This is a genomic window from Paenibacillus sp. FSL L8-0638, assembly GCF_038593075.1.
In the GTDB taxonomy this organism is placed as follows: Bacteria; Bacillota; Bacilli; order Paenibacillales; family Paenibacillaceae; genus Paenibacillus; species Paenibacillus polymyxa_D.
Window position 1 is genome coordinate 4,384,392 of sequence record NZ_CP151960.1, and the last position, 750,609, is coordinate 5,135,000.

Consider the following 750,609-nt stretch of genomic DNA (forward strand, 5'->3'; position numbering starts at 1 on the left):
TGCCTCAATAACGCTCAGCTTGCTTTGCAGCGATTCATTTTCACGACTAAGGTCTTTAATTTGTTGCTGCAATGATTCGATACGCTTTGGTACCTCAGACAGCTTGGATTTTACAAGTCCAGCCGATACCTTCAACAGCTCTAATTGACCTTCCATATATTCAAAACCAAAACGTCCGGTCACCGCTTCAATACGACGTACACCTGATCCAATGCCGCTCTCGCTGACAAGCTTGAACAAGCCAATTTGCGAAGTATTGCTGACATGACAGCCACCGCATAGTTCAATGCTGTAATCGCCTACTTTAACGACCCGCACGATATCTCCATATTTTTCACCGAACAGCGCCATTGCTCCGAGAGCCTTGGCTTCATCAATCGGTTTCAGTTCAATATTAACGTCCAGTTGGCTCCAGATGGCACGGTTTACACGCAGTTCAATATCCGCCAGTTCTTCTGGTGTAATGCTTCCAAAATGGGAGAAATCAAAACGCAGACGCCCAGGCTCTACCAAAGAACCCGCCTGATTGACATGGTCACCCAGCACTTCTTTAAGCGCTTTGTGAAGCAAATGCGTAGCCGTATGGTTTTTCTCAATTTCTCCACGTGAAGCTTGATCAACTTCAGCTTTCACCGTATCGCCAACGTTCAGCTCACCAGCTTCTACAACAACCTGATGCACATGCTGACCTTGTGGCGCCTTAAACAATCCTTCGACCTTCGCGGTTACCGTACCTCCACGCAGCAAGCCTTGGTCACTGACTTGTCCTCCGCTTTCGGCATAGAAAGGAGTCACATCTAGCACGACCTGGCAAGACTGCCCTTCACTAACAGTGTCCACCAGTACATCTTCATATACAATCGCCACAATTTTAGACTCAGTTACGAGGTCATTATATCCAACAAATTCACTTTTAACCGCCAGATCGGACAAAGCTCCGCCCTGAATCTTCATGCTGGCGCTGTCCTGATGTGCATCACGGGCGCGTTTGCGTTGTTCCTGCATCGCTTCATCAAAGCCTTCACGGTCTACTTTCAAGCCCTGCTCGTCTGCATAATCCTCTGTGAGATCGAATGGGAACCCGTACGTATCATACAGTTTGAAGGCATCTGCTCCACTAATGACATTGCGACCTTCTGCCTTCGCCTGAGCACTGATATCGGACAAAATTGCCAATCCATCTGTCAGTGTTTCATGGAAGCGTTCCTCTTCCGTTTTGATCACTTTGATGATGAAATCACGCTTGTCCACTACCTCAGGGTAATACACACCCATGACATCCCCAACGGTTTCCACCAGCTCAAACATAAATGGACGGTTCATGCCCAGCATTTTGCCATAGCGCACAGCCCGGCGCAGCAAACGGCGGATCACGTAACCGCGTCCTTCATTAGAAGGCAGCACACCGTCACCAATTGCAAAAGCTACGGTGCGAACATGGTCAGCAATAACCTTAAGAGCCACATCACTGTCCACATTTTCGTTATATTTCACTCCTGCCATCGCCGCTGTTTTTTGAATTAGTGGCTGGAAGATATCCGTATCAAAGTTGGAATCCACATTTTGCAAAATGGATGCAAAACGCTCCAATCCAGCCCCTGTATCAATATTTTTGTTTGGAAGCGGCGTATAGCTACCGTCTTTGTTATGGTTGAATTGTGAGAATACGAGGTTCCACACTTCCAGATAACGCTCATTTTCTCCCCCCGGATACATTTCAGGGTCCGTCATGTCGCTACCGTAGGCTTCGCCACGATCATAAAAGATTTCCGTACAAGGTCCACAAGGACCTTCACCGATATCCCAAAAGTTATCTTCCAGTTTGATGATACGTTCGGCAGGAAGTCCAACTTTTTCGTTCCACAGCTTGTACGCTTCCTCATCCTCAGGATACACAGTTACAGCCAGACGTTCCGGATCAAAACCAATCCATTTTGGATCCGTCAGAAACTCCCATGCCCATGTAATGGCTTCTTCCTTAAAATAGTCACCAATGGAAAAGTTACCGAGCATTTCGAAAAAGGTGTGATGGCGGCGCGTTTTACCGACATTCTCAATATCGTTCGTCCGAATACATTTTTGCGAATTGGCGATACGTGGATTTTCTGGCTTCACACGTCCGTCAAAATAAGGCTTAAGCGGTGCCATACCCGCATTAATCCACAGCAGGGAAGGATCTTTATGTGGAACAAGCGGCGCGCTTGGTTCAATCACATGTCCCTTGCTTTCAAAAAACTCCAGCCATTTGGAGCGGATTTCACTAGCTTTCATATAAGTAGCCTCCTAATTATGGTGTCACTGGTTCCTGGCACAGGCCATAAAAAAACAGAAAAACGCCCCTGAACGGATCAGGGACGATTGTATCGCGGTACCACCCTGGTTAACGCCGTCCCCTCTGTACGAAATGCCCATGCGCAAGCTGCACACCAACATTTGCTTAACGGACGATCGATCGCCTTGTTTTCACTGGTAACGGGAGCATCCCGGCGGGTTCAGCCCGCACTTCGAAATGAGCTTTCCCTACTGGATAAACACATTTAAACATACTCAATTCAGTATATCCGTGTCATTTAGCCGTGTCAACGCGATTTCAGACAAGATACATACAGTGTATGGACAAAATCAGATCGTTTTCCGCTTCACGTAATAAGCAAAAAAATGCTGAAGTCCTACCTTTAATACCGCCATCACGGGAACCGCTAAAATCAAGCCGGTAATTCCCGCAATTTCACCACCCACTAGCAGAGCGAAAATAATAGCTATCGGATGCAGATGCAGCGTTCGTCCTACCACCTGGGGAGAAATGACATTGCTCTCCAACACCTGAATACAAGTGTTAACGACCACAACCAAAAGCACCATTTTGAAGGATATTGTAGAAGCCATGATTACTGCCGGAGCGGCTCCCAAAAAGGGGCCCAAATATGGAACGATGTTAAAAACCGCCACCACTCCTGCCAGCAACAGCGCATAAGGCATGCCAATCAGCATATATCCGAGATAAGCCAGCACGCCAATAATGACGCATACCATTAATTGTCCCCTGACATAGTTGCCAAGCGCCTGATCAATTTCCTTAAGTACCGTTACAATCGCCTTACGACGAGAACGTGGGAGGTAAGACACAATCGTCCGCTCGAACACATCAAAATCTTTCAAAATATAAAAAATGAGGAACGGTACAATGAATACATTGAACAGCATGTTGATCATCCCGCCGATGTTATCCATAAAGGTAGAAATTCCTGTTGCCATCCGATTCTCTAGTTGAAAAAACCATTGATTCATACCCGTTCGCACCCCTTGGGGCAAAATGCCGCTATCCATATTCGTCATTAATCCCTGTGCATGCATGGTCAGCTCAGGCAGATGCTCATTCAGCTCATCCAGTTGTTCAATGAACATCGGAATCAGGTTCATCAGAATCACAACGAGACTGGCCAAAAATACAGCATAGATGAGCAGCACAGCTACGCTTCGAGGCACCTTGCGACCGCCCAGCATACTGACAACAGGATTAAGTACATAGGAGATAATCATCGCTACCGCAAACGGAGCAATGATTGTTTTCAGAAATTCATACAAATGAAAAAACAAAGGTCGCAGCAGCCAGATAAAATATAGAATGACAAGTCCCAGCAGCGTCCATATTCCGTATCGGAACAGTCTACTTTTCGTTAATTGCTCCATTTCGTGCCTCCTTACCGGACTAGCCTCCTTTAAGTATATGCCTGTACCTCTGCTTTAATCCTTCCCCTGACTCTGGAGGCCTTACTTGGAAAAACTTTCTATAATGATTATGAAGAAAGAATGAAAACAATTGAAAATGATTAACAAATTCAAATCTATCTGACGATATAAGTACAAAGCACTATATTAAGCTTTCACATTCCTGAAACACCGGGGGGTCGTTACATGAACTTAAAAATCAAGCTTATTCTCCTTTTCACCTGCATTGTTATCGTTGCAGCCGGGCCTTTATCCGTTATTAGCATGACAAGTATCAAAAATCAGGCCAACCGTGACATACAAGAGCTTATGACCAGTAAAGCCACCGAAACCGTCAATCAGCTCGACGGATGGACCAGCGGCAATGCCAAAATTATCGAGACACTGGCTGCAGGTCTGGAATCCAGTGATATTTCATCAGATGCCAAAACCGTATCTCTGAAAGCAGCTTTTCAAAACTATAAAGATCAAAATATTTCCAACATCTACGCAGGCTTTGAAGATGGATCCTACTGGGATGGATCTGGCTGGTTTGAAGCTGGTTATGATCCTCGCGCTCGTCCGTGGTACAAGGATGCCAAAACCAAGGGAGAAATGTATTATTCCTCACCTTACACCGATGCAGGCAGCAATGACTTCACCATTTCTATTGCTAAACCTCTCAAAGATTCCAACGGCTCTATCACCGGGGTAGTCAGCGAGGATATTATGTTAAATGATATGACAAAAATCATTAAAGACATAAACCTGAACGGATTAGGCTACGCATTTCTGATTGACCAGAATGGAGTTGTGGTCGCACACCCAGACAGCAAGCTGGCCGGTAAAAACCTTAAGGATACGCCCGAGTTGGGTTCATCAACTGCGGCCCTGCTGAGCACAGCTTCGGGAAAAACAGACTATACCTATAATGGCAGTGACCGTCAGCTTTATTTTAAAAAGATGCCTAGCACTGGCTGGATTGTAGGGTTGTCCATTTCAAAAGATATTGCTTTTCAGGAGTATTACTCCACTCGTAATCAGTTGATTATTACCGTTGCTATCATCTTGGTCGTTGCTATGCTGCTGGCAATCTGGGCGGCAAACAACTTTATCAAGCCAATTCGGAAGCTTCAAGTGAACGTCAAACGTATAGCTGAAGGCGATATGACAGCTCGTGTGGATATTAAGGGTAAAGATGAAATTGCCAGCCTGGGTACAGATTTTAATATCATGTCTGATAATCTCTCTCACCTGTTGCGCAAGGTATCAGATACTGCAGGCGATGTCAGCTCAGCTTCCCATGATATGCATCAGCACGCTAAGGATACTGGAACCATCGCGTCACAAATCTCCAGCGCAGTTCAGGAACTTGCCCAAGGAGCGAGCGACCAAGCTGAAGCTGTATATTCCGGCTCTGAGAAGCTGACTCACATGACAGGCTCCATCGACCAGATTGGCGAAAGTGTCAAACGGACCCAAACTGCCGTATTCGAAACAGATTCTGCCGTGCTTGCAGGGTATGAAACAGCTGAACGTCAAGCGAAACTGGCCGCCGAGTCCAGACAAACGACGACTGCGGCAGGGGAAGCCGTAGATTCACTCGCGCTAAAAACTCAGGATATTGAGCGGCTGGCCGGGGCCATCCACGATATCGCAGCACAAACAAACCTGCTGGCCCTCAATGCATCTATCGAAGCAGCACGGGCCGGGGAACACGGACGAGGTTTTGCCGTCGTGGCGGGAGAAGTGAGAAAGCTGGCTGAGCAAGCGGGTAGTTCCAGTGACAGTATCATGAGTAAGCTGGAAGAAATTAAGATTGCAGGAGTACAAAGCGCGGAGGAAATGAAGAAGGCTCTTGCTGTAACTGTAGAACAGGAGCACGCTGCCATTGCAACGAGACAGGCGTTTGAGTCCATTCGTGGCGCTTCTCAGCATATGCTTGCCCAAATTGAGGACGTTACAGCCGCCGCAGATGATCTCCGTGTGAATGCCGGGCATATTTCCGACGTCATTTCCAGCGTTGTCGCTGTTTCTGAGCAAAGTGCAGCATCTACAGAGGAAGTGGCCTCCTCTGTGCAAGAACAAGGTCATGCCATGAATAATATTGCTGACCTTTCTGCCAAACTCGATTCTCATGCAGATCTTCTATTGGAAGAGGTCAAACGCTTTAAATTGTAGAACTAACCATCTTCACAATAACGGTATACAAAAGAGGGTGCCCTCAGCCATTATGGCCGTACGGGGCACCCTCTTCGTTGTTTTTTATCAAGCGTTATACAACCTACTAAGCCGTATGTAGATCACACCTCTTAGTAAGCAGCCTGTCCACTTTTGGTGTCCAGCTTAGGAAGAAGCGTGAATTTGCGGCAAGTCCTGTTGTGCCATCTCATCTCCAAAGAATAGGTCGTCCAGCGAACTGAGCGTTCCATCCTCTTCCACTTGGTAGACAGACATTTTTTCACCATTCACCTGAAGTTCGATAAAGCATCCCCAGCAATAAAATTGATGGGAGCCAATTTTGCCGATATCTTTGGAATTACAATTCGGACATCTCAATAAACTCACCCTATCCATTAACAGAATATATGGCTTTTTCCAGACGCTGCTCGCTTAATGGGGGAACCATAACAGCATTTTCCCCGATGGACATCTCTTCGGTGCAGGGCAGCCATTTCCGCCCCTCTATAATATCCGATACAAAACCATCGCTGATTTCCAAGCCTATTATGTTATTGCCCATTTCCTGGTCAAAATAAACATCCGAGATGTGCCCGAGCATAAGCCCTTCCTCTGTTAGCACGGATAGATCCTTCAGTTTACAAGGTCCAAGCAAGTACGTATGTTGTATATCATGGGCCTCCATTTTACGCACAGCCTGCTGATTGCGAATCATGATCGCATCCTCACCGTAAGCAACGATGTCATCCCAAGCAACCATTTTCACGTGAGAAGAAAAAAGTCCTTTTCCTTCCAACTCGATCCCTGAGATTCGCCAATCCGCTGTCACCATAAAGTCATGTATTTTACCAATCTGCTTCCCGTCCTCCACATCGAAAACGGCAAGTCCGATCATATCTTGAAGCTTCATATATAGGGTACCTCCTCATTCTGCAATCTGAACGAAGGTGCGGTCCTTTTCCTACATGCCTGTCAGACCTTGCTTCCGTTCATGCAATGAAATGGAAAACCGCCCCTCCCTTCTTATTAAAATGCGGAGAAATCCCTAGTACCTAGTACGCAGCCGCTTCCATATGGTTTCAATTTTCTTGGCCGTGTATTCCATTTCTTCCGTAGTATTACCCAAACCGAAGCTAAACCGAATCGCTGAATGTAAAACATCTTCCGGAAGATCCATCGCCTGCAATACATGCGATAGCTCTAAAGATCCGGAAGTACAGGCTGATCCGCTTGCGGCTGCGATTCCTTCCATGTCAAGGTTCATCAGCATGGTCTCTGTACCAATGGCCGGAAAGCTAACATTGAGGACATTAGGTAAAGAATGATCCGGGTCACCGTTAATCACAAAATTTTGGCTACCCAGAGTGTCTTCCAACCCTTTAAGCAACGTCTGACGAAGAACCGTATCGCGCGCCCCACGCTCCTCAATGGAAGCATTAGCAAGCGTTGCGGCTTTAGCCAGCCCCGCAATACCGGCGATATTTTCTGTTCCGGCACGGCGTTTCTTTTCCTGAAGTCCCCCATGCATTAGCGGCTGAAGGCGTGTACCTTGGCGGATATACAATGCACCAACCCCTTGCGGTCCGTTAATCTTATGACCAGACACACTCAGTAAGTCAATCGGGAGGTTCCGGCAGTCGATGGATATATGACCGAAAGCTTGAACCGCATCTACATGGAATACAACTCCATGTTCTCTCGCAATCTGCCCTACTTCTGAGATCGGCTGAATGACGCCCACCTCATTGTTGGCATACATCATGCTGATCAAAAAAGTATCTGGTCGAATGGCAGCCTCGATATCCGCAGGGTTCACGCGTCCAAAACCGTTGACTGGGACATAAGTTACCTCATACCCCGCTTTTTCCAGCTCATCACAAGCATGAAGCACTGCATGATGTTCAACCGCAGTTGTAATCATATGCCCGGAAGTACGGCCGTCTGCCGTAGCCGTCCCAAACAGGGCCAGATTATCACTTTCTGTTCCTCCGCTCGTAAAAATAATTTCTTCAGGCTTGCAGCCCAAAGAGGCCGCAACGGCATCCCGAGCAGCGCTGACGGTGCGCTTGGCATCGCGGCCAAAGGCATGAACGCTCGAAGCGTTGCCGAATTGGCCAGTCATGATGTCCATCATAGTCTGCGCAACCTCAGGATGCATAGGAGTCGATGCGGCATGATCCAGATAAATTCTGTTCATGTTATCCACCTCAAATGTAGAACATGTAATTATCCAATTCATCATGTTCTTGGTATGTGATCAAGTCCTTAAGTGTAGTAGAATCCAACACTTCAGCGATGCTGTCACGAATTCGCAGCCAAAGCTGACGTTTTGCCGGATCGTCTTCTTCCGTGAAATCGACCGGAGAAATCGGACCTTCCAGTACACGAATGATGTCTCCCGCTGTTACTCCTGCCGGTTCATTCGCCAAAATATAACCGCCGTAAGCACCACGGATACTTTTTACCAAACCTGCATTACGCAAAGGCGCAATGAGCTGTTCCAGATAATGCTCTGACAGCTGATTTTTTTCGGCAATACTTTTCAAAGAAGTTGGACCTTCGCCAAACCTGGCTGCAAGTTCCATCATAATGGTCAGGCCGTAACGGCCTTTCGTTGATATTTTCAATTGTGCCACCTCACTTATAGTAACAATTCCGTTAAACACGCGGAATAACTGGTGTTGTAAACCTCTCTATTCCGATCCTAACCCTCAGCTTATGTTAACATATTAGGGCAGGTAAAGGGAAACATTACGGTAACAATCTTAAAAAAAGTTGCTTTCGGGCGATTTGGAACAGCTTTAGCCCGTTTTATGTAGCTTTCTTCCATCGTTCGCCGTGTCGTTTGATCGTCCAAACATCGTATCTTATTATCGTTTATGTTACAATAGGTGGGTTCTACAACTATATTGAAAGAATTGGGTGATGACCATGGCTAAAGCCAATCATGAAACCCGTGTCGTCGTCGGGATGTCCGGTGGCGTCGACTCATCCGTTACTGCGCTGCTGCTGAAGGAGCAGGGCTATGACGTAATCGGCATCTTCATGAAAAACTGGGATGACACGGATGAATTTGGCCGTTGTACGGCTGAGGAGGATGCGGAGGATGTGCGCCGTGTCTGCGAACAGATCGACATTCCTTACTATACCGTCAATTTTGAAAAAGAATACTTCGATAAAGTATTCTCTTATTTTCTTGATGAATATAAAGCTGGACGCACACCCAACCCGGATGTCATGTGTAACCGTGAAATTAAATTCGGCGAGTTTCTAAATAAAGCGCTGGATTTGGGAGCAGATTATGTTGCTACTGGACATTATGCACGGGTTGTGGAAGAAGACGGCCACTTTACTTTGCTGCGAGGCGTGGATAGCAACAAGGATCAAACTTATTTCCTGAATGCGTTAAGCCAAAAGCAGCTATCCCGAACCATGTTCCCTATCGGTCATCTGCCGAAACCAGAAGTGCGTAAAATTGCGGAAGCTGCGGGACTGTATACGGCCAAGAAGAAAGACAGCACAGGCGTATGTTTTATCGGCGAGCGTAATTTCAAGGAGTTTCTGAGTGGATATCTACCTGCAAAAGGTGGAGACATGGTGGATATCGCTACTGGTGAAGTCAAAGGACGCCACGATGGTCTGATGTACTATACACTGGGTCAACGTCAAGGCTTGGGCATTGGCGGCTCAGGTTCAGGCGAACCGTGGTTCGTAGCGGATAAGGATCTGGAGAAGAATATTCTGTATGTGGTACAGGGTGATCGTCACCACAGCCTGTATTCTACCAGCCTGATTGCAACAGATGTGAACTGGATTGAAGGCGCAGATACTCGTCCGACCGGCGAATTCCGTTGCACAGCCAAGTTCCGTTATCGCCAACCTGATCAGCAAGTAACTTTACAATGGCTTGCGGATGGGACCGTGCATGTCATATTCGATGTACATCAAAAGGCCATTACGCCTGGACAAGCTGTTGTATTTTACGACGGGGAACGCTGTCTGGGTGGAGGAACCATTGATAAGGTTGAAAAACTTCAGCCTGAAACGGTTTAAATGAAGGCCATTTTGCATTGATATAGCAGGAATTAAAAAAGTCGTCTCTCCAGATTTGGAAGGGGCGACTTTTTTTATGAAAGTTTATTTTAGTTCATGGCTTGTAAAGAATTCATAATCTGCTCTTTATGATGTCTGTCATGCTGGACAAACATTTCTTGCAAAAAATTTCCCATGGTGTATGACCTATTAGGAAATTGACGGATAAACATTGATTCTGAAACCATCTTGAGCTTCACAATCATTCGCCTACGCTCTGCAATAGCTTCATTTAACAAATCATGTGGTTTCATATTTCTGCCGAATGCAACGGACGAATCGTTAAACGCTTGTACATCAGGATGTTCTTGGAGCGTAATTTGTTCCTCATTGATAATCTGTATGAGTGTCTTAGTGAAGCTTTTGTCCCACCCCATAATATGACTGATCATATCTTGTATTGACCATGTACCCACTATGGGTTTACGAAGTAGCTCATCTGAGTACGGAGATAAAGCTGTAAGAAATACAGTCCATTTTTCTAAATCTTCAGAAATCTCAGCTATCGTCGCCAATTGAATTCCTCCTTTAAGGTAAGGAACTTTTGATAACATCCTCATTTGGGTATATGATGTAGACAAGATCATACTTCAATTGAAAAGGAGCGTGCCTTTATGTCTGATTCATTAGGAATGCTGACACCAGGTAAAAAAGTTTCTTTGAAAGAATGGGACCCTAAGGATACAAATAATATCAAAAATAAAGAAGAAATCCGACAGGAAACAGATCAATTGAAGGAACGCTTCACGGAATTACAAAGCAAATTATTTACAGAGAAAAAACAATCCGTTTTGTTTATATTTCAAGGCATGGATTGCAGCGGCAAAGATGGCGTCATCAAACAGGTATTTTCTAATCTGAATCCGGCGGGGGTGACGGTCCACAGCTTCAAATCACCTACGGCTGAGGAATTAAGTCATGATTTCTTGTGGCGTGCTCATAGCGTTACCCCAGGACGTGGATATATTGCAGCATTTAACCGTTCTTATTATGAGGATGTGCTAATTACACGTGTTCACGGACAGATATCCGATAAGCAAGCCAAACGGAATATTAAGCATATCAAGCATTTTGAACAGTTGTTGCTGGATAATGGTGTAAAGGTGGTTAAAATCTTTTTACATATTTCAAAGCAATTTCAGTTAGAAAAGCTGATCGACCGAATTGAAAAGCCTCACAAAAACTGGAAACTTGATCCAAGTGATTTGCAGGAACGGAAATTTTGGAAGCAATATACCCAGTATTATGAGGATGTATTAGAGCTAAGCTCAACCAAACAAGCTCCTTGGTATGTCGTTCCTTCAGACAACCGTTGGTATAGGGATTATACTGTGCTGCGGATTGCCGTCCAAACGCTGGAGGAAATGAAGTTGTCTGATCCTGATCCAAGACCTGAACTCGAATCCCTTTTACCTGAATTGTACAAAGAACGAGATAAAAAATAGCTGTATAGGTACAGCACTAAGCTTCCAAAACCGTATCACGGCTGAGAATGCCTTGAGTCGGGATTGGAAGCTTTTTATTGCATTTTTACGTGTTAATTCAAAAATGTATAAAGCTTAACTGACTCTGTACCCGATAGCCGCAGCTACAACTCCTACCACGACAGAGGAAAGTACATACGTAGCCATGCGTCGGTATTCTTTGCGCTCCATCAGTTGAAGAGATTCATAGCCGAATGTGGAAAAGGTGGTGTAGCTGCCACAAAAACCTGTTCCTAACAGCATCCAGAGTGCAGGAGACAACTGGTGTTGCGTAAACTCACCATAGAGCCAGCCTAGCAGCAATGAACCGCTGACGTTAATGATCCACGTCCCCCACGGGAATACGGTACCCAACCTCTTTCCGGCCCACATACCAAGCCCGTATCTCGCCAGTGTACCCATAATCCCGCCTGCCGCCGCCCACCAGATCATAAGCGTTCCTCCTTCGGAGCAGCCTGCGTCATTTTTGTACCTAGACGGATACCTGTCCATGTCAAAAATAGCCCTCCGCCTACGCTTAGCAGGAGGTACAACACAGCCGTCAGCATACGATCGTGAACTGTGAGGCGTACAGCATCCACTGCAAAAGTGGAAAAGGTGGTAAAGCCCCCTGTAAAGCCTGTTCCGATGGCAAGTCGCAATCGCGGCTTGATCCGCCATGATCGCAAGGTTACCGTAAAGAACCAACCAAGAAACAGGCAGCCGATCCAATTAATTAGCAGCACACCAAGTGGAAAATCCGCACCCGCCGCAGGCAGCAGCGATTGCAGGCCATAACGGGTAGAGGTTCCAAGCGCTCCGCCCGCGGCAACGAATAACATGTCTTTCATTTTTTTATCCCCTTCTTCGCACTTGCACGATCATGGCGTAACGTGACGATATCGTACACACTCTGTATATTAAGTCGCACATATATTAAGACTGTGAATCCCGCCAGCGCTGGTTTTGCCTGATTTTTGACTCATTCCCCTGCTCAGTAGCCTGATAGAAGGTTTGGTCTGCTATCGCATCGGGCAAATATTGCTGCTTCACATAATGATTCGGATAATTATGTGGATATTGGTAGCCAACATGACCGAGCTTTTCCGAGCCTTTGTAGTGTGCGTCACGCAAATGGAGTGGCACCTCAGCCGATTTGATATCGTCCATAGCCGACATGGCCCGTGAAATCGCCGTATATACAGCATTCGATTTGGGGCTTTCCACAGCGAACAAAATAGCCTGTGCAATGTTCAGCTTGGCCTCGGGCCAGCCGTTATTGCGATAGGCTTCAAGCGCACTCACCGCTTGCACCATTGCCTGCGGGTTCGCCAGACCAATGTCCTCGCTGCTTGCCGCGATGAGGCGGCGGATAAAGGTCATCGGGTCCATACCGAGTTTTTCTACGGCGTACAGGAACCAGAACAGCGCGGCATCGCTGGAGCCGCGAATGCTTTTGTGGAAGGCCGACAACACATCATACTGCGTGGATTCATCTGCTTTGACAATCGGGCGGCGAATGGATTCCTCAGCGACTTCCAGTGTCACGTGAATCGTGCCGTCTGCCAGCGGAGGCGTTGTGAGCGCCGCCAGTTCCAGCGCGTTTAAAGCGCGGCGGATATCGCCGTTCGCCATGGAAGCGATGTGAGCCAGTGCAGCTTCATCGACCTGGAGCTGCATGTAGCCAAGCCCTTTGTCCGCATCGCTTAAGGCGCGGCGCATAGCAGCCAGCGAATGTTCCTGCGTTAGCGCTTCAAGCTGGAACAACGTAGAACGGCTCATTAAAGCGCCGTTGACGTAGTGAAAGGGATTTTCAGTCGTGGCGCCAATAAACACGATCGTGCCCTTTTCCACCGCAGGCAGCAGTGCATCCTGACGTGAACTGTTAAAACGATGTACCTCATCGAGAAACAGAATGGTTTTTTTGCCATACATCGATTTATTCGTCTGTGCAAGATCAATGACTTCTCTTACGTCTTTCACAGATGCTTCTACAGCATTCAGACGTACAAAATCGCCTTGCGTGTGTTGCGAGATGATATGTGCCAGCGTTGTTTTTCCGCATCCCGGTGGTCCGTACAACAAAATAGAAGAAACCTGATCTGCCTCTATGGCTCTTCGCAGCAACTTACCTGGACCCACAACATGCTCCTGTCCAATATATTCATCCAGTGAAGTCGGACGCAAGCGATCCGCAAGCAACCGATTGCTTGGCGTTGACTCTTGGGAATATGAAAATAAGTCCATTTCTTTCACTTCCTTATGATTTATGAACGAACACTTTCTTTTATCTTTGAAAACATACTATATTAGGTTCGCTCATAGGGTTGAAAAACATGAAAATTCAAGTCATCTATAATTCTGATACGGTGTAAACCGACTCTTATTCTACCATATCCGTTAACAAGTTGCAGATAGCATGGTCATGGCACAGCTGTAGGTCTTCAAGTCAGTCGCCCATAAAAAAGAAAGAACAGCCTTAGACGAAAGATGATTTCGTGGCTGTTCTTCGACTGGCATGATTTCATAATTTCCATCACTAAGATAAACAGTAAACAAAAAGGAATACAACAACTCAGGCGGTACTTTACAACGCTTTTTCTGTTTACTCCGTCTGTGCCTGTACGTAACTAGGAAGTGAGCCATCATGCAATAGCCACAACTCATGCAGCGCACGGGTACATCCTACATACAGCAGTTTGGCATCCCATGCCCGTTCTCCATAATGCTCATGGTCGGCATCCGCCACAATAACTGCATCGAACTCCAGACCTTTGGATAGGTACACAGGCAGTACCGACAAACCGCCTTCATATTGCTTTTTACCACCGTCAATCAAATTCACATCCATCCCCGCACTTGTGAAAACCTCATGCAGTTCCACAGCCTCTTTTAAGGTACGTGTCAGCACAGAAACAGTACGATACTCCCTGGAGGACAGTTCTTTTAGAGCGGTGAGCAAACTCTGCTCACGTACCGATGAGTCGTAAGATATAGTGCGCACCGGATCGCCACTACGAAATACTGGAACTGCCGTAATACCGCCGCGAACTCCCTGCTCCAAAATCGTGTTTGCAAATTCTATAATTTCCAAGGTTGATCTATAGCTCCGCGTAAGCGCAAAATACCCGGTATGTTCCGGTGCAAAAAGAGAACTCATTTCCTCCCATGCATGTACGCCACGGTATTCATGAATGCCCTGCGATAAATCGCCCAGTATAGTAAAGGAATGTCCTTTGACGAACAAATCCAGCAATGCGATATGAAAAGGTGAAAAATCCTGCGCTTCATCAATGACCACATGGTCAAAACGTTGAGATGATTCTACCTCATGAATCAGCACGTGGAGATACACTAACGCAGTCAGATCTTCTTCACGGATAATCTGTTTTCGCAGATCCGACTGTGTAGCCTTAAAAATAGCAGTCGGCAGAGAAGCCTTCATCTCCGCAGCCGTATCTGCGGGTAACCCTTTAGCTGCTTGAAAAAGCTGCTTGTAGAGCGTCAGTGCGTCGTATTGTGGCCATTTTTTAGCATATGCCTTTTCCCGTGCCCCTGCCTTTTTCTTCCGTTCCTTGAGTGCTGCCGCCGAAGGCGACTTTTTCAGCTCCATTTCAATCCAGCGGTGCACTCTTGCCAGCACACGCTCCTTCCGCTTCGCGAGCGGATAAGGCTTATACTCCTCATTAAACCAATTCAAAATCTCAGCTCGCGGCAGCATCGCTCCATCCCATGGTGAAAAATCCTCCTCGGGAACGGAAATGGGCTCCAGTCGTTCAACAAAAGCTTGAAGTAACTCCATAAAGTGAACTGAACCCTTGAATCTTCCCGGCGCCTCATCCATGGATTCCTCTCTCAGACTGCCACTCTCAAACCAATAAGATAATGTTTCGGCAGGATCAGCCAAAGGTAAATCCAAACCCAACAAGTCCAGCGCCCAGTCTGCAAATGTACTTTGCTGAATATCCCCGACCCCCAGCTCAGGAAGTACATCTGAAATATAGTCGAGAAACATATGGTTGGGTGCGAAAATGACCATTTTGTCCGCTGATACCTGATCCTTGTATTGATACAGCAAAAATGCGAGACGATGCAGCGCTACCGTCGTCTTGCCACTACCCGCTACCCCCTGAATAACGAGGGCTGTATTTTTAGCCGCGCGGATGATCTGATCCTGCTCCGCCTGAATGGTAGATACGATATCCCGTAAACGGTTATCCTTGTTTTCTCCCAAACGATAAACGAGAAACTCATCGGAAACTGCCGGCTCGTCGCTTTCACGATTATACGTATCGGCTACCCGTTCCAGGATTCTTTTCCGAATGACAACGTTGCGCTTCAGATAGACCAAACCCTCAATAGTTCCCTCAGGAGCTTCATAGGACGCGGTTTCTTCACCACCTGTAAACGAATAAAATAAGCTGGCAATCGGTGCACGCCAATCAATCACCAGCGGATACGCTGACGTTTCTTCACGCTCTACTCCAATTTTACCGATATAAAGCGGCTTCCGCTGCCCTCTGCCACGCTCGTCAAAATCCATACGCCCAAAATAAGGCTCCTGCGAGCTTTTGGCCAAAGCCTGACGTTTTTCCTCCCGTGCCGATTCCAGCACTTGCTCTGTAAAATCATGCCCAGTGTACACTGGCGTATTGCGAAGCCGTTCCAATCTCCGATCAATTTCCTCCATAGCAAGCGACAGCCTGTGCTGTTCTTCTTGATAGGCACTTTGAAACTCATTCTCCATTTCAGTTACCTCCTAAGAATATCAAGTCTCGATTTCTGCATCATCCACTTGCTCCGACACAAAAAAAGGAAAGTAAGCGTAACACATTTAACCATAAAAATCCAACCTTATTTCTAATCCCCCTATTTCCCTACTCTTTCACAAAAGTATGGAGCTTTTCGGCACCAGCGAAGCGGGTGATTTGAATCCGAAGAAGCGGAGCGTTCGCCTTTGCCTCTGAATTCCCCCCTGTTCTGAATACAATCAGAGGAATTCAGAGACAACAGCGATCGGAGGATCAAGTCACACGCGAAGCGGCCTCTAATACTCCATACTTCTCTCCCCCATCTCCACAAACTGCTTTTGAGCCAGCTCACGGTACACCTGATGGGACTCTAATAAATCTGTATGAGTTCCTGCACCGGTCACCTTGCCCTTGTCCAACACGATAATCTGGTCGGAGTGAACCACCGTAGACAAACGATGAGCAATGACAATCGTCGTGCGTCCTTCCATCAAGTTCGCTAGGGCCTTCTGTACCTCATGCTCAGAAGAGCTGTCCAGACTAGATGTAGCCTCATCCAGCATGAGGATGTCAGGGCTACGAAGAAGCGCACGCGCAATAGCGATCCGTTGACGCTGGCCTCCGGACAGCTTCATTCCCCGTTCTCCCACCTCAGTGTTGTAGCCCTGAGGTAGATCCATAATAAATGTATCCGCATACGCCATCGTAGCTGCTCGTCTCACTTCTTCCAAGTCAGCTTCGCGCCCCAAGCCATATGTAATGTTATCTCTGACCGTTCCGGTCATCATTGAGCTTTCCTGCGATACATAACCAATTTTGGAGCGCCAGGAGGAAAGTGTATATGACGATATCGGTTCGTCTCCATAACGAATTTCCCCTGTATCTGGCACATAAAAGCGCTCTAACAATGAAAATAAGGTGGATTTCCCACTCCCGCTCGGACCCACGAATGCTGTCGTCCGGTTAGCCGGAATGACCAAGTTTGCATTATGAAGAACCTCTTCACCTTCGGTATAGGAAAAGACAACATCACGAAGTATAATATCTCTGCTCTCTTTTGCCGCTTCCTGCTTCAACTCGAGCGGTTCCTCTTCATGATCTAAAATCGTCTGAATCCGTTCAGTAGCCCCAACCACCTTTTGCAGACGTGAATACAGAGTCGTGAATTGTGCCATCGGTGTGATCACCTGAAATAGCAGCAAAATAAATGCCACCAAATCCCCCGCGGTCAGCACACCCGATGCAACGCGAACACCACCAACCCCCAATATAATGACCAGTACTGCAGTCAACAAGAAGGTAGAAATTGGACCTACAAGGGCCAGGATACGTGACTCTTGCAAACCGAAGCGGAACATCCGGTAAATACGATCCTCACCAGCCTGAGCCTCTCTGCTTTCGGTTCCGTAGGCCTTCACCAGTCTGATTTCGCCGATAACCTGACTTAACACTGAGGTCAGATCTGCCATCTCATCCTGCTGTTTTTTGGAGATGCGGTACATTTTTCTGCCTACCGGAAATAAAATCAGAGCTGTTAGCGGAACAATAGCCATAATAATGAGCGTCATCACCCAATCCAGATAAAATAACAATGCAATACCACCAATAATTGCAATCACATTAGAAATCAAATTGACTAGATACTCCGTAATTAAGTTCATAATCAGGCTTGTATCATTGGTGACGCGACTCATCGTATCTCCTGACCGATTTCGATCAAAGTAAGGGATAGGTAGAGATAAGATTTTATGCCATAAGCGTTTGCGCAAATTAGCCACAATCTTATGCCCAGCATAGTTCAACATATAGATAGAAACTGCCGAAGCCACCGCTTGAATCACAAAAGCGCCAAGCAGACCAACAATGACCATACGGTTTAGTGAAGAAAAGGTCAAGCCATCAATCAACCCTTTAGTCATCATGGGTACGATTAAACCAGCCATGGTCTGAATCAGGGTCAGAATCAGGGCGATGATCAGAATGGCTTTGGGCGGATGCGCACTCGCAATCAATTTGATAAACCGCCCCATGCCAGCCTTATCCGGTCTTTTACCCGGCTTTTCCTTCATCCAGTCCTCCTGCTCTTCTTGGTGTATATGATGTTCTTTTTCCATATACCATCAACCTCGCTTCCTGTCTGACCATTCTTGTTCAAACAACAACACCCGCGCTCTGCGCGGGTATGAACAGTACAATCTATCTTCGAGTTTACTACACCAGAGAATGAAGCACAAAATTTGCCACAAACAGTACAGATATTATATATAATGCGATAGGTACTTCCTTGCCCCGTCCTGCTGCCAGCTTGGCTACGGGGTATGCAATAAAACCAAATGCCATTCCGTCCACAATACTATAAGTAAAGGGCATCATCACCATGATCAGAAATGCAGGAAACGCTTCAGTAAAATCACTGAAATCCATCTCTCGCACATTTTGCACCATTAGCCCCCCAATGATGATCAACACGGGTGCAATGGCACTATCAGGAATATAAGCCAACAGTGGAATAAAGAAAAACGTCGCCCCGAATAAAATAGCAGTTACCAGCGGTGTCATTCCCGAGCGTCCCCCTGCTGCAATACCAGCCGTCGATTCCGCAGCGGCTACCGCCGGACTGCTGCCCAAAATACCGGCAAAGATATTGGTTACAGCCAACACACGCAAGCTGTTTTTAAATAAATCCGGTCTACCAATCATGTTGGTTTGTGCAGTAATCATACCAATATTCTCGAATAGCACAATGAGTAGGAGCAAAAAGACAGCGATCCAGAAAGCTACCGAGACAATGCCTGAAAAGGAAAGCTCTCCAAACAATTGCCCATACTGTCGCACCGTTTCAGAGGTTCGTACCGTGCTTGTAGGCTCTACAGCTCCCAGTATATAAGCAAGCCCAGTTCCCGCCAAAATACTAATTAGTAAACCTCCCTGAACGTTACGCACAAACAATACAATAGCGAGCAGCAACGTTACACAAGCCGTAATTACCTTGGGATCATTAAAATGGCCAATAGCCACAAAAGTCGTCTGATGAGCAATCACGATGCCGCTTTTTTGCAATCCGATAAAGGTTAAAAACAAACCAATGCCTACCGTAATTCCGTGCTGCAAATTATGGGGAATCGCTTGGCTAATCAGCTTGTACAATGATGTAAAGGCCACAATGGCGAATATCACCCCTGTGACGGCAACTACCATCAACGCTTCCTGCCAGCTCAGCTTCATGGAATGTACCAGCGTGTAAGTGAAAAAAGCATTAATTCCCATCCCTGGTACAACGACCATTGGAGATTTCCCACCAAAAGCCATCAGTAGACAGCCGATCATCGATGTAAGCAGTGTCCCGAGCATCGCCCCTTGGAGGGGAATCCCGGCATCTGACAAAATAGTCGCATTAACCATAACAATGTATACCACGGAAAAATAAGAAATGGCCCCAGCGGCTAATTCCTTTTTCCAATGATGCTCGGGCTTGTAACCGAGACTTCTGGACCATAGTCCATCCTTCATACCAAAACCCTCCAGCAAGTTGTTCAATCTGTTTACAGTAAGCTGCACTTTTTCAAAACAAAAAAGAGCTGTAGCAACTGTGACACAAAGGATGTGATGCACAGAACTACAGGTCTTAAAGTGAATACATACTGCTGTAAATCTACGAATGCACTGCCATGCTATTTTTACAACTTACACACCAGCGTGTTCTAATAAATCCTTCACGGCTACACTAACCATGATCAGTCCTGCTACCGGAGGTACAAAGGCATTGCTTGCAGGCGGCTGCTTCGCTTTCCGGATTTCAGGTGCGTTGGCAGGTACAATTTTTTTTGTAATTTCTTCACGTGGCTTCTTTGGTTCCTCATCGGAGAATACAACCTTGACGCCTTTGGTAATGCCTTCCTTACGCAACTTGGTGCGGATGACACGGGCAATCGGGTCCATTCTGGTTTGGGAAATATCCGCTACTTGAAAACGACTTGGATCCATTTTATTCGCAGCGCCCATACTGGAGATCAGCGGAATCCCCCGTTTCAGGCATTCCTTAATCAAATGAATTTTGTAAATAATCGTATCTGAAGCATCCAGCACATAATCCAGTTCGTACTTAAATAACTCCTCATACGTTTCTTCCGTATAAAACATGTTCAGTGCAATCGCTTCACATTCAGGATTAATCAGCTTCACACGCTCTACCATCAGATCCGCCTTTTTTTGACCTACCGTTGTTGTCAACGCATGTATCTGGCGATTAATATTGGTGATATCTACAACATCTTTATCAATCAAAATGATACGTCCAACACCTGTGCGCGCCAGTGCTTCCACTGCAATCGAACCGACACCGCCGATACCCAGCACGGCCACCGTGCTATTTTTCATAACCTCTAGACCTTCAGTTCCGATAGCCAGTTCCGTTCGTGAAAATTGATGCAACAATATGGTATATCCTCCCTCACTGATTTAAACTCTATACTTGAACTCCAGCATACAAACCACGAACCCATTATCCATAAAAGGGTAACGGGTTCACGGCATTCTATAATCTATCCACAAGCCACTCGGTGCGCTTGCAAAGACAAACGTTCATCTTAAGCTTTAGGAGTAACAGGTTTCGGGGCAAGACGGATGTGAAGCTGTTCCAATTGAGCTTGATCCACTTCGCTTGGTGCATCCATAAGCAGGTCTGTCGCACTGGCTGTTTTCGGGAATGCAATGGTTTCACGCAGGTTTGTACGACCTGCAAGCAGCATCACAAGACGGTCAAAGCCGAAGGCAATGCCACCATGTGGAGGCGTACCATATTCAAATGCATCCAGCAAGTAACCGAATTTATCCTTCACTTCTTCAGGCGGCAGGTTGAGCGCTTTGAACATTTTCTCCTGAACTTCACGCTTGAAAATACGCATCGAGCCACCACCCACTTCGTAGCCGTTCAGCACGATATCGTAGGCCTGAGCACGAACTTGACCTGGATCTGTGTCCAAGAGGGCCAGGTCTTCTTCCTTCGGACGAGTGAACGGATGGTGCTCCGCTACATAACGTTTTTGTTCTTCGTCATAGCCAAGAAGCGGGAAGTCTACGACCCAAGCAAATTTAAATTTGTTATCGTCGATGAGGCCCAAATGACGGCCAATTTTCAGACGAAGCGCGCCCAATACATCAGCAACTACCTTTTTATTATCGGCAGAGAAGAGTAACAGATCGCCTTCTTCAGCTCCCGTACGTTCTTTCAAGGCTTCGATTTCTTCCGGTGTGAAAAATTTAACGATAGGCCCCTTGAATTCGCCTTCTTTCACCTGAATCCAAGCCAAGCCCTTTGCTCCATAACGCGCTGCAAAAGGACCTAGGTCATCAATGTCCTTACGGCTCCACGTGCCACATCCCTTGGCATTGAGAACTTTAACTTCCCCGCCCTTTTCAATTACGGAAGCAAATACTTTCACACCACTGGTTGCCACGATATCATTGACATTAATCAACTCCAGACCAAAACGTAGGTCAGGCTTGTCTGATCCGTATTTATCCATCGCTTCTGCATGTGTAATCCGTTGGAACGGTGTTTCCAGTTCTACCCCAACGGTTTCTTTGAACAATTTCACCATAAGACGCTCCATCATAGGCAGCAAATCATCCTGTTGCATGAAGGAGGTCTCAATGTCGACCTGCGTAAATTCAGGCTGACGGTCAGCACGCAAATCTTCATCACGGAAACAACGTGCAATTTGGTAGTAGCGCTCCACGCCACCCACCATCAGCAATTGCTTGTACAGTTGTGGAGATTGCGGCAAGGCGAAAAACTCACCTTCATGTACCCGGCTAGGTACCAGATAATCACGGGCGCCCTCTGGGGAACTTTTTGTCAAAATCGGTGTTTCCACCTCAATGAAATCCTCACCGTCCAGGAAATCACGGAATACTTTTGCTGCTTTGGAACGCAGCTTCAAGGTCTGATGCATTTCCGGACGACGCAAGTCCAGATAACGGTATTTCAAACGCAGTGACTCGTCTACTTCCACGCCATCTTCAATGAAGAACGGAGGTGTTTTGGATGCATTCAATACTTCGATTTCAGTGACACGCACTTCAATTTCACCTGTAGGCAGGTTCGGGTTAATCGTTTCTGCATCCCGTTTGACAATGGTACCAGTAACCTCAAGCACATACTCACTACGAACACGGTCCGCAATTTGCAGTGCGTCACCGGAATATGCCGGATTAAATACGATTTGTACAATTCCGCTACGGTCACGCAGGTCTATAAAAAGTACGCCCCCCAAATCACGACGGGTTTGTACCCAACCGTTCAATGTAACTGTTTCTCCGATATGCGCATGAGTCAATGCGCCGCATTGATGACTCCTTTTCATAATACACACTCCTGTTTATGTTTAGTAGTTAATGCTATATGACAGCCAGAGGGAGACTCCCCCTGACTGATGTTACACATCTTCTTTATCCTAGTTCTTCCACCAGCTGATCCAGCTTAACAGTGCGCTGCTCGCCCGTTTCCATGTTTTTCAGTGCAATTTCACCTTGAACCAGCTCATCTTCACCCAGAATCGCAGTATACCTTGCTTTAAAGCGATCGGCTGATTTCATCTGCGCCTTCATTTTACGACCCAGATAATCTCGTTCTGCGGAAAATCCAGCTTGACGCAATTTGAATAGTTGTTTGGTTACTTCCGTTTCTGCCGCCTCACCCAACGCCACCATATAGATATCTAACGGCTTGGATTCGTTCAGTTTGACACCTTGATGCTCCAAAATCAGCTGGATTCGCTCCAGTCCAATACCAAAACCAATCCCTGGCTGATCCGGTCCGCCCAGATCTCCAACCAATCCGTTGTAGCGGCCGCCTCCACCAATCGTGTCTATGGCACCAATTCCTTCAGCTTTGAATTCGAACGCTGTCAACGTATAATAATCCAGCCCCCGTACCAAGCGCGGGTTAACTGTATATTCCACACCCATGGCATCCAAATTTTGCTTCACTTTCTCAAAATGTGTGCGAGATTCCTCGTCCAAGCTATCCAAAATCGAAGGTGCACCTCCAAATTTGTCCTGGTCATCTTTGCTATCCAGCACTCGCAGCGGATTACGCTCAATGCGTGCTTGGCTCTCCTTGGTCAACGTATCCTTAATTGGCATCAAGAAGTCCACCAGATGCTGCCGATAAGCTGCGCGGCTGGCTGCATTACCGACGGAGTTAATCTCCACCTGTACTCCTTTCAGACCCAGTTCACGGCAGAATTGATACCCGAAAGCAATAACTTCTGCATCCAGTGCCGGATCGACCGCCCCAAATGCTTCAATTCCAAATTGGTGAAACTGGCGCTGACGCCCAGCCTGTGGACGCTCATAACGGAACATTGGACCGATATAATACAGCTTAGTTACATCCGGCTCCCCGTATAGTTTGTTCTCCACATAGGAGCGGACAACCCCTGCTGTTCCTTCCGGACGCAAAGTCATGCTGCGCTTCCCTTTATCCTCAAAAGTATACATTTCCTTTTCCACTACATCCGTCGTTTCACCCACACCTCGAACGAACAAATTCGTTTGTTCGAACATTGGTGTACGAATCTCTCGATAATTAAAGCGGCGGCTAATCTCACGGGCTTTTTCCTCGACCACTTGCCATTTTTCTACACTGCCCGGCAGCAAATCCTGTGTTCCCGTCGGTTTTTGAAAGGCCATTAACGTATCCCCCCATCGTTGTATTTCATATTGTGCTCTTTCTTCTTACTCCACTTTCAATATAAAACAAAAAATCCCTCGTCCTGTTAACATTAACAGGGACGAGGGATTGTCGTTTACAAATCACCCGTGGTACCACCCACATTCCGGAGTTTGTCCAGACAACCAGCATAAAATCACTCATTGCCCGTCAGCAGTATACTGACTCCGCTCATACGTATAACGCCCGTAACGCGCAGTACGGCTATTATGCAGGACCATCCACTGTCGGCACAATTACAATGTACTTTCAGTAGGGTTTCCTCAATTGTTCGCCGCCTGTTCTCGGGGAGGTCATTCATCCGTTCATCAAGGGAATTTTTACAGCCTGGAAATTCCTCTCTGCGCTTGTGGGTTCGGAGTACTTGGTCCCGTCATCAAATCATTTTTCATTATTTTATGATTTTAATGAACCGCTTCGACAAAGTCAAGACATTCTATAGCTTCTCTGCAACTTTGTATCATTGTCACACATGGACACGAAGAGTTTCAACAAATAAAAAAAGCAGTCCTAGGCTTTAAAGCCTAAGACTGCTTCTTTAAGTGTTTTATTCTAACTATACTTCTGTCTGCTCAGCGAAATTCCAGCAATTCTCAAGTCTATCTTCACGTTTTACAACCATGGAACGCCTTCTTAGTAGAGGGTGTAATGGTAAAGCTGCGGTTGTAGCAACATTGAACAAAGGCCCTTCAATTGCTGGGTGGACCGTCTCATGTGGAACCCAGTAACGTTCTTTGGTAAAAGGATAAGACGGCAGATGAAGGCGATGCGGCTTATCCTCCCCGTATAACCTGCTCCAATCAACATGTAAGCCTCCTACCCACAACTGGGCTATACCTTCCATATCACCTGAACCGATGTATGTCTCCAAAATAAAATCCAACTTGTCTGAATCATGAGTCCATACTCTCTCTGGCCCTGTCTCTTCTCCCTGAATAAATTGCTCCATCTTATGAAGCAGCTCATCCACAGAAGAAACAACAAATGAAAGCCGCACAGGCATGGACTCCCGCCCAACTTGTAGCGTGTAGGCCAGTTCCCTTAGTCTTTCATAGCTTGCTCCCCGCTCTGATGAGCTATGAATCTTGAGAAATTGGAGCAGATTATGCACGATCTGCTTAAGGTTTTCCTCTTTCTTGGCTGAAAGTGGAATAATAACCAATGTTTCTGTGCCTGAAAGTGAGCTTGTTCCCTTCGTTTCCGATGGTACATATTCTTCCAGAATAAGATGAGTATTACTTCCACTTGCCCCGAATGAGCTTATACCAGCCCGTCTAGGTAAAGAAGAGCATGCTCCGTTCATTTCGATTTCTGGTGCTACCCATGCTTCATTTTGTTGCTGAATTTGAAAAAATGAATTTTTAAAATCAATATAGGGGTTGATTTCCTTGGCATGCAATGAAGGAAATAGCTCCTTATATTTAAATTGAAGCAGAATCTTAGTTAGTCCTGCAATGCCCGAAGCAGCTTCTAAATGCCCGATATTCGATTTAATAGACCCTATCACACACTGTTGTTTGTTAAGCCCGCACTCACTAAAAGCCAATTCAAGGCCACGCATTTCTATCGGATCCCCTAATGAGGTCCCTGTGCCATGGGCTTCCACATAACCAATAGTTTGAGGATCAACCCCTGATTTCTTAATAGCGTTTGAAATGACTTCCGATTGGGCTACAGGATCCGGTACCGTAGCTCCCGAAGTTTTCCCAGCATGATTTACTGCAGAACCTTTAATGATTCCGTAGATGGAATAACCTTGCTTTTTTGCCTCGGCTAGACTGGTTAAAAGAATTGCTCCAACCCCTTCACCGGGAACGTATCCGTCTCCATCCTTGCCGAAGCTTCGGCATCTGCCGTCAGTCGAGAGAAACTGAGCTTGCTTCAAAAAAAGGTATTTGTGGGGATGAGTAACTAGGTTAACACCACCTGCAACAGCATAGTCACATTCTCCCTGTCTAATGCTCTCACATGCCAAGTGAATAGCAGTAAGAGAAGAAGAACACATTGAGTCTACAGCCATGGATGGCCCATGAAAATTCAGACAATACGAAACCATATTAGCTATTGATGAAGCTGCAATCCCAAATGCTAATGGCGTTCCACGCTGCGTCATCTCCGCACTAAACAGTTCATAGTTATTCCAAAATACCCCTGCAAATACCCCCACACTCTGATCACTGGTGGAGGGATATTGATGATGACTTTTATCAAGCGAGAACCCCGCGTCTTCACAAGCTTCCCAAGCTGTCTGCAAAAACATTCTTGCCTGGGGGTCCATCATTTCCGCTTGTGCAGCTGATATATTAAAAAATAACGGATCAAACTCATCGATTCTGCCCAGGAAGCCGCCGTGATTATAGATCTCTCTAACATCATAAGACAGTTTATTGTCCCGCCAACGCTCGGTAGGAACATTGGAAATACAATCCTTTCCCTCTTTTAAATTAAGATATAATTGCTCTATGTTATCTGCCATAGGATATTTGCCAGATAGCCCCACAATAGCAATGTCATCATGTTGACTTCGCTTTTTCTTAACACTTGATTCAGCTTCCTCTTCCTGATCCGCGTTCATTTCCGTTAACCTAATAGAGATACCTGGATTTATCGTTATATTAGATTTCATCTGCTCCTTGATTGCTTGAACATTGCCATAGAGAACCACTGTATGAGTGCTCCCATTTGCCAATACAGCATCCAGTATATGAAGCCCATTGGACGTAGGCAGTGCTTCGCTTCCTCCCGCTTTATACAGCAAATCCTGCATATCTTCACTGATCCGCATGCCGCCTTCAGACCACAATGGCCAATTCACCGTTATCGTTTGTCCACAGCGCTCTCCCCGTTCTACTCGACCCTGTCGTTCCCATGCAAATGCATCCATCCATCCATTTGCACTTGCATAATCGGCCTGTCCTAAATTTCCGGTAATAGCTGAAGCAGATGAAAAAATGACGAAGTATTCCAGCGCATCATGTTTTGTTGCCTGATCCAGATTCCAGATACCACTGACTTTGGGTCGAAACACCTCATGTGCTTCATCCATTTGTTTATTGATAATAAACTGATCTTTTACGACACCGGCAGCATGAACCACTCCCGTTACAAAACCCCAATGATCACGAATATTTGTCATTATCTTTTCTATAGCAGCCAGATCACCAACATCAGCCTGATAATACCGGACTTCTGCTCCCATTTGAACTAATGAGCGCATTTGCCTATTCTGTGGCTCAGTTAATCCGGATCTTCCAATCAATGCTATCTTAGCCTTACATCTAGCTAAATGATTGGCAACATGAAATCCTAATCCACCAAAACCACCAGTAATTACATATACACCTTGCTCTTTAAAGGGAGAAGCCATTTCCTGAAACTTTTTTTCATACAGTTTATTAACAAAACGTTCAGTAGAATCGGTTGGATACAAAACTGTCCGGGCACCATCTTCGAGATGATGGGCTTCCTGTATTAAAATATCCCTAATTTCCGCTGCCTGCCTTGTAGCCATATGTCTAATCATAATAATTTGACCATGAACTTTGTGATTTTCTAAAGAAGCTGTTTTCAGTAAACCCTCCAATGCATATACAGCTTTATGGTCTTTATCCACATCAGCAACAAGCTGAATCAGGATTTCGGAACTTCCTGATTTCTTAATGTGCGTCTGAATAAGATGAAAAACTTGTTCAAAACAATCCTCAAATTGCTGGATGGACTGTGTACTAACAGAATTAAGGTCTAATATTTTCCATGCATCGTTACTTTGCCGTTCGAACCAGGATAACAGCTTTTTGCTTCCGTTATACATGAGCGTGATATGGAGATATTCAGGATACTGCACTTGGGTTGCCGGTATCGATTCATGGCTCCAGAAACGTTCAAAGAGTAATGCTTGAGGCAAACTAGACTGTGGATCGACAGCAACTTGCGGTCCCTGGTCTGTATGCTCCTCCTTTTTCTCTATGAACGCAGTTCCGCTATGTTCAAATAAAAATTCAGTTAATGCTGTAATGTTAGGGTACTCAAACAAAAGTGTAGGGTATAATGCTCCGCTCACTTTCTCCTCTAAAACCTTTACCAGCTTCAACAATTCAATGGAATCCAATCCAAGCTCATAAAACCCTTGTTGTATTCCAATCTCACTGGCAGATACATGAAGAACCCTTGAAATTTCCTCTTGCAAATAACGTTCAATAGCAGTTTTAAGAGTACGTTCGTTCTGTACTGTGGGCGTATCATAATTGTCCTCGCTCCCCACATTTTCATTGAACGCTTGAGCATAATTTTCAAGTAAATATCCAGTCAGGCTGTCGATTGTGGAAAACTCAAATAGCAAAGTGGGATACATTATCGTGTCTACTCTTTCCTCCAATACTTTAACCAATCGGAGCAGTTCGATAGAATCCAATCCTAATTCGTAAAATCCTGCACACACTTCTATCGTATCTGCATCTACCTTGAGTACCTTGGCAATCTCTTGCCGCAGGAAATTCTCAATAGCGATTTTAGTAGTTAAAGAAGAGTATTCACTTTCTTCTATTCCCACATATTTATCTTTCGAAACAGGTTTTATTTGTTGAACAGATTGCGCTTTATCCTTCTCCTCAGGCAGAGAAACTACAGGTTCCATCAGTTTTTGAATCAGTTGGGCGTCTCGGATACGTTTAACTGAAAAATTGCGAAATTCAACAGCCACCTCACCTGTCTCACTATATACAGTGATATCTCGGGATATGAGATCTGGATTGATCAGTAGACCGTCTACAACTTCTCGTTCCTCTGTATACGTATAGATGGTGCTCGGAAGCCTTTGATAAATACAAAATCGTTCTATTGAAATAGGCATATAGGGCGAACCGTCCTGGTTCACCCAATGTTGCGTTCCATTTTTGGAAAAAGACATTCCTGCCATCGATGCCCCATCCAACAATGCAGCATGCGCATAAAAATAATCGGCATCATTTTTCGCTAGCTCACTTAGCTGGAGCTTCATTACTTCCTGATTGCCCCGTTGATAGACGTTTCCCAGTGTTTTCATAAACGTGAAATGCCGAATTTTACATCTGCGGGCCAATTCATACATCTCCTCCATGTCCCACTGCTCTGTGGCATCATCCGCGAAGGCGGCAATATCGGGGCATGGTTCTATGAAAATATGCTCTATTCTATACATCAAACAATTCATATTAATAACCTCAAATGTATCCACAGCTTCCTCATTCTTTACTTTTATACTGGTCACTTTCACCTCCCAATATCGTTCCTTTGGAATGAAAGCAACTAGAATCTGCTGGTCAAAATACTCGGATGTGATGATAGGCTGCATGAACAGGACATGACGTAATTCGATGGCCTGGGTTCCTAAATAGCAATCTGCCAGTCTATAGATCATATCCAGTAAAGCCACCCCGGGCAACGTGCGTATTTCATGCACTTGATGATCCCGTACAATTAAATTGTTATGAGTTAGCCGCTGTGCATAGGTTTTGGGAGTTGTTCCTTTACTCATTGCAGTTTCCCCTCCCTATAAATCTCAATGGGTTCAAAAAATCCCTGCTTCCATTCTTCCGCTTTCCGCGTGACCGGTTTTATGGACTCCGGAATATCCATTGGCTCTGGCCAATAGCGTCGGCGGTTAAAGCGAATCCCTTCATCATCTGAACTCAATACAGCCTGAAGTGCATGTGGAACACCCTCATTACTTACGATGATATGAGCATTATTCCCTCCAAGCCCAAATGAACTGATACCTGCACGTAAAATTCCCGCTATACCTGTCCACTTCGAATGGCGCTTTACAATATAAAACGGAGAGTCATCAAAATTAAACCGTGGGTTGGGATTGCTGCAATGCAGTGTTGCTGGCAGCTCTCCACTACTCATGGACAGTAAAACCTTGATGAAACTTGCTATCCCTGCTGCACTAATCAGGTGTCCAATATTACTTTTAACACTACCAATTCCGCAAAACTGTTTGTTACCTGTAAACTTTGAGAACACAGTTGTCAATGCTTTTAGTTCAATAGGATCACCGATAAGGGTACCCGTTCCATGGGCTTCCACATAGCTAATAGTCTCAGGATGAATATGGGCATCTGCAATCGCTTTTTCAATAAGTTCCTTCTGGGCCTCCGGGTTTGGAGTAGTGATACCCATGGTATTTCCATCATTATTGAGCGCTGATCCGTCAATGACACCATAGATTTTATTGTTATCCTTGATGGCTTGTTGCAGGCGCTTTAGAACGACTACGCCACATCCTTCGCCCACACCAATACCATTAGCATCGGCACTGAATGCCTTGGAGCGCCCTTCAGGAGATATGATATTAGCGGCTCCCAGAAGTTGGTATATGGTCCCATCCAATATAATGTCCACCCCTCCAGCCAGTGCAATCTCACTCTCACCGTTCAATACGCTTTTGGCCGCCACATGTATTGCGGTTAATGAGCTGGAACAAGCCGTATCTACTATCATATTAGGGCCTTTCAGATTATAGACATGAGCCAAATGGGCAGCAATAAAATTTTGACCAACACCGATAATGGTATCTTTATCGTTTTCTTTCAGCTTTTGATAATATTTATTGGTTCTCGCGCCCACAAATACACCCACTTGCTTATTCCATAAAGCTTCTTTCGTATATCCGGCATCTGCAATCGCACCCGCGCCACACTCCAGAATTTTACGCTGTAACGGATCAATTTGTATGGCAAGGGATGGAGGGATGTTAAAATAATCAGGATCAAAATCCTCAATTTGATCCATAAACCCACCCACACTCTCAATTGCTTTTCCGGCAAACGTTTGTCTAATATGCCCCACCCGTGAGATGGGGGCTTCACGTATACTATCCATACCATTCTTTAGATTAAGCCAAAATTCATATTTATTATGAGCATCCGGAAATTGACAATCAATTCCTATTACAGCTATTTTATCATTTTTATATAAATCGTTTTCTTCCCTGTCTAGGAACGCTATATTCTCTTCTAATAAGGGAGAAACGGGCTTCTGTTCACATTCTGTATTTGTTACTCCCTGTGCTTGACTTTCTATGTTAAAAAAAGTCTCAAGTATATCCGTGTGGTTCTCAGTTAGATAGGCTGTCAAACTTTTCATGGTTGGATACTCCAAAATTACGGACGGATCAAGTGAGACTTCCTTTAATTCATAGTCCATTCTGGTGATGACCTGAGCCAGCAAAATCGAATCCATTCCATATTGTTGAAATGGAGTATCCGGTTTGAATTCGGCTTTGTCAATTCTCAATTCTTTGGCAAAAAGTGAAACCAACCATGATTGTGTCTTTTCCGTAAGATCAATTTTATCCAGATATCCACTTCCTAGATTTTGCATGGGAGCCTGTACTGGCCCTCTCTCCTCTTTCACGAACTCTGTTACCGAGAGTCTCCGCTTCATTAACTGAGTAGGGTCCCATATAACCGGATTTACCCATGCAGGAAGAATGACTCGATAGCGGGAATCTGCCAGAAGGCTGTCCAACATATTCAATCCTTCTTCGTTGGACATACTGAGCAAACCTGCTTGTGTGTATGGTTTACTGGTGACCTCCCCCATCCCTACTTCCCTCCAGCTAGGCCACTGGATACTCATTATCGAACAAGGTCCTGTAACCGACTCAGCAAAATAATCCATATATGCATTGGCCATTGCGTAGTCGCTGATCCCTGCGCCAAGTGCTGGAATAATGGCAGACACTGAAGAAAATAGCACTAAGAAGCGCAGAGGCTCATTTCTGAAATTTTGATACATGACATTTAGACCCAGCACTTTGGGATTCAATACTTGTCCAATCACCTGTGGAGATTTTCTTATAAACGCCAGATTTTCCAAATCAGCCAGACCCGCACAATGAATGACGCCACCAATAGGACCCATAAAACGCTTGACGGTTTCCACCGTAATTCGCATGGCCTCCACGTCTGATAATTCAACCGATAGGACAAATACCTCTACTCCAAGGCGTTCGATACTTTGAATTGCACGTATCTTTGCAGCAGTTGCGCTATCCACAGCCTCAAGTGAATTCCATTGCTCCTTCGGCGGCAGTGGTTCCCTACCCGATAGCATCAGCTTCTTTACACCATAATGCTGTACAAAGTGACGCGCACAGAGTAGGCCTAGTCCTTTCGTTCCCCCTGTCACCCATAAAACATGATTTTCGGGGAATTTCCGTTCATGAACTGGATTGTGCTGTACATTGACTTCATTCAAAAACGCGCAATATCTCTGTCCATCGCGGTAAGACACTTCAGTATCCTCATTGTTGTCCATGTATTCGCAGGCAATTTGCTCTGCAAACAATCTATCAGCCATTCCAGATTGTCCATCCATATGACGTGAGCGGATATAGCTGTACTCGCTTTGCAGCATACGATACAAACCAACGTTCAAAGCTCCTGATAAATTGATTTTTTCATTCTGATAAGATTCCAAGTCTTTTGTAACACAAAGCAACATCAAATTGTTTCTATTCCCATACTCAATAAGCTTTTGCAGCCAGGAAATGTATTCAACTTCCGGCTCCTGAGCATAACCGCACCCAATCAGGTCAATACAGCCCGTATACTTATTCCACATGTGATCCTGCATCAACAGATCATCTTTAATTTCATCTCTACCTAATATTCGCACATCTGAAAAATAAGAAGCCAGACAGGCTGCAAGCTCTCCTGTATCATGAGTGGACAAGATTGCAACTGTACCAACGATATCACTTTTTCCGACAAGCGGACTTGCTGCCCATTGCTTCGTTGTATAAGACAATTTTCGAGTTTCTGATCTGTGATGATCGTCTATACTAGCTTTTCGCGAGTCTGGAGCAATGGTGGCCGCATCTGAGATAGTTTGTTTTTGGGGTACCCAAAATTTTTCCTTGCCAAAAGGATAGGTGGGTAATGAAACTCTAGAATATCCCCCATTTGCAAATAATTGATGGTAATTAAGCCCGTATCCTTGCACATACAATTCAGCTATAGTAGACAAATTTCTAGCGAAAAGAGTTTTATCATTTTCATTTATACATTTCGTAATACATTCATTTCCATGCTGTTTTAATTCCAGATCATCCCTATTCTCAGATCCATTCAGAGCGGAAACATACATATTCGCAGTTCTTCCCGTTTCCAGCCAGTTATCCAGTATATTAGCAAGCTCGCTCGTATGACTTACAATGCATGCCAGCCGATAATCAAGGTGTTTACGGCCCAGTAACAAGGTGTAACTCATATTACCTAAATCCGGCTCTTCCACCTTCTTGCAATAAGCGCTCAACTGATGGGCCTGCTGCTGCAACTGTTCTTCTGTTCGTGCAGACAGAACGATTAAATAACTGGAGACAGGTGCATAATGCCGATTCATTTCAGGAGCTTCTTCAATCACCATATGAGCATTGGTACCGCTGAATCCAAAAGAGCTTATGGCCGCGCAACGTTTTGTATTCCAAGGAACAGACCATTCCTTGAAACTTGTATTTACATAGAAGGGGCTATCGTCCATTTTAATATTCATGTTTCCATGTTGATAATGGAGGGAAGGAACCATTTGCCGATGCTGTAAAGAAAGTAATATTTTCAGCACTCCAGCTATACCAGAAGCATATTGGGTATGACCAAGATTCGATTTAATGGTACCTAACGCACAATAGCTCTTCTTATTGGTGTATCTAGTAAATGCCCGATTCAAGGCCTTATATTCTATAGGATCACCTAACTGTGTGCCTGTCCCATGCGCTTCAACCATTTGTATATTTTCTGGATGAATCCCAAAACGATCGAATACAGTTTGTTCCAAACGTTCCTGAGATTTCGCGCTTGGTGCCGTAATCCCATTAGTAAAACCATCCTGATTGACCGCAGTACCTTTAATGACACCGTATATGTGGTCACCATCGGCAATGGCCTCCTCTAAACGCTTCAGAACAACTACACCTGCTCCTTCGCCTGGCACAAATCCATCTGCTCTATCATCAAAAGCATGGCACCGTCCAGTTGGGGACAACATATTGGCACGATTAGAATACACATAAAAATTGGGAGTTGTCTGAATAAATATGCCGCCCGCCAAGGCCATGTCTATTTCTCTCGTCCAGAGCCCCTGACAGGCCATATGAATCGCTACCAGTGAACTGGAACAAGCCGTATCTACTGCAATCGCTGGTCCATGCAAATCTAGGTAGTAGGAGATTCTGGCAGGGAGAATAGAACTAGCGTTTCCCCAAAAAGCTTGGGCTGGAGGGTTATCGTCGAGCCATTCTGCATAATCGGAAGGACCACAACCTACATAAACGCCACAGTCCTTACCCTGTATCCCCGAACCCGCATATCCAGCATCCTCCAAGGCTTTCCAAGACTCTTCCAGAAAAATACGTTGCTGCGGGTCCATGTATGCAGCTTCCAGTCCTGTAATATTAAAAAATCTGGGATCAAATCGGTCAATATCTTCTATAAAACTACCATAGTTACAATACTCTTTCCCTTGATCGTAATACTGGGATAAATCCCACCGGGATACCTCCTGGATTAAGTCATTTCCATGAACCAAGTGATCCCACAATTCCTCAACCGATGCCGACTGGGCAAAGCGCCCGCTTATACCAATAATGGCGATATCATCTTTTTTATCTTGTATTGGAATTCCTTCAGAAGTCTTTTTATTTAAAATAGAGTCATTTCTGGCAAGTGGACGGGCATTGTCGGTTGCTTTTGTTGTTTTTTCGTTGGCAGATATTCCTTTTCGAGACAAGCCGTCAGTTTGAAACCGGTTGGTCCATGTCCGTGCAACTACATCCTGATGCTGCGACAAAATATAGGAGGACAATTGACGAATGGAACTATAATCAAATAAATCAGTAGTTTCCAATTCAATGCCAAGCGTATGGTTAATCGCTTGAATAAATTGGACTCCCGTAATAGAGTCAATACCGTAATCAGAAAAGGACTCCTCAGAATCTATCATATTAACTTCGACTTTAAGAGTAATGGACAAATGTTGAAGCAAAGTTTCTTTTACAAAATACTGCACATTCTGTTTTGAAGAAGGCGATATCCGAGAAGGGACTGCTGGTGAAAACACTTCCTTATACTGTGACAAGATGTATGCTGTAAGCAAATTAACCGAGCTGTAATCAAACAGATCAGTGCTTTCAAGTTCGATGTGCAATATGCGATTAATGCTCTGCACCAATTGTGTTCCCGTAATAGAATCGACACCGAAATCGGAGAACGAATCATCATGGTCAATTAGGTGAGCCATTACCTTTAAAGATTCTGATAATGTATGGACAATGCATTCTTTCACATATGTTTCGATGTCCATTCCATTCGATTTAAGATTGGTCTGTGTTGGGGCACCAGATGATGGTTGACTTGAAACCGACGTTCTTCCCCTGTCCCGCTTCGTACCTCGAGTGACCTGAACTATACCATCACTTTGCGCACTAATAATCTGCTGCCCAAGCTGGGTTTCTTCCGCTGCCAAAAAGCCAACATGGTGATACCCTTCGATTTCCAATAGTTTTTTCCACTGAGTTGGATATAAGCCTGGACATCCCTGAATACGTACGGCAGGATCTTCATACATCCACCATCCCTCCAACAAACCGAAGGTCAGATGAGTAAAGATGGATTTGTCTGAAATTTCATTTAAGAGAATCAGACCGTTATTAGAGATCAAGCTCTTAGCGTTGCGTAGGGTTCGCCGGATATTCCGGGTAGCATGCAATACGTTAGCCGCAATGACAATGTCATATTTCCCTACCTCAATCCCTTGCTCGGTTACGGCTTCTTCAATATTTAAAACCTCGAATTTCAGAAAAGGATTCTGTTCTCCATAAACTCGTTCCCCATGCTTTAGAAAAGCTTTGGAAATGTCTGTGTAACAATATTCCTCAACATATTGTTGGAATGGCTTTAGTTTATCGAGAACTATTGATGTTGTTCCTCCTGTTCCCGCACCAATTTCCAGAATACGTATTTTTGTTTCTCTATGTTGCTTTAGCCTATGTTCCAAGAAAGCAGTTACCTGATCCGAGAGCATTTCATTAAAATAATCAGCAACCTTGTTATGCTTGTAAATACCTTCGACAAGGTGCATGGAACCTTTGGGAAACATAATATCAGTTGCGGGAACTTTTCCGGTTAAGATTTCTGGTAGTGCTTTTAACGTAGCTTCAACCAGTAGAACCTGGGCTCTCAAATTAGCATCTTTAGTCCAATGCTGTTTGCTTTGTTCCCATTTCCCCCAAACTTCATGAATATCGGATACGGTAGAGACAACGGCCGGATTACGTGTAAAGATATCCAAACTTTCTTTCATCCATAATCTATATATCTCCTTTAATCCATAGCTTGCCCACAAACGATCATCTTCTGGATTTGCGTTCAGCAGCCCCATAGTACGCAACTGAGCCTGTAATATCTGAATTAAAAGTCTATCTACGGCTTTTATTTGTTCTCTGTAAATGTCGAATTGCTCACCATTCTTCATGGTTGTCCTCCTTGTTTTAATGAGTGCATACAATTTGCTTCTCCCAGTTCACTTCCTTGATTCCCAACGGATCTGTCGTTCGCATGACCCCCAACTGGTGCAGCTGTCCCGATACCAGTTGCTCCAATATTCGCATCCCCTCTTCCGTCCGTATGGATTGGATCCCTAGCCGCTCCATCTGCTTGCGGTATCGTTCTCCTGATACTACCCCAACCTGGCCCCAATACCCCCAGTTCACCACCTTCACCTCACACGACCACTCTACGGATAGCTGGTGCGCGAATGCATCCTTAAAGGTACAGCCTGACACATAGTTGCTTTGCCCCGCTGCCTTGGTGAATGCGTTAAAGGAAGAGAAGAACAATACAAAATCCAAGGTTTCTCCTTGAAATGCTCTCGCCAGGTGTACGCTCACATCTACCTTGGCCTGCAGCGATTTACAGAATTCCTCCTCCTCCATCTGTCCCAAACTCCGGTCTGACAGCACAATCGCTGAGTGCACCACACCATGGATATCTCCATACGCCTGACGCACTGTTCGGCACGCTTCTCCTAAGGCGGTCTCGTTCGACGCATCTGCTGCGATATACATCGGCTCAGGTCCGATCCCTGCTAACTGTTCCCGCTTAGCTCGGATGGCTTCATCCTCTGCCCGCCGCCCGATCCATACGATCTGCGCCTGATACGTACGGATCATATATTCACTCCAGACGGTTCCCAATCCCCCCGCTCCACCTATGACTACATACACGCCCCCATGGCGGTAGCGCGTTGGATAACCCGTTTCCATCGTCACAGGGACAAGTTCCTGGCGGTACCATTCTCCTTCCCGGTACACAAGCCCGTCTCCTTCTGCATTGGGCGGCAGGAACAGCAGCTCAGACCATGGCCACTCCACTCCCGCTTCCATATCCGCTAACCGAACCTTCCAATGGCTATATTCCTTGGCCATCGAACCGATAAAACCGTGTACACTCGCGTGGGTCGGATCGACCTCGTCGTACTTATTTACCGGTTGGGCCTGAACCGTAATCACCGTCCATTCCAACGTCCGATGTCCATACCCCAGCTGCAACATACTTTTGACGAGTCGGAATAACTGAATTACCCCATCTTCTTGGCCCTCAATAATCCGCTTCTCTTCTAGGGCCGGGATTTCCGCTTCCGGACCGATCCAGATCACATGGCGGATGCTTCCGCAATCCTCCAGTTTCCCCTGAATGTCCTCCACCGGCTCTCCGGCATGGAGAGCCACAACCTGCGCCTGCGGGTAGTATGCCATCACAGCTTCCCGTCGCTCCCGGCTCCCGCCAATCAAAACTATGTCGCTCTGAGCAGACCCGGAAGGGTCCGCTTCTTCCGTGATCCTACACGGCTCCCATACGGGCGCTACAATCACGTTCTCTGCTGCCACTTCTACTTCAGACGGTGCCAAAGGATACGTCAAAGGCTGCGTTAAAGAACGCGAACCTCCTCCCTGCAGCCGTGAGGTAAATCCGCGTAGACTTACGCATAGCCTGCCTGTGTCATCGTAGACATCCACACTCCGTTTTTGCACCCGCTCTTCCTGTACTCGCTCCCCTTCTTCGCTCATGTGTACCCACATCTGGCTTGTACACGGACCGTACACGGTCAGCTCCCGCAGGCTAAATGGCAGGGCTGGAGCGCCCGCTGTGTTTTCTTGCGGCCCCAGTAGGGTCAGCCCAATGGCTGCCTGCAACGCCCCATCCATCAAGCTGGGATGAAGCACGTAATCGTGGGCTGTTGCCGACACACCAGAAGGTAACGACACTCTCGCCCATACCTGGTCCGCTCCAGCCTGCACGCTTTCCAGCGAGCGCTGGCCTGCTCCATATTCAATCCCCATCGCCGCAAACGCTTCGTAACAGGCGGTAATCGGCACCTCTTGTGCACCCGCAGCCCGGTGCTCCGCCATCCGCTTCGCCATATCCTCCCGCACGCTTTCCACGTTTGTCACCACACGAGCAGTTCCTTGGCTGTACACCACATCTTCCATGGCTCCCGTTGATCCCTTGTAGATTTCATAACCAATGTCACCTTCCTCGCCCGCCATCAGACGGAGCCTTACCTCTACCGGCTGCTCTTCGACTGTGATCGGTTGCATCCAGGTCACTTGCTGTAATTGCAACGTAATCCACTCTCCCGGCTTCACCTCCAGCGCCTGCTCCACCGCTGTTCGTGCCATTTCCAGATAGGCTACCCCTGGCAGCATCTTACGTCCCTGCACTCTGTGATCCGTCAGGAAAAATTCCTCACCGCTAAAAGTGGAACTATACCGCTGCTCCGACAATACCGAAATATTCCGGTGCAGCAACGGATGCAATCGAGAATCCGTATCCTCCCGGCTTCGCCCGGCCGCTTCCTTCCCTTCCGCCTGCGGAACCCAGTACCGATCCCGCGCAAAGGGATATGTGGGTAGGCTGATACGGCGCGGCCGGTTCTCTCCGTATAGCGCCTGCCAGTTCATGCTCAACCCCTTAACCCATAAATCCAACAGCTTGGCATATTTCCCTTTATAAATCCACTGACGGATCGTCTCCTGCATATCCTCATCCGTCTCCAGGGCGGATATCGTTTCCTTATAGCGTTTGACATTTCCGCGAAACCATCTGCCAGCTTTCTGATGCTCCGCATATTCCCTCAGCTGTGCTGCTAAATCCGAGACGGATTCCACGATCAGTCCCAGTCGTTCTTCCATGGCTTCCCGTCCAACCTGTAGGGTATAGGCGATGGACTCCAACCTGTCGTCGCCGTAATCCCCCTGCTCCATCGCTTCAAGCAATTGAAGCACTTGCTCTTGCAACCGCTGCTCATCCTTACCTGACAGAACAATCATCACGGGTGTGCGTGGTGCAGCGCCGAAATGGTCCATACGGTTCTCCTGCGGAATGTATTCCTCCACCAGCACATGTGCATTCGCTCCTCCGGCTCCAAAGGATGAAATGCCTGCAATACGCGGAAAATCCTTTACCGTACCGTTCATTTCAATCTGAGGTCGTTTCCATTCTGCCAGTTCCTGCTGGAGTACGAAAGGAGTATCCTCAAATGGGATCTCCGGATTCTGCGTCTTTGAATGCAGCGTTGGAGCCAATTGACCATGCTTCATTTGCATCAATACTTTGGTTAAAGCCGCAATGCCTGCCGCGCTTTCACAATGTCCGATATTGGACTTAACAGAGCCAAGAGAACAAAATTGCTTGTCAAGGGTAGATTTTTCATAGGCCTGCTTCAAGCCTTCTATTTCAATGGGATCACCTAGGGCTGTTCCTGTACCATGCGCTTCCACATAACTAACGGACCTTGGATGAATTCCAGCACGCTCCAGTGCATCGGAAACAACTTGCGACTGTGCCGCGGGACTAGGCACCGTATAGCCGTTAGTTTTTCCTCCAGAGTTCAACATGCTTCCACGGATAATTCCATAAATATGATCACCGTCTGCTACTGCTCTACGGAGAGGCTTTAGAATGACGGCTCCTACACCTTCACCATCAACAAAACCATCTGCCTTATCACCAAAAGACTTGCATTGTTGGCCTTTACTTAACATATTCATGTCAGTTAATTTCAAGTAGTGGGCGGGATCTACAATCAAATTGACTCCACCTGCAATAGCACAATCGCTAGTTCCACTTCGCAAACTTTCTATCGCCAAATGAAGAGCTGTCAGCGAAGAAGAACAGGCCGTATCTACCGCTAGACTAGGCCCTCGGAAATCAAGAGTGTACGAGATTCGATTAGCGACAGACCAGTATGAAGCTCCTGTTGGATAATGTGCATTCATAACCCCGACAAACACTCCGACTCTTTGATGATCACCGAGAGAAGTAGGAGTATACCCTGCATCTTCAATTGTGGTATAAACAGTTTCCAAAAAAACGCGTTCCTGCGGATCCATTAATTCTGCTTCACGGGGGGATATACGAAAAAATAAAGGGTCGAATTTATCAGCATCTTCAATAAATCCACCCCATCTCGTATAAATTGATCCTTTCGTACCTTTCGCTCCCTTGAAATAATCCGCCCAATTCCATCGGTTCTGTGGAATCTCCTGAATACAATTTTTCCCTTTCTGAATATTGTTCCAAAAGTCATTAATATTTTTGGCTTGCGCATAACGTCCGGACAAACCAATTACAGCCACTTCACGGTCAAAATTAGAATTCTCATCTGGCTTAAAATCAAGCTCAGCAGGCAGATATCGATGATTTTGAAAAGCGTTGGCCCGTATTCGTACATTGGGGGAATTTAGGGTTGTATAATTCTGTATAGCCCGCTCCCCCTTCGGTTCCTCTTCAATTCCGACAAGTGTTATTAAATCTGCTTCTCTTGTACGGATAAAATAATCCACCAATTCATGGATCGTTGAGTGCTCAAAAAATAAAGTACTGCTTACATTTTTCATTATTTTTTTGAATTCACTCGTCAATTGAACCACAAGAATAGAATCCAGACCGTAATCGGCTAAAGGCTTCTCACTGTCCAACTGCTCTGGAGGAATTTTAAACACCTTGCCAATTAGCGTTTTAAAGAAGTGTTCACTTTTTTGACGAAACAGGCCTCCGTTCATTTGAGACATATGTGTCGCTACTGGCACCTGGTTCCATCGCTGACATGTGTAAGTCTCTGTCTCTTCGTGTTGCCCGCTCCTAAGCGATATATTTAGCTGCTTTTTTTGACGAATGACGCCATCACTTTCAGCCTGAATAATTTGTTGTCCCAATCGATGTTCCCCTGCCGCAGGAAAAGTTACTGAATGAAATCCTTCATGATGCAGCACTTTCTCCCACATTTCAGGATAAAGCCCCGGGCACCCCGGGATACGTACTGCCGTATCCTCATACATCCACCACCCTTCCAACAAACCAAAAGTCAAATGCGTAAATAGGGTATTAGCGGTAACCTCATTTAAAAGAAGCCATCCATTCCGAGACGTACAAGCTTTTACATTCCTTAATGTGTGTCTTATATTGTGAGTGGCGTGCAGCACATTAGTGGCGATAATCAAATCAAAACCACCTTCATCAATGTTCTGTGCGGCAACAGGCTCTTCAATATTCAAAAGCTTATACGTCATCGGTATTTTTCGTGAGTTGTATTTCTCCTGCGCATGGATGAGGAAAGCTCTAGATACGTCAGTGTAGCAATATTCTTCAATATATTCTTGAAAAGGTTCCAGTCTGCTTAACACCGCCTCGCTGGTCCCCCCGGTGCCCGCCCCGATTTCCAATATGCGAATACGTGCAGACAAGTTTCGATCGATACACCCCGTAACATATGCAACAACTTGATCGGACAAAATATCGTTAAAATAGTCGGCAACAGGATTGTTCTGGTAAACATTCTCCACCAGCTTCATAGATCCATTCGGAAACATAATATCGGTAGCAGGATAAGCCCCGCTCAGAATATCAGACAAATGAAACAACATCGGCTCTAACAGATGAATTCTGGATTGTAAGTCTGGATTGTACAAAATCCATTCCTTCTTTTTTTTGTCCCATTCTTCCACAAGTTCATCTAATGGCATAAAACTAGACTCCTCGTTTCTAGCCAGTATGGCTAAACTTTCGTTTAGCCACTTCATGTACATGCTGTTAATTTTCCCGTTCACACGTATCTCGTTGATTTCCAAATTACAATCCGGGTACACTCCTAATTGTTTTAGCTGGCTACCTAACCATTTCAGAAGGAATGTGTTCATCAAGTTCATCGACTCGCTAAATAAATCCAGACGCTTCGTTATTTTCATGACCATCTCTCCATCTGCTTATTTCCGCCAGACCATTAGGGGCATAGCGGACTTCACATATACCGTCCTTTCGCCGCGTTGCATTATCCATGGAATTTAAAAATCCGTGTGCACCATACCTACATTGTAATGAACTCACCCCAGTTCACTTCCTTGATTCCCAACGGATCTGTCGTTCGCATAACCCCTAACTGGTGCAGCTGTCCCGATACCAATTGTTCCAATATTCGCATGCCCTCTTCCGTCCGTATGGATTGGATTCCTAGTCGTTCCATCTGCTTGCGGTATCGTTCTCCTGATACCACACCGACCTGGCCCCAATACCCCCAGTTCACCACCTTCACCTCACACGACCACTCTACGGATAGCTGGTGCGCGAATGCATCCTTAAAGGTACAGCCTGACACATAGTTGCTTTGCCCCGCTGCCTTGGTGAATGCGTTAAAGGAAGAGAAGAACAATACAAAATCCAAGGTTTCTCCTTGAAATGCTCTCGCCAGGTGTACGCTCACATCTACCTTGGCCTGCAGCGATTTACAGAATTCCTCCTCCTCCATCTGTCCCAAACTCCGGTCTGACAGCACAATCGCTGAGTGCACCACACCATGGATATCTCCATACGCCTGACGCACTGTTCGGCACGCTTCTCCTAAGGCGGTCTCGTTCGACGCATCTGCTGCGATATACATCGGCTCAGGTCCGATCCCTGCTAACTGTTCCCGCTTAGCTCGGATGGCTTCATCCTCTGCCCGCCGCCCGATCCATACGATCTGCGCCTGATACGTACGGATCATATATTCACTCCAGACGGTTCCCAATCCCCCCGCTCCACCTATGACTACATACACGCCCCCATGGCGGTAGCGCGTTGGATAACCCGTTTCCATCGTCACAGGGACAAGTTCCTGGCGGTACCATTCTCCTTCCCGGTACACAAGCCCGTCTCCTTCTGCATTGGGCGGCAGGAACAGCAGCTCAGACCATGGCCACTCCACTCCCGCTTCCATATCCGCTAACCGAACCTTCCAATGGCTATATTCCTTGGCCATCGAACCGATAAAACCGTGTACACTCGCGTGGGTCGGATCGACCTCGTCGTACTTATTTACCGGTTGGGCCTGAACCGTAATCACCGTCCATTCCAACGTCCGATGTCCATACCCCAGCTGCAACATACTTTTGACGAGTCGGAATAACTGGATTACCCCATCTTCTTGGCCCTCAATAATCCGCTTCTCTTCTAGGGCCGGGATTTCCGCTTCCGGACCGATCCAGATCACATGGCGGATGCTTCCGCAATCCTCCAGTTTCCCCTGAATGTCCTCCACCGGCTCTCCGGCATGGAGAGCCACAACCTGCGCCTGCGGGTAGTATGCCATCACAGCTTCCCGTCGCTCCCGGCTCCCGCCAATCAAAACTATGTCGCTCTGAGCAGACCCGGAAGGGTCCGCTTCTTCCGTGATCCTACACGGCTCCCATACGGGCGCTACAATCACGTTCTCTGCTGCCACTTCTACTTCAGACGGTGCCAAAGGATACGTCAAAGGCTGCGTTAAAGAACGCGAACCTCCTCCCTGCAGCCGTGAGGTAAATCCGCGTAGACTTACGCATAGCCTGCCTGTGTCATCGTAGACATCCACACTCCGTTTTTGCACCCGCTCTTCCTGTACTCGCTCCCCTTCTTCGCTCATGTGTACCCACATCTGGCTTGTACACGGACCGTACACGGTCAGCTCCCGCAGGCTAAATGGCAGGGCTGGAGCGCCCGCTGTGTTTTCTTGCGGCCCCAGTAGGGTCAGCCCAATGGCTGCCTGCAACGCCCCATCCATCAAGCTGGGATGAAGCACGTAATCGTGGGCTGTTGCCGACACACCAGAAGGTAACGACACTCTCGCCCATACCTGGTCCGCTCCAGCCTGCACGCTTTCCAGCGAGCGCTGGCCTGCTCCATATTCAATCCCCATCGCCGCAAACGCTTCGTAACAGGCGGTAATCGGCACCTCTTGTGCACCCGCAGCCCGGTGCTCCGCCATCCGCTTCGCCATATCCTCCCGCACGCTTTCCACGTTTGTCACCACACGAGCAGTTCCTTGGCTGTACACCACATCTTCCATGGCTCCCGTTGATCCCTTGTAGATTTCATAACCAATGTCACCTTCCTCGCCCGCCATCAGACGGAGCCTTACCTCTACCGGCTGCTCTTCGACTGTGATCGGTTGCATCCAGGTCACTTGCTGTAATTGCAACGTAATCCACTCTCCCGGCTTCACCTCCAGCGCCTGCTCCACCGCTGTTCGTGCCATTTCCAGATAGGCTACCCCTGGCAGCATCTTACGTCCCTGCACTCTGTGATCCGTCAGGAAAAATTCCTCACCGCTAAAAGTGGAACTATACCGCTGCTCCGACAATACCGAAATATTCCGGTGCAGCAACGGATGCAATCGAGAATCCGTATCCTCCCGGCTTCGCCCGGCCGCTTCCTTCCCTTCCGCCTGCGGAACCCAGTACCGATCCCGCGCAAAGGGATATGTGGGTAGGCTGATACGGCGCGGCCGGTTCTCTCCGTATAGCGCCTGCCAGTTCATGCTCAACCCCTTAACCCATAAATCCAACAGCTTGGCATATTTCCCTTTATAAATCCACTGACGGATCGTCTCCTGCATATCCTCATCCGTCTCCAGGGCGGATATCGTTTCCTTATAGCGTTTGACATTTCCGCGAAACCATCTGCCAGCTTTCTGATGCTCCGCATATTCCCTCAGCTGTGCTGCTAAATCCGAGGCGGATTCCACGATCAGTCCCAGTCGTTCTTCCATGGCTTCCCGTCCAACCTGTAGGGTATAGGCGATGGACTCCAACCTGTCGTCGCCGTAATCCCCCTGCTCCATCGCTTCAAGCAATTGAAGCACTTGCTCTTGCAACCGCTGCTCATCCTTACCTGACAGAACAACCATTACGGGTGTGCGCGGTGTTGCTCCGAAATGCTCCTTACGGTTCTCCTGCGGAATATATTCCTCCACCAGCACATGTGCATTCGCTCCTCCAAAACCAAAGGAACTTATTCCTGCTCGTCTTGGCAGCTCCTTACCCTCATTATCCAACTGAGGCTCCCACTTACAGGTCTCCTGAACGATATAGAAGGGGCTTTCCTCCAGCTCAATATACGGATTCACGGTCTCTAAGTGCAGATTCTTCACAAGCGTTTGATTCTTCATTTGCAACACAACTTTAATTAAACCAACGATGCCAGCCGCCATCTCCAAATGTCCGATATTAGTTTTCACAGTTCCCAATCCGCAATAGCCGGATTTGTCACTACCGTTATGATCCCGATTCTTTAATTCCTGGAAGGCCTGCTTCAGTGCATTGATTTCAATAGGATCTCCTAGAGGCGTACCGCTACCGTGAGCTTCGATATAACCTACTGTATCAGGTCTGATCCCAGCCCTTTGGTACACAGATTTTAATAATTCTGCCTGTGACTTCGGATTAGGCGCGGTCAAAGAGTTGGCTCTTCCTCCATGATTTTCTCCCGTTGCTCTAATAACTGCATAGATATGGTCACCGTCCAGTTCAGCATCCTTCAATTTTTTGAGGAGTATCATACCAACTCCTTCACTTCTGACGTAACCATTCGCTTGGTCCGAAAAGGTCTTACATCTTCCATCCTTGCTGAGCATCCCCGCTTTATGGAAGCTCTTATAATCTTCCGGACTAAGCAGCGTATTAACGCCGCCTGCCACAGCCGTTTCGCAATCACCATTTCTGATCGCCTGAACTGCTCTGTGAACTGCAATCAAAGAACTGGAACAAGCAGTTTCAATAGGCTCACTAGGACCGTGAATATCAAGAAAGTAGCTCATCCTGTTCGGTCCCACGGAGGGCACCTTCCCTGTGGATGAATATCCCTCGACGACTGTACCAGACTTGGTAAGCAGCTCACTGTAGCCAGTTCTTCCTGTGCCTACAAACAATCCCATTCCGGTTCCTGATACTGCTTTAGCCGAATACCCAGCATCTTCTAAAACCTTCCAAACATAGGTCATTAGCAAACGCTGCTGAGGATCCATCAGTTCGGCTTCTCGAGGAGTAATCCCAAAGAACAGGGCATCAAATTCATCCACTCCACTTATAAAACCTCCCCACGGCACCTCCGAATTCACACCTGGATCACAGGTGCCCCATTCCTGGCGTTCACGAGGAATCTTAGTAATACAGTCTTTACCTTGGACAAGATTTTGCCATAACTCATCTACATTTTCGGCCATAGGGAAAATTCCACTTATTCCGATGATAGCCACTGGTTCCAGAACTGCATGTTCTTGTAGGACAGGAGCAACAAATCTGGGGTTCATACGTCTGGAATGAAGGCTTGCTGTTTCTTCCCATTTCCAAGCTCCTAAGTCATTTTTCGTTTCCGATGGTTCTGGCAATGCTTCTCCATACCCTAGTTGCTCTGGCGCCTGCCAATTGAAAAAGTCACGGTGTTCTAGTAACAGATACTTCGCAAATTCCCGAATTCCTGAATATTCAAAAAATAGAGCTGGCGTTATATCCAATTCGTAAGCCTGATTAAGACGATTAGCCAGTTGAGTTAATGAAATAGAGTCAAATCCATATTCTCCCCATTCAGCATCATCATCAATATCCTTAGCATTCACATCCAAAACATTGGATATTGCTTCCGCCAAAATCATAAGCACCTTATGCAGCAGTTTTTCCGTACTATCAGCAGCTGTCGAACGTGGTTGAATCGGCTTGGTCTTCGCTTTTTTTAAGGTAAGCAGTTTATCCCTCATTCGCGAAACCTGACCATATATGCCCATAACCTGTTTTCTCCCTGAAGACATGGCCTGATAAAAAATATCCAATCCGGTTTGAATGCTAATTGACTGCATGCCAGTATTTTGTAGCATGAACTTCTCGGTATCCGTATCCATACGCATACCTCCGTCCCTCCAAAGGGGCCAATCCATTACCAGAGTTTGTCCTTTTCGCTGACAAGAAGTCTCCAATCCGGACCGATATTCAGCGTAGCTGTCCATAAACAAATTGGCCATCGCATAATCAGATTGTCCAGCATTCCCCAAAATCCCGGCAGCAGATGAAAATAGAACAAAAAAGTCTAAATCAAACTCTTGGCTTTCTTCATCCAAATACAATGTGCCAGCAACCTTGGGAGCCATTACCTTCTTTACTTCTTCCGCCTGCTTGTTCAAAATGAAACTGTCGTAGATCGCACCTGCACTGTGGATAATACCATTTAAAGCCCCAAACTCCTCTTTAATGCTTTCCATCAACACACGGACTGATTGACGATCTGTAATATCTGTCCTTTTGTATAAAACTCTAGCCCCGGATGCTTCAAAATCAGTTAGTTTGGACTTCACAAGTTCATTCAGTGGAGATCTCCCAGCGAGAATCACAGTCGGACAGCGAGAGTTTCTTACCATTTCTTCGCAAAAAATAAGTCCCAATCCCCCTGCACCACCGGTAATCAGATATATTCCATTATCCTTCCAAGGCTTCATGGCCTCGGACTGTCTACTAATTTCCTCCCACTCCGAGACCCAACGTCTTTCCTCATGGTAACGAACATGCAGACCCGGTGAGCATTGAGCGTTTTCTGTAATCATTCTAATAAGTTGATCCGCCGTTTCAACTGTACTAACCTCCAGCATTTGTCCTATAATTTTGCTGCTTTCAATTTGCGCGGTTTTGAGCAAGCCTAATAGGCCAGTGAACATATAACGTTCTAGCGGATTGAAAGCTACAATCTGCACTAGCACCTGTCCATTGGCCTGATCTCGAATAATTTTTTGTACTTCTCCCAATGCCTGTAATGCATAATCCTGATATCTATCTACCGCATGTATGGCCTTGGAAAGCAGGGAGACACACACCACATCACGAAGTCCTTTTCGTATTGGTCCTATCCATCTTTCATCAGGTTCACAAAGCAAGACTACGTGCTTGATGCATTCCGTAGTTAGGACTGCCTGTTCAATGGTTTGCTGTTTCCATACAGGTGACAGCATTAATGTAGAAATATCGGGCTTATCCGTTACTTCTTCCTTTAAAATTCTTGAAGTAAGTCCATTCATTCGAATACAGATATTCCCCGCATCATCGCAGATATCGACATCCACTCTTAACAATGAGCTTCCTGCATCATATCCTTCACTGTAACGAATACACGCCCACATGGTAGAAGTGCAGGACTGTAAGATAAGAATTTCTTGTAAGGCAAACGGCAAAAGTGGATTGTTCCCTGTCTGTCGCTGACTAAGCAATCCGATGGTTGCCTGCAATGCTGAATCGACCACACCCGGATGCAGAACATATGCCTTCCCTGAACCACTCGTCACCAGTGGCAGACGCAGTTTCGCTAGAACCTGATCTGTCCCAGCATAGAGCACTTCAATTCCTCGATGTCCTTCACCGTAAGAATAACCCATTTTTTCAAAAGCTTCATAACAAGCTGCCCCCGTCATGCTAGTTTGATTACAGGCTGCTTGCAGACTTGAGATATCCAGTGTTTGTGTTTTGATGTTCGTGCATATTTCGATTCGGCCCTGGCTGTTTACAAAATTATCCGAACCATCCTCAGACTTTCTGTAGATGGTATAACCAATCTCTCCTCCATCCTCCATGTATAATCCGATATGTACTTCAACAGGCAGCGTATCAACCATCACCGGACTGGCCCATACCACATTTTTTAATTTGATGGTAAGTTGATCTGCTGAAGACATGTTTGTCGCCAACTCTGCGGCTTTTCTTGCCATTTCCAAATGTGCCACACCTGGCAGGACTTTATGTCCTCTGATCTGGTGATCAGTCAAAAAGAATTCCTCACCCGTAAATGTGGAGCTGTATCTTTGCTCAGTTAAATCTGATGTATTCCGGTGAAGCAACGGATGAATATAGGCCGATCCTGCCGCTGAGGAATATACGCTGTCCTTTATGTCAGTTCGGGACCGTTCGGATATCCAGTACCGTTCCTTGGCAAACGGATATACTGGAAGACTCATTCTTTTAGGAATGTCCGCTTCGTATATTTGAGTCCAATCGATATCTACTCCCTTTACCCAAAGATCCAGAAGTTTTGTGTACTTTTTCTTCTGAATCCATGCCGATACGGCTTTCTTCATATCCTCATCTGCTAATAGCAACATCACCGACTCTTTATTACGCTTGCTTCTCCCCCTATAAATATCCTTAAAATCTCCTTTTTTCTCATAAAACAACTTGAGTTTTTCTTCCAGTTCCTTGACAGAACCCACCATCAAACCCAAACGTTCCTCCATAGCCTCTCTACCTACTTGAAGGGTATAAGCCACGTTCCGTAAATGATCATCTTGAATTTGCCCTTCTTCTATAAAAGCCAGCAGCTGATGTACCTTTGCAAACAGCCTGTCTTCATTTTTTGCGGATAATACAACGATGGCTTTTTCACCTGAGTTCACATCAAATGAAGCTATGGATTCAACAGGTTCCGTAAATTCCTCCATAATTACATGTGCATTGGCCCCACCCGCTCCAAAAGAGGAGATGCCAGCGATTCTGGGATATTCCTTTCGCTCCCCATCCATCTCCACCACAGGACGGTTCCAATCCGATAATTGCCTTTGAACCACAAATGGAGTGTCTGAAAAAGGAATGTTGGGATTCAATTGTTTCACATGTAAAGTGGGTACAATTTTTCGATATTTCATTTGTAAAATTATTTTAGTCATGCCTGCCATACCAGCAGCCGCTTCCAAATGTCCAATATTACTTTTAACTGAGCCAATTGCACAAAATTGTGATTGCTTCGTAGATGCCCTAAACGCTTGCGTAAGTCCGGTAACTTCAATAGGATCTCCCATGAGAGTTCCAGTTCCATGAGCTTCGATATAACTGATGGCTCGAGCATCTATACCCGCTCTATCCATAGCAGTCCGAATAAGCTCTGCTTGAGCAGATGGATTAGGGACCGTATATCCATTCGTTTTACCGCCGTGATTTATACTTGTTCCACGGATACAGCCATAAATATGATCTTTATCTGCTGTCGCTCTGGACAACGGCTTTAATATAAATACGCCCACTCCCTCTCCGGGGACAAATCCGTTGGCATCCTGCCCGAAGCTTTTACATTTTCCATCCACCGACAGCATGTGCTGTCCGCATAGCTGTACATAGCTGGAAGGATGCAGGTATAGATTAACGGCTCCTGCAATGGCTACTTCACATTGACCATGACGAAGGTGCTCACAAGCTTCATGTATAGCTGTCAAAGATGATGAACACATTGTATCAATCGGCATGCTAGGTCCATTCAAATTCAACAAATAAGACACCCGATTCGCTAACGAACTGAATGATGTATGCGGAAACAAAGTCTCTCCCTGCCTCCACATATCTGGCCCATACAGATTAAATCCTGTTTTGGTAATTCCCGCAAATACACCCACTCTTCCTTGGTGACGTGTCTTCAGTTGCTCGCGTGTATAAGCTGCATCCTCCAGTGCTTCCCAACAAGCTTGTATAAACAAGCGCTCCTGTGGGTCCATGCTCATAGCTTCCCGAGGAGAGATATTAAAAAACAAAGGATCAAAATCAGCAAATCCTCGGACAAATCCCCCCCATTTGCTATAGCTTTTATTTTGAAGAATTGCTTCTTCACGATCCGGATGATAAAAAGAGTCCAGCTCCCATCGTTCCTCATCCAGTTCTGTTATACAGTCTTTTCCACTTACTAAATTGGACCAGAATTCTTGTAGATGATCTGCTTGAGGATAATGACCGCTTATACCGATAATGGCAATTGGATCCACCTCTTTTTCAGTTGACGACGGAATTTCAATTCGGGATTTTCGCTTAGCTCCATGACGCGGCACCAGAACCGGTCCTCTCTGCCGGACATCTTTTGCTGTTTTCAAAGATTCCTCTGGAGCTGCATATGAGGAAGTCAATCCTGTCCACAGTATACAAGCTTCCCGAAAATTAGAAATGAAATAAAGGGCTAATTCTTGTAAAGTCCTACACTCATAAAAGATAGTTTTTGAACATTCCCCGAAAATACGCTCCAGCTTCTGATTTAGCTGCAAGATGAGTATAGAATCAATTCCGTAACTTTCTAATGGTTCAAAGATATCAATACGTTCTTCATCCCATTTTATTTCCTCTGCAAGCAACGACTTGAGCTTAGACACTGTTTTTTCCATTAGCCGTTCATGGTCTACTTCCACTGGCTGTTTTATAATTGCAGCTGCAGACTGCCCATCAATCCCCCTTTTCAAATAATCACCTATTTTTAACCGATTCCCTTTGACCAACATTATTTGTTCCTGACCCAGACTGAATGCTTTATAGAAAGCTCGAATGCCTGTCTCGTTTGAAATGGGGGACATCCCCGTACGCTCTTCCAATATTTTGGCAATGGATTCATCAATCTGCATGCCGCCTTCTCTCCACAGTGGCCAGTTTATAGATTGCGTCCGACCATGCCGAGATCCAAGCTCCCGCAAATCATTCCGGTAGCCTGCATAGGCGTCCAGAAATGCATTTGCTGCAGCATAATCGACCTGACCGGGATTTCCAAGCGCACCAGCCACTGATGAAAACAATATAATAAAGTCCAATTGCATGCCTTTGGTTGCCTCGTCCAAACACAATAATCCTGACACTTTGGGCGCAAGGACAGCTCTAAACTCTTCTGAATTTTTATTGACAATGTAATGATCTTGAATGATCCCGGCACTATGAATAATACCGTTGACATGACCATACTCTCTCTCTATGGTATTTATGAATTCAACTACTCCCTCTTTGTCATTCAAATCCTGGTTTTTATAAATAACATGTGCCCCTAACTTCTGAAGCTCACATATCCACTTCTCCTTATGCTCATCCAGAGGAGAACGACCCATAAGAATGATAGTGGAAGATTGTGTATTCTCCGCAATCTCTCTGGCAAAAATCTTTCCTAACCCTCCAGTACCTCCTGTCACTAAATACAGACCACCATCTCGCCATGGTGTAGCCTGGTCCAACCAATCTTGGATACCTTCGTCCTCTAATATAAATTCCCAATGCATAACCTGCCTTTTCCCATTGATATAACGAATATGACTATCTGACGGACTATTCTTATTTTCTGCAAGTTTTTGAATCAAAAGGCCCTCGTCTTCATTCGTATCCACTTCAATCAGCTGCCCAGATAGTTTTGGATATTCAAGCTGCGCCGTTTTCAATATCCCGGCAAGCCCTGTAAAAAGCCTGCCTTCACCTTCACGGCTAACTATAATTTGAACAAGGATATCCTGATAAGTTCGGTCTTGAATTAACTGCTGGATAGTTTCAAATACCTGAACGGTGTAAGCCTGATACCGCTCTTCTACGGAAGTGTGTTCGGACTGTAGAGAAATACAAGTTGTTCCGTTAAGCTGAACATCTATGAGTTCACACATAGATGGATCCATCTCACAAAGCATGACAACATGCCGAAAATGTACTGACAGCGTTCTCTTCTCTGTGATAGCCTGTTCTTTCCATCTCGGCTCAAGCATCATTGTACTTGTCATGGCCAAAACCCTTTCTATAATTAATTCTTCCAAGAACATAATCAGAATCCGATCTGAATAGCAGGATATTCATTTGACACCGTTACCAGCCCCCTGATACGTATGCATACCTTCCCCTGCTCGTCACACATTTCTACATCCAGTGACGGTATACAATCCTCATTCCCCCTATTGGGAGCATATTGAAGCTTAGCCCACATATTGGATGTGCAGGAATGATAGATGTCAAGTTCTTTTATGGACACAGGATGATAGGATATGTCAGCATGGGAACGTTTATTTCCCATGTGAGTCTGCCATATCGCAGACAATTGGGTAATTGCATGAATCAAATTAGGATGAACCGCATATGACTGTATGGATTCAGACATATTGTGTGGTAATGACAGCCTTACTAGGATCATATCCGCACCTGCGTAAATATCCCCAATTTCCGGCAGGTGATCAACAGACAATAACAGCTGTTGATTGCAATCCATACGCGCGGCCTGTAAATCAACATAATTAAGGTCCATGCTATCTTTCAGACTGGCATAACCTTGACTATATATTTCCATTTCTTGCCCTTGCTTTCCGGCCTGATAAATCTCAAAGCTGATTTCATCGTGATCCTCGGCATAGAGTGCGATGGTTACTTGAATAGTTCCTGTTTGAATTAAAACGGGGCTTCCCCAAACAATATTTTCCAATCGAATATATTTATGCTCTTCCGCTTGGGTTCCGGTTGACCACTTTACTGCCGCTCTTGCCATTTCTACCAAGACCTCTGCAGGAACAATCTTATAGTCGGCCCCCTGTTCTTCCTTCACAAAAAATTCCTGCCCGGTAAAAGCTGTGCAAAACCGCTGCTCCGATAAGATAGAAGTATTTTCATGCAGTAATGGATGTAGACGGGATACACGCTCTTCTTTTGTGATTTCTTCTATTTTTGTGACTGGCACCCAATATCGTTGTTTTTCAAAAGGGTACGTAGGAAGCGATACTCGCTGCGGTCTGGTATGAGAATGCAACAATGTCCACTCAATATCCAGACCTTTCACCCATAACTGGGCAAGCTTTTCCAACTTCTTTTTGCTCAGGAGCAGGTTCATAAACGCAGCTCCCTCTTCTCCCTCTATCAAAACCTGCAAAGAGGAATTACTTAACTTTACATTTCCCGTGTGAACATTTTCTATATTGCTTTTCGCTTGAAGATACAGATCTAGTTTCCCCACCAACTCCCCGATACTTGACGCAACCACAGCTAGTCTTTCCTCCATAGCTTCTCTGCCGATCTGGAGCGTAAAAGCGATGTCACTCATATTGGCTTCAGGTTTTAATAAAAATGTACGAATTTCCTCAATATAGTGACAAAGTGTGTCTTTGTTCTTGGCTGAAAACAAGAAAATTTGTGGTTCATTTGGTTTACGACCATAGCTCTGTTTATATTCTTCTACAACCATATGGGCATTTACCCCACCAAAACCAAAGGAACTTACACCTGCACGTCGAGGAATATCATATCCTGTCTTTTCCCATTTTTTCGTGTTTTCTACAATGTAGAACGGACTATTTTCCAGTTTGATATATGGGTTTTGTTCCTTATAATGTAATGTTTTAAGTAGCTTTTTGTGCTTCAAGCAAAGTACAATTTTGATTAGACCTGCGATACCCGCTGCTGATTCCAAATGACCTATATTTGTTTTTACTGTACCTATCCCGCAATGGGTTTTATCCGTTGGTTGCCGTCCCCAAGCGGTATATAATTCATCAAAAGCTTTTTTCAGTCCGTTAATTTCAATTGGATCGCCCAAAGATGTTCCCGAACCATGTACTTCTATATAGCTCACAGTGGAAGGGTCCACTCTTGATTTCGTCCATGCATCTACGATTAAATCTGCCTGTGCATTTGGATTGGGTGCAGTAAGTGAATTGGCACGGCCTCCATGATTGACCGCTGTTCCTCTAATCACCGCATAAATATGATCACCATCCCGTCTGGCTTGTGAGAGGGGCTTTAGCATCACCGCTGCACTCCCTTCCCCCCGAACATATCCATTCGCTTTCTTGTCAAATGTCTTGCATCTTCCATCTTCAGACAACATTCCGGCTTTGGCCAAAGCAATATATAGATTGGGACTCGCCAATACGTTCACGCCACCAGCAATAGCAACTTCACATTCACCACTACGCAAGCTTTCCACAGCGCGGTGTATAGCAACCAAAGAGCTTGAACAAGCCGTATCAATGGGTTCGCTTGGGCCATGAAAATTCAGTAAATATGAAATACGATTGGTTAGAATGGAGTTAAACAGTCCTGTCGGTGTGTACGCCTGCATTTCTATCTTGTGCTCTTTTAACAAATCGTCATAATCAGAGCTTCCAGCACCAACAAAAATCCCCGTTCTGCTGCCGGACAATACAGAAGCTTTGTAACCTGCATCTTCAATTACTTTCCAAACGGTCTCTAAAAATATTCTCTGACGCGGGTCCATTAATTCTGCTTCGCGGGGGGAAATACCAAAGAAAAAGGCATCAAAAGCATCTATGTCTTTCATAAAACCGCCCCATCTAATATTCGTTTTCCCCATTTCCTTGGTCGGATCGCCATCATATTCCTCCCAATTCCATCGATCTGGCGGAATTTCGGTAATCAGATCTTTTTCTGCCTCCAGATTCAACCAAAATTCGTTAAGATTATCTGACTGAGGCATCTTGCAAGCAACACCAATAATAGCAATCGGTTCATTTGCGTTCTCAAAGGCTTGAGCAGGAATATTCGATGGAATATCCGCTGGTTCTACTACTGCTTCTTTCGCGGATTCATCCGAGTGGAATGAAGAAGTTGAAGAATTGACAGTATATAAAGAAGCCACTCGTTCTGTATAGTTATCTTTTAAATAAGAAACAAAAGAGCCCATATTCACAAATTCATAGAATACAGGCGGAGTCAACTCCAAGTGAAATTTTTGATTGACCCGATTAATAAAATCAGTGGTAGAAATGGAATCAAATCCGTATTCGCTGTAGTCTGTTTCCATTTCGATCATATCTTTATCAACGAATAGAATGTCCGAAGTAATCATTCGGATATCCTCGCACAAGCCACGGTAAATCATCTGTTCATCCGATTCAGAAAGTTGCCCCTTCGCCGAGAATTTCTCCTTAATACTAGAAGTGGAGTTAAACAATTTTATTTTTTTCGACGGATTCTCCTTTAAAACAATCATCTGATCTCCCGACATATGTAACGCATCTTCAAATGCTCTTATCCCTTCTTCAGTGGAGATGGGGAGAATTCCCATGGTATTCTCCATGAAAGCAAGGGTAGGGGCGTCTACTGTCATTCCACCTTCTTTCCAGAGTGGCCAATTTATCAATAAAGACTTTCCACTGCGTCCCTCCATCTGCAATATGCTTGTACGGTGATGAGCATAATAATCCATAAAGGCGTTTGCATATGCATAATCACACTGGCCTGCATTCCCTATGACCGACATAATGGAAGAGAACATTAGGAAAAAGTCCAGCTCTTCATGACGGGTCGCCTCATCCAGCCACACTGTTCCATACAGCTTAGCAGCCAGTACTTCCTCTATTTGATCAATAGACTTCCTCAAAATATACGCATCCCGCAGCACGCCTGCCGCGTGTATCACCCCATGAATATGACCAAATCTCTCTTTCGCCTTGGCAATCATTGCAATGCATTGTTCACGCAACGAAATATCTGCCTGCACATACAGAACACTTGCCCCACACCGTTCCCATTGCTTGATCTTTTGCTCATGTTCGGATGTGAGAGGCGAACGTCCTGCGATAACCAGACGAGCTTTGTACTTACTGGCCAAATATCCAGCGAAAATGGAGCCTAATCCTCCCAATCCTCCGGTAATCATGTAAGTACCTTTCTCCCTCAATGAAATGCTAGATGTACCTAATTCATTGATTAGTGACATATAACGTACAAACCGCTTTTGCTGCTGATAACGAATTTCAACCTCTTCATCATCCACAGAAAATTCACTTAACAATTGATCAAGAGATGCTTCAGCCGACTCACTAAGTTCTACAGTAGCATATATCAATGCAGGATTTTCTTTTCGAAGTGTTCTAGCAAATCCTGATACTGCCGCGTTCTGCGGCTGACCACTTCCTTGATAAACGTAAAGCAACTTACATCTCTTTGGCAAAGTCCCCCTCATTAATGCTTTACTGAGGTAGAACAAAGAATAGATTCCACGCTCAAGTTCGGTTTGCAATTCTTCTTTTTCCGATACAAACCGTTGGTCCGACCAAGCGTAAATAAGGGCTTCGGCGGTCTGCTGGTTTTGTTTTATGGTGCTGAACAACATCTCATAGTGCTTCGGATTCAAAGGGTCTATTTCATAGATATCACCTTGCACAGAGCGATAGGCATCCCCTGGCTGTACAAGTACAGCCTTGATGCCGCGTTTTTTCAAGCTATTCCAAAGGCCGGTATCTGTACCGAAAACGATGACCTGTTCGGGAACTCCTCCGTCGGAATTGGGAAGACATTCTCTCCACAATGGCTGATAGTATGTGGTTGCTCGTTCCGTCGATTTCAAGCTATCTCTGATTTTACGAATCTGCTCAAATCCTTTGTCTGAAGTCATCTTCCCTTCTTTGATCAAATGTAAAATCTCATCTATTGTGAATTGATCGTCTGACACCACGCATCCCCCATCTCCCTTTTGATGTCATCAATTTCCAGTTCACCTTTTTCAAGACTTTGCAGCAGTTGCTTAAGCTTCAAGTCCTCCAATTCGGAAGCATTGTTTACCAATACCTGCTCTTTTCGTCCATTGATCCGAAACGTATTCCGATCAAATGGGTACACTGGCAAGCCAATTTTATGATATGGCTTGTCTTGAAATAATCGGTACCAACGAATAGGTGCACCTTTCAACCACAGCTGAAAAACACCTTGGTAAAACTGCGTAACTGTATCGATTGTTGCTCCAAAATGTATGCCAGGGTCAGCGACCGTATGGTAGCTGTCTATATATACAACCTCCACATCCGCTTGTTGTGACAAATCATGATCTACATTTTCTATCCTGCTGATCCATTCGGGATTCATAGCTACTTTCATTTCATTCTGATAGTATTTTTTCATTAATGGATATTTACGTTCAGGATGAATTTTCATCAAATTATTGTTTATAATTTCAACTGCTCGTTCTACTGTATTGGTTTGTATCATTATTTGCACAAGCGTTTCCTTGGGCAAAATCCCCTCATCTAGTAAGTCCATTATCTCTTCCAATAGTGGTCCAATTATGAATTGTTGCTCTTCCAAATCCCACTTTCTATACAACTTTCTAAGGGAACTTGCAAACACAATCAAGAGTAAATCAGGGTTTACATCCCCAGTCTTTAAAAGCTGCTCATCACACAATATACCGACAATACTGCAGCTTGTCTCTTTTTGGATGACCGATTCCCAATCGTCAATGTACCCTTTAAAGGTGTACTGTACAGGGTATAGCAGCTTGGATTTTTGGATATATGTTTGAAGTCCATTATCATTTGGTGACTTGGATACTGAAGAACCTGACTGTTCTTTTACTCCGTGTTCTGTCAAACTGATTAGATCATGGATATATGCTTCATTACATTGTAATGGCACATAAATTTCACCTATAACTGGCTCCCGAATAGGAATAACAGGACAAGAAAACATTACGTCTTTTAGCTCGCATTTCCCCGTTTTTACAGCTAGTATATCCTCCAGTGTCAGAATGCCACTTATAGCCATCGCAACCCACCAGCCATCATTATGTCCAGTTACGACGGACGGAGTCAGCCCAAGAGATATAAATGAAAAGGCGTATGCATATCCTGTAATTAACTGGTATAGTGATTTTTCTAGCCCAATCCAGGACTCCTGAAAGAAACCACTGCTTATTTTCCTGCCTACATGCAAGCTTCTTAATGTCTTCATGGCGTCATCGATAACCTGCTTGAATAAACTACATTCTACATATAATGGCTCAATATCTGCATAACTTTCCCAAGAGAGATTACTAATGTTCAGTTCCCATGAGCATTTCGTCGCTTTCATTTGTGGCAAATAGTCAGCCAACAGTTTCTCTTTCAATTCTTCTTTATGGTGTACCAGTATGCCACAACGATACTGGAATGCCTCTCTGCCCATTAGCAATACACTGCTTATATCGCTTAAACTGTGAGCTTTAAAATCTTCAGTGGTAACGAATGTCCTCCATGCCTCTTGTAAATTTTCCAATGCCTGAGGAGTCTTTGCAGATAAAACAAAAAATTCACTTCTATTTGTATTGAATACCTCGTCCGTCTCGGCGCCCTGATACTCCTCAAGCAATACATGGCTATTAACACCACCAAAACCAAAAGAACTGACACTGGCACGCAATGGACCGCCTTCCTCAACGGATTCCCAAGATGATAAACCATTTGCAGGGATAAACGGAGAGTTAGCCCAATTCACGATCGGATTTAGAGTCTTAAGATGGAGGGTTTTGGGGATTTTTCTGTGCTTCATCATCATTAACACTTTGATTATACCTGCTAGCCCTGCAGCACTCTCCAAATGGCCGATATTGGTTTTGACAGATCCGATCTTGCAAAATTGCTTCTTATCTGTAAATTCTCGGAACGCCCGTGTCAAACCCTCCAGTTCTATCGGGTCTCCCAATGAAGTGCCTGTTCCATGAGCTTCCACATAATTGACCATTTCGGGACGCAAATCTGCATCTTGATATGCACCTTTGATGACATCTTGCTGTGCCTGTATACGTGGAGCTGTAATCGACTGACTTTTTCCGGAATGATTGACGTCCGAACCTTTGATAATGCCATAGATATGATTTTGGTCTTTAACCGCTTCATCCAAACGCTGTAGCAAAAGAACAGCTACCCCGTCCCCAGGTACATAACCATTAGCATGGAGATCAAAAGCCCTGCACATACCATCAGGGCTTAGCATACGAGATTTTGAAAAAGAGACATATTTCCATGGATGAAGATTTAGATTCACACAGGCAACCAACGCATAGTCGCATTTCCTAAGCCTTAGAGCTTGCTTCGCTTCATGTACTGCAACAAGTGAAGAAGCACAAGCAGCATTGATAGTTTGACTGGCTCCCTGAAAGTCAAACGTATAGGAAATGCGGTTGGATAATAGGCTTTCAAAGTTGCCTAAACATGCATAACTGTCCATTCCATGCTCTGTATCTATCATCTCTTGACGATAATCCGTTGTCATAACACCTGCATAGACGGCAGTTTGTTTATGTTGAAGTGTGGCTAAAGAGATACCCGAATCTTCAATACAATGCCAAGTTTCCTCTAGCATTAATCTTTGCTGAGGATCCATATGAATAGCTTCACGAGGAGATATCTTGAAAAATTGATGATCAAAGTCATAAACATGGTTCAATATACCGCACCACTTACTTATGCTTTGGCCAGACTTGTCCATATCCATTGCATAATAAGTCTTCACATCCCAGCGATCAGGAGGAAGTTCCCGAACAGAGTCTACACCTTCTTCGAGGTTATTCCAAAATTGGTTATAATCATAAGCATCTGGAAAACGGCATGACATACCTACCACCGCGATATCTGCCTTTTTGGATCTCATCCGCCTCACTCTTCCCGATTGAACTTTACTCATAAACTGCTCCATGAAACGCAATAAATCTACGATTCAGTATTTGGGCTGTTTCTGTCATGATCTTGATGCCAATGTCATCTACATGACGATGCTGCCAGCGTTCCCATTTTGTACCTTTAACCCACTGATTAAATGAGCCCAGTGCTGGACCGCATTGGATCTGATAATCGAGTCGATTGTCTGCTTCCCCACTGCAAGCTAAATACGACGAATAAGCAAAATACCACTTGAAAATTAAAGCCATTTTACGCTTGGGGTTTAGTTCCGCTTTTTCAATCTCCTGTTGTGGATAATGTCGTCTAACTTCCTCGTATACTTCATCAAAACTTCGCTTGAAATATTTTTCCTGAATTTGCTTCTGATCCTTATCACTAATCTCTTCCAATGAATTATATTGACGATATAGATCATAGAGCTTGTTAGCCCGTGCTGGAAAGAACACACCTTTTTTTAGAACTTGTACTTTGGCCCCTAATTCAAACATATCTCCTGCCGGAGCATAGGTCGTGTCCTGAATATTGATTTGTTCAAGCATATCTTTGGCATTATTGCTAGTACCTGCCTCCACAGTACATTGATTAATAGAACCGGTAACTATAAAATCGGCACCCAACATAAATGCAGCTGCTGCGGCTTCAGGAGTACCAATACCACCTGCTGCGCCGACCCTCACCTTTTTCTTGTATTCATACTTCTTCATCATATCGTCACGTAACCTCGTGATAGCAGGCATTAATACGTAGGCTACTCCGCCATCTGTATGTCCTCCCGAATCAGCTTCCAGACATAGATCATCCGCCATTGCAACCTGAGCCAGCCTTTTCGCTTGTTCTTGCGTAATTTGACCAGCCTGGATCATTTTCTCCACTAATAAAACAGGGGCCGGACTCAGAAAGTTTTCCGCAACCTCCGGTCTCGATACCTTAGCGAGAACGCGGTTGCGAATCTCTACCGTTCCGTCCGGTTTATCGTATAAACCATTAGCACGATAGCGGATTAGTGACTCTGTTATATTAATAAATGCTGAAACTTCTATTTTACGTATTTCATATTTGAGATAAAGTTCCGTAAGATCTCTTTCTCTATCAAGCTTGCCGGGTGTATGTAAAAAATTCATTCCGTAAGCTTGTCCTTCATCCAACTCCTGCTGAATATATTGAATATCAGATTCAATCTGAGGAATAGACAACCCTCCAGTTCCCAAAAAGCCCATCATACCTGCTTTGCCCATCTTAACTACCATCTCTTTGGATGAAATCCCTTTGAACATAGCTCCGGTCAGATAGGCATATCTGATGCCATAATCCTTTCTAAACTCCTCAGAGCCGAGAAACTCTGGTGTAATCCCAGACACTAGCGGATTAGTAGGTGTCCTAGTGTCATTGGTTAGCTGAATTTGTTCAGACTCTTTATAATTCCATTCTTCCCGAGATAACGTAATGGGAGCAGCTCCCTGTTTGATTTTTTGCGTCAAACTTGTCAAAACATGACCTGGGCCAATTTCTCTGATTTCCACATGATCCAACCCCAAGAGAATCTGCACGGTCTCACACCATTTTACGGAACTTGTCATTTGTCGAACCAGATTTGATTTTAATTCTGACTTAGTGTAGGGTCTGGCACTAAAATTCGATATAACTGGTATTTTTAAATTAGAAAATGCAAACCCATCTAAATAAGCAGCAAATTTATTCCCTGCTTCCTCCATATATCTGGAATGAAAGGCTCCGCTCACAGTAAGTGGGATATAAGTAATGGTAGAAGTCGCCTCAAAAATCAACTTTGCCCGCCCCATATCTTCTTCTAATCCAGAAATCACTACTTGTTGTGGAGAATTCAGATTAGCTATATCTATGCCGTCCAGTCTATTCTGTGTTAAAGTTTGTTGGATATTGTTCATATCCATTCCTATAATGGCTGCCATTTTGCCACCAGCGGCGAGACTCATTAATTCTCCTCTTTTTTTCACCAACTTCAAACCTGTGGCAAAATCGAAGGCACCTCCAGCAAATAATGCATTATACTCCCCCAGACTGTGCCCTGCTACAATTTCGGGAGAAACACCACTTACTTGCAACGTTTTTAGATACATAAGTGCATTAACTGTGTATAAAGCAGGCTGTGTAAATTGCGTTTGTTGCAACTGATTGTACGCATCCACTAAACACAATTCCTCTATGGAATAACCAAGAATGGCATTAGCCTGCCGTGTAAGCTCAGGAAATTCCTCAAATAATCCTTCACCCATTCCTTTACGCTGCGAGCCCTGTCCAGGGAAAACAAATGCTAACATACGCCATTCTCCTTTGAATCAGCATAACGCCGTATAATGTCATCCAATTGATTACAGTCTTTATGAAAGGGTGTCATTATAGACAAAGCTGTTTGTTTTTGATTATATATAGGCAGATTTTTCACAATATTTACCAAGGTACCCGAAGGCCCCATATCAATATAGATGCCTTCCTTTTGTTCGTGTGTTATAGAACTTACTGCCTCAGCGAATCGGATCGGTTTACGGGCAACCTTCCAAAAGTAATCTGGCTCCAGTCGTCCAATAATTTTACCGTATACGCTTGATCCATAAGGAATCACAGGTTTATGTAGGATCTGCTCCTGCACATAGCTCAGGTATGGCTTCTCCGCGGGATCAATACAGGACGAGTGAAACCCATGCGAAACCGCGAGCCGTAAGCAGACAACTTCCTTGCTCTTAAGCAATTGCTCTACACGATCAATATTTCGGGCACTACCTGATACAATAAAATGTGATTGATGATTTACAGCTGCAAGTTCACAAAGCTCACGCAACAACGGATCAGACGAATATATATTCAAATTGTGCAGAATGGCTAGCATTCCTCCTTCAGCACAGGTAGATTCAAGCAGCTCTGCTTGTCGAACGACCGCTTGAAGAGCCGTTTCCATGCTCCATACTCCTGCGGTTACCGTTGCTGCGTATTCTCCCAAGCTTGTTCCAATGACAGCATTCGGCTCAATTCCATGACTCAGAAATATCTTGGTGAGTGAGCATTCGACCATAAAAATCGCAATATGAGTGTATAACGTACGGTCAAAACGTTCTCCCACCCTACGGCCCGGGTCATAAATGATATCCAGTACTGACTCCCCGATAAGTCCGTATACCTGGTCATTTAATGTGTCCATACACACTCGAAACACATCATTATGTTTGTACAGCTGAATTCCCATGTGATAATACTGCGATCCCTGACCCGGATACATAAATACAACTGACTGATTCATACACAACACCACCTCCACTTGCAATGCATATGAAAAAAGTTATGTTCACCTTTTGATGAACATAACTTTACAAAACGGACTTTAGATTATCATAAAAGCTATAATTATTGTTTTCGCTCACATTCAATAATGCAGAATTGATCTGAAGTGGGAATAACACGTGTAATTTGTAAACCGGATCGATGTATCAACACCTCGAATTCCGACTGAGTTCTAACGCCTCCACCCGGAGTGACGGCCAGAAACAGTAAATCCCGAATTACCTCTTCTTTTGTCGGATGCTTATCATCAACAAGCATCTCTATAATAATTAATTTAGAGTCATTTAACATCGCTGAACGTATATTACTGAGTGCGGACAGAACGTGCTCATCATCCCAATCGTTTAACGCTTTGCTGATAATATAGAGATTTCCACCAGCCGGAATCGTTTCAAACATATCTCCACCAATTAACTCACAACGTCCTGTCATATCTACAGAATCTATATATTCCTTTGCTCGCTCGATCGTTGATGGCAAATCATATAAAACCCCGCGACTATTTACATTTTCCTCTAGAATACCAGCCAATATTTGTCCTAGACCACCCGCAACATCCACAATGACATCAAACTCGTCAAATGAATATGAATTCAGTATTGTTGGTAAACTTACTTTTGAATATACTTCCATCGCACGGTTGACCACTTGCTGCTGCTCAATATTTATTTTCCCAGCTTCAAACCATGCGGAATTGTCGAATGCAGGCCTTCCGGTCCGGATGCTGTATCCCAAATTCATCATAGGTTCAATAATAAAATCCCCTAGCAAATAATTTGCAATGGGCTCAATCGATTGAGGGGTTTCCCCTGGTTGCAATGTAGCTCCATACGCAGTTACCTCGTAATTTCCAGATGCATCAACCTTAAGAAGATCCATGGCGACTAATGCTCTTAACAATCTTCGTAAAGAAACTGAGTCTAGCTCCAAATGAGTCGCTAACTCGTCGTTCGTTTTTTTCCCTTGCTGTAAACCTTTAAACACACCCAACTCTGTTGCAGTCTTAATCACAAACGAGAAAAAGTAACTACCAATATACCCCATAACACTAGCCTGTGGCGGTATAGATTGCGGCTTAACCTCAACTTTGTTCACATTTGTTGTTTCCATAGCGATAACTCCTCTCTAGTATTCGCACTTCCAAACATAAAGTCAATTCCACTGTCTGCATGCAATGCAGTAGTATCAAAAACAGGAACGCTGACATCCTTTTGATTAATAAGCAACGGAATCTCTGTGCAGCCCAGTATGACTCCCTGAGCACCTTCAGAGATTAATTTAAGGATAATGCGTTGGAACTTTCTCTTAGCTTCCATGGTAAACAGGCCCAGCACCAATTCGCTGAAAATCACTTGATGTATATAATTGCGATCAGGCTGATCTGGAAGGATAACATCAATCCCTCTTTCTTCCAACTTGCGTTTATAAAATGTTTCTTTCATTGTAAAGTTGGTTCCGATAAGTCCAACCCGCTTAACGCCTGTTTCGGAAACTTTATTTGTAACTGCATCTGTTATATGAAGAAGAGGTATACGAATATGACGTTGTACTTCTTCCGCTACTTGATGAACCGAATTGCAACATATCAGCAGACAATCAGCCCCGGCTCTCTCAACTACGATTGCAGCATTGACTAATATTTCCGTAACATCCTGCATTCGATTAGCATTTACAAGAGACAAAACTTCCTCATTATTCAAGCTGTTTAGAATCAACTTGGCCGAATGAGTTTTTCCAAGCTGCTGATTAACACGCTCATTAATATACTTATAGTAAAATAACGTCGATTCATAGCTTAATCCACCGACTAACCCAATTGTTCTCATCTTCTGTTTCCTCCTTCAATGGTCTATCAGCTTCAACCACTGCACCTCCCTACCCTCGTGTCATATGTATATAAGAGTCGATAATTATCAGCTAAGGTAGCATTCGGTCTGTTGCTTCCCGATAGTTCCCCACTTAAATCCAAGACGGTCAAGTATGAGTTCTGTTCGGTCACATACACGTAAATAATTCAACCATTCAGTATTGCGGAGTAAAAAAAGATTGAGAATGACATTTATGACTTCTTTGCGAGTAGAAGGGTCATTAAACTTTTGAGTTATGATACGTATAAATAATTCATAGTCGACCAGTTCTATTTTTTCATTGATAGATTGTAGTTCTCTCCCCAACTGTCCCCAACTGATTCGATGAGGATTAAATACATGATGGTTTTGATTATGCAGAGCAGGCCGGTCGAATAGAGTAACAATAGCTTTGGCAGCTTGATCCACACCTGTCATATCCAATATTGGTTCATGCAAATCTGGAAACAGACCGATGTTATTCATTGCATTTACAAAAGAATAAAATGCGTTACTCTCCTTGTTAACCATAAACTTTCCTGTTTGAGTGTTATTATTAAGAGAATTTAAGCGATAAATTGTACAACTCAGTCCCCTATCTCTAGCGGTCCTCAACAGTGCTTCAGCTTCCATTTTACTTCTCAGAAAGTGATTATTAATATCCGCTCGAATAGGCCCTACCTCTTCAATATACTCGTCAAACAACTGAATATTACTTCCCGTACCGATGCTCATATTGGACGTAAAGTGGATGTCCTTGATATTCTTGAAAGCAGCAAAATGAAGTATGTGTCGAGTACCATCGATGTTCACTTTTTCAAATTCCGCTGCTGTGCCGTAATGTCTTGTCAGTGATGCCGTATGAATGATACAATCCACGTCCTCAGCCAATTTCTCATATTCTGTAGATTCCAATCCCAGATTCGATAGTGTTACATCACCGCAAACTACAGATACTCTTGCCCATCCTACTTCATGATGTCCTTCTAAAAAATAGTATTGAAATCTTTCTTGGAGATAGTCCTCTGATATTATTCGAGACTCTCCTCTTACTAGAAGGGTAATTCGGGCATTCGATCTGTTGAGAAGCTCCTGTAGAAGATGTGTACCCAAAAAACCTGTACCACCTGTCAATAGAATATGCTTGTAGGACTTTTGCAGCGTGAGATCTCGATCCCGCCAAGCCTCCACTTTTGCTAGGTATGTCCGTAGTGCCTCCTCTCTTGATCCGAGTGACGCAACCATATCCACATCCGTATGAACAGCTGAAGGCTTCATCACCTCAAGCAAATGATGAAAATACCCTGCATGTTCAACCACGTGAAGAGACAGTTGAGCGATAGTCGGATAATCAAATAAGTCGTTAATGGAGATAGTGTATCTGTCACTCAGCAGTGCAACCATTTTGACCCCGGACAAGGAAGTTCCTCCAATTTTAAAAAAATTATCATCAATTCCTATCCGTTCAACTTCAAGCAATTGCTGCCATACTTCAACTAAAGCTCTCTGGATATTATTCATGGGTGCCCGGTAAAGTGTAGCTCCAGACAACTTCAGTTGATCCATGCTTGCCAAAGCAGATTTATCAATTTTTCCATTTACCGTCAGAGGTAGAGCAGACACCTGAGCATAGCGCACCGGAACCATATATTCAGGTACCTTCAGCTTCAAAAAGTCGTATAGGACGTTGAAGCTCAATTTATGATCGCTAATCAAATAAGCGACCAGTTCCCCAACACCATTGGGTCCTGGATTGACAAGCACAACCGCCTCACGAATATCTGGGTGAGAGATTAAAGCGGTTTCAACATCACTGGTTTCAATGCGGTATCCTCTTATTTTGACCTGACTATCAATCCGTCCCAGATACTGAATCTCCCCAGTGGGCAACCAACGTGCCAGATCGCCTGTCTTGTACATTCTTTGTCCCTCATACAACAAGTCTTCAATGAATTTCTCCTCGGTCAACCTTGGATTGTTCACATAGCCCCGCGCCACCCCGGTTCCGGCTATTACCAATTCGCCAATTGCACCGATCAGTTGCAACCGATTCTTTTCATCTACAATGTAGCATCTATAATGATCCAATGGGCGACCAATCGTGACTTGGGAAGCCTGATTCAATACAGCTGATGTCGCCAAACACGTCGCTTCCGTTGGTCCATAGACATTCACAATATAAGCTTTGGTCATTTGTTGAATCTCACGTAAAAAACCTATCTTCAATTCTTGACCGCCAATAAGAAACATTTTGATACGTTGCAGTGCTTTCGCAGACTCCTTGTGAAGCATCATCAGTTGCAGTCGTGAAGGTGTAATCATCATGACATCGATATGATGTTCTTCTACCAAACGCCCCAACTCAGCAGAATCTATATGTTCTCGTTCATTGGCAATAACGACTTGAATTCCCTTGAAAAGACCATACAAGGCCTCGGATATAAATAAATCAAAGGCTATACTGGCAGCATTAAGAATAACTTGAGGGGAAACAGGAGCGATTACTTCATCGATAGCATGTAGGAATCGGACGACAGAATTATGCTCAATTTCAACTCCCTTGGGTTTCCCGGTTGATCCAGATGTAAAAATGATATAGGCCAGCGATCCACCTGAGCTGATCATTAATAAGGGCTCTACTGCCATGACACTAAGATCATCTGTATCTACGCAGAAAACTCTTTCCAGCAATTCACATTTTGGCTTAATTCCCCGTAAAGCTTGCTTGTTAGCAGCTGTTGTTAGTGCAATGCGTACATTCCCTTCCCGAAGAATATCTGTCACACGTTCCAATGGAACAGCCGGGTCAATAGGAACAAACACGCCACTTGCCTTCCAAATCGCTAACATGGCTATATATACATAAGGTGATCTATTCATGTATACGGCAACTGCTTCTTCTGGGAGCAGTTGATGGTTTTTTACGAGATCAAAAGCCAAACGATCAGCCTGATCGTTGAGCTTTTGATACGTCCATTCTTGATGTTCAAAAATTAAAGCGGTTTTCTCAGGCTGTGCTCGAACCTGCTCATTGAATAATTGTTGAAATGTGCAAGCAGTACCGGATTGCAATTCTTGCGGCTTGTTAAATTGATACAGTAACTGATGACGATTGCTCTCAGAAAGAAGTTTAATATCTTCCAGAATTGTTTGCGTATCTTTCAATATGCAGGCATAGTACAGAAACAATGCATCTGTTAGATGCTCTATCGTAGCGGCAGAAAACAATTGGGGAGAGTACTTAATTGTCAAAGATAATACTCCCTCAATCATATCAAAGTCAAAAATGATCTCCGAATGAATTTCATCTATGCTTTCCCTTGACTGAATGGGGTTAAATAACACAAGTGTTTTTATCTGCGGTCTGGTGTCATCCGAGTATACAATTCCAGCTCGCTGCGCTATAGCGTGGAACGATACATCCTGATGCCGGAATGCTTCTGTCATAGTTTCCTTCATTCCGTTGATCCAATCGCGGATCGTCATATCTGGGATAAGTTTGCTACGAAGCAAAACCCATGAGCTACCTGCCCGTTCACTTTCTTTCATTTTTAAAGCAGGTGTCCCCACAACTATATCCCGCAGGCCAGTATAGCGGGATAACAGATATTTTACGCCAGATACCAAAATCATAAAAACACCCAAATGAGAGTGACGGGTCATCTCAAATAATCCAGTCTGTACTTCGCCAGAAAATAGACGAGTATTCAAAACTTTATTCGTCTTCAACTCTTGTCCAGTATAGTCATGAGGGAAGCCAGTCATGTCCAATCTTTTATCCAAAGTACGACTCCAAAATTCCAAGCCAACTCGATCTGCAGGTTGGTTTATTCCTTCTTTAGATATAGTCTCCATTGTTTACCCTCCTACTTGCCGATCCCAGATCAGCCATCTAAAACAAGAATTCAACATCTTCCACTATATTCACATTTTTGTGAAGACAAGGGTGCTTACCGATTGGAATATTCGGTTGACAGATAAGCTGTGCCAAGATTTTCATGAATTCCTTCCCTAGTGTTTGCACGGTTTCTTGCTGGAACAACGAAGTGCTATACTCCCAGTTACATGAAATTCCCTCTACAGTCTCATGTACTTCCAAAGCAAGATCAACCAGAGAAACTCCGTTGTGATACGGATAATTGTATATATCATAAAACTCTGGACTTTTCAGAGAGGTGTACATGTTATGCAGAATAAATGCTACATCAAATAAAGGGTTACGGCTTCTATCTCTGTTCAGCTGTAGCATTGCCACCAAATCTTCAAATGGGTAGTCTTGATGCTCAAAACTTTGCAACGTATTTGTCCTAACCTGATTGATAAATTCATGGAACGTAATCTCTTTGCTGGAACAGTTACGCATGATTATGGTATGAACAAACATGCCAATTACAGGATCAACATCTCTATGAGGTCTTCCCTGTGATACAGAGCCGATGATAATGTCGTTTTGTCCAGTTTGTTTCTCTAACAGTAAATGATAGGCGGCAAGCAGCACAATATATATCGTTGAGTCTGTTTCCTTAGAAAAACGATATATGCTCTCTACTAACTCTGAATTCATTTGCAAACAGATTTGTGAACCTTGATAGGTTTTATGGGCTGGTCTTTCAAAATCTACAGGCAAATTCAATTGAGGGATTGGTGCAGCGCATTTGGATATCCAAAATTGTCGCATCTGTTCCTTCTCTGGAGAATGTTTTCGTTCATTTTGCCATACCACATAATCTCTAAATTGAACTGTAGGCGGCTCCAGCTCCTGATTTGATTTATAGAAGTGGATTAGCTCTTTGAAAAAAATCAATAGCGAAGTGCCATCAGAGATTAGATGATGGAAATCAAATACCAGCGCTTGTTTGCCATTTGTTAATTGAACTAGAGCTCCTCGTGCCAAAGGGGCCGTTCTCCAATTAAACGGGTTCGTGAATTTTTTCATCATCACTTTCAATTCGTCTTCCTCTAATATTGAAGGATACATTTCCATTTCTATTCTCGCATCATCATGAATAATTTGGATCGGCTCTCCATCCATAACATCAAATGACGTCCGTAACGCCTCATGTCTTCTCACAATTCGATCAATAGCTATTTGTAGTCTGTTAAAGTCCATATTTCCGTCCACAATAAGGGCCAAAGGCTTGTTATACATCGTAAAATCAGGATTATACTGCATCATTACAAATATCCTGCTTTGGTCTGACGATAATGGATAATATGGTTTAACAGGGTGCTTTTTTATAGTGCTGAATGAACCAGGTACCATCCCTTCTGTATTCCTCAACAATTCAGTCAGTTGTGCAACAGACGGGTTTTTAAGCACATCCACATCTTTTAGATCGGTATGCAATATAGCATTCAATTCATTCACAATCTTGATAGCTGTAATAGAATCTCCACCTAATTCATAAAAATTGTCCGCCAATTTAATGTGAGAGAAGCCAAGGTATTTTTTAAATAATTCTAATATGATTACCTCTCTTTTCTCCCTTTCAGTGCCAATACTTTTTATGACTGGCGCCGACGAATCTATCCAACAACGCAGCTTTGAAAATGGATATACAGGCAGGCTGATCTTTTGATAATCACTATTTTTGTATATTTCATCCCAAACGAACTCTGCCCCTTGTGCATACAACTGACCAAGCTCGTTCATCGCTTTTTCACGCTCTTCATTTTTTTTCAAATATGTTTCCCTTACTTTCTCAATAACAGGTTGATGATTGTCCAACTCACTATAATATACCGCTGGTACATCCATCAGTTCTAAACTTGTTGTACATAATGCCGTCAGTTTATCTAGCATTTCCTCTTTATTCGAAGCTATAATAGCCAATCGATATCCAAAGTGTTTGCGACCAGCATTTGCGGTATAGCATAAATCACCTAACCGATATCCTTCAGATTGAGTCATCCACTCTTTGTAACTGTTTATTAACTCTAGCAAACTCGATTCGCTCTGAGCCGAAAGAGCCAACATCTCCCAATCTTGGCCTTTTTCCTCTGAGGGTGTCTTCAAGAAATTTTCTAAAATGACATGACAGTTGGCCCCTCCTCTAGAAAAGGAACTGATCCCGCACCGCAAAACTTCTTTTTTTGTCGAGAATTGGATAACATCGCTATAACATTCAGCAGAGTCATCCGGAGTGATATTTGCATCTCCCCATTGCTTGTATGCTCCTGACGGCAGTTCCTTATATTTTAAGGCCATAACAGCTTGCAATAGCCCTGCCAGACCAGAAGCATGATACAACTGTCCTATAGAGGATTTTACAGATCCCAAGAAAAGCTGACTCTGTGTTCCTCTCAAATGTGAAAATGCAGACTGTATCCCCTCTCTTTCCCTGACATATTCCAAGTTATTTTCAATGTTATGTGTTTCTATAAATGAAATAGTTGAAGGATCGATACTTGCATTATTCCATGCTTGTACAAGCAAATCCTTATATGTACTGCTATCTCGTACTCGTCCATGATGATTCGTCGACGAGCCCTTTATAACAGCATGAATGTGATCTCCGTCCAGCATCGCCTTGTTTAAGGGCTTGATCAGGATTGCCATAACTCCTTCTCCATAATCTACTTGAGTATCGCCTGATTGTATTGGAAACAAATTAATGCGGGACGTCCCTATTAGTGCTTGTTCACACTCTCCCGCCCGTATCGATTGGCAAGCCTGATGTACTGCAACTAATGATGAAGCATCTGAAGCGTTGGTTACTACAGTGGGACCATGCCAATCCATGATATAAGCGATCCGACTAGGAATTAACGAAGATAAATTCTCCGTAACACATAGATCACCTAGGACAGGATTAACATCGGCGACCATCTGAGCATATGAATATTCCGGCAGATCACTTTCTCCGTAAAACACACCTGTTCTGGTTCCATACAATGAATCGCCACCGTACCCCGCATCTTCCAGCGTATGCCATACTACTTGCAACAACAAACGAAGAGAAGGGTCTATCACACATGCTTCTTCGAAAGAGATGGAAAAGAAAGGATAATCAAAATAATCAACGTTATACAAAAAGGCTTGGCGTGCAAATGAAATAGCTCTGTTTTCCTCTTTCCCCATGATCCAGTTTAAATAGGAATTCATATCCTGCTGTCGTTTTTCTGATAAATTATTGATAAACTCTTTCCCCTCTTTTTGATGATCCCAGAGCTGATCAATTGTAGCATCAGAGGCAAATATCCCAGATATCCCTATAATAGCGATATCATTTTGTTTTCTATGAGGATTTTCGGAACTCGACATGCACCTCAACATCTCCTTTTACTCAAAATATACGCTTCCTGATCAACCTATAAACATAATAAAAAGGATGCTTAGCATCCTCTGAATATGACCCTATATATTTAGAACTAATTAGAGAAGCCCTCTACATCAACTGTATTAATTTCGAAATGAACATAGCTTCGCCCACTCATCTATTTTTCAATAGACTACACACACAACTGCAATATGACCTCATCGCTACACCAATGTACCGAAGCATCAGTTGGCTTCACTCTGATTTTTTGGGGTAATGTTCATTTGGGCATTTTCCGATACTGAAACAATCTTAATTCCCACATCAATATATTTTTCTGCGCCATTCAGCCTCAAGATAATCCTCGCTCTTTTTTTCCGCGCATCAATCTTTTTTATTCTTTCTTCCTCACCCGTTAGCGGACCGTCACATACAACGGCCCTTGTATTTCTTAGATATAAAGACGAATATCCTATAATTTCATCTTTATCAATAAGTTGGAGAATAGGTCTCATTTCTTCGTCGTCAATTTTTGAGAACGAATAGGACTCAATTCTATCTTCCGGATTCACTCTTATTTCTTTAGACTCTATTTGATGATAACGATGGTTAAAATTATTTAGAAGTCGATAGCATTTAGGAAGCCGCCTAAGATCATTATAAGTTTTTGCATTCATCTCCGTATTTACAAATACATAACCTGGAAAAATCGTTCGACAAACTTCATAGATGTGACCCTGTCTTTTTTCTAACAGCCTACGTTTGGGAACTATCGCATACATTGACGACGGATTGTAGAATTTACGTATCATCGCTCGAACCACATTTTCTTGTCCGGTTTCGACATGCAGCACATACCAGCTCATAATCGCTGTCAATCCCTTCTCAGTAGAGACGCAGAAATATTTCAATTTTAAATATTATATTTATTCCCTTTTATAGTTATATTATGAAGTAGATATTATCAAAAGGAAAAACATTAATCAACAACTAATTTCATACAAATTTCGACACCTATCTATTTTTTATCCAATTAAATCATTTCCTGATATCATACGGTATCATGAATATATAACAGCTTTACACTAATATCATTTGTTGAATTTATGCATTTAATTTTACTATACATAAAAATTATACGAACAGGAAATGGTCCATCACTACCATGAAAAAATCATAAATTGATATAATCAGTATATTTTATGTATTGTGAACCCAAACAAGCTGCCTCCGACCAGATACCGAAGACAGCTTACCGCTTGTTTATTTAATATTATGAAATGAGATTTAAGGAGGCAAACAGAAGCCTCTTCTTAAACATAGGCTCAATTGTTTATAGTGGAAGGCCAGTCTCCAAGAGATTTAATGCTTCAGATAATAATTCAGAAAAATTTTCAGTTGGATTTTCCGCATAATGCAACATAACAGATATGTTAACACCTATGACGGCGCCTGCAAAAGTTCGAATCTGCAAGTCTCCAGGATCTCGTCCCACCCGTTTGGAAACCATCTCAGCAATCATATGCATTGTATCAGTCAAATTATTCAAGGTTGCAGCCCGGAGTTCCGGTACTGACATCACGAGTTGGTTACGCTCACGTGTAGTGGACATTTCGTCGCCGGACATGTCAGACATGGTTGCTAACATAGCATTACGCACAGCTTGAAGTGGAGTTAAATGAGCTGGCTGTTCTTCAAATGCAGATATAAGCAGGGGATCATAGTTATCTGTAACAATCACATCCTCCTTGCTCGAAAAATAGCGAAAAAAGGTGCTTGGTGAAATCTCCGCTGCTTCTGCAATCTGTTCCACAGTAGTTTCGTTATATCCCAGTTCGCTGAATAGGCGTAACGCATGCATTTGAATCGATGCAATGGTTTTTGCTTTTTTTCGCTCCCTCAGCCCAAGATTTTGCTGGTGTTCAAGTGACATTTGTTTCACTCCTCAATAGATTGCTCATTCAAGTTTCACTCCTCATCGAGCAATTTGCTTCAGCATATATTTTTGACCACATGCACACTATTGCCCGATTTTGCGTTTACACTCAGTTTATCATGATCCTTTGTACTTCACGATACCCAGGATTGTATTATTCCTGACTGTAAAGCAATACATCAAAACTTGAAACCACTCCAATATCAGCTTTTATAGGCGAATATGCGGCGTACAGAAGCTGATAGGTTGAATCAGGTTGGTTCTATTGAGAAATTCAAAAAATTTATCTCCTCACCTCGTTAGTACAATTCCCTGCCCACCATCAACAATAACCCTGTCGCCGGTTTTCATTCTTGTAGTAGCATTTCCACATCCTACAACAGCTGGAATGCCTAGCTCTCTGGCTACAATAGCAGCATGAGAGAGTGGTGCTCCTATATCTGTTACAATCGCAGCTGCTTTTGGAAAAAGTGGAGTCCAGCCTACATTCGTTGTCGAGGTCACCAGTATTTCACCAGGAAGGAGCTGGTGTCCATCCTCAGGATTTCTCAGTACACGTACAGTCCCCTCAATTCTACCTGCCGCTCCAGCAACTCCTTCAATGATTTCAGAATGGATAGAGCTATCTAATGGTATATATGGATCATAATAATCTACTCTGCGATTGGGATCCTCCATCCATTGTAAAGGTTCAAATCGCCCACGTATAATCGAGGGGAACGCAGGCAGTTGCTTATATTTTAAATAGTTCACTTTTCTGGTCGAGATTCTCTCCTCAATAACACTTCCTCCTGCAAGCCAGCCCAATATCTCATCTACATATAAAAAAAATACATCTTCTCCTATGCCAATCAACTCGCCTGCTTTCAGCGCGAAAGAGCGATTTAATCTGAAGACACGCGTCCATTCCGAACGAACAGCTTCCCTTAAATGCGGTCCTTCAGATATTTTTGCTATGACACGTTTCAACTTATTTATCTTGTATGGAAAACGCTGCTCCAATCTTCTCCAAACCACTTCATTTTGTTCACGTTGTTTATACAATAAATCGTCAACATTTATTCCAGATTTCTTTGTTTCTTGGATTTGCTTTTCCAGCCAACTCGGTTCTTCTCTTGGATCAGGTATCGATAGCTCAAACTCATGTGGGCCTCGATGCCCATATTCCAATAGATAATCCTCCTGACTCATTTCACCTTTCACGACTGAAGATATACCAACAACAGGTCCCAAGCTGGCCAAACCTGTACTTCCGCTCAGATTAGATAGAAGTACACTAGCATCATCACGTCCAAGCCATTTCTCCAACTTTTCCTTCAATCGAACAAAATTTTGCATCTTGCTACTAGGTCCTTCCAGTGCAATCCACATCGCTTCAATATTTTTAGGCCAAAGCTGCTCACGCCATAATGTAATCAATTCTTCCTTGGACTGGACATTGCCAATTAACTCTTCCGTTTGAGTGCACCAGGCCGCTGTTTCTTTTATGTGCTGTGGTAATAATTTCATCGCTTTTCGGGTCTGTTTAAAAGCATACAGCATCTTGGGGAGCATTATTTTAATAAGCTCTTTCCTAGAAAACGGATATATAGGAATTTGGATTTCATCTGGAATTTCCCCAAAAACATTGCTCATTTTTTTTAATATTGACTTTTTTTTCCATCCAAATGCAAAAAAAACGGACAATGGTACACTCACATTGGAGTATACTCTTCCACAGATATTACCAGACATTAAATAATGACCAGGAATCACATTATGTTCTTCGTCCAAAGCACGAATAATAGACCAGCTTAAGGGAGTAACAACATCTGAAATGGATTCACCTACATTAGTATTCGTCCAAAGAAAATCACCTGATAAAGAATCATTCCATTCAAATGTATCCATATTTCCAGGGCTTAAAGTAGTAACAGGTCGTGCTTGTAAAAAAAAGAGTTGGCCATTGGCAATGGCCCATTCAATATCCTGTGGTTCTCCCATCGCTTTTTCCAGACGGGAAGCATACCAATATAGCTTTTTGATATAAGGAAGTAATTCTTTTGGCCCTTTATATCGACCTGAGGGTTTAAATAAGGAGAAAACACGAGCATTTCCTTTACCAGATACCAGTTGCTCCCCTAACCCGAACACAAAATTTCCAGACATTACTGAACGATTGCCCGTAATAGGGTCTGCTGTAAAAAGAACACCCGAGATTTCAGAAGGAACCATGATTTGGACTACAATCGCCATTTGGTGTGCTTCTTCAAAACCCTTAACTGCACTGTATGCCCGCACCCTCTCACTGTATTGAGAATGGTGAACCACATACAAGGCTTTCAGAACGTCCTCGTTTGTTTGTACTTCTAAGACACTTTCAAACTCTCCTGCAAAAGAAGCTAATGCTGAATCCTCGCTCAAGGCTGAAGACCTTACTGCAAATGAGACATTAGGGTAATCCTTACGAAGCTTTTCCAAATACCTGATCATTTCTTTCCATGTCTTTTCCTTAAGTTTTTCCCCTTGAAAGGCCTGTGGAAAAACAATAAAACCATCAGGAATCGGATAACCAGCTTGAAGCATCCTAGCAAGCATCCCTCCTTTGCCTCCGGTCCATTTCCGCAGCTCAGGAGTTATCTCTGCAAACCATTCTATTTCATTACCCATTTTGACACTTCCTAACTTTTTCAGTTGTAATATTTCGGTCCCGTAATTGGAAGTGGGTATATTATTGATTAGGTTTTTATTATTTCGGGACTTAGTATCTTTTTACACTTTATACAAAAAGAAAGTCAATGTCAAATTAAATAATCTTTCATTTTTTTCTGTATCCTGTATCGTTAGCTTCATAGCAATTTACTGTACAAATAAGTCCTATAAAAAGAAAATAACCTGCGGAAACGGTCCGCAGGTTCAAAAGATATATCAAAAGGGGGTCATGCTGTTATTATAAACAACGAATATTAAGGAATGATGTTTTGAATATTACAATTGTATTACAGTCACTCTTTTGTAGTTAGATTCCTCAAGTATCGTCAATCTGGTATCGCGCGCTCAGCTTTAATCCAACTGCGATACATATCCACGATTGGAGCGTAGCTTATAAATGACCTCATCATAATCGGCATCATTCACCTTTGCTGATAATACATACCGCAATTCATCTTGATCACCGTTAATATACACATCTGTTGCACGGAGCAACCCTCCGTCATGATTCGTTGTTCCGCTCCGATCTTCATCCAGATCCCTTTGGGCTGAGCCAGAGTTAATCTGGTCATCCTTCGCATCTGGTAAAATATTCTCGCCATAAGCACCCGCCGCAGGGATTGCCGCACCCGCTGAGCCTCCTGTGCTCACAGAGCCAGTATTGTTATAAGGGACCAACGGAATTAAAACCCTCGTCTCCCGACCGAGCGTCTCATCCAGAGCACCTACTTCCAAATGTTCAGTTCTATAAGCCTGAAGCGAAGCTCTAGCGCCCTCAGCTTCATCTTCTGTGCGAAAATAAGCCTGAATCTGTTTAGCCATATCAAATCCTCCTCATTTGGGAATTGTACTGGCATAAATCTAGGAAGCATTCACGGAAATTACAATGCCTTTAACAACTCACGCACAAAAGCGGGCTCATCCTTAGGGGTCCGAGACGTAATAAAGTTACCGTCCACAACCGCCTCTCGATCCTCAAAATGAGCACCCGCATTAATCAAGTCATCTTTCAATGGAGGATAAGCTGTAATCGTCCGGCCTTGTAACAAATCGGCACTCGCCAAAATTTGTGGCCCGTGACAGATAGCGCCAATCGTTTTTTTGGACTCATTAATTTCAGTTACAAATTTCAGAACATTTGCATCCAAACGTAGATTTTCCGGAGATGATCCACCAGGAATAACAACTGCATCATAATCACTTGATTTCACATCTGCAATGGCTTTTTCAATGGTGTAGCTTGCTTTGCCTTGCTTACCGCTCACTTTCTCACCTTGTTTTAGCCCAATAATATCCGCCTCATGTCCAGCCTTTTTTAATTCATCATAAGGTACCTTCATTTCGGAATCTTAAAATTGGTCAGCCAATAAAAATGCAATTTTACTCATGAATGTTCAGATCTCCTTTCCGGTTACCCTCGATACAAGTTTAAAATTAAGTTTATTTTTCTACCACGATTTGTTATTACCCGCTTGATCTATTTTTATAACAATTCGCAGCGGCGGAAAAGAAAAAGGAGCCTTTCGGCTCCTCCACTAATTCAATGCTACATATTTTATTTTTGGCCACTTTATGCTACTTTCGGGTGGCACCTCATTAACGCTCCATTTAACCCAATGTTACCTGCGCGGCAAAGCGCCGCGTCCTGGCTTGTCGATGGCTGTTGCAACATGCTGTAATAACGTATCAGCATTACGAGTAAGGCTGATTGCCTCCTGCATACTACCGGGAAAAAGCAGCATAGTGCTTCGATGCCCGTCCATTTTTGGGGTTTGACGCATAGCTTCGTCTCTCCTGTCACCCTTAGGCTATCCGCCTGGCTAATCACCAATCGGGATGACATTATGGTCCCTCTGAACAGCTATTTTATTCTACTCAGATCACGCCATGAACGCATAGCTACGAACGTTCGCTATCCAAAATCAGTGTCACTGGGCCCCAGTTCGTCAATGAAATATCCATCATAGCCCCAAAAATTCCCGTTTCTACTTCCAGGCCCTTGGCTCGAAGCTGACTGTTGAAGAAATCATACAGCTTCTCCGCTTCCTCAGGTTTGGCCGCCCCCATAAAGTTAGGCCTTCTTCCTTTACGGCAGTCACCATACAACGTAAATTGAGAGACAGACAAAATGGCTCCACCGACATCCAGAACGCTGTCATTCATTTTGCCTTCAGCATCATCAAATATACGCAATCCCGCCGTTTTATCCGCCAAATAAACGGCATCGGCTGCTATATCTCCCTGACCAATACCAACCAGCAGCATTAATCCGGTTCCAATCTTGCCAACCACCTTTTGATTCACCGTTACCTGAGCGTCTTTACAGCGCTGAATAATGATCTTCATCGACTATCCGATATCTCCTTTAACCTTCCCTTTTAAAAGGTGCTCACAGCCGTACTACGGCTCTTTTAGCAGCCTATGGGTCTTTCTACCCAAGATGTGTTACAAAGGCTATAAACCTATCCGTACGCTTCATAAGGTTATTGCATAATCCGATGCACGGTGTATACATCCTTCACCCGTTTAATCCGTTCGACAACAGAATGTAAATGATCCGTGTTGCGAATGAGAATCGTGATGTGAATCATCACCATTTTATTTTTATCTGTACGACCTGTAACGGCCGAGAAGCTGGTTTTGTTCTCAGAAATGGCCTGAAGCACTTCATTCAGCAAACCGTTGCGATCATGGCCCGTAATCTCAATATCGACACTGTAATTGACTTCCGCTGCTTCTTCCCACTCTACTTCAATCACACGCGCCTGGTCTTCGCCCGTACCCGAAGGAATATTCGGGCAATCCGTCCGGTGAACGGATACGCCGCGTCCACGTGTTACATAGCCAATGATGTCATCTCCCGGTACGGGATTACAACATCGTGCAAAACGAACGAGTAAATTATCGACGCCTCTGACGCTGACACCGTTGGTCGGTGTTTTTTTCCGTTCGCCCTGCGGCTTGTACTCCTTGACCTCGGTCGTCAATTCGATCAACCGTGCCTCTTCTTGTTCCTTACGCAGCTTCTCTGTCAAACGTGTACAGACCTGCGCTGCGGTTATACCACCAAAACCAATCGCAGACAGCATATCTTCGGAATCGTTAAAAGAGAACTTCTGTGCCACTTCCTGAAGCTTGTCGTCGCTCATCCATACCGATGGCTCGATATCGCGTTTTCTTAGCTCACGTTCCAGATTTTCACGGCCTTTTTCAACATTCTCCTCACGCTTTTCTTTCTTGAACCATTGTTTGATTTTACTGCGCGCGTGAGAGGACTGAGCAATTTTGAGCCAGTCCTGACTAGGTCCATAAGAATGTTTGGACGTCATAATTTCGACAATATCCCCAGTTTTAAGCCGATAATCCAAAGGTACGATTCTTCCATTTACCTTAGAGCCAATCGTTCTATTGCCAACTTCGGTATGAATACGGAAAGCAAAGTCCAGCGGAACGGATCCGGCTGGCAACTCAATGACCTCTCCCTTAGGAGTAAACACAAACACAAGGTCTGAGAAAAAGTCCATTTTGAGCGATTCCACAAATTCCGACGCATCCTTCGCTTCATTTTGCAGCTCCAGGATTTCTCGAAAAAAGGTGATTTTATCCTCAAAGTTAGTGTTGTTTGCTCCGTTGCCTTCTTTATAGGCCCAATGGGCCGCAATCCCGAATTCAGCGGTACGGTGCATATCCACTGTGCGAATTTGCACCTCGGTAGGCTCCCCGTTAGGACCTACTACTGTCGTATGAAGGGACTGATACATATTGGCCTTAGGCATAGCGATATAATCCTTAAACCGCCCCGGCATCGGCTTCCACAACGTATGGATAATCCCCAGTGTGGCGTAACAGTCTTTAATGTTATCCACAATAATTCGAATCGCCAGCAAATCATATATTTCATTGAACTGCTTGTTCTTCGTCGTCATTTTTTTAAACACACTGTAAATATGTTTAGGGCGTCCGGACAGATCAGCCTGAATGCCCATCTCTTCCAGCTTTTCTCTGATACGCTGTATGACATTATCAATAAACTGCTCCCGCTCTGCCCGCTTCTTATGCATCAAATTAGCGATGCGATAATACTGCTGAGGATTCAGATAGCGCAGAGCAATATCTTCCATTTCCCACTTAATGGCTGAAATACCCAGTCGGTTTGCAACCGGACAGAAAATCTCTAACGTTTCATAAGCAATCCGACGCTGGCTTTCCTCTGACTGATATTTCAAGGTACGCATGTTGTGCAGACGATCTGCTAACTTAATGACAATGACACGAATGTCCTGTGCCATAGCAATAAACATTTTTCGATAATTTTCGTTCTGTTGTTCTTCCTTGGAACGGAACTGGATACGCTCCAGCTTCGTCAGACCATCGACAAGCATCGCACATGTATCGCCAAAATGCTCGCGAATCTGCGCCAAAGACACCGTCGTATCCTCCACAACGTCATGTAAAAGAGCGGCGATAATGGAGATGGTATCCATCTGCATATTAACGACGATATCAGCAACCGCAAGCGGATGCAAAATATAAGGTTCACCGGACTTACGAGTCTGGCCGGAATGGGCCTGTTCGGCAAAATCATAGGCGTCCCTGATGCGGATAAGATCTGCTTCTCTGGTATAGGCCCCGGCCTTTTTAAGTAATTGCTCTATCCCCATTCTGCTCTATTCCGTGTCCTTTCTATGCAAAATGGAACCCGCCGATCAATGTCGCGCAAAGGTTCCCTTTTAAAAGTGATTTCTTACAATTATGACGGTTAGCACGTCACACGTCAACTATTACAGGTTTGGCATTGTAGCATTATTCTGTCGCACATGGATAAGTAAAATGAGGATTGTTGACGAATTGAAACGAATTATATTGAAAAAATTACGAAAAGTAATTAATGTATATAAGAATAATTGAAAGTACTAAGGAGTGAACTGCGTTGCAACGCGAAATTCAAGTTAATGAAAAGCTTCCAGCAGGACCTGGGTTCCTACTCAGCGTACAGCATTTGTTTGCCATGTTTGGCAGTACCGTGCTGGTGCCGAATATTTTCGGCGTCGATCCCGGCATGATTTTGCTAATGAACGGTATTGGCACATTGTTGTACATATGGATCTGCCGTGGCAAAATTCCTGCCTATCTCGGCTCCAGCTTCGCTTTTATCGCTCCCGTCAGTCTTGTGCTTAAAAACAATCCCGGCGGCAACGGCTATGCTATGGCCCTCGGTGCTTTCATCATTACAGGTATTATTTTCTGCCTCGTCGCACTGGTGATCAAATATGCCGGAACCCGTTGGCTGGACGTCGTATTTCCTCCAGCTGTTATGGGCTCCATCGTAGCCTTAATCGGTCTGGAGCTGGTTCCGGTTGCAGCAGGCATGGCAGGCATTATCAATGCCGATCCTACTAAAGCTTGGACTCCAGATCCCAAAACGATTACTCTTTCGCTCGTTACACTCGGGGTTACTGTTCTGGGTGCGGTGTTGTTTCGTGGGTTTGCCAAAATCATTCATATTCTGATCGGTATCGTAGTGGGCTATGTGCTTGCTTATTTTATGGGCATGGTCAATACACAGGCCATCGCAGACGCTCCTTTTTTCGGACATCCTGCAATTACCACTCCAGTTTTTAATACCTCTGCTATGCTGACGATTCTTCCTGTTGCTCTGGTCGTCATCGTAGAGCATATTGGTCACTTACTTGTGACTAGCAACATTGTCGGGCGTGAGTTGTCCAAAGATCCTGGTCTCCACCGCTCTCTGCTGGGTAACGGTATTTCCACCGTCATTTCGGGTTTTGTCGGTTCTACGCCTAATACGACTTATGGTGAAAATATTGGTGTCATGGCATTAACTAAAGTGTACTCTGTATGGGTTATTGGCGGAGCGGCTATCATTGCCATCCTGCTGTCCTTTTCAGGCACGTTCTCAGCGATTGTTTCTAATATTCCAGCTCCAGTTATGGGTGGCGTATCCTTACTATTATTCGGTGTCATCGCTGCCTCCGGTCTAAGGATCTTCGTTGAGCAAAAGGTTGATTTCGCCAAGCCAACTAACATGCTGCTTGCGACCATCGTGCTTGTTGTCGGAATCAGTGGTACTACGCTCACTTGGGGCGCTGTGACCTTGAAAGGTATGGCATTGGCTACAATCATCGGCATCATCCTCAGCTTGTTCTTCAAGCTGATTGACGTGCTCGGCTGGTCCAACGATAAATCACAGGAACCTTTAACCGAGAAAACACCAGATTGATATCTGTTTTTAACTTTACCGCCGCTCCATGAGGTCACGGATCAACATGCTTGAGCTGTTAAGATAAGCGTGTAAGGATCCATCTCTCATGGTGTCGGCGTTTTTTTATGCACGGCCTTTTATCACCACTTTAGTTGCAATATCCACTTTAACCTTGATAAGGAACAAGCTGCATTTTTCATCGACATTTTTAATTTTTTTCATACCTATTTCCAACAAAGAAACAAAATAGTCCGATGGAGCAACTCTTTAGATAAAGAGATGTTCCATCGGACTATTTAGGCAATCCATACATAATTATTTCCCGGGAAACCCGGGTTTCGAAATACTTAATACGTAATCAGGGTGAATACATCTACGTCGGGCAGCTTCGCCCGACCGTTTAGATCAGACAGCTCGATAAGAAAAGCAGCCCCTGCCACATTGCCACCAAGCTGGCGTACCAAGTTCACGGATGTAGCAATAGTTCCACCTGTAGCAAGCAGGTCATCAGCAATCAAAACATTTTGGCCTGGCTCTATAGCATCCTTATGCATCGCCAGCGTATCTTTACCATACTCCAAACCGTATGCTTCCTCAATGGTTTCTCCAGGGAGCTTGCCACTTTTACGGATCGGAATAAAACCAACGCCAAGCGCATAAGCCAGAGGCGCACCGATAACGAATCCACGTGCTTCTGGACCTGCAATCAAATCAATTTTTAAATCCGATACCAATTCCTTCATATCGTTGATAGCCTTGCGGTACAGTTCACCATTTTTCATTAGGGTTGTAATGTCTTTAAAACTAATCCCTGGTTGTGGAAAATCGGAAATCACCCGAATATATTCTTTGTAGTCCAACTTAGTTCCTCCTACTGTAAACTTCAAATTAGTATAAGCATTTTACAAAATTGCAAAGCAGTATCTCAAGATGCACCCTTCATAAGCGACATGATCCAGCTCGTCATCTGGGTGGTGTCCGCATCCAGCAAATACCGCTCCATCTCAGCCATATTATATAATTCCTGATAGCGCGGAGAAGCTGTTAAATCCCGCTTGGGCGGATTGGACACAAAACGGAATTGACCATCTGTACGTGTCATAAACTCAAGCTCTTCGAAGATGTCCAGTACTTTGGATAACATGCGTACTGAACAGGAACACTGTCGGCTAAGAGCAGGCAGCATTGCCTTTTCATCAATAGGCTGTGTTCCCATTCGGGAAAGCACAACGTAGATACGCTTGAATAGCTCTCTGTCAGGACTTACGAGTCGACCGCCACGCTCACTGACCGAATGAAGGAGAAATACATTCTCTACATTCTCAAAGGTAGACCATAATGCCTGAAACTGATCCGGTGTATCCGGTGGCTCCAGTACGAATACCGACTTCACAGAGTGCTGTGCATCTCTTTGACCATCACTGGGAATAACGCTGCCGTCTTTATCGTATAACCATAAGGATTCAGCGTCCACGGAGCCCGATGGACGAAGCCTAGATGACGGGTGGATCAACACCGCAACGTCTTTCTTTCTTTCCTCTATGCGTGGATGAAAGATCTTCAGTCCCCGCTCTAATTCGGCAAAAGGGTCCGACACTCCACGATAATCAAAAATTTGCGGTGCCTGCACTCGAATGTCCTGCATCATGAGTTGGAGAGACTTTTTACCGTTCCATTCGTTAATTGACAATTCACCCAGCAGATCTATCTCCGTTTGTTGCTGTAAAAAATCAGCCAAATCGCCACGACGGAAGGCAATCGCGTCCAGCGATAAACCGTTCTGCTCCAGCAGGAGCTTCACATGATTTTTCTCACGTCCCATTTTACGAGCCTCGCGCAATTGCAGACCCTGTAATACGAATCGTGGAGATGGATTCCCCATACCAAAAGGCTGAAGCAACTCCAGTTCTTCAACCACTTGCAAAGATACCTCGTCCAAACGACAGACCATATCAGCCTCAGCTACAGGAATGAGATCGTCTGGTGTCAAAATGGAACCCGCATAGCGGTTCAGCTTCTCTTCAAACAATTCCAGATTGTCACGGGACAGCGTCATACCCGCAGCCGAAGGATGACCACCAAAATGCTCCATAAGCTCATGGCTGTCCGTAAGAGCACTGTAAATATCCAATGCAGGAATAGAACGGGCGGAACCTTTGCACATGCCTGTCTCAGCATCTATACCCAGAATAATGGTCGGTCGATAATAGCGATCCAATAGCTTGGATGCCACAATTCCGACAACGCCGACATTCCAGCCTTCACCAGCCAACACAATAACTGACGGTAGCTTGCCTCCATTCAGTTTGGATGCCAATTGTTGCTCGGCTTGCTCCACGATACGTTCAACCACCTGTTGACGCTCACGATTGAGCAGGTCCAGCGCATGCGCAAGTTGGTCTGCTTCTTCCTCTTTTTCTGTCGTTAGCAAAGAAACGGCTCGTCCTGCATGATCCAGGCGCCCGCTGGCATTAATCCGCGGAGCCAAGGCAAATGCGATGTTGACTGAAGTCACTGTAGATATATCTACGCCCGCTACATGGAGCAACGCACGAATCCCCGGAAATGCAGAGTTTCTCATGGATTGAATCCCTCTGCGTACCATCGTCCGATTTTCACCATGTAGTGGCATCAGATCGGCTACCGTGCCGATAGCGGCGATTTCAAACCATTCCTCTGGCACTTCACCCAACAGCGCCTGAGCGAGCTTCAGGGCAACACCAACACCTGCAAGACCTTTAAATGGGTATGGGCAACCGGGGAGCTTCGGATTAATCAAAGTATATGCCTCGGGAAGTACTGCAGGCGGCTCATGATGGTCCGTCACAATAACGTCTATCCCCAAGGAAGTTGCATAAGCAATTTGCTCTACTGCACTAATTCCCGTATCTACCGTAATGACCAGTGTAACTCCCTGCTGATGTGCCCAATCAAGGGCATGGTTATGCAGACCATATCCCTCGTTAGAACGATGGGGAATATAAATATCATAGGAAGCCTTTAGAAAACGCATGAGCTGAATCATCAATGATGTACTGGATACGCCGTCCGCATCATAATCTCCATAGATTAATATATGCTCGCCTCGTTCCAGAGCCTGACGAATTCTCGGCACAGCCTCTTCCATACCAAGAAGCAAAAAAGGGTCGTGTACATCGTCCACACTTCCGTACAAAAAGCGGTTTGCTTCCCCGGCGGTAGTGACGCCCCGGTTCACTAAAAGCCGGGACAACAATGGTGAAATCCCCAGTTCTTCTGTCAACAGCTGAGCCGCTTCCAGGTTAGCCTCTGGGGTCTTCCATCTGTACTGCGAATGAAGCAATCCTATTCACCTTTCTTTCATAGTCGTCCTGCCCTATTGAAGCAACGACGACACATCATTATCTGGCAGTTCATGATTGGATTTGTAAGGATATCCGGCTTGATAAGAAATGAACTGCATTTGTACATGGGTCACCTGTGGAAAACGGGCTAACAGTAGATTTTTGGCTCGATCGGCGATTTCCTGCGCTTCCTGTACCGTAATCCGCGGGTTCACACTTATCGTTACATCCACTGTTATGAAATGGCCTGTTTCCTGGGCATGTAAGTGCTCAACCGTTACAATACCATACACCCGTTGAATCGTCTCCATAAAGCGTCGGGAGTCTTCCTCCTGCAAGGGCTGTGCAGGAACCTGGTAAGCGGTATTTATTACCATCAAATATCCTTTGCGAAGCACCAGACAGGCTACCAGCAAAGCTGCGGTTGGATCAAGATATAATAATGCAGGCCATTCCATTGCTTCGCCAGTCATTGCACCGATCATGCCGATCAATGCAATCAACGATGCATACAGCGAGTAACGTTCATGGTTAGCGTACCGATCTGCTTCCGCTTTATGACCATGTTTAATCGAATAGCGATATTGAAACTGAAATAACGCCTCTCTCAACACCAACGCAATAAATACGGTAATTAATGCATACAGACCGGGAGCCTGCGGTTCCGAACTGCTTAATGAACGAACCGCCGAGATAGCTAGCTGAAGACCACTCATCAGCACTAAAATAGCCAGCACTACAGATATGACCGTCCTAACTTTTTCACCGTTCCGCAACCGTGCCAGCATTCCGTGCCCTGTAGCACCCTTGGAAAACAGAAGCTCCTGCAAACGGGAAGCACTATCCGCAGCCGTGTGCAGTGCATCCCCCAACAACGCCTTGCTGTTTGCCGCATAACCGACGGTTCCCTTTAGAACAGCCAGCGCGAGATTACCTACAATTCCGCTCAACGCCGCAGTTTCCAATGATCGGCTGCGTTCGCTATTCACAACGTTTCCCCCTCAATCCTGAACTAACCCTTTCCCAATAAAGCTCCATTCTAAAATAACCGAATTTCTCAAAACAAAAAACCATTCACATTTAAGTGTCCACTATTGTGCCTTACTCAAGGTAAATCTCAAAACCTTAGAAAACCGCGCCCAAGCAGACGCGGCTTTCTCTTTAATTTATACTACTGGTATTTGCGTAACTTAAGACTTTGCAGTTTTGACCGCGCCCCCGCCGGCTGTCGGAGACTTTTGTTTTCCTTTCAAAGCTACCCACAGCGGACTGGCAATGAAAATGGAGGAATAAGCACCAAACAACAAACCAATAACCATCGCAAGTGAGAACATACGGATCGATTCGCCGCCAAATATGAACAAACATAAGGAGGCAATAAATACCGTAAACACGGTTGCAAGTGAACGAGTCATTGTCTGCGCAATACTGTGATCAACTACCTGCTCTAAGTCGTCCCTAGACTTCTTCTTCGCAAATCGTAGATTTTCCCGTATACGGTCAAAAATAACGACAGTGTCATTAATGGAGAAACCGACAATCGTCAGAATTGCAGTAATAAAGGTCAAATCCACCTCAAGACGGAAAATCGAGAAAATACTGATGACGAGGAAGGCATCATGCAACAACGAAACAATTGCTGCAACGGCAAACCGCCATTCAAAACGGATTGAGATATAAATAGCGATAGCCACAGAAGCCAATAAAATCGCCCATAACGCATTTCGTTCTAGTTCTTGCGCCATTTCCGTATCCACTGTATTGACCTCAAAGGAGGCCTTCGGATCCAGCTCTTTATTAAAAGAAGTCTTAAAGTTATTCACTTGCTGATCCGTCAAAACCTGCGAGAAGCGAATACCGAAGCGTTCTTTACCCTGCGTATAATCGACCTCTTTGCCAATCTCCTGCTTGTTCAGCAAAGTCTGGATCTGTTCTTGTGTAACTACTTTAGTCAGATTGACATCCACATTGGAACCGGAACGGAAATCCACCCCGTAATTCAGACCAAATATCGATAAACTCAGAATACCAAGCAGTGTGATAATAATCGAGAACGTGTAAAACCACTTGCTCATCTTAATATATTTCAAGTTCCAATTAAAGCGCACTGATATCACTCTCCTTCACACCAAAATACTTGGCCTTCTTCACAACATCCGCTTTAACCAGCAGATTGAGTAAGAAGCGGGAGAAGAAGATATTCGTCAAAATACTGGTGACAATATCAACGATGAGCACCAAAGCGAATCCTCGAACGGAGCCTGTTCCCAGACCAAACATAACCGCTGCCGCTATAATTGTCGTAACATTGGCATCCATAACGGTACGGAACGAAGCCTTACTACCTGCAATGACAGAAGAACGAATCGTTTTGCCTGACTTGATTTCTTCTTTAATCCGTTCATACGTAATGATATTGGCATCTACCGCCATCCCGATCCCGAGCACGAAGGCTGCAATACCCGGAAGCGTAAGCACGAATCCACCCAAATAAAAGATGGCAAGCACCACCCAGGTATGAACGATGAGACAGAAACTGGCGACTAATCCCGGTACACGGAACATCGCAATCATAAATACCAGAATAATGATCGAGCCGATCAACCCAGCACGAATCGTCTGATCTAGTGACAATTGGCCCAGCGTAGCACCTACACTCTGAGAATATTTTTCCGTCAGTTTGAGCGGAAGGGCACCCAGATTAATCGTATCCGCCAGTTTATTCGCTTCATCACGAGTGTAACTACCTGTGATTGACGCGCTACCGTCCGTTAATTCCCCACGTACTGTAGGTGCAGACAGCAATTCCTGATCGAGGAAAATAGCCAATTCTTTATTCAGAAGTCGCTTTGTGATTTCTGCAAATTTAGCTTTATCCTTCACTTTGATACTAATCTCAGGTTGGTTCAGCTGATCATAGCCGACAACAGCGCCATTCTCCACAAAATCATTACCGCGGAGCTCAATTTTGCTGTATTGGCCTGGCTTTTTAGCATCCGCTGCCGTTGCACTGCGGAAGGTCAACTCGGCAGGCTTTTTCAGCATAGAGCGGACTTCTGCTTCATTAGAGACACCAGCAAGCCGCACACGAATACGGTTGGTACCCTCTGTTGTTACTTCCGGCTCAGTTGTACCAAGCGCGTTTATCCGTCTCTCCAGACTTTGAGCTGTTTGTATAAGAGACTGGCTGGTTACACTCTGCCCGGCTTCCAAAGGCTGGGCTTCATATAAAATTTCAAAGCCTCCCTTTAAATCGAGGCCTAATTTTAAACTGTTCAGTAGGCCCGGGCTTGTCCCGATCATAACACCAGTAGTTATGAGCACGACCACGATGAAACTTAGAATTCTCTTCATTCCGTCCCATGTTCCCCTTTCATTCTCAATATTCCTATTATAGCTACCCCTCAAAAAGCAGTCAATTTGAACGCAAAAAAAGACCCCTTTCTATTCGAAAGTGGAGCCCCGTAATGCGGACATCGTCAAATAGTTCATAAAGCTCGTCGCTTTAAGGGAAAGTATATCATTAACGAGCTTGTGCAGCGGAGGGATACCCTCCTTTTCATATTTATGGCTGACGCAATTCCACACGTCCTTACTTGTGACATGCTCATAGCCTACGAGAATCAACTCGTCCGCCTTACTTTGACAGAGCATCTCAATTGCGTCATCCCAATCCTGCTCATCCAGCTCTTCCATACCCACGATGGCCGTTCCTCCTCCCAGCGACTACCGGTTCCGCAGATCAGCAATTAGCGGGGTTATTGACTGCTTTGTAGAACATTTCTGTCCTGATCCTGGAAAACCCTTCTTTTCGTTGAAAATAGCCTTAAATCAACAATATATGCATTCATTTCGCTCGTCAATAGCAGAATTCACCACTCCCCCTCTTGTTACCTAAATCACTTTGTTTCTGAACGGAAAAGCTTGTCATGAACATGGACAGGTCCAGCATATCTTCTAAAGTAATGCATAGACGCAGAATTACATTTTGGGGAAGAGGGAGTTGCGATTGAAAAAGCAGACTTTCATCCATGGAGCAATCATTTTATTGGCAGCGGGAATTATTAACCGGATACTTGGTTTTATTCCCCGAATCGCACTCCCGCGTATCATCGGCCCCGAAGGAGTTGGCTTGTACCAACAGGGGTATCCCTTTTTTATCGTTCTGGTGACGCTTATTACAGGGGGGATCCCTCTTGCGGTAGCCAAGCTTGTAGCCGAAGCTGAAACGGCTGGACAGCCCGAAATGTCGCGGCGTATTTTGCACACCAGCCTGCGCTTCACCATTACACTCAGTCTGATCGCCATGGTGCTTTGTCTTGTGTTCGCGCCTTGGATCACAAGCCATCTTCTGACCGACAGCCGCGTGTATCATACATTCGTGAGCATGAGCCCAATGATTGTCATTGTAGCTGTTTCTTCAGCTTATAGGGGCTATTTTCAGGGAAAGCAAAATATGATTCCTTCCGCTAGTTCCTCGATTGCGGAGACCGTTATGCGCATTTTTTGTGTCATTTGGTTTGCTTACTTGTTACTTCCCCATGGGGTAGCCTACGCTGCTGCAGGTGCCATGCTCGGTGCTCTGGCGGGCGAATTCATTGGCATGATTGTGCTTCTTTGGCAATACGTGTGTAACCAGCGAAAAGATCGCATCCTTCAGCCGAATTCGCCTGGCCCTTCCTCTGAGGTTCATCCCGAGCAATCATCTGTTTTGTCACGTCTTATGTCTATATCCGTTCCCGTGACTGCTGGAAGGCTTGTCGGTTCCTTATCCTATTTGCTCGAATCTATCTTGTGCATGCGCAGTCTTGCCGTAGCAGGCATTGCAACTGGCGTGGCAACCGCACAATATGGAGCCATGCAGGGCATGGTCATTCCTGTGTTATTACTACCTGGGGTTCTGACCAGTTCATTAGCTGTTTCACTCGTTCCTTCGTTATCCGAAGCAGCGGCTAAGGGGCATATTATAGCCATTCACAAACGTCTACATCAATCGCTTCGGCTCGCTTTGGTTGCAGGAGCCCCATTTGCCGTGATCATGTATGTATTGGCAGAACCTCTGTGTCTGCTACTCTACAATAATGGCGATATTGCAGGAATGCTTAAGCTCATGGCACCTTTTGCTCTTTTTATGTACATTCAGGCCCCGCTTCAGGCAGCACTTCAAGCGTTAGACCGTCCTGGAAGTGCCTTATTAAATACCTTTATCGGAGCCGTTATCAAAATTGTGCTGATCGTCTGGCTTGCTTCCCAACCTCAGTACGGTATCTACGGAGCTGTCATCGCCATTTGTATTAACAGTGCCATTGTTACTCTCCTTCATGGCTTCAGTGTCAGCAGGCTACTTCGCTTCCGCGTACGTTTGCTCGATTTCTGGAAGACCGGGATAGGCATGATCATCATGGCAGCAGCAGTGTTATATACCTACAGACATTTAACGATGTTCGACCAAATGTGGCTCCAATTTATTTTTGCCGCAGGCTTGGGAATTATTCTGTACCTTTTCCTGATGACCTTGATCAAAATGATTGATTGGGACAACCTTACACGCATTCCAATCCTGAGAAGGTGGTTTAAAGCATAAGAAATCTAATCCGAAGATTTTCCATAGGCCGGTGGTGTAATGTACACATCACCTCTATGGTTAACCGAGCATAAAAAAACATCCTTAAAATCTTTGTGTCCCTTCGCTTGAATTTGATTTTTAAGCCAAAACCGGTTCATATCCATCCGTTCCAAATTTCGATCCAGCACCTTACCATCCATGATTAATGGAATAGGCAGTCCCTCATATCTAAACTTTCCACCGATTTGTGGAGAAGGATGGACTTTATTCACCTGTAGCTCTTTGTTTGCCAAATCTGTTCCGTTTAATTCCTGCTTCATTTTTTCGTGTTCCACTCCATCGTTATCATCCTTACCTATAACCGTTAGCTTACCTGTCGTTTCCAAAATAACATATTCAACTTCGTCCAGACTTTCTATATTTTGTTCACGAAGTTGTAACAGCAAGTCATCCAAATTGTAACGTTGTTTCACCATTTCGTCCTTGTTTAATTGTCCATTAGAGTACAATACACTGGGCCTACCATCAAATAGTAAGCGCAGTCGCCGACTTTTCAGGCTGAAATAGGAAATCCCAATTTGCAAAATTAACAGCACTCCTAAAGGAATCAATCCTTCGTAAAGTGGACGTTTTATGTCCTCCAGGCTGAATACAGCGATTTCCGCAATCATAATGGATATGACAAGATCGAAAACAGACAATTTGCCGATCTCCCTTTTACCCATCAAGCGCATCACTAAATATACAATAAAATACATGAGCAGCGTCCGAAAAATATGAGCAAAAATATCGTGACTCAATATGTTCGCCTCCTCCCCTGTACTTGCAATAAGACATGAGTCGTTCATTGTACACGTATTCTGACCGTTCCTCAAATGGCTCATTCAAAAAACAAAAGGCTAAATTATTGAAATAAAGAGAAAGACTGCTTGCGACTTGGTACTAAGCCGTGAGGCTTGGCCATAGAATGATAATAGTTCAAACCTTGGTACAGGAGGAATTATCAATGGAGCTCATTCGCCGCTGGTGTTCGTTTCGTCTGGCCCATCCTATTTTATCCGGCTTATTCTATGCTTTTGCATGGATGCTGCTTGGCGCATTGATTCTTTCACTACTCTTGTGGCTGACACAGATGCAGGAACAGGACTTATCATTGTATACGTACATCGTCCATGCATTCGCCATGCTATCTGGCGGCTTCGTCGCCGGTAAAAGATCCACAAACAAAGGCTGGTATCAAGGCGGTATTACAGGCATCCTGTATGGACTAATCGTTCTTCTGGTCGGTTTTCTGGCATTGGATGCGGGCATGAACGGCAAGGACCTGTTACACTTAGGTTTCGCGTTTGTCATAGGCGCAGGTGGTGGGATGTTTGGCATTAATCTCAACAAGTAATCACAATGTTTGTATCCATGTAATAAAACAACACAAAAAAACCGAGCCTCCTCAAAGGCTCGGTTTTTGCATAACGGTCACCAGCATTTTACGATTTGGAAACAACTTCCTCAGATGCCGTGTCTTTTGCAATCGCGTTGCTGATTGCACTGCGGTCAAAGGTCAGCTTCGTGACATCATTCACACGCAAAACTACTACATCATCCGTAATCTCCATAATTGTACCGTGAAGACCTCCGATTGTAATTACTTTATCTCCCTTTTTCAAAGCTTGAAGCATCGTTTGACGCTGCTTTTGTTTTTTCTGATTCGGGCGAATCAGCAAGAAATAGAAGATTACAAACATCAGAGCCAGTGGCCAGATCATTTGGAAAAGTCCGCCAGTTCCACCGGGTGCAGTAGCGGCTGTAGCAAAATGAAACATGTTAAATCCCCCTTTCGTATACTCTCCCTAAAACTTAAAAGCCTTTATCATTATCATGAAGACCGTACTGCTCAAAAAATTCATCTCGGAAATCAAGCAGCCTGTCATCCATAATCGCTTGTCTGACATTACGCATCAATTGTATTAAGAAATGCAAGTTATGATACGTTGTCAGTCGGAGCCCGAAGGTTTCATCCGCTTTAATCAAATGTCGCAAGTAAGCACGTGAATAATTGCGACAAGTATAACAATCACAAGCGGGATCGAGCGGGCCAAAATCACTTGCATATTGGGCATTGCGAACGACAAGACGACCTTGGCTGGTCATCGTTGTCCCGTTGCGAGCAATTCGCGTTGGAAGTACACAATCGAACATATCCACACCACGGATAGAGCCTTCAATCAAAGCATCAGGCGAACCCACGCCCATCAAATAACGTGGCTTGTTGGTAGGAAGCAGAGGAACCGTATAATCGAGCACTTCATACATCAAATGTTTCGGTTCACCTACGCTCAGTCCACCAATAGCATACCCCGGGAAATCCATGGAAGTCAAATCCGCAGCGCTTTGCTTGCGCAGATCTTCATGCATGCCTCCCTGAACAATGGCAAACAGACCTTGATCATGAGGACGCGCGTGTGCCTCTAGACAACGCTCAGCCCAACGGCTGGTGCGTTCCAGTGACTTTTTAACATACTCATATTCAGCCGGAAACGGCGGGCATTCATCGAAGGCCATCATAATATCTGAGCCAAGCGAGTTTTGAATTTCCATCGCCACTTCTGGTGAAAGAAACTTCTTATCTCCATTTAAATGAGAGCGAAAATGAACACCCTCCTCTGAAATTTTACGCATTTCACTTAAAGAAAACACCTGGAATCCGCCGCTGTCTGTTAAAATAGGACGATCCCAATTCATAAACTTGTGCAGTCCACCCGCTTCACGAATAATATCGTGGCCCGGACGAAGAAACAAATGGTACGTGTTACTCAAAATAATTTGAGCATCCATCGCTTTCAGTTCCTCAGGACTCATCGTTTTAACAGTCGCCTGAGTTCCCACAGGCATAAAGGTTGGTGTCTCAATAACTCCGTGAGGAGTGTGTACACGCCCGAGACGGGCTCCCGATTGCTTGCAGGTTTTGATATGTTCGTATCTTATTGCTGGTGCCATATTTTCTCTACCATCCTTAATTAATAAATGAACATTGCATCCCCGAAGCTGAAAAACCGATATTTTCGGTCAATCGCCTCCTGGTAAGCATGCATAATATTCTCCCTGCCCGCCAGTGCGCTGACCAGCATAACCAAGGTGGATTTGGGCAAATGAAAATTCGTAATCATCGCATCCACCACACGGAATTCATAGCCTGGATAAATAAAAATCTGTGTCCAGCCACTACTGGCCTCTAATACTCCATCACCAAATTTATTACCCACCGTCTCCAGCGTCCGGCAACTGGTCGTCCCCACCGCCACGACTCTTCCACCGCGCGCCTTGGTTTCATTGAGCACATCGGCTGTTTCCTGTGACAATGAATAGTATTCTTCATGCATTACATGCTCTTCAATCGTATCCACAGACATCGGTCTGAACGTCCCTAAGCCAACATGAAGTGTGATAAAGGCAACGGTAACGCCCTTCTTTTTAATCTGGTCCAGCAATTCTTCTGTAAAGTGCAGCCCTGCCGTTGGAGCCGCAGCCGAACCTTCATGCCGAGCATAAACGGTCTGATAGCGCTCACGGTCATCCAGTTGTTCCTTGATATACGGCGGAAGCGGCATTTGGCCCAATCGGTCCAATATCTCCTGGAAAATACCGTCATATGAAAATGTCAGTACCCTTCCGCCCATATCTCCTTCTTCCTCAATTACTGCTTTCAGCTCATCACCGAAAACGATAACAGCACCCTTTTTCAGCTTTTTACCGGGTTTCACCAATGCTTCCCATCGGTCCCCTTGCAGTTGCTTAAGCAACAAAACCTCAGCCTTAGCTCCCGTGTCTTCCTTGATGCCAAACAAGCGTGCAGGAATCACTCTCGTATCGTTTAATACCAACGTATCCCCTGGTTGGAGATACTGCACAATATCCGAAAACGTATGATGGCCCACTTCACCGTTATTTTTGTTTAACGTCAGTAATCTGGAAGCGCTCCGATCAAGCAAAGGCGTCTGTGCAATTAATGTTTCAGGCAGTTCAAAATCGTAGTCGTTTACGTTCATATATTGGTCAGTCCTTAACTATATCCACATTTTTATAATAGTGTTGCAAAATTTTCTTGTAATCATACCCCTGCTCGGCCAAACCATTGGCACCCCATTGGGATAAGCCCAAACCATGACCATTTCCTTTACCTGTAAAAATAAAGCTTTGTGTTTTGTCAATGACTCGTGCATGACGATCTTCATTCATGACGATCACCCCGTTACCACTTGAAGTACTGCTGCCAGATGCGGACAGGATTTGAGTGCCTTGTGTACCACTTACATGAGAAGTAGCCCCATCAGCGCCTAATACAGTATAACTTCCGGTACTCGCAATATCAAACAGTGTGCTCGGGAGTCCGCCCATTGCTGAGCGAAACATATCCGGATACTTCACTTTCAAAGGGGATCCGTTCGCTTCAACCTCCAACACTCGCCCTGATGGACCACGTTTGGTGACATCGAGGTGATTAATAGAGGAAGGCACTGTACCCGTTACTTTCCCTTGCAGGGATTTAGCAAGCTGAGCTGACGTAAAGGGCCCCCTCACCCATGCATAGTCTCCGGACTGAGGCACCTTTTCTAATACAATGATCTCTTCACCCGGCTGCGCCTTGGCTATTGGTGTAACCGTCGATTGAATTTGGGGAATAGAACGCACATTTGTATTTTCCGCAGTGACGGTGATTTTGTCTAACCCCGCTTCTGTGACACCCTCCAGTTCCTTAGCATTATCCTCACGAATATACCCTGTCTTGCCACTGGAGAGAAGTACATGATACCATTCCTGTGCTCCTTTTTGCGCCGAAGTATCCCCCGAGCTGTCTACGCTGGCAAAGGCTTCGCCACCACTGTTCCACACCTCGGAAGCATCTGCTGTCACACCGCCCGCATTAGATGAAAATACAGCTTCGACCACTTTGCCGCCACTTTTAATGACTTCACCAGCTGTTGCATCTACAGCCTCATTGACATTGGCATGTTCCGAGCTCTTACCGTTGTAAGCCTGGCTTAACGTGCCGTCTACCACATTGCCGATCTGAAACCGATTGCCTTGGGCAAGCGCGTAGCTACGAGCCGCTACCGCTTGAGCCTTGAGCGCTTCATCTGGCCATGAGGAATAGACCTCTGCTCCTACCACGGAATACAAATACTGCTCCAAAGGAACTTCGTTCACAAGCGCCAGCTGACCTGACGTCATGCCAATCTCCATCTCGCCGCGATATATACGCTGTGATCTTTCCATCACTTGTATTCCATCATTACCACCGCTGACAATTACCTTGCTATTATCAGAACCACTTAGCATGTAATGAGACATCACCTGCGAGCCAGTCGTGACTCCTGCTTCCTGTCTTATAATGAGGCCGGTTTGAGTAGCATTAACTTTAGACAGCGTGAGTCTCGGTTGCTTGCTCTCCAACTCAGTTTTCAAAGCCAACAGCTTGCTGTCATTACTTTCTTCTCCAACCCACACAGCATACTGACCTCTTGATTGAATCACAGTAAAAGCATCAAAGCCCGCCGCAGCAATTGTCGTTCGAACGAGATTAGCTTCCTGCTCGCTTCCGTAGCTTCCAGTGGACCAATGCTTGTTTCCCTTCACCTCGGCCTGCGCTCCGGTTGCCGAGGAAATCCGCTGTACAGCAGCCTGCGCAGACTGTTCACTAGCATATATTCCCGCGTACACTTGATACACAGAGCTACCATTTTTTGAACCGATAAAAACCGTAGGTTTATCATTAGTCTTTTGCAGGGCTTGCGCCGCTTTTATCGCCGCTGCTTCATTTCCTTCAAGTACCTTCACCCGATAGCTGTCTACACTAAAACGAGCTGTACTGTCTGGCAGTCCCATCCAAGTTTGAAAGCTGCCTCCACTGTTCTGTCCAACACTCAGACCTCCTGATGATTTCAAGGTTACAGCGGGGACTGTCGCTTTATATTTGCTACCTAGATCCGCAAAAATCACTACACGAATATCCTCTTGGGCGGCGGCAGCATGAACGCCCGAAGACCAAGGTATGCACACTGTAGCTAATACCATAATCGCTGCTGCTCGTTTGGCCCGGCCCATCCATGCACCGAAAATACTTTCTCGGTTAAATGCTTTTCCACTCATTTCTGGCTCCCCCAATCTAGCTGCCTAGCACTTATATTTGCGTAATTTATCGGGCTCTCGATCCTTGTCTGTCCCTTTAAATACATCGGCGGAATAAGCCAAAATGTAAACCCGCCAAAATCTTACTTATACTCTCATTTCCTCAGTCATCCATCAGCCGATATCGTATTCACCATACTTGCATGTAACCATGCAATGATTTTTTTTAAAAGTGCATCATGTTTCCTAATCACCGTGGATCCGTTGGCATGGGGATTCCAAGGTGGGCATATGCCGCCGGAGTCACTGTTCGTCCCCGAGGTGTTCTTTGTAAAAGACCAATTTGTAACAAATAGGGTTCATACACGTCCTCAATAGTCTGACTCTCTTCACCAATGGTTGCAGCAATTGTGTCCAATCCTACAGGTCCGCCCCGGAATGAATGAATCATGGCCTTAAGCATTTTATGATCAATTTCATCCAGCCCGAGAGGATCTATTTGAAGTCTCTTTAGCGCCTCTGCAGCCAACTCAGAATGAATAATTCCGTCTCCGGCAACCTGGGCAAAATCACGCACCCTTTTTAATAGTCGGTTGGCAATACGCGGTGTCCCCCGTGAACGCAATGCGATTTCCTCCGCCGCATCCCCGACAATTTCAATCTCCATAATATCCGCGTTCCTAGACACAATGTAAGCCAGCTCGTCTGTCGTATAAAACTCTAATCGACTAATAACACCAAACCGGTCACGCAATGGCGCAGAGAGCAGCCCAGCGCGCGTAGTGGCCCCTATAAGAGTAAAGGGTGGCAAATCCAGACGGACCGAGCGTGCACTCGGGCCTTTACCAATCATAATATCCAGCGCAAAATCCTCCATCGCCGGATACATGACTTCTTCCACCGTACGATGAAGGCGATGAATCTCATCAATGAACAAAACATCACCCTCTTGAAGATTGGTCAGCAATGCTGCCAAATCTCCCGGTCTTTCAATTGCAGGACCTGAAGTTGTACGCAGATTAACCCCCAACTCATTGGCGATAATGTTAGCAAGAGTTGTTTTACCCAACCCCGGCGGTCCGTACAACAGTACATGGTCCAACGCTTCTTTACGCATTTTGGCCGCTTCGATATATACTTTCAGATTTTCCTTAACCTGATTTTGCCCGATATATTCATTTAGATAACGGGGGCGAAGGCTTAGCTCCGCCGTCTGGTCTTCCATCATCAAATTGGCGGAAATAATCCGGTCATCCATATTCCATCGCTCCTCTTTTCACCAGACACTTGTTAACGGACATCCGCGTCCTATCCGGCAAACAACAGTTGCAAAGCCCGCTTCATCAAAATATCGGCAGATTCATCAGGTTTTGCATCTTTCTTCATTCTGCTCCATACCTTATCCAACTCAGTATCAGTATAACCGAGGGCCTTGAGCGCCTCACGGGCCTCGCCCCAATATGAACCTTCGCCTTCTTCTACGACAGGCTCAGCAAACAATCCAGTTGCCATCCCCAACGAGCCAATACCGTCCAGCTTGTCTTTCAAATCCAGAATCATACGTTGTGCCGTCTTTTTACCGATCCCCGGTAACTTGGTGAGAAATGTGATATTCTCCTGATAAATCGCCGTTACCACATGAGCAGGCGTACCGCCTCCTAAAATACCAAGCGCAACACGCGGTCCAATACCAGATACATCAATCAGTTTACGGAATAGCTGCTGCTCCTCACGGGTCGCAAAACCGAACAGTAAAATAGCATCTTCCCTTACATGATGGTGAATATAAATAACCACTGGACCTTCAGTTTTGGCGAACGCGTAAGGATTCGGACAAAATACCCGGTACCCTACACCCTGTACATCTAAAACGACATATTCATTTTCCAAATGGGCCACAGAACCACGCAAGAAATCTATCATTTTCGCAATACCTCATTTAATTTTGAATTTAGTCCATAGGAGTGCGCATGACAAATAGCCACCGCCAAAGCATCCGCTACATCGTCCGGTTTCGGCACAGTTTGAAGCTTTAGAAACATTCTAACCATTTCTTGTACCTGTTTCTTCTCAGCCTTACCATACCCTACAATAGCCTGCTTTACCTGCATCGGCGTGTATTCACCTATAGGCAAATTACGTTGTTTTGCAGCCAGTACCAGCACCCCACGTGCCTGACTTACAGACATAGCGGTTGTAACGTTGCGATTAAAAAAGAGCTTTTCCAGTGCTACTGCATCAGGCTTATATTTATCTATTAATTGCAACATGCCTTCATACACATGAAGCAGCCTTTCTTCTTCCGGTGTATGAGCCTCCGTCTGGATGCAGCCATACTGCACAGGCACCACTTTACTGCCAATCTTGTCTACAAACCCGAAGCCCACAATAGCAATACCCGGATCAATTCCTAGAAAACGCAAAAAAATCTCTCCTCTATCGCTCAATCATGGCGTAACTAACCAATAGTCACGTTATCCTGAATATACTCAAAAGCCAAATACCATATAAAGCGAACATATGTGTCGTTCTTTTCATTATAACAAAACTTTGTATCTAATAGAGGAAAAAATTTAAACATGAGTAAAAACATAAAAAGAGACGCTTCAAGCCTCACCTCATGGGCAAAGCCTAACGTCTCGCAGTTGTAATCAATAGTGCTGTTTTAATACCCTTTGTGTTCGCTCCACGGCAAAGTCACTAAAAGTGGAAATTACACTGTTATACTCATTTATATCCTGTACACGGATTCCCTGCTGAAGTTGTTTATACACCCCTTCTGGCAAGGCCGTCTCCATGGAACCCACATCCAATTGAAAAAAAGTGCGGATAACTTTTTCTCTTTTAGGCAGTCCTTCATACAATGTAAGCTGGCCGTCAGTGCTCAAACCCATGTATCCACGCTCTTTGCATGACTCTGACAAGTCTTCCACCCTGCGTTCCAGCCACACCTCTCCTTTGGTATTAAGTCGTCCCTTCCAATCGGGATGTTGCTTCAGTAAGGTCTCTAGCTGCTGTGAACTTAGCGTTCCCAAGGAAAGTGTTTCCGTACCACATACGTAGGTGGTTAACAGACGGGTCTTCCTGCTTATACCGGAAGCACGAATACTTTGTAATAGTTGCATATGTGAGGAGTGATCTTCAGTTGGACCCAGATGTGAAGCCTCCTCCATGCCCTCCTCTGCCATGACGGTAGTAGCGAGTGGCTGTGACAACATAGCCTGCATATAATTCGAAAACAGAATACCCAACCCTGCCAGCAAACAAGCCGCACCAAAAATGCTACAGGCCCACACTGTTCTTCTCCACTGTTTCCAGCGCCGTTTCATCTGTTTTTTCCAACTTAATCGCTTCACAGTAATCCCTTCCGTCCCACTTTTTGTGTTAGTGTGACCTGGCGATTACTGATTTATACAAAAAGATAATTAATATAACAAAAAAGCCGCTGCTTCCAGCGACTTTCCTTTTGAATCGGGATGACACGATTTGAACATGCGACCCCCTGGTCCCAAACCAGGTGCTCTACCAAGCTGAGCTACATCCCGAAATACATGCCGGTGAGAGGACTCGAACCTCCACGGTTTCCCTCACGATTTTGAGTCGCGCGCGTCTGCCAATTCCGCCACACCGGCTTATGAAGTTAATGGCGCGCCCTGAGAGATTCGAACTCCCGGCCTTTTGATTCGTAGTCAAACGCTCTATCCAGCTGAGCTAAGGGCGCAAATATGGAGCGGACGACGGGAATCGAACCCGCGACCCTCGCCTTGGCAAGGCGATGCTCTACCGCTGAGCCACGTCCGCAATATTATTATATCCATGACATATAAGTTCATGAATGGTGAGCCATGAAGGACTCGAACCTTCGACACCCTGATTAAAAGTCAGGTGCTCTACCAACTGAGCTAATGGCTCCCAACAGGGTAATATAACTTTGTAAAAATGGCGGAACTGACGGGATTCGAACCCGCGATCTCCTGCGTGACAGGCAGGCATGTTAGGCCTCTACACCACAGTTCCATAGCAGTTTACATTCAAAATATAATTGGTTGCGGGGGCAGGATTTGAACCTGCGACCTTCGGGTTATGAGCCCGACGAGCTACCGAACTGCTCCACCCCGCGATAATATTAGGGACTTCTATTTAAATAAATGGTGGAGGCTGAGGGGCTCGAACCCCCGACCCTCTGCTTGTAAGGCAGATGCTCTCCCAGCTGAGCTAAGCCTCCATACTACTTATGACCCGTAGGGGATTCGAACCCCTGTTACCTCCGTGAAAGGGAGGTGTCTTAACCCCTTGACCAACGGGCCATACAATAAAATAATTATGGCGGAGAGAGAGGGATTCGAACCCTCGAGACGCTTTTGGCGCCTACACGATTTCCAATCGTGCTCCTTCGGCCAACTCGGACACCTCTCCATATGGCTCCCCGAACAGGACTCGAACCTGTGACAACTCGATTAACAGTCGAGTGCTCTACCAACTGAGCTATCAGGGAATAACATTCATAAAGCTCTGCTTGGCGACGTCCTACTCTCCCAGGACCCTGCGGTCCAAGTACCATCGGCGCTGGAGGGCTTAACGGTCGTGTTCGGGATGGGTACGTGTGGAACCCCTCCGCTATCGCCACCAAACATGAATTTGCTATGCAAATTCTATCGTACGGTTATTCAGTTCATCACATATCGTGTGAATGAATAGCCATTCGCTTGTCGTATGTCTCTTGTACATACGTTCAAGGTTACACCCTGAAAACTGGATCCGAAACTCATTTGCGTTTTATTCTTAGGATAAGCCCTCGACCGATTAGTATTGGTCAGCTCCATGCATTACTGCACTTCCACCCCCAACCTATCTACCTCGTCGTCTTCAAGGGGTCTTACTAATTGGGAAATCTCATCTTGAGGGGGGCTTCACGCTTAGATGCTTTCAGCGCTTATCCCTTCCGTACATAGCTACCCAGCGGTGCTCCTGGCGGAACAACTGGTACACCAGCGGTACGTCCATCCCGGTCCTCTCGTACTAAGGACAGCTCCTCTCAAATTTCCTACGCCCACGACAGATAGGGACCGAACTGTCTCACGACGTTCTGAACCCAGCTCGCGTACCGCTTTAATGGGCGAACAGCCCAACCCTTGGGACCTACTTCAGCCCCAGGATGCGATGAGCCGACATCGAGGTGCCAAACCTCCCCGTCGATGTGGACTCTTGGGGGAGATAAGCCTGTTATCCCCAGGGTAGCTTTTATCCGTTGAGCGATGGCCCTTCCATGCGGTACCACCGGATCACTAAGCCCGACTTTCGTCCCTGCTCGACTTGTAGGTCTCGCAGTCAAGCTCCCTTCTGCCTTTGCACTCTTCGAATGATTTCCAACCATTCTGAGGGAACCTTGGGGCGCCTCCGTTACTCTTTAGGAGGCGACCGCCCCAGTCAAACTGCCCACCTGACACTGTCCTCGCACCGGATTACGGTACCAAGTTAGAACCTAGATACGATCAGGGTGGTATCCCAAGGATGCCTCCCTTCAAGCTGGCGCTCAAAGTTCTACGGCTCCCACCTATCCTGTACAGATCGTACCCAAATTCAATATCAAGCTGCAGTAAAGCTCCATGGGGTCTTTCCGTCTTGTCGCGGGTAACCTGCATCTTCACAGGTATTAAAATTTCACCGGATCTCTCGTTGAGACAGCGCCCAAGTCGTTACGCCATTCGTGCGGGTCAGAATTTACCTGACAAGGAATTTCGCTACCTTAGGACCGTTATAGTTACGGCCGCCGTTTACTGGGGCTTCGGTTCATAGCTTCGCCCGAAGGCTTACCACTCCCCTTAACCTTCCAGCACCGGGCAGGCGTCAGCCCGTATACTTCGCCTTGCGGCTTCGCACAGACCTGTGTTTTTGCTAAACAGTCGCTTGGGCCTTTTCACTGCGGCCCCCTCGGGCTATTCACCCTACCGAGGCACCCCTTCTCCCGAAGTTACGGGGTCATTTTGCCGAGTTCCTTAACGAGAGTTCTTCCGCGCGCCTTAGAATTCTCTTCTCGCCTACCTGTGTCGGTTTGCGGTACGGGCACCTTCTCCTGGCTAGAGGCTTTTCTTGGCAGTCTGAGATCATGACCTTCGCTACTATAATTTTCGCTCCCCATCACAGCCCAGCCTTAACAATGTGCGGATTTGCCTACACATCAGCCTCACTGCTTAGACGGACATCCATCCGTCCGCGTCACTACCCTACTGCGTCACCCCATCGCTCATAGCGGATTACGGTGGTACAGGAATTTCGACCTGTTGTCCTTCGACTACGCCTATCGGCCTCGCCTTAGGTCCCGACTTACCCTGAGCGGACGAACCTTCCTCAGGAACCCTTAGGCTTTCGGCGGATCTGATTCTCACAGATCTTTTCGTTACTCATACCGGCATTCTCACTTGAATGCAGTCCAGCGCTCCTTACGGTACACCTTCAACCCGCATTCAACGCTCCCCTACCCCTGATGCAATGCATCAAGCCATAGCTTCGGTGGTGTGTTTAGCCCCGTTACATTTTCGGCGCAGAGTCACTCGACCAGTGAGCTATTACGCACTCTTTCAATGGTGGCTGCTTCTAAGCCAACATCCTGGTTGTCTGTGCAACTCCACATCCTTTCCCACTTAACACACACTTGGGGACCTTAGCTGATGGTCTGGGCTGTTTCCCTTTCGACAATGGATCTTAGCACTCACTGTCTGACTCCCGGAACTAAATCTATGGCATTCGGAGTTTGACTGAGCTTGGTAACCCTTGCGGGCCCCGCACCCAATCAGTGCTCTACCTCCACGATTCTTCTTTCCGAGGCTAGCCCTAAAGCTATTTCGGGGAGAACCAGCTATCTCCGGGTTCGATTGGAATTTCTCCGCTACCCCCACCTCATCCCCGCATTTTTCAACATGCGTGGGTTCGGGCCTCCAGTGCGTGTTACCGCACCTTCACCCTGGACAGGGGTAGATCACCCGGTTTCGGGTCTACGTCCACGTACTCAAGTCGCCCTATTCAGACTCGCTTTCGCTGCGGCTTCAGCTCTTCACCTTAACCTTGCACGGGAACGTAACTCGCCGGTTCATTCTACAAAAGGCACGCCATCACCCATAAATAGGGCTCTGACTTCTTGTAAGCACACGGTTTCAGGATCTATTTCACTCCCCTTCCGGGGTGCTTTTCACCTTTCCCTCACGGTACTGCTTCACTATCGGTCGCCAGGGAGTATTTAGCCTTGGCAGATGGTCCTGCCGGATTCATACGGGGTTTCACGTGCCCCGCACTACTCGGGATCCGTCTCGGAGAGAACCAGTTTTGAACTACAGGGCTTTTACCTTCTCTGGCGGGCCTTTCCAGACCTCTTCATCTAACCGGTTCCTTTGTAACTCCATGTGAGACGTCCCACAACCCCAAGGAGCAAGCTCCTTGGTTTGGGCTAATCCGCGTTCGCTCGCCGCTACTGACGGAATCACTATTGTTTTCTCTTCCTCAGGGTACTTAGATGTTTCAGTTCCCCTGGTCTGCCTCTATTCTGCCTATGTATTCAGCAGAAAGTGACTGTCGATGAAGACAGCCGGGTTTCCCCATTCGGACATCCCCGGATCAAAGCTTGCTTACAGCTCCCCGAGGCTTTATCGTTGTTCGCCACGTCCTTCGTCGGCTCCTGGCGCCTAGGCATCCTCCGTGTGCTCTTTGTAGCTTAACCTAGACTTTTCTTTGATAAAAGAAAATGTCGATGTTCGATAAAGAATGATTTTTGCCAAAGGCAAAAGATCTTTCCTTACCTGCTACCTTTATTTCACTTGTTTACACAAGATCAGCTTAAAGGAATATTCTAAAACGCAATTTCGTTTCGGTATCCAGTTTTCAAGGTGCAATTCGCTTCTTCGAAGCGAAACCCGATGAATATTTCGGTTCTACACGGATGTGTGAATGAAGTATTCGTCGAAGCTTGAGAGTTTGAGCTCTCAAAACTGAGCAACGAGTGAGTAAGTTTAGGATATTCATTTCATTCACACGAACGTGATGAACCGAATTGAATATCCGGTCGCAGGTACATGTACCTGCTAATTTGAATGTTTCCATCGCAGGAAACGATTCTCCATAGAAAGGAGGTGATCCAGCCGCACCTTCCGATACGGCTACCTTGTTACGACTTCACCCCAATCATCTACCCCACCTTCGGCGGCTGGCTCCCTTGCGGGTTACCCCACCGACTTCGGGTGTTGTAAACTCTCGTGGTGTGACGGGCGGTGTGTACAAGACCCGGGAACGTATTCACCGCGGCATGCTGATCCGCGATTACTAGCAATTCCGACTTCATGTAGGCGAGTTGCAGCCTACAATCCGAACTGAGACCGGCTTTTCTAGGATTGGCTCCACCTCGCGGTTTCGCTTCCCGTTGTACCGGCCATTGTAGTACGTGTGTAGCCCAGGTCATAAGGGGCATGATGATTTGACGTCATCCCCACCTTCCTCCGGTTTGTCACCGGCAGTCTGCTTAGAGTGCCCAGCTTGACCTGCTGGCAACTAAGCATAAGGGTTGCGCTCGTTGCGGGACTTAACCCAACATCTCACGACACGAGCTGACGACAACCATGCACCACCTGTCTCCTCTGTCCCGAAGGAAAGGTCTATCTCTAGACCGGTCAGAGGGATGTCAAGACCTGGTAAGGTTCTTCGCGTTGCTTCGAATTAAACCACATACTCCACTGCTTGTGCGGGTCCCCGTCAATTCCTTTGAGTTTCAGTCTTGCGACCGTACTCCCCAGGCGGAATGCTTAATGTGTTAACTTCGGCACCAAGGGTATCGAAACCCCTAACACCTAGCATTCATCGTTTACGGCGTGGACTACCAGGGTATCTAATCCTGTTTGCTCCCCACGCTTTCGCGCCTCAGCGTCAGTTACAGCCCAGAGAGTCGCCTTCGCCACTGGTGTTCCTCCACATCTCTACGCATTTCACCGCTACACGTGGAATTCCACTCTCCTCTTCTGCACTCAAGCTCCCCAGTTTCCAGTGCGACCCGAAGTTGAGCCTCGGGATTAAACACCAGACTTAAAGAGCCGCCTGCGCGCGCTTTACGCCCAATAATTCCGGACAACGCTTGCCCCCTACGTATTACCGCGGCTGCTGGCACGTAGTTAGCCGGGGCTTTCTTCTCAGGTACCGTCACTCTTGTAGCAGTTACTCTACAAGACGTTCTTCCCTGGCAACAGAGCTTTACGATCCGAAAACCTTCATCACTCACGCGGCGTTGCTCCGTCAGGCTTTCGCCCATTGCGGAAGATTCCCTACTGCTGCCTCCCGTAGGAGTCTGGGCCGTGTCTCAGTCCCAGTGTGGCCGATCACCCTCTCAGGTCGGCTACGCATCGTCGCCTTGGTAGGCCTTTACCCCACCAACTAGCTAATGCGCCGCAGGCCCATCCACAAGTGACAGATTGCTCCGTCTTTCCTCCTTCGCCCATGCAGGAAAAGGATGTATCGGGTATTAGCTACCGTTTCCGGTAGTTATCCCTGTCTTGTGGGCAGGTTGCCTACGTGTTACTCACCCGTCCGCCGCTAGATTGTTTAGAAGCAAGCTTCTAAACAATCCCGCTCGACTTGCATGTATTAGGCACGCCGCCAGCGTTCGTCCTGAGCCAGGATCAAACTCTCCATTAAAGACCAGCCGAAGCTGGTTTACAGAAAGAGCGATAAGCTCATGTTGAAACTGACGAGATAAAAAAATATCTCTTGTTTGATTTTGCGAACAAAATCGTTTTACTCACTCGTTGTTCAGTTTTCAAAGATCAAACCTGCATCATATCTCACTTTGTTTCACCACCGCATCTCAGCGGCGACTTAAATAATATATCATGTTTTCCGCGTCTTTGCAACACTTTTTTTAAGAGAATTTTATAATCAACTCTGCTTTGTTTTCGTGTTGCTAACTATCTTGTAAAAGACAGCTATAAGAATATACCACATATATAAGCTTAGTAGCAACACCTTTTTTTAGAAATTATTTTCTCATCTTTAAAATCACTGCATTTAAATAAAGAGACCATTATTCCCTCAAGCAGAATAACAGTCTCTTTAACATTCATTTCTTTCTCTTAATGACTAATAAAGCCGGGGCACTACTAGGAGTCTCTCTTCTTTTACTTTTTACTTTTAGCCACGTCAGTCCCTAATCCATGGATTTTTACGCGAACGAGCACTATAGGATGAGGAACGAGTTTCTCCTCCAGTTGAATTACGGGATTTTTGCTTCTTATTAGTAGCATTTTTACTGGAAACCTTGACTTTGGACGTCTCTTCTTTAGATGTGATGCCAGAGCTGTCTTTTGATTTACCTTTACTCACGCTACGATCCTTTGTTTTAGAAGAAGAATCAATTTCATTTTGGGATGCTATAGTCAGATTGTTACCTACCTCCTGCGTTCCTGGAATTGCTGGTGCCGACTGGACGTTCTCTTCCCGGCATCCACAGTCTGGCATAAACATATAGGGTGTTGTATATCCCTCTAATGGATACATAGGTGCATTCCCATGCGCAAACGGATGATAAGGGGAATTCGCAGATTGTTGTCCTTGTAGTTGGCTATAGTCCGATACGTGTCCAGCCGCAGGCAAACCATATGGAGGTCCTCCCCATGCCTGGCTCCATTGGCTGCTCTGGACTGTACTCTCTGAATACTGCGGCGGATGCCCTTGGTGGATAAATGGAGGATAGACAGGATAGGATGCATTTTCAGACGCTTCATGGCTCGGATAATATCCGGGGGCGCAGCAATCTGAATAGGCAGGATAAGGTGTTGGATGGGCATTTATAATTGGTGTCTGCACAGGCCCCCAGCACCATGGATGCTCACAGTCATGATGATAGTCCTGATCAGAAACTACAGTAGGAGAGGCATATTCTGCTAAGGAGGTATTTATAGGCGCTTGAGGAGACCCAATCCCCGGATACCACGAGTTCGGCATTGCATTTATTTGTGGGCTATAATCAAATGTCGGCTGTTGTATCGACCACTCGGAATTTACCATCGGCTCCGATTTTGTGCAGCCGCAAAACTTTTCAGCTACAGGTTGCTTCACAACAGTTGTAGGAAGCTGTGGCTTAGATGCAATCGGTTGGGTAACCATAGGTTGCATTTGAGGTGGAGCAGGTGGTGTAACTATGGGCTGCATTTGAGGTGGAGCGGGATTTACGGGTGCCATAGGAACTTCAGGCAGTTTTAATTCAGGAAGCTTAGGAGGATTCACTGTTTCTTTCGGCTGTGTCATCTCCTCTTTAGGGCTAGGCATATTCTCCGGCTCAGGCTGTGTCAACTCTGCCTTGGGCTGGGTAAGTTCTTGCTTAGTGGGGGATTCAGATTTAGGTTGTGTCATCTCTTCTTTGACTGCGGTATTTTTTTTATTCTCAGTAAAATCAGAATTCTCTTCTTTGTAGTGTGGAATATTAACTGTTTCTCCAACCAGTAGTGCGTTCGGGTTTTTAAGCTGGGAATTGGCATCAATAATTAGCTTGAGCGGTACATTCCACGCCTTGGACAACTTCCACAATGAATCTCCTTGCTTAACCTTGTGTTGATATACCGTTGACGGCTGTGTTTCCATCGTGACAGGCTCTGTTGGAATTTTAATTTTCTCGCCGATACTCAACTGATTAGGGTCTGCCAATTGGGGATTGGCGGCAATAACTTTCTCCAGCGTCACATTATACTTCTGTGCCAGCAAGTACAGAGTGTCACCTTTTTTGACGATGTGTATTTTCACAGGTCACAAACCTCCTAGACTTTCGTTCGGGCGGGATAAACGCCCGGCTTCTGTTATTACATCCTATGCACCTCCCGGGCGAATGACCCCATACAAACAAAAAAATCCTTTTAACTGAATACTCTCGCGAGCAGTTCAATTAAAAGGATTCGGTTTTATTTTAGTCCTGCCACACTTTGTAGCCATCCTGATCCACGATCTTCCGGAACTCAGCCAGGAGCTCCAAAGTTACTGGGCCAGCAACGCCAGAGCCGATCGTACGACCATCCACTTCATAAGCTGCAATAACTTCTGCCGCAGTTCCTGTAAAAAACACCTCGTCCGCAACGTATACATCATGCAGTGTAAAAGGTTGTTCCTTAAGGGAGTACCCAAGCTTAGCACACAAATCGATAATAGCATTACGAGTGATCCCTTCAAGCGCCCCCAAATAGCAAGGAGGTGTATACAACACTCCGTTTTTGACAATGAAAATGTTGTCTGCAGAGCCTTCCGTCACATACCCTTGGGAATTGAGCATAATAGCCTCACCTACACCAGCATAGTTAGACTGGATCTTCACGAGGATATTGTTGAGATAGTTCAATGATTTAATCTTCGGATTCAAAGCATCCGGGATGTTGCGACGCTGAGAGACAGAAATTGTCTTCAGGCCAGTCAAGTAAGCTTCTTCCGGGTAAATGGCGAGCTGCTCCACGATAATGATGACACTCGCCTTCGCACAACGAAGAGGATCTAAACCTAGATTTCCTGCACCTCGGGATACAATCAGACGGATATATCCGTTACGCATTTCGTTAAGACGAATCGTTTCAGCCATTGCTTCCAACATTTCATCAGGAGACAACGGAATGTTTAACTGAATGGATTTCGCAGAATCATACAGACGCTCCAAGTGCTCCTTACATTTAAAAATATTCCCGTTATAGATACGAATGCCCTCAAATATACCGTCTCCGTACAAGAATCCATGATCATATACGGAAACCTTTGCGTTTTCCTTAGTCACATGCTGCCCATCCAGATAGATCCATTGTTCTGCCATTAAAACCACACCTCCGATTAATGTTCCTTTAAAATAGGTTCGATCGCTGCTTCAACATACTTGTAGCTTGGATAAGAGCCAAGAACACGTACATGGCACCCCAAAGCCTCGATCTCTGCAAAGGCTGCCGGAAGCAGCACGGAATGCAGAGATTCCAAAACTTCAATGTAAAAATAATAATTCCCCAATTGCTTTTTGGTCGGACGCGATTCAATACGGGACAGATTTAACCTGCGCCATGCAAATGCGGATAAAACCTGATGCAGCGCTCCCGGGAAATCCTGCGGCGGCGTGACCAAAATACTGGTTCGCTGACCTTCAGGCGTACCCGGGAGACTTATAGGTTGATGACCGATCAAGACAAAGCGGGTAAAGTTGTTATCGTGATCCGTCACTTTGCTGGCCAAAATATCCAATCCGTGTTTGGCAGCCGCAAGCTTGGTTCCGAGAGCGGTCCAGCCTTTACCGGGGTTATGTTTAACAATTTCGACGGCTTCTGCCGTACTTCCTGCACTCTCCAACTCGGCCTGAGGAGCGGAAGCCTGTATGAATTCTTTACACTGGGGAAGCGCCACAGGATGAGACATAATTTTGACCACTTTGCTCAAATCTAGCTTGTCCAAATCATTCGTAAATTCACTGCGATGACCAATAAGATTTTGAATTGAAGGATATACCCATTCCGCCTGCATTTGAATGTCTACTTCATGTACAAGCCAATCCATATGCAAACTTACAGAGCCATCAATCGTATTTTCAATGGGAATTACACTATAGTCTGCCTGACCCTTGTCTACTGCCTGAAATACGTCCGCGATATGTTTGTAAAAAAGGAATTCATGGGACGTATCTCCTAACAAATACTTAATCGCTTCATGAGAAACAGTCCCCTCAGGAAGAAGTGCAATTCGTTTCATATCGTAAGTTCCCCTTTAATCATATCCATAAAAGGGAGAGTATTCCCTTCTGTATATACTTTAACTCCTTCATTCTCAGGGCGCAATTTTAAAACAGAAGCAGTGATCCCCTCTTTGTTCATGGTATCCGTTAAATACTGCTCCAGCTCTGCTTTCCGATTTTCCCGCCGATCTGTCAATGCCAGCAACGTTGGTCCAGCCCCACTTAGAGCCACACCCAAAGCACCATAATGGTGCGCATCCTGCAAGATCTCTGTCATACCTGGCACAAGTGCCGCGCGGTAAGGCTGATGAAGCTGATCACGCATCGCTTCGGCGATTAAGTCGGTTCGCCCTGATGCCAATGCTGCTACCAGCATGGAAGCATGACTTATATTATATACAGCATCCTTCAATGATACTTGTGCGGGTAGAACCTCTCTGGCTTTCGACGTGGACAGCTGAAAATCTGGAATAACTACCATAACCTCCAGATTAGTATCCGGTTCAAGTCGTAAATGCCTAGCACGCTCACCGTCCCACATCGCTGTAATAATACCGCCAAACAGAGAAGCTCCAACATTATCCGGATGTTTTTCAATGGCGCTTGCCATATCGAACAATTTGGAATCCGGCAGAGGCGAGCCAATCAACGTATTAGCAGCGACCAAGGCGCCCACAATGGCAGAAGCACTGCTGCCCAAACCACGGGTAAGTGGAATATCCGAGTACATCGAAATATCGAGCTCAGGGACAGATGCATCTGCTTCCCGAAAAACCATTTGTGCTACCTTGTAAATCAGATTGGTTTTATCTTGGGGAACACCATTCATTTCATCTCCGTATAAATGAAAAGCCGTCTGTTCGGCCTCCTTCATTTCAATCCATGCATATAAGGACAATGCCATGCCCAATGTATCAAAGCCCGGACCCAAGTTGGCCGTACTCGCAGGCACACGCACTCTTGCTGTTTTTAAAACGGTCATACAGACAATTCCTCCTGCTTTTATTGACTATCCCTCTACTCGATATACGCTCTTGATGCGACGGATGACGTCCAAAGTTTCAAAATGCTCTAAAACCTTTTTCATACTTGCTTTACTGGCTAAATGAGTCACGATAATAATTTCAGCATCGGGATTAACCTCATTCGGTTGCTGCACAACAGATGCCAGACTGACATCAAATTCAGCAAATACTTGCGTAATCCGTGCCAACACCCCTGCTTTATCATCCACATGCAGAAGCACGAAATTTTTGAAATACACATCTTCGTCGTTACTAATTTTTTTAGGGTTGTAAGGAACGATGGCTTTAAGCCCATTGACACCAAGTTTGAGATTTTTCACTACAGCTACTAAATCAGCTACAACCGATGTTGCCGTTGGCATTTCACCTGCACCCGCACCATAAAACATGGTTTCACCCACTGCTTCACCATGCACATACACCGCGTTGAATACCCCGTTCACCGAAGCCAATGGATGCTGCTTGCGTACCATGGTCGGCTGAACGTTAATCGTAAATTCATCACCCTGACGCTCTGCAATGCCGAGCAATTTCATTTCATATCCTAGTTTTTTAGCAAAAGCAATATCTTCACTGGTTACCTTTGAAATGCCGCTGACACTTACATCCTTGAGCTCTACATTAGAGCGGAAACCCAGCGTGCCGAGAATTGCCATTTTACGGGCTGCATCCAGTCCTTCCACGTCTGAGGTCGGATCGGATTCAGCATACCCAAGCTCCTGCGCTTCCTTAAGAACTTCCTCGTACGAGGCCCCTTCCTGACTCATTTTTGTTAAAATAAAGTTTGTCGTACCGTTCACAATCCCCATAATGCGGGTAATACGGTCGGAGGAGAAACCTTCAATTAGTGTACGAATGATCGGGATACCGCCTGCCACACTAGCTTCATAAAAAATATCACACTGCTTTTCCTGCGCCTTTGCTAATACTTCAGAACCGTGCAAAGCCATTAAGTCCTTGTTAGCTGTTACGATGTGTTTACCCCGCTCCAGCGCTTCAAGAATGTACTCCTTCGTCTGATTAACGCCGCCCATGACTTCGATAATTACATCAATTTCAGGGTCCCGAATAACTTCCCATGGGTCCTCAGTAAGCTTGCTCGTCTCCACTTCAATGGAACGATATTTTTCTATGTTTTTTACAGCTATTTTTTCAATGATGATCGGTGAACCGACTTGTCTGCTCAAGTCTTCCTGATTGCCTTCTACGATTCGAACGACTCCCGTTCCTACCGTCCCCAAACCTAACAATCCTACTTTAACCGGTTTCATCCATTCCCCTCCTGAAAACTTTTATCTAATGAACTGTATTGCCTTAACCTTGCCCAATCAGGCGAACACGTTTGACTCCAGAAATATCTTCCAATCCCTCCAGTAGAACACCCAACTCTTCACTGAGTCTGGACATTTCTACCGAGATGACTACGTTGGCTCTGCCTTGCAGTGGAATACTTTGCTGGATCGTCAGCACATTGCCTCCGAAATCTGCTACTCTGCCAAGCACCCTGGACAACATTCCGGATTGATGCTCCAAATCAATAGAGATATTAACAATTCGCTCACGCTCCAGCTGGTTAACCAAATGTATGCCATCCTTATATTTATAAAAGGCGCTTCGGCTTAGCCCAACTTGCTCCACGGCATCATGCACGGTTTTAACATCTCCTGAAGCCAGCAGCAGTTTCACCTGTATGGTCTTAACAATAGCTTCAGGCAAAATATCTTCCCGTACCAAGTAATAGCGCTCTTTCAAGAACGTCCTCTCCTCAAAGACTTATGTTTTTGTATAGAGGACATTATATCGAAACTCATGAAAATCGGCAAGCAAACAATGCAAAAAACGGCTACTGCCTTCTATAGAGTTTCCTATAGTACAGTAACCGTTCAGGTTTTAGACCTTAATTTGAAATTTAGTAGTAGCTGCTGCCTTCAACAAATTCGAACTCGAAATCAGCAATGCGTACAGATGTACCATCTTTGGCACCACGCTTGCGTAACTCAGCATCCACACCCATGTGGCGTAACGTTCTTGCTAATTTCAAAATGGCATCATGCGAGTTCAATTGCATGCGCTTCATCATGCGCTCAATTTTAGGGCTCTGCACCACAAATGTGTCGTTTTCACGCACAATTGTAAAGCCCTCGTCTTCTGCTGTATCCAGCTTAAATACCTTACGTTCATTGACTTCTGCTACTTCCTCAACAACCGGCTCGTCCGGTATTTGATCCAGCAAATCAGCAGCCCGGTAGAGCAGTTCCTTCACACCTTGACGTGTCAGTGAGGAAATAGGCATGATTTCAAGATCAGGACGTATAGAAGCAATCTGCTCTTTGAAGTGAGCCAGGTTTTCTTCCGCTTCCGGCATATCCATTTTATTGGCCGCCACAATTTGCGGACGCTCAGCCAATGCTGCATTATATTGCTTCAATTCGTCATTAATTTTAGTCCAATCTTCAAACGGGTCACGTCCTTCGGAGCCCGCCATATCCACAACATGGATAATAATACGCGTCCGCTCAATGTGCCGTAGAAATTCATGTCCCAGCCCAATACCTTCATGAGCTCCTTCAATTAAACCAGGCAAATCCGCCATCACAAAGTTACGATGATCACCCACATCTACAACGCCCAAATTTGGAGTAATCGTTGTAAAGTGGTATGCCCCAATTTTCGGTTTCGCGGAAGATACAACCGACAACAAGGTAGACTTTCCTACACTAGGGAATCCGACCAAACCTACGTCGGCCATCACTTTTAACTCAAGCGTGATATAACGTTCTTGTCCCTCTGCGCCGTTCTCAGCCAACTCAGGCGCTGGATTACTCGGCGTAGCAAAACGGATGTTCCCGCGTCCTCCGCGTCCTCCTTTAGCTACGACGACTTGTTGACCATGACGTGTCATATCTGCTACTACTTCACCAGTATCATCATCTATGATGACCGTTCCCGGTGGTATACGTACGATCATGTGCTCCGCATTGGCTCCGTGTTGACTTTTGTTACGACCTTTCACTCCACGCTGGGCTTTAAAATGCCGTTGGTACCGAAAATCCATCAAGGTACGCAAACCCTCATCTACACGGAAAATTACATCTCCACCGTTCCCTCCGTCACCACCACCTGGGCCACCTTCAGGAACGTATTTCTCACGACGAAACGCAATTAATCCGTCTCCGCCGTCTCCGCCTTTAACAAAAATCTTCGCTTTATCTACAAACATGGTTACACCTTCCTTATGTCTGGCACTGCATCCGAATTTGAAACATTTCGCCCGTAGGGAGCTTCTCTGTTCGAATGCGTTCACTTCCGGGTACGGATCTGACCCGCTTAAGGATATTCAAATCCGCAGGTATGTCACTTCCTTCAAAACGGACGATAACATCATTCTGATCCATACCGAAATAAAGTGTCAATCTGCGCACTTCTCCCCAGGACGACCGGCCCCCGCCATATTGATACGCACGCACCGTTTCTATGACGGCCGAGGCAAGCGACTCGCCGTCTTCGGGAGACATGACAGCGTCTAACTTTAACTGCTCCTCAACCTGTACCGACAACTGTAAATTACCGGCGTTCACGCGAAAAGACTGTAAATAAAACACCAGTGAGGGAATACCCAACTTAGATATTTTACTGTCTTCCGCCACGCGCCCTTTTATTGTTTCCACATAAGCAACAGATTTATCATGCTTATTCATGCGAATATATCCATAAAGCACCTGCAAGTCATTCATCCAGTCATGCCGATGATGGTTAAGCATTGCAATCGCTGTACGCTCAAAAGAACGCAAAGCAGCTTTCCGCTCATACTCAACCTGTCTATTCGCATACCACATACCAAAGCATGCAGCAACTATAGACCATACTGCTAATAAGATAATCGTTAATACTTCGGGATAGAGCAGTGAAAAAACCAAAGGAATCAGAATGGAACCCAACGCCAGATAAGGCGCTCTTATCCGCTGGAACATGGCTTCTCTCCGTTCTGCGATAATTAAATGGATTATTAAAGAACCTTAATCCAGTATAGCACAGACTAACTTTCCAGTTCATTACCATCATGCAAAAAAGCCTCCGACAAAAGTGCCGGAGGCTTTTCAGCGTGTCTAAGCCGCTATTAAGCTTCTACAGTAGCTGCTACTGGAGCAACGTCGATTGGGTAGATGCTCACCTTTTTGCGATCACGGCCCCAACGTTCGAACTTCACAACGCCGTCCACTTTCGCGAACAGAGTGTCGTCCTTACCGATGCCCACGTTCGTGCCCGGGTGAATTTTCGTTCCACGTTGACGAACCAGGATGCTACCGCCGGTAACTGCTTGACCGTCAGCACGTTTCACTCCAAGACGTTTCGATTTACTGTCACGTCCGTTTTTTGTGGAACCTACACCTTTTTTCGATGCGAATAATTGAAGATCCAATGTCAATTTCAACATGATGTCTACCTCCTTCTTTGATTATTTTCTATTTGAATATACTTACCGTATGATTCAGCAATACTTGTCAGCATAATCACCATGGACTCCAACAACAGTTGAACCTGTGCGTTCGCATCATGATAACTTTCAGGAGAAAGATACGCGCTTAAAAAGCCGTTTTCCATTTCCGTTTCCATCTCAACGTCCGTAAGAGCTCCAATCGAATTGACAGTTCCTACTGTTACCGCCGAAACGCCAGCACATACGATATCCTCGCCAGATTTAGCGAAATTTGCATGTCCTTTAACGGAAAACCCCTGTATGCTGCCATCCTCCAGTCGTGTAATACGCACGATAATCACTTATCGCACCCTCTTACGCTTGGATTTTTTCAATCGTCACTTTCGTGTACGGTTGACGATGACCTTGCTTCACATGGTAGTTCTTTTTAGGTTTGTATTTGTATACGATGACCTTTTGACCTTGACCATGCTTCTCAACTTTAGCTGTTACAGAAGCTCCAGAAAGAAGCGGTGTACCTGCTGTCAAGCCATTGTCGCCGGACACTGCCAGAACACGATCGAACGTTACAGTTTCACCATCATTAGCTTCCAACTTCTCGATGAACAATACGTCGCCCTCTTGAACTTTGTATTGCTTACCACCTGTTTCGATAATTGCGTACATTTGCTTGCACCTCCTTATGTCTCAGACTCGCCTAATAGCAGGTGGCAGATTCCCTTAAGATACTGCACTTCAGTACCTGATTGGAGCGGTTACAGCATGTGCAGCCAATCTTACGCATCACACATACTAAATGATTGTAGCACAAGCTTTATACACATTCAACCTTTAGTTTTAAAATGATTTTGGATTACGCATCGCTCTACACGAGCGTCTTTTCCTCACGCACTTTTTTGCGGGTCATTTCCAGCAAACCTAACCGCGTCCAACCGACAACATAAGATTTGGTCCGATCCTTCTTCAATCTTGCTTCCAGCACAGAGGATACTTCCCGACGGTTCTCCTCTTGTTCCATGTCAATAAAATCAATGATGATGATACCACCAATATCACGAACACGTACCAGGCGAGCAATCTCTTCAGCTGCTTCAATGTTAGTCCGGGTCACCGTCTCTTCCAGATTACTGCCTCCCGTAAACTTTCCCGTATTCACATCAATGACGGTTAATGCCTCTGTATGATCAATGACGATGTATCCACCGCCCTGCAGCCATACCTTTCGCGCAAAATCGCGTTCCAGCTGCTCATGAATGCCATAAGCTTTAAAAATCGTTTCTTCTGCACCACGAAATATACTTACATGAGCTTTCGCAGGACCAATCTGTTGCAGCATGATTTCTGCATCCTTTGCTTGCTCTTCACTGTCAATAACCAGTTCATCCTGTTCAGGTGTAAACACATCCCGAATCAATCGCTGAACAATACTTAAATCCCGGTGTAATTCGCACGGAGCAGAATATTCACTAGCTTTACGCTGAATAGCCGTCCACTGCTTACGCAGTTGATTCAGATCATTTTCAATCGCCTCTATACTCATGTCCTCCGAAACGGTACGGATTATGAGTCCTTCCTCACTTGTGCGTAGCTGCTCTCCCATTGCTTTCAAACGGGTACGTTCGCCCTCACGTTCGATCTTCTTGGATACGGCTACATAATCAGCACGGGGCATATATACGATCCAGCGACCCGGAAGTGAAAAATGAGTGGTGACCCTGGCTCCTTTGCTACCAACTGCCTCTTTTAATACCTGTACTACAATTTCCTGCCCCACCTTTAACACTTCAGAAATGGATGGCTTTACCTCCGGCTGCTTGTCCAAATGAGCATGAAGTACGTCATCTACGTACAAAAAGGCATTCTTTCGCTGTCCAATGTCAACAAAGGCGGCTTGCATACCTGGTAGCACATTGACCACCCTCGCTTTGAAAAAAGAACCTAGAATCCCCCGTTTTCGCGGTAGTTCAGCCGCATATTCAACCAATCGTCCCTCTTCCAACAGCGCCATTTGGGTCATCTGCTGCTGGCATTGTACAATCATTTGCTTCATGGTTTTTCAACCTCTCTGGATACAGCCTCTTCCTTAACTCATAAAACATTATTTGGGCTTGGGTTCTCCACCATCTGGCGGGCGTGTCGCAAAATAAGAGCGAATAAGACGTTGCTCCGGCAGTACGGCTACAATTCGTCCCTGTTCATTCATAACATAAACCATATGATACCGATCTCTTCTGAAAAGACGCAAAATAGGCTCCAAATGTTTCATTGGCAGGGATACAATAGGTAAGGCAATACTTCCCTTAGCTATTTCGCGGTAAAAAAGCTCGTCCCTCCCCAGCAAAAACCGTATAAAACGGTAAGGAATATTCCGATAATCCACAATATTAGAATAAAGCAAAAAAATCCCTACCGCCAGCAGATTTAAATGCATAGGCCCATTTTGCCTTAACAACGGTGAAATACCATACATACAAAATAGCAGACTCGTTACGATACTGGCCCTAAAGGTCCACACTAATGTGCGGTGATAAGAAAAGGATAAGCTAATCATTGCCTGCAATATTTTCCCACCATCAAGTGGTAAAATGGGCAGCAAATTAAACAGTGCAATAACTGCATTCCCCTGAATTATATAATTTACATAATCATACTCCGGTCCACTCACATTTTTGAACCATAAAAGGATGATGATCATGATTCCGTTTTGCAGGGGCCCCGCTAGCGCAATGACAATCTCCTTCCACGCATTGAGCTTCCCCTGATCCTCAATGACCGCAACTCCTCCAAAGGGTAACATCTGTATGGAAAGCACCCGCGCGCCTAACAACGAAGCAGCTGTCGCATGACCTAGCTCATGAATAAACACCAATGTAAATAAAGTGATGATCTCGATAAAATGTCCCGTTATTATAGAGGTCAGCATAACCAATACAAACAGTGGATGTAGTGATAAGGTCACCCCTCGGACATTAATCAAGGGCTACCACTTCCGACGGGTCAATGTAGTGATCCCCTCTCTGAACTGCCAAAAATAAAGTTGCCGCCTCGCTGCCGCTGTGACTTGCTGGCAGTACACCGACCTCATCTCCCTCCTGAACCCAGTCGTTCACTTTTAAGGTAGAGCGGGAAAGCCTTCCGTAAGTTGCTGTGATACCGCCAGTGTGTCGAACTGTAACCGAAATCCCGCTTTTGGGATGATTTAATATGTCTAATACTCGTCCTGCATCTATACTTTTAACAGCGATTGCCCCGTTGTCAGTGACATTCGGCGTAATTTCTACCCCTTTCAGGCTCAGTACAAAAGGCTGTGTTATAGTGCCTTCGATCGGTGGAGAGCCCTTTCGATTTGCGGCTACCTTGTGCGTCTCATGCTCCTCGCCAAAAATCGGCAAAAAGGAAGGAGCTCCGTCAAAATAAGTTTCATACCATTGTCCGACGGCTGCAAAATCCATATCCTTATTCAAGGCATCCGCAATAAACATTCTCAAATTCACTGCATAGGGAATATCCCAACGAAACATTCCCCATACCATTCCAAATAACACCGTTGCTATGACTGATCTTCGCCAAAAGGAAGTCCAAAAAGACGGACCACGATTCGCCCCAAAAGATTGCTGCCAGTGTTGCCGCTCATTTTTCCACTCCGTTTCTGGGTCTCTGGGCGAGTTGGCACTGACTATAGACATCGACCTCATATCTTTATCCCCGTGCCTGTACTGATATATGCCAGAGGGATACGTCTCCGCTTTGCTTCCCGCGATTAGCTGCTGTATACGTTCTTCTCTGCGCTGCTTGATTCCGGAATTTTTATTCATCCTGTTCAGCCCCCTCAGCGAGGTATGTTTGATACATCTTATGAGGACGGGCTTCAACTTATGTTGTCCCGTTCGGGAATAAGTACCTAAAAATCAAAAAAAACCGGCGCTAACGCACCGGATTTGTTTTGTATTTATAATATTTATGTAGTGACCCTAAATTTTGTGAAGCCGTATTATAGGAATTAAAAAAGACAAACCAAAAACACTTAAATAAGATTATTACTTATTTAAGTGTCTAGTATTACAAATGAATACTACTACAGCTCCTACCTTAGAACCAATGGAAAATCACTTAGGAAGTGTGGAAGCAATTTACCAGCCATAACTTCCGGTTTTCCTCATCCACCCATACCAAAAAACTTCTTAAAACGTGTCATCACGCTTTTCTTCTGGTCTAGCTGCATGAGGGGCACTGTATCGCCCAAAATCCGTCTCGCAATGTTACGGTAAGCAATCGCGGCCTGTGAATCTGGATTCATAACGGTAGGCTCCCCTGTATTAGCTGCTTTAATTACCATTTCATCATCCGGCACAATCCCAATAAGGTCTATGCTAAGCACTTGTAAAATCCCGTCAATATCCAACATATCTCCGGATTTAACCATGCTATTGCGAATGCGGTTAACCACCAACTTGGGTGATATCACATGTGAGCTTTCCAGTAAACCAATTACCCGGTCTGCATCGCGTACGGCTGCATTTTCCGGAGTAGTCACAACAATAGCCTGATCCGCCCCAGCAATGGCATTTTTAAAGCCTTGTTCAATACCCGCAGGGCAATCGATCAATATATATTCAAAATCCTTTTTAAGCTCCAAAATAATATCCTTAACCTGCTCCGGCGTAACAGCACTCTTGTCCTTGGTTTGAGCGGCTGGCAGCATATACAGCTCCTCAAAACGCTTGTCCTTAACCAGTGCCTGATTTAAACGGCAACGACCTTCCGCTACATCAACAAGGTCGTAAATAATTCGGTTTTCCAGACCCATCACAACGTCTAGATTACGCAAACCGATATCCGTATCCACCAAACATACCTTTTTGCCGAGCAGTGCAAGCGCTGTTCCTATATTGGCTGACGTCGTCGTTTTGCCGACGCCGCCTTTTCCTGAAGTGACGACGATAGCCTCTCCCATGTGCTACACCCCTTTGAACACGTTAAAATCGCGGCCCAGACGCACAATATTGCTCATTTTATCTATTTGCATAGCGCCATCCTTGAGATACGCAAATTCCATACCGGATTCACGTGTCTCCCATTCGTCTGGTGGACGGCTGATCATTTCGGAAATTCGCAGCTGTGTCGGTGCAAAATAGGAAGCCGCTATAATCGCTTCACTATTTCCCTCCATCCCTGCATGCGCCATGCCTCGCAGAGCGCCGAGGACATAAATATCACCAGTACATGTTATAATTCCACCCGGGTTTACATCTCCCAAAAAGAGTAGGTTCCCATTGTGATGAAGCACTTGACCAGATCGGATAATCCCTGTCACCGTGTGAATAGGGGGCTTTCCCTGCACTTCCACAGGCAGTCCAGGTGTTTCTACAGACCTGATGAGCAGATTCCCCTTTTGCTTCAAAATCTCCAGAATACTTTCCTTCTGTTCCTCTGTCACTTCTCGGCTTCCCAGCTTAATATCCACATGAATGATCGGGCCTGTTAAAATATTTTGATGACTGTGCTCCAGCTTAAAACGCAGCTCACCCAGCAAATTCTCAAACTCGCATTGATCGTCCAGCAGGAATACCAGGCCATCTTTGATGCCTTTAATCGTGACATGATTCGATTTCACCGCCATTAGCCTGTCCCTCCTATCTCAATCATTTCGTCCCCGGGACGTCAAATCCCTGCTAACCCGGACAAAATGTGTGTAAAAAGACCTAGACAGCCTCTTCCTTTTTCACACGGGTACCCAAACGCTGCAACTGCTTGCGAACTGGGACATAAATGATGAGGGCGAACAGAAAATGGATAAATAAATCAGGAATTATATACTGAGCAAGTGCCCAATTGAAAGTCTGATGATTCAGCTGGAACAGCTGGTCAATGGCAAAAAGCATAGAATCCAAGAGGAAACTACCAATCAACACGGCTGCCATCATAATGGGCATCTGCGCACGTCGAGCTGTAAAAACAAGCCCCAATAAGTATGCAGACAACCCCATTGCAAAAGAATAAGGCCCAATGATAAACCCATAGAACACTACATCATGAATAAGTCCAAAAACAATACCTAGCACCAATGCTGTATGACGGCTGTAATACACAGACACAAACAAGATCACGACATACACAAAATTCGGAACCATTCTTGAATGCCAACTATCCGGAAGAAGCCATGGAAGAATCGTCCCTTCAGCTATAAACAGTACAAACAGCAGCAGTATTAGAACCTGACCGCGCATCTTCATTATTCCGGTACCTCAGGAGTGTAGAGGATGAGCAGTTCTTTCCAATCCACAAAGCTGGCTGCCGGTTTAATAATCGCTGTCCGTGTTTTGCCAAACTCCCCAACCTGAATCTTCTCTACCGTTCCAACCATTAGGTTTTTGCGGAATTTACCACCTGCGCCAGATGTAATAATCTGATCACCCTTTGCGATTGGATCTTTTTCCTCAATGCGAGTCATTTGAAATCTGTTCGTACCCGGATCATAGCTTTCAATCATACCAAACGATTGATTTTCCTTGCCCAAGACTGTCGCTGCAATAGCATAAGAATTCGGATTTTTAGGATCCAATGTAGTCAATAGGGTAACGGTGGACGTAAAATTCCCCGTTTGACTAATGACTCCTACAAATCCTTCAAGCGAACTGACTTCCTGACCAACCTTCGCTCCGTCCTTCTCACCAATATCGATCACAAGCGTTTTGGAATCATTGCTGACGCTGTTCACTTGAGCAACACGATAATCATAATTATTTTTCGCCTTTTGCGTTTGGGTGAACTTCAGTTCATTCTGCAGTCTGGCATTTGTTTCAACATAATTATGGGTCTGAATTTGGTCACGAGTCAGCTTTGCCACAGCAATTTTTAACCGTTCATTTTCTTCGTAGATACTGCGCATATTCCCGATATCTTCAAAGAAGCCCGCTATTGCAGAAGCGGGCCTGTAAAAGATACCTTGCACAAAGCCAATCGAATCTCTGGCGAACTTCTCGGGCCAGGTTAAGGAATTCCTCTGTCCAAGTGTAATCCCCATAAGGGCAATAAACAGAACGATTCCAATCAATAGAACAAATAGTCTTTTATTGCCAAACAGCTTAAACAGTTCCTACACCCCCGATTCAACGTTTGGAACGGACGGCAGAACTGCTGCGCGATTTGAACAAATGAATATTTTCCAACGCTCTGCCTGTACCGATTGCCACACAATCTAGAGGATTTTCTGCTACGATCACCGGCATTCCGGTTTCACCTGCCAACAGCTTGTCCAGGTTACGTAGAAGTGCTCCACCGCCAGTAAGTACAATACCTCTATCCATGATATCCGCTGCCAATTCGGGAGGGCATTTTTCCAGTGTTACTTTAACCGCATCCACGATTGCATTGACTGTATCCGATAATGCTTCACTAATTTCATCAGAAGTAATCGTGATTGTCTTCGGCAAACCTGTTACCAGATCACGTCCACGGATTTCCGAGGTTTCCACTTGCTCTAATGGCATAGCTGAACCCACTTCCATTTTCAGTTGCTCTGAAGTCCGTTCACCAATCATCAGATTGTATTGGCGCTTCACGTATTGGATGATGGACTCGTCCATTTCATCGCCAGCGACACGCACGGAGCGGCTTGTTACAATCCCACCCAGGGAAATGACTGCCACCTCGGTTGTACCTCCACCGATATCGACAACCATACTGCCTGTAGGCTCCCATACAGGAAGATCAGCGCCAATTGCTGCTGCAAACGGCTCTTCTATCGTATATGCCTCTCTTGCGCCTGCTTGCTTCGTCGCATCTTCAACAGCACGCTGCTCCACCGCAGTAATGCCCGAAGGCACACAAACCATCACGTTCGGATGGCGTGGAAACAAAGAGCGTTGGGCTTGCGCCTGACGGATAAAATATTTGATCATCGTTGCTGTCGTATCAAAATCAGCAATGACACCGTCCTTCATCGGACGAATCGCACGGATATTTCCCGGTGTGCGACCGATCATTTTTTTCGCAGATTCACCAACAGCCTCAATGGTTTTTGTATCTGTACGCAAAGCGACTACAGATGGTTCACGAACCACAATTCCTTTACCTCTTACGTATACAAGCGTGTTTGCCGTCCCCAAATCTATTCCCAAATCTTTTGTAAAGCCACCCAGCATGATGTAATCTCCTTTTCTCTTCCCTGAAATCTGTTATCCAATGTATAAGCGGTTTATTCAGGCCGGATTATCCGGTCGTGTTTAAATGTTTGATTTAAATATTATATTATATCAGACCTTGTTCCTTCAAACTTACAAAGGTCCCGTCCCCGATCACTATATGATCAAGCACGTCGATACCCACGATGTTGCCCGCTTCCATCAGGCGGCGAGTCAACTGGACATCTTCCGGGCTTGGCTTCGGATCACCGCTCGGATGGTTATGAGCGCAAATTATTGAAGCACTGCTGCATTTGATTGCTGCCCGAAATACTTCACGTGGATGCACGATGGCAGAATTCAGGCTACCCATAGATAGTGTTTCCTGAGCAATGACATGATTTTTAGTGTTAAGGAACAAGCATACAAAATGCTCTTTCTGCAAATAACGAAGCTGCTCAAACAACAGATCTGCCACATCCCGCGGGCAACTAATCACCGGGGTCTCCAAATGGCGAGACAAAGCTAATCGACGCCCCAGTTCGATACCCGCTTTTAGCTGTATCGCTTTAGCATCCCCAATGCCCTTAATCTGGGTCAACTCGTTCAAGCTCATATCCACCAGTTGACGCAAATTTCCTGCCTGCTGCAAAATACGCTGCGCTAAATGCACCGAAGACTCATTTTGCGTTCCTGTACGCAGCAATATTGCCAGCAATTCCGCGTTGCTTAAGGCATCCGCCCCATATGTCATCATGCGCTCTCTTGGTCGTTCTTCATGGGGGAGGTCGCGAAGCATCAGTATTGGCGACTCCAGCATATGTTTATCCCCTTTATGGACGCAACACATTCACTCCAAAATCGGACAGCATGTCCGACAGCAAGGAAAGCGGCAATCCTACGACGTTAAAATAACAACCCTGAATAGATTCCACCAGCGTAGCACCCATGCCTTGAATGCCATACGCTCCTGCCTTGTCAGACGGTTCACCAGTATTCACGTATGCCACAATTTGCTCTTGACTCAGAGGCTTCATTGTAACCTCCGTTTGGCGATGTCTGACAAGCACTTCGCCGGTTCCGGTATGTATGCAGGCTACCCCGGTGTACACGCGGTGTGTCCTTCCCTGCAATGCAGTCAGCATGCGAACTGCGTCCGCATGGTCGGCTGGCTTGCCCAATACCGAACCATCCAGCACGACAATGGTATCACTGCCAATCACCAGTCCGGCTTCCTTCGACTGAGTGACGGTGTTCACGACCGCTTGGGCTTTGCGTGCCGCAAGGGTCTCCACGATTTGCTGAGGCGTCCAGCTCTCAGGCGTGCTCTCATCCGCATGACTTGGCACCACCTCAAAGGGGAGTCTCAAAAATGCGAGCAATTCCTTCCTTCTTGGTGAAGTCGATGCCAAAATAATGCGGGGCGTAATTTTCCCGTCCATAAGGGAAGCTCCTTTTCATCAGTTAGAGCCTGCGGTACAGCCAGAACGCGGCAATGATGCCGATCAGACTAAGCAGGCTCAATTCAAAATTTATTGTTATGTTGTAGCTGATAATATCCAGGTCCGCTCTCGGCGACCAAGATATCCTAGTGGGGTGGGTCAGAAAAGAAAGGAATTTGATCGATTGAAGGGCTTTGGCAATCCATGCACCCAAGAGCCAACCGAGCAACAAAAACAGTATAAGCATTCCTACATTTTTTTTCATCCTGATCTTCCCTCGCCATTTTTTGACACCTTCATTATTATACGGTGATTTGTACTGCAATACAAACAGAAATCCGGCATGGGGAACTATTTCCAGTTCCTTGCCGGAAAATATGGTTAGCCTATTGTTTTATGAATTGGATAAATTCCCTCTCACGCAAAACATATTCCATCATGGAGGACTGAATCTCCCAAATGTGTTCCTTGGCAGTATTCTTATTATATTCCCCAAGTGCAGAGATCGCGCTGTTCATCGCCTTTTCAAGTGAGGTTGCGGAGGCAACCGCTTCCTTCGGAAGACCACTGGGAAGTACAGTGATATTTTGTGTCCACTGCTGATGCAGGTCGTTCAGCTCCTTCATGTCGGAGGCTGGCACCGTATTCGGACCTCCTTCTCCGAGCAAGTTTGAGGAAAGTCCGCTCAACTTACCCACCAATGAGCTACTTAACTGAAAAAAGCTAGTGAGTTTATCACCTTCGCCTCCGTAAGCCGCTTTTTCAAATCCAGGCAATTCAAGCTCACGAACATACAATTCGACTCCTTGTGTTTTCAACTGATTGCTGAGCAACTTGGCTTGCTCCCTATCCGGTGATATTCCTGCATATACCCGGTTTTGGTCCTCGGTATCCCCTCCTGCTGCAATACCTGCCTTTAATAGTTCTTCTTTTGCTTGTAAGGCCCGTTCTGGGGTGCTGAAAACCCCATATTGCAACAAATAGTAGGTTTGAGGTGGTACCTGAGCCTCTATGACAGTGACAGGGACAGAATTCTCTTTTGCAGATATTGCATCCACACCAACAGATTCTTTAAAGACCGGTACAGCCTCCTCTACTGAAGGATCTGATCCCGGAACCATGCCTCCTCCGTTAAACAGTAACAACATAATATATCCAAACATGCCTCCGGTCACCAGTGCGCTGGCTACAGAGCCAACCAGTTTCCATCTAGAAGGGTGGGGCGGACGTCTTCTGTACTCTTGACCAGAATGATAAGCTTCCTCATCCTCTTCCAGGCTATCCGGTAGAACTTCCGCATCTGACCAGGAAGCCGCCGAACGACCAAAGGGGTCATCCCATCCCTCTTGTACTCTTAAAGTCGGAGCAAAGCGCCGACTTGAAATGCGTTTATTCAGATCCTCAGGCTCATTGAGCTCTGCTTCTTGCGTAGTTTCAGTATTTTTCTTCATTCCTCTAATCCGTTCCGTTTCTTTTTGCGGGTTATCAGCTTGATGAAGCTTATCTTTTTGATATAACTCCTTATCTCTAATCGTTTCACGCTGTTCGTTCGTAATCGATTCGTTTTTGTACGGAAGCACCTGTAGCTTATCCTCCCGGCTTGTCTCCGGCAACTGTTGGTCGAACCGGAATGTCATCTTGGTCTTGTTCATGGATGCACTCCCTCCTTGTCCCATACTTCCTCATAGTCTGTTGTATGAGTCAAGCTAAGAATATATGCCCCAGCATTACAAAAAAAGGTATCCCGAACACAGTCGTGTTCGGAATACCTTTGAATAAATGTAATTCATTGGCGTAACAGCTCATTATATACGTATTACACTTGCTGTCCGCGAAGATGGCGCGCTAACGCGTCACCTGCTTTCCAGATATCTCCCGCTCCCATCGTCAGCACAAGATCACCCGGCTGTAATCGATCTTTCAACTCCTCGATCACAGCTTCTTTGGTCGGCAAATAGATTGCATTAGCATTGCTGTTTTGGACGATTAAATCCACGAGCTTGGAAGAATGCACGCCTTCAATCTGTTTTTCTCCCGCTGGTGAGTAAATATCGGTAATGATGACTTCACTAGCCTCGCTAAACGCGCGGCTGAACGCATCGAGCAGGAAAAAGGTGCGGCTATAGCGTTGCGGCTGGAATACAGCAATAATACGCTTGCCCGTCGCTCTCGCTGCGCTAATCGTAGCCTCAATCTCTGTTGGGTGATGCGCATAGTCATCAATAATCAGTATGTCATTGCTTTCACCTAGTACTTGAAACCGACGCTTCGCTCCGTGAAATTCCACAATTGTAGCAGCGATTTGATCGAATGGAATCCCTGCTTCCAAACATGAAATTACAGTCGCCATCGCATTATACATGTTATGTTTACCCGGCACTGATAGTTCGATTGTTCCGAGTGCTGTTCCCTTACGGCTCATAGTGAAGCTTAATCGACGGTCACCTAATTGGATATCTGTCGCCATATAATCCGCTTCATGCTCCACTCCATAAGTAATGACCCGAGTCTGGAGTTGAGGCAGCATTTCCCGGATGTTCTGATCATCTGCGCATACAATAGCCGCTCCATCCGGTCGAATTTGACTCAAAAACTGTACATAAGCACTTTTCAGACGATTAAAGTCGCCATCGTAATTTTCCAAATGATCTGCTTCAATATTGGTTACGATGCCTTGCCAAGGATGATATTGCAGGAAAGAACCATCACTCTCATCCGCCTCAGCAACGACAAACTCGCTTTTACCTGCTTTGGCATTCGTCCCCAAATTCGTGATTTCGCCGCCAATAATATACGTTGGATCAACGTTACATCTCTCCATAACCAGAGCGATCATGGAAGAGGTTGTCGTTTTACCGTGCGCACCCGCAACAGCTATTCCCTTACGTTCGTTAAGCAAGCGAGCCAGCATCTGCGAACGGTGCAGAGTTGGAATATTCAATTCCTCCGCTGCCACCCGCTCCACATTGTCACGTGACAATGCTGTTGAATAGACGACGATATCCGCGCCTGCAATATGCTCAGGCGTGTGTCCAATATATATTTTTGCACCTTTTGCCGCCAGTTTTTCTGTCAGCTCCTGTGATGCCACATCTGAGCCAGTCACGGTATAACCCATCTCCAGCATGACCCGAGCAATCGCACTCATCCCGTAGCCGCCGATACCGATAAAATGAACATGTTCCGAAGTAATCAACAAATTTCACCAACCTTTTTCCGAATCGGTTTGATACATAAGGGTAGCCCGTACATCCGCAATAAGGTACAGCGTGCCGGACACCACCCCCAGATCTTCCGCTTCCGTATGTGATTGAAACAGGCCAAGAGCCTTTTTCCAGTCACCTTCTACAATTATTTTTAAATCCGTTTTGGCATAAGACGGCCGCAGCTTCTCCACGAGATGAGCCAATTCAGCGGCATTCATTTTGCGCCGAAAATCGGGCTCGGTCAGGATAAGCGTATCCACTAGTGGCAGTATATGCTGCAAGTATGCTTCATGATGCTTGTTTGACAGCATCCCCATCATTAAAACCAATTTTTTGTACGAATACACTTGAGGAAGACTCTTGGCCAGCGTCTGTGCTCCTTCTGGATTATGAGCCCCGTCAAGAACAATTCTCGGTGATGTACTGACTTGTTCGAGACGCCCTGCCCAGGCAGTTTGCCTAAAGCCCTCCAGCAGTTCTGCATCATCCAACACAAAAGCCATATACTGACGTAGGACCTCAAGTGCCATCATAGCTCCTGCCGCATTAGAACATTGGTGCTCGCCTAACAACGTGATGTCAATTTCCATATGTCGGAAGGGCCCCGCGAATGAAAAGGTTTGAGCTGTTTCATCTCCGTTTAGCCGTTCATACGTAAATTGTTCTCCTGCCAGGTACAAGGTAGCTCCTTGCTTTGTCGCCGTTTCACGTATGACCTGAATAGCCTCGGGTTGGGAAACACAACTGACGACAGGTACACCCGGTTTGATGATACCGGCTTTTTCCCTTGCAATCTGTTCGAGCGTATCTCCCAAAATATCCGTATGGTCATAGCCGACATTTGTAATAACCGAGAGGATTGGATTCACGATATTAGTTACATCCATCCTTCCCCCGAGACCTGTCTCCCATACCACAACATCTGGGAAAGATACCGTAGCATAGTATAAAATAGCCAACGCTGTCGATACCTCAAACATTGTAGGTGATCCCAATTCACTATCTGCGATTTCTTTCACCAACGGATACAAGCGATTGGCAAGCAAAACCAGCGTTTCATCGGGAATATCGGTCCCATTGAATTGAAAGCGGTTCGTAAATCGGGTGATGTACGGAGACGTAAAAGTCCCGACATCGTACCCACATTTCAGTAGCACAGAGGTCAGAAAGGCACAAGTCGAGCCTTTACCGTTGGTTCCCGCAATATGCACAAATTTCAGATGTCGTTGCGGATCACCCAATTTACTCATTAGTTGTTCAATTCGTTCCAGTCCAGGTCTGATACCAAACGGAATCAAGCCGTTAATCCATTCCACTGCCTCATCATAGCTTTGTAAAGGAGCCGTATCTCCGCCCCTGATCGTATCTGACATCCTCTTCACCTTCAGGTCATTTTATTGTGAGTGAAATTATCCCTTGAGTTCTTCAATACGTGCGATAACTTTAGCGCGCTTATCTGAGTAATCGGCTTGCTTGGCCTTCTCTTCCTCGATGACTTTAGCTGGTGCCTTCGCCACAAAGCCTTGGTTAGATAACTTTTTCTCCACGCGCTCCACTTCACTGTTCAAATGCTGAAGTTCTTTTTCCAGTCTGCTGATTTCCTGGGCAATATCAAGCAGTCCGGCCAGCGGCAGGTACAGCTCTGCGCCGCTAACTATAGATGTCATCGCTTTATCTGGAACGGTGAACTCTAATCCCGCGTCGAATTCAGACGTATTACAGAATCTACGCACATATTCCCCATTGCGGTTAATGATATCGAGAACGGCTTGATCGCCGGGTTTTATGAGCAACTCAATTTTTTTACTCATCGGCACATTGACTTCAGCACGGATATTGCGCACAGCGCGAATTACGTCGATCAGCAAATTCATTTCTGCAACTGCATCCTTATCCTCAAAAGCCGGATCATAAACAGGCCAAGCGGCCAGTGTAATCGTTTCTCCCTCATGTGGAAGATGCTGCCATATTTCCTCAGAGATAAACGGCATGAACGGATGAATCATGCGCAGCGTCCGGTCCAATACATATGCAAGTACGGACTGCGTTTTCTTTTTCGCATCTGCGTTGTCGCCATATAGGGAAAGCTTCGCAAACTCAATGTACCAGTCGCACAAATCATCCCAAATAAAGTTATACAGAAGGCGGCCTGTCTCGCCAAATTCATAAGCATCTATTAGACGCGTGATGTCGCGTGAAGTTTCGTTTAGACGATGCAGAATCCAACGATCAGCGGTGCTCAGGTCACCAATAATGTCTATATCTGCCGAAGTGACGCCTTCCAGATTCATCAGCGCAAAGCGTGACGCATTCCAGATTTTATTGGCAAAGTTGCGGGCCTGCTCCACCCGCTCCCAGCGGAAACGAAGGTCTTGCCCAGGCGTGCTACTGGTGGAAATCATATAACGCATGGCATCGGTACCATATTGGTCAATCACGTCGAGCGGATCAACACCGTTGCCGAGGGATTTGGACATTTTTCTACCGTCCGCATCACGAACCAACCCGTGCATAAGTACGTCCTTGAACGGAATCTCTTCCGTAAACTCGAGTGCTGTAAAAATCATACGCGATACCCAGAAATAAATAATGTCATAGCCTGTAACCAAGACATTAGTCGGATAGTAACGTTTGAGGTCCTCTGTCTGCTCAGGCCAGCCCAGTGTCGAAAACGGCCACAAAGCCGAGCTGAACCAAGTATCCAGCACATCCTCATCCTGTTTTAGCTTTCTGCCAGCATACTCAGGCAAAGTTGTAGGGTCCTCCGCCGATACAATAACTTCTCCGGTATCCTCATCGTACCAAGCCGGAATACGGTGTCCCCACCATAATTGACGGGAAATACACCAGTCACGCACATTTTCAATCCAATGCAGATAAGTACGTTCAAAGCGATCCGGTACAAAGTTTACCCCGTTGCCAGCCTTCTGCACTTCAATGGCTTTAGCTGCCAGAGGCTTCATTTCCACAAACCATTGTGTAGACAGATAAGGTTCTACAACTACACCAGTACGCTCGCTGTGGCCTACTTGATGTACGTGCTCTTCAATACGAATCAGTACGCCCTGCTCTTTCAGATCAGTGACGATTTGCTTACGGCAATCGCTACGATCAAGGCCCTGATATTTGCCTGCTTCGGCATTCATCGTTCCCGTTTCGTCCATCACCGTAATTTGTGGCAGCTGGTGACGTTGTCCCATTTCAAAGTCATTCGGGTCGTGAGCCGGTGTAATTTTAACCGCGCCGCTACCGAAATCTTTATCAACATAATCATCCGCAATGACCGGAATTTCCCGTCCGATGATTGGGAGCACAAGCGTTTTGCCGATCATTTGCTTGTAGCGTTCATCTTCCGGGTGTACAGCTACAGCTGTATCGCCCAGCATCGTTTCAGGACGTGTAGTGGCTACCGTAATAAATCCGCTACCGTCTTTCAGTGGATATTGCAGGTGATACAGATTTCCGTTCACCTCTTTGTATTCCACCTCAATGTCCGATAATGCAGTACGTGCAGCAGGGTCCCAGTTTATGATGCGTTTACCGCGATAAATCAGACCCTTCTTGTACAGTTTAACGAATACCTCGCGTACCGCTTGGGACAGTCCCTCATCCAGCGTAAAACGCTCACGAGAATAATCGAGAGAAAAGCCCATCTTTTCCCATTGGTTATGGATATTATCTAGATAAAGATCCTTCCACTCCCACACTTTCTCCAAAAACTTCTCGCGGCCCAAATCATAACGTGTCAGGCCTTCTTCACGCAGCTTTTGCTCTACCTTTGTTTGGGTAGCAATACCCGCATGGTCTGCCCCTGGCAGCCACAAGGCATCATAGCCCTGCATCCGCTTGGCGCGAATAATAATATCCTGCAAAGTAAAGTCAAGAGCATGTCCAATATGCAACATACCTGTAACATTCGGTGGTGGAATAACGATTGTAAAAGGCTCTGCCTCTGGATGTTGCCCAGCGCGGAAATAGCCCTTCTCCATCCACGTTTTGTACCATTTTTGTTCTGCTGATTTTGGATCGTACGTTGTTGGCATTTCCAAGGTTGTCTTGTTGTCTTGTTCTGACATATCAGGATACCTCCATGATTTTTCAATTGGCAAATAAAAAAGCCCTTCATCCTCAAAGGACGAAAGGCTGTTCTCTCGCGGTACCACCTTTGTTTCACCCCTAGTGTATGTATCCACTGATCCATTACACATGGTGTGACACTTTATGCAGATAACGGTTGCGGACCGGCCTTATTCTACCGTGAACCTCTTATCTTCCGTAGGAATGAAATGAGGAACCGTTCAAACAGGCGACTCCCGGGTGACTTCGGCCAGTAGCTTCCTGCGGAACCTCACAGCGCTGCAATTCCACTCTCTGAAGGGCTTGCTGCCTACTCTTCCCGATCTCAGTCTTTCAATAACTATACCACATCATACATTTCCCATTGACTATAGTCAACACCCGCTGTGCATTTTTCAGCAACCGGATCAAGGGATGTACAATACCTGTCCTTCTTCCACATGATGCTCCGCCAATCTGTTATACAGTTGAAGCTCACGCGTGCTGAGCTGATAACGGTCAGCTATGGTTTCCAGTGTATCCTCGCGCTGTACTATGCATAACCGCACCTTACGAAAAGGTGTTTCATCTTGTGTATGAAAAAAAAGGTTCTTCCACTTGGCATTCTCCCGCTCTTCTTCGGCTTTCTGATCCTGATCCTGTGGCTCCTGCTCCAATTGCTGCTGGTATTCCGCTTCTTTCACCGAACGGCTGGATTGGAGCAATGATGAGTAGACAACCGGGTCTGGCTCGTCTGCCCCTTCATCCTTTTTACTGTTAAGCGCCACACGCATCTCTGGCTTATCCTCAGTAAAAGTGTCATGGGCCTCGTGATTCACCTGTTCTGACGCTTCAGGCCTGAAGTCGAAGCTATCTACTTGACTTGCTTCCAACTGTGGCTCCAGATAGACCTCGGACTCCGTAGCAGGATGCGGTTCAGACAGCAAAGGGTCATAATTTACATTAGGAGATGCGGAAGATACTTTGGACTCATTTCCCCCTGCCCATGCTTCCTTTTGCTGAAATCCCCACACTTCCGGAGACCCATGCTCATGTTTGACCTCGGGAGAGTTGTCTTCAACTGCTTTGCCCGTCCAAGGCTCATAGAATCGGTTAGGATCTACTGCTGGCTCATAAGCTTGCTGTTCCGACGATGATTGCTGTTCCCCATGGTCCTCAGACAGCTGTTCCCAGGAAACGGACTCCTGTTGTACTGGCACACTGTAGGAGGTTTCAGGATCTGTAACGTAATCAGAGGTCGAATCATTGGTAGAATAGGCCTCTGCCTGACGATACTCTTCATCGGCGGAAAGGGATTGAACCGGATGCTCAGGTGCATGCACTACGGTAAATTCCTCATCCAACCAGACCGCCGTCTCTTCCGCGTGCGAGCTTTCCACACCATGCAAAGAAAGAACGCCTGTAATGTTTAGACTACGTAAAGAAAGCAGGTCCACATCAAAATTTTCAATCTCGACAGAGATATCTTCCAATCTCCCTACGCGGTTTAGCGGAATGGTAATTTCCACAGGGATCAAATGATGAAGCTCGCTCGTGAACTGTTCAGGTGTGCGGTACACGCCCTCCAGCAGCAAATGCCCTCGCAAAGCGGCATGGTCGCCGTGGGTTACAACCTGAATGCGTGGCAGAAGCTCGATTTCCTCCAACTCAGCAATCCCGGCAGCTTCCTCCGTCAAATGAATGCGTTCATAAATATCAAAACGCAAGCCTTGCGGCTGATCATTCTGTTGTTTGTTCAAGGATGGCATCCTCCTTTGGGCAGTCTCCGCACATCCTCTGACTTCTGGTCAGGCGCACGGAAACTCCATATTGCAAACCGTTTCTAGGTTCAAGTATATGCGCCAAAATAGAAGGCATGCCATCTTTTATAGCTGTTTGTGCAGCTTTTGAAAATCATCCGGCCAAGCATCCTCAACAGTAATCGTTTCGCCACTCAGCGGATGACAGAAGGTAAGACGCTCTCCGTGTAGCGCCTGCCTGCCAAAATCAGTAGCACGCCCCCCGTATAATACATCCCCAAGCAACGGGTAGCCAGCATGACTAAGATGTACGCGAATCTGGTGCGTCCGTCCTGTCTCCAGCGTCAGATATACGAGACTCACTGCACTTGAACCGCTTCCCCATACTTCCCCGAGTTCAATATGGGTAACCGCCTTCTGCCCAGTCGGAGATACACGACGGCGCTGCTTATGATGCCTGTCCTTGCCAATCGGCCAATCCAACGTTCGCAGCGATGGAGGTACTTTCCCTCGTACCAAAGCTACATACCGGCGGTCGATATCCTTAGCTCTCATTTGCTCGTCCAGCTTGAGCAACGCAAACTCATTTTTGGCATATAGCACTGGGCCCGTCGTATCCACATCCAGACGATGTACATGCCGTACCACCGCATGAATGCCATTCATCTCATAGTAGGATGCGACAGCATGATCCAACGTCAGCGGACCATCCTGCACACCACCGTCCGGATGTACTGCCATACCTGCTGGTTTATGTACTACCAGACAAAAATCATCTTCATACAGTACCTTCAAATCATACCAGCGAGGGGTGATGCCAAGGTTCATTACAGGAAAAAGGGCCAGCCGCAGCCGGTCCCCTGTAAGTTCAATCTCTTTATCATGGCGCAGTCTGCGCCACAGCTTTTCCGGTAATTCCAAACGATTCAGCAACCACTGATCTACAGCATCAGCGCTGTTTTTTTCCCCGTCTGTGATTTCCCGTCCTGGCGTGACTTCCAGCCAGGGTCCTCTTCTTTTCCAGCCACCTTGCCAGCTCATAGACGTTTGAGCGCGCGATAGTTCGCCTCAATGGTGGCATCAATATCCTCTACCGTATGCACGCCCGATACAAACATACCCTCAAATTGAGATGGTGCTACACTGACTCCCTCATTCACCATTTCAGTAAAGTAACGACGGAAGTGGTCCTGATTACTCGTTTTAGCTGTATCAAAATTGACAACCTTTTCTTCTGTAAAAAATGGACAAACCATGGAACCCACGCGATTGATCGTGACAGGGATACCTAGCTCGTTCGCATTACGTTCGAATCCGGCTTGAAGTCGTGCTGCCCGCTCTTCCAAGCGATCGTATACTTCTGGCGTCAGCAATTTAAGTGTCGAATAACCTGCTGCCATAGCCAGCGGATTTCCGCTAAGCGTACCCGCTTGATAAATGGGCCCCGATGGAGCAATCTGCTCCAGAATATCGCGACGTCCGCCGTAAGCACCTACAGGGAGTCCACCACCAATCACTTTACCCAAACAGGTAAGATCCGGTGTCACACCAAAGCGACCTTGAGCCGAATGAAGTCCAACCCGGAATCCAGTCATCACTTCATCAAAAATCAGCAGACTTCCGTACTGCTGGGTTACCTCACGCAAACCTTCCAAAAATCCAGGCTGTGGCGGTACAACTCCCATATTGCCTGCTACTGGCTCGACAATAATTGCGGCAATCTCTTCGCCAAATTTCTCAAAAGCTAGCTTCACCGAAGCTAAATCATTATAAGGGACAGTGATTGTATGGGTGGCCACAACTTCAGGCACACCGGGACTATCGGGCAAGCCTAATGTGGCAACACCAGAGCCTGCTTTAATCAGCAAGCTGTCCGCATGACCGTGATATGATCCCTCAAATTTAAGAATTTTACTACGGCTCGTAAATCCGCGTGCGAGTCGAATCGCACTCATAGTCGCCTCAGTTCCGGAGTTAACCATACGTACAATGTCCATAGAAGGAACACGCTCACATACGAGCTTGGCCATTTCGGTTTCTGCCAACGTTGGTGCGCCGAAGCTGGTTCCTTTTACAACAGCAGCCTGTAAAGCTTTAACCACTTCGGGATGTGCATGGCCCATAATAAGCGGTCCCCATGAACATACATAGTCTAAATAGGATTGACCATCAATATCATATACGCGCGATCCTTCGCCATGGTCGATATACACAGGTGTAATCCCAACAGATTTAAAAGCCCGTACCGGGCTGTTTACGCCACCCGGAATGTATTGTTTTGCCTCATCAAAGGCTACTTTGGAGTTCGTATCCCTGCGCACTGTTCGTTGTTCGTCGATCATTCTGACCACTCCTATCTTCTGAAAATAGACTTATTGCTTCAACCATCTTGCCGCATCCTTGGCCGAATAGGTAATAATCATATCTGCACCCGCACGCTTCATACTTGTCAAAATCTCTAGCACCATTGCTTTTTCATCAATCCAGCCTTGAAGTGCCGCTGCCTTGACCATGGCATATTCACCACTAACGTTGTAAGCCACCATAGGCAGATCAAATTGATCCTTAATCGTGCGCATTACGTCAAGATAAGAAAGGGAAGGCTTCACCATCAGCATATCTGCCCCCTCCAGCACATCAGATTCTGCTTCTCGCAATGCTTCACGTGCATTAGCAGGATCCATCTGATAGGATTTGCGGTCACCAAACTGCGGCGCAGAATCTGCGGCCTCCCGGAAAGGACCGTAAAAAGCAGACGCATATTTGACGGAATACGACATAATTGGAATATGTGAAAAGCCTTCTAGATCCAACCCCTGCCGAATCGCCTGTACAAAACCGTCCATCATATTAGATGGCGCGATAATATCTGCACCAGCTCTGGCCTGAGATACAGCTGTACGTACCAGCACCTCCAGAGATTCATCATTCAATACCTCACCGCATACCTCACCATCATGCTCATGCATGTGCACCATACCGCAGTGTCCATGGTCCGTAAACTCACACAAACAAGTGTCAGCCACAACCAGCAGTTCGGGATAACGCGACTTGATCAGACGAGTAGCTTCCTGAACAATACCATCGTCCACAAAAGCCGAAGTCCCTACGCTGTCTTTGGTTTCTGGGATGCCAAATAGGAGCACAGCGGGAATGCCGAGCTCACTAATCTCTTTCAGTTCTTCCTCCAGCCGATCCAGAGAAAAACGGTATACACCTGGCATAGAGATAATTTCCTGTTTCACCCCAGTGCCAAATGTTACGTAGATCGGTTGGATAAAATCAGCGGGATTCAATACGGTCTCACGCACCATACTGCGGATTGCAGCCGACTGGCGCAAACGGCGATGTCTGGTAAAAGGAACACTCATGATTACAAACCTCCATATTTTATACATTCATTAGTAAAAACAAAAAAATTATAATGTCATAACAGTACTTGAACGTTTCCACTCACACAACGATTGGATCAGACTTTCAATGGTCGCCTTCTCTGACATAAAACTTACAGTCAAGCCGGCTTGGGTAGCTGTCTCACCGGTCAAAGGACCTATCACAGCAATCGTAACTCCCTCCAGCAGCGACACTGGATCATGGATCCCCATTTGTCTGAGGGCTTCTAAGAAAAAGGTTACAGTTGAGGAACTGGTAAACGTAATCGCATGAATGGCACGCTCCTCAAGCAGCTTGAGAAGTTCATCATCCTGTGTGTTGGCTGCTAGCACCGTTTGATACAAATCAGCCTCGGTCACATGAAGTCCCATCTCCCTCAGCTTTTCTGGCAGCCACGGCCGAGCTAGATCACCTCTTGGGAGAAATACGTTCTGCCCTGCCTGCAAATCCTGCTCCAATCCTTCGAGCAAGCCTTCTGCCTGAAAAGGGCCCTCGATCTGTTCTGCCACAATTCCGTGTGTCCGAAGCGCGGCTGCTGTAGCCGGTCCGACTGCGGCAATACGCGCTTTGAACAGCATACGTACGTCCTTGCCCTGTTCCTTTAAGTGCGTGAAAAAGTATTCCACTCCATTAACGCTGGTAAAAAACACCCAATCATATTCTGGCAGTCGCGCAAATGCCTCTTTAATTTCCTGTTTGGTTGGCTCGTCCGAAGGGGCGACCGTCTGAATAACTGGAAATTCATAAGGCTCGCCACCAAGCTCCTCTATCCGATGGACCAGACTGCTGGCCTGCGCACGCGCGCGAGTAACCAAAATTCGCTTGCCAAACAAAGGCATGTCCTCAGCCCATTTTAACTGTTCACGTTGATTGACCACTTCTCCGACAACGATGACGGCGGGAGGCTGAAAATTCGCAGCCTTCACCTTAGCTTCAATATCCGCAAGCGTACCCACCAGCGTATCCTGCTCGGCGCGGGTTCCCCAGCGGATCAAGGCAACAGGAGTATTTGATGGCTTGCCGTGTTTTATCAGCTGTTCACTGATATAGCCAATCTTTGCTACACCCATCATAAAGATCAGTGTGCCCGTTGCGTTCGTCACTTTATCCCAATGAATACTTTTGTCGAGTTTATCCGGACTTTCATGACCTGTAATGATAGATAGCGATGAGGCCATATCCCGGTGTGTGACTGGAATACCCGCATAGGCGGGCACACTGATTGCTGATGTGATGCCGGGTATAATTTCATAGGAAATACCATGTTTACGCAGTAGCCCGGCTTCCTCGCCGACTCGTCCAAATATAGTGGGGTCTCCCCCTTTAAGACGAACAACTGTTTTTCCTTCCAAGGCCAAATCCACCAACAGCTGATTAATTTCCTCTTGCTTCATGGTGTGACGATCTGGCAACTTGCCAACATATATTTTTTGGGCCCCTGGCTTCATCAATCCCAAGAGGCGCGGGCTTGCCAGTCTGTCGTACACAATGACATCGCCCAATTGAATGCATTCCCAACCCTTGACCGTAATTAATCTTGCGTCTCCGGGTCCTGCACCTACCAAATATACTTTTCCTGCCATGCTATCATCCCCTCACCTGCGCCAGAATCTGTTCTGCTCCTTTGGCTATCAAACTGGCCGCCACCGCTTCTCCCAGCTTTTGCGGATCATTTCCCTGGAGCGTTTCCTTCAAAATAACCTCGCCATCTGGCGAGCCTACCATGCCCGTGAGGCTGATTTCTTGACCAGCCCAGACGGCATGAGCCCCGATCGGCACTTGGCAACCCCCATTTAACACGCCCAGAAAGGTACGTTCTGCCGCAACGGTAGCCGAGGTATCCCGGTCGTTGTAAAGGCGCAGCAAGGCCAAGAGTTCTTCATCGCTCGCACGACATTCAATACCCAGCGCTCCCTGCCCAACCGCCGGCAAACAGTCTGCTTCCGGTATATAGGACGTAATTCGATCTTTCCAGCCCATCCGGTGCAAGCCTGCTGCCGCCAAAATGATAGCGTCAAAACCTTCCGTCTCCAGCTTTTTCAGACGGGAATCAATATTACCACGCACAGGCTCCAATTGTAGATCAGGTCGCATGGACTTGATTTGACTGGCTCTACGCAGGCTGCTCGTGCCCACCTTTGCCCCTTGAGGCAAATCCTCCAGGCTCTCGGCGCCCAATGTGATCAGGCAATCACGTGGATCCTCACGACGCGGTACAGCGCCGTTGACAAGCCCTTCCGGCAATTCGGAAGGCATATCCTTCATACTATGTACTGCCATATCAATCTCACCAGCCAGCATGGCCTGTTCAATCTCTTTGACAAAAAGCCCTTTGCCACCCACTTTGGACAAGGTTACATCCAATATTCGATCACCCTTGGTCAGGATTTTCTTTACGACAAATTGCAAATCCATTCCATGCTCCGCGCATAGCGCGTTCAAATCTTCAATGACATGCCCGGTCTGAGTTAACGCCAGCGCACTCTGTCTGCTGCCTACCACAATTGTTCGCATGTTATTCCTCCTGATTTTGCGCAATCCACAGGTCTATTTCTTGTTCGGTCCAAGCCATAAATTCATGACGGCGTATTTGATCCAAAATTCCGCTACTCGCCAAGCGCCTCAGTAGTTTGGTCCTTTGCTGTGGGGAACTTATCTTACGTTTGATGATCTGTCGCATATCGTGCATGAAATCCAGATAAGGCTCATATTCGCTACCGAACAACGTATCCAAGGCTGATGTAATATCAGCGGTCACAGCGGGGCCTGCCCCTTCTGTAGAAATACTAATCGTCAGTCTCCCTCGTCGGATGATGCCCGGCGTTATAAAATCTCCCTCTTCCGAGCGATCCGCCACATTTACCAGTATACCCCTTTGTCTGGCCTCATGCGCAACCTTATTATTCACTTCTCTCTGGTTCGTAGCGGCATATACAAGAAAGGCTCCCTGGAGGTCACCCTCGCGATATACGCGATTTACCCAGTGGAGCTGCTTGTGATCGGCCAGAACCTGTAAATCCGACGTTATATTCGGGCTAATGACGGTAATGAACGCCCCACTTTCCATCATCCCCTTTACCTTTCGTTCCGCAATCCTACCGCCACCTACAATACAACAGATCTTATTCTTACAATTCAACGAAATCGGGACAAAATGCTGCAAATGGCTTTTCACTCTCCCGTCCACTGATGAAATACAGACCAGGAATTCAGCAAAAAATTAAGAATCAATAGCGTGTAGCCCACCAATGCCCACTTTGCCATCACAAGCCCTGAACGCTGATTCAATCTTTTGCTCACTAAAAATATAATATACACACACAAGGCAATCGCTGTCATCAGCACCTTGGTATCTAGCAAGAGAAGCCAGCGTTCCTCAGCAATAATAGAAATAACGGCAACTACAATAGAGACTCCCAGCAAAGGAGTACCAATCAACAGCGCCATATGCGTATACCGATCCATCATTTCCAGACTCGGCAGGCGTCTGATCGTGTCATTCCATTTCTTTACTTTCAATTTACGATGCAAAAACAGATATAACCCCGAAAATACAGCCGCTACCGTCATCGCTACAAAACCAAGATTAGCCAGCGCAATATGAATCAGGAGCAGCCCATGCACGGTATGCCAATTTCCAAGCGGGTTGTCGAGAGGCTCCATCCATATATTGTTGAGCACCAGCACTGCAAAACTAATAATATTAAGCAGCAATACCGCAAATTCGGAACGCTGATAACGTGTCAAAATCAAAGAAATCAGCACTAAAATAACTGAGAACAGAAATAGAAAATCGTAGGTCACGAAAATAGGAAGGTGCCCTTCATTCCAGGTTCTTATCCCCATATAAGCAAGCTGGAGCACCAGAACGACAACAAGAAGCCCTGTACCTGTCCGTTTAGCATTCGCATTGCGACGAATCCCATCCGAGAATACAAACAGAAGGCTCAGGGCAAAAACATAAATCATTGAATCATATATAAGCATGCCTGAAGCCACGTCTGTTCACCCACTTTTACAGGCTGGCCGGCGCAAACGACGCTGGCAAAGCCTGAGCTTGAACGGTTTTCTCATGAACACCGGCTTCCGGTTTTATTAACGCAGATGCATCGCTTTTATCTACTTTCTGAGCGGCGTCATCCAAACGATCCTCCAGAGCAAAAATGTGGCTAAACATGTCCAGGGCCTCATTTCCCTGTTTTTGGACAGCCAGTTCCTTTACCCGATTGATCGGATCATGCATCATCTGGTTCAGCATACTCTTCGTCAAACGGCTAATCACTTTGCGTTGCCGTTCATCCAGCTCGGGAAGCTTATTGAACAAGCTTTCCAACGTATCCTGGTGTACAGACTCCGCTTTTTCCTGTAATGCACGAATCACCGGACGCACTCCCATCGTTTTCAACCATTGATAAAACTCGCTAAGCTCATCTTCGATCATATGCTCGATTTTTGTAGCTTCGGTACGGCGCATTTCCAAATTGCTCTCCACGATCCCTTCCAGATCATCAATATCGTACAGGAAAACATTCTGTAATTCACCAATAGCCGGGTCGAGATCACGCGGAACCGCAATATCAATCATAAACAAAGGACGGGACTGTCGACGTTTCATACTTGCTTCAACCCGAGTCCGATCCAGAATATACCCTTGGGCACCTGTCGAGCTAATAACAATATCCACGTCCGCCAACCGATTCATGCCTTCCTCCATCGTAACCGGCGTTCCATGGAACTTGGAGGCAAGGTCTTCCGCACGGGACAAGGTTCGGTTGGCTACAATAACCTCGGCTGCTCCGCCGCTGTACAAATGCTTAACGGTAAGCTCGCTCATTTTACCAGCACCGAGAATCAGTACCTTTTTATCGGTAAACATCCCGAAAATCCGTTTGCCCAGCTCAACTGCTGCATAGCTGACAGATACGGCACTTTCTCCAATAGATGTCTCTGAATGGGCACGCTTGCCCAATGTGACGGCCTGCTTAAACAACATATTAAACCACGTTGCCGTAATTTTCTGGGATTGAGCCTGAAGAAAAGCGTTCTTTACCTGTCCCAAAATTTGTGTTTCTCCGATTACCATAGAATCAAGACCACAAGTCACACGGAACAAATGCCGAATCGCCTGCTCGTCCTCATATATATATAAGTGTTGTGTAAATTGATCACGCGGAATGCCAAACCATTGCTCCATAAAACTGCGTATAAAATAGCCGCACATGTGAAGGCGGTCCACTACAACATATATTTCAGTCCGATTGCAGGTTGCGACAACTACGCCCTCCAACACACTTTTGGTAAGTTTGAGTTGCTCCAGCGCTTTTGGCAAATCTTGTTCTGCAAATGTAAAACGCTCTCTGACTTCCACAGGCGCCGTACGATAATTCAACCCAACAACGACGATGTGCATTGCAAATTCACCTGCCTAAACTGTAATAAGAATAACCACTGTTATCATAAACTATGTTAATTATATCACAGAAGTCCGAATCTCCTCCGGCTGTTTTATGAATTGTTTATGAAAATTGAATAGCTTTCATGAAACCAGCACGTTCTGTATGATTTGATTTAGTGTAGACCACTTTTAAAACAAATAACCATGGAAATGTTCCATGGTTATAATATAGGACGCACAAATGGCTCCATAAAAAACGATTTACACTAACTCAGCCAGCTTGCACTCTGGTGATTCCACCTGAAGTTCTCCCAAGCCGCGAATCAGCTTTTTCGCATATGTTTTTTTCGGTTTTAGAACGGATACCAGGTAATCAATAGCCAGCTGCGGATCGACAGTCTCACCGCAAGTATAACAATCAATAGCGGCAAACCCTCTCTCAGGATACGTATGAATAGAGAGATGACTCTCCGACAACAGTACAAGCACGGTAGCTCCCTGTGGTTCGAACTGCTTGGATTGAACGGACATCACCGTTGCTCCGCAAGCTTCAGCTGCTTCAACTAATTGAGCCTCCAAAAACTGCGCATCATTCAGTAATTCAAACTCAACACCCCAAGTATCTACGGCAACGTGTCTTCCGAAAGTTGAGTACTCCAATTCCATCTTTCGGTTCCCCCTTCCTAGGAATAAAATGTTTGGAAAAATTTCATCCGCTAGGACCTACGTCATTCACTTCCCGAGGGAATAACCTCTCGCAACATTCAATGTCCTGAGTGAATCCTGGTTCCTATATTTCATTTTCAACGAGATTAAAAATAACATCTATGTGCAGCAAATGCAATCATTTTTTCGGAATAAAAAAGCCTATTTCGGTAAAGAAAGGGACTACACGGCATAACGATTCATTCCATATATTCATGCCTTATTAAGCTTCCAGTGCAAATAATTTTGAGCAACTCATTCGAAGCTTGTGGTCAATCTGTTCCAACTCCGAGAAAGTACGCGCCAAATTCCGCTGGTCAAGCAACGAATTAATGAGATGATATACGTCAGATATTTCATTTTCGACGTTCTGATGCTGAAAAAGCTGTTGCAATTCCTGCACCGTATTTTTATATTCGAATACCAGCCTGGAGCCTCCGGCATTCTTCTCCATAATTTTACGAACCGTACCTTCATTATAAAAATACACCATAGTGAATCCTTGATACATTCGGTAAACGATGCCTTCGCCCTTAAAACGAACAAAAAGTTTGCGTATAAACAGGGTTAGTTGCGGATGAATTAAGCGACAAGTCAATTCACACACAAACGCTCCCTCTTTGGCTTCAAAAAACAAATGAACTTCCTCACCCGCACTATGCTCCAGAACGATTTCCTGTCTTCCGTTATCTAGAACTTTAATATAGTAATGCACCTGGGGATCATCCACTGCCCGCAAAAATTCGTCCATTTGGGTTTCCGACAAGGTCAAAGTGGTTTTAACATACTCTGTGGCTAACCGCTGAGCCATACCCATCTCCTCAATTCTCTCCTGAACCTATAAGTTTAAGCTTTAAATTTATTATACATCAGACCTAAAACGCTTTTCTTGCACATCAAATTATAAATTCCCGCCATACATCGGAAATAAACGGAAAATGATGGGGTTGAGACTGCATTATCCCCCATATACTCACTTTTCGGCTTAAAATCCACGAGTTCTTTTTGTTATTATATATTATTCCCACCTATTTAGTAAGTTTATTTTCTTGAAGCCCGAACCATGAAAAAAGGACGTCCTCAAGGACGTCCCTAACCTTACAATTCCGTCTGCTCTTCTTCGTCATTCTCTATATAGCTGGAGATGACAGACCACAGCTCTTCCTTGCCCATACCTTCTTCGGATGAAAAGGGGATAAACAATCCCCCGGGAAGTATTCCGAGTTCCTGCTTGATTACCTTGTAATGCTTTTCTCGCCGCGTTTTAGGGATTTTATCTGCCTTCGTGCCTACAACACATACGGGAAGCCCGTTATGACGCAGCCAATCATACATCATGATATCGTCCTTGGACGGCGGATGGCGCAAATCTACCATTTGAAGCACCAGTTTGAGTGGCTCACGCTCCAGCAAATAAGACTCAATCATCTGCCCCCAAGCCTTGCGGGACGTTTTGGATACTTTGGCGTAACCGTAACCGGGAAAATCGACAAAATAGAGATCATCATTAATCCGGTAATAATTGAGTTGCTGGGTTTTACCTGGCGTAGAACTGGTACGCGCCAAATTTTTACGGTTAATCAACCGATTAATCAATGAAGACTTTCCTACATTGGAGCGCCCCGCCAGAGCAATCTCTGGCAAAGCGTCCACAGGAAACTGATCGGGACCAACCGCACTTATTATAAATTCTGCTTTTGTTACTTTCATTGTGTCCTTAATTCCTCTCTAATGTACCCTTGCCTGCTCAACCAAAGCATGCTTTAGCACCTGATCCATATGGGCAACGGGGACAAATTCAACATCCTGCCGGATACTGTCGGGGATATCCTTCAAATCCCGTTCATTATCTTTGGGAAGCAGAATTTTTTTGTAGCCTGCCCGGTGGGCAGCCAGCGACTTCTCTTTTAAACCACCAATCGGCAATACACGGCCGCGCAGAGTAATTTCGCCCGTCATAGCCACATCCTTGGATACATGACGGTTGGTCAAAGCTGAAATTAACGCGGTAGCAATAGTAATTCCCGCAGATGGACCATCCTTCGGAATCGCACCCTCAGGAATATGAATGTGGATATCATTTTTCTCATAAAAGTCCAGTTCAATGCCCAGATCAACTGCTTTGGAACGGGTGTAGCTGAATGCCGCCTGTGCAGATTCCTTCATAACGTCTCCCAGTTTACCCGTAAGAATCAGTTTACCGCTACCAGGTACGACCGTCACTTCAATCATCAGTGTTTCACCACCGACCTCTGTCCATGCCAAGCCTGTAACCGTACCGATCTGATCCTCCAGTTCTGCAACACCGTAACGGAATTTAGCGATACCCAGATAATCCTTCAGATTATCCGGTGTGATTTGAATTGGTCCTTCGCCACCAGATACAACGGACTTCGCCGCCTTGCGGCACAGAGAAGCCATTTGCTGCTCAAGATTCCGCACACCGGATTCACGCGTATATTCGCGAATGACACGCAGTAGCGTATCCTCCCCGATAACCAGTTGTTCCTCGTCCAAGCCATGCTCTCTCTTCTGCTTGGGCAATAGGTACCGATTGGCAATTTCCAGCTTCTCCAGTTCGGTGTAGCCAGGAATATAGAGTGTCTCCATGCGGTCCATTAGCGGACGCGGGATGTTGTGTGCAGCATTGGCTGTCGTTACAAACATCACATTGGACAGGTCAAACGGCAGCTCAACAAAATGGTCACTGAACGTATTGTTTTGTTCAGGATCAAGCACTTCGAGCAATGCCGCCGATGGATCTCCTCGAAAATCGGAAGCCATTTTATCAATCTCATCCAGCAAAAATACTGGATTAGACGTTCCTGCGGTCTTCATCCCCTGAATGATCCGCCCCGGCATCGCACCAACATAAGTCCGACGGTGACCACGGATTTCCGCTTCATCCCGCACACCTCCGAGAGAGATGCGGACAAATTCCCGACCCATGGATTTGGCAATCGAACGGGCCAACGAGGTCTTGCCGACCCCTGGCGGACCCACGAGACACAGAATCGGTCCCTTAATGGTCTTCACCAGCTTGCGTACAGCCAAATACTCCAATACACGCTCCTTGGGTTTATCCAATCCGTAGTGGTCGTTATTAAGTACCTCTTCAGCTTTGACGATATCCAGATCATCATCGGTAAACTTGTTCCATGGCAAGCTTAACAACCAATCCACATAATTACGGATGACGCCACCCTCGGCAGAGCTTGCCGGCATTTTTTCCAGACGATCGATTTCCTTTTCGACCTTCTCCTTCACCGTAACAGGCAACTCCAGTTCACTTAGCTGGTTGCGCAGTTCTTCAACTTCTCCCGCGCGACCTTCCTTCTCGCCAAGTTCCTTCTGAATTGCCTTCATTTGTTCACGCAGATAATACTCCTTCTGCGTCTTTTCCATCTGCTTCTTCACACGCTGGTTGATTTTACGTTCCAGCTCCAGTACTTCACGCTCATTGTTCAAAATATCCAGAAGCTTCTCCAGACGCTGAGTAACGTCGATCGTCTCCAGTATATCCTGCTTTTCCTTAATTTTGAGCGTCAAATGACTTGTGATTACGTCTGCTAGCCGTCCCGGCTCCTCAATATCCGATACCGCAGCGAGAGTCTCCGGTGTTACCTTTTTGGACAAGTTGATATAATGCTCGAACTGAGTTAATACAGTGCGCATTAGCGCATCCGTCTCAGGCTGTACGTTTTCTGCCTCGTGCAGCTCCTTCGCCATTACCTCGTAATATTCTTCATTGTCCGTATATTGAATAATCTCGGCCCGTTCCAGCCCTTCCACCAATACTCGAATGGTTCCATTAGGAAGTTTGAGCATCTGGCGTACCTTGGCTACCGTGCCGACTCGAAAGATGTCCTCTTGTGTAGGTTCTTCAATATTTACTTCTGATTGAGAACACAGGAGAATCAAATTGTCTTCAACCATCGCTTTTTCCAAAGCCTTGACCGATTTTTCCCGGCCCACATCGAGATGCAGAACCATACTCGGGTAGACCAGAAGCCCTCTTAAAGGCAGCAAAGGAAAACGACGACCTTTTGTCTTGGTGGGTCCCATCGCTTTCGCACCTCCAGTGATTCTCAGGTTCCGGATTTTACAATCCTCAAGTTGTTATCTTTCATATTTTATCAAATGTTTTATGAAAAAACCAATGAAAGGGTGGTTCATCAGCAAGATCCTGTATCTGATATCGTCCCGTTATGCGTTCCATCAGCCTGTAACAAGGAAGATTGGGATGGGCGAAAAGTCTCAATTGGCGCATGTACAGGCGAATCCGACGTTATCTCTTCCCCGAACACATGTCGGAACACTTCGGTAACCGACTGTACGGGAATCACTTTTAAACCCTCAATGCTGTCAAAAAGAGCTTGCCAGTTGTCCTGCGGAATGATCACTTTTTTGGCTCCTGCCTGAAAAGCGGCTTCAACCTTGGCTAATACACCACCAATCGGTTTGACACGACCATGGATGCTAATTTCGCCAGTCATTGCAATTTCATGATCCACCGGAATTCCCCGCATCGCGGAAGCAATGGCTGTTGCCATCGCAATTCCTGCGGACGGGCCATCTACCGGCGTACCCCCAGGGAAATTGATATGCAAATCGTAATTCGACGGAGACAATCCGAGCGTACGCAAAACGGTTAGAACATTTTCTACAGAACCTTTAGCCATGCTCTTACGGCGCAGTGTACGGGACCCGCCTCCGATTTCTTCCTCATCCACAACCCCCGTAATATTATAGCTGCCCTTTCCCTCAGGAACCGGAACTGCTGTAACTTCAATTTCAAGCAGCATCCCCATGTTCGGGCCATATACAGCTAATCCGTTAACGAATCCGATTTGCGGCAAGCCTGGTATTTTTCGGTCAGGACGCGGTTGAATTTGACTACTGCCCGCTACCCATTCGACGTCGGAAGCATTGAGACATTCCCTTTTCTCGGTAAGTGCCAAACCAGCAGCCAGCTGGATCATATTGACCGCCTCCCGACCGTTCGTTGCGTAACGCTGTACAACTTCTACCGCCTCAGGACAAGGGCAAAAGCCTAGCTTGTGGACAGCATCCTCTGCAATACGAGCAATCTCCTGTGGCTGCAAGGCACGGAAATAAATCTCCATGCACCGGGAGCGAATCGCAGGTGGCAGTTCATGCGGCGAACGGGTCGTCGCACCCACCAAACGAAAATCGGCTGGCAAACCGTTTTGGAAAATATCGTGGATATAAGCAGGAGTATTCGAATCTTCCGAGTTGTAATACGCACTCTCCAAAAATACCTTGCGATCCTCCAGTACTTTCAAGAGTTTATTCATCTGCGTTGGATGCAGCTCACCAATCTCATCAATGAACAGCATCCCCCCATGCGCCTTCGTCACAGCTCCGGGTTTAGGTTGTGGGATACCCGCTACCCCCATCGCTCCTGCCCCTTGATAGATTGGATCATGCACTGAACCTATCAGCGGGTCCGCAATACCGCGCTCATCAAAGCGGGCCGTCGTAGCATCAATCTCCGTGAATTTGGCATCTCCCTTGAACGGAGAGGACAGATTCTTCTTAGCCTCTTCCAGCACCACGCGTGCAGCAGCTGTCTTCCCTACACCCGGCGGGCCATAAATAATGACATGCTGCGGATTCGCACTACATAACGCAGCCTTGAGCGCGCGCAGTCCATCCTTCTGACCCACGATATCCTGTAATGTGGCAGGACGTGTGCGTTCAGCCAACGGCTTGGTAAGTGAAATAGAACGCAATTTGCGTAGCTTATCCAATTCCTTGCGGGATTCCCGATCCACCGCACTACGGTTCGTTTTCTGGCTCCGCAGGAGGTTCCAGAAATACAGACCAATAACAATCCCGAAAAACATTTGCACCAATAACAAAATCATAGTCAAGTCCATCGTATTTCCTCCGTTTCTCATCTCAGCAATTTTAAAAATGCCGCTCTATGAAAAACAGTATTTCCTTTTCCGCGATAGCTAAACGGCGGTCTTTCAAAAGATCAGAGAGAAATACAAAAACACCGCGAAGAACAGTTCTGTAGCAGAGCTGCTCTCCACGGCATTTTAAATGATGACAATAGATTATGACTATGCCTCTTTATAATAACTGCTTTTTGCCTACACCTTCTCGGCGGTATGACGTTCTTCACGTCCAGGTATTTTCCCTGTTTCCTCATATGCTTTGACGATGATATCAATTTCTTTTTTCAATTCATCGACCATATCAGCCTCAGGTACTTTGCGAATCATTTTTCCATAACGGAACAAAAGGCCTTCACCGCGCGCTCCGGCAATTCCAATATCAGCTTCCTTCGCTTCACCCGGGCCATTTACTGCACAACCCAGTACTGATACTTTAATCGGTACCTTGAGTTTTGCAATGTATTCCTCCACCTCGTTGGCAATAGAGAACAGATCTATATCCAGACGTCCGCAAGTCGGACAAGAAATCAGTGTAGCTGCGTTTGTGATCAATCCAAACGTTTTGAGCAACTCACGTGCTACCTTTACTTCTTCCACTGGATCAGCACTGAGCGAAATACGCATTGTCGAGCCGATGCCTGATGCTAGCAAAGCGCCCATACCTGCCGCGCTTTTAACTGTACCCGTAAAGAGTGTACCCGCTTCGGTAATACCCAGATGGAGCGGATACTTAATAATTTCAGCGGCCTTCGTATAAGCAGCAATCGCCATAGGAACATCAGACGCCTTCAGTGACACGATAATGTCATGGAAATCAAGTTCTTCCAGTATCCCGATATGATACAGCGCACTTTCTACCATCGCTTCTGGCGTAGGGTAGCCATACTTATCAAGTAAATGCTGTTCCAATGACCCGGCATTCACGCCAATTCGAATCGGAATCCCTTTTTCCTTACATGCCTTCACGACAGCTTCTACTTTTTCACGTCGTCCTATGTTACCTGGATTAATGCGAACTTTATCAATCCCATTTTCAATTGCCAGTAGAGCCAGCTTGTGATTAAAGTGAATATCTGCAACTAGCGGAATATGAATCCGTTTTTTAATTTCCTTAATGGCTGCGGCAGCTTCCTCATTGTTGACGGTAACCCGCACCAGTTGACATCCGGCTTCTTCCAAGCGAAGAATCTCGGCTACAGTTGCTTCCACATCTGCTGTTTTAGTTGTACACATGCTTTGGATGATGACTTCATTGCTGCCGCCAATCGTCAGATTCCCGACTTTAACGGGACGTGTGTCTTGTCTTAAGAACATGTACTTTTCTCTCCCATTAACGCCAAACCTCCACCCCTTAAAACCTCATACAGGTTTAGTGAAGTGGAGATCCGGCTTCTCATGTTTTAGAGATCGCGAAGTATCAATCCTTAGGCGCTCTCTTCTTGTTTTTTATCCTTATCTGTACCACCGAGTTCCGGTGCGATTTTGTCTTTTACAACCTGCTCATTGATGACGCAAGTAGTCACATCCTCACGGGAAGGAACCTCATACATTACGTCCAGCATAATACCTTCGATGATCGCACGAAGGCCACGGGCACCCGTGTTACGCTTGATCGCTTCACGAGCAATGGCTTCCAGAGCATCTTGCTTAAACTCCAGTTGCACATTATCCAGCTCAAGCAGCTTCTGGTATTGCTTGGTTAACGCATTTTTCGGTTCGGACAGAATACGAACCAATGTGTTCTCATCAAGCGGCTCCAGCGTAGAAATTACTGGCAAGCGTCCTACAAATTCCGGGATCAGACCGAATTTCAAAAGATCCTCAGGCAATACCATTGAAGTATATTCGCCTGGTTTCAGGTCTTTTTGTTCGCTGGTAGCGTTGAAGCCGATAACCTTTTTACCGATACGGCGTTTGATCATTTGCTCCAGACCATCAAAGGCACCACCGCAAATGAACAGGATATTCGTGGTGTCAATTTGAATAAACTCTTGATGTGGATGCTTGCGACCGCCTTGAGGTGGTACAGAAGCAACCGTGCCTTCCAAAATTTTAAGCAACGCCTGCTGTACACCTTCACCCGAAACGTCACGCGTAATGGACGGGTTTTCGGATTTGCGGGCTACTTTATCAATTTCGTCAATGTAGATAATGCCGCGTTCGGCTTTTTCTACATCATAATCGGCAGCTTGAATCAGTTTCAGCAAAATATTTTCAACGTCTTCACCCACATAACCTGCTTCCGTAAGGGAAGTGGCATCTGCGATAGCAAAAGGAACGTTCAAAATTTTAGCCATGGTTTGCGCAAGCAACGTTTTACCCGAACCTGTAGGTCCAAGCATCAAGATGTTACTTTTTTGCAGTTCCACATCATCAATTTTGTTTTGAGTATTAATTCGTTTGTAGTGATTATATACCGCTACAGACAACGATTTTTTCGCTTGATCCTGACCAATAACATATTGGTCCAGAATGTCACGGATTTGCATTGGTTTCGGAATGTCTTTCAGATCTACTTCTTCTTCATGACCCAATTCCTCTTCTACAATCTCCGTACACAACTCAATGCATTCGTCACATATATATACGCCCGGTCCAGCAACAAGCTTGCGAACCTGATCCTGAGATTTACCGCAGAAAGAACATTTCAATTGTCCTTTTTCATCATTAAATTTAAACATAGAGCCACCCCTTTACAGATTAATCGGTTTAGACAACACCTGGTCAATGATACCGTATGCTTTTGCCTCTTCCGCTTCCATGAAGAAATCCCGGTCAGTATCACGTTCGATTTTTTCGAGGGGCTGACCTGTACGCTCTACATAGATTTGATTCAGCTTAGCACGTGTTTTGATAATCCAGTCCGCATGAATCAGCATATCGGAGGCTTGCCCCTGAATGCCACCAAGTGGCTGATGAATCATGACTTCACTGTTGGTAAGCGCGTATCTCTTGCCTGGCGCACCCGCTGTGAGCAGCAACGAACCCATACTTGCAGCCATGCCTACACAGATCGTCGATACGTCCGGTTTAATGAATTGCATTGTATCATATATACCCATGCCCGCAGTTACAGAACCGCCTGGCGAGTTAATGTACAAATTAATATCCTTCTCTGGATCTTCCGCAGAAAGGAACAATAGCTGTGCAATGACGAGATTGGCGACATCGTCATCAATCGGGCCACTTAGGAAAATAATACGATCCTTAAGCAACCGCGAGTAAATATCGTAAGATCGTTCTCCTCGATTCGTTTGTTCCACAACCATAGGGACGAGACTCATCACGACCAACCTCTTTTCTTTATTAAAATGAACACCTGTATTCATCCGCTTCCTTATGTCCCATTAAAACGGAAGCAGCAAGCATGAAACGTGAACACCTTACAAAATATTTTAACATGTTCAGAGTCTCGTGTCATATTTGCATGCGCTCATATATGCAGTGCGGGCTATTTACAGTACACCCTGCCGAGACCTTCTCATATTTAACCATGTTTCGTATGTATGTGCAAATATACGGTAGTGACTTATGTAAAACAAGAAAACACGACTCACAGCACTTTCCATAAACGACTAAAATTTGGGTTATCAAAGGTAAAAATAAGGCACGTAACTTTCACTACGTGCCTTATCCCTATCTAATTACTACGTTGCAGCTTGTTACAGCATACTCCGTATATTTTATCGTCTGAATTACTCAGCAGCTTCAACTGGCGCTTCTACTTCTTTGCTGTTTTCCACCAACAAAGCAATGGTTTTGCGCAGTGAAATTTCTTCTTTCAGGTTAGCGAACGAGCCGTTACCTTCCAGAATGCTACGGATTTCTTCAACTGAACGTTTGTAAGCTTCAGCCATGTTTTTCAGTTCTTCATCAATTTCCGCTTCGGAAACTTCGATGTTTTCTGCTTTAGCCACTTGCTCCAGCACGAGGTTGTTACGTACGCGCTTCTCAGCATCAGCTTTCATTTGCTCTTCCAGGTCTTCCTTGCTTTGACCAGAGAATCCAAGGAACATTTCAAGGTTCATACCTTGGCTACGCAAACGGTTGTCGAAATCGCGAACCATGTTTTGCACTTCGCTCTTCACCATTGCTTCAGGAATGTCGATTGTTGCATTCTCAGCAACTTTCTCCACTACAGCACCCTCGCGGGCTGCTTTAGCTTCGTTTTCCTTACGATCCAACAATTGCTTTTTCAAGTCTTCCTTGAATTCAGCCAGTGTGTCAAATTCGCTTACATCTTTAGCGAATTCATCGTCCAGTTCAGGAAGAACTTTGCGTTTCAGTTCGTGAACTTTCACTTTGAATACCGCTTGTTTGCCAGCGAGGTCAGCAGAATGGTAGTTCTCAGGGAACGTTACTTCAACGTCCTTGGAATCGCCAGTGTGCAAACCAACCACTTGCTCTTCAAAACCAGGGATGAATGTGTTAGATCCCAGTTCCAAAGAATACTTCTCAGCTTGTCCGCCTTCGAATGGTACACCGTCCACGGAACCGTCGAAGTCAATAATAGCTGTATCACCGGATTGAGCAGCATCTTCATCAACGACAACCAGTTCAGCATGACGTTGTTGCAGGCGCTCCAGTTCTTGAGCCAGTTCTTCGTCGCTTACTTCGAGTTTGCTTACAGGCACTTCTACGCCTTTGTAATCGCCCAAAGTCACTTCAGGTTTAACAGTAACCTTTGCTTTGAACTTGAAAGATTCGCCTTTAGCAAATTGATCAATTTCAACGTCAGGGCTGTCAACCGGGAAGATGTCCGTTTGCTCTACAGCTTGGCTGTAAGCTTCTGGCAACAGGATGTCAATTGCATCTTGGTACAGACTTTCAATACCATAGCGTTTTTCAAAGATAGGACGTGGTACTTTACCTTTACGGAATCCTGGTACACTTACTTGTTTTGCCACTTTATTAAAAGCTTTGTCGAGTGCAGCGGCTACACGATCCGCGTCAACCTCAACTTCAAGAACCCCAAGGTTCTTCTCTATTTTCTCCCAAGTTGCTTTCATTTTATGCTTTCCCCTCCAACAAAATCTTCACTTAGTTTTCATTACAATCAACGCACACAAAATAACCACTATAGTATATCTAACATTACTGTCTTTTTCAAGAGCAGCCCTTTGAATGCTTCACAGGTAAACGTTTCCGGTCACTAAGGAGTGTGCATTCCCGCCGCTACGAATAGTCGCATCGACCGATACGCCTGCTCAAAACGGAAGCGCAACGCATCTGTAATGCCATATATAGCACGGGTTTCTTCCTCATTATTATTACCGTTCAAACTTTCCGAAACGGTCTGATGGAGTGCTGCAGCCCAAATATCCGGCATTCCGTCCTCTTCCACCAACATGGATCTATAATCATTCGTACCGTATACTGCCATCACAAACTGTGACCACAGCTCCTGTGCAAAATAGAATAGTGTAGGCTCGTGCACCTCAGTCTGATCAGCCACCCGTTCCAAAATACGCATAATCGACTCTGGAAAATCACCAGGCTGTAACGGAACCGTTTCAATGTCGATTTCCGCTTGTTCATCACCCCGTCTAATTTCTATCGTCCCTTCCATTCCGCGTCGTCGCATTGTCTGTAGAACACGGAATTGAAGTAAAGGATGGATTTCCCGTTCCGTAATCCAGCGAAGCAAGGCATCGTCGATTTCTGGCAGTTCCAGATAGGACAACTGCTCCAACGCTAAAATCGTCTGTTCGGATAAGGGTTCATCCATAGCCATCCGCAACAGCTTGTTGCCGTAGCCCGCATCCTGCTCCTGCTTAAAGCGTGCATGACGGCGAGCTAACTCTACTTCACTGACCTCTTCTTCCACAGCGTCCGTTACCGCCCCGCTGTCAGCGTACTGTGGAAATGCAGCTTCCAGCCATTGTAATAGAGCGTTCCATTCATCGTATTGCTTCTGCTCCTGTCCCTGACACTGCATTAAAAAACGCAGCATCGCCATCGCCTCTCCGTAACGTTCATTTTCAAGCATCACAGTAAGTTGAATTTGATAATAGTCCAGTGTCTTCGGAAACAATACAATATTATTTTCTTTTGTCGTCACCTTGGAGTCCTTTATTCAAGGCACCCCCTCTCCTTCGCAAGCTCAAGTATTTGTAGATTATATGAGAAACAGTAGCCGAAGTCCAACCACTCGTCTTACACATATTCACCTGTATTCTAACATACCCTTTTATAAGGCAAAAAAAACTACGTCTACTCAGAATTTATGCTGTATAAAGCCTAAATAAACGATATATGCAAAATAAGACTTGAATTTCTTTTATCCATATGATATATTAATATTCGCTTGAATTTTATGTCCCAGTAGCTCAGCTGGATAGAGCAACGGCCTTCTAAGCCGTCGGTCGGGGGTTCGAATCCCTCCTGGGACGTCATAGCAAAAAGCCTCCATAATGGAGGCTTTTTTTGTTCTCATGAGATAACCCACAGGGGAACGTGGGGCTATCGGCATCGTTAGCCTATACTTCGCAGTCAACCATAGAGAGAGCATCTCTCTTGATAAATTACATCAAAAAAAGCTTCCGCAAGGGAGCTTTTTTTCATGATAAATAATGTAGAAAGAATAGTCTGCCACGCTACTTTAGGCGCTGGTTTCAAGTCACTACTCTTTCAATAAAACGCAGATATTGCTATCATCTATCATGTTACACCATTTTAAAGTAAAGGAGGTTGGCTGACTCCCTTGACTACGAATAAACTCCAAAAGTCGCGGGAAATTCATCGTTTTGTTGCCACTTTGCTTTCTATATTAGGTACTGGATTGGGTATGTTTTATCTCGCCATTCCTTCCTATATGATTGGAGGAGCGGCTCTGATCATCACACAGGGAATTCTGATCTATTTTACATTATTTTCTCTCGGATACCTGCTTATTATTTCGGGACCGCTGGCCATTATTCTCCACATTTCAGGCATTATTTTTACAGTACGATCTTTTCAAATTACAAGCAATGTGGATAGCGCGCCGACAAGTGCATCGTTGCCTTCCAAATGGCGCATGTTGCTCAGTCTCGCTGTGGGAGCTACACTTCTACTTCTTGCAGTCACAATGAAATACGTAGATATTATAGAGCCTTTTACACAAACAGGTGAAAATAAACGCAACGTAGCCGCAGAATCAGAGCAATATCTGGAGCAGAAATACGGAGAGGACTTTCAAATTCAAAATATTAGCTATCATAGTATTCCCTTCACTGAATATACCATGGAGGCGATCTCTAATCGTCATCCTTCCGTCCTCTTTAACATGACCAAGCGTCCTTATGAGGATGTCCCATTTAGAGAAAAATATCTTAACGCCCTTTGGGAGAGCCAACTGGACATGAAGCTCAAACCTGTTATACAGAAGCTATACAATGATGCAGCCGCTGTTCATTCTGGGGTGCAAGAAGGGGAAACAGATAAAATGATCAAAGAATACGACGATTTTAAACTGAATCCCGAAGCGGTCGGCGATCAATATATTCGTATAATTGTATTCGAGGATCTAACTGACTCAGGATTGTCATTGGAAAAAGAACGGGTATTACAAACTGCAAAAGTTCTCAAAACAGTGTTGGCCGGAAATAAAGCTTCATTAGACATCGAATACTTCCCTTCGGCTATGAATACCAAACGAAACCTTAAGGCAATAGAACTAAACGATTATATGTTTGGTCAGGACCATTTTGATGAAAAGACCTATGAAGTCCAGATAGAAGACATTTATAAGCTTATGTCAACAAAGGATATACAAATCACATCGCTTGACCGCGTGAAGTAGCAAGGAGATTAATCAAATGAAATTAATATCTTGGAATGTAAATGGCTTAAGAGCCTGTGTGACCAAAGGGTTTTATACTTATTTAAAAGAAACGAATGCCGATATTTTTTGCGTACAGGAAACGAAGCTTCAAGAAGGGCAAATCCTCATGGAGAACATGGAGGAATACACACAATACTGGAATTATGCTGAGAAAAAAGGATATTCCGGCACGGCTATTTTCACCAAAATCAAGCCGCTCTCTGTGCATTATGGACTTGAAGAAAATGAAGAACCGGAGGGCCGAACCATCACTTTGGAATTCGAAAAATTTTATCTCGTCAATGTGTACACACCGAATACCAAACGCGACTTATCCCGACTGCCCTACAGACTGGAATGGGAAGACCGTTTTCGCAGCTACCTGCAACAACTGGATGCTTTGAAGCCTGTCATCGTGTGTGGAGACTTGAACGTAGCTCATCAGGAGATCGATCTCAAAAACGCCAAAGCTAACTACGGAAATGCCGGTTTTACGCCTGAGGAACGGGAACGCATGTCACAGCTGCTAGACGCCGGATTTATAGATACCTTCAGAACCTTTTATCCTGACCGGACGGATGTTTATTCCTGGTGGTCCTACATGCCAAAGGTGAGAGAAAGGAATATTGGCTGGCGGATCGATTACTTCCTCGTCTCGGAGAGACTTCGTTCGCTATTGATGGATGCGAACATTGATTGTCATATTACAGGCAGTGACCACTGTCCTGTGATATTGGAGTTGCAAGATATTTCAGCATAAGTCCCCTGCCCTGACACAAGGATTTATGAAACTTTAAAAAGCGGTCATGCTCTGTTATTGCAGCATGACCGCTTTAATGAATGGAGCTATGTCCCCAAATATACCTCGATACGGGAAATCAACCGCTCTCTCACATCTTGTGCCTCTTTATTATCTAATATAGCCTGACTTATCGTCTTCTTTTCGCCACTAGCGTAATGCAGTACATACTGGGTCACTATGCATTCCGGTGCATAAGTATCCTTGCGATCCGTATTAAAATAAGTCACCTGACAGCTTCCGAGAAAACAGAAAGATAGCTCACCTGTAGCTGTGAAAAGCCAGCCTGGCAGCTTGGGCTCCAGCTTCAAGGATAGGCCCCCATGATCATAACCAAACGGCTGCCCGCCCGTCATCATCCATATCCACATATGGATAAATTCTGCCGTAGATCCGCTCAGCCTCGCGATATATCCCGTTCCATGCAAACTTGCATCAGGATTAGCACTGCTAGCAATAAAGGAGCTGTTCTCCAGCGTGCTTCTTCCGTAGACCTCTGGGTCCATAAAAGGCGGCAACGCTTTTTTGATGTCTGAAAAAAATTCAGTGTATAGACCCGCCCTTAAGCATTCAAGTAGATATTTATATTCCATATGCATAAATATAGATTCATTTTCCAGCCAACCCGGCGTAAAAGCTCTGGAACGACCGAGTTCAAACGGCTGCCCCGCCAGACTTTCATTCACCTTATACATGCCCAGCTTCCTGTCGTAAAGCCCGCTCTGCCTGATTTGCCGATACAGCTTCTGCCCATTTACATTGTCGCCTACCACTCTCATAGCCCGGGTCGGTCCCTCTAGGAAATATGGTGTATCTTTACGTTCGAAGGAATGTATGTTTACGAGCTTGCCCCCGCAGTCATCCTCCTGTACCTCGAATTCTCTGGCTTCATAATAAAAGAAGGTTGGGTATATCCCCTCACCGATAAGCAGAGCCTTATCCATCCCCTGTTGGAGTTTACGTTCAACCTGGCGCAAAAACACCAGTACATCTTCAAACGATAGTGGTGTTTCTGTTCCTTCAAATCCAAAACGAATCGATTCGCGGTACGCTTCTCTAGCATCCGAAATCCGTGACCAGAAGCTGTAATCCTTGCTTTCATCCCTGCTTTCATCCCTGTAATCAGCCTCATCAGAATCGTAGTAGTATCTCTCCATTGTGAGCCTCAGCTGTTGGATCAACTTAGCAACTTCTCGCGGCAACCGTAGTACAGCATCGCCCGAAAGCTTCACCTGTGCATGTATTAAAAATCTTACGAGTCGCTGTAATTCACACAGTTCACTGAATCCAGAAGCAAACAGCCCCGGAAGTCCGTTCATGGAATCATTCCATCCCGGCTTGCCCGCCTCCATCTCAATTCCCAAGCCCTCTGGGTCCAGCGTGGACAGCTTGATGGCTGCCAATGACAGCAGCTTTTCATATAAATTGGACTTATAAATCTCTCCGCTTCCATGTTCGGTTCGAACCCAATGAACATCGCGATCCCGGGCGTGCAGCTGAGCTTCTTTCTCCTTGCTCTCTACGACCGCCCCGTACTGACGGATACGTCCGTCCTTCATCTGCACGTATTTGTTTCGACGTGGCTGTACCCATGCCGGACTGTCGTAATACATGTACTCTCGGGTCGCGAGCAAAAGTTTCTCTTGTTTGTCTGGATAGATACTTAGATAACTTTCGATTAAATCCATGTTATATGTCCAATGGTCGATCCAGAAACCTTCACCAAAATCAGCCTCATAGCATTGTTCGGAATGCTTGAGAGCTTCGGTTACAAACGTCTCAACCGTTTGCTTTAGCGCGATGTTGTCATGAATGATATGTTGAATCAGCTCACCCGGGGTGAACGACGTTTGAAAAAAAGCACGCAAAGACGAATGATCTGCCACCTCCACCTGTCCCAGCAACGGTTCCAGCTCTCGTATTTGAAAGCTGCACCCCTTTACAACAAGCGGATTATAGCCGTCTGGCTGAATCAGGCTCATAAACAAACGGATATTGAAATCTCCTACGCCGGGGTTAAACCACACATCATTTCTTCGGTTCTGGTTTGCATCACGAAAATTACCATTTCCTTGAGAATAATATCCCGTCTGTAGCTTAAAGAAATTATAGTCCCGTTCCAGATCCCCATGCTTGCGTGAAAATACATGATATACAAATGGTTGCTCGGTGCCGTTGTCCAGCAATAGTGGATAACCACCACGTAACAGGTTATCCAGATAGTTCTGACGGCAGTATTCGTCAAATAACGGAATGGATGTCCGCGTTGCCATTTCATCCGTCAACTCTTCGATCAACGCTTTGGCTTCCTCCGCCTTCCGCTCGATATAGGGTATGGTCGCAATTTCCGTAATCCGTTCATTGATAGAGTGAATATCATTCACATGTCCGATAATCGTACAGTGATTGATGGCAGTACCTGCCGTCAACCGAGCTGCATAACCACTAAATCCACATGGCACTTTATTTGTCGTCACAGGCTGCTGTGAAACCAAGTCTTCGACGCGTGTTTGGATAAAGCGATCCGGGAAGGTCAGTGCCGTATTTTCACCAAATATTATGGACGGATCGACAATTGGACTCAATAGCCTGGTCTTGCCCTCCTCCTCCACAAAGCTGTACATAAAATGTCCCGCTTCAATTTGATGAATCTCACTTGTATCCGCTGTACTTCCACGTACCTTATAGTAAGGAATGCTATTGTTGAGATTATACACATCCATCCAGCTTTTCAGTGTATGTCCAAGCTCCTTGTATGCCGCATTCTCAATACCGAAGGGCAGCACGGCAGGCATGCCGTCCAGCACCTCCAGTTCAAGCTCTTGAGCGGAATGATTGACAATCTCCACCTTGCGCACCAAAGCAGCGTAACTTTCATGAGGAAGCGTGAAATATTGCACACGTACCTCAAGCCCTGTGTCTGGATTAGAGCTGTGTATTTCCAGCATATGACGGGATATCAGCATTTTTTGCTGTTCACGCTCCACAGGATGCACAGCCGAAAATGGCTCCACATAGCTCCACTCCCCCTGCATCTTCACCTTTAAAAACGTTCGAAAGCCATGTATCGGCACGAGACTATAGCTGCGGTTGGCCGGAAAAAACTCCATGATAGCTCCATTCTTATCCTCCACACCAAAGCTCGCAATTCCTTGTCCACGATTAACATAATACGCCCACAGAGGAATTCCCTGAACACCAGCAATACCGGGTAGAAAACTGGAAAAGGGCTTGGCCTGCGCAAAATTCTCAATCACAAAACGTCCTTGATCGTCAAAATAATACTGCTGCATCGTGCACCCCTTTCTTTTTAAAACCCGTTATTCGCCATCACTTGCTTGAACCACAGCGCACTTTGTTTGGGTGTCCGTTCCTGCGTATCGTAATTGATGTGTATAATCCCAAAACGTTTGCTGTATCCCCAGGCCCATTCAAAGTTATCGAGGAATGACCAGACAAAGTAGCCCTTAAGCTGACCTCCCTCCCCAATAAAGCGATGGCATGCCTTTAAATGTTCCTCAATGTAATGCTGACGCCCAATGTCTTCAATCTTTCCATTCACCAGTTCGTCCTTCATCGCTGCTCCGTTTTCTGTAATCAGGATGGGTAATCCTCTGGTAAAATCCTTCTCAATCCGTGTCAGCAGCTTATAAAAAGATTCAGGGTGGATCTCCCAACCCATATCCGTTATCGGTTCCTCTACGGAAACCTGCTCGACTTGAAGCAACGAAGCGTCTGTAGTCGCTCGAATGATGCTGCGGGCGTAATAGTTGATGCCCAAAAAATCCCCTGGCTGCTGAATCAGCTCCATATCACCAGGCTGTACAAAATCCAATCCATTCAAGTGCTCCCCGTACCATTCCACCATATCCTCAGGGTATTTCCCGTTAAACAATGGCTCGGCAAACCAACGATTAATAAAGCCATCCCGCCGGACAGCAGCGGCTACATCCTCGGGGTGTTCAGAGGCTGCATCGACATGCTCCATGTTCAGCGTAATACCGATTTTGCCCGTCAGGCCCTTTTCCTTGTGTAAGTTCATGGCTATCCCGTGACACATCAGAATATGATGAGCGGCAGTAAAGGCTTCCCTCCAGTTCTCATGGCCGGGGGCATGCTCTCCTGTGCCATAGCCCAAAATAGAGGCACAGTAGGGCTCATTTATCGTATTCCACCAGCTTATACGCTGTCCAAATCGATCCAAGATTACAGAAGCATACGTTTTAAAATGTTGGATAATCTCTCGCTGCGTCCAACCGCCTTCGTCCTCAATCCACTGCGGTAGATCCCAATGATAAAGCGTCAGCATTGGAATTAGCCCGGCCGACTCAATCTCATCCAGTAGACGCTCATAGAAGAGCAACCCCTGTTCGTTAACCACGCCGGGTGCGGGAATAATGCGCGGCCAGGCCACGGAAAAACGGTAATGTAAAAAGCCAAGTTGCTTCATTAATTGCACGTCTTCCTTAAAGCGGTGAAAATGGTCACAAGCCACATCTCCGCAGTCCCCTCCGATCACCTTTCCAGGTGCTCGACAGAAAGTATCCCAAATAGAAGGCGTTCTTCCTTCCTCATCCACGCCACCTTCAATTTGATAAGAAGAGGTCGAAGTTCCCCACATAAACGTGGTGGGGAATGTATAGGTATTATCATTCATACTCGGTATCATCCTTTCAGGAATCAAGACTTCACAGCTCCGGCCATTGCACCGCCGACAATAAAGCGCTGGAGGAAAATATACAAAATCACGAGCGGTAATGTAACAATCAGAATGCCGCAAGCGAGCAGCGGCCAGTTGTTCATGTATTGCCCGTAGAAGGAGAACAATCCCTTGGTTACTGGCTGATACGCCGGATCAGACAAATAAATAGTAGGACCTATAATGTCATTCCACGCCCCAATCGCTGTCAAAATAATGCCTGTTGCCAGCACCGGCTTCATCAGCGGGACAAGAATCGTAAACAAATATCGTGAATATCCGCACCCGTCCATTGCAGCCGCTTCATCCAGCTCTCGGGAGACAGACTTGATATATCCCACAAACATCAGGAAAGCGATGCCGGTACCTGTTGTTTTCAGCAAAATAAAACCAAGCTGGGTATTGTAAAGTCCCAGACTATTAATGAGAGCAAATTGCGGAATCAGCGGATTCGGGAGATACATGGATATCAGGAAAAACACATAAAAGAAGGTGCTAAACTTAACGTATCCCCGCGCCAGCGGAAAAGCCGCAAACACGGATATAATCAGTGTTAATAACGTAGATACGCCTGTATACAAAATGCTGTTCCACATGTATTGAGAGAAGTTTCCTTTTTCCCAAGCATCCATGAAATTCTCCAAGCGTATGCTCTTGGCTAGAGCTACAGGGTCCATCAGATACTCACTTTGAGTCTTCATCGATACATTAAAAAGGTAGAAAAGCGGGAATACATACAACGAAAGCATGAGCAGTACGATGATGTAGCTAACTATTTTGGCTCCTTTGCTACTGCTCATTACATTTCCACCTCTCTTCTACGTAAGTAATACAGGGCAATCATCGATACCGTAAACACGAACACGAACTGGATCATAGCAACTGCGGAAGCAAGGCCGTAATCTGACGTCCCAGTACCAAAGGCTGTTGCATATACATCAAACGCAAGTGTCGTCGTGTGAATTTGCCACCTGTCAGCACATAAATAATGTCAAAGGTCTGCAATGCGCCGATAATGGACAGCAGCATATTGACGGTAAAGGACGGTGCAATCATCGGAAAGGTAATATTTTTGAACGCTTTCCATCCAGAGGCACCGTCCATATACCCTGCTTCATATAAGTCACTGGGGATGGATTGGAGTCCGGCTAAGAAAATAGTCATCGAGTAACCCATGTACATCCAAATTTGCACAAAAATAATCAATTCAAATGCAATATCGTAATCCCCGAAGAAGTTGGAGCTAGTTCCAAAAAAGTTCATCAAGGCTTGCGCAGGACCCCCAAGCGGATTGGCAAGCAGCTGCCAGATCAGGCCGGATACCGTTACCCCGAGCACAACGGGTAGGAAAAATACAGAGCGATATAATACATCCCCTTTGAGCTTCTTATTAATAAGGATGGCCATGAACAGCCCCACTGCATTTTGAATCACAACCACCGCTACGGCAAAATATAAGGAGCGGCCAATGGAAGCGATACGATCTCCAGAATCGGAGGAGGTGAAAAAGGTCGTGTAATTCTCGAATCCAATAAAATTCCACGTCTGTCCCGGAACCCCGGTAGCATCTGTAAAGGAAAAAAGCACGGTTACCATAGAAGGTCCAAAACCAAGAAGTAAATAGAGAAGCACCGGAATACTCAGCAAAAGATAGGGCATTATCCGGGCCGCACCCTTTCCGAAGGGATACATGGGTCTCACACCTTTTCACATTATTATGGGAGCTTTACAGTTGCCTATTTGTTTCCCTGTAAAATCTATAGATTTATTTAGGGGCCGCCGCATCCCAGTCTGCCTGAGATTTCTGGGCAAGCTCCAAAGGCGTTTTTAACGGACCAGCAGGCGCCAAAAATTCTGCGTGTACGCTGGCTTCCTTAATGTACTGTCCAACATTCTTACGATTGATAAACATCTGATCCCAAGAGAGCTTAAAGTTTTCTAGTGAAGGCTGGATTTCATTAACAAAGTCGCTGCTTATCTTCACATCAAATTGTGTTGGCAAAAATCCAGCAGCGTTCACAAAATCCGTGTAGTTCTGCTTCTCGGAGAGCATTTCAAGCCATTTGATCGCATAATCCTTGTTTGGCGACTTCTCCAATACCATCCAGGTCATATCATACTTGCCTGCAAGGTTTTTATTTTTGGCCGGATCGTTACTGCCTGGAATCGGGAAATAACCAAATTTCAGCTCTGGATTGGCTGTCTGGATCGTAGTTGCATCCCACGTACCATCCGCAATCATAGCTACACGCCCTGAAGCAAACAGACTTGGCAAGGTTCCATAGTCAATCCCCATAAATCCACCAATGGCGTTGTTCATCAAAACTTGTGTTTTTTCCAGCACTTCAAGCTGGACGGGGTCTGTCAGCTTCGTCTTACCTGTCCACAACCCTTTGATATATTCCAGCTGATCATCATGGATAGAGGCTTGAAGCCCTTGGACAGCAAGGTTAATAGGCCATACATCCTTACCGCCAAAACCAAGCGGTTCTACGCCATTACCCTTGAGTACCTTTATCACATTCACCAGTTCGTCCCATGTCGTCGGCACAGCAAGATTATATTTTTCAAAAATCTCTTTGTTGTAAAACAGACCTGTCAGGGCCACCTTTCCCATGTTTACACCGTATACTTTGTCGTTATAGGTCATAGCATTTTTGACATCTGTAGGATTATAGTTTTTGATAAAAGCTTGATCCGACAGATCTGCAATGAGTCCTCCCTCAATCCACTGCTTCCACATCGGATCAGCTGCTCCCTTAGACCATTCCTGCGGTGCGCCTACGAAGCTGAATTTCAGAGGAATAATGTCTGCATCACCGGTTGAACCAGCATTCATACGCGTTTGCATCAGTTGATCATAAGTCGAGTCAGCAGGAACCGTCGTATACTCCACCTGAACATCGGGATACTTCTCTTCAAACTTTTTATTAAATTCCTTTATATAGTTATTAATATTTTCCTGCTGCCAATGAATAATCTTTAACGTGACCTTTCTATTCCCGTTCTGTCCAGCTTCACCACCTTTGCCGCAAGCGGCCAACACCATTATTAAAGCGGTTACAATAAGTAAAGAAAAACACTTTTTCAGCATTGCAAAATTCCCCCTGTAATCTTAGAATAAATGCACTTACCTTTACGAAATCGGTTTAGTTAATTACAGCTACTATTATGTATCGGATAGCCTGTATTTGTAAATAGAGATTTGTAAATTATCAAATAAAACAAAAATCACCGTTATTACTCCTTAAAATATTAGGAACCATCCTTTATTAGCACGGTTGACTCACTTCTATGAGGTAGCATAGAATACGAGTAATCATTAAGTTTGAAAAACAAAGTCAATTTAACTAAATCAGTTTAGTTGCGGAGGATTCCATGAATATAAAAACAATAGCTAGCATGGCAGGCGTTTCAGTAGCAACGGTTTCGAAAATCATTAACAATTACACAGACATCAGTGAGGAAACCCGGCAGCGGGTACTTAAAATCATGGAGGAAACAGGCTATAGACCCTCCTCCTCGGCTAAAACGCTTGCTACCAAAAAATCTAATCTGGTAGGCGTTATATTTGCTGGCAAGCTGAATGTTGATTTTAGTCATCCTTTTTTTGTAGATATCATTAATGTCTTCAAAAAACAGATTGGCTTGCTCGGTTACGATCTGCTGTTTTTTTCAAATGAGAAATTTCTGGATAATGGAGAGGACTATTTGGCACGCTCGAAATATTTTTCAGTGGACGGATGCATTATTATTGCTGGAGATGAAGTGGAGAAGAGTGTTTTTGATCTCGATGCCAGCCCTATCCCCTGTATCGGTGTCGATATTGAACTAACCGGAGCCAGTTCTTGCTACATTATGTCCGACAATCAGAAGATTTCAATGAAGGTTGTTGAGCACTTTTACATGAATGGATACCGCGACATGGGTTTTATAGGCATTGAACGCCCCTCCTTGGTTATTAAAGAGAGAGAGGAGGCCTTTATCGCTTCACTAAAACGGTTTAGTCTTGATGTTAGACCTGAATGGGTCGTGTATGGTAAGGACTACGCGGCAGAAGATGGATACCAGGTCGCGAAGGCGTGGATACAGCAAGGAAATTTACCAAAAGCTATTTTTGCGGCGACCGACCTGCTTGCCTTTGGTGCCATACGTGCTTTCAAGGAAAGCGGCTTGAGGGTACCCGAGGATATTGCTGTAGTGGGATGTGATGATATAGAAGCCTGTCGTTATACCGAACCTCCACTGACGACTGTTAAGCAAGACAAGCAAAAAATAGGCCGTCTAGCTGCTATGGTGCTGTTTGACCTGATGAATAAACAAATGGATACCAAATGTATTAAAGTCGAGCCGGAACTGGTCATTCGTAGTTCCTGCGGAGCCGGCCAACATTGGAACCATACGAAGGTCAAAGGTTAGCTCATGCCTTAAAAAAGATGACTCCTGATAAGATTCAGAAGTCATCTTTTTGCAGTTTAATATTCAGAGACCCATCGCTTAATCATTACTTGTAGGCCATCGTCGCATTCACAGCCTTTTTCCAGCCTTCATACAAGCCTGCACGTGTTGATTCATCCATATTCGGGGCAAAAGAGGTTTCCACCCTCACCCGCTTACGAAGTTCATCCGTACTCTTCCAATATCCAATAGCCAAACCTGCCAGACATGCAGCCCCCAGTGCCGTCGTCTCATGGATCACTGGCCGCTCCACTGTCGCATCCAAAATATCGCTCTGGAATTGCATCAGAAAATTGTTCAATACAGCTCCTCCATCCACCCGCAGCGTCTTCACCGCAATACCTGAATCGATCTCCATGGCTGTAAGCACATCTTTGGTCTGATAAGCGAGTGACTCCAATGTGGCGCGGATAAAATGCTCCTTCGTGGTTCCTCGTGTCAGGCCGAACATCGCTCCGCGCACCTCGCTATCCCAGTAGGGGCTCCCCAGTCCGACAAAAGCGGGGACAAGATACACTCCTTCCGTAGACGAAACACGAGCGGCATAAGGCTCACTGTCCTTCGCTTCACGGAACATACGCAGCCCGTCTCGCAGCCACTGGATCGCCGACCCCGCTACAAACACACTCCCCTCGAGTGCGTATTGCACTTTGCCTTCCTCCAGTCCCCAAGCGATGGTCGTAATCAGGCCGTGTTTAGATTCAACAGGCTGATCCCCCGTATTCATTAGCATAAAGCAGCCTGTGCCGTAAGTATTTTTGATCATCCCTTTTTCGTAACATGCCTGACCGAACAAGGCTGCTTGCTGGTCACCTGCTGCACCGGCGATCGGTACATTCTGACCGAAGAAATGATAATCCACGGTGTGCGCATATACCTCAGAAGAAGGTCTTACCTCAGGCAGCATGATTTTCGGAACACCCAGAATGTCCAGCAGCTCTTCGTCCCACTTTAGCTCATAAATGTTGTACATGAGCGTCCTGGCTGCATTCGAGTAGTCCGTCACATGTGCCTTTCCGCCGGATAGTTTCCAGATCAGCCACGAGTCAATCGTACCGAATAACAGGTCACCTCGTTCCGCCTTTTCCCTCGCGCCCTCTACATGGTCCAGTATCCACTTTACTTTAGTGCCTGAAAAATACGGGTCGATCAGCAGCCCTGTTTTGCTGTGAAACAGTTCCTCGTGCCCTTGTCGCTTCAATTCTTCACAGATGTCCGAGGTTTGGCGTGATTGCCATACGAGTACATTATATACGGGCACTCCTGTATTTTTGTCCCACACAGCCACCGATTCTCGCTGATTGGTAATGCCGATGGCAGCCACTTGATTTGCTTTTACACCGGATTCGGAAAGACAGGAGGCAATGACTCCGAGAATAGAGCTCCAGATTTCATTCGCATTCTGCTCTACCCAGCCGGGATGAGGAAAATATTGCGGAAATTCTCGCTGAGCCGAGTACACTACATCTCCCTCGCTATTGAACAAAATCGCTCTTGAGCTTGTCGTTCCCTGATCTAGTGACAAAATATATTTTCCCATTGTTCATCTCTCCCCGTGTAAATCCATCGTTTTTACGCTGTAAGTTTGTGATCCGTTTTATGATTTTTATAAGTACGACTCATACGGAAGATAATCAAGAGTACAATCACGATGATCCCTAGTAAAATCCAGAAAGCCGGAGTCACACTCCCCTTAAAAACAGCCTGATAAAACAGCCCTGCGAAAGATCCACCCAACAGCGGCCCTACAATGGGCACCCAGGCATATTTCCAGTTGGATGCTCCCTTACCGGGAATCGGTAGTAAATAATGCATCAGACGCGGCCCAAAATCTCTCGCTGGATTGATGGCATAGCCCGTTGTGCCTCCAAAGGATAAACCGATACTGACAACCAAAAAACCCACAATCAGCGGTTTTAAGCCCCCTGTAAATGAATTGGCACCAAATGACTGCAGAGCAAGCACAAAGATGAAAGTACCTATCATTTCACTAAGCACGTTGGCAAACGGATGATCAATAGCCGGTCCTGTCGCAAATACACTGAGTTTGGTTGCTGTGTCCTCCGTCTCTTTCCAGTGAGGCCAATAATGCAAAACGACGATGATCGCACCCGCCATGGCCCCAAGAAGCTGAGCCACAATATACCCGGGAACATCCCGCCATGGAAAAACACCCTGAAATGCCAATGCCAGTGTTACTGCCGGATTCAAATGCGCTCCGCTGATTTCACCCACTGCATACACCCCAACAGCAACCGCGAGCCCCCATCCCATTCCAATCACAATCCAGCCGGAAGCGTGAGCAAATGACTTTTTCAGGGACACCCCTGCGCACACCCCGCCACCTAGGGCAATAAGAATCATTGTCCCTATGAATTCGGCTGCGTATGGCGACATACAACCTACCTCCTCAATAGATCACCCGATTTTGATCGCTTTCATCGCACAAAAAAAGAAAAGCCATCACAAACCAACCCTGTGCTGTACCATGGGATGTCTGTGTGGCTCTCTTGTCTCCGTCACGATTATTAACTTAAATTTGATACTATATAAGCATGTAAGCGATGTCAACTGCGGATTTACGTCATTTCATAGCTTAAAATAATCGTTGACCATGTTAGATACCCCGATTTATGATGTAAAAAAATGGGCACAAGTAAGGATTTCAGGATGAATACGACACTCCCAAACTCGATGAAGAAGGGAAGAATGTTATGCTGAAATTTCTGCAAAAAATCGGCAAGTCGTTAATGCTTCCAGTAGCCACTCTACCCGCCGCAGGGATTTTGCAAGGATTAGCTCTGATTAATTATGAAACGGATATACCGTTTGGTCCCGTAGTTGGCGGATTTCTGAATCATTATGTCACTCCTTTTCTGAACGAGGGGGCGGGGGCTATCTTCGGTAACCTGGCGCTCATTTTCTCCATTGGTGTTGCCATTGGTCTGGCAGGCGACGCAGTAGCCGCATTATCGGCAGTCATTGCCTATATGGTGTTGACCCGTATTTTGGCGGCAGTGCCGGGTATATTTATATATATCCCAGACGACGTCAAGCTGGACATGGGCGTATTGGGTGGTGTTTTTATCGGTGGATGGTCTGCTTTTCTGTTTAAAAAATATCATAATATACAGCTCCCGGATTGGCTTGGCTTCTTCTCGGGCAAACGTTTTGTCCCCATGATTACCGCCTTCACGACCATGATTCTGGCCATTCTGTTCGGAATGATCTGGAGTCCGATCCAAGATGGGATTGCAGCCTTCGGCAACTGGATTGTCGGCTTTGGCGGAATCGGTTCAATGGTATTCATGATTGCCAATCGGCTGCTGATCCCACTCGGTTTGCATCATGTGTTGAACTCGATCGCTTGGTTTCAAATTGGTGACTACACCAATGCTGCCGGTGAGGTCGTTCATGGTGACCTGACGCGTTTTTTCGCAGGCGATACATCGGCGGGTATATTCATGTCTGGCTTCTTCCCCATTATGATGTTCGCTCTGCCAGCAGCAGCCCTCGCATTCATTCATACGGCTAAGCCGGAAAAACGTAAAGCCGTCGCTTCCATTTTCATCGGTTCTGCGCTGGCATCGTTCCTGACCGGAATTACCGAGCCCCTCGAATTTTCGTTTATGTTCATTGCACCATTGCTTTACGGCGTTCATGCTCTGCTGACAGGCCTGAGCGGCCTGGTCGTATACCTATTGGATGTCAAACTGGGCTTTTCCTTTTCAGCAGGACTCATTGACTATTTGGTCAATATGAAACTCTCCACTCACCCATTGCGAATGATCCCGGTCGGGCTTGTCTTCGCCCTCATCTATTACTTTCTGTTCCGATTTATCATTCTCAAATTCAACCTAAAAACTCCTGGGCGTGAAGATGATGAAGAAGACAGTCTCCTGTCTGAGGCTAACGAATCTGTACCCAATGAAAAAGCAAACGCTACATCCGACACTCCGTCCAGTCAGGCAGGCAGGGTACTAACCTATCTCGGCGGTTCGGACAATATCCTAAGCATTGATGCCTGCATCACACGACTGCGTCTTGTCGTCAAAGACGACAAAGTAGTTAACGATCAAGCTCTCAGGCAGCTCGGAGCGTCGGGAATCATCAGGCTTGGTAACGGTACCCTGCAGGTTATTTTCGGGACTCGGTCCGAAATTCTGAAAGATGAAATACTGCGGTTGATGTCATGAACTGAATCCCTAACTTAAGTACGTGCGTTCTTCATATAACAGACGCACGTGCTTTTTTTTATGGATAAACGTTTCAATTTTTTTGTTTTTGGTTAAGGCAATGCACATAAATGGGTAACAGCTTCATATGATGGAGCTAAACCATTTACAACTTGTTTAGCAGGCAGATTATCTCAGACAGCAAGGAGGGAAATGATGTGAAGACAGTACAATGGTTGGTATTATGTCTTACTTTTCTCACTATGTTCAGTGCTTGTAGTGGACCCTCGTTCTCTGAAAGTCAATCATCTGAAACTAATTTGTCAAACGAAAAAAAGATAACGCTTACATTATGGTATTGGAACCGCTCCATTGATGATGAACTACTCGCCCAAGCGGAAAAACACTTTCCCAACATTGAATTAAAAACTCAAAAAATAGGTGGTGACTTCAAAGCTAAACTGAAGACAACGCTCGCAGCTCGTTCTGGTGAACCAGACATCGTAGCTCTGAACGACTGGATGGTGGAGCTATTTCCTAGTGCGGATCGTTTTTATGATTTAAGGGAACTCGGAGCAGACCGCCTAAAAGATCAATATTTGGAATGGAAATGGAATCAGGGGATCACTCCTGATGGTAAAATGATTGCATTTCCCATGGATACTGGGCCTACTGCCCTCTTCTATCGAAGCGATCTATTTGAGCAAGCAGGCTTGCCTAGTGATCCTGAAAAGGTTAGTGCCTCGATCCGCACATGGGATGATTACATGGCAGCCGGAGAACAACTTCAGCAGAAATTCGGAAGCCGTTCGTTTTTGGCTGATAATATTGTAAACGTTTACAATCAAGTGCTCGCTCAGCATACAAACCTCTACTTCAAGCCGGATGGCAGCTATATTGGCAATCAATCTCCTGACATCCGTCTGGGCTGGAAAACCGCTGTCGATTTCCACAAGAAGCATCTGCTCGCCAATGCGGATGGCTGGAATCCCGAATGGAACGCTTCGGTCAATAACGGCAAAATTGCCTCTTTTGTAGGGGCTGTTTGGATGAAGCAAGTTCTCACAGAGGCCGCGCCGGATACAGCTGGCAAATGGAGAGTCGCCCGTGCTCCTGGAGGAGACGGCAACCTGGGTGGTTCGTTCATTTCTATCCTCAAATCCAGCAAACATCCCAAAGAAGCCTTTGAAGTCCTGACCTGGCTGCAAAACCCGGAACACCAGTTGGAAGCCTACCACAAAATCGGACTGTTCCCGTCCACTCCCGGCGTCTTTGACGATCCTATCATGGGGACACCCGAGCCTTTCTTTGGGGGTCAGGCCACCGGACTCATCTTCGCCGCCTCCGCACGTCATGTGAAAAGCAGCTATTTCGGCGAGCGCTACCCTGTCATCCACGGCATTGTGACCCGTCGCCTTGCTAATGTTGCCAAGCAGGATGCTAATCCTGATGCATTATGGACGGAAACCATGGAACGAATCGAACGGGAATTACAGCGATAAAAAAACAAAATTCAAAAAAGGCGTGTGGACAATATGCTGAGAGAAATCTGGAAGCACCGTGCCGTTTATGCTGCGATCTCGCCGTTTTATCTGCTGTTTGGCATCTTTGGACTGTTTCCGATTGGTTTTTCATTATACCTGGCGTTTCACAAATGGGACGGAATCGGAGACATGACCTACAACGGCTGGGGCAACTTTCGCTACCTTGTAACAGATCATGAATTTTGGCAGGCTGTAGGCAACACCTTTGTGATCTGGGTGTATGCAACAATTCCAATGCTATTCTTCGCACTGATTATTGCCTTTCTGCTTTATGCCCCATTTGTGAAAATGCGCACCTTATGGCGAGTTGGATTCTTCCTGCCCAATGTGACGTCTATTGTGGCTGTCGCCATCATCTTTGGTGCCTTATTTGCCAACAATTTCGGATTTCTCAACTACCTTCTACAACTCTTGGGGCTGCCCATGGTTCAATGGCTGAATGTGCCATGGGGTATCCAAATTGCCATTTCTTCAATGGTCGTATGGAGATGGATGGGCTATAACGCAATCATCTATCTGGCCGGACTCCAGAGTATTCCGCATGTGCTGTATGAGGCCGCCAAAATAGACGGAGCAACCGGAGCGCAAGCTTTTTTCCGCATCACTATCCCCATGCTGCGCCCAGTCATTCTGTTTACGGTCATTACGTCCACCATCGGCGGTATGCAACTCTTCACCGAGCCACAGGTCCTGGTCGGTAATGACGGGGGGGCCGGGGCAAGTGGCATGACCATCGTTTTATACCTGTACCGCGAGTCGTTCATTAACAACTATTTTGGATATGGTGCAGCCGTCGGATGGGGTATGTTCCTCATCATTGCTCTATTCTCCATCATCAACTGGAAACTCGTTCAAGGTAAAAAATAACGATGGGAAGGAGCTTCACAACATGATGCAGACACGTGCAAAATCCTTTGTTTTATATGCCGGATTGTTGGTGGGAATCATCCTGTCGATGTTTCCATTTTACTGGCTGATCGTTATGGCAACCCGTACAACTTCAGACATCTATCGTTTTCCACCGCAATTGTGGTTTGGCGGCCACTTCTTGGATAACATAACGAGAGTATTGCAGCAGATTAATTTTGCCGGAGCCTTTTTTAATACCCTTTTTGTAGCCGGTTCTGTTACCTTATTGGTTCTGTTTTTCGATTCACTGGCAGGTTTTGCATTTGCCAAGTTTGATTTTCCGGGCAAAAAAGTGCTATTTATCGTTCTGCTAGCTACAATGATGGTCCCTTCACAACTTTCGCTTGTCCCCTCCTTTGTCATGATGGCCACCTTTGGGTGGGTAGGTACGTTCAAAGCGCTTATTATCCCGGGGATGGTAAATGCCTTCGGCATTTTCTGGATTCGTCAATATGCGGAAGAATCCATTCCAAAGGAGCTGCTGGATGCGGGGCGGATGGACGGATGCAGCTTTTTTCGGCTGTACTTGAATGTAGCACTGCCTATTCTACGTCCTGCGTTCGCTTTTCTCGGCGCGTTTACCTTTATAGGAGCCTGGAATGATTATTTATGGCCGCTAATCGTCTTAACCGATGAACGTAAATTCACGCTCCAGATTGCACTGTCACAATTGAACGGGATTTACAATACGGATTATGCGATGGTCATTGCGGGTACCCTGCTTGCTGTACTGCCACTTATTATTTTGTTTCTTTTCATTAGCCGCCAGTTTATTTCCGATCTTGCCGCTGGAGCGGTCAAAGATTAGATTCACTTGAATTCCTTTATTCATTTCATGTATAATAGTTAATCGTCATTTCAAATAGCTTACATGATGAGGTTAGGTATACAACAGCAATCAGGTTAAGCGATTTACGATTTGAACATGAACTATGAACTGAGGGGAACTTTCCAGATGAACAAATTCACATATTATAACCCCACCAAATTAATTTTTGGAGACAATCAAATTGAAGAACTGCAGCAGGAACTGTTGAATTACGGCAAAAATATTTTGCTGATATATGGAGGCGGAAGTGTCAAACGAAATGGTCTATATGACCAGGTATTAAACGCGTTACAGCCGCTACATCTCAACATTCATGAATTGTCGGGCGTAGAACCGAATCCGCGGTTGTCCACCGTTAAGAAGGGCATCGACATTTGCCGAAACAAAAAAATCGACTTCTTACTTGCAGTAGGCGGCGGAAGCGTTATTGATTGCACCAAAGCCATCGCAGCAGGGGCTGAATATGACGGCGATGTGTGGGATATTATCAACAAAAAGCACATGCCTACCCAGGCTCTGCCATTCGGTACCATCCTCACACTCGCCGCTACCGGTTCAGAAATGAATCCAGATTCTGTTATCACCAACTGGGAAACAAACGAAAAATACGTATGGGGCAGCGCGGTGACGCATCCGAAATTCTCAATTCTGGACCCAAAAAACACCTTCTCTGTGCCACGTGATCAGACGGTATATGGCATGGTGGATATGATGAGCCATGTATTTGAACAGTATTTTCACAATGTAAAAAATACACCGTTGCAAGATCGTATGTGCTTTTCCGTGCTGCAAACCGTAATCGAAACTGCACCTAAGCTGTTGGAGGATTTGCACAACTACGAGCATCGCGAAACGATTTTATATGCCGGAACGATTGCTCTTAACGGAACACTGCAAATGGGCTACTTCGGGGACTGGGCTTCGCATACGATTGAACATGCATTATCTGCTGTATATGATATTCCTCATGCTGGCGGTCTGGCGATCCTATTCCCCAACTGGATGAGACATACGGTGGATCAGGATGCTGCACGCATGAAACGGCTGATGCTCAGCATGTTTGACTTAGACACCGTAGATAAAACAGATAGAGAAATCGCTTTGGAGGGTATTGACCGTCTTAGTGCATTCTGGACAAGTCTCGGTGCCCCTTCCACCCTGGCCGATTACAATATTAATGATGAGCAATTGGAAAAAATCGCAACCATTGCAGCCCGTGAAATGGAATATGGAGGCTTCGGTAATTATAAAAAGCTGAATCAAGAAGATATTTTAGCTATTTTACGCGCATCGTTATAACAATTAAAAGGGAGTGTCCTCAAGCCTGTGATGGCTGAGGGCACTCCCTTTTGAAATTTATGAATTAACCGTGTGTCCCTTTTCTTCTACTTGGATAGCTGCCCCTACACTGGCACCTGCAAGAATGCCCTTTTTCTTACTAGAATTCAGAGAATCCATATAGGTTCGGGTTTCTGCAACGACAATTCCTGATAAGCCGAGCAGTGCAATCAGGTTCGGGAAAGCCATCATTGCGTTAAAGATATCTGCCAGCAGCCAAATCGCATCCAGTTTAATGAACGCGCCCCCGCCAACGAGTAGAATGAACAGATAACGGTATGGCTTAATCCACTTGACGCCAAGTAAGTATTCAACACAGCGTTCCCCGTAATAGTTCCAGCCGAGCATGGTGGTGAACGCGAACATAATCAGAATAATTGTGAGCAGTTCTGCCCCCAGCGGGAATGCGCTGGAAAATGCTTGCTGAGTCATCAGGCCCGCATCGGTAGGCCCGCTCCATACACCGCTAACCAGTAGCGTCAACCCGGTCATCACACAAATAACCATCGTATCAATAAACACGCCTGTCATGGAAATCAGCCCTTGCTCCGCAGGCCATTTGGTTTTGGCAGCTGCGGCTGCAATCGGTGCGCTCCCCAATCCGGCCTCATTGGCAAAAATACCTCTGGCTACCCCACTTCGCATCGCCAGCATAATCGTAGCTCCGGCAAATCCGCCCGTTGCAGATGTAGTTGAAAATGCCGAATGGAGCACCAGCGCAATTGCGGCAGGAAGCTGGTCAGCAAACCGAATCAGTACGATGAGACAGATCAGTACGTACAAGCCTGTTTTAAAAGGAACGACCTTCGTCGATACCTTGGCAATGCTTTTGAGTCCTCCAATAGTAACCAGTCCAGTAAGGATAGCTATAATCAATGCCGTTACAATGGGCGGAACGCCAAAACTGTTTTCCGTCGAAGATACAATCGCTTTGACCTGCGGAAACGTTCCAATCCCGAACAACGCTACCAGCATGCCCGAAAAAGCAAACAGCATCGCCAGCGGTTTAAAACGACGTCCTAGACCTTTCTCAATATAATACATCGGGCCGCCGGAAAATTGTCCATTCCGATCCTTCACCCGGTATTTTACTGCAAGTACACCTTCCGCATATTTCGTCGCCATCCCAAAAAAGGCTGCAACGACCATCCAGAACAAGGCACCCGGCCCGCCCAGCTTAATGGCTGTCGCTACGCCGACAATACTTCCTGTGCCAACTGTAGCCGCTAGCGCCGTACTCAAAGCCGCAAAACTACTTACATCCCCGCTGCCTTCATTCGGGGCCTTACCGATCAGCTTGATCGCCAGGGGCAGGCGGAATACCTGCAACATTTTCAGACGTATGGTCAGCCACAACCCCGTTCCCATGACAAGAATGATGAGAGGCGCCCCCCATATCCAACTGCTAATCGCTTCTAACACATGTACCAAATTCATTTCAACCCGCTCCTCCAGCATATTAGAAAACAAAAAAGAGTCAAATCAGCTGATTCGACTCCTGGAGAGGTTAAAGGCACGAAAAAATACAACCATCATGTGCAGGTTTCTGCCTCTAATAGCTCATAAAAAAGCCTAGGGCATTCCCTGTCACAGGTTATTCGCGTCTCTGTCCTTTTGCCTGAGAGTTTAAGCAGATGTTCTCTGCGGTGCACCTTCGGCGCCCAATTAAGGGTCTCTCCAGAGTTCTGTCCGTTTACGGTCCCCGCTTGTGGCTGTAAACAGCCTAAGCACCTGAGAGTTTTGCCCCTTCGGTCGGAACTTTCGTTCCATCTCCCGCAAACATCAACCAGACATATGAAATTTTTATTCATTATACAGAAAACTTTCAGCTTATTACAAGTGAAAAGTTTGTGAAGCCCTCTGAAATATTATTATTGAGTCTATCAAAAAAGCGGGTACAGCAGATCGCATCCTTAGGATGTCCTCTGCTATACCCGCCCGAGACGATATGAAATTACAATTCTTCACCATTGGTTGCTATCACATTTTTATACCAGTTAAAAGAGTCTTTTTTGGAGCGTTTGAGCGTTCCGTTTCCGTCATCATCCAGATCAACGTAAATAAATCCGTAGCGCTTGGACATTTCGGAAGTAGACATGCTCACGAGGTCGATAGGGCCCCAGCTGGTGTAACCAATCAGATCAACACCGTCGGCAATCGCTTCCTTCATTTGGGCAATATGCTGACGCAAGTAATCAATGCGATATGTGTCATGCACAGAGCCATCTTCCTCCACCTTATCATATGCACCCAAGCCATTTTCCACGATGAACAGCGGCTTTTGATAGCGATCATAAAACGTATTCAGTGTAACACGCAGGCCGATCGGATCGATCTGCCATCCCCAGTCGGAGGACTGCAGATACGGGTTTTTCACGCCACCAATCAGGTTTCCTGCTGCTTTCTCGCCTTCTGGACCTGCCGATACATCGTCATGGTATAAAGACCTCTTTCCGTATATAAGATTTTTACTTTGGCCTAAGTAATCCCATCAAATGCTGCAAATGTGAATCCATACCTAACGGTAACCGTTCTCCTTTGAAATGCATTGACAGATGCTTTAAAATAGACGTAATGCCCTCATAAGCATCCTAATCGTTGTAACGCGTTTCATGTCAAGTATTTTTTCTTATGTGAGGAGAAGCTCCATGTCGAATCTTGATCAAATTGCAAAACTGGCGGGCTTTTCTAAGGCTACGGTATCCAGAGTATTAAATCAGTCCCCCCATGTCAGTCATGAAACAAGAGCTAAGATTTTGAAAATCATGCAGGAATTAGATTATGTTCCTAATCGGAATGCCATTTCCCTATCCAAGGGTCAGACGCTTCAGATTGGTATCATCACTTCAACGATTAATGAAATTGTTCTTGCTTTTCTGGACAGCTTTGTAGAAATCGCCGGACAATATGAATTCCAGACCATTATTTATACTTCGGGAGAAGACAAAAAGAAAGAGCTTCAAGCTTTTGAAGATTTAAAAAGAAAAAGAGTCGACGCGCTGGTCATCATTTCCTGCGTGAATGACACTGATTTTTTGAGTACCTATTGTAAATATGGCCCAATCGTGGCCTGGCAACGAATGGAGCATACCGATATTCGCTCCGTGGCAATGGATCAATATGAAGGTTACATGCTAGCACTAAAGCATTTGATACAAAAAGGCTATACTCGTATAGCCAATGCTTTTGGCCGTCCGAGCAGCATCAATACCCATAGCAGACAACGAGCCTATGAACAGATCATGAGTGAGCACAATCTGCCAGTGTTGCAACACTGGAATCACTCTTCAATTTATAATATCCGTGATGGCGAACAGGTCGTACGGGATTTGTTACAGCATCGGGGGGAATTCCCAGAGGCTATTTTATGTGCTAACGATTATGTAGCCGTGGGCATTCTCTGCGAAGCACGCAGACAACGGCTGAACGTACCGGGAGATCTGGCGATTGTTGGGTTTGATAACACGGAGCTGTCGCATACGTTGGGGATTACAACGATTCAAAATCCCATCATGGCTCAAGCACAAAATGCCTTTTTCATGCTTTCCCCCCAGCTGATTGGACGCCAAATGGAGCTTCATTCGCTAGAGTACAGCCTCATTGAACGTACGACCACATAAGGTAACGCTTTACTTGCAAATTAGGCAAAAGGGCCTTGATATAAAATGTTTTTTGTCGAAACAGAATAAAAAATGTTGAAATCGCTTTTTTTTGTGCTACAATAGCACTATATCGAAGGATTGTGACCGGTGATGCGGGCAATGCCTGAGTTCAATTGAGTACTATTGCTAACAATAGTATTGAATTGTGCTTAGGCATTTTTTATTGGTAAAGGATGGGAGGGGGAACTTCAATGATTATTGAGAAGGTGCTCAATAACAACGTCCTATTGACTAAAAACGATAAAGGCAAAGAGGTCATCGTGATGGGAAGAGGTATTTCCTTCAAAAAGGTGGCTGGCGATCAAGTCGATGATGATAAAATAGATAAGATTTTCATGTTAAATGAAAACGAGTTCACGGCCAAACTAACCGAGCTGCTGAACGATATTCCTGTATCTCATCTGGAGGTCGTGAATGAAATCGTAACCCATGCAACAGAAGTGTTGGATACGGAGTTAAGCGATAATATTTATTTAACGTTGACCGACCATATTCATTTTGCCATACAACGGCAAGAAAAAGGACTGGCACTCCAAAACGCGATGCTGTATGAAATTAAACGCTTTTACAAAAAGGAATTTGCAGTTGGACTGGATGCTCTCCAAAAAATTGAAAATACGCTCGGAGTAAAATTGGGCGAAGATGAAGCGGGATTTATTGCATTGCATATGGTGAATGCACGGATTGACGGTAACGAAATGAAATCTACACTGAAAATGACCGAGATTGTCCAACATATATTGAACATTATTACGTACCATTACGGGATTGTGCTGGATGAGTCTTCTTTTAGCTATTCGAGATTTTTGACACATTTGCAATATTTTGCGATGCGAGTGATTCGTAAAGAAGTCATTCACAGTGGTGAAGAATTTTTGTACAACCAGGTGAAGCAGACGTATACCGAAGCTTTTGCTTGTGCCCAAAAGATCAATGAGTATCTGGAAAAAACATACGATCAATATTTAAGCAAGGATGAATACGTATATCTAACTATCCATATTCATCGGGTTACTGAGCGTAATAACATATAAGACTAACAACTTCATACCCCTCATCGTTCATGGATTGTGACTGGTAAGGCAGGCAAAACCTAAACTGATGGTGAAATCGACGTTCCCTTATAGGAAGAGTGCGCAGTTTTCACCACGAGTTTAGGTTTTTCTTGTTTACAAGGTTAAAAAGATGCATGCCGGCGCATCTTAGCAACAAATGTAAACAGTAAACCCTATCAGTAGCAAGAATAACCCATAAGGAGTTCTAAATATGAGTGATAAAGAACTATCTAAAAAAATAGTGACTCTCGTTGGCGGCGAAGAGAATGTCAATTCCGTATTCCATTGCGCTACACGCTTGAGATTTAAATTAAAAGATCGCACAAAAGCAGACAAAGCTGCACTGGAAGCAACACCTGGTGTCATTACAGTGGTGGAAAGCAGCGGCCAGTTCCAAGTGGTCATCGGCAACAATGTAGGTCAAGTATTTGAGCATATGATGGCAGAAACGAATTTGCAGGATGCAGACAATCCTAATGCCAAAAAGGAAGAATCCTCCGAAAAAACAAATGTTCTTGGCAAAGCGGTCGATATCATTTCCAGCATTTTCTCACCTCTCTTGGGTGCTCTTGCCGGAGCAGGTTTGCTCAAAGGGATTATGGCCTTAATTGCGTCGCTTCATTGGATTGATACTACAAGCGGTACGTATCTCATTTTGAACGCCGCTTCGGACAGCGTATTTTATTTCTTGCCTATATTCCTGGCTATTACTTCGTCCCGTAAATTTAAGACAAATGCCTTTGTATCGGTCGCAGTTGCTGGAGCACTCGTGTACCCGGATGTTATTGCAGCGGTGGACCATCCGGCAAAACTGGCTTTTCTCGGGATTCCAATCATTCTGATAAAATACAGTTCCAGCGTAATCCCAATTATTCTCGCGGTCTGGGTACAGTCCTATGTGGAACGTTGGTTTAATTCCTTTGTTCATCAATCGGTTAAAAACATTATCGTCCCTATGCTATCACTGCTAGTTGTTGTTCCGTTGACGTTTTTGGCCTTTGGTCCAGTCGGTAACCTGATCAGTCAAGGCTTGGCGAACGGTTTTACATGGGTATACAATTTAAGCCCATTGATCGCCGGAGCCGTTGCTGGTGCATTCTGGCAAGTGTTTGTTATTTTCGGTGTACATTGGGGCTTCGTTCCTATTATGCTGTCCAATATTCAAACATTGGGTTATGACACGATGCTTCCAATGCTTACAGCAGCCGTACTTTCTCAAGCCGGTGCAACACTGGGGGTATTCCTGAAATCTAGAAATACTCAAATGAAGGCTTTGGCTGGTTCCTCTACACTGGCGGCTGTATTCGGGATTACAGAACCAACGATTTATGGTGTAACTTTGAAATTGAAAAAACCTTTCATTTATGCTTGCATATCTGGTGGTATTGGGGGCGCTATTATCGCTTCTGGCGGAGCGACTGCAAAATCCTTCTCCCTGCCTAGTTTACTGGCGCTGCCAACTTATTTTGGAGCTGGGTTCTTGTGGGTAGTCATCGGTTTGCTCGTTGCCTTTGTACTCGCAGTTGTGTTGGTTATGATTTTGGGCTTTGATGATCCAAAAGAAGAAACTGCAAAAACAGAAGCTGCGCCTATAAAGAAAGAAGTGACAATCGAGAAAGAAATTCTCGTAAGCCCACTGCAAGGTAAAGTATTGCCTTTGGAACAATCTTCTGATGTTGCTTTTGCTTCAGGTGCTATGGGGAAAGGAATCCTTATTGATCCTACAGAGGGTGTGCTGACATCTCCTGTCAATGGAACGATTACGACCGTATTCCCAACCGGACATGCCATCGGTATTACTTCCAATGACGGAGCAGAAATTCTGATTCACGTTGGTGTGAATACAGTGAAGCTGAAAGGACAATTCTTTGACAAGCGCGTCAAAGAGGGTGATGTGGTGAAGCAAGGGCAATTGTTGCTCGAATTTGATATCGAACAAATTAAGGCGGCAGGCTATACAACGACTACGCCGATTATCGTAACAAATTCCGCTCAATACCTGGACGTATTGAACACAATGGAAACTGAAGTGAAGCGTGAGGATTATTTGTTGACTGTTGTGGTCTAACATTTAATTTTCAGACTAGGGCATTTTGCATAAATCCCAGGAGCATTTTCAAATCAGCAGTATATAGATCGAAAACGCTTTAGTTCGTCTATACTGTACTTACAAGCGTTGGGAATCGAATTATGCAAAATGCTGACTAAAGAAGCTTTCCCAATGGAAAGCTTCTTTTTTATACATAATGAGACAAGTGTTACAGTGAAAAATGGAAATATCATTTATTGTAAGCGTAAGAATGTAAAAAAAGGAGGATCTCTGTGAAAAAAGGATATATCGCCGGGTTAAGTGTCATTGTGTTGCTTGTCATTGCTATCGCTATTTCAGCTGTAGTTAAATTTCAGGATCTGGAGCAGGTTGTTCAACAAAAAGACAAAGAAATCCAAGCGAGCAAAAGCAATTACCCCGAAATATATGACCACTTGAATGCGGTTACAGTTGATGGTTTTAAGCGTTTGATTCAACAGGATCAAAGTGTATTTGTCTATATCGGCAGACCGAGTTGTGGCGACTGCAATCGGTTTGAGCCTAACTTTAACAAGATGATCGAACAGTATAATCTAGGCTCTAAAATTACTTTTTTGAACGTTCACAAAATCCATAAGGACAAGCTCCAATGGAATAAATTCAAAGAGGATTACAACGTTAAATACACCCCCACTATTGCAGAATTCAGGAACGGCAAGCTGGTTGATAAAATAGAATGGACGCCCAAAAGAGACCTCAGTACGGACGCTGTAAAAGAGTGGCTGACTTCCAAGAAAATTATTATTTTATAAGTCTCTTTTCTATTCAATTCATTACAAACACAGAGAACTGTTTATGCAAAAAAAGGTATTCATTCGTATAACGCATGAATACCTTTTTAGGAATGCACAGGCATCTAAGCTCTAATAAAAAATAGTTCCTACTACTCTTCACTGCCTTCTGATAAACCTCGTTCGTATCTATCAGTCCCTATATTGTAGACACTTCATAGAGTATGGTCGTCAATCGAATCAGGAAATTCATATCGGATAATATCCGTTTCGGATACGATATGTCCGATTTGTGACTCAATGAATTCTAAATCTCCTTCTACTGCCCCTATAAAATGCTTTGTACCGGGTTCAATGACGATGACCTCACCGGGGCTGACCGTCTGTATCACGCCATTGATAGAGACACTCCCGGTTCCAGAAACTATAGTCCAAACTTCTTTACGAAACTGATGCTCATGATAGCTGATAAATCTCCCGTTTGAAATGACCACGCGTTTGGTCACTGTCTGCAATCCACTTGCTGCCGCTTGATGGGATAACACCGTTTGCTTTCCCCAGAAGCGCTCCTCAAAACGTGGTCCGATTTCAATTTCCGCCACCATATCCTTAATTCCTGTGGATGACTGCCGATCCGTAACCAGCACGCCATCCGGCCCGGCAACGACAATAATGCCCGGGACATTCCAGATGCTAACCGGAATCTCCAGTTCGTTGATGATATGCGAGTCATGTGAAGCTTCTGAAATATATCCTGGACCACTCAGCTTCGAACTTACTTCTCTCACCAACGAATCCCATGTGCCCAAGTCTCTCCACTCTCCATGATATGGAAGCACGGAGAGCTTATGAGTATGCTCTACTACCGCAATATCGAAGCTAGTTTTAGGCAAGTCTGCATAATTTGTCGAAAGAGATTCATAGTCGGATGGTATACCCATTTGCTTCAGAATATCCAATAAAAAGCCCAGTCTAAAAGCAAACACCCCGCAATTCCATAAGGCCCCTTCACGGATCAACGCTTCTGAACGAATCAGATCCGGCTTTTCTACAAATGAACTAACCCTATAATATGGCTGGTCAAGTGAAGGAGAGGCTGAAGGCACAATATATCCGTATTTATCAGAGGGTTCCGTCGGAGCAGCCCCCATTAATGCGATATGGCTTCCTGATTGCTCTAATATGGAAGGAAGCCTGCGCAGATGCTCAAAAAATTCATCTCCCGCATACCCGTCCACAGGCATGACCCCTACGATCTCTTCGAGTGATGCACCTGCAACGTCATGCAAGTAGGCCGTAGCCAGGGAAATGGCCGGGAAAGTATCTCGCTGAGTCGGCTCCTCAATCACTACAGCATCTCCGCCAATTTGTCCTCGAATCAGCTCGGCCTGAGTTCCACTCGTTGAAAAATAGGCCTCATCTGCCAAATTCGCTTCATCTAATTGTCTCCATATTCGTTGCAGCATACTTTCGGGCCGTTCGTCGTGACGTAGTATGGAAAGAAACTGCTTGGGGCGGTTCACATTGGATAAGGGCCATAGACGTTTACCCGAACCTCCAGATAATAAAATCATTCGCAAAGATGCAACCTTCTTCCTGTAAATTAATATTTTTCTTTCATTATAGGACTGTTCGATTTTCGCATTTCTGCCGAATACATAAGTATGTATTATCGTGGCAAATACATGATTATGCAATGCTATTGTATCTTTGTCTGTACAGGAGATGTCAGTCATGTCCATAAAAATACTCATCATTGAAGAGGAAAAAAGTTTGGCAGATATGATTACTCTTCATCTTCAAGAAGAAGGTTATCATACCGAACTTATCAATGACTCTAAACTTGCAATTCCTACACTCATGCGTTTTAAGCCTGATATTATTGTGACCGCTCTGATGTTTTCCGGTAGAGTTGAATGTACGCTGGTCGGCCAAATTCGTCAATTCACGACGGTACCTATGCTGGTCATCTCTAATAACACCCTGCTGAACATAAGGATCCAGGCTTTGGATGATGGAGCGGATGACTTTTTATGCAAGCCCTTCAGTCTGAGAGAGTTGAACGCCCGTATGAAAGCTCTGCTGCGCCGCTGTGGTCGCAACATGCCTGTTGAATCGCCAACCGTTACGCAAAGGCTTAAAAAGGTAAGAGTGTGGGTAAATGATTATCGTCACAGCCTGCTAGTTGATGATCAGGAAATTGAAGTTACTCAAATCGAATTTTCCATTATAAAAGAAATGTCCTGCTATCCAGGGAAAGTCTTTACCCGCAGCGAGCTGATGGATCGGATCAAAGGCGGAGATGGCGCTTATCTGGATCGCACTATCGATGTACATATCTCCAGCCTCCGCAAAAAAATTGAGCGTGATCCTAAAAATCCTCAGCATATCCGTACCGTCTGGGGCAGAGGCTACAAATATGAGATGTAGCCGTATCATGGCTACCCATTTCCCCACTGAGCAGCTTGCTTTTTATGGAAGGTTTCGCTTCTTCCATCGCCGATAAGGAAGAAAACAAGCTGCTCCACCCAGTATCCCTATGAGGAACAGTCCCCATCCGAAACGGTAGGCGGAAGCCAGAATAACGACGACTTTCCCGTTCCCGTTACCATTGGTAATGAATCCGGTAGTTACTCCATTCACAGACAGACGGGCTCGCTGATTTTCGCCACCCAGCCTGAACTCCCATAGTGGATTGGGTGATTCGGTCTCCCGGATCAGCACCTGCTGATGCGTCGGATTATATAGCGTAAAACTACGTTCCATGGAATTCTCACGAGTAGCCTGAATGCTTTCCGAAGCATGTGGTGCCATAAAAAAGGTATCCATATCCGTTCCCTCAAACAACGTAAATTGATCCACTGTAATCATGGCTTGATAAGGGATAATGGAATATTCCTTCATTTGAAATAAGCCTGACTGCTTCTTGTGCGCATGCGCTAAAATTTGAAACTGCATCATGGCGGTTCCTGCCGGTGCCTTCACAATTTGATCATAATGATTCCATTGTTCCTTATCTCTCTCCTCCACCTCATCAATATAGGAGGTTTGAAGAACCTGGGACGCTTTATTCAAAAATATGACCTTCATGTGCCGACTTCCAACTTGTTCGGATCGCGCATCCAACTGCACGGCATACTCTTGCAGCGGCTCGGCCTTCATTTTCTTGGACGCATAAATATTCCAGTCACAGGAATAGCTAGGTGCGTAACGGATAGAGAGCCCTTCGTCCATGATTGATAGCTTCGTCTGGCCAGGTCGTATATCCGCTACACATCCGACATCCGTCGTGCTCAATGATTCCTTCGTATCCTCCCCCGGCATCACCGTCACTTCCTGCCCGCCCATTCGATGAATATCTCCAAAACGGCTCAATGAAGGCACCTGACTATCCAGGACAAGGGTTAAGCGATACTTTCCCTTGGTTAGGAACAGATTTTTAAATTCGACTCGGCCATAGTCGTTCAGCAGACCGGGAATTTGTATGATTTTCTTGGCAAAACCATCCTGATCGGGCACCGTTTCAATAACCTGCTTTTCAGATAAAGAGGTAGCGGGTAACCGCTTATACGACTCTTCCGTACGAATCGTTCTGGTCAGCACCTCTCCCGTCTCTTCATTCACCCACTTCATCGTTAATGACCCATGGTATCCTGCAGGTAGATTAGCCAAAATAGCTGTGGCATAGGTTCCCGTTTTGGCGACTTCCACATCCCTGCTTAACGTCCCCTTCTGATAGCTGATCCCCCGCCCCATACTAAGTCTTGGTAAAGCACGCTCCGTCTGCACATTCCCTTGGGCGTTAAAATCGTTCTCTGCCTCCAAGGTGAAAAAGAGCTTGCCCCGCTTCAATGCCTGCTCCACTGGAAAAGATAACTGATCTAGCTGATCCACAGGCACAATCGCAAATTGATTGATCGCATTAAAACCTTGCAGGTTATTAACCGTGACTGGAGTATCTCCTTTTGGAAAAACATGTTCCCCCAGATCGACCCATTGAAATTGGTTTAAACCATCATCCTGGGTCTTGATACTAACCACTTTGTCCGGTAGCGTGACTTGTAATTTCCCGCCTGCCTTATTCATAAACACTCTGGCATATACATGCGAGGTTTGAGGTTGATCCAGTTTTTTGTGCATCGTAAACGTGTTAGGCTTACTGTATTGCCCCAAATCACGTAGCTGGATATCATGAATCCACCAGTAATTTTTTTGCTGTGGGCGCTGCAGGGTTAACAAATCCATTCGCATCCAATAGCTGCCGGGCGGCGACACGTATTCCCCGTAAAATTTCACACTGTCAAAATTATATCCCTCCGAAGGCGCCACGACATAGCTAACCCCCAGTTCACGCATTTGCTTATCATAAAATCTCATTTTCACATGCATTTTGTTTGTCCCACGACCGGAAACAGTAATTTGGAACTGATACGGATTATTTTCCTTGGCTTCCAGCAAACCCGATCGAGCGACCTGCCATATATTACTCGGGTCACCCTTCATAATTTCGCCGTGCAGAGTTGGCACATCATTCAATTCCTCACGGGGATTAGCCTGCACACTGAACAACTGCGGGTTATCCGGCTTGAAGAAGGTTTCGGTCCGCAACATGGAATCAAAGTCCACAACCGTCTTCCCTTCGATGCTGCTCATCTGATACGGGGCCACATCCAGCTTCTTACTGGCAAAGGTGACCGCAATCCCTGCATCCATTTCCATATCGAACGGAAAGTTCCGTATATTTTGGGAGGATAAATACCATAACCAATCGTTGGTCGAGGCAAAGGTTTTGGACCATTTTAAAAAGGCATTACCATCCTCAATGGCATCAAAAGGCCGTAAGTAATCCTCTGCTGGAAGCTGTGACAATAGCAAGTCATTAAAGGACGCCGCTTCCACATAATCCCCTTTGTTAATCGTCTGGATGGTTTTTAGCTCAGGCTTTAACGCACTGAACAGCACTCCAAAGCGGCTAAAATCAAAACCAGGCAGATGGCTGTAGCTCTCCAGTCGGCTAAAACCGTAAGGTGTTACAATTTTACTCGCAAGGATGTTCATATAGGGCGGTGTCTGGTCGAGATTGAATATGGAAAATAGCCCGTTCTGGTACGTACGTTTCAGCCCGGTCTGACCTTCCAGCTGAGAGAGGTGGAAATCCTGACGCTTCTCCTGTCCCACATATTCATCATGGTAGACCAACTGGTTGACACCAAAGGTAGAGAACAGCCAACCTAATCGGGAGCTTAATCCGTTGTCCATGACATACTGTAGAAAATTCATATAGTATGTAATACCGGGATCATTGCCCTCATGATGAAAGATCGTATTTTTAGGAGAAGAGTATACCTGAAAATCTCCCGTTGCCTTTTCGTTTGCGGTCTTCCCTTTATTCCATTTGGGCGTGGCTACTCCGTTATAGCTCTGAATCATATTGTCAGCAATCGGAAAGTATAATGCCTTGCTATCGAAACGATCCGGATCAGTCAGCTTTTCAGCCATTTGACCATAAGCCTCTGGCACTTGTACTGGCTTGTAGTACCCCTCAATGAACTGAGTGCGCAAGGGAGCAAAATATACCCCCAGGCACAGGACGACGATAACGACCGCCAGCTTTTTATATACACGCTGTAGCGGCGAGGATCCGAACCATTCCATAAATTGAATGACACCAAAGGTCAGCAACACCCCGAAGTTAAGGGCAATCAGTCCAATAAATTTGTTAGGATCACGGAAAACCGAACCAATCACAGGGGTTTTCGTAACCAGAATGACAAACCACTTGGCAATCGATGGGAACGTCGTCCCGGTAGCTGCAACCAGAAACAGCAGCGTAAGTAGCGAGAAGATCAGAATGATCGGATTTTTATGTGAACGTGTCACCATCGCATACCCGATCAATAGCAACAAAAATCCCCCTCCTACATAAAACATGACAGGCAGTGAGGACAAGGAAAACATGGGCCACCAATAGCTCAGTAAATAACCCACATTATTTAAACTGCTGTTGCGGCTGAACAGAGACAACGTATCCACGACATTGATATTATGCTGAGACGCTTGAGCGTCCATCAACATGCTACCGACATATAGAGACAACCAATAAAAACTGAGCAGACCGAAAAACATGCCAAAAATGATCCCTTTACGCAAAAAATTGCCGTATAACGGCTGCAAATAGGTGCGACCAGCCTTACGGTGGGTCCAGGTCAGCTTGATCAATAGCAACATGGTGAACAAGCCCAAATAAATCATGCCGAAGAAAAAATAGTGAATTGCCGCAGCACTAACGGTGAATACCGCAGCCAACAGAAACAGGTCGATCCAGTTCCGCTGATACAACTTGTGGGGATGATAGTTTTTAATTTGTTGAATTTGAAACTTGGGGTCCACCGCACTGAAAAAGAATCGCAGCATTAACGGAAATAAACTATATCCACAGAGCAAATAAATATGCTGAATGCGGAAAATAACCCACGGATTCAGCGCATAAAACAACGAGCCGACCATGATGGCAAAAATACGGGTCTTCGTAAAGCTTGGTGAATAATACACGCTAACCAATCGCTTGGCAAAGGCATACATCGAAAATGCCGAAACAAATAACAAGCCTGTAATAAACGACTTGAGCAAGACCGGTCCGCTTTCGTCAAATAAGAGTGACAGTCCATAGAAGGGCAAGATGTACAGGATACGTGGAGCATTGAACAAGGTCGAGGTAGACCATCGCTCGTTCCATACCCCGGTTATTTCCTCCAGATACCGATGAGAGGTGGCTCCAAAAGCAATGTCGCTAAACACAATTTGCCCTGGTCCATAGATGGGTGCAAGATATGCAACAATCGCAATCAGCATCAACATCATTGCCGCCATATCGTAACGATAGCGAAATATCCATTTTTTCATGCTTGTCCCCCTCTCTTGAACTTCTCGTATATCTGTCGGTTATCTTGGGCCTATCTTCTCAAACGAACGATTGCCTGCAAGCCCTGATCGGTATTACGCAGCTTTAAACGGCCGCCTATGGTCTTCAGGTATGCATCCATATGGTACAGGCTGAACGCATGCTCCTGCGAGTTTTGGGAATAGTCTGGCTGGAAATAGCTCCAACGCATTTTATCATCAATCCCGCCGCCTGTGTCCTCAATGATAATAACAATTTCTCCTTCTTCCAGCCGTGAACTAACCTTAAGCACTTGAGATTGTCGCTTGAACCGCAGACCTGTTCGGTCCTGTTCCTGATCCTCAGGCAGTTCTCCGCCTTGGCGTCCCATGGCCTGCACTGCATTTTCCAGCAGTCCCTGAATCGTTTTGTACAGCATGGGTGCTTGTGCTGCAATCGATGGAACAGGCTCTTGCCGCAAGATCACTTGAATGTTCTTCATGTTCAATGAACGGTTCGCCCATTTCAGCGACTCAGACAATATTTCATTCATATCTGTAAAGCTAATTCCACTATTATCATGCATCTTCTCTTCCAGCTCATCGCGCAAGCTACGAACTCCCATCAGTAACTCTCCCAGTGAGGATTCCTGTCTGAGGCGACCCTGGATAAAATTTTCATTCAACTCGCGAAAATACTCCAGTTCCTCATGAGAGGCTCCTTTTCCCTGACTGGAAGCCGCTTCAAAGCGGTTTGCTAGATCATGATAAAATCCCAGCAGCTTCAAATCATCACCGCCTGTGAGACGGCTAGTCTGCTCTTGCAGCTCTTGCAGTTGCTGCTCAATCGTCTGCATTAACGGCAAATAATACGTGTCCTGCTGCTGTCGCATATCTTCATCTCGCCGTTGATCACGCACCTGGTTGTTCACGATGGCATCCTTTACAATCCTTTTGCGGAATTGTACGAGCATGGCCCACAGAATGAACAATATTAGAACCATGACCATCCACAACTGTCTGCGGAAGGAGCTGATTCGCTGTGCTGTATCCTCGCTGACATCCTTAACCGATATGTAAAGGGCTTCTTCCCCAATGCGGCTAAATCCTATCCCGTATTTTTCACCGTCATCTTCAATGACACCTGTATTGCCCTCCAGCAGCCTACGAGTGACGCCCGTGATGTCCGTTCGGTTAATATCCGGATTACTTCGGGAAGCTACGACCTTAAATTGACCGTTATAAAATAAAGTCTCATACTGGTTAACCGGTTTACTTTTAATAATTCCGCTGAGCATATCAGCGTCAACCTTGCGCACCATAAAACCGCCCATCTGCGCTCCTTGAATCCTGCATGCGATATACTGGGCAGGCTGATGGTCCTCTGTCACAAAAGAGCTTACTGCACAACCATTTTGCAGCCACTTAATCTGCTGGACCGCACTTTTCATCTCACGATTATCTCGTCCGACCATCACATGATACTGTTCATCTAGCACATAAAAGGCCCCGCTTTCACGCTTAAACCCCTCAGGATACTGGCGTGTTCCCTGATTCAGCATATCTCTGCCCAGACTGGATGACAGCTCCTTCAATTCAGCCTGCCATGCGGCATAACGCTCGGTAATGCTGCTAGAAAGTTCCTGTACCTCATACTGGAGCTGTTCGTTCTGAATCTCCGCCAAGTGAACACTGAATTGTCGCACGACAAACCATTGAAGCACAGCGGCCAAGAACACGGTCACACCCAGTACGATCAGGTACAGGATCAGCTTTTGCCAACCTGGTTTCAACAAAGCCCATTGTTTCATGCTTCCCTGTCCCCTCCATTTTGTTCACGACGGCTCAAAATAGCCTGCATCAGGCATTCCAGCTCGTAGCTGACCAGCGGTAGCCGTGCGCACAGCAAACGGGGAGTGCGGCGCTGGAGGGCAGCAAACCTCGCAGCGGTTTCCGTTGCCCCGTCCGTCAGTAGGATCAACTCGCATGTTTTTGCGATATATAAGCGATCCAACTCTTCCTCGCCGTATTCTCGCAGATCAACAACGTAAATATCATGACGATCGTCCATATGCTGAAGTGCGCTGGAGACAACCAGGGTCACCCCTGTATGCCGTGCAGCATGATACTGATGAAGGAGACGCATACCTTTTTCCCAGAGGGCATGCTCAGCCGAATCAAATCGTTCACAAAAAAGACGCAACGCCCGTTCTGTATTGACATCTTTCAAAAATGCCAAAACGCTGATATTATACATGTAGTTCCTCATTTCTTACTTCCTGATTGGAGTTGCGCAGTTCTTATGACACCCCAAAACATTCTATTTGTTGACGACAGCCCTATGGTTCTGTCCCTGCTTGAACGGACCTTGACGCAAGAAGCATTCACCTTACATACCGCTCACACGCCCAAAGAAGCCCTACAAGTGCTGGAACAGCACCCGATTGATGTGGTCGTTTCCGATCTGCTCATGCCTGGTCTGGATGGGATTACCTTCCTTCGCATGATTAAGAAAGATTATCCACATATCGTACGAATCATTTTGTCTGGTCACCTGCATACGCAGTCCATTTTATCGGCGATTAATCAAGTCGGTGTGTTCCGTTTTTTGACGAAACCGCTGGAGCTGGATGATGATACGCTAAAAAAAATACTGTATGAGGCGCTTGATCAAGCCAAACTCAATCGAAACAGCCTGCATGCAGCAGACCAGAACGTAGCTTCCGACCTGTCAGTATTTATAGACAGCATTTTGAATGCTCCGTACCGACCCTATGTTCTGCTGAATGAACAAGATATCGTAACCGCTGTACACATTGCACTTGCTGAGCTGTATCCTGTTGGCCGCTCACTACGTCATCCTGACGGGGAAGGTATTCAGTTAACCACGCATTCATTATACATACCGTATGAGGAGTCGGAATCTTCCGATCCCGACCTGTACACGCTGGATACGCTGACCCTCGGACATTCATCGTTACGCCTTATCCGCCTTAGCGAGATCGCCTGAGTGACGGGTGCCGCCCTTTAACACGGCGGCTACCCCAATCACAGTTAGGCATACATACATCCACAACATCCCCATCGTCAGCAACGGGTGACGGATATAGTTTTTCAAATTCCCCCACGTATACAGCACCGGACGGAAGAAATACCAACGTTCCAGTGCCTTTCGTAATCCGCCCTCTTCAGATGACATCGTACGATCCATCACTGAAAAGTAGTAGGCTTTTTTACGTAATACATCGTGCAGATAGACCTGTTTTTCATCATGATATACCCGTGTAAATACCGCCCGGCGAATGACTCCACCAGACTCTATATAACGTAAGGTCGGCTGTATTTCTTCAAAAGCAATCTGCTCCGCATTAAACCCGCCCGTCGATTCATAAGCGCTCATTCGCCAGAAGCGTGCCGCTTCAATGGAGCGTTTTCCCAAGGTCTCACCCGCGTTATTAATCACATTTCGCTCAAAAACTTTCACTTTGGAAAAAAAATTGTCCGCTTCCGAATACGCCTCCTCCGGAACGACCAAAGCGCCAATATCCTGATGATCGTCAAAAAAGTCGATGCTCTGCTGAATCAGATGTTCGGCTAAAATCATATCGGAATCCAATACAAATATGTATTCGGCACCCAAGCGTTTCGCTTCCTCAACCGCTCTAACCCTAGCGACTCCCCGCTCCCCATGGGGAAGCTCCAATACCGTTACGGGTACTGCGCTCCCTTCCGACAGCATACGAATCGTCTCGACGGTCCGGTCATTGGAGCCATCATCAGCAATTACAATATGCAGATCCTTGTAATTTTGCCCCATACAGCTTCGCAAACAAGGCTCTATCGTCCGTTCATTGTTGTACGTGGAGAAGAGAATGACCACTTTGTCCACTCTGTTCCGCCTCCTCTACCCAATCTTCCATCAACTGCTCAAACGCAGCAGCCGTATGATCAAAATGGAATCTTAACGCATATTCATACGCCCGCTCACGGATGGCCATGTAATCTTCGCCGCCCTTCGCTGCTCTTTCCATTTGTTCAGATAATCCCCGGATGTCGCCGTGAAAGCATAGATACCCGCTCTTCCCAAAATCCGTTGCATCCACCAGACCCGGTGAATTGCTGACAATGCTGGGCGTTCCAACCGCTGCCGCTTCGGTAATTGTCAACCCCCAACCTTCACGCAAGGAAGGAAACACCAGCGCGTGGGCACGACTCATCAGCTCCAGCTTATGCTCTGCTGAAACAAATCCGTAAAAGGTAATATCGGCTTGCGATTGCCCCTGTTCATCCGGTTCTCCGTATGTTAATCCATACCGTTTCATAATCGGCAACAATTGTTCTGCCACATAGGTTTTATCGGTTTTTCCGGCAATCCATAACATAGCCTGAGGGAACTTTTCCTTGAGCTGCCCAAAGGCCTCAACGACCAGATCAATGCCTTTATATTTGACGAAGCGCCCAGCGTACATGAAGGTCGGATTAGGTTCCTTCGTTAAAAATTGTTCGCGCGGCCAATGATCAAACTCAATGCCTTCCGGTAAAAGATGAACACGATCCGGGTGAAAGCCCAGCTTAAGTAGATCATATCGAGTAGACGGAGATACCGTAAGCGTCCGATCCTTACGAGCCAGCTTAAGCATCAAGGGTTCTATATGAAACCCAATAACATTTAGCGGGAATTTGGCGTTCTCAAACCATATTTCCCTTGTTAGCTGATGTATGAAAAAAATCCGCTTGGATGCCTCCACCCAAAATCGGGTAAAGAATTGATGCGTATTCGCCTGGTTAATCACATAGTCGATCTTCCTTCGATGACGACGGTAATAGCGCATCGCATAATAAATAACACTGTATATGTTTCCTTTTCGAATGTACGTAATACCGTCAATAATTTCATGCTCAGGCATCCCCTCGAATTGGGGTGAAAAATGAATGAACTGGAAGCGGCCTTGCTGTGAGCGTTTAAGCATTTCGTGGGTGAAAATTTCTGCTCCTCCGCTTTTAGGTGAACGTATGTCACGCCAGGACAGCAATAGAACTACGGTTTTACCGTCCTGTTCATGTATGGTATTCATGGGGTAAATCCCCCTTTATCTTTATTTTGAACAAATGCACATAGGCGTCTATCACAAAGTAGAGAGCCATAGCTCCGTAAACCATGAACTCAGAAAGCAAGAAATCTACCGGCTCTGTGTGGGCAATATGAAAGGCTACTAATAAAGCCGCGGCTCCTGCCATCAGACTGAACATAAATTTGCGTCTGCCCACCAATACGTGCACATGCACAAAAAACAGCACGATGGAAAATAACCAGTACACCCATCCCCCCCATGGAATATAGGCCTCGGCTGATTGGTAAGAGGCTCCGAATAATATGGGTATAGAGGATGGGAACACAAAGGTCGTGCCCACATATACACAGATCGCAGCTACAGCCATTAATCCGGCATAGACGGCAATCAACTTGCCCAAAGCTTGGCGGTCATGCCCCTGCGCACCGAGCTTTGGAATAAAGGCAGCAATTAGGCTATACGAAACGTAATAGACCAACTGGCTGTACTTCAGCGCAATGGCATAGCTGCTGGCCTGCTCGGGAAAGTAATGCTGTACATACAACATGTCGATAGAGATACAAAACAAAATAAATAAATTGGTCATAAGGCTATCAGTGAAATCCTGACCCAATGATTTCCATAGCCCAGAAGGGATATGTTCTCCACTGGTTGTGAATAGGGACAAGCCACGAGCCGAAACGATCCAGCCATGGAGCAGCGACAGCAACATTCCCCCACAGCTCGCCAACAGTAGAGCTTCCAGCTTTAACCCCAGTGCAGCCAGAACAAAAAACAAGCTCAGCTTCCCCAATACTTCAATGTAATAGTTCACATTGAGCGCCAACATGCGTTCCCTACCCTGTAAATCTCCACGGCACGAACTCACCAAAATATGTAGGCCGATCAAGCCATACAGCATGATTAGCGGGGCGGAATCGACGACTAAAAGCGAGCGCAATAACGGATGAAACATGAGTAAAATAATCATGGCAAGCACAGTTAGCACCAAAGGTGCTTTTAGTAATAGAGAACCGAGCGGTAAGCTACGTAGCGCAAGCATCTTGTCACCCTTGGATACCAGCTTGGCGGTCAATAGCTGGATGGATAAGCCCAAAACGGACAACAGTGCAAAGAGGGCCAGCAACGCATTCGCTTGACCATAAGCTTGTCCGGTAAGATACCAGCTCGCTGTAATGTGGAAGAAAAAATTAAACCCGTTAAGCAGCACATTAAAGAGAGGAAACATTAACGAACGCAATCGGTTGTTCACGTTGTTATCTCACCCGCCGATCCAGTCGCCAAATATCAATGATAGAGCGCAAAAAACGAATGGAATCCTTCCAGACATGGATGTGCGATCCATCGCGGTCAATACATTTGACGGGTAATTGCAGCACACGAAGCTGGAGTCGCTTGGCAATAAACATCATTTCTAGATCCAGCGCCAATCCGAGCTGTTCCTTTAAATGCGGAAACATCCGTTTCACTGCAACCGAACTCATCACTTTAAGCCCAGTCTGGGAATCCACCACACCTGTGGGTAAAAAAGGACGGGAAATGACCCGCTTACCAAAGCTGACAACAGATCGCAATAAAGACCGATTCTCGGCGGTCATATCCTTGGTTCCGATCACGACATCATAATAGCCCTGCTGAACAACATTAATCATTCTGGCAATATCCTCAATAAAAAAGGAGTCGTCCGCGTCCACAAATACGTAGTAATCCGCACCAATGGTCCGCATCCCTTCCAGATACGTCCCTGCCTTACGTGTATTGCGTCCCAATTCCCTTGTTTGAAGCAGCGGACTAAGATTCTGATTAATCCGGTTTACGGATAAGTCCGTTGCTGCCTCCAGCGCTTTAATCAAGGCATGGGTGCCATCGTGGCTACCATCATCAATGAGATAAATCGAACCTTCAATAATATGGCTACGGATAAAGGCTTGCAGTCGTTCAGCAAAGGTTTTGACATGAACAAAACGTTGCTCTTCGTTATATACAGACAAGATAAATGCAATATGTTGGCTTTTGGTCGAATACTCGGGATAGAGCAAGCTTTGTATTTCCGAAAGCATTTCTTCGGTGTCATTGGCTTGCCAAAATAGCAGCCGCAAACGGCCTACTCCGGTGATTTGCACCATATGCTGATCACTGAACGGAAATGTTACATCCGTCACCAGTAACAATGGCATTTGCGGAAATTGGCTGCGGATCTGATTGGCTTTCCGCACCGCCTGCCCCGGCTCCCTATAATCAATCAAGCAGCAACATGCGTTCTCGTAGACTGAAGCTGCCTCCGTGTCCTTGCACTGTATATATTGGTAAAAACAAATTACATTGGGATAATCAATAGCCCTGTCATTATCGCTAAAAATGGCTATAGGTCCCTGCACACAAACCTCTCCTTTTCCTCCGAATAGTTCTATTTTGTTGAAAAAGAATTAAAAATGTTTGTTTATAGGGGTTAAATTAATGTCCAAATACTTCATATTTTCTTAACAAAATAGCTGACACTCCATGATATATAAGGGAATAAGAGAAGAAAAACTGATTTTCATATTTGATAAAAACAGAGTATTTAGACCTGATTCATTAGAACCAAAATTCTCAGCATTAGTTAGCGAATCCATATCGAAAATTAGTTCTTTTAGATCAATAGAAAGAAATGAATATGGTTATTTTGTCATATAGAAATAAACGAATAAAACAAATTGGCACGTCCATACTATGGATAACATGTCATCTTTCGTTATGAATAGTTATGTAAATGAACAGAAGGAAGGTCTTTCTATGGAAGCATTTTATGTCAATCGCGATGGGTCATTATCTACTCCTTTACGGGGGAAGGATGTGTTGGCAAATCCCCTTTTGAACAAAGGCGTTGCTTTTACAGAAGAAGAACGCAAAGAACTGGGTTTGGATGGAATCCTTCCTCCAACCGTCCTTTCATTGGAGAAACAGAGCGTACGAGCATATCAGCAATTTCTCGCACAACCTACCATGCTACGTAAAAATGCTTCTCTCAACGACCTCCACAACCGAAATGTCGTCCTCTACTATCGGCTACTAACCGATCATTTAAGTGAAATGCTACCCGTAGTCTATACACCGACCGTCGGAACCGCGATTCAAGAATATAGTCACGAGTACAACCGCCCTGGGGGCGTATATTTGTCGATAGATAACCCGAACGGTATTGGACAAGCGTTTTATAATTCCGGTTTGAGTGGTGAAGATGTGGATCTGATCGTCGTAACGGATTCCGAAAGTATTTTGGGCATCGGAGACTGGGGTGTCGGGGGGATTAACATTGCTATCGGTAAGCTTGCTGTGTATACAGCTGCGGCTGGCATTCATCCCGGGCGAGTGCTGCCCATTGTACTGGATGTGGGCACGAATAATGAAAAGCTGCTGAATGATCCGCTGTACATCGGAAACCGCCACAAACGGGTTCGCGGAGAAGCCTATAACCAGTTTATTGATACTTTTATCAGCAAAACGTCAGCTCAATTCCCGAAGGCGCTTTTACATTGGGAAGATGTGGGTAGCGTAAATGCCCGCCATATTATAAGAAAATATGGGCAAAGCATTCTCACCTTCAACGATGATATACAAGGCACAGGAGCGGTAACCTTGGCTGCGATTCTTTCGGCGGTAGGTGTCACCAAGATTCCGCTGCGTGAGCAAAAAGTAGTTGTCTTTGGCCCGGGGGCAGCAGGAATCGGCAACGCTGACCAAATTCGGGGAGCCATGATCGCGGATGGTCTTTTGGAGGAGGATTCATTCAAGCCATTTTGGGCTTTTGATTACCGCGGGCTGTTAACGGACGATATGGAAGATGTCCTGGATTATCAGAAACCGTATGTACGTAAAAAAGAAGAGGTCAGCTCATGGACGCGGTCGGATGACGGAAAAATACCACTGCTGGAGGTCATCCGTCAGGTGAAGCCTACTCTATTGATCGGAACTTCCGGTGTAGCCGGTGCCTTTTCAGAAGAGATTATCAAGGAAATGGCCAAGCATGTAGAACGCCCGATCATCATGCCCATGTCCAATCCTACAAACCTTGCCGAAGCGGTACCCGAGGATTTAATCCGGTGGACCGATGGCAAAGCATTGATCGCTACCGGAAGTCCTTTTGAGCCCGTCACCTATAACGGTACTGAATTTGAAATTGGACAGGCGAACAATGCCTTTGTTTTCCCGGGACTAGGTCTGGGTGCGATCGTAGTTAAAGCCAAAAGGATTACCCCTGCGATGTTTTCAGCCGCAGCAGATGCCGTTGCCAATGGCGTGGATTCGAATAAGCCTGGCGGTGCGCTGCTCCCTCATATCCGAAAATTACGTGATGTTTCGTACGCTGTTGCTGTTGCGGTTGCGAAAGCTGCGATTCAGGATCAGGTAGCCCAAGCACACATTTCAAATGTGGAACAAGCTATACGAGATGCAATGTGGAAACCGGAATATACGAAGGTCAAAGCAGTAGAAAGTGTAATTCATCATCCTCACTAATGCACCGTTTAGGGAAGAATATTGCCTTGTTCAGACAGGCAGAATACGTCAGTTTAAGCAAGGAGAATCGATCTATGAGTGTCGGACATATCTTGTATATTTTGGTGCCGATTTTTTTCGTAATTATTTTAGGGTGGTTAGCGGGGCATTACAAAAGCTTTGATGCCTCTTCCTCCAAGGCCTTAAATGCGCTCGTTACCAAATTTGCACTGCCTGCGCATCTATTCATCGGTATCACGACAACGGACAGGAAAGCACTCATCGAGCAATGGCCATTCCTGCTGGCACTGTTCATTGGCATTGTCGGCTTTTTTGCCGTTCTCCTTCTACTGTCCCGCTTTGCGGGGAAGCAGTCAGTGAAGGATGCCGCTATGTTTGCTTTGAACTCAGCACAGCCTACCTTTGCTTTTATGGGTATTCCGGTGCTTGGAGCCATCTACGGTTCCTCTGCTGTCGCCATTCCGATTGCGCTCACGGGAATTGTAGTCAATGCCGTCCTTGACCCGGCGGCTACTATTATAGCTACCGTAGCCAGCCGGAATTCAGGCAAAGAACGGAACGGTCACCTCGGAAGGTTAATCTGGGACTCCATTCTTCATGGATTAAAAGAACCGCTGGCGCTGGTTCCACTGATTGGTGTAATTTTGACCTTGTTCGGCTTCCATTCACCGGATTTGTTGAACAAATCGTTGAATCAAATCGGAGACATTACGTCCGGGGCCGCTTTATTCGCTGTCGGAGTGACCATTGGCGTACGCAACATTAGTTTTAGTGTAAGTGCCTTTGCCATCGCATTGTTAAAAACAATTGTGCAGCCTTTATTAATGCTGCTGATCGCCTACCTGTGCGGTCTGTCGTCTGCAGATACTGTGAAGGCAGTTCTGCTCGTTTCCTTCCCGGGTTCAGCAGTCGCTGCTATGATCGCCACCCGTTTCGAAAGCCTGGAATCAGAAACAGCCTCCTCCTTTGTCATCAGTGCTGTCATATCGCTCGTTACACTCCCAGTTCTGATTTCTCTTTTGGTATAAATGCTGATTAATTAGACAGTGAAGCCTGCCGCAAACTCCTTCGTGTAGACGGAACTGACCTTCTCCAGCACTTTTTTCCCCTCGAAAGCGAACTTCAGCTCTATCACTTGATCTTTGACCAGAGAGACGTATGTTTGACATAGCGTATGAACGAATGTACAGTAATAGTCAAAAGAATAGAAGTCCACTAGGGGAGCCACTATGGCTGAGACAAGAACGTATCTTGGACCCTTTGAACCTGATCTAGTTCGCACTAGCGTAGGAAAGTGGAGCCTTTATATATAAGGTTTCAAGCGTTTTTTTTGCGCATTGGGCCTATTGTTGAAGCCGCTCCAGTTTTCCGGGGCGGCTTTTTAGCGTTGTTCCAGAATTGTATCCTTACAGGACTTCTTGCTCTTCAATTTAATGGAGGTGGGGAAATTGAGTTTTACACAAGAACTCCGTCGGCAGGCGGACGGCATTTTTCAAGCGATTTTTGAGCATCCCTTTGTGAGAGGTATTGCTGAAGGAAGTTTGACAAGGGGACAGCTGATTCACTATGTAAAACAGGACTTTGAATATTTGAACGCCTACATGCGGATATATGGTATCGCAATCTCCAAATGCACGAATCGGGAGGACATGGCTGTATTTAATGAACAAATCTCTTTTATTCTCCACAGCGAGGTTCATCCGCATCAAAATTTCTGTGCTGTCGCAGGGGTGACCTATGAAGAGTTGCAGGGATATCCACTCGCTCCGTCGGCCCATCACTATATCCGTCACATGCTGACGGTTGCGCATGAGGGCAGCCTGGGTGAGATCTTGGCTGTGCTGCTGCCATGTATGTGGACGTATGCCCAGATTGGCCGCAGGCTACTGGATGAAGTAAAGCCGGATGAGTCCCATCCGTTCTATGAATGGATGGGCTTCTATGGAGACCAGCTTAATGATACAACACTCAAGTTCCGAGAACGTGTAGATGCTTGGGCGGAAGGCGCAACGGCTGCTGAGCGGGAGCGGATGATTGAGCATTTTATACTGAGCTGCCAGTTGGAATATAAGTTCTGGGACATGGCTTATAAGCAGGAAGAATGGCCGGTCCAGATGCAGGCAACGGTCTTGGAATAGTCAGCCTGTCAATTCGATGCGTGAAGTACGGTTAATGTCCTGTTGAACCACCAACTATAGAGAGGATAATCATGATGAGTACATGGGAAAAAAGTTATTCGGATCTCCTAACGAAGGTACAAAATAGCAAACCCCTCGTTCACAATATCACCAATGTGGTAGTCACCAACTTTACGGCCAACGGCCTGTATGCATTGGGCGCCTCCCCGGTGATGGCCTATGCACCCGAGGAAGTAGCAGACATGGCAAAAATAGCGGGAGCCGTCGTATTAAACATCGGTACGCTGAACCGCGAACTGGTGGATGCCATGATCATTGCTGGACAATCAGCAAATGCACACGGTGTCCCGGTCCTGCTAGATCCGGTCGGTGCGGGAGCAACGAGCTTTAGAACTGAGTCGGCACTGCGAATCCTGAGAGAAGTCAAAATCTCATTGGTGCGGGGCAATGCAGCCGAAGTCGCGCATCTTGTTGGAGAAGCCCGTGAGATTAAAGGCGTAGATGCTGGTGACAGTGCTGACAGCGGCAATGTCGATCTGGCAATTCGGGCTGCTCGAACGCTCAATACTATGGTTGTCATTACTGGAAAAGAGGACGTCATCACCGATGGGGCCGAAGCACGAATGATTAGCGGCGGAGACGCACTGCTCACGAAGGTAACCGGAGCAGGCTGCCTGCTGACCTCTGTGTTAGGTGCCTTTGCAGCTGTTGAACCCAACTTGCTGCTCGCAGGTACGGCAGGCTTGGCATTTTACGGTGCAGCAGCTTCCCGAGCCGCAGCACGTACCGCAGAACTGGGGCCCGGAAGCTTCCAGATTGCCTTTCTCGACGAGCTCGCCAAACTACATACAGGTTCGCTGGAGGGGCATGTCACTGTCCGTGAAGCCGGAACAACCACAGCAGGTGGTGCGCGATGACAGACACTCGTGTACCCAGAGCACTGACGATTGCCGGTTCGGACAGTGGCGGCGGGGCCGGGATTCAGGCCGATCTCAAAACCTTTCAAGAGCTTGGCGTATACGGCATGTCGGCTATTACGGCCGTTACCGTACAGAATACTTTAGGGGTCCACGGCGTATATCCGCTGCCACAGGAAGCAACAGCGGAACAGATCGAAGCTGTAGGATTAGACCTTGGAGTGGATGCCCTGAAGACTGGCATGCTGTTTAATGCAGGTATCATCCGTCTTGTGAGCGAGCAGATCCGAAAGTTCGGCTGGAAAAAGGTCGTCGTCGATCCCGTGATGATTGCCAAGGGAGGCGCTGAGCTGCTGCAACTGGAAGCGGTGCAGGCTTTGAAGGACGACTTGCTCCCCTTGGCCCTGGTCGTTACACCAAATATTCCGGAGGCGGAAGCCCTGACAGGGATCAGCATCCGTACGATGGAGGATCGCCGCGAGGCTGCAAGACATATTAGCAGTATGGGATCAGAATTCGTTGTGATCAAGGGTGGCCACGCTGACGAGAGCGAGAGCAGCGAACAGATTGTTGACCTGCTCTTTGACGGAACCGCCTTTACAGAGCTGAGCGGCAAGCGAGTACGGACTGTCCATACACACGGAACTGGGTGCACCTTCTCGGCAGCAATTACCGCAGAATTAGGGAAAGGGATGTCTGTACCGGAGGCTATCTCGAATGGCAAAGCCTTCATCCAGGCGGCGATTGAGGAATCTTTGCAGCTTGGACAGGGACATGGGCCCACCAATCATTGGGCCTTCCGTCGTCGTCAGGAGATGCTTCTATGAGCGGCAGAATGTTGTCAGAGGTGGTGCGCCGCCAGCTACAGATGTACCTGGTGCTTGGAAGCGTGAATTGCCTAGCGGAACCAGGCTGGGTCGTGCAGGAGGCTCTGGCTGGCGGGGCAACCATGGTCCAATTCCGGGAAAAAGGCCATGGCGCATTAACGGGTATCCCTATGTTCGAACTTGCGCGCCAGCTACAGGAACTGTGCCGCCACGCTGGTGTCCCCTTCATCATCAATGACGATGTGGAGCTGGCTCTTGAAATCGACGCTGACGGTGTTCACATCGGTCAGGACGATGAATCTGCCGAAACCGTCCGCGAGCGAATCGGAAATCGAATTCTAGGCGTCTCCGCCCATACCATTAAGGAAGCACGTCGAGCCATTCTGCAAGGTGCTGATTATCTCGGCGTCGGGCCAATCTATCCCACCCTCTCGAAGGATGATGCCCATGCTGTACATGGGCCAGCAATTTTATATGAGATGCGTAAAGCGGGAATTGATGTGCCAATTGTTGGGATCGGAGGTATTACAGTCGACCGTGTTGAGGAAGTCGCACGTGCAGGTGCAGATGGTGTAGCGGTGATTTCAGCCGTGACACAGACAAAGCAGGTTAGAGGTACGGTCAAGGAATTCAAAAAAAATATGGTCTCATTTCTCAATGATCCGATCTACATGTTTGATAATGATTCAACAGATCATCCAGCTTTTTAGATTGTTCTATTACTTTGGGATGTGTTAAAAATCCATACTTTTTCTGGACCTGATACAGTTTCTTCCTAGCTCGTTCGACACAAAGTAAAGTCACACCTTGGTTCATCAGCATGATCCCTCCTATATGTCATATTTTATAACAAAAAGACGTTTTTTGGATTTTCAAATAATGCGCCTAACAAAAAAAGAACATCCCCAAAAGTTTGCATAAACAAAGATATCCCTAAATCCACGTTAAAAGGACCTCTGTTCCACTAATAAGTGGAACAGAGGTCCTTTTCATAAAGAAATCCAATGTTTATTGAGGCATACCAATCAATCTGACCTAGAGATTAGCCTTATTTTGTTTAATTTCATTGTTCTCTTTCTCGGAAATAAGTAATCCTAGCAGGTATATCCTCTGTACGATACTCCAATTAACAGAACTCCACCAGCAATAGAAATCAGAATAACTAGCAGCCGTTTAAGCACCTCCAATTTGTACTTGAGGTGTTATTCTTTGATTTTGGTTATGCGACTGAACAGGCATTGTGAAAATAAACAAGAAACTAGCTGCGATGACCAGCAGAATCATTTTTTTCAACATTGTCTAACCACACCTTTTCTAATAGTTTGAAATACTCTTCCCTTGTTTCGGGAAGCGCATGTGCTTGAAAATGTGCAAAAAGTCCCGTACAGTTTATAAAATAAGTCTCATTATTTAATATATGGGCTTTTACCAATGCATATATTAAGTGTTTAAAGCCATCGTTGTACATTCCCCGCTTCAAATAGTAATAAGCTAGTTCGTAACCAAACCATGCAAAATAATCCGGCATCACTTGTTGGGTGTACATATCAGTAGATTGTGATAGCAGAGCAAAAGAATTAATCTCCACTTCAAAACGTGAAAGGACATCATTGATATCTATTGCATATCGGTTAGCAGCTATCATAACGTTCAGCAACTTGGATAACTTTTCATTCTCGGTAGTGATTGATGTGGATGCAATATATTCAACATAATGAGGAAGCACTTTCCTATCTCCAGATAGGAGTCTATTTACAAAAATATTACCTTCTGCCCAATGCTTGAACAAGTTGACCCAGTGTTGGGTTTCCTGGTCTGACTCGATCACCCAACCTAAATCTGCGTAGGCATTTGTAAATTGTAATGCTTGCTGATAATCGCCTTGGGCCTCACAGACACTCGCACACAATAAATCAGCATAGGTAATGTACACAAACATCGGGCGACTCAGCCTCTCTTCAGCCTCCTCCCACTCTCGCTTTTTCTGTTGATGTTTCAAAGAATATTGGATCTCCGCTTTGGCTCTCATTTTTCGAGCAGTTGCATCGAGCTTGTCCCATTCACGCAGAGAACGATACACATTCGCCAAGTCTTTTAACGCATCGAGTTGATCTATTTCATTCAGACGTTCGACAAAGGGTTCAAATCGTGTAGCCGCCTTGAGATTTCGGATCTGATTGTTCCCCACCTGAATGGTAAACAGACGATACTGACAGATAGCCAAGCGTTCAGAGTGCTGATACTTCTCTCCTTCCGCAATCCCTTCGTAGAGCAACAATGCAGCATTGTGCTGACCTTGTGCGAATAGTTTTTCTGCTGCATCAAATAACTTTGGAGAATATAGAAGGTTATTCATAATATGTCCTACTACAAGCTGGATAGCATCCAACTTGTCCAGTTCCGCACAGCGAAACAACAACGGCTCAATTCGCCTCCAATCCGGGGAACGCTCAATGATGTAGTTATCTATGTATAGTTCGTAAAAAAAACCTTCTGGTAGCCCCATAGCCCAAGTAATTCGATCTAGCTGATGTATAGCAACAGGACGATGCTTGGCAATCCAATTATTAAGTGTTCTTTGATGGACACCTGATCGTTCGGCAAATTGTGCCAGCGTCAAATCATTTTCCCCTAAATAATCCTCTAACTTCGCCAAAATCGTAGGTGTATGTCCCAAGTCATAACCACCCTTCATACAAAAAATCCAAATTTTATACTTTCACCTCAAATTATTCACCAAGCATTAACATATGTCAACATTTTTCTTCCATTATTCCTACTATATAAACTTGAATATGGTAATTAATAACCACTGACATGAAATCCCTTTCAGAATTCAGGTGGTCGCTCGCTCTACTAATTTGAATTCCAGATGATGTATCGTTTCTTCCAGCCCTTCGAGGGCATTTCGAATCATAATGAACGCATTCTCAGCTTGCTTGTCTATCGGGTAATGAATCGTAGTTAAATCAAGCAAATGCGAGATTTCGGTGTTATCAAAGCCTACTACTGCAAAATCACTCGGTACAGAAACACCTAGCCTACGCGCTTCAGTCAAAAGACCTGCTGCCAAATAATCGGTAGAACAGGCGAAGGCGTCCGGCCTGTCTGTTGGTGCTCGTTCTGCCCACCAATGAGCTATTTGTTCACCAGCTTCTATTGAATTTAAATCATAAAAATGCGGGAAGGCCTCAGCGTCCAAATCATATTTTTCGCAAAAGTCATGATAAGCTCGAATGCGTTCTTTTGTATTCAACCCCCGCATGCTGCCGTACACATTCACAATTTTCCGATATCCTCGGGCGTACAAATGTTCCAATGCCAGCGTATAACCCTGATACTGATCCATAAATACAGACGGGATTGCCTCAATGTTTACACGCTGCCAGGTCACAATCGGACCATATTTTGTATAATGCTCAATCACACTCCACTCATTAACGCGAATCATACAGACCAAGGCGTCCAGTTGCTTTCTCCGCAACATTTCCAGCGCTTCAAGCTCCTGTTCCTTCTCCCCATTGGTAATAAACAGCGCTATATTAAAGCCATGCTCCTGGGCATACATTGTAAATCCGCGCACAAATAAACCCAATGAATCATTAAAAGAAAGTGAAATAATCCCTATGAGCTTGGTCATCCCTTTTTTTAAAGATACCGCATTGAGGTTAGGAACATAATCCAGTCGATCTATGACCTCCTGCACACGCTGTCTTGTCGGTTCACTTACGTACGGATGGTTGTTAATGACACGGGACACCGTAGCCGAGGATACCCCCGCCAGCTTTGCAATTTCATGAATATTCGCCATTTTCTCACCTCGTTCTTTCTATTTTAGCATGTTCGTGTTTAGCATGTTCGTAGTGTCCGCCCTATAATTGTCACCTTCCCAAAATAAGTTTTTTAAAAGCGCTTGACCTGTAATGCATTACAGGGATTACAGTGAATTTGTGCTTAAGAAAGCGGTTTACAAAACATACTTAGGAGGCACTAACTATGAAAAAAGGCATAAAGATTGCAACCATTGGCGGAGGCTCCAGCTATACACCAGAACTAGTAGAAGGCTTCATCAAACGTTATGCAGAGCTTCCCATTCGGGAATTGTGGCTGGTAGATATTGAGGCAGGTCGTGAAAAACTGGATATCGTAGGCGCCATGGCCAAACGGATGGTAAAAGCCGCAGGCATTGATTGTGAGGTACATTTGACCCTGGATCGCCGGGAAGCGTTGAAGGACGCTGATTTTGTAACGACCCAATTTCGGGTAGGCTTGCTGGAAGCGCGGATTAAGGATGAAAGTATTCCGTTAAAGCACGGCATGATCGGTCAGGAAACTAATGGGGCCGGTGGGATGTTCAAAGCTTTTCGTACCATCCCTGTTATCCTCAGTATCGTCGAAGATATGAAAGAACTGTGTCCGAATGCATGGTTAATTAATTTTACCAATCCTGCGGGTATGGTCACCGAAGCCGTGCTTCGTTATGGTCAGTGGGATAAAGTCATTGGATTATGTAATGTTCCAATCGGCGCGGTCAAGAGTGCATCGGCTGTGCTGGACAAACCGGAAGAAGAGCTATTCTTTAAATTTGCAGGGATTAACCACCTTCATTGGCACAAAGTTTATGACAAAACCGGAGCTGAATTAACAGAGCAAGTCATTGAAGGACTGTACGCTCCTGGCGCAAAACCGGAGAAGGTTGTTGAAAATATTAAGAATATGCGCTTCCTGTATGATCAAGTTCGTCAATTGAAAATGCTGCCTTGTCCATACCATCGGTATTATTACATGACGGATAACATGCTGAAGGAAGAATTAGAGGAAGCCAAAAACGAAGGAACTCGGGGACAAGTCGTCAAACGTTTGGAAGAAAGCCTGTTCGAACTGTATAAAGATCCAAATCTGGATTATAAACCGGAGGAGCTATCCAAACGTGGCGGAGCGCATTACAGTGATGCAGCCTGTGAGATCATTAATTCCATTTATAACAACAAAGGCACATTGATGGTGGTTAGTATACGTAACAATGGTGCGATTGATGATGTTCCTTATGATAGCGCCATCGAAGTAACCAGTGTCATTCGCGCTCATGGTGCCGAACCTGTCAACTTTGGCAAATTTCCACCTGCACAGCGGGGCTTGCTACAAGTGATGAAGGCAATGGAAGAGCTGACGATTGAAGCGGCAGTCACCGGTGACTATGCAACAGCACTGCAGGCCTTCACCCTGAATCCGCTCGTACCAAGCGGGGACATTGCTCAAACCGTGCTGGATGAATTACTGGAAGCACACAAAGAGCATCTGCCGCAGTTCTTTGCTCATAAGGAGAAGGTGACGGTATAAAAAGGTAGGTCGCTATCATCCTGCTGGAACACAAAAAGGCTTCCTACATGTAGGAAGCTCTTTTTGCTAGACGTCCCAGGAGGGATTCGAACCCCCGACCGACGGCTTAGAAGGCCGTTGCTCTATCCAGCTGAGCTACTGGGACAAGATGGTGATCAATAAAACCTTATGTATTCAGCGCATTGATTATTATATCACATTTCGGGCAACTGTCAAAAGCATTTTTTCATGATGTAGGGAAGTGGGCTGCAAAAGGAATCATTTGGACGCTAACGGGGTATTATGTACAAAGAACCATGCATAAAGGAGGGGTTAATCTGTGAGAGGTCTTTTGTCGTCACTTTGTTATTTCAGCATTTTCTTCGCACCTTTTCTAGTGCCTGTCATTGTGTGGATTGCAGTACGGGACGAATATGTTCAGGGTCATGCAAAAAAAGCTATTTTATCGCATATTTTCCCCATTATTGCGGCGATTCCGCTAGTGTATTTTATTATAACGGCGAATCATGCAGGTTCAGTGATCGGGTTTGTACTGCTATTCGTAGTGGTCTATCTCGGGGTTTTTGTGTATAACATCTACAAAGGGATTATGACGCTGCGTGAAGCGGCTTAGTTCAAAAGAAGCCTCCTATATTCCGCAAATTTGGCGGGATACAGAGGCTTCTTTAGGGTTATTTTTGATGAGTTGCTGTTGCTATTTAGTTCGATGGCTATGGCTGCTTATTTATTCCCAAAGCGTTTAGGGCTTCTACGTACCTCATGTCTTACGTTTTTCTCCAGTACTTCTTCTGCAAACTCATTGTTATGAATATAACTGCTGCCTTTATTTTTCTTATAATTCGCTTTGCCGTCTATGATTTCCCCCTCCTTTCACGCTGATCCGGCGATGGCGCCGGAGCCCAAATCAACAGAAGCCGAGGCATAGCACACCATATCCTCATGCCCCGAACTCCTTGGCGAACTCTGTACTGAGTTGCCCATAGGAGAGCAATTCTTTTTTGAACTTCTCTCGCTCCTCACCAGCAGTAATGTGTGTAGAATCGGTAAAAGCCTTGTCTGTCACTTCCTCAAATGCCGAATGCAGGTTATTGTCGTACCAATCCAGCTCCAGATCGGCGTCATTGCGGATGATCCGTACCATGTCGTAGTCATGCTGACCATCCGTCTGATCCTTGGCCGTAATATAGACCAGCAGTTCCGGGTCATCCGCGGCACCGGGCCGCACTTCTACCTCAGCGCAGCGCACTCCGTCAAGTTCAGTAAAGCGGCGGATTTTGGCATCCTTGATGTAGTACATGGTCTTCCTCCTTCCTTGCGAGTAGACGGGTTGCCCCATCAGTAGTTTTCGGAACGGACAGACATTTTATGCTTCTTTTCGGCATATATACTGTTGAACTGGGGATTTAGTTTTTGATTCATTCCAACACTGGATGAACACGACAAAGAGAGGATGAACAGACATGTGCGGAATTACAGGTTTCATACAGTGGAACGGAGACTTAATGCATCAATCTGAGCTGCTGCTGAATATGACACAAACGCTCTCCGATCGCGGACCAGATGCTGCGGGTACCTGGATATCCAATCCGTGTGCCTTCGGACACCGAAGACTGAGCGTTATGGACCCGGAAAATGGCGCTCAACCCATGATCCGGCAGCTGGAGGATATCACTTATACGATTGTATATAACGGGGAAATATATAACGCGCCTGAGCTGAAAAAAGAGCTGCAACAGCGCGGGCATTTTTTCCGTTCACAATGCGACACGGAGGTGCTGCTCGAATCCTATATCGAATGGGGCCCCGAATGTGTGGATCGGTTAAACGGCATTTTTGCGTTTGCGGTCTGGGATAGTGAGCGGGAGCAGGTGTTTCTGGCACGGGATCGGCTGGGAGTAAAGCCGTTATTTTATAGCCAGACCGAAGAAGTATTCGTATTTGGCTCAGAACCCAAAGCACTGCTTCAGCATCCAGCGGTAGAAGCAGCAGTGGACGCCGAGGGATTGGCCGAAATCTTTATCATCGGGCCTGCACGTACCCCCGGACACGGCGTCTATTCGTCTATGAAGGAGCTACGCCCCGGGCATACGCTAACTTACAGCCGCGACGGCGTGCGCATTCAAGCCTACTGGACACTGGAAAGCATTGCGCATGAGGATAACACCGAAGAAACGGCGCTTAAGGTACGAGAACTGTTGCTGGATACGGTGGAGCGGCAGCTCATTTCGGATGTTCCGGTGTGCACCTTATTGTCTGGCGGGCTGGATTCAAGTGCTCTATCTGCATTAGCTGTCGATTATTACAAACGTACCGGGCAGGGACAAGTTCATACGTATTCGGTCGATTATGTGGATAACGACAAGCATTTTAAAGCCCATGCGTTTCAACCCGGAGCCGATGCCCCCTGGATTCAGCGGATGGTGGATGAATTAGGGACAAATCATCACTGGATTGAATTCGATACGCCAGAAGTCGTAGCAGCTCTGAACAACTCCACGCTAACGCGGGATTTACCTGGAATGGCGGACGTGGATTCGTCGCTGTATCTCTTTTGCCGGGAGATTAAAAAAGGGGCTACGGTCGCTATTTCCGGCGAGGCTGCGGATGAAGTTTTTGGCGGATATCCATGGTTCCACCGGGAGGATATGCTGAATTCGGGTACATTCCCGTGGGCAGTTGCACCCGACATGAGAGCCAGTCTGTTGTCTCCCGAAGTGCGGGACTGGATCAAGCCGCTGGAGTATTTGAACGACCGCTACTCCGAAGCGGTCGGAGAAGTGCCGAAGCTACCGGGGGAAACAGGAAAAGCTGCGCAAATGCGCGTTATGTCCTATTTGAACATCACCCGCTTTATGCCTACTCTACTGGACCGCAAGGATCGGATGAGTATGGGAGCCGGACTCGAAGTGCGGGTACCGTATTGCGATCATCGATTGGTGCAATATGTATGGAACATTCCGTGGAGCATCAAGATGACAGGCGGACGTGAAAAAGGTATTTTGCGCAAGGCGCTTGAGGGTGTACTGCCGGATGATGTGCTGTATCGCAAAAAAAGTCCATATCCAAAAACGCATAACCCTTCCTACCTTGAGGCTGTGAAAAAGCAGGCGCTGCAGCTGCTGGATGACTCCTCTTCCCCACTGCTCAAGCTGATTGATGCGCAAAAGGTACGCGATATTGCCGCCTCACCGGAGGCATCCACCAATCTGCCTTGGTTTGGTCAGCTGATGTCGGGTCCCCAGTTGTTTGCCTATTTGGCCCAAGTGGATAACTGGTTGCGCACTTACAAGGTTGCGATTCGATAAGCTAAAAATACCAAAAAGGCTATCCGCAGCTCATGACTGACGGATAGCCTTTTTTCGTTATGTGAATGGGGGATGATTTCGCCCCTGCTACCAAGCTATGCCTGTGGATTACCCAGCTTTGTTGCCAAATTACGCAGAGCTATCCCTCGGTGACTGATAGCCTGCTTTTGTTCCAACGTCAGCTCGGCCATTGTCTTCTCATACTCTGGCAAATAAAACAGCGGATCATACCCGAACCCACCGCTGCCGGCGGTTTCAGTAGTAATCCAGCCTTCCACGGAACCTGTCGATTCCAGCGTCTCGCCAGTCTGCGGATTATACAGAATCAAGGTACAGACGAATTGAGCCGGGCTTAGCAAAGGCTGTCCCGTATCATCACCCAGCTGCTTCGATTCCAGAACGTCGAGCAGCTTGATATTGTTTTCGTGATCGCTGGCACCTTCTCCAGCATAACGGGCAGAGTATACCCCCGGTGCACCGTCCAGCAAGTCCACGCAGAGGCCGGAATCATCGGCCAGCACGGGCAATCCGAGCACATCTCCAACCGCTTTAGCTTTTTTCAGTGCATTTTCGGCAAAGGTTTTGCCATCTTCAACGACATCAGGAATGTCGGGGTAATCGTACATGCTTCTGACTTCCTTGCCAAACGGCGCAAAAGCATGCGCAAATTCCCGCACTTTTCCTTTATTTTTCGTAGCGACAATGATGACCGGGCCATCCAGCTGCATTAGGCGCCAGCTCCTGTACGTCCAGCACCGATCTTATCAGCAATCGGTCCAAGTACTTCTTTTTGGCGCTCAATCATTTGCAGAATCCCTTGTTCGCCCAAGCTAAGCAGTTGATCCAATTCGTTACGGTCAAATGGGCTTTCTTCACCTGTACCTTGCAGCTCGACATATTTTCCACTGCCAGTCATGACAAGATTCATGTCCACTTTGGCCTTAGAATCCTCTTCATAATTCAGATCCAGCAACGCTTTTTCACCAACAACCCCTACGCTGACGGAAGCCAGAAAATCGGTAATTGGAAAAACAGGCAGCTTGTGCTGGGTAGCAATTTTATTGACCGCAATCGCCAACGCTACGAAAGAACCGGTAATTGAGGTTGTGCGTGTTCCGCCGTCCGCCTGAATGACGTCACAATCCAACGTAATCGTCCGTTCACCAAGCGCCTGCAAATTGACCACCGAACGCAACGCTCTTCCAATCAGACGCTGAATTTCCATGGTACGGCCTGTCAGCTTGCCACGCGCAGCTTCACGCTGATTACGGCTATGAGTCGCACGCGGAAGCATGGAATACTCTGCGGTTACCCAGCCTTTTCCTTGTCCCTTCATAAAGGGGGGGACGCGTTCTTCTACAGTAGCCGTGCAAATGACTTTCGTCTCGCCAACCTCTATAAAAACAGAACCCTCCGCGTATTTATTTACTCCTGCTGTCAATTTCATCGGGCGCAGCTCATCACCGTTTCGTCCGTTAGATCTACTCATGCTTTTTCCTCCTACGTCGTATGCAACCTGTTCTTATATGTTTATTTTACCAAAGTGTGCAGGCAAAAGCACCCCAAGGACGATTTCCGCCCTTAAAGAGGTTGTTCAAAAAGTCGTCTTTCCATGACGAAGCTAATCAAGAAGCGGATTCAACGTCGAATCTTGAATTCAGCCGGGCCTTCCGTTGCTCACGTAGATCTGTCTACGCTCCGCTACTCAGTCCCTAGCTTCATCCAATCTTCTCGGTCCTGAAAAGCCGACTTTTGAACACGCACTTAAAGAGGAATTTCGTTAATGTGCTGCGGCTTGGCTACAGGCTCTCCGTAATTTTGATTATTTTGTCCAATCACGCTTTTTTCACCATTCAGTTCAATCCGAATTTTTGTTTTGACTGCATCATCTGAATTGTCTGCCGCTGTCAGCACAACCGATTCCAAAAATTCAGCAGGCACGGCTTCTCCCTTAGCAAACATATCATCCGAGAGCGATACCGTAATGACGTTGTCTTTGGAGCGTTCTACTGATTTCAGTGCCGTCTCTCCTGTCATCACTTCTTGTAACCCATCTTTGGTCTGCGGCCCTTGAATCAATTGATGAAGTGCTGACTGGACACGATCTTTTTCAGGGCTGACCAACCGTGTTACAGGTACATAGTATTGAACTCCAGCAGGAGAAGATGAAGAGAAATACACAGTGACTGGACTGGAATCCAGTGGTGTTACGCCATGACCAATCTCCAAGTTAATACCTACTGCACGTGTCAACGGATGATCCAGCGGTGTGCCGCCAACAGGCATTTCGTTCAGCTTTTTGCCCTCCACCCAGATCTGTACGCTCTCAATATCAGGACGGTCGGTCAGGGTCCAGGTCAAGCTCTCCATTAATTTTCGTTCATCCTGTGGCTTATAGTTGGCGAAAGATTTGTTGAATTCGACAACAGCCAGCTTGTTGTTCTTGTCCACCGTCACACTTTTCACTTCCGTACCTTGGGGGATTACACCTTTAAATCCCTCTGGTAATAATCCGGCATATGGCCCGCCCTCAACTAATGTTTCCAGTGCTGATTTGGCATCTGCCTGTACATCCCCTGTAGCCATCGGTAAAGATACCGGGGCCAGCAAACCGTTATGATCTTGCAAAAAAACAGCCCTCAGTTGCCCTGTACTGGCAGGTGCTTTTCCGGTTACAGCCTTAATCATGGACTGCTCTGTCGTGGACGGCGGGGGGTCGATGGATGCCGATTCGTTGCCGAAAAGGCTGCAGCCTGACAACAACAGGGGTAGGGATAGCAGTCCAGCTACAGAGGTCATACGCCATGGGTGTTTTATATTCATAAGTGAAGTTCCTCCCTAACAATTTTGTACAGATTGTACTAATATGTATACAAGCCTCGCGTAAAAAATAACTACTTTTTCAGCAAACTGGACACACTGGTCATAATTGCAGTAGAAATCAGGATCTATACGAGGAGGGTAACTTCAATTTTATGGACAAGAAAAAAGTACCTTACAGCCTGAACAGTAAAAAGGTAGCTGATGCCACCCGCGAGTGGCTGCACAAGCGTGGCGTTAACATGACTGAAATCGCAGAACTGGTCATGCTTTTACAGAAAAAATATTACCCAACCCTAACGATGGAAGAATGTATGGAGAATGTGGACAAGGTACTGATGAAGCGCGAGGTTCAAAATGCCGTGCTCACGGGCATCCAACTGGATATCCTTGCAGAACAGGGCGCTCTTCTTCCCCCATTGCAGGACATGATTGAAAATGATGAGGGATTATACGGGGTGGATGAAATTCTGGCCTTTTCCATTGTAAATGTGTACGGCAGCATTGGATTCACCAATTACGGTTATGTCGATAAACTCAAACCAGGTGTGCTGGAACGCCTGAATGATAAAAGCCTCGGGCCGATCCATACGTTCCTGGACGACATTGTGGGCGCTATCGCAGCTTCGGCCAGCAGCCGTATCGCCCATCGCAAACAGGCAGAGCGTGAGCAGGAGCTTGGGGAAGAAAGCGCACCGAATACAACACGTTAAACAACATGCTAAATAACAAACAACGCGTGGGAATATAACAGATATATAAGGGTTAGAGGAGAACTAGACATGGCAAACATTACTGAAGGGTATGCATTCCGTACGATGCAGGCTAATGATTATGATCAAGCCATTGAGCTGTGGAATGGCTTAGACGGATTGGGATTAAGCGAGGCCGACTCACCGGAGCGAATTGCACGCTTTTTACAACGGAACGAAGGACTTAGCTTTGTCTGTGAGTACAACGGAAACATCATAGGCACGATTTTAGCGGGCCACGATAGTCGCAGGGGGTTTCTGTATCATCTGGGTGTAGCTGCAGCACATCGTGGTCAAGGGATCGCGCCCAGATTGGTGGATAAAGCGTTATCTGCTTTGCTGAGAGAAGGCATTGATAAATGTCATCTGTTTGTGATGGAGCATAACGCAGGGGGTCAACGCTTCTGGTCAGCTAATGGCTGGGAGAAACGGGATGGAATTTTACTATATTCCCGAGGACTAGAATAGGATCTAAGCGCTTGATCTATACAAATAGGAACACCGGGTCTGATTCAAGTCGAGCTATAAACGATCAGACCCGGTGCATAATACTCACAGCTTATTCATTAGCAATTCTAACCTTTCAAGCTCAGATTACCTTCATTCATAAATTACAATCCATTTTGTGGACGCAGTGCACGTTCTACAATTCCCAGCGTGGATTGACGAGAGAAGAGCCGGGACACCTGAGCTACCCAATAGTTTTGGCGACCGGAAATGATGTGACTACGCCCCTTTTCAAATGCTCTCAACGCGTTCTTCACCACGGTTTGGGGAGTTTCCCTAATTCCAATTGACGCTTCACTTGCGCCAACAATATCAAAAAACGGCGTTTCTGTTGAGCCTGGACAAAGGGCCAGAACTTTAAGCCCCCGTTTCCGGTTTTCGGCCCATAGCGCTTCAGTAAAAGAAAGCACAAATGCTTTGGTTGCTCCATATACGGCCATATAAGGATCGGGCTGAAATGCGGCTGTGGAAGAAACATTGATGAGCCCCCCATCCCGCTTACGCAATAAATCAGGCATAAATGCATGTGTGATGTCGACTAAAGCAGCCACATTGAGCATCACTTCCTCATGCTGTCGTTCTCCTGAAACCTGCTCAAAGTATCCATAGGTGGCAAAACCGGCGTTGTTAATCAGGAGATCTACCTTTAGTTGTTGCTTTTGAACCTCCTGATGCAATGCTGGTGGTGCTCCTGGTGTGGAAAGATCCATCGCAATCACCGTTGCTTTTACGTTATATTTAGCTGAAAGTTCTTTAGCCAGCGTCTCTAATTTGGTTTCATTGCGTGCTACCAAAATGAGATTACATTTCTTAGCTGCGAGCGAATAGGCAAAGGCCTCGCCAATACCGGATGAAGCTCCTGTGATCAGGGCTGTTTTGTTTGCGTACATAAACATGATGATAACCTCCATAGTATCATAGTTTTATTTAAGAAACATTGTTACCACTACTCTATAATGAACTGAAGTCATCTACTATGACGACCTCAGTACACTTCATATTTACGATGGGGATGAGGATGTTTTAAATGCTACAAGCGTATTTTTCAGTGTAAATGCATACACCCCTTGAGCCATATCTACATCTGAAAAATGACCTGCAAACTGAAGATGTATGACTCCATGTAAAGCAGACCAAAACATCCGGACAACCAGCAACGGATCATACTCTTTCAATACTCCCTGCTCCATAGCGTGTATGACGGTTTGCAGAATTCGTGACAGTGCCGTTGTGGTCCCCTCCAAGCTCTGTTCATCCGGCTTGAAATCAGATAGTGCCCCGCCAAACATCATTTTATAATAGGCTGAATGGAGCTGTGCAAATTCCCAGTACGCCCAGCATAGAGCTTCCAGATCAGCGAGTACGCTTTCGGTAACAGGTACTTGCTGAAAGGTTTCAGCCAATAGCCGACATCCATCCAGGTACATCTCATTGGCAAGACCATCCTTACTGCCAAAAATATTGTAAATGATCTTGGTGGAACAGCTTAATTTCTGCGCAACTCGCCGTACGGTCACAGCCTCAGGCCCTTCTTCCACAAGAAGGATACATGCGGCATCGATGACATTTTTACGTAGCAATTGCTGCTGCTGTAGCTTCACTTCCGAATAGGTTTTATAGGGATGCGATGGCTCGGACATGATTGAATGCACTTCCTTTTGCTTGAGGATTTTGCAAAATCCTGGCTTATTAAAAACTGTTGCTTGTTGCTACTATAATAAATTAAAGAACTACACAAGACTTTCAGGGAAACAGTGTTTCCGTTAAGAACCATAGTATTCTAAGCCTGAGTATTTGTCAAATAAAAAAAGAAACACAATAAGTAGATACACTTACCGCGCTCTGGTTGATTGCTTAAAAATGAAGCTATGTTTGGTGTTCCACAATCAGTAGGCAATGCCTACCCGTGTACGTATAAATTCGTAACTCTTGCATTGCCGATAAGTAAAATCAGCCGTATCCGCGGTGGTAATTTGTGAGCCACCTTCAGGCAAAAAATCTTTTTCCACGCGATAAATACCTGTCCGCGCTCCATCCGGTAGATAGGTTGGACATACGATTGTCCAGTCTAGTGCCGATTCACGCAGTAATTCGTACACTCGCCGATGTTCCTGGGCCGCACGAGTGCTGCGTCGTCGGGTATCGTAGGACTCGTAACGATACAGGTCCGGTTCGGTCCGGCTTTGCAAAATTCCTGCCGTTCCTACCGTAATGAGCCGAGAAATGGACTGTTCCTGCATGAGCCGGATCAGCAGGGCTATATTAACGGATAAGGTAGTCGTTCCATCCGTATTCAGCGCACTGATCACAGTCGTCGCCCCACCCTTCAGCGCCTGTGCTACGTCCTCTCCATTAGTGGCATCGCCTTGTACGATTTGCAGCTGATTCCCATATCCAGGTATGTAATTCTCCAACTTGTCCGGTGAACGAACAAGGACCGTAACGGTATGACCGTCCGCTAACGCATAATCTAATATATACCGTCCTACGCGTCCGGTAGCTCCCAGCAGCAGCAAATTCATAAAGTCCTCTTTTCCGGCATGCATGCCGCTTGTCATGTTGTTTCGTTATGTCACTTGTTGGTCAACTTTCCGTGACTATTGACGGCAAAAGGGATAGAAGCGCGTGATTGGGTTCGTCTCGCTCATAGAGGCCCGTTCACGGCGCACCAGCTCCACCAGATGAGCCAGCGTCTCGGACATGGCAAACCTTAGCTGGTGAATACCCAGCTTGCCACCGAACATGGCAATGCACAGCTCATAGGCTGTGCTTCCCTCCGGTTGGATCAGCTGCTGAAATTTCTCCAGTCGTTCTTCATGATGTGCCAGCAACGCTTGCGTCCGCTCCCGAAAATAACCAAACGGATTGCGGTGCCCCGGATATGCCCACGCTACCTCCAGCTTACCTAGACGCTGCAAGCCGTCTACATAAGACTTCAACGGCTGGGCATCACTGCCCGGCAGCAGACTGATGTTAGGAGAAATCTGCGGCAAAACTGCGTCACCGCAGAGGATAACACCGCTATTCGGGTCATATAAGGACATATGTCCGGGCGCATGCCCTCCCGTCTCGACGGGCAGCCAACTGCGTCCACCCCATTCCAGACGAGCGTCTATGCCGGTAGGAATAACGGTAATCTCAGGCTGTGGATTCACTTGCAAATAAGCCTGCCGCATATGTAATTCCAAGGCCGGCACTTGCTCCAAAGGAAAGCCATGCTGGACAAAAAAGCTGGGAAGCCTGTTCTCCATAGCGACCGTCAATTCTGGAGCGTTCCACATCATCATCGCTTCCTTATGGCTTCGGGCTGACATATGTACACGAGCCTGACTTTGCTGCTGCATCCAGCCCGCCAATCCGTAATGATCGGGGTGATGATGAGTGACCACAATGTCCGAAATATCCCCAAAGGACATTCCCAGCTGGTGGAAGACATGCGCCCATTCTGCCTCGGTGTCCATATTGCGCGGCCCCGGGTCTACAATCGTAAAACCGTGCTCTCCCTTGAGCACATAGCTATTCACCCAGCGCAGCGGAAAGGACATGGATATTTTGACCTGAAAGCCTCCATCTATTCGCTCACACGGTGTAAGCTCTGGCATTTTCATGGCTTCCACCCGCCTTTCTGTTTCAAGCCCGCACGCCGACAAAAATCATTCGAGGCGAAGCATCTTCAATATATTGATCTTCATTATAGCTTCCGTGTACCTGCTCTACAGATAGTCCGGCTTGCTCTAGCAATCCACGAAACTTCTCATATGGATATAGCTTCACTCGTTCATGATACACGCGCGCAGGTTCTCCCTCAGTAGGAGTCGTGCCCAGAGCAGAGGCTGCCTCAGTGCCCGTAACGGATGCAGCTAACCGAATCGCAATTTGCTTTTTCACAAATCCATCTTCAATGACCCGATGCTCCTCAATCCAATTCCCTTCATCCTCCCGCGACGAATGCGGTACCAAATGAGCGGCTACGTAAGCAGGGTTCAAATAATCTATGATAAAGCGTCCTCCCGGCTTCAACAGCCGATATATTTCCTTTAGCACTTTAAGCTGCTCCTCATCCTGTTCAAAATAACCAAAGGAGGTGAACAAATTCATCACCGCGTCATAGCTTTCATCCAGCGGCACCTCTCTCATATCCCCTTGATGCCAACTTACCCGCCCTTCGGAATCAGCTGCACGAGCCTCTCTCAGCAGCACATTGGAAAGGTCCACACCTGTCACCTGATAACCTGCATCTGCGAGCGCAAGCGAATGACGTCCCATCCCACAGCATAAATCTAATACGCTGGAGCCTTGCGGTAATTTGAGCCAGGAGATCATTTTTTGCACTTCCTGATAGGCTCCCTGAAAGTCGCGATGCTTGTATACCAATAAATAATCTTCCCCAAAGCTTTGCTCGTACCATTCTGCCATATCGTTTCTCCTCCATGAACTCATTTCGCTCTATTACATACTATATTAGCTTTTTCAAACTGGAAACTCAAAAGCATTACGAATAAGGGTTTTGCAAAATCCTGAATAAGGAAACATGTTACAATAACCGTATTTGAGCTTAAATATTCATAGGAACTTCATACCAACTTCATGTGATTCACCCCATTTTATCATTAAAATGATTCATGGGAACGCCTTTAGAAGTTTTCATGAAGGAAAGGAGCGGGGAAATTATGATTCAAATTGGACTTACGGGTTGGGGCGATCACGATGACTTGTATCCAACGGGTACCAAAGCTAACCAAAAACTAAGTATCTATGGAAGCCATTTTCCGGTAGTAGAAATGGATAGCTCTTTCTATGCGGTGCAGCCCACAGATCGTATGGCACGCTGGGCGGCGGAAACCCCTGACTCTTTTTCATTTCTCGTCAAAGCCTACCAAGGCATGACTGGACATACCCGCGGCAAGCAGCCTTACTTCAAAACAATAGATGCCATGTACGAGGCACTGCATGCATCGATACAGCCCCTTCACGAAGCGGGCAAGCTCAAAGCCGTGCTGTTTCAGTACCCGCCCTGGTTCGACTGTACACGTGAGAATGTCGCTGTACTGCGAGACACGAAAAATAGGATGGGAGAGGTCCCATCCGTACTTGAATTCAGACATCAAAGCTGGTTCACACCCGATTTTCGGAAACAAACGCTGGCATTCATGCGTGAAGAAGGCTGGATACACAGCGTATGCGACGAGCCGCAGGCAGGACCAGGGTCGGTTCCCATTGTGCCGTTGGCTACAGACGGTAATCTGACAGTCGTACGTCTCCACGGGCGGAACATATCGGGCTGGAATCAAAGCTCTGCACCGAATTGGCGGGAGGTTCGTTATCTGTATCGGTACAATGAACAAGAGTTGACCGAATGGAGAGACAGGTTGCTGGAGCTGGAGCAGCAAAGCCGCGAGGTGTGTGTTATTTTCAACAACAACTCAGGTGGAGACGCCGCTGCTAATGCCAAGCAGCTCATGACCATGCTTGGCATGGACCCTAAACCTTTTCCCCCTCGCAAGCCACACGAAGAGGATAACGGGCCGGAACAGCTTGAACTATTTTGAGGAACGGGCTGAGGGTGGGGAGTTGGAAATAGCCTCCTTGAGCTTGCGTGCATTATCCAGTAAATGCGGGTCGTCAGGTAAATAGCGTAAAGCGGTTTGGTTATGCTCATACGAAGCGTCCAGCTGACCTACATGGGCAAAGCAATGGCTGAGCCGCACATGAGGTAACCAGGAGTAGCATGGTAGTGGAACAGGTCGCATACCCGGAAGGTGATGCTGTTGCTCCAATGCCTTTTCGTACCAGTACGCGGCAGTGCTCCATTCGTTTCTTGTGAAAAACCAGTCACCGATCATGCAACACAAATCTGATTGCGGCACACCGTATCGAAAGGAACGTAACAGACGATCCAGCTGTTGCTCCGGCTTCCCAAGGTGAAGATAGCATTCAGCCGACCGCGCACAAGCGGTAATCCGATCCTCACGGTAGCCGCTTGGCTCCTCCAACAGATGGTTGAACGCCTCTGCCGCCTCGGCATATTCTTTACGGTCAAAACATTCATTGGCGTGCAAATACAGCAGACGCCCCTCCAGCTTGCCGCTTTCGCTGATCCACCGGGCGAGAATACGTTGGTTACGGAGCGTATGGTCTTGCATTCGGCGGTGAGTTATTGCCACATCTGAATGAACGATTTGCCCCTGAGGTATCACCAGATCCTCATGCAGACGCCCTTCCCAGCGGTATTGTCGCTCACGCTTCACGAGACGGATACGGCGTGAGGTGAACAACAGTTCACCCTGCTCCCCCTCTGCCAAATGAAGTGGCATCACCACTGCGTCGATATCCTTAGACAAACGCTGCTTCAAGGCACGCAGGCGCTCACGATCCGGCTCCAGCAGCACATCGTCCGCATCCAGCCACATGACGTAGGAACACGTCGCCTTGTCAAACGATTCATTACGGGCGGCTGCAAAATCATCCCTCCATTCAAACGTATATAGCCGATCCGTATAGCGGGCCGCTATCGACTTCGTCTGATCCGTCGATCCCGTGTCCACAATGATGATTTCATCCATCAGGTCTGCGACCGAATCCAGACAGCGTGCCAGTGTCTGCTCCTCGTTTTTTACGATCATGCACAAGCTGATAGTCATTGGATGCTCAGTCATGACTTCACGTCATCCCCTTTACCTTTGGCTGATTCTCCCGTGGTTTTTCCGTTAGACTCGCCATCAGTATATGCACCTCTCCTTTCAGCCTGCGTCTTGTCTATCTGTTCGGCACGTGCATACCTTTGCAACGGCAAAAGTTGTTCCTCCATATGCCGGATTCGCTGTACCGCCTTGTCGAGTGCAGCCTTTCGCTGATTCATTTTGCGAACATGCTGCTGCTCCACCAGTCGAAACTGCTCCTCGTCCAGTTTCATCCACTCATTCAGATGCTCTACCTTTGGTTTGGCCTCACGCAGTTCTTTCGACTTCTTGCGGCCGGCAAAGCACAAATATTTGTGATGCACCTCCAGCGCTTGTTCATCAAAATAAGGATACAACACACGGGAGAGGCTCCCGGCATAGTAAGTCCGCTTGTGATCATGAAACGGATGGTATCCATAAGGTACAGATAAGACGAGCGTTCCCTTTTTATTCAACAAGCGATAAGCATGAGCCAGCAGAGTGTCGGGGTGCGCAAAATGTTCCAAAATCTCGCCTAAAATAATGGTGTCAAATCCACCGGGAGGGCGCTCAAATTGTGAAATGTCCTTTAGCTGAAAGTGGACTCTTCCCCGGACGGGTGCTGATTCCTGACGAAGTTCTTTTTTTGCATAAGAAATACTGTCCTCTTCCAAATCAATGGCCGTTACCTCAAAACCTTCCCGCGCAAGCAAAATGGAAGTTATGCCCTGACTGCACCCAACATCCAGCACCGTATGACCCTGTACATGGCGGCAAATCCAGTGAATTCTATTGCGGGTGGCTTCATGAGATTCCTCCGAATTAATCTGCCCGTAATAACGTTCGTTTACCTGATCACGGTTAGCCAACAGCGGCGCCCCCTCCGGGATGCCCCAAGATCACGACATGTCCACCTGTGCAATGTGCAGTCGCATTACGTGTATCGAAGACCAGCGGGGCATGGTCGACCAACTGTTGGTAGTTCACCACAGAATGATCTGTCGTAATGACTACGATATCTGCACTTTCCCATAGCTGGGCATTTGCCGTCCGAGATGAGATTTCTTCACCGTTCAGCTTAAAGCTCGATACGTACGGGTCGGTAAAGCTCACCGAAGCTCCCATTTTTATTAGATGTTCAAACAGGACAAGAGCCGGGGATTCGCGAACATCATCAATGTCCTTTTTGTAGGCCACACCTGCCAGAATGATGTTGGCTTTGTTTATGGCTTTGCCTTTCTGAGCAAGCATGGATTCAATTCGCTCTGCGATGTACAGCGGCATACGCCGATTCATGCGATCTGCCAAGTCCACGAATTCCAGTGGAAAACCATGCTGCTCGGATTTCCATGACAAGTATAGCGGATCAACCGGGATACAGTGCCCCCCGATGCCAGGTCCCGGATAAAAAGGCATATAGCCGAATGGCTTGGTGGCCGCTGCATCCAGTACCTCCCATATATTGATGCCAATTTTCTCACAGGCGGCTGTCAGCTCATTGACCATTCCAATGTTAACGCTGCGGAACGTATTCTCGAACAGCTTGGCGGCTTCCGCCACGGTCGTCGAGCTTACCGGAACGATCTGGTCCAAAAAGGACCCATAAAACCCTACTCCCACTGCCAGACAATCCGGCGTGCAACCGCCGATCACCTTGGGTGTGTTGCGAATGTTAAAATGGACGCTACCCGGATCCACACGTTCCGGCGAGAAGCACACATAGAAATCCTTACCTACCGTCCAGCCCCTGCGCTGCTCTATCACCGGTCGAATCAGTTCCTCGGTCGTTCCCGGATAGGTGGTGCTTTCCAGAATCAACAGTGTTTGTCTACGCAAATGAGGTATAGCCTGATCAATAGCCGTTTCGATATAGGACGTATCCGGCTGGTGTCCGTCCGTCAGCGGCGTAGGCACGCAGATCACGACGATATCCGCTTGCTCCAGTACCTTGATATCCGTAACCGGATGCAATTGCTGTCCAATCAGACCTTCTAATGCATCATCACTAATGTCTATGATGTACGACTTTCCTTGAAGCAGCTTGGCTACTTTGACGGGATCGGAATCCACACCATATACATCATAACCAGCCTTTGCCATTTCCACTGCCATGGGCAGCCCTACATAACCGAGGCCGATTACCGCAACCTTTATAGTTCCTTTAGTTATTTTTTCCATAAGCTGCAAAATACCCACCTCTTTCATCATTACTCCATGCCTCGCAGTAGCTCAGCAATTCCAGCGCGATCCATTAACTCATCGTCCGAGCGATATTGATCGAAGCTCACTCGTTCCAATCCACCGTATTGGCTCAGTAAGCGCTTGTCTGCTTGCTGGGGAAGAATAACAAAATAGCGATCATCATAGCGATACGTATGCGGCACCTCATAGGGCGAAATCAGCACCTCATGCAGCTTTTCTCCACCACGTATACCAATCTCCTTTACTTTCAACGCAGGCTGCCCCGCCTGTTCTTTCATCACTTCTGCTAGATCTGCAATATTGCAGCCCTTCATTTTCATCACTAGCGTCTCTCCCCCAACCGCCGTGACAGAAGCCTTCAGCAGCAAGCCAATCGCCTCTCCGAGCGTGAGGAAAAAGCGTGTCATATCTGGGCTCGTCAGCGTTAAATCCTGCCCATCCGCGATCTGGCGCTTGAACAGGGGCACGACACTTCCACTCGTCCCCAACACGTTGCCGCCGCGTATACACACAAAGCGAGTACGCTCACTTAAAGTGTTGGCGCGGATCATCAGTCTTTCACCTATCGCCTTCGTCATGCCATATACATTCACCGGATCTACCGCCTTGTCTGTAGAGACATCAATTACCTTGGCGACTCCCTGCTCAATGCTGGCCCGGATCACGTTTTCCGTACCGTGTACGTTCGTCTTGAAAGCCTCTTCTGGCTGTCTCTCACACACAGGGACATGCTTTAATGCCGCCAAATGGAATACATAGTCCACTCCGCGACATGCCTCCTGCAATGCCTGAAGATCTCGAATATCTCCAATCATGAAATTCAGGCGAGGATCCGATAGAAATTGCCGCTGCATGGCAATCTGTGCAAATTCACCGCGTGAGAAAATACGAATCTCCGCCGGGTCCTCCTTCAGTAATTCAGCGGTTAGGCGTTGCCCCCAAGATCCCGTTCCTCCGGTCACCAGCAGTTTTTTTCCTTTGAACAATATAATCTCCTCCTGACCGTTACGAATTGGCAATGCCTGTTCCCAGAAATTCTGCCAGCACAGCATTCATTTCATTCTCTGACAGCCGATCCTTCGCTGGCACTTTTTTCACCGAAGTATTGGCAGCATGAATGACGTTCACATAGTTGCGAAGTGGAATGACCTCATGCGGCAGCTCCGTTACATATCCGTGCGTACCCTTTCCAGGAATGACCACACGGTAATCATTCAGAAAATCTTCCACTTGATAGCGAAACACATAAAAAGAAGGCGAACGGTGAAACACCGGTGCCATCTGCCCCTCAACCGCATCCCACAGGTAACCCATCTGGTTCACCAGCGCAACCGTCTCCGGTTGAAACTTGTAATCATGCAACTGTTGTACAAAGGACTGGTGATACAAATCGTCGGAATCTATTCGAGCAATGAGCAGTTCGTCCGCACCTTCGATGTACGCATGGATACGACGTTTACTTTCGATGCTCGTACCAAAACGGATGTGGTCGGGAATGGGCTCATGTCGGGCCAGCTCCTCTTCCACGATGTCACTGCATCCGCCCGCCAGCTTGACGACAGATAGGAAATCCGCATTTGTCTGACTGAGTAAACTACGCAGCGTAAAGGTTCTGAATATATTCAGTCGCTCGCTGATCCACTCACGTGTCAGGCGGTTGGGATTCATCCCATAGTTATTAAAATTAATTTCAATTACAACCTTGCGATTCATTGATCTTCCTCCCTTTCAACCGTCTTCTCTCAAGTTATGAAGACGCTCCTGAAACGGCACGTACAGATACAACGAATCTTGTAAAAATAGGTAGAATCCAAAAAGAATAGCCGTTCATACAAAAACCTTTTCGCTTTCGACATATGATAGAATACAAAGTTTTTTACTCCATCTGAAAAGTTGAACAAGCAGGAACGACAGGGAGGAAACATGATATGACGAATCCAAAGTATCTGGAGATGGACGAGGTACTGAAGCATTTGAAGCTAGCACTCGATCAGCACCAGTCCTTTTCGCTCATTCGTATTGGAGATGGTGAAAATTTGGTGTTGGCGCAGGATACCGTCTGGCCGATGGAAAAGGTGTTACAGGAACGTTGGGCGGTCAAAGCTAATCTCGGTCAAAAGGGACTGTTTCTACCAAATACGGAACTACGGGACGCCGTGGCTGAGGCAGTGAGCAAAGCCAGCATTACTGGCATTTTGCCATATGATGACGAATCTATTAAAGCACCATCCTATATGAAGCGGGAGCTGACCGATCAGGTCTTTGCTCACTATGCTCTTTCCCCCCCGCTGACCTGCCACGCCTGCCTGAATCGGTATTTGGCTGGGACACCCGCTTTCTGGGACATGCTGAAAAATCGACGCATTCTGCTGGTCACCCGGACGGCCGCTGAAGTAAGGCCTGTTCTTGAGGCTGATCCGTACAAGCTGCATATTGCGCACACGCTGGCATTTCATCAATATGAACAAATGCCTGAAACACTCCAATGGATCGCAGCACACAAAGATGACTTTGACATTGCCCTGTTCTCTTGTGGTGTCAATGCAGTCGTGTTAGCACAAAAAACAGCAGAAATCACTGGCAAAGTAGGTATAGACTTCGGCAAGGCGACTAATATCGTCATGTTCGGCAAAGCTAATTAATAGATAAAATAATATTTGTGAAAAAATATACTTAGCAAGTAATCTTTGCTCCGTATATCGAAAAGGCACTAGCAATTTCAATTTTGCTGGTGCCTTTTTGATATCATATGTGGTTCTAAAGCGTGATCAAAAAGGATAATCCATATAAAGCTTTGAGCCCTTGCTTGTTTAGAAATAGAATTTGAGATTTCCTGTCACTTCTTTTACAATATTACAGAAACTAGCATTCATTAAAAACCATGAGGAGGGTGTTGAAATGTCACATAACAAGAAATTGAAGACATACCCACTTACAAAAGCAAAGCATATAAAGGTTCATGGTCGAACTACGCAAACACGTACACCGCTTACTCTATTTTGGACAGGCAGTGGCATTGAATTGAATATCAAAGGCTCAGAGCTGTGGATTGAAATTGAGGCCGATTACCAGGTGTATGAGCCCTGGATCAGTATTGTCATCAATGGTGTCCCGATGAGTCGCCTGATGGTGACTGCAGGACGGCATTGGATCTGTCTTTTGAGAGGGTTAAACCCTGATACAGTCAAAAATGTCCGTGTGGTCAAGGATGTCCAGCCTATGAGTTCGGACCCGCACTGCTTGTTGCAAATTCATGCCCTGAAGGTTGACGGAGAATTGCTACCGGTCACTGATAAGCCCCTCAAGGTGGAATTTATCGGTGACAGCATTACCTCAGGAGAAGGAACGATTGGAGCGAAGGACGAGACAGACTGGGTTCCCATGCTGTTCACAGCACTACGCAATTATACAGCCATAACAGCCGAAGCACTGAATGCGGACTACCGAGTGTTTTCACAAAGCGGCTGGGGTGTCCTAACGGGCTGGGATAATAATCCGGATACGAACATACCGGCATATTATGAACAGATATGTGGTGTGCTGACCGGTGAGAGAAATGAAGCATTAGGGGCATTTTCAGATCATGATTTTACCTCATGGCAGCCGGACGTGGTCGTAGTGAATTTGGGGACTAATGACGGGGGAGCCTTTTATTCTCCTGCATGGACGGACCCAGCAAGCGGTAAAGTGTACAAGCAACGCTTGAACGAGGACGGCACATTCAATGAAGAAGATTTACAAGCTTTTGAAAGCGCTATCGAATGTTTTCTTGTCAAGCTTCGGAATTGCAATCCTGCGGCTCATATTGTATGGGCCTATGGGATGCTGGGTACTCCTATGATGCCCTCAATCTACCGAGCAGTAGATGCATACAAGAAAAGAACGAGGGATGGGAATGTGTCTGTATTCCAACTGCCTAACACGACGGAAGAAACGATAGGGTCTCGCAGCCATCCCGGGCTCCCAGCCCATACCAAAGCGGCAGATGAGTTGACAGTGTATTTGCGAGAGATTCTTAAGAAATAGAATCCGAGAAGCACGATCAACTTTGTAGAACACGCTCATAAAGGAAATTACAACAACTAGGTCATTTGTGCTCTGGGTGTTGTTGATAATTATAGCCACGAGTCTGTAGCAGCTGTCTGTCTATGCTCGTGGCTAGTTAAGCTTCTGCGCAGCGGCCTATCCTAGGAGAACCACGAACAGGCAGCGAGTATTTACTAAAGAAATATTCACCTGATATATTTACAGAAACGGAGTCGAAGCGATGCCCGTGAATACCTCTGGACCATTACGAACAGTGGTCGAAACACCAGAAATATAAGAAGAATATACTGTTTGTATTGCCAATGGAGCGGATAGATCCTGTGCATTAAAAGCTTGCGTTTCATTAGATCCGGTCACGCCCAGTACCCCCTCGGCGCGGTAGACTACCTCGCTCGGATCATAGTCGGCTCCACGCACGATTTCAACTGCATACGTATCGCCAAGCTCACCGATTAGACCAATGGAACCACTAAAAGTCACAATCGGACCTGGCACAAGAAAGGTTCGCAGAGTAATCAAACCGAATCGCTCCGGTATATGACCCAGTTGAATATCGGGACCTTCACCTGTCTTTGATGAATTGGTGGAGCTTCTCATATCCAGAAAAAAACCCATACCTTATCCCTCCAAATTGCAAGATACTCCATGTTATGCAAGAAATTCTTTGGCGTATTGGACAAATTAGTAATAAATCTATCAATTCAGCTCAAAATAACCGATAGTAAATACATATGATATAAGCTTTAGAAATGAATATATAGATAGAAAGCAGGGGTTAGATGAAACGACTGAAAACATTAACACTACGCAAGAAATTGACCGCAGCATTCCTTCTGGTCATGCTTGTTCCTAGTATTATTGTAAGTTCTTTTTCTTATCAAGCAGCATATAACCAGACGGACCGCCAATTACTTGATAGTGCGACAACTAGCGTTACTGCATCCGATCGTGCAGTTACTCAAACGATTCAAGCCAAAATCGCGGATCTCGAATATTACTCTACAACGATGACGGCTAGTGATAACAGTGCTGAAGCAGATGATGCCATTCTAAAAAGATTACAAGTTTATTTGAAAATGCACGCGGAAGCTGTTGATATGTTTGTAGGAACCCCCGAAGGTAAGCTCATTATTGGCAAAGCCGTAGGCTCCACAAACGATCCTCGTGAGCGCCCGTGGTACAAACAGGCCCTGGAGAAACCCGGTCAAACCGTAATCAGCCCTGTTGGACTCAATACGGCTAAGATCCCCGTTGTGTATATTTCACGTACACTTCCCGACAACAGCGGTGTTCTCGGCCTTTCCCTGAACCTGAAAAATTTGAAAGAAATCACAAATTTAAAAATCGGACAAAATGGCTATATTATGATATTAGATGGTACCAAACGTATCGTTACCCACCCGACAGAAGTCAGCGGAAGTACCAAAATGGGAGAAACGATCCCCAAACTGTTTGACTCTAAGGAAGGCAGCTTTAATTACGATCTTAATGGCGTAGATAAACACCTGATTTTCAAAACCAATGCGCTGACAGGCTGGAAAATTGCCGGCACAATGGACAAAGCAGAAACCAGTGCCTCCGCCCAACCGATTCTTATCACGACGATCGTAGTGTTGGTGATTGCAGCTATCATCATTGGTGTGCTCGCAATGTGGCTAATCAGCAGTATACTTAAGCCTATCCAAAGATTGCGTAATTCTATGGATGCCATCAGCCAAGGTAATCTTTCGATTAACGTGGCTACGACCAGTGCAGATGAAATTGGTGAATTATCAAGATATTTTCAACAAATGGTAGATAACCTGCGTAACATGATTAGAGAAATTCAAGCGATGACTGGCAATTTGTCGGCATCCTCGCAAGAGCTTGCAGCAGGTGCAGAACAAACGACCCGGGCTATCGAGCATGTGACCATAGCCATTCAAGATGTGGCTGCTGGCAGCGAACGCCAAGTGGGCAGTGCTAAAGCTAATCAGACACGGGTTAGCGGCATGGCAACAGACATCACCGCTATGACCGAAACTATGGCTGAAATGACTACTTACTCCGCACAGGCCATTCAGGCGTCGGATGCAGGCAGTGAGCATATCGGCAACAGCGTCGTTTCCATTGATGGCATTCGCACTACCGTGGAAGAACTGGACACCATTATCGGTGCTTTGAATGATCGATCTGGACGAATCGGAACGATTGTTACTGTCATTACGGAAATTGCCAGCCAGACTAATCTGCTCGCATTGAACGCTTCTATTGAAGCGGCACGCGCAGGGGAGCATGGTAAAGGTTTTGCTGTCGTGGCCACAGAGGTCCGCAAGCTGGCTGAAAACTCAGCTCATTCCGCACAACAAATTCGTGAACAGATTCAAGGGATACAGAGCGGTGTATCTGAAGCCCTGACCGCTATGGAATCCGCCAAGGAACGCGTAAGCGAAGGTATCAATTCCATTGACCTATCCGGTCGCTCCTTCTCCCGCATCCGTAGAGCGGTAGCCAAATCAGCGAAGCAGCTGGATAACGTCGCAGCTTCTACCGCTGGAGTCGCAGATGGAACAAGTACAGTCGTCAGCAGCATGGAGGAAATTACACGCATCGCTGAAGAAGCGGCATCCCATACGGAGACCGTGTCCGCAGCCGCAGAGGAGCAGCTCGCCTCCATGGAAGAGATCGGTTCGTCTGCCGCAGATTTGACCCGTTTGGCAGAACAGCTTCAAGATTTACTGACACAATTCCAATTGGATGAAACAAAATAACCGTTCCAACCGATAAATATAGAGAAAGAGTCTTCACAATGAAGGAGGGTTGGAACATGGATATCGCAGCATTATCAACAGGTATGAGTCAGGCCAGCTTAGCCCAAGCCGTAAGTGTGAAGGTATTAAGTATGGCTAAAGATCAGGCTAGTGAACAAGGACAGGCCTTAGTGCAGATGATGGAAAAAAGCGTACAGCCTCATCTTGGCGGTCAACTGGACATTCGCGCGTAGATACATGCATATGCTTGGTTAAGGGCGATTCTACTCAGGTCTGGACAGACCCGGGTAGAATCGTTTTTTTATCTCCCAATTTTTCGTTCAGCACAAAACGTAGTAAACTAGACATATCGTCCACGACCTCGGTTCGGAGGATAGCGCAACATTCACACGATTTACATTGAAAAAGGAGGATACATAGTTTATGAGTTATTCTGAATATTTTAAAAAAGCCAGAGAGCAACAACTGGGCGAGTTACAGGAGTGGTTGTCCATTCCAAGTATCTCAGCATTATCGGAGCACAAAAAGGACATTAACCAAGCAGCTGATTGGCTGGCTGCCAAACTGACTGCTGCCGGTCTGGAAAACGTTGAGATCATTCCGACCAAAGGGCACCCGCTGGTATATGCGGATCATTTGCACGCACCTGGTAAACCAACGATCCTCGTGTATGGACACTATGATGTACAACCCGTAGACCCGCTTCACCTGTGGGAAACGCCACCGTTTGAGCCATCCATCCGTGATGGAAAATTGTATGCGCGCGGAGCGACAGATGATAAAGGACAGGTTTTCTTGCACATTAAGGCAGTTGAGGCCATTTTGAAGCAAGAAGGCAAATTGCCACTGAACATCAAATTCTGTATTGAAGGCGAAGAAGAAGTATCCAGTCCGAACTTGCTTGAGTTTTTGCAAACTAGAGCTGAACGTCTGGCAGCCGATGCTGTACTGGTGTCCGACACTTCCTTGATCGAAAAAGGAAAGCCTGCCATTTGCACAGGTTTGCGTGGACTATGTTCACTGGAAGTCGCCATTCACACGGCGAACACAGATCTACATTCCGGTTCTTTCGGTGGCGGCGTGCCGAATGCCCTGCATGCTCTGGTGTCCTTGCTGGCAACCCTGCATAATGACAAAGGCAGTGTAAGCGTCGAAGGATTCTACGATGATGTTGCTCCATTATCGGCAGAGATGAGAGAAGAATTCATGAAGCAAGGCTTCAATGAGAGCAAGCTGCAACAAGATCTTGCACTTGATTCCCTCTATGGTGAAGAAGGATTCAGCTTCGTTGAGCGTGTTGGGGCTCGTCCGACACTGGAACTGAACGGCGTATACGGCGGCTTCCAAGGGGAAGGTACGAAAACGGTCATTCCGAAAGAAGCTCACGCTAAAATTACGTGCCGCTTGGTGGCTAACCAGAATCCGCAAGACATTCTGGACAAAATCGAGCGCCATTTGCGCGCCCATGTTCAGGCAGGAGCTACCCTGGATATTCAACAGGGCGAAAAAGCGAACGCCTTTAACATCGACCCGTCACACGCGTTTCTGCAAGCGGCGGCCGATGCTTTTGAGAAGGTATACGGTGTGCGTGCCCTCTTTACCAAGGATGGGGGCTCCATCCCAATCGTGGAGACCTTCTCCCGTGTGCTGACTGCCCCAGTCGTGCTGATGGGTTTCGGCTTGCCAGATGAGAACCTGCATGCGCCCAACGAGCATTTCAACTTGGACAATTTTGACAAGGGTCTGCTGACGATTGTGGAGTTTTTGAAATCGGTGTAAGTAAACTAAAAAGCATTCACAGCATGGAACCATCCTTGCTTCGTGAATGCTTTTTTTTCGTTAGTTCTGTCGCTTAAGAAAAACGGGTATAGCGCAACAGATGAGCCAGCCGATTGAGCCGTTCTATCTCCCGATCCAACTCATGCAGCGGCTGTCCAGCCAAAGCAGCGTTTGCTCTCAGATCCCGTAGCGGGTTCATTTTCCGACCCATGAGTTTCAGCACCGTGGCCTTCCCCATGTTATTCACCACCACATATTGTGTTAGCGGGTCAAGCTCAATCCACAATACATGATGCTGTTGGAAAAACGACAATAGTTGCTTTTTTAACGCCTCCAGCTCAGAAAGGTCACCTGTGATTTGCGGATGATGATGAAAAGCCACATAGCCCATCACCCGCAGGTCACTTATGATTTGTTCCAAATGAAGCGTTTCGTGTATGTACACATTGTTCGTGCTCATGCGGTTTCTTGCACCATTCGTATGATCTTCCCGGATGACGTTCACCACCTGACTATCGTTTATATCAAGCTTTATCTTTCCCCTTTTCCAATAGCTGCACAAGCCAGCAACCTCCAAACCACAATGCTCCTACAGCAAAAAAAACGGTATACACCGTATATAACGTGGTCAGTTCAAACAAGCTATTGTACCGATTAACCAAGATCCCCCACAAGCATAGCAGAAAATTGCTACCATTTTGCTGATGAAAGCGATGCTTGTAGATCCGTTGAATCAAAACAGCCACAAATCCTATCAACAAAACGTGATTCAGCAAAATACTCCACATTTCCATAAGCCCCCTTTTTCACTATAGCGCAATGGCTTTGAAAAGTCAGGACGTACACAAACCTTGCGAACAAAAAAACAACCGGCTTATACGCCAGTTGTTTCCCGTTCCACAAAATACTTATTGGTCATATAATGGGCCTTACCTCTGGAAGTATCCACCATTCCCTTTTTGTTGTCGAGAAAAACAATCTCCCGGCATTTGGTGCAGTACCACTTGGTCCGCTTAAAGGGAGATTCTGTAACATACGATGTACCACATTTGCAATCTACTTTAATTAAAGTTTCTGTTGATTTGTAAGCCTGGGACAACTCTTTTAGGCCAGTATCCGGTTGTTGAATGGGGATAATAACCTCCTGATAGCTTGAATACTGATTATGCACTTTAAAATCAGCCACCAGTTCCGCATGCAGTCCAAAGTACTCTTTGCCAATCTCGGTTACAAATTTCTTACCGATTCTGTAACACTCAAGCCATTCCTGTATCTGTTGATTAGACAAAGGCACTGTGCCCTTGATACCACTATTTAATGTGTAAGTCATGATGTATAAAGTATCATCTTGTCTATGTCCGTACATGAGAAGCCTCCTTATAATACACTTGATAATGTACTACAAAGCGCAAAAAACATCAATTTTATTATTTGCCAAAAGACTTATATCATTTGGGTAGGCACACAAGAATTGTGAGTATATGGTTAGAAAGCAACTGACAATCTGTCAGTTGCTTTGTCTTTCCACATAGTATTTGTTGGTCATGTACCACGCCTTGCCTTTATCCGTATCCACCATGCCCTTTTTACGATCCAGGAACACAATGTTATTACACTCCTTGCATGACCACTTGGTTCTTTTATGCGGTGACTCTTCTATATAGGAAGCACCACATTTACATTCTACCTGAATTAATGTTTTATACTGGCTGTACGCCTCTACCAGTGGGTCCAGCTCTACAGCTTTGTGTTCCCTTACAGGCTGTATTATGAATATGTGTTCTCTCTGCTCCGAGTATTCATTATGTACCTTGAAATCTGCTACCAACTCAGGGTTTAAACCAAAATACTGTTTTCCCACAACCGTTACAAACTTGCTGCCAATTCGATATGCTTTGATCCATTCCTGCACCTGCTTACTGGTTAGGTCGACAGTTCCCTTTATACCGCTGTTCAGCGTATAAGTCATCAAGTGTTGGTTGGGTGTCATATGTCTTAACATTCACCTCCGATCAAGAATATACCACAGGTAGCTCTAGGCAAAAGCTACTTCCTGCTACCTGAAGCAACGAGCTTTTTCTGCCTTGTGATTCTTCTTCAATCCATCTTCCATCCTGTCGTCATGCTGAATACTGTTTTTGTAGGGATTTATATTCTTAGACTATCACCGAATGCATTTCTAGCCTTGTATAACTTTGTGGTAATTCTTCTGATTTGATCACTTCTGTTAGTTTACCATGATCTCCAATGGTAGTTTCTTCCTTCTATATATAGTACATCATTTACACGCAATTTCCCACATATTTCAGCGGTTTAATCGTTTTACTTTTTTATATACCACAAAACAAAAGCCTTCCCGACCACCCTTCATTGTCGAAGGATCATCGAGAAGACTTTGTACCCCGCAAGGAACGAGAGGTCAGATTTTTAATTCGCCAAGCCTGATTAATTCCACGACCGCCTGTGAACGACCTTTTACGTTCAGTTTCTGCATTACATTGGAAATATGGTTTCGGACCGTTTTTTCGCTAATAAATAGCTGTCCGGCGATGTCACGTGTTGTTTTGTCCTGCACGAGCAGTTCAAATACTTCACGTTCACGGTGAGTTAACAAAAACTTGTTTTTATGGTCGTTACCCTTCGTCAATTTCACCCCTCCTTGCTCGGGTTTTGTGTGGTGTAACAAGGTTAAGGGATACAGTCAACACATTTTATGTCATGCGCTTAGGTATGGTTCAATATGCGGATAAAAATGGGCATAGGCACCCTACTAACTCCCTTCGATGGAGGGTTGGACTCTGCGTCTAATTTATGTATTGACAGGCATATGGGTCAGCCTTATGATAAGAAAAACCGCGACTGATAATCATTATCAAAATGATAATTTGATATAGATATCGCAACAGACTATGGTTCAAGGCCAGTTTGGCCAGAAAGGGTGTTCATTGATTATGAAACTACGTTATGCCGTACCGGCCGGAGTGCTGGTCTCTTCTATTCTGTTTGCAGGTTGCGGACAAACCGGAACTGCTACTCAGCAGCCTGCTGCAACGACCAAAGATGCAGGAGCCACAACACAGACAACGACTCCTGCCGCTTCTGCTCCCAATTTTGATCAAGCGGTAGCAGCTTACCGCACCTATGCCATCGAGCAATGCGATACGTTTGTGAAGAAGACAGAAGAATTCACGAACGCGGTCAAAGCTGGCGAGCTGGATAAAGCCAAGGCGCTGTATGCTCCTGCACGTATGTACTATGAACGGATTGAACCGATTGCAGAAGCGCTGGGTGATCTTGACCCGAATATTGATGCACGTGACGGTGATGTGGATGCAGCGGATTGGCGCGGCTTTCATCGGATTGAAAAAACATTATGGGAAGAAAACACAACCAAAGGAATGGACGAGTTCTCCGACCGACTGCTGAGTGATGCCAAGCTGCTACGCGCCAAAGTAGAAACAGTTAATATTGACGCCAGCCTGATGGTAACGGGTGCAGTCGAGTTGTTGAATGAAGTATCTACCTCGAAGGTGACGGGTGAAGAAGAACGATATTCCCATACAGATTTGTACGACTTTGCAGCCAATGTAGAGGGCGCACAAAAGATATATGACATTTTGAAAACAGATCTGAACCAAAAAGATGCCGCGTTGGAAAAACAAATCGGTGAGCGCTTTACGGCCTTACAACAGGAGTTGGCTCCTTTCAAGGACGGAGAAGGCTATGTATCGTATACAAAACTGAAACCGGAAGAAGTTAAAAAGCTGAGCCAAAACCTCGATGCCTTGGCAGAACCGTTGTCCCAAATGGGGAAATTGTTAGGAGTGTAATGATATGAAAGGCTTTAAGCGGCAAAAAGGGCAAGAAAAGCCGCAGTATGCGGAATCCCATAATGAACATGCCGATCTGGCAAAAAAGGATGCGAAGCTAGTGGATGATGAGTCGTCAGGAAAAAGCAAATCCGTATCACGCCGAGACCTATTGAAGCTGGCCGGGGTAGGTGGACTAGGCCTCCTGCTTGGCGGCGGGGGCGTGGGAGCCGTGCTGTCAGCCGGTCAACGTCTCGAAAGCATGATGACGGATGCGGACACCAAAGATGTAATCCCTTTTTACGGTAAGCATCAGGCAGGTATTGTGACTCCGGCACAGGATTTCATCTGCTTCGCCGCTTTCGATCTAACAACCAGCGACAAGGAACAGGTGCGTAGCCTCTTCAAAGCCTGGACAGAAGCAAGCGCTACAATGACTTCTGGCGTGCTCCTTGGCAACGATAATGAAAACCTCAACCTCCCTCCGTCCGATACGGGCGAGGCGGCAGGATTATCGCCATCCCGCACGACGATCACCTTTGGTGTGGGCCCATCTTTTTTTGATGGACGATATGGCCTGACAGGGCTTAAACCTGCCGGGTTCCGTGAGCTGCCCCGTTTTCAAGGGGATGCCCTGGAGGAGCAATGGTGCGGTGGCGATATCGGAGTGCAGGTATGTGCCAATGACTTGCAGGTTGCTTTCCATGCCCTGCGTAATTTGGCGCGTATCGCCAGAGGAACGGCGGTGCTTCGCTGGACGCAGGAAGGCTTTCAGCGGACTGCACAAGCTGATCCTGCGGGAAGCACACCACGCAATTTGCTGGGCTTCAAGGACGGTACGGGGAACCCGGACACCTCCAAGGCAGACGAGATGAATCGGCTGGTGTGGACACAGACCAGTGACGGACCAGCATGGATGGGCGACGGCAGCTATATGGCTGTACGCCGCGTACGCATGCGGGTAGAGGTGTGGGATCGCTCAACATTGGGCGACCAGGAGGATACTTTTGGACGTCATCGCAGCAGCGGGGCCCCACTCGGTAAGGTCAAGGAGTTCGACAAGCTTGATCTGGCGGCCAAAAATCCGGAAGGCAAGCCAGTTACGCCTCCTACCTCTCATGTGGCTTTGGCTCATGGGGACGGGAGCATTAACATTTTGCGGAGGTCTTATTCGTATTCAAGCGGATTGGACAAGCAAACTGGACAGCTGGATGCCGGGCTGCTGTTCATCAGCTACCAGCGTGATCTGTTCAAGCAGTTCGTTCATATTCAGGAGAAGCTTGCACGCAATGACAAACTGAACGAATACATTGTACACAAAGGCAGTGCGGTGTTCGCCTGCTTCCCGGGTGTATCGCAAGGCGGCTACATCGGGGATACGTTATTTTAGCAGCAGGCAAGGAAGGGGATTTATATGAATCGGCTCAATAAAAGCTTGGGATGGGTGTTTGTGCTGGTGGCAGCACTGCTGCTGACCGTAACTCCGTTCCTATCCGGCTCCGGGTCGGTCGCTTTTGCACAAACAGATACCAAAGCTGTTACCAATGATCAGCTAATGCCTGTGGTGGGCGGAGCACTGGTGGAGGCAGGACAAGCCCAATGGACGGAAGCCTCCAAGGATCTGAAAGAATTCCGCACGCTGTGGGAGACCGCCAAAACGAATGGCGGAGATTCAGCTCACATCACAGCTGTAGATCAAGCACTCACCGATGCGGAGCAGACACTCGCCAGTGGCGGCGGGGAACCAGCGAAAGCTGCCTTATCCGTGCTGGCGCGCTCGGTCAATGAGTACGTCACTGCTGCCGAAGGGGACAAACCAGCCCCGGCTGGAGCTAAAGCAGCGGAAAAACTGCTTCCTATGGCGAAGGGCAGTCTGGCTGCCATGCAAAAAGGCGATTGGGCTGCCGCCCGGGTGGATTACGACCGAATCGTCAAAGCCTGGTATCAGGTAGAAACACCGATTCGTTTGGACAATTTTCCGGTATACAGTTCGCTCGAAACTAAAATCAGTCTCATTCGCATCTCCATGCAAGCTGAGCCCATTCGCCAAGAACAGGCTCTCAGGGAAATGCAGGAATTAACGACTCTGTTGTCTGATTATAGTCAGGGCAAATCTGTGAACACAGGTCAAGGAACGAATACAGGCAATACGGCTACCGGAACGACGAATGGTTCGACAGCTTCCTTGGGCGATGCAGTCACCTTGCTCGAATCCGCACGCCAAGATGCTGTAGCTAATCAATCAGAGCAAGCGGCTGACAAGGTAGTGCAGTTTATCGCTCTGTGGCCTTCTGTCGAAGGACATGTACAAATTTCTGATCCGACGTCTTACACTGCGATTGAAAATGAAATGACCGAGGCTTCCGGATATCTGCTGTCTTCTCCACCGAATACAGACAAAGCCATACAGACTCTTGATCAGATGCTGGACAGGCTCCGTCCGTTGACGGAAGAACGTTCTTACACTGCGTGGGATGCCGCACTGATTTTGCTGCGTGAGGGTCTGGAGGCCATCCTCGTGCTCGCAGCTCTGCTGGCGTATGCCAAAAAAAGCGGCGAAGCCGTGGCTGGACGATGGATATGGGCAGGAGCTGGAACGGGGCTGGTGCTGAGCGGAATTCTGGCGGTGCTGTTCACCACACTAGTGGCAGCAGCCGCATCGGGCAGCATGCGTGAACTGCTGGAGGGTGTCACCGGGCTGGTGGCGGTCGTGCTGATGCTGACCGTTGGTAGCTGGCTGCATAGCAAATCCAATGCTGCCGCGTGGAACCGCTTTGTGGAAAACAGCGTGGGCAACGCGTTAGCACGGGGAAGCCTGTGGTCGCTATTTGCGGTTTCTGCGCTCGCAATTCTGCGTGAAGGAGCCGAGACAGCTATCTTTTATATCGGTATGGCTCCAGCCATCGAAACCTCGCAATTGCTGATCGGCATCAGCTCGGCGACGTTTATTCTGGTCATTCTGGCATTTGCAATCATTAAATTTAGTGTACGGTTGCCGATTCGCGCCTTTTTCCTGACTGCCACTGTACTGATTTACTATCTCGTATTCCGGTTTTTGGGCGAAAGTATTCATTCGCTTCAGGTGGCTGGCAAGCTTTCGGGGCACACTGCCTCCTCGCTTCCGTCCATTAGCTGGCTGGGAATGTATCCAACTTGGGAAACCTTTGTCCCACAAATCGCTGTACTGATCTTTATGGTATGGCAGCTTGTGCGTCAGGAAATGCGCAGCTCCAAGCAACATTAAGTCGATACTACCCTACTCATCATGTAAAAAAACGCCAAATCACAGGTCCGATTTGTATCGGTTCCCATGGGTTTGGCGTTTTTTTTACATACTTACAACACATCCTCAGGCAACGGAATCATGCGCTGATGACGCAGCAGGTCTGTGCGGTCACCGTGTTCACGAATGACATGCACCTCCCCACGAAAATCAAGCAGCTCCGCCGGGGTAGCATGTCCCAGAAATTGTAGTGGACTATAGCTTAATCCATAGGCTCCTGCATTCGGAAAAGCAATATAATCGCCCTCGTAAATCGGAGGAAGCTGCGCTTTTTTCACAATACAATCCTCGGGTGTACAAAGTGGACCGACAATGCTTACCGTCTCCAGCTCCATGGATGCTTCTTCCAAAGGCCCTCCTGTTCGGTTTGCAACCTCTTCTAATGATTGTTCGACAGCAACAGCCGTTTGAGCAGAAGCGTCTCCCTGCTCCATCCGTAGGGTTGCTTCCAACTCTCGTTCTTTGGGTTCTTTCGATTCTCCCACTTGCCTGCGCATAATTCGTACCGGGTAGTTGTCCCTAATGCGGCGTCCTCGAAAAGTAGCTGCGGCGTAGTGATTCATGCCACCATCAGCCACGACAAACTTCTCTCCCTTGGATTCCTTTGTATACAATGCTCGGCAGACATACATGCCCGATTGAGCAACCAGATACCTGCCGCTTTCGATGATTAGCTTAACCCCGGGCATGCGGGTTCGGGTCTGCTCCGCGAGTGCGTTCAGTCCGTCAATGACGTGATCCATATCGAGCGGCTCCTCATGAGCAAAATAAGGTACGCCAAACCCGCCGCCCAAATTGATCGTATGCATTGCCACACCATACTGAGCCTGTACCCGTTCTGCCAACTGCAGCGTATTCGCAAATGAAGCTAAAATCTGATCCGATTTCAGCATTTGCGTACCTGTATATACCTGAATACCTTGAAAATGGACGTGTGGGCAATCTTCCAGCACCTTAAAAAAGTGATCCAGCTGCCCTTCATCCACTCCAAAGGGGCGCGGAACGCCGCCCATTTTAATCGTTGCTCCAGACAGATCGTTATCAGGATTGATGCGAACCGCTGCCCTGACAAGCTGGCCCGCTTGGGCCGCAATGCCCTCCAGCAGACGCAGCTCCCTCACCGATTCGACATGAATACAGCCGATTCCATAGTCTATCGCCTCGTTCAGCTCGGCTACTGTTTTTCCCGGTCCGGCGTACAGCACGTCTTCCGCAGCATACCCGGCCTCCATAGCGACGAACATTTCTCCGGCCGAAGCAATCTCAACACCACAACCTAACGAGCGCAGCAACCCAGCCAAGGCTACGTTACCATTAGCCTTGAGCGCATAATGTACACGCACGTCCGGGTGCAATCGGGATAGCAACGAGCTGACGTGGGCATGCAGCGCGTCCCCGTCATAATAGTAAAATGGCGTCGGATGCTCGCCGAAACGCTCCAGTAAGGCTTCGTCCTTTTTATCCATCTACTGAATTCCCCTCCTCTCTTTGCCTTGATACTCCGTATTTTGCATCATTTGCTTCCCTCCGCTCGAAAACACAATCATACTCATACTGCATAAATCGTCTCGCCCGAGCGTGCTGCTTCATGAATGGCTGCCAGCAGTCTGACGCGTTCAGCAGCCTCGCGAAATGGAATGGGCTCCGCTTCTCCCCGGATGATGCTACAAAAGGTATTCAACTGATTAACATAATAGTTCATAGGCTCGAAAACCGTTTTGGTATGCGAAGATGTCTGTGATAACACAGGCAGTGCGTCCATATCTGTTATATTCGGTATGCTATCCTTCTTTATTTCCGTCCTGAGTGTCATTTTATAAAAGCCTAAATTTGCCCGAAAGCAGTCCTTCAAGGTGACCACTGCCGAATCAAAGGTCAGTACATGAGCACAGCGATAGGGCCGCTCGAATGAAAAGAGGGCAGATGCCTCCAATCCACTCGGATAACGGGCTTGCGCACGAAATGTCCAGTCACAACCATGCGGACCATCGAAATCCGATTGACTGTGGAATTCCGCCTGATCTAATCCAACGACGGCCTGGAGCAATTGGAGCCAGTACACGCCCAGATCCCAAAAGCATCCCCCACCCTGCTCCGGACGGGATCTGTAATTGTCCGCATGCCCTTCTTTTGCCGGAATACATAGACTCGTCTCTATGGAGCATAAACGACCATAACGCCCCGATTCTACGATCCTCCGCAGCTCATGCTGCCACGGATGGTGCTGCACCATGACACCCTCCAGCAGGTGAACGTTACTCTGCTCGACTATAGCTGCCAAGGGTGCCAGATCGGCCGTATTCAGGCATAACGGCTTTTCCACCAGCACATGCTTATGGGCCCGTAGTGCTTTGTCAATCCACTCGGCATGTAAGTCGTTGCTGAGCGCAATATATACAGCATCGATCTCCGGGTCCTTTAGCATATCCTCAGCATGCCGATAAACGACACTGACGCCAAAACGATCTGCCATTTCTCCTGCCTTGGCAACCGTGCGGTTCGCAAGCGCGGTCACGCGTGCCCCTGCAACATGTCGGATCGGTTCCAGCAACGCACGGGGAGCAATGGCAGAACAGCCAATGATCCCAAAGCGAATATCTCGCATCGCAGGCTCTTGCGCAGCCGCCGCAGCGTTCATGACCCCTGCTCCATTCCCGGTGAGCCTGCTGACATTTGGATGCTATTCACATAGGACTCTATATAACGCGGCGTTCGACTGCGCAGCTCTACGATCCTGCGATGCATATCCTCCAGTATCTGAGCACTGCCATCATAGGTTTGTATCCACGTATCGTACCGCATACCAAGTCCCAGCCGTTCCCATAGATCGGCATTATGCTTTTCATGCACACCAAATGGCTCCAGCATAATGAGTGGAGTGGCTGTAGCGAACGAATCGGTTAGGCTGCCACCTCCTGGCTTGCTGACAATGGCCTGAACATGACAGGCTTGGTCCAGCATGTTATGGTAATCCGGTCCGACCTGATACACGGTCTTCTCGCCCTTTTTCACCTCTCCGAAAGGCGGAAATGTATGCTCCCCGGCTTCATTACGCTGCCATGTCCTCCACTGCGGATCCATCTGAAAATAGCGTATACTGTCCCGCTGTTCATCCGGTTGATCCTGATCATACAGCAGCAGATCCAGCTCCCAGCCCGCTTCTTCCAACCGTCCAACCTTGTCACGGTAGGTGCCCATCCCCCAACCGCCGCCATGTACGAATAAGCGGGATTGCCGTTCTTCAAACGGAACATACTCCACAGCCGGAACATCAATATAGTGGCTGACTCTATTGTTATCATTTTCAAAAAAGGTCGTTTCTCCACAGCCATCTGCAAAATGCGGATTATGCTTGGCTAGATTCTTCCAAGATGGAGAAGGTGTCGAATCCATGTACACGATGTCCACATGCACCGACTCCGGTTCTCTGCGCTTACGATACTCCTCCAGTACATACATCCAATGACCGGATAAGCATATAAAATACCGCCGATCCTCCTCCATCCATTGGTTCAACAGCACTTCCATCGCAGCGAGATCCAGTGAATTACGCATATCCTGCGGAACCTTCTGAGACATTAAGGCCACCGCAAAATTGTCATGGTAAGCTTTGCGACTTTTGTCGACCTTGAGACGGGCCGATTCTGGCAGCACATTTTCAAATACATGAATCGCCGCATCCACGCCCAGCCTGCGAAGACCCGCTTGCAGCAGCAAGCCAGGGGTATAAAAGCCCAATCCGAAACCGGAACATAAAATCGTTACCTTCATAAGCTTATCGGTACTCCTACGCATGCTCATACGCCTCCCGTTTAATTCAGCACTGTAAAATGATGCTCTGCCAAAAAACGCTCCAGCTTTGTAGTCAATCGCATTTTTTCCTCATCGCTCGCGGCAACCAGTTCCAAATAAAGGCGCCCCTTGCCTCGTGCCCGTTCGCTTCCAGCGGTTTCTTTTTCACCATTCAAGTCCGGCTTAGCCGTGCCATTCCCTTCTGATCCGCCACCGCTGGCCCCAATTCCGCTCACACGAACCTGCTTGGCAGATGATCTGCCTCCGCGCCCGGTTGCATTTTTGCTTGGCGTGCTTGTATGGCCCACAATCTTGTTCTCGCCATCTCGTCCGCCTGTGTTCACATATAACGTATTGGCACTCAGAGGCATGACACCTTCTTCACGTTCACCTGTGAACAGCAATCCTTCACCTTTCAGCCCCTCCAGCAGTTCTTCATAGGATAGACTGCCATCATGGGACAGTGAATAATTCGTCAGCGTGCCACGCATATTTTTCCCGGCCAGAAAGGTATCGAGCTGATGCTTGATCAAGCTCATCGACTTTCTGGCATTAATTTCGATAATAGGCTCCAGCTTCCCACCGCGAAGTGTCATGGAATCAATGCAAACATCGCCGTAATAACCATCCTGATACAATTGCCGCCCCACGTCCTGCATTAAGCTAAAATAGCCCTCGCGCTCCAGCCGCTCCAAAAACGCCCCGTCCGGCGACAAGGATTCCCGATAGGAGAATTGTGTGTTAGCCAGCCATTGTACAGATATGATATCGACACTTCCATTATCACCAATCGTAAATTGGCATGAAAAATCCTGCTCTTTCTCCAGAAAAGGCTCCAAAAGGAAAAGCACCTGTTTGCCTTTGCGCTCCTGTCCACGTAAATACGATACGATCCGGTCCAGCATTTGTGTCGAGGTAATGTGCAGGTTTCCTTTGCCCGATACGCCAAAATCATCCTTGATTAAAAAGCTTCCATCCCGCAGTAGCTTACGCCCCGCCTCAGCGACATCTGCAAACGAAGTCACAATATAGCCCGGGTTGCGCAGGCCAAGACTGCGTTTCAGATCAGAGGAATACGTTTTGGCATTTACCTTACGAATCGTTTCCAGCGGCGGCTGATGTAGCGTTATCCCCCAAGCACGTGCAGCCTCCTCCACATGCGGCAAACCCGCAAACGGGCTAAGCACACAGCCTTCCAGTTGAGGAAACCCCTCTCCAGTATCGGCCTTGCGACTGCCCAGCAGTTCAAATACCGATGCGGTCGATACGTTGCCTGCACGCTCCATGCCATCGGTCAAATCCCGTTCGTTGACAACCGGATGAAAGCCCAATTGCGCGATATACTGACGATGTACGGGCGAAATGGCATAACGGGTCAATAACGCATCTCCCGGCTGGCAAAAGCTGAACAGCAGTTCATCCATGGCTGCTACAATCGCAGAAGAAGCCCGGTCAGGCAGTGCTGGCAGAGAAGCTAACTGGGCATCCCGCCAATAAGCCTCCGCTTCGAACGTTCCCATATACAAATGACGCTGATTCGGTATCGCATTCATATGATTCGCTTCCTTTCCTGCTTCATTATTGGCCTACTACACGGTAGCGCTACTGGCTCGCGCTCGTATAATCACGTAGAGCAAACTGCCATATCAGGCGGATGATCGCCAGCAGCCAGAGAGGTGCGAGAAATGCCCATACCACCAACCCGGTATCCATTTTGCCGAGAATGAACATGGGCGGAAAATTACAAATGACAAACACCGGAAGCACGAACAAACCGATACGCTGAATCAGATTACTGTACACGGCCATCGGCACATAGTTTGTCTCGAAAATGCTGTTGGACAGCTCCGTAACGCCGTTCGTGCGGATAATCCAGAAGGCCAGCAGTTGGGGGAGCAAAAATACGGAGTATGCCGTTAGCACTCCGCATCCGAGCAGCACAGAGAACCCTCCTGCGGTTTCAAAATTAAACGGCAATCCGAGTCGATACCAGCCGACCCCCGTCATAATTCCGCCGCCAATTACATTTGGCACGGTATAGCCCAGTTCAAATTGACGCAGTGTCACCATAAATTGCAGCGATACGGGTTTGGTCATGAGCACATCCAGCGAGCCGGTACGAATTTTGTCAGGCAGGCTTGTAAAATTACTGTAGAACAATCCACTATAAAATCCGCTCATCATCGTAAACACGCCGATATATAACAATATGGCGTCAGGAGACCAGCCGTTAATGTCCGTCCCGGCGCGGTATGGTACCGATGCGTACAGCAGCTTGATGAGTAAATAAGCCGTTTCAACCAGAAATGCAGTTATAAAATTAATGCGGTATTCCATCTGCGACATGACGGAAAACTGGACAAACTTCCAGTACAGTCTGATGTAGCGCCTAACGTTTCGGAAAACATTTTTCATGTTACCCCCCCACCGAGACAAAGCGTTTGACCCCGGCTTGCCACACCCAGCGTGATAGGGCCGCCAGCGCTACAATCCAGAGCCATTGTACGCCAATGCCTTTAGCGGCTTCCAGTACAGTCAGCTTGCCCGTCAACGCATTCACCGGAAAAAATACGGTGTAGCTGAACGGTAGCAGACTGAACAGACGGGCCAAAACATCTCCAAAAATCGTCAGCGGAAACACGGTACCGCTAGCTACGTAAATGACAAGCGACAGCGTATAAAATAGTCCCGCCGATTCCGTCACCCAAAAGGCTATGCCGCTCAGCGCATAATAGACCACAAAATTAAGCACAAGCGCTCCCGGCAACGCCAATATGTAAAGCAAGATGTACGATAGCCCGAAGCTGATTTGTCCTTCCATGCTAAGACATAACAGCAAAATAGCAGCCGCCAGCAGCACGACCGCGGACTGTATGACTTTGCCTCCGATAAACCGGCAAAAACGGTAAGCGAAATAATGCACAGGCTGTACCATGAATTTTGCCAGTCCACCTTCTTTGATATCTGTAGCAATTTCGTATTCAAAGCCCGTAGCAATCAGTTTTCCAGTGACTCCCGCCATGACCACATACACTAGCATTTCTGGCAGAGAATAACCCAGCACTCTTGCTTGTCCCGAAGAACCAAATACAGCTAGCCAGAGAAAAATTTGCGTCATGATGGGCAGCATAAATCCCGCCATTTGGAGCCAATAATTAGCCCGATACTCCATTTCATTTTGCATGCCGAGCTGGAGTACCTTCACATATTTGTTATTTCGCATCGGCCAGCCTGCCCCCATCATACAAATTGGCTATCCCCTCTTCCAGCGGGACGTCCTCAATCGTAAAATCAACGACAGGCAGTGCGTCCAAAATCTTTTTGGACCAAGCCAAGGTATCTTCTGCATCCAGCTCGAATACCGCCTCCAGCTCCGAGTTGGAGCGAAGTTTGCCGAGGCTCGCCAACGTTAGGTTGGATACAGGGGTCTCCAGTCGAACCTTGAGCAATTTACGGGCACCGATGACCTCGTTCACCTTGTGTAAGTCTCCGTCATAGACCAATCTGCCCCCGCTGATAATGATGGATCTACTGCACAAATCCTCAATATCCTTCATATAGTGGCTTGTCAGCAGGATGGTCGTTCGGTGCGTGCGGTTATAGGCTTTGAAAAACTCTCGAATCCGCCGCTGAGAAACAAGGTCCAGTCCGATGGTCGGCTCATCCAGCAAAATGACCCGTGGACGATGCAGCAGCGCAGCGATCAGTTCCATTTTCATACGCTCACCGAGAGACAGCCGCCGAACCTGCACATGAAGCTGCTCCTCCACCCCAAGCAAAGTGACCAGTTCATCCAGTGCCTCTTTATAACGGTTTTCATCGATTTCATAGATAAGCTTGTTCAGCTCGAATGACTCGCTTGCAGGCAAATCCCACCAGAGCTGGTTTTTCTGTCCCATTACAATGGAAAACTGACGTTTAAACTCTTTTTGTCGTTTCCACGGGGTAAAGCCGAGTACCGATGCCTCCCCGTCCGTGGGATGGAGAATGCCAGACAGCATTTTGAGCGTCGTTGTTTTGCCTGCCCCGTTTGGACCGAGAAATCCGACAATTTCCCCTTCCTCAATGCTAAAGCTGACATTTTGCACAGCCTCTTTGGTCAGCTGCTCACGCCTGAACAAGTTTTGCAACGATTTGCGCACGCCCGGCTCCTTTTTGTAGTACGTAAATGTTTTCGACAATTGGTTTAATGTAATGGACGGCAATTAATTCCCCTCCTCTTTCCTCTGTGCAGGACACCTGGATGAACGGTCTGATACGACCGAATGCTTGGACTACTCGGCTGCTTGCTCTGCTAAAATCATCAGTTCCTCCAGCATATGCCGCTGTCTTTCAATTAAATGCAAAGCTCGTTCCGTAATCTCAGGCATCCGATGCTTGCGCAGTTGAAGCCCTGTTTTGTAAATATGCAGATTAAGCTTGTGCCAATCCGCGTACAGCCCCTGTGCCAATTCAATTACATGCTGTGTTTGTGGCCCCAGCGTGGCTTGGTGCAGCAGGCAATAATCAGCTGTATAATCCGTCAAATGAAGAGCACTGCCCAATCGCAGATTGTAATAGATTTCATGACAGTACGTCCGAAAATCCTGATCCTCCATGTCTGCCAACAGACGGAAGTCATCAACAAATGCCCGGTACCCCTCATCTCCCCGCTTGACCTGCTTGCCTGTTACAGCTTTCCCCGTTTGACTGACCGACTCATTAGACGTAGGTACGCCTCTCCAGATGGCTTCGTGTCCAGTCAAATACTGTCGAATATGATGAGCACACGCAGCATGCATCTCACTTGGCGAAAGCGGGGCAGGCTGCTCCACCAGCCATGCATACTCAATAATGCCCTGCATCAGATCGTCGAGCCGGGCTGAGCCCACATAAGTCATGGCATGTCCCGAGGAATCGAGCAGGAAGCTATCATTCACCTGTGCTGTCCGTTCTTGCAAGTCCAATCCGCACAACTCTATCACGTGGCCCCTTGGGTAATTTTTCACATATACATCGTGATAGGTTAAAGCGGTGCTCGACGTATGCAGCATGGTACCGTAGCCCGATGTGAGTACCCGCAACAGGTCGGTTTCATCACTGACACCAGCGACCCACGGTTCCACCCGAATAACAGGTCCACCACTGGCTGCCATTTCTTGAAGCTGCTCCGGATATTTCTCAGGCCCGAAGCGCTTCAAATCTCCACCATACTCTGCGCACATACTCCCACACAGCATGAATAGCTCGGATTCGGCCATGGTCACCCCGTACCTCCGCAGTGAGGTACGCAGGGAAGAATATACACAATGCTTCCCTGGAAGAGCGTTTGCCACTTCTTCTGCACCATAGTCCACAACGGAATTTTGACGAGTCTCCATATCGGATCCCTGCATCAATCTTGTCTTTTCGGCGCCCTTATGCATATTTGCTCAGCAGACGCTCAATGCCTTGCAGTGTAGATAGATGCTCCAGCACTAGATCGTCGTCCTCCATCGTAATATCAAGCTCATTTTCCAACTCTACAATTAATTCCACAGCGGATAAGGAATTCAGCCCCAAGGTTCGCAAATCTTGATCCGGAGTCAACTGTTCCAGCTCGCCCGGAGCCAGCTTCAAAATCTTTTCCAGCAAGGGTACTACATGGTATACATCTGTTTTCATTCTTGATTCCCTCCCATTTATGAGCATCCTAATCCAGCAATGATACCTTCCAATTTGTGCGCATACGCATCAGCTTCCTGCCAGCTGTCTGCCAAAATAAGTGTGAAAATCCGGTTCACATAGCCCCGCTTCACAGGGATACCAGACAATGTACCCGCCGTATACACAAACACCCCTTCTGGACGTTCGGGCGTATAGAGCAAGCCTTCCTCCGCGAGCAGCCCGCACAAGCGGCTGTAGGTGAGAGGTGTAGCGGTAACGTTGCGATAATAACGGGATAATGTTTTGTGCTGCTCTCCCAAGACGGATGACAGGAACGAAATATAGGTAGACAACGTAAACCTACCGTTAATCTCAATGACTGGAACCAGCAAACCTTCTTCGTCAACAAAACCGTCAATAGAGGCCATTCCTGTGTATCCAATAGAATAGAGATACGTACCCAGCTGATAGGCGCAGCGTCTCACTTCTTCCTCCAGCGCATCTCCGATCTCAGCCGGCACTTGAGATCCGATATATACGGTGCCGTCCACATTTTGCCTTTTTAGCGAAAACATCGTCACACCACCGCCCTCGTCAATGCAGAGCTGGTAGTTCAGATCCATCTGCTTATTGTGCCAGCGCTCCACCAGCCAGCCGCCGGATGATGGCGACGAGCCGCCAAAGCGCCTCATCACACTCAGCAGCGTGTCCAGCTTGGACAGCTCGTCCAGCATATACATGCCTTGTCCCGAGGCACCGTGCGGCTGCTTGATAATCAGCTTCACAGGTCCATCCGATAAGTCAGCCAGTCTGGCGCACTCCCTGCGGATCGCCGATTCGTCTGTACATACAGCGCCTTCGCTGACAGCAAAACCAAGCTTTTGCGCGGTCAGGCGGCTGAATATCTTATCATTCACCTGAGCACTGACCGCGGATGGAGCGCCGATCAGCTCCAGCCCGCAAAGCTCCGCAATCGCTTCCTCCTGCGGTGTGACCGCATAGGGGACGAGCCACGCTTTGGCTCCGCCGCTGCTGTGGCCTGTATCTGCAACCGTACGCAGTCGTGCCAAAAGCGCCTCATCCGCCAGCACCAGCTCTGAAATCGGCGTTAGCGGATCAGAAGGCTCTGGCACCTCAATACGCGGCAGGCTAAAGCCCAACCGTTGAAGCATGTCCAGAAACGCCTCATCCGGATATTCCCGAAGTACAATGACATCCTGACTTCGACATAGCAGAAGATTCATTTCCTCCATCCGGTTTACGACCTGCTGTTCATCTCGGTCTACCATGCCCCCCTTGCGGGGGGATGGATGCCATACTTGCTCTGCACCGATATTAAACAGCCAAATCAGGACTCCATGGTCCCGTTCATGCGCAAGCGCTTCCACAAGGTTAATTGTTTTAGTCGTCACGACTTATCATCATCCCTCTCTCTTCCATCCAGTAACAAACAACATTCATAGAAAGCTAAATGTATTTCAGAGAGCCTGCCCCGTGCAGATACAATACGCTGCATTTGGAGCACACCGGAGTCAATCCTTCATGATTAATCTTTTGACGGGTTTTCTCATACGCATCCGAGTTCCATATCTCCTTCAGACTGTGCTCACGCATGCTTCCAATCGTGAACTCACTGAAAAATTTGCAAGGCATGACCTTCCCGTCTGGTAAAATATCTGTTCTGGAGGTGAGCGCCAAACAATGATTGGAACAACGGCTGACCATTTCCTCACCATGTATAAATTTATCAATTTCCTCATAATCCAAACCGGGCTGATAGCGCACGCGAATGTTCCATACTCGCTCATTGATCCGCTGTAGTTCCTGCATCAGAGGATCGATGTTATCCGGGTTGATTTTATATTTGAAAGCATGCCAGCTACTAATATTTTTTTCTTCGAGTTGTCGGAGCCAAGAAAAATTACGTGTAAAATATTCATCCATTTTGAGGGAGGTTTCTTTGGAAATGTACCAGGGGAACGTCAGCAGCACCAGATCCAGCCTTTTGTCCTCCAGCATTTGCAGAAATTCGTACATCCGTCCGATCATGTTATCGTTAATGACCGCATGGACAGTTACCCGTCCCTTGTACAATCCCTGGTCGCGCAGTTCAATCAGCTTATCCATCTGCCGCATTGTTTTTTGAAAGGTGCCTTTACCGCGAATTAGGTCGTGTTCTCTTTCAAAACCTTCAATCGCTATTAATAACTCCAGATTTTCGGACAAATCCAAAATCCGGTCCAAATATTTATCAATAAGTAATCCATTTGTACAAAAGGTCATTTCGCGCCGATCTTCCGCCAGCACGTCCAAAATTTCATCAAAACGCCGATGAAACATTGGTTCGCCGCCCCACATGTACAGTCTGGACTTGGCTTCCTTGGTTTCGCTCAAAATTTGCCGGAGCATGTCTGGAGCAAGATCCATGTTTTGTTCTTCTTTATCCATTTGGTGATGGTAGCCTTCCTCGTTCCATTCAAAGCAGTGCGTACATCTCAGGTTGCAGCGGTTAGTCAGCTTAATGCCGATCGTCTGGGGCATGTCCGTTTTGAAAGCAGGGTCCTGTGTGGCGTTACGGTAAGATACAGAAGCGTTTTTCAGGTTACGCTTGATGAGCTTGAACGCTTTCTCATCAATCAGCACATTGCTTTTGGGCTGCATGCTAACACCTCGTTTAATGGATTTTCAGGCACATGTACCTAGCTGTACGTCAGACCGTCTCCATTCCCTCCAGATGCGGCGCTTGTTCCGCATCGCTGATCCCCTGAATGTAGCTGCAAAACGCATCTACCGAGCTCAAATGCTCCAGTTCAAAGGAATCAAAATCAATCTCCACATCAAATGCATCCTCCACTTGCAGCATGAAATGAACCAACTGCAACGAATCCAGTCCCGCATCATGAATAATGTCCGAATGTCCATCCAGCTTTGCGACCAGTTCAGGATCTTCCTTGACTGCGCTGATCATTTCAATCACTTGGCTTTGCATAGCAAACTCCTCCTTGTGAATGAGATTCTGTTCGTTCCACCCAACGATGCCCTCTGCAAAGAAAGCTCCTAGAAAAATTCCTTCACTGGAACTTTATTCAATTATACTCCTCCAATGAAGAGACAAGTCAATAGGTTGTTTTGTAAGTAAAACTCGCAATATGTAAATTAATGTATGATAACTTCTACAATTTTCGCTGGCTATTTTTTCGCAAAATTTAATAAAAATTCTTCTCACATCTCTTGCATGAGCAGCAGAATTATTTTACAATACACATGAAAATATTTTTCTTTATATCCCACTTATATACGATACTTATTTTCATACAAACTCTACAGCCAAAGGAGTATAGCTCATGTCCCCCATTCTTCATACATTAGCCCATAGACTGGAGCAGCTTCCCGTACAGGAGCGCAAGCTGGCGGAATCCATCCTGCAATCCCCGGAAGATGTGTTGCATCTGGGTATTCGGGAGCTGTCAGAGCGTTGTGGTGTGAGTGCAGCGACCGTTACGCGGTTTTGCAAATCACTACATTTTAAAGGCTATCCCGATTTCAAAATGAAGCTGGCCGCCGAGTTGTCCCATTCCAACCGTAATGGTGAAGAATCCTATCAGGATATTGTCGCCGGAAATTCACTTTCCCGAATCGTGCAAGCTATTCAGGCGAACCACACCGCATCCATTGCGGACACGACCCGACTGCTGGATTACGACAAGCTGGAGCAGGCTATTGCATGGCTGTCAGCCACGAGCCGCATTGATCTCTATGGGATGGCGACATCGTCGATTGTGGCGCAGGATTTTTACCAGAAGCTCATCCGTATTGGCAAGAACAGCACTGCCTTTGCAGATTCACATATGCAGATCACCTCTGCCTCCTCGCTCGGAGCGGAAGATGTCGCTTTTGCCGTCTCTTATTCAGGGGAAACCCAGGAGACCATTGCGGCTCTACGCTGCGCCAAGGAACAGGGGGCCAAGACATTATCCTTGACCTCCTTCGGAAACAATACGCTGGCAGGCCTTGCGGATATTGCGCTATTTTCCTCTTCATTGGAGGAAGGAATGCGACGTGGGGATATGGCCTCCCGCATCGCCCAGCTTCATATCATAGATATTCTGTTTACAGGTATGGTGAGCGCGGATTTTGACAAATATATTCCGAGATTGGAAGGTTCATATCAACAAGTGAGCAAGCTCAAAAAACAACCGGGAGGTCACTAAGATGAACATACGCATTTTGAACAGCCGTGAAGACCTGAACGCTACTGCCGCCGCTGTGATCGCCAGCTTGCTGCAATCCAAACCACAGGCCATGCTTGGCCTGGCCACCGGTAGTACGCCGATTGGCATTTACCGACATCTTGCAGATATGTACCGCAAGGGACAGGTCAGTTTTGCACGAGCCTATTCCGTGAATCTTGATGAGTATGTTGGTCTTTCCCCAGAACATCCGCAGAGCTATCGAAGCTTTATGAATGAGCACTTGTTCCAGCATATCGATATTCCGATATCCCACACACGTGTCCCTGACGGGAATGCACTGGATCTGGCAGCAGAATGTGCAGCGCACGAGCAGGCTATTCTGGATCATGGCCCCGTGGATCTGCAATTGCTTGGCATTGGTCATAATGGACATATCGGCTTTAACGAACCCGGTCACAGCTTGGCTGGAGCCACACATGTTGTAGATTTAAAAGAAAGTACGCGTTCGGCGAATGCTCGATTTTTTGGCGATATAGATGCTGTACCCAGGCAAGCAGTTACGATGGGAGTAGGCACGATTCTTAAGGCGAAGCAAATTATACTGGTGGCTTTTGGTGCGGATAAGGCTGACATTATAAAGCAGGCTTTAACTGGACCCGTCACGACAGCGTGTCCGGCTTCCCTGCTGCAATGCCACCCCAACGTACTTATTTTATTAGATCAGGAGGCAGGAGGATGGTTCAATTGAAGTCAGATGAAATGAGTGGTACCGTACCCCAGCTACTATATGGACAAGTCGTCGTTGGGAATGACATCATTGAAAAAGGGGTTGTCGTCATTGAGGGGCAATCCATTGTATACGCTGGTTCAGAAGCGAATTTGCCCGCCGATTGGACAGCGTTAGTCTTCGCAAATCAGGAAGAAAGCGCAGCGAAAACCGCCAAAATTGTGCGTTTGGAAAGAGGCTATCTGCTGCCAGGCTTTATTGATATTCATGTTCACGGCGGGGACGGTGAGGACTTTATGGACTCCGATCCGAGGGTGCTGGATACGATCACCTCCTTTCACGGTTCACAAGGTACGACAGCTATGCTGGCTACCACGATGACCGCGCCCAAGGAACAGATTGATCGGGTATTGAGTGAAGTTTACGCATACATGGCACTACCTATGCCCTATGCTCAGTTGGAGGGCGTACATTTGGAAGGACCGTTCATCAGTCCGAAGTGGCCGGGAGCGCAAAACCCGGAACATATCGTGCCACCGAATCTCTCATGGGTAGCAGAATGGGAGCAGCGCTACCCGGGCCTTGTTCGCCAGCTCACGCTTGCGCCCGAACGGGAAGGAGCGCTGGAACTGATTGCATGGCTGCGCAGCCATGGCATTACCGCAGCTCTCGGTCATACGGATGCTACGTATGAAGAGGTTGAACAGGCAGCGACGGCAGGGCTGAACCATGCGGTGCATGCGTTTAATGCTATGACTCCGTTGCATCATCGCAAGCCGGGAGCCGCTGGAGCCGTACTCGCTGATCCGCGCATTGAAGCAGAAATCATCGCGGACGGCATTCATGTGCATCCCGCCGCCATTTCCCTGCTCGCTAAGTTAAAGCAGGATCATAATCTCATTCTCATCACCGATGCCATGTCTGCTACTGGTCTCGAAGACGGGAAATATACACTCGGCGATTTGCCAGTGATTGTGCAGGGCGGTGTAGCACGACTGGAGGATGGCGTCACTTTGGCTGGAAGCACACTAACGATGATTGAAGGCTTCCGCTACTTGGTTCAACATGTCGGTGTGAGTATTCCCGCAGCATCACAAATGGCCAGCCTGAATCCGGCTCGATCCTTGCACATTGCTGATCGGACAGGTTCGCTTGAAGCAGGTAAACAAGCAGACATCCTGTTACTGGATGGAGACTTAAAGCTGCAAGGCGTATGGATTAAAGGATTGCGCAAATAATTCAGTTATAGTTATCATTCCCCAAAACTAAAGAGCTATCCACCAGCGTATTCGCTGAGATGGATAGCTCTTTCTTTGGCATTGTACACTTATAGGGTTTGAATTAGCGATGATTCATCGGTGCGGGCGTATGATTTTGTGGACGTGTCGGTGTTGTATTATCCATTGGGCGGTTTGTATCAGCCGCCGAAGTTGGGAATACACGTTCAATTACATCCGCCATACCATTGCTCAAGCCTCTAATCGGATGACCATTTTGCACACTGTGTGTAAAGTCAGTGGCTTGTTTGACAAAGTCCGGGTTAGCGGATACATGTACCTGTTCAATCGAAGGTGCAAATTGCTTAACTTTATTCGCGATACGGCTCTTGACTGCATCACTTGGTTCATATGCAGTTCTTGCTCCCTCGATTGTGGTGTTTCCGTTATCTGTGCGATTGTTGTTGTCCGTTAAGCCACGCAACATACCGTACGAGCCTGTACCCATCGTACCGAACAAACCATCATCACGACGAGCAGGTGTTCCATTCCCGGTAAGTCCATTCCCGGTAACTCCATTGTCTGTCATTCCAGGCGTCGTAGTATCCGTAGTACGGTTCCCTCTAGTGCCATTAACGCCATTCACACTCGGTACATTACCGTTACGTCCAATACTATTAGCACTTGGAGTACCGTCAATACTTGGAGCACCAACACCTGTTCCGTTGGTTTGGTCTTTCAAGGAAACGGCGACATAGGCATGTCGTTCACCGACCAGCACTGTCGCAGACTTTACATCCGGCATCTCAGATATACGTTTGGACAAATTGCGATCGACTTGCAGATTACGGACTGGATGTCCAGTTCGGTTGCCATTTTCATTCAATGACATCCCGTCCATACCATTCGACTTAACCCCATAACGATTCACACCATCCATACCATTACGGTTCACACCATCCATATGATGTGTGCTTTGCGCGTTATAGCGTGTACTGTTCGTACGAACGTTATGATCGGCATTTCCGCACCCGGTCAAAGCAGCCATACTGGCGAGTAAAGCAGCAGAAATCGTAAAACTGATGACCTTCTTAGTTCCTGGCATGAACTCATCCTCCATACATTATAAAATGTGTGACGAGATTATCATGCGCTATGAATCATAGGGATATCCTGACTAAAAAATGACTAAAAAAATAAAATTTTAATGTAAATATGAAATACAATTGATGATTTACCACAAGATGGCATGTATAATAAGCTTGAAAAATACTTTATTTTACAAAGGAGGATTTTCAGTTTGAAAAAGATCACTGTTTTAATGCTCATTTTTTTGTTATCAATAACTCTTGTCCCCGTCGGCGCTTTTGCAGGTTCCACTACCCCCCAACCCCCGAAAGATCCCGCTGGAAGCTGGGTAGAAGGCCCACCACCTAATCGCGTTGATCCTACCAAGCCAGCACTTTTGTTCGTACATGGTTTGAACAGTAGTGCTGAAGTCTGGACCAAGAATAATAACGATATGCTTCAGCGTGCACGTGACGCCGGATACCAGACAGCCACCATTAATCTGTACGATACAAATGGCACCTCCCAAGATATGTGGGACAATGGTAAGCTTCTGGCCGACAAAATTAAGGTCATCAGTAATCACTTTGGAAAAAAACTTATCGTTATCGCCCACAGCAAAGGTGGAGTGGATACTCAAACCGCTCTCGTATATAACGGAGCCGCTCCCTATGTACAACGTGTCATCACCCTCAGCAGTCCTCATCATGGCTCACAACTTGCAGATCTCGCCTACAGTAGCTGGGCCGGATGGCTGGCAGATATCGTCGGCTCACAAAATCCTGGTACCTCCACTTTACAAACATCTTATATGAAGTATTTCCGATCCAAGACCGATGCACTCAGTAATGCGACTACAATTCCATTCTTCACGTTTGCTGGTGATAACTGGTCTGGCGGCACTGCTTCCTACATAATGGGCGGACTTTACCTCTCATCCTTTGGTAAGAATGATGGAGTGGTCACAGTCGACAACGCTAAGCTTCCCGGCGGACGTGTAGTTAAAGTCGGATCTTGGGATCATGCCAAGGTTCGTACTGGCTCCTACGTTTTCTCCCTGATCCAACCCTACCTCCAAGCAAACACTCCAGCATTGAATCAGGAAACTGAAGCACTTTCAGCATCTTCCCTGACTGCTTCTGCTGTACAAGCCACCTATAGCGAGATCGACAATTCATACTTTATTCGAGGCGGCGATTATAATGGACATGCCTCAGAAACCCTCACTGTTGAAAATGGTGTCAAATCCATTGATCTGGACTGGATCAGCGATAAACGTGTGAGTAAGCTGGAACTAACCAAGCCTGACGGTACTAGTGAAATTATTAATCTGAAAGCAGGCTATGATGACGATATTTTTGCTGGTGCCTGGCATCATAACGCCGTCATTCAAAATCCAAAACCGGGCACCTATAAACTGAACGTCACAGTTCCTGATCAAGGAGCGTATCTCCTGATTGCACGTTACCAGGCTGTTCAAGTTCCTGAACTGAAATACAATCTGAATGCAGTGGGTCCGAAGCTAAACCTGAAAACACAGGATTCCCCGGACAGCGTGACACAAGTCACCTACCAAGTTCAATATTATGGTGATCCGCAGCAAGGAGTCACTTCTGCACCTAAAGGTTTGACGGCACAGCAAAAAACGGTTAAACCTAACGGGCAAATTGAGCTATCCAAAGCGGACAAGCCCGGCATCTATTCTGTAACCTATGAAATTAGCGGCACCACAGAGGCAGGTTATCCGTACCGCCGTACAGCTGTTCAATCCATTTATATTGATGCAGACGGCAACAAGTATGTCGACTAAATAAATCTACAGCCTAAAAAGCCTGTGAATCCCTATTAAGTTGGGGCATTTGCAGGCTTTTTTTCATTGTGTTCAATCTGTTGTCTGATTCCTCAGCTTATGAAGCCAATAGTAGCGGTGTAAATCCATAATAAAATGAAAAAGAACAAATGCCAGCATCGAGTATACACTGATCAATACTGTGGCAACTAATTGTTGTGTAGCAAATCCGAGGGAAACATTAGCTATCAGATAACCTGCCCCAGTAAATGTGGTGATCGTCACTACAGACTCACGCTTGTTTTTTTCCTTAAACTTTGGTTTCTTCTTATGATTTGAAGGATCTTTGAATTTCGCCAAATTATATTTTATAAAGTAATACAAGGCGACTCCATAAAGGGCAAAGGAACCTATAAAATACCATGAAGTATCCAGACCCAACATGCCATAAGCAAACTTTTGTGTCATGATCATGAAGCCAATAGAACAAATCAAACCAAATACACCACGGAATAAAATGTAATTCAACTGCAATTTGCGTGGCAGGATGACCAGTACAAGGGCCCATATGTTTATCATAACAATCGGTGGCAACAATACATAAACGTAAACTGCAATGTATGGATTCCCCACTAAGGGGATAACCAGAAACAGATCTAACAGTAATAAAACAAGAATGATGACATTGGAACGAATACTGTTGACTGGGTACATCTTCATACTTTTCTCAAAAGAAGCCCTGTTATCACTCATAAACTTATAAGCCCTCCGTTAAATAAGTAAACCTATGGATAAGGATAGCCAAGGCTATATCCATTGTCCACTTTTCTATGGAACTGTTTTTAACTCTTGTCGCAGTTCTTCTATAAAATCAGTCACAATGCTTTGGACAGCATCTTCACGGGACATACGAATATATCGACTGGTCTTTTGAATGTCTTCCTCGAACAATTGAAGTATCCTATACATGGCCTCCTGATCTCCACTTTGTACTAATTTTAGCAATTGGACGAACTCAGCATCCGAAATAACTCTTTGAGCATTTTCTTTTTCCATTTATTCACCGCCTGTTGGGATAGCTTTAACTCTTTTGCAATCTGTGCTTCGGTTTTATCTAGTATGTAAAGGTCAAAGATGATCATTTTTCCGATCTCAGAAGATAGAGAGTTGATAAGCTGTAGTGTGTACATATGAGAGTTTGAAGATTCTGTAAAAGATGGGGCGCTGACGGCTTCGTTCTTTTCCATTACAAATTCATGATTGGTTTGTACCCGAGCACGATACTGGATTCTCCAGGCAATGCGGTACAGCTTCTTTCGATATTGTTCTACCAATGTTAGCTGAGACTGATCCATTGTAAATCACCCTTTCTCTTTGGATTTGACTTTTTCTAATCCTCATACTATAGGGTAATTTCCAAACCTATTTTACAACCATAATCAGAACACTTGTTCTTATTTATTATACTATTTTTACAATCAGTTGTATATGGTTCTTTTAATTTACCTTCCTTTATATACGGCTAAAAAGGAGGGAATACATTGCAAATGGATGATGCTCTTTCTCTGGTTACCAACGTAGGCTTTCCGGCTGGACTTTGTTTTATTTTGTTGCGGCACATCCTGCACACGATGGAGGAAAAGCTGGACAAGCTGGATCTCTCACTTCATGAGCTGATTCAGGTTATCCAAGAATTAAACGACACTAACAATTCTTCTTCCAAAAGCAGCAAACCTGACGAATAACAAACACAAAGAAGCTCCAGACGACGATCATCCGCCGTTGGAGCCTCTTTGTGCAGCTAATTTAATTACTAATGGTTATTTTCCAGCCTGAGCTTGGTCGTGGGCATTCTGTTCAGTACGGTTCACGTCAGATACTGACAGACCATAAGCCCAGTTACTTTGTGGCGGTACAACCCATACGGTATCTGGATCATCTTTAAGCGTCCAGCCCTGATAGACCAGCTGGGAATCATCCTTACCCAGCGATACACTTAGCGTAAAGCGGTGGACAGGCTTGCTCAGCTCAGAGGCTTTGCGCAAGGCCTGACTGCTAGTCAGGTTTTTGATCTGCTGCGAGAGGGAAGTCGCCGTGTCACTGGCTACTGACTTTCCGTTCAGCGTCCAAGATGTGGAGGCACTGTCTCCGGTCCCGCTGTTACCGGAGGATTTGAGCATCCATGAAGCATTTTGGCCTTCCCACTCTATTCCGCTCAGCTTGGTATCGTCCCAATCGAACGGCGTTGTATCTATAAAGTCTTCAGCACCCAGCAATAACCCTGAAAGAGTATCTATAGGTACAGAAGCTATCTCTTTTCGGTCTGATAATACATAAACAGCATCTCCGGAAGGCAACGTTTCACCGAAAGCAAAGGTACGAACGTCACCCTGCTTGGTCTTTATCTCAATCTGATCATGGGTAGCGGAGATCCCATATTTGGCTACGTCTGTAGGGGAAGATTCCACCACTTCACCCAACTTTACATTTTGAATCGCCGCTAGCCAATTGTCTATTGTATATTGGTTTAGCGGGTAGGTCCGTGGCTTGCTCATACTCCATTGGCCATCATGTTGTTCAAGTTCCACCGACTTGCCGTCCTTTCCAGTGATTGCGAAAGACGTAATATTCTCTTGCGTAAGCTGAATCAGCTGACGAGCAGCCGGCGCTTGTTCATGAAAAAAGTTTTGGCTCTTTGCATAGATTATACCCGCTCCCAATACAACTAACAGCAGCACTGTGGGTATCCATTTTCTCATGCTCTTCTTCGCCTCCACCATAATAAGATTCCGATGACCGCGAACAGCAACGGCAATCCGATGACAGATATGGTCAATATCGTTTTCGCTTGTGCAGGAGTCAAGTAAGCTACCTTATAATCCTGCTCCTGACGAGGACGAATAGTGAGCCCATCAGAATGCTCCTGCACATAATTCAGACTGTTCAGCACAAAGTCTCGATTGCCTCCTGTGCCGATCTCAGTGTCGCTTAAGAGGGCAGACGTTCCGAGAATAACGGCTTTGGGCTTGCCGTCTTTCCCTTCTACCGCATAACCGAGATCCAGCGGCCCCTGCGGGTCCTTGTCATCCTTCTGTGTTTCGTTGTTCAGCAGACCTTGGATATTCGTTTCACCATAGCTAGCTCCAGAAGATTTCATCAAAAGCGTCGTCTTCCAATCCTTCTGCTCTCCTGCCTGCAAAGCAATAGACAATGAAAGAACAGGGTACAGATTGGAAGCCGCCAACTTATCGGTGATCGCATGACTGCCGAAGGTAGGAACCGTCCATAGCGGTCCAAGTGTATTCGTCTGTTCTTGATCCACCACGATGGCATGAGTGTCCTTCACTCCATAATCAGCCGCTAATGCATCAAGGTTTTTCCAATCGGACCCCATGTTCGGGTGAAAGCCTAGTGCCATAAAAAGCTTTCCGCCACCATTCAGATACGTACGAATACTCTTCAGTTCTGTTGCACTGATATCACGTTCTGGTCCAACAATAGCCAATACAGACGCATCTTTGGATACACTACCCGCCTGATTGAGCTGAACTTCCTCTGTTTTCACATTATCTTGTGACAGTGAGCTACTTAATTCAGTCATTTGGGACAATGGGATTTCCTCATGTCCAGTTAGAAAGGCCACTTTTCCTTGACGGGTAGATGATAATCCCAACAATCCACTCGTCAGCTTTTCTTCCCCCGTAAATTGGTATGCCCCTTCACCACTCCCCTGAGCTTGCGTAAATAGACTCCCAATATCTATAACCCGTTTCTTCTCCCCCTGCACCAACACAATAGACGCTGCAGTAACACCATATTGCTTGGCCAGTATCGGTTCCTGATTCAGATCGTATTGCTCGACCTTGAGCTTGCTGTTACGCTTGGCGTATTCATTCAGCATATCCGTAACATCCCGGTTCAGCTTCTGATTTTGCGAGGTGGATACGGTAAAGGCAATCAATCGTACGTCTTCCTTTATATCCTGGATGGTCGTCAACGTTTGGTCAGACAGCGTATACTGCTTCCCTGCCGTCAGATCCAGTTGAAAGCCACCCAGCGAACGCAGAAATAACGTCAATAAAATAAAAATCCCTACAGCAGCAATCGATAGTACCACACTATTGGTATGACCCAGCCATTTTTTCATATTCATTACCTCCACCGTTTCCGTTCAACCACTTGGATGCTGAATAACAAAAAGAGTACCGCCACCGTCACGTAGTACATCACATCGGCTCCATTCAGCAATCCTTTGGTGAAACTGTCAAACCGTGCGGTTAGTGAAAAAGGTTCCAGCCATTGCTGTACCGCCGCAGATGCACCCGTCTGTCCACCAAACGAATCCAGCATCCAGAACACAAGTAAAATAATAAAACTGACGACCGCCGACATCATCTGATGCTGTGAAAGCGTCGAAGCGAATAAGCCGATCGCCATCATGGCTGCGCCAAGCATAAACAGACCGATCACAGATGTTAATACCAGCGTCCAATCCAGCGACCCATAAAAGGACATCACGACCGGATACGCTAGACTACACAGCACTAATATGAGCAACATGCCCAACGACGCCAAAAATTTACCCACGATCATTTCCGTCACACTCACAGGTGAGGTAAGCAGCAGTTCATCCGTACCTTGCCTGAATTCCTCCGCAACCAGCCTCATCGTGAGTAATGGGACGACGAACACCAGCATGGACAAGGTGTCGCCGAGTACCAGCCGATAGTCCAGAATGCTAGGCTGATACATCACAAAATTGGTATAAAAAAGTAACCCCGTCAGCAGCATGTACACTGCAAGCGCAAAATACGTTGTTGGTGTCCACAGATAGGCTTGCAGCTCTTTTTGACAGACCGCGAACAAACGCCTCATGACCGATTACCTCCTGTATGCTTATCTTCTTCAGTCTTATCGTTGCTGGACGCAGCTTCTCCATGCTCCACCGTGATGGCCGTAGGTGCTGTAGTTTCCGAGGAATGTAGGTCTTGTACTGCTGGATCGCCGACCTGGCCTTCTCCCGTCTCGCGGGTCGTTAACTGCTGGAAGATATTTTCCAAGCTAAGGCTTTCTTTTTTCATCTCCAAAATCGGAAGCTTCGCATCAGACAGCACATAAAATAGTTCTTCGCGAAAATCCTCACCGGAGGCTCCTGTGAGTAGCAATCCGGTCAGTTCTGGCTCTGCGGCAGTCAGCTTCGTGTTCGCTGGAGGCTGCGTGGTCGCCATAGATTCAACCTCTACTTTTCCCCAAGTACGCAGGACATCCAGCACCTGTTCACGCTTGCCTTTAACCTCCACCTTCACCTTGAATCCATCTTCCATCGAACCGCCGAGCGCGTCAGGGCGCCCATCCATGACCAGTTTGCCTTCATGGATGATGAGAACACGATTGCATAACGCATCTACCTCAGGCAATATATGCGTACTTAGCAATACCGTATGATTTTCGCCAATCTCCTGAATGAGCTGACGAATCTCCAAAATCTGATTGGGGTCCAAACCTGAGGTCGGTTCATCGAGCACCAGTAAATCCGGGTTATGAATAATCGCACCTGCCAGTCCCAAGCGCTGTTTATACCCTTTTGACAAACTGCGGACTAATTGTTTTTCCCGCCCATTCAGTCCCAGTCGGGACATCATCTCCGAAATACGCAGCTTCTGCTCTCTCGCAGGCACGTCACGAATACTAGCTACAAACTTCAAATAGGATCTTACGGACATATCCTCATACAAAGGGGGCGTCTCCGGCAGATAACCGATTTTGGAACGAGCTTGTCTGCCCTTATCCTGAATCGGGATACCATCAATCGTAATCACTCCCTCGTTGGGTTGAAGATACCCTGTAATCATGCGCATGGTTGTCGTTTTACCCGCACCATTCGGCCCCAGGAAACCAACAATTTCACCGCGCTGCATTTCAAAATCCAGCTTATGTACACCCCGGTTGCCCTCATACCACTTGCTTACCTGCTGCACTTTGAGCACATGTTCCACCCTTTCCTTTATCGTAATCTTTTCCCTGCTACTCCCCTACTTCCCTCCCACCTAAAATGTTGCATCAGTAGCGGGTAGCAGCGAAGCGGAGGATTTGAAGCTGGAGAAGCGCCAGCGATCAGAAGCCCAAAACCTTCGCGGAGCGGTCTCCCCGCACCTCATGCTACACTTTTAAATTCTAATGATAATCCCCCACATATAACTCCAGCTTAACACCACTTAAATAGAAGCTTAAAATATTGTGTCTGAAATGTGAACACGAAATTACACATCTACCCTCGTAAACTTGTACGGTTCGCTAAGGTATGGATTCGCATCTGGCTATCATTACAACGTAGAAGGGAGTGTATAAAAGCGATGAGTGTATTGTTTACCAATCTAGTTTCTAACGGCGACTTCGAGATCGGATCAACCCTTTTTTGGAGCTCTATCAATGTAACTGTCACTAACTTATCTGTAAAAAGACAAACTTTTATAGTGCGATTCTGGCAGGAGGCGCAGTAGATGCATCTCTTTCCCAGGTCGTTTTTGCTGCACCAGGCGAAAGCTATACGTTAAGTCTTTCAACTGCAAAAATAGGAAGCCTGTCCAGTCCTCAAGTTAACACCTTTCTGTATTACTATGACGCAACCTTTAGCTTCCTTGGCACGGGGCTTACTACCTATTTGAGTGCAGGTACATTGCCAGACGCTGTGAACGGGACATGGCAAAGCCTATATTATAGGCCATTCTCTATCGACAAAGCCGCCCAGCAAGTTATGACTTTGCCATCCTTGCCCTGCCGCGATTGTGGCAGGGCTTCTATAATCAGACCTCTTTTGAATCTAACTTTATGTATTTGAATGGGTAGATCATTTTGCCTTTGCACGTAACTATTCGTTTGAGCAAGCTACGCAGGAGTACATTCTCTGGCTGGATGCCGATGATATTTTGAAGGAACAGGACGCCGTCAAGCTGCTTGAGCTGAAGCAAACCCTTGATTCCTCAGCCACACCAATCGTGGATTCCGTGTCTATGAATTATCATTATGCCTTTGATGATCATGGCAATGTCACCCTACATTTTCGTCGAAACCGCTTAGTTAGAAGGTCAGCCGGGTTCCCTTGGCACGGAGCCGTACATGAGTACCTCGCCGTAAACGGGAATATTCAACATGCCGATATCGCCATAACTCACACTAGAACACACACGGTCTCTCCAGGACGAAACCTGCGAATCTATGAGAAATTGCTCGCCCAAGGTCATACCTTCTCTCCTCGTGACCTCTACTATTACGCTAACGAGTTAAGAGACAATAAAAGATATGAGCAGGCTGGGCAGAGGACGCGATTAGTGCATGTAACAAAATGGCTGATTGTCTACAACAGCTTGGCAAGCTGGAGCAAAGCATTACGGCGGCTCTCCATAGTTTGACCTTCGATACGCCCAGGGCTGATCTGTGCTGTCAGATGGGTCATTATTTTTTGCATAAAAATGAGATCTCCAAAGCTATTTACTGGTACGACATGGCTACCACTCTGAATCCTCCCGACACGATGGGCCCGGTACAAGACGCGTACCAAACGTGGTTTCCTCATATCCAGCTATGCATTTGCCATTTTCGGATGAAGGATTACACACGTGCAAATTGGCACAACGAGCAAGCTGCCATTTACATTCCCAACGACCCGCACGTCCTGCATAATCGACAGTTCTTCAGCTCAATCCTGAATCCTCCCCAATAAAAATGTCCCCCACACTCCCCCCTTAATCTTTAAGTAAGTCAGAGGAGGAGCAAGCGGAATGCAACAATCGAATCGGTACAAAATAGCTGTCTATGCCATTAGCAAAAATGAAGCCCGATTCGCCAAACGCTGGATGCACACCATGCGTGAAGCCGATGTTGTCATTGTAGCGGACACCGGCTCTACAGACGATACTGTTTCCCTGCTACGCGAAGCGGGTGCAGAGGTGCATCGTATAGAGGTAACTCCTTGGCGTTTTGACAAAGCTCGCAATGAGTCCCTACGGCTGGTCCCTGATGATATAGATATTTGTGTCTGTACGGATCTGGACGAAGTCTGGGAGGAGGATTGGCGGTCGCGGCTGGAACGCAACTAGAAGGAAGGAACTACCCGGATGCTATATGCCTTTACACATGGACAGCCTGGGCAAGATACCGTTTATACATGGTTCTGGAAAGAAAAAATACACACTCGTCACGGGTACCGCTGGGTACGCCCGGTTCACGAGGTGCTTGAATATATCGGAGAGGGTAAAGAACGCAGCATCCGATCAGACCAGCTCCGCTTGTATCATGATCCCGATCCGCACAAGTCCTGCAGCCAATACCTTCCACTGTTGGAGCAGTCTGTGCGCGAGTTTCCCGCGGATGACCGCAACATGCATTACTTGGGGCGGGAATATATGTATCATGGCCGTTGGGACGAGTGCATTGCTACGCTGCAACAACATCTTGCCATGCCGCAGGCGCGCTGGGCAGATGAACGCAGCGCTTCGATGCGCTTTATTTCTAGAGCCTATAAAGCAAGTGAACAATGGCAGGAGGCAACACGTTGGTTATACCGGGCTATTGCGGAAGCCCCGTATTTATGTGAACCTTACACGGAAATGGCCCAGCTTGCCTATCATACGCGGAACTGGCCTGCCGTCTATCATATGGTTGAAGAAGCGCTGCGAATTTCAACACGACCGGATACGTACATGCAAGAGGGATTTTGCTGGGACGCTACACTGTATGATCTCGGTGCCCTCGCTTGCTACGAGTTAGGCCTTTTACACAAAGCATGTGAATTTGCGAAAGAAGCAACAGAACGCTCCCCGGAAGATTCTCGCCTTAGTCATAATTATGCGCTAATTCAATCCAGGCTTCCATAGAAACCCACACCCCGTCCTGTTGGTTGAATAACTTGGTATTAGAGCTTGTGGTTGGCAAAGGAGGTTATTGAGATCAAAGTTCTATTTACTTTTTATATACCCAGCGGCGGCGTGGAAACCTTGAACCGTCAACGCTGTAAAGCGCTCATTCAGGACGGGATTGAATGTCATCTTCTCTATTATCAGCACGGTACAGGGATGCAAAACCTGCACGGCGATATCCCGGTGTTCATGACTTCCTCCGAAGAAGAAATTCGAATGCTGATAATGACGCATTGCTATGATACCATCATTGTCTCATCGGATTATCCTATGCTTCCCAGACTGCGAATGTTGGGTTATCAGGGGAAATTAATCTATGAATCGCAAGGCTTTGGCCCACAAGAGGAAGCGGCATGGGTAGTCGCGGATGCGGCTCCGTATCTTCAAAATTACACCGATGCAGTACTCCTACCAGATACGACTCATTTAGTGAATCTTTTCTCCACCATGTGTCCGTGGATTAATCGTTTTGTATTCCCAAATGTACTGGATACCCGCGTATTTAATTATGTACCTAATACTCCTCCGGCTAGTCCGGTCATTGCATGGGTTGGACGGTTGGAGCCCAACAAGAACTGGAGGCATTTTGTCGATATTTCTTACTGGATGCTGCAAAACCGTGCGGATCTTCGAATCTGGATGTTTTATGATGACACCTTGTCTCAGCCGGAGGATAAAATACAATTTGAGAACATGCTTGCTCAGCTTGGCATGTCCACGATTATCGAGCGTTTTAAAAGCGTGCCTCATGCCAAAATGCCCCTATATTACTCCATGATTGGCGACTCAGGCGGCTACCTGCTATCGACCTCGCTGGTGGAGGGCTTTGGCTATGCGGTAGCTGAGGCGATGGCCTGTCGTTGCCCGGTATTAAGCTCTGATTCAGACGGAGTACGAGCATTCATTGACCACAACGAAACCGGTAAATTTTATCAGCAGGGAGACATCTTGCAGGCGATACTGCAAGGACTAGACCTGATGAACAACGTACCTCAACGCGAATCTATCCGCAAAAAAGGACTGGCGCGAATCGTTAACCTGTTGGCACCGGATAAATATGTGCGTTCCTTCAGACAGATGATGAACACGCTAGGTGTGTGGTAATTAAAAAAATAGCTGACGACAACCCTTTTTATATACGGGGCATCGTCAGCTTTATCTTGCCTTTTTTATTCTTGAATATTGGAATCTACCTGATCTTCAATATTGGACATTTCCAAATTCTCGTCATTCGTTGAAATCTTCCTCTGTTAAATCCATATTTACGCTCGCAGCGGCTCGACTGCCGTCGGCGGCCGCAAAAATCAACTGAGAAGGCATGAAGTACGATGAATCCCCAGCAGCATATACACCAGGTATGGAGGTTCTCCCCGCTTCATCCGTCTTGATCCCGCCCGACTCCGTTCTTTCACAGCCCAAATGTTCTCCAAACGGTGCACTTTGTACAAACTGGGGAGTCACGAAGCCACCGATCCTCGGGACTTGAATGCCATCCGTAAAGCGCACGTGCTCAAGCTTTCCATTGTGACCGATGAACGCCGCAACAGGTTGCTCCATTACTACTATCCCCTTGGATTGAAGCCGTTCTTTTTGCTCGTCCGACAGGGATGCATGACCGTTCGTACAGACGATCAAATCCTTGCTCCAATTAAGGAGTAGTTTGGCTGTATGAAATATAGCCGCCGATTCAGAGACGAGGACAAGCGGTTGATCCCGCAACTCCCAGCCGTCGCAATAAGGGCAATTAAATAAACTTTTTCCGTATAACGGATAAAAACCTTCGACCTCGGGGAATATCTCCTTTACGCCCGTCGCCAATATCAATTTTCGCGCTTGAACGCGAAGGCCTGACGAATCAAGCACCTCAAATCCAGATTCGTTTTTTGTAATCGAAACAACCTCGGTTTGCAGATGACGGACAGACGGATAACGCAACACTTCCTCATAAGCTACACGGCGGAACTCGGCCGGCGTTACGCCATCTCTTGTAATAAAACCGTGCGACGCATGCGTAACCGCATTTCTGGGCCGATTATTATCAATCAAAGCCACACTTCTTCTGGCCCTGCCAAGCACGAGGGCTGCATTCAATCCGGCGGGCCCTCCGCCAATAATAGCGCAATCGTACATCACAACACCCAACTCCTTTTAAAAGATATTAAAGACTCTTTATATCTCCAATAAAACAAAAAAAAACGCTTTACATAACTGGCAAACACTCTCTTTCTATATAAAGTCGCTACCTTTTAAACTTGCGTTTGCTTTTGTGCCAAATCGACCAATTTCGTATTTTTTAGATGTCGTTCCATTTTCTCCTCTGCTTCCCTCATTACAGCTTGAATCAGGCACTCAGAACCGTGGACGAAATCACATTCAAACAAAGAATTGGTTCCTTCAATGGCATGGATAATATCCAAAAAGGTAATGTCATCTTTATGACGGGATAGGCGATAGCCTCCATTGGCTCCAGAAACGGATTCGATCATTCCAGCCTTCACAAGCCTCGTCAAAATTTTTGAAAGATAAGTTGGTGAAACATTTTGGGATTCGGCCAGTTGCTGAACACCTACCGGCTTAACCGACGAATCAGTAACGAGCATGAGCATAGTGTGCAGAGCATAATTCGTTGCTTTTGTAAATTTCATAACTACACCTCAATCAAAGACTTATTGTATCTACTATATCGCTGAATCTGCGAGTGTGTCAAGATCATCTAGGATTCACGCTGTTGTCAACCCTTCTTTTGGTTACGCTCTAACCGTTGTATACTGTTCATCAGAAACAGCTAAGAAAGGGGGCTCGTTGTGCGTATTTTTGATATTCTTCGTATATTGGTTGCTGAACAGATGGTCAAAGGAGAACACTTGGCAAATGCATTGAAGGTATCTTCTCGAACGATACGAACGGATTTAAAGGAATTGGGTGCGCTGTTGTCAAAGCATGGAGCAGCAGTTAAACCCCTTAAAGGAACAGGCTACAAGTTAGAGATTCGGGACGAACAAGCATTTCATCATCTGCTGAAGCAATTAAAGGATGATGAAAATAATGTGCCCTATCCATTAGCGAGTTCTTCTGAAGCTAGAAATCGTTTTTTAATGAAAAAGCTATTGCTTACCAACGCATATGTCAAACTTGATGATTTAGCCGAAATGCTGTATGTTAGTCGATCTACTTTACAGAATGACCTCAAAGAACTGCGCAAGCTGCTGGCAACTTACGGACTATCTCTGGAGAATAAACCCTATCATGGTATTCGAGTCAAAGGAAATGAGGCCAAGCTGCGTTATTGCATTTCCGACTATATATTCAGTAGGACAGATGAAATAGGCGAGCAGCAGATGTCCCACCCTCCTCTGATCTCTAACGAAGAGATGGAATTCATAAGAGAAGTGATTCTGGATCGTATTGAGTTCCATGATATTCAGTTGTCGGACATTGCCCTGAACAATCTGGTCATTCATATTGCTATAGCATGTAAGCGAATTCGCGAAGAAAGGTATGTGTCGTATTATCCGCAAGAGATGAAAAAAATCGAAGCACAAAAAGAGTTTAGGGTGGCGACTGAGATCGTATCCGCCTTGGAACAAAACATGAAGCCCTCCTTTCCACTTGTTGAAGTTGCGTACATTGCTGTTCACCTGTTGGGTGTAAGGACCGTCGTTAGTGCACGTATGGATGAAGTGGAGATTAAAAAGATCATTGATAAAGATATCTACGAACTGACTATCGAAATACTAGACCAAATTGATCAGCAGTTGAAAATGAACATTCATAACGATCAAGAACTGCTAATTGCATTTTGCCTTCACCTCAAACCGGTGATCAACCGTTATCATTATGGAATGAATTTGCGTAATCCTATGCTGGATGAAATCAAAGCCAATTACCCGCTTGCCTTTGAAGCAGGTATCATTGCTGCGGAGGTCATCAAGCAGCGGCTTCATATACACATCGAGGAAAATGAAATTGGGTATTTAGCCATTCATATCGGAGTCGCGATGGAAAGAAAGAAAATGGAGGACGCGCCCAAAAAGTGTATGATCGTATGTGCTTCTGGACTCGGCAGCGCTAAGCTGCTGTATTACAAGCTTCAATCGGTCTTCGGTTCAAGGTTAGATATCGTGGGAACCACTGAATTTTATAAGCTGAGACAAATGCCGTTGGATACACTGGACTTTGTCATTAGCACGATTCCCATTTCAGAACCGCTTTCTATCCCCATGATCCATGTGAATACATTTTTGGGCAGTTCCGATATTACGAAAATTGAGCAAGCCATTTCTGAGGCCAGACTTCCTGCTGTGCAGTATGTACGAAAAAAATTGGTCTTTCTTCAGCAGAAGTTTGAGAACAAACTCCAAGTGCTTGAATTTATAGCCGAAAAAATACACGAAGCAGATCTTGTAAAAGGCCCCCTGCTGCAATCTGTAATAGAGCGTGAAGCCGTTTCCCCCACTTCATTTGGCAACTTTGTCGCGATCCCGCATCCGATGGAACCTTTCGCAGATTCCACGTTTTGGGCCATCTGTACATTACAAAAAGCAATCGATTGGAATGGCAAGCCGGTACAGTTTATTTGTATGCTCTGTATACAGCGCACCAAATCAGAAGATTTACAGACTATGTATCATATTTTGCTTGAAATTTTAAATAATGAACAGCTCGTCCAGCAGCTTATTCGCTGCAAATCGTATACAGAATTCATAGAAGTGTTGCACAAAAATGGTTGAACATGAGGAGTATGAAGAACGATTGATTTCCGTTAAGAAGAGGAAATAATGTGCGTTATGTTGAAAGCGATTCCAAATTATAATAGCCATATGAACGAGATGATTGAAAGGAGAGAGGATCACGTGAATCATGATGAATCTACAGAGCACGACGTGAACATGGAGGACATGGATGATACAGAGATTGTATTCCAAATTATATTATACGCAGGGAATGCACGCAGCTCCGCCATGGAGGCGATTGAGCTTGCAAAGGCGGGGAAATTTCGTGAAGCCAAAGAAGAATTAGCCTCAGCAAAAAAAGAACTGGTGTCCTCCCACAAGATTCAAACCAGAATCATCCGTAAGGAAGCAGCGGGTGAAAAAACAGAGATGTCTGTCATGATGGTACATGCTCAAGATCATTTGATGAATGCCATCACCATTCGCGATATGGCCTCAGAGTTTGTAGACCTGTATGAACGCATGGATCAATTCGTACCGAAATCGTAGAGGGAGGGACGCTATCCCATGGCATTCAAAGACAAACTGGTTGACGGCCTCACATCGGTAGCAAATGCAATCAACAATTTTAAATATATTATAGCGATCAAATCAGCTTTTATCACATTGATGCCCGTTATTATTGTCGGTGCCTTTGCTGTACTGATTTCCAATATGGTCATGGACCCAGTCAATGGTTTGGCCCATTTTAGGCCATTCTCATTCCTGGCTGAGTACAAACCGATTTTCTCAGGCATTAACTATGCCAGCTTGAATATCCTTACCATTCTGGCTGTTTTCATGATTGGTCTGGAGCTAGGAAAAATTAATGGTGAGAAAAATCTTTTCCCCGGTTTGCTTGCTTTAATCTGTTTTATCTCTGTGACACCAACCACGATAGAGTTGATGGTTAACGGTGACATGCAAAAAGTAACAGACGTCATAGCCCGTCAATTTACGGATACCAAGAGCTTGTTTTTAGGGATTTTCATAAGCATCCTGTCCGTCGAGCTATACAGCAAACTGGGTAAGTCCGACAAGCTAAAAATCAAAATGCCTGAAAGTGTTCCCAGCAATGTGGCCGTTTCTTTCTCCGCACTCATTCCTACCATTATTACGGTGACTGTCTTCTCCATGTTTGGATTCTTTTTTCATAAGTTTACGGGACTCTATCTGTACGATGCTGTCTATAATGTGGTGCAAAAACCTCTGGAGGCCGTAGTACAGGGACTGCCAGGTATACTGGTGCTGATGCTGGTTGCGCAAATCTTCTGGGTGATCGGTATCCACGGAAACCAAATGGTAAAGCCCATTCGTGAACCCCTGCTGCTTGGCGCGATTACTGTCAACATGACTGCTTATGAGCAAGGACTGCCCATTCCGAACATTATTACGATGCCTTTCTGGGACGTATACATGAGTATCGGTGGTTCAGGGATTACGCTAGCCCTCTTGATTTGTATTATGATCGCTTCCAAGCGTGAAGATATGAAGGAAATAACAAAGCTTTCGCTCGGCCCAGGTCTGTTTAATATTAATGAGCCTGTCATTTTCGGACTTCCGATTATGTTGAATCCATTGATGGCTATCCCTTTCATTATTACTCCGCTCATCACAGGAACGATTGGTTACTTCTCGACGTTGCTTGGATTTGCAGGTAAAGCCGTCGTCATGGTTCCATGGACTACTCCGCCTATTATTAATGCCTACCTGTCTACAGGTGGAAGCATTGGAGCCGTCGTCACTCAGATCATTTGCATTGTGGTAGCGATTATCATTTATTTCCCGTTCGTCAAAATTGCCAACAAGCGAACGACTGAATAATGCGCTACTATAGAAATACACTAATTAATTGAAAACGCATTCTTTATACAATGAAAAGGAGAAACATGTCATGGCTAAACATACGATACAAATTCCATCGAATTTCATCATGGGTGCAGCGGCTTCCGCCTGGCAGACAGAGGGATGGAGCGGTAAAAAAGAAGGTCAGGACTCATTCCTGGACCAATGGTACAAAAATGACCGCTATGTCTGGCACAATGGATATGGACCCGCGGTTGCAACCGACTTTTATAATCGCTATACCGAAGATATTGCGCTGATGAAGCAGATTGGCTTAACCCATTATCGTACTTCTATTAATTGGTCCCGCTTCTTAACGGATTATGAGAATGTAGTGGTGGATGAAACGTATGCGGATTATATGGGTCGGGTCATTGATGAGCTGATTGCGAGCGGAGTCGAGCCGATGATTTGTCTGGAACACTATGAGGTACCCGCCTACCTGCTGGACAAATATGAGGGCTGGTCTTCCAAGCATGTAGTAGAGCTGTTTGTAAAATATGCGGAAAAAGTGTTTGAACGGTACGGGGATCGGGTCAAGCACTGGTTTACGTTTAATGAGCCCATTGTTGTACAAACTCGTGTCTATCTAGATGCCCTTCGCTATCCCTATGAACAAAATACGCGGAAGTGGATGCAATGGAACTATAACAAAACGCTGGCTACCGCGAAGTGTGTACAGCTTTTCAAAGTCAAAAATTATAGTGAGAACGGGGCTAAAATAGGGGTAATTCTGAATCCCGAAGTGACTTATGCCCGCTCCAGTGCCCCTCATGACCAGTATGCAGCACATGTGTATGATCTATTTTACAATCGAGTATTTCTGGACCCGCTTATTAAAGGCGAATACCCGCAAGAATTGTTCGAGCTCATGAGCAAGCATGATATTGCCTTTGAAGCTACGGCGGAGGAACTGGCCTTGATTAAGGAAAATACCGTTGACTACGTTGGAATCAATCTCTATTATCCCCACCGGGTCAAAGCGCAGAGTAAAGCGTGGAACGAAAACATTCCTTTTCACCCCTCTTACTACTACGAGCATTTCGACCTTCCGGGTAAAAGAATGAACAAGTCACGGGGCTGGGAGATTTATCCTAAAATTATTTACGATATGGGAATGCGCATTAAGAACGAATATCACAATATCGAGTGGTTTGTTGCGGAAAATGGCATGGGGATTGAAAATGAAGCTGCTTTTAAAAATGAGGAACACATCATTCAGGACGACTATCGTATTGACTTTATAACTGAGCATTTATACTACACGCTACAAGCTGTAGAAGCAGGTTCCAACTGTACAGGTTATATGCTGTGGGCCTTCATAGACAACGTTTCTCCTATGAATGCTTTTAAAAATCGCTATGGACTGGTGGAAATTAACCTGGAAAATGATCGAAGTCGGCATTTGAAGAAATCCGGCTACTGGTATCAAGCTGTTATCAAGGAACGCTTGTTTGTTGCTAATCTGGATGAAGAGTATAAGTAGTTAAAATAAATTTCTGGAGGCGCTCTTGATATGAAAAAAATCATTCTGGCATGCTCTGCGGGGATGTCGACATCCATTCTGGTTTCCAAGATGAAAAAAGAAGCCGCAGCAAGATCCATAGAATTGAACATCGAAGCGATCCCCGAAAGCACCATTAAAGAAGAGCTGGAAGGCATGACAGATCCTGTGATTGCTATTTTACTCGGACCTCAGGTGCGGATGCGTAAAAAGCCAGTAACTGAAATTGCAGCTCCCTATGGCATCCCTGTAGATGTTATTGACACGTTGGCTTACGGTAGAGGAAACGGTGCGGCTGTCCTCGATCAAGCCTTCAAGCTGGCTGGTGAGAACCTATAATTTCTGTTCAAACTGAAAAGAGGCTGAGAGTTCCCTCAGTCTCTTTTTTTTGATCCTCGCGCTCGTTAGCCCTAGATGCCTTCTTTGTCTGTGCCCATACTGCTCACGTACGTTTCCTTTAGACCGGCAGAGATCCCGTATAGCGGTTCCCAATGAAGCCAATGTCTGGCGACTGCGTTGCTCAGACAGCTATGGTGAATGTCTCCCGCCCGCGCTGGTGAATACACAGGCCGCACAGACGAACCGTGCAGCTTTAGTAAATCGTAGGCCAGCCGATTGATGGACGTCGTTCGTCCCGTACTTACATGCACTGTGCGTTGATCCGCTGCATGTATAGCCGCCATATTGGCTCGGACTACATCCTTGACGTACACAAAGTCACGGGTTTGCGTCCCGTCGCCGTGAATGAGCAAGGGGCTGCCTTTTTTCAGCCGGTCCATAAAAATAGCGACTACACCGCCCTCTCCCTTCGCAGCCTGGCCGGGGCCATACACATTTCCGTAACGCAAAATCGTGTAGTTCAAGCCATACAAGCGATAAAAAAGACGAATATACGATTCTGCGGTCAGCTTGGACAGCCCATAGCCTGAAATAGGCTCCACGGGATCGTCTTCCTGAATACATTGCTTTTGCAGCTCTCCGTATACGCCGGATGTGGAGGCAAATATGATTTTCGATACACCCGCTTCACGACAAGCCTGCAACAAATGAATCGTCCCCAGCACATTCACATCCGCATCCTCGTCGGGGTGATGGATGGATTGCTGCACATCAGCCTGTGCAGCCAAATGAAACACAATGTCCGGGCTTTCCCGAATCAGCAGCGTCCTGGCTTCAGAGCTGCGAATATCTGCAATATGCATGACCGCGCGCGGATCTACATTTGCAGCATTCCCGGTCGTCAGATTATCCAGCACATGTACTCTGATGCCCGAGTCAGCAAGCGCACGTACCAGCTGGGAACCAATAAACCCTGCTCCCCCGGTGACCAAAGCCTTCACTAGTGCCCCTCCTTTCAAACCTGAACGGGTCGGCGCTTGGGCCTTACCAGCAACTACGGAGACAGATGCATCCCTCACGTTGTTATGACAGCATGACAGGCCCATATGTGCTCCCCTCTTCACATTATTTTATGCGTTGCTCCATAGCTTGGCGCAGGCGCAAGCACACACAGGAACCAAAAACGATCATTTCACACGCATGAGTGCTCACATAAAAATTCAAACTGTTATATATGACTACCTTGCAATGAATAATACATGGGTGAATGGTCGTGTCGACAGATAGACATTGCTCATATAGTAAATTACCTATCCAAAGGAGGTGACAATCATACCCGAGAAGTGCATAGGGTATGTAGCCCGTGAGCGTAAAGTCTAAGGTTATGTTATTCTCACATATTTGCCATCCGGCTCGAATGTCGGGTGCCGAGAAATGGCTACTTTTTTTAGCTAAAACCCTTAGCGAGCAATATGAGGTTGTGCTGGTTGTTCCCTGTTGCGGCATGCTGTCAATAGAAGCAGAAACTAAGGGGATACGTATAGCCATTCAAGATTCTCCACTGCTATGGTCTTTGTATGAATCATCGCCAGCTATGCATCAGGAATTTGCAAAACAAGAATCTTCTAATTACTACCAATCCCTATTAACACTTCTGCACGTTCACAGACCGGATTGGGTGATGGTTAACACATCGGTTAATGCATTGCCTGCGGCTGCGGCAAAAAAAGCAGGCATTCCCGTTGTTTGGATAATAGACGAAATCTTGTATCCAGGTGTACATCAGATTGATGCAGTACGGATGGTAAATCATTATGCAGATTGGATTATCGGTATATCGGAAGCAGTACTTGCACCTTTTAAGGGTTCAATAGTTAATAATAAAAATAGGCTTATATATCCTTCCTGGAATGATGCTGAATTGCACCCTGAAAGGTGGGAGGAAAATCGTCGTTGTCTGAGGGGAGCCCATAATATCGGCGACCACGAAACGCTAATAGGACTCATAAGCGGAATGATCTCCGTCCATAAAGGAATTGATCAATTTATCTATATGGCCGATATGCTAATGTCACACTTTCCTCAAGTGAAATTTCTTATTGCCGGAAGTCCAGAAATAACAGAATACTTCAATAAATGCAAAGCATTGGCGTATTCAACATTAGATCCATCTCGCATTATATTTCATTCGTTCGAAAGCCACATTGAACAATTATACCCTGCGCTTGATATCGTAGTCGTACCTAGCATGATTGATGAAGGCTTTGGAATGACTGCTCTTGAAGGGATGATATTCGGCAAACCAGTAGTTGCTTATGACTCAGCAGGACTTGGTGAGCTACTCAAAAATACGGGTAATGAGAAGTTTTTAGTGCCTAAAGGTGATGTGGGCGGACTTTGGCAAATAGTTGTTGACCTCCTTCAAAATAAAGAGCGCATGTTGGAAATAGGAACTAAAAATCGCGAGGCATCCATAGAATCTTTCGGCATAGATATATTCCAAAATCGGTTTAATAACTTGCTTCAGGAAATTGACGCTGCCGTTTATGGTTTGAACCAGCAATAAAAAAGTTCAATCCAGGTATTCCGAACGTTCTCTTTTAGGATTTTCACCAATTAGATCATAACGTATATCTGTGCACTCTAATCTAAAAAAGGGGCAGTTACATTAATGAGATGTAAATTGCCTCTTTTTCCTTTAAATAAATTCCCCAAAATGAAGTACCACGGGCAATCGTCCACAATTATGAATTCGTTTTAACATACCGTATGGTGGGGAGAAAGCACATGAAGATTGCGGGGTGAGGAAACGTGGAATCGTTGCCGAAAGTGAGTGTCATCATTCCCTTTTTCAACTGTCCGTACGTAGATCAGGCTGTAGCCAGCGTCTTAAATCAAACTTATCCGAATATCGAAATTATTGTTGTAGATGATGGGTCAACTATGCACCAGGAACGTTTGATCCCTTATATGGATCGCATTTATTATCTAGGAAAGATGAACGGCGGCACGGCAACCGCGCTCAATTATGGTATACAAATGTCCACCGGAAAGTATACTGCTTGGCTTAGTTCAGACGATATGTTTTATTCGACCAAAATTGAACGTCAAGTGAATTTTATGGAGCAACATCAAGCTGAGGTCAGTTTCACTGATTATCATGTCATTAACAAAGCAAACGAGGTAATATGTCGCAATGCAACTGCCAAATTTACGACAGTACGTTCCTTTATTGAGGCATTTTCTTCCTACTGCCCGTTAAATGGCTGTACGGTGATGATGAAAAAGGATTATGTTCGTAACATTGGATACTTCAATGAGAAGCTGTTATACACTCATGATTATGATTTTTGGATTCGTGTAGTATTGAACCATACAGAATTTAACTATTTAGATGAGCCTCTCACTGCCTACCGTCGTCATGAACAAATGGGTACGGTCCAGCATTACCAAGCTATTGTACAGGAATTAGAAACCATCAGACAGACATATCAGAACCAATTACAAGTGGTTCTGAATACTCTTTAAGGAGAGAATTTTATGCTGGTCAGTATCGTTATCCTTACGTTAAACAACTGGAAACTAACAGAACGGTGTCTGGATAGCATCGTGCGCTACACTACCATTCCTTACGAATTGATCTGTATTGACAATGGATCGACAGACGGTACTCAACATCAACTACGTCGTCGGGAGAATGTACGTTTAATTGAGAATGAAACTAACCGTGGATTTGCAGCAGCTTGTAATCAAGGTATTAAGGCATCTATAGGGGATACTATTCTCCTGCTCAATAATGACACGATGGTATCTCACCATTGGCTGGAAAATTTAATTCATGCACTTTTTAGCTCAGCGGATATTGGCATTGTCGGTCCTGTGTCCAATATGGTGATGCCAATGCAACGCCTTCCCATGTCCTATTCAACCACAGAGACATATCATGAATTCAGCAAAAATTTTAATGTCACTAATCCCTCACTTTGGCGGGATGCAACGGCTTTAAGCGGATTTTGTATGTTGTTCCGTCGTCAATTGATAAGTCAGATCGGGTATTTAGACGAAGCATTCCCGGGAGGTGGCTATGAAGATATTGATTTCGGGTATCGGACACTAAAAAAGGGATTAAGGCTCCTCATCGCAGGAGACAGTCATGTCCATCATGAGGGTAACGCAAGTTTTACACATAATTCAATCGATATAGTTGAATGGGGACAGAGAAATCGCCGAATATTTCTAAGAAAATGGAATTTTAACCCTGAACGCCTCATTTATACATTAGATGAATACTTTTTCCCCGGACAGTTTGCTGCGGGGCATCCGCACCATCGACCTAAGGATTCTTCCTTACCTAATGGAATACTCATTCGAGATTCCAAAGGAAATATTTATCAAATCGAGAAAGGACTGAAGCGGCCTGTCGAGTCGCTTGATACTTTTCATGCTCTTCATTTTCGTCTTGATCGGGTAATCCAGCTGTCGGATACCACGGTGACCAGCATCCCCGACGGCAAGCCGTTACTGCATAATGGCCAACTTCGAGAGCATTTCCCAGCGGTTTACATCGCCAGAGATCCCATGAACGGTATACACCTGATCAGCCATGGTCTGCGCTATCCCTTCCGCGATTTCGAATCGTTCCGTTTGCTGGGCTATGAGGTCAACGAATCGATTCCTCTTTCATTCGCGCAGCTGGAGACTTTCCCTATTGGTCCACCTATTGATACCAATGTTTTCGAAGAGCATGAGCTGATCGATTACCGGTTGTATATGGGCCCGGATCACGGACTATATTATGCAGAGGGCGGATGGTTGCGACCCATTCCCAGTAAAAGAGAGCTCCATGTGTTCAGGTGGCATACACAGCCTCCTATTCCCCTTCCGACGGATGTATTTAACCGAAGCCCACAAGGTCCAATGATCGTGGCTTTATGATGATTAAACTACAGGCTGGTTCTTTATAGAACCAGCCTGTAGTTTAATCATCTTTTCGCGACATACAGCGGTAATAAAAGTCGATGGGCAATGTTAATTGCGGGTATTGGACAAGCCGGGATTCCTTAATTTGTACTAAACCCCTCTATATATTAACACACTCTATTACTACTCTTTCTTCATATATTGGTATTACAAGGAGGTGAAAAATATGGCTATTTTTTCGTTAGGAGCCGTTGAAAACCTTAATCCAGATGGTAGTTTCCATTCGAGCTCTGTTACACTACGTATCACTAATACAACAGCTTTTCCACTCATTCCCATTGTTGTTACTGCTTATAGCGCACCTGGTAGTGCACCAACAGGTACAGTGGCAGTACCGTATTTTACAACCACATTTGCCTTAGGTGCACCAAGGGCAGTAGTCACACTTACGATTCCTACTGTAGTGCCAGCATATCAGATCAACGTTTCATCTCCAGCCTTAGCCCCCGCAATTATCAGTGATATCTCGATTGCGGCCCAAGGAAGAGACGCTGCTGGCAATTTCGTACCAGAGCATGCCTTCCCATTCGGCGATTGGGCAGTTATTGCTACTGTATAACGGATTGAATCATGACAAAGGTATTGTTTTCCTAACTAACATGGTCTCTCCCTATCATCATTAGTAATTTGTAATTGGCCTGTGAATCTGCGTGCTTTATACAGGCACTGCAGATCACAGGCTGAAAATTTTTCAATATTCTGATTTGTACTACATAGCTGCAAATCTGTTCAGCAGCTCAGTTAAGCTGGTTCTGTAGCGTGCCTGAGTAATTAAGTATTCCTGTTCAATGACGTGTCGATGCTTTTTCGTTCCCATCTCATCATGCCAGCGGTAGTTTACCAGCAGTTCGTTTAAAAAAGGAAACTCGTATCCTGCCAGTATAACTCTGTACCACATATCCAAATCGTGGGTATACGTCAGCAGCTCATTGAACAACCCTATCTGCGTAAACAGCTCTTTTTTGAACATAACCGTGCATCCGTTTACCGGGTTACCTTTCAGAAAAAAACGGTAAAATTCCTGTATCGACGGAAGTACCGGTCCCGCCTGGTATCTTGTGATTTGGCTGTATTCATTGATTAAGTTGAAGTTGGTGTGAGAAATATGTGCACCTTGCTCCAGCATAAAGGAAACCTGATTGTTAATTTTATCCTTGTGGAAGGTATCATCCGAGCTGAGCCACGCAATGTATTCACCGTTGGCATGTCGGATGCCGTGATTAAGTGCACTGGCTGTTCCACCGTTTAATTTACCTAAATAATAGATATATTTACGGTAAGGATGAAGCATTTCAGTATGTGTGGTTGAACCATCATCGACGACAATGATTTCAAGCGGGCCGTAGGTTTGCTCCAGTGCGCTTTGCAGTGCCTGATCGACGTACCTGCAGTTATAAAACGGAATTACAATCGTTACACTCGGTCTCATCTCGTTTCTTCCTTTCTCGCTCGACTGTAGCCAATCATATCCTTCAGTGATTGCCCTAACGGAATGGTTGGCATCCAGCCCAGCTCCTCTAGTTCCTTTGCCTGATATACATCCGTGGACGCCTCTTCTGTCACATCTCCCCATTGTATGGCAACAGGGGTGTCTGCCAACGCAATCATACGTTCTACGATATCCCCCAACTGCATCATCTTGCCTGAGCAAACAGGGTATACACGCCCCGGAACACCTCGCTCCAGTAGCACGCTATACGCTCGGACAGCATCGCGCACGTCCAGAAAATCTCGCAGCGCATGCCGTGAAGAAACGTGAAACGGAGTCGGTGCAGAAACGGAAGCAAGGGCAGGGGGCTCTACATTCTGCACGTCTCGCACGCTCTGCTCGGTCCGTGCGATATAGCCTGCCAACAGTGCACAGAAACCGGTGGAGGGACCCGGGCCGATCAGATTGCAGGGCTCCGCCAGCATGACGGATTGATCGAACAGCGCACCCCACGAAAGCGCGACTGCCTCTTGAAGGCTTTTGCTGAGGCTGTACGGGTGCGGAGGATAATACGGAGCCTGCAAAACCGTCTTTAGGCGAGAACCCGCCACTACAATTCGGACTTTGGGGAAAGAGCGCAGTACATCCAGCAGATACAATGTGGACAGTACATTGGATTCCATGTATAACAATGGACTCTGCCAAGACTCAGGAACGGAATTTTTGCCACCAAGGTGGAGCACATAATCCGGAGCAATTTGTCGAATCACTTCGCCCAGACGTTTCTTGTCGAGCAAGTCGCACACATAAGGGATAATACAGCCACGTGTGCCCGCTTCCAGGCTTGAATCGCCATCATTTCCAGCCTGTGAGGTCAATTCTGTAGCAGAAGCGGCAGTGCGAGTCAGCGCTGCCACCTCCCAGCCGAGGCTTGCAAAATAGCGGCAGGCATGCATCCCGGTATAGCCCGCCGCTCCGGTAATGACTATGACAGGCCGACGTTGTTCCGCTGTGCTTCTGTCCATTCCAGCAGCTCCTTCAGCATGATGCTGTAGTGAGGAACATCGTAGAGCAGATCGGCCCGGGTAGAACGAAGCGTCCGATCTTGCACCGGCTCATCTTTCGGCACGATCCGAATATCCTCCCTCTTCCAGATGTCTTTGAACAGCAGTAGCAAATCATGTTTACTGATCGGTTCGGGGTGAACCAGATGAATGAGTCCGTCTAGCGGCTCATTCATAAGCACCTGTATCGCTTTAGCCAATTCCAGTGTCGTGACTCCGTTCCAAAAGACACGGCGATATCCGGCAACATCTCCGCTCTGCTGCAAAAACCAGTGCAGCAGACCAATGCCTTCCCTCCGAATTTCCGGACCGATAATAGAGGTACGAATAGTCAGATGCCCTGCCGCCTTTACTTCTCCGAGTATTTTCGTCACAGCATAGGCGTTTGTCCCGTCAGGCTGATCCGTCTCCTTGTACAAACCAGGAGCACGCTTTCCCTCGAATACACAATCCGTGCTGATATGAATGAGTCGGGCACCGATGCTGTCCGCCGTCCGCCGGAGAAGATGCGGCAACAGTCCATTGATTTGGTATGCTGTAATCTGATCCTTCCCGGCATACTGATTCAGCACACCCACCGCGTTGATGATGACGTCTGGCCGCACACTGCGAACCAACTGCTTCACCATAAAGCTGTCCCTTACATCCAGCAGCAGACCGCCTTTATTTTCGGGATCACGGGTGGTATAGAAGACGTTATGCCCGCCCTGATTTTGAAAATAATCGACCAGGACATGGCCCGCCATGCCGTTACCACCCAAAATAAGCAGCTTCATTTAATGAACCCCCCGCTCCGGAGGATAGTTCGAATTTCCTCTTTTGACATCAGATTAAACTCCGAGCTAAAGCTGCTGAATGATACCGGAGGACACTGACTATAACGGTCTCTTAATTGGGGGATGTTCAGCGTTGGGAGAATGACCAAATATTGCTCGTCATACACAACCGTTGTCAGGCTTTCAAAGTTACTCATCAAAATCTCATGAATTTTTTCGCCGGGACGGACACCTTGCTCTACAATTTCTACGTTTTCCACGCCCGAATCTTCAATGAGCACCTCAGCCAAATCCAAAATGCGACAGGTTGGCATGGTCATGATAAAAATTTCCCCGCCGACACTTTCCACCGAAGCTTTGAACAGAAGACTGATCGCATCACGCAGGGTCAGGAAAAAACGGGTCATTTTCATATCCGTAATAGAAACCTTCCCCTTTTGGCGAATCTGGTTTTGAAACAGATGCACCACGCTTCCGTTTGTGCCCAATACATTACCGCCTCGCACCGTCACGAACCGTGTATCACTATTCAGCAGATTGGCGTAGACAATCAGTTTTTCTCCAATCGCCTTGGTCATACCGTAAAAATTGGACGGATTCGCGGCTTTGTCAGTCGATATATAAATGACTTTCTTTACGTGATTGACGACAGCGGCCTCAATCACGTTTTGGGTGCCTACGACATTGGTTTTGAGTGCTTCATAGGGCTGATCCTCGCAGACAGGTACGTGCTTGAGAGCCGCCAAATGAAACACATAGTCCACACCCTGACAAGCGGTAACCAGCGCGTCCTTATCCCGGATATCTCCAATACAGAAGCTGAGCCGTTCATCCTCAAACTGCCTGTTCATGGCAACCTGACTCGATTCTCCACGTGAATAGATAATGACCTCTTTGGGGTTACGCGGCAGTAACTGGGTAACCAGCTCATGCCCCCAAGAGCCGGTACCGCCGGTAACCAAGATACGTTGGTTTTCAAACATGCCGTTTCCCTCCAAGCAAAAATTTGACTACCTTATCCGATACATCTTCCGCCAGATAGCCTGCGGGACACTGCCACTTATGGTTCATCCCGGTCATTATAGCTACCGCATTTGCTATAACCTCGCCATCAAGACCGGACACGATATTGCTGCCGCAATCTACCGTTTCCGGCCGTTCGGTCGTGCGACGCATCGTGACCGTCGGTACCCCCATGACACAGCATTCTTCCTGTACGGTGCCGCTGTCCGTCAAAGCGCAGCGGGCATGCCGCTCCAGCAGAACGAAGTCAAAAAAGCCGAACGGCTCGTGAAATTCTACCAGCGGATCAAGCTGGATCGGCGGGTGGCTTGCGATCCGAGCGGCGGTGCGGGGATGGATACTGCAAATGACCCGCTGCCCGAACTGCCGGGCTACCCGGTTAAGACCATCCAAAATAGCCAGCAAATGCGGTGGATGGTCGACATTTTCAGCTCTGTGGGCAGTGACCAGGAAATATTCCCCCGGCGAAAGTCCCAACTTTTTCAAAATCCCACTGCCGGATACCTCTTTCTCATAGTGCTGCATTACTTCGTAGATCGGATTTCCAGTCAGTATAATTCGCTGGCTTGGAAAGCCTTCGCGTAGCAGATGCTGCTTGCTTTGCTCCGTATAAGGCATATTAATAGTAGATATCGCGTCAATGACGCGCCGGTTCTTCTCCTCTGGTACATCCAGATCATAACAGCGGTTCCCCGCCTCCATATGCACGACCGGATAACCCATACGTTCCGCAAGTAAGGCACATAAAGCGCTGTTCGTATCACCGAGCAATAGCACATGATCGGGGCGTTCCTTGTTTAAAATATCCTCCATCTGCGAGTACATGGCGGACAACTGTTTGCCCAGTGTCCCCGCTTTCTCCTGAAGTACATAATCCGGGGCACGCAGTCCCAGCTCGCGAAAGAACTGCCCGCTCAGGCTTTCGGTGTAATTTTGGCCCGTATGCACAAGCACATGTTCATCTGCATGGCGGTCCAGCTTCGGAATGATCAGGCTGAGTCGTATAATCTCCGGTCTTGTGCCGAGCACGGTCAATATTTTCATGGTTTTGGAACCCACCTTTGCTGTCGTTGTTTCACTGAATTGTGGCGTTCAATGAATGATAGCCATCCAGCAGACTGGCTGTGCTCCAGCTTAACGTTCATCTCAACGGTCCGGCGTAGGTTCACCCGGACCGTTGTTTTGTATGCTGTCCAGCCTTGAGTGTGACTCGCTTCGGTTTGTGCGCGTTGTGTCGCCGTGACTGGTGCTTGATTTTCCGCTTGAGCTTCTGTCTGGACTTGGTTTTCGGATAAAGTCCCTTCGACAACGGGAACCCGTGAATTTTCTTAAGGCAACTCTTACCGCCGCTTCTCTTATACCTGCGATTCCGAAGTCTGGTACGCCTGCGGCTCTTTGGCCATCTCGCCCGAATACTACGCTTGCCGCGGGGCAATTCGGGTGGTGACTCAGGTAAAGGGGGTGCTGGTTGTGGCAAGCCCTGAATGGCTGCATATTCGATTGGCGGCAGACCCAGCACAGGCAGCTGACACACCACCGATTCGGGAAATTCTCGAATCGTGCTGGTATAACCCTCCGGTATAGCGGTAACCTGGCGCAGCCCTTCGCCTTCCCTCGTCCATACAGGTCCACCCGGCTGCTGAATCAACGGGAACCAATGCGGATGATGACATACCCATTGACTGACCATGAGGTGCATACCGCTTCGATAGGAATCAGGTCCGTATACACGTGTAGCTGCACTGTTGTTACGGACACCAATCCGTTCCACTTCCTCGGGATGATCGAGCAGATAGCCCACTTTTTGCGCCAGCATGTCGCTGTTGCCCGGCTCTACCAAAAAATCTGTATTTCCGGTCGCCTCCATCAATTCCACAAGTCCACCCTGCGCAAAGGCTACCACGGGCTTACCGTAAACTAGCCCTTCCAGGGCGGTCAGACCAAAGCCTTCTTCCACCATACTTGGGATCACAACAATATCCATTGCGCTATAGGCCATTGACACGGATTCCTCGAATGAATTGAACTGGAAGCGGCGGCTATAACGAGATTGGCGGATTAAAGAGACACATTTTACGTAATATTCCGAGTCTACCGAGCTGCCGATGATCCAGAAACGACACCGCGAATTGGTTTCGCACAGCTTTAGAGCCATTTGGACAAAAGGTAACAGCCCTTTGGCTTCGTAGATAAAGGAAGAAATATAACCAATGCAAATATGAAAATCTCGCAGCCCCAGTTTTTCACGTTTCCTTTTCCGTTCCAGCACATGCTCTCTGGGAGACGGCATATCCATATCCCGGCAGGGAGACAACACCGTATGCGGACGCGTCAGTCCCCCACCATGCAAAGGACGCATTACAGCTTGCGAAATGCCGATGACCCATTGGCTATTGCGCTCAATGATAGAAACAGAAACTGGCGTATGCGCATTCTGGTTAATGACCTCGGTTATTTTCCAGATCACCGGAATGTTGAGCTCTTGGGCAGCCATTGCAGGCATGACGTTCACACAGGTATTAACCAGCACCACATCAGGTCGAGCATGCCGAAGCATCTGGAACAACGGTGCATACGCCACATGGGTCCGCAAATTCTCCGCATCCTGCGCCAATCCCTCATATGGGGTATACATGCCATGCAGCATGAACAGATTCTGTGTCAGAACGGTGATTCCGCGCTTGCGGGCCATTGAGGTCAGCCGCCCTTCACCAGGCGTTACGAGAATACAATCGAAGTACGTACGCATATCTAGACAAAATTGCAATAGCAGCTTCTCTGCCCCCGTAATACTGCGGACGTTGCTAACATGGCTGAATAACATCATTTTCGGCTTGATCGGAGTTCACCTCCTTTAAAATAGCAACCACCGGACGTGTGAATCACCTTATGGAAATATGACCGACAACAGTTGGTCAATCCGGTGACCATACGTGTGCTCCCGCAGGGTTCGTTCCAGAGCACGCAGAGCAATCTCACGACGCTCCTTTTCATGCGTCAAATAAAACTCAACCTTCTCCAGCAGTTCCTGCTGAGAACTGTAAGTTTCAATCTCTTCCCCTGGCTTGTAAAAACGAGCCAGATCATCTCTTGTATCCGTCAGTTGCAACGTGCCACTGGCAGAAATTTCAAACGTACGCGGATTGGGCGAAGCCCCCGGAATTTTCAGTGAGTTGTTGTTCACCGAATCATCCTGATGGGAACGATGAAGATTAATTACGATTTTGCTGCCGTTGTACGAATCATTGGTCTCGCCCGGAGACATCCAGCGGCCCAGCTCAATTTTGTCGCCATACGACTGATAATCTGGGAGACGATCCCACCATATTCCGTTGATTTTAATGTTACGAGCCATGAGCTGCGGCATAATCGGATTGAAGAAATAGATGCGGTTCCAGTAAGCTGAGCCTGTAAACCCAATCTCACGTCGTACCGAAGCGGGCGAGCTGAGGGGGAAATAGTGAGTCAGAAATGCTCCAAAGGGCAAATAGTGCACAGACGTGCAACCCAACTGACGGTACAGCTCCATGCAGTTCATTTCTAAGGTGAACACATAATCATAATTCGTCACAATTTTGGTCGTCGTATCGGTGTAATAGGGATCGTCCGTCAACCATATGGCGGTGGGGATGCCCAACTGGCGTACCGCAGTAACCTGCTCCAACGGAAGATCCATTCCATCCAGTGCTAGCATCAGATTCGGACGGAGCTGAGCGGCAATATCTCCTACCGGCTGACGTGGGTCTGTTACGGTAACCTGAGCCGTCATGCTTTGCAACGTGGTAATGACCGCCTCATCCAGCGGAGAATACGGAAGGCCTTTGCCTGAGACGACATACAGTACATGGATTTGTCGAAAAGGGAAAACTGCTTTCATCCGCGCAACAATTGCGTTAGCACGGCCGCGCAGATATCCTTCGTCGTATCCGTCATGCAATCCCGCAGTTCTCCCCTTTTCCCAGGAGGCTGCCGCCGTCTGGTGAACAGCCGGGTCATACGGTCCTGTCGTAGATATCGTCATCACTCTCACTCCTCACTGTTTATGGTGTTTACTTTAGGCCATCGCCTTGTCCAGCAATTCTTCCATACGATTCGAGTACCTATGCTTTTGCATGGTTGTGTGCAGTGCGCGCCAGGCTATACGTTCGCGTTCCCAGTCATGCTTGAGATAGTAGTCCAGCTTCACTTTCAGTTCCTCTGCTCCTGAGAAGGTCTCAATGTCATAGCCTGGTTGGTAATAACGGCTCAGATCCTTCCGCACATCCGTCATTTGAAGCGTGCCGCAAGCAGAAATTTCATATGTCCGAGGATTGATGGACTCCGCTGAAAGCTGGTGTGTATTCCGATTATCCAGTCCGGGGTCTGTCGGGCGGTGCATATTGATGACAATTTTGGAGCCGTTATAATATTGAGCGGTCTCTTCCGGCTCCATAAAACCCGGACGGATAAAGCGTTCCAGCACATCCCGCCGGGTCAGCCGATCCCAGTGTCCACCTACGATCAGCACTCTTTTGTCCGCCAAGAAGGGAGCAAGGTGGTCGAACAGCTTCACACGGTTCCAGAAGGCATTTCCTATGAAGCAAATGTCATGCTGATGCTCCCGCTCTACCCGCCGGGGATAAAAGATACGAGCTGACGCAGCCAGCGGCAAATAGTGAACCCTCGTTACTCCCTGATCGCGATAAAACGGCAGACAAGAATTTTCATGCGTAAATACGACATCGTAGGATTGACAGATCAACGCCGTATCCTCCGTAAAGTAGGGATCATCTACAAACCATATGGCCGTCCGAATGCCCAGGGCTCGTATTTGTTGTATCTGCTCCAGATGATCCGCCGGAAAAACATGCAGTCCGTTCATGACCAGTACGAGGTCTGGACGGTGAGCCTCAGCGTCAGCCAGCATCGTGGCAGGCGTACCGATGGCACACGAGCTACATATTTGGCTCAATGCTTCTTGCACACCTGTGTCTATAGCTGCGAAACCTTGCGGAATATACAACACTTTTAACTGGCGAACAGCAGGTTGTATTGCCACGACCTGTGACAGAGCAGCCGTGCAACCGCCCATTCTGCGTCCTTCCCGATAGCCGCATCGGTATGCTTCGCGTTCATTTCCGCTTTGTTGATCATTCACATCCTTCACCCTGTCCTGTTGTAGGATAAACTTCTGTCACTCCTAAACTATATGCACAGGGGTCAAACGCATCATGGACGACTGCCACTGCCCGGACAAAATTGGCGTTTGCCCGTCCAACTGTCGAAACGCAAATAACCCCGAAGCTGCTAGGCTTCGGGGGGTTAACCGTAATAGATGATTTTCATAGTTTACTGTGCCTTATAAGCGACCTGGTGGCCATCTTCATAACCTTTGGCAAAGCCTGAATTGAAACCCTCGTTGTAAGCTGCATCATACCCCTGCTGAAATGCCTGCGGATCATGCTCCAATGCAACAGTCCCGGGCTGTGGATTCTCCGCAGAAGGGACTGCCACCGGGTTAGCTTGAGGTTTTTTTCGCCGCCGCAAAAGAGGATGTCTTCTACGTGCAGAATGATGTCCTCTTTTACGGCGTCTTAGAGCAAGCAGACGTCTTCTTCTCCGTTTTAATCTGCGAATGCTGGAACGCCGGGCATCTTTACGTCTTTTGCGGGCTTTTTCCCGAGTGGCGCGTTCCCACCTTGTGCTCATTTTCATTCCTCCTTTGCTTTCTCGTGGTGGTTTCATTTTTCTGAACAGGCACATGGAGCCACGGCTTCGTCGGTTTTCCATATACCTGTCGTCTTAATGGAATACCCGCCAACATTTGCGTGATTTCGCCCTGGTAGTTGCTTAGTATACGAATGGTTTCTTCCAGACGGGTAGCCGACATATCCGCATGGGGCGTCAAGTCCGCAAGACTGGTCAGCATCCGGGCAACGGCGTGCTGGCTGGCAGCAATAGACTCCATTATATCCAGCTTGATCTCACGTTCACGCCTCATGCTCATTAGTTCATATCCCCCGAGCCCATGCCTCCCATCATCCCTTCCATGCCGCCACCCTGCTGCTCATCCTGATCCAGCAATGCTTTGAGATTGCTGCAAAGACCAGTCTGAAGCCGCGTTAATCCCTCCAGCATTTCCACCATTTGCTCGTGAATCTCCAAAGGTCGCCCCAGCTGTTCTTCATCGGTGTCAAAGGCGTGGGGCGCCAGATGGTTCAGCGCCCAATTACGCACTTTTTCTGCCTCGACCGCCTTGGCCTCCAGGATCATAGACACATTCCGCTGCATTTTGGAGGCCGCGTCCAGCATGTGAATCATTGCTTGTTCCCTACTCATGTGTTCACTCCCTGCCCTCGGTTGTTACGTTACTCCTCTTCCGGGTATGCCGTTTCCTTCACGACACGAACGAGCATTTCAGCCATTGCTTCCTGAAGATCGGCAATGCCGTTCAGATAGGCCACAATGCTTTTGTTTACTTGTCCCGAGCTGTCGAGAATGCCCGGAATTCCGTCAAAACGCGGCTCCTCATCTGGCAGTTCATGTATGATCTGCGCCATGCGCACAACCACCTGCCGTTCCGCATCCAACAACCTCGACATCTGCTGCTGCGAGTGCGAAATGTGGATCAGCAAATCATCTAACTCGTTATGCATAAGCCCCTCCTTTATGTGCTCCGCCGTGCGGAACGCACGAATTACCTACGGGCTTTCCGCTACTACAGCGTATGCCGCAGCGAGTAGTCGGTTCCGCCTAAAAGCGCCTATTCGATCATCACAAATGCCCTCGCAACACTGGTGGAGCAATAATAGGCTGCTTCTCCGTCAATGCCGACAATTCTTCGGAGGACAAAAATTGAATTGGATAGTCCTCAGCCCGCCAGCTCATCACAGCGTAGAGGGTAAGGAATGGTCTTTTCCAGCCGTTGCCGATTTGGTACAGTTGCCCACCTTCAGCATACAGTAACTCAATCCAGCGCTTACGTTGAGCGGGGATATGAAGTGTGGGCAACATGGACATGTTCCCCAGCTCAGGAGCCGCCAGCACAGGCAAGGGTTCCTCTGGCGACTCAGCTACAGGTGCATCAGTGCTGCCGGAAACTGTGACCTCCGGCTTCCCTACCAAGGGAAGTGCCAACAAGTCCAGCTGAGACAATCTGACAGGGCGCACGTTTTCACCTCCCGCAGCACTGACTCCATGCAGATACCGCCTTCTTCCCGGCTCTAACCGAAATACTACACCGGACGGTCCCTGAACAACCGCTCCGATGGGGTAAAAGCTTGCCGCTGATACGTGTGTTTCCTTACCTGTTGAGATCTGGCCGTCCGTCTCCGCTGTACTGAATTTCAGGTTGTGGAACAGCTTATCCGCATCCCCCCACTTTTGTACAAAAAAGGATCGGTTCCGGCTGCTTTCCTCCATTGAACCGCTTGTTTCGGTCGTTAGAGGAAAACCATACACCGTATCCCGATCTCTTTCTTCATAATGGATAAAAGCATCTCCGGCAATTGCCATACGTATCCCCAACAAACGCACACGCAGTAGCCAATCTGCATGGGCTTCCTCAATACTGTGGCAGCCTTCGTCCCAGTAGCCCGTTTTTTTCAGTGTCTCTCTGCGCAGCAATAAACAAAATCCAGCCAAGCTTTCGGTCTCTCGCCATGCATCCGGTTTGGGAACATTGAAGGTCATGGCAAATTGACGTGCTCCATTTTCGTTCATATCAGGAACCTCAATCTGCTGTTCTTTGAATGGACCATTCGTTACAGGCCCAACAACACCAATACACGGATCGCTGTGTAAACACCCTAACAACCGATCCAACCAGCCGGGGGTCACCATGGAGTTTTGATCCAGTACCACAATAGTAGTGCCTTTTGCCATCATCAGCCCCTGATTCAGGCTACCTATCATTTGCACATCCTTTTTTAACAGCGCATAACGCACAGCGATGCTTTTACGGAGCAAATAGGTGGATGTCCCGTCCGTCGAGCCGCAGTCCACTACAATAATTTCGTGAGGATGGCTCGTATTCTCCTCAATACGGTGAATGCATGCACGGAGCTGTTGAAGCTGATTGCAGGACGGAATGATAATACTGACGCCTTCAAAAACCTTGCCGAACGAAGCCTGACCCAACCTGTTACCTTGCTCCTGGCCCCTTTTATATCCTGACCAGTAGCCTTTCTTTCCGAGCCGCTTGCTGTGTTTCCTTTGCATATTCAGGCGTTTCATGCCGTTCACTCCTCCGGGTGGCATTATGCCTATACTATATGCCTGGCCCGGTAGGATGGTGTTTCATTGAGATCAAGGTAGAAGTCCTTTCATTTTCAATCCAGCTTCCTGAAGGGAATCGAAGGTTCCTGCGTCGCTCCAATAACGCCGTAAAATATCATATTCCAGCTTGCCTTCAGCGGCATAACAGTTGTTAACATCCGTGATCTCAAGCTCACCACGTGCCGAAGGTGTAATTTGCCGGATCTTATCGAACACGGCAGTATCGTACATATAGATACCCGTAACGCAATATTTGGATTGGGGATGCTGCGGCTTTTCTTCAATCCGCGTAATGCTCTCCGGGCGCTCAGGATCAAACACGGGTACCCCGTAACGACGGGCATCTGCCACCTTTTTCAACAACACTCTGGCGCTCCCCGGGGGCTGTTGCTTGAATCGTTCGATCACAGGTCCCAAGTCTTCCTTGAACAAATTATCACCTAACAAAACAGTGAATTTTTCTTCTGCCTGCATATAGCTTCTTGCTAGTTCGAGTGCTTCTGCAATGCCGCCCGCTTTTTCTTGAATCCGGTATGTCAGTTGAACACCATACTCACTACCGCTGCCCAAAAAATCGGTGTACATTCCGGCCGATTGTTTACCAATAATAATTAGCATATCGGTAATCCCCGCCTGTCGCAGCCTTTCGATACCATATACGATCATGGGATACTTGCCGACCGGAAGCAGATGCTTGTTGAGTAATGTAGTCAACGGATGAAGGCGCGACCCAGTTCCTCCTGCGAGAATAACCCCTTTCATATCTTCCTTCCTCCTTCGACAGCATATTCAGTGCATGCAACCCCAGCGTTTCCAGTTTCGATAAACATTCTGGGATCTATGCTCCATTTCTCTATAAACAAACGATAGTTCCGCTCGATCAGCTCTTCAATCCAGGAAGTCTCCGAGCGTGAGAAGCTCGCATTCCCCTCGTGATAGACAAAACAGTCGTTGCACATGAGCAGCTTGTAGCCATGCACGCGTGCGCGCAGACAATAATCGTCATCCTCATAATGTCCGGGGCTGAACCGTTCATCCAGCAATCCGATCCGTTCCATCAGATCACGCCGGAACAACAAACAAAATCCGACCAACCGCTTAACCTCCTGCCACCTGGAGGGATTACTTGCATTATTCTGCTCCGCATATCTCAGACAGCTGGCCAAATCTCCTTCTAATCCGTGAATCTGCTGAATACCGCTGACGCAATTCGTCACCGGCCCCACCAATCCCACTATGCTTTCGCTCTGCAATGCAGCCAACATATTCGATAGCCATCCCCGCGTAACCGTCACATCATTGTTTAAAATAACGAACTGATCACCCGAAGCCAGCCGGAGCCCCATATTACATGCTGCTGGAAAGCCCCTGTTTTCAGGAAGACGTATGCTGATCAGCCGCTCGGATGCGCAAAAATCATCCGTTCCGTCATTCGAAGCGTTGTCCACAACAATGATTTCATACGGTACATCTATCGTATGTGTCCGAATCGCCTCAATACACGGCTTTAACAGATGCAGGCCGTTATAAGTCGGAATAATGATGCTCGTCAGACTCATTGTGCATTCCTCCCTTTGGCAACGTCTACCCGTGTTGGAACAGGCCCGAGTGGGGAATACCCGGCTACCTGAAACACCGCCGTCAGTGCCTCTGCATGATCACCGACGATCAACTGTTCCATAGCGTTCCCTTTGCCAACATTGAAGGTCCGCTTACGGTTCGTTTTAATGACATCGACAGCATGTACTGCCGCCACGATCATGCCATGCAGAATTGCCATGGCGTGGGCTTTTGGCGGTACGGCAAGCACGGCTGAGCTAAGCTGATCCAGTAAACGCCGAGATAATGCATGCGGTACGGCGGTCAATGAGCTTGCTCCCAAATCCGGCCTGCGCAGTACGCGATTCAGGAATGCTTTGCACCGTGTCACGCTGTCTTGCTGGGCATAGGGGGGCAAATGTCTGCCCAGATCATTAAGCGCGACATCCGTTCCCTGATCCACCGCGTGGAGAAAAGGCAGCAAATCAGATGCTGGAATCGGCAAATCTCCGTCCACGAACAGCACAATATCAGCCTGCGTCATACGCGCGCCTACTGCACGGCCAACATCATGCCCCAGTCGATCGGGCACGTTGACGAGAGTCACATTAGGATGATGTTTGGCTACGGTGGAGCGCGTGCCGTCCGTGCAGCCGTTCAATACGACAATGATATCCGTAAGCGGAAGTTTTTCCAGCTCGCTCAGCACCCGGTCAATCGTAGCCTCCTCATTACAGGCGCTGACCACGGCCGCTGCGGTTCCCTGTAACACAATATCTCCCGGAACTTCACGTTCCACAGGTGGAGTCACTTCGGTCATTCCTGTTGCCCGAGGTGTGGGCTTTCTCACCCTACGGCTATGCATTGAAGTCGTCGTTCCTCGTTTTCGCTGAACACGTCTGATCCCCCAGCTCGGTTCTTCACGCTTCCCTCTGCGATACGGTCTACTCACAGTTTCACCTCGTCTCTGATCCGTTTGCGCTCCAAATCCGTAAAGCCCGCACGCGTTCCCAGATGCGATGTAAGCCAGGCAATGGCATCCAGATGATCCTGAACAATTACACCTGCCAGCGGGTCCTTGCCGTTCTGTTTTTTACGTGTCGCATTTATTTTACCGACAGCTATCCCATATACAGTCACCACTCGTAACCCGGAAGCGATGGACATAGCTTGAAATAAGGGAGGTTTCTCCAAGGGCTTTGGACCTATTTTATTTAGAGCCTTTTGACTAATGGCGTGTGGAATGCCAGTCATAGATGCTCCCCCTAAATCAGCACGATTCGACAAGATATTCAATACATGCTTTGCCTCCACTACAGGATGTACGGGCGTACGATTCACAGGTCCATGGTAATCATTCAGCACCACATCCGCCCCTGCACATATGGCGTGTATAAACGGTCGGAGTCTAACGCAGGGAATGACGATGTCCCCATCCAGGAAAAGCAGGATCTGTCCAGATGCCGCCTCCGCTCCAACACGACGGCCAACATCATGTCCGAGCGGTTCCGGGAAAGAAAGTACACGAGCTCCCGCCGCTGCTGCCACCTTCGCCGTTCTATCGTGTGATCCGTTCTCAACGACGATAACCTCTGTATGTGGATGGACACGGCGCGCCTCGCGAATCACAGCTCCGATTGTTTTTTGCTCATTCATGGCCGGAATAATGACAGATACGAAAAACTTTCCCACTGATGACGGTCCAGATGGTCGCTCTTCGCCGATCTGTGCCCCTCTCTCCGTGTCGAGTACCTCCCTCATGGCAGGGGTCTTATGCATGTTCGGCATTCGTAACGGCAGCCACATCTTAGAATGATAGTATGCGCCGGAATGCCGCCTCCGTTTGATCTTGTATCCAGCTCTTCCCTGCTTCTTCATGCTCCCGTCTCACCTCCCTTCCTGCTGTATAGATGGACAGCATGATTAGGACAGTTCAACATAACCTATGCGGTCCAAAAGCAGTGTGTAACGGCAAGCGTGGAGTCTTTTCGACATAGCAATTTTCGACTTTATTTTACATAACTTATTAATCCTATTAAATAAGTGAGTTATTAGGGTCTAAAGATTCATTTTGGATAAATTTGTGACATAGATCTTCTCGTCCGTCATTCTCTGTGCTAATATCAGAGCCAGATGATGGGAGTTCAAAAAATCAACATTAGTTTTTTTTGCATAAGTCATTTTTTCCATTATCCACCATTTTTCTATTTTCTTTATATACGACAGGAAAGGAGGAGTTTGTCACCTTTTTAGGCCACATGCTTCATACTGCAGTACCCTCTTTTCACGTACGCTTCATGAAAAACACTTCGGTATTTCTCTTCATGTTCCATTTTCTTCTATTCCAGACGACAACACGACCCACATAAATGGCGCAATGCCTTATTCAAGACAGGATGATTCATCCTGACATTAATCGAGGAGAGTGAATTTTTAATGAAAAAAGTATGGGTTTCGCTTCTTGGAGGAGCTATGTTGTTAGGGTCTGTCGCGTCTGGTGCATCAGCGGAGAGTTCCGTTTCGGGGCCAACTCAGCTTACACCGACCTTTCACGCCGAGCAATGGAAAGCCCCTTCCTCGGTATCGGGTGACGACATTGTATGGAGCTATTTGAATCGGCAAAAGAAATCGTTATTGGGTGCGGACGACTCTAGTGTACGTGAACAATTCCGAATCGTTGATCGCACAAGCGACAAGTCCGGTGTGAGCCATTATCGGCTGAAACAGTATGTAAACGGGATTCCCGTATATGGAGCTGAACAGACTATTCATGTGGGCAAATCTGGTGAGGTCACCTCTTACTTAGGAGCGGTGGTTAGTGAGGATCAGCAAGCTGAAGCTACGCAAGGTACAACTCCAAAAATCAGCGCTTCTGAAGCGGTCTACACTGCATATAAAGAAGCAGCTGCACGAATTGAAGCCCTCCCTACCTCCGACGATACCATCTCTAAAGATGCTGAGGAGCAAACCAGTGTAAGCAAAGACACTTACTCCGAAGCAGCTAACAACGGAAAAACGATATCAACCGATAAGGACGAGCTGAGTCTTGATAAAGCATCTGTCCTGAAAGATAGCAAAATTGAAGCGGTGGAGACAGAAAAAAGTTCCATTGCCAAAATCGCTAATCTGCAGCCAGAAGTAGATCCTAAAGCCGATCTGTACTTCTATCCTAAAGGGGATGACCTGCAGCTGGTTTATGTAACAGAAGTCAATGTTTTAGAACCTGCCCCACTGCGTACTCGCTACATTATTGATGCCAATGATGGCAGCATCGTATTCCAGTATGACATCATTAATGAAGCGACAGGCACAGGTAAAGGTGTGCTTGGTGATACCAAGTCATTCACCACGGCTGCTTCGGGCAGTAGCTACCAGTTAAAGGATACAACACGCGGTAACGGTATCGTGACTTACACGGCCTCCAACCGTCAAAGCATCCCAGGTACCCTCCTGACCGATGCCGATAATGTATGGAATGATCCAGCTGGCGTGGATGCCCATGCGTATGCTGCCAAAACATATGATTACTATAAGTCCAAATTCGGACGCAACAGTATTGACGGACGCGGGCTGCAACTCCGTTCGACAGTCCATTACGGTAGCCGCTACAACAATGCCTTCTGGAATGGCTCCCAAATGACTTATGGAGATGGAGACGGTAGCACATTTATCGCCTTCAGCGGGGACCCCGATGTAGTGGGGCATGAACTTACGCACGGTGTCACAGAGTATACTTCGAATTTGGAATATTACGGAGAGTCCGGTGCATTGAATGAAGCTTTCTCGGACGTCATCGGCAATGACATTCAGCGTAAAAACTGGCTTGTAGGCGATGATATTTATACGCCAAACATTGCAGGCGATGCTCTGCGCTCTATGTCCAATCCTACGCTGTATGATCAACCAGATCACTATTCCGACTTGTATAAAGGCAGCTCCGATAACGGTGGCGTTCATACGAACAGTGGTATTATCAATAAAGCCTACTATCTGCTGGCAGAAGGTGGTACTTTCCATGGTGTAACTGTAAATGGAATTGGTCGCGATGCAGCGGTCCAAATTTACTACAGCGCCTTTACGAATTACCTGACTTCTTCTTCCGACTTCTCCAACGCACGCGCTGCTGTGATCCAAGCGGCAAATGATCTGTACGGCGCGAACTCGGCACAAGCAACTGCAGCTGCCAAATCTTTTGATGCTGTAGGCGTAAACTAAATCATATACGCTATAATCCTCATATTCTCGTCCATAGACCGTTGCCGTTGTGCAACTGTCATGTGGCCCTACTCATACAATGGACGAAAAAATAGGGGTGCAGTGTACAAGTCTGCGCCCCTTCCCCCCTTATTTATGGCGTCCCCTCAAAGGGGCGCCCTTTTCATATTCATAGAGTCCCTCCGATCATTTTCGACTAAATAAGACAAATAAACAGTAAATCAGGGACTAAAGATTCATTTTGGGGTATTTTGTAAAATTAATCTTCTCGTTCGACAACCTCTGTGCTAATATCAGAGCCGAGACGATGAGATTACAAAAAAATAAACCTTAATATTTTACATAAGGTAATTTTTTTATCCAGCCTCTTCACGTTTCAAAGGAGCAACAAGACTTACATATATGACCCGAGGCTTCTGCAAACAGGGTGTTTTTTACCCCAACATTAATTAGGGAGAGTGAGTATGAATTGAAAAAAGTATGGGTTTCACTTCTAGGAGGAGCTATGTTATTAGGATCTATAGCGCCTGGAGCCTCCGCAGCTGAAAATTCTGTTCCCGATCCGACTCAGTTTACGCCAACATTCCAAACGGTGAACTGGAAGTCTCCTTCAACGGTAACAGGCGACAATCTGGTCTGGAGCTTTTTAAATCGACAACAAAAAACATTATTGAGTCTGGACGATACCTACATCGGTTCCCATGTGCGCGAGCAATTTCGTATCGTGGATCGCACCAGTGACAAATTTGGTACAAAGCATTATCGGTTAAAACAATATGTAGACGGAATTCCCGTATTTGGAGCCGAACAGACCCTTCATGTGAACAAATCTGGCTTAATCACCTCTTATTTGGGAGCTGTCATTTCAGAAGATCAACAAGCCAATGCCAAAGAAAATACAACTCCAAAAATCAGTGCTACTGAGGCTGTATATACCGCTTATAAAGATGCAGCTATACGGGTTCAGTCTCTCCCTTCCTCCGCCCCAATCGTTCCTGAACCTTACGAGGGTACAAGTAGTGTAAGTAAAGACACTTACGGAACAGCATCTAACAATGAATTTTCAATCTCTGTTGATAAGGACTCCTTGGATTTGGATAAAGCAGCTGAACTGGAGAACAGTACATTGGAAGTGGTAGAGCCTGCATCCTCTATTCCCAAGATTGCCAATCTGGAACCAAGCGTGGACCCTACAGCAGAACTGTACATCTATCCCGATGGAGACTCAACACGTCTCGTCTATGTAACCGAAGTTAATACTCTACAGCCCACTCTGCTGCGCACACGTTACTTTATTGACGCTAATGACGGAAAAATCGTATTCAAGTATGACATTCTTAACGAAGTAATCGGCACAGGGCGCGGTGTATTCGGCGATACCAAAACATTTGAAACCACAGCCTCGAGCAAGAAGTATCAACTAAAGGATACGACTCGTGGTAAAGGAATCCTAACTTATAACGTCCACAACACCGAGACGCTCCCCGGCACCCTGTATACAGATTCCGATAACGTATGGGAGGATCCGGCTGCGGTGGATGCCCACGCTTACGCTATCCGCACTTACGATTATTACAAGGATAGATTTGGACGCGACAGCATTGACGGGCATGGCATGGCTATCGCTTCGGCAGTCCATTACGGCGCAAAAAACTACAATAATGCCCACTGGGGTGGCACTCACATGCTTTACGGAGACGGAGACGGCACGTTATTTGCCCCTTTTAGCAGCGATCTTGAAATTGTTGCCCATGAGCTGACACACGGTGTAACCGAGCATTCATCAGGGCTCGTGTATTTCGCTGAATCTGGTGCATTAAGTGAAGCCATCTCAGATATTATAGGCAACGACATTGAGCGTACCAATTGGGATTTCGGCAAAGTCGCTTATACTCCTAATATTAAGGGCGACGCCATTCGCTCCCTTTCCGATCCTGCCAAATACGGTCAAGTCGATCACTACAGCAATCTCTATCCTGATCCTAACAACGAGGATTATGGTGGAGCCCATATTAATAGTGGCATTATTAATAAAGCCTACTATCTACTGGCACAAGGAGGCACCTTCCATGGTGTCAAGGTAGATGGAATCGGACGTGATGCAGCCGTATATATTTATTATAATGCCTTCACCAATTATCTGACTTCTACGTCTAACTTCTCCACCGCGCGTGCCGCTGTTATCCAAGCGGCCAAAGATAGTTATGGTGAAAATTCAATAGCCGTAACCTCTGCTATGAAGTCTTTTGACGCTGTAGGTGTGAGATAAGTGAAATAATACAAACTTCCCCGATATTACAAGTCTACCCCCTTCCCTCTTATGTATACGGCGTCCCACTATGGGACGCCTTTTTTCTACTATAAAGTTGATTATGGGCACTTATATTCCTGGCTTCTTATTATCGCCCCATCGCAATCCAAAGGACCAACCCTTCACATATCGGTCCCGAGTGTATGCGTTCCACAGTAAGTACTGCCGAATACCTCTGACGTTGTGTGACGGATACCATCACTCCCGGTATACTCGCATTGGCAGTGATTACATATTGTGTATCTATAAATGGCTTCTCAAATACAACGCTCACTTCGCCCCTATCTGCCCGTGCGGGGAGGTGAAAAGAAATGCTCCCATATTGAGGTGAAGCTATATGATCGTCAGAAGCCTCGTCACTGGTCGCTGATCCATCGTGAATGGCATTCAAGTCTAATTCTTCTTTCTCCGTATCGAAGGCTAGATCGATATCTTGCTCAGGCAAGATCACACGCTGCTTTGGGCGGTGTCTTCCTTCCGCAATGTGAATACTGGTTATGGAACAATCCAGTAATGAATCTTGCTCTGCCTGATCTTCCGTCGTAATAGACGGTTTATCGTTATCCATCCTGCATTCCGTATCTGACTCAGGCACAGACAACAGCAGTACAGATGCTCGATTCATCTGCATCGCTTCCTCTAGCGTTTTGGGAAGCTTATGCTTCTTCCACGCCGCTTCCTCTACAGCTTGAACGGAGGTATCCTTCTCTACAGGGGCAGGAACCGTTGCCGTTCCGCGCTGGCTCGGTCTAGGACTGCCGGAAGTCGAAGCCGCTTTTTCCTTGTTAACACGGCGGGAGGGAACCGCATTGGAAGGGTTACGCCGCGCTGTTCTTTTATCCTTAGGGCTATGGTTCGTACGATGGTTCATGGTGACCGCTCCTTTGGCACAGGAGTGAACCAGCGGTCGCTCCGCTTCATTCACCCGGCTGGGTATCATGGCTAATGCCTATAAGATAACCTATGCGCGTAACAGCGCCTACGTCACTCCGTTGCGCAGTCCGTTATAATTTGTGCCCAGCGTTGTGCTGAGTGCTGCCACAAAAATCGTCTCCGTACCTCGCCAAGTCCGGCTTCTCCCATCCGTCGTCGCAAGTCAGGTTGCTGGAGCAGCCTGATGATGGCATCGGCCATTTCCTGCTCACCGTGAGACGGATACACAAGCCAGCCTGTCTCGCCATGTTGTACTACCTCTGGAATACCGCCGATTCGTGAAGCGACCACCGGCACTCCTGCTGCCATAGCTTCCAGATTGACCAGCCCGAAGGCCTCATCCTTCACTGAAGGAACAACAGTCACATCGGCTAGCTGATATAGTGAGGCCAATGCTGGATGCGGAACATAGTCAAGGAATTGCATATGCTTCCCCAACCTTAGTTTACGCATCTGCCGATGCAACGACGCCGTGTACGGCGTGAGGCGGTCATGCCCGTAATAGGCACTACCTGCAATGAGTAGCAGTACGTCCGGGCAGGTGCGGACGACATGCCGCAGGGCCCTCAGTAGGCGGTGAACGCCCTTCCCTGGCATCAGTCTGCCCGCAAATAATACGATTTGGCGGCCTGACCAGCCGAAATCATCCAATCGCGCCGACCTGGCCGCTTCTGCTGCTGGAGTCCACCGTGGCAGGAAATCGCCAGGATGGATACCCAGCTTGTTTACGACGATGCGTTCCCTGACTGCGTCGGAACAGTCAGAAGCTACGATTGCCCCCAAATACGCACTGTTCACAATAATGCGATCCATCGATGCCAGTAGCCTACCCATGTCCTTCCGTTCAAGGTGAGGCTCCCGGATGAACGTGGTCGAATGCAAAGTCAGCACAACTCGGCTATTGGGCAAAGCCTCGCGAATGGCATACGCAACTGCCGGGCGGTTGTGTACATCTACTACCGCTGGTGACCATCTCTTTAAATCGGCAATCACCTCAGAAATATAACCTGCTCCCCGCATAAAACGCATACAGGGAATTCCGTCGACATCGCCATGATCCGATGCCTCTGCTCCCTTTATGCCATAGATCTGCGCCTGAAGCTCATGACTAGCCAGCGGTACCATGCGGGCAATTACCCGCTCCACAGAACTGCTGCGGGGCGAAGGTATAACAAAGGAGCCCGGTGTAACAACTGCTACCTTCGGCCTCTGCATCACCACACCTACTTTCTGACCTTATTCCAACACTCTGCAACACTCATCTTGTATCATATCGTCTGCCTCCCTGAAAGGTGCCTCGCTTCTAACTTTGGGCTTACCGCAAGGCTAGCGTCCATGCCTGGCCGATCTTTGATACATATGATGGACTACAATCACAGTATGATCAGTTGGAGTGACTACAAGGAGGGCGGACATACTCATGTTGCATGTCGGCGTCATGCTCAACCCGGCAACCTACCGGGGCATTCCCGCCATGAGGACGCGATATGAATCCATCGCCAATTACGAGGACGCCGGGTTAAGCTACGAGCTCATCCCCTGCTTTCTTCGTCTGGAGGATATTCATATAGCGACCGGAACATGCCGGGCTTTTGTTAAACACGGCAACGAGTATCGGCAAATGACTCTTCCGTTGCCGCCGGTCATCCACAATCGGACTCTCTATCGGCAAAATGAAAATGCTAGAGATATCAACAAGCTTGTACAAAAGGGATACTATATTTTTAATGAACAAAACCGTTTCCCCAAAGACCATATACATGCAATTCTGCAGGAAGACCCTCTGCTACGCATCCACCTCCCCAAAACCTTGCAAGGCAACCTTTCCTCCATCCATACCTTAATGAAAGAAACCGGAGATGTTGTCATTAAACCCAGTAGCGGTAGCGTGGGTAGAGGAATTATGCGTCTGCGGCATTCCCGCGGAGGCTGGACTTTGCAATGTGCACATCCTTCTATACCTGAGCGTTGGTCCACACTACGTTTGCATGTCGGAGAACTCCCGTTATTTCTACACAAACGACTGCTGCATGTGCCTCATATCGTACAGGAAACCATACCGCTTGCTTTGTACAACAATCGTCCGTTTGATATCCGTGTGACGGTTCAGCGCGGATATGGCGGTATCTGGGGTGTGACAGGCATGTTCGCTAAAATTGCTCCTTCCCACACCTTTGTCTCCAATGTGGCACAGGGGGGTACGGCCCGTTCCTTACTGGAGGTGTTATCACAAACAGAGACGGTTCAGACTTCGAACGCAGTCCGGCTGATGAATGAACTAGAGCGGCTCTCGTTACAAATCGTGCACCGACTGGCACAAACCCTTCCTCGTCTCGCCGATGTCGGTCTGGATCTGGGAATTACCCATGAAGGCAAGATTGTTTTTATCGAATGCAACGGTCGTGACCAGCGCTATGGCTTCAGCCAGGCTGGCATGCATAATGTCTGGAAAGAAACATACACTCAGCCGATGGCTTACGCTCGTTGGCTTCTCGAACGGATGCCTTCGTCAGATACCGAACGTTCACCAGGCCGTCCACTGTATTGATTTACGTCACATTCTGTGTCAATATAGTTCAGAGCGGCCGGACAGGTTCCGGCCAAGACGGCTCGGAAATGAACAAGGGGGATCTGTAATGGCAAAACAGTGGCTGCGGCTCATGACGGAGCTATCATCGCGCAAGTGGGTGTGCCGGATTGTGGGCTCCTTCGCGCAAAGCGGTGCAAGCCGACTTTTTATCCCCACCTTTATACGTACGTACCAGATCCAGACGCATGAGGCTGAACAGGAATGGAAGGAATACCGTTCTCTGAACGCCTATTTTACACGCAAATTAAAAGCGGGCATGCGCCCGATTGATACGAACGCCGAGGTGATGACCAGTCCGGTGGATGCACGGATTACTTTCACTGGCCCAATTACGTCCGGCACTCTTTTGAATGTCAAAGGGCAGGACTATACGCTGGAAGAGCTTCTTAACCGCTCTCCGCGTCTTGAAAAATACACACACGGTTATGCTTTTGTACTCTATCTCAGCCCGACGGATTATCATCGCATTCATGCACCAGTATCCGGTACGCTGGTAGAAAAAGAGCATCTGCGCGGCAAGGTATACCCAGTGAATGACTTCGGCTTGCAGCATATGCGAGCAGTTCTTAGCCGCAATGAACGACAGATTACGTACATCGCCCACGAATATGGTGAGGTGGCGGTCGTCAAGGTTGGCGCAATGAATGTGAGTAGCATCAAATATACGGATGATAAAGCCGTCTCATGGACAAAAGGAGACGATCTCGCCTATTTCGAATTTGGGTCAACCGTCGTTTTGCTAACTGAGAACGGTACGTTTGAGCCAGACCCCGCATTGAAGCTGGGGGATGTGGTGAAAATGGGACAACGTCTGGGTTGCTTTCGACATGATCCCAAAGCATAAGTGAATGTATCATAACAGGATTATAGCTACACATATGAGCATTGGGATCGAATGATATAAATTGCTCATATAAAAAAGGACCCGGCGTAATGGCTCGGGTCCTTTTTTTGGAATTTATCCTTTATATTTGTCATGCCTTACTCCCATTATGCCTAAATCCGAAACAGCTTGTCCACCGTCCATTGCATTAGCGAATCTCAGACGGACTTTTCCCCGTGTACTGCTTGAATTGGCGGCTGAAAAAAAAGATGTCACGATACCCCAAAGCCTCTGCCACCTCGGTCACATTCATTCCCGCATGCAGCAATAGATGCTGTGCACGCTCAATCCGCATGCTGATAATATGAGATTGCGCAGAAACACCTAGCAGCTCCTTGAATTTAATCGAAAAATAACGCGGTGACAGCCCTGCCCGTGCAGCTAAATCCTCGACGCGATGAGGAAGTCCCGGATGCTGACGCACGTAGTTGGCCGTTTCCCGAATGACCTCGGTGAGCTGGTTACTGGCCTGTTGCTCCTGCGGCTCCTTACGGTCCGCACGCAGCAGATGAATCATCAGTTGTTTCAGAATCAGCTTGCCTTCCTCGTCAGCTCCGTAAGCACGCTCCAGGCGCAGTCGAACGTACCTGGCAAGCATATGCTCTACCTCGAACGTTTCCTCCAGCATACGGTAGCTTGCAGGGATTAGCTTTGGTTGTTCGATGAGATCAAAATGAATATAGGTAAGTATGAGCGGCTTTTGCGGGTTATGTGTGGCACGGGTATCATCCCCCGGCTTGAACAGGAAGCAACTCCCCTTGCTCACCGGATACGATGTTCCGTTTAAGACCACTGTTCCTTCTCCGCTCCATACATAAAATAAATCATAGTTTGGCATCGGCTTCTCGCGTACCTGCCATTTCCAGCCCGGCTCGCACACAATTTTGGCGAAGGCCGACAACAGGATAAACGATGACGCAGATGTATCCAGCAAAATCTGCACCTCCTCTTGTTAATCTTTGGTTGTCCTCTATCCCGTTAATTTATAATATAAGCTCAGCGCCTTCATTAAGCAAAAAAATGCGTTTTTATGCTCCCAGATGCTTTTGCGTGACGCTTACCGTGTGTGATGCTATAATATGTAATCAAAATGACTTGGAAGGATGAAACGGGAATGAATCCACTGGCAGCGCAGTTAAACCAAAACATTCAGACAGGCAACGAGCATGTATATCAAATGCTTTCTCTTTTAGGGAAAGAAATTTATTTCCCAAAAGAGGGGATTTTGAGTCAATCCGCAGAAGCCGGGAAGCTTGCTAAAAAGTACAACGCCACGATTGGTATTGCTACGGAAGGCAATGGTCCTATGCATTTGGAGGTCATTCAGGAGAAGCTGTCCGCTTACAATCCCAAGGATTTATACCCTTACGCTCCCCCTGCGGGCAAACCTGAACTTCGTAGTGTATGGCGTGACAAAATGCTGAAGGAAAACCCTTCATTGGCTGGAAAAGGTTATGGCCTTCCCGTAGTTACGAACGCGCTGACCCATGGTTTGAGCATCGTTGCCGACCTGTTCACGGATGAAGGGGACGCTGTCATTTACCCAGACAAAAACTGGGAAAACTATGAGCTGACTTTCGGTATTCGCCGTCATGGACGTTTGGTGAATTTCCCGTTGTTCACAGAGGATCAACGTTTTAATAGTGAAGGATTACGCGAGGCGCTACTGGCACAGAAAGAATACGGCAAAGCAATCGTTGTGCTGAACTTCCCGAATAACCCGACGGGCTACACACCGGGAGTCGAAGAGGGTAAAGCGATTGTTGCTGCCATTCAGGAAGCCGCAGAAGCAGGCATCAATGTCGTAGTTGTGACGGATGACGCTTATTTTGGTCTGTTCTTCGAGGACTCCCTGCATGAATCACTATTCGGTCAGTTAGCTGGACTTCATCCGAGAATTCTACCCGTCAAAATTGACGGAGCTACCAAAGAAGAATTCGTTTGGGGCTTCCGTGTCGGGTTTATTACCTTTGCTTCGGAACATCAGGATGTACTGAGCGCACTGGAACAAAAAACATTAGGGATTATTCGGGCAACGATTTCGAGCGGTCCTCACCCATCTCAAACCTTCGTCCTGGATGCCCTCAAATCACCCGATTTTGAACAACAGAAAAATGAAAAGTTCCAAATTATGAAGGGGCGGGCTAATAAAGTCAAAGCGTTGCTCGATAGTGGAAAATACGGAGATGTATGGAGCTACTATCCTTTCAATTCGGGTTATTTTATGTGCCTTAAGCTGAACGGCTTGTCCGCTGAACGACTGCGCACACATTTGCTGGAACAATATGGGGTAGGAACAATTGCGCTGGGTGAATATGATCTCCGAATCGCATTCTCATGTATCGAGGAAGAGTATCTGGAAGACCTGTATGACATTGTTTACCGTGGCGCACAAGATTTGTTGAACGCATAATATGTAACAGATTCAATATAGCATCATTAGCGGTATGCCGGATGTTGTGGCATACCGCTTTTTAATGGGCTGAACCATTGTAAGTCACACTTCGAAACAAACTATCCTTCAGCAGCGAGCATTGATTCTTGTGCGAGTGGCAGCAGGATGACTACCTCCGTTCCGACTCCGGGCTCACTCTCATAGTGTATACTTCCGTTCATGGCTTCAATGATTCGAAAGGAGACGACCGTTCCCAGTCCCGTTCCTACCTCTTTGGTTGAAAAAAACAAAGTACCCACTCGCTCCAGATGCTCCTGACTCATGCCTTTTCCTGTATCCCTAATATGCAGACATGCCTTCTCTTCCTGAATCGCCAGCTTTATGTATACCCTGCCTCCATCATCCGCAGCTTCGATCGCATTTTTCGTCACATGTATTAACGCCTGTAACAGCTGATTACGATCCATATGTACGTATATTTCATTCCTTAGCTCAGTATACAGTCTTACGCCTTGCTTGGTCGCCATCGGTTTCAAAAGCAAAACAATCTGTTGAACCATGCCAGACAGATCCATCAGCTCTGTGTTCCCAATTTGCGGTCTGGATAAGTTCAGATAGTCGCTAATAATTCTTTCAGCCCGATCGACCTCTGCTAGTGCCAAAGCAATATATCTGCGATTTTTCCCTTCTAGCCCTGACTGAACCATTTGCAAGAACCCTTTAATAACGGTCAATGGATTCCGTACTTCATGAGCCATAGAGGCAGCCAGTTCACCTAACGTATTCAGATGCTCAGCATATTTAATCTTTCTTCTCATGTCTTCCCGTTCCAAACTAAACTCCATCCAGAAAGAGGAGGCTCCAATGCTTAGGAATTGAATCATACCGAACCAGAGTATTGCCCGGATCAGCTCGATCTCATCCTTATCTAGCCTTCCATTGACCCAGGAATGTATTAACAGAAATATAAACATGGCAATACTGGTCCATATACTCATTAGCATATTCATGCCCACCCGAAGCAATATACTATTGAGCTGCATAAATTTTTTTCTCACCAAGAGAGGCCCCAAATAACACAACATCATGCTGGGAAAACTCACCACTATAGACTCAGGATCTATATACATACGAGCCATCACCATCAACGTTATATTCAGAAGCCCTGCCCTAGGACCAAAATATAAAACAGAAAGGATCAGAGGAACATATCGGAGATCCCAAAATAGTCCATACCAAATATACGAAAACATAAGGCAAAGCACAGAAGACACACCCAGCACCCCTCCCATAAGCAACGGGGTATGTTTCATATGCCGATGATCTGACAAAGCGCTATATACCAATAACGGTACAAACACAAGAAATATGTTCACGAGCAGCTTATCTATCAGCATCTCGTCTTTCCCACTTTCCAAGTGATAATGATTACGTACTTCTTCTATTCTCGACAATACGTGTCTTTTCCTCTCTCCTCCCCTATATCTGATGAAAAATATAAGGCGATTCGGCAACATACCTGAGCAATGGCCCACGCAATCTGAAAATCCACTTCATAAGATACGATGTATCCTTTATCACAATGACCGAGAGGAGAATGAGCATGGGAGCAGAAGAAACAAGAGGCGGTTACGGTGGTTACGGCGCATTCACAAGCACAGGAACAATTCTGGTACTGTTCATTTTATTAGTTATCATCAGCAAGACGATCTTTATATAAGCTGACAGATATCTGCACCCACGGCTATGATAGCAGTACAAAAAAGGCTAATTCGCAAGCAGCAAGTGCTGCCTGCGAATTAGCCTTTACTTTATTCACATAGATATAAGTTACACTTCTTCCTCATCCTGACCGTCCAAACGCCATTTTTTGGCTTGAGCGCCTCGTAACAGGAACACTACTGCAACTCCCCCAAGCAACGTGAGCAGTGTAGACAGTAGATCTTCCGTTCCTTTTGCCAGAAAAGGAAGCCACAGAACCACAGCAGCCGGCAACGTCAACCGAACAACAAAGTCGAGAAAAGACGCACGACGACTATGCGCAGGAATCGGATACAACTGAAGCCATAACGAATCCTTATGATACTGCCTTAGTGAAGTGACCTGTACACCAATGAGGAATATGAAAAATAAATATACTGCAATACCAATCCAACTAGCATGGGTGATATATATAATTAACAACCCCAGGATCCCGAGTCGAATGACAATACCTGCTGGCTCTGTGCGCAGGAATGTCTTAAACAGCAGGTAACGATACGCTCCCCTTCTGTTCCAAGGTATGTTACCTCCCAACCAGGATAGCCAACGGCGCGGCGTCACTCTCTGCGTAAGGGCGGGCACATCGACAAACCAGCCCAAAGTGCGCATCACCCGAGCAGCCTGCATACCCTCTGTACGAATCAGCTTTTCCCAAGCCACTAGCAGCTTGACCGGAAAACGCAGAACAAGCACGTACACCACACCGACCAATATGATAAATGGTACGCTGTGTAGTGGAGGCTGCCATAGCCATGCGGCTACCATCAGCACAGCCAACACCCACCGAAGCAGACGATAGCCTATACTCCCGCCAATCGATACCATACGAAGCTCTTGCCAGCCGCCGTAGCTGAATAGCAGCTTTAATAGCACGAACAGTAGCAGGGTCAGTAGCAACGGCTTAGGCGCGGAATCACTGCGAATATACAGCGGCCACACGATAATAGACAGCAATAGCAAACCGAATATTTTATACACCACACCCCGAATCCGGCTGGCCTTAAAATAATAGTGCATTGCGTGCTCCTGTGGACGGAGAAAAACAATATCCGCTGCGTTTAAATACGTACGAAAGCTCGCATGAGCAATCGGAATAGCCACAATAAGCATGATCCAGCGGATGGGCAAATCCGGTGGAGTATGCATTAGTAGCGACGTGTACCATGCGGCAAAGGCAATCAGTGCAAAGCCGAACACCACCGCCAGACCGCTCTGAATGACATAGCCCAGATAAGGCAACACCTGTCCCCAGAACGCTACACGTCTTTCTTTATGCAGACGTTGCAAATCCATGCTCATTCCCTGCCCTGTACCAGCTCATAAAATGCATCTTCCAGCGGCATGCCCGGCTTACCCGCCTGTGCTGTCACTTCGTCCAGCGTACCCTGCGCAATGATGGCACCCTGATGAAGTACAATGAAACGATCGCAATAATTTTCAATCGTGGACAAAATATGAGAACTGAGTAGAATGGACGAACCCGAACGCTTCATCTCTAACATAAAGTCAAGCAGGGAACGAATACCAAGCGGGTCCAAACCCAAAAAAGGTTCATCTATGACATACAACGGCGGTCCCGCTAAAAATGCACACATAATCATCACTTTCTGGCGCATCCCTTTAGACAGGTGCATCGACATACTTCCACTTTTATCCCGCATACGGAACAAGTCCAGCATTTGATCACTGCGTGTGCGGAAATCTGCTTCGCTAACTCCGTACGCTCTGGCCGTGAATTCCATATGCTCCATCACCGTCATTTCAGGATATAGCTCTGGAGATTCAGGTACAAAAGCAATGGCTCCCTGATATTCCTCGGGATTTTCATCCTGCTTATGCCCCTGCACACGAATTTCTCCGGCCTGCGGTGTCATCAGGCCCAAAATATGCTTCATGGTCGTACTTTTCCCGGCCCCGTTCAGACCAATCAGTCCTACCATTTCGCCCGGTTTCACATCCAGCGAAATCTGATGCAGCACCGGGCGCTTGGCGCTATATCCGCCGGTCAGTCCGTTAATTTGCAACACAGGCTGTTGTTCCATGGCTCCCCCTCTTCTCCCTTACTCGTTCGGTTTTGATCCTTTTTCCTTCAGCCATCTTGGTGCACCCTTGTTTTTGCGATCACGCTCGCGCTGTGCTTTTCCTGCTTTGAACAAGGCTGCTCCTTTGCTCTTGCCTGGAGCTGAACCGTTCGCGGAATTCCTGCCAGGACGTCCATTTTCGGCACGAACAGGTGCCTTTCGGTCCTCCGCCGATGCTCCGTTAGATAAGGATCTAGCCTCGGAGGGTCTTACAGGTGCACGCTTGGCATCCGCCGGACGCGGCACGACTACTCGACCTCCATGCAACGCACGCTCTGCGATGTCAATGCCCAGTTCACGGGAGAACTTACGCATGATGAACGTTTCACGGTCGGTGACAACCGATGCCACCAATCCTTTGCGTCCCATCCGTCCTGTCCGTCCTGCACGGTGAACATAAGCTTGACTATCCGTAGCCGGATCAAAATGAATAACCATTTCAAGGCCCTCAATATCCAGACCACGGGCTGCCACATCCGAAGCGACCAGCACTTTGAGCTTGTCCTCGCGGAATCGGGCCAACACATTGCTACGCGTGACTTTATCCGCATCTCCATACAAGGATGCCGTAGTCAGCCCCATATGCTTGAGCTTGGCCTCAATCTCCCCGATGGCATTGGTTGTATTCACGAACACCAGCGCTTTTCTCGGATTAAAATGACGTACCAGACGGCGCAGCATATCCACCTTATCCCGTTCTTCGGATACAAAGTAATAGTGTTCCAATCCACTGGCCGTCTTCTGGTCGGGATCAATCCCAATTTCTACGTATTCACGCATCTCCCGTTTCGCCAGCGACTGAATCTCGTCGTTCAGCGTTGCGGACAGGAATACCAATTGACGATCGCGTTGGGCCGTGCCCAATATATTGGTTACATCGCCTGCTCCGCCGAGCTGGAACATCTGATCCACCTCATCGATGACAATGGCTGTAATATTGTGCATTTTCAACTTTTTTGAAGCGATGAGTTCCCGTACACGTCCTGGTGTGCCCACGACAAGCTGTGGATGATCTTTGAGCTTTTCGATTTGACGTTTGATAGCCGCCCCACCAATCAGACCGAGTACACGGATTCCGCGATGCTCTCCGTAGCGTTGACCCTCACGTACAATTTGCATAGCGAGCTCCTGGCTTGGAGCCAGTATCAGCTTTTGCGTAGCCTTTTTCTGTGGATCAATCGCTTGTAACAGTGGCAATAAATAAGCCAGTGTCTTGCCTGTGCCAGTTTGTGAGCGCGCCAATACATGCTTTCCCTTCATTATTTCCGGTATAGCCTCTGCCTGAACTGGCGAAGGCTGTGTAATTTCATGCTCAGTCAGTTTGTCCAACAGATCTTGTTCAACGCCGAGCGTTTCAAAATTCAATGTCATGAAAAGGTCCAACCCCTATACGTAAATTCGTTACTCTCCATTATATGCGAAAATAGCCCTGTTACCAAATCACAAAAATAAAAGATGTCCCTCACCATAGCTAATGGCTTACGGGACATCTTTTATTTCTTATTCATCACACCATGACCCAGCCTATCGGTCAGTCTGGGAGCTAACTGATAAAGCTTGAGAAAAGGAGATACCCACCGTGGCAGATTAACCTCCTCCTTGCGAAGCTCCATCGCTCTTACAATATGCCGTGCCACCTTATCAGGTTGTAGCATAAACCAGCTTACATTTCGAACATATCCTCCTGAAGGATCTGCCAACTCAAAAAACGGTGTGTCGATCGGCCCGGGGTTAATCGTCGTTACAGTCACTCCACTCCCGCGCAGCTCTTGCCGGAGCGCATTGCTGAAACCGAGCAAAGCATGCTTCGTCGCCGTGTAAGAAGACGATTTGGCTGTTCCGATTTTCCCGGCCATTGATGCTACATTGACAATCTGTCCAAGGCCCCGCTCTGTCATTTGTGGCAGAAACGCCTTGATGCAGCGAACAACACCCATGTAGTTCACGTCCATCATTTGTTCAAACTCCGTCAGGTCGGTTTCATTAAAATACTCAAATTTTCCGTAGCCCGCATTGTTAAGCAATATATCGACCCGTCCGTACTGTCCCAATACTCGTGCTGCAACAGCCTCTACCTGCTCCTGGCGGGTGACGTCCAGTTGAATAAGCTCATGTCTGCCCCTGATTCCCGCAGATACTTGCTTCAGTCGCTCCTGCGAGCGTGCTGTTAAAATAGGAATCGCGCCCTTTTCGCTTAACAACTGAGCGCAAAGGGCGCCAATCCCACTGGATGCACCTGTAATCACAACTATCTTGTCCTGTAGTATACTCACGCTCATCCCTCCACATTAAAGAAACTTGCTCCTTTAATATTAAGAGATCATCACCTGAATATCCAGCTCACCGATTCCTTCCACCGTGAGCGGAATATAAAGGGCACGCTGAGGCACAAAAGTGGTCAAGTTTTCTGATTTCATGACCTGCGGAGGCGTAATATCCACGACAATTCCCTGACTGGACAAAATCGTACTGGCATTACCACTAATCATATTGCCCAATTCTGAAATTGCGCTTTTTCCCATCTCATCAATTTCAGTCAACACAAATCCGCCCATCATCGCTGATACCATACGTAGCGCCACCTGTTCATTCAGGCCGAACACAATATTTCCGCTAAGCTGTCCGGTCATCCCGATCATAATCCAGATGTGGTCGTCCACCAGCTCGACATTTTTCACACCAAGATTTCCGGATGAAGGAGATACTTGGATCAATTGTTCAATGACCCGTCGCGCCGACTCCAAAAAAGGATTTATCACTTCTGCCTTCACGATCAAAGCGCCCCTTTACGATGGGCTTTTAGACACACAACAAAAGTCCCATTTAAATTAGAATTTTTTAATTAAATATTACTGTAAAACGAATCGATCCTCATTAAAATGCTCTCTATATCACTTATCGACAGCTACCCGGTAATTTTTTATAGCTAAACCACAAAAAATGTGAATAATGTCCTATATCTTTACTTCTTACCGGTTTTAGATTGATTATTTTTGAAGGATATCAGGACTTTAGTCTTTATTTCCCAATATACCACACTTTAAGGTGCTCTGCTTCGATTCATTGCCCTTCCTGCTCGAATAACCTATAATTTAATGAAATAAAGCATAACGACGGTTTTACATATGAACCTATGGATTGGCTAAAAATATTCATTCTATACAGCTGCGATAAGATTAAGAAAAGAGAGGAGGAACTTCATGAACATCAGTCAACTCGAAACACTTATCATGATTTCCAAAACGATGAGCTTCCGCAAAGCCGGAGAACTTCTCAATTTGACGCAGCCGGCGGTGTCCGCCCAAATTAAAAGTCTAGAGGATGAGTTCAAAACCATCCTGATTGACCGCAACCAGCCTGTCACCCTGACCGACCGGGGAGCTGTTTTTTTGGAACATGCCGAGCGCATATTAGAGGTTGTTGAGGAATTAAGACAAAAATTGTACGATCTAAACGAAACACCACAGGGTCACATTGCGCTGGGTACCACAACATCCATCGCTATTCAAATTTTACCGCGCGTGCTTTCCTACTTTCAGGATCAGTTCCCTCTCATCAAAACCTCCATTCAATCCATGGCTTCCTCCATGATTTATCAGCAGGTGGAGAACGGACTTATTGATGTTGGCATCGGCTATCTGATCGAACGTAATCCTAATTTAAGCACTTCGGTTCTGTATTACGATTCCTTTGAGCTAGTCGTGTCTCCTACTCATCCGCTGGCTTCACAACCACATGCTACCATTGAAGCCCTTCGGGAAATTCCGCTGATTCTGCTCTCTCCCGATACGGTGGGACGAAAATTCGTAGACGATGTATTTAAAAAGCACCAAATCGTGCCTCATGTCGTGATTGAGTTGTCCAGCAGTGAGGAAGTCAAACGGATGGTCGAAATTAATCTCGGTGCGGCCATTATTTCCAGACTATCGGTCACTTCTGAACTGCGTGCAGGCACATTAAAAATGATCCATATTCCTGAGCTGGAAGTTAGTCATCCGGTAGGAGTGATTTATAAATCCGGCCGATATCTAAACTCAGCCATGCAGCAATTTTTAAGTGATCTGAAGGGGATGCCGGAGACGAATTTCACCAGTTCTGAATAACGTAATTCGCTATGAACAACATACGCAATATAAACCCTGATTACGAAAGGAAGACAGGCTATGAAATTTGATCTGCACACCCATCATTTCCGCTGCGGTCATGCAGACGGAAACATTCGAGATTACATTGAAGCAGGCATTCAGTCGGGGTTACAAGCGATTGGTATTTCGGACCATTCCCCTTTCCTGGGCAGCGAACAGGATCAGGCTTTTCCTAAAATTTATATGGCCAAATCACAGCTTGCTGAATACGTAGAAGAGGTACAACAGCTTAAAAAAGAATACGAAGGCCGTATTGACGTGCTCCTCGGATTGGAAACGGATTATTTTCCTGATTTTGCTGAATTATATCGTTCCACTCTAGCTCCTTATCCATTTGATTATCTCATTGGGTCGATTCACAATGTCGAAGGGGACAGCATTTTTAACCGTAACCGTTGGAACAAATTAAGCGACGCTCGTAAAATCGAGGTCAAACAAGCCTACTATGCGCTCATTCAGGAATCTGCGCGAAGCGGCATGTTTCAGATTTTAGGTCATATTGACGCAATGAAGGGGAACTTTCCAGCCTTTTCAGACATTCCTGCTGATGTAGCCATTGATGAAACCTTGCAGGTAATTGCGGAATCCAATGTGGCGATTGAAATTAACACTTCGGGTAAAACCAAACTGAGTGGCGGATGGTACCCGTCTGCTTCTATTTTAGAAAGAGCGCACCATTTTGGTGTGGAGGTTACTTTTGGTTCGGATGCCCATAAACCTTCGCGGGTAGGCGATGACTGGGAAGAAGTAAAGGCAATGCTGAAGGATATCGGCTTCCGGGAATGGGTCTATTTTAAAGAAAAACGTAAAATTTCTGTGGCGCTTTAAAATTTAGGGTAGGGATTGCCGCTCCGCAAATCATTTGATCATACGAACGCTGCTGCAATGGGATTGTTGGGAACTTTAAATTATAAGGTAATATCCCATTGCAAAGGCGAACGCTTAGCAAGATTATGACATCTATGTGTGAGGAGAATTACATATGCACTTGGAAGATCCTATGGACAAGCTCAAAAAGCTAAAGCATGACATCACGCGATTTATGCTCATTTATAAATTTGCGCTCGACGAAATGGAAACCAAGATTGAAATATTAAAGCAGGAATTTCAAGCATTACACGATTACAGCCCTATTGAGCATACCAAATCACGCCTTAAATCTCCTGAGAGCATCATGAATAAAATGATTCGTAAAAATAGCGAGTTATCGCTGGATGCTATCAAAGATCATATCAAGGATATCGCCGGCTTGCGTATTACTTGCTCTTTTATTTCTGATATTTATGATGTCAGTAACATGCTTCAGAGACAAAGTGACTTGAAGGTACTGGAAATTAAGGATTACATCAAGAACCCCAAGCCGAACGGTTACCAGAGCCTGCATTTGCTGGTTCAAGTTCCTGTATTCATGTCGGATTGTGAGGAGCTAGTCTGCGTAGAGGTGCAAATTCGAACCATTGCGATGGATTTCTGGGCCAGCCTGGAGCATAAAATCTTTTATAAGTACAACCAGTCCGTTCCCGAAAGTCTGACACGTGAATTAAAGAACGCAGCAGACTCCGCTAATGCGCTAGATCTCCAAATGGAGCGACTGCATCGTGAAATTAAGGAGATTAAAGACGCTAGAGGTGAAGAGGACTCCATGGAGGAGCTTCGGAAGATTATGATTAATAATCAGCAAATTACGGTGCCGGCCAATTTCTTGAAGCTTCTAGGAGAGTAAGATTAGGCGGTGCTCCACCGCTATGCGATTGATTGGTTCAACGAATCGCATGCTTGTTCAAAAATGAAAGAATAGAATCATTGATTAAGATCGGCTTCTCTCTAAGCATGTGCGGTCGATGACTACAACCCGGAACAATTAGATAACGTGAGTCTTGGGCCCTTGAGCATAATTCCAGGAGTTGCTCTTCTGTGGCGAAATCGTCATGTTCACCCGCGATAAATAATGCAGGGCACGTAATGCTACTTAACTCACTACGTGTCAATTGCGGATATTGGCGCCAATCCTGTGCGCTCTGACGCATAAATTCTTGCCAGTTCCCCTGATGTGCCTCCTCATGCCGTTCCATCATTTGATGGATCATTTCATAACGTTCGTTTTTGATGAGCCACTCTGGTTCAAATTCATCTGCCCCCTCAGGACATGCGACTCCACTACAGCCTATGGTCGTAACGGTGGCGAACATTTGAGGGTGCTTCACCGCACAGTATAAAGCCACATTGCCTCCGCAGCTGTACCCAATAACATGGGCATTGGAAATATGTAGCGCCTCCATAAAATCAATTACATCTTCTGCGAGTTGAGGGGTGCTCCATTCCAGGCTATCACATTTTGTTCTGCCATGACCCCGGTGGTCGGGAAAATAACATGTATACTTTTGCTGAAAATCAAGTAATTGAGATGAAAAAGCTAGAATTCCTCTTGAATAATGACTGTGCAAAAATATGACGGGTTCTCCTGCCCCCATTTTTTCGTAATACATTTCTAAATCCTGAATCTCTACGTATGGCATATGATCCTCCTTTTTTTCATTGCGTCCTGTATCTTTTACATTCATTAGTCCGTCTATCTTAATATAAATGAAAACCATTCTAGGAGGAGTGATGTAAGTATGAAAAAGATACTTGTACTGGGTGGAACGCGTTTTTTTGGCAAGAGACTGGTGGAACGTCTGCTAGAGAGTTCCGAGAACTCCGTTACCATCCTCACACGGGGCCAAGCAAGCGATTCGTTTGGTGACCGCGTTCAGCGGATTTGTGCAGACCGTACCGACCCGCAAGCGCTCGCTGAGGCCGTAGGTGAGCAAGTGTGGGACGTTGTTTATGATAATATTTGCTTTTCCCCAGATGAAGCCAGCGAAGCCTGCCGCATTTTTGATGCTATAGCCAAGAGGTATATTGTGACCTCCAGCCTATCCGTCTATGATTCGAGCCCGGAAGTGCTGACAGAGAGCATCTTTGACCCTCAGGCTTACCCGGTTCGCAAGGGCGGGAAGGACGATTTTACATATCGGGAGGCTAAACGGCAGGCAGAAGCAGTTTTTATGCAGCAAGCTACATTTCCTGTAGTTGCTGTTCGTTTTCCGATTGTATTGGGGACTGACGATTATACGAAAAGGCTTCACTTTCATATCGAACATGTTCGTGAAGGAATAGAATTCGGAGTCCCTAATTCCGCAGCACAAATCTCATTTATTCGTTCCGATGAAGCCGCAGATTTTCTGTTTTGGCTTGGTCACACTCCTTTAACAGGGCCTGTAAATGCTTGCTCCGACGGTACAGTGAGGATTGGAGAGATCATTTCGATCATTGAGCAGGTAACTGGAAAACAAGCTGTGATGAAAGAAAAAACAGCAGACGAGCACATGTCTCCATTTGGTATTACACAATCGTGGTACATGGATACGTCCAAAGCCCAGTCAGAGGGGTACTCATTTCTCTCCCTAAATGAATGGCTTCCAGAGCTGGTAACCAGCCTGAACCGTTCCTAAAAATCATAAAAAAAAGGGGACCCGAAGCTTCGGGTCCCTGCAATATATATGATTCAAAGGGGGTCATGTTTATGTTGTACCCACTCTATGTTAAAGTAACTTTGCAGTTATGTTTCATTTTTGTAACAAAATGAAACATAACTGAGCCCAGGCAAGGCAAGAAGACCACTCGCCGCCACAGAAATAGAGAATGCCCTACTATAGGATAATAAAAAAAGAGGACCCGAATCATCGGGTCCAGCAACATATATTATTCAAAAGGGGGTCATGTCTGTATTGTACCCGTCCTGTGTTAGAGTTGTTTTGCAGTTATATTTCATCTTTGTAACAAAATATTCCAATGTTATTTCTACGCATAATCCCCTTGGGTCAGCGAAAATACCAATACACTCGGCACCTCTCCTGAGGGATCATAGGCACCAATGGTACGCAGCAGACGCATCTTATTTTTAATAAGCACGCGCATGGAAGCCTGATTATCCTCTTGGCAACGACTTTCGATCCGCTGGAGCTTCAAAGATCCGAAACCAAAATTCAGCATTTCTCCTACCACTTCTGTACCCAGCCCCTGTCCCCAAAAAGGACGATCCAGAATATAGCCCAATTGTGCCTCCCCCGTTCTTTCATTCCATTGCTGAAAAGAGACGATACCGAGCAACGGTGAAGAGGTAAGCTCATTGGATTCACTAAGTAGATTGCTTTCTCCTGTATTTCTCGGATGCCATTCCACCGCAAAATGCAGAGAATCCAGAGAATCAGCAGATATTTTAATTTGCGCAACCAGACGCCGCATTCGTGCATGGACTGGCTTGCGAATTCGATTCACATATTGGATCACCAATGGATCGGATAGGATCCGTTCCAGCGCGGGATAATCCTCCGTTTTTAGCTGGCGCAATCGGACTCGGCGGGTGTAAAGCTCCGGTAGCCCAAGACGAAGCATTTCTCTGGTCAGCACAATGTTCCCTCCTGCGGATGGATTGGCTTTTAGAAATGAATGTTTCCATACTTAATCCAGGTCCTGAATCCCGCGGTAAATTCCTGTACGCAGCTCTCGAATATAATACGGCAAAGAAGGCACATCAGCTTCCTCCGCTTGTTTTACCGCCAGTTCTATATCATAAGGTACACGTACAAAATGAATGGAGAAGGACGTAGGCTGCTCCTCTCCCATCTCCCCCTCTAAAATGCAGTAGGAAGCCTGCGTAACATCCAACGGATTCCCGACACTGCCGACGTTAAAAAGTGTTTTCCCCTGAAAATGCTGGATAAAAGCATTGTGCACATCACCATATCCCACAACATCCGGAGCAAAAGCAACTTTTCCATTTTCTTCTGCTAACGGATCGAACATGGCAAGCCGTTTTTCCGGCTCATCCCATGGCTGCACACGGTGATACACACTTTGCGGCGAGGCATGCACCAGACGGATACGGCGTCCGCTCATTCTGAAATCATAATGAAACGGTAACTGTGCCAAATACTGCACTCGTTCTGCCCCCAAGCGCTCGGCTTGCCAGCTAAAATTGAGATCATCCGTAATACTGACCAGCTCATCCCAATTCCCCCGCACGACCACTTCACAACGTTGACGGACAGCATCCAGAACCTCGCTCGGGCTAGGCCCTTTGCCGATCAGATCCCCCAAACAAAACACACGGCTAATGCCTCGGGAAGCAATATCCTCCAGCACCGCCTCACAGGCAGGCCAATTGCCATGAATATCTGAAATGACAGCAATACGATCCATCTGAACCTCACTCCTTTGTCCGAAACGACTACATCTCTACACTACATTCAAGCCATCTTTATGTAGTTCCAAACTATATGACGAAGATGAAAAAAAATCATGGCCTATTGGCCGGATTTTAGTGTAATGACACTAAGCTCCGGTCTGCACAGCACCCGTATTGGCAAATGTGTCATACCAATGCCTCGGCTGACATACAGTGGCATTCTATCCGTTCCCACATGAAATAATCCCTGAATGTACTTGCGTCCACCCGGAGGCGGCATCGGTGCTCCAATGACAGGCAAACGTACCTGTCCCCCATGTGTATGTCCTGACAATTGAAGATCAAAGGACATTTGTGCCGCCACATCTGCATAGTCCGGCTCATGCATCAGTAGCAGCTTGCACATCTCATCAGGCAGTCCGTGGATGGCACGCTGCGGATTGGGCTTGCCCATGATGTTATCCTCCAAGCCGACAATGGCCACACGTTGTCCCGCGCGCTCTACAACCGCATGCTCATTTCTCAGCAGTGTAAATCCGGTTTTTGGATATAGCTCCTGAACGCCGGCGGGTAAGCCTCTATAATCATGATTGCCCAGAATAGCAAACTTACCAAGGGTAGCGTGCATGGAAGCCATAACTGGAACAGCAGCCTTCATGGATACTGCATAGTCATCCACAATATCGCCTGTAAAACAGAGCAAATCTGGCTTCAGACCTGCTATCCGGTCCGCAAGCTCGCGTAGATCCTGCTCATCCATGTGAAAACCCAAGTGCACATCACTAAAATGTACGACCCTGATTCCGTCAAAAGCAGACGGAAGACGAGGGATAGACAAGTTGAAGCGTGTAATTTCCAAATGATTAGGCTCCCATAAGGAAGCATATCCTCCAGCCAGAAGCGCGGTTCCGGCTGTGGCTAAAGCCGCTTTTTTCAAAAAATGGCGGCGCGAAGGATTGGCTGGTTCATTTGAAACGGAACGCCGCGAAGAACCGGGAGGGATAGCGGCCCCCTGATGCGGGCCATCCTGACTCTCGCGGCGGGTGTGCGGCGTCTTCTCCATATGCGTTCCCCCTTGCGATCTATTCCTTGATCTCACTTATTCGAATTCTTACCGTCCAGAAGCTTTAGCGATGGGTGGACAACCACTGCTCCGCATAGTCGACCAAATCACGTTGCCTCGCGAAAAAACATGAAGCCTCCCCAATGTTCACCCGCGTAAAAGCTGAGGGACAGTCCCGTTCAAAATCAAGTCCCAGCTTCTCAAAGTCATCTGAGGTAATATTAAAATCCTGAAAAGATACCCACGCTTTTGCTCCATCCACCATCATAGGAGCTTGATGGGTGATCACTTCACGTCCATTGTAGGCTGTTCGATATTCCGCCAAATGCAAGGACGTGTTGCTGTCATGTCCGCAGCCCAACAGCACTACATAGGCATCTGCCTCGTACAGCTTCGCCAAGGGCGAATGCTCACCCAGTCCAAAGTCGAGCTCATGAGCTGCCAGTAATTCCGAAGCTGTGGGTCCACGTGCCGCCAGAGAAACATGCGGATGCCCGCTGCGCTTGGTTCCCGGCAGGCCACGGAACGTTTCTACAATGACGCCCATCCCTCCGGTCAGCGTCCAGGCCGGATCATAAGCGGGCATTTCCTCGCGTACCAGTTCCCACCATGACTCATCCAGAGGCGGGTTCATCCAAGTCGAGGGATCAGTCAAGTCATGTGACTGTGTCGGCATCACCAGCGTCCCTTCCGGGCCAACTGCTTCGGTTAGTGCGGCAAGAATGACCGAGGCCCCGCCTGGAACAAAGCGTCCAAAGCTGCGCATCGACGAGTGAACAAGCAATGTCATGCCGCTCCGAACCCCCAGATCCTCTAATCCCTTCAATACATCCGACCTAGTGACAGGTCGATTCGTTATCGGTTGCACAGTCACCTGTCCAGCCTCCTTTTCTCCAAAAACGATACACAATACCATAATTATACCATAACTGCTATCCCGCGCTCCTTCCTCCATGTTACCCTCCATCATTCCTGAGCGCAAAAAACAGGCTTTCTCCAGTTTGAGAAAAAGCCTGTTTGGGCATAACCTATTCGCTGTCTAGTGCTATACAGTCAGCCAGCGCTTGAACATATGCTTGGTCGTTTCCTTGTTCATTTCGGCAATAGAAGTGGTCAACGGAATGCCTTTCGGGCAAGAGCGTACGCAGTTTTGTGAGTTCCCGCACCCTTCCAGCCCGTCGTCCGTCATCAACGCCTCCAGCCGCTCTTCCTGATTCATTTCCCCTGTCGGATGGCTGTTAAACAGGCGAACCTGAGATATCGCCGCAGGTCCGATGAACGTCGTCTTCTCGTTGACGTTCGGGCAAGCTTCCAGACAGACACCACAGGTCATGCACTTGGACAGCTCATACGCCCACTGACGCTTCTTCTCTGCCATCCTAGGACCAGGTCCCAGATCGTAGGTACCGTCAATCGGAATCCACGCTTTGACCTTCTTGAGCGCATTAAACATCCGGCTGCGGTCGATGACCAAATCCCGAACTACCGGGAACGTGTTCATCGGCGCGATCGTAATCGGCTGCTCCAGCTTATCGACGAGCGCTGCACAGGCCTGACGCGGCTTGCCGTTAATCACCATGGAGCATGCTCCGCATACTTCCTCCAGGCAATTCGACTCCCAGCACACCGGAGCCGTCTCTTTACCGTGGCTGTCCACCGGATTACGCTGAATTTCCATCAGCGCGCTAATCACATTCATCCCCGGACGATAAGCCAATTCGAATTCTTCCGTATAGGGACTGGCTTTAGGATCAGCTTGACGGGTCACAACGAACTTCACTGTTTTATTCGACTTCACTGCTTGCTCCGACATCTAATACACTCCCTTCCGTTATTTGTTCTTGGAATAATCCCGAATGCGTGGCTTGATCAGCGAAACATCCACCGCTTCATACGAGATTTGTGGTCCTTCCGGTGTCCAGTCCGCAATCGTCGTTTTCAGGAAATCCTCATCGTTGCGATCTGGAAAGTCTGGTTTGTAATGGGCCCCACGGCTTTCGTTGCGCAGCAGCGCACCTTTAGTCATCGCTTCAGCCAGCTCCATCATATTCCACAGTTGCCGTGTAAACGCCGCACCCGCATTGTTCCAGCGCGAAGCGTCATTGATGTTAATGTTAGAATAACGCTCCTTCAGCTCCTTGATCTTGTGGATCGTAGCTTCCAGCTTGTCATTATAACGAACCACAGTCATGTTGTTCGTCATCCACTCGCCCAGCTCTTTATGAAGAACATAGGCATTTTCTTTTCCGTCCATATGCAAAATACGCTCATACTTCTCCGTCTGCTGATTGACTGCGGCATCAAATACGGAGGACGCTGTATCCTGTGCAGATTTTTTCAAGCCTTTGATATATTCCACAGCCTTAGGTCCAGCCACCATCCCGCCGTAAATGGCTGAGAGCAACGAGTTCGCACCCAAACGGTTCGCCCCGTGGTATTGGAATTCACACTCACCAGCCGCGAACAGGCCCGGTATATTGGTCATCTGATTGTAATCGACCCACATGCCGCCCATTGAATAATGAACAGCCGGGAATATTTTCATCGGAATTTTGCGCGGATCATCACCGACGAATTTTTCATAAATTTCAATAATGCCGCCCAGTTTTACATCCAGCTCTTTCGGGTCCTTGTGGGACAGATCGAGGTAGACCATGTTCTCGCCATTAATACCCAGTCCATCATCAACGCATACACTGAATATTTCACGTGTCGCAATATCGCGAGGGACCAGATTTCCGTAAGCTGGATACTTTTCTTCGAGGAAATACCATGGCTTACCGTCCTTATACGTCCAAATACGACCGCCCTCTCCCCGTGCCGACTCGGACATGAGACGCAGCTTGTCATCACCTGGTATAGCCGTCGGATGAATCTGGATAAACTCACCGTTCGCATAGCGTACGCCTTGCTGATACACCGCACCGGCAGCTGTGCCCGTATTAATGACGGAATTCGTGGTTTTACCGAAAATAATCCCGGGCCCACCAGATGCCAAAATAACTGCATCCGCCGCAAAAGTCTTCACTTCCATCGTACGCAAATCCTGCCCGCAAATCCCTCGACAGATGCCTTCATCGTCCAGTACAGCCTGTAAAAACTCCCAGTTTTCATACTTGGTCACCAAACCCGCAGATTCCCAGCGCCGTACCTGCTCATCGAGAGCGTACAGAAGCTGCTGTCCTGTCGTCGCACCAGCAAAGGCGGTCCGATGATGCTGGGTACCGCCGAAGCGGCGGAAGTCCAGCAGTCCTTCCGGTGTCCGGTTAAACATGACGCCCATGCGGTCCATGAGATGAATGATCCCCGGAGCCGCTTCGCACATCGCTTTTACCGGAGGCTGGTTGGCCAGAAAATCCCCGCCATAGACCGAATCATCAAAGTGAATCCAGGGGGAGTCTCCCTCACCCTTGGTATTTACCGCACCATTGATGCCACCTTGAGCACAAACGGAGTGGGACCTTTTGACCGGAACCAAAGAAAATAAATGAACGTGAACTCCCGCCTCTGCCGCCTTGATCGTAGCCATTAGACCTGCCAGACCGCCGCCCACGACAATAATGTTGGATGCTGCCATTTCTGCTCACTCCTTTTTTTCAGGATTTTTAACCAAATCCCCTTTTACGTTTGAAAATAGAATTTCAACACAATGTATAATGGATATGACTCATTTACAGTAGTTGTTTAAAAGTACTGCATTGCACCAAGGCAGTTGCTATTTCCTGAAATTCCGCGCTGCGGAATGCAAGCAGGGAAGCGATGAAGCCGATAGACACCACCACGAACAGGGTCATACAGATATAAGAAGATACTTTTTGCGCACGTGGTCCCACGGTAATCCCCCAACTGACCATAAATGCCCACAGTCCGTTAGCAAAGTGAAAGGATGCCGAAACGACACTGATTAGATACAAAATGAAATAAACCGGGTTCGTCACGATGCCATGCATGACCCCGCCTAGCTCCTCATGAGTTACATTACCCAGAGCCACCTGAAAGCGTGTGTCGTATACGTGCCAGATAATAAATACAAACGTAATGACGCCGGAAATACGCTGGAACAGAAAGCGCCAGTTACGTGAATAGCCGAACCTTTTGACATTCGGATCAGCCTGATAAGCGATATACAAGCCATAAATTCCGTGGAACAGTAATGGCAAGTAGATGAATAACGTTTCTAGTACAATAACCAGCGGCAAACCATTCAGGAAGGCCACGCTGCGATTAAATCCTTCCTTGCCACCCTCCACCGCTGTGAAGTTCGTCACCAAATGCTCAACAAAAAATAGAGCCAACGGAATGACGCCAAGAAGCGAATGCAGCTTTCTGGAATAAAATCCTCTCATCTAGGTCATGCTCCCTTCTCCCAATAATAGCGTTTTCAATAGTAATATAACATATAAAATGACAGTTCCCGACAGGAAATGTCCAACAAGGTGTCCCTTATTAGGAAAAACAAAAGTGTGAACATCTTGTGTCGCTTTCATGTTACTCCTTTTCGGCTTATAATGGAATTGCAATATACGTATTAATTATTATGTCTTTTTTGCATATAGAGAGGAAGTGGATGATTTGTTTGAGGATTTGAACGCTTTTGCCGTCATTGTCGAGCAGTCCAGCCTGAATAAAGCCTCCAAACTGCTGAATCTGTCCCAACCCGCCCTGTCCCGCAAAATTGCCAAGCTGGAGGAAGAGCTGGGTGTGAATCTCTTTGATCGTCGGGGCAAACGGCTCGAAATTACGTCCACTGGCCGATTTGTTTATACATTCGCACTAGAGCAACGGCAACGTCAGCTTCGCTTCTTACAAAAGCTCTCCCAGCACAAAAATGAAGCCCAGAGTATGCTTACACTCGGCGCAAGTCTCACGACACTCCAAACAACGCTGCCTACCCTTGTCGAAGCTTTTATGAGCAAGCATCCTCAAACCGAGCTGAAGCTGCTCACCGGTAAAACCCACGAAATCGTCGCCTTTGTACGTGACAAAAAAGCAGACGCCGGTATTGTCGGGTCTGCCATTCATGAAGTCGGACTGCGTTGCATTCCGCTATTTGACGATCATTTGGAGCTCGTTGTTCCCATTGGACATGAATTAACCGTTAAGACAGGAACGGCCTCGATGAAAGATCTGCAAGGATTGCCGATGATTATTTTCTCCAAAGGAACCTGGTACCGCAGTCTGACGGATGACTTGTTCCAGCGCAGCGGCATCATGCCGGATATCCGCATGGAAATCGACTCCTTCGAGGCGATTGTACGCCTGCTTCCAACCTGTAAGGCTTCCGCCTTGCTACCCAAATCCTATTTGCGTAGCGAACTGCTGCGGGATAATGGACTCACTGCATTGTACTTGCCCGATTTGAAGGAGACACGCCGAACGACCTCCCTCATTTACTCGGAGACGACCGATCTCGGTCCGACAGCACGACGCTGGATTAGCGAGACACGTGCGTCGTTTGCAGGCTATCGTATGGTGTAGAGAGTTTAGCCCTCTTCATTGACATTAACAACCTCATCCTCAAAGCGGCCGATATTGTCATTTGAGCCGATGATGACCATAATATCGTCTGCTTTTAGCCGATCCATAGCCGTCGGTGCGATCAAGATACCGTTCGCCGTATGAAGCGCCACGACACTACAGCCAAAGCGGGTGCGAGCATTTAGTTCTGCAAGCGTTTTGCCGTTCAGACATGCAGGTACATTGAGTTCCACAATACTGTATTCCTTAGACAACTCCAAATAATCGAGCAAATTAGGCGTGACTAGCTGGTGAGCCACACGGATACCCATGTCCCGTTCTGGATAAATAATCCGATCCACACCGAGCTTTTCTAACGCACGCCCGTGCAGCACAGATATGGCTTTGGCTACGACCTTTTTCACACCCAGCTCCTTCAGCAAAATGGCGGTCAGGATGCTTACCTGGATGTCATCACCAATAGCAACAATGCCGCAATCGAAATTACGGATGCCCAGTGATCGCAATGAGTCTTCATCGGTAGCGTCCGCCACGACAGTATGTGTCAACATCTCACTCATACTGTCCACAACATCCTCATTCCGGTCAATGCCTAGCACCTCGCACCCCATATCCACCAATTGCAAAGCTAGGCTTGAGCCAAACCGCCCCAAGCCAATAACTACAAACTGCTGCGTTTTCATGTCTACTCGAAAACTCCCTTATCCTATAATCATTTTACCTTCCGGATGACGATATAATTCTTTACCCTTTTTCGGCCCCAGTGCATAAGCTAGCGTGAGTGGCCCCAGTCTACCTGCAAACATCGTCAGGGTAATCACCAGCTTGCCTATGACTGTCAAATCAGGTGTAAGCCCCATCGACAGCCCCACCGTACCAAACGCAGACACCGTCTCGAACAAGATCATCAGAAAATGATGATCTTCGGTTGCTGACAAAATCATCGTCACCCCGATCACGAACAGCAGCCCCAGCAGTGTAATGGTCAAAGCCTTGTAAATTCGTCCCTGCGCAAGTCGATACCTGAACAGCACAATATCTTCCCGCCCCCGCAGCATCGAAATCACTGCTCCAATGAGCAGCGCGAATGTTGTGGTCTTAATCCCGCCTCCAGTGGAGCCAGGAGAAGCCCCGATAAACATGAGTATGATGATAAAAAACTGCGTAGCCTGCCGCAAGCCTGCAATGTCCAGTGTATTGGCACCTGCGGTACGGGGAGTAACAGACTGGAATAAAGATCCCAGCAGTTTACCACCCCAATCAAGCGAGCCAAGGGTCTTTGGATTCGTAAACTCAAACACAAAAATCACGAGCGTGCCGACTACAATCAGAGCGCCCGTCATGCTGAGTACCACCTTGGTATGCAAGGACAGTCTCTTACGCTTGCGATATTCTGCCAGGTCCGACATCACTACAAAACCAATGCCGCCTGAAATAATCAAAAACATGGCTGTAAAATTAACAATCGGATCATATACATAACCTGTTAGGCTGCGAAAGTGCCCGAATAAGTCAAAACCAGCATTGTTAAACATGGAGATGGCATGCCAAATCCCAAAATAAATCGCCCTGCCTACAGGCATATCAAACGACCAGCGAATCGCAAATATTACAGCACATATGCCCTCAATGACCAGCGAGTACAACAGCACCTTACGGATCAATCCGACAATTCCTTCGACAGAGGTCTGATTCATCGCTTCCTGTAAAATGAGGCGCTCCCGCAAGGAAATCCGACGTTTGAACACCAGCGCGATTAAGGTAGCCATGGTCATAAAGCCCAGACCGCCGATCTGAATGAGCGCCACGATAACAACTTGACCAAAGGTTGTAAAAAAGGTCCCCGTATCCTTTACGACAAGCCCTGTAACACAGGTCGCGGAAGCGGCAGTAAACAAAGCGTCTACAAACGCAAGTGGCTTTCCTGTTGTATTGGAGATCGGCAGCATTAACAATAAACTACCTATTAGAATGATAATGGCAAAGCCCGCAACGAATATCTGCGGTGGAGAAAGCCGGAGCCAGCCTGCATTGGGATTCATCTATTCATCACTTCTCTCCTAATTCTTAAAACTATAAAAACAGTGATTTAATACGGTGTAAGCTTGCTACGCGTTCCATTTGATCTTCCGATCGTCGTTGCCCCTGAATTTTTTGATTTTTCCAAACCTTAGTTAACTATAATTAGCATTCCCTGAATACAGGAAGAATGCATGTCAAGCACTACTCGGTCCCCTGTGCTATTGGCGGGCAGTAGCGAAGGGGGCAGAATTGTTCTGAAGAAGCGAAGCGTTTGCCTTTATCTCCGGATTTTAACCATTAAAGGGGGTATACAATCAAAAAATCCGGGGATAACAGCAATCGGAAGAATAATCTGCACCCGCAGCGGTCTATCTAACCAATCCAAACACTTTTATACGCACAAAAAAAGACACCGGAAAACCGAGTGCCTGACTTGGTTCCTGCTCATAGCCTACGAGGTTAGCTGACGGATTAGGGCAGCACAGTATGCCCTATTTACACTTCCGATCCACCAGTGATCGGCTGTAAAATTCACCCCAGTAACATGGTTCCCCCGTTTTCCCATAGAAATTCGGCTCAACTGTATATCATTACCTATGTATTTTATAGGCATTGCCTCAAGATTATAATCCTTCTATATCCAGATCACAAAACCGATTTCGTCGAAAAAACGTGAAATTGGCTTTATTTTGCGAATGGGCATCGTTTAATCGCAGCTTATCTTATTTTATTGGAACTTTAAAGTGCTTTCACTCTATTTTCATGAATATCGCTGGTCTGTTGGCGGGAACCTGTGCAGTATGATATCTTTAATGGATGTTCTTATTTACAGATTAAGGAGGAAACTCATGAATCCTATCGGGAAACCGGTCGTGCTCACGGCCAACTTCAAAAAATTAGGCTTGCTGGGCGGGATTGGCCTGATTTGCTTTTTTATCTTTCAATTGCTTATTCCCTCGCTTAGCAATCCAAGTCCAGAATCAGTAATGAATGCAAAGGTCATCAGCAAACAAGAAGCGGTCATACACGCATTGGACTTCGCCCGCTCCGAGCTGGGATATACTGAATCACAGCCAGAGGAGCCTCTGGTGACCTATCAGGCCGAAACAGATTTGTACGGTTATTTATCTAGAGAAAAACTGCTTCAACAGTACGACCGTACATGGAAGAAAAATTACCCTTACGAAACCTTTCGGGTCGATCTGCCTGAATCCTCAGCGAAGAGCAAGCTGCAAATTCATGTAGATTTATCCACTGGGAAGGTCGTTAGTTTTAAACGGATCACCTCCAGCACCAATTACACGCAGGCTGATATTTCTACGGATGAACAAGCACGTAACAGGCTTGTACGTGTGGCTGAGGACGGCATGACGCTTGAAGCCAAGGAGCAGGCGGCCGCTGTATGGGTGAAGCGCTTTGGCTTTAAGCCGGCGGATTTAAAGCTCGCGACCACTGAACAAGAAGGCGGATTAAAGTATACCGTAGACGATAAAAAAATTGGCGCCTCGGTACTTACACTGGCTTTTACTTTTGAAGACGGTGATGTTCGCTCCTTCACTCAAAGCTTTTCGGCCCCGTCATCCTATACCGATTATATCGAAAAGCAAACATTTTGGGCGAATTGGATGACCTATGCGGGTTATGCCCTATTTAGCTTTGTGCTGGGTGTACTTGCCATTGTGTATGCGTCACTCACCCGACGACATACTTCATTTGTACGTGGCATTGTTCTGTCCGTTGTATACTTTATTGCTAGTATAGCTGGGACCATGAACATGCTGCCTTTATTGCAAGCAGAAGCAGGCGGTAAGGGCATGCTTATATTTCTTATGGTTTTCCAGATTGGTGTTACCTTCTTCATGGCTGTAGCGCTCTACTTCTCCTTGGTCGGCGGTGACGGACTTATGCGTCAGGTTGGACTGAATGCATGGCCACGTGCGAAAGAACCGGGCTACGGGCTGTACGTGCTTCGCAGTATGTATGTTGGCTACTTGTGGGCCTTTATTTTACTCGGGGTACAATCCATCTTATTCTTTATACTGGAGCGCACATTTAATACATTTTCCACCACAGATGCCACGCAATCCCCTTACAATATGGCTTATCCATGGCTACTGCCGATTATGGCCTGGATGGCAGGTATTGGAGAAGAGACTGTCTACCGTCTGTTTGGTATTCCGATGGTCAAAAAAATAGTGAAAAACACTTTTGTTGCTTGTCTGATCACCACGCTGATTTGGGCACTGGGACATACACTTTATCCGATCTATCCGGTGATTTCCAGACCTATTGAGCTGACTTTTCTTGGTTTGCTGTTCAGTTTTGTGTTCCTGCGTTACGGCTTTATTGCCGCCATGTTCAGCCACGTTATTTTTGACAGCATTCTAATGGGACTTAGTGTGATGAGTCTGGGAGACACTGTGAATGTGAGCGCTGGTCTATTCTGGATCTTACTTCCAGCCATCGTGGGTTACATCATTTATTGGTTTAGTCCTAAAAAACCAAATCGAATGATGTTTGAACCTATACAAAAAGAGGAGCCGTATTCTACGACTCCTCCTCCCGAAGGGCAGCTATAATCTGACGCGCAAGCTTATCCCCAATAGAGAGAGGCCGGAAGTCTTCGACACTGGCCTCTCTTATTTTTTTGAGTGATCCAAAATGCTTAAGCAGTAACTTACGCCGTTTTTCGCCAATGCCTGGAATAGAGTCCAGCCGGGAAGTTACCATAGATTTGCCGCGTTGCTCGCGGTGGAACGTAATGGCAAAACGGTGAACCTCGTCCTGAATTCGTTGCAGCAGATAAAATTCTTCGCTATTGCGTGCAAGTGTCACGGCCTCAGAGGACTCTCCCACTAATAGTTGGGAAGTTCTATGTTTGGCATCCTTCACCAGACCACACACAGGAATGAACAAACCCAGCTCATTTTGCAGTACATCGGTCGCCGCCTTAATTTGTCCACGTCCACCATCCACAACGATCAAGTCGGGACGTTCCAGATTTTCCTTAAGCATACGTTCATATCGACGCCGGATAACCTCACGCATCGTTTCATAATCATCGGGTCCCTGCACAGAACGAATCTTATATTTTCGATACTCCTTCTTGGCAGGCTTGCCATCAATAAACACGATCATGGCGGAGACTGGATCGGAACCCTGGATGTTGGAGTTATCAAATGCCTCCACCCGGTGCAAGCTATCCAGCCCAATGGCACGTCCGAGATTGCTTGCAGCTTTGGATGTCCGTTCCTCATCCCGCTCGATCAGCTTAAACTTCTCATCCAAAGCTACACGTGCATTTTCCGTCGCCATGCCTGTCATTTGCTTTTTCAGTCCACGCTGCGGTACAAGTACCTTTACATCCAACCATTCAGCCAGAGCGAGAGCCGCCGTACTCGGGTCCTCCAGTCCACCGGATAGTTGAGTTTCTATTTCCTTTATCTCGGCATCTTGGTCACCAGCTTGATCTTGATTCGTTGCCGCTGCATAAGTTGCCCGTTCTTCAGCCACCAGTAGTGAGTCAGCAGAATGCTCTGTCTCCGTTTGTATCGCATTCTCATCTGTCTGTCCGGTAACATCGGCTGTAGGTGCACTGTAGAGTGCAGTTTCTGCCGCAACCGGTTGATCGACATTAGCCAGTTCCGCCTGCATCAGCTTAGGAGAATCCGGCAGCAATATTTCCTGCGGCACTGCTGGGTTGTCACTATAATATTGCGTCACATAGGACATAAAATCACTGTAAGCCTCACCGTAGAAAGGAAAAGTCGACATATGGCGCTCGATCATTTTACCTTTGCGGACATATAGGATCTGTACACACATCCAGCCCTTATCTACTGAAAAACCGAATACATCTCGATCTTTCGCATCCGATGTGGTGATTTTCTGCTTTTCCATCATCGCGTCGATGCTGATAATCTGATCTCGCAACTCCTTGGCCCGCTCAAAGTACAATTCCTCTGCGGCCTCCTGCATTTTACGCTGAAGATCCTTTTTAATTTCCTCATGTCCCCCGCTCAAAAAGGAACCAATTTCCTGACCAATCTGGTCATACGTTTCCTTTTCGACCTCTTTCACACAAGGCCCCAAACATTGATGCATGTGATAATACAGACACACTTCCTTGGGCATCACACCACACTTACGTAACGGATACATACGGTCCAGCAACTTCTTCGTCTGATGTGCCGCGTAGGAATTGGGGTACGGTCCAAAATATTTTGCTTTATCTTTCAGAACGCGACGGGTCACCTCTAGCTTGGGGTGTGCCTCGTTCGTAATTTTCAAATACGGAAAGGTTTTATCATCCTTCAATAGCACGTTATAACGCGGCTGGTACTTTTTAATGAGATTGCACTCCAAAATGAGCGCCTCCATATTACTGCCTGTAACGATATATTCAAAATCACGGATATCCGAAACCAGTCGCTGCGTCTTGCCGTTATGGCTACCTGTAAAATAGGAACGGACCCGGTTTTTCAACACTTTGGCCTTGCCGACATAAATAATGGTGCCTTCGCTATTCTTCATCAGATAACAGCCTGATGCATCCGGCAGTAACGCTAATTTGTGCCGTATGTTCTCCAGCGCCTTCTCCTGATTCTGCAAGTCCTCCGCATAAGGTTTCATTTGCCCGGTTCCTCCTTCCATTCTTAATGATGACTCAACTAACTACTTATAATATATAGGAATAATACACAAAAACGCCCCCGGTATTTACAACCGGAGGCATTGACCTTTCATGGCCGCTCCACCAAGCCCCCGCGGGAGCATGGGTCACATGCGATGATTATTGGTGTTTAGTAAGCATGCTTTTCAGCGCTTCTTTGGAGTTCAGACCTACCACTTTATCAACAGGCTGTCCGTCTTTGAAAACGATCAAGGTCGGAATACTCATCACGCCGAAACGGGAAGCAGACTCTGGATTTTCATCCACGTTCACCTTCGCGATTTTGACGCTGTCGCCAACTTCTGTGGACAGATCCTCCAGAATAGGAGCGATCATTTTGCAAGGACCGCACCATGGCGCCCAAAAATCAACCAAAACGGTTCCTGTGCCTTCGACTTCTGCGTTGAAGGATTGATCGGACACGTTAACAATTGCCATTGTATGTTCCTCCTTTATAGAAAAGTCAAGATTATTATAACCTGTAATGTCTGTTTCGACACCTTTTAATTATATCACAATAGTCTTTTAATTGTAAGATATCGAAATAGCAGACGGATAAACGCTTACCCCCGCTGATTTTTTCCCTTTACGGTAATGACATCTACAAAAGGACGAATCCGGTCCATCAAGCGTTGTCCTTTGTACATTTCCTCTCCATCCTTGCTCGTAAAGCTGAGATGCTTCTCCAGCCCCTGCAACGAATAATTAGAAGTATAAAAGGTAGGTTTGCGGTTCATTCGGTAATTCAAAATAGAGCCCATCACGTGGTCCCGTACCCACGGGCTTAAATTTTCGGCACCAATATCGTCAAATACGAGCAGATCACAGTTTTTGAGCATTTCGGTCGTTTCCTTCAGTTTCTGCCCGTCCTGAATCATGGACTTTAAGTCCTCCACAAAATCAGGCATATACACGATCACACCGTTCAGACCCGACAGGGCCAACTCGTGCAATAAATAGCCCATCAAAAAAGTTTTACCCGTACCAAACGTACCTTCCAGATACAGTCCTTTTTTGGATAGACCCTGACTTTTCGTTTCTTCAATGTAACGGAATAGCTGTGTGACGGCAGGCATGCGTTGTGAATCTTTGCGCGCAATTTCAAGGGCGTTATATCCCTCCAGAAGTGCGCGTTCATCCACATAGAAGCTTTTAATTCGCTCACGCACCCGTTGCTCATGTTGGGAAGCAATCTGCTTCGCACATGGGGTCCGAATGTCTACAATTTCAGCAGTCCCATTCGGATATTCCACGCCCAGCTTGCAAAAGTGGCCCTGAAAATCGTTAGGACACCGTTCCAGTCCCGGACAATTGTCGCAATTTCGACGATCTCGGGCATACTGAAAGAGCATGCTCATGTTGAGTCGCAATTGTGTTTCGTCCACATCAGGATGCGCAGCACAAAACTCCTGCACGAGCGGATCATTTAGAACCTGATCGGCTACATTGCGAGTGCGCTGGTGAAACGAAGGGTTCTGCATCTGCTGCAGCAAATCGCCCAGTGATTCCAAGAACGCTCCTCCTTTCTTAAAAAGTGCAGAGTTATGGATACCTTAAAATCTACCTACACCTTTTTCTGTTTACCGGATTGCATTCGTTCGGCCAGACGCAGCAGTTCATCCAATTCTTCCTCAGATACAGACTCCTCGGAAGGTTGATCTTGAACGATTGGAATGGATGGCTTGGCTGGCCCGTTATTTTTGGCATACGCGCGGGATCGGCCGCCGGAAGGAGAAGCAGAGGACTGTTTTCCTTTTACCTTAGCTTGATCCCTTATATATTGAACGGCTTTCTCGTAAGTGTTTACCTGCTTAAGCAGCATGTTGGAAGCAACGGCCTCGACAAAGTTGCGGTTAATCCGCTGATCGCTCCCAGATACGAGCAGTGACATCAAATAATGGATCAGCACGTTGATGACTTCACCGGGCAGCTTATAACTGATATCAATCTTCTCGAATATATCCAGCAGGTTACCGGGAACCGTGCCGGGGAAAAAGGTTTGCAGCAAACGACGATAAGGCTCGTTGCGCAACATCATATTATATTGGTGAATGTCACACTTGGCTGTGAATTGTGGTGGAACCTCCACATAAAATTCCATTTCCACAGCCTGTTCTGCAGGCGGCTCTTCAGATGTGGAAGTTTCCTTCTGGCGCAAGGCGACCACTTTGGCGGCCTGTACCTGCTGCTCCTCCTGACGCTTCCGATCCTGTCTGGAGTGCTGACTAGCTCGAAGCTGAAGCTCGTCGAGTAACAAGTCGCCTGCTTCGGTAAAAATACCATCCTCATCCAGCAAGCGACTAATATCCTGTACAGAGAGATCAAATTTGCGAACAACGTAATTGACCATGCCTAACTGCTCGTGCTCAAACCGAAGACGCTCCACGTGCTTACGATTGGCAGATTCACGCGGAAAACGGAGAATGATATCCGCATAATTCAATGCTTCCTCCGATTCTGATGCTAGTGCTCCAGTCTGACGGCTAGTGGACACCTCGGACAGCGCCTGCTCCAGTTCATAATCTATAACATGGGTATTCAATTCAAATAACTCGTAGAAAGGAATCGAAATATTCTCTTTATTATAGGAAGATTGCGACCATTCGCTAGATTCTCTGCTCCACAATGATTCTCTCAGAGAAAGCACTGCAAACTTACCGATTTTATCTCTCAACAAAAGGGTGAGATGCTGCGTTCTGAAAAATTCAGCAGGTGCGAGCGGCGGCTGCATCTCATATTCATACATATAGTCGTCCGTTTCGGGTGCATACAGCCTGGACGTCTGTAACAGACCGACGGCCTCCAGTTTGGAGGTCTGTTCAATCAAATACTTGCGTCCCTTCTCACTCGGCTCCAGTCCCAGTGTCAGAAAAAGGCGACGCTGCTGTTCCAACGGCGAATAACCAATTTGTCCGACTGGCACATGCTGAAACAACAGTCGATACAGACTGACCGCAAATGCGCCTACCATCGGCTGATAGACGCTTCCCAGCATCAATTCATCCAGTGCGCTCAAGCCAAATTCCCGATAAACGCAGTAGCGGTGGTTCTCAGTATAGTGCAGCAGGTTTTTCATCCGCATTCCAACATTCTTCCTTTCCTGACATAACGGTCTCCAAGATGTTTTTCTATTCTATCATACTTGCCTTCTGGTGGGACCAACAAAATAAGGGCAATTGTTCTCCTTTTTGGCAGCCGTATTCGTCTGAGTTCTACTTTTTACGAGAATACTAACTATTTTATGACTTTGTGACCTGCATCATGGTAAAAATAAAATTCTTCACACTTCTTTCATTGGTGAAAAGCTTTATTTTGAGCTACAATATAATGGTTAAGCATCACGTATTGGATACAGGAAAGATATAAGGAAGTACACATATTTCGGCTAAGCCGATTATCATTTACAGATCGTAAAGGAGTGTAGATCGTGAGTCAACATCAACCTCAACAAACCCCAGCAACACCTAACGAAGTAGCCTCCACACTGGAAGGCTGGTATGCGCTTCACGATTTTCGGTCCATCAACTGGACAGCATGGAAGACCGCAGACGATGAAGAGCGCGCCGGAGCACTGGACGAGCTTCAAGAGTTTATGAAGGAATGGAACGTTACCGAGGAAGCGGGTCTGGGCAGCTCAGCTGTCTATACTGTAGTCGGACAAAAGGCTGATTTTGTCATGATGCACCTGCGCGAAACGCTGGAAGACCTCAATAAACTGGAAAATGATTTTAACAAAACAACCTTCGCCAAATATACAACTAAAACCTACTCTTATGTGAGTGTGGTGGAACTGAGTAATTATTTGAGCAAAGATGAAGATCCTATGCAAAATCCACAAATTGTCGCACGCTTGAAGCCTGTATTAAATAAAGCCCGTTATATTTGCTTCTATCCAATGAACAAAAAACGTGACCTGGACGATAACTGGTACATGCTTTCGATGGACGAGCGTCGCACCTTGATGCGCAGCCACGGTTTAATTGGACGCAGCTATGCTGGCAAAGTAAAACAAATCATTTCCGGTTCCGTCGGCTTTGACGATTGGGAATGGGGCGTAACACTGTTCTCCGATGACGCACTTCAGTTCAAAAAGCTAATCTACGAAATGCGTTTTGATGAAGTCAGTGCCCGTTACGGTGAATTCGGCTCCTTCTATGTTGGCAGCGTGTTGAATGAAGAGACATTTGAAGACATGTTGAAGCTGTAAAGCACAACCGTCAGTACCATATCGCAGCATACAATTAAGGATTCCGCGAACTCCCACTTTCGGGACGACGGAATCCTTTTTTTATTGCATCACAGGCTCGACCCCTACGGATGTATCCTCACTTTTCGCCAGCTTTCTTTTCTCCAAAGCGATCTGAATAAAGATAACAAGCAGCAGACCACTTAATAGGATCAAAAAGCCGCCAAGCTCAGGAATAAAATACTTCAGGCTCCCACCTTTGAAGCCCATCCCTCTCAAAAACTTGAAATGCCAGGTCAATGGAAGAATATTACTAATATATTGCAGCGATGTAGGCAGCATAGCTACTGGCAATTGAGCGCCGCTCAGTAAAAACGAAGGCAGTATAATTAGCATGAGGCGTGGGGAAGCTTTTCCCGGATTCGCCGCATTCCACCCTAAAGCCATCGCAAACAAACTCAACGTAATCGTGTACAGGAGAAATGGAATACTGAGCTGCCATACATTCGCTTCAAAGCGCAGTCCGCCAATTTGCTTAAGTAAACCAATGGACAGGTAAAAGGAAACACATCCTACTAACGCATACGGCAACACCCTAAGAATCAAACCATACGAAAACTGAAGCTCCTCTTTTAATCTTCCTTGCTCCCGCAATCGCGGGACAATTGTCAGTACAGTAGCACCCATCAGTGAAATCATGACCGTATTAATGAACCCCATAACCGAGGTCATTAAAGTAGCATTGGTGGGATTATACAGCATACGCTGCTGAAGCAGCATATTGGAAGTAAGCCCAGTAACCTGGCTGTCACTCATTCCCATCCCCTTTAATCCACTACCAGCCAGCATCGCATTTTCCGTTGCCATGATCTCTGTGACTGCCGAGCGTAGATTTCCAGTAGCCTGACCTACCGTATTATCTACATAAAAACCGATGTTGCTCTGAACTCCTTTAATCCTATTTTCCTCCAACCCAGCTGGAAGGTAAATCACCGCAAAAAACTTTTCATTATATAAAAGTAAATTCGGATCGGCTTCATTCTCTTGCACATGGCGTACATCAATATACTGCGATGCATCCAATTTATTAATAAGCTGTCGGCTATAACTGCTATGATCTAAATCGACTACAGCTACAGAGGCATCGTTAAGCTGATTATTTTTAAAAACAAATCCAAAGGCTACAGCTACTACGATAGGAACGAGCAGCATGATAAAAACCATCTTGCCGCTGATCATCAGCTTCCATTCTTCTATAAACGCCTTCATTTCGTCACAACCTCTACCGTCATTCCAGGCAATAATTCAGATGTTCGCTGTACATCCACCCGCACTTGGAAGGAGCTTATATCCGACAGACCTTTGTCCCGACTCATTCTCATGTTGGTATACTGAGGGGCAGAAGTAATGTACCTCACCTTGCCTTGGACATCTTTATCTAAAGCTACAACGTGCGAAGTCACATTTCCCCCAGCTTTAAACTGTGATATGGAATCCTCGCCCACATAAATATCGTAGTATAGCTGATTGGTTTCAATAACGGCGCCCGTTGCCCCCGTAGAAACGATCTCTCCCATTTTAGGTACAATACGCGACACCTTACCATCTGTGGATGCCTTCAGCACCATACGTCCACGCTGCAATTCCAAAGTTTTGAGTTGAACACTTAATGCCTGCTTTTGTTGAGCCAGAAGATCCACATTGTATTCGCTATTCTTAACATCTTTTCGTGTTTGCGAGGTTTGAGTCAAGGCTTCCTTGGCTTTTTCTGTTTTGATACGAGCCTGCTGGCGTTCCTCAGCAGTTGCGCCAGCCTCCATTTTATCCAAAGCGGTTTGCTGCTGAGCGATCCCATTTTTAGCAATGTCTGATTGTTTGCTAGCCGCTATAATCTGGTTTTTGGCAATTTCAACCTGATCTTTAGCTGTATCTAACGCGATTTGGGCATTATCCAGTTGGTTTTTGGCGTTATCCAGTTCTGCTTTGGTTCCAGCTCCAGCATCATATAACGCTTTGATACGATTGTAATTCACATTAGCCAAGTCCAGAGCATGTTGTCTGGATGATACTGCTTTTTGCGCGATTTCCGCATTCCTTTTGGCTGTCTCTACTCCTGTCAGAGCTGCGTCCAACGATTGCTGTGCTGCTTCAATAGCCAGCTTTTGTCTTAGGATATCCTCCGCACGTGTTCCTTGATTTAATAAGGACTCTCCTGCTTGCGCGGCTTGAATGTCCAATTGTCCCTGTTTTTCTGAAGTTGAAATTTTCTCCGACTGATTTTGCAGCCCGTCTTTAGCCTGTTTTATTTTCACATCAGCCTGTGCGATATCCGTTTTTAATTTCTCAATTTGCAAATCAAGGTCTACAGGATCGAGGGTCATGAGCACATCCCCTTTTTTCACCTGTTGTTCTTCCTTCACCTCAATCGTGTTTACTCTTCCCCCTACGCCCTGAAAAGCAACATTTACGGTATCTGCCGTAAGCAGTGTGTTTTTTTGTTGGGCTGCCATACTCACAGCATCCTTGCCGCTCATTGCCATCAGCGTACCTCCCGTACCTAATGCAACAACAAGTAGCACGTACACAATGATCTTTTTATTCATTGCAATAAACTCTCCTTCATGATGATTTAGCCAATGATAGTTAAAAAATAATAGTCAAAAACAAATAAGGAACCTGATAGTACGACATCTAACTATTTAAGCCGGGAAATTTGATTATTCCCGTTTTATCCGTTCAAGTCCTGAAGAAAACTTATTTAATAACGTAGCAAATAGAATATGATCTTCCTTTGTAAATTCATTCATTAAATCCGAAAAAAGCTGGATGAACATCGGAATTTTTTCCGTCATTAACTGTTTTCCTTCATCAGTCAAGGAGATCGCGGTCATACGTCGATCCGTCAGCGTACTTCTTCGGATGATGCCGTCCCGTTCCAGCTTATCAATTACGCTGGTTACTGTTGAACGAGTAACCCCTGAATATTCAGCCAGCTCTGATGGAGTCAATGCACGTTCATGTAAAAACAATGGCATTAAAATTTTCAGGTTGCCTACTGATAGCCCATATTCCGAGAGTCTGGAAGACACTCCATTGTACACTTCATGTGCTGCCTGCACGAAAAGTACCCACGTATTCAACGATTGGGAGTCCACATTTGGAAACTTTTCAGTCAATAAATGTATTCTCTTGGGATCGGCATTGATTTTAAAATCAGAATTCAATGTGAAGCTCCCCCTCTGTAATTAGTAATCATACTATACGTCGTCAAATAGTTATGAGTCAATACCTTTTTTTTATTCATCTAAATAAAAAAGGCCTCCAAGCTCCTTTCAAGGAGTCATGGAAACCTTCTGGCCTTAGAAAAACCGTCCTTTTTTCAGTACCAGTGGAATTCCGCCTATGATGAACAGATAGCGGAGATCGACAATTTTTTTCAATTGTGCGGCCACCCAACCTTTTATTTTGCGCTTGCCCACCACGGCGACGGCTTCGCCTTTTCCTAGAGAAGCAACCGTCCCTTTGTTGGAAAATACGAACTTGTGCAACTCCTTTTTGCGGAGAGTAGCGGCTAGATTCTTGGCACAAAGCACCCCTTGCTGCATCGCAATTTGGGCCGTCGGTGGATAGGGGCGTCCTTCAGGATTAAACATCAGGGAGCTGTCCCCGATAATAAAAATGTCATCATGACCCGGTGCACGCAGAAAATCGTCGATTTTCACCCTTCCGCGCATCACTTCGAATCCGGCTTTCTCGATTAATCCGTTCCCACGGATTCCTCCCGTCCAGACCACGGTGCAGGCTTCGATTTTCTCACCCTCACCAACGATTACACCATCCTGTAAGCATTCCTTAATCGGAATTCCAATGCGGAAGGTGACCCCTTTTCGCTTAAGGACATCCATCGCATACTCCACCAGCTCAGGATCGAACCCTGGCAGTGCCGTAGGAGCCGCCTCGACGTTAATGATTTGAATCCGGTTAAAGTCGATGTCATACGCTCTAGCGAGCTGTGGCAAACGATCCGCCAACTCCGCTACAAACTCAATCCCGCTAAAACCAGCGCCTCCTACGACGAAATTAAGGCGACCTGGCTTACCGTCATTTTTATACAGGGCCAGTTGGTATTCAATATGCTCACGAATCAGGCGAACCGAGTTAATGCTGCGAATCGTCAGCGCGAACTTATCCATCCCAGGAATACCGAATGTTTCTGGCTCCCCGCCTAGTCCGATGACCAAATAATCGTAGGACAGCGAGCCATCCTCCAGCACGATTTTTTTCTCCTTTGGTATGATTTCCTTAACCGTTCCTTTGACTAAATCCACCTTGAACTCATCGATTAGCTGCGCAATCGGAATCCTTGAATGTTCAATCGTATCTGTACCTGCCGCAGGCATATGAAGATGTGTCGTAATATAGTGGTAATCATGACGGTTGATCAGCGTGACATCCGCCTCATTGTGCTTGAGCTCCTTTTGCAATTGCTGAGCCGTCAATATACCGCCATATCCGGCGCCCACAATGACAATTTTGGGAATACTGCTCATGCTTCTACCCCTTCCGATATACATAATTATTCAAAGCTGTTCTCTCAAAACGGTTAATTTACACTCACAAAAAAGTCTTCATCAAATATTAATAGCTTTAACTTTGCAAGCGGAACCTGGCAGTTTATAATGATAAACAGTGAATCATGCGTTCGGCGGCTATCTGAACCTCTATGCGGCTGATTCAATAATTACAAATCCCATACTATCCCTTTCGGAGGTGTTTTTAGAGTGACAACTCAATCCACAGGCGCGGACATCCGCGATCTGATCATTATTGGAGGTGGTCCAGCCGGTATTTTCGCCGCTTTTTACGGAGGAATGCGTCAGGCATCCGTCACCTTAATTGAAAGTATGCCCCAACTGGGCGGCCAGCTTGCAGCCCTTTATCCTGAAAAATATATTTATGACGTCGCTGGCTTTCCTAAAGTAACTGCACAGGAACTAGTCAACAATTTGGTTCAACAAATGAACCACTTTAATCCAGAAGTGCAGCTAGAAGAGAAAGTCGTATCGTTAGAGAAAAAAGAAGAACGCCACTTCATCGTAAAAACAGACAAAGGTGGCGAGTATCATGGTAAGGCGGTTATTATTACCGCTGGTGTTGGTGCTTTCGAGCCGCGCAGACTGGAGCTTCCAGGTGCCGAACGTTTTGAAAAAACGAACCTGCATTACTTTGTCAGCGACCTGAGCAAATTTGCAGGCCGAAAAGTGCTAATCAGTGGTGGTGGTGACTCTGCTGTAGACTGGGCACTTATGCTGGAACCGATTGCAGAACAGGTTACATTGATTCACCGCCGTGACAAATTCCGTGCGCATGAACACAGTGTCGAAAACCTCCTCGCTTCCAAAGTAAACGTGATTACACCAACGGAAATTACAGAATTGCATGGAGAAGACACGATTACGAAAGTCACTCTTGCTCATGTAAAAACCAAAGAAACACAGGAAATCGAAGTGGACGATGTGATCGTTAACTTTGGATTTGTATCCACACTTGGCCCGATTGCTGAATGGGGAATTGAAATCGAAAGTAATTCCATCGTGGTCGATTCTCGCCAGGAAACCAATATTCCCGGCATTTTCGCCGCAGGGGATATTACAACCTATCCAGGCAAGCTCAAGCTGATTGCGGTCGGCTTTGGTGAAGCCCCTACGGCAGTCAACAACGCCAAGGTCTATGTAGATCCAGATGCCAAGTTGTCTCCTGGTCACAGCAGTAACATGAAAATGTAGTTTAGTTTAGACTATGACAAAAAAGGGTATTTTACTCCAAATTTGAATGTTTGGAGTGAAATACCCTTTTTTACGGTGTGCCTATTCGTTGCAGTGATTGTCCGTAAAGCCATTCGAACCCTGAATGACTTTACAGTCGCAGTACGAGAGCTTGTCCGGTCTAATGAAGGACTACGGCTGTATTCATCTCTAGATTTCTTTTGTGAATTTCAGCCAGCAACAGTGCAATGAAGTCACATTCAAGTTTAAGCTCGATTGCCATCTGATAGGAATCCAAAAGCATCTCATCCGTCAGCATAGCCATCCTCGACACAACCTTTCCTTTTATTTCAAAATCTATTCTATCAAAATACCAAAAACGGAACAAGCGTTCTGTTATCCACAGCCAATTGTGGAAATCCTGTGTATAAATTGTTGGTAAGTGTCGTTAACCCTTATATGTGACAGGGGATAATGTGGACAATATTTATACACAGAATTTTGAAGCTTGAACACACAAAAAATATTTTTATTATTTATACAAATATATTATATTTAGCGTCTTGTTAATAGATTAAATTGGAATTTTTTTGAAGAAAACAGAAATTTATTGAGGTCTTGTATTAACCTCTAAAATCCATACCCTTCCATTCTGATCAAGCCCGTAATCAAATCCTAGTTGTCCAATCCCAGGAAACCTTTTTTCCAGCACAGGAATACAGCGCTGTGTAAGTTCAATGATCTCTCGCCGCTTTCGCGTAGCAAGCCGCCGGGGATATATCATTCGAAGCGCCTCTGTTCCCTTCAGCAAAGTTCCCCCTCTGCACAGATTCGTAATGACCAGTCCGGGACGAGCATGACGTGCAACTACCGCACGAAAATCCCATCTCTGCCCTTCCTTCACAACTTTGACTCGATAGTCGACAGGTCTACCTTGAATACTTGCCAGTTGGATCCCTTGTTGAATGAGATATGGGCGTTGGATTCGGAGCTTATGGATTCCGATTACAAGTGCTCTAAAATGACTGAACCGGTGCGTGTGCTCCATACGCGTGCAGGTGTATCCCCTACGCTCCTTTGCCACACGCATGACTCCGATTCCTCCGCCTCCTTTCACAGGTTTTATAAACACAAAAGCATGCCGCCGCAGCATCATGCGCAATTGATCTTCACTATATAGACAGGTTTCCGGTATATAAACGGCGGTATGTGGATGGTGGAGCAGCGCCTTCGTCTTTAGCCATTTGCTTGCAAGTTGTCTCATCTAACCCTCTCCTTTCGCCGTCAGGTATACTTATACATACTCAACAGGAATGTTCTATTCTTGGATGATTGTCCGCGGCATGTGTCTATTTCGACAAGATCATGGCGAACGGTAGCTTGCACCGAATATCACTGGTACAATGACAATAATCTACTACCATTTGCACGGAACAGCGGAAATTACCGCCAAATCGTTTTTTCAACAAGGAGGTCAACTCATGAATAGCAAAATTGGCATCATGGACATTGGTTCAAACTCCATACGTCTGGTGATCTATGAAATGACAGAGACAGGAGCCTATCGCATTGTGCAGGAATGCAAAGAAGCTGCCCGACTGAGCGAAAAGGTTGGGGCCAACGGCCGTATGGAACGGGAGGCGATTCGAAGCATCGCTCCGTTGCTGCGCCAATTTATGGCGGTATGTCATATGCACGGGGTTGTCCGTATGCGTGCAGCAGCAACAGCAGCCATCCGCAATGCCACGAATTCGGACGAAATCGTCCAATGGATTGCGGAGGAGACAAATTTAACACTGGAAATACTGAGCGGAGAGCAAGAGGGCTATGCCGGTTTTCTGGGTGTAGTGAACACTATGAATGTGAGTGATGGAATCATCATTGACATCGGGGGTGGCAGTACCGAAATTACGCTGTTCCGCGATCGAAAGCGACTACATACTGTGTCATTTCCCTTTGGCGCCGTCAATATGAACTGGCGCTTTGGACGTGAGGTCAAGAATGGCGAATGGTCTCCTCAGCAGATTGAGGAAATGGAGAGCTTTGTCCGTTCTTCACTGCAAAATCATGATTGGATCTTCTCCAATCCGGATCTGCCATTCATCGGGCTAGGTGGGACCCTGCGTACTTTGGCTAAAATCAATCAGAAGCGGCAGGATTACTCACTTCCTGTGACGCACCATTACGAAATGACGATAGAAGATGTCGATTACTTCTATGGCAGTCTGCCCCATCTTCCCTATGAAAAACGCAAAAAAACAGCCGGCCTGTCCAAGGACAGAGCCGACATCATTGTACCGGGGCTTATTATATTGAAAACGATATTTGAAGCTGCTCAAGGCTCCGCGTATCTGGTCAGTGGAGCGGGTCTGCGAGACGGCCTATTTCATGAGCTGGTCAACGCGGAACAGCCCGTGGTAGCTAATCCGCTTATCACATCCATTCGCAATATCCTTTCGTTTGCTGTCCCGGTTAGCGAAGCGCATGTCAAGCGGGTTAACGAGTACGCCGTCCGGCTCTATGACACATTAGCTAGCGGAACCTCAGCTGCTATGGACAAACGCTTGTTACTGACCGCGGCAACTCTTTACAAAACGGGGGCTGCCTTGAATTACTATCATTTCCGGCAGAATTCCGTGTTCTGGATCTTACATGCAGGCATTGGCGGTTTATCCCATAGGGAAACGGCGCTAGCCGCGTTGATCGCGGATTATCATCCCAAGAACCGAACCCCTCGTTTGCTACGCACACATGCGGATATTTTGGAGCCTTCCGACGAGGAACGTGTACATCGGCTCGGCTCACTGCTCCAGCTCGCGATTGGCATGGATCGGAGTGAGTCCGGAATGATCACCAGCATCCATCCCACTACAGGGGATGATGCACTGCATCTTCGCCTGGAAAGCAAGAGTGAACCCATACTAGAACAACGGGAGCTAGAATCCGTTGCTAAGGATTTCCAAAAAGCGTGGAACCTTACATTGTCGTGGTCCATTCTACCTTCTTCCAATTTCTAACCTTCATCGCTTCAGATTGGCTCCTGATGGGAGCCTCTTTGTCGTTTCTGGACACAAATTGATAGCTGCCGTTAGGCAAAAGCTGGCGTGCCTTCACATTATCTTTTAAGGATAAATGCAGAATATCTGCCAGCATTTCTTTGATCCCGTCATCATAAATTGGGCACATCAGTTCAATTCGGCGGGTCAAATTGCGAGTCATCCAATCCGCACTGGACAGAAATAACTCGGAATTCCCTCCATTTTCAAAATAAAACAATCTGGAATGCTCCAGGAAGCGGTCCACAATACTGATGACACGTATGTTCTCGCTGAATCCTTCCACACCGGGACGCAAACAACAAACCCCTCTAATGATAAGATCAATCTTCACACCTGCTTGGGAAGCCGCATATAGTTCATCGATCATCTCCTGATTGGATAAGGAGTTGATCTTGGCAATAATCCGGGCGGGCTTACCTGCCAATGCTTGCTCTGCTTCCCTACGGATGAGTTCAAACAGCTTGTTCTTCATTCCCGTTGGAGCCACCGTAAAAGCTTGCAAAGTCTTGAGCGCAGAAAATCCCGTGATTTCATTAAACAGTTCGGAGGCATCCTCGCCAAGTACTGGATCCGACGTAAACAATCCGATATCCGTATACACGCGCGCCGTGCTTTCATTATAATTGCCTGTACCTACATGCACATATCGTTTGAGCGCGTTGCGCTCATGGCGTATGACAAGAATGATTTTGGCGTGCGTCTTCAAGCCAACCAACCCATACACTACGTGACAGCCTGCTTTTTCAAGCGTACGCGCCCAGGCAATATTACGTTCCTCGTCAAAACGGGCTTTCAGCTCCACCACCACTGTTACCTGCTTGCCCGATTCGGCCGCACGTGCCAATGCCGGAATCAGCTTCGATTCCCCGTTGACACGGTACAGGGTCATTTTGATTGCCATCACATCCGGGTCCTCTGATGCCTCAATGATAAAATCAGTTACCGCATCGAATGATTCATACGGGTGGTACACGAGCACGTCCCGTTTGCGAAGTACGTTGAAAATATCCTCTTGCGGGGGGAGTTCTTCCGGATACAGTGGTTTGATTACCGGAAATTTCAAATGCGAATACCCCTCCAAATGATCGGCAAAAGACGACAAAAACGTCAGATCCAACGGCCCGTCCACCTCAAACACATGGTCGAACAGCTTGAATTCGCGTTGAAGCTCCATCAGGGCATAGGGATGAATCCCTTTTTCTACTTCCAATCTTACTGGCGCGCCCCGTCGTCTTCGACGCAGCTCTTTTTCAATCTCTTCGAGCAAATCTTCGATTTCTTCTTCATTAATGGACAAATCGGAGTTACGTGTCACACGAAAGGCATGAACGGCCTCTGGGACATACCCAGTGAACAGCGTTTGGATATGATGCTTGATCAGTTCCTCAATTAAAATAAATGATTTCTTCTTGCTATTGGAACGTAACGGCACTGTAACCACACGTGGAATATTCGAAGGCACCTGCACAATGGCAAAAAGCGGTTTATCCTCCTCCGTATCCCCCGGACGTCTCAAAACGACCGCTAAATATACGTATTTATTGTGAACGAGTGGAAAAGGACGGCTCTGATCGACCGCCATCGGCGTGAGCACCGGAAATATAATTTCATGAAAATATGCATCCAGCGACTTGCGCTGTGTCGTATTCAAGTCTTCATATTCGAGTAGTAAAAGACCTTTTTTCGTCAAGAGGCGAGAAATATCACGATAGGTCCGGTATTGTTCCGATACCATCGAGACAGTACGCTTGATCAGGCGTTTGTACAAACCGGAGGGGGTATATCCCGTAAAATCCTTTTGCATAAAACCCGCCTTGATTTTCTCGCGCGTCTCTGCAACACGAACAGCCATAAACTCATCCAAATTGCTAGATACAATCGCCAAAAATTTGGCTCTCTCCAGCAACGGTGTATCTGCATCCTGAGCTTCCTGAAGCACACGGCGATTAAATTCAATCCAGCTTAAATCTCGGTTAAAGTAACGTTCTGACCCGGCTTTATCCTTATTCTGACTCTCTATCAACATATGGCCTCCATCAATTCATGCAGTATAGTTACCCTTTATTGTACTATTAGATGAAACGCACTAGCATCACAGTAGTGTAAACGCAATGTAAAATGTGTGTAAACACAAACTGGATACTTGAAAAGGTCATTCGGATGCTTTACAAAAATAGCATTAAGCGGTACAGTGTTTACGTCTGTTTCATAGAGTAGATTGAAGAACCGTTTCTTTTTCAGCTGTTTATGTTCGTTATGATGTGTAGTAACCACTTAGAAGCCACGTTCAATTGCTGATTTTTAAATGGCATGATATAGGGAGGATTTACGTTATGGAACCCAAGAAAACGCCACGCGTACTGCAAAAAAACATCGAATTTTTCACCGCAGCGCTGTCTCAACACCTCGTTTCGGTCTGGCAAGAGGACCCTACAGGTGTATACTGTGAGATTGGCTGTGGATATATCGAGTTATTCAGTAGCGAGATGATTCGGGTGCGCAATCAAGATGGAACCCCAAGCCATTATGACCGCAATATTACCATGTTTCAGCTAATCACAAAGGATCAGCCGATATAATTATTATATGCTATGCCTGCGCTGTTCTTCCAGATTAGAATTGCTTTATGTTTACAACTACCGATTTTCATATCTGCTGAATCTTGCAGTTTTTTCAAAAAGCGCCTCAGAGCGCTTTTTTTGTCGACTTTTTTTGAACATCGTTTTGAAAAGCAGTATGATAAGGGAGCATATTACCTAAATTTAAAGGGGAATCAACCGATGGAGCATACAATATCAGATGGTCGCATCCTGGTTATGACCGCGGTTGAAGGCGAACGGGAAGCTGTACTGCGGGGCCTAAAAGGCGACACCCGTTTTGTGGTCGAGCTGGCTGGCGTGGGCGCACCGTCCGCAGCGGCTTCAACCGCGCTAGCACTGGCGGCGGCTGGCGACTACCGTCTGGTCATCAGCGCCGGAATTGGTGGCGGCTTCGTGGAGGTCGCTGCACTGGAGAGCGTCGTTGTTGCTGACGCGATCATTGCCGTCGACCTGGGGGCCGAGACGGCAGAGGGCTTCAGCAGCGTGGACGAGCTGGGGTTCGGCTCAAACAAAATTGCCGTGAACGTTGCCATCGCGCAGCGATTCGTTCAGGCGTTGCGTGCCGCTGGACAGACGGCTGTCGCGGGGCCGATCCTGACCGTCTCTACGGCCACCGGTACGGCGGCAACAGCGGAACGGCTGGCCAAACGCGTTCCTGGAGCTGCTGCCGAAGCGATGGAAGGCTACGGCGTAGCCGTGGCAGCAAATAGGCTGGAGCTGCCGACGATGGAAATCCGCACGATTTCCAATGCTGTCGGTCCACGTGACCGTGCAGCCTGGCGAATCAAAGAGGCTTTGCAAGCGTTGGAAGCCGCATTTTCTACATTAACGGAGGTTATATAGATGCAAATTGCTTTTTCACCTTGTCCCAACGACACTTTTGTCTTCCATGCCCTGGCGCATGGTTTGATTCCGGGCGCACCCGCGCTGGACATTACATTCGCCGATATCGACATCACCAACAATCTGGCGATCACACCAGACGGACTGGATATCATGAAAATTTCGTATGCTGCACTCCCTTGGGTACTGGATGAATATGCCCTGCTGCCTTGTGGGGGCGCACTGGGCCGGGGTTGTGGGCCACTCGTGCTGACCAAGGAAGGTTCCACCGTCAAAGGCCCGGAAGCCCTGTCCGGCAAGCGTGTAGCCGTTCCGAGTGAACGTTCCACTGCCTATCTGCTGTTCCGCCTGTGGGCGGCCAAGCATGTGCCTGGGGGTGTCGGCGAGATCGTCGTGATGCCGTTCGACCAAATCATGCCTGCTGTCCGTGACGGGGAGATAGATGCCGGACTAGTTATTCATGAAGCACGGTTCACGTATCCGTCCTACGGGCTTAGTAAGCAAGTCGATCTGGGGAACTGGTGGGAAGAAGATACAGGGCTGCCGATCCCGCTCGGAGCTATTATTGCCCGCCGTACGCTGGATCTGGATGCTATCACAAACTGGATACGCGCCTCTGTCGAATACGCTTGGCAGCATCCCGAAGCTTCGCGTGAATATGTATTGTCTCATGCACAGGAGCTTTCACCCGATGTTGCCCAATCGCATATCGACCTGTACGTTAACGATTTTACCGCCAATCTGGGCGACAGCGGATATGCCGCCATCGAAGCTTTGCTCGGTCGTGCCGCGCAGGAAGGGCTGGTACCTTCGTTTGATTTAGCCCAACTGCGTCCTACATCCACAACAACACGTTAAAAGGGATAGACATGCCTTGCATGTTTTCCTACTGAATAGAGTAGTTTAAACATATAAAACCTCCCGAACGAGCACATGGCCTAGCCATGCGCCCCATTCGGGAGGTTTTATCATTTCATATGGCGAATCTTCATTCGACTCGCTTGATCCCTATACTTAGTTCTGTTCCTGCTCCACAACCTCGGTCTTAAATACGTTATCCAGTTTGGTACCCAATCTTTTGACCAGCGGCACCTTGATATCCCGGCTCAGCTCCTTGAAAAAAGCGTCCATGTCACAATTAATCTTATCCAACACGACCTTCACGGTACCCTCTTCCAAGATCTGCTCATTCAGATCCTCCGGTACGGTAACCGAGATATCATACTTCTTGCTTAACGTTTTAATGTAGCGGGTAAAGATTTCGATAAGCTCCTCATTGTTGAACTTCTCAACTGCAACTTGCCCTTTGTTGGTAAATTTCAAATTCACTCTCACGTTAGCATTTCCCCTTTTCCTTTTGACCATTTATTTTGGATAAACGTTGAACCTTTCAGAGGCTCTTCAAAGAAAGGGCCTTACCGGTCGTTTTAGACTCTTGTCCTTTGATATACTAAGTATAACACATTAAGGCCGTTTTCATTTCCCAACTTGTCGTTTTATGATAAAAAATGATAAAATTTGCGCATTTTCAGCATAAATTCTTTCTTTTCATGCCAATCATTAGGAATATCCCCTACACAAATACACAAAAAAACGCCTATCTCGCAAAAGAAAGACGTTTCCGTATAGATGCCTAAGTGGTATGCATTTACAGAGGTTTCGTACATTCCCAACCATGTGAACGATACTCACGCACAGCGTCTCGTATATCCTCAATATCATCAGAATGCAGCAAAACGGCAGGTAGAATAACCCAATATTCATTCTCCGCTAGATCAATAAATACGTCCTCGACATCGTAATATTGCATATCGCCAAATGCTGTATCCCTGATCTTCTGTCCAACTAAAGGTGTAAACGGAGAATCAAATGTTTTCATCACCTTCGTATATTCCTTCACGCCCGTTGCCGAGATCTGCTGTGAAATAATGACGCTCAATGCTGTTACCTCCCTGACCTAATAATGCTCATTATACCCTTCTCTCAGACCCTCTACAAAACCTTGCGTAAAAAAAATCATAAAAATCAATAGACCGATGCCAATAGCAACGGAGCTGATTACAATAATGAAGATGCCCTGCGTGTTTCTTTGTTCCATTCGTTTCGTCAAAATTCCAAAAACCAAACCTAAGACACCCAACAATCCTCCAAAGACAAAAAAACTAAATATGAACCCCAAACCTGCAAAAATCCAGCCAAAGAAAGCGAGCAGCCATCCCTGCTGCTGCGGCTCGCTCTGTTTCATCTGCCAGCGTTCCCTCGCTGTAGGTGTGTATCTGTCCATTCCTTAACTCCCCCGCTTCATCTGTAAAACCCAACATCGGAATACATTAGGTTCCTCCTATTGCTGACCGGTGAGTTTAAAAGTGCCGCCTTCCCGCTTCCCAAGCGGATAATTTTGAACCGTCATTTCCACCCTCGTATTCTTATCCCATACCGGAAGCTTGTCAGATGTACCGTACTCTTTCATAGCTACGTTTATGACTTCCTCCGCCTTCTTCGTCAATACAGCTGAGGACATATTATATTTACCATAACCTTGATAAGCACCGCCAAAACCAAGATTAGGTTGATTGTTCACATTCAGTAGCACACCCTTCAACGTGCCATCCTCTGTTACATCAAAAGTCACCTTTTCCAATACAAAATCATCGGTAACGACAGATGTCTGCTCTAACATATGCGTTATGGCTGACAGGTTAGCTGTTAATCTAACTCGTCCCAGTAGCGCCTCTGTATCGTTGTGTTGCTTCGTTAACGCTTGTGTTGTTTTATTTAGTAAAGCGTTCGCACTAGTTAAAGTATTGACCTTCGTATTCAGATTATAATTCCACACCGCCAAGGCTATACATCCTAGTACAGCTACTCCTGAAATGACTGTTGCTACAACTGCGAGCTTACGAACAGAATGTGCTTGCGGCTCCACAGACTGAGCATGACTGCTTAATTCTCCCATACCAAACTTCCTCTCTACTTATATAGTCATATTTTACTATTCCCTTCTCTGATAATCTAGTATATTTTTCCTAATTCCATATTTCTATGCATTTGTACAGGAATTCGTTTCATCAGCCCTGGAGTTTCGGTTCTTTCGTTTTCCAGGAGATGCTGTATTTACCAGATACACACTGCCTGCAATCAGCACCAGCCCCACCACAAACGTCAAAGTAAGCGATTCCTTGAGCATTACCATACTAAAGACTGTGGACAACACCGGAATCATAAACGTATATGAGCCGACGGTTCCCGCATCTCCGTTGTCGATCAGTTTAAAATAAATTATCCAGCCCATCGCAATCACGAATATCGAAATAAACAATAAAATTGCGATAAAGGAGGTTGTCCAGTGAATATCGCTCCATTTCTCGGTCGTAAATCCAATCCCATTGAGTATAATCCCTCCCAAAACGAGCTGCATCGTCACCGCCCAAATGGAGTCCAGCTGCTGACTTTTTTTCTTCATATAAATCGTTCCGAGCGCCCAGCACAGTCCTGAAGCTAGCCCCAACACAATGCCCAGTACCGACAAATGCCCTGCCATCCCACCAGAGCTAATCACGATCACCCCGCCAAAACCTAGTACCAGTCCAATCACCTTCAGGGGAAACATGCGCTCCCCCAACCACATCCAAGAGAATAATCCCAACAGGATTGGCTGAAGGAATACTAAAGTGGAAAATAACCCAGCAGGCAAATAACGCAGCCCTACCGTCTGCAAGCCATAATAGCCTGCAATATTAAATATGGCCAGCACAAGATAAGTCCACGCATTCTGTCTAAAACGCAAGGTTTCCCGGTGACGTATAGCGAACAATAGCAGAATCACACCACCCAGCAGGGTACGGATTCCTGAAAAAAATATCGGCGGCGTATCTGGCAAAGCCAGCTTGGTCAACGGCCAGTTGATCCCCCATACCATCACTAATATCAAGACAAGCCACAACGTAGCTTTAGGTGTTAATTTTTTCATAGATGTCTTCTCTCCCTTAGATTTTTCATCGCTCATTGCTACCGACTAAAATCTGAATAGCCGTTTGCAAAGTTTTGCTTTACTAGCGTATACTGTGGTCACTAATAAATAAAATGAATGTTTTCAATAAGGGAGATAACTTTTCACTTATGACCATTACTCAGATTATGATCTTCGTTCGTGTAGCTGAAACGCTAAACTTCACCCAAACTGCCCATGAGCTGCATATGACGCAGCCCGCGGTCAGCCATGCCATCGCCAGCATCGAAAACGAGCTGGGTGTCCAGCTATTGCTGCGCGACCGAAAAAAAGGAGTGCTGCTGACAAATATCGGGCACAAGGTACTGCTGCAATTCCGTATGATGCTGCAAAGCATGGAAAAGGTACAGCAGCAGGTGGCTGCTGAAAAAGGTCTAGACGTGGGCACGATCACGATCGGTGCCTTTCCTTCTGCCTCAGCCTATTTTCTGCCCCCGATTATTCATCATATTCGTCAGCATTATCCGAACCTTGTTTTCGATCTACATGAAGGCTCCACGAATGAAGTCAAGGAGTGGGTGCATACCAGAGAAATCGAAGTCGGTATCATCCTGTTACCAGACCCTCAGGTAGATATCATCCCATTATGTCAGGATGACATGGTTATTCTCCTGCCAGACGGTCACCCTCTACAATCGCACAATAAAATTGCCATCCGTGACTTGAATGAGCAGGATATGATCTTTTGTAAAGGTGGACATGAGGTCGCCATTATGGAAGGTTTTGAACGCGAACAAAGTCAGTTGCAGGCACAATTCATTACTCACAATGTCAGCACCTTGGTCAGCATGGTTCGACAAGGACTGGGTATGGGCATTGTTTCTTCACTCGCCTTGTCCACGTTTCCCCATGATCTGACCGTCAAGGAGACTTCACCTCTGATCACACGTCAAATCGGTATCGCTGTACCGTCCCTGCATAATGCTTCTCTGGCTGTACAGTTATTTGTGCGGACCGCGCAGGAGCTGTTTACGGATATGAAGCAGTAGAACCCGGTGATTTTTCTTGTTTTAATATGGTGTACTAGAAAAATAAAAAGGAGTTTTCCATAAACGGAAAACTCCTTCGCACATTAGGCTATTTATTGCTACAGCTTGTTCAATGTCGGACCAAACCTCCGACTACATCATCCCATCGCCAAGAAACCTCATGTCCATGGAGATGCAGCCCCCCAAACCACTCATCGATCCCTTGAACTGCAATGCGGTCCGCTGATCCATTCAGTACCTCTTTACCCAACTCTGTAAGAATTACCTTTCGGTTCAGAAAATCCGGAATTTGTCTGAAATCCAAGCCAGCCTCATCCCCGTCAATCATCAGCAAAGGATGTTCGCCTTGCGCCAAAGCACGAATAAATTTCCAGTATTCGAGATCACCCATGCCAAGCACATGCAGAACGTCAGTTACCTGACGAAACAATTCCAATGCCGTATTCACTTCATTATGAACAGCCTGAAGCGTGGTCTGTTCCACAATGCCAAGACCATTCTGCTCCGAGGGCAGCCGCTTGAGATGCGCTGTGAAAGCTTCATAGGCAAAAGGCAGGCCGGATGCTGCCAATTCTGTCTTCTTGTCTTCCAGCAGATTAGCCATTTGAACAGGATCAGGAGAAGCATACGCCTGCCAAAGCTCGCTTCCGAGTTCCATTTCTTGCCGCCCAATAGTCCGCCAGGTACCGGATAATGTCTGAAGCTGTGCCGGAGTGAGCTGTCCCAAGCCATGAAAGCGTTCGATTCCCGGAAACTCCCCAATGCAGAGCAGGCTCAGCTTCGTGCGGCCCAGTTTCTGTCTTTTGAACCAGTGGAGCAGATAGGCGAGCATGCTCTGATCAAACAGGTCATGCTCAAACCACAATACGACTTCATCATACTTAATAAACTCACGAAGTTTCTGCTCCTGTTCCTCACAACCCATAATATATTCGCTGGTCGGAATACCCATCGATTCTTCTAGGACCCTGGCCCGCAATGCCCGTTCTTCCGCCCCTGCTGGATTTAAAAATATCGGTCCTGCCGGATATACCTCTCTCCATACAAGCACATCACCCTGTACAACACCCTGCTTCAACATCTCGCCTACAACATCACCGTTAACAATATGTAGCATGTTTTGCCCTCCCTCATACAAATGATTGAACACAGAAACGAGATCAGCTACCGGGAGTGTACCTTTCAGCTTTCGGCGAGCATCGTGTAGCCGCTTCTTAAGCGTCGGGACCGGAGTACCCAGATAATCCGAAATCTCCTGAAGAGAGTAGCCGTAAAAATAAAATAGCCGCAGAGGCACACGCAGCTTGGCAGACAGCGCCTTCACCGATTGTTGAAGAACTTGGCTCTCCTCCCTAAGCTCTGCAATTTCTGCTACACCCGGTACACCTCCCGATACCTGCACAGCCTCATCCAGAGGAAGCACCGAATGATGCTTGCGCCGCAGCATTCGCTGGCACTGTCTTACCACAATGGTCTTGAACCAGCCTGGAAAAGCGGACGGGGTCTGCAGCTTCTCCAGATTCTGATAAGCCTCCATGAACGCATCCTGCACGGCATCTTCCGCAAGATGGACATCCTTCAGCATGTCATAGGACACCGCATAGGCCATCCCGCGAAAATGCAGCATTAGCTGCCCGAACGCTTCTGCATCCCCTTGCCGTGCCTTTTCAACCCACTCCCTCATACGTCCCTAGCCTCTTTTCTTTCGTGTTCTTAGTCTTAAGTGCCAACTCCGTGGAGGAAGGTTACAAATCAGCTAGTTTCCAACAGAAATATATCATCCTTTATTTTTTACGAGGTTAAGTTCAATATGACTTCGACCATGTAGCCATAGCAGTTCGTCCTGTAAAAACGTCAATCCATCCTTACTACGCAAACGCTCGATCAGTTCTGTAACGACTTCCATTATCCCACGCTGTACATTCTTCGCTAGTTGGAGGCCCCCACTTTCCCCATCCACATAAAGATGTGGATGGTCCGGTTGTTCTACCTTTCGTACATGTCGCAGACACAATATCCCATGTTCAAGATAAAAGAAATAACTACGATCATACAGAACTCCCTCAATTAATTCATACATATGAGGATCATCATCAAGTCCATATGTCATGGTAGCCCTTTTTAAACTAACTGGATTGCTCATATATTCTTTCACTCCCTCAGAATTCAAATTGTAAGTTCCTATATTGAAATTTTAGTGAAGTAAAACTCTAATTAAAATAATGTGAATTTTTTATTTGATAAGTCCTGAATGTTTGTATGCAATACTGTAATTTATGTATAAGAAGTCGTTCATTAAATACATTCGCAATATGGTATATATATTAAATTAACTTCTATTTTGTTAATGAGGTACTTATACTATATGTTTTGAATTCTTATAATCAAATTGGAGAGTGATGCAATGAATTTTATAAAATCTATTTATACAAAACAAAACGTAAATAGCTCAGTACTCTTTTTTGCATTTTTAGTTTTATATAGTGTTTTTTCTAAGATTGAAATTAAACCCGTAGTTCTTTTGCTTTTTACAGTTGCATTTGCCTTTTTTAATGCCCTGAGTAAATTTGTCCAATCCACACGTAGTGATAATGATCCTAAGTAAGTAATCTCTACATATTAAAAAAGACCTCCAGGACGAATATAGTACGTGACTATACCGTTCTGGAGGTCTTGATTTACATTTTCGAATTGTTAACACCCCATCATGCAGGTTTGCAGACAATTCATTTCATTGTACCCTTTTAAACTACCTTAACAAGGCTCTTCGTTCGGTTTCCCGGCATCTGTAGCTGTACGGAAGCTTGAACCGCAGCCGCATGTAGCTACGGCATTCGGGTTATGAATCGTGAAGCCGCCTGACATTCCAGACTCTTCAAAGTCGATTTCCAGACCGTCCAGGTAGCGGATGCTTTCCTTTTCCACTACAATCTTCATATCCTGTACGTTCATATATATATCCTGATCCGTCTCGTTGTCGTCAAAGCCCATTGCATACGAGAATCCGGTGCAACCACCTGGCGTAACACCCAGACGTAAAAACATATTCGGCGTTTCCTGCTGCTCCAGCATATCCTTCAAACGCTCAGCAGCGGAATCGGTGATGTTAATCATAGCTCCATCCTCCTCTTTTACTTCATGTTCTCCTTCAGTATACTCCACTATTTGCAGGTGCTCAAGTCATGGAATGTCCTTCCCTTACAGGCTTCAAGACCTGTTTTTCTATTCGTTTGTATTGAACACCGGTGGTGTGAGGTTTATAATAGGTGAAGAGTGTGTAAAAGAAACTGTCGGAAATTTGTCATTTCAAAGGCGATATTTTGAGATATTCATCATTGTAGCCTGGCATTGTAACATTTTTCACATATCGTATATCCGCGCTGCCGGATTCTTACCGACGGAACGGGACATCCTGTGCGCATCAAGCGCTTGTGCCGCTGATTTGGCGGACAGCCTCGCACAGAGCAACTTGAAGGAGGAATAGGCATGTCCACATTAGTTACACCTTTTACAGACCGCAGAATGGCGGAAATTGTAGAAAAGGTACAGAACGGGATTCGTTTGAACCTTGAAGATGGTATATATTTGTATGAAACTGACGATATCCTCACACTGGGTCAGTTGGCTAACGAAGCTAATTTACGCAAGAATGGAAAAAAGGTTTATTTTATCGAAAACATGAGCCTGTACTTCACCAATGTATGCGAAGCGCGCTGCGCGTTCTGCAATTTCCGCAAGGATCAGGGGGAGGACGGCTCTTATACGTTGTCCGGGCAGGAAATGATTGATTATGTAGAGCAACACATCCATCCGGGAGTAAGAGAATTCCATATCGTCGGTGGTCATAATAATCATGTGCCTTTCCAATACTATGTAGACTCATTGAAGGCTCTGAATGAAAAATATCCCCACGTTACACTGAAAGCTTACACAGCAGCGGAAATTGACTTTTTCACACGCATAAGCGGCTTGAGTATTAAAGAAGTGCTCCAGGAGCTGCAAAAGGCTGGACTTCAATCCCTGACTGGTGGTGGCGCAGAAATCTTGTCCGACGAATATCGGAAGAAGATGCGTGTTACGAAAGCCAACGTGGACCGCTATCTCGAAGTACATCGCACGGCCCACAATCTCGGCATGAAAACTCATACGACTATGCTGTACGGTTCGGTCGAATCGTATCAGGATCGTATTGAACATATGCTGCAAATTCGTGAATTGCAGGATGAAACGAATGGATTTATGGTATTTATTCCACTGTCCATGCAGCCGAAAAGCAAAAACGCCAACATCATGCGTCGTAACTCCGCTTACGAGGATCTCAAAACCATTGCGATCAGCCGCCTGATGCTGGACAATATCGACCATGTCAAAGCTTACTTCATTAATATTGGCCCGCAATTGACACAGGTCGCTCTCACCTTTGGCGCATCAGACGTCCATGGCACGATTGTGCGCGAGCAGATCAGCCACGCCGCAGGTGCTTTGACCCCTGCCGGATTGACCCGTAAAGAGCTGATATGGCTGGTCAAAGGTGCAGGACGCATACCTGTAGAACGGGACACCTTCTATAACGAAATCGAAGTTTTCGAATAAATGTAATATCGGATTCAAATTTCCCGCGAGCATTTCATCCCCATTACTCACACCATGCAGCATCTGCTGCCTCGGAATACGCTGGTCTGCCTGCCAAAGGCAGGCCCGATTCTCGGGTTTTATAACAACAAAAACTTGTGTTAGATCGACGAGACACCAGACCATTTGCCGGGGACACGGTAGCGAAAGGAAGGCGAATTTTGATGAAAAATTTCGTTATTCTGGGGGGCGGCTATGGCGGCCTTACCATTGCCAAAGAATTGCTGGATAAACACATTCCCGACGATGTTCAAGTTATTTTAGTGGATCGAATGCCCTTTCAGGGATTGAAAACAGAGTACTATGCCCTCGCGGCAGGTACGGTATCTGATTTTGATTTGCGGGTGCATTTTCCAGATGAGCAACGTCTTATTCGCAAATACGGAGAGGTCACCTCGATGGATCTGGAGAATAAAATGGTCCATTTTCAAGACGGTGAACCCTTGCCCTATGACCAGCTTGTCATTGCGTTGGGTTGTACCGACCGCTTTCACAATACACCGGGGGCTGAAGAACACAGCTGTACGATCCAGTCGTTTAACCATACCCGCCAAACCTATCTGCGCTTGAACGAAATCAAGCCATATGGGCATGTTCATATTGTAGGCGGCGGTCTTAGTGGTGTTGAGATTGCAGCGGAGTTACGTGAAAGCCGCACGGATTTGAATATTACCATTATGGATCGGGGCGAGCGGGTGCTTTCAGCATTCCCGCAACGTTTGTCTGCCTATGTACATGCTTGGTTCAAGGAGCATCAGGTTAATGCCCTAAATCATGTTGCGGTTTCTCGTATTGAGCCGGGGGCTATTTATAACCGTGACGAGCAAATTGTAACGGATGCAGTGGTATGGACGGCCGGGATTCAGCCAGTAAAAATCGTGCAGGATTTAGCTGTCCCTAAAGACCCTCAGGGTCGTATCGTGCTCAACGATTACTACCAAATACCAGATCATCCAGAGGTATATGTGGTCGGAGACTGTGCGAGCCTTCCCTACTCTCCAAGCGCTCAGGCAGCAGAGGTGCAAGGGGAACAAATCGCACATATTGTACGTGATCTATGGAAAGGTCAAACGCCTCACCCGCATCCTTTAAAGCTGCGCGGTACATTAGGCGCACTTGGCAAGAAGGCCGGGTTCGGCTATGGCTTTATGGGCAGCACTTCATTGCGCGGACGTGTACCACGCCTGCTTAAAAGCGGTGTGCTCTGGAAGTCCAAACGCCATTTTGGCTGATCATGCTAAACAAACAAAGAAGACCCGCTCCCAGAGCAGGTCTTCTTTGTTTATTGCGTATATGGGGTAACAGAGCATTATATTTCAATCCAAGTCTAGGTTATCCCATGCTTCAGCTTCCTTAATTTTGTTCATAATCACTTCGTACAGAAGCTCTGCTGAATCTGCGGATACAATCTCACCATTGACCATCGCATAGGGTTCCGCGTTACACTGACCGCAATTGCTTAGGCAGCCGTATTCAATCACATCATAATCTGGATTCTGTTCCAGCTTGGACATGATTTCATCAGTGCCCCAATGCATATTACTGGTGCAAAACTCAATAATAGGTCTTAACATTTTTTCACCTGCTTTGGATGACGGGCATTTTAATTTGGCCCGCTTTGTAATATAATAATAAAGGTATAGGAAAGGAGTTGAATTCTAATGAGCGAAACACAAAGCGTTCAAATGTATGATGAAGTAGCAGATGTACTGGATAAGCTCCGTCCGTTCCTGCAACGCGATGGCGGCGACGTTGAGCTGGTTGACGTAGAAGACGGCATCGTTAAGCTGAAGCTGGTAGGCGCTTGCGGCAGTTGCCCAAGTTCCACAATCACGCTGAAAGCAGGGATTGAACGCGCTCTTCTCGAAGAAGTCGACGGCGTCCAAGAAGTGGTACAAGTATTTTAATGCTTGATGCATAATGATCATGAGAGTCTTGACTTCGGTAACGAAGCTCAAGACTCTTTTTTGTGTTACAGCGTCTGAGGGATCACTCAAGCTTATATGGTTGGCCGAATGGGGTCCAATCCTCCCGATACATCCATAATATTGCCTGTTATAAAATCCGAATGCTCCTCACATAAATAGGCGATCACTCGCGCAATGTCCTCCCCGCTCCCCGGACGTCCACGCGGTGTCTCTTTATCCTGCATGCCGATGACATCGGCGATTGACATTTCCTTATTTGCTCCTCGAATATCCCCTGGACAGATCATATTGACCGTGATGCCATAAGGAGCCTCCTCCACAGCCAGTGACTTCGTAAAAGACACCAGCCCCACCTTGGCGGCTGCGTAGACGGCGCGATGCGGCCAAGCCCTCGCTTCTCCAGCATGACCAAAGCCAAAATGAATAATACGTCCCCATTGCTGGCTACGCATATGAGGCAATACCAAATGATCCAGCAACATGGTACCGACCAGATTCCCTTGTATCATGGTATGAATCTCAGCTACACTGTAATCCGCAAACAGGCGGCGTTCCCGGATGAACGGTCCAGCATTATTCACCATAATATCGACTCCGCCTAGCCGATCCTGGACTTCACCAATCAGCCTCGTGATATCTTTCTGAACAGTGATATCCCCTTGTAAAGACAGGCAGCGTACTCCCTTAGACTCAATCACCCGCTTAAGCGCTTCGGCTTCTGCTTGGCTATGCACATAATTCAGCGCAATATTACAGCCTTCATTCGCCAGACGCAGAGCGGTCGTTTTACCTAAACCTTTGGCACTACCCGTTATGAATGCGACTTTATCTCTCAACAATTTTCCTCCTGTTCACAGAGAACGGTCACCCCCAAGTATAAAATATTTAAGCTTCCCCTACAACTCTATCCAAAAGAAACCCCAGTCCTCTTGTTCAAGAGAATCTGGGGTTTGCGTGCAATGCGTTCTCGTTCCCTACTTAAAATGCCGGGATAATTGCGCCTTGGTATTTATCTTCAATGAATTTTTTAGTTTCTGGGGATTGCAAAGCTTTAAGCAGCTTCTGAATCGCTTCAGAATCTTTATTATCAGGACGAGCTACCAGAACGTTAGCATATGGAGAATCTTTATCTTCCAGTGCCAGTGCATCCTTCGTCGGGTTCAGCTTAGCTTCCAAAGCGTAGTTCGTGTTAATCAACGCAATATCCACTTCAGGCAACTGACGTGGCAGCATAGCCGCTTCCAGCTCCTTGAATTTCAGGTTTTTCTTATTTTCAGTAATATCTTTTACCGTAGCTTCAATGTTGCTTGCGTCTTTCAGCTTGATCAGACCTTGTTTTTCCAACAACAGCAAAGCACGGCCTCCGTTTGTTGCATCGTTCGGAATGGCTACCGTTGCGCCATCTGGGAGTTCATCAAGCTTTTTATATTTTTGGGAGTAGATGCCGAAAGGCTCCAGGTGAACCGCGCCCACAGAAACCAAATTCATTTTGCGCTCTTTGTTCATCACATCCAGGTAAGGTACATGTTGATAGAAGTTAGCATCCAGCTGCTTGTCAAACAATTGAACGTTCGGCTGTACATAGTCGTTAAACTGAACGACTTGGAGACGAACCCCTTCTTTTTCCAACTGAGGTTTGATTGCTTCCAAAATTTCCGCATGCGGCACAGGAGAAGCTCCAACTTTCAGCTCCACTTCACGTGGTGATCCGCCTGTGTTTTCGGCCGCATTGTTTGTATCCGATGTTGTGCTCTTTGTGCCGCAAGCAGCCAGCACCGCAATTAATGTCAAGCTTAATACAGCCAATACCCATTTCTTCATGTTATTACCCCTCCAATAATTTGTAATATTCAGGAGCAGACGTCCTGATCAATAAGGATATCTATATGTTTTCCCTATTTTCGAGTATAATGCCGCACGAGACGGTCTCCCGCCATTTGCAGCAATTGAACCAATACGACCATCAGCACGACCGCAACGATCATTACAGCCGTTTCATAACGATAATAGCCGTAGTTGATAGCCAGTGTACCCAGTCCACCGCCCCCGATCATCCCGGACATTGCCGTGTAGGATACGAGTGTAACGACGGTAATGGTTAATGCGGCTAGCAGTCCCGGAAGTGCCTCACGTAACAGCACACGCCGGATAATTTGTCCTGTCGAGGCCCCCATTGCTTGTGCGGCTTCAATGACACCCTTGTCCACTTCACGCAGAGACGTTTCGACAAGACGTGCGAAGAATGGAGCAGCCCCGATAACCAATGGTGGAATGGTTCCCAACACCCCGGTCGAGGTACCTACCAGCGATCGTGTAAAAGGAATAAGTGCAACGATCAAAATGATAAATGGCACGGAACGTAAAATGTTAACGATGAATGATAATACAATGTATATCACCTTCATCAGAGTCAACGAGGAGCGGCTCGCCAGAAACAATAATATGCCGAGCGGCAAACCAATAATGAGGGTGAACAATGCGGATGCACCGAGCATCTGAAGGGTTTCCAGCGTAGAATTCCCTAGCTCTTCCCAACTCACTTGTGAAAAATCAAGTTCGCTCATTGTCCGATCACCTCCACATCAAGTCCTTGCCCAGACACTTCGCGCAGCGTATGCTCTATATCCTCATGATTTCCTTCAAAACGAACGATTAGCTGACCATAGGGTACATTTTTAATGGTAGATATGGTTCCCTGCAAGATCGCAAAATCAACCCCAGTGCTTCGAGCCGTACGCGACAAAATCGCATCATATGTTTTGCTGCCCAAGAAGGAGATACGTACCACCTGCGCCGACTCGCCGCCACCTGCTGCCGCAATCGCTGCCTGCAACTCCTCAGGATGTTCTGACTCCCGCTGGATAAAGTCCTTGGTTACCTGGTGCTGTGGCTTCAAAAATACCTCAGCCACCGGACCTTGCTCCACGATGTCACCCTGATGAATGACGCCAACTTTATCACAAATGCTTTGAATGACATGCATTTCATGTGTAATGAGCACGATGGTTAAATTAAAGCGCTGATTAATATCCAGCAGCAATTTCAGGATAGACCCCGTCGTCTGTGGATCAAGCGCTGAAGTCGCTTCGTCACACAGCAATACATGAGGATCACTAGCCAACGCCCGCGCAATTCCTACCCGCTGTTTCTGTCCACCTGAGAGCTGTGACGGATACTTTCCACTGTGTTCCTCGAGACCCACCAATTCCAGCAGTTCACGGACCTTCTTGTCCAACTTCTGCTTGGGCGTGTTTACCAGCCGCAACGGAAATGCAATATTGTCATATACCGTCGCCGAAGACAACAAATTAAAATGCTGAAAAATCATTCCGATTTTTCGGCGCTGCATTTGTAACTGGGATTGACTCACAGTAGTGAGGTTTACCCCGTCTACCCATACTTCACCTGAAGTAGGGCGTTCCAATAAATTAATACAGCGGATCAATGTACTTTTCCCTGCCCCGGAGTGACCAATCACTCCGAATATTTCTCCACGCTTTATGGAAAGATTCAACCCTGACAGCGCATTAACGCGTCGGTTGCCTTTGCCATAATGCTTGGTTAACTGCTTAAGCTCTATCAACGTGCTGCGACCCCCTTCACTTCTTCCTTACCCTTTTAACCAGTTGTCATCTCTCAGGATTGTATAAAATCGCTATTTATTTATACAAAAAAGAGCCCCTTTCACAGAATGAAAAGGGCCCCACCTTGCGATCCTTTTCTCATCTGCCAAAATCGCTATAACTCTAGCGGTTTTGTAGGAATTAGCACCATCATGTTCCCTCCCAGTGTGTTACACCGGGAAAAAACGGGTTGCCGGGCTTCATCGGGCCAGTCCCTCCACCTCTCTGGATAAGAAAAATATGTTAAACTCCAGCTTTAGCTGTCCGTTAAGTTTATATAAAAAAACATAATTCAAGCATTTTTCTGAAACTAGGTTTCAGTATAGATAGTTTACATTGCTTTGTCAAAGGATATTTTCTATCATATTTTTGGGCGTACTGCCCGGTTCTCCCATTGTTTCGCAGTATAAGTAAAGGCGATTGACAACGACCGACACACCATTTCCAAGCCCTGCTGCAAATCTTCCAAATGGTGATCGAGGTCCTCCAGTTGGATTTTTCCATACAAAGCTCGGTGTCGTTGCCAGAGATCATCCTGCATTTCCGTATTCATATAGTGTATCTCCGTATTCCGCCGCTTACGCAGCCGATTGATGGCATCCTTGTATGTATCCTTGATATCATTTAAATTATCGGTCAATACAGGATGCATTTTGAGATACTTGAACTGCCGCAACACGGTAAAATACGAATAATGCGCCTTATACTGCCCTGTTTTTAAATCATACAGATCATTCAGCCAGTTGCCCAGCTTATCCAAAATGGAAAATACCCTCACAAACCCATCCTTATAAAAGAAAACATACAATGCATAATCGGATTTTTCATCCTCACTCATATCTTCAGCATATCCGGCTTTCACTTTCATACGGAAAAAGGCGGCAGCATGATGGCTCTGCTCCAGTTCATCCAGAGATGACATTAGACCACGTGTCAAAATATCCGCCTTCCGAAAGTCGTGGGTCGGATCTCCACCAGCCTGAATTTGCCGCTCCAGCAGGTTTAACATATCTGACATGCTATTCATGGCATCTAGCAGGATGCCCTTGTTCACACGTGGCGGCTCACCCAGTAGCTTGCGTATCATGCTTACGCCTCCTTATAAATGTAAAATCCGGCTGTAGGTTTAATTAGGGCGTCAAGCGAAATAACTTGTCCATCGTTGATCTACAAGCTTAACAATATCCTCACGCGGTAACACCTCATCCGGATATCCCGGCTTCATACGCGCATCCACTACAATCGGCAACTTATAGTTCAGATGATGCAAACGCACTTCGCTGTCCGCGTACATATCCGTAGCCGGGTTAAAGCGAGTGAATACCGTCCACAGGAACGAGGCTTGAGAGCGAACGACTTCCTTGGCATCGTCCACAATGAAAACGAGCGGCCACTCTTGCTCACCCGCAGCTAATCGCTCCAAAACACGTGCCGCCAGCTCTGGCTCTTGCTCAAAAGACGCACCCGATACGACGAGGCAACCTCCGCAATAGGGTTCAATTTCACGAATCCCCGGCAGATCGCCTCCCTCATAGGCACGAGGCAATTCACGTACAGGCTCACCTATTCCCATCAGGATCGCCTTACTGCCATGATTCAGCTTGCGGCCTGTGTAATCGAGTGTATCGTGTGACGTGTGATTGAAAATAAATAAATCCCTTGCTGGATTAAATCGCTCCAGAATGGTTTCCAGCAGCAGGTTAAAGTCAGATAAATCAATGACTCGATCCGTCAGCATCAGGAACTTGGTCAACGATAATTGACCTTGACCCAAAATAGTAAAACCGGATACAAGCGCTTCACGGGAGTAGCTTTCACGTACGACTGCCGCTGCCAGCGCATGTACGCCCGTTTCCGCATACGCCCACAGGGACTTGACGGAAGGCATCACAAGCGGATAGGCAGGCGACAGCAGACGTTGCAAAAACTCACCGAGATAGTAGTCTTCTTGCCGAGGCTTACCTACAATGGTTGCCGGATAAATGGCATCCTTGCGGTGATGCATATGTTTGACATGAAATACAGGGAAATCATGCTGTAATGAATAATATCCAAAATGATCACCAAACGGGCCTTCTGGACGGCGTTCATGAGGTGGCACATAACCACTGATTGCAAATTCTGCTTCTGCTGGAATCCGATGACCCCCAAGCGGGTCCTCTGTCATGGGCAGCTTGCCTCCCATAATAAGCGAAGCCAGCAACAGCTCAGGCAAGTTTTCCGGTGCTGGAGCAATGGCAGACGCAATCAGGGCAGGCGGGCCACCGATGATAATCGTCGTAGGCAACGGCTCATTACGCAGCTCTGCTTCATGATAATGGAAACCGCCGCCTTTATGAATTTGCCAGTGAATGCCCGTCGTCTGATCATCGTAAATCTGAATGCGGTACATCCCCAGATTATGATCCTTGGGCTGACCTGGCTTCTCGGTATACACGAGTGGAAGGGTAATAAACGGCCCTCCATCCTCATGCCAACTGGTCACTTTAGGCAGTGGTGCCAACGGAGCCTCTGTACGTCGAACTCCCAATACAGGGGCCTCGCTATGAGATACTGTTTTTAGCCCTACTTTTAGCATGTCCTTAATCAGGCCACGTTCATTCCACAATGCTTTGGGTGTAGGTGGAAACAATGTTTTGGTTGCTCCTACAATCGCATCCATCAGTTGCTCTGGGCGCGGGCCAAAAGCCATGTCCACACGGCGATTCGTGCCAAACAGATTACTGGCTACAGGAAATGGGGTTCCTTTTACATTCGTGAACAGCAGTGCCGGTCCTTCTTCCTCAATGACTCTTCGATGAATCTCAGCCAGCTCCAAGTAAGGATCGACAGGTGCCTCTATAATTTTAAGATGATTTTCTTTACGCAGCGCTTCAATAAATTGGCGCAAATTCTGGTAGATCAACTGGACGATTCCTCCTAAGCAAATCAAGCCCTCGAGAAACTCGTGGGCCTGGTTTGTTTCTTATATGCTATTATACGTGTTTAAACGCCACTTGGGCAAAAATCCGCTTCACTATGATCTATGAAATGCTTAGGTACGTTGGGCTTGGGTCGGAACAAGCTTGCGATCCGGTGACAATTGCCATACACGATAGCTCAGATAAGCCAAGATGGAGAACAACGATGCAATCACCAGCATATGCCCCAGCACGATAAACATGTAGATTTCAGGTCTGTTGACGTACAACAAGATAATTCCAATCACCACTTGAAGCAGGATTAACAAGACCGATACGACACCCAATATACGGATATCCCGGTGATTCGGGTGATAACGGTATGAGTAGTGACCCACAGCCAAAATAATGACAAACAGCAGACCGGCTGAAATCTGATGAAGCAGCAGTGGAGATATGAACCCCCCAATATTTACAACCTTCTGGATGACCGAGTGACTAAGCAACGCCCCTGAATAGACAGCAATATAGGTATAGATCGTCGATAGCCATATAAAATTACGAAAGCCCCGACTGACAGGCCCAGGAATCAGACGCGGAGTGTGGCGTGAGTCCGCATGCTCCTGCCAGGCCCCTAGCGTCATCATAGTCGCACTGGCAAAAGCGATAAGCGCAAAGCCAAAATGCAGTCCCATGACTGCAGCCGATTGGGAGAAGATAACAGCCAACGCCCCCATTGCACCTTGTATGATCACAAACAAGAGCGTGAGCAGCGAGAATAGCTGTAAATCCTTCCGATGCTTCATAAACAGCAAAAAGCCAACAAATGAGGCGATAGAAAGAATCCCGGCCATGGCACTGACGGAGCGGTGAGAGAACTCAATAAGGGATGCGATCGTATGTGCCGGAACCAGCTTACCATTGCACAGCGGGAATTCCCGGCCACAGCCGAGACCCGAATCCGTCCGCGTCACAACACCTCCACCGAAGGTAGCCAAAAACATGACAATACATGTTACGAGTGCCAGCCATTTTAATATTCTAATTTTGTTATTCAAATTCACCCGTATCCTTCCAAATATAATATTTATTCACTTTATATGTTGTGAAATGATCACTTATAGTAATTATAACTGATATATCGTTCCTTGACATACGAGCTTTGTTGACAAAATGTGAACGTGTTCGTGAGAAAGCCGCCCCCTTGAAAGGAAGCGGCTTTCTGAATGTCTTGATGTTTAAAATTCAATTTGGAACCTTCATGTATGCATGTACAGCATTCATTATTTTGCCAAGCTCGCATGGACTTCAACAGCCCGATCCAAAAATTGCTCAATCTCCTCGCGGGATTTGCGCAGTCTGTTCACCAGACGTACCAGTTCTCGCCCTTCACTGTAAGCGATAAAGCTAGGAATCCCCAATACATTCTGCTCTTGACTGACGCTTTCGGCCTGTTCTACATCAATCTCAATTAATGTAAGCTTATCTGCATATTGTTGTTCCACATCAGGCATGAACGGATCAATGAAATGACAATCCCCACACCAGTCCGCCTTAAATACAGCCACCGTAACGCCCGGAGTGGATATTGCCTTATTAAAGTCTTCATGAGAGACGATTTTTTGCATGGATGATTCCTCCTTAAATTCTTTTTGTGCTGAAGAGATTGCACTTTCTATTGTAACGCCAAGTGAAACTTTTGCACACTCCCCCATTCTGCCTACATACCGATTGGAAGCCCTCTCATTGAGGCATACTAAAGATATACTTAAGAATCCACATAAGCGACGACATCCTAACAGCATACCCAACATACTTAGCAGGATACGGGGATGCTTGCAGTTGGAAAGGAGGTTATTTAGTCATGTCTCTTACCGAATGGCTCCACACAGCATCTCGACAGCTTCAAGGAGGGCTAAAGTTACTGAGTTCCGTTCCCCGTGTTGCAGAGGAAGCTTGGGAAGGCAAACGGGCAGCCTGGACCGAATCCCGCAAATTACGCTACCCTTTGCGTGAACTAGCGTGGGATTATCATACAGCACAGGCCGCTATGAATGAAGCTGAAGCTTTAATGCTGGTGAACGGACCCGCTACGCGTCCCTCTTCTCTGAATATGCCCTTATGCGAAACAGACTGTGAGCTGCTGGAGCGGATCAAGAACGATACAGCACAGGAGAATCGCAGCAACGTTACCCGCACTGCTGCTTACCTTGAATGCTATCGTGGCTACCCGGAGTTACACTGGGCATTACTGGCCCACCTGGTTTCTCGTAATGGCGGCTATCATATGACCGATCTGAAAGGGGGGCTGATTGGCAACCTGTTCGGCGAACAGGAAAAGGAATGGCTGTATCGGCTACTGGAGCGCTGTAACGCCCTTATTTTTCAAGACGCTTATCCGCAGTTGCAACTTTACATGCACAGCCGTCATTTAGGTCGGAGTTGCTTTCATTTGTTGCCTTATTTTCACGTTTCGCCATTCATGAAGCCCTTTTGGGAACGCTTCTGGGCTTGGCGGGATAGCTCTCTGTTGACCGTTGCGCTCATCATTAATGAACAAAACTATATTGAAGGACGTGTGGTAAAAGATCCGTATTTTCAAAAATTTGTGACACACAAGCCCGGCTTTTATTTGCATGACTGGCTCCAGCTTAATCAGGTTATATTTCCACTTGGGCTGAACGGTGGACTTGCTGGACTAGTGATGGAGCGTTTCGGTCATCTGGACGAGCGGATCGGCTTTGGCAAAAGTCTCTATGCTATGCTCTTCGGCCATGAGCAGGTGCTGGATCAGGTATCAGCATTCGCTAACAGTGTGCCGCATACCGGTTCACGTAGCGACTATTGGCCCGGATTGTTCACACCGAATGAACAAAAAGCGTTGCACTCTCCAGATGAAAGTGCAACGCTTTTAGCACATGAATGGCTACTGCCAGGACAACGTCTGTACAGCCCGGAGCTGAACGCCGTCTGGTCCGATACAGCTTATGATCCAATCCCCCGGTATGACTGGTTTCAGGACGGATCCACACTTGGGCATCTAAGCGAACCAAGGCGACCGCTGTTATTTGCCATGCGCCACGAACATCGCCATGGCATACAAAAAACAGCAATGGCCCGCGTTGCCCATAACAGCCTGCAACCTTTCCACTGAAAGACTCGAGGACTCTTTTAGCCTCGCTGTCCTGTGGACTCACGCTGTAGGCGCATTAACGGACGTAGTACCTTTTGCAACATACGTGGGTAGTTGCCCAGCTCGTCCCTGCGCAATACGCGCAATACAACCAGCAACAGCAAGTAGCATACCAGTACAGTCGCTCCGGCAATGCAGCATGCGATGAAGAAGGCTACACGCGCAGGCATCAGATGCACCAGCAGAATACAGGCTTCATTTACACCGTATCCGACAGCTCCCGAGACGACGACTGCGGTTAAGAACCCTGCCCAGCGACGGCCCATGATGGAAAAGGAGACAATCCCTTTAAGCACACGCAAATTCAGCAATGTGATCACGAGGAAACATAATCCGGTTGCGGCAATGATCCCGTAAATCCCAAGCCAACCAGCCAGCAGCCAGCTCGCTGCAAACTTGACGACGATCCCGACCATGACATTCACCATTGAAATACGCGGCTTCCCCATACCGATCAGTATTGAATTAGAAGTCATCATCGTAATCTGGAATATCGTTCCGAGTGTCAGAACAGCGATGATACCACTGCCTCCAAGCGAGCTGAACAGTAAACCATTAATAGAATAGGCGGTCACACATAAAGCCAGCACAATCGGCATTCCAGTCAAAATAGAGATACGCAAAGCCAGCGTCATCTGATTTTGTAAATGCTGCTCATCCTTACGAGCAAATGCCGCTGAAATGATCGGAATAAGCGATTGGCTGAGCGCAATGGCCAAAATCGGCGGAATCCCCGCCACACTCTGTGCCCGAGAGCCTAGATAACCCAACTGAGTAGTCGCCTGATCCAATCCGACTTGACCAGATAGCAGTCTCACCACAATCGACGTATCAATAAAGTTAACCGCCGGAACCGTCAGAGACGACAATACAATCGGAATGGAAAGCTTGAAAATATCTTTGTAAATGCGCATCATCGGTAGCGCGGAGCTTTCCTCTTGGAATTGATCTTGACGATCCTGGCGATCCTGACGACGCAATTTCACCGTATAGTACAACATGACCGCCAGAGCGCCAAGACTTCCCATGACACCCCCAAAGGAGGCCCCAGCTGCAACCTCGCGATCTCCATAACCCAGCTTCAAAATAATAAAAGCGAGTATAATAGCGGTCGCTACCCGTGCAACCTGCTCCACAATTTGTGAAATACCGCCTGCGGTCATATTACCGCGCCCTTGGAAGTATCCACGCATCATAGCAATGGCAGGGAACAGTAGTAATGCTGGTGCCAAAGCCTGAATGGCCAAAGCGGATTGCGGAACCCCTGCTACATGCTCGGCAAAATAAGGCGCTCCAAAATACAGCAGTGCTGTAATGATAATGCCTGCCGCGGCCGCGAATATCAAAGCCGCACGATACACACGTCGCGCTTCCGAAGGCCGATCCAACGCATAACGTTCTGAAACCATTTTGCTCAATGTGCTTGGAATGCCGGCCGTAGCCACCGTGAGCAGCATCAAGTAAGCGTTGTTCGCAATGGTAAACGAGGCGTTCCCGACGGAACCGAGCAAATGCTCCAATGGAACACGCTGTACCAGACCAAGCACTCTGGCCACCAAGGCGGCAGCAGCTAAAATAAGCGTACCTTTAAGGAATGTTTCTTTATTGGACAAAATGCGTTCCCTTCTTTCTTGCTGTTCACACGCATGCAAAAGCCCCGCACAAACAGTCATGGCCTGAGCCATCACCGGTGCGGAGCCGCATGTCGATTCTGTCTCTGCAAAACATAATAAATGATAACGAATCTCGGGTCATAGCACCCAAATCAAGAATACAATAATCATGGCGAGCTGCAAAATCACTTTCATCACGGTGCTGGTAAAAAGGCCTAATACAGAGCCAAAGCCCACTTTTATAGCTCGGTCCAGTGGGGCTTTGCTTATCAGCTCACCTAGCACAGCGCCAATAAATGGTCCCAAAATCAGACCAAATGCCGGAATAATGAAGGGACCAATAATAATCCCGATGGTACTCAGTATCGCCGACAGGCGCGAGCCGCCAAATCGCTTAACTCCCCACGCATTCACAGCATAATCCGCAACAAAAAGGGCAACGACGATTAGTGTTTGTATAATCCAAAACAATGCATTGTATGGAGCAAACGAGAAAAACCAGCCGTATACAAAAAATGCAAAATAGATGGCGAGCGCCCCCGGCAATACGGGATATACCGCCCCGGCCATGCCCACAATGAATAGCACAATAACAACAATCCAGCCTACAACGTCCATGGGCCTCCTCCTTCTCGTCCATTCATCCTGCTAGCTGCATCATTCGTTTTATTACACAAGCACATAATCACGAATCACTTCTACAATGCCGTCGTCATTGTTCGAAGCCACGACCAAATCAGCGGCTTCTTTAACCGTATCCTGAGCATTCCCCATTGCTACGCCCAGTCCAACCGCTTGAATCACTGCCAGATCATTCAGACTGTCGCCAACGGCAACCACCTGCTCCAGAGTAATGCCAAGCAGATCGCACACTTCAGCGATGCCACTGGCTTTGGATATACCAGCCGGGTTAATTTCCAGATTTGTCATCGAAGAATTGGAAATCTCAAGTCCACCCATGTCCTGAAGCTGAAGCAAAATTTGGTGACGAATTTCGTCATTTTCCGTATTATAACCGAATTTGAGCCACTCCTGTGTGTCCAATGTATCCGGCCAACGATCCCTATTATATAATTCCTCCGTTGAGTAAGCCCAGAACCAAGAGCCTGTTTCTACGGCAATCTGGTGCATCTTGCGAACGAGCTCCTTATCAAGTAAATACCGGCGCCACAACTCGTGGGGTGATTTCCACACCTCACTGCCGTTTACGGTTACCATGGGTGTCTCCAGGCCGAGTTGCTGACCGTAAGGCAGAGCATGCATGGCAGCACGTCCGGTGGATAAGCATACATGAATCCCTTCCTGAATCGCCTTGTTAATCCAGTTAATCGTTTCCAGGGAAATTTCATGATTATCATTCAGTAAAGTTCCATCCATGTCGAGCGCAAGCAGTTTGTATTTATATTGGTTTTCTCCCATAGTCTCTCTTCCTCCTGTATGTCCCTTATGTCCAACGACATTTTACCATGAAAAAGAGAAGCCCACAAAAGTATTCAAGTCCTTACTTGGCTGCCAGAGGCTTTTTAGGAGTACCATCTAGCCCATAAACTTCGTCATACGCATCGAATATTTTACGCGCAACCGGTCCCGCGCTCGTCGCGCCAAAGCCCCCTTCAGGAATGATGACCGCTACCGCCAGCTTCGGATGTTGACGTGGAGCAAAAGCGATGAACACCCCATTATCTTTAACCGTACGTCCCACCACCTGCTCAGAAGTCCCTGTTTTACGGGCATAGTCATAAGGAAATCCGTTAAAGGCTTTAACATCGGTAGCCATACCCCGAATCACTGTATTCCAGTACGTATCTGAAAAAGCGACCTCATTCAGCACCTTCGGCTTAAATTCACGTACAAGATTCCCCTGATCATCTACAATTTTGTTGACCAAATGAGGCTGCATGCGCTTACCCTTTGTTGCCAGCACAGTCGTATACTGAGCCAGTTGCATGGCCGTATACTTTCCCTGCTGACCAAAGGATGCCTGTACCAAACGTGTCAGTGCACTTTCATGCTTGCTCGTATACTCAAGTCTGCCTGCCCACTCGCCCGGCAGATCTACTTCTGTCGGTACGCCTAATCCAAATTCCTTCATATATTTGTCCCATACGTCAATTCCCTGATGCACCCCTGCATTACTTCCGTATTTGCCATACATTGGCTTGCCGATCATATCTACCATAAACGTATTCGACGAGACCTCAATTGCCCTGCTAGGTGTCAATGAACCATACACATGTCCGCCAGAATTCCCAACCCGGCTGGAGCGATTTTTACCGTAGTACGCACTTCCCGTATCCTGATAAGTCTGTCCGGGGGAAAACAGGTTTTCCTTCAACCCGATCAGCACGGTCAGCGGTTTAATGGTTGAACCCAGAAGCACCGAGGATTCTGGATGTGGACCCGCTTTTCCGCTAGGTACAGATTTAATTGTTCCATTTCCCATTTTGTGCTGAATTTCGTCATATACCGAAGGTGAGGTACTTCCACTTTTCCATACATTAGAGTCATAATCCGGCATACTGGCCATTGCCACGATATTTCCGGTCTCTATCTCCATCGCTACAGCGAAGCCAGTGGTTGCGTCTTGATGAAGCTTCCCCGATACGGCATGAGTATGAAGCCAGCGAAGCTGATCCATAATGGCCTGTTCGGTTTTCTGCTGAATTTCCTTGTTGATGGTGGAATACAGATGATGTCCTTTTTCAGGAGGAGTAATGGATTCAATGCCCTCCGGCATGCTGCGAGGATTGACCTCTACCGTTTTATATCCGTTTTTTCCTCTCAGCTCGTCCTGGTACTGAAGCTCCAAGCCATCATATCCGACCGTTTCACTTTCCGAATAAACCTGTGCCGGTTTTAAAACCTCCGAATTCGCTTCATAGAGCTCTTTATATTTGGGCCGGTTCGTTCGAGCTCCTTTGAACTTGTACATATATCCAATCGTTTGTACCGCCACCCGATCCGGGTCATAATGACGTACACTTTCTTCTACAACCTCTACACCAGGGAACTCTGTCCGATGTTCCAGAAAATAAGCAATTTCCTCCCGACTCAAGTCGGATTTGACCAAACGTGGGGTAAATCCCCTATATTGATTATAGTCCGGGTCCAGTCTCTTTTTTATTTCCTCTGCATTAAGCTGCTCTCCTTCGGTACGACCCAGTTCGTTTAATTTGGCAGCAAGCTTGGCAGCAAAAGCATTAAGCTCAGGGAGCAGCTTTTCCCCCGGCTTGCGATCTTTCTCCGTACGTTTGCTATAATCCTTAGATAAAGTTACATACAAGGACTGTACTGAAGTCGAATACGCCAGCTTAACCGTACCTGTGGAGTCATAAATCGTGCCGCGACTCGGGGCTAACGGGACATTTTTCGTATTTACGGATTGCTGCTGGCCTTTCAGCTCCTCCGATTGTACAAACTGCAATACAGCTAGTCTGGTAATGATCAGGGCAAACAGCACAAAAGCACTAAAAAACAGCAGGTTGGTTCGTAAAACCGTCCGTTTTTTTCGTGACTCTTCATTCTCTTCAACATTTTTCTTTTTAAATGAAAACTTTTTATCCAAACTTCCTCTGTCCATATTAGCTGGTCATTACTCCTTTCAGTTAGGTTTTTATATTCCTGATCCTACCATATCCAAAGCCATAAACAATGAATTTCAAGATGACAATTTTGTAAGAAAACGTAGAAAAAGCATAAAAAAGCTTCCCTCAGCCCAAAGGCTAAGAGAAGCTTTTATGAAATGATATCGTATAAAATGATTATGGCTGTTTGGTAGTGTTAGGATCGGTTGCTGTGGCATCCTTTTTCTTAGGCACCCCGTCCAGACCGTACACTTCGTCGTAAGCATCAAAGATTTTACGCGCCACAGGTCCGGCGCTCCAAGCTCCGAAGCCTCCTTCAGGTATGACAACGGCTACGGCCAGCTTAGGATTCTGGCGTGGTGCAAAGGCGATAAATACCCCGTTATCTTTCAGTTCTCTGCCTACACTCTGCTGTGATGTCCCCGTTTTACGAGCAAAGTCATAAGGGAAACCCTTAAATGCGCTGACATCTGTTGCCATCCCGCGTATAACCTCATTCCAGTAGGCATCTGGAAATTTCACCTCATTTAGAACCTTCGGCTTAAATGTTTGAACTACATTGCCGTTGGTATCTTTAATTTGGCTGACCAAATGCGGCTCTATCCGTTTGCCCTTAGTAGCAATCATCGTTGTGTACTGGGCAAGTTGCATAGGTGTATATTTACCTTGTTGACCAAAGGAAGCATATGCCAGTTTGGAGAGGGCTGACTCGTCTTTTTTCGTATATTCTAAAAGCCCCTTGAACTCACCGGGCAAATCTACTCCAGTAGAAACACCTAATCCAAACTCCTTCATATAACGATCCCATACGTTAACGCCCTGGTCTTCTGTAGCATTATTTCTGTATTTATTATATAAGCGCTTGCCAACCATATCGACCATGAAAGCATTAGAGGAATGACGTATAGCGGTAGCCGGGTCCATTGAACCGTACACATGACCAGATGAGTTCCGCACCCGTGCAGAGTTATTACGTCCGAAATAGGCTGCTCCTGTGTCTTGATAATACGTATTTGTTGTAAACAGTCCTTCTTCCAATCCAATAAGAACAGACAGCGGTTTAATAGTTGATCCGAGAAGCACGGTAGAATCTGGGTGCTGTCCAGATTGGCCTGAGCCAACATTCTTAATTGTAGCGTTTTGATACACATGTTTTATTTCTTCATATTTGTCTTTTGAAATCGTACCCGTTTGCCAATAATTCGCATCATAATCCGGCATACTAGCCATCGCCACCACATTTCCTGTATCCACTTCCATTGCCACAGCAAAGCCTGTTTTAGCATAAGGATGAGTCCTGCCAGATACAGCGTGTGTATGAAGCCATCTCAATTGATCCATGATAGCATTTTCAGTCTTCACCTGAATTTCTTTGTTAATCGTGGAATAGACATTATCCCCTTTTTGCGGAGGTGTAACAGAATCTACGCCTTCAGGCATATTACGCGGATCAATCGGGACCGTTTTATAACCATTTTTCCCTCGTAATTGTTCCTGATATTGATATTCCAGCCCATCAAAACCAACAGATTCGTTATCCATATAAATGAGGCCCGGGTCATCTTCAGCTGACATGGATTTTTGAATATTCTTATATTTATCCAACGTTTCACGTGCACTTTTGTAGCTTTTAATATAACCGACCGTTTGAACAGCTACTGTATCAGGATCATAATGGCGTACGGTTTCCTCGACCACATCTATTCCGGGAAACTCGCTCTTATGCTGCATAAAATAGGCGACTTCTTCTTTGCTGAGATTCGTTTTAATCAGACGAGGCGTAAAGCCGCTAAGCCGTTGATAGTTCCGGTCCATAGCATCCATAATTTGTTCTGCTGTCATTTTTGGCTCGTTTTTATCGCCATATTCAGCAAACCGATTAGCCAGCTTTTGCGTCATATTTTCCAACTCAGGCAACAATTTTTTATCTGGATTACGCTTTTCTTCCACGCTGTCACTATAGTTCTTGGAGAGCGTGATATACAGCGATTGTACAGGTGTCGAATACGCCAGCCTGTTCTGTCCGGTTGAATCATAAATCGTTCCGCGAATCGGCGTAAGTGGTACATTTTTGGTAACATTACTGGCCTCCTGCTGCTTAAGCTGAGGTCCATCCACGAATTGAAGTATCGCCAATCTTACAATGATGACTGTAAATATAATGAACGAGCTGAAAAAGAACAGATTGATCCGAAAGCTGAATCTTTTTCGATCAGACGTCCCATTGTCTGTTCCCTGCTCGTTGTCTATCTTTCTCATGTGCCCTTTTCCACTCCTTCTTAAATCACTTTATCCTTAATATGTGTTTGGGCAAAACCGGGCGGGTTAAACCAGTCTCCACTTTGTGCCCAGGTCGGGTCTAGCGGTACCCACTGATCCTGTCCGCTCAAATATACCTCATTCCAAGCATGGGACCCGTATCCTCCCTGTCCGTTGTACCCAAGGCCTGTTACAACCTTGACCTGTAGCCCCTGCGAACGAGCCATCATTGAGTAAAGGCGGGCATAATCAATGCACACTCCTTTACGTGTATCAAACGTATCTCTGGGAGTCTGTTCATGCCAGTCACCACGTTGCTCATAGGCTTCGACCTTACTGTAATCATAGCTAATACGGGTGCCTACCCATTCATACAACGCTCTAGCTTTTTGCTCGTCACCGCTAGCCCCTTCTGTAATCTTGGCCGCTGCCTGAACGATATCGCTTGGAATGTCCCGGTCGATTATTTCATATTTGCGCTGCATGATACCATTCAATTCCTTGGTAACAGCTTGCGTAAATACGGGCAGCTTATCCTTAATCAGAGTCCCGGACAACGGCTCAATGACCGATTGCGCACCTTGCTTATAAATCGGCGAAGCTTGTACGTAGCTGCTAAACCCGCTGTCTGGGTACAGACTAACGCCTATGAACAGCAGGGCTATGATCATCATGGCGCGAGCTCCACCAATAAGAGTACCTATTCCGGCCCCTGCCACCCTGCTGAAAAAGCCCGATTTTTTTGGATGCTCATGGAGGGAGGAATCTGACTTGCCACCTACCATCAACACATAAATGGCACGCAGTATAAACTGGGCAATAGCATAACTGAGCATGAACAATACGGCGAACCGCAGCAGCGGAAAACCCTCTATCCCCGCCACAAGCGTATAATAAAATTGCTCAATCCCACTTAGTTTTCGCTGTGGCAAATGCTCCATGTAAGCTGCCAGCCATTGTTGCACCTTCGGTGAAAGCCACATGGCTAATCCGAGCGAGCACAAAATACCCGCTACAGTCAGTATGCCATCCACAATAAGACTAAACAGCGCCCCTACAGATCTGGAAGCTCCTCGTCTCCAGCCCTGAATCAACGACAGCAGTACAATGACAATTAAAAACACCGTCACGCCATTCCAATGAAGAATAGGCTCCAGCCAGGATGGTTTCATTGTGTTCCTCCTGTCTCTACGGCGACTGTGGCGACTGTGTTACAGCCGAGCCTTTCGCACCTTCGATATATTTCTTGACGGTATCGCCCATACTCCACTCGCCCAGCGACATCCCCTGAAACCATACCTTGACCTTGTCACCATCAAATGGACCTTTCACTTCCAAGTTGGAGCTGGTTACCGAAAACGTACCATCCGCGTTGGATGTGTATTGGGCATCCCGTCCCTCTTTGATCATCATGTTCAAGGCCTCACTCTGAACCTTGTTAATCGCATCATCCTTTGCCTGAGTAACGACCTTGCCGACCTGTTCAAAGGAAATGCCACTGTAGATAAGCAAGCCTGCAATTACGACGATGACAATCAGCCATTTTATGAGAGTTCTTACAACCTTCAATATGACTAACAATAGGACAAGCCCAATTAATATATACAGCCAATTATCTTGAACAATCTGCCAATTATGTTCCAAAAACTCTGTCCAGACGCCCTTATCCATTTCGCTACACTCCCGTTTTCAACTACATGATTCGAATTGCAAAATTGTCTCTGTAATTATACATGATTACGCAATGTCCTGTCAGCTTAGGTCTTATACATACCTTGTCTTTCAATTCTTGTCCATACAAAGTGGTCTATGTTCGTCCAATCCAGCGTACAACTTAGGAAGGGCCAATACAAAGTAACATGAAAGAATACAAAGTAACATGAAAGTTTACATTAGGGAAAGGGGGTCATTCACATGAAAACAGCCCTCTGGCTGTATCTCTTTTTGTTCATTGCCTTTTTTGATCTGCATGCGCAATATCCTATTTTGACGCCATTCGCCATCTCTCTGGGGGCAGCTCCTACCTTTATCGGTTGGATGATGGGGATTTACTCTCTGACTCACCTGCCTGGAAATTTGATGGCAGGTCCCAAAGTCGACAAACACGGCAGTCGCCGATATATTATGTTCAGCCTGACAGCTGCAGGCCTGATCCTGATCATTCAATCGTACATCCATACACCGTGGGAATTACTTTTTCTGCGTGCGATTAGTGGCTATGTGTTGGCTTTTTTATCTCCAGCCTGTCTGGCCATGCTGGCGCAACTGTCTGATCATCCGGTTACGCAGGGTAAATATATGTCGGGGCATGGTGTCGTCCATACGTTGGCCTCTGTTCTGTCTCCAGCCGCAGGCGCATTTATCGTAGCCAGTTTTGGCTTTAGCGAGACATTTAGTTCCCTTGGCATCATTCTTGTAATCACGGGGCTTATGGCTTATTTCACCTTACCCAAAAAAGCACCCGCTCCGCAGGCCCAATTATCTGATGGTCATACGACACCTGCTCCACTCTCGGCAGCACAGACGCGGTTACCATTCAATTGGCGTTACCTGCTTTTACCTTTTGTTTTGGCGTGCGCACAAGGCATTTTATTTTATGAGATCCCATTACGGAATAACGGTTCTGCGTCCATGATGTCCACCGGATTGCTCTTTTCCATCATCAGTTTGGGAGCACTCTGTACGCTTAGTTTGCTTTTTCTGAACAAATATTCACCGATGGTCAGGCTACTCTGTGGCATTATTCTGATGTCTTTAAGCTTCTATGCACTCGCCACCACGCCCGAAGCGACAATAGGCATCATCCTGTTTATTTTGGGAACAGCCAAAGGCATCATTTTTCCAGCGCTGGCCTCTCTCTTCATACGAATTGGAGGTGCTCGATTGGGCAAAACCTTTGCCCTGCAATCCATTGCAACGTCAATCGGCTCCTTTGCCGGGCCTGTACTGGCGGGTCAGCTTCCGGATCACATATCCCCTTTTTTTATCGCATTTCTGATTCTGATGGCTGGCCTGCTATTCGTTCCCGTTAAGCGCATATCTCCGACACCGCCACTGTCTGCCACAGGACCTTATCATTCCTAGCTAGTCTGAGGCAGTGGGTATGCTAAAATGCTATCTTTAAAGCCCAAAATGCCGTTCCAGAGGGCAGATGCACAGTACACTATCCCCCTATCCACATAGACTATTTTGACTGAACATTCACTAATAAAGGGAGGTGCAGCCTGTGAGCCACTGTCATCCTGTAAGCCCTTGCCCTGTTTTTGGAACTTCAACTGGCACCATTCTTGTTCTTTATATTCTGCTCGTCATCATTCTCCGTACTTGCTGGTTTTAATGTCTAAATTGCCCTAACATGTTGCCCCTTGTACCCATGCCTGCCACTTCTGGCAGGCTGTTTTGTTATTTTTTGCATGAGAACCCTATTTGGAGCTACACTATACTCATATTCTTCATTTCCCGGGGAATTTCGAGCATATGTATCAGACAAGGGGTGAGCTTAAATGGCGATAACCGTGATCGTCGAAGGGAAAAATGACCGCAGCAAACTTCGCCGATTACTTGACCCGGAGGTTCACATTTTATGCACCTTCGGCACACTAAACTCTATAAAACTGGAATCCCTCCACAAGCGAGCCAAGCACGACGAAATATATTTATTTATGGACAATGACAGCTCAGGGAAAAAAATAAGGGGTGTGCTTGCAGACTCTTTTCCAGATGCCTACCATATGTATACCCGCAAAGGATACGCTGGCGTAGAAGGGACTCCAGACGAATATGTGATCGCTCAATTGGAAAAAGCAGGATTGGAAGAATACATTATATACCCGCCACCTGTTCTTTAGTCTTGAATAACAAAAAAAGCTGTCCTCAGGCCGCTTTCATGCCTGTTGGACAGCTATATGGTGTACTATAAAATGCCTCTAAAATGACATTAGAATTTATGAACCGTATCGACGATCATCAGCAAGAAGCTGAGTGTCAGATGGTTAATGGAAAAGAAAAATACTTTTTTGGCCCAGGAATCCGTTTCTTCTTCCTTAATCGTAAAACCTTTAAAGGCATAGAATGCCCACAGCACGGACAGTAACACGGACACGATCATAAAAATCATACCGGCATATCCATAAGCATACATAAGGATGGGTACCGGAATCAGCAATACAATATAAGGAATCATCTGAATCTTGGTCCGATGGATACCTTTTACGACTGGCAACAACGGAAATCCTGCTGCGCGATATTCCTCAACTCTGCGAATAGCAAGTGCCCAGAAGTGAGGCGGCTGCCATAAAAACAGGAGAGCGAATAAAAGCCAAGCGCCCATATCAATACGACCCGAAGCGGCAACATAACCAATTACAGGAGGCATTGCACCAGAAATACCACCGATGGATGTGCTCCATGTAGATGAACGTTTCAACCAAAGTGTATAAATACCGACGTAAACGAACATACCAAGTAATCCCAGTAACCCTGCCTTTACACCAGAGAAGAAGAATAGAACAGCTAACCCGACAACACCCAAAATAATAGCGTATGACAACACCGTTGTAGGGGTCAGACGCCCTGTTGGCAGTGAGCGATTACGTGTACGCTCCATTTTCAAATCCAGCTCACGGTCAAAATAGTTGTTAAAAACACATGAAGATGCCATAACCAGCATTGTACCTAAAAGTGTAAGAATTAGCTTTATATAGTCAACGTCCCATTGCGATGCTAACCAAAAACCACCAAAGGCTGCAACCAGATTGGTACGAAGGATGCCTGGCTTGGTAACTGTAATAAAATCTTTCCAAGTGCCCGCTTTGCCGGGTGGTTTAGATTTTACAGAATAGGTAGCCGCATCCGAAGAAGTCTTATAACTTATATTATCCATTGTGAGTAACTCCCCCTTAGAGATGTATGAATTCGGGAGTAAGTTGAACTCCGATATAAATTTTATCATATACCTACCCCAAAAAGTTTGACAGAAAACGCACAAAACGTTCACAATTCCGATGGCAAATCGCCCCTGCTGATCGTTTACAGTAAATTTGGGTAGTAATAAGTACAGGAAACAATACAAAAGGAGCGACAGATATGGATACAGCCACACACTTTGTCATGGGAATCGGATTGGCCGGGCTGGCCTACACTGATCCTGTCGTCGCCGGAGATCCAAAGTTGGCCGCAGTCGTACTGCTCGCTACAGTCGTAGGATCACAAGCTCCGGATTTTGACACTTTGCTTCGGTTGAAAAATAACGCAGCCTACATTCGCAATCACCGTGGACTGTCGCACTCAATTCCGTTCTGGTTGATATGGATCTTGTCCATAACAGGACTGATTTGCCTGATCTTCAGAGATGTGCCCCCAGGTCATGTAGCATTATGGGTAACGATTGCCGTCTGCCTGCATGTATTCACAGATTTATTTAATACGTACGGAACACAGGCATTCCGACCGTTTACAAACAAGTGGATATCTTGGAATATCATCCATATTTTCGATCCCTTTATTTTTGGCACCCATGTTGCTGCGATAATGCTGTGGATCATCGGATTGGTTCCGCCCGCTCCCTTATTTATTACGCTGTACGTTATTATTGGCCTATATTACATTTGGCGAACCTGGAGCCATTTTATAACCAGAAAAGCGGTACGTGATATGGACAACGAGCGTCAGGAGGGCGACATCTATTATATCATTCCCACCGTATCGTGGAACCGGTGGCATGTGGTAAAAGCTCATCAGAATGGAAGTTATGATATTGGCGGATTAAATGGCACACACTTATTTTGGACGAAACATGCGATTCCATCCACACATCCTGCCGTAGAAGCATCCAAATCCTATCGCGATGTGCAGGCATTTCGCTATTTTTCCTCCTTTGCCGTTGCCGAGGTGGAAGAACTGGAATGGGGCTACATTGTGCGATGGGGTGACGTCAGGTATCGACACCGGAGGCAATATCCATTCGTGGCTGTGGTCGCGATGGATAAGCAGTTCGGGCTGATCAACAGTTATATCGGATGGCTCAGTGACGAAAAGATGCAAAAACGCCTTTCCCTGCATACGAATTAAAATCTGCTTACAAGCTAACAACCAGCCGTATGAACAAGAGACAGCAAGTTCCCCCTTAATCTGGGAGCTTGCTGTTTTTTTGGCCATTCGCGCCAAAAATCACATCTCATGAAAGCGCCCTCTTGACGAAGCGGACTTGCGTGATTCACAATGGTCATAAGCCATGCGTAAAAAAAATCCGGAGCATGATCGCTCCGGATTTTCTTCATGACAGTTGCTCATAATACAGCTTCCAAGATGGAGTGTTTATGTGTATTACTGCAAACGGCTGCTGCCCGACAAGGATTGTTCTGCTTGTTGGACTAGCTTTTTCGTAATATATCCCCCAAGAGAACCTGTTTCGCGGGAAACAACATTACCGAAGTAACCGTCCTGAGGGATGGTGATGCCAAGTTCTTGAGCTGCCTCATATTTTAATTGTTGTAAAGCGGCGTTGGCCTGCGGTACTTGCAGGTTGTTTGAACGACGTCTGCTCATATTTGAATCTCCTTTCAGTTCTTTGTGAGTGAGGTTCATTGCAAGCTTGCAAGATTATTATGGCTCGCTTACAACTACTTATTCCTGAAATTCAACATTCGAACACTGGAGGTTTTTACCAATGAGCAAAGGTTTATCCCTATGGTTCGCCGTTTCATCCATTGTCCTGCTGACGGCAGCCGCTATAGCCATCAGTTATTCCGCATGGCTTGCCATTCTACTGGGGCTATTATCTGTCGGCAATATCGGCTGGGGTTTCGTGGTCAAAGCCCGACAACGCCGCTCCTAATCCAATCCTATAAAAGGCCTAATTCGTTTCGCCTCAATATGCTTTAGCGTAGACGTGGCAGAAAGCCCATGCGCTCTTTGACCGCAGACAGCGTGACTTCAGCAGCTTCTTGTGCACGCTCTGCGGATTGGGCCAAAATATGTCCAATTTCACCGGATTCCCGGATATCGCGATAGCGCTGCTGAATCGGTTCAAGCATAGCCACAACCGTCTCTGCCAGTTCTTTTTTAAATGTCCCGTACATTTGGCCTTCATAACGATCCTGCACTTCTTGGAGCGACAAACCGGAACACTGGCTGTAAATGCTCATTAGATTACTAATTTCAGGTTTATTGGCCAGATCATATCTAACCTCACTGCCAGAATCGGTCGTAGCGCGGCTGATTTTCTTGCGTATGACTTTCGGTTCGTCCAGTAGCGCAATAAAACTGCCTGCATTCGGATTACTCTTGCTCATTTTTTTGGATGCATCATCCAGGGACATAATTCTCGCCCCTACTTCAGGGATATACGGCTCGGGAATTGTAAAATAATCTCCATAACGATGATTAAAGCGGCCCGCCAAGTCCCGTGTCAGCTCCAGATGCTGTTTCTGATCTTCGCCCACCGGGACGAGATCAGCGTTGTAGAGCAAAATGTCAGCTGCCATCAACGACGGATATACGAACAACCCTGCTCCTACGGAATCCTTGCCAGCAGCCTTGTCCTTAAACTGAGTCATACGTTCCAGCTCGCCCATATTCGTCAGTGTTGTCATCAACCATCCCAGCTCAGCGTGCTGAGGAACATGGGATTGTAAAAAGACGTTGGATTTCTCTGGGTTAATACCGGCTGCAATAAATAATGCCGCTACCGCCTCCGACTGCTCGCGTAATTGAGCTGGTTCCTGCGGTACGGTAATCGCATGAAGATCTGGAACCATAAAGTAACATTGGTGATCCTCTTGCAATTTGACAAAGTTTTTCATTGCGCCGATGTAATTGCCCAAAGTAAGTTGTCCGCTAGGCTGAATACCTGAAAGTACAGTTTTCATATTCTTCCTCCTTGTTATTTCAAAATTAGAACGCAAAAAGGCCCCGCATCCTCAAGGGACGCGAGACCGTGGTACCACCCTTATTCATTGCCGTCAGCCTATTACTTGTCGGAGCTATGCTCCGTGGCTGCCTGCAATCTTAAAGCTCCGTTAACGGGGAGCAATCGGCCGTCATACTGAGGACAGTAAACTCCTGTTCTGTGCGGCACTCCAAGGTCCATTCAGCAGTGCAGGCTCACCGGTTCCCATCCACCACCGGCTTTCTGAAGAGCTTATGCGAAAGCTTACTTGTCCTCATCATCGCGTTATCCATGTCATTACTTTCTAAACTACATTAATGATAATTCCGCATAATGTTATTGTCAAATGACGATTGTGCCCTACGATCAAAAATCTGTTATCATAATGACACGAAGCTTCAACCGATTATAGTGGACAAAGGAGCATGGATATGAAACAAGTGACCAAAGAACACTGGAACGGTTACGACACGTATGTTTTACATAGTGGTGAACTGGAAGTTACGATGATCCCTCGCCTCGGGAATAATATTATCTCAGTGCGTGATCTGAAGCTCGACAGGGATATCGTACGTCGGCCCGGTGAGGAAGAATTGGCTTTTTATTTACAAAAGCCTTATCATTTTGGCTTGCCCATTTTGATTCCTCCTGGCCGAATTCGCAAAGGACAATTTGAGTTTGACGGTGTTCCTTACCAGTTCGACCGAAATACAGCCAATGACAATCATATACACGGTCTGCATCGTAATCAATCCTGGCGCTGCAGTGATATTGAAGAGGATGAAGAAGGTTGCAGTGTCACTACCGAGCTTTTGACAGAAAGTGATCCGCACTGGATGGAACAATTCCCCATTCCTTTGCGTCTGGAGATGACGTATCGCTTGCAGGGTGCTATATTAAGTCAAACACTGCGCGTAACCAATTTGGGTGAAAAAGCAGCCCCATTTGGCTTGGGATATCACACTTGGTTTATGGTGGACGGAGAACCTGAGCGCTGGCGCCTAAAGCTACCTGTAAACGGCGTATATGAACAGGATGCTGAACAGCTACCTACAGGTATCATTACTTCGTTGAATGACTTGGAACAGCTCTCTTCGGGTCTTTCTCTGAAAGGAACTAATCTAGATACGTTGCTGCGGGCAACGGAAGGCCCTGCTGTAGCTCTTTTGACTCGTGACGACGGTTATCAAATCAGCTACACAGCAGATGAGCAATACTTTAAGTATTGGGTGTTATACACCAAAGGTGAATGCGATCAGTATCTTTGCATTGAGCCTTATACCTGGCTGTCAGATGCTCCTAATTTACCTGATCCTGTTGAAGGAGGCGGGCTGATCCGTCTGGAGCCTAAGCAATCCATCGACCTCAAAACTCAGATTCATATCATATATCCGTAATTTCCCTCTAGTCACTTTCCTTCCTTCGGCGCATATTTTCATAACTCTGTCGCATACTAACCTCATCACAGCCGAAGGAGGTGACTACACATGAATGAAGCTAATCAAGGCAGAAGTCGTCGCAGTAACAACCTAGTTGTTCCTCAAGCCAACAACGCACTGCAACAATTGAAATATGAAGCTGCACAAGAGCTGGGCATCACCATTCCGGCAGATGGTTACTACGGTGACATGCCATCCCGTGAAGCTGGTTCTCTGGGAGGCTATATCACTAAACGCTTGGTACAGCTGGCCGAACAGCAATTATCAGGACGTTCAGGTCAATAAGCGTCATTATTCCACATGAGCATTCCGTTCATCGTAATTTACCAAAATGCGTTATAACGGGCATATAACATAGGCGGTCTTCCCTAGGAAGGCCGCCTTTTCTCTTTTTTAAATTAGGATTTTGCAAAATCCTCATATTGATGATTATTCCGAATTAGCCGCTCGGTATGTAGGCTTGTTGTAGCGGATCATGAGATTCGCCATGTTGTAGTTGGACTCCAGTGTTGCATCTACCAAAATCGTTCCTTGTCTTATGGCAAAATCGAAAGCAATCTCACCATGAGTCCAGCTACGCTTATGATTTAGCGTTTCTAGGGCCATACGCCGAAAATCCTCCCGATGCTTTGCTGATAACCCCGGTTCTACTGCTGCAAACGTGCCACCCTTACCTGCAAGCGGATTATGGCGAATCCCAAACTTCCCAACTACATTGTTACGTATTTGTACAAATACGATGCCTGACGACAAACCCGCCAGTTCATTATCCAGTTCTTTTAAAACGATATCCATCTGCCTTGCCAACGACAATTGACCTACTTCATCCATTACAAAAACCCTCCTATGTACCTTATCCAAAAATAATTAATAGGTCTTACGGCTCAATTATATGCGAAGATTTTTAACCTTACAATCAAAACCAACATAATTGGGTATTTATAACTATTTTCTAGGTATATCCATCATTTTAAATTTCGCCAACAGGTAATATTAATTACATTTCGACATTTTGCGACTTTGTTCATCATCTTCTGCAAAAATTACAAAAAAGGCCTCCCTTATAGGAGACCTTTCAAAAGTGTAAATCCGTTATTTTGTCATTTGTAAAAATTGCTCAATATCCTGAACAGTAACTTGCGCAGCATTACGCCAGAAGTCAGCCTGTGTTAAATCGGTACCTAAGTGCTTGGAAGCCAATTCTTCGACTGTCATGCGACCTGTATCACGCAGCAAGGCATCATATTGGTCGGCGAAGCCGTCAGGGTTTTCCTTCGCAAAAGCGTAAATTCCTGCACTGAACATATACCCGAATGTGTACGGGAAGTTGTAGAAAGGAGTGTCCGTAATATAGAAATGCAGCTTGGATGCCCAAAAATGAGGATGAGCCTCATCCAGGATACCACTAAACGCTTCACGCTGCGCTTGTTCCATCAACTCGCTTAATTGTTGTGCTCCTACGACTCCTTTTTTCCGCAACTCGTAAAAACGGGTTTCAAATAGGAAACGGGCATGAATGTTCATAAAGAAGGCTACACCACGCTGAATTTTATCCTCCAGCAAAGCTACCTTCTCCTGACCCTCGGCAGCTTCCAGCAAAGCATCTGATACAATAAGTTCTGCCAGCGTCGACGCCGTCTCAGCTACGTTCATGGCATAATTTTGATTCAATGGGTGCAATTCATTCATCACATGCTGGTGATAACCGTGTCCGAGCTCATGGGCCAGTGTCGAAACGTTGGATGGTGATCCGGCATAGGTCATAAAAATACGGGTCTCTTTGCTTAGACGCAGAGATGTACAGAAACCACCCGGACGTTTGCCAGGACGATCCTCTGCTTCAATCCAACTTTTCTCAAAAGCCATTTGGGCAAAGTCAGCCATTCTCGAGCTAAACTTACCAAATTGCTCAACAATCGTTACAGCAGCATCGTCGTAAGGGATTTTAGTGGTTGATGTTCCCAGCGGAGCTTCAACGTCATGCCAGGACAGCTTCTCTAAGCCCAGCAGCTTTGCTTTTCGCTCCAAGTATTTAACTACAATAGGCTTCGTTTCATTAATAACCTGCCACATCGTATCCAGCGTTTGTGCGGACATACGGCTGATTTCCAGCGGTTCCTTAAGCACATCTGTCCAGCCTCGTTTTTCATATAGCTTCAGACGGAAGCCTGCCAAATGATTCAATGTATCCGCGCAATAGTCCTCTACCTGAGTCCATGCCTCTTCCCAACGTGCAAACACATCTTTACGTACGCTGCGATCTGCTTCATCCAGCTTATTAGCTGCCTGACCTACAGACAGGTTTACGATCTCGCCATTTTCTGGTACAGGGATCGTCATATTTTTGACAATGGTATCATAGAAGTCGCCCCATCCATGGTAGCCATCCACTGCCAGATCCAATGCAAGGCTTTCCAGCTCAGGAGCCATTTTTTCACGTGCTTCGTTCCGATATTCGTTCAGGACAAAAGAAATCGGCTGGATAGCTTCGCGCTCCATCCATTTCTGCCAAATGTCTTCACTGGTTTGTGCCAGCAAGTTCTGGAAAGATACTAAAGCACTTTTCCCTTGGGCATACAGCGTGTTGACACGCGCCCCCAGTTGAACAGCCAGCTTGTCGTGCTGGTTTTGAGCAGTTAGACAAGAGACAAAGGAACCCGCCTGCGACGCGCCATTAAACAGCTCCTGGATGCTACTCAATACACTATCTAGACGCTCGGTATCCAATACCGTTTGTGGTACTTTAGCTGCTTTAAGCTGGGACTGCAGCTGTTGGACCTTGCTTTCCAATTCTTCCAAAAATGCATGGAATGAGGCAGAGGAAGACCCTCCGCTAAAAATAGATTCCAGATCCCATGTTTGCTTTAACGGTGTTTTCATAATAGTTCCACCTTTCTTTTTTGGCGAATTCATGTGGTTTCATATACAATAAAGCTACATCGTGATAGTAAATCACTACAATTGGGAGGAAAACAGAATGAGACCCTTACAAATTTCGCCGGAAACGGCTGTGAAATTATCCGAAAAGCTCGGTATTCCGCTGGAACACCTTATGCATACACCCCAGCACATTTTGATGCAAAAGCTGGCCGAACTGGCTAAAGAAGAAACCGCTGACCCGAACGGCGGAGAATCGGACAAATCATGATCCCTTTTCATAAAACCTGGCCTTATGACATCGTCATGGGAGACGTTTATGTACAGTCTTGTCCGTTTTGCGACCAGGATAATGTATTGCTGCCCCTGAAGCCTAAAGAGCTTAAGCTCATACACGAAGGTATGAAAAAGCTGCTTGTGTTTCCATGTTGCCATAACAAGGTTACTTTAGTGGATTGTGATGACGATTATTTGCTGTCAGATACCACATTGCGTCATCATTAATTCATGAGTTGTAAGAGAATATAACCCGTTTTACAAACAAGGTGTGAACCATGAGCCTAAATCGGCCATAGTGCACACCTTTATTTCTTCAGGAGGAGCTTGCGTCTTGCATTTCCTCCGGCAGTTGGAAATTTTTAGCCATCATTTGTTCTCGCAGTACAGACCACTGTTCGCGGGAAGCCCGGATCATGGCTGCATCCATAATCTTTTTGTCATTAATGACACGCGAAAACCAGCGTACCGCTTCGTTAAAGTTCCCTGTACGTCGATGCAATTCACCAATCAGATACAGCAGTTTGGCATTATTCGCCCCGACACCCTCCAGCTCATAAACCCGAACGTAAGAATCCAGACTAAATTTGAGAAAGCGAAGCTCCTGCTCCTCATTTCCCTGGTATCTGTACATCCATGCGATATGCTGTAATAGACTGGCTACTACGCGTTCCTTTTCTCCGATGACCTGGGCACAGAGTAAACCCAGTTTATACGTTTCTAATGCCTCTTCCCAGCTACGATGCCCGCCATATTCGCGAGACTGCCAGCGATTACCGATTTTATCTCTAAAAATCTTGGTTTGCTGATCGCTTAACTGAACGGTAGAGTGCTCTGTCGAGGTAAACCCACAATGAGGACAGACCCTTACGACATAAAAATCCGGATTTTCATTCTTATAATAAGCACAAAAATCTGAATCTGTACGAATGGCCTTCTTTAGGCTTGGTCTGACACGAGATGTCTGAAATTCTTCTTCACAATGTGTGCAGGTGATTTTAATCTGATATAACGGTTCAAGTTCCAATGTTTTTACAACCCTCTCCAAAATTCGGCAATCCCCGCAAGCTTACGGGGTATTTACAAAATGATGCGCAGGACCAGACAAACGGTTAAGTATGATGGAACGAAGCGGCTCCTCAATGCCCGTATCCGTTAACGCACCTGCCATACAAGACAACCATGCCTCTGCTCGCTCCTCCGTTACGGGAAACTTCATATGTCTCGCACGTAACATCGGATGACCATATGCATCAGAAAAAAGGGACGGTCCTCCAAAAAACTGGCTCAGGAACATAAACTGCTTTTCCTTAACCGGTTCCATGTCTTTAGGAAACAGGGGACTTAACAACGGATCTTTATAAACTCTCGGGTAGAAGGCCTCAATAATAGCACGAATACCTTCCGCGCCCCCAAGGTTGTCATAAATGCTCAGGCTAGGGTTCACTTTTCCTCCAACTTTCTGTGCTATGGTAATAAATATACACCCGTATTATAACAAAAAACAAAAAATGACGCTAAAAATAAGCGTCATTTTATCAATTTAACATATGAAGAGGATGTGCTTCGTTGCACATAGCTTCGTCATTCTATAAATACAATTAATAACTCCGCCAATCCTCTTCACCGGAATGGACGAGAGAGGCACGAATAACATACACAAAAGCACATACGAACAGACCGGCAACGATACTCATCCTGATCACTCCATCCTTAAGGTTATGGATCGTTGTTTTCCTATTTTAACATACTATTTACAAAAATACAGCAACAAATGTAACCGTTTTCTTTGTTTTTTTTGTACTCTTTGTCCATCCCCGACATAGGTATAATAGTACAACTCCAAAGGAGGGGCCTCTATGTCGCTATACCGTCGTTACTCGCTTCCTCTGCTCATCCTTTCACTGCTATTCCTATTTATACTTATGGCTGTATACCCGCAATCTTCTCTGAATGCTGGGCTTCGGGGGCTTGCCATCTGGTGGGACGTGCTGTTTCCGTCTTTATTCCCATTTTTCGTTATTTCCGAGCTTCTCCTCGGTTTCGGAATTGTTCATTTCATAGGTGCGCTGTTGGATCCGCTGATGCAGCCTCTATTCCGTGTACCTGGCTGTGGAGGTTTTGTCGCTGCGGTCAGCTGTGCATCCGGTTACCCGATTGGAGCTAAACTAACAGCCAAGCTGTGGGAGCAAAAATGGATCACACGCATTGAAGGAGAGCGTTTGGTCGCATTTACGACTTCCTCTGATCCGATATTCTTGATCGGTGCGGTTTCCGTTGGCTTCTTCCATCAACCAGAAATTGCACTCGTACTGGGCGCGGCTCATTATGGTGGTGTGCTCATCATCGGGCTACTTATGCGCTTCCACGGTTCCCGTTCAGGGGAAACAGATACTCGCAGCGACCGCCCTCAACCTATTCCAAAAGCCTGGTCGAAGTCCACAAATACAATAGCTGCAGGTCGCAATAGACAGCCTGGACCCCTACGCCAAGCATTATACGCCATGCATACAGCTCGTTTGGAAGATGGTCGTCCATTGGGTGAGTTACTCCGTCAGGCGATTACTTCCTCCCTACGCCTTATTATTGTCGTAGGAGGGCTAGTTGTATTCTTCTGCGTCATTTTAGAAGCTTTGACGAACTCCGGTTTAATGAGAGGGCTTCATCTGCTTACGGCAAACCTCTTGACTGCATGTGGTCTTCCTTCTACGTTAACGGAGTCCATCGTGGGTGGTATTTTCGAAGTCACTTTAGGAGCGCAGGCCGCAGGTAAAGCCACGGCAGCGATACCATTCAAGGTAGCCGCAGCCGCTTTTGTGCTCTCCTGGGGCGGGCTATCGGTTCATGCGCAGGTTGCAAGTATTTTAAATATGACGGATCTTCGTTATATGCCATTTTTGTTGGCCCGGGCTGCGCACGGCTTCATCTCGGCACTGCTCGCTCTCGTGTTATGGCAGCCTCTGATGGGACAGGGAAGCTCTCCAGTCTTTTTTCCAATATACGACATCGTATGGTCCCCTGGCTTCTCGTCCGCCATGCTGTTGCAAAGTCTGCTTTTTCTTGGCTTTATACTGGCTGGAATGCTTAGTCTCTCATGGTTGAGTGTGGGTACACGTCGCTTATACGTACGTTTGAGAAGAACACACAGGCAATGAACGATTGTGTTCTTGCTCATAATTGATTATGATCGATATATACCCATGACAAAGGAGCTTTTCATCTTGAGATATTATGTTCTGGATCGCGGGGATCAGCACTCCATGGACTTGAGTCAGCAATTTCACCGTCTTGCCCAAGAAAAGAATTTCAAGCTGGATGCCGAATCGCCGGAAATCGTCGTGTCTATTGGAGGCGATGGTACAATGCTTCATGCGTTTCATACCTTCATCGACCGCATTCCGGATATTGCCTTTGTTGGTGTACATACCGGTCATCTAGGCTTTTACGCCGATTGGCGTGCGGACGAGCTGGAGGAGCTAATCCACCTGATGAGCCAAAGCGGATCTGAGGGATCGCTTAACCCGAGAATCGTTAAGTATCCACTGATTGAGTTGGAAATTCACAAGAAGTCAGGCAATGCTTCTTTTATTGCCTTGAATGAGTTTACGTTAAAAGGGGTGGATGGCACTGTCGTTGCCCAAGTAGATATTAACGATATCACCTTTGAAATGTTTCGCGGTGACGGTATATGTGTTTCTACCCCCTCAGGGACGACCGCCTATAATAAAGCACTTGGCGGAGCTATGGTTCACCCCACCATTGAAGCATTGCAATTGACTGAGATCGCTTCCATTAATAACCGCGTATATCGGACACTGGGATCGCCATTGCTACTGCCCAAACATCATCATTGTGATATTTTTTCACGGAAAGATCAGCGTCTTTTATTGACAGTAGATCACCTGAACTTTCCTGTGGATGACTTAATCTCTGTTCGATGTCAGGTCGCAAGTCAGAAGATCAGCTTCGCTCGTTACCGTCCTTTCCCATTTTGGGATCGAGTACGCAACGCCTTTCTTAATTAGAACCTGTAAAAGAGCCGACTCTGGCTCTTTTTTTACAAACAAAACGGTTCCTGAAAATTCAGGAACCGTTTTGTTGTGGAGCAGTAAATGTTTTATTCTTTTTACTACCCTCAGTTTTTTCGGCTTTAGCAGCTGGATGGGTCTGACGCTGGCCCTCAGGTTCACGTGAGACACGAACTTGCCGTCCCTCCCGGTTTTCCTTTGGTTGACGCTCATAGCGTGGTCCACGCGATTCCTTTTTATCGAAATTCCCTTGCTGATTGCGCTGTCTACGCGGTTCGCGGGTTTGCTGCCCTTCACCCGGATTGCGTCCATCCTTTGCTTCACGTGGTTCTCTTGGCTGGCGCGAATCACGTGCTTCACGTGGCTCACGTTGCCGATTTCCTTCACGTCCTTCTCTGGATGAACGACTTTCACGAGCTTCACGCGGCTGTCGCTCACGTACTTCCTGGGCATCCTTCGGTTCCCGACGTTGCAACTCGCGTGGTTCTCGGAATTCTCGTGGCTGCTCCACTCGCGATTCCTCCGTAGCTGTGGAATCCTGTTGTGGTTGCGGCCACTCCTGTTCTCCAGCTGTATGTTGCAATACTTCTTGCTGCTCTTCGGTTTCTAACGTTCCCGCTTGTTCCCTTTGAGCATCTACCAACTGCTGAATATCTGGAGCAACGATTTCATCATTGACGCCGTTTTTATTAACCACTTCACGGCTTTTTTGCAGCACAAAATAGGCACAGCCAAAATTGCAGTATTCATTAATGTAATCGTCCAGTACCCCTATAGATGTATCCTTATTTGCTTTGGGATGGCCGTCTCGATAAAAGCCCTTCAGACGCAGCTGATTGTAACCCCAATCACCAATAATGTAATCATAGCGATCCAGCACTTCACTATACCGATCACGAAACGCTTCGGGATTCCATCCGTTCTTGTGATCCTGCAACAATTCATAGTTTTTACCACCGATTTGAAACAAGCTATTCTGACCGCCTTTCCCGGATCAAGCCTGCGAAAGGGCGCTTTCTTCCTTATGCTGAGCGGCTGACTTCACCTGCTCATGCGCTTGGTAGGAGCTGCGGACCAACGGTCCAGATTCAACGTGGCTGAATCCCCGCTGTAATCCCTCTTCCTTTAACTTCGCAAAATCTTCCGGTGGATAATATTTTTGCACATATAAATGTTTCTCGGACGGCTGCAAATATTGACCAATTGTCAGAATGTCACAATCGACTTTACGCAGATCATCCATGGCTTGTAAGATCTCGTCCCACTCTTCTCCGACACCTAGCATGATGCTTGATTTCGTTGGAATAGCCGGATTTAATTGCTTCGCACGTTGAAGCAGCTCCAGAGAGCGACGGTATTTCGCTTTAGCCCGAACCTTGTCGGACATGCGCTCCACCGTTTCAATATTATGATTCAGAATATCTGGTTTGGCATCCATGACGATTCGCAGCGATTCAATATCGCCCATAAAATCGGGAATCAATACTTCTACACTGCACAAAGGTAACCGGCCGCGAATCGCACGAACCGTTTCTGCAAATATAGTAGCGCCCCCATCTTTTAAATCGTCGCGAGCCACACTGGTTACGACACAGTGCTTCAAATTCATGTTCCCAGCCGCTTCCGCGACGCGATCAGGCTCCTGCAAGTCAAGTTCCGTAGGCAATCCCGTATTTACTGCGCAAAAACGACACGCACGCGTACAAATATCACCCAAAATCATAAATGTAGCTGTCCTATTGGCCCAGCATTCATATATATTAGGGCATCGTGCCTCCTCACATACGGTATGTAATGTCTTGGAACGCATCATGCTCTTGATTTCTTGATAGTTATCGCCTGTCGTAAGTTTAATACGAATCCAGTCGGGCTTAGCTTCCTTCTCTTTTCTAGACAATGGCATAGACCTTCTTTCTGATAAGCTTAAGCTGTCATTGTCATACATTATAACATGAAAGCCATGGAAAAACCTCCATTCATTGTTCCCTTTTTGATATGACATTGATGCCGAAAAAAGTAAACTTTTTATATGGATAAAAGCGGCGGATATGGCTCAATCTAAACAAAAGCGCCCTATTCACGCTATTGAATAGGGTCTAGAATTTACTGGGCGGTTAAGCCCTTCTATAGGAGGTCGGTTCACGTGCCTTACCCTACGCGGACAGCCCGCGCTGTTCGTCTGTTATCGCTGCTGATATGCGCTGCTACACTGACAACGGCCTGTCCGCTTCCTGCCCATGCCTTTGCCAATCACTTACAATCCTCGTCCGCCGGAAGCAGCCTGACAGTTAATGTAGATGCTGAACATGCACAGTCTTCAATGTATATTTCCAGGCTTGCTTTATATCGTTCCATCGAAGCCCTGACAGGAGTCCCTTGGTACAGGCTGGCCGCCATCGACCAGTATGAACGTACACTTACGGTGGCCCATCCCAAAGATCGCAAGCATGCAGAACGGACCATAGGTATTTTCGTTACGGGACCGATCTGGTCCGGTTTGATGAACCCTGATTCGGAGGATCAAAATCCACGTTCCATAGAACTATTTTCCGGGCTGGGACAAGACGGTTCGGGTGATGGAATTGCTGACCGTAATAATGACAAGGATCTGCTGTTCAGCATCGCATCTTATCTCGGAAAGTATGGAAACAACGAGGATGAATTTGGTATTGCTGTTTGGGAATATTACCATAACAGCCGCGCAGTTCAAAGAGTTCAGCAGTTTGCCAAGCTGTATCGGACGTATGGCAAGCTGGATCTGATTAGCCAAGCTTTCCCCCTTCCTTTAGGCAGCATTTATAGCTACCGCAGCACATGGGGAAGCCGTCGCAGCTGGGGGGGCTACCGTATACATGAAGGAACTGACCTGTTTGCTGGCTACGGAGTTCCAGTTCGCAGTACGTGCTACGGTGTAGTTGAAATGAAGGGCTGGAATCCCTTTGGAGGATGGCGCATCGGAATCCGAGATCTCAACAACCGCTATCACTACTATGCGCACCTTTCCGGCTTTGACAAAACCGTCCACAACGGAGACGTCGTTACACCTGGCCAGACGGTTGGCTGGGTCGGAAGCTCGGGCTATGGAAAACCCGGTACCCAAGGCAAGTTTCCACCGCATCTGCACTATGGTATATATCGGGACAATGGCTGGGCAGATTGGTCCTTTGACCCGTATCCGTTATTAAGACAGTGGGAGCAGTCCGAACGCAAAGCGCTCAAAACAGGAAAGACAAAAGGGACCTCCTCATAGGGTCCCTTTTATTTTTCCAGAGCAACTCACGCCACTCCACTCTGCTCTATGGCGTTGGGGGCTGACTAGAGGAGTTTGGGTCTTCCTGTACCTCTGGAACATTTACTATGCTGGAATCTATAGCGCCGCTACTCTCTATGGAATGGGGAGGCAACGCCAACTGCGGAGCGGCTGCACCATTTTTACCTACTGGTTTTCCCTGATTGTCATAGTAGTACATCGGAACGTTGCCCACCACCAGCAAATAAGAAACGGGGATTTCCGTCTCCACAATCTGAGGTTGCATCTCAAACGGTATAACCACAGACACTTCCGTCGTAATCCGAATATACACTTCAACCAAGATCATGTTTATGCCCGCATCCTGTTGCCGCGTATTTAAATCCACCTTGATCGCTCCATGCGGCTCCACCTTTAGAGGAATCTTGGGGCCATAAGCTGCCAACAATGGACTGCCCAATGCCTGACCAATCGGAACGCTCTCATCAAAATGGCTCATGCTGTCCATCGTTGCCTTAACTGCTTTGAGCGTGTCTGACGTAATTTTCATATGCTCTGCATAATTCAGAACAAAGCCGGAGGTTCTTCCTTGTGCATCCGTTCTCCATTCGATCAAATTATCAGCTGTCTTCCCCTGCTCTACCTGTGCTGTAATTGCTGAATTAATAGCCTCCGTCGCCATTTGTTTGACCCGCACTTTTGCCAGATGCATCATAGGCGGCTTCAAATGCTGCTCCACATAAGCAGCCACCTGTATGATTCCTACCAGCAGCGCCAGTGCCACAATAAAAAAAAACCTACGTCTGCCGCGTCGCCTTCTGTTGGGTGCGCTGTGCCATTGCGGTCTTCTCATCATCCGATCCCCCCGCAGCGTTGAACTTACCCTACAAGGATATGCGAGTTGTACACGAAAAAGAAGCCGCCCGTCCGGCAGCTCCTCTAGATGGAACAAATATAAAGTGCACTCATTATTTGAAAATATGGTCAATCTTTTCGGTATCAGCCTGACTCAATTTGACATTTAGCGTCTTCAGATTCGCCAGCACCTGCTCCGGCCCCTTTGCCCCTGGAATGAGGGCATCAATCGAATCGCGGGTCAAATACCATGCGAGCACAACATGAGCAACCTCTGCATCCAACGCATTGGCAATCTCCCGTACCTGCTCCACTTTGGCCAAATTACGAGCAAATGCTTCTCCCTGAAACAGTGGATTATTCGCTCTGATGTCCGAGAAGGTCATGTCTTTCGTATACTTACCACCCAGCAATCCCGAAGCTAGCGGGAAATAAGGCACAAACGAAATGCCATTTTCCTTGGTATAAGGCAGCAGATCCTTCTCAGCTTCCCGTTGAAACAAATTATATTGGGATTGGAGCACATCTACATAACCGTCGCTATTCGCATCCTTAAGTTGTTCAATGGAAAAGTTAGATACGCCAATAGCCTTGATTTTGCCTTCGTCCTTAAGCTTCTTCAGTTCTCCGACTGCTTCTGCCTTCGGCGTAGCTTCATCGGGGAAATGGATATAGAACAGATCGATATAATCGGTCTGCAATCTTTTCAGACTAGATTCGACGGATTCTCGTAAAAAAGCAGGCGAGTTGTCAAAAACAATCTCTCCGTTCACAAATTTGTGTGCACCCTTCGTGGCAATAACAGCTTTATCACGCTGACCACGCTCTTTCAATACCTCACCAATTAATCGTTCCGAGTGCTCAGGTCCATAAATAAAAGCCGTATCCAGAAAGTTGATGCCATTGTCCAAAGCTGTGCGAACGACTTCTTTGCCCGTTTCATTGTTCAAATCGGAAAAGAGATTATGTCCTCCCACCTTATTTGCACCCAAACCGATTGGTTTTACATATAAATCTGTTTTACCAAGACGCACTTGCTCTGCCAATTCACGTCATCTCCTTTTCGAAAGTTACTTCCATTTTATTATTAAATTCCAAAAAAGGCAAAGTGCGTACCTGGCTGCTGAGCCCCATCCTATTTTCTTTTTCGCTTCATACTACGAATGGTCGTTTTCGTTGCCTGATCCACCCGGTATGATTCTGTAATTTTCTGCAGAGCTTTATTGAAAGTAAAATCATCCAATGTATTATGACTTAAATACGCCATCGTTGCCTCAGGCAGCTTGATATAACATATCGATATCGCCCATGCTACCGCCATTTGTACATAATAATCCTCACGATGGGTCTGATCCAGCAAAGTAAGCACCCGGTTCATATACTGTTCCTCAATATAAAAATTCAGAAGCATAACCACACCAAACCGAATTTCATATTCTTTCTTGGAGAGCAGGTAGGGTTGAATAAACTCCCACACTCGTTCTTTATGTTGCTTCGTGATCTTCAATCCGGCACAGAAACTGTCACATACAGACCAATTATCAATTTTAGGAACAAACTTGGCGGTATAACTCAAAACTTCCTCTATATCCGTTTTTACAGAACCAATCACCATGCCTTGCAGCATGACTTCTTCGAAGTGTTCACTTTCAGCGGTCTCCAGGTAGAGTCGCCAATCTCCTTTGGCAATATCTTGAGCTAGCTTACGCAGCACCGGCAGACGTACCCCCAGCACATTATTAATCGTCGGAAGCAATGCAGCCGTAAATTTCTGAAAATCCACATCCACATATGACAGTATCTGTTCCCTAATTGTTTTCTCCATCGTTTCCACTCCCTGATTTTTAACGAAATGAAATACTCCACAAATAAATAGAGGCCACCGAACCATAAGGCGAATAGACTCGGCGGTACTCCTCAAATTGCTGCTTGGTCAATGTATCTAGATGGTACAGCTTCATCATTCCCCGTCGAATAGCCATATCGCCCCAACTGACGACATCTGGACGCTCCATGCAATTAATCAGCATCATTTCAGCCGTCCAAGGTCCTATCCCTTGCAGCGAGGACAATTTCTGGATCACCTGTGCATCGGAAAGCTCATATAATTCCTGTAAATCCAACAGGCCCTGCTCGATCGTCTGGGCTATATTAAGGATACACTTGGCTTTTTTCATGGTGATACCACAGCTTTGAATATCTAAAGCCGTTTGAACGACTATATTTTGTGGAGTGATCACGCCTAACTTCTCCTGCATCCTTGCCCATATGGTTTGAACCGCCTTGGCCGATATAAGCTGTCCCACAATCGCATGAACGAGCGCAGCAAACAGGTCGGGAATGATCACCCGCTCTACCTTGCCCATTTGCGTCATCGCTGCACCAAGTACGTTGTCTACGTTTTTTAGATAATTGATTTCCTTTTCCCCATAGTCAAAGTTTTTGGTCATTACAGTTTGCATTCGTTCTCCCGTTGCCCCCTTATATGTTTCACTCTTGATTCAATGGCATAGACTGCTGTTGCATCAAGGTTCGAATCCTTCTTTGCTCACGTAGAGCTGTTCTTTCGGGAAAACATGGAGAAAACGTTCATAAACCGTCTTATAGGCAGCAGGATGATACCATTCTTCCAGCCCCAATGACTCGTACAGCGCACCTATTTTTAAGCTACGCGTTCGTCTCCCCCCACTGCCATCTCCCATAAAATAATCATCAATACAGACACGGTTGACCAGAGGCAAAAGCTTGTCTGCAAAATGTTCACTGCTTGGAAGCATCGGAGCAATCGTAGCTTGCGTCGGTACACCTGCCTCCTTTAAGAGATGCAGCGTTTGGAGACGAGCCTGGATGGGAGGAGCTTCCGGGGTAAAATGTTTGCGTATATCTTCTCGATCTGTTTCTACAGTCATACTTACACGAACACGATCCCCCAATCGGAGCAGTAAATCGGTATCCCGCCGTACCAGTGGACTGCGCGTCTGTAAAAAGAGAAAATCTGGTGGCTCATCCACCATCACCTCCAGCAGAGACCGGGTCACCTCTTCCTTGTACTCAGCAGGCTGATAAGGATCTGTGCTTGACGACATGAAAATCGTGACTTTACCTTTGGATTTGGCTCTACGAAGTTCCTTGCGAAGAATATCTGCCGCCTGATTTTTAACATCCACCCATGTCCCCCACGCTTCCTTCCGAAATGTGGAGACTGGTAATTGGCGTACATAGCAATATGAGCAACCAAAGGTACAACCTGTATATGGGTTCAACGAGTGTGTATACCCTGACAAGAAGCCGGTCCCTTTATTCAGAAGTGTCTTTGGGGATTTGTAATACTCATTTTTCATACTGAACCAATGCCACTCTTTCCTTTTCGAGCTGCAAAAGCTTAACCTTCATGTCCAAACCACCGCGATATCCGGTCATAGCTCCATTTTTACCAATGACCCGATGACAAGGGACCGTAACCAAAATCGGATTAGCACCGATGGCGGCCCCCACCGCACGAACAGAGGCTGGTTTTTGAATAGCGTTGGCAATATCTGAATAGGATAGTGTTTCCCCATACGGAATATCACACAACGCATTCCAAACCGCCAGCTGGAATGCAGTCCCATGAAAGTCAAAGGGCAATGTAAATTGGGTGCGCTCCCCTTGGAAATATTCAATCAGCTCCTTGGCATAGGGCTGTAAAGCAGCATCCTCTTCAACTAAAGGGCTACCGGGAAATCGACTTCCTGCCCATGAAAACAATTCCTCTACAGGATGATTGGGCGAGCCCACATAACATAATCCTTCCGATGTAGCTGCAATATATAAATTCCAATCCTCATGTGTCAACAATGACCAATAGATCGTTTTATTCATTTGATGTGCCATGCTGTGTACCTCCATTTTATGTTGCTTTCGATTTGAGTTGGCGATATTGCAATGGGGTGTAGCCTGTATTCTTTTTAAATAACGTAATAAAGTAAGGTGCATTGGACAGACCTACGTTCTCCCCCACTTCCGCAACAGATATATCTGAGCAGATGAGCAGCTCCTTCGCTTGTTCCAACCTGGTCTGCTGTATATATTCCATCGGGGTTAGATGCATGACCCGCTTGAAGGTACGATGTAAATGATACGGACTTCCATGACTTATCTCAGCTAGGATGTGCAATGTTAAGTCCTTCATATAGTTAGAATTCACGTATTCTGTAACCCGTGCGATCCATTCATGATCAGGCAATCGTTGTCCTGTCGGTTTACATCTTTTGCATGGACGGAAATGCTCAGCCAATGCCTGCTCTGCTGTTTTAAATAGACGGATGTTCTCTCTTTTGGGAGGTCGGGATTTGCAGGAGGGGCGACAAAATATTCCCGTTGTCTTCACAGCGTACAAAAATACACCGTCATAAGACTTGTCGTTTTCTACAATAGCTCTCCACTTGTCGTCTGCTATGGATAAATCGGATATTTTCATTCAAATCACCCCTCTGATACAAATGTGGCCTCCCACATATCTATGGCAGGATTATTCAAAATCCCTCTGTCTAAATTATAAACTAAATAGTGAACATATGTACCCTTCTTGGAATGTAAAGGCAAGATAACGAAAAAAAGATGACTCCCCGCGGAGCCACCTTTGATCTTACTTATCTATCTTATTAGGCCTGAAGCTTGCTTGGTTTGGCAGTGATCGTCAACTCATCTGAAGGAGACTGATATTCCTTTGACCAATACTCGGCATTTGAAATACCTACCTTCTTCGGGTCAAATACCGGGTCCAGCCCTTGCCTCCGCTGCTGTTCGTAATCCTTAAGCACCAGAAGAGCAGGCTTGGCCAACAGAATCATAGCAATCAGATTCACCCAGAGCATAATACCGACGCCCATGTCTCCCAGTGTCCACGCCAACGCAGATTCCTTGACGACCGTTCCATAGAACGTCGAACCCAGAATAACCAGCTTTAGGACGAACATGGGCCATTTGGCTTTACGGTCGGCAACCAGGTAGGCCATATTCGTTTCTGCGATGTAATAATACGCGATAATGGTCGTAAATGCGAAAAAGAACAGGGTAATGGACAGCAGACTCGATCCAAAACCGGGAAATACCGATTCAATAGCAGCCTGTGTATATTGGGTTCCCTCTTCAACACCCGGGAGATGTTGCACAATAAAATCGCCACCAGGTCCCTTCACGTTGTACATACCTGTGAATAAGACCATAAAAGCCGTAGATGTACAGACTAAAAAGGTATCTACATAGACGGAAAACGCCTGAACTAACCCCTGTTTTGCTGGATGGGACACTTCTGCGGCGGCTGCCGGGTGCGCACCAGAGCCTTGTCCGGCTTCGTTGGAATAAATCCCCCGCTTTACACCCCAAGCAATCGCCGTCCCTGCCATACCGCCGAACACAGAATCCACGCCAAAGGCACTACGAAAGATCAGCGAAAATACATCGGGAAGCGCAGTAATGTTCGTCATCATAATGTAGAAAGAGACGAGAATGTAACCAAGTGCCATAAACGGAATGACAACCTGAGCGACATTGGCAATTCTTTTTACACCACCAAAAATGATAAGCGCCAGCAACACGACTACTAGAATCCCCGAAACCTTCATATCCATGCCAAACGAGCTATGAAAAGCTACGGCAATGGAGTTCGATTGAGTTCCCGGCATCAGTAAACACATCGCGACCAACGCAGCAACCGCAAAAATGACGGCAAACCATTTTAAGCCTGTCCCTTTTTCAATATAAAAGGCCGGACCACCTCGGTACTGACCATCTCGCTTTACCTTATATACCTGAGCCAATGTGGATTCAACAAACGCAGTAGCCGACCCGATAAAGGCCATGACCCACATCCAAAATATCGCCCCGGGTCCACCCATACCGACTGCCAATGCAATCCCCGCAATATTTCCCGTCCCTACACGCCCTGATAACGCCATCGTAAAGGCCTGAAAGGAGGATACACCTGCCTCGGAACTTTTCCCTTTAAATACTAGGCGGATCATCTCTTTGAAATGCCTGATTTGTAGGAATCGAGTCATGATCGAAAATAATAGCCCCACGCCCAAACAGACATATACCACAGGATTGCTCCAAATGACGCCGTTTACTACCTCTGCCCACTGCTCTAACATTCCTTGTATTTCCCCCTGATCAATCAATTAATTTTCTTGTCTATGTTTTCAGAAAATTTGCATAATTACAAAAAAATTATAAATTAGTTTTTCCCCCCATACAAGTTAATTTAATTGACATATTGTCAATTACAAGTGGGCTTACCAGCTACATAAAATGACGACAAAAAAGCTCTGATGATCCGGGAATATAGATCATCAGAGCCTTGTCCTTAAGACATTTAGGCAATGCTTTCTTTCTCATTCAGAGCGCTAGACAGTTTCAACAGCGGGGCCTGCTCCGTTACCTCTCCTTGAGCGATTGGAAGGACTTCAGTATATTCGGAAGAATTCGTAATGATAACTGGCGTAATCGTAGGATAACCCTCTGCCCTGATTTGCTCAACATCAAACTCAAGCAGTAGGTCCCCAGCTTTCACCTGATCGCCTTCTTTGATATGGGACGTAAAATGTTTACCGTCCAGCTTGACCGTATCTACTCCGACGTGAATCAGAACTTCTGCGCCATGATGCGAAACAACTGCAAGCGCATGTTTTTTCTTGAACGCCACGGTGATGGTTCCATCGAACGGGGCTACGACTCTGCCCGTTGTCGGTTGGATGGCGATACCTTTACCCATAGCTTCCGAAGCAAATGCTGGATCGGGAACCTCCGACAGAGCGACCACCGTTCCTTCAATCGGGCTTAGTACCTCTTCATTAGAAACTGCAACTGTAGATGTCGATTCTTTAGCCGAATTGTTAGTAGTTTCCTCTTCTTCAACTGGATCTTCAAAACCTAAAATATAAGTCAAGATGGCCGACACCAGGAATGAAACGGTAATCCCTAAAATCAATCCTGGGAAGCCTTGTCCGCCAGGACCGTAAAAGATCGGCAAGGTCAGCAATCCAGGTGCGCCGGAGGCAAATGCTTGCGTTCCCGCTTGACCGATAATGGCACCACCGACAGCACCACCGATAATACCTGCAATAAACGGACGTTTCAACGGCAGCGTAACCCCATAAACTGCTGGCTCCGTGATGCCGAACAAAGCGGTAAGTGTAGCGGAACCCGCTAGTGTTTTCAGCTTTTTATTTTTCGTTTTCAGCATAACACCGAACGAAGCGCCGGTTTGAGCAAAGATGGAAGCCGCAGCGGAAGGCTTGATCCCGTCTCTGCCATTAACAGCAATATTATTAATAAATACAGGTACAAGACCCCAGTGAACACCGAAAATAACGAGCAACTGCCAGCAAGCACCAAGAATTGCTCCAGCCAGCAGCGGACTAAAGCTGAACGCAGCAACGAGCGCGGTAGCGATTGCGTTGCCCACATACACCCCGACTGGACCAAAAACCATCAGGGTCAGAGGAAGCATAATTACAAGTAGAATCAAAGGTGTAATAAAGTTTTTGACACTCTCATGGATCACGCGATTGCACCATTTTTCCAGCTTACTCATGACGATAACGGCTAAAATAATCGGAATAACGGTAGATGAATAACTCATCATCACAATAGGAATACCGAAAAAGTCTGTAGGTGTACCTTCTGTTTTCAACGTGACAATGGTCGGGTAAAGCAGCCCTCCGGCGATGGTCAGAGCAACAAAGATATTACCTCCGAATTTCCGTGCCGTTGTAACCGCTAACAAGAGCGGCAGGAAATAAAACAAGCTGTCAGCCGCAGCATACAAAATCATATAGGTAGTGTCTTTCGGAACCAACCAGCCGAGGTTACTCGCAATCAGCAGTAGACCTTTCAAAATACCGGACCCCGCCATAACTCCGAGCAACGGTGCAAAAATACTGGAAATTACGTCGATTACAGCGCCAAACCCTTTCTTGCCTTTAGCTGAATGATCTTCTTTTCCAGTTTCATTTAAAATGTTGGATACTTGGCCGATGGCATTATATACCTCTGGTACTTTGTTGCCGACCACAACCTGGAACTGGCCACCGCTCTGCTTGACCGTAATAATTCCATCAGTTTTCTCCAGCTTTGCCTTGTCTGCTTTCGCCTCATCTTTTAGTACAAAACGCAGGCGCGTGGCGCAGTGTACGAGCGATACTACATTTTTTTCGCCGCCTACCAGGTGCACAATTTCTTTAGCCAGTTGTTCATAACTCATGATGGACACCTCCATGTTCTAAGGGGCTTTTTACCATATTTAGGCACACAAAAAACCTAAGCCTTGAAAAATGGTGGGCACTTGAGTCCCGCAATTTTTCATGACTTAGGTTTTGCCTGCATAACCAGTAACAATCCCAGTTAAAACTTATTAAATTCCTGTTACTCACATAATACATTCAACCTACCATATTTGTCAACAAAAACATTTTAATATATATTTTTGATTCTTTTTTACTAAAAAAGTTCAACTTATCTGTTCACCACTCGTTCAATATGCACAGTCAAATACAGCTTTTCTTCGTTCGTCAATTCGTGATTGTATTCTTTTTTTACAAAGGTTCCAATTTTCTCAGTACAAGCGGCTGCTTCCTTGTGCTTTTCCTTAATCATGTCATACAAATGGTCATAGTTATTTTCATAGTGATTTCCCTTAAATACGCGCTGGGCAAAAAATTTCAGATGCGTAATAAAGCGGAAATAACTCAAAGAATCCTCGTCAAAATCAACCTTAAAATGGTACTTTGCGATATTGATAATTTGCTGGATAAACTTCGTGATACTCATGGTTGTAATGACTTCCTCGTTCATTTCAGCATTTACGATGTGAAGGGCAATATAAGCTGCTTCATCCACAGGCAGTTCAATATCAAGCTTTTGTTTGATTTGTTCCAGCGTTTTCAGACCTATCGCAAATTCTTCTTTGTATAGCTGCTTGATTTCCCACAACAACGCGTTTTTGATTTCCAATCCTTCCCGGTATCTTTCAACAGCGAAATTGATATGATCGGTCAGCGAAACATAAATATTTTCGTTCAGCTTTCTATTCAGATTATGCTTGGCGTCATTTATGACTTCCTCTACAATCATGATCAAATCAAGCGGTACCTCACGTAACAGCATTTTAAAGTTATCGGACGTCTGTTTGTTTTTCAGAGCAAATACCTTCTGAATTCTGGTTTCGTCTACTTTGTCTCCAGGCTTTTTCTTAAAAGCAATCCCCCGACCCATCACCACGAGTTCGGTACCGTCCGTCTGGTAGACGCTGATTACATTGTTGTTAATGACCTTTGCTATGTTCATCTTGATCCCCCGTTCCATATGCCAGCAAGAGCCACACTTGCTCCATCCTCTTTATTGTAAACAGAAAAAAACCGAAGCACGCCAAATAAACAAGACTGTAACATCTTCTTATTTGTGGCTTAGGTTTTGCCTGCTACGCAGTAACAATCCTAAAAATGATGGAATTGCGTCAAGTATAGCCCGAAGAGGAACGATTGTCAACGCTTTCAATGAAGAAACGAAGATCGGAAATCCCCGTGGGCCCGGGATGTCCGATCCTATTACTTGTGGTACGATTATTCGCCCAGATTTTCTCCGTCGGAATGAATTACGTTTTTGTACCAGTGGAAGCTTTTCTTTTTAATCCGTTTCAACGAACCTCCGCCTTCGTTGTCGCGGTCCACATAAATATAACCGTAACGTTTTTTCATCTCTCCTGAGGAAGCGCTGACAATGTCAATAGGTCCCCAACTTGTGTAACCGATAATTTCGACTCCGTCTTGAAGAGCCTCACCCATTTCGGCAATATGCCGCTTGAGATAGTCGATCCGGTAATCGTCGTTAACTTCTCCTTCAGGCGAAACCACATCATTGGCCCCAAAACCGTTTTCCACTACGAACAGAGGCTTTTGGTAACGATCATGCAATTGGTTGGCTGTGATGCGGAATCCTTTGGGATCGATCGTCCAGCCCCATTCGGACTTATCCAAATATGGATTGGCTACGGAGCCGAATACATTACCACTGGTCATATTCTTGACGATTTCCGGGTCTGTGCTGGTCGTCCGGCTTGAATAATAGCTGAATCCGATATAGTCAACGGTGTGATCTTTCAGAATGGCTGCGTCGCCTGATTCCATCTCAATGTTTAATCCATGATCCTTAAAGAAGCGCTTCGCATAACCAGGATATTCGCCGCGTGACTGAACATCAATGAAGAAGTAGGACTCGCGGTCTTTTTCCATGCCCTGATATACATCTTCGGGATTACACGTATACGGATAGAAGCTGCCGGCAGCAAGCATACAGCCAATCTTCGCATCTGGGATAATCTCGTGACACGCTTTTACAGCCAGCGCACTTGCAACAAGCTGATGATGTGCAGCCTGGTACTGAATTTGTTTAACGTTTTCACCTTCTTGAAAAACAAGACCGGCGCCGAGAAACGGCAAATGGAGAAGCATGTTAATCTCGTTAAATGTCATCCAGTACTTCACTTTATCCTTATAGCGGGTGAATACTGTTTTGGCATAGGTTTCAAACAGACCTACCAGCTTCCGGCTCCGCCAGCTTCCATACTTCTCGACCAGATCCACTGGCACGTCAAAATGAGCGAGAGTAACGACTGGCTGAATGCCATGTTTATGCAACTCGTCGAACAAATCATCGTAGAATTGCAAACCTGCTTCATTGGGAGTAGCGTCTTCTCCTGTTGGAAAAATACGAGCCCAGGCAATGGAAACACGCAGCGCCTTAAATCCCATTTCTGCAAATAGCGCGATATCCTCACGATAGTGATGATAGAAATCAATGGCTTGGTGGGAAGGATAGAATTCGCTTTCAAGTGGAGTCAGTGAAGGAACATTCCCTTTCATTATGCTTCTTCTCTTCTCTCCGGTAGGCAGCAGATCCACCAGACTCAATCCTTTACCATCTTCCAAATAAGCGCCCTCAGCCTGATTGGCAGCAAGAGCACCGCCCCATAAAAAGTCTTTAGGGAAAATATAACTGGACATAAACATTCTCCTTCCAAATGTGTGATAAAAGGGGTAGCGAAGGGTGACAGACAATAAAAAAACCCAAACCAGCCTGTGTACACTTACCGTGTAAACAAGCCAATTCAGGTTATGCCCTATCGGTAACATCCCATGAAAAGGTTATACGTATTTGTTTGAAACTCTAACAAAGATTTGGGAACCTGTCAAATTCATTTGATATAATAACACGCAGCCCCTGTGGGTTATATCATACAACAGCATGATTTCAAATGCCTATTGGGTAATGAATTGAACCATGAAGGAAACCCCAGATAAACGACTTTACGAAAGATACCTGGCTGTTCGTCTTTGTCTGGAAGGGCACGTGTTTTCGAAGATCGCTGATCTACTCAGTCGCTATTTTAAGATATTTTGTTGCAAGAAATTTAGAAAATCCCTTTGCATAGAGCCAAGAGGAATAATTTTTTTGATTATCTTGAACCTCCAATGCTGTCCTTTACTGTTAAATGACCATATTGCAGAAGACAGATATATGGAATGATATTTTTGTTCTTGTAAATCAGCTACTTCAAATTCAACTTTCTGTACTACTTTAGTGGAAAATAGATTGAGGAAAAGGATAATAATTTTATCATTATTTAGGAGTAATATAGCTCGACTTGTCCAAGCCGAAAGGCTTTGAGGAGTTTGTTAATGAATATCATAATCAAATACCTTTCTATTTGGATGTTCAAATGAAATAACATTTCAAAGAGTATCTTCCAAAATATTCAAAACTCGAATTATTTCCAGTTGTTAATCCGTTTCATAAACTGGCCGACATGAAGCTTAATCTTATAAAACCTCTAAAAAAACACGTTATTCGCCACATTGGATTTAAGCCACAGCCATAGCCCCTCTACTGGATTTAGGTTGGGACTATAGGGCGGAAGAAAGACCAGGTGCAGGCGTAGATGTTCCTATCTCATTTGACAATATAATTAGTCTCATTTAATGTTATGAACCACATCTGGTGCCTCTTTTATCTGATATAACAAAGGAGGATAACCATTTCGAAATACCAGAACATCAGGCACATGTAACCAAAATTTTTTCTCTAATTTTTTTGTTTTATATGGGATAGGGACTTCAACGGGTTGAACATAGTAATATAATGTTGAAACATCCACCTCTAGAAAATAATAAAATAAACACTCATTCAATGAGTGGTACTCGACAGTACGCTTCATCTTTCTACTGTGAAAACTTCCGATGATGTGAGGCCTTTGCCAGCTGATTTTATTATCTACTCTCCGTTTTGGTGAGAATTCTTGGTCTTCTTGTAGCCAGTTTTTATTATTCTACATTAAAGATTCCATGTAGAAAACCTCCCTTCCTGGTAATCAATATTACCAACCTCCAAAGCGTAAATCACTCGGCTATAATGCAATGCTAAGTTTGACTTCTGGCCCACAGTCCGTTATCAGATATGGTTGCTCGACAAGAAACACCGTGCTGAAAATGCGGTTTTCCTCTTTAGGAATATATCCCCTTCTCCTTTCGGGTAACAAATTAATTAGCTGATCTAGTTTTTATCTTTTCATAAATAAAATTATGAATAGAGATTTTCACATGTAACCTCTAAAAAAACGACACTACATATTTTCTGCAGCGTCGTCTCGTTAGTGTTATTTTTAATTGTTGTTTCAAAGTGTCTTATGGCAGTTATTAACCACATATAGCTTGAATTAAAAACGTCCTCAGAATATCTAAAGTAATTTAACGATACGGATTCAATTCAGACAATAATCTTTCTTATCTTTTAATAATTCATGCCTTTTATTTTCTTATAGAGCACAGTGTAAATGTATCCGGTAGATATATTTTTAGCTTCGCGGTATTGATCAATTTCTGTCATGAAGAACAAGTCCTTGCACTTCTCCGAGTATTCTTCGAATCGTGTAGGTCCCGCCATAGCTCTAATGAACTTCTTTGCCCATTAGACGTCCTTGCATTTTTTTCAGCCGCTCCAGAGCTCCTTCTTCATCAATGGCCATGTCGTACATTTGGTGGGCAAGCTGGAACCCTTGATCACTGACCAGGGCTTGTTTCCATGGACGGGATATAATGGAGTGGGACAGATGTCTCGTTGAACGCGGTGCCTGCATGATCATCTCCGCAAGCTCCCATGCGCGAGGAAGAAGCTTTTCCCGGGGCAGGACTTCACTAACGATGCCCAGGTCCAAGGCGGTTTGACCATTGATATTCTTGCCGGTGTATGCGTAATATGCTGCTTTCTTGAAACCGATCATGTTCTGCAGTGTGAGCAGCATTCCATCTCCGGGAGGTGTGCCTCCCAGATAATGAGGATCAAAAAAGTCCGCGTCTTCAGTACAAATGGTAATATCGCAGAGAGTTGCGAGTTCACAGTGCGTTCCCGGCCCGTTGATCGCCCCGATGGTGGGGATGTCAATGCAGAATATCAAATTTTCAAGCAGTCTCAGCGATTCATGATACTGTTCGAGCTTCTTTTGCTTCGGCCAGTCCATAAATTTTGTATTCCAGACCTCAGGGTCCCCTATTACCCATTTATCCCCTGTTCCTGAAATAATCATTACCTCGTTCTCAGGGTCGCGGCCAATATCTGACCATGCATGGGACCATGCCGTATGGGCTTCCCAAGAATGCTTGTACGGCCCTCCGTCGGTATGCAACCGTACTTCGATGATTCCGTCACGGCGGGTCATTAATAGAAATTCCTTGTATTTCTCCGAGTACTCTTCAAATTTGGTTGGTCCAATCATACGTCTCTCTGTCATTTCAATTCCTCCTGGTTTTGTTGAGATATTATCTATTACTTTCAAGCCAATCTCTGGCGAAAGCAGCGTAAGCCGCAGCCCCTTTGTACAGCACCTCATCCGAGAACATCGTCTTTGGATGGTGCACAGGGTAACCATAGCCTTCCTCGGTATTGCCTGCGTTAAGAAATACTGAGGTACTTGGCACCGCTTGTGAGACAAATGCGAAGTCTTCCGATCCCATTAATTTCCCGCCGGGTATCAATTGGGTTATACCGATTAAGGAACTGGCGCCAAAAGTGTTTGCAATCGTAGTTCTCATTTGACGGTTAAGCCCGCTGTCCGTTTTCACCTCAGGACATCCCCTGGTATAGATCACATCCACCTTTGCCTGAAAAGTTTCTCCGATACCTGCAGAAATGTCGTGGATACGGGTTTCCATTTTGTCCCGCAATGCGGCGTTAAATGTGCGTACGCTTCCTTTCATTCTGGCCGTATCGGGAATCACGTTGTTTGTACTTCCGCCTTCCATCACGCCAATGGTAAGGACGGCACTCTCAACTGGCGGAGTTTCACGGCTGAGAATACCCTGCAGCGCCAGATGAAGATGAGCAGCCACATTTAACGGATCGACCGCGGCACTCGGCATTGCTCCATGTGCACCCCTTCCGCGGATGATGATTTCGAACCAATCAGAGGAAGCTGAGATAGCTCCACCGGCCTCAGGCACTACAAATTGCCCGATAGGAATTGGCATTCCGGTCAACACATGAAGCATCATGGCTGCATCCACCTTAGGATTGTCAAGAATCCCATTCTCAAGCATCATCTTTGCCCCGTGCAGAGTCTCTTCACCCGACTGAAACATAAGCTTAACCGTCCCGCGAAGCTGCTCTTCGTTGGCCTTCAGGATCTCCGCAGCTCCGAGCAGCATGGAAGTATGCAAGTCATGACCGCATGCATGCATGTTTCCGTTCAACGACGCAAAAGAAAGCTCCGTTTCTTCTTGAATGGGCAGCCCATCCATATCCGCACGGATAAGAATCACCTTCCCGGCATGTTGTCCGCCGATCGTAACCATTAGACCTGACTCTCCTACGGGAGTAGGCTCAAGCCCCATCGACTCCAACATCTCTTTTACGTAGGCAGTTGTCCTCGGCAAACTTAAATCAAGTTCCGGAACCGCATGAAGATGATGCCTGTGCTTGACCAATTTGTCCTGCAGCTGATGGGCCATACTCAAAAAATCTCCAGCTTCTTCAATCACAATAAACATCTCCCAAAGCACAAATTGAATGAACGTAAGAACAGAGTAAACATTCCCTCCTTCATATTTTAAGACTTTTTAAGAACACTTTTATCGTACTTTTAAATCCATTCGCTGTCAAGAGAAAATAAGACATTTTAAGAACATTATTTTAGAGGCTGCCGGAACATTGAAATATCACATTTATTGTGATATAACTCTTTTGATTGAACTGTTTATGAAAGGAATCTATCATGAAAATCAAGCTGGGTATTATCACGCCTGAGACCCATATGGACTATTTCCGCGCCATTGAAGAAGAAATGCGGCCCCTATGTCAGTTCAGGTTTCTTACAATCGGTAACTTCCGGGAAACAACAGACATCTATCTCAAAAACTTAGATTCGGTGGATGGATTTGTGATCAGTGGCAGGATGCTTTTCGAGTCAATCGATAAGGAATGCCTGGATGAAAAAGTACCTGTTCACATTTTGCAGGATGATGAAAACCTGCTTTACAGGGAACTTTTCCGGCTGCTGGTTACAGAACCTGGGCTTGATATATCCCGGATCTATGTGGATTATGCGTATATAATCAAGTCTTTCAGCGAATTCCAGCAATACCTGACTCATGAGGGAAAGCCCATTGACAGCGGTGATCTGCTCGAACGGGTGGAGACAATGCTGGAGAACCATATCACTCTGTGGGAAGACAAGAAAATAGACTTGTCCATCACCGCGTTCGGCCACTTTGTTCCAGAACTCAAAAAGCACGGAGTCAGATATATCTTAATCCGGCCCACTTTGGAAAACGTTAAAGAGACCATAAGAGAGATCATCAACGAGATCACCATCCTCAAGCTTAAGAGTCAGAGGGCAGTTGTCGCATACTTATCGACCAAAACGGCGGATCCGCTATCTGAAGAGCAGCTTCATGAGCTAAAGGTCCTTGTCGGCAGGTTTCTGCGCAGCGTGAATCTGGCAGACACGGCCCAAATTTCGGAAGGCTTTGTCAGACTATACACCACCTACGGAAATTTCATGAAAATCACCACTAACGCGCATAACTGCACCCTACTGGAGTATCTGGAAGAGCGCATAAGCGACAAGGTGAAGATCGGGTGGGGCTCGGGACATGAATATTTTCAAGCTAACATTAACGCCACCAAAGCTCACAGACAGGCGGAAGCCTTTACGGGCAGCTGCAGCTTTTTTATAAACGAGGATCAGAAGGTTATCGGCCCAATGCGGAGCATGAATGTCATACAGTTCTCTGAACAGGGGGACCCGGAAATCATCGCGTTAGCCAAAACTATCGGAATAAACAACATCAACTTGCAAAAAATCATGTCCTATGCAGAAATCATGAGAACAAATAAATTATCCTCTGAGGATGTTGCTGGCTGCCTGTCCATGACCGTCAGAGGTGCAAACCGTATCCTTAACAAAATTGAAGAAAGTAAATACGTACAAACGGTATTTGAAAAACGAGACAACAGTAAAGGGCGACCCAAAAAATACTACGAACTGTTGTTTCTTGACAAAGAAGGGCGCAAATTAAGCAGATGACACTCATTGTTACGTTTGCCATTTCGACTTTAAATTAATGGCAAAAAAGGCACATTTTCAAAACTGAAAACGTGCCTTTTTTTTGAGCTTGATTTACCAAGCCAAATCACTTCCTGGCCGGACGACCAGCTCTGCATATGCTGCCCCCTCATCTGCGAACATCCTAAAAACATTATTTAACTCGAATTTGTTTCTTTAACAACATGATTTGTCCGATATGATATGCATTATGAATACTTAAATTAGAAACAACTCCCCACCAAGGAGCATTAAAATATTCTGAAAGTTGTTTTGTGAGCTTTGATTCATCTGTTTCTTCTAAAATAACTCTCCAATTGCTAAATACATTATCAAGTCTATTTAATGTTTCCTTCCAGCCTAAATCATTCAATTGATCTTGAGTCAAAGAAAATGTCTCATCATTGTTAATAGCATTATTTAATATAAATTCTCCTGCCTTAAAACGCTCAAGCCATGTTTCATTCCAATAAATAAGATGATTCACTATGGACCATATGGTTTGTTTATTGTCATTCTCAGTAACTGCTTCCGTTGCTGTTAGATCATCCAGTATATCCGCAAGAGGAATGAACCAACTCTTATCGTTATAACATGCAGTTAATTGATCTATTAAAATTGATTTATAGGTCATCAAATGCTCCTCATCTCTTAATCGATTTAGGGTTCTTTCGGATAACGTTCCTATATTCACGACTCAGCGAATGCCGGACCCAGGACGAAAGTCCGCAGCATGAATATTATGTTAGATGTAACGGCCTACTTTGAATTACCTTCAGTCGTTCTTACAAAAAAAGAACACCAAGCCACTTCTACACTTGATGCTCTTCTATCCATTTTTGTATGTTCTCTTCTGTGAATTCACCTTCTGCAGTCTTCAATCCCAATTCAACTAATTCTTCTTGCTCGTACTTTACAGAAATCTCATTTAAACGTAGTAAAAGCAGCATTGTTGCTACCCCTATTCGTTTATTCCCATCAATAAATCCATGATTCTTTATTAAAGCAAATGTAATGACAGATATTTTCTTTATACTTCCTTCGTAAAGTTCCTGTCCATCGAAAGTTGCTTCTGCTTTCTTCAGAGCACTTTCAATTAGTCCAAGATCTCTAACTCCATCGGAGCCACTAGTTGCCTTAATAATCTTAGTATGGAATTCAAGAATTTGTCCCAGACTAAGACTCTTCATTTAGCTAACTCCCTAAGTGCCTCAATATTTTCATTCACAATATCGTCCATGATCGACTCCATTTGCTTATTGCTACGATTCTTTAGGAATTCAACGAAATCAATCACTTCAATTTTCTTGTCATCAGGCAATGCCAAAAAGTCTTGAATAAGTTTCTCTTCAATGCTCACTATGCATACCTCCTGCACTCTTTGTTCTTTATTATACACTAAAGTCTGAAGGGAACTAACATCTGCTTCCTATGTTTGTTTGGTGTTGCTGGTATTTCAGATAACATTTCTGTATTCACGACCCAGCGTATGCTGGGTGTCTGCAGCTCCCACTCCCATAAAACCCCTCTGCCAGGCCCAGGGGCATGCCCGCCGCGTGAATATTATGTTATACGATGGGCATTTCATCACTGAATATACTCATCAAAATTTCTCGAATATATACTAGTTGAATAACTGCAATCTTGCTTGCAGGATCGAGTGATCTTAATGACAGATCGTATTCCCTACAATCAAAATACACAGAACCACTTCTCAAACTAATCTTGTATGCTTCTGGGATTTCACTTACTCCTCTTAGCAGATTCAATTTCTCCTCTCTACTTCTTGGATCATCTGGATCCCATTCTGTTATTAATGGGAGAGTTCCATGCGTAACTTTATTCCTAAGATTTTTAACTTTCTTCAAATTATCAATTACATCTTTATTATAAACTTTTTGTTTTTCTAAATAGGTAATCAGATTGTTAAATGTAAATTTATCGCTCAATGAAAATGGATCTTCTATCAGTTCGCTATACATAACTGTATTCTTACTTATGGTTATGTTCACTTTCTGTTCAACAGTAATTCTTTTCACACGATCACAAAGAACTCCAAACATAGCTTCACTACTGACTATAATTGAAGAAATTGATAAGTTATTTAGGTAACACATATAGCTTTCGAATAGCCTTATTAGAAACTCTTCACCATACTCAAAAGTTTTGATTCTTTCATATACACGCTCTAATTCAAAAGAATTTAAATTAATGACTTGTCTTCTTTCCTCTTTATTCATTCTTCCTCCCACTATAAATTAATATTTTCTTGGATTGTCAACAGTAAATCAAACAACTTTTTTAAGGGCTGCATGACGATACTGAATAGGCGTCATATAGCCTAAAGTTCCATGAATTCGATGTTTGTTAAACCAGTTGACGTAATCGTATAATTCCAGTTCCAAATGACGAAGGCTCTGGAAGTTCATCTGGTGAATGAACTCTGTTTTCATGATTTTATAGGTGGCTTCGGCGACGGCGTTGTCATATGGACAGCCTTTCATGCTGAGTGAACGGCCAATATCAAACGTTTTCAAAAGCTCATCCATCTTTTGATTTTTAAACTCACTGCTACGGTCGGTATGAAACCACTGAATTTGACGCAAATCACCTTGTACCGTTGCAAAAGCGCGGGAAATCAGAACAGCATCCTTGTTTGGACCTGCACTATGGCCAATGATCTCTCGATTGAACAAATCAATCAGCACACAAATGTAATGCCATCGATTCTGGATCTTCACATAAGTCAGATCGCTGACGATGAAGCGTTTGGCTTCCTCCTGCTCGAACTCACGATCCAGAACATTTGCCGTAACGGCTTCATTACATGCCGTTTTATGGGGCTTATATTGCGCCACGGTGTACGTGGAAACCAGTCCTTGTTCTTGCATGATTCGACCGATTCTACGTCTGGAAACAACCATGCCGCGCTCCAGAAGTTTGACTTTAAGTTTTCGAGTGCCATAGGCTCTTCGATTCTTGTGGAAAATATCCACAACGGCTTCCACTAGGTCATTGTCGTTTGTCTGTTCCTTGGCTTCGTGATAGAACGTGCTTCTTGCGAGTTGCAGGACGTCACACATTGCTGATACCGAGTATTTATCCCGATTATTCTGGATGATAGCTACTTTCGTCCCATGATCAGCTCGGCTTGCTTTAAAATGTCGACCTCCATTTTAAGGCGCTCATTTTCTTTGCGTAATGCGAGAAGTTCGTTTTCTTCGGGTGAACGGTTGTCCTTCTCCTTGAAGGAGCCCGTTGTCTGAGCTTGTTTAATCCAGCGATCTAGAGCCGATGCGGTGAGGCCATATTCCTCCACCAAATCTGCTCTGGGCTTCCCATTCTCGTATAATTGCACCATTTGCTTCTTGAAATCTACTGTAAACGTACGTCGTTGTTTCGGCATTGTAGAGATCCGCTCCTTAGGATGATAGGTTTATTCTACAAGCCCTCATTTTTATTGTCCAACTAAGTGTAGCCAATCCAGTTTTTGAACTGAAGAATCGTCAGCTTTTGAAAAATAAGTTTTCGACTGAACAATTAATATAAAGCAGCGGCAGACCAAGACTTGATAAATAAAGCCTTAGACTGCCGCTGTTGTCATTCAACTAACAACCACCTATTCTGAATTATCAGCTACCAATAACTTTTCGATTCCATCCTCTTGTAAGTGTCGGATTAGACAAATGCACAATCAGCTGGACATCCCAGGTTCTCGAAAACTGTGCGCGCAGCAGAATCTACTGGCAGGAAAACCTCAATTTGCGGATATAAGCGGCCGCCTGCGGAAATCGAAACCTGTCTGTAGCGTACGGGAATAAGGTCTCCGGAGCTTTCCATTCTGGCTAGAATTGTTTGTATTTGATCAACATTTCCCCCTACATCCGGCACACTCAGATATTCGCACGCGTTATATTTCTGAACTCTATCCAGCAATTTTTGATACCACGCATCATAACGCGAGAGCATGTGCTCACTCTTAAAGGCTTGTATTCCGTTTATGATGTGCTCCTCCCACTGCTTAAACGACGCCTTGTCAAACGTGGAGCGGGACCGGATAGGAAAACCAGAATTAAAATGTAAATCGACCCTATTCATTAAACCGTTATATGAACGGTCGAGAGGGATTTCGAACAATTGATGAAACGGCTCATTTAATCCCTTGATGTCCTGAGTATGTGTTACGACCATGGCGGGAAAAGGAATACTCCTCATCGTTTGCTGAGCCCACTCTAATGCACGCTCCAACGACCGTCCATACAATTCGGTCTGAATTGGAAGAAAACCGGCTGCCAAAAGCAAATCGTTACGCTCGTTGGATGTACACTCAAGATATTCTGCAATATTTATTATCGTCTGGCGGGTCGGTATGCGGCGGGTACGTCCAACCAGCAAATTTTTATACGAAGGAAAAGCCTCGTCGTTTAGCTCTTGTTGAGTAAATCGTTTCAAGGACGGTTGAGGTTGATCGACAAGCTTTTGCTGGCGTTTTATCCGCAGGGCTTCAATTTCTCCCATTACGATTCTATGTCTGGAATTCTCCGTATCTATATCCATCTTCTCTTCCCTTCTCTTATGAAGTGTAGTTCTGCACTTGGGCCGAACCTTTATTTAAAGTATACTCCTCATTGAAATGAAGGTCATCTAATGACCATAACCAACATGGAGGAAAACCGATATGATTCGTACTATTGTTGTTGATCCGCATGCCCCGTCTCTTTTGGCCTTCAAGGAAGTTGACGCCCCGCAGCCTAAGCCATGGGAAGCGCTTGTGCAAGTGAAGGCCGTCTCACTCAACCGCGGTGAAGTGAGTGACGCTAAAAATCAGGAAATATCTAGCCGTCCTGGCTGGGATTTCGCCGGGATTGTCATCGAGCCGGCAGAGAACGGCGCAGGACCGCAAAAAGGGGCCAGGGTTGTTGGTTTGCTCCCGATGGGAGCCTGGAGCGAGCAAGTGGCTGCTCCCGTATCGTTGTTGGCCGAAATCCCAGACAAACTCACTTTTACGGAGGCGGCCACCCTCCCCGTAGCAGGGCTCACGGCTCTTTATGCACTTCGAAAAGGCGGCATGCTGCTTGGCAAACGGATTTTCATTACAGGCTCTAGCGGCGGAGTTGGGTTATTCGCCCATCAGCTTGCAGTCCAATCCGGCGCATACGTTGTAGGTACGGCAAGCACGGAAGAGAAGGCTGAGCTTGTTCGGGAGGTCGGATCCGACGAAGTGATCATTGGATATTCCGCAATTTCATCAGCCAGCAAATTTGGGCCGTACGATCTGATCATCGATTCAGTAGGCGGCAATGCACTGGCGGCGTTGCTGCCGCAGCTAGCGCCCCAAGGGATTTGCGTTGCGGTAGGATTTTCCTCTTCAAATACCGCAATGATCGATATGAAGAATATGGTGACCAGCGGAGGAAGAACCTTGTACAGCTTCTTTTTAGGTGAGGAACTCACTCGTCAATCAGCCGCCGACGATCTGAGTTTGCTGGCCCGGCTGGTCACAGATGAGCGGTTAATCCCACGAATCCAAGTGGAGGCGCCTTGGACCGAAATTGACACCGTTGCCCGTAATCTTATGGAACGGAAATTCTCGGGCAAAGCCGTGCTTCACTTAGATTGATTATATAAGTTTGCAACTATAATCCCAGGAATCTAAAAACGAATCTGAAAAAGAAACGGCAGTAGTACACCCCTACTCGTTTGAGTGGGAGTACCGCTGCCTTTCAATGAACCCGGCTATTTGACCTTTATATTTCGTATAGTAATCCATCCAGCTTTAATATCAACACAGTTATTCCTCTGCCCTCAGTGGCACCGCTTTAAGAATGTTCATTTTCTCTCACTATTCTGCCAGTTGGCTTAATGAAATGCTCACCAGTCTAGTACTTTATTTTTCAGTCTAACACTTTATTTTCTTCGGACAATATCAATTTAATATTTCTCAGAATTAATCAACAAATGAGATAAATGATGGGTACCGTTTCGCCTCAGCTTAACAATACAATCTAAAGACAGGTTTGCTAATTATCTAAATATCCTCGAAAGCTAAAGACAAACTTTGCCTGAGTATCGACGGATGTAATCCTCCAAAAAGCAGAAAGAGATTTGAATGGGAATAGCAATTTCCCAAAAACGGGTTATCATTTCACCTCCCATCTATAACGTAAAAACAGCCCCGAAATAGAAAGCTTTTCATCGGGACTGTTTAGGTTAGATATTAAATTGTCCTGTAGGTAAGAATATATATAACAAAATTTTATTGTAGCGGAGAAGAGGTTATTTTCCCTTTAGATAATTTTTGTCTTACTTCTTGTTATAAAAAATTCACTGTCCTTTTTCACCATAAAATAAGAAAACTTAGATTAATCATTAACAGATAATTTTGTATTTGGTTAGCCTTAATTCCCGGTTTTATTGGGTTTTCGGGGACATTGACTGTCTCATTTAGATGGTATAAACAGTCTCATTCGATAATATAATTAGTCTCAATTGATGTTATAAACCACAGTTATTATTTAATGTTTACAGTTCCGTTGTCTCATCGCCTCAAATAATAGCACCGTAGAAGCCATCGCTGCGTTCAGTGATTCCGCTTGCCCCTGCATCGGAATGAATACCGACTCATCCACCATGCGCGCGGTAGCAGCAGAAATACCTTGGCCTTCGTTTCCGATCACAAGCCAAGTGGAAGCACGCAAATCTATGGCATAGCATGACAAGCTCGCATCCAGCGAGGTGCTGAGCAAGCGGGCACCTTTACTTTTGGCCTGCGGCAAAAGCTCCTCCAGACTGCCTTCAATCACCGGCAGGTGAAACAACGATCCCATCGTGGAGCGGATCGTTTTGGGATTGTACAGGTCGGCGCAGCCATGACCCAATATTACGCCTGCGGCTCCAGCAGCGTCCGCGCTACGGATGATGGTGCCTACATTGCCGGGGTCCTGCACCCCGTCCAGCACCATTACCAGTGCGTCCGGCTGCTCCAGCAATGCCGGGAATGCGCTGCGCTCCTCCTTACGCACGATGGCAAAGACCGACTGCGGCGTCTTCGTATCGGTGCATTTTGCAATGACCGCCGCTGACACGGGAACCCATTCCACCGGCTGGTCGGCTGGATCCAGGCCATTCAGCTCGGCGGGAATGCCCTTGTCCAAATCATAGGCGACGGTTTCGACAGCCGCGTCCGAACGCAGCGCTTCCTGCACCAGATGAATACCCTCGACAATATATTTATGCTGCCGTGTGCGATGCTTTTTCTCCAGCAGTTGCGCCCACTCTTTTACACGCGCATTATTCGGTGAAATGATTTCCATTCGTTTAACCTTCCGTTTCTTTGTCCGTTTCAATAAAAATAAATGATGCATCACTTGCACTTGAACACAAGCCCTCATTAGGCTGCAAATGCCAGCTCCAGCTTGGTCAGGTCATCCTTGTGACCCACAATGACCAGTATATCACCCGGCTCCAGACGATCTTCGGCATAAGGTGAAATGTTCATTTCCTGATTTCTGCGAATCGCCATCACATTGCAGCCGAAGCGTGCACGTATGTCTAACTCTTTCAGGTTTTTTCCAATCATGGAATCGGCGGCTCTCATCTCCAAAATACTGTAGTCCTTGGACAGCTCGATATAATCCAAAATGTTGGGAGAGGTCAAATGATGGGCTACCCTTAACCCCATATCTCGTTCAGGATAAACGACTTTATCTGCACCTATCTTTTGCAACACTTTTCCATGCAGCTCATTTTGTGCCTTGACCACAAGAGCTGGTACGCCCATGTCCTTGAGAATCAATGTCGTCAGAATACTGGCCTGTATATCTTCGCCAATCGCAACTACGATTACGTCAAAATTACGGATACCCAGCGCTCGCAGCGCTTCCTCATCCGTCGAGTCGGCAGACACCGCATGCGTCACAATATTCGACATTTCCTGTGTACGCTGCTCGTCCGAGTCAATAGCCAGCACATCAAAACCCATCTCACTCAGCGCACTGGCAACACTGGAACCAAAACGTCCCATGCCAATGACCGCATACTGTTTTTTTGCCATTCCTTCTTTACCTCCCGATCACCATACTGTCCGTCATAGTATAGCATATCATGCTACAAACATAAATTTTGACATACTTATGCCAAATGCTTCTCCATGTATACTGGACAACAGCCCAAGCCATAATACATTCGATCACTACTACAACATACGGGAGGTACACATGCCCATTACAATGGATTTACGACAAGCAATTGTTCACAAAGTACACGGCAAATCAGAAGCTGATCTTACGGATATGATTATTGGGTCAGTGGACGGACCTGAAGCCGCTCTGCCTGGATTGGGTGTCATTCTTGAAATCGCTTGGAAGCATATGAGCCCAAACCAACAGCACGATTTCGTCCATTTGGCACATGAACAAATCGATAAAATCAAACCCGTGCCTTTAACCTAACTCTAGCTATTTAACTTTTTGTTCCAATTTAATTGTGCTCATTATTTTACCCGTATTCGAAAATGAGAATAGTCCACTCACATTCACATCGAGTGGACTATTCGTTGTATACACTAAATGACTGAGATCAAACTGTTCTGCTTATTCAATCTTACGGAGCCATTTCTAGAAACTTAGCTGTCGGGTTTTTCTCCATAGCCGTACGCATGGCATACTCGTTTTCGAACAAGGCGACATAATTGCCCTTCTTATCCTTTACCAGCGTAGAGTTAATACGGAACTTGCTCGGGTCAATCTGCTCATCCACAATCCAACGTGCAAATTGGAATGGCATACGCTGAAGCTGTACATCAACTCCATACTCACCCTTCATGCGGTACTCAAATACTTCAAATTGCAGTTGGCCGACAACACCTAATAGCGTATCGTCAAAGCTTACCGTACGGAAAACCTGAATCATACCTTCCTCGGTCAACTGGTCAATACCCTTCAGATACTGTTTGTGCTTCAAGGCATTTTTCACCGTTACCTTGGCAAAAATCTCAGGCGAGAAGGTCGGCAATTCATCAAACACAACCTCGCTACCTTGGCTGAGTGAATCACCAATACGGAAAATACCCGGGTCAAACAATCCAATAATATCGCCAGGAAAAGCCTCCTCGACAATATCACGGTCCTGTGCCAGGAACTGCTGTGGCTGAGACAGCTTAATCTCCTTGCCCATACGTACATGCTTAACACTCATCCCGCGTTGAAACTTACCAGATACAATACGCAAAAATGCAATACGGTCACGGTGAGCCGGGTTCATGTTCGCCTGAATTTTAAATACATAGCCAGTAAACTTTTCGTTTGTTGGCTCAATTTCCCCAGCTGTACTACGGCGTGGCTCCGGTTTAGGAGCAAGCTGAAGGAAGTTTTCCAAAAATGTTTGTACACCAAAATTATTAATCGCACTGCCGAAGAATACCGGTGTTAATTCTCCGCGCTGTACTTTCTCCATGTCAAAAGGGTCACCCGCGACATCAAGCAACTCCAAGTCTTGGCATAATTGGTCATGCAAATATTCGCCCGCCATCTCACGAATGATCGGATCATTGTAATCTTCCACTTTTTGTACTTTAATCGTGGAATGGTCATCTCCCTGAAACAGCTCGACCTGATTTTTGACACGGTCATAGACACCGCACAGCTCGCGTCCTGTACCAATCGGCCAATTCATAGGCACCGAACGGATGCCAAGTACCTGCTCCAACTCCTCCATCAAATCAAAAGGACTGCGTCCCTCACGATCCAGTTTGTTAATGAAGGTGAAAATCGGAATTCCACGCTTCGCACAAACTTGAAACAGCTTAATCGTTTGCGCTTCCACACCTTTCGCTACGTCAATCAGCATGACTGCACTATCTGCTGCTGTTAATGTACGATACGTGTCTTCACTGAAATCCTGGTGACCTGGCGTGTCCAGAATGTTGATGCGGTGACCATTATAATCAAATTGCATCACTGAGGATGTTACAGAGATCCCCCGCTGTTTTTCAATCTCCATCCAGTCACTCGTGGCGTGTTTGCTTGCTTTACGCGCTTTAACTGAACCAGCAAGACGAATCGCGCCCCCGAACAGCAGCAGCTTTTCCGTCAGTGTCGTTTTACCCGCATCCGGGTGAGAAATAATCGCAAACGTACGCCGTTTGTCGACTTCCTGTTGAAGTATATCTGTTGTTTTACTCATTTCACATATCCCTTCATGATCAAATCCATTGCATTCCTGCTCAAGCTATTCATAAAAAGGCCATGATGCACGCCTGTTTTCATAAAATCATCGGCTCTATCGGCTCATTGCCGTTAGCCCCATTATTCGGCGTACCCCGTTACCATATTCATTATAAATACGATCTATTTACATGTTTTAGCCTGCCTTTAACTTATAATCAGTTGCAAACTGAAAACCTGAGACTAAGCTATTATAGCACACTCCGAACGCAAAGCATCCCCTTACGTCCTAAACAGGACATAGGGGGATACAGGACAAAACGGGATTACTGAACGCCGCCTACTCGCCAGATGACATTATCTTCATCCTGACCGCTAACCGGCCACCACTTGAAGCCATCCTGCTCCAATAGCTTGTGTGCACCTTCCGGTCCCCATGAGCCTGCAGCATAGGTTTCCAGCGTATCCGGGGTCTGCTGCCATGCTTTGGCGATTCGATCGACGAATCCCCATGCCGTGGCAACCTCATCCCAACGCGTGAAGTACGTCGAATCACCCTCAATGGCATCCATCAGCAACCGTTCATAAGCCTCCGGTGAGTTGATACCCACCATACAGCTTTGGCAAAAATCCATAGCCAATGGCTCAATATCTGATTCCGAGCCAGGTTTCTTGGCATTAATTTTAATGTAAATGCCCTCCATTGGATTGACCCGAATGACGAGCAAGTTCGGTTCCAGCTTATGCTTTTGACCGAGGTACACGTTCGTTGGCATGCTCTTAAATTCCACAACAATCTCCGTTGTTTTTACAGGGAGACGTTTGCCCGTACGAATATAGAACGGTACGCCAGCCCAACGGAAATTATCAACAAACACGCGTGAAGCAAAATAAGTCTCTGTGTTTGACTGTGGATCAACCTTGTCTTCTTGGCGATATCCCGGCAACTGCTGACCGCGATAACTGCCTTCGATGTATTGACCACGCACCACATTGGTTTTCACATCGTCAGACGTTTCAAAAGGGCGCAGCGAACGCAGCACTTTCACCTTTTCATCACGGATATCCTCAGGCAACAAACGACTAGGTGGCTCCATCGCAATCATCGTTAGCATTTGCAGCATATGGTTCTGTCCCATATCCCGCAAGGCGCCGGAATGATCGTAGTAACCTCCGCGTTCCTCCACCCCTACCGTTTCACTAAGCGTAATTTGCACATTGGCAATATGCTTATTATTCCACAGTGGTTCAAAGAACGCGTTCGCGAAGCGGATCACCTCAATATTTTGTACCATTTCCTTGCCAAGATAGTGATCAATCCGATAAATTTCTTCTTCGGCAAATACTTCTCGTATTTCAACGTTCAATTCTTGTGCAGATTCGAGGTTATAACCGAATGGCTTCTCAATGACAAGACGATTCCACCCTTTGCCATCCATCATGCCGCCATCTTTCAAACTCTTAGACACGCTTCCGAATAATTCAGGAGCCAAGGCCAAATAAAACAACCGATTTCCCGGTATGTTAAACTTGCTTTCTATAGACTCCGTCTGCTGTCTCAACTCATGGAACCCTTCGACATTGTTGATATCAAGCGATTTATATTCAAAATGCTCGGCAAATGCCTGCCAATCTTGATCATTTTCTGCTTTGTAGCGACTAAACTCCTGTATGGAAGCGTACAGGTCATTACGGAATTCTTCCTCTGTGCGAGGACGCCTTGCTACGCCAATAACGGCAAAATCCTCAGCAAGCTTGCCTTCGCGGTACAAGCTGTAAATAGCAGGAAAAAGCTTGCGACGAGCCAAATCGCCCGTAGCGCCAAAAATAAACAGAACTGCGCCTTGCGTCACAACAGATTCTTTAGCAGGTATGTCAGCCATGTAGTACCTCATTCTTCCCATGTCAAGATTCCGCAATCCACAATCCCCGAAATCCGCATGTAGTATTGTGTATATTTATACAAGATCATACTTGATTTTCGAAAAACATGGAACTAAAGATTTGATGATATTTTAGCATATCCTCCATGGATAAGCTATCCGATGAATCATCAATTTACCTTATAAGTCAGTATTCAATCGTGATGAGCGGAAAACCGAGCGTTATACGTGTATCCTGTTGCTCCTTATCTTCATGTACAGCCATCTGCATCTGGACCTGATGCTCACCGCTTTGAATCATTAACGGCAGCTCTGGAGCTTCATAGGATATAGCCACAGTAGTCGCATCCGTATATCTTTCTTTGGCCTGCATGGAGATGTTCCCTGTTAAGCTCGCTTCTGTCAGTTTCAACAGTTGATCTTTGGATTCCTTTGCATGCAGCGAACGCTGAAGGGCCGTGTTCCACTGCGCTTGAATCCCCATAGACTTTAATTGCTCAGCACAGAGTTTATGAAGCTGAATCAACTGCTCACGTCCTGCATCGTTGCTCTCCAGTTGAACGACTACATACCATTGCCCAGTTTGACGTTCCATTACATTTAAGCGGATTTTTAGATCCTCACTATTACGAACAGAACGATAAACCGTGTGTCCATTTTCCACGAGTTTGTTTACTGTGGGTATATTCAGCTGATCAGCTATCTGTGCCGCTACATCTGCCGGCTCTTCATGGTTAGAAATCCAATCGCCTTGCCACTTCACAACCAGCTTATCCAGCGTACCCGGGGCCTGGTCCGAGATGGTTAACAATGAGCGTAAAGCCGTTTCTGCCTCGCGGGAATCATATCGGTTTGTCTGAAGGGTTCCGTAACGCCAGCCAGCCAGTACCAGCACCGTTCCTAATACCAAAATCGTAATAATCCCTTTTCTAATCAACTCTGCTTTTAGCATTATCGTTCCTCCCGCTCCACACAACCATCCGATTCCCACACCTACGCTCTGGATACTTTCTTTTTCGGCTGGTTTGAAATCTATGAATCTATCAATAGCATTCCCGTTGTCAGAGGTTTTATACACACAGCAATACGGCAAAGCCCTTCTAAAATATTCATCTGCCTACTGGGTGTTCGACCATACATCGTAGGCACCATAAGAATAGACTATGATCACAATGCATCTTACACCAAAAGAGGTGAAATCATGTTTCCGATTTATCCTGTAAATGAAGCCAGTGTGGCACCTCATGGTGGACGTCTGGTCTGTGCCGTTATGCGTGATGGTACACGACACATCGGCATCTTAAGTGGGTGTAGCAAAGGCAAGCTGATGTTGAACGGATATCCACCCTCCTTTCCTGGCAGTCTCTATGCCGGGAGCTACAGTAACAAAGGAAAACAAACCCCTAAAAAGATTTCCTCTAAAAAGAAAAAAAGGAATCCTAAAAACAAAGTTCGTACCTCTGCCAAACTAAATGCCTTAATTAAGCCGCCCAATGCACCTCTGAGTCCATCCTTTCCTTATGACGCAGGCGGATTTGCTGGAAATGGCTATAGTAGTTATGGAAATGGCAGAGCAGGCTATCGCGGTGGGTACGGCGGATATGGATACGGTGCAGGGCTTGCACTAGATCTGGCTTTAATCGCCTTTTTATTCCTCCTGATCTAAACACCTTGTTATAGAACACAAAAAACCGGAGAACTATTATCGTCTCCGGTTCTTTGTATTCGTTTATTCTACATTCTACTCTGCTAATCCGTTCTTATAGGCATAGATCGCCGCCTGTGTACGGTCTTCCACTCCTAATTTAGCGAGAAGGTTCGTGACATGGAATTTTACCGTCTTAATCCCGATAATCAGCTCGTCTGCGATATCCTGATTAGACTTCCCTTGTGCCAACAGGCGAAGTACCTCCATCTCACGATCAGTCAGCTCCGTATGGGCGGGCGCTTCAGCCTGTGGCTGGCGGAATCGATTCATCATCTTGGAGGCCACCTGTGACTCTAGTACGGACTGTCCACGTGCAGCTGCACGGATCGCATCCGCTATTTCGGAAGCGCGAGACGTTTTAAGCAAATAGCTGAATGCCCCTGCCTCAATGACCGGATACATTTTCTCATCGTCCAAATAACTCGTCAGCACAATCACCTTTGTCTCTGGAAGCAGACGAGTTACCTGGCGTGTCGTTTCGATGCCATCCATGCCATCCATGACCAGATCCATCAAAATCACATTTGGCTTGTATTCAGAAGCCAACCGTATGCCTTCTTCTCCGCTTCCGGCCTCGCCGACCACTTCAATACCTTCTTCCGTCCCCAGCACCGCCGCAAGACCAATCCGTACCATTTCATGGTCGTCTACCAGCAGTACGCTAATCGGTAATTCCGTTTCCATGATCATCGTTCCTTCCGCTTTCATCATTAATAACTGGCACGGACACCTCAATCCGTGTACCTTTTCCCGGAGCCGTTATATACTGAATAGCCCCTCCAATTTCACTGACCCGCTCCTGCATGGTGGATAATCCATATGAAGTCTGCTTTTTCTCATCCAGTTCAAAACCAATACCGTTATCCCGAATCGTCAGCCTGATGGAATCCGGGCGTTGCACGATACGAATTTCCATGCGGGTTGCTTTGGCATGGCGCAATGTATTAGACATCGCTTCCTGAACAATACGAAACAAGTGGTTCTCAATGCCTTTAACCAACTGTACTCCGCTTTCAATCTCAAAATCAATCTCCATGGGTACCTTTGCCTGCAACTCCTGTACCAAATCACGCAACCCCTGCTCAAGCCTTTTCCCTTCCAGATAGACAGGCCGTAGATGAAGTAGTAACGCCCGCATTTCAGATTGTGCCACAGAAGACATTTCTTCAATTAGTGCAACTTGACGCTGTGCTTTATCAAAATCCTTATCCAGCGTCCTCCCCACAGCCGTCGCGGTCATTGAAATAGCAAATAATTGCTGTGATACGGCATCATGCAACTCTCTGGCCAGCCGCTGCCGCTCCTCCACAATCGCAGTCATCCGTGCCTGTTCCGCCAACTGAGCATTATCCGTGGATAAGCGTTGTAAAGACGTAACTTGTTCCTGCCATTTACGTCCAATCCGTTCCAGCTGCTCTCCCAGTCTACCAAGTTCATCATGCCCTAGGGGCGGCAACTCACGTGCAGGGGTTCCCTTTTCCCACATCAGCAACGTCTCTCTCAACATTTCCAGTCTGCTTTTAAAGCGGTAGCTCTCATAAAATCCGTACATTGCCCCTGTACCAATCAACACCAGTATAACGGCTCCTGCAACTTTCAATATCATTCCCCAGGTTGGAAACGACTTCACATATCCATATGTATACAGCATATAAAAGACAACTACGCCTACAACAACACACAGGAGGATACCTTGACCCATACTGCGGGTTACCATGTTGGACGTTTTTTTATGATTCATCCCGGCTCCTCCTGATTCAATAAAATCGGACGCGGACATCGCCCGCCAAGTACGAAACGACAAACTTCACTTTATATTCACTCTGCTCAAAATGGGGAGACTTCCAAACCAGTCGATTGAGCATCCCCGCCTCATGATCCCGGTCAAACTGAATCTGTCCGAACAGGACGAACATCTCCACCTCTACACCGTAATTATCCGGTAGCGTGATATCAATGTCACCGAAGATCCCTTGTAAAAATATGACGGACTCACGTTCCTCTGGTAGAGCCAACGTCAGATCGGCATCCACATCGCCAACCACATGCCATATGCTTGTGCTACGCAGGCTCCACGGCACTTCATCCCATTTATGATTCGATATAAAATTGTGCTTGAATATGGAGCTTTGACCTTTATGCAGCTTCCTTGAACGTGAATAGAATATAGCTAATGATGCTAGTGTAACTACCACAAACAGGAACAAATGATCCAGCACTAGCAATCCAGCACCAATCGCGAGCATCGTGTAACCCTTTTTGATTTTGGAATTGCGGATCTTATATATTCCGGCTAACATTAGAATCAGTGCAACCACGGAGAGGAACCCAATCCACTGACCGAATAAAATGATAATCCCGATGCCAATCCCTGCCAGTGCCAAGGCTGATTTTCTTCTCTCCATGCTGCACCCCCTTTTTGTTTATACAGGACGGAAAAGCCATAGTGGCGCAACATTCCGCCATATGGCTTTCCCAAACCATACAGATTAGGCACGATCATCGACCAATGTCCATTCCATACAGCATATCATAATGTCTTGTTTCCGAGTAGTCAGTCCTTCTTCATATCGACTGGTTTAGCACCTGTCTGAATTTTGGACTTAAGCTGTTGAAGCTGCTCATCCACTTTAAACTGTTTTTCAGCCTCAGCCGGATTAGTATATGCTTCTCCTGGAGCTTGACGGTATGGAGCACGCAGTACGTCAGCTTCAGCTTCCATTTGCATGATTTTTTCTTCCATACGGTGGAAGCCCAATGAAGCAGACCCACTTTCAATCGTATGCAAACTATTGATTTGAGACATTTGCTTTTTGGCTTTCGCCATTTGAGCACGGGATACTAACTCATTGCGCTTGTTGCGCATTTTATAGAACTCATCTTTCATGTCGTGAAGCTGTTGTACTAATTCTTTTGCTTGAAGCTCAGCTTGTGTATGCAAGTCGCGGTATTCGTCCTGCTTTTGCACAAAATAAATCTTCTCTCCCAACAGCTTGCGCGCTACTTCTTCCTGACCATTTCGCAATGCGGATTCGGCTTGCTTCTCACGCTCATTGGATACACGTACCGCTTCCTCTAAACGCTGTTTCATACGTCGTTCATTCGCCATTTGCTTGGCAACCGTTACCTCAGCCTCGTGAATTTCCGCCTCCATATCGCGCAGATATTGATTCAACATAATAATCGGATCTTCCACTTTATCCAACACTTCATTCACCGATGCTCTTGTCATATCCTTCATTCTTTTAAAGATCCCCATTATTTACGATCTCCCTTCTCAAATTGCTCTACTTTTTTGCGTAACTCTGCCAATTCTTTTTTCATTGCCTTTTTCTCAATATCTTCCATCATGGAATCCAAGTCATTGTTCTGACCTGTGTTAAATTTGGATGGGTTGCGGGCATCTTGACCAAAAAACGGGTTCGAATTGCCATATGCACCGCCCTGATTGTAACCAGTTCCCTGCCCATACTGCGATCTTGTATTGTTACTGCCATAATAGCGTGGATCCTGTTGATGGTAGGGCCCGCTGTCAGGGCCAAATCCTCCATCGAAAGGAGATCTCGGCTCCTTGGAGATAACCAGTGCCGCAATCACATAAATCATAAATGTGGTTCCTGCTGTAATAAAGAAACTGATCACAACCAGAATACGAATCCATGTTGAGTCCATTCCTGTTGCGTCAGAAAGACCGCCACATACACCTGTTATTACTCTATCCCGGCTTGATCTGTAAATTCGGGTCATTATCAATTTACTCCTTCCCGCTGTTGTTCAGCTTGCTTTTCAGTCTCGCCCACTCTTGTTCGAGCAGCGATCCACCGCCTTGGGCATCCTGTGCATGGTCGCCCTCGCCCCGACGTAAATCACGCAGACTCATCGTTTCTGCTTCCATATCGGCTACCCGGTCCTCCAAGCGGTTGAACATTCGGGGAACATTTCGTCCGCCGTATGTACCAGCCCGTTCGTTCATTTGCTGCTGGAGTCTCAACGTCTGTACACGTGCCGCATAATACTGACGCTTGCTGTGTACCGTTTGATATTCTGTCTTTAACGTATCTAGCTGTTGTTCTAGCTCACGTAGTGATTCACGGCTCTGCTCCCACAGTTCTCTATACTGCTCTTCTTTTTCTGCATATAGCATTTTCTCCTGTAGGGCCAGCTTCGCAATATGTTCTTCATCAGCCTTCAAAGCCAGTAGCGCCTGTTCCTCCCGTTTGGTCTGCATGGACAATGCATGATCCAACTGCTGCTTCATCTGTCTTGTATGCATCGCATACTGTTGATGGAGTTTTTCCGCTTCGGCAATTTCCTGGCGGGTATTATACAAGAACTGGTCAATCAGTTGCACTGGGTCTTGGCTTTGTTCCAAATGCTCATTGAAGGTTGCTACTGTGATATCGCGCATTCTTCGAAAAACACTCATTTGCATCTGCTCCTTTCACAATTCGTATCCCCATAATCAAAACTTCGTTACTGCAATATTTCTTCATTCGCTAAACTGCTAAAATCAGTAACGTCTTCTGCGGTCACTCAGCAGGGAAACACCAAATATGATCAACCCGATTGCCAGTAGTGGTCCCAGAAGCCAGGACAGTTTGCCGAGCAAAATCAGTACCCCAAGTACAAGTACGATCCAGCCGAAGAGCGCATTTCCTTTTTTCACACCGTAGTAGCCTAGCATAACCATAGCTATCGGAATTAAGTAACCAATCAGATGTCCTAAAAAGTGACCGAAAAACGGAGTAAACTTACCGAGCAGCATAATCGAACCCAACACGATCAGTACAATGGCTAACCCATTCCCTTTGTTAACTCTCATCATCTCTCACCGCCTTTCACTGTGTCTTGCTTATGTCCTTATTGTACGCTGAACAAGCGTTTGACAAAACGGACCCCAGACGGTTTTTGAACCTAGACCTAAGTCGGGGATGAGTATAGACCTGCGGCTATCCTCCTCTATGCTGTTCTGCTGCACGGGCTATCGAATGTTGCTCACCCGCTTGCTTGGAACGTAGTGAAAGGACGAGACAAGCCAGTAACGCTATAGCTGCAACCATATAAGGCAGATTAATATGAACATCGAACAACAGTCCTGCAATTAATGGTCCAATCACATTACCCAAGCTCGTATAGGATGAGTTCATGCCTGCCACAAAGCCTTGCTCATCTCCGGCCTGCCGCGATAGAGAAGTACTTACTGCCGGGCGAAGGATATCCATAGCCAGAAAAATGATGAAGGTCGTCAGCATAATCATCATGTACTGTTCAGCAAATAGGGTTAGGAAGATGAACAGGCCCCCAATAGCCAAGCAGAGATGAATTACTTTTTTCTCTCCAAAACGATTAATGATCCATCCAAATATAGTTGCTTGGACAACTGCTCCCAAAATGGAGCCTGTCGTTATGATGATGGCAATATCCATCGGTGTGAAACCATATTTATGGTCAACAAACAGTCCAAATACGGTTTCGAAGTTCGCTAACCCAAAAGCAACGACAAATACAATGAGTAAACCCATGAAATATGGAGATTGATATGACTTGGCAAATTGCTGCAAAAGATTTTCTTTTTGACGTGGAAGCTCTCTATTATATTGTTGCTTTTCCTTGCTTAAAGACTCAGGCAGCACTAACAGAGACAAGATAGCTGCTATTCCCGCAGCTCCAGCTGCCGCAAAGAAGGGAATGCGTATTCCATATGTGGCAAGCAATCCGCCAATCCCTGGCCCGATTATGAAGCCTGTGTTGATCGCCGCATTGATCATGCCCATTCCCTTGCCTCTTTCTTCGAACGAGGTCACGTCAGCGACATAGGCCATTATAGAAGGAGTCAGCAACGCTGCCCCTGCTCCACCCATGATTCGTGCTATGAACAGGGTAGGAATGGAATGAGCCAGTCCAAAAACAAGCTCTGATAACATGAAGATGAACATCCCAGAAACAATCAATTTTTTACGTCCATAACGATCAGACAACTTTCCTGACAATGGTGATAATAAAAGCTGAGTCAACGCAAAAGCTGCAACCATCAGTCCCATCGAAGAACCATTCATCCCTAGCTCACTTATAAATTTAGGTAATACAGGGACAACTAAGCCAATCCCCATGAACGCCAAAAAAATGTTAAGCATCAATAACAGCATTGCTCCTCGATTTCTTGTGAGTATAGACATATTTCCACCCTTCCTTTTCCGTATCTCTTTATTCGATATCAGGTAAACTTCATTATCCCTTTTCAAAAAACAATTGAAACTAAAAATGTTTTCTTAGTTTTCATATAAAAAAGTGGCCTCTTCAAATATGCAGCATATTGTTGAGGCTATTTTTTAATTTTCGACCAAACCGAACAACAAAATATCTACAATAGAATAAGTAGCTTCCTCTACCGTCACACTGTTATCCAGAAAGAAACGCTGATCAAGCGTTAAATTTACAGATTCAATAATAAGCTTCATGATCAGAGCCTCATTTTTGTTCACAATAATTCCTTCTCGGATGCCTTCCTGAATTAATGTTCTAATCGGAGACCAATCATTTAAATCGGCATGTACCCTTTTCCATTGTTCAGGATAATACTTTTTCATCTGGTCCAATATCCTTAAATCGTAAAACTTATAATACAGAGGCATGACCCTAATCGACTGCTTAATCTTGTCTAACAAAGATAACTCATTATTTTGGATAATCTGCTCAGTTTTTCGAATCATATCATCATTTGTACGCTCAATAAGTGTTTCTAAAATAAGCGTCTTAGACGAAAAGTTTTCATACAACGTACGCTTGCTAATAGCGAGTCTTTTCGCAAGATCATCCATCGTAAATTTCAATCCATTTTCATGAACTTCATCTACAAAAGCCTCCAAAATTCTTTCCTGCATATTCGTCCTCATTTCTTTCGCGCTCGGTAAACTAGAAAAGTTTTTTCAGTACCATCATCTTACGATAAGATCAAAGCGCTGGTCAAATCCATGTTAACCTTGTTGCCAAAATCATGAATATATAATAAAAAGGGTGATAAAATGCCTTTAAGCATTTTATCACCCTTTTGTGTATGGGCGAGAGGACTAGAACCTCCACGGTTTCCCACTCGATACCGAATACAATATTGATAATACCTTGTTTAATGAAGGATAATAAGCGCTGCTCGTCGATTTCGACCCGCAAGGTAATCTGTCGATGTACTTTGGTATTGAGCAGCGGGATCAACTTCCGTAGCTATGGTCTGCGACAGGACTAACTCAGTTGCTCAGTATCAAGGAATTTAGAACACTTGTACAACTTCTTTAATATCATCAATTTCCTCAAGAATTGCGCGCTCAATAGCAACCTTTAACGTAATCGTAGCACTTGGGCAACCATTGCAAGCTCCCAAAAATCTTAATTTTGCTATACCGTTCTCAACTTCGACCAGTTCAGCATCTCCACCGTCACGCAGTAAGAAAGGACGTAGTTTGAGAAGAACTTCCGATACTTCATCGAATAAAACTCCATTTTCATCCATTATGTCAATTCCTCCCATCTTTTTACCAACCGTCAATTCATACCTTTTTTCACCCTAGATCGTCTGAGTGATCCTTTGCTTTTTGCCTAAGAGTGACCTCTTGATCCGAAAGTTCTCTTATAAGCGTAAGAATAGAGTCTAAAGGTATCATCACACCACAACTTGCGCTCAATCCTGACAGCATATTGAAGCAGAACTGAAGTTTTCGTATCTCTCGGGTAATTTGAGCTAGTTCTGAATCGTCCGAATTATTTTTCTTCATTACTAGCACCTCTTTAGAGAATGATAAAGGTTTGATCTATTAAATTAATGAATCAACCGATGCTTCCTTCCATCTCAAATTGAATCAACCGATTCATTTCAACGGCATATTCCATTGGCAATTCTTTGGTAAACGGTTCAATAAAGCCCATTACAATCATTTGTGTAGCATCTTGTTCTGTAAGCCCGCGGCTCATTAAGTAAAACAATTGTTCCTCGGACACTTTGGATACTGTTGCCTCGTGCTCCAAAGTAATCTGATCGTTTTTAATTTCATTGTACGGAATCGTATCTGATGTTGACATGTTGTCCAATATCAACGTATCGCACTTAATATTGGACTTGGACCCTGCGGAATCGCGGCTGAAGCTGGACAGCCCTCGGTAGTTTACTTTTCCGCCCTGCTTGCTGATGGATTTGGATATAATCGTAGATGTTGTCTCGGGAGCAAGGTGAATTACCTTCGCGCCAGCATCTTGATGCTGATCTTTACCGGCTACGGCAATAGACAGGATGGACCCCTTGGCTCCCCGTCCTTTCAATAATACTGCCGGATACTTCATTGTTACCTTGGAGCCGATGTTGCCGTCCACCCATTCCATTGTGGCATTTTCTTCTGCCACAGCCCTTTGGGTTACCAAGTTGTAGATATTAGGAGCCCAATTCTGAATGGTCGTGTAACGGACACGGGAATCTTTCCGGCAAATAATTTCAATAACTCCACTATGCAGAGAACTGGTACTATAAATAGGTGCTGTACATCCTTCAACATAATGGACAAAGCTGCCCTCTTCGGCAATAATTAATGTCCGCTCGAATTGACCCATATTTTCAGAATTAATACGGAAATAACCTTGTATAGGAACCTCGCACTGAACACCCTTCGGAATGTATACAAAGCTACCGCCTGACCAAACCGCACTATTAAGCGCCGCAAATTTATTGTCGGCGGGAGGGATAATCGTCCCAAAATGTTGCTTAAACACTTCGGGGTATTGCTTTAATGCACTATCCGTATCAAGGAAAATAACGCCCTGATCCTCCAGCTCTTTCCGCATGCTGTGATAAACTACTTCCGACTCATATTGAGCGGATACGCCCGCCAGGAACTTTTGCTCCGCTTCAGGGATTCCCAGCTTGTCAAAGGTTGCTTTGATCTCGGAAGGAACCTCCTCCCAGGTCTTTCCCTGTTTTTCAGAAGGGCGAACGTAATACTGGATGTCATCAAGATTTAGCCCGGTCAAATCCGCTCCCCATTCAGGCATCGGCATTTTGTAGAATTGATTCAAAGCTTTCAACCGAAAATTGAGCATCCACTCCGGCTCTTCCTTGATCCGGGAAATTTCCCGGACAATCTCTTCCGTCAGACCTTTTCCAGATTGAAAAATAGACTGATGCTTGTCGCGAAACCCATATTTATATTCGCCCATATCTGGTGCTTTTTTAGCCATTAGTATCACTCCTTTTTAACCTTTCAAGATTCATTTTGATATGCTATGATCTGCCGAGCTTGCTTTCCACTAAATCTTTTAGGCGACTGCGAACACCTTCCAGCGGGATCTCCGAAATGACAGGAGCGAGAAATCCGAAAATAACAAGATGTTCGGCTTCACTCCGTGATATCCCGCGCGACATCAGATAATAGATTTGCTCTGCATTTACTTGCCCCACGGATGCAGCATGACCCGCGGTTACATCATCCTCATCTATCAGCAGGATCGGATTGGCATCGCCGCGAGCTTTAGGACTTAGCATAAGCACGCGTTCTGTTTGCTGACCATCACAATGGGTTGCACCTTTTTCAATCTTTGTAATGCCGTTGATAATGGCCGTAGCTTCTTCAAGCATGACTGCACGCGTAATCATCTGGCTTACCGAGCTTCTGCCAAAATGCTGAGCTTGAGTTGTATAGCTCGATTTTTGATTGCCCGTGTCAATAGCAATCACCTTATTGTCGGAGACCGCCCCGTTGCCTTGTAGCAAAGTCTTGGTATCGCTGGCGGTATAACCATTGTTCATCTCACCGATAATCCATTCCACACCCCCATCAGCAAGAACGACCGCCCGTCGCTGGGTGAAATCTATTGTAGTTGCAGCAAGCTGATGAACCGAAGCTACTTGCACCTTTGAGCCCGCCCCCGCGAAGACCTCCGTCACACCGTTATGCAATACCTTGACATCATCACCACTCGATACACAATTATCCACATAAGTGATCTTGCTGTTGCTCCCTGCCACAATTAAGACGTGAGGAGCAAAACACACATCGCTTGTATCGTTAAGAAAGATCGCTTGAATAGGTGCTTCAACCTCTACACCGTCTGGGACATATAGAAAAACGCCACCACTCCATAAGGCACTGTGTGCAGCAGATAAACGATGTTCTTCTGGCTTTACTGCCTGAAAGAGATAACGTTGAACCAGCTCCTCATGCTCTTTTGCCGCAGTATGCAGATCCGTTAAAATGACTCCCTGGGCGGCTAAGCTCTCGGACAATTTCGTATACACTACATCCGAGTTGAACTGAACGATTAGTCCGCCTTTCACCGGAGAAGCAACCAAACCTCGAACAACCTCCGGCGCTTCCTCCAAACTAGACCACGCATTCTCAGCTTTGTAATCTCCACTTTCGTAGATATCCCATTTTTCAAGATTGATTTTCTCCACTTTAGGCAACTCCAGCGTCCCTGCCAGTTCGAGTGCGTGAACGCGGCGTTCAATCAGCCAACGAGGTTCATCCTTAGCGCTTGACCATGCGCGTAAATCGTCCACATTCATTGAAACTCTAGCTTGTATATCCACGTGCTGTTCCTCCTCTCCGGCTTTTAAGCTTCCCTTACCGTCTCATCCGTAATCCCAAGTTCCTCCTTCACCCAATCGTACCCTTCAGCCTCCAAACGGTGGGCAAGCTCCGGACCGCCAGATTTAACTATCCGGCCTTGCATCATGACATGCACAAAATCCGGGGTAATATAATTCAACAGTCGTTGATAATGGGTGATGATTAAAAAGCCTCTATCCGGGCTGCGCATCTCATTTACGCCATTGGCCACAATACGCAGTGCATCAATATCAAGCCCTGAGTCCACTTCATCCAGGATCACAAACTTGGGTTCAAGTAGCATCATTTGCAAAATCTCATTCCGCTTTTTTTCACCGCCAGAGAATCCCTCATTCAAATAACGATGCACAAATTCCGGGTTCATCTCCAGCCCCTTCATTTTGCTCTCCATTTCACGGATAAAACGGATTAAGGATATCTCATCGCCTTCTTCACGCCGTGCATTGATGGCACTTCTGAGAAAATCCGAGTTGGTCACGCCAGCAATTTCACTTGGGTATTGCATAGCGAGGAACAAGCCTGCCTGGGCACGCTCATCCACCTCCATCTCCAGAAGGTCTTCATTGTCCAATGTCACCTTACCGCCAGTAACCTCATATTTGGGATGGCCCATTAAAGCTGAAGCCAATGTGCTTTTTCCCGTCCCATTAGGCCCCATAATCGCATGAATCTCTCCGCCATGAATCTCCAGTGTGAGCCCTTTTAAAATTTCTTTCCCTTCAATCTTGGATCTTAATTCCTCAATCTTTAATGTCGTCATTTATCGTAAACTTCCCTTCGGAGTATTCTTCGGCACGCGCCACCAAATCACTCATAAATTTTCCAATAGTCTGCAGCTCAACCTCTGAATAGGATTCAATGAATTGGTAAAACCTTTCTTCTTTTTCTTTGTGCATTTCTTTATGCAAATGATAAACGTGTCTTCCCTTATCCGTTAAACTAAAGTAAATCTCCTTACGATTGCTGTTCAGTTGACTTCTCATAATGAAGCCCATTTCCAGCAGCTTTGCACTAATTTTAGTAATGCTAGCTTTGGACAACCCCATCTTCTCCACAATCCCGGTATGATTTATCGGTTCATAATCACCAATGCAATCAATAACATGCACACTAGTAATATTGTTGGAGAGCATGTCAATCTGGTACTTTTTGGCCTGTTGCCGAAACGAGTTAAATTCTTGTTCAGTATACAGCTCATTCAGATGTAGCATTTTAATATATTGCTCGTAAAGGTGACCTTTAAAATGATTTTGAAACTCCAATTTCCCAATCTCCCCTCTCTTGTAGTAGTTGCAGACCAAGTTCAGTGTCCCCATTAGATTTTTTTGTTCACTAGTAAACAAAATTATATTAACACAATTGATATTGATAATCAATATCAATTGTGTTTAATGTGACGCAATTTTGGAGGCGCTTTTCATGGGTTTGTTGTCATTGTCATAGGCCTCATGCTGTGTTTTGACTAGGGCACGTCCCGGAAATGGTTTTGAATACCTCTGATCAATCCTGCTTGGCGGGGGTTGAACAATGGAACCAATTCGGCAGCACCTGGATGGATCTGGTAACCGAAGCCAAGTCCAATACCGTTGCCTATGAACGTCATGGTACACCTGCCACAGACCGGGGTCGCTACCATAAAAAGAGGGCAAAGGTGGTGCTTGGCCGAGCTGTTTTAAAGCCGTATCGCCGCGTTTGAGTACGCTATCGTGAGCATGTATGGCAATGAATAATCCGTCAGTTACCTGTGTCTGGATATGTTATGGGGCCAAAGAGTAACCAAAAACTGTGGTTATTGCTGGTGAATCCGAACAGGCGATGCTCCATTCTAGCCAGCACCGATCTGACACTGGAGGCGACCTAGATCATCGGACATTATACCGCCCGGTTCAAAAACAAATGTACCTTCTGGGCGCTAAAGCAATCCATCGGCGGATTCAGCTACCACTTTTGTAGCAAATCCATTCCGAAGCTCAACCGGTATTTGAAAAAGGATCGGGTTCACCCTCTGGAGTTGTTGGAAGAGGAGAAAGCGCAACGGGACATCCGCCTAACTGTAAAGATGAGAATGGTAAACGATAACCAAAATGGATCCCTACGGGGCTTAAGATAAAAGGAACCAAGAAAAGAGCCGAAATCTTGCTTCAGGAAGCCAGGAAGAATTCTCATATGGAAGGACAAGCACTCGCGGTTGAAAACGAAGATATGCTGTAAGAGTAAAGCGGCTACTCCATCCGGTAATCTGCCACTGGTGGACACGTTCTATGAGCTTCTGATTCGTATGAAGGAATAACAGGAATCCTATCGCTTATCTTCTGACAATTCTTATTGTCTTGAATACCTGGAGTATATTTATGTAGATGTATTAGGGGTAAGCATGAAAGAAGTTCAGGAATGGTTAGGCCACAGCGATTATGCAACAACGGCAAATATTTATTCGCATTTGGAATACAACTCAAAGGTGTCTTCAGCTCAAGCAATGAGTGGGGTACTAAAGCTCAAATAAAAAAAGCTCACTAGAGAATGTCTCTAATGAACTCTTTTAGTTAATACCGGCGAGAGGACTCGAACCTCCACGGTTTCCCACTCGATTTTGAGTCGAGCGCGTCTGCCATTCCGCCACGCCGGCGTATTCAATTATGGAGGCGCCACCCAGATTTGAACTGGGGAATAAAGCTTTTGCAGAGCTTTGCCTTACCACTTGGCTATGGCGCCAGAGTGTAACAAAGCGGACGACGGGAATCGAACCCGCGACCCTCGCCTTGGCAAGGCGATGCTCTACCGCTGAGCCACGTCCGCATAAAGATGGCTGGGGATATAGGATTTGAACCTATGCATGACGGAGTCAAAGTCCGTTGCCTTACCGCTTGGCTAATCCCCAATAAGTAAAGGGCGGCCGATGGGGCTTGAACCCACGAATGCCGGAGTCACAGTCCGGTGCGTTAACCACTTCGCCACGACCGCCGCAAGTAATGAATAATTGGCAGGGGCAGCAGGAATTGAACCCACACCAACGGTTTTGGAGACCGTTGTTCTACCTTTAAACTATGCCCCTATAAAACTGGTGGAGGATGATGGATTCGAACCACCGAACCCGTAAGGGAGCAGATTTACAGTCTGATGCGTTTGGCCACTTCGCTAATCCTCCAAAAATGGTGCCGGCGAGAGGACTTGAACCCCCAACCTACTGATTACAAGTCAGTTGCTCTACCAGTTGAGCTACACCGGCACATAAAATATTCAATTAAAAGTGGCTCGGGACGGAATCGAACCGCCGACACGAGGATTTTCAGTCCTCTGCTCTACCGACTGAGCTACCGAGCCTTAGAATAAGGCTCTTCATTACACGTTATAATACTAATGGCGGAACTGACGGGATTCGAACCCGCGATCTCCTGCGTGACAGGCAGGCATGTTAGGCCTCTACACCACAGTTCCATAATAATTTTTAATTGGTTGCGGGGGCAGGATTTGAACCTGCGACCTTCGGGTTATGAGCCCGACGAGCTACCGAACTGCTCCACCCCGCGACAATAATAAATATTAAATTTTCAAATGGTGGAGGCTGAGGGGCTCGAACCCCCGACCCTCTGCTTGTAAGGCAGATGCTCTCCCAGCTGAGCTAAGCCTCCATACCGAAACACTTTTCATATTATACCATAATAAACTTTTTATTGCAAGTTTTTTTATAATATTTTTATGACCCGTAGGGGATTCGAACCCCTGTTACCTCCGTGAAAGGGAGGTGTCTTAACCCCTTGACCAACGGGCCATGCTACAAATGAATTATGGCGGAGAGAGAGGGATTCGAACCCTCGAGACGCTTTTGGCGCCTACACGATTTCCAATCGTGCTCCTTCGGCCAACTCGGACACCTCTCCATATGGCTCCCCGAACAGGACTCGAACCTGTGACAACTCGATTAACAGTCGAGTGCTCTACCAACTGAGCTATCAGGGAATATTAAGCATTTGTTTCAAGGTTACACCCTGAAAACTGGATCCGAAACTTATTGCGTTTTATCTTAGGATAAGCCCTCGACCGATTAGTATTGGTCAGCTCCATGCATTACTGCACTTCCACCCCCAACCTATCTACCTCGTCGTCTTCAAGGGGTCTTACTAATTGGGAAATCTCATCTTGAGGGGGGCTTCACGCTTAGATGCTTTCAGCGCTTATCCCTTCCGTACATAGCTACCCAGCGGTGCTCCTGGCGGAACAACTGGTACACCAGCGGTACGTCCATCCCGGTCCTCTCGTACTAAGGACAGCTCCTCTCAAATTTCCTACGCCCACGACAGATAGGGACCGAACTGTCTCACGACGTTCTGAACCCAGCTCGCGTACCGCTTTAATGGGCGAACAGCCCAACCCTTGGGACCTACTTCAGCCCCAGGATGCGATGAGCCGACATCGAGGTGCCAAACCTCCCCGTCGATGTGGACTCTTGGGGGAGATAAGCCTGTTATCCCCAGGGTAGCTTTTATCCGTTGAGCGATGGCCCTTCCATGCGGTACCACCGGATCACTAAGCCCGACTTTCGTCCCTGCTCGACTTGTAGGTCTCGCAGTCAAGCTCCCTTCTGCCTTTGCACTCTTCGAATGATTTCCAACCATTCTGAGGGAACCTTGGGGCGCCTCCGTTACTCTTTAGGAGGCGACCGCCCCAGTCAAACTGCCCACCTGACACTGTCCTCGCACCGGTTCACGGTACCAAGTTAGAACCTAGATACGATCAGGGTGGTATCCCAAGGATGCCTCCCTTCAAGCTGGCGCTCAAAGTTCTACGGCTCCCACCTATCCTGTACAGATCGTACCCAAATTCAATATCAAGCTGCAGTAAAGCTCCATGGGGTCTTTCCGTCTTGTCGCGGGTAACCTGCATCTTCACAGGTATTAAAATTTCACCGGATCTCTCGTTGAGACAGCGCCCAAGTCGTTACGCCATTCGTGCGGGTCAGAATTTACCTGACAAGGAATTTCGCTACCTTAGGACCGTTATAGTTACGGCCGCCGTTTACTGGGGCTTCGGTTCATAGCTTCGCCCGAAGGCTTACCACTCCCCTTAACCTTCCAGCACCGGGCAGGCGTCAGCCCGTATACTTCGCCTTGCGGCTTCGCACAGACCTGTGTTTTTGCTAAACAGTCGCTTGGGCCTTTTCACTGCGGCCCCCTCGGGCTATTCACCCTACCGAGGCACCCCTTCTCCCGAAGTTACGGGGTCATTTTGCCGAGTTCCTTAACGAGAGTTCTTCCGCGCGCCTTAGAATTCTCTTCTCGCCTACCTGTGTCGGTTTGCGGTACGGGCACCTTCTCCTGGCTAGAGGCTTTTCTTGGCAGTCTGAGATCATGACCTTCGCTACTACAATTTTCGCTCCCCATCACAGCCCAGCCTTAACGATGTGCGGATTTGCCTACACACCAGCCTCACTGCTTAGACGGACATCCATCCGTCCGCGTCACTACCCTACTGCGTCACCCCATCGCTCATAACGGATTACGGTGGTACAGGAATTTCGACCTGTTGTCCTTCGACTACGCCTATCGGCCTCGCCTTAGGTCCCGACTTACCCTGAGCGGACGAACCTTCCTCAGGAACCCTTAGGCTTTCGGCGGATCTGATTCTCACAGATCTTTTCGTTACTCATACCGGCATTCTCACTTGAATGCAGTCCAGCGCTCCTTACGGTACACCTTCAACCCGCATTCAACGCTCCCCTACCCCTGATGCAATGCATCAAGCCATAGCTTCGGTGGTGTGTTTAGCCCCGTTACATTTTCGGCGCAGAGTCACTCGACCAGTGAGCTATTACGCACTCTTTCAATGGTGGCTGCTTCTAAGCCAACATCCTGGTTGTCTGTGCAACTCCACATCCTTTCCCACTTAACACACACTTGGGGACCTTAGCTGATGGTCTGGGCTGTTTCCCTTTCGACAATGGATCTTAGCACTCACTGTCTGACTCCCGGAACTAAATCTATGGCATTCGGAGTTTGACTGAGCTTGGTAACCCTTGCGGGCCCCGCACCCAATCAGTGCTCTACCTCCACGATTCTTCTTTCCGAGGCTAGCCCTAAAGCTATTTCGGGGAGAACCAGCTATCTCCGGGTTCGATTGGAATTTCTCCGCTACCCCCACCTCATCCCCGCATTTTTCAACATGCGTGGGTTCGGGCCTCCAGTGCGTGTTACCGCACCTTCACCCTGGACAGGGGTAGATCACCCGGTTTCGGGTCTACGTCCACGTACTAAAGATCGCCCTATTCAGACTCGCTTTCGCTGCGGCTTCAGCTCTTCACCTTAACCTTGCACGGGAACGTAACTCGCCGGTTCATTCTACAAAAGGCACGCCATCACCCATAGATCGGGCTCTGACTTCTTGTAAGCACACGGTTTCAGGATCTATTTCACTCCCCTTCCGGGGTGCTTTTCACCTTTCCCTCACGGTACTGCTTCACTATCGGTCGCCAGGGAGTATTTAGCCTTGGCAGATGGTCCTGCCGGATTCATACGGGGTTTCACGTGCCCCGCACTACTCGGGATCCGTCTCGGAGGGAACAAGTTTTGAACTACAGGGCTTTTACCTTCTCTGGCGGGCCTTTCCAGACCTCTTCATCTAACCGGTTCCTTTGTAACTCCATGTGAGACGTCCCACAACCCCAAGGAGCAAGCTCCTTGGTTTGGGCTAATCCGCGTTCGCTCGCCGCTACTGACGGAATCACTATTGTTTTCTCTTCCTCAGGGTACTTAGATGTTTCAGTTCCCCTGGTCTGCCTCTATTCTGCCTATGTATTCAGCAGAAAGTGACTGTCGATGAAGACAGCCGGGTTTCCCCATTCGGACATCCCCGGATCAAAGCTTGCTTACAGCTCCCCGAGGCCTTATCGTTGTTCGCCACGTCCTTCGTCGGCTCCTGGCGCCTAGGCATCCTCCGTGTGCTCTTTGTAGCTTAACCTAGTATTTACATCGTAAATACGATTTGCTTTGAATTTCGGTTCAACACTTACGTGTGAATGAAATTCAAGGCAGCTACCTTTATTTCACTTGTTTACACAAGATCAGCTTAAAGGAATATTCTAAAACGCAATTTCGTTTCGGTATCCAGTTTTCAAGGTGCAATTCGCTTCATCGAAGCGAAACCCGATGAATATTTCGGTTCCACACGAATGTGTGAATGAAGTATTCGTCGAAGCTTGAGAGTTTGAACTCTCAAAACTGAGCAACGAGTGAGTAAGTTTAGGATATTCATTTCATTCACACGAACGTGATGAACCGAATTGAATATCCGGTCGCAGGTACATGTACCTGCTAATTTGAATGTTTCCATCGCAGGAAACGATTCTCCATAGAAAGGAGGTGATCCAGCCGCACCTTCCGATACGGCTACCTTGTTACGACTTCACCCCAATCATCTACCCCACCTTCGGCGGCTGGCTCCCTTGCGGGTTACCCCACCGACTTCGGGTGTTGTAAACTCTCGTGGTGTGACGGGCGGTGTGTACAAGACCCGGGAACGTATTCACCGCGGCATGCTGATCCGCGATTACTAGCAATTCCGACTTCATGTAGGCGAGTTGCAGCCTACAATCCGAACTGAGACCGGCTTTTCTAGGATTGGCTCCACCTCGCGGCTTCGCTTCCCGTTGTACCGGCCATTGTAGTACGTGTGTAGCCCAGGTCATAAGGGGCATGATGATTTGACGTCATCCCCACCTTCCTCCGGTTTGTCACCGGCAGTCTGCTTAGAGTGCCCAGCTTGACCTGCTGGCAACTAAGCATAAGGGTTGCGCTCGTTGCGGGACTTAACCCAACATCTCACGACACGAGCTGACGACAACCATGCACCACCTGTCTCCTCTGTCCCGAAGGAAAGGTCTATCTCTAGACCGGTCAGAGGGATGTCAAGACCTGGTAAGGTTCTTCGCGTTGCTTCGAATTAAACCACATACTCCACTGCTTGTGCGGGTCCCCGTCAATTCCTTTGAGTTTCAGTCTTGCGACCGTACTCCCCAGGCGGAATGCTTAATGTGTTAACTTCGGCACCAAGGGTATCGAAACCCCTAACACCTAGCATTCATCGTTTACGGCGTGGACTACCAGGGTATCTAATCCTGTTTGCTCCCCACGCTTTCGCGCCTCAGCGTCAGTTACAGCCCAGAGAGTCGCCTTCGCCACTGGTGTTCCTCCACATCTCTACGCATTTCACCGCTACACGTGGAATTCCACTCTCCTCTTCTGCACTCAAGCTCCCCAGTTTCCAGTGCGACCCGAAGTTGAGCCTCGGGATTAAACACCAGACTTAAAGAGCCGCCTGCGCGCGCTTTACGCCCAATAATTCCGGACAACGCTTGCCCCCTACGTATTACCGCGGCTGCTGGCACGTAGTTAGCCGGGGCTTTCTTCTCAGGTACCGTCACTCTTGTAGCAGTTACTCTACAAGACGTTCTTCCCTGGCAACAGAGCTTTACGATCCGAAAACCTTCATCACTCACGCGGCGTTGCTCCGTCAGGCTTTCGCCCATTGCGGAAGATTCCCTACTGCTGCCTCCCGTAGGAGTCTGGGCCGTGTCTCAGTCCCAGTGTGGCCGATCACCCTCTCAGGTCGGCTACGCATCGTCGCCTTGGTAGGCCTTTACCCCACCAACTAGCTAATGCGCCGCAGGCCCATCCACAAGTGACAGATTGCTCCGTCTTTCCTCCTTCACCCATGCAGGAAAAGGATGTATCGGGTATTAGCTACCGTTTCCGGTAGTTATCCCTGTCTTGTGGGCAGGTTGCCTACGTGTTACTCACCCGTCCGCCGCTAGGTTATGTAGAAGCAAGCTTCTACATAACCCCGCTCGACTTGCATGTATTAGGCACGCCGCCAGCGTTCGTCCTGAGCCAGGATCAAACTCTCCATTAAAGACCAACCGAAGTTGGTTTATAGAAAGAGCGATAAGCTCATTTTGAAACTGACGAGATAAAAGATATCTCTTGTTTGATTTTGCAAGCAAAATCGTTTTACTCACTCGTTGTTCAGTTTTCAAAGATCAAACCTACATAACATCTTACTTTGTTTCACCACCGCGTCTCAGCGGCGACTTAAATAATGTAACACATAACCTCATTTTTCGTCAAGTTTTTTTTTGAAAACTTATTTTTTCCGCTTGATGCAACACGTTTATCCTGCTTTAAACAGTTCAAAACTATTCATGCTGCTTAATGGGGCGAGTTATAACTTATCACATATTTTATATACTCGTCAACCTAAATTAATAATTTATATTTTTTAACTATTTATAAATACTAGATCATGTGCAAAAAAAGGAAGAAAAGTCGGTTTAACAACCTTTCTTCCTGACAAATCAACCCCTGTACATCAAATAAGGGAGTAACGCAGTTCACGATTTTGCCCGCGATCCCTAAAATCCCCGGCAGCTGTTTCTCTAATAAGTGAACGATATACCAGTTTACGGAGCACGACGGTAAGATCCAATTGGAGATTCTTTAGCTCAGGATGGTTAATAAGTTCATTTATAGACCAAGGTTCCCGTCTGCTGCCTAATATACGGAATAGCGGAGAGGAGCACTCCTCCATTTTTGACATAACTGAAAATTCACAAGCAAGCAGTACTAGTTCAACCCGTTGTTCCAAGGTTTCCGTACTTAATGTGAGTTCGTTATACAGTTTGTCAATTGTTCGATCCAGAGGCTGTACCTGAACCCATAAGTGAACCTTTGGATAAATCCCCCGTTCAATGAGTTCAATAGATGCCCAATGATCCAATGCTTTCAGAACACTTTGATAAGCGTCAATGATCCGCCCTTCTCGCACCGCTCTTTTACCATGAACGTAATTGACCAGAAAGCGGGAGAACTCATGAAATCGCTTCTGCTCCCGCAGTGGATCGTTAAAATCAACAATTTCCTGTCTTAAAAAGCGAACCCTGTCATCCCTTTCCCAGACAATACGCCCTTCTAGCACATAATCTATAATGTTGGCTTGTTCACCAGCGATAATCCATTCCTTCAGACAACTGAGCGTTGCGTACAACACTTGGCATCTTAAACCATTCATAAATAAGTGTTGAATAGAACGGACTGGCTTGGTGCCTTCTCCAATAATTAGAATGAGTTCATCAAAGTCATACAACATCGAACCGTGAAAATACTCTCCCGGTTTTCTGTACGAAATAATACCTATCGAATCCTCCTGCAACAATTCATCATATATCAGGTTTAATTTGGTTAGCTGCACTTCTCCCTCCATACCTGCAAGGCGGCTATGACCGCAAATTGGATATTTGGATACATGTGATCATTTCTACATAAATAAGAAACTTCCTTCTTCAATTGTAAATTTTTTATCTTATTCACTTATTTTTTTCAGTGTTATCCAAGCGTCTTTATCTGCAAAGCTTCGATTCCACACACCAATTCCTCCGAGCTTCAGCGATTTGGCAAGTTCTACTCTTGCCTTCAGAGATACCTGATCCTCCAGCCAAATCTTTTTGACTACGCCGTCTTCTGTATACTCGACATAATTCTGGCCTTCGGAAGCTCTAAACTTGGGATTCAACTTAAATTGGGCTATGATATTGGCTGCTGACTCCATACCAAGTGATTTGGAGGTGACCTTAATCTTCCCTTCTTTGGGAGTCTCGGACCACACGCGAGTATATAACGGAATACCTAAAACCACTTTTTGAGACGGCACTTCATCTTCCCGAATAATTCGCTTAATTGACGCTTCCGTCCATGGTAACGAGGCGACGGAACCAGCTTTTGGACTAGCCGCCCAATGCTCATCATACGCCATTACCATGATATAATCTGTTATAGTCCCCAATGCCTTTCGATCCAAAAAAACAGACCACATCTCACTTTGAGATTTAGGCGTAACATCAATGGACAGTATCAAATCATGTTCCCGAGCCATCGGTTTAAGTTCACGCAAAAATTGGGTGACATTGGGACCATCCTTTGTATGAACATTTTCAAAGTCGATATTAATACCGTCCAGATCATTTTCTTGAGCAAGTGAAATCATCTGATCTACAATCGATTTTCGACGTTCGAAGGTAGACAAAGCTTCTGTTGTTAGTTCGGGATTAAAACTGTTGCTCAACAACCCCCAAACCTCCATACCCTTGCGATGTGCCCAGCTGACATAGGCAGGATCCGCCTTGCTTTCTACAGTGCCCTCATGATCGACGACACTGAACCACGTAGGGCTCACCACATTTACTCCAGGCATAGGATCAAACTTGGAAGGATCGGGCTTGCGATTATAGACGGCTTCCCAAGCGAGATTCACTGGTCTACCCTCCCAATGCTTCTCCGAGATGGACAAATCGTCCTTAACCGAAGGAATCACAAGCTCTTCTCCTTCAGCGATATGGTCTGATTTAATGTATCCTGCATAGCCATTGTCTAACTGCACAAAACACCAATCACCCTGTTGGGACCAGATACGTACTTTCGTCTCCTGAGGTACATCTGTCAAAATAAAAGATAGGCTAGAGGCTTCTTTACGTAAGGCAATTCTAGCATCCTGTTGCCCATCCTTCTTTTCTACATTACCCAGCCTGACCTTCTCGCCGGCCTTCATCAAGATAACGGCACCCGTTACAGAGTCTTCGTGTATAGAAACGCCGTATACTTCACGTACAGCTTCTATCGGGATATATACCTCTCCACTGATCACCTGAGGGGCTGCGCTCAGCGCATATGTTTTACCATTCAATTCCCCTTGTGCCTTCGAAACCTTCATATAGAGCAAGCTTTGTCTCGTCGCCATAATGACGGTTTGGCTGTCATCCTCATAGCGAACCGAAGGATCAATTTGACTTTGCACCAATTTAAGCGGCATCAGCATGTTCTTGCCGGAGCTTTGAGCTTCATACCCAGTCAACTTGCCCTGCATAAAAATAGGACGGACACTGCCCTGCCAATCGGGTTTCTCATGAAGGGGATTACCAAACCATACGACAGTAATTGCGCATATAATCGCTGCAAATAATAGTAGGCTTGCCGCTCCTTTGAATCGTGAACGTTTACGGCGGCGTCTGGAATGATTTCTGGCCAATATTGAACCTCCATTGTATGAACTTTGAATTCCGTATTTTGTAACCTCAACAGATTACTTGAAACAAAAGTAAAGTGATTTAAACAAAAAAACGCGGTAAATCCCCGCTTACGGGGAATTGCTCACGTTTCCAATCCATTACAATATATACATACCGTACAAAAAACTCTATTCCTTGTTTCGTTACGTTTGTTTGTTACTACAAGTTTTGCATACTCCGTGTAACTCCATACGATGCCCATGTACTTCGAAGCCTGTTTCCAACGCAGCATGACGTTCCACATCAGCCAAATAGGGATAACTGAAATCTTCAATTTTTCCGCATTTTTCGCAAATGATGTGATAGTGCTCCGAAATATTGGCATCATAACGACTGGCGTTATCTCCATAGGTCAACTCATGTACCATACCCGCTTCTATAAACATCTTTAAGTTATTATAAACCGTAGCCACACTCATACTTGGAAACTTGGACTCAAGCGCTCGATATATTTCATCTGCAGTCGGATGCCCCATGGTTTCCATCAAATAGTTTAATATGGCATGACGCTGGGGTGTTATGCGTACACCTGTCTTCTTTAGAAGTTCCAAAGCATGCTGGACGCGTGCTGCCATATATGTCCACCGCCTTATCCCTTACTTACGATCCTATCAATTACCACGCATCTATTTATAACTTACTTCTAAACCTACTCACATTGTACGGTCTACTCAAGTTTCTTGTCAACGCGCCGTATTGTCGCCGGATGTTCCTATAGAGGTATCTGTCTCGGGAGCTCCAGATTCAGCCGGAGAGATTTCAGATGTATCGGGCGCAGTCGTACCCCCGGAATCTTCCAAGTTGGGTAACGACGGCATCAGTAACTTTTTAATGGTTAAATTACTGTTGCCCTCTACGTTGATCGCATACTTGCCTGTCCCGTTTTGGCCTGAAATACTTTTACTGTCTATTTTAAATGGAAAATCGGATTGAAGATTACCATAACTGCTTGAACCCTCTAACTGAAAATCTCCATTCGACGGAAGATCCAATACGATATCACCGACAGCACTGTATATTTTCCAATCTCCGCCCACCTGTTCGCTATGCACTTTGATAGAGCCATTAAGCGAATTTGCATTCAGCTTGGCTGTAGAATTCAGCACATTCATGTCCCCATTCTGAGTATCTACGGTGATATCCCCTTCCGAACGAGCAAGCTGAATATCACCTACCATGGTGTGTAGTGTCACAGCTCCTTCAATATCTCCTGCCTGCATATCGCCACGGTTCGTGCGCACATCTACATCTCCAGAAATCCGATGCAATTTAACCTGACCGTTCAGCGTGCCTCCCTTGACATTGCCGATAGCGTCATTAACGGTGAGATTTCCATTACCGCTCTCGAGCCGAATGCTGTCAATAGCATCAACTCCATTCAAGGTAATATTCCCGTTGGAGGTTCTAATCTGCATATTGAACCGTCGGTCCTCCGGCACGGTGATCAGCATGTTCACACGGGGCTGACGTTTGCTTGATGCTCCGTATGACTGTGCCTCCGGACGAATCTGGATAGTCTTGCCGTCGGTAGAAGTCAGTGAAGAAGCTTGAGCAATCTTGTCCGCTTCGGCAGCAGGCGCTTGATCCACCCATAGAGTCCCTCGTACCTCTATATTGGACACAGGTCGTCTGATCAGTGTTACATCACCATTAACCGAATCAACTATTAAATCGGACGTCTGCATAGTTACAGGTACCAGCACACCACCCATATCATACCGATTCTCTTTAGCCTGGCTAAAATCCATTGAGGCTGACGTCAGATTGAGACTGACCCGGTTCCACAGATACATATAATGATTTTGCTGGGTCACGATAAAAACCGAGGCTACCACTACCAAAGCGGACAGAATCCCCTTTAGGTCAGGTCTGAATCGCCTTCCGTTGTCAGACTTGCCTTCTTTCCGAAAGTACACAGCAAAAAAAATTAGATACTCCAGTCCCCAAAGCACGAAGATTACGGGCCACCAAACGAGGAGTTGAAGCATATATTCAGTATTTTGAAACACATCTACAATAAGCAAAATGCCTACAGCCATCAACAGAAGCGAAGAGGTGTAGCGCCCGACTCTTATTTTACGGTGCACGCCAGCTTCACCCTCTTTCTTTCAACTTTTTACGCTTAAAGGTCAGAAAGGCTTCCCTTAGAAAAAGGAATAAACCGATCATCATTAATAAAATAGCCAGCGTAAGGAATCCATAATCCTCAAAGAAATTGCTCAACCAGCGAGGTTTCATGCGAAACAAAATCATAAGCCCACCGCCTGCCACCATCAGCACAGCAAAAGCAAAGCCTCTCTCCCACGTATAAAAAGGACTACTTTGCTGGCCTCTAGCATCCATTCGTACATAACGATCAGGCTTACGTCGATAGCGAACCATATAATCTGCAGACTGTAAGACATCATATACATTATAAAAATATAAAACAGGTATGAACAATCCAAGCAAAATAAGTAATGGAATGTTGATCCTTAAGCCGTCAGAGGAAACATACAGCATCGCAAAAATATCTAGCAGGAGCAATACAATAAAACTAAGCCCCCTGATAAACAGTCCTAAAAAAAGATGTCCCAGTCCGGGTAACAATGCCGCCATGATAATGGCAATCACTTTGCGAAATTTAGCATATTTTAGACGCTTCCCCTGTCTGGGTTGTTCCCGCTGTTCCGATGCTTGTAGCTGTCCAGCCTCTCCAGACGGTAACGGTTGTTCCGAGTTCATGCCATCCTCCCCTTTGAATCCCATACGTGGTTCCGCTGAAAAACACTTCAATGCTTACATAGTACCCCAATCAGATTTAAGAGTAACTGTTAAAAAAAGGTATCCTATTACTCAACAGAGACTGCAGCTATATCTTCCCATTGTCGTAAATCTGCTGCAATACGTACAGGATTAAAATCATGACGGGCCAGCACCTCTAGGGAAACCTCCATACTCTGCCGATCTGGGTGTAATTCGTGAAATGGGACATTTTCATGTTCCTTAATCATTATTTTACGTATTTCCACTTTTTCTTGCTCTAAATAAGTCGAAATCTGATCCAGCAATCCGTGAGAGGCCAATCCGTACAATGTAATAAGATGGCGCTTGCGTCCACGCATATACCGAAGTTCAACTTTGTTAAACACCCATAAATTTAAAAATACGAGCACTGTCGCCGCTATAGATGGGAAATAAAAGCCTGCTCCGACCCCAAGGCCAATAGCAGCCACGACCCAAATGGAAGCCGCAGTCGTTAGTCCGGTAATGGATTTACCTGTGAACATAATCGTTCCTGCACCCAAAAAGCCTACGCCAGTGATCACAGCGGTAGCCAAACGAGCGGGATCTATGCGTACATTAGCTTCTTTAATAAAATCGGCAAAGCCGTAAATGGAGAGTAGCATAATCAGCGTCGAACCAAGGCTGACCATAATATGAGTCCTCAAACCAGCTGCGTGATTGGAACGCTCGCGTTCAAACCCAATGAATCCACCGAGAAGCATGGACAGTAAAAGCCGTAAAATGATATGTGAATCGTCTATAATCCACGGATTATTCATTCGAGTCTCTCCTCCCGGTTATGTCGTGCTTCCCACTCCGGGTGCGCGGTTTGTGGGTTATGTGCATTTTTAATGTCAATTTGATATCTCAATGCTATTCCACCTTATGCAGATGGTAGGTAGTTAATTCCACGCCTGGAGCGACCTCAGCCGCAGATACGGGGCGAAAGCCATGTTTTCGATATAATGCCACCGCAGGAGTATTTAGAGTTCCTGTAGAGACGATAAACAACGGGATATTTTGATATTCATTCAAAACATGCTTCATTAAAGAATCTGCAATGCCTTTACGAAAATGATCTGGGTGAACCATCATACGTGTAAGGGTAAGCGAATCGGGCGATTCAGACTGCACAGCCAGTGCTCCTAGCAATTCACCGTCCTCCAGCCACCCATAAAAAGACTCTCCACAGCTTCTCAGCGTATCCAATGTATCCATCAGTGGAGGAATTTCATCAAACCCAATCAGCTCAGCTTCCAGCCTATAGGCAACATGCTGTAGACGCCATATCTGACTGACGATATCATCATCTTCCAATGAACATAGGGTAACCATGCTGTTTTCCCTCCTAAGGAAACTCATAAAATGCCATCAGGTTCTAAAGCTTGTTCGCGCCAACCATTCTTAGAAGCTATGCAAAAGGGGCCTGTCCCTAAAAGACAAGCCCCTGTCAAATCCATGCCATTAGCGGTTCAGCACTTCCGTCAGCAACTTATTAGCAAGGCCAGGGTTTGCCTTCCCCTTGCTCTCCTTCATCACTTGACCGACTAGGAAGCCGATGGCCTTTTGCTTGCCAGCTTTGTAATCCTCAACTGATTGCGGGTTAGCTGCTACAACTTGTTCGACAATTGTAAGGATCGCACCCTCATCACTGATTTGTACAAGCCCTTTTTCTTCAACAATTTGCTGTGGCAGTTTATCACTTTCCAGCATTTCCTTGAAGACCGTTTTAGCGATTTTGCTATTGATCGTTCCCTTCTCCAGCAGTCCGATCATTTCACCCAAGCCCCGACCGGTCAATTTAACCTGCGACAGTTCCACACCGGCACTGTTCAAATAACCGAGTAGATCCCCCATAATCCAGTTGGATACTGCTTTGGCATCCTTGGTGAATTGAAGGCTATCCTCGAACAAATCGGCCAATGGCTTGGAGGACGTAATCACCTGGGCATCATACTCAGGTAATCCATATTCCGAAGTGTAGCGTGCTTTACGCTGGTCAGGCAATTCAGGAATCGAAGCACGGATGCGCTCTTTCCATTCCTCATCTATATGCAGTGTAACAAGATCCGGGTCTGGGAAATAACGATAGTCATGGGCCTGTTCTTTACCACGCATGGATAAAGTTTTACCTTGTGCTTCATCCCAACGACGTGTCTCCTGTACAATTGTTCCGCCTTCGTCCAGCGTCTGCTCCTGCCGGAACTGCTCATATTCCAGTCCGCGCTGTACGCCACGGAAGGAGTTCATGTTTTTCAGTTCCGCTTTAGTTCCTAGCTCTTTTTGTCCATGCGGACGAAGACTGATATTCGCGTCGCAGCGAAGTGATCCTTCCTCCATCTTCACATCGGATACGTCACAATACTGCATAATGGCACGTATTTTTTCCAGATAGGCCTTGGCTTCTTCCGGCGAAGATATTTCCGGTTCCGAAACGATCTCGACCAATGGTGTGCCGACCCGATTAAAATCGACCAAAGATGCGTAGCCACCATCAACATGTGTTAATTTCCCTGCGTCCTCTTCCAGATGCAGTCGAGTAATACCGATACGCTTTGTCTCACCATTCACTTCAATATCAATCCAGCCATTTTCGCCAATGGGTTGATCGTATTGTGAGATTTGGTAGGCCTTAGGTGAATCGGGGTAAAAATAGTTCTTGCGGTCAAACTTGCTCACATCAGCAATGGTGCAATTCAGCGCCATTGCTGCTTTCATCGCATAATCAACGGCCTGACGGTTCAATACCGGCAATACCCCTGGATGACCGAGACAGACCGGACATGTATGAGAGTTGGGTGGTGCTCCGAAGGATGTCGAGCATCCACAGAATATTTTAGACTTCGTATGCAATTCCACGTGCACTTCAAGTCCGATGACCGTCTCATACTTGGATGTAGTTGTAGACATGAATAGGTTCCCTCCTTTTTGGCAAATTACAGCTGCGGACGCTGCTTGTGAAATTCGGTATTTTGTTCAAAAGCATGAGCTACGCGTAGCACGGAAGACTCGTCAAAGGCTTTTCCGATGATTTGTAGTCCGACTGGCATTCCATCCGCTAGACCACACGGAATGCTGATGGCTGGCACACCAGCCAAGCTCACCGGAATCGTCAAAATATCGTTCAAATACATTGTTAATGGATCGTCCACTTGCGAGCCGATTTTGAAAGCAGTTGTCGGTGCAGTAGGTCCGATAATCACATCATATTGTTCAAATACACGATCAAAATCCTGTTTAATCAGTGTGCGCACTTTTTGAGCTTTCAAATAATAAGCATCGTAGTACCCAGAGCTGAGCGCATAGGTACCTAGCATAATCCGACGCTTCACCTCAGGGCCAAAACCCTGCGTACGGGACTGATGGTATAGATCAAGCAGGTTGTCTGGATTGTCAGAACGCACACCATAGCGCACGCCGTCAAAACGGGCCAGATTGGATGACGCTTCGGATGAAGCCAGCAGATAATATGTAGCTACCGCATATTCTGTGTGAGGGAGAGATACTTCTTCCCAAACAGCACCCAGTCCTTCCAACGTTTTCAGTGCATCCAGCACCTTCTCCTTGACCTGAGGATCGACGCCCTCACCAAGATACTCTTTAGGCACAGCGATACGAAGTCCTTTTACATCTCCTGTTAAAGCGTTCAAATAATCAGGAATGTCTACATTTGCAGAAGTGGAGTCCTTCTGGTCATAGCCTGCAATGGCTTGTAGGACATAGGCCGAATCCTGAACATTTTTAGTAATGGGTCCAATTTGGTCTAAAGAGGAGGCAAAAGCCACCAGTCCAAAACGGGATACTAGACCATAGGTTGGTTTCAGGCCAACTACTCCGCAGTAAGAAGCGGGCTGGCGAATGGAACCCCCTGTATCCGAGCCGAGCGTGAAATAAGCCTCACCCGCTGCAACAGCCGCAGCCGAGCCGCCACTGGAACCACCGGGAACACGTTCTAAATCCCAAGGGTTACGTGCAGGGAAAAAGCTGGAGTTCTCGTTAGAGCCGCCCATGGCGAATTCGTCCATGTTCATTTTACCGAGTGTCACGGTTTGCGCTGCACGTAACTTGCTAACAACTGTAGCATCGTAGACGGGATCAAAATTTTTCAAAAACTGACTGCCACATGTTGTACGCAGCCCCTCTGTCACAATATTATCCTTAATGCCAACTGGCAGACCAAACAACAACCCTCTTTCCTCCCCGGAAATCAGTTGATCATCCAGCTGACGTGCGGATGCACGGGCCTGTTCCTCGTCAACGGTAATATAAGCTCTGATCTTGTCTTCCCGCGCACCAATTGTCTCCAGAGCGTGTCCTACCAGATCACTCACGGAAATTTCCTTTTGATGCAGCTTGTTATGTATCTCGGGCAATGTGTTATTGAACAAGCTCAATTTGCATCCTCCTTTCAAATATGAGATCTATTCCAGAACAGCAGGAACCTTAAACTGTCCGTCTTCTTCTTCAGGTGCATTGCGCATCACTTGCTCATGTGTCAAACTTTCGCGAACTTCGTCGTCTCGCATGACATTGCTGACGTGCAGCACATGAGTGGTCGGCTTTACCTGCTCCGTATCCAGCTCATTCAGCTTCTCCGCATAATGGAGAATGGCGTTTAATTGTCCTGTCATCGTTTCTTCCTCAGCCGCGGTCAGATTCAACCTGGACAGCTTGGCTACATGACGGACATCTTCCGTGGAAATGTTCATACAAAACCCTCCTCATGTATATGAGGATTTTGCAAAAAATTCAATAAGCGACTGAAATCGAATTTTGCAAAATCCTGATATTAAAAAATGCTGCACCGAACTTTGAAATAACGTTTTTAATTATAGGATAGAACCCTTTACAATTCAATCTTTGACGCGGTACAGAAGCAAACTGCACTTTGATGAGGTAAATGTTGCTAAAAGAATATAAAAAAAGCACCTTTCGGTGCTCTTTCGTGAAAACTATAGGAGCTGAGATTGTGCCCTTTATATATTCTTAAAAAGAATCGACCGTAGCCGACTCCTATATCCAAGCACGCAAATTGACTTGTCTGATAAAATCAGCCTGTGACAACAACTCCGCCGCGGTTTCTTCTTCCTCAGTCTCTACCGAATCAATACCACCGTTCATCACATGCATGAACAGTTGCTCATTATGGGTAGCAAGGGCGTAATCTATCAGCGCTTCACGCTCAATCCGCTCGGCTTCCAGCTTGAGAATACTCTCTTCCAGCTCGATGTCTCCGGATGGTACAAAAAAATTGCGGTTCACCTTCGGTACGCGAATGACATAGTCAAAAGCATTGTCCGCATTACGGTCGTAAGCAATGATATAACCATGTTCGCCCACAGGAAGATTCTGCTCAAAAGCATCCGCGACGATCATAATTCTAGCTCCTAAATGATGCATCGTTAGCCCCCCCGTTTGTCTGAACTTATCTGCTAAGTCTACTAAAAAAAAAGTAGCTTGTCTATATCATCTATGTATCTTCATAATCGACCGTCTCCACGTCCCAACCTGTGTTCATCCAGCCTCACATGCCAGTTTTGTGTAGAGATTCCGCCCCGTCGTTTCACCTTTTTCCAAGTTATGATCTTCGGCTCGGAATCTGCCACAGAATCTTCAATATCTATTACATTGGGAACACGGAAACTACCTCCAATCTCACGTTGTACCCCATATATATGTTTTCTTTTCATTCTTGCTCCCCCTTGTGATCTGACGGCCTCATGCCTCTTTATCCTCTTAATGGGCAAAAAAAAGAACGCAAACCGGGATTCATCCACAGCTTGCGTGCTTCGCGAGTTTAGTATGTAACTTCAATAAATTTATGTTAACAAAAATAAAAACCTTTGTCTATACATAATTTATAATTTGTTGTCGAAATGGGGCAAAACCTGTCACACCTTTGATTTTGCCCCTACTGAAAACATTCATCACATTTACCGGATATACGGATTGTTAGCTTTCTCATAACCGATGGACGTTTTGGGACCGTGACCGGAATAGACTGTAACGTCATCTCCGAGTGGAAACAATTTGTTCTGAATAGAATCGTATAGATCCCGTTCGCGGCCGCCCGTCAGATCCGTGCGTCCAACGCCCTGACGAAATAGCACATCCCCGGAAAAAAGATCTTTGCCGCATAAAAAGCTGACACTTCCGGGTGAATGGCCCGGTGTATGGAAAACCCGGAACGTGTGACCGATCAAGTTCAATTGTTGACCTTCTGCCAAGTCATATTCGGCTGGTTCCGTCGAGATCGGAGGGGATGCCTCTGGCCACATCAAGGAGCCATTCAGCTTAGGAGATGTAAGCCAGTCTTGCTCCAAGGCGTGCAGATAAACCGGGCAGCCTTTGACATTGCGAATCTCCTCTACTCCTCCGATATGGTCAAAATGGGCATGCGTCAGCAGGATAGCTTCAATGGTCAGTGGCTCAATGGCTCTCAGCAAAGGACCCGGATTCATCCCTGGATCAATAATAACAGCGCGCTTCGGATCATCTCCTTGAAGCAAATAAGCATTCGTCTGGAGCGGGCCGAGATTAAAGCTGCGAATAGATAATGTCATAAGTTAAAATCCCGAGATCAGCTCGCGTAATTCCTGAACAATTACAGGATGGACCTCGGTTCCCTCCCCATATTTTTCAGCCATTTCTTTACGAGCAACTGCGATTTTTTCTTGATAATCATCGGCTTCCCGATCTGGATTTTCACGTTTGAATGCGATCATAATTTGTTGGACATGTGCAGGGCGTGGTCCCCAGTGGCCAAGTACATGACCTCCCGTATCCGCAAAAATCACAATCGGCACAGCACGTCCGCCCATTGTCAGGAAGTCGTCCATCAGCGCCTGATGATTTTCCAGAATCAATACTTCAGTTGGAATACCGCTATTCTCCAACGCGCGGAACACAACTGGCACATTGCGTACTACATCCCCACACCAGTCGGCAGCCAATATAAGCACACGCAGATCATCACGATGGTTCAGGCTTTCAAAAAACTCCCGATCCTCTTCGCTGCTCCACACAAACTGATCGTATCCAGAGCGGAAGGCTTCTTTGTTCTTTTCCATGCCCTCCATAAATTGTTCAGGACTCAAACCCTTTCCGAAATATTGCGATACGTTAGTACGGCTCATGTTATACACTTCCTTTTTTGTTTTTGGCTACAATCCATTTGATAACAAAATAAATGATCAAGAGCGCAAGAGCAACCAGCAAAATCGGTTTGATGTAAGGTGCTGCCACTTCGTCAATTTGTTCCCACTTGTCTCCCAACAGCATACCTAAATATATAAACAAAACAGACCAAGGTATAATCGCCAGCGTTGTCAAAATAATAAAGCGCCATACGTTCATTCGAGCCAACCCGGCAGGGATTGAGATCGCGTGACGAACAACAGGGATAAAGCGAGCTGTAAAAATGACCCCTGTGCCATATTTATTGAACCAGGCTTCAGCGTGGTCAACATGACTTTTTTTAATGAGTATGTATTTCCCATACTTATCTAAAACGGGTCTGCCGCCATAGCGTCCAATCCAGTAAATGAACAGCTGGGCCAGCACCCCGCCAATCGTTCCAAACACGACTGCGCCAAAAAAATTAATATGACCCGAGGACACTAAAAAACCGCCATAAGCGAGGACTATTTCACTTGGAATGACCTCCACCATCAAGCCTAGCATAATACCAAAATACCCAAGACTACGAATGATCTCAAACAAATAATTAATGATACTAGATATTTGGTCCATCTCTCTTCCCACTCCCTGCCTGTTTCTCTATTTTCATTTAGTGTATCACAGCGGCAGAACAAGTCGCCACTTCGTCCAAAAAGGGAAGTCAGTGACCCCGGATCCTCTGCCCGCATAAGTTGTGAGAGAGAGGAGGGGGTACAATATGCCTCCCGGCAAATTCCCCAAACATGACAATTCACAATCCCGATTACCCACGGCTCGTGGTATCCGCCGCGCATGTACCAAAGAGTTGTATCGAACCTGCAAACGTCTGCCTGTTCACATTGCCCCTGATCTGGTCAAGCAGGGCGAAGAACTATACTGCCGCAAGGTCGTCGGACACCTTATCTGGATTGCGGAAAACCATAGTAATCGCAAACTACTGTGCGACTGGTGGGATGAAGATGTCAGCGAGGAGCTCGCGGCATTGTGGAAGGTGGATCGCGATGTCTTGTGCACCGCTTTTAGAAATGCCTATGGCGGATAGATGTTTGCGTACTGCAACCATGAACTGTGAACTACAAAAAAGTGGAGCCACCCCGCAGTGGCTCCACTTTTACTATATTCCTAGCTATGTGTCTGCTTTTTCCCCGCTCCTTCGGGAAGCAAGTCCGCACAAGCGCGTTCCAAATAAGGATCAGCATGAATAAAATCCCGAAATGCTGTGTATTCACGCCACAGAACGGATTGTTCTCCCGCTTGCCCTTTGACGGCACGAATCAGAATATTTTTAGGTGTATGCTCCATGTCGATAAATTCCAATAGCTGTGTCCGATATCCCATCATATCCAGCAGTTTGGCCCGGATTCCATCCGTTGCCAGTGCAGAAAAACGCTCCTTTAAAATGCCGTGGGAAAGCAACGGCTCCAATACCGGATTTTCCAGTTGGTTAAACAGCTCATGCTGGCAACACGGAACCGACAAAATGACGGAAGCACCCCAGCGAACAGCCTTTTCCAGCGCCGCATCTGTTGCAGTATCACAAGCGTGCAAGGTAACAACCATATCCACCTGTTCCAGTTCGTTATAGTCTGCGATATCACCGACCAGAAACTCCAACTGTCGATATTGCAGCTTTTGAGCCAGAACATTACAGGTTTCAATGACATCTGCCTTCAAGTCCAAACCAACGATCTGCAATGGTCGCTTTTGCTGTACAGCCAAATAATGATACAACGCAAAGGTCAAATACGATTTGCCACAGCCAAAATCCACAATCGTCAATGGGCGGCCTACCGGAAGGCTAGGTAATACATCCTGCACCATTTCGAGAAACCGGTTAATTTGACGAAACTTATCATACTTGCGGGCCAGTACCTTACCATCCTCATTCATAATCCCCAGCTCAATCAGGAAAGGAATTCGTTCCCCTTCTTCGAGCACATATTGCTTTTTGCGATTATGAGACAGGTCGGCTTTACTTTTGCTCGGTGACTTTGTCAGAATGGATACTTTATATTTTTTACTGATCAGCACTTGGTAGTCTGCATCCTTGGCGCATAAAAGTCCTTGGCGGAACGTGTCCTCAAACAAGGCAGTCATACGCTCATTAGCTTCGTCAGGGGTCAGATTTTCATGAATGACTTTGTTGCTGTAATGAAAAGCAAACTGGTAATGCAGCTTGTTTTTCAATTCTACAGGTTTGATTTGTACTTTAGTAAAAGAAGCATCCTCCCGTTTGCGAAGCTGACTCAGCGTCGCTGTTATAAGGGATCCTCCCGTGGTCAATTGGTATATAAGTTCGCGCAGTGAATCCAAAAGGTACATCTCACTTTCTTTCATGTAATTGGGTGATCTCGGTCAAACCCTCGGTGACTTCCTGGCGTGAAATTCCACCCAGCTCCAGCTCTGCATTGGTCTTATCCAGTAATTGACTATAAAACGTCTCCGCTTCCGCTAGCAGCTCTGGCTGCTCCCATGCCAATCCAAACCAGACATCGGCGGCTTCGTCCAACCTGTTTTCTCGCTCGTAATGAACAGCCAGCAGCTTGCTGGTTTCAGGGGGGAGCTCATATTCGCGCACCAGCTTCACGATACACGCTATTCGTTCAGGCAGGACCTGCAGATCACGAGTCGCGCCATTCGTATCGCTGTACAAATATAAATGAAGAGATTTCATCAAGATTCGTATACCTTCGTCTGTTCTGCTGGTTTCCAGGTAAATCGCGGCTTCTTCCTCCAAAATGCGAGCCACCTGCTGAAGCTTATCCGCTTCAATTCCAGGGCCCAATCGGAAAAGCTCAATAATTTGTTCCGGCGGCAATCGTCTGAGCAGATCTGAACGAAGACGAAACTGCTTGTTGAGCAGGTCATCTAGCTGTTTCAGCGCTTCGATGTGTTTATTTTCGCGCCTAAGACCGAGCACCGATGCTACTGCGGATGTCAATTCTTCCATCATACTGAGCAAATAGTCTTTTCTAAGCAAGCCGTTCCCTTCCTTTCATCCCGATGCCTAGACAACCAGAAACTTCTGTCTTCTGATTGTATGACATCCTTGTCTAAAAGCCAAATGCCACCGCCATGCCGCAATTTCATTTAACACAATTACAAATACTTTATAGCATCAAAGATTCGACACTCAGAAATCACGTATGGCACGTAACATTCCGTTAGTACAGTGTTTTGTAGCCGATCATGGACTAACGAAATAGAGTATTTGAAAATTTGATATTGATTCTCCGTTAGTCTCGTGTTATTTTTGTTTCATGAGAAACAAAAATAATCGTTATTATTATTTATTGATTCATATAATAAAATAAAATATTTATTTTCACTCGAAACAAAATTATGCATTGATATTTTACAGGGGAGGATGTTTAAGTATGGGAAAAAAATTCAGTTCGATACTACCGGAATATAAAGAGTTCATACAGCGACAGCATATTTTCTTTGTAGGATCAGCACCGATATCCGAGACGGGGCATGTGAATATTTCCCCCAAGGGATATGATTCCTTTCGTATTTTGTCAGATCAGGAGGTAGCCTATCTCGACTTGTCGGGAAGTGGCAACGAAACAAGTGCGCACATTATAGAGAACGGACGGGTAACCATCATGTTCTGTGCATTTGAAGGCGAGCCCAGTGTATTAAGACTCTATGGTACTGGCACAGTCGTGTTGCCCAATACAAAGCGTTGGAATGAGCTGTATCCTCTCTTTAATCCACTTCCTGGAGCAAGACAAATCATAGTAGTTGATGTTCATATGGTGCAGGATTCATGTGGTTTTGCAGTTCCCTTCATGACTTACACGAGCGAACGGGAAAAGCTGAAGGACGTGGCGATTCAGATGGGCGAAGAAGTACTTAAAAAGTATGCATACGAGAAAAGTTTAGAGAGTATTGATGGTTTGCCGACGGCGTTTGCCTTGAACAAAAATAATATGACTTAGGTATTCTGCACATTAACCGATATGATACAACAAGTCAGCAAAATTCAAATAAACTGAATGTATAGTGACCACATCTAAAAACAATTTGCATACAAGAAACCGGAACCTTCTGATGATCACATCAAAGGGTTCCGGTTTTTGGGCTTACCTTAGTCTACTTTTTCAAGTTTTGCTCCAAAAACGCCAAGATAGCATTAGCTAATATCTCCGGTGCCTCAAACAGGCTCATGTGACCTGCTTCCGGCAGGGTAACCTGAGTTACTCCGGCCCGATCTGTTGTAAACGTCCGCGCTGGAGGAACCGCCTGATCCTGCTCCCCCGCTACTAAAAGGGCCGGCAAGGCAGAAGCTGACAACACATCCCGTCGGTCAGGACGCTCGCGCATAGCCAATGATGCTCCTACAGCTCCTTGCGGAGGTGTTTTGTAGCCAATTTCTTTGACTTTAAGTAATTGGCTGGACATCGACTCCACATGATCAGGAGCAAACAGTCCCGGTACGAGTCCATCTACAAAAGTGGTAATCCCCTCCGTTTGGATGGTGGATACAGCCTTGTTACGCTTTTCTTTACCTTCGTCCGTATCTGCAAAAGCTGTGGAATGAATCAGTCCAAATGCTGTAAGGTGCTCTGCATGTCTCTGCACTGCCGAAAGGGCTAAATAGCCTCCTAGGGAGTGACCAAACCAGGCAGCCTGAGGGATGTCCAATTGTTCTTGAAGTTTAAGCACATCATCTGCCATTTGACCAATCGTATAGGCTCCTAGTGGAGCATCGCTGCGTCCGTGTCCACGCAAGTCTGGAACAATACAACGATAGCTTGGGGACAGCAAGGGAACAACCTCATCCCAATAGGAGGAGCTTCCGCAAAATCCGTGCAATAGAATGATCGGATCTCCTTTTCCCTGTTCGGCATAGCAGATCGTCGTTCCTTCGCATAATACCTTTTCCATGTGGAACCCTTCCTTCTCTGTATATAATCTATTGGATCTGAATATATTAGTGAGTAGAACATGCTGATGTATATTATTAAGCAGACGATCAATATCTGAAACGGTAACCCTCTGGAAAATCTTGCGAAGCTGTTTTTAAGCCAAATTCACAAGCCGCCGCATTAGCAATATGCGCAGCCATTGTCATGACTAAGTGAAGCGAAGTCATTTGGAGTGTCCAATAGGGTTTGGGACTGCGCTCATTCACAATCGCTGCAACACTATAATGACCCACAGACGGCAGAGACAGCCCTACCGATCGCGCAGGAGTTAGCGGTTCACACGCAATAAGAAACATTCCCGTTGAGCCGTGCTGTCCAAGACAAGCATCTATGGCGATCACATGATGATCTTGGGGAATGCACTCCAAGTATGGAACCAGATGATCCGCATCACAGGGCTCCGACATTGTCCCAATCACGTGCGGAAAACCTTGCTCCTTGAGCATGGTGCCTACCAGTGGCCCCAGTGAATCACCCGACGAGCGATCTGTACCGATACAAACAAAAGTCAACTTATCTATAGCATGCTGATGATGAATTTCTCGGAAAAACGGCGCGAGTCCATCTCGATCTGTTTTCTTTACATTATGTTCTAAGGACGAGCGTCCGGGTGCGGAAGCTCGATTATACAAAGACAACTTTGTCCATCCTCCTTGATTCGGTTGTATATTGGTAATCTGGCTTTCAGTACATTCTACAACAAAAACATGATACAATACAGGCAACTTCCCCTGTTATGAAAGGATGGAAATTAACGATGGATTTGTCTGTACCGTCTCATGCCAACATTGAGTATATGATTGAGGGCATTAAAACCAAGCTCCGTATGGCGAGTGGTGCTGCTATGCAAGCTTCCGCTTTCTCGCTGGAGCAATACGAGGACATCCATGATGTCTATGATATGGTGATAAACAAGCCTAACCTGAGCATTTCCGAGGTTGAAGCTATTGTTTCTGAACTGGGTAGATTGCGTAAGTCCTCCTGAATCAGCCTATAGGAATACAGCTTAGCTGTATTACAACCTATCATCATGAGCAACAGCCTTCATGCCAGTGGCCCTGTCACCGTAAATAAAGCTCGTATCTCCGCTCGCTTCAACAGACGCGCAACGGGGATACGAGCTTTATTTTTCGATTGCATATACGCATTTTCATACACTTCTTCACTCAAGGATGCTTCAAGGTAAATCTGCTAACACCAGTTCAGATATATCCTCATTACCTGTAGCTAGTACCTTTAATGTACAACTTTTTTGAATTCGTGCAGCATCACCAGGCCCTAACTGAAAATCTCCATCCTGGCACGTAACTTCCACATGACCGCTAACTACATAAATGTGGGTGCGGCGCTCCTCTTGCTGCGGATATTCAAGCTGCTGGCCTTTTTCCAATCTGCTCAGGTACAGATTTATATCCTGCGCGATGGATAACGTTCCCTCCACTTCTGAACCAGACACAACAGGCTGAAGCCGATTTAGGCGTTCACTGTGCTTGAATCTTTGCACCTGATAAGAAGGCTGAATGCCAGGGCTCTCGGGTAAAAACCACATCTGTAAAAAGCGAACCGGTCTTTCATCCCCAGTATTTCGCTCTTCATGTTCAATCCCGGTGCCTGCACTCAGAACCTGAATCGAGCCGCTTTTTAAATCCTGCTCATGTCCCAAACTGTCGCTATGATGCAATTGGCCTTCAATTACATAAGTGACGATTTCCAAATCGTGATGCGGATGTCTTTTGAAGCCTTGCTGCGGTTCAAGTTTGTTATCATTATGGGCTAGCATACAACCAAAATGGGCATTGCTCGGATCTTCATAATCGGCAAATGAAAAGCTAAACTCACTATGAATCCATCCTTTATTTGAGGTATGTCTTTCTGCCGATGTCACTATTTTAATCATCCTTAACACCTCCATGGATTACAGTTCCGTAAAGCAGCCTTGCTTCGTGATGATTATTCCACTTTCGGCCCTGGCATTACAAACACTGTGATACGATCCCTTTACCCCGGGCTTAAATGCCTCAATCAGCCTGTCGTCTCCGTCGAGTTTTGCTCTTAAGTTCATTATTAGTTAAGTTAATAGTACGAAAAATTAAATCTATTACAGCCATAAGGAGGAGATTTATTACATATGCTATCCCATAAACCCCAACCATCCCGGTTCCTACCAAGCTATTTGCGTCGTAGTCTGTATGCATCTATTATCATGATCGCTGTGATGCTTCTCATCGCCTACTCTGTGCAATGGATTGGCACGGCTCCTTTTCTATATTGGGATGAGCGTATACAGGATGCTATTTTTCCAGACACAGCAGCTACTCATGACCAATTGCTAACCATCGCTATATTCATTACGTCTTTCGGTTCATTCAGCATGTCGTTAATTATCGCCCTCGGTGCTGCTACCTTATGCTGGGTCTTTCTTCGTTCAAAAGCTTATTCCTTTGCGATCCTAAGCAGCTTTACGGCGATGTGGGTGCTGAATACGCTCATTAAAGAAATTCTGCAACGGGAACGCCCGTCACTTCAACATTTGGTTGAAGCCGGGGGCTACAGTTTTCCCAGCGGTCATGCGATGATTTCCATGGGATTTTACGGCATGATATTTGCCATCTGGGCTATAGAACGAAAGATTCGTGAGCGTTCGCTCTTCCTCCCGTGCGTTCTTGGTGCACTGCTCATTATATTGATTGGACTAAGCCGTATATATTTAGGAGTTCACTTTCCTACAGATATTGTGGGTGGTTATATTGCAGGCATCATTTGGCTGGCGTTTACCGTTCCTATGATCTATTGGCGAGCGAAAATGCAGCTTTCTTCTCCCCCCCGCCCATAACGTCCGATTCGGCTTTTTGTTTCACTCCGGGTCATGACGTTTATATACGAAGTAAGCAAGGCACAGCAATATCGAAGCTCAGCATTTATCAAAAACGTTATCGTTTGTGAACTTAGGATAAGGGAGGCGATCCTTGTGTGGGGAATTGTACTAAGTATTGTAATGGCCATTATTATCGGATTGATTGGCGATGCACTAGCTGGACATGAAATGCCTGGCGGCATTGCAGGCTCTATGATTGCTGGATTTGTAGGAGCTTGGCTAGGTGTCATGCTGTTGGGAGACTGGGGCCCGGTCATCGGAGATTTTGCAGTCATTCCAGCCATACTTGGAACCGCATTGTTCGTATTCTTGCTCGGACTTGTGTCCAGGCTATTGAGAAGGGCTACCTAACATTTATATATATTTTTATTCTATAAAAGGAGTGATATATCATGAGTAACATTGACAATCAAAATATGGCAAGCACTTCAGGTTTTGCAAAGGGTTTATTCATTGGAGGTTTGATTGGTGCTGCGGCAGCCCTGCTGTTCGCTCCAAAGCCGGGTCGCGATTTACGTAGTGATCTGTCCGAAAAAATGACTGTTGTCTCCGATAAAACGAAGGATGTCGCATCTGTAGTTAGCAGCAAAGCGACAGATTTGGCCAAAACCGTTTCCACTAAAACAGCAGATGTAGCCAAAACGGTATCCGAGAGTAAAGACAACATCATATCCAGCGTAACCAAAGCTTCTGCCGATGTCGCTAATGAAGCGGCCAAAGCGGATAAAGAAGTTATGGATGCAACCGCTCAAGCAGCCAAGGACACTCAAAAACAATTAAATGCAAATTCCTAATAGGAACACATTCCGATTACAACCAAACTAATATCCAAACACTGAACAGCCAGCATGCAAGAAGCTGGCTGTTTTTAAATGATAGAAAGGCTGGGATGACAATGAACAAACCAAACTCCTATGGAGATGATCTTGCTCGGAACAACAAGAGAACCTTTCACCCCCTCCAGGCTCAAGATCAGCCAGATGAGGTTTCATCCAAGCAGACCTCTTCTACTCATCATCATGTTAAAACACATGATCAGGAGAGAGACTTTGATGTAAATGAGCATCCTTTTGAACTTCGCCATGAGGTCAAGCGGCTTAACAAACGCCTAGATCAAATCGCAGATACATTGGAAAAAGCAGAATTCAAAGATATTATAGAGAACTACTCCAGCACGAAAAGGAGAATTATGAGCAACCTGACCGCAGGGATTGCACGTGGTCTCGGTCTTACGCTGGGTACAGTGGTCATACTCGCCTTGCTCGCTTGGTTGCTCAGTTTCCTAGTACAGTTAAATCTTCCGGTCATCGGAGATTTCATCGCCGAATTATTAGGATATATCAAAATGAGCCAAGGTACTAAGTAATTGTCCCTATCTCATTTAAAAACGATCCATCGTAACCGATATAGACTCCCCAAAGAGCCTCCTGTTACGATGGATCGTTTTTTATTTGTAAATTATAACAGCCGTAATCAGCCGCTACAATTTGTTGCGCTTGTTAGTTTTCAATAAGTCACCTGTCCACCCCTTCATCATCAGCCAGCCGTACATTCCCGCCATACTTAGCAATGTGGCAATAATCACGGCGGTAAAACCCCAGCCTGTTTTAATCCAAGGCAGATTTTCAAAGTTCATGCCCCAAATGGCCCCCACTACAGTGGCAGGTGTAAAAACGGCGGTCACAATGGTGAGCGTCTTCGTAATCTCATTGCCCCTAAAAGCGGAAATGGCCTCGTCAATAGAGATCAGGGTGTCGATTTCCTTTTCATAATGCAGGAAAAGTCCTTCCATCCGAGTCACACGGTAAAGTAACTGCTTAAAAAAGCGATTCTCCTCCAGTTTATCCAAATATGCCTCCCGAGAAGCCGTTACCAGCTCTGAAAAAGGAATGAACATATTGCTCCAATACAACAGCTCGAAACGTGCATTCAATATAGAATCCATCAGTGTACGGGCATTTCTTTTCTCCATGTCCTCTTCCAGTCTTCTCAGGTTGATCTCGAACTTATCCATACCTGTATGAAAATAATGAAGCACGGCTCTCGCCAATACAAACATGCCGTCAGCTGCATCCTCACACTGTTCCAGCATTTTTTGGCGTTCCGCGGTGTGCATAATTTCACGGGTATTTTGATCCAAATTTAACGTCACCAACTTCTGGTTTAGAACCAGAAAATAAAACTTGTTGCAATTGCGTTGACTATCGATTTCCTCTTGAACGGAGTAGATCAGCGACCCGTACATTAAGGGCTGATTGCCATCTGGAAAGCGCACAGATATAAAGCTGGATGGAATGTCCTCTACCTTGTCCAGCCATTCTGTGGCTTCTGGGAGCTTCTCCTTCAAGTGCTGTATGACCGAATCTTGCCAATTCCCAGCACTGATGTCCCACCATTCCCATCCTCCACGAAAGGAAGAAATCTGTTCAAATGCTGTCATGGATTCCAACCTTCCTCCCAACCTTTTTCGCTTTATAAAAAGGACACGTTTCCCCAAATCGGAATAACGTGTCCTTACGATGTGACATCAAATATGTTAAACCAAGAATTCCGCGTTTTTCTCATGAAATAGAGGAATTAGACATAATCTGCTTCAGCTTTTCCGTAGCCCGCTTCTGAATACGGGAAACGCTCATCTGTGATACGCCCAACGTCTGGGCAATCGCACGTTGAGATTGACCGTCCTGAAATGCCAGAAGAAGCACCTTCTGTTCCTGCTCCTTCAGTTGGCTTAAAGCCTGCTGCAAATCCATTCGTTTTTCCACAGTGTCATAATCGTTAGCATCCGAGCTAATGAGCTCGCCTAACGTAGCTGCACTCTCTTCCTGGGATAAAGGCGAGTCCAGTGAAACATAGTGATAGCACTCACGACCAGCAAGCACCTCGATCGTTTCTTCCACGGTTAGATCCAAATAGGTCGCAATCTCGTCCACATTGGGTGAGCGTTCCAACTTAACGGTCAGTTCATCAATAGCATGTTGAACAAGCGCACCCTTTTCCTTAATGCGGCGAGGAACCTGGATGTACCAGGATTTGTCGCGCAAATAATTTTTCATATGTCCCAGCATACTTTTCATAGCGTACGGTTCAAATGGGATACCCAAGCTGATATCGTATTGCTGAAGCAGACGTATCAAAGCCATCTGACCGGTCTGATATAAATCCTCGTATAAGTCCGGACGGTTACGGGAGATTTTCCCGGCAGCCATCTTGACCATCGGCTCATACTTGCGGATCAGCACGGTAGCAATCTCGTTATCCTTGGTTTGCTGGTACTCCCAGATTAGACCAACGGCTTCATCCATCGACTCCGGGGGAGTTACCTTTTCATTCATACTCTTTCCTCACTTCTGGTCAAGCGCTTTACCAGCACCACTTCGGTGCCTTTTCCTGTCTCATTCAAGATATGGACATCGTCCATAAGCGCCTGCATGAGATAAAAGCCTAATCCGCCTATCTGTGCATCATTCAACTCCTTGTCATGTAAGGATGCGATACGGGACGGGTCCTCCACGCGTTCAAAGCTCTCCCCTTCATCTTTGACACGAATGGACAACGAAACTTCATCAAATTCGAATGTCACTTCCACGACTCCCCCCTCATGACCATATGCATAAAGGACAGAGTTATTACAGGCTTCCGATACAGCCACTTTCATGTCTTCAATATCCTCATAAGAGAATCCCATTTTCGCGGCAATACCGTATAAATTTAATCTTACAATATCAACAAAGTCAGCAGTTGCCGGCAAATTAAGAACTACTTTTTGAATTTGAGCGTTCATTTCTTTTTCTTTCCTTTCCTATTGGGAATTCTCCTGGGGGACAAAGAATTTGGCAATACCAGTCATATCAAATAGCTTTTGAATTTGAGGCGGTACCTCTTGAACAGCAAAGCGAGACTCTATCCCATGCCTTGCTTTTAAAATGGATAACAAGATTCCAATACCTGTGCTATCAATGTATTTAAGGTCTCTCAAGTTAATAATCAAATCTTGGCTGGATTCCCCCACCAAAGGCTCCATCACCAGACGAAAATCAGGTGCTACCGAAAGATCCAACTCTCCACTCAGATAAACGGTATTTACGCCATCGGTTGTTTCCGTAATTGCATTAAACTTCTCATTTTTATTTGTATTCATAGGCCTACTCTCCCAAAAAAAGATTTCCCTACATACTAACCCATTATACGAGCGTTTGAATCACGGTATAACTTTTTAAACACTACCAAATGCCACCATCTAAGCTTCATTGATCTGATCTTTACCCGGTTGCATTGGAAAATGGTCCGGAGAATGCCGTAGCAATGCCTGTTTTACACTGCTGATTTTAACGGGCTTACTAATATAATCGTTCATCCCCGCTTCAATACATCGAGGCTGAATACCCTCCATGACGTTAGCCGTCATGGCGATAATGGCAGGTTGCGATCTTCCCGCCAATTGTTCACGCACTCTCCCTGTGCACTCCAGACCGTCCATCACAGGCATCTGCAAGTCCATAAAGATATAGTCATAGTCCTGATTAGCCGTGACCATATCAAGCGCCTGCTGTCCATCTGCTGCCACATCTGAAGCCAGACCGAGCTTATCCAGTATATTAACCATCAGCTTCTGGTTAATCGGATGATCATCAACGACCAGTACAGGTCTACGACTTGGAGATTCCTGATGTGGAATTTCCCAATCGTGACTGGACTCCCCCTCCAGTTCATTTTCCTGAGCAAAGCCAAGCTTCATTGTGAAATGAAACGTCACGCCCTGTTCTCCGCTCGTATCTACACGGATATCTCCGCCCATCATATTCACTAAGGTTTTACAAATGGCGAGTCCTAACCCGGTTCCACCATATTTACGCGTCATTGAAGAATCCAGTTGGGAAAAGGGCTGAAACAACCTTCCAACCTTAGCCGGATCAATACCAATGCCTGTATCCTTCACAGAAAACTCAACGGTAAGTCCATTATCGCTTTGCTCTTTGACAGATGCGAAGACATACACCCCGCCCCGGTCTGTAAATTTGACAGCATTGGATATCAGGTTAATCAGTACTTGACGCAATCTTCCCATATCTCCATATAACACAGGAGGCATCTGTTCATCGAGAAAATAAACCAGTTCCAAGTTCTTTCGGTTCACTTCTACCGTAAATAGGCTGAAAACTTCCTTGATACAGGAAACCAGATCAAAAGGATATTCCTCTACCTCCATTTTGCCTGACTCCAGCTTAGTGAAGTCCAGAATATCATTAATGACTGCTACCAGTGCGTCTGCACTACGACGGATGATATCGGCATATTCCTGTTGGTCGCTTTGCAGCTCCGTCTCCATCAGCAAATCAATCATTCCAATGACGCCGTTCATAGGTGTGCGGATCTCATGGCTCATCATCGCCAGAAATTCCGTTTTGGCATTGGCAGCAATCTCTGCTGCCTCCTTGGCGGCAATCAGTTCGCTGTTCATCTTCTCCAGCTGCTGGGTCTTCTGATGAAGCAGGTGGGACTGTGTCTTCAAACGCTTGTTTGTCAGATACATTTGCACGAAACCTTCAATTTTGGACTTGAGAATTTGAGGGATGAACGGCTTCACCATATAATCAATACCGCCCGCTGAATACCCCGCAAATAAATGCTCCGCTTCCTTGCTGTTAGCTGAAATGAAGATAATCGGAATATCCTTCGTTTTCTCTCTGGCCTTGATTAGCTTTGCGGTCTCAATACCATCCATACCCGGCATCTGCACATCCAGGACTACGAGTGCAAATTCATCTTTTAATAGACATCGCAGCGCTTCTTCCCCGGATGTGGCCTTTACCAGATTATATTGTTCACTCTCTAGCACCGCCTCAAGAGCGAGCAGGTTCTCAGGTCTGTCATCTACCAGCAATATATGAATCGGTTCATGAAGCCCCATGGAATCCTCCTAAGCATCTCTATTTAATCTTCCGGTATATTTTTTCTATCCGGTCCAGCGGCTCGTAGGAATCACTATAATCGGTAAAATGTATGGATTCCTTGGCCCCAAGCACCAACACGCCAAAATGACTTAAGCTATCATAAAACAACCCATGTACATGGTTGCGAAGTTCGTCGTTAAAATAGATCATGACATTCCGGCAAAAAATAACATTGAACTCGTTAAAGGACCGGTCTGTCGCTAAGTTGTGCTCCGCAAAAATAATATTTTTCCGTAAAAAAGGATGAAACATCACTGAATCATACTTGGCTGTATAATATTCAGAGAACGATTGTGTGCCCCCGGACTCCAAATAATTTTTGGTATACAGCTTCATTCGGTCGATCCCGTATACGCCTTCCTTCGCCTGCTGTAAAGACAGGTTATTCATATCCGTCGCATAAATGCGGGCCTTATCATATAAGCCTTCCTCATGCAGCAAGATCGCCATAGAATATACTTCCTCACCCGTGGAGCAACCTGCATGCCATATTCGAATGTACGGATACGTTCGCAAAATAGGAATGATTTTCTGTCTGAAATTCAGAAACAGCTCCGGGTCACGGAACATCTCGGTCACCGGAATGGAAAGGCTCTGTACCAGCCTATCGAAGGCGCTGCGATCATGCAGCACCTTCTCCTGAAGTCCTGATATCGTGCTTACATTCTCGGACTGCGCATGATAATAAACACGCCGCTTAATCGAAGGCAGAGCGTAGTTACGGAAATCGTAGCCGTACAGCCGATGTATACCTTCCAGCAACAGCTCAATCTCAATCAATTCCCGCTCAGCATCATTCGATTTCACTTCATTAGCAGCATTATCCGCCATATCCTTAGATGTCATAATCTCTCTCCAATTCCTAAATAGGTTTTGCCTGTGCCGCTCCCATCATGTGTCGATTTATATTACCCATTTTTTTGGGTTACGAATACAACCACACCCGCATTAATGATAAAAGTTGTTCGGTTTGAATCGGTTTTTTCACATAATCGGACGCGCCTGCCTCAATACACTTGGAACGGTCATCCTTCATGGCCTTGGCTGTTAGGGCAATAATAGGCATCTTCTCGAATTGTGGCATTAGCCGGATACGTCGCATCGCTTCATATCCATCCATTTCCGGCATCATCATATCCATCAGCACCAGATCAAAATCAGGTGTCTGTTCCAGCAGTTCCAGTGCTTCTCTTCCATTTTCCGCAAAGGTAACATCCATACGATAGCTTTCCAGCACACTGGACAGAGCAAATACATTGCGAATATCATCGTCTACCAACAATATTTTTTTACCTTCAAACAGCTCTTCCTTGTTGTATAGCTTTTGCAAAATTTTGCGTTTGTCCTCAGGAAGATTCGCCTCTACACGATGCAAGAACAGCGTTGTTTCGTCCAAAAGCCGTTCCGGCGATTTAACATCTTTAATAATAATAGACTCTGCATATTTGCGAAGTTGCGTTTCTTCTTTGTTATCCAGATCTTTGCCTGTATAAATAATGATCGGCAGATCAGCTAGCTGCTCGTTCTCTCGAATACGATCCAGCAGCTCAAAACCAGTCATGTCGCTCAGCATCAGATCCAGTACCATGCAGTCATACCGCTGAGTGGCCAGCTCATTCAGTGCTTCCTGACCTGTCGATACCGCCGTAATGGCAACATCATCATGATCGATCAGCTCAATAATGGATTTACGCTGATTATCGTCATCTTCAACCACAAGAAGACGTTTGACCATTTGGTCTGTATACGATTTTATATGTGAAAATGCCTTATCCAGACTTTCCTTCGAGGAAGGCTTTTTGAGATAGGCAATCGCGCCCATCATTAGGCCCTGCTTCACATCATCTATGACTGAAATAACATGCACTGGAATATGACGTGTCGATGAATTTCCTTTTAGCTCGCCTAAAATGGACCAGCCATCCATCACAGGTAATTGAATATCTAATATAATAGCGTCCGGCAAATAAGACTGAGCCATGTTGAGCCCATCGTCTCCTTGGAGAGCGATCAGTGCCTTAAAGCCCCGGCTACGGGCCATATCGTACAAAATATTAGCAAAATTAATATCATCCTCAACAATCAGCAACACTTTATCCTGCGAGGTAATCTCGTTTCGGTCGTCCCCTGGATGTATAATGTCCTCCGCTTTGTTTTTCGAAGGCATCTGATATAATGGCAACTGTTTAGCAGGCATAATTATGGGAAGGTCCGTTTCTGCCGAGGCTGCAACATTCTCAAAATCCGAATTCACATCCGTGCCGTTAAATTCCTCTCTCGAATGAGAAGCCATATCCTCAGCCGTTGGCGTTTGTTCCGGCAAATACAGTGTGAAGCAACTGCCCTGTCCCTGCTCGGATTCCACCGTAATCACACCGCCCAACAATCTGGAAAGCTCGCGGCTGATCGACAGACCTAGTCCTGTCCCCCCATATTTCCGGCTGGTTGTACCGTCTACCTGCTGGAAGGCTTCGAAGATCAGATCCGTTTTATCGGAAGCAATCCCAATGCCCGTATCATGCACAGATAGAGCCAGATAGGATCTTCGTGGATTTAGCAGACCCGGAAGCTGTTCTCCATTTGCCCGAGATACACTGAAACGAATAGATCCTTCCGTGGTGAACTTGAATGCATTGGACAACAAATTACGTAAAATTTGTTTGAGACGATAACCGTCACTGATAATGGCATCTGGCAAGTTCTCTTCGATCTCGGTATGCAGTTGAAGCCCACGTTGGGCTGCGACCGGAGCAAAATTCTGCTCCACAAACAGTTCCAGTTCCTTCAAGTGGACCGCTTCATGGTTAATATCCATTTTTCCAGCGTCCACTTTGGATAAATCCAGAATTTCATCAATCATTTTCAGCAAATCCGCGCCTGACATGTAAATGGTTTGTGCATATTCCACCTGCTTCGGCTTGAGATTGCCTTCCTTGTTCTCAGACAAGAGCTGAGAAAGAATGAGCAAGCTATTTAGCGGAGTACGCAGCTCATGAGACATATTGGCCAAAAACTCGGATTTGTATTTGCTTGTGATTCCTAGCTGCATGGCCTGTTGTTCCAACTGAGCTCGTGCATGTTCAATCTCGTCGTTCTTTTCTTCCACTTCTCGTACCTGTTCTTCTAGCGCTCTGGTTTTGGCAATCAGTTCAGTATTAAAATGCTCCAATTCTTCCTGTTGACGCTGTAACAATTCCTCTGAACGCTTGAGTTCCTCTGTTTGCTCCTCCAAATTCTCGTTGGAGCGCTTGAGTTCCTCTTGCTGAGTTTGTAGCTCCTCGGACTGGCATTGCAATTCCTCAGTAAGTGCCTGGGACTCGCGCAGCAATTGCTCTACACGCATCCGTCCCTTGATATTGTTCAGAATAATCCCCATGCTCTCTACTAATTGAGCAAACAGCTTCGTTTCCAGATCACTGAAGCGATCCAGTGACGCTATTTCTATAGCACCGATGCACTCATCTTCGAACAAAATAGGGAAAATCATAATTCCCACTGGCTTACTTTCTCCTAAGGCAGAGCCTATGGACAAATATCCGTCAGGAGCCTCTGTAATCAAGATCGGCTTACGATCCAAAACACATTGTCCGAGCAACCCTTCGCCTACCTGGATAACGTCTCTAATCGAATTTTCGCCAGTCACCTTTGCATAGGAGCCGTATAACTTAAATCGGTTGTCTTCTACATCTTTTCCTTGCAAATAAATGGCTCCATAACTGCCTCCCAAGATGGGCGTAAACTCACTAATGAACATCTGAGCAACCTGCTCCAGTGAATTTACGCCACGGAACAACTCAGTCACCCGAGCAGTATTGGCATTAAGCCAAGTTTGGTCCTTCTGCGTTTGAAGGACGGAATGTTCAAATTTCCGCTTTTCTTCCAAGTCTCCGGCCATTTGTTGAAATACACGAGCGACCTCACCGATTTCATCTTTGGAGGCAACACTCATTCGGCTGATGGCCCTGTACTTTCCCTTGCCAAAACCATTAATCATGAGATTCACGACATTTAGACCTTTGGCAATGCTTGGGAGCACCCACAAAATAACCAGTAAGCCCATGATCAGGCCGGCGGCCATCAGAATTGTGGTAATCTGCACAGATTCTTCATACGCCAAATTGGCTTGCTTCATGTCGCTATCAATTTCCCGATCCTGAAAAACGGCAAGGGCATTAATACTATCCATCGCCTCCTCTTGGGCAGGCAAACCAGTACTATTGCGGAAAGCGTTAGCCTCATCAATACGATCTTGCCCCAACAAAGAGACCAGTCTTTGTTCGTAACTTAAAAATTCATTCCACGCGACGGCTACCCGATCAACCTGCTGTTGCTCTTCACTGGTGCCGGAATTCGTTTGCAGACTAGCCAGCACTTTCGTTCCAGTAGCCGAAATATCGTCCAGCTCGCGTTTGGCCTCACTAACGGAGGAACCTGGATTCAAGATCAGATTGGCCATCACTTTGGCCATATCGTTCACCTGCCCGCGAATAGCTGTTGTTTTCCGGACTTTCATATATCGATCCTGATAAACCTGATTCAACTGCTCATTCAGGCTCCCCATCCGGTCATAGCTGATTAGTGTCAGCACAAGGAGGATCGCCATAAGCGATCCAAAGCCAATCAGCAGTTTATTTCTGATTTTCATGCAAGCTCTCTCCCTCTTTCAACGAAATCCAGATCAGGCATTTATCATCATCACGATCTTGTGGCGCCTCTTTATGAAAAAAAGCATCCAGCATCGCTTCCTCATTCCATTCTTCGTATTTACGCAGACACTCAGTCAGATACTCCAACTGCTCCTCATATTCACCTTCCACCGCCTCCAGCAAGCCATCCGTATACAAAGCGATATGCCCTGTTCCTTCATAATGAATCGTGTGCATTTCTGCATCAATCTTATCAAATAAACCAACCGGGCTGCATGCACGGTCAAATTTGGTAATGCTACCATCCTGGTTGAACAGCAAACCGGGAGGATGTCCCGCATTTACATAGTCAATTCGCCGTGCACGGGTATCAATCACCATATAAATCGCCGTAAAATAATACTGTACCAGCTGTTTGCCCAGATCCAGTTGATTAAAACGACGATTCAGCTCTTGTATGACCTTCTCAGGCTCCACATACGTGGTCACCGTGTCCTTAAGTACAGATGCAATGAACATGCAGAACAGCGAAGAAGAAATGCCATGTCCCATCATATCCAGCAAAATGATGGCATATCGCCCCTCCCCTAACGGATACCAAGAATATAAATCCCCTGCCAGTTCAAAGGAAGGCTGATAGAGCGCATTTACTTGCAGCACCGGGTCCTGAATGGCAGGACTAAGTACCGCTTGCTGCACCATCGCGGCCAGCTTCAACTCATCCTGAATTCGCTGATCCCGATCCTTATGCCAGTCCTTCTCCAATTTGAGACGCAAGGCAGATCGGATTCGCGCCATTAGCTCTACCTTGTTGATCGGCTTCGTGACGTAATCGACGGCTCCCACATCCAGAGCTTCAGCCAATTTTTTAGAATCACCTACAGCCGTTACCATAATAATCGGGATATCTTTTAAATGCTCATATTCCTGCACAATACTGCAAGCTTCAATGCCGTCCATTTCAGGCATCATCATATCCAGCAGCACCAGATCAATATCTGAAGGACGGGGCCTGAGACTAATGGTACGATCGCCTATTCCCAGATGCTCTAACATTTCTGCGGCCGAGTTAGCAGAGATCACATCCCGATAATTTTCTTTTTTTAGTATCTCACGAATAATAATGATATTCGTCGGGTTATCGTCAACAATTAGAATTCTCATTGGCTTCTCCTTATCTGTAACTCATGTATTATACTATACCTACTTAAACGGCAACACCCTTGTTGATTAGTAGTAGTGTTTCCGTAAGAAGGCATTCCAAAAACATAGATAAGGAATGAGGCTGAACCCCATTCCTTATCTATGTTTTTGGAGGACCCGCGAAACACTTGTGCTGCGGTCAACTTCCTCTTTTTCTAATCTAATGTCACGCTGCTCTTATGGTGAACAGCAATATCACGCTTTTTTAGCAATGACCAGCACTTTCCCCTGATCCAGTTCTTTTTCATAAAAATCAGCTTCCGTATCTGTAAATCCCAAGGAAGTAATTTTAGCGCGAAGCTCATCGCCGCGGGATCGGAACAAGTTGGCTAATGAATCGAAAACGCCCTCTTCCTTAATCCCGATTTCCTTGGCATCCACCGTATCGGCAATACGATCTGTCCGATCCTGATCATGAGCGAGCACGAACACATCCTCATAACGATAGCCTGTGTTACGCAACTCATTTACTGCTTCAACGGCTTGTACACCGTTATCTACCACTTTGGCATAAGATTTATGATTGGTCTGATTCATGTTTCTCACGCTCCTTTAAGGATTGACTTCCCTGACTATTACACTTCACATATCCATTTGAAACTTCCATGTTATGTCATGCCTTAAAAAAATCAATTACCATTCCGTTTCATCAAAAAACTCAACATACTTAGGTTTATCAGACGTCTCATCCATAAACACTTTGATTGCACGTTGTCCGCGTACATATACCTCTCCGTCTTCCGCCGTGAATTGCGAGCCACCCAGCGCCTGATCGAGCGTTTTCCGTTGCAGCGGCAGCCACTTATCATTCACCTTGATTCGACCGGCAGCAGGATCTACATGCACATAAGAAACGACGTCCTCACGCATACCTACCACAACATCTGGATATTGGTATTCTGTAGAAAGCAGCAACTTATCCTTTTTGACTCGCTGTGGCTTGCCCAGCTTTTTCAATACATCAGCACGTGTATCATCCAAAGATATGCCATTTAAGGTATGAAAATCTGCTGGTACAGCATGTGGAGCGGGTATCGTCTGCACAGTCCTAACCACATGCCCCGCTATTTGCGGGGAAACGGTTTGCTGAACCGTATCCTGTCCGGAAAAGGGAGTGAGCAAACCAGCAGCTAGTAATAACGTCTTCATCATAAATCTCACCCTTTCAATGAATTTCCTGTAGTTTACGGTTCAGCCACTATGCTACTGACGCATTTTCTGCCACACCCCAGCAGCGATGTCTACATAACCCAACCAGTTTTTACCTGGCTTGGCCGCAGGCTCTTCATAAGTCGCATTGTAGCTCTGAACCGTCCGCTCCGTTGCGGTCAAAGGTCTATTCGATGTCGTTGCCTTGATCGCGTGATCCGTTCTGGAAGTATTACTCGCAGCGCTATGCGATTTCTGAAACCGTGTCATTAACGCTGTTGAAGCCTGCTTGGCAGCCAACGTCACTTCGCTGAGTACCTCCCCCAAATTTCTAACCGATTCCATCACTGGCTCCACTTGCTTCAATTTATGATCAACATCTGCGGTGATGTCATTCGCATGTCGAACCGTTTGTTTTACTTCATAACTCAGTTCATCAATCGTTTTTTGTACATCCTGCAAGGTTTGAGTCACCTTATCCAAAGAGCCTTGTGCTGCTTTCAACGTTTTAATGAGGAAAATAACGAGAACTGCAAATGCGATAGCAATAATAAAAATGCTGACCTGTGTTAACATAGCGTAACCTCTCTTTCGTCTTTCACGATGATGTTTATGATTACTGCATAGTTACCCTTTAGATTCAGACACGAAACAACGTCCAGGCTGGCTTCTTCTCCGCTCCAAACGTTATGATTCACGGACTCTCACACCGTTTAAAACAACGTATAACGATGGCACAGCCACAAATATTCTAAAGAAGTCTCCATCATCTGCAACCATGCTCTATCGGGGCGTGAGTATGCCACATTATATACAATTAAAGGAGGATAAAGAACATGCTAAAATGGTCCGCTTTATTCTTAATTTTTGCTGTGATCGCCGGTATCTTAGGTTTTTTTGGTATCGTCGTGTCCGTAGCTGCTACAATCGCTAAAATATTATTTGTGATATTTCTGGTGTTGTTCGTCATTTCACTCTTTACCAGAAGAAAACGGGTTTCATAGTTATCGGATGCTAGCTGCATAAAAGCAATATTCTAAATGTCTATAAAAAAAGGATGTTCCCACCCTGGTCAACAGGGCTGTGGAACATCCTTTTTTGATGCAGCTTTTTAACAGTTAGCGGCGCTTTTATTGAATCACGCTGCCCCCAAACAGGAAACGGTCCTGCCAAGGCTTGCTGAAATCCGTAACTTTTACACCGCCACCCGCTACAGAAAACGTATGGAGAAGCTTGTTGTCTCCCAAATATACAGCTACGTGTGTAATCGTTTGGGAGGAGTTATCCAAGGACGTGTACGCCCCGGAAGATGCATTATAATTTGTAAAGAAGAGCAAATCGCCACGCTTCAGCGTAGTCATGTCCGTATTCGGCTGACTGTTTTGCTTGATCCACTCACCCTGTGAACGAGAATCTGCCGGAAGCTGGATACCTACAGCCTGACGGAAAATTTGACGGGTAAATGCCGAGCAATCAAAAGTAGCCGTACTGCTACGATCCGAACCATATTCATATGGAGTTCCGAGATAAGTCATCCCCGTGTTAATAACCTGCTCTATTGCAGCCGCTACATCACCGGAAAACATGTTCATAGTTGACGCAGGAGATGCTGTCACAGGTATTGCGGTAGTATCAGGAGTGGTTGTCACCGGAGCAGACACAGGCTGCTGCACAACAACGCCCTCACCAATACGAATATACTGTGGAGACGAGCTGACATAGCCCACCGTACCATCAGTTTTGGTAACCTTGAACCAATAAGCATTACTTGGATCGGTAATCGTAACGACATCCCCTGCATTCAAATAGCCCAAAACCTCGGAAGAAGTGGATGCCTCCGCCCGCAAACGAACGGACGTTTGAATCGTGGCTTTCGTTTGACCGGCAGAACTATTCACTGAGGCCACTGCCTCTTTAGCTGAAACATTTTTAACTGACTCTGTGGCTTCCGATTTACGAGTGGTAGACGGGGTGACAGCAGCAGCGACGCTGGTAGCGCCAACCTTTATGTACTTGTCGGAGCTGCTAGTGTATCCGGTTACTCCATCAGAAGTCTTGATCTTATACCAATAGCTGTTGGTTTTCTCCAATACCGTTACGGCCTCTCCCTGCTTCATAAAGCTGACTACATCCCCTGTAGTCGAAGGACCGGATCTAAGCTTTACAGCCGCCTGAATAACCGCCTTCTGTCCCGTGGATGCTGTTGATGCCGCTGCGTCAACCTGACCCGGCGCCACATGAATTGCTGCCAACAGCGCGGCTGACGTCATGAGCATTCCCATCACGCGTCTTCTCAATGTTGCACCTCCTGGCTGTTTTTACGAATTTGAAGAGCATATCCAATTCCGACGAATATAGCCGGACATGCCTTCATTATAGTAAAAGCAGCAGGAAGAGAGATATAATCCAAACGTCACAAAAGGAAGCGTATACGCCTTTTACATATAGGTCTAAAGTCACTTTTAATACTAACTATTTAATAATTAATCTATAATTTGGGTTCTACATGGACATGGACATGCATCGTATTATGAACCTCTTGTAGGCGTTCCTCAATCCGGTCGCTGATCCGATGCCCTTCAATCAGGCTGAGTTGCGGATTCACCTCAATGACCACATCCACCAGTGCATGATTGCCGTGTACACGTGCCTTAACGTCCCGAATCCCCTCTACTCCAGGTATACGGGCAATCGTACTTCGTAAGTCAGACAGTTCTTGCTCATCAAATCCATCGGTCAAGCTGTGTGTGGAATCCTTAAAAATATCCCACGCTGTTTTACAAATGATGAATCCTACCGCGATCGCAGCTATAGTATCCAGCCAGGCTAGCCCGAATTGTGCGCCGATAATGCCAACTGCTGCCCCAACACTGACAAGTGCATCCGATAGATTATCCTTGGCTGCTGCCAGCAAAGCCTTATTGTTAATTTGCCGTGCCAGCCTGTTATTGTACAGGTACACTCCCAGCATAATCACGGCACAAATCACAGCTACACCCGCGGAGGTGATATCCGGTATTTGCTTTCCGCCCTTGAAAATGCTGCCGATCCCATCAATAAGCACCTGCAAACCGACGACAGCCATAATAAAGGACGCCAGCAGAGCAGCGATCGTTTCGGCCCGAAAATGTCCATAGGCATGGTCAGAGTCCGGTGGCTTTTGGGAAATTCTCAGTCCAACCAGTACAGCAACCGACACTACAATATCGGTGACATTATTGAAGCCATCCGCCCGCAATGCGCTAGAAGCAAATATATACCCGCTAATCAGCTTAAAGGCGGACAGCAAGAGATAAGCAGCAATGCTTACCCACGCCCCACGCTCACCTTTTCGGATTTCATCATAGACATTTACCACAACGTAGGACACTCCTTCAAATATATAGTTCCCAGCAGAACGATCTCACCGGCCCAAAAATAAAAATAGCAGCATCGCTGCCTTGAACCCTCAACATTAACTTTTCAAACAAGCAGCGTAGCTATCCTGAAAATAACAATTCACCTTTGGGTAACTGTTATTTTCAGGATAGCAGACGAACTTTGTGTGGGTCTAGAGAAACAGTCTTTCCGCTCTGCATCGCTGTAGGAACAACGAAAAAGTATTGCCAGGCCCCATTCCTGTAGGTTACACAAAACATTTTTTCCTTCACACAAAAAACAGACGTTTTCTCTCCCGCCCCACCCCAGCGATGTGTTATCATTGTTGCCCTTGTCCCTTCTTTTAAAAACGTATAAAATGAGGACACAGCCGCGTTTTTCTTCAATCCAACATGATTGACATGAATCTGGCGGCAACAGGAGGAATTTATTCATGAGCGATGCCAATGAACCACGTAAAGTTAATCTCGCAGATGCCATTCGGGAAAAGCTGGCACAAAAAAAACAGCAGTCCGGCGCTTCACAGCAGGGCGGCTTTCAAGGCGGTTCCACCAAAACACTGAAAAGCCAAAATACGAAGAAGCCGAACAACCAACGCCGTCGTACAGGCGGATCATAAGCCACCTCATAGCCTTTATAGGGTACCAAAGGTCTGGCGAGGTCTATCTTACCTCACGGCCAGAACCAAGTAAGCATGGGCATGGCACAAAAACGAAAAAGAGGAGTCTCCCTGCCATCTCAATGGCCTAAAGGAGCTCCTCTTTCGTTTATCTAGTTGTTGAAGATAGCCGGTTGGAATTTTAGCCGATTTCTACCGGATACATACGTTCACGCAATTTCGCGATTTCTTCATTTTCCAAGTATTCATCATAGCTCATCGTACGGTCGATTACGCCGTTTGGTGTAATTTCCACGATGCGGTTCGCAATCGTTTGAATAAACTGATGGTCATGAGATGTGAACAATATAGTACCGTCAAAATCAATCAGACCATTGTTCAGCGCTGTAATGGACTCCAAATCCAAGTGGTTGGTCGGTTCTTCCAGCAACAGCACATTGGCACCGTTCAGCATCATTTTCGCCAGCATACAGCGAACCTTTTCGCCCCCGGACAGTACACTTGCTTTCTTAAGTGCTTCTTCACCAGAGAAAAGCATACGTCCCAAGAAGCCACGCAGGAACGTTTCGTCCTGATCCTTGGAATATTGACGGAGCCATTCCACAAGATTCATGTCCACACCTTCAAAATAGGTGGAATTATCTTTCGGGAAATAAGCTTGGCTAGTTGTAATCCCCCAAGAAAATTCTCCGCTGTCTGCTTCGATCTCGTTCATCAATACTTGGAAGAGCGTCGATTTAGGCAAACCGTTCGGCCCGACAAACGCGATTTTATCGCCTTTGTTCACAACCAGACTGAACTCATTCAGCACTTGCTCGCCTTCAACGGTTTTACTGAGGCGGTCTACTGTCAAGAGTTGTTTGCCTGCTTCGCGTTCAGGCTTGAAGTTCAGGAAAGGATATTTACGGTTCGATGGACGGATGTCGTCCAGCGTAATTTTATCCAGTTGTTTTTTACGTGAAGTAGCTTGTTTGGACTTGGAAGCATTCGCGGAAAAGCGCTGAATAAAGGCTTGCAGTTCCTTGATCTTCTCTTCCTTTTTCTTGTTGGCATCACGCGTCAAGGCAAGCGCAAGCTGGCTGGACTCATACCAGAAGTCGTAGTTGCCGACGTACATCTGGATTTTGCCAAAATCAATATCCGCAATATGCGTACATACCTTGTTCAGGAAGTGACGATCATGGGATACGACGATGACGGTGCCTTCATAGTCCATCAAGAAATTTTCCAGCCATTGAATGGATTCGAGGTCCAAATGGTTGGTAGGCTCATCAAGCAGCAAATTGTTCGGACGACCAAACAACGCTTGAGCCAGGAGAACACGTACCTTGTCATTACCACTCAGCTCAGACATGTTCTTGTCATGCAGGTCGCGGGGAATACCAAGACCGATCAGCAAGGAAGCTGCATCCGGCTCAGCATCCCAACCGTTCAGCTCCGCAAATTCGCCTTCCAGTTCACCGGCACGCAGGCCGTCTGCTTCAGTAAATTCTGTTTTGGCATACAACGCATCTTTTTCCTTCATGATTTCATACAGACGCGTATGACCCATAATAACGGTTTCCAGAACCGGGAATTCATCGTATTCATAATGGTTCTGCTTGAGCACTGCCATCCGTTCGCCCGGTGTCATGTGAACCTCGCCTGAATTGGCTTCGATTTCACCGGAAAGAATTTTCAAAAAAGTGGATTTGCCCGCGCCATTCGCCCCAATCAGGCCGTAGCAGTTCCCAGGAGTAAATTTGATATTTACGTCTTCAAAAAGTGGGCGTTTCCCATAACGAAGCGTTACGCCGCTTGTACTGATCATATAAGCATACCATCCTTATCATTAGTAAAGTGCTAAACACAAAATTACCGACGGCAATAGTATAACACACAAAAGATCGGATTCGAACCGTAGTATAAGCATAACCGTCCCTGAATCTCATCCAATATCTTATAAATAAAATAAAAAATGCTTCTGTCTCCACGGTTGTAACCTGACAAAACACATGGACCAGAACCATTTTCATATTTTAAATTCGTTGAAATGCCGTGAGGACAAACGTGTTATTCAGTCGCAGCATTAATGTTCCGTATGCTTGTAAATGTCAGGAAGCCCCGACTCCTATCGGAATGAGATACATGCCCGCTTCATCATCCTGTTTGATTACGACCTCCACATCATAAACCGTCTGGATCAGTTCAGATGTAACGACCTCTGTAGGTGGGCCGTTCGCTATAATACGCCCTTCCTTCATGGCAATCATTACACCGCTATACCGAATAGCCTGATTGATATCATGCAGCACCATCACGATTGTCAGTCCATGTTCCTGGTTTAACTGCCGAATGAGCTCTAAAATTTCAATCTGGTAGTACATATCCAAATAGGTGGTCGGCTCATCCAAAAATAAAATTGGCGTCCTCTGTGCCAAGGCCATTGCAATCCATACACGCTGCCGTTCTCCTCCTGAGAGCTGATCCAACGTGCGAGTTCTACGTTCGTTCAGGTTAGTACAGGCTATCGCCCACTCAATCGCCTCCTCATCCTCGTCACGCCTCGCTGTGAACATGTTCTTATGCGGCAACCTGCCGAAGCTTACGAGCTTTTCTACAGTCAAGTCGGAAGGTGCCTCGTTCTGCTGATGGACTACCGCCAATTGACGGGCCAGCTCCTTGGGCTTGTAGTGGGCTATCTCTTTGCCGTCCAGAATCACCTGGCCCAAGCGGGGAACAGCATTGTTGGACATCACGCTGAGCAGCGTCGATTTGCCGCACCCGTTGGGACCAATAATGGTCGTAATCCGTCCCGACTCAATAACAGCATGAATAGCGTGCAGACGATCTGTTTTCCGATCATATGAGAAGGTTATATCCTTAATGTCCATAGGTGCGATCCGCCTTTCTGATCAGGAATATCAGGAACGGCCCGCCAATGACGGCCATAATAATAGAAGCCGGGATTTCATTGGGAGCAAGCACCGTCCGCCCCAGTGTATCCGCGAGCAGCAGCAACAAGCCACCGCATAAGGCTGAAAATGGAACCAACCACTTATGATCCGAGCCAACTAGGTAGCGGGCACAATGCGGAACGAGCAAGCCGATAAAGGCAATCACTCCTGCGATGGCTGTAGCCGTTGCTGCAAGCAGCACTGCAATCACAGAAATCAAAAGTCGTGCGCGCATTACATTGAATCCCAGATTTTTAGCTGTTTTATCTTGAAGGGACAAGAAATTGCACCAAGAGAACACGAGCATGGCCAAAATTAGTCCAATCCCGCCATAGGTCACAATAACCTCGACATCTACCCATTTTTTCATAGACAAGGTTGAAGTAGTAACCTGGTTAATGCTGGTGACCGCATAACTGCCTCGATAATTAAATGACTGACCTAAACCAGAAAAAATGGCATTCACAGCTACCCCGATCAGAATGAGACGAATCGGATGCAAGCCGGATCTCCATGAAAATCCATAAACCATTAAACAAGCTATCGCACCGCCAATAAATGAAAAGAACGGCATCCAGAAATAAAGCATTGGAAAGACCGTCACCGCAATCAGCGAGATCAATGCTGCTCCCGAAGAAATGCCGATAACTCCGGCATCTGCCAGCGGGTTTTTCATAACAGCTTGCAGCAAGACACCCGCCACTGCAAGTGATGCACCTGCCATCACGGCTACGATAATTCTCGGTAGTCTCAGGTCCTTGACCACATTCACCTGATCATCTGTACCTGTCCACAATCCGGTCACCAACTGACTCAAATCCACCTTGAGACTACCTGTCATCGCTGAATATAACATGACGCCGACGAGCAAGACCATTACAACAATAAGACTCCAACCTTTTTTGGACATGTCATCAGCTTCCTTTAATTCGAAGGATACAGCATTTTCATCAGCTCATCTAGCGCCGAGTTTGCCGCTAGATTCCCTGTTGTGCCAAACAACGGTTCAGGCAGATCATAGACATGCCCATTTTTCACAGCGTTGAAATGCTTCCAGATATCGTTGGTTTTGAACTCTTCATCGAACATTTTCACTACTTCATCCGGCATCCCGTGTGCAGCGCGCAAAATGATATCAGGGTTGGATTGCTGCAAGGCTTCGGTATTGTGGGCAATGAACTCCACCTTCTCGCCCTGAACCACATTTGTTCCGCCTGCAATTTTAACCAGATCCCCAATATAGGAATGCTCGGTAGCCACCAGATAGCTTCCCGGTACTCCCAGCAAAATCAATACTTTAGGAGATTTCTTCCCTTTGATCTTTTGTTGAATCTCAGTTACTTTGGCATCCAACGCTCCATTAATCTCTTTGGCCTTATCGGCTTTGCCAAACGTGTCTCCCAGCTTTTGAATTTCTTTTTGCATATTCGCGAGACTTTCAAAATTCAAAAATTTGGCATTGATGTTCAAATCTTTAAATTTAGGCTCCAGATCATATTTCAGTGTCGTCACCGACAGTACATCCGTCGGCTTCAATGACATCACTTTTTCCATGTCGGGACTCATCGGATTACCCACATCAGGCACATCCTTGTATCGGTCAGGCAGCACTTTCGTGCTTGTCGGCTTACCAGCCAAATCCAGGCCCAGCGCATCCGTGATTTCCGCAATGGCTACTGTAGTCGCCACAATACGAGGAGCTTGAGCTTTACCGTCAGACGACTTTCCGGTTGCATCAGATGTTGCCGCTGATTTCGAACCATCGCTCTGATTCTGTTCAGCCTGTCCTCCTCCCGAACATCCGGCCAGCAACAAGATCACGATGCCGATTAACATATACAAACAAAACGATCTTCCTTGAGCCCATGCTATATATCGTTTCATGAAAATCCAGTCACCTCAATTCAAAATATAGAACTGCATTAGGAACCCTAACTTTTCGGGTATCAGGATTTAGCAAAATTCGACTCCAGTCGCTCCAAAGTGCAATATATAGACGAACTAGACTGTTTGATCTACATATTGTTCACTAGAAGTCGCTTATTGGATTTTTGCAAATTCCTCGGGTATGTAAATGCTGACAAGTCTTGACGCCGAGGCACCAAGACTTGCTCGCATACAAACTTTGCTGTTATTCGGGCTTCATTGACGTCACAACCTGAGGCTACTTCGCTTTCAGGCTTGCTTCATCAAATTGGAACTGAACTGTATACCAGTGATCATACGGCACTCCGCCAAGAACCAAGCCAGGCACAATAACGTGTGTGTAAGCACTGATTTTCTGGGACAAGTCCCCTACCTCGAATTGAACAACACGTGTATCGCCGGATGTCGAGATCACTTCTACATCTTTCAGGGTACCGTTTTGCTCCACTTGTAAAGTTGGCATCCAAGAACTATTTTTCAATGTCACTTGGATATAGCGCTTGTCTCCCTTTTCAATCAGTGTGGCTGGCTTGTCGAGATAACCGTCCATAACGGAAGCTTCACTCGTTTTGTCTTTAAATACGTTGTAATTAATCGTGTATTGCTTCTCGGAAGCCATTTGAACCGGTTGCTCAACTACTGGTTTGGTTTCAGCTACAGATGCAGTTGTTTCTGCTGCCTTGTCCGTAGAAGCTACTATCGGTTCAGTAGGGGTTACGGTTGTAGCTGTATTGACTCCCTCACCTTTGAGCGATGCACGGTCAAATTGAATCTGACCGCCGAATTTCTCATTTAGAATGTATTTCTCAGGCAGATATACCTGTGTGTACACACTCAACTTTTTATCCAGATCAGGCACTTCGAATGCGATTGTGTGCGTGTCACCTTTAGTGTCCGAACCCATAATCGTCGGATTGGCATAACGGCCTTCAAAATCCGTTTGGAATAGCTTCAAAGCCTGGTTGTTCGTAACGGTTACATGAGCCTGAACCTTACCGTTTTTCACAATCAACTTCGCTAGACTCTGTACAAAAGGAGCCACTAGAGAATCCTTATCCGTTCCGTTCGCCAGCACACGGAAGTTCGCAGTGTACTCTCCATCGGCCAAGTTATTTTTCCCCTGTTCTACTTCGTCTGCTTTGGTTTCGTTGTGATAAGATACATTACTGGTATCGAATTTAAATTCAAAATCATATACCTTTTCTACTCGATCCTCCACCTTGAAAACCATCGGAGCGCTACTTGCCACTTTAGGAGCTTCGTAGACAACCAGTTGGCCTTTTACATTGCTCTTAAAGTCACTTACGCTAAAACGAACATGCTTCGTATTGCTTGCTGCATCTTCCTGGGTCACTTCTGCGTCTTGGTAGTCCCCGCTTGCGTTGTCCCAAATACGCAGCGCCTTCACTTCATTGCTGTTTTGCAGCTTCAGACCTACAAACCGTTTGTCGCCTTCCACGATCAATTGCGCCGGTTCGTCAGTGATGAAGCGTTGAGCCTGTGAATCTGCTGCTGTTGAGCCATCTGACAAAACAATACTGAATTTCAAAGCATATTTACCATTGGCAAGCTTGTCAAAATCCAGTTTAATCATAGGATCAGCCGCCCCTGAAGAGGTAGGCTCAACAAAGCTTCGAATGGTAGCAGGCTCGAATTGGAACTGCACATCATACACGTGATCATATGGGATGCCACTCAAATCCAATCCAGGTACGATGACATGCGTGTTCACTGTCACTTTATCCGACAGATTTGGCACTTCAAATTGTACTGTTCTTGTATTTGCGGAGCTCGATTGATCGACAACCTGAGCCTCTGCACCATTTACTTTGAACGTTTTGATCCAGCTGCTCTTGTCCATTTTGATCTGAATGATATTTTTACCAGACTGTTTTAACAGTGTGGCTGGCTTTTGCATATATCCATCCATCACAGATATTTCATTGCTTCCGTTTTTGAGTACGGAGAAATCAATGCTGTATCTGCCATTTTCAACTGGAGTTGTGGTTCCGTTATCCGGTCCTTTAGCTGTAATGCTGCTGCGGTCAAATTGCAGACGAAGCTTATGATCCATCTCATAAACCCCACCTGGATAGGTCGTGCTCACATGTACCTGTGCATTCAGAATAGCATCCAAATCGGCCACTTTGAATTTCACAACACGTGTATTAGCATTCTTGTCCTCACTAACGATATCTGCATCCGTAAGTGTCCCGCTTTGTTCTGTTTTAAACTCTGTCACGGTGGTGCTGTCTTTGATGGTAAAGGAAGCTTCATACTTGCCTTTCGATACCGTCAGTGTGGCCGGAGACAATAAATATTGCGCCATGGCCGATTTTTGATCTTTGGTTGCGTGCAGCGCATCGAAATTGATTGAATACGTTCCATCAGCTAAATTCTTTCCGGGCGTGCCTGGTGTGCCTGGCGTCCCAGGGTCAACCGGGGTTGTTGCCGCTCCTAATTGAAGATCGACATCATAGGTTTCTACATAGTTCAGCTCAGGCCAGTTGATGCTTACCCATGCATTCAGTTTGGCAGGCACTTCCTTAACCTCAAATTCGATGACACGTGTATTCGCCGTTTGATCTTCACTTACTACGGTCGTGTTGGTCAATACTCCATTTTGTTCTACTCTAAAGCCGTCAATTTGTTTGCTGTTTTTCAAAGTGAACTGTACATATTTCTTGCCTTTACGTTCAACCAGAGTACCCGGCTTTTCTGTATATCCATCCATCATGGACTTTTCACTTGAACCGTCTTTTAACAGCGTGAAGTCCAGATTTGACGTTACTGGAGTTGAACCGTTGTCCGTTCTCGAGATACTGTTTTTATCGAACTGAAGACGAAGTTTATGATCCATCTCATAAACCCCACCTGGATAGGTCGTGCTCACATGTACCTGCGCATTCAAAATCGCGTCCAAATCCGCTACTTTGAATTTCACAATACGTGTATTGGTGGTCTTGTCCACACTTACAATATCTGCATCCGTCAACGTTCCATTTTGTTCAGTTTTGAATTCCGTCACTGTAGTGCTGTCTTTAATGGTGAAGGAAACTTCTTTTTGTCCCTTCGCTACCGTCAAAGTTGCCGGAGACAACAGATACTGTGCCATGGCTGATGGCTGATCTTTTGTGGCGTGCAGGGTATTAAAATTAATAGAATACGTTCCATCCGCCAAATCTGATGGGGCGGGTGCAGAAGACATCTGAAGATCTACATTATAAGTATGCACGTAGCCCAGCTCAGGCCAGTTGATGCTCACCCATGCGTTGAGCTTGGCAGGCAGTTCTTTCACTTCAAACTCGATCACTCGTGTATTCGCAGTTTGATCTTCACTTACAACAGAAGTGTCGGTTAACACCCCATTTTGCTCTACCTTAAAACCATCAATCTGTTTGCTGTTCTTTAATGTAAACTGGGCATATTGTTTACCTCCACGCTCAATTAGTGAGCCTGGTTTCTCCGTATACCCATCCATCATAGACTTTTCATTGGTTCCATCTTTCAAAAGGGTAAAGTCCAAATCAGAAAGTTTTTCTCCTGCATTAGGAGGCGTCACCGGTGGTGTTACAGGTGGAACCGTTGGATTCTCCGTTGAGTTTTTAAGTCTCAAGCTGGAAGGATCAAACTCAATCCATTCCTTCACTGAACGATCTGGATCGGTATCTACATACCACGGAGAACTGCTATTAAATCCAAACTCCGTATTTACATTTTGATGAAAATCATAAACATCGAAGCTTACAGTCCCGGAAGCTTTCCCAGAATCCACCTCTATTTTTGCGGGAACTGTTTCCCCGTTTTGTTCTACTAAAAATTTCGATAGCCCTTGAGTTTCCGCAAACTTAAATGAAAAATGGTATTTTCCATCCTTAATGATCAAATCTCCAGGATAGGTATAGTTTGTTTTGAAACTCGAATCTCTGGTGTTACCGCTGACTGTCTTTCTTAAAGGTTTGTAATCAATCAGGTATTCTCCATCTGCATAGGTCGCATCTGTGGTAGTTACAGCATTGGTAGGCTCAGCATATGTGCTAGGTACTTCTACCGGCATCTCATAAGTAGCATAAGTAGCACTAGTGACTGTAGTGCTTGAATCGGGCAAATTTTGGGAAGTGGAATCAACTTCAGGGGTTGCTCCTACGTATGGTGAAAATAAAGAAAACAACATTAGAATAGCAGCGAATGTCGTAATGTATTTGTTAAATCGGCTTTTCAAGGTGATGTATCCCCCTACTTAAAATATACTCATTTGGAGCATTGAAAGTAAGCTCCAAATGAGTATTCAATTCAAAATTATATTTTCAAAAAGAAGCCTTAGATATCGCTGTCGTCGAATTGGAATTGAACAACATAGTCGTGATCGTACGGAATACCACCAGTGTATTCTGCAGGCACACTTACATGCAGTTTAACGTTCAATTTTTGAGACGGGCTAGTTACAGGGAATTCGACTATTCTTGTATCCCCTGATGTGCTTACCACAGTCGCATTCACATACTGACCGTTTTGTTGAGTTTTGAATTCAGTAACCCATGCACTCTTGGTAATAGCTACTCGCACTTTATATTGACCATTCGTAACAATCAGTGTGGCTGGTTTTTTCACATAACCATTTGTATCCATGTAAGATGGCTGAGTGGTTCCATCTTTATAAACGGTATAAGGCAATTGATACGTTCCATTAGGCAAAGCCGCATTCGCCTTATTGGTAGAAAATGGAGCTAGTACCACAAAAACAAGCGCTGCCATCAGTACAGTAAGCATTACTTTTTTCAAAGACAATTTCTCCATACGATTCATAATCATGTTCATGTTCTTAATCTCCTTTACGTTTTATTTTGGATTAGATTTCGTCGAATTGCAGTTGTACATCATACTTGCCTGTGTAGCCGATTACTGGGATTGTGATTTCAGCGTAAGCATTCACTTTTGCATTCAGATCAGCAACCTCGAATTCCACTACACGAGTGTTGCTAGCAGTATCTGTGCTCACTACAGTCGCATCTTGCAGAACGCCATTTTGCTCTACTTTGAACGTTGTAATCAGATTGCTGCTTTTCACAGTCAGACGAACGACATTTTTGCCGTTAGCTACCGTAACCTGAGCAGGCTTCGTCAGGTAGCTATCCAATCGAGAAGTCTCATTGGTTTGATCCTTCAGAACGGTGTAGTCTACGTTGTACGTGCCGTCGGCTGCTGCCGCTTTAGCTGAGAATGGAGCAACAAGTGCAAAAACAAGCGCTGTCATGATCAATGCTACGAATACCTTCTTAAAAGAAAATTGCTCAAAGCGATTCATTACCATATTCATATCTACACACACTCCTCCATTTTTTATGCTTGAATTTGTGTTGATTTTATGAACGATAGAGATGGCTTGAATTTACTTCTTGGAAGATTTAGTTGATTTTGCTGACTGGACGGCTGCTACTTTTTTGACACTTTTGGAATCAAAAGCGAAGCGGATCGTATAGTCATGATCGTAGTTATACGCAGGGACAGTAACATGGATTTTAGAGATTAGCGGGCTGTTCACACTCGTAATTGGAAATTGTACGGTGCGGGTATCGGTTTTGGCATCCTTATGGATGACCTTGGTATCGATGATTTTGCCTTTGTAATCTACTTTAAACCCAGTTGTCCATTCGCTATGATTCAGCTTAATTTGCATGGTCATTTGACCTTTTTTCACATACAACTTAGCTGGTTTTTCAAAATAATCATTAGCCATGGACACCGAATCATTTTCTGCCTTGAGGATATTGTATTTGAGCGTGTATGTACCATCCGCCAATTTTGGAGAAGCCGCAGTGGCTCCTACAGATGACGAAGTTGGCCAAAAGTTCAGCACACTCACCAGCAGAAACACAGCAATAATTGCAGAATACCCCTTCTTCATTTTGACAGCAGTCCCTCCCCACGAGAATAAACTAATTGATTATCATTCTCAATTGGTAATTTAAAAAAAATAGCTCTTTTCGAGCTTGTCTCCCCACCTCTCTATTCCATAATTTCGCAAAATAAAGTAAACCCATCACCAATATATCTTACACTTTTCGAAAATGTCAATATGTATTTTCGTGTACGCAATCCCTTGATATATGCTATTTTTTAAGAAAAATTTGTAGTTCCTTCTTCTTTAATTCGAATATATCCCTTTTATTTTTAGTTCAAAATTTATTTAAAAATTTTGTTTTTTCAATTGACATTGCCCAGTGATATTCATTATCATTCTCTTATATATAATTGAAAATGATTATCATTATTGTTTAACTCGAAAATTGCAGGAGGAATAACATGAAATCTTATATGTTGTGGTCGTCCGCAGTGCTTTTATTGGCAGTTACCGGATGTAGTAATGGTGCCTCGACCACAGATCATAAACCAACCAGTGCCTCCGTATCTGCCACTTCTGGCACGACAAGCAGTGCAGCCATCCAAGTTACTGATTTTTCAAAACGGACGTTGGCGTTTCAAAAGGTTCCTCAACATATCGTTGCGCTCAGCAATGGCGATCTGGATATTATATACGCATTGGGCGGGACAGCCGTAGGAAGACCCAACTCCAATGGACCTGTCGTCGTACCTGCTGCTGAGAACGTTCAGCAAATAGGCTCCACTCATGAAGTAGATTTGGAGAAAATTACGATGCTCAAACCGGATGTCGTGCTAGGCAATTATCCTATGAATGAAAAAGACATTCCAGCCATTGAAGGAGTAGGTTCACAGCTGCTGCTGACTGGTGCCAATTCAGTTCAGGATATCCAGACACAAATTACACTGTTCGGACAATTACTACAAAAGCAAGCCGAGGCCGTAAAGCTGAACCAGCAAATTGACCAACAAGTAACCAAGCTACAAAAGGAAACCGCTTCTGCCTCCAAACCGAAGGTGTTGCTCGTCTACGGAGCCCCGGCTACGTACATGGCGGCACTGCCGAATTCACTGAGTGGAAACATTCTGGAAGCTGCGGGTGGCTCTAACATCGCCGCTGATTTTCCGGGCCTGCAAAATTTCCCGCAATATGCGCAGCTGAACACAGAACGCATCATACAGGCTGACCCTGACTACATCTTCATCATGACTCATGGCAATACAGAAGATGTTAAAGCTGCATTTATAAAGGAAATGCAGGAAAATGCAGCTTGGAACGGAATCCGAGCAGTCAAAAACAATCAGGTCGAGGTTTTACCTTCAGATCTGTTCGGTACGAATCCGGGCACACGGGTCACTAAAGCGCTGGATTTGATGCATCAAAAGCTGTATCCGGCGAAATAGGCGATGGCGATGAACAAACTACAGCGCGCCAGAAGACGCACCATCGCCTGGATTACCCTTCCGATTCTACTGCTGGCCGTCTCTGTGTACGGTCTGGCCTACGGTTCGGTGTCGATTCCACTTCAAGAAATCAATCATGTTTTGCTACATAATAATGAATCTACATATCGCACGATCCTGATGGATCTCCGGCTACCCAGAGTATTAGTAGGTTTACTGGTAGGAGCTTGTCTTGCAGCTTCCGGAGCACTTCTTCAAGGTGTCATGAAAAATCCATTGGCTGACCCTGGCATTATTGGTGTATCGGCTGGAGGTGGACTTGCCGCCGTCATTACGATGGTGATGCTTCCCCAGCTCAGTTACCTTCTTCCGATAACCGCCTTTTTGGGAGCCTTTCTGAGCGCAATCGTCATTTATCTGCTGGCTTGGGACCGAGGGGCGTCGCCTGTCAAAATTGTGCTGGCTGGCGTTGCGATCAATGCGCTGCTGGGCGCACTCACCAACGGCGTAATGGTCATGTTCAGCGACCGCGTACAGGCCGTTCTTCCTTGGCTATCCGGCGGATTAAACGGAAGAAGCTGGCATCATCTGGAGTTCATGGCGCCTTACGCCATCATTGGATTAATCGCCTCTTTCTTTGCGATTAAACCTGCTAATTTACTGCTACTGGGCGACGATTCAGCACAGCTGCTGGGCCAGCGAGTAGAGCTTCAACGTATGCTCATTATCCTGCTTTCTGCCCTGCTCGCCGGTACAGCAGTCAGTGTAGCCGGGTTGATCGGCTTTGTAGGACTGGTCGTTCCCCATGTCATACGGCTGCTAATCGGGGAAGATTATCGTTTCCTCCTTCCCCTTTCCATTGTGGGCGGCGGAACGCTGGTTGTTCTCGCAGATACGGTGGCGCGATCCTGGTTTGACCCGATCGAACTGCCTGTAGGTATTTTGCTGGCCGTCATTGGGGCACCGTTCTTCTTAATCTTACTCAAGAAACGGGGGAATTTCGGATGACAGCCATTCAGGGTGAGCATATCTCCTTACAACGTGGGTATTTCAAGCTGGTCGATGTGAATATCACCTTGCCTGCTGGTCAGCTCACCGCGATCGTCGGGCCGAACGGTTCAGGCAAATCCACGCTTTTGCGGATTATGACCCGGTTGCTCAAGCAGGATCAAGGTCAGGTTTCCGTATTGGGCAAGCCCGTGCAGGAATACAAGCGGCGTGATCTTGCCCAGACGATTACAATGCTACCGCAAATGAAGGATATGCTGCCGTTATTGACGGTCCGCGAGCTGGTCGCTTACGGAAGATCTCCTCATGCCAAGGGCTTGAGGGTACGCCATACCGGACAGGACCAGCAAATCGTGGACCATGTCATGAAGATCACGGGTATCCAGCCCTATGCGGATCGGATGTTCCATACTCTATCGGGAGGTGAACAACAAAAAGCGCGAATTGCAATGGCCTTGGCCCAACAAACGGGTATTCTTTTGCTCGATGAACCGACCACTTTTCTGGATATCGCCCACCAATTTGAAGTTATGGATATGCTGCGGCGTATCAATCACGAGTCCGGCTTGACGATTGTTATGGTACTACATGATTTGCAGCAAGCTGCGGCCTATTGTCATCATATCATTGCGCTTAAAAAGGGACGAATCGCCGTTGTCGGCGAACCCCATGAGATTTTGACGTCTGCTTTTCTTCGCGACATTTATGAAATGAACGCTACCATCAAATTTGAGGATGGCTATCCGGTTATTATACCGACCATACCACATCATTCAGGAGGAATTTAATATGGTTATCGTAACAAATACATCTAAAATCACACCGGGCAATGCACATCTACTCATCGAAAGATTTAACAAAGAAGGAAAAGTTGAAAAAATGGAAGGCTTTCTCGGTCTGGAAGTGCTGCTGACTGAAAACACGGAGGATTATGAGGAAGTAACGATCAGTACACGCTGGAAAGAAAAAGAGAACTTCCAAGGCTGGACGAAAAGCGAAGCATTCCGCGAATCCCATAGCCATCGTCAAATTCCGGACTATATTATTGAAAATAAAATCACGTTCTATGAAGTTAAAATCGTTCGTCATCCCATCGCCAACAGCGATTCCTCTTTGGCAAGTGATTCCGAAGCAGTTTAACCCTGCATTATAGCTAAAAACCAAAAAAGGCGGCTCGGCAGGCAAAATTAATTGTCCGCCGAGCCGCTTTGTTTATCAGGATTTTGCAAAATCCTCTTATATAAGGATGATGTCGAATCTCTCAGATTGTAGTTGAGCAGCGACGTCCAATTTTCAGCGTCTCTCCGTGCCCTAGAACATGAATGCGTTCCTTCGCAATACCCATACGCTCACGCTCCGCTTCGAGACGATCCAGCGCCTCTCTTGGCGTATCATCCGCTAGTTTGAAGGCTCCGTAGTGCATCGGAATCATCTGATCTGCGCCGCAATCTACAAACCCTTGCAATGCCTCCTCCGGTGTCACGTGCTGCGAGGTCATGAACCATTCCGGTTCATACGCGCCAATCGGCATAAAGGTCAGGTCAATGGCAAAGCGCTCGCCAATCTCCTTAAACCCACGAAAATATCCAGTGTCTCCCACAAAATACAATGTCGGTGTATGCTCTGAATCTGTATTCGAATGAGAATGAGATTTCGTGACGGACGTGGCAGAGCCAATCACCTGCTGCTCATTTTGCAGAACGTATCCACCCCAATGCGAAGTGTTGGTATCAAACGGCGTGCGTCGTGTCCAATGCTGGGCTGGAACAAACGTAAACCGTACCCCTCCTACCGTAAAATGCTCCCACCATTGCAGCTCATGACAGTTACGAAAACCTTTGCGGATCATTTTCGCCTTTAACCCCGAGGGTACAAGCATCAGCGTATCTGCACGATATAATTTCCGTAAGGATTCTAAATGTAAATGATCATAGTGTGAATGAGACAGCAGAATGATGTCTAGTGGTGGTACATCCTGGATGCGAATGCCGGGCGGGGCCAACCTTTTATCAAAAGCCATACGCTCTGCCCACACCGGATCGGTGATGATATTCAGCCCAAGATACTGGATGAAAAAGGTGGAATGTCCCACCCAGGTGGCTGTCGCCATCTCCCGATTGCTATGCAGAAACTCCAGCTCCGGGGGATGGTTTGGCACAACGAACGTATAATCCTTTATTTTGCTGCGTCGCTCTTGCCGCCATTGTCTGAATTGCTTGATGGTTTTATCGGTATTTACATGATCCATATTGTTAAAACGAACTTTGGGCATGATGCAGCTCCCTCCCTGATGAACCCGTTCTCCAAAAAACGCAGCGGTTCAATTTAACTATATATTGTCATTCGAGTGTGAACATAAAATGATGCAACATCCTGATCTATGTAAAGTATAATTCAATCACGTCTGTAAAGGAAATTCTGCGATAATACAGCAAAAACAGACCTCCCGGATCAATCAGGAAGGCCTGTTCCACCTGTTGTTGTCAATCTTGTGGATTTTTAAAGCGTGCCGAATAAATAAACAAAAACACAATCGCCACGACGATAATGATAGGTGACTCATACATAATCGTAAAATGCTCGAAAGCAGCCACTCTAACTCACCCTTTCTTCCCTTCATGTCCGCGCACATATTTTGCATCGAACAGAAACAATCTTAATATCAGGATCAGCGAAGGGATCAGCACCAGCAGACCCGCAACAAACGCCGTAATCAACGCATACGCCATCGTAGAATTTGTAAAGCTATCGTACACATTAATGTAGGGATACAGAACATACGGGAGATGCGAGCGGCCGTAGCCATACCAGGCAAATGCAAATTGCAGCATCACCAATATGAACGAAACCCCTAGATGCCGCCGCTGCCATACCAGATAAACTGCTCCCGCAAAGCATATGAAGGATGCGACAAACATCCAGGCTATGTTCAGCATATTGGTAAAATGATCCGGATTTTGTTTGTTAATCTGAAAAAATGCAAACAAACTCGCCAAAATCGTAGGAGCACTCCAGAGCAACGCGTACCCTCGTACGATTTCGAAAGCGACCTTGTCCCCTGCCCTTTTGGCATAAAAGCACAAAAACATCGCCGATATATACAATACACTCACCAGTGCCAGAATAATAACCGCCCACGTGTAGGGATTGCTTAATAGCTGACCCCAATGCAGATGAACACCTGTGCTGTTTTCTACAATAATGCCGCCTTCCGATATAGCGAGGACCGTCGACAGTGCCGCCGGAATCAGTAACCCTGTCGCACCGTACAACGCCATGTAGACGATATTATTGGTGCCGGAATGCCCATACGTATTGTATGCATAATACACTCCCCGGATGGCAAGAAGCACAATCGCAATACTGCCGGGAACGAGTAACGCCGTACCATAGTAATATGCCGCATCCGGGAAGAACCCGTTTAATCCCACCACAAAAAAGATGAGAAATACGTTTGTTACCTCCCACACCGGGGATAGATACCGTTGAATGATATTGTGGATTTTGTTCTGGTGGCCTGTTAACACACTGTAAAAGCTGAAAAAACCTGCACCAAAATCAATAGATGCTATAAGCAAATATCCGAACAGGAACGTCCACAAAATGGCGATACCTACAATTTCATAGCTCACTTGCCATCAGCCCCTTCCAGGCCGAGCTGTCTTATCTCTTCCACCGCATCCTTATTGCGGAATAGCTTGCTGAGTACCTTAATGGCCGAGAAGCACAACACCAGATACAAAATAACAAACAACACCAGCATCCACCCGACACTCGTAGAAGTGGTTGCTGCTTCGGACACCTTCATATATCCGCGTAAAATCCACGGCTGTCTACCGACCTCCGCGAACATCCATCCGAGCTCAATAGCTACCATCGCCATCGGCCCTACCAGAATGAGCGCCAACAGCAGCCATCTGGGGTATGGTTTGCGACCTGGCAAACGCTTGCGGATCAGATACAACAGCGGAATGACGAGAATCAGCACCCCTGTGGTGATTTTGAGGTCAAACATATAATGGATAGACAGGGGCGGACGCTCATCTACGGGATAATCATTTAAACCCTTGACCTCCGTACTGGGCAGGTTCCCGGCCAACACACTAAGTGCATAAGGCACTTTCAGCGCATATTTGATTTCACCGTTCTTATCCATGTATCCGCCATATACGAAGGGCGCGTGCGTCATCGTATCAAAATGCCATTCGGCGGCAGCCAGCTTCTCCGGCTGATATTTGGCCAGAAATTTACCGGATGCATCTCCAATCATCACAGTACTGATGGCAAACACAATGGTACAGGTGGCAGTCAGCTTCAGCGCTTTTTTGAAATAAGGGTGATTACGTCCCCGCAGCATACTGTAAGCAGCCAATCCCATCAGCACCCCAGCGCTCAATGTATACGAGGAAGCCAGTACATGAGAAACTTTGGTCGGCGTAGCCGGATTTAGCATGGCCTCGATGGGATGAATATTTGTCATGACTCCATTTTTGAGTGTAAAGCCTTGAGGTTGGTTCATGAACGAGTTCACAGTCGTAATAAAAACCGCTGATGCAGATGAGGCAATCGCTACCGGGATGAGCAGCATCAGGTGAAAATATTTGCTTTTAAACCGATCCCAGGTATACAAATAGATGCCCAGGAATATAGCTTCGATGAAAAAAGCAAACGTCTCCAAAAACAGGGGCAGCGCAATCGCTTGTCCAGCCACCCGCATAAAGGTGGGCCAAAGCAAGCTGAGCTGCAGACCAATGGCGGTGCCTGTAACGACACCCACGGCAACGGTAATGACAAACCCTCGCGCCCACCGTCGGGCCAGCAGGGTGTAATGTGGATCACCGGTTCGCAGTCCTCGCCATTCTGCTAGTGCAATCATTAAGGGGACGCCAACGCCGATAGACGCAAATACGATATGAACAAACAGGGTAATTCCGGTCAGCATCCGGCTTAGCAATACAGGGTCCAGTGAAGACAAATGGGTTTCACTCCTTCATTTCACATTTTAAACTTCGTGGATCACTCTGGATTACCAACTAAGGAGTCAAGCGAGCTATGCTTTTAATTACGGCATATAGCATAATGGCCGCAATTACTATACATACAATAATGAGCGTTCTTTCCTGCTTGCGGAACATCGGAACGCCTCCTTCACTTATCTATTGGCGCATTTTGGTAACCTATTCACAGTTTGGTTCATTCTTCCGAGTTTTAACCCTACTTCTGCATTGAATGTAGCCGTATTTCTTTTTAGATATTGTCTTATGCATTTCAATACGTTATATTGATATATAGTTAGATAACCTAATTATATGAAAAGAGTGAACTTGTGCCACCAAAACAAAGTAAGCGGGACACCGTCCAGCAACCCCTTCCCCGTCTGGGTCCAGAACCTTATCTGGAGTTAATGGATCAAACTGCCCTTGCAGAAACGGACCGACAACTTGCCCGCATTGGTCTCTTCCTGCTATGGACAGGTGATAATGTGCTCGACGCGGTAGATTTGGATTTAGCCGCTTACGGACTGACAGAGAGTAAGCTAGATTTATTGTTGCTATTGACATTGCACCAATCCCAGGCTCAGATGAGCCCCTCTATGATTGCCGACCGCCTAGGCATCCGTCGTGCATCTGTTACATCCCTCCTGGACTGGACAGAGCAACGAGGATGGATTATCAGAGAACATAATTCTACAGATCGACGCAAAATTCATGTACGCATTACAGAAGCGGGGACTCATCTTGTACAGCAGGTGCTTCCTGTATTTTGGTCTTCCTGTGCTTCTCTAGCGAGTATTTTGGAGCCAGAGGAGCAGGTCGTTTTTTCGCGGATTATAGAAAAAATCCATCATCATATGGAAAACAGATTGGGGGTGGGCAGATAAATTTTTTTAAACATATAATTAGGTTATCTAATATAATTAATTGCGCGTATCAACAAGCTGCTTATTTTATGATCAAGGAGTGTTCAATTGATGAGTAAATTACGAACCAATCATACCGTTATACAGAAAGAAAATGTGGCTCTCCCTTATGCATGGATGACTGTAATCCTATGCTGGTCAGCGGTTGCCGTTATGTCCAGCCTGTATGTGACGATCCCTTTGGTCCCTCTTTTTGCTAAAGTGTTTGGAAAAACGCTTGCTGAAGCAGCCCTACCGGGCAGTATCTTTTCCTTAGGCTTTGCGGCGGGATGTCTTGTTTATGGTGGATTGTCTGACCGCTTTGGACGAAAGCAGGTTATCGTCATCGGACTGCTCGCATTAACGATTATTTCGTTATCCATCAGCTTAACCAGTCAATATTCTGTATTAGTTACACTGCGCTTGCTTCAGGGTTTAGCTGCGGCCACCTTTTCTCCCGTTGCTCTTGCATACGCTGTCGATATGTTCCCGACCGAAAAACGGGTAACGGCTATCGGTTTTATCAGCACCGGTTTTCTAGTAGCAGGTATCGCTGGTCAGGTATTTAGTATTGTCATTAGCGAACAAATGGGGTGGAATACGGTATTTCGGATGCTAGGCATTTTGTATGCAATTACCTTCCTAATCGTCCTTTTTTTCCTACCTAAAACCCCCTCCCCTCAACGAGGTGTTCGCATTTGGGCAGCTTTCAGTCAGTTGGGGACCGTTCTGCGCTCGTATCCTTTATGGTTAAGCTACACGGTTGCTTTTGTTCTCCTGATGTCCTTTGTAAGCATGTATACGGTTTTGGGTAGCTATCTTGGCGGCCCTGAATTTGGCCTGAATAGCCGACAGATGCTTTATGTCAGATCCGCTGGTATCATCGGCATGCTCCTTTCACCATTCGCCGGAAAGCTAGCCCAGAAATACGGTGTGCACCTTATATTACGTACAGCTCTTATTCTTTCCATTCTGAGTTTGGCGCTGATGGGAATGACACACTCTCTTATGACTATCGTGGTGTTGAGTGTATGCTTTGTCAGCGGCATTGCCCTGAGTGTTCCTTCACTCATAGCAATCGTCGGCCAGCTCGGCGGTGCAGCGAGGGCTATAGCTGTCTCACTATATACCTTCATCCTGTTTGCCGGTACAAGTCTAGCTCCTATGCTCTCCATTCGTTTGATGGGGAATGGCGGCAATCAGATGACTACATTTATGCTGCTGGCGGCAGTTCTGTCTGTGGGATTTATCGCCTCCCTGCTCATTCGCAGCCACCAGAACGATCCGCTGAAGCGGAATGCATAAACAGCATCAAACTATAAACCGAACTTAAAAGATACATAGTGCCACTGCGCATTCGGATGGTGCTTCCCATCGCCCCCGGATTTCTAAAATAAAGCCTATGATTAGGGTAGAAATCCGGGGACAAAAGCGACCGCTACGCTTGTACAGCACCATTCCGCCTACTCCGTTTCATGTTAATTTTTCGAGTTCGGCTTATATAGCATCCTGTTTTTATTAAAAAAACCTCCATATTCATCAGCCATGTTTATATGAATCATCGTGATATATGTCATTGCATTTTCCTGCGAAACGCGAACTTCTCTTTGGAGACATTCGCAGAATGAGTTACAATACAGATAAGCTATATATGGAGAACTTTTGAACAGGAGGCTGTACTGAGCTATGAAAATAACATCTATCGAGCCAACTCCCAGTCCAAACACCATGATGCTGCATCTGGATGAGCGACTGGAAGCGGGTATCCGCAGAACATATACACGGGACAATGAGCGTTCCGCTCCCCCATTTATCCGGCGCATGCTGGGCATTGAAGGAGTCAAAAGCGTGTTTCACACGACCGATTTTGTAGCCCTTGACCGCAAAGGGAATGCAGATTGGTCTACTATTCTGGGTCAAGTCCGAGATCAGCTAGGCGAGGAAGGCGCTGACGCCAATTGGGATTTGCCAGAGGAAACCTCTGGAGAAGCGTTTGGCGAGGCACAGGTCTTTGTGCAATTTTTTCGCGGCCTTCCTATGCAAATTCGAGTCAAGGCAGGGCAGCAGGAGGAACGAATCTCCTTGTCCGACCGCTTTGTGCAAGCCGTTACCCGTGTAGCGAGCGCAACGCTGATTAAGGAACGCAAGCTGAGTGATTACGGCGTCCGCTATGGTGAACTGCCGGACATTGCACGTGAGGTTGAGCAGGAACTGGAGGCAGCCTTTCCACAAGAGCGGCTGGAGCAGATTATCCAACAAGCGATTGCCCACGGTGCAAACAACAGCGAATTCGTGGAGGAACGCCGCGAGTGGAGTGATTCCGAGCTGGAGCAGGCCCTGCAGCACGGGGATTGGCGCACACGCTACGCTGCGCTGGATCGGCTGGAACCGACGCCCGAGCATTTGCCGCTTATCCGGCAAGCGCTGCATGACGACAAAATGCAGCTGCGGCGGCTGGGCGTCGTCTATCTGGGCGATATTCGCTCACCGGAGGCGATGGAACTGCTAGCCGAGGCGCTGCGCGATCCTTCAGCGGCAGTACGCCGCACCGCAGGCGACACGTTGTCGGACATCGGCGATCCGGTCGCTACCAGTGCAATGATCGGAGCCCTGTCGGATAGCAGCAAGTTGGTACGCTGGCGGGCGGCACGTTTTTTATACGAGGTGGGAACCGAGGATGCCCGTGATGCGTTGGAGAAGGCGGTCGATGATCCAGAATTCGAGGTCAGTCTGCAGGCTAAAATGGCGCTGGAACGCATCGAATCAGGCGAACAAGCCGCGGGCACAGTTTGGCAGCAGATGGCCAAGCGGAACTCTTAATTTAAGATTCTACGAGTGATTTTCAAAAAATTGTCGATTGTCAGAAGATGTACAGGTACGATATACTGTAATTCGCTATACAATAAAATATCATGTCATACACCTCATCAACCCTGTTTTATGATGAGGTAGAGGTCGCGGATGTAATCGGTACACCGGAGGAGACGATAAGAGCCGTCTGAGATTCCAGTGGAAAGGTACACCCGCCGAAGTATGCGGAGCTGACTCTTTGTAAATACTCCGAATGCTGGGGCTGCTAACCGAAAGGAGCAGAACTGTCACACGCTGTCCTAACACAGACACGTGTGTTGAGCTATCTTGTTATAGAAGAAGGTATGGTGCGGAATGCATAGACAAAACCGCAGGCGTATTCCCTGCGGTTTTTTGATTTATATACTCCCCCTCCTTCTAGCTCTTGCCCTGACATGAAATACAATTTCATGAAGGAGTGTTTGAACGTGCAACACAAAGCAACACCTGACGGAACCTTGCGTAAAAGTCTCAAAGCCCGCCATATGACGATGATCGCCCTCGGCGGCTCTATCGGAACAGGCCTGTTCCTCGCCAGTGGAGGCGCAGTTGCCGAAGCTGGACCCGGTGGTGCCCTGCTGGCTTATGCAGCAGTTGGCCTCATGGTCTACTTCCTTATGACCAGCCTCGGTGAGTTGGCTACATTTATGCCTGAATCCGGCTCTTTTAACACCTATGCAGGTCGCTTCGTCGATCCGGCTTTTGGTTTTGCCATGGGCTGGAACTTCTGGTACAACTGGGCGGTGACGATTGCTGCCGAATTGGCAGCAGCGACCGTGCTGATCAAATACTGGTTCCCGGAAAGTCACTCTGCCTGGTGGAGTCTGTTATTCCTGGCCGTAATCTTCGCACTGAACGCGTTGACCGTCAAAGGCTACGGTGAGTCTGAATACTGGTTCGCCATGATTAAAATTGTGACTGTGGTCATCTTTTTGACTGTAGGTGTGCTGATGATCTTCGGCATTATGGGTGGTCCTGCGGTCGGCTTTGCCAACTTCACGGTAGGAGACGCCCCGTTCCATGGTGGATTCTTTGCTGTACTGGGCGTATTCATGGCAGCGGGCTTTTCCTTTCAGGGAACGGAGCTGATTGGGGTAGCCGCTGGAGAGAGCGAAAATCCGCGTGAAAATGTGCCGCGCGCCATCCGTCAAATCTTTTGGCGCATCCTGTTCTTTTATATTCTCGCAATTCTCGTGATTGGATTGATCATTCCGTACACCAATCCGAATCTGCTGCGGGGAGATATCAGTGATATCGGGGTCAGCCCGTTCACGCTCGTATTTGAAAAAGCAGGGCTTGCGATTGCTGCCTCTGTTATGAACGCCGTTATTTTGACTTCCGTATTGTCGGCAGGTAACTCGGGTATGTACGCGGCCACTCGGGTACTGTACGCTTTGGCACGAGAAGGTAAAGCCCCGCGTTTCCTCGGACGTATCAATAGACGCGGCATTCCTATGAACGCGCTGCTGATCACAACCGCTGTCGGTATGCTAGCCTTTCTCGCCTCCCTGTATGGAGACGGTGTAGTCTATAACTGGCTGCTGAATGCTTCTGGAATGTGCGGATTTATTACGTGGGTCGGGATTGCAGTTAGCCATTATCGTTTCCGCCGTGCCTTTAATGCACAGGGTCACAGTCTGAGTGAGCTTCCATACAAAGCCCGTTGGTTCCCATTTGGCCCGTTGTTCGCCTTCGCTCTGTGTATCATTGTCATTATCGGGCAAGGGGCGGATGCCTTCACCGGACAGGAGATTGACTGGAAAACGATGATCGCTACGTACATGAGTGTGCCGCTGTTCCTTCTGCTGTGGCTCGGCTACAAATGGACCAAACGTACTAAAATCGTTCCATTAAAAGAATGTGATTTGAGCCCGGATGCTTCTTCGGATAAATAATAGAAGACATTAAAAAAAGCCCGTCTCCACATATCAGGGAGAACACGCTGGTAAACCTGGTCCAAGACCGTTTATCCGCATGTTCACCTGAATATGCCCGGAGACGGGCTTTTTCTTTTTCTGTTTATTTGGAAGAAGCAGCTACTTCAGCTGATAAAGACATAGATAAGGCACGACGACTAAAAATACCGTATATGACAGCAATCAGCGTCAACCCTGCTGAAAACAAGTACAAATTAACGATACCCAGATGATCTGCAATCCAGCCCATTAAAAGCAGCGAAATACAAAACGTCAGGCTTGTCAGCGTAGCCTGGGCGGACAGCACCTTAGGCAAATCATGTACAGACACACTCATTTGCATCATCGTGCGGCGGGATACGACGGACATTTCCGCAGGTAGTCCCATCAACAGCACGATAAGCAGCGTTAGTGGCGGTAATGTGTTCAGTGCATACCAAGCTGTCAGCAGCCCATAGCCTGCCATCCCCGCCAACATGGCGGGCAGCAGTCTGCGCTGCAAATACTTGACGCAGGCGAGGACCACGATACCGCCGCCAATCGCTCCTGCAAAATACGCTGCATTGATGTATCCCCACCATGCCTCACTTTTGTGCAAAACCTGCTGAGCGAAAGCAAGCGTGAACGCGCCTACCCAAACCGAACCCCCTAGAAGGTCAATCATATCCATGAAAATAAGAGCTTTCAGTCTGCGACTGGCTCCGATGAGGCTCCAGCCTTCACGCAGTATCTCCTTTTTACGCTTTGGAGGTAATTCGGGGCTCTCTGACTCATGGCCAAGCAGCGTATCTTCCAAATGCATAGGAGGCATGTCATGATGCCCTTGCCCGGGCTCAGTACCAGCTTCGGAAACCGAAACATCTCCACCTCGCACCCTTGTTCCAGGTTGCAGTAAATAATGGACTTTGCCCTCTAGTGGATCTCGAATCAAGCTGGTGAAGATCATTGCTACCATATACAATCCGCCAGCCACCAGCAGTGTTTTTTCCGAGCCTAGCATGGCTACGAGCACACCACTAAGCCCCCACCCCGCTAATTGCACCGTCTGATCGCTGACCGATACCAGACTGTTTGCCCGCATGAGTCCTTCCCCGGACGCAAGGCGAGGAATCAGCGCATTACGTGCAGGCGTGGTCCAGCCGTCCAGAAAGGACATGGCTGCCACCAACGTAAACACAATCACCCATATCGGCTCCGTGCCCGCTGACCACAAGTGGCCCAGCAGAATAGCGAAGAAAACCAGTTGTCCGAACTGAGAAACGAATAAAATAAAAGGAAGCTGGAATCGGGCCAAAATGAGCGGTGCTAAAAAGCCGCTGATCATCTGTGCTCCCATTCGCAGCAACGGAACGAGCACCGAAGAGAAGATGGAGTCCGTTTCATGAAAAACCAGAGACACAAGTGCCATAATGTAAAGAATGTCGGCCGCATTAGACATGGTCTGCGTGCCAAGCAAATAGGTAAAGGAACGCCTGTGCATATAAATAAAATACTCCTTTGTTAATGTAGCTTTTCACAGCAGATGATTAGGTCCATTTCAGGGTTACCCGAAGATTGCCGGTACTTCCGAGATCCGTAATCTGATAAGAAATGGATTTTAAGCCGAGTTGATATAAGGACTGTAAATCCTCCTTGAGACTTCGCTCTGTTCCCTGATAGGCGAAGGTAAGCGTCGTCCCTCCCTTATTTACAATCTTACGCACCTGTTCCTTGATGTCGGCGGATGATTTAACCAGACCCTTACCATCTTGCAGCGGATATTCGAGGGTATTGTACAGTTTTTGATACACAGCAGCCTTTGATCCTCCGGCAGCTACCAGTGCTGATAAGGTTTCCCGATACGATGTATTCGCCTGAGGATACGGTTTCACCCATGAGTGATCCCGCCGCATTTCGGTATCCGTCAGCAGATAATATGAAGTGCTTACTTCGTTCGCGCGATCTGGGGTTGGATCATCCCATGTCGTATCCATGTGATACCATCGACCATCTAATAAAACAAGATTCCATGCATGCAGCTGGCCCCCTGCTCTTCCTTCCACAATCCGGTTCGTAATGCCTGCACGTTCCAGCATTTTATAGGCCAGCAGTGAATAACCCTGACATACCGTGCTTCCCGTTTTCAGGCCATCGTAGGCTGTGTACTTTTGCTGTGCTTCATCATACTTCAGGCGAACGACGATCCAATCATGGATGGCCTTCACCTTCTCATGATCCGTCATTCCCTTCGTAATAATATCCCCCAGCACCGCTTTAACTGTGCTATCCACATAAGCTGTCTGTTCCTTCGTCTCCCGGTAGCTTAAACGAATCGTAACCTGAGCGGAGGTCGTTGTGCCTGTATAGCTGAATGCGTAGCTTTTGATCGTATAATTCACATACGGATCGCTCTCCATGGCCTGTTGGATGGCCGTCTGTAGTTGCTGCTTGAGACCGTTCACTCGCCCTTGATATGTAAAGGTCAGCGTTTCACTCCGCGTAGCCATTGCCTGTAAAAGCTTGTTCTGAAGCTGCTGCGATGATACCGATGGAGCCGGCTTGATCGACGCCGCATACACATTGCTGCCCCACTCCACAGCCTGCGGAAGCAACACAGCCAGCGCTGCACCCGCAACCAGACATTTTACAAGCCTAACCCCGATTTTTCTGTTCATACAGAGCGTTCCTGCCCTTCTTAGCATAGTTATAAACAGCTCTATCTTACCATAAAAACAGTTGCCCCAAACGCTCTAGTTTTGTCGGTTGCAGACGAGTAATGGGACAGTCAAAAAGACAGGTTGCGACACACATACTCGGCGATATAACAGATGGGAGCAAGGGGCAAACATGTCGTTCGCAGCGAATTTTATCACAGCAATCTAGGTTCCCTCATGATATGGTACTGGCATCGGAAGTAAATGATATTGATTCTCATTCTAGATCAGAAAGGCTGAACACCATGCCAGAATGTATTTCACTTCTTCGTACGCCACTAGGTCAGACTGTGCGTTTGCAATCCCTTGACCCTCTTCATCCCTCATTGCGCCGCCGCTTGACAGACATGGGCATCAACGAAGGTTCCATCATACGCTTAAAAAAAATCAGTTTATTGGGCGGTCCTATCGTCATTGAATGCAACGGCCAACTGGTCGGCCTCCGTCAAAATCAAGTGAAACAACTGGAGGTCGTTCCGACATGGACATGATCGCTCTATTTGGCAATCCCAATACAGGAAAAACCTCATTATTCAACAAGCTGACTCGTACGTATGCAGAAGTAGGAAACTGGTCCGGCGTCACCGTGGAAAAGAAAACAGGGCTCCTGCGTGACAAGTCTGCCGTATTGGTGGATTTGCCAGGTGCCTACTCTTTACTCCCTCTTTCGTTGGATGAAGGTGTCGCAACCCGATATTTGCTGGAAGAGCCGCCTGCGGCCCTGATCAATATCGTGGATGCCTCCCAGCTCCAGCGTAATCTGTATCTGACCGTACAACTACTGGAATATGGCCGTCCCCTTGTACTTGGCTTAAACATGACTGACGTAGCTGATGCCACGGGTCTTCGCGTAAACAAGGAATTGTTGGCTGATCAATTGAACGTTCCCATCATTCCTATGGTGGCGCGCACAGGTAGTGGAAGTAAGCAAATGCTCGCATCTCTTCGAGAAGTAAGACATGCATCCAATACTTTTCAACTAGATTACGGCCCAGCCGTCGAAGCGGCTATTCATGATATTTGCAACTTACTGCCGGATGCATCTGTACCGCAACTCCGGTGGGCCGCACTGCAATGTCTGGAAGGCAATCCTGTCGTCATGGAATGGATGACGGATGAGGTGCAGCGTGAACAAGTAACTGCGCGTATTCGCCGTTGCGAAGAAGACCTGCTCAGTGAAGCCTATGCCATCACGCCTGCTCAGCATATTCGTTCTGTACGAACAGCATGGATTGCTGATCTGTGTACCAAGGCACTCGACACCTCCAAGCTCAAGCCGCACAGCCTAACGGATAGGCTGGATGCACTATTAACTCACCGGTATCTGGGGATTCCGATCTTTTTGCTGCTGATGTACGCTACCTTCAAGTTCACCTTCGATTGGGCGGGTACGATCCTTTCAGATATGCTGGACGGATTTTTTTCAGGGACACTCAGCAGTTGGATTTCTGAATTACTCGTTCACTTGAACGCGTCTGCCTTTACGCAAAGTCTAGTCGTGGACGGCATCGTGGCTGGAGTCGGGGGTGTGCTTGTTTTTCTGCCTCAAATTGCTATTTTATTTCTGATTATCTCGGTGATCGAGGACTCCGGGTATATGGCACGGGTCACGATACTAATGGATCGTCTGATGCAAGCTGTGGGCTTGAACGGGAAAAGCTTCATTCCCTTCATCATCGGATTTGGCTGCAATGTCCCTGCGATTATGGCGGCACGCACCATTGAACAGCCCAGAGAACGTCTCATTACCACGTTGCTGGTGCCCTTTATGTCGTGTTCGGCCCGCCTGCCGGTATATGCGTTGTTTGCGGGTGTGTTTTTCCCAACACATGCGGCAAGCATCATCATGCTGATGTATGTGTTGGGAATCGTCGTTTCGCTTATACTTGCCAAAATTTTTTCCAAAGTATCCATTTTATCGGGTGAACCCTCCCTCTTCATCGTGGAACTTCCTCCCTATCGAGTGCCGCAGGCTCTTACACTATTCCGCAGCACATGGGAGAAGGTTAAAGGCTTCGTCCGTAAAGCCGGAACCATTATTCTTGCAGGTTCCGTTGGCATCTGGCTCTTGTCCAATTTCGGTCCGCAGGGCTTCGGGGTAGAAATGGATGACAGCCTGCTTGCCACCGTTGGAGGTTGGTTCGCTCCATTACTAGCCCCTCTCGGTTTTGGCACCTGGCAAGCAGGTGCATCCCTGCTCACGGGCTTTATGGCCAAGGAGGTTATCGTATCAACGATGAATATCATTTACCACGTTCCTGATATGCAGGGACTTGAACTACAAGTCAGACATGCCTTTACACCGCTTGCCTCTCTTAGCTTTATGGTGTTCATTCTGTTGTATGTTCCGTGTCTGGCTACGGTAGCGGTCATTCGTAAAGAAACCCTTTCATGGCGTTGGACCGCATTTTCTGTGATCTATCCTTTGGCCGTTGCATATATCATTGCCGTCTTGATCTATCAGTGTGGCAGATTATTAGGTTGGGGCTAAGTCAGGCCCTACAGTAAATAAAAGGAAGTGAATTCCATGATCAATATCATCATTTTATTGGCGATCCTCGGTTATAGTGCGTGGGTGCTGGTACGATTTTTGCGAAAAAGCCGTCAAGGAGCCTGTGCGGGGTGTTCGTCGAGCAAGTCATGTCCGGGTTGTGCAGCCAGCTCTATGCATGAAGATTATGCGAAAATCAAGAAAAGTATTTAATTCCAACTTATCATTACATGAAAAAAGCGGCTTCGGGGGTTTCTTACACCCGAAGCCGCTTCTTATTTACGCTTAAAGCTCACCACATTCAGCGATATACTGCCAAATGCTCATTAAGCTCTCGCGTGTGCAAGTAAACTTCACGATACAGCTCGTATAGGCCTTCATACTGTGCCACACGGTCCGGATTCGGCGAATATCTCGCTGCTTCACGCAGAAATGCTTCAGCACACGCTTGCAGAGATTCAAACCAGCCACTACCATAAGCAGCCAGCATGGCCGCCCCCAAGGCAGGTCCCTGCTCGCTTTCCAGCTTGATGATATCCGCGTTAAAAATATCTGCCTGCATTTGCAGCCATGCCTCATTACGCGCACCGCCGCCGATGGAAATGACTTCATTCACCGTTTTGCCCGTCCCTCTAAGAATATCTATAGATTCCTTGAGCGAAAACGTTATTCCTTCCAGTACCGCTCGTGTAAAATGCGCAAGCTTATGTCCCGCATCCATCCCGATAAAGCTGCCTCGAATGGTTGCATCCGGATGAGGTGTACGTTCGCCAACGATATAAGGCGTGAACAGCAGCCCTTGGCTGCCCGGCTCAATAGAATTCACATCTGCCAATAGTGCATCAAAAGAATGCTCTGGTGCAAAGGTATCCTTAAACCAAGTCAAGCTGTATCCGGCCGCGAGCGTAACCCCCATAATATAATAAGCATCCTGCTCACTATGATTAAAAAAATGCGCCCGCCCCTGCACATCAATATCCTTGCGTTCCTCATAGGAAAGTACAACCCCTGAGGTGCCAATGCTGCACAGGGTGCGGCCTTCGCTCAAAATGCCAGCGCCAATCGCGCCACATGCGTTGTCCGCACCACCTGCAAAGACCTTCGTTTCAGGCGAAAGCCCGCTCTGCTCCGCAATCTCCGGCAGTAGCGTACCCGTCTGATCAAAGGATTCCACCAGTGGCGGGAACAGCGATAACGGTAGATCAAACGCGGCAGCGATCTCTTCGCTCCACTGCTTGTTCGCAATATCCAGCAGCAGCGTGCCCGCCGCATCCGAATACTCCGTCGCCAGCTCTCCTGTCAGACAGTAGCGCACATAATCCTTGGGTAGCATAAAATGTGCCGCACGGGCCAGCACGTCTGGCTCATGCTCCTGCACCCACAGCAGCTTGGGCAGCGTGAAGCCTTCCAGCGCGCGATTACGTGCGATATTCAGCAGCTCCGATCCGAGCTGTTCTTCAATACGACGGCATTGTGCTGTTGTACGCGTGTCATTCCACAGAATAGCCGGACGAAGCACTTGGCCTTCCTTGTCAGTCAGCACAAGCCCGTGCATCTGTCCCGAAAAGCTAATACCGTCTACGGCATCTGTGCCGCCGATTCCGGCCTTCTCCACAAGCTGTTTCAGTGATGCTAACGTGCCACTGACCCAGTCCTCAGGATGCTGTTCGCTATATCCTGCCTTCGGCTGATGGAGCGGGTAAGACTGAGAGGTTTCATAAGCCACCTGCCCTTTGCGGTTAACCAGCACCGTTTTGACCGCGCTGGTACCCAAATCTACGCCGATGACATAGCGCTCCTGCTCCTGATTTAGCTTCTCCTGCATTGGAGTACCTCCTTCCCTGTTATCGTGCAGCTTCTATTACATATATAGAATTCTGGTATTAGTCAGCCAAAATGTATTGATTTAATGTTGCTTTCAGATATTCCTGGCGACCTGATACGTTTTTGCGTGGTGTTTCGTTCGCCAGAGCATATTCAGCCAGAGAAGCAAGCGTTGCTTTTCCGGATACGATGTCTGCTCCAATACCTTCTTTAAAGCTGCTGTAGCGCTTCTCAATAAAGTCCTCAAACACACGATCCTCGATCAGTTTGGCAGCTACCTTCAGCCCCTTCGCATACGTATCCATACCTGCGATGTGCGCGAGGAACAAGTCTTCTGGCTCAAACGATGCTCTGCGTACCTTGGCATCAAAGTTGATACCACCACGGCCCAAGCCTTCATTTTGCAGCACTTCATACATCGTCAGGGTCGCATCATACAGATCAACCGGGAATTCGTCCGTATCCCAGCCCAGCAGCAAATCTCCCTGATTTGCATCCAGTGATCCCAGCATGCCGTTAATCCGTGCTACACGCACTTCATGATCAAAAGTATGACCCGCCAAGGTGGCATGATTAGCTTCCAGATTAAGCTTGAAATGCTGATCCAGATCATATTTTTGCAGGAAAGCAATCGTCGTCGCCGCATCAAAATCATACTGATGCTTCGTTGGCTCCTTCGGTTTTGGCTCAATCAGGAACTGAGCGTCAAAGCCAATTTCACGCGCATAGTCTACGGCCATATGGAACATACGTCCCAAATTGTCCTGCTCCAGCTTCAAATCCGTGTTCAGCAGTGTTTCGTAGCCTTCACGGCCTCCCCAGAAAACATAGTTATCTGCGCCCAGACGTTTGCCCACTTCTAATCCTTTTTTAATCTGAGCAGCTGCGTGTGCGTATACATCTGCATTGCAAGTCGAGGCAGCCCCATGCAAATAACGTGGATGGCTAAACATGTTCGCCGTGTTCCACAGCAATTTTTTCCCCGTAGCTTTCATATGTTCCTCAATCAGATCCACGATGGTATCCAGATTGCTGTAAAATTCCTTCAATGACGCGCCTTCTGGTGCAATATCCACATCGTGGAAAGCAAAGTAAGGTAAATTTAGCTTATCCAGCAGCTCAAAGGCAGCTTCCACACGAGCCTTCGCCAGATCCAGCCCAGTAAACTTGGACCACGGACGTTCCGCTGTTTCTACACCAAAAGGATCGGAGCCGCCTGCAACCAGTGTATGCCAATAGGCCATACTAAAACGCAAATGCTCTTCCATCGTTTTTCCCGCTACAATTTCCTGTGGATTATAAAATTTGAACGCAAAAGGATTGTCGGATTGCTTGCCCTCAAAGTTAATTTTAGATACCTGTTCGAAATAAGCCATTATAAGTTCCTCCTTTATAGTAAACGTTTACAAAAACGATTCTAGCACAGCCAAAAGACTTTGTCTATTGCTTAAACTAAGTTTGTTTTTATGATATAATATCAGGAATTACACCAACAGGAAGTGAATGAACCATGAATGTCACTGGCGATCAGGCGCTTGTCAAAAAGCTGAATAAATCCATTGTGCTGGAGCGTATTCGCCTTCATGCTCCGCTATCCCGGGCACAGTTATCCAGTCAAACTGGATTAAACAAGGCAACCGTTTCCAATCTGGTGGCAGAGCTCATTACCGATGGACTTGTGTATGAGACAGGATTAGGGGAATCCAGCGGCGGGCGTAAGCCTTTAATGCTGCTGTTCAATAGCCGTGCAGGCTTTGTACTCGGTATTGAGGTCAGCGTACAGTACATCAAGGGCGCTCTGACCGATCTGGCAGGTACCATTGAAACGGAGCTTACCTTTTCTCTAACCCAGCATGATCCCGCCTTTGTTATGGAACAGATTCGAAAGCTCGTTCAGGAGCTTATGCAGGTCACTCCTCCCTCCCCTCATGGTATTGTCGGCATTGGGCTGGGGGTACCGGGTATGGTGGATGAGACCGGAACCGTGCTGTTCGCACCCAATCTGGGCTGGGAAGAGGTTCCGTTACGGCAGCAGCTTGAGGCTGAGCTAGGTCTGCCCGTCGTAGTAGATAACGAAGCCAACGTCGGCGCGCAGGGCGAGTTGTACTATGGTATGGACGGCGATCACCGACAGCTAGTGCGGGATCTGGTCTACATCAGTGCAGGGTCCGGAATTGGGGCCGGGATTATCATTGACGGTAAGCCGTATCAAGGAGCTTGGGGGTACGCAGGAGAGACGGGTCATATGACCATTGATTGGAACGGACGGCTCTGCTCCTGCGGTAGTCGCGGCTGCTGGGAGCTGTATGCTTCGGAGAAGGCGTATGTAACATCCACATTGAAACTGCCTGCACATAATACAGCGGAATTACTGCCGTTTGCTCGGCAAGGTGAAGCGAGTACATTAAGCGTACTTAATGATATTGGACGATATTTGGGTGTGGGTATTACCAACATTGTGAACAGCCTTAACCCCGGGATGCTTATCATTGGCGGTCCACTGGCGGAAGCCAGACCTTGGTTGGAGCAAAGTATGCGTGAAGTGATTGACGAACGCGCCTTGCCCTATCACCGTCGGCAACTACAGATTCGTTTCTCCACGCTTGGCAGCCGTTCGACGATGCTAGGCGCCGCCTATGCAGCAACCGCTCCTTTTCTCGGGCGAGTACGTGTGTCCTTATAAGTAAAAAGACACCCATTGCAGTATTAGCTGCGATGGGTGCCTTTTCTTAACCATATAACGATCATAGGACCGTCGTCTGTTGTTAGGTTGGATTAAGCGTTCAACACTTTTTCAAACTTGGTTTTGTTCATACCGGAAATACGTTCTTCCCCGATCAAAGTCAATGGAACGGCACGAATGCCCATATCCCAAACCTCTTGAGCAAAAGCTTCATTGGTTTCAATGTTGCGTTCTTCGTACTCCACGCCTTTTTCACTCAAATAGCTTTTTACTTGACGACAATGCGGGCAGTTTGTAGATGTGTATACGATTGCTTTTTCCATGAATATCACCTCATCATTTATTTTGTTAATCATATTTATTCAATATTGCGAGAATCATTACAGGGCCAGTGCGCTGTGCTCCAAGCTTTCGATGTACTTCTCGCTGTCCATAGCGGCCATGCAGCCACTACCTGCTGCAGTAATCGCTTGTCTGTAACGTGTATCTTGTACGTCGCCACAAGCGAATACGCCAGGCACGTTTGTTTCGGAAGTACCCGGATTTACGACGATATAACCGTTCGCATCCGTTGTAATTTGCCCTTCGAGGAAGCCCGTATTCGGATGATGACCAATTGCCACGAATACGCCGCTAACTGTAATGATCTCCTCTTCGCCTGTTGCATTATTCAGCACTTTCAGGCCAGTGACTCCATTCTCGTCAGCGATCACTTCTACAGGAGTACGATTAAGCGCCCATTCAATTTTGTTGTTCGCACGAGCACGATCCTGCATAATTTTGGAGGCACGCATTTCTTCACGACGATGCACCAACGTTACCTTGGAGGCAAAACGAGTCAGGAAATTGGCTTCTTCCAATGCAGAGTCTCCACCGCCGATGACAACAATTTCTTTGCCACGGAAAAAGAAGCCATCGCATGTTGCGCAAGTACTTACGCCACGTCCGATATTATCCTGTTCACCGGGAATACCCAGATATTTGGCAGTCGCCCCTGTGGAAATAATCAGCGTATCAGTAACCAGTTCACCCAAACCTTCTACATCTAATGTAAATGGACGAGCAGTTGTATCTACTTTATTTACCCAGCCTGTGCGGAATTCAGCGCCAAAACGCTCCGCTTGCTTACGCATATTATCCATCAAATCGGGTCCCATGATTCCTTCAGGAAAGCCTGGGAAATTTTCGACTTCTGTAGTCGTGGTTAATTGTCCGCCTGGCTGTGGTCCTTCGATCACCAGTGGGTTCATATTGGCACGTGCCAGATAAATTGCAGCGGTCAAACCGGCAGGACCGGTACCTATAATAATGGACTTGTACATATCTTGGTTCCTCCTAAAATATCATAAGTATTATATAACGAGTTTTCGGAACCGGGCGCTGGGCAGCTGCATATACTTCTAAAAGTAATTCTGCCAGAAGCTTATCCCAAAATGTGGACACCCGGATATTACAAAAACGAATCACTTGTTTTACAGCTTCTTATGACTTAGACTGATTCTAAATCCTAATTTCATTATGCGGAAAGAGCTGTAAACAGTCAAATGAAGTTTTCATGAAGCGAAGCTTAAAGATAAATCAGGTATGGAGGGATTATCCCGATTATGAATGACGTTTTTGTAGGTAGCTTTATTTCTGCCCTGTCCACTGGACTCGGCGCCGTGCCCATACTGTTTATGCGCAATATCACACATCGGCTTCGCGATGTTCTGTTGGCTTATGCCGCAGGAATTATGACCTCTGCCTCCGTGTATAACCTCATTCCCGAAGCGATCCAGCATTCCAATTGGTTCGTGCTGACTGCGGGAATTCTGCTCGGCTGCCTCGTATTACTGGTGATGGAGATGTACATTCCCCATGCGGATTTGGAGGACCCAGATTCCAAGACCTTTCAACTGGAGTCCAAATCTTTTCTCATCATCGCAGCTATTACATTGCACAATTTGCCGGAAGGACTCTCTGTTGGGGTCAGCTATGCGAGTGAGACTCACAATCTCGGCAATCTGATCGCCTTCTCTATCGGCCTGCAAAATGCCCCGGAAGGCTTTATCGTAGCGTTGTTCCTTGTGAATCAAAACATCGGCCGTTTCAAGGCCTTGGGCATTGCTACCCTCACCGGAGCTGTGGAAATCATTACGAGTCTGATCGGCTTTTATTTGAGTAGCTGGGTGAACGGACTGGTACCTTACGGCCTTGCTTTTGCCGCCGGAGCCATGATGTTTATCGTCTACAAGGAACTGATTCCCGAGAGTCACGGGGATGGCAACCAGCGGATCGCCACATTCTCTTTTATTCTCGGCTTAATTACGATGATTGGGCTAACCGAATGGCTATAGCCGAGCAACACAAAAAGGCTGCCTTCTGCCTGTAATCCAGACAGATAAGCAGCCTTTTTGGCGTGTTCACATGGAGATACCTCATTTTTTTTGGTTCATGGAGCGCAATGCTTCACGATACTGCTCGTCCTCACTTTTGTGAGTCTCCTTCTCTCCATTGGATATTTGGGAACGTCTATCCTTTCCTTCGTCCTTTTTGGCAAAACCACGTAAAGCCGCACGATAATCCTGATCTCCGTAAGCATCTTTGATATTCTCGCGATCCTTTTCTACCTTCTTATCCGTCTGGATATCAGGCACCTTGTGTTGTTCCTCCGCATAATGTTCTTCGACGTCGATATCCCTATGCGGCATCTCTCGCGTAGGATCTTTCCATTCACGCGCCTCGGGTTCCACCTGCACAGGATAAGGACGTTTGCTTCTTTGCCGTGAATCCTCTTCGGTAGAGCGAGTCTTGGGAGAGGACTTGCGCGTCATCTTCGTATTAAATACGAGCAAAAAAATAAAGGCAACCGCAGCTACTACGATAAAAGCAATGGTCATCGGTAGCCTCCTATTCTCTTTCAGCGCTACGGTACCGTTCCGCTATTTCAGCGACCCGTTTGCCCAAAGAGCGACCTAGTGCAAGATCATCACCCGTTGGAAGATTAGGTGGTCCATTAGGGTCTGTCTCCACTGGACATGTTACCCCTACGCCGTAATAGGAGCCGTATAATGCATTTTCCGTTATATTAGCGGGCAGTCCTACAATAATCATGCCTTGATGAAGCATCGGAGTAATCAAATTCAGAAGTGTGGATTCCAATCCACCATGAACGGTAGCGGTTGTACAAAACACAGCGCCGATTTTATCCACTAGTTTGCCCTGCGCCCATAGATACCCCAGCTTATCAATCCAGCTTTTCAGACCGCTGCTGATGGTACCAAAATGGCCCGGACAGCCCCATATGATCGCGTCCACACTTACTAGCTCATTCACATCGGCCTCATGCACATGCTTTAACAGCACTTCCGTGTGTTCAAGGTGTGCTCCTTCTGCAATCGAGCGAGCGAGACGTTCGGTATGCCCATTTTCACTGTCATATACAATCATAATCCTGGTCGTCATTATGCGCATCATCCTTTGTCAGCAAAATCATCCTTTTCGCATGCGCTCTTAACCTTGCCCAAAGTCCATCTGAATATTATGAATCGTTTGACGCATACTTTGAAAATCCAAGAACTAGGGAGGCATGTTACACATGAATTCACGCGCCATATTAGTCAACCTGCTAGTTATTATTATTATTCTGGCAGGAGGTGGAGCCGCTGCCTATTACTACAATCAATCCGCCAACTACATAAAAACCGATAATGCCCAAGTGAGCGGACAAGCGGTTAGCGTTGCCTCTCCAAGCGCGGGCAAGCTCACAGGCTGGAATGCTGAAGTTGGTAAAACCTACACCGCTGGAAGCACGCTGGGTAATGTAGAAGGAGGCGGAAGTCGAATTAGCGTTACGATTCCCACCGATGGTACCATCGTGCAGCAATCTGCGGTCAATAACTCAATTGTTGGGGCAGGCACGCCTTTAGCGAAGGCTTTTGATCTAAACAATTTATGGATTACCGCCAATATAGACGAAACGGCTGTACAGGATCTTCAGGTAGGACAGACGGTTGATGTATATATTGATGCTTACCCGGATACGTCTCTGAGCGGTAAACTCGAAAAAATCGGCCTGGCAACCGCATCAACTTTTTCATTACTGCCCACTTCCAATACCACTGCCAACTATACCAAGGTGACGCAGGTCGTGCCTGTCAATATTTCCATTCAAGGTTACAAGGGGCTGGGTATTATCCCGGGAATGAGTGCGACTATCAGAGTTCACAAGTAGGAGGCTGTCATGGATCAAAAAATGTCCGTCGGACGTATTCTGTCCGTGCTGCTGCTAGGCGCCTTCATTTCGATTTTAAATCAAACGCTGCTTAACGTGGCCATTCCACACTTGATGAATGATTTCAATGTGTCTGCCACAACCGTTCAATGGCTTTCCACCGGATATATGCTAACCAACGGGATTTTGATTCCTATCACTGCTTTTCTGATTGAGTCATTCGGAACACGCGCACTGTTCATCTCCGCGATGGGGTTATTTACTGCCGGGTCTGTCGTCTGTGCTGCCAGTACCGGCTTTGCGCCTATGCTGGTTGGACGTGTTATCCAGGCCAGCGGAGCAGGCATCATCATGCCTGTGGTGATGAACGTGTTCCTGACTGTGTTTCCTCCAGAAAAACGGGGCGCTGCCATGGGTACTATGGGAATCGCCATGATGTTTGCCCCGGCGATTGGACCGACTTTATCCGGCTATATTGTGGAGCATTACAGCTGGCGGCTGCTATTTTTACTCGTTATTCCGCTGGCGGTCATTGATGTTCTGTTTGCCATACGCTGGCTCAAAAATGTATCCAAGCTAACGAAACCGAACTTTGACCTATTGGGAACCATCTTCTCCACCCTTGGGTTTGGCTTCCTGTTGTATGGCTTTAGTTCGGCTGGAGACAAAGGCTGGAGTAGCAATACGGTAATCCTTACACTCGCTGCCGGGGTGGTGTTTATTGTATTGTTTATCGTGCGCGAGCTAAATATGATACAGCCGATGCTGGAGTTCCGTGTGTTTAAATATGATATTTTTACTGTATCAACCTTAGTTGGGGCTACCGTCAACATGACGATGTTTGGCGGGATGCTGCTGCTACCGATCTATTTGCAAAATATACGCGGCTTTACACCGCTGCAATCCGGTCTGCTGCTGTTGCCGGGTGCACTGCTGATGGGTGTGATGTCACCCATATCAGGGGCAGTATTTGACCGTATAGGCGCAAGGCCGTTGGCGATCATTGGGCTGATCATTACGGCAGTCACAACATGGGAATTCAGTCTGCTAACCGACGCCACCACCTACGGACATATTATGATCATCTATACGATTCGCAGCTTCGGAATGTCATTGCTGATGATGTCCGTCCAGACGGAAGGGCTAAACCAGTTGCCTCCCCATCTCGGTAGCCATGGTACAGCCATGTCCAATACAGTACGGCAAATTGCCGGGTCTATCGGTACCGCTTGGCTCATTACTGTAATGAGCAGCCGAACCACGATTCATGTAGCGGATTATGCGAATGTCGCTACCACCGCCAATGTTCCTTTAACCGAAGGGGTAGCACAGTTGGGACAAACCCTCGCGCAAACGGCGGGCATTTCAACAGAAAGTGGTTCATCGTTGGCGCTACAACAGGTGTACCGAAGTGCCGTTACAGAATCGACGATCCATGGCATTAATGATGCCTTTATCATTGCTACAGGGATTGCGTTGGCAGGGCTATTGTTTTCCTTGTTCTTACGACGGTCTACGCCACGACGAAGATAGACGTACAGCGTTGCGAGGCTGCAAAAGAAGGAGCATTCACCCCTTGAGTTTTTAAGAGGAAGAATGCTCCTTCTTGTTTGTCTTCTTGTGATTATTAGCCCTATGACCGTAATAAGCGCAGGCCATTCAAAATAACCAGTAATGTGCTACCTTCATGCCCAATAACCCCAAATGGCAGGGCTATATCTTGCACAAAGTTGCTGATCACAAGCAGCAAAATGACACTTACCGCAAAGATCATATTTTGTTTAACCACCCGCTGCGCCTTGCGGGCCAGTGCTATCGTCGGAGCGATCTCCTCGATTCCATCGTTCATCAGCACCACGTCTGCGACCTCTAGCGCTGCTCCGCTGCCGTGCATCCCCATGCCTAGTCCTACGGTTGCCGCTGTCAATGCAGGAGCGTCGTTCACACCGTCGCCGACCATGACGACATGCCCGTACTGCTCCCGCAGCATGCGAATATGGCTGACTTTGTCCTCCGGCATTAAGCCAGCATATACGGCGTCGACTCCTGCCTGCGCCGCGATCACAGCGGCCGTTTCTGGACGGTCCCCGGTTAGCATGACGACCCGGATACCCTGCGCTTGCAGTCGTTTCACGGACTCTTGGGCCTGCGGACGCAGCTCGTCGCGTAGTGCTAGCATTCCGGCAATCCGATCATTCGCGAGGATGATGGATACGGTTTTGCCCTCAGCTTCCAGCCGGGCCCGACTCTCCATCCACTTTGGCTCTGCCAGAGAACCAGGTTCATCCAGTATATTTGTACGCCCAATTTTCCACTTCACCCCGCCTATGATGCCTTCCATTCCCCATCCGGTGAGTGCTTGCACTTCTTCGGTTGGAAGAAGATCTCTCTGTCCCAAATCAGCTTCGGCTTTGGCTACAATCGCTCGCGCCAGCGGATGCAAAGAATAGCTTTCAATTGTGGCGACCATATGCAATAGCTCATCGGCATCGTATTCTGCGGCGGTAATCCAATCCGTGACGACAGGTGACCCCATCGTTAACGTGCCTGTTTTGTCAAAAGCAACAACAGAAGTCAATGCCATATTCTCCACATGTGCACCACCTTTGAACAGGATGCCCCGTCGGGCACGGTTGGAAATGGCCGATAGCATTACTGGCATAATGGATGATACGAGCGCACAGGGGGAGGCCACGACGAGGAACACCATAGCCTTGTAAAACGCTGCTGCCCACGTCCAGCCTAATGCTATGGGTGCACCGGCAATGACGATCAGCGTGACAGCAACAACAATTCGAGCGTACACCGATTCGAACGTTTTAATAAAACGCTGGGAATCAGGAACTTCGGTCTGAGCCTCTTCCACCATACGAATGATTTTTGAAAATAAAGTGTTCTCTGAGGACTGACTAACCTCTACATATAGCACCCCTTCTCCATTAATGGTGCCCGCATATACTTCGTCACCTTCCACCTTATTTACCGGAATAGATTCACCGGTAATCGATGCCTGATTCACTGCCGAAACGCCCTTAGAGATTCGGCCGTCCGCCGGAATCAGTTCGCCCGGCTTCACCAGCAGCAGGTCGCCTGGCAACAGCTGCTCAATGCCGACCGTTTCGGTCCCCTCGCGAGACAAGCGCAAAGCCGTTTCCGGCTTCAACGCCATAAGCTCAGAAATATCCTTACTACTACGCTCAGTGGTATAGCTCTCCAGCGCACCGCTGAGTGCAAAAATAAAGATCAGCATGGCTCCTTCATTCCAATAGCCAATGGCCGCAGCTCCTAGGGAGGCAGCAATCATGAGCAGGTTAACATCCAGATCATGTTCTCGGATCAGTGTTTCGACTCCTTCCCTGGCTTTGGACCAGCCCCCAAGGGCATAGGACACCACATACAGAATGACCGATAGCCATTGCCACCAATGTGAGACTCCCCATGCCATCAGCATCAGCAATCCACTACCTAGAGCAGCTTGCATCTCCTTGTTTTTCAGCATACTTTTAAGCTGAAATTGCGGCTTACGATTCGGACCGGGTCGTCCGCTGCCACTGTTTTTTGAAAGGGTTCGGTTAGAGGGAGACAATGTATCTTGTAATCGTTGAACAGCTTGCATCATGTCACGTTCCTTTCCATATTTTGTCCCTTGTACTAGCATCTCATTGAGAATGATATCCATTGTTAAGTGCCCTAAAATAGCACATGCTGCTTCGGGAAGCCCGAAGCAGCATGTTTAGCAAATGAGAATGATAATCATTTTTGCATCTATACAATTATTTTGGTTTAGCGAAACTTTTGTTTTATTATATACCTTTTCTTTTCCACTTGTAAACCAGCAATGGTCTAAATAAAAAAAGATACCCGCGCAAATACCGCAGGTATCTTCCATATTTAGAGCATCCGATTCAGGATTTGCAAAATTCGATTCCAGTCGCTCCAAAGTGCAATATATAGACGAACTAGACCATTTCGATCTATATTTTGTTCCTTGAAAATCGCTTATTGGATTTTTGCAAAATCCTCTATTACATGAATTCAGGTTATCTTCAGGCTAAAGGAAACTTCCACGCATGGTTGTGTGCAGTCCTAGAAGTGTGCTGACGATCTGCGGGCTGTTGCAGTCCCAAACGCGCAGCTGCAAGGCGTGCGGCGGGAACTGCCGTGTCCGGGCAAATGACCCCCGTCAGCTCATTCTCCCAGATCGAAATCCCATCCAGAGACTGGTTAATTTCATCTATTGCTACCCATAAAGGAAGCTCGGGCTTTACACGTCGAACAGCTTCCATTATGCATTTTATCGTATCACTAGTATTCTCATGACCATCGACACCGGGTGGAATCAACTGATCTTCAGTCCTGATATCATCGGATGGAGTTGGTATGACTTCTAAAATGACCGTATCGGCAAAACGTGTCAGATCTGCAGCTTGAGCCACCTGCTTGGTCTGTCGTGCACCCATTTTGGATATGTTATTGGGGTTGGCTGACTCCTCCGACCGTGCGGCTTCCTTGTTCCATGTTGGGCTTATGTTAGGCACCAAAGACGGGGCAACTGTCAAAAGCACGCCTACCCGATATGGAATGCACCGAAGACGTCCGCATAAGGTCTGCTCCGCAACGCCGTCAATCCAGTCTCGGGTTGCCCGGAATTCGTCCACGTCAGCCGGATTGCGTACCATAATCTCCAGCTTGGGTTCTCCCCCCTGCCGCACGCTCCGCAACGCCGCACGCAGTAATGCCTCCAGCTGCATATCTTGCAAGCTGCCAATACCCACTGCATTGTTCTGCTCCATTAGGGCAACAGTGAGTGGCGATCCGTTCAGAGACTCGAATAAACCTTCATACTCTGTTTCCAGCAAGCTGATAATCCGGCGGGACAAATGCTCACACAATCCAGGCAGGCCAGATGCCTGGTTAAAGGTTTTGTACGTGTCAGATGCACGAGAGCCGGGAATAAGGATGGGGTCGGGCTCCCCGTCAGGGGCATGAATCGTCTGTCCAGACTCAGCTACGTCCAGATAGGCATAGCATAATTCCCCCACGCGGCCAGAGGCCTGTGACAAGGGGCCATGCAGAAGACTATAACCGTCGAAACTGCCTATTTCTGATGCTGTCTCTGTACTTATACGACTCATACTTGTAGGAGCATCGGCATAAATCCGTATGAAGGTACGTCTGTATTCATCGCTCCATTTTAGGAGTGTACCCATTGCTTGCCCAATATCGTTGCCGCTATTCAGCATCGTTTCCCCAAGTAATTCGGGATTCGCAGCCATCAAAGCCTCCGCTCGGCTGATTACGCCCTGCTCAGCTAAACCAACCAGCCAGCCCAACGGATCTTCCTCCTGCGTAGCAGATACTTCATGGCTGCCTGCCCTTAGCGTCTCCATAGCCAACCTCTGTGCAGCAGTCTCCATACCCGACTCTGGATCTTTGAGATCCCGGCTGTTTTTGCCGCCCAACAGCTCTGCGAATACATGCATCAGTTTAGCCTCCATGCTATTAATCCATCCTTTCTTCCGTCAGCAAGTTGGCACACACGAATTTGAGTACCTCTCCAATTAAGGAAAACGCTTACTCATAATGGAGCAACCGAATCTTACATGGGCCTTACTTGTAAAGCCCCTACCTTAACGTATTAGGCACGTCACACATTTATACATCTGAGCAGCTACCCTACAACCTACAAGTAATCTCTATACTGCTGGTACAAGACCACTCGAAAAAGGAACCTATAAAATAAACACCCCCGGTTTTCACAGGATGCCTACATCCGATGTTAACCCGGGGGTACTTATTTTTTACTCGTAAGAACGAACCTTCAATACACGCATCACATTCAATACGGCTAGCAATGTTACGCCTACATCGGAAAATACAGCCTCCCACATCGTAGCAATACCGAATGCTCCCAGCGTAAGAAACACAGCTTTGACACCTAGTGCAAATATGATGTTTTGCCATACGATACGACGCGTGTGCTTGGCGATATGGATGGCCGTAACCAGCCTTGAAGGCTCGTCGTTCATGATTACGATATCTGCCGCCTCAATCGCAGCGTCCGAACCCAAGCCACCCATCGCTACACCGACATCTGCCAGCGCCAGTACGGGTGTATCATTGATTCCATCGCCCACGAACAAAATTTTGTCGCTCGTTTTTTTACTTGCAGACAACTGCTCGATGGCTTCGGCTTTGTGCTGAGGTAACAGCTCTGCCCTTACTTCATCCAAACCCAGCTGTCGTCCTACAGCCTCGGCAACTGTCCGATTGTCACCCGTCAGCATGATGGTTTTCACCACACCCAACTTTTTCAGTGAAGTAACCGTTTGGGCTGCGTCTTCCTTAACCTCATCTGAAATCAGAATGCACCCGGCATACGTTCCGTCTACCGCCACATGTACGACCGTTCCTTCATCCAGCATCCCTGCTTGCTGCGCCACATTAAAAGCAACATGTTCCCGCTCCATCAGCTTGGCGTTCCCGGCCGATACCAGACGACCATCTATTTGTGCCTGAATCCCGTGACCGGATATTTCACTATACTGCTGAACCCGTTCTGCTCTGAGTTCTTTACCGTAGGATTCACGCAAAGATGCAGCAATAGGATGTGTCGAATGCAGCTCCGCCAAAGCGGCGGTTTCGAGCAGGGTTTCGTTTGTAAAATCTCCGGCAGGATAAATCCCTGTTACACGGAAAACACCTTTGGTGAGTGTGCCTGTTTTATCAAAAACAGCGTATTTTACATGATTCAGAGCTTCAAGATAATTCCCACCCTTGATCAGAATACCTGAACGGGAGGCTGCCCCGATTCCCCCAAAGAAGCCCAGTGGAATAGATACTACCAGCGCACATGGACAAGAAATAACGAGGAAAACAAGCGCACGGTACACCCAATCTGCAAATTGTGCACCTGGCACAACAAGCGGTGGAACAACCGCCAACAACAGCGCTACAATAACCACTACGGGAGTATAGTATCTGGAAAATTTCGTGATAAACTTTTCAGTCGGCGCTTTTTTGGCACTCGCATTTTGCACTAATTCCAAAATTTTAGAGACCGCGGATTCACTAAACTCTTTGCTAACCTCTACCGTTAGAAGCCCGTTCGTATTGATAAATCCACTCAACACGCTACTTCCCGGCTCCACAGTACGAGGCACCGATTCACCAGTCAACGCAGAGGTATCCACATGCGATTTACCATCTACAACTTTACCGTCCAGCGGGATCTTCTCGCCTGGCTTAATCACAATCAAATCCCCAATGCGAACGTCTTCTGGAGACACTCTCCGTACGGACTCAGCCGTCTTCAGGTTCGCATAGTCCGGTCTAATATCCATCAGATCACTGATGGATTTACGTGAACGGTTAACTGCAACGCCTTGAAACAGTTCTCCGATTTGATAAAAGAACATGACAGCTACGCCTTCCGGGTATTCCCCAATCGCAAATGCACCAACAGTAGCCAGCGTCATCAGGAAGTATTCGTCAAAGGCCATTCCACGTACCAGACTGCGTGCAGCCTGCAAGACAACATCACCGCCAACGATGATATATGCCAGTAAAAATAAGGCCAGCTTGCCTACACCTTCGACAGGTAACCACCAGGCAACAGCCGCAACGACCGCACCAATAGCCAAACGCGCAATCATGCGGCGCATACCGTCCGTACCGTGATCATGCGTATGCCCAGCGTGGCTATCATCTCCATGCGAATGTGAATGAGCATGGGTGGATTCACCATGTTTGTGCTCTGCATGGTGGTTGTGATGCTCGTGTGTATGTCCTTCACCTTCATCATTATGCTCATGACCGCATGCACAATCCTCTACGCTATCTGATTGTACTGCACCAGCATGGCTTCGACTGTCTTCATGTAGGTGGCCACGGGCACTTTTTACCACCATCCGAACATGTGGCTCAAGTCTATGAACCTTCCGTTCCGTCTGGCGAAAAACCTCTTCTTTTTGATCCGAACTTGTGGTCATCGTCAACGTTTTCGTAACAAAATTGACCGAGCAATCCATGACCCCTTCTATTTTACTGACTCCATTTTCAATCTTGAGCGCACAGTTGGCGCAATCCAAACCTTCCAAAATCCATTCATGCCGTTCCGTTCTTTTTAGAGCATCCATAATCTTTGGCCTCCAATTAACTATATATGAGCAACTGTTCATATATTATTTATTAAGGTCATTATATTCAGGATCAGGGTCAAAAGTCAATGACATCTAGCCCTTTTTAACAAAAAAATCGACTTCAACGGACAAACGCCAAAAGAGCGCCAATCGCTTGGCGCCCTCTGTTGTTTTATCCCAAAAGATTATTGATGTGATATGTGTTGATGGGTTTGCAAAAAGATCTGCTCCACATGATTATCATCCAGTGAATAAAACACCGTTTTGCCTTCTTTGCGTCGTTTGACAATACGCAGGTTGCGCAAATAACGAAGCTGGTGGGATACCGCAGATTGTCCCATATTGAGCACCTGGGTCAGATCATGAACACACAGTTCTTTTTGTGCCAGGGCATAAATCAGCTTGATTCGTGTCGGGTCACCCAATGCTTTAAACAGCTCCGACATTTTGTATGCGATGGAATCCTCAACAAGGGAAGATTTTATGCGCTCGATTTCCTGATCTGAACCGTGACAAGCCGGCTCGCAATCCAAAGCTTCCGTTTCAGAATTCATCCTTTTCACCCCGTGTATTTCGACTTGATGCTCCTATTATAGCAAATTCGTAGAGTTTACGAATAGCTTATATTACAGCTTGCCCTGTAACAGAAGACTTCCAAGTCTCAAATGCTTGCCTAACGCTATAGCTTTACAGTACATAAAGCTTAATTCAGCGTCTTTAATACTTCATCACTGTAAGGAATAATTTCTTCTATTTGTTGATCACGTAACTTCACCGCAAACGCTGGATCAACCAGCAAAGCACGTCCAACCGCAACCAGATCAGCTTCCTCTCGTTCTACTTGCCCCACGAGTTGTTCTAATCTTGCCTCTACACTACTGGATTGTTCGGTTTGACGATTATTATTTTTTTCAAAATCACTCAAAAACGCCTTCTCCAAGCCAATGGAGCCTACAGTAATAACTGGCTTACCTGTTATCTTTTTCGTCCAAGCTGCCAGGTTTAGATCGGACCCTTCAAATTCCGGTTCCCAAAAACGGCGGCTTGAGCAATGGAATACATCCACTCCTGCCTTCACTAATGGAGCGAGAAACTGTTCAAGTTCCTGAGGTGTCTGTGCCAGCTTTTCTTCATAGTGGTACATCTTCCACTGGGAGAATCGCAGTATAATTGGGAAATCCGGCCCTACTGCACGACGACAAGCCTCAATGACCTCCACCGCAAATCGAGTACGCTGGACCAAATTGCCTCCATATTGATCGGTACGCTTATTCGTTTTGTCCCAGAAAAACTGATCAATTAAATAGCCATGTGCTCCATGGAGCTCAATACCGTCAAAACCCACTCGCTGGGCATCGGCAGCGGCCTGAGCATAGGCTGCGATAATATCAGCAATCTCGGTCTCGGTCAACGGCTCAACTACCTTTTCACCGGCAGGAGAAATACCGGACGGACCGACAGGCAATGCCTCGGGATTCGGTTGGTTATCCGCACCTATTTGGCGAGCTGTACCCACATGCCAGAGCTGCGGTATAATCTTGCCACCTACCGCATGAACCTCCTCGACTACCTTGGCCCACCCCTTTAATCCCTCACCATAAAAATTAGGAATGCTGGTGTGCTCTACAGCTGCGGGATGATTAATAGCAGTTCCCTCCGTAATAATCAAACCAACTGCATTTTCTGCACGGCGACGATAATACGCGGCTACATCAGACCCTGGAATACCTTGAGGAGAAAAGTTCCGTGTCATAGGCGCCATAACAATCCGATTGGGAAGAGTTAAATTACCTGCCTTAAAAGGTTTAAACAGTAATTCTGTGTTCATTACTTTTTCCTCCGCTCTCCACTAGTATTATCGTTTTCACTCTACTGTTATACAATTCCATTTTACACATATGTAAACTTGAGTTCAAGAAGCCACAGTTTTAATTTTAATAAGCTACACAAAAAAAGAAGAAGCGGTTCTAAGTCCGCTCCTTCTTTCCTAATTAGTTTGTACTTGTGTGATTTTTAGTGTGCTACCATGTTGTATTCCATAATCCATACTGAACCACCAACGACGGTCAACAGGATCACTACACCAAGAATCAAGGTCATAACATTCCAACGTGGTCCATTGCTTTCACGGATGTGCATGAAGAAGAAAAGCTGAACCAGAAATTGCAGCACTGCCGCGGCTAAAATAACAACCATGGTCGAAGTGCGGCTCAACATATGATTCATCACCACGAAGAGAGGAATGATGGTCAGTACGATGGACAGAATAAACCCGATAACATAGGATTTCACTGAACCGTGAGAATCATCATGACCATGCGAACCCGCTCCTGATTGATGCTGTGCCATCTACATCACCCCCATCAAATAGACGACTGTCAGCAAGAAGATCCAGACAGCGTCCAAAAAGTGCCAGTACAAGCTCAATGCCGAAACTTTCCCCTTCGTCTCTGGTGTAAGCCCGCGTTTTTTCAACTGGAACATGAGTCCAATCATCCAAACCAGACCTAACGAAACGTGAAGTCCGTGCGTTCCGACTAGAGTGAAGAATGCCGACAAGAACGCACTGGTTCCAAAATTGGCTCCTTCGTGTACCATTTCAACAAACTCGTAAACTTCAAAACCGATAAAACCAAGACCCAGGATCGCTGTTACGATTAACCAGCTGATTAATCCCTTCATGCTTCCTTTGTTCATAGCCAACACAGCCAGACCACTTGTGAAGCTGCTCGTGAGCAAGAGGAACGTTTCAATAATAACGCCCGTCATGTTAAACAGCTCTGCGCCACCTGGTCCTCCGGCCGTGTTATTCCGAAGGACAACGAAGGTTGCGAACAAGGTACTGAACAGGATTACGTCCGTTACGAGGAAGATCCAAAAACCAAGCATCTTCAGCTCTTGCGGATCGTGATGCCCGTGGTCATGATCATGGCTGTGATGTGCTGCAGCTTGTGCCATTATACAGACCCCCTTATTGCCGCTTCCGTGCGTTTTACTTCATCCGCAGGGATATAGTAGTCGCCATCGTAGGAGAAGAACGAACGGCAAATCATACAAATTGCCACACCGATCAGCCCTGGAATATAGAAGAACGACCATCCGAATACGAACCCGAAACCTGCAATGAAAAAGAATACCGACATAATGAATGGAATCGCCGAGTTTTTCGGCATATGAATCGCTTCAATTGGCGGTTGCTTTCTGAAAATACCTTTTGCACGTTTATCTTTTTCTGCCCACCAGTCATCACGTTCTTCTACTTGTGGAATGGTAGCAAAATTGTATTCCGGTGCAGGTGAAGGAATCGACCATTCCAACGTATGGCCACCCCAAGGGTCGCCTGTTGTATCCTTCAGCTTGCGGTAATTCTTGATGCCCAGAAGAATTTGAAGAACCTGGAACAAGAACCCAATCCCCATCAGGAATGCCCCAACGGTCGAAACGAGGTTAAGCGGCTGCCAGCCGGTATCCCAGCCATAAGTGCTCAGACGACGCGTCATACCCATCAGACCGAGAGAATATTGTGGAATAAAACATACATAGAAACCGATGTTCCAGAACCAGAAAGCCCATTTACCAGGCGTTTCAGGCAATGTGAAACCGAACATTTTAGGCCACCAATAGTACAGACCTGCCAAGTAACCGAACACTACACCACCAATCAGAGCGGAGTGAAAGTGAGCGATCAAGAAGTAACTGTTATGGAACTGGAAGTCAGCAGGCGCTACAGACAACATGACGCCCGTTAAACCAGCAATCAAGAAGTTCGGAATAAAAGCAATTGACCACATCATAGGGGTTTTGAATGTAATCTTACCCCGATACATCGTGAACAGCCAGTTAAATACTTTAACCCCTGTCGGTATAGCGATAACCATCGTCGAAATCGCAAAGAATGCATTAACATCTGCGCCTGATCCCATCGTGAAGAAGTGATGCGCCCAGGTGAAGAAGGACAGGATCGCAATCATGAACATAGCGTAAACCATGGATTTGTAGCCAAACAATTTCTTTTTGGAGAATACACTGATGACCTCGGAATAAATACCGAAGGCAGGCAAAACTACAATGTATACCTCAGGGTGACCCCACATCCAGATCAAGTTGATATACATCATCGGGTTACCGCCGAAATCAAGTGTAAAGAAGTGCCCTCCTCCAAAGCGGTCAAGGAACAGCAATGCCAAAGTAACCGTCAGAATGGGGAATGCGAAAATGATAATAACACATGACGAAAATACGGACCACGTAAAGACAGGCATTTTCATCCAAGTCATACCAGGTGCACGCATTTTAATAATGGTCACAATAAAGTTAATCCCCGTAGCCAATGAACCTATACCAGAAATCTGAATACCCCAGATATAGAAGTTCTGACCGACGCCTGGACTAAATTGCAGTTCTGAAAGCGGTGGATAACTCAACCACCCTGCATCTGGCGAACCGCCGATAACAAAGGACAAGTTGAACAACATCGCTCCCATAAAGAAAAGCCAAAAGCTCAATGCGTTCAGGAAAGGAAACGCAACGTCGCGCGCACCAATTTGAAGGGGTACGGCGATATTAAACAAACCAAACATCAACGGCATCGCCATAAACAGGATCATGATCGTGCCGTGAGTTGTGAAAATCTGATTGTAATGCTCAGGATGCAGAAGTGTCACATCCGGTGTAGCCAGTTGAACACGCATCAATAATGCATCCACGCCTCCGCGGAATAACATCAAGATGGCCGCAAGAATATACATAATACCGACTTTTTTATGGTCAACAGTAGTCAACCAGTTTTTCCAAAGCCAGCCCCATTTTTTGAAATAAGTGAGCACAAACACGATCCCGATCGTCGCTAATGCGATGGAGACGTCCGCTCCATAGATCATTGGGTCTCCAGTAACGAAGAAAGTGGATGCAAACTCTTTTATTTTGTCAAGCATTGGGGGCCTCCTTCCTTATAATCATTTAATTGTGTCCGCTCATATTCATATGACTCATGTCCATTCCAGCATGATCTTCTGTGCCGGACTTGGTTGAATCTTCTGTGGATGTAGCTCCGCCATGTCCAGCATGGGGGTTAGGAGCCCCTTCCACTACATACTTGTTGACAATCTCTTTGAACAAGCCATCTGGAATCGAAGAATACTCATCAGGCTGGGACAAACCTGGTTTTGCAAGCGCCAAATAGCCGTCTTTCGTCAGCGGCTTAGACTGCTTCTTGATGTCAGCGACCCAGTTTTTATACTCTTCATCCGACTGGACCTCTACATCAAAACGCATTTGTCCAAAATGCTCACCGCTAAAGTTTGCACCCGAACCAAAGTAAGTTCCTTCGTGATCGGCCTGCAAATGCAGTTTCATAGCCATGCCTGACATGGTGTAGATTTGTCCGCCCAATTGCGGAATCCAGAACGAGTTCATCGGTGCGTCAGCAGTCAGTTCAAAACGGACTGGAACACCTTTAGGAATGTGAACTTGGTTAACTGTAGCTATACCTTCCTCTGGGTACATAAAGAGCCATTTCCAGTCCAGTGAAGTCACTTGAATGGTTACTGGCTTTTGCGTACTTGCCAACGGCTTGGAAGGCTCCAGCAAGTAGGTATATCTTGCAGTAATAACCGCAATAATACAGATAACGATAATTGGAATAGCCCACCATGTGGTCTCCAGCTTTTTGCTGTCATCCCAGTGGGGTTGGTACTTCACCTTGTTTGTCGGTGTATCACGATACCGCCAAATGATGAAGAAAGTCAAAATCATGACCGGTACAATTATTAGCGCAGACAATGCCGTTGTAAGAATGATCAGCTCTTTTTGTGCTTGCCCAATGGGTCCTTTCGGATCGAAAACAACGTATTTTCCGCCAGCATAAAAACACGTCCAAATGAGCAATGCTACCGTGAGCACGGTCAAAACCAACGCAATAATCGCTTTTGGTTTTTTGTTCATGTTGTTCCCCTCTCCTTAAATAATAAATTACTCAAAACTTAACGAACTCCTGTAATGTTGCCCCTATATAAGATAGCAGAAAAGCGGCCACTTTTTTTATTGTTAACAGAATTGTCGATTATTTGTCCGATTTTTGTGAAAAATATCTCTAAAAATAAAATTTCTCTTGCAAATTCAAAATATATTATAATTCAAAGATGACATATTAAAAACGTTATTTGTGTATCTTAAAGAAGTTATATTAAAGAAAAAAGTGGGACTCCCTACAGTTATCATCCTACACTGCTCGAAGCCCCACGTTGTTGTTTTCAGTATATATTTGCTTTAAATCATTTTTAATTTTATTAACTGCGTCCGTTTTCCTGGTCTTCCTTCTTGCGTGCAATGACAAATGATTTCCCAACGAGAAAAATAAAAATCCCGGCAACAACGCAGCCAATGCCTGTCATTAAATATATATTTCGATCAGTCAAATTTCCTATATCAAGCAAAATAAGGATAATACCTGCAATACAAGCGATCAAAGCGATAACAGATACCGTACGGCTCATCTGCCCGTCAGTTGATCCTGATTTCCTAAAATTTGCAGCCATCCCCTCCACTCCCTTCGGTCCAAAATAATTTTAACGCCCTCGTTCGGTATTTTTGTCAGTATGCACACATCTTGCTTCTTTATTCCCTTTGGTCTCTACATACCTGAAACAACCCTCTGCATATCCTGACTATTATTACCCCGGAAGACCCAGTATTCAAACAAAAGGGAATGAAGACAGATCCGTCTTTGCTATATTTTTTTAAAAAAATTGCTCTTCGTTTAACGTTTGGTCTCCAACCAGTTATTACTTACTATATTTCGATACCAATAGTAACTTTCCTTCGGGGTGCGGACCTGTGTGCGAAAATCGACATGAATCATGCCAAATCTCATATTATATCCCTCTGCCCACTCAAAATTGTCCATAAGTGACCATGCCATATATCCTTTGACATGAAGGCCGTCATGAATCGCCCGGTGTACCTGCACCAAATGCTGCTGCATATACGAAATGCGACGGTCATCCTGAACCTTGCCATTCACGACATCATCGTTGATACAAGCCCCATTCTCTGTGATATAAATATCGAGGTTACCGTATTTTTGCAAATAATGCAGTACCTCGTACAGCCCCCGCGACTCCACTGGCCAGCCGATATCTGTTACAGGTAGCCCCATATTGATTTCTTCAGATTGAAGAAACCCGGCTTCAGGATTAAAGCGATTAACCGACATACTATAGTAATTGATACCGATCATATCAATAGGCTCGCCAATAATGTCCATATCCCCATCCTGAATAGGCACGGTAGCTCCCTGCTCCGCAAACCAGTCTACCAAAAACTGAGGATACGAGCCTTGATAAATAGGTTGAAGAAACCAGTCACTGTGCAGGGAAATGGTGCGCGCACAAGCGGCTTTATCTTCCTCAGATGTACTGTAAGGGACAGCCCATGAGACATTGGGAGCGATACCGATCTGGCCACTGGTGCCCAGCTCGCGGAAGCGGCGCACAGAAAGACCATGTGCAACTAGCAGATGATGTCCTACATCAATGGCTGTCTGAAGATTTGTCAGACCTGGGGCATGAACACCCAGCATATTGGATAAAAAGGCAATGCACCACGGTTCATTGAATGTTAGCCAATGGTGTATTTTACCGTGGAACTCGCGGAACATCGTTTCTGCAAACTGGACAAATGCTTGAATCGTACGACGATTCTCCCATCCTCCGGTATCCTGAAGCGCTTGAGGCAGATCCCAATGGTACAGTGTACAAAACGGCTCAATCCCGTTTTCGTTCAACAAATCGACTACGCGATGATAATAGTCCAATCCTTCTTGATTGACTTCACCGTCACCATTGGGAAATATACGCGGCCAGGACACGGAAAAGCGGTATGTACGAATGCCTAGCTCCTTCATTAGGCGGATATCTTCCTCGTAGCGATGATAGCTGTCACAAGCTACATTGCCGTTATCACCGTTGAATACTTTGCCAGGCGTATGGGCAAAGGTATCCCAGATCGACAAGCCTCTCCCATCCTCCTCATAAGCTCCTTCGATTTGATAGGCTGCCGTCGCGGTGCCCCACATAAAGTCCTGCGGAAATTGAAAAATGGTCATATTGTCTATTCCTCTCCTTCAATTATAATCGTATGCCCGTTCGTTATTTCCTGCTCTTTGGTAAAAATCCATGACAAAATAAATCCTCCGTGCTCAGGATCAGGCAGAGCCTGACGAGCATCTGCGCTAAATGGATGTGCACTGCGAATCGTGCAGCTTCCTGCTGAGATGGATGTGGCCAGTTCTGCACGGACAAGCCGGGAACCGGACCATTCCATGCCGACCGTCATCCCGCCATGTCCCTTCAATCCACTGACCCGTCCCTCCGACCATGCCGTTGGCAGGGCAGGCAGTAACGTCAGCTCTCCCGGACGGCTTTGTAGCAGCATTTCTGCGATCCCCGCCGTCGCACCAAAATTACCGTCGATCTGAAAAGGCGGGTGAGCGTCAAATAAATTAGGATAGGTCGATCGCGACAGTAACGTGCGAACATACTGATGTGCGGCGTCGCCATCTTCCAGTCGAGCGTACAGATTAATCAACCAGGCACAGCTCCATCCGGTATGCCCACCACCGTGATCAAGCCGTCGACGCAACGATATGCGAGCCGCCTCAGCTAGCTCCGGGGTATCACGGATGTGAATTTGTCGACCAGGATATAACCCATATAGATGCGAAACATGTCGATGCCCAGGCTCCGCTTCCTCAAAATCGACAAACCATTCCTGTAGCTGACCGTGGCGACCAATTTGATAGGACATTAATCTGTCTCGTGTCTCCTCGCAGCGGTTGCGGAACTCATCGTCTAGTTCCAGCAGATCCGCAGCTTGAATGCAGTTACCCAACAGCTCTCGAATCAGCGTCATATCCATGGTAGAGCCCATAGATATACTGCAATCCTCGCCATCCGTCGTTTTGAATTTATTTTCAGGTGATGTGGATGGGGACGTCACAAGCTGACCCTCCGGGCCTTCTACGAGCCAGTCCATGCAAAAGGCTGCCGCCCCCTTCATGAGCGGATAAGCTTGTTCTGCCAAATAGGCTATATCCAAGGTAAACAGATAGCGCTCCCATAGGTGAGCAGTTAGCCATACACCTCCAAGCGGCCAAAATGCCCAGCTGGCATGGCCCCCTGAAGGTCCGGCGTATCTCCACACATCTACATTGTGATGAGCCGCCCATCCTTGAGCACCATAATGGATGGAGGCTACCCTCCGTCCCGTACGAGCCACTTCTCCAATCATGTGCAGCAAGGGTTCATGGCACTCGGCAAGATTGCATACCTCTGCGGGCCAATAGTTCATCTGAGTATTAATATTGGTTGTATAATTACTATTCCACGGCGGCTGCACCCGGTCATTCCAGATGCCCTGAAGATTGGCAGGCTGACTCCCCGGACGCGAGCTACCCATGAGCAAATAGCGGCCATATTGAAATAACAGCACTTCCAGCCCCAGGTCGGCCTGACCTTTCTGATAACGTTCTAATCGCAAATCGGTCGGTAGAACGAATTCGTCGGTTAGAGTATCACCTCCCAGTTCTAATGCAACGCGGTCAAACAGCTTTCGGTGATCCTGTTCATGGCGTTGCCGCACCTGCTCAGTTCCCAGCGAAATTACTCCGTCTAAAATGACTTGACATGCTTCTGCTGACTCCGTTGCATCACTATTCGGCATGGTGTGAAATCCCCGAAATCCAGTAGCTGCTGCCAAATACACCGTGATTTTATCCGCGCCTGAGATGATCAGCGCACCATCAGTGCCCTTCGTCAAGGATCCTCCCTCGGGAATAACCCTCGCCTGAACTGCAAAAGCCATCCCCAAATCATTTTCATAAACGACAGACTGTGGATGATCACCGTGATAATTAGATTCCACATGACTGGACGCTCGTCCAGTCAATGTCATAAAGTCCCCGGATGGCTCCTCGGATGGATCATCCTCTTTATCGCTATCCCATTTGGATGAATCACCAAAATGTACATCCTCTCCAACCTCGTCTTCACAAGGATGGGGGGAAGTGATGCGCACGGATGCTTGGATCTTCCCAAGCTTATTCGCAGTCAGTGACACCATGATGATTCCATCTGGCGCACTGGCGATAACTTCACGGGTATAGCGGACTCCATCACTCTGAAAAGTGACCGCTGCGGTTCCGGTCAGCAAATCCAGTTTCCGTTCATAATGTGCAATTTCCCCTAGGCCGTCCTGCGTAATCCACAAATCTCCCAAAGGCTGATAGGCTTCCGTATCGCGACCTAGCATATTCGTATTAATCAGTTGTTCCGCTTCCTTGTATTTTCCATCTGCAATCAACTTTCTGGCAGGCTGCAAATATCGCAATACATCATACTGAACGCCATCTCTGGGAAACCCGGACCAGAGCGTATCCTCGTTTAATTGCAAATGCTCCTCTCTGATTCCGCCAAATACCATAGCTCCCAGCCTTCCATTGCCGACTGGCAATGCTTCCTCCCATACCTCAGCAGGCTGGCGATACCATAAACGCAGGGACTGTGGCCTTTCGCCTTTCGTCACATCAAACCCTCCCCCATCAAGATCAAACAGAGCGCTAATCCCGTATGGACCTTAAGGACAAGCGCTCTGTCATTCCGGCATTCAAAATTTCGTTAAAAGCAGTCAGCTATTTAGAAGCCTTACCGCTCCATAACTCCACTCTGTCCTTCACCAGTTGCGTGTATTGCTGTTCCATTTGGACAGCTCCGGCGGCATCCAGTTCTTTAATCATGTTGTCGTATACCGTATCAAAATTGGAAGCTGGTGCTAAAATAGCTTCGGGTATACGTTTGCGGATAATGTCGGTCGTTTTTTTGAATGTAACGTTATAGTTGGATTCATTGTCTGTTGTCAGGTTATAGGCTGCGCCCCAAGGCTTTACATCAAATTCTTTCTTGTCTGGGAACAGATCTTTCCACGTTTTTACGCCATATGCTTTAAGGGATTCTTTCTCCGGCTTCGAATAAGCCGCGATAATTTGCTCCGGGAATTTGGCAGTATAGTAGTTACCCGTAGGGTCCTTCACGCCGTCACCATAGTGTCCGCTGATGAGCGTGTACAAATCTATACCCGTGGATTTGCTGAAGTTGGTTGCATTGTTCGTTTTTTGCTCCAGCACATCAGCCGGAATGATGCGTTTGCCATCTTTGATCTCATAATGCTTGCCCTCGATCCCCCAGTTCACTAGCACCTGTCCTTCATCGGAAGCTAAATAATCAAGGAATTTTATAGCCCGCACCGGGTCCTTGCAATTTTCCGTAATACCTACACCATAACCGGACACGAAGCCCATATCCTGAAAGGAACGATCCTTGTATTCCTCCGAAAGTGTAACTGGAAAATGCGCGTAGCTGGCATCAGCCTTACCTGACGCTTTTAATGCATTTTCAGCATCCTGATACCCCCACTCCTGGTCAATCAGACCGAGGACACGGCCGCTGGCAATTTTGGATTTGTATTGATCACTTTTTTGCACAAACGAATCTTTATCGAGCAGCCCTTCATTGTACATGTGGTTCAACCAACGAAAATATTCCTTTTCTTCTGGACGTTTGTAATGAAGTTTGGCTTCAAATGTTTTGGGATCAATAAAATATTCACCATCATCCGGCGCTCCAGTCGTCTGGAAGGCAGGATTCGTTACGGTAATCATAATTCTCCAGTCATCTGCATCCAGCGTGAGTGGGATTGTTTTTTTGCCATTGATCGTCGGATGCTTGGCAGTATAGGTTTTGAGTACGTTTTCATAATCCTGTAGCGTTCTTACCTTTGGATAACCTAACTCCTTGAGCACCTTATGCTGAATTTCAAATCCCCCTGTCGCGTCAAAACTTTCCTGTCCCACACCTGCATACGTAGGAAGGACATAGATGGATTGATCCTTATTACTGTATTTCAAACGATCCATATAGGGTCCATATAGCTTTTTGAGATTAGGTGCGTGATCGTTGATCAGATCTGTCAGATCAATCATGGCCCCCGCATCCACAAGCTTATTAATATTCGCTTTAGGAGAAACCAAGTCCGGGTATTCTCCACTTGCTGCCATCAAAGCAATTCGGTCATCTCCACCTCCACCGCTGACATCAAATTCCGCATTCAAGGTTACACCTGTTTTCTTGGTGATTTCCTTGCCTATTTCATCCTTCATTCCGTTCCATTGTGGGCTTGTATCTGCTCCGAAGAAGCTAAACGTAATCGGGTCTGTACCGCTGGATGTGCTCTCCTTCGCTGCTTTATCGCTTCCCCCACAACCTGCGAGTGCGGTAAGTGACACCGCGAGCAAAGGAATCAGTGCAAATCTGGACCAGTGTTTTTTCATGTATAAATCCTCCTATATTCTTATGATGACTTCTCCTGCAAATAACTACTATTTACTGCCAGAATCCTGGCTTTTATGATTTCACTGCCCCCAGCGTCATACCGCCTACAAAATACTTTTGCAAGAACGGATACACCATCAGGATGGGGAGCGTAACCGTAATCGTGATTGCCATTTTGATCGACTCTGGTGAAATTTGAGCCATTTGTTTAGCCATGTCGTTGCTATTCGTCATACTGGAGCCGCCTTGCTGCGTGCTTTGCAGTATTTTCATCAGCTCATACTGTAACGTCGTCCATTGCGACGCCCCACCGTTGTATAAATACGTATCAAACCAAGCATTCCACTGACCTACTGCCAGAAAAAGAGCAATCGTTGCCAATACTGGTTTGCACAGCGGCAAAATAATTCTCCAGTAAATCGTAAAATCATTTGCTCCATCGAGTTTGGCAGACTCCTGCAACGCATACGGCAAACCATCCATAAAGGAACGAATGACAAACACGTTAAATGCACTGATTAAGCCTGGAAAAATGTACACCCAAAACGAACCTAGCAGATGCAAATCCCGCATCAAAATAAACACGGGCACCATCCCGCCGGAAAAATACATCGTCAACGCCAAAAACGTAGAAATAAACTTACGAGCACGAAACTCGACCCGACTTAATGTAAAAGCAAGCATAGATGCGCAGATCAATCCGAGTACCGTCCCGACCAAAGTACGAAGAATAGATATTTGCAGTCCCTGAAGAAGGCCATCGTACTGGAAAATCGTTTTGTAATTTTCGAGCGTAAATTGGCGGGGCCATATATAAATACCACCACGAACCGTGTCCGTTGAATTGTTCAGGGAAATCGCAAGTACGTTCAGAAACGGGTACAGCGTCAACACCACGATCAGAGCCATGAGGATATAGTTAAATAGGTCAAACAGCTTCTCAGACCGGGTAGCATTAAATGCCTTATTCGTCATTTCGCTTCTCCCTCCCTACATGATGCTTTCTTTGGTCAGTTTTTTGAATATACCGTTCGCGGTAAACAACAGCAGAATGCTAACCAGCGAGTTGAAAATACCAATTGCCGTCCCGTAAGAGAAGCGACCCAAATTAATCCCGTAATTGAGCGCGTACAGATCCAGCACCTCGGAATAATCCGTCACAAGACTATTGCCAAGCAAGAACTGCTTTTCAAAACCGTTGCTCACCAGATGTCCAATCGCCATAATGAACAGAATGGCAATCGTCGAGCGGATACCCGGCAGTGTAATATGCCACATCTGTCTCCAACGACTCGCTCCATCCACGCGCGATGCTTCATACTGTTCTTGATCAATTCCGGTGATTGCAGCTAAATAAATAATCGTATTCCAACCTGTCTCCTTCCATATGTCGGAAGCGGTTACAATATACCAGAACCAGCTCCCCTTTGCCATGAACTGAATCGGTTCATCCACAATATGAAGCGCTACCAATACATCGTTGACAATGCCTCCGTCAATGGACAGCATTTTGGTGACCAAGCCGGCCACAACTACCCAGGATACAAAATGCGGGAGGTAGGATATTGTCTGCACAAACCGTTTGAACAGCATACCACGCAGCTCATTTAACAGAATTGCAAAGAAGATCGGTACGACAAAACCAAATACAATCCCCATCATGCTCATCGCTAGCGTATTGCGTAATACCAGATAAAATCGTTCATCCTGAAATAGCTCAATAAAGTTATCCAGCCCTACCCATTTCTGGTCCGTAAAAGATTTGGCTGGCTTATAATTTTGAAACGCCATCGTCCAGCCCCAAAGCGGAAGATAGCTGAAAACAAACACCCATATGACGAAAGGAATGGACATAAAATAAAGATACTTTTGCTGCTTCACACTGTCCCACAAGCCTCTTTTACCACGTTCAGGCTTCGGACCGCGAGCCTTGCGTGGTCTTCCCCGATTGGATTCAGGAATCACAGCACCATTATTGGAAGCGGTTTCAGTTGAAGATCCCATAACAAGCTCCTCCTCATCTCTAGATACTATTATCATACTTTGCTGGCTTGGAAGCGGATACCCGACGAATTAGGAGAAAAATCAGTTCAAAATTAGATATATGGGATGAAAAAAATTACATTCGTGCCACTACGCATGCGGATGGTGCTTCCCATCGCTGTTGTCCCCGGATTTCTTGAATAAGCACACAAAGGTAGAAAGCCGGGACAGTTTATGCTTGCGATGCGAGCTTTCCTACAGAAAGCTTTAAGGCGACCGCTTCCCTTGTCCAGCACCATTCCGCCTGTTCCGTTCTAATGTAAATTCCCTGAAAGAAGTCTTGTAAAAAACAAAAGATCAGCAATGTAAGCTGATCAGAGGTAAAGGGTAAAGGGTAAAGGATAAAGCATAATGCAAACAGGATAATGCATACTGCACCACAGGTGGAGGATGGTATATACACACTGTCGCAATTAACCTAATGATTGATTGAAGGAAAAAAAGCTTTCTGGCATCAATGTGCCAGAAAGCTTTTTTGATTTATTTTACTGTGATCGTCCCGTAGTACATGTACATACCGCAATTGTACTCATATACGCCTGGTTTCAAGTCCTGGACGGTAAAATAATTATTTTCGTGATCCAGGTAAACGTCCATTCCGATCTTCAACGACTGCACTTCATCAATGCAAGTGAAGGATGTCATTTTCTTGAAATTGATTTTGGTTGGAACGCCGGCTTTCACTTCAATATTTTTAGGATAGAAACCGTCCCCTTTTACACCCACTGTAACAATCTCATATTTAGTTTTGTCTGGCTCTTCCTGAGCTTGTTTAGGTTGAACGGCCGGAAACGACGACACGCTCCCCTGAAAATAAAACAAGACAAACCCGCCCATGCTCAGGGCTACAAAACCAATCAGCATCAAATGCCAATGCTTAGAGATAAGTGTTTTCATTCATATCAGCCCCTCCAGTTGAATGTCTACATGTGACGCATCAACTTTAACCAGTATATAAAAGTTAATCAAAATTTTAAATACCTCATTTCACAGGCTCGGATGATCCAGCTCATACAGGCTACGGTATCGGGGCTGCTCCTGCCATAGCTGCTCATGACTGCCGCGCATGGAAATGGTGCCCTGTTCCATAAAGATCACCTCGTCCATATGCTCCATCCCCGTCAGATGATGCGTGATCCAGATCAATGTTTTGCCCTTCAGCACACGAAACATCGTCTGCATGAGCTCATGCTCTGTCAGCGGGTCAAGCCCCACTGTCGGCTCATCCAGCAAAACAATCGGGTGATTTTGCAGCAAAATCCGCGCCAGTGCAATTCGCTGTTTTTCTCCACCGGAAAAACGAAGGCCCGTCTCATGCATTCGGGTATCGTAGCCCTCCGGCAAAGAATCAATTAGAGTTCCAAGCCCTACCTGCTCCGTCACTGCACGCACCTCATCCAGCGTAGCATCGGGTCGTCCCAGCCGAATATTGTTCGCTACCGTTGTATCGAATAAATACGGCTGCTGGTTCAGCACCGCAAATAGATTGGAGTATGCTCCACCTGTGTATACGGGAATCCCTGCGACAGTGACGCTCCCTTCATCAGGCTGCAATGCTCCCTGAATCAGATTCAGTAGCGTGGACTTGCCCGCACCACTGCGACCAAGCAATGCAACCTTGCCCCCCTGCGGTACGTGCAAGGAGATATCACGCACGCTCCATTCCTGCGTTGCCGCATAGCGGTAGCTTACGTTGTTCAGCAGCAGGTCTCCTCCGTGGCCCAATCCCAGAGCGGCAGCCTGCTCATCTATAGTGTCAGCTGTGCCGCCTGCTGCTGTGTGTCCTGCATCCACAGTAACCAGAAGCGATGATGACACAGGTGTAGGTGTGTCTTTCTCCGAATCCTTCAACCGTCGAAGGGAATCCTGATACTCCGGTGCATGCACCACTGCTTCTCCAGCGCGAACGAAGGCATCCAGCAACGGAAAAGCCACAAGGGCAAAGGATGCCAGCCATGTGGCTTCTATACGATTCTGTGCTACTAGGCCTCCGGCCCACACAGTCATAATCACAATCCCACCGCCTACAACGCATTGTGCCATCCAATGAGAACGCCACTCGCCCCGGCGAAGTGAATTTTCCATCACGGCAGCCCTATTGTGCCGTTGTGTAAAGGTACTCAGGAAATGCCCAGTCCGTCCGCTCAGCACCAGATCACTCATGCCGAACAGAGCATCCGTCAGGTCCTGATAGGCTTTACTCCGTTCCTGCTTGAACATTCGCCGTTTGGCGAGTGAGGTCCATAGTGAGATAGCTGGGGCAATAAAAAGCAAAAATCCTCCATATAGCGCCATAAGCAAGGCAAAGGTTCCGTCCATCCGTCCGAGCGCCGAGATGCCTGCTGCATAAATCAGCAAAGCCGATAGCGCAGGCAGAACTAGCTTCAGATAGATGTTTTGAAGCTGCTCAATATCCTCTGCCAGCAACCCCAATAAATCCCCTGTACGGAATTTGCTGCGGATCATCAGCGCCTGCGGTTCTACTGCCCGATATAAGCGTACCCGCATACGGGACACCAGACGCAGTGCGGCATCATGTCCTACCAAGCGTTCCAGGTACTGAATAACCGCTTTACTAAAACCAAATGTTCGCACAAGCACAATTGGAACGTACACCATTAATATATTTTCCGGTTTTAAGGCCGAACGGGTAATCAGATGACCGGACGTAAAAAGCAACGCGCCCGCACATCCAATGGCCAGCGCGCCCAAAAGAGCAGCTAGCAGAAAGGCCCAAAAATATTGTCTCAGATACGTCACAAACCAGCCTTGTCTGCTATTATCCGTTACTCTCATATCGTCCGTTCCCTCCTTCCGACATCCCCGTCAGCAATCGGTAATATGCCCCCTTACGGGCAATCAATTGCTGATGGGAACCTACTTCTTCCAAACGACCTTGATTCATCATCCAGACACAGTCCATATCTGGCATCCAATGTAGCCGGTGGGTGGCAAGAAACACTTTTTTGTGTTTCAAAACCGATAAAATCGTCTGTTTTAGCTCCCACTCTGTCTCAATATCCAGATGCGCCGTAGGCTCATCCAATAAAATGACCGGACGGTTACTGAGCAACGCCCGCGCCAATGCAATCCGCTGCGCCTGTCCTCCGCTCAACGTCCTACCCGCTTCACCAATGGGCTCATTCATTCCACCCGGAAGACCGTCTACCAGTTCACGCAGTCCAACCGCGTCAACCGCCCACTCCACCTGCTGGTTGGATGCCTCCGGTTCATAAAAACGGATATTATCTGCCAGAGAAGCGCTAAACAGGTATGGATGCTGTGGAATATACGCAATATGCCGTTGCCATTCAGCTTTTGCATCCCCAGCCAATCTGCATCCATTCAGGAGCAGTTCGCCCGAAGTGGGATCAGCAAAACCGCCAAGCAGACTAAGCAGCGTCGTTTTACCTGCACCGCTAGCTCCAACGATGCCGATCATGTTCATGTACGATTCAACATTGGCAGACACATGTTCAAGCCGAGCCGAACCGTCTTCATTAAGGAGGCACACATCGGACAGCTCGAGAATGTCCTGTCCCGTGATGTCCAATCCTTTATCGTTAGCTGCCAGTTTATTCGGCTCGGTCGCATCATCTTCTTTACTGAGAATGGAGCGGATTGCTCCCCAAGCCTCCTTACCATCCAGTGAAGCATGATAGTCTGATCCCAACTGGCGTATGGGCATAAAATATTCTGGGGCCAGAATAAGCACCGCAAGCGCTGCCTCCAAACCCACCGAGCCACTAATCAGGCGCAAACCCAAGCCTACCGCCACAAATGCGACCGATAGCATACTAAAAAAATCAAGGGCAAATGAGGAAAGAAACGCTACCCGCAGCGTGCGCATCGTTGCCGTGCGGTATTGGTCGCTGACCTTCCCAACTGTTTCCCCATGCTCTTGGCTACGACCCAAAAACCTTAGTGTCTGAAGTCCACGCAGCGAATCCGTGAAATGATGAGATAACAGACGATAGGAACGCCACTGCTTGTCTGCCTGCTTCCGCGCCGCCAAGCCGAGTAAAATAAAGAAGCCTACCAGAATCGGCATCGTAGTCGTCAAAATCACACCTGAAATGACGTCCAATGTGAAAACATACACAAGTACAAGTATAGTGACAGCCATCATGTCAATCATACGAGGAATGGACAGTTCCAAATACGTGCGAAAACGATCCATGCCGTCCAGCGCCAGCGTCACCAACTTGCCGCTACCTTCCTGCGCTGCAAAACCCGGCCCCCGTTCGAACAAACGTGCAAGCAGACGCTCCCGTAAGGAAGCGCCTGAAGCTTCAGCAAAACGGCCTGCTGTCCGGCGTTGCAGCCAGATCGCCGTATGCCTCGTTGCAAAAGCAGCGAAAAACAACGCCAGCGACGGCCAAGCCATCACCAGCGGATTTTGTTCAAACAAAATCGTAACAGCCTTTGCCAAGAAGACTGCTTGTGCAATCACTGCGGCCCCCTGGAGCAGGGAAAGGGCAGCCAGTAGCAGCATCACTGGCCGAATGCCCTTTAATTCAAACCATGCCTTATCCATTAGTATTCCAAATGATCCTTCTCACTGAGACGCTTATGGAAAACAAAATAGCTCCACGCCTGATAAGCCAGCACAAAGGGTAAAAGCGTTGCTGCAACAATCGTCATGGCTTTCAGTGTGTAATGACTGGAGCTTGCATTATAAATCGTCAAATCAAAAGCACTATTAATCGAGCTCACCATAAATCTTGGGAACAAACCGACGAATAACGAAACGAAGGTCAGTAAAATCACTGCACCTGTCATCCCGAAGGCCCATCCTTCGCGGCGCTGCTTCAGGAAGTACCACGTCAGCACATAGGCGACAATTCCGACTGCTACCGCAGCATACATAAAGGGACCGCGACGCGCAAATAAATCCGTTGCAAAATAAGTCCATACCACCATGCCAGCGAGTAAAATGCCCAATACCGGAAGAAATTTGGATGCCATCACGCGAGCACGATCCCGTACTTCTCCAATCGTCCGCAGAGAAATAAACGTCAGTCCGTGCATTAGGCACATTCCGACCACTGTCAGTCCAATCCATACGGTATATCCATTGAATACATCGGAAAATCCAGCTTTCAAATCCATGTTTTGCTGAATAGGTACACCTTTCACCAAAGCCGCAAAAGCCATACCGAACAGCATCGGCGGTAGAAAGCTGCCAATCAGAATGCAGGCATCCCACGTTCCTGTCCACCATTTCCCTTCAGCCTTGCCGCGGAACTCAAAAGAAACTCCACGCAAGATCAAACCTAGCAAAATAAACACAAATACGAGATAATATCCGCTGAACATAGTCGCATAAAAATGCGGAAAAGCGGCAAACATTGCACCTGCTGCTGTAATCAGCCACACTTCGTTGGCATCCCAGAATGGACCAATCGTATTGATCATCAAACGTTTTTGTTGGTCATTACGCGGCACCAATCCTGTGGCCATTCCTACGCCAAAATCAAAGCCCTCCAGAAAAAAGAAGCCGGTAAACAGCACAGCGATCAATAAGAACCATAAATCATTTAGCGACAATGGTGTCACCCCCTTGAGCAAAAGGATCATGAATTACCGTTTGCTGATGTGGCTCAATATCTGGACCTTTGCGAGCCGTACGGTAAAACAGAAACGCCAGCACACCTGTTAAAATTAAATACAATGTGGTAAATGAGATGAACGAGAATAGCACTTCTCCTGCCACAACTGTAGGCGAAACAGAATCTTTCGTTTGAAGCAAACCAAATACCGTCCACGGTTGGCGGCCTATTTCAGTCATGATCCAACCTGAAGTATTCCCAATGAATGGAAGGGATATCCCCCATATCATAAGACGGAAGAACCAGCGATGTGAACCTTCCAGCTTTTTACGGAACGTCAGGTAAGCCCCGTATAAGGCAAGTGCAATCATGCCACATCCCGCTGCAATCATAATGCGGAAGCTCCAAAACGTGGTACGTACTGGCGGGATATAATCGCCCGGACCATACGTTTTTTCATATTGGGCTTGCAGCTCATTCATACCAGGCACAGAGCCGGTAAATTTACTATAGGATAGAAAACTCAAAGCAAAAGGAACTTTAATCTCAAAGGTATTCCCCTTGTTTCCAGGATCAATCCATGCGATAACGGTCCAAGGAGCGGGGTCACCGCTGTTCTCCCATAAGCCCTCACTGGCAGCCATCTTCATCGGTTGTGTTTTCACCAAATATTGAGCCTGTCCATGACCAAACAAAGGAATAGCAATGGCACTGATTAAGGCAACAATAATACTCAATTTAAAAGAAGGTTTAAAAAAGTCCATATTCTTTTTGTGCATCAGCTTCCATGCACTGATACCCGCGATCAGAAATGCCCCCGTTGCAAAAGCAGCAAACAATGTATGTGGAAATTCCCATAACAGTTGTTCGTTCGTTAACAAAGCGGCAAAATCTTTCATTTCTGCACGTCCATTTTGAATCTCATATCCTACTGGACGTTGCATGAATGAATTAGCAGCTAGAATCCACAATGCCGATAACATCGTACCGATCGATACCAACCACATACAAATTAGATGGACCGTTTTGGACAATCTTTCCCAACCGAACACCCATAATCCGATAAAGGTCGATTCTAGGAAAAATGCAAGCAGTGCTTCAATTGCCAGCGGCGTACCGAATACATCACCCACAAAACGGGAAAAGTCCGACCAGTTCATCCCGAACTGGAATTCTTGCAAAATCCCGGTGACTACGCCCAGTGCAAAGTTAATCAGCAGAAACGTTCCCCAGAATTGAGCCATTTTTTTGTACAAGTCATTTTTCTTGATAACATACATAGTCTCCATAATTGCCACCAATAACGACAATCCAATGGAGATCGGCACATAAACAAAGTGAAGAATCGTTGTGGTTGCAAACTGCAACCGTGCCAAATCCAATACGTCCATGATGTTGCTCCTCCCCCTACACTTCTCTTAACATTGATTTATAGTGTCTGTAATCTGAAGTCTTCTACATTTGTGATAGTATTCACATTCTTACATATGCAGCGGTCACTTTTTTAGAAAATGACTCACTCAACTACCTTCACTATGGTTATCATGATCCGGCTTCAGATTATCCCCATTATATAGAATAAATTTAAATGAAATAGAATCGAAAATGTGAACATCGTGTCAAAGCTGTGTCATAATGATGGCGATTTGATGAAAACGACCTAAACTCCATAATAAATGTGACATTTTCGATTGATCTATCTGTTTTTTCACCATAAAAAAGAGCCCCTCTTCGTTCGGAGGTTGTACCTCCGACATCTGCAAGAGAGACTTCATAGCGTTATACCTAGGGATTCTATCAACAGCCATCTGTTCCTCCGTTCTTTTGAACCCGATTACGATAGGAGGAAGGTGACATTCCAGCATACTTTTTAAATTTACTATGAAAATAATCTGCGTTCGCATACCCTACGCGTTCCGCCACCTGGTGTACCTTAATTCCTTGTGCAAGCAACTCCCTTGCTCGCTCAATCCTCACCTTATCCAGGTAGGCATTAAAGGCCTCGCCAGTATGACTTTTGAACAATTTGCCCAAATAGCCACTATTGTAATTAAACATATCTGCCAGTAACTCCAATCGCAAATTTTCATCATAATGACTATGAATAAAGTCAATCATTTGTTTCATGATGATGTCCTTGCCACCGGAATCAGTCTGTCCAATCCATTGCAACACATGCTCCAGCGAGTGATCCACCAGCTCGCCCAATGTGGAATAAGCATATACATCGGTTATAAAGCTGGAGTGCTCCTCCAGCACGGTTCGGCTGTGATCCTGTCCGGCTGCATACTTGTTCAACGCCAGTGTGAATGTTTGGGCGAACGCCGCCTTGATTGCGGATTCTGTGCGATAAATCCGTGGAAATTGGACTTCCATTTCCTTAATGACACGGGTTGCAGCTTCACTATTAGCCATATCTAGCGCATAGTACAGCTTTTCTGCATAACGTATGGGATCATCTGTGGTACTATCAGACGCTCCACTCATTTCAGTCTCGACTGTCTCCAATTCGTGTAGGTCTCCAGGAAGCATGACTCTTTCTGCCCGGAACAAAAACGTACGCTCCAATAATCGTAGTGCCTGCTCAAAAGATCTGGGAATGTCGCTAAGACTGGCTACAGGATCACCGGCAGCCACATAAATTTCCGTAGCCCACGCCTTTAGCTCCTGTCGCCAAGCAGCTAGTAACTGAACAGCATCTCTCTCCGTTTTTAACGTGGCGGGAAGCAAAAGACCCATATATATTCCAGCCTCAAACACGATACCTCTTCCTTGCTCATGGCACATTTCTGTTAGTCGCTGCTTTGCTGCCGACTGCCGGGCTTGCCGATCCCAGTCAGGTATACGTAAATCCAGCAGAATAACCTGATAGCTACTCCAGTCCAAGGCTGGTAACGCTGGCTGTTGTCCATATTTTCCGTTACCGCTTTGATGTTCAACTTGCTTGGATGCTCTGTGCAGAGAATCGCTGCTTTCCACAGCATTACGAGCATGCTCTCGATAAACCGGAAACAATAGTGCTTCGATCCAATTACGCTCATGGGAAGGCGGACTTCCCCATTTGCCGTCTTCTTTCTCGTCCTCAATGTTTTGCCGTACCCGTTTCAACTCTGACGTCATTTCTTCCTCATCAACTGGCTTCAGTAGATAGCCATCTACTCCGAAGCCCATGGCTTGCCGTGCATAATCAAAGTCTGCATATCCGCTTAATATGAGAAAATGATACGGCTCCCCGTTCTTTTCACGTATACTACGTATAACCTCCAGTCCACTCATCCCGGGCATACGAATATCTACAATGACTAGCTCCGGCCGATGCTCTCCGAACTTATCCAGAGCCTCGCGTCCATTCCCTGCCGTATCGACAATACGGAAGCCACAATCCCCCCAGTCAATAATGGAGGACAATCCTTCACGAATCGCTGGCTCGTCATCTACAATCATCGCTTTATACATTCGACTCTTCCTCCCTTGGTATGGAAAAGTATACGGTTGTTCCTACTTGTAATGCGCTTTCAATATGCAATCCATAACGTTCACCATACATCAATGTCAGACGTTGATGTACATTACGCAGGCCAATACTGCTCCCTTCCGGCTCATCCGTCCCCCTGATCCGAGCTAGCAGACGGGTCAGTTGCCCAGCTTCCATGCCAATCCCATCATCTTCTACTTTAATTTTCAACTCTCTTTGTTCTATTGCAATATTTACCTTCACGGTAACCGGCTCTTCCTTATTTTCCAGTCCATGAATGACCGCATTTTCCACCAGCGGTTGTATGATTAAGGGAGGAATCGACATGTCCGTCGCATCTTCTTCCAAATTCACTTCATAGATCAAGCGATTTCCAAATCTGAATTGCTGAATTTGCAAATAGGATCGCACCATATCCAGCTCCTGTAGTACCGTCGTTTTACCACTGCCAATCTCCAGATTCCGGCGCATCAGCCTGCCAAGCAAACGCACCGTCGTTGCAATTTCCGCTTCCCCATTCAGATGTGCTTTCATTCGAATAGATTCTAATGCATTAAACAGAAAGTGTGGATTAATTTGGCTGGCCATCATTTTTAACTTGATATCCTTTTGTGCCAATTCCAGCCTGTTGTTGTGCTCACTCGTCTCATAGACCTGCGCCATGAGTTGGCGAATACTACTCACCATATAGTTGAAACGGCGGGATAAATCCCCGATTTCGTCCCTTCCCTCCACACTCGATACCACATGAAAATCGCCCGCGGCTACCTTACCCAGCTCATAGCTCAACCGCTGTAGGCGTTTGGTAATCAGCCAGGAAATGATGGTGATCAGAATCAGTGCCATAATCAGCACTGCAAGGACACATAAAGCACCAATCAGACTGATTCGATTGGCTCCCTGTACAATATGCTCCGTTGAAAACACTGAAATAATCGTAAATCCGCTCACACTGGAGGCGGGCAGCAGCTCATCCACGATGATGTTGGAGGGTATTCCGTTGATTTTCGCTTCATATATCCCCTTACCCGCACGCTGGACATCAAAGCCCAAATGTAAATCGCCCAACGTCTGCCCCACCGACTGCGGACGAGTAGCTGCGACCACAATCCCGTTACGATCCGCAATCAATGTTTCAAAAGGCTCCTTGCTCAGCATATGATTCAACTCGGTCTGGCTCAGCGATATCATCAGAACTCCCTTGGTATTGTATTCGGGAAATGGAATTTGCCGTACCAGGCTTAAGCGATTAACCGGGTTATCCTCCTTATCCTGAATGTAAAACCAGTTAATCGCCGTCCCCTTCAAAGCCGTCTGGAACCACTGCTGCCGCTCAATGTTAGAGTCCACTGGAATAAACTCCAGATTATTGACAAGCGTCGGATTGTACGAATAGAACCGGATGGTAGCAACTTCTCTATATTGCTGAGTATACTCATTAAAATCCTTGTATTGATGATACGCATTCATCAGCTCTACCATACCCGGATACCGTCGGTTCGCCATCTCCCTCAGCCTTTTATCGAACATGAGCCCATTTGAAATATCCGTTGGCACACGCAGTAAATTTGCCGTCTGGCTCTTGATCTTTTCCACATTGTTTACCGTCTGGGCAATTGCACTATTCAATGCCTGCTCTCGCAAATAAAAAGTAACGCAGCCGCCAACCACCAGCACCGGAATCATGACAATTAGTACGTAGGAGAACAGCAGCTTATTCCGCATACGCATATTACTCATCAGAAGCCATACTCCACGATTCATGCCATCCCTCCTACAAGATAAGCGCTTACATTTTTTGCGTGTTTTCACATTCTCCATCTCGACCTATATGTATGTATCCAGTTTAATGCTTCGTAACCTCTATATCTATATTTTTTGCAAAATTTAAAAAATGTGGCGAACAGAGTCACCACACTTTACGATTCCTAAACTATTTACGTACAAAAGGTTCGATATGCACTCCCTGCGGCAGCTTGTGCGGATCTTCCGGGTTGATACGGTCATAGAACATAATACCATCCAAATGGTCCATTTCATGCTGTACAACAATCGCTGCATAACCTTTGAAAGTCAATAGCTCCTGTGTTCCGTCTGGTAAAGTAGCTTTAATACGAATTTTTTCGTAACGCGGTACATATCCGGCTACGTACCGATCTACCGACAAGCACCCCTCACCCTGTTCCAAATAAATCATGGACGTGGAGTGGCTGACCAACTTCGGATTAAACAACGCATACTCTACCGTTTTGTCTCCATCTTCATAATAAATAGCGCACATTCTTTTGTTCAAACCCACCTGGTTTGCAGATAACCCCACACCCGGGCGCAGTTCATAGCGGGTAGCCAGCTCTTCATTTTGGCTATTTTTCAGATAATCCAGCATCCATTGCATCTGTTGAAGATCCTCTTCAGATAGTGGCAAGCATACCGGATCAACCTTCGTACGCAAAATAGACTCCCCTTCACGCACGATATCCTTCGTGAGAAGCATGTCCATCGATTGATTACTCATTCGTCAGCCTCGATTCATTAAAATAAATATATTTTCATGTGATGTACTGCCATGTAATATGTGATGCGGTGCAAAAACTGTGGGATTTCCCGGTTTTCTGCAAGTTTTATCCCATAAATTATATCTATTCATGAAATGAATTGTCAAAATAAAGCGACGTTTTTTGGGGGGAAATTGGCGCAATAAAGACCTCTACGGGGGCGTCCTACTCTTTTAGATTAAGTCATTAAATATTCACTGCCTTTATTATTTATCACATTAAATGATTTTGTCTCTATATAAAAGCCTCCTAAATCATTTCAATGATCAGGAGGCTTTTGAAAATAATTTTTCTTACTATTAAGATGGCTGCTCCAACGCACTTGGAGCTTCACTAAACAGCTTCGCCTTTGGATTCGGCTGTGTCCAGGTATTATAATATTGCGAGTTCTTGCCGTAGGAATTGTCAATGACAACGTGCGGCATATCAAGCAGACAGGCCAGAATGTGACCGTGCAGTCGTGAAGTGCGAACCTCGCGGTAAGAGCTGAACAGGGTAACCGCTTTGTTCATAAGATGGTCTGTGTACTTGTACCAGAATGTACGCGTAGGCAACGGGCCACCGATTTTCTTATCCAGTCGGTAAAACTTCTGGAAATAGACAATTCCTTTCACTTCCAGCGGAGTGAACAAAGTATCCCAGTCCAGACGGTGAGCGGCATCTGCCTCGTCATCGAACTTCTTTTGTCCACCCACCGTTTCAATATCAGTCCGCAAGAAATACAATACATCCTTCACGGTTTCCGTAGTCGGCTTCAATGGCCAGAGCTGGTGCGCCATATCAGGACATAGTGTGATACTGCACTGGTTCAGCTTGTCCTTAGCCCACTGATAAGAGCGTGTATCCCGCACAAACATATGTAGATCCGGGTGAGCATTAAACAGGGCAGCGACCTCATTCGCCTTCTGTTCAGATTGAAAGTGAATCGTTTGCGGCATAATCACAATTCGGTGGTCAGGAAAATCGCGAACGATGCGTTCACGCAAATTTTGGTGATTTGAATAGAGATCGCCGAAGTTGCCGCCGCCGTGGCACACGATAATCCAGTCGCCTGGAATTTGAAGCTGATCGGGAATATCCATAGCGCTATAACGGGCACGGACACGGATACCATTATCCTTGAAGAACGCCTCGGTGCCTTTCATGATGAGTACATCCCCACCGTTATTATAGACGGGATAGTCGACATAAATGATATTCGAACCTTGGGGGACTACGTCGAGAATGACGCTCAGCTTATTTTTCAGTTTAGCCATGGGATGCAAATTCGGCATCTTTCAGTTCTCCCTTCCTGCGCTTCTTTTGTATTGTCTGAATGACGAATGTAATATCACTTTTATCAAAAATGATCCGTGATAGCGGAACATTGAAAAACATGGGGAACGAGAACAGTGAGAACGCCAACCGAACACAAGCGCCTACAAGCAAAGCAATCGCAATGCCATCCAGACCGAAGATCGGTGTACAAATAAAAAACAGACCAACGGTGATCGCATAGGCTACAATTTGCCGGAACAATACCAGTCCCGGACGCCCCAGCGCGTTAAAGGCCGAAGCCAGAATCCATGAGCCGCCACCAATGATACATTCCAGTGACAGCAGGTAGAACGTTAGCGATGCTTCCAGAAAAGCGGGGCCGTACAGCAAACCCAGCATGTATCGTCCAATGAAGAGAGCAGGCACAATGACGATTAGCATCGCAGCCATAGAGATGCGAAAAGCACGTCCTACCGTTTCGACAATCTTGCTGTGCTCCATCCCTGTCACCTTTGGAAAGGTAACGTTAGTGACGGCATTTTGCACTACATTGAACACACGAGACAAGGCGTAGACGACAGAGTACAGGCCGAACGCTTTGGGTGATAGCAGTGCCACAATAACGATTTTGTCCGTTTGTGTGGACAGCGTCCCCATCAGCTCCATCCCGTAAACCCTCGCTCCATAGCTATAATAAGGACGAAGCACTTGGCGGCTGGTAAATGGGCGGAAAGCACGCAAATTCATATACTTGCGCAAACGGAGGAACGCCCACACTAGTGCAAGGAAACTCGCGGCAAAATTCACTGCTCCTGCCAGCTGCACATTGAGCAAGCCCATCAGCCACAGTGTCACCAGACCGATGAAATTCAGTAACGGGTAGTAAAACAACAGACCATTATATACGCTAAACCGATCCAGCCCTTGCGACAATGCTGTCGTCAGCGCTGTAAGCACTGCCAGTGGTATGGCTGCCGCACAATAAAGCTGGGACAGTTGGATGATGTCCGCACCATAACCATTCAGCCACAGCGGCATGCATATCCAGGCCACAGCTCCCGCCAACAAGCTGGCAGGCAACTGAATCCAGAGCGACAACGCCAGCAATTCTTCCGTCGTGCCTGTTTTCTTCTTGATGTTATAAATTAACGACGTTGGTAACCCGAAGCTCAGCACACTGCCGATCAGCGTAGGCCAGAACAGAACTGCCGCCAGTTCTCCTTTCCCCTCTACTCCGAGCATACGTGCGGTCAGGATGGAAGTCAGGGTCGTAACGATTAGCACAAAAAAATTGTTAAAGCTCGTGCGCATGATCGTTTTGGCGAGACTGTCACCCGTGAATACTTTCCTTGCTGCTGTCCATGTGCTCATGTTACGTCCAACTCCTGTTCCTTATTAAGCCTCTCGTCTCTATGCTCGCATCGCGTCTTTTGACGCACCTCCATCAGCCTACCGTTTTTTTGGAATTGCGTTCAGGCAACTGCCCCCCGTCAACAGGCTCCTTCGGACTTGAAAAGATCGCTTTCAACGCTCTTCTATAGCCTTGAATGGCAGTATGATTTTTCTTGGGCTTTTCTCTCAAAATCTGATACAACGTCGTCCAGTATAGCGCTGCATAACCAATCGGCCCAGATCCCTCTTCACGCAGTAGATGAATATGATTCATCACCCGCATATAAGTAACCTGCTCCATATTGTCGCGTGAGGACGGCGATTCGTGATGAAGCAGCGTAAGCGCCGGGTTAATGTATAACGGACCGCTTTTCATTGCGATGCGCGAAAGTAATAAATCCTCGCCTACGCTATAGCTTTGTAACCAAGGTACCGGCTCCAGACTGCGAATCGCCTCACGTCGAAATGACATATTGCAGCCATGAAAAAACTGGGTTCTAAACGTCTTCTTGGCCTTATGCCAGTTATACATCGAGCCGGACTGACCGCTGAGGGACAACCTCCCTTTTGACAAAGACTGCTGGAATGACAGCAAGCATCGAATCGTTCCCATGAAGCTGTTACTCATTCCCTGTGCAATACCGCCGACACCAGCAGCCTGCGGGTAAGCCTCATAGGTACGCATCAACTCACTTAAATAGTTGCTCGGCAACTCAACATCATCGTCAAGGAACAAAATAATGTCACCCTGCGCAAGTTCAGCTGTCTTTACACGAGATAACCATAATCCCGGCTGCTCCTTGCGATGATATCGGTAGGTAATTCCCGCTCTGCCCAACTGACGCTCATAGCGTTCCAGCACATGCTTCGGCAGTTCTCCGTCGTCAATAATCCATAGCTCGGTTTCACATGCCTCCGGTGCTCCCCCAATGGCAATTGAATTGATGCATCGGGTCAGATCGTCAACCCGATTTCGGGTGCACAGAGCAATGGACAAGCTTAACATCATACTCCCCCTTTATCCTGTCAATGTGTAAAAAAACAGATTACTGAACCGCCGGGCCTAAATATTCGTTATATTTTTGCTTGCGCGGGTTCAGAATGAACAACACCCCCTGCTTGTATCCATCTGCGGCATTAAAATTGCGACGCAGCGTTTCTTTGAGCATCAAGTAGGATAAGGTCCATAAAAGGGCTCCATACTGAATCACTCCAGCCTTTTTCAAAGCAAGAAAATAATAGTGGTTAATCGCTGTAGCCTTGGCTACTTTGCCCGCCTTATCGCGCGAGCTTGGAGATTCATGATGAATGATGGTTAAGTCAGGATTGATAACCAATTTGCCGTAACGGCTCGCTAACTGGCACATGTACAAATCATCAGCCACAGCATAACTGGTCATCCACGGATACGGCTTCATGTCCCGAAGCGCATCCCTCCGAAAGGACATATTGCAGCCATGGAAAAATTCTGTATCGAAAACCTCTGTTGCTTCGCCCCAACGCAGCAAAGAACCTGCCAGACTACTAGGCGAGAGCTTGCCGAGGGATGAAGACATCTGAAATGTCAAAACGCCCAGCAGCTTTCCTGCCCGGCTCGAATGTAATCCCTTTGCAATCCCTCCAACACCCACAATCGTTTTATCCTGATCATAGGTATCGAGCAAGCGCCGGATATAGAGTTTATCGTCCAGTTCTGCATCATCGTCAAAATACAGCACAATATCATACCGCACAAGGGACAAGGCCTCATAGCGAGATAACCAAACGCCGGGACGACTTTTTTTATAATATTTCAAAACGCTTTGAGGCAATCCGGATACCATGTGACGGTACTGCTCGATCTGTTGGTCGGAAATATCGCCGTCATCAACAATCAGCAGTTCTACAGCCGTATGCTCCAATTGCTGCTGTACTGCAATAGATTGTATACAGCGTGTCAGGTCTTCGATCCGGTTGCGGGTACAAATGATGATGGAGACATCGGACATGCCATTACCTCCTGTTGTGTGTATCCAGATGCTTTGGAAGAGATATTCAAAGTTTTTCCAATTGCTGGATTATATATGTTTATTGTATCTTTGACAGCGTTTTAGTGTATATACCTCTTTTGTATACTTTTTCAGTCTCCAAAAGGGTAGACAATCCTCTAAAAAGAGTAAAAAAATAGGATTGGCTTCTAGTGCCAATCCTGATTTACCCTTGGAAGTCCAGAAACAACGTCGCATTCACATACCGACGTGCCATGGACAAAAAATAACTATTTTGCACCGCTACTGCTGCCACCAGCAAAGTATTACGCACTGCTTCACACTGGTTAGGGGTCAAATGCTGTAAACGACTGGTGTATTGATCAGCCGCCTGAACCAGCAACTCCTCTGTCGCACCTTCCTGACGCTGCTGTACTGTAACGGAATCTCCGTTATCCTTTACATAGCCTGCACCAGCAACATCGAGCAGTTGGTCTCCATTCGCATCCAGCTCCTCAAACAAAGTTGAGTAGGCAGCGTACAAATCGACCGGCTGAATCAGATCGTCCGTATCATCTTCGGGCTGTTGGAACAGGATATGAAATAGCTGACGAATGGATTCAAAATCAAGACATGATTTTAAATCTTCTACAATGAGCAATATAGCTGCCTGGTTGACCGAGTATTTTTTGCCGATCTTCGGAGCGCCGAGAAATTCCTTGAAGTCGCGTTTGACCCAATTTTGCATAGATGCTAGTGACACATGGCTATACTCGACTAGTTGCCCCAGGGAAACAATCTCTTGCAGCGAAAAGGCTGCGCTGTGCTTACCCTTGATGATTTTATCTAGCACAGGTGTCACATCGGTGTATAAAAATGTCGGCATCGCGCTCCCGGAGCGGGCGAGATGGCTATGAGTGCGCCTCCAGGCGTCCTGCAGAACGGCCAAAGGCTGCAATTCGCGGCGACCTTCCATGGCCAGCAGCAAATGGGCCATATCACGACGAGTAAGGGTAAAAGACTCCATCTGCTTTCCTCCCTTTATTACATTTCAAGTTCATTTGAACTCATCATACGCCCTCAAACTAGGCTTGTAAAGTGAAGCAATGAGACGTGCGGGTTCTATTATGCCTTATTTTCTGTGTAAATTGGAGGTAGGCGACCTGCTACGATTCCATATGAACCTTGTATATTTTCTTTTAAGTTCTTAAAATAAGTTCAAGTGAACTTAAAATGGAGTTCCTTAAAAAAATTGAACGAAAAAGGGATGAGTGAAAATTATATGGGTATAGGTGTCAGTCTATTTTTGTTTGCGGTGTTGATTTTATTTAGTGCTTTCTTCGTGGCTACCGAGTTTGCGATTATTAAAATCCGTTCCAGCCGGGTCGATCAGCTGGTTGTGGAGAACCGTAAAAACGCACTGGCGCTACAAAAGGTCGTCAATAATCTGGACGGCTACTTGTCCGCCTGTCAGCTTGGTATTACGATTACAGCGTTGGGACTCGGCTGGCTCGGTGAACCGACCGTAGTCAAATTGCTGGAGCCTCTCTTTCAACAGCTCAACATCAATGGGGATTTTTCACATATCCTGGCCTTTATTATTTCATTCGTCATTGTAACTTACCTGCACGTGGTGATCGGCGAACTGGCTCCCAAAACATTGGCGATCCGCAAAGCGGAAGCTGTCAGTTTGTTAACCTCTCCAGTCATCGTGTGGTTTAACCGGATTATGTATCCGTTTATTTGGCTCCTTAACGGCTCGGCCAATCGTCTGGTTCGTCTGTTTGGTCTTCAACCGGCTAGTGAGCATGAAGAAGCGCACTCTCAGGAAGAAATTCAGATCATTTTGTCCGAAAGCGTGGAAAGTGGTAAGATCAATAACACCGAATATGGCTACGTAAATCGTATCTTTGCTTTTGACGAGACCGTTGCCAAGGAAATTATGGTGCCACGTACAGATATGGTATGCTTGTTTACGAATCGCTCGCTACAAGAAAACATGCTGACTATTCACGAAGAGCAGTATACCCGTTTTCCGGTGGCGACAGATAGCAAGGATCAGATCATTGGTATGATTAATACCAAACAGCTATTCCTTGAGTATGACCGCAATCCCGAGCTTGTTTTCGACAGCCTGATTCAACCGATCTTGACCGTTCCGGAAGTAATCCCCGTCAACACACTGCTGAAACGTATGCAGAAGGAGCAGGTTCATATCGCTCTCCTGGTCGATGAATACGGTGGAACCTCCGGTCTCATTACCATCGAGGACATTTTGGAGGAGATTGTTGGCGAAATTCGAGACGAATTTGATAAGGATGAACGGAAGGAAATCGAGAAACTGACGGAGAACAGTTATTTGATGGATGGTAAAGTGATGCTTTCCGATCTGAGCGATCTGACTGGCTTGACATTGGACGATGAAGACGTGGATACTGTCGGAGGGTGGGTGTATAGCCGGGTTCCGGAACCTAGACAGGGCAAGGAATTCATAGAAGAAGATGTGAAATTTATCATTCGTGAAATGGGTAAAAATCGTATTCGTCGGGTGGAGATTATTTTACACCACACATCCCCCGCATCTGAATTGGAAGCAGAATCGGACACTTCTTCCCGGGAATGAACCGTGTGACCTGAGCGTTTATCTTTGCACTTGACACTTGTGTTCACTCCTACTGAAATGACATATTTCCAGGGCAAACGGCTTAGGTCGTTTGCCCTGCACGCGTGTAAGGAGGAGCTAGTAAAGTGGATATTTTATCTTCTATTATTATGGGAATTATTGAAGGGCTGACAGAGTTTTTGCCGGTCTCTTCGACGGGTCACATGATCCTTACGGCTGATCTTCTAGGATTAAACACAGAGAACGATACGGTCAAAACGTTTGAGGTTATCGTGCAATTAGGTGCTGTGCTGGCAGTCGTCGTATTATACTGGCGCAGATTCCTGAGCCTGTTTGATTTCAGACGCAAAATCTCGAGTCAGCCACGTCTAAACCTGCTACATATTATTTTAGCCATGATCCCAGCTGGGCTAATTGGCGTACTGTTCCGTGATGTAATTAAGCAATACCTGTTTGGTCCTGAAACGGTTCTCTATAGTTTGGTCATCGGAGGCCTGTTGATGATTGCGGCCGAGAAATTTCATCCGCCCATTAGATCACATACGTTGGATGAGATCACGTACAAACAGGCTTTTACCATCGGTGTGTTCCAAGTCCTAGCTCTATGGCCAGGCTTCTCCCGTTCAGGCTCAACCATGTCTGGGGGCCTATTCGCACGTGTAAGTCATACGGCAGCCGCGGAATTTACATTCCTCGTATCGGTTCCGGTCATGCTGGGTGCATCGGGTATTGATATGATTAAAAGTATGGATCATCTGTCTATGAGTGATTTTCCGGTGTTCGCAGCAGGCTTTATTACTTCCTTTATCGTCGGGATGCTGGCGATCAAAACATTCCTCGGTCTGCTCAAACGCTTGAGTCTGACTACGTTCGCCATTTACCGCTTCGTGCTGGCGGCTGTGTTCTTTTTCATTATTTTATAAGCCATTGTTTGGTACCGATAACCACTAACTAAAAAGGGATATCCATAGGATCTGAATGATCAGCCTTGGATATCCCTTTTACTATTTTGCAGAAAGGATAGATCGTACTGAACGATCCCTATCATGCGTTCTGATTATTGTTTGGATTCCAGCGTAGTCAAATATTCCGAGATTTGAGCTGGCGTTTTAGCGTATTTGCTGTGCAAATGAGCAATTTTTTCGCCATTTCGGAACACGAGCAGACTCGGAATGCCGCGCACTTGATTTTCGTCGGCAATCGGCTGAAATTTCTCTGCATCAAGCGCAAAGAAACGCTTATCCGCGTTTTCCTCAATAATGCCGTCCATAAATTTATCCAGTGTCTTGCAATCTGGACACCAAGTTGTATCAAATTTCACGACGGTCAGACCGTCACCGTTAATTAAATCCTGATATTGCTGCTGAGATTCGATGCGTTCCATTCGTTAGTCCCTCCTAGGTTGTATTTACAAAACATCTCCATATTCACATATGGAATTATATAAACGGAAGCTTATTCTTATATTGTAATGGTTCTTTAATAAATTGCAACTGGGATAGGTACATGTTTGACACTTGTCCCATCATTGCCCGGATCAGCGGTATTGCGCATCATAACGATTGGCTCGGCTAATTTGCTGTAGCGCCTGCCGCTCTTCTTGAGTTAGCGGTGCAATATCTGCAGCAGAAATATTATGCTCCAATTGTCTCAAAGAGCTTGCACCCGGGATCACAGCAGCGACAGTCGGATGTGAAAGGCTATAACGGATCGCTGTCTGACCCATACTACGGTCCGCCCCTGCAAATGCCTTTAATTGCTTACGCACGTCCAGTAGCTCTGCTTCTTCGTAGTCCAGATACCCCTTGGCTATCTTCCCTTCCCCTTCGTCAGCCAATACACCACTGGCCACTGGCCCACGTGCAATCACGCTGATTCCCCGCTCCTGAAGCAAAGACAGTACCTCTTCCTCTGCACGCCGATCCAGTAAACTATACTGATTCATAACACTAACGATATTCGAGCGTTTGACATATTCACGGATGACGTGCGGGCGAATGGAGGAAATACCATAATAACGGATGACGCCCTCCCGTTGTAGTTGCTCAAAAGCCTCTATCGTTTCGTCCATCGGATCGTCAATTGTCCCTCCGTGCAGCTGATACAGGTCGATATAGTCCGTTCCAAGGCGGCGCAGGCTCTCTTTAACAGCAGACAGAATATATTTCTTGGATGGGTCCCATCCCCAGCCCTCCTGCCCCGGTAGACGCCGATTGCCGACCTTGGTCGCCAGGATGACATCCTGTCGCCGTCCACGGATCGCTGCACCCACAATTTCTTCATTGCGCCCGTGCTGGTACAAATCGGCCGTATCCAACAGGTTTACGCCCCTGTCTAGCGCTTCATGAATCAAGTAAACACCTTGCTGCTCCTCCGTACCGACCGACATACATCCCAGGCCAATCTCACCTACCAGCAAATCTGATGATCCTAGGCGGTTTCTTTTCATTTATGCTCCCCTCACTTCCAATAACGTATAACTTTAAATTTTCAATATTTCTCTATTATACGAAAAAAATATACAAAAAAAACAACCCCAAAGGCATAGAGACTCCACGCTCTCCAATCCTTTGAGGTTGTTGTATACGACTCGTAATTAATTCATGCTATCCAAACAACCATTGGACAGCCTTAGGAAATTGACGCTGAAAACAATCTACTCGATGCACTGCATCCTGATCCAGCTCAAGAAGCACATCTTTTGCATCCAGTCCCTGTGTCCGCAGCAACTCGTGTGCCTGGAGGGTGAGCGGAACCATATCTTTTTGTACATTCGTCTTCCCTTCACCTTCACGGGTCCCGACAGATATATAAAAGCGTTGTGTCCCATCCCTCACAGTTGCACATGATGCAGATTGCATATAATCAATCATACCCGGATACCAATACGAGCCTGAGATGGAACCGACGCGTCCGAAAACGTCCTTATACTTGAAGGCGGCATACATGGAAATTAATCCGCCCAATGAGGCGCCGATAATGCCCGTATGCTCCGTTCCAGTATGCACTGGATATTTTGCCTCGACGTATGGCATTACTTTTGTAACCACAAACGCCAGATAGGCATCTCCACCACCACCAAAAGTAGGTCTTCCTTCTACTAAAGCAGCTGCCTTCCAAGGCGTATAATCATCCAGCCGATTTACGGGCTTAATACCTACCAGCACCACACGGGGCAGCTCCTCCGCAGAAAAACCTCTTTCCAGCTCATCTAATCCGCTTAGAAATAAAGAGCTACCATCCTGCACATACAGCACAGGATACAACTCATTATGATTCACGGAGACGGGAGGTGTATAGACGTGCACAAGATACCCATCTAATGAAATTTCATCTACATGACCTTTCATCCTACACAGTCCCCCATGATGTAAATGTATGCATTACAATGCAGCATCTATTTCCTTGATCATTTCAGATACAGATTCCAGACCGTTACCTGACAGGTACCAGTAGTTAGGATCAAGGTATATAATATGACCGTTTTTAAATGCATTGGTTTTCTTCACCAGTTCATTCTCAATGGTTTGTTTACCTGTAACCTGCTCCTTGCCTTCTTCGACCACTACTGCTCCACGGTCAACGACAAAAATATAATCCGGATTTTTTTGCTGTACATATTCAAAAGAAACCTTTTGTCCATGCGTGGATACTTTAATGCCAGGATCTACAGGGGTTACGCCAAAAGCATCATGAATGATACCGAAACGGGATTGTGTGCCATATGCGCTCAGGCTTCCTTCATTTGTCAGCACGATCAGTCCTTTAGCTTTGCTCGCTACAGCCTTGTCATGTACGGCCTTGATGGAGCTATCAATCGCAGCCAGTTCCTGCTTGGCAGCATCCTCTTTGTCGAAGATTTGCCCCAATGTTTCAACGTTTTTCTTAAAGGAATGGATATAATCCTTGGTGTCTACCGCCATCGAAATGGTCGGTGCAATTTTGCTCAACTCTTTATATGCATCAGCTTGTCTGCCGCCGATGATGATCAGTTCAGGAGAAAGATCACTGATTTTCTCGTAATCCGGTTCAAACAGCGTGCCCGCACTTGCATATTTGGAATCTTTATATTTGCTCAAATACGTAGGAAGATCCTGCTGCGCCACTGCCGCAACGTCAACACCCAGCTTATCGAGCGTATCCAATGAACCAAAATCAAAGACAACAACATTTTTGGGGTTAACTTTGACTTGAACCGGGTTTTCATCGAGTGCATGTTTGACCGAGATGGTTTTGGATTCAGTGGTTGCAGTCGAGGAGCCCTCACCTGTCGCTTCCGGTGTTACCGGAGCCGCTTTACCACAAGCCGACACGATCAGCACCAGTGCAAGCATCAATGTTAAAAACATCATATTTTTCTTCATTCTACATTCCCCCTAAGTGAAATACACACAAATTTTATGATCACCGATCTGTTGAATCGGAATATCCATATCGTACAATTCCTTCAATACCTGGCTATCGATCATCTCGTCAGCCGTTCCTTGTTTTAGCAATCTGCCATCCTTCATCCCCACAATATAGTCTGAGTAGCAGGAGGCAAAGTTAATGTCGTGAAGCACCACCAGAATCGTTTTGCCCAAATCATCCACTAAATTGCGCAGTGTCTTCATAATCTGAACCGAATGCTTCATGTCCAGATTGTTCAGCGGCTCATCCAACAGAATGTATTCTGTGTCCTGAGCCAAAATCATGGCAATAAAAGCCCGCTGTCGCTGTCCTCCACTAAGCAAATCAATATACTTGTCCTTCATATCCTCCAGTCCCATGTAGGCCATAGACTGCTCCACCATTTTGCGATCCTCGCTGTTCAATCTGCCTTTGGAATACGGAAAACGACCGAAGCTGACTAGTTCCTTCACGGTTAAACGGATGTTGACATCATTCGTCTGTTTTAAAATCGATATCTTCCGAGCTAGCTCCTCACTTTTCGTCAGGCTCACGGCCTGCCCGTCAATGAGGATTTCCCCCTCATCACTGTCAGTCAGGCGACTGATCATCGACAACAAGGTGCTTTTTCCAGCGCCGTTAGGTCCAATAAAGGAGGTAATCGTGCCTTTAGGTACAGTGACAGATACCTGATCCACCACATTTTTATTCCCGTAGCGTTTGGTTACGTTTTTGACTTCTACCATGACTTATTCTCCCGCAGCAAAAGGTACAGGAAGTACACCCCCCCGATAAAGTTAATAATGACGCTGACTGTTGTCGATAAGTCGAATACTCTTTCTGCCAGCAGTTGGCATCCTGCCAACGCAATAACACTGACACAGATAGAGGCCGGAATAATATAACGATGCTGATAGGTTTTCATCACCTGATAAGCCACATTGGCCACAATTAATCCGAGAAACGTAATCGGCCCGACAAGCGCTGTAGAAATGGAAATGAGAATCGCTACGATAATTAGCAGCCTTTTGATAATAAAACCATAAGGGAGACCTAAATTAATCGCATGCTCTCGTCCGAGCGACAGCACGTCCAGATACTTGATGAATCTCCACGCATAAGCAAATACGAGCAAAAGCACGAATACAGAAAGCCATAACAGTTCGGTGTTTACATTACTAAAGCTGGCAAAGCTCTTGTCCTGGATTTTCGCAAATTCGTTCGGATCAATCAGTACCTCCATAAAGGTAGACAGACTGTTGAATAATGTGCCGAATACCAGGCCAATCAGCAAAAGTACATAAATCCCACGTCCATCTTTGCGGAAAATTAATTTGTATAGCAGTCCTGCGAACAGCACCATCAGCCCCACTGACAGCAAAAAGTTCAATTCTTTGCTGGTCGAAATCAACGGGACGGAGCCAAATGCAAAAATAATCGTCGTCTGAATCAGCATATACAGCGAATCCAGCCCGATAATACCCGGAGTCAAAATCTTATTATTCGTAACCGTCTGGAAAATAACGGTTGCAAAAGCAATGGAGCCACCTGTCAGAATGAAAGCTGCGATCTTTTTCAATCGTCGTGGCAGCGCGTAATGCCAGGTATGCGGAAGATCTATAAACACGAAAGCAGCAATCAACACAAGCGCGGCAGCGGCTAATATGCCGATTTTTAATTTAGGATTCATAAGCCCTTCTCCTCAGCAGCAAATACAAGAACAACGCGCTCCCGATCACACCCACCGTAAGCCCTACAGAAATTTTATACGGATAAATGATCACCCGTCCCAAAATGTCGCAAAACAGCACAAAGACGGCGCCCAAGATCGCTGTATGGGCCAGGCTTTTTTTCAGATTATCCCCCATATACATACTGACGAGATTAGGTACAACCAGCCCCAAAAAGGGAATTGTCCCGACCGTTAAGATGACAACAGAGGAAACCAAAGCCACGATCACTAACCCGACATTGACGGTGCGCTTGTAATGAACTCCCAAATTCGCCGCAAAATCCTCGCCCATGCCTGCAATTGTGAAACGATTCGCATATATGTACGCCAGTGCAACCAAAGGAACACTAAGATACAGCATCTCGTAGCGACCACTCATAATTAGAGAAAAATCCCCCTGCATCCACGAAGAAATGCCCTGGATCAGATTGTATTTGTAAGCAAAAAAGGTTGTTACCGAATTTAAAATGCCTCCAAACATCAAACCGACCAGCGGGATAAATACCGGGTCCTTGAAACGGATTTTATCCAGTATCTTCATAAAAATCAGTGTTCCTCCTAGAGCAAATCCAAAAGCCGTCAGCATCTTCGTCCAAAATCCTGCCGCTCCAAACACCATAATAGCCATCAGCACACCCAATCGTGCCGCATCCATCGTCCCTGCAGTGGTGGGAGAAACAAATCGGTTCCGGGTAAGCTGCTGCATAATGAGCCCGCAGATACTCATACTCGCCCCTGCGATAATGATACTGATCAAACGAGGGAATCTGCTAATCAGGAGTACCTGCGCCTGATCGTTGGTTAAGTGGAACAAATCAAGTGGAGTTACATCATGAACACCAATAAAAACCGAGGCGAAAGCCAGTACCAGAAAAGCCAGTATTAAATAACGCAATTTCATCTCTAACTAAGGGAGCCTGTCCAATAACCTGTACCAAGCTTCGGCCCTGTCCTCCCCTCCAATAATGATAATGATTATCAAAATCAACTAGCATAAATTATATCAGTGATATTGTATCTGTCAAATTCTTTGAAAAGTGTACAATTAAAAAACTACGGAAACTTTTTGATCGCAAATTTTTAAATAAGAAGTAGTGCTATTTTAATCTTTATAATGCTGATATTGCTATGTAAATGAAAAAGAAGAAGTATCTCTACCTCTTCTTTTCGTGGTTATTGTTAACTTTTTTAGCTTCTCAGAATTAAATTTAGTTACTCACTACCACCATGGAGAATTATGTGCGCTACAGTGAGAGCCTTCATTACAATCTGTATGACATGAACCACCACAATTCTCTTGCACTTCCATATCAAAATCTGCGTTCACCAAAACCTCAAGCTTTTCCATGATTACCTCACCTCCTTTCACTCCTAAAATACCACTGAAATTACCCTGGATTTTCCCATTGTAAAAAAACAGTTCTTTTTTTGTAAAATTAACCACTTTTCAGAAACCAGCATTTTATTATTTCAGTGATATCTTCACCCTTGTATGAAGAGTTTCCGAACAGTCCAGATAAACAATGAGCAAATCAGAGCAATATCCTGTAAACTGGAAATAGAATATTCCTATGAACTATGACCCTCTTTAACATCTTACTGTGCACTGCTTTCGAAACTCGAACCTAGGCAAACGCTTATCAAAAATAGGAGGCAAATGATGAATCACATACTAATCGTCGAGGATGATATCGCCTTGAGTAACGGTATTATTCTTGCCCTTAAAGAACCTAACAACGTATTTACGCAAACATATGACATTGCTGCTGCAAAAGAACAATTGAACGTCACTGCCTTTGACCTAATGATTCTTGATGTGAATTTGCCGGATGGAAGTGGACTCGACCTTTTAACCCATATACGAAAAAAAACAACTATACCCGTCATCGTTCTGACTGCGAATGATATGGAAACAGATGTCGTCACTGGTTTTGAGCTGGGTGCTGACGACTATATCACCAAGCCCTTCAGTCTTATGGTACTGAGAGCAAGAGTTGGCGTTCAGCTAAAGAAATCCAGATACTCGCTTGCAGACTCCATTCATCTCGACAATTTTTCTTTTTCATTCGAGAGAATGGAATTTATTAAGAATGGTACACCTATTGAACTAAGTAAAACGGAGCAAAAATTGTTGCGCATCCTAATCAACAATCGAGGAAATACCGTTTCGCGTGATCATTTGATAGACAGCATCTGGACTGACGGGGCTGAATATGTAGGTGAAAATGCCTTGTCAGTTACGATAAAAAGGCTACGTGACAAGCTCGAGGATTATCCTTCTTCCCCACAATATATTAAAACGGTTTATGGGCTGGGCTACACATGGGCGTTGAAATGACAACACTCCTATATATATGTATTGGAATTACCGTTGTTGCTGTATGCACCGCTGTAAGTGCTATTATGCTTTATCGCAGGAGCATCCATAAAACAATGAAAACCATTGAGAACATGCTGGATGCCGCGATAAATGGCAGCTTCTCAGAGGATGTCTTTGATGAATCCGTTCTTTCTTCAATAGAAGCTAATTTTGTGAGATTTATTTCCATTTGTTCCGTTTCCTCCAAAAACCTGCTTGCTGAAAAGAATAAAATAAATGAGCTGATTTCCGATATTTCACACCAAACGAAAACACCATTGGCCAACATCCTGCTTTATTCCCAACTACTTAGCGAATACGAACTATCACAGGATACCTCCACTTGTGTGAAAGCTCTATCAACACAGGCCGAAAAGCTTAACTTCCTAATCCAGGCATTGTTGAAAACATCGCGGCTTGAAACGGGGATTATCACGGTAGCGCCAAGACGAGAATCTGTTCATAAGCTCCTTGATGCTGCACTGGAGCAAATAACGCCAAAAGCAGATGCCAAAGGGATTTCGGTTATTAGGGAGGACACCGTTATTCATGCTTATTTTGACCTAAAGTGGACCAGTGAAGCTGTCTATAACATTATGGATAACGCTATAAAATATACAGAGACAGGCGGAAACATGGATATAAAAGTGATGGCATACGAATTGTTTTGTCGAATTGATATTACCGATAGCGGCATAGGCATTGCAGAAGAAGAACAAGGTAAAATCTTTACCCGCTTCTATCGCTCCCCCACGGTTAACTCGCAGGAGGGCGTCGGGATTGGACTGTTTTTAGCTAGAGAAATCATCGCTGCAGAGGGGGGTTACATCAAGGTACAATCACGCTACGGCCGTGGTTCTACCTTCTCTATTTTTCTTTCTATGGATACTTAATTCTTTCAATACCGTTAGATTTCAGAAAGATTGTAGAAAGATCAGTGTGTTAATGTCTGTACTGTAGATGACTACGATCCAGACATTTTTTTGTGGAGGAGAACGTAATATGGCTCTATTGAAAACTCAGGCATTAAGGAAGCATTACGGGAACGGAGATACTGCTGTTCATGCCTTAGACGGCGTGAATCTGGAGGTGGAAAGTGGAGAATTTGTCGCTATTGTTGGTACGTCCGGGAGCGGCAAATCTACCCTTCTCCATATGCTGGGTGGACTTGATCGTCCAACCAGCGGAAACGTTACGATTGACGGCAAAGATATTTCTTCACTGAAAGACGAAGAATTGACCATTTTTCGCAGACGAAAGATTGGCTTCGTGTTTCAAAATTACAACCTGGTACCTGTCTTGAATGTCTACGAAAATATTGTGCTTCCTATTGAACTGGACGGTAAAGAACCAGACAAAGCCCACATAGATAAAATAGTACATACCTTGGGCCTTGACCACAAAATGAATAATCTGCCAAACAATCTTTCTGGTGGACAACAGCAACGTGTAGCTATTGCCAGAGCACTGGCAGCCAAGCCCGCCATTATCTTGGCAGATGAACCCACCGGAAATCTGGACAGTAAAACGAGTCTGGATGTGATGGGACTGATCAAAGTATCCAGCCAGCAGTTTCGCCAAACGATGGTAATGATTACTCATAACGAGGAAATTGCGCAAATGGCAGACCGCATCATCCGCATTGAGGACGGTAAAATAGTAGGTGGTGCGACCCGATGATCAAAATAAAAAACAGTAAGGCGGTTCGTAATTTATCAGATAAAAGTTTTAAAGCCAATAAATTCCGCAATATTATTGCGATTATCGCTATTTCCTTAACCACTTTGTTATTTACATCTCTATTTACTATGGGGCTTGGCACGATGGATAGCTTCCAACAGGCAACGATGCGACAGGCTGGTGGGGCAGGGCAGGGTTATCTCAAATATATCAACGATGAGGAATTTAATCACATCAAAGACCACCCTCTTATTAAAGAGATAGCGTATAGCCGCGTGTTAAGTGAAAAGGTGACGAACGAGCAATTTTTAAAGCGCCATGCGGAGTTCTGGTATCATGACGATGTAGGGCTGAAGCTAGGATTGATTGAGCTAGAAAAAGGCCACAAGCCAGTGGCGGAAAATGAGGTTATCGCGGACTCGAAGACCCTACAGTTACTGGGTACTCCCCTGAAAGAGGGCGCCACATTGTCCTTGAAGCTTGAGGTTCACGGCAAAATGGTACAGCGTGAATTTATCCTCTCCGGCTGGTGGAAGAGTGACCCCGCCGCCATGATAGACAGAGGTCAAATTTATGCTTCTAAAGCTTATGTGGATGCACATGCCGAAGAATTACGCTACACATATAAGCAGGATCATGATATGACCGGAACCATCAATGCAACTATCATGTTCGGTAACAGCTCGAATATGCGGGAAAATCTTAATAAAGTGATTACAGAAAGCGGTTATTCCCTTGACAAAAATGCACCGAACTACATTGCAAGTTCTGTGAACTGGGCGTATCTTTCCAACACTTTCAGTTCGAACCCTGAAGCCGTCTTCCCCCTAGCCACTGGTCTGTTACTGATCATGCTTACTGGCTACTTGATCATCTATAATATTTTCCAAATCTCGGTGATGCGTGATATTCGTTTCTACGGTCTTCTAAAAACCATTGGCACAACCAGCAGGCAAATCAGCAGAATTATCCGCAGACAGGCATTATTTCTTTCCTTGATCGGGGTTCCTATCGGCTTGCTCGCAGGTTTTTTAGTCGGCAGATCGCTTATCCCTCTGCTGCTTATGAACACTTCTATGCACGCAAATGCTGAGGTAACTACATCCCCCAGCCCATGGATTTTTATCGGCTCCGCTTTGTTTGCAGTCATGACAGTTATGATCAGTGCATATAAGCCTAGTAGAATTGCGGCGACTGTGTCTCCGATCGAGGCAGTAAGATACGTAGACGGAACTACCAAAAAGGATAAGAAAAAACTAAAAAAATCTACTAACGGTGCTAAAATGCCGCTGATGGCTCGAACCAACTTAGGCCGCAATAAGAAGCGGACTATTTTGGTGCTGCTTAGCCTTTCTCTAGGTCTAGTGCTACTGAATACTACTTTTACATTATCCCAAAGTCTGGATATGAATAAGTATGTGTCTAAAAGTCATGACACTGACTTTCTGATTGCACATGCTGATTATTTTCAAGAACATTTCACGGGCCCTGACAATGCAACGACAGAAAGCTATATTCAGGCCGTCCAGGCACAACCCGGTTTTGAAGAAGGTGGACGATTGTACAGTGGCGGCAATTTATTCACTGTCGAGTATAAAGAGAACAAAGAGGGGAAGAAGCTGTACGGGGAAATCGTCACTCCTGACGCTCGCGGCAACTTATCTGCACCAGTGTATGGGCTTGAAGATCTCCCCCTTCACCGACTACAATTAATTGATGGTGAGCTTGATTATGGCAAGCTAGCTTCAGGAAAGTATATTTTGGAAGGAATCAGGTTAGACAATTACGATCATCCTGAAATGGAACTATCCGTATACAAAGTAGGTGAAAAGGTTACTCTTCATAACTATATGGACACAGCAAATGCCCAGGAGTATACTAGCCATGAATTCACAGTGCTTGGTCATGTTGGCGTAAAATCATCCAATTCTGGTGTAGCCGTTGCTAGTTATACTGACTTCTATCTCCCGGCGGATATCTACAAAACGCTTGTGAAGAAGCCTGTGGTGATGAGTTATGCCTTTAATGTATCCGATAGTAAAGAAAAAACGATGGAGAGCTTCTTAAAGAACTATACCGAAATAAAGGAGCCCACGATGCATTATAAATCCAAATTCACCTCAATTGCCGAGCTTTCAGGTATGCAAAAAACAATTTTGATGATCGGCGGTACGCTCAGTATTATTATTGGGGTGATTGGCATTATTAATTTTGCAAACGCGCTTCTAACTAGTATTCTGACCCGCCATCAAGAATTTGCTATACTACAAAGTATCGGCATGACCAACAAACAATTAAAAACAATGCTTGTTTATGAGGGGATGTACTATGTGCTCGGCACCAGCATATGCTCCATCTTATTAGGAAGCCTATTTTCCGTCCTGATTGCGAGACCCTTGAGTAGTCAAATATGGTTTATGAGTTATAAATTTATTATCTGGCCGCTGATCCTCGTGCTGCCTGTTCTGCTCGCTCTTGGGATATGTCTTCCTCTCGCTATTTATTCTCTGAGCGACAGGAAAACTATCGTAGAACGACTGCGAACAGAAGAATAAATCCCCCTGTAAAGAAAATGACCTGGTCAAAACTTCTGGCTGGGTCATTTCTTGGTTATTCAACAGTGCATTAATACCTGCTCCCTGAACCATGAGCAAATAAGAGCGATATCCTGTAAAATAGAAATAGAGAATTGGCCGGCTCTCATTTACATTTTTATTGTGAGCGGTTGTTAGAGCTCGGGGTTCAATGACTTGGTTAACCAAAATACAAGAGGAGAATGATGAATTACATACTAATCGTCGAGGACGATATCGCCTTGAGTAACGGTATTGTTCTTGCTCTTAAAGAATCTAACAACCTATTTACGCAAACGTATGACATAGCTACTGTAAAAGAACAATTGAACGTCACTGCCTTTGACCTAATGATTCTTGATGTAAATTTGCCGGATGGAAGTGGACTCGACCTTTTAACCCATATACGTAAAAAAACAACTGTACCAGTCGTTGTTCTGACTGCGAATGATATGGAAACAGATATTGTCACTGGGTTCGAACTGGGCGCTGTCGACTATATCACTAAACCTTTTAGTTTGATGGTGCTGAGGGCCAAAGTAGATATTCAGCTAAAAAGAGCTAGGTATCCGCTTACAGATTTCTTTCAGCTTGACAATTTTTCCTTTTCATTTGAGAGGATGGCATTTATTAAGAATGGCACATCCATTGAACTAAGTAAAACTGAGCAAAAATTGTTGCGCATCCTAATCGATAATCAAGCAATACTGTATCTCGCGATCGCTTGATTGACAGCATATGGACGACTGATGGAGCTGAGTATGTAGGTAAAAATGCCTTGGCGGTTACAGTAAAAAGGCTGCGGGACAAATTGGAGGATTCCCCCTCCTCTCCCGGATACATTAAAACAGTTTATGGGCTGGGATATAACATGGGCGGTGAAGTGATATGACAATACTTAACCATGTGTATATAGGAATTGCTGCTACCTTTGCTGCCGCGGCTGTCGTTCTTCTATATCGTAAAAACATACATAAAACCATGACAGCCATCGAAATAATGATTGATGATGCAATTAATGGGAAATTTGCGGAGCATGCTTTTGACGAATCCGTGTTATCCTCTGTAGAAGACAGGCTTGCGCAATTTCTTTCTATTTGCTCTGTCTCCTCCACAAATCTGCTGGTAGAGAAGAATAAGATAAACAAGCTCATTTCTGACATCTCCCACCAAACGAAGACTCCTGTTGCCACATCCTCCTCTACGCACAACTGCTTAGTGAGCATGATTTACCTGAGGATATCTCTTCTTGTATAAAAGCTTTGGCTTCACGAGCAGAAAAACTTAATTTCCTGACCAATACGTTGGTGAAAACATCGCGACTAGAAGTGGGTATTATCACGGTATCGCCAAGGCAGGAATCTGTTCAAGAGCTCCTGCACGTTGCACGGGAGCAAATGATGCCGAAGGCAGATACCAAAGGCATCTCTATTGTTATGGAGAATACAACGATTCATACTTGCTTTGATCTGAAATGGACGGCTGAAGCCGTCTACAATATTATGGACAATGCTGTGAAATATACAGAAACCGGCGGGAGCATCACCATAAAAGTGATCGCATATGATTTGTTTTGCCGGATCGATATTACCGACAGTGGTATAGGGATTGCAGAAGACGAACTGAGTAAAATCTTTATGCGTTTCTCTCGCTACCCTACCGTAAGCTCACAGGAGGGTGTCGGGATCGGACTGTTTTTGGCTAGAGAAATCATCACTGCTCAAGGTGGCTACATCAAGGTACAGTCACGCTGCGGCAGTGGCTCTACCTTCTCCCTTTTTCTTCCCATTTGTCAAATAGTTCTTTCCATACTTTCAGATTTCAGAAAGGCTGTAGAAGGATTGATATGGATAGTCTGTATTGCAGGGCGCCACAATACAGACTTAACCGTTCGATAAACGGAGGCATACGATTGATGGCAAGGATAAATTCCACTGTAAGACAAAGATTGACCATCTTCCACAGGCGAAAAATCGGCTTCGTTTTCTAAAATCATAATCTAATACCTGCCTTGAATGTCTGCGAAAAATATTGTGCTCCTATCGAAAAAAACTACTATAATCTGGAACATAAAAGCTTTAAAATTGGTAAAGCCCATAGCCTCTAACTGCCTTGGCTGAATTATTATTTACAGCACTGTCACTATAGGTCTTACTGCTGTAGAAAATATGCGGAAAACGAACATACGGCGGAACGGTGACGAAAATCATGCCGCACTCAAACAAATCAATGATGAGAATTTTAACCACGTAAAAATCACCCGTTGATCAAATATAGACGAGGAATTTGTGAGGCCTGATTTTATCCTATCTGTTTCGGGAAAGAGATCCAAAACTACATCTAGTATCTTGCATTCCCGCGAAATTATAACGAGGTTTGCCTGAAAAGCCTATAGGTACGCGCTTATCTCAAGATATTATCACCAATATACTCCATTCTGCGTTACCGCAAGCTGTCCGGAAATATTTCGGACATGTCAACGATTCAAAAGCTCATGGCGGACATGGACTTTTTCGCATACAAAAAGATCAAGCTGGTCATGGACCGAGGCTTCTACAGTGAAGCGAACATCAACGCGCTGTACCGGCATCATCTGAAATTTCTGATTGGTGTCAACGCCACGCTGTAATACGTGCAACAGGAACTGGAAAGTGCCAGAGCGCACCTTCGCCATTGGGAGAACTTTCAGGCCGACTATCATTTGTACGCCTACACGACTCCGCTCGCCTGGCAGTATATAGCCAGGAGCGACCGGTCCTACAAAGGTGATGTGCTGAAAAGCGAGCGCAGAGCGTACCTGCACCTGTATTTCAACAAAGAAAAAGAAACGGAGGACGCCTACAAATTAAACCGTCTGCTCACCAGGCTGAAAACCGAACTGGAAAGCGGGAAACGCGACCCGGCACATGAGAAAACGTATGCCAAACGTTGGCGTTGTACCGCAACAAGGATGTCATTGAAAAAGCATTTGGCAATTTGAAAGATCGCTTGAATTCCGTCGCATGGAGGTATCCTCTGAGCGGAGTCTAGATGGGAAATTGTTTGTTGAATTTGTTGCCCTGATCTTTCTATCCGATCTCAAGAAAGTCATGCAGGAAAAGAAATTATTTCAGCGTTATACCATGCAGGGGCTGCTGGATGAATTGGACGTGATTGAATGTTACCAGCGCCCCGGACACGACCTACAGTTTGGCGAGATCAAGAAACGTCAGTTGGAACTTTATACTGCCTTGGACGTCCCGCTCCAACCTCGTTATAATTTGGCCGGGAACTTAGTAGTATGTAAAATCAAGAGAAAACATTCACTTCCAGAGCCTATGTAGACGCACTGCAAAGTATTACGGAGAGAACGCTTATCCCCTTGAGGAAGACTCGTCGAATTATCATGTATCACAATGTAAACTGTTCCTATCTTCGACAGACCTGGTATGGATACGAGAACGATCATAGCGCTAATTTTTTCTTTGCTGATAATCATCCTTATCGACTACTTTACCATCTACAATTGAGTGAAGCTTCACGGATACCAATTAGCTCCATGAATTTCGCTATTGACAATTGTGCAGACTCCAAACGATAGGGAACAAGCCCTCATGACGGCAGCAGCACAGAACATGAAAGAGGGTGTCCTACCGGAATCGCCTAGAAAAATAGAGCACTACTCTACTCTCCCAGATATGATGCAAAAGAAAGTGCCCTCGTCTTAAAAGACGAGGGCACTAGACAAAATCATTCTTTAAGTGCCTTGCAAGGTATTAGAGCTACAATGTCCATTGGGTTCGAGACAATCATAATTGCAATGATTAGGATTACATTGTACTTCCATATCAAAATCTACATTTTCTAAAATCTCGATTTTTTCCATGTTAATTTCACCTCCTTTCACTATTAAAATATCATTAAAAATACCTCTGAATTTTCTATTGTAAAAATCAGTATGCTATTTGGCATAATTAGCGGATTAGACCGAGATCCCCCTTCAAGTTATCCAAATCGCCCGAACAACTTCAGAAACAGAAAACAATCGTCATTTGGCCTCGTGATAACGCTCTACTCCGTCTCCAAAACCGGATTCATCTATTAGATTCGAGATATTACTTGCCGGTTGATGACACCTCAGTGTCGTTCCAGGTAAGAACATCCGTCGAGAATGTTTCGGGATTTTGGAGGTAAAGCAATTAGAGTGATTACTGTTTAATAGCTGATTCAGATCTTATCCAATGTAATTCTTATTTCATTAATTAGGTTACATATTTCTCTTGTATCCAGATTTCCAAACACTTGTTAGCATGTCGCTTACCCGTTTCAGCTTCTGCACATAGCTCTCCTGATTAATATCCGCTGAACCATTAGCCTGAATTCACCGTGTTGCTGGTGTTTGTGCATCCATCCTTTTAATTGATGTCGACCTGTAAATCGATGAACTCTATCTTAATTTTAACCGTATACTCATTAAATTTTGCTGGAATAAGAAATGTGGAGAGCTGGACTGTCAAAGTTTCAATTTTCTCTGTGATCCTCTCATCTCTTTTTGCTTTTATAATATCAATACCATTAACATCCCTTCATATCCTGCAAGTGTAAATATCTTTTGATATAACAAATATTTCAGACAGAGTCTGTCCCTCCTACATTTCCCAACACCCATTACAATCTGATCTTTCTACTCTCACTCAAATAATCTTTCAATTCTGTTAGATTTCAGAAAGATTGTAGAAAGAAAGAGGTATTATAATAAAATTTGTGTTGTAAGCAATTACGATGCAGATATTTTTATTGGGAGGAAAGCAAAAAAATGAAGATATTAGAAACCAGAGGGCTAAGAAAAACTTACGGTAACGGGGATACCGCTGTTCATGCCTTAGATGGTGTGAATCTGGAGGTGGAAAGCGGTGAATTTGTCGCTATCGTTGGTACATCCGGTAGCGGGAAGTCCACCCTTCTGCATATGCTTGGTGGGCTGGATCGGCCTACAAGCGGAAACGTAACCGTTGACGGCAAGGATATCTATTCTCTAAAAAATGAAGAATTGACCATTTTCCGCCGAAGAAAGATTGGCTTCGTGTTTCAAAATTATAATCTAGTTCCAGTATTAAATGTCTATGAGAATATCGTGCTCCCCATTGAACTGGATGGGAAACAACCAGACAAAGCCTATCTGACCCAAATTACAAATACACTGGGGCTTGAGAACAAATTAAATAATCTACCGGGTAATCTTTCGGGAGGACAGCAGCAACGGGTAGCCATTGCGAGAGCACTGGCGGCGAAACCAGCCATTATTTTGGCCGACGAACCTACTGGCAACCTGGACAGTAAGACCAGTCTGGATGTCATAGGATTGATCAAGGTATCCAGCCAACAGTTCGCCCAAACGATGGTGATGATTACTCATAATGAAGAAATCGCGCAGATGGCAGATCGCATCATCCGCATTGAGGACGGTAAAATAGTAGGTGGTGCGACTAGATGATCAAAGTAAAAAACAGTAAGGCGGTTCGTAATTTATCAGATAAAAGTTTTAAAGCGAATAAAACCCGCAATATTATTGCGATTATCGCTATTGCCTTAACCACTTTGTTATTTACATCTCTGTTTACTATGGGGATTGGCGCGATAGAAAGTCTCCAGCAGGCAACGATGCGGCAGTCCGGGGGAACTGCGCATGCTTCACTTAAATATATCAGCGATGAGGAATTTAATCAGGTCAAAGACCACCCTCTTATTAAGGAGATAGCATATAACCGCTTGTTAAGTGGAAAGGTAACAAACGAGCAATTTTTAAAGCGCAAAACGGAGTTCTGGTATTATGACGATGTAGGGCTAAAGCTAGGATTGATTGAGCTAGAAAAAGGCCACAAACCGGTGGCAGAAAATGAGGTTATCGCGGACTCTAGCACCTTACAGTTCCTGGGTATTCCCCTGAAAGAGGGCGCCACATTGTCCTTGAAGCTTGAGGTTCACGGCAAAATGGTACAGCGTGAATTTATCCTCTCCGGCTGGTGGAAGAGTGACCCCGCCGTCGTGTTAGACAGAGGTCAAATTTATGCTTCTAAAGCTTATGTGGATGCACATGCCGAAGAATTACGCTACACATATAAGCAGGATCATGATATGACCGGAGCCATCAATGCAGGTATCATGTTCGATAACAGCTCGAACATCCAGGGAAAACTTGATCAAGTGATTACAGAAAGTGGTTATTCCCTTGACAAAAATGCACCGAACTTCATTGAAACTTCTATGAACTGGGCGTATCTTTCCAACACTTTCAGTTCGGACCCTGAAACCATCTTTGTCCTAGCTGGTGGTCTGTTACTGATCATGCTTACTGGCTATTTGATCATCTATAATATTTTCCAAATCTCGGTGATGCGTGATATTCGTTTCTACGGTCTTCTAAAAACCATCGGCACAAGCAGTAGTCAACTCCGTAGGCTCATTCATAGACAGGCATTATTTCTTTCCTTGATCGGGGTTCCCATCGGCTTGCTCGGGGGTTTTGGGGTCGGCAAATCGCTTATCCCTCTGCTGCTTATGAACAATTATAGGCACGCAAATGCTGAGGTAACCCTATCCCCCAGCCCATGGATTTTTATCGGCTCAGCTCTGTTTGCAGTCGTGACAGTTATGATCAGCATTTATAAGCCTATTAGGGTTGCAGCGACTGTGTCTCCAATCGAGGCTGTAAGATACGTAGACGGAGATACCAAAAAGGGTAAGAAAAAACTGAAAAAATCAACTAACGGTGCTAAAATGCCGCTGATGGCTCGAGCCAACTTAGAGCGCAATAAGAAGCGGACCACTTTAGTGCTGCTTAGCCTTTCTCTAGGTCTAATGCTACTGAATACTACTTTTACATTATCCCAAAGTCTGGATATGGATAACTTTGTGTCAAAAAACAATGATACTGACTTTCTGATTGCACATGCTGATTATTTTCAAGAATATTTCACAGGCCCTGACAATGCAACGACGGAAAGCTATATTCAGACCGTACAGACACAACCCGGTTTTGAAGAAGGTGGACGATTGTACAGTGGCAGCAATTTATTCACTGTCGAGCATAAAGAGAACAAAGAGGGGATGAAGTTGTACGGGGAAATCGTCACTCCTGACGCTCGTGGCAACTTATCTACAGTAGTGTATGGGCTTGAAGATCTCCCCCTTCACCGACTAAAATTAATTGATGGTGAGCTTGATTATGACAAGCTAGCTTCGGGAAAGTATATTTTGGAAGGGATCATATTAGACAATTACGATAATCCTGACATGGAACTATCCGTATACAAAGTAGGTGAAAAGGTTACTCTTCATAACTATATGGGCACAGCAAATGCCCAGGAGTATACTAGCCATGAATTCACAGTGCTTGGTCATGTTGGCGTAAAATCAACCAATTCTGGTGTAGCCGTTCCTACTTATACTAACTTATATCTCCCGGCGGATATCTATAAAACGCTTGTGAAGAAGCCTGTGGTGATGAGTTATGCCTTTAATGTATCCGATAGTAAAGAAAAAACGATGGAGAGCTTCTTAAAGAACTATACCGAAATAAAGGAGCCCACGATGCATTATAAATCCAAATTCACCTCAATTGCAGAGCTTTCAGGTATGCAAAAAACAATTTTGATGATCGGCGGTACGCTCAGTATTATTATTGGGGTGATTGGCATTATTAATTTTGCAAACACGCTTCTAACTAGCATTCTGACCCGCCATCAAGAATTTGCTATACTACAAAGCATCGGCATGACCAACAAACAATTAAAAACAATGCTTGTTTATGAGGGGATGTACTATGTGCTCGGCACCAGCTTATGCTCCATCTTATTAGGAAGCCTATTTTCCATCTTGATTGTGAGACCCTTGAGTGCCCAAATATGGTTTATGAGTTATAGATTTATTATCTGGCCGCTGATCCTCGTGCTACTTGTTCTGCTCGTGCTTGGGATCTGTCTTCCTCTCGCTATTTATTCTCTGAGCAACAAGAAAACTATCGTAGAACGACTGCGAACAGCAGAATAAATATCCCTGTAAAGAAATGACCTAGCAAAAACTTCTGGCTAGGTCATTTCTTAGTTACTCACCTCTATAGTTTGTACTCGTTCCTTAACCTCCCTGAAATTAATTGGATCGGCTACACTCTTCTAGACAGAAAAATTGTGGTCTAATATAGTAGACTACAGACCAACCTAGAAGGAGCAAACGGATCATGACTAAAAAAGAAAGACGTACCTTTAGCGCTGAATTTAAAGCGCAGATGGTTCAGCTCTATCAAAGTGGCAAAGCACGAAAGGATATCATTCAAGAATATGATTTGAATCCTTCATCGTTGGATAAATGGGTGAAACAGAGTTCCACATCTGGATCCTTCAAAGAGAAAGACAACCGGACTCCAGAGGAATTAGAACTGCTCGAACTTCGAAAACAGAACAAGCAACTGCTCATGGAGAATGACATATTAAAGCAAGCCGCGCTGATCATGGGACGAAAGTAAATGTCATTCGCCAGAATAAACATAAATACTCGGTATCAGCAATGTGCGACGTCCTAAAACTCCCGAGAAGCACCTATTATTATGAAGAAAACAAAGTAGAAGTGACATCGGAGGGTGAGCTTCCCTCCCTGATTATGGACATTTTTCAAAGCAGCCGTCAAAACTACGGTACGCGTAAGATCAAAAAAGCGTTACACCAGCAAGGCTCTACGGTATCCAGGCGGAGTATTGGACGAATCATGAAGGAATACGGGTTGGTTTCCTCGTATACGGTTGCTCAGTACAAGCCTCATCCCACGAGATGCAATGAAGCCAAGCAAGCGAATGTACTGTACCGGAAATTTGAACAAGAGCAAGCGTTGTCTGTCGTCGTAAGCGATCTGACGTACGTCCGAGTGGGTTCATATTGGAACTACGTATGCTTCTTTGTAGATCTGTTTAACCGCGAGATTATTGGCTACAGTGCAGGCCCTCACAAGGATGCCAAGCTGGTTTACCGTGCTTTGGCTTCAATTAAGGGCAACCTGAATGACATTCAACTCTTCCATACCGACCGAGGCAATGAATTCAAGAATAAGCTCATCGACGATGCGCTAAAGGCTTTTCAGATTGAGCGTTCTTTGAGCATGAAAGGCTGTCCCTATGACAATGCCGTTGCGGAAGCTACTTTTAAAATTTTCAAAACGGAATTTGTGAAGAAACGTCATTTTGAAAGTCTTGCTGAGCTAACCACAGAATTACATGACTATGTACACTGGTTTAACCATATTCGGATTCACGGTTCTCTGGATTACTTGAGTCTAGCTGAGTTCAAGCAGAGACACCACAAAAAAATTGTCTAGTTTAGTGTTTACAATCCAAATTATAATAATGAGAAAACAGAGAAAATGCATACGTACCACCTTCAATTTGAACTCTGGTGTGTATATTCTAAACTTTTGTCCTTTGAAGGTCATGACACCCCCCTTTGGAAAATAGTTCGAGATCACATCATACATGTGCTCTTTTAACACTCTCTACCCAAAGGGGATAATATCACCGCTCCCATCTGAGGATGGACTACTTTTTTCGATTCACAGATTCCTTTTATCCAATTCAGAACCCATACTGTGACTAAAAACCAAAGTTTTTGCAGGACTCTCCTTAGAAAATACAATTTCTTTAGAGTCAAATATAGTGACTCTAAACCCAAAATACGATTATGAAGCTACGAATAAATAGCATAATAAATTAGTGATTAGAAAGAAGAAGCTCAAAGTTTTTTAATATATATTCATACTCCTTCACTATTGAATAGTGTATCCTTTGAGTTGCACAAAATACGGGTGATGATTCATAATGATTTCCAGTTTGGATTTTATTAATAATTTTACACATTTTGCTGCGACAATTATTATACATAGCACACTTTGTACAAGCCCCTTGATCTTTTTGGTTGATTACATCTAAATTGGATAAACGCTGTTCAATTATATCGGAAAATACATCCCCCATGGAAAATTCTTCGTGGCCTACTGCAAGAATACAAGGATAAATATTCCCAGCACTAGAAATATGAAAGCTGCTATGACATCCATCACACGTCCCTTTTGGCCGAAAATATGCGTTTTTGAAATTATATAAAAAATACTGTGCTTTGGTGATATCCTTATTCACCATATATGAAAATATTTCGTTAAGATTCTTTTGATAAACTTTCATAAGTTCTTTATTCCAATTCGGATTACTTTCATCTAGCGCAAAGCTGACAGTCGGATACCCTTTTTCAAAAAGGAAAATATAATTGTCAGCAAAATATGAAACATTATTAGGTGTCACAGTCATTCTCACTCGGAAAAAATGTGATTGATGATTAATGTAGTCAAGAGTTTCAATCACTCGATTGAAACTTCCTTTCCCATTTCTGTATACTCTGTTGATATCGTGGCTTTCTTGCTTCCCATCCAAACTAACTGTTAATTGGATATTTTCAGAAACATAATCAAGTATTTCTTGATTATAAATGGTGCCATTCGTTGTCATTCTAAAAGAAATTTCGCCATGAATTTTTTGCTTTAGCTCTTCTACTAGATAACGAATGATCGGATAATTAAGTAATGGTTCTCCCCCATGTAATGCTATGCGTATTTTATCTTTATGACCGGAAGGATTTGCAGCAAGCTTTTTTTGCGTAAAATCAATAGCTTTCGCAGCCGTTTCCCTACTCATCATTTTTGGTACTTTACTAACATAACAATATTTACATTTCAAGTTACAATCTTCAGTTACCCAATATGTGAAGTTCATGGCATTACTCTCCTTATATAAAGATTTAGCCGTTCCAAACTAGTTCTTGAAGTTGTTTCTTTTGTTTTTGACAAATGGTATCGAACAACTCTTGGTTTTGATGCAAATAGTAGATGTTGCTAATGCAGTGATGGCAAAATAAATTAACGTTGCAGTTCTTACAGGGTTCAAATTCCCATGGTCTTACACATCCGATTTTATTGTGATCTGCTTTTTGATTGCCTTTAGCCATTAATTCAATTAAATTATTATCAAATACATTTCCTAAAACAAAATCATCAGAATCCATCAACCCTCCACAAGGATAAATCTTTCCATTTCCTCCAATAAATATTTCTCTTTTTCCTGGTGAACAAAGTCGACAGGTAACATCTTGAGAGGTCAGATCATCTACAAATGGCTTTTCGGGAAAAATCTCTTCACTATTCTCTCCTGCCCTTCCAGCGGATGTTAGGATTCTTACAATAGGTTTAACACCTAATTTTCCACACAAATCCAGGAATTTATCTTCACCTCCATCAAAAGTATATTTTGTAATAACCATTGATAATGCGATTTTTTTTAGCCCTTTACTTTGCATTAGTTTTATACTTTTTATAACTCTACTAAAAACACCTTTGCCTCTAATTTGATCGCAAGTTTCTTCATCATAACCGTCCAGACTAAGGGAAACATTATCTACATACCTAATCAATTGTTCCACATTTTTTGGGGTTATAAAAAGGCCATTGGTAGAGAGCAAAACGGCTCCGTTGAAGGTTTGTTTTATGTACGCCAAAAGCTCCATGATATCTAATCGCATCATAGGCTCTCCACCCGTAACATTGATAGCTTGGGGTTTAAGTACGACGATCTGATCAATGATTTCTTTCACTTTTTCAGTTGTTAGTGCATCGGTAAAATGAGCATCCGCTGAAGCGCTGCAATGTTTACAGTGTAAATTACATCTATTTGTTAATCCTAGATAAACAACATCTAAGACCTCCCCATGAATATTTTTTAATTGTTCTTCGGTTAGAATACATTTGATATTTACTAATTCATAAAAGAGACTTGTTAAATTATGAATAACGTCAGCATGTTGAGAACTTTTGGTAGGATCTAACAATGACTCAATTTCCCCTTTATTAACCATATCCTTCAGCACAAGATAATAAGATTTAGAGGTTTTCAAAAAAGCTCCTGATTTTGTATTCGCGATAATGACTTGATGATTATGAAATAGTTCACGTGAGTAAGGATTTAAAACATACACCATGATTTTTTCTCCTCTCATACATCCCAAATTCATTTTCCATTCTATTAAATAGATCATGAATTGTTCTGATATTTATTGTTATGTCATAATCTAATGTTTTAATGCCATAAATTGATAATAATTAGAGTTAAATAACAATGGATTCTTTAGAGTATCTGAGGTTGCGCTAAATCCGTAAAAACGTATACATAGATGTATTTCACGACATTAAAGAGGTCATTTATACCATAAATATAATTACTAGATATTCAATAGTAGAATGAGAAGTAGCTTCTTTTATATATTTGTATCAGAAGGGTGGAATGGAAATTTATGCTTAGAAAATATAATTGGATTTTTAAAGAAGTTCATAAATTTTATCTTTTTATTGTACTTATTTTAGTTTTTCAAGCTTTAGATACAATACTTAGCATGATAATTCCCCAATACATAAGTAAAATTGTTGACTCTGGATTAATATCCAAAGACCTCTCCTTAATTGTGAAGTTTATAGGAATAGCAACAGGCTTATTTATTCTATCTCACCTATGCAGTTTACTTTGTGAATTCATTTTTGCCGAATTAGGTAAAAGAATCTCTTATACTATGAAAAAAAAGTTGTTAGAAAAGTTTTTTGTTTTGCCAGGTGAGACCATTACTTCAAACAACGATAAGCTATTTTCCCTGTTTATTAACGACATTGGAATCATCGAAAGATTAGTATCCCACGGTATCCCTATGCTAATATCAAACTTACTTTTTCTAATTGTTATTTGTGTTGTATTGCTTTTTTTCAACTACAAATTATTTACACTTGTATTTTTAATCATGCTTTTAACAATGATTAGTCAAATATTCTTTAATAAAAGGATTACTCAAAAGACAAAAGCAGTCATGAATGCTTATGATGACTCTATTTCTTATATTAGGCATACGCTTGGAACACTTCTGTATTCTATTGGAATGGATATAAAAGACTATATTTTGGGAAGGTACATGCCTTTAGAGGAAAAGTCACTTGAAGCTTATAGACAGAGAAGCAATACAATTATCGTAGCTTCCACTGTCCCTTCTGTCATTACCTCTATTGGAAGTGTATTGCTTTTGGGGATGGGTACAATTTTAGTAATGAAAGGCCAAACAAGTATGGGAGTACTGACGGTATTTGTTTATTATTCAAATCAGATCATAAGTCCTATCAAAAGTGTTACAAACTATGTGGCCGCTTGGAAGCAGGCAAAAGTATCAATCGAAAGAATTGAGTCGATTATAAGAGCTGAAGAGGTGAAATAAAATGGACATAGAATTTAAAAATGTAAGTTATAGCTATAACGGTTTGGAAAAAGCGCTATTCGATGTCTCGTTCTCTGTTCATGGAAATCATATTTTTTGCCTTTCAGGACGCAACGGGGCAGGAAAAAGCACACTATTAAAATTACTCACCAAGATTAATTGTAATTATACAGGTGATATCTTAGTGAACGAAAAGGAAATGAGAGAATGGAAACGTAAAGATATTATCAGCAAAATAGGCATATGCTTCCAGGAACCCGTCATGTATGTAGATACGATCTTTAACAATATAACTTTGGGGCAACCAGGCATCCCTATGAGGCAACTGAATTCATATATTGAATTATTGGATACCAAGAAATTTATCGAAGAAAGTAAAAAAGATCAAATAATCGGTAAAAACTTTTCTTTATCAGGAGGGCAACAGCAATTAATTTCGATACTGCGGAATATCTATACTAATAAAGAAGTATTAATTTTTGATGAACCCACTTCAAATTTAGATGGTGTTGTAAAAAAGAACTTTATTGATCTATTAGATGATCTAAAGTACAACCATACCATTATATTAATTACACATGATAGTGAACTAGGGAGTAAATATGAACAAATATTGTTGTAATGCAGGAGCAGGACGTAGCTGCATAAGCGTCTACGCCCTTTCACGAATTCGATTCCTATTCTAAGTCCCATAAAATAATATTGACGCAAAACCGGTCTTCCACGGTCCTTATATCCAGGATTCCTGAGTTTTCTTTTACAATCTGCTTGACACTTTTCAATCCAAAACCGTGATTTTTTCTATTCTTTTTATTACTTATAAAATTACTATTTACAAACAGCGGATTAAACGTATTGGAAATCTCTATATAAAGTTGCTTTGCATGATATTTTATTTTTATATCCATTGTTTTCTTACCTTCAGTTACCTTGTCACAGCCCTCTATTGCATTATCCAGCAAATTACCAAATACAACGGCTATAATATTATTATTTAGAGAAAATTTTTCTGGAAGAAAACTATCAATGCTCACTACAATGCTTTTTTTAGTAGCCAAATTTATTTTCTCGGTGAGTACGTAATTAAGTACATTGTTCGGTGAATATTTCTGAGTTTCAGTACATTTAATATCTGAGAGAATTTCTTCTATAAACCCCTCTGCTGCCTCAACATTATTTTCTTTCAGCAATCCTTTTAAGGTCAACAGTTCATTTCTCATATCATGCCTGATTCTCCGAATTTCTTTTTGCGATTTCTCCAGATTATCATAGTGTTTATTTTCTGCTTTAAGATTGAAGTTTAATAATTCCTGCTCTATCATTTCGCCGTACATTCGGCTTAATTGTTCATAAATAATTAACATGATGATATTGATTGATAAAACACCAATCATAGAAATTACACTTAACCACTCATTTGGGTTCTTACCTGATCTTAAAATCAAATCAAAATGACTGCACAACATGCAAAGAGTTATGATAGGAACTGCAAACAAACACATGTATAAATAATGCAGAGTAGTTTCTCTTTTATAAACATCTATTTTAAAAAGTAAAGGGACCCATAAAAAAAAGAAAAATTTACTGATTTCTGAGAGGAGAGCACCCGCTTCGTAATAATAAGATACATTATCTGATGTAAGGAGTACATTTGGAAAACAAGCATTCATGATGGCGCAACATACTCCTACAGATAAGATTTCAATTGCAATTACAACTGTACCCCAACACAGTTTTGTTGTTATATGATTTTTTGGGTAAAAACAAAGTATAGTGAACACTGGAACAACATTTAGCATAACATCAAATGTTGTTTTCAAAAAGTACATACCGACTACTGTCAGACCTATTAATGCAATCGTAAACAGCCAGATTTTCTCCGTCGAAAGTCCCTTTTTAGTAAATAAAACTTTATTCAGAAATCTACTTATAATGAAAATATCAAAAGAATTTAGTATAAAATCAAACATGACTCTTTCCAATTAGAATCTCTTCCTCATATAATTCATCATTTTTTGTTTAAAATCTTTTTTATACTTTCTACTGATCGGTAGTTCCAAATAAGTTTCCTGAATTTCACCATTTACGATCCGTTTCATCATAATATTTTCGCATTTTATTCCCACAACGTATTTCAGGTTAATGATATACGAAGCATGAATCTGAGTGAAAGCCATCGGATCAAGTTGAGCAAGTATTTGTGAAGTTGTCTGATTACACTTATATTCTTTTGTCTCTGTATAAATATGAGCAGCCCTTCCACTTTTCTCAAAGTACATAATTTCATCTTCGTTTATAATGAGCTTATTTCGTTCATAGCTAAACTCAAAATAACTATGTGAACTATGTAAATAGTGATCAGCTCTTTGAAGAACCTCAAAAAGGGTTTCTTTATTCACAGGTTTCAGTATGTAATCAAAGGTTTGTACTTTAAATACATCTGGCATGTATTCGTCATAATTGGTTACAAAGATAATTACAGCTTTATTGTCAAACTCTCTTACCTTTTTGGCTAAACTAATGCCATCCATATCCGCCATCTCAATATCAAGCAGATAAATATTGTATTCCGTTTTATTCTTAGCTACATATTGCAGCAACTTTTGCCCACTTCCAAAAGTATCTACTTCTACTTTAGTAAAGGGATATTCTAACGTAAACCTCTCCACCCGGGCCAGTTCTACATTTGTATCATCACACAGAGCAATGTTTAACATCCAATCACATCCCTACATACATTAATTATTCTTAATTGTAAAGTATCGTGTATAAGTTAACTTATGAACTTCACATCAATGAATTAATTCTCAGTTGCAAGGAACAATATGATTTCCGGTCATGCCCAGCACAATTCCAATCCCCTCTTTGCTAGGTTTATTATGGAGTTTCAAAGTTGACCTTATTTATTATATAGCGCTTACTAATTACATATATAGTATACCATTTCAAGTTTTCTATAATCAACTCTTTTTTCTAAATAAATACATTTTTATATTTTTATTTAAATACTAAAAATATAGATTTCAAACAGCTTAATTTGATTAAATACCTAGCTCCTCCAAGTATTTCAACAATGCAGCGAGAGAACATACATTTAATATATGTATATTGTGATAATCGTTTAAGGTATGATTCAACTCTTTTTCTAATCTATTCCAAAAATAATCAAAATTTTTAAAAGTTATTCCCGTCAACTCACAAATAAAAGGAACTTTATATAAAGTATGGATGTCAATTTCAAGATTAGTGGTTTCATAAATCGCCTTTTCTATATACCTGCCAAATTTTTTTACTAAGTTACTATCCATGTCAGCATCAAGGATAGGTTTAAATTCAGGTACTGTCACCTCATATTCCAAAGCACTGCGTTCAAGAATATCATTAACCTCTGAAAACGTGATATCTTCATTATAAATGACAGAGTTCGTCACCTCAGAAGAGATCAGTTGCATACTTCTCCCAACACAAAGAGCATTCGCTTTAGAGGTACCTTTAAAAAAGGCAAATCGTTCGGCAAGTGTATAGACAAAAATTGGAGCTTCATCAAATACGGCTTGGATCTCTTTATTTTTTGAAAACAAAAATGACTCAATTGAACAAAACATTTGTCCATTTACACCAATCACGGTTGGCAAACTAGCTGGATAACTACGTTGACTGCCATTTTTTACTGATACAAATACAAGTTTATTTTGATCCACTAACTGCTGTGTAATTTGGTTAAGTTGCTGATAGTATCCTTCTGAAGTGACCGAAATGCTTATGCATATATACTTAATATTCAGATTAAGGCATTTTTCCAACGCCATCTTCAAGAGCCTAGTACTTGTTTTCCCTTCTTCATTTGCTATTTTTATGATGTAAAATTGAGCCTCACTAAAAACTTGCATAATCGTATCTGCCACAGATGTTCCATGCCCATGGTCATCCTGAAAATCATTATCCTCGATAATTTCGTTTCCTGAAAATTGAAATCTCACTCCATCTATAACATGTTTACTTAAACTACGATTCGTCATGTCCATTCCAGTATCAATTATGACTACTTGTTTGTTGTTAAACATAGTCTTCACCTATCCTATCAAATTTATAGAATGCTATATATAAATTAGCACTTTAGTTTGATATAGAATGTGTAAGTGATAAAATAACCAATTTAATGCTATAAAAAGCAAATTTCCGATAAAAATGTATTAAAATTTCAATGCTGACCATTTATAATTACGAGTTACTAGAGTATTCAGCAAGACGAAAAATGACACAATATGCGCTGATTATTACAGTAATATTTCTACATAGATCAACTGTAGTAACCTTATTCATAGATTAACTACAACAACTTAAGAATACAGGCTATCTGGAAGCAATTAATCTCAATAGTCTGTTAAGACTCCGTATAAATATTTTAAGAAGGTGATAATCAAAATAATATTATATGTCCGTAAAATTAGTATCAGGCAAAAAATTAATTTGGAGGTTTCTTATGATAAAAAACCGAAAATTTCTACCGTTCAAAATAGCTTTTATATTCTGTATGTGTTTGACAAGCTTTTTCATTGCTAATGATACTAACTATGCTGCAGAACATAAGAATTTTACGACTATAGAACAAAATAAAAATATTCCGACTGTTGAAGAATACGAGAATGATGTAAAAGATTTACCTAGACTTAATGCGAATGAAACCATGGACAAATTCAACTCGGGAGAAGGTTTTTACTTTTATATTGGTAGACCTAGCTGCTCCGATTGTCGTGAATTCTCTCCCATTTTAAAAGAATTTTCTGTCCGTATATCACAACCCATCTATTATTACAATCTGGATGGTGGGGACTGGAAACCAGTCATTCGGCAATTTCTTAGAGATCACATCAATTTACAAGCTACTCCAACACTAGCATATATTAAAGATGGAAAAGTCGTTGCCCAACAAGTTGATACTGGACCAAATGCGGATGAATTGCTAACTATTTTTGCCAATTGTCCTCAGTAACCTTTCGCATTTCAAAACGATCCAAATCATTGAAACTTTGACTCGCAAGATGGAGTTCTTTAAAAAAGGCGTCCCTCTTGCGAGTCTTCTATACTTTATAATTTAATCACAGTTCCCACTCTTCCCGTAAAAGCCCCATTCGGATCGAATCATAATACTCTCCATCATAATATCTGCACTTGCGAAGCCTGGCTTCGAGGGTCATGCCCAGTTTCTCCCCAACCTTCATCATCCGATGGTTTCCTGACCAGGTTGTAAAGCCCACTCTTACTAGAGGTAATGTATTAAACAAATGCGTGATCCACAGTCGAAGCACCCTCGTACCGTACCCACCGCTCCAATACCGCGAATCAAAGATACCTATCCCCATTTCAAGCCATTGGGAAGGCTGATGCTCCCAATAGTAGCTAACCGATCCAATGACCTTACCCTCCACTTCAATGATCCAAAAGTCATCTTGCCCGATTCGCTTTTCCTTCTCTTTTAAATACTCCTCAAAAGAAAGTGGCTTATGTTCATAATAAGGTGCATCCCACTGCTTCCATTCCGGTGCTTCTTCCTTAAAAGTTAACGTCCAAAGAGCCGGCAGGTCTTCTTCTGTAACAGGCCTAATCGTTAAATCCTTATCCGTATACATTGAGTACACTCCTTTTATAATAAAATCATTCTATCTACTTTGGGCTATATTGAGCTTTATTGTATCTGCTTTTGCATTATTTCGAAATTCTAGTTTTGTCCGTCTTCCAAGCAAAGTCATAATTTAAGTTGACAAACAATCAAAAATAATATATCTTAATATCAAGATAATAAATATAAAGAAAAGTTTTTCGACTGTTTATTTTGTTTAGAAAAACCTAATCATATAAAAACCAAGGAGGATAATGACATGAAACTATTAGGATTGCATCACGTTTCGGCGATTACAGCAGCAGCGGCTAAAAATGTTGATTTTTATACTCAGGTAATGGGACTTCGGTTGATCAAGAAAACGGTGAACCAAGATGATGTTAGTGTGTATCACCTTTTTTACGGAGATGAGCGTGGAACTGCGGGTACGGAAGTCACTTTCTTTGAAATTCCACATGCGGGACAAACTCGTACAGGAAATAACAGCATTTCAGCACTCTCCCTACGGGTACCGAACGACAAGGCACTGGATTACTGGAAAAACCGCTTCGAGCAGCTGGATGTAAAACATGGCGAAATTACGGATCAAGCGGGACGCCTGGCACTTTCGTTTGAGGATTTTGAAGGACAACGCTTCTTCCTCGTTTCAGATGAGCATGATCACGGAATGCGTGGCGGCACGCCTTGGGAGAAAAGCCCTGTCCCTGCCGAATACGGCATTGTAGGACTTGGACCGGTTCATCTGACTATTCCCAAAGCGGAGAATACTATTCTCATTCTTGAACAGGTTATGGGCTTCCGCAAAAAGGGCTCCTATCCTTCCCCTGTTGCTGGACAACCGGATGTGGTCATCTATGAAACGGGTGAAGGCGGTACAGGAACTGAGGTGCATCTGGAAGAGCGCAACGATCTGCCACAAGAGCGACCAGGACGCGGCAGTGTGCATCATGTAGCTTTCCGTGTTGAAACCGAGGAAGAGCTCAAACAATGGGTAGAGCGTATTGGTCAGCTGCAAATTTCCAACTCTGGTTTTGTAGATCGCTTTTATTTCCGTTCCTTGTACTTCCGTGAGCCGAACGGCATTCTGTTTGAATTGGCTACCGATGGACCAGGGTTTGACACCGATGAGGAATTGGAGTTTCTGGGCGAATCCCTATCACTGCCTCCATTTTTGGAGTCGCGCCGTGCTTCGATTGAGGCTAATCTCAAACCACTCAACACCAAACATGAATAAGGTATATTTGCTCTAAAATCACACAAAGCCGGGACTCCTACATCATGTAGAGGTTCCCGGCTTTTTTTCGTGCAACCGTCCTGCTTTCACCTAAAAAAACATGTCATCTGCAAGCTTTTCAGCTTTAACTGGTAAGCGAAATGCCCTTTTTAGTTAGCTTACAGCTTTTTATCATCCACACTGTTCAGCCATGCTTCGATTTCTCCGATTACAGAGGCGATACAGCCATCTTGGAACGGCGAGATCAGTCCAGCCAGCTCAACCAATCCGGTAAAGGATCGACTTCCCCCAGCACGACACAGCTTCAAATAATCTTCCCACGCCGCTGTCCGGTCGATACTCATGCGTTTCCAGAATTGGAACGCGCACAGTTGCGCGAGTGTATAGTCAATGTAGTAGAACGGAGATTGGAAAATATGCCCCTGTTTGTGCCAGAATCCGCCCTGCTCCAGATACTCGTTGCCTTCATAATCCAGATGCGGTTTATACTTACGTTCAATGGAGCGCCATGCGCTTTTACGTTCGGCTGGGGTCCAGTCCGGATGTTCGTATACGGCATGCTGGAATTCATCCACGGCTACGCCGTAAGGCACGAACAGCAACGATGAAGATAGATGTTCAAAGTGATATTTGTCCGTATCTTCCTCGAAGAACAGATTCATCCAGGGCCATGCGAAAAACTCCATACTCATAGAGTGGATCTCAGCCGCCTCCATGGTTGGCCAATGGTACTCGGGAATTTCAAAATGTCGGCTTTCATAGACCTGGAAGGCATGACCTGCTTCATGCGTCAATACGTCGATATCACCGGACGTACCATTGAAATTGGAGAAAATAAACGGCGTGCCATATTCGCTCAAAAATGTACAATAGCCTCCACTTTGTTTTCCCTTTTTGCTGATCAAATCCATCAATCCACGTTCAATCATAAAGCTGAAAAATTCATGTGTTTCCGCTGAAAGTTCCTCATACATACGTGCTCCATTACGAATGATCCACTCCGGGTCACCTTTTGGCGTAGGATTGCCTGACAGGAAGTTGAAGCCTTCATCGTAATAGCGAAGCTGATCTACTCCAATCCGTTCGCGCTGGCGCTCCTTCAGCTTGGTTGCCAAAGGAACGATGTGCTTCAGCACCTGCTCGCGGAAATTGGCTACCATCTCGGCATTGTAATCTGTACGTCCTAAGCGGGCATAGCCCAATTCTACGAAGTTGTCATAGCCCAGCTTGTGTGCCATGCGCGTACGTACCTTGACCAATTCATCATAAATTCGATCCAGCTCGTCCTCATGCTCACTCATAAATTGATACTTGGCCTCGGAGGCCTGTTTGCGTGTCTCGCGGTTGGTTGCCATTTCAAATGGCAGGAGCTGTGACAATGTGCGTTCTTCCCCCTCGAACGGGATCTTCGCTGAGGCAATTAATTGGGCATATTCCGAAGTCAGCTTATTCTCCTGCTGCAAATCCTCAATAATATCCGGATGGAACGACTTGAGGGCTACCTCGGCAATACTGAAAAGCTGGCTGCCCCATTGACTCTCCAACTCGTTGCGGAATGGAGAATCCACCAATGCCCGGTAGTAATCGGTTACATACTCCTGAATAACCGGCATGAAATCATCAGCGTACTCTTGCTCCGCTTTGTAAAAGGCGTCCTCCGTATTAATGGAGTGCCGAACTTCCACCAATTGCAATTGCGTTTCCACATTACTGCGCAGCTTATTAATCGCATGAATCACTTCATTTTGACGTTCTACGCTGTCCGCTTCACGAAACTGCTGCAACAGCGTTTTAAACCGCTGTTCAATTTCAGGTTGCTCTGGTCGGCTGTAAGCCATTTGGCTGAATAATGTCATTGCTTCGGTTCCTCCTTAAATGTAATAAATCTGATGCCTATTATACAGTACGATTAGACCAAACTGGAAGCTGAAATTCCAATAAAATACAACCTCAAAAGCCGCAATACATAGTATTGCGGCTTTTGAGCCTAATCTAACTTATATATCATAGATGTCGCTGCCTAAAGCAACCTAAATATATATACAGCCTGGTGGGGATTTATAAGCCTCCCCAAAGTCGCAGACCTTCATGCTTTATTGATTTTGCAAACGATGTGCCGCATGCAGGGTTGGACCGACGAATTCATTCAGCTTGAAGCTACCTTCAATGGCCTGTGTAATGAATTTCTTGGCCTGATCCACTGCTTCACGTACAGTCAGCCCTTGTGCCAAACCAGCCGTTATCGCTGCCGAAGTGGTGCAGCCTGCACCGTGGGTAAAGTTTGTTTTTACAACATCGGCTTCAAACCAGTCAAAAGTGATTCCGTCATATAGCAGATCCATCGCTTTACCTGCACGAATTTTGCCACGGTCCTTGATCAGTACATGCTTAGCTCCACGCTCATGGATAATCGCAGCCGCTTCCTGCATCTGCTCCAGTGTCGTGATCGGTCCATTCTTCGCCAGTTGCGAAGCCTCGAACAAGTTCGGTGTTACCAGGTCAGCGCCAGGGATCAACAATTCCAGCATCGCCTCTGTATTTTCCGGCTGAAGCACTTCATCCGTGCCTTTGCAGACCATGACCGGGTCAATTACGATCCGCTTCAGATCATGCTTTTTCAAATGGCTGGCTACCAGCTCGATAATATCAACCGAGCCTAGCATGCCGGTTTTCATCGCATCAAAGCCGATACCTTCCAATACAGTACGCAGCTGCGCTTCTACCACATCCAACGCAACAGGATATACAAGATGGTCCCAGGTTTTAGGCCCCATCGCTACTACGGTTGTCAATACGGTCATACCATATACGCCAAGCTCCTGAAAGGTTTTCAGGTCTGCCTGAATACCCGCTCCACCGCTTGTGTCGGAGCCGGCTATCGTTAATGTTTTGGGAATCGTCATTTGTTCATGCTCTCCTTCACTTTCTGTGCTGCATTTATCCTAATCCCGCTTGCGAAACTTGTCAACGCGCAAAACGATCCTCTCTATGCTAAAAGTCACAAGCGACGGCAGCAGCTAAAAAACGAGAACATCCCCTTTTAAAACGGGAATATCCTCGCAATAACGTGTTATATGAAGAATTTGAATGAAATTTAGAATTATAAATATCCGCCGGTACTGTGATCATAGGCATGATTCTTTTCATTTGCACGTACGCCCAGGCATAGGCTTTGATACAATTGCTGCTGTTCCGGTGTAGCAAAATTCCGATGCTGCTCAAATAAAGCCATACAACCAATGATATGTTCGGTATAGCTATTATCAACAGACAGTTGCAAGCAATGCAGTGTTTGTCCCACTCCCTCGGGGTAATCGCCTTTTCGGAAATAATATTCTGCAAACACCTTACAAAAGGATGCAAAACGAAATGCATTAAAGTGCTTGCGATAATGAGTGTCCCATCGTTCCGGTGCAAGCTCCCAGAAGTTCTTGAGTTGCTGACTAAACAGTCCCAGTTCGGCATCCACGAAATAACCGAACCGGTTCGCCGATTCGAGCAGGGTGTTCAAGCCTTCCAATGTCTCATCCGGATGCTCGCGCAGGTAAGTAATATATTCATAGATTGCAGAAGTGTTGCCCATTTTAATTTCAATACAAAGTCGGTTGCCCTGTGCATATACACGATGCAGGTTGACCACTTTCCAGCCTTCTTCGTCTAAACCCTCAAACCAGCTCAAATCTGCATAACCTTCAATCCATTGCTTGGATTCCTCATATCTACCCTGAAACTCATAGCAACTGGCCTTGAGCAGATGCCCCTGAGCATAGTAATAAACGAGCGGCTTAAGCAGCTCCAGGTGCTCATCTCCGAAACGGTTCCGATTGCGATACAATGCCTGCGCCAGCTCTCTTAGCTCGTCCGCATACATTTCCATCTCGGACCATTGCATTTTTAAAGCAAACACTTGAGATAGCATATGTAAGCCTTCCAGTGCGTAAATTTCCGGTAGACGACTACGGTACAAATGGAATTGTACAGCAGCCTTCAAGTTCCGTTGGTTATCCTTAATCTGAATCTGGAATATACGGAAATAGCTGATCGCCAATCGTTCAGAGTGGGTATACTTCTCACTTTCGATGACACAATCATACAGAAGCATGGAAGCTTCATATCTGCCATCCTCAAACATCGCTTCTGCGGTCTCAAAAATAGCAGGAACGTTCGATAAATCGTCCATCAAATAGGCAAGTACACTGCGTATACACTCCAGCTTGTTCAACTCTGAACAACGCAGGAGAAACGGACGCAACCTCCTCCAGTGCGGCAAGGAATGAATAAAACATTCATCAACATACATCTCGAACAAAGATCCTTCTTCCAATCCCATGGCCTCGGTAATCAGATCAAGCTGATTGACTGAGATCGGCCGTGGCGGGTTCCGATTAAGTATACCGCTAAGTGTACCCGGATTTACCTTGGAAGCATCTGCAAAACACTGCATTGAAATGCCTTCAGTTTGAATATACTTTTCTATTTCTGCGCGGATCGTGGTGTTTTTTTCCAAAGGGACACCCCCTCAAACGAATGATGGTGACTTTTTCATTACCTTTTAAACCAAAATTTGTTTAATCAAAGTATATGTCTATTTATACGAGAGGTCAATAACTTTAAACACGACTCAGGACATATAAAATCACGAGTTTTGTACGATTTTAAATCTGTTTTATGAAAAAAGACCGTCCTCTGCGGGACAGTCTATTTCTATTATTTTGATGCTGTGGACTTATAGGACAAAAACTAGTTAGCAGTTCTACCGTGAACGTCCGAAATCGACGGCAAACTTAGCGTACCCTTCTACCGTTAACCCTTCATAAAGCAACTCCGAATAGGCATTAGCGGCATCCGTTGCTTGTGGTGAGGTCAGGAACGTCACATGCGGACGCCCTGACCATGGGGCGAGGGACCAATGGCCGTCAGCTTTTGGCGTCAACGTCTTCATATGCCGCACGTATTCGGTCAGCACATGACGGTTTTCATCCGGTGAAGCAAGTATAATTCGCTCTCCACCCGGATTGACCAGCGCAGAGGAAAACGCGCGATAGTTATTCGTAACAACCAGATAATGTCGCTGCATATCCATCGGTTCGCCATCAAAAGACATCTGAATGATTCTGTGTGCATCTGGGTCCTTTAGGCCCCCGTCAGCATCATATCTGGCTGGCTGTGTTACATCAATCTGATACCTGATACCGTCGATGATATCGAAATTAAAGCTTGGAAAATCAGAATTAATCAGCCCTTGCTCTTGTTCTGCTGAAGGATCAATTTGCTGGAATTGTCCAGCAGACCACTCCAGCCATTCCCGGATTTCCGTTCCGGTCAGTCGAACGACATGCAGCGTATTCGGAAAATTGTACAGATCGGCGATATGCTTGATCGCCAACGTTCCCGCTGGAATATGGGTATAGTACGATGGGCCATATCTGCCGCCTGTTTTAAAAGGAGCTGCTGCCGACAGAACGGGCAATCCTTCGTACTCGCTCCCTTGCATCTGCTGCTTCACATACCACATTTGCGCGTCATTCACGAGCTGAACCGAAGCATCATCCATCACCTGAGCAAAAAAACTGTTCACCGCCACCGTCGTCTGACCTACAGGTGCACGAATATACTCTAGTGTTCCGGCGTGCTCTTCTGCTACCGCCTGCTGAATGGCAGTATCCGGTTGTACCAGCGCCTCCTTACGTATCGGATCATACACCGGGCGTACCTCGGCAGCAGATGCAACCACCTGCCACTTTCCTCCACTAAAGGTCAACTCCAGATCAATGATCCCCAGATGATCCCCCCAAAAGCCCGGCTCCACTGCTGGAATATCATGGATGGCACCTCGCTCTAGATCAACACCTGTTTTCCCCATAAACGAAGGTCCAGGGAATACTTTATGGGCATGACCAAACACAATGGCGTCAATCCCTTCCACCCTGCTCAGATGCAGCACCGCATTTTCCATATCAAGTGTTTCGGGAATATCTTCGAAGCCAGCATGGGGCATAGCAATGATGAGATCGGCTCCCGCTGCCTTCATTTCTGGAATAAACCATCTTGCTGTTTCCAGCATATCTTTGACAATGATTTTCCCCTCCAGCCACGCCTTGTCCCATTGCATAATTTGCGGAGGGACAAAGCCGATGACCCCTACCTTCAACAGATGCTTACCACCTGCTTCATCCTCTACCGTCTTATCCAGCAATAGATAAGGTGTAAAGTAGTTTTGTTCTTGTTCTCCCGTTATATAAATGTTGGCATTCACATATGGAAATTGCGCTCCTCGAAGGCAAGTCTGCAAGTATTCCAGTCCGTAGTTAAATTCATGATTCCCGATATTGCCCACCTCGTACCCAAGCAGATTCATGGCTTTATAGGCGGGATGCACCGCGCTTGGGTCCTGTTGGAGTCGCTGTACAGCATAATCTCCCATTGGATTCCCCTGAATCACATCTCCGTTATCCAGCAGCAGGTGATTGGGTACCTCCGCCCGGGCTATTTGAATCAAGCTGGCTGTTTGCGCCAGACCGTAATGCAGCGTTTCCTGATCCGTATAATAATCGTAATTCCACAAGCTGACATGCAAATCGGTTGTAACCATAATACGGAATTTCACTCTCACAGGACCTACATTTTCATGGCCTGCCTTTTCGTTAATATCCAAAATATCCAATCTTGTTCTCTCCCTCAGCTTCGGTCATAGAGCTTGAACAAGTCTAACAGAGCACTGTTAAGAGAATGTTAATATGATAAATTTTACATCATTTTTACCAAAGTCAGGAGTGGTTTTTACCCTAGCAGCGGGACTAGCTGTTAAGATTTGGTTTGTCACAGCATTTACAGGTTTTTAATTTTATTTTCGTTATTACGATGTTTAGGGGGAAATTATTTTGTTCAAAAAAGCACTGACCTTGTGCATGACCTTCACACTGGCAGCGGGTCTAGCCGCTTGTGGCTCCAATGCAAGCAATAACAACAGCGCGTCCACTCCGGGTACAGATGGTTCTAAAAACGAAAGCACAGCCTATGTTCCTAAGGAGTTAAAGGTACAGTTCGTTCCTTCTCAAAATGCAGATACGCTCGAAGCCAAAGCCAAACCGCTCGAAAATCTACTGGGTGACAAGCTTGGAATCCCGGTGAAAGTAACCGTATCTCCCGACTACAATACGATTGTGGAAGCCATGTCTTCCAAACAGGTAGATGTAGGATTCCTTCCGCCGAATGCTTATGTACTGGCCCACGATAACCGTAAAGCAGCCGACTTGCTGTTGCAAGCTCAACGCTACGGCATTGAAGATGCTACAGGCAAGGACACGACTGAAAAAGTAAACTTTTATAAAGCCATGATCGTGGTGAAAAAGGATTCTCCGATTCAAAGCCTAGCTGATCTGAAAGGCAAGAAGGTTGGCTGGCAAAATGTAACCTCCTCCGCAGGCTACGTGTACCCTGCAGCAGAGCTGAAAAAAGCTGGCGTGGACCCAGACACGGATGTGCAGGGTGTAACAATCAAAGGCCACGATGCTGCTATTCTGGCGTTGCTGAACGGTCAGGTTGATGCGGTAGCTGTTTTCCAAGATGCACGTAACACGGTGAAGAAGGAAATCCCGGATGTATTTGAAAAAACTCGCGTCATTCATTACACAGCTAAAATTCCAAATGACACCGTCAGCGTACGTTCTGATATGGATCAAGCGTGGAGAGACAAAATCAGCCAAGCCTTTATTGACATTGCCAAAGACCCAGCAGGCGGCGAAATCATTAAAGAGATTTACACCCATGTAGGTTATGAAAAGGGCGACGATAAAAACTTCGACTCCGTGCGTGAATACGCCGAAGCTGTTGGTCAAGCAGTTAAGTAATCGGAGCAAGCAAGGTACTGTAATGAAGTAACAGCTACGAAACAGGCTTTACGAATGACAGGGCAGCACCGTCCATGTATTCATGGCGGTGTTGTTTTCATTCCACCCCATCGGGGGAGAAAGTTGGGAGCATATGATCGAATTCCGTAACGTATCGAAAACATACCCGAACGGCACCAAAGGGTTGAACAATATTAATTTGACGATTCAGGAGGGAGAAATGGTCGTCATCGTCGGCTTATCCGGTGCAGGTAAGTCTACCCTGTTGCGTTCCATTAACCGACTGCATGACATTACGTCCGGCGACATTGTCGTGGGTGGCAGGTCTGTCACGTCTGCTGGAAGCAGCGAGCTGCGGCGCATTCGCCGTGACATCGGCATGATCTTTCAAAGCTTCAATCTGGTTAAGCGTTCGACGGTGCTCCGCAATGTACTTTCCGGCCGTGTCGGCTATCATTCGACGCTGCGAACCATTCTCGGCCTCTTCCCGAAGGAGGATGTCGAGCTGGCACTAACAGCGCTGGAGCGCGTGAACATCCGCGAAAAAGCCTACAGCCGGGCAGATGAACTGTCCGGTGGCCAACAGCAGCGCGTATCCATCGCCCGCGCTCTGGCGCAGGAGGCTAAAATCATTCTGGCGGACGAGCCTGTCGCGTCGCTGGATCCGCTGACCACCCGCCAGGTGATGGATGACCTCCAGCGGATCAACCGTGAAATGCAGATTACGACCATCGTCAATCTGCATTTCATTGATCTCGCGCGCGAATATGCAACGCGGATCATCGGATTGCGCGCCGGAGAAGTGGTCTTTGACGGCACACCGAAGGAGGCTACGGATGAGGCCTTTGCGGAAATATACGGCCGGGCCATCAAGCATGATGAGCTGCTGGGAGTGGGATCATGAAGCCCGACTCTACTGCCCAGCCGCTCTCTTCGACGCAACCGTCACCGCATGCTGGACCGCCGCTGCCAAGTAAGCCGCCCGCAGGGCCACCGCTGCCAGGACGTTACAAGCGTTATGCCACCTGGATGATTTTTATCGTGGTGCTGGTAGCCTGCTCCATTCATACGGATGCAACACCTTACCAATTGATCGTCGGCTTGCCGGAGATGGGCAAATTGTTGGGCGAAATGTTTCCACCCGACTGGAGCTACCTGCCTACCATCTGGAAACCGATGCTGGAAACAATCCAGATCGCCATTGTTGGCACGACACTGGGAGCCATATTGGCGATCCCTGTCGCGTTGCTGTGTGCCTATAATGTAATGCCGCGCAAGCTGATTTCACTGCCGATGCGCACGATCCTGAATCTAGTACGGACGATTCCCGATTTGCTGTTCGCCTCGATCTTTGTGGCGGTGTTCGGCATCGGGCCGTTTGCAGGGATGCTCGCCCTGCTCTTCTTCTCCTTTGGCATTATAGCCAAGCTGACCTTTGAGGCGATTGAAGCCATTGATCCCGGACCACTGGAGGCCATGACCGCTGTTGGCGCGAGCCGCATTCAGGTCATCGCCTTTGGTGTCGTTCCGCAAGCTCTGCCTTATTTTGTATCGTACTTGCTGTATACCTTTGAGGTTAATGTGCGCGCGGCTTCCGTTCTGGGCCTGGTTGGCGCTGGCGGTATCGGTCTGTTGCTTGACCGTTCCCTAGGGCTGTTCCGATATGATCGGGCAAGCATCATTATTCTACTGACCCTCGTCATCGTCCTTGCGATTGATTACGGCAGTAACCTGCTACGGAGGAAATTATTATGAATGATCCTACGCTTCGCAGACCTATTGGCTCCCGCCTGCGCCTATGGGCGATAGCTATTCTGCTAATCATCATTTACATTTGGGCTTTTCGCGGGATGCAGTTTGAAGGATTACAGGGAACGGCCAAAAGTGTCTCTGTCGCTATATTGGACGGCTTCCTTCACCCCGACTGGTCGTTCGTCTACATCCCTGAGGGAGAGGATTTGCTGCGCGGATTGCTGGATACGCTGGTCATTTCAGTGCTTGGAACCTTCGTGTCCGCATTTGTCTGCCTTCCGTTCGCCTTTTGGGCGTCCAGTAATATGACCCGTCTGCGTCCCTTATCGGGTAGCGGGAAATTTGTGCTTAGTGTCATCCGGGTATTTCCCGAAATGATCGTCGCCATCTTGTTTATCAAAGCCGTTGGACCCGGTTCATTTGCGGGTGTGCTTGCCCTCGGCATTCACTCCATCGGCATGCTGGCGAAGCTTTTCTCGGAAACGATCGAAAGTGTCGATCACGGGCCCCAGGAAGCTTTGATCGCGTGCGGTGCCAACCGTTGGCAGGTGATTTTCTTCGCCGTGCTACCGCAGGTGATTCCACAGTTTCTTTCGTATTCGCTTTATCGTTTTGAAATTAACATCCGTTCCGCTACCACGCTCGGTCTGGTCGGTGCAGGCGGTATCGGTACTCCACTACTATTTGCACTCCAAATGCGCAACTGGAACCGTGTAGGCGTTATCTTGCTCGGTATTGTAGTCCTGATCATTTTGACGGATCTGATTTCCGGCTGGCTGCGCAAACGGATCGTATAATTAGAATTCTAAACACCCAAAAAGCCTCTCCTGTGTAAAAAGGGACACGTTATGCTCCCATTCACTCGGAAGAGGCTTTTGCCGTTCAACATCTCTCTGCCAATTCATCTATGATCCGTCGGACTTCCTCAGCCGTATTGTAAAAATGCGGAGCCACACGGATAACATCCTTTCGTGCTGAAACGATCATATTTTGGCTTCTCAATCGCCTCTCTACAGCCGACACGTCGGCTACTTCAACAGCGAGCAGGCTTGGTAATGTGCCTCCCCTGTAAGGTACACGTATGTGTAACCCTTTGCGCCGTCCATATTCAACGGAAAAATCCAACAACTCACTCATATAGGCCTGAATATTCGTGACTCCAATCTCCAGCAGCAGCTTTAAGGCCACATTGGCGGCAAAAATGCTAATGAAAGAAGGCAATCCCGTCTCAAAGCGTCGGGCTCCCGCCGCTGGAACCGGGTGAGCAATATCAAACCGGGAAGCGGGCTCCTGCCCAAGCCAGCCCGTAAGACGGGGCTTGAAGCGGTCTATTCGATCCTTGCTTACATAAAGAAAAGCCACGCCCGGAATTCCCAGCATATATTTGCGGGCTCCCGCGACCAAAATATCTACGCCCATTGCCTTTACATCCACTGGAATGATCCCTGCAGACTGATAGGCATCCACAAACAGCAACGCCTGATTTCGGTGAGCTATATCTGCAATGGATTTTAAATCCTGCTGAAATCCGTTGGTATAGTTCACTTGTGACACCATAACGAGCGCAGTTTTCTCCGTAACATGCTCCTCATACTGTTCTATTATCACTTCTCCCTCGATGGAGGGGATACAACAGATGTGATCACGGAACATCTCCTGTGCCTGCCAGATGTGTCCCACTGTCGGGAAGTCGGTGTCCGCATACACAATGCCTTCTTTTCCCGATACATAAGGAAGGGCTGTGGCCACCCCGGCAATCGCCTCAGAGGCTGAGGAGAGGACCGCAATTTCGTCAGTCTCCGCCCCGATAAGCTTGGCAAAATGCCCTCTGGCCTCCTCCAAACGTGCCATAGACAGCTCGCCGTTATGACCGTGTTGCAGCAAACTTCGATGATATTCCTCAATGGCAGCAGAAACCGGCCTCGACACAGCCCCCTGCGAACAACTCCCTACATGGATATGTGAGGACAGCACTGGAAACAGCTGACGGTAGGACTGAAACGGATGTTTCATTTTTCCCTTCGCTCCTCCTGGGCACACCAACGTGCCTTGATATGATCATTTTATTATCCATATCAGCCACCTTAGAACAAGGGCCTCTCTTCCCATCTTCTCGCCGTTAACAGACGATAGACGCAAAGAGAGGCCCTGAGGGATCATATACAAAATCATAAATTAATGCACGCGTTTGCGTCCAAACCAGCTTTTAAGCACCAAGGTTGCCAGAGCAAGTAACAATAATAACGAGGCCACCGCAAAAGATGCCGAGAACTGATATTCGTTATACAAAATTTCCACATGCAGCGGCAGTGTGTTCGTCTCTCCCCGGATATGTCCAGAGACAACGGAGACCGCACCAAACTCACCCATGGCTCGTGCATTACACAAAATGATGCCATACAGCAGACCCCACTTGATGTTCGGCAGCGTCACTTTCCAGAAAATACGCCAACCGCGCGCGCCCAGCGTGACCGCTGCTTCTTCCTCTTGCTGTCCCTGATCTTCCATCATTGGAATGAGTTCTCGCGCCACAAATGGAAAGGTGATGAACAGCGTCGCTAAAATAATACCAGGCAAAGCAAATATAATTTTAATATCATGCTCGTCCAGCCACGGTCCAAGCCAGCCCTGTGCACCAAACACTAATACATACATCAGTCCTCCGACGACAGGAGAGATGGCAAAGGGTAAATCAATCAAGGTGACCAGTAAGCCTTTGCCGCGAAATTGAAATTTCGTGATCAGCCAAGCGGCAGCTACACCAAATACCGTATTCAGCGGTACCGTTATCGCTGCCACCAGCAGCGTCAACCGCAATGCAGACATGGCATCTGGGTCCCGTAACGCTTCGACGTAGACGCCCCATCCTTGCTTGAGTGCTTCGGTAAGCACAACGATTAGCGGCAATACCAGTACCCAGAGCAAAGCTAAAAAAGCAGCACCAATCAGCGTCCACTTTACCCAAGGGGCTTCGGTTGTAACCCTGTTGGGCGGTGCGGATGAAGGCACTGGTGCAGGAGCAAGCTCCCGCCCAGTTATTGCTTGTGACATGGTGTATCCCTCCTTAGAACGCGGGTATTATGCGTAGCTATGCATATTAACGTTAAATAGTTATATTAACAGTTGCGTTTAGGCAGTTACGTTAAACTGCACGGCGCCGTGACCAGCGCTGAATGCTGTTAATCACGAGTAACAGCACGAATGAAATCACCAACAGCATCAACGCTACCGCCGTAGCTCCTGCATAGTCATTTTGCTCCAGCTTGGACATTATGAGCAGTGGAGCAATTTCCGTCTTCATCGGCATATTGCCAGAGATGAAGACGACAGAGCCGTACTCGCCAATGCCACGGGCAAAGGCGAGCGCAAAACCCGTCAGCAGCGGTGGCACCAGCTCCGGCACAATAACGCTGCAGAAGATACGCCATCTGCCAGCTCCCAGCGTAGCAGCGACCTCCTCCTCGTCCTTGTCCAGTTCCTCCAGCACCGGCTGAACTGTCCGTACGACGAACGGAATACCAATAAACATCAATGCTAGCGTAATCCCCGTCTGTGAGTACGCCATCCTCCATCCAAGCGGTTCGAACAACGAACCGATCCAGCCGTTCTGTGCATATAGGGCAGTCAGAGCAACCCCCGCTACCGCAGTAGGCAAAGCAAAGGGCAGATCAATCACCGCATCAAAAATTCGTTTCCCCGGAAACTCATAACGTACCAGCACCCAGGCTATCAGTAATCCGAGAAACAGGTCGATCAGCGCCGCAGCCGCGGCACACAAAAAGCTAACCTTGTAGGAAGCCAGCACCCTGACATCAGTCGCCACGTCCCAAAATTTTTCCCACGTCAGTCCAGTTGAATTCAGAAGCAGTGCCGATAAAGGCACCAGCACCACCAGACTGAGATACAGCACACTATAACCCATTGTTAACCCGAACCCGGGAAGTACGCGTTTTCGGGTGGCTTGCACTTGACTCATGTTCTGTTCATCCCTCTCTGAATCCATTCACTATGACACTCGAGGCTACCGATCCAATCGCCTACACAGTCCACCTATTTTATGAACTGCCGGGTACATAAATCTGGTCAAAAATGCCCTTGTCGCTGAAATGCTTCTGCTGCGTCTCCTTCCATGTCCCGAATACATCCTTCAAGGTTACGAGCTCCAATTCAGGAAATTGATCCTTAAACTTTGCCGTCACACTCTCCAATGTTGGGCGATAATAATTTTCAGCAGCAATGGTCTGCCCTTCTTCACTGTACAAATATTTCAGGTACGCGTCCGCCACCTCGCGTGTACCTTTTTTATCTACCACCTTATCGACTACTGCTACCGGAGGTTCAGCCAAAATACTAATCGACGGATACACGATATCAAATTTATCCGCACCCAGCTCCTTCACCGAGAGCAGTGCTTCATTTTCCCATGCAATCAGCACATCGCCAATTCCACGCTCTACGAAAGTCGTTGTCGCTCCACGTGCTCCGCTATCCAACACCGGCACATGCTTATACAGCTCCTGTACAAACTGCTGGGCCTTGGCTTCATCATTATTGTTCTTCTTGAGCGCATAAGCCCAGGCTGCAAGATAGTTCCAACGTGCTCCACCCGAAGTTTTAGGATTCGGTGTAATGACTTGCACATCGCCACGGATTAAATCGTCCCAGTCCTTAATCCCTTTCGGGTTCCCTTTGCGTACCAATAACACGATGGTTGAAGTGTACGGGGCGCTGTTATGCTCATATTTACTTTGCCATCCCTCTTGAACGAGTCCTTTTTCCTGTAGCGCATCAATATCATAGCCCAGAGCCAGAGTGACCACGTCCGCATCCAGCCCGTCCTGCACAGAACGACTTTGCTTGCCAGATCCTCCGTGAGATTGCTTAATCGTAACCTTCTGTCCTTTCTCCTTCTCCCAATGAGCGGCAAATGCTTTATTATATGCCTCATACAGCTCACGGGTCGGATCATAAGAAACATTGAGCAACTCCACGGCAGCAGAGCTACCATCTGCCTCCGTCCCTCCCTTGCTTGCCCCGCAAGCGCTTAGCATCATCGTTAAAACCAAAGATAGTCCGAGAATAAGTCCACTTTTCCATTGCCTCTTCATCAAGACACCCCGAATTCTATGTAATTTGTATTCATTTACGCCTGTTATTTACAGACATAATTAAAAAAAGAGCGGAGAATTCCCTGATGCAGCCCTGTTAGGTCAAACCTGTCGTGTGGACAGTGTCTGCCTGCTGTTCCTAGAGGTTCTCCGCCAAAATGGCGAGATCAAACTTTAATTCTTTAATTCCTACCTGTTTAATGAGTTATACGGATATAATACGAGAGTTTAGGAGTGATGTCAAACCTTTTTTTGGTATGCATTATCTGTACTTTTCTTTCTTTAAGGGGGGGCAGTCAGAAACATTGTATATGTTTCCGACCGTTTAGAGGTCATTTACACACGGGGTACGACTTAGTTGGCAACCGTTTCAAGATTAATCGAAAAGACTCCAAAAAGCTTCGGATTGTCCGTAGCCCTTCTCAACCACAGTTCACCTGATCCCACCATGACTCCCTGATAATTAACAAACAAATCATCTGTCTTTTGATTCACAAGCGCCTCGCGAATCGCGTCCGTAAAAATCTGATCATACTTGGCAATAAAATCTTTCTTATTCGGAATCGTTAACGACTTTTCACTATCATTAACACGCAGAGGGTACAAAATATAATCGGCAACTTTCTCCTTGTCATTGTCGGCAACTGCCTTCTGCAGCGCTTTGAACGTGTTCAAAAACGCTTTAGGATCTTGAATACCTGCTACCTCAAATGGATTTTTCGATGGATTGGAGGCTGCCGGAGAAGAAGAAGTATCCGATGAAGCAGCTGGAGCCGAAGGAGCTGACTTTTGTGCATCAGTATCGCTGTTTTCTGCACTCTCGCTCTCTTTCGCTGCTTTGTCATTTTGGGCTGAACCGCTACGATTACCACCGGCTCCATTCTCGATCACGCTTGTACTGCTTCCAGTATCAATGGTTTCAGCATTCTTATCCTGACCACAGCCAGTAAGTGCTACAAAAGTAAGTGTAAGTAAAATAGCTGTGAGTGACAGCCTCCGTGACATCTTTTGATTACCGAATTCATGGTTTATGGGCACAACGGGTCATCCTTTCTGCTTTCTGCTCTGACCTATTCTGTTCATTAAGTCTTCAACCGTTCTATTGTAACATAAGTAGACTAATGACCGCATGTCGTGCCCTTTCTGGAAGGAGCTTACAGTGTAATATATGCGAAGGTTTTAACGATTCCTTGCGATCCATCGTCCGTACTTACTTTCAAAATCAGCTCTTTTAAGGAGTCATTTGCTGCTTCATCCTGCCCCTCTGGCTTTACAAACAGCAGATCATGGCGTTCTCCTGGCTGCAACGTTCGACTGGAAAATCCGCTCGTTGTACCTTGCAAGTCCGATCCATTCGAACTGTTGAGCTTGTATTGTATGGGCTGCTTTCCAACATTCTTGATACTGATGTACAGCTTGCGCCCCTCTTCAAATTTAAAGTTCGTTTCGCCTTGTCCTTCAAAATGCATTCTTTGATCATGTACGATACGCTTCGCTGTGCCTCCCTGCTCATTCTGCACGCTTAGCGGCATTGCTGGATGCGTCACACTCGACGTTGATGTAGTATATATGTGTGTGTCGGAAAACTAGCAAAAGTGGCATAACCCACAATTGCCCCTGCAACCCCCATCCAAACCCATTTCTCCACCATTTGATTTCCTCCTTTTCTTATCTATCCTTCAGTCGTCACTGTGATTGCACAGATGGAACGGCTTATCTTCTATAAGGAAGCGATCAAGCCAAGTCATTTTATATATAAAATCGGGTGCCGATTCGATGAATCCGTTCACAATGTCCAAAGAGCGTAGATTTTTCTGGTTTTGTATTTCAGGAGGCAACGTACGGATTCCGCTATACTGGATATCCAGATACCCCAGTTGTTGCAGCTCTCCGATTTCAGGAGGCAAATGCCGGAATGCCAGCTCCTCTTTGGGAATTACTTTGACATCTGGTGCCGGGCGATCATAGCATCCACAGCTGATCCTCAGGTTTTTGAGTTGAGTCAGCTTGGCAATGTCAGCGGGTAGCTCTTCCAAATCAGCTACTTGTATCGTTAGTGACTCCAACGATTCCAATTCGAACAAAGCATGCGGTAGTGTTCGTATATCCTGCTCGAAAATGGTCAGATGTTTCAGGGAATACAATTCTCTAATCCGTTCCGGTATCTCCCTCAAGCCAAACCGCATAATCTCTACTCGATCCGGTTGATGCCGAATAGCATCCTCCAGAAAAACATCTATATTCTGATGATATTCAGGTTTGTGAATAAACACACCGGGGATAAGCTTCTCCAATCATCCGCTTCTTCTTTAGCCATGTTTAGTCTACCTATTCGTTCGTGAGCTATGTTAATGATCCAATCCTCTCCATCCGCATTCTGGAAGCACAAATCCTCGGGTAATTGGGGATGTACCCAGGAAAACAAACTGGACGCCGCCTGCTTTAATAGTCCCCCTGCCTCGGGCGCACACTGGTATCGGTAAAATGTTCCTTGTGTCAGTCTTTCATAGGCTGCTCCCCGGACATCGCTGTATAATCTGAACATGTCTCTCCCCCTCTGTGCTGCCCTCGGCCTTACAATAAAAAAAGCCGAACTCATATCTATTATGAGTCCAGCTGTCATATTTTTCAAACTTGATCAAAGACACCCAATACGACTTTATGAATAGGGCTTATCGTTTACTCTGTCACTGTTCCGTAGATTAGCACTGGCGCTTCCGCATGATCTGCAATACGAATGTTCGCATAGATTTTCTCCAGCACTTGAGCTACGTCTTCACGGTTCGCATGGATGGTAACCAGTGAATCGCCTTTTTGAACAGCATCCCCGACCTTTTTGTTCAGCATCAAGCCGACAGCCAGATCAATCTCGGATTCTTTGGTCGCACGTCCTGCTCCAAGCAACATCGCTGCGGTACCGATTTCGTCAGCCACGATTTCAGCTACCACACCGTCCTGCTTCGCAGGCACCTCAATAAGATACTGTGCTTGTGGCAAGCGTTCAGGATGATCCACCACAGAAGCGTCACCGCCCTGATTCGCAATAAACTCTTTGAATTTTTCCAGTGCTTTGCCATTACGAATGACTTCTTTGAGCTTCTCTTCGGCGTTTTCGAGGGAATCTGCCTTCCCTGCCAAAAATACCATCTGACTGCCCAAAGCCATACACAGCTCTTCCAGATCTTTCGGTCCTTCGCCGCGCAGCGTATCAATTGCTTCTTTTACTTCCAGTGAGTTCCCGATGGCCAGACCCAGCGGCTGACTCATATCGGAAATGACTGCCATCGTTTTGCGACCCACATTGTTACCGATGCTCACCATGGCATGTGCCAGTGCTTTGGCATCATCTACAGTTTTCATAAATGCGCCTGCACCTGTTTTTACATCGAGTACGATAGCATCGGAGCCGGCAGCGATTTTCTTACTCATAATCGAGCTGGCAATCAGCGGGATCGAGTTGACCGTCGCCGTAACATCACGCAAGGCATACAATTTTTTATCCGCAGGTGTCAGGTTGCCGCTTTGTCCGATGACCGCAATTTTGCTGCGATTCACCAAATCCACAAATTCGTCCTTGCTGATTTCGACGTGGAAGCCTTCAATAGCTTCCAGCTTGTCGATTGTTCCTCCGGTATGTCCGAGGCCGCGGCCTGACATTTTGGCTACCGGAATGTCCAAGGCCGCTACGAGCGGAGCCAGTACCAGCGTTGTCGTATCACCCACACCGCCAGTGGAATGCTTATCGACCTTTACACCTTCAATCGCGGACAGATCAATGGTATCACCCGAATGAACCATCGCCATCGTCAGATCAGCGCGTTCGCGTTCAGTCATATCTTTGAAGAAAATGGACATCGCCAATGCACTGACTTGATAATCGGGAATTTCACCCTGAGTGTAGCCTTGGATAATAAAATTAATTTCCTCCGTACTCAGTTCTTTTCCGTCACGTTTTTTCTCAATCAAGTCTACCATTCTCATATGTCATTTCTCCTCACTGTGCGTATGATCGTTTACAGAGATACTGCTGTATCCAGTGCAACTTCCATCATTTCTTTAAAGGTTGTTTGCCGTTCTTCTGCGGTCGTTTCTTCCCCCGTCAGCAAATGATCGCTTACCGTCAGAATCGTCAATGCGTTTACGCCAAACTTGGCTGCCAGCGTGTATAAAGCCGAAGTTTCCATCTCTACACCCAGCACGCCGTATTCCATCAGCTTTTGTACCACTGATTTGTCATCACGGTAGAAGCTGTCTGAGCTGAATACATTGCCGACGTGCATGTTCAAGCCTTTGGCAACACCGCGATCATAAGCGCCCTTCAATAGATCGAAGCTGGCAATCGGCGAGTAGTCGTAGCCACCAAAAATATGGCGATTCATACCGGAATCCGTACAGGATGCTTGTGCCAAAATGACGTCACGAACGTGCACATGCTCCTTCATTCCGCCGCATGTACCCACGCGGAACAGGTTTTTCACACCGTATTCGCTAATCAGTTCGTTGACATAAATACTGATAGACGGCAGCCCCATCCCGGTTCCCTGTACAGATAGGCGTTTGCCTTGGTACGTACCCGTGAATCCGAGCATTCCGCGAACCTCGTTGTAGCAGGTCACGTCCTCCAGATACGTTTCAGCAATAAATTTTGCCCGTAGCGGGTCTCCTGGCAGCAAAATCGTTTCTGCAATTTCTCCGGGTTTGGCTCCAATGTGTACACTCATGTTTTTTATTCCTCCGTCCCATTTGTCCATGCTTGTATCGTTATTTGTATCGTTACTAGTAATCTTGCTTGTACTCTTGCTGGTCTTTGACTACTGAAGCTCTGCCAAAAAGCTCGTTCCGTGTTCAGGCAGTTTTACACCAAAGTTATCCGCTACAGTCGCCCCAATATCAGCAAAGGTTTTACGAACCGCAAGCTCCTTGCCCCCAGCTGTAAAACGCGGGGAATATGCCAGCAAAGGTACATATTCGCGGGTGTGATCCGTTCCCCGATACGTCGGGTCATTCCCATGATCTGCAGTGATGATCAGCAGATCGTCATCGGTCATTTTGGCAAAAACCTCTGGCAAACGCGCATCGTAATCGTCCAAAGCTTGACCATAACCCTGCGGATCACGACGGTGACCGTATACAGCGTCAAAGTCCACCAAATTCAGAAAGCTTAATCCGGTGAAATCCTCATCGAGCGTAGCCACCAGCTTATCCATGCCGTCCATATTGGACACTGTACGCACCGCCTTCGTCACACCCTCACCGTCATAAATGTCGGAAATTTTACCCAAGGCGATCACATCCAGACCTGCATCCTTCAGCTCGTTCATGGTGGTGCGACCAAACGGCTTGAGCGCATAATCATGTCGATTGGAGGTACGGGAGAAGTTCCCTGCCTCGCCTACGAACGGACGTGCAATAATGCGACCCAGCATGTACGGATCTTCCAGCGTGATTTTACGGCAGAACTCGCAAATCTCATAGAGTTCCTTCAAAGGTACAACTTCCTCATGCGCCGCAATTTGCAGCACAGAGTCCGCCGAGGTATAGATGATGAGCGCTCCAGTTTTCACGTGTTCTTCGCCCAGCTCATCAATGATTTCTGTTCCGCTAGCAGGCTTATTGCCAATCACTTTGCGACCTGTGTGCTCCTCAATGCGTTGAATCAGCTCATCCGGGAACCCATCGGGAAATACACGGAAAGGAACTGCAATATTCAAACCCATTATTTCCCAATGACCCGTCATCGTATCCTTACCATTGGACGCTTCCTGCATCTTAGTGTAATACGCGAGCGGCTTGTCGGCCGCTGCCACTCCTTCTATGGAACGAATATTGGACAGACCGAGCTTACCCATATTCGGCATCTTCAGACCACCGCGTTCGCGGGCAATATGACCGAGCGTATCTACATCGTAATCATCAAACTGGGCAGCATCCGGCGCTTCGCCGATACCAACCGAGTCCATAACCACCAAGTGAATCCGTTTGAATTTAGACATTATAAAAATCCTTTCCTGACTCGCTGTTTTTTTTACAAAAACAACCCTGCAATCGTTGCCGACAGCACGCTAACCAGCGTTGCCCCGTACAACAGCTTCAGACCAAAGCGGGCCACCACATTTCCCTGTTTTTCATGCAACCCCTTCACCGCCCCGGAAATGATACCGATGGATGAGAAGTTAGCAAAGGATACGAGGAATACCGATACGATCCCGACCGTGCGCTCTGACAAGCCTGTTTGCTTGGTCAGATCCAGCATGGCCACAAATTCGTTGGATACGAGTTTGGTAGCCATAATGCTGCCCGCCTGAACGGCTTCGTTCCACGGAATACCCATGACAAAAGCGAAAGGCGCAAACACATATCCAAGCAACGCCTGGAAGCTGATTCCAAACAACCAAGAGAAAATCCCGTTAACCATGGCAATCAGTGCCACAAAACCGATCAGCATCGCAGCTACCGTAATAGCGACCTTGAAACCGTCCATAATATACTCTCCGAGCATTTCGAAGAAGGACTGCTTCTCTTCCTCCTGAACCTCCAGTAAATCGTCTTCCTTCTCAATCTTATACGGATTAATAATAGATGCGATAATAAAGCCGCCGAACAGGTTCAATACCAAAGCTGTGACCACATATTTGGGGTTTAACATTTGCATGTAAGCTCCCACAATCGACATGGACACCGTAGACATCGCAGACGCACACAGCGTATACAACCGATGTTTTGGCAGCAGACCAATTTGCTTCTTAACGGAAATAAACACCTCGGATTGACCCAAGATAGCCGAAGCTACAGCGTTGTAGGATTCCAGTTTACCCATTCCGTTTACTTTGCTCAAGACAAGCCCGATATATTTAATAATAAAAGGCAACACTTTTACATATTGCAAAATACCAATCAGCGCGGATATGAACACGATTGGCAGCAGTACACCGATAAAGAACGGTGCTGCTCCTTCATTCGCAATTCCGCCAAAAACGAAGTTAATCCCTTCCATAGCATAATCAATCAGACTTTTAAACCCTTTTGCAAAACCTTTGACTAGAATTTCACCAATCCCTGTATTCAGCAATACAAAAGCTAGCGCCGCCTGCAACACAACCATAACCACCAGCGGACGATACCTGATTTTGCGCTTGTCACTGCTGGCAACGTAAGTAAGTGCAAATACAACAAGCAGTCCCACCAGAGCGATTACATATTTCATTTCAATTCCCCCTCATTACATTAAGCGCTTACATTGCCCACAAAAAGAATGCGCCCCAAAGAGGCATTCTTTTTTTTTAATTCCCCAGATCCGCAGGTCGAAAGGCACCCGGTAGTAATTGATCCACCGTCCACTCTTCCGTGTTGCCATGAAGGTTTGTCAGATAAATTTTGGTATCTTGATGAGCAAATTCGGAAATGACCTGACGACAGGCCCCACATGGAGACACAGGTCCTTCCGTATCAGCTACAACCGCAATCGAATCAATTTTCCGGCAGCCTTCGGATACCATTTTAAAAATCGCTGTCCGCTCTGCACAATTGCATAAGCCGTAGGAGGCATTTTCCACATTACATCCGTGATAAATCGTGCCATCGCTTCCGAGAACCGCAGCACCCACTTGAAAATTCGAATACGGAACATATGCCTGGTTACGCGCCTCAAGCGCTTTCTGAATCAATTGATCCTTCATTGCGAATCCCTCCATGACTTTAAAATGAACTTAGTAGGAAGATGTAGACTGCTCGCCCTCGATGATTTTCACACCGGAACTTGCACCGATCCGATTTGCGCCAGCTTCTACTAATTTTTGCACGTCTTCCAGACTGCGTACACCGCCTGAAGCCTTGACACCAATCTCAGGTCCTACCGTTTTGCGCATCAAAGCCACATCTTCCGCAGTAGCTCCACCTGTTGAGAAGCCTGTCGAGGTTTTTACAAAATTCGCCCCCGCTTTGACGGACAGCTCACATGCCAGTACCTTCTCTTCGTCAGTCAGCAGGCAGGTCTCGATAATCACTTTTACCAGTGTACCAGCAGCTGCTTCCACGACCGCACGGATGTCCTGCTCGACGAGCTGTACATCACGTTCCTTCAAAGCGCCTATGTTAATAACCATATCAATTTCAGTCGCTCCGTTAGCAATAGCATCTTTCGTTTCAAATGCTTTCGTTGCGGACGTGCTCGCTCCCAGCGGGAAACCGATAACTGTACAGATGGCTACGCCTGTGCCTGCGAGCTGTTCTGCTGCATAAGTTACCCACGCCGGGTTCACACATACAGAAGCAAACTGATATTTTTTTGCCTCGGCAGTCAATTTCGTAATTTCATCCTTCGTCGCATCTGCACGCAACAATGTATGGTCGATTAATGCTGCAATGTTCATATCTAAAAGCTCCTTCATTAGATAAATAGTTGAAGACAAAAGTCCTTTATTTCTCTGTGATGAGATCATCATAGCACGGCTTTGAACATATGTAAAACACATTTTGAAATTATGTTCACGCTTGTACATAAGGCGTTCACCTACCATTCATATTACCCTGTAGGCACACGCTATAACCGTGTATTTTGCTGGATGGAGGCGACTTGCTCTATTGTAAAAGTGCTTGTGCCGTAAACTGATCCGTCACCAAGATATTCGCATACTTGCCACGCAGCGATGCCCGAATGGCCTCCACTTTGCGCTGGCCTCCAGCGACGAGAATGGACTTCTCCTTCTTTCGCAAATCAGGCAAATCAATCCCAACGGTACGGCTGTTAATTTCCTGACTGCATATGTTGCCCTCAGCGTCAAAAAAGCGTGAGCAAATATCGCCCTTGCCAATTCTTTGCAGTAGCTTCTGCTCTTCCCCGTTAAAATAACCCAATCGGAACAGCAACGCATCCTCCTTGACCGTCCCCACCGTAAACACCGCGATGTTCGCCTGCTTGCCAAGTTCGATGATACGCTGGATATGCCGATCCTCCTCGACCATTTTCTTAACGGCGTGACTGTCGAAAATTACAGGCAGCGGCAAATACCTTGCTATGGTATGAAAGGCTTCTGCGAACAAATTCACGGTTTCCACAGCATATGTGTTGACATGTGAATGGCTCACGCCTCCCTTGAGCTGAACCACCTCAACTCCCTTGACCTGCTTTTGTTGGAGATGAAGCGCCACGGCATGCATGGTTGTTCCCCATGTCACTCCAATAATATCAGCATCCTGTACCGTTTCATGCAAATAATCGGCTGCTTTTTTGCTAATATGCTTCTTGATCTCCTGATATTCATTTAACGGCGAATAACAGACTAACACAGTATCCAGTCCGTATTTCTTCTTCACCTGCTCTCCGAGCGCGTCCATATCCTCCATCGGGTCCACAATACTAATCCGCACGTATCCTTGTTCCTTGGCAGCCTGAAGTAACCGCGATACCGTAGGACGCGAAACCCCGAGTCTGACCGCGATATCTTGCTGGCTGTAGTCGTTTAGATAGTATAATCTGGCTGCTTCGATACTTAATCGCTGCTTTTCATGATCCACTCTACCTCAACCCGCTTATCTTAAAATGTAGTGCCATCGGACACAGCCTTAGTTCCAATTACCAATATGAAGGGAAACTTAAGCCACGCCTTGGCCGATGGTTGTTATTTTGGAAGATTTAACTGCTCGTTTGTGATATTCTGTGAGTAACTACAACCATTTTACCGCATCCTCAACTTTATCGTTCCATCTGTCAAAACGCAATAGTTAACCCATTTTACCGCTCAATCACAACCTGTGATGGCTCATCTGAATAGATAAGGAGAATTGTTATGTCTGAATTTATTGTGTGCAGTCTAGCGGACAAAAAGTTCGCTTTAAACTTTGTGGAAGTAGAAGAAGTCATGAATGCCAAGAAGGGAACTCCGCTTCCCTTTTCCGAAGCATGGCATGAAGGAATGGTGACTATTCGCGGCAATGTATTTACGATCCTTAATTTACGCAAAAAACTGCTTCTTCCTGCATCCAGCGATTCCTCCGAGGACAAAATGATTTTGCTCAGCCGTGCGAAGATTGCTCTGCTTGTCGATCAGGTGGAGGACACGGCTTCTGCCGAGGACAGTCAGCTACAAAGCAATGAGGAAGAGTGGCAACGCGAGTTGTTCCCTACCGTGATGGAGCATCAGGGTACCCTCATTCCGGTGATCGATATGGACGCTTTTCTCGCATCCACCAAGACGAACTAAAACGCAAAATACTCCCGAACCTTGAGGCTGGCTTGCACTCATCGTTCGGGAGTATTTTCAGTTATTGGAGTCCCTGCCCCTCTTTCATGTGAACCAGCGTGTTCAGCTGCTCCAGCAACGTATTCCCGCCAGTTAGCGAAATCGTGCCAATCTTCTCGCAGATTTTTTCCATGAATTCTAGCTCTTTGAGACGATAGAGAGTGGCGTTCTCGTCCATCAGCTTGGCCGTATTGAGCAGACTACGAGTGGATGCCGTCTCTTCACGTCGTGTGATGAGGTTGGCCTGTGCCTTCTTCTCTGCCAACAGCACCGTATTCAGAATATCCTTGATATCCCCCGGCAAAATAATATCCTTCACCCCTGCTGACGTAAAAGTCACTCCATATTCGTCGCTCTGCTCATTCAGTCGAGTCAAAACATATACCGCAATCTCCTGCTTCATTTTCAGCAAATCATCCAGCTTCATCGTACCAACGTATTCGCGTAACAACAGTTGAAGCATAATGTACATTTGCTCCTCGTATGCCCGGAATTCTAAAGCCCGCAATGGGTCGATGATACGGTACTGACAGACGAAGTTGAGGCGCAGCGTAATTTTGTCCTCTGTCATGATTTCCTGTCCCATCAAGTCCATTTGCTGTTGTCGCATATCTATCGTTTTGATCTCTGTATTCACCGTGGACATCCAGAAATAATATTTACCCGGTTTCAGCTCACCCTGCAACACATTATCGTAATACAAAAATCCTAATTCATAGCTGCCCACCTGAAGTGCCTTCCAGAAGCCCGGTGTCTTGGACAAGAATGCTTGCCCCAATGCCTTATCAATTGCAGGCTGCCGAGTATCTGCACGAACAAAACGATGTTCCTTGAGCATGTTCCAATAAGCATATTTCCCAGCCGTCAGCAGCTCCACAAACCGATTATCCTCATAATGCAGCACATATTCATGGTCCTCTACATCGATGACATTCAATTGCTCAAGCAATAGGGGATCTGTCAAAAACAAACGAATATCATGGTCAGGTACAAAAAATGGTTCGGCTACATTCAAAATTTCAACTGCTTCCTGCTGAAATGTCTTCAATAGGTAAGTTCCTGGTTGCAACAACTTGTGGTAGCTTCCTTTTTTGAACAGCAATCCGCGCTCATCGGATTTAATCGTTATCTTCTTAAACATCGTATCACTCCTAGTATTTAAAATCCTCAACTTAAAAGAGTGTTTTTTTCTACGTGTGGCGCTCCGCGATCCATTTGATCTTCCGATCGCTGTTGCCCCTGAATTTTTGGATTTGATGAACCCCTTATAGGGTTAAAATTCAGGGGCAAAGGCGAACGCTTCGCTTCTTCAGATTCAAATGGACCGCTCCGTAGCTGCCCGCCTTAAAATTAACACACTTTTAAAAATGAGGATTTTTTATTTTTTTTAGTAGGGTTAGGACCCTTGCAGAGCATCCCTCCGATGTGGACGGCGGGGTCAAGCTTGAGGAAAAAGAAAGATACCGCCTGTTTTCGTGTTCTAGGGATGGGATTCATCAGCCCAACATCGACTGTGAATCTGTATCCCCGAAGCCTCGAGCCCTGTTGGTGCTTGCTCTCTCCGGTATCCGCTGGCCACATAGCCATCGCCCCGGTATCTGTCATCAAGACCAGACATGGGATGCTCTTATCCGGGTCTTTTCATTGTTTTTATTCGATCATTCGAATACTCTACCAGAAGTCGCGTGGAAGGCGATTGGGAATCGAACCCTAATTGTTGGTGGATACGCAAGTTTACAGGATACCTGACCCCATCAGGGCAGGCACTGCGGGACCTTTGGAAATCCGCGCCTCGGTAATATCTTCCTGTATCAGCCTTTATCATTATCGCGTAATCTAGAACTCGCGAACATGGCGAAAGTATTACGACCCTATAAAAAACGAAAAAGACACAGGAGAAGCATATGTGCTTCCCTCGTGTCTTTCTTTCTATAGTTAACTAGTCGCGTTCGTATCTTAGGCCTGATCCACTAGGATGTTTTTTCGAAAACGGGATCAGCGCCTGGTGTTGGAAGTTCTGGAAGTTCTGGAACGTCTGTCGTTGTTGAGGCAATCTGCTGGTGTGTATAGCTGAATGGAGGGGTCTCGTATTGCAATCCCGCCTTTTCATAGGTAAACCAATAGCTGACACCCTTCCCGATATCGAGGTCTGTTACCCGCTGCTCCCAGACACCGCCGTTGTTGGTCATTCGGTAATTGAGCTGTTGTCCACCCGTTAAAGTGTAATGCACGTCAACATAGGCCGAGGCTGTTTTAGGTGTAAATTGAAGCAATGCTTCACGATCGCTGACAAAACGAGCTCCTGCTTTATAATCCTCCGTTTCTCCGCCACCCTCATTACCGCCAGATGCTGCCTCCGTAGTTACCGATACAGCATGGCTTGCTGCAGATAGGTTACCAGCTGCATCGCGAGCCTTAACGGTAAAGCTGTAAGTGGAAGCTGCATTTAGCCCTGTCATTGAAGCGGAAATACCGCTTATCTCTGCCGCCTGTGCCCCGTCCTTATAAACGATATACCCCGTAACGCCAACATTGTCTGTAGCTGCATCCCACTCCAGAGTGACTGTCGAAGCCGTTTTGGTCGTAACTCGTACATTCGTCGGGATGGACGGAGCCTCCGTATCAGGTTGCGGATTGCCACCGCCGCTTCCATTTCCGGTATTAAAGCTGTTCGGCTGCACGGTAATACTGTGCCCATCTGAGAAGGTTACCGTTTTGACCTGGTTTGTAAAGTTGTAGGCCACATAAGTTTTTACACCGTTTTTTTGAAATACGGCATAAATAGGTGAATTAGCGGTGATGCTGCGGTCGATGTTTCCTAAAGTATCCAAATTGTAGATCCAGTGGTAGGCATTCGCCTTGGAATTCCCAGCTTCCGGTGTCATCGTCGCTACGCGTGCACTGAATTTGGCCTTGGCATCGGACGGGTCTGAAATCGCCCTGTACATATACACAATATCTTCCCACGGACTGAAATTCCCTCCGCTTTTTTGCAGCAGATTGCTAAAATTTTTAGCCGCATATTCCGGATATTGTGTCAGGTACAAGGAAGCCGAGGTAATTGGCAGCCAGTTGATACCGTGCACCTCTGCGGGATTATTGGTCCACCAGGTTGCATCCCCCACCGTTTTACCACCCCAGATCATACTGGCCGTCGCGCTTTGCATCCCTGCAGGGGTGTTTGTGCCATGCACATCAAACCAGTATTCGTTAATCGCATTCATTTCCGTTGTATATAGATAAATGCCGAGATCACGAGTTTGAGTATTTCCCGTCGCCTCGCCCCATAAAATAAGACCGGCCCAAGCATTCATCGCCTCCGAGGAGGATTCATTGTTGTTGCCGTCGCCAAATTTGGCATGGCCGGAAGCCCAAGTGTGTCCGGCATAGGGATCAAAATTACGCAAATACGGAAATTTCGAATCAGACCTGTCGATATTTGTGATGTCGCGAATGAGCAGTTGTACCATTTGTCCCCATTGGGATTCAGATGCCCAGTTCTTGTCTACACGCGCAATTTCGGCCGCAGCCTTAATAAAGTATCCATAATGGAAATGATGGTCATTTAACTCTATTGCACTGCCAAAGCTGTCGGGATAACCGATCAATGTCCCCCAATGGTTGTTATACACAAATAGACTGGAGCTTTTCAGATTCCCCGAGCTGTCACTAGCCTTAAACCAGTCCTGCAAACGACTTTTGATCTCATTGCGGAACTGGGTCGCTGCTGTGGTATTGCCAGCCTGGTCGGCAATCGGCGCCAGCGCTGCCAGCTTGCCCAGACGTTTTCCAGTCCAGTACGTATCTCTATCACCGGAGTAGACTTCTGCTTTCGCTTCGTTTATATAATTGTTGAGCGTATTTTTATCGTAGGACCCCAAGTCGGGCAAGGAAGGTAATACTCCTGTAAATTTCATTTTCGTTTGAAAAGACGCACCCTCTGCTGTTTTCATCAGACCGCGTACGGAATTGTACGTATAGCCCAGCAGAGGTCGTGGTGAATTTTTCCACTGATGCGGGTATAAGGCAAAAATAGTGCCGCTTTGTGAGCCTTCCTTCGCTGTTGTTGCAACAGTAAAGGTGGTCGTTACCTCGGAAGAAGCTTCGTTGTAGCTGTACTGCGCTTTGGAGTTTGTAACGAAAGAATAGGCGTATTGTTGAAATTTGTCCAATGTCGCGGTTGTTTTGTCAGGCAAAGCCGCCACTGTAAAATAGCTTTTCCCGTTCAATTGATTGATCAGCGTACTCGTCCCGAGACCAGACCAGGTGCTGCCAGACGGGCCAAACAGACCATAGTGTGAGCCATTGACCGTAATGCCAAGCACAGAGGAACTAGCTGACCCAGACCAAACCTCTGGCACCCCATTAAATGAAAGCTTGGGATTGCCACCGCCAAACTCAAAAAATACATAGGGGGAGCCGTGTCCGTAGGTAACACTCATTTTGTTGCTGCCGCTTTGAAATAAGGATTTGACAAACCAATCACTGAAACCATCCACCTTGGCATCCGGAAATGAAGCGCTTACAGAATGGCCGATGGTAAAATCATTCACATCATCCATCCAGCCCGCGATGTATCCCGGATTGACCGTAATTTTCCCACTCGGGTTAAAGATGCGTAAACCGTTTTGCTGATTTTTCAAGGCAAGTGGATGCGGATATTGAGCCTCAGAGTACGGTACCCAGGCCAGGCTGCTCCACCAGTCATTGGTAGGCATTGGGCTGGTTACATTCGCTGTTTTGTAAATCTCGTTTTGCGGTGTTGCTGCTCCGGCAGGTAGTGTGGTTGAATATGAGCCTGTGCCTTGTGTGACCTCACCCGAAAAGGCTTTAGTAGAAACCGGTGCAGCTAAAAACATCATACTGGCACTTAACAAGCATAATATCATTTTTTTCACAACCTACATCCTCCTTTGAATTCTCAAATCCCTTTCACCGCAAGGTTTTTCCCTTTTCTTCCAAGCTGAATTCAACTTCATTGTGCTTGATCCCAATTTCCAGGTCAATCCTTTCATTTCTATATTTCAACTAAACGAGGCGAAAGTCCCTAAAAAACACAAAAGAAACCAGTACGAAAAACCCGAATATGCGTAATTATGTTATACAAACTAATAGACTAATAGAATTCTCTTCACCCTATAAGACATTCACCCTATGAGTTATTCATCCCATTAACCATTCACCCTAATAAACGTTTAGCATATAAAAAAGAATCCTCCAGGCCTTTTAGCCCTTCAGATTCTCTGTTCTTTTAAGTATATAACTTTTGAGTATTCGGAAAAAGAGTGACTTTGCGGTGGGCAGCAGCGGAGCGAAGGGGTTGAATCTGGAGAAGCGGAAGCGTTCGCCTTTGCAGTGGGATTCTTACCTTTAAATCTCTCATACAATCCGAAGAATCCCACTGCAACAGCGATCGGAAGATCAACCCCTTCGCGGAGCGTCCTTCTCCACCCGAAAACAACTCACTCATTTTCCCCGCTCAAAATACCCTTCTATTTTCCAATCTACACCAACCTGTGTCACGCTCAAATCATGCAATGCCACCGCATCGCTCATCGCAGACACGCCTTCTCCCCCGAGAAATCCCGGGGCTGCACGTCCTCCAACCAGCTTCGGCGCCATATACAGCACCAGCTTGTCTGCCAGCCCTTGCTGCACGAACGAAGCGTTCACCTCGGCTCCGCCTTCCACGAACACCGATGACACCTCCGCTGCCCCCAGAATATCCAACATTTGCGGCAGGTTAACCCGATCGCTGTTTTCATTCTGTGTCGGATATACTTTTACACCCAGCTGTTCCAGCTGGCTTCGCTTGCCTTCATCGTAGGCCCGTCCTGTGAATATCCAGGTCGGAGCCTCCCCATCTGTAATGACACGAGCATCCAATGGAATTCGAAGCTTACTATCCAGAATGATACGAATCGGATTCCGTCCTTCTGGTAGACGAGTCGTAAGCTGAGGATTATCATGAATCACGGTCTGTACACCGACCAGGATTCCTACATGCTCGTGACGAAGACGATGCACATCCTCCCGTGCAGCCTCAGATGTGATCCACTTGCTTTCAGAGGTTCGAGTTGCAATTTTACCGTCCAGCGTTACTGCCGATTTGATCGTAATAAAAGGACACTTGTTCACGATATATTGATTGAACACTTCATTCATACGGATGGATTCCTGCTCACATACGCCGACAATGACCTCAATGCCCGCATCTTTCAAAATCTGTACCCCTCTGCCGGAAACCAGCGGGTTTGGGTCCAGCGCTGCAATCACCACTCGACGAATACCAGCCTTCACAATCGCTTCCGCGCACGGGCCTGTCCGGCCGTGATGGGAACACGGCTCCAGCGTTACGTAAATCGTCGCTCCCTGAGCGTGTTCACCCGCCATACGCAACGCATGAATCTCGGCATGTGGCTCGCCGGGCTTCAGATGAGCGCCGATCCCAACGATACGGCCGTTGTTGACAATGACTGATCCGACGAGCGGATTCGGTTCTGTTTGCCCTTTAGCACTTCTGGCATTTTCCAGTGCCAGGCGCATATATTTTTCGTGAGTGGTCATAGAACCTCCCTGAGATCGGAATCCCGCAAATGGCCGGATCGTTCTACTTTTGTATTCAAATACCGTTCATTATATTGCGACACATCGCCCCAGAGCGGCATACGACCCGCCACATTCATACCCGATTTCTTTAAGGCATCCAGCTTTTTAGGGTTGTTTGTAATCAGAGTTACTGGCTTTTGTCTCAGGTGACGGAGCACACTAATGGCATCTGCATAATTGCGTGTATCATCTTCAAAACCCAATTGATGATTGGCTTCGACGGTATCCATGCCTTCTTCCTGCAGAATATAAGCCATTGCTTTACTAAACAAACCAATTCCGCGGCCTTCATGGTTAGCCAGATAGAATAATGCACCCGTTCCATGTTCCACGATCATTTTCATGGACTGGTGGAGTTGAAATCCGCAATCACAACGCTTGCTACCAAAAATATCTCCAGTATGGCAAATACTATGCATGCGAACTAATGCATTTTCCGACTGCTCGAGATCGCCGTACACCAAAACGCTTGACTGTTGTCCCTCTGCCAAATCCAGTGTGGACAATCGCTTCACAATCGTCTCAGCGGTGGCATTCAGTAAGTCCTGACGATCTTCCTCATCCCGTACAGGCAACCAGCAGTACCACTGAAAAACAACCGTTTCCCCTTCCAAATTAACTGGCAGCTTGATCGGTCCAACCAAAATCGTCGAAGATTGTTCTCCACGAACGGTTTGAATTTTATCGTTAAGTAGCGTAGCTACATCTTTTTGGTTCATCTCTTTGCACCATCCTTTATATAAGCTCTATATAGAAAATGCCTAATTCTTCAAAGGCTAATCGTTATTGTTAGGGTCATAAATTATTGAACTCTGTGTAAGAAATGTTCATGAAACGTGGATTCCATCGTCAGTTGCCGTTCCTGAAGCTCGGTGACAGCCTGCCGTCGTCCGTCTTCGAACGCCTTTAGGTCTCCTGCGGTATAGCTCTTCTGTCGTAAACGAAGAAGCTCACTGGCTAGCACATCGGCATCCTTCAAAGCTGCGTTCAAGCCAAAAGCTCCGGTAGGTGTCATGGTATGCGCCGCATCTCCAATAAGGACCAGTCCGTTCTGCGTCCAGGTGTCACTACGACTGCTGAAAATATCCAACGGTACGAAGTCCTTCCATGAACGAATATGATCATGCACACTATGCTTCAAATCTGGAAAAGCCTCTGTAAACCGTTGTATAAATGGTTCAAAGGATTGCTTAAACAGGGTTGGAAAGCTACCCTCCTCCACATTCCAGCCAATTTGAATATAGCCCTCAGCCTGCGAGAATAAAGCCAATTGTCCTCCGTTGACCCATGCCAGACGAGTGACGGGCTCCCACCCAGCAGGTGCCGTGATTTTCGTCCATAGCAGATCATAGCCGTGTCGAATGTTCGTCACAGGCATCTGCGCCAGCTTGCGCACAGTCGAATAGCGACCATCTGCCCCTACAATCAACGAACTGTGAATCGTGATCTCATGACCGTTCTTATCGCGGGCGATCAAGCCCGTGTAGCCCTGCTCGCTGTTACCTTCCAACGCAGTCACAGTTGTACCCGCCAGGTAACGGAAGGACTCGTAGGTTGACGCCTGTTTGAGCAAAGCCTCCAAAAATCGAGGCTGTGGAATATGAACCCCCACATTACCATCTACTGATACTGGCTTGACCGTCTTCACTCGCCGCTGATGCCCCCAATATTCGATCCTTGTGGAGGCGAGAACATAGTTCTCATGAATTTGTTCGAGCAGCTTATGCCTTTGGATTACTTCCTGACCCTCATCATTCAAGATTTCACCGCGAAAGGCCTTTCCCGCTATGCTCTGCCGCTCAATCAATATCGTGGATACACCCTGCGCCGCCAGTAAACAGGACAACAAAGTCCCTGCGGGTCCCCCTCCAACTACGCACACTTCACATTCCAGCTTCATCCGACTTCCCCCTACGCCCAAACCATCACCATAACGATTAGTTCGTACCTGTTCATTTAATTACATCATTAATAATATCAAAAATAATATCAAATTAAGTTCAAATTTTAAGTATTCATATTTTAAGCTCCGTGTCGAAACTAACAAGTTACTTTATGTAACAAAGTATATTTATATCATTCCATTTCGTCAAGTAATAAATTTATGTAAAGTAAAATCATTTACTTTTAACAGTGAATCGTTAATAATAGGAGCATGAGGTGATCACATGAACATTCCGCAGATGTGTCCACGGTTTGAAAGGGCTATGGAACTACTGAGTAAGCGTTGGACGGTATTGATCGTATTTCAACTAACGAATGGTCCGCAACGTTTCGTCGCTATTGAGAATTCAATTCCTAATTTAAGTGGAAAGGTCCTTTCGGACCGTTTGAAAGAGCTGGAGGAAGAAGGAATCATACAACGTATGGTTTATCCTGAGAAGCCCGTACGGATTGAATACTCTCTTACGGATAAAGGACGCGATTTAGCTCCTTTGTTTGACCATATCGGTACTTGGGCTACACGCTGGATTGAGGTTCTACCAGCACTTGAACAGCAATGATTCTTATTGAAGCAGCTTCACGGCTACCGCTATTGTTCCTAGACTAATATGATAAAAACACAGACTGCTAACATGCCAAAGAACGCCTTTGCTCTAAGTACAATTGTACTCATAGTGCAAGGCGTTCTATTTTTCATATGAAGGAACTTTAAACGTTTCCCTCACCGCTGCGCTGCATCTCCTCACGAATGGATTGCACCCGTTTTTTCCCCCAGTCATACATCATCTCCACAATGGGTAAAATCGTCATCCCCAGCTCGGTCATCGAATACTCCACCTTTGGAGGTACCTCGGGATACACTTCCCGGTGCACAATACCGTCCTCCATCAACTCCCGCAGCTGATTGGTCAGCACTTTATGCGACAGCTTTGGAAACAGCCTTTGCAGGTCACTGAAACGGTGCGGCCCTTCTACGCCCAAATGCCATAAAATAACGACCTTCCACTTTCCGCTTAACACCGACAGGGTCAGTTCCTTTTCGCAGTTATAGTCCCCGTTGACGATCTTCTCCCGTATTTCTTCTCTTAGTGTATCAGACATATATAATTAACTCCTTCTAAATCATCATGGTCTTGCCCTCTAATAGTAACCTTTAGGTAACCTCCGTACTTGAAAGTGCATTCTTCACAGCCTGACGAAGCCATCCTACAATAGTAGATAATGTTACACATTCAAGGAGGAATAAAGTATGAGTAAAAAAGCTCTTTTTATTATACCCCCAGAGCGCTTTAATGAGGATGAATTGTTTAAACCGAAGGAAGCGCTGGAACAAGCAGGCGTTACCGTGATGTTAGCTAGTACAAAAACAGGCGAAATCATCGGTGACTACAACGGTAAAGCAACCGCTAATCTTATTTTTACAGACGCTGTGCTGGCTGATTATGATGTGGTGTCTGTGATCGGCGGCTCAGGAACGAATGACCATCTGTGGAATAACGCGGATCTCCAAGCTGTGCTGAAACAAACCCATGAGCAAAAAACTTTATTGGCTGGCATCTGCGCAGGCTCTGTAGCCGTGGCTCAAACCGGACTACTCTCTGGTAGAACGGCTACATGCTATCCAGTGGATGTACAAAAGGATCAGCTTCAAGTGCATCAAGCCGAATATCTCGCTCAGCATGTCGTTGCGCATAGCGACATTATTACAGCCGATGGCCCAGATGGTGCACAGGAATTCGGCGCAGCCCTCGTTCAAGCTCTGCAATAAGCACATTCTCGAAGTTCCAGATGGCACTTTAAACAGCACTCCAACAAGCCGCATCACGTCCTTTCTATTGTATGGGACCTGATGTGGCTTTTTTGTGTCATTTTCATGCTTAAGTGATTAATTTAATTGTATGGTCCTGGATTTTCGTGTTAGCTTTAAACAATCGACGTTTAGCATAGGAGGCTTATATGCCGTGTTTATGAAAGGCAAAATACATTTACATCAGGTAACGTCCGAATCGTTGCGACTGGGCGCCTTACTATCATTAGTAGGGGGCTTTTTGGACACATATACCTTTGTTGGAAGAGGCGGTGTTTTCGCCAACGCACAGACAGGCAATATCGTGCTGCTGGCTGTCAAAGTCATTCAGGGGCACTGGATTCAGGCGTTATCCTATATCCCGCCCCTGATCGCCTTTTCACTGGGGGTTTTTGTTGCTGAAGGGATTAAAAGAAAATCAACCCACCGTTTAACTCCGGACTGGACCCGCGCAATTCTTTTACTGGAAATTGCGATTTTTTTCATCGTGGGATTGATTCCGCAAGGAGTTCCCAATACGGTAGTGGTGGTGATCGTCTCGTTCGTCGCTTCCGTGCAAATGACTTCCTTCCGCAAGCTCATTGATGTGCCGTACACCTCCACGGTCAGCACCGGTAACCTCCGATCAGCTATCGAGGCTGTGTATGTCGCCGTAACGACCAAGGACACGAACGCTGCCATTCGAGCGATGCGTTATGGTGTCATCCTGGCCGCCTTCTTGGTAGGAGCCTTGCTGGGGGGATTTCTTACTTTGACAATTGGGGATAAAGCCGTTTGGGGCGCTGTTGTTGCACTTATTTTTTCTTTTATTTTATTTACAGAAAAGGAAAAGTGGAAGCTTCCCCTACGCCACTAATCCTCCATTACATCAGCCCTGAACGAACTGGCGCTGGGCCGTTTCAAAGAAATTCAAAAGGTCTTCACGGGACGGGAATGCAGCCTGAGCTGATTGGTTGCTACCGCCCCCCTTACCGTGAAATGCCCCCAGATTCTCTTTCAAAAATGCTCCGCAGCTAACAGACTGGGTGCCGTTATGTGCCAGAAGGATTTTGTTTTCTGCTGTTGTGGCAAATAGAACAAGCAAATCATGCTCAGCTGTCAGCTTGGTAGCCAATTGCTGCATGTCCTGAAGGGATTTTTGTTCGAATACATGAGCAAGAACATGCCCCTGCACAGCAGATAGCAACTCTTTCGCCTGGTACGAAGCATTTTCCTCTTGTAGGAGCTCCACTTGCGCCTTAAGCTGTTTATGCTCCTGCTCCCACTTTTCGAATCGGGTCAAAATATCTTTTCGCCCGGTATTGAACTTCGTAGATAACACGTCCAATATCTGAACACTATCGTTAAAATCCTGGAGTGCGCGAGCGCCACATTTGAAATGGATTCTTGCCATCCCCTTCTGCTTCTCCCATTTTAAGCATTTAATGATCCCAATTTCCCCGGTCTGAGCTACATGTGTGCCACCGCAAGCATTATATTCAATGCCCTCGATCTCGACAATCCGAATATTTTCTGTCACTTTGGGCGTTTTCACAAGCGGAATGTCCTTCAATTGCTCACGGGTTACAAAATAACTTTTTATGCTGCGATTACTATAGATTTGCTGATTTACTTCCTGCTCGATTGCCGATAGCTGCGCAGGCGTTATATCCGAACAGTTCACATCAATCGTGTCATATTCTTGTCCCAGATGAAAGCTTTCCGTACGGGCACCCAACAACTCTAGACAAACCGCTGACAGCAAGTGCTGCCCGCTATGCTGCTGCATATGATCAAATCTGCGCTCCCAATCCAATCGGCAGGCTACTTTCCGATCCTCCGGCAAACGCTCTACCTGATGCCAAATATCCCCTTCTTCGAGAACAACATCTAATACACGGACGCCCTGAATTGTTCCTGTATCACAAGGCTGGCCTCCACCATGCGGATAAAAAGCCGTTTCCTCCAGCGTAACCAAATATTTTCCGTCTCTTTCCATGCTCTGTGTAATATAAGTGTCCCACTCCGTAAGATGCGGAGCAGTGTAGTATAATTTTGTCGTCATTCCAGGTTCCTCACTTTTGGGTTTTTGGTCTCGTGCGATATTCACTTATTATCAAGCACTTCATTGTAAATATCAATGTAGGGAAAAGCTTGAACCATTCTAGCCGCGTGGGTCTCATTCTCGATAATACCAATGTACAATCTATTACTTCGATTCGTACAGCTATGCAGGAAATTAGCGTTTCCGAGAATATGGAACTGTCTGTTCCAGCTATGTTGAAAACCGGGATGAACGCAGACCAGGCCCAAGGGGCCCTCAATGGTATCGCCTTGGAAGTGCGTTCCCTGTTTAACCCAACGAATGACTATCAGAATACGACGATACTTGCCTTCACTTGTATGTTCTCTTTTATGATACTGAATATAAATAGCTTACCTCTGGTCGCTAGACTCCGGGTTTCCAAAAGGCTGGCTGTTGAGTTGCAAAATCCATTCAACATCCTGCTGCGTATGCTTCCTTATACGCTGTTTTCGACGGCTGGCTTAATCTTCTCTCTCGGGATGCTTAAAGTGTTTGGGGGAGGCCGTTTCGAGGCCAATCCGATTTTCTTTATAATTCCAGTTGTCCTGTATGTATTCGGTACCGTTTGTATCAATGTCCTGGTTGCGTGGGGCGCTGCACATCCGGGAATAGCCATCGGCAGAATGGTGATGATACTCATGCCTGCTTTTGTTTTGTCAGGGGCTGTTCTTTCCAGATCACTGTTTCCACCTTTAGCGATTCAAATCGGTGATTTCTTCCCCTTCGTGTGGATGTACAAATTCCTGCGCACCATGGGTCTGCGTGGTGCACCTTTGCAAGAGATGCTTCCCGAACTCGGTTCTCTGTTACTATATGTTGGCGTACTCTCCATGCTGGTTATTGCCAGAGCTCTGTGGGAAAAACAGAAGCTGGCCAAGCAAACTGCGAGTTCTGCTTTTGAAAAGGGATTACCACATCCCGTTGTTCCAGCAAGCTCAACTGGCGGCGGGCTATCTATGCAAGGGGCACCGTCAGCACCTATGCACGAGCCTATAAAAGGATAGGGGCTCGTCTGTAAAATAAAAAAGGGTTAAGTGCCATCTAATGAGCCTTAACCCTTTTTCAATAATCAGGATTTAACAAATCCTCAACAATATGAAATTCTCATTGTTATCAGAATAAAATTCACTTATATGCCCGACCTAATTGATAAGCGTGCCCCAGTAAACCTTCAATGTATTCTTTCGACTCGGACAAAGTATCATAGAAGAACTCCACCTTGGACTCTCTTACTCTTGCGTAACCAGCAATGGCTTTATTCAAATAATTAGTAACCAAATCGTGATATTCATACTTGATCAGATGTTCTTTAGTCCCTCCCGCCAAGCACATCCACAGAACCTGCTTTGTCGTGAACTCCTGAAGTAAACCTATGTTCCACACTTTATCCAGGTACCCTTTTAGCATGGACGGGACACTATACCACCATAGTGGAAACACAAAGACCAGAGCATCCGCAGCCACTATTCTATCCATCTCTTTCCGTGTTTCAGGAGCATATTGTTTATGGGGCGTATTCCAATCCAGCTCATCTGCAGCGCTGTACACCGGATTGTATCCATCCCGATCCAAGTCCAAAATATCTACCTCGTGCTTATTCTCTTTCAATCCCTCTACAAAACGATTCATGACCGCAAGGGTAAGTGAATCTTCTCTAGGATGCGTGACGACCAATAGAACTTTCATGTATCCGTAACCTTCTTTCTCCTCATAATTAGTGAACCCTGTCTACAGATGCTATTATGGATGTTATACATTAAAGTGTGAAGTACGCACTTCAATGTACTGTAGGTACTTTAAGGTTCCTTAGTGCCTTTTGTACTACAGATCAGAGAGGGGGAAAGTCTATGGAAGACAAAGCCAAAACCTATATGCTTGGGATCGAGGCAACTTTGGAGGTCATCAGTGGAAAGTGGAAAGGCATTATCCTGCACCATTTAACCAGCGGCAGAAAACGTACATACGAACTTCGTCAACTCATTCCGAAAATCACCCAAAAAGTGCTCACTCAACAGCTTAGAGAGCTTGAAAAGGATGGAATCATCCACCGCATCATTTATAACCAAGTTCCACCCAAAGTGGAGTACGAGCTTAGTGAATATGGCTGGGATTTTAAAGATTTGCTTGATCGTTTTTGCTTATGGGGAGAAGATCATTTGGATAGGATCTATGGAGATAAAACAAAGGTGCTGGAAGAGTATTCTGTGAAGGAAAAAAACGCCAAACAAGCACCACCTCATTAAGGAGGCGTGCTTGTTTGAAATACTATACCTAAGATGTGCACCTTGTTTATTCACCAGTCTCCGAAAATTTTCGAATACGAGCCCCTAAGGAATTATGAAATGATTAACCATAAATATAAGCCCAGTAGGGTCATAAAAAGTGTAGGAATGGTTAAGACAATGCCTGTCTTAAAATAAGTCCCCCAAGAAATTTTCACGTTTTTCGAACGAAGCACATGCAGCCACAACAACGTGGCTAATGAACCGATCGGAGTTATTTTCGGCCCCAGATCAGAACCAATGACGTTAGCATAAATCAACGCCTCTTTGACCATACCGGTTGTATGGGTGGCATCAATGGCAAGCGCATTAATCATGACCGTAGGCATGTTATTCATGACCGACGAGATAATCGCCGCAATAAAACCCATGCCCATGGTGGCCACAAACATACCTTGGTCGGCAACCGCTTGAATCACATGGGCCAGCAGATCCGTCAAACCGGCATTACGTAGACCATACACCACAACATACATTCCGATAGAGAAAAATACGATGGCCCATGGAGCGCCCTTGATGACTTCTTTCATCGGCACTGCAGGGCTTCTACGCGCCATTAATAAGAAAAGGATAGCAATAATACCAGCCACCATCGAAACGGGAATATTAAAAAATTCGCATGCAAAGTAGCCAACGAACAAAACCGCGAGAACGATCCAGGACATACGGAACATCTTTGGATCTTTAATCGCTTCCGCAGGCCTGATTAATTGTGTCGCATCAAACGTTTTAGGAATCCTTTTGCGAAAAAAAAGATACAGTACCCCTATACTGGCTCCTAAAGAAAATAAATTAGGTACAATCATGCGACTCGCATATTCCATAAAAGTAATCCCAAAGAAATCGGCTGACACAATGTTGACCAAGTTGCTGACCACAAGCGGAAGCGACGTCGTGTCTGAAATAAAACCGCTCGCTATGATAAAAGGAAAAACCATTTTCTCATCCAATTTAAGTGCCCGAACCATCGCCAGTACAATCGGTGTCAGTATTAAGGCCGCACCGTCATTTGCAAAAAAGGCAGAAACAACGGCGCCAAGAATGGTCACATAAACAAACATCCGAGTTCCGCTTCCTCGCGCAGCTCGTGCCATGTGAAGCGCCGCCCATTCGAAAAAGCCGATTTTATCAAGCACCAACGAAATCAGAATAATGGCTACAAAAGCCAGTGTCGCATTCCAGACAATATGAGTAACTTCCCAAACATCATGCAAATCGACTACACCCACCAGCAAGGCAAGTATGGCACCGCCGCAGGCAGACCAGCCGATAGACAGATTTCTAGGCTGCCAGATCACCAACACTAAAGTAGCTAAAAATATAATGCATGCCAACAAAATCAATGTTTTAAACCTCCATTACATTACCTTATAAACATATACTTATATTAAAAACACCGTTTATCCCCAAGGATATAAACGGAACAGCCTTTAGGATGAACAAGCTGAGGAATCCGGTCCACAAAAGGCGATCGGCTCCTCTTTATTCAGCCCTTTAAAAATCTGCTTAGAGTCTGGCATACGCTCAAGAACAGCTTGAATATGCGGCTTATCGTCTACATTTAAGGAATAGTATACCCACTGACTTCGTCGTTCTTCTTTTACAATCCCTTGCGACTTTAATTTTCTCAAATGTTGGCTAATTGCTGGCTGCGACATATCAAAGATATCTACAAATTCGCACACACACCATTCTCTTTCTCTTAGCAGGGAAAGCATGGCCAACCGGGTTTTATCCCCCAGTAGCTTTAAATGATCGGCTACATAACCAAGTTGCTCCAATGTGTGCCCCCCTTCCGCTTATATAACTACATGCTTATATGCTAATGGATTTCAATCTTAATATCAAGAACGATTAATACTTATTCGTTTACCAATTGCAGAATCCAGTCTTTTATATCAACGATTCGCAGTGTTTTGGGGCGTGTATTCGTTCCGGAAATAATTAATGGGACAAGGGAATCCTTTTCATGCAGCGATCCATGAGCACCTCCACCGATGTGGGTGGGAGAACTTTCACCGACGAGTTCATATCCGGGTTGGACCGTGACAACAACATATCTTCCTTCATGGGAATTCATTGCCCCGTGAAGTCTCGCCAAAACGTCTGGATATTTTCCATATTGGATCCGGTTGTTGTTTATCGTAATATCCACAAGGTCCTCTTCGCCCGACAAGGTCCACGATTGTCCATATTCATCGGTCAATTTCCCACCGGGACGATAAGAAAACAGGCCACCATTTTTCCCCTTTGTAACATGAATATGGTTTGTACCATCTTTCATAGCGATAATGTCGAGCTTGTTCTCCTTTTGTAAAGACTTCACCACATCGGATAGCTCTACGTTATCGTTTATTGCATAGATATAGGCCATCCGTTCATTAGCGGCAATCACGATTTGGTCATCACTTCTTACGGGTTGATTTAATTTTGCAATGCGGCAATGACTCAAAAGAGGCCTTAAATCAACAGTTGCTGCCTGTCGATCATCATAAACCGCACTTTGTCCACTGTCACCCATGACAATCCATATCGCATTGTTTATAGCCTGCTCCCACGACCCATATGCGTTCAACACGGTTTGCAGCGCTTGATCCGCTTGTTCGATTCCTTTCAGTTGGGCTGGGCCCTTTCTATGCGCCAAATTATCATTCTCTGGGAAGTATGTGATGGTTACGTCTGGAAGTTTTTTCTGAGTGATTAAAAAAGCGGTATCCTTTGCGGAAAATTCGTTGTTCATCCCAAATTTTTTCCACACAGGAGTATTCCAGCTATTTTTCGGATTCAATTGTGCTAGAGCTGCATAGGATAACCATTTAGGCCCTGTTACTATCATTTTTTCTGGTACTCTACTGCTATTCGCTATGAAGTCAGGCACTTTGAGGGCATGTTTCGTTCTTCCTCTAAAAACAATAGCATTGATGGACGCGGATTCTTTCCCTTTGTCAGCCAATTCCTCATGGATGGTTTTCGTTTTTTTGTTCAGATGAACTTGGTTTAATTGGTAAATGGCATCTAAAAATACTTGCAGTTGGTCTATCTTTAGGGCTTCTTTGGCACCATTTCCGTAGAAAATCATGCGTTTCCTTAAGTCGCTGTACCACACAAGTCCGGGCACATGATGTTGATCTGCATACGTCCCCGTTAATAAGGTACTGTCGATGGTCACAGACATCGTGGGAAATGAACTCACTACATGCGGGAAATATTGCCCTTGATTAAGGAGATATTGCATTGCCGGAGCACGGCCTTCTTGAATTGCTTCTTGCAAAGGCTTATCCATTAAAGAATCAATCAAGATCACAATGACAGGTTTTTTGCCCATTTGATTTACTGTGATAGGTGGCTTCACACTTTGTTGTTTTAGCTGTTGACTGGAGTCCGCTCTACACCCCAAGACCAACAACAATAAACCTAGCACTAGTGCTATGGTAACTTTATTTTTCATGCCCATGTATGTGTCCCTTTCTTAGAAAAACTTGATCCTCTTATTTTTTTCTTGTACTAAAAAAATTATTCCTGCATTGGATCATCGGGACAAAGGTATCTCATACAAGCAATTAAAGATACACCTCCATGAATTTTTTGGATCTAATAGGCCAAATTTAAGATCAAACCATTCAGGGAGGGAACATAACCATGACGACTACAAACATAAACGAATACTCCATGCATTATATGGATTCCGGTGAAGGAATGGCCATCCTATTCATTCACCCTCCAGTACTCACAAGCTTAAATTTCACAAACCAAATCCAAGGACTCTCGCCTCATTTTCGAACTATAGCTTTTGATATCAGAGGACACGGTAAAAGTCAGCCTTCCGAGCAAACGGTTACTTACCCTCTCATTGTCAAGGATATTAAACATTTGATGGACCGGATGAGCCTTGATAAAGTATTTCTGTGTGGATATTCTACCGGAGGCTCGATAGTACTTGAATTCCTCTTGACTTATCCAGATCGGGCATGGGGAGGCATTGTTATCAGTGGAATGTCAGAAGTAAACGAAGGGCGACTAAGAAACAAAATTTCTTTGGGCATTGCTCTTTCCAAAATCGGTGCAGTCGGTACACTTGCCCTTTCTATTGCTTGGTCACAAACGAAACAGCTATCTTTGTTCCGTAAGTTATTCAGCGATGCGAAGCAGGGAAATCCCAGGAATGTCGAGCAATATTATCGATACAGCTTGAAGTACAACTGCACCTCACAGCTCGGGGAAATCCAGCTTCCCGTCCTGCTTGTTTACGGTGAAGAAGATAAGCACTTTCATCCCTATGCCAAAATATTGCATCAACAATTACGAAATAGTGAGCTGGTTTTCCTTAAGAAAGCTGATCATCGCCTTCCTACGAAGGCCGCCGGATCATTGAATGAACTGATCAAGCAGTTTGTAAACCGCTTTAGCCTTTAAGGCACATCCTACGGGGAAAATCGTATACACATCTACTTCCCACTACCGATATTGTATCTTAGTCTGTGTATGACCTTGCATATGAGCTGCTCATCAAAGTGAAAAAAATTATATAATATTTTACACTATGTAAATATACAAATTATGCTAAAGTCATATGTAGTTTAGATGGGATAGGTATGTATTATTCTGCTTCTAAATCTGAAGGGGTGTAAAAATGAAATGCTAAAGCGTATTCAAAATCTTTTCGTTATCCCTAACTACCCGCTATTCATGATCTGTATGTTATTACAAGGTATGGCTATATCCATCAGCGCGCCTTTTTTGGCTGTATATTTTACAAGTACACTTGGCGTATCTGTGGGAACCTTTGGTGTATTTACAGCTGTGACTTTGATTTGTGGCATATGGATAAGCTCTCTGATTGCCAAACGTTCTGATACCGGATTAGATCGCAAACAAATTTTGGTGATTTGTACGTTATTTAATGCCGTAGCCTTTGCAGGATATCTTGTAATCCAAAATTTTTATGTGCTTTTTGTTTATATGACGATCTTTACGGCCATTGGTGCTCCTGGGATGCCGCAGTTATTTGCCAGTGCACGTGAAGCAGTAAATCGCAGTAAATCTGCGGATCACGCCTTTGCTAATTCAACGCTTCGGTCTATGTTTTCTCTTGGCTTTATTACCGGGCCGCTTTTTGGTTCCTTTTTGATTGCACATACGGGCTTTAAGGGTATCTTTATGGGAACGACCTCTATTTTTGTTCTCATTGCTGTGCTTCTATTCTTTTTTATCAAGCAGCCTCCCGCTCAACTTAAACATAACAATCAACTTTCACTTCATCACATTACATTACATAAAAATATTGAGATTCTGATTCCCTTTTCCGTTCTTACTCTGCTCTATACGTCTCACTGGATGAATAATTTGAATATTTCCTTGTTCATCATTCACAATTTACAAGGCGACACGAGTGACGTTGCTCTAGTATCCAGTATTTGCGCAATTGTAGAAATCCCCTTGATGCTCATGCTAGGCGTACTAGCAGCTAAATACTCCAACCGTTTGCTTATATTTTTAGGGGCATTAACAGGAGTTGCCTACTATCTCCTTGTCCTTATGTCTACGGAGATGTGGCAGCTATTCGTGGGGCAGCTTCTTCTAGCCTTTTTTGTTGCAGTGATTTCTGCCATTGGCATTAGTTACATGCAGGATTTGTTGCCCTCTCTTCCAGGGTACGCATCGACGCTATATTCCAATGCGACAACCATCGGAAGACTGGTGGGGAGCTTGATGGGCGGATTAACCGCTCAATGGATGGGTTACCGAAACACCTATTGGGTATGTTTGGCCCTGATCATCTGCTCCCTTGGTCTTCTGGCGATTTCAAAGAAACTAGAGTTTGAAAAATCTGCTACTTTAAAAGAAAGGAATCACAGTATATAGACTGCCGCTTATTTTTCTATGGTGGAGAAATGGCTCATGATTGTATCTGCCGCATGTCTGTACCCACCAGCCTGGCGTAATGATTCGCCGATCACATGAGCCTGCTCTTTATAGGTTGGATGACTCAATACCTCTAATAAGGCAGCTCTCAAACTAGCGGGTGTAAGCTCATTTTTATCCACAACAACACCCGCTCCCAGTTCCTGCACCCGACTAGCTACGATGGGCTGATCCGATGTTAAAGGAATCATGACCTGCGGCACATTGTAATACAGAGCTTCGCTTGTACTGTTCATCCCCGCATGTGTAACAAAAGCATCCACATGCTGGAGCATTTCCAATTGAGGAATATAAGGCTTGATTATAAAATTGTCAGGGATACACGAGGCCAATGGCTCCATGTCTGTATAATTGCCTGAAGACAGCACAAACTGCACAGGCAAATCGCGAAATGCTGCAAAACAAAGCTTATAAAATTCCAAGTCTTTATTCAAAATAGTACCCATTGAAATGTACACCGCCTGTGGATGCAGAACACGAAGTTGTTCGAACGGGAAGGAAGGAGCATCTTTACGCGGTACAATAGAAGGACCTGTAAAAATAAAACTGTGATCCAGTTTTTCGGCTTGCGGTTGAAAATAGCGGCTTGTATAAACAATTCTTAAGTGTCCGCCATGAGGAGCAATCTCTTCTATAGCCGGAGCGTCAACCTGAAGCTCATTAGCTAGTTGATGCGTTATTTGCATCGTAGCCGTGTATAACTTTTTTACCTCCGGATCATTGTCATTCATGCCTTGCCCCGATCCCAATGGCTCTACGAAAGCAAAAGAAGCGATAGAGCATACAGCAGGAATTCCTAGCTTCTCAGCAATAATCGTGCCTCCCCAACCCATCAAAGAATCATAGATTAAATAATCATAGGTTCTGTTTTCAATAACTCTCAAAACCTCTGGAATAATCGGAAGAATCATACCTTTTACCATCATGTATACAAATTGATAATGATGTTTGTATTCTGCTGGCTTTAAATCAGAGTCTTTGGAAAAAGCATCATCCACAAAAGGGTAGGTGATCATCTGTGCTCCTGTCTGTTGAATTCTCGTACGATATTCTTCCGTACACACATAGTCAACATCCTCCCCACTGTCTACCAACCTTTTCACTAATCCTAGTGTCGGATTAACATGGCCTTCAGCAGGCGTGATCACTACTAACACACGTGCCATACGTTACACCTCCAAAATCAAAAATAAATTACAATTTGAAATAAATACACTTTAAACATAGCGAACATTTACCATATAAACAAGTATTTTCAATACCTAAAAATTAAATATGTATCCTCTACTCAAACGATAGAAATAAGCGAGGCTGAACGCTAGAAGCGTTTGCCCCGCTTAACCATTGAACATTAAATTTAAAGACGCCAATCCCAATGATCTGTCCCGCTCAGAACAGCTTCGACGGTGTACTGGCTTGCTTCATCGGCGGTAAGCTGTTTGGCCCAAGGTACACGCCCGCTACTTCCTGCACCTGGCCCAAAGTTGTCAAACTCTCCAAATCTTGCGGTCTGCTCATTGGATTCCTTGCCCCAATTGTTCCAGCCGCCCGGCTTGATATGGTCATCCATATAGGTCTTCAAAAAAATAACATGAGCATAAGGGCGCCATGGCCGTCCAAGATCCACCTTGCCTGTCAAGCCATTTTCTGTTGTCAGGCGACATTGAATAAATACAAAGCCCGGCTTGTTCTCTTCTGTTGAAGCTGCTGTCACATATCCAGCACGCAGGCTGTGTATGATCGAGTTATCAAACACAGCGGGTGCATTGCCAAATATAAAATCTACACTACCACTGATGTAGCTGTCCTTGAAATACTGTCTGCCACGGTTCACAAGCAACGTATCCTGTAGGCCGGTAATTTTGACATTGTGATACTTACCACGATCGCCTTCGGCATATAACGCTACAGCCTGCACCTGCCCGGTTCCTTCTGTATTGGCAACCGTGACATTCTCCAACACAAAATCGGGACTTTGCACACGCATGGTATAGCTGTTGCTTGTTCCTAATTCTTTTCCGTCCACCACCGTTTTGGCCGTATCATCAAAAGCAATGATCGTTTTGTCTCGATCTTCTCCGATAATACTCAGATTTTTTTTGGATGAATTTACCCTTATTTTCTCACGATACGTACCGTTTTTGAGATGGATAACTGTCCTTGTATTGCTATTGTCAGGGACTGCGTCAATAGCTGCCTGGAGAGATGTAAAGTCAGCAGGGCCATAGGTCGCTACCACCACACTAGTGGGATGAGTTCCCCCTGAGTCTGTCAGGTTGCGGATGGTGACATGGCTGAATTCCGACGTATTGTAATTCCATACATCGTTTTGTGGTTTGGATGCATCGCTAGCCAACCCGAATAATAGCGGCTGATTATTCGGCACATCTATAACCGTTTCACCAACCTTCTCCCAGTTCGTCACACCATCTGCGGATACCCAGCCGGTAACCTTTGGTCCTTGTCGTACCAGACGAACCGAATATGGCGTTGCAATAAACGTCTCCATTGACGCACGTTTCGTCTTACCCTCCGTTTGATCACGACTGATAAGAATACCCTGTTTGCCATATTTAACAAATGCTAAAGACATAAAGGCCATTTTTGATCCAGGCTTCAGCGATTCACGAATCATTACACCCGCTTCGGCATTATCATCCACCGGGGTAATTTGTTCCACACGGGCTGTAATTTCAGTGTTATCTTCCCATTTTTGATAAGCATAATGGAAAATATCTGCCTTACCGTCAACGTCTCCCGCTGACTTCAGTCGTATGCTGCTGCCGCTTGCATCTTCTTTTAAGACCTGAGTATGCCCTTTTATATAACCACTGTGGCCCTCAGAGCCAATCTCTTCGCTGAGCCAACTTCCCGACGGCGCAGTCGTATTGACGTGAATGGTAACAGGATTGGAAAATGCAGCATTCCCCTTGCGGTCGGTCACCCGTACAATAATATAATGGGTACCGTCTGTTACATGATTCCAATCGAGATGATAAGGTGCGGTCTCTACTTTACCAACAAGTTTGCCGTCAATGATAAATTCAACGTGAGCAATACCATCTTTGTCCTTGGCTGTTGCTGTTATGGTCGCATCCCGGCCTGCTTCCAAAATATCGTTATGCTTTAGTGAACGTCCGTTTGCATCCGACACCTGAACGACGGCCTCTGGATTATTCACCTCATTTCCATTCGACAGCTTCTCAATAAGATCATTTAAATAGACCTCCAGATTCGTATAACCCTTGGCAAAATGAGCATACGCCCCTGTGCCGGCAAGCCCCTGACCGTTACGATCATCTGCATTATTGGGGTCCAGCCCATGGGCACGTTCCCATTCATCCGGCATTCCATCATGGTCACTGTCAGAAAGCTCCGTCGTCGTTACGTTAGAATCGTCATAAATCCACCCTGCTTCACGCGGAGAGTTAATAAATGCACCCGTTCCATTCTTCACATCATTCATAATTCGGGCGTCCACCGCATCTCTTCTTGGCAGCGTGGCTCCTGAGCCGGCAAGCACCTCCGTATATGCGGTTTGTGCATCTGTCGCTTGATATGGACCGTACGCATCTGGTGAGATTCCGTTGTCGTATTCCCCTCTGACTTCAATCGGCTCCGCCAAACGGGTGGACGGATCAATAATGGACCCAATGGATGTGCCAAGCTGCCAGTTGTCTTTCGTAACCGAGTCATTGCCGTACATATAGTTACCACCAATAAAGATGCGTGTTTTATATTTTTTACTACCCACGTCTACAAAAATTTGACCGCGAACGTCCTCATATGTGTTAGGGCCATACTTATAATAGTTATTTAGCACATTATACGATCCTTCACCACCGCCGTATGAGGAGAAAAATCCCCAGTTATAAATGACATTATTGGTCATTTCCACAGCGTCGATTTGTTTTTTATCGGTTGGAAAACGCGGATTACGGCTTGCATTGTGAGCCAACAAGTTATGATGATAGGTGGAATTTCGTCCACCCCATATGCCGCCATAGCCGTGGCGACCTTTCTGGTGCGTAGTCATTAGCATACTTTCGGACGCAATGGACCATTGTACCGTTGTATTGACGTTGTCATACAAGCTCAGTACCTCATCCACCGACCAGCTAAAGGAACAGTGATCAATCATTATGTTTTTATGGTATCTGGCTCCCAATGCGTCATCCTCACTGGGGTAACGGTCGGTCAATCGGAAACGCAGGTAACGGAGAATGACGTTATCTGCTTCAACCCCTGTTGTGTAATCGCTTACAGTTATACCGTCGCCAGGAGCTGTCTGACCCGCAACCGTCAGGTTGTTTCCCAAGATTTTAAGTGGCTCCTTGAGATGAATCGTTCCACCCACCCGGAATACGACCGTCCGATTATCGGAGCTGACCGCTGCGCGAAAAGATCCGGGTATGATCTGCTCCCCTTTGCCGTAGTCTGCCAGCGTGGTAACCTCATACACTTCACCTCCGCGTCCACCGGTAACATATTTACCGCCACCCTCAGCCCCCGGAAACGCCGGAATATCCGTCGCCACTTTTGCCCCCTTTGCGTTCTCTGTTCCTACCGCAGTCTCCGCTTGGATTAGTGGCGGGCACAAGGTCAACAACAATGAACCCACAACCACGTTACATAGCACCTTTTTCCATGTACGCTGCTTGCTCATATTCTGTTTCCTCCCTAAGATTTTCTTCCACATCAGCGCATATTTTTATAAAAACACGATCCGAGACGTTCAGAAGCGCCTTCACCTCCTTTCATCAATCTTTTCTGCTTTTATCATTGGCAGGTTGTCATATATACTGTTGATGTATGAATGCGCTTACTTATCTTAATTTGTAAAGGAAGAAGCACATGAATGAAGTGAAAGAAGATAAATATGTCATTGGCGAACAACAATTCTCCATTCATCACATCTATCGTACCGGTTTCACAGTTATGCCCCGGCCTCATGTCCACGAGAACTATGAGCTGTATCTCTTACTGCGAGGCGAACGCATCTATTTTATGAATGGCAAGGTATACACCGCTCGCAAGGGGGATCTGATATTCATCCTTCCTCACGACTTGCACTCTACCGCCAGTACGCAATTGCAGGAAACAGAGCGCATTTTGATTCATTTTTCTCCGACGTTTCTCCCACAGCAGGATCATGACATTCTTGACCTGCCGCCATACCAGCAATCCGCGTTACTTCGCTTACCTGCGAGAGAGCAAGTGGAGGTTGAACGTTTATTCCTACAGATGAATACCGAATGCAGGAATAAGCAGCCTCTGCATGACCGTTGCGTACAGCATTTACTGCTGGAAATGCTTATCCTGGTGCACCGATCGGAAGCAATCGAGCGTAGTGAACCTGTCTCCTCTCATCCCATGCATCAGAAAATCACGGAAATTTCTTCTTTTATTCAGGATCATTACAATAAACCGTTAACTCTCGAACAAGTGGCTGCCTGCTTTTTCATTAGTCCAGCTTACCTAAGCCGTATCTTTCTAAAGTTGACTGGTTTTCATTTCAGCGAATACATCCGCGTAGTGCGGGTCAGGGCGGCCCAAACCAGACTTCGAACCACCAAAGACAAAATCCAGCATATTGCAGAGGATGTCGGGTTCGGTCATGCTTCCCACTTTAATAAAATCTTCAAAAAAATAACTGGGCTCTCTCCTCTTCAGTACCGCAAGCAGGTTCGGTAGATATTCAGTGTAAAGAATTAAACGCCAATTTTATACCTCCGCTCTTGTCTTGTTTTTCCATTTTTATATCCACTTGCTCTTTCATGGAACTTAAGACAAGCCAAAAAACCATACTTCGCTGCAATGCGTGCACCGAAGTATGGCTTTTACATAGTCATTCTCCATCTTTAAAATTATAAATTACTCTTTCTATGACTTTTATTGCAATGCTTTAATATCCTGAATCAGCATTTCAACATTTTCTTTCTTCGTAGCCCAACTGGTACAGAATCGAACTGCACTATGTGTATCATCAACCTTTTCCCAAAAGGAGTAAGTATATTTTTCACTCAATGCTTTTAGTATAGAATCTGGTAAAATAGGAAACTGCTGATTGGTTGTAGAACGGTATTGAAAAGAAAAACCTTGCTCAGATAATCCGTTTTGAAGCAGCATGGCCATGTCTATCGCATGTTTGGATATTTCAAAATATAATCCGTCTTCAAACAAGGTTTCGAACTGAATGCCCAACATTCTCCCCTTCGCCAGCAGTCCTCCCTTTTGCTTGATCATATATCTGAAGTCTTTTTTTAATGTATCATTTAGGATGACTACCGCTTCTCCCATCAAAGCTCCAACTTTTGTCCCGCCAATATAAAGTACATCGCAAAGCTGTGCTAGATCTGCTAAAGATGCATCGCTATCTTCGGCCACCAAGCCATAGCCTAATCTGGCTCCATCTATGAACAATGGTAAACCACATTCTTGACAGACTCTACTTAATGCTTCCAGCTCTGATTTGCTATAGATCGTTCCATTTTCAGTAGGTTGGGAAATATAAACCATCCCGGGCTGTACACTATGTTCCGGAGCGGCATCATTCCAGTGAGCGTCATACAAATCTTGTACCTGTTCGGCCCGGATCTTCCCATCTCCGCTTGGCAAAGTAAGTATTTTATGTCCAGTAGCTTCAATCGCTCCGGTTTCATGAACGGCCACATGTCCAGAAACTGCCGCAACGACGCCTTGATGCGGACGCAGAATAGAAGAAATGACAGTCGTATTGGTCTGTGTACCTCCAACCAAAAAGTGTACATCCGCATTTGGGGAGTCACATGCTTCTTTAATATATGCTCTGGCTTTTTCACAATGATCGTCCACACCATAACCTGGAGTTTGTTCATCATTAGTCTCCAGTAGTCGCTTTAATATGCGTTCATGAGCACCTTCGGTATAGTCGCATTCAAATCGTATCATTCTGTATCCTCTCCAAATCATCCAATTTCTTCTGAATTAACAACATAGAAGCATGTAATTCTTTTATCTCTTCTTCTGAAAGTCCTTGAACTAATTTTAGAATTTGTTCATCAGACCTTTCATTCAGTTGGTTAAAGAACGCCTTTCCTTTAGGAGTCAAACGAATCAGATTTGTTCTATTATCCAACGTTGAATTTTCCTTAACAAGAAAGCCCTCTTTGCAAAATTTAGCAATGATCCTACTCATATAGCTGCGATCAATTTTAAGAGATTCGACTAGAGTATTCGCTATACATGGCTCGATCAACCCGATCTCTATAATGACACGGGCCTCGGTAAAGGAATATCCGCTATCCAGCACATGTCTATCCAAAACACCCAGTATATTCGTATAGAACCGATTAAAACGCCTCATATCCGCTATGATATTAGCATCTATATTGACCATAACTCCCCCTATTTAGTGGACTTTTGCAACAATTATAGTAAAGATTTTTGTGGACTATGTCAATGAAATAAAAAACCGTACATTAAGACTCTAACGCCTAATGTACGATCCTGTATTATATATTTACCTACAAGGTCAATGAACTATCGCTATTTATAGCCTTTTCCTTCTTATGCTTCCGTTTCAGCTTCAGATGAGCTACGACCATATACAGCGTCGGAACTACAAACAATGTTAAAATAGTTGAAAAAATCAGTCCGAAAATAATGGTTGTTGCCAACGGTTTGAACAAGATCTCCCCTATTGTGGCAATAGGAATCATACCCACAATCGCAGTTAGCGAAGTAAGCAAGATCGGACGGAAACGGGCAGAGCATGCCATTAGAATGGCGTCTGTTAAATCAGCGCCTTCACGCCGTGCATCTTCAATAAACTCTATCAACACGATACCGTTACGCACGACGATACCAGCAAGTGAAATGATACCCATAATACTCATGAATCCAATGGGCATCCCTGAAATAAAGCTTCCAAGGATTCCCCCTGCCGCTGCCAGATAAACGGTAGTCATAATAATGAGCGGTGTGGACACCGAGTAAAACTGCATGGTGATCAAGAGGAGAATAAGGAAAATAACAATAACAGCTAATTTGCCCAAGTCCTTAAACATATCAGACTGCGCAGATGTTTCCCCTCCCATCTCCCAGGTGTAGCCTGGTTCAAACTGGGTATTTGTAAGTTTGCTACGGATATCATTAGTGAGTTCTGTAGCCGTACGCCCATTTCCATTGGCTGAGATCGTTACCGTCCGTTCCAGATCATAACGGTGGATTTGTTGGATGGAAAAGTCCGGTTTCATCGTGGCTAATTGGGATAAAGGTATTTGCTCCCTTGCCGCATTGTTCACACTTAATTGTTGGAATAATACCTCAGGATCTTGGTTTGGTTTGTTCATGTATATATTGACATCAAGCAATTCCTTACCCGTATCAAAATCCGTTACATTCACCCCGTCACCCATTAATAGCAAAGTACGCGTTAAATCGGAATAGCTAACCTGATATTTATCCAAGGCTTGCTGATTGATTTGGAAATTCAGATTATAGCTTTGCATACCCATATTATCGGTCACATCTACAGCTCCGGGGGTCCCCGCAACCATTTCTTTGACTTTAGTTGTCATGTTTTGCAGCTTATCAATGTCTTCTCCTTTAATACGGATAGACACCGCACTGCCGACCGGAATACCTAATTGGGGAACACGAATGCTGATTAATGCAGATGGATATTTTGCTTGTAGTGTATGGGTCCAGTTATCTACTGTTTTTTTGAGATCAAATAGCCCCTCTTTTCCAACGACAGCAATTTGGCCGTTGACCGCTCCCCCAGAGCCATGACCGCCTGCAACATCACTATACAGCTGAGGCGCTCCTCCACCTGCCGTTGCCGCCAGCCGCTCTGTTTCTGGCTGTTTTTTGACCCAGCTCCCAATCTCGTTTACAACTTGATTGGTTGCCTGCAACGACGTTCCTTCTGGCATCGTTACGCTAATCGTGGCATCCGCTTGATCGGAATCCGGAAATAATTCAATGGGAACAACAGCAAGTAGTCCATAAGCTGCTGTACCCATCATAAGACCAATAAGCGCTGTTAACAGTGGACGTCGCAGTATTCTAGGCATCCAGTTTTTAGAGTACACATTGGATAGAGATTGTATTTGATTCCCCAGAAGTCCAGGTGGCTTAACTGTTTTACTACTCTCTTTTCCTTTACGACGTTGATCGTACCATTGACGGAAAATAGGAATAATTGTTAACGACATAATCATGGAAGCCAGCATCGTTAACGAAATAACGGTAGGTATCGGTTTAATAAAGTCACCAATAGTGCCCGGCAGGAATAAAAGCGGGGCAAATGCCGCAACCGTAGCTAGCGTAGCTGTAATGATCGATAAGGATACCTCTTTCGTCCCTTTAATGGCCGCCTCCGTAGCATCTTCCCCAAATTCAGAGCGTCGGCGTTCAATGTTGTCATTGACCACGACGGCATCATCAACCAATATCCCTAATACGATAATTAATCCGATGACTGAAATTTGATTCAGCGTGATTCCTGTTGTGGGTAAGAAAATAAAGCCGATGGCGATGGAAACAGGAATGGCCAAGGCCACAAATGCAGAAGTCAGCAAATTTAAACCTAATGTACATATAACAATGACCGATATAATAGCGATGATCATCTCTTTGGTCAGGTTTCCAAACATTTCATCGACTCGATCATTTTGCGCAAAAAGTAGCTCAAAATGTACATTCTTCGGCAAACCGCTCACAAGTTCATTGATTTTGGCTGTAGTCGCCTTAGATACCGTTGGCACGTCTGTGCCTGTATCTCCGCTCACACTGATCGAAATAGCAGGCTTGTTATTCACATACGTATAACTAGCTGCTTTTTTAAAAACAAGTGAGGCTGTCCCTACATCTTTCAGAGATATCGGGAATCCATCGTCATTGCTTGAAATCTGGACGTTATTTAGAATGGATGGATCGGTAGAGGCATTTACCGTCAGCTGATAAGTACGCTCATTGAAATCCATACTTCCTGTAGGAACTCTTTCATTCTCATTTTTGATTGCTTGAACAACCTGCTCCCAGGAGATGTTATATTGTTGCATCTTTTGTGTGTCTAAACTAATTCGTACTTCTTGATCTGGTATTCCTTGAATATTAACTTGCGAAACACCCGAGACCGTTTTTAATTGATCTTTCCATTTGTTCATCAATTCATTTAACGCGTATAAATTCTCAATTTTATCAGAAGTAATCGCGTATGAACCAATGAAAGAGCTTGTCATGCTATCATTAATAATGGGCTGCATCGCATCTGCTGGAAGCTCAGACTGTGCATCCTGTACCTTTGTACGAAGATCAGCCCATACCTTTGTCGGGTCCGCATCCTCAAAAGCTTCTACTGTTATACTGGATTGCCCTTTAGATGAAGTGGAAGAAATTGTTTTAACACCTTGTACGGCTTTAATTTTCTGTTCCATGACCTTAGTAATGGTTTGCTCGATTTTTTCGGGTGAGGCGCCCGGATAGATGGTTGTAACACTGGCTGACAAGGGAATAACATCGGGCTGCTCTTGTTTAGGTAACGATGTAAAATTGTAGAGCCCTAGCACAATGCACATGGCGAAGAAAATGAGTGTAATTTTTTGCTTTTTAACGATATATTTAATCATTCGGACGACTCCTCCGATTTCCCAGGTACACCATTCCCAAGTAAATCACCATTAAATAAGGTTCCTGCTCCTTGCGTAACGATTTGATCGCCTGCCTGTAGCCCAGAGACCACTTCGAGCTGATTATTAGTCACTTTCCCCAGTTTAATCGGTGTTTTGACAGCTTTTCCATTTACAGCTTTAAAGACATAAGGATCATTTCCCGTACTAATTACGGCCTCTACGGGCACTAAAAGCGCTTCGTTTTGATTTATGCTTTTAGATGCGCTGATGACTTGACCAGGCTTCCAATTCAGTTCGGGATTGGGAATGCTAACTTCCACATTGATGCTTCCCGTTTTGGAGTTAGTCGATGGATAGATCTGGGTGACGGTTCCTGTTCTCATTTCATCGTAGAGAGATATATTAACTTTTTGGTTTTTCTTCCACGATAAGATTTCACTGTCCGGTACGGGGAGGAGTACTTTTAAAGTCTTGATATTTCCGACAACAAATGCCTCACTTCCACTGGAGCCCAGTTGACCATCAGATATTTTTTTTTCAATCACAACACCAGTGATCGGGGAGGTTAAAGTCGCTTTTTTCAGTGACAAGGATGACTGTTCATAAGCAGCCAATGCATCCTCATAGGTAGCCTGTGCCTGAGCTTTACTGGCTAGCCCTTGTTGTATAGTAGCCCTAGCCGATTCCAGCCCTGCTCTGGCCTGATCTACGCCGGCCGAAGCTTGTGCACGCTGTTCCTGGGATGCCCCTGCAAGCAAAAGAGACAATTTCTCTTGCGCATCACTTAAGCTTTTTTGTGCGTTTGCTAATTCCAGCTGCGCATTCTCATTTTCCGTTAAAGATACCGCACCTGCCTGGAATAGACTTTGGGACCGTGCGGCATCCGCTTTCTTCTTGTTATAATTATTAGTTGCTACAGTAACCGCATTTTGAGACTGTGCTATCTCCTGCTTTTTGGCGCCATTGTTCAATTCCTGCAATTTCGATTGGGCCGCATTGACCTGGGATTGCGAACTATGGATGCCCGCTTGTGCCGATTGGACAGAAGCCTCCGCTTGGCTAACACCAGCCTTTGCCTTTTCCATGGTTGCCTTTGCCCGATCCAGCTGCAACTGGTAATTGGATGTATCTAGCTTCGCAAGGACACTCCCTTTTTCTACTGAATCCCCAACCTCAACCATAGTGCTCAATATACGTCCATCCGCTTCAAAGGAAACATTTGCCTCATTACTTGCCTGCAAAGTCCCCGCCAAATTAAAATCATTGGCCAAAGGTTTCATTGCAAGTTTCTCTACTTTCACCGGGTGACTGGCTTGTGTTACGGGGTTCTCCGTTGCACTGGAGCAACCGGAAGCCACGATAGCTAATGCAACCCCTGCAATCATTATCCTGATTCCTTTTTTCTTCAACTTCATGTCATCCTCCCTGATTCTCTCTTCTAAAGGTGCTATCAGCAACCCGTGGGTCAAGTAAACTTTTTCATCCTTTTTTCATGTTATAACAATGAACAAACAAAAAAATCGTACAAAGGGGCAAGCACCTTATGTACGACTGGGCAAATAAATAACATATTTTCAGTTATTATTTCTAAAGCTGTAAAATACCACGTTCCAACGAAACGGCAACGGCTTCGGATCTGGAATCAACACCAAGCTTGTTATAAATATTCGTTAAATGTGCCTTTACGGTACGCTCGGAAATTCCCATATCAAACGCAATTTCCTTACTTTTAAAACCATGTGCAACAGACTTTAATATATGCCTTTCCTTATCCGTCAGAACTAAGTTGCTTTCGTGTGACTCTATCTTGGCTTCTCTCTTATTCGTGGCAGCGAATACCCTGGCTGTTATTTCAGGCTGAAGCAGCGTTTCTCCCCTTAGCGCTGACTCAATCGTGCGAAATAAGTTTTCTCGACTGGTATCTTTTAGTAAATATCCTTTTGCTCCCAAAGAGAGTCCCTTAATCATTAAGTCATCTTCGTTATACGTAGTCAGGATAATGACTGGTGTTTCATTTTGTTTTTCTCTGAGGGCTTTCATGGTTTCCAAACCACTCATTTGTGGCATATATAAATCCAAAAGGATGACATCCGGCTGAAGTTCTTCGATCAATTTAAGAGCCGTTACACCTTCTCCGGCTTCACCAATAACTTCATAACTGTCATTGGTCTCCAACACCAGCTTTAATCCCTCTCTAACTACCCAATGATCGTCGACGATTAAAATCTTGTATTTCATGATAGGTCTCCTTTAGTAAGAGGCGCCTCTATTTTTATAGTTGTACCTTCTTGAAATATACTGCTGATATTGATTTTTCCACCCAGCATCCGTACACGTTCATGTATACCTATTATTCCGTAATGCCCTGTTTGCTTGGCAATAATATCCGTATCAAATCCTTTTCCATCATCACGAATCTCGATTTCAATCTTGCCTTCGTTATCCAAAATACTTATCCATACAGTATTCGCATGTGAATGCTTCGCTACGTTGGTTAAACACTCGCTTATAATAAACAATCCATGTTCGAACACCAGTCTGGGAACCGAAGCTTTAATTTTGATGTTGCGTATTACACGAATGCTCGTAGCCATTGTAAATCGCTGTATTTCTTCCTCCACGGCTTCTGCAAAATCAACTTCCGAGATGGTTTTTGAACGCAGATTGTCTATAGCTCGCCTTGAATCAGACAATGTTCTTCTCACTTGTGACATCGATTGTTGGACGATCTCCTGAGCTCTTTGCGTACTTCCTTTTGTCAGATGAGCATCAATGGCTTCAAGTTGCATGATTAGCCCAGCAAGCCCTTGAGCCAGCGTATCATGAAGATCACGGGCCATACGTTGTCGTTCGTTAGCAATTGTAAGTTCTTCGACCTTTTGATGTGCGATTTCAAGTTCTTTAAGAACGTTTTGCGTTCGGATTCGTGCTTTGACTTGTTTGAGAAAAAGAACGGCATAAGCTACTATAACAACTGCAATGAGAAAAAATAGCGGGATGAACAACACAAATTGCTTGCCGTCATTATGCCAGACCACAGCCACACAAAAAATTACATAGGAGATCAAAAATACAAGAATAACCTTAAGCGGCTTATAATAAATACCTATACTCTGCCCCACCAAAACGGGCATTAACCCAACCAGTACTATGGAGAAACTTTCAGGTAGAAGAAATGCACTTGTAAAGATCAATCCTCCTTGTACAACAAAATAAGCCCATGAATAATATTTTGCAACTCTATGAGCATGCAAGTACAAGAGGATGTGCAATATGATGATTATAGTGAATAAGACACTTTGTAGCAGATTTAGACCATTAGACAAATGTTGAAGAATGACAGACTCACTATAAATTATAAAAATCCATATTATGGTTAATACTTTCGAAATGTCCTTGGTCTCAACTTCACCTTCACTTTCACTTATTCCCGGATCTAGATTTTGAACCTGTACATTGTATTCATCGTTCATAATTCCCTCCTACAATTCTGAATTTGGCTTTTCAACTTAGTAGAGACCATGCCGCTATGAGCAGCTAATCCATTTAGTTTGAACAGTAATCATGTATATATTATTTTACAAAAAAACAAACAGAAAAAAACGTACTCATGGGCAATATCATTTGTACGTTTGGGCATTGAATACTTTTTGTTCGATTCCATCCAATTATGGCGTCATATAAAAAAGCACGCAGCAGGTTATCCTGTGCGCGCTTCGCCATTCTCTATTTCTCCTCCAACTCATCTGGTACATCGTATTTATTGATATGTGAAGTCATTGCTGCAACAGCTTCGCTGGCATCCGTCGTGGCCGGTACTTCTCTGACCACATCATCCGTCTGATCACGAAAGTTCAAACGATCTGCCTCAATCTCTTTCTGTTGGTTCGGTTTCATTTTTCACGTCGCTCCTTTCTATTCAAGGGTCTGATCTCGTTCTGTTAACGCGTACAAAGGCACTTCCCGTTCTTCTTCCGGGTTGTTCAGCGCATAGATCCGTGCCGTCTCACGCTGTTCATTCACATGCTGAATATAAATGGGTAGCCCATCACACAACACATTCGCCATTATGGAAGAGGACGCTATTTCTTGCGCTCTTTGAACATTCACTTAGAAAAAACCTCCCTTGCTAAGTAGAGTTCCCCCTTACTATGCACGAGGTAAATATTTGTTATACATATTTCATGCCAACATGTTTTTCATGATCTTGAAAGGATATCATTTGAAAAAATAAATATTATTGTTATTATGGATTGAGAGGTTCAGTGAAAACTGCAATCTTAATTGTAGAGAAAAGGAGTAATGATGAATGTTAAACATATTAATGGTTAACTTTCCGGCAGAAGGACATGTGAACCCTACGATTGGGATGACGCAAGCCTTTGCAGCACGAGGGGACCAAGTACATTACATTACAACTGAGAAATACAAGGACAGACTCGAAGCAGTTGGAGCGAAGGTTCACCTGCATTCTGATCTGGTCAGGACCGCTTCTATTGATTCCAATACTCCGGATGGGTTGAGTGCATTTATGAAAATTCATATTCAGACTTCGCTGGACATATTAGCAATTACTCAGCAACTGTCTAAAAGCATTGATTTTGACTTTGTATTCTATGATAGATTCGGAGCTGGCGAGTTAGTTAGAGACTATTTGAAAATCCCTGGTATTGCTTCCTCCCCATCTTTTCTGATTTCACAGAATCGGATGGCTACCAATCTCTTTCGCTTTAATGAAAAAGAGCCGTTTCAACTTGATGAACATGCCACGACCTCACTGCAGCTCATGAAAGAAAGGTTCGGTGTTGCTCCCGAAAATATGGTTCAATTTATGAGCAATACAGGGGCTTTGAATATTGTATATACCAGTCGATATTTCCAACCAGACGGTGAACAGTATGGTGACGAGAATCTCTTTATTGGTCCCAGCTTTCCAGAACGCAAAGGGGAAAATTCATTTCCACTGGACAGACTAGAGGATAAAAAGGTTTTGTATATTTCGATGGGAACTGTTCTGGACCACACTGAAGACTTTTTTAACACCTGTATTGAAGCTTTTTCCGATTTTGAAGGTATCGTCGTGATTGCAGCTGGCGAGAAAGCTGACTTTACGAAAATCAATCCGGCGCCAGAGCACTTTATCATCTCGCCCTATGTTCCCCAATTGGAGGTATTACGTCATTCGGATGTATTTATTACTCATGGTGGAATGAATAGTGTAAATGAAGGAATTCACTTTAACGTACCCTTGGTTGTACTGCCGCAGGACAAGGATCAGCCCATGGTCGCGCAGCGGTTAACAGAACTTCAAGCTGGCTATCGAATAACCAAAGACCACATCAATGTACAATCGTTAAGAGATGCCGTACATGAGGTACTGTCGAACGCAACGTATAAAGAGGGCGTACAAAAAATAAATGATAGCTTCCAGCAATCTGGCGGTACAGAAGAAGCCCTCGCAAAAATTGATGCCTATCTTCAAAATAAGCTTGTGTAAATCACACGATTACAATTCTACAAAAAAACAGGAGCCCTGACCATCAAGGGTCGGGTTCCTGTTTGTCATGCATTTCTATGTGGAGATATCCCACTTCTGAAACGAAGCCATCGTACACTTTCCGCTCGCGAACGCTCGAATGCCTGTAGATTCTGCTCCCGGATACACTCTTCCTGTGAGGACGTATTCACCGTCGCCGATGAATATTTCCACCGAGCTTTTATCGACAAAAATCCGAAGCTCCAGACGGCCCTCGTTTAAGTTTAAAGGCACTCTTCGCTCTCCGCCCGGGCCTATACCGGCACGCTCACGGTTAAAACGGAACAGACCGTCATCAGGACGATACGAGAGTACAGTCTCCTCTTCGTCGCCCACTCGCAGCTTCAAGCCGAATTCATTGGTGTTACTGGCTTCGAACTCAAATACCGCCTTCAGTTCGTAGCTATCTCCGAACGTTTCCATGATCTGCTCGCCTGTCAGCAAGATATCCCGCTGTTCGAACAGATTGCATCGGTAATTTTCCACCTCTTCAAGCGGACGGAACAGCAATCTGTCGTGGTCGATAACCGCTTCCCGCGGAAGACTCATTGCACCCGCCCAATGGTGCCCCTGCTGGGTCGGCATCTCCGACTCCCACATATCCATCCATCCGATGACGATTCGCCGCCCTTTATCATCCAAGGTTGACTGCGGGGCATAGAAATCGAATCCGTGATCTACCTGAGCATACTGCTCTGCCGTAAATGTTCCAGCCTCCGCATTGAAATCACCTATACCGTACATGGTGGAATGCAGATTACGGTATGCTTCTCCCTGAGCAGGCATGCGCTGCGGAGACAGCATAAATACGTGCCGACCGCCAAGCGGGAACAAATCCGGACACTCCCAATTATCGCCGAAACGTCCGTCACTCACGGCTAGTACATTGACATACGTCCAGCTTTTCAGGTCTTCAGATCGGTAAAGCAGTACAAGCCCGTTCCCTTGGGCATCATTAGAGCCAAGAACGACGTAGTATTGATCTTCGTGCCTGAACACCTTAGGGTCACGGAAGTCTTTACGGCTGATCGTGTCCGGTACGGCGTCATAACCGATGACCGGATTGCCCTCCCACTTTTCGAATGTCACCCCGTCCTCCGATACTGCAATCCCTTGTGACTGCTTGTAATCCTGATCCTTGTCAGGCCCGGTTACAACATGTCCGGTATACATCAGGACAAGCTTCCCGTCCTGCTCAATCGCACTGCCAGAGAAGCAGCCATCCTGGTCGAACTCGCCGTCCGGTGCCAAAGCGACCGGTAGATAATCCCACTTCATAAGATCGCGGCTGACTGCATGTCCCCAGTGCATCGGTCCCCATACTGATTTATACGGGTAATGTTGATAGAACAAGTGATACTGCCCGCTATATTGAATGAAGCCGTTCGGATCATTCATCCAGCCGAATTCAGCCATTAAATGGTAGTTCAGCCGATAATCCGGCCGAAGCATATGCTTCGATTGGGAAATAAATTGATCTGCACGCTCTCTCGTATACGTTCTAGTCTGTTTGATAAGGCATCCTACTCCTACAATTATTTAATCGAACCTTGCATAACACCCTGAATAATATACTTCTGGGCGAACAGATAGATGATAATGATCGGAAATATCGTCAGTACCAAACTTGCCATCAATGGACCATAATCCACTGTATAGGTTCCATAAAAGTTATACGTGGACAACGGAAGTGTCCTTTGCTCCGGATCGACCAGAATGAGGGAAGGCAGCAGAAAATCATTCCAGATCCACAGCACATTGAGAATGGAAATGGTGGCAGTCGTGGGCATCAGTACCGGAAACACGATCCGGAAGAATGTTTGAACCCGCGTGCAGCCGTCAATTAGCGCCGCTTCCTCCAGTTCTTTTGGAATACTCTTTACGAAACCATGATAAATGAAGACGGCCAGCGAGCTACCAAAACCGATATACATATAAATCAGCGACCACTTACTGTTCAGCAGATCAAGTGACCCGTAGATTTTCACCAATGGAATCATGATAGCCTGGAATGGAATGATCATGGATGCAACCATCAGCATAAATGTATATTGGTTGAACTTGGTGTTGTTTCTGACAAAATAATGAGCCGTCATCGCCGCAAACAGCGATATAAACAGAACGCTTAACACCGTTATGACCAATGAGTTGGTGAAGGCAGCGATGTAATTCATTTTATCAAATGCATTCATATAATTGACCATACTGAAGCTCTCTGGAAGCGATAACGGATTTGAGGTGATGGCCATGTTTTCTTTGAACGAATTGATCAGCAGAAAGACGAACGGTACGATGAACAATATGAGTATGACTGTCAGCACAATGAATTTGATTACGGAGGAAGCAACTCTTTTTCTTGTCATTACGCCTCCACCTCCAACTTCTTACTAAAATAAACCTGAAGCAGAGTGATGAGAGCAACCATCAGGAACAACACGAATGCTTCTGCTTGCCCCACACCATAATCACGGGAAAGGAATGCCTTTTCATACACATGCATCGACACCATTTGAGTACTGCTGAACGGCCCACCTTTCGTGAGCGCAAGGTTCACGTCATAGACCATAAATCCGCGTTGCAGGGACAAAAATATACATACGATGAAAGAAGGAACCATCAAGGGCAGCACCATTTTCCGCAGTCTGGTCCAACTGTTTGCCCCATCAATGCTTGCGGCCTCCATAATATCATTCGGCACACCCGTCAATCCCGCGATGTAAATGACCATCATGTAACCCGCGTTCTGCCACACCGTTACAATCACGAGTGCCCAGAACGCTTTGTCGGGATCAGCCAGCCAAGTCGTGCTGAGCGACTGTATACTGGCATGTTGTCCCAAATAGACAAGCACGTTGTTGAATATAAACTGCCAGATAAAACCGAGTACAATGCCCCCGACAAGGTTGGGCAGGAAAAATCCTGCCCGGAAAATACTCTGCCCTTTTAACCCTTTAGTCAGCACATAAGCCAGCATAAAAGCGATCACATTGATAAGAACAACGGTATAAAACACATACTTGAGCGTCAAGCCGAATGACTTCCAAAACTCGATATCTCTAAAAACAGCCAGATAGTTTTGGATGCCTACCAGCGATAGTGTGGTGGAAATACCATCCCAGTTTGTGAACGTCAGATAGATGCCATACAAAAATGGAATAATCATTACCGTTATGAAGGCAAACAAGGTTGGGCCCGTAAACAGTAGCCGCGTCCGCAGCCGGTTCCATACTCCTTTTTCCGTAATCATGATGATCCCTTCCTTTGTTTCGGGTTTCTCTCTCTATTCCAGGTAATTTGAAAACAACCTTATTTAACGGTTTTCCAGTAGTTTTCGATTTCTTTAACCAGTGTTGCACGATCTCCCTGTTTCGCCAGATACTTTTGCATGGAAGATCCTGTCTTAGACCAGTGGTCCGCAGGCAGCATGCTCATCGACTGCTCTGACTTGCCTTTTGCAATATAATCCTGGATGGACTTGCCAAGCGGGTCGGCCGCAGGCAGTGTAATATTTTTGAACGCCGGGATAATGTTCGCTTGGTTCACGAGGAAATCCTGGCCTTTCTCATCATATACGATCCAGTTCAGGAACTTCTTCGCCGCATCTTGCTGTTCCGGAGTAGTCTTCTCCTTGTCAATAACAATGCGCTTGGATACAGCGGACGAAATCTCCTGATTGCCGTAGTCATCGGCATTGTTACTGATGGGTACAGGCAAGAAACCATATTCTTTGTTAGCCGTATCAAAACTGTTGATTTGCGGCCATGCCCAGTTGCCCATGAACCAAATGCCAACTTCACCTTTGCCGAGCAGCTCCGGTCCGCGTTCATAAGCTCCTGCTAGCGGAGAAGCCTGATCGATGTTGTATTTCATCATGAGGTCGAATGTATCCATAAGTCCGTTAAATACAGGATTATTAGCCAAGCTAGCCTGGCCCGTTTTTAGTGACGCCATGAATTTGTCCACTTCAGCCATGTCTTTGTTCTGGCCTGCATAAGCAAGAGGCAAATAATGAGCGCCCAGAGACCAGTCCATTGGTGAAATCACCAATGCTTTCTTACCAGATGCCTCAATTTGCTGAAACAGTTTTTCAAGGTCATTTCGGGTTTTAATTGTGGTAGGATCAAAGCTTCCGCCTACCGCTTTATCTACAACGGCTTTGTTGTAAATGAATCCGTAGCCTTCAACAGCCAGCGGAAACGCATAATTTTTGCCGTCAACCGTCGTAGCTGTGGTAGCGTTTTCAACTGTGTCCTTATTCCACTTTTCTCCGCTCAGATCGAGGATACGGTCCTTGAACTTCTCCACATCACCTGTATCTAGCATGATCATGGTCGGCGGGTTTCCGGATGCGTACAAAGCGGAGGCACGCTCAAAAGGCGACCCACCAGTCGGAACCGGCTGGATTTCAACAGTAATACCCGGATTGTCTTTCTGGAAGGCCTTAGCGGCTTCCTCCAGCTGTGGAAGGATTTCGCCTTTGGAGTTCAAAAGCGTAATCTTCACATTTTTCGAATCCCCTGATCCCCCTCCAGAAGCCGAATTACCTTCTCCACCGGAGCCACCACATGCAGACACCACCATAACTAAAAGAAGCAGCATTACCATCCATTGAACTCTTTTGAATTTACTCACTGTTGTCATCCCCTTATTTATATAATGGCTCTGAACACTTAAATAAAACGCTTACAAACGGATTATATGTCAAAGGTTTAACCTGTGTCAATCGTTTGACATGTTATTCCCTTAGCATGTACTAAAAAAAATCTGTTCCCCTTGTTAGAGGAACAGATTTTCATTCAGGTCGTTGCACGCTCAATTAGTTCAACAGGCAACAGATTGACAGGTTGTACCTGCTCCCCCTCCGCCTGCCTGCGGATCAGCTCGACCGCCAGCCTGCCGATCTCTGCAATCGGCTGTCTTACCGATGTAAGTTCTGGCGTCAGCCAGGAAGCAACGCTTACATCATCGAAGCCTACAATACGCACATTCTCTGGCACATGCCTTCCAGCGCGAATATATTCCTTCAGCGCGAAAGCAGCAATAATATCACTTGTTGCGAATACCCCATCCACATCCGGATGTTCATGAACGAGTTTTGAAATGATCCGCTCGTACTCCTTCTGGTCGAACACATTCAAGTCTGTTTGAACAATCACATGCTGGACATTATGCTTACCCACCACATCCCGGAATGCTTTGGTCCGCTCATTGGACAGCATGTTCAGCTCCAGATTTCCGCAGATATGGGCAATTTTCCGGCAGCCTTTGCGAATGAGCAGCTCCGTAGCCAGCTCGCCTCCGCGATAATTATCCGAGGATATGTAAGGAATATACGGGTCAATCTGCCTATCAAACGTCACGATCGGTGAATTCAAATGTCGGTACTCTTCTACTTCTAATGTATGGCTACCCATAATGATGCCATCCACCCGGTTCCGCTTCAACATATCAATATACACTTTCTCTTTCACGGGATCCATATGTGAATTGCACAGCAGGACCTTGCAGCCATGCTGATAGGCGTAATACTCAACCTGATTGGCAAGCTCACTGAAGAAAGGATGCGAGACATTGGGAATAATAAGGCCAATAATATTGGACTGCTTACGTAGCAGAGATCGTGCTATTTCATTTGGTTGATAATTAAGTTCCTCCATTGCGTCGAACACTTTTTTGCGTGTAGTTTCGCTGATATATCCCCGGTTATTCATTACACGGGATACGGTAGTGACCGACACGCCCGCTTTTAATGCTACATCATGAATTGTCGCCATATGAACCTCTTCCCGTACAAAATAAATACATACAAACTATACTCTCTCCCCATCATTTCAACAACTTTACTTAACGGAAGGCCTCATAATGGCCGTCAATCTTACACTAGTCATTTCTATAAGATAATACGACAGCCTATCCAATTGGAAAGGCTGTCGGTAGCTGAAAGTATTAACATCATTCTGATTGTGCGTCCGTCGGTGCATTAATGTATGTATCTGTAAGCACATCAGTCGGTGCAGCCACAGGCACATCATCCGTTGCTGATTCACTGTTCTGGAGTAGTGCTCTCGGATAGGTCCGTGCACGCTCATAGTACCAGTCAAACAAGAAGCGGGCCATCGCCTGACGTCGGTTATCGCCATCCCACTTTAACCCGGCTGTTGGGTCCGCAAATGAACTCCTTGCTCCAGCTTCCAGCAGAAAGCCATTCATGTGTGCGGTCATGCTGACATTACCGGCTGCTGTAAAAATGGACTTCGTGTTTTGCCCAAATCCATTATTAGAGCCGTTAAACAAATTCCAGTACTCCGAATCGCCGGGCTGTGTTTTGAACCAGGTAAATTCTGTGATATTTATTGGATAGGCTTGAGCTGCCGCCTTAATGTTGGAATCCCATTGCGATTGTAGCTTGTCCTTGTTATCATGCGCTCCGTAGCCCGGATACCAGTGGACAGCATAGCCGTAGTTGTTCAATGGATCTATCAGCGGGTGTTTTGCCGCCGGGCTGTAAAATTGGTTGTATCCAAGTCCTGCAGCCCAGATGACATTATCCGCTCCTTTACTTCGAATCGTGGAAATGATAGAGTTTTGGAATCTTCTCAGATCATTCCAATGGTCAACAAAATCATTTTCGCCAGGATAGCCTCCCCAATGCCCATTCGCATATGACTTAATAGGCTCGTTGATCAGTTCAAACATGACGTTATCCGCGCTATTAATAGCCGGCTGCGAGGCAAGATACCCCCATATTTGATTGAATTTGTCCAGATTGGATTGTGTTGTAGCCTGGTCGTTAGCCAAAGTGAAATCAAGACCAAGGGTAACATAAATGCCCTTTGTTTTCGCATAATTGATGTATGGAATAATCACATTTTGTGTAGCTGCTTGTAAACCTGAGAAATTGTATGACCCTGCGGCCACATCTCCCATATCCTGGCGGTCAATAAACAATCGGACCTGATTCATATACCAGCCGTGGTTGCTTCCATACTTCGGTCTGGTGTCTGCAAAGGTGTCAGTGATATCCTTCAAATAAGCCAAAATTGCTGCATGACGATTGTTACCATTTAAATTGAGATAATAATTACTATTTTGATAGGTCCAGTATGCCCCCGACGGCTGATGCCAGCCACTTAAAACAACAGGTTTTCCGCTGCTGTTCACCAATTGATTGCCCCTGACATGGAGCTTTCCCATAGGCATACCTGACCATGCATCTATATGTTGGCCAAAGACCGGTGTTAAAGGCAATAAGAATACAAGTATCAGAACTATTTTACATACCATACCTAATTTTTTCAAAGAAAGGCCTCCTCTTCAAAAATTTAATTGACTATTATGCCAAAAGAATAAAATGGTATAAACATGTAGTGGCTCCGCTTCCTGAGTCTACCCCATTTCAAAATCGTCATTTCCCCCCTTAATAGAATATTTTAATCCTGATTTTCATTTATTGTATATAATTGTATATCTTACATTTCCAAACCACAACTTGATAAAATTTAGTTTTTTTTAAATTATGCCTCAAGTGTTAAGTTTGCTATTGTGGACGACTCCATTTCAAACTACAATGAAGATGCCAAATTTGGAATCGTTTTATTTTTTCGGTAAGATGGTCAATACTTGAAATAATGTATCATTGTCATCCATTTCTTTCATGTTTGGTCAATCTTTTATGGAGGTGTAAAATGAAGAAGAAATCTTGGTTCACTTTAATGGTCACGGGCATTGTCTCTCTGTTTTTTTCGGTAAGCGTTTATGCGGGGAATGTTTTTTGGGAACCACTTAATGGTTTCAATTCGGGTGCATGGCAAAAGGCGGATGGATATTCCAATGGGAACATGTTTAATTGCACTTGGCGTGCCAATAATGTCAATTTTACGAACGATGGCAAAATGAAGCTTGGCTTAACGAGTTCTGCGTACAATAAGTTTGACTGCGGAGAGTATCGATCGACGAACACTTACAGATACGGCTTATACGAGGTCAGTATGAAGCCTGCTAAAAATACAGGGATCGTATCTTCCTTTTTTACGTATACGGGGCCTACTGATGGCACGCAATGGGATGAAATAGATATTGAATTTTTAGGCAAAGACACGACAAAAGTACAATTCAACTATTATACAAACGGTGTCGGTGGTCACGAGAAGGTTGTTGATCTGGGCTTTGATGCATCAAGAGGCTTTCACACCTATGCTTTCGATTGGCAGCCAGGATACATTAAGTGGTATGTTGACGGGGTTCTAAAGCATACGGCAACTACGAACATACCGAGCACGCCAGGCAAGATTATGATGAATTTATGGAATGGCACTGGCGTTGACGACTGGCTAGGTTCGTATAATGGAGCGAATCCGCTATACGCTGAATATGATTGGGTAAAATACACGAGCAATTAGTCCATAGTATAAAAGCAGCCCTGTAGTGGCTGCTTTTTTTGATGATGCATTGATTTAGCCATGTTCCGGCCATGAAGAAGATTGCTAGAAGTCTATACAAAGCTGGCGATCACCGATGCGCAGCTTGAATATAATCAGTGGTGAGGATTCTGACAATCGTCGTCTTGCCCGCGCCGTTGGAGCCAGGCAGGGCGAAAATCTCACCTCGCTTCACTAAAAATTCGACGCCTTTTAGGACTTCTGTGTCCTTGAAAGACTTTCGCATCCCGATATCCCCCTTTTACTTTGTCTTATCCGTAACCTTTTTCATGGCCTTGTTACCTTCTTGGTCAACAGATTCTTGATAGATGTCAGCGTAAGTTTTTGAATCTTTGATTAGATCGTCGCAGAATGCCGCTACGTCACTGCCTGTCACTTCGAGCACGCCTTTCCCCAAGGCCGCGCCCTCTTCAAAAAGATCGATGATTCCCGAGAGTAAACCTGTCCCGTCGGTTAGCTCAACAGGGCCGACCTTAAAGAGATATTTTTGGATCTCTTTATAAACAATCTGATAATCTTGCGGCAGCGCTTTGACACGCGTCACGTGCGCTCGCCACTCTTTTTTGCCTTCGATGATATCTCGTATTCTCATTTTATCCTCCTCCTATTTACCTAATCTTTTAGCGATATTATTGTTTAGTTGCTCGCGCCACTTGTCGCGAAAAGACTTTGCCCCTTCTTCGCCGGTCAGCGCTGAACAAAAGCCTTTGATGTCGTCACCCAAAACCTCTTGGACACTCTGACCGTCCGCCGCCGTTTCTTCTAGCAGACCAAGCACACCGTCAAGAATTGGCATTAGGTTGCGACCGGTGAAATCTGAGTGCTGCCAAAGATTGGCATTCATTTTTTCCCATGCCGCTTGATAATCAGCTGGCAGCTTTTTGACTCGGGATTCAAAAGTTTTGAATTCTTTAGTCATGTCGCTGCCGGTGAGTTTTTCCCAAAAATTCATTATTTTTTCTCCTTTAACTCGTTAATTTTTGATGATACGAACTCCCATTTTTCCCAGAACTTCCGCAGTTCCTCGCGTCCCGCGTCGTTGATCGCAAAAAACTTTCGCGGCGGTCCCATTTCGGAGGGCTTCTTGGTGATCTCCACCAACTTGTTTTTTTCAAGCCGGATCAGGATGGTGTACACCGTTCCCTCCACAACATCTGTGAAGCCGAGGGCGTTTAGCCGCCGCGTGATTTCGTAGCCATAGGTTTCTTTGCGGCTTATAATTTCAAGGACACAGCCCTCAAGCACGCCTTTGAGCAATTCCGTTAGGTTTTCCAGCACAATCACTCCTTGCTATTCTGTATAACAGGTATGCAGTGTTACTTACTACCGCTATAAAGTATCACGCAGTAGATGAATTGTCAATAGCGTTATCTCTAACACGGATTTTACATTTTCAACTATCCTACCCGTTAGCGTAATAAGGCTGCCATTCAATCCACGGCAACCTCATGGTTTAGTTTATTGAGCTGCCTCAACAAAGACCTCTTCTTTTGCTTCCCGTTTTACGGCTCAATCAGTGTTTAGACAATCATTTTATATATTTGAAATTTGCAACTTTCCCTCTAAGCCTTCCTCATCCTGGTCCGTTCCTCTTCCACCATGAGCCCCTTCTAAAGGAAATCTTTATGCATAGGTATACTCCGGTCCCAATCGTTCGATAACTCGATCCAACTGTCTGGTTAGATAAGGCGAAACGTCACCAATGCCAGCCACTGCTTCTAACAAGGTAAATGGTTGCCCACCCCACGGGCCTTGTGGATCAAAGACTTGTCTACCGATTCGCAAGCCTCCTGTTTCCTTGAAGATGTTCAATCGTTCCAATCCTTCAATAAGCAGTCCAACCGGCAGCGTTTTGTTCCTACGTCGGGACCATTCTGCCAAGAAGGACATGCCGCGTAATATATCATATTCAAAAAACCTCGGAAAGCAAGGCTTCAGCCAATCCATATCGATGACGCTTCTATTTTGTTTAGAACATACAAGACGATGCTCAATTAAATATCGTGCGCCTTCATCTAAGAAAACGGCTTCCTGTTCAGTAAATTCACGGTCTGTATGCCATAAGATAGCTTCAAGCGGAGGAAGTGTTGAAACAATAGAGCTCTTTTTAGAATGAGTATAAGCCTCAGGGTCGCAGTTCAGACCGCCATCAGGTAACTGATGCTTTAAGAGCCATTCGCGAATCCAAGGCAGCTCCTTGTCCAAATCACAGCCATACGCCATTAGAATCATATAGTATACGGCAAGTTCACAATGGCAGCAATCCATCTTCATCTTATCACTTTCACTTGTTGGATGGTCATCGGCGGATATGATGAAGGTCGGCCAGACCTGAGTTTCGAGTAAATATTTTGCTCCGACAATAGCAGACTCGGGAATGAGTTTCACCTCTCCCATTTCATAAAGAGCAGCCATATGCCACCAAGCTCCATCCCATTTTCGACGGCTGCACTCGCCGTGAGTCATTCCCAAATGCGGAGTAGATTCAAGGAACTGTATAGATTCTTCGATTGCTAAACGAATATTTTGATTTGTTTCCATCTGGGTATCTCCTTTTTGATTACCTCTACTTCACGCTTCAGTTAAGCAACGCCTCACCTCGTATACCCTTACACTCTTAAAAAATTCGATATGTTATTAAACTATCCTGCCCGCTAGCTTAATGAAGCATCGGCAGTCTAATACTTTATTTTCTCAGTCTAAAACATTATTTTCTTCTGACATCAGCAACTAAAAAACGGTCATCCTAAACTAGGACAACCGGTTTAAAAGATCAGAACCAATTATAATGTAACTGAACAGTTCAACAATAAATAAGTTTGAATTTTTAGAACTCAACTTTATTGTGTTTTTTCGCTTATGACTCAACTTTATTGTATTTAATTACGTGAACCAAATTTGTTGATTTTACTGCGTTTGCCAGAGCACGTGATAAACACGAAAAATAAAAAGTCTGAAACCACCACAAATTACCATAAAAAGAAAGTTGGAAACTTGTACTATTACGATAATATAATTTTCATAACTATTTCCTCAATATACTGAATGTCGCATATAACGTGCTTAAATGGTCCATTTTCTTTTTCAAAGAATTATCTCTAATAATCTGTCCATCTTTAGTCCATTCTCCATATATTTGAACTAACCGCCCTGTAGTTCGTGAGAGTTCAAGAAGTGCTGTCTTCAGATGCTCTTTTTGAACTAAAGTTAGGTTATTATCCATTTTTATTTTATTAAATTCTTCTATCAAATCTCTTACTAATTCATTATTCACTTCTTTCAATGAAGCCATTATATCTCTAGCTAGTTTATTAATTCTCTTTTTTTATTCGAATGCTAGCTTGATTTTACTTAATTCTTTAAATAGTGAACTTATGGAAGGTAGATTACTATTCCAGCCTCCTGATTCTAATACTGAAAAAAACGTTTCGGCATAATACCAAAAGTCTTCTCCAAGAGCTTCACGTCTCCTTTTTTTCCTGTAGTCTTCGTGTGCCTTTTGTTGTTCTTCTGGTGTCATAGTCAAAAGATTAAACTCGTCTGCAACGATCGGCCATTACTTCTTTTCGTTTTTCGGATTTCTGTTGTGTTTTGTCGGTTTTTCAGTAAATTGAAATCGTTACTCAGCGGCACTTGACGTCAGATTCCTGTGGTGAATTTTTCCCTTTCATTTGGAAAAAAACACCCGGCAGGATGCGTACCGAGAAAAATACGGCATACACCCAAGCCGGGTAAGGGATTAGAAAATAATATCAATGGCCTCTAGCACATCTTGCTCCTGTTCGGATTGCCCGTTCAGGGAAATATCCTTCAACAGCACCGAAGGCTGTTCGCAAATTTGGGTGATGATCACGAGCAGGTCCTGAGCGAAATTGTCGATCAGATTGCGCGTAAACAACTTGGTAGCATACTCAAACTGCCCGTTCATTCCCTCATCCAGCAACGAAATGACCAAGGTAAGATCAAATTGGGAAACCGTATGAGTTTCCGGATAAGATTCGATCTTGATATCCCCGAAGCTTTGAACGTTATCTTCCTTGGTTTCCAGAACAAACATGACATCGAATACAGGATTGCGGCTTTGATCTCGCGGCGCCTGCAGCTTTTTCACAAGCTCCTCGAACGGATAATCCTGGTGGTCGTAGGCCCCCAGCATCGTTTCTTTGACTTCGTTCAAGTAAGCGAGGAACGTCTTCTCCCCGGACGGATAATGGCGAATCGCCAAAGTGTTGACAAACATTCCGATGAGCGGCTCCAGGTCGGCATGTGTGCGGCCCGAAACCGGCATGCCTACAATGAAGTCTTCTTGTCCCGAGTACTTGCTGAGCAGGATTGAATAGGCCGCCAATAACACCATATAAAGGGTGGCGCCGTTCTCATCGGCGATGCGCTGCAAGCTGTCGGTCATCTGCTTGTCGATGCTGAAAGGCAGCACATCTCCCTCAAAGCTGCGAGCGGTAGGTCTGACAAAGTCCGTAGGCAGTTCAAGCGTCGGCAGTTCGCCTTCCAGCACGTCCAGCCAGTAGGCTTCCTGACGTTTCAGCCGCTCTTTTACAGGTTCGGACTGCTGCCAAGCAGCGAATTCCTTGTATTGAATCCGAAGCGGTTCCATAGTCTCGCCGTTATACAGGCGCAGCAGCTCTTCGACCAAGATTCCCATCGACATGCCATCCGTGACGATATGATGAATGTCCAGCATGAGCAGATGCCGTTGCGCTTCCCATTCGACTAAGCCCACACGCAGCAGCGGCGGCCGCTCCAAATCAAAGACGCGCACAAAGCCGTCTACGATGCTCTTCGTTTCACTTTCCGTCGCTTTTGTATACTCGACGGCAAACTTCAAGTCCGGATAAATCCGTTGTACCGGTTCGCCGTCGACCATTTCGAAGCCGGTTCGCAAAATTTCGTGACGAGCTATCAATCCTTTGAGCGCCGCCTCGAATTGATTCCGTTCCAAGCGCCCGACGAGAACCGTCATGCCGGACATGTTGTAGCTAAGCTCGGCGCCTTCCATCTGCTGCTGGATGTATAGCCGTTTTTGCACGGAGGAAAGCGGATAGTAATCCCTCTTATCCAGAACCGGAATGGAGAGGTGTTCCTGCCGCTCCAATTGGCTGATCGCTTCGGCCATCGCTTCGATGGTCGAGTGCCGGAACACATCGCGCAGCGGCAGGTCCACGCTCAGCTCCTTGTGCACCTTGCTGACCAGCGTCGTCGCCCGCAGGGAGTGCCCGCCGAGGTCGAAGAAGTTGTCCGTCACGCCAATCGTGACCGACCCGAGCACGTCCTGCCAGATGGCGACCAGTTTCGCCTCCAGTTCGGTGCGCGGCGCCACGTATTCGCGGCCTGCGCTTGCTCCCCCTTCCGGCGCTGGCAGCGCCTTCCGGTCGATTTTCCCGTTCGGCGTCAGAGGCAGGCGCTCCAGCTCGACGAAGTACGACGGGATCATGTACCCCGGCAACTCGCTGGAGATCGCCCGTTTCAGGTCCGCCGCCGTCAAGCCTTCTTCCGCTGTATAATAAGCGCACAAAGCTTTTTGACCTTCTTGATCTTCCCTGACGACGACGACCGCTTCCTTCACGCCACCTACACTCAGCAGCTTCGCTTCGACTTCGCCCGTCTCAATCCGGTACCCCCGGATTTTCGCCTGGTTGTCGATCCGGCCGATGAAGTCCACGTTCCCGTCCTCCATCCACCGCGCCAAGTCTCCCGTGCGGTACAGCCGCTCGCCCGCGGCGAACGGGCTGTCTACAAACTTCTCTTCTGTCAGCTCCGGACGGTTCAAGTACCCGCGCGCCACTCCGACTCCGCCGATAACCAGCTCGCCCAGCACTCCGACCGGCACCGGGTTCAGATGCGCGTCCACGATGTAGAATTTCGCATTCAGCCACGCTTTGCCGATCGGCACATGGCCTGTCTGCGGCAGCTTCGCCAGCGGCTCGTCGTAGAAACTGGAGTCGATCGCCGCTTCCGTCACGCCGTATGCGTTGATGATTCGGAACAACGAGCCGAAGCGTTCCTGCAAGGTCCGGTAATCCGCCACGCTGCAGCTGTCCGAGCTCGTGATCAACAGCTCCATCCAGCTCATATCTAGCCGCTGCTCGTGCACGTACTCCAGGAACGGCACGATCAGCGCCGGCGTCGATTCGAAGATGGTGACCCGCTCCCGCTCCATCCAGTGGTGCAGACGAGACGGATCGATCCGGTCGTCCTTCGGCACAATCACCATCGTGCCTCCGTTGTACAGCGTCCGCGCGATATCTCCCACGAACACGTCAAACGAGAAGCTTGCGAGCTGCAGCAGCCGCACCGGGAACTGATCCAACCGGTATTCCCGCCGGTAGCCCGCCGCCGTGTTCACCAGGCTGCGGTGCTCGATCATCACGCCCTTCGGCTTGCCCGTCGTTCCCGACGTGTAGATCACGTATGCCAGGTCCTCTGGACGGGCTTCATGAAAGCTGTCGGCATTCGCCCGCTCGTCGCTGTACGACGCTTCGTCGTCGAGGTACAGCACCGCCGCCAGCGCCAGCTCCTCTTCGCCGAGCCAGGCTTCGGCACGTTCTCGCAGCGGCGTTTGCGTCAGCAGCACCTTCGCTCCGCTGTCTTCGAGCATGAACCGCACGCGCTCCGCCGGGTAATCCGGGTCGAGCGGCACATACGCCCCGCCCGCTTTCCAGACGGCCAGCACGGCCACCAGCAAGTCCACCGAGCGCTCGGCCAGAATGCCGACGATCGTCTCCCGGCCGATGCCGCTTGCGCGCAGCGTGGCCGCCAAGCGGTTCGCCCGCTCGTTCAGCTCCGCATACGTCAGCCGCTCGTTCTCGTACACGACGGCCGCCTCTTCCGGCGTGCGCTCTGCCTGTTCCTCAAACAGCCGGTGGAATGCGACTGCAGGAGCCGCTTCCGGCTGCGCCGGGTTAAACGCGCCGAGAATTTGCTCTTTTTCCGCCGCCGTCAAAATGCCCAGCTCGGCAATAGTCGCCGACGGGTTGCGGAGAATGGATTCAAGCAGTTGCAAGTAGTGGGCGGCCAATTTCTCCACCGTTTCGGTTTTATAAAGAGCAGTGGCATATTCAAACAGATATTCCAAGCCTTCCTCGATCTCCGTGACGTCCAAGCTGAGATCGAATTTAGAAACAATTTCTTCGCTGGCATACGTCGACAAATGGAGTCCGGGAAGCTGCATTTCCAAATTCTCTGTATTCTGCAAAGCAAACATCGTATCGAACAGCGGATTGCGGGATAAATCGCGAGCCACGTTCACTTTATCCACCAGTTCCTCAAACGGATAATTCTGATGTTCAAAAGCGCCCAGCGTCGTCTCCTTGATTTCCTTCAAGTAGTCAAGGAACGTCTTACCGGCAGCCGGATAACTGCGGATGGCCAGGGTATTGACGAACATCCCGATCAGCGGCTGAACGTCGCTGTGATTTCTTCCCGCAATCGGCGTACCGACCACCACGTCTTCTTGCCCTGTATATTTATGCAATAATATTGTATAACCAGCAAGCAGAACCATGTAAAGCGTTGCGCCGTTCTCGGCTGCAAGCCGTTTCAGACCCTCGCTTTTCTCGCTATGCATAAACAATTGCAGCGTACGGCCCTCGTAGCTCTGCATAGCCGGGCGCGGATAGTCCGTCGGCAATTCCAAAACCGGCAGCTCTCCGCGGAACATGTCGAGCCAGTAGGCTTCCTGCTTGGCAAGCTGAGCTTTCTGCTCGTCCGATTGCTGCCATACCGCATAATCTTTGTACTGAATGCGGAGCGGCTCCAACTGCTCCCCGCTGTACAAGCGGACGAACTCTTCGATCAGTACGTCAATCGAAACGCCGTCAGATACGATATGATGCGTATCGAACATTAAAATGTGCCGGTCCGGCGCCAGTTCGGCAAGGCCTACCCGCAGAAGTGGCGGCTTCGCTAGATCAAACGGACGAACGAATTGGCGCACCGTTTCTTCCGCCTGCTCCCCGCTGATCTGCACATATTCCACCTGGAAGGCGGCTTCTTCGTAAATCCGCTGAACCGCTTCGCCTTTTACCATCTCAAAACCGGTACGCAGCGTTTCATGACGAGCTACGAGCCCGCGGAACGCTTCTTCAAACCGCTGCCGGTCGAGCTCCCCTTCGAGCAGCATAGCTCCCGGTATGTTGTAGCTCAGCTCGGCTCCTTCCAGCTGATTCAAGATATAGAGACGTTTCTGAGCAGAAGAGAGCGGATAATACTCGCTAGGTTCCGCAGCCGGAATAGCTGTGAACGAGCCGATCTCCAGCCGCTCCATAGCCGCGGCCATTTCCTCAACCGTCGAGTAGCGGAATACGTCGCGAAGCGGGAATTCAACGCCTAGCTCCTTATGCATTTTGCTGACAAGCGTCGTCGCCCGCAGGGAGTGGCCGCCGATGTCGAAGAAGTTGTCCGTTACGCCTACCGCCTTCTCCCGAACAAGCACATCCTGCCAAATGGCGGCCAGCTTCGCCTCAAGTTCGGTGCGCGGCGCCACGTATTCGCGGCCTCCGCCTGCTCCCCCTTCCGGTGCCGGCAACGCCTTCCGGTCGATCTTTCCGTTCGGCGTCAGAGGCAGGCGCTCCAGCTCCACGAAGTATGACGGGATCATGTACCCCGGCAGCTCGCTGGCAATCGCCCGCTTCAGGTCCGCCGCCGTCAAACCTTCTTCCGCTGTATAATAAGCGCCCAAAGCTTTCTGACCTTCTTGATCTTCCCTGACGACGACGACCGCTTCCTTCACGCCACCTACACTCAGCAGCTTCGCTTCGACTTCGCCCGTCTCAATCCGGTACCCCCGGATTTTCGCCTGGTTGTCGATCCGGCCGATGAAGTCCACGTTCCCGTCCTCCATCCACCGCGCCAAGTCTCCCGTGCGGTACAGCCGCTCGCCCGCGGCGAACGGGCTGTCTACGAACTTCTCTTCTGTCAGCTCCGGACGGTTCAAGTACCCGCGCGCCACTCCGACTCCGCCGATAACCAACTCGCCCAGCACCCCGACCGGCACCGGGTTCAGATGCGCGTCCACGATGTAGAATTTCGCATTCAGCCACGCTTTGCCGATCGGCACATTGCCTGTCTGCGGCAGCTTCATCAGCGGCTCGTCGTAGAAACTTGAGTCGATCGCCGCTTCCGTCACGCCGTATGCGTTGATGATCCGGAACAACGAGCCGAAGCGTTCCTGCAAGGTCCGGTAATCCGCCACGCTGCAGCTGTCCGAGCTCGTGATCAACAGCTCCATCCAGCTCATATCCAGCCGCTGCTCGTGCACGTACTCCAGGAACGGCACGATCAGCGCCGGCGTCGATTCGAAGATGGTGGCCCGTTCCCGCTCCATCCAGTGGTGCAGACGAGACGGATCGATCCGGTCGTCCTTCGGCACAATCACCATCGTGCCTCCGTTGTACAGCGTCCGCGCGATATCTCCCACGAACACGTCGAACGAGAAGCTTGCGAGCTGCAGCAGCCGCACCGGGAACTGATCTAACCGGTATTCCCGCCGGTAGCCCGCCGCCGTGTTCACCAGGCTGCGGTGCTCGATCATCACGCCCTTCGGCTTGCCCGTCGTTCCCGACGTGTAGATCACGTACGCCAGATCCTCCGGACGGGCTTCATGGAAGCTGTCGGCATTCGTCCGCTCCTCGCTGTACGAAGTTTCGTCGTCGAGGTACAGCACCGCCACCAGCGCCAGCTCCTCTTCGCCGAGCCAGGCTTCGGCGCGCTCTCGCAGCGCCGTTTGCGTCAGCAGCACCTTCGCTCCGCTGTCTTCGAGCATGAACCGCACGCGCTCCGCCGGATAATCCGGGTCGAGCGGCACATACGCCCCGCCCGCTTTCCAGACGGCCAGCACGGCCACCAGCAAGTCCACCGAACGCTCGCCGAGAATGCCGACGATCGTCTCCCGGCCGATGCCGCTTGCGCGCAGCGTAGCCGCCAAGCGATTCGCCCGCTCGTTCAGCTCCGCATACGTCAGCCGGTCGTTCTCGTACACGACAGCTGCCGCTTCCGGCGTGCGTTCCGCCTGTTCCTCAAACAGCCGGTGGAACGCGGCCGCAGGAGCCGCTTCCGGCTGCGCCGGGTTAAACGCGCCGAGAATTTGCTCTTTTTCCGCCGCCGTCAAAAGCTCCAACTGATTCACGCGGATGTTCGGGTTAGCCGCAACCTTCTCCAGTGCCCGGGCAAAATGACCGTGGATCAGCCTGATGTCTTCCTCTCTGAACGTCAGCGCATTATACGTAAACCGCAGCAAAATATGCTCTTCCGGAATGACGGTAATGTCCAGGTCGTAGTTCGTTTGCTCCGGCGACTGGATATTAGCGATTTTCAGCGCTTCTTGGTCTCCGCCGACGACCTGCTCAATCTGTTCTTCCATCGGATAATTTTCAAAGACCATGATATGGTTGATCAAGTCGCGCTTTTGCTCGCTCAGCGACTGAATTTCGAACAGCGGGAACGTTTCGTAAGCTCCCGATGCCAGCGCTTGGTCCTGGGTTTTTCTCAAGATATCGGCTACCGTCTCCTCGGCTTTGCCTTGAATACGGACCGGGATCGTATTAATAAACAGGCCGATCATGCTTTCGATGCCCGGAATTTCCACCGGACGCCCGGATACGACGGATCCGAATACGACATCCTCGCTGTTGTTGTATACCTGTAGAACCAGTCCCCATACGGTCTGCATGAACGTATTGAGCGTCACCTGCTGCTGGCGCGCCACCCGCTCGATTTGCCCGGTCAGTTCCTTGCTGAGTTCCACATCGATTTCAGCTGCTTCAAAAGCGCCCTGCTTCAGCTGCGTTTTCTCCTGGGGCAGCTTGGTCTGCTGATCGTAACCCGCCAAATACTCGGACCAGTAACGCGAAGCTTTCGCGGCATCTTGAGCTTCCAGCCATTCGATATACCGGGAGTACGAGGTAACCGGAGGAAGCTCCAGCGTCCGCTTCTCGTGGAACGCGAAGTAGGTGTCGAACACTTCCTTGATCATGAAGGACATGCACCAGCCGTCCATCAAAATGTGATGGTGACTCCAGATCACATGGTAGGACTGGTCGCCCGTGCGCAAAACTGTCACACGCATAAGAGAGCCTCGGGCCAAATCGAACTTGTTCGCTTTATCCGCGCTGACAAAATCGGCTATCGTCTTCGCCGGGTCTTCATCGCTTACCGAGCGAATATCTTCGAAGTACACTTCACACTTCCGCTCGCGGAATACCACTTGAATCGGCTCGTCTCTCCAGCCGGTAATAAAGTTGGTCCGCAGCGCCTCATTCCGCTGCACCAGCGTATCCAATCCTTGAGTGAAGGCTTCGACATTCAGGCTTCCGTATAGATCAAAGGTCACCTGTTCGAAGTAAGCTTCCGAATCGGCATCCAGCAGGCTGTGGAACAACATCCCTTTTTGCAGCGGAGTCAAGGTGTATACATTCTCCAGTTCGCCGAGCGCCGCCGTATGTTCGGCCAGCCGCTCCAGTTCCTCCAACGTCACATCTTGAAGCAGTACGTCGCTAGGCGTAAGCTCCGGCCGCTCTTTCGATACGCAATGACTGATGACTTCACGCAAGCTCGATTGAAGCAGGGTGCCTAGGCGCTCTACCGTTTCCCGTTTATACTGGGTTTCCCCATAACGGATCGTGAGTTCCAGCACTCCTTCCGACACCATACCGTTGATATCGAGGACAAAATCCATCACTGCATTCGGGCTTGAATCGGAGCCCGGGCTGAACGGAGACGGCTGCGAGTCGCTGCTTTCGTAATCCTGGTCGAACTGACCCAAATAGTTAAAGCTGATCTCCGGCTCCAAAGCGAAGCGCTCGCCGTCACGCGACGCCGACAAATAACGCAGGATGCCGTAGCCGATTCCTTTGTTCGGAATGCGGCGCAAGCTTTCCTTAACCTGTTTCACCTGATGACCGAGCGCCTGGGCGTGACCCGGCTCCAGAACGACAGGGAATTGGCTTGTAAACCAGCCGACTGTGCGCGTAATGTCCACAGCCGGCAAAATATCTTCCCGGCCGTGGCCTTCGAGATTCACCAGCACGCGTTCCCGGCCGCTCCAAGCTTGTACCGCGAGGCCAAGCGCAGCAAGCAGCAAATCGTTCATTTCCGTATGATAAGCACGGTGTCCCTGCTTCAGCAGCTGTTCGGTTTCCTCTGCCGTCCAGCGAACGGTCACGAGCCCGCTGTCCTTCAGCTTGGATCTGCCTTGTTCAAAATCCTTCGGAAGCGGCTCATAGGTCAATTGCTCGATATGTTGCCAATACTCTCTCTCGCTTTCCATCGCCGGACCGTTCGCATAATCAGCGAGCTGTTTCGCCCACGTTTGGAATGAATCCGTTTTGAGCGGCAGACGGATCGGCTGCCCTTGCAGCGCCTGCTCATAGCCGGCAGCAAAATCCTCAAGCAGAACCCGCCAGGATACGCCGTCTACGACCAAGTGATGGATCGCGATGAGCAGGTGGTCGCCGTCGTCGCAGCGGAACAAGCCGAGCTTCACCAGCGGACCGTTTTCCAGATCGATGCTCGCTTGAATGTCATTCGCCTTAGCCTCTACCGCTTCTTTCACGTCGCCGACTCCTTTGAAATCGACAACTTCCAGATCGAACAGCGCTTCGTTCTCCCCGGTGCCGCGGTTCCAGGCGGTATAGCCGTTCTCGGTTTGGCGGTAAACCGTACGGAGAGCATCGTGATGCACGACAAGCTGACGCACCGCTTGGCGTAAAGCTTCTTCGTCAAAGCCTTGCTTGGAGAACTGCATGAACGCCTGGTTGCTGTGATGTACGTCAGCCGGATTTTGTTCAAAGAACCAGCGCTGAATCGGGGTCAAGATGACCTCTCCCGTCACTTCGGCCTGGCTTGCCGTTCTCTCCGCCGTTTGCAGCTGCAAACTAAGGGCGGAAATCGTCGGGTAATGGAACAAATCTTTCATGACCAGCTTGTACCCCGTTTGCAAAAGACGGGACGATACCTGCAAGGCCTTGATCGAATCGCCGCCGAGCGCAAAGAAATTGTCCATCGTGCCGACCTGATCCACGCCCAGCACCGACTGCCAGACCGACGCAAGTGCTTGCTCGGCAGGAGTACGAGGCGCCGTGTATGCAGCCTCGACACGAATGCTTCCTTCCGGCACAGGCAGCGCTTTACGGTCGATCTTCCCGTTCGGCGTAAGCGGCATTTGATCCAGGCGCATGATGCGCGCAGGCACCATATGGGAAGGCAGCGCGGCGTCCAGATGGGCCACAAGCCTTTCCAGATCGAAGCTGGAATCCGCTACGACATACCCGCACAAATATTTCTGCCCCCGCTCGTCCGTCCGGTCGATGACAAGCGCTTGACGCACGCCGGCAAAATTTTTCATGGCCGCTTCAATTTCACCAAGCTCGATCCGATAGCCGCGAATTTTAACCTGGTTGTCGATCCGGCCGATGAAGTCCACGTTGCCGTCCGGCATCCAGCACGCCAGGTCGCCCGTCCGGTACAGCCGCTCCCCAGCAGCGAATGGGCTGTCTACGAATTTCTCCGCCGTCAAATCCTGGCGGTTCAAGTAACCGCGGGCCACACCCGCTCCGCCGATAACCAGCTCGCCCAACACCCCGATCGGCACCGGCTTCAGATTCGCATCCACGATGTAGAACTTGGCGTTCAGCCACGCTTTCCCGATCGGCACGCTGCCCGTCTTCGGCAGCTTCTCCAGCGGCTCGTCATAGAAGCTCGAGTCAATCGCCGCTTCCGTTACGCCATAGCTGTTAATAATACGGAACTGCGAGCCGAAGCGCTCCTGCAAGGTGCGGTAATCCGCTACGCTGCACGCATCCGAGCTTGTGATCAGCAGCTGCATCGAGCTGAGGTCCAGACCCTCGGCATGCACATGCTCCATGAACGGCACGATCAGCGCCGGAGTCGATTCGAACACCGTCACGGCGTAGTCGCGAATCCAGCCGTAGAGGCGGGTTGGATCAATCCGGTCGTCCTTCGGCACGATGACCATGGTGCCGCCGTTGTACAGCGTCCGCGCAATGTCGCCGACGAACACGTCGAACGAGAAGCTCGCGAGCTGCAGCAGCCGGATCGGGAACTGATCCAGGCGGTATTCCCGCCGGTAGCCCGCCGCCGTGTTCACCAGGCTGCGGTGCTCGATCATCACGCCCTTCGGCTTGCCCGTCGTACCAGAGGTGTAGATGACGTAAGCCAAATCGCGCGGCTTGTTCACATTCGCCGGATTCGATGCGAGATCCGCCGCTAGTACGTTCTTCTCGGCTTCTGCCGTGGCGGACGTTTCGGCAGAAGCCGTTTCCGCTTGCGCCAAAGCCTCCGCCTCTGCGCCTGCTTCGCCCACAGCCGCTTCCGCTGCTCCGAGGCTGTACGTCGCGGCGTCGTCAAGCGCAAGCACCGTTTGCAGCACTATAGCTCCGTCGCGGCGCCAAGCTTCCGCCTGCTCCAGCAGGCGGGTCTGCGTGAGCAGCACCGACGCCCCGCTGTCCGCGAGCATATACTCGATCCGCTCCGCCGGATAGTCCGGGTCGAGCGGCACATAAGCGCCGCCCGCTTTCCATACGGCGAGCACCCCGATCAACAGTTCTGCCGAACGGCCGGCCAGAATGCCGACCACCTGCTCCGGCTTTACCCCGCGCGCCCGCAGTGCATACGCTAGACGATTGGCTTTGGCGTTCAGCTCCGCATACGTCAGCTTGCTGTCTTCGTAGACAACCGCCAGCGCTCCCGGAGTGCGCTCCGCCTGCTCCTCGAACAGCTCGTGGAACGTTCTCTCTCTCCACGACTCATCCGCTTCCAAACCTGTACCCTCTGCGGCGGGTTGCTTCGCAAGAGCCGAAGACGACACGTCAAACCCGACCAGCAAATCATGCTTTTCGCTGTCCGGCAAGATATCCAAATCTGAAATCCGCGCACCCGGCTGAGCCAGGATCGACGCCAAAAGCTGCTCGTAATGACCCGCCAGCCGTTCCATCGTTTCCTGTCTAAACAACGAGGTAGCGTACTCGATCTTGCAAACCAGCTCGTTATCGGCTTCCACGATATCAAAGCTAAGATCAAACTTTGCCGTCTTTTCCTCGATGTCGAACAGCGACCATTGCAAGCCTTCCAGGGTTAAATCCAAGCTTTCGTGTTTTTGCAAAGAAAACATGGTGTCAAACAGAGGATTCCGGCTTAAATCCCGGCTCACCTGAAGAACTTCCACCAGCTCCTCGAACGGATATTCCTGGTGCTCGTAGGCTCCAAGCGTCGTTTCCTTCACTTCCTGCAAGTAATCCATGAACGTCCGCTCCGCCGCCGGACCCAAGCGAAGGGCCAGTGTATTGACGAACATTCCGATAATCGGCTGCAGGTCGGCGTGAGAACGGGCGGCAATCGGAGTGCCGACCACTATATCTTCCTGTCCCGCGTATTTATGAAGCAATACGGAGTACGCAGCCAGCAGAAGCATGTATAGCGTCGCCCCCGAATCGCCGGCAAGCCGTTTGAGAGCTTCACTTTTCTCCGCATCCAGCGTAAACGTGAGCGTTTGACCGTCAAACTGCTGGACGGCCGGGCGGGAGAAGTCGAGAGGCAGCTCAAGAACCGGAAGCTCGGAGCTGAATACCTCGCGCCAGTATTCCTCCTGCCGTTTGATGCGCTGGCGCTGCTCCTCGGATTGCTGCCAAACGGCGTAATCCTTGTATTGAATCCGCAGCTCCGGCAATTCTTCCCCATTGTAAAGCCGCACGAATTCGCGCAGCAGCACGTCCATGGAAAGGCCGTCGGAACCAATATGATGAATATCCAGCGCGAGCAGGAATTTCTTTTTCTCCAGTTCGATCAGCAGGGCGCGCAGCAAAGGCGGCTGGGTCAAGTCAAAAGGCTGAATGAAGCCTTCAAGAATGGCCGCAACCTGATCTTCGCTTGCTTGAAGCTTCTCGACCTTGAAAGCTACGAGCGGATGAATACGCTGAACCGGCTCCCCATTCACGATTTCAAAACCGGTGCGCAGCATATCGTGCCGGGCCACCAAAGTAGTCAGCGCCTTTTCCACTTTGGCCTCGTTCAAAGCCCCTTCCAATTGCAAGGCGCTTGGGAGGTTGTAATTCAGCTCCGAGCTATCCAGCTGGTGCAGGACGTACAGCCTTTTTTGCGCGGAGGAAACCGGATAGTACGCTTTCTCTTCCGCTTTCGGAATCGAGCTGTGCCGCGTTTCTTCCAAGCTGGCAATAGCTCCGGCCATCGACTCTACCGTCGTATAGCGGAACACATCGCGCAGCGGAAGTTCGACGTTCATTTCCTTCTGAATCTTGCTGACAAGGTTCGTCGCCCGCAAGGAGTGGCCTCCGAGCTCGAAGAAATTGTCCAGGACTCCAATGCCCGAGTAGCCAAGCACTTCCTCCCAGATCTTCACAAGCTGGGACTCCGTCCGGTTACGCGGCGCTACGTATTCGACGCCCGTTTGTAAGCCGCCTTGCGGCTCCGGCAGCGCTTTGCGGTCCACTTTGCCGTTGGTCGTCAGCGGCATGCGCTCCAGCTGCACGAAGTACGACGGGATCATGTACCCCGGAATTTCCTGAGCCAGCGAGGTTCTCATTTCGCTGACCGTCAGCGTTCGGTCCGCCACAAAGTAGGCGACAAGCGCCTTCTCGCCCTCGCCGTCCTGACGGGCGAGCACCACCGCTTCTTCCACGCCCTCGACGTTCAGAAGCTGCGTCTCGATTTCGTCCAGCTCGATCCGGTACCCGCGGATTTTGACCTGGTGGTCGATACGGCCCAGGTATTCGATGTTGCCGTCCGGCAGCCAAGTCGCCAAGTCGCCCGAGCGGTACAGCTTCTCCCCCTCCGCAAACGGGGATTCGACGAACTTCTCCGCCGTCAGATCCGGGCGGTTCAGGTATCCTCTCGCAAGGCCTTCCCCGGCCACGTACATTTCGCCCGCTACACCGATCGGCACAGGGCGGCGGTTTTCATCCAGGACGTACACCCTCAGCGTCGGGATCGGCTTGCCGATATTGCTCTTCGCCGCCTCCATTTCGACCCACGTGATTTCCTTATACGTCACGTGAACCGTCGTCTCGGTAATGCCGTACATATTGATCAGCTTCGTCTCCGGGTACTTCGTCTTGAAGCCCTTGAGCTGCAGCGGACTCAGCGCTTCGCCCCCAAAGATGACGTTGCGAATCCGCAAATCGTACGGATGGTCCGCCAAGACCTCACGCAGCAGCTGGTAGAAGTACGTTGGCGTCTGGTTCAAAATGGTAACCTGTTCGCGGCCCAGCAGCGCCAGGAAATCGGCTGGACTTTTCGCTGTGAGCGGCGGTACGATGACCAGCTTGCCTCCGTTCAGCAGCGCTCCGTACATTTCCCAGACAGAGAAATCGAAGCAGAACGAGTGGAACAGCGTCCACGTGTCGGACGGCCCGAAGTCGAACAGGTTCTTGTCGTTGAACAGGAGGCGCACGACGTTCTTATGTTCGATCAGCGTTCCTTTCGGTCTGCCGGTCGTTCCCGACGTGTAGATGACATATGCCAGGTTGACCGGCCCGGAAATCGGCTCCAGGTTCGAAGCATCCAGCGCATCGGCGGAGTCCGCCCCTCTGTCGCCCCAAACGTAATCGTCCAATTCGAGGCGCGTTCCTGCGAAGTCGGTCTTCTCGTGCAGATGCTTTTGAATCAGCAATAACGGCGCGCCCGAATCCTCGATCATGAAGCGGATACGCTCCTCCGGGTAGTCGGGATCGACAGGCACGTATGCTCCGCCCGCTTTGAGAATCGCCAGAATGCCGACGACCATATCGAGCGAGCGTTCGGCCAGAATCGCTACCAGTTGGTCCGCTTCTACTCCCGTCTCCCGCAGCTTCCGCGCAAGGCGGTTGGATCGCTCGTTCAGCTCACGGTAGGTCAGGTGCCGCTCGTTCATGACGGCGGCCACGTTATCCGGGTAAAGCTCCGTCTGTTTTTCGAACAAGCCGTGAATCGTCTGCTGCCGCGGGTAGTCCGCCTCCGAATCGTTGAAACCGCGCACCAGCTCACGGATTTCCTCCTCCTTGAGCATTTCCAGCGAGGCAATATCCCCGTCCGGCGCTGCTGCGATGGTTTCAAGCAGCTTGTCATAATGTCTGGCGAACCGCTCCGCGGTCTCCTGTTTATACAAAGCCGTAGCGTACTCTAACCGGCATTCGAGCTGACCGTCCAGCTCCGAAATATCCAGGAGCAGCTCGAACTTGGATGTTCGGTTTTCCAGCGGATAAAATGATTGCTCCAGCCCCTCGATGACAATTTGCTCGTTCTCCGTATTTTGTAGGGCGAAGAACGTGTCAAAGAGCGGATTCCGGCCGGTCGCGCGCGGAATGTGAAGACTTTCTACCAAGTCTTCGAACAAATAATTTTGGTGTTCGAAAGCCCCGAGCGTGATGTCCTTGATTTCTTCCAGGTACGAAAGGTACGGCTTGGAACGCTCCGGACGGCTGCGAATGGCCAGCGTGTTGATAAACATCCCTACGATCGGCTGCACTTCTTCCTGCGTTCTTCCGGCAATCGGCGTTCCTACGATCAGATCTTCCTGACCCGAATATTTATGCATAAGGATGGTGTAAGCCGACAGCAGCACCATGTACAGGGTCGTCCCTGTCCGTGCCGCCAGCTCTTTCAGCTTCTCCGTCCGATCTTTCTCGATATAAAACTTCACGGTTCGGCCGTCAAAGCTTTGCACCGCAGGCCGCGGGAAGTCCGTCGGTAGCTCCAAGACCGGCAGCTCGCCCGACAGCTGTTCCAGCCAATACTCCTTCTGCGGCTGGAGCATCTGCCCGTAAGCTTCGGAATGCTGCCAAACGGCATAATCTTTGTATTGAATGCGCAGCGGGGCCAGCTCCTCGCCCCGATACAGGCGGCTGAACTCATCGAAGAGCAGCGCTGTCGAAATGCCGTCCGAGACGATATGGTGCATATCGAACAGCAGAATGTGGCGATCCTCGGCGACTTCGATCAGGCCGATGCGGAGAAGTGGCGGCTTGGTCAGATCAAACGGGTGATAGTAAGCTTCCACCACTTGCTCCACTTCCCGCTCGCTCGCCTGGAAATAATCTACAGCAAACTCCACCTCGTCATAGATGCGCTGGACAAGCTCGCCTTGAACCTGCTCGATTCCGGTACGCAGCGTCTCATGGCGCTGAATCAGCGCCCGGAACGCGTGCTCGACGCGCGTGCGGTCCAGCTTGCCTTCGAGAAGAAGCGCCGCCGACATATTGTAGCTACGCTCGGCCCCGTCAAGCTGGCGCAGGACGTACAGACGCTTTTGCTCGGATGAAACCGGATAGTACTCGGCCTCAGCCGCCTTTGTAATCTCATACGTCTCCTGCTGCCTTAAACCGCCGATTCTTTGGGCCAACTGTTCGATCGTGGTGTAGCGGAAAACTTCCCGCAGCGGAACCTCGACTTGCAGCTCTTTCCGAATCTTGGAAACCAGCGTGGAGGCCCGCAAGGAATGACCACCCAAGTCAAAGAAATCGTCTTGGACTCCAACTCGCGCAATACCCAGCACCTGCTGCCAAATGAGAGCAAGTCTTGTTTCCAGCGTTGTGCGAGGAGCCACATACTCACGGCCTGCTTCTACCTCTCCGGTCGGTTCAGGCAGCGCCTTACGGTCAATTTTGCCGTTCGGCGTGAGCGGAAGCTTATCAAGAGACACCAGCCGGGCCGGGACCATATGGGCCGGCAGCTCTTGCTTCAATTGGGACAGCAGATCGCTCAGTTGCAAGGAAGCATCCGCCGCCACGTAGCCGCACAAATACTTTTGCCCCTGCTCATCCATCCGGTCGGTCACCACAGCCTGCTTGACGCCCGGGAAACGCAGCAGGGCCGTTTCAATTTCGCCGAGTTCGATCCGGAACCCGCGAATTTTCACCTGATAGTCGATCCGGCCGATGAAGTCGACGTTGCCGTCTTCCAGCCAGCGGGCCAAATCGCCTGTCCGGTACAGACGTTCGCCCGGCACAAACGGGCTGTCCACAAACTTCTCGGCGGTTAGGTCCGGACGGTTCCAGTACCCGCGTGCCACCCCGGCGCCGCCGATGACAAGCTCGCCCGGAACCCCTACAGGAACCGGCTTTAACGCGGCATCGACAATGTAAAACCGGGCGTTCAGCCAAGCTTTGCCGATCGGCACATGACCCGACGGCGGCAGCTTATCCAGCGGCTCACCGTAAAAGCTGCTGTCAATGGCCGCTTCGGTAACGCCATAGCTGTTGATGATGCGGAATTGTCCGCCGAATCTTTCCTGCAGCAATCGGTAATCGGTGACACTGCAAGCATCCGAGCTGGTAATCAGCAACTGCATGGAGCTAACGTCCAGCCCTTCTTCATAAATATGCTGCATGAACGGCAGGATGAGCGCAGGCGTCGATTCGAATACCGTAATGTTTTGGTCCCGAATCCAGCCGTATAAGAGGTTCGGATCAATCCGGTCATCCTTCGGCACAATCACCATCGTGCCTCCGTTATACAGCGTCCGCGCGATGTCTCCGACGAACACGTCAAACGAGAAGCTGGCCAGCTGCAGTAGCCGCACCGGAAACTGATCCAACCGGTACTCGCGACGGTACGCATCCGCCGTATTCACGAGACTACCGTGCTCAATCATGACGCCTTTCGGGCGTCCCGTCGTACCCGAGGTATAAATCACATAAGCCAAGTCTTGCGGGGCGCTGCCGGCAGATTCAAATTCCACGGCTAAGGCATCCCCGTTATAAATCTGTTCATCGTCCATGGCATAGACAGCTTGAAGCTTCAGCCGGTCATCGGCCAACCAACCTCTGGCCCGCTCCAACAGATGACGCTGCGTAAGCAGCACCGATGCATCGCTATCGCTGAGCATGTACTCAATCCGCTCCGCCGGATAATCGGGGTCCAGCGGTACATAGGCTCCGCCGGCTTTCCAAACGGCGAGCACCCCAACCAGCAGTTCCACTGAACGCTCCGCCCAGATCCCCGTAATCGTCTCCCTTCCCACGCCCTGTTCGCGAAGGAGAGAAGCCAACCGCTCGGCGCGTTTGTTCAATTCGCCGTAGGTCAGCTGTTTGTCCATGTAGACGACTGCCGGATGATCCGGAATTTCCCGGGCAAACTTTTCAACATACCGATGAAACGCTTCTCCCTCGCTCAGCCCTGCCACCGGCGGGTTAAAAACGTTGAGAATGCGGTGTCTCTCCTCATCGCTCAGCAGAGAAATCTCGCGTATCGGCAGTTCGGGAGTCTGAAGAAACTGGTCCAGAACGGTTACATACTGTTCCATGATCCGATCAATCTCGGCCGTCTCGAACAGGCCGGTACGATAGGAAGCATGGAGAATTACATGGCCTTCATTCAGCATATGGTCGAAGCGCAGCAGCAAATCGTCCATCTCGTGCCTAGCGAAGTGAGCCTCCAGGCGTACCTTGATTTCTTCGTACTCCACGATTTTCAAAGGCAGATATTCCAGAGACGTACGGAACAGCCCCGAAAGATCGTTGCGGCCGTGTTGTTCGCGTAAATCCTGGATCAATTGGTTATAAGGGTATTTCTGATACCGCAGATCTGCCGTATTCTCCTTGGAAACCGTTTGGATCAAGGAAAGCACGTGTCTGTCTGGATTCAGACGAATCCGCGTAGCCACGGTGCTGACGAACATGCCGATCGTTTCTTTTTCCTTCTTGCTGGTGCGATTGGCGAAAACCGTGCCGACCGGAACATCGGTGCTGTCGGTCAGCTTGTACAATAAAACGTACATGGCGGACAGAAATAACGTATATAAGCTGACCTGATATTGTTCGCTGAAGGCCAGAATGCGTTCATACCGGGAACCGTCCAAAGTGATGGACAGTTTATTGGAATCGCTGCCGATCGAGAATGGCGGATACGATTTAATGCCGGTCGTTTCAGGCAAAGTGTTGTACTTTGTCAGCCAGTATTCCTTGCCTTTTTGATAACGCTGCGATTGCTCATATTCACGCTCCGAGGAAATATAATCCAGGTAGGAAGGGACCTGGTAACTGCTGGAGATGCCTTTGCGCAGTTCCAGGTATTTTTCCATCACCGCATGCAGCAAAGCATTGACGGACAAGCCGTCGGCGATAATATGATTTACCGTCAAATTGAGCCATACTTGGCCGTTCGCAAAATGGATAATCGTAAATTGGTAGAGGTGTTCGTCGAACACGCTGGCCGGTTTTTCGCTTACTTCTTTCACCCAAGCATAGAATTGTTCGGTTGTGCCTATTTCGAGGCGGCTTATCCTAGCTTGGACATTCTCCGGCTCTTCGAACCACTGCGTTGGATTTTGCAAATCCCCGCTAATGCGGATTCGGAAAACGTCATAGGTTTTGACGATCTCTGCCGCCGCTTGCTCCAGAAGCTGTGTGTTGATCTCGCCCGTAATCTGGTAGGTCGCGGAAAGCATCGTGATTGACGTTCCCGGATTCATAATTTCCATGAACCATATTCGGCGCTGGGCTTGCGTTAGTCCATATTGCTCGTTGGTATTCTCTCTCACATCGACACACTCCCGGTTTAGAGATTCTTTATAGATAGGCTTTGTACCTAGATGTCACTTAGTCACTCTTAGAAGAACCGCGCAGGCCATTCCCGGAACGCTCCTTCGGACTCTTCCTCCTTTTTCGTGTCTACGTTTTCTGGTAACTACCGGTTATAAAGTCATACCTTGGATTACTAAAAGACTCTGTCGCATTCGCAAGCAGGAAGCCGCTCGCCGTAAAGCGGGTCTAGCCGTACAGCCGGGCGTAATAACCCCCGAGCGCCAGCAGGTCCTGATGGCGGCCCCGCTCGACGACCGTCCCTTGGTTCATGACGGTAATCAAATCCGCATGTTCCACGGTGCTGAGACGGTGGGCGATCAGAATGGTGGTGCGCCCCTTCATCAATACGTTCAGGGCCTGCTGTACCCAATGCTGGGATTCGTTATCCAGCGCGGAAGTCGCTTCGTCCAGCAGCAGAATCGGGGCGTTTTTGAGAATCGCCCGGGCGATCGCAATTCGCTGCCTTTGTCCGCCCGACAACGACGCTCCTCTCTCTCCCACCGGCATTTTATATTGTTCAGGAAGTTCCTGAATGAAATGGTGAGCGTACGCCGCTTTGGCCGCTTCGATCACTTCTTCATCCGTTGCATCCGGGTTGCCGTAGCGGATGTTTTCCTCAATCGTGCCGGTAAACAAGAACGGCTCCTGCGGAACGTATGCAATCTGCCTGCGGATTTCGTCCAGCGTGTAATGGCCGAACGGTTTGCCTTGGAGCAGGATTTCTCCGCTGTCCACAGGATAAAAGCCGAGCAGCAGCTTGATCAGCGTACTTTTGCCGCTGCCGCTGGCCCCCACGATAGCGGCGACCTGGCCGGGAAACACCTGCATGGAGATGTCGACAAGCACCTTTTTATCCGCCTGATAGGAAAATTCCACATCGCGAAACTCCACCGCAGCCTCCGACACGAGCTCGCTATGAGGAGATCCCAAACGCTCCGGTTCCTCTTCCTCTCTTAGTACCTCTTGAATCCGATGAGCGCCCGCGAGCGAATTTTGGGTCATCGACAGAACCATCCCCAAGTTCAACAAGGCGTGCGTCAGATTCACTTGCAGAACCGCCAGGGCGGCGACGCTTCCCATTCCCATCAGTCCGTAGGCATAAAGAAGACTGCCGATGACGATGATGCCGCAGAACGTGACGTAGCTGATAAAATGATTCACCGCAGCCTGCATGCCGTTCTTCTGCGCGGTTTGCCGAAGCGTCTGCGTCATTTGTTCGTTCAACGCCTCGTACTGGCCGTAAATCGTGCGGATGCGGAACAGCTTCACAATTTGAATGCCGCCCATAAAATCTTTGAATTTTTCGGTCATTTTACCGAGCGTTTGCAAGCCTTGTTCGGACAAAGCGCGAATATCCCGCGCAAATTTCAGACTGACCACGGAGGACAGCAGCAGAATGACGAAGGATACGCCGGCAAAACGCCAATCGATCAACACCATGGAGACAATGGAGCCGATGCAAAAGACAACTTGAAGCAGCAAAACGAAGTAAACCTGCGAGAATGTAAACTCAACGGTCGTTACGTCGTTGTTCACCCGCGACAGCAAGTCCCCATGGTGCGTCTGCTCCAGGAATCTCGGCCGCACCCGGCACAGCTTGTCATAAAGACGTTCGCGGATATTCAGCACAGTCAGCTCGACACTGCGCTGGTATAAGTAAATGAACCAGGGAGAAATCACATTTTCCAGGAACAAGGCCGCGCCCAAAATAATAAAGGCTTCCACCATCAGGGACGTATCTCGGGACACGGCGAAATCAACCAAGTTATGTACGACCAAGCTGAAGGCGATCAGGAACAATGTCTGGGTGAGCGCCGTCACGGCCAGGCCAATGGCGTACTGGGTTTTGCGCTTGCGGTTCATAAACATCAGCAAGTAGCCGAGTTCTTTCACTTGCGAGAGCCATCCGCCCTTTTTCATGTGTACGCCACCTCCCTGCGTTCGGCAGACTCAGTAAATTCCTGATAGTACGACTGGGCGTACAGTCCCTTCATCTTCAACAATTGTTCATGAGTGCCCTTTTCAACAATACTCCCCTGTTCCATGACCCAAATTTCGTCGGCGTTTTGTACTGTAGAAAGCCGGTGGGCAATAACCATCGTCGTTCTCTGCTTCATCAATACGCCCAGCGCTTCCTGAACCGCGCTTTCCGACTCCGGATCAAGAGCCGACGTTGGCTCGTCCAGCAGCAGAACGGGAGCATCCTTCAGAAAAGCCCGGGCCATTGCAATGCGCTGGCGCTGCCCGCCGGACAAAAAGCCTCCGCGCTCTCCGACATACGTCTGGTAGCCGTCGGGCAGCTGCATAATGAAGGAATGCGCCTGAGCGGCTTTGGCGGCTTCGATAATCTCGTCCATCGACGCTACTTCCCGCCCGTAGCCGATATTTTCAGCGATCGTGCCGCTAAACAAATATGAATCCTGGGTTACCACGGAAAAATGCGACCGAAGCTGCTCCGGATCGGCGCCGTGGATCAGGCTGCCGAACACGCGGATCTCGCCCTGGTCCTCCGGAAGCGGATAAAAGCCGTATACAAGCTTAAACACCGTGCTCTTCCCTCCGCCGCTCGCTCCGACAAGCGCGATCGTCTTCCCTTCCGGCACCGAGAAGCTAACATTCCGCAGGATCGGGGATCTCTCCTCATACCCGAAGGTTACGTTTTGAAACTCGATGGGGGCGGCGCTCGCTTTCGGAAGCGAACGGCCATTTTCCGTTTCGGTCGGCTGCTCGACGATTTCGGAGACCCTTCTCAGGGCACCGGTCATTTCGAACGTCCGCGTGATGAGCTCGGGAATATGCTCCAGCGGCTCCAGACACAGATTCAGCAAGTACAGGAAGGCGATCAGCTCTCCCGCGCCTAGCTGCCCTTTGTAGATCAAATAGCTTCCGTAACTGACGGCGAAAATGATCGGGCTGATCATCAGCGTCGAAAGCAGCGGGTTGACCCAGGCTTCCCGCTTTTTCACGGCCAGCTTTTTTTGGGCCGTCAATTGCAGCAGCACTTGGTAGGAGCGAGATAACATGCCGGATAGCAGGTAGCTTTTTACAATAGGCATACCCCCAAGCGTATCCTGGAGGTTGACGTTCATTCGGCCCATGTTCGCCTGGGCTTCCTCCGTCAACCGCTCCAACTGCTTGCCGATCCATTGGGAAGCCAGCAGCGCTACAGGAAATAACAGCAGGCTGTACAGCATCAGCTCCCATTGGAGGTAGATCAAATAAGCGAAACAGCCGATGAACAACAGCGGATGATAAAACCACTGGGCGAGGTCCCGAATCATAAACTGCTGGATGAGCTGCAGGTCGTTGTTGATCCGCGACAATACGTCGCCAGAGTGCTGCTTTTCCAAATAGGAGACCGGGAGTTTGCCGATATGACGCATGACATGGTTGCGGATATCCTGCACCGCAGAGGCGCTGCTTCGCTCCACGCCGAAGCTCATGAAAAACTTCGCCGGCACACCGATCAAGATGACCACAAAGACCGCGTACACGATTTGCAGAACGATTGGCCCCGCCCCCTTCTCGGCCTGGGTGGTCAGCTGCTCGATCAAACTTCCCGTCCATATCTCAATAACGGCGGCGGCAATCGCGGACAAGACACCGACGATCATCCAGCCTTTGTGACGGCTTACATAGGACATCAACCAGCGGAACGCTTTCCAGGCGGCGTAAGCGGTTTGGCGCTTGGAAGGCGCCGCTGTGCCTTGTTCTAGAACAGACGGCTGGCGGTCAGCTTCCATGCAGTACCCCGGCCTCCGCTTCGATCTGCCGCTTGACTTGCTCTAAGATGTCCCGGATGACGACGGCCGTTTCTTCCACGCGCGCGAGTTCCAGCAATTCCTCGTGCGCGCCCTCCAGCCGGTAATCGGCGTAAGCTTGCGTCGTTGCCCCCCGCCAGGAAGGCAATTGGTGCTCCAGGCGGAACGCTTCGCTGTCCTTCGCAATCATTTCGTAAATCCGGGCCGGGATCGTGCCGGAATTAATAAGCTGCGCTTCGTACGCCAAGGTCGCTTTGACCTTCCGATGAACCCGCTCCCGCACGAGCGGGTTGCTCATTAATTCCTTCTCTTCTTCGTCGAAATCAGCAAGCGTTTCTTCAAGCTCTTTCTCCGACGTTTCGGAAGGCGTCAGCGTGTCCTTAATCCACGAGTCCACCATGAGCACGTCCGTTACGGAATACCCTCTTTTCTCCATCGTTTTGGCTACCTCGAACGTCAGGTTGCCTCCGAAGCAGTAGCCGAGCAGCACGTAAGGTCCTTCCGGCTGGATACGGACGATCTCGTCCACATAACGGTTCAGCATGGCCTCGTAATCGACGGCATCGTCGATAAAATCAATGCCGTAGAGCACGAACCGGCCGTCGAGCCTGCTTGCGAGCTCTCGGTAACCGATGCCGAAGCCGCTGCCCGGAGGGAAACAGAACACGTTCAGATCTCCTGCTTTATTCAGCTTAATGAAGGAGTCTCCCCCTTTATCCAGGCCCAGATCCCCCTCGTCGAAAGCCATGGCTTCAACTGTTAGATTGTGGAATTGGCGGTTCAGCGGTATCTCGATGTCCGTTTCATCGTAAACGGCTTGAACGAGCCTCATCAGACTTAACGAATTGCCACCCAACTCAAAAAAGTTATCCTTTACGCCGACCTGCGGAACGCCAAGCGTATCCTGCCAGACGCGGGCGATCTTCATTTCGAGCAGCGTTCTCGGCGCGACATATTCCGCTCCTCCGTCCGCGGCTTCCTCCGGCGCGGGCAGCGCTTTGCGGTCGATTTTCCCGTTCGGGGTCAGCGGCATCCGCGAAAGCTGCACGAGGTGCGAAGGAATCATATACCCCGGAAGCTGCTTGGCGAGCTCCTCCTTGAGTTCATTCGCCGCCAACCTCGTTTCCGCGACGTAATAAGCGACAAGCTGCTTATGGCCGTTCGCGTCGTCGCGGTCGAGCACCTTGGCTTCTTGCACGGCGGCGATCTTCAGTAGCTGCGTCTCGATTTCGTCCAACTCGATCCGGTACCCGCGGATTTTCACCTGGTGGTCGATCCGGCCCAGGTATTCGATGTTGCCGTCCGGCAGCCAAGCCGCCAAGTCACCCGAGCGGTACAGTTTCTCCCCCTCCGCAAACGGGGAATCGACGAACTTCTCCGCCGTCAGATCCGGACGGTTCAGGTATCCTCTCGCAAGGCCTTCCCCGGCCACGTACATTTCGCCCGCTACGCCAATCGGCACAGGGCGGCGGTTTTCATCAAGGATGTACACCCTCAGCGTCGGGATCGGCTTGCCGATATTGCTCTTCGCCGCCTCCATTTCGACCCACGTGATTTCCTTATACGTCACGTGAACCGTCGTCTCGGTAATGCCGTACATATTGATCAGCTTCGTCTCCGGGTACTTCGTCTTGAAGCCCTTGAGCTGCAGCGGACTCAGCGCTTCGCCCCCGAAGATGACGTTGCGAATCCGCAGATCGTACGGATGGTCCGCCAAGACCTTACGCAGCAGCTGGTAGAAGTACGTTGGCGTCTGGTTCAAAATCGTGACCTGTTCGCGGCCCAGCAGCGCCAGGAAATCGGCCGGATTTTTCGCCGTGAGCGGCGGTACGATGACCAGCTTGCCTCCATACAGCAGCGCTCCGTACATTTCCCAGACGGAGAAATCGAAGCAGAACGAGTGGAACAGCGTCCACGTGTCGGACGGCCCGAAGTCGAACAGGTTCTTGTCGTTGAACAGGAGGCGCACGACGTTCTTATGCTCGATCAGCGTTCCTTTCGGTCTGCCGGTCGTTCCCGACGTGTAGATGACATATGCCAGGTTGCCCGGCCCGGAAATCGACTCCAGGTTCGAAGCGTCCAGCGCATCGGCGGAGTCCGCCCCTCTGTCGCCCCAAACGTAATCGTCCAATTCGAGGCGCGTTCCTGCGAAGTCGGTCTTCTCGTGCAGATGCTTTTGAATCAGCAATAACGGCGCGCCCGAATCCTCGATCATGAAGCGGATGCGCTCCTCCGGGTAGTCCGGATCGACAGGCACGTATGCTCCGCCCGCTTTGAGAATCGCCAGAATGCCGACGACCATATCAAGCGAGCGTTCGGCCAGAATCGCTACCAACTGGTCCGCTTCTACTCCCGTCTCCCGCAGATTCCGTGCAAGGCGGTTGGATCGCTCGTTCAGCTCGCGGTAGGTCAGCTGCCGCTCGTTCATGACGGCGGCCACGTTGTCCGGGTAAAGCTCCGCCTGTTCTTCGAACAAGCCGTAAATCGTTTTCCCCCGCTCGAACTCGGTTTCGGTGTCATTAAATCGCTTCAGCAGCGTCTCCCTCTCGTCTGGGGACAGCACATCGGCTTGTCCGAGCTCCAGATCCGGCTGAAATAAAAGCACGGACAGCAGCCGAACAAGATGGTCGGCCGCCTGTTCCACAAATGCCCGCTCGTACCGCTGCCCGTCAAAGCTTATTTCCAGCTCGATGGAGTGGTTTTGGCGGTCGAAGCGAAAAACCGTATCGGCCGCCACCCGGTTACCCAGCGGTCCCGGATGAATCGGGGCGAAGGATGCGACGGTGTTGACGACCGGAAGGCCGTCTCCCGTATAGTCCAGATGGAGCGGCTCCACCATTTTCCGAAAAGGCAGGTGCTGATGCTCCAGCGCCTCGCCGATGGAGGCTTTGATGCCCCCGAGCAGCGTTTTCAGCGTAGTCTGGCAGCTTACGGACGTCTTGATCACCAAGATGTCATGCGGCGGCGGAGTCCCGTCGGGGTCTGCGCTATAAGAAGGCATGCCGACCAGCACTTGGTCCCGCCCGGTATATTTGAACAGCAGGCTTTTTACTCCTGCCAAAACAATCATGTACAAAGCCAAATCCGAACCGTTGGCGAGGCTAATGATTCTCTCCGAGAGTTCACTCGGCAGAGTACGGTGAAGCAAGCCCGGCTCGGCCGCAGCTTCCCCGTCGGCGGATAATTTGGAGGATTGACTGTAGGGAAGGAAGCTCAGGCTGTCATCGGCGTCAAACTTGCCGCTCCAGTACCGTTCTTCCTTTTCAAACAAAGATTTCATTTGTACCTCCCCTAAAAATGAAGTGACCGCATGCCCCGGCGCAGGTCCGAAAAAGCTTGCTTTCGGCCTGCGCGTTTACGGGCTTGGACGTTGTTCGCCGTCTTCCTTGGGATGCGCGCCGCTTTCGCTTGACGGCGGAGGCGCGCTTGTAGGATTAGAACGCGAATTCGATCGTATCGACGGCACTCTTTGCGCCTGCCGCCGGTTTATGACATTCAATCCGGCTTAACTCGAGTTGTGGATTTTCCGCAATTTGAGACAGTACCCGCAGGTAATCCTCGGTCAAGGTGCGGATCATCGCTTTTTTGAACAGCTTGGTGGCGTAGAAGAAGCCCCCGCTCAGCGCCCCGTTGTTTTCATACATAAACAGCGTCAGATCGAACTTCGCTTCTTCCAAATGGTCAAGCTCGTAAGTCTTCAGGCTGACCCCTTCCAGCTCGGCGTCTCGTTCTTCGATATTTTGCAAGTCGAAAACGGCATCGAACAGCGGGAAGCGGCCCGGCTCCCGCTTCACATTCAAACGCTCCACGAGCTCCTCGAATGGATAATCCTGGTTCTCGAAAGCACCCAAAGCCGTTTCCTTCACTTCTTCCAGGTAGGACAAGAACGTTTTGTCGCCCGACGGACGATTGCGGATCGCCAGCGTATTGACAAACATCCCGATGACCGGTTCCAAATCGGCGTTCGTTCTTCCCGCCACCGGGGTACCCACGACCAAGTCCTCCTGCCCGCTGTACTTGGACAGCAGCACGGTATAAGCCGCAAGCAGCACCATGAACAGCGTGCTTTCACGCTCGGCCGCCAATTCGCGCAGCCGCGCAGAGAGAGAAGCTTCGACGTCGAACTCCAGATGCGAGCCTTCGTAGCTGCGAGCCGCAGACCGTTCGTAGTCCATCGGCAGGTCCGCCGTCGGCAACTCGCCTTCGAAGGTTTGCAGCCAGTACGCTTCCTGCCGCCCGATCCGCTCTCGGTGGGCCTTCGACTGCTGCCAAACGGCATAATCCTTGTATTGAATGCGCAGTGGCGGCAGTTCTTCCCCGGCGTAGAAACTCGAGAACTCATCGATCACAATCGCCATCGATACGCCGTCGGACACCATATGGTGCATGTCGAAAAGGAGAATATGCAGGTTCGGCTCCAGCTCGATGACCCCGGCGCGCAGCAGCGGCGGCTTGCCGAGATCAAACGGACGAACGAAGCTGCGGACGATCTGCTCGATTTGAGCCGCATCCTCTTTATCCGCTTGATGATGCTCGATAGCAAAATCAACCTGCGGGTAAATCCGCTGAACCGCTTCGCCCTTCACGATTTCAAAACCGGTGCGCAGCGATTCATGCCGTGTTATCAATTTCCGCAAGGCGGCTTCCAACCGGTCTAAATCAAACTCGCCTTCCACCTGCACCAACTCCGGCATGTTGTAAAGCTGATCCGCTCCATCCAGCGTGTGCTGAATGAACAGCCGTTTCTGCGCGGAGGATAGAGGGTAGTACTCTCTCTCCTCCGCTTGAGGAATGGCCTCATGTTCCCGCCGTTCCATCCGGGCGATCGCCTCGGCCATCGCCGCAATCGTCGAGTGACGGAATACGTCGCGCAGCGGCAGGTTGACGTTTAATTCCTTAAATACCTTACCCGCCAGCGTCGTCGCTCGCAGGGAGTGGCCGCCGATGTCGAAGAAGTTGTCGTGAACGCCAATCTCCTTCACAAGCCCCAGCACCTCCTGCCAAATCGCCGCCAGCTTCGTTTCCAGCTCATTGCGCGGTGCGACGTACTCCGTTCCGCTTCCCGCTTCCCCTTCCGGCGCCGGCAGCGCCTTCCGGTCAATCTTTCCGTTCGCCGTCAGAGGCAGGCGCTCCATCTCCACGAAGTACGACGGGATCATGTAGCCCGGCAGCTCCTGCGCCAGCGCGCCGCGCAGATCGTTCACTGCCAGCTCCGCTCCGGTATCCGGCGTGTAATACGCGCACAGCGCTTTCTGCCCGTTCGCGTCACTTCGAACCAGCACCACCGCTTCGCGCACGCCTTCCACCCGCAGCAGCTGCGACTCGATCTCGCCCGTCTCGATCCGGTAGCCCCGGATTTTCGCCTGGTTGTCGATCCGGCCGATGAAGTCCACGTTGCCGTCCTCCATCCACCGCGCCAAGTCTCCCGTGCGGTACAGTCGCTCGCCCGCGGCGAACGGGCCGTCTACAAACTTCTCTTCCGTCAGCTCCGGACGGTTCAAGTACCCGCGCGCTACTCCGACTCCGCCGATGACCAGCTCGCCCAGCACCCCGACCGGCACCGGGTTCAGATGCGCGTCCACGATGTAGAATTTCGCATTCAGCCACGCTTTGCCGATCGGCACATGGCCTGTCTGCGGCAGCTTCGCCAGCTCCTCGTCGTAGAAGCTGGAGTCGATCGCCGCTTCCGTCACGCCGTATGCGTTGATGATCCGGAACAACGAGCCGAAGCGTTCCTGCAAGGTCCGGTAATCCCCCACGCTGCAGCTGTCCGAGCTCGTGATCAACAGCTCCATCCAGCTCATATCCAGCCGCTGCTCGTGCACGTACTCCAGGAACGGCACGATCAGCGCCGGCGTCGATTCGAAGATGGTGACCCGTTCCCGCTCCATCCAGTGGTGCAGACGAGACGGATCGATCCGGTCGTCCTTCGGCACAATCACCATCGTGCCTCCGTTGTACAGCGTCCGCGCGATATCTCCCACGAACACGTCGAACGAGAAGCTTGCGAGCTGCAGCAGCCGCACCGGGAACTGATCTAACCGGTATTCCCGCCGGTAGCCCGCCGCCGTGTTCACCAGGCTGCGGTGCTCGATCATCACGCCCTTCGGCTTGCCCGTCGTTCCCGACGTATAGATCACGTACGCCAGATCCTCCGGACGGGCTTCATGGAAGCTGTCGGTGCCAACATGCTGATGGCTCTCATCGCCGTCGTCCACAGCATCCGTCAGCTTGCCGGAGACTATGCCCGAGCCAATCGGCGCATTCGCCCGCTCCTCGCTGTACGACGCTTCGTCGTCCAGGTACAGCACCGCCGCCAGCGCCAGCTCCTCTTCGCCGAGCCAGGCTTCGGCGCGCTCTCGCAGCGCCGTTTGCGTCAGCAGCACCTTCGCTCCGCTGTCTTCGAGCATGAACCGCACGCGCTCCGCCGGGTAATCCGGGTCGAGCGGCACATACGCCCCGCCCGCTTTCCAGACGGCCAGCACGGCCACCAGCAAGTCCACCGAACGCTCGGCGAGAATGCCGACGATCGTCTCCCGGCCGATGCCGCTTGCGCGCAGCGTAGCCGCCAAGCGGTTCGCCCGCTCGTTCAGCTCCGCATACGTCAGCCGGTCGTTCTCGTACACGACGGCCGCCTCTTCCGGCGTGCGCTCCGCCTGTTCCTCAAACAGCCGGTGGAACGCGGCCACAGGAGCCGCTTCCGGCTGCGCCGGGTTGAACGCGCCGAGAATTTGTTCTTTTTCCTCTGCCGTCAGCAAGTTCAGCTCGGCAATCTTCGCATCCGGACGGCTTACGATCGTTTCGAGCAGCTGCTCGTAATGTTTCGCCAGCCGTTCGATCGTCTCCCTTTTGTAGAGAGCCGTCGCATATTCGAAGCTGTAATCCAAGCCGCCGTTCTCCTCGCCCACATCCAAGCTGATATCAAACTTCGCGGTATCCAATACGCTCGGATAAGGAATCAGGCGAAGCCCTTCCAGCTCAAATTCCTCGTTTTCCGTATTCTGCATCGTAAACAGCGTGTCGAAGAGCGGATTGCGGCTTAAATCACGGGTGACTTGCACCTTGTCCACCAATTCTTCGAACGGATAGTTTTGATGCTCGAAGGCATGGAGGGTCGTTTCTTTGACTTCGTTCAGGTATGACAGGAATGTCTTCTCCGAAGCCGGATAACTGCGGATAGCCAGCGTGTTTAAGAAAATCCCGATCAACGGCTGCACATCTCCATGATTCCTTCCGGCAATCGGCGTACCGACGATCACGTCTTCCTGACCTGAATATTTATGCAGAAGGACGTTATACGCCGCAAGCAGCACCATAAACAGCGTCGTGCCCGTTTCCGAGGCCAGCTGCTTCAGGCCGTCGGTTTTCGAAGCGTCGAAGAAAAACTCCAGCGTTTGGCCTTCGTAGCTCTGCACGGCCGGACGCGGATAGTCGGTCGGCATTTCCAGCACCGGCAGCTCGCCTTGGAACATGTCCAGCCAGTACGCCTCCTGACGCTGAAGCCGTTCTTTCTGCTCCTGCGAATGCTGCCAAACGGTGTAGTCTTTGTACTGAATGCGCAGAGGCTCCAATTGCTCGCCGCCGTACAAGCGGACGAATTCTTCAACAAAGATTTCCATCGAGACGCCATCGGAAATAATATGATGCATGTCGTACATTAGAATATGACGTTCCGGAGCCAGCTCGACAAGGCCTACCCTCAGCAGCGGAGGCTTCGCCAAGTCAAACGGACGGACGAAACGGCGAACCATCTCTTCGGCCTCTTGCTCATCCACTCGATAGAACTCCACGGCAACATTCACGTCCTGGTAAATCCGCTGCGATGCTTCGCCATCCACCATTTCGAACCCGGTGCGCAGCGTTTCATGCCGCGCCACGAGCTTACGGAACGCTTCTTCGAACCTTGCCCGGTCCAAAGCACCCTCCAGCAGCGTCGCTTCCGGCATGTTGTAGCTAAGCTCCGCGCCTTCCAGTTGATTCAGGATAAAGAGACGTTTTTGAGCAAAAGATTGCGGGTACACCTCTCGGTCATCCGCCACCGGAATGGCAACGAATGTCTGCTCATCCAGCCGGGAAATGGCGGCCGCCATGCTCTCAATGGTGGAATGGCGAAACACGTCGCGCAGCGGCAGATCCACGCTCAATTCTTTATGAATCTTGCTGACCAGCGTCGTCGCCCGCAGGGAGTGGCCACCGATGTCGAAGAAGTTGTCGTGAACGCCAATCTCCTTCACAAGCCCCAGCACCTCCTGCCAAATCGACGCCAGCTTCGTTTCCAGCTCATTGCGCGGTGCGACGTACTCCGTTCCGCTTCCCGCTTCCCCTTCCGGCGCTGGCAGCGCCTTCCGGTCAATCTTTCCGTTCGGCGTCAGAGGCAGGCGCTCCATCTCCACGAAGTACGACGGGATCATGTAGCCCGGCAGCTCCTGCGCCAGCGCGCCGCGCAGATCGTTCACTGCCAGCTCCGCTCCCGTATCCGGTGTGTAATACGCGCACAGCGCTTTCTGCCCGTTCGCGTCACTCCGAACCAGCACCACCGCTTCGCGCACACCTTCCACCCGCAGCAGCTGCGACTCGATCTCGCCCGTCTCAATCCGGTAGCCCCGGATTTTCGCCTGGTTGTCGATCCGGCCGATGAAGTCCACGTTGCCGTCTTCCATCCACCGCGCCAAGTCTCCCGTGCGGTACAACCGCTCGCCCGCGGCGAACGGGCTGTCTACGAACTTCTCTTCTGTCAGCCCCGGACGGTTCAAGTACCCGCGAGCTACCCCGACTCCGCCGATAACCAGCTCGCCCAGCACCCCGACCGGCACCGGATTCAGGTGCGCATCCACGATGTAGAATTTCGCATTCAGCCACGCTCTGCCGATCGGCACATGGCCTGTCTGCGGCAGCTTCGTCAGCGGCTCGTCGTAGAAACTTGAGTCGATCGCCGCTTCCGTCACGCCGTATGCGTTGATGATCCGGAACAACGAGCCGAAGCGTTCCTGCAAGGTCCGGTAATCCGCCACGCTGCAGCTGTCCGAGCTCGTGATCAACAGCTCCATCCAGCTCATATCCAGCCGCTGCTCGTGCACGTACTCCAGGAACGGCACGATCAGCGCCGGCGTCGATTCGAAGATGGTGACCCGTTCCCGCTCTATCCAGTGGTGCAGACGAGACGGATCGATCCGGTCGTCCTTCGGCACAATCACCATCGTGCCTCCGTTGTACAGCGTCCGCGCGATATCTCCCACGAACACGTCGAACGAGAAGCTTGCGAGCTGCAGCAGCCGCACCGGGAACTGATCTAACCGGTATTCCCGCCGGTAGCCCGCCGCCGTGTTCACCAGGCTGCGGTGCTCGATCATCACGCCCTTCGGCTTGCCCGTCGTTCCCGACGTGTAGATCACGTACGCCAGGTCCTCTGGACGGGCTTCATGGAAGCTGTCGGCATTCGCCCGCTCCTCGCTGTACGACGCTTCGTCGTCCAGGTACAGCACCGCCGCCAGCGCCAGCTCCTCTTCGCCGAGCCAGGCTTCGGCACGCTCTCGCAGCGCCGTTTGCGTCAGCAGCACCTTCGCTCCGCTGTCTTCAAGCATGAACCGCACGCGGTCCGCTGGATAATCCGGGTCGAGTGGCACATACGCCCCGCCCGCTTTCCAGACGGCCAGCACGGCCACCAGCAAGTCCACCGAACGCTCGGCCAGAATGCCGACGATCGTCTCCTGGCCGATGCCGTTTGCGCGCAGCGTAGCCGCCAAGCGATTCGCCCGCTCGTTCAGCTCCGCATACGTCAGCCGGTCGTTCTCGTACACGACGGCCGCCGCTTCCGGCGTGCGCTCCGCCTGTTCCTCGAACAGCCGGTGGAACGCCGCCACAGGAGCCGCTTCCGGCTGCGCCGGGTTGAACGCGCCGAGAATTTGCTCTTTTTCCTCTGCCGTCAACAAGTTCAGCTCGGCAATCTTCGCATCCGGACGGCTTACGATCGCCGCAAGCAAATGTCCGAAATGAGTCGACAGCCGCCGGATCGTGCTTTCTTTATAAAGAGCCGTTGCGAATTCAAAGCTGCACTCCAGGCCGCCGTTTTCTTCCGTAACATCCACACTCAGGTCGAACTTGGCCGTGCCGTATTCGCTAGGGTACGGGGACAATTTCAGCCCTTCCAGCCCAAACTCTTTGTCCTCCAAGTTTTGCAGGGAGAACATCGTGTCAAACAGCGGGTTGCGGCTCAAATCCCGGCTGACCTGCACTTTATCGACGAGCTCTTCGAACGGATAATTCTGATGCTCGTAAGCGCCTAAGGTCGTTTCTTTCACTTCTTCCAGATACGACAGGAAGGTCTTCTCCGAAGCCGGATAATTGCGGAGCGCCAGCGTATTAACGAACATTCCGATCAAAGGCTGCGTGTCTCCGTGCGTTCTGCCCGCAATCGACGTTCCGACGATCAAATCGTCCTGACCTGTGTATTTATGCAAAAGCACGGTATATGCCGCAAGCAGCACCATATACAGCGTCGTTCCTCTTTGAGCGGCCAGCTGCTTCAAGCCTTCGTTCGTTGCCTCGTCCACGAAGGACGTCAGCGTTTGTCCCTCAAAGCTCTGCACGGCAGGACGCGGATAGTCCGTTGGCATTTCCAGAACCGGCAGTTCACCCCGGTAACGGTCCAGCCAGTAAGCTTCCTCGCGTTTCAACTGCGCTTTTTGCTCATCCGACTGCTGCCATACCGCATAGTCCTTGTATTGAATGCGCAAAGGCTCTAATGACTCGCCGCCGTACAGACGAACGAGTTCCTCGACTAACACGTCCATCGAAACCCCGTCGGAGACGATATGGTGCATGTCGAACATCAGCAAATAACGTTCGGCTGCCAGCTCTACAAGCTCCGCCCGCAGCAGCGGAGGCTTCGCCAAGTCGAAAGGCCGGATGAAGGCCTGCACGACTTCAGGCGCTTCTTCCTCGCTCGCACGACGGTACTCGACGGCAAAGTCGACGCTCTCGTAAATGCGCTGTACTGCTTCGCCTTGTACAATCTCAAAGCCGGTTCGCAGCGTTTCGTGCCGTGCGATCAGTCCGCGGAAAGCCTTCTCCAGGAGGCTCCGGTCAATTGATCCTTCCAGCAGCAGCACGCCCGGCATGTTGTAGCTCTGATCGGCCCCTTCCAGTTGATTCAGGATAAACAGCCGCTTCTGAGCTGAGGAAAGCGGATAATATGCTCTTGCGCCTGCCAGCGGAATCGACGAGAACGACTGCTCTCCGATCCGGGAGATGGCGAGAGCCATCTCCTCGATCGTCGAGTAGCGGAATACGTCGCGTAGAGGCAGCTCAACGTTCAGCTCCTGATGCACCTTGCTCACCAGTGTCGTCGCCCGCAGGGAATGGCCGCCCAGGTCGAAGAAATTGTCCAGGACTCCAATGCCGGAGTAGCCCAGTACTTCCTCCCAGATCTTCACAAGCTGGGACTCCGTCCGGTTACGCGGCGCTACGTATTCGACGCCCGTTTGTATGCCGCCTTGCGGCTCCGGCAGCGCTTTGCGGTCCACTTTGCCGTTGGTCGTCAGCGGCATGCGCTCCAACTGCACGAAGTACGACGGGATCATGTACCCCGGCATTCCCTGGGCCAGTGAGGTTCTCATTTCGCTGACCGTCAGCGTTCGGTCCGCCACAAAGTAGGCAACAAGCGCCTTCTCGCCCTCGCCGTCCTGACGGGCGAGCACCACCGCTTCTTCCACGCCCTCGACGTTCAGAAGCTGCGTCTCGATTTCGTCCAGCTCGATCCGGTACCCGCGGATCTTCACCTGATGATCGATCCGGCCCAGGTATTCGATGTTGCCGTCCGGTAGCCAAGCCGCCAAGTCGCCCGAGCGGTACAGTTTCTCCCCCTCCGCAAACGGGGAATCGACGAACTTCTCCGCCGTCAGATCCGGACGGTTCAGGTATCCTCTCGCAAGGCCTTCCCCGGCCACGTACATTTCGCCCGCTACGCCGATCGGCACAGGGCGGCGGTTTTCATCCAGGACGTACACGCTCAGCGTCGGGATCGACTTGCCGATATTGCTCTTCGCCGCCTCCATTTCGACCCACGTGATTTCCTTATATGTAACGTGAACCGTCGTCTCGGTAATGCCGTACATATTGATCAGCTTCGTCTCCGGGTACTTCGTCTTGAAGCCCTTGAGCTGCAGCGGACTCAGCGCTTCGCCCCCGAAGATGACGTTGCGAATCCGCAGATCGTACGGATGGTCCGCCAAGACCTCACGCAGTAGCTGGTAGAAGTACGTTGGCGTCTGGTTCAAAATCGTGACCTGTTCGCGGCCCAGCAGCGCCAGGAAATCGGCTGGACTTTTCGCTGTGAGCGGCGGTACGATGACCAGCTTGCCTCCGTACAGCAGCGCTCCGTACATTTCCCAGACAGAGAAATCGAAGCAGAACGAGTGGAACAGCGTCCACGTATCAGACGGCCCGAAGTCGAACAGGTTCTTGTCGTTGAACAGGAGGCGCACGACGTTCTTATGCTCGATCAGCGTTCCTTTCGGTCTGCCGGTCGTTCCCGACGTGTAGATGACATATGCCAGGTTGCCCGGCCCGGAAATCGGCTCCAGGTTCGAAGCGTCCAGCGCATCGGCGGAGTCCGCCCCTCTGTCGCCCCAAACGTAATCGTCCAATTCGAGGCGCGTTCCTGCGAAGTCGGTCTTCTCGTGCAGATGCTTTTGAATCAGCAATAACGGCGCGCCCGAATCCTCGATCATGAAGCGGATGCGCTCCTCCGGGTAGTCGGGATCGACAGGCACGTAGGCTCCGCCCGCTTTGAGAATCGCCAGAATGCCGACGACCATATCGAGCGAGCGTTCGGCCAGAATCGCTACCAGTTGGTCCGCTTCTACTCCCGTCTCCCGCAGCTTCCGCGCAAGGCGGTTGGATCGCTCGTTCAGCTCGCGGTAAGCCAGCTGCCGCTCGTTCATGACGGCGGCCACGTTGTCCGGGTAAAGCTCCGCCTGCTCTTCGAACAATTGAACGAGCGTCTTCTCGCGCGGAAATTCCGTGGTGGTGTCGTTAAAACGTCCGAGAAGGTCGGCCTTTTCCGCCTCCGTCACAAGTTCCAGCTCGCCCACTGTAATTTCCGGGTTATCCGTCACCTGCTCCAGCAGATGGACGAGATGCCCCTTGAGCCGCTCGATGCTGTCTTTATCGAACACTTCGGCGTTAAAGTCGAACCGAATTTCGATCTCGACTCCCGGCACCACGGTCACGTTGAAGTTATAGTTCGTCTGCTCCTCCATCTGAACGTCAGCGATCGTCAGGTCGCCGTGCTGCTGGTCGCCCGCCTGCTCCATCTGCTCGTCCACCGGATAGTTCTCGAAAGCGATGATATGGTTGATCAGGTTCTGCTTTTGCACACTGCGGGCTTGAATTTCATACAACGGATAGTAATCATAACGCCCGGATTCCAGCGCCCACTCTTGGAGCTTCGCCATCAGGTCGGCGAACACGGTGTCCGCTTCGCTCGTGACGCGGACCGGCACCGTATTGATGAACAGCCCGATCATGGACTCGATACCCGGGATTTCCGCCGGTCTTCCGGCCACGACGCTGCCGAATACGGCATCGTTTGTTCCGTTATATTTTTGCAGCATCACGCCCCAAGCGGCTTGCAGCAGCGTATTGACCGTAACCAGGCGCTGTTTCGCCACCCGGTCCATCCGCTCGCTCAAGTCCTTGCCCAGCTCGGCGGTGACGTGATCAGCCGTAAATCTGCCGTTCGGCGCCGGTTCCTTTTGTCCCGGGAGTACGGTTTGCCCTTCATAACCTGCCAGGAATGCCGTCCAATAGCCGGATGCCGCCTGATCGTCCTGTTTCTCCAACCATTCGATGTAAGCGCCATAATCCGATCCCTTATCTCCCGCTGGCTGCTTGCCGGATGCCAAGGCCGAGTACGTCCCAAACAGCTCCTGCGTCAGCTGCGGCAGGCACCAGCCGTCCATCAAAATATGCTGGAAACTCCACAGCACATGATAGCTTTGCTCTTCGGTGCGCAGGATCGTAACCCGAACGAGCGCGTCATGTTCCAGGTCGAAGCCGCGAAGCTTGTCATCCTCGGCTTTTTTATCCAAGTACGCTTGTTTCTCGTCCGCCTGTAAATGAAGCAGCTCTTCATATTCAAAGCCGACCGGCTTGTCGCGGTATATGATTTGCAGCGGCTCGCCCGCCGGTCCTTGCACAAAATTCGCCCGCAGCACCAAATGACGTTTCGCAAGTTCCGTCCAGCTCCTCTCGAAAAGCTGGACGTCGAGTACTCCCCTCATCGTAAATCGCGTCTGCTCGAAGTAAGCGGCCGTTTGCCGGTCAAGCGCGCTGTGGAACCACATGCCCTTCTGCATCGGCGTAAGCGAGTAAATATTTTCGATTTCCCCGAGATGGTCCGAGCGCTGGGCGATTTGCTCTAGTTCGGCGATGGTCAAGCCTTTAAATTGCACGTCGCTAGGCGTCAATTCGGTATTTTTTTTGCCTGCGCAGTGGATAATGAGCTCTCGTAGACTTTGCTCAAGCCGCTGAGCGAAGGCTTCCATCGTTACCTTGTGATACTGCTTCCGGCTGTAGCTAAGATCAAGCGATAAAGCGCCGTCCAGCACCATGCCGTTGATATCCAGCACAAAGCTGCGGGCCTGCCGGTCGCTGGCCGGACTGCCGCCGGAATAAGAAGATATACCGATCTCGTCCTGGTTGACATCATCGTCGAACTGGCCGAGGTAATTAAAATTAATTTCCGGCTCTGCGCCCCAAACAAAGCCATCCTCCGATTTGGAGAGATAGCGGCATATGCCGTACCCAAGCCCTTTGTTCGGAATGCGGCGCAAACTTTCCTTGACCTGTTTAATCTGATAGGCCAAATCCCGGTCGGTTTCCGGCTCTAGGACGACCGGAAACTTGGTCGTAAACCATCCGACTGTGCGCGTGATGTCGATATCCGTTCCGATCGGTTCGCGTCCGTGTCCTTCGAGATTGATCCGCACCCGTTCGTGTCCCGTCCACTTGCGAACGGCTATGCCGAGCGCCGTTACCAAAATATCGTTCATTTCGGTGTTGTAGGCCCGGTGAACCCGCTTCAGCAGCAGCTCCGTTTCTTCGGGAGTCAAACGGACGAACAGCGATTCGCTGTCCTGCTGCGTCGTAACGTCCGCCTCCAGATCCTTCGGCACGGCCGGAACCGCAATTTGTTCCACGGCCTGCCAATAGGCCCGTTCCTTCGCCATCTCCGGGCTTTGCGCGTAAGCGGCCAGCTGCTCGGACCAAGTGCGGTACGCATCCGTTTTGGCCGGGAAACGAATTTCCTCGCTTTTGCCGGCCTGCTCGTAACCCAGAGCGAAATCCTCCATCAAAATGCGCCAAGACACGCCGTCCACCACGGCATGATGAACCGCGAGCAGCAAATGATCGCCGTCCGCGCACCGGAACAGTCCCGCCCTCAAGAGGGGCCCGTTCTCCAGATCGATGCCCGCTTGAATGTCCGTTGCCTTCGCTTCCACAGCCTGCGAGGTATTCTCCGCATCCTTGAAGTCGAACACGTCCAGCGTGAACAGCCCGCCTTCCTGAATTGCACGGTTCCGCGCGCTAAACCCTTGTTCCGTCTTGCGGAACACCATCCGTAAGATGTCATGATGCTCGGCCAACTTTTGCAGCACCTGACGTACCATCTCTTCGTCGAAGCGTTCCTTCCGGTACAGCATCACCGACTGGTTGAAATGATGCGGGTCCGCAAAGGAGCTCTCGAAAAACCAATGCTGAATCGGCGTCAGCGCCGTTTCACCCGTTATTTCGCCTTGATCGATGGTACGTCCGATCGGTTTCACATGCAGGCTGAGCTGTGAGATAGTCGGATATTTGAACAAATCCCGAATTTCCAGCTTGTACCCGGCTTGATGAAGCCGCGAAGATACTTGAATGGACTTGATCGAGTCTCCGCCCAGCTCGAAGAAATGATCCGTTACCCCTACGCGATCGGCGTTCAATACCGCCTGCCACACATCGGCAAGCGTCCGCTCCGCTTCATTGCGGGGAGCTACGTACGCGCCGCCGGTCAATGCATTTCCTTCCGGGGCGGGCAAAGCCTTGCGGTCGATTTTGTCGTTCGGCGTGAGCGGCATCCGCGGAAGCTGAACAAAATGCGCCGGAATCATGTAATTCGGCAATTTTTGCGCCAGCTCGCTTCTCAGCTCGCCGAGCGTAAGCGGGCGGCCCGCGACCAGGTAAGCGCACAGTTCTTGCCCGCTTTTGCCTTCCCGCGCGATTACGATCGTCTCCTGCACGGAGTCGATCTTCAGAAGCTGCTCTTCAATCTCGCCGATCTCGATCCGGAATCCACGGATTTTCACCTGATGGTCAATCCGGCCCAAGTACTCAATATTTCCGTCCGGCAGCCAGCGGGCCAAGTCGCCCGTCCGGTACAGTCTCTCTCCGGGCTCAAACGGGTGTTCGATGAATTTCTCCGCCGTCAGATCCGGCCGGTTCCAATATCCCCGGGCGAGGCCGACGCCCGCGATGCATAATTCTCCCTCCACTCCGATAGGCGCCAGCTGATTCTGTGCGCCCAGTATATACAAGCGATGGTTCCAGATCGGACGTCCGATCGGTATCGCTCTGCGTTCGGTGTCATACGTAGACGCCGCCCACACGGATGTGGCGATCGAGGCTTCCGTCGGACCGTACGCGTTATAGTACTGTACCTTGTCTTTCCACTGCTGCACGAATTCGGCTGAAACGGCGGAGCCCGCCGTGATGAGCCTGCTCAGACTCGGCAGGCGGTCTGAATTCAAATAAGCCGCATAAGTTGGCGGCAAAGTGGCGATCGTAATTGCATGCTCGTTCATGAAACGTTCGAACAGCTGATCATCCAAAACCGTCTCGGTTGACGGTATATATAAGGTCGCCCCGAAATACAGGGCGTTGAACATCTCCCAGCACGACGCATCGAACGATAGGCTGGCGAATTGCAGCACTCGATCCTGTTCGGTCGTGTGAAGCGTATGGGCAAACGTCAGTTTCAGGCTGACCAGCCCGCGATGCTCCAGCATGACCCCTTTGGGTTTGCCCGTCGTACCTGATGTATAGATGACATAAGCCAGATCGTTCGGACCACTGGCCGGCTCCAGGTTCGAGCCATCGTCGCTGTAGGCCTGCTCGTCATCCAGCGCCACCACGGTCCCTTCGAACGGCACCTGCAGCAGCAGCTCCCTTTGAGTCAGCAGCAACTGCGCGTTCGAGTTCTCCAGAATGTAGCGGATCCGTTCTTCCGGGTATTCCGGGTCGATCGGCACGTAGGCACCGCCAGCTTTCAGAACCGCCAGAATGCCAACGACCGTCTCCAGCGATCTTCTGGCCATCAAGCCTACCAGCTGATTGGGCAGCACGCCGACCGATCGCAGCGTCCGCGCCAGCCGGTTCGCCCGTTCATTCAGCTCCGCGTACGAAAGCCGCCGCCCCTCAAAGACAACCGCCGTCGCTTCGGGCACCCGCTTCGCCTGCTCCTCCACGAGCTGATGAATCGTCCGATCACGGGGATAGTCCTTCTCGGTATCGTTAAAGCTTTGCAGCAATTGAAATTTCTCGTCCTCCGACAGCATGTCCGCCCGCACGATGTCCAGCTCCAACTCGTGAAGCCCCACGGCCAGCAGACGATTCAGATGGCCGACGACCCGAGTCATGAACTCGGAGTCATATAAGTGCTCGTTATATGACAGCGCTAGCTGTATCGTCCCGCCGGTTAAGCTGAATTCAAAGGAACAATCCGTGACCACGTTTTGCCCGATTTCGTCCAGATGCAGCTCCTTAAGGGATACTAGCGTATGGATGACGGGTATCCCGTCTGCATATTGCAGGTCCAGCTTCTCCGCCATTTTCAAGAACGGAATATGTTGGTGCTGAATCGCTTCCGGCAAGGAAGTCCTCAGCTCGCTCAGAAGCGTTTTAAAAGTCGCACCCGCCGAAAGCGAGTTTTTCAAAATGACCGTATGATTAACGGATCGGCGCGTCTCCGTCGGTTTCCGTACAACCGGCATGCCGACCAGAATGTCAGAAGCGCCTGTATATTTATGCAAGAGCGACTGAACACCGGCGAGCAAAATCATAAAAGTGGCCAGCGGAGCGCCCTTGCTCATTTGAAGGACGCGCTGCGCCACTTCCTCCGAAAGCGAACCGCCGACGGTTGTCATAATGGGCGCCAGGGAGCTTGGAGCTTTGCTGTAAGGCAGCCGCGTCAAGGTATAATCGTCGCTACCGAATTTTTCGTTCCAAAACAACGTTTCTTTTTCAAAAGCCATCTGGATCGTTCCCCTCTCTTTATCGGCAAAAGCAATCCGGCGGAGCATATGCCGCAGCAACGCTCCAGCCTCGCTCCCCGCCTTTTCAAACATGTGACAACAATGTCAAAGGCTTTCGCCAGGTCACCGCTTCGCTTACCCGGTTGATCGCATGCGGCAATCCTCTGCCTAGCAGCTGTCCCGCTCGGCTCCCATGCGTGAAAGACAACAAAGAGCATCGTTCTACGCAAGAGATGCGCCTGCTTCCGGCTCCTCTGCTTCAATATGCTTGCTGCGGACGAGCCGCCCGAAGACGGGCTTTGGTTTAACATTGGGTTCGGAATTGGATTTGGGGGTGGACAAGGGATGTTCCTCCCATCGATGTAAGACTTGCTGTAGGGTTCCGGCCGGCCAGCAGAAAGTCGGCCGTACCTCCGGATTCGGCACCGGAGCTGCCTTTGTCGAAGCCTATGTTTAAGGGATATTGATACACTCTATGTATGATTTGTGTATTCCCCCGCCTGGTGTGGATAAGTAAAGATCCGACTGCGGGGTAATGAGCCTTTCCTGACGATTAGATGTGACGATGGTGCTGCATGAGGCTCAAAGGATGCTCCGTATGGCATGAACGGGACAGCCCTTGGATTGGCGGTGAATTCCAGCTTTTCAAAAACGCTCACGCGCTTCATCTTCCATCGGAATTGGGATAAGGTTGGCTTCATCCTTTCTGAACCTTCTGACGTCATGGAGCAACATATTCTCGTCTGTCATTTTCCACAATTTCGGTCTCCGCATGCCAGCTTGCTGGGTTGCCAGCGGACTGGTCTCTCGCGGCACAGCTTGGACAGGTATAAAAACCATCCAATTCTATTTTCTATCATAATTGGAAGGTTGACCTAGGTAGAATTATATCAAAATTTCCAATAATGTATAGTAAAACTTTAGTTAAATTGGGTCTTCCCAACATAAAGTGTTAATATTTTGCCTAAAAAGAGCGAATGGAGAAGAAACGCTGGGAATGGTTTGCCATCAATCGAGGAATTCGACGCGTGTCGACATTCAGGCGGGGTGCCGGCCAATTTGGGAGATCTTCCCTGTATACATTCTCTGCTGGTGCTCCGAATCCTTGCGCTTGCGTCTATTTTCTAAAATAATCATGGATTGTAGAGTAGGCTGTATTAGATGAGTCATATCCAGTACCCACTTGGTAAACCAAATAATTTATCTTGTTCTCTTGTAACTTTCGCAAATGGTTTTTCACTTTGTTGAAAAGCATAATAGAGATTATCTTCGAGACTATTTATATGGTGATTTGACAACTTATCGTTGTTTTTAGCATTATGAAGCCATTCGACATTCCTGAATAAATTGTAGTTTATCTGCCTTTCCGTAATAAGTGCCCACTCTATCTTTTGGTCTTTAAAGAACTCTTTTTCAATCTGTAATTTCTCTACAACTCGTTTTGTCAACTTGTTAGAAGGTTTGATAGAATGTGCAATAAATTTTATACTTTCTTCTTGTTTTACTGTAAGTAACATATCTGTAGTCATAATGATGGGAAGCTTATTCTTGGGGTCAGTTGGATGTTTAATGCCTAACTTTTATGCAATATAGAGGGTTTTATCTAGGGGTAATAAAGGAATTTGTTCGCGAATATCAATCACTTGCTCTGACCACTTCCATTTGGCAATGATGTGCCAATTCAAAGTGTTCAGACAGATAATGGTGAAGTCGACCACTTTTCCAACCAAGAATTCGAGTAACTATCCCTATTGAAGGTACATCATGTACCTTCAACCAAGGTTTATATTCCGAAAAAGTGGCCTTGACCTCTTCCTTCTTTGATTTTCCGTTGAATAGATGCTATAGAGTTACTTGATCGAATTTTGCTCATTATTCACCTTCTTTTTAGAACTACTAAATCAGAGTAAAGTTCAGTTATCTTTTTCTACTCCTAAGATATATTTTAGTTTTACTTCAAAATACAAATGTAGAATATAACAACTCACAGCTTTATACAATAGCAAAGTAATATTTTTAGCCATATTTTACTTCGTAGCCTATTCATAGGCTACTCGTAGGGTACAGTAGGGTATGAATAAGCTATAATATGGGCTATAAGTAAGTATAATTAGTAAGCAGATGGGTCGGGTAAAAGCTATTTGATTTTCTCAATAGAGATGAATTCATGAATACTTTGGAACAGCGATGTAAAAATTCGAGACTACTCCATGAATGGATACAAAAGGAAATTTCTAATAAGATCGGGGTAACTAAACAGGTTGTTTCTAATTGGGAGCGAAACGTAGCACGCCTGAAATTAATCATTTAATATCTTTAGCAAAGGTTTTTGACGTTACAACTGATTATTTACTTTGTATTGCTAATCGAATGACGTTCCCTACTGTGTGGGCTCAATTGATACAGGCGTATCTCCAAAGATTAACCACTCTATATGGCAATTGAAGTTTTCTTTAATTGCTATAATTATATCAAGAGAGGGTCTGTATTTATCTTGCTCCAGCTCACTCAACGTTCCTTGAGAAATGCCAATTATACTTGCAAACTTTATTTAATTTAAGTTGTTTGTTTTTCTAATAGTTCGAATTCGTTGGCCTATTGTAGACATAATTGCCCTCCTAAGCTAAAAAGATCCCGATATATTATCGGGATCTTTTTAGATGTTTGTAAAATGACTAGTGCCAGACTTTTTTTACTGGTTCCACCTTTTTTATCACCAGACATTTATGTACATACAATAAAGTTGTGTACTGAAGTCCAGTATTTTTAATTAATTCATTAAAAAAATAGTACTAATAATATTATTTAAGTACTTATTTTAATTTCATATTATATTAAAATGTGCGTCCGTTTTTATATTTTCTAATGTCTCTTCAGAATACAATTTTTCTAATAGAAGTTCTAAACCTGGATCTTCGTACTTTTTAAGCTCTTTTTCTATCCAGTAAAGGTGGCACATGAAATTTCTTTCATGTCTCAAAGGATATATCTTCTCATACAGGAGTTCCTTAAATTTTGCTTCCCCACAACAGAAGATCACTGGATTTTCCCGGTGCTGGTCTGTGTCAATGATGCAGCCAACTGAATGTTATTGCAGACAAAAACCGCTCCTGCATCTGCAGGAGCCATTCTCTGAACGGACACAATTATCTTTTGTGCATTCCTTTGCGCTGACGATAGGAGCTACTATGTTTTCTCCCCGCTTTGGAATACTGAATGAGGTATATCCCGTCAATTTCATTTGTTTAAAGATACGTTATTTTTTTATTATTACAGAAAGATCCCCTTCAAAAATTTTTTGAGTCGTATGATTAAAAGTAGATAAATTCACAGTTACAATTCCTGTATTCTTTCGGTTATCTTCTAGATTAATGACTTCAACAACTACATGTAACTCATCATCAGGGTATACAGGTTTTATAAATCGGATATTGTCCATAGCAGTACCAGCCACTACATCTTCACCGTATAAACCACACTCTACCCATAGTTTAAATGTTAGGGCTAATGTTTGGATTCCTGAAGCTATAATTCCTCCAAACATGCCTTCCTGAGTTTTCTTCTCATCCAAATGCATGTACTGAGGGTCAAATTCAGATGCGAATTCCATAATTTTTTCTTTGGTTACTTTTATAGAATCAGTCTCAAACCGCTGCCCTACAAAGAATTCATTAAACTTCATATTACACCCCTCGAAACGGATACTTTTACATAATGACTTCCGCAAAATTTAATTGTCAATAAGAAATTTATTCTCTAGCTAGTATGTTTTTTGGAGCTTTTTGGCTTGGTCAATTCGAAGCTATGATGCACCATATCGTGAATTTCATCTTCTGGTAGATCACCATCTAATATTACTGTATTCCAATGTTCCTTGTTCATGTGATAACCAGGCTTTACCTCTTCAAACGCTTTTCGCAAAAAATCAGCATGATCAGGGTTGCATTTTAGGTTGACGCAAAGATGCTCATCATGATTGTATATCAAGGCAAAAATTTTTTTGTTCCCTTGATGTCTCATCGCAGTCCATCCGTCTCCAAAAGGGTGATCTTCATATGAACTTGGGTATGATAAGCAATGCTCCATAATTTCTTCTATTGTCATGACGAATTACCTCGATTTCTATTGGATCATCTATTCATTAAACGCAATTAGGTTTCTTTGTGGCTTGCATACCATGCTGAAATTTCTCCCATCCGTTGTTTAAATTTCATTTCAGATCCTTGTATAGTGGGGTGGTAATATTCCCGTCCAATGAGAGAATCTGGCATGGTCTGCATCATTGTTAATTTTTCTTGAGTATCATGGGCATATTTATAACCTTTCCCGTAATTCAGTTCTTTCATCAATTTAGTCGGAGCATTTCGTAACTGTAAGGGAACAGGTTCATTTACGGAATGCAAGGCGTCTTTTTTGGCAGCTCTATAGGCCAAATAAGCTGCGTTGGACTTCGGGGCCAAGGTGAGATAAATGACAGCTTGGGTTAGATGTACATCGCACTCTGGCATACCAATGAACTGACAAGCCTGGAAAACAGCTACTGCTATCTCCAAAGCTCGGTTATCTGCTAAACCAACGTCTTCACTTGCAAATCTGACCAATCTTCGAGCAATAAATAATGGATCTTCTCCGGACTCCAACATGCGCGATAACCAGTAAATTGCAGCATTAACATCACTATTTCTCATCGACTTATGCAAAGCAGATATGATGTTATAATGTTCCTCACCATTTTTGTCATATAATAATGACTTGCGATTTAATATTTGTACTAAATCATTTTTATTCACTACAATGGCTCCATCTGACTTTTTTCCGTGTAATACAGCCATTTCTAGTGTGTTTAAAGCTACTCTGGCATCTCCATCGCAATATTCAGCAATCGCTGATAAAACGCCGTCTTCGATCTCGATTGATTGATTATTAAACCCTTTTGGGTTCGCTAATGCTTTCTGCAATAGCTCTAAAATATCTGCATGATTGAGCGGATGAAGCACAAACACTTTACTACGAGAAAGCAAGGCTGAATTCACTTCAAACGATGGATTTTCGGTTGTTGCTCCAATCAATATAATGCTTCCTTTTTCCACATAAGGCAGAAAGGCATCCTGCTGTGCTTTGTTAAAACGATGAATTTCATCAATAAATAGAAGTGTTTTCTCGCCTAATTGCCTGTTTCCTTCAGCTTCTTTCATGACACTACGAATATCTTTGATACCGCTAGTCACAGCGCTAAAATCAATAAATTTAGATTGGGTTTGATTGGCGATTATTTTAGCTAACGTTGTCTTTCCCACTCCTGGTGGCCCCCAAAAAATCATAGACGAAACTTGATCATTCTCAATCATTTCACGTAATACTTTTCCGGGTTCAAGCAAATGTTTTTGACCTACAAATTCTTCTAAATTTTGTGGACGTACCCGATTTGCTAAAGGCCGTCCCTGATCATACTCGTCATCAAATAAAGATCCTTGGATCATAAAATCACTTCCTCAAACAACATATTTTAAAAGAGTTCATAAGATGACATTATATATAACTACAATTAGTGTTTTATTCAATATGAAAGGTAGTAGACACTCGAGTAAGTTAATAATTTCAAAGATGCTGCTGTCGAAATTCTGCAGGCGTACAACCTGTTTCACGTTTGAAAAATTTACTAAAGTGTGTGGCTTCCTTGAAGTTAAGCTTTTCCGCAATGTCACTAATAGAATAGTCCGTATGCATCAGCAGACGTTTTGCTTCAAGATTAATCCGGGCCGAAATGAAAGCCTTTGCACTTATTCCAACTGCTGCCATAGTTGCTCGAGTTAGAGTTTTTTCCGTGCAGTTTAGACGAGTAGCGTATTCACTGACATGGCTCAACTTAGCGAAGTATTTCTCAACGAGTTTCTGGAAGCTTATAAAACGCAGCGATGTTTGAGAATCTATTGTTTCATTCATCCGTTTGCATTTATGAAGAATACTGAGCCAAGTTACAAATGCGTAGAGTTGGTAACGCAACAACATATGAATATCTTCTTCTGTCCCTTCAATCAACAAGTCTTCGATCATTCGTTCGATAGAAGCGATGCTACGACGCAACTCATTATGATTTAAATTTAGAATGCTTGGTAGCCTTTCAAAATCAAAAGCTAGTTTAAGCTCATTTAATGTTGATGTGTTAGGTATAAGAAACTCCGAACGAAACAAAATAATCCAACCATCCCAATTCTCATCATGTCCGAAATTATGAACCTGACCTGGGTATATGGCAAGAAAGGTTCCTGTGCTGCAGGAAATCGGCTCAAAATCGACCCATTGTATACACTCACCTTGAGTAGCACATATAAGCATATAGAATTCATATCTATAAGTTACACTCATCCTTTCTTTGGGTGTCCGTTGTTTAAGATCAGAGACTCGAAAAATTTCTACATCGTATGGATAAGGTAGTACAGGTTGATATTTAAGACGTTCTATATTTATTTTCTGCTTTGATATGCGAACCACTACATAAACCTCCTTTACTTAAAATGTAGAATGTCCGAAAAGTATCATTTATTTTCCCGGTTTTGCCTTTATCATTTGTGTTGAATGACCTAAAATGATCATATCACTTCCAACATCTAAAAAAAAGGAGCAAAAAAATGAGTGTAAATATCAAAGAAGTAGCTGAAACTGTATTGAATATAGAACGCGCCAATAATGAACGGTGGAATCAAGGAGACTGCTATGGATACCTGGATAGTTACAGTGATGATATTTCATACTTCGATCCTGTGGCTGAAAAACTTATTGTAGGTAATTCAACGGTGAGAGAACATATTTTGTCACGCTATAAAAATCCTAATATAATTCGGAGTGAATATCTCAATCCAGATGTCGCTGTCAGTGAAGCTGGTGATTTGGCAGTGTTGAGTTATAATTTACACAATTACGTAGCAGGAGAAGATGGACAAGAAGAACTTCAAAAAAGTTGGAATACTACTGAAGTTTTTCGTTTAATTAATGGCGAATGGCGCACAGTACATTCCCATTGGTCTTTTGTCCGTCATCCTGGGATTTTATCGGGTCTTGATGCGTTCTAAATACACACACCTTTTACTATAATTAATTAAAACTCCCTTTATCAGTTGAACTGGTGGAGGGAGTTTCTGTTCATTCGGAATTTCATTTATGTAAATATTTAAAATGAAGGGGTATCTAACATGCAGATTGATAATACGATGGCAAAAAAAATTTTGAGCGAAACCAAAGGAGCATCTACTGTTGGATTTACTCACTCTTTGAATCCTTACAGTGGTTGTGCTTTTGGATGTAGTTATTGCTATGTTAGAGAAATGCCCATTCAAAAATATAAAGATATTCCTTGGGGAGAATGGATTGATATTAAACTTAACGCTGTTGAAAACTACAGTAAAGAAATTAATAGTCTTCGCCGAAGAAATAAACCTATCAATATATTCATGTCTACTGCTACAGATCCATACCAACCCATGGAGCGTAAGGTTGAGATCACAAGAAAAATATTAACGGAGATGATTGAATCTCCACCAGATTTCCTTCAAATCCAAACAAGAAGTCCTCTGGTGGTTAGAGACCTCGATATACTTTTAGAATTACAACAACGTTGTGAGTTATTAGTTTCTATGACTATTGAAACAGACCGAGAAGATGTAAAGCGACTTTTTGCACCTTTAGCTCCAGGGATCAACCAGCGCTTAAAGGCTCTTAGAAATGTCCATGCAGCAGGAATTGCTACACAGGCATCCATTTCTCCTCTTTTGCCCTTCACGCCAGATTTCCCCAAAAGATTACAAGGGATTGTTGATCGAATATATATTGATTCGCTGAACATTGGAGATGGTTTAAAGGGGAAGCGATCCGAGCAATTGGGTATGCCTTTGTTGTTTCAGCGAAATGGGTTTTCTAAATGGTATCAGCCTGATATTCATTTTAAAACGAACAACTATTTTAATAAATATTTTGACGAAAAGATTATATTCTTATCTTCTAGTAGAGAGTATCCTCTAAAGGGGAAAATATGTACAATTGATTAATCTGCAAGGAAATGGGACAGTAATATTCTCTATTAGGAGATTCAATTGATGAAAACTCAATATGTTTTACATACAAAAAGAGCAACTAAACTGGCTGCTCTTTTTGTATGTGAAATAATGAAATTGATGGAATTTACGTCCATATTGGAGTTTCGACGCTTCACGGTGATGCGAATCCCCATTACGGGACGGGAAAAAGAGCTACGATTTATCGGTTCGTGAGCAACCAATTTTCCATTTTCTACACGAAAGTCATCAATACGAACACTCGGGATGCCGTACACGTCATCGACGGTTTGCTCCACCATGAAACGGACTTGGCCATCGAGGTGCTTTATACGGATACAGCCGGTTCACCGATTAAGTCTTTGGTTTAATGAATTTGCGCAGATTTCGCTAACAGGAAAGGATTCAAAAGCTTTTGACTTGTTATGCAATTCATATTCGCTCTGATTGAAACCTAAGCAGTCACCCTCTGAATTTAATAAAAAGCCCGATGATACGTGCTCATCGGGCTTTTGTTAAATACTTACTAAGAAGAAATATTCTTGTTATCTGTCATTAATAATAGTACACAACTTTAATGTCTAGTACACAACTTTATTGTCTGTACACACAACATTAATGTGTACAGACAATAAAGTTGTGTACTAGCTCTTGCCCAAATATTCTGCAAGCCGCATTTCTGTATCCGCTTTGACTTTGCTCCAGAACTTTGATTCCGCGCCTTCTCATTTCCTGGCGTACACGGTACTGTTCCTTTGATACACGATCCTGCATCGTCCTCATGTGTAGCTCGAACAGAGGGCCAAGCTTAAAATTTGATTCCTTTATCTTCTTGATATTCAGCTCCAGTATCGTCAACAAAAAGGGCAGCTCCACGTACTCAATAACAAGTTGCAATTCTTTCACATTGTCTGCCTCTATGTAAATTCACACCATTCTCTTGAATTATTTGCTATTATTAGGGGTGAAAAGGAGTGAAATCATTGAAAAGTACAGGTATGACACGTCCCTTAGATGCGCTAGGTCGTATTGTCATTCCCAAAGAAATGCGGAGAGTGCTAGATTACGAGATAGACGATCCCATTGAATTCTTCCTTGATGAAGAGGCGGGTATTCTTTGCCTTCGGAAGTATATTGGAGTTGCTTGCATGCTGTGCGGATCATTGGAGGGCTTAACTTACTTTAGAGACTCATTTATGTGTGTAAACTGCATTCGCGAGCTGAAGAGTCATCCAGGTTCCAGTAAATTACCTTCTCCCTATCCAGCAGCTGCAGATCATGTTTATCCGAAAACTAAAAAAAGAATGTATCAATCCGCACCGCAAATGCTTGATAAGCTTAGAAGGCTTATTGAATCAGATCCAAACGCCTCCCAAAAAGAATATGCTAAACAACTTGGTATATCGCAAGGGCGTGTTTCGCAACTTAAAAAATTACTGTAGACAGCAGAATTGAAAAAGGCTCCCTATTTTAAGGAGCCTTCAGATTTTATAGGAGCTACTTTCAAGCCAGCGTGATAACTGCTGCTCGCCGATCTGTTTATTGGCCACTGGATGGCCATATTAAACGATCGATGCGGTTCAGCTCCATGCCATTTATAATTAAATTACTATTTTCGTTCATTCTTCGTTTGTATTGTTCTTCCGGCAGCTAATATATACTGCAAAGGGTCATTTATTTTGAGATACGACAGACTTTGAGACACGCTGCCTTCCGGATTAACTTTTGGACGTTTTCGATCCGGGAGATCTATAGACGCGAAGTCTGCATCCATATCCACCGTTTGATTAAAATAGCCAATGATGTGCAAATCTTCTTTCCCTTCTCTAATCGTAGAGCCTGTCCGATTTAATCCACTCACCGTAATACTCCCTCTGGTTTCGCCTGCTGAGTTTTTCTCTTCCACAAGCTTGAAATTTTGAATATCCAGTGCAGAAGGATTGTCAAGAATGAATCTTCCTTGGTCCAGTTCTATTACTCTTTGAAAAGTCTTGCTTTGGTCAAAAGCCGGATTTTTTAAAATCACTTTGTTGTTCCTGTACTCAAACGGGATATTCATACTTCTCAGTAATACTCCAAGCGGAATGACAAAGGCATCCTGAATCACTTCGGGCTGAGTGTCCATCTGTGCTGGAGTATTGTTCAGTTTATATGTTTTTGCTCCCTTTTGAAACACAATTTCATTTGAACTCCACCTGATTTTTGCTTCCTGAAGTTTACCGTTATAATCAACTTTCGCGCCAAGAAGCTCGGCAACGGAACGAAGCGGAACCATGAGACGTTTTTCTTCATTAACGTAGGGACCAATCGGTGCGCAGTACAAAACATCATAATCATTCACTTTGAGCAAAGAGGTTCCTTTGACATGAATAGAGTGATTAATCGGTGCTGCATTAGCGTTATAAGAAGAGGTTCCAAATATAGCACTCACAAGAACTGCAAGAGATAATACAGCCGTTCTATAAAAATATTTTCGTTTCATTTTTTTACCCCCCGTTCATATAACGAAGCAAGGTCTTTTTTTGTTGCAAACATTTACGGAACTCTAATATTTACAGTTTCTTCACCAGAATTAATAAATGAAGCTGTAACTTGCGAACTCGGTACATTGCAGTATCCTGCAGTTTGTGACGATGTAGTCCACGGAGAATTATTTGTTGAGCTTGTGCCAATATAAGAATTGTACCAGTGAACTCCGTTAATAAACGATCCAGAATGTGGAGAACCTACTTTAGACGCTATAGTTGTCAATCGTTTAATAGATTGATTATAGCCACTAGTATTCCAACCCCTAACATCTCTTACCACAGTGGTATCTTTTTGAGAACTACCTACCATGGAACCCGCTGCATATAAAGCGACTTTATCAGACGTTGGAACATAAAATTTCAAAAATATATTTTGGCCCGATTCAAAGAGTGGACCATATGAATAGCCATTCTGTCTTATGAACATTGCCCAGTTATCGTTTGTAGGCTGATGGAAAAAACCCGCATCAACCTCATTTGCTGCAATTCCACCTGTATAAATGTGGGCTGTATCACCATTTCCTCCAGGTTTATTCTCATCATGCATTTGCCCTCTATTTTGAGAAGGTAGATATACATATCCAGAAAACCATGAGTATCCGGTATTTGATTGAACCTTTCTATATGGTCCATCAGAAGAAGCACATGAAACATTTTGAGTTGAGAAAGATTGTGTAAGATCGCATGTTTGCTTTGGAGCAGCGATAGTTTGTCCTTCTTTAGTTTTAAATAAATTTTCTCCTATTTGCTCTGCATTTGACCATTGCTTCAATAATTCAGGCTTGTTTGCAAAAATCTCTCCATCATCTCGAATGTATACTACATTGGTTCTTTCTTCAGCAGGTATGTCTTTCATTACATCTAAAATGATAGCTCTATCAGTACCGGTGATATGGGGATCAATAAAAGTTTTAGAGTCTAGCAATTCGGGCTCAACACCATACTTTCCAATTTCAGTGGCCTTATAAGTATCATCTGAGACAGAAGCCGGCTTAGCTAATTCCTGATTCGAAACGCCTTCCGCACCCGTAAAACACGGAAAGACTGTCATTGCAAGCAAAGGGACCACTAACATTGTTTTTTTTATTTTACCATTAAAACTAAAAAATTTCATTCTTCTTCCATCCTCTCTTTTTTTACACAAATATACCTTACGCGTTTCTGGAATAAATGTACACTACAACCATGTAAAATTTTTGTATTTTTTTGTAGTGTGACACTCTTCCTCTCATGAAAAATACATCAGTTTCATATTGTTCTTATGACATACCTTATCCTCCTTTTTGCCATACACATTAAACAAATGACATTTAATCGAAGAATCATTTGTTACTTTACATTTCTTTATAAAAGTTGGAATATCTCTGGTAATTATTGCCACCTCTAATAAATCCAAAGATTTTTTTCAATAGGACACTAAAAAAGATAAAAAAGTATTACGGCAACGACACAAATAGCCCGGTGGGTGCAACCCCCCGAGCCAATTTTTGACAAAATTCAAGTAACAAGCTATATGTACTGTTGTCGTGCGAATATTCGTAAAAGATTCTGGTCAATCCTTTCGACCCTTGTTTGGGTTTTGTCCCCCTTGATCACATTTTATTTCTCAGATTCTCGAAGAAACAGGTCATATGCAGCCATGAGGTCATGCACTTCCTCCAAGGTCAATTTATTCTTCTGTCTACTTTCTCCTATCCATCCTATGATATATCGCCAGCAACCATAGCCTTCTCTGTGCCTGTGCCATCAGGTATTATGCTGCGGAGCTGATTCAAAACATAATCTACTCTCTCCATCCCCACTCACCACCAATTAGATTATTTATTTCTTGTTATAAATTGGATAAAGCTCTGTTGTATTCCTTTACACCCGTCTCTCAAATTTTGATAGGCTGAAAAATAGAACGAATGGGATTTGGAACGGATAATGAACAGATACCCACGAAGTAGCTACTCCTAAGCTAAAAAGGATCAGACGTGTCGTGCTCTGGCCCGTTATCAATGTCGTGCCTTGACCGATCGAAACATCGTATCACTTCCCCGGGTCAACCTCTACCCCTTCTGCCTGCTGCAGTAGTTTCTACCCTGCTCGGTAACGTAGCAAACATGCTTCTAGGGACGCTTTCTGCAGGTGTTGTAGAAGCTGCTACTACAATGTTTGTACGCGTATAAAATTATTTACATTTTATGACTTGAGAAAATGTATACAAATTCGGATTCATTGGACCTATTCAAAAGTATCCACTTGAGGTGGTATTCTTTTACACTTCCAATTGTACTGTACATTTTGGTGATTTATAACTTTTTTTCAGTCAAACCGCATCTTGACCCTTCCTTTTCCGCTAATTGGCCTACCCGCATACCGATTCGTAGTGACAATAAATTTCAAATGAATTATTGCAAATACATTCGGTTAGAATACTTGTGGAAACAACCAATTCGATCCTGTCGAATTGAGAACCCTTCAAAGTTAAGATTCTGCAAATACCGCGATAACCGGTACTTTAGCGGTAGACCGCGGCATTCCACTGAGATGATGGGTGACTTTTCCATACCATTGCAGTAGAAAAACGACATTAAAATAACAATTATTGGGAGCGAACAATGAATAAAACAGCTGAAGTGATCAGGCATCCCCCATTTAACCCAATACACAGTGGGCTATATAACCCGGATGAATTATATAAGAACTTTGATCCCCATAACACGCTCAGCGTGTCAGTGACCCCGGATTTTCAAAACCTTATATATTTCCATCAAAAAGGACTCACCGCCGTCTCGGACCCTTACGCCGCTATGATGGAAGCCTTGCATGACGCTTCAGTCGGGCTTGGACTGAGGTCATTTTTGGCCAACGAGATGCTATCCGGGAGACGTCCTGTTTCCATTATGGGGGGGCACAAGGAGCCGCGCGGCAGCGAGACATACTGCAAGGTTGCACACATTGCCCAGAAGCTTTCTGAATCCGGCTTTATCGTCGTTAGCGGCGGCGGACCTGGTTGTATGGAAGCAACGCATCTGGGGGCGCTTTATGCCGGACGCTCCGCAGATCAGCTTACTTCCGCCATCAAAAGATTGCATGAAGCATATGCCGATTTTCCGGTAGACATGCAGTACATCCTCGAACACAAAGAAAATATGTGGACTATCAATGAAGACTTAATGAGCAAACTCCACGCATGGATGCTCCCTGCTTGGGAGATTGCCCAGGAGCTTAAGAACCAACTCACCCCCATCAATAACAGTTTGGCTGTACCAACCTGGCATTATGGACACGAACCGTTCACACCGCTTGCAACCCACGTAGCAAAGTACTTTCTCAACAGTACACGGGAAGACGTCCTTCTATCATTGGCATCTTGCGGTATTGTTTTTTCCGAGGGGAGGGCGGGTACGATTCAAGAGGTGTTCCAGGATGCTGCGCAAATTTTTTACCGCGGCAAGAAAGACAACCTCCCCAACCCGATTACATCAATGTTATTTCTGGATCGTAATTTCTGGGAGGTCCCTGAAGTCCCCGATGGAAAAGTACACGTTCCCGTGATGGACTTGCTCAAACAGCTCTTCGTTGTTTCAAAAAACATGACCGAGGAGCAATTCAAACGCTATATCCGTCTTGTTGATGATGCTGATGAAGTGGTGAAGATCATTATTGAAAATGCGCCGTCCGCTGACCAGGTTGTGCATAAGCTCTCCAGGTTTGGCATCAAAGATATCAACCTGTAGTTCATGGCTGATTAAATACCATAAGGATGAGGAGGAATCTGGTTGAGGCTAGCTTCTTACAATGTCGAAAATCTCTTTGAACGGGCCAAGATACTAAATCAGACCGAATGGGGAATTGGAGCTGATCCGGATCATAGGCTCTTCTCCGGCCAAAAAGTATTGGAAGAGGTTGCAAAACTTAATGCGCTTGTAGCTCAGCAGATCTACAGTCCATCCGATAAAGTTGAGATTGCGCGCTTAATGGAGGCACTTGGACTCAAAGAAAGAGATGAGTCAGATTTTGTTATCCTGCGCAGGAATCGGGGAAAACTTGTTTCCAGAAAGTATGGTGCCTTAAAGGTCGTGGCGAACGGCCGCGATGATTGGATTGGATGGTTTGAGTTAACGACGGAAGCGATAAACGAGCACGCTACGCAGAACACTGCGAGGGTAATCCGAAACATTGACGCCCAAATCATGGTGGTGGTAGAGGCTGAGAATAGGCCCTCACTTGTAATGTTTAACGAACAAATACTTTATCCCATTGCCAACTGGCTTTATGATCATGCGCTCTTGATCGATGGGAATGACAGCCGCGGTATCGATGTCGGACTTTTTACACGGGCACCGTATGCAGTGGATTTTATGCGAAGCCATGTTGATGATAGGGTGGATGGTAAGCTAGTGTTTAACCGTGATTGCGCAGAATACCACATTCCGCTGCCGGAAAATCGAAGCCTGGTCATTTTGGCTAACCATTTCAAGAGCAAAGCAAATGACGATAAAGCACTTAGAAAGAAGCAGGCGAAGCGGGTCCGCGAAATTTATGAGCATCTGCGTGCTTCAAATATAGATCTGATTGCCGTGATGGGGGATCTTAACGATACTCCGGATAGTGACCCTCTTGCCCCACTTCTACAGGACGGTTCCGATCTTAAAGACGCCAGTGAGATCGAAGGTTTTGATTTTGCCGGCAGACCTGGCACTTGGGGTGACGGTGACGCCAAGGACAAAATTGACTATATCCTGATGTCGCCTGCGCTATTCCGGCTCGCCCGGGGCGGAGGCATTTACCGTGAGGGCGTTTGGGGCGGGAAGGACGGAACTCTGTTTCCTCATCTTCCTGAAATTACGAACGCGGCGCAGGCTGCATCTGACCATGCCGCAATCTACGTAGATCTGGACATTTAGATTAGCGTGAAATTGGCGCACCAGCAAATTTTCGGCCGGTTGTATGGGTTTCCCGTGACCTGTCGTTTTCCATTCTCACGCGGCACTGGAGCCCCTCACACTGCATTGACTCGTTTATGATTCACGCGTTGTTCTTTTCGAAGGAGCGCCGTGATTTTCCGGTACCTTTCTACTGATAGCTAACTCGTGTTGCCAACTCAAAAACACCTCAAAGGTTATCTCCATATCTTGCGACATGGTTTCATTCTCTTGAAGGTGTTTTGATTTGTCTCACGTTTTGGGGTCAGTCCCCCCGTCTCATCGGGCTTTTTATTAAATACTTATTAAGAAGAGATATTCTTGTTATCCGTCATTAATAATTAGTACACAACTTTAATGTCTAGTACATGAATTTATTGTCTGTACACATATGTAAGATAATGTTATTTATAGAATTACCGTCCAGATTAGAACTTCGAAGCTTCACGGTGATGCCAATCCCCATTACGGGACGGGAAAAGGAGCTAGGATTTATCGGTTGGCGACCAATTTTCCATTTTCTACATGAAAATCATCAATACGAACACTCGGGATGCCGTACACGTCATCGACGGTTTGCTCCACCATGAAACGGACTTGGCCATCGAGGTGCATTATACGGATACAGCCGGTTCACCGATTAAGTCTTTGGTCTAATGAATTTGCGCAGATTTCGCTAACAGGAAAGGATTCAAAAGCTTTTGACTTGTTATGCAATTCATATTCGCTCTGATTGAAACCTAAGCAGTCACCCTCTGAATTTAATAAAAAGCCCGATGATACGTGCTCATCGGGCTTTTGTTAAATACTTACTAAGAAGAAATATTCTTGTTATCTGTCATTAATAATAGTACACAACTTTAATGTCTAGTACATGACTTTATTGTCTGTACACACAACATTAATTTAGAATTTTACTAAAGCTTATTCTACGGTAACGCTTTTCGCCAGGTTACGTGGTTTATCAACATCATGACCCAGCGCAAGAGAAGCGTAGTAAGCCAACAGTTGGAGAGAAACAACCGAAATTGCAGCAGACAGAATTGGAAGTGTCTTCGGAATGGCAAATACCTGATCCACGGACTTCAACAACTCAACTGCGTGCTCTTCGTACGTAATCGCAAGAACATCTGCACCACGAGCCTTGACTTCCTTAATGTTGCTCACGGTTTTCTCCAACACGGATTCCTGTGTTACCAAAGCGATAACTGGAATTCCCTCTTCGATCAATGCCAGTGTACCATGCTTCAGCTCACCCGCAGCATATGCCTCGGAATGAATGTAGGAGATTTCCTTGAGCTTCAGAGAGCCTTCCTGTACTACAGCATAGTCCTGACCGCGACCAATAAAGAACAGGTGCTTGTGGCTTGCAATTTGCTCAGCATAGGATTTGATCGCATCTGCTTTACCCAGCATCTCTTCCACTTGCTCTGGCAGAGATTCCATAGCAGCCAGCACATGGGCTACTTGCTCATCCGTTTGTGTGCCACGCACTTGAGCGAGATACAAACCAAACAGATAGAACGCAATCAACTGCGAAGAATAGGCTTTAGTCGAGGCTACGGCAATTTCCGGTCCTGCCAGTGTAACCAACACATCATCTGCATCACGAGCGATGGAGCTACCGACTACGTTTGTAATCGCCAGTACATGAGCGCCGTTTGCTTGTGCTTCACGCAGTGCTGCCAACGTGTCAGCAGTTTCACCGGATTGGCTCACCACGATCACCAATGTCTCTGGTGTTACGATAGGTGAACGATAACGATATTCGGAAGCCACATCATTCTCTACCGGTATACGAGCCAGACTTTCAATAACGGTACGGCCAATCAAACCTGCATTGTAAGCTGTACCACACGCAACAATTTGAATGTTGCGGATATTTTTAATTTGTTCTTCTGTCAGCTTCAGCTCAGGAAGAACAACTTTTTTAGTATCTTTATCGATACGGCCCAACATTGTGTCACGATAAGCCTTAGGCTGCTCGTGAATTTCTTTCAGCATGAAATGCTCATAGCCGCCTTTTTCCGCTGTCACAGCATCCCATTCGACATGAATCATTTCCCGAGAAATAAATTGACCTTCGATTGTCATTAAATCGACAGCATCACTGGTCAAAACAGCCATTTCGCCATCGTTTAAAATAAATACATTGCGTGTATATTTCAGAATAGCCGGAATGTCGGAACCGATAAAGTTCTCGCCTTCTCCCACACCAATAACCAGCGGACTAGCTTGACGAACAGCAACCAGTTTATTAGGCTCATGCTCTGTCAGCACACCCAGTGCAAAAGCACCACGCATAAAGGTAATTGCTTTTTGTACTGCTTTAACGATATCCCCTTTATATTCACGCGCAACCAGATGGGAAATAACTTCGGTGTCCGTTTCGGAAATAAAGGTATGACCTTCGCTGATCAGCTGCTCCTTCAGCTCCAGATAGTTCTCAATAATTCCGTTGTGAACTACAGAGAACTTTTGGCTCTCATCCAAATGTGGATGGGAGTTTTCATCAGAAGGCTTACCGTGCGTTGCCCAACGTGTATGTCCGATGCCTGCATGGCCTACCAACGGCGTACCATCCAGTTTAGCTTCCAGATTCGCCAGACGACCTTTAGCCTTGGCTACTTGCAATCCTGAATCAGTAAACACGGCAATACCCGCAGAGTCATAACCGCGATACTCCAGCTTCTTCAATCCGTCAATCAATACCTCTTGCGTATTCTGATTACCAATATATCCTACAATGCCACACATATTCGTTATCCTCCCGATCATCATTTCACAAGACGACTCATCACAGGACTAACGTGTGCGGTAGATTGTGGAATAAAGTTCATTCATCTATGAAGTTGTCAATGATAACTATAGAATTTACAGGCATCTCTTCACGAATGTAACGAAATTCCCAAACCGCGCACGCCAATGATGATGGCCGCACATTCATGAAATGAATCTTATAATTTAGGTTATAAAATAATAAAGGCATCTACCGGTGCGTTGTGTAAACAGTTGCCTGTTCATTTTCCGCTGCCGGTTTACGGCTTGATGCTTCACCGGAAGGTCCCCGCCGAATGTTTCGAACACCTTCACCTCGTCAGCTTGTTTTGTCGTGAACCGATCTGCAAGCAACTTTATTTCAACTGAATCCGTTGCTTCTCCACCAAGTTCCCCCGCACAAAATCAAGCTCTGGCGCTTGTATTACGTTACCCTACAACCCTCGCTTTCTCTATCTGAGTCACAGCATCCCTATATTATATTCAGCTAAGTATCATTTGGCAATGACACTTTATTCATAATTACACCATGAAGGCAATAAATCGCTAGTAAATAACCGCAAACGCCGTTGCCTGCTTCTTTTTCACAGGCAACCGACGTTTACAAAATTTTAAACTAATTCTTTCTTCACGACATCTACGATCTGACCGACAAATTGCTCCAGCTCATCTTTATCCGGGCCTTCGGCCATCACACGAATGAGCGATTCTGTGCCTGAAGCACGAACCAGTACACGCCCATTATCGCCCAATTGTTGTTCCACCTGCTCAATTGCTTCTGCAATAGCAGGATTCCCCTCGTAATTGCGTTTGTCCTGCACACGCACATTTACGAGCACTTGCGGATACTGTTTCATGAGCGATTTTAGCTCACTCATTTTCTTGCCGGAAGCTTTCAAGGTATCTACCAGTTGAATCCCGGTCAGCATGCCATCGCCTGTCGTATTGTGATCCAGGAAAATAACGTGACCAGACTGCTCACCGCCCAGATTAAATCCACCCCGACGCATTTCTTCCATCACATAACGGTCCCCAACCGCAGTTTTTGCAGTCTTGAGTGCCAGCTTTTCAGTAGCTTTATAAAAACCGATATTACTCATCACTGTCGATACAATAGTGCTGTCCTTGAGTTTTCCAGCGCGGTTCATTGCATCTCCGCAAATGCAGAGAATATAGTCGCCGTCTACCTCTTCCCCGTTCTCATCAATTGCGATCAGACGGTCGGCATCGCCGTCAAAGGCCAGACCAATATCCGCTTTCAAGCGGCGCACTTCCTCTTTCAGCTTTTCAGGATGAGTCGAGCCGCAATGATCATTGATGTTCAAACCGTTAGGCTCGGCACCGATGGTGTGCACCTCAGCTCCCAATTCTGCAAAAAGCTTCGGCGCCAGCTCATAAGCTGCTCCGTTTGCACAATCCAGTACAATTTTTATTCCTTCAAAAGAATGGCTAATTGTTGTTTTCAAGAACTCCAGATAATCGTAACGGGAATGCTCGTCTACAACAACCGTTCCCAATCCGCCGCCAATCGGACGAGGCAGTTGGTCTTCTTTTGCATCCATGAGCTCTTCAATTTTCAATTCCGTTTCGTCTGTCAATTTAAAACCGTCACCGCCAAAAAACTTAATGCCGTTATCTTCAACTGGATTGTGTGATGCTGAGATCATTACACCAGCGTCAGCTTTCAATTGACGTGTGAGATATGCCACCCCAGGCGTCGAAACAATACCTAGGCGAACCACATTAGCTCCAATGGACAGCAAACCGGCTACAAGAGCCGATTCCAGCATCAGACCGGATATCCGTGTATCCATACCAATAACAACTGTCGGTTTCTCTACATTACCTGCTAAAACATATCCGCCGCAGCGGCCAATGCTATATGCCAGTTCGGCTGTAAGTTCCTGATTAGCAACGCCTCGTACACCATCTGTACCAAAATATTTCCCCATGTAAAATGACTCCCTTTTTTTGTCTAATAAATCATGATTATTTACTACAGATAAAACATGTTATGGCTGACTGTTCTCCGGGGTTCCATTCGCAGAAGAATCTGCGCCGTTATGAGGATTTGTTTTATCCTCCGCAGCTGCGTTGTCCCCGGTCTTAGCGTCAGAGTTTCCACTTTGATTGCCTTGCCCCTCCTGTGGCCTCTCCTGCCCCTTTTCACCACTACCAGAGGGGTTTGATTCATTCTCACTATTCGGATTCGTTACAGCAGGCGTAGAAGGGCTCTCAATGTTGATCGTTGCCTTTAGTTGGCTGACATTCCCGGCTTGCGTAATATATTTAGGCAAGCCTACTTTCAGAGTTACCTCGTGTTGACCAGCCGCGAGGCCACTTACATCTGCCACCAAACTAATATCATCATTGGTTAAATTGTTTACCAGATCCTGCGGGCCCTTCACAGTAACATCCATCGTCTTGCCTGCGGGCGCTGTAACAGTCGCAGTCGCTCCATCTCCTGCACCTTGTAAAACGATTGGGATGCCTGGCAGCGTCCGTTCCGTATCTGTGACTTCATTGGAAGGAACAACAGTCACCTGAATTTGTATGGACCCTGGCTCGATTTTATCAGAACCTGAGGGGGCTGCCAAATTAGCTTGAACTGTACGAGTCCCCGCTTCCGTAAATTGGCTTAAATCCAATGTAGCCGTGACGTAAGAGCTAAGACTGCTCAATACATCCTGCGATGCATATACCGCCGCTTCCTTCACGTTTGCATTCACTTTAGAAAGCACCAGTCCGTCTGGCAACTCTCCGGAATAGACAATCTTAACAGGCACAGACTTCGCCTGCTGAGTTACCGGAATTTCAACGGACACAGTGGATGGCTCAATGACCGCTCCCGTAAGTTCCTGTCCCTTTTTATTATAAGCCTTCAGTTTTACACGCTTCTGTTCAAACTTTTCTGAGATGCCATCCGTATTAACAGCCCCCTGAACGGCAGTGACGGTACTCAACTGGCTTTTGGGCAAGGTAACCTTCACGGTTTGAGGAGCAATTACAGGCTTACCAAGCTGCAGTCCCCCCTCTGGATTTCCTTTAGGAACTATAGATACATTAAATGATTTCGTTTGTTTTTCCTCAATCGTCACTGTAACACGGTTAGGAGTCATAGATACCAACTCCACTCCATCCGGCAAGTCCGGTTCAAGTGACAATGTTTTAGTACCTGCTCCTAAGCCGTTTAAGTTGAGCTTTGCCTGATAATTATCCGCGAAAAAAGAAGTCAGCACAGAGCGCTGTCCTCTGACCTCCATCTTAACATGATCAGTATCCATGGTTGACAATACATATTTTGAATCATCCAGACCACTGGCCTGAATGGCTACATTATCAATCACTTTATTATTATAAGAAACGGTCAACGTAGATGAAGGTGTACCTGTATCTAGATGGACCATTCCCCACAGCAGGACAGCAACCGCAAGCGCCAATATCTTGGAAATCGTATTATTGTTAATCCATTTGTCCATCATGAATTTCCACGGCCTCCCCTCCGATTCCAGAATGAGCCGCGTTTTTCCTTCAAAGACGGTGTTGGCCGCAACTCCTCATACAGCTTGGAGATTAGGGATTCTTCCTTAATGTCGCGCACGACCTGTCCATTAATGGCCAAAGAAATTTGTCCTGTTTCCTCCGATACCACGACAGTTACGGCATCCGTTACCTCACTCACCCCAATCGCAGCCCGGTGACGGGTTCCCAGCTCCTTGCTAATGAACGGATTTTCCGATAATGGTAAATAACAGGCCGCAGAAGCAATCTGTTTATTTTGAATAATCACCGCACCATCATGCAGAGGTGTATTAGGAATGAAGATGTTAATTAGCAGTTCAGAACTGACTACGGCCTGTGTCTTGATACCAGACTCCGTATATTCGTTTAGCCCTGTCTCGCGCTCAAATACGACCAAAGCTCCTATTTTCCTACGTGATAAATAATTCAGCGCCTTAATCATTTCTCCGATTAACTTGTTAATCTCTTCATCATCCGCAGACGAACGCCCAAATAATTTGCCACGCCCCAATTGCTCCAGTGCACGACGCAACTCAGGCTGAAAAATAATAAAGATAGCCACCACACCAAAGGTGAACATCTGATTCATCAACCACTTGAGCGTATACAAATCAAACCAGGTGCTAACCGCCCAAATGACAACCAGAAACAGAATCCCTTTCAACAATTGAACTGCACGCGTTCCGCGAACAAGTAAAATAAGCTGATACATAATATAGGTTACGATCAAAATGTCGATAATATCTTTAATGGACTCTTTCCAAGTCAGGTCCGCAAAATAATCCAACATGCGCATGCCCCCGCAATTTTCTGTAGTGAGTGGGTGTAATATGTACACAGTGTGCTCTCTCTATCTAGGTTATAACGATCAGGCTCACGTTGCAAGCTGTGTGACAAAAGAACCGCCAAAATCAGTAAAATACAGTACAATTCGCCAGCTTCATATACAAAAAAACGCCTTTTCCAGCGGAAAGAGGCGCTCGATATCGTCCTTGCCATTTCAAGCTTCTTTTATGGAGAAGAAGGTCCCCCGAATAAATCAGTAACCTTGTACCAAATCCAATCCAAGGTTTGATCAATACTTTTAACCTGTCCTGCAATATGGGCGGTGGACGCTTGATAATAAGAACCATCAATTACAGTGACATTTCCTTCCACTTCACCGTATACACGGGCTTCACCATTTTGCACTGTTAAATCTCCGGCAATGGATTTCCCCTCAGGCACAATCACAGTATCTCCCTGAATAACAACTTGATCCAGATGACTTCCTTTGACTACCAATTGATGGTCCGTGCCAGAAAAGCTGGCCATGCTTGAGCATATAACAATAAGGAAGAAGGCGGCGGCTGTTACAGCGGGATGCCTTTTCACCCAGGTCAGCATAGGCACCGCAGTCTGTCTTTTATGCGGCGGCAAAGCATTCATAATGCGAAATGTCAGCTCATCCGATACACACGGCACTTGATGATAGCGTGTACCGTAAAGCATCGCATCCGTCCGCTCCAGCTCTTTAAAACGCATGCGGCATTCCGGGCAGTCTAACAAGTGCTGTTCCAACTCATGTTTGTCCTGCTCAGACAGGTCGCCATCTAGATAGTCATGCATAAAAGAGACGGCTTGTTTGCAATCCATATGAGCCAATCCTTTCTAATATTCTTCCGTGTTTCTCAACATAACATGCTCCGGCTTAGAAACTTTGCTCATCTTACATACGTTACAACGAGCATTATGTTTCATAAAAACATCTACGCAGACTCTTTTCCTAGAATCTATGCGCATGATCTATAGCTTGTGCTCCAGTTTTTTGCGCAGAAAATCCCGTCCCCTGTGTACTCTTGTCTTAATAGTGGTGACTGGGAGATTGAGCACATCGCTGATTTCCTGTAAGGAAAGCTCCTGCAAGTACCGTAAAACCATAATCGTTCTGTATTTATCCGGAAGGCTGTCGATGGCGTCATGAATCAAGGCCTGTGTTTCAGACAGAAGCGTGCTCCCCTCAGGGGTAAGCTCTTCACTGGCGAGCATGGCGTACCCATCGACACCTTCCTGATCATTCATTTCAGCATCAAGTGAGTATGTAGGTTTTCTCCTTCGCAGACGATCAATGCACAGATTTGTAGCAATTCGATAAATCCAAGTTGAGAATTTCTGTCCATGATCGTATTTTTCCAAATTACGATACACACGCAAAAAAGTTTCCTGCACCAGATCCTCCGCCTCATGGCGATTACCTAGCATCCGGTAGGAAAGATGAAAAATCCGATCTTTATATAACTCGACTAACTCCGCAAAAGCTCGCTGATCGCCTTTCTGTACCAGCCTTACCAAGCGGCTTTCCATATTATCCACTCTATACTCCCCCAGACTTGCTGATGGGTTACTTATTATATGTTTATGATTATTCATCGTAGTTTAATTTTATCCGGAAATCAACTGTAGTATTGTTACTAACTGCAAGCACGCCTGCCATCAATATACAAACAGCACAATCGGGCACCCCATGAGTACCCGATTGCCTGTATTCGTACAACCGCACTATATCAGCCCGTATTTCTCAAGCCTGCGGCAATTCCGTTAATCGTCAACAATACCTCACGTAGCATCTCCGTATCATCACCGTTCTGATCCCGCAACTCCCGTAGCTCACTTAGCAATTGAACCTGCAAGTAACTTAACGGATCGACATAAGGATTACGCAAGCGGATAGATTCCTGAATAACCGGCACGTCGTCCAAAATCTCGGATTGTCCGGTTATTTTCAAAATCAACTCAGATGTCAGCTTAAACTCCGCTGAAATCTGCCCGAAAATACGCTGCCGGGCCTCTTCGTTATCTGACATCCCAGCGTACTCTTCTGCAATCAGTAAATCGGCTTTAGCGATTGCCATTTGCAGTGTATCAATAAGTGACCGGAAGAAAGCAGAGTCCCTAAACATCGTTTGCAGCACTTTAAGGTTATCCTCATTGTTTTGATAGAAGCTTTGCAAACCTGTTCCAGCCGCATACCATGCAGGTAACAAGTAACGGCTTTGTGTCCATGCAAAAACCCATGGAATGGCGCGCAAGTCCTCAAAACGTTCGCTGTTCTTACGCTTGGACGGACGAGATCCAATGTTGAGCTCGCCCACCTCAGGCAACGGTGTAGATTCTTTGAAGAAGTTGAAGAAATCTGGATCTCGGAAAATCAAATCTTGATACTTATCCAGTGATACTTGGGAAATGCGGGCGATAATCTCCTCCCAGCTCTCCTCAAACACTTCCTTCTTGCCGGAACGATGATATGCTACAGCCGTAATCAGCGCCGATGTTGCCTGCTCCAAGCTCCGGTACGCGATACCTCTGAGCGAGTATCGGGATGATAGTACTTCACCTTGCTCCGTAATCTTGATTCCGCCTCCAATCGTATGAGGAGGTTGAGCCAAAATACTGCGATTAAGTGGCATTCCTCCACGACCCAGCGCACCTCCACGACCGTGGAAAAACTTCACTTTTACGCCAAACTCATTAACTACTTCCGTAATGCTGTTCATAGCGACCCGAAGTTCCCAGTTCGCTGTAACCACACCGCCATCTTTATTGCTGTCCGAGTATCCCAGCATAATCTCCTGAAGCTGGTCCATCGCAGCCACAGATTGTCGATATACAGGCAAGTTCATCAATCTTCTCATAATATCAGGTGCAGCGTGCAGATCATCTATCGTTTCGAACAAAGGGACAGATTGCAGCGTACAGATAACAGTGCCATCCTTCTCGATGCGGAACAGGCCTACCTCTTTGGATAAGACCATAACCTCCAGTAAGTCACTGGCTCCCTGAGTCATACTGATCAAGTAGCTTGTAATGGACTGCTTGCCGAATTCCTCCTGAGCTAAATAAATCGTGCGATATACGTCAAGACATTCCTGTGTGCTATCGCTATATTTTAAATAAGGTGAAGTAATCGGACGAGGTTCATTCAGCAGCTTTTCCAGCAGATTAATTTTTTCTTCTTCTGACAGCTTACTGTAATCCGACACAATATTCATTTTAGAAAGAATTTCAGTCATCGCATTTTCATGTTCCTGACTATGCTGACGCACATCCAGCGTAGCTGTATGGAATCCAAACAACTCTACCTGGCGAATCATCTTTTGAATATACGTATTTGCCACATAATCGGCAAAATGATGACGCAGACTGTGGTCAATAACATTTAGGTCTGCAATGAGCTCTTCCGCAGAATTATAACGCTCATTGGTGCCCTGTTTGCTTTCATCCAGGATGTTGTTCACTTTAGCAATCATATATGCCAGTTTAATGCGATAAGGCTCTTTTTCGTTATGCCATACTTCCATCTTTTTAAGTGTAATGTGAGTACGGTCTTCTTCAATAGAAGCCAGCAGATCATCGGAAACTCGCACAATGCTGGTGCTGAAACTCAAGTAACCCATGAGTTCCTTTAACGTGTGCTGATATTCTCTCAAAGCCAACTTGCGCTGCATACGTAACGTTTCCCAAGTCACATGAGATGTCACAGACGGATTGCCGTCCCGGTCTCCACCGATCCAGGAGCCAAATCTCAGATAAGTGGGTATGTGCCATTTTTGTTCGGGATAATATTTGTCTAAACATCGTTCCAATTCTTGGTATACATCTGGCAGTACATGAAACAAGGTCTCGTGAAAATAATACATTCCATTTCTTACTTCATCTAATACAGTTGGCTTGCGATCACGCAGCTCATCTGTCTGCCACAGCGTAATTACTTCGTTTAGCAGATTCTCCCGTACCTGTTCCCGCTCACGCAAGGTAAGCATCGGATTATCCAGCAGCATGACGTCCTCGGAAATGCGCTTATGGATATCAAGTATTACTCGTCGTGTCGCTTCTGTAGGATGTGCGGTCATGACCAGCTCCAAAGAGAGCTCATTCAGCAAGTTACTAACGTCCTCAGCGGAGAAGCCCCCTTGTTTAAGCTCCTGAACGGAACTTTCAATGGAACCAGGTTGAACATCTTCACCAGCCGAATGCTCATAATCCCGCTTACGACGAATACGATGGTTTTGCTCAGCGATATTCACCAACTGAAAATAAATCGCAAACGCGCGAATAACCTGGTGACGAATATCCGTATCCAGTCCGCTGACCATTTGTTTGAAATTCTCATACAACTCCGGCTGATACCCGGCACGTAACGATTTACTTGTCTCACGTATTTTCTCCACGATATCCAAAAGTTCGTTGCCACCCTGATGAACCAATACCTCACCAAGAATATTCCCTAGAAAACGAACGTCCCGCCGCAGCAGATTGTTGGATTGGTTTTTGTTAGCGGTTAACGTAAGCTCAGTCATGCTTTTCCCCCCATCTGATCTGTTCCACACCATATACAGTTGTAGAAAAGGTACGTATACACACGAAATTTGACACTTTCTTAACATCATACAATAAAACCGCATGAAAAGCTGCAAAATTTACAGTAAAAAATCATGTTTTTGAAATACTTCTTTTGAGAAAATATTGGATTGTTATGAAAAAAGATGAAATTAATAAAAAGAATTGATATATACACTAGTGATGCGTGAAACATTATGCACAGTCTCTTATAAAGAGTGTGTTTTTAAAGGTACAAATTCATGCAACATGATGTGTATATGTTTATTATTTGTTGACAAAGTCAACTCCATTAGCCTTCTATCCACAAGGATATACACAAATCAGCCATTTTCTCAGTGTTCCTAAGGTATTTCCTCTTAAACACTTCACTTTTTACCCACATAAATAAAGGGAAATGTGCACAACCCAAGAGCAACTGTTGAGTTATCACCATGAATTCGTACCATAATAGCTATAGGATTCCTACATTCAAAGGATTTGATCACGAAATTAGCCTTACTGCAGAAGAATGAGGTCGTTAGAGGAGGAAATTCGAGATCTAGGTGTCAAAAGTAACAAGAGCCTATGTACAATATACACAAGTCATCCCCAACTGTGCATGACAGGAGACATATTTGCATTGGCCTATATACATAGAAGTAAATGTAATGTGGACAAAATAAAAAGAAGCCTTTCGGCTTCTAGGTAATCGGTAAGCGGGTGATGGGAATCGAACCCACGCTATCAGCTTGGAAGGCTGAAGTTCTACCATTGAACTACACCCGCAAATTAGTATCGGGATGACACGATTTGAACATGCGACCCCCTGGTCCCAAACCAGGTGCTCTACCAAGCTGAGCTACATCCCGATATTATACTTTTTTAAATATGGCGCGCCCTGAGAGATTCGAACTCCCGGCCTTTTGATTCGTAGTCAAACGCTCTATCCAGCTGAGCTAAGGGCGCAAATATGGAGCGGACGACGGGAATCGAACCCGCGACCCTCGCCTTGGCAAGGCGATGCTCTACCGCTGAGCCACGTCCGCAAAAACAAGATGCGCGTGGAGGGACTTGAACCCCCACGTCAAAGACGCTAGATCCTAAGTCTAGTGCGTCTGCCAATTCCGCCACACGCGCATGTAATACAATGGTGAGCCATGAAGGACTCGAACCTTCGACACCCTGATTAAAAGTCAGGTGCTCTACCAACTGAGCTAATGGCTCTTAATGGCTGGGGATATAGGATTTGAACCTATGCATGACGGAGTCAAAGTCCGTTGCCTTACCGCTTGGCTAATCCCCAATATGCATATGATTCACAATTCCCCAAGATTTCATCCAGGTAAGAGGATGAAAAATGGTGGAGGCTGAGGGGATCGAACCCCCGACCCTCTGCTTGTAAGGCAGATGCTCTCCCAGCTGAGCTAAGCCTCCATACTACCCTATGACCCGTAGGGGATTCGAACCCCTGTTACCTCCGTGAAAGGGAGGTGTCTTAACCCCTTGACCAACGGGCCATCCTATAACAAGCTCTCAACCGGGTTCGAACCGGTGACCTCATCCTTACCATGGATGCACTCTACCTGCTGAGCTATGAGAGCAAATGGCTCCCCGAACAGGACTCGAACCTGTGACAACTCGATTAACAGTCGAGTGCTCTACCAACTGAGCTATCAGGGAATAATAATCATAAAGCTCTGCTTGGCGACGTCCTACTCTCCCAGGACCCTGCGGTCCAAGTACCATCGGCGCTGGAGGGCTTAACGGTCGTGTTCGGGATGGGTACGTGTGGAACCCCTCCGCTATCGCCACCAAACATGAATTTGCTATGCAAATTCTATCGTACGGTTATTCGGTTCATCACTTATCGTGTGAACGAATAGCCATGCGCTTGTTGTATGTCACTTGTACATACGTTCAAGGTTACACCCTGAAAACTGGATCCGAAACTTATTTGCGTTTTATCTTTAGGATAAGCCCTCGACCGATTAGTATTGGTCAGCTCCATGCATTACTGCACTTCCACCCCCAACCTATCTACCTCGTCGTCTTCAAGGGGTCTTACTAATTGGGAAATCTCATCTTGAGGGGGGCTTCACGCTTAGATGCTTTCAGCGCTTATCCCTTCCGTACATAGCTACCCAGCGGTGCTCCTGGCGGAACAACTGGTACACCAGCGGTACGTCCATCCCGGTCCTCTCGTACTAAGGACAGCTCCTCTCAAATTTCCTACGCCCACGACAGATAGGGACCGAACTGTCTCACGACGTTCTGAACCCAGCTCGCGTACCGCTTTAATGGGCGAACAGCCCAACCCTTGGGACCTACTTCAGCCCCAGGATGCGATGAGCCGACATCGAGGTGCCAAACCTCCCCGTCGATGTGGACTCTTGGGGGAGATAAGCCTGTTATCCCCAGGGTAGCTTTTATCCGTTGAGCGATGGCCCTTCCATGCGGTACCACCGGATCACTAAGCCCGACTTTCGTCCCTGCTCGACTTGTAGGTCTCGCAGTCAAGCTCCCTTCTGCCTTTGCACTCTTCGAATGATTTCCAACCATTCTGAGGGAACCTTGGGGCGCCTCCGTTACTCTTTAGGAGGCGACCGCCCCAGTCAAACTGCCCACCTGACACTGTCCTCGCACCGGATCACGGTACCAAGTTAGAACCTAGATACGATCAGGGTGGTATCCCAAGGATGCCTCCCTTCAAGCTGGCGCTCAAAGTTCTACGGCTCCCACCTATCCTGTACAGATCGTACCCAAATTCAATATCAAGCTGCAGTAAAGCTCCATGGGGTCTTTCCGTCTTGTCGCGGGTAACCTGCATCTTCACAGGTATTAAAATTTCACCGGATCTCTCGTTGAGACAGCGCCCAAGTCGTTACGCCATTCGTGCGGGTCAGAATTTACCTGACAAGGAATTTCGCTACCTTAGGACCGTTATAGTTACGGCCGCCGTTTACTGGGGCTTCGGTTCATAGCTTCGCCCGAAGGCTTACCACTCCCCTTAACCTTCCAGCACCGGGCAGGCGTCAGCCCGTATACTTCGCCTTGCGGCTTCGCACAGACCTGTGTTTTTGCTAAACAGTCGCTTGGGCCTTTTCACTGCGGCCCCCTCGGGCTATTCACCCTACCGAGGCACCCCTTCTCCCGAAGTTACGGGGTCATTTTGCCGAGTTCCTTAACGAGAGTTCTTCCGCGCGCCTTAGAATTCTCTTCTCGCCTACCTGTGTCGGTTTGCGGTACGGGCACCTTCTCCTGGCTAGAGGCTTTTCTTGGCAGTCTGAGATCATGACCTTCGCTACTACAATTTTCGCTCCCCATCACAGCCCAGCCTTAACGATGTGCGGATTTGCCTACACACCAGCCTCACTGCTTAGACGGACATCCATCAGTCCGCGTCACTACCCTACTGCGTCACCCCATCGCTCATAACGGATTACGGTGGTACAGGAATTTCGACCTGTTGTCCTTCGACTACGCCTATCGGCCTCGCCTTAGGTCCCGACTTACCCTGAGCGGACGAACCTTCCTCAGGAACCCTTAGGCTTTCGGCGGATCTGATTCTCACAGATCTTTTCGTTACTCATACCGGCATTCTCACTTGAATGCAGTCCAGCGCTCCTTACGGTACACCTTCAACCCGCATTCAACGCTCCCCTACCCCTGATGCATTGCATCAAGCCATAGCTTCGGTGGTGTGTTTAGCCCCGTTACATTTTCGGCGCAGAGTCACTCGACCAGTGAGCTATTACGCACTCTTTCAATGGTGGCTGCTTCTAAGCCAACATCCTGGTTGTCTGTGCAACTCCACATCCTTTCCCACTTAACACACACTTGGGGACCTTAGCTGATGGTCTGGGCTGTTTCCCTTTCGACAATGGATCTTAGCACTCACTGTCTGACTCCCGGAACTAAATCTATGGCATTCGGAGTTTGACTGAGCTTGGTAACCCTTGCGGGCCCCGCACCCAATCAGTGCTCTACCTCCACGATTCTTCTTTCCGAGGCTAGCCCTAAAGCTATTTCGGGGAGAACCAGCTATCTCCGGGTTCGATTGGAATTTCTCCGCTACCCCCACCTCATCCCCGCATTTTTCAACATGCGTGGGTTCGGGCCTCCAGTGCGTGTTACCGCACCTTCACCCTGGACAGGGGTAGATCACCCGGTTTCGGGTCTACGTCCACGTACTCATTCGCCCTATTCAGACTCGCTTTCGCTGCGGCTTCAGCTCTTCACCTTAACCTTGCACGGGAACGTAACTCGCCGGTTCATTCTACAAAAGGCACGCCATCACCCATAGATCGGGCTCTGACTTCTTGTAAGCACACGGTTTCAGGATCTATTTCACTCCCCTTCCGGGGTGCTTTTCACCTTTCCCTCACGGTACTGCTTCACTATCGGTCGCCAGGGAGTATTTAGCCTTGGCAGATGGTCCTGCCGGATTCATACGGGGTTTCACGTGCCCCGCACTACTCGGGATCCGTCTCGGAGAGAACAAGTTTTGAACTACAGGGCTTTTACCTTCTCTGGCGGGCCTTTCCAGACCTCTTCATCTAACCGGTTCCTTTGTAACTCCATGTGAGACGTCCCACAACCCCAAGGAGCAAGCTCCTTGGTTTGGGCTAATCCGCGTTCGCTCGCCGCTACTGACGGAATCACTATTGTTTTCTCTTCCTCAGGGTACTTAGATGTTTCAGTTCCCCTGGTCTGCCTCTCACTCACCTATGAATTCAGTGAGTAGTGACTGTCGATGAAGACAGCCGGGTTTCCCCATTCGGACATCCCCGGATCAAAGCTTGCTTACAGCTCCCCGAGGCCTTATCGTTGTTCGCCACGTCCTTCGTCGGCTCCTGGCGCCTAGGCATCCTCCGTGTGCTCTTTGTAGCTTAACCTAGACTTTTCTTTCAAAGAAAGAAAATGTCGATGT

603 protein-coding genes, 39 tRNA genes, 7 rRNA genes, 10 pseudogenes, 6 riboswitches and 2 other annotated features (1 of these 667 cut by a window edge) are annotated in these 750,609 nt (G+C 46.5%); of the genes and pseudogenes, 166 read left to right on the plus strand and 493 right to left on the minus strand.

Annotated features, from left to right (window positions below; translation table 11 throughout):
- Together alaS and MKY35_RS19535 are read right to left on the minus strand one after the other, a co-directional pair.
- Positions 1-2,271, minus strand: partial view of an alanine--tRNA ligase gene (alaS, locus tag MKY35_RS19530; protein ID WP_342444601.1) — the 5' portion only. 363 nt of this gene lie to the left of the window's left edge; only the first 2,271 of its 2,634 coding nucleotides appear in the window; it begins with the start codon at positions 2,269-2,271; the stop codon falls past the left edge of the window.
- Positions 2,272-2,622: 351 nt separating this feature from the next.
- The gene (locus MKY35_RS19535) at positions 2,623-3,690 is read right to left on the minus strand and encodes an AI-2E family transporter (protein ID WP_342444602.1); all 1,068 of its coding nucleotides are present in this window, start codon (positions 3,688-3,690) and stop codon (positions 2,623-2,625) included.
- A gap of 225 nt (positions 3,691-3,915) precedes the next feature.
- Here MKY35_RS19535 and MKY35_RS19540 point away from each other — a divergent pair, with 225 nt between their 5' ends.
- On the plus strand, positions 3,916-5,889 hold the full coding sequence (locus tag MKY35_RS19540; protein ID WP_342444603.1) for a methyl-accepting chemotaxis protein: 1,974 nt from the start codon (positions 3,916-3,918) through the stop codon (positions 5,887-5,889).
- Positions 5,890-6,054: 165 nt separating this feature from the next.
- On the opposite strand, the gene MKY35_RS19545 is transcribed toward MKY35_RS19540, so the two are convergent.
- From MKY35_RS19545 to MKY35_RS19560, 4 genes are all read right to left on the minus strand, one after another.
- A complete protein-coding gene (locus tag MKY35_RS19545; RefSeq protein WP_013311529.1) occupies positions 6,055-6,267 on the minus strand; it encodes a hypothetical protein in 213 nt (70 codons plus the stop codon).
- Positions 6,268-6,277: 10 nt separating this feature from the next.
- A complete protein-coding gene (locus tag MKY35_RS19550; protein WP_029515728.1) occupies positions 6,278-6,799 on the minus strand; it encodes a PRC-barrel domain-containing protein in 522 nt (173 codons plus the stop codon).
- A 135-nt stretch (positions 6,800-6,934) separates the two neighbouring features.
- Positions 6,935-8,086, minus strand: coding sequence for a cysteine desulfurase family protein (locus tag MKY35_RS19555; protein ID WP_342444604.1), 1,152 nt, complete (start codon positions 8,084-8,086; stop codon positions 6,935-6,937).
- A gap of 10 nt (positions 8,087-8,096) precedes the next feature.
- A complete protein-coding gene (locus tag MKY35_RS19560; RefSeq protein WP_013311532.1) occupies positions 8,097-8,516 on the minus strand; it encodes an Rrf2 family transcriptional regulator in 420 nt (139 codons plus the stop codon).
- 304 nt (positions 8,517-8,820) lie between these two features.
- Here MKY35_RS19560 and mnmA point away from each other — a divergent pair, with 304 nt between their 5' ends.
- Positions 8,821-9,942, plus strand: a complete 1,122-nt coding sequence (gene mnmA / locus MKY35_RS19565; RefSeq protein WP_029515730.1) for a tRNA 2-thiouridine(34) synthase MnmA — start codon at positions 8,821-8,823, stop codon at positions 9,940-9,942.
- An 89-nt stretch (positions 9,943-10,031) separates the two neighbouring features.
- On the opposite strand, the gene MKY35_RS19570 is transcribed toward mnmA, so the two are convergent.
- Positions 10,032-10,496: a DinB family protein gene (locus MKY35_RS19570; RefSeq protein ID WP_342444605.1), complete on the minus strand. Its 465-nt coding sequence runs from the start codon at positions 10,494-10,496 to the stop codon at positions 10,032-10,034.
- A gap of 99 nt (positions 10,497-10,595) precedes the next feature.
- Here MKY35_RS19570 and MKY35_RS19575 point away from each other — a divergent pair, with 99 nt between their 5' ends.
- Positions 10,596-11,426, plus strand: coding sequence for a PPK2 family polyphosphate kinase (locus tag MKY35_RS19575; RefSeq protein ID WP_342444606.1), 831 nt, complete (start codon positions 10,596-10,598; stop codon positions 11,424-11,426).
- 114 nt (positions 11,427-11,540) lie between these two features.
- Here the strand turns inward: MKY35_RS19575 and crcB (MKY35_RS19580) are convergent, their stop codons facing one another.
- From crcB (MKY35_RS19580) to MKY35_RS19720, 29 genes are all read right to left on the minus strand, one after another.
- Positions 11,541-11,897: a fluoride efflux transporter CrcB gene (gene crcB / locus MKY35_RS19580; protein ID WP_029515732.1), complete on the minus strand. Its 357-nt coding sequence runs from the start codon at positions 11,895-11,897 to the stop codon at positions 11,541-11,543.
- The gene (gene crcB, locus MKY35_RS19585) at positions 11,894-12,295 is read right to left on the minus strand and encodes a fluoride efflux transporter CrcB (protein ID WP_029515733.1); all 402 of its coding nucleotides are present in this window, start codon (positions 12,293-12,295) and stop codon (positions 11,894-11,896) included. The genes crcB (MKY35_RS19580) and crcB (MKY35_RS19585) overlap by 4 nt, the downstream gene beginning before the upstream one ends.
- Before the next feature lie 85 nt (positions 12,296-12,380).
- Positions 12,381-13,691, minus strand: a complete 1,311-nt coding sequence (locus MKY35_RS19590; protein ID WP_342434388.1) for a replication-associated recombination protein A — start codon at positions 13,689-13,691, stop codon at positions 12,381-12,383.
- Positions 13,692-14,049: 358 nt separating this feature from the next.
- Entirely contained in the window at positions 14,050-16,191 is a 2,142-nt protein-coding gene (locus tag MKY35_RS19595; protein WP_342444607.1) for a UvrD-helicase domain-containing protein, read from the minus strand.
- A gap of 300 nt (positions 16,192-16,491) precedes the next feature.
- On the minus strand, positions 16,492-18,309 hold the full coding sequence (locus MKY35_RS19600; protein WP_342444608.1) for an ABC transporter ATP-binding protein: 1,818 nt from the start codon (positions 18,307-18,309) through the stop codon (positions 16,492-16,494).
- Between the two features lie 97 nt (positions 18,310-18,406).
- Positions 18,407-19,705, minus strand: coding sequence for an NCS2 family permease (locus tag MKY35_RS19605; RefSeq protein ID WP_029515737.1), 1,299 nt, complete (start codon positions 19,703-19,705; stop codon positions 18,407-18,409).
- Positions 19,706-19,879: 174 nt separating this feature from the next.
- A complete protein-coding gene (locus tag MKY35_RS19610) occupies positions 19,880-20,629 on the minus strand; it encodes a tRNA threonylcarbamoyladenosine dehydratase (protein WP_029515738.1) in 750 nt (249 codons plus the stop codon).
- Positions 20,630-20,781: 152 nt separating this feature from the next.
- Entirely contained in the window at positions 20,782-22,560 is a 1,779-nt protein-coding gene (gene aspS / locus MKY35_RS19615; RefSeq protein ID WP_029515739.1) for an aspartate--tRNA ligase, read from the minus strand.
- An 85-nt stretch (positions 22,561-22,645) separates the two neighbouring features.
- The gene (gene hisS, locus MKY35_RS19620; RefSeq protein ID WP_069012464.1) at positions 22,646-23,890 is read right to left on the minus strand and encodes a histidine--tRNA ligase; all 1,245 of its coding nucleotides are present in this window, start codon (positions 23,888-23,890) and stop codon (positions 22,646-22,648) included.
- 596 nt (positions 23,891-24,486) lie between these two features.
- Positions 24,487-29,442: an SDR family NAD(P)-dependent oxidoreductase gene (locus MKY35_RS19625; protein ID WP_342444609.1), complete on the minus strand. Its 4,956-nt coding sequence runs from the start codon at positions 29,440-29,442 to the stop codon at positions 24,487-24,489.
- Entirely contained in the window at positions 29,439-36,443 is a 7,005-nt protein-coding gene (locus MKY35_RS19630) for a beta-ketoacyl synthase N-terminal-like domain-containing protein (RefSeq protein ID WP_342444610.1), read from the minus strand. Before MKY35_RS19630 ends, MKY35_RS19625 begins: the two co-directional genes overlap by 4 nt.
- A gap of 16 nt (positions 36,444-36,459) precedes the next feature.
- On the minus strand, positions 36,460-42,216 hold the full coding sequence (locus MKY35_RS19635) for a type I polyketide synthase (protein WP_342444611.1): 5,757 nt from the start codon (positions 42,214-42,216) through the stop codon (positions 36,460-36,462).
- A gap of 119 nt (positions 42,217-42,335) precedes the next feature.
- Positions 42,336-52,787: an SDR family NAD(P)-dependent oxidoreductase gene (locus MKY35_RS19640; RefSeq protein ID WP_342444612.1), complete on the minus strand. Its 10,452-nt coding sequence runs from the start codon at positions 52,785-52,787 to the stop codon at positions 42,336-42,338.
- Between the two features lie 41 nt (positions 52,788-52,828).
- Entirely contained in the window at positions 52,829-57,460 is a 4,632-nt protein-coding gene (locus MKY35_RS19645; protein ID WP_342444613.1) for a type I polyketide synthase, read from the minus strand.
- Entirely contained in the window at positions 57,436-60,411 is a 2,976-nt protein-coding gene (locus MKY35_RS19650) for a beta-ketoacyl synthase N-terminal-like domain-containing protein (RefSeq protein WP_342444614.1), read from the minus strand. Before MKY35_RS19650 ends, MKY35_RS19645 begins: the two co-directional genes overlap by 25 nt.
- 25 nt (positions 60,412-60,436) lie before the next feature.
- Positions 60,437-62,737 carry an ACP S-malonyltransferase gene (fabD, locus tag MKY35_RS19655; protein ID WP_342444615.1) on the minus strand — a complete coding sequence of 767 codons (2,301 nt, stop codon included), beginning with the start codon at positions 62,735-62,737 and terminating at the stop codon, positions 60,437-60,439.
- Positions 62,731-63,711 carry an acyltransferase domain-containing protein gene (locus tag MKY35_RS19660; RefSeq protein WP_342444616.1) on the minus strand — a complete coding sequence of 327 codons (981 nt, stop codon included), beginning with the start codon at positions 63,709-63,711 and terminating at the stop codon, positions 62,731-62,733. Before MKY35_RS19660 ends, fabD begins: the two co-directional genes overlap by 7 nt.
- A 104-nt stretch (positions 63,712-63,815) precedes the next feature.
- Complete coding sequence (locus MKY35_RS19665) at positions 63,816-64,862, minus strand: methyltransferase (RefSeq protein ID WP_029514834.1); 1,047 nt, start codon at positions 64,860-64,862, stop codon at positions 63,816-63,818.
- Positions 64,844-65,578 (minus strand): aspartate/glutamate racemase family protein, encoded by a 735-nt coding sequence (locus tag MKY35_RS19670; RefSeq protein ID WP_342444617.1) that lies wholly within the window; start codon positions 65,576-65,578, stop codon positions 64,844-64,846. The genes MKY35_RS19665 and MKY35_RS19670 overlap by 19 nt, the downstream gene beginning before the upstream one ends.
- Positions 65,579-65,665: 87 nt before the next feature.
- Entirely contained in the window at positions 65,666-69,454 is a 3,789-nt protein-coding gene (locus MKY35_RS19675; RefSeq protein ID WP_342444618.1) for an amino acid adenylation domain-containing protein, read from the minus strand.
- Between the two features lie 37 nt (positions 69,455-69,491).
- Complete coding sequence (locus MKY35_RS19680) at positions 69,492-72,863, minus strand: condensation domain-containing protein (RefSeq protein WP_342444619.1); 3,372 nt, start codon at positions 72,861-72,863, stop codon at positions 69,492-69,494.
- Positions 72,864-73,103: 240 nt separating this feature from the next.
- A complete protein-coding gene (gene loaP / locus MKY35_RS19685) occupies positions 73,104-73,724 on the minus strand; it encodes an antiterminator LoaP (protein ID WP_029514827.1) in 621 nt (206 codons plus the stop codon).
- A gap of 467 nt (positions 73,725-74,191) precedes the next feature.
- A complete protein-coding gene (locus MKY35_RS19690; protein WP_029514826.1) occupies positions 74,192-74,791 on the minus strand; it encodes a TetR family transcriptional regulator in 600 nt (199 codons plus the stop codon).
- A 294-nt stretch (positions 74,792-75,085) separates the two neighbouring features.
- Positions 75,086-77,443: a PEP/pyruvate-binding domain-containing protein gene (locus MKY35_RS19695; RefSeq protein ID WP_342444620.1), complete on the minus strand. Its 2,358-nt coding sequence runs from the start codon at positions 77,441-77,443 to the stop codon at positions 75,086-75,088.
- Positions 77,444-77,836: 393 nt separating this feature from the next.
- Positions 77,837-78,307: a hypothetical protein gene (locus MKY35_RS19700; RefSeq protein WP_342444621.1), complete on the minus strand. Its 471-nt coding sequence runs from the start codon at positions 78,305-78,307 to the stop codon at positions 77,837-77,839.
- 59 nt (positions 78,308-78,366) lie between these two features.
- Entirely contained in the window at positions 78,367-78,825 is a 459-nt protein-coding gene (locus MKY35_RS19705; RefSeq protein WP_342444622.1) for a type 1 glutamine amidotransferase domain-containing protein, read from the minus strand.
- 279 nt (positions 78,826-79,104) lie between these two features.
- A complete protein-coding gene (locus tag MKY35_RS19710) occupies positions 79,105-79,266 on the minus strand; it encodes a hypothetical protein (RefSeq protein ID WP_165150826.1) in 162 nt (53 codons plus the stop codon).
- A gap of 118 nt (positions 79,267-79,384) precedes the next feature.
- Entirely contained in the window at positions 79,385-79,831 is a 447-nt protein-coding gene (dtd, locus tag MKY35_RS19715) for a D-aminoacyl-tRNA deacylase (protein ID WP_342444623.1), read from the minus strand.
- 137 nt (positions 79,832-79,968) lie between these two features.
- Positions 79,969-82,146 carry a bifunctional (p)ppGpp synthetase/guanosine-3',5'-bis(diphosphate) 3'-pyrophosphohydrolase gene (locus MKY35_RS19720; RefSeq protein WP_342444624.1) on the minus strand — a complete coding sequence of 726 codons (2,178 nt, stop codon included), beginning with the start codon at positions 82,144-82,146 and terminating at the stop codon, positions 79,969-79,971.
- Positions 82,147-82,415: 269 nt separating this feature from the next.
- On the opposite strand from MKY35_RS19720, the gene uraA reads away from it, so the two are divergent.
- On the plus strand, positions 82,416-83,726 hold the full coding sequence (gene uraA / locus MKY35_RS19725) for a uracil permease (protein ID WP_318627548.1): 1,311 nt from the start codon (positions 82,416-82,418) through the stop codon (positions 83,724-83,726).
- A 329-nt stretch (positions 83,727-84,055) separates the two neighbouring features.
- Here uraA and MKY35_RS19730 read toward each other — a convergent pair whose 3' ends face one another.
- From MKY35_RS19730 to MKY35_RS19755, 6 genes are all read right to left on the minus strand, one after another.
- Positions 84,056-84,568: an adenine phosphoribosyltransferase gene (locus MKY35_RS19730; RefSeq protein ID WP_029514814.1), complete on the minus strand. Its 513-nt coding sequence runs from the start codon at positions 84,566-84,568 to the stop codon at positions 84,056-84,058.
- A gap of 65 nt (positions 84,569-84,633) precedes the next feature.
- Complete coding sequence (gene recJ, locus MKY35_RS19735) at positions 84,634-87,030, minus strand: single-stranded-DNA-specific exonuclease RecJ (RefSeq protein WP_342444625.1); 2,397 nt, start codon at positions 87,028-87,030, stop codon at positions 84,634-84,636.
- A 33-nt stretch (positions 87,031-87,063) separates the two neighbouring features.
- On the minus strand, positions 87,064-88,020 hold the full coding sequence (locus MKY35_RS19740; protein ID WP_342444626.1) for a cation diffusion facilitator family transporter: 957 nt from the start codon (positions 88,018-88,020) through the stop codon (positions 87,064-87,066).
- Positions 88,021-88,221: 201 nt separating this feature from the next.
- On the minus strand, positions 88,222-89,139 hold the full coding sequence (secF, locus tag MKY35_RS19745) for a protein translocase subunit SecF (protein WP_322173533.1): 918 nt from the start codon (positions 89,137-89,139) through the stop codon (positions 88,222-88,224).
- Entirely contained in the window at positions 89,129-90,385 is a 1,257-nt protein-coding gene (gene secD / locus MKY35_RS19750) for a protein translocase subunit SecD (protein ID WP_069290197.1), read from the minus strand. The genes secF and secD overlap by 11 nt, the downstream gene beginning before the upstream one ends.
- A gap of 90 nt (positions 90,386-90,475) precedes the next feature.
- The gene (locus tag MKY35_RS19755) at positions 90,476-90,733 is read right to left on the minus strand and encodes a post-transcriptional regulator (protein ID WP_013311570.1); all 258 of its coding nucleotides are present in this window, start codon (positions 90,731-90,733) and stop codon (positions 90,476-90,478) included.
- Between the two features lie 307 nt (positions 90,734-91,040).
- Between MKY35_RS19755 and spoVB the strand changes: the two genes are divergently transcribed.
- Complete coding sequence (gene spoVB, locus MKY35_RS19760) at positions 91,041-92,615, plus strand: stage V sporulation protein B (protein WP_342444627.1); 1,575 nt, start codon at positions 91,041-91,043, stop codon at positions 92,613-92,615.
- A 5-nt stretch (positions 92,616-92,620) separates the two neighbouring features.
- Here the strand turns inward: spoVB and MKY35_RS19765 are convergent, their stop codons facing one another.
- A complete protein-coding gene (locus MKY35_RS19765; protein WP_342444628.1) occupies positions 92,621-93,397 on the minus strand; it encodes a DUF421 domain-containing protein in 777 nt (258 codons plus the stop codon).
- Positions 93,398-93,603: 206 nt separating this feature from the next.
- Between MKY35_RS19765 and MKY35_RS19770 the strand changes: the two genes are divergently transcribed.
- On the plus strand, positions 93,604-93,993 hold the full coding sequence (locus MKY35_RS19770; protein ID WP_061829378.1) for a TIGR04086 family membrane protein: 390 nt from the start codon (positions 93,604-93,606) through the stop codon (positions 93,991-93,993).
- Between the two features lie 88 nt (positions 93,994-94,081).
- Here the strand turns inward: MKY35_RS19770 and yajC are convergent, their stop codons facing one another.
- The 67 genes from yajC to MKY35_RS20105 form a co-directional block, all read right to left on the minus strand.
- On the minus strand, positions 94,082-94,417 hold the full coding sequence (yajC, locus tag MKY35_RS19775) for a preprotein translocase subunit YajC (protein WP_069290201.1): 336 nt from the start codon (positions 94,415-94,417) through the stop codon (positions 94,082-94,084).
- A 34-nt stretch (positions 94,418-94,451) separates the two neighbouring features.
- The gene (gene tgt, locus MKY35_RS19780) at positions 94,452-95,591 is read right to left on the minus strand and encodes a tRNA guanosine(34) transglycosylase Tgt (RefSeq protein WP_039275028.1); all 1,140 of its coding nucleotides are present in this window, start codon (positions 95,589-95,591) and stop codon (positions 94,452-94,454) included.
- Positions 95,592-95,611: 20 nt separating this feature from the next.
- On the minus strand, positions 95,612-96,640 hold the full coding sequence (gene queA, locus MKY35_RS19785) for a tRNA preQ1(34) S-adenosylmethionine ribosyltransferase-isomerase QueA (RefSeq protein WP_342444629.1): 1,029 nt from the start codon (positions 96,638-96,640) through the stop codon (positions 95,612-95,614).
- A gap of 7 nt (positions 96,641-96,647) precedes the next feature.
- Positions 96,648-98,741 carry a SpoIID/LytB domain-containing protein gene (locus MKY35_RS19790; protein ID WP_342444630.1) on the minus strand — a complete coding sequence of 698 codons (2,094 nt, stop codon included), beginning with the start codon at positions 98,739-98,741 and terminating at the stop codon, positions 96,648-96,650.
- Between the two features lie 229 nt (positions 98,742-98,970).
- A complete protein-coding gene (gene ruvB / locus MKY35_RS19795; RefSeq protein ID WP_013372650.1) occupies positions 98,971-99,978 on the minus strand; it encodes a Holliday junction branch migration DNA helicase RuvB in 1,008 nt (335 codons plus the stop codon).
- Positions 99,979-100,028: 50 nt separating this feature from the next.
- A complete protein-coding gene (gene ruvA, locus MKY35_RS19800) occupies positions 100,029-100,643 on the minus strand; it encodes a Holliday junction branch migration protein RuvA (protein ID WP_307347889.1) in 615 nt (204 codons plus the stop codon).
- Positions 100,640-101,143: a crossover junction endodeoxyribonuclease RuvC gene (gene ruvC, locus MKY35_RS19805; RefSeq protein WP_029514797.1), complete on the minus strand. Its 504-nt coding sequence runs from the start codon at positions 101,141-101,143 to the stop codon at positions 100,640-100,642. Before ruvC ends, ruvA begins: the two co-directional genes overlap by 4 nt.
- 228 nt (positions 101,144-101,371) lie before the next feature.
- On the minus strand, positions 101,372-102,076 hold the full coding sequence (locus MKY35_RS19810; protein WP_342444631.1) for a BofC C-terminal domain-containing protein: 705 nt from the start codon (positions 102,074-102,076) through the stop codon (positions 101,372-101,374).
- Positions 102,077-102,191: 115 nt separating this feature from the next.
- Positions 102,192-102,265: transfer RNA gene (locus tag MKY35_RS19815), tRNA-Pro, on the minus strand.
- A 7-nt stretch (positions 102,266-102,272) separates the two neighbouring features.
- Positions 102,273-102,352, minus strand: a tRNA-Leu gene (locus MKY35_RS19820).
- Positions 102,353-102,364: 12 nt separating this feature from the next.
- Positions 102,365-102,441: transfer RNA gene (locus MKY35_RS19825), tRNA-Arg, on the minus strand.
- Positions 102,442-102,446: 5 nt separating this feature from the next.
- A tRNA-Gly gene (locus MKY35_RS19830) sits at positions 102,447-102,521 on the minus strand.
- A gap of 35 nt (positions 102,522-102,556) precedes the next feature.
- Positions 102,557-102,632 (minus strand) — tRNA-Lys (locus MKY35_RS19835).
- 28 nt (positions 102,633-102,660) lie between these two features.
- Positions 102,661-102,737 (minus strand) — tRNA-Asp (locus MKY35_RS19840).
- Positions 102,738-102,763: 26 nt separating this feature from the next.
- A tRNA-Met gene (locus MKY35_RS19845) sits at positions 102,764-102,840 on the minus strand.
- A gap of 29 nt (positions 102,841-102,869) precedes the next feature.
- Positions 102,870-102,945, minus strand: a tRNA-Val gene (locus MKY35_RS19850).
- A 10-nt stretch (positions 102,946-102,955) separates the two neighbouring features.
- Positions 102,956-103,027, minus strand: a tRNA-Glu gene (locus MKY35_RS19855).
- 17 nt (positions 103,028-103,044) lie between these two features.
- Positions 103,045-103,136: transfer RNA gene (locus MKY35_RS19860), tRNA-Ser, on the minus strand.
- Between the two features lie 3 nt (positions 103,137-103,139).
- Positions 103,140-103,215 (minus strand) — tRNA-Asn (locus MKY35_RS19865).
- Between the two features lie 19 nt (positions 103,216-103,234).
- Positions 103,235-103,351: ribosomal RNA gene (gene rrf / locus MKY35_RS19870) — 5S ribosomal RNA — on the minus strand.
- Between the two features lie 152 nt (positions 103,352-103,503).
- Positions 103,504-106,431 (minus strand): 23S ribosomal RNA (locus tag MKY35_RS19875).
- 402 nt (positions 106,432-106,833) lie between these two features.
- Positions 106,834-108,389, minus strand: a 16S ribosomal RNA gene (locus MKY35_RS19880).
- The 16S, 23S and 5S rRNA genes sit together here with 11 tRNA genes alongside, the layout of an rRNA operon.
- A 501-nt stretch (positions 108,390-108,890) precedes the next feature.
- The gene (locus tag MKY35_RS19885; RefSeq protein WP_342444632.1) at positions 108,891-110,489 is read right to left on the minus strand and encodes a LysM peptidoglycan-binding domain-containing protein; all 1,599 of its coding nucleotides are present in this window, start codon (positions 110,487-110,489) and stop codon (positions 108,891-108,893) included.
- A 160-nt stretch (positions 110,490-110,649) separates the two neighbouring features.
- A complete protein-coding gene (gene ilvE, locus MKY35_RS19890; RefSeq protein WP_029518432.1) occupies positions 110,650-111,534 on the minus strand; it encodes a branched-chain-amino-acid transaminase in 885 nt (294 codons plus the stop codon).
- 17 nt (positions 111,535-111,551) lie between these two features.
- Complete coding sequence (pheA, locus tag MKY35_RS19895) at positions 111,552-112,451, minus strand: prephenate dehydratase (protein WP_342444633.1); 900 nt, start codon at positions 112,449-112,451, stop codon at positions 111,552-111,554.
- Positions 112,448-113,416 (minus strand): homoserine kinase, encoded by a 969-nt coding sequence (gene thrB / locus MKY35_RS19900; protein WP_342444634.1) that lies wholly within the window; start codon positions 113,414-113,416, stop codon positions 112,448-112,450. The genes pheA and thrB overlap by 4 nt, the downstream gene beginning before the upstream one ends.
- A gap of 27 nt (positions 113,417-113,443) precedes the next feature.
- Positions 113,444-114,730, minus strand: a complete 1,287-nt coding sequence (locus tag MKY35_RS19905) for a homoserine dehydrogenase (RefSeq protein WP_342444635.1) — start codon at positions 114,728-114,730, stop codon at positions 113,444-113,446.
- A 43-nt stretch (positions 114,731-114,773) separates the two neighbouring features.
- A complete protein-coding gene (locus MKY35_RS19910; RefSeq protein WP_013311587.1) occupies positions 114,774-115,211 on the minus strand; it encodes an ACT domain-containing protein in 438 nt (145 codons plus the stop codon).
- 157 nt (positions 115,212-115,368) lie between these two features.
- Entirely contained in the window at positions 115,369-116,679 is a 1,311-nt protein-coding gene (gene obgE, locus MKY35_RS19915; RefSeq protein WP_039272573.1) for a GTPase ObgE, read from the minus strand.
- Between the two features lie 13 nt (positions 116,680-116,692).
- Complete coding sequence (locus MKY35_RS19920; protein WP_342444636.1) at positions 116,693-117,430, minus strand: Spo0B domain-containing protein; 738 nt, start codon at positions 117,428-117,430, stop codon at positions 116,693-116,695.
- A 146-nt stretch (positions 117,431-117,576) separates the two neighbouring features.
- Positions 117,577-117,894: a 50S ribosomal protein L27 gene (gene rpmA, locus MKY35_RS19925; protein ID WP_039272574.1), complete on the minus strand. Its 318-nt coding sequence runs from the start codon at positions 117,892-117,894 to the stop codon at positions 117,577-117,579.
- 5 nt (positions 117,895-117,899) lie between these two features.
- Positions 117,900-118,238: a ribosomal-processing cysteine protease Prp gene (locus MKY35_RS19930; protein WP_013311591.1), complete on the minus strand. Its 339-nt coding sequence runs from the start codon at positions 118,236-118,238 to the stop codon at positions 117,900-117,902.
- Between the two features lie 13 nt (positions 118,239-118,251).
- Positions 118,252-118,563 (minus strand): 50S ribosomal protein L21, encoded by a 312-nt coding sequence (gene rplU, locus MKY35_RS19935; protein ID WP_013311592.1) that lies wholly within the window; start codon positions 118,561-118,563, stop codon positions 118,252-118,254.
- A 13-nt stretch (positions 118,564-118,576) separates the two neighbouring features.
- Positions 118,577-118,664, minus strand: a sequence feature (ribosomal protein L21 leader region).
- A gap of 98 nt (positions 118,665-118,762) precedes the next feature.
- On the minus strand, positions 118,763-119,947 hold the full coding sequence (locus tag MKY35_RS19940) for an Rne/Rng family ribonuclease (RefSeq protein WP_342444637.1): 1,185 nt from the start codon (positions 119,945-119,947) through the stop codon (positions 118,763-118,765).
- A gap of 48 nt (positions 119,948-119,995) precedes the next feature.
- Positions 119,996-120,874 carry a M50 family metallopeptidase gene (locus tag MKY35_RS19945; RefSeq protein ID WP_029518424.1) on the minus strand — a complete coding sequence of 293 codons (879 nt, stop codon included), beginning with the start codon at positions 120,872-120,874 and terminating at the stop codon, positions 119,996-119,998.
- Positions 120,867-121,712: a M23 family metallopeptidase gene (locus MKY35_RS19950; RefSeq protein WP_342444638.1), complete on the minus strand. Its 846-nt coding sequence runs from the start codon at positions 121,710-121,712 to the stop codon at positions 120,867-120,869. The genes MKY35_RS19945 and MKY35_RS19950 overlap by 8 nt, the downstream gene beginning before the upstream one ends.
- A gap of 341 nt (positions 121,713-122,053) precedes the next feature.
- Entirely contained in the window at positions 122,054-122,851 is a 798-nt protein-coding gene (gene minD, locus MKY35_RS19955; protein WP_013311596.1) for a septum site-determining protein MinD, read from the minus strand.
- A 3-nt stretch (positions 122,852-122,854) separates the two neighbouring features.
- A complete protein-coding gene (locus tag MKY35_RS19960; protein WP_342444639.1) occupies positions 122,855-123,517 on the minus strand; it encodes a septum site-determining protein MinC in 663 nt (220 codons plus the stop codon).
- A gap of 82 nt (positions 123,518-123,599) precedes the next feature.
- Positions 123,600-124,130: a rod shape-determining protein MreD gene (gene mreD, locus MKY35_RS19965; RefSeq protein WP_029518421.1), complete on the minus strand. Its 531-nt coding sequence runs from the start codon at positions 124,128-124,130 to the stop codon at positions 123,600-123,602.
- Positions 124,130-124,951 carry a rod shape-determining protein MreC gene (gene mreC, locus MKY35_RS19970; RefSeq protein WP_029518420.1) on the minus strand — a complete coding sequence of 274 codons (822 nt, stop codon included), beginning with the start codon at positions 124,949-124,951 and terminating at the stop codon, positions 124,130-124,132. Before mreC ends, mreD begins: the two co-directional genes overlap by 1 nt.
- Positions 124,952-125,006: 55 nt before the next feature.
- Positions 125,007-126,041, minus strand: a complete 1,035-nt coding sequence (locus tag MKY35_RS19975; protein ID WP_013311600.1) for a rod shape-determining protein — start codon at positions 126,039-126,041, stop codon at positions 125,007-125,009.
- Between the two features lie 106 nt (positions 126,042-126,147).
- The gene (gene radC / locus MKY35_RS19980) at positions 126,148-126,840 is read right to left on the minus strand and encodes a DNA repair protein RadC (RefSeq protein ID WP_103050169.1); all 693 of its coding nucleotides are present in this window, start codon (positions 126,838-126,840) and stop codon (positions 126,148-126,150) included.
- 13 nt (positions 126,841-126,853) lie between these two features.
- Complete coding sequence (locus MKY35_RS19985; protein WP_039272577.1) at positions 126,854-127,462, minus strand: Maf family protein; 609 nt, start codon at positions 127,460-127,462, stop codon at positions 126,854-126,856.
- Positions 127,463-127,484: 22 nt separating this feature from the next.
- Positions 127,485-127,727 (minus strand): DUF4321 domain-containing protein, encoded by a 243-nt coding sequence (locus MKY35_RS19990; protein ID WP_023989955.1) that lies wholly within the window; start codon positions 127,725-127,727, stop codon positions 127,485-127,487.
- A gap of 121 nt (positions 127,728-127,848) precedes the next feature.
- Positions 127,849-129,114, minus strand: a complete 1,266-nt coding sequence (locus tag MKY35_RS19995) for an SPOR domain-containing protein (protein ID WP_342444640.1) — start codon at positions 129,112-129,114, stop codon at positions 127,849-127,851.
- Positions 129,115-129,278: 164 nt separating this feature from the next.
- Positions 129,279-130,658 (minus strand): UDP-N-acetylmuramate--L-alanine ligase, encoded by a 1,380-nt coding sequence (murC, locus tag MKY35_RS20000; protein ID WP_013311605.1) that lies wholly within the window; start codon positions 130,656-130,658, stop codon positions 129,279-129,281.
- Positions 130,659-130,664: 6 nt separating this feature from the next.
- The gene (locus tag MKY35_RS20005) at positions 130,665-132,041 is read right to left on the minus strand and encodes a folylpolyglutamate synthase/dihydrofolate synthase family protein (RefSeq protein ID WP_029518417.1); all 1,377 of its coding nucleotides are present in this window, start codon (positions 132,039-132,041) and stop codon (positions 130,665-130,667) included.
- Positions 132,042-132,077: 36 nt separating this feature from the next.
- The gene (locus MKY35_RS20010; RefSeq protein ID WP_342444641.1) at positions 132,078-134,744 is read right to left on the minus strand and encodes a valine--tRNA ligase; all 2,667 of its coding nucleotides are present in this window, start codon (positions 134,742-134,744) and stop codon (positions 132,078-132,080) included.
- Between the two features lie 52 nt (positions 134,745-134,796).
- Positions 134,797-135,081 (minus strand) — a binding site (T-box leader).
- A gap of 71 nt (positions 135,082-135,152) precedes the next feature.
- Positions 135,153-136,484 carry a LysM peptidoglycan-binding domain-containing protein gene (locus MKY35_RS20015; RefSeq protein WP_342444642.1) on the minus strand — a complete coding sequence of 444 codons (1,332 nt, stop codon included), beginning with the start codon at positions 136,482-136,484 and terminating at the stop codon, positions 135,153-135,155.
- 126 nt (positions 136,485-136,610) lie between these two features.
- The gene (locus MKY35_RS20020; RefSeq protein ID WP_342444643.1) at positions 136,611-137,525 is read right to left on the minus strand and encodes an RluA family pseudouridine synthase; all 915 of its coding nucleotides are present in this window, start codon (positions 137,523-137,525) and stop codon (positions 136,611-136,613) included.
- Positions 137,522-138,826, minus strand: coding sequence for a glutamate-1-semialdehyde 2,1-aminomutase (gene hemL / locus MKY35_RS20025; protein WP_342444644.1), 1,305 nt, complete (start codon positions 138,824-138,826; stop codon positions 137,522-137,524). The genes MKY35_RS20020 and hemL overlap by 4 nt, the downstream gene beginning before the upstream one ends.
- A gap of 30 nt (positions 138,827-138,856) precedes the next feature.
- Positions 138,857-139,855, minus strand: coding sequence for a porphobilinogen synthase (gene hemB / locus MKY35_RS20030; RefSeq protein WP_342444645.1), 999 nt, complete (start codon positions 139,853-139,855; stop codon positions 138,857-138,859).
- A 48-nt stretch (positions 139,856-139,903) separates the two neighbouring features.
- Positions 139,904-141,460 carry a uroporphyrinogen-III C-methyltransferase gene (cobA, locus tag MKY35_RS20035; protein WP_342444646.1) on the minus strand — a complete coding sequence of 519 codons (1,557 nt, stop codon included), beginning with the start codon at positions 141,458-141,460 and terminating at the stop codon, positions 139,904-139,906.
- 4 nt (positions 141,461-141,464) lie between these two features.
- On the minus strand, positions 141,465-142,391 hold the full coding sequence (gene hemC / locus MKY35_RS20040) for a hydroxymethylbilane synthase (protein WP_342444647.1): 927 nt from the start codon (positions 142,389-142,391) through the stop codon (positions 141,465-141,467).
- Position 142,392: 1 nt separating this feature from the next.
- Entirely contained in the window at positions 142,393-143,040 is a 648-nt protein-coding gene (locus MKY35_RS20045; protein WP_342446675.1) for an NAD(P)-dependent oxidoreductase, read from the minus strand.
- 8 nt (positions 143,041-143,048) lie between these two features.
- A complete protein-coding gene (gene ccsA / locus MKY35_RS20050) occupies positions 143,049-143,876 on the minus strand; it encodes a cytochrome c biogenesis protein CcsA (protein WP_029518408.1) in 828 nt (275 codons plus the stop codon).
- A gap of 16 nt (positions 143,877-143,892) precedes the next feature.
- Positions 143,893-145,287, minus strand: coding sequence for a glutamyl-tRNA reductase (gene hemA / locus MKY35_RS20055; protein WP_029518407.1), 1,395 nt, complete (start codon positions 145,285-145,287; stop codon positions 143,893-143,895).
- A gap of 246 nt (positions 145,288-145,533) precedes the next feature.
- Positions 145,534-145,932, minus strand: coding sequence for an adenosylmethionine decarboxylase (speD, locus tag MKY35_RS20060; RefSeq protein ID WP_025365654.1), 399 nt, complete (start codon positions 145,930-145,932; stop codon positions 145,534-145,536).
- A gap of 268 nt (positions 145,933-146,200) precedes the next feature.
- Positions 146,201-146,788: a hypothetical protein gene (locus tag MKY35_RS20065; protein ID WP_029518406.1), complete on the minus strand. Its 588-nt coding sequence runs from the start codon at positions 146,786-146,788 to the stop codon at positions 146,201-146,203.
- A 287-nt stretch (positions 146,789-147,075) separates the two neighbouring features.
- Positions 147,076-147,687, minus strand: coding sequence for a ribosome biogenesis GTP-binding protein YihA/YsxC (yihA, locus tag MKY35_RS20070; RefSeq protein WP_029518405.1), 612 nt, complete (start codon positions 147,685-147,687; stop codon positions 147,076-147,078).
- An 18-nt stretch (positions 147,688-147,705) separates the two neighbouring features.
- The gene (gene lon, locus MKY35_RS20075) at positions 147,706-150,042 is read right to left on the minus strand and encodes an endopeptidase La (protein ID WP_342444648.1); all 2,337 of its coding nucleotides are present in this window, start codon (positions 150,040-150,042) and stop codon (positions 147,706-147,708) included.
- Positions 150,043-150,152: 110 nt separating this feature from the next.
- Complete coding sequence (lonB, locus tag MKY35_RS20080; protein ID WP_342444649.1) at positions 150,153-151,880, minus strand: ATP-dependent protease LonB; 1,728 nt, start codon at positions 151,878-151,880, stop codon at positions 150,153-150,155.
- 219 nt (positions 151,881-152,099) lie between these two features.
- A complete protein-coding gene (gene ispG / locus MKY35_RS20085) occupies positions 152,100-153,218 on the minus strand; it encodes a flavodoxin-dependent (E)-4-hydroxy-3-methylbut-2-enyl-diphosphate synthase (RefSeq protein WP_342444650.1) in 1,119 nt (372 codons plus the stop codon).
- Between the two features lie 110 nt (positions 153,219-153,328).
- Entirely contained in the window at positions 153,329-154,585 is a 1,257-nt protein-coding gene (gene clpX / locus MKY35_RS20090) for an ATP-dependent protease ATP-binding subunit ClpX (protein WP_013311623.1), read from the minus strand.
- Positions 154,586-154,597: 12 nt separating this feature from the next.
- A complete protein-coding gene (gene clpP, locus MKY35_RS20095) occupies positions 154,598-155,188 on the minus strand; it encodes an ATP-dependent Clp endopeptidase proteolytic subunit ClpP (protein WP_016324659.1) in 591 nt (196 codons plus the stop codon).
- 411 nt (positions 155,189-155,599) lie between these two features.
- Positions 155,600-156,913 carry a trigger factor gene (gene tig / locus MKY35_RS20100; RefSeq protein ID WP_028541569.1) on the minus strand — a complete coding sequence of 438 codons (1,314 nt, stop codon included), beginning with the start codon at positions 156,911-156,913 and terminating at the stop codon, positions 155,600-155,602.
- A gap of 143 nt (positions 156,914-157,056) precedes the next feature.
- Positions 157,057-157,965, minus strand: a complete 909-nt coding sequence (locus MKY35_RS20105) for a hypothetical protein (protein WP_322252960.1) — start codon at positions 157,963-157,965, stop codon at positions 157,057-157,059.
- A gap of 257 nt (positions 157,966-158,222) precedes the next feature.
- Here MKY35_RS20105 and MKY35_RS20110 point away from each other — a divergent pair.
- The 3 genes from MKY35_RS20110 (at position 158,223) to MKY35_RS20120 (ending at position 160,468) form a co-directional block, all read left to right on the plus strand.
- Positions 158,223-158,296, plus strand: a tRNA-Arg gene (locus MKY35_RS20110).
- Between the two features lie 311 nt (positions 158,297-158,607).
- A complete protein-coding gene (locus tag MKY35_RS20115) occupies positions 158,608-159,687 on the plus strand; it encodes a hypothetical protein (protein ID WP_342444651.1) in 1,080 nt (359 codons plus the stop codon).
- Between the two features lie 16 nt (positions 159,688-159,703).
- Complete coding sequence (locus tag MKY35_RS20120) at positions 159,704-160,468, plus strand: exodeoxyribonuclease III (protein ID WP_029518401.1); 765 nt, start codon at positions 159,704-159,706, stop codon at positions 160,466-160,468.
- Between the two features lie 86 nt (positions 160,469-160,554).
- On the opposite strand, the gene MKY35_RS20125 is transcribed toward MKY35_RS20120, so the two are convergent.
- The 5 genes and pseudogenes from MKY35_RS20125 to MKY35_RS20145 all read right to left on the minus strand — a co-directional run bounded on the left by MKY35_RS20125 (position 160,555) and on the right by MKY35_RS20145 (position 168,300).
- On the minus strand, positions 160,555-163,800 hold the full coding sequence (locus MKY35_RS20125; RefSeq protein ID WP_342444652.1) for a cellobiose phosphorylase: 3,246 nt from the start codon (positions 163,798-163,800) through the stop codon (positions 160,555-160,557).
- A gap of 17 nt (positions 163,801-163,817) precedes the next feature.
- Complete coding sequence (locus tag MKY35_RS20130; protein ID WP_342444653.1) at positions 163,818-165,164, minus strand: GH1 family beta-glucosidase; 1,347 nt, start codon at positions 165,162-165,164, stop codon at positions 163,818-163,820.
- 23 nt (positions 165,165-165,187) lie between these two features.
- Positions 165,188-166,006: a carbohydrate ABC transporter permease gene (locus tag MKY35_RS20135; RefSeq protein ID WP_322252956.1), complete on the minus strand. Its 819-nt coding sequence runs from the start codon at positions 166,004-166,006 to the stop codon at positions 165,188-165,190.
- Positions 166,006-166,898 (minus strand): annotated as a pseudogene (locus MKY35_RS20140) (sugar ABC transporter permease). Before MKY35_RS20140 ends, MKY35_RS20135 begins: the two are co-directional and overlap by 1 nt.
- Positions 166,899-166,971: 73 nt before the next feature.
- Entirely contained in the window at positions 166,972-168,300 is a 1,329-nt protein-coding gene (locus MKY35_RS20145; RefSeq protein ID WP_342444654.1) for an extracellular solute-binding protein, read from the minus strand.
- Positions 168,301-168,584: 284 nt separating this feature from the next.
- Between MKY35_RS20145 and MKY35_RS20150 the strand changes: the two genes are divergently transcribed.
- The gene (locus MKY35_RS20150) at positions 168,585-169,625 is read left to right on the plus strand and encodes a LacI family DNA-binding transcriptional regulator (RefSeq protein ID WP_029518397.1); all 1,041 of its coding nucleotides are present in this window, start codon (positions 168,585-168,587) and stop codon (positions 169,623-169,625) included.
- A gap of 85 nt (positions 169,626-169,710) precedes the next feature.
- Here the strand turns inward: MKY35_RS20150 and glpK are convergent, their stop codons facing one another.
- Together glpK and MKY35_RS20160 are read right to left on the minus strand one after the other, a co-directional pair.
- Entirely contained in the window at positions 169,711-171,204 is a 1,494-nt protein-coding gene (gene glpK / locus MKY35_RS20155; protein ID WP_342444655.1) for a glycerol kinase GlpK, read from the minus strand.
- A 32-nt stretch (positions 171,205-171,236) separates the two neighbouring features.
- Positions 171,237-172,061 carry an MIP/aquaporin family protein gene (locus tag MKY35_RS20160; RefSeq protein WP_342444656.1) on the minus strand — a complete coding sequence of 275 codons (825 nt, stop codon included), beginning with the start codon at positions 172,059-172,061 and terminating at the stop codon, positions 171,237-171,239.
- A 317-nt stretch (positions 172,062-172,378) separates the two neighbouring features.
- On the opposite strand from MKY35_RS20160, the gene MKY35_RS20165 reads away from it, so the two are divergent.
- The 5 genes from MKY35_RS20165 (at position 172,379) to MKY35_RS20185 (ending at position 178,420) form a co-directional block, all read left to right on the plus strand.
- A complete protein-coding gene (locus MKY35_RS20165; RefSeq protein ID WP_342444657.1) occupies positions 172,379-173,860 on the plus strand; it encodes a PTS transporter subunit EIIC in 1,482 nt (493 codons plus the stop codon).
- A gap of 197 nt (positions 173,861-174,057) precedes the next feature.
- Positions 174,058-175,341 (plus strand): extracellular solute-binding protein, encoded by a 1,284-nt coding sequence (locus tag MKY35_RS20170; protein ID WP_342444658.1) that lies wholly within the window; start codon positions 174,058-174,060, stop codon positions 175,339-175,341.
- A 33-nt stretch (positions 175,342-175,374) separates the two neighbouring features.
- Positions 175,375-176,250, plus strand: coding sequence for a sugar ABC transporter permease (locus MKY35_RS20175; protein WP_342446676.1), 876 nt, complete (start codon positions 175,375-175,377; stop codon positions 176,248-176,250).
- 22 nt (positions 176,251-176,272) lie between these two features.
- Positions 176,273-177,100, plus strand: a complete 828-nt coding sequence (locus tag MKY35_RS20180) for a carbohydrate ABC transporter permease (protein ID WP_029518391.1) — start codon at positions 176,273-176,275, stop codon at positions 177,098-177,100.
- A 147-nt stretch (positions 177,101-177,247) separates the two neighbouring features.
- Complete coding sequence (locus tag MKY35_RS20185; protein ID WP_341039887.1) at positions 177,248-178,420, plus strand: iron-containing alcohol dehydrogenase; 1,173 nt, start codon at positions 177,248-177,250, stop codon at positions 178,418-178,420.
- A gap of 57 nt (positions 178,421-178,477) precedes the next feature.
- On the opposite strand, the gene MKY35_RS20190 is transcribed toward MKY35_RS20185, so the two are convergent.
- Together MKY35_RS20190 and MKY35_RS20195 are read right to left on the minus strand one after the other, a co-directional pair.
- Entirely contained in the window at positions 178,478-179,896 is a 1,419-nt protein-coding gene (locus tag MKY35_RS20190; RefSeq protein ID WP_342444659.1) for a sodium:alanine symporter family protein, read from the minus strand.
- Between the two features lie 159 nt (positions 179,897-180,055).
- A riboswitch (glycine riboswitch) is annotated at positions 180,056-180,150 on the minus strand.
- A gap of 18 nt (positions 180,151-180,168) precedes the next feature.
- Positions 180,169-180,245: riboswitch (glycine riboswitch) on the minus strand.
- A 168-nt stretch (positions 180,246-180,413) separates the two neighbouring features.
- Positions 180,414-180,863, minus strand: a pseudogene (locus tag MKY35_RS20195) (family 1 glycosylhydrolase); the annotation flags it as partial.
- 244 nt (positions 180,864-181,107) lie between these two features.
- Between MKY35_RS20195 and MKY35_RS20200 the strand changes: the two are divergent.
- From MKY35_RS20200 to MKY35_RS20215, 4 genes are all read left to right on the plus strand, one after another.
- Positions 181,108-182,079, plus strand: a complete 972-nt coding sequence (locus MKY35_RS20200) for a LacI family DNA-binding transcriptional regulator (RefSeq protein ID WP_029518387.1) — start codon at positions 181,108-181,110, stop codon at positions 182,077-182,079.
- Between the two features lie 233 nt (positions 182,080-182,312).
- Positions 182,313-183,155 carry a PRD domain-containing protein gene (locus MKY35_RS20205; protein ID WP_023990001.1) on the plus strand — a complete coding sequence of 281 codons (843 nt, stop codon included), beginning with the start codon at positions 182,313-182,315 and terminating at the stop codon, positions 183,153-183,155.
- A gap of 232 nt (positions 183,156-183,387) precedes the next feature.
- On the plus strand, positions 183,388-185,244 hold the full coding sequence (locus MKY35_RS20210; RefSeq protein ID WP_029518386.1) for a beta-glucoside-specific PTS transporter subunit IIABC: 1,857 nt from the start codon (positions 183,388-183,390) through the stop codon (positions 185,242-185,244).
- Between the two features lie 254 nt (positions 185,245-185,498).
- The gene (locus tag MKY35_RS20215) at positions 185,499-186,017 is read left to right on the plus strand and encodes a thioredoxin family protein (RefSeq protein ID WP_342444660.1); all 519 of its coding nucleotides are present in this window, start codon (positions 185,499-185,501) and stop codon (positions 186,015-186,017) included.
- Between the two features lie 194 nt (positions 186,018-186,211).
- Here the strand turns inward: MKY35_RS20215 and MKY35_RS20220 are convergent, their stop codons facing one another.
- Positions 186,212-187,570 (minus strand): sugar phosphate nucleotidyltransferase, encoded by a 1,359-nt coding sequence (locus MKY35_RS20220; RefSeq protein WP_342444661.1) that lies wholly within the window; start codon positions 187,568-187,570, stop codon positions 186,212-186,214.
- A gap of 160 nt (positions 187,571-187,730) precedes the next feature.
- Here MKY35_RS20220 and MKY35_RS20225 point away from each other — a divergent pair, with 160 nt between their 5' ends.
- Positions 187,731-188,426: a response regulator transcription factor gene (locus tag MKY35_RS20225; RefSeq protein WP_342444662.1), complete on the plus strand. Its 696-nt coding sequence runs from the start codon at positions 187,731-187,733 to the stop codon at positions 188,424-188,426.
- Between the two features lie 42 nt (positions 188,427-188,468).
- Here MKY35_RS20225 and MKY35_RS20230 read toward each other — a convergent pair whose 3' ends face one another.
- The 3 genes from MKY35_RS20230 to MKY35_RS20240 are packed head-to-tail and all read right to left on the minus strand — an operon-like array spanning position 188,469 to position 195,132.
- Entirely contained in the window at positions 188,469-192,899 is a 4,431-nt protein-coding gene (locus tag MKY35_RS20230) for a hypothetical protein (protein WP_342444663.1), read from the minus strand.
- 50 nt (positions 192,900-192,949) lie between these two features.
- The gene (locus MKY35_RS20235; RefSeq protein WP_342444664.1) at positions 192,950-194,686 is read right to left on the minus strand and encodes an ATP-binding protein; all 1,737 of its coding nucleotides are present in this window, start codon (positions 194,684-194,686) and stop codon (positions 192,950-192,952) included.
- On the minus strand, positions 194,683-195,132 hold the full coding sequence (locus MKY35_RS20240; RefSeq protein WP_029518378.1) for a hypothetical protein: 450 nt from the start codon (positions 195,130-195,132) through the stop codon (positions 194,683-194,685). The genes MKY35_RS20235 and MKY35_RS20240 overlap by 4 nt, the downstream gene beginning before the upstream one ends.
- Positions 195,133-195,177: 45 nt before the next feature.
- On the opposite strand from MKY35_RS20240, the gene MKY35_RS20245 reads away from it, so the two are divergent.
- Entirely contained in the window at positions 195,178-195,885 is a 708-nt protein-coding gene (locus tag MKY35_RS20245; RefSeq protein ID WP_069011050.1) for a response regulator, read from the plus strand.
- Here the strand turns inward: MKY35_RS20245 and MKY35_RS20250 are convergent.
- Genes MKY35_RS20250 through MKY35_RS20265 form a run of 4 tightly spaced genes read right to left on the minus strand, consistent with a single transcriptional unit; the run spans position 195,853 to position 200,325 of the window.
- Positions 195,853-196,764: a glycosyltransferase family 2 protein gene (locus tag MKY35_RS20250; RefSeq protein ID WP_342444665.1), complete on the minus strand. Its 912-nt coding sequence runs from the start codon at positions 196,762-196,764 to the stop codon at positions 195,853-195,855. The genes MKY35_RS20245 and MKY35_RS20250 overlap by 33 nt on opposite strands.
- Entirely contained in the window at positions 196,724-197,950 is a 1,227-nt protein-coding gene (locus tag MKY35_RS20255; RefSeq protein WP_342444666.1) for a glycosyltransferase family 4 protein, read from the minus strand. The genes MKY35_RS20250 and MKY35_RS20255 overlap by 41 nt, the downstream gene beginning before the upstream one ends.
- Positions 197,934-199,199 (minus strand): transporter, encoded by a 1,266-nt coding sequence (locus MKY35_RS20260; RefSeq protein WP_342444667.1) that lies wholly within the window; start codon positions 199,197-199,199, stop codon positions 197,934-197,936. The genes MKY35_RS20255 and MKY35_RS20260 overlap by 17 nt, the downstream gene beginning before the upstream one ends.
- A 4-nt stretch (positions 199,200-199,203) precedes the next feature.
- Complete coding sequence (locus MKY35_RS20265; RefSeq protein WP_342444668.1) at positions 199,204-200,325, minus strand: glycosyltransferase; 1,122 nt, start codon at positions 200,323-200,325, stop codon at positions 199,204-199,206.
- Positions 200,326-200,722: 397 nt separating this feature from the next.
- Here MKY35_RS20265 and MKY35_RS20270 point away from each other — a divergent pair, with 397 nt between their 5' ends.
- The 6 genes from MKY35_RS20270 (at position 200,723) to thiE (ending at position 207,036) form a co-directional block, all read left to right on the plus strand.
- Positions 200,723-202,444, plus strand: coding sequence for an NAD-dependent malic enzyme (locus MKY35_RS20270; protein WP_342444669.1), 1,722 nt, complete (start codon positions 200,723-200,725; stop codon positions 202,442-202,444).
- A gap of 74 nt (positions 202,445-202,518) precedes the next feature.
- Entirely contained in the window at positions 202,519-203,472 is a 954-nt protein-coding gene (locus MKY35_RS20275; RefSeq protein ID WP_250240152.1) for an AEC family transporter, read from the plus strand.
- A gap of 179 nt (positions 203,473-203,651) precedes the next feature.
- A riboswitch (TPP riboswitch) is annotated at positions 203,652-203,754 on the plus strand.
- A gap of 138 nt (positions 203,755-203,892) precedes the next feature.
- A complete protein-coding gene (gene tenA, locus MKY35_RS20280; RefSeq protein WP_342444670.1) occupies positions 203,893-204,582 on the plus strand; it encodes a thiaminase II in 690 nt (229 codons plus the stop codon).
- 74 nt (positions 204,583-204,656) lie between these two features.
- Positions 204,657-205,499, plus strand: coding sequence for a hydroxyethylthiazole kinase (gene thiM / locus MKY35_RS20285; protein WP_342446677.1), 843 nt, complete (start codon positions 204,657-204,659; stop codon positions 205,497-205,499).
- Entirely contained in the window at positions 205,496-206,326 is an 831-nt protein-coding gene (thiD, locus tag MKY35_RS20290) for a bifunctional hydroxymethylpyrimidine kinase/phosphomethylpyrimidine kinase (protein ID WP_342444671.1), read from the plus strand. Before thiM ends, thiD (MKY35_RS20290) begins: the two co-directional genes overlap by 4 nt.
- The gene (thiE, locus tag MKY35_RS20295) at positions 206,323-207,036 is read left to right on the plus strand and encodes a thiamine phosphate synthase (protein ID WP_342444672.1); all 714 of its coding nucleotides are present in this window, start codon (positions 206,323-206,325) and stop codon (positions 207,034-207,036) included. The genes thiD (MKY35_RS20290) and thiE overlap by 4 nt, the downstream gene beginning before the upstream one ends.
- On the opposite strand, the gene MKY35_RS20300 is transcribed toward thiE, so the two are convergent.
- The 3 genes from MKY35_RS20300 to MKY35_RS20310 form a co-directional block, all read right to left on the minus strand.
- Positions 206,981-207,148: an aspartyl-phosphate phosphatase Spo0E family protein gene (locus tag MKY35_RS20300; protein ID WP_071558335.1), complete on the minus strand. Its 168-nt coding sequence runs from the start codon at positions 207,146-207,148 to the stop codon at positions 206,981-206,983. The two genes, thiE and MKY35_RS20300, sit on opposite strands and share 56 nt — an antisense overlap.
- A 436-nt stretch (positions 207,149-207,584) precedes the next feature.
- Positions 207,585-209,003, minus strand: a complete 1,419-nt coding sequence (locus MKY35_RS20305) for a helix-turn-helix transcriptional regulator (RefSeq protein WP_342444673.1) — start codon at positions 209,001-209,003, stop codon at positions 207,585-207,587.
- Positions 209,004-209,162: 159 nt separating this feature from the next.
- A complete protein-coding gene (locus tag MKY35_RS20310; protein ID WP_342444674.1) occupies positions 209,163-210,137 on the minus strand; it encodes a LacI family DNA-binding transcriptional regulator in 975 nt (324 codons plus the stop codon).
- 185 nt (positions 210,138-210,322) lie between these two features.
- On the opposite strand from MKY35_RS20310, the gene MKY35_RS20315 reads away from it, so the two are divergent.
- Positions 210,323-211,666: a 6-phospho-beta-glucosidase gene (locus tag MKY35_RS20315; RefSeq protein ID WP_342444675.1), complete on the plus strand. Its 1,344-nt coding sequence runs from the start codon at positions 210,323-210,325 to the stop codon at positions 211,664-211,666.
- Between the two features lie 71 nt (positions 211,667-211,737).
- On the opposite strand, the gene MKY35_RS20320 is transcribed toward MKY35_RS20315, so the two are convergent.
- Positions 211,738-211,811 (minus strand) — tRNA-Arg (locus MKY35_RS20320).
- A 174-nt stretch (positions 211,812-211,985) separates the two neighbouring features.
- Between MKY35_RS20320 and MKY35_RS20325 the strand changes: the two genes are divergently transcribed.
- Positions 211,986-212,279, plus strand: a complete 294-nt coding sequence (locus tag MKY35_RS20325; protein WP_016324668.1) for a DUF4870 domain-containing protein — start codon at positions 211,986-211,988, stop codon at positions 212,277-212,279.
- Positions 212,280-212,603: 324 nt separating this feature from the next.
- On the opposite strand, the gene MKY35_RS20330 is transcribed toward MKY35_RS20325, so the two are convergent.
- Positions 212,604-212,963 carry a hypothetical protein gene (locus MKY35_RS20330; RefSeq protein WP_013311672.1) on the minus strand — a complete coding sequence of 120 codons (360 nt, stop codon included), beginning with the start codon at positions 212,961-212,963 and terminating at the stop codon, positions 212,604-212,606.
- Positions 212,964-213,126: 163 nt separating this feature from the next.
- Between MKY35_RS20330 and asnB the strand changes: the two genes are divergently transcribed.
- Positions 213,127-214,971 carry an asparagine synthase (glutamine-hydrolyzing) gene (gene asnB, locus MKY35_RS20335; RefSeq protein WP_342444676.1) on the plus strand — a complete coding sequence of 615 codons (1,845 nt, stop codon included), beginning with the start codon at positions 213,127-213,129 and terminating at the stop codon, positions 214,969-214,971.
- A 95-nt stretch (positions 214,972-215,066) separates the two neighbouring features.
- On the opposite strand, the gene MKY35_RS20340 is transcribed toward asnB, so the two are convergent.
- From MKY35_RS20340 to MKY35_RS20350, 3 genes are all read right to left on the minus strand, one after another.
- Entirely contained in the window at positions 215,067-215,699 is a 633-nt protein-coding gene (locus MKY35_RS20340; protein WP_342444677.1) for an XTP/dITP diphosphatase, read from the minus strand.
- The gene (gene rph / locus MKY35_RS20345) at positions 215,699-216,460 is read right to left on the minus strand and encodes a ribonuclease PH (protein ID WP_013311675.1); all 762 of its coding nucleotides are present in this window, start codon (positions 216,458-216,460) and stop codon (positions 215,699-215,701) included. The genes MKY35_RS20340 and rph overlap by 1 nt, the downstream gene beginning before the upstream one ends.
- Positions 216,461-216,735: 275 nt before the next feature.
- Entirely contained in the window at positions 216,736-217,794 is a 1,059-nt protein-coding gene (locus MKY35_RS20350) for a GerMN domain-containing protein (RefSeq protein ID WP_322252271.1), read from the minus strand.
- A gap of 152 nt (positions 217,795-217,946) precedes the next feature.
- Here MKY35_RS20350 and MKY35_RS20355 point away from each other — a divergent pair, with 152 nt between their 5' ends.
- Together MKY35_RS20355 and MKY35_RS20360 are read left to right on the plus strand one after the other, a co-directional pair.
- Positions 217,947-218,504: a phosphatidylglycerophosphatase A gene (locus tag MKY35_RS20355; protein WP_069011037.1), complete on the plus strand. Its 558-nt coding sequence runs from the start codon at positions 217,947-217,949 to the stop codon at positions 218,502-218,504.
- A 69-nt stretch (positions 218,505-218,573) separates the two neighbouring features.
- Positions 218,574-219,011, plus strand: coding sequence for a GNAT family N-acetyltransferase (locus tag MKY35_RS20360; RefSeq protein WP_069011036.1), 438 nt, complete (start codon positions 218,574-218,576; stop codon positions 219,009-219,011).
- Between the two features lie 143 nt (positions 219,012-219,154).
- Here MKY35_RS20360 and MKY35_RS20365 read toward each other — a convergent pair whose 3' ends face one another.
- The 5 genes from MKY35_RS20365 to MKY35_RS20385 form a co-directional block, all read right to left on the minus strand.
- Positions 219,155-219,946 carry an SDR family oxidoreductase gene (locus MKY35_RS20365; protein ID WP_342444678.1) on the minus strand — a complete coding sequence of 264 codons (792 nt, stop codon included), beginning with the start codon at positions 219,944-219,946 and terminating at the stop codon, positions 219,155-219,157.
- A gap of 105 nt (positions 219,947-220,051) precedes the next feature.
- Positions 220,052-220,690, minus strand: coding sequence for a TetR/AcrR family transcriptional regulator (locus tag MKY35_RS20370; protein WP_342444679.1), 639 nt, complete (start codon positions 220,688-220,690; stop codon positions 220,052-220,054).
- 246 nt (positions 220,691-220,936) lie between these two features.
- Positions 220,937-221,572 carry an SDR family oxidoreductase gene (locus tag MKY35_RS20375; RefSeq protein ID WP_342446678.1) on the minus strand — a complete coding sequence of 212 codons (636 nt, stop codon included), beginning with the start codon at positions 221,570-221,572 and terminating at the stop codon, positions 220,937-220,939.
- 75 nt (positions 221,573-221,647) lie between these two features.
- Positions 221,648-222,658 carry an MBL fold metallo-hydrolase gene (locus tag MKY35_RS20380; RefSeq protein WP_342444680.1) on the minus strand — a complete coding sequence of 337 codons (1,011 nt, stop codon included), beginning with the start codon at positions 222,656-222,658 and terminating at the stop codon, positions 221,648-221,650.
- A 22-nt stretch (positions 222,659-222,680) separates the two neighbouring features.
- The gene (locus tag MKY35_RS20385) at positions 222,681-223,466 is read right to left on the minus strand and encodes a class I SAM-dependent methyltransferase (protein WP_342444681.1); all 786 of its coding nucleotides are present in this window, start codon (positions 223,464-223,466) and stop codon (positions 222,681-222,683) included.
- Between the two features lie 254 nt (positions 223,467-223,720).
- Here MKY35_RS20385 and MKY35_RS20390 point away from each other — a divergent pair, with 254 nt between their 5' ends.
- On the plus strand, positions 223,721-224,599 hold the full coding sequence (locus MKY35_RS20390; protein ID WP_342444682.1) for a DUF72 domain-containing protein: 879 nt from the start codon (positions 223,721-223,723) through the stop codon (positions 224,597-224,599).
- On the opposite strand, the gene MKY35_RS20395 is transcribed toward MKY35_RS20390, so the two are convergent.
- The 5 genes from MKY35_RS20395 to MKY35_RS20415 are packed head-to-tail and all read right to left on the minus strand — an operon-like array spanning position 224,591 to position 229,624.
- Positions 224,591-225,706: a glycosyltransferase family 2 protein gene (locus MKY35_RS20395; protein ID WP_342444683.1), complete on the minus strand. Its 1,116-nt coding sequence runs from the start codon at positions 225,704-225,706 to the stop codon at positions 224,591-224,593. The two genes, MKY35_RS20390 and MKY35_RS20395, sit on opposite strands and share 9 nt — an antisense overlap.
- Complete coding sequence (locus MKY35_RS20400) at positions 225,703-226,578, minus strand: methyltransferase domain-containing protein (protein WP_342444684.1); 876 nt, start codon at positions 226,576-226,578, stop codon at positions 225,703-225,705. The genes MKY35_RS20395 and MKY35_RS20400 overlap by 4 nt, the downstream gene beginning before the upstream one ends.
- Positions 226,571-227,914: a nucleotide sugar dehydrogenase gene (locus MKY35_RS20405; protein WP_342446679.1), complete on the minus strand. Its 1,344-nt coding sequence runs from the start codon at positions 227,912-227,914 to the stop codon at positions 226,571-226,573. Before MKY35_RS20405 ends, MKY35_RS20400 begins: the two co-directional genes overlap by 8 nt.
- A gap of 2 nt (positions 227,915-227,916) precedes the next feature.
- Positions 227,917-228,897, minus strand: coding sequence for a polysaccharide biosynthesis protein (locus tag MKY35_RS20410; protein WP_322252280.1), 981 nt, complete (start codon positions 228,895-228,897; stop codon positions 227,917-227,919).
- Positions 228,898-228,916: 19 nt separating this feature from the next.
- Positions 228,917-229,624, minus strand: a complete 708-nt coding sequence (locus MKY35_RS20415; protein ID WP_342444685.1) for a glycosyltransferase family A protein — start codon at positions 229,622-229,624, stop codon at positions 228,917-228,919.
- 215 nt (positions 229,625-229,839) lie between these two features.
- On the opposite strand from MKY35_RS20415, the gene MKY35_RS20420 reads away from it, so the two are divergent.
- Both MKY35_RS20420 and MKY35_RS20425 read left to right on the plus strand, forming a co-directional pair.
- The gene (locus tag MKY35_RS20420) at positions 229,840-230,553 is read left to right on the plus strand and encodes a GT-D fold domain-containing glycosyltransferase (protein WP_342444686.1); all 714 of its coding nucleotides are present in this window, start codon (positions 229,840-229,842) and stop codon (positions 230,551-230,553) included.
- Positions 230,554-230,809: 256 nt separating this feature from the next.
- Positions 230,810-231,937, plus strand: a complete 1,128-nt coding sequence (locus MKY35_RS20425) for an SGNH/GDSL hydrolase family protein (protein ID WP_342444687.1) — start codon at positions 230,810-230,812, stop codon at positions 231,935-231,937.
- 219 nt (positions 231,938-232,156) lie between these two features.
- Here MKY35_RS20425 and MKY35_RS20430 read toward each other — a convergent pair whose 3' ends face one another.
- On the minus strand, positions 232,157-232,573 hold the full coding sequence (locus MKY35_RS20430; protein WP_342444688.1) for a hypothetical protein: 417 nt from the start codon (positions 232,571-232,573) through the stop codon (positions 232,157-232,159).
- 164 nt (positions 232,574-232,737) lie between these two features.
- Here MKY35_RS20430 and MKY35_RS20435 point away from each other — a divergent pair, with 164 nt between their 5' ends.
- From MKY35_RS20435 to MKY35_RS20445, 3 genes are all read left to right on the plus strand, one after another.
- Positions 232,738-234,708, plus strand: coding sequence for a methyl-accepting chemotaxis protein (locus MKY35_RS20435; RefSeq protein ID WP_342444689.1), 1,971 nt, complete (start codon positions 232,738-232,740; stop codon positions 234,706-234,708).
- A 56-nt stretch (positions 234,709-234,764) separates the two neighbouring features.
- Entirely contained in the window at positions 234,765-234,941 is a 177-nt protein-coding gene (locus tag MKY35_RS20440) for a YjfB family protein (protein ID WP_023990044.1), read from the plus strand.
- Positions 234,942-235,131: 190 nt separating this feature from the next.
- Positions 235,132-236,487, plus strand: a complete 1,356-nt coding sequence (locus tag MKY35_RS20445) for a dipeptidase (RefSeq protein ID WP_069011023.1) — start codon at positions 235,132-235,134, stop codon at positions 236,485-236,487.
- 73 nt (positions 236,488-236,560) lie between these two features.
- Here MKY35_RS20445 and MKY35_RS20450 read toward each other — a convergent pair whose 3' ends face one another.
- The 5 genes from MKY35_RS20450 to MKY35_RS20470 form a co-directional block, all read right to left on the minus strand.
- Entirely contained in the window at positions 236,561-236,947 is a 387-nt protein-coding gene (locus MKY35_RS20450; RefSeq protein ID WP_342446680.1) for a hypothetical protein, read from the minus strand.
- A 64-nt stretch (positions 236,948-237,011) separates the two neighbouring features.
- Positions 237,012-237,275: a hypothetical protein gene (locus tag MKY35_RS20455; protein ID WP_342444690.1), complete on the minus strand. Its 264-nt coding sequence runs from the start codon at positions 237,273-237,275 to the stop codon at positions 237,012-237,014.
- Positions 237,276-237,361: 86 nt separating this feature from the next.
- Complete coding sequence (locus MKY35_RS20460; protein ID WP_013311697.1) at positions 237,362-237,853, minus strand: hypothetical protein; 492 nt, start codon at positions 237,851-237,853, stop codon at positions 237,362-237,364.
- Positions 237,854-237,994: 141 nt separating this feature from the next.
- Positions 237,995-238,477: a hypothetical protein gene (locus MKY35_RS20465; protein ID WP_342444691.1), complete on the minus strand. Its 483-nt coding sequence runs from the start codon at positions 238,475-238,477 to the stop codon at positions 237,995-237,997.
- A 429-nt stretch (positions 238,478-238,906) separates the two neighbouring features.
- Positions 238,907-239,140, minus strand: a complete 234-nt coding sequence (locus MKY35_RS20470; protein ID WP_028541512.1) for a LuxR C-terminal-related transcriptional regulator — start codon at positions 239,138-239,140, stop codon at positions 238,907-238,909.
- Positions 239,141-239,438: 298 nt separating this feature from the next.
- On the opposite strand from MKY35_RS20470, the gene efeO reads away from it, so the two are divergent.
- From efeO to MKY35_RS20485, 3 genes are read left to right on the plus strand one after another with little or no spacing between them, the layout of a single operon-like run.
- The gene (efeO, locus tag MKY35_RS20475; protein ID WP_025721876.1) at positions 239,439-240,317 is read left to right on the plus strand and encodes an iron uptake system protein EfeO; all 879 of its coding nucleotides are present in this window, start codon (positions 239,439-239,441) and stop codon (positions 240,315-240,317) included.
- Positions 240,318-240,321: 4 nt separating this feature from the next.
- Positions 240,322-241,686 (plus strand): iron uptake transporter deferrochelatase/peroxidase subunit, encoded by a 1,365-nt coding sequence (efeB, locus tag MKY35_RS20480; protein WP_342444692.1) that lies wholly within the window; start codon positions 240,322-240,324, stop codon positions 241,684-241,686.
- A 24-nt stretch (positions 241,687-241,710) separates the two neighbouring features.
- Positions 241,711-243,540 (plus strand): FTR1 family protein, encoded by a 1,830-nt coding sequence (locus MKY35_RS20485; protein ID WP_342444693.1) that lies wholly within the window; start codon positions 241,711-241,713, stop codon positions 243,538-243,540.
- Between the two features lie 92 nt (positions 243,541-243,632).
- Here the strand turns inward: MKY35_RS20485 and MKY35_RS20490 are convergent, their stop codons facing one another.
- From MKY35_RS20490 to MKY35_RS20545, 12 genes are all read right to left on the minus strand, one after another.
- Positions 243,633-245,045, minus strand: a complete 1,413-nt coding sequence (locus MKY35_RS20490) for a type III PLP-dependent enzyme (protein WP_342444694.1) — start codon at positions 245,043-245,045, stop codon at positions 243,633-243,635.
- An 83-nt stretch (positions 245,046-245,128) separates the two neighbouring features.
- Positions 245,129-246,217, minus strand: a complete 1,089-nt coding sequence (locus MKY35_RS20495) for a Gfo/Idh/MocA family oxidoreductase (RefSeq protein ID WP_342444695.1) — start codon at positions 246,215-246,217, stop codon at positions 245,129-245,131.
- The gene (locus MKY35_RS20500) at positions 246,214-247,374 is read right to left on the minus strand and encodes a UDP-glucuronosyltransferase (RefSeq protein WP_342444696.1); all 1,161 of its coding nucleotides are present in this window, start codon (positions 247,372-247,374) and stop codon (positions 246,214-246,216) included. The genes MKY35_RS20495 and MKY35_RS20500 overlap by 4 nt, the downstream gene beginning before the upstream one ends.
- A 17-nt stretch (positions 247,375-247,391) precedes the next feature.
- The gene (locus MKY35_RS20505) at positions 247,392-248,924 is read right to left on the minus strand and encodes a hypothetical protein (protein WP_342444697.1); all 1,533 of its coding nucleotides are present in this window, start codon (positions 248,922-248,924) and stop codon (positions 247,392-247,394) included.
- Between the two features lie 49 nt (positions 248,925-248,973).
- Complete coding sequence (locus tag MKY35_RS20510) at positions 248,974-249,786, minus strand: ABC-2 family transporter protein (protein ID WP_342444698.1); 813 nt, start codon at positions 249,784-249,786, stop codon at positions 248,974-248,976.
- Position 249,787: 1 nt separating this feature from the next.
- Positions 249,788-250,594: an ABC-2 family transporter protein gene (locus tag MKY35_RS20515; protein ID WP_342444699.1), complete on the minus strand. Its 807-nt coding sequence runs from the start codon at positions 250,592-250,594 to the stop codon at positions 249,788-249,790.
- Positions 250,584-251,576 (minus strand): ATP-binding cassette domain-containing protein, encoded by a 993-nt coding sequence (locus MKY35_RS20520; protein ID WP_029518330.1) that lies wholly within the window; start codon positions 251,574-251,576, stop codon positions 250,584-250,586. The genes MKY35_RS20515 and MKY35_RS20520 overlap by 11 nt, the downstream gene beginning before the upstream one ends.
- 69 nt (positions 251,577-251,645) lie before the next feature.
- Positions 251,646-252,731, minus strand: a complete 1,086-nt coding sequence (locus MKY35_RS20525) for a hypothetical protein (RefSeq protein WP_029518329.1) — start codon at positions 252,729-252,731, stop codon at positions 251,646-251,648.
- A 37-nt stretch (positions 252,732-252,768) separates the two neighbouring features.
- Complete coding sequence (locus tag MKY35_RS20530; protein WP_029518328.1) at positions 252,769-253,014, minus strand: acyl carrier protein; 246 nt, start codon at positions 253,012-253,014, stop codon at positions 252,769-252,771.
- Between the two features lie 17 nt (positions 253,015-253,031).
- Positions 253,032-254,408, minus strand: a complete 1,377-nt coding sequence (locus MKY35_RS20535) for a peptide ligase PGM1-related protein (RefSeq protein WP_342444700.1) — start codon at positions 254,406-254,408, stop codon at positions 253,032-253,034.
- Between the two features lie 55 nt (positions 254,409-254,463).
- Entirely contained in the window at positions 254,464-255,657 is a 1,194-nt protein-coding gene (locus MKY35_RS20540) for a radical SAM protein (RefSeq protein WP_322158141.1), read from the minus strand.
- Between the two features lie 49 nt (positions 255,658-255,706).
- Positions 255,707-255,985: a phosphopantetheine-binding protein gene (locus MKY35_RS20545; protein ID WP_013311713.1), complete on the minus strand. Its 279-nt coding sequence runs from the start codon at positions 255,983-255,985 to the stop codon at positions 255,707-255,709.
- Positions 255,986-256,340: 355 nt separating this feature from the next.
- Between MKY35_RS20545 and MKY35_RS20550 the strand changes: the two genes are divergently transcribed.
- Genes MKY35_RS20550 through nagA form a run of 3 tightly spaced genes read left to right on the plus strand, consistent with a single transcriptional unit; the run spans position 256,341 to position 259,154 of the window.
- Entirely contained in the window at positions 256,341-257,207 is an 867-nt protein-coding gene (locus MKY35_RS20550) for a MurR/RpiR family transcriptional regulator (protein ID WP_342444701.1), read from the plus strand.
- 1 nt (position 257,208) lies between these two features.
- Complete coding sequence (gene nagB / locus MKY35_RS20555) at positions 257,209-257,937, plus strand: glucosamine-6-phosphate deaminase (protein ID WP_342444702.1); 729 nt, start codon at positions 257,209-257,211, stop codon at positions 257,935-257,937.
- Positions 257,934-259,154: an N-acetylglucosamine-6-phosphate deacetylase gene (nagA, locus tag MKY35_RS20560; protein WP_342446681.1), complete on the plus strand. Its 1,221-nt coding sequence runs from the start codon at positions 257,934-257,936 to the stop codon at positions 259,152-259,154. The genes nagB and nagA overlap by 4 nt, the downstream gene beginning before the upstream one ends.
- Before the next feature lie 103 nt (positions 259,155-259,257).
- Here nagA and MKY35_RS20565 read toward each other — a convergent pair whose 3' ends face one another.
- Entirely contained in the window at positions 259,258-260,238 is a 981-nt protein-coding gene (locus MKY35_RS20565) for a YhcN/YlaJ family sporulation lipoprotein (protein ID WP_342444703.1), read from the minus strand.
- Positions 260,239-260,433: 195 nt separating this feature from the next.
- On the opposite strand from MKY35_RS20565, the gene MKY35_RS20570 reads away from it, so the two are divergent.
- Entirely contained in the window at positions 260,434-262,011 is a 1,578-nt protein-coding gene (locus MKY35_RS20570; protein ID WP_209949737.1) for an alpha/beta fold hydrolase, read from the plus strand.
- Positions 262,012-262,083: 72 nt separating this feature from the next.
- On the opposite strand, the gene MKY35_RS20575 is transcribed toward MKY35_RS20570, so the two are convergent.
- The 3 genes from MKY35_RS20575 to MKY35_RS20585 all read right to left on the minus strand — a co-directional run bounded on the left by MKY35_RS20575 (position 262,084) and on the right by MKY35_RS20585 (position 263,345).
- Positions 262,084-262,743, minus strand: a complete 660-nt coding sequence (locus MKY35_RS20575) for a hypothetical protein (protein ID WP_342444704.1) — start codon at positions 262,741-262,743, stop codon at positions 262,084-262,086.
- 75 nt (positions 262,744-262,818) lie between these two features.
- Positions 262,819-262,959 (minus strand): hypothetical protein, encoded by a 141-nt coding sequence (locus MKY35_RS20580; protein WP_238808216.1) that lies wholly within the window; start codon positions 262,957-262,959, stop codon positions 262,819-262,821.
- 29 nt (positions 262,960-262,988) lie between these two features.
- Complete coding sequence (locus tag MKY35_RS20585; protein ID WP_322252298.1) at positions 262,989-263,345, minus strand: sigma-70 family RNA polymerase sigma factor; 357 nt, start codon at positions 263,343-263,345, stop codon at positions 262,989-262,991.
- Between the two features lie 186 nt (positions 263,346-263,531).
- Between MKY35_RS20585 and MKY35_RS20590 the strand changes: the two genes are divergently transcribed.
- Positions 263,532-263,735 carry a hypothetical protein gene (locus MKY35_RS20590; RefSeq protein WP_061828882.1) on the plus strand — a complete coding sequence of 68 codons (204 nt, stop codon included), beginning with the start codon at positions 263,532-263,534 and terminating at the stop codon, positions 263,733-263,735.
- A 75-nt stretch (positions 263,736-263,810) separates the two neighbouring features.
- On the opposite strand, the gene MKY35_RS20595 is transcribed toward MKY35_RS20590, so the two are convergent.
- Genes MKY35_RS20595 through MKY35_RS20610 form a run of 4 tightly spaced genes read right to left on the minus strand, consistent with a single transcriptional unit; the run spans position 263,811 to position 267,977 of the window.
- On the minus strand, positions 263,811-264,749 hold the full coding sequence (locus tag MKY35_RS20595; RefSeq protein ID WP_342444705.1) for a DUF4340 domain-containing protein: 939 nt from the start codon (positions 264,747-264,749) through the stop codon (positions 263,811-263,813).
- The gene (locus MKY35_RS20600; protein WP_342444706.1) at positions 264,746-266,137 is read right to left on the minus strand and encodes a GldG family protein; all 1,392 of its coding nucleotides are present in this window, start codon (positions 266,135-266,137) and stop codon (positions 264,746-264,748) included. Before MKY35_RS20600 ends, MKY35_RS20595 begins: the two co-directional genes overlap by 4 nt.
- A 5-nt stretch (positions 266,138-266,142) precedes the next feature.
- Positions 266,143-266,865, minus strand: a complete 723-nt coding sequence (locus tag MKY35_RS20605) for an ABC transporter permease (RefSeq protein ID WP_029518315.1) — start codon at positions 266,863-266,865, stop codon at positions 266,143-266,145.
- The gene (locus tag MKY35_RS20610) at positions 266,862-267,977 is read right to left on the minus strand and encodes an ATP-binding cassette domain-containing protein (RefSeq protein ID WP_342446682.1); all 1,116 of its coding nucleotides are present in this window, start codon (positions 267,975-267,977) and stop codon (positions 266,862-266,864) included. Before MKY35_RS20610 ends, MKY35_RS20605 begins: the two co-directional genes overlap by 4 nt.
- Before the next feature lie 921 nt (positions 267,978-268,898).
- Between MKY35_RS20610 and MKY35_RS20615 the strand changes: the two are divergent.
- Positions 268,899-269,033 (plus strand): annotated as a pseudogene (locus MKY35_RS20615) (glycosyl transferase); the annotation flags it as partial.
- 42 nt (positions 269,034-269,075) lie between these two features.
- Here MKY35_RS20615 and MKY35_RS20620 read toward each other — a convergent pair.
- Positions 269,076-269,225 (minus strand): hypothetical protein, encoded by a 150-nt coding sequence (locus MKY35_RS20620; RefSeq protein ID WP_342444707.1) that lies wholly within the window; start codon positions 269,223-269,225, stop codon positions 269,076-269,078.
- 543 nt (positions 269,226-269,768) lie between these two features.
- Between MKY35_RS20620 and MKY35_RS20625 the strand changes: the two genes are divergently transcribed.
- Genes MKY35_RS20625 through MKY35_RS20635 form a run of 3 tightly spaced genes read left to right on the plus strand, consistent with a single transcriptional unit; the run spans position 269,769 to position 272,009 of the window.
- Positions 269,769-270,086 carry a glycosyltransferase gene (locus MKY35_RS20625; protein WP_342444708.1) on the plus strand — a complete coding sequence of 106 codons (318 nt, stop codon included), beginning with the start codon at positions 269,769-269,771 and terminating at the stop codon, positions 270,084-270,086.
- Positions 270,087-270,104: 18 nt separating this feature from the next.
- Positions 270,105-270,863, plus strand: a complete 759-nt coding sequence (locus MKY35_RS20630; RefSeq protein ID WP_342444709.1) for a hypothetical protein — start codon at positions 270,105-270,107, stop codon at positions 270,861-270,863.
- Positions 270,864-270,914: 51 nt separating this feature from the next.
- Positions 270,915-272,009: a glycosyltransferase family 4 protein gene (locus MKY35_RS20635; RefSeq protein WP_342444710.1), complete on the plus strand. Its 1,095-nt coding sequence runs from the start codon at positions 270,915-270,917 to the stop codon at positions 272,007-272,009.
- A gap of 123 nt (positions 272,010-272,132) precedes the next feature.
- Here the strand turns inward: MKY35_RS20635 and MKY35_RS20640 are convergent, their stop codons facing one another.
- Both MKY35_RS20640 and MKY35_RS20645 read right to left on the minus strand, forming a co-directional pair.
- Positions 272,133-273,038 (minus strand): NAD(P)/FAD-dependent oxidoreductase, encoded by a 906-nt coding sequence (locus MKY35_RS20640; protein WP_342444711.1) that lies wholly within the window; start codon positions 273,036-273,038, stop codon positions 272,133-272,135.
- Between the two features lie 113 nt (positions 273,039-273,151).
- The gene (locus tag MKY35_RS20645; RefSeq protein ID WP_039272647.1) at positions 273,152-273,550 is read right to left on the minus strand and encodes an RrF2 family transcriptional regulator; all 399 of its coding nucleotides are present in this window, start codon (positions 273,548-273,550) and stop codon (positions 273,152-273,154) included.
- Between the two features lie 159 nt (positions 273,551-273,709).
- On the opposite strand from MKY35_RS20645, the gene MKY35_RS20650 reads away from it, so the two are divergent.
- The 5 genes from MKY35_RS20650 to MKY35_RS20670 all read left to right on the plus strand — a co-directional run bounded on the left by MKY35_RS20650 (position 273,710) and on the right by MKY35_RS20670 (position 279,305).
- The gene (locus MKY35_RS20650) at positions 273,710-275,635 is read left to right on the plus strand and encodes a BglG family transcription antiterminator (protein ID WP_342444712.1); all 1,926 of its coding nucleotides are present in this window, start codon (positions 273,710-273,712) and stop codon (positions 275,633-275,635) included.
- 123 nt (positions 275,636-275,758) lie between these two features.
- A complete protein-coding gene (locus tag MKY35_RS20655) occupies positions 275,759-276,127 on the plus strand; it encodes a PTS lactose/cellobiose transporter subunit IIA (RefSeq protein ID WP_312887696.1) in 369 nt (122 codons plus the stop codon).
- Between the two features lie 18 nt (positions 276,128-276,145).
- The gene (locus tag MKY35_RS20660) at positions 276,146-277,441 is read left to right on the plus strand and encodes a PTS transporter subunit EIIC (RefSeq protein WP_342444713.1); all 1,296 of its coding nucleotides are present in this window, start codon (positions 276,146-276,148) and stop codon (positions 277,439-277,441) included.
- A 70-nt stretch (positions 277,442-277,511) separates the two neighbouring features.
- Positions 277,512-278,948, plus strand: a complete 1,437-nt coding sequence (locus tag MKY35_RS20665) for a glycoside hydrolase family 1 protein (RefSeq protein WP_342444714.1) — start codon at positions 277,512-277,514, stop codon at positions 278,946-278,948.
- Positions 278,949-278,978: 30 nt separating this feature from the next.
- Positions 278,979-279,305 (plus strand): PTS sugar transporter subunit IIB, encoded by a 327-nt coding sequence (locus tag MKY35_RS20670; protein ID WP_058830457.1) that lies wholly within the window; start codon positions 278,979-278,981, stop codon positions 279,303-279,305.
- A gap of 71 nt (positions 279,306-279,376) precedes the next feature.
- Here MKY35_RS20670 and MKY35_RS20675 read toward each other — a convergent pair whose 3' ends face one another.
- Entirely contained in the window at positions 279,377-280,306 is a 930-nt protein-coding gene (locus MKY35_RS20675) for an NAD-dependent epimerase/dehydratase family protein (RefSeq protein WP_342444715.1), read from the minus strand.
- Between the two features lie 362 nt (positions 280,307-280,668).
- On the opposite strand from MKY35_RS20675, the gene MKY35_RS20680 reads away from it, so the two are divergent.
- The 4 genes from MKY35_RS20680 to MKY35_RS20695 all read left to right on the plus strand — a co-directional run bounded on the left by MKY35_RS20680 (position 280,669) and on the right by MKY35_RS20695 (position 284,844).
- Entirely contained in the window at positions 280,669-281,871 is a 1,203-nt protein-coding gene (locus MKY35_RS20680) for a glycosyltransferase family 4 protein (RefSeq protein WP_342444716.1), read from the plus strand.
- A 263-nt stretch (positions 281,872-282,134) separates the two neighbouring features.
- The gene (locus tag MKY35_RS20685; protein WP_342446683.1) at positions 282,135-282,833 is read left to right on the plus strand and encodes a glycosyltransferase; all 699 of its coding nucleotides are present in this window, start codon (positions 282,135-282,137) and stop codon (positions 282,831-282,833) included.
- A 12-nt stretch (positions 282,834-282,845) separates the two neighbouring features.
- Positions 282,846-284,240, plus strand: a complete 1,395-nt coding sequence (locus MKY35_RS20690; RefSeq protein ID WP_342444717.1) for a glycosyltransferase family 2 protein — start codon at positions 282,846-282,848, stop codon at positions 284,238-284,240.
- 211 nt (positions 284,241-284,451) lie between these two features.
- Positions 284,452-284,844: a hypothetical protein gene (locus tag MKY35_RS20695; RefSeq protein ID WP_342444718.1), complete on the plus strand. Its 393-nt coding sequence runs from the start codon at positions 284,452-284,454 to the stop codon at positions 284,842-284,844.
- Between the two features lie 150 nt (positions 284,845-284,994).
- On the opposite strand, the gene MKY35_RS20700 is transcribed toward MKY35_RS20695, so the two are convergent.
- The 17 genes from MKY35_RS20700 to MKY35_RS20780 form a co-directional block, all read right to left on the minus strand.
- Complete coding sequence (locus MKY35_RS20700) at positions 284,995-285,714, minus strand: glycosyltransferase (protein WP_342444719.1); 720 nt, start codon at positions 285,712-285,714, stop codon at positions 284,995-284,997.
- Complete coding sequence (locus tag MKY35_RS20705; protein ID WP_342444720.1) at positions 285,711-286,739, minus strand: NAD-dependent epimerase/dehydratase family protein; 1,029 nt, start codon at positions 286,737-286,739, stop codon at positions 285,711-285,713. The genes MKY35_RS20700 and MKY35_RS20705 overlap by 4 nt, the downstream gene beginning before the upstream one ends.
- Positions 286,700-287,554 (minus strand): SDR family oxidoreductase, encoded by an 855-nt coding sequence (locus tag MKY35_RS20710; RefSeq protein ID WP_342444721.1) that lies wholly within the window; start codon positions 287,552-287,554, stop codon positions 286,700-286,702. The genes MKY35_RS20705 and MKY35_RS20710 overlap by 40 nt, the downstream gene beginning before the upstream one ends.
- Positions 287,551-288,537: a polysaccharide biosynthesis protein gene (locus tag MKY35_RS20715; RefSeq protein ID WP_342444722.1), complete on the minus strand. Its 987-nt coding sequence runs from the start codon at positions 288,535-288,537 to the stop codon at positions 287,551-287,553. The genes MKY35_RS20710 and MKY35_RS20715 overlap by 4 nt, the downstream gene beginning before the upstream one ends.
- Entirely contained in the window at positions 288,530-289,621 is a 1,092-nt protein-coding gene (gene wecB, locus MKY35_RS20720) for a UDP-N-acetylglucosamine 2-epimerase (non-hydrolyzing) (protein ID WP_342444723.1), read from the minus strand. Before wecB ends, MKY35_RS20715 begins: the two co-directional genes overlap by 8 nt.
- A 121-nt stretch (positions 289,622-289,742) precedes the next feature.
- Positions 289,743-291,404, minus strand: a complete 1,662-nt coding sequence (locus MKY35_RS20725) for a glycosyltransferase (RefSeq protein WP_342444724.1) — start codon at positions 291,402-291,404, stop codon at positions 289,743-289,745.
- Between the two features lie 60 nt (positions 291,405-291,464).
- On the minus strand, positions 291,465-292,598 hold the full coding sequence (locus MKY35_RS20730) for a glycosyltransferase (protein ID WP_029518281.1): 1,134 nt from the start codon (positions 292,596-292,598) through the stop codon (positions 291,465-291,467).
- A 33-nt stretch (positions 292,599-292,631) separates the two neighbouring features.
- On the minus strand, positions 292,632-293,723 hold the full coding sequence (locus tag MKY35_RS20735) for a DUF3880 domain-containing protein (protein WP_342444725.1): 1,092 nt from the start codon (positions 293,721-293,723) through the stop codon (positions 292,632-292,634).
- A 182-nt stretch (positions 293,724-293,905) separates the two neighbouring features.
- The gene (locus MKY35_RS20740) at positions 293,906-294,265 is read right to left on the minus strand and encodes a hypothetical protein (protein ID WP_039272662.1); all 360 of its coding nucleotides are present in this window, start codon (positions 294,263-294,265) and stop codon (positions 293,906-293,908) included.
- Positions 294,213-294,563, minus strand: a complete 351-nt coding sequence (locus tag MKY35_RS20745; protein ID WP_039272663.1) for a hypothetical protein — start codon at positions 294,561-294,563, stop codon at positions 294,213-294,215. The genes MKY35_RS20740 and MKY35_RS20745 overlap by 53 nt, the downstream gene beginning before the upstream one ends.
- Positions 294,563-294,895 carry a hypothetical protein gene (locus MKY35_RS20750; protein WP_029518277.1) on the minus strand — a complete coding sequence of 111 codons (333 nt, stop codon included), beginning with the start codon at positions 294,893-294,895 and terminating at the stop codon, positions 294,563-294,565. The genes MKY35_RS20745 and MKY35_RS20750 overlap by 1 nt, the downstream gene beginning before the upstream one ends.
- 29 nt (positions 294,896-294,924) lie before the next feature.
- Positions 294,925-295,212, minus strand: a complete 288-nt coding sequence (locus MKY35_RS20755) for a hypothetical protein (protein WP_013311765.1) — start codon at positions 295,210-295,212, stop codon at positions 294,925-294,927.
- Between the two features lie 118 nt (positions 295,213-295,330).
- Positions 295,331-296,791: a glycosyltransferase gene (locus MKY35_RS20760; RefSeq protein ID WP_342444726.1), complete on the minus strand. Its 1,461-nt coding sequence runs from the start codon at positions 296,789-296,791 to the stop codon at positions 295,331-295,333.
- Positions 296,792-296,863: 72 nt separating this feature from the next.
- Positions 296,864-297,595, minus strand: coding sequence for a sugar phosphate nucleotidyltransferase (locus tag MKY35_RS20765; RefSeq protein ID WP_342444727.1), 732 nt, complete (start codon positions 297,593-297,595; stop codon positions 296,864-296,866).
- Positions 297,592-298,392 (minus strand): glycosyltransferase family 2 protein, encoded by an 801-nt coding sequence (locus MKY35_RS20770; RefSeq protein ID WP_342444728.1) that lies wholly within the window; start codon positions 298,390-298,392, stop codon positions 297,592-297,594. The genes MKY35_RS20765 and MKY35_RS20770 overlap by 4 nt, the downstream gene beginning before the upstream one ends.
- Complete coding sequence (locus MKY35_RS20775) at positions 298,389-299,324, minus strand: glycosyltransferase (protein WP_342444729.1); 936 nt, start codon at positions 299,322-299,324, stop codon at positions 298,389-298,391. The genes MKY35_RS20770 and MKY35_RS20775 overlap by 4 nt, the downstream gene beginning before the upstream one ends.
- Positions 299,321-300,250, minus strand: a complete 930-nt coding sequence (locus tag MKY35_RS20780) for a glycosyltransferase (RefSeq protein ID WP_029518272.1) — start codon at positions 300,248-300,250, stop codon at positions 299,321-299,323. Before MKY35_RS20780 ends, MKY35_RS20775 begins: the two co-directional genes overlap by 4 nt.
- A 558-nt stretch (positions 300,251-300,808) precedes the next feature.
- Here MKY35_RS20780 and MKY35_RS20785 point away from each other — a divergent pair.
- Positions 300,809-302,587 (plus strand): M4 family metallopeptidase, encoded by a 1,779-nt coding sequence (locus tag MKY35_RS20785; RefSeq protein WP_340933060.1) that lies wholly within the window; start codon positions 300,809-300,811, stop codon positions 302,585-302,587.
- Between the two features lie 469 nt (positions 302,588-303,056).
- Positions 303,057-304,856 (plus strand): M4 family metallopeptidase, encoded by a 1,800-nt coding sequence (locus tag MKY35_RS20790; RefSeq protein ID WP_342444730.1) that lies wholly within the window; start codon positions 303,057-303,059, stop codon positions 304,854-304,856.
- A 130-nt stretch (positions 304,857-304,986) separates the two neighbouring features.
- On the opposite strand, the gene MKY35_RS20795 is transcribed toward MKY35_RS20790, so the two are convergent.
- Both MKY35_RS20795 and MKY35_RS20800 read right to left on the minus strand, forming a co-directional pair.
- Positions 304,987-305,769 (minus strand): WIAG-tail domain, encoded by a 783-nt coding sequence (locus MKY35_RS20795; RefSeq protein ID WP_342446684.1) that lies wholly within the window; start codon positions 305,767-305,769, stop codon positions 304,987-304,989.
- 113 nt (positions 305,770-305,882) lie between these two features.
- Positions 305,883-307,046 carry a glycosyltransferase family 4 protein gene (locus MKY35_RS20800; RefSeq protein WP_342444731.1) on the minus strand — a complete coding sequence of 388 codons (1,164 nt, stop codon included), beginning with the start codon at positions 307,044-307,046 and terminating at the stop codon, positions 305,883-305,885.
- A gap of 205 nt (positions 307,047-307,251) precedes the next feature.
- On the opposite strand from MKY35_RS20800, the gene MKY35_RS20805 reads away from it, so the two are divergent.
- Both MKY35_RS20805 and asd read left to right on the plus strand, forming a co-directional pair.
- On the plus strand, positions 307,252-308,379 hold the full coding sequence (locus tag MKY35_RS20805) for a YheC/YheD family protein (RefSeq protein ID WP_342444732.1): 1,128 nt from the start codon (positions 307,252-307,254) through the stop codon (positions 308,377-308,379).
- An 88-nt stretch (positions 308,380-308,467) separates the two neighbouring features.
- Positions 308,468-309,265, plus strand: a complete 798-nt coding sequence (gene asd / locus MKY35_RS20810) for an archaetidylserine decarboxylase (protein WP_029518267.1) — start codon at positions 308,468-308,470, stop codon at positions 309,263-309,265.
- A 187-nt stretch (positions 309,266-309,452) separates the two neighbouring features.
- On the opposite strand, the gene MKY35_RS20815 is transcribed toward asd, so the two are convergent.
- Positions 309,453-310,238 (minus strand): AraC family transcriptional regulator, encoded by a 786-nt coding sequence (locus MKY35_RS20815; RefSeq protein ID WP_061830088.1) that lies wholly within the window; start codon positions 310,236-310,238, stop codon positions 309,453-309,455.
- 180 nt (positions 310,239-310,418) lie between these two features.
- Between MKY35_RS20815 and MKY35_RS20820 the strand changes: the two genes are divergently transcribed.
- Positions 310,419-311,717: an aminotransferase class I/II-fold pyridoxal phosphate-dependent enzyme gene (locus tag MKY35_RS20820; RefSeq protein ID WP_029518265.1), complete on the plus strand. Its 1,299-nt coding sequence runs from the start codon at positions 310,419-310,421 to the stop codon at positions 311,715-311,717.
- A 101-nt stretch (positions 311,718-311,818) separates the two neighbouring features.
- On the opposite strand, the gene MKY35_RS20825 is transcribed toward MKY35_RS20820, so the two are convergent.
- Entirely contained in the window at positions 311,819-312,757 is a 939-nt protein-coding gene (locus MKY35_RS20825) for a HAMP domain-containing sensor histidine kinase (protein ID WP_342444733.1), read from the minus strand.
- Between the two features lie 545 nt (positions 312,758-313,302).
- On the opposite strand from MKY35_RS20825, the gene MKY35_RS20830 reads away from it, so the two are divergent.
- Positions 313,303-313,419 carry a hypothetical protein gene (locus MKY35_RS20830; RefSeq protein ID WP_023990126.1) on the plus strand — a complete coding sequence of 39 codons (117 nt, stop codon included), beginning with the start codon at positions 313,303-313,305 and terminating at the stop codon, positions 313,417-313,419.
- Positions 313,420-313,529: 110 nt separating this feature from the next.
- On the opposite strand, the gene MKY35_RS20835 is transcribed toward MKY35_RS20830, so the two are convergent.
- The 5 genes from MKY35_RS20835 to MKY35_RS20855 form a co-directional block, all read right to left on the minus strand.
- Positions 313,530-314,753 carry an ABC transporter permease gene (locus tag MKY35_RS20835; RefSeq protein ID WP_039272674.1) on the minus strand — a complete coding sequence of 408 codons (1,224 nt, stop codon included), beginning with the start codon at positions 314,751-314,753 and terminating at the stop codon, positions 313,530-313,532.
- A 2-nt stretch (positions 314,754-314,755) separates the two neighbouring features.
- The gene (locus MKY35_RS20840; RefSeq protein WP_013311782.1) at positions 314,756-315,502 is read right to left on the minus strand and encodes an ABC transporter ATP-binding protein; all 747 of its coding nucleotides are present in this window, start codon (positions 315,500-315,502) and stop codon (positions 314,756-314,758) included.
- Positions 315,503-315,520: 18 nt separating this feature from the next.
- Positions 315,521-316,912: a DEAD/DEAH box helicase gene (locus tag MKY35_RS20845; RefSeq protein ID WP_342444734.1), complete on the minus strand. Its 1,392-nt coding sequence runs from the start codon at positions 316,910-316,912 to the stop codon at positions 315,521-315,523.
- 122 nt (positions 316,913-317,034) lie between these two features.
- Positions 317,035-317,814 carry an SDR family oxidoreductase gene (locus MKY35_RS20850; protein ID WP_342444735.1) on the minus strand — a complete coding sequence of 260 codons (780 nt, stop codon included), beginning with the start codon at positions 317,812-317,814 and terminating at the stop codon, positions 317,035-317,037.
- A gap of 39 nt (positions 317,815-317,853) precedes the next feature.
- On the minus strand, positions 317,854-318,312 hold the full coding sequence (locus MKY35_RS20855) for a chemotaxis protein CheX (RefSeq protein WP_029518260.1): 459 nt from the start codon (positions 318,310-318,312) through the stop codon (positions 317,854-317,856).
- A 429-nt stretch (positions 318,313-318,741) separates the two neighbouring features.
- Here MKY35_RS20855 and MKY35_RS20860 point away from each other — a divergent pair, with 429 nt between their 5' ends.
- The 3 genes from MKY35_RS20860 to MKY35_RS20870 all read left to right on the plus strand — a co-directional run bounded on the left by MKY35_RS20860 (position 318,742) and on the right by MKY35_RS20870 (position 321,409).
- The gene (locus MKY35_RS20860) at positions 318,742-319,644 is read left to right on the plus strand and encodes a LysR family transcriptional regulator (protein ID WP_023990132.1); all 903 of its coding nucleotides are present in this window, start codon (positions 318,742-318,744) and stop codon (positions 319,642-319,644) included.
- Positions 319,645-319,704: 60 nt separating this feature from the next.
- The gene (locus MKY35_RS20865) at positions 319,705-320,514 is read left to right on the plus strand and encodes a histidinol-phosphatase (protein ID WP_342444736.1); all 810 of its coding nucleotides are present in this window, start codon (positions 319,705-319,707) and stop codon (positions 320,512-320,514) included.
- A gap of 154 nt (positions 320,515-320,668) precedes the next feature.
- Positions 320,669-321,409, plus strand: a complete 741-nt coding sequence (locus tag MKY35_RS20870) for a GTP pyrophosphokinase family protein (protein ID WP_340956733.1) — start codon at positions 320,669-320,671, stop codon at positions 321,407-321,409.
- A gap of 37 nt (positions 321,410-321,446) precedes the next feature.
- Here the strand turns inward: MKY35_RS20870 and MKY35_RS20875 are convergent, their stop codons facing one another.
- Positions 321,447-322,202: an alpha/beta hydrolase gene (locus tag MKY35_RS20875; RefSeq protein WP_342444737.1), complete on the minus strand. Its 756-nt coding sequence runs from the start codon at positions 322,200-322,202 to the stop codon at positions 321,447-321,449.
- Positions 322,203-322,301: 99 nt separating this feature from the next.
- Between MKY35_RS20875 and MKY35_RS20880 the strand changes: the two genes are divergently transcribed.
- The gene (locus MKY35_RS20880; RefSeq protein ID WP_342444738.1) at positions 322,302-323,180 is read left to right on the plus strand and encodes an NAD(P)H-binding protein; all 879 of its coding nucleotides are present in this window, start codon (positions 322,302-322,304) and stop codon (positions 323,178-323,180) included.
- Positions 323,181-323,529: 349 nt separating this feature from the next.
- On the opposite strand, the gene MKY35_RS20885 is transcribed toward MKY35_RS20880, so the two are convergent.
- From MKY35_RS20885 to MKY35_RS20915, 7 genes are all read right to left on the minus strand, one after another.
- A complete protein-coding gene (locus MKY35_RS20885) occupies positions 323,530-324,138 on the minus strand; it encodes a GNAT family N-acetyltransferase (protein WP_342444739.1) in 609 nt (202 codons plus the stop codon).
- 51 nt (positions 324,139-324,189) lie between these two features.
- Positions 324,190-324,930 (minus strand): metallophosphoesterase family protein, encoded by a 741-nt coding sequence (locus MKY35_RS20890; protein WP_029518256.1) that lies wholly within the window; start codon positions 324,928-324,930, stop codon positions 324,190-324,192.
- Positions 324,931-325,034: 104 nt separating this feature from the next.
- Positions 325,035-325,979: a metallophosphoesterase gene (locus MKY35_RS20895; protein WP_039272680.1), complete on the minus strand. Its 945-nt coding sequence runs from the start codon at positions 325,977-325,979 to the stop codon at positions 325,035-325,037.
- Between the two features lie 64 nt (positions 325,980-326,043).
- The gene (locus MKY35_RS20900; protein ID WP_039272779.1) at positions 326,044-326,853 is read right to left on the minus strand and encodes an AAC(3) family N-acetyltransferase; all 810 of its coding nucleotides are present in this window, start codon (positions 326,851-326,853) and stop codon (positions 326,044-326,046) included.
- A 171-nt stretch (positions 326,854-327,024) separates the two neighbouring features.
- Positions 327,025-327,792, minus strand: coding sequence for a succinate dehydrogenase iron-sulfur subunit (gene sdhB, locus MKY35_RS20905; RefSeq protein ID WP_039272681.1), 768 nt, complete (start codon positions 327,790-327,792; stop codon positions 327,025-327,027).
- Positions 327,793-327,810: 18 nt separating this feature from the next.
- Complete coding sequence (sdhA, locus tag MKY35_RS20910; protein ID WP_039272682.1) at positions 327,811-329,556, minus strand: succinate dehydrogenase flavoprotein subunit; 1,746 nt, start codon at positions 329,554-329,556, stop codon at positions 327,811-327,813.
- Positions 329,557-329,650: 94 nt separating this feature from the next.
- A complete protein-coding gene (locus tag MKY35_RS20915) occupies positions 329,651-330,325 on the minus strand; it encodes a succinate dehydrogenase cytochrome b558 subunit (protein ID WP_025724031.1) in 675 nt (224 codons plus the stop codon).
- 226 nt (positions 330,326-330,551) lie between these two features.
- Between MKY35_RS20915 and MKY35_RS20920 the strand changes: the two genes are divergently transcribed.
- Positions 330,552-331,457 (plus strand): LysR family transcriptional regulator, encoded by a 906-nt coding sequence (locus tag MKY35_RS20920; protein ID WP_029518250.1) that lies wholly within the window; start codon positions 330,552-330,554, stop codon positions 331,455-331,457.
- Positions 331,458-331,462: 5 nt separating this feature from the next.
- Here the strand turns inward: MKY35_RS20920 and MKY35_RS20925 are convergent, their stop codons facing one another.
- Complete coding sequence (locus MKY35_RS20925; RefSeq protein ID WP_023990146.1) at positions 331,463-332,140, minus strand: TrkA family potassium uptake protein; 678 nt, start codon at positions 332,138-332,140, stop codon at positions 331,463-331,465.
- An 18-nt stretch (positions 332,141-332,158) separates the two neighbouring features.
- The gene (locus MKY35_RS20930) at positions 332,159-333,499 is read right to left on the minus strand and encodes a TrkH family potassium uptake protein (protein ID WP_342444740.1); all 1,341 of its coding nucleotides are present in this window, start codon (positions 333,497-333,499) and stop codon (positions 332,159-332,161) included.
- A gap of 413 nt (positions 333,500-333,912) precedes the next feature.
- A riboswitch (cyclic di-AMP (ydaO/yuaA leader) is annotated at positions 333,913-334,066 on the minus strand.
- 261 nt (positions 334,067-334,327) lie between these two features.
- On the opposite strand from MKY35_RS20930, the gene MKY35_RS20935 reads away from it, so the two are divergent.
- A complete protein-coding gene (locus MKY35_RS20935) occupies positions 334,328-336,058 on the plus strand; it encodes a type II CAAX endopeptidase family protein (RefSeq protein WP_342444741.1) in 1,731 nt (576 codons plus the stop codon).
- Here MKY35_RS20935 and uvrC read toward each other — a convergent pair.
- From uvrC to MKY35_RS20955, 4 genes are all read right to left on the minus strand, one after another.
- Positions 336,027-338,111, minus strand: a complete 2,085-nt coding sequence (gene uvrC, locus MKY35_RS20940) for an excinuclease ABC subunit UvrC (RefSeq protein WP_342444742.1) — start codon at positions 338,109-338,111, stop codon at positions 336,027-336,029. The genes MKY35_RS20935 and uvrC overlap by 32 nt on opposite strands.
- A 160-nt stretch (positions 338,112-338,271) precedes the next feature.
- Entirely contained in the window at positions 338,272-338,589 is a 318-nt protein-coding gene (gene trxA, locus MKY35_RS20945) for a thioredoxin (protein ID WP_010347861.1), read from the minus strand.
- Between the two features lie 125 nt (positions 338,590-338,714).
- Entirely contained in the window at positions 338,715-339,662 is a 948-nt protein-coding gene (dnaI, locus tag MKY35_RS20950) for a primosomal protein DnaI (RefSeq protein ID WP_342444743.1), read from the minus strand.
- A 53-nt stretch (positions 339,663-339,715) separates the two neighbouring features.
- Positions 339,716-341,233, minus strand: coding sequence for a helicase DnaB (locus tag MKY35_RS20955; protein ID WP_342444744.1), 1,518 nt, complete (start codon positions 341,231-341,233; stop codon positions 339,716-339,718).
- A gap of 345 nt (positions 341,234-341,578) precedes the next feature.
- Between MKY35_RS20955 and hemQ the strand changes: the two genes are divergently transcribed.
- The gene (gene hemQ / locus MKY35_RS20960; protein WP_023990152.1) at positions 341,579-342,358 is read left to right on the plus strand and encodes a hydrogen peroxide-dependent heme synthase; all 780 of its coding nucleotides are present in this window, start codon (positions 341,579-341,581) and stop codon (positions 342,356-342,358) included.
- 81 nt (positions 342,359-342,439) lie between these two features.
- Here hemQ and MKY35_RS20965 read toward each other — a convergent pair whose 3' ends face one another.
- The 4 genes from MKY35_RS20965 to MKY35_RS20980 all read right to left on the minus strand — a co-directional run bounded on the left by MKY35_RS20965 (position 342,440) and on the right by MKY35_RS20980 (position 346,887).
- Positions 342,440-343,606, minus strand: coding sequence for an ABC transporter permease (locus tag MKY35_RS20965; RefSeq protein ID WP_342444745.1), 1,167 nt, complete (start codon positions 343,604-343,606; stop codon positions 342,440-342,442).
- Positions 343,603-344,940 (minus strand): biotin/lipoyl-binding protein, encoded by a 1,338-nt coding sequence (locus MKY35_RS20970; protein ID WP_342444746.1) that lies wholly within the window; start codon positions 344,938-344,940, stop codon positions 343,603-343,605. The genes MKY35_RS20965 and MKY35_RS20970 overlap by 4 nt, the downstream gene beginning before the upstream one ends.
- Positions 344,941-345,054: 114 nt before the next feature.
- On the minus strand, positions 345,055-345,561 hold the full coding sequence (locus MKY35_RS20975; protein ID WP_318628002.1) for a MarR family transcriptional regulator: 507 nt from the start codon (positions 345,559-345,561) through the stop codon (positions 345,055-345,057).
- A 135-nt stretch (positions 345,562-345,696) separates the two neighbouring features.
- Positions 345,697-346,887 (minus strand): NAD(P)/FAD-dependent oxidoreductase, encoded by a 1,191-nt coding sequence (locus MKY35_RS20980; protein WP_025724040.1) that lies wholly within the window; start codon positions 346,885-346,887, stop codon positions 345,697-345,699.
- A 231-nt stretch (positions 346,888-347,118) separates the two neighbouring features.
- Here MKY35_RS20980 and MKY35_RS20985 point away from each other — a divergent pair, with 231 nt between their 5' ends.
- Positions 347,119-348,123 (plus strand): NAD(P)/FAD-dependent oxidoreductase, encoded by a 1,005-nt coding sequence (locus MKY35_RS20985; RefSeq protein ID WP_342444747.1) that lies wholly within the window; start codon positions 347,119-347,121, stop codon positions 348,121-348,123.
- Positions 348,124-348,283: 160 nt separating this feature from the next.
- Here MKY35_RS20985 and sda read toward each other — a convergent pair whose 3' ends face one another.
- Positions 348,284-348,427 (minus strand): sporulation histidine kinase inhibitor Sda, encoded by a 144-nt coding sequence (gene sda, locus MKY35_RS20990; protein ID WP_007431918.1) that lies wholly within the window; start codon positions 348,425-348,427, stop codon positions 348,284-348,286.
- 282 nt (positions 348,428-348,709) lie between these two features.
- The gene (locus MKY35_RS20995; RefSeq protein WP_342444748.1) at positions 348,710-349,366 is read right to left on the minus strand and encodes a YheC/YheD family protein; all 657 of its coding nucleotides are present in this window, start codon (positions 349,364-349,366) and stop codon (positions 348,710-348,712) included.
- 217 nt (positions 349,367-349,583) lie between these two features.
- Between MKY35_RS20995 and MKY35_RS21000 the strand changes: the two genes are divergently transcribed.
- Complete coding sequence (locus MKY35_RS21000) at positions 349,584-351,119, plus strand: Ppx/GppA phosphatase family protein (RefSeq protein ID WP_342444749.1); 1,536 nt, start codon at positions 349,584-349,586, stop codon at positions 351,117-351,119.
- Here the strand turns inward: MKY35_RS21000 and ppk1 are convergent.
- A complete protein-coding gene (gene ppk1 / locus MKY35_RS21005; RefSeq protein ID WP_342444750.1) occupies positions 351,079-353,187 on the minus strand; it encodes a polyphosphate kinase 1 in 2,109 nt (702 codons plus the stop codon). The genes MKY35_RS21000 and ppk1 overlap by 41 nt on opposite strands.
- A 307-nt stretch (positions 353,188-353,494) precedes the next feature.
- Here ppk1 and MKY35_RS21010 point away from each other — a divergent pair, with 307 nt between their 5' ends.
- The 3 genes from MKY35_RS21010 (at position 353,495) to MKY35_RS21020 (ending at position 355,462) form a co-directional block, all read left to right on the plus strand.
- Complete coding sequence (locus MKY35_RS21010) at positions 353,495-353,740, plus strand: hypothetical protein (RefSeq protein WP_007431922.1); 246 nt, start codon at positions 353,495-353,497, stop codon at positions 353,738-353,740.
- A gap of 201 nt (positions 353,741-353,941) precedes the next feature.
- Positions 353,942-354,604: a futalosine hydrolase gene (locus MKY35_RS21015; protein ID WP_342446685.1), complete on the plus strand. Its 663-nt coding sequence runs from the start codon at positions 353,942-353,944 to the stop codon at positions 354,602-354,604.
- Complete coding sequence (locus tag MKY35_RS21020; RefSeq protein ID WP_342444751.1) at positions 354,605-355,462, plus strand: 1,4-dihydroxy-6-naphthoate synthase; 858 nt, start codon at positions 354,605-354,607, stop codon at positions 355,460-355,462.
- Between the two features lie 156 nt (positions 355,463-355,618).
- Here the strand turns inward: MKY35_RS21020 and MKY35_RS21025 are convergent, their stop codons facing one another.
- The 5 genes from MKY35_RS21025 to MKY35_RS21045 all read right to left on the minus strand — a co-directional run bounded on the left by MKY35_RS21025 (position 355,619) and on the right by MKY35_RS21045 (position 358,574).
- On the minus strand, positions 355,619-355,939 hold the full coding sequence (locus MKY35_RS21025; protein ID WP_023990165.1) for a hypothetical protein: 321 nt from the start codon (positions 355,937-355,939) through the stop codon (positions 355,619-355,621).
- Positions 355,940-356,252: 313 nt separating this feature from the next.
- Entirely contained in the window at positions 356,253-356,543 is a 291-nt protein-coding gene (locus MKY35_RS21030; protein ID WP_029518233.1) for a hypothetical protein, read from the minus strand.
- A gap of 18 nt (positions 356,544-356,561) precedes the next feature.
- Complete coding sequence (locus tag MKY35_RS21035) at positions 356,562-356,888, minus strand: hypothetical protein (protein ID WP_039272696.1); 327 nt, start codon at positions 356,886-356,888, stop codon at positions 356,562-356,564.
- A gap of 57 nt (positions 356,889-356,945) precedes the next feature.
- Positions 356,946-357,560 (minus strand): hypothetical protein, encoded by a 615-nt coding sequence (locus MKY35_RS21040; protein WP_342444752.1) that lies wholly within the window; start codon positions 357,558-357,560, stop codon positions 356,946-356,948.
- Positions 357,561-357,644: 84 nt separating this feature from the next.
- On the minus strand, positions 357,645-358,574 hold the full coding sequence (locus tag MKY35_RS21045; RefSeq protein ID WP_342444753.1) for a DMT family transporter: 930 nt from the start codon (positions 358,572-358,574) through the stop codon (positions 357,645-357,647).
- 149 nt (positions 358,575-358,723) lie between these two features.
- Here MKY35_RS21045 and MKY35_RS21050 point away from each other — a divergent pair, with 149 nt between their 5' ends.
- The gene (locus MKY35_RS21050; protein WP_029518230.1) at positions 358,724-359,602 is read left to right on the plus strand and encodes a LysR family transcriptional regulator; all 879 of its coding nucleotides are present in this window, start codon (positions 358,724-358,726) and stop codon (positions 359,600-359,602) included.
- A 109-nt stretch (positions 359,603-359,711) separates the two neighbouring features.
- On the opposite strand, the gene MKY35_RS21055 is transcribed toward MKY35_RS21050, so the two are convergent.
- On the minus strand, positions 359,712-361,286 hold the full coding sequence (locus tag MKY35_RS21055) for a sigma-70 family RNA polymerase sigma factor (protein ID WP_342444754.1): 1,575 nt from the start codon (positions 361,284-361,286) through the stop codon (positions 359,712-359,714).
- A 93-nt stretch (positions 361,287-361,379) separates the two neighbouring features.
- Complete coding sequence (locus MKY35_RS21060) at positions 361,380-361,745, minus strand: hypothetical protein (protein ID WP_342444755.1); 366 nt, start codon at positions 361,743-361,745, stop codon at positions 361,380-361,382.
- 261 nt (positions 361,746-362,006) lie between these two features.
- Here MKY35_RS21060 and MKY35_RS21065 point away from each other — a divergent pair, with 261 nt between their 5' ends.
- A complete protein-coding gene (locus tag MKY35_RS21065) occupies positions 362,007-362,207 on the plus strand; it encodes a hypothetical protein (protein ID WP_039272700.1) in 201 nt (66 codons plus the stop codon).
- A gap of 149 nt (positions 362,208-362,356) precedes the next feature.
- Here the strand turns inward: MKY35_RS21065 and MKY35_RS21070 are convergent, their stop codons facing one another.
- The gene (locus MKY35_RS21070) at positions 362,357-362,716 is read right to left on the minus strand and encodes an iron-sulfur cluster assembly accessory protein (RefSeq protein WP_013311832.1); all 360 of its coding nucleotides are present in this window, start codon (positions 362,714-362,716) and stop codon (positions 362,357-362,359) included.
- Positions 362,717-363,088: 372 nt separating this feature from the next.
- Here MKY35_RS21070 and mqnE point away from each other — a divergent pair, with 372 nt between their 5' ends.
- Both mqnE and MKY35_RS21080 read left to right on the plus strand, forming a co-directional pair.
- Positions 363,089-364,195: an aminofutalosine synthase MqnE gene (gene mqnE / locus MKY35_RS21075; protein WP_023990177.1), complete on the plus strand. Its 1,107-nt coding sequence runs from the start codon at positions 363,089-363,091 to the stop codon at positions 364,193-364,195.
- Between the two features lie 203 nt (positions 364,196-364,398).
- Positions 364,399-365,466, plus strand: coding sequence for an NAD(P)/FAD-dependent oxidoreductase (locus MKY35_RS21080; protein WP_029518224.1), 1,068 nt, complete (start codon positions 364,399-364,401; stop codon positions 365,464-365,466).
- An 84-nt stretch (positions 365,467-365,550) separates the two neighbouring features.
- On the opposite strand, the gene MKY35_RS21085 is transcribed toward MKY35_RS21080, so the two are convergent.
- On the minus strand, positions 365,551-365,808 hold the full coding sequence (locus tag MKY35_RS21085) for a YuzB family protein (RefSeq protein WP_023990179.1): 258 nt from the start codon (positions 365,806-365,808) through the stop codon (positions 365,551-365,553).
- Positions 365,809-365,895: 87 nt separating this feature from the next.
- On the opposite strand from MKY35_RS21085, the gene MKY35_RS21090 reads away from it, so the two are divergent.
- Positions 365,896-366,141 (plus strand): NifU family protein, encoded by a 246-nt coding sequence (locus MKY35_RS21090; RefSeq protein WP_013311836.1) that lies wholly within the window; start codon positions 365,896-365,898, stop codon positions 366,139-366,141.
- 92 nt (positions 366,142-366,233) lie between these two features.
- Here MKY35_RS21090 and MKY35_RS21095 read toward each other — a convergent pair whose 3' ends face one another.
- From MKY35_RS21095 to MKY35_RS21130, 8 genes are all read right to left on the minus strand, one after another.
- On the minus strand, positions 366,234-366,998 hold the full coding sequence (locus MKY35_RS21095; RefSeq protein ID WP_029518222.1) for an SDR family oxidoreductase: 765 nt from the start codon (positions 366,996-366,998) through the stop codon (positions 366,234-366,236).
- Positions 366,999-367,140: 142 nt separating this feature from the next.
- Entirely contained in the window at positions 367,141-367,983 is an 843-nt protein-coding gene (locus MKY35_RS21100) for a MetQ/NlpA family ABC transporter substrate-binding protein (RefSeq protein WP_039272704.1), read from the minus strand.
- 74 nt (positions 367,984-368,057) lie between these two features.
- The gene (locus tag MKY35_RS21105) at positions 368,058-368,726 is read right to left on the minus strand and encodes a methionine ABC transporter permease (protein ID WP_025723588.1); all 669 of its coding nucleotides are present in this window, start codon (positions 368,724-368,726) and stop codon (positions 368,058-368,060) included.
- Positions 368,723-369,745, minus strand: a complete 1,023-nt coding sequence (locus MKY35_RS21110; protein WP_165148501.1) for an ATP-binding cassette domain-containing protein — start codon at positions 369,743-369,745, stop codon at positions 368,723-368,725. Before MKY35_RS21110 ends, MKY35_RS21105 begins: the two co-directional genes overlap by 4 nt.
- A 136-nt stretch (positions 369,746-369,881) precedes the next feature.
- A riboswitch (SAM riboswitch) is annotated at positions 369,882-370,021 on the minus strand.
- 125 nt (positions 370,022-370,146) lie between these two features.
- On the minus strand, positions 370,147-370,872 hold the full coding sequence (locus MKY35_RS21115) for a Cthe_2314 family HEPN domain-containing protein (RefSeq protein ID WP_342444756.1): 726 nt from the start codon (positions 370,870-370,872) through the stop codon (positions 370,147-370,149).
- A 51-nt stretch (positions 370,873-370,923) separates the two neighbouring features.
- A complete protein-coding gene (locus tag MKY35_RS21120; RefSeq protein WP_025723591.1) occupies positions 370,924-372,690 on the minus strand; it encodes a UbiD family decarboxylase in 1,767 nt (588 codons plus the stop codon).
- Between the two features lie 129 nt (positions 372,691-372,819).
- Positions 372,820-373,749: a COX15/CtaA family protein gene (locus MKY35_RS21125; RefSeq protein WP_342444757.1), complete on the minus strand. Its 930-nt coding sequence runs from the start codon at positions 373,747-373,749 to the stop codon at positions 372,820-372,822.
- Positions 373,750-373,968: 219 nt separating this feature from the next.
- Positions 373,969-374,313, minus strand: coding sequence for a thioredoxin family protein (locus MKY35_RS21130; protein WP_025723593.1), 345 nt, complete (start codon positions 374,311-374,313; stop codon positions 373,969-373,971).
- 236 nt (positions 374,314-374,549) lie between these two features.
- Between MKY35_RS21130 and MKY35_RS21135 the strand changes: the two genes are divergently transcribed.
- Positions 374,550-375,839 (plus strand): DUF2515 family protein, encoded by a 1,290-nt coding sequence (locus MKY35_RS21135; protein WP_342444758.1) that lies wholly within the window; start codon positions 374,550-374,552, stop codon positions 375,837-375,839.
- Positions 375,840-375,856: 17 nt separating this feature from the next.
- Here MKY35_RS21135 and MKY35_RS21140 read toward each other — a convergent pair whose 3' ends face one another.
- The 7 genes from MKY35_RS21140 to MKY35_RS21170 all read right to left on the minus strand — a co-directional run bounded on the left by MKY35_RS21140 (position 375,857) and on the right by MKY35_RS21170 (position 385,005).
- A complete protein-coding gene (locus tag MKY35_RS21140) occupies positions 375,857-377,491 on the minus strand; it encodes a polysaccharide biosynthesis protein (protein WP_342444759.1) in 1,635 nt (544 codons plus the stop codon).
- 138 nt (positions 377,492-377,629) lie between these two features.
- Entirely contained in the window at positions 377,630-378,109 is a 480-nt protein-coding gene (locus MKY35_RS21145; RefSeq protein ID WP_039272710.1) for a DUF456 family protein, read from the minus strand.
- 51 nt (positions 378,110-378,160) lie between these two features.
- Positions 378,161-378,910, minus strand: coding sequence for a Cof-type HAD-IIB family hydrolase (locus MKY35_RS21150; RefSeq protein ID WP_342444760.1), 750 nt, complete (start codon positions 378,908-378,910; stop codon positions 378,161-378,163).
- 82 nt (positions 378,911-378,992) lie between these two features.
- Positions 378,993-381,071 carry a penicillin-binding transpeptidase domain-containing protein gene (locus tag MKY35_RS21155; protein WP_342444761.1) on the minus strand — a complete coding sequence of 693 codons (2,079 nt, stop codon included), beginning with the start codon at positions 381,069-381,071 and terminating at the stop codon, positions 378,993-378,995.
- Between the two features lie 181 nt (positions 381,072-381,252).
- The gene (locus tag MKY35_RS21160; protein WP_342444762.1) at positions 381,253-383,334 is read right to left on the minus strand and encodes a penicillin-binding transpeptidase domain-containing protein; all 2,082 of its coding nucleotides are present in this window, start codon (positions 383,332-383,334) and stop codon (positions 381,253-381,255) included.
- Positions 383,335-383,354: 20 nt separating this feature from the next.
- Positions 383,355-384,506, minus strand: coding sequence for a transglutaminase domain-containing protein (locus MKY35_RS21165; protein ID WP_342444763.1), 1,152 nt, complete (start codon positions 384,504-384,506; stop codon positions 383,355-383,357).
- Positions 384,507-384,522: 16 nt separating this feature from the next.
- On the minus strand, positions 384,523-385,005 hold the full coding sequence (locus tag MKY35_RS21170) for a hypothetical protein (protein ID WP_053326064.1): 483 nt from the start codon (positions 385,003-385,005) through the stop codon (positions 384,523-384,525).
- Between the two features lie 243 nt (positions 385,006-385,248).
- Here MKY35_RS21170 and MKY35_RS21175 point away from each other — a divergent pair, with 243 nt between their 5' ends.
- The 3 genes and pseudogenes from MKY35_RS21175 (at position 385,249) to MKY35_RS21185 (ending at position 387,182) form a co-directional block, all read left to right on the plus strand.
- Positions 385,249-386,418, plus strand: coding sequence for an MFS transporter (locus tag MKY35_RS21175; RefSeq protein ID WP_029518208.1), 1,170 nt, complete (start codon positions 385,249-385,251; stop codon positions 386,416-386,418).
- A 178-nt stretch (positions 386,419-386,596) separates the two neighbouring features.
- Positions 386,597-386,671 (plus strand): annotated as a pseudogene (locus tag MKY35_RS21180) (sporulation protein YjcZ); the annotation flags it as partial.
- A 166-nt stretch (positions 386,672-386,837) separates the two neighbouring features.
- On the plus strand, positions 386,838-387,182 hold the full coding sequence (locus MKY35_RS21185; protein WP_029518206.1) for a toprim domain-containing protein: 345 nt from the start codon (positions 386,838-386,840) through the stop codon (positions 387,180-387,182).
- 89 nt (positions 387,183-387,271) lie between these two features.
- On the opposite strand, the gene cyoE is transcribed toward MKY35_RS21185, so the two are convergent.
- Positions 387,272-388,216, minus strand: a complete 945-nt coding sequence (cyoE, locus tag MKY35_RS21190; RefSeq protein ID WP_013311855.1) for a heme o synthase — start codon at positions 388,214-388,216, stop codon at positions 387,272-387,274.
- A gap of 203 nt (positions 388,217-388,419) precedes the next feature.
- On the opposite strand from cyoE, the gene MKY35_RS21195 reads away from it, so the two are divergent.
- Positions 388,420-389,403 carry a metal-dependent hydrolase gene (locus MKY35_RS21195; protein WP_342444764.1) on the plus strand — a complete coding sequence of 328 codons (984 nt, stop codon included), beginning with the start codon at positions 388,420-388,422 and terminating at the stop codon, positions 389,401-389,403.
- A 255-nt stretch (positions 389,404-389,658) separates the two neighbouring features.
- On the opposite strand, the gene MKY35_RS21200 is transcribed toward MKY35_RS21195, so the two are convergent.
- Positions 389,659-389,880 carry an alpha/beta-type small acid-soluble spore protein gene (locus MKY35_RS21200; protein WP_013311857.1) on the minus strand — a complete coding sequence of 74 codons (222 nt, stop codon included), beginning with the start codon at positions 389,878-389,880 and terminating at the stop codon, positions 389,659-389,661.
- Positions 389,881-390,001: 121 nt separating this feature from the next.
- Here MKY35_RS21200 and MKY35_RS21205 point away from each other — a divergent pair, with 121 nt between their 5' ends.
- Entirely contained in the window at positions 390,002-390,169 is a 168-nt protein-coding gene (locus tag MKY35_RS21205) for a hypothetical protein (RefSeq protein ID WP_165179068.1), read from the plus strand.
- A gap of 43 nt (positions 390,170-390,212) precedes the next feature.
- Here MKY35_RS21205 and trpS read toward each other — a convergent pair whose 3' ends face one another.
- Complete coding sequence (trpS, locus tag MKY35_RS21210; RefSeq protein ID WP_029518204.1) at positions 390,213-391,202, minus strand: tryptophan--tRNA ligase; 990 nt, start codon at positions 391,200-391,202, stop codon at positions 390,213-390,215.
- Between the two features lie 451 nt (positions 391,203-391,653).
- Between trpS and MKY35_RS21215 the strand changes: the two genes are divergently transcribed.
- Positions 391,654-392,619 (plus strand): aldose 1-epimerase, encoded by a 966-nt coding sequence (locus MKY35_RS21215; RefSeq protein ID WP_342444765.1) that lies wholly within the window; start codon positions 391,654-391,656, stop codon positions 392,617-392,619.
- Between the two features lie 90 nt (positions 392,620-392,709).
- Complete coding sequence (locus tag MKY35_RS21220) at positions 392,710-392,946, plus strand: alpha/beta-type small acid-soluble spore protein (RefSeq protein ID WP_013311861.1); 237 nt, start codon at positions 392,710-392,712, stop codon at positions 392,944-392,946.
- 144 nt (positions 392,947-393,090) lie between these two features.
- On the opposite strand, the gene MKY35_RS21225 is transcribed toward MKY35_RS21220, so the two are convergent.
- Positions 393,091-393,492, minus strand: coding sequence for a hypothetical protein (locus MKY35_RS21225; protein ID WP_013311862.1), 402 nt, complete (start codon positions 393,490-393,492; stop codon positions 393,091-393,093).
- Positions 393,493-393,753: 261 nt separating this feature from the next.
- Positions 393,754-395,541, minus strand: a complete 1,788-nt coding sequence (locus MKY35_RS21230; RefSeq protein ID WP_039272717.1) for a M3 family oligoendopeptidase — start codon at positions 395,539-395,541, stop codon at positions 393,754-393,756.
- Positions 395,542-395,638: 97 nt separating this feature from the next.
- Here MKY35_RS21230 and MKY35_RS21235 point away from each other — a divergent pair, with 97 nt between their 5' ends.
- On the plus strand, positions 395,639-395,809 hold the full coding sequence (locus MKY35_RS21235; protein WP_014277894.1) for a YycC family protein: 171 nt from the start codon (positions 395,639-395,641) through the stop codon (positions 395,807-395,809).
- Positions 395,806-396,042, plus strand: coding sequence for a hypothetical protein (locus MKY35_RS21240; protein WP_029518200.1), 237 nt, complete (start codon positions 395,806-395,808; stop codon positions 396,040-396,042). The genes MKY35_RS21235 and MKY35_RS21240 overlap by 4 nt, the downstream gene beginning before the upstream one ends.
- Before the next feature lie 88 nt (positions 396,043-396,130).
- On the opposite strand, the gene MKY35_RS21245 is transcribed toward MKY35_RS21240, so the two are convergent.
- Together MKY35_RS21245 and MKY35_RS21250 are read right to left on the minus strand one after the other, a co-directional pair.
- Positions 396,131-396,862 carry a DUF2225 domain-containing protein gene (locus MKY35_RS21245; protein ID WP_049817024.1) on the minus strand — a complete coding sequence of 244 codons (732 nt, stop codon included), beginning with the start codon at positions 396,860-396,862 and terminating at the stop codon, positions 396,131-396,133.
- A 21-nt stretch (positions 396,863-396,883) separates the two neighbouring features.
- On the minus strand, positions 396,884-397,261 hold the full coding sequence (locus MKY35_RS21250; protein WP_029518198.1) for a globin: 378 nt from the start codon (positions 397,259-397,261) through the stop codon (positions 396,884-396,886).
- Between the two features lie 412 nt (positions 397,262-397,673).
- Here MKY35_RS21250 and ylbJ point away from each other — a divergent pair, with 412 nt between their 5' ends.
- Positions 397,674-398,969, plus strand: a complete 1,296-nt coding sequence (gene ylbJ, locus MKY35_RS21255) for a sporulation integral membrane protein YlbJ (protein ID WP_342444766.1) — start codon at positions 397,674-397,676, stop codon at positions 398,967-398,969.
- Between the two features lie 66 nt (positions 398,970-399,035).
- Positions 399,036-399,839, plus strand: coding sequence for an NAD kinase (locus MKY35_RS21260; protein ID WP_342444767.1), 804 nt, complete (start codon positions 399,036-399,038; stop codon positions 399,837-399,839).
- A gap of 58 nt (positions 399,840-399,897) precedes the next feature.
- Here the strand turns inward: MKY35_RS21260 and MKY35_RS21265 are convergent, their stop codons facing one another.
- Together MKY35_RS21265 and lipA are read right to left on the minus strand one after the other, a co-directional pair.
- The gene (locus MKY35_RS21265) at positions 399,898-400,812 is read right to left on the minus strand and encodes a YutD-like domain-containing protein (RefSeq protein ID WP_341071230.1); all 915 of its coding nucleotides are present in this window, start codon (positions 400,810-400,812) and stop codon (positions 399,898-399,900) included.
- Between the two features lie 24 nt (positions 400,813-400,836).
- A complete protein-coding gene (gene lipA / locus MKY35_RS21270; RefSeq protein WP_029518195.1) occupies positions 400,837-401,739 on the minus strand; it encodes a lipoyl synthase in 903 nt (300 codons plus the stop codon).
- A gap of 246 nt (positions 401,740-401,985) precedes the next feature.
- Between lipA and MKY35_RS21275 the strand changes: the two genes are divergently transcribed.
- Positions 401,986-403,092, plus strand: a complete 1,107-nt coding sequence (locus MKY35_RS21275) for a M23 family metallopeptidase (protein ID WP_342444768.1) — start codon at positions 401,986-401,988, stop codon at positions 403,090-403,092.
- Between the two features lie 46 nt (positions 403,093-403,138).
- On the opposite strand, the gene yunB is transcribed toward MKY35_RS21275, so the two are convergent.
- The 14 genes from yunB to MKY35_RS21345 all read right to left on the minus strand — a co-directional run bounded on the left by yunB (position 403,139) and on the right by MKY35_RS21345 (position 419,024).
- Positions 403,139-403,948 (minus strand): sporulation protein YunB, encoded by an 810-nt coding sequence (gene yunB / locus MKY35_RS21280; protein ID WP_342444769.1) that lies wholly within the window; start codon positions 403,946-403,948, stop codon positions 403,139-403,141.
- Positions 403,949-404,060: 112 nt separating this feature from the next.
- A complete protein-coding gene (locus tag MKY35_RS21285) occupies positions 404,061-404,993 on the minus strand; it encodes an aldo/keto reductase (RefSeq protein ID WP_342444770.1) in 933 nt (310 codons plus the stop codon).
- A gap of 89 nt (positions 404,994-405,082) precedes the next feature.
- Complete coding sequence (locus tag MKY35_RS21290; protein WP_322252322.1) at positions 405,083-405,772, minus strand: DNA alkylation repair protein; 690 nt, start codon at positions 405,770-405,772, stop codon at positions 405,083-405,085.
- Between the two features lie 19 nt (positions 405,773-405,791).
- A complete protein-coding gene (locus MKY35_RS21295; protein WP_342444771.1) occupies positions 405,792-406,409 on the minus strand; it encodes a DNA-3-methyladenine glycosylase 2 family protein in 618 nt (205 codons plus the stop codon).
- Between the two features lie 63 nt (positions 406,410-406,472).
- Positions 406,473-407,288: a radical SAM protein gene (locus MKY35_RS21300; RefSeq protein WP_342444772.1), complete on the minus strand. Its 816-nt coding sequence runs from the start codon at positions 407,286-407,288 to the stop codon at positions 406,473-406,475.
- Positions 407,278-407,820 carry a methylated-DNA--[protein]-cysteine S-methyltransferase gene (locus tag MKY35_RS21305; RefSeq protein ID WP_322252325.1) on the minus strand — a complete coding sequence of 181 codons (543 nt, stop codon included), beginning with the start codon at positions 407,818-407,820 and terminating at the stop codon, positions 407,278-407,280. Before MKY35_RS21305 ends, MKY35_RS21300 begins: the two co-directional genes overlap by 11 nt.
- Before the next feature lie 16 nt (positions 407,821-407,836).
- The gene (locus MKY35_RS21310; RefSeq protein WP_342444773.1) at positions 407,837-408,406 is read right to left on the minus strand and encodes a bifunctional transcriptional activator/DNA repair enzyme AdaA; all 570 of its coding nucleotides are present in this window, start codon (positions 408,404-408,406) and stop codon (positions 407,837-407,839) included.
- A 184-nt stretch (positions 408,407-408,590) separates the two neighbouring features.
- Positions 408,591-410,081 (minus strand): alanine/glycine:cation symporter family protein, encoded by a 1,491-nt coding sequence (locus MKY35_RS21315; protein ID WP_342444774.1) that lies wholly within the window; start codon positions 410,079-410,081, stop codon positions 408,591-408,593.
- Positions 410,082-410,302: 221 nt separating this feature from the next.
- A complete protein-coding gene (locus tag MKY35_RS21320) occupies positions 410,303-412,192 on the minus strand; it encodes a beta-glucoside-specific PTS transporter subunit IIABC (RefSeq protein ID WP_029518186.1) in 1,890 nt (629 codons plus the stop codon).
- Positions 412,193-412,443: 251 nt separating this feature from the next.
- Positions 412,444-413,274, minus strand: coding sequence for a PRD domain-containing protein (locus tag MKY35_RS21325; protein ID WP_029518185.1), 831 nt, complete (start codon positions 413,272-413,274; stop codon positions 412,444-412,446).
- A gap of 275 nt (positions 413,275-413,549) precedes the next feature.
- Positions 413,550-414,989, minus strand: a complete 1,440-nt coding sequence (locus tag MKY35_RS21330; protein WP_342444775.1) for a 6-phospho-beta-glucosidase — start codon at positions 414,987-414,989, stop codon at positions 413,550-413,552.
- An 827-nt stretch (positions 414,990-415,816) separates the two neighbouring features.
- Positions 415,817-415,918, minus strand: a complete 102-nt coding sequence (locus MKY35_RS21335; RefSeq protein ID WP_081317620.1) for a transposase — start codon at positions 415,916-415,918, stop codon at positions 415,817-415,819.
- A 1,011-nt stretch (positions 415,919-416,929) separates the two neighbouring features.
- Complete coding sequence (locus MKY35_RS21340) at positions 416,930-417,769, minus strand: enoyl-CoA hydratase/isomerase family protein (protein WP_029518183.1); 840 nt, start codon at positions 417,767-417,769, stop codon at positions 416,930-416,932.
- Positions 417,770-417,797: 28 nt separating this feature from the next.
- Positions 417,798-419,024, minus strand: coding sequence for a M20 family metallopeptidase (locus tag MKY35_RS21345; protein WP_342446686.1), 1,227 nt, complete (start codon positions 419,022-419,024; stop codon positions 417,798-417,800).
- A 224-nt stretch (positions 419,025-419,248) separates the two neighbouring features.
- Between MKY35_RS21345 and MKY35_RS21350 the strand changes: the two genes are divergently transcribed.
- Positions 419,249-420,562 (plus strand): transcriptional regulator, encoded by a 1,314-nt coding sequence (locus tag MKY35_RS21350; protein ID WP_342444776.1) that lies wholly within the window; start codon positions 419,249-419,251, stop codon positions 420,560-420,562.
- Between the two features lie 172 nt (positions 420,563-420,734).
- Here the strand turns inward: MKY35_RS21350 and MKY35_RS21355 are convergent, their stop codons facing one another.
- The 6 genes from MKY35_RS21355 to MKY35_RS21380 form a co-directional block, all read right to left on the minus strand.
- The gene (locus tag MKY35_RS21355) at positions 420,735-421,214 is read right to left on the minus strand and encodes a DinB family protein (RefSeq protein WP_342444777.1); all 480 of its coding nucleotides are present in this window, start codon (positions 421,212-421,214) and stop codon (positions 420,735-420,737) included.
- A gap of 178 nt (positions 421,215-421,392) precedes the next feature.
- The gene (locus MKY35_RS21360; RefSeq protein ID WP_342444778.1) at positions 421,393-421,770 is read right to left on the minus strand and encodes a type II toxin-antitoxin system death-on-curing family toxin; all 378 of its coding nucleotides are present in this window, start codon (positions 421,768-421,770) and stop codon (positions 421,393-421,395) included.
- A complete protein-coding gene (locus MKY35_RS21365; protein WP_080658656.1) occupies positions 421,767-421,940 on the minus strand; it encodes a DUF2281 domain-containing protein in 174 nt (57 codons plus the stop codon). Before MKY35_RS21365 ends, MKY35_RS21360 begins: the two co-directional genes overlap by 4 nt.
- Positions 421,941-422,148: 208 nt before the next feature.
- Positions 422,149-422,820, minus strand: coding sequence for a hypothetical protein (locus tag MKY35_RS21370; RefSeq protein ID WP_342444779.1), 672 nt, complete (start codon positions 422,818-422,820; stop codon positions 422,149-422,151).
- 48 nt (positions 422,821-422,868) lie between these two features.
- Positions 422,869-423,986 (minus strand): IS3 family transposase gene (locus MKY35_RS21375; protein ID WP_342444780.1). Its coding sequence is split into 2 segments (ribosomal slippage): positions 422,869-423,740 and positions 423,740-423,986, totalling 1,119 coding nucleotides; the frame shifts between segments, so codons are not numbered across the junction.
- Positions 423,987-424,258: 272 nt separating this feature from the next.
- Positions 424,259-425,137, minus strand: coding sequence for a hypothetical protein (locus MKY35_RS21380; protein ID WP_342444781.1), 879 nt, complete (start codon positions 425,135-425,137; stop codon positions 424,259-424,261).
- 121 nt (positions 425,138-425,258) lie between these two features.
- Between MKY35_RS21380 and MKY35_RS21385 the strand changes: the two genes are divergently transcribed.
- Entirely contained in the window at positions 425,259-426,200 is a 942-nt protein-coding gene (locus MKY35_RS21385) for a zinc-binding dehydrogenase (RefSeq protein ID WP_254326674.1), read from the plus strand.
- A gap of 895 nt (positions 426,201-427,095) precedes the next feature.
- Here MKY35_RS21385 and MKY35_RS21390 read toward each other — a convergent pair.
- On the minus strand, positions 427,096-427,893 hold the full coding sequence (locus MKY35_RS21390) for an RNA methyltransferase (RefSeq protein ID WP_342446687.1): 798 nt from the start codon (positions 427,891-427,893) through the stop codon (positions 427,096-427,098).
- 77 nt (positions 427,894-427,970) lie between these two features.
- Positions 427,971-428,636, minus strand: a pseudogene (locus tag MKY35_RS21395) (TrkA family potassium uptake protein); the annotation flags it as partial.
- A 160-nt stretch (positions 428,637-428,796) separates the two neighbouring features.
- Between MKY35_RS21395 and MKY35_RS21400 the strand changes: the two are divergent.
- Positions 428,797-429,030: a small acid-soluble spore protein SspI gene (locus tag MKY35_RS21400; RefSeq protein WP_016819939.1), complete on the plus strand. Its 234-nt coding sequence runs from the start codon at positions 428,797-428,799 to the stop codon at positions 429,028-429,030.
- Positions 429,031-429,181: 151 nt separating this feature from the next.
- Here the strand turns inward: MKY35_RS21400 and MKY35_RS21405 are convergent, their stop codons facing one another.
- The 3 genes from MKY35_RS21405 to MKY35_RS21415 all read right to left on the minus strand — a co-directional run bounded on the left by MKY35_RS21405 (position 429,182) and on the right by MKY35_RS21415 (position 433,578).
- Positions 429,182-430,762: a peptide chain release factor 3 gene (locus MKY35_RS21405; RefSeq protein WP_029518174.1), complete on the minus strand. Its 1,581-nt coding sequence runs from the start codon at positions 430,760-430,762 to the stop codon at positions 429,182-429,184.
- A gap of 307 nt (positions 430,763-431,069) precedes the next feature.
- A complete protein-coding gene (gene zwf, locus MKY35_RS21410; RefSeq protein ID WP_029518173.1) occupies positions 431,070-432,626 on the minus strand; it encodes a glucose-6-phosphate dehydrogenase in 1,557 nt (518 codons plus the stop codon).
- A 187-nt stretch (positions 432,627-432,813) separates the two neighbouring features.
- On the minus strand, positions 432,814-433,578 hold the full coding sequence (locus MKY35_RS21415; RefSeq protein ID WP_342444782.1) for a YwmB family TATA-box binding protein: 765 nt from the start codon (positions 433,576-433,578) through the stop codon (positions 432,814-432,816).
- 249 nt (positions 433,579-433,827) lie between these two features.
- On the opposite strand from MKY35_RS21415, the gene MKY35_RS21420 reads away from it, so the two are divergent.
- Complete coding sequence (locus MKY35_RS21420; protein WP_029518171.1) at positions 433,828-434,292, plus strand: hypothetical protein; 465 nt, start codon at positions 433,828-433,830, stop codon at positions 434,290-434,292.
- A 75-nt stretch (positions 434,293-434,367) separates the two neighbouring features.
- Here the strand turns inward: MKY35_RS21420 and MKY35_RS21425 are convergent, their stop codons facing one another.
- From MKY35_RS21425 to MKY35_RS21490, 14 genes are all read right to left on the minus strand, one after another.
- Positions 434,368-435,018: a response regulator transcription factor gene (locus MKY35_RS21425; RefSeq protein WP_013372995.1), complete on the minus strand. Its 651-nt coding sequence runs from the start codon at positions 435,016-435,018 to the stop codon at positions 434,368-434,370.
- On the minus strand, positions 434,996-436,075 hold the full coding sequence (locus MKY35_RS21430; RefSeq protein WP_165148441.1) for a sensor histidine kinase: 1,080 nt from the start codon (positions 436,073-436,075) through the stop codon (positions 434,996-434,998). The genes MKY35_RS21425 and MKY35_RS21430 overlap by 23 nt, the downstream gene beginning before the upstream one ends.
- Before the next feature lie 16 nt (positions 436,076-436,091).
- Positions 436,092-436,739: a cell wall-active antibiotics response protein LiaF gene (liaF, locus tag MKY35_RS21435; protein ID WP_165148438.1), complete on the minus strand. Its 648-nt coding sequence runs from the start codon at positions 436,737-436,739 to the stop codon at positions 436,092-436,094.
- A 149-nt stretch (positions 436,740-436,888) separates the two neighbouring features.
- Entirely contained in the window at positions 436,889-437,593 is a 705-nt protein-coding gene (locus MKY35_RS21440; RefSeq protein WP_025718885.1) for a PspA/IM30 family protein, read from the minus strand.
- Positions 437,593-438,081, minus strand: a complete 489-nt coding sequence (locus MKY35_RS21445) for a PspC domain-containing protein (protein WP_342444783.1) — start codon at positions 438,079-438,081, stop codon at positions 437,593-437,595. The genes MKY35_RS21440 and MKY35_RS21445 overlap by 1 nt, the downstream gene beginning before the upstream one ends.
- Before the next feature lie 7 nt (positions 438,082-438,088).
- A complete protein-coding gene (locus MKY35_RS21450; protein ID WP_013311897.1) occupies positions 438,089-438,760 on the minus strand; it encodes a PspA/IM30 family protein in 672 nt (223 codons plus the stop codon).
- An 84-nt stretch (positions 438,761-438,844) separates the two neighbouring features.
- Complete coding sequence (locus tag MKY35_RS21455; protein ID WP_013311898.1) at positions 438,845-439,156, minus strand: hypothetical protein; 312 nt, start codon at positions 439,154-439,156, stop codon at positions 438,845-438,847.
- 127 nt (positions 439,157-439,283) lie between these two features.
- A complete protein-coding gene (locus tag MKY35_RS21460) occupies positions 439,284-440,534 on the minus strand; it encodes an MFS transporter (protein ID WP_275041147.1) in 1,251 nt (416 codons plus the stop codon).
- Between the two features lie 129 nt (positions 440,535-440,663).
- Entirely contained in the window at positions 440,664-441,215 is a 552-nt protein-coding gene (locus MKY35_RS21465) for a TetR/AcrR family transcriptional regulator (RefSeq protein WP_029518165.1), read from the minus strand.
- A 383-nt stretch (positions 441,216-441,598) separates the two neighbouring features.
- Positions 441,599-441,838 (minus strand): NifU family protein, encoded by a 240-nt coding sequence (locus tag MKY35_RS21470; RefSeq protein ID WP_013373004.1) that lies wholly within the window; start codon positions 441,836-441,838, stop codon positions 441,599-441,601.
- A gap of 314 nt (positions 441,839-442,152) precedes the next feature.
- Positions 442,153-443,550: a Fe-S cluster assembly protein SufB gene (sufB, locus tag MKY35_RS21475; protein ID WP_023990245.1), complete on the minus strand. Its 1,398-nt coding sequence runs from the start codon at positions 443,548-443,550 to the stop codon at positions 442,153-442,155.
- A gap of 43 nt (positions 443,551-443,593) precedes the next feature.
- Positions 443,594-444,877 carry a Fe-S cluster assembly protein SufD gene (gene sufD, locus MKY35_RS21480; protein WP_342446688.1) on the minus strand — a complete coding sequence of 428 codons (1,284 nt, stop codon included), beginning with the start codon at positions 444,875-444,877 and terminating at the stop codon, positions 443,594-443,596.
- A 47-nt stretch (positions 444,878-444,924) separates the two neighbouring features.
- The gene (gene sufC / locus MKY35_RS21485; protein WP_023990247.1) at positions 444,925-445,701 is read right to left on the minus strand and encodes a Fe-S cluster assembly ATPase SufC; all 777 of its coding nucleotides are present in this window, start codon (positions 445,699-445,701) and stop codon (positions 444,925-444,927) included.
- Positions 445,682-446,203 carry a MarR family transcriptional regulator gene (locus MKY35_RS21490; protein WP_069012661.1) on the minus strand — a complete coding sequence of 174 codons (522 nt, stop codon included), beginning with the start codon at positions 446,201-446,203 and terminating at the stop codon, positions 445,682-445,684. The genes sufC and MKY35_RS21490 overlap by 20 nt, the downstream gene beginning before the upstream one ends.
- A gap of 218 nt (positions 446,204-446,421) precedes the next feature.
- Between MKY35_RS21490 and MKY35_RS21495 the strand changes: the two genes are divergently transcribed.
- On the plus strand, positions 446,422-446,637 hold the full coding sequence (locus MKY35_RS21495; protein ID WP_342444784.1) for a hypothetical protein: 216 nt from the start codon (positions 446,422-446,424) through the stop codon (positions 446,635-446,637).
- A gap of 678 nt (positions 446,638-447,315) precedes the next feature.
- The gene (locus MKY35_RS21500) at positions 447,316-447,444 is read left to right on the plus strand and encodes a hypothetical protein (RefSeq protein ID WP_258012605.1); all 129 of its coding nucleotides are present in this window, start codon (positions 447,316-447,318) and stop codon (positions 447,442-447,444) included.
- A 44-nt stretch (positions 447,445-447,488) separates the two neighbouring features.
- On the opposite strand, the gene MKY35_RS21505 is transcribed toward MKY35_RS21500, so the two are convergent.
- From MKY35_RS21505 to MKY35_RS21660, 32 genes are all read right to left on the minus strand, one after another.
- Positions 447,489-447,567, minus strand: a tRNA-Leu gene (locus MKY35_RS21505).
- An 11-nt stretch (positions 447,568-447,578) separates the two neighbouring features.
- Positions 447,579-447,653 (minus strand) — tRNA-Cys (locus MKY35_RS21510).
- A gap of 12 nt (positions 447,654-447,665) precedes the next feature.
- Positions 447,666-447,737 (minus strand) — tRNA-Gly (locus MKY35_RS21515).
- A gap of 7 nt (positions 447,738-447,744) precedes the next feature.
- A tRNA-Gln gene (locus MKY35_RS21520) sits at positions 447,745-447,819 on the minus strand.
- Between the two features lie 10 nt (positions 447,820-447,829).
- Positions 447,830-447,902 (minus strand) — tRNA-His (locus MKY35_RS21525).
- Positions 447,903-447,919: 17 nt separating this feature from the next.
- Positions 447,920-447,993: transfer RNA gene (locus MKY35_RS21530), tRNA-Trp, on the minus strand.
- Positions 447,994-448,000: 7 nt separating this feature from the next.
- Positions 448,001-448,086: transfer RNA gene (locus MKY35_RS21535), tRNA-Tyr, on the minus strand.
- A gap of 5 nt (positions 448,087-448,091) precedes the next feature.
- A tRNA-Thr gene (locus MKY35_RS21540) sits at positions 448,092-448,167 on the minus strand.
- 22 nt (positions 448,168-448,189) lie between these two features.
- Positions 448,190-448,262 (minus strand) — tRNA-Phe (locus tag MKY35_RS21545).
- A gap of 37 nt (positions 448,263-448,299) precedes the next feature.
- Positions 448,300-448,376: transfer RNA gene (locus MKY35_RS21550), tRNA-Asp, on the minus strand.
- Between the two features lie 15 nt (positions 448,377-448,391).
- Positions 448,392-448,468, minus strand: a tRNA-Met gene (locus MKY35_RS21555).
- Between the two features lie 26 nt (positions 448,469-448,494).
- Positions 448,495-448,570 (minus strand) — tRNA-Val (locus tag MKY35_RS21560).
- 68 nt (positions 448,571-448,638) lie between these two features.
- Positions 448,639-448,710: transfer RNA gene (locus MKY35_RS21565), tRNA-Glu, on the minus strand.
- A gap of 17 nt (positions 448,711-448,727) precedes the next feature.
- Positions 448,728-448,819: transfer RNA gene (locus MKY35_RS21570), tRNA-Ser, on the minus strand.
- 3 nt (positions 448,820-448,822) lie between these two features.
- Positions 448,823-448,898: transfer RNA gene (locus MKY35_RS21575), tRNA-Asn, on the minus strand.
- A 65-nt stretch (positions 448,899-448,963) separates the two neighbouring features.
- A 23S ribosomal RNA gene (locus MKY35_RS21580) occupies positions 448,964-451,892 on the minus strand.
- 394 nt (positions 451,893-452,286) lie between these two features.
- Positions 452,287-453,842 (minus strand): 16S ribosomal RNA (locus tag MKY35_RS21585).
- Between the two features lie 456 nt (positions 453,843-454,298).
- Positions 454,299-455,177 (minus strand): nucleotidyltransferase-like protein, encoded by an 879-nt coding sequence (locus tag MKY35_RS21590; protein WP_029517195.1) that lies wholly within the window; start codon positions 455,175-455,177, stop codon positions 454,299-454,301.
- Between the two features lie 111 nt (positions 455,178-455,288).
- A complete protein-coding gene (locus tag MKY35_RS21595; protein ID WP_342444785.1) occupies positions 455,289-457,007 on the minus strand; it encodes a glycosyl hydrolase family 18 protein in 1,719 nt (572 codons plus the stop codon).
- Between the two features lie 183 nt (positions 457,008-457,190).
- Positions 457,191-457,622, minus strand: coding sequence for a Fur family transcriptional regulator (locus tag MKY35_RS21600; RefSeq protein ID WP_029517193.1), 432 nt, complete (start codon positions 457,620-457,622; stop codon positions 457,191-457,193).
- A gap of 108 nt (positions 457,623-457,730) precedes the next feature.
- A complete protein-coding gene (locus tag MKY35_RS21605; protein WP_342444786.1) occupies positions 457,731-459,134 on the minus strand; it encodes a DUF4097 family beta strand repeat-containing protein in 1,404 nt (467 codons plus the stop codon).
- Between the two features lie 7 nt (positions 459,135-459,141).
- On the minus strand, positions 459,142-459,795 hold the full coding sequence (locus MKY35_RS21610) for a hypothetical protein (RefSeq protein WP_342444787.1): 654 nt from the start codon (positions 459,793-459,795) through the stop codon (positions 459,142-459,144).
- An 83-nt stretch (positions 459,796-459,878) separates the two neighbouring features.
- Positions 459,879-460,592, minus strand: coding sequence for an MgtC/SapB family protein (locus MKY35_RS21615; RefSeq protein ID WP_029517190.1), 714 nt, complete (start codon positions 460,590-460,592; stop codon positions 459,879-459,881).
- Between the two features lie 94 nt (positions 460,593-460,686).
- Positions 460,687-461,148, minus strand: a complete 462-nt coding sequence (locus MKY35_RS21620) for a GNAT family N-acetyltransferase (protein ID WP_029517189.1) — start codon at positions 461,146-461,148, stop codon at positions 460,687-460,689.
- Between the two features lie 129 nt (positions 461,149-461,277).
- Positions 461,278-462,723 (minus strand): Asp-tRNA(Asn)/Glu-tRNA(Gln) amidotransferase subunit GatB, encoded by a 1,446-nt coding sequence (gatB, locus tag MKY35_RS21625; protein ID WP_013311908.1) that lies wholly within the window; start codon positions 462,721-462,723, stop codon positions 461,278-461,280.
- Between the two features lie 26 nt (positions 462,724-462,749).
- On the minus strand, positions 462,750-464,207 hold the full coding sequence (gene gatA, locus MKY35_RS21630) for an Asp-tRNA(Asn)/Glu-tRNA(Gln) amidotransferase subunit GatA (protein WP_342444788.1): 1,458 nt from the start codon (positions 464,205-464,207) through the stop codon (positions 462,750-462,752).
- A gap of 27 nt (positions 464,208-464,234) precedes the next feature.
- Positions 464,235-464,522, minus strand: coding sequence for an Asp-tRNA(Asn)/Glu-tRNA(Gln) amidotransferase subunit GatC (gene gatC, locus MKY35_RS21635; protein ID WP_013311910.1), 288 nt, complete (start codon positions 464,520-464,522; stop codon positions 464,235-464,237).
- Positions 464,523-464,826: 304 nt separating this feature from the next.
- A complete protein-coding gene (locus tag MKY35_RS21640; protein ID WP_025675434.1) occupies positions 464,827-465,213 on the minus strand; it encodes a hypothetical protein in 387 nt (128 codons plus the stop codon).
- Between the two features lie 80 nt (positions 465,214-465,293).
- Positions 465,294-465,503, minus strand: a complete 210-nt coding sequence (locus tag MKY35_RS21645) for a hypothetical protein (protein ID WP_342444789.1) — start codon at positions 465,501-465,503, stop codon at positions 465,294-465,296.
- Between the two features lie 243 nt (positions 465,504-465,746).
- Positions 465,747-466,376: an MBL fold metallo-hydrolase gene (locus tag MKY35_RS21650; protein ID WP_342444790.1), complete on the minus strand. Its 630-nt coding sequence runs from the start codon at positions 466,374-466,376 to the stop codon at positions 465,747-465,749.
- 3 nt (positions 466,377-466,379) lie between these two features.
- A complete protein-coding gene (locus tag MKY35_RS21655) occupies positions 466,380-466,949 on the minus strand; it encodes a thioredoxin family protein (protein WP_039273626.1) in 570 nt (189 codons plus the stop codon).
- A gap of 1 nt (position 466,950) precedes the next feature.
- Positions 466,951-467,565, minus strand: a complete 615-nt coding sequence (locus tag MKY35_RS21660; RefSeq protein WP_029517185.1) for a DedA family protein — start codon at positions 467,563-467,565, stop codon at positions 466,951-466,953.
- A gap of 145 nt (positions 467,566-467,710) precedes the next feature.
- Between MKY35_RS21660 and MKY35_RS21665 the strand changes: the two genes are divergently transcribed.
- Positions 467,711-468,034: a hypothetical protein gene (locus MKY35_RS21665; protein ID WP_029517184.1), complete on the plus strand. Its 324-nt coding sequence runs from the start codon at positions 467,711-467,713 to the stop codon at positions 468,032-468,034.
- 80 nt (positions 468,035-468,114) lie between these two features.
- Here MKY35_RS21665 and MKY35_RS21670 read toward each other — a convergent pair whose 3' ends face one another.
- A complete protein-coding gene (locus MKY35_RS21670) occupies positions 468,115-469,329 on the minus strand; it encodes an SAM-dependent methyltransferase (protein ID WP_340956814.1) in 1,215 nt (404 codons plus the stop codon).
- Entirely contained in the window at positions 469,316-469,972 is a 657-nt protein-coding gene (locus MKY35_RS21675) for a DUF6483 family protein (RefSeq protein ID WP_069012001.1), read from the minus strand. The genes MKY35_RS21670 and MKY35_RS21675 overlap by 14 nt, the downstream gene beginning before the upstream one ends.
- Before the next feature lie 397 nt (positions 469,973-470,369).
- Between MKY35_RS21675 and MKY35_RS21680 the strand changes: the two genes are divergently transcribed.
- Positions 470,370-470,936 (plus strand): pyridoxamine 5'-phosphate oxidase family protein, encoded by a 567-nt coding sequence (locus MKY35_RS21680; RefSeq protein ID WP_039273633.1) that lies wholly within the window; start codon positions 470,370-470,372, stop codon positions 470,934-470,936.
- A gap of 154 nt (positions 470,937-471,090) precedes the next feature.
- Here the strand turns inward: MKY35_RS21680 and MKY35_RS21685 are convergent, their stop codons facing one another.
- Both MKY35_RS21685 and yyaC read right to left on the minus strand, forming a co-directional pair.
- Entirely contained in the window at positions 471,091-471,885 is a 795-nt protein-coding gene (locus MKY35_RS21685; RefSeq protein WP_342444791.1) for an alpha/beta hydrolase, read from the minus strand.
- A gap of 88 nt (positions 471,886-471,973) precedes the next feature.
- Positions 471,974-472,564, minus strand: a complete 591-nt coding sequence (gene yyaC / locus MKY35_RS21690) for a spore protease YyaC (RefSeq protein WP_039273804.1) — start codon at positions 472,562-472,564, stop codon at positions 471,974-471,976.
- 119 nt (positions 472,565-472,683) lie between these two features.
- Between yyaC and MKY35_RS21695 the strand changes: the two genes are divergently transcribed.
- The gene (locus tag MKY35_RS21695) at positions 472,684-472,911 is read left to right on the plus strand and encodes a DUF1128 domain-containing protein (protein WP_029517178.1); all 228 of its coding nucleotides are present in this window, start codon (positions 472,684-472,686) and stop codon (positions 472,909-472,911) included.
- Positions 472,912-473,103: 192 nt separating this feature from the next.
- On the opposite strand, the gene MKY35_RS21700 is transcribed toward MKY35_RS21695, so the two are convergent.
- Positions 473,104-473,823, minus strand: a complete 720-nt coding sequence (locus MKY35_RS21700; RefSeq protein WP_342444792.1) for a pirin family protein — start codon at positions 473,821-473,823, stop codon at positions 473,104-473,106.
- 231 nt (positions 473,824-474,054) lie between these two features.
- Here MKY35_RS21700 and MKY35_RS21705 point away from each other — a divergent pair, with 231 nt between their 5' ends.
- From MKY35_RS21705 to MKY35_RS21720, 4 genes are all read left to right on the plus strand, one after another.
- Positions 474,055-474,759, plus strand: a complete 705-nt coding sequence (locus MKY35_RS21705) for a phosphatase PAP2 family protein (RefSeq protein ID WP_069011993.1) — start codon at positions 474,055-474,057, stop codon at positions 474,757-474,759.
- Positions 474,760-474,894: 135 nt separating this feature from the next.
- The gene (locus MKY35_RS21710; protein ID WP_013311925.1) at positions 474,895-475,152 is read left to right on the plus strand and encodes a GlsB/YeaQ/YmgE family stress response membrane protein; all 258 of its coding nucleotides are present in this window, start codon (positions 474,895-474,897) and stop codon (positions 475,150-475,152) included.
- Positions 475,153-475,193: 41 nt separating this feature from the next.
- The gene (locus MKY35_RS21715; RefSeq protein ID WP_039273640.1) at positions 475,194-475,595 is read left to right on the plus strand and encodes a YtxH domain-containing protein; all 402 of its coding nucleotides are present in this window, start codon (positions 475,194-475,196) and stop codon (positions 475,593-475,595) included.
- 95 nt (positions 475,596-475,690) lie between these two features.
- Entirely contained in the window at positions 475,691-476,167 is a 477-nt protein-coding gene (locus MKY35_RS21720) for a DUF5665 domain-containing protein (protein WP_342444793.1), read from the plus strand.
- Between the two features lie 114 nt (positions 476,168-476,281).
- On the opposite strand, the gene MKY35_RS21725 is transcribed toward MKY35_RS21720, so the two are convergent.
- From MKY35_RS21725 to MKY35_RS21775, 11 genes are all read right to left on the minus strand, one after another.
- On the minus strand, positions 476,282-477,241 hold the full coding sequence (locus MKY35_RS21725) for a magnesium transporter CorA family protein (RefSeq protein ID WP_342444794.1): 960 nt from the start codon (positions 477,239-477,241) through the stop codon (positions 476,282-476,284).
- Positions 477,242-477,362: 121 nt separating this feature from the next.
- The gene (locus tag MKY35_RS21730; protein ID WP_013311929.1) at positions 477,363-478,136 is read right to left on the minus strand and encodes a sigma-70 family RNA polymerase sigma factor; all 774 of its coding nucleotides are present in this window, start codon (positions 478,134-478,136) and stop codon (positions 477,363-477,365) included.
- Positions 478,133-478,585, minus strand: a complete 453-nt coding sequence (gene rsbW / locus MKY35_RS21735; RefSeq protein WP_013311930.1) for an anti-sigma B factor RsbW — start codon at positions 478,583-478,585, stop codon at positions 478,133-478,135. The genes MKY35_RS21730 and rsbW overlap by 4 nt, the downstream gene beginning before the upstream one ends.
- An 18-nt stretch (positions 478,586-478,603) precedes the next feature.
- The gene (locus MKY35_RS21740; RefSeq protein ID WP_342444795.1) at positions 478,604-478,942 is read right to left on the minus strand and encodes an STAS domain-containing protein; all 339 of its coding nucleotides are present in this window, start codon (positions 478,940-478,942) and stop codon (positions 478,604-478,606) included.
- A gap of 99 nt (positions 478,943-479,041) precedes the next feature.
- Positions 479,042-480,712 carry a response regulator gene (locus MKY35_RS21745; RefSeq protein ID WP_029517172.1) on the minus strand — a complete coding sequence of 557 codons (1,671 nt, stop codon included), beginning with the start codon at positions 480,710-480,712 and terminating at the stop codon, positions 479,042-479,044.
- 19 nt (positions 480,713-480,731) lie between these two features.
- Positions 480,732-481,601: a protein-glutamate O-methyltransferase CheR gene (locus MKY35_RS21750; protein ID WP_029517171.1), complete on the minus strand. Its 870-nt coding sequence runs from the start codon at positions 481,599-481,601 to the stop codon at positions 480,732-480,734.
- A gap of 79 nt (positions 481,602-481,680) precedes the next feature.
- Positions 481,681-485,400: a response regulator gene (locus MKY35_RS21755; protein ID WP_342444796.1), complete on the minus strand. Its 3,720-nt coding sequence runs from the start codon at positions 485,398-485,400 to the stop codon at positions 481,681-481,683.
- A complete protein-coding gene (locus tag MKY35_RS21760) occupies positions 485,384-486,565 on the minus strand; it encodes a fused response regulator/phosphatase (protein WP_039273655.1) in 1,182 nt (393 codons plus the stop codon). Before MKY35_RS21760 ends, MKY35_RS21755 begins: the two co-directional genes overlap by 17 nt.
- A gap of 234 nt (positions 486,566-486,799) precedes the next feature.
- Positions 486,800-487,141 (minus strand): general stress protein, encoded by a 342-nt coding sequence (locus MKY35_RS21765; protein WP_023990277.1) that lies wholly within the window; start codon positions 487,139-487,141, stop codon positions 486,800-486,802.
- A gap of 96 nt (positions 487,142-487,237) precedes the next feature.
- Complete coding sequence (locus tag MKY35_RS21770; RefSeq protein WP_029517168.1) at positions 487,238-487,756, minus strand: hypothetical protein; 519 nt, start codon at positions 487,754-487,756, stop codon at positions 487,238-487,240.
- A gap of 51 nt (positions 487,757-487,807) precedes the next feature.
- On the minus strand, positions 487,808-488,329 hold the full coding sequence (locus MKY35_RS21775) for a DUF948 domain-containing protein (protein WP_342444797.1): 522 nt from the start codon (positions 488,327-488,329) through the stop codon (positions 487,808-487,810).
- Positions 488,330-488,589: 260 nt separating this feature from the next.
- On the opposite strand from MKY35_RS21775, the gene MKY35_RS21780 reads away from it, so the two are divergent.
- Entirely contained in the window at positions 488,590-488,757 is a 168-nt protein-coding gene (locus tag MKY35_RS21780) for a DUF1328 domain-containing protein (RefSeq protein ID WP_029517166.1), read from the plus strand.
- Between the two features lie 126 nt (positions 488,758-488,883).
- On the opposite strand, the gene MKY35_RS21785 is transcribed toward MKY35_RS21780, so the two are convergent.
- Together MKY35_RS21785 and MKY35_RS21790 are read right to left on the minus strand one after the other, a co-directional pair.
- The gene (locus MKY35_RS21785) at positions 488,884-490,050 is read right to left on the minus strand and encodes an SH3 domain-containing C40 family peptidase (protein ID WP_342444798.1); all 1,167 of its coding nucleotides are present in this window, start codon (positions 490,048-490,050) and stop codon (positions 488,884-488,886) included.
- A 191-nt stretch (positions 490,051-490,241) separates the two neighbouring features.
- On the minus strand, positions 490,242-491,111 hold the full coding sequence (locus tag MKY35_RS21790; RefSeq protein WP_342444799.1) for a cation diffusion facilitator family transporter: 870 nt from the start codon (positions 491,109-491,111) through the stop codon (positions 490,242-490,244).
- Between the two features lie 453 nt (positions 491,112-491,564).
- Here MKY35_RS21790 and MKY35_RS21795 point away from each other — a divergent pair, with 453 nt between their 5' ends.
- Positions 491,565-491,750: a hypothetical protein gene (locus tag MKY35_RS21795; protein WP_029517162.1), complete on the plus strand. Its 186-nt coding sequence runs from the start codon at positions 491,565-491,567 to the stop codon at positions 491,748-491,750.
- A 181-nt stretch (positions 491,751-491,931) separates the two neighbouring features.
- Here MKY35_RS21795 and MKY35_RS21800 read toward each other — a convergent pair whose 3' ends face one another.
- The 8 genes from MKY35_RS21800 to isdC form a co-directional block, all read right to left on the minus strand.
- Positions 491,932-493,560 (minus strand): ATP-binding cassette domain-containing protein, encoded by a 1,629-nt coding sequence (locus MKY35_RS21800; RefSeq protein ID WP_013311942.1) that lies wholly within the window; start codon positions 493,558-493,560, stop codon positions 491,932-491,934.
- Positions 493,561-493,843: 283 nt separating this feature from the next.
- Entirely contained in the window at positions 493,844-494,623 is a 780-nt protein-coding gene (locus MKY35_RS21805) for an ABC transporter ATP-binding protein (RefSeq protein WP_342444800.1), read from the minus strand.
- Positions 494,613-495,596 carry an iron ABC transporter permease gene (locus MKY35_RS21810; protein ID WP_342444801.1) on the minus strand — a complete coding sequence of 328 codons (984 nt, stop codon included), beginning with the start codon at positions 495,594-495,596 and terminating at the stop codon, positions 494,613-494,615. The genes MKY35_RS21805 and MKY35_RS21810 overlap by 11 nt, the downstream gene beginning before the upstream one ends.
- Positions 495,597-495,610: 14 nt before the next feature.
- Positions 495,611-496,570: a heme ABC transporter substrate-binding protein IsdE gene (isdE, locus tag MKY35_RS21815; RefSeq protein ID WP_342444802.1), complete on the minus strand. Its 960-nt coding sequence runs from the start codon at positions 496,568-496,570 to the stop codon at positions 495,611-495,613.
- A 280-nt stretch (positions 496,571-496,850) separates the two neighbouring features.
- Positions 496,851-500,834, minus strand: coding sequence for an NEAT domain-containing protein (locus tag MKY35_RS21820; RefSeq protein ID WP_342444803.1), 3,984 nt, complete (start codon positions 500,832-500,834; stop codon positions 496,851-496,853).
- Between the two features lie 98 nt (positions 500,835-500,932).
- Positions 500,933-501,430, minus strand: coding sequence for an NEAT domain-containing protein (locus tag MKY35_RS21825; protein WP_342444804.1), 498 nt, complete (start codon positions 501,428-501,430; stop codon positions 500,933-500,935).
- Between the two features lie 31 nt (positions 501,431-501,461).
- A complete protein-coding gene (locus tag MKY35_RS21830; protein WP_029519187.1) occupies positions 501,462-501,929 on the minus strand; it encodes an NEAT domain-containing protein in 468 nt (155 codons plus the stop codon).
- A 72-nt stretch (positions 501,930-502,001) separates the two neighbouring features.
- Positions 502,002-502,517, minus strand: coding sequence for a heme uptake protein IsdC (gene isdC / locus MKY35_RS21835; RefSeq protein ID WP_342444805.1), 516 nt, complete (start codon positions 502,515-502,517; stop codon positions 502,002-502,004).
- A gap of 398 nt (positions 502,518-502,915) precedes the next feature.
- Here isdC and MKY35_RS21840 point away from each other — a divergent pair, with 398 nt between their 5' ends.
- Genes MKY35_RS21840 through isdG form a run of 4 tightly spaced genes read left to right on the plus strand, consistent with a single transcriptional unit; the run spans position 502,916 to position 506,044 of the window.
- On the plus strand, positions 502,916-503,896 hold the full coding sequence (locus tag MKY35_RS21840; protein ID WP_342444806.1) for an ABC transporter substrate-binding protein: 981 nt from the start codon (positions 502,916-502,918) through the stop codon (positions 503,894-503,896).
- A 9-nt stretch (positions 503,897-503,905) separates the two neighbouring features.
- Complete coding sequence (locus tag MKY35_RS21845) at positions 503,906-504,904, plus strand: iron ABC transporter permease (protein ID WP_196245376.1); 999 nt, start codon at positions 503,906-503,908, stop codon at positions 504,902-504,904.
- Positions 504,901-505,692, plus strand: a complete 792-nt coding sequence (locus tag MKY35_RS21850; protein ID WP_039273691.1) for an ABC transporter ATP-binding protein — start codon at positions 504,901-504,903, stop codon at positions 505,690-505,692. Before MKY35_RS21845 ends, MKY35_RS21850 begins: the two co-directional genes overlap by 4 nt.
- A 1-nt stretch (position 505,693) precedes the next feature.
- Positions 505,694-506,044: a heme oxygenase gene (gene isdG / locus MKY35_RS21855; RefSeq protein ID WP_029519194.1), complete on the plus strand. Its 351-nt coding sequence runs from the start codon at positions 505,694-505,696 to the stop codon at positions 506,042-506,044.
- A gap of 121 nt (positions 506,045-506,165) precedes the next feature.
- Here isdG and MKY35_RS21860 read toward each other — a convergent pair whose 3' ends face one another.
- From MKY35_RS21860 to MKY35_RS21870, 3 genes are all read right to left on the minus strand, one after another.
- Positions 506,166-507,176, minus strand: a complete 1,011-nt coding sequence (locus tag MKY35_RS21860; RefSeq protein ID WP_342444807.1) for an MBL fold metallo-hydrolase — start codon at positions 507,174-507,176, stop codon at positions 506,166-506,168.
- A gap of 328 nt (positions 507,177-507,504) precedes the next feature.
- Positions 507,505-508,536 carry a cytochrome d ubiquinol oxidase subunit II gene (locus MKY35_RS21865; RefSeq protein WP_342444808.1) on the minus strand — a complete coding sequence of 344 codons (1,032 nt, stop codon included), beginning with the start codon at positions 508,534-508,536 and terminating at the stop codon, positions 507,505-507,507.
- Complete coding sequence (locus tag MKY35_RS21870) at positions 508,533-509,879, minus strand: cytochrome ubiquinol oxidase subunit I (RefSeq protein ID WP_039273701.1); 1,347 nt, start codon at positions 509,877-509,879, stop codon at positions 508,533-508,535. Before MKY35_RS21870 ends, MKY35_RS21865 begins: the two co-directional genes overlap by 4 nt.
- A gap of 351 nt (positions 509,880-510,230) precedes the next feature.
- Here MKY35_RS21870 and MKY35_RS21875 point away from each other — a divergent pair, with 351 nt between their 5' ends.
- The 4 genes from MKY35_RS21875 to MKY35_RS21890 all read left to right on the plus strand — a co-directional run bounded on the left by MKY35_RS21875 (position 510,231) and on the right by MKY35_RS21890 (position 515,548).
- Positions 510,231-510,785, plus strand: coding sequence for a MarR family transcriptional regulator (locus MKY35_RS21875; protein ID WP_342444809.1), 555 nt, complete (start codon positions 510,231-510,233; stop codon positions 510,783-510,785).
- A gap of 90 nt (positions 510,786-510,875) precedes the next feature.
- A complete protein-coding gene (locus tag MKY35_RS21880) occupies positions 510,876-512,108 on the plus strand; it encodes an MFS transporter (protein WP_342444810.1) in 1,233 nt (410 codons plus the stop codon).
- Between the two features lie 381 nt (positions 512,109-512,489).
- Positions 512,490-513,623 carry a virulence factor gene (locus MKY35_RS21885; RefSeq protein WP_342444811.1) on the plus strand — a complete coding sequence of 378 codons (1,134 nt, stop codon included), beginning with the start codon at positions 512,490-512,492 and terminating at the stop codon, positions 513,621-513,623.
- Positions 513,624-513,744: 121 nt separating this feature from the next.
- Positions 513,745-513,947: riboswitch (Lysine riboswitch) on the plus strand.
- 134 nt (positions 513,948-514,081) lie between these two features.
- Positions 514,082-515,548 carry an amino acid permease gene (locus MKY35_RS21890; protein WP_342444812.1) on the plus strand — a complete coding sequence of 489 codons (1,467 nt, stop codon included), beginning with the start codon at positions 514,082-514,084 and terminating at the stop codon, positions 515,546-515,548.
- Positions 515,549-515,672: 124 nt separating this feature from the next.
- Here the strand turns inward: MKY35_RS21890 and MKY35_RS21895 are convergent, their stop codons facing one another.
- Together MKY35_RS21895 and MKY35_RS21900 are read right to left on the minus strand one after the other, a co-directional pair.
- Positions 515,673-517,049, minus strand: coding sequence for an MFS transporter (locus MKY35_RS21895; protein ID WP_342444813.1), 1,377 nt, complete (start codon positions 517,047-517,049; stop codon positions 515,673-515,675).
- A 46-nt stretch (positions 517,050-517,095) separates the two neighbouring features.
- Entirely contained in the window at positions 517,096-518,223 is a 1,128-nt protein-coding gene (locus tag MKY35_RS21900) for a transglutaminase domain-containing protein (protein WP_029519208.1), read from the minus strand.
- A gap of 284 nt (positions 518,224-518,507) precedes the next feature.
- Here MKY35_RS21900 and MKY35_RS21905 point away from each other — a divergent pair, with 284 nt between their 5' ends.
- The 3 genes from MKY35_RS21905 to MKY35_RS21915 are packed head-to-tail and all read left to right on the plus strand — an operon-like array spanning position 518,508 to position 520,966.
- Entirely contained in the window at positions 518,508-518,753 is a 246-nt protein-coding gene (locus MKY35_RS21905; protein ID WP_029519210.1) for a FeoA family protein, read from the plus strand.
- On the plus strand, positions 518,744-520,753 hold the full coding sequence (feoB, locus tag MKY35_RS21910; RefSeq protein WP_342444814.1) for a ferrous iron transport protein B: 2,010 nt from the start codon (positions 518,744-518,746) through the stop codon (positions 520,751-520,753). Before MKY35_RS21905 ends, feoB begins: the two co-directional genes overlap by 10 nt.
- A gap of 36 nt (positions 520,754-520,789) precedes the next feature.
- The gene (locus MKY35_RS21915) at positions 520,790-520,966 is read left to right on the plus strand and encodes a FeoB-associated Cys-rich membrane protein (RefSeq protein ID WP_080658679.1); all 177 of its coding nucleotides are present in this window, start codon (positions 520,790-520,792) and stop codon (positions 520,964-520,966) included.
- Between the two features lie 88 nt (positions 520,967-521,054).
- On the opposite strand, the gene xylB is transcribed toward MKY35_RS21915, so the two are convergent.
- Together xylB and xylA are read right to left on the minus strand one after the other, a co-directional pair.
- Positions 521,055-522,578 (minus strand): xylulokinase, encoded by a 1,524-nt coding sequence (gene xylB / locus MKY35_RS21920; RefSeq protein ID WP_342444815.1) that lies wholly within the window; start codon positions 522,576-522,578, stop codon positions 521,055-521,057.
- A gap of 58 nt (positions 522,579-522,636) precedes the next feature.
- A complete protein-coding gene (gene xylA / locus MKY35_RS21925; protein WP_013311966.1) occupies positions 522,637-523,953 on the minus strand; it encodes a xylose isomerase in 1,317 nt (438 codons plus the stop codon).
- 134 nt (positions 523,954-524,087) lie between these two features.
- Here xylA and MKY35_RS21930 point away from each other — a divergent pair, with 134 nt between their 5' ends.
- The gene (locus MKY35_RS21930) at positions 524,088-525,260 is read left to right on the plus strand and encodes an ROK family transcriptional regulator (RefSeq protein ID WP_342444816.1); all 1,173 of its coding nucleotides are present in this window, start codon (positions 524,088-524,090) and stop codon (positions 525,258-525,260) included.
- 92 nt (positions 525,261-525,352) lie between these two features.
- Here MKY35_RS21930 and MKY35_RS21935 read toward each other — a convergent pair whose 3' ends face one another.
- The gene (locus MKY35_RS21935; RefSeq protein ID WP_007432162.1) at positions 525,353-525,583 is read right to left on the minus strand and encodes a glutaredoxin family protein; all 231 of its coding nucleotides are present in this window, start codon (positions 525,581-525,583) and stop codon (positions 525,353-525,355) included.
- 57 nt (positions 525,584-525,640) lie between these two features.
- Complete coding sequence (gene trxB, locus MKY35_RS21940; RefSeq protein ID WP_039273728.1) at positions 525,641-526,582, minus strand: thioredoxin-disulfide reductase; 942 nt, start codon at positions 526,580-526,582, stop codon at positions 525,641-525,643.
- A gap of 282 nt (positions 526,583-526,864) precedes the next feature.
- Here trxB and MKY35_RS21945 point away from each other — a divergent pair, with 282 nt between their 5' ends.
- The gene (locus MKY35_RS21945) at positions 526,865-527,596 is read left to right on the plus strand and encodes a ZIP family metal transporter (RefSeq protein WP_013311970.1); all 732 of its coding nucleotides are present in this window, start codon (positions 526,865-526,867) and stop codon (positions 527,594-527,596) included.
- An 81-nt stretch (positions 527,597-527,677) separates the two neighbouring features.
- Here the strand turns inward: MKY35_RS21945 and MKY35_RS21950 are convergent, their stop codons facing one another.
- Positions 527,678-528,139 carry a hypothetical protein gene (locus tag MKY35_RS21950; RefSeq protein ID WP_342444817.1) on the minus strand — a complete coding sequence of 154 codons (462 nt, stop codon included), beginning with the start codon at positions 528,137-528,139 and terminating at the stop codon, positions 527,678-527,680.
- A gap of 10 nt (positions 528,140-528,149) precedes the next feature.
- Positions 528,150-528,704 carry an NAD(P)H-dependent oxidoreductase gene (locus tag MKY35_RS21955; protein WP_342444818.1) on the minus strand — a complete coding sequence of 185 codons (555 nt, stop codon included), beginning with the start codon at positions 528,702-528,704 and terminating at the stop codon, positions 528,150-528,152.
- A gap of 133 nt (positions 528,705-528,837) precedes the next feature.
- Between MKY35_RS21955 and MKY35_RS21960 the strand changes: the two genes are divergently transcribed.
- Positions 528,838-529,473, plus strand: coding sequence for an HlyD family efflux transporter periplasmic adaptor subunit (locus MKY35_RS21960; RefSeq protein ID WP_342444819.1), 636 nt, complete (start codon positions 528,838-528,840; stop codon positions 529,471-529,473).
- A gap of 9 nt (positions 529,474-529,482) precedes the next feature.
- Positions 529,483-531,006 carry a DHA2 family efflux MFS transporter permease subunit gene (locus tag MKY35_RS21965; protein WP_342444820.1) on the plus strand — a complete coding sequence of 508 codons (1,524 nt, stop codon included), beginning with the start codon at positions 529,483-529,485 and terminating at the stop codon, positions 531,004-531,006.
- A 100-nt stretch (positions 531,007-531,106) separates the two neighbouring features.
- On the opposite strand, the gene MKY35_RS21970 is transcribed toward MKY35_RS21965, so the two are convergent.
- The 29 genes from MKY35_RS21970 to MKY35_RS22110 form a co-directional block, all read right to left on the minus strand.
- Positions 531,107-533,089: a heavy metal translocating P-type ATPase gene (locus MKY35_RS21970; RefSeq protein ID WP_342446689.1), complete on the minus strand. Its 1,983-nt coding sequence runs from the start codon at positions 533,087-533,089 to the stop codon at positions 531,107-531,109.
- A 430-nt stretch (positions 533,090-533,519) separates the two neighbouring features.
- Positions 533,520-534,971, minus strand: coding sequence for a PEP-utilizing protein (locus MKY35_RS21975; RefSeq protein ID WP_342444821.1), 1,452 nt, complete (start codon positions 534,969-534,971; stop codon positions 533,520-533,522).
- A 303-nt stretch (positions 534,972-535,274) separates the two neighbouring features.
- Positions 535,275-537,611, minus strand: coding sequence for a heavy metal translocating P-type ATPase (locus MKY35_RS21980; protein ID WP_342444822.1), 2,337 nt, complete (start codon positions 537,609-537,611; stop codon positions 535,275-535,277).
- A gap of 188 nt (positions 537,612-537,799) precedes the next feature.
- Positions 537,800-538,168 (minus strand): metalloregulator ArsR/SmtB family transcription factor, encoded by a 369-nt coding sequence (locus tag MKY35_RS21985; protein ID WP_007432172.1) that lies wholly within the window; start codon positions 538,166-538,168, stop codon positions 537,800-537,802.
- A 149-nt stretch (positions 538,169-538,317) separates the two neighbouring features.
- Positions 538,318-539,442 (minus strand): NADH:flavin oxidoreductase, encoded by a 1,125-nt coding sequence (locus MKY35_RS21990; protein WP_039273739.1) that lies wholly within the window; start codon positions 539,440-539,442, stop codon positions 538,318-538,320.
- A gap of 185 nt (positions 539,443-539,627) precedes the next feature.
- Positions 539,628-539,963, minus strand: a complete 336-nt coding sequence (gene cyoD / locus MKY35_RS21995; protein ID WP_029519230.1) for a cytochrome o ubiquinol oxidase subunit IV — start codon at positions 539,961-539,963, stop codon at positions 539,628-539,630.
- A complete protein-coding gene (cyoC, locus tag MKY35_RS22000) occupies positions 539,964-540,572 on the minus strand; it encodes a cytochrome o ubiquinol oxidase subunit III (RefSeq protein ID WP_013373104.1) in 609 nt (202 codons plus the stop codon). It abuts the gene before it with no gap.
- Complete coding sequence (locus tag MKY35_RS22005) at positions 540,572-542,548, minus strand: cbb3-type cytochrome c oxidase subunit I (RefSeq protein WP_025723659.1); 1,977 nt, start codon at positions 542,546-542,548, stop codon at positions 540,572-540,574. Before MKY35_RS22005 ends, cyoC begins: the two co-directional genes overlap by 1 nt.
- Before the next feature lie 25 nt (positions 542,549-542,573).
- Positions 542,574-543,557: a ubiquinol oxidase subunit II gene (cyoA, locus tag MKY35_RS22010; protein ID WP_029519232.1), complete on the minus strand. Its 984-nt coding sequence runs from the start codon at positions 543,555-543,557 to the stop codon at positions 542,574-542,576.
- A 344-nt stretch (positions 543,558-543,901) separates the two neighbouring features.
- A complete protein-coding gene (locus tag MKY35_RS22015) occupies positions 543,902-544,150 on the minus strand; it encodes a hypothetical protein (protein ID WP_029519233.1) in 249 nt (82 codons plus the stop codon).
- Positions 544,151-544,371: 221 nt separating this feature from the next.
- Positions 544,372-545,718 (minus strand): GH1 family beta-glucosidase, encoded by a 1,347-nt coding sequence (locus tag MKY35_RS22020; RefSeq protein WP_322252649.1) that lies wholly within the window; start codon positions 545,716-545,718, stop codon positions 544,372-544,374.
- A gap of 5 nt (positions 545,719-545,723) precedes the next feature.
- A complete protein-coding gene (locus MKY35_RS22025) occupies positions 545,724-548,195 on the minus strand; it encodes a glycoside hydrolase family 95 protein (protein WP_342444823.1) in 2,472 nt (823 codons plus the stop codon).
- A 106-nt stretch (positions 548,196-548,301) separates the two neighbouring features.
- Positions 548,302-549,996 carry an ABC transporter substrate-binding protein gene (locus MKY35_RS22030; protein ID WP_039273751.1) on the minus strand — a complete coding sequence of 565 codons (1,695 nt, stop codon included), beginning with the start codon at positions 549,994-549,996 and terminating at the stop codon, positions 548,302-548,304.
- 73 nt (positions 549,997-550,069) lie between these two features.
- The gene (locus tag MKY35_RS22035; protein WP_029519239.1) at positions 550,070-550,972 is read right to left on the minus strand and encodes a carbohydrate ABC transporter permease; all 903 of its coding nucleotides are present in this window, start codon (positions 550,970-550,972) and stop codon (positions 550,070-550,072) included.
- A 15-nt stretch (positions 550,973-550,987) separates the two neighbouring features.
- The gene (locus MKY35_RS22040) at positions 550,988-552,001 is read right to left on the minus strand and encodes a sugar ABC transporter permease (RefSeq protein ID WP_322252652.1); all 1,014 of its coding nucleotides are present in this window, start codon (positions 551,999-552,001) and stop codon (positions 550,988-550,990) included.
- 519 nt (positions 552,002-552,520) lie between these two features.
- A complete protein-coding gene (locus MKY35_RS22045; RefSeq protein ID WP_322252654.1) occupies positions 552,521-552,937 on the minus strand; it encodes a cupredoxin domain-containing protein in 417 nt (138 codons plus the stop codon).
- Between the two features lie 90 nt (positions 552,938-553,027).
- A complete protein-coding gene (gene cydC / locus MKY35_RS22050) occupies positions 553,028-554,836 on the minus strand; it encodes a thiol reductant ABC exporter subunit CydC (protein WP_342444824.1) in 1,809 nt (602 codons plus the stop codon).
- Positions 554,820-556,577, minus strand: a complete 1,758-nt coding sequence (cydD, locus tag MKY35_RS22055; RefSeq protein WP_342444825.1) for a thiol reductant ABC exporter subunit CydD — start codon at positions 556,575-556,577, stop codon at positions 554,820-554,822. The genes cydC and cydD overlap by 17 nt, the downstream gene beginning before the upstream one ends.
- The gene (gene cydB, locus MKY35_RS22060) at positions 556,577-557,590 is read right to left on the minus strand and encodes a cytochrome d ubiquinol oxidase subunit II (RefSeq protein WP_080710733.1); all 1,014 of its coding nucleotides are present in this window, start codon (positions 557,588-557,590) and stop codon (positions 556,577-556,579) included. The genes cydD and cydB overlap by 1 nt, the downstream gene beginning before the upstream one ends.
- Complete coding sequence (locus tag MKY35_RS22065) at positions 557,577-558,983, minus strand: cytochrome ubiquinol oxidase subunit I (protein ID WP_069011655.1); 1,407 nt, start codon at positions 558,981-558,983, stop codon at positions 557,577-557,579. The genes cydB and MKY35_RS22065 overlap by 14 nt, the downstream gene beginning before the upstream one ends.
- Positions 558,984-559,211: 228 nt before the next feature.
- Positions 559,212-559,367, minus strand: a complete 156-nt coding sequence (locus tag MKY35_RS22070; RefSeq protein ID WP_342444826.1) for a hypothetical protein — start codon at positions 559,365-559,367, stop codon at positions 559,212-559,214.
- 22 nt (positions 559,368-559,389) lie between these two features.
- A complete protein-coding gene (locus MKY35_RS22075) occupies positions 559,390-561,048 on the minus strand; it encodes a response regulator transcription factor (protein WP_342444827.1) in 1,659 nt (552 codons plus the stop codon).
- Positions 561,041-562,831 (minus strand): sensor histidine kinase, encoded by a 1,791-nt coding sequence (locus MKY35_RS22080; RefSeq protein ID WP_342444828.1) that lies wholly within the window; start codon positions 562,829-562,831, stop codon positions 561,041-561,043. Before MKY35_RS22080 ends, MKY35_RS22075 begins: the two co-directional genes overlap by 8 nt.
- A gap of 169 nt (positions 562,832-563,000) precedes the next feature.
- On the minus strand, positions 563,001-563,582 hold the full coding sequence (gene def / locus MKY35_RS22085) for a peptide deformylase (RefSeq protein ID WP_023990342.1): 582 nt from the start codon (positions 563,580-563,582) through the stop codon (positions 563,001-563,003).
- Between the two features lie 339 nt (positions 563,583-563,921).
- Positions 563,922-564,896 (minus strand): polysaccharide pyruvyl transferase family protein, encoded by a 975-nt coding sequence (locus MKY35_RS22090; RefSeq protein ID WP_039273775.1) that lies wholly within the window; start codon positions 564,894-564,896, stop codon positions 563,922-563,924.
- A complete protein-coding gene (locus tag MKY35_RS22095) occupies positions 564,871-566,250 on the minus strand; it encodes an oligosaccharide flippase family protein (protein WP_028541812.1) in 1,380 nt (459 codons plus the stop codon). Before MKY35_RS22095 ends, MKY35_RS22090 begins: the two co-directional genes overlap by 26 nt.
- A 73-nt stretch (positions 566,251-566,323) precedes the next feature.
- Positions 566,324-567,277, minus strand: coding sequence for a glycosyltransferase family 2 protein (locus MKY35_RS22100; protein WP_039273779.1), 954 nt, complete (start codon positions 567,275-567,277; stop codon positions 566,324-566,326).
- A gap of 40 nt (positions 567,278-567,317) precedes the next feature.
- The gene (locus tag MKY35_RS22105) at positions 567,318-568,259 is read right to left on the minus strand and encodes a glycosyltransferase family 2 protein (protein WP_029519255.1); all 942 of its coding nucleotides are present in this window, start codon (positions 568,257-568,259) and stop codon (positions 567,318-567,320) included.
- 205 nt (positions 568,260-568,464) lie between these two features.
- Positions 568,465-569,265, minus strand: coding sequence for a DUF1836 domain-containing protein (locus tag MKY35_RS22110; RefSeq protein ID WP_039273781.1), 801 nt, complete (start codon positions 569,263-569,265; stop codon positions 568,465-568,467).
- Positions 569,266-569,520: 255 nt separating this feature from the next.
- On the opposite strand from MKY35_RS22110, the gene MKY35_RS22115 reads away from it, so the two are divergent.
- Both MKY35_RS22115 and bacA read left to right on the plus strand, forming a co-directional pair.
- Positions 569,521-570,861, plus strand: coding sequence for a hemolysin family protein (locus MKY35_RS22115; RefSeq protein WP_196245377.1), 1,341 nt, complete (start codon positions 569,521-569,523; stop codon positions 570,859-570,861).
- Between the two features lie 125 nt (positions 570,862-570,986).
- Positions 570,987-571,784: an undecaprenyl-diphosphate phosphatase gene (bacA, locus tag MKY35_RS22120; protein ID WP_272639136.1), complete on the plus strand. Its 798-nt coding sequence runs from the start codon at positions 570,987-570,989 to the stop codon at positions 571,782-571,784.
- 134 nt (positions 571,785-571,918) lie between these two features.
- On the opposite strand, the gene MKY35_RS22125 is transcribed toward bacA, so the two are convergent.
- The 8 genes from MKY35_RS22125 to MKY35_RS22160 all read right to left on the minus strand — a co-directional run bounded on the left by MKY35_RS22125 (position 571,919) and on the right by MKY35_RS22160 (position 578,426).
- A complete protein-coding gene (locus tag MKY35_RS22125; RefSeq protein ID WP_025721930.1) occupies positions 571,919-572,245 on the minus strand; it encodes a thioredoxin family protein in 327 nt (108 codons plus the stop codon).
- 153 nt (positions 572,246-572,398) lie between these two features.
- On the minus strand, positions 572,399-573,310 hold the full coding sequence (locus MKY35_RS22130) for an aldo/keto reductase (protein ID WP_342444829.1): 912 nt from the start codon (positions 573,308-573,310) through the stop codon (positions 572,399-572,401).
- 157 nt (positions 573,311-573,467) lie between these two features.
- Complete coding sequence (locus MKY35_RS22135; protein WP_342444830.1) at positions 573,468-574,211, minus strand: alpha/beta hydrolase-fold protein; 744 nt, start codon at positions 574,209-574,211, stop codon at positions 573,468-573,470.
- Positions 574,212-574,244: 33 nt separating this feature from the next.
- The gene (locus MKY35_RS22140) at positions 574,245-575,225 is read right to left on the minus strand and encodes a siderophore ABC transporter substrate-binding protein (RefSeq protein WP_342444831.1); all 981 of its coding nucleotides are present in this window, start codon (positions 575,223-575,225) and stop codon (positions 574,245-574,247) included.
- Positions 575,226-575,237: 12 nt separating this feature from the next.
- Positions 575,238-575,996, minus strand: a complete 759-nt coding sequence (locus MKY35_RS22145) for an ABC transporter ATP-binding protein (RefSeq protein ID WP_342444832.1) — start codon at positions 575,994-575,996, stop codon at positions 575,238-575,240.
- Entirely contained in the window at positions 575,990-576,940 is a 951-nt protein-coding gene (locus MKY35_RS22150) for an iron chelate uptake ABC transporter family permease subunit (protein WP_342444833.1), read from the minus strand. The genes MKY35_RS22145 and MKY35_RS22150 overlap by 7 nt, the downstream gene beginning before the upstream one ends.
- Entirely contained in the window at positions 576,930-577,883 is a 954-nt protein-coding gene (locus MKY35_RS22155) for an ABC transporter permease (protein WP_342444834.1), read from the minus strand. The genes MKY35_RS22150 and MKY35_RS22155 overlap by 11 nt, the downstream gene beginning before the upstream one ends.
- Before the next feature lie 318 nt (positions 577,884-578,201).
- Positions 578,202-578,426, minus strand: a complete 225-nt coding sequence (locus tag MKY35_RS22160; protein ID WP_342444835.1) for a hypothetical protein — start codon at positions 578,424-578,426, stop codon at positions 578,202-578,204.
- Between the two features lie 216 nt (positions 578,427-578,642).
- On the opposite strand from MKY35_RS22160, the gene MKY35_RS22165 reads away from it, so the two are divergent.
- The 9 genes and pseudogenes from MKY35_RS22165 (at position 578,643) to MKY35_RS22205 (ending at position 586,917) form a co-directional block, all read left to right on the plus strand.
- On the plus strand, positions 578,643-579,320 hold the full coding sequence (locus MKY35_RS22165; protein ID WP_342446690.1) for a response regulator transcription factor: 678 nt from the start codon (positions 578,643-578,645) through the stop codon (positions 579,318-579,320).
- A complete protein-coding gene (locus MKY35_RS22170) occupies positions 579,317-580,234 on the plus strand; it encodes a HAMP domain-containing sensor histidine kinase (protein WP_342446691.1) in 918 nt (305 codons plus the stop codon). Before MKY35_RS22165 ends, MKY35_RS22170 begins: the two co-directional genes overlap by 4 nt.
- A gap of 109 nt (positions 580,235-580,343) precedes the next feature.
- Positions 580,344-581,021, plus strand: coding sequence for an ABC transporter ATP-binding protein (locus tag MKY35_RS22175; RefSeq protein ID WP_254329498.1), 678 nt, complete (start codon positions 580,344-580,346; stop codon positions 581,019-581,021).
- Positions 581,018-583,576 carry an ABC transporter permease gene (locus MKY35_RS22180; protein WP_342444836.1) on the plus strand — a complete coding sequence of 853 codons (2,559 nt, stop codon included), beginning with the start codon at positions 581,018-581,020 and terminating at the stop codon, positions 583,574-583,576. Before MKY35_RS22175 ends, MKY35_RS22180 begins: the two co-directional genes overlap by 4 nt.
- Before the next feature lie 224 nt (positions 583,577-583,800).
- A pseudogene (locus MKY35_RS22185) lies at positions 583,801-584,481 on the plus strand (response regulator transcription factor).
- A gap of 1 nt (position 584,482) precedes the next feature.
- Positions 584,483-585,390 (plus strand): annotated as a pseudogene (locus MKY35_RS22190) (HAMP domain-containing sensor histidine kinase); the annotation flags it as partial.
- A 677-nt stretch (positions 585,391-586,067) separates the two neighbouring features.
- Positions 586,068-586,223: a hypothetical protein gene (locus MKY35_RS22195; RefSeq protein ID WP_342444837.1), complete on the plus strand. Its 156-nt coding sequence runs from the start codon at positions 586,068-586,070 to the stop codon at positions 586,221-586,223.
- A 3-nt stretch (positions 586,224-586,226) separates the two neighbouring features.
- Positions 586,227-586,574, plus strand: a complete 348-nt coding sequence (locus MKY35_RS22200) for a hypothetical protein (RefSeq protein WP_342444838.1) — start codon at positions 586,227-586,229, stop codon at positions 586,572-586,574.
- 58 nt (positions 586,575-586,632) lie between these two features.
- Positions 586,633-586,917: a hypothetical protein gene (locus MKY35_RS22205; RefSeq protein WP_254329493.1), complete on the plus strand. Its 285-nt coding sequence runs from the start codon at positions 586,633-586,635 to the stop codon at positions 586,915-586,917.
- Positions 586,918-587,330: 413 nt separating this feature from the next.
- On the opposite strand, the gene MKY35_RS22210 is transcribed toward MKY35_RS22205, so the two are convergent.
- On the minus strand, positions 587,331-587,459 hold the full coding sequence (locus MKY35_RS22210) for a hypothetical protein (RefSeq protein ID WP_302058647.1): 129 nt from the start codon (positions 587,457-587,459) through the stop codon (positions 587,331-587,333).
- A gap of 930 nt (positions 587,460-588,389) precedes the next feature.
- On the opposite strand from MKY35_RS22210, the gene MKY35_RS22215 reads away from it, so the two are divergent.
- The 3 genes from MKY35_RS22215 (at position 588,390) to MKY35_RS22225 (ending at position 592,936) form a co-directional block, all read left to right on the plus strand.
- Positions 588,390-589,067 carry an ABC transporter ATP-binding protein gene (locus tag MKY35_RS22215; RefSeq protein ID WP_039273802.1) on the plus strand — a complete coding sequence of 226 codons (678 nt, stop codon included), beginning with the start codon at positions 588,390-588,392 and terminating at the stop codon, positions 589,065-589,067.
- Entirely contained in the window at positions 589,064-591,622 is a 2,559-nt protein-coding gene (locus MKY35_RS22220) for an ABC transporter permease (RefSeq protein ID WP_342444839.1), read from the plus strand. Before MKY35_RS22215 ends, MKY35_RS22220 begins: the two co-directional genes overlap by 4 nt.
- Positions 591,623-591,809: 187 nt before the next feature.
- A protein-coding gene (locus MKY35_RS22225) for an IS3 family transposase (protein WP_342444840.1) occupies positions 591,810-592,936 on the plus strand; the annotation gives its coding sequence in 2 pieces (ribosomal slippage) (positions 591,810-592,059 and positions 592,059-592,936; 1,128 coding nt in all).
- 388 nt (positions 592,937-593,324) lie between these two features.
- On the opposite strand, the gene MKY35_RS22230 is transcribed toward MKY35_RS22225, so the two are convergent.
- On the minus strand, positions 593,325-594,380 hold the full coding sequence (locus MKY35_RS22230; RefSeq protein WP_254329491.1) for a radical SAM protein: 1,056 nt from the start codon (positions 594,378-594,380) through the stop codon (positions 593,325-593,327).
- Positions 594,381-594,405: 25 nt separating this feature from the next.
- Entirely contained in the window at positions 594,406-595,638 is a 1,233-nt protein-coding gene (locus MKY35_RS22235) for a radical SAM protein (RefSeq protein WP_342444841.1), read from the minus strand.
- 297 nt (positions 595,639-595,935) lie between these two features.
- Between MKY35_RS22235 and MKY35_RS22240 the strand changes: the two genes are divergently transcribed.
- Both MKY35_RS22240 and MKY35_RS22245 read left to right on the plus strand, forming a co-directional pair.
- Complete coding sequence (locus tag MKY35_RS22240) at positions 595,936-596,910, plus strand: ABC transporter ATP-binding protein (RefSeq protein ID WP_342444842.1); 975 nt, start codon at positions 595,936-595,938, stop codon at positions 596,908-596,910.
- Position 596,911: 1 nt separating this feature from the next.
- Complete coding sequence (locus MKY35_RS22245; protein WP_342444843.1) at positions 596,912-597,532, plus strand: ABC transporter ATP-binding protein; 621 nt, start codon at positions 596,912-596,914, stop codon at positions 597,530-597,532.
- Positions 597,533-597,587: 55 nt separating this feature from the next.
- On the opposite strand, the gene MKY35_RS22250 is transcribed toward MKY35_RS22245, so the two are convergent.
- The 3 genes from MKY35_RS22250 to MKY35_RS22260 form a co-directional block, all read right to left on the minus strand.
- On the minus strand, positions 597,588-598,892 hold the full coding sequence (locus tag MKY35_RS22250; RefSeq protein ID WP_069011968.1) for a GHKL domain-containing protein: 1,305 nt from the start codon (positions 598,890-598,892) through the stop codon (positions 597,588-597,590).
- Positions 598,893-599,627: a LytTR family DNA-binding domain-containing protein gene (locus tag MKY35_RS22255; protein ID WP_016820363.1), complete on the minus strand. Its 735-nt coding sequence runs from the start codon at positions 599,625-599,627 to the stop codon at positions 598,893-598,895.
- Between the two features lie 324 nt (positions 599,628-599,951).
- Complete coding sequence (locus MKY35_RS22260; RefSeq protein WP_342444844.1) at positions 599,952-600,974, minus strand: S8 family serine peptidase; 1,023 nt, start codon at positions 600,972-600,974, stop codon at positions 599,952-599,954.
- 419 nt (positions 600,975-601,393) lie between these two features.
- On the opposite strand from MKY35_RS22260, the gene MKY35_RS22265 reads away from it, so the two are divergent.
- Entirely contained in the window at positions 601,394-601,903 is a 510-nt protein-coding gene (locus tag MKY35_RS22265) for a thiol reductase thioredoxin (protein ID WP_342444845.1), read from the plus strand.
- Positions 601,904-602,009: 106 nt separating this feature from the next.
- Here MKY35_RS22265 and MKY35_RS22270 read toward each other — a convergent pair whose 3' ends face one another.
- The gene (locus MKY35_RS22270; protein ID WP_342434502.1) at positions 602,010-602,540 is read right to left on the minus strand and encodes a GNAT family protein; all 531 of its coding nucleotides are present in this window, start codon (positions 602,538-602,540) and stop codon (positions 602,010-602,012) included.
- A 249-nt stretch (positions 602,541-602,789) separates the two neighbouring features.
- Between MKY35_RS22270 and MKY35_RS22275 the strand changes: the two genes are divergently transcribed.
- The gene (locus tag MKY35_RS22275) at positions 602,790-603,764 is read left to right on the plus strand and encodes a ring-cleaving dioxygenase (protein WP_029519287.1); all 975 of its coding nucleotides are present in this window, start codon (positions 602,790-602,792) and stop codon (positions 603,762-603,764) included.
- A gap of 158 nt (positions 603,765-603,922) precedes the next feature.
- On the opposite strand, the gene MKY35_RS22280 is transcribed toward MKY35_RS22275, so the two are convergent.
- The 4 genes from MKY35_RS22280 to MKY35_RS22295 all read right to left on the minus strand — a co-directional run bounded on the left by MKY35_RS22280 (position 603,923) and on the right by MKY35_RS22295 (position 610,428).
- Positions 603,923-605,620, minus strand: coding sequence for a M3 family oligoendopeptidase (locus MKY35_RS22280; RefSeq protein ID WP_250270103.1), 1,698 nt, complete (start codon positions 605,618-605,620; stop codon positions 603,923-603,925).
- A 237-nt stretch (positions 605,621-605,857) separates the two neighbouring features.
- On the minus strand, positions 605,858-606,667 hold the full coding sequence (gene thiD, locus MKY35_RS22285; protein WP_342444846.1) for a bifunctional hydroxymethylpyrimidine kinase/phosphomethylpyrimidine kinase: 810 nt from the start codon (positions 606,665-606,667) through the stop codon (positions 605,858-605,860).
- A 197-nt stretch (positions 606,668-606,864) separates the two neighbouring features.
- Positions 606,865-608,271, minus strand: a complete 1,407-nt coding sequence (locus MKY35_RS22290) for a DNA-binding protein (RefSeq protein ID WP_342444847.1) — start codon at positions 608,269-608,271, stop codon at positions 606,865-606,867.
- Positions 608,272-608,517: 246 nt separating this feature from the next.
- On the minus strand, positions 608,518-610,428 hold the full coding sequence (locus tag MKY35_RS22295) for a bifunctional 2',3'-cyclic-nucleotide 2'-phosphodiesterase/3'-nucleotidase (RefSeq protein ID WP_342444848.1): 1,911 nt from the start codon (positions 610,426-610,428) through the stop codon (positions 608,518-608,520).
- A 217-nt stretch (positions 610,429-610,645) separates the two neighbouring features.
- On the opposite strand from MKY35_RS22295, the gene MKY35_RS22300 reads away from it, so the two are divergent.
- From MKY35_RS22300 to phnE (MKY35_RS22315), 4 genes are all read left to right on the plus strand, one after another.
- Positions 610,646-611,614, plus strand: coding sequence for a phosphate/phosphite/phosphonate ABC transporter substrate-binding protein (locus MKY35_RS22300; protein WP_025722520.1), 969 nt, complete (start codon positions 610,646-610,648; stop codon positions 611,612-611,614).
- 133 nt (positions 611,615-611,747) lie between these two features.
- A complete protein-coding gene (gene phnC, locus MKY35_RS22305; RefSeq protein ID WP_322252832.1) occupies positions 611,748-612,518 on the plus strand; it encodes a phosphonate ABC transporter ATP-binding protein in 771 nt (256 codons plus the stop codon).
- Positions 612,515-613,369 carry a phosphonate ABC transporter, permease protein PhnE gene (gene phnE, locus MKY35_RS22310; RefSeq protein WP_342444849.1) on the plus strand — a complete coding sequence of 285 codons (855 nt, stop codon included), beginning with the start codon at positions 612,515-612,517 and terminating at the stop codon, positions 613,367-613,369. Before phnC ends, phnE (MKY35_RS22310) begins: the two co-directional genes overlap by 4 nt.
- Positions 613,366-614,163 carry a phosphonate ABC transporter, permease protein PhnE gene (phnE, locus tag MKY35_RS22315; protein ID WP_013312028.1) on the plus strand — a complete coding sequence of 266 codons (798 nt, stop codon included), beginning with the start codon at positions 613,366-613,368 and terminating at the stop codon, positions 614,161-614,163. The genes phnE (MKY35_RS22310) and phnE (MKY35_RS22315) overlap by 4 nt, the downstream gene beginning before the upstream one ends.
- An 85-nt stretch (positions 614,164-614,248) precedes the next feature.
- Here the strand turns inward: phnE (MKY35_RS22315) and MKY35_RS22320 are convergent, their stop codons facing one another.
- The 15 genes from MKY35_RS22320 to MKY35_RS22390 all read right to left on the minus strand — a co-directional run bounded on the left by MKY35_RS22320 (position 614,249) and on the right by MKY35_RS22390 (position 627,987).
- The gene (locus MKY35_RS22320) at positions 614,249-615,379 is read right to left on the minus strand and encodes an aminotransferase class V-fold PLP-dependent enzyme (protein ID WP_342444850.1); all 1,131 of its coding nucleotides are present in this window, start codon (positions 615,377-615,379) and stop codon (positions 614,249-614,251) included.
- A gap of 162 nt (positions 615,380-615,541) precedes the next feature.
- Positions 615,542-616,417, minus strand: coding sequence for a sulfate ABC transporter permease subunit CysW (gene cysW / locus MKY35_RS22325; RefSeq protein ID WP_322252829.1), 876 nt, complete (start codon positions 616,415-616,417; stop codon positions 615,542-615,544).
- A gap of 91 nt (positions 616,418-616,508) precedes the next feature.
- Entirely contained in the window at positions 616,509-617,342 is an 834-nt protein-coding gene (gene cysT / locus MKY35_RS22330) for a sulfate ABC transporter permease subunit CysT (RefSeq protein WP_013312031.1), read from the minus strand.
- A gap of 79 nt (positions 617,343-617,421) precedes the next feature.
- Entirely contained in the window at positions 617,422-618,474 is a 1,053-nt protein-coding gene (locus MKY35_RS22335) for a sulfate ABC transporter substrate-binding protein (protein ID WP_342444851.1), read from the minus strand.
- 354 nt (positions 618,475-618,828) lie between these two features.
- Positions 618,829-619,512 (minus strand): hypothetical protein, encoded by a 684-nt coding sequence (locus tag MKY35_RS22340; protein ID WP_342444852.1) that lies wholly within the window; start codon positions 619,510-619,512, stop codon positions 618,829-618,831.
- Between the two features lie 116 nt (positions 619,513-619,628).
- On the minus strand, positions 619,629-620,006 hold the full coding sequence (locus MKY35_RS22345) for a hypothetical protein (protein ID WP_342444853.1): 378 nt from the start codon (positions 620,004-620,006) through the stop codon (positions 619,629-619,631).
- Positions 620,007-620,153: 147 nt separating this feature from the next.
- The gene (locus MKY35_RS22350) at positions 620,154-620,747 is read right to left on the minus strand and encodes a hypothetical protein (protein ID WP_342444854.1); all 594 of its coding nucleotides are present in this window, start codon (positions 620,745-620,747) and stop codon (positions 620,154-620,156) included.
- The gene (locus tag MKY35_RS22355) at positions 620,711-621,019 is read right to left on the minus strand and encodes a hypothetical protein (protein WP_342444855.1); all 309 of its coding nucleotides are present in this window, start codon (positions 621,017-621,019) and stop codon (positions 620,711-620,713) included. Before MKY35_RS22355 ends, MKY35_RS22350 begins: the two co-directional genes overlap by 37 nt.
- Positions 621,020-621,153: 134 nt before the next feature.
- Positions 621,154-622,455: a pyrimidine-nucleoside phosphorylase gene (locus MKY35_RS22360; protein ID WP_341040037.1), complete on the minus strand. Its 1,302-nt coding sequence runs from the start codon at positions 622,453-622,455 to the stop codon at positions 621,154-621,156.
- Between the two features lie 32 nt (positions 622,456-622,487).
- Complete coding sequence (gene deoD / locus MKY35_RS22365; protein ID WP_013312036.1) at positions 622,488-623,195, minus strand: purine-nucleoside phosphorylase; 708 nt, start codon at positions 623,193-623,195, stop codon at positions 622,488-622,490.
- Positions 623,196-623,285: 90 nt separating this feature from the next.
- Positions 623,286-624,467 carry a phosphopentomutase gene (deoB, locus tag MKY35_RS22370; protein ID WP_250240425.1) on the minus strand — a complete coding sequence of 394 codons (1,182 nt, stop codon included), beginning with the start codon at positions 624,465-624,467 and terminating at the stop codon, positions 623,286-623,288.
- 32 nt (positions 624,468-624,499) lie between these two features.
- The gene (locus MKY35_RS22375) at positions 624,500-625,678 is read right to left on the minus strand and encodes a NupC/NupG family nucleoside CNT transporter (protein ID WP_039273923.1); all 1,179 of its coding nucleotides are present in this window, start codon (positions 625,676-625,678) and stop codon (positions 624,500-624,502) included.
- Between the two features lie 76 nt (positions 625,679-625,754).
- A complete protein-coding gene (locus tag MKY35_RS22380) occupies positions 625,755-626,150 on the minus strand; it encodes a cytidine deaminase (protein ID WP_311080053.1) in 396 nt (131 codons plus the stop codon).
- Between the two features lie 30 nt (positions 626,151-626,180).
- Positions 626,181-626,843: a deoxyribose-phosphate aldolase gene (gene deoC, locus MKY35_RS22385; RefSeq protein WP_342446692.1), complete on the minus strand. Its 663-nt coding sequence runs from the start codon at positions 626,841-626,843 to the stop codon at positions 626,181-626,183.
- 208 nt (positions 626,844-627,051) lie between these two features.
- Positions 627,052-627,987 carry a sugar-binding transcriptional regulator gene (locus MKY35_RS22390; protein ID WP_023990386.1) on the minus strand — a complete coding sequence of 312 codons (936 nt, stop codon included), beginning with the start codon at positions 627,985-627,987 and terminating at the stop codon, positions 627,052-627,054.
- A gap of 272 nt (positions 627,988-628,259) precedes the next feature.
- On the opposite strand from MKY35_RS22390, the gene MKY35_RS22395 reads away from it, so the two are divergent.
- The gene (locus MKY35_RS22395; protein WP_029519325.1) at positions 628,260-628,673 is read left to right on the plus strand and encodes a chemotaxis protein CheW; all 414 of its coding nucleotides are present in this window, start codon (positions 628,260-628,262) and stop codon (positions 628,671-628,673) included.
- Between the two features lie 61 nt (positions 628,674-628,734).
- Here the strand turns inward: MKY35_RS22395 and MKY35_RS22400 are convergent, their stop codons facing one another.
- The 5 genes from MKY35_RS22400 to MKY35_RS22420 form a co-directional block, all read right to left on the minus strand.
- Entirely contained in the window at positions 628,735-629,853 is a 1,119-nt protein-coding gene (locus MKY35_RS22400; RefSeq protein WP_342444856.1) for a slipin family protein, read from the minus strand.
- A gap of 829 nt (positions 629,854-630,682) precedes the next feature.
- Positions 630,683-633,610, minus strand: coding sequence for a glycosyl hydrolase (locus MKY35_RS22405; protein WP_342444857.1), 2,928 nt, complete (start codon positions 633,608-633,610; stop codon positions 630,683-630,685).
- A gap of 568 nt (positions 633,611-634,178) precedes the next feature.
- The gene (gene ribD, locus MKY35_RS22410; RefSeq protein ID WP_342444858.1) at positions 634,179-635,279 is read right to left on the minus strand and encodes a bifunctional diaminohydroxyphosphoribosylaminopyrimidine deaminase/5-amino-6-(5-phosphoribosylamino)uracil reductase RibD; all 1,101 of its coding nucleotides are present in this window, start codon (positions 635,277-635,279) and stop codon (positions 634,179-634,181) included.
- Positions 635,276-636,040 (minus strand): GTP cyclohydrolase II, encoded by a 765-nt coding sequence (locus MKY35_RS22415; protein ID WP_029519329.1) that lies wholly within the window; start codon positions 636,038-636,040, stop codon positions 635,276-635,278. Before MKY35_RS22415 ends, ribD begins: the two co-directional genes overlap by 4 nt.
- Before the next feature lie 83 nt (positions 636,041-636,123).
- A complete protein-coding gene (locus tag MKY35_RS22420; protein WP_342444859.1) occupies positions 636,124-637,221 on the minus strand; it encodes an FAD-dependent monooxygenase in 1,098 nt (365 codons plus the stop codon).
- A gap of 268 nt (positions 637,222-637,489) precedes the next feature.
- Here MKY35_RS22420 and MKY35_RS22425 point away from each other — a divergent pair, with 268 nt between their 5' ends.
- Positions 637,490-637,825, plus strand: coding sequence for a helix-turn-helix domain-containing protein (locus MKY35_RS22425; protein ID WP_250240434.1), 336 nt, complete (start codon positions 637,490-637,492; stop codon positions 637,823-637,825).
- Positions 637,826-637,973: 148 nt separating this feature from the next.
- Here MKY35_RS22425 and MKY35_RS22430 read toward each other — a convergent pair whose 3' ends face one another.
- Positions 637,974-638,366, minus strand: a complete 393-nt coding sequence (locus tag MKY35_RS22430; protein WP_165149506.1) for a helix-turn-helix domain-containing protein — start codon at positions 638,364-638,366, stop codon at positions 637,974-637,976.
- Between the two features lie 148 nt (positions 638,367-638,514).
- Between MKY35_RS22430 and MKY35_RS22435 the strand changes: the two genes are divergently transcribed.
- Positions 638,515-639,033 (plus strand): DJ-1/PfpI family protein, encoded by a 519-nt coding sequence (locus tag MKY35_RS22435; RefSeq protein ID WP_340956930.1) that lies wholly within the window; start codon positions 638,515-638,517, stop codon positions 639,031-639,033.
- 193 nt (positions 639,034-639,226) lie between these two features.
- Complete coding sequence (locus MKY35_RS22440; RefSeq protein ID WP_029519333.1) at positions 639,227-639,928, plus strand: YoaK family protein; 702 nt, start codon at positions 639,227-639,229, stop codon at positions 639,926-639,928.
- 12 nt (positions 639,929-639,940) lie between these two features.
- Here the strand turns inward: MKY35_RS22440 and MKY35_RS22445 are convergent, their stop codons facing one another.
- A complete protein-coding gene (locus MKY35_RS22445) occupies positions 639,941-641,116 on the minus strand; it encodes a DHHA1 domain-containing protein (protein WP_342444860.1) in 1,176 nt (391 codons plus the stop codon).
- Positions 641,117-641,148: 32 nt separating this feature from the next.
- Between MKY35_RS22445 and MKY35_RS22450 the strand changes: the two genes are divergently transcribed.
- On the plus strand, positions 641,149-642,141 hold the full coding sequence (locus MKY35_RS22450; protein WP_342444861.1) for an ABC transporter permease: 993 nt from the start codon (positions 641,149-641,151) through the stop codon (positions 642,139-642,141).
- Positions 642,142-642,262: 121 nt separating this feature from the next.
- Here the strand turns inward: MKY35_RS22450 and MKY35_RS22455 are convergent, their stop codons facing one another.
- Positions 642,263-642,823: an NAD(P)H oxidoreductase gene (locus MKY35_RS22455; protein WP_342444862.1), complete on the minus strand. Its 561-nt coding sequence runs from the start codon at positions 642,821-642,823 to the stop codon at positions 642,263-642,265.
- A 161-nt stretch (positions 642,824-642,984) separates the two neighbouring features.
- Here MKY35_RS22455 and MKY35_RS22460 point away from each other — a divergent pair, with 161 nt between their 5' ends.
- Positions 642,985-643,380 carry a helix-turn-helix domain-containing protein gene (locus tag MKY35_RS22460; RefSeq protein ID WP_342444863.1) on the plus strand — a complete coding sequence of 132 codons (396 nt, stop codon included), beginning with the start codon at positions 642,985-642,987 and terminating at the stop codon, positions 643,378-643,380.
- Positions 643,381-643,472: 92 nt separating this feature from the next.
- On the opposite strand, the gene MKY35_RS22465 is transcribed toward MKY35_RS22460, so the two are convergent.
- From MKY35_RS22465 to MKY35_RS22475, 3 genes are all read right to left on the minus strand, one after another.
- Positions 643,473-644,762, minus strand: coding sequence for an arsenic transporter (locus MKY35_RS22465; protein ID WP_342444864.1), 1,290 nt, complete (start codon positions 644,760-644,762; stop codon positions 643,473-643,475).
- 87 nt (positions 644,763-644,849) lie between these two features.
- Complete coding sequence (locus tag MKY35_RS22470; protein ID WP_039273885.1) at positions 644,850-645,200, minus strand: metalloregulator ArsR/SmtB family transcription factor; 351 nt, start codon at positions 645,198-645,200, stop codon at positions 644,850-644,852.
- Positions 645,201-645,280: 80 nt separating this feature from the next.
- Positions 645,281-646,873, minus strand: a complete 1,593-nt coding sequence (locus MKY35_RS22475) for an alkaline phosphatase family protein (protein ID WP_342444865.1) — start codon at positions 646,871-646,873, stop codon at positions 645,281-645,283.
- 185 nt (positions 646,874-647,058) lie between these two features.
- Here MKY35_RS22475 and MKY35_RS22480 point away from each other — a divergent pair, with 185 nt between their 5' ends.
- Both MKY35_RS22480 and MKY35_RS22485 read left to right on the plus strand, forming a co-directional pair.
- The gene (locus tag MKY35_RS22480; RefSeq protein WP_342444866.1) at positions 647,059-647,832 is read left to right on the plus strand and encodes an alpha/beta hydrolase; all 774 of its coding nucleotides are present in this window, start codon (positions 647,059-647,061) and stop codon (positions 647,830-647,832) included.
- A 222-nt stretch (positions 647,833-648,054) separates the two neighbouring features.
- The gene (locus tag MKY35_RS22485; protein WP_342444867.1) at positions 648,055-649,281 is read left to right on the plus strand and encodes a sugar efflux transporter; all 1,227 of its coding nucleotides are present in this window, start codon (positions 648,055-648,057) and stop codon (positions 649,279-649,281) included.
- Between the two features lie 8 nt (positions 649,282-649,289).
- Here MKY35_RS22485 and MKY35_RS22490 read toward each other — a convergent pair whose 3' ends face one another.
- Together MKY35_RS22490 and MKY35_RS22495 are read right to left on the minus strand one after the other, a co-directional pair.
- Positions 649,290-650,507, minus strand: coding sequence for a macrolide family glycosyltransferase (locus tag MKY35_RS22490; protein ID WP_342444868.1), 1,218 nt, complete (start codon positions 650,505-650,507; stop codon positions 649,290-649,292).
- A gap of 191 nt (positions 650,508-650,698) precedes the next feature.
- Positions 650,699-654,007, minus strand: a complete 3,309-nt coding sequence (locus tag MKY35_RS22495; protein ID WP_342444869.1) for a pectinesterase family protein — start codon at positions 654,005-654,007, stop codon at positions 650,699-650,701.
- 188 nt (positions 654,008-654,195) lie between these two features.
- On the opposite strand from MKY35_RS22495, the gene MKY35_RS22500 reads away from it, so the two are divergent.
- A complete protein-coding gene (locus tag MKY35_RS22500) occupies positions 654,196-655,035 on the plus strand; it encodes an AraC family transcriptional regulator (protein ID WP_342444870.1) in 840 nt (279 codons plus the stop codon).
- A gap of 198 nt (positions 655,036-655,233) precedes the next feature.
- Here the strand turns inward: MKY35_RS22500 and MKY35_RS22505 are convergent, their stop codons facing one another.
- The 8 genes from MKY35_RS22505 to MKY35_RS22540 all read right to left on the minus strand — a co-directional run bounded on the left by MKY35_RS22505 (position 655,234) and on the right by MKY35_RS22540 (position 664,070).
- Positions 655,234-656,271 carry a low specificity L-threonine aldolase gene (locus tag MKY35_RS22505; protein ID WP_342444871.1) on the minus strand — a complete coding sequence of 346 codons (1,038 nt, stop codon included), beginning with the start codon at positions 656,269-656,271 and terminating at the stop codon, positions 655,234-655,236.
- Entirely contained in the window at positions 656,258-656,719 is a 462-nt protein-coding gene (locus tag MKY35_RS22510; RefSeq protein WP_322252803.1) for a MarR family winged helix-turn-helix transcriptional regulator, read from the minus strand. Before MKY35_RS22510 ends, MKY35_RS22505 begins: the two co-directional genes overlap by 14 nt.
- A gap of 127 nt (positions 656,720-656,846) precedes the next feature.
- Positions 656,847-659,957: an efflux RND transporter permease subunit gene (locus MKY35_RS22515; RefSeq protein WP_342444872.1), complete on the minus strand. Its 3,111-nt coding sequence runs from the start codon at positions 659,955-659,957 to the stop codon at positions 656,847-656,849.
- Positions 659,954-661,375, minus strand: coding sequence for an efflux RND transporter periplasmic adaptor subunit (locus MKY35_RS22520; RefSeq protein WP_342444873.1), 1,422 nt, complete (start codon positions 661,373-661,375; stop codon positions 659,954-659,956). Before MKY35_RS22520 ends, MKY35_RS22515 begins: the two co-directional genes overlap by 4 nt.
- Positions 661,376-661,547: 172 nt before the next feature.
- A complete protein-coding gene (locus MKY35_RS22525) occupies positions 661,548-662,198 on the minus strand; it encodes a response regulator transcription factor (RefSeq protein ID WP_342444874.1) in 651 nt (216 codons plus the stop codon).
- Positions 662,195-663,433, minus strand: a complete 1,239-nt coding sequence (locus MKY35_RS22530) for a sensor histidine kinase (RefSeq protein WP_342444875.1) — start codon at positions 663,431-663,433, stop codon at positions 662,195-662,197. The genes MKY35_RS22525 and MKY35_RS22530 overlap by 4 nt, the downstream gene beginning before the upstream one ends.
- A gap of 253 nt (positions 663,434-663,686) precedes the next feature.
- Positions 663,687-663,857 carry a hypothetical protein gene (locus tag MKY35_RS22535; RefSeq protein ID WP_176716844.1) on the minus strand — a complete coding sequence of 57 codons (171 nt, stop codon included), beginning with the start codon at positions 663,855-663,857 and terminating at the stop codon, positions 663,687-663,689.
- An 18-nt stretch (positions 663,858-663,875) separates the two neighbouring features.
- Positions 663,876-664,070, minus strand: coding sequence for an H-type small acid-soluble spore protein (locus MKY35_RS22540; RefSeq protein ID WP_016820419.1), 195 nt, complete (start codon positions 664,068-664,070; stop codon positions 663,876-663,878).
- Between the two features lie 199 nt (positions 664,071-664,269).
- Here MKY35_RS22540 and MKY35_RS22545 point away from each other — a divergent pair, with 199 nt between their 5' ends.
- Entirely contained in the window at positions 664,270-665,457 is a 1,188-nt protein-coding gene (locus MKY35_RS22545; protein WP_342444876.1) for a macrolide family glycosyltransferase, read from the plus strand.
- A 75-nt stretch (positions 665,458-665,532) separates the two neighbouring features.
- Here MKY35_RS22545 and MKY35_RS22550 read toward each other — a convergent pair whose 3' ends face one another.
- From MKY35_RS22550 to MKY35_RS22575, 6 genes are all read right to left on the minus strand, one after another.
- Positions 665,533-666,948: a glycoside hydrolase family 32 protein gene (locus MKY35_RS22550; protein ID WP_342444877.1), complete on the minus strand. Its 1,416-nt coding sequence runs from the start codon at positions 666,946-666,948 to the stop codon at positions 665,533-665,535.
- Positions 666,949-667,031: 83 nt separating this feature from the next.
- Positions 667,032-667,859, minus strand: a complete 828-nt coding sequence (locus MKY35_RS22555) for a carbohydrate ABC transporter permease (RefSeq protein WP_029519357.1) — start codon at positions 667,857-667,859, stop codon at positions 667,032-667,034.
- The gene (locus MKY35_RS22560) at positions 667,859-668,743 is read right to left on the minus strand and encodes a sugar ABC transporter permease (protein WP_029519358.1); all 885 of its coding nucleotides are present in this window, start codon (positions 668,741-668,743) and stop codon (positions 667,859-667,861) included. The genes MKY35_RS22555 and MKY35_RS22560 overlap by 1 nt, the downstream gene beginning before the upstream one ends.
- Before the next feature lie 59 nt (positions 668,744-668,802).
- Positions 668,803-670,128 carry an ABC transporter substrate-binding protein gene (locus tag MKY35_RS22565; RefSeq protein WP_029519359.1) on the minus strand — a complete coding sequence of 442 codons (1,326 nt, stop codon included), beginning with the start codon at positions 670,126-670,128 and terminating at the stop codon, positions 668,803-668,805.
- Between the two features lie 164 nt (positions 670,129-670,292).
- A complete protein-coding gene (locus tag MKY35_RS22570; protein WP_322252795.1) occupies positions 670,293-671,270 on the minus strand; it encodes a LacI family DNA-binding transcriptional regulator in 978 nt (325 codons plus the stop codon).
- A 178-nt stretch (positions 671,271-671,448) separates the two neighbouring features.
- Entirely contained in the window at positions 671,449-672,795 is a 1,347-nt protein-coding gene (locus tag MKY35_RS22575; protein ID WP_342444878.1) for a cellulase family glycosylhydrolase, read from the minus strand.
- A gap of 413 nt (positions 672,796-673,208) precedes the next feature.
- Between MKY35_RS22575 and MKY35_RS22580 the strand changes: the two genes are divergently transcribed.
- Positions 673,209-673,895, plus strand: coding sequence for a glycoside hydrolase family 16 protein (locus MKY35_RS22580; protein WP_230585153.1), 687 nt, complete (start codon positions 673,209-673,211; stop codon positions 673,893-673,895).
- A 136-nt stretch (positions 673,896-674,031) separates the two neighbouring features.
- On the opposite strand, the pseudogene MKY35_RS22585 reads toward MKY35_RS22580, so the two are convergent.
- The 13 genes and pseudogenes from MKY35_RS22585 to MKY35_RS22645 form a co-directional block, all read right to left on the minus strand.
- Positions 674,032-674,160: pseudogene (locus MKY35_RS22585) on the minus strand (ATP-binding cassette domain-containing protein); the annotation flags it as partial.
- A 15-nt stretch (positions 674,161-674,175) separates the two neighbouring features.
- Positions 674,176-674,526 (minus strand): DUF1048 domain-containing protein, encoded by a 351-nt coding sequence (locus tag MKY35_RS22590; protein WP_039273850.1) that lies wholly within the window; start codon positions 674,524-674,526, stop codon positions 674,176-674,178.
- Positions 674,527-674,538: 12 nt separating this feature from the next.
- The gene (locus MKY35_RS22595; protein WP_342444879.1) at positions 674,539-674,886 is read right to left on the minus strand and encodes a DUF1048 domain-containing protein; all 348 of its coding nucleotides are present in this window, start codon (positions 674,884-674,886) and stop codon (positions 674,539-674,541) included.
- Positions 674,886-675,212, minus strand: a complete 327-nt coding sequence (locus MKY35_RS22600) for a PadR family transcriptional regulator (protein ID WP_342444880.1) — start codon at positions 675,210-675,212, stop codon at positions 674,886-674,888. The genes MKY35_RS22595 and MKY35_RS22600 overlap by 1 nt, the downstream gene beginning before the upstream one ends.
- Positions 675,213-675,557: 345 nt before the next feature.
- A complete protein-coding gene (locus MKY35_RS22605) occupies positions 675,558-676,475 on the minus strand; it encodes a hypothetical protein (RefSeq protein WP_342444881.1) in 918 nt (305 codons plus the stop codon).
- Positions 676,476-676,959: 484 nt separating this feature from the next.
- Complete coding sequence (locus MKY35_RS22610; RefSeq protein ID WP_342444882.1) at positions 676,960-677,217, minus strand: hypothetical protein; 258 nt, start codon at positions 677,215-677,217, stop codon at positions 676,960-676,962.
- A 42-nt stretch (positions 677,218-677,259) separates the two neighbouring features.
- A complete protein-coding gene (locus MKY35_RS22615) occupies positions 677,260-677,454 on the minus strand; it encodes a hypothetical protein (RefSeq protein WP_196245378.1) in 195 nt (64 codons plus the stop codon).
- A 219-nt stretch (positions 677,455-677,673) separates the two neighbouring features.
- On the minus strand, positions 677,674-696,435 hold the full coding sequence (locus MKY35_RS22620) for a non-ribosomal peptide synthase/polyketide synthase (RefSeq protein WP_342444883.1): 18,762 nt from the start codon (positions 696,433-696,435) through the stop codon (positions 677,674-677,676).
- Between the two features lie 229 nt (positions 696,436-696,664).
- The gene (locus MKY35_RS22625; protein WP_322253089.1) at positions 696,665-698,398 is read right to left on the minus strand and encodes an ABC transporter ATP-binding protein; all 1,734 of its coding nucleotides are present in this window, start codon (positions 698,396-698,398) and stop codon (positions 696,665-696,667) included.
- A complete protein-coding gene (locus tag MKY35_RS22630) occupies positions 698,395-700,221 on the minus strand; it encodes an ABC transporter ATP-binding protein (RefSeq protein ID WP_342444884.1) in 1,827 nt (608 codons plus the stop codon). Before MKY35_RS22630 ends, MKY35_RS22625 begins: the two co-directional genes overlap by 4 nt.
- Positions 700,211-703,519, minus strand: coding sequence for an amino acid adenylation domain-containing protein (locus MKY35_RS22635; protein WP_342444885.1), 3,309 nt, complete (start codon positions 703,517-703,519; stop codon positions 700,211-700,213). Before MKY35_RS22635 ends, MKY35_RS22630 begins: the two co-directional genes overlap by 11 nt.
- A gap of 154 nt (positions 703,520-703,673) precedes the next feature.
- Entirely contained in the window at positions 703,674-718,625 is a 14,952-nt protein-coding gene (locus tag MKY35_RS22640) for an amino acid adenylation domain-containing protein (RefSeq protein WP_342444886.1), read from the minus strand.
- Positions 718,626-719,698: 1,073 nt separating this feature from the next.
- Complete coding sequence (locus tag MKY35_RS22645) at positions 719,699-720,103, minus strand: TnsA endonuclease N-terminal domain-containing protein (protein ID WP_342446693.1); 405 nt, start codon at positions 720,101-720,103, stop codon at positions 719,699-719,701.
- A gap of 596 nt (positions 720,104-720,699) precedes the next feature.
- Between MKY35_RS22645 and MKY35_RS22650 the strand changes: the two genes are divergently transcribed.
- Entirely contained in the window at positions 720,700-720,843 is a 144-nt protein-coding gene (locus MKY35_RS22650) for a helix-turn-helix domain-containing protein (protein WP_342444887.1), read from the plus strand.
- Between the two features lie 945 nt (positions 720,844-721,788).
- Here the strand turns inward: MKY35_RS22650 and MKY35_RS22655 are convergent.
- From MKY35_RS22655 to MKY35_RS22670, 4 genes are all read right to left on the minus strand, one after another.
- Positions 721,789-722,214 carry a MaoC family dehydratase gene (locus tag MKY35_RS22655; RefSeq protein WP_104497168.1) on the minus strand — a complete coding sequence of 142 codons (426 nt, stop codon included), beginning with the start codon at positions 722,212-722,214 and terminating at the stop codon, positions 721,789-721,791.
- Positions 722,215-722,288: 74 nt separating this feature from the next.
- Positions 722,289-722,636, minus strand: coding sequence for an MmcQ/YjbR family DNA-binding protein (locus MKY35_RS22660; RefSeq protein ID WP_029516804.1), 348 nt, complete (start codon positions 722,634-722,636; stop codon positions 722,289-722,291).
- Positions 722,637-722,683: 47 nt separating this feature from the next.
- Entirely contained in the window at positions 722,684-724,012 is a 1,329-nt protein-coding gene (locus tag MKY35_RS22665; RefSeq protein WP_342444888.1) for a replication-associated recombination protein A, read from the minus strand.
- Positions 724,013-724,130: 118 nt separating this feature from the next.
- Entirely contained in the window at positions 724,131-725,024 is an 894-nt protein-coding gene (locus MKY35_RS22670; protein ID WP_342444889.1) for a helix-turn-helix transcriptional regulator, read from the minus strand.
- 137 nt (positions 725,025-725,161) lie between these two features.
- Between MKY35_RS22670 and MKY35_RS22675 the strand changes: the two genes are divergently transcribed.
- From MKY35_RS22675 to MKY35_RS22685, 3 genes and pseudogenes are all read left to right on the plus strand, one after another.
- A complete protein-coding gene (locus MKY35_RS22675) occupies positions 725,162-725,602 on the plus strand; it encodes a nuclear transport factor 2 family protein (RefSeq protein WP_342444890.1) in 441 nt (146 codons plus the stop codon).
- A 120-nt stretch (positions 725,603-725,722) separates the two neighbouring features.
- Complete coding sequence (locus tag MKY35_RS22680; protein WP_322253076.1) at positions 725,723-726,574, plus strand: radical SAM protein; 852 nt, start codon at positions 725,723-725,725, stop codon at positions 726,572-726,574.
- Positions 726,575-726,699: 125 nt separating this feature from the next.
- A pseudogene (locus tag MKY35_RS22685) lies at positions 726,700-726,935 on the plus strand (Tn3 family transposase); the annotation flags it as partial.
- 260 nt (positions 726,936-727,195) lie between these two features.
- Here the strand turns inward: MKY35_RS22685 and MKY35_RS22690 are convergent.
- Entirely contained in the window at positions 727,196-727,486 is a 291-nt protein-coding gene (locus MKY35_RS22690) for a hypothetical protein (protein ID WP_051718108.1), read from the minus strand.
- A 77-nt stretch (positions 727,487-727,563) separates the two neighbouring features.
- Here MKY35_RS22690 and MKY35_RS22695 point away from each other — a divergent pair, with 77 nt between their 5' ends.
- On the plus strand, positions 727,564-728,022 hold the full coding sequence (locus MKY35_RS22695; protein ID WP_342446694.1) for a regulator: 459 nt from the start codon (positions 727,564-727,566) through the stop codon (positions 728,020-728,022).
- A gap of 167 nt (positions 728,023-728,189) precedes the next feature.
- Here the strand turns inward: MKY35_RS22695 and MKY35_RS22700 are convergent, their stop codons facing one another.
- Both MKY35_RS22700 and MKY35_RS22705 read right to left on the minus strand, forming a co-directional pair.
- On the minus strand, positions 728,190-729,062 hold the full coding sequence (locus MKY35_RS22700) for a copper amine oxidase N-terminal domain-containing protein (RefSeq protein ID WP_039275280.1): 873 nt from the start codon (positions 729,060-729,062) through the stop codon (positions 728,190-728,192).
- 53 nt (positions 729,063-729,115) lie between these two features.
- Positions 729,116-730,222, minus strand: coding sequence for a hypothetical protein (locus MKY35_RS22705; RefSeq protein WP_342444891.1), 1,107 nt, complete (start codon positions 730,220-730,222; stop codon positions 729,116-729,118).
- A gap of 1,489 nt (positions 730,223-731,711) precedes the next feature.
- Here MKY35_RS22705 and MKY35_RS22710 point away from each other — a divergent pair.
- The 3 genes and pseudogenes from MKY35_RS22710 to MKY35_RS22720 form a co-directional block, all read left to right on the plus strand.
- Entirely contained in the window at positions 731,712-732,833 is a 1,122-nt protein-coding gene (locus MKY35_RS22710) for a hypothetical protein (RefSeq protein ID WP_342444892.1), read from the plus strand.
- 42 nt (positions 732,834-732,875) lie between these two features.
- Complete coding sequence (locus tag MKY35_RS22715) at positions 732,876-734,003, plus strand: endonuclease/exonuclease/phosphatase family protein (protein ID WP_039275284.1); 1,128 nt, start codon at positions 732,876-732,878, stop codon at positions 734,001-734,003.
- A gap of 433 nt (positions 734,004-734,436) precedes the next feature.
- Positions 734,437-734,662: pseudogene (locus tag MKY35_RS22720) on the plus strand (Tn3 family transposase); the annotation flags it as partial.
- A gap of 283 nt (positions 734,663-734,945) precedes the next feature.
- Here MKY35_RS22720 and glmS read toward each other — a convergent pair.
- The 20 genes from glmS to MKY35_RS22820 all read right to left on the minus strand — a co-directional run bounded on the left by glmS (position 734,946) and on the right by MKY35_RS22820 (position 750,574).
- Positions 734,946-736,778, minus strand: coding sequence for a glutamine--fructose-6-phosphate transaminase (isomerizing) (gene glmS / locus MKY35_RS22725; RefSeq protein WP_342444893.1), 1,833 nt, complete (start codon positions 736,776-736,778; stop codon positions 734,946-734,948).
- 632 nt (positions 736,779-737,410) lie between these two features.
- Positions 737,411-738,751, minus strand: coding sequence for a phosphoglucosamine mutase (gene glmM, locus MKY35_RS22730; RefSeq protein WP_029516808.1), 1,341 nt, complete (start codon positions 738,749-738,751; stop codon positions 737,411-737,413).
- Between the two features lie 60 nt (positions 738,752-738,811).
- Positions 738,812-740,281, minus strand: coding sequence for a CdaR family protein (locus MKY35_RS22735; protein ID WP_342444894.1), 1,470 nt, complete (start codon positions 740,279-740,281; stop codon positions 738,812-738,814).
- Positions 740,278-741,111, minus strand: a complete 834-nt coding sequence (gene cdaA, locus MKY35_RS22740; protein WP_013312127.1) for a diadenylate cyclase CdaA — start codon at positions 741,109-741,111, stop codon at positions 740,278-740,280. Before cdaA ends, MKY35_RS22735 begins: the two co-directional genes overlap by 4 nt.
- A gap of 221 nt (positions 741,112-741,332) precedes the next feature.
- Positions 741,333-741,956: a zf-HC2 domain-containing protein gene (locus MKY35_RS22745; RefSeq protein WP_069011562.1), complete on the minus strand. Its 624-nt coding sequence runs from the start codon at positions 741,954-741,956 to the stop codon at positions 741,333-741,335.
- 150 nt (positions 741,957-742,106) lie between these two features.
- Entirely contained in the window at positions 742,107-742,673 is a 567-nt protein-coding gene (gene sigW, locus MKY35_RS22750; RefSeq protein WP_016818747.1) for an RNA polymerase sigma factor SigW, read from the minus strand.
- 191 nt (positions 742,674-742,864) lie between these two features.
- Positions 742,865-745,657, minus strand: a complete 2,793-nt coding sequence (gene ppc / locus MKY35_RS22755; RefSeq protein WP_342427232.1) for a phosphoenolpyruvate carboxylase — start codon at positions 745,655-745,657, stop codon at positions 742,865-742,867.
- Positions 745,658-746,394: 737 nt separating this feature from the next.
- Positions 746,395-746,465: transfer RNA gene (locus MKY35_RS22760), tRNA-Gly, on the minus strand.
- Positions 746,466-746,474: 9 nt separating this feature from the next.
- Positions 746,475-746,548, minus strand: a tRNA-Pro gene (locus tag MKY35_RS22765).
- A gap of 20 nt (positions 746,549-746,568) precedes the next feature.
- Positions 746,569-746,645: transfer RNA gene (locus tag MKY35_RS22770), tRNA-Arg, on the minus strand.
- 5 nt (positions 746,646-746,650) lie between these two features.
- Positions 746,651-746,725 (minus strand) — tRNA-Gly (locus MKY35_RS22775).
- A 10-nt stretch (positions 746,726-746,735) separates the two neighbouring features.
- Positions 746,736-746,816, minus strand: a tRNA-Leu gene (locus MKY35_RS22780).
- Between the two features lie 11 nt (positions 746,817-746,827).
- A tRNA-Lys gene (locus tag MKY35_RS22785) sits at positions 746,828-746,903 on the minus strand.
- 4 nt (positions 746,904-746,907) lie between these two features.
- A tRNA-Gln gene (locus MKY35_RS22790) sits at positions 746,908-746,982 on the minus strand.
- 55 nt (positions 746,983-747,037) lie between these two features.
- A tRNA-Val gene (locus MKY35_RS22795) sits at positions 747,038-747,113 on the minus strand.
- Positions 747,114-747,124: 11 nt separating this feature from the next.
- Positions 747,125-747,196 (minus strand) — tRNA-Glu (locus tag MKY35_RS22800).
- An 11-nt stretch (positions 747,197-747,207) separates the two neighbouring features.
- Positions 747,208-747,280, minus strand: a tRNA-Thr gene (locus MKY35_RS22805).
- Positions 747,281-747,283: 3 nt separating this feature from the next.
- Positions 747,284-747,359, minus strand: a tRNA-Asn gene (locus MKY35_RS22810).
- A gap of 19 nt (positions 747,360-747,378) precedes the next feature.
- Positions 747,379-747,495, minus strand: a 5S ribosomal RNA gene (gene rrf, locus MKY35_RS22815).
- Between the two features lie 152 nt (positions 747,496-747,647).
- Positions 747,648-750,574: ribosomal RNA gene (locus tag MKY35_RS22820) — 23S ribosomal RNA — on the minus strand.
- Positions 750,575-750,609: the final 35 nt, after the last annotated feature.

What these genes read in the sequence shown, in the direction of transcription:
- MKY35_RS19535 (WP_342444602.1), bottom strand. Translation starts at nt 3,690, where the DNA reads ATGGAGCAATTAACGAAAAGTAGACTGTTCCGATACGGAATATGGACG.
- MKY35_RS19540 (WP_342444603.1), top strand. Translation starts at nt 3,916, where the DNA reads ATGAACTTAAAAATCAAGCTTATTCTCCTTTTCACCTGCATTGTTATC.
- MKY35_RS19550 (WP_029515728.1), bottom strand. Translation starts at nt 6,799, where the DNA reads ATGAAGCTTCAAGATATGATCGGACTTGCCGTTTTCGATGTGGAGGAC.
- MKY35_RS19555 (WP_342444604.1), bottom strand. Translation starts at nt 8,086, where the DNA reads ATGAACAGAATTTATCTGGATCATGCCGCATCGACTCCTATGCATCCT.
- mnmA (WP_029515730.1), top strand. Translation starts at nt 8,821, where the DNA reads ATGGCTAAAGCCAATCATGAAACCCGTGTCGTCGTCGGGATGTCCGGT.
- MKY35_RS19575 (WP_342444606.1), top strand. Translation starts at nt 10,596, where the DNA reads ATGTCTGATTCATTAGGAATGCTGACACCAGGTAAAAAAGTTTCTTTG.
- crcB (WP_029515732.1), bottom strand. Translation starts at nt 11,897, where the DNA reads ATGATCTGGTGGGCGGCGGCAGGCGGGATTATGGGTACACTGGCGAGA.
- crcB (WP_029515733.1), bottom strand. Translation starts at nt 12,295, where the DNA reads ATGAAAGACATGTTATTCGTTGCCGCGGGCGGAGCGCTTGGAACCTCT.
- MKY35_RS19590 (WP_342434388.1), bottom strand. Translation starts at nt 13,691, where the DNA reads ATGGACTTATTTTCATATTCCCAAGAGTCAACGCCAAGCAATCGGTTG.
- MKY35_RS19595 (WP_342444607.1), bottom strand. Translation starts at nt 16,191, where the DNA reads ATGGAGAATGAGTTTCAAAGTGCCTATCAAGAAGAACAGCACAGGCTG.
- MKY35_RS19600 (WP_342444608.1), bottom strand. Translation starts at nt 18,309, where the DNA reads ATGGAAAAAGAACATCATATACACCAAGAAGAGCAGGAGGACTGGATG.
- MKY35_RS19605 (WP_029515737.1), bottom strand. Translation starts at nt 19,705, where the DNA reads ATGAAGGATGGACTATGGTCCAGAAGTCTCGGTTACAAGCCCGAGCAT.
- aspS (WP_029515739.1), bottom strand. Translation starts at nt 22,560, where the DNA reads ATGAAAAGGAGTCATCAATGCGGCGCATTGACTCATGCGCATATCGGA.
- hisS (WP_069012464.1), bottom strand. Translation starts at nt 23,890, where the DNA reads ATGGCCTTTCAAAAACCGACGGGAACACAGGATTTGCTGCCGGGCAGT.
- MKY35_RS19625 (WP_342444609.1), bottom strand. Translation starts at nt 29,442, where the DNA reads ATGAGTAAAGGAACAACTCCCAAAACCTATGCACAGCGGCTAACTCAT.
- MKY35_RS19630 (WP_342444610.1), bottom strand. Translation starts at nt 36,443, where the DNA reads ATGAAGAATGGTGAGCAATTCGACATTTACAGAGAACAAATAAAAGCC.
- MKY35_RS19635 (WP_342444611.1), bottom strand. Translation starts at nt 42,216, where the DNA reads ATGAAAATAACGAAGCGTCTGGATTTATTTAGCGAGTCGATGAACTTG.
- MKY35_RS19640 (WP_342444612.1), bottom strand. Translation starts at nt 52,787, where the DNA reads ATGACAAGTACAATGATGCTTGAGCCGAGATGGAAAGAACAGGCTATC.
- MKY35_RS19650 (WP_342444614.1), bottom strand. Translation starts at nt 60,411, where the DNA reads ATGAGATCCAAAAAGGCAGATATCGCGGTGGTAGGTATGTCATGCCGT.
- fabD (WP_342444615.1), bottom strand. Translation starts at nt 62,737, where the DNA reads ATGTTAGCATTTGTTTTCCCTGGACAGGGCTCGCAGCGTAAAGGAATG.
- MKY35_RS19660 (WP_342444616.1), bottom strand. Translation starts at nt 63,711, where the DNA reads ATGAATCAGTCAGTTGTATTTATGTATCCGGGTCAGGGATCGCAGTAT.
- MKY35_RS19665 (WP_029514834.1), bottom strand. Translation starts at nt 64,862, where the DNA reads ATGGAAACAACAAATGTGAACAAAGTTGAGGTTAAGCCGCAATCTATA.
- MKY35_RS19670 (WP_342444617.1), bottom strand. Translation starts at nt 65,578, where the DNA reads ATGAGAACAATTGGGTTAGTCGGTGGATTAAGCTATGAATCGACGTTA.
- MKY35_RS19675 (WP_342444618.1), bottom strand. Translation starts at nt 69,454, where the DNA reads ATGGAGACTATATCTAAAGAAGGAATAAACCAACCTGCAGATCGAGTT.
- MKY35_RS19680 (WP_342444619.1), bottom strand. Translation starts at nt 72,863, where the DNA reads ATGTCGAGTTCCGAAAATCCTCATAGAAAACAAAATGATATCGCTATT.
- loaP (WP_029514827.1), bottom strand. Translation starts at nt 73,724, where the DNA reads ATGAGCTGGTATGTGCTGCATGTCGAAACCGGACAAGAAAATGTGGTT.
- MKY35_RS19690 (WP_029514826.1), bottom strand. Translation starts at nt 74,791, where the DNA reads ATGTCACTTGAACACCAGCAAAATCTTGGGCTGAGGGAGCGAAAAAAA.
- MKY35_RS19695 (WP_342444620.1), bottom strand. Translation starts at nt 77,443, where the DNA reads ATGGGTAATGAAATAGAATGGTTTGCAGAGATAACTCCTGAGCTGCGG.
- MKY35_RS19700 (WP_342444621.1), bottom strand. Translation starts at nt 78,307, where the DNA reads ATGGCTAAACAGATTCAGGCTTATTTTCGCACAGAAGATGAAGCTGAG.
- MKY35_RS19705 (WP_342444622.1), bottom strand. Translation starts at nt 78,825, where the DNA reads ATGAAGGTACCTTATGATGAATTAAAAAAGGCTGGACATGAGGCGGAT.
- MKY35_RS19710 (WP_165150826.1), bottom strand. Translation starts at nt 79,266, where the DNA reads ATGCGTCAAACCCCAAAAATGGACGGGCATCGAAGCACTATGCTGCTT.
- dtd (WP_342444623.1), bottom strand. Translation starts at nt 79,831, where the DNA reads ATGAAGATCATTATTCAGCGCTGTAAAGACGCTCAGGTAACGGTGAAT.
- MKY35_RS19720 (WP_342444624.1), bottom strand. Translation starts at nt 82,146, where the DNA reads ATGGGGATAGAGCAATTACTTAAAAAGGCCGGGGCCTATACCAGAGAA.
- secD (WP_069290197.1), bottom strand. Translation starts at nt 90,385, where the DNA reads ATGAAGAGAATTCTAAGTTTCATCGTGGTCGTGCTCATAACTACTGGT.
- MKY35_RS19770 (WP_061829378.1), top strand. Translation starts at nt 93,604, where the DNA reads ATGGAGCTCATTCGCCGCTGGTGTTCGTTTCGTCTGGCCCATCCTATT.
- yajC (WP_069290201.1), bottom strand. Translation starts at nt 94,417, where the DNA reads ATGTTTCATTTTGCTACAGCCGCTACTGCACCCGGTGGAACTGGCGGA.
- tgt (WP_039275028.1), bottom strand. Translation starts at nt 95,591, where the DNA reads ATGGCACCAGCAATAAGATACGAACATATCAAAACCTGCAAGCAATCG.
- queA (WP_342444629.1), bottom strand. Translation starts at nt 96,640, where the DNA reads ATGAACGTAAACGACTACGATTTTGAACTGCCTGAAACATTAATTGCA.
- MKY35_RS19790 (WP_342444630.1), bottom strand. Translation starts at nt 98,741, where the DNA reads ATGAGTGGAAAAGCATTTAACCGAGAAAGTATTTTCGGTGCATGGATG.
- ruvB (WP_013372650.1), bottom strand. Translation starts at nt 99,978, where the DNA reads ATGGATGACCGGATTATTTCCGCCAATTTGATGATGGAAGACCAGACG.
- ruvA (WP_307347889.1), bottom strand. Translation starts at nt 100,643, where the DNA reads ATGATAGATTTCTTGCGTGGTTCTGTGGCCCATTTGGAAAATGAATAT.
- ilvE (WP_029518432.1), bottom strand. Translation starts at nt 111,534, where the DNA reads ATGGCAGAACAATGGATCTATCTGGATGGGCAGCATGTGACTAAGGAA.
- pheA (WP_342444633.1), bottom strand. Translation starts at nt 112,451, where the DNA reads ATGAAACGAATTGCACTTCTTCCTGAGGGGACTGTTTCTCATGAAGCG.
- thrB (WP_342444634.1), bottom strand. Translation starts at nt 113,416, where the DNA reads ATGACCGTTTTAAAAACAGCAAGAGTGCGTGTGCCTGCGAGTACGGCC.
- MKY35_RS19905 (WP_342444635.1), bottom strand. Translation starts at nt 114,730, where the DNA reads ATGAAACCGGTTAAAGTAGGATTGTTAGGTTTGGGGACGGTAGGAACG.
- obgE (WP_039272573.1), bottom strand. Translation starts at nt 116,679, where the DNA reads ATGTTTGTAGATAAAGCGAAGATTTTTGTTAAAGGCGGAGACGGCGGA.
- MKY35_RS19920 (WP_342444636.1), bottom strand. Translation starts at nt 117,430, where the DNA reads ATGTTCCAGCGGATAAGAGCGCCTTATCTGGCGTTGGGTTCCATTCTG.
- rpmA (WP_039272574.1), bottom strand. Translation starts at nt 117,894, where the DNA reads ATGTTGAAATTGACATTGGATCTTCAATTATTCGCATCGAAAAAAGGT.
- rplU (WP_013311592.1), bottom strand. Translation starts at nt 118,563, where the DNA reads ATGTACGCAATTATCGAAACAGGTGGTAAGCAATACAAAGTTCAAGAG.
- MKY35_RS19940 (WP_342444637.1), bottom strand. Translation starts at nt 119,947, where the DNA reads ATGAAGCAAATGATTGTACAATGCCAGCAGCAGATGACCCAAATGGCG.
- MKY35_RS19950 (WP_342444638.1), bottom strand. Translation starts at nt 121,712, where the DNA reads ATGAATAAAAATTCCGGAATCAAGCAGCGCAGAGAAGAACGTATACAG.
- minD (WP_013311596.1), bottom strand. Translation starts at nt 122,851, where the DNA reads ATGGGAGAGGCTATCGTCGTCACTTCAGGAAAAGGCGGCGTCGGCAAA.
- MKY35_RS19960 (WP_342444639.1), bottom strand. Translation starts at nt 123,517, where the DNA reads ATGGCGGTGAAATCGAATCATGTCACGATTAAAGGCATCAAAGATGGC.
- mreD (WP_029518421.1), bottom strand. Translation starts at nt 124,130, where the DNA reads ATGAAGATGCGCGGTCAGGTTCTAATACTGCTGCTGTTTGTACTGTTT.
- MKY35_RS19975 (WP_013311600.1), bottom strand. Translation starts at nt 126,041, where the DNA reads ATGCTGGGTGGCTTTACAAAAGATTTGGGAATAGATTTGGGGACGGCA.
- radC (WP_103050169.1), bottom strand. Translation starts at nt 126,840, where the DNA reads ATGCTGGAGTCGCCAATACTGATGCTTCGCGACCTCCCCCATGAAGAA.
- MKY35_RS19985 (WP_039272577.1), bottom strand. Translation starts at nt 127,462, where the DNA reads ATGGACGGGAAAATTACGCCCCGCATTATTTTGGCATCGACTTCACCA.
- MKY35_RS19990 (WP_023989955.1), bottom strand. Translation starts at nt 127,727, where the DNA reads ATGAAAAAAAATGTAGGAATGCTTATACTGTTTTTGTTGCTCGGTTGG.
- MKY35_RS19995 (WP_342444640.1), bottom strand. Translation starts at nt 129,114, where the DNA reads ATGAACAAGACCAAGATGACATTCCGGTTCGACCAACAGTTGCCGGAG.
- MKY35_RS20005 (WP_029518417.1), bottom strand. Translation starts at nt 132,041, where the DNA reads ATGTCAGATACGATCAGGGGCGGAGATACGGCTCCTTTACAAAGCTAT.
- MKY35_RS20010 (WP_342444641.1), bottom strand. Translation starts at nt 134,744, where the DNA reads ATGTCAGAACAAGACAACAAGACAACCTTGGAAATGCCAACAACGTAC.
- MKY35_RS20020 (WP_342444643.1), bottom strand. Translation starts at nt 137,525, where the DNA reads ATGAGCTGGCAAGGTGGCTGGAAAAGAAGAGGACCCTGGCTGGAAGTC.
- hemL (WP_342444644.1), bottom strand. Translation starts at nt 138,826, where the DNA reads ATGATCGACGAACAACGAACAGTGCGCAGGGATACGAACTCCAAAGTA.
- hemB (WP_342444645.1), bottom strand. Translation starts at nt 139,855, where the DNA reads ATGAGTGTTCCTTTTACCAGACATCGCCGTTTGCGCCAGTCGGCTGCA.
- cobA (WP_342444646.1), bottom strand. Translation starts at nt 141,460, where the DNA reads ATGGCAGGAAAAGTATATTTGGTAGGTGCAGGACCCGGAGACGCAAGA.
- hemC (WP_342444647.1), bottom strand. Translation starts at nt 142,391, where the DNA reads ATGCGAACAATTGTGGTAGGCAGCAGACAGAGTGCGCTGGCGTTAACT.
- hemA (WP_029518407.1), bottom strand. Translation starts at nt 145,287, where the DNA reads ATGCACATCGTCGTTGTTGGGTTGAATTATCGTACGGCGCCTGTGGAA.
- MKY35_RS20065 (WP_029518406.1), bottom strand. Translation starts at nt 146,788, where the DNA reads ATGGCTCAGCGGTTAGCCACAGAGTATGTTAAAACCACTTTGACCTTG.
- yihA (WP_029518405.1), bottom strand. Translation starts at nt 147,687, where the DNA reads ATGAAAGTAACAAAAGCAGAATTTATAATAAGTGCGGTTGGTCCCGAT.
- lon (WP_342444648.1), bottom strand. Translation starts at nt 150,042, where the DNA reads ATGGGACCCACCAAGACAAAAGGTCGTCGTTTTCCTTTGCTGCCTTTA.
- lonB (WP_342444649.1), bottom strand. Translation starts at nt 151,880, where the DNA reads ATGGACTTGACTATGATTTTGTTATTGGTGCAAATGTTTTTCGGGATT.
- ispG (WP_342444650.1), bottom strand. Translation starts at nt 153,218, where the DNA reads ATGTTCTTAAGACAAGACACACGTCCCGTTAAAGTCGGGAATCTGACG.
- clpX (WP_013311623.1), bottom strand. Translation starts at nt 154,585, where the DNA reads ATGTTTAAATTTAATGATGAAAAAGGACAATTGAAATGTTCTTTCTGC.
- clpP (WP_016324659.1), bottom strand. Translation starts at nt 155,188, where the DNA reads ATGAGTCTCGTCCCTATGGTTGTGGAACAAACGAATCGAGGAGAACGA.
- tig (WP_028541569.1), bottom strand. Translation starts at nt 156,913, where the DNA reads ATGAAAGCAACTTGGGAGAAAATAGAGAAGAACCTTGGGGTTCTTGAA.
- MKY35_RS20120 (WP_029518401.1), top strand. Translation starts at nt 159,704, where the DNA reads ATGAAATTAATATCTTGGAATGTAAATGGCTTAAGAGCCTGTGTGACC.
- MKY35_RS20125 (WP_342444652.1), bottom strand. Translation starts at nt 163,800, where the DNA reads ATGCAGCAGTATTATTTTGACGATCAAGGACGTTTTGTGATTGAGAAT.
- MKY35_RS20130 (WP_342444653.1), bottom strand. Translation starts at nt 165,164, where the DNA reads ATGAATGATAATACCTATACATTCCCCACCACGTTTATGTGGGGAACT.
- MKY35_RS20135 (WP_322252956.1), bottom strand. Translation starts at nt 166,006, where the DNA reads ATGAGCAGTAGCAAAGGAGCCAAAATAGTTAGCTACATCATCGTACTG.
- MKY35_RS20145 (WP_342444654.1), bottom strand. Translation starts at nt 168,300, where the DNA reads ATGCTGAAAAAGTGTTTTTCTTTACTTATTGTAACCGCTTTAATAATG.
- MKY35_RS20150 (WP_029518397.1), top strand. Translation starts at nt 168,585, where the DNA reads ATGAATATAAAAACAATAGCTAGCATGGCAGGCGTTTCAGTAGCAACG.
- glpK (WP_342444655.1), bottom strand. Translation starts at nt 171,204, where the DNA reads ATGGGAAAATATATTTTGTCACTAGATCAGGGAACGACAAGCTCAAGA.
- MKY35_RS20160 (WP_342444656.1), bottom strand. Translation starts at nt 172,061, where the DNA reads ATGTCGCCATACGCAGCCGAATTCATAGGGACAATGATTCTTATTGCC.
- MKY35_RS20165 (WP_342444657.1), top strand. Translation starts at nt 172,379, where the DNA reads ATGCTGAAATTTCTGCAAAAAATCGGCAAGTCGTTAATGCTTCCAGTA.
- MKY35_RS20175 (WP_342446676.1), top strand. Translation starts at nt 175,375, where the DNA reads ATGCTGAGAGAAATCTGGAAGCACCGTGCCGTTTATGCTGCGATCTCG.
- MKY35_RS20180 (WP_029518391.1), top strand. Translation starts at nt 176,273, where the DNA reads ATGATGCAGACACGTGCAAAATCCTTTGTTTTATATGCCGGATTGTTG.
- MKY35_RS20185 (WP_341039887.1), top strand. Translation starts at nt 177,248, where the DNA reads ATGAACAAATTCACATATTATAACCCCACCAAATTAATTTTTGGAGAC.
- MKY35_RS20190 (WP_342444659.1), bottom strand. Translation starts at nt 179,896, where the DNA reads ATGAATTTGGTACATGTGTTAGAAGCGATTAGCAGTTGGATATGGGGG.
- MKY35_RS20200 (WP_029518387.1), top strand. Translation starts at nt 181,108, where the DNA reads ATGTCGAATCTTGATCAAATTGCAAAACTGGCGGGCTTTTCTAAGGCT.
- MKY35_RS20205 (WP_023990001.1), top strand. Translation starts at nt 182,313, where the DNA reads ATGATTATTGAGAAGGTGCTCAATAACAACGTCCTATTGACTAAAAAC.
- MKY35_RS20210 (WP_029518386.1), top strand. Translation starts at nt 183,388, where the DNA reads ATGAGTGATAAAGAACTATCTAAAAAAATAGTGACTCTCGTTGGCGGC.
- MKY35_RS20220 (WP_342444661.1), bottom strand. Translation starts at nt 187,570, where the DNA reads ATGATTTTATTATCTGGAGGTTCGGGTAAACGTCTATGGCCCTTATCC.
- MKY35_RS20225 (WP_342444662.1), top strand. Translation starts at nt 187,731, where the DNA reads ATGTCCATAAAAATACTCATCATTGAAGAGGAAAAAAGTTTGGCAGAT.
- MKY35_RS20230 (WP_342444663.1), bottom strand. Translation starts at nt 192,899, where the DNA reads ATGAAAAAATGGATATTTCGCTATCGTTACGATATGGCGGCAATGATG.
- MKY35_RS20235 (WP_342444664.1), bottom strand. Translation starts at nt 194,686, where the DNA reads ATGAAACAATGGGCTTTGTTGAAACCAGGTTGGCAAAAGCTGATCCTG.
- MKY35_RS20240 (WP_029518378.1), bottom strand. Translation starts at nt 195,132, where the DNA reads ATGTATAATATCAGCGTTTTGGCATTTTTGAAAGATGTCAATACAGAA.
- MKY35_RS20245 (WP_069011050.1), top strand. Translation starts at nt 195,178, where the DNA reads ATGACACCCCAAAACATTCTATTTGTTGACGACAGCCCTATGGTTCTG.
- MKY35_RS20255 (WP_342444666.1), bottom strand. Translation starts at nt 197,950, where the DNA reads ATGAATACCATACATGAACAGGACGGTAAAACCGTAGTTCTATTGCTG.
- MKY35_RS20270 (WP_342444669.1), top strand. Translation starts at nt 200,723, where the DNA reads ATGGAAGCATTTTATGTCAATCGCGATGGGTCATTATCTACTCCTTTA.
- MKY35_RS20275 (WP_250240152.1), top strand. Translation starts at nt 202,519, where the DNA reads ATGAGTGTCGGACATATCTTGTATATTTTGGTGCCGATTTTTTTCGTA.
- thiM (WP_342446677.1), top strand. Translation starts at nt 204,657, where the DNA reads ATGAGTACATGGGAAAAAAGTTATTCGGATCTCCTAACGAAGGTACAA.
- thiD (WP_342444671.1), top strand. Translation starts at nt 205,496, where the DNA reads ATGACAGACACTCGTGTACCCAGAGCACTGACGATTGCCGGTTCGGAC.
- thiE (WP_342444672.1), top strand. Translation starts at nt 206,323, where the DNA reads ATGAGCGGCAGAATGTTGTCAGAGGTGGTGCGCCGCCAGCTACAGATG.
- MKY35_RS20300 (WP_071558335.1), bottom strand. Translation starts at nt 207,148, where the DNA reads ATGCTGATGAACCAAGGTGTGACTTTACTTTGTGTCGAACGAGCTAGG.
- MKY35_RS20310 (WP_342444674.1), bottom strand. Translation starts at nt 210,137, where the DNA reads ATGGCGAATATTCATGAAATTGCAAAGCTGGCGGGGGTATCCTCGGCT.
- MKY35_RS20315 (WP_342444675.1), top strand. Translation starts at nt 210,323, where the DNA reads ATGAAAAAAGGCATAAAGATTGCAACCATTGGCGGAGGCTCCAGCTAT.
- MKY35_RS20330 (WP_013311672.1), bottom strand. Translation starts at nt 212,963, where the DNA reads ATGTACTACATCAAGGATGCCAAAATCCGCCGCTTTACTGAACTTGAC.
- asnB (WP_342444676.1), top strand. Translation starts at nt 213,127, where the DNA reads ATGTGCGGAATTACAGGTTTCATACAGTGGAACGGAGACTTAATGCAT.
- MKY35_RS20340 (WP_342444677.1), bottom strand. Translation starts at nt 215,699, where the DNA reads ATGCAGCTGGATGGCCCGGTCATCATTGTCGCTACGAAAAATAAAGGA.
- rph (WP_013311675.1), bottom strand. Translation starts at nt 216,460, where the DNA reads ATGAGTAGATCTAACGGACGAAACGGTGATGAGCTGCGCCCGATGAAA.
- MKY35_RS20350 (WP_322252271.1), bottom strand. Translation starts at nt 217,794, where the DNA reads ATGAATATAAAACACCCATGGCGTATGACCTCTGTAGCTGGACTGCTA.
- MKY35_RS20355 (WP_069011037.1), top strand. Translation starts at nt 217,947, where the DNA reads ATGGACAAGAAAAAAGTACCTTACAGCCTGAACAGTAAAAAGGTAGCT.
- MKY35_RS20360 (WP_069011036.1), top strand. Translation starts at nt 218,574, where the DNA reads ATGGCAAACATTACTGAAGGGTATGCATTCCGTACGATGCAGGCTAAT.
- MKY35_RS20365 (WP_342444678.1), bottom strand. Translation starts at nt 219,946, where the DNA reads ATGTTTATGTACGCAAACAAAACAGCCCTGATCACAGGAGCTTCATCC.
- MKY35_RS20370 (WP_342444679.1), bottom strand. Translation starts at nt 220,690, where the DNA reads ATGTCCGAGCCATCGCATCCCTATAAAACCTATTCGGAAGTGAAGCTA.
- MKY35_RS20375 (WP_342446678.1), bottom strand. Translation starts at nt 221,572, where the DNA reads ATGAATTTGCTGCTGCTGGGAGCTACCGGACGCGTAGGACGGTATATA.
- MKY35_RS20380 (WP_342444680.1), bottom strand. Translation starts at nt 222,658, where the DNA reads ATGAAAATGCCAGAGCTTACACCGTGTGAGCGAATAGATGGAGGCTTT.
- MKY35_RS20385 (WP_342444681.1), bottom strand. Translation starts at nt 223,466, where the DNA reads ATGGCAGAATGGTACGAGCAAAGCTTTGGGGAAGATTATTTATTGGTA.
- MKY35_RS20390 (WP_342444682.1), top strand. Translation starts at nt 223,721, where the DNA reads ATGATTCAAATTGGACTTACGGGTTGGGGCGATCACGATGACTTGTAT.
- MKY35_RS20395 (WP_342444683.1), bottom strand. Translation starts at nt 225,706, where the DNA reads ATGACTGAGCATCCAATGACTATCAGCTTGTGCATGATCGTAAAAAAC.
- MKY35_RS20405 (WP_342446679.1), bottom strand. Translation starts at nt 227,914, where the DNA reads ATGAAAGAGGTGGGTATTTTGCAGCTTATGGAAAAAATAACTAAAGGA.
- MKY35_RS20415 (WP_342444685.1), bottom strand. Translation starts at nt 229,624, where the DNA reads ATGAATCGCAAGGTTGTAATTGAAATTAATTTTAATAACTATGGGATG.
- MKY35_RS20420 (WP_342444686.1), top strand. Translation starts at nt 229,840, where the DNA reads ATGACGAATCCAAAGTATCTGGAGATGGACGAGGTACTGAAGCATTTG.
- MKY35_RS20425 (WP_342444687.1), top strand. Translation starts at nt 230,810, where the DNA reads ATGTCACATAACAAGAAATTGAAGACATACCCACTTACAAAAGCAAAG.
- MKY35_RS20430 (WP_342444688.1), bottom strand. Translation starts at nt 232,573, where the DNA reads ATGGGTTTTTTTCTGGATATGAGAAGCTCCACCAATTCATCAAAGACA.
- MKY35_RS20435 (WP_342444689.1), top strand. Translation starts at nt 232,738, where the DNA reads ATGAAACGACTGAAAACATTAACACTACGCAAGAAATTGACCGCAGCA.
- MKY35_RS20440 (WP_023990044.1), top strand. Translation starts at nt 234,765, where the DNA reads ATGGATATCGCAGCATTATCAACAGGTATGAGTCAGGCCAGCTTAGCC.
- MKY35_RS20445 (WP_069011023.1), top strand. Translation starts at nt 235,132, where the DNA reads ATGAGTTATTCTGAATATTTTAAAAAAGCCAGAGAGCAACAACTGGGC.
- MKY35_RS20450 (WP_342446680.1), bottom strand. Translation starts at nt 236,947, where the DNA reads ATGAGCACGAACAATGTGTACATACACGAAACGCTTCATTTGGAACAA.
- MKY35_RS20455 (WP_342444690.1), bottom strand. Translation starts at nt 237,275, where the DNA reads ATGTGGAGTATTTTGCTGAATCACGTTTTGTTGATAGGATTTGTGGCT.
- MKY35_RS20460 (WP_013311697.1), bottom strand. Translation starts at nt 237,853, where the DNA reads ATGTACGGACATAGACAAGATGATACTTTATACATCATGACTTACACA.
- MKY35_RS20465 (WP_342444691.1), bottom strand. Translation starts at nt 238,477, where the DNA reads ATGACACCCAACCAACACTTGATGACTTATACGCTGAACAGCGGTATA.
- efeO (WP_025721876.1), top strand. Translation starts at nt 239,439, where the DNA reads ATGAAACTACGTTATGCCGTACCGGCCGGAGTGCTGGTCTCTTCTATT.
- efeB (WP_342444692.1), top strand. Translation starts at nt 240,322, where the DNA reads ATGAAAGGCTTTAAGCGGCAAAAAGGGCAAGAAAAGCCGCAGTATGCG.
- MKY35_RS20485 (WP_342444693.1), top strand. Translation starts at nt 241,711, where the DNA reads ATGAATCGGCTCAATAAAAGCTTGGGATGGGTGTTTGTGCTGGTGGCA.
- MKY35_RS20490 (WP_342444694.1), bottom strand. Translation starts at nt 245,045, where the DNA reads ATGGATAAAAAGGACGAAGCCTTACTGGAGCGTTTCGGCGAGCATCCG.
- MKY35_RS20495 (WP_342444695.1), bottom strand. Translation starts at nt 246,217, where the DNA reads ATGAACGCTGCGGCGGCTGCGCAAGAGCCTGCGATGCGAGATATTCGC.
- MKY35_RS20500 (WP_342444696.1), bottom strand. Translation starts at nt 247,374, where the DNA reads ATGCGTAGGAGTACCGATAAGCTTATGAAGGTAACGATTTTATGTTCC.
- MKY35_RS20505 (WP_342444697.1), bottom strand. Translation starts at nt 248,924, where the DNA reads ATGAATGCGATACCGAATCAGCGTCATTTGTATATGGGAACGTTCGAA.
- MKY35_RS20510 (WP_342444698.1), bottom strand. Translation starts at nt 249,786, where the DNA reads ATGAAAAATGTTTTCCGAAACGTTAGGCGCTACATCAGACTGTACTGG.
- MKY35_RS20515 (WP_342444699.1), bottom strand. Translation starts at nt 250,594, where the DNA reads ATGCGAAATAACAAATATGTGAAGGTACTCCAGCTCGGCATGCAAAAT.
- MKY35_RS20525 (WP_029518329.1), bottom strand. Translation starts at nt 252,731, where the DNA reads ATGGAGACTCGTCAAAATTCCGTTGTGGACTATGGTGCAGAAGAAGTG.
- MKY35_RS20530 (WP_029518328.1), bottom strand. Translation starts at nt 253,014, where the DNA reads ATGAAAACAGATGTATACCATGTAGTACCCTTGCTGGAAAAGATTTTG.
- MKY35_RS20540 (WP_322158141.1), bottom strand. Translation starts at nt 255,657, where the DNA reads ATGCAGCCCAAAAGCAATGTGCTGATTGATGAGAAAGCGTTCAAGCTC.
- MKY35_RS20545 (WP_013311713.1), bottom strand. Translation starts at nt 255,985, where the DNA reads ATGCAAAGCCAAGTGATTGAAATGATCAGCGCAGTCAAGGAAGATCCT.
- MKY35_RS20550 (WP_342444701.1), top strand. Translation starts at nt 256,341, where the DNA reads ATGTCCCCCATTCTTCATACATTAGCCCATAGACTGGAGCAGCTTCCC.
- nagB (WP_342444702.1), top strand. Translation starts at nt 257,209, where the DNA reads ATGAACATACGCATTTTGAACAGCCGTGAAGACCTGAACGCTACTGCC.
- MKY35_RS20565 (WP_342444703.1), bottom strand. Translation starts at nt 260,238, where the DNA reads ATGCCAGGAACTAAGAAGGTCATCAGTTTTACGATTTCTGCTGCTTTA.
- MKY35_RS20575 (WP_342444704.1), bottom strand. Translation starts at nt 262,743, where the DNA reads ATGAGTGATAACAGGGCTTCTTTTGAGAAAAGTATGAAGATGTACCCA.
- MKY35_RS20580 (WP_238808216.1), bottom strand. Translation starts at nt 262,959, where the DNA reads ATGTATAGGATACTTCAATTGTTCGAGGAAGACATTCAAAAGACCAGT.
- MKY35_RS20585 (WP_322252298.1), bottom strand. Translation starts at nt 263,345, where the DNA reads ATGGATCAGTCTCAGCTAACATTGGTAGAACAATATCGAAAGAAGCTG.
- MKY35_RS20595 (WP_342444705.1), bottom strand. Translation starts at nt 264,749, where the DNA reads ATGAGAAAATGGATACCCACAGTGCTGCTGTTAGTTGTATTGGGAGCG.
- MKY35_RS20600 (WP_342444706.1), bottom strand. Translation starts at nt 266,137, where the DNA reads ATGAAAAAATGGCTGGGTCATACCAATAGTGTGGTACTATCGATTGCT.
- MKY35_RS20605 (WP_029518315.1), bottom strand. Translation starts at nt 266,865, where the DNA reads ATGAGGCGTTTGTTCGCGGTCTGTCAAAAAGAGCTGCAAGCCTATCTG.
- MKY35_RS20625 (WP_342444708.1), top strand. Translation starts at nt 269,769, where the DNA reads ATGCAACAATCGAATCGGTACAAAATAGCTGTCTATGCCATTAGCAAA.
- MKY35_RS20630 (WP_342444709.1), top strand. Translation starts at nt 270,105, where the DNA reads ATGCTATATGCCTTTACACATGGACAGCCTGGGCAAGATACCGTTTAT.
- MKY35_RS20645 (WP_039272647.1), bottom strand. Translation starts at nt 273,550, where the DNA reads ATGAAATTTACAAAAGCAACGAATTATGCTCTGCACACTATGCTCATG.
- MKY35_RS20660 (WP_342444713.1), top strand. Translation starts at nt 276,146, where the DNA reads ATGGCATTCAAAGACAAACTGGTTGACGGCCTCACATCGGTAGCAAAT.
- MKY35_RS20665 (WP_342444714.1), top strand. Translation starts at nt 277,512, where the DNA reads ATGGCTAAACATACGATACAAATTCCATCGAATTTCATCATGGGTGCA.
- MKY35_RS20670 (WP_058830457.1), top strand. Translation starts at nt 278,979, where the DNA reads ATGAAAAAAATCATTCTGGCATGCTCTGCGGGGATGTCGACATCCATT.
- MKY35_RS20690 (WP_342444717.1), top strand. Translation starts at nt 282,846, where the DNA reads ATGCTGGTCAGTATCGTTATCCTTACGTTAAACAACTGGAAACTAACA.
- MKY35_RS20695 (WP_342444718.1), top strand. Translation starts at nt 284,452, where the DNA reads ATGGCTATTTTTTCGTTAGGAGCCGTTGAAAACCTTAATCCAGATGGT.
- MKY35_RS20700 (WP_342444719.1), bottom strand. Translation starts at nt 285,714, where the DNA reads ATGAGACCGAGTGTAACGATTGTAATTCCGTTTTATAACTGCAGGTAC.
- MKY35_RS20705 (WP_342444720.1), bottom strand. Translation starts at nt 286,739, where the DNA reads ATGGACAGAAGCACAGCGGAACAACGTCGGCCTGTCATAGTCATTACC.
- MKY35_RS20710 (WP_342444721.1), bottom strand. Translation starts at nt 287,554, where the DNA reads ATGAAGCTGCTTATTTTGGGTGGTAACGGCATGGCGGGCCATGTCCTG.
- MKY35_RS20715 (WP_342444722.1), bottom strand. Translation starts at nt 288,537, where the DNA reads ATGTTTGAAAACCAACGTATCTTGGTTACCGGCGGTACCGGCTCTTGG.
- wecB (WP_342444723.1), bottom strand. Translation starts at nt 289,621, where the DNA reads ATGAAAATATTGACCGTGCTCGGCACAAGACCGGAGATTATACGACTC.
- MKY35_RS20725 (WP_342444724.1), bottom strand. Translation starts at nt 291,404, where the DNA reads ATGATGTTATTCAGCCATGTTAGCAACGTCCGCAGTATTACGGGGGCA.
- MKY35_RS20730 (WP_029518281.1), bottom strand. Translation starts at nt 292,598, where the DNA reads ATGACGATATCTACGACAGGACCGTATGACCCGGCTGTTCACCAGACG.
- MKY35_RS20740 (WP_039272662.1), bottom strand. Translation starts at nt 294,265, where the DNA reads ATGAGCACAAGGTGGGAACGCGCCACTCGGGAAAAAGCCCGCAAAAGA.
- MKY35_RS20745 (WP_039272663.1), bottom strand. Translation starts at nt 294,563, where the DNA reads ATGAGCATGAGGCGTGAACGTGAGATCAAGCTGGATATAATGGAGTCT.
- MKY35_RS20750 (WP_029518277.1), bottom strand. Translation starts at nt 294,895, where the DNA reads ATGAGTAGGGAACAAGCAATGATTCACATGCTGGACGCGGCCTCCAAA.
- MKY35_RS20755 (WP_013311765.1), bottom strand. Translation starts at nt 295,212, where the DNA reads ATGCATAACGAGTTAGATGATTTGCTGATCCACATTTCGCACTCGCAG.
- MKY35_RS20760 (WP_342444726.1), bottom strand. Translation starts at nt 296,791, where the DNA reads ATGAAACGCCTGAATATGCAAAGGAAACACAGCAAGCGGCTCGGAAAG.
- MKY35_RS20765 (WP_342444727.1), bottom strand. Translation starts at nt 297,595, where the DNA reads ATGAAAGGGGTTATTCTCGCAGGAGGAACTGGGTCGCGCCTTCATCCG.
- MKY35_RS20770 (WP_342444728.1), bottom strand. Translation starts at nt 298,392, where the DNA reads ATGAGTCTGACGAGCATCATTATTCCGACTTATAACGGCCTGCATCTG.
- MKY35_RS20780 (WP_029518272.1), bottom strand. Translation starts at nt 300,250, where the DNA reads ATGAAGAAGCAGGGAAGAGCTGGATACAAGATCAAACGGAGGCGGCAT.
- MKY35_RS20785 (WP_340933060.1), top strand. Translation starts at nt 300,809, where the DNA reads ATGAAAAAAGTATGGGTTTCGCTTCTTGGAGGAGCTATGTTGTTAGGG.
- MKY35_RS20795 (WP_342446684.1), bottom strand. Translation starts at nt 305,769, where the DNA reads ATGAACCATCGTACGAACCATAGCCCTAAGGATAAAAGAACAGCGCGG.
- MKY35_RS20800 (WP_342444731.1), bottom strand. Translation starts at nt 307,046, where the DNA reads ATGCAGAGGCCGAAGGTAGCAGTTGTTACACCGGGCTCCTTTGTTATA.
- MKY35_RS20805 (WP_342444732.1), top strand. Translation starts at nt 307,252, where the DNA reads ATGTTGCATGTCGGCGTCATGCTCAACCCGGCAACCTACCGGGGCATT.
- asd (WP_029518267.1), top strand. Translation starts at nt 308,468, where the DNA reads ATGGCAAAACAGTGGCTGCGGCTCATGACGGAGCTATCATCGCGCAAG.
- MKY35_RS20820 (WP_029518265.1), top strand. Translation starts at nt 310,419, where the DNA reads ATGAATCCACTGGCAGCGCAGTTAAACCAAAACATTCAGACAGGCAAC.
- MKY35_RS20830 (WP_023990126.1), top strand. Translation starts at nt 313,303, where the DNA reads ATGGGAGCAGAAGAAACAAGAGGCGGTTACGGTGGTTACGGCGCATTC.
- MKY35_RS20835 (WP_039272674.1), bottom strand. Translation starts at nt 314,753, where the DNA reads ATGGATTTGCAACGTCTGCATAAAGAAAGACGTGTAGCGTTCTGGGGA.
- MKY35_RS20840 (WP_013311782.1), bottom strand. Translation starts at nt 315,502, where the DNA reads ATGGAACAACAGCCTGTGTTGCAAATTAACGGACTGACCGGCGGATAT.
- MKY35_RS20845 (WP_342444734.1), bottom strand. Translation starts at nt 316,912, where the DNA reads ATGACATTGAATTTTGAAACGCTCGGCGTTGAACAAGATCTGTTGGAC.
- MKY35_RS20860 (WP_023990132.1), top strand. Translation starts at nt 318,742, where the DNA reads ATGAACATCAGTCAACTCGAAACACTTATCATGATTTCCAAAACGATG.
- MKY35_RS20865 (WP_342444736.1), top strand. Translation starts at nt 319,705, where the DNA reads ATGAAATTTGATCTGCACACCCATCATTTCCGCTGCGGTCATGCAGAC.
- MKY35_RS20870 (WP_340956733.1), top strand. Translation starts at nt 320,669, where the DNA reads ATGCACTTGGAAGATCCTATGGACAAGCTCAAAAAGCTAAAGCATGAC.
- MKY35_RS20875 (WP_342444737.1), bottom strand. Translation starts at nt 322,202, where the DNA reads ATGCCATACGTAGAGATTCAGGATTTAGAAATGTATTACGAAAAAATG.
- MKY35_RS20880 (WP_342444738.1), top strand. Translation starts at nt 322,302, where the DNA reads ATGAAAAAGATACTTGTACTGGGTGGAACGCGTTTTTTTGGCAAGAGA.
- MKY35_RS20890 (WP_029518256.1), bottom strand. Translation starts at nt 324,930, where the DNA reads ATGGATCGTATTGCTGTCATTTCAGATATTCATGGCAATTGGCCTGCC.
- MKY35_RS20895 (WP_039272680.1), bottom strand. Translation starts at nt 325,979, where the DNA reads ATGGAGAAGACGCCGCACACCCGCCGCGAGAGTCAGGATGGCCCGCAT.
- sdhB (WP_039272681.1), bottom strand. Translation starts at nt 327,792, where the DNA reads ATGTCGGAGCAAGCAGTGAAGTCGAATAAAACAGTGAAGTTCGTTGTG.
- sdhA (WP_039272682.1), bottom strand. Translation starts at nt 329,556, where the DNA reads ATGGCAGCATCCAACATTATTGTCGTGGGCGGCGGTCTGGCAGGTCTA.
- MKY35_RS20915 (WP_025724031.1), bottom strand. Translation starts at nt 330,325, where the DNA reads ATGAGAGGATTTTATTCCAGAAAGCTGCATTCGCTTCTTGGCGTCATT.
- MKY35_RS20925 (WP_023990146.1), bottom strand. Translation starts at nt 332,140, where the DNA reads ATGAAAACGCAGCAGTTTGTAGTTATTGGCTTGGGGCGGTTTGGCTCA.
- MKY35_RS20930 (WP_342444740.1), bottom strand. Translation starts at nt 333,499, where the DNA reads ATGAATCCCAATGCAGGCTGGCTCCGGCTTTCTCCACCGCAGATATTC.
- MKY35_RS20935 (WP_342444741.1), top strand. Translation starts at nt 334,328, where the DNA reads ATGAATCCTATCGGGAAACCGGTCGTGCTCACGGCCAACTTCAAAAAA.
- uvrC (WP_342444742.1), bottom strand. Translation starts at nt 338,111, where the DNA reads ATGAAACCTTATGCGGAGGACTTGCAGAATCAGGAGAAGGCGCTGGAG.
- trxA (WP_010347861.1), bottom strand. Translation starts at nt 338,589, where the DNA reads ATGGCAATTGTTAACGTGTCCGATCAATCCTTCAACGCAGAAGTCGAA.
- MKY35_RS20955 (WP_342444744.1), bottom strand. Translation starts at nt 341,233, where the DNA reads ATGCGGATGAAAAACCTGCTGCACTATACTGAGAACCACCGCTACTGC.
- MKY35_RS20965 (WP_342444745.1), bottom strand. Translation starts at nt 343,606, where the DNA reads ATGAAGGCGTTTATAGAAGAATGGAAGCTGATGATCAGCGGCAAGATG.
- MKY35_RS20970 (WP_342444746.1), bottom strand. Translation starts at nt 344,940, where the DNA reads ATGAATAAAAAGATCATTGTGTACGTGCTACTTGTTGTTGCATTAGGT.
- MKY35_RS20980 (WP_025724040.1), bottom strand. Translation starts at nt 346,887, where the DNA reads ATGAGCAGTATTCCCAAAATTGTCATTGTGGGCGCCGGATATGGCGGT.
- sda (WP_007431918.1), bottom strand. Translation starts at nt 348,427, where the DNA reads ATGGCTATGCTGACGGATGAGATGCTTTTGGATTCCTATCAGATGGCA.
- MKY35_RS20995 (WP_342444748.1), bottom strand. Translation starts at nt 349,366, where the DNA reads ATGAGACAACTTGCAAGCAAATGGCTAAAGACGAAGGCGCTGCTCCAC.
- MKY35_RS21000 (WP_342444749.1), top strand. Translation starts at nt 349,584, where the DNA reads ATGAATAGCAAAATTGGCATCATGGACATTGGTTCAAACTCCATACGT.
- ppk1 (WP_342444750.1), bottom strand. Translation starts at nt 353,187, where the DNA reads ATGTTGATAGAGAGTCAGAATAAGGATAAAGCCGGGTCAGAACGTTAC.
- MKY35_RS21010 (WP_007431922.1), top strand. Translation starts at nt 353,495, where the DNA reads ATGGAACCCAAGAAAACGCCACGCGTACTGCAAAAAAACATCGAATTT.
- MKY35_RS21015 (WP_342446685.1), top strand. Translation starts at nt 353,942, where the DNA reads ATGGAGCATACAATATCAGATGGTCGCATCCTGGTTATGACCGCGGTT.
- MKY35_RS21020 (WP_342444751.1), top strand. Translation starts at nt 354,605, where the DNA reads ATGCAAATTGCTTTTTCACCTTGTCCCAACGACACTTTTGTCTTCCAT.
- MKY35_RS21035 (WP_039272696.1), bottom strand. Translation starts at nt 356,888, where the DNA reads ATGGACAGATACACACCTACAGCGAGGGAACGCTGGCAGATGAAACAG.
- MKY35_RS21040 (WP_342444752.1), bottom strand. Translation starts at nt 357,560, where the DNA reads ATGGGAGAATTAAGCAGTCATGCTCAGTCTGTGGAGCCGCAAGCACAT.
- MKY35_RS21045 (WP_342444753.1), bottom strand. Translation starts at nt 358,574, where the DNA reads ATGAAAAAATTAACACCTAAAGCTACGTTGTGGCTTGTCTTGATATTA.
- MKY35_RS21050 (WP_029518230.1), top strand. Translation starts at nt 358,724, where the DNA reads ATGACCATTACTCAGATTATGATCTTCGTTCGTGTAGCTGAAACGCTA.
- MKY35_RS21055 (WP_342444754.1), bottom strand. Translation starts at nt 361,286, where the DNA reads ATGAGGGAGTGGGTTGAAAAGGCACGGCAAGGGGATGCAGAAGCGTTC.
- MKY35_RS21060 (WP_342444755.1), bottom strand. Translation starts at nt 361,745, where the DNA reads ATGAGCAATCCAGTTAGTTTAAAAAGGGCTACCATGACATATGGACTT.
- MKY35_RS21065 (WP_039272700.1), top strand. Translation starts at nt 362,007, where the DNA reads ATGAATTTTATAAAATCTATTTATACAAAACAAAACGTAAATAGCTCA.
- MKY35_RS21070 (WP_013311832.1), bottom strand. Translation starts at nt 362,716, where the DNA reads ATGATTAACATCACCGATTCCGCTGCTGAGCGTTTGAAGGATATGCTG.
- mqnE (WP_023990177.1), top strand. Translation starts at nt 363,089, where the DNA reads ATGTCCACATTAGTTACACCTTTTACAGACCGCAGAATGGCGGAAATT.
- MKY35_RS21080 (WP_029518224.1), top strand. Translation starts at nt 364,399, where the DNA reads ATGAAAAATTTCGTTATTCTGGGGGGCGGCTATGGCGGCCTTACCATT.
- MKY35_RS21085 (WP_023990179.1), bottom strand. Translation starts at nt 365,808, where the DNA reads ATGTTAAGACCTATTATTGAGTTTTGCACCAGTAATATGCATTGGGGC.
- MKY35_RS21090 (WP_013311836.1), top strand. Translation starts at nt 365,896, where the DNA reads ATGAGCGAAACACAAAGCGTTCAAATGTATGATGAAGTAGCAGATGTA.
- MKY35_RS21100 (WP_039272704.1), bottom strand. Translation starts at nt 367,983, where the DNA reads ATGAAGAAATGGGTATTGGCTGTATTAAGCTTGACATTAATTGCGGTG.
- MKY35_RS21105 (WP_025723588.1), bottom strand. Translation starts at nt 368,726, where the DNA reads ATGAGCGAACTTGATTTTTCACAAGTGAGTTGGGAAGAGCTAGGGAAT.
- MKY35_RS21115 (WP_342444756.1), bottom strand. Translation starts at nt 370,872, where the DNA reads ATGATACGCAAGCTACTGGGTGAGCCGCCACGTGTGAACAAGGGCATC.
- MKY35_RS21130 (WP_025723593.1), bottom strand. Translation starts at nt 374,313, where the DNA reads ATGCAAAAAATCGTCTCTCATGAAGACTTTAATAAGGCAATATCCACT.
- MKY35_RS21135 (WP_342444758.1), top strand. Translation starts at nt 374,550, where the DNA reads ATGTCTCTTACCGAATGGCTCCACACAGCATCTCGACAGCTTCAAGGA.
- MKY35_RS21145 (WP_039272710.1), bottom strand. Translation starts at nt 378,109, where the DNA reads ATGGACGTTGTAGGCTGGATTGTTGTTATTGTGCTATTCATTGTGGGC.
- MKY35_RS21150 (WP_342444760.1), bottom strand. Translation starts at nt 378,910, where the DNA reads ATGGGAGAAAACCAATATAAATACAAACTGCTTGCGCTCGACATGGAT.
- MKY35_RS21155 (WP_342444761.1), bottom strand. Translation starts at nt 381,071, where the DNA reads ATGGACAGAGGAAGTTTGGATAAAAAGTTTTCATTTAAAAAGAAAAAT.
- MKY35_RS21160 (WP_342444762.1), bottom strand. Translation starts at nt 383,334, where the DNA reads ATGAGAAAGATAGACAACGAGCAGGGAACAGACAATGGGACGTCTGAT.
- MKY35_RS21165 (WP_342444763.1), bottom strand. Translation starts at nt 384,506, where the DNA reads ATGAAACCATCCTGGCTGGAGCCTATTCTTCATTGGAATGGCGTGACG.
- MKY35_RS21170 (WP_053326064.1), bottom strand. Translation starts at nt 385,005, where the DNA reads ATGGATAAGGGCGTCTGGACAGAGTTTTTGGAACATAATTGGCAGATT.
- MKY35_RS21175 (WP_029518208.1), top strand. Translation starts at nt 385,249, where the DNA reads ATGAAAACAGCCCTCTGGCTGTATCTCTTTTTGTTCATTGCCTTTTTT.
- MKY35_RS21185 (WP_029518206.1), top strand. Translation starts at nt 386,838, where the DNA reads ATGGCGATAACCGTGATCGTCGAAGGGAAAAATGACCGCAGCAAACTT.
- cyoE (WP_013311855.1), bottom strand. Translation starts at nt 388,216, where the DNA reads ATGGATAATATAAGTTATAAGACTTCTTCGGATGCGGCTACCTATTCT.
- MKY35_RS21195 (WP_342444764.1), top strand. Translation starts at nt 388,420, where the DNA reads ATGGATACAGCCACACACTTTGTCATGGGAATCGGATTGGCCGGGCTG.
- MKY35_RS21200 (WP_013311857.1), bottom strand. Translation starts at nt 389,880, where the DNA reads ATGAGCAGACGTCGTTCAAACAACCTGCAAGTACCGCAGGCCAACGCC.
- MKY35_RS21205 (WP_165179068.1), top strand. Translation starts at nt 390,002, where the DNA reads ATGAGCAAAGGTTTATCCCTATGGTTCGCCGTTTCATCCATTGTCCTG.
- trpS (WP_029518204.1), bottom strand. Translation starts at nt 391,202, where the DNA reads ATGAAAACTGTACTTTCAGGTATTCAGCCTAGCGGACAACTTACTTTG.
- MKY35_RS21215 (WP_342444765.1), top strand. Translation starts at nt 391,654, where the DNA reads ATGAAACAAGTGACCAAAGAACACTGGAACGGTTACGACACGTATGTT.
- MKY35_RS21220 (WP_013311861.1), top strand. Translation starts at nt 392,710, where the DNA reads ATGAATGAAGCTAATCAAGGCAGAAGTCGTCGCAGTAACAACCTAGTT.
- MKY35_RS21225 (WP_013311862.1), bottom strand. Translation starts at nt 393,492, where the DNA reads ATGGATGAAGTAGGTCAATTGTCGTTGGCAAGGCAGATGGATATCGTT.
- MKY35_RS21230 (WP_039272717.1), bottom strand. Translation starts at nt 395,541, where the DNA reads ATGAAAACACCGTTAAAGCAAACATGGGATCTGGAATCTATTTTTAGC.
- MKY35_RS21235 (WP_014277894.1), top strand. Translation starts at nt 395,639, where the DNA reads ATGAGACCCTTACAAATTTCGCCGGAAACGGCTGTGAAATTATCCGAA.
- MKY35_RS21240 (WP_029518200.1), top strand. Translation starts at nt 395,806, where the DNA reads ATGATCCCTTTTCATAAAACCTGGCCTTATGACATCGTCATGGGAGAC.
- ylbJ (WP_342444766.1), top strand. Translation starts at nt 397,674, where the DNA reads ATGTCGCTATACCGTCGTTACTCGCTTCCTCTGCTCATCCTTTCACTG.
- yunB (WP_342444769.1), bottom strand. Translation starts at nt 403,948, where the DNA reads ATGATGAGAAGACCGCAATGGCACAGCGCACCCAACAGAAGGCGACGC.
- MKY35_RS21290 (WP_322252322.1), bottom strand. Translation starts at nt 405,772, where the DNA reads ATGGAGAAAACAATTAGGGAACAGATACTGTCATATGTGGATGTGGAT.
- MKY35_RS21295 (WP_342444771.1), bottom strand. Translation starts at nt 406,409, where the DNA reads ATGCAAACTGTAATGACCAAAAACTTTGACTATGGGGAAAAGGAAATC.
- MKY35_RS21300 (WP_342444772.1), bottom strand. Translation starts at nt 407,288, where the DNA reads ATGAAAAATGAGTATTACAAATCCCCAAAGACACTTCTGAATAAAGGG.
- MKY35_RS21305 (WP_322252325.1), bottom strand. Translation starts at nt 407,820, where the DNA reads ATGGCACATCAAATGAATAAAACGATCTATTGGTCATTGTTGACACAT.
- MKY35_RS21310 (WP_342444773.1), bottom strand. Translation starts at nt 408,406, where the DNA reads ATGAAAATATCCGATTTATCCATAGCAGACGACAAGTGGAGAGCTATT.
- MKY35_RS21315 (WP_342444774.1), bottom strand. Translation starts at nt 410,081, where the DNA reads ATGTTAGAGCAGTGGGCAGAGGTAGTAAACGGCGTCATTTGGAGCAAT.
- MKY35_RS21320 (WP_029518186.1), bottom strand. Translation starts at nt 412,192, where the DNA reads ATGAGTTATGAACAACTGGCTAAAGAAATTGTGCACCTGGTAGGCGGC.
- MKY35_RS21325 (WP_029518185.1), bottom strand. Translation starts at nt 413,274, where the DNA reads ATGAACATAGCAAAGGTCATTAACAACAATGTAATCAGCGTCTACCAG.
- MKY35_RS21330 (WP_342444775.1), bottom strand. Translation starts at nt 414,989, where the DNA reads ATGTCCAGTTATATTTTCCCTAAAGACTTTTTATGGGGCGGTGCTCTT.
- MKY35_RS21340 (WP_029518183.1), bottom strand. Translation starts at nt 417,769, where the DNA reads ATGACAGAGAGACGTATGATTGGACCAACCAAATTTGAAGAGTACTCG.
- MKY35_RS21345 (WP_342446686.1), bottom strand. Translation starts at nt 419,024, where the DNA reads ATGTTTATTGTGATTGAAGAAGCTGGAGATTTTTTGAGTATGGCCCAT.
- MKY35_RS21350 (WP_342444776.1), top strand. Translation starts at nt 419,249, where the DNA reads ATGAAAATCAAGCTGGGTATTATCACGCCTGAGACCCATATGGACTAT.
- MKY35_RS21355 (WP_342444777.1), bottom strand. Translation starts at nt 421,214, where the DNA reads ATGACCTATAAATCAATTTTAATAGATCAATTAACTGCATGTTATAAC.
- MKY35_RS21360 (WP_342444778.1), bottom strand. Translation starts at nt 421,770, where the DNA reads ATGAAGAGTCTTAGTCTGGGACAAATTCTTGAATTCCATACTAAGATT.
- MKY35_RS21370 (WP_342444779.1), bottom strand. Translation starts at nt 422,820, where the DNA reads ATGAATAAAGAGGAAAGAAGACAAGTCATTAATTTAAATTCTTTTGAA.
- MKY35_RS21380 (WP_342444781.1), bottom strand. Translation starts at nt 425,137, where the DNA reads ATGGATATAGATACGGAGAATTCCAGACATAGAATCGTAATGGGAGAA.
- MKY35_RS21385 (WP_254326674.1), top strand. Translation starts at nt 425,259, where the DNA reads ATGATTCGTACTATTGTTGTTGATCCGCATGCCCCGTCTCTTTTGGCC.
- MKY35_RS21390 (WP_342446687.1), bottom strand. Translation starts at nt 427,893, where the DNA reads ATGGAAATCATTTCACCGAATAATGCGCGTGTAAAAGAGTGGGCGCAA.
- MKY35_RS21400 (WP_016819939.1), top strand. Translation starts at nt 428,797, where the DNA reads ATGCCCATTACAATGGATTTACGACAAGCAATTGTTCACAAAGTACAC.
- MKY35_RS21405 (WP_029518174.1), bottom strand. Translation starts at nt 430,762, where the DNA reads ATGAGTAAAACAACAGATATACTTCAACAGGAAGTCGACAAACGGCGT.
- zwf (WP_029518173.1), bottom strand. Translation starts at nt 432,626, where the DNA reads ATGGCTGACATACCTGCTAAAGAATCTGTTGTGACGCAAGGCGCAGTT.
- MKY35_RS21415 (WP_342444782.1), bottom strand. Translation starts at nt 433,578, where the DNA reads ATGCTAAAAGCAGAGTTGATTAGAAAAGGGATTATTACGATTTTGGTA.
- MKY35_RS21420 (WP_029518171.1), top strand. Translation starts at nt 433,828, where the DNA reads ATGTTTCCGATTTATCCTGTAAATGAAGCCAGTGTGGCACCTCATGGT.
- MKY35_RS21425 (WP_013372995.1), bottom strand. Translation starts at nt 435,018, where the DNA reads ATGGAAACGGAATTACCGATTAGCGTACTGCTGGTAGACGACCATGAA.
- MKY35_RS21430 (WP_165148441.1), bottom strand. Translation starts at nt 436,075, where the DNA reads ATGAATCATAAAAAAACGTCCAACATGGTAACCCGCAGTATGGGTCAA.
- liaF (WP_165148438.1), bottom strand. Translation starts at nt 436,739, where the DNA reads ATGGAGAGAAGAAAATCAGCCTTGGCACTGGCAGGGATTGGCATCGGG.
- MKY35_RS21440 (WP_025718885.1), bottom strand. Translation starts at nt 437,593, where the DNA reads ATGGGGATCTTTAAAAGAATGAAGGATATGACAAGAGCATCGGTGAAT.
- MKY35_RS21445 (WP_342444783.1), bottom strand. Translation starts at nt 438,081, where the DNA reads ATGACCCGAATTTACAGATCAAGCCGGGATAGAGTAATAACAGGTGTA.
- MKY35_RS21450 (WP_013311897.1), bottom strand. Translation starts at nt 438,760, where the DNA reads ATGAGTGTTTTTCGAAGAATGCGCGATATCACAGTAGCAACCTTCAAT.
- MKY35_RS21455 (WP_013311898.1), bottom strand. Translation starts at nt 439,156, where the DNA reads ATGAGAGTTAACAAAGGGAATGGGTTAGCCATTGTACTGATCGTGTTG.
- MKY35_RS21465 (WP_029518165.1), bottom strand. Translation starts at nt 441,215, where the DNA reads ATGCAGGAAAGAATTTTGGAGGCTTTTGTAGATGAAGTTCATGAAAAT.
- MKY35_RS21470 (WP_013373004.1), bottom strand. Translation starts at nt 441,838, where the DNA reads ATGGATGAAAATGGAGTTTTATTCGATGAAGTATCGGAAGTTCTTCTC.
- sufB (WP_023990245.1), bottom strand. Translation starts at nt 443,550, where the DNA reads ATGGCTAAAAAAGCACCAGATATGGGCGAATATAAATATGGGTTTCGC.
- sufD (WP_342446688.1), bottom strand. Translation starts at nt 444,877, where the DNA reads ATGAATGTGGACGATTTACGCGCATGGTCAAGCGCTAAGGATGAACCT.
- sufC (WP_023990247.1), bottom strand. Translation starts at nt 445,701, where the DNA reads ATGACGACATTAAAGATTGAGGAATTAAGATCCAAGATTGAAGGGAAA.
- MKY35_RS21495 (WP_342444784.1), top strand. Translation starts at nt 446,422, where the DNA reads ATGGTTTTGAATACCTCTGATCAATCCTGCTTGGCGGGGGTTGAACAA.
- MKY35_RS21500 (WP_258012605.1), top strand. Translation starts at nt 447,316, where the DNA reads ATGAAAGAAGTTCAGGAATGGTTAGGCCACAGCGATTATGCAACAACG.
- MKY35_RS21600 (WP_029517193.1), bottom strand. Translation starts at nt 457,622, where the DNA reads ATGGCAGCACGCGTCCAGCATGCTTTGGAACTTCTAAAGAAGACAGGT.
- MKY35_RS21610 (WP_342444787.1), bottom strand. Translation starts at nt 459,795, where the DNA reads ATGGGATTCAAAGGGGAGGATGGCATGAACTCGGAACAACCGTTACCG.
- MKY35_RS21615 (WP_029517190.1), bottom strand. Translation starts at nt 460,592, where the DNA reads ATGAATAATCCGTGGATTATAGACGATTCACATATCATTTTACGGCTT.
- MKY35_RS21620 (WP_029517189.1), bottom strand. Translation starts at nt 461,148, where the DNA reads ATGGTTACCCTATGTTCATTGGAAGATGATGATATCGTCAGTCAGATA.
- gatB (WP_013311908.1), bottom strand. Translation starts at nt 462,723, where the DNA reads ATGTCTACAACTACATCCAAGTATGAGACGGTCATCGGACTTGAAGTG.
- gatC (WP_013311910.1), bottom strand. Translation starts at nt 464,522, where the DNA reads ATGAACATTTCCACGGAAGATGTCCGTCATGTAGCCAAGCTGTCCAGG.
- MKY35_RS21640 (WP_025675434.1), bottom strand. Translation starts at nt 465,213, where the DNA reads ATGCATCATTTAGGAGCTAGAATTATGATCGTCGCGGATGCTTTTGAG.
- MKY35_RS21645 (WP_342444789.1), bottom strand. Translation starts at nt 465,503, where the DNA reads ATGAAAAGAAAACATATATATGGGGTACAACGTGAGATTGGAGGTAGT.
- MKY35_RS21650 (WP_342444790.1), bottom strand. Translation starts at nt 466,376, where the DNA reads ATGACATTATCTATTCGCAGCTTTAATCTCGGCCCGCTCCAGACGAAT.
- MKY35_RS21655 (WP_039273626.1), bottom strand. Translation starts at nt 466,949, where the DNA reads ATGAGCCGTACTAACGTATCGCAATATTTCGGAAAGGGTTTGAGTCCT.
- MKY35_RS21660 (WP_029517185.1), bottom strand. Translation starts at nt 467,565, where the DNA reads ATGGACCAAATATCTAGTATCATTAATTATTTGTTTGAGATCATTCGT.
- MKY35_RS21665 (WP_029517184.1), top strand. Translation starts at nt 467,711, where the DNA reads ATGCCTCCCGGCAAATTCCCCAAACATGACAATTCACAATCCCGATTA.
- MKY35_RS21670 (WP_340956814.1), bottom strand. Translation starts at nt 469,329, where the DNA reads ATGAAAGAAAGTGAGATGTACCTTTTGGATTCACTGCGCGAACTTATA.
- MKY35_RS21680 (WP_039273633.1), top strand. Translation starts at nt 470,370, where the DNA reads ATGGGAAAAAAATTCAGTTCGATACTACCGGAATATAAAGAGTTCATA.
- MKY35_RS21685 (WP_342444791.1), bottom strand. Translation starts at nt 471,885, where the DNA reads ATGGAAAAGGTATTATGCGAAGGAACGACGATCTGCTATGCCGAACAG.
- MKY35_RS21695 (WP_029517178.1), top strand. Translation starts at nt 472,684, where the DNA reads ATGGATTTGTCTGTACCGTCTCATGCCAACATTGAGTATATGATTGAG.
- MKY35_RS21700 (WP_342444792.1), bottom strand. Translation starts at nt 473,823, where the DNA reads ATGATTAAAATAGTGACATCGGCAGAAAGACATACCTCAAATAAAGGA.
- MKY35_RS21705 (WP_069011993.1), top strand. Translation starts at nt 474,055, where the DNA reads ATGCTATCCCATAAACCCCAACCATCCCGGTTCCTACCAAGCTATTTG.
- MKY35_RS21715 (WP_039273640.1), top strand. Translation starts at nt 475,194, where the DNA reads ATGAGTAACATTGACAATCAAAATATGGCAAGCACTTCAGGTTTTGCA.
- MKY35_RS21720 (WP_342444793.1), top strand. Translation starts at nt 475,691, where the DNA reads ATGACAATGAACAAACCAAACTCCTATGGAGATGATCTTGCTCGGAAC.
- MKY35_RS21725 (WP_342444794.1), bottom strand. Translation starts at nt 477,241, where the DNA reads ATGACAGCATTTGAACAGATTTCTTCCTTTCGTGGAGGATGGGAATGG.
- MKY35_RS21730 (WP_013311929.1), bottom strand. Translation starts at nt 478,136, where the DNA reads ATGAATGAAAAGGTAACTCCCCCGGAGTCGATGGATGAAGCCGTTGGT.
- rsbW (WP_013311930.1), bottom strand. Translation starts at nt 478,585, where the DNA reads ATGAACGCTCAAATTCAAAAAGTAGTTCTTAATTTGCCGGCAACTGCT.
- MKY35_RS21740 (WP_342444795.1), bottom strand. Translation starts at nt 478,942, where the DNA reads ATGAATACAAATAAAAATGAGAAGTTTAATGCAATTACGGAAACAACC.
- MKY35_RS21745 (WP_029517172.1), bottom strand. Translation starts at nt 480,712, where the DNA reads ATGGGGCTTCATGAACCGATTCATATATTGCTGGTAGATGACAGACCT.
- MKY35_RS21750 (WP_029517171.1), bottom strand. Translation starts at nt 481,601, where the DNA reads ATGACATCTAAGGATATGGCGGATAATGCTGCTAATGAAGTGAAATCG.
- MKY35_RS21755 (WP_342444796.1), bottom strand. Translation starts at nt 485,400, where the DNA reads ATGAAAATCAGAAATAAACTGCTGATTGGCTTTGGATCGCTTATGGCG.
- MKY35_RS21760 (WP_039273655.1), bottom strand. Translation starts at nt 486,565, where the DNA reads ATGAGAATTCTAATTGTTGACGATAACCCGACGAATATCATTATTATT.
- MKY35_RS21765 (WP_023990277.1), bottom strand. Translation starts at nt 487,141, where the DNA reads ATGAATCAGACCAATCATAAATCTTATGCCAAAGTGGTAGATAACGGT.
- MKY35_RS21770 (WP_029517168.1), bottom strand. Translation starts at nt 487,756, where the DNA reads ATGATGAAGACGTTATTACTAGCTGCTGGTTTGCTCACTCCCTTTTCC.
- MKY35_RS21775 (WP_342444797.1), bottom strand. Translation starts at nt 488,329, where the DNA reads ATGTTAACACAGGTCAGCATTTTTATTATTGCTATCGCATTTGCAGTT.
- MKY35_RS21780 (WP_029517166.1), top strand. Translation starts at nt 488,590, where the DNA reads ATGCTAAAATGGTCCGCTTTATTCTTAATTTTTGCTGTGATCGCCGGT.
- MKY35_RS21795 (WP_029517162.1), top strand. Translation starts at nt 491,565, where the DNA reads ATGAGCGATGCCAATGAACCACGTAAAGTTAATCTCGCAGATGCCATT.
- MKY35_RS21800 (WP_013311942.1), bottom strand. Translation starts at nt 493,560, where the DNA reads ATGATCAGTACAAGCGGCGTAACGCTTCGTTATGGGAAACGCCCACTT.
- MKY35_RS21805 (WP_342444800.1), bottom strand. Translation starts at nt 494,623, where the DNA reads ATGGACATTAAGGATATAACCTTCTCATATGATCGGAAAACAGATCGT.
- MKY35_RS21810 (WP_342444801.1), bottom strand. Translation starts at nt 495,596, where the DNA reads ATGTCCAAAAAAGGTTGGAGTCTTATTGTTGTAATGGTCTTGCTCGTC.
- isdE (WP_342444802.1), bottom strand. Translation starts at nt 496,570, where the DNA reads ATGAAACGATATATAGCATGGGCTCAAGGAAGATCGTTTTGTTTGTAT.
- MKY35_RS21825 (WP_342444804.1), bottom strand. Translation starts at nt 501,430, where the DNA reads ATGAACATGATTATGAATCGTATGGAGAAATTGTCTTTGAAAAAAGTA.
- MKY35_RS21830 (WP_029519187.1), bottom strand. Translation starts at nt 501,929, where the DNA reads ATGAATATGGTAATGAATCGCTTTGAGCAATTTTCTTTTAAGAAGGTA.
- isdC (WP_342444805.1), bottom strand. Translation starts at nt 502,517, where the DNA reads ATGAAGAAGGGGTATTCTGCAATTATTGCTGTGTTTCTGCTGGTGAGT.
- MKY35_RS21840 (WP_342444806.1), top strand. Translation starts at nt 502,916, where the DNA reads ATGAAATCTTATATGTTGTGGTCGTCCGCAGTGCTTTTATTGGCAGTT.
- MKY35_RS21845 (WP_196245376.1), top strand. Translation starts at nt 503,906, where the DNA reads ATGAACAAACTACAGCGCGCCAGAAGACGCACCATCGCCTGGATTACC.
- MKY35_RS21850 (WP_039273691.1), top strand. Translation starts at nt 504,901, where the DNA reads ATGACAGCCATTCAGGGTGAGCATATCTCCTTACAACGTGGGTATTTC.
- isdG (WP_029519194.1), top strand. Translation starts at nt 505,694, where the DNA reads ATGGTTATCGTAACAAATACATCTAAAATCACACCGGGCAATGCACAT.
- MKY35_RS21860 (WP_342444807.1), bottom strand. Translation starts at nt 507,176, where the DNA reads ATGCCCAAAGTTCGTTTTAACAATATGGATCATGTAAATACCGATAAA.
- MKY35_RS21880 (WP_342444810.1), top strand. Translation starts at nt 510,876, where the DNA reads ATGAGTAAATTACGAACCAATCATACCGTTATACAGAAAGAAAATGTG.
- MKY35_RS21885 (WP_342444811.1), top strand. Translation starts at nt 512,490, where the DNA reads ATGAAAATAACATCTATCGAGCCAACTCCCAGTCCAAACACCATGATG.
- MKY35_RS21895 (WP_342444813.1), bottom strand. Translation starts at nt 517,049, where the DNA reads ATGCACAGGCGTTCCTTTACCTATTTGCTTGGCACGCAGACCATGTCT.
- MKY35_RS21900 (WP_029519208.1), bottom strand. Translation starts at nt 518,223, where the DNA reads ATGAACAGAAAAATCGGGGTTAGGCTTGTAAAATGTCTGGTTGCGGGT.
- MKY35_RS21905 (WP_029519210.1), top strand. Translation starts at nt 518,508, where the DNA reads ATGCCAGAATGTATTTCACTTCTTCGTACGCCACTAGGTCAGACTGTG.
- feoB (WP_342444814.1), top strand. Translation starts at nt 518,744, where the DNA reads ATGGACATGATCGCTCTATTTGGCAATCCCAATACAGGAAAAACCTCA.
- MKY35_RS21915 (WP_080658679.1), top strand. Translation starts at nt 520,790, where the DNA reads ATGATCAATATCATCATTTTATTGGCGATCCTCGGTTATAGTGCGTGG.
- xylB (WP_342444815.1), bottom strand. Translation starts at nt 522,578, where the DNA reads ATGCAGGAGAAGCTAAATCAGGAGCAGGAGCGCTATGTCATCGGCGTA.
- xylA (WP_013311966.1), bottom strand. Translation starts at nt 523,953, where the DNA reads ATGGCTTATTTCGAACAGGTATCTAAAATTAACTTTGAGGGCAAGCAA.
- MKY35_RS21930 (WP_342444816.1), top strand. Translation starts at nt 524,088, where the DNA reads ATGAATGTCACTGGCGATCAGGCGCTTGTCAAAAAGCTGAATAAATCC.
- MKY35_RS21935 (WP_007432162.1), bottom strand. Translation starts at nt 525,583, where the DNA reads ATGGAAAAAGCAATCGTATACACATCTACAAACTGCCCGCATTGTCGT.
- trxB (WP_039273728.1), bottom strand. Translation starts at nt 526,582, where the DNA reads ATGTACAAGTCCATTATTATAGGTACCGGTCCTGCCGGTTTGACCGCT.
- MKY35_RS21945 (WP_013311970.1), top strand. Translation starts at nt 526,865, where the DNA reads ATGAATGACGTTTTTGTAGGTAGCTTTATTTCTGCCCTGTCCACTGGA.
- MKY35_RS21950 (WP_342444817.1), bottom strand. Translation starts at nt 528,139, where the DNA reads ATGACCATTGCTTTTATCGTAGTAGCTGCGGTTGCCTTTATTTTTTTG.
- MKY35_RS21955 (WP_342444818.1), bottom strand. Translation starts at nt 528,704, where the DNA reads ATGACGACCAGGATTATGATTGTATATGACAGTGAAAATGGGCATACC.
- MKY35_RS21960 (WP_342444819.1), top strand. Translation starts at nt 528,838, where the DNA reads ATGAATTCACGCGCCATATTAGTCAACCTGCTAGTTATTATTATTATT.
- MKY35_RS21965 (WP_342444820.1), top strand. Translation starts at nt 529,483, where the DNA reads ATGGATCAAAAAATGTCCGTCGGACGTATTCTGTCCGTGCTGCTGCTA.
- MKY35_RS21970 (WP_342446689.1), bottom strand. Translation starts at nt 533,089, where the DNA reads ATGCAAGCTGTTCAACGATTACAAGATACATTGTCTCCCTCTAACCGA.
- MKY35_RS21975 (WP_342444821.1), bottom strand. Translation starts at nt 534,971, where the DNA reads ATGGAGGCTAAACTGATGCATGTATTCGCAGAGCTGTTGGGCGGCAAA.
- MKY35_RS21980 (WP_342444822.1), bottom strand. Translation starts at nt 537,611, where the DNA reads ATGGATGCTCTAAAAAGAACGGAACGGCATGAATGGATTTTGGAAGGT.
- MKY35_RS21985 (WP_007432172.1), bottom strand. Translation starts at nt 538,168, where the DNA reads ATGAATTCTGAAACGGAAGCTTTGGATTGCGAGCCGGCTTGTCACGGT.
- MKY35_RS21990 (WP_039273739.1), bottom strand. Translation starts at nt 539,442, where the DNA reads ATGAACACAGAATTACTGTTTAAACCTTTTAAGGCAGGTAATTTAACT.
- cyoD (WP_029519230.1), bottom strand. Translation starts at nt 539,963, where the DNA reads ATGGCACAGCATCAATCAGGAGCGGGTTCGCATGGTCATGATGATTCT.
- cyoC (WP_013373104.1), bottom strand. Translation starts at nt 540,572, where the DNA reads ATGGCACAAGCTGCAGCACATCACAGCCATGATCATGACCACGGGCAT.
- MKY35_RS22005 (WP_025723659.1), bottom strand. Translation starts at nt 542,548, where the DNA reads ATGCTTGACAAAATAAAAGAGTTTGCATCCACTTTCTTCGTTACTGGA.
- cyoA (WP_029519232.1), bottom strand. Translation starts at nt 543,557, where the DNA reads ATGAACAAAAAACCAAAAGCGATTATTGCGTTGGTTTTGACCGTGCTC.
- MKY35_RS22015 (WP_029519233.1), bottom strand. Translation starts at nt 544,150, where the DNA reads ATGGCTGCAAATTTTAGGAAATCAGGATCAACTGACGGGCAGATGAGC.
- MKY35_RS22020 (WP_322252649.1), bottom strand. Translation starts at nt 545,718, where the DNA reads ATGACCATTTTTCAATTTCCGCAGGACTTTATGTGGGGCACCGCGACG.
- MKY35_RS22030 (WP_039273751.1), bottom strand. Translation starts at nt 549,996, where the DNA reads ATGAAAAAACACTGGTCCAGATTTGCACTGATTCCTTTGCTCGCGGTG.
- MKY35_RS22035 (WP_029519239.1), bottom strand. Translation starts at nt 550,972, where the DNA reads ATGACGAATAAGGCATTTAATGCTACCCGGTCTGAGAAGCTGTTTGAC.
- MKY35_RS22040 (WP_322252652.1), bottom strand. Translation starts at nt 552,001, where the DNA reads ATGGGATCTTCAACTGAAACCGCTTCCAATAATGGTGCTGTGATTCCT.
- MKY35_RS22045 (WP_322252654.1), bottom strand. Translation starts at nt 552,937, where the DNA reads ATGAAAACACTTATCTCTAAGCATTGGCATTTGATGCTGATTGGTTTT.
- cydC (WP_342444824.1), bottom strand. Translation starts at nt 554,836, where the DNA reads ATGAGAGTAACGGATAATAGCAGACAAGGCTGGTTTGTGACGTATCTG.
- cydD (WP_342444825.1), bottom strand. Translation starts at nt 556,577, where the DNA reads ATGGATAAGGCATGGTTTGAATTAAAGGGCATTCGGCCAGTGATGCTG.
- MKY35_RS22065 (WP_069011655.1), bottom strand. Translation starts at nt 558,983, where the DNA reads ATGGACGTATTGGATTTGGCACGGTTGCAGTTTGCAACCACAACGATT.
- MKY35_RS22070 (WP_342444826.1), bottom strand. Translation starts at nt 559,367, where the DNA reads ATGAAGTCTCTCTTGCAGATGTCGGAGGTACAACCTCCGAACGAAGAG.
- MKY35_RS22075 (WP_342444827.1), bottom strand. Translation starts at nt 561,048, where the DNA reads ATGTATAAAGCGATGATTGTAGATGACGAGCCAGCGATTCGTGAAGGA.
- MKY35_RS22080 (WP_342444828.1), bottom strand. Translation starts at nt 562,831, where the DNA reads ATGAATCGTGGAGTATGGCTTCTGATGAGTAATATGCGTATGCGGAAT.
- def (WP_023990342.1), bottom strand. Translation starts at nt 563,582, where the DNA reads ATGAGTAATCAATCGATGGACATGCTTCTCACGAAGGATATCGTGCGT.
- MKY35_RS22090 (WP_039273775.1), bottom strand. Translation starts at nt 564,896, where the DNA reads ATGCCGAATTTGCATCCCATGGCTAAACTGAAAAATAAGCTGAGCGTC.
- MKY35_RS22095 (WP_028541812.1), bottom strand. Translation starts at nt 566,250, where the DNA reads ATGAGCACATGGACAGCAGCAAGGAAAGTATTCACGGGTGACAGTCTC.
- MKY35_RS22100 (WP_039273779.1), bottom strand. Translation starts at nt 567,277, where the DNA reads ATGTTAAGCTTGTCCATTGCTCTGTGCACCCGAAATCGGGTTGACGAT.
- MKY35_RS22105 (WP_029519255.1), bottom strand. Translation starts at nt 568,259, where the DNA reads ATGTCCGATGTCTCCATCATCATTTGTACCCGCAACCGGATCGAAGAC.
- MKY35_RS22110 (WP_039273781.1), bottom strand. Translation starts at nt 569,265, where the DNA reads ATGGAGTCTTTTACCCTTACTCGTCGTGATATGGCCCATTTGCTGCTG.
- MKY35_RS22115 (WP_196245377.1), top strand. Translation starts at nt 569,521, where the DNA reads ATGGGTATAGGTGTCAGTCTATTTTTGTTTGCGGTGTTGATTTTATTT.
- MKY35_RS22125 (WP_025721930.1), bottom strand. Translation starts at nt 572,245, where the DNA reads ATGGAACGCATCGAATCTCAGCAGCAATATCAGGATTTAATTAACGGT.
- MKY35_RS22130 (WP_342444829.1), bottom strand. Translation starts at nt 573,310, where the DNA reads ATGAAAAGAAACCGCCTAGGATCATCAGATTTGCTGGTAGGTGAGATT.
- MKY35_RS22135 (WP_342444830.1), bottom strand. Translation starts at nt 574,211, where the DNA reads ATGAAAGGTCATGTAGATGAAATTTCATTAGATGGGTATCTTGTGCAC.
- MKY35_RS22140 (WP_342444831.1), bottom strand. Translation starts at nt 575,225, where the DNA reads ATGAAGAAAAATATGATGTTTTTAACATTGATGCTTGCACTGGTGCTG.
- MKY35_RS22145 (WP_342444832.1), bottom strand. Translation starts at nt 575,996, where the DNA reads ATGGTAGAAGTCAAAAACGTAACCAAACGCTACGGGAATAAAAATGTG.
- MKY35_RS22150 (WP_342444833.1), bottom strand. Translation starts at nt 576,940, where the DNA reads ATGAATCCTAAATTAAAAATCGGCATATTAGCCGCTGCCGCGCTTGTG.
- MKY35_RS22155 (WP_342444834.1), bottom strand. Translation starts at nt 577,883, where the DNA reads ATGAAATTGCGTTATTTAATACTGGCTTTTCTGGTACTGGCTTTCGCC.
- MKY35_RS22165 (WP_342446690.1), top strand. Translation starts at nt 578,643, where the DNA reads ATGAATCACATACTAATCGTCGAGGATGATATCGCCTTGAGTAACGGT.
- MKY35_RS22170 (WP_342446691.1), top strand. Translation starts at nt 579,317, where the DNA reads ATGACAACACTCCTATATATATGTATTGGAATTACCGTTGTTGCTGTA.
- MKY35_RS22175 (WP_254329498.1), top strand. Translation starts at nt 580,344, where the DNA reads ATGGCTCTATTGAAAACTCAGGCATTAAGGAAGCATTACGGGAACGGA.
- MKY35_RS22180 (WP_342444836.1), top strand. Translation starts at nt 581,018, where the DNA reads ATGATCAAAATAAAAAACAGTAAGGCGGTTCGTAATTTATCAGATAAA.
- MKY35_RS22195 (WP_342444837.1), top strand. Translation starts at nt 586,068, where the DNA reads ATGTCAACGATTCAAAAGCTCATGGCGGACATGGACTTTTTCGCATAC.
- MKY35_RS22210 (WP_302058647.1), bottom strand. Translation starts at nt 587,459, where the DNA reads ATGGAAAAAATCGAGATTTTAGAAAATGTAGATTTTGATATGGAAGTA.
- MKY35_RS22215 (WP_039273802.1), top strand. Translation starts at nt 588,390, where the DNA reads ATGAAGATATTAGAAACCAGAGGGCTAAGAAAAACTTACGGTAACGGG.
- MKY35_RS22220 (WP_342444839.1), top strand. Translation starts at nt 589,064, where the DNA reads ATGATCAAAGTAAAAAACAGTAAGGCGGTTCGTAATTTATCAGATAAA.
- MKY35_RS22230 (WP_254329491.1), bottom strand. Translation starts at nt 594,380, where the DNA reads ATGAACTTCACATATTGGGTAACTGAAGATTGTAACTTGAAATGTAAA.
- MKY35_RS22235 (WP_342444841.1), bottom strand. Translation starts at nt 595,638, where the DNA reads ATGGTGTATGTTTTAAATCCTTACTCACGTGAACTATTTCATAATCAT.
- MKY35_RS22245 (WP_342444843.1), top strand. Translation starts at nt 596,912, where the DNA reads ATGGACATAGAATTTAAAAATGTAAGTTATAGCTATAACGGTTTGGAA.
- MKY35_RS22255 (WP_016820363.1), bottom strand. Translation starts at nt 599,627, where the DNA reads ATGTTAAACATTGCTCTGTGTGATGATACAAATGTAGAACTGGCCCGG.
- MKY35_RS22260 (WP_342444844.1), bottom strand. Translation starts at nt 600,974, where the DNA reads ATGTTTAACAACAAACAAGTAGTCATAATTGATACTGGAATGGACATG.
- MKY35_RS22265 (WP_342444845.1), top strand. Translation starts at nt 601,394, where the DNA reads ATGATAAAAAACCGAAAATTTCTACCGTTCAAAATAGCTTTTATATTC.
- MKY35_RS22270 (WP_342434502.1), bottom strand. Translation starts at nt 602,540, where the DNA reads ATGTATACGGATAAGGATTTAACGATTAGGCCTGTTACAGAAGAAGAC.
- MKY35_RS22275 (WP_029519287.1), top strand. Translation starts at nt 602,790, where the DNA reads ATGAAACTATTAGGATTGCATCACGTTTCGGCGATTACAGCAGCAGCG.
- MKY35_RS22280 (WP_250270103.1), bottom strand. Translation starts at nt 605,620, where the DNA reads ATGACATTATTCAGCCAAATGGCTTACAGCCGACCAGAGCAACCTGAA.
- thiD (WP_342444846.1), bottom strand. Translation starts at nt 606,667, where the DNA reads ATGACGATTCCCAAAACATTAACGATAGCCGGCTCCGACACAAGCGGT.
- phnC (WP_322252832.1), top strand. Translation starts at nt 611,748, where the DNA reads ATGATCGAATTCCGTAACGTATCGAAAACATACCCGAACGGCACCAAA.
- phnE (WP_342444849.1), top strand. Translation starts at nt 612,515, where the DNA reads ATGAAGCCCGACTCTACTGCCCAGCCGCTCTCTTCGACGCAACCGTCA.
- phnE (WP_013312028.1), top strand. Translation starts at nt 613,366, where the DNA reads ATGAATGATCCTACGCTTCGCAGACCTATTGGCTCCCGCCTGCGCCTA.
- MKY35_RS22320 (WP_342444850.1), bottom strand. Translation starts at nt 615,379, where the DNA reads ATGAAACATCCGTTTCAGTCCTACCGTCAGCTGTTTCCAGTGCTGTCC.
- cysW (WP_322252829.1), bottom strand. Translation starts at nt 616,417, where the DNA reads ATGTCACAAGCAATAACTGGGCGGGAGCTTGCTCCTGCACCAGTGCCT.
- cysT (WP_013312031.1), bottom strand. Translation starts at nt 617,342, where the DNA reads ATGAGTCAAGTGCAAGCCACCCGAAAACGCGTACTTCCCGGGTTCGGG.
- MKY35_RS22335 (WP_342444851.1), bottom strand. Translation starts at nt 618,474, where the DNA reads ATGAAGAGGCAATGGAAAAGTGGACTTATTCTCGGACTATCTTTGGTT.
- MKY35_RS22345 (WP_342444853.1), bottom strand. Translation starts at nt 620,006, where the DNA reads ATGCCGCTAAGCGTGCAGAATGAGCAGGGAGGCACAGCGAAGCGTATC.
- MKY35_RS22355 (WP_342444855.1), bottom strand. Translation starts at nt 621,019, where the DNA reads ATGTTCAGATTATACAGCGATGTCCGGGGAGCAGCCTATGAAAGACTG.
- MKY35_RS22360 (WP_341040037.1), bottom strand. Translation starts at nt 622,455, where the DNA reads ATGAGAATGGTAGACTTGATTGAGAAAAAACGTGACGGAAAAGAACTG.
- deoD (WP_013312036.1), bottom strand. Translation starts at nt 623,195, where the DNA reads ATGAGTGTACACATTGGAGCCAAACCCGGAGAAATTGCAGAAACGATT.
- deoB (WP_250240425.1), bottom strand. Translation starts at nt 624,467, where the DNA reads ATGTCTAAATTCAAACGGATTCACTTGGTGGTTATGGACTCGGTTGGT.
- MKY35_RS22375 (WP_039273923.1), bottom strand. Translation starts at nt 625,678, where the DNA reads ATGAAATATGTAATCGCTCTGGTGGGACTGCTTGTTGTATTTGCACTT.
- MKY35_RS22380 (WP_311080053.1), bottom strand. Translation starts at nt 626,150, where the DNA reads ATGAAGGATCAATTGATTCAGAAAGCGCTTGAGGCGCGTAACCAGGCA.
- deoC (WP_342446692.1), bottom strand. Translation starts at nt 626,843, where the DNA reads ATGAACATTGCAGCATTAATCGACCATACATTGTTGCGTGCAGATGCG.
- MKY35_RS22395 (WP_029519325.1), top strand. Translation starts at nt 628,260, where the DNA reads ATGTCTGAATTTATTGTGTGCAGTCTAGCGGACAAAAAGTTCGCTTTA.
- MKY35_RS22400 (WP_342444856.1), bottom strand. Translation starts at nt 629,853, where the DNA reads ATGTTTAAGAAGATAACGATTAAATCCGATGAGCGCGGATTGCTGTTC.
- ribD (WP_342444858.1), bottom strand. Translation starts at nt 635,279, where the DNA reads ATGACCACTCACGAAAAATATATGCGCCTGGCACTGGAAAATGCCAGA.
- MKY35_RS22415 (WP_029519329.1), bottom strand. Translation starts at nt 636,040, where the DNA reads ATGAACCAAAAAGATGTAGCTACGCTACTTAACGATAAAATTCAAACC.
- MKY35_RS22420 (WP_342444859.1), bottom strand. Translation starts at nt 637,221, where the DNA reads ATGAAGCTGGAATGTGAAGTGTGCGTAGTTGGAGGGGGACCCGCAGGG.
- MKY35_RS22425 (WP_250240434.1), top strand. Translation starts at nt 637,490, where the DNA reads ATGAACATTCCGCAGATGTGTCCACGGTTTGAAAGGGCTATGGAACTA.
- MKY35_RS22430 (WP_165149506.1), bottom strand. Translation starts at nt 638,366, where the DNA reads ATGTCTGATACACTAAGAGAAGAAATACGGGAGAAGATCGTCAACGGG.
- MKY35_RS22435 (WP_340956930.1), top strand. Translation starts at nt 638,515, where the DNA reads ATGAGTAAAAAAGCTCTTTTTATTATACCCCCAGAGCGCTTTAATGAG.
- MKY35_RS22445 (WP_342444860.1), bottom strand. Translation starts at nt 641,116, where the DNA reads ATGACGACAAAATTATACTACACTGCTCCGCATCTTACGGAGTGGGAC.
- MKY35_RS22455 (WP_342444862.1), bottom strand. Translation starts at nt 642,823, where the DNA reads ATGAAAGTTCTATTGGTCGTCACGCATCCTAGAGAAGATTCACTTACC.
- MKY35_RS22460 (WP_342444863.1), top strand. Translation starts at nt 642,985, where the DNA reads ATGGAAGACAAAGCCAAAACCTATATGCTTGGGATCGAGGCAACTTTG.
- MKY35_RS22475 (WP_342444865.1), bottom strand. Translation starts at nt 646,873, where the DNA reads ATGGGCATGAAAAATAAAGTTACCATAGCACTAGTGCTAGGTTTATTG.
- MKY35_RS22480 (WP_342444866.1), top strand. Translation starts at nt 647,059, where the DNA reads ATGACGACTACAAACATAAACGAATACTCCATGCATTATATGGATTCC.
- MKY35_RS22485 (WP_342444867.1), top strand. Translation starts at nt 648,055, where the DNA reads ATGCTAAAGCGTATTCAAAATCTTTTCGTTATCCCTAACTACCCGCTA.
- MKY35_RS22490 (WP_342444868.1), bottom strand. Translation starts at nt 650,507, where the DNA reads ATGGCACGTGTGTTAGTAGTGATCACGCCTGCTGAAGGCCATGTTAAT.
- MKY35_RS22495 (WP_342444869.1), bottom strand. Translation starts at nt 654,007, where the DNA reads ATGAGCAAGCAGCGTACATGGAAAAAGGTGCTATGTAACGTGGTTGTG.
- MKY35_RS22500 (WP_342444870.1), top strand. Translation starts at nt 654,196, where the DNA reads ATGAATGAAGTGAAAGAAGATAAATATGTCATTGGCGAACAACAATTC.
- MKY35_RS22505 (WP_342444871.1), bottom strand. Translation starts at nt 656,271, where the DNA reads ATGATACGATTTGAATGCGACTATACCGAAGGTGCTCATGAACGCATA.
- MKY35_RS22510 (WP_322252803.1), bottom strand. Translation starts at nt 656,719, where the DNA reads ATGGTCAATATAGATGCTAATATCATAGCGGATATGAGGCGTTTTAAT.
- MKY35_RS22515 (WP_342444872.1), bottom strand. Translation starts at nt 659,957, where the DNA reads ATGATTAAATATATCGTTAAAAAGCAAAAAATTACACTCATTTTCTTC.
- MKY35_RS22520 (WP_342444873.1), bottom strand. Translation starts at nt 661,375, where the DNA reads ATGAAGTTGAAGAAAAAAGGAATCAGGATAATGATTGCAGGGGTTGCA.
- MKY35_RS22525 (WP_342444874.1), bottom strand. Translation starts at nt 662,198, where the DNA reads ATGAAATACAAGATTTTAATCGTCGACGATCATTGGGTAGTTAGAGAG.
- MKY35_RS22530 (WP_342444875.1), bottom strand. Translation starts at nt 663,433, where the DNA reads ATGAACGATGAATACAATGTACAGGTTCAAAATCTAGATCCGGGAATA.
- MKY35_RS22535 (WP_176716844.1), bottom strand. Translation starts at nt 663,857, where the DNA reads ATGAAACCGAACCAACAGAAAGAGATTGAGGCAGATCGTTTGAACTTT.
- MKY35_RS22545 (WP_342444876.1), top strand. Translation starts at nt 664,270, where the DNA reads ATGTTAAACATATTAATGGTTAACTTTCCGGCAGAAGGACATGTGAAC.
- MKY35_RS22550 (WP_342444877.1), bottom strand. Translation starts at nt 666,948, where the DNA reads ATGCTTCGGCCGGATTATCGGCTGAACTACCATTTAATGGCTGAATTC.
- MKY35_RS22555 (WP_029519357.1), bottom strand. Translation starts at nt 667,859, where the DNA reads ATGACAAGAAAAAGAGTTGCTTCCTCCGTAATCAAATTCATTGTGCTG.
- MKY35_RS22560 (WP_029519358.1), bottom strand. Translation starts at nt 668,743, where the DNA reads ATGATTACGGAAAAAGGAGTATGGAACCGGCTGCGGACGCGGCTACTG.
- MKY35_RS22570 (WP_322252795.1), bottom strand. Translation starts at nt 671,270, where the DNA reads ATGGCGACAATTCATGATGTAGCATTAAAAGCGGGCGTGTCGGTCACT.
- MKY35_RS22580 (WP_230585153.1), top strand. Translation starts at nt 673,209, where the DNA reads ATGGTCACGGGCATTGTCTCTCTGTTTTTTTCGGTAAGCGTTTATGCG.
- MKY35_RS22590 (WP_039273850.1), bottom strand. Translation starts at nt 674,526, where the DNA reads ATGAGAATACGAGATATCATCGAAGGCAAAAAAGAGTGGCGAGCGCAC.
- MKY35_RS22595 (WP_342444879.1), bottom strand. Translation starts at nt 674,886, where the DNA reads ATGAATTTTTGGGAAAAACTCACCGGCAGCGACATGACTAAAGAATTC.
- MKY35_RS22605 (WP_342444881.1), bottom strand. Translation starts at nt 676,475, where the DNA reads ATGGAAACAAATCAAAATATTCGTTTAGCAATCGAAGAATCTATACAG.
- MKY35_RS22615 (WP_196245378.1), bottom strand. Translation starts at nt 677,454, where the DNA reads ATGACACCAGAAGAACAACAAAAGGCACACGAAGACTACAGGAAAAAA.
- MKY35_RS22625 (WP_322253089.1), bottom strand. Translation starts at nt 698,398, where the DNA reads ATGAAAAAGGGCGGATGGCTCTCGCAAGTGAAAGAACTCGGCTACTTG.
- MKY35_RS22630 (WP_342444884.1), bottom strand. Translation starts at nt 700,221, where the DNA reads ATGGAAGCTGACCGCCAGCCGTCTGTTCTAGAACAAGGCACAGCGGCG.
- MKY35_RS22635 (WP_342444885.1), bottom strand. Translation starts at nt 703,519, where the DNA reads ATGAAATCTTTGTTTGAAAAGGAAGAACGGTACTGGAGCGGCAAGTTT.
- MKY35_RS22640 (WP_342444886.1), bottom strand. Translation starts at nt 718,625, where the DNA reads ATGTTTGAAAAGGCGGGGAGCGAGGCTGGAGCGTTGCTGCGGCATATG.
- MKY35_RS22650 (WP_342444887.1), top strand. Translation starts at nt 720,700, where the DNA reads ATGAATACTTTGGAACAGCGATGTAAAAATTCGAGACTACTCCATGAA.
- MKY35_RS22655 (WP_104497168.1), bottom strand. Translation starts at nt 722,214, where the DNA reads ATGAAGTTTAATGAATTCTTTGTAGGGCAGCGGTTTGAGACTGATTCT.
- MKY35_RS22660 (WP_029516804.1), bottom strand. Translation starts at nt 722,636, where the DNA reads ATGACAATAGAAGAAATTATGGAGCATTGCTTATCATACCCAAGTTCA.
- MKY35_RS22665 (WP_342444888.1), bottom strand. Translation starts at nt 724,012, where the DNA reads ATGATCCAAGGATCTTTATTTGATGACGAGTATGATCAGGGACGGCCT.
- MKY35_RS22675 (WP_342444890.1), top strand. Translation starts at nt 725,162, where the DNA reads ATGAGTGTAAATATCAAAGAAGTAGCTGAAACTGTATTGAATATAGAA.
- MKY35_RS22680 (WP_322253076.1), top strand. Translation starts at nt 725,723, where the DNA reads ATGCAGATTGATAATACGATGGCAAAAAAAATTTTGAGCGAAACCAAA.
- MKY35_RS22700 (WP_039275280.1), bottom strand. Translation starts at nt 729,062, where the DNA reads ATGAAACGAAAATATTTTTATAGAACGGCTGTATTATCTCTTGCAGTT.
- MKY35_RS22705 (WP_342444891.1), bottom strand. Translation starts at nt 730,222, where the DNA reads ATGAAATTTTTTAGTTTTAATGGTAAAATAAAAAAAACAATGTTAGTG.
- MKY35_RS22710 (WP_342444892.1), top strand. Translation starts at nt 731,712, where the DNA reads ATGAATAAAACAGCTGAAGTGATCAGGCATCCCCCATTTAACCCAATA.
- glmS (WP_342444893.1), bottom strand. Translation starts at nt 736,778, where the DNA reads ATGTGTGGCATTGTAGGATATATTGGTAATCAGAATACGCAAGAGGTA.
- glmM (WP_029516808.1), bottom strand. Translation starts at nt 738,751, where the DNA reads ATGGGGAAATATTTTGGTACAGATGGTGTACGAGGCGTTGCTAATCAG.
- MKY35_RS22735 (WP_342444894.1), bottom strand. Translation starts at nt 740,281, where the DNA reads ATGATGGACAAATGGATTAACAATAATACGATTTCCAAGATATTGGCG.
- cdaA (WP_013312127.1), bottom strand. Translation starts at nt 741,111, where the DNA reads ATGTTGGATTATTTTGCGGACCTGACTTGGAAAGAGTCCATTAAAGAT.
- MKY35_RS22745 (WP_069011562.1), bottom strand. Translation starts at nt 741,956, where the DNA reads ATGGATTGCAAACAAGCCGTCTCTTTTATGCATGACTATCTAGATGGC.
- ppc (WP_342427232.1), bottom strand. Translation starts at nt 745,657, where the DNA reads ATGACTGAGCTTACGTTAACCGCTAACAAAAACCAATCCAACAATCTG.